Annotated in this window: 659 protein-coding genes, 5 tRNA genes and 5 pseudogenes (1 of these 669 running past the window's edge); 324 read left to right on the plus strand and 345 right to left on the minus strand. The window is 63.0% G+C overall.

Annotated elements, in window-relative coordinates:
- The 3 genes from rpoN to ptsN all read left to right on the plus strand — a co-directional run.
- On the plus strand, positions 1-811 hold the 3' portion of the coding sequence (rpoN, locus tag ABVQ20_RS25200) for an RNA polymerase factor sigma-54 (protein WP_354462374.1). Its footprint begins 716 nt before the window's first position; 811 of the gene's 1,527 nt are visible here — the last part of the coding sequence; its start codon lies off the left edge, out of view; its stop codon occupies positions 809-811.
- Between the two features lie 357 nt (positions 812-1,168).
- Positions 1,169-1,753, plus strand: a complete 585-nt coding sequence (gene hpf, locus ABVQ20_RS25205; RefSeq protein ID WP_354462375.1) for a ribosome hibernation-promoting factor, HPF/YfiA family — start codon at positions 1,169-1,171, stop codon at positions 1,751-1,753.
- 58 nt (positions 1,754-1,811) lie between these two features.
- Positions 1,812-2,276, plus strand: coding sequence for a PTS IIA-like nitrogen regulatory protein PtsN (ptsN, locus tag ABVQ20_RS25210; protein ID WP_135898701.1), 465 nt, complete (start codon positions 1,812-1,814; stop codon positions 2,274-2,276).
- Positions 2,277-2,378: 102 nt separating this feature from the next.
- On the opposite strand, the gene ABVQ20_RS25215 is transcribed toward ptsN, so the two are convergent.
- Positions 2,379-2,636, minus strand: coding sequence for a BQ00720 family protein (locus tag ABVQ20_RS25215; protein WP_354462376.1), 258 nt, complete (start codon positions 2,634-2,636; stop codon positions 2,379-2,381).
- Between the two features lie 119 nt (positions 2,637-2,755).
- A complete protein-coding gene (locus ABVQ20_RS25220) occupies positions 2,756-3,181 on the minus strand; it encodes an Hsp20 family protein (protein ID WP_227345279.1) in 426 nt (141 codons plus the stop codon).
- A 264-nt stretch (positions 3,182-3,445) separates the two neighbouring features.
- Here ABVQ20_RS25220 and ABVQ20_RS25225 point away from each other — a divergent pair, with 264 nt between their 5' ends.
- A complete protein-coding gene (locus tag ABVQ20_RS25225) occupies positions 3,446-4,387 on the plus strand; it encodes a nucleoside hydrolase (RefSeq protein ID WP_354462377.1) in 942 nt (313 codons plus the stop codon).
- Between the two features lie 156 nt (positions 4,388-4,543).
- Here the strand turns inward: ABVQ20_RS25225 and ABVQ20_RS25230 are convergent, their stop codons facing one another.
- The 6 genes from ABVQ20_RS25230 to ABVQ20_RS25255 form a co-directional block, all read right to left on the minus strand.
- Entirely contained in the window at positions 4,544-4,924 is a 381-nt protein-coding gene (locus ABVQ20_RS25230; protein WP_354462378.1) for a hypothetical protein, read from the minus strand.
- A gap of 78 nt (positions 4,925-5,002) precedes the next feature.
- Positions 5,003-5,617, minus strand: a complete 615-nt coding sequence (locus ABVQ20_RS25235; RefSeq protein WP_354462379.1) for a LysE family translocator — start codon at positions 5,615-5,617, stop codon at positions 5,003-5,005.
- Positions 5,618-5,730: 113 nt separating this feature from the next.
- Positions 5,731-7,179 carry an amidase gene (locus ABVQ20_RS25240; protein ID WP_354462380.1) on the minus strand — a complete coding sequence of 483 codons (1,449 nt, stop codon included), beginning with the start codon at positions 7,177-7,179 and terminating at the stop codon, positions 5,731-5,733.
- Between the two features lie 9 nt (positions 7,180-7,188).
- On the minus strand, positions 7,189-8,097 hold the full coding sequence (locus ABVQ20_RS25245) for a ribokinase (protein ID WP_354462381.1): 909 nt from the start codon (positions 8,095-8,097) through the stop codon (positions 7,189-7,191).
- Between the two features lie 172 nt (positions 8,098-8,269).
- A complete protein-coding gene (locus ABVQ20_RS25250) occupies positions 8,270-9,151 on the minus strand; it encodes a methylated-DNA--[protein]-cysteine S-methyltransferase (protein WP_354462382.1) in 882 nt (293 codons plus the stop codon).
- A gap of 193 nt (positions 9,152-9,344) precedes the next feature.
- Positions 9,345-9,839, minus strand: a complete 495-nt coding sequence (locus ABVQ20_RS25255; RefSeq protein WP_354462383.1) for a DUF2244 domain-containing protein — start codon at positions 9,837-9,839, stop codon at positions 9,345-9,347.
- A 22-nt stretch (positions 9,840-9,861) separates the two neighbouring features.
- On the opposite strand from ABVQ20_RS25255, the gene nth reads away from it, so the two are divergent.
- On the plus strand, positions 9,862-10,671 hold the full coding sequence (nth, locus tag ABVQ20_RS25260) for an endonuclease III (RefSeq protein WP_354462384.1): 810 nt from the start codon (positions 9,862-9,864) through the stop codon (positions 10,669-10,671).
- On the opposite strand, the gene ABVQ20_RS25265 is transcribed toward nth, so the two are convergent.
- Positions 10,665-10,871, minus strand: a complete 207-nt coding sequence (locus tag ABVQ20_RS25265; RefSeq protein ID WP_354462385.1) for a DUF2214 family protein — start codon at positions 10,869-10,871, stop codon at positions 10,665-10,667. The genes nth and ABVQ20_RS25265 overlap by 7 nt on opposite strands.
- A 44-nt stretch (positions 10,872-10,915) precedes the next feature.
- Positions 10,916-11,101 carry a DUF2214 family protein gene (locus ABVQ20_RS25270; RefSeq protein ID WP_354462386.1) on the minus strand — a complete coding sequence of 62 codons (186 nt, stop codon included), beginning with the start codon at positions 11,099-11,101 and terminating at the stop codon, positions 10,916-10,918.
- 176 nt (positions 11,102-11,277) lie between these two features.
- Between ABVQ20_RS25270 and ABVQ20_RS25275 the strand changes: the two genes are divergently transcribed.
- On the plus strand, positions 11,278-11,817 hold the full coding sequence (locus ABVQ20_RS25275; protein ID WP_354462387.1) for a GNAT family N-acetyltransferase: 540 nt from the start codon (positions 11,278-11,280) through the stop codon (positions 11,815-11,817).
- Between the two features lie 84 nt (positions 11,818-11,901).
- Positions 11,902-12,987 (plus strand): DUF4892 domain-containing protein, encoded by a 1,086-nt coding sequence (locus ABVQ20_RS25280; protein ID WP_354462388.1) that lies wholly within the window; start codon positions 11,902-11,904, stop codon positions 12,985-12,987.
- 13 nt (positions 12,988-13,000) lie between these two features.
- On the opposite strand, the gene ABVQ20_RS25285 is transcribed toward ABVQ20_RS25280, so the two are convergent.
- From ABVQ20_RS25285 to ABVQ20_RS25295, 3 genes are all read right to left on the minus strand, one after another.
- Positions 13,001-15,472, minus strand: coding sequence for an EAL domain-containing protein (locus tag ABVQ20_RS25285; protein ID WP_435528429.1), 2,472 nt, complete (start codon positions 15,470-15,472; stop codon positions 13,001-13,003).
- A gap of 344 nt (positions 15,473-15,816) precedes the next feature.
- Positions 15,817-16,308, minus strand: coding sequence for an NUDIX hydrolase (locus ABVQ20_RS25290; protein ID WP_354462390.1), 492 nt, complete (start codon positions 16,306-16,308; stop codon positions 15,817-15,819).
- Positions 16,309-16,434: 126 nt separating this feature from the next.
- Entirely contained in the window at positions 16,435-16,737 is a 303-nt protein-coding gene (locus ABVQ20_RS25295; RefSeq protein WP_354462391.1) for a hypothetical protein, read from the minus strand.
- Positions 16,738-17,128: 391 nt separating this feature from the next.
- Between ABVQ20_RS25295 and ABVQ20_RS25300 the strand changes: the two genes are divergently transcribed.
- The 3 genes from ABVQ20_RS25300 to ABVQ20_RS25310 are packed head-to-tail and all read left to right on the plus strand — an operon-like array spanning position 17,129 to position 19,302.
- Complete coding sequence (locus ABVQ20_RS25300) at positions 17,129-18,391, plus strand: hypothetical protein (protein WP_354462392.1); 1,263 nt, start codon at positions 17,129-17,131, stop codon at positions 18,389-18,391.
- Positions 18,392-18,440: 49 nt separating this feature from the next.
- Positions 18,441-18,677 (plus strand): hypothetical protein, encoded by a 237-nt coding sequence (locus ABVQ20_RS25305; protein WP_354462393.1) that lies wholly within the window; start codon positions 18,441-18,443, stop codon positions 18,675-18,677.
- Positions 18,678-18,714: 37 nt separating this feature from the next.
- Positions 18,715-19,302, plus strand: coding sequence for an invasion associated locus B family protein (locus ABVQ20_RS25310; protein WP_354462394.1), 588 nt, complete (start codon positions 18,715-18,717; stop codon positions 19,300-19,302).
- 114 nt (positions 19,303-19,416) lie between these two features.
- Here ABVQ20_RS25310 and ABVQ20_RS25315 read toward each other — a convergent pair whose 3' ends face one another.
- Genes ABVQ20_RS25315 through kdpF form a run of 7 tightly spaced genes read right to left on the minus strand, consistent with a single transcriptional unit; the run spans position 19,417 to position 27,607 of the window.
- The gene (locus tag ABVQ20_RS25315; protein WP_354462395.1) at positions 19,417-20,121 is read right to left on the minus strand and encodes a response regulator transcription factor; all 705 of its coding nucleotides are present in this window, start codon (positions 20,119-20,121) and stop codon (positions 19,417-19,419) included.
- Positions 20,118-22,838: a DUF4118 domain-containing protein gene (locus ABVQ20_RS25320; RefSeq protein WP_354462396.1), complete on the minus strand. Its 2,721-nt coding sequence runs from the start codon at positions 22,836-22,838 to the stop codon at positions 20,118-20,120. The genes ABVQ20_RS25315 and ABVQ20_RS25320 overlap by 4 nt, the downstream gene beginning before the upstream one ends.
- A gap of 57 nt (positions 22,839-22,895) precedes the next feature.
- Complete coding sequence (gene kdpC / locus ABVQ20_RS25325) at positions 22,896-23,462, minus strand: potassium-transporting ATPase subunit KdpC (RefSeq protein WP_354462397.1); 567 nt, start codon at positions 23,460-23,462, stop codon at positions 22,896-22,898.
- An 11-nt stretch (positions 23,463-23,473) separates the two neighbouring features.
- Entirely contained in the window at positions 23,474-25,567 is a 2,094-nt protein-coding gene (kdpB, locus tag ABVQ20_RS25330) for a potassium-transporting ATPase subunit KdpB (protein ID WP_354462398.1), read from the minus strand.
- Complete coding sequence (locus tag ABVQ20_RS25335) at positions 25,564-25,803, minus strand: hypothetical protein (protein ID WP_354462399.1); 240 nt, start codon at positions 25,801-25,803, stop codon at positions 25,564-25,566. Before ABVQ20_RS25335 ends, kdpB begins: the two co-directional genes overlap by 4 nt.
- On the minus strand, positions 25,787-27,490 hold the full coding sequence (kdpA, locus tag ABVQ20_RS25340) for a potassium-transporting ATPase subunit KdpA (RefSeq protein WP_354462400.1): 1,704 nt from the start codon (positions 27,488-27,490) through the stop codon (positions 25,787-25,789). The genes ABVQ20_RS25335 and kdpA overlap by 17 nt, the downstream gene beginning before the upstream one ends.
- Before the next feature lie 27 nt (positions 27,491-27,517).
- The gene (kdpF, locus tag ABVQ20_RS25345; protein ID WP_081609884.1) at positions 27,518-27,607 is read right to left on the minus strand and encodes a K(+)-transporting ATPase subunit F; all 90 of its coding nucleotides are present in this window, start codon (positions 27,605-27,607) and stop codon (positions 27,518-27,520) included.
- Between the two features lie 393 nt (positions 27,608-28,000).
- Here kdpF and ABVQ20_RS25350 point away from each other — a divergent pair, with 393 nt between their 5' ends.
- Complete coding sequence (locus ABVQ20_RS25350; RefSeq protein WP_354462401.1) at positions 28,001-28,438, plus strand: hypothetical protein; 438 nt, start codon at positions 28,001-28,003, stop codon at positions 28,436-28,438.
- Between the two features lie 6 nt (positions 28,439-28,444).
- On the opposite strand, the gene ABVQ20_RS25355 is transcribed toward ABVQ20_RS25350, so the two are convergent.
- Positions 28,445-28,945, minus strand: coding sequence for a DUF1036 domain-containing protein (locus tag ABVQ20_RS25355; protein WP_354462402.1), 501 nt, complete (start codon positions 28,943-28,945; stop codon positions 28,445-28,447).
- A 233-nt stretch (positions 28,946-29,178) separates the two neighbouring features.
- The gene (locus ABVQ20_RS25360) at positions 29,179-29,631 is read right to left on the minus strand and encodes a cupin domain-containing protein (protein ID WP_354462403.1); all 453 of its coding nucleotides are present in this window, start codon (positions 29,629-29,631) and stop codon (positions 29,179-29,181) included.
- A 939-nt stretch (positions 29,632-30,570) separates the two neighbouring features.
- On the opposite strand from ABVQ20_RS25360, the gene ABVQ20_RS25365 reads away from it, so the two are divergent.
- On the plus strand, positions 30,571-30,741 hold the full coding sequence (locus tag ABVQ20_RS25365) for a Flp family type IVb pilin (protein ID WP_354462404.1): 171 nt from the start codon (positions 30,571-30,573) through the stop codon (positions 30,739-30,741).
- Positions 30,742-31,720: 979 nt separating this feature from the next.
- Positions 31,721-32,101 (plus strand): hypothetical protein, encoded by a 381-nt coding sequence (locus tag ABVQ20_RS25370; protein ID WP_354462405.1) that lies wholly within the window; start codon positions 31,721-31,723, stop codon positions 32,099-32,101.
- Between the two features lie 157 nt (positions 32,102-32,258).
- On the opposite strand, the gene ABVQ20_RS25375 is transcribed toward ABVQ20_RS25370, so the two are convergent.
- Positions 32,259-32,348, minus strand: a tRNA-Ser gene (locus ABVQ20_RS25375).
- Between the two features lie 363 nt (positions 32,349-32,711).
- Between ABVQ20_RS25375 and ABVQ20_RS25380 the strand changes: the two genes are divergently transcribed.
- The 5 genes from ABVQ20_RS25380 to ABVQ20_RS25400 all read left to right on the plus strand — a co-directional run bounded on the left by ABVQ20_RS25380 (position 32,712) and on the right by ABVQ20_RS25400 (position 36,385).
- Positions 32,712-33,431, plus strand: a complete 720-nt coding sequence (locus tag ABVQ20_RS25380; RefSeq protein ID WP_354462406.1) for a hypothetical protein — start codon at positions 32,712-32,714, stop codon at positions 33,429-33,431.
- Between the two features lie 110 nt (positions 33,432-33,541).
- Positions 33,542-33,868, plus strand: a complete 327-nt coding sequence (locus ABVQ20_RS25385; RefSeq protein WP_354462407.1) for a hypothetical protein — start codon at positions 33,542-33,544, stop codon at positions 33,866-33,868.
- Between the two features lie 71 nt (positions 33,869-33,939).
- Entirely contained in the window at positions 33,940-34,605 is a 666-nt protein-coding gene (gene msrA / locus ABVQ20_RS25390) for a peptide-methionine (S)-S-oxide reductase MsrA (protein ID WP_354462408.1), read from the plus strand.
- A 211-nt stretch (positions 34,606-34,816) separates the two neighbouring features.
- Positions 34,817-35,806, plus strand: a complete 990-nt coding sequence (locus ABVQ20_RS25395; RefSeq protein ID WP_354462409.1) for a BMP family lipoprotein — start codon at positions 34,817-34,819, stop codon at positions 35,804-35,806.
- A 138-nt stretch (positions 35,807-35,944) separates the two neighbouring features.
- Positions 35,945-36,385 carry a GNAT family N-acetyltransferase gene (locus tag ABVQ20_RS25400; RefSeq protein ID WP_354462410.1) on the plus strand — a complete coding sequence of 147 codons (441 nt, stop codon included), beginning with the start codon at positions 35,945-35,947 and terminating at the stop codon, positions 36,383-36,385.
- Here the strand turns inward: ABVQ20_RS25400 and ABVQ20_RS25405 are convergent.
- Together ABVQ20_RS25405 and ABVQ20_RS25410 are read right to left on the minus strand one after the other, a co-directional pair.
- Entirely contained in the window at positions 36,380-36,769 is a 390-nt protein-coding gene (locus ABVQ20_RS25405; RefSeq protein ID WP_354462411.1) for a hypothetical protein, read from the minus strand. The two genes, ABVQ20_RS25400 and ABVQ20_RS25405, sit on opposite strands and share 6 nt — an antisense overlap.
- Positions 36,770-36,792: 23 nt before the next feature.
- Positions 36,793-37,002: a SlyX family protein gene (locus tag ABVQ20_RS25410; protein ID WP_354462412.1), complete on the minus strand. Its 210-nt coding sequence runs from the start codon at positions 37,000-37,002 to the stop codon at positions 36,793-36,795.
- Positions 37,003-37,245: 243 nt separating this feature from the next.
- Between ABVQ20_RS25410 and ABVQ20_RS25415 the strand changes: the two genes are divergently transcribed.
- The 6 genes from ABVQ20_RS25415 (at position 37,246) to deoA (ending at position 43,467) form a co-directional block, all read left to right on the plus strand.
- Complete coding sequence (locus ABVQ20_RS25415) at positions 37,246-38,778, plus strand: ABC transporter ATP-binding protein (protein ID WP_354462413.1); 1,533 nt, start codon at positions 37,246-37,248, stop codon at positions 38,776-38,778.
- On the plus strand, positions 38,775-39,914 hold the full coding sequence (locus tag ABVQ20_RS25420) for an ABC transporter permease (RefSeq protein WP_354462414.1): 1,140 nt from the start codon (positions 38,775-38,777) through the stop codon (positions 39,912-39,914). Before ABVQ20_RS25415 ends, ABVQ20_RS25420 begins: the two co-directional genes overlap by 4 nt.
- Position 39,915: 1 nt before the next feature.
- Positions 39,916-40,887, plus strand: coding sequence for an ABC transporter permease (locus tag ABVQ20_RS25425; protein WP_354462415.1), 972 nt, complete (start codon positions 39,916-39,918; stop codon positions 40,885-40,887).
- A 68-nt stretch (positions 40,888-40,955) separates the two neighbouring features.
- The gene (cdd, locus tag ABVQ20_RS25430; protein WP_354462416.1) at positions 40,956-41,348 is read left to right on the plus strand and encodes a cytidine deaminase; all 393 of its coding nucleotides are present in this window, start codon (positions 40,956-40,958) and stop codon (positions 41,346-41,348) included.
- On the plus strand, positions 41,345-42,151 hold the full coding sequence (locus tag ABVQ20_RS25435; protein WP_354462417.1) for a purine-nucleoside phosphorylase: 807 nt from the start codon (positions 41,345-41,347) through the stop codon (positions 42,149-42,151). The genes cdd and ABVQ20_RS25435 overlap by 4 nt, the downstream gene beginning before the upstream one ends.
- On the plus strand, positions 42,151-43,467 hold the full coding sequence (gene deoA, locus ABVQ20_RS25440; protein ID WP_354462418.1) for a thymidine phosphorylase: 1,317 nt from the start codon (positions 42,151-42,153) through the stop codon (positions 43,465-43,467). The genes ABVQ20_RS25435 and deoA overlap by 1 nt, the downstream gene beginning before the upstream one ends.
- 133 nt (positions 43,468-43,600) lie before the next feature.
- Here deoA and ABVQ20_RS25445 read toward each other — a convergent pair whose 3' ends face one another.
- From ABVQ20_RS25445 to ABVQ20_RS25455, 3 genes are all read right to left on the minus strand, one after another.
- Complete coding sequence (locus ABVQ20_RS25445) at positions 43,601-44,164, minus strand: TIGR02281 family clan AA aspartic protease (protein ID WP_354462419.1); 564 nt, start codon at positions 44,162-44,164, stop codon at positions 43,601-43,603.
- Positions 44,165-44,291: 127 nt separating this feature from the next.
- On the minus strand, positions 44,292-44,921 hold the full coding sequence (gene upp / locus ABVQ20_RS25450; protein WP_015315749.1) for a uracil phosphoribosyltransferase: 630 nt from the start codon (positions 44,919-44,921) through the stop codon (positions 44,292-44,294).
- An 85-nt stretch (positions 44,922-45,006) separates the two neighbouring features.
- A complete protein-coding gene (locus ABVQ20_RS25455) occupies positions 45,007-45,981 on the minus strand; it encodes an adenosine deaminase (RefSeq protein WP_354462420.1) in 975 nt (324 codons plus the stop codon).
- 134 nt (positions 45,982-46,115) lie between these two features.
- Between ABVQ20_RS25455 and ubiE the strand changes: the two genes are divergently transcribed.
- From ubiE to coaBC, 3 genes are all read left to right on the plus strand, one after another.
- Entirely contained in the window at positions 46,116-46,892 is a 777-nt protein-coding gene (gene ubiE / locus ABVQ20_RS25460) for a bifunctional demethylmenaquinone methyltransferase/2-methoxy-6-polyprenyl-1,4-benzoquinol methylase UbiE (RefSeq protein WP_354462421.1), read from the plus strand.
- A gap of 67 nt (positions 46,893-46,959) precedes the next feature.
- A complete protein-coding gene (ubiB, locus tag ABVQ20_RS25465; protein WP_354462422.1) occupies positions 46,960-48,534 on the plus strand; it encodes a 2-polyprenylphenol 6-hydroxylase in 1,575 nt (524 codons plus the stop codon).
- A 61-nt stretch (positions 48,535-48,595) separates the two neighbouring features.
- Positions 48,596-50,068, plus strand: coding sequence for a bifunctional phosphopantothenoylcysteine decarboxylase/phosphopantothenate--cysteine ligase CoaBC (gene coaBC / locus ABVQ20_RS25470; RefSeq protein ID WP_354462423.1), 1,473 nt, complete (start codon positions 48,596-48,598; stop codon positions 50,066-50,068).
- A 6-nt stretch (positions 50,069-50,074) separates the two neighbouring features.
- On the opposite strand, the gene ABVQ20_RS25475 is transcribed toward coaBC, so the two are convergent.
- The 7 genes from ABVQ20_RS25475 to ABVQ20_RS25505 form a co-directional block, all read right to left on the minus strand.
- Entirely contained in the window at positions 50,075-51,514 is a 1,440-nt protein-coding gene (locus tag ABVQ20_RS25475; protein WP_354462424.1) for an MFS transporter, read from the minus strand.
- A 213-nt stretch (positions 51,515-51,727) separates the two neighbouring features.
- Positions 51,728-52,210, minus strand: a complete 483-nt coding sequence (locus tag ABVQ20_RS25480) for a DUF992 domain-containing protein (protein WP_354462425.1) — start codon at positions 52,208-52,210, stop codon at positions 51,728-51,730.
- Between the two features lie 85 nt (positions 52,211-52,295).
- A complete protein-coding gene (locus ABVQ20_RS25485) occupies positions 52,296-52,772 on the minus strand; it encodes a DUF992 domain-containing protein (protein ID WP_354462426.1) in 477 nt (158 codons plus the stop codon).
- Between the two features lie 162 nt (positions 52,773-52,934).
- Complete coding sequence (locus ABVQ20_RS25490; protein ID WP_354462427.1) at positions 52,935-53,777, minus strand: tetratricopeptide repeat protein; 843 nt, start codon at positions 53,775-53,777, stop codon at positions 52,935-52,937.
- A 192-nt stretch (positions 53,778-53,969) separates the two neighbouring features.
- Positions 53,970-54,242 (minus strand): 30S ribosomal protein S21, encoded by a 273-nt coding sequence (gene rpsU, locus ABVQ20_RS25495; protein WP_023675331.1) that lies wholly within the window; start codon positions 54,240-54,242, stop codon positions 53,970-53,972.
- 179 nt (positions 54,243-54,421) lie between these two features.
- Entirely contained in the window at positions 54,422-54,808 is a 387-nt protein-coding gene (locus ABVQ20_RS25500; RefSeq protein WP_354462428.1) for an SET domain-containing protein, read from the minus strand.
- 120 nt (positions 54,809-54,928) lie between these two features.
- Entirely contained in the window at positions 54,929-55,687 is a 759-nt protein-coding gene (locus tag ABVQ20_RS25505) for an SDR family oxidoreductase (protein WP_354462429.1), read from the minus strand.
- A 197-nt stretch (positions 55,688-55,884) separates the two neighbouring features.
- On the opposite strand from ABVQ20_RS25505, the gene ABVQ20_RS25510 reads away from it, so the two are divergent.
- A complete protein-coding gene (locus ABVQ20_RS25510) occupies positions 55,885-56,157 on the plus strand; it encodes an Imm27 family immunity protein (protein ID WP_354462430.1) in 273 nt (90 codons plus the stop codon).
- Between the two features lie 110 nt (positions 56,158-56,267).
- Here the strand turns inward: ABVQ20_RS25510 and ABVQ20_RS25515 are convergent, their stop codons facing one another.
- A complete protein-coding gene (locus ABVQ20_RS25515) occupies positions 56,268-56,636 on the minus strand; it encodes a YrdB family protein (RefSeq protein ID WP_354462431.1) in 369 nt (122 codons plus the stop codon).
- Positions 56,637-56,837: 201 nt separating this feature from the next.
- Between ABVQ20_RS25515 and ABVQ20_RS25520 the strand changes: the two genes are divergently transcribed.
- From ABVQ20_RS25520 to ABVQ20_RS25555, 8 genes are all read left to right on the plus strand, one after another.
- The gene (locus ABVQ20_RS25520; RefSeq protein ID WP_111548724.1) at positions 56,838-58,091 is read left to right on the plus strand and encodes a sarcosine oxidase subunit beta; all 1,254 of its coding nucleotides are present in this window, start codon (positions 56,838-56,840) and stop codon (positions 58,089-58,091) included.
- Between the two features lie 2 nt (positions 58,092-58,093).
- Positions 58,094-58,516 carry a hypothetical protein gene (locus ABVQ20_RS25525; RefSeq protein WP_354463137.1) on the plus strand — a complete coding sequence of 141 codons (423 nt, stop codon included), beginning with the start codon at positions 58,094-58,096 and terminating at the stop codon, positions 58,514-58,516.
- Between the two features lie 12 nt (positions 58,517-58,528).
- On the plus strand, positions 58,529-58,825 hold the full coding sequence (locus ABVQ20_RS25530; RefSeq protein WP_354462432.1) for a sarcosine oxidase subunit delta: 297 nt from the start codon (positions 58,529-58,531) through the stop codon (positions 58,823-58,825).
- A complete protein-coding gene (locus tag ABVQ20_RS25535; protein WP_354462433.1) occupies positions 58,822-61,815 on the plus strand; it encodes a sarcosine oxidase subunit alpha in 2,994 nt (997 codons plus the stop codon). The genes ABVQ20_RS25530 and ABVQ20_RS25535 overlap by 4 nt, the downstream gene beginning before the upstream one ends.
- Positions 61,808-62,392, plus strand: a complete 585-nt coding sequence (locus tag ABVQ20_RS25540) for a sarcosine oxidase subunit gamma (RefSeq protein ID WP_354462434.1) — start codon at positions 61,808-61,810, stop codon at positions 62,390-62,392. The genes ABVQ20_RS25535 and ABVQ20_RS25540 overlap by 8 nt, the downstream gene beginning before the upstream one ends.
- An 86-nt stretch (positions 62,393-62,478) precedes the next feature.
- Positions 62,479-62,709, plus strand: coding sequence for a hypothetical protein (locus tag ABVQ20_RS25545; RefSeq protein WP_354462435.1), 231 nt, complete (start codon positions 62,479-62,481; stop codon positions 62,707-62,709).
- A 78-nt stretch (positions 62,710-62,787) separates the two neighbouring features.
- The gene (locus ABVQ20_RS25550; protein WP_354462436.1) at positions 62,788-63,573 is read left to right on the plus strand and encodes a ThuA domain-containing protein; all 786 of its coding nucleotides are present in this window, start codon (positions 62,788-62,790) and stop codon (positions 63,571-63,573) included.
- Positions 63,574-63,589: 16 nt separating this feature from the next.
- Positions 63,590-64,639 carry a Gfo/Idh/MocA family protein gene (locus ABVQ20_RS25555; RefSeq protein WP_354462437.1) on the plus strand — a complete coding sequence of 350 codons (1,050 nt, stop codon included), beginning with the start codon at positions 63,590-63,592 and terminating at the stop codon, positions 64,637-64,639.
- A gap of 69 nt (positions 64,640-64,708) precedes the next feature.
- Here ABVQ20_RS25555 and ABVQ20_RS25560 read toward each other — a convergent pair whose 3' ends face one another.
- From ABVQ20_RS25560 to ABVQ20_RS25585, 6 genes are all read right to left on the minus strand, one after another.
- Positions 64,709-64,948: a DUF680 domain-containing protein gene (locus ABVQ20_RS25560; protein WP_354462438.1), complete on the minus strand. Its 240-nt coding sequence runs from the start codon at positions 64,946-64,948 to the stop codon at positions 64,709-64,711.
- Positions 64,949-65,138: 190 nt separating this feature from the next.
- Positions 65,139-65,783 carry a TetR/AcrR family transcriptional regulator gene (locus ABVQ20_RS25565; RefSeq protein ID WP_354462439.1) on the minus strand — a complete coding sequence of 215 codons (645 nt, stop codon included), beginning with the start codon at positions 65,781-65,783 and terminating at the stop codon, positions 65,139-65,141.
- Positions 65,784-65,877: 94 nt separating this feature from the next.
- A complete protein-coding gene (locus tag ABVQ20_RS25570; RefSeq protein ID WP_354462440.1) occupies positions 65,878-66,654 on the minus strand; it encodes an SDR family NAD(P)-dependent oxidoreductase in 777 nt (258 codons plus the stop codon).
- Positions 66,655-66,666: 12 nt separating this feature from the next.
- The gene (locus tag ABVQ20_RS25575; RefSeq protein ID WP_354462441.1) at positions 66,667-67,701 is read right to left on the minus strand and encodes a phosphotransferase family protein; all 1,035 of its coding nucleotides are present in this window, start codon (positions 67,699-67,701) and stop codon (positions 66,667-66,669) included.
- A complete protein-coding gene (locus tag ABVQ20_RS25580) occupies positions 67,698-68,183 on the minus strand; it encodes a MaoC family dehydratase (protein WP_354463138.1) in 486 nt (161 codons plus the stop codon). Before ABVQ20_RS25580 ends, ABVQ20_RS25575 begins: the two co-directional genes overlap by 4 nt.
- A 38-nt stretch (positions 68,184-68,221) precedes the next feature.
- Positions 68,222-69,037 (minus strand): SDR family oxidoreductase, encoded by an 816-nt coding sequence (locus ABVQ20_RS25585; protein ID WP_354462442.1) that lies wholly within the window; start codon positions 69,035-69,037, stop codon positions 68,222-68,224.
- 126 nt (positions 69,038-69,163) lie between these two features.
- Between ABVQ20_RS25585 and ABVQ20_RS25590 the strand changes: the two genes are divergently transcribed.
- The 6 genes from ABVQ20_RS25590 (at position 69,164) to ABVQ20_RS25615 (ending at position 75,096) form a co-directional block, all read left to right on the plus strand.
- Entirely contained in the window at positions 69,164-70,405 is a 1,242-nt protein-coding gene (locus ABVQ20_RS25590) for an acyl-CoA dehydrogenase family protein (RefSeq protein WP_354462443.1), read from the plus strand.
- A 58-nt stretch (positions 70,406-70,463) separates the two neighbouring features.
- On the plus strand, positions 70,464-71,501 hold the full coding sequence (locus tag ABVQ20_RS25595) for a zinc-binding dehydrogenase (RefSeq protein ID WP_354462444.1): 1,038 nt from the start codon (positions 70,464-70,466) through the stop codon (positions 71,499-71,501).
- A 227-nt stretch (positions 71,502-71,728) separates the two neighbouring features.
- Entirely contained in the window at positions 71,729-72,895 is a 1,167-nt protein-coding gene (locus ABVQ20_RS25600; protein WP_354462445.1) for a glycosyltransferase 87 family protein, read from the plus strand.
- A complete protein-coding gene (locus ABVQ20_RS25605; protein WP_354462446.1) occupies positions 72,888-73,871 on the plus strand; it encodes a glycosyltransferase family 2 protein in 984 nt (327 codons plus the stop codon). Before ABVQ20_RS25600 ends, ABVQ20_RS25605 begins: the two co-directional genes overlap by 8 nt.
- Positions 73,868-74,689 (plus strand): ChbG/HpnK family deacetylase, encoded by an 822-nt coding sequence (locus tag ABVQ20_RS25610; protein ID WP_354462447.1) that lies wholly within the window; start codon positions 73,868-73,870, stop codon positions 74,687-74,689. The genes ABVQ20_RS25605 and ABVQ20_RS25610 overlap by 4 nt, the downstream gene beginning before the upstream one ends.
- A complete protein-coding gene (locus tag ABVQ20_RS25615) occupies positions 74,686-75,096 on the plus strand; it encodes a GtrA family protein (protein ID WP_354462448.1) in 411 nt (136 codons plus the stop codon). Before ABVQ20_RS25610 ends, ABVQ20_RS25615 begins: the two co-directional genes overlap by 4 nt.
- Before the next feature lie 34 nt (positions 75,097-75,130).
- On the opposite strand, the gene ABVQ20_RS25620 is transcribed toward ABVQ20_RS25615, so the two are convergent.
- From ABVQ20_RS25620 to ABVQ20_RS25630, 3 genes are all read right to left on the minus strand, one after another.
- On the minus strand, positions 75,131-78,262 hold the full coding sequence (locus ABVQ20_RS25620) for an efflux RND transporter permease subunit (protein ID WP_354462449.1): 3,132 nt from the start codon (positions 78,260-78,262) through the stop codon (positions 75,131-75,133).
- Positions 78,259-79,416 (minus strand): efflux RND transporter periplasmic adaptor subunit, encoded by a 1,158-nt coding sequence (locus ABVQ20_RS25625; RefSeq protein ID WP_354462450.1) that lies wholly within the window; start codon positions 79,414-79,416, stop codon positions 78,259-78,261. Before ABVQ20_RS25625 ends, ABVQ20_RS25620 begins: the two co-directional genes overlap by 4 nt.
- A 179-nt stretch (positions 79,417-79,595) precedes the next feature.
- Entirely contained in the window at positions 79,596-80,423 is an 828-nt protein-coding gene (locus tag ABVQ20_RS25630) for a MurR/RpiR family transcriptional regulator (RefSeq protein WP_354462451.1), read from the minus strand.
- Between the two features lie 145 nt (positions 80,424-80,568).
- Here ABVQ20_RS25630 and ABVQ20_RS25635 point away from each other — a divergent pair, with 145 nt between their 5' ends.
- From ABVQ20_RS25635 to ABVQ20_RS25680, 10 genes are all read left to right on the plus strand, one after another.
- Positions 80,569-81,387 carry an N-formylglutamate amidohydrolase gene (locus ABVQ20_RS25635; protein WP_354462452.1) on the plus strand — a complete coding sequence of 273 codons (819 nt, stop codon included), beginning with the start codon at positions 80,569-80,571 and terminating at the stop codon, positions 81,385-81,387.
- An 18-nt stretch (positions 81,388-81,405) separates the two neighbouring features.
- Positions 81,406-82,992 carry an amino acid permease gene (locus ABVQ20_RS25640; protein ID WP_354462453.1) on the plus strand — a complete coding sequence of 529 codons (1,587 nt, stop codon included), beginning with the start codon at positions 81,406-81,408 and terminating at the stop codon, positions 82,990-82,992.
- Between the two features lie 150 nt (positions 82,993-83,142).
- Entirely contained in the window at positions 83,143-84,513 is a 1,371-nt protein-coding gene (locus ABVQ20_RS25645; protein WP_354462454.1) for a glutamine synthetase family protein, read from the plus strand.
- 193 nt (positions 84,514-84,706) lie between these two features.
- Positions 84,707-86,095: an aldehyde dehydrogenase family protein gene (locus tag ABVQ20_RS25650; protein ID WP_354462455.1), complete on the plus strand. Its 1,389-nt coding sequence runs from the start codon at positions 84,707-84,709 to the stop codon at positions 86,093-86,095.
- A 17-nt stretch (positions 86,096-86,112) separates the two neighbouring features.
- Positions 86,113-87,285: an iron-containing alcohol dehydrogenase gene (locus tag ABVQ20_RS25655; RefSeq protein ID WP_354462456.1), complete on the plus strand. Its 1,173-nt coding sequence runs from the start codon at positions 86,113-86,115 to the stop codon at positions 87,283-87,285.
- Positions 87,286-87,530: 245 nt separating this feature from the next.
- Positions 87,531-88,637, plus strand: a complete 1,107-nt coding sequence (locus ABVQ20_RS25660) for an ABC transporter substrate-binding protein (RefSeq protein ID WP_354462457.1) — start codon at positions 87,531-87,533, stop codon at positions 88,635-88,637.
- A gap of 69 nt (positions 88,638-88,706) precedes the next feature.
- Positions 88,707-89,696: an ABC transporter permease gene (locus ABVQ20_RS25665; protein ID WP_354462458.1), complete on the plus strand. Its 990-nt coding sequence runs from the start codon at positions 88,707-88,709 to the stop codon at positions 89,694-89,696.
- The gene (locus tag ABVQ20_RS25670; RefSeq protein ID WP_354462459.1) at positions 89,693-90,484 is read left to right on the plus strand and encodes an ABC transporter permease; all 792 of its coding nucleotides are present in this window, start codon (positions 89,693-89,695) and stop codon (positions 90,482-90,484) included. The genes ABVQ20_RS25665 and ABVQ20_RS25670 overlap by 4 nt, the downstream gene beginning before the upstream one ends.
- Positions 90,485-90,513: 29 nt before the next feature.
- Complete coding sequence (locus ABVQ20_RS25675) at positions 90,514-91,578, plus strand: ABC transporter ATP-binding protein (RefSeq protein ID WP_354462460.1); 1,065 nt, start codon at positions 90,514-90,516, stop codon at positions 91,576-91,578.
- Between the two features lie 159 nt (positions 91,579-91,737).
- On the plus strand, positions 91,738-93,288 hold the full coding sequence (locus ABVQ20_RS25680) for a cation:proton antiporter (RefSeq protein WP_354462461.1): 1,551 nt from the start codon (positions 91,738-91,740) through the stop codon (positions 93,286-93,288).
- 16 nt (positions 93,289-93,304) lie between these two features.
- Here ABVQ20_RS25680 and ABVQ20_RS25685 read toward each other — a convergent pair whose 3' ends face one another.
- A complete protein-coding gene (locus tag ABVQ20_RS25685; RefSeq protein ID WP_354462462.1) occupies positions 93,305-94,450 on the minus strand; it encodes a DSD1 family PLP-dependent enzyme in 1,146 nt (381 codons plus the stop codon).
- Between the two features lie 151 nt (positions 94,451-94,601).
- Here ABVQ20_RS25685 and ABVQ20_RS25690 point away from each other — a divergent pair, with 151 nt between their 5' ends.
- The 9 genes from ABVQ20_RS25690 to ABVQ20_RS25730 all read left to right on the plus strand — a co-directional run bounded on the left by ABVQ20_RS25690 (position 94,602) and on the right by ABVQ20_RS25730 (position 104,309).
- Positions 94,602-95,774: an ROK family transcriptional regulator gene (locus ABVQ20_RS25690; protein ID WP_354462463.1), complete on the plus strand. Its 1,173-nt coding sequence runs from the start codon at positions 94,602-94,604 to the stop codon at positions 95,772-95,774.
- 185 nt (positions 95,775-95,959) lie between these two features.
- Positions 95,960-97,234: an ABC transporter substrate-binding protein gene (locus tag ABVQ20_RS25695; protein ID WP_354462464.1), complete on the plus strand. Its 1,275-nt coding sequence runs from the start codon at positions 95,960-95,962 to the stop codon at positions 97,232-97,234.
- Between the two features lie 64 nt (positions 97,235-97,298).
- The gene (locus ABVQ20_RS25700; RefSeq protein WP_354462465.1) at positions 97,299-98,186 is read left to right on the plus strand and encodes a carbohydrate ABC transporter permease; all 888 of its coding nucleotides are present in this window, start codon (positions 97,299-97,301) and stop codon (positions 98,184-98,186) included.
- On the plus strand, positions 98,183-99,058 hold the full coding sequence (locus ABVQ20_RS25705) for a carbohydrate ABC transporter permease (RefSeq protein ID WP_354462466.1): 876 nt from the start codon (positions 98,183-98,185) through the stop codon (positions 99,056-99,058). Before ABVQ20_RS25700 ends, ABVQ20_RS25705 begins: the two co-directional genes overlap by 4 nt.
- Positions 99,059-99,115: 57 nt before the next feature.
- Positions 99,116-100,207 carry an ABC transporter ATP-binding protein gene (locus tag ABVQ20_RS25710; RefSeq protein WP_354462467.1) on the plus strand — a complete coding sequence of 364 codons (1,092 nt, stop codon included), beginning with the start codon at positions 99,116-99,118 and terminating at the stop codon, positions 100,205-100,207.
- A gap of 97 nt (positions 100,208-100,304) precedes the next feature.
- Positions 100,305-101,213 carry an N-acetylglucosamine kinase gene (locus ABVQ20_RS25715; RefSeq protein WP_354462468.1) on the plus strand — a complete coding sequence of 303 codons (909 nt, stop codon included), beginning with the start codon at positions 100,305-100,307 and terminating at the stop codon, positions 101,211-101,213.
- 37 nt (positions 101,214-101,250) lie between these two features.
- Positions 101,251-102,240, plus strand: coding sequence for an SIS domain-containing protein (locus ABVQ20_RS25720; protein ID WP_354462469.1), 990 nt, complete (start codon positions 101,251-101,253; stop codon positions 102,238-102,240).
- Positions 102,241-102,541: 301 nt separating this feature from the next.
- Complete coding sequence (locus tag ABVQ20_RS25725; RefSeq protein WP_354462470.1) at positions 102,542-103,453, plus strand: endonuclease/exonuclease/phosphatase family protein; 912 nt, start codon at positions 102,542-102,544, stop codon at positions 103,451-103,453.
- 10 nt (positions 103,454-103,463) lie between these two features.
- A complete protein-coding gene (locus tag ABVQ20_RS25730) occupies positions 103,464-104,309 on the plus strand; it encodes an EamA family transporter (protein ID WP_354462471.1) in 846 nt (281 codons plus the stop codon).
- A 31-nt stretch (positions 104,310-104,340) separates the two neighbouring features.
- Here the strand turns inward: ABVQ20_RS25730 and ABVQ20_RS25735 are convergent, their stop codons facing one another.
- From ABVQ20_RS25735 to ABVQ20_RS25800, 14 genes are all read right to left on the minus strand, one after another.
- Positions 104,341-105,579 carry an MFS transporter gene (locus ABVQ20_RS25735; protein ID WP_354462472.1) on the minus strand — a complete coding sequence of 413 codons (1,239 nt, stop codon included), beginning with the start codon at positions 105,577-105,579 and terminating at the stop codon, positions 104,341-104,343.
- A gap of 90 nt (positions 105,580-105,669) precedes the next feature.
- Complete coding sequence (locus ABVQ20_RS25740; RefSeq protein ID WP_354462473.1) at positions 105,670-105,987, minus strand: Dabb family protein; 318 nt, start codon at positions 105,985-105,987, stop codon at positions 105,670-105,672.
- A gap of 20 nt (positions 105,988-106,007) precedes the next feature.
- Complete coding sequence (locus tag ABVQ20_RS25745) at positions 106,008-107,636, minus strand: GMC family oxidoreductase (protein WP_354462474.1); 1,629 nt, start codon at positions 107,634-107,636, stop codon at positions 106,008-106,010.
- Positions 107,637-107,648: 12 nt separating this feature from the next.
- Complete coding sequence (locus ABVQ20_RS25750; protein ID WP_354462475.1) at positions 107,649-108,410, minus strand: 3-ketoacyl-ACP reductase; 762 nt, start codon at positions 108,408-108,410, stop codon at positions 107,649-107,651.
- Positions 108,407-109,909 carry a GMC oxidoreductase gene (locus ABVQ20_RS25755; RefSeq protein WP_354462476.1) on the minus strand — a complete coding sequence of 501 codons (1,503 nt, stop codon included), beginning with the start codon at positions 109,907-109,909 and terminating at the stop codon, positions 108,407-108,409. Before ABVQ20_RS25755 ends, ABVQ20_RS25750 begins: the two co-directional genes overlap by 4 nt.
- A gap of 5 nt (positions 109,910-109,914) precedes the next feature.
- Positions 109,915-111,030, minus strand: a complete 1,116-nt coding sequence (locus ABVQ20_RS25760) for an ABC transporter ATP-binding protein (protein WP_354462477.1) — start codon at positions 111,028-111,030, stop codon at positions 109,915-109,917.
- 4 nt (positions 111,031-111,034) lie between these two features.
- A complete protein-coding gene (locus ABVQ20_RS25765) occupies positions 111,035-111,979 on the minus strand; it encodes a carbohydrate ABC transporter permease (RefSeq protein WP_354462478.1) in 945 nt (314 codons plus the stop codon).
- Complete coding sequence (locus ABVQ20_RS25770) at positions 111,976-112,932, minus strand: carbohydrate ABC transporter permease (RefSeq protein ID WP_354462479.1); 957 nt, start codon at positions 112,930-112,932, stop codon at positions 111,976-111,978. Before ABVQ20_RS25770 ends, ABVQ20_RS25765 begins: the two co-directional genes overlap by 4 nt.
- Positions 112,933-113,022: 90 nt before the next feature.
- Positions 113,023-114,276 (minus strand): ABC transporter substrate-binding protein, encoded by a 1,254-nt coding sequence (locus ABVQ20_RS25775; RefSeq protein ID WP_354462480.1) that lies wholly within the window; start codon positions 114,274-114,276, stop codon positions 113,023-113,025.
- A gap of 59 nt (positions 114,277-114,335) precedes the next feature.
- Complete coding sequence (locus tag ABVQ20_RS25780; RefSeq protein WP_354462481.1) at positions 114,336-115,847, minus strand: aldehyde dehydrogenase family protein; 1,512 nt, start codon at positions 115,845-115,847, stop codon at positions 114,336-114,338.
- A gap of 74 nt (positions 115,848-115,921) precedes the next feature.
- Positions 115,922-116,698, minus strand: coding sequence for an enoyl-CoA hydratase/isomerase family protein (locus ABVQ20_RS25785; protein WP_354462482.1), 777 nt, complete (start codon positions 116,696-116,698; stop codon positions 115,922-115,924).
- Positions 116,691-118,292, minus strand: coding sequence for an acyl CoA:acetate/3-ketoacid CoA transferase (locus ABVQ20_RS25790; protein WP_354462483.1), 1,602 nt, complete (start codon positions 118,290-118,292; stop codon positions 116,691-116,693). The genes ABVQ20_RS25785 and ABVQ20_RS25790 overlap by 8 nt, the downstream gene beginning before the upstream one ends.
- Positions 118,289-119,305 carry a Gfo/Idh/MocA family protein gene (locus tag ABVQ20_RS25795; RefSeq protein ID WP_354462484.1) on the minus strand — a complete coding sequence of 339 codons (1,017 nt, stop codon included), beginning with the start codon at positions 119,303-119,305 and terminating at the stop codon, positions 118,289-118,291. The genes ABVQ20_RS25790 and ABVQ20_RS25795 overlap by 4 nt, the downstream gene beginning before the upstream one ends.
- The gene (locus ABVQ20_RS25800) at positions 119,302-120,345 is read right to left on the minus strand and encodes a LacI family DNA-binding transcriptional regulator (RefSeq protein WP_354462485.1); all 1,044 of its coding nucleotides are present in this window, start codon (positions 120,343-120,345) and stop codon (positions 119,302-119,304) included. Before ABVQ20_RS25800 ends, ABVQ20_RS25795 begins: the two co-directional genes overlap by 4 nt.
- A gap of 240 nt (positions 120,346-120,585) precedes the next feature.
- Here ABVQ20_RS25800 and ABVQ20_RS25805 point away from each other — a divergent pair, with 240 nt between their 5' ends.
- The 6 genes from ABVQ20_RS25805 (at position 120,586) to ABVQ20_RS25830 (ending at position 127,677) form a co-directional block, all read left to right on the plus strand.
- Positions 120,586-121,740 carry a dihydrodipicolinate synthase family protein gene (locus ABVQ20_RS25805; protein ID WP_354462486.1) on the plus strand — a complete coding sequence of 385 codons (1,155 nt, stop codon included), beginning with the start codon at positions 120,586-120,588 and terminating at the stop codon, positions 121,738-121,740.
- Positions 121,741-121,826: 86 nt separating this feature from the next.
- Positions 121,827-122,897, plus strand: coding sequence for a GDP-mannose 4,6-dehydratase (gene gmd / locus ABVQ20_RS25810; protein WP_354462487.1), 1,071 nt, complete (start codon positions 121,827-121,829; stop codon positions 122,895-122,897).
- 9 nt (positions 122,898-122,906) lie between these two features.
- Entirely contained in the window at positions 122,907-123,875 is a 969-nt protein-coding gene (fcl, locus tag ABVQ20_RS25815; protein WP_354462488.1) for a GDP-L-fucose synthase, read from the plus strand.
- Positions 123,876-123,881: 6 nt separating this feature from the next.
- On the plus strand, positions 123,882-125,300 hold the full coding sequence (locus ABVQ20_RS25820) for a hypothetical protein (RefSeq protein ID WP_354462489.1): 1,419 nt from the start codon (positions 123,882-123,884) through the stop codon (positions 125,298-125,300).
- 70 nt (positions 125,301-125,370) lie between these two features.
- Positions 125,371-126,135, plus strand: a complete 765-nt coding sequence (locus ABVQ20_RS25825; protein WP_354462490.1) for a hypothetical protein — start codon at positions 125,371-125,373, stop codon at positions 126,133-126,135.
- A gap of 129 nt (positions 126,136-126,264) precedes the next feature.
- Positions 126,265-127,677 (plus strand): hypothetical protein, encoded by a 1,413-nt coding sequence (locus ABVQ20_RS25830; RefSeq protein ID WP_354462491.1) that lies wholly within the window; start codon positions 126,265-126,267, stop codon positions 127,675-127,677.
- A 30-nt stretch (positions 127,678-127,707) separates the two neighbouring features.
- Here ABVQ20_RS25830 and ABVQ20_RS25835 read toward each other — a convergent pair.
- Positions 127,708-127,782, minus strand: a tRNA-Val gene (locus ABVQ20_RS25835).
- A 115-nt stretch (positions 127,783-127,897) separates the two neighbouring features.
- Positions 127,898-128,260, minus strand: coding sequence for a cell cycle two-component system response regulator CpdR (gene cpdR / locus ABVQ20_RS25840; RefSeq protein WP_010911372.1), 363 nt, complete (start codon positions 128,258-128,260; stop codon positions 127,898-127,900).
- A gap of 265 nt (positions 128,261-128,525) precedes the next feature.
- On the opposite strand from cpdR, the gene ABVQ20_RS25845 reads away from it, so the two are divergent.
- The 3 genes from ABVQ20_RS25845 (at position 128,526) to ABVQ20_RS25855 (ending at position 131,854) form a co-directional block, all read left to right on the plus strand.
- Complete coding sequence (locus ABVQ20_RS25845) at positions 128,526-129,467, plus strand: N-formylglutamate amidohydrolase (protein WP_354462492.1); 942 nt, start codon at positions 128,526-128,528, stop codon at positions 129,465-129,467.
- 316 nt (positions 129,468-129,783) lie between these two features.
- Positions 129,784-130,557 (plus strand): histidinol-phosphatase, encoded by a 774-nt coding sequence (gene hisN, locus ABVQ20_RS25850; RefSeq protein WP_227345393.1) that lies wholly within the window; start codon positions 129,784-129,786, stop codon positions 130,555-130,557.
- 160 nt (positions 130,558-130,717) lie between these two features.
- The gene (locus ABVQ20_RS25855) at positions 130,718-131,854 is read left to right on the plus strand and encodes a hypothetical protein (RefSeq protein WP_354462493.1); all 1,137 of its coding nucleotides are present in this window, start codon (positions 130,718-130,720) and stop codon (positions 131,852-131,854) included.
- A gap of 3 nt (positions 131,855-131,857) precedes the next feature.
- On the opposite strand, the gene ABVQ20_RS25860 is transcribed toward ABVQ20_RS25855, so the two are convergent.
- Complete coding sequence (locus ABVQ20_RS25860; RefSeq protein WP_354462494.1) at positions 131,858-132,814, minus strand: alpha/beta fold hydrolase; 957 nt, start codon at positions 132,812-132,814, stop codon at positions 131,858-131,860.
- Between the two features lie 482 nt (positions 132,815-133,296).
- Here ABVQ20_RS25860 and ABVQ20_RS25865 point away from each other — a divergent pair, with 482 nt between their 5' ends.
- Positions 133,297-133,767 (plus strand): Hsp20 family protein, encoded by a 471-nt coding sequence (locus ABVQ20_RS25865; protein WP_354462495.1) that lies wholly within the window; start codon positions 133,297-133,299, stop codon positions 133,765-133,767.
- 172 nt (positions 133,768-133,939) lie between these two features.
- The gene (locus ABVQ20_RS25870) at positions 133,940-134,692 is read left to right on the plus strand and encodes a sulfite exporter TauE/SafE family protein (protein ID WP_354462496.1); all 753 of its coding nucleotides are present in this window, start codon (positions 133,940-133,942) and stop codon (positions 134,690-134,692) included.
- 25 nt (positions 134,693-134,717) lie between these two features.
- On the opposite strand, the gene ABVQ20_RS25875 is transcribed toward ABVQ20_RS25870, so the two are convergent.
- Positions 134,718-135,782 carry a threonine aldolase family protein gene (locus ABVQ20_RS25875; RefSeq protein ID WP_354462497.1) on the minus strand — a complete coding sequence of 355 codons (1,065 nt, stop codon included), beginning with the start codon at positions 135,780-135,782 and terminating at the stop codon, positions 134,718-134,720.
- A gap of 469 nt (positions 135,783-136,251) precedes the next feature.
- Here ABVQ20_RS25875 and gltB point away from each other — a divergent pair, with 469 nt between their 5' ends.
- The gene (gene gltB, locus ABVQ20_RS25880; protein WP_354462498.1) at positions 136,252-140,988 is read left to right on the plus strand and encodes a glutamate synthase large subunit; all 4,737 of its coding nucleotides are present in this window, start codon (positions 136,252-136,254) and stop codon (positions 140,986-140,988) included.
- 142 nt (positions 140,989-141,130) lie between these two features.
- Positions 141,131-142,585 carry a glutamate synthase subunit beta gene (locus tag ABVQ20_RS25885; protein ID WP_354462499.1) on the plus strand — a complete coding sequence of 485 codons (1,455 nt, stop codon included), beginning with the start codon at positions 141,131-141,133 and terminating at the stop codon, positions 142,583-142,585.
- Between the two features lie 158 nt (positions 142,586-142,743).
- Here the strand turns inward: ABVQ20_RS25885 and ABVQ20_RS25890 are convergent, their stop codons facing one another.
- The 3 genes from ABVQ20_RS25890 to ABVQ20_RS25900 all read right to left on the minus strand — a co-directional run bounded on the left by ABVQ20_RS25890 (position 142,744) and on the right by ABVQ20_RS25900 (position 146,264).
- The gene (locus ABVQ20_RS25890; RefSeq protein ID WP_354462500.1) at positions 142,744-144,387 is read right to left on the minus strand and encodes an ABC transporter substrate-binding protein; all 1,644 of its coding nucleotides are present in this window, start codon (positions 144,385-144,387) and stop codon (positions 142,744-142,746) included.
- An 84-nt stretch (positions 144,388-144,471) separates the two neighbouring features.
- A complete protein-coding gene (locus ABVQ20_RS25895) occupies positions 144,472-145,272 on the minus strand; it encodes a 2-keto-4-pentenoate hydratase (RefSeq protein WP_354462501.1) in 801 nt (266 codons plus the stop codon).
- 8 nt (positions 145,273-145,280) lie between these two features.
- Positions 145,281-146,264, minus strand: a complete 984-nt coding sequence (locus ABVQ20_RS25900; RefSeq protein ID WP_354462502.1) for a zinc-dependent alcohol dehydrogenase family protein — start codon at positions 146,262-146,264, stop codon at positions 145,281-145,283.
- Between the two features lie 136 nt (positions 146,265-146,400).
- Here ABVQ20_RS25900 and ABVQ20_RS25905 point away from each other — a divergent pair, with 136 nt between their 5' ends.
- Complete coding sequence (locus ABVQ20_RS25905; RefSeq protein ID WP_354462503.1) at positions 146,401-147,285, plus strand: LysR substrate-binding domain-containing protein; 885 nt, start codon at positions 146,401-146,403, stop codon at positions 147,283-147,285.
- 58 nt (positions 147,286-147,343) lie between these two features.
- On the opposite strand, the gene ABVQ20_RS25910 is transcribed toward ABVQ20_RS25905, so the two are convergent.
- Positions 147,344-148,570, minus strand: coding sequence for an SGNH/GDSL hydrolase family protein (locus ABVQ20_RS25910; RefSeq protein WP_354462504.1), 1,227 nt, complete (start codon positions 148,568-148,570; stop codon positions 147,344-147,346).
- A gap of 120 nt (positions 148,571-148,690) precedes the next feature.
- The gene (locus tag ABVQ20_RS25915) at positions 148,691-149,914 is read right to left on the minus strand and encodes a lytic murein transglycosylase (protein WP_354462505.1); all 1,224 of its coding nucleotides are present in this window, start codon (positions 149,912-149,914) and stop codon (positions 148,691-148,693) included.
- 387 nt (positions 149,915-150,301) lie between these two features.
- Here ABVQ20_RS25915 and galU point away from each other — a divergent pair, with 387 nt between their 5' ends.
- The 3 genes from galU (at position 150,302) to ABVQ20_RS25930 (ending at position 157,375) form a co-directional block, all read left to right on the plus strand.
- Entirely contained in the window at positions 150,302-151,207 is a 906-nt protein-coding gene (galU, locus tag ABVQ20_RS25920) for a UTP--glucose-1-phosphate uridylyltransferase GalU (protein ID WP_354462506.1), read from the plus strand.
- A 670-nt stretch (positions 151,208-151,877) separates the two neighbouring features.
- Positions 151,878-156,173 carry a beta strand repeat-containing protein gene (locus ABVQ20_RS25925; RefSeq protein ID WP_354462507.1) on the plus strand — a complete coding sequence of 1,432 codons (4,296 nt, stop codon included), beginning with the start codon at positions 151,878-151,880 and terminating at the stop codon, positions 156,171-156,173.
- Between the two features lie 104 nt (positions 156,174-156,277).
- A complete protein-coding gene (locus ABVQ20_RS25930; RefSeq protein ID WP_354462508.1) occupies positions 156,278-157,375 on the plus strand; it encodes a TIGR03032 family protein in 1,098 nt (365 codons plus the stop codon).
- A gap of 49 nt (positions 157,376-157,424) precedes the next feature.
- Here the strand turns inward: ABVQ20_RS25930 and ABVQ20_RS25935 are convergent, their stop codons facing one another.
- On the minus strand, positions 157,425-159,176 hold the full coding sequence (locus ABVQ20_RS25935; protein ID WP_354462509.1) for an outer membrane beta-barrel protein: 1,752 nt from the start codon (positions 159,174-159,176) through the stop codon (positions 157,425-157,427).
- 274 nt (positions 159,177-159,450) lie between these two features.
- On the opposite strand from ABVQ20_RS25935, the gene ABVQ20_RS25940 reads away from it, so the two are divergent.
- Entirely contained in the window at positions 159,451-160,452 is a 1,002-nt protein-coding gene (locus tag ABVQ20_RS25940; RefSeq protein WP_354462510.1) for a KpsF/GutQ family sugar-phosphate isomerase, read from the plus strand.
- 4 nt (positions 160,453-160,456) lie between these two features.
- On the opposite strand, the gene ABVQ20_RS25945 is transcribed toward ABVQ20_RS25940, so the two are convergent.
- From ABVQ20_RS25945 to ABVQ20_RS26000, 12 genes are all read right to left on the minus strand, one after another.
- A complete protein-coding gene (locus ABVQ20_RS25945) occupies positions 160,457-160,921 on the minus strand; it encodes an NfeD family protein (RefSeq protein ID WP_354462511.1) in 465 nt (154 codons plus the stop codon).
- 98 nt (positions 160,922-161,019) lie between these two features.
- Entirely contained in the window at positions 161,020-161,970 is a 951-nt protein-coding gene (locus ABVQ20_RS25950) for an SPFH domain-containing protein (RefSeq protein ID WP_354462512.1), read from the minus strand.
- A gap of 121 nt (positions 161,971-162,091) precedes the next feature.
- A complete protein-coding gene (locus ABVQ20_RS25955; RefSeq protein WP_354462513.1) occupies positions 162,092-163,303 on the minus strand; it encodes an NAD(P)/FAD-dependent oxidoreductase in 1,212 nt (403 codons plus the stop codon).
- A gap of 54 nt (positions 163,304-163,357) precedes the next feature.
- Entirely contained in the window at positions 163,358-164,416 is a 1,059-nt protein-coding gene (hemH, locus tag ABVQ20_RS25960; protein ID WP_354462514.1) for a ferrochelatase, read from the minus strand.
- 141 nt (positions 164,417-164,557) lie between these two features.
- Entirely contained in the window at positions 164,558-166,765 is a 2,208-nt protein-coding gene (locus tag ABVQ20_RS25965) for a 5'-nucleotidase C-terminal domain-containing protein (RefSeq protein ID WP_354462515.1), read from the minus strand.
- A 188-nt stretch (positions 166,766-166,953) separates the two neighbouring features.
- Positions 166,954-167,331, minus strand: a complete 378-nt coding sequence (gene omp10 / locus ABVQ20_RS25970) for an outer membrane lipoprotein Omp10 (protein WP_354462516.1) — start codon at positions 167,329-167,331, stop codon at positions 166,954-166,956.
- A gap of 86 nt (positions 167,332-167,417) precedes the next feature.
- A complete protein-coding gene (locus ABVQ20_RS25975) occupies positions 167,418-168,863 on the minus strand; it encodes a homospermidine synthase (protein ID WP_354462517.1) in 1,446 nt (481 codons plus the stop codon).
- Between the two features lie 127 nt (positions 168,864-168,990).
- Complete coding sequence (locus tag ABVQ20_RS25980) at positions 168,991-169,932, minus strand: heme-dependent oxidative N-demethylase family protein (protein ID WP_354462518.1); 942 nt, start codon at positions 169,930-169,932, stop codon at positions 168,991-168,993.
- 66 nt (positions 169,933-169,998) lie between these two features.
- Positions 169,999-170,661: an aminotransferase class IV family protein gene (locus ABVQ20_RS25985; protein WP_354462519.1), complete on the minus strand. Its 663-nt coding sequence runs from the start codon at positions 170,659-170,661 to the stop codon at positions 169,999-170,001.
- Positions 170,610-171,755 (minus strand): aminodeoxychorismate synthase component I, encoded by a 1,146-nt coding sequence (locus ABVQ20_RS25990; RefSeq protein WP_354462520.1) that lies wholly within the window; start codon positions 171,753-171,755, stop codon positions 170,610-170,612. Before ABVQ20_RS25990 ends, ABVQ20_RS25985 begins: the two co-directional genes overlap by 52 nt.
- Before the next feature lie 184 nt (positions 171,756-171,939).
- Positions 171,940-172,734 (minus strand): helix-hairpin-helix domain-containing protein, encoded by a 795-nt coding sequence (locus tag ABVQ20_RS25995; protein WP_354462521.1) that lies wholly within the window; start codon positions 172,732-172,734, stop codon positions 171,940-171,942.
- Positions 172,735-173,158: 424 nt separating this feature from the next.
- Positions 173,159-174,997 carry a M3 family oligoendopeptidase gene (locus ABVQ20_RS26000; protein WP_354462522.1) on the minus strand — a complete coding sequence of 613 codons (1,839 nt, stop codon included), beginning with the start codon at positions 174,995-174,997 and terminating at the stop codon, positions 173,159-173,161.
- A 157-nt stretch (positions 174,998-175,154) separates the two neighbouring features.
- On the opposite strand from ABVQ20_RS26000, the gene ABVQ20_RS26005 reads away from it, so the two are divergent.
- From ABVQ20_RS26005 to ABVQ20_RS26015, 3 genes are all read left to right on the plus strand, one after another.
- Positions 175,155-176,696: a sigma-54-dependent transcriptional regulator gene (locus ABVQ20_RS26005; protein ID WP_354462523.1), complete on the plus strand. Its 1,542-nt coding sequence runs from the start codon at positions 175,155-175,157 to the stop codon at positions 176,694-176,696.
- A gap of 504 nt (positions 176,697-177,200) precedes the next feature.
- Positions 177,201-179,075, plus strand: a complete 1,875-nt coding sequence (locus ABVQ20_RS26010) for a peptidoglycan L,D-endopeptidase MepK (protein ID WP_354462524.1) — start codon at positions 177,201-177,203, stop codon at positions 179,073-179,075.
- A 182-nt stretch (positions 179,076-179,257) separates the two neighbouring features.
- Positions 179,258-179,449 carry a hypothetical protein gene (locus tag ABVQ20_RS26015; protein WP_354462525.1) on the plus strand — a complete coding sequence of 64 codons (192 nt, stop codon included), beginning with the start codon at positions 179,258-179,260 and terminating at the stop codon, positions 179,447-179,449.
- Positions 179,450-179,551: 102 nt separating this feature from the next.
- On the opposite strand, the gene ABVQ20_RS26020 is transcribed toward ABVQ20_RS26015, so the two are convergent.
- Complete coding sequence (locus ABVQ20_RS26020; protein WP_354462526.1) at positions 179,552-180,190, minus strand: 2-dehydro-3-deoxy-phosphogluconate aldolase; 639 nt, start codon at positions 180,188-180,190, stop codon at positions 179,552-179,554.
- A gap of 192 nt (positions 180,191-180,382) precedes the next feature.
- Between ABVQ20_RS26020 and trhO the strand changes: the two genes are divergently transcribed.
- A complete protein-coding gene (gene trhO, locus ABVQ20_RS26025) occupies positions 180,383-181,312 on the plus strand; it encodes an oxygen-dependent tRNA uridine(34) hydroxylase TrhO (protein WP_354463139.1) in 930 nt (309 codons plus the stop codon).
- Between the two features lies 1 nt (position 181,313).
- On the opposite strand, the gene ABVQ20_RS26030 is transcribed toward trhO, so the two are convergent.
- Positions 181,314-181,676, minus strand: coding sequence for a YybH family protein (locus ABVQ20_RS26030; protein ID WP_354462527.1), 363 nt, complete (start codon positions 181,674-181,676; stop codon positions 181,314-181,316).
- Positions 181,677-181,873: 197 nt separating this feature from the next.
- On the opposite strand from ABVQ20_RS26030, the gene ABVQ20_RS26035 reads away from it, so the two are divergent.
- Positions 181,874-182,611, plus strand: coding sequence for a tellurite resistance TerB family protein (locus tag ABVQ20_RS26035; protein WP_354462528.1), 738 nt, complete (start codon positions 181,874-181,876; stop codon positions 182,609-182,611).
- Between the two features lie 213 nt (positions 182,612-182,824).
- Entirely contained in the window at positions 182,825-183,580 is a 756-nt protein-coding gene (locus tag ABVQ20_RS26040) for an SDR family oxidoreductase (protein WP_354462529.1), read from the plus strand.
- Between the two features lie 33 nt (positions 183,581-183,613).
- Here the strand turns inward: ABVQ20_RS26040 and ABVQ20_RS26045 are convergent, their stop codons facing one another.
- Together ABVQ20_RS26045 and ABVQ20_RS26050 are read right to left on the minus strand one after the other, a co-directional pair.
- Positions 183,614-183,988: a YciI family protein gene (locus ABVQ20_RS26045; protein ID WP_354462530.1), complete on the minus strand. Its 375-nt coding sequence runs from the start codon at positions 183,986-183,988 to the stop codon at positions 183,614-183,616.
- 68 nt (positions 183,989-184,056) lie between these two features.
- A complete protein-coding gene (locus ABVQ20_RS26050) occupies positions 184,057-185,241 on the minus strand; it encodes a pyridoxal phosphate-dependent aminotransferase (protein WP_354462531.1) in 1,185 nt (394 codons plus the stop codon).
- 83 nt (positions 185,242-185,324) lie between these two features.
- Between ABVQ20_RS26050 and ABVQ20_RS26055 the strand changes: the two genes are divergently transcribed.
- The 4 genes from ABVQ20_RS26055 to denD all read left to right on the plus strand — a co-directional run bounded on the left by ABVQ20_RS26055 (position 185,325) and on the right by denD (position 188,259).
- A complete protein-coding gene (locus ABVQ20_RS26055) occupies positions 185,325-186,011 on the plus strand; it encodes a GNAT family N-acetyltransferase (protein ID WP_354462532.1) in 687 nt (228 codons plus the stop codon).
- 25 nt (positions 186,012-186,036) lie between these two features.
- Positions 186,037-187,002, plus strand: coding sequence for a cation diffusion facilitator family transporter (locus tag ABVQ20_RS26060; RefSeq protein WP_354462533.1), 966 nt, complete (start codon positions 186,037-186,039; stop codon positions 187,000-187,002).
- 63 nt (positions 187,003-187,065) lie between these two features.
- The gene (locus ABVQ20_RS26065; protein ID WP_354462534.1) at positions 187,066-187,275 is read left to right on the plus strand and encodes a hypothetical protein; all 210 of its coding nucleotides are present in this window, start codon (positions 187,066-187,068) and stop codon (positions 187,273-187,275) included.
- Between the two features lie 9 nt (positions 187,276-187,284).
- Entirely contained in the window at positions 187,285-188,259 is a 975-nt protein-coding gene (gene denD / locus ABVQ20_RS26070; protein ID WP_354462535.1) for a D-erythronate dehydrogenase, read from the plus strand.
- A gap of 176 nt (positions 188,260-188,435) precedes the next feature.
- Here the strand turns inward: denD and ABVQ20_RS26075 are convergent, their stop codons facing one another.
- From ABVQ20_RS26075 to ABVQ20_RS26090, 4 genes are all read right to left on the minus strand, one after another.
- On the minus strand, positions 188,436-189,602 hold the full coding sequence (locus ABVQ20_RS26075; protein WP_354462536.1) for a nickel/cobalt transporter: 1,167 nt from the start codon (positions 189,600-189,602) through the stop codon (positions 188,436-188,438).
- Positions 189,599-190,267 (minus strand): DUF1007 family protein, encoded by a 669-nt coding sequence (locus ABVQ20_RS26080; RefSeq protein WP_354462537.1) that lies wholly within the window; start codon positions 190,265-190,267, stop codon positions 189,599-189,601. Before ABVQ20_RS26080 ends, ABVQ20_RS26075 begins: the two co-directional genes overlap by 4 nt.
- A 97-nt stretch (positions 190,268-190,364) precedes the next feature.
- Positions 190,365-191,255, minus strand: a complete 891-nt coding sequence (locus tag ABVQ20_RS26085) for a LysR family transcriptional regulator (RefSeq protein WP_354462538.1) — start codon at positions 191,253-191,255, stop codon at positions 190,365-190,367.
- Between the two features lie 4 nt (positions 191,256-191,259).
- On the minus strand, positions 191,260-192,456 hold the full coding sequence (locus ABVQ20_RS26090; protein WP_354462539.1) for an amidase: 1,197 nt from the start codon (positions 192,454-192,456) through the stop codon (positions 191,260-191,262).
- A gap of 542 nt (positions 192,457-192,998) precedes the next feature.
- On the opposite strand from ABVQ20_RS26090, the gene odc2 reads away from it, so the two are divergent.
- Complete coding sequence (gene odc2 / locus ABVQ20_RS26095; protein WP_354462540.1) at positions 192,999-194,132, plus strand: ornithine/lysine decarboxylase; 1,134 nt, start codon at positions 192,999-193,001, stop codon at positions 194,130-194,132.
- Positions 194,133-194,408: 276 nt separating this feature from the next.
- Positions 194,409-194,966, plus strand: a complete 558-nt coding sequence (locus ABVQ20_RS26100; protein ID WP_435528439.1) for a GNAT family N-acetyltransferase — start codon at positions 194,409-194,411, stop codon at positions 194,964-194,966.
- Positions 194,967-195,078: 112 nt separating this feature from the next.
- Here ABVQ20_RS26100 and ABVQ20_RS26105 read toward each other — a convergent pair whose 3' ends face one another.
- The 6 genes from ABVQ20_RS26105 to ABVQ20_RS26130 form a co-directional block, all read right to left on the minus strand.
- Positions 195,079-195,795 (minus strand): outer membrane protein, encoded by a 717-nt coding sequence (locus ABVQ20_RS26105; protein WP_354462541.1) that lies wholly within the window; start codon positions 195,793-195,795, stop codon positions 195,079-195,081.
- 258 nt (positions 195,796-196,053) lie between these two features.
- Entirely contained in the window at positions 196,054-196,338 is a 285-nt protein-coding gene (locus tag ABVQ20_RS26110) for an SCP2 sterol-binding domain-containing protein (protein WP_354462542.1), read from the minus strand.
- A 185-nt stretch (positions 196,339-196,523) separates the two neighbouring features.
- A complete protein-coding gene (locus ABVQ20_RS26115) occupies positions 196,524-197,045 on the minus strand; it encodes a hypothetical protein (protein ID WP_354462543.1) in 522 nt (173 codons plus the stop codon).
- A 70-nt stretch (positions 197,046-197,115) separates the two neighbouring features.
- Positions 197,116-197,541: a hypothetical protein gene (locus tag ABVQ20_RS26120; RefSeq protein ID WP_354462544.1), complete on the minus strand. Its 426-nt coding sequence runs from the start codon at positions 197,539-197,541 to the stop codon at positions 197,116-197,118.
- A 12-nt stretch (positions 197,542-197,553) separates the two neighbouring features.
- The gene (locus ABVQ20_RS26125) at positions 197,554-198,123 is read right to left on the minus strand and encodes a rod-binding protein (protein WP_435528430.1); all 570 of its coding nucleotides are present in this window, start codon (positions 198,121-198,123) and stop codon (positions 197,554-197,556) included.
- Between the two features lie 117 nt (positions 198,124-198,240).
- Entirely contained in the window at positions 198,241-199,164 is a 924-nt protein-coding gene (locus ABVQ20_RS26130; RefSeq protein ID WP_354462546.1) for a LysR family transcriptional regulator, read from the minus strand.
- 147 nt (positions 199,165-199,311) lie between these two features.
- On the opposite strand from ABVQ20_RS26130, the gene ABVQ20_RS26135 reads away from it, so the two are divergent.
- Positions 199,312-199,830, plus strand: coding sequence for a cupin domain-containing protein (locus tag ABVQ20_RS26135; protein WP_354462547.1), 519 nt, complete (start codon positions 199,312-199,314; stop codon positions 199,828-199,830).
- A gap of 29 nt (positions 199,831-199,859) precedes the next feature.
- Positions 199,860-200,786 (plus strand): alpha/beta hydrolase fold domain-containing protein, encoded by a 927-nt coding sequence (locus tag ABVQ20_RS26140; protein ID WP_354462548.1) that lies wholly within the window; start codon positions 199,860-199,862, stop codon positions 200,784-200,786.
- A 15-nt stretch (positions 200,787-200,801) separates the two neighbouring features.
- Here the strand turns inward: ABVQ20_RS26140 and ABVQ20_RS26145 are convergent, their stop codons facing one another.
- The 3 genes from ABVQ20_RS26145 to flhA are packed head-to-tail and all read right to left on the minus strand — an operon-like array spanning position 200,802 to position 204,042.
- The gene (locus ABVQ20_RS26145; RefSeq protein ID WP_354462549.1) at positions 200,802-201,185 is read right to left on the minus strand and encodes a hypothetical protein; all 384 of its coding nucleotides are present in this window, start codon (positions 201,183-201,185) and stop codon (positions 200,802-200,804) included.
- Between the two features lie 20 nt (positions 201,186-201,205).
- The gene (gene fliR, locus ABVQ20_RS26150; protein WP_354462550.1) at positions 201,206-201,958 is read right to left on the minus strand and encodes a flagellar biosynthetic protein FliR; all 753 of its coding nucleotides are present in this window, start codon (positions 201,956-201,958) and stop codon (positions 201,206-201,208) included.
- Positions 201,955-204,042, minus strand: coding sequence for a flagellar biosynthesis protein FlhA (flhA, locus tag ABVQ20_RS26155; protein ID WP_354462551.1), 2,088 nt, complete (start codon positions 204,040-204,042; stop codon positions 201,955-201,957). Before flhA ends, fliR begins: the two co-directional genes overlap by 4 nt.
- 136 nt (positions 204,043-204,178) lie before the next feature.
- On the opposite strand from flhA, the gene ABVQ20_RS26160 reads away from it, so the two are divergent.
- Positions 204,179-204,478 carry a putative quinol monooxygenase gene (locus ABVQ20_RS26160; protein ID WP_354462552.1) on the plus strand — a complete coding sequence of 100 codons (300 nt, stop codon included), beginning with the start codon at positions 204,179-204,181 and terminating at the stop codon, positions 204,476-204,478.
- Between the two features lie 20 nt (positions 204,479-204,498).
- On the opposite strand, the gene ABVQ20_RS26165 is transcribed toward ABVQ20_RS26160, so the two are convergent.
- A complete protein-coding gene (locus tag ABVQ20_RS26165) occupies positions 204,499-204,972 on the minus strand; it encodes a MarR family winged helix-turn-helix transcriptional regulator (RefSeq protein ID WP_354462553.1) in 474 nt (157 codons plus the stop codon).
- A gap of 62 nt (positions 204,973-205,034) precedes the next feature.
- Between ABVQ20_RS26165 and ABVQ20_RS26170 the strand changes: the two genes are divergently transcribed.
- Entirely contained in the window at positions 205,035-205,766 is a 732-nt protein-coding gene (locus ABVQ20_RS26170) for an NAD-dependent epimerase/dehydratase family protein (protein WP_354462554.1), read from the plus strand.
- A gap of 143 nt (positions 205,767-205,909) precedes the next feature.
- Positions 205,910-207,691, plus strand: a complete 1,782-nt coding sequence (locus tag ABVQ20_RS26175; protein WP_354462555.1) for a chloride channel protein — start codon at positions 205,910-205,912, stop codon at positions 207,689-207,691.
- Positions 207,692-207,745: 54 nt separating this feature from the next.
- On the opposite strand, the gene ABVQ20_RS26180 is transcribed toward ABVQ20_RS26175, so the two are convergent.
- The 31 genes from ABVQ20_RS26180 to ABVQ20_RS26330 form a co-directional block, all read right to left on the minus strand.
- A complete protein-coding gene (locus ABVQ20_RS26180) occupies positions 207,746-209,389 on the minus strand; it encodes an MFS transporter (protein ID WP_354462556.1) in 1,644 nt (547 codons plus the stop codon).
- A gap of 362 nt (positions 209,390-209,751) precedes the next feature.
- Positions 209,752-210,018: a flagellar biosynthesis protein FliQ gene (gene fliQ / locus ABVQ20_RS26185; protein ID WP_227345459.1), complete on the minus strand. Its 267-nt coding sequence runs from the start codon at positions 210,016-210,018 to the stop codon at positions 209,752-209,754.
- Positions 210,019-210,040: 22 nt separating this feature from the next.
- Complete coding sequence (flgD, locus tag ABVQ20_RS26190; RefSeq protein ID WP_227345460.1) at positions 210,041-210,448, minus strand: flagellar hook assembly protein FlgD; 408 nt, start codon at positions 210,446-210,448, stop codon at positions 210,041-210,043.
- Positions 210,448-210,891, minus strand: a complete 444-nt coding sequence (gene flbT / locus ABVQ20_RS26195) for a flagellar biosynthesis repressor FlbT (RefSeq protein ID WP_354462557.1) — start codon at positions 210,889-210,891, stop codon at positions 210,448-210,450. The genes flgD and flbT overlap by 1 nt, the downstream gene beginning before the upstream one ends.
- Positions 210,888-211,235, minus strand: coding sequence for a flagellar biosynthesis regulator FlaF (gene flaF, locus ABVQ20_RS26200; RefSeq protein WP_354462558.1), 348 nt, complete (start codon positions 211,233-211,235; stop codon positions 210,888-210,890). The genes flbT and flaF overlap by 4 nt, the downstream gene beginning before the upstream one ends.
- A gap of 30 nt (positions 211,236-211,265) precedes the next feature.
- A complete protein-coding gene (locus ABVQ20_RS26205; RefSeq protein ID WP_354462559.1) occupies positions 211,266-212,309 on the minus strand; it encodes a flagellar hook-associated family protein in 1,044 nt (347 codons plus the stop codon).
- Between the two features lie 3 nt (positions 212,310-212,312).
- The gene (flgK, locus tag ABVQ20_RS26210) at positions 212,313-213,764 is read right to left on the minus strand and encodes a flagellar hook-associated protein FlgK (protein WP_354462560.1); all 1,452 of its coding nucleotides are present in this window, start codon (positions 213,762-213,764) and stop codon (positions 212,313-212,315) included.
- A 27-nt stretch (positions 213,765-213,791) separates the two neighbouring features.
- Entirely contained in the window at positions 213,792-215,048 is a 1,257-nt protein-coding gene (locus ABVQ20_RS26215; protein ID WP_354462561.1) for a flagellar hook protein FlgE, read from the minus strand.
- A gap of 88 nt (positions 215,049-215,136) precedes the next feature.
- Entirely contained in the window at positions 215,137-215,805 is a 669-nt protein-coding gene (locus ABVQ20_RS26220) for a response regulator transcription factor (RefSeq protein ID WP_354462562.1), read from the minus strand.
- Positions 215,806-216,028: 223 nt separating this feature from the next.
- On the minus strand, positions 216,029-216,619 hold the full coding sequence (locus ABVQ20_RS26225) for a transglycosylase SLT domain-containing protein (RefSeq protein ID WP_354462563.1): 591 nt from the start codon (positions 216,617-216,619) through the stop codon (positions 216,029-216,031).
- On the minus strand, positions 216,549-217,928 hold the full coding sequence (gene fliK, locus ABVQ20_RS26230; protein ID WP_354462564.1) for a flagellar hook-length control protein FliK: 1,380 nt from the start codon (positions 217,926-217,928) through the stop codon (positions 216,549-216,551). Before fliK ends, ABVQ20_RS26225 begins: the two co-directional genes overlap by 71 nt.
- Complete coding sequence (locus ABVQ20_RS26235; RefSeq protein WP_354462565.1) at positions 217,925-219,316, minus strand: MotC family chemotaxis protein; 1,392 nt, start codon at positions 219,314-219,316, stop codon at positions 217,925-217,927. Before ABVQ20_RS26235 ends, fliK begins: the two co-directional genes overlap by 4 nt.
- Positions 219,313-220,713 (minus strand): MotB family protein, encoded by a 1,401-nt coding sequence (locus ABVQ20_RS26240; protein WP_354462566.1) that lies wholly within the window; start codon positions 220,711-220,713, stop codon positions 219,313-219,315. Before ABVQ20_RS26240 ends, ABVQ20_RS26235 begins: the two co-directional genes overlap by 4 nt.
- Complete coding sequence (locus ABVQ20_RS26245; RefSeq protein ID WP_354462567.1) at positions 220,710-221,336, minus strand: hypothetical protein; 627 nt, start codon at positions 221,334-221,336, stop codon at positions 220,710-220,712. The genes ABVQ20_RS26240 and ABVQ20_RS26245 overlap by 4 nt, the downstream gene beginning before the upstream one ends.
- A 3-nt stretch (positions 221,337-221,339) precedes the next feature.
- Complete coding sequence (gene fliF, locus ABVQ20_RS26250; protein WP_354462568.1) at positions 221,340-222,992, minus strand: flagellar basal-body MS-ring/collar protein FliF; 1,653 nt, start codon at positions 222,990-222,992, stop codon at positions 221,340-221,342.
- A 144-nt stretch (positions 222,993-223,136) separates the two neighbouring features.
- Positions 223,137-224,207, minus strand: coding sequence for a flagellin N-terminal helical domain-containing protein (locus ABVQ20_RS26255; RefSeq protein ID WP_354462569.1), 1,071 nt, complete (start codon positions 224,205-224,207; stop codon positions 223,137-223,139).
- Positions 224,208-224,592: 385 nt separating this feature from the next.
- A complete protein-coding gene (locus tag ABVQ20_RS26260; RefSeq protein ID WP_354462570.1) occupies positions 224,593-225,585 on the minus strand; it encodes a flagellin N-terminal helical domain-containing protein in 993 nt (330 codons plus the stop codon).
- 252 nt (positions 225,586-225,837) lie between these two features.
- A complete protein-coding gene (gene fliP, locus ABVQ20_RS26265) occupies positions 225,838-226,569 on the minus strand; it encodes a flagellar type III secretion system pore protein FliP (protein ID WP_354462571.1) in 732 nt (243 codons plus the stop codon).
- Positions 226,566-227,075 carry a flagellar basal body-associated FliL family protein gene (locus ABVQ20_RS26270; protein WP_354462572.1) on the minus strand — a complete coding sequence of 170 codons (510 nt, stop codon included), beginning with the start codon at positions 227,073-227,075 and terminating at the stop codon, positions 226,566-226,568. The genes fliP and ABVQ20_RS26270 overlap by 4 nt, the downstream gene beginning before the upstream one ends.
- Positions 227,076-227,091: 16 nt before the next feature.
- Positions 227,092-227,799, minus strand: coding sequence for a flagellar basal body L-ring protein FlgH (gene flgH, locus ABVQ20_RS26275; protein ID WP_354462573.1), 708 nt, complete (start codon positions 227,797-227,799; stop codon positions 227,092-227,094).
- Positions 227,796-228,377 carry a MotE family protein gene (locus ABVQ20_RS26280; protein WP_354462574.1) on the minus strand — a complete coding sequence of 194 codons (582 nt, stop codon included), beginning with the start codon at positions 228,375-228,377 and terminating at the stop codon, positions 227,796-227,798. The genes flgH and ABVQ20_RS26280 overlap by 4 nt, the downstream gene beginning before the upstream one ends.
- 9 nt (positions 228,378-228,386) lie before the next feature.
- Positions 228,387-229,628 carry a flagellar basal body P-ring protein FlgI gene (locus ABVQ20_RS26285; RefSeq protein WP_435528431.1) on the minus strand — a complete coding sequence of 414 codons (1,242 nt, stop codon included), beginning with the start codon at positions 229,626-229,628 and terminating at the stop codon, positions 228,387-228,389.
- Complete coding sequence (flgA, locus tag ABVQ20_RS26290) at positions 229,625-230,149, minus strand: flagellar basal body P-ring formation chaperone FlgA (RefSeq protein ID WP_354462575.1); 525 nt, start codon at positions 230,147-230,149, stop codon at positions 229,625-229,627. Before flgA ends, ABVQ20_RS26285 begins: the two co-directional genes overlap by 4 nt.
- A 6-nt stretch (positions 230,150-230,155) precedes the next feature.
- Positions 230,156-230,944, minus strand: coding sequence for a flagellar basal-body rod protein FlgG (gene flgG / locus ABVQ20_RS26295; protein WP_354462576.1), 789 nt, complete (start codon positions 230,942-230,944; stop codon positions 230,156-230,158).
- Positions 230,945-230,951: 7 nt separating this feature from the next.
- Positions 230,952-231,278, minus strand: a complete 327-nt coding sequence (gene fliE, locus ABVQ20_RS26300; protein ID WP_354462577.1) for a flagellar hook-basal body complex protein FliE — start codon at positions 231,276-231,278, stop codon at positions 230,952-230,954.
- Entirely contained in the window at positions 231,275-231,691 is a 417-nt protein-coding gene (gene flgC / locus ABVQ20_RS26305) for a flagellar basal body rod protein FlgC (RefSeq protein ID WP_354462578.1), read from the minus strand. The genes fliE and flgC overlap by 4 nt, the downstream gene beginning before the upstream one ends.
- A 2-nt stretch (positions 231,692-231,693) precedes the next feature.
- Positions 231,694-232,074 (minus strand): flagellar basal body rod protein FlgB, encoded by a 381-nt coding sequence (gene flgB, locus ABVQ20_RS26310; protein ID WP_354462579.1) that lies wholly within the window; start codon positions 232,072-232,074, stop codon positions 231,694-231,696.
- A gap of 90 nt (positions 232,075-232,164) precedes the next feature.
- On the minus strand, positions 232,165-232,824 hold the full coding sequence (locus ABVQ20_RS26315) for a hypothetical protein (protein WP_354462580.1): 660 nt from the start codon (positions 232,822-232,824) through the stop codon (positions 232,165-232,167).
- Positions 232,811-234,208 (minus strand): flagellar protein export ATPase FliI, encoded by a 1,398-nt coding sequence (gene fliI, locus ABVQ20_RS26320; protein WP_354462581.1) that lies wholly within the window; start codon positions 234,206-234,208, stop codon positions 232,811-232,813. Before fliI ends, ABVQ20_RS26315 begins: the two co-directional genes overlap by 14 nt.
- 4 nt (positions 234,209-234,212) lie before the next feature.
- Positions 234,213-234,935 carry a flagellar basal-body rod protein FlgF gene (gene flgF / locus ABVQ20_RS26325; protein WP_354462582.1) on the minus strand — a complete coding sequence of 241 codons (723 nt, stop codon included), beginning with the start codon at positions 234,933-234,935 and terminating at the stop codon, positions 234,213-234,215.
- 6 nt (positions 234,936-234,941) lie between these two features.
- Positions 234,942-236,753, minus strand: coding sequence for a DUF1217 domain-containing protein (locus tag ABVQ20_RS26330; protein WP_354462583.1), 1,812 nt, complete (start codon positions 236,751-236,753; stop codon positions 234,942-234,944).
- 176 nt (positions 236,754-236,929) lie between these two features.
- Between ABVQ20_RS26330 and motA the strand changes: the two genes are divergently transcribed.
- The 6 genes from motA to ABVQ20_RS26360 are packed head-to-tail and all read left to right on the plus strand — an operon-like array spanning position 236,930 to position 241,769.
- On the plus strand, positions 236,930-237,805 hold the full coding sequence (motA, locus tag ABVQ20_RS26335; RefSeq protein ID WP_354462584.1) for a flagellar motor stator protein MotA: 876 nt from the start codon (positions 236,930-236,932) through the stop codon (positions 237,803-237,805).
- 35 nt (positions 237,806-237,840) lie between these two features.
- A complete protein-coding gene (locus ABVQ20_RS26340) occupies positions 237,841-238,764 on the plus strand; it encodes a FliM/FliN family flagellar motor switch protein (RefSeq protein ID WP_354462585.1) in 924 nt (307 codons plus the stop codon).
- Positions 238,765-238,797: 33 nt separating this feature from the next.
- The gene (gene fliN, locus ABVQ20_RS26345; protein ID WP_354462586.1) at positions 238,798-239,175 is read left to right on the plus strand and encodes a flagellar motor switch protein FliN; all 378 of its coding nucleotides are present in this window, start codon (positions 238,798-238,800) and stop codon (positions 239,173-239,175) included.
- Between the two features lie 43 nt (positions 239,176-239,218).
- Positions 239,219-240,232 carry a flagellar motor switch protein FliG gene (locus ABVQ20_RS26350; RefSeq protein ID WP_354462587.1) on the plus strand — a complete coding sequence of 338 codons (1,014 nt, stop codon included), beginning with the start codon at positions 239,219-239,221 and terminating at the stop codon, positions 240,230-240,232.
- 20 nt (positions 240,233-240,252) lie between these two features.
- A complete protein-coding gene (gene flhB / locus ABVQ20_RS26355; protein ID WP_354462588.1) occupies positions 240,253-241,335 on the plus strand; it encodes a flagellar biosynthesis protein FlhB in 1,083 nt (360 codons plus the stop codon).
- The gene (locus ABVQ20_RS26360; protein ID WP_354462589.1) at positions 241,332-241,769 is read left to right on the plus strand and encodes a BspJ family T4SS effector nucleomodulin; all 438 of its coding nucleotides are present in this window, start codon (positions 241,332-241,334) and stop codon (positions 241,767-241,769) included. Before flhB ends, ABVQ20_RS26360 begins: the two co-directional genes overlap by 4 nt.
- Before the next feature lie 80 nt (positions 241,770-241,849).
- Here ABVQ20_RS26360 and ABVQ20_RS26365 read toward each other — a convergent pair whose 3' ends face one another.
- Together ABVQ20_RS26365 and ABVQ20_RS26370 are read right to left on the minus strand one after the other, a co-directional pair.
- The gene (locus tag ABVQ20_RS26365) at positions 241,850-242,617 is read right to left on the minus strand and encodes a helix-turn-helix transcriptional regulator (RefSeq protein WP_354462590.1); all 768 of its coding nucleotides are present in this window, start codon (positions 242,615-242,617) and stop codon (positions 241,850-241,852) included.
- Positions 242,614-243,324, minus strand: a complete 711-nt coding sequence (locus tag ABVQ20_RS26370; protein ID WP_354462591.1) for a helix-turn-helix transcriptional regulator — start codon at positions 243,322-243,324, stop codon at positions 242,614-242,616. Before ABVQ20_RS26370 ends, ABVQ20_RS26365 begins: the two co-directional genes overlap by 4 nt.
- 599 nt (positions 243,325-243,923) lie before the next feature.
- Between ABVQ20_RS26370 and ABVQ20_RS26375 the strand changes: the two genes are divergently transcribed.
- A complete protein-coding gene (locus ABVQ20_RS26375; protein WP_354462592.1) occupies positions 243,924-245,117 on the plus strand; it encodes a TMEM43 family protein in 1,194 nt (397 codons plus the stop codon).
- A gap of 74 nt (positions 245,118-245,191) precedes the next feature.
- On the opposite strand, the gene ABVQ20_RS26380 is transcribed toward ABVQ20_RS26375, so the two are convergent.
- Together ABVQ20_RS26380 and ABVQ20_RS26385 are read right to left on the minus strand one after the other, a co-directional pair.
- Positions 245,192-246,223: a histone deacetylase family protein gene (locus tag ABVQ20_RS26380; protein WP_354462593.1), complete on the minus strand. Its 1,032-nt coding sequence runs from the start codon at positions 246,221-246,223 to the stop codon at positions 245,192-245,194.
- 23 nt (positions 246,224-246,246) lie between these two features.
- Entirely contained in the window at positions 246,247-246,900 is a 654-nt protein-coding gene (locus ABVQ20_RS26385) for a TetR/AcrR family transcriptional regulator (protein ID WP_354462594.1), read from the minus strand.
- 260 nt (positions 246,901-247,160) lie between these two features.
- Between ABVQ20_RS26385 and ABVQ20_RS26390 the strand changes: the two genes are divergently transcribed.
- From ABVQ20_RS26390 to ABVQ20_RS26430, 9 genes are all read left to right on the plus strand, one after another.
- Positions 247,161-248,840: an amidohydrolase gene (locus tag ABVQ20_RS26390; RefSeq protein WP_354462595.1), complete on the plus strand. Its 1,680-nt coding sequence runs from the start codon at positions 247,161-247,163 to the stop codon at positions 248,838-248,840.
- A 122-nt stretch (positions 248,841-248,962) separates the two neighbouring features.
- Positions 248,963-250,063, plus strand: a complete 1,101-nt coding sequence (locus tag ABVQ20_RS26395; protein WP_354462596.1) for an ABC transporter ATP-binding protein — start codon at positions 248,963-248,965, stop codon at positions 250,061-250,063.
- 2 nt (positions 250,064-250,065) lie between these two features.
- Positions 250,066-250,986, plus strand: coding sequence for an ABC transporter permease (locus ABVQ20_RS26400; RefSeq protein ID WP_354463142.1), 921 nt, complete (start codon positions 250,066-250,068; stop codon positions 250,984-250,986).
- Positions 250,979-251,779: an ABC transporter permease gene (locus ABVQ20_RS26405; protein ID WP_354462597.1), complete on the plus strand. Its 801-nt coding sequence runs from the start codon at positions 250,979-250,981 to the stop codon at positions 251,777-251,779. The genes ABVQ20_RS26400 and ABVQ20_RS26405 overlap by 8 nt, the downstream gene beginning before the upstream one ends.
- 22 nt (positions 251,780-251,801) lie before the next feature.
- Positions 251,802-252,836 carry an ABC transporter substrate-binding protein gene (locus tag ABVQ20_RS26410; RefSeq protein WP_354462598.1) on the plus strand — a complete coding sequence of 345 codons (1,035 nt, stop codon included), beginning with the start codon at positions 251,802-251,804 and terminating at the stop codon, positions 252,834-252,836.
- A 123-nt stretch (positions 252,837-252,959) separates the two neighbouring features.
- On the plus strand, positions 252,960-253,994 hold the full coding sequence (locus tag ABVQ20_RS26415; protein WP_354462599.1) for an extracellular solute-binding protein: 1,035 nt from the start codon (positions 252,960-252,962) through the stop codon (positions 253,992-253,994).
- Between the two features lie 62 nt (positions 253,995-254,056).
- Positions 254,057-255,253, plus strand: coding sequence for a serine hydrolase domain-containing protein (locus ABVQ20_RS26420; RefSeq protein ID WP_354462600.1), 1,197 nt, complete (start codon positions 254,057-254,059; stop codon positions 255,251-255,253).
- A 46-nt stretch (positions 255,254-255,299) separates the two neighbouring features.
- Positions 255,300-256,481: a serine hydrolase domain-containing protein gene (locus ABVQ20_RS26425; RefSeq protein ID WP_354462601.1), complete on the plus strand. Its 1,182-nt coding sequence runs from the start codon at positions 255,300-255,302 to the stop codon at positions 256,479-256,481.
- A 129-nt stretch (positions 256,482-256,610) separates the two neighbouring features.
- Positions 256,611-258,932, plus strand: a complete 2,322-nt coding sequence (locus ABVQ20_RS26430; protein WP_354462602.1) for a Tex family protein — start codon at positions 256,611-256,613, stop codon at positions 258,930-258,932.
- Here ABVQ20_RS26430 and ABVQ20_RS26435 read toward each other — a convergent pair whose 3' ends face one another.
- Positions 258,933-259,844 (minus strand): LysR family transcriptional regulator, encoded by a 912-nt coding sequence (locus tag ABVQ20_RS26435; protein ID WP_354462603.1) that lies wholly within the window; start codon positions 259,842-259,844, stop codon positions 258,933-258,935.
- A gap of 156 nt (positions 259,845-260,000) precedes the next feature.
- Here ABVQ20_RS26435 and ABVQ20_RS26440 point away from each other — a divergent pair, with 156 nt between their 5' ends.
- From ABVQ20_RS26440 to amaB, 9 genes are all read left to right on the plus strand, one after another.
- Positions 260,001-261,197: an acyl-CoA dehydrogenase gene (locus ABVQ20_RS26440; protein ID WP_354462604.1), complete on the plus strand. Its 1,197-nt coding sequence runs from the start codon at positions 260,001-260,003 to the stop codon at positions 261,195-261,197.
- A 328-nt stretch (positions 261,198-261,525) separates the two neighbouring features.
- Positions 261,526-264,885, plus strand: coding sequence for a transglutaminase family protein (locus ABVQ20_RS26445; RefSeq protein ID WP_354462605.1), 3,360 nt, complete (start codon positions 261,526-261,528; stop codon positions 264,883-264,885).
- Between the two features lie 6 nt (positions 264,886-264,891).
- The gene (locus ABVQ20_RS26450; protein ID WP_354462606.1) at positions 264,892-267,297 is read left to right on the plus strand and encodes a circularly permuted type 2 ATP-grasp protein; all 2,406 of its coding nucleotides are present in this window, start codon (positions 264,892-264,894) and stop codon (positions 267,295-267,297) included.
- A gap of 13 nt (positions 267,298-267,310) precedes the next feature.
- Entirely contained in the window at positions 267,311-268,195 is an 885-nt protein-coding gene (locus ABVQ20_RS26455; RefSeq protein ID WP_354462607.1) for a transglutaminase family protein, read from the plus strand.
- A 144-nt stretch (positions 268,196-268,339) separates the two neighbouring features.
- Positions 268,340-269,278 carry a glycosyltransferase family 2 protein gene (locus ABVQ20_RS26460; RefSeq protein ID WP_354462608.1) on the plus strand — a complete coding sequence of 313 codons (939 nt, stop codon included), beginning with the start codon at positions 268,340-268,342 and terminating at the stop codon, positions 269,276-269,278.
- A 101-nt stretch (positions 269,279-269,379) separates the two neighbouring features.
- The gene (locus ABVQ20_RS26465) at positions 269,380-270,459 is read left to right on the plus strand and encodes a DNA topoisomerase IB (protein WP_354462609.1); all 1,080 of its coding nucleotides are present in this window, start codon (positions 269,380-269,382) and stop codon (positions 270,457-270,459) included.
- 109 nt (positions 270,460-270,568) lie between these two features.
- Positions 270,569-270,943: a YciI family protein gene (locus ABVQ20_RS26470; protein ID WP_354462610.1), complete on the plus strand. Its 375-nt coding sequence runs from the start codon at positions 270,569-270,571 to the stop codon at positions 270,941-270,943.
- Positions 270,940-272,214, plus strand: a complete 1,275-nt coding sequence (locus ABVQ20_RS26475) for an RNA polymerase sigma factor (protein ID WP_354462611.1) — start codon at positions 270,940-270,942, stop codon at positions 272,212-272,214. Before ABVQ20_RS26470 ends, ABVQ20_RS26475 begins: the two co-directional genes overlap by 4 nt.
- A 234-nt stretch (positions 272,215-272,448) precedes the next feature.
- Entirely contained in the window at positions 272,449-273,963 is a 1,515-nt protein-coding gene (amaB, locus tag ABVQ20_RS26480; RefSeq protein WP_354463143.1) for an L-piperidine-6-carboxylate dehydrogenase, read from the plus strand.
- A 51-nt stretch (positions 273,964-274,014) separates the two neighbouring features.
- Here the strand turns inward: amaB and ABVQ20_RS26485 are convergent, their stop codons facing one another.
- The 10 genes from ABVQ20_RS26485 to ABVQ20_RS26530 all read right to left on the minus strand — a co-directional run bounded on the left by ABVQ20_RS26485 (position 274,015) and on the right by ABVQ20_RS26530 (position 289,070).
- Entirely contained in the window at positions 274,015-274,875 is an 861-nt protein-coding gene (locus ABVQ20_RS26485; protein WP_354462612.1) for a hypothetical protein, read from the minus strand.
- Positions 274,876-275,115: 240 nt separating this feature from the next.
- Positions 275,116-275,976 carry a hypothetical protein gene (locus ABVQ20_RS26490; protein WP_354462613.1) on the minus strand — a complete coding sequence of 287 codons (861 nt, stop codon included), beginning with the start codon at positions 275,974-275,976 and terminating at the stop codon, positions 275,116-275,118.
- Between the two features lie 370 nt (positions 275,977-276,346).
- Positions 276,347-277,777 (minus strand): efflux transporter outer membrane subunit, encoded by a 1,431-nt coding sequence (locus tag ABVQ20_RS26495; RefSeq protein ID WP_354462614.1) that lies wholly within the window; start codon positions 277,775-277,777, stop codon positions 276,347-276,349.
- A 1-nt stretch (position 277,778) separates the two neighbouring features.
- Complete coding sequence (locus ABVQ20_RS26500; protein WP_354462615.1) at positions 277,779-281,063, minus strand: efflux RND transporter permease subunit; 3,285 nt, start codon at positions 281,061-281,063, stop codon at positions 277,779-277,781.
- A complete protein-coding gene (locus ABVQ20_RS26505) occupies positions 281,060-284,167 on the minus strand; it encodes an MdtB/MuxB family multidrug efflux RND transporter permease subunit (RefSeq protein WP_354462616.1) in 3,108 nt (1,035 codons plus the stop codon). The genes ABVQ20_RS26500 and ABVQ20_RS26505 overlap by 4 nt, the downstream gene beginning before the upstream one ends.
- Positions 284,164-285,549, minus strand: coding sequence for an efflux RND transporter periplasmic adaptor subunit (locus tag ABVQ20_RS26510; protein WP_354462617.1), 1,386 nt, complete (start codon positions 285,547-285,549; stop codon positions 284,164-284,166). The genes ABVQ20_RS26505 and ABVQ20_RS26510 overlap by 4 nt, the downstream gene beginning before the upstream one ends.
- Before the next feature lie 216 nt (positions 285,550-285,765).
- A complete protein-coding gene (locus ABVQ20_RS26515; protein ID WP_354462618.1) occupies positions 285,766-286,032 on the minus strand; it encodes a hypothetical protein in 267 nt (88 codons plus the stop codon).
- 217 nt (positions 286,033-286,249) lie between these two features.
- On the minus strand, positions 286,250-286,537 hold the full coding sequence (locus ABVQ20_RS26520; RefSeq protein ID WP_354463172.1) for a hypothetical protein: 288 nt from the start codon (positions 286,535-286,537) through the stop codon (positions 286,250-286,252).
- A 163-nt stretch (positions 286,538-286,700) separates the two neighbouring features.
- On the minus strand, positions 286,701-287,501 hold the full coding sequence (locus ABVQ20_RS26525; protein WP_354462619.1) for an endonuclease/exonuclease/phosphatase family protein: 801 nt from the start codon (positions 287,499-287,501) through the stop codon (positions 286,701-286,703).
- A gap of 108 nt (positions 287,502-287,609) precedes the next feature.
- Positions 287,610-289,070, minus strand: coding sequence for a phospholipase D-like domain-containing protein (locus ABVQ20_RS26530; protein ID WP_354462620.1), 1,461 nt, complete (start codon positions 289,068-289,070; stop codon positions 287,610-287,612).
- Between the two features lie 35 nt (positions 289,071-289,105).
- Here ABVQ20_RS26530 and ABVQ20_RS26535 point away from each other — a divergent pair, with 35 nt between their 5' ends.
- On the plus strand, positions 289,106-289,351 hold the full coding sequence (locus ABVQ20_RS26535; RefSeq protein WP_354462621.1) for a hypothetical protein: 246 nt from the start codon (positions 289,106-289,108) through the stop codon (positions 289,349-289,351).
- Between the two features lie 97 nt (positions 289,352-289,448).
- Here the strand turns inward: ABVQ20_RS26535 and ABVQ20_RS26540 are convergent, their stop codons facing one another.
- The 8 genes from ABVQ20_RS26540 to ABVQ20_RS26575 form a co-directional block, all read right to left on the minus strand.
- Positions 289,449-291,059, minus strand: coding sequence for a 5-guanidino-2-oxopentanoate decarboxylase (locus tag ABVQ20_RS26540; protein WP_354462622.1), 1,611 nt, complete (start codon positions 291,057-291,059; stop codon positions 289,449-289,451).
- 20 nt (positions 291,060-291,079) lie between these two features.
- Positions 291,080-291,799 carry an HpcH/HpaI aldolase family protein gene (locus ABVQ20_RS26545; RefSeq protein ID WP_354462623.1) on the minus strand — a complete coding sequence of 240 codons (720 nt, stop codon included), beginning with the start codon at positions 291,797-291,799 and terminating at the stop codon, positions 291,080-291,082.
- The gene (locus tag ABVQ20_RS26550) at positions 291,792-292,487 is read right to left on the minus strand and encodes an RraA family protein (protein WP_354462624.1); all 696 of its coding nucleotides are present in this window, start codon (positions 292,485-292,487) and stop codon (positions 291,792-291,794) included. Before ABVQ20_RS26550 ends, ABVQ20_RS26545 begins: the two co-directional genes overlap by 8 nt.
- An 8-nt stretch (positions 292,488-292,495) precedes the next feature.
- Entirely contained in the window at positions 292,496-293,614 is a 1,119-nt protein-coding gene (locus ABVQ20_RS26555; protein WP_354462625.1) for an ABC transporter ATP-binding protein, read from the minus strand.
- Positions 293,615-293,691: 77 nt separating this feature from the next.
- Entirely contained in the window at positions 293,692-294,720 is a 1,029-nt protein-coding gene (locus ABVQ20_RS26560; RefSeq protein ID WP_354462626.1) for a polyamine ABC transporter substrate-binding protein, read from the minus strand.
- A gap of 35 nt (positions 294,721-294,755) precedes the next feature.
- Complete coding sequence (locus ABVQ20_RS26565; protein WP_354462627.1) at positions 294,756-295,541, minus strand: ABC transporter permease; 786 nt, start codon at positions 295,539-295,541, stop codon at positions 294,756-294,758.
- Positions 295,538-296,395, minus strand: a complete 858-nt coding sequence (locus tag ABVQ20_RS26570) for an ABC transporter permease (RefSeq protein WP_354462628.1) — start codon at positions 296,393-296,395, stop codon at positions 295,538-295,540. The genes ABVQ20_RS26565 and ABVQ20_RS26570 overlap by 4 nt, the downstream gene beginning before the upstream one ends.
- A 1-nt stretch (position 296,396) precedes the next feature.
- The gene (locus ABVQ20_RS26575; RefSeq protein WP_354462629.1) at positions 296,397-297,083 is read right to left on the minus strand and encodes a GntR family transcriptional regulator; all 687 of its coding nucleotides are present in this window, start codon (positions 297,081-297,083) and stop codon (positions 296,397-296,399) included.
- A gap of 195 nt (positions 297,084-297,278) precedes the next feature.
- On the opposite strand from ABVQ20_RS26575, the gene ABVQ20_RS26580 reads away from it, so the two are divergent.
- Positions 297,279-297,920, plus strand: coding sequence for a hypothetical protein (locus tag ABVQ20_RS26580; protein WP_354462630.1), 642 nt, complete (start codon positions 297,279-297,281; stop codon positions 297,918-297,920).
- Positions 297,921-298,483: 563 nt separating this feature from the next.
- On the opposite strand, the gene ABVQ20_RS26585 is transcribed toward ABVQ20_RS26580, so the two are convergent.
- A tRNA-Met gene (locus ABVQ20_RS26585) sits at positions 298,484-298,560 on the minus strand.
- A 238-nt stretch (positions 298,561-298,798) separates the two neighbouring features.
- Between ABVQ20_RS26585 and ABVQ20_RS26590 the strand changes: the two genes are divergently transcribed.
- Positions 298,799-299,764 (plus strand): Gfo/Idh/MocA family protein, encoded by a 966-nt coding sequence (locus ABVQ20_RS26590; RefSeq protein ID WP_354462631.1) that lies wholly within the window; start codon positions 298,799-298,801, stop codon positions 299,762-299,764.
- A gap of 281 nt (positions 299,765-300,045) precedes the next feature.
- Here the strand turns inward: ABVQ20_RS26590 and mnmA are convergent, their stop codons facing one another.
- Positions 300,046-301,236, minus strand: coding sequence for a tRNA 2-thiouridine(34) synthase MnmA (mnmA, locus tag ABVQ20_RS26595; protein ID WP_354462632.1), 1,191 nt, complete (start codon positions 301,234-301,236; stop codon positions 300,046-300,048).
- 257 nt (positions 301,237-301,493) lie between these two features.
- On the opposite strand from mnmA, the gene sciP reads away from it, so the two are divergent.
- Positions 301,494-301,769: a CtrA inhibitor SciP gene (gene sciP, locus ABVQ20_RS26600; protein WP_006203587.1), complete on the plus strand. Its 276-nt coding sequence runs from the start codon at positions 301,494-301,496 to the stop codon at positions 301,767-301,769.
- A 66-nt stretch (positions 301,770-301,835) separates the two neighbouring features.
- On the opposite strand, the gene ABVQ20_RS26605 is transcribed toward sciP, so the two are convergent.
- Complete coding sequence (locus ABVQ20_RS26605) at positions 301,836-302,762, minus strand: NADP-dependent oxidoreductase (protein ID WP_354462633.1); 927 nt, start codon at positions 302,760-302,762, stop codon at positions 301,836-301,838.
- An 89-nt stretch (positions 302,763-302,851) separates the two neighbouring features.
- Between ABVQ20_RS26605 and ABVQ20_RS26610 the strand changes: the two genes are divergently transcribed.
- Entirely contained in the window at positions 302,852-303,241 is a 390-nt protein-coding gene (locus tag ABVQ20_RS26610; RefSeq protein WP_354462634.1) for a winged helix-turn-helix transcriptional regulator, read from the plus strand.
- Positions 303,242-303,415: 174 nt separating this feature from the next.
- Here ABVQ20_RS26610 and ABVQ20_RS26615 read toward each other — a convergent pair whose 3' ends face one another.
- The gene (locus ABVQ20_RS26615; protein ID WP_227349689.1) at positions 303,416-303,793 is read right to left on the minus strand and encodes a flagellar export protein FliJ; all 378 of its coding nucleotides are present in this window, start codon (positions 303,791-303,793) and stop codon (positions 303,416-303,418) included.
- Between the two features lie 450 nt (positions 303,794-304,243).
- Here ABVQ20_RS26615 and ctrA point away from each other — a divergent pair, with 450 nt between their 5' ends.
- Positions 304,244-304,939, plus strand: coding sequence for a response regulator transcription factor CtrA (gene ctrA, locus ABVQ20_RS26620; protein WP_006203583.1), 696 nt, complete (start codon positions 304,244-304,246; stop codon positions 304,937-304,939).
- 83 nt (positions 304,940-305,022) lie between these two features.
- Here ctrA and ABVQ20_RS26625 read toward each other — a convergent pair whose 3' ends face one another.
- Entirely contained in the window at positions 305,023-305,391 is a 369-nt protein-coding gene (locus ABVQ20_RS26625) for a response regulator (RefSeq protein ID WP_354462635.1), read from the minus strand.
- 19 nt (positions 305,392-305,410) lie between these two features.
- Here ABVQ20_RS26625 and ABVQ20_RS26630 point away from each other — a divergent pair, with 19 nt between their 5' ends.
- Positions 305,411-305,563: a hypothetical protein gene (locus ABVQ20_RS26630; RefSeq protein ID WP_354462636.1), complete on the plus strand. Its 153-nt coding sequence runs from the start codon at positions 305,411-305,413 to the stop codon at positions 305,561-305,563.
- A 141-nt stretch (positions 305,564-305,704) separates the two neighbouring features.
- Here the strand turns inward: ABVQ20_RS26630 and chpT are convergent, their stop codons facing one another.
- On the minus strand, positions 305,705-306,334 hold the full coding sequence (gene chpT, locus ABVQ20_RS26635; RefSeq protein ID WP_354462637.1) for a histidine phosphotransferase ChpT: 630 nt from the start codon (positions 306,332-306,334) through the stop codon (positions 305,705-305,707).
- A 343-nt stretch (positions 306,335-306,677) separates the two neighbouring features.
- Between chpT and ABVQ20_RS26640 the strand changes: the two genes are divergently transcribed.
- Positions 306,678-307,259 carry a DUF1134 domain-containing protein gene (locus tag ABVQ20_RS26640; RefSeq protein ID WP_435528432.1) on the plus strand — a complete coding sequence of 194 codons (582 nt, stop codon included), beginning with the start codon at positions 306,678-306,680 and terminating at the stop codon, positions 307,257-307,259.
- Positions 307,260-307,412: 153 nt separating this feature from the next.
- A complete protein-coding gene (locus ABVQ20_RS26645) occupies positions 307,413-308,585 on the plus strand; it encodes a coiled-coil domain-containing protein (RefSeq protein ID WP_354462639.1) in 1,173 nt (390 codons plus the stop codon).
- A gap of 3 nt (positions 308,586-308,588) precedes the next feature.
- Here the strand turns inward: ABVQ20_RS26645 and ABVQ20_RS26650 are convergent, their stop codons facing one another.
- From ABVQ20_RS26650 to ABVQ20_RS26670, 5 genes are all read right to left on the minus strand, one after another.
- Positions 308,589-309,392, minus strand: coding sequence for a TrmH family RNA methyltransferase (locus ABVQ20_RS26650; protein ID WP_354462640.1), 804 nt, complete (start codon positions 309,390-309,392; stop codon positions 308,589-308,591).
- 146 nt (positions 309,393-309,538) lie between these two features.
- Positions 309,539-309,877: an ArsR/SmtB family transcription factor gene (locus ABVQ20_RS26655; RefSeq protein ID WP_354462641.1), complete on the minus strand. Its 339-nt coding sequence runs from the start codon at positions 309,875-309,877 to the stop codon at positions 309,539-309,541.
- Positions 309,878-310,031: 154 nt separating this feature from the next.
- Positions 310,032-310,811, minus strand: coding sequence for a HugZ family pyridoxamine 5'-phosphate oxidase (locus ABVQ20_RS26660; protein ID WP_354462642.1), 780 nt, complete (start codon positions 310,809-310,811; stop codon positions 310,032-310,034).
- Between the two features lie 75 nt (positions 310,812-310,886).
- Positions 310,887-311,648: a 3-hydroxyacyl-CoA dehydrogenase gene (locus tag ABVQ20_RS26665; protein ID WP_354462643.1), complete on the minus strand. Its 762-nt coding sequence runs from the start codon at positions 311,646-311,648 to the stop codon at positions 310,887-310,889.
- A 66-nt stretch (positions 311,649-311,714) separates the two neighbouring features.
- Complete coding sequence (locus ABVQ20_RS26670) at positions 311,715-312,251, minus strand: GNAT family N-acetyltransferase (protein WP_354462644.1); 537 nt, start codon at positions 312,249-312,251, stop codon at positions 311,715-311,717.
- A gap of 268 nt (positions 312,252-312,519) precedes the next feature.
- On the opposite strand from ABVQ20_RS26670, the gene ABVQ20_RS26675 reads away from it, so the two are divergent.
- Positions 312,520-313,509 carry a glutathione S-transferase family protein gene (locus ABVQ20_RS26675; RefSeq protein WP_354462645.1) on the plus strand — a complete coding sequence of 330 codons (990 nt, stop codon included), beginning with the start codon at positions 312,520-312,522 and terminating at the stop codon, positions 313,507-313,509.
- 1 nt (position 313,510) lies between these two features.
- Here the strand turns inward: ABVQ20_RS26675 and ABVQ20_RS26680 are convergent, their stop codons facing one another.
- On the minus strand, positions 313,511-314,008 hold the full coding sequence (locus tag ABVQ20_RS26680) for an NUDIX domain-containing protein (protein ID WP_354462646.1): 498 nt from the start codon (positions 314,006-314,008) through the stop codon (positions 313,511-313,513).
- A gap of 53 nt (positions 314,009-314,061) precedes the next feature.
- Between ABVQ20_RS26680 and ABVQ20_RS26685 the strand changes: the two genes are divergently transcribed.
- Positions 314,062-314,991 carry a metallophosphoesterase family protein gene (locus ABVQ20_RS26685; protein ID WP_354462647.1) on the plus strand — a complete coding sequence of 310 codons (930 nt, stop codon included), beginning with the start codon at positions 314,062-314,064 and terminating at the stop codon, positions 314,989-314,991.
- Here the strand turns inward: ABVQ20_RS26685 and ABVQ20_RS26690 are convergent.
- From ABVQ20_RS26690 to leuA, 4 genes are all read right to left on the minus strand, one after another.
- Positions 314,981-315,598, minus strand: a complete 618-nt coding sequence (locus ABVQ20_RS26690) for a hypothetical protein (RefSeq protein WP_354462648.1) — start codon at positions 315,596-315,598, stop codon at positions 314,981-314,983. The two genes, ABVQ20_RS26685 and ABVQ20_RS26690, sit on opposite strands and share 11 nt — an antisense overlap.
- Positions 315,599-315,686: 88 nt before the next feature.
- Positions 315,687-316,490: an alpha/beta fold hydrolase gene (locus tag ABVQ20_RS26695; RefSeq protein ID WP_354462649.1), complete on the minus strand. Its 804-nt coding sequence runs from the start codon at positions 316,488-316,490 to the stop codon at positions 315,687-315,689.
- A gap of 124 nt (positions 316,491-316,614) precedes the next feature.
- Positions 316,615-318,390, minus strand: a complete 1,776-nt coding sequence (locus ABVQ20_RS26700; RefSeq protein ID WP_354462650.1) for a tetratricopeptide repeat protein — start codon at positions 318,388-318,390, stop codon at positions 316,615-316,617.
- 214 nt (positions 318,391-318,604) lie between these two features.
- Positions 318,605-320,281: a 2-isopropylmalate synthase gene (gene leuA, locus ABVQ20_RS26705; protein WP_354463144.1), complete on the minus strand. Its 1,677-nt coding sequence runs from the start codon at positions 320,279-320,281 to the stop codon at positions 318,605-318,607.
- A 479-nt stretch (positions 320,282-320,760) separates the two neighbouring features.
- On the opposite strand from leuA, the gene ABVQ20_RS26710 reads away from it, so the two are divergent.
- The 3 genes from ABVQ20_RS26710 to ABVQ20_RS26720 are packed head-to-tail and all read left to right on the plus strand — an operon-like array spanning position 320,761 to position 323,023.
- Positions 320,761-321,927 (plus strand): ATP-grasp domain-containing protein, encoded by a 1,167-nt coding sequence (locus ABVQ20_RS26710; protein ID WP_354462651.1) that lies wholly within the window; start codon positions 320,761-320,763, stop codon positions 321,925-321,927.
- A gap of 5 nt (positions 321,928-321,932) precedes the next feature.
- Positions 321,933-322,709, plus strand: coding sequence for an esterase family protein (locus ABVQ20_RS26715; RefSeq protein ID WP_354462652.1), 777 nt, complete (start codon positions 321,933-321,935; stop codon positions 322,707-322,709).
- Entirely contained in the window at positions 322,709-323,023 is a 315-nt protein-coding gene (locus tag ABVQ20_RS26720; protein WP_354462653.1) for a nuclear transport factor 2 family protein, read from the plus strand. The genes ABVQ20_RS26715 and ABVQ20_RS26720 overlap by 1 nt, the downstream gene beginning before the upstream one ends.
- A 9-nt stretch (positions 323,024-323,032) precedes the next feature.
- Here the strand turns inward: ABVQ20_RS26720 and ABVQ20_RS26725 are convergent, their stop codons facing one another.
- The gene (locus tag ABVQ20_RS26725; RefSeq protein ID WP_354462654.1) at positions 323,033-324,568 is read right to left on the minus strand and encodes an MFS transporter; all 1,536 of its coding nucleotides are present in this window, start codon (positions 324,566-324,568) and stop codon (positions 323,033-323,035) included.
- Positions 324,569-324,722: 154 nt separating this feature from the next.
- Here ABVQ20_RS26725 and ABVQ20_RS26730 point away from each other — a divergent pair, with 154 nt between their 5' ends.
- From ABVQ20_RS26730 to ABVQ20_RS26750, 5 genes are all read left to right on the plus strand, one after another.
- Complete coding sequence (locus tag ABVQ20_RS26730; protein WP_354462655.1) at positions 324,723-325,607, plus strand: LysR family transcriptional regulator; 885 nt, start codon at positions 324,723-324,725, stop codon at positions 325,605-325,607.
- A gap of 121 nt (positions 325,608-325,728) precedes the next feature.
- Positions 325,729-326,190, plus strand: coding sequence for a MarR family winged helix-turn-helix transcriptional regulator (locus ABVQ20_RS26735; protein WP_354463145.1), 462 nt, complete (start codon positions 325,729-325,731; stop codon positions 326,188-326,190).
- 46 nt (positions 326,191-326,236) lie between these two features.
- Positions 326,237-326,800 (plus strand): isochorismatase family protein, encoded by a 564-nt coding sequence (locus ABVQ20_RS26740; protein ID WP_354462656.1) that lies wholly within the window; start codon positions 326,237-326,239, stop codon positions 326,798-326,800.
- Positions 326,801-326,802: 2 nt separating this feature from the next.
- Positions 326,803-327,132, plus strand: coding sequence for a hypothetical protein (locus ABVQ20_RS26745; protein ID WP_354462657.1), 330 nt, complete (start codon positions 326,803-326,805; stop codon positions 327,130-327,132).
- On the plus strand, positions 327,129-328,412 hold the full coding sequence (locus ABVQ20_RS26750; protein WP_354462658.1) for an MFS transporter: 1,284 nt from the start codon (positions 327,129-327,131) through the stop codon (positions 328,410-328,412). Before ABVQ20_RS26745 ends, ABVQ20_RS26750 begins: the two co-directional genes overlap by 4 nt.
- Before the next feature lie 38 nt (positions 328,413-328,450).
- Here the strand turns inward: ABVQ20_RS26750 and ABVQ20_RS26755 are convergent, their stop codons facing one another.
- The 3 genes from ABVQ20_RS26755 to ABVQ20_RS26765 all read right to left on the minus strand — a co-directional run bounded on the left by ABVQ20_RS26755 (position 328,451) and on the right by ABVQ20_RS26765 (position 330,096).
- On the minus strand, positions 328,451-328,759 hold the full coding sequence (locus ABVQ20_RS26755) for a putative quinol monooxygenase (protein WP_354462659.1): 309 nt from the start codon (positions 328,757-328,759) through the stop codon (positions 328,451-328,453).
- 61 nt (positions 328,760-328,820) lie between these two features.
- Entirely contained in the window at positions 328,821-329,600 is a 780-nt protein-coding gene (locus tag ABVQ20_RS26760) for an SDR family NAD(P)-dependent oxidoreductase (protein ID WP_354462660.1), read from the minus strand.
- Between the two features lie 61 nt (positions 329,601-329,661).
- On the minus strand, positions 329,662-330,096 hold the full coding sequence (locus ABVQ20_RS26765; protein WP_354462661.1) for a DsrE family protein: 435 nt from the start codon (positions 330,094-330,096) through the stop codon (positions 329,662-329,664).
- Positions 330,097-330,196: 100 nt separating this feature from the next.
- On the opposite strand from ABVQ20_RS26765, the gene ABVQ20_RS26770 reads away from it, so the two are divergent.
- Complete coding sequence (locus ABVQ20_RS26770) at positions 330,197-331,285, plus strand: hypothetical protein (RefSeq protein ID WP_354462662.1); 1,089 nt, start codon at positions 330,197-330,199, stop codon at positions 331,283-331,285.
- Positions 331,286-331,451: 166 nt separating this feature from the next.
- On the opposite strand, the gene ABVQ20_RS26775 is transcribed toward ABVQ20_RS26770, so the two are convergent.
- The 5 genes from ABVQ20_RS26775 to ABVQ20_RS26795 form a co-directional block, all read right to left on the minus strand.
- Positions 331,452-332,399: a cation diffusion facilitator family transporter gene (locus tag ABVQ20_RS26775; protein WP_354462663.1), complete on the minus strand. Its 948-nt coding sequence runs from the start codon at positions 332,397-332,399 to the stop codon at positions 331,452-331,454.
- 4 nt (positions 332,400-332,403) lie between these two features.
- The gene (locus tag ABVQ20_RS26780) at positions 332,404-334,608 is read right to left on the minus strand and encodes an anthranilate synthase (protein ID WP_435528433.1); all 2,205 of its coding nucleotides are present in this window, start codon (positions 334,606-334,608) and stop codon (positions 332,404-332,406) included.
- A 340-nt stretch (positions 334,609-334,948) separates the two neighbouring features.
- The gene (locus tag ABVQ20_RS26785; protein ID WP_354462665.1) at positions 334,949-336,004 is read right to left on the minus strand and encodes a M14 family metallopeptidase; all 1,056 of its coding nucleotides are present in this window, start codon (positions 336,002-336,004) and stop codon (positions 334,949-334,951) included.
- 82 nt (positions 336,005-336,086) lie between these two features.
- The gene (locus ABVQ20_RS26790) at positions 336,087-337,256 is read right to left on the minus strand and encodes an MFS transporter (RefSeq protein ID WP_354462666.1); all 1,170 of its coding nucleotides are present in this window, start codon (positions 337,254-337,256) and stop codon (positions 336,087-336,089) included.
- A 166-nt stretch (positions 337,257-337,422) separates the two neighbouring features.
- Positions 337,423-339,819: a membrane-bound PQQ-dependent dehydrogenase, glucose/quinate/shikimate family gene (locus ABVQ20_RS26795; protein WP_354462667.1), complete on the minus strand. Its 2,397-nt coding sequence runs from the start codon at positions 339,817-339,819 to the stop codon at positions 337,423-337,425.
- Positions 339,820-339,991: 172 nt separating this feature from the next.
- Between ABVQ20_RS26795 and ABVQ20_RS26800 the strand changes: the two genes are divergently transcribed.
- A complete protein-coding gene (locus tag ABVQ20_RS26800; protein WP_354462668.1) occupies positions 339,992-340,444 on the plus strand; it encodes a MarR family winged helix-turn-helix transcriptional regulator in 453 nt (150 codons plus the stop codon).
- Between the two features lie 5 nt (positions 340,445-340,449).
- On the opposite strand, the gene ABVQ20_RS26805 is transcribed toward ABVQ20_RS26800, so the two are convergent.
- Together ABVQ20_RS26805 and ABVQ20_RS26810 are read right to left on the minus strand one after the other, a co-directional pair.
- Positions 340,450-341,826: an FAD-containing oxidoreductase gene (locus ABVQ20_RS26805; protein WP_354462669.1), complete on the minus strand. Its 1,377-nt coding sequence runs from the start codon at positions 341,824-341,826 to the stop codon at positions 340,450-340,452.
- Entirely contained in the window at positions 341,823-342,284 is a 462-nt protein-coding gene (locus ABVQ20_RS26810; RefSeq protein WP_354462670.1) for a DUF4126 domain-containing protein, read from the minus strand. The genes ABVQ20_RS26805 and ABVQ20_RS26810 overlap by 4 nt, the downstream gene beginning before the upstream one ends.
- 144 nt (positions 342,285-342,428) lie before the next feature.
- On the opposite strand from ABVQ20_RS26810, the gene ABVQ20_RS26815 reads away from it, so the two are divergent.
- Complete coding sequence (locus ABVQ20_RS26815; RefSeq protein ID WP_354462671.1) at positions 342,429-342,986, plus strand: sugar O-acetyltransferase; 558 nt, start codon at positions 342,429-342,431, stop codon at positions 342,984-342,986.
- Positions 342,987-342,991: 5 nt separating this feature from the next.
- Here ABVQ20_RS26815 and ABVQ20_RS26820 read toward each other — a convergent pair whose 3' ends face one another.
- The gene (locus ABVQ20_RS26820; protein ID WP_354462672.1) at positions 342,992-343,987 is read right to left on the minus strand and encodes a GlxA family transcriptional regulator; all 996 of its coding nucleotides are present in this window, start codon (positions 343,985-343,987) and stop codon (positions 342,992-342,994) included.
- A 132-nt stretch (positions 343,988-344,119) separates the two neighbouring features.
- On the opposite strand from ABVQ20_RS26820, the gene ABVQ20_RS26825 reads away from it, so the two are divergent.
- Positions 344,120-344,761, plus strand: coding sequence for a cysteine hydrolase family protein (locus ABVQ20_RS26825; protein WP_354462673.1), 642 nt, complete (start codon positions 344,120-344,122; stop codon positions 344,759-344,761).
- A gap of 537 nt (positions 344,762-345,298) precedes the next feature.
- Positions 345,299-346,681 carry a hypothetical protein gene (locus ABVQ20_RS26830; protein ID WP_354462674.1) on the plus strand — a complete coding sequence of 461 codons (1,383 nt, stop codon included), beginning with the start codon at positions 345,299-345,301 and terminating at the stop codon, positions 346,679-346,681.
- Between the two features lie 42 nt (positions 346,682-346,723).
- On the opposite strand, the gene ABVQ20_RS26835 is transcribed toward ABVQ20_RS26830, so the two are convergent.
- The 9 genes from ABVQ20_RS26835 to ABVQ20_RS26875 all read right to left on the minus strand — a co-directional run bounded on the left by ABVQ20_RS26835 (position 346,724) and on the right by ABVQ20_RS26875 (position 357,615).
- Positions 346,724-348,403, minus strand: coding sequence for a formate--tetrahydrofolate ligase (locus ABVQ20_RS26835; RefSeq protein ID WP_354462675.1), 1,680 nt, complete (start codon positions 348,401-348,403; stop codon positions 346,724-346,726).
- A gap of 321 nt (positions 348,404-348,724) precedes the next feature.
- Positions 348,725-349,849 (minus strand): DUF2333 family protein, encoded by a 1,125-nt coding sequence (locus ABVQ20_RS26840; protein WP_354462676.1) that lies wholly within the window; start codon positions 349,847-349,849, stop codon positions 348,725-348,727.
- Between the two features lie 14 nt (positions 349,850-349,863).
- Positions 349,864-351,168, minus strand: coding sequence for a DUF6638 family protein (locus ABVQ20_RS26845; protein ID WP_354462677.1), 1,305 nt, complete (start codon positions 351,166-351,168; stop codon positions 349,864-349,866).
- A 109-nt stretch (positions 351,169-351,277) separates the two neighbouring features.
- Positions 351,278-351,670 carry an endonuclease domain-containing protein gene (locus ABVQ20_RS26850; protein WP_354462678.1) on the minus strand — a complete coding sequence of 131 codons (393 nt, stop codon included), beginning with the start codon at positions 351,668-351,670 and terminating at the stop codon, positions 351,278-351,280.
- A gap of 101 nt (positions 351,671-351,771) precedes the next feature.
- Positions 351,772-353,682: an AAA family ATPase gene (locus ABVQ20_RS26855; protein ID WP_354462679.1), complete on the minus strand. Its 1,911-nt coding sequence runs from the start codon at positions 353,680-353,682 to the stop codon at positions 351,772-351,774.
- A gap of 48 nt (positions 353,683-353,730) precedes the next feature.
- On the minus strand, positions 353,731-354,876 hold the full coding sequence (locus ABVQ20_RS26860; RefSeq protein ID WP_354462680.1) for a hypothetical protein: 1,146 nt from the start codon (positions 354,874-354,876) through the stop codon (positions 353,731-353,733).
- A gap of 26 nt (positions 354,877-354,902) precedes the next feature.
- On the minus strand, positions 354,903-355,991 hold the full coding sequence (locus tag ABVQ20_RS26865) for a hypothetical protein (protein WP_354462681.1): 1,089 nt from the start codon (positions 355,989-355,991) through the stop codon (positions 354,903-354,905).
- Between the two features lie 300 nt (positions 355,992-356,291).
- Complete coding sequence (locus ABVQ20_RS26870) at positions 356,292-356,681, minus strand: c-type cytochrome (protein WP_354462682.1); 390 nt, start codon at positions 356,679-356,681, stop codon at positions 356,292-356,294.
- Between the two features lie 76 nt (positions 356,682-356,757).
- Positions 356,758-357,615 (minus strand): LysR substrate-binding domain-containing protein, encoded by an 858-nt coding sequence (locus ABVQ20_RS26875; RefSeq protein WP_354462683.1) that lies wholly within the window; start codon positions 357,613-357,615, stop codon positions 356,758-356,760.
- 100 nt (positions 357,616-357,715) lie between these two features.
- Here ABVQ20_RS26875 and ABVQ20_RS26880 point away from each other — a divergent pair, with 100 nt between their 5' ends.
- Positions 357,716-358,612, plus strand: a complete 897-nt coding sequence (locus ABVQ20_RS26880) for a DMT family transporter (protein ID WP_354462684.1) — start codon at positions 357,716-357,718, stop codon at positions 358,610-358,612.
- A gap of 24 nt (positions 358,613-358,636) precedes the next feature.
- Here the strand turns inward: ABVQ20_RS26880 and ABVQ20_RS26885 are convergent, their stop codons facing one another.
- Positions 358,637-359,248 (minus strand): thymidine kinase, encoded by a 612-nt coding sequence (locus ABVQ20_RS26885; protein WP_354462685.1) that lies wholly within the window; start codon positions 359,246-359,248, stop codon positions 358,637-358,639.
- 238 nt (positions 359,249-359,486) lie between these two features.
- Here ABVQ20_RS26885 and choX point away from each other — a divergent pair, with 238 nt between their 5' ends.
- The 4 genes from choX to ABVQ20_RS26905 all read left to right on the plus strand — a co-directional run bounded on the left by choX (position 359,487) and on the right by ABVQ20_RS26905 (position 364,962).
- Positions 359,487-360,422 (plus strand): choline ABC transporter substrate-binding protein, encoded by a 936-nt coding sequence (choX, locus tag ABVQ20_RS26890; RefSeq protein ID WP_227345593.1) that lies wholly within the window; start codon positions 359,487-359,489, stop codon positions 360,420-360,422.
- 132 nt (positions 360,423-360,554) lie between these two features.
- A complete protein-coding gene (choW, locus tag ABVQ20_RS26895; RefSeq protein ID WP_354462686.1) occupies positions 360,555-361,409 on the plus strand; it encodes a choline ABC transporter permease subunit in 855 nt (284 codons plus the stop codon).
- The gene (gene choV / locus ABVQ20_RS26900; protein ID WP_354462687.1) at positions 361,406-362,587 is read left to right on the plus strand and encodes a choline ABC transporter ATP-binding protein; all 1,182 of its coding nucleotides are present in this window, start codon (positions 361,406-361,408) and stop codon (positions 362,585-362,587) included. The genes choW and choV overlap by 4 nt, the downstream gene beginning before the upstream one ends.
- Positions 362,588-362,802: 215 nt before the next feature.
- Complete coding sequence (locus ABVQ20_RS26905) at positions 362,803-364,962, plus strand: autotransporter outer membrane beta-barrel domain-containing protein (RefSeq protein WP_354462688.1); 2,160 nt, start codon at positions 362,803-362,805, stop codon at positions 364,960-364,962.
- Positions 364,963-365,093: 131 nt separating this feature from the next.
- Here the strand turns inward: ABVQ20_RS26905 and ABVQ20_RS26910 are convergent, their stop codons facing one another.
- Complete coding sequence (locus tag ABVQ20_RS26910) at positions 365,094-366,503, minus strand: ATP-binding protein (RefSeq protein WP_354462689.1); 1,410 nt, start codon at positions 366,501-366,503, stop codon at positions 365,094-365,096.
- Positions 366,500-367,216, minus strand: coding sequence for a response regulator (locus ABVQ20_RS26915; protein ID WP_354462690.1), 717 nt, complete (start codon positions 367,214-367,216; stop codon positions 366,500-366,502). The genes ABVQ20_RS26910 and ABVQ20_RS26915 overlap by 4 nt, the downstream gene beginning before the upstream one ends.
- A gap of 234 nt (positions 367,217-367,450) precedes the next feature.
- Here ABVQ20_RS26915 and ABVQ20_RS26920 point away from each other — a divergent pair, with 234 nt between their 5' ends.
- The 4 genes from ABVQ20_RS26920 to clpS all read left to right on the plus strand — a co-directional run bounded on the left by ABVQ20_RS26920 (position 367,451) and on the right by clpS (position 369,070).
- Entirely contained in the window at positions 367,451-367,747 is a 297-nt protein-coding gene (locus ABVQ20_RS26920) for a hypothetical protein (RefSeq protein ID WP_354462691.1), read from the plus strand.
- A 37-nt stretch (positions 367,748-367,784) separates the two neighbouring features.
- On the plus strand, positions 367,785-368,054 hold the full coding sequence (locus ABVQ20_RS26925) for a hypothetical protein (protein ID WP_354462692.1): 270 nt from the start codon (positions 367,785-367,787) through the stop codon (positions 368,052-368,054).
- A 250-nt stretch (positions 368,055-368,304) separates the two neighbouring features.
- Complete coding sequence (locus ABVQ20_RS26930) at positions 368,305-368,625, plus strand: hypothetical protein (protein WP_354462693.1); 321 nt, start codon at positions 368,305-368,307, stop codon at positions 368,623-368,625.
- A 139-nt stretch (positions 368,626-368,764) separates the two neighbouring features.
- Positions 368,765-369,070, plus strand: a complete 306-nt coding sequence (clpS, locus tag ABVQ20_RS26935; protein WP_354463146.1) for an ATP-dependent Clp protease adapter ClpS — start codon at positions 368,765-368,767, stop codon at positions 369,068-369,070.
- A 299-nt stretch (positions 369,071-369,369) separates the two neighbouring features.
- Here the strand turns inward: clpS and ABVQ20_RS26940 are convergent, their stop codons facing one another.
- From ABVQ20_RS26940 to ABVQ20_RS26955, 4 genes are read right to left on the minus strand one after another with little or no spacing between them, the layout of a single operon-like run.
- Positions 369,370-371,442, minus strand: coding sequence for a hypothetical protein (locus tag ABVQ20_RS26940; protein ID WP_354462694.1), 2,073 nt, complete (start codon positions 371,440-371,442; stop codon positions 369,370-369,372).
- A 3-nt stretch (positions 371,443-371,445) separates the two neighbouring features.
- Entirely contained in the window at positions 371,446-374,268 is a 2,823-nt protein-coding gene (locus ABVQ20_RS26945) for a DUF4159 domain-containing protein (RefSeq protein ID WP_354462695.1), read from the minus strand.
- Positions 374,265-375,179, minus strand: coding sequence for a DUF58 domain-containing protein (locus ABVQ20_RS26950; RefSeq protein WP_354462696.1), 915 nt, complete (start codon positions 375,177-375,179; stop codon positions 374,265-374,267). Before ABVQ20_RS26950 ends, ABVQ20_RS26945 begins: the two co-directional genes overlap by 4 nt.
- Positions 375,179-376,183: an AAA family ATPase gene (locus tag ABVQ20_RS26955; protein ID WP_354462697.1), complete on the minus strand. Its 1,005-nt coding sequence runs from the start codon at positions 376,181-376,183 to the stop codon at positions 375,179-375,181. The genes ABVQ20_RS26950 and ABVQ20_RS26955 overlap by 1 nt, the downstream gene beginning before the upstream one ends.
- A 141-nt stretch (positions 376,184-376,324) precedes the next feature.
- Here ABVQ20_RS26955 and ABVQ20_RS26960 point away from each other — a divergent pair, with 141 nt between their 5' ends.
- From ABVQ20_RS26960 to ABVQ20_RS26970, 3 genes are read left to right on the plus strand one after another with little or no spacing between them, the layout of a single operon-like run.
- Entirely contained in the window at positions 376,325-376,954 is a 630-nt protein-coding gene (locus ABVQ20_RS26960; RefSeq protein ID WP_354463147.1) for a DUF1285 domain-containing protein, read from the plus strand.
- Complete coding sequence (locus tag ABVQ20_RS26965; RefSeq protein WP_354462698.1) at positions 376,954-377,586, plus strand: CoA pyrophosphatase; 633 nt, start codon at positions 376,954-376,956, stop codon at positions 377,584-377,586. The genes ABVQ20_RS26960 and ABVQ20_RS26965 overlap by 1 nt, the downstream gene beginning before the upstream one ends.
- Positions 377,583-378,845: a CCA tRNA nucleotidyltransferase gene (locus tag ABVQ20_RS26970; RefSeq protein ID WP_354462699.1), complete on the plus strand. Its 1,263-nt coding sequence runs from the start codon at positions 377,583-377,585 to the stop codon at positions 378,843-378,845. The genes ABVQ20_RS26965 and ABVQ20_RS26970 overlap by 4 nt, the downstream gene beginning before the upstream one ends.
- A 147-nt stretch (positions 378,846-378,992) precedes the next feature.
- Here the strand turns inward: ABVQ20_RS26970 and ABVQ20_RS26975 are convergent, their stop codons facing one another.
- Positions 378,993-379,178: a DUF1059 domain-containing protein gene (locus ABVQ20_RS26975; protein WP_354462700.1), complete on the minus strand. Its 186-nt coding sequence runs from the start codon at positions 379,176-379,178 to the stop codon at positions 378,993-378,995.
- A gap of 246 nt (positions 379,179-379,424) precedes the next feature.
- Positions 379,425-380,339 carry an oxygen-dependent coproporphyrinogen oxidase gene (gene hemF / locus ABVQ20_RS26980; protein WP_354462701.1) on the minus strand — a complete coding sequence of 305 codons (915 nt, stop codon included), beginning with the start codon at positions 380,337-380,339 and terminating at the stop codon, positions 379,425-379,427.
- A gap of 218 nt (positions 380,340-380,557) precedes the next feature.
- Here hemF and ABVQ20_RS26985 point away from each other — a divergent pair, with 218 nt between their 5' ends.
- On the plus strand, positions 380,558-380,815 hold the full coding sequence (locus ABVQ20_RS26985) for a hypothetical protein (protein WP_227345610.1): 258 nt from the start codon (positions 380,558-380,560) through the stop codon (positions 380,813-380,815).
- On the opposite strand, the gene soxR is transcribed toward ABVQ20_RS26985, so the two are convergent.
- A complete protein-coding gene (gene soxR / locus ABVQ20_RS26990) occupies positions 380,812-381,258 on the minus strand; it encodes a redox-sensitive transcriptional activator SoxR (protein WP_354462702.1) in 447 nt (148 codons plus the stop codon). The two genes, ABVQ20_RS26985 and soxR, sit on opposite strands and share 4 nt — an antisense overlap.
- 142 nt (positions 381,259-381,400) lie before the next feature.
- A complete protein-coding gene (locus ABVQ20_RS26995; protein ID WP_354462703.1) occupies positions 381,401-381,859 on the minus strand; it encodes a tRNA (cytidine(34)-2'-O)-methyltransferase in 459 nt (152 codons plus the stop codon).
- 443 nt (positions 381,860-382,302) lie between these two features.
- On the opposite strand from ABVQ20_RS26995, the gene ABVQ20_RS27000 reads away from it, so the two are divergent.
- Genes ABVQ20_RS27000 through ABVQ20_RS27020 form a run of 5 tightly spaced genes read left to right on the plus strand, consistent with a single transcriptional unit; the run spans position 382,303 to position 387,295 of the window.
- Positions 382,303-382,674: a hypothetical protein gene (locus ABVQ20_RS27000; protein ID WP_354462704.1), complete on the plus strand. Its 372-nt coding sequence runs from the start codon at positions 382,303-382,305 to the stop codon at positions 382,672-382,674.
- 52 nt (positions 382,675-382,726) lie between these two features.
- On the plus strand, positions 382,727-384,607 hold the full coding sequence (locus tag ABVQ20_RS27005) for an ABC transporter ATP-binding protein (protein ID WP_354462705.1): 1,881 nt from the start codon (positions 382,727-382,729) through the stop codon (positions 384,605-384,607).
- Between the two features lie 10 nt (positions 384,608-384,617).
- Positions 384,618-386,501: an ABC transporter ATP-binding protein gene (locus ABVQ20_RS27010; protein WP_354462706.1), complete on the plus strand. Its 1,884-nt coding sequence runs from the start codon at positions 384,618-384,620 to the stop codon at positions 386,499-386,501.
- Positions 386,502-386,505: 4 nt separating this feature from the next.
- Entirely contained in the window at positions 386,506-386,982 is a 477-nt protein-coding gene (locus tag ABVQ20_RS27015; RefSeq protein WP_354462707.1) for a GNAT family N-acetyltransferase, read from the plus strand.
- 1 nt (position 386,983) lies between these two features.
- The gene (locus ABVQ20_RS27020; RefSeq protein WP_354462708.1) at positions 386,984-387,295 is read left to right on the plus strand and encodes a DUF6665 family protein; all 312 of its coding nucleotides are present in this window, start codon (positions 386,984-386,986) and stop codon (positions 387,293-387,295) included.
- A 3-nt stretch (positions 387,296-387,298) separates the two neighbouring features.
- Here the strand turns inward: ABVQ20_RS27020 and ABVQ20_RS27025 are convergent, their stop codons facing one another.
- Entirely contained in the window at positions 387,299-387,643 is a 345-nt protein-coding gene (locus ABVQ20_RS27025; protein WP_354462709.1) for a cupin domain-containing protein, read from the minus strand.
- Between the two features lie 314 nt (positions 387,644-387,957).
- On the opposite strand from ABVQ20_RS27025, the gene petA reads away from it, so the two are divergent.
- The 7 genes from petA (at position 387,958) to ABVQ20_RS27060 (ending at position 393,979) form a co-directional block, all read left to right on the plus strand.
- Positions 387,958-388,518 (plus strand): ubiquinol-cytochrome c reductase iron-sulfur subunit, encoded by a 561-nt coding sequence (gene petA / locus ABVQ20_RS27030; RefSeq protein WP_354462710.1) that lies wholly within the window; start codon positions 387,958-387,960, stop codon positions 388,516-388,518.
- A gap of 17 nt (positions 388,519-388,535) precedes the next feature.
- Positions 388,536-389,837, plus strand: coding sequence for a cytochrome b (locus tag ABVQ20_RS27035; RefSeq protein WP_354462711.1), 1,302 nt, complete (start codon positions 388,536-388,538; stop codon positions 389,835-389,837).
- Between the two features lie 28 nt (positions 389,838-389,865).
- Positions 389,866-390,738, plus strand: a complete 873-nt coding sequence (locus ABVQ20_RS27040; protein WP_354462712.1) for a cytochrome c1 — start codon at positions 389,866-389,868, stop codon at positions 390,736-390,738.
- A gap of 126 nt (positions 390,739-390,864) precedes the next feature.
- Positions 390,865-391,560 carry an acid phosphatase gene (locus ABVQ20_RS27045; protein ID WP_354462713.1) on the plus strand — a complete coding sequence of 232 codons (696 nt, stop codon included), beginning with the start codon at positions 390,865-390,867 and terminating at the stop codon, positions 391,558-391,560.
- 175 nt (positions 391,561-391,735) lie between these two features.
- Positions 391,736-392,881, plus strand: a complete 1,146-nt coding sequence (locus ABVQ20_RS27050; protein ID WP_354462714.1) for an alpha-hydroxy acid oxidase — start codon at positions 391,736-391,738, stop codon at positions 392,879-392,881.
- 16 nt (positions 392,882-392,897) lie between these two features.
- On the plus strand, positions 392,898-393,353 hold the full coding sequence (locus tag ABVQ20_RS27055; protein ID WP_354462715.1) for a hypothetical protein: 456 nt from the start codon (positions 392,898-392,900) through the stop codon (positions 393,351-393,353).
- A gap of 80 nt (positions 393,354-393,433) precedes the next feature.
- Positions 393,434-393,979 (plus strand): adenine phosphoribosyltransferase, encoded by a 546-nt coding sequence (locus tag ABVQ20_RS27060; RefSeq protein ID WP_354462716.1) that lies wholly within the window; start codon positions 393,434-393,436, stop codon positions 393,977-393,979.
- 165 nt (positions 393,980-394,144) lie between these two features.
- Here the strand turns inward: ABVQ20_RS27060 and ABVQ20_RS27065 are convergent, their stop codons facing one another.
- The 5 genes from ABVQ20_RS27065 to ABVQ20_RS27085 form a co-directional block, all read right to left on the minus strand.
- Positions 394,145-394,609 (minus strand): MaoC family dehydratase, encoded by a 465-nt coding sequence (locus tag ABVQ20_RS27065; protein WP_354462717.1) that lies wholly within the window; start codon positions 394,607-394,609, stop codon positions 394,145-394,147.
- The gene (locus ABVQ20_RS27070; protein ID WP_354462718.1) at positions 394,606-395,094 is read right to left on the minus strand and encodes a MaoC family dehydratase; all 489 of its coding nucleotides are present in this window, start codon (positions 395,092-395,094) and stop codon (positions 394,606-394,608) included. The genes ABVQ20_RS27065 and ABVQ20_RS27070 overlap by 4 nt, the downstream gene beginning before the upstream one ends.
- 124 nt (positions 395,095-395,218) lie before the next feature.
- Entirely contained in the window at positions 395,219-396,193 is a 975-nt protein-coding gene (gene corA, locus ABVQ20_RS27075) for a magnesium/cobalt transporter CorA (RefSeq protein ID WP_354462719.1), read from the minus strand.
- A gap of 159 nt (positions 396,194-396,352) precedes the next feature.
- Positions 396,353-397,147, minus strand: coding sequence for an APH(3')-II family aminoglycoside O-phosphotransferase (locus ABVQ20_RS27080; RefSeq protein ID WP_354462720.1), 795 nt, complete (start codon positions 397,145-397,147; stop codon positions 396,353-396,355).
- 44 nt (positions 397,148-397,191) lie between these two features.
- Positions 397,192-398,526 (minus strand): uracil-xanthine permease family protein, encoded by a 1,335-nt coding sequence (locus ABVQ20_RS27085; protein WP_354462721.1) that lies wholly within the window; start codon positions 398,524-398,526, stop codon positions 397,192-397,194.
- A 123-nt stretch (positions 398,527-398,649) separates the two neighbouring features.
- Here ABVQ20_RS27085 and guaD point away from each other — a divergent pair, with 123 nt between their 5' ends.
- Positions 398,650-400,011: a guanine deaminase gene (gene guaD, locus ABVQ20_RS27090; protein ID WP_354462722.1), complete on the plus strand. Its 1,362-nt coding sequence runs from the start codon at positions 398,650-398,652 to the stop codon at positions 400,009-400,011.
- Between the two features lie 302 nt (positions 400,012-400,313).
- On the opposite strand, the gene ychF is transcribed toward guaD, so the two are convergent.
- The 5 genes from ychF to ABVQ20_RS27115 form a co-directional block, all read right to left on the minus strand.
- Complete coding sequence (ychF, locus tag ABVQ20_RS27095) at positions 400,314-401,417, minus strand: redox-regulated ATPase YchF (protein WP_354462723.1); 1,104 nt, start codon at positions 401,415-401,417, stop codon at positions 400,314-400,316.
- 121 nt (positions 401,418-401,538) lie between these two features.
- A complete protein-coding gene (locus tag ABVQ20_RS27100; protein WP_354462724.1) occupies positions 401,539-402,291 on the minus strand; it encodes a tetratricopeptide repeat protein in 753 nt (250 codons plus the stop codon).
- Positions 402,292-402,320: 29 nt separating this feature from the next.
- Positions 402,321-403,040 (minus strand): aminoacyl-tRNA hydrolase, encoded by a 720-nt coding sequence (pth, locus tag ABVQ20_RS27105; protein WP_354462725.1) that lies wholly within the window; start codon positions 403,038-403,040, stop codon positions 402,321-402,323.
- Positions 403,041-403,063: 23 nt separating this feature from the next.
- A complete protein-coding gene (locus ABVQ20_RS27110; protein WP_354462726.1) occupies positions 403,064-403,705 on the minus strand; it encodes a 50S ribosomal protein L25/general stress protein Ctc in 642 nt (213 codons plus the stop codon).
- A 237-nt stretch (positions 403,706-403,942) separates the two neighbouring features.
- Positions 403,943-404,980, minus strand: a complete 1,038-nt coding sequence (locus tag ABVQ20_RS27115) for a LacI family DNA-binding transcriptional regulator (protein ID WP_354462727.1) — start codon at positions 404,978-404,980, stop codon at positions 403,943-403,945.
- A 271-nt stretch (positions 404,981-405,251) separates the two neighbouring features.
- Here ABVQ20_RS27115 and ABVQ20_RS27120 point away from each other — a divergent pair, with 271 nt between their 5' ends.
- From ABVQ20_RS27120 to ABVQ20_RS27150, 7 genes are all read left to right on the plus strand, one after another.
- Positions 405,252-406,271 (plus strand): sterol desaturase family protein, encoded by a 1,020-nt coding sequence (locus ABVQ20_RS27120; RefSeq protein WP_354462728.1) that lies wholly within the window; start codon positions 405,252-405,254, stop codon positions 406,269-406,271.
- A 97-nt stretch (positions 406,272-406,368) separates the two neighbouring features.
- Positions 406,369-407,355 (plus strand): sugar ABC transporter substrate-binding protein, encoded by a 987-nt coding sequence (locus tag ABVQ20_RS27125; protein WP_354462729.1) that lies wholly within the window; start codon positions 406,369-406,371, stop codon positions 407,353-407,355.
- A 281-nt stretch (positions 407,356-407,636) separates the two neighbouring features.
- Positions 407,637-408,638, plus strand: coding sequence for an ABC transporter permease (locus ABVQ20_RS27130; RefSeq protein WP_354463148.1), 1,002 nt, complete (start codon positions 407,637-407,639; stop codon positions 408,636-408,638).
- The gene (locus ABVQ20_RS27135) at positions 408,638-409,441 is read left to right on the plus strand and encodes an ATP-binding cassette domain-containing protein (protein ID WP_354462730.1); all 804 of its coding nucleotides are present in this window, start codon (positions 408,638-408,640) and stop codon (positions 409,439-409,441) included. The genes ABVQ20_RS27130 and ABVQ20_RS27135 overlap by 1 nt, the downstream gene beginning before the upstream one ends.
- 104 nt (positions 409,442-409,545) lie before the next feature.
- Positions 409,546-409,857, plus strand: a complete 312-nt coding sequence (locus tag ABVQ20_RS27140; RefSeq protein WP_354462731.1) for a MocE family 2Fe-2S type ferredoxin — start codon at positions 409,546-409,548, stop codon at positions 409,855-409,857.
- A gap of 1 nt (position 409,858) precedes the next feature.
- Positions 409,859-410,638, plus strand: coding sequence for a TIM barrel protein (locus tag ABVQ20_RS27145; protein ID WP_354462732.1), 780 nt, complete (start codon positions 409,859-409,861; stop codon positions 410,636-410,638).
- Positions 410,639-410,647: 9 nt separating this feature from the next.
- Positions 410,648-411,460: a 3-methyl-2-oxobutanoate hydroxymethyltransferase gene (locus ABVQ20_RS27150; RefSeq protein WP_354462733.1), complete on the plus strand. Its 813-nt coding sequence runs from the start codon at positions 410,648-410,650 to the stop codon at positions 411,458-411,460.
- A 112-nt stretch (positions 411,461-411,572) separates the two neighbouring features.
- Here the strand turns inward: ABVQ20_RS27150 and ABVQ20_RS27155 are convergent, their stop codons facing one another.
- The gene (locus tag ABVQ20_RS27155) at positions 411,573-412,607 is read right to left on the minus strand and encodes a class I SAM-dependent methyltransferase (RefSeq protein ID WP_354462734.1); all 1,035 of its coding nucleotides are present in this window, start codon (positions 412,605-412,607) and stop codon (positions 411,573-411,575) included.
- Between the two features lie 321 nt (positions 412,608-412,928).
- Between ABVQ20_RS27155 and ABVQ20_RS27160 the strand changes: the two genes are divergently transcribed.
- On the plus strand, positions 412,929-414,902 hold the full coding sequence (locus tag ABVQ20_RS27160) for a putative bifunctional diguanylate cyclase/phosphodiesterase (RefSeq protein WP_354463149.1): 1,974 nt from the start codon (positions 412,929-412,931) through the stop codon (positions 414,900-414,902).
- A gap of 133 nt (positions 414,903-415,035) precedes the next feature.
- Here ABVQ20_RS27160 and ABVQ20_RS27165 read toward each other — a convergent pair whose 3' ends face one another.
- Complete coding sequence (locus ABVQ20_RS27165) at positions 415,036-415,467, minus strand: MarR family winged helix-turn-helix transcriptional regulator (protein WP_354462735.1); 432 nt, start codon at positions 415,465-415,467, stop codon at positions 415,036-415,038.
- Positions 415,468-415,614: 147 nt separating this feature from the next.
- On the opposite strand from ABVQ20_RS27165, the gene ABVQ20_RS27170 reads away from it, so the two are divergent.
- Positions 415,615-416,478, plus strand: a complete 864-nt coding sequence (locus ABVQ20_RS27170; protein ID WP_354462736.1) for an alpha/beta fold hydrolase — start codon at positions 415,615-415,617, stop codon at positions 416,476-416,478.
- 76 nt (positions 416,479-416,554) lie between these two features.
- Here the strand turns inward: ABVQ20_RS27170 and ABVQ20_RS27175 are convergent, their stop codons facing one another.
- Positions 416,555-417,796 carry an MFS transporter gene (locus ABVQ20_RS27175; protein WP_354462737.1) on the minus strand — a complete coding sequence of 414 codons (1,242 nt, stop codon included), beginning with the start codon at positions 417,794-417,796 and terminating at the stop codon, positions 416,555-416,557.
- A 136-nt stretch (positions 417,797-417,932) separates the two neighbouring features.
- Between ABVQ20_RS27175 and ABVQ20_RS27180 the strand changes: the two genes are divergently transcribed.
- Positions 417,933-418,820 (plus strand): AraC family transcriptional regulator, encoded by an 888-nt coding sequence (locus tag ABVQ20_RS27180; RefSeq protein ID WP_354462738.1) that lies wholly within the window; start codon positions 417,933-417,935, stop codon positions 418,818-418,820.
- 18 nt (positions 418,821-418,838) lie between these two features.
- On the opposite strand, the gene ABVQ20_RS27185 is transcribed toward ABVQ20_RS27180, so the two are convergent.
- Positions 418,839-419,720: an aldo/keto reductase family oxidoreductase gene (locus ABVQ20_RS27185; protein WP_354462739.1), complete on the minus strand. Its 882-nt coding sequence runs from the start codon at positions 419,718-419,720 to the stop codon at positions 418,839-418,841.
- A 99-nt stretch (positions 419,721-419,819) separates the two neighbouring features.
- Here ABVQ20_RS27185 and ABVQ20_RS27190 point away from each other — a divergent pair, with 99 nt between their 5' ends.
- The gene (locus tag ABVQ20_RS27190; RefSeq protein ID WP_354462740.1) at positions 419,820-420,722 is read left to right on the plus strand and encodes a LysR family transcriptional regulator; all 903 of its coding nucleotides are present in this window, start codon (positions 419,820-419,822) and stop codon (positions 420,720-420,722) included.
- Positions 420,723-420,838: 116 nt separating this feature from the next.
- Positions 420,839-421,093: a type II toxin-antitoxin system VapB family antitoxin gene (locus ABVQ20_RS27195; RefSeq protein WP_354462741.1), complete on the plus strand. Its 255-nt coding sequence runs from the start codon at positions 420,839-420,841 to the stop codon at positions 421,091-421,093.
- Positions 421,094-421,182: 89 nt separating this feature from the next.
- On the opposite strand, the gene ABVQ20_RS27200 is transcribed toward ABVQ20_RS27195, so the two are convergent.
- From ABVQ20_RS27200 to lgt, 6 genes are all read right to left on the minus strand, one after another.
- Positions 421,183-422,118, minus strand: a complete 936-nt coding sequence (locus tag ABVQ20_RS27200) for a ribose-phosphate pyrophosphokinase (RefSeq protein WP_354462742.1) — start codon at positions 422,116-422,118, stop codon at positions 421,183-421,185.
- 127 nt (positions 422,119-422,245) lie between these two features.
- Positions 422,246-422,860 (minus strand): hypothetical protein, encoded by a 615-nt coding sequence (locus tag ABVQ20_RS27205; RefSeq protein WP_354462743.1) that lies wholly within the window; start codon positions 422,858-422,860, stop codon positions 422,246-422,248.
- Positions 422,861-422,902: 42 nt separating this feature from the next.
- Positions 422,903-424,054, minus strand: a complete 1,152-nt coding sequence (locus ABVQ20_RS27210) for a M24 family metallopeptidase (protein ID WP_354462744.1) — start codon at positions 424,052-424,054, stop codon at positions 422,903-422,905.
- Entirely contained in the window at positions 424,054-424,848 is a 795-nt protein-coding gene (gene pgeF, locus ABVQ20_RS27215; protein ID WP_354462745.1) for a peptidoglycan editing factor PgeF, read from the minus strand. Before pgeF ends, ABVQ20_RS27210 begins: the two co-directional genes overlap by 1 nt.
- Positions 424,849-424,968: 120 nt before the next feature.
- Positions 424,969-426,057 carry a class I SAM-dependent methyltransferase gene (locus ABVQ20_RS27220; protein WP_354462746.1) on the minus strand — a complete coding sequence of 363 codons (1,089 nt, stop codon included), beginning with the start codon at positions 426,055-426,057 and terminating at the stop codon, positions 424,969-424,971.
- Entirely contained in the window at positions 426,054-426,914 is an 861-nt protein-coding gene (gene lgt / locus ABVQ20_RS27225) for a prolipoprotein diacylglyceryl transferase (protein ID WP_354462747.1), read from the minus strand. Before lgt ends, ABVQ20_RS27220 begins: the two co-directional genes overlap by 4 nt.
- Before the next feature lie 165 nt (positions 426,915-427,079).
- Between lgt and ABVQ20_RS27230 the strand changes: the two genes are divergently transcribed.
- From ABVQ20_RS27230 to ABVQ20_RS27240, 3 genes are all read left to right on the plus strand, one after another.
- The gene (locus tag ABVQ20_RS27230; protein WP_354462748.1) at positions 427,080-427,382 is read left to right on the plus strand and encodes an accessory factor UbiK family protein; all 303 of its coding nucleotides are present in this window, start codon (positions 427,080-427,082) and stop codon (positions 427,380-427,382) included.
- A 319-nt stretch (positions 427,383-427,701) separates the two neighbouring features.
- Positions 427,702-428,202: a type III secretion system chaperone family protein gene (locus ABVQ20_RS27235; protein WP_227345645.1), complete on the plus strand. Its 501-nt coding sequence runs from the start codon at positions 427,702-427,704 to the stop codon at positions 428,200-428,202.
- A gap of 17 nt (positions 428,203-428,219) precedes the next feature.
- Positions 428,220-428,579 (plus strand): tRNA-binding protein, encoded by a 360-nt coding sequence (locus tag ABVQ20_RS27240; RefSeq protein WP_354462749.1) that lies wholly within the window; start codon positions 428,220-428,222, stop codon positions 428,577-428,579.
- A 157-nt stretch (positions 428,580-428,736) separates the two neighbouring features.
- On the opposite strand, the gene ABVQ20_RS27245 is transcribed toward ABVQ20_RS27240, so the two are convergent.
- The 4 genes from ABVQ20_RS27245 to ABVQ20_RS27260 form a co-directional block, all read right to left on the minus strand.
- Positions 428,737-429,759, minus strand: coding sequence for a glycosyltransferase family 4 protein (locus tag ABVQ20_RS27245; protein WP_354462750.1), 1,023 nt, complete (start codon positions 429,757-429,759; stop codon positions 428,737-428,739).
- 229 nt (positions 429,760-429,988) lie between these two features.
- Positions 429,989-431,401, minus strand: coding sequence for an ATP-binding protein (locus ABVQ20_RS27250; protein ID WP_354462751.1), 1,413 nt, complete (start codon positions 431,399-431,401; stop codon positions 429,989-429,991).
- Between the two features lie 52 nt (positions 431,402-431,453).
- Positions 431,454-432,173 (minus strand): response regulator, encoded by a 720-nt coding sequence (locus tag ABVQ20_RS27255; protein ID WP_354462752.1) that lies wholly within the window; start codon positions 432,171-432,173, stop codon positions 431,454-431,456.
- Positions 432,160-432,693, minus strand: a complete 534-nt coding sequence (locus ABVQ20_RS27260) for a MarR family winged helix-turn-helix transcriptional regulator (protein WP_227349693.1) — start codon at positions 432,691-432,693, stop codon at positions 432,160-432,162. Before ABVQ20_RS27260 ends, ABVQ20_RS27255 begins: the two co-directional genes overlap by 14 nt.
- Before the next feature lie 270 nt (positions 432,694-432,963).
- Here ABVQ20_RS27260 and ABVQ20_RS27265 point away from each other — a divergent pair, with 270 nt between their 5' ends.
- The 3 genes from ABVQ20_RS27265 (at position 432,964) to ABVQ20_RS27275 (ending at position 435,095) form a co-directional block, all read left to right on the plus strand.
- On the plus strand, positions 432,964-433,857 hold the full coding sequence (locus ABVQ20_RS27265; RefSeq protein ID WP_354462753.1) for a branched-chain amino acid aminotransferase: 894 nt from the start codon (positions 432,964-432,966) through the stop codon (positions 433,855-433,857).
- 146 nt (positions 433,858-434,003) lie between these two features.
- Positions 434,004-434,321, plus strand: coding sequence for a hypothetical protein (locus ABVQ20_RS27270; RefSeq protein ID WP_354462754.1), 318 nt, complete (start codon positions 434,004-434,006; stop codon positions 434,319-434,321).
- A 135-nt stretch (positions 434,322-434,456) separates the two neighbouring features.
- On the plus strand, positions 434,457-435,095 hold the full coding sequence (locus ABVQ20_RS27275; RefSeq protein WP_354462755.1) for an MBL fold metallo-hydrolase: 639 nt from the start codon (positions 434,457-434,459) through the stop codon (positions 435,093-435,095).
- Between the two features lie 210 nt (positions 435,096-435,305).
- On the opposite strand, the gene ABVQ20_RS27280 is transcribed toward ABVQ20_RS27275, so the two are convergent.
- The 3 genes from ABVQ20_RS27280 to ABVQ20_RS27290 form a co-directional block, all read right to left on the minus strand.
- Positions 435,306-435,713 carry a BA14K family protein gene (locus ABVQ20_RS27280; RefSeq protein ID WP_354462756.1) on the minus strand — a complete coding sequence of 136 codons (408 nt, stop codon included), beginning with the start codon at positions 435,711-435,713 and terminating at the stop codon, positions 435,306-435,308.
- Positions 435,714-435,922: 209 nt separating this feature from the next.
- Positions 435,923-436,135, minus strand: coding sequence for a cold-shock protein (locus ABVQ20_RS27285; RefSeq protein ID WP_013530020.1), 213 nt, complete (start codon positions 436,133-436,135; stop codon positions 435,923-435,925).
- A 246-nt stretch (positions 436,136-436,381) separates the two neighbouring features.
- Positions 436,382-436,594, minus strand: coding sequence for a cold-shock protein (locus tag ABVQ20_RS27290; protein WP_006202520.1), 213 nt, complete (start codon positions 436,592-436,594; stop codon positions 436,382-436,384).
- Between the two features lie 524 nt (positions 436,595-437,118).
- Here ABVQ20_RS27290 and ABVQ20_RS27295 point away from each other — a divergent pair.
- Positions 437,119-437,523: a Kazal-type serine protease inhibitor domain-containing protein gene (locus tag ABVQ20_RS27295; protein ID WP_354462757.1), complete on the plus strand. Its 405-nt coding sequence runs from the start codon at positions 437,119-437,121 to the stop codon at positions 437,521-437,523.
- 108 nt (positions 437,524-437,631) lie between these two features.
- Here the strand turns inward: ABVQ20_RS27295 and ABVQ20_RS27300 are convergent.
- From ABVQ20_RS27300 to ABVQ20_RS27325, 6 genes and pseudogenes are all read right to left on the minus strand, one after another.
- Positions 437,632-438,109, minus strand: a pseudogene (locus ABVQ20_RS27300) (flavodoxin family protein); the annotation flags it as partial.
- Between the two features lie 110 nt (positions 438,110-438,219).
- Positions 438,220-438,444, minus strand: a complete 225-nt coding sequence (locus ABVQ20_RS27305; protein ID WP_354462758.1) for a hypothetical protein — start codon at positions 438,442-438,444, stop codon at positions 438,220-438,222.
- 92 nt (positions 438,445-438,536) lie between these two features.
- Positions 438,537-438,674: a hypothetical protein gene (locus tag ABVQ20_RS27310; RefSeq protein ID WP_354462759.1), complete on the minus strand. Its 138-nt coding sequence runs from the start codon at positions 438,672-438,674 to the stop codon at positions 438,537-438,539.
- A 34-nt stretch (positions 438,675-438,708) separates the two neighbouring features.
- Entirely contained in the window at positions 438,709-438,957 is a 249-nt protein-coding gene (locus ABVQ20_RS27315) for a hypothetical protein (RefSeq protein ID WP_354462760.1), read from the minus strand.
- Positions 438,954-439,220, minus strand: coding sequence for a hypothetical protein (locus tag ABVQ20_RS27320; RefSeq protein ID WP_354462761.1), 267 nt, complete (start codon positions 439,218-439,220; stop codon positions 438,954-438,956). Before ABVQ20_RS27320 ends, ABVQ20_RS27315 begins: the two co-directional genes overlap by 4 nt.
- 195 nt (positions 439,221-439,415) lie before the next feature.
- Positions 439,416-439,622 (minus strand): cold-shock protein, encoded by a 207-nt coding sequence (locus ABVQ20_RS27325; protein WP_354462762.1) that lies wholly within the window; start codon positions 439,620-439,622, stop codon positions 439,416-439,418.
- Between the two features lie 323 nt (positions 439,623-439,945).
- Between ABVQ20_RS27325 and ABVQ20_RS27330 the strand changes: the two genes are divergently transcribed.
- Positions 439,946-440,140 (plus strand): hypothetical protein, encoded by a 195-nt coding sequence (locus ABVQ20_RS27330; RefSeq protein ID WP_354462763.1) that lies wholly within the window; start codon positions 439,946-439,948, stop codon positions 440,138-440,140.
- A gap of 223 nt (positions 440,141-440,363) precedes the next feature.
- Entirely contained in the window at positions 440,364-441,947 is a 1,584-nt protein-coding gene (locus ABVQ20_RS27335) for a tetratricopeptide repeat-containing sulfotransferase family protein (protein WP_354462764.1), read from the plus strand.
- A 71-nt stretch (positions 441,948-442,018) separates the two neighbouring features.
- Here ABVQ20_RS27335 and ABVQ20_RS27340 read toward each other — a convergent pair whose 3' ends face one another.
- From ABVQ20_RS27340 to ABVQ20_RS27390, 11 genes are all read right to left on the minus strand, one after another.
- A complete protein-coding gene (locus tag ABVQ20_RS27340; protein ID WP_354462765.1) occupies positions 442,019-442,588 on the minus strand; it encodes a dihydrofolate reductase family protein in 570 nt (189 codons plus the stop codon).
- Between the two features lie 93 nt (positions 442,589-442,681).
- A complete protein-coding gene (locus ABVQ20_RS27345) occupies positions 442,682-443,035 on the minus strand; it encodes a DUF1428 domain-containing protein (RefSeq protein ID WP_354462766.1) in 354 nt (117 codons plus the stop codon).
- A 116-nt stretch (positions 443,036-443,151) separates the two neighbouring features.
- Entirely contained in the window at positions 443,152-443,574 is a 423-nt protein-coding gene (locus ABVQ20_RS27350) for a VOC family protein (RefSeq protein ID WP_354462767.1), read from the minus strand.
- Positions 443,575-443,719: 145 nt separating this feature from the next.
- The gene (locus ABVQ20_RS27355) at positions 443,720-443,896 is read right to left on the minus strand and encodes a hypothetical protein (RefSeq protein WP_354462768.1); all 177 of its coding nucleotides are present in this window, start codon (positions 443,894-443,896) and stop codon (positions 443,720-443,722) included.
- A gap of 133 nt (positions 443,897-444,029) precedes the next feature.
- Entirely contained in the window at positions 444,030-444,338 is a 309-nt protein-coding gene (locus ABVQ20_RS27360; protein ID WP_224700729.1) for a HigA family addiction module antitoxin, read from the minus strand.
- Positions 444,339-444,365: 27 nt separating this feature from the next.
- On the minus strand, positions 444,366-444,644 hold the full coding sequence (locus ABVQ20_RS27365) for a type II toxin-antitoxin system RelE/ParE family toxin (protein WP_023809788.1): 279 nt from the start codon (positions 444,642-444,644) through the stop codon (positions 444,366-444,368).
- A gap of 72 nt (positions 444,645-444,716) precedes the next feature.
- Entirely contained in the window at positions 444,717-446,243 is a 1,527-nt protein-coding gene (locus ABVQ20_RS27370; protein ID WP_354462769.1) for an ABC-F family ATP-binding cassette domain-containing protein, read from the minus strand.
- A 298-nt stretch (positions 446,244-446,541) separates the two neighbouring features.
- A complete protein-coding gene (locus tag ABVQ20_RS27375) occupies positions 446,542-447,081 on the minus strand; it encodes a hypothetical protein (RefSeq protein WP_354462770.1) in 540 nt (179 codons plus the stop codon).
- Positions 447,082-447,091: 10 nt separating this feature from the next.
- A complete protein-coding gene (locus ABVQ20_RS27380; protein ID WP_354462771.1) occupies positions 447,092-447,991 on the minus strand; it encodes a DMT family transporter in 900 nt (299 codons plus the stop codon).
- Between the two features lie 305 nt (positions 447,992-448,296).
- Positions 448,297-451,578 carry an excinuclease ABC subunit UvrB gene (gene uvrB, locus ABVQ20_RS27385; RefSeq protein WP_435528440.1) on the minus strand — a complete coding sequence of 1,094 codons (3,282 nt, stop codon included), beginning with the start codon at positions 451,576-451,578 and terminating at the stop codon, positions 448,297-448,299.
- A 156-nt stretch (positions 451,579-451,734) separates the two neighbouring features.
- Entirely contained in the window at positions 451,735-453,468 is a 1,734-nt protein-coding gene (locus ABVQ20_RS27390) for a tlde1 domain-containing protein (RefSeq protein ID WP_354462772.1), read from the minus strand.
- 596 nt (positions 453,469-454,064) lie between these two features.
- Here ABVQ20_RS27390 and ABVQ20_RS27395 point away from each other — a divergent pair.
- The 3 genes from ABVQ20_RS27395 to ABVQ20_RS27405 are packed head-to-tail and all read left to right on the plus strand — an operon-like array spanning position 454,065 to position 458,637.
- Positions 454,065-454,934 carry a protein-L-isoaspartate O-methyltransferase family protein gene (locus tag ABVQ20_RS27395; RefSeq protein ID WP_354462773.1) on the plus strand — a complete coding sequence of 290 codons (870 nt, stop codon included), beginning with the start codon at positions 454,065-454,067 and terminating at the stop codon, positions 454,932-454,934.
- 59 nt (positions 454,935-454,993) lie between these two features.
- Positions 454,994-457,702 (plus strand): hypothetical protein, encoded by a 2,709-nt coding sequence (locus tag ABVQ20_RS27400; protein WP_354462774.1) that lies wholly within the window; start codon positions 454,994-454,996, stop codon positions 457,700-457,702.
- Positions 457,702-458,637 carry a hypothetical protein gene (locus ABVQ20_RS27405; protein WP_354462775.1) on the plus strand — a complete coding sequence of 312 codons (936 nt, stop codon included), beginning with the start codon at positions 457,702-457,704 and terminating at the stop codon, positions 458,635-458,637. Before ABVQ20_RS27400 ends, ABVQ20_RS27405 begins: the two co-directional genes overlap by 1 nt.
- Positions 458,638-458,644: 7 nt before the next feature.
- Here the strand turns inward: ABVQ20_RS27405 and ABVQ20_RS27410 are convergent, their stop codons facing one another.
- Positions 458,645-459,574: a LysR substrate-binding domain-containing protein gene (locus tag ABVQ20_RS27410; RefSeq protein WP_354462776.1), complete on the minus strand. Its 930-nt coding sequence runs from the start codon at positions 459,572-459,574 to the stop codon at positions 458,645-458,647.
- A gap of 104 nt (positions 459,575-459,678) precedes the next feature.
- On the opposite strand from ABVQ20_RS27410, the gene ABVQ20_RS27415 reads away from it, so the two are divergent.
- The 3 genes from ABVQ20_RS27415 to ABVQ20_RS27425 all read left to right on the plus strand — a co-directional run bounded on the left by ABVQ20_RS27415 (position 459,679) and on the right by ABVQ20_RS27425 (position 463,258).
- Positions 459,679-460,875: a clavaminate synthase family protein gene (locus tag ABVQ20_RS27415; protein ID WP_354462777.1), complete on the plus strand. Its 1,197-nt coding sequence runs from the start codon at positions 459,679-459,681 to the stop codon at positions 460,873-460,875.
- Positions 460,876-460,941: 66 nt separating this feature from the next.
- On the plus strand, positions 460,942-461,979 hold the full coding sequence (locus tag ABVQ20_RS27420; protein ID WP_354462778.1) for a CapA family protein: 1,038 nt from the start codon (positions 460,942-460,944) through the stop codon (positions 461,977-461,979).
- Positions 461,980-462,307: 328 nt separating this feature from the next.
- Entirely contained in the window at positions 462,308-463,258 is a 951-nt protein-coding gene (locus ABVQ20_RS27425) for a hypothetical protein (protein ID WP_354462779.1), read from the plus strand.
- A 17-nt stretch (positions 463,259-463,275) separates the two neighbouring features.
- Here the strand turns inward: ABVQ20_RS27425 and ABVQ20_RS27430 are convergent, their stop codons facing one another.
- The gene (locus tag ABVQ20_RS27430) at positions 463,276-463,737 is read right to left on the minus strand and encodes a YegJ family protein (protein ID WP_354462780.1); all 462 of its coding nucleotides are present in this window, start codon (positions 463,735-463,737) and stop codon (positions 463,276-463,278) included.
- A gap of 481 nt (positions 463,738-464,218) precedes the next feature.
- On the opposite strand from ABVQ20_RS27430, the gene ABVQ20_RS27435 reads away from it, so the two are divergent.
- Both ABVQ20_RS27435 and ABVQ20_RS27440 read left to right on the plus strand, forming a co-directional pair.
- On the plus strand, positions 464,219-464,461 hold the full coding sequence (locus ABVQ20_RS27435; RefSeq protein WP_354462781.1) for a DUF1344 domain-containing protein: 243 nt from the start codon (positions 464,219-464,221) through the stop codon (positions 464,459-464,461).
- A 206-nt stretch (positions 464,462-464,667) separates the two neighbouring features.
- Positions 464,668-465,291 carry a hypothetical protein gene (locus ABVQ20_RS27440; protein ID WP_354462782.1) on the plus strand — a complete coding sequence of 208 codons (624 nt, stop codon included), beginning with the start codon at positions 464,668-464,670 and terminating at the stop codon, positions 465,289-465,291.
- A 57-nt stretch (positions 465,292-465,348) separates the two neighbouring features.
- On the opposite strand, the gene ABVQ20_RS27445 is transcribed toward ABVQ20_RS27440, so the two are convergent.
- A complete protein-coding gene (locus tag ABVQ20_RS27445; protein WP_354462783.1) occupies positions 465,349-465,870 on the minus strand; it encodes a hypothetical protein in 522 nt (173 codons plus the stop codon).
- A gap of 820 nt (positions 465,871-466,690) precedes the next feature.
- Here ABVQ20_RS27445 and ABVQ20_RS27450 point away from each other — a divergent pair.
- Positions 466,691-467,629 (plus strand): diacylglycerol/lipid kinase family protein, encoded by a 939-nt coding sequence (locus ABVQ20_RS27450; protein ID WP_354462784.1) that lies wholly within the window; start codon positions 466,691-466,693, stop codon positions 467,627-467,629.
- An 80-nt stretch (positions 467,630-467,709) separates the two neighbouring features.
- Here the strand turns inward: ABVQ20_RS27450 and ABVQ20_RS27455 are convergent, their stop codons facing one another.
- From ABVQ20_RS27455 to ABVQ20_RS27465, 3 genes are read right to left on the minus strand one after another with little or no spacing between them, the layout of a single operon-like run.
- Positions 467,710-468,627, minus strand: a complete 918-nt coding sequence (locus ABVQ20_RS27455) for an NAD(P)-dependent oxidoreductase (protein WP_354462785.1) — start codon at positions 468,625-468,627, stop codon at positions 467,710-467,712.
- Complete coding sequence (locus tag ABVQ20_RS27460) at positions 468,624-469,835, minus strand: mandelate racemase/muconate lactonizing enzyme family protein (RefSeq protein WP_354462786.1); 1,212 nt, start codon at positions 469,833-469,835, stop codon at positions 468,624-468,626. The genes ABVQ20_RS27455 and ABVQ20_RS27460 overlap by 4 nt, the downstream gene beginning before the upstream one ends.
- A complete protein-coding gene (locus tag ABVQ20_RS27465) occupies positions 469,832-471,448 on the minus strand; it encodes a GMC family oxidoreductase (protein ID WP_354462787.1) in 1,617 nt (538 codons plus the stop codon). Before ABVQ20_RS27465 ends, ABVQ20_RS27460 begins: the two co-directional genes overlap by 4 nt.
- A gap of 254 nt (positions 471,449-471,702) precedes the next feature.
- Here ABVQ20_RS27465 and ABVQ20_RS27470 point away from each other — a divergent pair, with 254 nt between their 5' ends.
- Together ABVQ20_RS27470 and ABVQ20_RS27475 are read left to right on the plus strand one after the other, a co-directional pair.
- On the plus strand, positions 471,703-472,098 hold the full coding sequence (locus tag ABVQ20_RS27470; RefSeq protein ID WP_354462788.1) for an acyl-CoA thioesterase: 396 nt from the start codon (positions 471,703-471,705) through the stop codon (positions 472,096-472,098).
- A 143-nt stretch (positions 472,099-472,241) separates the two neighbouring features.
- Positions 472,242-472,556: a hypothetical protein gene (locus ABVQ20_RS27475; protein WP_354462789.1), complete on the plus strand. Its 315-nt coding sequence runs from the start codon at positions 472,242-472,244 to the stop codon at positions 472,554-472,556.
- Positions 472,557-472,605: 49 nt separating this feature from the next.
- Here ABVQ20_RS27475 and ABVQ20_RS27480 read toward each other — a convergent pair whose 3' ends face one another.
- Positions 472,606-472,974 carry a winged helix-turn-helix transcriptional regulator gene (locus tag ABVQ20_RS27480; RefSeq protein ID WP_354462790.1) on the minus strand — a complete coding sequence of 123 codons (369 nt, stop codon included), beginning with the start codon at positions 472,972-472,974 and terminating at the stop codon, positions 472,606-472,608.
- 90 nt (positions 472,975-473,064) lie between these two features.
- Between ABVQ20_RS27480 and ABVQ20_RS27485 the strand changes: the two genes are divergently transcribed.
- Entirely contained in the window at positions 473,065-473,670 is a 606-nt protein-coding gene (locus tag ABVQ20_RS27485; RefSeq protein ID WP_354462791.1) for an NADPH-dependent FMN reductase, read from the plus strand.
- Between the two features lie 91 nt (positions 473,671-473,761).
- Here ABVQ20_RS27485 and ABVQ20_RS27490 read toward each other — a convergent pair whose 3' ends face one another.
- Entirely contained in the window at positions 473,762-474,151 is a 390-nt protein-coding gene (locus ABVQ20_RS27490; RefSeq protein WP_354462792.1) for a winged helix-turn-helix transcriptional regulator, read from the minus strand.
- A gap of 97 nt (positions 474,152-474,248) precedes the next feature.
- Here ABVQ20_RS27490 and ABVQ20_RS27495 point away from each other — a divergent pair, with 97 nt between their 5' ends.
- The 5 genes from ABVQ20_RS27495 (at position 474,249) to ABVQ20_RS27515 (ending at position 479,724) form a co-directional block, all read left to right on the plus strand.
- Positions 474,249-475,229 (plus strand): quinone oxidoreductase family protein, encoded by a 981-nt coding sequence (locus ABVQ20_RS27495; RefSeq protein ID WP_354462793.1) that lies wholly within the window; start codon positions 474,249-474,251, stop codon positions 475,227-475,229.
- Positions 475,230-475,409: 180 nt separating this feature from the next.
- On the plus strand, positions 475,410-475,964 hold the full coding sequence (locus ABVQ20_RS27500; RefSeq protein ID WP_354462794.1) for a winged helix-turn-helix transcriptional regulator: 555 nt from the start codon (positions 475,410-475,412) through the stop codon (positions 475,962-475,964).
- Positions 475,961-477,064, plus strand: coding sequence for an HlyD family secretion protein (locus tag ABVQ20_RS27505; protein WP_354462795.1), 1,104 nt, complete (start codon positions 475,961-475,963; stop codon positions 477,062-477,064). Before ABVQ20_RS27500 ends, ABVQ20_RS27505 begins: the two co-directional genes overlap by 4 nt.
- A 7-nt stretch (positions 477,065-477,071) precedes the next feature.
- Positions 477,072-478,634 (plus strand): DHA2 family efflux MFS transporter permease subunit, encoded by a 1,563-nt coding sequence (locus ABVQ20_RS27510; protein WP_354462796.1) that lies wholly within the window; start codon positions 477,072-477,074, stop codon positions 478,632-478,634.
- A gap of 163 nt (positions 478,635-478,797) precedes the next feature.
- Positions 478,798-479,724 carry a DMT family transporter gene (locus ABVQ20_RS27515; RefSeq protein WP_354462797.1) on the plus strand — a complete coding sequence of 309 codons (927 nt, stop codon included), beginning with the start codon at positions 478,798-478,800 and terminating at the stop codon, positions 479,722-479,724.
- A gap of 149 nt (positions 479,725-479,873) precedes the next feature.
- Here the strand turns inward: ABVQ20_RS27515 and ABVQ20_RS27520 are convergent, their stop codons facing one another.
- The gene (locus tag ABVQ20_RS27520) at positions 479,874-480,149 is read right to left on the minus strand and encodes a hypothetical protein (RefSeq protein ID WP_354462798.1); all 276 of its coding nucleotides are present in this window, start codon (positions 480,147-480,149) and stop codon (positions 479,874-479,876) included.
- Positions 480,150-480,241: 92 nt separating this feature from the next.
- Positions 480,242-480,970 (minus strand): alpha/beta fold hydrolase, encoded by a 729-nt coding sequence (locus ABVQ20_RS27525; protein WP_354463151.1) that lies wholly within the window; start codon positions 480,968-480,970, stop codon positions 480,242-480,244.
- Between the two features lie 179 nt (positions 480,971-481,149).
- Between ABVQ20_RS27525 and ABVQ20_RS27530 the strand changes: the two genes are divergently transcribed.
- Positions 481,150-482,718 carry a winged helix-turn-helix domain-containing protein gene (locus tag ABVQ20_RS27530; protein ID WP_354462799.1) on the plus strand — a complete coding sequence of 523 codons (1,569 nt, stop codon included), beginning with the start codon at positions 481,150-481,152 and terminating at the stop codon, positions 482,716-482,718.
- Here ABVQ20_RS27530 and ABVQ20_RS27535 read toward each other — a convergent pair.
- The 3 genes from ABVQ20_RS27535 to ABVQ20_RS27545 all read right to left on the minus strand — a co-directional run bounded on the left by ABVQ20_RS27535 (position 482,654) and on the right by ABVQ20_RS27545 (position 484,607).
- Complete coding sequence (locus tag ABVQ20_RS27535) at positions 482,654-483,940, minus strand: RNA polymerase sigma factor (protein WP_354462800.1); 1,287 nt, start codon at positions 483,938-483,940, stop codon at positions 482,654-482,656. The two genes, ABVQ20_RS27530 and ABVQ20_RS27535, sit on opposite strands and share 65 nt — an antisense overlap.
- Positions 483,937-484,341 (minus strand): YciI family protein, encoded by a 405-nt coding sequence (locus ABVQ20_RS27540; protein WP_354462801.1) that lies wholly within the window; start codon positions 484,339-484,341, stop codon positions 483,937-483,939. Before ABVQ20_RS27540 ends, ABVQ20_RS27535 begins: the two co-directional genes overlap by 4 nt.
- A gap of 83 nt (positions 484,342-484,424) precedes the next feature.
- A complete protein-coding gene (locus ABVQ20_RS27545) occupies positions 484,425-484,607 on the minus strand; it encodes a helix-turn-helix domain-containing protein (RefSeq protein ID WP_354462802.1) in 183 nt (60 codons plus the stop codon).
- A gap of 212 nt (positions 484,608-484,819) precedes the next feature.
- Here ABVQ20_RS27545 and ABVQ20_RS27550 point away from each other — a divergent pair, with 212 nt between their 5' ends.
- Positions 484,820-485,233: a hypothetical protein gene (locus tag ABVQ20_RS27550; protein ID WP_354462803.1), complete on the plus strand. Its 414-nt coding sequence runs from the start codon at positions 484,820-484,822 to the stop codon at positions 485,231-485,233.
- A gap of 308 nt (positions 485,234-485,541) precedes the next feature.
- On the opposite strand, the gene ABVQ20_RS27555 is transcribed toward ABVQ20_RS27550, so the two are convergent.
- Complete coding sequence (locus tag ABVQ20_RS27555; protein WP_354462804.1) at positions 485,542-486,852, minus strand: hemolysin family protein; 1,311 nt, start codon at positions 486,850-486,852, stop codon at positions 485,542-485,544.
- Positions 486,853-486,929: 77 nt separating this feature from the next.
- Positions 486,930-487,844 (minus strand): LysR family transcriptional regulator, encoded by a 915-nt coding sequence (locus tag ABVQ20_RS27560; protein WP_354462805.1) that lies wholly within the window; start codon positions 487,842-487,844, stop codon positions 486,930-486,932.
- Positions 487,845-487,970: 126 nt separating this feature from the next.
- Between ABVQ20_RS27560 and ABVQ20_RS27565 the strand changes: the two genes are divergently transcribed.
- Entirely contained in the window at positions 487,971-488,993 is a 1,023-nt protein-coding gene (locus ABVQ20_RS27565) for a zinc-dependent alcohol dehydrogenase family protein (protein ID WP_354462806.1), read from the plus strand.
- Between the two features lie 65 nt (positions 488,994-489,058).
- Here the strand turns inward: ABVQ20_RS27565 and ABVQ20_RS27570 are convergent, their stop codons facing one another.
- From ABVQ20_RS27570 to ABVQ20_RS27585, 4 genes are all read right to left on the minus strand, one after another.
- A complete protein-coding gene (locus ABVQ20_RS27570) occupies positions 489,059-489,763 on the minus strand; it encodes an LssY C-terminal domain-containing protein (RefSeq protein ID WP_354462807.1) in 705 nt (234 codons plus the stop codon).
- Between the two features lie 225 nt (positions 489,764-489,988).
- The gene (locus ABVQ20_RS27575; protein ID WP_354462808.1) at positions 489,989-490,795 is read right to left on the minus strand and encodes an extensin-like domain-containing protein; all 807 of its coding nucleotides are present in this window, start codon (positions 490,793-490,795) and stop codon (positions 489,989-489,991) included.
- A gap of 117 nt (positions 490,796-490,912) precedes the next feature.
- Entirely contained in the window at positions 490,913-491,968 is a 1,056-nt protein-coding gene (locus ABVQ20_RS27580) for an extensin-like domain-containing protein (RefSeq protein ID WP_354463152.1), read from the minus strand.
- 186 nt (positions 491,969-492,154) lie between these two features.
- On the minus strand, positions 492,155-492,580 hold the full coding sequence (locus tag ABVQ20_RS27585; RefSeq protein ID WP_227345721.1) for a DUF3775 domain-containing protein: 426 nt from the start codon (positions 492,578-492,580) through the stop codon (positions 492,155-492,157).
- Between the two features lie 163 nt (positions 492,581-492,743).
- On the opposite strand from ABVQ20_RS27585, the gene ABVQ20_RS27590 reads away from it, so the two are divergent.
- Positions 492,744-493,295, plus strand: a complete 552-nt coding sequence (locus tag ABVQ20_RS27590; protein ID WP_354462809.1) for a tetratricopeptide repeat protein — start codon at positions 492,744-492,746, stop codon at positions 493,293-493,295.
- A gap of 18 nt (positions 493,296-493,313) precedes the next feature.
- Here the strand turns inward: ABVQ20_RS27590 and ABVQ20_RS27595 are convergent, their stop codons facing one another.
- On the minus strand, positions 493,314-493,580 hold the full coding sequence (locus ABVQ20_RS27595; protein WP_354462810.1) for a hypothetical protein: 267 nt from the start codon (positions 493,578-493,580) through the stop codon (positions 493,314-493,316).
- On the opposite strand from ABVQ20_RS27595, the gene greA reads away from it, so the two are divergent.
- A complete protein-coding gene (gene greA, locus ABVQ20_RS27600; RefSeq protein WP_354462811.1) occupies positions 493,579-494,052 on the plus strand; it encodes a transcription elongation factor GreA in 474 nt (157 codons plus the stop codon). The genes ABVQ20_RS27595 and greA overlap by 2 nt on opposite strands.
- 239 nt (positions 494,053-494,291) lie before the next feature.
- Here greA and waaC read toward each other — a convergent pair whose 3' ends face one another.
- From waaC to rfaD, 3 genes are read right to left on the minus strand one after another with little or no spacing between them, the layout of a single operon-like run.
- The gene (gene waaC / locus ABVQ20_RS27605) at positions 494,292-495,281 is read right to left on the minus strand and encodes a lipopolysaccharide heptosyltransferase I (RefSeq protein WP_354462812.1); all 990 of its coding nucleotides are present in this window, start codon (positions 495,279-495,281) and stop codon (positions 494,292-494,294) included.
- Complete coding sequence (gene waaF, locus ABVQ20_RS27610) at positions 495,278-496,285, minus strand: lipopolysaccharide heptosyltransferase II (RefSeq protein WP_354462813.1); 1,008 nt, start codon at positions 496,283-496,285, stop codon at positions 495,278-495,280. The genes waaC and waaF overlap by 4 nt, the downstream gene beginning before the upstream one ends.
- Positions 496,258-497,208 carry an ADP-glyceromanno-heptose 6-epimerase gene (gene rfaD, locus ABVQ20_RS27615; protein ID WP_354462814.1) on the minus strand — a complete coding sequence of 317 codons (951 nt, stop codon included), beginning with the start codon at positions 497,206-497,208 and terminating at the stop codon, positions 496,258-496,260. Before rfaD ends, waaF begins: the two co-directional genes overlap by 28 nt.
- A gap of 173 nt (positions 497,209-497,381) precedes the next feature.
- Here rfaD and ABVQ20_RS27620 point away from each other — a divergent pair, with 173 nt between their 5' ends.
- The 4 genes from ABVQ20_RS27620 to ABVQ20_RS27635 all read left to right on the plus strand — a co-directional run bounded on the left by ABVQ20_RS27620 (position 497,382) and on the right by ABVQ20_RS27635 (position 500,872).
- Positions 497,382-498,014 carry a LysE family translocator gene (locus ABVQ20_RS27620; protein WP_354462815.1) on the plus strand — a complete coding sequence of 211 codons (633 nt, stop codon included), beginning with the start codon at positions 497,382-497,384 and terminating at the stop codon, positions 498,012-498,014.
- A gap of 153 nt (positions 498,015-498,167) precedes the next feature.
- The gene (rfaE1, locus tag ABVQ20_RS27625; protein WP_354462817.1) at positions 498,168-499,658 is read left to right on the plus strand and encodes a D-glycero-beta-D-manno-heptose-7-phosphate kinase; all 1,491 of its coding nucleotides are present in this window, start codon (positions 498,168-498,170) and stop codon (positions 499,656-499,658) included.
- 7 nt (positions 499,659-499,665) lie between these two features.
- Complete coding sequence (locus ABVQ20_RS27630) at positions 499,666-500,238, plus strand: D-sedoheptulose-7-phosphate isomerase (protein ID WP_354462818.1); 573 nt, start codon at positions 499,666-499,668, stop codon at positions 500,236-500,238.
- A complete protein-coding gene (locus ABVQ20_RS27635; RefSeq protein ID WP_354462819.1) occupies positions 500,231-500,872 on the plus strand; it encodes a D-glycero-alpha-D-manno-heptose-1,7-bisphosphate 7-phosphatase in 642 nt (213 codons plus the stop codon). Before ABVQ20_RS27630 ends, ABVQ20_RS27635 begins: the two co-directional genes overlap by 8 nt.
- An 86-nt stretch (positions 500,873-500,958) precedes the next feature.
- Here ABVQ20_RS27635 and ABVQ20_RS27640 read toward each other — a convergent pair whose 3' ends face one another.
- The gene (locus tag ABVQ20_RS27640) at positions 500,959-501,435 is read right to left on the minus strand and encodes an Lrp/AsnC family transcriptional regulator (protein ID WP_227345730.1); all 477 of its coding nucleotides are present in this window, start codon (positions 501,433-501,435) and stop codon (positions 500,959-500,961) included.
- A gap of 260 nt (positions 501,436-501,695) precedes the next feature.
- On the opposite strand from ABVQ20_RS27640, the gene trxB reads away from it, so the two are divergent.
- A complete protein-coding gene (trxB, locus tag ABVQ20_RS27645) occupies positions 501,696-502,670 on the plus strand; it encodes a thioredoxin-disulfide reductase (protein ID WP_354462820.1) in 975 nt (324 codons plus the stop codon).
- Between the two features lie 81 nt (positions 502,671-502,751).
- A complete protein-coding gene (locus ABVQ20_RS27650; RefSeq protein WP_354462821.1) occupies positions 502,752-503,648 on the plus strand; it encodes a LysR family transcriptional regulator in 897 nt (298 codons plus the stop codon).
- A 29-nt stretch (positions 503,649-503,677) separates the two neighbouring features.
- Here the strand turns inward: ABVQ20_RS27650 and ABVQ20_RS27655 are convergent.
- The 3 genes and pseudogenes from ABVQ20_RS27655 to ABVQ20_RS27665 all read right to left on the minus strand — a co-directional run bounded on the left by ABVQ20_RS27655 (position 503,678) and on the right by ABVQ20_RS27665 (position 508,799).
- Positions 503,678-504,174, minus strand: a pseudogene (locus tag ABVQ20_RS27655) (methyltransferase family protein).
- Between the two features lie 846 nt (positions 504,175-505,020).
- On the minus strand, positions 505,021-507,072 hold the full coding sequence (locus ABVQ20_RS27660) for an elongation factor G (protein WP_354462822.1): 2,052 nt from the start codon (positions 507,070-507,072) through the stop codon (positions 505,021-505,023).
- 200 nt (positions 507,073-507,272) lie between these two features.
- Entirely contained in the window at positions 507,273-508,799 is a 1,527-nt protein-coding gene (locus tag ABVQ20_RS27665; protein ID WP_354462823.1) for a putative bifunctional diguanylate cyclase/phosphodiesterase, read from the minus strand.
- Positions 508,800-509,058: 259 nt separating this feature from the next.
- Between ABVQ20_RS27665 and ABVQ20_RS27670 the strand changes: the two genes are divergently transcribed.
- Together ABVQ20_RS27670 and ABVQ20_RS27675 are read left to right on the plus strand one after the other, a co-directional pair.
- Positions 509,059-509,454 carry a (R)-mandelonitrile lyase gene (locus ABVQ20_RS27670; protein ID WP_354462825.1) on the plus strand — a complete coding sequence of 132 codons (396 nt, stop codon included), beginning with the start codon at positions 509,059-509,061 and terminating at the stop codon, positions 509,452-509,454.
- 66 nt (positions 509,455-509,520) lie between these two features.
- A complete protein-coding gene (locus ABVQ20_RS27675) occupies positions 509,521-511,038 on the plus strand; it encodes a DHA2 family efflux MFS transporter permease subunit (protein WP_354462827.1) in 1,518 nt (505 codons plus the stop codon).
- Positions 511,039-511,108: 70 nt separating this feature from the next.
- On the opposite strand, the gene ABVQ20_RS27680 is transcribed toward ABVQ20_RS27675, so the two are convergent.
- On the minus strand, positions 511,109-512,311 hold the full coding sequence (locus tag ABVQ20_RS27680; protein WP_354462828.1) for a pyridoxal phosphate-dependent aminotransferase: 1,203 nt from the start codon (positions 512,309-512,311) through the stop codon (positions 511,109-511,111).
- Between the two features lie 246 nt (positions 512,312-512,557).
- Here ABVQ20_RS27680 and ABVQ20_RS27685 point away from each other — a divergent pair, with 246 nt between their 5' ends.
- The 3 genes from ABVQ20_RS27685 (at position 512,558) to ABVQ20_RS27695 (ending at position 514,994) form a co-directional block, all read left to right on the plus strand.
- Positions 512,558-513,448: an EAL domain-containing protein gene (locus tag ABVQ20_RS27685; RefSeq protein WP_354462829.1), complete on the plus strand. Its 891-nt coding sequence runs from the start codon at positions 512,558-512,560 to the stop codon at positions 513,446-513,448.
- Positions 513,445-514,305, plus strand: coding sequence for an EAL domain-containing protein (locus ABVQ20_RS27690; protein WP_354462830.1), 861 nt, complete (start codon positions 513,445-513,447; stop codon positions 514,303-514,305). The genes ABVQ20_RS27685 and ABVQ20_RS27690 overlap by 4 nt, the downstream gene beginning before the upstream one ends.
- Positions 514,306-514,385: 80 nt before the next feature.
- Positions 514,386-514,994 (plus strand): glutathione S-transferase family protein, encoded by a 609-nt coding sequence (locus tag ABVQ20_RS27695; RefSeq protein ID WP_354462832.1) that lies wholly within the window; start codon positions 514,386-514,388, stop codon positions 514,992-514,994.
- Between the two features lie 301 nt (positions 514,995-515,295).
- On the opposite strand, the gene ABVQ20_RS27700 is transcribed toward ABVQ20_RS27695, so the two are convergent.
- Positions 515,296-515,439 carry a hypothetical protein gene (locus ABVQ20_RS27700; RefSeq protein WP_354462833.1) on the minus strand — a complete coding sequence of 48 codons (144 nt, stop codon included), beginning with the start codon at positions 515,437-515,439 and terminating at the stop codon, positions 515,296-515,298.
- A gap of 247 nt (positions 515,440-515,686) precedes the next feature.
- Complete coding sequence (locus ABVQ20_RS27705) at positions 515,687-515,899, minus strand: cold-shock protein (protein ID WP_112396569.1); 213 nt, start codon at positions 515,897-515,899, stop codon at positions 515,687-515,689.
- A gap of 278 nt (positions 515,900-516,177) precedes the next feature.
- Here ABVQ20_RS27705 and ABVQ20_RS27710 point away from each other — a divergent pair, with 278 nt between their 5' ends.
- Positions 516,178-516,504, plus strand: coding sequence for a hypothetical protein (locus ABVQ20_RS27710; protein ID WP_354462834.1), 327 nt, complete (start codon positions 516,178-516,180; stop codon positions 516,502-516,504).
- A gap of 64 nt (positions 516,505-516,568) precedes the next feature.
- On the opposite strand, the gene ABVQ20_RS27715 is transcribed toward ABVQ20_RS27710, so the two are convergent.
- A complete protein-coding gene (locus tag ABVQ20_RS27715) occupies positions 516,569-517,138 on the minus strand; it encodes a methylated-DNA--[protein]-cysteine S-methyltransferase (RefSeq protein WP_354462835.1) in 570 nt (189 codons plus the stop codon).
- A gap of 181 nt (positions 517,139-517,319) precedes the next feature.
- Between ABVQ20_RS27715 and ABVQ20_RS27720 the strand changes: the two genes are divergently transcribed.
- Both ABVQ20_RS27720 and ABVQ20_RS27725 read left to right on the plus strand, forming a co-directional pair.
- The gene (locus ABVQ20_RS27720) at positions 517,320-518,261 is read left to right on the plus strand and encodes a transglycosylase SLT domain-containing protein (RefSeq protein WP_354462836.1); all 942 of its coding nucleotides are present in this window, start codon (positions 517,320-517,322) and stop codon (positions 518,259-518,261) included.
- 5 nt (positions 518,262-518,266) lie between these two features.
- Entirely contained in the window at positions 518,267-518,755 is a 489-nt protein-coding gene (locus tag ABVQ20_RS27725) for a GNAT family N-acetyltransferase (protein WP_354462837.1), read from the plus strand.
- Positions 518,756-518,996: 241 nt separating this feature from the next.
- Here ABVQ20_RS27725 and ABVQ20_RS27730 read toward each other — a convergent pair whose 3' ends face one another.
- Positions 518,997-519,335, minus strand: a complete 339-nt coding sequence (locus tag ABVQ20_RS27730; RefSeq protein WP_354462838.1) for a hypothetical protein — start codon at positions 519,333-519,335, stop codon at positions 518,997-518,999.
- Positions 519,336-519,478: 143 nt separating this feature from the next.
- On the opposite strand from ABVQ20_RS27730, the gene ABVQ20_RS27735 reads away from it, so the two are divergent.
- The 8 genes from ABVQ20_RS27735 to ABVQ20_RS27770 all read left to right on the plus strand — a co-directional run bounded on the left by ABVQ20_RS27735 (position 519,479) and on the right by ABVQ20_RS27770 (position 525,005).
- Positions 519,479-520,003: a phage tail protein gene (locus ABVQ20_RS27735; RefSeq protein WP_354462839.1), complete on the plus strand. Its 525-nt coding sequence runs from the start codon at positions 519,479-519,481 to the stop codon at positions 520,001-520,003.
- Between the two features lie 114 nt (positions 520,004-520,117).
- A complete protein-coding gene (locus tag ABVQ20_RS27740) occupies positions 520,118-520,525 on the plus strand; it encodes a lysozyme inhibitor LprI family protein (RefSeq protein WP_354463153.1) in 408 nt (135 codons plus the stop codon).
- A 133-nt stretch (positions 520,526-520,658) separates the two neighbouring features.
- The gene (locus ABVQ20_RS27745) at positions 520,659-521,402 is read left to right on the plus strand and encodes a DUF899 family protein (RefSeq protein ID WP_354462841.1); all 744 of its coding nucleotides are present in this window, start codon (positions 520,659-520,661) and stop codon (positions 521,400-521,402) included.
- A gap of 279 nt (positions 521,403-521,681) precedes the next feature.
- A complete protein-coding gene (locus ABVQ20_RS27750) occupies positions 521,682-522,146 on the plus strand; it encodes a cupin domain-containing protein (RefSeq protein WP_354462843.1) in 465 nt (154 codons plus the stop codon).
- A 227-nt stretch (positions 522,147-522,373) separates the two neighbouring features.
- Positions 522,374-522,766: a RidA family protein gene (locus ABVQ20_RS27755; RefSeq protein ID WP_354462844.1), complete on the plus strand. Its 393-nt coding sequence runs from the start codon at positions 522,374-522,376 to the stop codon at positions 522,764-522,766.
- Positions 522,767-523,084: 318 nt separating this feature from the next.
- Positions 523,085-523,477: a Rid family hydrolase gene (locus ABVQ20_RS27760; protein ID WP_354462846.1), complete on the plus strand. Its 393-nt coding sequence runs from the start codon at positions 523,085-523,087 to the stop codon at positions 523,475-523,477.
- A 242-nt stretch (positions 523,478-523,719) separates the two neighbouring features.
- On the plus strand, positions 523,720-524,418 hold the full coding sequence (locus ABVQ20_RS27765) for a DUF5343 domain-containing protein (protein ID WP_354462847.1): 699 nt from the start codon (positions 523,720-523,722) through the stop codon (positions 524,416-524,418).
- Positions 524,415-525,005 (plus strand): Swt1 family HEPN domain-containing protein, encoded by a 591-nt coding sequence (locus tag ABVQ20_RS27770; protein WP_354462848.1) that lies wholly within the window; start codon positions 524,415-524,417, stop codon positions 525,003-525,005. The genes ABVQ20_RS27765 and ABVQ20_RS27770 overlap by 4 nt, the downstream gene beginning before the upstream one ends.
- Positions 525,006-525,010: 5 nt before the next feature.
- Here the strand turns inward: ABVQ20_RS27770 and carB are convergent, their stop codons facing one another.
- From carB to ABVQ20_RS27785, 3 genes are all read right to left on the minus strand, one after another.
- On the minus strand, positions 525,011-528,514 hold the full coding sequence (gene carB / locus ABVQ20_RS27775; RefSeq protein WP_354462849.1) for a carbamoyl-phosphate synthase large subunit: 3,504 nt from the start codon (positions 528,512-528,514) through the stop codon (positions 525,011-525,013).
- Positions 528,515-528,769: 255 nt separating this feature from the next.
- Positions 528,770-529,999 carry an SH3 domain-containing protein gene (locus tag ABVQ20_RS27780; RefSeq protein WP_354462850.1) on the minus strand — a complete coding sequence of 410 codons (1,230 nt, stop codon included), beginning with the start codon at positions 529,997-529,999 and terminating at the stop codon, positions 528,770-528,772.
- Positions 530,000-530,144: 145 nt separating this feature from the next.
- Positions 530,145-530,903 carry a metallophosphoesterase family protein gene (locus tag ABVQ20_RS27785; protein WP_354462851.1) on the minus strand — a complete coding sequence of 253 codons (759 nt, stop codon included), beginning with the start codon at positions 530,901-530,903 and terminating at the stop codon, positions 530,145-530,147.
- 148 nt (positions 530,904-531,051) lie between these two features.
- Between ABVQ20_RS27785 and ABVQ20_RS27790 the strand changes: the two genes are divergently transcribed.
- Genes ABVQ20_RS27790 through ABVQ20_RS27800 form a run of 3 tightly spaced genes read left to right on the plus strand, consistent with a single transcriptional unit; the run spans position 531,052 to position 534,397 of the window.
- Positions 531,052-531,525: a MarR family winged helix-turn-helix transcriptional regulator gene (locus ABVQ20_RS27790; RefSeq protein WP_354462852.1), complete on the plus strand. Its 474-nt coding sequence runs from the start codon at positions 531,052-531,054 to the stop codon at positions 531,523-531,525.
- Positions 531,526-531,527: 2 nt separating this feature from the next.
- Positions 531,528-533,321, plus strand: coding sequence for an MFS transporter (locus tag ABVQ20_RS27795; protein WP_354462854.1), 1,794 nt, complete (start codon positions 531,528-531,530; stop codon positions 533,319-533,321).
- A gap of 23 nt (positions 533,322-533,344) precedes the next feature.
- Positions 533,345-534,397 carry an HlyD family secretion protein gene (locus tag ABVQ20_RS27800; protein WP_354462855.1) on the plus strand — a complete coding sequence of 351 codons (1,053 nt, stop codon included), beginning with the start codon at positions 533,345-533,347 and terminating at the stop codon, positions 534,395-534,397.
- Between the two features lie 42 nt (positions 534,398-534,439).
- Here the strand turns inward: ABVQ20_RS27800 and ABVQ20_RS27805 are convergent, their stop codons facing one another.
- On the minus strand, positions 534,440-534,796 hold the full coding sequence (locus ABVQ20_RS27805) for an ArsR/SmtB family transcription factor (protein ID WP_354462856.1): 357 nt from the start codon (positions 534,794-534,796) through the stop codon (positions 534,440-534,442).
- A 219-nt stretch (positions 534,797-535,015) separates the two neighbouring features.
- Here ABVQ20_RS27805 and ABVQ20_RS27810 point away from each other — a divergent pair, with 219 nt between their 5' ends.
- On the plus strand, positions 535,016-536,194 hold the full coding sequence (locus ABVQ20_RS27810) for an MFS transporter (protein WP_354462858.1): 1,179 nt from the start codon (positions 535,016-535,018) through the stop codon (positions 536,192-536,194).
- Positions 536,195-536,222: 28 nt separating this feature from the next.
- On the opposite strand, the gene ABVQ20_RS27815 is transcribed toward ABVQ20_RS27810, so the two are convergent.
- Positions 536,223-536,678 (minus strand): MarR family winged helix-turn-helix transcriptional regulator, encoded by a 456-nt coding sequence (locus ABVQ20_RS27815; protein WP_354462859.1) that lies wholly within the window; start codon positions 536,676-536,678, stop codon positions 536,223-536,225.
- Between the two features lie 219 nt (positions 536,679-536,897).
- Between ABVQ20_RS27815 and ABVQ20_RS27820 the strand changes: the two genes are divergently transcribed.
- Positions 536,898-537,692: an SDR family NAD(P)-dependent oxidoreductase gene (locus ABVQ20_RS27820; RefSeq protein ID WP_354462860.1), complete on the plus strand. Its 795-nt coding sequence runs from the start codon at positions 536,898-536,900 to the stop codon at positions 537,690-537,692.
- 390 nt (positions 537,693-538,082) lie between these two features.
- Here ABVQ20_RS27820 and ABVQ20_RS27825 read toward each other — a convergent pair whose 3' ends face one another.
- Complete coding sequence (locus ABVQ20_RS27825) at positions 538,083-538,682, minus strand: LysE family translocator (RefSeq protein ID WP_354462862.1); 600 nt, start codon at positions 538,680-538,682, stop codon at positions 538,083-538,085.
- Between the two features lie 95 nt (positions 538,683-538,777).
- On the opposite strand from ABVQ20_RS27825, the gene ABVQ20_RS27830 reads away from it, so the two are divergent.
- Entirely contained in the window at positions 538,778-539,644 is an 867-nt protein-coding gene (locus ABVQ20_RS27830) for a LysR family transcriptional regulator (RefSeq protein WP_354462863.1), read from the plus strand.
- Positions 539,645-539,674: 30 nt separating this feature from the next.
- On the opposite strand, the gene ABVQ20_RS27835 is transcribed toward ABVQ20_RS27830, so the two are convergent.
- The 4 genes from ABVQ20_RS27835 to ABVQ20_RS27850 form a co-directional block, all read right to left on the minus strand.
- Positions 539,675-540,328: a dihydrofolate reductase family protein gene (locus ABVQ20_RS27835; protein ID WP_354462864.1), complete on the minus strand. Its 654-nt coding sequence runs from the start codon at positions 540,326-540,328 to the stop codon at positions 539,675-539,677.
- A gap of 128 nt (positions 540,329-540,456) precedes the next feature.
- Positions 540,457-541,296 carry a protein-L-isoaspartate O-methyltransferase family protein gene (locus ABVQ20_RS27840; RefSeq protein ID WP_354462865.1) on the minus strand — a complete coding sequence of 280 codons (840 nt, stop codon included), beginning with the start codon at positions 541,294-541,296 and terminating at the stop codon, positions 540,457-540,459.
- Between the two features lie 212 nt (positions 541,297-541,508).
- On the minus strand, positions 541,509-542,600 hold the full coding sequence (locus tag ABVQ20_RS27845) for a helix-turn-helix transcriptional regulator (RefSeq protein ID WP_354462866.1): 1,092 nt from the start codon (positions 542,598-542,600) through the stop codon (positions 541,509-541,511).
- 143 nt (positions 542,601-542,743) lie between these two features.
- A complete protein-coding gene (locus ABVQ20_RS27850) occupies positions 542,744-544,111 on the minus strand; it encodes an Nramp family divalent metal transporter (protein WP_354462867.1) in 1,368 nt (455 codons plus the stop codon).
- Between the two features lie 259 nt (positions 544,112-544,370).
- Here ABVQ20_RS27850 and mntR point away from each other — a divergent pair, with 259 nt between their 5' ends.
- Both mntR and ABVQ20_RS27860 read left to right on the plus strand, forming a co-directional pair.
- Positions 544,371-544,820 carry a manganese-binding transcriptional regulator MntR gene (gene mntR, locus ABVQ20_RS27855; protein WP_354462868.1) on the plus strand — a complete coding sequence of 150 codons (450 nt, stop codon included), beginning with the start codon at positions 544,371-544,373 and terminating at the stop codon, positions 544,818-544,820.
- 102 nt (positions 544,821-544,922) lie between these two features.
- Positions 544,923-545,111 (plus strand): hypothetical protein, encoded by a 189-nt coding sequence (locus ABVQ20_RS27860; protein ID WP_354462869.1) that lies wholly within the window; start codon positions 544,923-544,925, stop codon positions 545,109-545,111.
- 6 nt (positions 545,112-545,117) lie between these two features.
- Here ABVQ20_RS27860 and ABVQ20_RS27865 read toward each other — a convergent pair whose 3' ends face one another.
- Entirely contained in the window at positions 545,118-546,008 is an 891-nt protein-coding gene (locus ABVQ20_RS27865; RefSeq protein WP_354462870.1) for a polysaccharide deacetylase family protein, read from the minus strand.
- A 262-nt stretch (positions 546,009-546,270) separates the two neighbouring features.
- Here ABVQ20_RS27865 and ypfJ point away from each other — a divergent pair, with 262 nt between their 5' ends.
- The 3 genes from ypfJ to ABVQ20_RS27880 all read left to right on the plus strand — a co-directional run bounded on the left by ypfJ (position 546,271) and on the right by ABVQ20_RS27880 (position 549,528).
- Positions 546,271-547,191 carry a KPN_02809 family neutral zinc metallopeptidase gene (gene ypfJ / locus ABVQ20_RS27870; RefSeq protein WP_354462871.1) on the plus strand — a complete coding sequence of 307 codons (921 nt, stop codon included), beginning with the start codon at positions 546,271-546,273 and terminating at the stop codon, positions 547,189-547,191.
- A 154-nt stretch (positions 547,192-547,345) separates the two neighbouring features.
- Entirely contained in the window at positions 547,346-548,611 is a 1,266-nt protein-coding gene (locus ABVQ20_RS27875) for a TCR/Tet family MFS transporter (protein ID WP_354462872.1), read from the plus strand.
- A complete protein-coding gene (locus tag ABVQ20_RS27880) occupies positions 548,608-549,528 on the plus strand; it encodes an aldo/keto reductase (RefSeq protein WP_354462873.1) in 921 nt (306 codons plus the stop codon). The genes ABVQ20_RS27875 and ABVQ20_RS27880 overlap by 4 nt, the downstream gene beginning before the upstream one ends.
- A 144-nt stretch (positions 549,529-549,672) precedes the next feature.
- Here the strand turns inward: ABVQ20_RS27880 and carA are convergent, their stop codons facing one another.
- Positions 549,673-550,878 (minus strand): glutamine-hydrolyzing carbamoyl-phosphate synthase small subunit, encoded by a 1,206-nt coding sequence (gene carA / locus ABVQ20_RS27885; protein ID WP_354462874.1) that lies wholly within the window; start codon positions 550,876-550,878, stop codon positions 549,673-549,675.
- 274 nt (positions 550,879-551,152) lie between these two features.
- Between carA and ABVQ20_RS27890 the strand changes: the two genes are divergently transcribed.
- The 10 genes from ABVQ20_RS27890 to ABVQ20_RS27935 all read left to right on the plus strand — a co-directional run bounded on the left by ABVQ20_RS27890 (position 551,153) and on the right by ABVQ20_RS27935 (position 558,591).
- Complete coding sequence (locus tag ABVQ20_RS27890) at positions 551,153-551,602, plus strand: GatB/YqeY domain-containing protein (RefSeq protein WP_354462875.1); 450 nt, start codon at positions 551,153-551,155, stop codon at positions 551,600-551,602.
- A 44-nt stretch (positions 551,603-551,646) separates the two neighbouring features.
- Positions 551,647-552,435 (plus strand): DUF6597 domain-containing transcriptional factor, encoded by a 789-nt coding sequence (locus ABVQ20_RS27895; RefSeq protein WP_354462876.1) that lies wholly within the window; start codon positions 551,647-551,649, stop codon positions 552,433-552,435.
- 78 nt (positions 552,436-552,513) lie between these two features.
- A complete protein-coding gene (locus ABVQ20_RS27900) occupies positions 552,514-552,867 on the plus strand; it encodes a VOC family protein (protein ID WP_354462877.1) in 354 nt (117 codons plus the stop codon).
- A gap of 11 nt (positions 552,868-552,878) precedes the next feature.
- Entirely contained in the window at positions 552,879-553,247 is a 369-nt protein-coding gene (locus ABVQ20_RS27905; RefSeq protein WP_354462878.1) for a DoxX family protein, read from the plus strand.
- Between the two features lie 147 nt (positions 553,248-553,394).
- Positions 553,395-553,721: a PadR family transcriptional regulator gene (locus ABVQ20_RS27910; RefSeq protein ID WP_354462879.1), complete on the plus strand. Its 327-nt coding sequence runs from the start codon at positions 553,395-553,397 to the stop codon at positions 553,719-553,721.
- Positions 553,718-554,284: a DUF1700 domain-containing protein gene (locus tag ABVQ20_RS27915; RefSeq protein WP_354462880.1), complete on the plus strand. Its 567-nt coding sequence runs from the start codon at positions 553,718-553,720 to the stop codon at positions 554,282-554,284. The genes ABVQ20_RS27910 and ABVQ20_RS27915 overlap by 4 nt, the downstream gene beginning before the upstream one ends.
- A 47-nt stretch (positions 554,285-554,331) precedes the next feature.
- Entirely contained in the window at positions 554,332-555,039 is a 708-nt protein-coding gene (locus tag ABVQ20_RS27920; RefSeq protein WP_354462881.1) for a GIN domain-containing protein, read from the plus strand.
- A gap of 490 nt (positions 555,040-555,529) precedes the next feature.
- Positions 555,530-556,369, plus strand: coding sequence for a class I SAM-dependent methyltransferase (locus tag ABVQ20_RS27925; RefSeq protein ID WP_354462882.1), 840 nt, complete (start codon positions 555,530-555,532; stop codon positions 556,367-556,369).
- Positions 556,370-556,654: 285 nt separating this feature from the next.
- The gene (locus ABVQ20_RS27930) at positions 556,655-557,647 is read left to right on the plus strand and encodes an NADP-dependent oxidoreductase (protein WP_354462883.1); all 993 of its coding nucleotides are present in this window, start codon (positions 556,655-556,657) and stop codon (positions 557,645-557,647) included.
- 230 nt (positions 557,648-557,877) lie between these two features.
- Positions 557,878-558,591 (plus strand): DNA helicase, encoded by a 714-nt coding sequence (locus ABVQ20_RS27935; RefSeq protein WP_354462884.1) that lies wholly within the window; start codon positions 557,878-557,880, stop codon positions 558,589-558,591.
- Between the two features lie 49 nt (positions 558,592-558,640).
- Here ABVQ20_RS27935 and ABVQ20_RS27940 read toward each other — a convergent pair whose 3' ends face one another.
- A complete protein-coding gene (locus ABVQ20_RS27940; protein WP_354462885.1) occupies positions 558,641-559,564 on the minus strand; it encodes a hydrogen peroxide-inducible genes activator in 924 nt (307 codons plus the stop codon).
- 340 nt (positions 559,565-559,904) lie between these two features.
- Here ABVQ20_RS27940 and katG point away from each other — a divergent pair, with 340 nt between their 5' ends.
- Positions 559,905-562,100, plus strand: coding sequence for a catalase/peroxidase HPI (katG, locus tag ABVQ20_RS27945; RefSeq protein ID WP_354462886.1), 2,196 nt, complete (start codon positions 559,905-559,907; stop codon positions 562,098-562,100).
- Positions 562,101-562,253: 153 nt separating this feature from the next.
- On the opposite strand, the gene ABVQ20_RS27950 is transcribed toward katG, so the two are convergent.
- On the minus strand, positions 562,254-563,489 hold the full coding sequence (locus ABVQ20_RS27950) for a trypsin-like peptidase domain-containing protein (protein ID WP_354462887.1): 1,236 nt from the start codon (positions 563,487-563,489) through the stop codon (positions 562,254-562,256).
- Positions 563,490-563,848: 359 nt separating this feature from the next.
- Between ABVQ20_RS27950 and ABVQ20_RS27955 the strand changes: the two genes are divergently transcribed.
- Entirely contained in the window at positions 563,849-564,406 is a 558-nt protein-coding gene (locus ABVQ20_RS27955) for a GNAT family N-acetyltransferase (RefSeq protein ID WP_354462889.1), read from the plus strand.
- Between the two features lie 13 nt (positions 564,407-564,419).
- On the opposite strand, the gene ABVQ20_RS27960 is transcribed toward ABVQ20_RS27955, so the two are convergent.
- The 5 genes from ABVQ20_RS27960 to ABVQ20_RS27980 form a co-directional block, all read right to left on the minus strand.
- Positions 564,420-565,460: a DmpA family aminopeptidase gene (locus ABVQ20_RS27960; protein ID WP_354462890.1), complete on the minus strand. Its 1,041-nt coding sequence runs from the start codon at positions 565,458-565,460 to the stop codon at positions 564,420-564,422.
- A 64-nt stretch (positions 565,461-565,524) separates the two neighbouring features.
- The gene (locus ABVQ20_RS27965) at positions 565,525-566,268 is read right to left on the minus strand and encodes an amino acid ABC transporter ATP-binding protein (RefSeq protein ID WP_354462892.1); all 744 of its coding nucleotides are present in this window, start codon (positions 566,266-566,268) and stop codon (positions 565,525-565,527) included.
- Positions 566,269-566,287: 19 nt separating this feature from the next.
- On the minus strand, positions 566,288-567,397 hold the full coding sequence (locus tag ABVQ20_RS27970; RefSeq protein WP_354462893.1) for an amino acid ABC transporter permease: 1,110 nt from the start codon (positions 567,395-567,397) through the stop codon (positions 566,288-566,290).
- Positions 567,397-568,242 carry an ABC transporter substrate-binding protein gene (locus ABVQ20_RS27975; RefSeq protein ID WP_354462895.1) on the minus strand — a complete coding sequence of 282 codons (846 nt, stop codon included), beginning with the start codon at positions 568,240-568,242 and terminating at the stop codon, positions 567,397-567,399. Before ABVQ20_RS27975 ends, ABVQ20_RS27970 begins: the two co-directional genes overlap by 1 nt.
- Positions 568,243-568,283: 41 nt before the next feature.
- The gene (locus ABVQ20_RS27980; protein ID WP_354463154.1) at positions 568,284-569,147 is read right to left on the minus strand and encodes a D-amino-acid transaminase; all 864 of its coding nucleotides are present in this window, start codon (positions 569,145-569,147) and stop codon (positions 568,284-568,286) included.
- A gap of 160 nt (positions 569,148-569,307) precedes the next feature.
- On the opposite strand from ABVQ20_RS27980, the gene ABVQ20_RS27985 reads away from it, so the two are divergent.
- Complete coding sequence (locus ABVQ20_RS27985) at positions 569,308-570,228, plus strand: LysR substrate-binding domain-containing protein (RefSeq protein ID WP_354462896.1); 921 nt, start codon at positions 569,308-569,310, stop codon at positions 570,226-570,228.
- Here ABVQ20_RS27985 and ABVQ20_RS27990 read toward each other — a convergent pair.
- Together ABVQ20_RS27990 and ABVQ20_RS27995 are read right to left on the minus strand one after the other, a co-directional pair.
- Positions 570,218-571,018, minus strand: a complete 801-nt coding sequence (locus ABVQ20_RS27990; RefSeq protein ID WP_354462897.1) for a M55 family metallopeptidase — start codon at positions 571,016-571,018, stop codon at positions 570,218-570,220. The genes ABVQ20_RS27985 and ABVQ20_RS27990 overlap by 11 nt on opposite strands.
- An 89-nt stretch (positions 571,019-571,107) precedes the next feature.
- On the minus strand, positions 571,108-571,524 hold the full coding sequence (locus ABVQ20_RS27995; RefSeq protein ID WP_227345804.1) for a MerR family transcriptional regulator: 417 nt from the start codon (positions 571,522-571,524) through the stop codon (positions 571,108-571,110).
- Positions 571,525-571,633: 109 nt separating this feature from the next.
- Between ABVQ20_RS27995 and ABVQ20_RS28000 the strand changes: the two genes are divergently transcribed.
- Both ABVQ20_RS28000 and ABVQ20_RS28005 read left to right on the plus strand, forming a co-directional pair.
- The gene (locus ABVQ20_RS28000; protein WP_354462898.1) at positions 571,634-573,898 is read left to right on the plus strand and encodes a heavy metal translocating P-type ATPase; all 2,265 of its coding nucleotides are present in this window, start codon (positions 571,634-571,636) and stop codon (positions 573,896-573,898) included.
- 44 nt (positions 573,899-573,942) lie between these two features.
- A complete protein-coding gene (locus tag ABVQ20_RS28005) occupies positions 573,943-574,266 on the plus strand; it encodes a hypothetical protein (protein ID WP_354462899.1) in 324 nt (107 codons plus the stop codon).
- An 87-nt stretch (positions 574,267-574,353) separates the two neighbouring features.
- On the opposite strand, the gene ABVQ20_RS28010 is transcribed toward ABVQ20_RS28005, so the two are convergent.
- From ABVQ20_RS28010 to ABVQ20_RS28025, 4 genes are all read right to left on the minus strand, one after another.
- The gene (locus tag ABVQ20_RS28010; protein WP_354462900.1) at positions 574,354-575,538 is read right to left on the minus strand and encodes an MFS transporter; all 1,185 of its coding nucleotides are present in this window, start codon (positions 575,536-575,538) and stop codon (positions 574,354-574,356) included.
- Positions 575,539-575,757: 219 nt separating this feature from the next.
- Positions 575,758-576,915, minus strand: a complete 1,158-nt coding sequence (locus ABVQ20_RS28015; protein WP_354462902.1) for an amidohydrolase — start codon at positions 576,913-576,915, stop codon at positions 575,758-575,760.
- 36 nt (positions 576,916-576,951) lie between these two features.
- Entirely contained in the window at positions 576,952-577,179 is a 228-nt protein-coding gene (locus ABVQ20_RS28020; RefSeq protein ID WP_354462903.1) for a DUF2061 domain-containing protein, read from the minus strand.
- A gap of 132 nt (positions 577,180-577,311) precedes the next feature.
- Positions 577,312-578,976, minus strand: a complete 1,665-nt coding sequence (locus tag ABVQ20_RS28025) for a Na/Pi cotransporter family protein (protein ID WP_354462904.1) — start codon at positions 578,974-578,976, stop codon at positions 577,312-577,314.
- Positions 578,977-579,374: 398 nt separating this feature from the next.
- Here ABVQ20_RS28025 and ABVQ20_RS28030 point away from each other — a divergent pair, with 398 nt between their 5' ends.
- The 3 genes from ABVQ20_RS28030 (at position 579,375) to rpoD (ending at position 584,272) form a co-directional block, all read left to right on the plus strand.
- Positions 579,375-579,740 (plus strand): RcnB family protein, encoded by a 366-nt coding sequence (locus ABVQ20_RS28030; protein ID WP_354462905.1) that lies wholly within the window; start codon positions 579,375-579,377, stop codon positions 579,738-579,740.
- A gap of 144 nt (positions 579,741-579,884) precedes the next feature.
- A complete protein-coding gene (dnaG, locus tag ABVQ20_RS28035; RefSeq protein ID WP_354462907.1) occupies positions 579,885-581,828 on the plus strand; it encodes a DNA primase in 1,944 nt (647 codons plus the stop codon).
- 419 nt (positions 581,829-582,247) lie between these two features.
- Positions 582,248-584,272 carry an RNA polymerase sigma factor RpoD gene (gene rpoD, locus ABVQ20_RS28040; protein ID WP_354462908.1) on the plus strand — a complete coding sequence of 675 codons (2,025 nt, stop codon included), beginning with the start codon at positions 582,248-582,250 and terminating at the stop codon, positions 584,270-584,272.
- Between the two features lie 95 nt (positions 584,273-584,367).
- Here rpoD and ABVQ20_RS28045 read toward each other — a convergent pair whose 3' ends face one another.
- A complete protein-coding gene (locus ABVQ20_RS28045) occupies positions 584,368-585,420 on the minus strand; it encodes a TauD/TfdA family dioxygenase (RefSeq protein WP_354462909.1) in 1,053 nt (350 codons plus the stop codon).
- Between the two features lie 357 nt (positions 585,421-585,777).
- Between ABVQ20_RS28045 and ABVQ20_RS28050 the strand changes: the two genes are divergently transcribed.
- The 5 genes from ABVQ20_RS28050 (at position 585,778) to ABVQ20_RS28070 (ending at position 588,594) form a co-directional block, all read left to right on the plus strand.
- On the plus strand, positions 585,778-586,071 hold the full coding sequence (locus ABVQ20_RS28050) for a GYD domain-containing protein (RefSeq protein ID WP_354462910.1): 294 nt from the start codon (positions 585,778-585,780) through the stop codon (positions 586,069-586,071).
- A 79-nt stretch (positions 586,072-586,150) separates the two neighbouring features.
- On the plus strand, positions 586,151-586,786 hold the full coding sequence (locus ABVQ20_RS28055) for a sulfotransferase family 2 domain-containing protein (RefSeq protein ID WP_354462911.1): 636 nt from the start codon (positions 586,151-586,153) through the stop codon (positions 586,784-586,786).
- A 66-nt stretch (positions 586,787-586,852) separates the two neighbouring features.
- Complete coding sequence (locus tag ABVQ20_RS28060; protein ID WP_354462912.1) at positions 586,853-587,119, plus strand: putative hemolysin; 267 nt, start codon at positions 586,853-586,855, stop codon at positions 587,117-587,119.
- A gap of 26 nt (positions 587,120-587,145) precedes the next feature.
- Positions 587,146-588,210, plus strand: coding sequence for a DMT family transporter (locus ABVQ20_RS28065; RefSeq protein WP_354462914.1), 1,065 nt, complete (start codon positions 587,146-587,148; stop codon positions 588,208-588,210).
- A gap of 3 nt (positions 588,211-588,213) precedes the next feature.
- Positions 588,214-588,594, plus strand: coding sequence for a thiol-disulfide oxidoreductase DCC family protein (locus tag ABVQ20_RS28070; protein WP_354462915.1), 381 nt, complete (start codon positions 588,214-588,216; stop codon positions 588,592-588,594).
- A gap of 90 nt (positions 588,595-588,684) precedes the next feature.
- Here the strand turns inward: ABVQ20_RS28070 and ABVQ20_RS28075 are convergent, their stop codons facing one another.
- A complete protein-coding gene (locus ABVQ20_RS28075; RefSeq protein WP_354462916.1) occupies positions 588,685-589,557 on the minus strand; it encodes a patatin-like phospholipase family protein in 873 nt (290 codons plus the stop codon).
- Positions 589,558-589,775: 218 nt separating this feature from the next.
- On the opposite strand from ABVQ20_RS28075, the gene ABVQ20_RS28080 reads away from it, so the two are divergent.
- Positions 589,776-590,459, plus strand: coding sequence for a PadR family transcriptional regulator (locus ABVQ20_RS28080; RefSeq protein ID WP_354462917.1), 684 nt, complete (start codon positions 589,776-589,778; stop codon positions 590,457-590,459).
- A 75-nt stretch (positions 590,460-590,534) separates the two neighbouring features.
- Here the strand turns inward: ABVQ20_RS28080 and ABVQ20_RS28085 are convergent, their stop codons facing one another.
- Together ABVQ20_RS28085 and ABVQ20_RS28090 are read right to left on the minus strand one after the other, a co-directional pair.
- Positions 590,535-590,795, minus strand: a complete 261-nt coding sequence (locus ABVQ20_RS28085) for a YiaA/YiaB family inner membrane protein (protein ID WP_023779112.1) — start codon at positions 590,793-590,795, stop codon at positions 590,535-590,537.
- A gap of 72 nt (positions 590,796-590,867) precedes the next feature.
- Positions 590,868-591,524: a PspA/IM30 family protein gene (locus ABVQ20_RS28090; RefSeq protein WP_354462919.1), complete on the minus strand. Its 657-nt coding sequence runs from the start codon at positions 591,522-591,524 to the stop codon at positions 590,868-590,870.
- A gap of 202 nt (positions 591,525-591,726) precedes the next feature.
- On the opposite strand from ABVQ20_RS28090, the gene ABVQ20_RS28095 reads away from it, so the two are divergent.
- Positions 591,727-592,347 carry a TetR/AcrR family transcriptional regulator gene (locus ABVQ20_RS28095; RefSeq protein WP_354462920.1) on the plus strand — a complete coding sequence of 207 codons (621 nt, stop codon included), beginning with the start codon at positions 591,727-591,729 and terminating at the stop codon, positions 592,345-592,347.
- Between the two features lie 71 nt (positions 592,348-592,418).
- Entirely contained in the window at positions 592,419-592,718 is a 300-nt protein-coding gene (locus tag ABVQ20_RS28100; protein ID WP_354462922.1) for an HlyU family transcriptional regulator, read from the plus strand.
- A 47-nt stretch (positions 592,719-592,765) separates the two neighbouring features.
- Here the strand turns inward: ABVQ20_RS28100 and ABVQ20_RS28105 are convergent, their stop codons facing one another.
- Both ABVQ20_RS28105 and ABVQ20_RS28110 read right to left on the minus strand, forming a co-directional pair.
- The gene (locus ABVQ20_RS28105) at positions 592,766-593,557 is read right to left on the minus strand and encodes an SDR family NAD(P)-dependent oxidoreductase (RefSeq protein WP_354462923.1); all 792 of its coding nucleotides are present in this window, start codon (positions 593,555-593,557) and stop codon (positions 592,766-592,768) included.
- 97 nt (positions 593,558-593,654) lie between these two features.
- Positions 593,655-594,839, minus strand: coding sequence for a serine hydrolase domain-containing protein (locus ABVQ20_RS28110; RefSeq protein WP_354462924.1), 1,185 nt, complete (start codon positions 594,837-594,839; stop codon positions 593,655-593,657).
- A gap of 82 nt (positions 594,840-594,921) precedes the next feature.
- On the opposite strand from ABVQ20_RS28110, the gene ABVQ20_RS28115 reads away from it, so the two are divergent.
- Both ABVQ20_RS28115 and ABVQ20_RS28120 read left to right on the plus strand, forming a co-directional pair.
- Positions 594,922-595,884, plus strand: a complete 963-nt coding sequence (locus ABVQ20_RS28115; RefSeq protein WP_354462925.1) for a LysR family transcriptional regulator — start codon at positions 594,922-594,924, stop codon at positions 595,882-595,884.
- A 220-nt stretch (positions 595,885-596,104) separates the two neighbouring features.
- Positions 596,105-598,543 (plus strand): GcvT family protein, encoded by a 2,439-nt coding sequence (locus ABVQ20_RS28120; RefSeq protein ID WP_354462927.1) that lies wholly within the window; start codon positions 596,105-596,107, stop codon positions 598,541-598,543.
- Positions 598,544-598,631: 88 nt separating this feature from the next.
- On the opposite strand, the gene ABVQ20_RS28125 is transcribed toward ABVQ20_RS28120, so the two are convergent.
- Positions 598,632-600,338 (minus strand): AfsR/SARP family transcriptional regulator, encoded by a 1,707-nt coding sequence (locus ABVQ20_RS28125; RefSeq protein WP_354462928.1) that lies wholly within the window; start codon positions 600,336-600,338, stop codon positions 598,632-598,634.
- A 146-nt stretch (positions 600,339-600,484) separates the two neighbouring features.
- Here ABVQ20_RS28125 and ABVQ20_RS28130 point away from each other — a divergent pair, with 146 nt between their 5' ends.
- A complete protein-coding gene (locus ABVQ20_RS28130) occupies positions 600,485-601,153 on the plus strand; it encodes a peroxiredoxin (protein WP_354462929.1) in 669 nt (222 codons plus the stop codon).
- A gap of 34 nt (positions 601,154-601,187) precedes the next feature.
- The gene (locus tag ABVQ20_RS28135) at positions 601,188-602,321 is read left to right on the plus strand and encodes an NAD(P)/FAD-dependent oxidoreductase (protein WP_354462930.1); all 1,134 of its coding nucleotides are present in this window, start codon (positions 601,188-601,190) and stop codon (positions 602,319-602,321) included.
- Between the two features lie 117 nt (positions 602,322-602,438).
- On the opposite strand, the gene ABVQ20_RS28140 is transcribed toward ABVQ20_RS28135, so the two are convergent.
- Positions 602,439-602,897, minus strand: coding sequence for an Lrp/AsnC family transcriptional regulator (locus tag ABVQ20_RS28140; RefSeq protein WP_227345824.1), 459 nt, complete (start codon positions 602,895-602,897; stop codon positions 602,439-602,441).
- The gene (locus ABVQ20_RS28145; RefSeq protein WP_354463173.1) at positions 602,884-603,150 is read right to left on the minus strand and encodes a hypothetical protein; all 267 of its coding nucleotides are present in this window, start codon (positions 603,148-603,150) and stop codon (positions 602,884-602,886) included. The genes ABVQ20_RS28140 and ABVQ20_RS28145 overlap by 14 nt, the downstream gene beginning before the upstream one ends.
- On the opposite strand from ABVQ20_RS28145, the gene ABVQ20_RS28150 reads away from it, so the two are divergent.
- Positions 603,068-603,808 carry an AzlC family ABC transporter permease gene (locus tag ABVQ20_RS28150; RefSeq protein WP_354462931.1) on the plus strand — a complete coding sequence of 247 codons (741 nt, stop codon included), beginning with the start codon at positions 603,068-603,070 and terminating at the stop codon, positions 603,806-603,808. The genes ABVQ20_RS28145 and ABVQ20_RS28150 overlap by 83 nt on opposite strands.
- A complete protein-coding gene (locus tag ABVQ20_RS28155) occupies positions 603,805-604,104 on the plus strand; it encodes an AzlD family protein (RefSeq protein ID WP_354462933.1) in 300 nt (99 codons plus the stop codon). The genes ABVQ20_RS28150 and ABVQ20_RS28155 overlap by 4 nt, the downstream gene beginning before the upstream one ends.
- A gap of 56 nt (positions 604,105-604,160) precedes the next feature.
- Here the strand turns inward: ABVQ20_RS28155 and ABVQ20_RS28160 are convergent, their stop codons facing one another.
- Positions 604,161-604,796 carry an FMN-dependent NADH-azoreductase gene (locus ABVQ20_RS28160; RefSeq protein WP_354462934.1) on the minus strand — a complete coding sequence of 212 codons (636 nt, stop codon included), beginning with the start codon at positions 604,794-604,796 and terminating at the stop codon, positions 604,161-604,163.
- A 110-nt stretch (positions 604,797-604,906) separates the two neighbouring features.
- Between ABVQ20_RS28160 and ABVQ20_RS28165 the strand changes: the two genes are divergently transcribed.
- Positions 604,907-605,863 carry a LysR family transcriptional regulator gene (locus tag ABVQ20_RS28165; protein ID WP_354462935.1) on the plus strand — a complete coding sequence of 319 codons (957 nt, stop codon included), beginning with the start codon at positions 604,907-604,909 and terminating at the stop codon, positions 605,861-605,863.
- Here ABVQ20_RS28165 and ABVQ20_RS28170 read toward each other — a convergent pair.
- Entirely contained in the window at positions 605,796-606,422 is a 627-nt protein-coding gene (locus ABVQ20_RS28170; RefSeq protein ID WP_354462937.1) for a TetR/AcrR family transcriptional regulator, read from the minus strand. The two genes, ABVQ20_RS28165 and ABVQ20_RS28170, sit on opposite strands and share 68 nt — an antisense overlap.
- Before the next feature lie 66 nt (positions 606,423-606,488).
- Between ABVQ20_RS28170 and ABVQ20_RS28175 the strand changes: the two genes are divergently transcribed.
- Both ABVQ20_RS28175 and ABVQ20_RS28180 read left to right on the plus strand, forming a co-directional pair.
- Complete coding sequence (locus ABVQ20_RS28175; protein ID WP_354462938.1) at positions 606,489-606,914, plus strand: VOC family protein; 426 nt, start codon at positions 606,489-606,491, stop codon at positions 606,912-606,914.
- 98 nt (positions 606,915-607,012) lie between these two features.
- Positions 607,013-607,234 (plus strand): hypothetical protein, encoded by a 222-nt coding sequence (locus ABVQ20_RS28180; RefSeq protein ID WP_354462939.1) that lies wholly within the window; start codon positions 607,013-607,015, stop codon positions 607,232-607,234.
- 454 nt (positions 607,235-607,688) lie between these two features.
- On the opposite strand, the gene ABVQ20_RS28185 is transcribed toward ABVQ20_RS28180, so the two are convergent.
- Positions 607,689-608,651 (minus strand): S1C family serine protease, encoded by a 963-nt coding sequence (locus ABVQ20_RS28185; protein ID WP_354462940.1) that lies wholly within the window; start codon positions 608,649-608,651, stop codon positions 607,689-607,691.
- A gap of 168 nt (positions 608,652-608,819) precedes the next feature.
- On the opposite strand from ABVQ20_RS28185, the gene ABVQ20_RS28190 reads away from it, so the two are divergent.
- Together ABVQ20_RS28190 and ABVQ20_RS28195 are read left to right on the plus strand one after the other, a co-directional pair.
- On the plus strand, positions 608,820-609,692 hold the full coding sequence (locus ABVQ20_RS28190) for a S1C family serine protease (protein ID WP_354462941.1): 873 nt from the start codon (positions 608,820-608,822) through the stop codon (positions 609,690-609,692).
- A gap of 146 nt (positions 609,693-609,838) precedes the next feature.
- Positions 609,839-610,474, plus strand: a complete 636-nt coding sequence (locus tag ABVQ20_RS28195; protein WP_354462942.1) for a helix-turn-helix transcriptional regulator — start codon at positions 609,839-609,841, stop codon at positions 610,472-610,474.
- A 246-nt stretch (positions 610,475-610,720) separates the two neighbouring features.
- On the opposite strand, the gene ABVQ20_RS28200 is transcribed toward ABVQ20_RS28195, so the two are convergent.
- Positions 610,721-610,987: a type II toxin-antitoxin system VapB family antitoxin gene (locus ABVQ20_RS28200; protein ID WP_354462943.1), complete on the minus strand. Its 267-nt coding sequence runs from the start codon at positions 610,985-610,987 to the stop codon at positions 610,721-610,723.
- Between the two features lie 180 nt (positions 610,988-611,167).
- Here ABVQ20_RS28200 and ABVQ20_RS28205 point away from each other — a divergent pair, with 180 nt between their 5' ends.
- The gene (locus ABVQ20_RS28205; protein WP_354462944.1) at positions 611,168-612,034 is read left to right on the plus strand and encodes an SDR family oxidoreductase; all 867 of its coding nucleotides are present in this window, start codon (positions 611,168-611,170) and stop codon (positions 612,032-612,034) included.
- Between the two features lie 195 nt (positions 612,035-612,229).
- Here the strand turns inward: ABVQ20_RS28205 and ABVQ20_RS28210 are convergent, their stop codons facing one another.
- A complete protein-coding gene (locus ABVQ20_RS28210; RefSeq protein ID WP_354462945.1) occupies positions 612,230-612,520 on the minus strand; it encodes a DUF1330 domain-containing protein in 291 nt (96 codons plus the stop codon).
- A 67-nt stretch (positions 612,521-612,587) separates the two neighbouring features.
- Here ABVQ20_RS28210 and ABVQ20_RS28215 point away from each other — a divergent pair, with 67 nt between their 5' ends.
- Positions 612,588-613,073, plus strand: a complete 486-nt coding sequence (locus tag ABVQ20_RS28215) for a MarR family winged helix-turn-helix transcriptional regulator (protein WP_354462946.1) — start codon at positions 612,588-612,590, stop codon at positions 613,071-613,073.
- On the opposite strand, the gene ABVQ20_RS28220 is transcribed toward ABVQ20_RS28215, so the two are convergent.
- From ABVQ20_RS28220 to ABVQ20_RS28230, 3 genes and pseudogenes are all read right to left on the minus strand, one after another.
- Positions 613,062-613,235, minus strand: a complete 174-nt coding sequence (locus ABVQ20_RS28220; RefSeq protein ID WP_354462947.1) for a hypothetical protein — start codon at positions 613,233-613,235, stop codon at positions 613,062-613,064. The genes ABVQ20_RS28215 and ABVQ20_RS28220 overlap by 12 nt on opposite strands.
- 6 nt (positions 613,236-613,241) lie before the next feature.
- Positions 613,242-613,755 (minus strand): annotated as a pseudogene (locus tag ABVQ20_RS28225) (TIGR00645 family protein).
- Between the two features lie 313 nt (positions 613,756-614,068).
- The gene (locus ABVQ20_RS28230) at positions 614,069-616,429 is read right to left on the minus strand and encodes an OmpA family protein (protein WP_354462948.1); all 2,361 of its coding nucleotides are present in this window, start codon (positions 616,427-616,429) and stop codon (positions 614,069-614,071) included.
- 199 nt (positions 616,430-616,628) lie between these two features.
- Between ABVQ20_RS28230 and ABVQ20_RS28235 the strand changes: the two genes are divergently transcribed.
- A complete protein-coding gene (locus ABVQ20_RS28235) occupies positions 616,629-617,075 on the plus strand; it encodes a YcgN family cysteine cluster protein (protein ID WP_354463155.1) in 447 nt (148 codons plus the stop codon).
- Between the two features lie 276 nt (positions 617,076-617,351).
- Positions 617,352-617,801: a hypothetical protein gene (locus ABVQ20_RS28240; protein ID WP_354462950.1), complete on the plus strand. Its 450-nt coding sequence runs from the start codon at positions 617,352-617,354 to the stop codon at positions 617,799-617,801.
- Between the two features lie 273 nt (positions 617,802-618,074).
- Here the strand turns inward: ABVQ20_RS28240 and ABVQ20_RS28245 are convergent, their stop codons facing one another.
- Complete coding sequence (locus tag ABVQ20_RS28245) at positions 618,075-618,788, minus strand: SIMPL domain-containing protein (RefSeq protein ID WP_354462951.1); 714 nt, start codon at positions 618,786-618,788, stop codon at positions 618,075-618,077.
- 134 nt (positions 618,789-618,922) lie between these two features.
- Here ABVQ20_RS28245 and ABVQ20_RS28250 point away from each other — a divergent pair.
- Positions 618,923-618,998: transfer RNA gene (locus ABVQ20_RS28250), tRNA-Ile, on the plus strand.
- A gap of 143 nt (positions 618,999-619,141) precedes the next feature.
- Here ABVQ20_RS28250 and ABVQ20_RS28255 read toward each other — a convergent pair.
- The 3 genes and pseudogenes from ABVQ20_RS28255 to ABVQ20_RS28265 form a co-directional block, all read right to left on the minus strand.
- A pseudogene (locus ABVQ20_RS28255) lies at positions 619,142-620,182 on the minus strand (tyrosine-type recombinase/integrase); the annotation flags it as partial.
- Positions 620,183-620,193: 11 nt separating this feature from the next.
- A complete protein-coding gene (locus ABVQ20_RS28260; RefSeq protein WP_354463156.1) occupies positions 620,194-620,496 on the minus strand; it encodes a hypothetical protein in 303 nt (100 codons plus the stop codon).
- 337 nt (positions 620,497-620,833) lie between these two features.
- Positions 620,834-621,607: an HAD-IIA family hydrolase gene (locus tag ABVQ20_RS28265; RefSeq protein WP_354462952.1), complete on the minus strand. Its 774-nt coding sequence runs from the start codon at positions 621,605-621,607 to the stop codon at positions 620,834-620,836.
- A gap of 632 nt (positions 621,608-622,239) precedes the next feature.
- Here ABVQ20_RS28265 and ABVQ20_RS28270 point away from each other — a divergent pair.
- Entirely contained in the window at positions 622,240-627,600 is a 5,361-nt protein-coding gene (locus ABVQ20_RS28270) for an ATP-binding protein (RefSeq protein WP_354462954.1), read from the plus strand.
- A 113-nt stretch (positions 627,601-627,713) separates the two neighbouring features.
- Here the strand turns inward: ABVQ20_RS28270 and ABVQ20_RS28275 are convergent, their stop codons facing one another.
- The 4 genes from ABVQ20_RS28275 to ABVQ20_RS28290 all read right to left on the minus strand — a co-directional run bounded on the left by ABVQ20_RS28275 (position 627,714) and on the right by ABVQ20_RS28290 (position 636,094).
- Positions 627,714-631,049, minus strand: coding sequence for a UvrD-helicase domain-containing protein (locus tag ABVQ20_RS28275; protein ID WP_354462955.1), 3,336 nt, complete (start codon positions 631,047-631,049; stop codon positions 627,714-627,716).
- On the minus strand, positions 631,049-633,682 hold the full coding sequence (locus ABVQ20_RS28280; protein ID WP_354462957.1) for a PD-(D/E)XK nuclease family protein: 2,634 nt from the start codon (positions 633,680-633,682) through the stop codon (positions 631,049-631,051). The genes ABVQ20_RS28275 and ABVQ20_RS28280 overlap by 1 nt, the downstream gene beginning before the upstream one ends.
- Before the next feature lie 307 nt (positions 633,683-633,989).
- Complete coding sequence (locus tag ABVQ20_RS28285; RefSeq protein WP_354463157.1) at positions 633,990-634,796, minus strand: sulfite exporter TauE/SafE family protein; 807 nt, start codon at positions 634,794-634,796, stop codon at positions 633,990-633,992.
- 260 nt (positions 634,797-635,056) lie between these two features.
- A complete protein-coding gene (locus ABVQ20_RS28290) occupies positions 635,057-636,094 on the minus strand; it encodes an IS110 family RNA-guided transposase (RefSeq protein ID WP_354462958.1) in 1,038 nt (345 codons plus the stop codon).
- A gap of 109 nt (positions 636,095-636,203) precedes the next feature.
- Here ABVQ20_RS28290 and ABVQ20_RS28295 point away from each other — a divergent pair, with 109 nt between their 5' ends.
- The gene (locus tag ABVQ20_RS28295) at positions 636,204-636,749 is read left to right on the plus strand and encodes an SOS response-associated peptidase family protein (RefSeq protein WP_354462960.1); all 546 of its coding nucleotides are present in this window, start codon (positions 636,204-636,206) and stop codon (positions 636,747-636,749) included.
- Position 636,750: 1 nt separating this feature from the next.
- Here ABVQ20_RS28295 and ABVQ20_RS28300 read toward each other — a convergent pair whose 3' ends face one another.
- Together ABVQ20_RS28300 and ABVQ20_RS28305 are read right to left on the minus strand one after the other, a co-directional pair.
- Positions 636,751-636,873: a hypothetical protein gene (locus tag ABVQ20_RS28300; RefSeq protein WP_354462961.1), complete on the minus strand. Its 123-nt coding sequence runs from the start codon at positions 636,871-636,873 to the stop codon at positions 636,751-636,753.
- A gap of 258 nt (positions 636,874-637,131) precedes the next feature.
- The gene (locus ABVQ20_RS28305) at positions 637,132-637,926 is read right to left on the minus strand and encodes a hypothetical protein (RefSeq protein WP_354462962.1); all 795 of its coding nucleotides are present in this window, start codon (positions 637,924-637,926) and stop codon (positions 637,132-637,134) included.
- A gap of 118 nt (positions 637,927-638,044) precedes the next feature.
- Here ABVQ20_RS28305 and ABVQ20_RS28310 point away from each other — a divergent pair, with 118 nt between their 5' ends.
- The 3 genes from ABVQ20_RS28310 (at position 638,045) to ABVQ20_RS28320 (ending at position 641,365) form a co-directional block, all read left to right on the plus strand.
- Entirely contained in the window at positions 638,045-638,506 is a 462-nt protein-coding gene (locus tag ABVQ20_RS28310; protein WP_354462963.1) for a hypothetical protein, read from the plus strand.
- A 90-nt stretch (positions 638,507-638,596) separates the two neighbouring features.
- Complete coding sequence (locus ABVQ20_RS28315; protein WP_354462964.1) at positions 638,597-640,168, plus strand: chromosome partitioning protein ParB; 1,572 nt, start codon at positions 638,597-638,599, stop codon at positions 640,166-640,168.
- A gap of 885 nt (positions 640,169-641,053) precedes the next feature.
- Complete coding sequence (locus ABVQ20_RS28320; protein WP_023728967.1) at positions 641,054-641,365, plus strand: DUF736 domain-containing protein; 312 nt, start codon at positions 641,054-641,056, stop codon at positions 641,363-641,365.
- 174 nt (positions 641,366-641,539) lie between these two features.
- Here the strand turns inward: ABVQ20_RS28320 and ABVQ20_RS28325 are convergent.
- Positions 641,540-641,986: pseudogene (locus ABVQ20_RS28325) on the minus strand (Ros/MucR family transcriptional regulator); the annotation flags it as partial.
- A gap of 422 nt (positions 641,987-642,408) precedes the next feature.
- Between ABVQ20_RS28325 and ABVQ20_RS28330 the strand changes: the two are divergent.
- Positions 642,409-643,614: a DUF932 domain-containing protein gene (locus ABVQ20_RS28330; protein WP_354463158.1), complete on the plus strand. Its 1,206-nt coding sequence runs from the start codon at positions 642,409-642,411 to the stop codon at positions 643,612-643,614.
- Between the two features lie 228 nt (positions 643,615-643,842).
- Here ABVQ20_RS28330 and ABVQ20_RS28335 read toward each other — a convergent pair whose 3' ends face one another.
- The gene (locus tag ABVQ20_RS28335; RefSeq protein WP_354462966.1) at positions 643,843-644,058 is read right to left on the minus strand and encodes a helix-turn-helix domain-containing protein; all 216 of its coding nucleotides are present in this window, start codon (positions 644,056-644,058) and stop codon (positions 643,843-643,845) included.
- A 125-nt stretch (positions 644,059-644,183) separates the two neighbouring features.
- Between ABVQ20_RS28335 and ABVQ20_RS28340 the strand changes: the two genes are divergently transcribed.
- The 9 genes from ABVQ20_RS28340 (at position 644,184) to ABVQ20_RS28380 (ending at position 649,498) form a co-directional block, all read left to right on the plus strand.
- The gene (locus ABVQ20_RS28340) at positions 644,184-644,462 is read left to right on the plus strand and encodes a DNA -binding domain-containing protein (RefSeq protein WP_354462967.1); all 279 of its coding nucleotides are present in this window, start codon (positions 644,184-644,186) and stop codon (positions 644,460-644,462) included.
- 164 nt (positions 644,463-644,626) lie between these two features.
- Complete coding sequence (locus ABVQ20_RS40525; RefSeq protein WP_435528441.1) at positions 644,627-644,812, plus strand: transcriptional regulator domain-containing protein; 186 nt, start codon at positions 644,627-644,629, stop codon at positions 644,810-644,812.
- Between the two features lie 7 nt (positions 644,813-644,819).
- Entirely contained in the window at positions 644,820-645,383 is a 564-nt protein-coding gene (locus tag ABVQ20_RS28350; protein WP_354462969.1) for a DUF2285 domain-containing protein, read from the plus strand.
- Positions 645,384-645,520: 137 nt separating this feature from the next.
- The gene (locus ABVQ20_RS28355; protein WP_354462970.1) at positions 645,521-645,811 is read left to right on the plus strand and encodes a helix-turn-helix transcriptional regulator; all 291 of its coding nucleotides are present in this window, start codon (positions 645,521-645,523) and stop codon (positions 645,809-645,811) included.
- 5 nt (positions 645,812-645,816) lie between these two features.
- On the plus strand, positions 645,817-646,692 hold the full coding sequence (locus ABVQ20_RS28360; RefSeq protein WP_435528434.1) for a replication initiator protein A: 876 nt from the start codon (positions 645,817-645,819) through the stop codon (positions 646,690-646,692).
- A 319-nt stretch (positions 646,693-647,011) separates the two neighbouring features.
- Positions 647,012-647,476 carry a DUF2840 domain-containing protein gene (locus ABVQ20_RS28365; RefSeq protein WP_354462971.1) on the plus strand — a complete coding sequence of 155 codons (465 nt, stop codon included), beginning with the start codon at positions 647,012-647,014 and terminating at the stop codon, positions 647,474-647,476.
- Positions 647,473-648,033: a S26 family signal peptidase gene (locus tag ABVQ20_RS28370; protein WP_354462973.1), complete on the plus strand. Its 561-nt coding sequence runs from the start codon at positions 647,473-647,475 to the stop codon at positions 648,031-648,033. Before ABVQ20_RS28365 ends, ABVQ20_RS28370 begins: the two co-directional genes overlap by 4 nt.
- Positions 648,034-648,078: 45 nt before the next feature.
- On the plus strand, positions 648,079-648,405 hold the full coding sequence (locus ABVQ20_RS28375; RefSeq protein WP_354462974.1) for a DUF736 domain-containing protein: 327 nt from the start codon (positions 648,079-648,081) through the stop codon (positions 648,403-648,405).
- A 304-nt stretch (positions 648,406-648,709) separates the two neighbouring features.
- Positions 648,710-649,498, plus strand: a complete 789-nt coding sequence (locus ABVQ20_RS28380) for a lytic transglycosylase domain-containing protein (protein ID WP_354462975.1) — start codon at positions 648,710-648,712, stop codon at positions 649,496-649,498.
- A gap of 494 nt (positions 649,499-649,992) precedes the next feature.
- On the opposite strand, the gene tnpC is transcribed toward ABVQ20_RS28380, so the two are convergent.
- From tnpC to tnpA, 3 genes are all read right to left on the minus strand, one after another.
- Positions 649,993-651,522, minus strand: coding sequence for an IS66 family transposase (gene tnpC, locus ABVQ20_RS28385; protein WP_354462976.1), 1,530 nt, complete (start codon positions 651,520-651,522; stop codon positions 649,993-649,995).
- A 72-nt stretch (positions 651,523-651,594) separates the two neighbouring features.
- The gene (gene tnpB / locus ABVQ20_RS28390) at positions 651,595-651,948 is read right to left on the minus strand and encodes an IS66 family insertion sequence element accessory protein TnpB (protein WP_023767057.1); all 354 of its coding nucleotides are present in this window, start codon (positions 651,946-651,948) and stop codon (positions 651,595-651,597) included.
- Positions 651,945-652,850, minus strand: coding sequence for an IS66 family insertion sequence element accessory protein TnpA (tnpA, locus tag ABVQ20_RS28395; RefSeq protein WP_354462978.1), 906 nt, complete (start codon positions 652,848-652,850; stop codon positions 651,945-651,947). Before tnpA ends, tnpB begins: the two co-directional genes overlap by 4 nt.
- Positions 652,851-653,106: 256 nt before the next feature.
- Here tnpA and ABVQ20_RS28400 point away from each other — a divergent pair, with 256 nt between their 5' ends.
- Positions 653,107-654,846 carry a relaxase/mobilization nuclease domain-containing protein gene (locus ABVQ20_RS28400; protein WP_354462979.1) on the plus strand — a complete coding sequence of 580 codons (1,740 nt, stop codon included), beginning with the start codon at positions 653,107-653,109 and terminating at the stop codon, positions 654,844-654,846.
- Positions 654,847-655,069: 223 nt separating this feature from the next.
- Here the strand turns inward: ABVQ20_RS28400 and ABVQ20_RS28405 are convergent, their stop codons facing one another.
- Entirely contained in the window at positions 655,070-655,960 is an 891-nt protein-coding gene (locus tag ABVQ20_RS28405; protein WP_354462980.1) for a LysR family transcriptional regulator, read from the minus strand.
- A 116-nt stretch (positions 655,961-656,076) separates the two neighbouring features.
- Here ABVQ20_RS28405 and ABVQ20_RS28410 point away from each other — a divergent pair, with 116 nt between their 5' ends.
- The 4 genes from ABVQ20_RS28410 to ABVQ20_RS28425 all read left to right on the plus strand — a co-directional run bounded on the left by ABVQ20_RS28410 (position 656,077) and on the right by ABVQ20_RS28425 (position 659,343).
- The gene (locus ABVQ20_RS28410; RefSeq protein WP_354462981.1) at positions 656,077-656,823 is read left to right on the plus strand and encodes an SDR family NAD(P)-dependent oxidoreductase; all 747 of its coding nucleotides are present in this window, start codon (positions 656,077-656,079) and stop codon (positions 656,821-656,823) included.
- Positions 656,824-656,938: 115 nt separating this feature from the next.
- The gene (locus ABVQ20_RS28415; RefSeq protein ID WP_354462983.1) at positions 656,939-658,339 is read left to right on the plus strand and encodes a mercuric reductase; all 1,401 of its coding nucleotides are present in this window, start codon (positions 656,939-656,941) and stop codon (positions 658,337-658,339) included.
- Positions 658,340-658,421: 82 nt separating this feature from the next.
- Positions 658,422-659,195, plus strand: coding sequence for an enoyl-CoA hydratase/isomerase family protein (locus ABVQ20_RS28420; protein WP_354462984.1), 774 nt, complete (start codon positions 658,422-658,424; stop codon positions 659,193-659,195).
- A 71-nt stretch (positions 659,196-659,266) separates the two neighbouring features.
- A tRNA-Arg gene (locus ABVQ20_RS28425) sits at positions 659,267-659,343 on the plus strand.
- Positions 659,344-659,360: 17 nt separating this feature from the next.
- Here ABVQ20_RS28425 and ABVQ20_RS28430 read toward each other — a convergent pair.
- Positions 659,361-660,254 carry a LysR family transcriptional regulator gene (locus tag ABVQ20_RS28430; RefSeq protein ID WP_354462985.1) on the minus strand — a complete coding sequence of 298 codons (894 nt, stop codon included), beginning with the start codon at positions 660,252-660,254 and terminating at the stop codon, positions 659,361-659,363.
- Positions 660,255-660,398: 144 nt separating this feature from the next.
- Between ABVQ20_RS28430 and ABVQ20_RS28435 the strand changes: the two genes are divergently transcribed.
- Positions 660,399-660,812, plus strand: coding sequence for a YybH family protein (locus ABVQ20_RS28435; RefSeq protein ID WP_354462987.1), 414 nt, complete (start codon positions 660,399-660,401; stop codon positions 660,810-660,812).
- Between the two features lie 61 nt (positions 660,813-660,873).
- On the opposite strand, the gene ABVQ20_RS28440 is transcribed toward ABVQ20_RS28435, so the two are convergent.
- The gene (locus tag ABVQ20_RS28440; RefSeq protein ID WP_354462989.1) at positions 660,874-661,626 is read right to left on the minus strand and encodes an adenylate/guanylate cyclase domain-containing protein; all 753 of its coding nucleotides are present in this window, start codon (positions 661,624-661,626) and stop codon (positions 660,874-660,876) included.
- A 361-nt stretch (positions 661,627-661,987) separates the two neighbouring features.
- Here ABVQ20_RS28440 and ABVQ20_RS28445 point away from each other — a divergent pair, with 361 nt between their 5' ends.
- Genes ABVQ20_RS28445 through ABVQ20_RS28460 form a run of 4 tightly spaced genes read left to right on the plus strand, consistent with a single transcriptional unit; the run spans position 661,988 to position 667,848 of the window.
- Complete coding sequence (locus ABVQ20_RS28445) at positions 661,988-663,022, plus strand: C1 family peptidase (protein ID WP_354462990.1); 1,035 nt, start codon at positions 661,988-661,990, stop codon at positions 663,020-663,022.
- On the plus strand, positions 662,995-663,549 hold the full coding sequence (locus tag ABVQ20_RS28450) for a DUF4384 domain-containing protein (protein WP_354462992.1): 555 nt from the start codon (positions 662,995-662,997) through the stop codon (positions 663,547-663,549). The genes ABVQ20_RS28445 and ABVQ20_RS28450 overlap by 28 nt, the downstream gene beginning before the upstream one ends.
- Positions 663,546-664,091, plus strand: a complete 546-nt coding sequence (locus ABVQ20_RS28455) for an OmpA family protein (protein ID WP_354462993.1) — start codon at positions 663,546-663,548, stop codon at positions 664,089-664,091. Before ABVQ20_RS28450 ends, ABVQ20_RS28455 begins: the two co-directional genes overlap by 4 nt.
- Before the next feature lie 16 nt (positions 664,092-664,107).
- The gene (locus tag ABVQ20_RS28460) at positions 664,108-667,848 is read left to right on the plus strand and encodes a caspase family protein (RefSeq protein WP_354462994.1); all 3,741 of its coding nucleotides are present in this window, start codon (positions 664,108-664,110) and stop codon (positions 667,846-667,848) included.
- Between the two features lie 277 nt (positions 667,849-668,125).
- Here ABVQ20_RS28460 and ABVQ20_RS28465 read toward each other — a convergent pair whose 3' ends face one another.
- The 6 genes from ABVQ20_RS28465 to ABVQ20_RS28490 form a co-directional block, all read right to left on the minus strand.
- Positions 668,126-668,290 carry a hypothetical protein gene (locus ABVQ20_RS28465; RefSeq protein WP_354462995.1) on the minus strand — a complete coding sequence of 55 codons (165 nt, stop codon included), beginning with the start codon at positions 668,288-668,290 and terminating at the stop codon, positions 668,126-668,128.
- A 23-nt stretch (positions 668,291-668,313) separates the two neighbouring features.
- Entirely contained in the window at positions 668,314-669,330 is a 1,017-nt protein-coding gene (locus ABVQ20_RS28470; protein WP_354462996.1) for an ABC transporter ATP-binding protein, read from the minus strand.
- Entirely contained in the window at positions 669,330-670,346 is a 1,017-nt protein-coding gene (locus ABVQ20_RS28475) for an ABC transporter ATP-binding protein (RefSeq protein ID WP_354462998.1), read from the minus strand. Before ABVQ20_RS28475 ends, ABVQ20_RS28470 begins: the two co-directional genes overlap by 1 nt.
- Positions 670,343-671,191 (minus strand): ABC transporter permease, encoded by an 849-nt coding sequence (locus ABVQ20_RS28480; protein WP_354463000.1) that lies wholly within the window; start codon positions 671,189-671,191, stop codon positions 670,343-670,345. The genes ABVQ20_RS28475 and ABVQ20_RS28480 overlap by 4 nt, the downstream gene beginning before the upstream one ends.
- Entirely contained in the window at positions 671,188-672,126 is a 939-nt protein-coding gene (locus ABVQ20_RS28485; RefSeq protein ID WP_027051459.1) for an ABC transporter permease, read from the minus strand. Before ABVQ20_RS28485 ends, ABVQ20_RS28480 begins: the two co-directional genes overlap by 4 nt.
- 76 nt (positions 672,127-672,202) lie before the next feature.
- Complete coding sequence (locus tag ABVQ20_RS28490) at positions 672,203-673,780, minus strand: ABC transporter substrate-binding protein (RefSeq protein WP_354463001.1); 1,578 nt, start codon at positions 673,778-673,780, stop codon at positions 672,203-672,205.
- Positions 673,781-673,969: 189 nt separating this feature from the next.
- Between ABVQ20_RS28490 and ABVQ20_RS28495 the strand changes: the two genes are divergently transcribed.
- The 10 genes from ABVQ20_RS28495 to ABVQ20_RS28540 all read left to right on the plus strand — a co-directional run.
- Positions 673,970-674,944, plus strand: coding sequence for a GntR family transcriptional regulator (locus ABVQ20_RS28495; protein ID WP_354463002.1), 975 nt, complete (start codon positions 673,970-673,972; stop codon positions 674,942-674,944).
- Positions 674,941-675,642, plus strand: coding sequence for a creatininase family protein (locus ABVQ20_RS28500; RefSeq protein WP_354463003.1), 702 nt, complete (start codon positions 674,941-674,943; stop codon positions 675,640-675,642). The genes ABVQ20_RS28495 and ABVQ20_RS28500 overlap by 4 nt, the downstream gene beginning before the upstream one ends.
- The gene (locus ABVQ20_RS28505) at positions 675,639-676,685 is read left to right on the plus strand and encodes a ketopantoate reductase family protein (RefSeq protein ID WP_354463005.1); all 1,047 of its coding nucleotides are present in this window, start codon (positions 675,639-675,641) and stop codon (positions 676,683-676,685) included. The genes ABVQ20_RS28500 and ABVQ20_RS28505 overlap by 4 nt, the downstream gene beginning before the upstream one ends.
- The gene (locus tag ABVQ20_RS28510; protein WP_354463006.1) at positions 676,682-677,440 is read left to right on the plus strand and encodes an SDR family NAD(P)-dependent oxidoreductase; all 759 of its coding nucleotides are present in this window, start codon (positions 676,682-676,684) and stop codon (positions 677,438-677,440) included. The genes ABVQ20_RS28505 and ABVQ20_RS28510 overlap by 4 nt, the downstream gene beginning before the upstream one ends.
- On the plus strand, positions 677,437-678,822 hold the full coding sequence (locus tag ABVQ20_RS28515) for a dipeptidase (RefSeq protein WP_354463008.1): 1,386 nt from the start codon (positions 677,437-677,439) through the stop codon (positions 678,820-678,822). The genes ABVQ20_RS28510 and ABVQ20_RS28515 overlap by 4 nt, the downstream gene beginning before the upstream one ends.
- 223 nt (positions 678,823-679,045) lie before the next feature.
- On the plus strand, positions 679,046-679,324 hold the full coding sequence (locus ABVQ20_RS28520; RefSeq protein WP_354463009.1) for a PhzF family phenazine biosynthesis protein: 279 nt from the start codon (positions 679,046-679,048) through the stop codon (positions 679,322-679,324).
- A gap of 826 nt (positions 679,325-680,150) precedes the next feature.
- The gene (locus ABVQ20_RS28525) at positions 680,151-680,348 is read left to right on the plus strand and encodes a hypothetical protein (protein WP_354463011.1); all 198 of its coding nucleotides are present in this window, start codon (positions 680,151-680,153) and stop codon (positions 680,346-680,348) included.
- A gap of 550 nt (positions 680,349-680,898) precedes the next feature.
- A complete protein-coding gene (locus tag ABVQ20_RS28530; protein WP_435528435.1) occupies positions 680,899-681,630 on the plus strand; it encodes a helix-turn-helix domain-containing protein in 732 nt (243 codons plus the stop codon).
- Positions 681,631-681,804: 174 nt separating this feature from the next.
- The gene (locus tag ABVQ20_RS28535; RefSeq protein ID WP_354463014.1) at positions 681,805-682,242 is read left to right on the plus strand and encodes an AraC family transcriptional regulator; all 438 of its coding nucleotides are present in this window, start codon (positions 681,805-681,807) and stop codon (positions 682,240-682,242) included.
- 200 nt (positions 682,243-682,442) lie between these two features.
- The coding region (locus ABVQ20_RS28540; protein ID WP_435528436.1) for a YadA family autotransporter adhesin at positions 682,443-684,650 on the plus strand (2,208 nt) is incomplete at its 3' end.

Consider the following 684,650-nt stretch of genomic DNA (forward strand, 5'->3'; position numbering starts at 1 on the left):
ACTGATCGCCAATCTCGAACTGTTGGCGCGCCGCGATTTCCAGACGTTGAAGCGGATTTGCGGCGTCGACGAAGAGGATCTGCTCGATATGCTGGCCGAGATCCGGGCGCTTGATCCGCGGCCTGGAACGGCGTTCTCGGTCGGCGCCAGCGACGCGATCGTCGCCGATGTCGAGGTGCGGGCGGCCAATGACGGCAGTTGGACGATAGAACTCAACGCCGAAACGCTACCGCGCGTGCTTGTCGACCATATCTATTTCGCCCAGGTGTCGCCGCATGCGAAAAACCAGGTGGAAAAGGATTTCCTGGCCGAATGCCTGCAGAACGCCAACTGGCTGACGCGCAGCCTCGACCAGCGCGCCAAGACCATTCTCAAGGTCGCCTCTGAAATCGTTCGCCAGCAGGATGCCTTCCTGGTGCACGGCGTGCGCCACCTCAAGCCGCTCAACCTGCGCACCGTGGCCGATGCCATCGGCATGCACGAATCGACGGTCAGCCGGGTCACGGCCAACAAATACATGCTGACGCCGCGTGGCGTGTTCGAGCTGCGTTACTTCTTCACCGCCTCGATCGCCGCGTCGGGCGGCGGTGATGCGCATTCGTCGGAGGCGGTGCGCGACCGCATCAAGCAGCTGATCGACGAGGAGAAGCCCGCCGATGTGCTCTCCGATGATGCGATCGTGGATATGCTGCGCGAGAGTGGCGTCGATATCGCTAGGCGCACCGTGGCCAAGTATCGCGAGGGCATGAACATTCCCTCGTCGGTGCAGCGGCGGCGCGAGAAGCGCGCCTTGGCCAGCGCCGGCCGCTAGAATGCAGCCCATTTTCGTGTAGGAGGCTCTTGAAAGAGGGGGCGGCTGCGACGGCGGACTCAGGAAGCGCATGTTGTCCACAGGGCCTTTGTCCAGGCGCGATTGCCGCCGGGGCTCGGCTTCATTGACAAGCCGCGGTGAAGTGGCTAGAAGCCCGCCCGCATGAGACGGGCTGGTTGCCCGCATGCGGATGGTCCGTCAAGACGGTGGCCTAGGGACGGCCAAAGGGCGGCTTGTGATCAACTGGAAAGTCCGGATTTAAAATCGGCGCGAGTGACGCCGCAAAGCTTGTGCGCACGGACCACGAGTATAAACTCTGGCCAGTTTGAAGCCTGGGCAAGGAAGGTCAGTTTTCAGATGAAACTGCGCATATCGGGAAAACACATGGATATCGGCGATGCGTTTCGTACGCGCATCAACGATCGTGTCGGTGAAGCGATCGGCAAATATTTCGACCGCGGCTTTGCGGGACACGTCACGGTCATCAAATCGGGGTCGCGCTATTCGGCGGATTGCATGATCCGGCTGGATTCCGGCGCCTCGCTGCAGGCTACCGGCGATGCCCAGGATCCGACGCTGGCCTTCGAGGCCGCCGCGGATCGGCTGGAAACCCGTCTGAGGCGCTACAAGCGCCGTCTGAAGTCGCACAATTCAGGCAATGGCAATGGTGAGCCCACCGACATCGCCTATGCCGTGATGGCGCCGCTTGCCGATGACGACGAGGACATTCCGGAGAATTACGCGCCGGCCATCGTCGCCGAATCAACCATGACGCTGCAGACCATGTCGGTGGCGTCGGCGGTCATCGAGCTCGACACCAAGGAGAGCCCGGTCTTCGTGTTCCGCAACGCCGGAAACGAACATCTCAACATCGTCTATCGCCGGCCCGATGGAAACATCGGCTGGATCGACCCGTCCACGACCAAGGTCGCACAGGGATAAAAACCGGCCGCACGAGGGGTGGGGACTGGTGACGGCAGGCGAACAAGGATTTTCAAGCATGGATCTGAGCGATCTTATCAACGTTCCGGCGATCTTGCCGGCGTTGAAGGCGAACTCCAAGAAGCAGCTGCTGCAATTGCTGTCCGAAAGGGCGGCCGCGATTTCCGGCATTCCGGAGCGCGAGGTGTTCGACACCATCCTGCAGCGCGAGCGGCTGGGCTCGACCGGAGTGGGGAACGGCATTGCCATTCCCCACGGCAAGCTGGCCGGGGTGAAGCGCATCGCCGGCGTGTTCGCCCGGCTGGAAACGCCGGTCGACTTCGAGGCGCTGGACGACCAGCCGGTCGACCTGGTGTTTCTGCTGCTGGCGCCTGAAGGTGCCGGCGCTGACCATCTCAAGGCGCTGTCGCGCATCGCCCGCGTGCTGCGCGACGCCGACACCGTGGCCAAGATCAGGGGCACGCGCGACGCCGTGGCGATCCACGCGCTGTTGTCGGATACCCAGGCTTCGCACGCAGCCTGATCTTCTTCTTTTGAAATCCATACGGGGCCGCCTTGGGCGGCCCTTGCCGTTTCACCGCATGATCCTTTCCGAAAACCGGTTCCCGCTTTTCGGAATCATGCCTCAGTGAATGGCGACCGTGGTGAGGTCGTTTTCCATGGCGCCGGCCAGAGCCCGGTCGCGGGCGTCGGCAAGCAGGATCGGCTGGCCGTTGGCGGCAAACAGCGCCCACAGTTGCATGCCGGGAGCGATTTCGCCCAGGCCCGGGAAGCGGCCGAGCAATTCGTCACTCGAGACTTTTCTGAGATAGGCGACCGAGCCTTCGCCGAGATGGGCGAATTCGCCGCTGGTCATGGTGATGTTTTCGTCAGTTCTGGTCATTTTAGCCTCCTTGGCGCGAGGATGCCGCTCAAGGCCATCCCGCTAAGAGCCACTCAATTTTGCCACACCGTGCTTTCGGAAGATCGGCACCGATTTTCCGGCCGATGCAGTGGTAAAGATCAGTCTTTCACCGATATGTTTATTTTCCGTACCAGCCGTTCGGACTCCGGCCGATCGAGATCGATCGACAAAAGGCCGTTCTTCAGCTCCGCCGCGATCACCCGCATGCCATCGGCCAGCACGAAACAGCGCTGGAACTGGCGCGCGGCAATGCCGCGGTGAAGGAATTCGCGCTCGGTATCGTCACTTTGACGGCCGCGCACGACCAACTGGTTTTCCTCCGTGGTCACATCGAGATCGCTTTCGGCGAAACCGGCAACGGCAAGCGTGATGCGCAACCGTTCGGTCTTGCCGTCGACGCCGCTGAGCCGCTCGATGTTGTAGGGAGGGTAGCTGTCACCCGATTTCGCCAGACGTTCCAGGGTCTTTTCCATGGCGTCGAAACCGAGGAGAAGCGGGCTGGAAAAAGGCGTCATTCGGCTCATGTTACACTGTCCTCTCAAGAGCGACATAAATTGGAAAAACCCGGATGGCATTTTTCCCGATGGTCTTGATATGGTCCGCCTCGCGGTCAAGTTCAAGCCATCAAGAAGCCCGCCCAAAAAGACCACGTCGTGGACTCACAATTATGATCGACATGGCGCTTGAAGATCCACGGAGAAGCGCGCAGGTCGGGGTTATTCCCCCGTCCGAGCGGTTCGATCTGGCAGTCAGCCTGCGTCCGCGACCCCGCCAAACAAGGAATTGAAATGCCCCAGACTCGCAAGATCATCATCGACACGGATCCCGGCCAGGACGATGCCGTCGCCATATTGCTGGCGCTCGGCAGCGCTGAACTGGAGATCGTCGGCATCACCGCCGTTGCCGGCAACGTGCCGCTGAAGCTTACCGAAAAGAATGCCCGCAAGATCTGCGAACTGGCCGGACGGCCGGACATCAAGGTCTATGCCGGCGCCATCCGCCCGCTGATGCGCCAGCTCGTCACCGCCGAAGAAGTGCATGGCCAGACCGGCCTCAACGGACCGCAATTGCCCGAACCGGTGATGAAGCTGCAGGACCAGTACGCCGTCGACTTCATCGTCGAGACGCTGATGAAGGAAGAAAGCGGCACCGTCACGCTGTGCCCGCTCGGGCCGCTGACCAACATCGCGCTGGCGCTGATCCGCGAGCCGAGGATCGCGCCGCGCATCAAGGAAATCGTGCTGATGGGCGGCGGCTACTTCGAAGGCGGCAATGTCACGCCGGCGGCCGAGTTCAACATCTATGTCGATCCGCACGCCGCCGATGTCGTCTTCCGGTCCGGCGTTCCGATCGTCATGATGCCGCTCGACGTCACCCACAAGGCGCTGACCACGACCAAGCGCACGCAGGCCTTCCGCGCGCTCGGCACCAAGGTCGGCATCGCTACCGCCGACATGCTGGAGTTCTTCGAGCGCTACGACGAGGGCAAGTACGGCACCGATGGCGGACCGCTGCACGACCCCTGCGTCATCGCCTATCTGCTGAAGCCGGAACTGTTCAAGGGCCGTAACTGCAATGTCAGCATCGAGACCGCCTCGGAACTCACCATGGGCATGACCGTGGTCGACTGGTGGGGCGTCACCAAGCGGGAAAAGAACGCGATGGTGATGCGCGACATCGATCATGATGGTTTCTTCGCGTTGCTGGTGGAGAGGCTGGGGCGGCTTTAGCGACCGTTTGGAAATTCTACTCTGGCGGCCATCTGATGGCGTTTTCTGCGCTTCCGGTGCTCACGGACCCAAATGTCCGCTGCGCTCCGGTTCTCGAAACCACCACCATATGACTCGCCAGAGCGAATTTCGAAACGGTCTCCGAAGGCGGCGTTGCTACCCGTTGAGCAATCGATAGGTGTCGACGCCGTACTTGTGATGTTGCCGCTCAATGGGAATGAGCGAGCCGACAAGATGTGGTCGCTCAACATCATCGTCGATCGATATCCGTGTGTTGTCGTCGTCAAGGCGCACATCGTAGGTGTAGTATAGATTGTGACCTACCATGGCGTACGGGTTGATAGGCTTCACTCTGATATATTCGACGACGCCCATCACGCGTTGGGTGGCAACGACCGGATTTGTTTGAAGCTCCACGATGGTGATGGATTTCATCAGTGCCAAGGCACAAAATACAGAAACGCCGATCACTGCGTCGCGGTACTCGTATTGCCAAATAAGCAAGCGATTCCGGAAGGAAACGTTTGATTTTCGCATGATGAAGAGTTGTGCAGCAACGGACTATTCTTCAATAGGTCTCTGCAAAAAAAAATGAGAAAGATGGCGTCTCTGCCATTACTTCGACCGCGAAAACGCCAGCCACAGGCCGCCGCCGACCAGGAAGCTACCGCTGATCCTGGACATGAGCTTGATGCGGCTGGCCGACAGCAGGCGTCCGGCGCGGCCGGCGGCGAGCGCATAGGTCGAATCCGACATGGCGGCGAAGATCATGGCGGTGAGACCCATGACGACGATCTGCAGCGTATAATTGCCCTGCGGGGCGATGAACTGCGGGAAGAAGGCGCCGAAGAACACCAGCGTCTTGGGATTGCTCAGCGCCACCAGCAGGCCCTGCAGGAAAAAGCCGCCGCGCGGTTTCCTGGCTGTTCCATCGGCATTCAGCGTGCCCTTGGCACGGAACATCTGCACGCCCATCCAGATCAGATAGGCCGCGCCGATTAGCCTGACCCATTCGAACCAGTGGCCCATGCCGGCGATCAGCGTGTTGAGGCCGATACCGACGATGGCGATCATGATGGCGAGCCCGGCCTGCGTGCCCGCGACATTGGCGAGACCGGCGCGCGAGCCGTGGCGGATGCTGTTGGCGATGATCAAGGTAACGGTCGGACCGGGCACCAGGATGATGACGATGCAAGCGAGGACATAGGCGGCATAGAGTTCCAGCGACATGGTTTTCCTCCCACAATGCCGCCAGAGCGATGCGGCCAACCTCAATCAATGCATGGCTGCTATTCCGGTGCAAGCAGGCACTCCAGGCACTATGGGACGCCAAGTCACACCATTCAGGCACCGGCCTGCCAGGACAGTGTCGCCTCATAGGCCGCAGCCGCCTTCAGCACGGCAAGGTCGCCACGCGGCCGCCCGATCAACTGCATGCCCATTGGTCGGCCCTTGTCGTCGAAGCCGACGGGAACGTTGACCGCCGGGCAGCCGCCCAGCGTGGCATATGCCGAAACCTGCATCCAGCGGTGATAGCTGTCCATTGCTCGTCCGGCGACCTCGCGCGGCCAGTGTGTGCCGACTTCAAAGGGGAAGACCTGGGCGGTCGGTAGCGCGATGAGGTCGAAGCGGTCGAAGATCGACAGCAGCGTGCGATGCCAGGAGGTGCGGACGACCGAGGCCGCGCGGATCTGTGGCGCGGTGAGCCGCATCGCGTTCTCCACTTCCCAGACGGCTTCCGGCTTCAGCAGGCCGCGCCTGGCGGGATCGTCGTAGTGTATTTTGAGCGCGCAGCCGCTGCTGGCCTGGCGCAGCATCACGAAGGCCTGCCACAGCGCCTCGAAGTCGAAATCCGGCAGCAACGGCTCCGTCGCGAACGATGCCTCCGCGAACCGCCCGAGAGCAGCCTCGCAGAGATCGAGAATACCGGGCTCGATCGGCAGATGGCCGCCGAGATCGCCAAACCAGGCGATGCGGCCGCCGGTCACTGGCGTTGCCAGCCCTTCGAGGAACGAGCCCTGCTTCTCATAGGACAAGGGTGCGTGCGGATGATAACCGGCCTGCACGTCGAGCAGCAGCGCCATGTCGGCGACGTTACGGCCCATCGGCCCCTCGACGCCCATCTGCGCATGAAACACCTCGAAGTCCGGCCCGCCAGGAACTAGCCCCTGCGACGGGCGAAAGCCGTAGACATTGTTCCAGGCCGCCGGATTGCGCAGCGAGCCGCCGAAGTCGCTGCCATCGGCCAGGGGCACCATGTCCAGCGCCAGCGCCACCGCGGCACCGCCGCTCGATCCGCCGGCGGTCAGGGCAGGGTCAAAGGCGTTGAGCGTCGGCCCGAACACGTTGTTGTAGGTGTTGGAGCCCAGCCCGAATTCGGGGACGTTGGTCTTGCCAATGATGATGGCGCCGGCCTCACGAATACGCTCGACGAAGAAATCGTCTTCTTGCGGCACGAAATCGGCGAAGATCGGCGAGCCAAAGGATGTCCTGAGGCCCGTGGTCGAGGCAAGGTCCTTGATGGCGATCGGCAGGCCGAACAGGGAGCCTGCATGGCCTCCCCGCGCCAGATGGGCGTCGGCCCTGTCGGCCTCGTCCAGGATCTCGGCGCGGTCGCGCAGCGAGACGATGGCGTTGACGAGCGGGTTCACCGCTTCGATCCGGTCGAGGAATGCCGTCACCACTTCGCGAACGGACAGGTCTTTTCGCTTGATCCTCTCGGCCAACTCAACGGCGGACAGGCGGCAGATGGCGCCGGCGGGCGGCAGGTCATGTTTTGTCTGAGGACGCATGGCCTTGTCTCAGCCTTTGGATTTCTGCAATGCCGCGTCGACGTCCTTGGCCAGCGGGATCGCCGGCTGGGCGCCCGGTTTCAGGCAGGCAAGCGAACCGGCGGCTCCGGCGCGGGCAAGCGCCTGTTCCAGCGGCAGGCCGGAGGACAGGCCGGCGGCGAAATAACCGCAGAACGTATCGCCCGCTCCAACGGTGTCGACCGGGGTGATCTTCATGGCCGGCACCGCCAGGATATCGGCTGGCGTCGCGGCCATCACGCCGTCGCCGCCGAGCGTGACGACGATGGTGCGACCGGTTTTATCCGCAAAGTCGCGCATTCGCGCCGTACGGTCGCGGCCGCTCAACGACAGTGCTTCGACGTAGAGATCGAACTCGGTTTCGTTGGCGACCACATAGTCGGCCTTGCCGAGGAAGGCGGCTGCCTCGCCGCGAAAAGGCGCTGTGTTGAGCACCGTGATCGCGCCTGCCGCTCGTGCCGCGTCCAGGGCGGCGTCGACGGTCTGCAAGGGGATTTCGTGCTGCAGCAGCACCACGTCGCCCTTTTTCAGGAACGCCTTGGAAAGGTCGCCAGGCAAAACTGAATCATTGGCGCCCGGCACCACGGCGATCATGTTCTCGCCGTCGCCGCCAACCATGATCAGCGCCGTGCCGGTCGAGGCAAAGGTTTCACCGACGCCGGACAGGTCGATCTTGCCGTCCCGTAGCAACGCCAATGCATCATTGGCGAAGCTGTCCTTGCCGACCGCGCCCACCATCCGCACCGTGGCACCCGCGCGTGCGGCGGCCAGCGCCTGGTTGGCGCCCTTGCCGCCGGGTGCGGTGGCAAAGCCGGAGCCGCCAACCGTTTCCCCGGGGCCGGGGAGCCGGTCGACATTGGCGATAAGGTCGAGGTTGATCGAGCCGACAACGATAATCAAGTAAAGCCTCCTGCTGAATGCGCGGGAAGCTACTCTGGAAGGCGGCGGCTTGCCAGATCAGGACTGATGCCGCGCGCGATTTTGTCTGGGCCAGATCATCCGCAAGGCGGCAGCCAGCAATGTGGTTGGCCAGGGCTTTTCGTTACCGTTTGAACGTCCTTGGCCCATTCATTCAGGACGAGATCTGCCCTGCCTCCCAGCCAAGGATGGCGCGTTTGCGGGTCAGGCCCCAATGGTAGCCGGTAAGGTCGCCGGACTTGCCGATGGCTCGATGGCATGGAACCACGAAGGAGATCGGGTTGGCGCCATTGGCCGCGCCAACGGCCCGGCTGGCTGACGGCGTGCCGATGCTGGCGGCGATCGACGAATAGGTGCGCGCCTTGCCCATCGGAATCTTGAGCAATGCCTCCCAGACGCGAACCTGGAAATCGGTGCCGATCATGACGACATGCAGCGGCTGGTCGGGGCGCCAGAGCGTGGAGTCGAAGATGCGAGCGGCATAAGGCCCGGTCGCGGCCATGTCCTCGACATAGACGGCGTTCGGCCAGCGGCTGGACATGTCGGCGAATGTCGCGCGTTCCTCGCCAGGGTCGCTGAAGGCAAGGCCGGCAAGTCCGCGGTCGGTAGCCATGATCAAGGCGGTGCCGAACGGCGATGGGTGGTAGCCATAGCGAATGGTGAGCCCGGCGCCGCGTGTCTTGTAATCGCCGGGCGACATCGCTTCATGGGTGACGAAAAGATCGTGCAGCCGGCCGGGACCGGACATGCCCAGTTCGAAGGATGTTTCGAGCAGCGGCATGCCGGAATCAAGCAGCTTGCGCGCGTGGTCGAGCGTCACGGCCTGAAGGAAGGCTTTGGGCGAAAGGCCGGCCCAGCGGGTGAAAAGCTTCTGCAGGCCGGTCGGTGTCTCGCCGACCTCCTCGGCCAGTTCCTCAAGCGACGGCTGGTCGCGATAGTCGAGGCTGATCTTCTCGATGGCGCGGCGCACGATTTCGTAGTCACTGCCTTCGGGCGTGATGTCTTTTTTGAGGACTGCTGTCGTTTGGACGCTCATCGAACGGTCTCCTTGACCGTGAATATCGCGCTTCGCCACCGCCATCGCCACCCGAAACTTGCCTTCTTGCCGGACATATCCAGATGGAATTGGTCAACGCCGGCGAAAAGGTGAGCATGCGCAGGAAAGGGATATCCGCCGACAACGCTTTACGGCAGGGCGCCGGACAGCGGGCAAGCTGTATCGGTTCCAGTCAGCGCGTCTTGGCGGTCGCCAGTGCCCGTGAAAAGGCCTTGGCGAAACTCTCGCGATCGTCCGGATTGAGGAAGCCGCCGATCGGCACGTTCTGGCCCTGCGCTTCAACGGTCATCCGGGTGATGCCGATCTCGGCGTGGCGGGCGACTGAAAAGCGTGCCCAGAACGGGTTGAAGCGATGCGCTTCCGATTTGCCGGAAGGAGCCGTCTTGCGGATGTCGAGGCTGGTGCGCGACACCGACACTTCCTCGCGGGCGCGGGCGGCGCGGTAGTTGGCGCGAAAGGCGATGTAGACGGCGATCACGTCAAGGCCGAAGAAGCCGAACACCGGCCAGGCGCCGCGCGACAGGAAGAAAACGCCGGTGACCACCCAGCCCAACACAAGCGCGCCCATCATCACGGCAAAACCGGTCCGGCCGAGCGACCGGTGTGGTGTCAGCAAGGCGTGGAAGATTGGCTCGTCGGCCTGAAATGAAGCGTTTGTGTCGCCCATGGCTGGATATTATAGGAGGGAAATGGCCAGCCCCAAGTTCAAAAAATCCTCAACACCCAAAAATGAAGTGTTGCCCGACCGCCGCAACGGCTCGAAGGCGAAGCCGAGCGCCCGTTCGGCCAAGCGCCGGTCGCTCTACAGCCCGGCCGAAGTGCATGAGATCTTCCGGCGGTTTTCCGTCCAGCGGCCGGAGCCGAAGGGCGAACTCGAGCACGTCAACGCCTTCACGCTGCTGGTGGCTGTCGTGCTTTCGGCGCAGGCGACGGACGCCGGCGTCAACAAGGCAACGCGGGCGCTGTTCAAGGCCGCCGACACGCCGCACAAGATGCTGGCGCTGGGCGAGGCCAAGGTTGGCGACCATATCCGCACCATCGGGCTCTGGCGCAACAAGGCCAAGAACGTCATCGCGCTGTCGGAAGCGCTGATCCGCGACCATGGCGGCGAGGTTCCCGACGACCGCGACGAACTGGTCAAGCTGCCGGGGGTTGGGCGCAAGACCGCCAATGTCGTGCTCAACATGGCCTTCGGCCAGCATACGATGGCCGTCGACACACACATCCTGCGCATCGGCAACCGGCTTGGACTGGCGCCCGGCAAGACCCCCGAACAGGTCGAGCAGGAGCTGTTGCGGATCATCCCGGACGAATATATGCGCCACGCGCATCATTGGCTGATCCTGCACGGCCGCTATGTCTGCAAGGCGCGCAAGCCGGATTGCCCTGCCTGCGTTATCGCCGACATCTGCAAGGCGGAGGTGAAGACGACCAGCATTCCGGCGCCCCTGGTGCCGATCGATCCTGTTGAAACAGCGCTCGAAGGCGCGGCTCAATAACCATAGCCGCGCGCCATCGCGGCCGCGAACACCGGAATCAGCAGGAAGACGAAAGCCTCGGCGCGGATATAGGTCTTTACCGATGCGAGTTCGGCCGGCGGCACCAGGAACGAGGGATTGGCGACGGCCTGCCTGTTCCAGGAAATGAACCGGATGGTCGGCAGGATCGACAGCAGGCCAACGACGGCGAAGGCCGCCATCTTGGCCCAGAACACCCAGTTGTGGACGTAGAACTCCCAGCCCTTCAGCCCATAGATGACGTGATCAGCCCGGCAAGAATGCCGTAATGGCGATCGATGCCGATAAGGCGCCGGATGGTTGCGGCCGGCAATTCTCCACGGATCAGGACAAACTCGGCGCCGATAATGCCTGCCAGGGAAAACACCAGCAGGTGATGCAGGATGGCAAGCACGAGGTCGGTGGTTTCCATATTCTTTCCCCTGCATTTGGTGGCGCGGGCGATTCAGCCTGTCGCGAAAATTAGCATCATTGAGAAAAATTCCCATACGGGCAGTGGCGAGGCCTGGCAGGCGACATCCGCCTTGTTGGACCTTGCGTCGCTCTGTCGGTTTGCTATCCGCCCTGTATCGCAAGCGAGGCTTTTTCATGAGCGCTGTTCAAGCAAGGTCGGCTCCTGCCATCGAGACGGAGCGAACCATCCTTCGGGCGCACCGGCTGGAGGATTTCGATGCCTATGTCGCCATGTGGGCCGATCCCGTTGTCACCCGTTTCATTGGCGGCAAGCCGCGCACGCGCGAAGAGAGCTGGATGCGCTTCCTGCGCCATTCCGGCCTGTGGTCCTTGCTGGGCTACGGCTTCTGGGCGATCGAGGAGAAAGCGACGGGCCGGTTCATCGGCGAGGCCGGCTTCCATGACCTGAAGCGCGACATCGTGCCGTCGATCGAAGGCATTCCGGAAGCAGGCTGGGCACTCGCTCCCGCCATGCATGGCCGAGGGTTGGCCAGTGAAGTCGTGACACGGGTTCTTGCCTGGGGCGATCAAGAATTCGGGCGGGCAAGAACTGTCTGCATCATCGATCCGCAAAACACCGGTTCACTGAACGTCGCGGCAAAGTGCGGCTACCGGGAAGTGTTGCGAACCACCTATCACGACAATGCTACGGTCCTCCTCGAGAGATACCCATGACAGGGTACATTGTCGACTGAACCCAATTGTTCTGCTAAGTGTCGATCGTCACGTCAGGGGGGATCGACGATGCATGCAATCAACATGACAATCATCAAATTATTCTGGGCGACGCTTGCGCTTATGCTGGCGGTGCGACTTGCCGCTGCCGATGCGACGGTGCCGACCGCCGATATCAAAGGCGCCGCCGACAATCATCTCGCCAAGCGTTACGAAGGCTCTTTCATCGTCTCCTACGAGAAACTCGCCTACACCGATTTCAACGTGCCGCTATCGCCGCTGAAGCCGAGCGCCGACGCTGATCAGCGCGATGCGATGAACAATCGCGTTTTTGCACCAGAGAAAAAGGTCGAGGTCGAGGGTGCCTTGACCCGCATCGCCTATGTTCTGCCGGGCGAGCGCTCGCCACTCGAAGTGCTGCGCAACTATCAGGACGTGATCGAGGCGGCTGGCGGCGAAATCCTGTTCGAATGCAAGAAAGAGGAATGCGGTGGTGCGGCCGACCGTTCATCGAGCGGCGGCGGCAACCAGATGAGCCTGATGATGTACTTCTTCCATGAGGCGGATCTCAAGGATGCTGCCTTTTCCAATGGCGCCTGCGCCTTGACTTCCGGCATCAACGATCAACGCTTCTTCTCTGCCAAGGTGCCGCAGGATGGCGGCGACGCCTACGTCACCGTGCAGACCTATTCGATGATCGACGATCTCTACTGCAAGGCGCTGAGCGGCCGCACCGTCGCGGTCGTCCATGTGCTGGAGCCGAAGGCGCGCGACAAGAAGATGGTGGTCGTCGAGGCTGCGAAGATGGCGGATTCGCTGACCGCGACGGGCAGTATCTCGCTCTACGGCATCTTGTTCGACTCCGACAAGGCCGACATCAAGCCCGAATCGGAGCCAACGCTAAAGGAGATTTCGACGCTCCTGGCAAATGAGCCGAAGATGGCCGTCATCGTTGTCGGCCACACGGACAACCAGGGCGCCTTCGACTACAATCTCGACCTCTCCTCACGGCGGGCGCAGGCGGTGAGGGCGGCGCTGGTCTCGAAATACGGTATTGATGGGGCGCGGCTGACAGCGGCGGGCGCCGGCATGATGGCCCCCATCGCCAGCAACGAGGATGAAACTGGGCGCGCCAAGAATCGCCGGGTGGTGCTGGTCAAGCTGAACTGAGGCTCAAGACCGATCAGCCGGCCTTGCGGCGCAGCTTGCGCGCCAGGTCGACCCATGGGTCGGCGTCCGCTTTTGGCGCCGTGCCAGCGCCGAGGAACGAGGTCGAAGCGTCGAAGGGTTGCGGCCTGGCAATCCCGTAGCCTTGTGCGTAGTCGACCCCTATCGACTTCAGGGCCGCGATGATGCCGTCGTTTTCGACGAATTCGGCGATGGTGCGCTTGCCCATCACCTTGCCGATATGATGGATCATCTCAACCATGGCGCGGTCGATACGGTCTTCCAGCATGTCCTTGACGAAACTGCCGTCGATCTTGAGGTACTCGACAGGCAGGTGCTTGAGATAGGCGAAGGACGACATGCCGGAGCCGAAATCGTCAAGCGCGAAGCGGCAGCCCAGCCCACGCAGGTCGGCAATGAAGCGAATGGCGTTGCCAAGGTTGGCGATGGCGCTGGTCTCGGTGATCTCCAGGCAGATCATGCGCGGCGGAATGCCATGGGCGACGAACTGCTCGCGCAGGAAAGCGAGGAACGTCTCGTCGCCGAAGGTCGCGCCTGAAAGATTGATGGCGCAGGTGGCGATGGGGGGCTGGCTCGGATCGGCAAGCCGCGCGGCAAGAACCCGGAACGTGTTGCTGACCACCCAGCGGTCGATCGACGGCATGAGGCCATAGCGCTCTGCCGCTGGAATGAAACTGCCGGGGCTGACGACAACGCCGTCCTCGTCGGTCAGCCGCAACAGCACCTCGACATGCGCGCCAGCCTCCGCCGCCTCGTCGTCGAGCGGACGGATTTCCTGGGCGTGGAGCTGGAAGCGGTTTTCCTCAAGTGCTGCGTGCAGGCGTTGAACCCAGGCCATTTCGCCGAAGCGTTCGCGCAAGGCCATGTCGCCGTCGCTGTGGAGCTGGACGCGATTGCGCCCCTTTTCCTTGGCCATGTAGCAGGCGACGTCGGCGGCCCGCAGGACCTCCTCCAGCGTGGTTTCGAAGTTGGTGATCTGAACCATGCCGATGCTGGCGCTGGTGTTGAAGGGCCTGCCTTCCCAGGTGAAATGCAGGTCCTGGACGATCACGCGCAGCCGTTCGGCGGTGCTGGCGGCGCGATCGGCGTCGCAATCGAGGAGGAGCACGCCGAACTCATCGCCACCCAGCCGGGCGAAAATGTCGCCTGGCCGCAATTCGCTGGCCAGCATCAGGGAAATCTGGCGCAGCAACTGGTCGCCCGCTGCATGGCCGCATGTGTCATTGACCAGCTTGAACTGATCGAGGTCGAGATACATCAGCGCGTGCTGAAGCGGCTTGTCATGCAAGTCCGCGATCGTTCTTTCCAGCCGGCTTTCGAAGTCGCGACGATTGGCAAGTCCGGTCAACGCATCATGCGATGCCTGCCATGAAAGCCGTTCGATATAGTCCTGCTCGCGCGTCATGTCGTGGAACGCCAGCACTGCGCCGACGATCCGGCCGGAAATCAGAAGCGGCGCACCGGTCAGTGCGACGGACACGAAGGACCCGTCCGGCCGCCGCAGCAATTGCGGGCGGACGTTGGAGCGGCGCGGCTCGCCGACCAGCAGGCGTTCCATCAGTCGGGGCTCCTCGGCGCCTGTCTCCTTGTCGACAACCTTGAAAAGCGACGCAACCGGCTTGCCCCTGGCCGCGCTGAGTGGGCATGCCAGCAGCCTTTCGGCGACGGCGTTCATGTAGTCCAGCCGTCCGTCCGGCCCGGTGCTGATGACGGCCTGGCCGATGGAGGCCAGCGTGATCTGAGCCCGCTCACGCTCGGCGTTGAGAGCGTTCTGGAAGGCCTGGCGCTGCTCCAGAAGTTTCCTCGTCCGCCATACGGCAAGCAGGATAAGCAGCGCGGCGGTGAGGAGGTTGGCGAGCGTGAGCGCCATCTTGATGAAGCGCGATCCCTCGCCGAGGCTGTCGGAGAATGCCTTGGAGAGCGGGCCGATCTGGCGGTCGAGACGATGGATTTCCGCCTTCCAGCTGGCAATCTGTTCGGTCGATGCGGGTCCTTCCACGTATCTGCGATGCATCGTCTCGCCCAGCCGGTCGATGACCAGGATCATGCCGTCGGCGGCAGTCCAGTGCCGGATGGCGGTGTCGAGATAGCTGACGCCTCGGAAATTCTGGAACAGCCAGATCATGCCCGTCACGTCATCTGGATGGTTTCCGCCCTGAAGGAAGCCGGCGTGCGCGGCGTCTGTGTCGGGTTCGGGCTGTTCCAGCGCAAGCCGCGCCGCACGATCCGCCAGCGGAACGGCGATGGCTTCGCGAAATTCGTCGAAGAAATTCTGGTTGCCGGTATCGGCATAGAGGCTGAGAAAATAGATGGCGTGCTTCTGTCCCTTCGACCAGTGGCTCTCGCCGCCGACATAGGCGCGCACCGCGGACAAGGTATAGAGGCTGAGACTGGCAACGAGGGCCTGGACGAGAACAACGACAATGAACGGCCAGACGAGCCCGAGAAGACGAGGGCTGGCGTTCATCGATGACAGTTTCATCGAACGGCCATGGAAATTGCGACGACCCCGTAAATCTACCCTGCCCGGCTGATCCGGCGCCGGCCAGGGAATTGCCCCGTTTTATAGTGTCGCCTGTTCCCCAACGACAGCAACCCGATTAGCAAATCGGCCTTAACAGCCAATAAATTCCCCGATTATCCGTTGAGGGAAACTTGCCGACATCAACAGCTCAAGTTTACGTAGGGGAATGCCAACGGCTATAAAAAAGAAACGATGGCATCGGGATGATCAAGCGCTCGATTCTTGGTGCTTCGGGCGCACTACGCCCTCGTTGAGGCGCCGTGGCCAGGTCGCGCAGGCCGTTTCGCTCAGGCCGGCTGATCACGGCTCTCGTCGGCTGGCGCAGCTTCGGGAACACACAATGTCCGCACCAGCGTCGACAGATCCGGCTCGTCGATAAGAAGCGCGGCGTCGGCAGGTGCCAGCCAGGCCCGCTGCCGCCTCTTGGCTTCCTGCCAATTTGCCAGTTCCTCCGTCACGGCCAGCATATAGACGACGACATCAACCCGGGCAAAGCGGGTCGAAAGCCGCTTCCAATAGGTGTAGGTGCCGGCCGGGTCCTTCAGCGTCTTGCCGAGCACGCCGGCTTCTTCCTGCGCCTCGATCATGGCTGCCTTGCGCCCGCTCTTGCCCTTCATGGGCCAGCCCTTGGGCACGATGAAGCGCCTGGTGGTGCGCGACGTCACCAGCATTACCTCGATATCGCCCTTTGCGTTCAGCCGGAAGGGAATCGCCGCGACCTGACGAATCCTCTCGCCCTTCAATGCCTTGCGTACGGCCTTCTTCTTTGTGGCTGCCATGTCAAAAAATCCAGTCCAGCGGTGCCCATAGCGCGAAGCGGCACCGTTGCAAAACCAAAACTACCGTCCACGCGCACGGCATTGCATGCACGTAAGTCGGCTAAATAAATGGAAAACGCCGGCTTGTCAGCGGCAATTGTTGACGGCGGTCGTACCAATGATCGACGTCTGGCAATTCGGCCTGGCTTGAGGCACCACCGGCGTAGGCTGCTGAACGATCACGCGGTCCTGCGCACGGTACTGCTGCTGCTGCTGCTGGAATTGCTCCCTCTGCAGACTGTTCTGCAGCGTCTGCAACTGGTTTTGCTGGATCAGCGCGTTGGTATTGGCCGAGTTCAGCTGGGCAAAGGCGTGCGAACCCGCGACTGGCAACATGGTTGCCGCCAGCATTACCGACATCAAAACGGTGGATGGGCGAAGCGGTGACATTGGTTCACTCCCGCACGAAAACAGGCCTCTCCCCTGATATAGGGCGTTTGTCCGGGCGGTGCCATGGGTGAAAGCAACAGAATCAAGGATTTCGCGCTACTGGAGTCTAATCATCGCTTCTTCGAAATATGCGCCAGAGATTGGAAGACTGTCGTCATATGACGACTACCAAACCCCCGATGTTTTGGTCAGTGTCCAGCCCGTAGCATTCCGATTCCATCGATCGGAGGCAATGTAATCTGACTTGGCCGATGCTTCAGGGCTGACCCGAGGCAGCGTTGGCTGTGATGCATTGCGCTGATCGCGAGTGTCGCGAGTTTTTACTACAGATGGGGCTGTGACGCCGGAACCCGAGGAGGGGTTGAGAGCGTCGCAGATCAGGGGTGGGTGCATGGCTTTGTTTTCAGGGCGGTTTCAGGCTGTCGCATCGACCGGTCTGCTGCTCGCGGGTTCCAAGCGTCGTGTTCCAGGTGGAAACGCATGCTCTCATATCGGCGAGTTGTTCGATCCGAGGCGTCCGAGCGAATTGCCGCAACGTCTTGAGGTTTGTTCGGCGCACGCCACCGAGACACGGATTGCGGGCAATGTCGGGCTTAGGGTCGCGCTTTCGCTAGCCCGGCCGCGCCAATGGACCCGTTTCCTGGCCTTCACCGCTTTGGCCGGTTTCGTCTCGCTTGCGCCGGTCCCGCTTCATGCGCAGGTCACGGTCATCACTGGCACCGCGGGAGACAGCGGCGACAATATCGTCGTCTTGGGCACGGACGGAGATTCGGGCCACGCGCCGTCGCCGGATCCGCTTGTTGTCAACAACAATTCGGTAATCTCCAGTGGCGGCCCCGTCTTCGGCGGCATTTCCACCGGCGGCGCCGGCGGCAAGGGCGGCAATGCGATCGGGTTCGGCGTCTGCCCGCTGTGCACGCCGGTCGCGCTCGGTGGCGATGGCAACAACGGGGCGGCAGGCGGCGGTGTCATTGCCGGCAATACCGGAAATCTGGCAGGCAGCGCCGATGGCGGACACGGGCTGGTCGCGGCTTCGATCGGCGGGCGCGGTGGTGATGGCGGGTCTGTTACCGGCATCGGCAACGCCCTGGTCTCCAAAGGTGGCGATGCTGGCAACGGCGCCAGCGGCGGTTCGGCCGAGGCCAACGCGGGTGCCGGCAGCGTCATCAACACCACCGGGGTCGGTGCCTTTGGCATTCTGGCCCGATCGGAGGGTGGCGTTGGCGGAACCGGCGGCGGCGTCGGTGGCGCCAGTCCGTTGGCAATCGAAAACGCTGGAAAGGGCGGCGGCGGCGGTTCAGGTGGCAGCGCCAGCGCGACCAATGATGGCGAGGTGAGGACCACCTCAGCGTTCTCCGTCGGCATGCTCGTGCGGTCGGCGGGAGCGACGGGAGGTGATGGGGGCAGCGCGGGCGGCCTCGTTCCCGGTATCATCGCAAGCGGCGGCAATGGCGGCGCGGCTACCTTAGGCGGCTCCGCCACCGGTACCAACAATGGCGACATTCGTACCGGTGGCGACTATGCCGACCTTGCAGTTCGACGCGCGCTGGCTTCGGGCGTCCGGCAACGAGACGGGCTCGGTCGCTGCTTTCAATTTCGATGGCAGTGCCAACATATACTATTCCGCGACGCCCGGCCTCGAGATCGGCACTGATATTGCACTTAGCGACATCGCCAGTATCCGCATCTACGGAAAAGCCGGCGTGGAATTCTCCAACAAGGAGTGGGAGACCGAGGGACGCTTCGCGGCGGCGCAGAATCTGCCAGGCAATCCGGCTCTGCACTTGACGGAAGCCGTCGATTCGCCGCTCTATCGGGTCGGCGCCGGGCTTGAACTCAATGGCGTGAATGGCGTCGGCATGTCCGTCCGGTATAATGGCGCTTTCGGGGAAACTGTAAAACTGAATGCGGTCAGCGCGTCCTTCAAGGTCAGCTTCTAGTTGACTTGAGGCGGAAGCTGGCAAAAAAGGGGTGCTCATGGGTCGCAAGCAAGTCTATTTCGCAGCCGCACTGGGAGCTTTCTGCGTCCTCGGCTTGTCCATGTCGATGGCGGCACAAACCAAGACGGACAAGGCGGCGGCGCCGGCCACCGACGCCGCCAAGCCGCCGCAACTGCCCGGCGGTGCTTCTGCACTGTCCGAAACCCACGGCGACTGGACGGTCAATTGCCAGATCGCCGGCACGAACAAGGTGTGCAGCCTCTCGCACCAGCAGTTCAACAAGCAGACCAACCAACGCCTGCTGGCGATCGAGCTGACGACGAAGACCGGCGAGGATGCGGCCGGAACGCTGGCGCTGCCATTCGGGCTGGCGCTGGCCAAGGGCATCGCTCTCGAAATCGACGACAAGAAGCTTGACGGCACGCTTCCCTTCAACACCTGCCAGGCCGTTGGGTGCCTGGTGCCGGTGGCGTTCGATGCGGATATCACGCCGATGCTGACGAGCGGCACGACGCTGAAGGTCGATGCCACGGCGGCGGACACCGGACAGCCGATCAGCTTCTCGATCTCGCTCGCCGGTTTTGGCGGCGCGCTTGCCCGGACCGCGGAACTCTCGGCCAACTGAGCGTCAGGACATAACGGCCGATGGGTGAGCGGTGAATGCCGCTCACCCTGTTGGCGTGATCGTGCCCGAATACCGGTTGCGCCCTCGGACCAGGACGAGGGCGTGCCTATCGAGCTATGCTCCGCTCCCGTCGACCTCGCGCAATCGGTAGCCAACCCCGGTCTCGGTGGTGATGTAGCGCGGCTGGTCCGGCGTCTTCTCGATCTTTTGCCTGAGCTGGCGCACATAGACCCGCAGATACTGGACGTCAGTCGTATCGCCCCAGACCTGCTTCAACAGGAAATGGTGGGTGAGAACCTTGCCCGCATGCTGCACGAGGATGCGCAGGATGTCGTATTCTTTCGGCGACAGCTTGATCTCCTTGCCCTCGACCCTGACGATGCGCTTGACGAGGTCGACGGACAGATCGCCGGTGTGGAACACCGGCTTCTCGCCCTGCTGCTGGAACCGGTGGCGCAGCGCCACGCGGATGCGTGCGACCAGCTCGTTCATGCCGAACGGCTTGGTGACATAGTCGTCGGCGCCGAGTTCCAGCGCCTTGACGATGCCGGCCTCATCGGTGCGGCTGGACAGGATGACCACGGGAACGTCGAGACCGTCGTCACGCCATTTGCGCAACAGGTCGTGGCCGCCCATGCCGGGCAGGCCAAGGTCGAGCAGGATCAGGTCCGGCTTCTCCGCATCGACGAGTTCGATCGCGACCTTGGCGTTGGGCGCCTCGCTGATAGCATAGCCCTGGCTGCCGAGGCCAACGCGAAGCAGCTTGCGGATCGGCGGTTCGTCATCGACGACCAATATCTTGACGTTCGAATTTGTCATGCCAGATCGTCCGCATTGGGTTCATCGATATCGGGCAGTTCTGTCGGCTTCGGCATGCGGATGGTGAAGACCGCGCCCGGGCGGTCAGTGCGGTTCGCCGCCGAAATCGTTCCGCCCATCGCCTCGATGAAGCCGCGGCAGATCGACAGGCCGAGCCCGGTGCCGGCGCGGACCTGGTCGCGTTTGCGCACCCGGTAGAACGAGTCGAAGATCCGTTCCAGATCGCCGGGGGGGATGCCTGGCCCCTCATCCATGACCTGAAGCACGACGGAACCATTGTCGCTCCAGCCCTGCAGCCGGATCGTCGACGCCGGCGGCGCATATTTGGCTGCATTGTCGAGGAGATTGAACAGGACCTGCTCGAACAGCACCGGGTCGAGCCGCAACATCGGCAGGTCCTGCGGAATGTCCATTTCGATCTTGTGCTCGCCGATGATCTTCCTTGCCCGTCGCAGGGCCGAGCCAACAATGTCGCCGACATAGTGGAGCGCATAGTTGGGCTCCATGGCGCCGGACTCGATCTTGGTCATGTCGAGCAGATTGGCGATGAAGCGGTTCAGCCGTTCGGATTCGTCGAGCACGGTCGACAAGAGCTCCGCCCGGTCCTGTTCGGGGAGCGCGGGTGCGAATTCCCTCAACGTGCCGGCCGCGCCCATGATGGCGGCAAGCGGCGTCTTCAGATCATGGGAGATGGAGGTGAGCAGCGCCGAGCGCAGCCGGTCGGCCTCGGCCGCAAGCTTGGCGCGGTCGACATCGGCGACCAGCTGGATGCGCTCGATGGCAACCGCCGCCTGGTCGGCGAGCGCGTCGAGCAGGCGCTGCTGCTCGGGCGTCAGCAGCGGGCCCTGCTTGTCGTTGTCGAGGCCGACGACACCGATTGCCGTTCGCCCCGTCCGCAAGGGAAGATAGAGGCGCTTGGCGCCGGGCAGCGTGTCGGCGCCGCGCCCCGCGGCACGGTTATGCTCCCAGGCCCAGCGGGCGGCGGCGATGTCGGCCTCGGCCAGCGTGTCGTCCGGCGGATAGCCGGCCTTGACGGTGATCGTTCCGTCTTCAGGCAAAAGCAGCACCACCCGCAGCTTCAGCATCGAAGCGATCTGGAAGGCGGTCGCCCAGAGAACGTCGTCGAGCGTACCGGCGCCGGCGAGCTTCTTTGAAAAGAGGTAGATATCCTCGGTGGCCCGCGCCCGGGCGCGGGCGGCGACCGCCTGACGCTGCACGCGTGCCGTCAAATTGCTGGCGATGACGGCAACAACCAGGAACACGCCGAGCGCAACGATGCTCTCCGGATCCCTGATCGTCAGCGTGTAGCGCGGCTCGAGGAAAAAATAGTTGAAGGCAAGGGCGCTGAGGAGACAGGCATAGAGAGCCGGCCAGAGTCCGCCGGTGACCGCCGATGCCAGAACGGCGATGAGAAAGATGATCGCGAGGTTGCGTACGTCGAGAAACTGGTCGAGCACCGAGCTGAATGCGAGCGAGCCCGCGACATAGGCCGTGGCCTTGAGATAGGGCCAGATCTGGAACTGCCTCTGCTCGTCCGCCGTCCTGACGCTCCGCGACGCCGCCTCGCTGTTCGGTTCGTTTCCCGAAATGACATGCACGCTGATGTCGCCGGCATTGCGGATGAGATCATAGGTGAGCGAGCCCTCGATCAATTCCCGCCAGCGCGACCGGGTTGGCCGGCCGATCACGATATGGGTGAAATTGTTCGCGGTGGCATGGCGAACGATGTCTTGCGCGATGTTCTGACCGGGAATGGTCGTTACCTCGGCGCCGAGCTGTTCGGCAAGGCGCAGGTTGGTCGCCAGCCGGTCCTTGTCAGCCTCCGGCATGCTGGCCGAGCGAGGGCTATCGACGTGAAGCGCCGTCCAGGGAGCGCGGAGCCGGTCGGCCAGCCTGCGCGCGTAACGAACGCGGGCGGCTCCGCCCGGGCTTGCGTCGATGCAGACGAGAACCCTCTCACCCGCCGCCCAAGGGCCGGGGATGGCATGGGCCTGCATGTGGATCAGCAGCTGCTCGTCGACGCGCTGGGCGGTGCGGCGCAGCGCCAGCTCCCGCAGCGCGGTCAGATTGCCCGGCGAAAAATAGTTTTCGATGGCACGCTGGGCGGTGTTGGGAAAGTAGACTTTTCCCTCTTCCAGCCGCTTGATCAGGTCGTCGGGAGTGAGGTCGATGATCTCGACATCATCGGCCTGGTCGATGATGGAATCGGGAACCGTCTCGCGAACCCTGACGCGCGTGATCTGGGCGACGACGTCATTCAGGCTTTCGACATGCTGGATGTTCAGGGTCGTGTAAACGTCGATGCCTTGCGTCAGGATTTCCTGGACGTCGAGGTAGCGCTTGGGGTGGCGGCTGCCGGGTGCGTTGGTGTGGGCGAGTTCGTCGACGAGAACCAGCGCCGGGCGGCGGGCGATGATGGCATCGATATCCATCTCGTCGAGGGCGCGCCCCTTGTAGTCGATGTGTCGCCGCGGAATGACCTCATAGCCCTCGACCAGGGCCAGTGTTTCCTTGCGGCCGTGTGTCTCGACAATGCCGATCACCACGTCAACGCCGTCCGCCAGCCTGGCGCGGCCCGACATCAGCATCTCGTAGGTCTTGCCGACACCGGGCGCCGCGCCCAGGAATATTCTCAGGCGGCCGCGCCCCTCGCGCTCCGCATGATCAAGCAGCGCGTCTGGGGAGGGCCTGGTTTCGTTGCTTCTGTCGTCCGGCATCAGAATCGATCATGAATGGCGCCGGGGATAGTGTCGATCCCCGGCAGGCACCATTCATTACTTCGCGGCGTCCAGCGCAAGGTTGAGCGCCAGCACATTGACCACGGGCTCGCCCATGAAGCCGAGTTCGCGACCCTCGACATGGCTGTCGACCAGCGCCTTGACCTTGACTTCATCGATGCCCCTGGCCTTGGCGACCCGGGGGACCTGGAAGTACGCGGCCTCCGGACTGATATCCGGGTCAAGGCCGCTGCCGGACGTGGTGACGAGATCCATCGGCACCGGCTGGTTCGGGTTTTCCGCCTTCAGCTTTTCGGCATCGCCCTTGATGCGGTCGATCAGCTTCGGGTTGGTCGGGCCGAGATTCGTGCCGCCGGAGGAGGAGGCGTCGTAGCCGTTGTTGCCGGCAGCCGAAGGCCGGCCGTGGAAATACTTGTCGCTGGCGAAGGCCTGGCCGATCAGTTCGGAACCGATGACCTTGCCGTCTTTCTCGATCAGGCTGCCATTGGCCTGGCGCGGGAACAGCGCTTGAGCGATGCCGGTCATGCCCAAGGGGTAGACCAGGCCGGTGAGGGCGGTGAAGAAGACGATCATGATGATCGCGGGTCTGATTTGCTTGAACATCGAGATGATCCTTATGCGAGACCGATGGCGGTGATGGCCATGTCGATCAGCTTGATGCCGACGAACGGCACGATGATGCCGCCGAGGCCGTAGACCAGAAGGTTGCGGCTGAGCAGCGCGCCGGCGCCGATCGCACGATACTTGACGCCTTTCAGCGACAACGGGATCAGCGCGATGATGATCAGCGCGTTGAAGATGATGGCCGACAGGATGGCGCTCTGCGGCGTTGCCAGGTTCATGACGTTCAGCGCCTGCAGCGGGCCGGTGGTCTGTCCGGGCGCGATGTAGAAGACGGCGAACATGGCCGGGATGATGGCGAAATACTTGGCCACGTCATTGGCGATGGAGAAGGTGGTCAGCGAGCCGCGCGTCATCAGCAGGGCCTTGCCGATTTCGACGATCTCGATGAGCTTGGTCGGATCGCTGTCGAGATCGATCATGTTGCCGGCTTCGCGCGCGGCGACGGTGCCGGTGTTCATCGCGACCCCGACATCGGCCTGGGCGAGGGCAGGCGCGTCGTTGGTGCCGTCGCCGCACATGGCGACCAGCTTGCCCTTGGCCTGTTCGTCGCGGATCAGCTTCAGCTTGTCCTCGGGCGTCGCCTGGGCAAGGAAGTCGTCGACGCCGGCTTCCGCGGCGATCGCCGCCGCCGTCATCGGATTGTCGCCGGTGATCATCACCGTGCGGATGCCCATGCGGCGCAGCTCGGTGAAGCGTTCCTTGATGCCGCCCTTGACGATGTCCTTGAGGTGCACGACGCCGAGCAGGCGCCCGTCGCGCTCGACCGCCAGCGGCGTGCCGCCGGATTTGGCGATCTCGTCGGCGATGGCCTGGAGGTCTCGGACGGCGTCGCTGCTTGGGCGCGTGCCATGAGAGGCTGACGTCGACTGGTTGACATGGGCAAGGACGGAATCGACCGCGCCCTTGCGCACCGACGAGCCATCGATGTCGACGCCGCTCATGCGGGTCTGCGCGGTGAAGGGCACGAAGGTGGCATGCAGCGTTGCCATGTCGCGGGCACGGATGGCGTATTTCTCCTTCGCCAGCACGACGATCGAGCGGCCTTCCGGCGTTTCGTCGGCAAGCGAAGCGAGCTGGGCGGCGTCGGCCAGTTCCTGTTCGGTGACGCCCTTGACCGGGCGGAACTCGGTCGCCTGGCGGTTGCCGAGCGTGATCGTGCCGGTCTTGTCGAGCAGCAGCGTGTCGACGTCGCCCGCGGCCTCCACGGCGCGGCCTGACATGGCCAGCACGTTGAAGCGGACCAGGCGGTCCATGCCGGCGATGCCGATGGCCGACAGCAGGGCGCCGATCGTGGTCGGGATCAGGGTGACGAACAGGGCAACGAGAACGGTCACCGAAATATAGCCGCCCGAATAGGAGGCGAAGCTCGGGATCGTCGCGGTGGCCAGCACGAAGATCAGCGTCATGCCGACGAGCAGGATGTTGAGCGCGATTTCGTTCGGCGTCTTCTGGCGCTCGGCGCCCTCGACCAGCGAGATCATGCGGTCGAGGAAAGTGTGGCCGGACGCCGCGGTGATGCGCACGCGGATCCAGTCGGACAAGACCTGCGTGCCGCCGGTGACCGCGGAACGGTCGCCGCCGGATTCGCGGATGACCGGGGCGGATTCGCCGGTGATCGCCGCTTCATTGACCGAGGCGACGCCTTCGACCACTTCGCCGTCCGACGGGATGATGTCGCCGGCCTCGACGAGGACGATGTCGCCGACCTTCAGGCTGGTGCCCGGCACCATCTTGAATTTGGTGCGGTCTTCGCCGGCCAGCAGCTTGGCCTGGGTCTCGGTGCGCGCCTTGCGAAGCGAGTCGGCCTGCGCCTTGCCGCGGCCTTCTGCGACCGCTTCGGCGAAGTTGGCGAAAAGCACGGTGAACCACAGCCAGATGATGATCTGCAGCGTGAATTTGAAATCGCCGCCGCCGGTGATGAGATCCCTGATGAACAGGACGGTGGTCAGCGCCGACACGACGGCGACGACGAACATCACCGGGTTCCTGATCAGGGTGCGCGGATCGAGTTTCCTGAAGGCCCCGCCGATGGCGGGCCACAGGATGCGGGCATCCATGATGCTCGCGGATTTAGACTGGCTCATTTGTTGGCTCCAGTGCCGATGGTGTTGGACGGCGCCGATCGATCGGATGCCGAAAAGAAGTGCGGCGGCCCGTAGGCCAGCAGCCAGACCACGATCATGACTGCCGCGATGCCGAGGAATGTGGACACGGTCGGGAAGGGAGGGGGAGTCGCCTCCCCCTCATTGCCGGCCGGGGGCCGTCCCTTGCGACGCGTGAGGTTCAACCAGCCCATGGCTATCTCAGAACGTTTGTCCATGGATCATCGCCAGATGTTCGACGATCGGTCCGACCGCGAGTGCCGGGAAGAAGGTCAGGCCGCCGACGATCACGATCACGCCGACCAGCAGTCCGACGAAAAGCGGGCCATCGGTCGGGAAGGTGCCGGCCGACGCCGGGACGGTCTTCTTCGCCGCCAGCGAGCCTGCGATGGCAAGCGCGGGGATGATCACCAGGAACCGCCCCATCAGCATGCCGATACCGAGCGTGATGTTGTACCAGGGCGTGTTGCCGCTGAGGCCGCCAAAGGCCGAGCCGTTGTTCGCGGCAGCCGAGGTGTAGGCATAGAGGACCTCGGAGAAGCCGTGCGGGCCTGCATTGCCCATGGCGGCGACGCCGCTTGGCAACACCACGGCGATGGCCGTGAAGATCAGCATCGCCAGCGGCAGGCACAGGATGGCGAGCATCGCCATCTTGACCTCCTTGGCCTCGATCTTCTTGCCGAGATATTCGGGCGTGCGACCGACCATCAGCCCGGCAACGAAGACGGCGACGACGATGAACATCAGGATGCCGTAGAGACCGGCGCCGACACCGCCGACGATGACCTCGCCGAGTTGCATGTTGACGAGCGGGATCATGCCGCCAAGCGCGGTGAAGGAGCCGTGCATGGCGTTGACGGCGCCGCAGGATGCGGCCGTGGTGATGACCGCGAACAGAGCGGAGAGCGCGATGCCGAAGCGGCTTTCCTTGCCTTCCATATTGCCGCCGTCGAGGCCGAGCGCATGGACCAGCGGGTTGCCGGCGGCTTCCGCCCAATAGCAGACGATGACGCCGGCGATGAACAGGACGCCCATCGCCGACAGGATCGCCCAGCCCTGGCGCTGGTTGCCGATCATGCGGCCGAAGACGTTGGTGAGGGCAGCACCTATGGCGAAGATCGTCACCATCTGGATCAGGTTGGAGATCGCGTCGGGATTTTCGAACGGGTGTGCCGCATTGGCGTTGAAGAAGCCGCCGCCATTGGTGCCCAGCATCTTGATGGCGATCTGCGTGGCGACGGGACCAACCGCGATCGTCTGCTGCGCGCCTTCAAGCGTCGTGGCGCTGACATAGGGGCCGAACGTCTGCGGCATGCCGAGCCAGACATAGACCAGCGTCAGCACGATGCAGAGCGGCAGGAGCAGGTAGAGCGTTGCGCGGGTCATATCGACCCAGAAATTGCCGATCGACTTGCCCGACGCCCGGGCGAAGCCGCGGATCAGCGCCATCGCGATGGCGATGCCGGTGGCGGCCGACACGAAGTTCTGCACGGTGAGGCCCACCATCTGCACGAAGTAGGACATCGTGCTTTCGCCGCCGTAGTTCTGCCAGTTGGTGTTGGTGACGAAGCTGACGGCGGTGTTGAAGGCGAGGTCAGGCGTGATGGCGGTCATGCCCGCCGGATTGTAGGGCAGCAGCCCCTGGACCCGTGGCAGGACATAGAGCAGCAGGAACCCGGCCAGGTTGAACAGCAGCATCGCCACCGCATAGGTGGTCCAGTGCTGTTCCTCGCGGTCGCTGGTTCCGCAAATGCGGTAAAGCCCGCGCTCGAACGGGCCGAAAATCGGCGACAGAAGCGTGCGCTCGCCGTTGAAGACACGATACATGTAGCCGCCGAGCGGCTTCACGAGCAAAATGACGATCCCGCAATAGACGAGGATCTGTATCCATCCGAAGAGTGTCATGGGTTTGGCTTTCCGTGCCTGCGGCGATCAGAAACGTTCTGGGCGAACGAGGGCGTATGTCAGGTAGGCAAGCAGGAACAGCGTCACACCGCCACCGAGGATATAGTCGACAAGCATGGTTCGATCCTTTGCTTAAATTCTGTCACAGGCTTTGACGTAGACGAGGGCCAGGGCAAAAAACAAAAGCCCTAACCCGACAAGAATGATGTCCATCACGCTGTTCCTTATTTCTGCTTGTATTTTGAGCCCTTGGTCGAAGGGCTCAAAATACCGTGAAAACGGGCCGCTCCATTTTCAAATGGCACGGCACCCGAAATCTTTCTCAGGCGGAATATGGACCCGATCGCCATAAAGGTTCGAGACGGGGCGGTGCGGAAAGAAATAGGAATTTTATATAGATTTTGACCCGACCCTATGGTCGAACCGGGGCAAGCGGCTCATGTTGCCGCCACGGTGCCGCAACACGATTGTCCAACCGCAGGCTGCTCGCCCTGCAATGAGAGCTCAACAATGAAGGAAGTCGAACACATTCCCAATTCGCGACTTAAGGAACGCGAGAAGATCGGGCCGCATCTTACCAAGCATGAACAGGTGGGCCTGAACGGGCGAATAGCCCTCATCATCACCAACTCTGTCGGCACCATGTGGTGCGCCTATATCTTCGCGGCGATCGCCCTTATCAGCTTGCCCGCTGCCATCCAGGGCGGAGTGGCAACGCTGATCGCCTGGATCGCCCAGACATTTCTGCAACTGGTACTGCTGTCCGTGATCATGGTGGGCCAAAAGGTTTCGGCCGCCGCCTCGGACAAGCAGGCGCTGCAGACCTACAAGGACGCCGAGGCGCTGTTGAAGATCCAGGACGAGGTGCACCGGCTCATCAAGATCAACAATGACCTGACCGAAGAGATTCACCGGGCGGTCACGGCAAAGGGAACGACAGCGGCGTGAAAAGTGTCACTGTTCAACTGCGCCAGTCGCGTCTGATGTGACTTGGCCACCTTCCAAAATCGTAATCGTTTCTGTGATCGGACCGTCTTTCGCCCGAAACGACTTTTCGTACGTGCTGAACGTTGGCTTCTGAGCTTCGGGCTTAGTATGGTCAGCCTGATAGAATTGAAAGTCCCCTTCAACATTCCAAAATTTCTTACCGTCCTTGCTGGGCCACGAGTCCCTCGCACGTCCCCTGCCTTGCTTGTAGAAATTGGTTTCGCCTCGCCAGTAAAATTCCGAGACGGCTATCGCACTGTCGAACTCTTCGCACTTACCGGTTTCTACTCCAAGCCAACCACGCGATAGCCAGTCCAAGGCATCGCCGTTAGCTTGAAATTGCTGATAGGCAATTGAAAAATACACTTCATATGGATAGTTATTGCAAAAGATTATTCGAGCGCTAACCGGCGTAGCTATCGCCATAATTGTGCTTGCGCCCATGAGCGTTACTGAAACTCGCTTCATTCCAGATCACCCTGCCGCGTCATATCAGGGGAAACGACCTTAAGAAGGCTCGTCGTGTCCTAGTGCGAGCCTGGGGCGATACATTAGCCCCGGGAAATATTATTCGGCAATCCTGTCTTGCGCCACTGGCCGGGATATTTGAGGGTCACGGCTAGTTTCATCGTGCTCGTCGGATGCGCTGTCCGATCGTGGGACAGCGCATCTTGACCCTGCCGCCCATTTTGGGCAGCGGATCATTTCTTGCTCGGGTCATCCGCCGGATTGACGTATGTGATCGCGAACGGACCTTCGCCGTGGACCTGAACAATCGTGGCGCTGGTCGTCCAGGCAAAGTGGTTCATCTGAGCCGGTGCAACGCCAAATCCGCCTGCCGTCAGGTGCATGCCCTTTGCCTCATCAAGCTTGTCGCCCATACCAATGTTAAAATCGCCGGACAGCACCGTGACATATTCCGAAGTCGGATGGTTGTGAGCGGGAATCTTGTAGTTGGCGGGCATCTGCAGCCTAAGAACAAAGATGCCGTCTTTCGACGGGTCTCCGGCGACCACCGCCATTTTGGCGCCTGCGGGGAGGAATGGCGGAACCGGACCCCATTTGATGGCGTCGGCATTGACCGGCATATCGTCGGCGAGCAACGGCGCCGTGCTGACCAGGAGGAGCAGTACGGCCGAAGTGAATTTGAACATGCGAAATCTCCATTGGGAATGCCGGGCAAACTTGGCCAGGCACGTAATTGATCCAACTCTGTGCATTGGCTTGGTGTCGCGGATACCTCCGAATTGAAGCTCGCGTCGACACAGCTTCTAAAAGCACACCCTCCGATCGCGCGGCGTTGGAGCTAGCGTGGAACCAACCGTGGAAACGCGCATGCTCCCCGAGGCGCTGTTAATAATTCAAGACGAGGTGCACCGGCTCATCACGATCAACAATGACCTGACCGAAGAGATCCGCCCGCGGTTGCGGCCAAGGGAACGCCGGCAGCGTAGCGATGGTGCGCCGTCGGCCTCGCCCGTAGCGCGAACTGGCATCGAACGGTATCCACGAGCGACCTCCCGACGTGACAGGGTGGCTACGGCGATCTCCATTGTAGGGTCGCCGCAAAAAAGGCCCCGCGCAGCTAGACCACGCGGGGCTTAAATCCTTCTTCGCAACAGCAAGTTAGCCACCTCTGACTGGTTTGGCGACTTACGGATTTGTAAACTCCCAGAGCCTCGCCAAAGCTTTGCACCGCAGACTGGCCACCCCCGCAGGGCAAGAGGCACCAACCTTCCGTCACGTAAGAGCAACAGGAAGCCAACCTTAAATTGGCGCAGATGCATGATGATCTGGTGTGGCGAGCAAAATGCGGGCGCCACAGGCCCGGTGCCGCGTTCGGACCTCTGAAACGGGAAAGCACGTTGCCGCGGGCGGGGAGCTTGAGGCAACGGGCTTTAGCTCTAGGGCCGAGGCGAAACGCAACGCGCCTCGCACGGTTGAGCATGGACATGGCCTGTGAGCGAGACCTTAACCGCATCCAGACAATTTTACCGATCGCGGCGTCGACTGGTTAAAAACGAACCATGTTTGTTTACCTGCATGAAATTAGCTGTCGCTAATCTGACGCCAACAGAGTCGGGGCTTGAAAAATGCAACTGGTAGCAAAATTTCTGCGCGACGAATCCGGCGCAACAGCCATCGAATATGGTTTGATCGCGGCACTCATTGCCTTGGCAATTATGGTTGGAGCAGGCGCGCTAGGAAACGCGCTTAATGCCCAGTTCACGTCAGTTGCCACCACCCTAAACAGCGCTCCGTAAGCAGTCCAGCGACCAGCCCGCCGGCGTTGGTTGCGTCTGATATTCGGCGATGGCGGTGGTGCACTGTTCGCGCTTGTCGAAGGTGCTGGGTAGCACGACCAATCCAGCCCGCCACCGTGAGGCAGCGGGCGCTTGCGCTGAAAGGCTCCCGAAAAGCAAAAGCCCGCCCCGGCTTGAGCCGAGACGGGCGTTTCTAACCAATCCAGATCGATTATCCGAGCGGCGGTGGCGGCGGCGTCGACCCAGATGATGACGGCATCGCAGTGACCTGAGACAGGCATTCACGCTTAACCAATGTAGGCTTTTCGTACTTCTTCATGGATCACCCCGATTGTAGATGCACCTCAATGAGGAAAAAGGTGCGCTGTGTAAAGCAAGCCTGCGAACTCACCCAGAAAAGGTCCGCCACAGGCAGCGGGCAAGAGAGGTGGAGCTGGGATCAACCAGCGTATGGTCAACGAGCGGCGGCGGGTTGGTTGCGAGAGGCGGCGGACGAAATATTGTTGGTATACATCCGATATTTTGTGTCTAATATTTCGATCAAAGTAGATTCGAAGTAAAAAATAGCGGCCGACCCTTGCGGGACGCCGCCTCCATCGTCATGGTGTAGATTACGTTCTTGGCTCGTGCACCCCGGCAGTGCTCGTTCGGATGAAAGTCAATCGAAATGAAAATCGAAGTTTTGCACGTAATTGGGGTAAGTAAAAATGCAGAAGACAAGGAAGTTAAGGCAAGTGTCGATAATATTAAGAAAAGATATGAAAAAAGAATCCGAAGCCGACAATTATTTACTCTCATCTAAACATAATCTCATTCACTAAGAGTTCTGGTACTAATAGCAAGTCAACGAAATCATTTACAGCGCTGACGCAATCAATTACTCCTTCGGCTACGCATCCCGCGAAAGTTGGAGTATACGTAGTCTTTAGCTGGGTGCGCTTCGGCCAATACAATCCAGACTTCGAAGAACACGGCAGTTGTGCAGTCGTCGGCTGCGCCGGCATGTGGTGAGATCGGCGCTGCAAGGGTTGCCCAAAAACAAGCCGCTGTTGCAACTCTCAAGGCCGGGTACGACAGCTACATCATTGTCGACGCGGCCTCTCAAAGCAATGTCCAAGTCGTACAGACGCCGGGCACCTACAACGCGACCGCCGTTGCGAACGGCAACTACGTAACGGCCACGACCACCTACCAGCCTGGCGTGCCAATGGTGATGGGGCACCACAGCCAGTCATTTGCCATTCGAATGTTCAAGAACGGCGAACCGGGTTCCGAGAATGCGCTTTCCGCCCGGGATGCGCTCGGACCGGATTGGCAGAACAAAATGAAAGAGGTCGTGCTGACGTGCTCAAATAGCTAGGAACCCCAACGAGAACCCCGCAATCACAATCTACCGGCAGATCCCGGCTATTGCCACCTGGTCGCCTATCGAACGGCCTATGCCGCTGGGAGAAGTGGGGAAGAATATCGTCTTCCAGAAATCATAAAGCGATTTCAACAAGTTGTTGGAAGAGTTCTGGCGGAGAGAGCGGGATTCGAACCCGCGTTACGGTCTCCCGTAAACACACTTTCCAGGCGTGCGCCTTCAACCACTCGGCCACCTCTCCGTCCTTGCATTTTCGCTGCGGCCGGTTTCGCCGCGCGGGTTGGGGAGATGCATCTCCCTTGGGAAGCCGTTGCGGGAATTCCGCAGCGAAGGTGCCGTCAACCAACGGACATCTCTTTCCCCAGCATCTGAGCCGTCAAAGCAACAGGTGCGGGGCTCATCTAGTCGATCCCGAGCCGAATGCCAAGCCATAATGGCACTCGTCCTGCTTTGTTCGTCGCAGATGGTTTTGCGATGCCGATTTTGCCGCGCTTCCGGTGCGGTTGACGGCGAATGATGTGCACAGGCGGGGCCGCCGGGCCTGTCGTTCTTGACTTCGCGCCGGGTCGCCTGTCGACTGGACCGAGGGGGGAATTGTCCCGAGATGACGTCGACCAACCAACAGCCGGCAAGGCCGCCAGACAACGGGCTTCCCCCAGACAGCGGACTTTCCTATGTGCCGCCCGGATGGGTCGTCTTCGTCATGGCGTGGTCGGTCTATGGCCTGGTCTCGTTCTGGCCGATGATCGGCGCCTACGATGTGCCGGACAACGTCTTCTATCTCATCTACAGCGGCCTCATCGCCAACATCGTCACCATCCTGTGGGGGCTTTATCTGCTCGGCCTCGCCTTCGGCCGTTCGGCGCGTTTCCCCCGCCACTTCACCATCTGGCAGGTTGTCACCATCCTGTGGCTGCTGGCGCGCCAAGCCTATGTGCTGGTGACGCCGAATTTCGCCTTCTATGCCAAGGGGCTGGTCATCACCGCCATCGAAATCGCTGTCGGGCTGCTGTGCATCTATCTCCTTCGCCGCGGCTCGGGCGCCGAGCTGGTCTATTCCAGCCCGGAAACCGAAAGGCCGTCGGTGCTGCTGTCGGTGGTCGCCGCCATCCTGGGGATCATCCTTGGCGCGGCGATCGGCGCCGTTGCCGGGTTTGCCGCCGGCTCGCTGATCGCCGATGCCACCAGCATGAGCTGCTTCGAGGGTGGCTGTGGCTATTTTGCCCTGTTCATCGGGCTTGGCGGGCTGGTGATCGGCGCGATTGCTGGCGGCGTTTTCGCGGTCTGGCGCGTCAACCGGCGAAAGAAGAGGCCGGCAGCCTAGCCTTGTCTCAAATTCGTGTGTCGTGATTGCGCACTATCCATGCGCGCACTATGTCTGGCTTCGAAACAGGCATTGAAAAGCCTGGTGATATCCCAGGGGAAAAGGTCTGGATGATCCGCTTCGTTTTCCGTCTTGCAGCCATGGTTGCGCTGGCCATTTCCGTGATCATGGCGGTGCTCGACACGACCCGCTCTGTTGCTGCGTCGGCATTGGTCATGACCCCGCTCAACGCCAGCTGGCTCGCTGTCTCGCCGGATACGCGCAGCGCGTTCGAGACTTTCGTTCGCGCCAAGACCAATCCACTGGTGTGGGATGGCGCCATCGCCTGGGTGCTCAACCAGCCCGGCTTCGCGGTGTTCGCGGTGCTTGCCTTCCTGCTCTATACCGTCGGCTACAGGCGCGAGCGGCCCAAGGGGCAGTTCGCCCCGACCTCTTGATTTCCCGCCCGACCTCTTGATTTCCCGTTTGTGATCTCCGGCATCCCAACACAGACAGAAAGGCAGACCGCATGTTCTTTCTCAGCGACATGCTGAACAAGAAGCTCAATTTGCCGAAGCCCTCGGAGGCGCTGCCGGGACGCGCCAAGGCGATGCCGACCGCCTCCAGGCATCACGTGTCGAAGAGGCCGCTCAAGGGGCCTTATCCCGAAGGGCTGGAAACGGCGATGTTCGGGCTCGGCTGCTTCTGGGGCGCGGAGCGGCTGTTCTGGCAGATCGAGGGTGTGTGGGTGACGGCGGTCGGCTTCGCCGGCGGCGTCACGCCCAACCCGACCTATCAGGAAACCTGCACCGGCCTTACCGGTCACACCGAGGTCGTGCTCGTCGTCCATGATCCCGAGGTCGTGTCCTACGCGGAGCTGTTGAAGCTGTTCTGGGAAAGCCACGATCCGACGCAAGGCATGCGCCAGGGCAATGATGTCGGCACCACCTATCGCTCGGCAATCTATACATTCGGGGATCGGCAATACGAGGCGGCGATCGCATCGCGCGACGTCTACGAAGCATCCCTGCGGAGCGCCGGACGCGGCAAGATCACCACCGAGATCGCGGCAGCACCGGTGTTCTACTTTGCCGAACAAGACCACCAGCAGTATCTGGCGAAGAACCCCCATGGCTATTGCAACATGAAGGGCACGGGCGTCGTCTGCGCGATCCCCTCCGCCATTTCGGCCTGAAGCCCTCGACAGCAGGAATTAACCGTGGCGTCGTCCCATGGCGCCATGCTTTTCCAAAAGGTCAAAATTCCGCGTGAATTTTGTTTCGGGCCGTGCCAGATTGACCGAGAGCGGGGGGAAATACACTCCTGCCTGACGTCGCGTGCCTGCCGGTGAACCGGGCAGTCAGGCGATGCGTAACGGAAAAAATAACCGACAGGGTGTGGATCACATGAAACGTATCGTTCTCGGCCTCTTGGCCGCAACCGCAATGGTTCTTCCGGCTTTCGCCGCGGATGTCCAGCCGGCCATCCTCTACGATCTCGGCGGCAAGTTCGACAAATCCTTCAACGAGGCGGCCTATCACGGCGCCGAGAAGTTCAAGACGGAAACAGGCACGCCCTATGTCGAGTTCGAGGTCTCCAATGCCTCGCAGCGCGAGCAGGCGCTGCGCCGCTTCGCCGAGGACGGCCACAACCCGATCGTCATGGCCGGCTTTGCCTGGGAGGATGCGCTGAAGAAGGTCGCGGCCGAATATCCCGATCTCAAATTCGCCATCATCGACGATGCCGTCGACCTGCCCAATGTCCGCTCGCTGGTATTCAAGGAGAATGAAGGTTCCTACCTCGTCGGCATCATGGCCGCGATGGCTTCCAAGTCGAAGAAGGTCTCCTTTGTCGGCGGCATGGATATCCCGCTGATCCGCAAGTTCGAATGCGGCTATGTCGGCGGCGCAAAGTCGGCAGGTGCGACCGAAGTCATCCAGAACATGACGGGCGACACGCCGGCGGCGTGGAACGACCCGTCCAAGGGCGGCGAAATCGCCAAGACGCAGATCGATCAGGGCTCCGACGTGGTCTATGCCGCCGCCGGCGGCACCGGCGTCGGCGTGCTGCAGGCGGCGGCTGATGCCGGCAAGCTTGGCATCGGCGTCGATTCCAACCAGAACGGCCTGCAGCCCGGCAAGGTGCTGACCTCGATGATGAAGCGCGTCGACGTCGCCGTCTACACCGCCTTCATGGATGGCAAGAACGGCACCTTCAAGGGCGGCCTCGAGAACCTCGGCCTCAAGGAAGGCGGCGTCGACTACGCCATGGACGATAACAACAAGGCGCTGGTGACCGACGCCATGAAGGCCGCCGTCGAAAAGGCCAAGGCCGACATCATCGCCGGCACGATCAAGGTGCACGACTACACGGCTGACAACGCCTGCCCGTATTGATCGGCGCGGACATATAGCCATGACTTGCAAACCGCCGGGCGAAAGCCCGGCGGTTTTCCTTTGCCGGTTCGGGCGAGGCCTTCACCTGCCCCGAGACAACAACATTCCGGGACCACGATGCAGCCGACAGTCGAACCCATGACCGAGCGTGATGTCACCGCAGTCGCGCAACTGCGCCTGGCCGCCTTTTTCGAAGGAACCGGAAGAACCCTCGAAGAGGATGAGGCCGCGCTTCGCCAGTTGCTCGGCGGGGGCGCGTTCGAGGCCGCCTATGTGGCGCGGATCGGCGATGTGTTGGTCGGAACCTGCCTCATGGTCCGCCACGAGTTGGAGCCCGCGCATGATCTGACGCCGTGGCTTGCCGGGCTTGTTGTCGAGGCGGGGCATCGAGGTCGAGGAGTTGGCATCGCGCTGGTCAGGGCGATTGAAGCCCATGCGCTAACGATGGGCGTGGAGACACTCCACCTCTACACATGGGAAGCGCGTGATTTCTACGCATCGCTCGGCTGGGACACGGTCGAGGTTTTCAGCCAGGACGGCGAAACGATGGTCCTGATGTCGCGCAAGCTCGGATCATGATCCCCTGGCGAGATAACCGAGCACGAAAGCCGTGACGAAGGCTAGCGCCGTCAGCAGTCCACGCCGGCCGCCGAAGACGTGCAAGCCCCTTGCGTAGGGCGGGCGGGCCAGGCCACGGATCACCGGTCGTTTCAGTCCATCGGTATCCGGACCGTCCAGGTGCATCTGCGGCATCTCGGCGATGCGCCGGGTGATCAGCTTCCAACGCTCCTCGCCGTCGGACGGGCGATCGAAGACATGCATGCGTTCTGCAAGTTGCACGACCGCGTCGCGGAAAGCGGGATCGAGTTCCAGGTCCCGCTCGGCGCGTTGCCGTTCCCTGTCGTCCATCAGGCCGAGCACATAGTCGCCGGCACGTGCCATGCGGTCGCTGTCACTGGCCATGGCGTTGCTCCCCCTCGTAGCGCTCACCAGTGCGGCGGCTTGGTTATCGGCACGTCGGGCGCCGCCTGCTCCTCCAGCGCCAGGAAACGGTCGGTCAGCGCGTCGAGCTTGCGCTGCATGCGCTCGATCACCTTCCATTGCTCGGCGATCTGTCCAGACAATTCCTCGATGATCTTCTCCTGCTCGGCGGCGCGGATTTCCAGAGCCGTAAGCCGGTCGTCGGGCATGGTCATTTCAATCCTCGGTCCTTCGCCATTCCCGTCGCGGGCGGCCATCCGTATTCCATCCGCTGCGCGGCTTCGCGAGCGAATTCGAATTCGCCACATTAGCGAATGTGAAGGCTTCGGCCACGTTCGAAATTGACAACCGCACGGGGATTTGTCGAGAGTGCAGCGGCTCCGGCCAATTGGCACGGGCGGAGCGTCATGCTAGGCGTTTTGACCAAGCGATAAAAAAATAAGAGTGGGACAGGCTGCATGGCGCAAGCCGCAATCGAGCTGATCGGCATCAACAAGAGTTTTGGCGCCGTGCGCGCCAACCGCGACATCAACCTGGAGATCGCACGCGGCACCATCCACGGCATTGTCGGCGAGAACGGCGCCGGCAAGTCGACACTGATGTCGATCCTCTATGGCTTCTACCAGGCCGACAGCGGCGAGATCCGCGTCGGCGGCAAGCCGGCGTCGATCAAGACACCCAATGACGCGATCGCGCAAGGCATCGGCATGGTGCACCAGCATTTCATGCTGGTCGATAATTTCTCGGTGCTGGAAAACATCATTCTCGGCGCCGAAAGCGATGCGCTGCTCAACAAGAGCATCGCCAAGGCGCGTTCCGAACTGGAGCGCCTGGAGCGCGAATACGGGCTGGAAGTCGATCCCGATGCGATCATCGAGGAATTGCCGGTCGGCCTGCAGCAGCGCGTGGAAATCCTCAAGGCGCTCTATCGCGGCGCCGAAATCCTGATCCTCGACGAGCCGACAGGCGTTCTCACCCCGGCCGAGGCCGATCACCTGTTCCGCATCCTCAAGCAGCTGAAGGACCAGGGCAAGACGGTGGTGCTGATCACCCACAAGCTGCGCGAGATCATGGCCATCACCGACACTGTTTCGGTGATGCGCCAGGGCACGATGGTGGCGACGCGCGAAACGAAGAAGACCACGGTCGAGGAACTGGCCGAGCTGATGGTCGGGCGGCGCGTGCTGCTGCGGGTCGAAAAGGGCGAGGCGGCGACCGGCGGCGTCAAGCTTGCGGTCAACAACCTGACGGTGAAGGACTCTCGTGGCGTCACCATGGTCGACGACGTCTCCTTCGATATTCGCGCCGGCGAGATCGTCGGCATCGCCGGCGTCGCCGGCAACGGACAATCCGAACTGCTCGAGGCGATCTCGGGAATACGGCGCGCGGTCTCTGGCTCGGTCATGCTCGACGGCAAGCCCATCGACCTCACCGGTGCCGCCGACCCCGGCGAGCTGCGCGACCGTGGCCTCGCCCATGTGCCGGAGGACCGGCATCATGTCGGGCTGGTGCTGGCCTTCGAGGAAAACGAGAATTCGATCCTCGGCTATCACGACGACCCACGCTATTTGAAGGGGCCGTTCCTCAACATCGATGCCATCGTGGCCGATGCCAAGGACAAGATCGAGAAATACGACATCCGCCCCGGCAATCCGCGCCTGAAGACCGCCAATTTCTCCGGTGGCAACCAGCAGAAGATCGTGCTGGCACGGGAAATCGAGCAGGATCCGGGCGTGCTGATCGTCGGCCAGCCGACACGTGGTGTCGACGTCGGCGCCATCGAATTCATCCACAAGCGCCTCATCGCCATGCGCGACCAGGGCAAGGCCGTGCTGGTGGTGTCGGTCGAACTGGATGAGATCCGCTCGCTCTCCGACCGCATCCTGGTGATGTTTGCCGGCCGTATCGTCGGCGAACGCGGCGGCGACGCGACCGAAGGCGAACTCGGGCTGCTGATGGCCGGTGTCGAGCATCAGGAGGCGGCGCAATGAGCACCCCATACGCCAAGCTGCCGGCCTGGGCCGACTACGGGCTCATCCCGCTGATCAACCTGTTCGTCGCCTTCGTCGTCGCCGGCTTCGTGGTGCTTCTGGTCGGAGAAAATCCGTTCCGCGCCGCCGTCATCCTGGTCGAAGGCGCCTTCGGCAAGGGCACGGGCATCGCCTTCACGCTGTTCTACGCGACAACCTTCATCTTCACCGGGCTTTCGGTGGCGGTTGCCGCGCATTGCAGCCTGTTCAACATCGGCACCGAGGGGCAGGCCTATTTAGCCGGCCTCGGCATCGCGGTCGTCTGCCTCAGCTTCGACAGCGTGCTGCCGTGGTGGCTGCTTTTTCCGCTGGCCATCCTGGCCTCGGCTGCGGTCGGCGCGCTGTGGGCGCTCATCCCCGCTTATCTGCAGGCAAAACGCGGCTCGCACATCGTCATCACGACGATCATGTTCAACTTCATCGCCGCCTCGATCATGGTCTACCTCCTGGTCGGGGTGTTGAAACCGGCGGGATCGCAGGCGCCGCAGACGCGCAACTTCCTTGGCGGGGCCGAACTTCCGAAGCTCAACTGGATTATCGAACTGTTCGGCGCCAAGATACGCTCGGCGCCGCTCAACATCTGCTTCCTGCTGGCGCTGATCATGGCCTTTCTGGTCTGGGTGCTGATCTGGCGCACCAAGCTCGGCTATGAGATGCGCACCTATGGCCACAGCCCGAAGGCGGCGCGCTATGCCGGCATTTCGGAAACCCGCATCATCATCACAGCCATGATGATCTCCGGCGCGCTGGCCGGCATGATGGCGCTCAACCCGACGATGGGTGATCAGCACAATGTCGCGATCGACTTTGTCTCGGGCGCCGGTTTCGTCGGCATCGCGGTGGCGCTGATGGGCCGCCTGCACCCCATCGGCATCGTGCTGGCTGCCATCCTGTTCGGCATGCTCTACCAGGGCGGCGCCGAGCTTGCCTTCGAAATGCCGGCCATCAGCCGCGACATGATCGTCATCATCCAGGGCCTTGTCATCCTGTTTGCCGGGGCGCTCGAACACATGTTCCGGCCTTACATCCAGTCGTTGTTCGCGTCATTCAGCCCGGGGGCGGTCGGCATGGAAGCCGTCAAGGGGAAGGGGGCCTGAGATGGACATCTTCAACGCCATCATCCAGACGCTGGACTCGACCATCCGCCTGTCGGTGCCCTTGCTGCTGGCCTGTCTCGCCGGGCTCTATTCGGAACGGGCCGGCATCTTCGACATCGGGCTTGAAGGCAAGATGCTGGTCGGCGCCTTTGCCGGCGCGGCTGCCGCTGCGGTCTTTCACTCGGCCTTTATCGGCCTCGGCATGGCCATCCTCATCTCGGTCGCTTTTGCCATGGTGCATGGCTTCGCCTCGATCACCCATCGCGGCAACCAGATCGTGTCCGGCGTCGCCATCAACTTCATTGCAGCGGGATCGACCATCATCCTCGGCCAAGCCTGGTTCCAGCAGGGCGGGCGCACGCCGGCGCTGGGTGCGGGCGAGCGGTTCTCGCCGATCACCTTGCCGGGTGCCGAAGCGGTCAAGGACGTGCCGATCCTCGGGCAGATCTATTCCGAGCTTCTGTCGGGCCATTCGGCGCTGGTCTACCTCGCTTTCCTGATGGTGCCGTTCACCTGGTGGGTGCTGTTTCGCACCCGCTTCGGCCTGCGCCTGCGCGCCGTCGGAGAGAACCCGGCGGCTGTCGATACGGCCGGCATATCTGTCGCATGGCTGCGCTACCGGGCGCTGATCTGCACGGGCATCCTGACCGGCGTCGCCGGCGCCTACCTGTCGATGGCGCAGAATGGCGGCTTCGTGAAGGACATGACCGCCGGCAAGGGCTACATCGCGCTGGCGGCACTCATCTTCGCCAAATGGAAGCCGGTCAACGCCATGTTCGCCTGCCTGCTGTTCGGCTTCCTCGACGCGCTGTCGATCCGACTGCAAGGCACGCCGCTGCCCATCATCGGCAAGGTGCCGGTGCAGTTCATGCAGGCGCTGCCCTATATCCTCACCGTCATCCTGCTCGCCGGCTTCATCGGCAAGGCCATTCCGCCGCGCGCCGGCGGCGTACCCTACGTCAAGGAGCGCTGAGCATGACTGGAAACCACGGCCTCGGCCACAACCGGGTTTCGGACACGATCATGGCGGAGAACGACTGAATGTCCCACGATCTGTTCGAAGCGGCCAGGACCGCCATGGCCAAGGCCTATGCGCCCTATTCGAAATTCCCCGTTGGCGCTGCTCTTCGTACTGAGGACGGGCGTGTCTTTGCCGGCGCCAACATCGAGGTTGCTTCCTATCCGGAAGGCTGGTGCGCCGAAACCACGGCGCTCGGCCACTACATCATGGGCGGCGGCGGCAAGATCACCGAGATCGCCGTTGTCGCCGAGCGCATGGCCAAATGCTCGCCCTGTGGCGGCTGCCGGCAGAGGCTGGCCGAATTCTGCCGGCCGGAAACAAAGCTCTATCTCTGCGACAATGGCGGTGTGGTCGAAACCGTGACCATGGGCCAGATGCTGCCTTACGGTTTCCAGGGCGACATCCTGAAATGAAAGAGGCGCTCGATCATCTCGTCGAAAGACTGGACGGATTGGCGCCCGCCACCGCGCTGGTGCTGGGCTCCGGCCTGGGCGGGCTGGTCGACCAGATCGAGAACCCGATCCGTATCTCCTACGCCGACCTGCCGGGTTTCCCCCGAAGCGGCGTCACAGGCCATGCCGGCGAAGTGGTGGCGGGGCTGTTTGCCGGTGTGCCGGTGCTGATGCTTTCCGGCCGCGCCCATTACTACGAACACGGCGTTGCTGCCGCAATGCGGCCGGTGCTGGAAGTGCTCGCCGGCATCGGCATCACAAAACTGATCCTCACCAATGCCGCCGGTTCGGTCGATTCCGACATGGGGCCGGGCTCGGTGATGCTGATCACCGACCATATCAATTTCTCCGGCACCAACCCGCTGATCGGCGAGCCCAGCGACCGCCGTTTCGTCGGCCTGACGGAAGCCTATGATGCCGGCATCCGCAAGGCGATCGAGCGCGCGGCGAAGGCGACCGGCACTCCCCTTCACAGGGGTGTCTACATGTGGTTCTCCGGGCCGTGCTTCGAGACACCTGCGGAAATCCGCATGGCGCGCGTCATGGGCGCCAATGCGGTGGGCATGTCGACCGTGCCGGAGGTCATCCTTGCCCGCTTTCTTGGCCTGCGCGTGGCCGCCTGTTCGGTCATCACCAACCTTGCCGCCGGCATGACCGGGGCCGAGCTTTCGCATCAGGAAACCAAGGACATGGCACCGGTCGGCGGCGCGCGGCTGGCAACCATCCTCCAGCGCCTGTTCCGCGACGGGTTGCCGGAGAGCTGATGCTTCCGCAGGAAATCATCCGCCGCAAGCGCGATGGCCAGAAGCTGTCGGTGCAGGAGATCACGTCCCTCGTCAGCGGGGTGACGGATGGTACCGTCTCGGACGGCCAGGTCGGCGCCTTCGCCATGGCGGTGTTCTTCAACGGCATGAGCCGCGACGAGGCGGTGGCGTTGACGCTGGCCATGCGCGATTCCGGCGATGTGCTCGACTGGTCCGACCTGCCCGGCCCGGTCACCGATAAGCATTCGACAGGTGGTGTCGGTGACAACGTCTCGCTGATGCTGGCGCCGATCGTCGCCGCCTGTGGCGCCTATGTGCCGATGATTTCCGGCAGGGGCCTTGGCCATACCGGCGGCACGCTGGACAAGATGGATTCCATTCCCGGCTATACCAGCCAGCCGGACATCCAGCTGTTTCGCAAGGCGGTGCTTGAAACCGGCTGCGCCATCATCGGCCAGACCGCCGACCTCGCACCCGCCGACCGCCGGCTCTATGCGATCCGCGATGTGACGGGCACGGTCGAATCCGTGCCGCTGATCACCGCCTCGATCCTGTCGAAGAAGCTGGCGGCCGGCCTGCAATCGCTGGTGCTCGACGTTAAGGTCGGCAATGGCGCCTTCATGGAGAAGTCGCGCGACGCAACGGCACTCGCCAACAGCCTGGTGGAGATCGCCAATGGCGCCGGCCTCAGCGCCTCGGCGCTGGTCACCGGCATGAACGAGCCCTTGGCGTCCGCGGCCGGCAACGCCGTCGAGGTGCGCAACGCCGTGGATTTCCTGACAGGCCGTTTCCGTGATCGCAGGCTGGAGGATGTAACGCTGGCGCTGGCGGCCGAGATGCTGCAGTCGGCCGGGATCGTGTCGTCTAACCAGGACGGCATGCGGCGTGCCAGCGAGACGCTCGCCAGCGGCAGTGCCGCGGCGGTCTTCGGCCGCATGGTGGCAGTCCTTGGCGGTCCCGCCGATTTCGTCGAGAAGCCCGAGAAATACCTGCCGAAGGCAGATACGGAATTCACCGTCGAGGCGCCGGGAAACGGCTTCGTCACGGGCATCGCCACCCGTGACATCGGGCTTGCCGTGGTCGGGCTTGGGGGCGGGCGCACGCGGCCGGACGACAAGATAGACCATGCCGTCGGCATCACCCGGTTGTTGCCGATTGGTGCGGAGGTGCGGACTGGTGAGGCGCTGGCGTTGATCCATGCACGCACGGTCCCGGATGCGGAGGCGGCGGCTTCGGCAGTGCTTTCAGCCTACAGTATCGGAGCCTCGAAGCCAGGCGCGGACAAGGCGGTCATCCGGCGGATCCTGCCGCGCTGATTTTTGCTAGAGCCCATTCCGCCCGACAGGATCGGGTCGGGGCTCTATCTGTTCGTTTGAGCATGATCTCTGGACAAACGGGGACCGTTTGTCCGAGAAAGCCGGATTCCACCTTTCGGGATCATGCTCTAGATCACTGAACGAGCAGCAGCGCGCCGTTTTCGACCTGGTATTTCTGCAGCCGCGTGAGGAAGCTCATGCCGATGAGATTGGTTTGAAGCGCCTTGTCGTCGAGCACGACCGCCTGGACGTCATCCAACTGGATGTTGCCGATCTGCAGCCGGTCGACCGTCACAACCGCGGCCTTGATCGTGCCATTGGCAGTGTTGACCTGGCGCGTGAAGTCGGAGGGGTTCAGCGACAGGCCGATCCTGCGTGCCGTCGAGGTGTTGATGGCTACCAGCGTCGCGCCGGTGTCGATCATGCCGTCGACCTGACGGCCGTTGAGCTTGAACTGCGAGGTGAAGTGCCCGCGCGCATCCGCCTCGACCACAAACTTGCGGCCGAGCGGCTGCGTTATCGCCGGCTTGTCCTGTAGCGCCGCGAGTTTCACATCCGGTTGCGTATCCGTGGCCGGCCTGGCGGCGACCGCCGATCTCAGCAATCCCTCGATAAGCCGAGGGTTTGACTGATAGACCATCGGGATCGATGCCGCTATTGCGGCAGACGCGCCAAAAATGAGAATTGTACGCAGCATGGCTCAACCTTTTGAGGGTTGATCCTTAGTCCGGACATGGTGTTTGCCGCTTTAACGCGCGTCGAAACCACACCTTTGCGTAAACAACCGGTAAACGCGGTCGCAGCTGGGCAGCTTCGAGAAACGGCTATTTGGTTCCGTACATGCGGTCGCCGGCGTCGCCGAGGCCGGGCATGATGTAGCCCTTCTCGTTGAGCTGGCGGTCAATGGAAGCGGTGAAGACGGGAACGTCCGGATGCGCCTTGGTGAAGCGCTCGATGCCCTCGGGCGCCGCCAGCAGGCAGAGGAAGCGGATGTTGGTGGCGCCGCGTTCCTTCAGCTTGTCGATCGCCGCGATCGCCGAATTGGCGGTCGCCAGCATCGGATCGACGACGATGACCAGGCGGTCTGCGAGGTCGCTCGGCGCCTTGAAGAAATACTCGACCGCTTCCAGCGTTTCGTGATCGCGGTAGAGGCCGACATGGGCGACGCGGGCCGCCGGCACCAGGTCGAGCAGGCCTTCCAGCAAGCCGTTGCCGGCGCGCAGCACCGAGGCGAAGACCAGCTTCTTGCCTTCCAGGGTAGGCGCTTCCATCGTCTCCATCGGCGTCTCGATGGTTGTCGTGGTCAGTTCGAGATTGCGGGTGACCTCATAGCCGAGCAGCAGCGAAATCTCGCGGAGCAATCTGCGAAAGCCGGCCGTCGAGGTCTCCTTCTTGCGCATGATGGTGAGCTTGTGCTGGACAAGCGGGTGGTCGACGACGGTGACGCCCTTCATGGTGCTCTCCTGATCTTTCATTTGAAGAGACCCTAGCTTCTATGCGCCGGCCAAGGAACCGCCTGTGGCCGCCGGACCACAGATTTCAGCGTGCGGCGCCGTTGAGGCGGGCAAGCAGGGCCGTTTTCGTCTTGCGGTCGACGAAGGCGGCTTCGATCGCGGTCCTGGTGACCGCCGTGAGCGCCTTCTCGTTCATCGAGAAGTGCTCGGAGGCGATGTCGTATTCGCGCTTCAGCGAGGTCCAGAAATAGGGCGGATCGTCGGAATTGAGCGTCACCTTGCAACCGGCCGCTTGCAGGGCGGGAAAGGGGTGGTCGGCAAAACTGTCGAAGACCTTCAGCGCGATGTTGGAGCCGGGGCAGCATTCCAGCACGATGCCTTCGTCGGCGATGCGCCGGACAAGGTCGGGGTTCTCGATGGCGCGCACGCCATGGCCGATGCGCGAGGGGCGGATATGGTCGAGCGCTGCCTGGACGCTCTCCCAGCCCATCAGTTCGCCGGCGTGGATGGTGATGCCAAGGCCGGCCTCGCGCGCGATCTCGAAGGCGCGCACGTAGTCCTCGAAGTCCCCCATCCGCTCGTCGCCGGCGACGCCGAAGCCGGTCACCAGCGGATGTCCGCAGCGTGCCGCGAAGCGCGCCGCCTGCTCGATCGATTCCACGCCGACGTGGCGCACGCCGGTGACGATCATACGGCCTTCGATGCCCGTCTTGGCCTTGGCGCGGGCCATGCCTTCGCCAAGCGCGTCCGTATAGGCCTTGGGCGACAGTCCGGCCTTCTTCGCATGGTCCGGCGAGGTGAAGACTTCGGAATAGATGGCGCCGTCGCGGGCGAGGCTCGTCAGATAGTGGTCGGCCAGCCGCGCATAGTCCTCCTCCGTCCGGAACAGGTCGGCGGAAAAGTCATAGGCGGCGAGAAAGGAGGTGAAATCGTGCCAGACAAATGAACCGTCCTGGATATAGGGCGAGGTGTCCTTGCCGTATTTCCGTGCCTGGCTGATGACGAGCTCTGGCGCCGCCGCCCCTTCTATGTGGCAGTGCAGTTCCGCTTTCAAAGGCATTCAATCTTCCCGTCTGATCGGTCCAGGTTGCATAGGCCCACCGCCTGGAAGCGCGGCCGAACACCGCGCCTTAAACAATAGCGCCCGCACTGGTGATCGGCTATGGTCCCGCCGATTTTATGACGGATCGAAAAATGTCAGTTGAGAGAACCACGGCCGCCGGCGGCATGGAAACTTCCTATGGTTTCAAGCGTGTAGGGGCTGATGACAAGCAGTCCCTGGTCAATGACGTTTTCCACAAGGTTGCGAACCGCTACGACCTGATGAACGACCTGATGTCGGCGGGCCTGCACCGGCTGTGGAAGGATGCCATGGTTGCGTGGCTGAATCCTCCAAAGAGACAGGGCTGGCGCGTGCTCGATGTGGCCGGCGGCACCGGCGACATCGCCTTCCGCATCGTCGAGGCAAGCCATGGCCACGCCCATGCCACCATTCTCGACATCAATGGCTCGATGCTGGCTGTCGGCCGCGACCGGGCCGAAAAGAAAGGCATGTCGGGCAATACCGATTTCGTCGAGGCCAATGCCGAGGAACTGCCGTTCCCCGACGCCACATTCGATGCCTATACGATCGCCTTCGGCATTCGCAATGTGCCGCGCATCGACGTGGCGCTTGGTGAAGCCTTCCGTGTGCTGAAGCCTGGTGGACGCCTGCTGTGCCTGGAATTTTCCGAGGTCGAGATGCCGCTGCTCGACAAGGCTTATGAGGCCTGGTCGTTTAACGCCATTCCCAAGATCGGCAAGATGGTTACCGGCGACGGCGAGCCCTACTCCTATCTGGTCGAGTCGATTGCCAAGTTTCCCAACCAGAAGAATTTCGCGGCGATGATTTCCCGCGCCGGCTTCGACCGCGTGTCCTTCCGCAACTATTCCGGCGGCATCGCGGCACTTCATTCGGGCTGGAAGCTTTGAGGCCGTCGCGCATTTCACATGATCGATCTGCCTTACGCTGGTTCCGGGAACCGGCGGGAGTGCGGTCATGAGCACGTTAAGCGCCGGGTTCAGGCTCGCACGCGCCGGCTGGGTACTGGTCCGTGAAGGCGTTGTCGCGGCGCTGCCGGGAGAAGAACTGTCCGGCCTGCCGAAATTCGGCTGGCGCGTGGCCCGGCTGCTCACCCGTCGCCGCGCACTTTCCTACGAGCGCAGCGACCGGCTGGGCAAAGCCGTCGTCCGGCTCGGGCCTTCCTATGTCAAGCTCGGCCAGTTCCTTGCAACACGGCCGGACGTCGTCGGCAACGACATGGCGCTCGATCTCGCCATGCTGCAGGACAAGATGCACACGTTTCCGAAGGCGGAGGCCGTGGCTGCCATCGAAGCTTCACTTGGGCGCAAGATCGACGATCTCTACGTCGATTTCGGCGATCCGGTAGCGGCGGCTTCCATTGCCCAGGTTCACGCCGCCGACACCGTCCGCGATGGTGCCGTCACCCGGGTGGCGGTGAAAGTCATCCGGCCGGGCGTGCGCCGCCGCTTCTTCCATGATCTCGAAAGCTATTTCCTCGCTGCCCGCCTGCAGGAAAAATACATTCCGTCTTCGCGCCGCCTGCGGCCTGTCGAAGTAACGGAGACGCTGGCCCAGACCACCAAGATCGAGATGGATCTGCGGCTCGAGGCTGCGGCACTTTCGGAACTCGGCGAGAACACCAGGGATGATCCGGGTTTCCGGGTGCCGTCCGTCGATTGGGAGCGCACCGGCCGCGACGTGCTGACCATGGAGTGGGTCGACGGCGTCAAGATGAACAACATCGCCGGCCTAGAGGCCGCCGGTCATGATCTGAAGGCCATCGCCTCCAACCTCATCCAGTCGTTCCTCCGCCATACGCTGCGCGACGGCTTCTTCCATGCCGACATGCATCCGGGAAATCTGTTCGTCGAGGCCAACGGCACCATCGTCGCCGTCGACCTCGGCATTGCCGGACGGCTCGGCAAGAAGGAGCGCCGCTTCCTCGCCGAAATCCTCTACGGCTTCATCACCCGCGATTATCTGCGTGTCGCCGAGGTGCATTTCGAGGCCGGCTACGTGCCGCGCCAGCACAATGTCGCTGCTTTCGCGCAGGCGATCAGGGCGATCGGCGAACCGATCCACGGCCAGCCGGCCGAGACCATTTCGATGGCCAAGCTTTTGACGCTGCTGTTCGAAGTGACCGAGCTGTTCGACATGGCGACGCGGCCTGAACTGATCCTGCTGCAGAAGACCATGGTGGTGGTCGAGGGCGTGGCGCGCACGCTCGATCCGGCCTTCAACATGTGGAAGACGGCCGAACCGGTGGTCGGCGACTGGATCGCCGGCAATCTCGGCCCGCGTAGCCTGCTGGTCGATGCGCGCGACGGCGCCAAGGCGATGCTGGCGCTGGTCCGCCAGGCGCCCGAGCTTGCCGCCCGCACCGAGCGGCTGTCGCGCGAAATCGATTTGATGGCCGAGCATGGCCTGCGCTTCGACGAAACCACCGCGCACGCCATCGGCAAGGCCGAGGCGCGTTACAGCCGCTCTGGGCGCTGGGCACTGTGGGTGATCGCGCTGACGCTGGTCTATATCGCCTGGAAAATCTTGTGATTGCTGACTTTTGATTGCATTGCTATCATCGCACTCGAAAAGATGAAGCGAGTGCAATCACGTGGCGAGCATCACAATCCGCAACCTGGACGACGACGTAAAGGATCTGCTCAGGCAACTGGCGGCCCAGAATGGCTGCTCGATGGAGGAGCAGACACGGTTGATGATCCGGGCGGCGGTCGAGGGCCGGGCTGGACATGCCGATCGCATCGATCGGATCGAGCAGACCCTAAGCGCGCTTGCGGGTTCGAAGGACCAAGCGGCAACGGTTTTCCCTGCTTCGGGTGGCAAAGTCTCGCGAGGCGCGCTCTCCGGAAAACGCATCCTGCTCATCATCGGCGGCGGCATCGCCGCCTACAAGGCGCTGGACCTGATCCGGCGGCTGCGCGAGCGGGGCGCTGCGGTGCGGGTGGTGATGACATCAGCAGCGCAGGAATTCGTCACCACGCTGTCGGTAGGCGCGCTCTCCGCCGACCACGTCTTCACCGAACTGTTCGACCGCAATGACGAGCATGATGTCGGCCATATCCGCCTGTCGCGCGAGGCTGACCTTCTGGTGGTTGCACCGTCGACCGCCGACCTGATGGCGAAACTCGCCAACGGCCATGCCAACGATCTTGCTTCCACCGTGCTCATCGCCACCGACAAGCCGGTTTTGATGGCGCCGGCCATGAACCCCAGGATGTGGGCGCACCCGGCGACACGGCGCAACCGGGCGACGCTGCAGAAGGACGGCATTGCCTTCGTAGGGCCAGCAAAGGGCGAGATGGCCGAAAGCAACGAGGCGGGCGAGGGGCGCATGGCTGAGCCGCTGGAGATCGTCGCTGCGGTCGAGGCGCTGCTCGACGCCGGGCCGAAGCCGTTGTCAGGCAGGAAGATCATCGTCACGTCCGGCCCGACGCATGAGCCCATCGACCCGGTGCGCTACATCGCCAACCGCTCGTCCGGCAAACAGGGCCACGCCATCGCGGCAGCACTTGCACGTCTCGGCGCGGACGTGCGCCTCGTCTCTGGGCCTGTCAGCATTGCCGATCCGGCCGGTGTCACCACGGTGCATGTCCAGACCGCGGCCGAGATGAAGGATGCGGTCGAACGGCTTCTTCCAGCGGATGCCGGTGTATTCGTTGCCGCGGTCGCCGACTGGCGCACGGAGAATTCGGCCGGTGAGAAGATCAAGAAGGTGGCCGGCGAGGGACCACCGGCGCTGCGGATGGTCGAGAACCCCGACATTCTCGCCGGCGTTGGCCATCACAAGCAGCGGCCGACACTTGTCGTCGGTTTCGCGGCCGAGACGCAGGATCTTGTCGGCAATGCCGAGGCCAAGCTCAGGAAGAAGGGTGCCGACCTTATCGTCGCCAACGACGTGTCGCGTGACAGCGGCGTTGGGTCCTCTGGCGTGATGGGTGGCGACCGCAACAAGGTTCGGATCGTGTCAGAGGCCGGCGTCGAGGAATGGCCGGAGATGAACAAGGACGAGGTGGCGGCAAGGCTGGCCAAGCTGATCGCGGAGCGGCTGACGACGATCGTGGTTTAGCGGCGTTCAACCTGCCGCCGCCATTCGCGGCCGAAGTGCCGCCGAAGAAATCCTCAAGGCGGCGAGGCATCCGACAATGCCGAGCGGCAGGAAGGCCAGGAACAGCCAGGAGGCAACGCTGGCGGCGGCCTCGCGATTGAGGCCTTCGGAAAAACCGCTGGCGTTGGCGACGATGCCCGTCAGCGCCGCGCCCACCGCATAGCCGATGCGCTGCATGGTCGGCACGGCGGCGGAAGCGATTGTCTGTTCGCTGTCCTTCGCGGATGCGACGATGACGCGCGTGAGGAAGGGCCAGGCGATGCCGAAGCCACCACCCTGCAGCAAGGCGCAGAGCAGGATCAGGGGAATGGAGCCCGCCGGCACGGTGTAGGCGAAGCCGGCGATGCCCGCGGCGATCATGACTGCGCCACAGACGATGATCGCACGTTCGCGTTGCGGCGGCGCGTTGGCGACGAGGATCGACAGGATCGACCAGGCGATGGATTCCGCGGCGATGATGTAGCCGGTCGTCAGGATCGGAATGCCGTGCAGGCTGGTCAGCAGCAACGGGCCGTAGACGCCGAACGAGCAGGTCGCCACCGAAAAGGCCGCGACCATGGTCATGCCGGCACCGACCGGCGAGCGCCATGAGAACAGCTGCGACGGGAACAGCCGCGATAGCGGCTTCAGCGCGTCGATGCGGAAGAACAGTATAAGGCCGATGAGGCCGACGGCCATGAGCAGCGATGAGCGCAGCAGCGCGATGTCGACGCCGGCCGAGGCGATCAGCACGACGCTGATGGCAAGACAGCCGAGTGCCGCAAAGGGGAAGGGCGGAGCCTTGCCGTCCGTGGCTTGAGGCTTCTTTGCCTCCGGCGTGTTGAGCACGACGAAGCTTGCCAGCGCCATGGCGGCGCCGCCGAAGGTGAATATGCCGAAGGCCCAGCGCCATGACAGCAACTCGGTCATGATCGCGCCGAGCATCGGCCCGCTGAAGGCGGCAACGCCCCAGATGGCCGACATGATGCCGAAGAGTTGTGGCCAGATGGTGCGCGGAAACAGCCTTTGGACAGAAACAAAGGCCAGCGACACCAGCGCCCCGCCGCCCAGACCCTCGATCAGGCGTCCGGCAAGGAACAGCTGCATCGAAGGCGCCGTGGCACAGATCATGGCGCCGGCCGCGTAAAGCTGTGCGGCGACCACCATGTTGGTGCGCAGCGCCACATAGCTCACCAGCCGTCCGGCGGCCGCACCGGCAACGATGGCGCCAAGTTCGTAGATAGCCAGCGACCAGCCGACCAGTTGCACGCCGGCCAGTTCGCCGACCATGGCCGGCATCACGGTCGCCACCATCGTCTCGTTGGTGGCGTGCAGCAATATGCCAAGGCTGATGAAGCAGAAGCGCGCCAAGTCGCCGCTCGCCCACAGTGCGCGCCAGTCAGCCCTGTTGGTGCCGATGTCAGTCATCTCAAATTTCCCCCGACTTTCCATATCGCGGCGTCGGCGCCCGCCACCAGAAGCCAGCTTCGGTTTCCAGCAGGACCATGCACACCTCAAAAACGCCGGAGCTATCCGCGCGCTTCCGGCGCGGCGCTCCAGTCGGGGCAGGCTTGTAGGACCTCAACCGCGGTTGAGCTCAAGCACTATTTTTAGGGCACTATTTTCAGGGGGAATGCGTGATCAGTTCTCGGTGCTGCGCAACTGGAACTGGCTGACGCCGATGGCGAGGTTGATGCCGGTCTGCGTCTGCAGGCTGAGCGGCTGCAGCGTGAAGGATTGCGATGAGCCGCCGACCAGGAGATTGGCGCCGGCGCCGACCGCCGCCGTCACTTCGGCACTGGCCCCGACATAGTCGCCAGCCAGCGCGCCCGGCGCGTAGATGTTTTTCATCGGCGTCAGCACCAGCCACTGCATCACCGTCTGGTTGGTGGTGCCGATGTCCAGCCCGTATTTGTTGACGACGCCGAAATAGGCTTCCGGTGCGAAGCTCTTGTCCGTGGGGTTGAAGGTGCAGCTCAAATCCTTGGTCGAGCCGAAGATGAAGCCGGTGCCGCCACCGATGGCGCAATCGAGCACACCGAGTTCAACGCCCTGATCCTTGGCATTTGCATGCACAGAAAGCGCCGTCGCGATGATGACGGCGGCTATGCTCGTCTTTTTCATGTCGGTACCCCAAATCGTTCGGCGCGGAACAGGATGGGTTATCCTATCCGGTTCCGCGCCCAACGACAGAGGTTGATTTAGAAGCTTACTTGAACGAGTGGATCAGCTCGAGCGAGGTGACGGCGACAGCAAGATTGACGCCGGTCTGGGCCTGGACGCTGAGCGGCTCCAGCATGAAGGCGCTGTTGAAGCCACCAACCAGCAGATTGGCTCCACCACCGGTGATGACGGCGGCTTCGGCGTTCACGCCGTAGTAGTTGCCGGCGAGATCACCGCCGTTGCGGTCCCTGGTTGCCGCCAGCACGGCCCAAACCAACTGGCCCTGATGCGTCTGGCCGACGTCGACGCCGAGCTTCGAAATAACGCCGGTGTAGACTTCCGAGGGGCCGCCGTGATGCGGACGGAAGACGCAGGACACGCCCTTGTTGGAGGTGATGACATAGCCGGTGCCGCCGTCGATCGTGCAGTCGAGCGTGCCGAGTTGCAGCTTACCGGCGCTAGCCGGGGCAGCGGCGAACACTGCCGTGGCGAGAGCCGCGGCACAGGCGAGTTTCTTGATCATGGGAGGGTCCTTTCGCAAATTGCTTCGAATAACGGTCGAGAGCCCCCGAGCGTTCCGTCGAAAACTTGGCGCGATCAAGGCAACAGTTAATGCACCGTTAGCGGAGGGGCCAAAGCTGCATTGGACCAGCGGTGGAAACCGCCATCTGGCAACAGTTTTTGATCAGCTGACGCGAGCCAGGCCGTCCTTGGCCGGCTGGTAGGTGGGATCGAGGCGGATGGATTCGCGATAGGATTTCGCTGCCTTGGCCTTGTCGCCGCGCTTCTCGTAGACGAGGGCCTGGTTGGCCCATGCCTCGGCGTTGCTGCCATCGAGCTTGATCGCCATGTTGAAGTCGGCGAAAGCGTTGTCCACGTCGTTCGTGGCCAGGTAGGACAGGCCGCGGCCGTTGTACGGCTCGGCCGCGTCCGGCGCCAGCGAGATGGCGGTCGAGAAATCCTCGATGGCGAAGGCATGCTGGCCCTGGCTCTGATAGATCAGGCCGCGATTGTGGTAGGCGCGCGCGTCGGTCGTATCGAGCTGGATCGCCTTCTGGAAATCGTTGAAGGCGTCCTGGGTGCGGCCGGCCTTGCGATAGAGATTGCCGCGGCCGATATAGGCGGCGTCATAGTTGCCGTTGATCTGGATCGACTTGTTGTAGTCATCGAGCGCGGCGGCCTGATTGCCGAGGAAGCGCTGGATGAGGGCGCGGTTCGAATAGGCCTGGTAGAAATTCGGGTTGAGCTGGATAGCGGTGTTGAAGTCCTTCAGCGCCGCCTGGTACTGGCCGCCACGGCCATAGGCGGAGCCGCGCACATTGTAGCCTTCCGGATCCTGGGGACTACGCTGGATCACCGCCGACAGCGACGAGATGTTCCCGCTCGAGCCTTGCGCCTTGTCGATGTTGTTGAACTCGCCGTTCGGGTTGTTCGTCTGGCAGCCGGCAAGGGCCAGCCCTGAGAGCAGGACTGCCGTCAGGGCGAAGCCGCGAAATGCGGCCCTGCGCTCTACGGGGATTGCGTTCATGTCTGCCCTGTCCTCGCTTACGCCGTCTCGCTCAGCTCCGGTTCCCCCCTCCGGGCCGGTTCGATGTCATCGCAAAATGTCAGAGCGTATGCTGTGCGTCCAAATGGAGCCACTTCGCTCTAAACAAAAAGGTGGCGGCGATTCCGCATCGCGCCACCCTTGGTATCCTTCGAAAAGGACGAAAAATTGGCGTTAGAACCGCGGCGGACGCGGTGCACCCGCACCGGCAGCACCTGCGGCGACCGGACGCGGCGTCATCGGCAGCAGGCCTTCGCGCTGTGCGCGCTTGCGGGCCAGCTTGCGGGCGCGGCGAACGGCTTCCGCCTTTTCACGGGCACGCTTCTCGGAAGGCTTCTCGTAGTGACCACGCATCTTCATTTCGCGGAAAATGCCTTCGCGCTGCATCTTCTTCTTGAGAGCGCGAAGCGCCTGGTCAACATTGTTATCGCGGACGAGTACCTGCACGGGCAATCCTGTCTTTCGGGTTTGATATCATCAGGCAGGCGACCATAGCCACCTAGCCTCCGCAGCGGTTTACACCACGAATTGTGGCGGCTGATAGCAGAATCGGGACGCGCTGTCCACAGTGGAATCGAATGCAAAGGCCAATCAGGAGTCGTTCGCCGCCAAGTCCCTCGCCGCGGCTAGGCCGTTGCCAGGTGAAGCCGCTCGAAATCCTCGAAGAACTCGCCGTAGTCGCAGGTGATTTCCTCGCCGGCGGCGATGTCGCGCGTCGCGGTCGCCCCGCCATATTGCGAAAAGTCCGTATTCGGATTTCCGGCGTGGTTCATGAAACGCCCATTGTCGACTTCATAGACCATGAAGCCCGGACGATCAGGGCTTGGATAGGCATATCTGTCGAGCAATTCGCGAAGATGCGGCGGCGCGGCCTCATATTTGTCCATCGGGATCAGCCGGTCGAAGTCAGGATCGAGCCGCCAGATCGACGCGCCTTTGCGGATCGGCTCGGCGGCGAACACGCCGACACCCTCGATTGCGCTCTGTGCGACATAGGTTCTGATCAGCAGCATGGTTCCCATCTTCAAACAGAGGCCTTCGCCAGGAAGACGCAATCGCCAAATCGCGCCGAAAAAGCAAGGCCGGTTTTGCGACATTGTCGATTGCCGGCGCTGCCTCGACCGTAAAACGCTTCACGTCCGGTTGATCGAGACGCCGCCATCGGCGAACAGCGCCGTTCCGGTGGTGAAGCTCGACGCGTCGGAAGCGAGATAAAGCGCCGAGCGGGCAATCTCTTCCGGCTGCGCCATGCGCTTCAGGGCATGGATGCCTTCGACGAACGCCCGCGCCTCCGGCGTGGTCGTTGTGGCGCCGGGCGTGTCGGTGCCGCCGGGCAGCAGCGCGTTGACGCGCAAGCCCTGCGGGCCGTATTCGGCGGCCAGAACCTGCGTCAAACCGATCAGCCCGGCCTTGGCGGCCGCGTAGGCGGCCATGCCGGGTATGCCTGCGGTCCGGCCGACAAAGCTTGAAGTGAAAATCAGTGAGCCGCCGCTACGGTCCAGCATGGCCGGTATCTGATGCTTGGCGCAGAGAAAGGCACTGGTCAGGTTGGTGTCCATCGTTTCGTGCCATGTCGTAGGCGCCATCTCCGGGACCGAACCCATCAGGCCGACGGAACCGGCATTGTTGAAGGCGATGTCGAGTCCGCCGAAACTGTCGAGCGCAAGCTCGACGAGCGCTTTCGCATAGGCTTCCTCCGTGACATTGCCAGCGAGCGCGACCGCCGAGCCGCCGGCCTCCCGGATTTCCTCGACGAGCGTGTCGAGTTCTGCCTGACGCCGCGCGGCGACAACAAGTCTGGCGCCTTCCTCCGCAAAGAGTTTTGCGGTGGCGCGGCCGATGCCGGAGCTGGCGCCGGTGACGATGGCGATCTTGTTGGCGAGTGCGAGCATTGCTGTGATCCTTCCGTCTGTCTGGCCGACTGGTGCCGGCAACAAGATGGGCTGATCTCAGGCCACGCCTTCTGACGACACCCGATACCCGCGCAGTTGGATCTTGGTGGCTATACGGCTGGAGGCGCGCCAGAGTATGTTATTGCGAACGGACCTGTCCCATCTGGCGCAACCACCAGCACCGTGGCTCCAAAACAATGACGAAACTCGAACCCAATGAGCAGCTGCTAACAGGTAGTTGGATTGTTCAAGATGGCAAAGTTCGTGGTGACCCAATTTGCGTGCGGATTGAATGGCTGTTGGCTCATCATTTGCAGAAAGTCACCGATAGCCCGCAGTCGGGTGCTTGGGAAACGCTCTATCTAGACCCGCACGACGGCCGGTACTGGGAACGGACCTACCCGCACGGTGAACTTCACGGCGGTGGCCCTCCTCAATTGAAAAGGCTGACGCCCGACGAGGCAAAATAAATACGGCTCTGCCGTACTCGAAAAATGAGGTGGATTGAATTGCGGGGGGTGCACTGGCGGTCGTCGCAGCGGAGCCCGTTCGCTGCAGGCGAAAAGGCGATATTGGGCGACTACTGCCGCAACAGCCATCCCAGGCGATCGATCGAGAATACGTAGCTGACGAGGATGAGCAGAGCCATGATGATGCCCGTGGTGGTGTGACCGGCCAGATAGAATCCGGCCGCGCCACCGAACAGGATCACGAGTTCAAGCACCAGCCGCACCGCACCCGGTACTGGCACCGGCGCCCGACCTGACCGGCTCGGATCGTCCAATACCGCGAAGGTTCCCCAAGCCGCCGCTGCGACAAGCGGCAACACCAGAGCAGCGATCCAGCGCCATGTTTCGCCGGAGATGCTCCAGCTCGCCATGCCGAGGCCGAGCAAGGCGGCAAGCTCCAGCAGGAAGCGCAATGTCAGATTCCACCAGGCGTTGCCCATTCGTCACCTCCGTCCTCAAGTGCTGAGGATACTGGCCCACGGCAGCCGGATGAGCCAGATCGCATGCGTCTTTTTCGCCACGGCGCAAAACGGCAAGCGCCGTCGCAAACAGCGCAAGGATGACAGCGCGGTTTCGCTAGTGATACACCTCGCGCGCCGGGGCTGAGTGAACGCCCTGCCGCCATTTGCGAGGCCAGGACGTTGAAAAAATATTCGGTATTCGCCATCGCCCGTGAGGCCATGCGCGGCCATAAGGGCTGGGAGGAACAGTGGTCCTCGCCTGAGCCCAAGAAGGAATACGACGTCATCATCGTCGGCGCCGGCGGCCATGGCCTGGCCACCGCCTATTATCTCGCAACCGTGCACGGCATCACCAATGTCGCGGTGCTGGAAAAAGGCTGGCTTGGCGGCGGCAACACCGGCCGCAACACCACCATCATCCGCTCCAACTATCTCTATGACGAGAGCGCCGGCATCTACGACCATGCGCTGAAACTGTGGGACGGGCTGAGCCAGGAGCTCAACTACAACGTCATGTATTCGGCGCGCGGCGTCATGATGCTCGCCCACAATGTGCACGACATCCAGGTGCTCAAGCGCCATGTCCACGCCAACCGGCTGAACGGCATCGACAATGAATGGCTGACACCGGAGCAGGCGAAGGAATTCTGCCCGCCGCTCAACATCTCCAAGGATGCGCGCTATCCGGTCGTTGGGGCGGCGCTGCAGCGCCGTGGCGGCACGGCGCGCCACGACGCGGTTGCCTGGGGTTATGCGCGCGGCGCTTCGGCACGCGGCGTGCACATCATCCAGAATTGCGAGGTCACCGGGGTCAAGCGTGCGGCCAATGGCGCGGTCATGGGCGTCGACACGACGCGCGGTTTCATCGGCGCCAAGAAGGTCGGCGTCGTCGCCGCCGGTCATTCCTCGGTCATCATGAACATGGCTGGCGTGCGCATGCCGCTGGAAAGCTATCCGCTGCAGGCGCTGGTCTCCGAGCCGGTCAAGCCGGTGGTGCCCTGCGTGGTGATGTCGAACACGGTGCACGCCTATATCTCGCAGTCCGACAAGGGCGAGCTGGTGATCGGCGCCGGCACGGACCAATATGTCTCCTATTCGCAGACCGGCGGCCTGCATATCCTGCAGCACACGCTGGACGCCATCTGCGAGATGTTCCCGATCTTCACGCGCATGAAGATGCTGCGTTCGTGGGGCGGCATCGTCGACGTGACGCCCGATCGTTCGCCGATCCTGGCCAAGACGCCGGTGCCAGGCCTCTACGTCAATTGCGGCTGGGGCACGGGCGGCTTCAAGGCAACGCCGGGCTCGGGCCATGTCTTTGCCCACACCATCGCCAAGGATGATCCGCACCCGATCAACGCACCGTTCACCATCGAGCGCTTCCGTACCGGCCGGCTGATCGACGAGGCCGCGGCGGCGGCGGTGGCACACTGATGATGATGGCCGAGATGGCTGTCGCCATGCCGTTGGTGCTGGCGGGGGAACAGGGCATGTTCCACATCCCGTCGGCGGCCGAGGTGCGCACGCAGCCGATCAGCCGCACTGAGAACGAGACCAGCTGGCCGTTCTCCGTCGACAATGGCGTGCTGGCCTGCGTCTGGAGCGGGGGGCAGAAGGTGGTCATGTTCATCGAGAACAGACCTGCCAATCTGGGCGAGGACGAACCATTCGAGCCGCGTCGCGTCATCGTCACCACCGATCCGATCCAGCTCACCATCGGCAACATGGCGTATCGCGACCTGTTTCGGCCTGCCGCAAGCGTGGAGGAGCGCATCCGGCTCGTCGCGCCGTTCGCGGCCCTGGGCCAGAGGCTTTGCGATCAACCGGCCGGCGCCCATGTCGGCCACGGCGAATTGTAGGAACGAACACAAATGCTTCTCATCCGCTGCCCCTATTGCGAGGAAGAGCGTCCGGAGCTCGAATTCCGCAACGCCGGCGAGGCGCATATAGCGCGCTCCGCCAACATGGCCGGCGAGAGCGACGACGATTTCGAAAAATTCTTCTTCATCCGCTCGAATCCCAAGGGCATCATCTATGAGCGCTGGCGGCATATCCATGGCTGCGCCCGCTTCTTCAACGCGGTGCGCGACACCGTCACCGACAAGTTCCTCATGACCTACAAGGCCGGCGAGCCGAAGCCGTCGAAGCTCCCGGGAGTTGCCAAATGAGCGGTACTTTCCGCATTTCCGGTGCCGGCCGCCTCAAGCAGGCCAAGACCGCCCGTTTCAGCTTCGATGGCCAGTCCTACACCGGCGTCGAGGGCGACACGCTGGCTTCGGCACTGCTTGCCAATGGCGTCCATCTGGTCGGCCGCTCGTTCAAGTACCACCGTCCGCGCGGCATCCTGTCGGCCGGCGCGGAGGAGCCGAACGCGCTGGTCGAGATCAAGCGCGACGCGGCGCGCAAGACGCCGAACGTGCGGGCGACGGTGCAGGAGCTTTATGACGGGCTTGCCGCGCAGTCGCAGAACCGCTGGCCTTCTCTGTCCTTCGACGTCGGCGCGGTCAACGACCTGGCGTCGCCGATGTTTTCGGCCGGCTTCTACTACAAGACCTTCATGTGGCCGAAGGCGGCCTGGAAGAGCCTCTACGAGCCGAAGATCCGCGCCGCGGCCGGCCTCGGCGTATCTCCGGACAAGCCTGATCCTGACCATTATTCGTCGCGCTATGCGCATTGCGAAGTGCTGGTGCTGGGCGGCGGTGCGGCCGGCATCGCGGCGGCACTTGCCGCGGCCGAGACCGGCGTGCGCGTCATCCTGGCAGACGAGCAGGCAGAGTTCGGCGGCAGCCTGCGCTTCGAGAACGGCGCCAGGATCGATGGCCAGGACGGTTTTGCCTGGGCGCAGGCGGCGATCGCCAAGCTGAGCACCATGGACAATGTCCGCGTGCTCTCGCGTACGACGGCGTTCGGCTATTACGCGCAGAATTTCGTCGGGCTGGTCGAGCGCGTCAGCGATCATTTGAAGGCCCCTGGCCACGATCTGCCGCGCGAGCGGCTGTGGCAGGTGCGTGCGAAACGCGTCGTGCTGGCGTCCGGTGCCATCGAGCGCCACATGGTGTTCGCCGACAACGACCGTCCCGGCGTCATGCTGGCAGGTGCTGCCCGCACCTATCTCAATCACTATGGCGTCGCGGTCGGCAAAAATGTCGGCGTCTACACCGCCAATGATTCCGCCTATGCGGCGGCGATCGACCTGAAGAAGGCCGGCGTCAACGTCGCGGCGATCGTCGATTTGCGCGACCATCCGACCGGACCGGTGATCGACGAGGCGAGGGCGCTGGGCATCGAGGTCAATTTCGGCCGCGCGGTGATCCGCGCCGGCGGTAAGCTGCGGGTGTCGTCAATGACCGTGCAGCCGAAGAACGGCGGCGGCGAACGCACCATCCCCGTCGATGCGATCCTGATGTCGGCCGGCTGGACGCCGTCGGTGCACCTGTTCTCGCAATCGCGCGGCAAGGTCGCCTTCAACGACGAGACCAAGCGCTTCGTGCCGGGCGTCTACGCACAGGACTGTGTCTCCGTCGGCGCCTGCAACGGCACGGACGGCCTGTCGGCGAGCGTGGACGAGGCCTATGCGGCGGGCGCCAAGGCGGCCAGGGATGCCGGCGCGAAGACGGCCAAGGGGACGAAACCGAAGGTCGACGCGTCGGAGAGCTGGTCGCGCGGCATGCTGGGTGCCGCGCCCGGCGCCGGGCCGGACACGACGGTGAAAGCGTTCGTCGATTTCCAGAACGACGTCACCGCCAAGGACATCCGCCAGGCGGTGCATGAGGGCATGCGCTCCATCGAGCACGTCAAGCGCTTCACCACCAACGGCATGGCGACCGACCAGGGCAAAACCTCCAACATGCATGGCCTGGCGATTGCAGCGGAGACGCTGGGAAAGCCGATCCCGGAGGTCGGCCTGACGACGTTCCGGGCGCCCTATACGCCGGTGACCTTCGGTTCCATCGTCAGCCATGCGCGCGGGCCGCTGTTCGACCCGACACGCAGGACGGCAATCCATCCCTGGGCCGAAGCACAAGGTGCGGTGTTCGAGGATGTCGGCCAGTGGAAGCGCGCCTGGTATTTTCCCAAGGCGGGCGAGGACATGCACGCGGCTGTCGATCGCGAATGCGTCGCTGTTCGCAACAAAGCAGGCCTGTTCGATGCCTCTACGCTGGGCAAGATCGAAGTGGTTGGCCCGGACGCGGCCAAGTTCATGGAACTGCTCTACACCAATCCTTGGGAGAAGCTGGAACCTGGCCGCTGCCGCTATGGCATCATGCTGCGCGAAGACGGCTTCATCTATGATGACGGCGTTGTCGGCCGGCTGGCGCCGGACCGTTTCCATGTGACGACGACGACGGGCGGCGCGCCGCGCGTCATGAACCACATGGAGGACTATCTCCAGACCGAATTCCCGCATCTCAATGTCTGGCTGACCTCGACCACCGAGCAGTGGGCGGTCATTGCCGTGCAAGGGCCGAAGTCGCGGGACATCATCGCGCCGCTGGTCGAAGGCATCGACATGTCGGATGAGGCGTTGCCGCATATGTCGGTGCGCGAAGGCAAGATCTGTGGCGTGCCGACCCGCCTGTTCCGCATGTCGTTCACCGGCGAGCGCGGCTTCGAGGTCAACGTGCCCGCCGATTACGGGCAGGCCGTCTGGGAAGCGCTGTGGGCCGAGGGCCAGAAGCACGGTGCGGCCGCCTACGGCACCGAGGCCATGCATGTGCTGCGCGCCGAAAAGGGCTACATCATCGTCGGCCAGGATACGGACGGCACGGTGACGCCGAACGACGCCGGTCTCGACTGGGCGGTCGGCAAGAAGAAGACGGACTTCGTCGGCATCCGCGGCCTGACGCGGCCGGATCTTGTCGCCAAGGGCCGCAAGCAGCTTGTCGGCCTCAAGACCAAGGATCCGAAGGTAGTGCTGGAAGAGGGCGCGCAGATCGTCGAGGATCCCAAACAGGCGATCCCGATGAAGATGATCGGCCACGTCACGTCGAGCTACTGGTCGCAGAATTGCGGGCGCTCGATCGCGCTGGCGCTGGTCGCCGGTGGCCGCGACCGCATGGGCGACACACTCTATGTGCCGATGCCGAATGGGGTGATCGAAGTGGCGGTTACCGGCATGGTGTTCTTCGACGAGACGGGAGGGCGCCTCAATGGCTAAGGCTGCTGCAAAGACAACGGCCCCGGCGACATCGCCTTCGGTCGAACGCCGTCCGGCGCTGGCCGGACGCACGACCACCTCGACCAACGTCAAGGTCGAGGTGCTGCCGCCGGCCGAGCGTATTTCATTGCGCGCGCCGGAGACATCGATTGCTGCGCTGTCGAAAGCACTCGGCGTGACCTTGCCGCAGAAGCAAAAGACTTCGGCCTCGAAGGCCGGGCGCACCGCGCTGTGGCTTGGCCCTGACGAGTGGCTGGTCATCGACGAGGCCGGCAACGATCCGCTCGCCGATTGCGCAGGGGTTACCGCACTGCATTCAGCTGTCGGCATCTCACATCGCAACATCGCAATTGCCGTTACTGGCGCAGGTGCGGCCGCGACGATCAATGCGGGCTGTCCGCAGGATCTTTCGCTCGATGCCTTCCCTGTGGGAGCGTGTTCGCGCACCATCCTGGGCAAGACCGAGATCGTGCTGTTGCGCAAGGCACCAGATGACTTCCGGGTCGAGTGCTGGCGTTCCTTCTCGGACTATGTCTTTACTTTCCTGTCAGAGGCGGCGCGCGACGGGGCGGCTTGATCCGAACCGCCGGGGTTCCGGCTGAAGCGGTCAGGAACGTTCAGGGCAGCGGGCCGTTCTCCTGGGCAAGCCGAGGGAGAATGCCGATGCCGTCGAAATCCGCGCCGAAATCACAGGTCAAGAAGTCGCCGGCCGTGCGCTCCCTGGAGCAAGAGCAACGCGAAGAGCCCAGCGTCGAGCAGGAGCTCGAAGAAGGGCTTGAGGACACGTTCCCGGCCAGCGACCCGATATCGATCACCGGAACGGCCATTCCCGGGGCTCCCGCAAGACCGGGAAAGGCCAAGACCGTTCCCGGGCGCAAGAGCCGCAAGCCCTGATTTCCCCAGTTTCGCTGAAGCGCCATCTTCTCAACGTACTGCCATATCAGCTATTTAAAGCGCTTTGGGAGATGAAAAATGCCGATAAAAGCCGTCGTCTGGGGTGAGAACGTCCATGAGCAGACCAACGCAGCCGTGCGCGACCTCTATCCCAAGGGCATGCATGGCACCATCGCCGCGGCGCTGAACCAGGACAAGGGCATCGAGGCGACCACCGCCACCTTGCAGGAGCCCGAGCACGGCTTGAGTGAAAAGCGTCTTGCTGCCACCGAAGTCCTGTTGTGGTGGGGCCATGCCGCGCATGGCGAGGTCAGGGACGAGATCGTCGAGCGGGTGCAGAGGCGGGTATGGGAAGGCATGGGTCTGATCGTGCTCCATTCCGGCCACTACTCGAAGATATTCAAGCGGCTGATGGGCACGCCCTGCTCGCTGAAATGGCGCGAGGCTGGCGAGCGCGAGCGGGTGTGGGCGATCAATCGCGGCCATCCGATAGCCCAGGGCATCGGCGAATGCCTGGAGATCGGCGAGACGGAAATGTATGGCGAGCCGTTCGCGGTGCCGGAGCCGATGGAGACGGTATTCGTCTCCTGGTACGAGGGTGGCGAGGTGTTCCGGTCGGGACTGACCTACCAGCGTGGTGCCGGACGGATCTTCTACTTCTCCCCGGGTCACGAAACCTATCCGATCTATCACAATGAGGGCGTACAGCAGGTACTGCGCAACGCCGTCCATTGGGCGCGCAATCCCGCGCCGGCATGGTCGGGGATCACCAATGCGCCAAACGTGCCGACGCACGCGGCCAAGGAGACGATCGTCCAGAAGGGCCTGCGCCTGCATGCCGATGGCGACAAGGGTCTCAGTTGATCAGGGGTTTGGGCTGATGCACCGTCTGCTTTTGTTGGGAACCGGCGGCATCGCCGGGCACCATGTCGAAGAGTTTGCCAAGATCCCGGGTTGCAGTATCGTCGCCTGCGTCGACCAGGTGCCGGGCCGCGCGGCCGCGTTCGCCGCCACCAACACAATCGGTGACTTCTTCGAGAGCCTGGAAGCGGCGATCGCCTGGGGCCAGTTCGACGCCGCCATCAACGCGACGCCGGATGGCGCGCACAAGGCAACGACGCTGGCGCTGCTTGCCGCCGGCAAGCATGTCTTCTGCGAAAAGCCGCTGGCGCCGAACCATGCCGATGCGCTGGTGATGACGGAGGCCGCCGAGGCGGCCGGGGTCGTCAACATGGTCAACCTGACCTATCGCAACTCACCGGCGATCCAGGAAGCGCGACGCATGGTGCAGGCCGGCGAGATCGGGGAACTGCGCCATGTCGAGGCGAGCTACCGGCAGAGCTGGCTGGTCAGCAAGTCGTGGGGTGACTGGCGGGTGGAGGACAAATGGCTGTGGCGCCTGTCGAGCCGGCACGGTTCGACAGGCGTCCTGGGCGATGTCGGCATCCACATCCTGGACTTCGCCACCTATGGCGCGGCTGACGATATCGTCAGCCTGCATGCCGATCTGGTGACGTTTCCGAAGGCCGAGGGAGACCGGATCGGCGACTATGTGCTGGATGCCAATGACAGCGCCGCCATAACCGCGCGGATGAAATCCGGCGCGCTCGCCACCATCGTTGCCAGCCGCTACATGACCGGCAACACCAACGAGCTGTCGCTGGCCATGCACGGCACCAAGGGTGCGATCAAGGTGGAAACCGATGGCAAGGTTTCGCACCTGTCGGTTTGCGTGGGCAAGGATATCGACCATCAGCGCTGGCGAACGCTGTCCTTAACCATCGTGAAGCGCAATGCCCGGCGTTTCGCAGAGGCGCTCGACGCCGGCCGAAATGGCGATCCGTCCTTCCGGCGTGCCGCCGACATGCAGAAACTGATCGACGCGGCCTTCGAGAGTTCGGCTGCGAGGCGACCACTGACGGTCGCCTGAGAAGGTCTTTTCGGAACCAGTTTCCGCCCTAGGAGATCGGCCCGAGGGTCTGCTTTCCGCTGCTTCAGATTAGAAGCTCGGGACGATCCACGGGTTGATGTCGATGCCGATCTTCGGGCCCTTGCCCTGGGTGGAACTGGTCGCCTTTTCGATCGATCCCGTCGCGCTGCAATCAAGCTTCACATGGGTCTTGGCATCGACGCAGGTCGCCGCGGCTGGCGCCTGCTTGACGGGCTGGGTAGCGCTGGCGGCGAATGCCGAGCCCGAAAGTGCCAGCACGGCGGCGAGGGTGAGGATTGTCTTTTTCATTGTCAGTCTCCGTTTTCGACGGTGAATTTTTATTCGTACGTGTACGATATGCCGTACAGATACGCCTGCCGATCTCGAAGTTCAAGCCAAATCGTACACGTACATTAGATTTTTGTTAACCATAAAATTCCACGCCCCGGTTTCGGCGGGGGATGGGTGGTGAGGAAATGTGGGACGAAGGAGGTGATGGTCAGCAGTTGACCGGGGTCTCGGTCAGCGGCGGCACGTCCTGCATGCTCAGCGAAGCCAGCGTGGAGTCGCACATCCGCTTCACGAAGGCCCGTGGATCGCCGAACGGATAGAAGGGGAATGTGATCAGCAAGGAGATCGTGCCGTGGCCCACCGCCCACAGCATGGTGGCGATGGCGCGCGGGTCGCCCTTGAGCTTGCCTGCGGCAACGCAAGCTTCGACCCGTCTGATGAGCACCTTCATCGCCGGGTTGCCTTCTTCCATCTCGGCGAAGGTCTTGCCTTCCGGCGGCCTGGTCTTTTCGGTCATGAACACGGTGCGGTATTCATTGGGATTGCCGAGCCCAAAGGCGGCATACTCCGTCATGACCGCCTGCAATGCCTCGATCGGATCGTCGGACGGATGCTCCTCGATGCGCCGGGCCAGCGTCTCGAACGCGTCCTCGGCGAGCGCGAAGAGGATGTCCTGCTTGTCGGCGAAGTAGGAGTAGACCGACATCGGCGCGTAGCCGACGCGCTTGGCCAGCTTGCGGATGGTCAGGCCTTCATAGCCTTCTTCCTGGACGAGCTTGTGCGCGGCCTCGACAAGCTCGCTGCGCAGTTCCGCCTTGTGTTTTTCCCGGCGCTTCTGGACGCTCAGCGGCACTGCCTGCCTGCCTTTTGTTGGTTGATGCCTGGCTAAATTATATACGCTGTACGGAAACGGACAAGGGCGGGGTTGGTTCCCCCAACGGTATGTTTCAGACCGCGCCGACGCCGCCGTCCACGGCCAGCGCATGGCCGGTCATGAAGGAGTTCGCGGGATCGGCGGCGAACAGGATGGCGGTGACAATCTCGTCGACTTCGCCGACGCGCTTCATGGGTACGCCGCGCGTCAGTTCGGCAAGCGCATCGGTTTCCGGCGTGCCGGACATGCGCACGAACCCGTCCACCATCGCCGTTCGCGTGTGGGCCGGACAGATGGCGTTCACGCGAACGCCCTTGGTGGCGTATTCGGCAGCCGCCGATTTCGTCAGCCCGACGACGCCATGCTTGGCGGCGGCGTAGACCGAGAGTTTCGGTGCGCCGACCAGCCCGGCGACCGAAGCGATGTTGACGATGGTGCCGCCTTTCCCTGTCGCCTTGAACTGCTGTTCCATTTGCGGGATCTGGTGCTTCATCGCGTAGAAGACACCGAGCAGGTCGATCTCCAGCACGCGGCGGGCCTCGTCCGACGCCACTTGCGGCAGCCGCACGAAGCTCTGGACGATGCCGGCATTGTTGATGGCGACATCCAGCCGGCCGAATTTTCTCACTGCCAGCTCGACCAGGTCCTCGGATAGTTTTTCGTCCGAAATATCGCCGGCCAGGATCGCTGTTTGGGTGCCAAGCGTCGCGGCAAGGCTTTCGAGCAAAGCCTCGTTCATGTCGGAGAGAACCAGCCGCGCGCCTTCCGAGGCAAAGCCTTTGGCCGCACCGCTGCCCAGCCCGCCGGCGGCACCCGTGATCAGCACAGTCGCTCCGTCAAAGCGGCCCATCACCTCTCCCCATCACATGTGCTTGTCGATCAGTTTCACGGCAAGATGCGAAAGCAGTTTTACCGCCTTGCCATAGGTCCTGGCTTTTTCCGGATTGGAGGCGTTGCCGTCCAGCGCGCGTTTGTACACACCCTGGCATATCGCGGCCAGCCGGAAGAAGGAGAAGGCGAGGAAGAACGTCCAGTTGCCGATGCCATCAAGCCCCTGCCGCCGGCAATAGGCGGCAACATAGTCCTCTTCCAAGGGCAGGCCGAGCGCGGCGCGGTCGATGCCGCCCAAGCCGCGAAAGCCGGATGCATGCGGCAGGCGCCATTGCATGCACTGATAGGCGATGTCGGCGAAGGGGTGGCCAAGCGTCGACAGTTCCCAGTCGAGCACCGCCACCACCTTTGGCCGATCGGACGCGAACATCAGATTGTCCAGCCGGTAGTCGCCATGCACCAGCGAGACTCGGCCGTCATCGGCGGGCATATGTGCCTCCAGCCAGGCAATCAGACGGTCCATGTCGGCGACAGCGTCGGTTTCAGAGGCGCGGTACTGGCTAGTCCAGCGCGCCAGCTGCCGCTCGAAATAACTGCCTGGCCTGCCGAAATCGCCAAGCCCGACCGCCTTGACATCGACATCGTGCAGGGCAGCAAGCGTTGCATTCATGGCGTCGTAGACCGCCGCGCGCTCCCCATTGCCCGACGCTTCCGGCAGCGCCGGGTCCCAGAAGATGCGGCCATCGACAAAACCCATGACGTAGAACATGCGGTCGATCGGCGAGTCCTCGCCTGAGAGGTGCAGCATGTCGGGCACCGGCACGGCGCTGCCGGAAAGCGCCTTCATCACGGTGAATTCACGGTCGACCTGATGTGCCGATTTCAGCAACTGTCCGGGCGGCTTGGCGCGCAGCACATAGCGGCCGCTTTGCGCGGTCAGGAGATAGGTCGGGTTCGATTGTCCGGATTTGAATTTCTCGATGGATAGAAGCCCGGAAAAGCCGGGGATTTCCGCCTCGAGGTAAGGCGCAAGTGCTGCCTTGTCGAGAGCGTTTGGATCGCTCATGCCGTCTCGGGCTGGCGCTCGAGAAGGGTCAGTGTCAGCCAGCGCGCGGTCAGCGCCGGCTTCTTCGAGCCCTCGATCTCGATCGTCACGTCATGCGCCGTCTGCACCCAGCCCGACGGTCTCACCTTGACGTCGGCCAGCACGAAATGGGTGCGGATGCGCGCACCGGTCTTCACCGGCGCCAGGAAGCGCAGCGTGTCAAAACCATGATTGACCCCCATCTTGCCGTTTTCCAGCGGCGGCATGGTCTCGAAGGTCATCGCCGACAAAAGCGACAGCGACAGGAAGCCATGCGCGATGGTGCCGCCGAACGGCGTCTCGCGCTTGGCGCGCTCCGGGTCGCAGTGGATGAACTGGTGGTCGTCGGTGGCGTCGGCGAACTGGTCGATCATGCGTTGCGTGACCACGCGCCACGGCGAGACGCCGACTTCCTTGCCGACACTGGCCAGAAGCACATCGAGACTGATCGGTTCCACGGCGATGCCCTCCACTTCACACACCGGCTCTCCGGCCGGACATGTCATTCCTTGAACAGCGTCAGCCCATGCTGCACCGACTGTCCGCCGTCGATCGGCAGTATGGCACCGGTAACATAACTGCCGGCACGGCTGCACAAATAGAGGGTTGCGCCGGCAATGTCATCCGGTACGCCGATGCGGCCGATCGGAACATGGCTCCCGACATGTCTTGCCTGTTCCTCTGTGCCAGTGGCGAACGCCGTCATGCGGCTCTGGAAAGGACCGGGAGCGAAGGCGTTGACGGTGATGCGGCGGGTGGCGAACTCGAGCGCCAGCGTGCGCGTCAGATGATGGACCGCCGCCTTCGAGGCCGTGTAGGAGTAGGCATCGTCAGCCAGCGGCTGCGTGCCCATCACCGAACCCAGATTGATCACCCGCGCCGGATCGATGTCGCTGGCGGCGGCATCGAGCAGCGGCAGCAATTCGCGGGTCAGATGGAAGACGGCGGTGACATTGACGCCGAACACTTTCGCCCATGCCGAATAAGGGAAGCTTTCCAAGGGCGCGCCCCAGGAGACGCCGGCATTGTTGACGAGAATATGCAGCTTGTCGGTTCGCGCCTTGACCTCGGCGACGAGCGCGGCGATGCCAGCTTCGCTGGAGACATCGCCGGCAAAGCCCTCGGCGCGGCCGGAAGCGCCAAGATCGTTCAATTCGTCGGCGACCTTGATGCAATCGTCGCCCTTGCGCGAGGCGATCATGACGGTGGCGCCAGCCTTGACCAATGCGGTGGCGGCCATGCGGCCGATCCCGGTCGCTGCTCCCGTCACCAATGCGGTCTTGCCGGCCACGGAAAACAGCTCGTCCAGGTAGCTCATGGCCATTCCTCCGCGCGTTTCTCCCACTGTAGGGCGGGAAGGGCTCGCGTTGACAAGGCTACCCGAAGTACCATCATCCTTGCCACGGATAAAATGCCGGGTTTGGCGTGAAAGGGTTAGCGACCGATGACGGAGATGAACCTCGGCATGACCGAGCGGCTGAAGCCGATCCATCAGCGCGTCGCGGCCATGGTGCGCGACGAGATCACGCCGCTCGACAAGGAATTCCTGGCCGAGGTGGGCAAGGCCGGCGACCGCTGGGCCTATACGGCGCGCCAGAGCGAAATTCTCGAAGGGCTGAAGAAGGCAGCCAGGGAACGCGGCCTGTGGAATTTCTGGCTCACCGGCTCGGACCGCGGTTATGGGCTGTCGACCGTCGAGTACGCCTATCTGGCCGAGGAGATGGGCAAGGCGCATCTCGGCGCCGAGACCTTCAACTGCTCGGCTCCCGACACCGGCAATATGGAGGTGCTGGAGCGGTACGGTTCGGCCGAGCACAAGAAGGCGTGGCTGGAGCCTTTGCTCGAGGGGCGGATTCGCTCGGCCTATCTGATGACCGAACCGGACGTCGCCTCGTCCGACGCCACCAACATTGCGATGCGCTGCGAACGCCAGGGCGAAAACTATGTGCTCAACGGCGAGAAATGGTGGGCGTCGGGCGCCGGCGACCCACGCTGCGCCATCTATATCGTCATGGTCCGCACCGGTGGCGATGAGGAGCCGCAGCACCGCCGCCATTCGATGATCCTGGTGCCTGCTGATACAAAAGGCGTGACCAAGCTCCGGGCCATGCAGGTCTATGGCGACGATGATGCGCCGCATGGCCATATGCACCTGCGCTTCGACAATGTTGTCGTGCCGGCATCGAACCTGATCCTTGGCGAGGGCAGGGGTTTCGAGATCGCGCAAGGGCGGCTCGGCCCGGGCCGCATCCATCACTGCATGCGCGCCATCGGCCAGGCGGAGATGGCGCTGGAGATGCTGTGCCAGCGCTCCGTGCGCCGCGAAGCCTTCGGCCAGCCCCTGGCCAGGCTTGGCGCCAATTTCGACATCATCGCCGAATGCCGCATGGAGATCGAGATGGCCAGGCTGCTCTGCCTCAAGGCGGCTTGGATGATCGACCAGGGCGATGCCCGTGCCGCCGCGCCCTGGATCAGCCAGATCAAGGTCATCGCGCCGCGCGTCGCGCTCAAGGTCACCGACGAAGCGGTGCAGATGTTCGGCGCGCAGGGCATCAGCCAGGACACGCCGCTCGCCCGCTCATGGACGCATCTGCGTACGCTGCGCCTCGCCGACGGACCGGATGCCGTGCACCGCCGTCAGGTGGCGCGTACGGAGCTGAAGAAATACACGCAGGAAAAGGTCTGAACGTCCGGCAATCCAGCTCTGTTATGATCTCCCCTGCCGGCAAAGAAGGAGTTCTCCGATGACCATACCCTCCGAAATGAAGGCGCTGCTGCTTGTCGGCGACGGCTACACCAAGACGCCGAGCGGCAGCGTGCTGGAGGCCATGGAGCCCTATCTCGAGCCGGGCAGCATCGCCGTGCCGACGCCCGGGCCGACACAGGTTCTGCTCAAGGTCAGTCTCGCCTCGATCAATCCGTCCGATGTCGCCTTCATCAAGGGCCAGTACGGCCAGCCGCGCGCCAAGGGCCAGCCGGCCGGCTTCGAGGGCGTCGGCACCGTCGTGGCCAGCGGCGATGATCCCTATGCCAAAGGCCTGGCAGGCAAGCGCGTGGCGTTCGCCACCGGCCTCTCCAACTGGGGCTCGTGGGCGCAGTACGCAGTCGCCGAGGCCGCCGCTTGCATCCCGCTACTGGACACGGTCCGTGACGAGGACGGTGCCGCGATGATCGTCAACCCGCTGACCGCGCTCGCCATGTTCGACATCGTCAAGCAGGAGGGTGAAAAGGCTTTCGTCATGACCGCCGGGGCCAGCCAGCTGTGCAAGCTGATCATCGGCCTGGCCAAGGAAGCGGGGTTCCGGCCGATCGTCACCGTGCGCCGCGACGACCAGATCCGACTGCTGAAAGAGCTTGGCGCCGCGCATGTCCTCAACGAGAAGGCTGATGACTTGAAGGCGGCGTTGCGCGAGGTGATGAAGGCCGAGCAGCCGCGCATCTTCCTCGACGCGGTGACCGGCCCGCTGGCCTCGGCCATCTTCGATGCCATGCCGAAGCGTTCGCGCTGGATCATCTACGGCCGGCTCGACACCAACGCCACGATTATCCGCGAGCCCGGCCAATTGATCTTCCAGCACAAGCACATCGAGGGCTTCTGGCTGAGCGAATGGATGCGTCAGTCTGGGGATCGGCGTGGCCCGGCGATCATGGAGGCGCAAAAGCGCTTTTCCGACGGGCGCTGGGCGACCGATGTGACGGCCGTCGTGCCGCTCGCCGAGGCTATGGCGCGCTTGCCCCTGGAACTCGCCAAGCCCAACGGCAAGGTGTTCATCCGGCCTTAGGAATGGATCGACGCAAGCGATCGATCAGACGGGAATGATTGAACACAATGGTGTGATCAGGCGCTCGAAGCGAATGAAATACCCGCATTCGTGCATCACGGAACCCTAAAATACGGTTTCCGCACCCACCAAGGCCTCTATGCCTCGCTGCTTCGTCCATGATATGCCCCGCACTGAATGCCAGGGCGGTTGTTGGGACGGCCCTGAGCAGGTTCTGGGGTGTTGTCATGACAATTTCCAAGCCGGTCTTCGACCGTTTGGGACTAATGTTGTGGATCGTGGCGTTTCTGGTCACGGCCGCACTGGCGCAAATGTCGCTCGATGATCGTTCGGTCGTGTTCGTCTACAGGAATGGCTCCGAAGCCTTCATGGCCCAGCAGCCGCTCTATCATGTCCATCTCGCGATGGGCTACCTTTATGCGCCTGCCTTCGCCGCGCTCTATTCGCCGCTTCTGATGCTTGGGCACCATTTCGGCGACCTGGTTTGGCGCATGATCTGCTTTGGCGTAATAACGTTTGCCGTCGTTCGGCAGGTCCGAAAACTTGGCGGCCATGACCTCACCTGGCTGCTTTCCTTCGGCCTTGTCATTTCAATGCCCATGGCGCTCGGTGCGCTCCGCAATGGCCAGGCCACGATACTGCTGACCGGCGCCTGCTGGCTGCTCACCTTGTCGGCGCTCGAGGGCCGGCGCGCGGAGACTTTTCTATGGACGTCGCTTGCAATCATTGCCAAGCCGACGGCCATCGTCATGGTGTTGCTGGTGGCGGCACTGCGTCCCCGGCTGATACCGGTGATCGTGCTGGCGCTGCTGGTGGTGCTCATCATACCCTATGCCTTTGCGCCCGTTGGCTATGTCAACGACCAGTATCATGACTTCTTCCAGATGCTGACGGCGATGGCTGTCGACAGGACTGGCCCGTTTGAACCCGCCGACTTCACATCTGTCTTCGCGTCGTTCGGGTATCCCCTCCCGGAACGTGAGGCCACGATCGTGCGCGTCATCGCCGCGCTGATGGCACTCTCCGCCGTTCTCTGGTACGACCGAAGGGTAGAGCGGGGAACGGCCGAGCTCGCCATATTCGTGGTGGGCGCCTTTTACATGTGTGTGTTCAATCCCCGCGTCGAGCCCAACACCTACGCCATGATCGCCATTCCCACCGGCGTTGCCATCGCCTTGCTGTGGCGGGAAGAGCAAGGGGGGGCCTTGCGTGTGGCGCTGGCGGTACTGCTCGTCCTCAGCGGGATGACCGGCATATTCCGTCCCGTCCATGAGTTCTTATCCCCGTGGTTGCGGCCGATCGTCGTGTCGCTCATCTCCTGCGCGTTGATCTGGTGGTTCTGGGCCAGCGCGCGCGACAAGGCCCAGGATGCCGGACCTGTCGCGCATGGCTGAGTTGAGGCCTACTCTCGATGTCATCGCGCCGTTCCTCAACGAGGCACAGTCGGCGGCCGCCTTCGTGGCCCTGCTCGACCAGCTGGAGGCCGCGGTGTCACAGCGGTTCGGCATGGCCATGCACAAGATCCTGGTCGATGACGGCAGCCAGGATGACGGTGTCGAACGGTTCTCGCGGGCGCTTTCCGGATCCTGGGAGATCGTGCGCCTCAGCCGCAATTTCGGCAAGGAGGTCGCCGTGCTTGCCGGCCTCGACCGTTCGCGTGGCGACATGGTGCTGATCATGGATGCTGATCTCCAGCATTCGATGGAAATCAGCCTCACGATGATTTCCGAACTGGTCAAGGATCCGGAACTCGATGTGGTCTATGCGCAGAACGACAGGCGCGAGGCCAGCTGGCGGCGTAGCCAGTTGGCACGGCTCTTCTACAGCCTGATCAACAGCAGCCAACGCTTCGACATTCCTGAGAACGCCGGGGACTTTCGCGTCATGCGCGGCGCCGTCGCGCGCGCGGTCGCCAGCCTGCGCGACAAGAGGCGCTTCAACAAGGGCCTCTTTGCCTGGGCCGGCTTTCGCCAGAAAGCGGTACCCTATTCACCGGAAGATCGTGCCAGCGGCACGTCGAAATGGAGCCGGCTCAACCTGCTCGCCTTTTCGCTGGAGGGCTTCACGTCCTTTTCCGTCATTCCGCTGCGCCTCATCAGCCTCTGCGGGCTTATCGCCGCGTTTGCCGGCGCGCTGTATGGCGCCAAGGTGTTCTTCGAGGTCATTTTCTACGGCATCGCCGTGCCCGGCTATCCCAGCCTTCTGGTGGCGGTGGTCTTTCTCGGCGGCTTCAACCTCGCCCTTCTCGGGCTGATCGGCGAATATGTCTGGGTGACGTTGAGCGAGAGCAAGGACCGGCCCATCTACATCGTGCGCGATGTCGTCAGTGGCGAGTTCGGTAGAGGGAAGCCAGGTACCGCCGAAAGATGACGCGACGCCTTCGCCTGATCGCCGACGACTACGGCCTGGCGCCCGGTGTCTCCGCCGCGATCCTCGAACTGCTCGACCGCGGGCGCCTGACCGGCACAAGCTGCATGACCGGTTTTCCGGAATGGCACGGCGAGGCGGTGCGCATCAGGCCGCTCACTGGCCGTGCAGCGATCGGGCTGCATCTGACCTTGACCGATCAGCTTGCCGTCACTGGGCAGTCGAGCCTGGCGCCGGAAGGCCGGCTTCCACCGCTCGGCTCGCTGGCCCTGCCGCTTCGCCGCGGCCGTATCGACGATCGTGATGTGCATGCCGAACTCGATGCCCAGCACGGACGTTTCGTCGAGGCGCTGGGACGCGAACCGAATTTCATCGACGGCCACCAGCACGTGCATTTCCTGCCCGTCGTCAGACGATGGCTGCGCAGGCGTTTTGCCAAGGGAGCAGGCATGCCGGCGCTGCGCGGCTCGCCGGCATGGCCCGGCACCATCGCCACCGCCCTGAAAGTCGCCGCTGTCGGAGCCCTCGCCGCCGGCTTCGACCGGTCGATGGAAGGCGCGGGCTTCACGGTCATGCGGCCGCTGACCGGGCTCTATGACTGGCGGCAGCCCGACGGCTTCGCTTCCGTGCTCCGGTCGGCTATCGAGACGTTGCCGGAGAACGGGCTGTTCATGTGTCATCCCGGCCATGTCGACGAAACGCTGCGCGGGCGCGATCCGATGCAAGGTGCGCGCGAGGTCGAGTTCGCCTACCTTGCCTCCGGCGATTTCGGCGCAAGCCTGGAGCGCGCTGGCGCCGCCGTCATGGATGGCCGGGGATGAGCGGGGCGGACCAGCCGGGTCGCACGACCGGCGACAAGATCATCCGCTTCGCCATGGTCGGCGTCGTCAATACGGTTATCGACCTAGCCAGCTTCTCGCTGCTGCTCTGGCTGAAAGCCCCGCCGCTCGGTGCCAATCTGGGCGCCTGGATGGTCGCGGTTGCCTTCTCCTTCGTGGCGAATGGCTTCTGGTCGTTCGAACGCGATCCGGCCATCTCGCTGCACAGCGCCTTCTTCCGCTTCGTCTCGCTGGGTGCGCTGATTTCGCTCGGCGTTTCCAGCCTGTCCATCGCGGTGCTAGCCGGCATGGTCGGCGTGTGGCCGGCCAAGATCGCCGGCGTCGTCCTGGGAGCGGTGCTGAATTTCCTTGCCGCGCGCTGGTCGATCGAAGGCCGACTTCTGAAATAGCGGAATTCCGGACGGAACACGCTTTTGCCACGCCTTACTGCGCCGGCTCCACATCGACGTAAGCGGCTTCCTCCATCTCGCGCTTCAGACGCGCGTCCTCTTCGGCCTTCGGCGTCACGAAGCGGCCAAGCAGCAGGTAGGCGACCGGCGTCAGGAACAGCGTCGAGACGGTGGCCAATCCCAGGCCGCCGACGATCACCCAGCCGAGTGCGATGCGCGCTTCGGCGCCGGCGCCGGCGGCCAGCACCAGCGGCACGCCGCCGAGCACGGTGCAGATCATCGTCATCATCACCGGCCGCAGGCGGATGATCGAGGCCTGTTCGATGGCCTCGCGCACGCCAAGGCCCCGGTCGCGCAGCTGGTTGGCGAACTCGACGATGAGGATGCCGTTCTTGGCCATGACACCGACCAGAAGCACCAGGCCGATCTGGCTGTAGGCGTTGAGGCTGGTGCCTGACAGCAGCAGGGCGAAGATGGCGCAGGCAAGTCCGAGCGGCACCGTCGCCATGATGATTACGGCGCTGACGAAGCTCTCGAACTGCGCGGCAAGCACAAGCAGGATGATGACCAGCGCGAACCCGAAGATGGTCACCATGGCGCTGTTGCTTTCGCCCAGCGTCGCCGCCTCGGCCAGCGGCAGCAATCGGCTGCCTGGCGGCAGCAGCGGCGCGGCGATCTCCTGGGCGCGCGTCAGCGCCGCACCCAGGCCGAATTCACTGCTGAGGTTCGAGGTGACGGCCACCGACGGCTGCTGCTGCTCGCGGGTCAGCGACGGCGGCACGGCGCGCTCGGTCAGCGTGGCGATGGTCGACATCGGCACGAAGCGGCCGTCCGACGTCTTCAGGAAGATGTTCTCCAGATCGGTCGGATCGTTGATCGGGTTGGTCGTCGAGACCAGCTTCACACCGTAGCTGCGGTCGGCGATGTAGACGTCGACGACATCGTTGCCGTCGAGCATGGCCTGCATGGTGTTGGCAAGCCCGGTGATGTCGATGCCGAGATCCGAGGCGCGCTCGCGGTCGATGGCGACGGCAAGCTGCGGCTGCGTCGGGTCGACGCTCAGACGCGGCGACTGGAAGCGGGCGTCCTTCTGCAACTCGGCGATGATCTTGACCGCGGCGTCGCCGAGCGCCTTGCGGTCGTTGCCGACCAGCGCGAATTGCAGGCCGTTGCCGGCGCCACGGATGCCAAGGCTGTTGGGTTGCACCGGGAAGACGCGCAAGCTCGGCACCTGGGCGGTCAACTGGCTGATCTCGGCCATGATCTCCTGCTGGCCGCGGCTGCGTTCATCCCAGGGCGCCAGCGTCATCACCATGAAGCCGGTATTGTAGGAGCCATTCTGGCCGGCGCTCTCGAAGGTCGATACGATCTCGCCGGAATCGCGCAGCGGCTGGATCAGCCTCTCGATCTTCTGCATCTGCTGCGTCGTGTAGTCGAGGCTCACGCCTTGCGGTGCGTTGATGCGCAGGAGCACGGCCGCGCGATCCTCGGTCGGCGTCAGTTCCTGGCGGATGGTGCCGAACAGGGTGAAGGCGGTGCCAGCAAACAGCACGGCGACCAGGACCACGATCCATGGCGCACCCAGACAGAGACGCAGGCTGCGCCTATAGAAGGCATTCAGCGCGCCGCCGATGCGCGAACCGATGCCCTTGCCGCCTTCATGATGGAGCGATGCATTGGTCAGCATGCGCGAGGCGAGCATCGGGCAAAGCGTGAGCGCGACCACGCCTGACAGAAGCACCGACATGGCGAGCACGAAACCGAATTCGCGGAACAGGCCGCCGGTCTGACCGGGCAGGAACGAGATCGGCACGAAGACGGCAACCAGCGTCAGCGTCGTTGCGATGACGGCAAAGAACACTTCCTGGGTGCCGAGCACGGCGGCTGCGCGCGGTCCCATGCCCTGGTTGCGTCGCCGCACGATGTTTTCCAGCACGACGATGGCATCATCGACGACAAGCCCGGTGGCCAGCACAAGGGCGAGCAGCGTCAGGATGTTGATCGAGAAGCCGGCAAGATAGATCGCGGCGATGGTGCCGATCATGGCGACCGGCATCGACAATCCCGGGATGAGCGTCGCGCGCCAGTCGAGAAGGAAAAGGTAGATGACGATCAGCACGATGGAGACCGAGAGCGCCAGTGCGATCTCGACTTCATGCACCGCGCCGTTGACGAAGACCGCATCGTCGCTGGTGACCTTGATCGACATGCCCTGCGGCAGGTTGGCCTGCAGCTTGGCGACGGCGGCCTGGACACCGGTCGAGATGTCCAGCGTGTTCGATTCCGCCTGGCGGATAATGCCGATGCCGATGCCTGTCTTGCCGTCCGAACGCAGCGTGGTCTGGCCGATGTCGGGGCCAAGCGTGACGGTGGCGACATCGCGGATGCGCGTCGTGCCGCCGATGATGATGTTCTCGAATTCCGCCGGCGTGGTGACGTCGGCCGTCGTGCGCACGATGAGGTCCTGGTTGGTCGTGGTGATCGAACCGGCCGGGGAATCGAAGGCAACCGAGGCAAGGGCCGCTCGCAAGTCGGCGACTGTGAAGCCAAGGCTCGCCAGCTTGTTCTGGTCGACGTCGATGCGGAAGATCTTGTCGCGGTCGCCATAGACCTGGACGTCGGCGACGCCGGGCACGGCGGCCAGCTCATCCTCGATCTGGTCCTGGACGATGACGGTCATGTCCTGGATCGACATTTTGTCCGACGTCACCGCCAGCCGCATCACCGGATCGGAGTTGGCGTCGGCCTTGACGATGCGCGGCGGATCGGCGGTTTCGGGAATCTGGTTGGCAATGCGGCCGACCGCGTCGCGCACGTCGGACGCGGCGACGTTGAGATCGACGCCGTCGTTGAACTCGATGGTGACGCGGCTCGAGCCAAAGGACGACGATGACGAGATCGATTTGACACCCGAGACGCGCGCGACCGCGCCTTCGATCGTCTTGGTGAGTTCGCGGTCGACGGTCTCGGCAGCGGCTCCGGTGAAGGTGGTTGAAACGGTGACGACGGAGCGGTCGACATCCGGCAGTTCGCGGACCTCGACGCCATAGAAGGCGGCGAGCCCGGCGACGGCGATCAGTACATTCAGCACCAGGGCCATCACCGGCCTGCGGATGAACAGGGCGGTGAAGCTGGTGTCGCCGGCGGTGTTGACGCTCCCGCTCATGAGCCTTCGGCGCCGTTGGCGGGCTGCTCTTGCCCGGCGATGCGCACATTGCCACCTTCGCTGACGCTCTGGGTGCCCTCGGTTACCACCAGGTCGCCACTCGTGATCGCGGCATCGACGAGCACCGTTTCGGTGTTGCGCTGGATGATGCGCACGGCAACCCGCTTGGCCTTGCCATTCTCGATCGCCCAGACATAGGCGCCGTCGGAACCCCAGAGTATGGCGAGTGGGCTGACGGCCGGGTAATCTTGCCCGGGTAATTTCATGGCGATGCTGAACGACATGCCGGCGCGCAGGGAATCGGCGGGGTTGGCGATGGTAGCCTTGACCAGAAGCGTGCGGCTGTTCTCGTCGATGTGGTTGTCGATGGCCGACACCGTGCCGGTATAGGCGTCGCTGGGATTGGCGATCGGCGTCGCCGCCAGTTGCGCGCCGACCTTCACGGCAGCGGCAAAACGCTCCGGCACCAGGAAATCGACCAATATGCTGGAACGGTCATCGAGCGTGGCGATCGCCGACTGGCTGGTGACATAGTTGCCGGCGGAGATCGGCAGGATGCCGACCGTGCCCGCGATCGGCGCCAGGATCGAGCGGCGCTCAAGGGCGAGTTCGGCGTCGCGAAGTGCCAGCTTTGCATTCGACAGGGCTACCTCCGCGTCGGCCACCGCGACCGGTGTCGCGGCGTTGGATGCGCGCAGTGACTTGACCCGGGTCAGTCTGTCCTGCGCGTCCTGCAAGGCAAGCTTGGCACGGTCCTGGGCGATAATCTCCGTCTCCGAGTCGAGGGTGGCGATCAACTGGCCCTTGTCGACATGCGCGCCGGATTCGACCAGCACCTCGGTCAGGCGGCCTGAACTGTAGGGATTGACGATCACGGAAGCATTGGCGCGACCGGTGCCGATCGCCTGCAGGCGGTCGTTGATGGTGGCCATGGCGGCCGGCAGGACGACGACATTCACCTGGCGGCCGGCACCGTTGCGGCCGCCGTTCTGGCTTGCGAGAGAGCCGGTGCTGGAAGGCGGCGTCGCCGCATATGTCCAGTCTAACTCCCAGCGCGCCAGAATATCATGTGCGCCGGGAAAGAACCGAATCCAGGCGGTGGCTGCCACCACGATCACCACAAGTGCTAAAAGTAACTGTTTCCAGGTCGCCATTGGCACTCCGGTTGACAAAATCCCTTCGTCCACCGCTTTTTGGAAATCTAGCAGACGCGCCCACGCAACGCGATATGCGCGGAGCAACATCGATGCCGAACCTATATGACAACTCTACTGCGCGCGTGCACATTAAATCTGTGTAACGTTGGGCCTTCGCCCGCGGCCGGTTACATCCGTCAGCGCAGGCTTTCCATCTCGCGGATGCGTTTGGTGCCGTCAGGCTCAAGCTGTCGGGTGACGGCGCCGATCAGCGCTTCGGCGACCACGAAGAGCGCCGCCGAAGAATCCCAAGCGGACGGAACGGCCGTGCGCCCGGCGATGACATGGCGGGCGAACCGCGCGATAGGCGACAGCCACTGGTCGGTGAACAGCACGATCTGTACGCCACGTTGATGCGCTTTCTCGGCGAAACGGATCAGGCTGTCCTGGTAACGCCTGATGTCGAAGATCACCAGCACGTCACGCTTGTCCATGTCGATCAGCCGGTCGCGCCAGATGCTTTCCTGGCCGGCCAGATGAAAGACGTTGGGCTGGATGATGGCGAGGTGGGCCGCCATGTAGCGCGCCAGCGGATCGGTGAAGCGGCCGCCGACCAGGAATGTCTTGCCGCGCCGGTCGGCAAGCCTGGCGACGATGTCGGCAAGCTGCTTGTCGGAGAGGTGCCGGAACGTCTCGCGCATGTTTTCAAGCGTCGCCTCCAGCATCGGCGACACCGCGCTGCTGCCGGGCGAGGGCGGGTTGAGCGTCCTTGATGCCGGCGATTGCAATTGCGCCGCCAGTTCGTCCTGCAAGGTCGACTGGAATTCCGGATAATTCTGGAAGCCGAGCCGGGAGACAAACCGCAGGATCGTTGGCGAGGATACGCCGGCGGCAGCCGAGAATTCGGCGACTGTCTTCAGGCCGATCAGCGGGTAGTTGGCGATCAGCGTCTGTGCGGCGCGCCGCTCGCCGGCAGGCATGGTCACCATGCGGTCGGCAATCAGTTCGGCAATGCTGGAAATCATTTTTCCCCACCCTTGGCCCGGCTGTTGCCGGTTTCCCGAAATCGCATTTGACAAAGCCCGGCAAAGTGTATGAAATCATCCATAGGGACGCAATGAGGCAAAATACGTAACATACGATACAGCGCTCCCAGGGGACGGCAGGACTATGGAGACAGCGCGGCCCGCCAGCCTTGCATCGTCAAATTCCGTAAGGGTGACGAACCCGGGCGGATCAAGCCCATTCGTGCTGACCTGCGATCACGCATCCAACTTCATGCCTGCCGAATTCGGAACACTCGGCCTTGCCGCCGAGGACCTGTGCCGTCACATCGCCTGGGATCCCGGCGCGCTGCCGGTTGCCCGCCGCATGGCGGAGGCGCTCGACGCCACGCTGGTCGAGACCTGCATTTCGCGCCTGGTCATCGACTGCAATCGTCCGCTCGACGCGCCGGACCTGGTGCCGCCGGTCAGCGAGACGACGACCATTCCCGGCAATGCCGGGTTGTCGGCCAAGCAGCGCGCCGCCCGCGTCGCGCTGTCGTGGCAACCCTTCCATGACGCCATCGAGCACATTGTCGATGCGCGGCTGGCGCGCGGGCAGGAGACACGCCTGGTCTCCGTCCATTCCTTCACACCTGTCTACAAGGGCAGGAACCGGCCCTGGCACATCGGCATCATCCACGACGAGGATCGCCGGCTGGCTTTGCCGCTCGTTGCCGCGCTGAAGCGGCTCGCCGGCGTCACCGTCGGCGTCAACGAACCCTATTCGCCGGCCGACCGCGTCTATTTCACGCTGGAACGGCATGCGCGCTCGCGCGGCTTGCCCTGCGCGATGATCGAAATCCGCAACGACGAAATCTCCGGCGAGACCGGGCAGCGGAGATGGGCGGATCTGCTCACGGGCATTTTTTCTGATCTCGAGCCAGAGGAGGTCAAGGGCTCAAGACCAAGCGCAGTCGGAAAGTCAGCTCAATCGGCCAGTTAGAACAATAGGGGAATTACAATGGCAGGACCGACCTATACAGACGTTGACAAGGCGGAGGACGTAAAGGCCCTCCATAGTATGGGCTATGCCCAGGAACTGGAGCGGCGGCTCAGCCGCTTTTCGAATTTCGCGGTTTCGTTCTCGATCATCTGCATCCTGTCCGGCGGCATCAATTCGCTGGCGCAGGGCACGTCCGGCGCCGGTGGCATCGGCATCGGCATCGGCTGGCTGGTCGGCTGTTTCGTCTCGCTGACCTTCGCGGTCGCCATGTCGCAGATCAGCTCGGCCTATCCGACCGCGGGCGGCCTCTATCACTGGGGGTCCATCCTCGGCAACCGCGGTACCGGCTGGGTGACGGCCTGGCTCAATTTGCTCGGCCTCATCACCGTGCTCGGCGCCATCAATGTCGGCACCTGGACGTTCTTCGTCGGCGCCTTCGGACCGGCGCTCCACATTGACGGCTCGCTGACCAACCAGATGATCTTCCTGGTCGTCATCACCGGCGCGCAGGCACTGATCAACCATCTCGGCATCAAGCTGACGGCGAAGCTGACAGACTTCTCAGGATATCTGATCTTCTTCGGGGCGATCCTGATCGCGGTGGTCTGCCTGATCTTTGCCGAGCACTGGGATTTCAGCCGGCTGTTCACGTTCCACAATTATTCCGGGCAGCCCACGGTGGCCGGGGATGGCTCGCTGACGGGCGATCCCGTGTGGCCGGCGGTTTCCAACTGGTGGGTGTTCGCGCTCGGCCTGTTGCTGCCGATCTATACGATCACCGGCTACGACGCCTCCGCGCACACGTCCGAGGAAACCATCAAGGCGGCATCGTCGGTGCCGAGGGCGATGGTGATGTCGGTCGTCTGGTCGGCACTGTTCGGCTATCTGTTCCTGGCCGCTTTCGTGCTGATGATTCCCAACATGGACGACGCCGCCAAGCAGGGCTGGAACGTGTTTTTCTGGGCCTTCGACCAGCGCGTGCCGTCCGGCCTCAAGGAGTTCGTTTATCTCGTCGTGTTCGTGTCGCAGCTGCTGTGCGGCCTCGCCACGGTCACCTCGGCTTCGCGCATGATCTTCGCGTTCTCGCGTGACGGCGGCTTGCCTGGTTCGACCATGCTGGCCAAGGTCAGCCCGACCTACCGCACCCCGGTGGCGGCGATCTGGACGGCGGCGATCCTGTCGGTGCTGTTCGTCTGGGGTTCGACGCTGGTTTCAGTCGCCGGCACCTCGGCCTATACCATCGTTGTCTCCTGCACCGTCATCTTCCTGTTCCTCTCCTTCACCGTGCCGATCGTATTGGGCATGCTGGCCTGGGGAACGCCGAAGTGGGACAAGATGGGCCCGTGGAACATGGGGCGCGGCGTGTTCATGCTGTTTGCCTTCCTGTCGATCGTGTCGATGATCCTGATCTTCGTTATCGGTGTTCAACCGCCGAACGACTGGGCGCTCTACATCACCGTCGGCTTCTTCATCCTGACGGCGGTCGTCTGGTTCGGCTTCGAAAAGCGCCGCTTCCAGGGGCCGCCGCTGGGCGACATCATCGCGGCGCGCCAGGCGGCGATCAAGGCGGCGGAACAGGCCGTCGGCGAAACCGCCGGCCATTGAGGCCACTATCCTCTGGGCCATGGCCAGCGTTCTGCTGGCCATGGTTTTCTGCACCTTTCAAAGCGATAAGTCCCTTCAAGTCATAGGTCCCTTCAAGGTGATGGGCCCTTCAAGCGACAAGCCGAAACGGCAAGCCGGAGTGTGAAAAGAATGGCAGGAAATTTCTCGTTCGATCAGTTGAAGAAAGCCGTTCAGGCAGGCGAGATCGACACGGTGCTGGCATGCATCGTCGACATGCAGGGCCGGCTGGCGGGAAAACGGTTCCTGGCGCAGTATTTCGTCGATTCCGCGCATGACGAGACGCATGGCTGCAATTATCTGCTGGCCGCCGACATCGATATGGAACCGGTGCCGGGCTACAAGGCGGCGAGCTGGTCGAAGGGCTATGGCGACTTCGTCATGAAGCCAGACCTGTCGACGCTTCGGCGCATTCCGTGGCTGGAAAAGACGGCGCTGGTGATCTGCGACGTGCTCGACCACCACACCCATGACGACCTGCCGCATTCGCCGCGCGCCATCCTCAAGAAGCAGGTCAAGCGGCTGACGGAACGCGGCTATATCGGCTATTTCGCCTCCGAGCTCGAATTCTACCTGTTCAGCGAAACCTACGATTCCGCCCGCAAGAAGCACTGGCAAGGTCTCGACACGGCATCGCCTTATATCGGCGACTACCAGATCGGCATCACCACCAAGGAAGAAGGCGTCATGCGCCGGCTTCGCAACGAGATGGAAGCCGCGGGCATTCCGATCGAGAACTCCAAGGGTGAATGGGGTCCGGGCCAGGAAGAGATCAATGTGCGCTACGCCGAGGCGCTCGACATGGCCGATCGCCACGTCATCCTGAAGAACGGCGCCAAGGAAATCGCGGAGTCGGAAGGCAAGGCCATCTCCTTCATGGCCAAGTACAATTACGGACTCGCCGGCAATTCCAGCCACATCCACAATTCGCTGTGGAGCGCCGACGGCAAGACGCCCTTGTTCTTCGACAAGCAAGCTGACTGGACGCTGTCGACGCTCGGCCAGCAATGGGCGGCCGGGCAGCTCAAATATGCCAAGGAGTTCACGTGGTTCCTGGCGCCCTACATCAACTCCTACAAGCGCTTCCAGGCCGGCACCTTCGCGCCGACCAAGATCATGTGGAGCGAGGACAACCGCACCGCCGGCTTTAGGCTGTGCGGGGAAGGCACCAAGGGCATCCGGATGGAATGCCGCATCGGCGGCGCCGACCTCAACCCCTATCTGGCCTTCGCCGCGCTGATCGCCGCGGGTCTTGCCGGCATCGACGAGAAGCTCGAACTGCAGAAACCTTTCGTCGGCGACGCCTACCAGGCATCTCGTTTGCCGGAGATTCCAAAGACGCTGCGTGATGCGACCGAGACATTGACGAAGTCGAAGATGCTGAAGCAAGCGCTCGGCGAAGATGTGCTGGAACATTACGTCCACACCGCGAAATGGGAACAGTTCGAATACGACCGCCGGATCACGGATTGGGAACTGCACAGAGGGTTCGAGCGGTACTAGAATTAGACTGGCTGGCGACGTCGGCGCCGCCCCTCATCCGCCTGCCGGCACCTTCTCCCCGTATAGTGACGGGGAGAAGGAAAGCGCTCCAACGCCGGCGACCCCCTCTCCCCGTTCTTCACTGTGAGAGGGTGAGGGGCGGCACCAGGCCATATGATTTTTCGATTGTTAGAGAAGTGCGAGGACTTAAACGATGACCGAGACGGTCAAACTCATATCCCCCATCGATGGCTCGATCTATGCGGAGCGGCCTGTCGCCACGGACCAGGCAATCAATGCCGCGGTCGAGCGCGCCAAAGCGGCGCAGGAGAAATGGGCGCAGACGCCGATCGTCGAGCGCGGCAAATACATGCTTGCCATGCTGGAAGCACTGGTCGCGATGACCGACGAGATCGTGCCGGAAATCGCCTGGCAGATGGGTCGTCCGGTGCGTTATGGCGGCGAGTTCGGCGGTGTCAAGGAACGCACCAACTACATGGTCGAGATCGCGGAAGCTGCGTTGCGGCCGTTGCCGGCCTCCAATCCCAAGGACGGTTTCCGGCGCTATGTGAAGAAGGCTCCGCTTGGCGTGGTCATGGTCATCGCGCCGTGGAACTATCCCTATCTGACCGCCGTCAACACCATCGTGCCGGCGTTGATGGCGGGCAATGCCGTGATCCTCAAACATGCGGCGCAGACGCTGCTGGTCGGTGAGCGTTTTCAGCAGGCTTTCGACAAGGTCGATCTGCCCAAGGGCGTGTTCCAGAACATCGTTCTCAACCATGCGCAGACCGAGAAGCTGCTCGGCTCCGGCAAGATCGACCATGTCAACTTCACCGGCTCGGTCGCCGGCGGCCGCGCCATCGAGAAGGCGGCGGCGGGCACCTTCATGTCGCTCGGCCTCGAGCTCGGCGGCAAGGACCCAGCCTATGTGCTGCCCGACGCCAAGCTGGACCATGCGGTGGCCAACCTCGTTGACGGCGCCTTCTACAATTCCGGCCAGTGCTGCTGTGGCATCGAGCGCGTCTACGTGCACGAGAAGGTCTACGACCAGTTCGTCGAAGGCTTCATCGCCGAGACGAAGAACTATGTCGTCGGCAATCCGCTGGAACAGGCCACCACGATGGGACCGATGGCGCAGGCGCGTTTCGCCGACCTGATCCGTGAGCAGAAGGCCGAGGCGCTGCGCAAGGGGGCGGTGGCGCACATCAATATGAAGGTGGCTAATGACAAGGCGGGCTCGCCCTACCTCGCGCCCGAAGTGCTGACCGAGGTCAACCATCAGATGAGCGTCATGCGCGAGGAAAGTTTTGGCCCGATCGTCGGCATCATGAAGGTGCGCAACGACGAGGAGGCGATCGCGCTGATGAACGACAGCCCGTACGGGCTGACCGCCTCGATCTGGACACGCGATACGGAGCATGCGGTGGCGATCGGCGACCGCGTCGAGACCGGCACCGTGTTCATGAACCGCTGCGACTATCTCGATCCGGCGCTGGTCTGGACCGGCGTCAAGGACACCGGCAAGGGCGCGGGTTTGTCAGCCATCGGCTACGACAACCTGACCAGGCCGAAGTCGTTCCACCTGCGCGAAATCATCTGATTTTTGAAAGACAAAAAATGTCCAAGCTCATCTCCAAATGGAATTACCCCACCACCGTCCGCTTCGGCGCCGGGCGCATCAAGGAACTGCCGGAAGTACTGGAGGCCATCGGCATCAAGCGGCCGCTGTTCGTCACCGATCCCGGCCTGGCCAAACTTCCGGTCGTGGCCTCGACGCTGAAGATCCTCGACGACGCCAAGGTCCCCTATGGCGTCTTCTCCGAGGTGAGGCCGAACCCGGTCGAGTCCAACCTGACCGCCGGCATCGAGGTGTTCAAGAAGGGCAAGCATGACGGCGTGATCGCCTTCGGCGGTGGCTCGGCGCTCGATCTCGGCAAGCTGATCGCCTTCCAGGCCGGCCAGACGAGGCCGGTTTGGGATTTCGAGGATGTCGGCGACTGGTGGACCAGAGCCAATTCGGATGCGATCGCTCCGATCATCGCGGTGCCGACCACGGCCGGCACCGGATCGGAAGTCGGCCGCGCCGGCGTCATCACCAATGAGGAGACCCATACCAAGAAGGTCATCTTCCATCCCAAGCTGCTGCCGGCCATCGTCATTGCCGATCCGGAACTGTCGGTCGGCATGCCCGGCTTCATCACCGCCGGCACCGGCATGGACGCGCTTGCCCACTGCCTCGAGGCTTATTGTGCGCCGGGTTATCATCCGATGGCCGACGGCATTGCCGTCGAAGGTGTCCGTCTCGTGTTCGAGAACCTGCCGAAGGCCTTTGCCAACGGCAAGGACCTTGTCGCGCGCGCCCATATGATGAGCGCCGCCGCCATGGGCGCCACCGCCTTCCAAAAGGGACTTGGCGCCATCCATTCGCTGTCGCATCCGATCGGCGCGCTCTATGACACCCATCATGGCATGACCAATGCCGTGTTCATGCCCTATGTGCTGGCCTTCAACCGCGACTCCATCGAGGAGCGCATTGCCAGGCTCGCCGCCTATTGCGGCATCAAGGGCGGCTTCGACGGTTTCGCCAAGGCGATCATCAAGCTGCGCAAGGAATTGAAGGTGCCGCATGCGCTGCCAGGCCTGATCAAAGGGCTGGACATGGACAAGAAGCGCAAGGGCCTGATCGCCGACATGGCTGTCGTCGACCCGACGGCGGGCGGCAATCCGGTCAAGCTGACCAAGAAGGCGGCCTTGACGTTGCTCGAAAACGCCATCGCCGGCACCGTCTGACATGTTTTCGGGCAGAGGAAATTGATCTCGAAAGGGATTCGAAAACCAAGGGGGGAGGATGAAGGGCAAGGCAGGAACTAATTAGCCGGAAAAAGAGTCGCAAGGCGATTGCTACAACCGGTTAAAAAGAGTTTACTTTTTCGTACTGCGAGCACACGGTTTCACAAAGCTTTCATCTGGCTGTCACATGAAAGCGATACCGGGATCGCAGGCGTCCAACGGCGTCAGTTCAACGGAGAGAACACATGTTCAAATTCACGGGGAAAGTGCTTTCCCTTTCGGCCGCGACCCTGATGGTGTCGTCGGTGATTTCGTCCGCGGCTTCGCTGGACGATCTCGTCAAGGCTGCAAAGGCTGAAGGTCAGCTCACCACCATCGCCTTGCCGCATGACTGGTGCGGCTACGGCGACGTCATCGCCGGCTTCAAGGCCAAGTATCCGGAAATCACCGTCAACGAGCTCAACCCCGATGCCGGCTCCGGCGACGAGATCGAGGCGATCAAGGCCAACAAGGACAACAAGGGTCCGCAGGCGCCCGACGTCATCGACGTCGGCCTGTCCTTCGGTCCGTCCGCCAAGAAGGATGGCCTGATCCAGCCTTACAAGGTGTCGACCTGGGACTCGATCCCCGACAGCGCCAAGGATGCGGAAGGCTACTGGACCGGTGACTATTACGGCGTGCTTTCGTTCCAGGTGAACAAGGATCTCGTCAAGACAGCTCCGGCTGACTGGGCCGACCTGTTGAAGCCGGAATTTGCGAACACCGTCGCGCTGGCCGGCGATCCGCGCGCCTCGAACCAGGCTATCCAGGGCGTCTATGCCGCTGGTCTGTCGACGGGTGCCGCCGCTGGTGAAGCCGCCGGTACCGCTGGTCTCGACTTCTTCAAGAAGCTCAACGCCGCGGGCAATTTCGTGCCGGTCATCGGCAAGGCCGCCACGCTGGCCCAGGGCCAGACGCCGATCCTGATCACCTGGGACTACAACGCGCTCGCCGGCCGCGACACGCTGAAGGGCAATCCGCCCGTCGACGTCGTCGTGCCGAAGACCGGTGTCGTCGCCGGCGTCTACGTGCAGGCGATCAGCGCCTACGCGCCGCACCCGAACGCTGCCAAGCTGTGGCTGGAATACCTGTACTCCGACGAAGGCCAGATTGGCTGGCTGAAGGGCTATTGCCACCCGATCCGCTTCAACGATCTCGCCAAGAACGGCAAGATCCCGGCGGACGTGCTGGCCAAGCTGCCGCCGGCAGAATCCTATGCCTCGGCAGTGTTCCCGACGCTCGACGAACAGGCCAAGTCCAAGGAAGCCATCACCAAGAACTGGGACGCCGTCGTCGGCGCCAACGTCAAGTAAGTTCTAGACACGACATGCCGGGCGGCTAAGAGGCCGCCCGGTTTCCCTCTCCAAGACGGTAGCTGGCGCATGACCGATCTCCCATTTTCCGATCAGGCTGTTGCCGGCAAAACCGCGCCCCCCGCCGAGGCGCGCAGCCTCAGGCTGCCAACGCAGTGGCTCGGCGTTGCGCCGTTCTTCATCTTCGCCATCATGTTCCTGATCCTGCCCACGCTCTATCTCATGCTGGGCGCATTCCAGAACGACGCTGGCGAATTCACTTTCAACAACATAGTGGGCATCTTCGACCCGCCGAATTTGGCGAACTATATGCAGTGCCAGTACGACTCGTGGATGTCCTGGGTCGATGGCAACTGCAAGCTGCCAAGCATTCTCGCCGCCTACTGGATCTCGATCAAGATCAGCCTCGCTTCGTCGTTGATCGGCGCCTTTGCGGGCCTTGCCATCGCCATCGCCATCGTGCGCGGGGGACTGCCGGACTGGATACGTTCCGCGACGCTGACGTTTTCCGGCGTTGCCTCGAATTTTGCCGGCGTGCCACTGGCCTTCGCCTTCCTTGCGACACTCGGCCGGCTCGGCTTGGCCACGGTGATCCTGAACACCGTGTTCGGCCTCAACATCTATGCGCACGGCTTCAACATCCTGTCGTTCTGGGGTCTGACGCTGACCTATGTCTATTTCCAGATTCCCCTGATGGTGGTCATCATCGTTCCGGCCATCGATGGGTTGAAGAAGGAATGGGGCGAGGCCGCCGCAACGCTGGGTGCGACCATGTCGCAGTACTGGCGCATGGTGGTCATTCCGGTGATCTGGCCGAGCTTCCTCGGCACTGTGATCCTCTTGTTCGCCAATGCCTTCGGCGCCATCGCCACCGCCTATGCGCTGACCGGTTCGTCGCTCAACATCATTCCCATCGTGCTCTATGCACAGATCCGGGGCGACGTGCTGCACAATGCGCACCTTGGCTACGCCATTGCCTTCGGCATGATCGTCATCACCGGCCTCGCCAATGTCTTCTATATCTGGTTCCGCACCCGTTCCGAGAGGTGGCTGAAATGAAGGCTGGCAGGTTCTGGGCCTGGGTCGTCTTCGCGCTGGGCGCGGCCTATTTCTTCATTCCGCTGATCGCGACAGTGGAGTTCTCCATGCGCATGCGGCGCGGTGTCTATTCCCTGGACGCCTACAAGGTCGTCCTTGGTGACGCACGCTTCCAGGCGACGTTCGGCTATTCGGTGCTTGCCGCCATCTTCACCATCATTCTCGGCGTGCTCATCGTGGTGCCGGCGGCCTACTGGATACGGCTACGCCTGCCGCAATTGCGGCCGATCGTCGAGTTCATCACACTGCTGCCGCTGGTCATCCCGGCAATTGTCATCGTCTTCGGTTACATCAGGATGTATGGCTCGAATTCGCCGCTGCCGTTCCTGGCGACCGACACGGGCACCAATGCCTTGCTGGTCATCGGCTATGCCACATTGGCGCTGCCCTACATGTACCGCGCCGTGGACACAGGGCTTCGTACCATTGATGTGCGGACGCTGACGGAAGCAGCACAGATACTCGGCGCCGGCTGGGGGACGATTGTCACCCGCGTCATCCTGCCAAACGTACTGATCGCGGTGCTTTCAGGCGCCTTCCTGACCTTCGCCATCGTCATTGGTGAGTTCACCATGGCAAGCCTGCTCAACCGACCGGCCTTCGGGCCATATCTGCAGAACATCGGCGCCAACCGCGCCTATGAACCAGCAGCGCTTGCCATCATTGCCTTCGCCATCACCTGGGGCTGCATGTCGCTGATCCAGGTTCTGTCCCGCTTCGCGCCGAAGTCGGCGAACCGCCCAAACTGATCGAAAAGTACTGACCGAAAGAAAAAGCCATGGCCGACCCGTTCCTCTCCATCCAGCATGTGCGAAAGTCCTTCGGCGCCACCACGGTCGTGGAGGATTTCAATCTCGACGTCGAGCGCGGCGAGTTCGTTTCCTTCCTCGGGCCATCGGGGTGCGGCAAGACGACCGTGCTGCGCATGGTCGCCGGCTTCGAGGAGCCATCCGCGGGCAAGATTGTCGTGGCTGGCAAGGACATCACCCGACTGAAACCCAACCAGCGCAATGTCGGCATGGTGTTCCAGGCGTATGCACTGTTTCCCAACCTGACGGTGGCGCAGAATATCGGCTTCGGCCTGAAGGTGGCGGGCATGGCCAAGGCGGACATCGATGCCCGTGTCGCCGAAATGCTCGGCATCATCAAACTGCCGCAGATGGCGGACCGCTATCCCTACCAGCTGTCCGGTGGCCAGCAGCAGCGTATCGCGCTGGCCCGCGCTATCGCGCCGAAGCCGAAGCTGCTTTTGCTCGACGAACCGCTGTCTGCGCTCGACGCCAAGGTGCGCGTGTCGCTGCGCGAGGAAATCCGCTCGATCCAGAAGAAGCTGGGCATCACCACCATCTTCGTCACCCATGATCAGGAAGAGGCGCTGTCGATCTCCGACCGTATCGCCGTCATGTATGGCGGCAAGGCCGAACAGGTCGGCACCCCATTCGAGATCTACAACCGGCCGGCGACCAAGTTCGTCGCCAATTTCGTTGGCACGCTCAACGTGCTCGAAGGCACCGTCACCGATGCCGCGGCAGGCACCGTGCGGGTCAACAACGAACACGTCTCGCTGAAGGGCAAGCTCAACGGCTCAAAGTCCGGCGACACGCTGTCGCTGGCGCTGCGGCCGGAAGCCATTTCGCTCGGACGCCAGCCTGGCCGCGACTCCAGCCTGTCGGGCGAAATCGCCGAAGTGCACTTCCTCGGCTCGGTCATCCGGGTTCGTGTCGGCATCGGTGGCAACACGGTGTCGCTGGATACGTTCAACAGTCCGGCGGCTCCGCCACCCGCAGTCGGCGAGAAGGCCGAGATTTCCTTCTCCTCGAGCGACATGCTGGTGCTGCACTAGGCGCTTGCAGCCAGTTGGAGTGCTTGATCGGGTACTCCCAACGGTGCGGGATTTTGCAACGTCGGGTGCGGCATCAATGGCCGCAGTGTGTGTCGCGAGAGCATTCCCTTTGGTGACTTTGCTACTGCCAAACGCTTCGTTCGACGGCTACGATACAGCATGGCCCTTTTCGAACTGACGCTCGTCCTTTTGCTGATTGCCGTTGCGCTGACGGCGGTGTCACGGCGCGTTCAGGTGCCGTATCCTTCCTTGCTGGCCCTGGCGGGCGCGGGCATCGCCTTCCTGCCCGGTGTGCCGAAGATCGAGATCGACCCCGAGCTTGCGCTTGCCCTGTTCATCGCGCCGGTGCTGCTCGATGCCGCCTACGATACATCGCTGCGCGATCTCAATCGCTACCGCGTGCCACTGGTGCTGCTGGCGCTTGGTGCCGTGCTCTTCACGACGGTTACCGTGGCGCTGGTCGGATGGAAAATGGCGGGCCTGCCGATCGCGGCGGCCATTGCCCTTGGCGCCATCGTCGCGCCGCCCGACGCCGTCGCGGCTTCGGCCGTGCTTGGCCAGTTCAAGGTGCCGCACCGCATCACCGCCATCCTGCAGGGGGAAAGCCTGCTCAACGACGCCACCGCTCTGCTGATCTACCGCATAGCTGTCGCCGCCGCGCTCGGCCCGATCCTGTTGAGCAGTGCCGCGCCGGTGATTGTGTTGTCGACGGTTGGCAGCCTTGTTGCCGGCTACGCGCTCGGCCGCCTGGCCCTGGCTACGCTTGGGCGCATCGAAGACGCCGCGAGCAGCACCGTGCTTCAGTTCGCAGGCACGTTCGGCGTCTGGATCCTGGCCGACAGGCTGGGCCTTTCCGCCATCATCACCATCGTCGTCTACGCCATGACCATCGCGCGTACCGCGCCGCGCCACATGTCGGCCAGAAGGCGCGTCAGTTCCTATTCGGTCTGGGAAACCGCTGTTTTCGTGCTCAATGTTCTGGCCTTCGTGCTGATGGGCCTGCAGGCGCGATCGATCGTCGAGCGGCTCGCCGGCGCCGGACAGGTCGATGCCTTCCTGTTTGCAGCGACGGTTCTGGCGGTGGTCATCGTTTCGCGTCTCGTGTGGGTGCTCGGCTGTGGGGTGGTCCTCAGGGCAATGGCGCGTTTCGGCAGTGCCGAGCAGCGACGGGAGGCGCCATCGCTTCGCGGTGGCGTGCTGATCGGCTGGTGCGGCATGCGTGGCCTCGTCACCCTTGTGGCGGCGTTTGCCTTGCCTCACGATTTTCCCGGCCGCGACCCAATCGTGCTCGCCGCCTTCGCGGTCGTGCTCGGCACGCTGGTGCTGCAAGGCATGAGCCTGAAGCCGTTGCTGCGCGTCCTTGACCTCGAGCCGGATGAGACGGTCGAGCGGGAGGTGACGCAGGCGCGCATCGCCATCATGCAGGCGGCATTGAACGTGTTGAGCGGCAAGACCTCGAACGCGGCGGCCGCGGTGCGCGAGCAGTACTCGGCGCAGCGCACGCTTGCTGAAAATCCCGACGACGCCAAGGCGGTGACCGAGTACGACAAATTGCGTCTCTATGCCGTCAAGAGCCAGCGCGATGCGCTGGAGGAACTGCGCCGCAACGGCACGATCGGCGACGAGGCCTATCACCGCCTGGAAGAAGAGATCGACTGGACGGAACTGGCGGCTTCCCCGCCGGGCCGGTTTCAGCCGCTGACCACATGAGGCAAGCGGAGCGCCGTCAGTAGAGCTTGCCGCGTGCCGTAACCGGCCACAGCGTCTCGACCTTGCCGTTGCGAATGCCGACAAACCAGTCATGAAGGTTGGAAGTCGGGTCGCAATGCCCGGGCACCAGCCAGAGCAGGTCGTTGATGGCGAGCAGATTGCCGGGATCATCGATCTTGCCGTGCTCGTCATTGGCGACCAGGTAGGTGATGCCGGGCCGGCCGAATACCACAGGCGGGCCGCTGTCGACCGCCACCGCCTTGTGGCCGGCGTCGCACACAGCCCGTGTCGCCTCGGTCTTGCTCATGATGGATGTCAGCACGAACAACGCATGTTCGAACCCGCCGACCACGCCGTTGTCGCCGCGAACCCGGCCGTAGTGCGCATCCATGAAGACGTAGGAGCCGCATTGCAGCTCGTTGTAGACGCCTGAACTGCCTTCCATGTCGAAGCTGCCGGTGCCGGCGCCGCCGACAATCGCGCAGTCGAGACCATGCTGCTTCAACAGCTGCACTGTGTCACGGGTCATGTCCACGGCCAAGGCGATTTCGGCGCTTCGCTCCGCCGGGTCGACGATGTGCTGCGCGGTGCCGTGATAGGCCTGCAGTCCGGAAAAGACGAGGTTGGGGGCGGCGGCGGCGACGCGTGCAAGCCCCAGCACCGGCCCGCCGGGCTGGACACCGCAGCGGCGGGCGCCGCAGTCGATCTCGACGAGCACCTCGATCGTTGAACCCGCGTCTTGTGCCGCCGCCGACAGCGCCGCGATGTTGGCGGCGTCATCGACGCAGACGATGATGCGGGCGTCCTTGGCCAGCCGCGCAAGGCGCTTGATCTTGAGCGGGCCGGTCACCTCGTTGGAGACGAGGACGTCGCTGATGCCACCGCGTACCAGCGCTTCGGCTTCCGACACCTTCTGGCAACAGACGCCGCACGCGCCGCCTTTTGCCATCTGGTAGCGTGCTATGTCGGCCGACTTGTGCGTCTTGGCGTGAGCGCGTAGCCGGACGTTCATGCTTTCGACGTAGCCGCGCATGCGCTCGACATTCCGTTCGAAAGCGGCGAGATCGACGATCAGCGCCGGTGTCTGGATGTCCTCGACCCGGTCGCCTATTGCTGCGGGGACATTATAGCCAATTTCCAGATCGTTCCTGCCGTCGGTCATTCGGGATCTTTCCACCGTTGGTTTTGCGCCGGCGAATGCCGAGGATTTTCAGTTGGCGAAGTTTCAGGCACTTTACGCGGGACAATCGATTTGAAGTTCTGGATCGCGCCATCTATAGATTTTGTCAAGTTGATTAACTTTAGGAGACCATGTGAAGCAGAACCGGTTGAGCGAGGCTGACATAAGGGCCAATTTCACGTCCAGCGCACGCTCCGTGTTCCGCACGCTTTTCCAGGAGGGCCCGGCGACGCGCCCCCAACTCGGCTCGGCGCTCGGACTGTCGCGGCCGACGCTATCCTCGTCGATTTCCGAGCTTGACGATGCCGGCTATGTCGAGAAGATCGGCGAGGTCCAGGGCGCGCTCGGTCGCAAGGCGGCGATGTATCGGCTTGGTCCTGGCGCCGGTCATGTGATCGCCATCGACGCCGGTTCGACCCATGTGCGCACGCGCGTCGCCACGCTCGACAGGCGCCTGCTGCATCACCGCATCTATCGCCTGTCTTCCAACCAGCGCCATCTCAACGCCGAGATCAGCCGGGCGGTGGCTGAAGAGGTCGAGGCGACGCTTGCCTTGACGGAGCCAGGTTGGGGCAAGCTGCGTGCCCTTGGCATCGCGCTGCCCTCGCGCGTTGTCGCCGACAACGCGGACAATGCAGTTGAGGCGGCGACAGGCCAGGAGAACCTGTTCTCGCATTTCGCTTCTCCGCCAGGTGTGCCGCTGTTGCTGGAGAACAACGTCAATTGCGCTGCATTGGCGGAGCAAAGCCACGGCACGGCGCGCGGCCTGCAGGATTTCGCCTATGTTCAGATCGGCGTGAAGATCGGCATGGGCGTGGTGCTTGGCGGCAAGCTGATCCGTGGCCGCAATGGCGGTGCCGGCGAGATCGGCCATCTGCCGTTTCCGTGGGGGCCGGGTTTGCGGCCGCAGGCTGTCGGCCTGGAGGATTATGTTGGCGCCGAGGTGTTGATGCAGCGGGTCCGCACCGCCTGGCCACAGCGTGCCGGTGCGGCGCCCGCCGATACGGCGGCGCTGTTCGCCCTGGCCAGCCAGGGTGATGAGGCGGCCCTTGCGCAGGTCAAGCTTCATGCCGAAGACATCGGCGCCATCGTCTCCGCTTGCGTCGGTGTCATCGATCCGGGGATCGTGGTGCTTGGCGGCGGCATTGGCGACAATGCCATCATGCTGCCCTATGTGCGGGAAACCGTCGGCAGGTTGAGCTATCCGACCGAAATCCACGCAAGCAGCCTCGGCGCCGACGCGACCGTGCTCGGCATCGAGAAGATCGCCGCCGACCATGCCTGCGAGTTGCTGGTCGGCGCCTGACCCGCCGACCAAACCGCGCATCCCGAACCCTTCCAGAGCCGTCCGAACAAATTTATCTGCTGCCCACTTGCGGCTGTCCGATTTTGTTTGTTAAGGTGCGTAACATAATAAGAGCAACAAACGCTATGGGTCGATCCTGGCGATGCCTCGACCGGGAACCTTTCAACAATTCAATGGAGGTCTGAATGAACTTGACACGCTACATGCATGCGGCCGGCTTTGCCGCGCTCGCTGCGGCCGCCTCGATCGGTGGGGCTCGCGCCGACGAACCGGTTACGCTCGAATACTGGGTCTATTCGGATTTCGCGCAGGGCGATGCGCTCAAGCTCCAGCAGTCCTTCATCGACGAATTCCGCAAGACCCATCCGAACGTAACCATCAACATTTCCGGCAAGGGCGATGATGATCTCACGACCGGCCAGGTCACCGGGGCCGCGTCCGGGAATATTCCCGACGTGTACATGAACGGCACCAATGTCGGCGCCACGCTCGTCGAAGCCGGCGCGCTCAAGAACATCTATGCCGACTTCATGGCGACGCCGAAGGAATATCGCGACTCGTTCGATCCGGCGCTGATCGCCATGTGCACGCCGAAGCCCGAGACCATGTATTGCCTGCCCTATACCGGCTACGGCTCGTTCATGTTCCGCAACCTGACCGTCCTGCGGAACGCCGGCGTCGACACCGCCGCGCCGATCAAGGACTGGGCCGACTGGCTCTCGCAGATGGAGAAGGTCAAGGCGTCCGGAAAATATGCTGTGCCCGACCAGACGCAGAGCTGGCAGTCGATCGTCGACACCTATGCGGGCGTCGCGAAACCGGACGAGTGGGGTGTGGATTTCGCGGCCAATAAAACCAGGATCAATGAAGCGAAATATGCGGATGCGCTGCAGATGTTCGTCGACATGAAGCCTTACACCAGCGGCACCAGCCGCAACGACCAGGCGACCAAGGACCTGTTCATCTCGAACCAGCTCGCCTTCCATCTGGTCGGCCCATGGGTCAATCCGACCTATGCCGATGCGGCCAAGACCTCGGGCCTCAAATATGATTACGTGCTGGTGCCCGGCAAGAATGCCGGCGACTACGGCGGCATCAAGGGCTACGAGTTCATCGGTGTCGCCCCCAACAAGAACGCCAAGGTGGCCTTCGAGTTCGCGGCCTATGTCACCGCCAAGGAGCAGATGCTGCGCTGGGCCAAGCTGCTCTCGCGCTACAATGCAAGTGCGGCGGCGATGGCCGATCCCTCGGTCGCAAGCGATCCGCTCATCGCCATCACCAACAAGGCCGCCTCACACGCGATCGATGGCATGCCGCCTTACTTCGTCGGCTCCTATCCGAACTGCTACCGCTCGATCCTGACCGACAACGCGCAGCAGGTCGCCGATGGCGGCATCTCGCCCAAGGACGGCGCCAAACAGCTTGTCGAGCAGCTCAACGAGTGCCTGGCCGGCGGCTGAAGCACGACGTTCATCCATCCGGCCGGGACCTCCCACCTGGCCGGAGACCGCATCGAGGATCACCATGTTCGACAAGAAACACATCCCCCACCTGTTGATGGTGTTTCCGTTCCTGGCCCTCTTTGCGGTGTTCTTTCTCTATCCGATCGCCAGCGGCTTCGTTTATTCCTTCTACGACTGGAACGCGACGACGACGTCGCGGTTCGTCGGGCTGGCCAACTACCAGCGCATCATCCATTCGCGTGACTTCTCCAAGGCGATGTGGAACCTCGGTACCTATATCGTCATCACAGTGCCGGTCGGTATCGCCGCCGCCTTCTGCCTGGCTCTGCTCGTCGACAGCTTCAAGGGTTTTTGGCAGAACTTCTTTCGGGGCATCTTCTTCATGCCGGTCGTGCTGCCGATGTTCCTGGCGGCCACCATCTGGCGCTGGATCTACACACCCAATATCGGCCTGCTCAACACCATCCGTGGCCTGTTCGGGCTGCCCTCGGTGCAGTTCCTCAATGACACCTCGACGATGCTCTACTCACTCATCGCCGTCGATGTCTGGGTCTCGGCCGGATTCAACATGGTCATCATCCTTGCCGGCATGAAGAACATCCCCAAGGATTATTACGAGGCGGCTCGCCTCGACGGCGCCAGCAAGCTCCAGGAAATCGTCTACATCACCATCCCCATGCTCTATCCGGTGCTGTTCTTCGTCACGACCTATGGCGTGATCTCGGCGCTGCAGGTCTTCGACAAGCCATGGCTGCTCACCGGCTCGTCCTTCTCGCAATATGGCGGGCGCCAGAACGCATTGCTGTTCCCGGTGATGGACATGATGGGCCGCGGGTTCGGTGAACTGAAGTTCGGCCAGGCCGCCGCCTACGGTTTCATCCTGACCATCGTGATCGTGGCGGTGACGGCGGTGATGTTCGCATTGCGCAAGAAGGGCAGCCAGCCATGACCACCGATGCCCTCGTCAGTTCCGCCACTCCGCGCTACGCGATGGACCTGTCCATCTGGACAGTCCTGAAATGGATCGTCGCCATCTGCGTGGCGATCGTGGCGGTGTTTCCCATCGTCTGGATGGTCAATGTGGTGTTCGCCGAGCCGGGCATTCCCGTCTCGATCAATCCGCGCCTGCTGCCGACGTCGTTCGGTGCGGGCATTGCCAAGATCAACACCATCCTCAGCGAAACCGGCTATCTGCACGCCTATTACATTTCGATCACCTACAGCCTGCTGACGATCGCGGGCGTGCTCATCATCGGCTCGATGGCGGCGTTCGAATTCGCGCTTTTCGAATTCCCGGGCAAGCGGCCGACGTTCGCGGTCGTCATGCTGTCGCTGATGGTGCCGACAGCGGTCACGCTCATTCCAACCTATCTGCTGACGGCGAGCTTTGGCTGGCTCAACACAATGCAGGGGTTGGTGGTGCCGGGATTGGCTTCGGCGTTCGGCCTGTTCATGCTGATCCAGTTCATGCGTACAATCCCGCGCGAGATGATCGAGGCGGCCAGGCTCGACGGCGCCAGCCATTTCCAGATCTATCGGCACATCGCACTGCCGATGTCGCGCAATGCGCTGGTGACGCTGGCCATCATCACCTTCATGCAGACCTGGGGCAATTTCATCTGGCCGCTGATCGTCGCGCCCAGCCCGCAAATGTACACTGTCGGCCAGGTCGTCGGCCTTTTCAACGCGCCGTTCTCGCATGTCACCGTCGACATTGTCATGGCCGCGAACCTGCTGGCGGCACTTCCCCCGCTCATCTTCTTCCTGCTGTTCCAGCGCAAGATCGTCGAGGGCATCGCGATGTCCGGCTCCAAGGGCTGAACGTCTCAACGCGCCCAACCCGCGACGCTCGCCCCGAACATCAACAAAGGCATTGGCATGGCTGATCTGCAAATCATCAACGTCTCCAAATCCTACGGCACGGTGGAAGTGTTGCGCGGCGTCAACCTGTCGATTGCGTCCGGCGAGTTCGTGGTTTTCGTCGGCCCGTCCGGCTGCGGCAAGTCGACCTTGCTGCGCATGATCTCCGGCCTCGAGGATGCGCCGCTCGGCGAAATCCGGCTCGACGGCAAGGTGGTCAACAAGGTCGATCCGGCCAAGCGCGGCGTCGCCATGGTGTTCCAGTCCTACGCACTCTATCCGCATATGACGGCATTCCAGAACATGGCCTTCAGCCTGACAATGGCGCGCGAGCCGAAAGCGGTGATCAAGGAGAAGGTCGACCGCGCCGCCGCCATCCTGCGGCTGGAAAAGCTGCTCGATCGCCGGCCCGGCGAACTGTCCGGCGGCCAGAAGCAACGCGTCGCCATTGGCCGCGCCATCGTGCGAGAACCGAAGGTGTTCCTCTTCGACGAGCCGCTGTCGAATCTCGACGCCGAGCTGCGCGTCCAGATGCGCGCCGAGCTGATCCAGCTGCATGCCAAGTTGGGCACCACGATGATCTATGTCACCCACGATCAGGTCGAGGCGATGACGCTCGCCGACAAGATGGTGGTGATGAATGGCGGCATCATCCAGCAATGTGGCACGCCGCTCGATCTCTATGATGACCCAGACAACAGGTTCGTGGCTGGCTTCATCGGCTCGCCGAAGATGAGCTTCATCAAAGCCAAGGTCGAGAATGTGCGAGGAGAGGCGATCACCCTGTCGGGCCTTGGCGGGCGCGCCACGGTGGAATTGCCATTTTGTGGTTTCGCCCCTGGCGTCCGCGAGGTCGAAGTCGGCGTCCGCACCGAGCATCTGGAGATCGCTGGGGATGACAGTGCGACTGGCACCGTCGCTGCCAAGGTGGCCTTCGTCGAAGAACTCGGCGACGCCACATTCATCCACACCGATCTGCCGACGGGCGAGCGTGTGGTCGTTCGCAGCAACATGGCGCGCCACAAGGGCAGCACGGAGTGTTTCGTCAGGCTCGACCCGGCTGGTGTGCTGCTGTTCGGCATGGATGGCGAGCGGATCAGAAGCGCTTGATCCGGCGGCAGCGCAGCGTGCCCCGCGCGATGGGACGAGATGAGATTGTCGCTTGCCGCGCACTGGCCCGCGCGCGGCAATGGCCTGGAGAAATTCGTTGATCACAGTTGGAATCGATATTGGCGGCACCAAGACGCACCTGCGCGCCTGCGATGCTGCCGGTACCGTCCGCGATCTCGTCATGCCGTCGGCCGATTGGCGCGTGCGTGACTGGGACACGGATGCAAAAGTGCTGCTTGGCAAAGTCGCGCACCTCGTCGAGGGGGGGCAGGTCGCGGCTCTCGCCGTTGGCGCGCATGGCTGCGACGACGCCTCGGAATGCGTGGCCTTCGAAGAAGCCTTCAACCGTCATGCAGCCTATGCGGTCACGGTCGTCAACGATGCGGAGCTTTTGCCGGCGGCGCTCGGCCATGAACGGCAGATCGGGCTGGTTGCCGGAACGGGCTCGATCGCGGTCTGTCGTGACGCAGCCCTTGGCATGATGGTTGCCGGTGGCTGGGGATGGGTCATTGGCGACGAAGGCAGCGCCTCCGGGCTGGTGCGCGAAGCGGGCCGCGCTATCAGCCTGCATCTGGATTGCGGGGGGACATTCGACGATCCGCTGGTGGGCCTGATGTTCGAGGCGCTCGAGATCAGGAACGCGGCGCGCATCGGCAGCGCCATCGCGCGCCAGGGTGGCGCCGCGGCTCTCGGACGCCATGCGCCGATCGTCTTTGCCGCGCATGAACAGGGCTCTGCACTGGCGGCCGGGGTGATTGCCGATGGCGCCCGCCATCTCGCCGAGCTGGTGATGCGCCTCAAGCACAATGGCGCGGCGGCCGACGTCGTGGTGGCTGGCGGCGGCGTGATGGTCTCGCAGCAAGCGCTGGCCTGCGCATTCCTCGCTGAAGTCGAGGCCCAATCCGAAGGAACCATCGCCGCGAGAATTTTCCATGGGGCGCCGGTCGAAGGCGCCTTCCGGATGGCCAAGGCCATGGCGAGCAGCCTGGCCGCCGCCGCGCGGTAGTTGGCGATCACACCACAAAGCAAAGGAAGGTATAATCATGAGCTATCGGTCCGAAGTCGCACGCCAGCCGCAATCCATCGCCGCCTGTATCAAATCGGCGCGGCTTGGGTTGGAAAGCGTCGATCTCTCGCCGTTCACATCCGGGCTTGTCGCGGTCACCGGCATTGGCGCGAGCTTTGCCGCATCGGTGGTGGTGGCCGGCGAACTTTCGCGGCGCGGGCGTCGCGCGGTTGCTATGCGTGCCGTCGACTTGATCGACGGCACGAATGTCGCCGATGCCATCATCGCCATGTCGCATCGCGGCCGCAGCATCGAGAATGTCGACGCGCTGAAGGCACAGGCGGGTGTGCCGGCACTGGCGATCACCAAGGACGAGACGAGCCCGCTGGCGCTGGCTGCCGGCCATCACATCAAGCTCGACAATGGCAATGACGCGACGCCGTCCAGTACCGGTTACACGGGCACACTGGTGGCCGCCGGGCTGCTGACCGAGAAGCTCTGCGGCGCCACCGCGACCGACTGGGACGCGCTGCCCGGCAAGGTGGCCGATATGCTGGGCTATGCCGCGACGAAGATGAAGCGCCTCGGCGAGCTGTTCGCGGCCCGCCGCGCCATCGACTGCGTCGGTGCTGTGTCGTCGCTGGGAACCGCCGATGGTGCGTCCCTGCTGATACGCGAGGCGTCACGCATTCCGGCCGGAGCGACGGATACGCGCCACTATCTGCATGGTCCGATGGAATCGATGGATGCCACCACCGGCGTTGTCGTGTTCGGCGACGGCCGCGAGATGCGCCTTGCCGAACAGCTCAACGAACTCGGCTGTCCAGTGGTCCTGATCACAGCGAATGACGGCATTGACGACAAGGGCAAGCTGACGGTGCTGCGCGTGCCCCCGGAGGAAAACCGCATTGCCCGCGGCATCCTCGACATCATCGCGGCGCAATTGCTGGCGGCCGAACTTTCGGATGCGGCAGGTCTCACCGACACGAAGTTCCGCTACCCGCAGACCGATACCAAGATCAGCTGATCGGGTATCCGTCAGGGCATGGCGTAACGAGACGGCCGGCGCCAGCGTGCCGGCCTTCTGCTTTTGGCTCGCAGGATGATCGGCCAGCGCCGGGCATGGACCTGACCACAAATCCAGGTTGCTAGACGCCACGCGCCGTTTTTCGACGCACGGAGAATACTCCAGTGTCTTGGAATCGGTGCATGATCGCGCAAGGCAGGAAGCGGGGAGGGCTCTTGGCCCAAGCCCCTTCCGTCATGCCGCACATTGCAAGCTTGAAGCCGAACCGCTACTCCCCCTACGAAACTAAGCCGGATAATCAATGAAGCTGGTCAGCTACAACATTCAGTACGGGTTTGGCGGCGACGGTCATTACGATCTGTCGCGTGCCGCGCGCATCGTTGCCGGCGCCGACATCATCGCCTTGCAGGAGGTGGAGCGGCACTGGCAGCGCACCAATTTCGACGACCAGCCTGAAATCCTGTCCAGCCTGCTGCCCGACTATCACTGGGTCTATGGTCCGGCCTTCGACATGGACGCCAGCGAGCGGCTGGATGGCCGCATCGTCAACCGCCGCCGGCAGTTCGGTACCATGGTGCTGTCGAAGCTGCCGATCGTCTGGTCGCGGCCGCACGCGCTGCCGATGCGCCGTACCGTGCGTCCGCTCAACACGCGCAACGCGGCGCTCGAATGCATGATCCGCACGCCGGCCGGTCCGGTGCGGGTGCTCTCACTGCATCTCGCCCATATCGCGGCGGAGGAGCGACTGGAACAGATCGACTATCTCCTGGGGGAGCATCGTCGGGCGCCGTCCGACGGCGGCCCGTGGAGCGGCGTGGATGACGAGCCCGCGCGCAACTGGACGAGCGGGGAGCCGGAGCCGGAGAACCCGCTGGCCGCGATCTGGATGGGCGATTTCAACATGGAGCCGGGCAGCGCCGAATACCGGCGCATCGTCGGCAGCACGCCCTATCATCGGGGCGCCGCCTATCGCGATGGCTTCGTCGATGCCGCTGCTGTCGCCAGTGAGCCAGGGGAAGATTTCCATACCCATGTGAAGACCATCGACGGCAGACTGACAAAGCGGCGCCTCGACCATTGCTTCGTCGGCGGCATGTTCGCGGGGCGGGTGCGTTCGGCCAGCGCCGACATCGGTGAGGTTGCTTCGGACCATTTTCCGGTGCGCGTCGACATCGATCTCGAGACACCTCTAACCGCACATTCCGGGGGCTGATGAGCCGCGCATGACGCTTTTCGTCTTCTTCGCGGTGCTTGCCGCCGCCGCCATGCATGCGATCTGGAACGCGCTGGTCAAGGTCAATCTCGACCGCTTCATGTCGATCACATTGATGACGCTCGGCATGGGCGCGGCGGCACTCGTGGCGCTGCCTTTCGTCGAGGTGCCGAAGGCCGAAGTGTGGCCATATATCATTGCATCAGTGATCTTCCACATTGGCTACCGGACCTTCCTGATCGGCGCCTACAAGGCCGGGGATTTCGCCCAGACCTATCCGCTGGCGCGTGGCACCGCGCCGCTGCTTGCCGCACTTGGCGGGGTGTTCGTTGTTGCCGAGGTGCCCGGGCCGTTCGCCATAGCCGGCATCGTGCTGTTGTCGGCGGGCACGCTGGTGATGTCGTTTCGCGGCGGCGCGCATCTGGAGAAGTTGAACCTGCGCGCCGTCGGCTATGCGCTGGGCACCTCGATCTTCATCGCCAGCTACACGCTGTCCGACGGCAGCGGCGCGAGATTGGCCGCCACCGCGCAGAGCTACGCGGCATGGCTGTTCGTCTGCGACGCGTTGGGTGCACTCGTACTGTGCCTCATCTTCCGGGGACCAAAGGCGCTGCCGGTGCTGGCCAGCAGCTGGAAGACCGGCATATTCACCGGCGTGCTCAGCGGTGCAGCGTACTGGATCGTGATGTGGGCGATGACCAAGGCGCCGATCGCCTCGGTGGCGTCGCTGCGCGAAACGTCGATCCTGTTCGCCATGATGATTTCGGTCTTCGCGCTCGGCGAGAAGATAACGGGCTGGCGCGGCGCCGCCGCGCTCAGCATCGTTGCTGGTGTCGTCGCGCTGAGGATGGGCTGACTGAGCCTGATCCCGAACGGGCACTTCAGGATCATGCCCTGGCCGGGACCTCCCTATCGTGCACGGTCATCACCTGTCCGCGCCGTTCCGGACTGAAGCGGATGACGACGATGATGCAGACGGCGACAATGCCCGCGAACAGCGCCAGCGCGTAGCCGTAGCTGCCCCCAGCGCTTTCAGCGATGCCTGCCTGGTACGGACCGCCATAGGACGCCGCGAGATTGCCGGCCTGATAGATGAAGCCGGGCAGGGTCGCGCGCACCGCGCCCGGTGAAAGCTCGTTGAGATGTGCAGGGATGACGCCCCATGCGCCTTGCACGGCGATCTGCATGACAAAGGCGCCGATGGCCAGCATGACGGGCGTGGTGCTGTAGGCCCACAGCGGAATCGACGGCAAGGCGATGACGCAGGCGATGGTGATTGCATTGACGCGACCGATCTTCTCGGAAAGCGCGCCGAACGCCAGGCCACCGACGATGGCACCAAGATTGGCAACGATGGTGATCCAGCTCACCGTGTGCGGATCAAAGCCATGCTGCTTCTTCAGGAAGGTCGGATAAAGGTCCTGCGTGCCGTGGCTGAAGAAGTTGAAGAACATCATGAGCACGACGGAATAGAGGGCGATGCCCCAGTGCTTTTGAAGCGTTTCGAGGAGTCCCGGCTTGACCGTGTTCTGCGCCTCGACGAAAGCGGGCGATTCCGGCACATGGGACCGGATGAAGAGAACGATCAGCGCCGGGACGAAGCTGAGCAGGAACATGGCGCGCCAGCCGATCGTGTAGCCGCCGATCGTCTGCTGATAGAGCAGTCCATAAACCACGGCCGCCAAAAGGTAGCCGGCTGGATATCCGCATTGCAGGATGCCCGAAACCATGCCGCGAGCGTTCGGCGGGATGGATTCCATGGCAAGCGAACTGCCTAGCCCCCATTCGCCGCCCATGGCGATGCCGAATAGGGCACGCAGCGCCAGGAAGATGCCGAGATTGGGCGAGAACGCAGCCAGCGCCCCGATCACCGAATAGCTGACGATGTTGAGCATAAGGATGGGCTTGCGCCCATATTTGTCGGCGAGCATGCCGAAGATGAACGCACCGATGAAGCGCGTGGCCAAGGTCAGGAACAGTGCCTTTGAGACTGCCGGGACATCTGTCTGGAATTCACTGGCAATATCGGTGAGCAGGAATGTCAGAAGGAAGAAATCAAAAGCATCGAGAGTCCAGCCCAGGAATGAGGCCAAGACGGTTTTCTTCTGCTCGGCATTGAGACTCAAGGCGTCCTCCTTTGCATCCCCCAAAGGAACGATATGTCGCCCTGCTCGCAAAAGAGAACAGTTATCAGTCGGCTTTCAAAGAGCCGGCGGTCACTTTTTCGTAAGGTCGAGGTCGAAGACCATCAACCCGTCGCTGCCTCCCTCCAATGCCGCGACCAGCCGGGCGCCGGCACGTTGATGCGCCTCATGCACCAGATAGGCGTCGCGGGCGGCGGCATCGCGGAAGTCGATGGTGAAGCCGTGCGTGAAGCCGCGCGCGAAGGGTTCGGGGCTGACATTGGCGCTGAATTTCACGGCGCCCATGCCGTCGATCATCTGCCGCAGCGCTTCAAGGTCGGCGTGAACAGCCTTGCGCTCGCCGGTGCCGACATCGCTACGGAATTTGACGAAGACGCAGTGCCTGATCATCGAATTGTCCTTCTCGAATGCTATGCGGCGCGATTGCCCGAAAACACCGCCGGCGGCAATGGCTCGCGGCCGAGGATCAGGTCGGCACCCTTTTCACCGACCATGATGGTCGGCGCATTGGTGTTGGAGGAGGGCACGCGCGGCATCACCGAGGCGTCGCAGACGCGCAAGCCCTCGAGACCGCGCAGCCGCAGGTCAGGCGTCACCACGGCCATCTCGTCATGGCCCATGCGGCAGGTGCCGACCGGGTGATGGTCGGTCTTGGAACTGCGGCAGGCATAGTCGACCAGCTCATCGTCGCTGGCGAGTGATGGGCCAGGCAGCACTTCGCGCAGCACGTAGGAGGAAAGTGCCTTCTGCTGCATGATTTCGCGTGCCAGCCTCAAGCCCTTGAGCGACATGGCGCGATCATAGGGATCGGACCAGTAATTCGGGTCGATCAGCGGATGGTCGGCCGGGTCGGCGCTCTTCAGCCGCACCGTGCCGCGCGAGCGGGGACGCAGGAAGGCCGAGTTCAGAGTGACGCCAGGGTTGTTCAGCTTCTCGACGCCGGCCTCGATGCCGGACCCCAGGCCGAGATGGAACTGGATGTCGGGCGAAGCTGCGGTCGGGTCGGCGTACCAGAAGCCGCCGGTCTCGAACAGGCTGGAGGCAACCGGTCCTTTCTTCAGCAGCAGGTACTGCAGGCCGGCCCATGCGGTGCGGTGCAGCTTGGCGTAATTGTCGTAGGTGTGGTCGCCGGTGCATTCGGCGATGACGAACAAATCGAGATGGTCCTGCATGTTGGAGCCGACGCCGGGCAGGTCGTGCACTGGTGTGACGCCGACCGACTTCAGGTGATCGGCCGGACCGATGCCCGACTGCATCAAGAGTTTTGGAGAGCCGATGGCGCCGGACGAGACGATCACCTCGCGGTCGGCGCGCAGTATTGTCTTCTGGCCGCCTGGCTTGTCTACGATTTCGACGCCGATGGCGCGGCCCTTCTCGACGACGATGCGGGTCACCAGCACATCGGTTCTTATGGTGAGGTTCTTGCGGGCACGGATCGGCTTCAGATAGGCGACCGAGGCGGAGGAGCGCCGGGCATCCTTCTGGGTCAGCTGGTAATAGCCGACGCCCTCCTGGCTGGCGCCGTTGAAATCCGGGTTGAAGGGAATTCCCATCTCCTGGCCGGCGCGGAAATAGGCTTCGCAGATCGGCAGTGGCGAAATCGGATTCGACACGCCGAGCGGCCCCTGGTCGCCATGAAAGTCGTTGGCGTAGCGCTGGTTGTTTTCGGCGCGCTTGAAATAGGGCAGCACGTCGCGGTAGCCCCAACCGGTCAGGCCTTCTTCCTTCTCCCAGGCATCGTAGTCGCGTGCGTTGCCGCGCGTGTAGATCTGGGCGTTGATGGAGGAGCCGCCGCCGACCACCTTGGCCTGCGTGTACCAGAAGACGCGGTCGTTCATGTGCTTCTGTGGCACGGTCGACCAGCCCCAGGAGGCGATGCCCTTGGTCATCTTGGCGAAACCGGCGGGCATGTGGATATAGGGGTGCCAGTCCTTGCCGCCGGCTTCCAGCAGCAGCACGGAATTCGCCGGATCCTCGCTCAGCCGGTTGGCCAGCACGCAACCGGCCGGGCCGGCACCCACGATGATGTAGTCGGTCATGGCGTCACCTGTTCACAGTCTGGGCACCGACAGCGCGCCGTCGACATTGATGATCGAGCCGGTCGAAAAACCAAGCTTGCCGCCGGCGAGGGTCGCCACCACGGCGCCGATGTCGGCGGTCTCACCCCAGCGCTTTGCTGGCACCAGCCCGCCGTCGATCAAGGCATCGTATTTGGCTGATACACCCGACGTCATGTCGGTGCGGATGATGCCCGGCCGGACCTCGAACACGCCGATGTTTTCAGGGGCGAGCCGCAGCGCCAGGTTCTTCACCCACATCGAAAGGCCGGCCTTCGAGATGCAGTAGTCGGGACGTTCCGGAGACGCCATCTCGGCACTGACCGAGGTGATGGTGATGATCGACCTTGCGATGCCGCTGGGCGCCGCCAGCATGGCTTTTGCGACGGCCTGGCTGAGAAAGACTGTGCCGCGCAGATTGATGCCGAGCGTGCGGTCGAAATTTTCGGGCTTGAGTTCCAGCAGGTCGCCGCGCACGACAGCTCCGACGCCGGCATTGTTGACGAGGCAGTCGATGCGGCCGAAGGCGCTTATGGCGGCGTCGACAAGTGCCGCATGGTCGCCGAGATCGGCGATGTCGCAACGGTGGTAGGCGAATTTGGCGCCACGCGCGGTGATGTCAGCGGCAAGGTCGTCGGCCGCTGTCTCGGCAAGGTCCGCGACAAGGATGTCGTAGCCGGACTCCGCCAGCGTCTGGGCACAGGCAAGGCCGATACCGCGCGCGCCGCCGGTGATGATGGCTGCGGGGCGGGTCATGCTGCCAGCTCCGTCTTGCGGATATGCTCGGCAACCCGCAGCGCCTGTGCTGCTATCGACAGCGCCGGGTTCACGGCGGCCGAATTGGGCAGGAAGCTGCCGTCGACGACGAAGAGGTTCCGTTGGTCGAAAGAGCGGCAGAAGGGATCGAGCGGCGCGGTGGCCGGATCGTCGCCCATCCTGACAGTGCCGCACTGGTGCGAGGGCGTGCGCTTGTCGAAGGGGCGCGACAGCACGATCGGATAGCCGCAGGCGCGGAAGTTTTCGCGCATCACCTTGGTCAGGCCGTCGAGCGACTGCATGTTGGAGCGCCGCCACTGCATGACGATGTCCTTGCCGTCGACCATGATGCGGCTTTCCGGGTCGGGCAGGTCCTCGCACATCAGGTACCAGTCGACGGCGTGCCCGGCCATGAAATCGAGCGCGAATTTGGGCGCCAGCTTCACATTGGCCTTCAGCATGTTGCCGTCGATCTTGCCCAGAAGCTGGACGTTGCCGAGCGGCTTGCCGCCCTTGCCGTCGGACAGATAGTAGTCGTTCAGCATCAGCGTCTTCTGGTAGACGGCATCGTTCCTGCGGCGTGGATCGATCGCCAGCATGGCGCTGGAATTGTGGTTCATGAAATTGCGCCCGACCTGGTCGGAGCGGTTGGCGAGGCCCTTGCCGTCGGAAGAGGGCGAGCGCAGCAGGATGACGGCGGAATTGACCGCTCCCGCTGAGAGAATGACCAGCTTTGGCGCCACTTTCTTCAACGCGCCGTTCTGTCGGTAGTGGATGGCTGATATGGTTTTGCCGTCTGTCGACGCTTCGAGATATTCGACGTAAGCGCCGGTCTCGAGCCGGATGTTGGTGTCCTTGAGTGCCGCTGTCAGCGGTCCTGTTTGCGCGTCGATCTTGCCCTGGCCGGTGTTGGGGAAGGCGTCCCAGCCGGTCTTGCCCTCCTTCAGCCAGGTGTCGATGTCGACGCCGAGCGGCAGCGAGGCCGGATGCAGGCCGAGGCCCTTGAGCTCGGCGCGGGCGCGCGCGATCGGCGCCTCGTCGGGCACAGGCTTGAAGGCATAGGGGATCGAGTGGAACGGCTCGGTCGGGTCCTCGCCCAGCGTGCCACGCACGCGAAACAGCTGCTCGGCCTTCGAATACCAGGGCTCGAACTCGTCATAGGAAAACGGCCAGGCCGGCGAGACGCCCCCAAAGTGGTCCATGGCGGAAAAGTCTTGGCTGCGGTAGCGGATCAGCACCGCGCCGTAGAATTTCGAATTGCCGCCGACATAGTAGTAATTGCCGGGGTTGAAGGCGGGGCCGCCGGCCTCACGCCACATCTCCTTCGGCCGGTAATGGCCGTCGACGAAAATGGAGCGCGTGTCACGCGCATGCGGCGTTGCCGGCAGGGGTTCGCCGCGCTCCAGCATCAGGATCGAGGCGCCACTCCCGGCAAGGCCGGAGGCGATCGTGGCGCCGCCGATGCCGGAGCCGATGATGACGATATCCGGATTTGTCATAGCCGTCAGCGAATGCGGCTCTCGGTCGCCGGATCGAAGAACACCGCCTTGGTCAGGTTGAAGGCGAGCGGCGTATTGGTGCCCGGCTGGATGTTGGCGTCAGCACGCAGCCGCGCCACCACGCCCTTGCCGCCAAGATTGGTGACCGCGAAGGTGTCGGATCCCGCCGGCTCGACAACCTCGATATGGCAGTCGGCGGTGGCGATGTTCGAGGCATTGCGCTCGGCACCTTCCGGATCGGTCAGGGCTTCCGGGCGAACACCGAAGATGATCGGCTTGCCGTGGAATGCCGACAGGCCCGCAGGCGCATTGGCCATCGGCAGCGATATCGGCTCGCGCGCCTCGCGCTGCAGCACAACGGACAATGCGTTGCCGTTGGTGCCGATCGTCGCCGGGATCAGGTTCATCGCCGGCGAACCCATGAAATCGGCGACGAAGAGATTGGTCGGGTTGTTGTAGATTTCCGCCGGCGTGCCGAATTGCTGGACTTCGCCGTCGCGCATGACCGCGATCTTTGTCGCCAGCGTCATCGCCTCGATCTGGTCATGGGTGACGTAGACGATGGTGGTGCCGGTGGTGGCATGCAGGCGCTTGATCTCGATGCGCATGTCGACGCGCAGCTTGGCGTCGAGGTTGGACAGCGGTTCATCGAACAGGAACAGTTTGGGGTCGCGCACCAGCGCCCGGCCCATGGCGACGCGCTGGCGCTGGCCGCCGGAAAGCTGGCTCGGCTTGCGCTGCAGGAGATGGCCGATCTGCAGGACCTTCGCCACCTTGTCGATCGCCTTCTGGCGTTCCGCGGCCGGCACGCCGCGCATCTCCATGCCGAAGGAGATGTTTCCGGCCACCGTCATATTCGGGTAAAGCGCGTAGCTCTGGAACACCATGGCGATGTCGCGCTTGGACGGGTGCAGATCATTGATCGCTCGTCCGTCGACGCGAATTTCGCCCGAGGTGATCGTCTCCAGCCCAGCGATGGTGTTGAGCAAGGTCGACTTGCCGCAACCGGACGGACCGACCAGCACCAGGAAGCCGCCCTTTTCCAGTTCGACGTCGATCCCCTTGAGGATCTCGACCTGGCCGAAACGCTTCCTCAGACCATCAATTTCCAGAAAAGCCATCGGGTTATCCTTTGACGGCGCCTGCCATGAGACCGCGCACGAAGTAGCGGCCGGCAAGCACGTAGACGAGAAGGGTGGGGAGTGCGGCGATCATCGCCGCAGCCATGTTGACGTTGTATTCGACGACACCGGTCGAGGTGTTGACGACGTTGTTGAGAGCCACCGTCATCGGCATCGCGTCGCCGGTGCCGGCGTAGGCGGATGCGAACAGGAAGTCGTTCCAGATGTTGGTGAACTGGTAGATCACGGTGACGACGAAGATCGGCATCGAGTTCGGCAGCATGATGCGCCGGAAGATCTGGAAGAAGCTCGCGCCGTCGACCTGCGCCGCCTTCACCAGCTCGGTCGGAAACGCCTCGTAGTAGTTTCGGAAGAACAGCGTGGTGAAGCCGATGCCGTAGACGACGTGCACGAAGACGAGATTGACCGTCGGGTTGCCGAGGCCGAAGCTGGTTCCGACCGAATTCTGCAGCGAGACACCGAAGCGGCCAAGGCTGCCCAGGATCGTTGCCATCGGCAACAGCACCGACTGGAACGGGATGAAGCAGGCGAACAGCATCAGTCCGAAGACCAGCGTGTGGCCGCGAAAACGCCACTTGGTCAGCACGTAGCCGTTGAGCGCGCCGAGCATCGTCGAGATCAGCACGGCCGGAACCACCATCTTGATGGAGTTCCAGAAGTAACCCTTGATGCCGGCGCAGGTGAGGCCGACACAGGTTTCGCCCCAGGCCTTCAGCCATGGATCGAAGGTCGGCGCCTTGGGCAGTGCCAGCATGTTGCCATTCTGGATCTCGTCCATGGTCTTGAACGAGGTGACCAGCATGACGAACAGCGGCATCAGGTAGAACACCGCGAAGACAGCCAGCAGCCCATAGATGACGATGCGGTTGACGATCTTGACGTTGACGCCGCCAGAGGCTTGGCGGGCAGGGGTGGCGACAGCGCTCATCGCGGCTTCTCCCGCAGTTCGGAATAGAGATAGGGCACGATGATGGCGACGATGGTCATCAGCATGATCACGGCGCTGGCCGAACCTACGGCCATCTCGTTGCGCTTGAAGGTGTATTCATACATGAAGTTCGAAGGCAGCCAGGCCGAGCCGCCCGGCCCGCCGCTGGTCAGTGCGACCACCAGATCGTACGACTTGATGGCGAGGTGCGCGAGCACGATGAAGGCTGACAGGAAGATCGGCCGCAGCAGCGGGATGACGATGCGGCGATAGAGCTGGAAGGTGGTGGCGCCGTCGATCTGCGCCGCCTTCATGATCTCGCCGTCGATGCCGCGCAGGCCGGCCAGGAACATCGCCATGATGAAGCCGGAGGCCTGCCAGACACCGGCGATCACCACTGTGTAGATGACGAAATCCTTGTTCTTGATCCAGTCGAAATGGAAGCTCGTCCAGCCCCACTGATGCAGGGTCTGTTCGAGGCCTAGACCGGGATCGAGGAACCATTTCCAGGCGACGCCGGTGACGATGAAGGACAGCGCCATGGGATAGAGGTAGATCGGCCGCAACACGCCTTCGCCGCGGATCTTCTGGTCGAGCAGGATGGCCAGGAACAGGCCGAGCGCCAGGCAGATCAGAATGTAGAGGAAGCCGAAGATGCCCATGTTGACGATCGACGTGTACCAGCTCGATGGCGGGTCGCTGTCGAAGGTCCAGCCCCACAGCCGCTGATAGGCGCGCGGTCCGGTGATGACATAGGACGGGAAGGTCTTGGAATTGGTGAAGGACAGATAGATGGTCCACAGGATGAAGCCGTAGACGAAGACGATGGTGATGGCGAAGCTCGGCGCCAGCACGATCTTCGGCAGGGCGTCCTGCAGGCGCGAGCGCACCGAGGCGCGCGGGCGGGCGTGCTCCGGCGTCAGCTTGATCTGGCTTGTCGCTACCGTACTCATGAGGCTCCTCCCGTCGACGCACGGCCAACCAGGCTCGCGGATCGGAGCCTTCCCCGCCGGAGCGGGGAAGGCGTTTTTGGCACGTGGCGCTTACTTGGCGTCGTCGATTGCCTTGACCAGCTCGGTCACAGCCTCGTCCGAGGTCTTGATCTGACCATGGACGAACTTCGAGACGACGTCCTTATAGGCGTTGGCGACCGCCGGAGGCGCGCCATAGCCCTGGGCGAGCGAGCCGAACAGCGTGCCGCCTTCATTGGCCTTCTTCAGGTCGGCGATGCCCTTCTTGCCGCAAGCGTCGAAGTCGGTATCCGGCACGTCGGTGCGGGCCGGGACCGAGCCCTTGACGACGTTGAAGGCCGACTGGAAGCTCTTCGACAGCGTAGCGGTGGCAAGCGCCACCTGGGCGGCCTTGCGGTCGTCCGGAACGTTGAACATGCCGAACATGTCGGAGTTGTAGATCACGGAGCCGTCGGTGCCCGGGAAGCGATAGCACAGGAAGTCCGTGCCCGGGGTCTTCTTGGCGGCGTGGAACTCGCCCTTGGCCCAGTCGCCCATGACCTGCACCAGGGCGTCGCCCTTGATGACCATGGCGGTGGCCAGGTTCCAGTCACGGCCCGAGAAGTTCGGGTCGACATAGGTGACCAGCTTGGCCAGGTTGTCGAACGACTTCTTCATCGTGTCGGACTTGAGCGAAGCGTCGTCGAGGTCGTTGAACGCCTTCTTGTAGAAGTCCGGTCCGCCTGTCGACAGCACGACCGAGTCGAACATGGTGGCTTCTTGCCAGTTCTGGCCGCCGAGTGCCAGCGGGATGACGCCAGCCGCCTTGGCCTTGTCGAGCAGCGCGACGAACTCGTCGAAGGTCTTCGGCTCGGTGCCGCCGATCTTGTCCATCACCGCCTTGTTGATCCACAGCCAGTTGACGGAGTGAACGTTGACCGGAGCCGCGACCCACTTGCCCTGATAGACCGAGAACTTCTGCAGGGCCGCCGGAACCGACTTGTCCCAGCCTTCCTTCTTCGCCGTCTCGGTCAGGTCGCCCATCACGCCGGCCTGAGCATAGTCGAGCACGGTGTAGCCGAGCATCTGCGAGGCGGTCGGGTAGTTGCCGGCCGCGACCATCGCCTTCAGCGCGGTCATGGCGGCGTCGCCGCCGCCGCCGGCCACCGGCACGTCCTTCCAGGCATAGCCTTCCTTTGCCAGGTCGCCCTTCAGCACGTTGAGAGCAGCCGCTTCGCCGCCCGACGTCCACCAATGCAGCATCTGCACTTCCTTGACGTCCGCGGCGTGGGCCGCGAAAGCAAAGCTTGACGCCAGAGCCGTTCCGATAAGCAGTTTGCGCAACATGAACTTCCTCCCTTGTTGCAGTTACACGACCGGTGGCTGCCCACCGGGTTCTTCCCAACTCAGCCGACCCACCATCCGGTGCGCTGGCCGCGATGAAACTGGATTGTCTTTTCCTCGGTATAATCCTCGACGGCGCGTTTGCCGAGTTCGCGTCCGAGACCGGACTGCTTGTAGCCTCCGAAAGGCAGCTCGGGATAACCTTCCATGAACGTATTCACCCAAACGGTTCCCGAACGCACACTTCGCGCCACCGACATGCAAGTGTCGATGCTGGCGCTCCACACGCCCGCCGACAAACCATAGGGCGTGTTGTTGGCGATGTGCAACGCCTTTTCAATCGATTCAAAGGTGAGCACGGAAAGCACCGGCCCGAACACTTCCTCGCGGGCGATGGCCATGTCCTCGGTGACGCCGCGAATGATGGTGGGATCGAGATATTGGCCGGCATTCGAGGTCAGCTGCTTGCCGCCGCTGCAGACACTGCTGCCCTCGCTCGCGGCCGCCGTGACGTAATCGGTCACCTTGGCCAGATGGTCGGACGAAATCATCGCGCCGACCTTGGTGCGGTCGTCGAGCGGATCGCCCACGGTCACCTTGGCGGTGAGCGCCTTTACAGCGGCGAGGAAGTCGTCGGCGATCGCCTCATGCACGATCAGCCGGCTGCCGGCATTGCAGCATTCGCCGGCATTGAAGAAGCCGCCGAACACGGCGGCGTCGGCGGCGGCCTCGAGGTCGGCGTCGGGGAAGACGATCTGGCCGTTCTTGCCGCCGAGCTCCATCGAGACCTTCTTCAACGACTGCGCGGCCGAGGCCATGGTCATCTTGCCGACGCGGGTCGAGCCGGTGAACGAGACCATCTCGACCTGCGGATGGCTGACCATTGGCGCACCGACATCGGCGCCCAGGCCGGCGAGGATGTTGACGACGCCGGCGGGCAGGCCAGCCTGGATCAGGATGTCGCCGAGAACGAAGGTCGAGGCGGAGGTCATTTCGCTCGGCTTGACCACCGCCGTGCAGCCGGCGGCGAGCGCGAAGGGCAGTTTCTGGCTGACGATGAGGAACGGGAAATTCCACGGCGTGATGATCGAGACCACGCCGATCGGCTCGCGCACCACCACGCCCAGCATGGCGTCGCCGAGATTGGCGTAGGATTCGCCGTGCAGCGTGCGGGCCAGCGAGGCCGCGTAGCGCCAGATGTCGACGGCGCCGCCGATCTCACCGCGCGCCTGGGCGATCGGCTTGCCGGATTCGAGCGCATCGAGCCGGGCGATCTCTTCCAGCCGGGCCTCGATCAGGTCGGCGGCCTTGAGCAGGATCGCGGCGCGCTCGGATGCTTTCATACGCGGCCAAGGACCGGTCTCGAACGCCTTGTGCGCGGCCTTAACCGCCGCTTCCACTTCGGCCTCGCCGGCCTGCGCATAATGCGAGACGGTGAAGCCGTGGCCGGGGCTCTTGCGTTCCAGCGTGCGGCCATCGCGGGCATCGACATGCTTGCCGTCGATCAGCAGCCGGTAGGTTTTTGGCGCCGCGGATGCCTCGGCGGGCATGGCGATCTTGAGGGGCATGTTCATCAGGTTTGTTCTTTTCGTTATTTTTTATGCGTGTCGTTATCCCAAAACCGATTCTCACTTTTGGGCGTCATGCATCAGGATCGTGAAAATGCTGGTTTCTGTTTGGTCTTGAAAGCACCGACGCCGGCCTTGAGGTCGCCGGTCAGGGCGATGAAGCCGCTGGCCAGCGCTTCCGTCGCGGCGGCACTTTCCTCGCCTTCCGCGACCGCGATCATCAGCTTGGCGGCTTCCGTCGCCAGCGGGCCGCGCTCGGCGATTTTTTCGGCCCAGCCTTTGGCTTCGGTCAGCGCCTTGCCGGTTTCGACCACCCGGTCGACGACGCCCAGGGCCAGCGCTTCGGGGGCGACAAAAATCTCGCCACCCAGCGCTATGCGCCGCACCGTCTGTGCGCCGAAGCGGCGCACCGCGCGCTGGGTGCCGGACCAGCCGGGCACGACACCGATCGAGGTTTCCGGGAAGCCCAATTTGATGTGTGCCTCGGCGACGCGGAAATCACAGGCGACCGCCAGTTCCAGTCCGCCGCCCAGCGCATGGCCGGACAGCACGGCGATGGTCGGTTGCCGCAGCCGCGCCAGCCGGTCGAAGACACGGTGGCCGTAGCGCACCCATTGCACCTGGAAATCGGCGGCACTCATCTGCGCCCAGGCCTCGACATCGCCGCCCGCGCAAAAGCCCTTGCCTTCGCCGCGGAGCAGCACGACGCGCACGCCTTCCGTCATCTCAGCCTCGTCGAGCGCTGTTTCCAGCGCGCGCAGCATCGGGATGTCCAGTGCGTTGAACTTTTCCGGCCGGCGCAAAGTGACGATGCCGATGGCGCCGTCAATCTCGAAGGTGACGGGACGCTCAGCCATGCGCGCCTCCAAGCGAGGCGCCGCTGTTGAGCGACAGGCCGATCAGCTCATCGCGATAGAGCGCTTCCGGTGTGGTCTTGAGGTCCTTGGCGACGCCGAGCGGAATCTCCGACTGTGCCAGCACATCGCGCTGTAGATCGATACCGGGTGCGAGTTCGGTGACCAGCAGACCTTCTGCCGTCAGCTTCATGACGCAGCGCTCGGTGATGTAGGTGATGTCCTGGCCCTGAGCGACCGCGCGCTTGCCCGAGAAAGAGATGTGCTCGACCTCGGCGACCACCTTCTTGACCTTGCCCTCCTGGTCGATGCGGATGCCGCCATTGGCCAGTGAAAGCTTGGCGCCGGCATTGAAGAAGCCGGAGAACACGATTTTTTTGGCGCGCGCGGTGATGTCGACGAAGCCGCCAGCGCCGGCGGTGACATGCGGCCGCGCCGAAAGCTTTGACACATTGACCGAGCCGTGGCGGTCGATCTGCAGGAAGGACAGGAGCGAGGCGTCGAAGCCACCGGCCTGGAAGTAGATGAACTGGTGCGGTGAGGGCATGATCGCCTCGGCATTCGAGGCGCAGCCGAATTTGAAGTCGAGCAGTGGCACGCCGCCGACGGCGCCCTGTTCGATCACCCAGGTCACCTTGCCGTGCTGGCCTTCCTCCAGGAGGATGCGCGGCACATTGGCGGAGATGCCGAAGCCGATATTGACCGCCATGCCCTGGCGAAGCTCCATGGCGACGCGGCGCGCGATGACCTTCTGGACGTTCATCTCGGCGTTGCGGAAGCTCGACAGCGGCCGGAAGATCTCGCCCGAGATCGCCGGATCATAAGGCGTCAGCGTCGTCTGCAACTGGTCGGGCGCGACGACGATATGGTCGACCAGAACGCCGGGCACGCGCACGTCGTGCGGCTTCAGCGTGCCGTTCTCGACGACACGCTTCACCTGCGCGATGACGACGCCGCCATTGTTGCGGGCGGCCAGCGCCTGTTCGAGACCGCCGAGATAGGCGCCCTCATGCTCATAGGTCAGGTTGCCGCGCTCGTCGGCCGTGGTCGCCCGGATGATCGAGACATCAGGCACGATCGAGCGGAAATAGAGCCATTCCTCGCCGTCGAACTGCTGCACGGAAACGATGGGATCGCTGGCGGCGGCGTTCATGGCGCAGCCCTGGTGGCGCGGGTCGGCGAAGGTGTCGAGGCCGACCTTGGTCAGCACGCCCGGCCGCTTGGCGGCGGCCTCGCGGTGCATGTCGAACAGGATGCCCGACGGCACATTGTAGGCGGCCACGGAATTGTCGCCGATCATTTTCCAGATCTGTGGCGGCTCGGCGGAGGAGGGGCCTGACGGATAGGAGCCGCACAGCGTGCGCTTCAACAGGCCGGGCTTGGCGAGATGATCGATGCCCTTGATGCCGTACATGTCGCCTGCGGCGATCGGATGCAGCGTGGTGATGTTCTTCGGATGACCTTCCGCGTCGAAGCGCTCGCCGATGGCGGCGAGAACCGCGTCCGGGCAGCCGAGGCCGCTGGACGAGGACACGGAAACGACCATGCCGTCCTTGATCAGGCCTGCTGCGTCAGTGGCGGAGACGACCTTGCTCAAGCTGCGCTCTCCAGTTTCGGATTGATCTCGACGGTCTTGCCGGTCCTCGCCGATTGCAATGCCGCCTCGGCTGCTGTGAGGGACCAGACGCCATCCTCGCCCGTGGCGGAAGGCTGACCCTCGCCGCGGATGGCGGCATGGAACTGTCGCAGCGAGCGTGCATAGAGGTCCTCGCGATCGAAGCTCAGTTCCTCTTCGCCTTTCGCGGTGCGCAAGGTCACGGAACCGACCGGCTTCTGCGTCATCACATTTTTGGCGATCAGCGATCCTTCCGAGCCATGCACCTCGAAGCCGGTATCGGCGAATTTGGTGGTGAAGCCCTCATGCGACTGGGCGATGACGCCCGATTTGAAGCGCCAGATGCACATGGCGCCGTCCTCCAGTCCGCCGCCGGCCATGCCGGCCGTTTGCGCAAACGCCGAAATCTCGACGGGATCGTCGCCGAGCACGAAGCGCAGCGTGTCGGCATCATGCACGGTGATGTCGAGCACCACGCCGCCGCCGGCTTCGGGCCTGGTGATGCGCCAGCCCTGCAGGTTTTCTGGCAGATAGACGGAATGGAACACGCGCGCTGCGATCGGCTTGCCGATCCGGCCTACGGCGATCGCCTCGCGCATGGCGCGGTGCGCGCCGGCATTGCGCAGATGGTGGTTGGTGCCGAGCACGACGCCGGCTGCCTTGGCGGCAGCGACCATCTTGCGCGCATCGGCGCCGGTCAGTGCCAGCGGCTTTTCGCACAGCACATGCTTTCCCGCCTTGATCGCGGCGAGCGCCTGTTCGAGATGCAATTCGTTGGTGGTCGAAATGTAGACGGCGTCGATATCCGTGCCGATCAGCCCGTCCAGTGTCGAGACGGCGAGCGGAATGCCGTTCTCCCTGGCGTAGGCCGTGGCGCGTTCCGGGCTGGAGCTCATCACGGCCGAAATCTCGCCGTCGGCTTGCGCGCGGATGGCGTCGATCATGAACTGTCTTGCGATCGTGCTCGCGCCGATCAGGCCCCATCTCACGGTCATGCCGCATTCCCCATTCCCGCAGGCCGATTGGGGCCGCAGCTTTCCCTGACCACTAGGTTGACCGCGCCGATATGGTCCTCGGCGCGCGTGGTGCGGGATTGAATCATCTTCAGCATGACATGGGCGGCGCGTTCGCCGAGGCCCGCCGTATCCACCGAGACGCTGGTCAGCGCCGGCATGTAATGTTCGGCCTCGACCACGTCGTCGAAGCCGACGACCGCGAAATCCGCGCCGGGCTCAAGTCCGCGCTTGCGCAACGCCAGCATGACGCCGAAGGCGACAGCGTCGTTGAAGCACAGGGCCGCGGTTGGCGGCTCGGTCACCGACAACGCCGTTTCCAGGCAGGCGATGCCGCCCCGTCGGCTGGTCTCACCTTCGACGACAAGCGTGTCACCTGCCGCGATACCCAAGGTCTCGCAGGCTTCGCGAAAGCCGCCCAGCCTTTCGTGATAGACGACCAGATCGGATGAGCCGCCGAAGAAGGCCAGCCGGCGATGGCCCTTGCCGATCAGATGGGCGGCGGCAAGGTAGGCGCCGCGATGATTGTCCGGCGCGATCACCGGGATACGGCTTTCCGGCAGGCGGCGCATGGCGAAGACGACGGGGACACCCGCCATCTCCAGCTTCCGGAAGGCGCCCGGCGTCGTGCCGCGCGCCGGCGAGACGATGAGGCCGGCGACACCCTGTTCCATCAGCGATTTCAGCACTTCTTCCTGCCGAACCGGATTCTCCGCCGTGTTGGCGATGAAGGGGACGATGCCGGCCGACTGGAAGACACGCTCCATGCCGACAGCCAGTTCGGCGAAAAAAGGATTGGTGAGATCGTTGATGACCATGCCGATGACATTGGAATGAGCCTTGCGCAGATTGGCGGCGCCGCGGTTGTAGACATAACCGACATCCTCGATCGCCTTGCGGACCTTGCTCGCGGTTTCAGGCCGGATCAGCCCGCTGCCCTGCAGCACCAGCGACACCGTCGACTTGGACACGCCGGCTTCGCGGGCAATGTCGAGTATCGTCGCCTTGGCCCGGCTGGCCATCCAGATGCATCCTCCCGTATTTTCTTGTTGAATAATTGGAACGTTCTAAACGCCGTCCGGTATTCGAGTCAATCGAGATTTTTTCTGAATCCGAATAATCGATCGATATTGGCTGGACATGGCCCACGTCAAGGGGTTGCGTATTGCATTGCAGCATTACGCGTGAGTGGGGCTTGCAATCATAAAGGTTCTTGATTTATTGGAACGTTCCATTTATAGGCGCCGGGAAGGGAGAGATCGATGGATATTACCTTGCCAGAAGAGGGTGGCCGCAGCGCCCGGTATCAACTCGTCGGCCAGCCGGTGCAGCCTGTCATCGGCGGGCGGTTTTCGCGCCTCGCCTATGCCGCGGCCCATGTCGTCGCCGATCCGCTGGCGATGACCGATCCGTGGTCGCGACCGGTTGTCGACTGGGGCAAGACGATGGAATTTCGCCACCATCTGTGGCGGCTCGGCTTCCGCATCGCCGAGGCGATGGACACCTCGCAGCGCGGCATGGGTTTCGACTGGGCAAGCGCCAAGGAGTTGATCCGGCGCTCGATCGCCGAGGCGCGAACCGTCGAGGGTGCCGATCTTGCCTCAGGCGCCGGAACGGATCATCTGGCGGTGAGCGCCGCCAGGTCGATCGACGACGTGATCGCCGCCTATGAGGAGCAGTTCGCTTTCATCGAAGGGCAGGGCGGCAAGGCGATCATGATGGCCAGCCGCGCGCTGGCGGCCGTGGCCAAAGGCCCCGATGATTACGCCCGTGTCTATGACCGCATCCTGTCCCAGGCTTCCGGCAAGGTGATCCTGCACTGGCTGGGCGACATGTTCGATCCGGCATTGAAGGGATACTGGGGCTCGCATGATTTCGACGCCGCGCTCGACACCGTCGTCGCGATCATCGAGCGCCATGCCGTCAAGGTCGAAGGCATAAAAATCTCGCTGCTCGATGCCGGCAAGGAGATCGCGCTGCGAAACAGGCTGCCCGAAGGCGTCGTCATGTTCACCGGCGACGATTTCAACTATCCCGAACTGATCGCCGGCGATGGGCGCAAACACTCGCACGCCCTGCTTGGCATTTTCGACGCCATCGCGCCGGTCGCCAATGCGGCCTTGGTGAAACTGGCCGCGGGTGACCGCGCCGGCTATGACGCGCTGATGGCGCCGACGGTGCCGCTGTCGCGCAAGATCTTCGAGGCGCCGACGGAATATTACAAGGCCGGCATCGTTTTCATGGCGTGGCTGAACGGCCACCAGCACCATTTTTCGATGATCGGCGGCATGCAATCAGCGCGCGGCATCCGCCACTATGCCGATATCTTCCGGCTTGCGGACAGGGCTGGCCTGCTGGCCGATCCGGATTTGGCGGTGGCCAGGATGAAAAACCTCTATGCGGTGGCGGGCGTCTGACCGCCAGTGCGGCGACGCTGCAACGCGTTGCCTTGCCGGGTCAAATCTGTATTGGGTACGCACCCAATGTGGAGTGAAGCTCGGCAATGACCGATAAAGTGGCGCTTATAACCGGTGTGACCGGCCAGGACGGGGCCTATCTGGCACAATTGTTGCTGCAGAATGGCTATGTCGTCCATGGCATCAAGCGTCGCTCTTCGTCCTTCAACACCGAGCGTGTCGACGACATCTATGTCGATCCGCATGAACGCGACACTCGCTTCTTCCTGCATTATGGCGACCTGACGGATGCCACCAATCTGATCCGCCTGGTGCAGGAGACGCGCCCCAGCGAAATCTACAATCTGGGCGCCCAGAGCCACGTTCAGGTAAGCTTCGAAACGCCAGAATATACGGGCAATTCCGATGCTCTGGGGACGCTCAGGCTGCTGGAGGCCATCCGGATTCTTCGCCTGGAAAAATCAGTGCGCTTCTATCAGGCGTCGACATCGGAACTTTACGGCAAGGCCCAGCAGGTGCCGCAGAGCGAGACCACGCCCTTCCATCCGCGCTCGCCCTATGCTGCGGCAAAACTCTACGCCTATTGGATCACGGTGAATTATCGCGAGGCCTACGGCATGTTTGCCGCCAATGGCATCCTGTTCAACCATGAGAGCCCGACGCGCGGCGAAACCTTCGTCACCCGCAAGATCACCAGGGCGGTCGCCGCGATCGATCGCGGGCTGCAGGAGACGCTCTATCTCGGCAACATCGACGCCAGGCGCGACTGGGGCCATGCGCGCGACTATGTCGAGGGCATGTGGCGCATCCTCCAGCACGACGTGCCCGACGATTTCGTGCTGGCGACAGGCGAGACACATTCCGTGCGCGAATTTGTCGAACTGGCTTTTGCCCAGACCGGGCGGACCATTCGCTGGCAAGGACAAGGCGTGGACGAGGTTGGCGTCGACGCCGATTCGGGCGCCGCGCTGGTGCGCATCGACCCGCGCTATTTCCGGCCGACCGAGGTTGACCTGCTTCTGGGCGATGCATCCAAGGCCAAGGCCAGGCTGGGCTGGACGCATACGGTCGGCTTCAGGGAACTGGTCGCGGAAATGGTGCAGGCCGATCTGGCGCGCGCCGCCGGCGGCAAATGGCATAGCGGCCGTTTCGTATAAGAGGTGCTCATGGACGATACATTCGAGCTTCGCGGCAAGCGTGTTTTCGTGGCAGGTCATCGCGGCATGGTCGGCTCGGCCGTTGTGCGCAGGCTCGCGGACGAGGATTGCGAGGTCCTGACCGCATCGCGTGCGGAGCTTGATCTCATGGATCAGGCCGGCGTGCGCCGTTTCATGGCGGCGCGCCGCCCGGACGCGGTGGTGATGGCGGCGGCCAAGGTCGGCGGCATCCTGGCAAACGACAGGTTTCCGGTCGACTTTCTCCAGGACAATCTGGTCATGCAGACCAATGTCATCGAAAGCGCTTTCCGCAGCGATGTACGGAAGCTGCTGTTTCTCGGCTCGTCCTGCATCTATCCGAAATTCGCGCCCCAGCCGATTCCCGAGGACGCGCTGCTGACTGGCCCGCTCGAACCCACCAACGAATGGTACGCGGTCGCCAAGATTGCCGGTCTGAAACTGTGCCAGGCCTACCGCCGCCAGTACGGCGTCGACTATATTTCGGCGATGCCGACCAATCTCTACGGCCCCGGCGACAATTTCGATCTCGATTCCAGCCATGTCGTGCCCGCCCTGATGCGCAAGGCGCATGAGGCCAAACGCCGGGGCGACAAGTCGCTGGCTGTCTGGGGATCGGGCAAACCGATGCGCGAGTTCCTGCATGTCGACGATGCCGCCGATGCCCTGGTCTGGCTGTTGAAGAACTATGCGGGTGACAGCCACGTCAATGTCGGCTCGGGTGAGGATATCACCATTGCCGAACTCGCCCGCACGGTTGCATCCGTGGTCGGCGCCGACGTCGAGGTCACGTTCGACCCGACGAAGCCCGATGGCACGCCGCGCAAGCTGATGGACGTGTCCAGGCTGTTTGCGACCGGTTGGCGCCCGCGCTACACGCTTCGCGGTGGTTTGGAGGAGACCTATGCCTGGTTTCTCCAGCACATCGAAGAAGGGGATGTCCGGCTCGGGGCCGCGTGACGAAAGATGTTGATCGTCACTAACAGGAAGGACGGGCTCGGCGGCCGCCTGCTGGCGATGGCGAACGCAAAGGCGCTGGCCGACAGACTCGGCTATCGTTTCGGCTTCACCTGGAACAGCAGGACAATACTCGACGAGGGGTCCCATACCGTCGACGTGGTCGGGAAGATATTCAGCGCCGACTTCATCGAGAAGCATTGGCTGGGCGAGAAGATCAGCAGGTCCGGTTTCGGCGTTCTTGGCGGCAAGCAATTCACGCCGTCGGACCTTGGCGCCGTGGCAAGGCAGGGACGGTTGCGCGGCTGGATCTGCGACGACTTCGATGCCCTCGATTTTTTCCACGACGACAATGCTGAACCGGTCGCACGATCCGAAACGCTGCGGGCTTTCGGTTTCTCGCCAGCCATAGAAAGGGCGCTGGATGCGGCTGGCAAATGCCGCTTTCCCGGTCCGATGGCGGCATTGCATCTTCGCAGTGGCGACATCGTCTACGGCCAAAATCGCAGAAGACTGGTTTTCGCCGAAAAGGTGATCCCCTCGGTCCTGGCCAAGGCGATCATAACGGAGCTTTCATCAAGGGGGCTGACAACGCTGCTGGTCGGCCAGGATCATGCCACGCTCGACTATCTCAAGGCCGAGACCGGGGCGTTGCGTACCAACGATTTCGGGGCCGGCGAATTCAGGGAGGAGACCCTGAATGCATTCTTTGAGATGGCGCTGATGGCAAGGTGTCAACAGATCCATGCCGGCGGCAGCATCTATGCAACGATAGCATCGCTGATGGGCGACAAACCTTGCCTCGGCACCAGCGCCTTGTTCAGCAGGTCCCGCGCGGCGGAAATCATCACGGACGAATTGCAGGCGCACCAGTCCGATTACCATCGGCTTGAGGCGGCTTTTGGCTATCGCTGGGCCTTTCAGTCGCTGGAGGACGAGATCAGTCCGGCGCGGGCCCGGGAGCTTCTGGGAAAGGCTCAGGCGCTCGATCCGGAAAACGACGGCTATGAGTTGAAAATGGCCGCGGCTTGTTTTCGCGATGGGGATTATGTCGCTGGCGAGGCGATCCTGAAATCGCTGATGATAGGTCAGTCACGACGACGCTCCCGTATTCCATTGCCAATGATGGACATGCTGACCACCCGGCTCGGCGGCTACCGGGCGATGGCAAACGACTTCGACGTTTTCCTCGCCGCCGCGAGAGCCGGCCACCCCTACGCGATGGCCTGCTCGGCCTATATCCTCGTCGAAGTGTTCGATGACAGGACATCGGCGGTGGAGATGGCAGCAAGGCTGGTGAAGATGGACCCTGGAAATCCGATCTTCAGGAAAATCAGACGGCGGGTGGCAATGGGCAAGAGGCCGGAATCCGGTCGGCTGGCGAAGGCAAGATGGCGCCTTGGCGGACTGCGCGGGCCGTGGTCATGAGTCTCGCCGGTAACTCATGCGCATTCGTTCGTCCCACCACTGAGAAAACGCGCTTTAGAAAATGTGTCAGATGGCCCTCACTGTAGACTTCACGACGAACTGCTATGAAAATGACTGGCGGATGGTGCTGGGGGAAAAGTACCTGCGCACTATCGTTGAGCGCTGCTCTTACCCTTTTTCAAACCGCCGCCTCATCATCAACAACGTCAAGGAGCGCGGCGTTGTCGAAACAGCCGCAAAGGCAGCGATCGATCGCGGCGACATCGACGAATATCTCTTTGCGGAAGACCATGCGGCAGCCGTGTTGGAGTTCTTCCAGATCGACAAAGCGTCCTTCGGTCGCGGCTATCTCTACTCGATCAGTGAGCTCGTCGCGATTTACGCCAGCAGCGCCGCCTATCTGCTCTACTACATGGGCGACTCGTTTCCCAAGCGCCGCCACCACTGGATCGTTCCCGCCCTGGCGTTGATGGAAAGCAGCGCCGATCTTGTTGTCGCAAATCCCTGTTGGAACGATCGATTCAGGGAGGCGAAGAAGGAAAGCCAGGGGCAGATTGACGATTTCTTCGTCGGCTACGGTTTCTCCGACCAATGCTTCTTGGGAAAGATGTCTGTATTTCGCGCCCCGGTCTACGGAGAGACGAACCAGGCGTCGGAGCGGTATCCAGCCTACGCTGACGAGCCATTCGAAAAGCGCTTCGATGCCTATATGCGCAATCACGGCCTGAAGCGGCTTACGCATAGATCCGAGAGCTACATTCATCAGAATATGCCGAAAGCTGGCGTTAAACGAACTTGGCGGGAAATCAGGCCGTTCGTCAGCCCGTGGCTTTAGGCGCGCCTTGCGGTCGGAAGGGACCAGATCTAGTGGTGAAAGCCTGACGTTTGGTACCAAACCCATGCCTGGTTTCTCCAGCGCATTGAAAAAGGGGATGTCCGCCTCGGGGCGGCTTGAGACCAGCCAATGCTGATTGCCGCGACCAGAACCGACGGATTGGGTGGCCGCCTGCTGGCGATGGCTAATGCAAAATCGCTGGCCGACGGGCTCGGATGCCGTTTCGGCTTCACATGGAGCGAAGGGGCCATCCAGGACAACACGTTTCACATCGTCGATGTGGTCAGGAAGATATTTTCCGACGCCTTCATCGAGCAGTATTGGCTGGGCGAAAGGGTTGACGCCTCGCGTTTCGGCGTTCTCGGCCAGACGATTTTCACGCCGCGCAGTCTGGAGACGACCGCGCGACAGAGGAATCTCGAAGGCTGGATCTGCGACGATTTCGACGTCCTGAAATCATTTCGCGCGGATGGGGCGAAAACGGTTCGCCGCTCCGAGGCGCTGCGCGGTTTTGGTTTCTCAAGCAACGTGACTGACGCGATCAACGCCGCTGGCGGGGTGCGATTCCCCGGCCCGATGGCAGCGCTGCATCTTCGCAGCGGCGATATCGTTCATGGCAGCTATCGGACGGGATTGATTTTTGCTGGCAAGGTGATCCCATCCACTCTTGCCAAGGCAATCGTCTCGGAGCTTTCGGCCAGGGGTTTGAACACCCTGCTCATTGGCCAGGACCGCGAAACCCTGGAGTATCTGAGGTCGCGAACCGGCGCCTTGCTGATCAGCGATTTGGGGGTCGGCGAATTCGAGGATCGGACGCTTAGGGATTTCTTTGAAATGGCGGTGATGGCGCGTTGCCAGCAGATCCATGCGGGAAGCAGCATCTTTGCGACCGTGGCATCCATCATGGGCGATATTCCTTGCCTGAATTCCGACGCGCTGTTCAGCAAGGCCAGGGCGGCGGAGATTGTCCTTGAGGAATTGAAAGCCCACGAGCGCGACTATCATCCGCTCGAGGCCGCCTTCGGCTATCAATCCGCTTTCCTGAACCTGGAGGACAAAATCAGCCTTGCGCAAACAAGGGAAATCCTGGAGCGCGCGCTCGCACTCGATCCGGAGAACGATATCTATGTGCTGAAAATCGTGGCCGCCTATTTTCGCGAGGGCGATTTTCCCTCAGGTGAAGCCGTGCTGAAATCGCTGATGAGCAGGCAGTTTCAGGCGCGCGCCAAGATCCCCTTGCCGGCGATGCGGGTTCTCGCCGAGGTGGTTTGGGACGGAAAGAACGCCATGTCGAGGAACCTCGGACTTTTCTTCGCCGCGGCGCAAGCCGGCCACTGCCACGCCATGGCATGTTCAGCCTATCTTCTTCGCGAATCGGGAGAGCCCAGGCAGGCGCACGAGATGGCGGCGCGGTTGGTGGAAGCTCAGCCAGCAAACCCGATGTTCAGGAAAATCAAACGCTGGATAAGGTTGGGCAGAAAACCCGAGACCGGCTTTCTGGCCAGGACCATATGGAAGCTTCGACAACTGAGGCCGTTTTAAGTTGATGCTTACCGGTAAGGAGGGTCTGGATGGTGGGCGTGACAGGGATTGAACCTGTGACCCCTGCAATGTCAATGCAGTGCTCTCCCGCTGAGCTACACGCCCATCCGACGTCGCGCATACACCATTTTTGAACCAGCGCGTCAATAGCCGGAAAAGCGAAAGAAAGACGCATGCCACAGCATTGTGGATGACCACCCGGAAGGTGGCCGGAAGTGCATCAGGCGGCGTGCAGCATCTTCTCGACCTCGTTGACGAGATCGCGCAGGTGGAACGGCTTCGACAGCACCTTGGCGTCTTTCGGCGCCTTGGAATCCGGGTTCAGCGCAACGGCGGCGAAACCGGTGATGAACATGACCTTGAGGTCGGGATCGATTTCCGTGGCCCGGCGCGCCAGTTCGATGCCGTCCATTTCCGGCATGACGATATCGGTCAGCAGCAGCGAGAAAGGCTCCTCGCGCAACCGCTCATAGGCGCTGGCGCCATTGTCGAAATCGCTGACCTGGTAACCAGCGCGCTCCAGCGCCTTGACGAGGAACCGACGCATATCGTCGTCGTCTTCCGCCAGAAGAATGCGTGCCATCATATCCCGTCCGAATCACCCGCCCGAGACTGCCGTTGGGCCAGCCCGTTAACCATCCTGTATATGAGGCGGTGACGGTAAACATCAAGTGAACGCCGAGGCGGGCTATCCACATTTGGCTGGGATATCAGCCTGAAATTCCCAGCGTATTGCCGGAATGCACGGTGCATGGATTGAAAGCGCCGGAGCACAATTCGCCGGCCGGATGGACAGGCCGGTCTCCAGGCAATCCACGTGCCGAAAAGCTGGACATGCGGCCGTCAAGGTGGCACTTTCAAGGGATGATGCACTGGTGTTTTGGGGTTCGTTCAAAGTGAACATGGCAGCCGAGGATTTTTCGGTCGTTGCCCCCTTCGAAGTCCGATCGGGCGCCGAACAGCGCGTTCCATTCCTCTTCAATTCACCGCATAGCGGCCGCTACTATCCGGAGCGGTTCCTGGCCATGGCAAGGCTGGACCGCAACGCCATCCGCCGCTCCGAGGACTGCTATGTCGACGAATTGTTCGGCGGCGCCGTCGCGCTCGGCGCGCCGATGCTGGCGGCGCATTTTCCGCGCGCCTATCTCGACGTCAATCGCGAGCCCTGGGAACTCGATCCGCGCATGTTCGCCGAACCGGTGCCGTCCTTCTGCAATATCCGCTCGGCACGCGTGGCCGGTGGCCTCGGCACCGTGCCCAAGCTGGTGGGCGAGGGGCTGGACATCTATGCAGGCCGCTTGCCGCTGGCGGAGGCCGTCGCTCGCATCGAAGCCGTCTACAAGCCCTATCACGAGACGCTGAAGCGGCTTCTGACGAGAACGCATGCCCGGTTCGGCTATGCCGTGCTGATCGACTGCCACTCGATGCCGGCGAGCATCCGGGTCGGCGACAGCGGCTTGCGGCCGGACTTCATCATCGGCGACCGCTTCGGCATCTCGGCCACGGCGGCATTGACCGAAATGGCAATCGGTCTGCTCACCGCCATGGGCTACACCGTTGCCCACAACAAACCCTATGCAGGGGGCTTCATCACCGAGCATTACGGCCGCCCCGCGCGCCATCTCCATGCGTTGCAGATCGAGGTCAATCGGGGGCTCTACATGAATGAGCGGACATTCCAGAAATCGGCTGGTTTTGATGCGCTCGCCGATGATCTGACACGTTTCTGTGCCGATCTGATGGCGATGCCCGATCACTGTTTTGTCGACCTGCCGCTGGCCGCAGAGTGATATCGATATTCTCGATGCAACGCCGTAAAAAAAGACCGCATCGTTTTCACGATACGGTCGAAGTCTAGGGAGGAAACGCCCAAGGAGGGCATGGACAGGAAAACCTGTCCGAGGATGAGGGTATTGTGCGCTGCACAAATGTCAAGCGAGCTCCAGGCCTTTTTAATTCACTCTTATGTGGAAATTGCGCGTTAATGACGCTGGCGTGACATTTGTGCAACGCCCGCAGGTCCATAAAAGTCTCCGGATCCCCTTGTCTTGGCTGAAAACTAGCGGCAAACGAGGGTTCGGGCATGCCGCAACGCGGGAGAATCAGTTGGATATCAGCATCGATTTCATGCGGCGCATCGCGCAAGCAGCGGCGGCCGAGACCTTGCCGCGCTTCCGCAGCCAAGGCGCGGTGGCCAACAAGGAAAAGGGCAGTTTCGACCCGGTGACCGAAGCCGATCGCGAGGCCGAGCGGGTCATCCGCGCGCTGATATCGGCTGAGTATCCCGACCATGGCATTCTCGGTGAGGAACATGGCAGCGAGAACATCAACAGCCGGCATGTCTGGGTGATCGATCCGATCGATGGCACGCGTGCCTTCATCTCCGGCCTGCCGGTGTGGGGAACGCTGGTCGGGCTGACGGTCGACGGCGATGCGGTTGCCGGCATGATGTCGCAGCCGTTCACCGGCGAGCTCTTCTACGCCAACGCCTCCGGCTCCCACTATGAGGGGCCGGGCGGACCGCGAAAGCTATCGACCCGCAAGACCACGAAGCTCGCCGAGGCGACACTGTTCACCACCACGCCGGCGCTGTTCAAGGGCGAGGCGCGCAAGCGCTACGATGCGTTCGAAAAGCAGGTGCAACTCGCCCGCTACGGCACGGATTGCTATGCCTTCGCCATGGTCGCCGCCGGAAGCGTCGACATCGTCGCCGATCCCGGGCTGAAGCCCTACGACATCGTCGCGCTGATCCCGATCATCGAAAAGGCCGGCGGCGTCGTCACCACCTTCGATGGCGGACCAGCGGAGAACGGCGGCGACGTCGTGGCCGCGGCGACACCTGAGCTTCACGCCGCGGCGATGGCGGCTCTGCGCGGCTGAAGCGGAATCCTGCTGGGTTTCCACCTGAGCCCAGGCCTGCGATGGACGTCACCTGTCATAGCGTCATCCGACGGCAATGCCATGGTCGGACTTCAGAATTGGTCGCGGGTGGCGGGCAAGTTGGTCAACGATAGGGAATTCCGCCCGTACGAGTGATGTCATGCGCTTGAGCCGGCTCGTTCTTCTGCTCTCCTTCGGACTCGTGCTTTTCGCGAGACCCGGTTTTGCCGACACCGAGGTCCGCGAGGAGAAGCTTTTGTTGTCGGTTCGCGTCGGGTCTCATGACGAGAAGCTCGAAACGCTGGTTGTGCGCCCCGTGGTCGGGAACAAGTTTCCGATTGCGCTGATCGTCAATGGTTCGGCGGCGGCATCTCCGTCGGCAATGCATCCCGAATGGCTGGCGCATATGGCGCATGACTTCGCGCATCGCGGCTGGCTTGCCGCGTCGGTCGTGTGGCCGGGTTACGGTAACTCCAGCGGAAAATTCATGAACCGGGCCGGGACCTGCTCGGCCCCCAAAGTCGCCATGTTTCTCGATGCGCACGGGAACGAGTTGGCGGCAGCGTTGAGAGCGCTTCAAAAACGACCCGACGTTGATCCATCCGTCGTGCTGGGCGTGGGCGTGTCGATTGGCGGCGCGTCCATCCTGGATCTGTCGGCGCGCCCGGATCGGCCATTGACGGCGGCCATCAACATTTCCGGCGGGGTCTATCACTATGACAGAGTGGGCGTCCCCACCCCCGGCTGCGCCTTGTTCGAGGCGGACCTCATGCGAAACATGGCGCGTTTCGGCAAAGACAACCCCACGCCCACCCTCTGGTTCTACGCCGCGAACGATCCGTATTTCGGGCCAGGCCTCGCCAGGCGGATGGTGGCAGCTTACCGCTCCCGGGGCGGGCAGGCTGATTTCATCGCGCTACCGCCGTTCGGCACGGATGGGCACACGCTTTTCAAGCAGAAGGCCAGTCCGCTGATGACGCCAGGAATCGACGCGTTCCTGCGACGGAACCGTCTTCCGGCGATGGATGACGCGGCGCTGATGCCCATCCTCTCCAGGCTTGGGCCGGCAGATCGGGCCAGTGCCGAACTCTACCTGAAAAATGATGCCGAAAAAGCCATGGCGATGCCGGAGAAAGCCAGGGGCATCTATTGGCACTATGGTGCGCGTTCCCTCGACGAGGCGCGCAAACAGGCTCTTGCCGCGTGCCAAAAGGCGACCAGACAGAAGTGCCATCTGGTCGCGGAGAACACGCATCCGATAGACGGATGGCAACGGGTGGTCGCGGGCCAGGAATGATGTTCAGGCCGCGTCGTCGGTTCCGGGAATGAAGGCATCGAAGGCGGCCAGGAAGGGCTCGCGATAGATGTCGGCTTCCTGCAGGATTTCGTGGCGTGCGCCGTCGATCATCAGCAGCGAGCCGAGACGCAAATGCCTTGCATAGGCCTCCACGGCCTTGGTCGAAACGACCTGGTCGGTCCCGGCGGCGATCATCAGCAGGGGAATCTTGATCCTAGCCATGTAATCGGGATCGCTGACGGCTTCGGCTGCTTGGGCGGCCGCCCTCAGCCACCGGATCGTTGGGCCGCCAAGCGCCAGCTGCGGGTAGGTTTTATATATCTGCGTATTGCGTGCGAACCGCACCGGGTCGGTGGTCACCTTGTTGGTGGCGAAGGGTGGCGGCAGCCTCTTTCGCGGCCCCCATGCGGCGTAGAGCCGCCCTAGCCCGAGGTAGCAGAAGAATGAGCAGACACGGCGCACGGTGGTTATGGAGACAGGAAGATCCGGCAAGGTGAGGAATGGCGCGATCAGCACCATGCGCCGGACCCGGTTCACCATCGATGGCGCGGCAAGCAGCGCAATGACCGCCCCCGCGGAGTGGGCCAGTATGTAGTATGGCCCACGGCAATCGGGCAGCACGATCTCCTCGAAGAACTGCTCGAGATCGCTGGTGTAGTCGCGGAAACTGCGGACATAGCCGCGCTGTCGGTCACGGATCATGCGGTCGGAGCCGCCCTGGCCGCGCCAGTCGAGAGTGGCGACGCCGAGGCCCCGTTCGGCGAGGTCGCGGATGGTCTCGAAATATTTCTCGATACATTCGTTGCGGCCGGTCAGGACCACTACGGTGCCCCTCATCGGGCGGCCCGTAGCGGGGAAGAGGCCATAGCGGATCTTCTTGCCGTCGCGCGTGGTGAAGAAGCCGCCGGCGGCATTTTCCGGCGTCGGGTTGCCTGGAATTTCGTGGAAGAGGTCCGTCATTCGGGCTTCGTTGTTTTGTGTCGAGCCTGACCCTGCGAGGCGTTGGCATGGTGATAGACGCCAACGCGCCAAAAGCAAAGGATTTCCAGGTGGGCAGGGCCGCGCGCAGGCCGAGGCAACGAACAAGGCCGGAAGCCGCCATCGGCGTGCTTCCGGCCTCTGTCGATCCGGGAGGAAGGGACGTTACACCCGGTTCGGCCTCGTCGCGGCGCCTTGTAGGGCGCGCCGCCTGTTCCTTGAACTTGGGTGTACTCTAGCGCCGCCAGTCTGAACGGGCGCCGAAGCCCCGGTTCATCTGGCGTTCATCGAGACAGAGGCCGACCTGTCATTTCGCCGGAACACAAAATCTTGAAATGCTTTCGGCCGCTCCCCAAATGTTGGATGCGGTCGCCAATGTCGGGTCCGCTGGTCCATCCGAAACGCCGCTCAAGGGTTTCGCACCGGCCATACGCAAACCATGTTGCTCAACAGGAGAACACCCTATGCGTCACGTTGATTTTTCCCCGCTTTATCGTTCGACCGTCGGCTTCGACCGCCTTTTCACCATGCTCGACTCGCTTGCGCAGCCGGATGGCGGCGCCCAGACCTATCCGCCCTACAACATCGAGCGTACCGGTGAGGATTCCTACCGGATTTCGATGGCTGTCGCCGGCTTCTCGGACGACGAGATCTCGATCGAGGCCCATCGTAACGTGCTGACCGTCAAGGGTGAGCGCAAGGATGAAGGCACCGGCGAAGGCTCCGAACTGCTCTATCGCGGCATTGCCTCCAGGGCCTTCGAGCGCCGCTTCCAGCTTGCCGATCACGTTGACGTCGTCGGCGCTTCGCTGAAGAACGGCCTGCTGTTCGTCGACCTCAAGCGCAACATCCCCGAGGAGCTGAAGCCCCGCAAGATCGCCATCACGGCGTCTTCGGAGAAAGCCAAGCAGATCGAGGCCAAGACCGCCGCGTAATCGCGAGGTCCGCATCACAATAACCGTCTCCTCCCGAGACGAGGCGGCGCCGAAAGGCGCCGCCTTTTTGTTGTGCCGATACCCTGGCCACCCGGGACCAGCCGCACTGGCCCTTTGGGGGTAGGCAGCGCCGCTTCATGCTGGTCATCTGCGAAACGGGTGAAGGGCGGCGATGTCTGATTTTTCCTGGACGCTGACGGGCACCGTGGCCATCACTTTTTTGCTCGCCGGCATCGTCAAGGGTGTCACCGGCATGGGCTTGCCGACGCTGGCAATGGGCCTCTTGGGCACCATCATGCCGCCGGTCGCCGCCGCCTCGCTGCTGGTCGTGCCATCCTTCGTCACCAACATCTGGCAGTTGTTCGCCGGACCGAGTTTCGCGCCGATCCTGCGTCGGTTGTGGCTGATGATGATCGCCATCCTGATCGGTACGCTAGCCGGGTCACGGCTGCTGGCCAGCGACAACGTCAAATGGACGACCGCCGGCCTTGGCGCCGCCCTGATCGTCTATGCCGTCTACACCTTGCTGGCCCGGCAATTGAGCATTCCGGCAGCCGCCGAGCGCTGGGCTTCGCCCGTCGTCGGGCTGCTCACGGGGCTTGTCACGGGCGGCACCGGGGTCTTCGTCGTCCCGGCCGTTCCCTATATCCAGGCGCTGGGCCTGGGCAGGGATGACCTGATCCAGGCGTTGGGCCTCTCCTTCACCGTGTCCACCATCGCGCTCGCCGCCGGTCTTGCGTCGAATGGCGCCTTCCAGATCGAGCGTATCGCCCTGTCGTCGCTGGCAGTGGCACCGGCTTTGCTCGGCATGTGGCTGGGCCAGCTTCTGCGGCAGCGGATCAGCCCGGAAACCTTCCGCCGCTGGTTCCTGGTGTTCCTGATCCTGCTTGGGCTTGAGCTCCTGGTGCGGCCGTTTGTCGGCTAGCGCGTGATGCTCGATATGAGAACACTCACTCTTCCGATCCCGCCCGCAGCAATGCCTCGAACTGGGCGATGCTTTCATCCGTCGTCGCAAAACTGGTGACGAAACGGTAGAGCGCCTCGTCCTCGCCGATATGGCCATCGAAACCATGCGGCCTGTGCCAGTCATAGAAGGCGGCGCCGGCGGCCATCAGCCGCTCAGCCTCGGCCTTTTTCATCACCGCGAAGACTTCGTTGGCCTGCGGCAGCCAGGCCAGTTGCGCCGAGGCGGAATCCTCGATCGCCGCTGCCAAGCGCGCTGCCATCGCGTTGGCGTGACGGGCCGTGTCCAGCCACAGGTCGTCCTTGAAATAGGCCTCGAACTGCGCGGCAATGAAGCGCGACTTGGAGAATAGCTGCGCGGCACGTTTACGCAGGAAAGCCAGTTCCTTGGCGCGGTCGAGATCGAACAGCACGATGGCTTCGGCGCACCAGCAGCCGTTCTTGGTGCCGCCGAAGGAGACAATGTCGACACCGCGCTTCCATGTCATTTCCGCCGGCGTTGTTTCGAGTGCGACCAGAGCGTTGGCGAAACGCGCGCCGTCCATGTGCAGCGGTAGCTTGTGATGCCTGGCGATCGATGCGATGGCATCAATGTCATCCAGCCCATACACGGTGCCGACTTCGGTCGACTGGGTGATCGAGACAGCCATCGGCCGTCCCCAATGGACGATCTCGGGCGCGAAACGGCCGATGACCCTTTCCAGATTGTGCGGGTCGATCTTGCCCAGCGCGCCGTCGATCGCATGGAGGCGCGAGCCGCCGCTGAAATATTCCGGCGCGCCGCATTCGTCCTCGATCACGTGCGATTCGCGATGGGCGAAGGAGATGCCGCCCGGCTTGTTGTAGGTCGCCAGCGACAGCGAATTGGCGGCGGTGCCGGTCGCCACGAAGAACACCGCGACCTCGCGTTCGAAGATCTCGCTGAAACGCTGGTAAACGGCCTGGTCGAGGGTGCCGTCGCCATAGGCGGTTGAAAAGCCGCCGGCATTGGCCGACAGGCCAGCGGCAATATTGGGATGGGCGCCTGCCCAATTGTCGGAAGCGAAAAACATGCATCTGCCTATGTTGGGGAAATCGGCGTGAGCTTGACCGGTTTTGCGGGCCGATCGCAAGAGCCAGAGGCCGGAAAACAGGTAAAGCCAGTGAACACGTCAGAGCGACGGTTGGCGACTTAAGCTTACGTTTATTCTCCACTTCACGTAATTTTCTGTCGCCGAAAGCCCAAGTTTTTTGTGAATCGGTCTTGTGTGCTCCCGGGATTTCTGTCATAAAAATTTAGGACAGTAGTGCTGTCTTATTTTGTCGCACAAAACAGGCTGGATTGGCGTATCATTTGGGCCTCTCCGGCTGTTGCCGCGAGCGACTGGTGGACGGCCGAGACTGGCCTGTATGAACGCGAACCATGCGGAAAACCGTCTGGTTCGGCAAGGATTTCGCAAGACGTGCCGCAAGGATCAGGGTGAGCCAAGTGCTTGCCGGGGCAGACCAGCGCCCGAAGGGCTGGAAATGGAGGACAGGACAATGACGGACATGACGCTCTCTGCGACGAACGGCCAGGCCGCGCAGACGAAAGCGGCTACCGTCAAAAATACGGCCCTGACCAATACTGGCCGAACCACCAACGGCTTTGCCGCGCAAGGACTTTACGATCCGCGCAACGAGCATGACGCATGTGGCGTCGGCTTCATCGTCAACATGAAGGGCGTGAAGTCGCACCAGATCGTCGAGGACGGCCTTGCCGTGCTCGAGAACCTGACGCATCGCGGCGCCGTCGGTGCCGATCCGCTGGTCGGCGACGGCGCCGGCGTGCTGGTGCAGATTCCCGATCTTTTCTTCCGCGAGGAGATGGCGGCCCAGGGCATCGAACTGCCGCCGGCGGGCCAGTATGGCGTCGGGCACTGGTTCATGCCGCAGGACGCCGGCCTTCGCGCCCATATCGAGGAGATCATCGCCGAGTCCGCGCAGTCCGAAGGGCTTCCGCTCATCGGCTTTCGCGACGTGCCGGTCGACAATTCGTCGCTGTCGAGGGCGCCTGACATCGTGGCGTCCGAGCCGTTCCATCGCCAGGTCTTCATCGGCCGCACGGCCGATATCCCCGACGACGAGGAATACGAGGCCAGGCTCTATCTGCTGCGCAAGGTCGTCTCGGGCCGCATCTATGCGGAGAACGACAACAAGGACATCGGCGCCTATTGCGTGTCGCTGTCGGCGCGCACCATCGTCTACAAGGGCATGTTCCTGGCCTATCAGGTCGGCGCCTATTACAAGGACCTGACTGATCCGCGCTTCGACACCGCGCTGATCCTCGTCCACCAGCGCTTCTCGACCAACACCTTCCCGTCGTGGAAGCTGGCGCATCCCTACCGCATGGTCGCGCATAATGGCGAGATCAACACCGTGCGCGGCAACAACAACTGGATGGCGGCGCGCCAGGCGTCCGTCGATTCCGAACTGTTCGGCAACAACATCTCGAAGCTCTGGCCGATCTCCTACGAAGGCCAGTCCGACACGGCGTGCTTCGACAATGCGCTCGAGTTCCTGTTCCAGGGCGGCTACAGCCTCAGCCACGCCATGATGATGCTGATCCCGGAAGCCTGGGCCGGCAACAAGCTCATGGATGCCGACCGCAAGGCCTTCTACGAATACCATGCCGCGTTGATGGAGCCGTGGGACGGACCGGCGGCGGTCGTCTTCACTGATGGCCGCCAGATCGGCGCCACGCTCGACCGCAACGGACTGCGCCCGGCGCGTTACATCGTCACCGACGATGACCGCGTCATCATGGCCTCGGAGGCCGGCGTGCTGCCGGTGCCGGAGGAGAGGATCGTCAAGAAGTGGCGGCTGCAACCCGGTCGCATGCTACTGATCGACCTAGCCAAGGGCCGCATCGTCCCCGACGAGGAGATCAAGTCGGAAATCGCGACCAGGCATCCCTACAAGACATGGCTCGCCAACACGCAGCTTATACTGGAGGATCTGAAGCCGGTCGAACCGCGCGCATTGCGCAGGGACGTCAGCTTGCTCGACCGCCAGCAGGCGTTCGGCTACACCCAGGAAGACACCAAGCTGTTGATGTCGCCGATGGCGACCACCGGCCAGGAAGCCGTGGGATCGATGGGCACGGATACCCCGATCTCGGCGATGTCGGACAGGTCGAAGCTGCTCTACACCTATTTCAAGCAGAACTTCGCCCAGGTCACCAATCCGCCGATCGACCCGATCCGCGAGGAGCTGGTGATGAGCCTGGTGTCCTTCATCGGACCGCGGCCCAACATCTTCGACCTTGTCGGCAATTCGCGCCGCAAGCGGCTCGAGGTGCGCCAGCCGATCCTGACCAATGGCGATCTCGAAAAGATCCGCTCCATCGGCCACACCGAAGATCGCTTCGACACCAAGACGATCGACATCACCTACGCCTCGAGCGAGGGCGCAGCCGGCATGCAGGGGGCCATCGACCGCCTGTGCGAGCGGGCGGAAGCAGCGGTCGCCGGTGGCTACAACATCATCATCCTGTCCGATCGCCAGCTTGGACCGGACCGCATCGCCATTCCAGCACTTCTGGCGACGGCGGCCGTGCATCATCACCTGATCCGCAAGGGCCTGCGCACGTCGGTCGGCCTCGTCGTCGAATCCGGCGAGCCGCGCGAAGTGCATCATTTCTGCTGCCTCGCCGGCTACGGCGCGGAGGCGATCAATCCCTATCTCGCCTTCGACACGCTCACCGACATGCACAAGCGCGGCGAACTGCCGGAAGAGGTCGATGCCTACGAAGTCGTCTCGCGCTACATCAAGTCGATCGGCAAGGGCATCCTCAAGGTGATGTCCAAGATGGGCATCTCGACCTACCAGTCCTATTGCGGCGCGCAGATATTCGACGCCATCGGGCTGAAGACCGAGTTCGTGGAGAAGTATTTCACAGGTACAGCGACGCTGATCGAAGGCGTCGGGCTGGACGAGGTCGCAGGCGAAACCGTCAGCCGTCACACCGACGGTTTCGGCAACGACCCGGTGCTGCGCAGCAGCCTGGATGTCGGTGGTGAATATCTGTTCCGTATGCGCGGCGAGGCGCATATGTGGTCGCCCGACGCGGTCGCCACCTTGCAGCATGCCGTGCGCCAGGGCTCGTGGGATACGTTCAAGGATTACTCCGCGCAGATCGACAGCGAGACGGCGCGTGCCCAGGCCATTCGTGGCCTGTTCAAGATCAAGATGGCCGAAGAGGTCGGCCGCAAGAAGGTCGCGCTCGACGACGTCATGCCGGCCGCCGAGATCGTCAAGCGCTTCTCGACCGGCGCCATGTCGTTCGGCTCGATCTCGCGGGAAGCGCACACCACGCTGGCGCGTGCCATGAACGCCATCGGCGGCAAGTCGAACACCGGCGAGGGCGGCGAAGAGGCCGACCGTTACCTGCCGCTGCCCGGCGGCGGCAAGAACCCGGAACGTTCGGCGATCAAGCAGGTCGCCTCGGGTCGTTTCGGCGTGACCGCCGAATATCTCGTCAATTCCGATGTCATGCAGATCAAGGTCGCACAGGGCGCCAAGCCCGGCGAGGGCGGGCAACTGCCCGGCCACAAGGTCGATGCCACCATCGCCAAGGTCCGGCACTCGACGCCAGGCGTCGGCCTGATCTCGCCGCCGCCGCATCACGACATCTACTCGATCGAGGATCTGGCGCAGCTGATCTACGATTTGAAGAACGTCAATCCGGCGGCCGACGTGTCGGTCAAGCTGGTGTCGGAAGTCGGCGTCGGCACGGTTGCGGCCGGCGTCGCCAAGGCGCGCGCCGACCACATCACCATCTCCGGCTATGATGGCGGCACCGGCGCTTCGCCGCTGACCTCGCTGAAGCACGCCGGCAGCCCGTGGGAAATGGGCCTGGCCGAGACGCACCAGACCCTGGTGCTGAACGGCCTGCGTTCACGCGTGGCGCTGCAGGTCGACGGCGGCTTGCGCACGGGCCGCGACGTCATCATCGGCGCGCTGCTCGGCGCTGACGAGTTCGGCTTCTCCACCGCGCCGCTGATCGCGGCCGGCTGCATCATGATGCGCAAGTGCCATCTCAATACCTGCCCGGTCGGCGTCGCGACGCAGGACCCGGTGCTGCGCAAGCGCTTCAAGGGCACGCCCGAGCACGTCATCAACTTCTTCTTCTACGTGGCGGAAGAGGTGAGGGGGCTGCTCGCCGAAATGGGCTTCACCCATATCGACCAGATCATCGGCGACACCGACCTTCTGGAAAAGCGCGAGCTGATCCATCACTGGAAGGCGCAGGGCCTCGATTTCTCGAAGATGTTCTACAAGCCCGATGCGCCGCACGAATCGGTGCACTGGACGGAACGGCAGAAGCATCCGATCGACGATGTGCTCGACCGCAAGCTGATCGAACTGGCGAAGCCCGCGCTCGAGAGCAAGCAACCGGTCAAGATCGAGGTGGACATCCGCAATGTCGACCGTTCGACGGGCGCGATGCTGTCGGGCGAAGTGGCCAAGCGCTTCAAGCACAAGGGCCTGCGCGAAGACACGATCCAGGTGAAGCTGACTGGCACCGCCGGCCAGTCGTTCGGCGCCTTCCTGGCGCGCGGCATCTCGTTCGAGCTTGTCGGCGCCGCCAACGACTATGTCGGCAAGGGCCTGTCGGGCGGGCGCATCATCATCCGGCCGCCTGAAGAGGCCAAGATCGTCGCGGCCGACTCCATCATCGTCGGCAACACGGTGCTCTATGGCGCGACCGAGGGCGAGGCCTATTTCGCCGGCGTCGCCGGCGAGCGCTTCGCGGTGCGCAATTCAGGCGTGGCGGCGGTCGTCGAAGGCGTCGGCGACCATGGCTGCGAATACATGACCGGCGGCATCGTCGTCGTCATCGGCCAGACCGGCCGCAATTTCGCCGCCGGCATGTCGGGCGGCGTCGCCTATGTGCTCGACGAAGCCGGCGATTTCGCCGAGCGCTGCAACATGGCTATGGTCGAGCTGGAGCCGGTTCCGGAAGAAGACGATCTGATGGAAAGGCTGCTGCACCATGGCGGCGACCTTGACCACAAGGGTCGGGTCGACGTGTCGGGCGACATGACCAGCCATGACGAGGAGCGGCTCTACCAGCTGATCTCGAACCATGTGCACTATACGGGTTCGGTGCGCGGCCGCGAGATCCTCGACGACTGGACGACATTCCGGCCGAAATTCCGCAAGATCATGCCGGTCGAATACCGACGCGCGCTGATCGAGATGGAACGCATGCGCATGGGCGTGGCCGCGGAATAGGCTTTGCAATTGCCGGGGAGCCCTGGCTTCCCGGCCCCACTTTCATCGACAGTTTGACCTCAATTGGAAGGTTGCCACGGCTGCCTCAAGAGGTTAACGGGTGCGGCGAAAACCGCACCATCTGGACAGCAGGAACTGGACTATGGGCAAGGTAACAGGCTTTCTCGAAATCGACCGGCAGGTGCACAAGTACCAGCCGGCCTCCGACCGCATCCGGCACTTTCGCGAGTTCACGCTGCCGATGTCGGACAAGGAGGTCGAGAAACAGGCGGCGCGCTGCATGGATTGCGGCATTCCGTTCTGCCATGGGCCGACCGGCTGCCCGATCCACAACCAGATCCCCGACTGGAACGACCTCGTCTATAATGGCGATTGGGACAATGCGATCCGCAACCTGCATTCGACCAACAACTTCCCGGAGTTCACCGGCCGCATCTGTCCCGCGCCTTGCGAGGAAGCCTGCACGCTGAACCTCGAGGACATTCCGGTCGCCATCAAGACGGTCGAGCAGGCAATCGCCGACAAGGCCTACGAGACCGGCCATATCCGGCCTTATCCGCCGGAGAAGAAGACGGGAAAGCGCGTCGCCGTCATCGGTTCCGGTCCGGCGGGCATGGCGGCTGCCCAGCAGCTGGGCCGCGCCGGCCACGACGTCCATGTCTATGAGCGCGAGAGCCGGCCTGGCGGTCTGATGCGCTACGGCATTCCCGACTTCAAGATCGAGAAGCACTATATCGACCGGCGCATCGAACAGATGCAGGGCGAGGGCGTGACCTTCCACTGCGGCGTCAATGTCGGCGTCGACAAGCCGGTGGCCGAATTGCTCGCCGAATACGACGCCGTGCTCTATTGCGGCGGTTCGGAAACGCCGCGCGCGGCCGGCATTCCGGGCGACGATCTCGGCGGCGTGCATGACGCGATGCCGTACCTGGTGCAGCAGAACAAGCGCGTCGGCGGCGAGCCGATCCAGTCGGTGGCGTGGCCATCGCATCCGATCATCGCCAGCGGACAGCATGTCGTGGTCGTCGGCGGTGGCGACACCGCTTCCGACTGTGTCGGCACCGCCTTCCGCCAGGGCGCGGTACGCGTCACGCAGCTCGACATCCGCCCGCAGCCGCCGGAAAAGGAAGACAAGCTCGCCGTCTGGCCCTACTGGGCAACGAAGATGCGCACCTCGTCGTCGCAGGCGGAGGGCGCCGAGCGCGAATTCCAGGTGGCGACGCTTGAGTTCATCGGGGAAGAGGGCCAGCTGACCGGCGTGAAATGCTGCGAGGTCGACGAGAAGCGCAAGCCGATCCCCGGCAGCGAATTCGTCATCCGCGCCGACCTCGCCTTCATCGCCATCGGTTTTGCCGGCCCGGCCACGGCCGGATTGCTGACGGAACTGGACGGCCAGATGAAGATCGCCACCGACAGCCGCCGCTCGAAGAATGTCGAGGCCAATGACCGCGACTACAAGACCAGCGTCGACAAGCTCTATGCGGCGGGCGACGTGCGCCGTGGCCAGTCGCTGGTCGTGTGGGCGATCCGCGAGGGCCGCCAGGCCGCGCGCTCGATCGACGAGGCGTTGATGGGGTCGAGCGTCCTGCCGCGCTGATATCGTCGTCGGATCAGAACAGGTCGCCTTGGATGGCGACGTGTTCCAATCGTGCGTATCCCTGTATCCCGAAACCGCTTCGGGGCCTGGGGGGCCCCCTTTGAGGACCTTTCGAAAACCGTCGCCGGTTCTCGAAAGGTGGCGCCGTGGCGCGGAGTTCAGCTTTCCAGCCAGACCTTGTCCAGCTGGATCTGGTCGAGGGGATGGGCGTGACGGTTCTTCACCGCGGCGACGAAGTGAACGAAAAGCTTGCGCCAGTAGGGCTGGATGATCACCGCTGAATCCTGGAGGATCCTCTCCACGTCCTGCATGGCGGCGCGGCGTTTTTCGACGTCGGCGATGGACAAGGCCTCATTGAGCTTGGCATCGAATTCGGCGTTGGAGAAGCTGGTCTCGTTCCAGGATTCTCCGGTCCGGTAGGCAAGCGCAAGCACCTGTACGCCCAGCGGTCGCATCGTCCAGCCGGTCAGCGAGAACGGATATTTCGTCCAGTCCGTCCAGAAGGTCGAGCTGGGCAGCACGGTGCGCTTGACCTTGAAGCCGGCTTCCCGGATCTGCGCGGCGATGGCGTCGGCCGTGTCCCTGTGCCAGTCGTCGTCGTCGCTGATCAGCTCGTGCTCGAAATCCAGCTGGCCCGCCTCCTTCATCAACGCCTTCGCCTTGTCGAGATCCCGCTCCACTTTCGGCAGCGGGAAATATTCGGGATGGATCGGGCAGACATGGTGGTTTTCCGCGGGGGTGCCGCGGTTGCTGTAGCCGAGGGCCAGAACGGCGGCATTGTCGACGGCCAGTTGCATGGCCCTGCGCACCCGCTGGTCGTCATAGGGCTTCCTGGTCACGTTGAAGCGGGCGACGGCGGTTGCCGCGGTCTGCGCTTCGCCGCGCTGAAGGCCCATGGAATCCAGGACATCGATCTGGTTGCCGGTGGTTTCGAAATTGCAGTGGACTTCACCAGCCTCGAAGGCGCTCGCCACCGCGTTGGGGTCGGTGCCGTAGTCGATGAATTCGACCCCATCCAGATGAACTTCGCCGCCCCACCAGGGGCTTTCGCGCCGCTTGTACACCGCGCGGGTCGAGGTCTCGAAGGAGACGAGTTCGAAGGGGCCGGTGCCGATCGGATGCTTCACCAGGTTGGAGCCTGTCTGCTCAAAACTACGGTGCACCAGCAAGGCAGGGAAATCCGCGAAATTGGCGATGAGCGAGATGTCGGACTTGGACAGAACCAGCTTGATCGTATGATCATCAACCCTGACGATGGCGCCGTCGCGTGCCTTGCCGGTCTTGGCGTCGACGAGCGCGGCCATGCGGCCGGCCATCGAGTTGCCCGGCGCCTTCTCGCACCAGCGGTTGAGATTGAACAAGGCGTCCTCGGCGGTGAAGTCGTCGCCATTGTTCCATTTCACGCCCTTGCGCAGATGCAGGACATATTCGGTGGCGTCGTCGTTGATCTCCCAGCTCTCAAGCAGCTTGGGCTGGAAGGTGAAGTCGGAGGTGTATTCGACGAACGGCTCCAGGAACTGGCGTCCCAGATTGCCCATCTCGCCCCAGTCAAAGGTACGCGGGTCCTTGAGTTCCTTGACCAGCATGGCAATCTTGAGGACGCCGCCCTTCTTCGGTTCCTCCGCCCGCGCCGGCACCGACGCCGCCAGGCCGATGAGGCCGTAGGCGCCTGCAGCGCTCACGCCCATGATGCTGGCGATGGCGAGGAATTCGCGCCGGTCCATCCTGTTGTCCCGAACCATGGCCGCCATCTGCGTGACGGGCGCCGGAACCGGTTTTTCGAGGCTATTGCGGGTGTTCATCTGTAGTTCTCCCATGACCGACCAATTCGTCGGATTCTTAAAGTCACATCGCGTGGAAACCGATGACGACCGGAGGGTGATCGCTCACGTGAACGAAACATCCAGTGTGCCGTACCGGTTGAAATCGGCGGTGAAGGCGTCTCCGCTTGCGACGGGCAAGGCTCTTGCAAAGGCGCCCGACATGACGATGTCGCCCTCGGCCAGATGTTCACCCCGCTTGAGCAGCGTGTTGGCAAGCCAGGCCACGCACGTGGCGGGATGACCCATGCCGATGACCGACAGGCCGGTTTCTTCCACGACGCCGTTGCGCGACAGGGTGGCGCCGACCCAGCGGCTGTCGATGTCATCTGGCCGGAAGCGCTGTTCGGCCAGGATGACGCCAGCAAAGGCCGAGTTGTCGGCGACCGTATCCGCCACGATGCGCGGCGGCGCCATGCGGTGGTCGACGAGTTCCAGCGCGGGCACGATGCGATCCGTCGCGGCAAGGATCTCGTCGAGATTCTCGATCGGACGGTCGATGTCCCGGCCCATGATGAAGGCAAGTTCGACCTCGACATGCGGTTTCACCAGACGCTGTGCCGACAGGCTTGCGCCGCTCTGGTGGACGGCGTGGCGCAGGATCCGGCCGTGGATCGGCGCGTCGAGATCGCAGGCGATCTGCGTCGTCAGCCACGTCAGGCCGATCTTGTAGCCGGCGAGAGCGATGCCTTGCTGTTGGCGCATCCGCGTCAGCAGGTTCTGGATGCGGTAGGCGTCATCGAGGCTGAGCCCGGAATGCTGGCCGCTGAGCGGCGGCATGGCCTTACCCTCGCGCTCGGCGCGCAGGATCGCCTCCGCCGCGTTGTGGATGTCCAGTTCCGTCAGCCCGCTCGGTGCCTCGACCATCGTCAACCTCACATCAGATCCACGACGACTTTGCCGAGCGCTCGTCCGCTTTCAAGATGGCGAAAGGCGTCGGCGAGTTGCTCCAGCCCAAATCGGCGGGGATCGACCAATGGACGCACCTTGCCATTGTCGGCCAGAACAGCGATTTCCCGCATGATGCGCCCGTGATCCTCCCGGCCGACCTTTTCAAGGAGGGGAATGAGCATGAACACGACATGCAGCGACAGCGCCTTGGCATGCAGGGGAGATAGATCGTGCGTGCTGCGCGCCGCGGTCGCGGCAATGCGACCGCCAATTGCCGCCGCCTGGAAGGAACGATCGAGGTTTCCCCCACCCACCGTGTCGATCACGACGTCGAAACCTCGGCCCGCGGTCAAGCGTCCAACACAATCCGCGACGCTCTCCTGGCCGTAGAGGACGGTGTGGTCGGCGCCAAGCTCGTGCGCGATCGCAGCCTTTTCAGGCGAGGAAACGGTGGCGGTGACGCGTGCGCCCCGCGCCTTTGCCAATTGCAGGGCGATGTGGCCGACGCCGCCGCAGCCGGCATGCACCAGCACATGGTCGGAGGCGCGGACATCCGCTCTCGCCATGCAGTTCCAGGCGGTGATCGACACCAGCGGCATGGCGGCGGCTTCGCGCATCGAAAGACGGCTGGGCTTTGGGGCCAGCAAGCGGGCATCGGCCGCGATGTAGTCGGCAAAGCTGCCGCCCAAGCCGCGCACGCCTCCGGCGCAGCCATAGACCTCGTCTCCCGGAGACAGGCCGGAAACGTCATCTCCAACGGCTTCGATTGTTCCGGACAGGTCAGCGCCGAGAACAGCCGGCAGAGCGGGGCCGATCGGCAGTCCGTTGCGAATGCGGGCATCAACCGGGTTGAGGGCGCTGGCGTGCACACGCACCAGCACCTCTCCGGGGCCTGGTCGCGGCGTGCCGATATCGGCCAGTTCGAAATTCTCCGGCCCGCCGACAGCCTTCAGCACCATTGCACGCATTCGATATTCCCAACCCGTGTAGACCACGGGTGAACTCTGCCGTTTCGGCTGGCTCAACGGAAACGCATAAATCTTATGGTATCGATCGGGAACGTTTCTAGCTAAGAGTTGGGCACTCGGCATCAAAGGAAGCCCGATGCGGTATCCCGACCTGGAAATCGACCTCCTGCGCGCATTCACCACGGTGGCGGAGACAGGCAGCTTTACGGCTGCCGCCGACGTGGTCGGCAGGTCGCAATCGGCCGTCAGCCAGAAGATCATCCGCCTGGAGGAACTGCTCGGCCACCCGCTGTTCAACCGCACGAGCCGCTCGCTGGTCCTCACCGGGGAGGGCGAACGATTGCTGTCGGCGGCGCGCCGCATGCTTGAATTCAACGACATGGCGGTGCGCACCCTGGTCGAACCTGCCGACGTCAAGCGCTTGCGCATCGGCATCTCGGAAGATTTCGTTCCGCATCATCTGCCGGCCCTTCTGGCAAAATTCGCCGCGCTCTGCCCGGCCGTGCGGCTCGAACTGATGACCGGCCTGAGTTGCCACCTGCTGGCCGCCTACGAGGACGAAGGGCTCGATGTGGTGATCGCGAAGAAGGATGGCCGTGCCCAGCGTGGCCGTGTCATCTGGCGTGAGCCCTTGGTGTGGATCGCTTCGGCGGGCTATGATCACCAATCGTCCGAAACTGTCCCGCTGGTGCTTCTGCCGACACCTTGCACCTATCGCGGTGTCGCGATCCGGGCGCTCGATTCAGTAAGACGCGACTGGGGCGTGACATGCACGGTGAACAGCTTGAATGGCGCGCGCGCGGCCGTGGCGGGAGGTTTCGGCGTCACTGTGCTCGGACGCTCCTTCGTCCAGGAGGGGCTCCGCATCATCCCGCCGTCCGAATTGTGGCCGGTGCTGCCGATGACGGAGATCGTGGTGATCGGCGAGGAGACGGTCGAGGCGCGGATCGTGCAGCCTCTGCTCTCGTTCCTGACCGAAACCCTGTCTCGCGGCAATGGAGCCGGCGCCTTGCCTGCCTGACCAGCTTGCCGATCCCGAGATAGTCCGGGGAAGGCATTCCATCGAACAACCGGGTGCTTCAGGGGATCGTCGGCGTCGCCGTGCTGGCGGTAGCTGCCGGTGTCGCGGGTGATGTCTTTGGCGGCCAGGAGAAGTCGTCGGCGCGGCCGGGGGAGGCGTCGGACGCCTTGCCGTTGATGATGAGCTTTTCGCCGGGCAGGTTCGCATCAACCTTCGCCGGCGGCGCCGCGCCAAGCAGTTCCGAGCCGCCATCAAGCGCTGGATCGTTGAGCAGCATCGGCACTGTGCGGTCGACGATGACAGGCACCGGCGCGGGCGTCGGCGCCTCGACCGGGGCGCCAGCTGGTGCGGAGACCGTGACGGCGCCCGGCGTGGTCAGCCCAAGGATCTTCATCAGCGGCTTTTCGGTATAGAAGGCAAGCTTGCGCTTTCCGGCCTTCGATACGTTGATGCCGTCATCGGCGCGCAGCCGCACCGCCTGGCCGTTGATGTCGGGCCCGCTGGTGACGAAGGCGCCATTCTCGTCGACAAACCCTTCCCAGACATCGACGAACTCACCGCCATGGCTTTCGGCGGACGAGTGATAGATGTCGTTGAAGGCCAGCATGTCCGAGGTCATCTTGGATACACGGAATGCCGGCATGCCGACCCACAGGAAGGGTATCTTGGTCGAGGCGATGGCTTCGCCGAATGCGTTGATCCGGCGTTCATATTCCTTGTTCCAGTTCTCGGATCGGGGTTGCTCGCGCACATCGCCGACGCGCATCTGCTGACGATCGTTGGATCCCAGCATGACGACAACGGCAGCGGGCTTTTCGGTCTCGATCAGCGACTTGATCTGTTTGGGCCAGTCGTAGAAGTCGTCGCGCACGAAGCCGGACGAGCCATTGCTGCGGGAGACGATCCTGACCCCGGCATTGTCGGCAAAAGTCGTATCGAGACCCTCGGCGAGGCCCGAGGCCATGAAATCGCCAACCACCAGCACGACGCGGGCATCGGGCGCCTTTTCGACAATCGGCGTTTCCGGTGCCGCCGGCTCTTGCGGAGGCCGGGCTTTTTTTACCTTGGGCCTCGACCTCGGCTGGTGCAACTCGGCTGGCGGCTCGACCCGTTCGCTTCTGCGTGGGAACAGAAGATCGCGCAGCGACCAGCCGCGGCTTGGCTGATCTTGTGCCATAGCCGGTGCATGAAAGGCGCCGAGCGATCCGACGGCGAGCAGGATGACGGCCGCAATCAGAATCGGCGCGCGGCGAACGAGCATCCTGATACGCGCAGCCGAAACCAATCGCTCCTCCCTTGGCGCATGAGCCGAAAACCGGGATCGATCCCGATGACCGGTCATGCACGGATCAAAGTGCTACAGCGCCCCTCCGGGCGTCCCGCCCATCGCCGTCGGCATGCGGCCCTATTTCTGGCGGAGCCATTTGAGCACTTCCATGCTCGGATAGCCGTCCTGGGTCAAGCCGGCCTTGGCCTGGAAGGCCAGGATCGCATTTTTCGATCCGTCGCCGATCTTGCCGTCGAACTTGCCGTCATAGAGACCATGCTGCGAAAGCCGCTTCTGAAGCTCCTGCCGTTCCTCGAAGGTGAGCTTGGTGAACGGGCGCTTCCAGTCCTGCACAAGACCGCTGGAGCCGCCGATTTCATCGGCAAGAAGACCGACCGCAAGCGCGTATTTGTCGGCATTGTTGTAGGCCTTGATGACCGAGAAATTCTTGACCATCAGGAAGGCTGGCCCACCACGGCCATCCAGTACCTTCAGCGTCGCCTTGTCGGCGCCGTTCTTGAACGGCTTGCCGTTGGCCCTGACAACGCCGAGCGCCTGCCATTGCGACAAGGTCTTGGAACCGCTGGGAAGTTTGCCGGCCGGAAGCTTGACCTCGTAGCCCCAGGTCTTGCCTGCTTGCCAGCCGTTCTTCTTGAGCAGATTCGCGGCGGTCGCCAGCGCATCGGGTATGGAATTCCAGATGTCGCGCTTGCCGTTGCCGTCCATGTCGACGGCGTAGTGCTGGTAGCTGGTCGGGATGAACTGGGTCTGGCCCATCGCACCGGCCCAGGAGCCCATGAGATGGCTTTCGTCGATGTCGCCGGTCTGCAGGATCTTCAGCGCGGCGATAAGCTGGGTGCGGGCGTATTTCGACCGCTTCGGATCGGCGTAGGCCAGGGTCGCCAGGGAACTCACGACATTGCGCATGATGTCGTCGCGCTTCAGGATCTCGCCGTAGTTCGATTCCATCGACCAGATGGCCAGCAAGATGTTGCGGTCGACGCCAAATCTCGCTTCGATCCTGTCCAGCCACGGTCCCCATTTCTTGGCCATCTGCTGGCCAACCGCGACCGACTGGTCGTGGACGCGGTTGTCGAAATAGTCCCAGGCGGGAGCGGTGAATTCGGGCTGCGTGCGGGCCTTTTCCAGCACCACCGGATCGATGTCCTTGATGCTCCGGAAGGCCTTGTCGTAGACGGTGCCGGAAACGCCTTCCTCCACGGCGGTGGCGCGGAAGCCGGCAACCCATTGCCGGAAACCGGCATCGGCGAAGGCAGGCCCGCTGGACATGAGCAGGGCGAGCGAAAGGCTGGCGGCCGTCATGACGCTTGTAAAACGCTTCGCGGCATTTCGAACGGGCATCTTTTCCTCCTTCTTTGTCACAGGAAGATCATTCATCGCCGAACCAGGTTATGAATTAGTTTACCATAGGTGCCGTCGGGAACGAAAAGCCAGTTTGATGATTGTTGAGGCGGACGACCCACGCAGGACGTCCTGCCTCACTTTCAGCTGCGATGCGGGCATGAAAATGTCAAAGCGTGCATTTCGGGTTACAATAGTTGACTTGCGGACGGTTCCGGAATGCGGCTTCAACCGCAAAGAGATGCCAGGACAGTTGCCGGAGCCGGAGTCTTAACTCTTGTCGAGTTATGAGATAATGCAAAAATGGCAGCTGTTTGCCGGCCTTTTGGGCGCCGTTCATTTCGAACGGATCTATGAGTTCTGACCTTCAGATGGATAGTTGACAGCATGAAGAGAGTTCGCAAGGCAGTTTTCCCGGTCGCCGGTCTCGGCACGCGGTTTCTCCCGGCCACCAAGGCTGTTCCCAAGGAAATGCTGACCGTCGTCGACAGGCCGGTCATCCAGTATGTGGTGGACGAAGCGCGCGAGGCGGGCATCGAGCATTTCATCTTCGTGACCGGCCGCAACAAGGCGGTGATCGAGGACCATTTCGATATCCAGTTCGAGCTCTATGACACGCTGGCACAACGCGGCAAGGACGAGCAGCTTGCCCGCCTGCAGCGGCTGCAGCCCTCGCCGGGCCAGACCAGCTTCACGCGCCAGCAGGTGCCGCTTGGCCTTGGCCATGCCGTCTGGTGCGCACGGGAACTGGTCGGCGACGAGCCCTTCGCTCTGCTCTTGCCGGACATGATCATGCAGTCGGAAAAGAGCTGCATGAAGGACATGGTCGAACTCTACGAGGAGACCGGCAACAATATTATCGCGGTGCAGGAATGCGACCCGCTTGAAACGCACAAGTATGGCATTGTCGGCCGTGGCGAGGATACGCATCACGGCTTCCGCATCACTGAGATGGTGGAGAAGCCGAAGACGGGCACGGCCCCTTCCAATCTCTACATCAACGGGCGCTACATCCTGCAGCCGGAGATCTTCAAGATCCTCGAAGGCCAGGAACGGGGCGCCGGCAACGAGATCCAGCTCACCGACGCGATGCTGAAGCTGGAAAAGCAGCAGCCCTTCTACGGCTACCACTACCAGGGACGCACATTCGATTGCGGCTCGCCGGAGGGGTTCGTCGAGGCCAATGTGGCCTTTGCCTTGTGGCGCAGCGACATGAACCAGAACATGGCTGGCGTCATCCGCACGCTTCTCGATGAGCTCAAGCCATCCGAACGGCGCGGCGCGGCGTTCTAGGGCGGTTCTGCGTTTCACGGAAACGCAGAACCCAGAATCACTCTGATTCTTCGTTTGGCGCAGTTCCGGACGGAAAACCGTTTCCTGGGATTGCTCCAGAGCCTGTTCCATCCCGACGGCATCGGGATGGGGTTCGATATGTTTGTTTGAGCCTGATCCCTTCCGAAAACCGGATTCATTTTTGGATCATGCTCCCGATCAATTGCTGAATGGCGATTGCTTTGTCACGTAGAAATTCAGTCGTCTTGAGGCTTGGCGCTTTTGTGCTGCAGGCGACACTGTCTATTTGAGTGCCTGCATGACATGTTCAATCCCGATCAATCCTAATCTGTATGACGGTGCGCCAAGGTCAGTTCATGTCAATTCTTCTGCGTTGTTGGGCAACGCAACGACTATGCGTTTGTTTGATGATCGCGATGTTTTAGCGCCTCTGTAGTAAAGCTGAAATTGTAAGGAATTTTTAGATGATTTTCTGAGTCTTTTTGAATCTGTCAATTTCCAATCGATAGTTCAAACCGATACGATTAAAGTCGTCAATCCGAGTTTGTTGCTGATGTTGCCGAATTAGCACAGCAAATCATTATCATTAGCGGCCTCTCAAGAATCCTTCGACTCGAATTGCAATTTTCGCGTGCAGGTTTATCCCTTGCCGCGCGGAGGGCATTTGAAAATGCATGAGCTTGGGTCGACGGTCGCGCTGGTTCGCGGCAGGGTGGAACTGTGTCCAAAGCGTCGCAGGTTGCTGTTGCTGGGCACGGCGCTCGGCTCGACGCTGATGGCGCTCTCGTCTCAGTCGTTCGCGGCCAGTTGTACGCAGCCGGCATCGCCTGCTCCGATCACCGTCAGTGGCGCTGTGACGCCCATATCATGCACCAATACCGATCCGCGTACGGCGACGGTGGCCGGTGACAATGCGATCGGCATCGCGACGACCGGCAACGCAAATACCGTCGACATCACTAACAGTGGGTCGCTGACGACGGACTCGACATCGCTGATCCCCAACCCGGTCTTCTCGCAATCGACTGGCGCGCGCGGCATTTATGCCGGTACGAACGGGGTCGGCGCCGACATCACAATCAAGAACACCGGCGACATCAACTCTTACAGCGACAGCATCAAGGCGACTGGCGACGCATCGAGCAGCCAAACGCACATCACCATCACCAATTCAGGCAACCTGACAGCCGGCCCCAATGCCGAAGGCATCTTCGGCCGCACCACCTATGGCTCCGACAATGTCGTGACCATCAACAACAGCGGCAGCATTACGACCGGCGACAGCGCATCGACGTCCGGCACCTCGACGGGCATCGTCGGCAATGTCGGCGGCGACAACGGGCTGGTCGACATCACCAACAGCGGCGCCATCACCACTTCTGGTCAGAGCGCTGCCGGTATTTCAGCCATTGCCAGCTACTATACCGGCTCCAACAGCAGCATTGTCATCAACAACAAGGCTGGCGGTACAATCACCACCACCAAGGGTGCCTATGGCATTTTTGCCCAGGCAGGCAGCATAGGTCCTGCCAATCCCGACAATGGCGGCACGATCAAGCTCACCAACGATGCCACGATCAGCGCCGGCTACATCGGTATCGGCGCCTTCACCTATGGCAGTGGCGGTGACATCACCATCACCAACAAGGCCTCCATCACGTCCGGAACGGGCGGCGACGACGGGTCGGACGGCATCAAGGCGGTGTCCAATGGTGGCGACACGACCCTCAGCGTCACCAACAGCGGGGCCATCGACACCACGGCCGGTGGGGCGAATTCGATAGGTATCGAGGCCATCAACGGCAAATTGTTCACCGGCTCGAACCTGCACATTTCCGTCACCAACACGGCAGACATCACGACCGGTGCGGATTCCGAAGGCATCTTCGCCCGCTCGGCCGGCGCAGGCGGCATGGTGACCGTTGACAACAGCGGCAACATCGTAACCGGGGCCAGTACGTCGACAAGCGGCGGATCGACCGGCATCTTCGCCGATGTCAGCGGCGACAACAGCCAGATCAGCGTCACCAACAACGGAACGATTCACACCATCGGATACAGTGCCGCCGGCATTTCGGCGATCGCCAACTATTACAGCGGCCAGGGCGACCACGGCAGCATCGTCATCAACAACAAGGCGGGCGGCACGATCACCACCGAGGGCGCCGGCGCCTATGGCATCTTCGCCCAGGCCGGTAGCGTCGGCAAGGCGAACCCGGACAATGGTGGCACGGTCCAGATCACCAACGCCGCGACGATCCATTCCGGCTACATGGGTATCGCCGGGTTCACCTATGGTAGCGGTGGCAACGTCACCATCGACAACAAGGGCGCCATCACCTCGGGCACCGGCGGGCTTGCCGGCTCGGACGGCATCAAGGCCTTGGCCAACATGGGTGACTCCACCATCACCATCACCAACAGCGGTGACATCGACACCACCGGTGGCGGCAACAAATCCGTCGGTATCGAAGCCATCAATGGTCCATCATTCACCGGCACCGACCTAGTTATTTCGGTGACGAACAGCGGCAATATCACCACCGCAGCCGAATCCGTGGGCATCAAGGCTGCCTCCTATGGCGCCAACGCCAAGGTGACGGTCGACAACAGCGGCAGCATCCAGACCGGCACGAGCACGTCGGGCAGCGGTGGCTCGACCGGTATCTTCGCCGACGTCACCGGCGATAACGCCCAAGTCAACGTCACCAACAGCGGTGCGATCACCACCAGCGGCAAGAGCGCCGCCGGCATTTCGGCGATCGCCAACTACTATGGCGTCAGCAACGGCACCATCATCGTTCCAACGAATAACGGCAGCGTCGTCGTCAACAACAAGGCTGGCGGCACGATCACCACGACAGGCAGTGACGCCCTCGGCATTTTCGCCCAGGCGGGCAGCAAGGAACCCGCCGGCCAGGATCCCAATCCAGACAATGGCGGCACGGTTGACGTCACCAATGCTGCAGCAATCAACTCCGGTAGCCACGGCATCGGCGCCTACACATACGGTACCGACGGCACCGTCACCGTCACCAACAGCGGCAAGATATTCTCGACGAATGGCAACGGTATCTATGCCAAGTCGAACAGCGATGACAGCAGCGTCATCATCACCAACAGTGCCTCGGTCGGTTCGGGGAACGGCACCGCCGCCATCGCGGCCTATTCGCTCGGCGCAAACAGCGGCATCACGATCGGGATCACGGGAACCAGCAGCGTCATCAGGGGCAATAGCGGCTTTGGCGTGATTGCCGAGGCGACTGGTGACGCGAGCAGTGTCGTTATCACCAGTGGCGCGGACATCTACGGCAAACTCGGTGGCATCAAGGTCAACTCGACAGATGGATCGACTGTCAACATCAGCGCCGGCGGTTATGTCGGCGCGGAAAATGACCTCGCCATCGAATCGACCGCCGGAACGGTCGAAATCAACAATTCCGGCAAGATCTTCGGCCGCGTTGTATTGAGCGGTGACGGAAACGTCATGAATATCAACGACGGCGGCCTGTTCAGGGCAATCACCGACAGCAATTTCGGCGCCGCTGGCAACACGCTCAACAATTCCGGCACCATCAATGCGTCAGGCGGTTCTGTCAGCTTCCTTGGCCTCGCAAGCTTCGTCAATGGCAGCACCGGCTCGGGAGCCGGCCTGACGACGATGATCGACGGCGTGGCCGGCGACAAGCTGACCACGAGCGGGAACTTCACCGGACAGGGCAATTCAAAGCTCGGCGTCGACGTCAACTTCGCAACCAGCACCGCCGATACGCTGACGATCGGCGGCAATGCCTCCGGCCACACGGAGCTGGTCGTGAACGTTGTCGGCGGTGGCGCGCCCAATGTCTTTGTCCCCGTGGTCACGGTGACCGGGACGACGCTCGCCAGCGATTTCGAGCTGGCAGGTCCCGTAAGCGGTGGCTTCTTCACCTACGGTCTGTTCCTGCGGGGTAACACGCACGGCCTGGAATCCACTGGCCTTAGCAATGCGGCGTTCGAACTGCCCGGTGGCATGACAGGCGCGCAGAATGTGTGGCAGGACACCACCGATTTCTGGCAGGACCGCATGGCGGACCTGCGGACCGAGGCAAGCGGCGTGCACAATGCCGACATCGTCGTATCGACACCCACCCCGCGCATGGGCGGGCTGTGGGCGCGCGCGGCAGGCGACTGGTCCGATCAGGACGGCAGCGTGAGCTATGTCGATCCGATTTCCCACACGCCCGAGACGGTCAATCTTGATCGCAGGCAGAACACCGGTGCGTTCCTGGGCGGCGTCGACATGGGGATCGAAGGCGTTGCCGGTGGCGACGTCATGTTCGGCCTGATGGCCGGCTATGTCACGTCGACACTGGACTTCACCGCGACGGGCGACAGCTGGCAATACAAGGGCGGCACGGTTGGCGCCTATGCGACCTACCTGAACGGCGGCTTCTATCTCGATGGCCTGCTCAAGGCGGACTTCCTGAATGTCGACATCAACGACAATCACGGCAATGCCAGCACCAATGCCACCAATATCGGCGTGCGCCTGGATACCGGCTATCGTTTCGCGACCGGCTGGGGCTTCATCGAGCCTCAGGCGAGCCTGCAATGGGTTCACACGCAGATGGATTCCCTGTCCCTCTTCGGCGGTGATGTCTCCTTCGACAACGGCAGCAGCGGCCGTGCCCGGATCGGCGTGCGTGTCGGAACCGACATGCAGATGAACGGCATGACCGTCACGCCGGACCTGACGCTGAGCGTCTGGAACCATTTCGGCAGCAGCAACAGCGTCGGCATCGACTTCCCCGGCAGCGCCTTCTCGACCTCCGACAGTACGGGCAATGGCACGTTTGGGGAGGTTGGCGCCGGTGTGAGCGTGGCGAGCGCCAACAACTGGTCGGGCGTTGTCCGCGGCAGCTACCGGTTCGGCGACGGATTAAGTGCAGGGTCTCTCGGCGCGACGCTGCGCTACAGCTGGTAGTTCGATAGTTTGCCTAACCCTTGCGCCGGCCCTCGTGGCCGGCGTAGTCGTTGGAGGATTTCCTTCGGGACGGCGGAGCATTCCAACACATGGGAAGCGATAGCGTGAGCAATTCCACGACCGGCGAGACCGCAGCAAAACCGACGGAGACGTCGGCCGGCGCACAGGAACAGCAGACCAACGTTTCGCTGTCACGCGGCTTCGTCAACTGGATGGAGACGGCGCAGTGTTCGCTGGCCTTCACCTCCTACCAGAGCGGGCAGCTGTTCCTGGTTGGCCTGACCGGCGACAGGAAGACATCGATCCACCAGACCAACTTCACCCGCGCCATGGGTATCACCATCGCCGGACAGCGCATCCTGCTTGCCTCGGACACCGCGATATGGCGGCTGGAAAACATCCTCGGCCCCGGACAGGTCGCCAACAATGTCCATGATCGCATGTATATGCCGCGCGCGGCGTCCTACACCGGCGATCTCGACATCCATGAGCTGGCCGTTCGCGACGATGGGCAGATCGTGTTCATCAACACCAAGTTCTCCTGCCTGGCGACGCTCAGCCCGACGCATTCCTTCCGGCCGCTGTGGAAGCCCTCCTTCATCAGCAAGCTGGTGCCGGAGGACCGCTGCCATCTCAACGGCCTGGCCATGCAGAACGGCCGGGCGCGCTACGTCACCGCCATCAGCCGTTCGGATTCGGTCGGCGGCTGGCGCGACCGCCGCTGGGAGGGCGGCATGATCATCGACATCACGGAGGACAAGGTCGTCGTCGAGGACCTGTCGATGCCGCATTCGCCGCGCTTCCACGATGGTGCGCTCTGGGTGCTCGATTCCGGCCGTGGCTTCCTTGTCCGCATCGACCCCAAGACCAACGAAAAGCAGAACATCGCCTTCTGCCCCGGCTTCCTGCGCGGCCTGAGCTTTTTCGGCCGCTTTGCGCTGGTGACGGCATCGCTGCCGCGCGACGGGCTTTTCAAGGACCTGCCGCTTCAGGTCAATCTGGAGACGCGCGACGCCGAGCCACGCTGCGCGATCTACATCATCGACCTGCACACGGGCGGCATCGCCGAATGGATCGAGCTCAGGGGGCATATCACCGAGCTGTTCGATGTCGCGGTCATGCCAGGATGTCGCTGCCCCTCGTCGGTGCCGTTGAACAGCCCGAACATGGCGTCACTGATCACGATTGATACCGATGGCTGAAGCCTGATCCATGCCGACCGAGACGGGTCGGCGTTCTCCTGGCGATTGTTCAGCGCTGCAGCTTCAGCCCGAGGAAGACGCTGTTGGCCGTGTAGTTGCGTCCCGGCAGGTTGCTGGTCAGTTTCTCGGTCCGGGCGCGGCTGGTCAGGCCGACGTACCGGTTCAGCCACCATGTCAGGCCGGCCTCGGCGCTCAGCGTCAGGTCGTGGCCGTCGATACCGGTATAGTCGCGCCAGTCCAGGCCCAATGCCGCATTCCCGGTAAGATTGGCGCGGATTTGCCGCTCGCCCGTTAGCCGTCCTGAATAGAGGATGTCGCCGCTCTGGCCGGCGGTGGTCGAGTCCTCGATCATCGTCTGCCCGGTCAGGCCGATGATGGTGCCGCGCTCTGGCGACCATTTCACGTCGGCATTGACCGACGGCCCCGAAATGGCCGGCAGGCGGTCGTCGCTGATCGCCTCGCGCAGCCATCCGGCCGAAAATTCGCCGGCCAGTTTCTCGCCGAGGTCGAGCTTCGTTCCCACCCTGGCGCCGAGCGTGGTAGAGGACCGGTCGAAGCCGCTGCTGTCCACACCCAGGTCATAGACCCTGCGGCCAAGCTCCACCTCGGTGAAGGGCGTGAGCGCCGGGGATATCTCGTAGCCGGTGCGCAGCTTCATCGAGTAGAGAGTGGAATCGCGATCCTTCTGCGACAGCGAGGTGCCGTCGTTAAGCTTGGCGTCGCCAAAAGTGTCGTGCGCGATGCCGCCGGTCACCGTGAACTGCATCTTGCCGACATCTTTTTCGAGGCCGAGGCTGCCGTTCACGGTCTGACGTACCGGCTGCGAACTCGAATCGGGAACGGCGCCCGGCGCGGATGCCGATTCCGGCACGGCTTCATAACCGAGTTTGGCGATGGCGCGCAGTTCATTGTCGAGATCGACATTGAGCTGGCCTTCGATACGGCCCTGCGCGTCATGCACCTGTTCGCCGGAAATGGTCTCGCGGAAGATGCCATAGCCGTCGATGGTCGCCGAATTCTCACGCCAATCTGAGATGGCGTTGAAACGCAATGCGGTTTCCGAAAGCAGGGCAGAACTGCCGGTACTGCTCGAATCGGCGTTCGATGAAGCAGTCAAACCTTGTTCAAGCGTCGGCCGGATGATGAAAGAGCCCCATTTGACGCCGGTAGCGGCAAAGGGATCGTCCTCGGCCTTCTTCTTCTGGCCTTCGATCGCTGCCGTGCGCTCGGCGCCGGGATCAAGCTTCAGCCTGTCGGCGGAATCGACCGTGAGGGCGCGAGAGTTGGCTGGCTGCTGATCCGTCGCCGCTGCGTCGATATCGCCGGTCGCGGCGTTGTCCGCCGCCGTTGTGGTGGTGGTCTTCTTCGCCTTCTTGTTGGCTGCGGTCTGCTTGGCGGCCTTGGCCTGGTCAGCCGTACGTTGTCTCGCTGCCGCCGATTGGCGCGGCTTGGGCGGCGTCGGGGTGTCAGCCGATGTGTCGTCAGGGGTCGTTGGCGGGTCGAAGACGCTGGCGGTTGTGGGCGCGTCGGTATCGGGCACCGCGCCCGCGCTGGCCGGCAGGTAGGTGCGTGGGCTTTCCTGCGTCGGAGCATTGGCCGATGCTGCCTGTCCCTGACCGGCCTGGGCCCTTTTCTGCTGGTCGGCCAGGATCGCCGATTCCGACACCTCGCCGCGCAGGTCCGTTTCCTGGGCGTAGAGCAAAGCAGGCCGCAGCAGGCCGAAGACGCTCGTCGCCAGCAGCAAGGCGCAGACCGCTTTGCCCTTTCGTCCTCTTCGTTTTTCTGGCTGGACCCCGGACATCGCCACCACTGCTCGCGCGGCGCACGCGCGCCATACTTACCGAACCGTAAATGGGGATGGTTAACGGAGGGTTGAGGCGGCGGTTGATCAGCGTGCTAAAGCGCTGATGTCCGAAAGGATTTCGAGGTTTGCTCCAAGTCCCTTTTTCCCATGCATGGCGCCATGCATGAGCCGCCGAACCTCATGCCGTGTGGCCAGGCGAGACCCTGGAACACATGCATCACGTGGTATTTCCGTTGGACACGAACGCGGCAAAGCGTTAAGCGCATCTCCCATGCATGCGGGATCCCTAGAAAAGAAGCAGCTGGACGGGCAAGCTTCGATTGCCTCGGCACTGCGAACGTTGGCGACCGAACAAGCCGGAGTCGCGGCTTTGGCCGCCGCACTCGAGAACGGATTGGCCGAGCCGTTCGCGCAAGCCGTCGACATGGTGTCGAAGATCAATGGCCGCGTCATCGTTACAGGCGTCGGCAAGAGCGGCCATATCGGCTCGAAGATCGCGGCCACATTCGCCTCGACCGGCACGCCGGCTTTCTTTGTCCATCCCGCGGAGGCCAATCACGGCGATCTCGGCATGATCGCCAGGGATGACGCCATCATCGCCCTGTCGTGGTCGGGCGAAAGCAAGGAACTCCAGGGCATCGTCGCCTATTCGCGGCGCTTTTCCATTCCGCTGATCGCGGTCACAGCAGGCGAGACCTCGGCGCTGGCGCGCGCGGCCGACGTGGTGCTGTTGCTGCCGCGCGTGCCGGAGGCTTGCCCTCATGGCCTCGCCCCGACCACATCGACGCTGCTGCAACTGGTCATGGGCGATGCTCTGGCCATTGCGCTGCTCGAAGCGCGTGGTTTTACGCCGGATCATTTCCGCACGTTTCATCCCGGCGGCCAGCTTGGCGCCAACCTGACGCAGATCCGCGAGATCATGCATGTCGGCGACAGGTTGCCACTGGTGGCCTCAGGCACGGGCATGCAGGACGCGATCCTGGAACTCTCGCGCAAGGGCTTTGGCTGCGTGGCGGTGACGTCTGCGGATGGGGCGTTGGTCGGCATCATCACCGATGGCGACATAAGGCGCCATATCGGCAGCGATCTTCTGGCGATGACGGTCGATCAGGTCATGACCAGGGGGCCGAAAACGGCTGGACCTGACACACTGGTGGCGACAGCATTGCAGACGATCAACACATCGGCCATCACCAGCCTGATGGTGGTGGAGGGCACGCGGCCAATAGGGCTTGTCCACCTCCACGACCTGCTGCGTATCGGCGCGGCCTGAACGCTCAGACCGGCTCGACCGTCAGTTCCAGATCCGTATCGGCTGCACCGACGACACGCACCTGCGTGCCGGCCGGCAGATCCGGGCCGGAGACGCGCCAGAGCGTGTCGCCAAGCTTTATGCGGCCGCGGCCATTGCGGATCGGTTCAGCAAGTGTCGCCATCCGGCCGATCAATTGCTGGCCGCGTCGGTTGAGCAGCGGCTGGTCGGTCTTGCCGTCCTTGCGGCCAACCAGTTTCTTGCCGGCATAGGCCGAGACCAGCGACAGCACCAGGAAGGCCAGGACCTGGACCTGCCAGGTCCAGATGGCGGCGTCCCAGATAAGCAGCGATACCACCCCGATCAGCAGTGCCGCGATGCCGATCCACAGCATGAACGCGCCGGGTGTGACGATTTCCATCACCAGCAGGACGAAGCCCAGGACCATCCAGTTCCATGGGCCGAGTTCGGAAACTATGCGGTCGAGCATGGGCGTGCGCTCCTACTTCTTGTTGAGCATGATCGTTTTGTTGAGCATGATCGTTTCCGAAAATCGGTTCCCAGTTTTCGCGATCAGCTCCAACGATCTCAGCTATCGCTCGGGCGAACCACCGGCGGGCGGGCAGCCTGCCGCGCAGCGCCGGCGGTGCCTTCGCTCCTGAAGACCTCCTTGGCAATCTCGCCGATGCCGCCAAGTGTGCCGATCAGCGCCGAGGCTTCCATCGGCATCAGCACAACCTTGCTGTTCGTGGCTGTGCCGATCCTGCCCAGTGCTTCGGTGTATTTCAGCGCGACGAAGTAATTCAGCGCTTGCACGTCGCCCTTGGAGATGGCTTCCGACACCACCTGCGTGGCGCGGGCTTCGGCCTCGGCGGAGCGTTCGCGCGCCTCGGCGTCGCGGAAGGCAGCTTCCTTGCGGCCCTCGGCTTCGAGGATCTGCGACTGCTTGAGGCCTTCGGCGGCGAGGATCTGGGCGCGCTTGTTACGCTCGGCGGTCATCTGGCGGCCCATCGATTCGATGAGGTTGGCCGGCGGGTTGATGTCCTTGATCTCGACGCGGGTGATCTTGATGCCCCACGGATGCGCGGCTTCGTCGACAACGCGCAGCAGGCGTTCGTTGATGGCGTCGCGGTTCGACAGCAATTCGTCGAGGTCCATCGAGCCCATGACGGTACGGATGTTGGTCATCGTCAGGTTGAGGATAGCGTTCTGCAGGCCGGAGACCTGATAGGCCGCCTGCGGCGCGTTGAGGATCTGGAAGAAGGCGATGCCGTCGACGCCGACGATGGCGTTGTCGCGGGTGATGATTTCCTGGCTCGGAACATCCAGCACCTGCTCCATCATGTTCATCTTGGCGCCGATGCGATCGACGAAGGGCACGATGAGATTGAGACCGGGAGTCAGTGTCCTGGTGTAACGCCCGAAGCGCTCCACCGTATAGTTAAAGCCTTGCGGGATTGTCCTGATGCCCTTGAAAAGCACCAGCACGATAAGGAAAGCGAGAACAATAATCGCGATATCGAAACCACTGAAATTCATTTGGCTCTCCCTCAGACGCCAACCGCGCGAGCCACTCTCGCGCAACCAGCCTCACCAAAGACTTAAGTGTGTTTCAGCAGCGTTACAATCTAGTGATGAGGGATTGTTTTGTTGAATGCACTCAGCGGTTGAAGGCAAACAGCGGTGCATCCGTGTCGCTGAGCCCGTTGATCGAGGCCGATACGATCTCACAAGCGATCTGCGAGAAGGTAATGCCATTGCCGCCATACCCCATCACGGCATGGATGCGTGGATGGCGGGGAAGGGCGCCGATATAGGGCAGGCCGGTGGTGGTGGTGCCGAAGGAGCCGGTCCAGGCGAATTGCGGTGTCGTATCGAGCCGCGGGAACAGCCGGCCAAGCTTTTCGGCGATGCGCTGGCTCTTGGCGGCAAGCAGGGCATCGCGCCGTGTCTCGTCGACGAAATCCTCGTCCTCGCCGCCGCAGATGACCCTGCCGTCTGCGGTCGCGCGCATATAGAGGTAGGGGTCCGAAGCCTCCCAGATGAATGCTCTGCCCGGCCAGAGTTTTCGCGGCTGCGGTCGCGTCGCGATCGCCCATGTAGAGATGATCTGGTGGCCTGTCGCGGGCACGATGTCGGTCAACTCGTAACCTGTCGCCAGAACCAGATGCTTTGCCGTGATGGTCGGGCCGTCGCTTGTGGCAACGACCACCTCGTCCGCGCTGTCCTCGATCCCTGTTGCTTCGACGGGTGCATGGAAGCGCGCCTTGCGCTCCTGCGCCTTGAGAAGCAGCCCGGCGGTGAGCTTGCGTGGATCGACCGCGATGTTGCCATGGTTGAGGATGGCGCCATCGCGGTCGACGTCGAACTGCTCAGCCAGCGGGCCAGGGGTCAGGTAGGTTGCGGCGATGCCCGCCTGGCGTCGCGCATCCGCCTCGTCACGCAGATCGGACGGGCCGAGCACGGCACCGGCCAGATAGAGCGACTGAGTGCGGGTCGGGCCGCAATTGATGGAAAGCCGGTCGATGCGAGCGGCAAGATTGGAGACAGCGAGGCGTGAGCGCCGCCAGGCCTGTTGCGCCGAGGTCCTGCCGATCATCTTCGAGAGTTTCGTCAACGGCTGGTCGATCTCGAACTGCACCAGCGCGGTCGTTGCCGATGTCGAACCCTTCAGCGGCCCACGCCGGTCGATGCAGACAACCGAATGGCCGTCTGCGGTCAGCGTTTCGGCCATCATGGCGCCGCTGATGCCCATGCCGACGATCAGAACGTCGGCCTTGATGTCGCGCGTTAGCGGTGCGGTCGGGACGGCGGGCGCACGATAGGCAGACCAGACGGGTCGGCCGCTTCTGAGGTCGAGTTTGCGGGGCATCTAATTCTCCGGAAGGCGCCCCTCAACGCCCCGGCGTGCCGGTGGTTCCGGGCGTCAGACCCAGCCGGACAATTCCCGGCGCACCATCGCCTCGATCACCGCCATGCCCTCCGGGCTGTCGTTCAGGCAAGGGATGTGCGCGAATTTTTCGCCGCCCGCATGGTGGAAGGTCTCCGCCACCTCGCGGCCGATCTCATCCAGCGTCTCGATGCAGTCGACCGAAAAGCCCGGATTGAGGATGGCGATCGACTTCACGCCCTCCTTGCCAAGCTTCTCGACGGTCTTGTCGGTGTAGGGCTGCAGCCATTCCTGCGCGCCGAAACGCGACTGGAAGGTGGTGATCAGCTTCTTCTCGCTCCAGCCGAGCTTCTCGCGCAGCAGGCGCGTCGTCTCAAGGCAATGGGCTTGGTAGGGATCACCCTTGTCGGAATATGGTTTCGGGATGCCGTGATAGGAGGTGATGACCACCTCCGGTTCGAAATCCAGCCTCGCCAGATGCTGCTTGAGCGAACGGGCGAGCGCCTCGATATAGACCGGCTCGTTGTAATAGGGCGGCACGCTGCGGACAGCGGGTGCGGCGCGCATCTTCATCAGGGCGCGAAACAGCTGGTCGTTGGCGGTTGCGGTCGTCGTCGCCGAATATTGCGGATAGAGTGGAAAAGCGAGGATGCGGTCGCAGCCTTGGCCAACCAGCTTTTCGGCGATGCTCGCGGTCGAAGGGTTGCCGTAGCGCATCGCCCAGTCGACGACGACATTGGGCTGATCGCCAAGCATCTGGGCGAGCTTCTCGCCTTGCGCGCGGGTGAAGGTGCGCAGCGGCGACTCGTTCTTTTGCCGGTTCCAGATCCTGGCGTAGTTGGCGCCGGACTTCTTCGGCCGCGTGGTGAGCACAAGGCCGTAGAGGATCGGGTACCAGATCGCCCGGTTGAGTTCGATTACGCGCGGGTCGGACAGGAATTCCCTGAGATAGCGCCACATCGGCTTGAAATCGGTGCCGTCCGGCGTCCCCAGATTGACCAGCATGACCCCGACCTTGCCGGTGCCGGCCGACACTGCGGGCTTCGGGCGTTTCAGCTTGGCGGAATTGGTGTCGATGGCGGTGGACAGGGTCATCAGGGTTTCTCCGAGACCGCGAACCTAGCGATCTTGCCGGTGCTTTCAATGCAGCGCGTGGCCGCACCTTATCGCGCTTCGTCCGGAAACGGAAAACCCGCCCGGTTTCCCGGGCGGGTGCGATGAATTTCCTGGACGGGCCTATTTGGCAGCGGGTGGGATCGTCAAGGTCGCTCCGAGCGGGAGCCGATGCGGCTGGTATCCCTTGTTGGCGCCCGAGATCACCTTCCACTTGGTGGCGTCGCCATAGGCCTTCTCAGCCAGGTCCCAGTAGGTGTCGCCAGAGACGATCACGTGGCTGGTTTCGGCCGGTGCGGCTTCAGCGGGCTTGGCGGGTTCCGTGGCAGGGGCGGGTGTGGATGCCGCAGGAGCCGCTTCGGCCGGCTTTGCCGGCTCGGCAGGCGTGGCCTCGGCTGGCTTGGCAGGTTCGGCGGCCGGAGCAGGTGCGGTTGCCGCGTCGGCTGGCGCTGGAGCAGCAGGCGCCGGTGCCTGCTGTGCGGGCGGGACTGGAGGCGCTGGCGCCGTTTCTGTCGATATGGCCGGCGGAGTGTTGGCGATATCGCCGGAATTGGTCGGCAATTCGGGCATTGCGGGCGCCGCGTCGGCCGGCTTGGCAGGCTGAGTTGCCGGGGCAGGCCCCGCGGTCGGTGCAGGTGCCGCATCCGCCGCCTTCGCCGGCTGGGCGGGGGCTGCCTCGACCGGCTTGGTCGCTTCAGCTGCGGGTGCCGCGGCAACGGTGGCGGCGATCTCGGTGATGCGGCCATCGAGCTTGGGCGTATAGGGCCGGTGCGCGGCGAGATAGTCGGCCACTACCTGTTCGAGGCCCGGGCCATAATCGTAGGCGTTCTTGGCCTTGTCGGCGAAGATCTTGTAGCCGTCGCCGCCCTGGCGGACATAGTTGTTGGTGGCGACCAGATAGTCCTTGTCCGGATTGATCGGCGTCCACGCGCCATTTTCCATGACCTCGACAGACTTGAGGCGGCCGGCATTGGGCGCGACCGACCTGTCGAACGCGTATTTCAGGCCGGCAACCTGGGGAAAGCGTCCGGCGCCGTCCTCGATCTGACTGAGGCCGTTCTCGAGGCCGGCAACAAGGTCCTTGCCGGAAATCTGGAACGTCGCCAGCGTGTTCTGGAACGGCAGCACCGTCAGCACTTCGCCCATGGTGACGGTGCCCTTGTCGATAGAGGCGCGCAGGCCGCCGCCGTTGGAGATGGCGATCTCGACGCCCTGTCCCTTGACGCGGTCGAGGATCGCGTCGGAAACGAGGTTGCCCATCGAACACTCGTGGGCGCGGCAGCTCTGGCGGCTGCCGTCGATCACATCGGTGGTCTCGGCCACCTCCTTGTTCTTCAGCGCCTCGATCGGCGCGCCAAGTTCCTTGATGCGGGCAAGCACCGCAGGATCGGGTGTGATCGACTTGTCGAGAGGGATCGGGTTGCCGCTGGCTTCCTTGACCTTGCCGTTGTCGTCAAACACGACCTTGAATTCGCCGAGATACTTCGAATAGGCCTCCGCCTGCACGACCGGCACCTTGTAGCCGCCGGAGTTGTCGACCATCGTCGGGTAGGGGCCTTCGGCCTTCGGATCAGTGTTGGACAGCAGCGAATGGCTGTGGCCGCCAACCACGACATCGATGCCCGGTATCTTGGCGATGACGTCGCGCTCGCGCGGATAGCCGATATGGGTCACGGCGATGATCTTGTTGACGCCTTGCGCCTGCAGCTTCTCGACCTCGGCAGTGATCGACTTGACGTCATTCTCGATGGTGATGTTCGGGCCTGGTGACGAGAGTTCCGGGGTGTCGTTGGTGACGGCGCCGATGATGCCGATCTTCTGGCCGCCGACCTCAAGCACGATCGACGGCTTGACCCGGTCGCCAAGCTTGGACTGGGCGTTGGCCTTCACATTGGCGCCGAGCACCGGAAACTTGATCATGTCCAGAAAGGGCGCAAGGGCTGCCTCGCCATCGTCGAACTCGTGGTTGCCGAGCGCCATGGCGTCGAACTTCATGTCGTTGAGGAACTCGCCTTCGATCTTGCCCTTGTAGGTCGTGTAGAAAAGCGATCCCTGGAAATTGTCGCCGGCGCTGAGCAGCAGCACATTCTGGCCCTCCAGCTTCTTGCGCTCCTGGGCGATCGCCGTGACGAGACGGGCCGCGCCGCCGATGCACTCGCCCTTGGTCTCCTCGTCGGCCGAGCAGGTCGTTTCGTATTTGTTGTTGCCCTCGATGCGGCTGTGCCAGTCGTTGATGTGCAGGATGTTCAGTGTGTAGTCGGCAAAGGATGCGCCGGCCGACAAGCCGAGCGTGGATACCGAAAGGGCGGCAATGGCGGCGATCTTCTTCATCTTTGTCTCCTGGATGAACCAACCAGAGGCGTTTAACGCCCTTGCTTGACTGCGGTGCGACAGCAGCTTTTTCAGCATGTTCCCATCGCGTTCCCGGTGATGCAAGCAGAAATCCGGGTTCCTTTTGCCGGCATAAAAAAGAACGGCGGCCAATGGCCGCCGTCCTCAAATCAAGGCTGCCTGTATGTTCAGGTGCGCCTGGTCAGCACGAAGTTCTGGCCGCTGGAGCTGGTGCAGTTAAGCTGGCTGGTGGAGATCATCAGGCAGTTGAAGCTGATCGGCGTCTGGCGGATCAGCGAGGTACCATTGATCTGGACCGACGTGGCGCCGGTCATGGTGTAGCTGCCGTTGGACAGTTTCTGGCCAGTGTCGGTCGCCACGGTGGTGAAATTGCCGCCGGCGAAGGTCGACAGACCCGTGCCCTTGGCGTCGATCCACGAACCTTCGACCCCCTTGGGCGCCGCCGCCATTGGCGGTTCGCTTGGGCCGGTCGTGTTGCAGGCGGCAAGGGCCACGGCCATGGCCGTGACAATGCCGGCCGAAAGCAGTTTGCGCGCAATCGTCATTCTTAAAATCCTCTCGTATGTCCGCCACCCTTCAATCACCCGATTTCCGGGTGATTGCAAGGCGGTGAGGCATACTGGCAAGGGTGCTATCGAACCAGGATGTTGCGGAATTGCCACGGATCGTTTTCGTCCAGGTCTTCCGGGAACAGACCGGGACGATTGTCCAGCGGCGTCCAGTCCGTGTAGTAGCCCTTGACCGGGCCGAGATAGGGCGACTGCACTTCCAGGCAGCGTTTGTAGTCCATCTCGTCGGCCTCGACGATGCCCGCCTCGGGATTTTCCAGCGCCCAGACCATGCCGGACAGCACCGCCGAGGTGACCTGCATGCCGGTGGCGTTCTGGTAGGGCGCCAGCTTGCGGGCCTCGCCAAGCGACAGCTGCGAGCCGTACCAGTAGGCGTTCTTGTCGTGGCCGTAGAGCAGCACACCGAGTTCGTCGACGCCGTCGACCAGCTCGTTCTCGTCGAGCACATGGTAAGCCGCCTGCGGCTTGCCGGCGGCGCCGAAGATCTCGTGCATCGACAGCACGGCGTCGTTGCAGGGATGGTAGGCATAGTGGCAGGTGGGGCGGTAATGCACCTTGCCCTTCTTGCCGCGCACGGTGAAGAAATCGGCGATCGAGATCGCTTCATTGTGCGTTACCAGGAAGCCGTACTGCGGGCCAGGCGTCGGGCACCAGCTGCGCACGCGCGTGTTGGCGCCGGGCTGCTCCAGATAGATCGCGGCCTTTGAACCATGCTTGTGCTTCTTGGCGTTCTTCGGCATCCACTTCTCATGTGTGCCCCAGCCGAGTTCGGCCGGCTGCATGCCTTCCGAAACGAAGCCTTCGACCGACCACGTGTTCCAGAACACGTTCATCGGCTTCGGCTTCTTGGTGCGCTGCGTGTCGCGCTCTGCGATGTGGATGCCCTTGACGCCGGCCTTCTTCATCAGCTTGGCCCAGCCTTCGCGGTCGTCCTGCGCGGGTTCCCAGAACTCAAGGTCAAGATCGGTGGCTAGGTTCACCAGCGCCTGCTTCACGAGCCAGGAGACCATGCCGGGATTGGCGCCGCAGGTGGAGATCGCGGTTGAGCCGCCGGGGTTGTCGTGCCTTTCCTTGAGCAATGACTCGCGCAGCGCATAGTTGGTGCGGCTGGCATTGTCGGCCTCGGTGTCGAAATAGAAGCCGAGCCACGGCTCGATGACAGTGTCGATATAGAGCACGCCGAGCTTGCGGCAGAGATGCATCAGGTCCACCGAGCCGGTGTCGACCGACAGGTTGACGCAAAAGCCCTGGCCGCCGCCATTGGTCAGCAGTGGCGTCAGCAGCTTCTTGTAATTCTTCTCGGTCACCGCTTCCTGGACGAAGGCGATGCCGCGTTCGTCCAGCAGCTTGCGGTCGGTGTCGCGCGGGTCGATGACGGTCATCCGCGACTTGTCGAACTTGAAATGGCGTTCGATGAGCGGCAGCGTTCCCCGGCCGATCGAGCCGAAGCCGATCATCACCACGGGGCCGCTGATTTCACCGTAAACAGGCCAGTTTTCATTCGCCATTTTATAGAGCACTCCTTCAAAGCCCGCAGGACCGGGCAAACACGCGCAAAAACCGGGCATTTGCCCGGCGACCCTGCGCTACATCACAGATCATTGTCACAAACCAGCGAAAAGCGCCAACCAGCGGCTAGGCGTCGCTGGCCATGTGGTTAAGGAGTGCGACCAGCCGGTCGCGATCGGACGTCATGCCCTTGTAGTCGAGCTGGGCGAGATCGAGGGCTTCCAGCTGTGCCGCAAAGGATGTTGCAAGCGCTTTCCTGTCGGGGTGACCAGCCAGCACCCGCAAAGGGTCGATATGGATGCGGATGGTGAACAGGATATCGCGGGAGGCGGGGAGTTTGCGCAGCGTCTGCCGCTCGACGCGGATGAAGGCGTGGGCGTTGATGTCGCCGTCCGGGAATCTCGAGGGTCGGTTGGTGGCGCGGTCGATGCGCTGGATGTCGGAGAGCGGGTGGTAGAGCGCGTCATCCGACTGGATCGACCAGTTGTAACGCTCCACGGCCTGGCCCTGGAGGCCGTCGAACATGCGGTTGATCAGCTCCGCCGGACGCGTGCCCGGACCGAAGCCCGGCACCGGCGCGTGGATCTCCTGCAGCGGTCGGCCGAACTTCTCGATCAGCGACCATGAAGAGGGAAAGCACAGCGAGCCGGCGACGAGCCGCCAGCCGCTCTCGCCACGGCGCATCAGGATCAGATCTTCCTGGACGAGAAGGGATGCCGCGACGAGAGGAGCATCATTGAACCCGCCAGCGCCAATGCCGCTGCCCGAATCCGCGCCAACCAACTCGATGCCTTCGCCGGTGCGGCGATGGGTTTGCGGGAAGTGCGTCGGCAGATACTCCGCAAGCAGGCCGAGCACCTCACGCTGGGCATCGCGTGTGCCATCCTCCTCGACAAAGATCCGCTCGGGGATCTCCGCGTAAAGCCGGCGTTTCTCTGCAAGGTAGGGCAGCAGATGGTCGTCGACCTCGATCCATCTGTCGGGGTCGAGCGGCTTCAGCCCGATGGTGAACAGTTTCGAGGAACCGTCATAGGGCGTGTGGGTGGGCACGGCCTGGCGCTGGTTCATGTTTGTGCGCCGGCATTTGCCGCGATGTATCGTCCCTTGGTCAGAACGGTCTCCTTCCGACCTGCGTCAGGCCAGCCTTGCGGGCATCAGGCCACGCAGCGAATTGCCGACGAAGATTGCCTTGGCGGATCTCAGTTTGTCCCATGTGTAAACGGCTTCATGGGCACGGCCTTCATCCAGCAGTTCACCGCGCAATACGCCAGGCAGCAGGCCGCAATCGATCCGGGGCGTCGCCAGCGTGCCGTCGCCGAAATCGGCGAAGATGTTGGTGATCGTGCCCTCGCAGACCTCGCCGCGCTCGTTGGCCAGCACAACCTCGTCGGCCTGGCTGATGAGGAATTCGGCGCGCGCCCGCTGGTAGGCATCGCGCCGGCTGGTCTTGTGACGCAGCAGCGCGTCGGCTGAATCGAGCCGCGTGCGTGCAAGCTGCAGCCGCCAGACCTTGTCGGCTACGGATTGTTCATAAGGCTGTGCCGAGGCCGCGACATGGCCGCCATCGGACAGGACAAGGCGCAGGCGCATCGCCGCCCTGGCGCCGTCGACAGCCTGTTTCAAGGCGTCCGCGATCTTGACCGGGTCAAACGCGAAGTCCAGCTCCGTTGCCGAAGCATGGAGACGTGCGAGATGGCGGTGGAGGCGCAGGAAGCCGGAACCCGGCTGCCAACGCATGGTTTCGATCAGCTCGAAGCCGGCTTTGTTCCCGTCGCGAAGCGCGCCTTGAGCAGACACTCCTGATACTCCTCCTCAGCCGTCGAATCAAAGACGACGCCGCCGCCGACATTGTAGACGGCCTCGCCGCTGGAGAAGAGCGAGATGGTGCGGATCGCCACGGAAAAGCGCATCGTGCCCCCTGGCGCGATCCAGCCTGTGGCGCCGCAATAAACGTCTCGCGGCGTCCCTTCAAGACCGTGCAGGATTTCCATGGCGCGAATTTTTGGCGCGCCGGTGATCGAGCCGCAGGGAAACAGCGCCGCGAAGATACGGCGAATGGTGAGATCAGGCAGCAATTTCGCTCGCACGTCGCTGACCATCTGGTGGACGGTCGGATAGCTCTCGATGCGAAACAGCGCAGGCACTTCCAGAGTGCCGACCTCGCTGATCAGCGAGATATCGTTGCGCAGGAGATCGACGATCATCCGGTTCTCGGCCTGGTTCTTCTCGTCGTTGCGCAGGAACTCCTTCATCCGCTGGTCTTCCGCCGGGGTCACGCCGCGCGGTGCGGTGCCCTTCATCGGATGCGTCTCGATCATGCCCGTGGCGTCGATCTCGAAGAAGAGTTCGGGTGAGCGCGACAGCACTATGGGATCACCGAGCGTGATCAAGGCGCCGTATTTGACGGGCTGACGCTCGGTCAGCGCGTCGAAGGCGGCGAGCGGATCGCCCGACCATTGCGCATGGATCGGAAAGGTGAGGTTGGCCTGATAGCAGTCGCCCTCGCGGATGTGCCGATGGAGCCGGGAGAAGCGCTTTTCATAGTCCGCCGGCGACCATGTCGCCCTGGCGTCGAAGATCGGCCCGTTGGTGGGGGCTGCCGCGGATGGAACGACGAGCTCTTCGACCGGAGCATCGAAGACGCCGAGGCAGACAAGCGGGGCGCGACGTTCGCCTGGCAGCAGCGGAACGAGCTTTGGTTCGAGCAGGTAGCCGGCTTCGTAGGAGACATAGCCGGCCAGCCATTTGCCGGCGTCGTGGGCGGCCTGTGCGGCCTGGAATGCGGGTTCGAAATCCTCCGGTCCATGCGCCACGATGATGTCGGCCGGGCGGTCGAAGACCAGCTGGCGCGCGCTCTCATCATTGCGGAATATCGCGGAGGGCAGGGACATGGGACTCGGGTGCTGCAGTCGATGACGACGTCGACCGCTCTATATGGGGACCCGTTCCGGTGCAATCGAGGGAGCGGCGTCGGAAGACGCAAAGGCGGCCTCGCGGCAGATGCCAACCGGCGACACCCTGGCGGCGACACCCAAGGGGGCGCCGCCAGGCTGTCGGTTGATGCCGGAAGGCCGGTCAGGTGTTGCTGGAGGTTCCCGCCGAAGGGAAGCGGCGGGCGAATTCCTTTTCGTCGCCGGCTGCGAGCAGTTTCGCCTGCTCGACCCAGTGCTCGCGCTCGACGCGACCACCGAACTGCAGCGCATGTTCGATCCGCTCGATGTCGGCGGGCGTCCATGCGGCGATCTGGGCGAAGGTCGTGACACCTTGCCCCTTGAGCAGTTTTTCGTTGACCGGGCCGATGCCGATCAGACGGCGCAGATTGTCGGGCTTGCTCGTCGTGGCGGCCTTGGCAGGCGCGGGTGCCGCCTTCTTGGCTGCGGGTGCAGGCTTTGCCGCTGCCGGCTTCGGTGCGGCCGCTTTCGGCGCGCTTGCCTTCGACGCGGCGGCTGCTGGCGCGGCCTTTGCGGCTGCGGGCTTGGCTGCCGGTTTCGCCGGGGCGGGCTTTGCAGGAGCAGGCTTGGCAGGCGCGGTTTTGGCAGGCGCGGTTTTGGCTGGTGCCGGGCTCGACATCACAGCCGCTGGCGCCTGGCTTGCCGCCTTTGCAGGCCCCGTGCTTGCCGTGGCGGACGTGCTGGCCGCGGGGGCGGCCTGCGCCTCACGCAGGCGACGCTCAAGGTCGGCGCGGGTCTTGCCGCATGCATCCAGTTCGCCGGTCAGCCGGTCACTGTCGGCGCGCAGCCTGTCGCGTTCGCTGCGCGTTCGATCGAGATCTCCACGCAAGCTGTCGAGTTCGCCGCGCAAACGCCCCCAGATGAACCAGCCCACCAACACACCTACCAGGAACGCCACGAGCCAATAGAAAATTCCCATTTTCTCTCTCCAGTCGGATCCGTCCGCCGTGGCATGGAGTCATGACGTTTCGGCGAAGGACCATTCGATGGTGGTTCCACGGTTCGTGGAACTGCCGGCTTCGATCGAGCTGTCGGGGATCGGCTTAGCTTGCCATAGCCGACGGCCATTGTCGCGTCTGCCGGAACGCCACGGTCGGCGAAGATATCCTCGGCCCGATCCGCTTGTGCTCCGGCTGAGCTTGAGGGCGGAGGCTATCATACAGCTTGCGGAAAGCTATCGGAAAACGTTCGGGCAGAGTTATTCAAGAACAAATATTTAGGACAAGAATAGACGGATTCCCAACATGCATTCCGGCTAAGCTGTTCTGCCGATCCTGCCTGCAAGCAAGGTGTACGGGATGTATTCGAGCATCGCCCACTGATGCCGGTTGTCGGCGCCTGCGCTAACGGTCCAGCGCTTCGAGTTCGTCGATCAGGCCACTGATGACACCAAGGCCAATCTGCCAGAAGGCCGGGTCGGTGGCATCAAGGCCGAAGGGCGCCAGCAGCTGCGAATGATGCTTGGTGCCGCCGGCGCGCAGCATCTCGAAATACTTGTCCTGGAAGCCGCGCTCGGCGTTCTGGTAGACCGCGTAGAGCGAGTTCACCAGGCAGTCACCGAAGGCATAGGCATAGACGTAAAAAGGCGAATGGATGAAGTGCGGGATATAGGTCCAGAAGACCTCGTAGCCCTCGCGCAACCTGATCGCCGGTCCGAGGCTTTCCGCCTGCACCTCCAGCCAGAACTGGCCGAGCTTGTCGGAGGTCAGTTCGCCGTTCTTGCGTTCGGCGTGCACCTTGCGCTCGAATTCGTAGAAGGCGATCTGGCGCACGACCGTATTGATCATGTCCTCGACCTTCTGGGCGAGCATCGCCTTGCGCTCGCGCTTGTCGGTGGTCTGGTCGAGCAGCGAGCGGAAGGTCAGCATCTCGCCGAAAACCGATGCCGTCTCGGCCAGTGTCAGCGGGGTCGAGGCCATCAGCGCGCCCTGGCCGGCGGCCAGCACCTGGTGCACGCCGTGGCCGAGCTCGTGGGCCAGCGTCATCACATCGCGCGGCTTGCCCATGTAGTTCAGCAGCACGTAGGGATGCGCCGACGGCACGGTCGGATGGGCGAAGGCGCCGGGCGACTTGCCCGGACGTACCGGTGCGTCGATCCAGTTGCGGTCAAAGAAGGTCCGCGCAATCTCCGCCATGTCGGGTGAGAAGCGCTGATAGGCCGACAACACCGTGTCCCTGGCTTGGTCCCAACCGATCACGGCCTGCGGGGTCTCGGGCAGCGGGGCGTTGCGGTCCCAGTGGTTCATCACCTCCATGCCGAGCCAGCGCGCCTTCATCGCATAGTAGCGGTGCGACAGGCGCGGATAGGCCTCGCGCACCGCGAGCGCCAATGCGTCCACGACGCTGCGCTCGACGCGGTTGGCGAGATGGCGTGAATCGGCGATATCCTTGAAACCACGCCAGCGGTCGGAAATCTCCTTGTCCTTGGCCAGCGTGTTGGTGATCAGCGTGAAGGTGCGCAGGTTCTTGCGGAAGGTCGCGGCCAGCGCCTCGGAGGCCCTGCGACGCACCTCGCCATCGGCGTCCTGCAGGCGGTTCAGCGCCGGCTCGAGCGTCGTCTCCTCGCCGTCGATCTCGAAACGCAGGTCGGTCATCGTCTCGTCGAACAGGCGATTCCAGGCGCCGCGCCCGGTGATCGACTTCTCGTGGAAGAGCTGCTCGACGCGGTCCTCAAGCTGATAGGGCTTGTCCATGCGCAGGTCGAGCACCCATGGCCGGTAGTGGCCGAAAACAGGGTCGGCGGCGAGCGCGCTCTCGATCACGGCATCGTCGATCATGTTCAGTTCGAGCGCGAAGAACAGAAGATGCGCGCTGGCGTCGGTCATCTTCTCCTGGATGTCGCCATAGAGCTTGGCGCGCTGCGGATCGGCCGTGTTCCCGGCATAGACCAGTCCGGCATAGGAGACGATGCGACCGATCAGTTCCTCCAGCGCCTCATAGGCCTTGAGCGCCTCACCCAGCCTGCCTTCGCCGCCGCGTGCGGCCTCGGCCGCGAGCGTGCCTTTCCAGCGGCTCTCGAAGCTGGTCGCGTCCGTGGCGGCTCTCGCGATGTCGCGCTTCAGCTCCGGCGCATCCATGCCGGGGTAGAGATCGTTGAGGTTCCACTCCGGCAGATTGCCAAGCTCCGCCGCACCCTGACCGGATGCCGATGGCGCAAGTTGCCGAGCCGAAACCATATGCATCGCCGATACCTTCCAGAATCAAGATTTAAAAGGAGGAACAGGAAGCCGGTCAAATCCTAAGGAATTCGTTCACCGGGTTTTTTGAAACCTTATTTAGAACCCTGTGCCAAGATGATCCACAGGGCGAATTTCCTCGGGCGGGCGTTGTTCATCAGTCATGACAGGTTCCATACTCATAGTCGATGACGATCCCGTGCAGCGCCGGCTGCTCGAGGCCGCGGTGACGAAATTCGGCCACACGGCGATCGTCGCGGACGGCGGCGAGGCCGGTCTCGATATGCTCGACGGTCCCGGCGCGCGCGACGTGTCAGTGGTCATCCTCGATCTCGTCATGCCCGGCCTCGACGGCATCGGCGTGCTGAAGGCCATGCGCGAGCGCGGCATCCATATCCCTGTCATCGTGCAGACATCCCAAGGTGGCATCGACACCGTCGTTTCGGCCATGCGCCACGGCGCCTTTGACTTCGTCGTCAAGCCGGCCTCTCCCGACAAGCTGCAGGCATCGATCGGCAATGCGCTCAAGGTCGAGGCGATCGAGGGCGAGGTGCGGCGCACATCGCGCCGCAAGGGCGGTCATCTGAGCTTCAAGGACATGATCACGCAGAGCCCGGCGATGGACCGCGTGATCCGTCTTGGCCAGAAGGCGGCCGCGTCCAACATCCCGATCCTGATCGAGGGTGAATCGGGCGTCGGCAAGGAACTGGTCGCGCGGGCCATCCAGGGCACTGGCGATCGGCGCTCGAAACCCTTCGTCACCGTCAACTGCGGCGCCATTCCCGACAATCTGGTCGAGTCCATCCTGTTCGGTCACGAGAAGGGTTCGTTCACCGGCGCCACCGAAAAACACACCGGAAAATTCGTCGAGGCGCATTCGGGAACGCTGTTCCTCGACGAGATCGGCGACCTGCCGCTCGACGTACAGGTCAAGCTGTTGCGCGCCGTGCAGGATGGCGAGGTCGATCCGGTCGGCGGACGCTCGACCGTCCGCGTCGACATCAGGCTGATCTCGGCGACGCACCGCAACCTGTTGCAGCAGGTCAAGGACGGCAAGTTCCGCGAGGACCTGTTCTACCGTCTCAACGTCTATCCGATCTTCGTGCCGCCGCTGCGCGACCGGCGCGACGACATCCCCTACCTTGTCGAGCATTTCATGGAGAAGGTGGCGCCAGCGGACACGCGCCACCGGCTTACCGGCATTTCGGCTGGCGCGCTTGCCATGCTGCGAGCCTATGACTGGCCAGGAAACATAAGGCAGTTGGAAAACGCCGTCTTCCGCGCTTCGGTGCTCTGCGACGGCGACGTGCTGACCGAGGAGGAGTTCCCGCAGATCCGGGCGCAGGTCAGCGGCACGGTCAACCTCGACGCACTGGGTGCGCAGCCGCAGCCCCCATTGCCGCCGGACACGCATGCGGGTGAAGACAACGCAAGGCAAGGCGAGGGGATCGCCATGCCCGGTCCGGATACGCAGGTCAGGCTCCAGCCCCGCTTCGGCACGCTGCGCGCGCTGGACGAGCGCGGCAATGTGCGCGCGCTTGCCGATGTCGAACTCGAAATGATCAAGCTCGCCATCGATCACTACAACGGCCAGATGAGCGAAGTCGCCCGCCGTCTCGGCATCGGCCGCTCCACGCTGTACCGGAAGCTCAAGGAATACGGCATCGACCCGGAAACGGGTCGCGTCGAGCGGCTGGCATCCTAGAGCAGTTCACCGTTTCACGGAAACGCAGAACCGCTCTATCTCTTCGTTTTAACGCAATTCCCAAGGGAAAACGCGATGCGTTTTTCCCGGGAGAACCGTTTCACACTTTTCCTGGAATTTCTCTAGACGCAAGGTCTGGTCCAGCTTCCCGTCATAGTGTCGGTGCCATGGACCAGTCCTTCGGGATGGTCCCCAGCGCCCTGACATGCGTGCACGGCGCTGTTCACGCATTTAAGGCAAACCGTAATAGATCGTGTATCGATTAACGACCGAATCGTGATCTAAACCAGTGGTTTACCAAGAAGCGCTGTACACAATTTTTGACGGGATATCGCCACGGTGTTACCGCATTTCGGCTTCAATAAGTGATGATTAACCATTAGGGTTGATATTCGGATGCGATCCTGACGCATCTGTTTGGGGAAATCCGGGGACAGAAGACAGCCTGCAAGGCCTTTTGATTTGAACAGAATCGAACGACACACAAACGGGCGATCCTACCGTATGCGCGTCTGGCCGAGATGGCTGGCAGCTATGGTTGTTGCCTTCGGGTTCCTTGCCGCAGCCGCGACCGGTGCCAGCGCTGAAACACGCTCGCTCAAGCTTTACCACCTGCACACACACGAAAAGGCGGAGATCGTCTACAAGCGCAATGGCCGCTACGATCCCGAAGGTCTCAGGAAGATCAACATCATCCTGCGCGACTGGCGCCGCAACGAGCCGACCAAGATGGATCCGCGCCTGCTGGATCTGGTCTGGGAAGCCTACCGTGAAAGCGGCGCGACCGACTACATCCAGGTCGTCTGCGGCTACCGCTCGCCGTCCACGAACTCGATGCTGCGCAGCCGCAGCAGGGGCGTTGCCGAGAAGAGCCAGCATATGCTGGGCAAGGCGATGGACTTCTACATTCCCGGCGTGCCGCTGAAGAAGCTGCGCAACATCGGCCTCAAGATGCAGGGCGGTGGCGTCGGCTACTACCCGACCTCCGGCTCCCCCTTCGTCCACATGGATGTCGGCAATGTGCGCCACTGGCCCGGCATCAGCCGCCAGGAGCTGGTGAGCGTGTTCCCCAATGGCAAGACGCTGCATGTGCCAAGCGACGGCAGGCCGCTGCCTGGCTATGAACAGGCGCTCGCCGCCTACAAGTCGCGCGTCGGTTCCGGCGCTCCCGCCATCGAGATGGCCAGTGCAGGCGGCGGCACCAAGAAATCCCGCGGTTTGCTGGCCACCCTCTTCGGTGGCGGTTCCGATGAGGCCGACGACAGCGCCGATGTCGCGTCCGACGAGCCCGCTCCCGCGCCCAGGACGGCGAAGCCGGCGCCAGCCGCCAAGAGCACCTTGCCGGGCATAGCCATCGTGGCGCCGCAGGATGCCAAGCGCGCCGAGGTTCCGCAGATTGCCGACGCTTCGGCTTCGGAGCCGGAGCAGGACACGCCGGAGACGATCATCGCGGCGCTGCCGGCCCGCGATATTCCCGTTCCTGACTTTGCGCCGCGTCCGAAGGCCGATGTCGGTGCCCAGCAGCCCGAGAAGGTGCCGTTCGCTGTGGCCGATGCGTCCGCCACGACGGAGCGCAGTATCGCGACAGCGCAAGCGCCGGCAAATGTTCCTTTTGGCACGGCGGATCAGTCGGATGCGCCTGATCCGACGCAGGTCGCGGTCAACAACGTACCGCTGCCAACCTGGCGCCCCGAGCGCGCGCCTGCTGCCACCGCGGCTGATGTGACGCCGCCGAGCAAGGATGTGCTGCTGGCGCTCGCCGATACGGCCGAGCAGGGCAGGACTGCCACCGACGCGTTCTCCGTGCTGCCGACCGCGCGGCCGGACACAGGCCGGAAGGACGAGGTCAAGGCCGTTCTCGAACAGGTCGATGCGCAGCCGGCAACAATGACGGCTTCCTCGGTGTCCAAGGCACCCGGCGTCGCGACGCCTGCCGTGAAGGATGCATACTATCAGGTCGCTTCGCTGTCCGAGCCCCGCTCGGCCTTCAACGACCCGGACGGTGTCGATGCCGCATCGCCCCGACAGGCGATCGTTGCACGCCCCGCCGGTACGGATCCGGTCGCGGCGATCGGCGCCGGCGTGAAGACGACGCGCAAGGAGTCACGGGCCACCGCGCGCGACCAGAAGCCTGGACCGAAGGCCCTCGTGGTTGCCGCCGCGCCGCAGGCCGCCCGCTGGGCGCTGGGCAGCGGCGAGACCATCACCACCGTTTCCAGTTCGACGACGGCGCCGGGCTATGCCTACAATATCGTGCATACGGCACCGAGCGAGGTCTACACGGCCGGTTTCCAGGCGGACAACCAGATGGCTGACGCCAACCGGTTCTCCGGCAACGCCGTAAAATTCCTTTCGGTCGCCCGCTTCCAGACCAAGTAAGGGCCGGACCGACAGATCAGCAGCCGCGCCCGGAAACCGGCGCGGCTCATTTCTTCAAGTTCATCGTACATCTTCCGGCAGTGATTGCTGACAACATCACGCATCGCTGACATTGCCGTGATGATGGAACGCCCTGTCGTGTCGCGGGTTCTGTCCTCGTTCGTTCAAACCCGGGGAAATCCATGAAGAAGATACTATTGGCGTCGCTTATTTCGGTTGCGGCAGCTGCGGCGGCCATCGGTCCCACTCAGGCCGATACGATGGTCGTCAATCGCCATGACCATATGCATATGAGAAAGCATTGCCACACCAAGATGATCACGCATTGGCGTCACCATCACAAGGTTGTCGAACAGGTCAGAGTTTGTAACTGATCGCTTCGAAGTCGGTTCAACAAGACCCGGTCGACGCAAGTCGGCCGGGTTTTTCGCTACATCGACGCGCTGAAAGATGATGCGCGCGAGATGGGTAAAAAGCTACTTTGCGAGCTTGCTCGCGGCGCGCGCCAGCGCTTCGATCTCGTCCCATTTTCCCGCTTTCACCATGTCGTCAGGCGCGACCCAGGAGCCGCCGACGCAGATGACGTTGGGCAAGCTGAGATAGTCGGCCGCGTTCTTGCCGGTGATGCCGCCGGTCGGGCAGAATTTCACATCGGCCAGCGGCGAGGCAAATGCCTTGAGCGAGGCGATACCGCCCGACTGTTCGGCGGGGAAGAATTTCAGGAAACGCAAGCCGGCTTCCCGTGCGGCCATGATCTCGCCGGGCGTGATGGCGCCGGGCAGCAGCGGAACGTCGCTATCCCCAGCCGCCGCCAGAAGCTCGCGGGTGATGCCGGGGCTGACGATGAACCTTGAGCCGGCGCTTGCGGCCTCGTCGAACTGACGGGCGTCCAGAATAGTGCCCGCGCCGACGATGGCCTCCTCGACCTCGCCCGCCACCCGACGGATCGCTTCCAACGCATCAGCGGTGCGAAGCGTGATCTCGATCGCCGGCAGGCCGCCGCGGGCCAGCGCGCGGGCCAGCGGCACCGCGTCGGCGACATCAGCGATCTTCAGCACCGGGATCACCGGTTGGCCGTTGAGGAGCGACAGGAGTTTTTCGGTCTTGGCTTGCACTTGGTTTCTCCACGTCTACTGTTAATTCAACCGATTAGCAGACGGGTGTTTTCCTGTCCACGAAACCAGGCGTGTCGCGATGTCACGCGCCGTGGAACGGTCTTGCCGGCCATTACCATCAAGGGCGATGACGGGGTGATGAAATCCGCTTTGCCTTGAATCGGCTGCCGGGAGCGTCTAGTTGCCTTGGCGATGACATCGTCCACGCCAACAAACCCCATCCGTGTCGCGGCACTCTACCGGTTTGCGCGGCTCGACGCCTTCGAGGAATTGCGCGCGCCGCTTGCCGCCTTCTGCTGCGGACGCGGCATCAAGGGCACGCTGCTCCTTGCGCATGAGGGCATCAACGGCACGGTCGCGGGCAGCGAAGCGGATATCGCCGCGCTGATCGAACATCTCGAATCCATCGAAGGCCTCGCTGGCCTCGAGGTCAAATACAGCGCCGCCGCCGAAATGCCGTTCCACCGCATGAAGGTGCGGTTGAAGCGCGAGATCGTCACCATGGGTGTCGAGGATATCGATCCGGCCAAAAGCGCGGGAACCTATGTCGCGCCGGCCGACTGGAACGCGCTGGTCAGCGATCCCGCGACGATCGTCATCGACACCCGCAATGCCTATGAGGTGTCGATCGGCACCTTCAAGGGCGCGGTCGATCCCGCCACCAGCAGCTTTCGCGAGTTCCCGGCTTGGGTGGAGGCGCATCGCGCGGAACTGGACGGCCGCAAGATCGCGATGTTCTGCACCGGTGGCATACGTTGCGAAAAGGCGACAGCCTATGTGAAGTCGCTCGGCTTCGAGGACGTGTTCCATCTCAAGGGCGGTATCCTGAAATACCTCGAAGAGGTGCCCGCCGAGCAGAGCCTGTGGCAGGGCGAATGTTTCGTGTTCGACGAACGCGTTTCGGTGTCCCACGGCCTGGTCGAGGGTGAAGCCGAACTCTGCCATGCCTGCCGGCATCCGCTGACGGGCGACGACCGGCAGTCACCGAAATATACCCCCGGCGTCTCGTGCCCGCATTGCTTTGATGCTCGCACCGACGAGGACCGCCAGCGTTACGCCGAGCGTCAGCGCCAGGTTGAACTGGCGCAGGCGCAGGGCAGGGGCCCGCATATCGGGCGCTAGCTCAGGGCCACGTAACCGAGAATCGATCGATGACCCAAAGCCATGTCCCGTCGCGCTGCCGGCGGGCGACCTCGGTTGTTATCGTGCCATCGGGAAGCCTGGTCGACGTGAGCGCCAGGTCGCCATTGATGACGGCCGGGCGTTGAGCTCCGGAAGCAAATCTTCGGCCCATCGCGGTGATCTCCGAAAACAGAGCCCGGATGGATTCCCGGCCACGTGTCAATTGTTCATCGCTGTCGATGATGGCATCGGGCTCGAAAAGCGCCACCATTCCGTCGAGATCTCCCGCCCATTGCCGGGAAATCAGCAGCCGTTCCAGATCCTGAGGATCACGCGCCGGCTCGCGGGTTGTTCCATCGGTCATGAGACGATCCTCCGGAGACCATTCAGTCAGGCCGACAGTACTCGAAGTCGAAGCCGGTTTCGACACGTCGATTCAATACGAGACATCAGCGGTTTTCCGGCAGAGCGATGGTTCGTCATTGTATTGTCAACGTGCGGGACCTACCTCTTCGGCGTTCGAAACCTGCCCGTTCGGCCGGGCAAATCTGGAGGCACTGAATGTTCGATCCCAAGAAGCTTCTCGACGATCTGCTCGGCTCGCAAATTCCCGGAACGGACTCCACCGTTCGCGACAAGGCGGGCCAGGCCGTCCAGATGGCCAAGGACAATCCGCTGGCCGCCGGCGCCATTGCCGCCGTGCTGCTTGGAACCGGGGCTGGTCGCGAGGTGACGGGTGCCGCCGTGAGGCTCGGCGGCCTGGCCGCCATCGGCGGTCTCGCCTACAAGGCCTACCAGAACTACAAGAGCGGCAACGCACCCGCCGAGGCGCCCGCCGCCGGCGAGCCGGAATTGCTGCCGCCGCCGAAGGACACCGCCTTCCACCCCTCACAGGCGCCGCAGGGCGAGGATGAATTCACGCTGACGCTGATACGCGCCATGATCTCGGCGGCAAAGGCCGACGGCCATGTCGACGACGATGAACGGCAGAAGATCGCCGGCAAGCTCAGCCTTGCCGGCATCGGCCCCGACGCCGAGAAATTCCTGATGGCGGAACTGGAGCGGCCGCTCGATCTGGATGCGCTGGTGGCCAGTGCGCATACCGACGCCCAAAAGCTCGAGCTCTATACGGCGTCGCGCCTGACCATCGACCCGGACACGCGCGCCGAACGCGGCTATCTCGATTTGCTCGCTGGCCGCCTCGGCCTGCCGGATGCGCTGGTCGACCATGTCGAGGCAACTGTCTCGGCGGCAAAGGCGCCGGCGAAGACTGGAACCTCGCCCAACCCCCGCTGGTAACCAAATCGGCACAGGTGCCCTTGTCGGTGTTAACCTTTCGTTAACCTAGCAAGCGCATCATTCTACACAGTCGGATCGGCTTTTCCTCCTCCCAAGCTGGTTCAGATCAGGGCGGTCGCCAATGACCGCCCTTTTTGTCGGTAGCTCCCGAACCAGATCAGCTTGTCATGGCCGCCATCATTTGCGATGGCTGGACGGTCGCGGAGGACAGTCATGACAGATCACAAAACCGCCATCGTCACCGGCGCCGGCACGGGCATCGGCAAGAGCGTCGCAACCGCGCTGCTGAAGGCCGGCTGGAACACGGTGTTCTGTGGGCGTCGCAAGCCGATGCTGGACGCCGCGGTCACCGAAGCTGGGCCGACACAGGCCAGGGCATTGGCCGTCGCGTGCGACATCAGCAAGGCCGATGAGGTCGACGCCTTGTTCAGGCAGACGATCGAGGCGTTCGGCCGGGTCGACCTGCTCTTCAACAATGCCGGCATGGGCTACAAATCGACGCCGATCGACGAGATCCCCGTCGAGGTGTGGAATGACGTCGTCGGCGTCAATCTCACCGGCTCGTTCCTGTGTGCCCGCGCCGCCTTCGGCGCCATGCGCAGGCAGAAGCCGATGGGTGGCCGCATCATCAACAACGGCTCGGTGTCGGCCTATGCGCCGCGGCCGGGCTCGGCTCCCTATACCGCGACCAAGCACGCGATCACCGGGCTGACCAAGACGCTGGCACTGGACGGCAGGCCCTATGACATTGCCTGCGGCCAGATCGACATCGGCAATGCTCTGACCGAGATGGCGCAGCCGATGACGGTCGGCGTGCCGCAGGCCAATGGCACGATCGCCGCCGAAGCTGTGATGGACGTTCAGCGCGTCGCCGATGCCGTGCTCCACATGGCCAGCCTGCCGCTCGACGCCAATGTTCTGTTCATGACGGTGATGGCGACCAAGATGCCATTTGTGGGACGCGGGTAAGGCACGCATATCGGCAGGGCATTTGCCGCCGGCTCATCTGCCCGCCAGTGGCACGCCGGGCTTGAAGAGAAGAACGGGCCGGATCTCATAGACGGCGCTGGCATTGACGCGGCGCAGGTCCCGGGCGATCGCGATAGCGTCGTCTCGGGTAGTGCAGTCCACGATGTAGAAGCCGAGCAGTTGTTCCTTGGTTTCGGCGAAGGGGCCGTCGATGATCACGCCGTCGCCCGGGCCGCGCAGTGTGCAGGCATCCTCTGTCGCCCCCAGGCGCGCGGATGGCCCAAGTGTGCCGTCCTCGTGAAGCCGGGTGTTGATCTCCAGCAGGCCGGCCATCAGCGCCGCATCCTCCTGCGGCGTCATCGCCACGATGACGCCCTCCACGTGATAGGCGAGGATTGCATAGAACATCGATCGTCCCCCTTTCTCAATCATGAGCATCCGGGACGGTCGATCACAGTCCTGGATCTTCTATCACGTCACTTCGCCAGGAACGCTCCGATCCGCTCCAGCGCGCGCAAAATGTTCTCTTCGGAATTGGCGTAGGAGAGCCGGATATAGCCTTCGCCAAGAATGCCGAAATCAGGGCCGCCGATCAGCGCCACGCCGGCATCGTCAAGCAACGCGGAGGCCAGCTTCTTGGCCTTCCAGCCGGTCTTCGATACGTTGGGGAAGGCATAGAACGCACCCTTGGGCGTGATGCAGGAAATGTCGGGCAAGGCGTTCAGCCCCTCGACGACGATCTTCCTGCGGCGGTCGAAGGCGCGCATCATCGTGTCGACATCATCCTGCGGGCCGTCGATGGCCGCGATGCCGGCAAACTGGCTGGGCGCGTTGACGCAGGACCAGCAATTGACGGCCAGCTTGCGCACCTTGTCGTAGAGGTGGGCGCCCTCGTCGCCGTTCGGCCAGATCGACCAGCCCATGCGCCAGCCGGTCATCGCCCAGGTCTTCGACCAGCCGTTGAGCACGATCAGCCGGTCGCGGATCTCGGGGAAGCCGAGCAGCGAGCAATGCGTCTCGCCGTCATAGGTCATCACGTCATAGATCTCGTCGGAGAGGATGGCGACATCAGGGTGCTTCTCCAGCCCCTTGACCAGCTTCTCGATCTCGGCGCGGGGCGTGACGCCGCCGGTCGGGTTGGCTGGCGAGTTGAGGATCAGGAGCCGGGTCTTCGGCGTGATCAATGCCAGCGTCTCTTCCGCCGAGAAGGCGAAGCCGTTCTCTTCGCGCATCGGCACGGGGATGGGTGCGGCACCGGTGAACTCGATCATCGAGCGGTAGATGGGAAAGCCGGGATCCGGATAGAGGATTTCCGCGCCGGGTTCACCGAACATCAGGATGGCCGCGAACATGGTCGGCTTGCCGCCGGGCAGGATCATCACCGTCTCGGGCGAGACCTCGACCCCGGTGGTGGTCAGCGTGCGCCGCACCACCGCCTCCCGCGTCGCCAGAAGTCCGTTAGCCGGCGTATAGCCGTGGTGGCCGTCACGCAGTGCCTTGATCGCGGCCTCGACGATGTGCTGCGGCGTCTTGAAGTCGGGCTGGCCGATGCCGAGGTTGACGATATCGCGGCCTTGGCTCGCGAGAGCGGTGGCGCGTGCAAGCACCGCGAAGGCATTTTCCTCGCCGAGACGGTCGAAGGCCGAAATCGTGTGGAGCATTTTTCCCGTCCGTGTGGTTCTTACTGTTGGGTCGCGTTTTTGTGAGCCTTGGCCAGCAAATGTCAAACGGATTGGAGTTTTTGGTGTCTGAAAATCTCAAGGATTGGCAGCCGCGTCCTCGGCCCGAACGCAAGATCATCGACGGCCACTACGTCCGGCTTGAGCCGCTGAGCGCGGCAACGCACGGCGACGGCCTGTATGAAGCGTCCTCGGTGTCCGATGTCGGCGGGCGTTTTGCCTGGTTGCCCGACTATCCGCCGGAGACGCGCGGGGCCTTCCAGCCCTGGCTGGACAAGGTGGAGGCCAGCGAGGACCCACTGTTCTTCACCGTCATCGACAAGGCCAGCGGCGAGGTCGCCGGGCGGCAGACACTGATGCGCATCGACCCGGCCTATGGCGTTATCGAGATCGGCAATATCTATTGGGGGCCGCTGATCTCGCGCAAGCCGGCGGCGACGGAAGCGCAGTTCCTGTTCATGAAGTACATCTTCGACGAGCTCGGCTATCGCCGCTACGAATGGAAGTGCAACAACCGCAACGAGCCGTCCAAGCGCGCGGCGGAACGGTTCGGCTTCAAGTTCGAAGGCATTTTCCGCCAGCACCTGATCGTGAAGGGCGAAAATCGCGATACTGCGTGGTACTCCATCATCGACAAGGAATGGCCGGCGTTGCGCAAGGCCTATGAGGCATGGCTCGACCCCGCCAATTTCGACGGCGACGGCCAGCAGAAGCGGCGGCTTGAGGACTTTCGCGCGGCGTTCGGCGCGTAAGATATCGGCTGATGGGAGTTGGCGGATGGCACATGCCCACGGCTCGCAGGGACATGATCACGGCGCCGGGCATGTCCATGGCACGACCGACAAGAAAAGGGTGTTGATCGCCGGCTGCCTGACCGCCGGTTTCATGGTCGCGGAAGCGCTCGGCGGCATCTTCACGGGATCGCTGGCGCTGCTGGCCGATGCCGGCCACATGCTGGCCGACGCGGTGGCGCTCGGCCTTGCCTGGTATGCTTTCCACCTTGCGGACAGGCCGGCCACCGGCCGCCTCACCTATGGCTTCGGCCGGGTCAAGACCTTGGTAGCCTATACCAACGGCATCGCCATCTTCGTCATCGCACTGTGGATCGTCTACGAAGCCTGGGGCCGCCTGGAGGCGCCGGCGCCGGTGCTCGCCGGGCCGATGCTGGCGGTGGCAACCCTTGGCCTGCTGGTCAATATCGGCTCCTTCCTGGTGCTGCATGGCGGCGACCGCGCGAGCCTGAACATGCGCGGCGCCATCCTGCATGTGCTGGGCGACCTCCTGGGCTCGGCGGCGGCGATCGTGGCGGCGCTGGTCATCCTGGCGACGGGCTGGACGCCGATCGATCCGATCCTGTCGGTCCTCGTCTCGCTCTTGATCCTGTCCACCGCATGGTCGCTGATGCGCGCCGCCGCGCATGTCCTGCTCGAAGGCGTGCCGCCAAATCTCGACCGCGACGTGATCGCTGGGGATATAGAGGCATCAGTGCAAGGCGTGCGCGAAATACACCATATGCATGTCTGGTCGCTCGACGGCTCCACGAACATGGCGACGCTGCACGCCTGCCTCGACGAGGGCGTCGATGCCCATCAGGCGGTCAGCGCCATCAAGAAACGGCTTGCCGCCGAGCATGACATCAGCCATGCCACGGTGGAGCCTGAATTCGGCCAATGCGCCGACCGCCACGAAGACCACGATGATGGTGATCATGATGCGGCTGCGCATCACGGTCACCACCACTAGCGCCGGGAGTTCCATGGCCTTGAATACGCTGATAATGATTTGCCGCCGCTCCGAGGCGGCGTGATGGACCGCGACACCAGGAACGCGGCGATCGCGGCATTTTGGATCATGCTGCTGTTTGGCATCGCCGCCTACAATCTGCCCAAGGTGATGTTGGCGGCAGGCAGCATCTCCACCATCCTTGCCGGCATCGTCGCCGTGGTCTTCCTGCTGGGCTTCTTCGCCGTGTTCTGGCTGCGGAGCCGCAGCCAGCGCAAAAAGCAGGACAAATAGGGGGTCGACATGCGCATCCTGATCACTGGCGCGGCAGGCATGGTCGGCCGCAAGCTCATCGCCCGGCTGGCAAAGGACGGCATGCTGCGTGGCCGCAAGATCGCCGCGCTCGACCTGCATGACATCGTGCCGCCGCAGGCGCCGGCGATGGACGGCGTCAGCGTCACCATCCACACCGGCGACCTTGCATCCGCAGGGTCTTCGGAAAGCCTTGTCGCCTCGCGGCCCGATGTCGTCTTCCACCTCGCAGGCGTGGTGTCGGGCGAGGCGGAAGCTAATTTCGATCTCGGCTATCGCGTCAACCTCGATGGCACGCGCGCGCTGTTCGACGCGATCCGGCTGGCGGCGATTTCGCCGCGCGTCGTCTTCACCTCGTCGATCGCCGTGTTCGGCGCGCCGTTCCCGGAGGTCATTCCCGATGAATTCCACCCGACGCCGCTGACGTCCTATGGCGCGCAGAAGCTGATGAGCGAGGTGCTGCTGGCCGATTATACGCGGCGTGGTTTCTTCGACGGCATCGGCATCCGGCTGCCGACCATCTGCGTGCGACCGGGCAAGCCCAACAAGGCTGCCTCGGGGTTCTTCTCCGGCATCATCCGCGAGCCCCTGGCTGGGCAGGAAGCGATCCTGCCGGTGCCGCGCTCGGTCGTGCATACCCACGCCAGCCCGCGCTCGGCGGTCAATTTCCTGATCCATGCCGCCGGGATCGACGGCGCCGCCGTCGGGCCGCGCCGCAACTTGACCATGCCCGGCGTCGGCGTCTCCGTCGGCGAGCAGATCGAGGCGCTGGAGCGCATCGCCGGCACCAAGGTGGCAGGGCTCATCCGCGAAATTCCCGACGAGACGATCTGGGCGATCGTCAAGGGCTGGCCGACCCGGTTCGAAGCACACCGCTCAAGAGAGCTTGGCTTCGCCGCCGAGACGAGTTTTGACGAGATCATCCGCGCGCATATCGAGGATGAGCTGGGCGGAAAGCTGTATTGATATTCCGGTGATGCCGGCCTGCGAACGGCTTATACCTGCGCTTCCGGTGCTCACGTACTTTAAGTACGCTCCGCTCCGGTTCTCGGTATCAACCTTGTCTGGTCGCTTCGCGCCCGTCTTCGACTCCGGCACGGCCTGACCTGAATCTCAACACACCTTCGGGCGCTACTTATGGGTCAAACGCTGCCTGTCAGGCTGGCCGACAGCAGCAGCAGGCCGAACAGGAAGACGAAGGCCGCGCCACCGATCTCGACGATCGAGTGGATGCGGTTGCCCATGCGTCCGTCGCCGGCGAAATACACCGCCCAGTTCTTGGCGGTCACGGCGAGCGTTGCCAGCGCCGAGACGGTGATGGCGGTGCCCAGCGACATGGCCAGCACCGACAGCAGGCCGCCGAGCCAGAGCCCGTTGAGCAGGGCGAAGCTGAGCACGATCAGCGCGCCCGAGCAGGGGCGGATGCCGACCGCGGCCACCGCCGTCCAGGCCGTGCGCCAGTCAAAGCGGTCGCCGGAAAGCAGCGCCGGATCGGGTGCATGCGAATGCCCGCAGGTGTCGCAGACCTCGCCCGCCGCATGATCGTGGTGAGCATGTTCGTGCCCGTGGTCGTGCTCGTCATGAGTATGAAGGGCATGGGAATGAGCAGGCGCCGCTTGGGCATGGGCCGCATGAGAATGACCGGCATGCGAATGATCAGCGTGAGAATGTCCGGCATGTGAGTGCCCGCCATGCGAATGGCCGGCATGGGCGGCGGACAGGCTGTAGGCGGGGGCTCTTCCAAACAGGCGAAGGATGGACGGGCCGAGCTTGCGCCACAAAAGCCAGGCACCGAACAGGGTGACGAAGACGAAGCTCATGATCTCCATGAACCATGCCGCATCGGTCATCGAGATAGCGGTGCCGCGCAGGACGAAATAAGCGAGCAGCATGATCACGACCGCCGTCAGTCCCTGCAGAAGCGCCGAGACGAAGGACAGCAGGATGCCGCGCCGCAGCGCCACTTCATTGGCCACCATGTAGGACGAGATCACCGCCTTGCCGTGACCGGGGCCGGCGGCATGGAAGATGCCGTAGGCGAAGGACAGGCCGACGAGCAGCCAGATCTTGCTGTTGTCCTGGCGCATCGCCTTCATTGCAGACGCCAGCGCGCGATAGAATTCCTGCTGCCACCGGTTGATCCACATCAGGATATGAGCAAACGGACCCGTGGTCGGGGCCATGCCGTCATTGACGCCGATGCCGAGCGAACTCTGGGCGTGGGCCATGCCGATGAAATTCACCATCACAAAGGTGACGGCCAACAGGCCGAATGCCAGGCGCAGGGACGGTTTCGTCACTGGGGTCATCCTTCTGGTTGACAGTTCAGTTCAAGCTTGGTGGCAAAGATCTTGCTCATGTCGGTGCCTGTCGGATCGTTGAAGAAAGCGTCCGTCAGGGTCTTCTGGTTCTCGGCGATCGCTTCGTCGGCGTCAGGACGAATGACCTTGCTGGTGCAGTTGGCGGGCAAGCCGTCGACATGCATGTTGGCGTCCTCGGTGAAGTCGATCGCGGTGTAGAAGGTCGGGTCGTAGACCCCGATATCGATCTTGCCGGCCAGCTTGATCGGCTTCTTGGGTTCGGATTCGAACAGGATGATCAACTGGTCGTTCTCGAAATTGGCCATCAGGTGCGGCGGCGGTGTCATCGGCACGTCCTTGCCGTCGACGGTGACGAGCTGGAAGTAATTGTAGTCGGCCAGCGACGCATGGACGGTGTCGGCGACATCCTTCAACTCATTGGCATCGAGTTTCAGGTCGGAGTTCTTGTCGAACTCCATCAGCACCGTACTGGAAAACAGCTCGTCGAAGCGCCAGACATGGCGCAGCGACTTCACACTTTGGTGATCCGGGGTGAGGATCACCTCGAGGCGGGCCTCGGCGAAGACATGCGGATGCACTTCGGCGGGTTCAACGGCGGCAAATGTCGCCGCCAAGGCCGAAGCCAGCACAATAGCTCGCCTTTTCAGGTGCATTCTTGATCGCGAATCCATAGGCCCTCGGGAAATGCCGACACTTACCAGAAAGGGGGCGAAATTGGGACTGCCAGGGGTTGCGGACAGGCCTGGCCGTTCACTTGTCCTTGAACCACTGCACCAGGTAATCGACGAAAACGCGAACCTTTGCCGGCAGATAACGCCGGTGCGGATAAACGGCGAAGATGCCGCCGCCCGACAGGATGCGGTCATCCATCACAGTAACCAGCCGGCCGCTTTGGATGTCAGGCGCGGCGATGAAGTCCGGCAGGATGGAAAATCCCAATCCCGCCACGGCGGCCGCCCGCGCTGCCATCGGGCTGTTGACCTCGATCGGGCCCGACACCGCGACGCTCAGTTGATCGTTGTTGTCGCCCTTGAATGGCCAGTTGTTCAGCCCGCGGCCATTGGTGTCGATGATGCAGGGCATGCGGCCCAGATCCTGCGGCCGGATCGGCATGCCATGCTTGACGATCAGTTCGGGGGAGGCGCAAAGCTTTATCGAGAAGGGTGCCAGGCGCCTTGCGATCAGCGACGAGTTTTCCAGTCGCGAGATGCGCACCGCAAGGTCGAAGCCTTCCTCGACCAGATCGACGAAGCGGTCGTCGAGCTGAATGTCGAGCACGATGTCGGGATACTGCTTGGCGAAGTCGATCAGCGACTGGCCGATCGGCGCGTCGGCGAAGGTGCGCGGCGCCGAAAGCTTGATCCTGCCGCGCACGTCGCCGGAAGATTCGCGCACCGCGTCGGCGAGGCTGTCGACCTCGCGCACGATCTCCGACGCGCGTCGGTAATAGGTATGGCCGGCTTCGGTCATCGAGAACTGTCGCGTGGTGCGGTTGAGCAACAACGCGCCGAGCTCGTCCTCCAGTTCGCGCACATACTTTGACAGCAGCGCCTTGGAGCGCCCGATCTTGCGTGCCGCCGCCGAAAAACCTTCGGCCTCGACCACGTCGATGAAGGCGCGCATGCGGGTCAGTGTATCCATGTCATCAGCCTTTCCACCGGGCCGCGAGGATGCGTGCGGCCAGTGCCATCAACTGTCTGTCGCTGTTCCTCGGTCCCAGCAGCGAAAGGCCGAAGGGCGCGCCGTCGACCGAACCGAGCGGCAGCGTGATCTGTGGAAAGCCGGACAGGCCGGAGAGGCACAGCAGCCTTAAGGCACGTTCGCGCCAATTCTGCAAATCCGCGATCGGGGTCGCCTTGAGCGGGGCGGCGCCCGGAACCGTGGGAAGCACCAGCACGCCGTCCTCGCCAAGCAGGGCGGTGAGTTCGCCGCGGAAGGCGTCACGCCGCTGCGTTTCGCGTTGAACCGCACCTGCAGCGATGGTCGCGCCGTGCTCGAAGCGCTCCTTGACGAACGGGCCGAGCGCGCTGCCGCTCGCCGATATCCAGGCGCCATGGCTCTGCCAGGCCTCGTATCCCTGCAGCGTGCGGAAACACCAGTAGAGATCGTCGATGGAATGCGACAACGGTTCGGCGGTTTTTGGCGCACCCGACCCCGCCGCGACCGGCTGGAGCATGTCGCGATAGGCCTCGGCCTCCTTCCGGCCGAGCATGAGCTCGTCCAGCACATCCAGGGCGATTGGACGTTTCAGCTCGTGGCGGTGCGTATCCTCGCCGAGCAACACAGCGCCGACCTTCTCATAGATGGCCATATCCCTGGCAAACCAGCCGAATGTGTCGAAGGAGGGAGCGAGCGGCATGGTGCCGTCAAGCGAGATGCGGCCATGCGTGGCACGCAGCCCGATCAGGCCGCAGAAACTTGCCGGAGCGCGGATCGAGCCACCGGTGTCCGAACCGGTGGCGATGTCGGCGAGGCCGCCGGCGACCGCCGAGGCCGAACCCGAGGACGAGCCGCCGGTGATGCGGTCGGGTGCCGCCGGATTGACCGGCCAGGGGAAGTGCGCGTTCAGCCCCATCAGCGAGAAGGCCAGTTCATCGGTCTGCGTCTTGCCGACGAAACGTGCGCCGGCATCAAGCAGCGCCTGTACGGAAGGCGCCGTGGCGAATGCTGGCGAAGCCTCTGCGTATTTTTGCGGGTTGCCGCAGCCGGTGCGGTAGCCGGCCACGTCGAATATATCCTTCACAGCCAGCTTCAGCCCGGCCAAGGGGCCGGTTTGAGCGCTGGGGACGGGGATTTCGTAGAGATCGAGAAAAGCGTTCAGCGGGCCGCGCGTCGATGGCATCGTTCAACATCCGAATACGTTGGACCCAACATTGTTCGATGCCAGAAATTTTACAACCTGAGATACGATTTTTATTGATTGTGACGGTCACCAGCCATATATCGCGCTTGCCCAAAGTCGCACGTGCCTGTGGGTGTCCGCCGATCCTCGAATGGTGAGGGAAATCGGTAAGGTAACTGGAGCCAACCCCTCCAGTCGGTTTAGCGGCCAACCGCCAGACCGAGGACACCTTGAAGCAACGACGGTGCGGGCCTTTCTGGTTCTCTGCCGGTTGTCCAAAGACCGGGGTTACTGAAGAGGCACACCTTCATTGCCGGCAGTGCGGAACGGGGTTCTCCCAATCCAAGCCAAGGCAGACAAAGCGAATCGAAGCCGGGCAAGGCTAGGTTCATCGCCGCGAGACGGCGTTTCATGGTTCCGGGGTCTCCACCGGCTGGTTCTATGGAATTTTCGTCCCGCCTTTGTTTGACCGCGTGTTCGCGAGGCCGACAGCCCGCGTCCGCACCCTTGTGCGCGCCGAAAGGCGTGTTGGAGAAACCACGATGGCTACCCAGCGCATCCTCGACTTCCTCGCCACCCGACGTCCGTCCGGCCCCTGCCTCGTCGTCGACCTCGATGTCGTGCGTGACAATTTCCGCGCCTTCGAGAAGGCGTTGCCCGATTCCAAGATCTACTATGCGGTGAAAGCAAACCCGGCGCCGGAAATCCTGCGCCTGCTTGCTGCGATGGGCTCGTCCTTCGACACCGCTTCCGTTGCCGAAGTCGAGATGGCGATGGACGCCGGTGCGCCGGCGGACCGCATCTCTTTCGGCAACACCATCAAGAAGGAGCGCGACATCCTGCGCGCCTACCAGCTCGGCATTCGCCTGTTCGCGGTCGATTGCGTCGAGGAGGTCGAGAAGATCGCCCGCGTTGCTCCAGGCGCGCGCGTGTTCTGCCGCGTGCTGACCGATGGCGAGGGTGCCGAATGGCCGCTGTCGCGCAAGTTCGGCTGCGTACCGGCGATGGCGGTCGACGTGCTGCGCAAGGCCAAGGTGCTGGGTCTCGATGCCTATGGCGTGTCGTTCCATGTCGGTTCGCAGCAGACCGACCTGACCGCCTGGGACCGTGCGCTCGCCGACGCCAAGAAGGTGTTTTCGACGCTGGCCGAGGAAGGCATCGTGCTGAAGATGGTCAATATGGGCGGCGGCTTCCCGACCCGTTACCTGAAGGACGTGCCGGCGGCGCAGGCCTATGGCCAGGCGATCTTCTCGGCGCTGCGCAAGCATTTCGGCAACGCGCTGCCCGAGACCATCATCGAGCCGGGCCGCGGCATGGTTGGGAATGCAGGCGTCATCAAGTCGGAAGTCGTGCTGATCTCGAAGAAGGCTGACAACGACAATGTGCGCTGGGTGTTCCTCGATATCGGCAAGTTCGGCGGTCTCGCCGAGACGATGGACGAGGCGATCCGCTACCCGATCGTCACCTCGCATGACGGCGACGAGACCGCGCCTTGCGTGCTCGCCGGCCCGACCTGCGATTCGGCCGACGTGATGTACGAGAAGACGCCGTACCCGCTGCCGCTGTCGCTGACCATCGGCGACGAGGTGCTGATCGAAGGCACCGGCGCCTACACGACCACCTATTCGGCGGTCGCCTTCAACGGCTTCGAGCCTCTCCGATCCTACGTGATCTGACGGTTCGAAAGAACCGATCAGATCATCCGGTGCGGGCGAAGAGATCGCCCGCCTCGGCTTGCCTGTGGAACATATCTCCGCTCGTGAAGGATCGCGGAAATGGACGTTGTGAATTTCATCGAGGACGCTGCCGGCCGCGATTGGCTGATCTCCCCCCTTGAGGGGGAGATGGCCGCGCAGCGGCCAGAGGGGGTCGGTTCGACCGGATGCGACCTCCTGCGGCGGCTGGAGGTTGGTGCTTCACGCGCGGTGACCCCCTCTGTCGCCTTTGGCGACATCTCCCCCTCGAGGGGGGAGAGTGCCCGCGCCATTGCTATCGTCGCCGAAACCGCGGCCGATGTCGCGGCGCGTGAAGCGCTGCTGGACGAGGCCATGGGGCCGAAGCGCAAGACAAAGTCGTCCGAAAAGCTGCGGCGTGGCCGTAGGCCTTCGGAAGGCCTGGCCTTCGTCGCGCGCGACGCATCGGGCACTGTCATGGGCACGGTGCGGCTGTGGGATGTGACGCTGGGCGAGGGCGGTCCGGCCGCCCTTCTGCTTGGCCCGCTCGCTGTCGATCCGTCGCTCAAGAACGCAGGCATAGGCTCGGCCTTGATGCGTCATGCGGTGGCCGAGGCGGCGCGGCTCGGCCATGGCGCCATCCTGCTGGTCGGCGATGCGCCCTACTATCAGCGCTTCGGCTTCTCCTCGCAAAAGACCGGTTCGCTCGCCATGCCCGGCCCCTATGAGCGGCATCGCCTGCTGGCGCTGGAACTTGTCGATGGCGCGCTGGAAGGCGCTCGCGGCACGCTGAAGGCGGCGGGGCGCAAGCTGAAGGCGCAGGTCGTCGCCGCCTGAGACGTGATGTCCTGTACAGTGTCGCCTGAAACAAAAACGCCGCCCGAAAGGCGGCCGCGCGAGGCCGGTTTCTGTGTACCAACGAGGGCGACCGTCGCCACTCCGCGACTGCCTAGAACTTATAAGTCAGCCCAATCCGAACGTCGTTCGTCTTCAAGTTGACGCGCGTTTCTTCCGATGAGAAGCCCGGTATGGCATATGTTGCGCTACCAAAATCGGTGTAGCGATATTCGATACGGGTCGTGAGGTGGTCTGTAAGGGCGTATTCCAAGCCGGCGCCGATCGTCCATCCAGTTTGTGTTTTGGAACCGGAAAGAGGGCCGGTGCCGCCGTAGCTGGGATCAAATCCATATCGGCCAAAAGCCACGCCGCCCGTCACGTAGGGAAGAAACCGATCGATCGCATATCCAGCTCTCAGGCGCACCGAGCCGTTCCAAGTCATCTCGGCAGACGCCGAATTTCCCAGAGCATTCCCACCACTCGCAAAATGCAGAGGGTTTACGCTGCCTCTTATGCTGGCGAAATTGATGTCGCCTTCGACGCCGAGCACCGCATTGTTGTTGAATTGGTAGTTGTAGCCGGTGTGAAGCCCGCCCAAAAACCCACGTGGGTCAACATTTCCGTTCGCATCTACAGCACCCGTCGCCTTGAAGTAAGCGCCTCCCACCGAGTCACCCCACGCATACCCCGCCTGGGCGCCGACATAGCCGCCAGTCCAGTTGTACGTTGAAGCGATGGGAAGCTCAGTCACCAAGTCGGCAGCGTAGGCGGTGCCTGCCATGAGCGATACGAGCAATACAGCAGAACCTGCTATAGACGAAACGCGCATGCCCCAAACCCTTCCCGCATAAAGCCCTCAAGCCTTCTAGCGGAACAGTCGTCTTTCATCTGTAATATTCTTGCCACATTTAAGCGAAAACGAATGTGCTCCTCAGCGAGGCGGCACGCTCCTGAAGCCGAGCGGGCCGTTTAAGCCATAGCGGCAACGGTACTCGTTATGCAGGCTTGTTTTGGTATCAACTAAAACAACACCTTGATGACAAAAAACGCCGCCCGAAAGGCGGCGCTTTTTCCGGTCTGATTGGCGTCAGCCGATCAACTGGCTGAGCGCCATGGCGACGCTCATGTCGCCCTCGACCTTTATCTTGCCCGTCATGAACGCCATGGTCGGGTTGAGATCGCCGGCGATGAGCGATTCGAGATCGTCGAGCGATAGCTTGATCGTGCAGTCGGCCGGTGCATCGGTGGTCGATACCGTCCCGCCGCCGATGACGATGACGCCATCGCTGCCGGTGTCGAACTTCACGGAACGATCGAATCCGGCGCTCGCCACGCGCGAGCTGATCTTGTCGGCAATATCCTGAACGCTCATGGCGGATCTCCTTATCTCGTTGGATCTGTCGAGCATTGGCGCTTCGGACTGTCCAAAATCACCGTGCTGCGCATTTTCGCGATCAATTTCGCTGGGGCATTTAGCTGCGCGTTGACGTTTACGTCAACGCGAAACCCGGTTCCATGGATGGGTTTTATCGACGCAGCCGAACAGGCTGGGCGCGGTCAATGCGCTGCGGCAGGCTTGGCCGTTTCGGGTGCTATCCCCGCAGCGTCCTGCCGGCGGCGCAGCCAGTTGTTGCGGATTTCGTCCTTGGACAGGAAGTTGAGCTGATCGATCAGCACCTCGTGCACAAGATTGGTGCCGACGCGGGCGTTGATGGTGTCGCGGATGGCGGCACGGAAGGCGTCGAGGTCGATCGTTGCCTTCTTGGTGAAGTCGATCTGCGGGTTGGAATAGAGGAAGCTGTAGACCTGATCGGTGATCAGCGCGTCGGCGGGGATGGACAGCTTCTTCATCTCGCCGGGCTCGACGGTATAGACGAGCTTGGTCAGGAAATAGCCGTCGATCTTGGCATTATGGATGAGCGGTACCGAGATGATGTCGGTCTTGACGTAGTCCAGCCCGCCCAGCATCGGCTTGGGCGTCTCGCCCTCGCCACGCGCGCCGGCTGCCTGGAATGAATAGAACACCGCGCCGAGCGTGGCGGCGCAGATCCAGATGGCGGCGGCTATGAATTTGATCATTCCCAGGCCCTAGGTCTGGCGGAACCCGAAATGGCTCCGTTTCCATGTCCAGGCATGATCCTTGTGGCGATCATGCCCTGGCCCAGCCGAACTCGAGAGCCGAATAAGTGCCATCGGCTTCCGAACGCTGAATGGCATTCTTCAGCAGGGTTGCGACCTCGTTGACCGCGTTGAGGTGAGCGAGGATAGCCGCCTCGTTCCTGGCCAGCTTCTGGCGCAGTCGCGTCAGGCCCTCGCGGTGCTGTTCCAGGAACTCGGCTTCGCTGCCGCCCTTCATGGCGCGGGTCAGTTCGTATAGATAGCGGCTCTTGCGGGCATTGGACGCCTTGAGGTCATAGCTGGTGTCATTGCGCAGCCCCGCCGTTTCCTCGTCGATCGCCTGCTCGATGCGGCCGATGATGGCGGCGAGGTTTCCGGGCCGCGCGAACGGAATGGGCGCTTCCGAAGCGATCGTTCGTGCTGGCAGGTTGGAGGCGAGTTCCGATTTTTCGGCCATGATAATCCTGGTCTAAATCTTGATGTCGGTTCTGATGGTCGTTTCGTCGCCGGTGATCGACTTCGCGGCCTTGCGCTGCAATTCGTGCACCAGCGAGGTCGACAGGCTGGTCTGCTGGTCGATCTCGGTCTTTTCCGGTCCGCCCGAAACCGGGCCGATCGGCACCTTGCGCTTGCCGTCGAGATAGTGGTCGGCCAATAGCGACTTGGCGATGCCGATGCCGCCGCGGTCGGCCATGACGTCGGCGACGCGTTCGGCAAGCTGCGATTTCCACATGTCGCCGGCCAGGCCCTTGCCGTAGACGCCTTCGGTGTCCTTGGGTAGCATGTTCTGGATGAAGGTCTGCAGCACCATGGCCTCGAAATGCTTGAACTTCTTGGCAGGGTCTGTGCCGGTGGCCTTGTCAGCCGTGGCGCGCGAAAGGATGGAACCGGCATTGACCGAGCTGGCGGTGTCGACCGAAAAGGTGCCGACAGGACCGCCGGCCCGCTTGGCCAACGCCGTGCGGGCAGCCTCGATGTCCGCCGGCTCGACAGCGCGGGCAACATCCAGAACGATGTCGCTGGGTGGAGAGATCGCCAAGAAGGTTCGCCCTTTTGTCGTTTCCTTGACCTGAACCATGCCTCAGCAAGCTTGTGGCAGGCTTGCCAGCACGAAACCGTGTTCGGACCCGTTTCCAGGAGACCGCCCACGGACGTTTCAGCCGATTGCGGGAAATCCGCTTTGCCAGTGTCCGTTGGGGACGGTGACTTCGCGCATGAAATCGACGAAGGCGCGTACGGTGGCGGAGAGCTCGCGTTTGCTCGGGAAGAGGAGATTGACCTCGATGGGCGCGATTGCCCAGTCGGCGAGCAGACGGACGAGGCGCCCTTGCGCGAAATCATCGAGGCAGAGATAGGTCGACAAGACACCCACGCCGGCGCCGTTTCGCACGAGCTGGTGGATGGTCAGCGCATCATTGACGCTGACCCGATTGCGCACATCGACAGTGGCTCGCTCGTCGCCGCGTTGAAAGTGCCAGGTCCGGGTTCGGCCGTCGCCGCGCGGCATTTCCATGCATTCATGCCCGGCCAGATCGATGGGGGTCAGCGGTGTGCCGCGCCGGCGCAGATAGTCGGGCGAGGCTGCGAGGCAGCGGGGCACGTTGCCCAGACGCGTCGCCACCAGTGCGGAATCGGGCAGCGGACCCATGCGAATGGCGACATCGACCCGATCCGCGATGAGGTCGAGGTCGCGGCTCGTCAGGTCGAGCGACACGTCGATGTTCGGGAAGCGGGCGAGGAATTCCGGCAGGTGACGCGACAGGACATTGATGCCGAAGCCGATGCCCGCGCTGATGCGCAACAGGCCGCGCGGTTCGCCGGCCAGGCTCTCGACATAGGCAACAGTTTCATCGACCCGCGACATCAGGTCGATGCAGCGCGCCTGCAACGCCTCGCCGGCGGCGGTCAGAATGACCGTGCGGGTGGTGCGCTGAAACAACCGCGCGCCCAGCACCTGCTCCAGCCGGGCGACGTTGCGGCTGACCGTCGACTTCGGCAGGCCCAGCGCGCGCGCCGCGACCGAGAAGCTGCTGGTCGCCGCCACCTTTTCGAACACGCGAAGGTCGTTGAGATCGATCACGACGGGACTGTTCCACCAGCGGGACAGTGAGTCCAGCCAGTCGAACGAGCTTTTTGCTGCTTCGCCATTAGCTAGGTGTCAGCTGCTTGCTAGTGTCGCGGTGAGCCAATCGCCCCCCGCATCAGTTACCTCACCAAGGAGATTACAATGCCTGAATTCAAGATCCCCGCGGACGATCCCGGTCGCCAGCTGTCGGTGGTCGATCCCGATGATCCGTCCCTGTCGCACTTAGCGGTGGTGGGTGACACCTACACGGTCCTGCTTTCCGGCGAGCAGACCGGCGGACGCTTCTGCCTGATCGACATGAAGGTTCCCGATGACGGCGGCCCCGGCCCGCACCGGCATGATTTCGAGGAGATGTTCCATCTGCTTGAAGGCGAGATCGAGTTCACCTTCCGTGGCAAGAAGCTGGTGGCGAAGGCCGGCATGACGGTGAACATCCCCGCGAACGCGCCGCATTCCTTCAAGAATGTCTCGGGTGCCGATGTGCGCATGCTGTGCATGTGCGCTCCGGCCGGCCAGGAGGTGTTCTTCGCCAAGGTCGGCACGCCCGTCGAAAGCCGCAGCGCCGCAGCGCCGGAGCTGACGAAGGACGAGTTCGGCGCGTTCATCGCGAAAGCGGCTGCGCTCGCACCGGAGTTCCGCACCGAGCTGCTCAAGCCCTAGGGCTGTAACCCGAACCGAGTGAGGCTGTCATGAGCGTCGAAACACATCCGGAAAGCCCCGGCGACCACGCGGCAATGCAGGCGATGCGCGAGATGCTGGCTGGGCTGCCCACGCTGGAATTCGCGCCGCAATCGCGACAGGCCTTCAACGAACTGATGGAGCAGACGCCGGCCGCTGACGGCGTCAGCTTCGAGGCGGCAACCGTGGGGACGGTGGCGGGCTGGTGGTGCCGGCCCGCGGCCAGCGAAAAAGGTGCCGCGATCCTCTATTTTCACGGCGGGGCCTATGTGCTGGGCTCGGCCATTGCGCATCGCCATTTCGTCAGCCAGATAGTGAAGCGTGCCAGCGTGCCGGCATTCCTGCCCGACTATCGGCTGGCGCCCGAACATGTATTTCCTGCAGCGGTCGAGGACGCGCAAAGCGCTTTTGCCGGCCTTGTCGAGACTGGATACGAAACGATCGCGCTTGCTGGCGACTCGGCCGGCGGCGGGCTTGCGCTGTCGCTGCTGGCCCTGGTGACGGCGAAGGCCACGCAGGGCAAGGGTGTCATGCCGCGTTGCGCCGCCCTGATGTCGCCGTGGACCGATCTTGCGCTGACCGGCGGTTCGATGGTCACGCGCGCCGACGCCGACCCGCTGGTGAAACGCGCGGAATTGAGGAAGGCCGCGGACCTCTATCTCAAGGGCGGCGAACCGACCGATGCGTGCGCCTCACCGCTCTATCAGAATCTCGGCGGCCTGCCGCCGCTTCTCGTGCATGTCGGCGAGGACGAAATCCTGCTCGACGATTCGCGCCGTGTGGTCGAGGCGGCGACCAACGCCGGTGGCAAGGCCGCCCTGCATATATGGGTGGGCATGACACATGTCTTTCCCTCGAACCTGTCGCAGCTTCAGGCGGCGAACGAGGCGCTCGACATGGTGGGGGCCTTCATCCGCCGGAATCTTCAGGTGGAATAGGCACGATCCACGCCGCTACTCTTCGCTGCGCTTTTGGGCGATCAGGTCGAGGCGCTCGCGGTCGGAGCTCTCGCGCTCGTCGCGGCGGCGCACCTCCTTGTAGGCACGCTCGACCATGTTGGTACGCGCGGTCGCCGTGGCGATCAGGGCCACCTCCTGCCGGGCGCTTTCCAGATTGGTGTCCTTGCGCACCACGGCATTGGCGATGCGACGATGATAGAGATCGGGAAACAGGCCGGAGAGGGCGCCGTCGGAATCGAAATGCGCGACCAGTTCGCGTGCCTCGGCATCGGCCGTGGCGGCCGCTGCAAGGTAGGTTGCGTGGCGGGTCTCGTGCAGCGCCTTCAGCTGTTCCTGTACCTTGACCAGTTTCTTCAGGCGGTCCTTGCGTGTGCTCATATCCGTGAATCCATGACTGCCTACCTCGCCAACGAGAGGTCGACGAAGCCATTTGCGAACAGCGACAGCAGGGTGCCGACAGCGAAATAGAAGATGATCATGCCGCCGGCGATGACGAAGGGCAGCGAGATGAAATAGATCGGTATCTGCGGCGTCAGCTTGTTGACGAAGCCGATCGTCAGGTTGACGAGAATGGCATAGGCGACAAACGGGCTGCCAAGGCGGATGACCAGGAAGAATGCATCCGAAATGGTGTCGGTGACGTCGACCAGGGCCGCCTGCGGGTTGAAGAAGATGTTGACCGGCGCGACGGTGTAGGAAGCGATAAGCGCCTTGATGATCTCGTGGTCGAAATCGAAGACGAAGAGCAGCATCAGGGCCGAGAACGAGATGATGGCGGCAAGCGCCGCCTGCGGCTCGGGCTCCTCGATGGCCGGCCCGCCGGAGCCGCCATAGCCGATCAGCATGGCGATGGCCGAGCCCATGAAGCGCAGCGCTTCCATGTAGAGCCTGGTCATGGCGCCGATCAGGCCGCCGACCAGAAGTTCGGAGATGATCATCGGCACAAGGATCTGGGGGCGGGGATCGACGAACGGAAAGATCCGGTCCCACAGGAAGGTGAGCAGGCCGCCGGTGGCGGCGACCGCGACGAACAGCCTGACCTGGACCGGAACGCGGGCGCTGGACAGGCCGGGCATCAGCATGAAGCAGGCGCCGATGCGGCAGAAGGCGAGGAACGCCGCGATGACGACGCCTTGCGAGAGTGCGGTCACGATATGGTCCCGAGCACCCTGATCTCGACGCCCTTGGCGATTTCGACATGGCTGAGCACCGGCAGCGTGGTGAACAGGCGCTCGATGATCATGCGCACATAGGGGCGGGCGTCGGGCGCGGTGACCAGCACGAAACGCTCGCCGGCCTCCAGATGCTTCTTGATCGCCTTGGTGGCGTCCTGGCCGAACTCCTCGAGCTGGCGCGGGTCGATATCGAACTCGCGAACCTCGCCCTTGGCGTCGCGCTTGAGGCTCTGGTGGAAGGCGAGATCCCAGCGGTTGCCAAGGCGCAGCACCTTGAGCACGCCTCCTTCGGAGAGGTCGCCGCAGATCTGCTGGGCCATGCGGATGCGCACATGCTCGACGATCTGTTCGGTGCGGCGCACATGCGGCGCGATCTCGGCGATCGCCTCGATGATCAGGTGGAGATTGCGGATCGAGACGCGCTCGGCGAGCAGCAGCTTCAGCACCGCCTGCAGGCCGGGGTAGGAGATGTGGCTGGTGCAGATCTCGTCGGCGAGCTTGCGGTATTCCGGGTCCTGGCGTTCGAGCAGCGCCTTCATGTCCTTGTAGGACAGGAGCTGCGGCAGGTTGTTGCGGATGACTTCGGACAGATGGGTGAGCAGCACCGACATGTTGTCGGCGAAGGTGAAGTTCTCGCGCTTCAGATCCTCGGCGAAGGTTTCGAGCACCGAATAGGCGCGCATGCCGAAGGCCGGCTCGCGGATTTCCTCGCCCGGAATTTCGGGAATGTCGCGGGTGCCGAGCAGAACCATGATCTCGCCGACGCGCATCTGGTATTCGGCGACAACGGTGCCGTGGACCTTGATCTGGTAGCTCTTTGGCGGGATGCCGAAGTCGTCGGTGACGCGCACCTCCGGCACGACGAAGCCGTATTGGGTGGCGAACTTCTTGCGCATCTTTCCCATGCGGAAGACCAGCTCCTGATGCGACACCAGAAGCCGCGTGGACAGCTGCTTGCCGATCAGGAGTTCGATCTCGGCGGTGGCGAGCGAGGCCTTGACCGAGTTCTTTTCTTCCTCGACCTTGGTCGCCTTCTCCTGGTCCTTGATGGCGGCGGCTGCGGCGAGCTCTCGGTTGTGGCGCAGCGGGATGACATAGCCCAGGGCAGCCATGCCGCCGGCGAGCGCGAAGAACGGGAACAGCGGCAGGCCAGGCATCAGGCCGAGCAAGACGAGGAGCGATGCCGCCACGTAGAGCGCGCGCGGGTGGGCGCCGAGCTGGCCGAACACCGCCTGGTTGGTCGAGCCACGGGTGCCGCCCTTGGAGACGAGCAGGCCGGCGGCGAGCGAGACGATGAGCGCCGGGATCTGGGTGACGAGGCCGTCGCCGACCGACAGCTTGATGAAGACATCGGCGGCTTCGCCCATGCTCATGCTGTGGCGGATATAGCCGATGGCGATGCCGCCGACGATGTTGATGGCGGTGATGATGAGGCCGGCGATGGCGTCGCCACGCACGAATTTCGAGGCGCCGTCCATCGAGCCGAAGAAGGAGGATTCCTCTTCCAGTTCGCGACGGCGCAGCTGCGCCGTCTTCTCGTCGATCATGCCGGCGGAAAGGTCGGCGTCGATCGACATCTGCTTGCCGGGGATGGCGTCGAGGGTGAAGCGCGCGCCGACCTCGGCGATACGGGTGGCGCCCTTGGTGATGACGATGAAGTTCACCACGATCAGGATCATGAAGACGATGAGGCCGATGACGAAATCGCTGGCCATCACCAGCTTGGAGAAGCCGGCGATGACATAGCCGGCGGCATGCGTGCCCTCATTGCCGTGCGACAGGATCATGCGCGTCGTCGCGATGTTGAGCGACAGGCGCAGCATGGTGGCGATGAGCAGCACGGTCGGGAACGACGAGAAATCGAGCGGGCGCTGGATCCATAGCGCCACCATCAGGATCAGCACGGACAGGGCGATCGAGAAGGCCAGGCCGATATCGATGAGGAAGGCCGGGATGGGCAGGAACAGCACGGCCAGGATGATGATGATGCCGAGCGCGAAGAAGACGTCGCGGCCGTTCTTTGCCACCGCGCCGGGCTGAATGCTTTCGCTGATCGCCATGTCGTCCCCAAATCACAAAAGCCGCCGAGCGCGCGACAGCCTGACGACCCTAACCAGCCAAGCTTGCGCGAGGGTGGGAGATCGCGGCAATGTCGGGGCGGCGCGGTCTGGCTGCGCCTGACAGAGGGAAATGTTCATGCTGGTGATCGTCGGTACGGTGCGCTTGCCGCCGGAAAAGCTCGGGGAGGCGAGGCCGGCCATGGCCTTGATGATTGCGGCCAGTCGAGCCGAGCCCGGCTGCATCGAATATTCCTACGCGCAGGATGTGCTCGACGCCGGCCTCATCCACGTTACCGAGGTCTGGCGCGACAGGACCGCGCTGGACGAGCATTTCTGCTCGGCGCACATCGCGCTCTGGCGCGAAAGCTGGGCAGCGCTCGGGATCGGCGGGCGCAATCTCGTTGTTTACGAGGCCGGCGAAGCCCAGCCGATCTGAGTTCGGACTGCTGTCAACGATCAGCTCGTCGTGCTTGCTGTGGCCACGGCGACCAGCCAACGCCTGACGGTACGCTCCTCTTCGCCGGAGAGATCGCGCGCAAGCTCCTTTTCAAGGGCATGAACGCGCTCGCGGCAGGTTTTCAGCAGCGTCGTTCCGCTGTCGCTGAGATCGAGATGCTGGATGCGGCCGTGGATGGCATGCGGTTTGCGGACCAGCGAACCGGCGCGCTCGAGATTGGCGACAATGACGCTCACCGTCTGTGGGGTAAGCAGCGCAAGCCGGGCGACATCGGCATTGGAGAGGCCGGGATACGCCGCCAGCATGGTCAGCACGGCGAATTGCGGCTGGGTCACGCCGAGATCGGCCAGTGCCCGTTCCAGCCTGAGCCGATGCGCGCCCGCCGCCTGGCGAAGCAGGTATCCCATATAGCCGTCTTTACCTCGCTTGCCCTCTCCCGGGGCCGGAATCGACGGCGGATTTGTCTTGCGCATGATATCAGGGCTCTTATATGTTGTTCGAACACTGATATTATAACCAAACCGGATCGATGACGATGGGCTACAGAATCTTTCTTGCCGGCGCCTCGGGCGCCGTGGGACAGCGGCTGATCCCGCAATTGCTGAAGGCGGGCCATCAGGTGACGGGAACCACGCGGCTTGCGGCCAAGGCCCAACAGATCAGCGCGCTTGGCGCCGAACCGCTGGTTGTCGACGTCTTCGATGCGGATGCCTTGTCTCGGGCGGCTGCATCGGCAAGGCCTGATATCGTGATCCATCAGCTGACCGACCTGCCGGCGGGCCTCGATCCCAGCCGGATGGGCGAGGCGATCGTGCGCAATGCCCGTATTCGCGATGAAGGAACGCGCAATCTGGTCAGGGCGGCGATCGCGGCCGGCGCCCGCCGGATGGTCGCGCAGAGCATAGCCTGGGCCTATGCGCCCGGTCCCGAACCGCACACTGAGGCCGATCCGCTGGATGGCGGGGCGCAGGGCGATCGCGGCATCAGCATGACCGGCGTGATCGCGCTCGAGAAATGGGTTCTCCAGTCGCCGCCGCTCGCAGGAGTGATTCTGCGCTACGGTCAGCTTTACGGGCAGGGAACGGGCAGGGATGCGCCCGCCGGCTCGGCGCCGCTGCACGTGGATGCGGCGGCTTATGCGGCTTTGCTTGCCGTCGACAGCGCGCTATCCGGCGCCGTCAACGTCGCGGAAGCCAACACCTATGTCTCGACGCAAAAAGCCGTCGGAGAACTCGGCTGGCACGCGGACTATCGCCTGCCGAGCTGAACGAAGCGCTTGCGGCAGGGGTGGCCAAATCCCGCGCCAAAATGGCGCTCCATTGGTGGTGGGCATTTCGGTTGCCATGTGATGGCGTCGGGCGTATCAGGCACGACAGGGCCTTTTACCGGCTTTTCATGGGCGAGCCACCGGTGCTTTCCAGAAACGAACCACAAGTCTATGCCCGCCGGCTTCGCGCGGTGCTTGTCAGGTCGCTCCCGCTGCTGGAGGCGCGCGGCATTGCCGTGGTCATGCTGGCCGGCGTGGTCGGGGTGATGGCGGGCATACTGGTCACCGCGATGAGCCAGATGGTGCAGGACCTGCACGGGCTGCTCTATGGCGTCCAGCCGGGCGGCAGGCTTTCGGCGATGTTTTCCCTTGCCGATCCGATCCAGGCGGCCGTACCGGCCATCGGAGGCATCCTGCTCGGCCTGTCGCTTGTCTGGCTCAGAAAACGCAAGTTCCGCACGCCCGTCGACCCGATCGAGGCCAACGCGCTCTATGGCGGGCGCATGTCGCTCACCGACACTTTCATAATCGCGGCGCAGACGATGATTTCGAGCGGCTTCGGTGCTTCGGTCGGGCTGGAAGCCGGCTACACGCAGGTCGGCTCCGGCCTCGCGTCGCGGCTGGCGCGCATCTTCAAGCTGCGCCGCAATGATGTGCGCACGCTGGTCGGCTGTGGTGCCGCCGGCGCCATCGCCGCAGCCTTCGACGCGCCGCTGACCGGCGCCTTCTACGGGTTCGAACTGGTGATCGGCATCTACTCGGTCGCCATTGTCGCGCCGGTGATGACCGCCGCGATCTGCGCCTCGTTGACCGCCGAGGTCTTTGGCGGTGTGCCGTTTCCGCTGGAGCTGTCCGGCCTGCCACAGTTGACTGTCAGCCAGTACCTGCCGTTCCTGCTGCTCGGGCTGCTGGGCGGTGCTGCCTCCATCGCCATCATGCATCTGGTGACCACGATCGAACGCGGCTTCGTGCGGCTGTCGATCGATGCATCGCTACGCCCCTTCATCGGCGGCATATTCGTTGGCCTGCTGGGGTTGGTCACGCCGCAGGTCCTGTCCAGCGGCCACGGTGCGCTGCATCGCGAATTCTCGATGAATTACCCGCTCGCCGTGGTCGCCAGCGTCTTCGTGCTGAAACTGGCGGCTTCGGCGATATCGCTGGGCTCTGGCTTTCGCGGCGGATTGTTCTTCGCCTCGCTGTTCCTCGGCGCCTTGCTTGGCAAGGCGTTTGCCGGCGTGATGGCCCTGGTCTCGCCCGCGACGGGCATCGACCCGGCGGTTGCCGCCGTCGTCGGCATGACCTCGCTGGCGGTCGGTGTCGTCGGCGGCCCGCTGACGATGACGTTCCTGGCGCTGGAATCGACACGCGACCTGACACTCACCGGCGTGGTGCTGGCGGCTTCGATCATCTCGGCGATCCTGGTGCGTGAAACCTTCGGCTATTCGTTCTCGACATGGCGCTTCCACCTGCGCGGCGAGACGATCCGCAGCGCGCATGATGTCGGCTGGATGCGCAGCCTGACGGTCGGCTCGATGATGCGCGAGGACATCAAGACCATCGATGCCTCGACGACGCTGGCGGCCTTCCGCAAGGAGGTGCCGCTCGGCTCGGCCAAGCGCGTCATCGCCGTAGATCCGGGGGATCAGTATGTCGGCGTGCTGATCGTCGCCGAGTTGCACAGCGACCCGGCCGCCGACGACACGCCGGTGCGCTCGCTCGCCCAGTTCCACGACGCCGTGCTGGTGCCGAGCATGAACGTCCAGACCGCGGCAGAGACCTTCCAGCGCGCCGGCGCCGAGGAACTTGCCGTCGTCGAGGATTTCTCCGAGCGCATCGTGCTTGGGCTTTTGACCGAAGGCTATCTGATGCGGCGCTACGCCGAGGAACTCGAAAAGGCGCGCCGGGATCTGGCGGGCGAAGGGTAGGCAGCCCTCGTCAACACCAAGGCTTCGCGCACTGGCGGGTCGCCAGCGCCCGGATCAATGTTCGATCGGCCCCTTCGCCATCACCAGCGCCGTGCCCGCTGTCGTCGGGCGTTCGATCATGCGGCGCACATGCGGGGGCTCGCTGCCGCTGTGCAACGCGCGTATGCGCTCGCCGATGACGGCGTCGGCATGGGTGGCCCGGCCGTTGTGGCGGATATATTCGAGCCATGTCGGCGTGTGGTAGTGCTCGATCCATATGGACGGGTTTTCAAGGTCGCGCGCCAGCGTCCAGTTGCGGGCGCCGTCACGGCGGCGAATGCGTCCGCGCTCGGCCATGGTGGCGAGGAATTCGGGCACGTCCTCCTCGCGGATCACATATTCGATCATGATAGCGATCGGGCCGCTGCGCGGCTTGAGGTCGAGCGCGAGATGCGGTTCCTTGAAACGGTTGAGCGGGTCGAGGTTGAGCACCGGCTGCTGCGGCAGCGGCAAGAGCAGGCCAATCGCGCCGCCCGCCAGCATCGTTACGCTCGCCGCGATCAGCGCGGTTTCGGCGCCGTGCGTATCGGCGACAACGCCCCAGACCCAGCTGCCCAGCGCGATGCCGCCAAAGGTCGCGGTCTGGTAGACCGAGAGCACCCGGCCGACCACCCAGCGCGGCGTTGCCATCTGCACGGTGACGTTGAAATGGGACAGCGCGATCACCCAGCAGGCACCGCCGACCAGCAGACCGAGCGAGGTCTGCCAGGCGTGATGGCTGACGGCGGCATTGAAGGCACAAACAGCGAAGCCGGCGAAGGCACAGCGCACCATCGTCTCGCTGGACAACAGCTGCCGCAGCCGCACGCTGATCAGCGCGCCGCCAACGGCGCCGATGCCGAAGGCGCCAAGCATGATGCCGTAGGTCAAGGCGTCGCCCTTGACCACGTCGCGCGCCACCAGCGGCAAGAGCGCCAGCACGGCGCCGGCGCTGAAGCCGAAGGCCGCTCCCCTGACCAGCACCTTGCCGATATTGGGCGACATGGCGACGTAGCGCAGGCCGGCGCCCATGGCCGCACCGAGCGATTCGCGCGGCAAGGTCGATACCGGCACATCAGGCTTCCAGCGCGCCATCACGACGATGAGGCCGATATAGCTCACTGCGTTCGCCGCGAAGGCGGCTGCGGCACCGGCGGCCGCGACGATGATACCACCGATCGCCGGGCCAACGCTGCGTGTCAGGTTGAAGCCCATGGAGTTCAGCGCCACGGCCGCGGGCACCTTGTTGCGGGGAACCATGTCGCCGACGGAAGCCTGCCATGACGGGCTGTTGAGCGCCGTGCCGCTGTCGATCAGGAAAGTGAAGGCAAGCAGCGTCCACGGTGTGATCAGGCCATAATAGGTGAACACCGTCAGAAGCACCGAAACGACCAGCATGAAGGTCTGGGCGACCAGCATCACCTTGCGCCGGTCGAAGCTGTCGGCGATGGCGCCTGCGACAAGCGCGAACAGCATGATCGGCAAGGTCGTCGAGGCCTGGACCAGGGCGACCTGATAGGGCGAGGTGGCGATGGTGGTCATCATCCAGGCGGCGCCGACGCCCTGGATCAGGCCCCCGAAATTCGAGACAAGGCTGGCGGACCACACGGCGCGGAAAATGCCGTGCCGGAACGGCGCAAGCGCTGAGGCGCTTTCGCTTTCCGGCTTTTCATCGATCATGGATATTTCCCCGCTTTCGCGTGCCGTGCCGTGGCGGCGACTCGTTTCCCCACGCCAGGTGTTGAAATTAGGGCATCGCGCAAAAAAGGACGAACGCCTCCTGGAAAAAGGTCATGGTCCAACGTGGATTGAGGCAACGGGCGTCAGTCCGTATCCCCGCTTGCCGCATAAACGGTTTGGTGAGCCGGCTTTGCGGCTCGCCACGGGGGACGCGCAGGGAGAATTCCATGCCGACCAGGCACCCTCGGTTTGCGGGGGCGCTGGAGCTGCTCATTGTTTCAAGGAAACGCCAAACCGCTCTATCTCTTTGTCTTGACGCAATTCCGTACGGAAAACCGTTTCGTACTTTTCCTGGAATTGCTTTAGAAGCCGTGCTGGATGCGCTCGAAGATGACGTTGGTGAATGCCGAAATCTGGCCGCCGATGAATGGGCCGGTCAGCGCCACCACCAGCATGATGGCGACGATCTTGGGCACGAATGTCAGCGTAATTTCCTGGATCTGGGTCAAGGCCTGGATCAGGGCGATGCCGATGCCGACCGCCATGGCAACCAGCACGACAGGGGCGGAAGCGGTCAGCACCGTCCACACCGCATACTGGACGATGTCGAGTGCGTCGGCCTCGTTCATGGGATCGTCTTTGCCGGAAGGGTCAGCTTGCCGCCTTGACTGAAACACCAGGGCCGACCGGAACTTCGGTGCCGTTCTGCAGCACGGCAATCAGGCCGCTGCTGGCGAGGCGCACCGAGGCCACCGTGCCGGTGGTCTTGCCGTCGGCCGAGGTGATGTTGCGGCCAATGAGGGCGTCGGCCTGCGACAGCGCCGACGATTGCATGATCTGGTCGAGCTTGGTGTTGGTCTGCACCGATTGCTCGACCTGCGAGAAGGTCGCGAGCTGGGCGACATACTGGGTCGAATCCATCGGCTTCGTCGGATCCTGGTTCTTCATCTCGGCGATCAGAAGCTTCAGGAAGGACTGGTAGTCGACAGCGGTCTTTGAAGTCTGCTGGCTGGTCTGGTTGGCGCCAACCGGTATCGTCGTCGTCATGTCCACGGTCATCAGTAGCGTGCTCCCACGGCCAGCGGACGCGGGGCGCCCGGAACATCATCATTGCCGCCCAGCGCGATCCGTTCTAGCGGATAGAGCGAACGGATCGCCTTCAGCGCCTCGTAGATATGGCCTTCGCTGACCATGCGGTCGATCTGCTTCAGCTCGCTGCGGATGCGCTCGTCCTCGAAGCTCGCCAGAAGCAGCGGCAGCGAGTGGCGGAACATGTCGCGTGCCTCGATGGCGTCCGGCGGGCTCATCAGCATGACCTGCAGGATGAAATAGAGCTGCTTGAGCGGTGTCGAGGCCTCGTCGGCCTGGATCACATGGTTCTCGAGCAGGAACTGCACGTCGTTCATCAGTTCGACGGTGACCTTGCGGTCGACACGGATGACGGCGCCGTTGATGTAGATCTTCTCGCTCGGCTTCAGCGAAATCTTGAACGTGTTGCTCATTGAATGCCATCCCTGATGATCTGGGACACTTCGATCAGGCCTTCGAAATTGTTGGTCCGGCCCTGGCGGATATCCTCGGTCTCACGCAGCAGCCACAGGCCAATGGAGATAAGGTTGGCACGGATCTCCTTGGGCAGGGCGTTGTCGCTCGATCCCAGATCCTCGAGGAAAGTCGACCAGACGCGATTGGTGAAATGCAGCGCCTCGACTGCCTCCTGCGAGCCGTGGCCGATGGCCGCGGCCGCCGACAGCATGTCGATCGAGCGCGTCAGAAGCTGCCGCTCCCGGTCCCTTGCGTCGGCGACGGAGTCGGCCTGGATGTCGTCATACGAGAATTGGTACATCGGTGAGCTCTACCGGTCCGCTGGAAGTTGTCAGGTCAGGTACTTCAGCAGGCTGAGCTGCTGGAGGCGTGCCGTCAGTGCGAAAGAGTTTTCGATATGCTGCGTCAGATTCGCGACCTTGGTGGCGGCGGCGGCGGGATCGACGCCCACAAGATCGACGATGTGCCGCTCGAACAGGTCGACCTGCGTCTTCATCCGATCGCTGGCGTCGGAGACTCGCTTCTGGACGATGCCGGTTTCCGACTGAACCTGGGCGATACCGCTCAGTGCTTCGCCAACCAGCGTCTGCGAACGGGTCACGATCGTGTCCTTCGCTGCCTGGCTCATCTTGCCGGACATCATGCTGGTGACCATGGCTGCCGCCATGGCCAGCTTCCTGATGCCGTCGCTGTTGGCACTGGTCGAGGTCGCGGTGGTTTCGTTGAGCGCAATGCGGCTGACGATCTGCTGGTCGGTCGCATTCGACATGTTGGTCTGCCAGCCGGAACCGAGGAACTGCGGCTCGACGCTGTTGGTGATGAAGTCATCCATCTGCGCGGCGGTGATGTTGGCCGCGGCCGGATCATCGGGCGTGAAGCCGAACTTGGCCACGAAGGAAGCGTCGAAGGCGGCCTTGGCGGGTGAGCCGGCCGCCGTGAAATCGTTGATCGGCTTGACGTCGGTGTTGGTGCCGGCGAACAGATATTCGCCGTTGACGCTGGTGTTGAGGATCGAGGCAAGCTGCTGGATGGTCGTCTTGCCGGCGGATTGGGTGAGGCTCTGCGAGGAGTCACCCGATGTCGCTGATGTCAAGCTGGACAGGAAGGTCTGCGCCACGCTGGAGAGCTGGCCGAGCGAGGTCTGCGTCGACGAAAGCCGGGCGGCGACCAGTCCGTTGGAATCGATGATGACGTTGAGCCGGTCGAGATCGCGCTGGAAGGTGACGGACTGAGCAGTGCGTCCGCCCAGCGCCAGACCGACATCGGCGACCTGGCCGGTCGAGGATTCCTTGGTGGCTTTGACCAGGTCGGACTGCATGCGCATCTGCTGATAGCGCATGGCGTTCGAAAGGGCCGCTGAGGAGACTGAAGTCATGGCTTATCCCACCGCATTCATCAGAGCCGTCATCATGTCGTCGACGGTTTTCATCATCCGGGCCGATGCCTGGTAGCTGTGTTCGAGATCGAGCATCAGCGACATCTCCTGGTCGATATTGACGCCGGTTGCGTTGGACAGCGCGTCGGCGCTGCGTGACGCCAGTGCCTCCTTGGCGTCGGCGGCGGTCGAAGCCTGCTGGCGTACGCCCTGGAACCAGCCGATCGAATTGGCGGCGTAGTCGGAAACGCTGGACGTTGCCGAGATCCCGGCGGCGCTGTCGAAGGTCATCGGCTTGTCAAGCCGGTCGCCATAGGCAACCAGAAGGTTGGAATAGGAGGCGCCGCCGGTGTTGGCGACATAGGCGGCGCCGTTGGCGCCACCGTCGCGCAGCAATGTAGGATTGCCGCCGGTGCTCGGATCCATCGCGGTGTTGATGCTGATCGAAGCGGCAAGGCCGTTGACCAGCGTGCCGGCGGCCGGCACGGCCGGCGCGCCCGACCAGGTGAACAGGCCGGCGGCATTGGGCATAGAAGGCGCGGTCTCGGCAAAGGCCGTGATCAGGCCGCGCGCGGTCTCGTCGAGCTGGCTCTGCATTTTCGAGGCAACGTCGTCGCGCAATTGCAGCAGGCCGGCAAGCTTGCCGCTGGCGCTGGTGTTGCCGCCGGTTCCCGCCGAGAGCGGCACATTGTCGATATAGACGGCATTGCCGGCGACGCCAGCTGTAGAGCTCGATGACGGCGCGAAGCTGACGGTGCGCGGTATGGTTTCGAACAGCGTTGTGCCGTCGCCCGTAGTGATGACCATGTCATTGTCGCCGCGCGTGAAGGTCGAGACGGGGACATAGTCCGCGATCTTCTTCAGCAGCGCGTCGCGCTGGTCGAGCGCATCGGAAACATCGGTGCCGGAGCGGGTCCCTGACATGACCGCCGTGTTGGCATCCTGGAACTGGTTGAGCAGCGAGTTGAGGTCATTCACGGCCGTGCCGATCTGGCCGTCGGTCTGGGTGCGGAAATCCTGGATGGCCTTTGAGCCCTGGTTCAGGGAGCGCACGACCTGCTTGGCCGCGTCGATGACGCTGGAGCCAAGGTTCTGGTTGGATGGCGATGTGGCGTAAAGCTGCAGCGCCTGCTGCAGATTGCCGATCGCGGTCGAGGGCGAGGACGCATTGTCGACGCCGTTGACCGCGACGTCGAGCTGATCCATGCCGTTGTAGAGTGCGCTCTGGCCGCTATAGGCGGACAGGGCGCTGAGGTTCTGACGGAAGAGCAGGTCATTGGTCTGGCGCTGGATATCAACCGTACGCGCTCCTGGCGCCGTGCTGACGACGACGGAGATACGGCGCGTATAGTTCGGGTTGTCGGCGTCGGAGACGTTGCGCGAGACAACGCTCGTCTGCCGTGCGGTGTTCATAAGCGCCGATTGGGCGATGCTCAATGCGGTGGATAGCGACATGCAAGTCCTTCACGGGCGGCGCCCGGTTTATCTCTTCAGGTTGACAAGGACGTCCATCAGGTCGGAACCGGTCTGGAAGACTTTCGAATTGGCGGTGTAGCTGCGCTGCGCCGCGATCATGTTGGTGAGTTCCTCGGCAATATCGACATTGGAATTCTCGAGCGCGCCGGAAACGATGGCTCCGAGCTTGCCCTGATTGGCGAAGCCGATGCGAACGGTGCCGGAATCGGTGCTCTGCGAATACACGTTGCCCGGCAGCGCGGTGAGCTGGTCGGGGCTCTGAACATCGGCCAGCGGAATCTTGTAGAGCGCCTTCGACGAGCCGTCCTTGTACTGCGCGTAGATGGTGCCGTCCGAGCCGATCTGCACCTTGTCGATGGCGCTCGGCGCGTTGCCGTTGACCTGTGCGTCGGTGACGCTGAAGCTGCCGCCGAGCTGGGTCAGCTTGGACAGGTCGATATTGAGACTGGCGCCGTTCGGCACGGTAAGCGAAACGCCGGTGGTCGTGCCGGTGAGCTTGCCGGTCGTGGTGTCGAATGTCAGGTCGGCCGTGCCAAGAGCGCCACCCGCATAGGGGAAGCCGGTGCCCGGTGTGGCCTTGGACTGATCGAAGACCGCGGCCTCCCAGGTGCCGTTGCCGGTCTTGGTGAAATAGACGTCGAGCAGCACCTTGTTGCCCAGATTGTCGTAGGCGACCATCGAGGTTTTCGATGTGTATTGCGAGGTCGCGCTGTTGCCCGACGGCAGGCTGCCGGCTGCGACCGGGGTTGCGCCGGCCGGGAGATTTCCGTTGAAATAGCCGGCGGTGCTGGGCGTCGCCGTCATTCCCTGATCGGATATCTGCACAGGCACCAGGCCCTCGAAACCGTTGGCCGTGGCAGCCGGAACGCCGTTGGCATAGCTGTAGGCCATCAGCTGGTAGCCAGCCGCGTTGACCAGCCGGCCCTGGGCATCGGGAACAAAGGAGCCGGCGCGCGTCAGGAACGGCGTTCCGTTGGCATTCTGGACGACGAAGAAGCCGTCTCCATTCACAGCCAGGTCGGAAACCGAAGTTGTATACTGGAGCACGCCCTGCGCACTGACCGAGGTGCGGATCGTCGTGTTGACGCCGCCCGAATTGTAGGCGCCGCTGGTGTTTGGCATGACCAGCGTCGAAAACTCGGCGGAGGACCGCTTGTACCCCGTGGTATCGGAGTTGGCGATGTTATCCGCAACGGCGGACAGGCGGTTTGCCTGGGCGTTCATACCGGAAACGCCGGTCCGCATCATTCCGTACAGGCTCATCGACAGGTCTCCTCAGTGCTTTGGCCACTGGCCACGAGGCTACGTTTTGTGTCTTGCGCGAAGCTGGCGCAAAGGCGGTTCCAGCGCATCAGAAAACGAGCCGGTAACCGAGGAACCGCTTGGAATCGATGGGGTCGGCGCCGAGCTTCTCACGCAGCTTCTTGCGCAGCTTGCTGATATGGCTCTCGACCACGTTCTCCTCGACCTCTTCGTCGAAGATTCCGTAGATGGCATTGAACACCTGGGTCTTGGTGACGCGGCGTCCGCGATTGCTCGCGAGGTATTCGAGGATACGGCGTTCGCGGCGCGGCAAGGGCAGCGGCTGGCCGTCGATTTCCGGGTCGCGGCCGTCCATGAAGATGCGCATGGCACCGATCTCGGTATAGGAGACGTCTTCCTGCGCGCGGCGGCGGATGGCGGTGATGCGGGCCAGGATCTCGCGGATGTGGACAGGCTTGCGGATGACGTCGTCGACGCCGCTCTCGAACAGCCGCAGCGTGTTTTCCAGCGAGTGCTGCTCGCTCAAGGCGATGACCGGGGCGCCGGTGCGGTCACGGATCTGGCGGGGTGAGATGGAGCCTTCCCGGCAATCGCCAATGAGGAAGGCCCGCACCGACTTCAAGTCGGTATCCGCCGCCGAGCTTACCCATTCGCCGAATTCGCCGGGCGCGAAGCCCGCGCAGGCGACGCCCTCCCGGTCGAAAAGTGAATTATAGCCTTCGGTTACGAGCTCTCGCTCGTCAACAATAACAATCATCGGCCCCGCCTCCGAATCAGATCATCTGCTCCGTGCCGAAAGGGGTAGCCGCTGGCGGGAATCCTGAACAACCATCATTTCTTGTAGCTAGTTTCTTGGGAGTCGGGAATCGTGTTGGTTGCATTGGCGTGCGCTCGTGCCTGCTGGCCAAGGATCGAGTGACTCATCCAGGAATGTCGCTGGAGGCGCGGAACGGGACGCATATTCGCGAGGACGAAAGCAGCTATGGGTTGCAGAAGGCGCGGGCGTTGGAAGTCCATTTTCCAAAGCCGGTGGCGACCATGTTGGCGATGACGCGGCAGACATAGATCTTTTGCGCCGGGTCGTTGTCCGGACCGGCATGGTAGCGGGCGACCGCCATCGACCAGGTTTCGTGGCGGGCATGGAGACTGGCCAGGAAACGGGCCGCGTAGTCGACATTCTGACGCGGATCGAGCATGTCCTCGACGCTGCGAAAATGTGATGCGTGGTAGTGGTGGTTGATCTGCATGCAGCCGAGATCGATCAGCGTCTTGCCGTCACGACGGGCCGCCTCGAAGGCGGCAAGCGCCTCGCCCCGGCTCTTCGGGAAGACAGCTTTTCCTTCTATATTCATGGCGTTAGGTTGAAGGCTGCCCTTCCTTCCCGTTTCGGCAAGACCGACGGCGTAGAGAATGCCCGCGGGTACGCCATAGCGATCGGCTGCGCGCAGGATCTCCGGCTCGCAAGGGTTGGCGGCGGCCTTTGCCGCGCTGGCCTCGAGGCTAGATAAACATATCGCCGCCAGCGCGCTCGCGAGCAGGCGAAGCGGGGCGGCCGAATTCTTGCAGATCATTGTTACGGTTCCTTCCCGACTGCTGGCCGGCGGCGCCGTCATTGTTGCCACCCGAATTACCGGACTGAAAGGATGAGCCGTCGCGGCCCATCATTGCTTGTGGGGTGACACTGGAATCGCTGCGGGTGGCGGCAGGGACTGCTATCGAGGGTTGCAGGATCGTAACCTTGTCGACCTCGAAACCCAGACCGCGCAGCGACTTGACGATGGCCTCGCTGTCGGAGGCGAGCCGGCGATAGGCCTCCTGGGTTTGAGGCTTCAGTTCAATCGAAAGTTGCTCTCCGGAAAGGCGCAAACTGGCGGTGACCATGCCGAGTTCCGCCGGGTGAAGTTCGATCTTCAATATGTGTGCCGAAGGGGCAACAGAGGGGGTTAAGACCGGCGTCGCCGGGGTGCTTGAAAATGCCTGCCGAACGCCGCTGTCGGCCTTGATCGCGTCGATCACGGTCGCCGCCGCCTGGCTCATCGGGTTCTGCGCCGGCGCCGGGAAACTCCGCTCGGAAATCACCTCGACACGGTTTGCCGAAGAGGCCTGTTTTCCTGCCTCCGGCCGTACCGAGGACAGGGCCTCATCGAGGCTCTTGACCGGCAGCGAGGAGGGCTTCGATTGGGGAGCCGCATCGTCCGCCGCGCTCTTCAGCGGCGAACCGAATGTCAGGCTGTCGTCATGCTTCATCGGACCGGCGGGCAACTTGACGCCGTCGGGTTGCTGTGGCGCCTGTTCGGCGGCTGTCGAGCCTCGCTCGGAGCGGGCCTCCAGCCCGAGGGCCTTCCCCGCATCGGTCGTTGACCGGTATCGCTTCGACAACGGGGCCTGGGCGTCAAGCACTGCCGGGTTCCCGGTGCCGTCGCCAGTCACTGTTTTGTCGGATTTGGCCGAGGCGGAGAATTGACGCAGATCGTGAAGCGCCATCAGCAGCGGCAGATGATCCTGAAGCGATGATGCGCCGGTCGCCGCGTCCCCAGTTCCGGCATCGTCGGCTTCCTTGCCGGACGCGGGACCCGCCGCACTTTCCTTGGCGGCCTTCAGAAGGAGCAATTTCGCCGACGAGATCTTTCGCGGATCTGCGGGTGCCGGTTCGTCCTTGCTGTCGGCTTCAGCATGGCCCGAGGAAGCAGGCTTGCCCCAGCGCGGGTCACGCGACGTGGTTTCGCTTGCGGTCTGCTTTTCCGGCCGGGCCTGTTTTCCGGTGCTATGCAGCATGTCGCTGAAGCCCGTATCCGCGGTTTTTCCGCCAGCGGCAGGCTGCTCCGAGGCGGCGCGCGTGGAAACAAATCCCGGCAAGGAGGGGCCGACGCTGGTGGTCATCTGGGGGCGGCTCCAAGCATCTGGTCAATCAAATCGAGCTGCCGACGCGCCTTGATCATGGCGGCATCGGTCGGGTCGGAGGGGTTCAGGCCGGTCGCTGGCGCCGGTGCTGAAGCAGGCAAGGCAGCCGCCCCATCCGAGGCGGCCGCGGCGACGGCCGTTGCGTTGGACATGCTGGCGGCGGGTTCGCCGGATGCCGGGGCGGTCGACTGTTCGGGCATCGCGCCTTCGACCAGGGGCAGCCCAGCCTCGTCGGATGTCTGTTGGCCGGAGGGTTGGGCACTGGGGTTTTCGACCGCGGGGGGCTGTTCGACGGCGGCGAAGGCCGGCTTCCTGGCGGGCAGGGCGGCAGGCGGCGCGACCAGTTCGCCAGCAATGGCGCGGGCAGCATCCAGCAGAGCACGGTCACCATCCGACAGTTTGCCGCGGTCGATCCGGTCGAGCTTGGCGTGGACGTCGTCGACAGTGCCCGATGTCACGGTGGAAAGGCTGGCGTAGAGCAGGGCGCGTGGATCATCCTGGTTGCCGATGCCGTCGCGACCCCTCTCGGCCCGCGCCGCGGCGAAGGCCGAGAGGTCGTTCAGGCCGTCGATCGCGGCGCGCCGGGCGATGCGGAGATAGATCACCTTCTCGCGCTCTGGATCCATCATCGAGGTGATGTCGCCGAGCTTGTCCTGGCTGATCGACATATGCAGCGCGACGACGCCGGAGACGAAGGAATCGGCGAACTGGCTGGCATAGGGCGAATAGAGGTAGCGCTCGACATACTGGGTCGAGGCAAGCGCGAAGCGCGCGGCATCGCCCTGCATCGCGGCGATGCCGACCGAGCGGCGCAACGCCGCCTCCTCGACCAGCGTGCCCGGGCTGAGCAGCCTTGCTTCGTCGAGCAGGACCAGTGCGGCGGCCGGCTCTTCTCCGCTGAGCAAGGAGCCCTTGACCAAGGCCAGGAAGGCGCCAAGGTCGCTCGGCAGCGTCATCGGGTCTATCGGCCGCAGCGTTTCGATGGCATCGGCGGGACGTCCGTTCAGATAGCTGATGACACCCTTGGCGATGGCCAGTTCCTCGGGCGCCACGGTGGCGCGCGACACGGCCGTCTCGACGGTGAGCGGGTTGCCACCGCTCATGCCGTAGACCAGAAGCGCGCGGAAGTTCCTGGGATCCTTGAAATCATCCGCACCCGTGTCGCGCAGGCGCGCGTCCACCATCTCCAGCAGCTTGGCCTGCATCGGCATGGCGGCGTGGTCGCCAGCCGCGATGCGGTCCTGAACGAGCTGCAGCGAGCGCACCAGCTGATAGGGCTGCAATGCGTCCTGCGCGAAGCCGACCGACGGATTCCCTGCCGCCAGCAGGAGCAGGCCAATCATGCGATGGAGGACGGCGCGCCTCATCCGCCGGTCGCCATCAGGATCTCGATGCGGCGATTGGCGGCGGCCATCGGATTGGCTGGATCCTTCGGCTGGCGGTCGGCAAAGCCGGCGACCTCGGTGATGCGGCGCTCGTCGACGCCGCCGCGCACCAGCATGTAGTAGGCCGAATGCGCACGGGCCGTCGACAGCCGCCAATTGTCGTAGGTGTCGCCGCGGAATGGCCGGGCGTCGGTGTGGCCATTGATGCTGATGGTGCCCTTCTGGCTGTTGACGATGCGGCCGATCTTTTCCATCGCCAGCACCAGTTCGCGGCTGGGCACGGCCGAGCCGATCTCGAACATGCCGAAATCGAGCCGGTCGGTGATCGAGATGACGACGCCCTTGTCGGTGGCCTCGACCGAGACACCATCATGCAGCTTGTCGCCCGGCTTGAAGGCATCGTTGAGCTGTTGGCGCACTTCGGCGGCCGCCTTCATCGCCGCGGCGGCAGGAGCCTTGTCCTTGACATCGCGATCGGGGGCATCGCCATCGCGCGCATCGGGCTTGGCCGACGCCTCCGCCCCGGCGGTATCGCCGGCCTTGGCATCGGCAGCCTTGGTATCGGCGGTCTTGGCCTCGGCGGTCTTGCCATCGCCGGCCTTCGTCATCGCCGTTTTCGCTGCGGTTGCGTCCGGTTCGGTTTTGGCCAGGGGCTCGAGCGGCGCGGCCATGAGCCGCGACATGGGCGGCACGGCCTTGACTTTGGGAACCTGGCTGTCGGCGGCCTTGTCGCCCGGCTTGACCGGATCGCCGTCGATCTTCACGCGTTCCGCACTTGCTTCGGCACCAGGCGATGCCACCTGCTGCGACCAGAAATCCGGTTCGAAGGGATCGCGATAGGAGGCGCCGCCGGATGCGCCGGTCGCCGGACCGGCATTCTGCGCGCCGCCATCGCCGCGCTGACTGATGTTCTGCATGACGCCGGTATCGGTGGCGATCTCCGACAGGACCGCATAGGGATCGGCGAACAGACGCTCGTCGGTGCGTTCGGTTTTTTGCGGCGCCTGCTTGTCCTGCGTCTTTTCCGAGGAGCCCGCGCCACCCACGCCTTCCTGGCCGGCCTTGCTGGCGGCTTCTTGCGGGGCGTCGGCCGTCAGTCCGACCGAGCGCGGACCATCGCCAAGATCCTGAAGGCCCCTACGGCTCGAATTGCGATCGACCAGCTTGACCGGATTGAAATAGCTGGCGACGGCTGACTTGGTTTGCTCGTTGGCGGCGTTGATCAGCCACATCACCAGGAAGAAGCACATCATCGCGGTCATGAAATCGGCGAAGGCGATCTTCCAGACACCGCCATGGTGAGCGTCGTCGTGATCGTCGTGACTACGCTTGACGATGATGATCTCGTGCCTGTGTTCCCCGGCCGCGGCTATGCTCATGACAGTGCCTCGGAGAGGGTTGCCGACCATTCGGCCATGCGTGTTTCGAACACGGCCTCGTCGATGGTGACGGTGAGATCGAAACCGGATGCTTCGACAAAGTCGAGATTGGCGGCGCGGGGACCCAGTGCTGCCTGCAGTGTTTCGAACAGCGAAAGCGGTCCGCGCACGCCGACGCGCACCGCCTCGGAATCACCCACGGCCTCGTGGATCGAACGGGCGAGCGCTTCAAGCGAGCGTTTCTGAAGGTCGTCGCTGACGATGCCGCCGATCACACGGGCGACCGTGGCGGCGACAAGCTCGGTCACGCGCGCTTCCATCATCTCGATGCGCAGGGCGACCGTCTTGCCGACATCGTCGCCAATGCCTTCGAGAAACGTCCTCGCCTCGTCGGCATTGGCCTGGCGCTCGGCATCAAGCTCTGCTTTGTGCGCCGCCGTAAGGCGCTCTTCGAGCTCGGCCTCGGCGACGGCGACCGCTTCCGCGATGAGCGCGCCGATATCGGCCTGTGGCGTCGGCGTATCCTGCCTGATGTCGGGTTCGGCCGTCGCCTTGGGCTGGACGCTGTGCTGGGCACGCGCGCCGAAGTCTGGCAGCAGGTCGAAGAGGGCGGCTGAGGGCATGGCTTAGGCCGCGACTTCCTGGGCCGCCCATTTGCGCAGGATCTGCGCGGTGCGCTCCTCATTGAGGTCAACCATGCGGGCGAGCCGCTCCTGCGGCGCCGGCCTGATCTTCTGGCGAAGATCGTCGAGCGGCGTGGGACCACCGGGGCGCGAACCCGGCAAGGTGCCGACGGTGGCGGGCCCGTCGACCGAGGCCGTGGCATCCGGCGTGGGCAAGGAACGCTGGACTTCGTCGAAGTTGGGGCCGGCTATGGCCGGCGTCGCCTTCGCCGTCAGCGCGGCGGCCATCGGCCTGAGGCCGAAGAACGCGACCATGAACACCACAACGATGAAGGCGCCGGCGTTGATGAGCGTGCCGGCATGTTGACCGACCGAATCGAGCATGCCCACTTGCGGAAGTGCCTCGCCATCCAGTCCGTCGATGAACTCGACCGCCGAGACGTCGATGATGTCACCGCGCTTCTCGTCGAAGCCGGTGGCCGACGTCACCATCTTCTGGATTTCGGCCACGCGCTTGGCGATCTGTTCGGGGGTGGCATCCTTGCCGAGGATCGACGCCAGGCGCTGCTGGTTGACGACCACTGCGATCGACATCTTGGTGACGGTGTAGCCGTTGGAAACGGTGGCGATCTTCTTTGAATTGATCTCGTAATTGGTGATCTCTTCCTTGCGATCGTTCTGCGAGGAAGACTGCGGCCCCTCGGTGCTGGTCGCCTGGGTTTCAGGCATGTTCTGCTCGACGCTGGTCGGAATGGATGCCTGCTTCTGATTGCTATTTTCATTGTTGCGCACCGACTGCACCGAGCGTTCGACACGGGAATTCGGATCAAAGATCGTTTCCTCGGTCTGGCGGGTGTCGGTGTTGACGTCGGCCTTGACGCTGGCGCGGAAATTGTCAGGGCCGAGATAGGGTGCAAGGGCGCGGCGGATGTTGTCGCCGATCTGCGCCTCGACGGTCTGCTCGACGCCAAGCGTGCGGGCGGCACTGGTGTTGGACGGGTCGTCACCGGCGGCCAGAAGATTGCCGTTGGAATCGAGCACGGTGACCTTGTCGGCGGACAGGCCGGGCACGGCGGCGGAGACAAGATGGCGGATCGACATCGCGCTCTTCTCGGCGTCGATGCCGGCGTAACGGATAACCACGGAGGCGGAGGGCTGTTGCTCGTCGCGGCGGAAATTGGCGCGCTCGGACATGACGATGTGGACGCGCGCGGCCTTGATGCCCGAGATCGACTGGATGGTGCGGGCGATCTCGCCCTCCAGCGCGCGCACCCGGGTGATCTGCTGCATGAAGGAGGTGAGGCCGAGCGAGCCGACATTGTCGAACAGTTCATACCCGGCATTGGCGCTGGTCGGCAGGCCCTTTTCGGCAAGCAGCATGCGCGCCTGCGCGGTGGTGCCGGCTGGCACCAGAACCGAGGTTCCGTCAGCGCCGACGTCGAAGCCGAGACCTGCCTCGCCCAGCACCAGGCCGATCTGGTTCACGTCGGCGCGATCGAGCCCGACATAGAGCGTGTCGTAGGCTGGGCGATTGAGATAGACCGAAGCCAAGCCGATGACGCCCATCACCAGAACGGCGATGCCGACCAGCATGGCGAGGCGCTTTGTGCCGAACCCCTGGAGATTCGAGATGATGCTCTGGATTTGTACCGGCACGATTCGACCACTCCCAGCGTTAACGTCCGCCAGAACACTAGGCCCCGAAGCTTGTGCGAAAATGATAGGCTGAAACGAAAAGGCCGCGCTTGGAGCGCGGCCTTGCGGATGTCAGAGAGACGGCGGCTGGTCAGCCTGGACGCCTTAGCCGCCCTTGAACAACGACAGGATCGACTGCGAGGAGCTGTTGGCGATCGACAGGGACTGGATCCCGAGTTGTTGCTGAACCTGGAGAGCCTGGAGCCGGGTCGATTCCTTGTTCATGTCGGCATCGACGAGCTGGCCGACGCCGCGATCGATGGAGTCCATCAGGCTCGAGGTGAAGGTCTTCTGCAGGTCGATGCTGCTCTTGGCCGAACCAAGGATGGTGGCGGAGTTCGTCAGCTGCCCCATGACGTTGTCGATCTTGGTGACCATCTGCGTGATGATGTCGTCGGTAACGCCGGGTGCGGTGATGTCCACGTTGAAGGCGGAGACGTTGTCGATCTTGGCGACGGTGCCGGTCACCGCGCCCAGGCCGGCGGTGTGGGCGGCGAGGTCCGTGGCACCGCCGGCGATCGCGGTCGCATAGGCGGTGTCATACTGGGTCTGGGCGGCCCCGGTGGCATAGATGGAGGTCTTGCGGTCGAGAATGCCGGCGTTCTTCACGGCGGTTGAAAGTCCGGAATCGAACAACTTTGTGCTCTCGACATCGATATCGATCGTCCCGAGCTGGACGGCGCCGGATGAGGAGCGGTTGAACGACGAGACGATCTTGGCGTCGGCCTGCACGCCATCATTGGGTGCGGCGACCTGCGTGGACGTCACCGAAAGGAAATTCGAACCGGAAAAGGTAGCGGCATCGGCAAAGGACTTCATCTGTGCCTGGAGCGCCGTGATTTCGGTCTGCGTCTTTGCCTTGGCAGCATCCGTCTGGCCGACGGTCGAAAGCAGCTTGGTCTTGATCTGGCTGATGGTCGACAGCACATTGGTCATGCCGGTGTAGGCGGTATCGACTTTCGAGGCGCCGAGGCCGAGTGCGTCTTGTACTGTCGACAGGGCCTGGTTGTCCGAGCGCATCGTGGTGGCGATCGACCAATAGGCGGCGTTGTCCGAGGCCTGGGAGACGCGGTAGCCTGTCGAGATGCGGGCTTGCGTCTGCTCAAGCGACTTGCTGGTCGCGTTGAGGCTTTGAAGTGCGGTCAACGCCGCGGCGTTGGTCATGATGCTCGACAAGAAAGTCGCTCCTTCTCAAAAATCCCGGATAGGCCTGTTCGACAGTGGCATCGTGCCTTGGGGAGGCTGATTCGCCCAGCTGTTGTAAGCTATTCGTTAACCATGACTAGCGCCACATGGTTAACAGCCTATTAAAATCGGTATTTTGAAGATTAAGGCGACGAGCGTTCGCATCCGTTACTTCGGCCGCGGGAGCCCTGGGGCGTCGCGCCGGGGACCGGTTCGTGCAACGCGATCGGACGGGACCTGCATCCGCAGACTGTTGCGCACGCCCGGGTCAAGCCCGGCAAGCTTTCCCCGGCGATCTGCTGCAGGCAAACGCAAATCGGGCCGCGCTTGTGGCGCGGCCCGATTTTCTGGCGCTGTTCGTGATAGGTAAGAGCGATTAGCGGAAGAGCGACATGATCGACTGCGTGGAACTGTTGGCGATCGACAGTGCCTGGACGCCGAGCTGCTGCTGGACCTGCAGGGCCTGCAGACGGGTCGATTCCTTGTTCATGTCGGCATCGACGAGCTGGCCGACGCCGCGATCGATGGAGTCCATCAGGTTCGAGGTGAAGGTCTTCTGCAGGTCGACGGAGCTCTTGGCGGCGCCGAGCGTGGTGGCAGCGTTCGTCATGTCCTTCAGCGCGGCGTCGACGACCTTCATCTGGTCCGCGATCTGCGAGTCGCTGAAGCCTTTGCCCGTGGCCGAGTCGTAGACCTTCAGCGTGGCGACCGAGTAGGTGTCGCCAGCCGCGGAAGCAGCGCCGGCGGTCGGATTCACCGCAGCGGTGGTAACGGCGGCGCCGGTGCTGCCGAGACGGTTCGCGTCAAGAATGCCCTTCGCCGTTGGTGCGGCACCGCTGTCATACAGCTTGATGCTTTCCACATTGACGTCGATCGTGGAGATCGACGACGCGCCGGAAGCATCGCGGTTGAAGGCGGAAACGATCTTGACGTCGGCTGCCGTGCCCGAAGCGGTCGACACGGAGAGCATGTTGGTGCCGGAGAAGGTGGCGCCATCGGCGTAGGACTTCAACTGCTTCTGAAGCGCGGCGATTTCGGTCTGGGTCTTTTCCTTGTCGGCGTCGGTCTGGCCGTAGGACGCGACCAGCTTCGTCTTGATCTGGTTGAGGGTGTCGATCGAGCTGTTCATGCCGGTGTAGGCGGTGTCGACCTTGGAAGCGCCGAGGCCGAGCGCGTCCGAAACGGTGGACATCGCCTGGTTGTCGGAGCGCATCGTGGTGGCGATCGACCAGTAGGCGGCGTTGTCCGAGGCCTGCGAGACGCGGTAGCCGGTCGAGATGCGGGCCTGGGTCTCCTGGAGGGATTTGCTGGTGGCGTTAAGGCTCTGCAGCGCCGTCAACGCGGCGGTGTTCGTCATGATGCTGGACATGGTACTCGTACCTTGATTTTACACGTCTTTTTTTCATACCGGCTTTTCCGGTATGACGGTGCGGCATCATGCCAATGATCATTGAATTTGATCACCCGCCATCTGTCAGCGACTATGCAGGCAAGTTCCTACCAAAGGACTAAATCCGAGGGTTAACCGGAAATATCTTGCGTAAAACTTTGAACCACAGACGCCATGCGCCACCTGGGCGCTTGGCGCGCCCTGGCCAGATGCCGCATCAGGGTAGGGCAGTCAGGTGAAGGAGCGCACCAGGCTTCCGACGAGCAGGTTCCAGCCGTCGATCAGGACGAAGAACAGGATCTTGAAGGGCAGCGACACGACGGTAGGCGGCAGCATCATCATGCCCATGGCCATGGTGATGGTGGCGACGATGAGATCGATGACCAGAAACGGCAAGACGATCAGGAAACCGATCTCGAAACCGCGCCGGATCTCGGAGATCATGAAGGCGGGCACGAGGATGCGAAGATCGACGGTTTCCTTGGCGACGACCTGGCCGCGTTCACGCGCGAGGTCGGCAAAAAGGTCGAAATCCTTGTCACGCACATTGTGCAGCATGAAGGTGCGGAAGGGGTCCGATATCTTCTCGAACGCTTCTGTCTGGCTGATCTGGTTGTCCATCAGCGGCTTGACGCCGGTGTTCCACGCCTGATCGAAGGTCGGCGCCATGACATAGAAGGTCATGAACAGCGACAGTGAGATGAGGATCAGGTTGGCCGGCGTCGATTGCAGGCCGATGCCGGCGCGCAGGATCGAGAAGGCAATGACGAAGCGGGTGAAGCTCGTCACCATGATGAGCAGGCCCGGCGCCACCGAGAGAACGGTGAGCAGGCCGAACATCTGGATGATATAGCCGACCGTGGTGCCATCGGCCTTGCCGATGCCGCCGAAGTCCAGCTGCTGGGCGCCGGCGACCGAGGTGGCGGCGACGATGAGTGCGGTGGCGACGAGGAGCTTTCTCATTCGAGCAGCAATGTCCTGATGAGAACCTGTTTGACGTGGCCGCCGCCGCGGATCGCGGCGCGTTCCTCGAGGTCGGCCTTCAGATGCTGATAGCCGCTGGCGCCTTCGATCTGATGCATCTTCAAGGTGCGCACGAAGGCCATGAGATCCTGCTGAATCTGCTCGGCAAGCGCGGGCGGCTGTGGTGCGTCGTAAACCACGGAGACCTCGAGCCGTATCCACATGTCGGTCGGCGAGGCCAGGTTCGTGGTGATCGGGGCAAGCGCGACAAGCGTCAGTCCGCCAGCCGCGCCATGTGCGTTGCCACCTTCGGCTTTCCCGCCTTCGGTGTGCTTGGCTTCGGTTGCGGAGGCCGCCGGCACAACGTCCGGTCCCTGGGCCGCCTTGAGATAACCTCCGGACATCCAGCCCATGCCGATGGCGGCGGCCGTCACCGCCATGAGCATGGCGATCTGGATGACAAGGGAAGGACCCTTGCTGGGCTGAACCTGTTCGACATTGGCCATGGTGGGTTCTCCGGGCCTAGAACGGCAGGACCTGGTCGAGAATCTGCTGGCCGTAGGCAGGTTGCTGGACCTCGGTGATGCGGCCCCGCCCGCCATAGGAGATGCGCGCTTCGGCGATGCGTTCGTAAGGGATGGTGTTCTCGGCGCCAATGTCGGCAGGGCGTACGAGGCCGGCGATGGTCAGCACCCGCAGCTCGGCGTTGACGCGCACCTCTTGCGAGCCCCTGATCATCAGATTGCCGTTCGGCAAAACATCGGTGACGATGGCAGCGACATTGAGCTCAAGCGTTTCCGACCGCTTGATCTCGCCGTTGGCGGTCGTGTCTGTGGCGGAGTTGAGAGCGCCCGAGCCCTTGCCGGCGGTGCTTGCCTTATCCCATTGGGCGCTGATGTCGAAGCCGAGCTTGCGGTCGGCGGTGCGGCTCCTGTCGTTCTGGTTTTTGAAATTGGCCCTGTCGTTGATCTTGATCTTGACGGTCAGGATGTCGCCCTGAGACAGCGCGCGCGGATCGGTGAACAGCCGGCTCTGGCGGTCGTCCCAAAGCGAGAATTTCTTGACCGGCGGCGTCGGCGGCTGCGGATAGCGATAGAGCGAACCGGTTGTGCCGTCGCCTATTCCGGACCCGACCGGCGACAGCGACGGTTCCCGTCCGACCTCCTTGAGGTCGGTGCCGCAGCCGGACAGCATGGTCACAGCGAGCAGGATGAACGTTTTGCGGATCATGACGGATCTTCCCTTCGGGCTGCGCTGGCCATGATGCCGGTGAGCGTGGCCGCCGCCTTCTGGTCCATTTCGTTGAGGATGACCCCCGCCTTGCGCGAATCGAGCTTCATCAGGATGGCTGCCGCGAGGTCGGCATTGACGATCGCGAGGCGTTCGGCCGCGGCATCGGGCTTCATGTCGGCATAGATCTTGACGATGCCGTCCTGGGCGCGGGCCAGGAAGACCTCGCGCCGCTTCAGCCATGTCTCGTATTCGGCCCGCTTTTCCTCGAGCGCCTTCATGCGCTGGTCTATACCTGTCTGCAGCTGTTTCAGTTCCTCGGCCTGCAGGGCATAGCGGCGGTCGCGCGCGGCATCGGCGATGTTGGAACAGAAGCGCTGGATCTCGCTTTCGTCCGGCTTGGTCTCGCGAGCCAATTGCTGCGGCGCCTCGGCGGGCTGTGCTCCTGGCAGCACCTGGCGGACCGTGTCCTCGCCGCGTGCGGGAGCGCCCACGGACAGTGTCGCGGCAAGCACCGGTGCGGCGAGGGCCAGCCAGGGAATGCGGCGACGGTGCTTGTGAGGGAGGGAGGGGGTCATCGGCGTCGCCTATTGGAGAACCAGGTCGGCCTGCAGCGCGCCGGCCGATTTGATGCCTTGCAGGATGGCGATGATGCCGTCCGGCTTGACGCCGAGACGATTGAGGCCGGACACCAGCGTCTGGAGGTCCGGGCCGTCAAGCACCGCGACACGTCCGTTCGGCCGGGAGGCATCGATGGCGGTGAACGGCTCGACGGCGGTCTGGCCTTTCGAGAACGGCTCGGGCTGGACGACGCGCGGCGCTTCGGTGATGCGCACGGTGAGCGTGCCATGGCTGATGGCGACCCGCGAGATCTTGACGTCATTGCCGATAACGATGGTTCCGGTACGCTCGTCGATAACGACACGGGCCGGCCCGTCAGCTTCGACCACCAGGTTCTCGATCTCGGCGTAGAAGCGCGCAGCCGAAATGTTCTTCGGCCGCCTGATCTGCACTGTGCGGGCGTCGCGCTCCGCGGCCACGCGCATGCCGAAGCGCTGGCTGGTGTAGTCGTTGACGGCGTCGGCGATGCGCACTGCGGTCGAGAAATCGGGATTGCGAAGTTGCAGGGTCAGCGTCGCCTGGTCGTCGAACTCAGCCTTGACCGCGCGCTCGACGATGGCGCCGTTCGGCACGCGACCGGCCGTCGGCACGCCTTGCGTCAGTTGCTGGGCCTGGCCCTGGGCGACGAAGCCGGAAACGATGACCGAACCCTGGCCTACGGCGTAGATTTCGCCATCCGCGGCCTTTAAGGGTGTCATGATCAGCGTGCCTCCGGAAAGCGACGTGGCGTCGCCCATCGAGGACACGTCGATGTCTATGCGGGCGCCCGACTGGACGTATGGCGGCATGTTGGCGGTGACGATGACGGCCGCGACGTTCTTGGCGCGGGCGCTGCCGCCCTCGGTGGCGATGCCGAGATTTTCGAGCATGGCGCGGATCGACTGTTCGGTGAACGGCGAGTTGCGCAGGCTGTCACCGGATCCCGCCAGACCGATGACCAGGCCGTAGCCGACAAGCTGGTTGTCACGCGAGCTCTGCAGCTGCGCGATGTCCTTGATGCGCGACGCGACCTGACCGGGTGGAAGCGAACTTGGCCCGGACGAGACGCGGAACATGCGGTTGGTGGTCGCCGGATCGTATTCCGGATCGTTGAACGCGCCGCCATCCCTCGCGGCAAGCTCGCGCTTCGCCTTGGGGGTTAGGCCGTCGGCCAGCGCCGGCTGCAGTCCAAGCAGCGCCGCGAACGCAAGGACAAATCCACGTTTCATGAAGCGCTGACCCGGATGGTTCCGTCGGCCATGACCGTGCCGGACAGGATCTTGCCGCTGTCACTGTTGCGGACCTTGATGAGATCGCCGGCGGCACCCGGCTGCAGCGTGACCGCGGTGGCTGAGATGGTCAGCGTGCCGGCGGTGAAAAACACCTGCACTGCCGCGCCCTGCTCGACCAGCCAAGCATCGCGGATGGCGCTGGTCGGTATGTATCGGCCCGGCAGCAGAGTGCGCTTGGCTACCTTGCCATTGAGCTCCTCGGCGCGGGTTGCGACGGCATCCGGCTTGTGCTTGCCAGGGATGAGGGTCACCGGTTTCAGCGCGGCGAGTTCGATCAACTCACCGGGGTAGATGACCCGATTGGGGATCAGTACGACCTCGCCTGCGGCTTGGTTGGTGGCGATCTGAGTAGCCGCCTGTCCGGCCGATTCCTGGGCGACAGCCGGCATGCCGCCAGCCACCAGCGCGAGGACGAGCGCGGTGCGGGGGAAAGCGGAGCAGGAGATCGGCAGGATCATCATCCGTTACCTGATGTTCTTGGAGACGACGGACGCCATGTCATCGGCCGCCTGGATGACCTTGGAGTTCATCTCATAGGCGCGCTGCGCCGAGATCAGCTCGGTGATTTCCTTGACCGGATCGACGTTGGAGGCTTCGAGATACCCTTGCTGGATGGTGGCGAAACCTGGATCGCCGGGCACGCCGACATTGGCCGGGCCGGAGGCCGCCGTTTCCTGGAAAAGGTTGTCGCCGAGTGGTGCCAGACCCGCTTCATTGGCGAAGTTGGCGATCTGCAGCTGGCCGAGCGTCTGCAGATTGGTCTGGCCGTCGATGCGTGCGAAGACCTGTCCGGTCTTGTTGACGATCACTTCCACGGCATCGGCGGGAACGGTGATCGCCGGGATGACGTTGGCGCCATTGGCGGTCACCAGCTGGCCGGTGGCGTTGGTGTTGAGGGCGCCGGCGCGGCTGTAGAGCGTGCCGCCATCCGAGCCTTCGATCTGGAACCAGCCGCGGCCGGTGAGCGCGAGGTCGAAACTGTTGCCCGTGCTGGTCAGTTCGCCCTGGGTGTGCACGTTGCGCACCGCCGTCGTCTTGACACCGAGGCCGATCGAAACGCCCTCGGGAACGAGAGACGCATTGGCGCGGTTGGGAACGCCCTGCGTGCGGTCGACCTGGTAGAGCAGGTCGGAGAATTCGGCGCGGGCACGCTTGTAGCCGGTGGTGTTGATGTTGGCGATGTTGTTGGCGATGACTTCCAGGTTGGTCTGCTGGGCATTCATGCCGGTGGCGGCGATGGCGAGTGCTTTCATGATGTCCTCAGATGCCCATGCGGCTGACTTCGAGATAGGCGGAGACGACCTTGTCGCGGATTGCGACGGCCGTTTGCAGGGCTTGCTGGGCGCTCATGACGGCGTCGACCACCTGGCGCGTGTCGGTATCGCCCTTCAGCGCCTGCATCGACACCTGCTCGGCATTCTGCAGCGTATTGACTGTCTTCGAAGCCGCCTGGCTGACCGCCTCGGCGAAGGTGGTACCAAGGTTGCCGCCGGCCTGTGATGTGGCCGCGCCTGGAAACAGGCTTGCCCCGTCGGCGCCGTCGGTCGCGGGGTTCAGTTTCAGCGCGCCGATGCCGGTTACGATCATTGGTTCCTCATCAGGTCGATGGTCATGGAAATAAGGTCGCGCGCCTGCTTGATGACCTGGAGGTTGGCCTCGTAGGAGCGGTTGGCCTCTGTCATGTCAGCCATTTCGATCAGCGGATTGACGTTGGGCATCTTGACGTAGCCCTTGGCGTCGGCGGCTTCGTTGCCAGGCTGGAATTCGACAGGGAAATCCGAGGGATCGCGATCGATCGAACCGACCTGGACGAGCGACCCGCCCGTTGCCTGGTCGAGTTGCGAGACGAAGCTGATGGTCTTGCGGCGATAGGGGTCCGAACCCGCCGCGGTGCCCGTGGACTGCGCATTGGCGAGGTTTTCCGAAACCACGCGCAAGCGTTCCGATTGGACGCCGAGGCCCGATGCTGCGACTTTGAGTGCTGCGGTCAGTGCGTCCATGGTCAGGTTTTTACCGCCATCATCATCATCGAATGGAATGCCTTGACGATCGCGGTGTTGAGCTCGAAGGCGCGGCGGACCTCGCCGGCCTTCATCAGTTCGTTTTCAACGACGACCGTGTTCTTGGACGGCAGGACCACGCCGTCGGGTTCGTCCGGCTTGACCCTGAAGCCGGCATTGGTCGCTTCGTTGCCGAGGTGTCCGGCCTCGGTTGCCTGCAGCGACACAGCCGCGCGGTCGAGCACCTTCTCGAAGGGCTCGACGTCGTTTGCGGTGTAGCCTGGCGTGTTGGCATTGGCGATGTTGCCGGCAATAGCCGACTGGCGCACGGCCAGCCATTGCGATTGCTTGGTGGCGAGATCGAAAAGGGTAACGGGCTCCATGGGAATCTCCGGGTAGGTGTCCGAAGACTAGGCCGCCAGTCTTGCGCGGACCTTGCGGGGAGCCTGACGCCGCCGGCAGCGCCGACCGGGTTATTTGGATAGCTCGATCACGTCATTGGTGCTGGTGACCATGACCCATTTGCCATGGCGCTGCTCGATCGATGCGACGCTGCTGGCGTCCGGCAGTCTCGATCCGCGCTGGACAATCCACAGACCCGTATCATCCTCGATCATGGCGCGGCCGTTGGCGACATGGACGAGACGGAATTTTGGATCGGCGGGAAAGGGCTGCTGGTCGATTCCCGGTGCCTGGGTGGGATCCTCGGCCTTGTCGGGCAAGGTTGCGGTGGCGAGGAGATCGATGTCCATGGCCGGGACATCCTTCGCAGTGAGCGGGGCGCTCCGTTGCGCCACGACGCCGCCGCCGGTCCGTCCGGAATTGGTGCCGGTGCCGCCGAACTTGATGGCCTGGACGCCGAACTGCTCCTGATTGAAGAAAATGTACCAGGGAAACAGCGCGCAGATCAGGCCGAGCGTTATGCCGAGCGCCGCGATGACGACGTCACTGCGCCTGTCCGACTTCTTCTTCAGTCTTGGAAACTGCGCCTTCGGCGGCTGGGGCCATTCGACAGGAGAAAACAGGCCGTCGATGACCGATGCGCGGCTTGCCTCGGTCTCCTCGGCTGCCTTCGCCTCCGCGATCATCTCGCGCAGGATGCGTTCGGTATGCTGGGCTTCAGTCTCCGGCATCTGCGCTCTGCTTTCCCTTGAGATGACGGGCGAGGTCCGAGAACGGATCGGCCGACGGGCGGTCTTTCGGCGACTGGGTCAGTGCTTCGTAGATCAGCGGCACCTGACGCACCGCCATGTCCAGTTCCGCGTCGGCACCGCCCTGGTAGGCGCCCAGCAGGCGAATATCGCGCGTGTCCTCGAAGCGGGAGATCATCGACTTCAGCATGGTCACCAGAGCCCGCTGCTCGGGGCTCCAGGCCTTGCCCGCGAGACGCGAAATGGACGACAGGGGATTGACGGGCGGGTAGCGGCCCTGCTCGGCGATCGTCCGGTCAAGCACGACATGGCCATCGAGGATGCCGCGCACCGAATCAGCGACCGGGTCGTTGTGGTCGTCGCCATCGACCAGCACCGAGATGATGGCGGTGATCGATCCCTTGCCTTCGGCGCCAGGTCCGGCACGCTCGAGCAGCTTGGGCAGTTCCGTGAAAACCGATGCGGGGTAGCCGCGGGCAACGGGCGGCTCGCCGGTCCCCGTCGCCACCTCGCGCAGCGCATGGGCGAAGCGGGTGATCGAATCCAGCACCAGCAGCACGCGATGGCCCTGGTCGCGAAAATGCTCGGCGACGCGCATCGCGGTGTCGGGAGCGCGCCGGCGCATCATGGCGCTCTCGTCGCTGGTGGCCACGACGGCGACGGTCTTGGCCATGCTCTCGCCGATCGTGTCCTCGAGGAATTCGCGCACCTCTCTGCCGCGCTCGCCGATCAGGGCGACGACAACGGTGTCGAAGGCGTCGGCCCCGGCCAGCATGGCGAGCAGCGTCGATTTGCCGACGCCAGAACCGGCAAAGATGCCGAGGCGCTGGCCGAAACACAGCGGCGTGAAGATATCGATGACCCTCACGCCGGTCATGAATGACGTCCCCACGCGCTGCCGCGACATGGCGCCGGGCGTCGCGCCATTGCCGTCGCTGGCGTCGTCGCCCCTGACCAGGGCCGGCCCACCGTCGATCGGGCGGGTGAGGGCGTCGATGGCGCGCCCGCGCCACGAGACGTGCGGCGTCACGGTGAGCGGACCCCGGCGGAACACGGCGTCGCCGATGCCGGCGTCCGAGCTGCGCTCGAAGGGGGCCACGACGACCTCGTCGCGAGCGATCTTGACGACTTCGCCACGGCGCGTGCCGGCATGGCCGCGATGCTCGACAAGGTCGCCGAGCCTGGCGACTTCGGAGAGGCCGCGCACCTTGTAATGCGTGGAGGTGACCTCGGTGATGAGGCCGCCGCGCTTCAGCAGCGCTTGCCCCCCGCCGAAACGGCTCAACATCCGTTCCAGCACGGCAAGCCGGTTCTCCGGCTCGGGATGCCTTTCAGGCGCGCGCATCATGGGCTGGGTGGGCGACATGTCGCTACTTGGACCCAAGCGTCTTGATCGCCTCATCGGCGGACGAATCGTTCTGGCGCAGCAGGGCCGCCGTGTTTTCGAAGGCGCGCTGGACCGAGATCAGTCGGGTCATTTCCATGATCGGGTTGACGTTGGACTCCTCCACGAAACCCTGGGCAACACCGATGTCGGACCGGTCGGTGACCGGCTCGGGCGTCCTTGCGGGGACGATGCCGGAATTGCCGTAGCGGACGAAATTCTGGCCCGGGTCGAATTCGTAAAGGCCGATGGAGCCGACGAGCTGGTCGTTCTGGCGCAGCGAACCGTCGGCTCCGGCCGTGGGCGGACCGTTGCGGGGGTCGAGCTGTATCGGCGCTCCGCCGGCGTCGAGCACTGGATGACCCTCGATCGACATCAGCTCGCCATTCTCGTTCATCGAGAAACGTCCGTCGCGGGTCATGACGGTGCCGACCGGTGTTTCGATCGCGAACCAGGCGTCGCCCTGGATGGCGAAGTCGAACGGATTGCCGGTTTCGGTTATCGAACCATGCGCGCCGGAAAGGTAGGTCTTGCCCGAAGACGCGAAAGACACGGATTTGGGTCCGGTGCCGGAGACGACGTCCTCGAACTTCACGCCGGTGGCGCGAAAGCCGATGGTCGAGGCATTGGCGACATTGTCGGCGATCGTGTCGAGGCGGCGTTCAAGCGCGATCTGCGCCGAAAGGGCCACATAAAGGCTGTCCCGCATGATCGCTCAGGACCTCAGCTTCAGCATGGCCATCATTAGGTCGGTCGAGATGCCGACAGAGGTCGGTTGCGCGAAGAGGACGCTGACCGATGTCACCGCCGGTGAAGTCGGGTTGTTGATCTCCCACATGCTGGTGAAGCGCGTCAGGAACTTGCCGAGCTTCGTGGGGTCGGTGAAATCCGAGAGGTTGAGCTTCTGTTCGAACAACTGCGCCTGCTTGTCGATGTTGGCGGTGGCAAAGGAATCGGGCAGGCCGAGCGCGGTGCGCACGACGCTGGCAAGAGCGGTGTCCGCTAACACGCTGTACCAACTGGTGATGGTGGGCGCCTTGCGTTCGAAATAGAGGGCCAGCCGCACGCCCTGATTGGTGTCTCCGGCATTCTCTTCCAACGTCTGGCGCAGGTATTTGTCGACGGTCGCCTGCTGTGCCGGATTGTTGGTGGTGGCGGTCTCACCGTACTGCTCGAAGTTGAAAGCGGCTGCTAATCCGGCATAGGCCTTGTTGGTCAGCTTGTTGGCGACGCTGTTGGGATCGCGGATGCCGCCGGCCAGGACGCTCTGGATGAGATCGCGTTTCTCCGTCGCCGGGTTGAGCCCATAGGCTGACAGTGCATAGTTGTACAGCCGACTGTCGGCCATCAGGTCGTCGACGGATTTCACCTTGGTGATGTTGGAAAGGTAATAGGCGGTCTCGGCCTGGATATAGGCCGCGTTCGGCTTGATGAAGCCAAGCGCCGACTCGGTGGTGTAGATCTTCGGCGTGTCTTTCTGCACCTCGTCGCGCGCAGTCGTCTGTTGGCCATATTGGGCAAAGTTGAAGGCCGACACAAAAGCGGCATATCTTTTGTCGGTCAGCGTGTTTGCAGGGCTGTTGGGATCGCTGACGCCGCCTGTGAGCATGGCGCGGACTTGCTGCGGTGTTTCGGTTGCGGCATCCAATCCGTACGAAGCCATGGCGAAGGTAAGCAAACGCTTGTCCGCCATGAGATCGTCGATCGACTTCACCTTGGAGATGTTGGCCGCATAGTAGTCGGCTTCCCCCTTGATGTACTGAGCGCTCGGCTTGACCAGCACCAGTCCGGTTCCGGTCGCGTATCCCGCCGGAACCGCCTTCTGGACCGCGTCGCGCGAGGTTGCCTGGTCGCCATACTGGCCAAAGTCGAAGGCCGAGACGAAGGCTGCGTATTTCTTGTCGGCCAGTTGGTTGGCGGGACTGTTGGGGTCGCTCACTCCACCCTCGAGCATCGCCCTGACGCGTTCAGGCGGTTCGGTTTTCGCATCAAGCCCGAATGCAGCCATCGCGTAGGTCAGCAGACGGTTGTCACCCATCAGGTCGTCGATCGATTTCACCTTGGAGACGTTGGTCAGATAATATGACGTCTCGGCCTGATAGTAACTGAACCCGGGCTGCGAGGCGCCGATATTGACCTGGAGTGCGTAGTTCGCGGCAACGCCCTGCTGGGCTGGATTGTAGCTTGTGGCGGCGCTTCCCCGGGCGGCAAAATTGAAGGCCGACACAAAGTCGGCATAACGCTTGTCGGTCAGCTTGTTGGCAAAGCTGTTGGGATCAGTGACGCCTTCCTTCAGTGCCTTGACCATGAAGGCCTTGGCGTAGTCCATATTCTCCAGCCCGTAGGCCTTCATCGCATATTTGAACAACCGATCGTTGTTGACGAAGTCGTCGATCGATTTGACCTTGGTGATGTTGTCCAAATAATATTTGGTGTCGCGATCGACCACAGGCTGCTTGCTGATCTGGGTGATCGACTTGTTAATGTCTTTTGCTATGAGCTGATAGCTGGTAAAAGTATTGAGCAAGGACGTGCCTCCGGCAGAAGCTAATCCATGAAGGATAGCCTCACTTCCTTGCGCGAAGCTGAATCGCCGGGCGTCTCGTCACGGCAGATCCAGCATCCGGCAGTGCGTGGGATTCAAGCCCCGCACAAGGCACGCGGACTATCCATGAGCGCAAGATTAATGCGGAAGGACCGTTCGTGGGCATTCTGATCGGACTTGTGGTGACGCTCGGCTGCGTCCTTGGTGGCTTCATGGCCATGGGCGGACATCTGCAGGTGCTGGTCCAGCCCTGGGAAGCCGTGGTGATCTGCGGTGCGGCGCTGGGCACCTTCCTGGTCGCCAACCCGATGAAGACGGTCAAGGATACTGGCAAGGCTATCCTCGAGGCGTTCAAGCAGGCGGTGCCGAAGGAGCAGGACTATCTCGAAACGCTCGGCGTTCTGCACAGCCTGATGCGCGAGCTGCGCTCAAAATCGCGCAGCGAGGTCGAGGCGCATATCGACAATCCCGAGGAATCGGCGATCTTCCAGGCGTTCCCGACCGTGCTCAAGAACCACGACCTCACGCATTTCATCTGCGACTACTGCCGCATCATCATCATCGGCAATGCGCGCTCGCATGAGATCGAGGCGCTGATGGATGAGGAAATCCACACCATCAAGACCGACAAGATGAAGGCCTATCACGCCCTGGTGGCGGTGGGCGACGGCTTGCCGGCGCTCGGCATCGTGGCCGCCGTGCTCGGCGTGGTCAAGGCGATGGGCGCGCTCGACCAGTCGCCGGAGATCCTCGGCGGACTGATCGGCGCCGCCCTTGTCGGAACCTTCCTCGGCATCTTCCTGTCCTACGCCGTGGTCGGACCGGTCGCCACCAAGGTCAAGACGGTGCGCGAGAAGAAGAACCGCCTCTATATCATCGTCAAGCAGACATTGCTGGCCTACATGAACGGCGCACTGCCGCAGGTTGCGATCGAATTCGGCCGCAAGACCATCTCATCCTATGAGCGGCCGACGATCGACGCCGTCGAGCAGAGCACGATGAATACCGGCGCCGCCGACAAGAAGGCCGCCTGATCCATGCGCGACGACACGAAAGGCCGCGCGGTATCATGACAAACCCGGATAGTGCGTCGCAAATCCGCTCCCTCGCCATCGAGCGCCTGGTTGGCGACAGTGGCGAGGCCGCACAGGTCATCGGCGCTGGCCGCACGATGGCCGAAAATGCGGTGCCGCTGCTGCAAAAGCGCCTGGCCGGTGAGCTTGGGGCTCCAGTCACCGTCGATCTGCGGGCGGTAGAGGTCAGCCGCGTCACTGACGCCCGCTCGCATGTCGGCGATACCTTCGCCATGACCGTGGTCGCGTCGCCGGCGTCCTCCGACACGATGACCCTGGTGATCGACGCTCCGGCAATCGCCGTCATGGTCTGCGCGCTGTTCGGCGGTGACCCGGACCTGCCGGTCTCGCCCATCGAGCGGCCATTGTCGCAGATCGAGACCGATGTCTCGACCCTGGTGTTCCAGGAGGTGGCGCAGGCCTTGAACAATGCCGGCCGGCGTCCGCTCGAACCGCGCCTGCCGTTGCCGCGCGCGATGTCGGGCATGGAAGCGAAGCGGTATGTGCTGCGCGACGGCGCGGCGGTCCGCATCGTCTTCGGCATCTCCACGCCAACCGACACGGGCACGGTCGCGGTGATGATCCCGCAACGCATCCTGCTGGGCACCGATGCCAGCGCCGACAGCCCGGCAACGAATTCCGACTGGCGCGCGCGTTTCTCCGAAGAGGTGATGCGTTCGACCGTGGCGCTCGAGGCAACCATGCCGCTGGCGCGGCTCACGCTTGGCGAACTCTCCAATTTCGAAGCCGGCCAGATCATCGAATTCGAGGAAACGGCGCAGTCGCGGGCGCAGCTCAGCGCGCGCAACAAGACGCTGTTCGTTTGCGAGTTCGGCAAGCTGGGACAGAACTACACCGTCCGCATCAAGCATCCCTACGATGCCGGACAGGACTTTATCGACGGGCTGGTGCGGGGCTGACGCCCGGCAAGCCCGTGCTTTTGGAGACGATCGATGGCCAAGACCAAGGTAGAAGCCGAACCCGACCAGCCGGACGAGCAGCTCAACCGCGCCATAGAAGAATTGCGCGGTGTTCTCCAGGAAGAGGAGAAGCGCCCGGATGCAAAGGCGTCCGGCGCCAATTCGAACATCATCATGAACATCCCCGTCGATGTGCAGATCATCCTCGGCAGCACCGAGATGCCGGTGTCCGATCTGATGGCGCTGCAGAAGGGCTCGACAGTGGCGCTCAACCGCCGAATCGGCGAACCTGTCGACGTGGTGGTCAATGGCCGCAAGATCGCGCGCGGCGAGATCACGGTGCTGGAGAGCGATCCGTCGCGCTTCGGGATTAGGCTGACCGAGATCATCGCCGGGGCGAAGGGCGTATAGGCATGGACGACGGGCGTTGTCAGGGGAAGCTGAGGCATAGGGCATGACGACGCTGGCAACGTTGACGCGCGCGCAGAAGGCCGCCGCCATCCTGGTGGCGATGGGCAAGCCGTCGGCCAGCCGCTTGTTGAAATTCTTCAAGCAGGAGGAACTGAAGGCGCTGATCGAGGGCGCTCGGCTGTTGCGCACGATTCCGCAGAGCGATCTTGAGCGCATCGTCGCCGAGTTCGAAGCCGAATTCACCGAGGGCGCCGGCCTGCTCGATTCCGCCGACCGGATGGACACCATCCTCAATGAATCGCTGTCGCCGGAAGAGATGAGCGCCATCATGGGCGACAAGCGGTTCGAGGTCGCTCCGGAAGGACCGCCGCCGATCTGGCCCGATCTTGAAAAGCTGGAGCCGGCGCGGCTTGGCGCATTCCTGGCCGGCGAGCATCAGCAGACCTCGGCCATGGTGCTGTCGAAGCTGTCGCCGCAGGCCGCGGCAAACGTGCTGCTGACAATGACAAAGCCGATGCGCGGCGAGATCATCAAGCGCATGGTGACGATGGCGACTATTCCCGAGGCCGCCGCCAAGATCGTCGAGAACCGGCTGCGTACGAGCGTACTGACGGAAACCTCGACCAAGGACACATCGGCCGGCCAGGCGCGTGTCGCCAGCATGCTCAACGAGATGGACAAGTCCCAGCTCGAGGACGTGATGCAGGATCTGGAGGCAGCCGGCACGCCTGACCTCGACGGGGTCAGGGCGCGGCTGTTCGCCTTCGAGGATGTTCCGCAACTCACCCAGAAGGCTCGGGTGCTGGTGTTCGATGGACTGTCGACCGAACTGGTGACGCTCGCCTTGCGCGGCGCGCAGGCGGGGCTTGCCGAATCGGTGCTGTCGGCGATCGGCGCGCGGTCGCGGCGCATGATCGAATCCGAACTCGGCATGGGTTCGGAAGGAATCGCCGCCGCCGACATCGCGGCGGCACGCAAGACAATCGTGGCGACGACGATCCGGCTTTCGCGCGAAGGGGCTTTCGAGCTTCCCTCGGCCCAGAACGCCGCGGCCTGACGCCGCGCGGCTAGCACACGATGTCTGACGCGACCGACAAGGACTCGAAAACCGAAGAGGCGACGGAAAAGAAGATCCGCGACACGGTCGAGCAGGGCAAGCTGCCGCATTCGCGCGAAATCCCCATTCTCGCCTCCTTTGTCGCCATCCTCGTCTTCACGGTCTTCTACGCCAAGGATGCCATCGTCGACCTCGGCATGTTCCTGTCGATGTTCCTGGAGAAGCCGGAAGCCTGGCCGATGGACACCGAGACCGATGTCATCGCGCTCTACAAGGTCGTGCTCATGGAGATCGGCCGCGCCGTCGTCAGCCTGCTCGCGCTACTCGTGGTTGCCGGCATCGGTGCCTCGGTGTTCCAGAACATGCCGCAATTCGTCGGCGAGCGGATCAGGCCGCAGATGTCGCGCATCTCGATAGCCAAGGGCTGGAGCCGGATGTTCGGCGCCCAGGGCTGGGTCGAATTCCTGAAGTCGCTGGGCAAGGTTGGCCTCGCCATCACCGTGCTCGTCTTCACGCTGTCGGAAGATCATCGCAAGCTGCTCGCCGGCATGATCACCAACCCCATTGCCTTCGGCCTCGTCATCCGCGGCATCGCGGTCGATATCCTGGTGGCGATCGTCTTCGTCATCGGCCTGATCGCCGCGATCGACCTTGTCTGGTCGCGCTTCCACTGGAAGCAGGACCTGCGCATGAGCAAGCAGGAGGTCAAGGACGAGTTCAAGCAGTCCGAAGGTGACCCGATCGTCAAGTCGCGGCTGCGGTCGCTGGCGCGCGACCGCGCGCGCAACCGGATGATGACGGCGGTGCCGCGCGCGACGCTGATCATAGCCAATCCGACGCACTTCTCGATCGCCTTGAAATATGTGCGCGACGAGGATTCGGCGCCGCTGGTGCTGGCCAAGGGGCAGGACCTGGTGGCGCTCAAGATCCGCGAGATCGCCAAGGAGAACAACATCCCGATCTTCGAGGACGTGGCGCTCGCCCGCTCCATGTACAAGCAAGTTTCGGTGGATAGTGTGATCCCGTCACAATTCTATCAAGCCGTCGCCGAACTGGTGCGGATCGTCTACTCGAAAAAAGTTGAGCGCAGACCGACCTCATGAACCGGCAACCGCATGCAAACTCCCGCGAGATCATCGTCGCCAACGCCATCGAACAGGTGGTGGGTGAACTGCGGCTGATCGATGTCGCCGACTATATCGCCTTCATCCGGCTGGAGCATTTCGCCTGCCTGTCGGACCTGGTGGATTCGGCGGCGGAACTCTACTTCCACGCGGGGACACTCAGGCTTGGCCATGGCGGCGAGGCCCATGTCGACTGGAGCGGCAGCCCGCGCATCGTGCTCGACCTGGAACTCAGGCCACCCGGCGTCACTGTCTATTTCCAGCTGACGCTGAGCGAACACGGCGCCTCGGTCGTGGTCAACTACGTGTCGTTCGAGAAGCCGAGCGAGGATCCAGAGGACAATACGGCCTTGCTGGCGGCGGTCATCGAGCAGGCGCGCATTCGAAAGGCCGAGCCGCTGGCCTATCGCTGAAAACGCAGGCCTCGCGTATCCACGGGGCCGGCCTTTTGGCGACAAGCGTCGTTCAACCGATCCCGCTATTCCCGATACCGCTATTCAATGAGGCCCAGCCGCAGCGCCTTGGCCACGGCCTGGTTGCGGTTGACCGCGTTGAGTTTCTGGGTGGACTGGGTCAGATACTGGTTGGCGGTATGGACCGAGAGCTTCAGCAGCCGCGCGATCTCCTCGCTGGTGTTGCCGTTGGCGGTCAGCTTCAGGCATTCGAGTTCGCGCTTGGAAATCGACCGCACCCTGCCGGCGTCGCCTGGACGGATGCGCGCGACCGCGGCAAACAGCGAAAAGCAGCGCGCGTGGATTTCGTAGAGCGTGTCCTGCCGCAAGGCGATTTCCGAACCCAGGAAGACGACCAGGCCGCACTGGCCGCGATCCGCATGGACGGGAAAGGCGATGCCGCTGGTGCCTGGCGCGAGCGGTGACATCTGCTCGGTCCAGGAAAGGTTGCGGAACACATCGGCCGAGCCGGTCAGGCCGTCATCCGTCCACCAGCGCGGTTCGGTCGACATGCCGGTGTGGCGGACGATCTCCTCGCCATTGGCGCCCGAGATGAATTTCGTCGTGACCGCAATGCCGGGATAGTCGGAATCGAGGCATGGCACGAGGCGCGCGCGCTCGGGCGAAGGGCTGACGAAGAACAGCCCGAACGCCGAAGCGTTGATGTCGACGGCGATCCAGCGGCACCGGCGCACGGCATCGGAGATGGTGACAGCGTGGTGCGGTTCGGAACCCGGCGGAAGCGCGCCAAAGAGGTTCTGTTCGGTGGAAGGGGCTTCGGCAGCGTGCCTGACGTCAGCATGTTTCAAATGATGCCGCTCCTGATTGCCGTCGCAATGGCCATGGCGCGGTTACTGGCCGCGAATTTCTGGATGGCGTGGGTGATGTAGCTGTTGACGGTGTTGGACGAGACGCCAAGGATGACCGCGACTTCATCTGTGGTCTTGCCTTCCGAGACCCAGAACAGGCATTCTCGTTCGCGGTCGGACAGCGGGTCCTGCATGGCGGCGGCCGCGATCAGCTGTGGAATGTGCGAGAGCGCGTAGCAGCATTTCAGCTGCGCCTTCATCAGCGCCGGCCGATCGATCCTGCCAGCCTCGGAGGCCGAAAACAGCGCGAACAGGCGCTGGCGGCCGACATTCAGCCGCAGCGAATAGATTTCCGCGTGGCCGAGCACGTCGAGAAGGCGGGCTTCCTCGCCGCTGACCAGGCCATTCGTGTCCGGCGCCCGGGCGGCCACGAACGGTGTCGGCTGGATGCCGGGTGCCGCGGTGAGCATGCCTTGGGCAAGCCCTGCGATCAGCCTCTTGCCGATCAGCTCGATGGCGTCGAAGATCCAGTTGGAAGAAACGATGCGCGCGTCGTTGCGGTCCTGGTCATGGACGATGGCGACGAGCATGTAGCTGTCGGCGCCGATGTCGGCGGCAAGCTGCATGAAAAAGCTGGTGAGGTCGCCGCGCGACGCCAGGCGCGAGCCTGATGGGTCGGACTGAAGAAGGGCGGCGGGGCTGCTCATTTCAATGCTTTTGGCCGGAATCGATTCTGATGACCGGATGCTGGCGTCACCAGCGGCCGAACCTGAACACGCGTTACTTTCACGAAGACACAACTCAAGGCGCGGAGCCGCACCCAATCGGACCGAATCCTTTCAGGGAACGCGAAGCCGTCCGCGTCTGGTGCCGGAAACCCGGAACATGAGACTTTGGGTGGTTGCCGCGCCCCCCGTGGAACGGCTGATTCGGGTCTAATCTAACCCCAGTTGAATCCGACATCAAACCCGAATTGACAGAATCGAATCTCCTGGACTCGCACCGACTCGGGAAGGCTGATTCAGGTGCCCGACGCGTTGCCGTCACGAGACAATCAATCCTGCCGCGGACGTGCCGCCCCGTCAGCTTATCGGTTGCGATAGAGCATCACGCCGCCATTCCAAGGTGCAGGGGTGCGCTTCAAGACTTTTGAAATTGCCTGTTGTGCTGCCCGAAATCGATTCCGGTTTGCGGGCCGATGCTATAGTTTCCGGCCGCCGTAGCGGCGGGGAATCGTTGCGGTTTGCATGGTTTGGAGCGAGATCGGCTGCGTTGAGGCGCGGCCATCGGCATGGGGTTTTTGACGATGAGTGATTCATTTCGCGAGGTGACATCCGTCTCGTGGTTCGGGCGGATCAAGCGTGCGGTCGGCGGCGTGTTCGTGGGGTTGCTGCTGATCGCGCTGATGGTGGTCGGGCTGTTCTGGAACGAGGGGCGCGCGGTACAGACGGCGCGCTCGCTGGCGGAGGGCGCCGGCGCCGTTGTCTCGGTCGATGCCGGCAGCGTCGATGCCGCCAATGACGGCAGGCTGGTCCACGCCACTGGCACCGTGATGGCAAGCAGCGGCCTTTCCGATCCGGATTTCGGCATCTCGGCGCAAGGGCTGAGGCTGTCGCGCGGCGTCGAGATGTACCAGTGGAAGGAAGAGCAGAAATCCGAGACCACCAACAAGCTTGGGGGCGGCGAGGAAACGGTGACCACCTACAGCTATTCGAAGGGGTGGGACGACCAGCCGATCGCGTCCTCGGGATTCAAAAAGCCGGACGGCCATGAAAATCCGCCGATGCAGATCAGGGGCAGGCAGTTCCAGATTCCGTCGGGCAAGCTTGGCGCCTTCACGCTCGATCAGCCCGTGCTGGACCAGATCGAAGGCGACGAGGCGTTTGCGCTTTCGCCGGACCAGGCGGCTGCCATCGGCGGCGCCTATTCGGGAAACAAGCAGGTCAACGTCGTCGACGGCAAGATCTATCTCGGCGCCGACACCACGTCGCCGGCGATCGGTGACTATCGCATCGGCTACGAACTGGCACCGCTCGGCGTGGTCAGCGTCATCGGGCGCCAGAGCGGCAGCCAGTTCGCGCCCTACCAGACGGCGGCCGGCGACCCGTTGCTGATGGTGGATAGGGGTGCCGTGCCGGCACAGAAGATGTTCGCCGACGCGGTCAGCGAAAACACGCTGATCACCTGGCTGCTGCGCGCCGCCGGCCTGTTGTTGCTGACGATCGGCTTTGCCCTGTTCCTCAGCCCGATCGGCGTGATCCTCGACGTCATCCCGTTCCTTGGCAGCGTCGCGCGGATGGGAACCGGCATCATCGCCTTCTTCCTGGCGATCCTGGTCGGCACCACGACGATCGCCATCGCCTGGTTCTGGTACCGGCCGGTTCTGGCGGCGGGCATCCTGGCGGCGGGTGTCATCGCGGCGGCCGCCGTCTACTATCTTGGGCGGTCCCGCAAGGCGGCGGCGCCGATGTCCATGCCGAGCACCGGCGCCGCGACCTGATCTGCGAAAAAGGGTGGCCATGCCGCCGCCCTTTGCTCGGTACGTTGCCCCGAAATACCGATGGGTGGCGAGCCTTACCGATCCTCGAAACCGGTCAACACGCCGACGGCGTTGATGCCGATCTCCTCGACGGCATAGCCGCCTTCCTGGACGAACAGCGTCGGCAGGCCGAGCTTGGCGATGCGCTGGCCGATCTTGGGATAATCCGGGCTCTTCAGCTTGAACTGGCTGATCGGGTCCTTCTCGAACGTATCGACGCCGAGCGAAACGACGACGACGTCGGGCGCGTAGGCGGCGAGCTTGGCGCAGGCGTCCTCCAGCGAGGCATTCCAGGCGTCCCATGTGGTGCCGAACGGCATGGGATAGTTGATGTTGAAGCCTTCGCCTTCGCCAGCGCCGCGCTCGTCGGCATGGCCGAGGAAGAACGGGTATTCGACCATCGGATCGCCATGCAGGTTGAGGACCTGCACATCGGCGCGCCCATAGAAGATCTCCTGCGTGCCGTTGCCGTGGTGGTAGTCGACGTCGAGGATCGAGACCCGTTTGGCGCCCTGGTCGCGGAACCATTGCGCGGCGACGGCGGCGTTGTTGATGTAGCAATAGCCGCCCATGAAGCCGGCCCCGGCGTGGTGGCCGGGCGGACGACAGAGCGCGAAGGCCGATCTCTCACCGTCCTTGACCAGGGCGGCGGCGGTCAGCGCCACGTCATACGAGGATTTGATCGCGGCCCAGGTGCCCTCGACGAAGGTGGCGCCGCCGTCGAAGGAATAGTAACCGAGCAGGGCGTCGATGCGCTTTGGCGCCACATCGCCGCGCAGGCCGCGCGTCGGCCAGGTGAAGGGCATGGCCGAGCCCTGGAAGCCTGATTCCACCCATTGGGGCCAGACCGTCGGCAGGAAATCGATGTAGTCGGCCCTGTGGACGCGCTTGGCGGCGGCGAGATCATGCTCGACCGGTGCGATGATCGGGCCCAGCTTCTCGCTTTCGACGCGTGCCTTGATGAACTCGGCGCGCGAGGGCTTTTCAAAGCCCGGTACGATGGCCGCGGTAACAAGTTCCATTTGGCCGGCATGGCCAGCATGAAGCGGCGAATAGACAGTCTTCATAAAATTCCTCTCGAAGTGCGAAATCAGTCAAGATTGAGATAGGGGTTCACAAGAGCAAGCCACATGGTTTCCACATCGTCCTCGATGAGGTCGAATGTCCTGCGATCTTTTTTCAGCCCAACGAGCCGACAGGCGTGCCCGACTTCCATCATCACCACGCCGAGACGGCTGGCGACCTTGTCATCGAGAGCCGGGTTCACATGCTGCAGCCATGCGGCGTAGAGCGCGATGATCTGTTCGTCATATTCGTTCTGGATCGGCCGGAGGTCGGCGTTGCCGGATATGGCCTCGATGACCGGCATCAGCGTGGCGTTGTCAAGATAAAGCCTGGACGTGTCGATGAAGAGCTTGCGTACTTCGTGGCGGAACTCTTCGCGGTTGGTTGGCGGGGCCACCTTGATGCGCTTCTCGATCACCTCTGGGAAGGATGACAGCCAGCGCCTGGCGAGGTCCAGAAGAATGGCTTCCTTGTTGGGAAAGTACTGGTAGACCGAACCGACCGACAAGCCCGCGCGCTGGGCAATGGCAAGTGTCGTCGGCGTCCTGGTTCCTTGCTCCCGCGTCAGGATCAGCGCCGCGTCAAGAATCCTGTCGACCACCTTGCTTGACCGTTGTTGCCGCGGCTGCTTGCGCGGTTCGAGCGCTATCCTGGTTTTGCGGTCGAGACTGCGCTTCACTGCTTGATATCCTCGTTCCCCGCCTGGTCTCAACACAAGGGCAGGGTGCTGTCCACAATACATTCCAAATACCGCATGTTGACAAACGCGAATGATTAGTCGCATTCTTTATCCACGCTGTCTTCAGGGATAACAAGGGGAATTTCGAAGACAGCGCACTGGTTCAATTTTTTGTCTCATGGCGCCATTCCCGGTGGAACGGCAGGTCGTTGGACACAGGGTTGTCAGTCCCAGTCAGTCGTCAAAAGCGCGGAGTCGCGATGTCTGTCACAGGTGCGGGTCACTATGCGGATCTGATCGTCATCAACGGTCACGTGCTGACCATGGACGATGACAATCCCGCTACCGAGGCCGTTGCCGTCAAGGACGGCGCCATCATGGCCGTTGGCAGCCGCGCCTCCATCGAAGAGCTCAAGGGACCGGCCACCAAGGCCATCGACGCCAAGGGCGGTTCGGTGGTCCCGGGCTTCATCGAAGCCCACATGCATCTGTTTTCGGGCGCGGCCGAACTTGCCCATCTTCAGCTTGCCGGGGTTCATGGCTTCGAAGCGCTGCAAAAGGCCATACGCGATTACGCGCCAAAGCGGCCGGATGCGAAGATGCTGGTAGGCCAGGGTGTCGACTATACCGTGCTTGGCGACGAGCGGGTGACGCGTCACCATCTCGACAGGATACTGCCGGACCGGCCTTTCGTCATGGCCGCTCCCGACCATCACACAATGTGGGCCAACACCAAGGCGCTGGAAATGGCCGGCATTCTACATGGCCGCACGCTTGGTCCGGGCAACGAGATCGTCATGGGTGACGATGGCCTGGCCGCCGGCGAACTGCGCGAGGGCGAGGCCTTCGGCCCGGTGCTCGACCTTGCCGGCGAAAGCCGGGTGCGGCTGGGGCTGTCGACCGGCGGCGAGCCGGACCCAATGCCGACGCCGGCAGAGCGTGCCGCCGACCGCGACATCATGCGGCGTGGCCTTGCCTGGTGCGCGCGCCACGGCATCACCTCGATCCAGAACATGGACGGCAATCTCTATCAGCTTGAACTGCTGGCCGAGATCGAAGCCGAGGAGGGCTTGCCCTGCCGCGTCCAGATACCGTTCCACTACAAGAATTTCATGACGCTCGACATGCTGGAGAAGGCGTCCGACATGGCCAAGCGCTACGACAGCGAATGGCTGTCGTCGGGCATGGTCAAGGTGTTTTATGACGGCGTGCTGGATTCCTGGACGGCCGTCATGGTCGAACCTTATGCGGACCGTCCGGACTGGGTGGGCGAGCCGCTGTTCACGCCGCAGCAGTTCATCGACCTAGCCGTTGCCATCGACAAGCGCGGGCTTCAGATCGCCGTTCACTCGATCGGCGATGGCGCGGTACGCGCTGTCCTCGATGGTTATGAGGCGGCGCAAAAGGCCAATGGCAAGCGCGACAGCCGGCATCGGGTCGAGCATATCGAAGTCACCACGACCGCCGACGTGCCGCGTTTCGCCGAACTCGGCGTCATCGCGTCGATGCAGCCGCCGCACCCGCCAGGCGCCATGGACTTTCCGCTGGAGCCGACCGTGTCGCGCATCGGGCCGGCGCGTTGGCCGCTGAGCTATGCCTGGCGGACGCTGAAGGATGCCGGCGCGCATGTCGTCTTCGCTTCGGACTGGCCGGTGTCGCCGATCGATCCGATCCTGGGCATCCGGGCGGCAGTGCTGCGCAAGCCGTGGGCGCAGAGCGATCCGGACCAGAGTTTCTCGGTTCGTGAGTCGTTGGCGGCCTATACCGTCGAGGGCGCCTATGCCGAATTCATGGAGCATCGCAAGGGCGTGCTGAAGCCCGGATACATGGCCGATCTGGTGGTGCTGTCGGCCGACATCGAGGCAATCGACCCCGAGATGATTCATCATGTGCGATCGCAGATCACGATCTGTGGCGGCAAAGTCACCTATCAGGCTTGATGGCGGCGGGGGCTTGCTTTCTCGATTGGGATCGGCTGAGGTGGTCGGGCTGACCAGCTTTCGGGAACAATCAAACAACAATCAGACCTGCCCCCAACGGCAGGCTAAACAATGGGGTAATCGTGCCGGATCAACCGGGTAAGAATGCAATTGAAGTTCGTGGCGTCCGCAAGGTGTTCGGCACCGGCGAGGCGCAAGTGGCGGCTCTCGACACGGTTTCGGTGTCGATCCGCGAGAACGAGTTCTTCACGCTGCTCGGACCTTCCGGGTGTGGAAAGACGACTCTGCTCAGGCTGATTGCCGGCTTCGACTTTCCAAGTGCGGGCGAAATCCTGCTCCATGGTCAGGACATCGCCGTGCTGCCGCCATTCAAGCGGCCGGTCAACACCGTTTTCCAGTCCTACGCGCTGTTCCCGCACATGACGGTGGCCGAGAATATCGGCTTCGGTCTGGAGATGCTGGGCAAGCCGAAGGCCGAGATCAAGGCGCGTGTCGCCGAGATGCTGAAGCTGGTCAAGATGGAAGCACTGGCAGCTCGCCGCACCAGCCAGATCTCCGGCGGTCAGCAGCAGCGCGTGGCGCTTGCCCGGGCGCTGGCGCCGCAGCCGAAGGTGCTGCTGCTCGACGAACCGCTGTCGGCGCTCGACTACAAGCTGCGCAAGGACATGCAGATCGAGCTGAAGCGCCTGCAGCACGAGACCGGCATCACCTTCATCTTCGTCACCCACGACCAGGAAGAAGCGCTGACGATGTCGGACCGCATCGCGGTGATGTCGTCGGGCAAGATCCTGCAGGTCGGCTCGCCGCGCGACATCTACGACCGGCCGGCCGAGCGGTTCGTCGCCGACTTCATCGGTGAATCGAACTTCCTCAAGGCCGATGTGGTCGGCGTGTCGGTTGGCAAAGCGACGGTGAAACTGTCATCGGGCGTGGAAATCCCAGCCTCGCTGCCGGATGGCTTTACCCCGAACGGCAAGGTCACCATCGTCGTGCGCCCCGAACATGCGCAGTTGAGCGCGACCAGTTCCAGAGCCTCGCTTTCCGGCACGGTCGAGAATGTCGTCTATCTGGGGACCGACACCCATTTCCATCTTCGCCTTGATGATGGCGAACCGTTCATCGTGCGGCGGCAAAACAGCCGCGGCGTCGGCGACGGGATCGTGCAGGGTGGCAAGGTCGGCATCCTCATCGGTGGTGACGCCGCCCAGGTCCTGAAGGATTGATGATGGCGACCGCAGAGGAAGTCGCCAAAGCGGCGGAGCGGCGGGACATTCGTGACCGCTGGTTCCTGTCGGCGCCGGCGCTGTTGATCATTTTCCTGGCGGCGACCGGCCCGCTGCTGATCGTGCTGGTCTATTCGTTCCTGACGCCGGGCGCCTATGGCGACGTGAAGTGGCAATTCTCGACCGACGCCTGGACATCGGTGTTGCTGGAACGCGACATTTTCGACGATACGCTTTCGCTCGCGGCGGCGCACGTCACCATCTTCCTGCGCTCGATCAAGCTTGCCGTCGTGACCACGATCGCCACTTTGGCGCTTGGGTTCCCGACCGCCTATTTCATGGCGACACGCAGCGAAAAGACACGCGATCTCTGGCTGTTCCTGATCACCATTCCGTTCTGGACCAACCTTCTGATCCGTACCTTCGCGGTGCTGCAGATCATCCGCAATGAAGGCATCATCAACACGATCCTGCTCAAGCTCGGCATCATCTCGGCGCCGATCCAGATCCTCTACACCGACACGGCGATCCTCATCGGAATGGCCTATGTCTATCTGCCGCTGATGGTGCTGCCGATCTACGCCAGCATGGAGAAGCTCGATTTCCGGCTGGTGGAAGCCGGCTATGATCTCTACGCGACGCGCTTCAAGGTGCTGCGGAAGATCATCTTCCCGCTGGTCAAACCCGGCGTCATCGCGGGCTCGATCCTTGTCTTCATTCCCGCGCTTGGCGCCTATGTGACGCCGAGCGTGCTGGGCGGCGGCAAGAACATGATGCTGTCCAACCTGATCGAGTTGCAGTTCGGCCAGGGTCGAAACTGGCCACTGGGTTCAGCGCTGTCGATCACCGTCATGCTCATCGTCATGGTGGCGCTGCTTGCCTATGTGCGCAATGCCGGAAAGTCGGGGGTGCGTCATGGCTAGCAACTTCTCCATCAAGCATCAGCCGGGGTTTACGGCGATCGCGGCGACCTGTTTCGTGGTGCTCTATCTGCCGATCCTCGTGCTGGTCGTCTACGCCTTCAACGCGGCAAGCTCGACGTCGGAATGGGGCGGGTTTTCGCTGAGATGGTTCCAGTCGGCATGGCAGAACACGCAGGTCATCGACGCGACGCTGCGCTCCTTCCAGATCGGCGCCATCGCCGCGACGCTTGCCACGATCTGCGCCACCATGGCCGCACTCGCCACCACGCGCACCGCCTCCTATCCGGGCCTCACCTTCAAATACGCGGCGATCAACCAGCCACTGATGGTGCCCGAGATCGTCACCGGCGTGGCGCTGCTGATCTTCTTCTCGCGCATCAAGATCTTCACCGGCTATTCCGGCCTGGGCTACCTGATCGCCGCGCACACGGCGTTCTGCATTCCGTTCGCCTATCTGCCGATCCGGGCGCGGCTGGAGAATATGGACCTGACGCTGGAGCGCGCCGCCGCCGATCTCTACGCGACGCCGTGGAAGACCTTCCGCCGCATCACGCTGCCGCTGCTGTGGCCGGGCATCCTTGCCGGGCTGATGCTGGCCTTCGTCATCTCGCTCGATGATGTCGTCATCACCGAGTTCGTCAAGTCCGGCGGCCAGGACACGCTGCCCACCTACATGCTCGGCCAGATACGCCGCGGCATAACACCCGAGATCAACGCGATATCGACCGCCTTCCTGCTGCTCTCGGTCGCAATCGTCACGTTGTTTTTCTTCATCAGCAGGAAACGAGACTGAACCGACAATGGGAGCCAAAAACATGAACTGGAAGACAACAGCAACCGCCATGGGGTTGGCGTTGCTCGCGACGACGGGCCTCGCCCGCGCCGATGGCGTGCTGAACATCTACAATTGGGGCAACTACACCAGCCCCGATGTGATCAAGAAGTTCGAGGCCAAGTACAACATCAAGGTCACGATCACCGACTACGACTCGAACGACACCGCGCTCGCCAAGGTCCGCCAGGGCGGCACCGGCTTCGACATCGCGGTGCCCTCGCAGACCTACATCCCGATCTGGATCAAGGAAGGCCTCGTCCAGGAGACCGATCCGGGCAAGATGGAGAACGCCAAGAACATTGCGCCCGAGTGGGCCAATCCCGATTTCGACCCAGGCCGCAAATACAGCGTTCCGTGGGCCTGGGGCACGATCGGCGTCGTCGTCAACACCGACGCCTACAAGGGCCCGGCCAACACCTGGGGTATCGTCTTCAACACGCCGGACGAGCTGAAGGGCAAGGTCAACGTCGTTCCCGAGATGGGCGATGTGATGTTCGCCGCGATCAAGTATGTCGGCGGCCAGCAGTGCACCGACGACAAGGCGGTGCTGAAGAAGGTGCGTGACCTCCTGGTCGCGGCCAAGCCGAACTGGATCGCCATGGAATACAACACCATCGAGAAGATGGGCGCCGGCGACTTCAAGGCGACCAGCGACTGGAACGGCTCGGCGCTGCGCCAGCGCCTGGCCAATCCGGCCATCCACTTCAACTACCCGAAGGAAGGCTATGGCCTGTGGAGCGACAACGTGGTCGTTCTGAAGGAAGCCAAGAACGTCGAGAATGCCAAGCTGTTCCAGAACTTCATCATGGATCCGGAAAACGCGGCGGGTCTCTCGGCCTTCCATCGTTACGCCAACGCCATCAGCGGTTCGGACAAGTTCATGCCGGCCGACATGAAGGATGCGCCGGAAGTTGTCATTCCGGCCGAAGACAAGCCGCTTGGCGAGTTGCAAAAGATGTGCCCGCCGGAAACCCAGGAACTCTACACCAAGATCTGGACTGAGCTGCAGAAGTAAGCTTCACGCTGCTTTAGCAGACGTCATCGCGGCCGGGGTCGATTGAAATCGATCCCGGCTGTCACTAACGTTTTATCTTCACATTGCAGAAGAAGACGTCACAGGTAGAAAGGGAATATTGCCGTGAATTTTAAATTGTCCGCCGCCACCGCGGCCCTGGCCTTGTTGGCCGCAACCAGCTTCGCCCAGGCCGAAGGTGAACTCAACATCTACAATTGGGGCAACTACACCAGCCCCGACGTCATCAAGAAGTTCGAGGAGAAGTACAAGGTCAAGGTGACGATCACCGACTACGACTCCAACGACACGGCACTTGCCAAGGTGCGCCAGGGCGGCAGCGGCTTCGACATCGCAGTTCCCTCGCAGACCCACCTGCCGATCTGGATCAAGGAAGGGCTTCTGCTCGAGACCAATCCGGGCGGCATGGAGAACGCCAAGAACATCGCGACCGAATGGGCCAATCCAGAATTCGATCCCGGCCGCAAATATTCCGTGCCGTGGGCCTGGGGAACGGTCGGCACCGTCGTCAACACCAGCACCTACAAGGGCGATATCAACACCTGGGGCATCATCTTCAATACGCCCGATGAGTTGAAAGGCAAGGTCAATGTCGTTCCTGAAATGAAGGACGTCATGACCGCCGCGATCCGCTATGTCGGCGGCGAGCAGTGCACGGCTGACAGGGATGTGCTGAAGAAGGTGCGCGACCTGTTGGTTGCGGCCAAGCCAAACTGGGTCGCCATGGAATACAGCGCCATCGACAAGATGAAGGCCGGCGATTTCCAGGCCTCCACCACCTGGAACGGGGCGGGACTGCGCATCCGGCTGGCGCGCCCCGAAGTCCATTTCGGCTATCCGAAGGAAGGCTTCACCTACTGGAGCGACAACGTCGTCGTGCTGAAGGACGCCAAGAACGTCGAGAACGCCAAGCTGTTCCAGAACTTCATCATGGACCCCGAGATCGCGGCCGGGCTTTCCGCCTATCACCGCTATGCGAACGGCATCGCCGGGTCGGAGACGTTCATGCCGGCGGAGATGAAGGACGCACCCGAGATCATTATCCCGGAGGCCAGCAAACCGCATGGCACGATGGCCATGATGTGCGCGGCGGAGACTGACGCGATCTACACCAAGATCTGGACTGAACTTCAGAAGTAAGCAGACCATCGGAGCCTGGCACCAACTGGTGCCGGGCTCTCACATTGCAGGCAGGTGATGCCATGAGTTCCTACCGCAACAGCGATCCGTTGCCGCCGATCATGCAGGGCTCGCCGCCCACGCTGGTGCCGCCGAAGCTCGACTGGGACCGGGCGCCATGGAACCGTTGGGCCTTCCAGCACATCCGCGAAATCCTGCCGACCGTCGAAGTCTGGCGCGGCAATGGCCATCGCCATCGCTTCGAGCGCGCCGAGATCGATCTCGACACGCTGCCGGTCGAGGACAGCGAAGGCAGGCCTTCGACGCTGGCCGGGCTGCTCGACGAGACCTATACGGACGGCTTCCTCGTGCTCAAGGACGGCAAGGTCGCCTATGAGCGCTATTTCAACGGCATGACCGACCGCACGCTGCACCTGTCGCAGTCGATGGCGAAGTCGATCACCGGCTCGGTGTTCGGCATATTGGTCGGGCGCGGCCTGATCGATCCGGCGCTGCCGGTGACAAAATACCTGCCGGAACTCGGCGCTACCGGATGGGTCGGCGCCAGCGTGCAGCATGTGCTGGACATGACGACCGGGGTGCGCTTTTCAGAAGAGTATACCGACCGCTATTCCGAAATCGGCCAGGTCGACGTCGCCACCGGCTGGAAGCCGGTGCCGCCAGGCAGCGATCCGGCCTTCCGCTGGCCTTCCCATATGTTCGAGCTGATCCTTGGTCTCAAGGACACGATCCGGCCGCATGGCGAGAAATTCGAATATCGCTCGATCGAGACCGACGTGCTTGCCTTCATCATGGAGCGGGTGACCGGCAAGCGGCTGGCGCAACTGGTCTCGGAAGAGCTCTGGCAAAAGCTCGGCGCCGAGGAAAGCGCCTGCTTCACCGTCGACAGCGCCGGTTATGCCCTTGCCGATGGCGGATTCAACGCCACGCTGCGCGACTATGGCCGGTTCGGCCAGATGATCCTCGACAATGGGCGCGGCATCGTGCCGGCCGACTGGATCGAGGCAACGCGCAACGGCAGGCATGGGCCGGATTTCAGTTCGAGCCTGCCCGAAGGCAGTTACCGCAACCAGTTCTGGATCGAGGATCCACGCTCGCGCGCGCTGATGTGCCGGGGCGTGTTCGGGCAGATGATCCATATCGACTGGAACACAGGAATGGTCGTGGTGAAGCTTTCGACCTGGCCGGATTTCAGCAATGTCGCCTATTCGGTGGCAACGGTGAAGGCCGTGCACGCCATCGCCGCCGCCCTGGCCTGAGCCCAGAAAAGACCAATCCTAAGAACAAGACCCGGAAGGAACCGCCATGACCGGCAAGACCGCGTTCGAAACCCGATATGGCTTTGCCCGCAGCAAGGTGCAGCTCGCCAACTGGCGTGAAAACCCGTTCAACCGGTGGTCGTTCCAGAACCTTGGCGAACTGGTGCCGACCGCGCGCATCGCGGCTGCGCCGGGCGCCAGCGAAGCACCGGCTCAGGACCTGGGCGAGCTGATCAACGAGAAGGTCGCCATTTCCGGCGGCACTGAGACCGTGGCCGCCTTCCTCGCGCGCTCGAGCACCGATGCGCTGACGATCATGAAGGGCGGCAAGCTTGTCGGCGACTGGTTCGCGCCGCATATGGAATTCAGCGCCCGCCATATCGTCTTTTCGGTCAGCAAGTCGCTGACCGCGATCGTGGCCGGCATATTGGAAGGCGAGGGGGCTTTCGACCCGAAAGCCCCGGTGGCCAGCTACATTCCGGAAGCCGCCGGCTCGGCCTATGGCGACGCAACGGCGCGACATGTGCTGGACATGACGGTCAGCCTCGATTTCGAGGAAGCCTATCTAGACCCGGAAAGCGCCTTTGCCCGCTACCGCCGCGCCACGCTGTGGAACCCAGGCGGCGGCAGCGAAAGCCTGCGCGAATTTCTGCTGACCCTGCAGCGCCTCGCCGAGCCGCACGGCCAGACCTTCCGCTACCGCTCGCCCAACTCCGACCTGCTCGGCCTGCTGCTCGAACGCGCGTCGGGCCAGCGCTTCACCGACCTGATGCGCGACAAGCTATGGCAGCCGCTGGGTGCGGTGGGCGAAGCCTCGGTGGGTGTCGACATGGAAGGCACGGCGCGCACCGCCGGCGGCATTTCGGTGACGCCGCGCGATCTCGCCCGTGTCGGCGAGATGATGCGGCAAGGCGGCATGGCCAATGGCCGGCGCATCGTGCCGCAGGCGTGGGTCGAGGATACGACCAGCACCGGCGGCAGTTCGGATGCCTGGCAGCGCGGCACGATGGTGCCGCTGTTTCCGCAAGGCCGCTACCGCAACAAATGGTACCAGTCGGGCAAGCCGAGCGGCGCCTATTGCGGCATCGGCATCCACGGCCAGTGGCTCTATGTCGACCCGGAGGCGGAAGTGGTCATCGCGAAGATGTCGTCGCAGCCGGAGCCGGTCGACGATCCGCTGGATATCGAGATCGTCGCCTTCTTCGAGGGGCTGACCCGGCTGGTCTGAACCTCCCAGCGCGGTTCCATTCCCGCATGCTTTCCTGTGGACCGCCCGCGACGGTTGAAAACGTCGCGGTTGGCGGGGCCGGTATCTACGCCTATGGTCGCCGCTCCTTTCGACTAGAGCGGGAACGACATGGCATCCGACATCAAGCGCATCGCAGCGATCATCGCCACCGAGATCACCGCACGGCCTGAACAGGCCGCCGCGGCGATCGAACTGCTGGACGAGGGTGCCACGGTGCCGTTCGTGGCGCGCTACCGCAAGGAAGTCACCGGTGGACTGGACGACACGCAACTGCGCCTGCTTGCCGAGCGGCTTGCCTATCTGCGTGAACTCGACGCGCGCCGCGACACGATCCTCGGTTCGATCCGCGAGCAGGGCAAGCTGACGGCAGAGCTAGAGACGAAGATCATTGCCGCCGTCACCAAGGCGGAGCTGGAAGACATCTACCTGCCTTACAAGCCCAAGCGCCGCACCAAGGCCGAGATCGCCAGGGAGCGCGGGCTGGGGCCGCTGGCGGAGGCCATCCTCGCTAATCGTTCGCAGGTGCCCGCCGAACTGGCCTTGGCCTATGTCACCGAGGAGGTTGCCGATATCAAGGCGGCGATCGACGGCGCGCGCGACATCCTGTCGGAACAATTCGCCGAGAATGCCGATCTGGTCGGCAAGCTGAGGACCTACATGAAGGAACGCGCCTTCATGCGCGCCAGGGTCGTCGACGGCAAGCAGGAGGCCGGCGCGAAATTCTCGGATTACTTTGATCACTTCGAGCGCTGGGCCACGGTGCCCAGCCATCGCGCGCTGGCCATGCTGCGCGGCCGCAACGAGGAAGTGCTGTCGCTCGACATCGACGTCGATGCCGACGACACGTCGCCGGTGAAGCCGGTCGAGCGGATGATCGCCAATGCCTATGCCATCGGTGGCAGCCTGCCGGGCGACCGCTGGCTGGCGGAGGTCGCCGGCTGGACCTGGCGCATAAAACTGTCGCTGCACTTGACGCTTGACCTGATGCGGGACCTGCGCGAGCGGGCCGAGGAGGAGGCGATCCATGTCTTTGCCCGCAACCTCAAGGACCTGCTGCTGGCGGCCCCGGCCGGTTCGCGCGCCACGATGGGGCTCGACCCCGGCATCCGCACCGGCGTCAAGGTGGCGGTGGTCGACGGCACCGGCAAGGTGCTGACGACGACGACGGTCTACCCGTTCCCGCCCAGGAACGATGTGCGCGGCACCCAGGCGGAACTGGCGAAGCTCATCCGCCTGCACAAGGTCGAGCTGATTTCGATAGGCAATGGCACCGGCAGCCGCGAGACGGAAAAGCTGGTGGCCGACATGCTGTCCGACATGCCGGCGGATGGCGGTCCCAAGCCGCTGAAGGTGATCGTCAGCGAAGCCGGCGCATCGGTCTATTCGGCGTCGGCAACGGCCGCGGCCGAGTTTCCCGACCTCGATGTCTCGCTGCGCGGCGCGGTGTCGATCGCACGGCGCCTGCAGGATCCGCTGGCCGAACTGGTCAAGATCGAACCCAAGTCGATCGGCGTCGGCCAGTACCAGCACGATGTCGACCAGTACCGGCTCGGCCGCTCGCTGGAAGCGGTGGTCGAGGACGCGGTCAATGCCGTCGGTGTCGATCTCAACACCGCCTCGGCGCCGCTGCTGGCGCGCGTGTCAGGTCTTGGCGCCTCGCTCGCCGACGCCATCGTCGCGCATCGCGATGCCACTGGCCCCTTCGCCAGCCGCCGCGATCTGTTGAAGGTGCCGCGCCTTGGACCTCGCGCGTTCGAACAATCCGCGGGCTTCCTGCGCATCGCCAATGGCAGCGAGCCGCTCGATGCCTCGTCGGTGCATCCGGAAGCATATGGCGTGGCCAAGAAGATCGTCGCGGCCTGCGGGCGCGATGTCCGTTCGCTGATGGGCGACAGTGCTGCACTCAAGGCGCTCGATCCACGCGTCTTCGTCGACGAGCGCTTCGGCTTGCCGACGGTGCGCGACATCCTGGCGGAGCTGGAGAAGCCTGGCCGAGACCCGCGCCCTGGCTTCAAGACGGCGACCTTCGCGGATGGTATCGATGACATCAAGGACCTGAAACCCGGCATGCTGCTGGAGGGCACGGTGACCAATGTCGCCGCCTTCGGCGCTTTCGTCGATATCGGCGTGCATCAGGACGGACTTGTGCATGTCTCGCAGCTGGCCGACCGTTTCATCAAGGATGCGCATGAGGTGGTGAAGGCCGGCGACGTGGTGAAGGTGCGCGTCGTCGAGGTCGACATCAAGCGCAAGCGCATCGCGCTTTCCATGCGCAAGGATGGCGGCGAGGGCGGCGCATCGCGCGGCGGACCGCGCGACAATGGTGGCGGCCGGCGCGCGCCGCGCGGACCGGCGCCGCAGCGCCAGCCTGAAAAGCCGTCGCAGGGAGCGTTTGGTGCGGCATTGGCGGATGCGCTGAAGCGGAAGTAGCTACCAAGCCAGAACAGCCGGCTCCTTCTCAACCTGGCCCGACAGCCAGTCGCGAAAACTGGCAACCGGTGGGTGGCCGCGCATGTCGTGTGGCACGACGAGATAATAGGCACTGCGGCTTTGCATCGGCCGGCCCGGCGCCGGTACGAGCTGGCCGCGCTGCAATTCGCCGGCGATCAGGATCTGCGGCAACAAAGCGACGCCCAGCCCGGCCATGCAGGCCTGTGCTGCCGTGCCGAACTGCTCGAACTGCATGCCCGGTCCGGTAGGCGCGCTCAGGCCCTCATATTCGAACCATTCCGTCCATGCGCCCGGCCGCGTCGCCATGTGCAGAAGCGGCAGGCGGCCAATGTCGGCCGGGGTGGCGATGGCACGGCCGGCGAGGAATTCCGGCGAAGCCACAGGCGCCACGGTCTCATGCACCAGCAAGGTGGAATCGGCATCCGGCCAGTCCGGCATGCCATAATGGATGGCCGCGTCCAGCCGCTCCCTGGCGAAGTCGAAGCGGCCGACACGGGTGACGAAATTGATGGTGATGTCGGGATTGTTCTCGACGAAGCCGGGGATCATGGGCATCAGCCAGCGCGTGCCGAAGGTCGGCAATATGGCAAGGTTCAATATGCCACTATGCCGATTGCTCATCAATCCAAGCGCAGCGTCGCGCAACTGCCCGAGTGCCGAACGCACCGCTTCGGCATAGATTTCGCCAGCCACGGACAGCCGCACATTGCGGCTGTCGCGCTCGAACAATCGGCGACCGAACTGATCTTCCAATAATTTGATTTGCCGACTGACGGCGCCCTGGGTCAAGTCGAGCTCCTGGGCAGCGGCGGTGAAACTGCCCAGACGCGCCACAGCCTCGAAGGCGGCAAGGGCACAGATATTCGGCAAAAGACGGCGCTGGACGTTCATAATTCATTACTAACACTCATGGATTGGTGAAGCAATTTCGTTTGATTTTTTCGGGCCGGAGGCGGATAAGCCGGGGCAATTCAGGATTTTTGTCTGTGCCTGTTCCCCAGGATCGCTGATAGTTTTGGGCGACACGCATGAGTTTGGGAGAGAGCCATGGCCGCCGACAAGAATACATTCGTCTGGGAAGATCCGTTCCTGTTCGAGGACCAGCTGTCGGAAGACGAGCGCATGATGCGCGATGCGGCGGCCAGTTTTGCCGCCGACAAGCTCGCGCCGCGCATCGAGCAGGCCTATCTCAACGAGACTTCCGACCCGTCGATCTTCCGTGAAATGGGCGAGGCCGGTCTGCTCGGCATCACCATCCCAGAGGAATATGGCGGGCTCGGCTCGAATTACGTGACCTACGGGCTGGTCGCGCGCGAGATCGACCGCATCGATTCCGGCTACCGCTCGATGATGTCGGTGCAGTCGTCGCTGGTGATGTATCCGATCCATGCCTATGGCTCGGAAGAGCAGCGCAAGAAGTATCTGCCCAAGCTCGCCAGCGGCGAATGGATCGGCTGCTTCGGCCTGACCGAGCCGGATGCCGGCTCCGATCCGGGCGGTATGAAGACGCGGGCCGAAAAGACCGCGAACGGCTACAAGCTCACCGGCTCGAAGATGTGGATTTCCAACGCGCCGATCGCCGACGTCTTTGTCGTCTGGGCGAAGTTGAAGGGCGAGAACGGCAAGGACGATATCCGCGGCTTCGTGCTGGAAAAGGGCATGAAGGGGCTTTCGGCGCCGAAGATCGGCGGCAAGCTCAGCCTGCGCGCGTCGATCACCGGCGAAGTGGTGATGGAAGGCGTCGAGGTCGGTGAAGATGCGCTGCTGCCCAACGTCGCCGGCCTGAAGGGGCCGTTCGGCTGTCTCAACCGCGCCCGCTACGGCATTTCCTGGGGCGTCATGGGCGTCGCCGAGGATTGCTGGTTCCGCGCCCGCCAGTATGGCCTCGACCGCAAGCAGTTCGGCAAGCCGCTGGCCGGCACGCAGCTGTACCAGAAGAAGCTCGCCGACATGCAGACCGAGATCGCGCTGGGGCTGCAGGCCTCCTTGCGTGTCGGACGGCTGATGGATCAGGGCAAGATGGCGCCGGAGATGATCTCCATCGTCAAGCGCAACAATTGCGGCAAGGCGCTCGACATCGCCCGCCAGGCCCGCGACATGCATGGCGGCAACGGCATCCAGATCGGCTACCACGTCATGCGCCATGCGCAGAACCTGGAGACCGTCAACACCTATGAGGGTACGCATGACGTGCACGCGTTGATCCTCGGTCGGGCGCAGACGGGAATCCAAGCGTTTTTCTGAGCCCTACGGTTCGTCATCCTCGGGCTTGACCCTAGGATCCTGTGTGTTGGTTCGGGTGTAAGGTTGAAGTGGGAAGGAGGCCGAGAGGATCCTGGTCGTCCCCTTCGGCCGAAGTCGCGGCATGGATCCCGGGGTCTGCGCCGCGTCGCTTCGCTCCTTGCTTCGCCCCAGGATGACGAAGATACGAAGGCTTTCGCCGGTCGCGTAGCTCCCGTGGCGCATTCCATAGCCGTTTAAATTAGGTGCAGCGCAACATCCGCTTGGAGATTGGCGGCCAGATGTGTCAGGGTTCAGCGAATTCGTTTGAAACGCTGAATTCCGGGGCCCCATGGCAATTCTGGCAGCCGTCTATCACCTGACCCACTACAAATACGACCGGCCGGTGGTTCTCGGCCCCCAGGTCATCAGGCTGCAGCCGGCGCCGCATTCCCGCACCAAGGTGCTCAGCCATTCGCTGAAGGTCGAGCCGGCCAACCACTTCGTCAATTTGCAGCAGGACCCCTACGGCAATTTCCTCGCCCGTTTCGTCTTTCCCGAGCCGGTGACGGAGCTGAAGATCGAGGTCGATCTCGTCGCCGACATGACGGTCTACAATCCGTTCGATTTCTTCGTCGAGCCGTCGGCCGAGATTTTTCCGTTCGAATATCCCGAGGACATCCGGGACGATTTGACGATCTACCGGACACCGGAGCCAGCGGGTCCGCTGCTGTCGGCCTTTCTAAAGACGATCGATCGCCAACCGGCCAACACCGTCAATTTCCTCGTCGATCTCAATGCCCGGCTGCAGCGCGAGATCGCCTATATCGTGCGCATGGAAACCGGCGTGTTCTCGCCGGAGGAAACGCTGGCTGCCGCCAAGGGGTCCTGCCGGGATACGAGCTGGCTGCTGGTGCAAATCCTGCGCAATCTCGGCATCGCCGCGCGCTTCGTTTCCGGCTACCTGATCCAGCTCAAGCCCGACCTCGTGGCACTTGACGGGCCGCCCGGAACCGCAGTCGATTTCACCGATCTGCATGCCTGGTGCGAGGTCTATCTGCCGGGCGCCGGCTGGATCGGCTTCGATCCGACCTCCGGCCTGCTCACCGGTGAAAGCCATGTACCGCTGGCGGCGACGCCGCATTTCCGCAACGCTGCCCCGATTTCCGGCATGGCGAGCTTCGCCAATGTCGAGTTCGGCTTCGAGATGCGGGTCGACCGCATCGCCGAGCATCCGCGCATCACCAAGCCATTCTCGGATGAGAGCTGGCAGGCGCTCGACGCGCTCGGCAACAAGGTCGATGCCGTGCTCAAGACTGAAGATGTGCGCCTCACCATGGGTGGCGAGCCGACCTTCGTGTCGATCGACGATTTCGAGTCCGCCGAATGGAACACCGCCGCCGTCGGCCCGACCAAGCGCGAAAAGGCCGATGCGCTGATCCGCCGGCTGCGCGAGCGCTTCGCGCCGGGCGGCTTTCTCCACTACGGCCAGGGCAAATGGTATCCGGGCGAAAGCCTGCCGCGCTGGACCTTTTCGCTCTACTGGCGCGCCGATGGAGAACCGGTGTGGAGCGACCCGTCGCTGATCGCGCGGGAGAAAAGCTCGGCCGAAATCGGCCCGGAGCAGGCCGAAAGCCTGTTGGCGGCGATCGCCGGCGAACTCGGCATCGAAAAGACCATGGTCAGCGAGGCCTATGAGGATCCGGCCGAGTGGCTGCTCAAGGAAGGCAAGCTGCCCGACAATGTCGATCCGTCCAATTCCAAGCTGGAAGACCCGGAAGAGCGCAGCCGCATGGCAAAGGTGTTCGAACGCGGGCTGACCAAGCCGTCAGGCTATGTGCTGCCGGTGCAGCGCTGGAACAGCCAGGCCTCTGGACCGCGCTGGCGCTCGGAAAAATGGAAGACGCGGCGCGGCCGGCTGTTCCTGGTGCCCGGCGATTCGCCGGTCGGCTACCGCTTGCCGCTGGGCACGCTGCCCTATGTGCCGCCGGCGCAATTCCCCTATATCGTTCCGGTTGATCCCTCGCTGCCGCGTGGGCCGCTGCCGGCGCGCGAAGCAATCTTGCCCACCGCTGCTCCAGCCGAACTGGAAGGCGCCGATGAAATGGCGCGCCGCCAGCAGGCGGTGTCGTTCACGGCGACGACCGGCCAGCAGGACCGGGTCGAACAGGAGATCACCGAGATCGGCGGCGCGGTGCGTACCGCGCTTTCGGTCGAGCCGCGCGACGGCCGGCTCTGCGTGTTCATGCCGCCGGTCGAGGCGCTGGAGGATTATCTTGAACTCGTCGCCGCCGCCGAGAACGCGGCGAAGGCGATAGGCCTTCCCGTGCATATCGAGGGCTACGGACCGCCACACGATCCGCGCCTCAACGTCATCCGCGTGGCGCCCGATCCCGGTGTCATCGAGGTCAACATCCATCCCGCCGCCAACTGGCAGGACTGCGTGGCGACGACGACGGCGGTTTACGAGGAGGCGCGGCTGACGCGGCTTGGCGCGGACAAGTTCATGATCGACGGGCGTCACACCGGCACCGGCGGCGGCAACCATGTCGTTGTCGGCGGCGCGACGCCCAATGACAGCCCGTTCCTGCGCCGGCCCGATCTGTTGAAGAGCCTGGTGCTGCAATGGCAGCGGCGTCCGTCGTTGTCCTACCTGTTCTCCGGCCTGTTCATCGGCCCGACCAGTCAGGCGCCGCGCTTCGACGAGGCCCGCCACGATTCGCTTTACGAACTCGAAATCGCCATGGCGCAGGTGCCGCATCCCGACCAGGGCAATGCGCCGCTGCCGTGGCTCGTCGACCGGCTGTTCCGCAACCTGTTGACCGATGTCACCGGCAACACGCATCGCTCGGAAATATGCATCGACAAGCTGTTCTCGCCGGATGGGCCGACCGGGCGCCTCGGACTGGTCGAGTTCCGCGGCTTCGAGATGCCGCCCAATGCGCGTATGAGCCTTGCGCAGCAATTGCTTGTCAGGGCGATCATTGCCCGCGCGTGGACAAACCCGCTCGACGGACGCTTCGTGCGCTGGGGCACATCGCTGCATGATCGTTTCATGCTGCCGCACTATGTCTGGGCGGACTTTCTCGACGTGCTCGACGACCTCAAGCTCAACGGCTTCGAATTCCGGCCCGAATGGTTCGACGCCCAGCTCGAATTCCGCTTCCCATTCTGCGGCGAGGTTAGCCAAGCCGGCATCAAGCTGGAACTGCGCCAGGCGCTGGAGCCGTGGCACGTCATGGGCGAACAGGGCGCGATCGGCGGCACCGTGCGCTTTGTCGATTCCTCGGTCGAACGGCTGCAGGTGAAGACCGAGGGGCTGAACCCCGAGCGTCATGCCATCGTCTGCAATGGCCGCATCGTGCCGATGAAGGCGACGGATAATCGTGAGGTCGCGGTGGCTGGCGTGCGCTTCAAGGCCTGGCAGCCGGCATCGGGGCTGCATCCGGCGCTTCCGGTCAACACGCCGCTGGTCTTTGACATCTATGACCGCTGGTCGGGCAGGGCGGTCGGTGGCTGCGTCTATCATGTCGCGCATCCCGGCGGCCGCAGCTACGACACATTTCCGGTCAATGGCAACGAAGCCGAGGCGCGTCGACTCGCCCGCTTCGAGCCGCGTGGCCATACGCCGTCCAGTTATGTGCTGCGCAACGAAGAACCCGCTGAAGATTTCCCGATGACCCTTGACCTCAGGCGGCCTCCAAGACTCTGATCGACGATGGCAAAGGGGAATCACAAGAGGGCACGCGGCAAGCCGCACAATCTGCTGGAGCACTACCGGCCGATCGACGGCGTCGTCGACGAGATGGTCGATGCCCTGGGCAATCCCCGGCCGGTCTGGAAACATTTCATCGAAGCGCTGGAGGGACTGGGACCGGAGAAGCTTGGCCAGCGCTTTGCCCGTGCCGACCAGTATCTGCGCGATGCCGGCGTCTACTACCGTGTCTACGACAAGGCCGGCGCCAATGAGCGGGAATGGCCGCTGGCGCATGTTCCCGTGCTCATCGGGGAAGAGGAATGGGCTGAGATCAGCGCCGGGCTCGTCCAGCGCGCCGAGCTGTTCGAAGAGACCATCGCCGACATATACGGGCCGAACCGGCTGATCGAAAAGGGTATCCTGCCGGCCGGGCTGATCGCGGCCAGCCCAGAATATCTGCGGCCGGTCGTCGGCACCATGCCGGCCAGCGGCCACTTCCTGCATTTCTGCGCCTTCGAGCTTGGCCGTGGCCCGAACGGCCAGTGGTGGGTGCTGGGCGATCGCACGCAGGCGCCGTCGGGCGCCGGCTTCGCGCTGGAAAACCGCGTCGCCACCACACGCGCGCTCTCCGACATCTATGGCGAGATGCATGTGCACCGGCTTGCCGGCTTCTTCCGCCGCTTTCGCGATGCACTGATCGGCATGGCGAAGGAGTCGGACGGCCGCGTCGCCATCCTGACGCCGGGGCCGCTCAACGAAACCTATTACGAACATGCCTATATCGCCCGCTATCTCGGCATCATGCTGCTCGAAGGCGAGGACCTGACCGTTTCAGGCGGCAAGCTGATGGTGCGCACCGTCTCGGGGCTGATGCCGGTCGGCGTGTTGTGGCGGCGGCTCGATGCCGCCTTCGCCGATCCGCTTGAACTGCGGCCTGATTCGCAGATCGGCACGCCGGGGCTGGTCGAGGCGATCCGCCAGGGCGCGGTGTCCTGCGTCAACGCGCTGGGCTCTGGCCTGATGGAGACGCGGGCGCTGCTCGCCTTCCTGCCGAAGATTTCGCGCGCCTTGCGGGGCGAGGAACTTCTGCTGCCGAGCGTCGCGACCTGGTGGTGCGGGCAGGAAACGGAACGCGAGCACGTGCTGGCCAATCTCGACCGCATGGTGATCGGCCCGGCGCTGTCGACGCGGCTGGCCTTCGAGGATGACGACCAGACCAAGCTTGGTTCTGTGTTGTCGTCCGAGGAACGGGCCGAACTCGTCGCCAGGATCGAACGCAGCGGCGGCGACTTTGTCGGCCAGGAAGCGGTGACGCTTTCGACCACGCCCGTCTATGCCGGCGGCAGGCTGGAGCCACGGCCGGCCAGTTTGCGCGTCTGTCTGGCGCGGACGCCGAACGGCTGGACGGTGATGCCGGGCGGTTTCGCCCGCGTCGGCCTGTCGCTCGACCCGACGGCCATCGCCATGCAGCGTGGTGGCCAGGCGGCGGATGTCTGGGTGGTCAGCGACGGACCAGTGGAGCGCGAAACGTTGCTGCCGCAAGAGGGTGACAGTTTCACGCGCACCAGACCGGGCAGCCTGCCCAGCCGGGCGGCGGAGAACCTGACCTGGCTCGGCCGCTACATCGAACGCTCGGAAGACACGGTGCGTATCCTGCGCGCCTATCATGTGCGGCTGGCCGAGACCTCCGATCCCAACATGCCGCTGCTGGTCGATGTAAGAGACTATCTCGAGCCGTTCGGCATCGACGTTGAATCTGCTATCCCATCCGGGCTGATCGGCACGCTTGACAGCGCCGTCTACAGCGCGGGCCAGATCCGCGACCGTTTTTCACCTGACGGCTGGCTGGCGCTCAAGGACCTGTCGAAGACGATTCACCAGTTCGCGACAACGGTGGCGCCAGGCGACGACGCAACCAGGGCGATGACGATCATATTGCGCAAGCTTGCCGGGTTTTCCGGCCTGCTGCACGAGAACATGTACCGCTTCGCGGGCTGGCGCTTCCTCGAGGTCGGCCGTCGGTTGGAGCGCGGTATCCAGATCGCCCGCACGCTGGCCCGGCTGACCAGCGCCAAGGCGCCGGACGGCGCGCTCGACATGATGCTGGAGATCGGGGATAGCGTCATGACCCATCGGCGTCAGTATCCCGTGCAAGCCGGCCGGCGCACGGTGATCGATCTCCTGGCGCTCGATCCACTCAATCCGCGCTCCATCCTGTTCCAGCTGGAAAGGCTCAAGGCCGAAATCGCTCTGCTGCCGCCGGTTGGCGGCGAAGGGCACATGTCGACGGCGGCGAAGGAAATCCTGCAGCTCAACACCCAGATCGCCATCAAGGAGCCGGCGGACATGACGACAAAGGCGCTGGATGATCTCGCCTATGAGATTGGCGGCCTCTACAACAGCCTCGCCAAAGCCTATTTCGGGTAAGGCGGCGTTCAGCATGCTCTATGACATCAGGCTCCATCTTCATTACGACTACGCCGCGGCGGCTGGCGGCGGCCGCCACCAGGTGCGCGTGCTGCCATCGACGATTGCTGGCATACAGCGCGTCATCGCCGCGTCGCTGTCTTTCGTGCCGGCGCCCAACGAACGTTCGGATTTTTCCGACTTCTTCGGCAACAATGTCACCTCGATCGCCTTTCGCGATGCGCATGATGAACTCGACATCAGGATGAGCGCGCGCGTGTCCGTGTCGCGGCCGGAACCGGGGCTCGACGTGTCACCCGACATTGCCCGGCTCCGGCAGGAACTCGGCGCGGTGCGGTCGCTGTCACCGGCTTCGCCGCACCATTTTCTGTCCGCGAGCCCGCATTCGAGCATCGACGCCGCGATCACCGCCTATGCGCAGGACAGCGCCATGGGGTCCGCCGTGGGCACGGCGATCGATCTGTGCAACCGCATCCACCACGATTTCACCTATGATGGCGATGCAACCACGGTTCGAACCAAAGCCAGCGATGCCTTCAGGCTGAAACGCGGCGTATGCCAGGATTTCTCGCACATCATGATCGCCGGTTTGCGCGGGCTAGGCATTCCGGCCGGCTATGTCAGCGGCTTCCTGCGCACCATCCCCCCCAAGGGAAAACCTCGTCTGGAAGGCGCCGACGCGATGCACGCCTGGGTGAAGGTCTGGTGCGGCCGCGATGCAGGGTGGCAGGAATTCGATCCGACCAACGGCATGCGGGCCAGCAACGACCATATCACCGTCGGCTACGGCCGCGACTATTCCGATGTGGCGCCGATCGTCGGCGTTCTGAAAACCACGGGCGGACAGGTTGGCGAGCAGGCGGTGGACGTGATCCCGGTCGTACTCGAAAAGGCTTGACGCGCTAGCGCCCTTGGCGGCACAGAGATCGTAAGCGGCATAGAGATCGCTTCCCAAAATCGAGCGGGGCGGCTATCCTGTATTGGCATGGGGGTCACAACTGCTAGCGCATGTATATGACACGAACATGTGGAGTTCGTCATATTGAAAGCAGTCAGCATCGTTATCCCTGCCCATGATGCAGCGGCAACCATAGCGGGAACGCTGGCGTCTCTTCGCGCAGAAATGAAAATCATCGGCGAGATATTGCTGGTCGATGATGCCTCGTCGGACGGGACGGCGGCGGTTGCGGAGGATGCGGCCTCGCAATTGGGACTTCCGTTGCGCGTGCTTCCGGCCAGTTGTCGTGATGCGGGCGCAGCCCGCAATCTCGGCTTGGCGGAAGCGCGGTGTCCATGGATATACATGATCGACGCGGATGACCTGCATATCGAGGGCGGCCTTCGATCCCTGCTGCTTCGGTCGGAAGCCCAGCCAAAGGCGCAGATGATCGTCGGCGGCTTCCGGCGGCGGGTGAATGGCCAGGATCGGCAGATCAAGGTGCCCGGCGGTTACACGACCGCCTGTCTCGCAAACGCTTCGGCCTATGTGAGAGGCGATATCCGGTCGGTCGCCGTGGGCAGCGTGCTGGCGTCCCGAATAGCCATTGGCGAGACGAGATTCCCGGTCGGACTGGCCTATGATGAAGACACGCTTTTCTGGGCGCGGTTGATGAGCAAGGCGTCCCTTGCCATGATCTCGCAACCCGTGATGATCTATGAGGTTTCGCCGGAGCGGTCCGACAATCGTTTCACCATCAAGGCGGTACGACGCTTCCTGGACTGGCGCCGGGAGCTGCGCACGCTGACCGATTGCGGGATTCCGAAATCGGCGCTCAAGACAAGGGAAGGGCTGGTTGCCCTGAAGATTGCCCGCGTCCATTACGCGCGCGGCGATCTGGAGACCGCGGCCCGCTTCCTGGCTGTTGCCGCGGCCGCGCCGAAAGCGAGATCGGAAGCTTGGCGCTGCCTGCGTTATCAATTCAAGCTCGCGGCACGCCGCCGGTTCTCCATGCCGAAAGTGCACCTGCAGAGCGCTCTGTAGTCTACCGCACATCACAAGATGGTTCTTGACGCGGTTTCGCGAGGCGAGGGAACCAGCGGGCGGCAAGCAGCTTATCCATGGGAAATTCTCGTGGAGGACAGATGCTCGACACGTCCGGGCCACAGCTTGCCGGAGATGCCGCACCGAAGAACAGGGCGCAAGCCTCCGCCCACCGGGCCTCGCTGGCCTATGTCAGCGATACCGAACCCGGCATTCGCCGCTTGCGTGCCGGAAAAGGCTTCACGTACAAGTCTCCCGACGGTCGGACCGTTGGCAAAAGCACTGTCGATCGCATCAGGGCGATCGTCATCCCGCCGGCCTGGACGGATGTCTGGATCTCGCCCGATGCCGACGGTCATATTCAGGCCACCGGCAGGGATCAGCGCGGGCGCAAGCAATATCGCTATCATCCGCAATGGGCTGATGTGCGCGATGGCGCCAAATATTCGAGCCTGGTCGCCTTTGCCGAAAGCCTGCCCGAATTGCGGCGCCGGATCGATGCCGATCTGCGCCGCCATGGCTTGCCGTTCGAAAGGGTCGTCGCGGCAATCGTCTGGCTGCTCGACAACACGATGATCCGGGTCGGCAACGCAGCCTACGCCCGCGACAATAAGAGTTTCGGGCTGACCACGCTGCGCGACCGCCATGTCAATATCGTGGGCTCAAGCCTGCGCTTCGCCTTCAAGGGCAAGTCCGGCAAGGAATGGAAACTGAAACTGGCCGATCGCCGCATCGCCCGGATCGTGCGCGACGCCCAGGATCTGCCGGGCCAGACGCTGTTCCAATATCTGGACGAAGACGGACACCGGCATCCGGTGCGGTCGGATGATGTCAACCGCTACATCCGGGACGCCGCCGGCCCGGACTTCAGTTCCAAGCATTTCCGCACCTGGGGCGGCACCATCCATGCCGCGTCCCTGTTTGCGCGGACGGACCTGCCCGACAGTCGGGGGCAACAGAAAAGAGTGATGAACAGCACCATCGACAAGGTTGCCGAACGGCTTGGCAACACACGCGCCGTCTGCCGCAAATGCTATATCCATCCGCAGGTCTTCGAGGCTTGGACGGAGGGGCGATTGCTTGACGAGATGACGGATGCAAACAAGCACAAGCGGTCGATAGATGGTCTCGACGATGAGGAAGCGCTGGCTCTGAGATGGCTCAGGGCCCGGGAGGGCTGACCGAAGTTCAGATCGCGCCCGGATGCCTCGCAACTGGAGGATTTTTTTATCGACGCCATGTCGGGATCGGTCCTACTGTTTCGTCCTTTGATCGAGAAAAGGACTGACCATGCTCTACGCCATCCTCTGCTACGCCTCCGAAGACGTCGTCTGCTCCTGGAGCAAGGAACAGGACGACGAGGTGATGGCCAATCTCCTCAACGTCCAGGAAAAATACGCTCAAGCGGGACGGCTTGGTCCGGTGGCGCGACTGCTGCCGACGACGGCGGCGACAACGCTGCGGAAGGTCAAGGGCGAATCGGTGGTCATCGACGGGCCGTTTGCCGAGACCAAGGAACAGTTTCTCGGCTTCTACACGCTCGAATGCGCCGATCTCGACGAGGCCGTCGAATTCGCGCGCGAACTGTCCGAGGTCAATCCGAGCGGCGGCTCCTATGAGATCCGGCCGGTTTCCATCTTCAATCCCGCCAGGGTTCCTACATGACCGAACTCGCCTGGATCAGCACGGCGATCAGCACGGCGCGCCCGCAGGCGATGGGCGCGCTGCTGCGTTATTTTCGTGATCTCGATGCGGCCGAGGAAGCGTTCCAGGATGCCTGTCTCAGGGCGCTGAAGAACTGGCCGCAGAACGGACCGCCGCGCGATCCGGCCGCCTGGCTGATCTTTGTCGGCCGCAACAGCGGCATCGATGCGGTGCGCAAACGTGCCAAGCAGGCGCCGCTGCCGGAAGAGGATCAGATCTCCGACCTCGAAGATGCCGAAAGCGATATCGCCGAACGGCTGGATGGTGCGCATTACCGCGACGACATATTGCGGCTGCTGTTCATCTGCTGCCATCCGGACCTGCCGGCGACGCAGCAGATCGCGGTTGCGCTGCGCATCGTCTCCGGCCTCACGGTCAAGCAGATCGCGCGCGCCTTCCTGGTCGGTGAAAGCGCCATGGAGCAACGCATCACCCGTGCCAAGGCGCGCATCGCGGACGCCGGCATGCCGTTCGAGACGCCAGGCGCGGTCGAGCGCTCGGAACGCCTCGCTGCCGTGGCCGCCATGGTCTACCTGATCTTCAACGAGGGCTATTCGACCAACAGCGGCGAAGCGCCGGCCCGTGCGCCGCTGTGCGAGGAAGCGATAAGGCTGGCCCGTTTGCTGCTGCGGCTGTTCCAGACCGAGGCCGAGATCATGGGGCTGACGGCGCTGCTGCTTCTCCAGCACGCGCGCGCCCCGGCCCGCTTTGACGAGAACGGCGAGATCGTGCTGCTCGAAGACCAGGATCGCAGGCTGTGGAGCCGCAAGATGATCGACGAGGGCCTGGCGCTGGTCGACAAGGCATTGCGTCACCGCAAGCCCGGCCCCTATCAGGTGCAGGCGGCGATCGCGGCGCTGCATGCGCGGGCCGAAAAGGCCGAGGATACCGACTGGGTGGAGATAGACCTGCTCTACAGTCTGCTCGAGCAGATGCAGCCGTCGCCGGTGATCACCCTCAACCGCGCGGTCGCGGTCTCCAAGGTGCGCGGGGCGGAGGCGGCGCTCGCCATGATCGAGCCGCTGGAGCAGCGGCTGTCCGGCTATTTCCACTTCTTCGGTCTCAAGGGCGGCTTGCTGATGCAGCTTGGCCGGGGCGAGGAGGCGCGCATCGCCTTCGACCGCGCCATCGCGCTTGCCAACACCGCCGCCGAGGCCGCCCATATCCGCATGCATATCGACCGGCTGATGAAGGAAGGTGTCGCGATCGGCACAATCCAGAAGGCGCACTGAACCCCACCTGGCTCAATCCTGCCGTCCAACCTTGGACCATGCCGGGGTGGCGATTTTTCCACCAAACGAGTAATGCCAATCCATCAACGCGCCTCGCATGCCCATGGGCATTGTGAAGGCATGGCGGAAGGCTTTGGCCGAGGTGCTTTTGTTTATGCATGTCGTTGTCCCAAAACCGCTGGGCACTTTTGGGCGACATACAATTATAAACGGCGGGATATGAAAGGGATGAACATGACGATAGCGAAGGAAACGGCAGAGCTTCTGGGCAAGCTTGGTGTTGCCGGTGGCGTGCTTACGGGTGGCGACCTGATCGTGCGGAGCCCGGTGACGGGCGAAAAGATCGCGGCGCTGAAGACGATCTCGCCGGCCGATGCGGCCAAGGCGATCGATGGCGCCCACAAGGCGTTCCAGACATGGCGGCTGGTGCCTGGTCCCAAGCGCGGCGAACTGGTGCGGCTGCTGGGCGAGGAACTGCGCGCCCACAAGGCCGAGCTCGGCCGCCTGGTGTCGATCGAGGTCGGCAAGATACCGTCCGAAGGTCTGGGCGAAGTGCAGGAAATGATCGACATCTGCGATTTCGCGGTTGGTCTGTCGCGCCAGCTCTACGGCCTCACCATCGCCACCGAACGTCCGGGCCATCGCATGATGGAAACCTGGCATCCGCTTGGCGTTGTCGGCGTCATCTCCGCCTTCAATTTCCCGGTCGCTGTGTGGTCGTGGAATACGGCACTCGCCCTGGTCTGTGGCGATGCCGTGGTGTGGAAGCCGTCGGAGAAGACGCCGCTCACCGCACTCGCCTGCGAGGCCATCTTTGCGCGCGCGGTCAAGCGTTTTGGCACTGACGCGCCAGAAGGCCTGCTTTCAGTGCTGATCGGCGACCGTGCCGTCGGCGAGATCCTGGTCGATCATCCAAAGGTGCCGCTGGTGTCGGCCACCGGCTCGACGCGCATGGGCAGGGATGTCGGCCCGCGCCTGGCCAAGCGCTTTGCCCGTGCGGTGCTGGAGCTTGGCGGCAACAATGCCGGCATCGTGGCGCCCTCCGCCGATCTCGACATGGCGCTGCGCGCCATTGCCTTCGGCGCCATGGGCACCGCGGGACAGCGCTGCACGACGCTGCGGCGCCTGTTCGTCCATGACAGCGTCTACGACCAGCTCGTGCCGCGCCTGAAGAAGGCGTATCAGAGCGTCTCGGTCGGCAATCCGCTGGAGACCACGTCGCTGGTCGGCCCGCTGATCGACAAGGCGGCGTTCGATGCCATGCAGAAGGCGCTCACCGAAGCCACCGCCCATGGCGGCAAGGTGACCGGCGGCACGCGGGTCGAGAACGGCCATCCCGATGCCTATTATGTGCATCCGGCCCTGGTCGAGATGCCCAAACAGGTATCGCCGGTGACGGAAGAGACCTTTGCGCCGATCCTCTATGTGATGAAGTATTCCGACTTCGACGCGGTGCTCGACGAGCACAATGCGGTGGGGGCCGGTCTTTCCTCCTCGATCTTCACGCGCGACCTGCAGGAATCCGAGCGGTTCCTTGGTGTCGACGGATCGGATTGCGGCATCGCCAATGTCAATATCGGCACGTCGGGCGCCGAGATCGGCGGTGCGTTCGGTGGCGAGAAGGAGACGGGTGGTGGCCGTGAATCAGGTTCCGACGCCTGGAAGGCCTATATGCGCCGCGCCACCAACACGGTGAACTACTCCAAGGCGCTGCCGCTCGCCCAGGGTGTTTCGTTCGACATCGAGTGAGGAGACGACAATGCCGGGGCGGCTGCATGGCCGCCCTGGTCTGTTCTCCGCTCAATCGCCTTTTGGAAAACTGGCCGAGAAGGCCGCATCGATGATGGCCAGCTTCACGGCCTGGGCGGCCATGTATTCCTGGTAGAAATCGCTGGACACCCACATCACCGAATTGCAGCGTTGACCGAGCCAGCCGATGCTGCCGAGCTCTTCAGCGGCGCGCAATTTGCGCGTCAGGTGGGTTCGCGAGAGTTTGAGCCAGTTTGCGAAGTCTCCGATCGAGAGCACGCCGGTTGGAATCTGGCTGAGGCCGGCATTGTCGGGATCGACGCCCGATATCAGCCAATCCATGACGACGCCGCCATTGTTCAGCCAGGTGAACAGCGAGAAAGTCCGTTTGGGCTCGCGCACCGGATTTGAAGACAGCAGGCCGTCGGCCACCAGCGGCTGCAATCGGGCAAGTCCGTCGGGGCGGGCGAGGAAGGTGGCCATCCGGTTCGCGCCATCAAGACTGTCCAGCGTTCGCAGATGCGCAAGGACCCAGCCGGCCACCACTTCCAGCGAGGCCGCCACCGGCTGCAGGGGACGGATACGGCCGTCCTGGGTCGAGGGCAGCAGCTCAATGAAGTTGTAGTGCAGCATCTCCTTGACGAAGGCGTCGGCTGTGTTGCGGCTGGCCACGGAATTCTGCCGGATCACGTCGATGAAACGCGCCATCGTGAGCTCTTTGCGATAGTCGTCGGGCTCCCGCCTGAAATGCAGGGCAAGACCAATATGGGCCATCAGCCATCGTTGCTGGGTCGCGAATACCGAGGAAAGCCGCGGATTTGTCCGATAGAGCTGGTTCATCGCCTGCGCCTGCGCCCGCACACCGCGATGCAATGCCGGGTGGGCGGCAATATCTTCCAAGGTCAGCGTCATTCTTCCCCGCTGCTGTCAGCTTCAATGCTGCGAAGACGCAGAATCACATTTTCAGCCTTCTGCGCCTGTGTCCAGACGTCGGTCGCCAATAGTGGGTGAGTGTATGCAGTCGGGAGGAATTTACAAAAGCGACTCATCGTCTCGGTGAATTCAGAACCGCTTGGCTCTTTGTTCCGAAGTCACTCATAGCCTAGACTGTTCTGTGCCTCTTTCTGGATTGGTCCCTTTGCGCGGCGTTTCTCAATTGCGCTGTGACGGCGGAAAACAGGCCGCGAACGCACTATCGACAATTGCCAGTTTGGCGGCCTGCACGGTCATGTATTCTTCATAGAACTGGCGCGACAGCCACATCACCGAATGGCCGCGTTCGCCAAGCCAGCCAACGCTGCCGAGATCCTCGGCGGTGCGCAGCTTGCGGCCAAGGTGGGTTCGCGAGAGCTTGAGCCATCTGGCGAACTCTCCGATCGAAACCACGCTGGTCGGAATCCGCTCCAGGCTGGCATGGCCTGGATCAATGCCCGACATCAGCCAATCCATGACGATGCCGCCATTGTTGAGCCAGATGAACAGGGAAAAGGTCTGGTTGGGTTCGCGTACCGGCTTTGAAGCAAGCAGGCCGTCAGCCACCAGCGGCTGCAGTCTGGCCAGCATGTCGGGCTGTTCCAGGAACCTGGCCAGCCGGTTGCCACCATCGATATGATCCAGCGTCCGCAGATGGGCCAGAACCCAGCCCGTGAATGTCTGGATAGTAGCAGCCGTCGGCTGCAATGGGTGCGTCCGGCCATCCCCGCCTGCCGCGTACTCGGCAATGTTGTAGCGCAGCATCTCCTTGATGAAGGCGTCAGCCGTATTGCGGCTGGCCACCGCGTGGCGATGCACGACCTCGATGAAACGCGATACCGTAAGCTCCTTGCGACGGTCGCTCGGATCGCGTCTGAAATGCATGGCAAGGCCGATATGACCCATCAACCAACGCTGTTGCGTGGCAAAAATAGAGGCCAGCCGGGGGCTGTCTTCATAGATTCGGATCAGCGCCAGCGACTGCTCCTGAACGTAGCGATGCAACGCCGGATGGCCGGCAATGTCTTCCAAATTCAGCATTATCCTGTGGCGTTCCGATTCAATCCCAACAGCGGAGTCTTGGTCCCAATTTTCCAGCCTTCAGCACGTGTGTCCAGACGTGCCAAAATGCTGAGAATAGGCCCAGCCCGGGGGCGACAGGTTGATAGCGCGGCTTGCTAACTGGTTGCCATAGCTTGGAAAACCCCTCCCAATAATAGTCAGTCGACCGGGTCTGCCAGCCGCATGGTGGCCATCGGCCAGGCAGCCGGATCGGAGCTGCTGTCTTCCTGACCGGTCGTGATAGCCGGGAGCGCCGGCCAATGGCCTGGCGCATTGCCGCGATCATCGCCATGCCCCCACGGCTTTGATCGAGGCTCTCTCCAGGCCGACAGCCAAGAGCCGCGCCGCTTTACTGCGTCGCGGCGGCAAGCACGGGTTCAGGCTTGTTCCAGCCGCCGCCCAGAGCCTGGAAGAGACTGGTCGCCGCAAGCGCGCGGTTCAGGCGAACTTGCACCAATGAGGATTCGGCGGAGAAAAGCGTCTGTTCCGTCTGCAGGACGGTGACCAGGTTGACCGTGCCGCCGTTCAATTGCGCCTCGGCCACCTGGAAAGCCTTGCGGGCGTTGGTCACGACGTCGTTTTGCAGCCGCATCTGGATCGTGGTCTGTTCGAGCGCAACCAGCGCCATCTCCACATCCGCGAAGGCCGAGAGCACCGCCTTGCGATAGGCCTGCAGGTCTTGCAACTGCACGCCGCTCGCCTGCTTGAGCTCGCTCTTCAGCAGGTTGCCGTCAAGGATCGGCTGCGCCAGGCTGGCGGCAAGCGTGTAGTACCAGGCGCCGGGACCGAACAGTGAGGAGAGCGCGGCACTCTGGAAACCCGTCGTGCCGGTCAGCTGGATCTGCGGCAGGAAGGCCGCGCGTGCGGACTCGACACTGAAGTTGGACGCGGCAAGCTGCGCCTCGGCCTGGCGGATATCGGGCCGCTGGACCAGAAGTTCCGAGGGCAGGCCGGGGGTCACGCGCGGTATGGATATGCGCGACAGGCTCTGGCCACGCACGTTGAAGTTGGCTGGCGCGCGCGCCACCAGCACGGCGATCGCCGCGATGTTCTGCCGGCGCGTGACCTCCAGCGGCGGGATCGAGGCCCGCACGGTCGCGACCAGTGCCGCCTGCTGCGAAACATCGAGCTGTGTGGCCGTGCCGCCGGTGAGCTGCTTCTGGATAAGATTGAGGATGCGTGTCGAGGCGGCAAGATTGTCGCGCTCCACCTTGATCTGGTCCTGGGCGGCCAGGATCTGGAAATAGGTGTTGGCGACCGCGACGGTTGTGCTGAGGGCGACGACCTCGCGGTTGTAACGGCTGGCCAGCGCGTTCTTCTCGGCCGCGTAGAGCGTTGCGCGGTTCTTGCCCCAGAAATCGAGCATGTAGCTCGCCGTGAGGCCGAGATTGAACTGGTTGCTGTTGTTTCCCTGCTGGCGCAACCGTTCGGCCGACGCGCCGGCCGACAGGCTCGGCAGCAACGGCGCGCCGGCGACGCCGGCCTGGGCGTCGGCCTGGATGATCTGCGCCACGGCCACGGCGATGTCCAGATTGGAGGCCTGAGCCTGCTCGACCAGGCCGGTCAGTTCCTCGGAGCGGAAGCCGCGCCACCAGTCCAGTGACGGAACGGCGGCATCGGGATGGCGCGGGCCATTGCCGTAAGCCGCCGGAACCTCCAATGCGGCGTCGGGATGTTCAGTGTTGAGAACGCAACCCGACAGGCCAAGCCCGATCAGACCGACAAGCGTCAACCGACTGAGCCGGGAGCCAATGCGGACTTGCCAGCGTCTCAGGCTCATCTCACTCTCCCGGTTGCGCAGTTGGCTGCCGCGGACGCCATGACCGTGAACGCAGCCGCCGGCCCCAGTTCCCGAATCGGTCGACATAGATGTAGATGACCGGAGTCGTATAGAGGGTCAGAACCTGGCTCAGGATCAAGCCGCCGACGATGGCTATCCCTAGGGGTTGGCGCAGTTCGCTGCCTTCGCCAAGGCCGATGGCGAGCGGCACGGCGCCGAACAGTGCCGCCATGGTCGTCATCATGATCGGGCGGAAGCGCAGCAGGCACGCCTGGTAGATGGCGTCATGCGCTGACATTTTCTCGTTGCGCTCCGCGGCCAGCGCGAAGTCGATCATCATGATCGCGTTCTTCTTGACGATGCCGATGAGCAGGATGACGCCGATCAGCGCCATGATGGAGAACTCGATGTTGAACACCGACAGGGCCAGCAGCGCGCCGACCCCGGCCGAAGGCAAGGTGGAGAGAATGGTCAGGGGATGCGCGTAGCTTTCATAGAGGATGCCGAGCACGACATAGACGGCGATGAGCGCGGCGAGAATGAGCAAGGGCTGGTCGGACAGCGAGTCCTGGAACACCTTGGCCGTGCCCTGGAAAGTGCCATGGATGGTGGTGGGCATGCCGATACGGTCGGCGGCCGCATTGATTGCCGCCACCCCATCGCTGAGCGCAACGCCGGGCGCCAGGTTGAACGAGAGCGTCGTGGCCACGAACAGGCCCTGGTGGTTGACCGCAAGCGGAGTGCTGCCGGGGCCATAGCTCGCGACGGTCGCCAGCGGCACCATCGTCTCGGTGCTGGTGCTCACGGCCGAGCCCGTCGAGGCGGCGGACTTGCCGGTGCTGGTTATGGAGTTGGTGGCCTGGTTGCGCGCGGCGTCGCCCGCGATCGAGGCGGCGCTGTTGGATTGTCCCCGCGAGACGAAGGTACCGGCCACCGCGTTGCTCGACTGCGATCCGCCGACCGATCCGCCCGATGTGCTGACATAGACCTGCTTCAGCACCTCGGGGTTCTGCCAGTATTGCGGCGCCACCTCCATGATGACGTGGTACTGGTTGCGCGCCACATAGATGGTCGAGACCTGGCGCTGGCCGAAGGCGTCGTAGAGCGTGTTGTCGATCTGGCTCACCGTAATGCCGAGGCGCGCGGCCGTATCGCGGTCGATCACGACATCCGCTTCAAGCCCCTTGTTCTGCTGGTCGCTGTTGACGTCGGTGAGCTTCGGTTCCGTTTGCAGCGCCGCCGCGAGCTTTGGCGCCCATTGCGCGAGTTCCTCGAAACTGTCGCCCTGCATGGTGTACTGGTACTGGGCATTCGACTGCCGTCCGCCGACGCGGATGTCCTGTACCGCCTGCAGGAAAAGGGTGGCGCCAGGCACCACCGCCAGCTGGCGCCGCAGCCGGCCGATCACCTGGTCTGCCGAGATCTTGCGCTCTGACAGCGGCTTGAGCGACACGAACATGAAACCGGAATTGGTCTGGCCGCCGCCGGTGAAACCGACCGCGGCGTCGACGGCCGGGTCCTTGCTGACGATCGCGGAGAACTGGCTGAGCTTCTGCGACATGAGCTGGAAGGAGGTCGCCTGGTCGGCCTGGATCGAGCCGGTCAACCGTCCGGTATCCTGCTGCGGGAAGAAGCCCTTGGGAATGGTGACGTAGAGATATCCGTTGAGGCAGAGCGTCGCCGCAAGCACCGCCATGATCAGCAAGGGATGGTCCAGCGCCCAGGAGAGCGTGCGGCGATAGAAGTTCAGCATGCCGTCGAAGACGCGCTCGCTGAAGCGATAGAGCCGGCCATGCTTGCGGCCCTGCTCGCCGCGCAGCAGCAGCGAACACATCATTGGCGTCGTGGTCAGCGAGATGGCCAGCGAAACCAGGATCGCGGCCGACAGAGTGACGGCGAATTCGCGAAACAGCCGGCCGATGATGCCGCCCATGAGCAGGATCGGAATGAAGACGGCGATGAGCGACAGGCTCATCGACAGGACGGTGAAGCCGACCTCCTGCGCCCCCTTGATCGCCGCCTGCATGCGGCTCATGCCGGCGGAGGTGTAGCGCGAGATGTTCTCCAGCACGACGATGGCGTCGTCGACGACGAAGCCGGTGGCGACGGTCAGCGCCATCAACGACAAATTGTCGATGCTGAAGCCGAGCAGGTACATGACGGCCAGCGTGCCGACCAGAGATACCGGCACCGCCACGATCGGCACCAGTGCCGAGCGCACATCGCGCAGGAAGGCGAAGACGACCAGGATCACCAGGCCGATGGCGATCATGAGGGTCTGCCCGACCTCCAGCAGCGAGGCTCGGATGGTCGTCGAGCGGTCGACGGCCAGTGACAGGTCGATGGCCGGCGAGATCGAGGCCCGCAGCGACGGCAGAAGCGCCTTCACGCGGTCCACCGTCGCGATGATGTTGGCGTTGGGCGACCGGTTGAGGATGATGAGAACCCCCGGCTTGCCGTTGGCGAGGCCGGCATTGCGGATATTCTCGACGGAATCGTTGACCTGTCCGACGTCGGAGAGCCGCACCGGCGCGCCATTGCGATAGGCAACGATCAGGGAGCGGTAGTCCGCGGCCTGGGTCGCCTGGTCGTTGGCATAGATCTGGTAGCGCTGAGGGCCGACATCGATGGCGCCCTTGGGGCTGTGGGCGTTGGCGGAGGCAAGTGCCGCGCGCACGTCTTCCAGGCCGATGCCATAATTGTAGAGCGCCTGCGGGGTCAGTTCGACGCGCACCGCGGGCAGCGAACTGCCGCCGACGGACACTTCGCCGATGCCGTCGACCTGGGCGAGCTTCTGCGCCAGCACCGTGCTGGCGGCGTCGTAGAGCTGGCCTTTCGACAGCGTGTCGGAGGTCAGCGTCAGGATGAGGATCGGGGCGTCGGCGGGGTTGACCTTGCGATAGGTGGGATTGGAACGCAGGCTGGTCGGCAGGTCGGCGCGCGCGGCGTTGATCGCCGCCTGCACGTCCCGCGCCGCGCCGTCGATGTCGCGGTCGAGGCCGAACTGCAAGGTGATGCGCGCGCTGCCGACGCTCGAGGACGAGGTCATCTCGTTGACATCGGCGATTTCGCCCAGATGCCGTTCGAGCGGGCTCGCCACCGTGTTGGCCACGACCTGCGGACTGGCGCCCGGCAGCGACGCCTGCACCGAGATCACCGGGTAGTCGACCTCGGGGAGCGGCGCTACCGGCAGTTGCGGGTATGCCACCATCCCGGCCGCGAACAGGCCGAAGGTCAGCAGGATTGTCGCTACGGGCCGCCGGATGAAGGGAGCCGACAGGTTCATGGCGTGGCGTCCGCCTCGGAAAGATCGGGCTCGATGCCCTGGAAGCGGGCGGCAAGACGATCGAACCAGAGATAGATCACCGGCGTCGTGAACAGGGTCAGCAACTGGCTGAGCAGCAGGCCGCCGACGATGGTGACGCCGAGCGGATGGCGGAGTTCCGAGCCGACGCCGGTGCCGAGCATCAGCGGCAGCGCGCCGAGCATCGCCGCCAGTGTCGTCATCAGGATCGGGCGGAAACGCAGCAGGCAGGCCTGGTAGATGGCGTCGCGCGGCGCCTTGCCTTCGTTGCGCTGTGCGTCGAGCGCGAAGTCGATCATCATGATCGCGTTCTTCTTGACCACGCCGATCAAGAGGATGATGCCGATGATCGAGATAATGGTCAGGTCCTCGCCGGCGATCATCAGCGCCAGCAAGGCGCCGATGCCGGCCGAAGGCAGCGTCGACAGGATCGTGATGGGGTGGATGAAGCTCTCATAGAGCACGCCCAGCACGATGTAGACGGTCACCACCGCCGCCAGGATCAGGAACAACGTGTTGCTGAGCGAAGCCTGGAAGGCGCGCGCGGCGCCCTGGAAGGTGGTGATCACGCTGATCGGCATGCCGATGTCGTTCTGCGCCTGCTGGATCGCGGTGACCGCGCCGCCGAGCGACGCACCGGGCGCGAGGTTGAACGAAAAGGTGGTGGCGGGGAACTGCCCCATATGCGTGATCTGGAGCGGCGCCGTGTCGACACGCGTTTTCGCGACCACGGCAAGCGGCACGGGGGCGCCGCCCGTCGAGGAGGGCAAGTAGACCGAGGACAGGGCGCGCAGCGAATCCTGCAACGATGGGTCCGCCTCGAGAATGACCCGGTATTGGGTGGACGTGGTGAAGATGGTCGAGACGATGCGCTGGCCGAAGGCGTCGTAGAGGGCGTTGTCGATCGTCGCCGGCGTGATGCCGAAGCGCGCGGCCTGGTCACGGTCGATGTCGACGAAGACCGCAAGGCCGGCGTCCGACAAGTCGCTGGCGACGTCGGCGAGTTGCGGCAGCGTGTTCAGCTTGGCCAGCAGCTTCGGCGTCCATTGCGACAGTTCGTCGGAATTGGCGTCCTGGAGGACGAATTGATACTGCGTGCGGCTGACCGTGCCGTCGATGGTCAGGTCCTGCACCGGTTGCAGATAGAGGCTGACGCCGACAGTCGAGGCCGTGGCCTCCTTCAGCCGCTCGATCACCTGCGTGATGTCGGCGCTACGCTCTTCATGCGGCTTGAGGTTGATCAGGATGCGGCCGACATTGAGCGTGTTGTTGGTTCCGTCGACGCCGATGAAGGATGACAGGCTGTCGACATCGGGGTCCTTGAGAATAATGGCGGCCAGCTTTTGCTGCCGCTCGGCCATGGAGGCGTAGGAGACCGACTGCGGCGCCTCGGTGATGGCCTGGATGACGCCGGTGTCCTGCACCGGGAAGAACCCCTTGGGGATCACCACGTAGAGCACCACCGTCAGGACCAGGGTGGCGGCCGCCACCACCAGCATCAACGTCTGCCGGTCGAGCACCCAGGTCAGCGCATGGCCGTAGCCGCGGATCACCCAGTCGAAAAATTGGCGGCTGCCGCGCTGGAGGGCGTTCTCGTGCACCGCGGCCAGGGGCTTGAGCAATTTGGCGCAGGCCATCGGCACCAGCGTCAGCGACACCACGGCCGAGATCAGGATGGTGGCGGCGAGCGTTATGGAGAACTCGCGGAACAGCCGGCCGACGACATCGCCCATGAACAGCAGCGGGATCAGCACCGCGATCAGCGACACGGTCAGCGATATGATGGTGAAGCCGATCTGTTCGGACCCCTTCAGCGCCGCCTCCAGCGGCGTATCGCCTTCCTCGATGTAACGGGCGATGTTTTCGATCACGACGATGGCGTCGTCGACGACGAAGCCTGTCGCGATGGTCAGCGCCATCAGCGAGAGATTGTCGAGACTGAAGCCGAACAGGTACATGACGCCCAGCGTGCCGACCAGCGACAGCGGCACCGACAGGCTCGGGATCAGCGTGGCGCGCGCGCTGCGCAGGAAGACGAAGATGACCAGCACGACCAGCATGATCGCCAGCGTCAGCTCGTATTCGACGTCGCGCACCGACGCGCGGATGGTGGTGGTGCGGTCGGTCAGCACCGCCACGTCGACGGAGCTTGGCAGCGATGCCTGCAGTTGCGGCAGCAGGGATTTGATGCGGTCGACGACCTCGATGACGTTGGCGCCGGGCTCGCGCTGGATGTTGACGATGATGGCTGGCGTGGTGTTCATCCAGGCCGCCAGCTTGTTGTTCTGGGTGCCGTCGATGATCGAGGCGACGTCGCTCAGCCGCACCGGTGCGCCGTTCTTGTAGGCGATGATCAACGACCGGTATTCGTCCGCGCTCTTCAGCTGGTCGTTGGCGTTGATCGTGTAGGCTCGCGACGGGCCGTCGAAATTGCCCTTGGGCGTGTTGACGTTGGCGCTGCCCAGCGTCGTGCGCAAATCGTCGAGGTTGAGGCCGTAGGCGGCGAGCTTGCGCGGATCGGCCTGGACGCGCACGGCCGGACGCTGGCCTCCGCTGAGGCTGACCAGGCCGACGCCGGCCAGTTGGGAGATCTTCTGCGCCAGCCGCGTGTCGGCAAGCTGCTGGACATCGCGCAGCGGCATGGTGGCCGAGGTCAGGCCAAGCGCCAGCACCGGCGCATCGGCGGGATTGACCTTGGCGTAGATCGGCGGCGCCGGCAGATCGGCCGGCAGCAGGTTGCCGGCGGCGTTGATGGCGGCCTGGACTTCCTGCTCGGCGACATCGAGCGAGATCGCCAGGCTGAATTGCAGCGTGATGACGGAGGAGCCGGCGGAGCTCACCGAGTTCATCTGGTTGAGGTTGGCGATCTGTCCGAGCTGGACCTCCAGAGGTGCCGTAACCGAGGAGGTCATCACGTCCGGGCTCGCGCCCGGATAGAAGGTCTGCACCTGGATGGTCGGATAATCGACTTCCGGAAGGGCCGACACCGGCAGATAGCGGTAGGCCAGCATGCCGGACAGCATGATTGCTACCATGAAAAGCGATGTCGCCACGGGCCTGAGAATGAAGGCTCTCGACGGGCTCATTGCTGCTGCCCGGTCTCCGAATGGCGATGCTTGCGGCCCTGGCCTTTGTGCTTGGTCGCATCGCCCGGGTTCGGATCGTCCGTCGGCTGCTGTCCCGCTGGTGGTGCCTGCGCCTGCGGTGTCTGTGCTGGCGTCTGCGTCTGTCCTGGCGTTTGCGCCGGTGTTTGCGCTTGCGCGGCTGGCTGCGCCGATGTCGCCGGCTGGCCGTCCTGCTGCAGGTTGATCTTGGCGCCGTCGCGGAGCTTGTCGGCGCCGTCAACCACGACGCGGTCGCCAGGAATCAGGCCCGACAGCACCTCGATACGCTCGCCATTGGTCACGCCAAGGGTGATCTTGCGCACCGAGACGGTGTTGTCGGCGTCCACAAGATACACGAAGGTGCCGGGCACGCCGCGCTGCACGGCGGCGGTCGGCGCGATCGCCACGTCCTTGTGCTGGTCGACCAGAAGCTCGATGTTGACGAACTGGTTGGGGAAAAGATTGCGCGTTTCGTTGGTGAAGGCCGCCCGCAGCTTGATGGTGCCGGTGCTGGAGTCGATCTGGCTGTCGAATGTCTCCAACTGGCCATCGGCGAGCTTGTTCTTGCCGGTCTTGTCCATCGCTGTGGTGGGCAGCGTGGCGCCCTGTTGCATGCGCTGCGCGATCGCCTGAAGTTGATCTTCCGGCACGGTGAAGATCACGCTGATCGGCTGGATCTGGGTGATGACGACGATGCCATTGGCGTCGCCCGGCGTTACATAATTGCCCTCATCGATTTGCCGCAGGCCGGCCCGCCCATCGATCGGCGCCAGGATGCGGCAATAGCCGAGATTGACGGTGGCGGCCTGGATCAGTGCCTTGTCGATCGAGACCGTGGCTTCGTCCTGGGCGACGAGGGCGACCTGCGTGTCCAGCGTCTGGCGCGGCACGGCGTTCTGGGTCGCCAGCCCCTGGTAGCGCGCGAGATCGACCTGCGCGCCCTTGAGAAGCGCCTGGTCGCGATCCAGCTGGGCCTGTGCCTGGGCAAGTGCGGCCTGATAGGGGCGAGGATCGATCAGCGCGAGCAGTTCGCCTTTCTTGACGTCCAGGCCTTCCTTGAAGTTCACCTGGATGAGTGGTCCGCTGATCTGCGACTTGACCGTGACGGTGGCAAGCGAGGTGACCGTGCCGAGCGCATCGACGGTGACGTTGATGGTGCCCTTCTCGACCGTTGCCGTGCCGACCGACATCGGCTGTGCATTTCTTCTGTTGCCTGTCTGGGGAGGGGTGACCACGGGGCGCTGATACAGATAGGCACCGGTGGCCGCGATGATCAGAAGGAATATGACCCAGCCAATCCAGCCGCCGCGCGAGCGCTGCCGCACTGCGCCTTTCTCCTTGGGCAACTCCACAGTCTGGTCCATGGCAACGATCTTCGGTCCCTTCGCCAACCCATATGGCCGAAATCGAACCAAGTCGAATTAACAGTTGGACAGGTTCAACCGCTGCCCAGGCGCGCCGTTCCACACCCTATGATTGTATCAGGCAACCATAGGGAGTGCCATGGTTTGTCGTGCAGGCGTCGGAAACCGGCCGTGGCTTCCTCAACAGGGAGGCCATGGCCAGGCAGGATACCGAACTTATTGCGCCGTCGTGGCGGGTTGTTGCGGCGTTGCGGCTGGCTTTTGCATCTGCTGCTGCTTCTTCAGCTTGGCCGCCGCCACCTGCTTCTTGTGAAGATGATGGCCGGCGACGCATCCGCCGACCGCACCCAGCACCGCGTGATGGCCGGCGTAGTGACCGGCCACGGCACCGGCGGCGCCGCCTGTCAGGCAGCCGATTGCCTGCGCCTGATTGCTCGCGCCAACCAAAGCGAGAATTGCAGATGCGAGAAAGATCTTTTTCATGGGGGCCTCACCAAATCCGTTTTTGCTCCGGCCCTGCACACGGGAATCGTGCATTTTGCAGCGATAAGAACCGGTGCCTTCATGGAGTCCGACCGATTCTTGGCTTAAATGCGGCGCAGGCGTTGGCACACTTGACGGAGCGTTGGGCGAGGTGCTGGGCGATCCAGGCCGGTATCGGAGGATTTTCCGGCATGGAACTTTGTCGGGGCGACAGCGTTCATCTACCAGATCGCTTCCCTTCGCGATCTTCTCTTATCCCACCTAAAGTGCCCCGCGGGCTCAAACCGGCGGGGCTTTTTTGTGGTATCTGAGGCGGTGAGGGGTTTTTCGCCCTGATTGGCAAGTCGATCACCGTCGCCGAAGGGCGGCTGTATTCAGCGGCCGCCACGGCTTCGATCAGCAGATCGAGCGCCTCCCGCGTCTTGCTGCTGGTCTCGTCATCACCGCGAAGTGCGTCGTAGGCGCGCTCAAGATGGACGCGAGCGGCCGAGAATTCGCTTTTCATCGTTTCCTCCGTGATCCCGCGCTAATACACAGTGCCGCGCCGATGGAAACGAAGCGCCAATATCCACAGTTGGATTTGAATAAAATCCGCCAGGTCCTGCGATCGCTGGGTGCCCGCCGAGACCATTCGGCGCCGGCGGCGGAGAACGCCCGCCCTTGTTGCTCTAAAGGCGAACGAAGGCGGTCAGCGGCAAGTGGTCGGAGGCAACCCGTGAAAGCGGCGTGTCATGTGCTTCCACGGCCGAGATCATTCCGTGCCGATTGGCCATGATGCGATCGAGCGCCAGCAGCGGCAGGTTCGACGGGAAGGTGGGGACGGCCGGCGGCAGCGGACCAAATGTCGTGTGCAGCGTGTTCAGTGAGGAGCGGTTTCCGAGCCGCCACTCGTTGAGATCGCCGAGCAGCAATGTCGGCGTCTCGTCGGGGCTGTTCATGATGTCCAGCACCACGCCGGCCTGCCGGGAGCGGGAGCGGCGCAGCAATCCGAGATGAGCAGCGATGACGCGCAGGGTCCGGTTTCCGTCCAGGTCGATTTCCGCCACCACCGCGCCGCGCGGCTCCAGTCCCGGAAGCTTGATCTGATGAACGTCGCGAACGACGCCCTTCTTGAACAGCAGGACATTGCCGTGCCAGCCGTGCCCCTTGCCATTGGCCGAGATCGGCACCGGCACCAGGCCAGTGTCGGATTCCAGCCGAGACAGGTCGAGAAGCCCGTCGCGATCGCCGAAGCGGTTGTCCGCTTCCTGCAACGCTATGACATCCGGGTCGATTTCGCGGATGACGCGGCTGGTCCGCTCTGGATCGAACCTCCTGTCGAGGCCAATGCATTTGTGGACATTGTAGGAGGCAACCAGCGTTCCGGTCGTGCCCGTCCGCTTGGGCGAGCTGGCGTTTGCCTTTTGCATCCTCCTGTCGCGAATGGAGAGAAGCATGCTTGCCGGGAGGCTACGTCCAGTTCTCTGCATGTCCCTGCTGTTCGTCCTCGCTGCGTTCAGGATTTGACCTGGCTATTACTGAAATAGGCGCTGTCGGTGAATGTTCCATGTCTTGACCGGGCGAGGCTCGTAAAAGAGCTAGAGATAGGGCGAGCCAAGCCATAGCAGCTTGTCGAGCAGGCGGATGACGAACGGCCGAGCCCTCAAGGTCTCGAGGGTTACCGGTGTGGCGGACGCCATGGCCGATCCGATCCGGCTTTCAATCTCCGCGGCAAAGCCGGCATCGAGAACCTCCAGGTCGATCTCAAAGTTCAGCCGCAGCGATCGGGCGTCGAGGTTGGAAGAACCGACATAGGTCCATACGCCATCGATCGACAGCAGCTTCGAATGATCGAAGGCGCCATTCGCGCGCCAGATGCGGCAATAATTCTTCAGGATCTGGTCGAATTGCGCGGTCATCGCACGATCGACGAGGAAGAGATTGTTCACCGCCGGAACCACGACATCGATCTCGACGCCGCGCCTGGCCGCTGTCGTCAAGGCGCTGATCAGCTCTCGGTCGGGCAGGAAATAGGGCGACATGATGCGGATCGATTTGCGGGCGACCGAGAAGGCGCCGATCAGCAATTTGTGGTTTGTTTCGATGCTGCCATCAGGACCGGAGGCAATTGCCCGCGACATCATCGGCAGTCCGGGGGCTGGCGAAAGTGGAGCCACCAGCCACTCGTCGCCCTTGAGAGCTTCTTTGGTGGCGAAGCGCCAGTCCTCGGCTGCGATCGAAAACAGGTCGGCCACGATCGGCCCGGTGACGTGAAAATGCGTATCGTGGGCAACGGCGGTGCCGACAAGCTCGGCGGAGAACGCCTTGCGGATGTTCATCCCGCCGGTAAAGGCGACCGCGCCGTCGACCACCAGGATTTTCCGGTGCGTTCTCAGGTTGGCATAAGGCAGGCGCAGTCCCATCACGATGTTGCCGTTGAAGAGGGCGGCAGTGACATTGGCGTCGCGCAGATGGCCGATAATGCTGGGGACGGAGTACCGGGCCCCGACAGCATCGATCAGCACGCGCACGCTGACGCCGCGCCGCACGGCTTCGGCGAGCGCCTCGACGAAAAGCAGACCGATGGCGTCATTGTCGAAGATGTAGGTTTCAAGCAGGATGCTGCGCCGCGCGCCGCCAATCGCCGCGCACATCGCCGAATAGGCCTCGTCTCCCGTCTTCAACACCGCAATTGCGTTTCCCGGAGTCAGGGCACGCCGCGCCACCCTGTCGCCCAGTATCTTCAGGCCGGTGAAGCGCGGGCCATATTGCTCGACGACCAGGTTTTCGGCGGCCTCGGTGCGAAGCGCGTCCGCCGCCGTCGCGCTGCCTGGAAGCAGCCGCTGCGCGCTGATCGACGCGCGACGAATGCGATTGATGCCCGCCACCGCATAGACCAGCACGCCGATGATGGGCGACAAGAGCATGACGCCGACCCATCCGGTGGCTGAGCGCACGTCCTCCTTGGTCATGGCGGCATGCGCGATGCCGACCGTCGCCATCACCACCGAGATGATCGCGAGAATCTGAGGCCAGTGAGTCGCCAGGGTCTGCCACATGGCCAAGACTATCCAGCGAGCGATTGCAGAACGCAATGCAGCCCATCACGCTTCGGTGGCCTTCAGGGCTGGAGAACCGAGCTTTCCGCTTGGTTCCACTCCGGGGCGGCTTCCGCAACACGCCGGCTCAATTCGGCAAGGAACCTGTCGAGGTCGGCTGCAAGCTCATCTTCGGATTCGAGGCCGATGCTCAGGCGCAGCAAAAGGTTCAAGCTGTCGAGGGGCTAGAACGCGTGCAGAAGCGACGCCCGGTGCATGGCGCGCAGAAGCGCGCCGCGTGAATCCGTTCAACGCGACGCGCAGTAACCTGGCCGAGACCACCTGGTATCTTAGGGCGGCCAGGCCGCCCCCAATGACCTGTAACGTCCCATCTGGCGCTCAGTCCTGGCGCAGGAAGGCGGCGTCCTCGCGCAGCACGACAACGGTCGGCCTCTGTGCGGAGAAGCCGTCGCGCAGCGCGGCTTCCAGTTCGCCGGTGCTTTGCGGGCTGGCGGTGAGACAGCCATAGGCCTCGGCGAGTTTGATGAAATCCGGATTGTGCTGGTTGACGCCGATGGTGGGGATGTCGCGGGCGATCATGCCGTCGCGGATCTGAGCGAGGCTGTCATTGTTCCAGAGCAGTACGACCAGCGGCAGCTTCTGCTCGACCGCGGTGCCGAGCTCCTGCAGCGTGAACTGGAAGCCGCCGTCACCGACGATCGCCATCACCGGCCGGTCCGGCGCAGCGATCTGTCCACCGATCGCCGCCGGCAAGGCATAGCCCAGTGTGCCGTAGCCTGCCGGGAAGAACCATTGCTTTGGCCTTTCGGTGGGGAAGAAGGCATAGCCGGTGTAGGCGAGCTGCGTCATGTCGGTGTAGACGACGCCATCGGCGGGCAGAGCGCGGCGAAGCGCGTCCAATACCTTGACGTGCTTGCGTTCCAGCGGGGTCAGTGCGGCCCGCTCGGTTGCCCGGACACTGGCGATTTCGTTCGAACCGCTGAAGCCACCCGCGGTGACCTGGGGCAGGGCGGACAGGATCATGTCGATCGCTTCGCTCGAATCGGCGTGCAGCGCCACCGTCGCGTCATAGTCGCGAGCGAGAGCCGCCGCGTCGATGTCGATGCGGATGATCTTGCCGGTCATCGGCAGGGGACCGTCCAGCCAGATGTCGGGCTCCGCCAGTTCGGTGCCGATGCAAAGCACGACATCGGCGGAGGCGATCAGAGCCTGGGTGGCCGGCCGGTCGAGCGTGGCTTCCAGGGCAAGCGGATGCGAATCCGGGATCGCGCCCTTGCCGGCGATGGTCGGCACGACAGCGGCGCCGACCATCTCCGCCAGCTTGCGCAACCGATCGCTGGCGCCGAGGCTGCCACCGCCGGCGATGATCACCGGCCGTTTCGCCGACGCGAGCAGCTTCGCGGCCTCTGCCGCATCCTCGGCGACAGGCGCGGGCCGGCCGCGTGCGCTACGCCGCGTCACCGGCTTGTCGTCCATTGCCTTGAACACGTCGAGCGGAATGGAAATGTGCACGGGTCGCGGGCGTCCGGTCTCGAATACGGCGAAGGCGCGCGCCACCAGTTCGCGCACCTGCTCGGGATCAGAGGCGATCGCGGAGAACGCCGTCAGCGGCGCGGTCACCTGAGACTGATCGGTGATTTCATGCAGGCGTCCGCGCCCCATGCCGAGGTCCTTGTTGGCGGCGACGCTCGAAATCAGCAGCACCGGCACGCTGTCCGAATAGGCCTGGCCGAGCGGGGTGGCGGCATTGGTGACGCCCGGTCCCGAGATCAGCAGGCAGACGCCGGGGCGGCCGGACATGCGGGCATAGCCATCGGCCATGAAGCCGGCGCCCTGCTCATGGCGTACGCCGATGTGGCGGATGCCGGCGGCATTCATGCCGCGATAGGCCTCCAGCGTGTGCACGCCGGGCATGCCGAAGACAGTATCCACGCCATAGGCTCGCAAGAGCTGCATCAACCGGCTGCCACAGGAAATCGCGTCGGACATTTTCATCTCTCTCTTCGGGTTCATTTCGCGGCGTCGGCGAGGCCGGACAGGATCGCACCATATTCGTCGGCGACGACGAGCAGACCGGCGCCGAGCTCCAGCGCGGCCGTCCGCTCGGTGCGCGTCCAGGCCGGCATGATCCACGGCTTGCCCGCCGCGCTCGCGGCGGCGGCGATCCGCCGGATGGCGGCCTTGTCCTCGCCGGTGTTGCGATAGGCGCCGCGCCCACTGTCCAGCGACAGATCGCTCGGCCCGACGAACACGCCGTCAACGGTCGGCAAGGCCAGAATGGCCTCGACGTCGTTCAGCGCGGCCGCCGATTCGATCATCGGATAGCAGCGTGTGTTGATGTTTTCCCGCTCGTAATAGTCGGGCGAAACGACATTGTAGCGTGCGGGACGCGTGCCGGAGAAACTGCGATTGCCGAGCGGCGGGTATTTTGCCGAAAGCGTGACACGGCGCGCATGTTCGAGGTCGCCGATATGCGGAATGATGACGCTGTCGCAGCCCATGTCGAGCGCCTGCTGGATAGGGATCGCTTCAGGCCCGAGCACCTTGGCGTGCATTTTCATGCCCAGCGCCTTGCCGAGCGCGACGATGCGGTCGGTGGCCTCGAGATCGAAGAGGCCGTGCTCGATGTCGAGCACGATATGCCGGTAGCCGATGTCATGGGCGATCTCCATCATCGCCTGATGCGGGGTCGACAGCCATACGGCGAAATGTTCGATCTGCTCAGCCATGCGACGCCTGATCCTTCTTGTTGCGTTCGGCGATCATGCCGTCGATGTCGACGAGATCCTGCAGGCGTGCTCCGGCCTCGATTTTTCGCACCCAGCTGCCTTCATCCTCCTGGTCGAACAGCGCCACGGACGTGACCCCGTCGACCTGTTCGGGTGGCAGCACGAGGATGCCGCAATCGTCTGCGAGCACCGCGTCGCCAGGGTTGACGACGACGCCGCCGCAACCGATCGGAATATTGAAGCCGCCACCCAGGTTGAGCAGCTTGGTGGTGATCGGCGACACGCCACGCGCCCATGTCGGCACGCCGGCGACGCGGATCGCTGCGGGATCGGTGACGACGCCATCGATGATGACGCCCGCGAGGCCGCGCACCTTGGCCACCGCCGCCATGAAGCCGCCCCACGGCGCATGCCGCTCATCGCCGGCACGGTCGATCACCAGTATGTCGCCTGGCCGCACACGGTCCATCGCGTAGTACAGCAGTGTGGAGTCGGCACCGGGGATCGACACCGTCACGGCAGTTCCGGCAACGCGGACGCCGTCGATCAGCGGCCGGATGTCGGTGCGCATGAAACGGTCGTGCAGATAATGACCGACGGTCGCTGCCTCGACCCTTGCGAGACGCTCGATCAGCGAGCGATCGAGCGGGGGAGGGATCTGTTTGATCCTGTAGGAACGTATGCTCATCGAATGTCCTAGTCTTTCAGGAGGTGAATGGCTGCGGAGGGGCAGGAGACCGTGACCGGTTGCCCGATGGCGACCGTGTCCGCGCCGTCGGTGTTGCGCGCACGCACGGTAATGGTCTCTCCACTGGCGAGGCGTACGGCATAAAGCCGATCGGTGCCGATGTAGACGGTCCCGGCGACCGACCCGGCGAAGCACGTCGCCGCGGACCCGTCGGCCGAGGCAAAGCTCAATGCTTCGGGGCGGACGGCGAGCGTGCAGGATTGATCGACGTCGAATGCCCTGTTCGCGCGCAGCGAAAAGGCGGCACCGCCGGCCTCGACTTCGAAAAGGCCGTCGCGCTTGCCACTTACCGTGGCCGCCAGCATGTTCATGTCGCCGATGAAGCCGGCGGTGAAGCGATCCGCGGGACGCTCGTAGATGCCGATGGGATCGTCGACCTGCCGCACCAGGCCTGCGCTCATGACCGCGATGCGGTCCGACATGGTCAGGGCTTCTTCCTGGTCGTGGGTCACGAAGACGAAGGTGATGCCCAGCCTGCGCTGCATCTCCTTTACCTCGAGCTGCATCTCGCGCCGCAGTTTCAGGTCCAGCGCGCCAAAAGGTTCGTCGAGCAGGAGTACGGACGGCTCATTGACGAGGGCACGCGCCAGCGCCACGCGCTGCTGCTGGCCGCCCGAGAGTTCCGACGGCTTGCGCCTGGCAGCGTGGCGCATGCGCACCAGGTCGAGCGCGGCGCAGACCCGATCGCCGCGATCCGCGCGCGGCACGCGTTTGACCGCCAGGCCGAAGGCGACATTGTCCTCGACGTTCAGATGCGGAAACAGCGCGTAACTCTGGAAGACGGTGTTCACGTTGCGCAGATGCGCCGGAAGGTCGGAGACATCCTGGCCCTGCAGCAGGATCCTGCCCTTGGTCGGCGTCTCGAAGCCGGCGATCATGCGCAATGTCGTGGTCTTGCCGCAGCCCGACGGGCCGAGGAACGTGAAGAACTCACCCGCCGCGATGGTCAGGTTCATGTCGTCGACAGCCAATTGCTGCGACGCCCCGTCGAACGCCTTGCTGACGCCGATCAACTCGATCGCCGGGCGACCCGTGCCGCCCGCGAGGTTTTTCTGCTCGATGGTCATCTACAAATCCGGCTTGTTGCGGTGCTGCTCCAGGCCAGGCGGCAGGAAGCCGCCCAGCCTTTCGCGGTTAGGCCCCCTCATTGCGCCGTTTTCACCTTCGTCCAGCCGTCCTGGTAGAGTTTCGTGGCATCGCCGGTGTCGAGGATGAAGTCGACTTTCTTGAGCGAATCCGCCGGCGGATAAATCGCCACGTTGCCGGAAACCTCCTTCGGCAGCAGCGCCTTGGCGGCGTCGATCACCGTTGCCGATTTGCTGAGATTGGCTGCCTTGGCAGCGACCTCCGGTCGCATGATGTAGTCGATGAACTTGTGGGCGGCATCGACATTCTTGGCGCTCTTGGGGATCGCAAATCCGTCGATCCACATCGAGCCACCCTCTTGCGGAATCACGTAGCGCACATTCGGGCTCTCGCTGAGGATCTGCGTGATGTTGCCATTCCAGGCCTCGACGATGCAAGCTTCGCCGGACGCCACCAGCTCGGCGAAGTTGGTGCTGTTGTAGCCGCCGAGCACCTTCTTCTGCTCGATCAGCGATTGCGTCGCCTTTTCGATCTCGGCCGCATTCGTGGTGCCGGCACGGAAGCCGTTGACCTGGAGGCCGACGATGTAAGCGGCCAGCATGTTGTCCAGCATGTAGACGCGGCCTTGATACTGGGGGTCCCACATCGCCTTCCAACTGGTGATCGGCTGCTTTACGCAATCGGTGTTGTAGGCGAGCCCGGTGGTGCCCCAGATGTAAGGCACGGAGTGTTTTTGGCCGGCATCGTAGGAGACGTTCTTGAAGTCCTCCGAAAGGTTGGAAAGATTAGGTATCTTGGAATGGTCGAGTTCCAGCAGCAGCCCCTGCTTCGACAAGACCTGCACGGTGTACTGGCTTGGCTCGATCAGGTCGAAGCCCGAGGCGCCGGCGGAGAGCTTGGCCATCATGGTCTCGTTGGAATCATAGGTGTCCATCGTCGTGGCGATGCCGGTTTCCTTGGCGAAATCGTCGACGATTTCCTGCGGCAACTCGCTTGCCCAGGCATAGATGTGAAGTTCCTCGGCAGAGGCGGCCAGGCTTGCAGCCAGCAGCGCCGTGGTGGCGAGAAGCAGTTTGTATTTCATCATGGCAGTTCCCCTTTGTTTTGGGTGCGTCTAGCGGCCTAGCGCACCGTCTTTAGATAGCGTCCCAGCACCAGCAGGATCGCCAGCACGTTGACGCCGATGAGAATGGTTCCGAGCGCGTTGATCTTGGGAGTGAGCCCCGTCTTGAGCATCGCGTAGATCTGGATCGGCAGCGGCGTTGTTCCGACGCCCGACACGAAGGTCGACATGACGAAGTTGTCGAAGGAAATGACCAGCGAAAGCAGGACCGCGGACAGTATGGCAGGCGCCAGCAGCGGCAGCGTGACGCGCATGAAGATCTGCCGGCTGTTGGCGCCGAGATCCGCAGCCGCCTCGTCGAGGCGCGGGTCCAGTCCGGCCGCGGCGGCGCGCACGATCAGGAAGGTGAACGGCGCCGAAACAAGCGTGTGTCCGGCGACCAGCGTCGAATAGCCCAGCGTGACGCCCGACCAGACCGTGGCGACAAGCAGCCCGACCGCCAGCACGATCTCGGGCAGAACCAGTGGCGCGATCAGGACGGTGGAGAACAGGTTCTTGGCGGGGAATTTCCGCTTCACGACCGCGAGCGCAGCGCTGGTGCCGATCACCGTGCTCAACAGCGCCGAGATGGACGCCACGATGGCGCTGACCTTGATGCTTGCCTGCAAGCCGCGGTCGCTGAAGACCTGCGCGTACCAGTCGAGCGAGAACCCGGTCCAGACCACCGTGGAGCGGCCGCTGTTGAACGAATAGGCGACCAGGATCACCAGCGGTGCGAACAGGAATACATAGCCGGCAAATGTCAATACCGGGACGAACAGCGATGACGGACGGAATCTTGTCATGCCCGCGCCGCCTCGACCCGGCTGAGCAGCCGCATGTAGAAGATGATCACCACCGACGACAGCACCAGCATCACCACCGACACGGCCGCGCCGAGCGGGATGTTGCGAAATTCGAGGAACAGCTGGACGATCAGGTTGCCGAGAATGATGCTCTTGCCGCCGCCGAGCAGAACAGGAATGGCATAGACGCCCATCGCTGGCACGAAGACGAACAGGATTGCCGCCATGACGCCGGGCAGCGAAAGCGGAAAGGTTACCCGCCAGAACGCCTCCAAAGGGCTGGCGCCGAGGTCGTTGGCGGCCTCGATCAGGCGGCGGTCGATGCTGTTCAGCGAGGCATAGATCGGCAGGACGGTGGTCGGCAGGAAGGCATAGAGCATGCCGACCAGCACCGCCGGATAGGTGCCGATCATGCGGATGGGCTCATCGACAATGCCAACTCCGGTCAGAAGTCCATTGAGCGTGCCGTTGCGGCCGAGCAACACCATCCAGCTCGACATGCGGATCATGAAATCGACCCAGAACGGAATGAGCAGCAGTGCCAGCAGCAGAGTGGCATAGCGACCGGCGCGGAAGACGATGAAGTAGGCGATCGGGTAGCCAAGCAGGACGGAGATTGCGGTGGAGGCGAGGGCTAGGCGCAGCGAATTGAGGAAGATCGGCAGGTAGGTCGCCTGGAACAGTTCGCGGTAGCTGTCGAGTGAGAAGCCGGTGACGACGGCGCCATAGGCGTCGCGTCCGGCAAAGCTGTAGGCGACGACGATGAACAGCGGAATGGCCAGCAGCAGCACGGCCATGATCAGCGAGGGAGCGAGCATCGCCAGCGTGGTCAGGCTGTATGCTCGCTGGCTCATCTCACGCCTCCGTCGTCTGCCGAGCGGGCGGCACCTTGGCGGGGCGCACCACATCCACCCCGCTGATCGTCAGGTGATCGCGCATGGCCCGCTCGGCTCGGTCGGGATCGTGCGCTTCCAGCGCCGAGCGGATGGCGTCGAAATTGTCGAGCTCGTCCTGCATCAGCGTGACCGGCATATGCGAGACGTAGAGGCTGCGCACGGACAGAGCGTAGAGGCGGGTCAAAGCCTGGGCGAGATAATGGTTGCCGCTCGCCTGTGCCACCAGCCGATGCATGCGTTCGTCGATGCCGAGATGCCAGTTTATGTCCGGCTGGCGCTCGTCCACTCCGGCCCGCGCCTCCGACATCAGCGCCGCGAACTCGGCAAGCTGCGCCGGCGTGATGCGCACGGCGGCCATCCGCACGGAAAGGATTTCCGAGTGCAGGCGGAATTCATGCAGATGGAAGAAGTCGGCAGCCGATGTCGCCGACACGAAATAGCCGCGCTGCGGCACCGACAGGACGAGATCCTCCTGCGCGAGACGCTGCAGCGCCTCCCGCAGCGGCGTGCGCCCGACCGAGAGCATTTCCATGCATTCACGTTCGTTGATCGGCGAGCCGGGTTTCAAATCGGCGCGAATGATGGCGGTCCGCAGCCCCTCATAGGCGGTGTCGCTTTGGCGTTTCTTGGGTGCGCTTGCGAGCATTGGTTGCCATATATCGAAAATATATTTTCAATATACAATCGCAGGAGCGGTGGCCTGTCAACCCTCTGCCTGCTCGACAAGGGCCGCGGCCGATGGCGGCCGGAGGCAGCCCAGATTGTGAGAAGCTGCTGGGCATGGGGGGCATCAGCCTGTGCTCGCCCTCAAAGAGGGCTGAGCTCACAGGTTGTTCCGGAATTGAAGGATGTTCCGGATCGTTATGCAAACCAGTTTCTGCTCCGCGGGCTGATCCCGTCGGACCTGTTTGGCGCGCCGCAGCTGCTTCGCTTCACCCTGCCGATCGCCACGGCACCGGAGTTTCCGGACGGCTATGTGACGGGCCTGGGCGATCTGACGCTCATGGATATCTTCGTCTTCCCGGGGAAAACCGTTTCATTCGGCGCCGGTCCCCTCGTCGTCCTGCCAACCGCAACCGATGAGGCGCTCGGCGCCGGGAAATGGCAGGCCGGGGCGGTTGGCCTGGTCATCGCCCCGCAAAGCTGGGGCCTGCTCGGGGGGCTTGCGACATATCAAGCTTCATTCGCCGGCCAAAGTGACCGCGAGAACGTATCGACAGCTACCTTTCAGCCAATCGTGAACTACAACCTCAAGGACGGTTTCTACCTGCGATCCTCCGCAACCTGGAACTTCGGCCTCGAAAATGGCGACTACGCGATCCCCGTCGGGTTCGGCATCGGCAAAGTCTTCCAGGTCAGCGACAAGGTCACCATGAACGCGTTCGTCGAGCCGCAATACACGGTTTTCAGCAGAGGCAGGGGAAACCCTGTCTGGCAGATTTTCGCTGGCGTGAATTTCCAGTTCTCCCTGGCGAAGAAGTAGGTCTCTTGCCGAGCGGCTTTGCCGCCGCTATCCGCCAGAGCCTCCAGCAAGAATTGTCAAATGCAGACTCGGCTGCGGTTTTCCTCATGCTTTGGCTCGGGTCGGACCAATGTCTACTGCCTTCCTGAACGGGTGGCCTTTATTCTTCGGTCAGTGCGATGCAGGCTTCGTCAACGGTGCTGCCAGCCGCGTCGCGGTGGTGCTTCGAATGGGATTGCAGGGTGGCTGCGATGGCCTTCCCCTGGCAGAAGCGGGACATAGTGTACTCCAGTTTTCCCGTAAGAACCCCGCAGCATACTCAATTCAGCCTCGCCGCCTGGATATTTTCTCCTACAGAGGCGAAATAACAGGTCTCAATTCCTTGATTGGGAGGGGATTGCGCTGAGATTCGTCACCTTCGGTTTGATCGCCGCCGAACGATGGCCATTTTGTGGACCGTCGTAGCCATAGCTAAGCGGATCGGGAAATGGTGCAGGAATGCTGTGTGCTATGAGAGAATTCGAAACATAAGGCAGGCCAGCTGCCTCATGTTTCGATAAATGTCTGATTTTCTTCAAGAACTTTGGTAGCGGGAGAGGGACTTGAACCCCCGACCCCAGGATTATGATTCCCGTGCTCTAACCAACTGAGCTACCCCGCCAGGGCGGTGAAAGGCCCGAAATCCGCCTTAAATCGAAAGGCATGTCGAGGCGTTCACCAAGGTCGGGCGGATATAAGGTTGGGAGGGTAAGCCTGTCAAGCATCGAAGCAACCAGTACGCCGGCATATTGTCATTCGCGAAAAGCTTCCCTGCCCAGGCATTTCAGCACAGGTGCCGGGGTTGAGTTCGACGGGGCACGCCGCTATGTCTCGGCCACGAATATTTCGAGTTCAACACGATGAAGCCGCGCATAGCAGTCCTCGGTTGCGGATACTGGGGCAGCAACCATATCCGCACCCTCAAGGCGCTTGGCGCCCTGCATGCCGTTTCCGACGCCAACCGCGCCCGCGCGGAAGGTTTCGCCAGCGAGCAGGATTGCCTGGCCATCGAGCCTGATCAGCTTTTCCTTCGCGACGATGTCGACGCAATCGTCATGGCGCTGCCGCCGCAATTCCACGCCGACCTCGCCGTGCGCGCCGTCGAACACGGCAAGGACGTGCTGGTGGAAAAGCCGATCGCGCTGACGGTCGCGGACGCCGAGCGTTCGGTGCAGGCGGCCAAGGACAATGGCCGCGTCTTCATGGTCGGCCATGTGTTGCGCTTCCACCCCGCCTTCGAGATGCTGAAGACGCTGATCGACAAGGGGGAACTGGGCGAGGTCAAATACATCCACTCGCACCGGCTCGGGCTCGGCAAGTTTCACACCGAGAACGACGCGCTGTGGGACCTGGCGCCGCATGATCTGTCGATGATCCTGGCGATCACCGGCACCGAGCCGATCGAAGTGCGCGGCGAGGGCGCGGCCCTTCTCGACAATCTCAGCGATTTCGCGCATCTGCACATGCGCTTTCCCAACGGCCTGCGCGGCCATCTCTTCGCGTCGCGGCTCAACCCTTATCGCGAGCGGCGGCTGACTGTTGTCGGAACCAAGGCGATGGCTGTCTTCGACGATGTCGAGCCCTGGGAGCGCAAGCTTGCCGTCTACCGCCACGCGGTGTGGCAGGACAGCGGCCAGTGGGCGTTCACCGCCAATGAGCCGTCCTATGTCGCGGTGGGCGAGGGCATGCCGCTGACGCGTGAACTCGAACATTTCATCCAGTGCATCGAGACCCGCGCCGAACCGCGCACCAGCGGCGAGGAAGCGATCAGGGTGCTGCGGATCCTGACCGCGGGCACCGTCACCCACAGCAGGTCCAATCCCTGAAAGAAAACGCCGCTGCTCTAGACTAAAGCGCGCCACGTCTGAACGGATTCATGCCGACGCGTTCTAGGGCTTTGTTTTTATGCATGTCGTTGTCCCAAAACCGCTGCGCACTTTTGGGCGACATGCACTAGAGTGGTTCATCGTTTCACGGAAACGCAGAACCGCTCTATCTCCCTATTTTAACGGAATTCCGGACGGAAAACCGCTACGCACTTTTCCTGTAATTGCACCAGGCGCCTGATCCGATTCGAACGGATCAGGTCGTAACGCTTGCCGCCTGCCTATTCGGCGGGAATCTGCGCCGGCCTGGCGGCGAGCCGGCTCAGCATCGCCTCGGCCTCGGCGCCGCGCTCGGAACGCTCGATGAAGCCGCCGCCAAACACGCGGGCCTCGTTGCCGTCGTCGGAATAGAGCACGCAGGCCTGTCCCGGCGCGATGCCGGACTCGCCGTCGGCCAATTCGACCGAGGTGACGCCGGCCTTGTGGCGCAGCATCGCCGGACGTGGCGGCCTGGTCGAGCGGACCTTGGCGAACAGTTCCAGCCCTGCCGGCGGGATGTCGGCCAGCGAACCGTCGCCCAGCCAGTTCATGTTGCGCAGATAGATCTTGTGCGTCTCCAGCGCCTCGCGCGGGCCAACGACGACGCGGGCCCGTTCTGCGTCGAGATGGACGACGTAGAGCGGCTCGCCCGAGGCGATGCCAATGCCGCGGCGCTGGCCGATCGTATAGCGCAATATGCCTTCATGGCGGCCGAGCACGCGGCCGTCGATGTGGACGATGTCGCCCGGATTGGCGGCGGTCGGCTTCAGCTTGGCGATGATGTCGGAATATTTGCCCTGCGGCACGAAGCAGATGTCCTGGCTGTCCTGCTTGGCGGCCACCGTCAGCCCCATCTCCTCGGCAATGGCGCGAACCTGCGGCTTCGGCAGGCCGCCGAGCGGAAAGCGCAGATAGTCGATCTGAGCCTGCGTGGTGGCGAACAGGAAGTAGCTCTGGTCGCGGTCGGCATCGACCGGCCGGAACAGCGCGCGGTGGGCGCCGTTGGCGCCGGAGCGGATGTAATGGCCCGTCGCCAGCGCGTCGGCGCCAAGTTCCTTGGCTGTGGCCAGAAGGTCGGCGAACTTGACCGTCTGGTTGCACGAGACGCATGGGATCGGCGTTTCGCCGGCAACATAGCTTTCGGCGAACGGATCGATGACCGCCTTGCGGAAACGCTCTTCATAGTCGAGCACATAGTGGGGAATGCCGAGGGTCTCGGAGACGCGGCGGGCATCATCAATATCCTGCCCGGCGCAGCAGGAGCCAGCCCGGTGTGTCGCCGCGCCATGGTCATAAAGCTGCAGGGTGACGCCAACGACGTCATAGCCCTCGCGCTTGAGAAGGCCGGCGACGACCGATGAATCGACGCCGCCCGACATGGCAACGACGATGCGGGTATCTTCAGGGCGTCCGGGAAGATCGAGACTGTTCATGGTTCTTTCATTCTGCACGGCGCTGAATGCCGATGGCCGGAATATAGGTCAAGCTTTCCGGGCGCGCCAGCTTTGAGGTCGCGCCGATTTTCACGGGCGAATTCCTCACATGTCGGCAGATGGTTCAAATGCCGGCGAAAAGACTAACGCAGCGTTCATGATCCTTACCTAGTCATTAGGGTCTGCTTAGGCAATTTTTAAAGCTGTGGCGGTAACGTGGTGGGGATTGGGTCTTTGAGTTTTTTGTAGAGAGTACGATGACCGATCTGGTTAGACCGCGAGTCAAATATGTTATCGGGCCTGACGGCAGCCCTCTTACGATTGCCGATCTGCCGCCGACGAATACGCGTCGCTGGGTCATCCGGCGCAAGGCGGAAGTGGTTGCAGCGGTGCGCGGCGGGCTTTTGAGCCTTGAAGAAGCGTGCCAGCGGTACAAGCTGACCACCGAGGAATTCCTGTCCTGGCAGGCGTCGATCGATGAATACGGCCTTGCCGGGCTGCGCACGACGCGCATCCAGCAATATCGACACTAGGCTGGTCTGACAAAGAAAAAGGGCGCGGTATCCGCGCCCTTTTGTTTCGCCGCGACGATTCTTGTTTCAGACCGTCAGCACCACCTTGCCGATCGGCCTGGTGCCGAGAAAGCTATGGGCCGCACCCGCCTGATCGAGCGGAAACGTCTTGGCCACGTGGACCACGAGTTTCTTTTCGTCGATCAGTTTGCCAAGTTCGATAAGACTGGCGCGGTCGGGCACCACGGACATGCGCTCGACACGAATGCCCTTTTCCTTGGCCTGCGCCTTGGCCGCGTCGCTGACATTGAGCAGCGAAACCAGCACGCCGCCCGCCTTGATCACCTTCAACGAGTGTTCGGCATGATCGCCGCCCACGGTCTCCAGCACCAGGTCGACATTGCCAACGCTGCCGGTGAAATCACCTTTGGTGTAGTCGATGACCTCGTCGGCGCCGAGCGAACGGACGAAATCCAGCTTTTCGGGGCTCGCCGTGGCGATGACATAGGCGCCCAGTGCCTTGGCGACCTGCACGGCCAGATGCCCGACGCCGCCGGCCGCGGCATGGATCAGCACGCGTTGGCCCGATTTCAATGCGCCATGGCGGACCAAGCCTTGCCAGGCCGTCAGCCCCGCCAGCGGCAGCGCCCCGGCGTGGACATGATCGATGCCTGCGGGCTTGGGGGCCATTTCATCCGCGGGCACTGCGGCCAGTTCGGCATAGGCCGCCGCCTGCTTGGGAAAGCGCGGCATGCCGAACACGGCATCACCGACCTTGAGGCCTGTCACGTCCGGGCCTAGCGCCTCGACGGTTCCCGATACATCCCAGCCGAGAATGAAGGGCGGTTCGCCGAGCAGCGGGAAATAGCCGGCGCGCACGGCGCCGTCGACCGGGTTGATGCCGGCCGCCTTGACGCGGACAAGCACTTCGCCGGCCTTGGGCTGTGGGTCGGGACGATCGGCGATGACAAGGACGTCGGGTCCGCCGACGGAATTCTGGATGATGGCACGCATGGAAGTCTCCTGCTTGTTCATGTGCCACTATCATTCGGATAGTAATAATCTCTTGTCTAGTATGTACCTTTTCTATATATAGGCACCCTATGGATAGTGAAGAGAGTTCCCCATTCGGCTATGATGCGTACCGGCGCACGTGTCCGTCGCACACGGTGCTGGAGATGCTGGCCAGCAAATGGGTTTACCTGGTGGTGTGCGCGCTGCGGCGGGGCCGGATGCGCAATGGCGAGCTTGCCCGCAAGCTCGAGGGTATCACACCAAAGATGCTGACGCAGACGCTGCGTGTCCTCGAACGCGACGGCCTTGTGCGGCGAGAAATCTTCCCGGTTATCCCGCCGCGCGTCGAGTACGAGCTCACCGAACTCGGCCAGAACCTGGCGGGGTTGCTCAGTCAGATAAGGGCCTGGTCGGAACAGCATGCGCCCGACATCAAGGAGGCGCGAGCCCGCGCGATCATGGAAGGGGAAGCTGCCTAAAACGTGTCGCGTCTGAAGAGATTCATGCGACCCACATCAGGTTCTTGATTCTTATGCATGTCGTTCGCCCAAAACCGGGGCTGCTTTCGGGCGACATGCAGTAGGGCGACGCATGCGCCCCTGATTCAGCCATTCGGATCGCCAGTCGCCGGCGCTTGCGCGGCGACTCTTGCCTCAGCCAATCATGGCGCTGCGGCCACCAATTTCCGTGTCGCGGATCTTGGTGTCGCGCGACTCCAGCATTTCCGCCTTGGACAGCTCCGCTTCAGCTTCGCCGAGTAGTGATTCGGCGGCACTTCGTTGCTGTGCGAGGTCGCTTTGCGAATTTCTGAGGTTGTCGCGGCGCAAGCGCGCCGCCTTGGCGAAGGTCGGATAGGCGAAATGGTTGATGTCGGTGATGCCAGCCTTCTTCTCTTCAGCGGTGATCTGAAGCTCCAGTTCGACGGCCATGCGTTCGAACTCGGCAATCATCATGTCGAGCTGCAGCAGCTGCCGGCGCTTCTCGTTCACCTGAAACTGTTTCAGACGAACGAGGTTTTCACGTGACTTCATGATTCGGTACTCCCGGAAACGCACACCCGCACATATCGTCCAATCCGCTCAGAAAGGCCCAAGCGTCACCCGTGTCCACCGGCTTTCCCCGAACTATGGGAAACAAAATCCTAAAGTTTTTTGCCGGCGGTAACCATTCGTTTACGGGCATTGTTAATCATACGGCTCAGGACTTAAGGCCGGGTAAAAATTCCGGCTAGCGATGCGGAGCGCGGCCGATGAGTCCCTTGAGTCACTTAGGCTGGATTATTAATGTGTTGCATTAGCGATTTGGGTCTGTGATTCATTATTAGATTCAAGAGGGTGTAGAAAGGGGTTAAAAAATCTGGTACCGTTATGGATGCGGAATTAGGTTTTGTTAACCATTCGATGGCAGCCTCTGCACTAGGCAATCACTGCTACCGGCCCGATGGGTCGCGAAATGGTCCGGCAGCAGAAAAGGGGAATGAAATGCGTGTTCTGCTGATTGAAGATGACAGTGCAACCGCACAGAGCATCGAGCTGATGCTCAAATCGGAAAGTTTCAACGTCTATACGACGGACCTCGGCGAAGAGGGGGTCGATCTAGGCAAGCTCTACGACTACGACATCATCCTTCTCGACCTCAACCTCCCGGACATGTCGGGTTATGAAGTGTTGAGAACACTGCGCCTGTCCAAGGTGAAGACGCCGATCCTGATCCTGTCCGGCATGGCCGGCATCGAGGACAAGGTGCGCGGCCTTGGCTTCGGCGCCGACGACTACATGACCAAGCCGTTCCACAAGGACGAGCTGGTGGCGCGAATCCACGCCATTGTGCGCCGTTCCAAGGGACATGCTCAGTCGGTCATCACCACTGGCGACCTGGTCGTCAATCTCGATGCCAAGACCGTCGAGGTCGGCGGACAGCGCGTGCACCTGACCGGCAAGGAATACCAGATGCTGGAGCTGCTCTCGCTGCGCAAGGGCACCACACTCACCAAGGAAATGTTCCTCAACCACCTTTATGGCGGCATGGACGAGCCGGAACTGAAGATCATCGACGTCTTCATCTGCAAGCTGCGCAAGAAGCTCGACGCGGCTTCCGGTGGCCAGAACTATATCGAGACGGTCTGGGGTCGTGGCTATGTGCTGCGCGAACCGGAAGATATTCGCGTCAGCGCCTGAGCGAAAACCGCTCGTTCGATTCGTTCCCCATGAAAACCCGGCCTTGGCCGGGTTTTGCTTTTATGCGTTGATGGTTGCGTGAATCAGGCGGCGACTTTCAAGGTGCGGAAACGCTCGAGCAGCTGCGGCCGGTTGAACGGCTTCAGCAGGTAGCCCTGAGCGCCGGCGCGCTTGGCCCGCATGATCGAACCCACGTCCAGTTCGACCAGGGAAATCAGGATCTGGGGTGTCACCGGGGCTTCCATGGCGCGCACGCGGCGGATGAAATCCACGGCCTGCATGTCGGGCAGGGCGCCATCGACGACAATGACATCGGGCATGTCGGCTGCGCACATCTCGACCGCGTCAAGCCCGCTGGCCGCTTCGATGACAATCATGTCGGAGCCGCCAAGGATGCGCTTTGCAACCTTGCGGATGACGCTTGAATCGTCGACGAACATGCAGCGTTTCATTCGGGGTCCTCTTTGCCATGTGGACGATCTGGGCCATGTGGACGATCTGGCAGCGGGGCATCTGGGCGCCACGCTAGAACAATCTGGTAAAGAAGCTGAAAAGCCATTAGGTAAAATTTTTGCAAAGATGCTCTTTGATGCGATTTATTCACCGATGCTTTCGACAGTCTGACGAAAGAATCTGGTTCAAATGGATTGCAATGCCCTGGAAGGTATTGCCCGAAGAGAATACTTCTATTTCTCTTTCGGACGATAAAATGCGATCCTGAAAGCCGTTTTGCGACCTTCAGGACAGCGCCTTTGATTGAAAATCTCAGGCTGCGGTAAAGGCGATTTCTTCCGCCGTGGCGTGGATCGATATCGTCATGTTGGCTTCGCGCGCCAGAAGCAGCGTGTAGTAGGGCTGCACGGAATGGGCGTCGATCGGTTCCTCGGGCTTATTGCCGGAATGCAGTTCCAGGAACTTTGGCGGCACGCGCAGCATCGGGCCGCTGGCGGCAAGCGCGAAGCGTGGTTCGGTTTCGAGATTCTCGAGCGTGACCGTCAGTTTGCCGCCACGCGGAATGGCGGCATTGGCGACGAGGAGGAGGTTGAGCAGCAGCTTGACCTTGTTCTTGGGCAGCAGCGCTCGGGTGCCGTTCCAGATCAGTTCGGGCTTCTCGTTCTTGAGGAAGGCGATTGCCACGGCCTCGGCGTCGCCGGTGTCGATCAGCATGCCGGCGGAGCCTGCGGCGCCGAAGGCGATACGGGCGAACTGCAGGCGGGCCGAAGCGTTTCTGGCGCTCTGGCGAATGAGCTTCATGGCGTCTTCGTCGGCGCCGCCTTCGTCGAGCAACTCAAGCCCGTTGTTTATGGCGCCAACCGGCGAAATGATGTCGTGGCAGACCCGGCTGCACAAAAGCGCTGCGAGGTCGGGTGCGGAAAGGGTGAACAGATCGGACATCGGCGAAAATCCCTGCAAAACTTCACAATTCATGGCCGAGCGATCGATTGTCTCGCCTGCCGACACGAATCACGCTTTTCTCCCCGGGACCCTGAATACACAGTGCCCGTGCGAGCAGCAACAAAACCAAAATTGTCGTTATCGAAAAATGGTGCGTTCACGCAGGGTACGACTGCCTGAGCGGTGCGAAACCAGCCTTCGAACCGCCACGTTCATGTGAGAGCTTAATGGTTGAAAAAGAATTACGGCATAGTTTGCCCGTAACAGTCATCCTTAACGGCCGCCAAAGAGCCGTGCGGGTGCGAGGCGTCGGCGAAAGTGCTCCATGACGGAGATTGGAAGCATGTTTTCCCGATATAACGGCCGGACTTTTTTCCGTGTCATCTCAATGACGATTGCGCTCATGGGTGTTCTCGTCTTTTCGACCTCGGCCCTGCGGGCCCAGGAATACACTGCTCAGGAGATCGTAGATTCCGGTCACAAATTCTTCGGCGCGACATCAGGCGGTCTGGCGACCGTCGTCGAGAAGATTTTCGCTTCCTACGGCTTGCCCAACGGCTATCTGCTGGGCGAGGAAGGTTCGGGTGCGCTGATCGGCGGCCTGACCTATGGCGAAGGCACGCTCTACACCAAGAATGCCGGCGATCACAAAGTATTCTGGCAGGGACCGTCGCTCGGCTGGGATTTCGGTGGCGAGGGCTCCCGGGTCATGATGCTGGTCTACAATCTCGACGATGTCGGCAACCTCTACAACCGCTATGGCGGCGTGGCCGGTTCCGCCTATGTCGTGGCCGGTGTCGGCTTCAATGTGCTGAAGAACAACAATGTGCTGCTGATTCCGATCCGTACCGGCGTCGGCGCCAGGCTGGGCATCAATCTCGGCTATCTCAAGCTGACCGAGCGGGCGACCTGGAATCCGTTCTGAGCCGCGTGTGGTTTGGCATCGGGATCCCATCCTTGAGGCCGTGAATCCGACCAATTGCCGCGGCAGACTCTTGCCGCGGCGCTGGATTTCCGTCATGCGAACGTGGCACAGTTCTGCTCTGGCTGTTGGTTGCCGTCCATACGGGTTGTCGCTTTGGTTCAGTCGATCCTGTTCTTCGCCCTTGGCTTTCTCGTTGCCGGCTTCCTGGCGCTGCTGGTGGCGCCGGCAATCTGGCGCCGCGCGGTTGCGCTGACGCGCAGGCGCGTCGAGGGTTCCATGCCGCTGACGCTTCCCGAAATCCAGGCCGACAAGGACCGCATCCGCGCCGAGTACGCCATGATAACGCGCCGGCTTGAAATCGATGTGAAGTCCTTGCGCGCGAAGTCCGCCGAACAACTCGTCGAGATCGGCCGCGCACGGGAAGCGCTGAAAGGCCTCGCGGTCGAGCGCAAGGACAAGAACGAGGCGCTTTCCGAACTGGAGGCCAAGAACGAGGCGCTGCGGCACCGCGAGGAGCAATTGCAGCGCTTGTCGGACAGGATGACGGAGACAGAGCGCAAGCTGGAGAAGCGGGCTTTGGAACTCGAGAAGCTGGAGAGCATGTATGACGACGCCAGTTTCTCCTCCAGCAGCCGCCAGATCGAACTGGTGGCGCGCGAATCCGAATTGCAGAAGCTGGCCGACGACATCGCGGCGTTGCGCGCCCAGCGCAAGGAGGCGGACCGGCGCAGCCAGGAGATCGCTGCCGAGAGCAAGGCGGCGCGAGATGCCTTGAAGGCGGAAAAGAAGAGAACCGGCGAGTTGGACAAGAAGATCGAGCGGCTGCTCGCCACGCTTGCCGATCGCGAGGACAAGCTCGAGCGCCGCGAAAAGGAGCTGATGCGGCTGCGTGAGAAGGCGAAGGGCGAGGGCGCGGACAATGCACCAGCCTTGCGGCTGGTCGAGGCGCAAGGCAATCCTGTCGATAAAGGCGCCAAGGGCGACGAAATCGAAAAGGCGATCGCCAGGCTCGACAGCGAGCGTGAGCGGCTGGAAGCCAGGTTGACGACGCTGGCTCGCGAGAACAAGCGGCTGAAGACGGATCTTTCCGCCTTCGAGGCGACGAAAGCCGCGAATGGCAACGACGCCAGCCATGCCAGCGCGGCATTGCGCGAACAGATGAGCGAACTGGCGGCGGAAGTCGTCAATCTGACGGCGAAGCTCGAGGGGCCGGATTCGCCGATCGCCAAGGCGCTGGCAACCCCGCAGGACGTGCGCCCTTCCAGCGGCGAACGCAGTCTTGCCGACCGTGTACGGGCACTGCAGAAGGCAGAATCGTCGAGCTGAGGGTCAGCGTCCCCGCTGCGAAAAATGATGCAGCGCGATGGCCGACGCCGCGGCGACGTTCAGGCTGTCGAAGCCTGCCGACATGGTAATCCGCACTGTATGCAGTCGGGCTAGCAGGTTCTCCGGCAGACCCTCACCCTCGGTGCCGAGATAAAGGGCCAGGCGTTCCGCTCCCTTTGCTTGCCGAATGTCGGTCTGTCCGCGCGGTGAGAGCGCGAATTGTTCGAAGCCGTGGCGAACAAGCGTTGCCGTGAAACCGGCGGTGCCGGTGAAGGACGCAAAGGGGACTTTCAGCGCAGCACCGACGGAAACGCGGATCGCCTTGCGGTAGAGGGGATCGCAGCAGGTGTCATCCATAAGCACGGCATCGGCGCCAAACGCCGCGGCGTTGCGGAAGATCGAGCCCATATTGTCATGATTGGCGATGCCGATGGCCACGACGACCAGAGCGCGGGCCGGCAAGGTATCCAAGAGGGCCTCTGCTGGCAGGTCGGTGCCCTTGAGGCCGATAGCCAGTATCCCGCGATGCATGTGGAACCCGGCAATCCTGTCCATGACCTCAGCGGCCACGACAAAGACCGGCAGGCCGGCGGGCGCCTTGCGCAGCGTGTCGGCAAGGCCGGCCAGGCGGTTTTCCAGGACCAGCACCGATTCGGCCGAGAACCTCAGGCCCGAAAGCAGCATGTCCAAAACCACCTTGCCTTCGGCAATGAAGCGGCCCTGCCGCCCGACGAGGTCGCGCTCGCGGATGTCGAGATAGGCGGCGACGCGCGGGTCATCCGGGTCGTCGATACCAATGGGGACCATGCGTTCCTCGGCGGCGCATCGGTCCGAAGATCGGAATCGACCTCTCGGCAAGCACGATGCATGGCTTCAAAGCTTCAGAGCGAGGCCTCCGGCAGGAGGCCTCGCTCTGAAAATCACAGCAGGTAAGCGGTGAAGATGCTTCCTGGTCAAGCCCTGGCGCGGCGAAGACTATACGCCGCCTCGGGCTCCTTACCTTCGCCGAAAATGCCGTCCAGCATGGCGAGAAGCTCATGCACGGCCTCGGACTTGCAGGAATAGTAGATCATCTGCCGGTCGCGGCGAGTGTCGACGAGATCAAGCGCCCGCAACTTGGCGAGATGCTGCGACAAAGCGGATTGGCTGAGCATCACTTTCTCGGCGATCGCGCCGACCGACATTTCGCCGTCGGCGAGATAGCTCATGATCAACAGTCGCTTCTCATTGCCCATCAGCATGAGAAAGGCGGCCGCTGATTCGGCGTTGGCGATTAGCTTTGTCGAGACCATCGATCCCCCATGTCTTTCTGCTGACCGGACGCTATGGGGGCGATAGCGTCTGGTTCCATAGATTCACTCGTCAAATCGCGCTGGCGATTCAGTGTCGATATAAAAGGTAGATCATTTCGCTCAAATCTCAAGGCTTGCTTTCGATCCGACGCGATTAACTGCCAGACTGTGAATAATCTGCCTCACGGCCGATCCTGGCCATGTCGACCAGAACATGCCGTAATTTGTTCGCCGCCTCCAGTGGACTGGGGAAGAAAACCCGGCAGGTCTCGTCGCCGGATACCAGGTCCATGCCGTCGGCATCAAAACCGGTGAGGGTCCATCCGTTGCCCGCCGCCTTGGCAAAATGCTGTGCATAAACAGCGATCGCGTCGAGATGGTCGGCGTTCATGTGGTCGAGCGCCGATTGTTCGCTCGCGGCAAGCTCCTCGACGATCGGTCCGGTGGTGACCAGATCGGCGCGCTCGAGCAGATAGGCCTTGCCGAACCCGCCGTTCAGACTGGCCCGCTCCGGCTCGAGGCGAAAGATCGAGAAGTCGCCAAGCCCGGCATAGAGTTTTGCCTTGGGATTGCGGTTGAGATAGCGCCGCTCGGCGTTGGCGTGCTCGCTCGATCCGCGCTCAAGCCTAACCGCCCGGCAGACCAGTGTCAGGCGCGGATGCGCCAGAGCGTCACCTTTGCCGGGTTCGCCGACAAGCAGAGAGCAGCGCGGGTCGGCAAGGATCGCGCCGGTATGGGCCGACAGCATCGACACCAGGATCAGTGGCACGCCGTCAATGTCAGTGGCCACGCCCACCCGGCTGGCCAGCGGTGCGCCGGTGCCCGGCTCGATCACGGCCAGCGCGCCGAAACGGGCGCTGCGCAGCAACGTCTTCGCCAGCCGGATCGCCTCGGCATCGGTTTCGCGAATTACGTCCTTCTTGCGATCTTCCAAGGTCCTCGTCTCGCTAAGTTGATTTTCTTCATCCACTTATCAGGCGATAGCACCGGGTTTGGCAAGGGCAAGCTTTTATTTCGGCGCCATCCGGATGGCGCCGTCGAGGCGGATGGTCTCGCCGTTCAGCATCTGGTTCTCGATGATATGCAGCGCCAGCGCCGCATATTCGGAAGGCTCGCCCAGGCGGGACGGGAAGGGCACGGCGGCGCCGAGCGAATCCTGCACGTCCTGCGGCATGCCGGCCATCATCGGCGTCTTGAAGATGCCGGGCGCGATGGTGCAGACGCGGATACCGGAGCGGGCGAGGTCGCGCGCCACCGGCAGCGTCATGCCGACGACGCCGCCCTTGGATGCTGAATAGGCGGCCTGGCCGATCTGGCCGTCGTAGGCGGCGACCGACGCGGTGTTGACGATGACGCCGCGCTCACCGCCTTGCAGCGGCTCCAGTTTTGCGGCTCGGTCGGCGACGAGGCGGATCATGTTGAAGGTGCCGATGAGATTGACCTCGATCACCTTGCGGTACTGGTCGAGGGGATGCGGGCCGTCCTTGCCAACCGTCTTCACGCCGATGGCGATGCCGGCGCAATTGACGAGGATGCGCGGTTCGCCAAGCTTGCCCGCTACCTCCACGACCGCTGCCGCGCCACTGTCGGCGCTGCTGACGTCGCATTGGACGGCAATGCCGCCGATATCGGCGGCCACCTTTGCCGCCCGCTCGATGCCGACGTCGAAGATGGCGACCTTGGCGCCCTTGGCGGCAAGAGCACGCGCCGTCGCTTCGCCAAGCCCCGACCCGCCGCCGGTGACGATCGCAATGTGGCCGCTCGGGTTCATGTCAATCTCCTCCACCGGATGGCAAACAGGCTGTGTTGCCAGGGCGGCATAACAGCACCCGGATGGTCAGGCAATCGCGGCCATGTGCGCGCCAACCCGCGCCTGATCGGCATGGCAGACTTCGCCGGTGAGCCTGGCAACCGCGCCGGGCAAGATCTCATGCGACAGCAGCCGGTCGAGATCGACCGGGCGTGGCATGGAAATCTGTCCGCGCGGGATCCGCTTGAAGCCGAGCGGGCCGTAGTAAGGCTCATCACCGACGAGCATCACCGCGGGCACGCCGGCCTTGGCAGCGGCTTCCAGCGCGATCGCCACCAGACGGCGACCGATGCCGAGGTTCTTGTAGGCTGGCCGAACGGCAAGCGGCCCAAGCATCAAGGCGCGACCGGCGCCGGCCGCGATGCGGGTCATCCGCACCGAGGCGACGACGATATCACCGTCGACCGCGACAAAGGACATCGACCGCTCATGGCCACCGGCTTCGCGGATCTTGTAGGCGGCCAGCACGAAGCGGCCGGGCCCGAAGGCTTCGTCATTGATGGCTTCGATCTGGAGGTCATGCGCCGGGGTTTCCGGCAGGTATTTCACGTCGGCAAGGCTCATGGTCTTTGCGTTCCGGTATGCGAGGAAGGTTCGCTGCAAACGGCAGCATTCGCCAGTCAGCGCTTCATCAAGCGCGGGCGCCCTTTCGTCGTCGGTCAAACCGGATCAAAGCAAAGTCGAACATGCGGATTTTCCGCTAGCATCAATTCTCGGCCACCGCAATCGACCCTTTCGCTGGCCCTATGGATTGACGATCTGTTCAGCGCTGTGGGTTTCCGCATCGCCGCTGCACATCCTACATGGGGTGCGAACGCGAAAGGGATGTTTCATGGGATTGCTGGTCGAAGGCAAATGGCAGGACCGCTGGTACGATACCGGAGAGAGCGGCGGCAAGTTCGTGCGCTCGCAGTCGCAATGGCGTGACTGGATCACCCGCGACGGCACGCCCGCCGAAGGCCGCGGCCGCGGCTTCAAGGCCGAACCCGGCCGCTATCACCTCTATGTCTCGCTTGCATGCCCCTGGGCGCACCGGACGCTGATCTTTCGCGCGCTGAAGGGGCTCGAGGACATCATATCCGTTTCGGTGGTTCATCATTTCATGGGTGCTGACGGCTGGACATTCCTGGCCGAGGACGGCGCGACCGGCGACACGCTTTACGGGCTCGATTTCCTGCATCAGATCTACACCAGGGCCGACCCCGCCTATTCGGGCCGGGTGACCGTTCCGGTTCTATGGGACAAAAAAGAGCAGACCATCGTCTCCAACGAATCCTCCGAAATCATCCGGATGCTGAACTCAGCTTTCGACGAATGGGGCGATGCCGGCCTGGATTTCTATCCCGAGAACCTGCGTGGCGAGATCGACGCGATCAACACGCTGGTCTATCCGGCGGTCAACAATGGCGTCTACCGCGCCGGTTTCGCCACCACGCAATCCGCCTATGAGGAAGCCTTCGGCGACCTGTTCTCAGTGCTCGACATGCTGGAGGACCGCCTTTCGAAGCAGCGCTACCTCGTTGGCGACCGCATCACCGAGGCCGACTGGCGGCTGTTCACCACGCTGGTGCGCTTCGACCCGGTCTATGTCGGCCATTTCAAGTGCAACCTGCGCCGCATCGCCGATTATCCGAACCTGTCGAATTATCTGCGCGACCTCTATCAGGTCCCCGGTGTCGCCGGAACGGTGAACCTGCATCACATCAAGGCGCATTATTACGGCAGCCACGAGACTATCAATCCGACGCGGATCGTGCCGGTCGGCCCGGAACTCGACTATGGCGGGCCGCATGACCGGGCGCGGTTCGGGAAGGCGGCGTGACCTACCAGTAGGGCGAGGGCGCTTCCCCTCCGAAAACCTCTGCGATCCGCCGCAATGTCGCAGGCGTCGTGCCCTCGGGCAGGCCGTCGAGCGGGAAGAAGCCGGCCTCGGCGATCTCATGGTCGGGCAGCTTTGGCGTCGTCTGGGTGAAGCTCTCGATCAGGTAGAAGCCGACATGATCGCGGCGGCTGGCGCGGCGGTTGAAGTGCATGGATTTCAGCATCGGCGGGGCGGTCAGCGCGACGTTGCCTTCTTCAGCGAGTTCACGCGCCAGCGCCTCGGCCATCGTCTCGCCGACTTCGACACCGCCGCCCGGAAGCTGCCAGCCGGGCACATAGGTGTGGCGGATGAGGAAGACGGAATTGGCTGAAGCGTCATGGATCAGGCCGCGCACGCCAAGCGTCATGGGGCGCCTCAGCACGAAATAGAGGTGGAACAATCGTCCCCTGAATCCCGGCCAGCCGGTTTGGCGAAAAGCGGTCTCGGGATCGGTCGCCATCAGTATCGAAACCGTGGGTGGAAAGGTGCACGCGCGTCGCCTATGAAGGAAGAATGTTCAGGCTCGCGCATATTTCCGATGTCCATCTTGGGCCGCTTCCCGATGTATCCTATCGCGATCTCGCCTCCAAGCGCGTGCTCGGCTATGTCAACTGGCAGCGCAACCGCCGCCGCCACATGCATGACGCCGTCATCGACGCGATCGTCGCTGACATGAAGGCGAGCGGGCCTGATCATCTCGCTGTTACCGGCGACCTGGTCAATCTGGCGCTCGACGGCGAGATCGAAATGGCAAGGCATTGGCTGGAGGCGCTGGGTTCGCCGCATGACGTGTCGGTGGTGCCCGGCAATCACGATGCCTATGTGCCTGGCGCCTTCGACAAGATCTGCCGGTCCTGGGCGGCGTGGATGACCGGCGATGGCGTCGATGGGCCGATCGACCGCAATGCCTTTCCCTATCTGCGGGTGCGCGGCGATGTCGCGCTGATCGGTGTCTCGACGGCGCGCGCCACGGCACCGTTCATGGCCAACGGTTTCTTCATGGAAGGCCAGGCGGAACGGCTGGGCGCGATGCTCGACCAAGCCAAGGAGCAAGGCCTGTTCCGGGTGATCATGATCCACCATCCGCCGGTGCGCGGCGCGGTTTCGCAGCACAAGCGGCTGTTCGGCATTTCCCGCTTTCACAAAGTGGTTCGCCGGCATGGGGTGGAGCTTGTCCTGCACGGCCACTCGCATTTGCCGTCGCTGTCGTTCATCGGCGGGCGCGGCTTGAAAATTCCGGTGGTGGGTGTTGCCGCCGGGGGGCAGGCGCCGGGCGGCAAGCATCCGGCGGCGCAGTACAATCTGCTGGATATCGAAGGCGAAAAGGGCAGGTGGCGAATACGGCTGACGCGGCGCGGCCTCACCGGGCCGTCCATACCGCCCAGCGACCTGCAGACGCTGGAACTTGGCGTCGAGACGGCGCCTCAGCTGGTCAGAAGCTGATCTTCATCGCCAGGATACGGTCCCAGAAGAACACGACCGACGCGGCCAGTCCGACCAGGGCGCCGGCGGCGATCAGGCCAAGGCCGGACAGGAAGGCGGACCAGACCTTGCCGCGCGTGGTCGACCGTAGCGGCGGTTCGGCTTCCGGAACCGCGGTGCGTCTTATACCTACGATAGCCGGCTCGGCGCCGCCTTCCATCATCTTCTGGCGCTCGACGACGCGCTCGGCGACGTAACGCGTCACCTGGTCGGCGACCGGCTTCATCTCGGTCGATTCGGCAAGCACCACGCGGCCGATCCTCGTGTCCTTGAGGAAGCGATAGGTGCGGCGGTCGCGGCCCATGGCGACATGGCTGACGGCGTCGATCCACAGGCGCGGCTGCAGGCCGGACGACAGGGCGAAGTCGAAATTGTCCATGTCGGCGGGCACATCGGCAAAGACGGGCGCCAATTCAGCGGCAAGCAGTTCGAGGCGCATGCGATGCGCCTCGCGCATATCGACGACGACGTCGTCGCGGTCGGCAAAAGCGTTCTTCACGTCACGAATGGCATCGGACAGTTTTCGCGACGGATCGATGGGGGTGATTTTTTCGCCTGCGTCCTTCATCGGCGTGTGCCTCGCGGTTTGGTTAACACCCGGTTAACACAGCCGCCGGCAAATTGCACTGACGAGAGTGGGTGGGAACTGGGGGCGATCAGCCCGCCGCGGCGGCGAGGTTTGGACGACGAGACCGGCCGCGGCGGTTCATGTTGCGGCGAATGATTTCGGCGACGAGGTCGGGCGCTTCCTCGACCAGCATGTGGCCGGCCTCCAGCACATGGTGGAGGTGAAATTGCGACGGCAGGTCATCGGCCTGGGTGACGGGCAACACGGTGTCATCGGTGCCCCAGGCCACCATCACCGGCATGTTCAAGGCCTCGAGCCATTGGCGCGGGATGACGCCTTGCCGGTCGTCACGGGTCATGGCGGCGGCGATCTCGACGAGTCTTGCCGCCTGGCCGGGACGCCCGCGCATTTCAAACAGGACATCCACTGTGTGTTCCGCGGGCACCTGGTGCGGACCCGACATGGCGGCTAGGCAGGCCCGGATCTCGTCCTTGTCCACGGCGGCGGCGAAGCGGCGCAACAATGCCGCGTTGATCTCGTGACCAAAGCCGCCCGGAGCCAGAAGCGTCAGCGACGCCACGCGTGCCGGCTCCGCGGCCGCCATCAGCGCGGCAACGGCTCCGCCCATCGAGTGACCGACGATATGGGCCCGCTTTATACCGCGCGCCGCCAGGTCGGCAAGAATGGCATTGGCCGCCACCTTGGCCGGGCCGGCGCCCGGAAAATCCAGCGAGAGTCCATGGCCGGGCAGGTCATAGGCCAGCGTCCGCGCGCCGTTCAGCAAAGGCGCGGTCACGTCGCGCCAGACATCATGGCCGCCGCCGAATCCGTGCAGCAACACGATGACCCTCGGGCCAACGCCCTGTTCCGCAGCATAAAGTGATGAGATCATGAAATCAGATGGGTTTTAACACAGCAGGACGCCAATTGTGGCTGGATTGCTCCATGTCCAACAAGATGGCCAGTAAAATTTTCGCGACTGGTCGGCCAACCAAAAAGGATAGTGTTGGCGTATATCAGCTCGCGCCGCCGAGCCCGGCGGCACGCAAGGCCTCGACCAGTCGGTCGGTCAGATCGGCGGGATATCGCCTCTCGACGAATGTCGCGCGCGGATCGGCCGCGAATTTCGGAAATTTGGCTGTCAATTCGTCCAGAAGCCTTGCCGCCAGTGCGTCGCGCCCAAGGCTTCTGGCGCTGATCAGCCGAGCGGCAAGATAATGTGATTTCGCTGCCGTGGTTCTGAGCGCGGTGCTGGCGGCGGCGGCCTTCTTCATGTCGCCAAGCATGAATTCACCGACGAAGAGCCCGAAATCCCACCATGTCGGGTGCCCGCTGGACGTGTCCACCGCGTGGGCCATGATCGGCGTTCCCTCGGCATATTTGCCAGCAAATATCAGCCCGTAGCCATAGGCGGCGGCCATTGCGAGGTCATATGGGTTGAGTTCATAGGCCTTGCGCATCCAACTGATGGCTTGTTCCGCGTTGCCGACACGCGAATTGATGTAGCCGTAGGCGCGATGCGCATAGGGGCTGGTCGGCCCCATCTGCACACCACGATGAGCAAACGTGAGCGCCTTGTCGATCGACGCATCGGGCGGATAGGCGTAATGGTCGCTAACCGCCTCGAGATGTAGCGAGGCAAGCTCCGAATAGACGAGCGACGACTTCGCACCACGGCTGGCGAGACTTTCGAGACAGCGATAGGCAGCCTCGTGGGTCTTGTCGTTCTGGTCGAGGTAATATTTGTCGTTCAGGATCAGGCATTGCGTCAGGTCGGTCTGCAGGTCGCTCTGTTCGATATAATTATAGATGGTGCCGGAGGCGGGGGCGGCTGAGCTCAGGATGGCGGCGACGCTGTCTTGGACAGCGGAAGGGGCGCTGTCGGCGGCAGTCAGGCTGCGTGACATCAGGACACGACCGGTGGCAACGCTCTGAAGCTCGAGGGTGAGGTCGCCCGTGTCCGGGCCCGGCATGATGTCGAAGACGAAGCTGGCGGCGTCCGCGACAGGATCGGGCACCCTGTCGGCGTCACGGCTGATGAAGTTGACGGTGTCGAAGCCGGTCAGCCCGGCGCGCAGCGAGGCAGCGACACGGCCGGCCTCGGCGCTGCTGGTCCTCATGGCGATGTAGACAAGAGGAAGAGTTTCCACCGGCGCCGTCGAGATGCTGCTGGTCGCTCCCGCGGTCTCGATCGTTGATGGCGCGTCACCACCCGCCAGCAGGTTGCCGCTGCCTTGCCGCAGGATAAGCACCGCCAGCATGACGATGACGAGGGCGATCGCCGCCCAGAAGAATTGGAGCTGCCTGAGCACCGAGACCGCCGGCGCGGCTGCCGGCGGAACCGGCAAAGCGGCTGCATCGGCACTGACGTGTGCGTCGGCGGGCTGTCCAGGCAGGGTGGCAATAGCCGCCGGGGAGGCGACCGCTTCTACCGGCTCGGGCAAGCGGATGGCGTTGAGCTCATAGGCTGGAACATAGCCGCCGCGCGGGATGGCGATGCGGACCGGCTCGTCGATCCCCTCACTGGCGAAATACTGCTGCAGAAGCTCGCGCAACCGGCCCGCCTGCACGCGCACCACCGCATCGGTCGACGAATCGAAGTCGCCGTCCTTGCCGAAGACATCCATCGCGATCGAGAAGCCCTTGAGCCTGTCAGCTTCGCCGGCCTGTTCGCGCTCGACAAGGTAACGGAGCAACTCGCGCGCGCGCTCGGACCTTCCAAACGTTTCGCTGGCAAGCAGTCGCTCAAGTGTTTCGCGCACTGCGGGGGCGGCAGGCGGGGTATGCTGCAAGTGTCGATCCTCTCGAAGTCGGCACAGGTTAAGGTCTGATCATATAGGTCCGGCACCAGCGTACAAGCGCGGTCATATTATGTGATCACGTACCTCACCGGATAATTTTCCGGTGGTCAACACCCTGACCCGGCAAACCGATCTGGTCTGCCGGGTCATGTGAAAATCAGGCTGTTGGCAAGTGATGCCTACATCTCGTCCGGACCGTGGAAGATCAGCCGGCCTTGCGGCCGACAATCCGGTTGGCGGCGGACACCACGGCTTCCAGCGAGGCGGCCACGATGTTGGTGTTGATGCCGGCACCGAACAGCTTGCCGCCGGGATATTCCATCTCGACATAGGAGATGGCCGAGGCGTTCGAGCCGCGCTGCATCGAATGCTCGGAATAGTCGAGCACCGACATCTCCACGCCGACATGGCGTGACAGCGCGTCGACGAAGCCGTCGATCGGGCCGGTTCCGGTGCCGGATATCGTCACCTCCTTGCCGTTGTCGAGGATGACCGCCTCGACAACGCGCCGGCCCTTGACCTCGGTGTCCGGGTAGGTGTGATGGTCGAGGAATTTCAGGCGCGCGCCCGGCTGGTCGACGTAAGTTTCGAGGAAACGTTCGTAGATCCGCTTGGCCGGCACTTCCTTGCCTTCCGCATCGGTGATCGCCTGGATCTCCTGGCTGAATTCGATCTGCAGGTTGCGCGGCAGGTTGAGGCCGTGGTCGGCCTGCAGCACATAGGCGATACCGCCCTTGCCTGACTGCGAGTTGATGCGGATGATCGCCTCGTAGCTGCGGCCGACGTCGGCCGGGTCGATCGGCAGATACGGCACTTCCCACAGGCTTGTGTTGGCCTTCTTCAGCGCCTTCATGCCCTTGTTGATGGCGTCCTGGTGCGAGCCGGAAAAAGCCGTGTAGACGAGTTCGCCGACATAGGGATGGCGCTCAGGGATCCGCAACTGGTTCGAATATTCGTAGACGTCCTTCATCCGGTTGATGTCGGAGCAGTCCAGTTCCGGATCGACGCCTTGCGTGTACATGTTGAGCGCAAGGTTGACGATGTCGACATTGCCGGTGCGTTCGCCATTGCCGAACAAGGTGCCCTCGACGCGGTCGGCGCCGGCCATCAAGGCGAGTTCGGTGGCGGCGACGCCGGTGCCGCGATCATTGTGGGGATGCAGCGAAATGATCAGGTTGTCGCGATTATCGAGGTGCCGGATCATCCATTCGATGCGATCGGCATAGACATTCGGCGTCGAGGATTCGACCGTCGACGGCAGGTTGACGATCAGCTTGTTGTCGGGCGTCGGCCTGACGATTTCGGTGACGGCGTTGCAGATCTCCAGCGCCACTTCGAGCTCGGTGCCTGGAAAACTTTCCGGCGAGTACTGGAAGCGGTAGCCGCCGCCGGCCTTTGCCGCCATGTCGGTGATCAGCTTGGCGGCGTCGGTGGCAATCCGCTTGATGCCGGCGACGTCCTTCTCGAAGACGACGCGGCGCTGCAACTCGCTGGTCGAATTGTAGAAGTGCACGATCGGGGTCTTCGCCCCCTTGAGCGCCTCGAAGGTTCGGGTGATGAGTTCGGGACGGCACTGCACCAGCACCTGCAGGTCGACATCGTCGGGAACATTGCCTTCTTCGATGCACCAGCGGGCGAAGTCGAAATCCGTCTGCGAGGCCGACGGGAAGCCGATCTCGATTTCCTTGAAGCCCATGTCGAGCAGCAGGGCCAGCATGCGGGCCTTGCGTTCGTGGCCCATCGGGTCGATCAGCGCCTGGTTGCCGTCGCGCAGGTCGACCGAGCACCAGATCGGCGCCTTGCCGATGACCTTCGAGGGCCAAGTGCGGTCGGCGAGGCCGACAGTCGGATAGGGTTGGTATTTTCGGACGGCGTCGGGCATGCCGCTTGGCCTACCCTTGGCCGCGTCATTGCCGGCTGCCGCGGCATTCGAGCGGATGTCTTCGCGTGCGTTCATTGTCTTGTCTCCCGGCGGCTCGCGGGTCCGCCTTCAGGCGGATTTGGTGCCGAGCGGCGCCTTTACCAGATTTCATTCGCTGATTGTGAATTGCCAAGGAGCATGCGCGTGAGCGGCGGTTCGACCGCCGGGCGCTCCTTCAGCGAGCCCGGCGATCGCCGATAAGGCCGAGAAGAAGCAGGGTGGAAGCAAGCGCGCGCGCGGTCTGGCCGGCAAAGCCGGTCTGACGGGAAGCGACGGAGGGCGCGCGCGTGTTCATGGCGGTTCTCATACAGGAGCCGCCAAGGGGAGGCAAGTGGGCTGCGGGGCGGTCCGTGCTGGACACTCTTTCCCATGCGCGGCAAATGCGCCACACTTGGCGGCCGGCGAGGCCTCGCGGCCTCGCCGGCCAGGAGGGGTCGTCCATGAACTTCGTGTTCTTCTCGCCGCATTTTCCCACCAATGGCGCCGATTTCTGCGATCGGCTGAAGAAGGCCGGCGCCGCCGTGCTCGGCATTGGTGATGCGCCCTTCGATGCGCTGGACGGCAAGCTGAGGGCGGCTCTGTCGGAATACTACCGCATCCCCGACATGGAGGACTATGACGCCGTGTTCCGGGCGATCGGTCATTTCATCCACAAATGGGGCCGCATCGACCGCTTCGAGTCGCTCAACGAGCACTGGCTGGAGCTGGAAGCCAACATCCGCACCGATTTCAACATCTATGGCACCAAGCTCGATTTCGTGAAGAACCTGAAGCGCAAGAGCCGCATGCGCGCTTTCTTCCGCAAGAGCGGCGTCGAGACCATCCCACAGCGCAAATGCTCCGATCGCGCCGGGGCCATGACCTTCATCCGCCGCGTCGGCTATCCCGTCGTGGTCAAGCCGGATTCCGGCTCCGGCGCCTCGAACACCTACAAGATTTCAAGCGCCAGGGAACTTGACCAGTTCTTCAAGGAAAAGCCGGCGAATGTGAACTTCGTCATGGAGCAGTTTATCGAGGGGTTGGTAGTGACCTTCGACGGGCTGGTTAACAGGGACGGCGAGGTGGTGCTCGCGGCCAGCCATCGCTACGACCAGAGCGTGATGGATGTGGTCAACAGGGACCGGCATATGAGCTATATCTGCTTTCCCCGGATCAACCCGGCAGTCGAGGAGGCTGGCCGCAAGATTCTGAAAGCATTCGACGTTCGCGAGCGCTTCTTCCATATCGAGCTGTTCCAGACCACGGACGACCGTGTCATCGCGCTCGAGGTCAACATGCGTCCGCCCGGCGCCTGGATGACGGACGCCATCAATTACACGTTCGACATCGACGTCTATGCCGCGTGGGCCGACATGGTGGTGAAGGATGCCGCCGGCGGACCCTACGAGGGCAAGTATTTCACCGCCTATGCCAGCCGCAAGCGGCACCTGGCGTATCTGCATGGTCACGAGGACGTGCTGGCCGCGCATGGCGACAAGATCGTCCACCACCAGGCCATCGAAGAGGTTTTCAGCCGCGCCATGGGAAATTACGCCTACCAGATGCGGTCGAAAGACCCAGAGGCGCTGCGCGCCGCCGTCGATTACATCCATGCGGAAGAGGCATAGGCCCGATGGACATTTCCTACCACAAGGGTTTCAGCCGTAACCTCGGCCGCGACATGGAATACAAGCGTTACGGCCATGCCGGCCGCCCGGTGGTGGTGTTCCCGACCTCGCAAGGGCGCTTCTACCAGTTCGAGGATTCCGGCGCGGTCGCAGCACTTGCCGATTTCATCGACACCGGCCGCATCCAGTTGTTCACGCTGGACGGCATCGATTCGGAATCCTTCTTCAACAAGCATGCCGATGCCGCCCACCGCATCGGCCGCCACGAAGCCTATTTCCGCTATGTGCGCGAGGAGGCGTTACCGGAGCTGGTGTCGACAGCCGCCAAAGCCAATGGCGGGCGGAACTTGAAGCCGCTGTTCTGCGGCTGCTCGATGGGCGGCTATCATTCGTCGAACTTCGTCTTCCGTTTTCCCGAACTGGCCAGCGGCGTCATCGCCCTGTCGGGCGTCTATTCGAGCCGCGATTTCTTCGGCAAGGCGCTCGACGGCGAGATCTTCTTCAACTCGCCGCTCGACTACCTGCCTGGCATTGTCGACCAGAAGCTGCTTGGCCGGCTGAAGGCGCTCAGGCTGATCTTCTGCTGCGGGCAGGGCGCCTGGGAAGAGCGCATGCTGGTCGAGACACGGGCGCTGGAGCAGATCCTGCGCGACAAGCACATTCCCGCTTGGGTCGACTATTGGGGCGGCGATGTCAGCCATGACTGGCCATGGTGGCACAAGCAGCTGGTCTATTTCTTCGCCCGCTGGCTGGACGACGACCTCATGCACCGGCTCGACTGATGGATACGAACTGTCCCATCCACCGCTTTGTCGAGGCGACCAATGAAGGTGACACGGAAGCCTTTCTGAGCATTTTCACCAACGATGCCGTGCTGATCGACTGGGGTCGCAAGTTCCGCGGCCGCCAGCAGATCGCCCAGTGGAACGAAACCGACAATATCGGGGTTCAGTCCAGGCTGCGCATCGTCAGCATCGCCGCGTCCAAGGGCGCCTGCCGCGTGCGCATTGCCGTCACCGGCAATGGCTTCAACGGCGAAGGTGACATGACCTTCAAGCTGGACGGCGATCTCATTTCGAGCCTGGTGATCGCCTGACATCGCCGGCTACGCTTCCTGGCACGCCTCCAGAGCAGGCGGCTCTTGTTCAGACGCCGGTCCGCGCCGAAGACCGAGGAAGACGACGATAGCGGTCACGACGGTGACGGTTGCCAACACCATCAGCAGGATGTCGAAGGCGGTCTCGTAAGCGTGGACCAGCATGGCTTGGTCGGCTTGCGGCAGGCTCTTCGTCGCGGCGGAACCAAGATTGCCGGTGACGAGCAACTGGGCCGCTTCGGTTGCGTTCGAGGCAACGCCTCGCGCGGCGAGCTGCGCGGCTGTGAAACCGGAAAGAGCCGCGCTGACGATTGCCAGGGCTACACCCTCGGAAGCGATGCGGGTGGTGTTGAAGATGCCTACAGCCATTCCTGCGCGCTCCTTGGGCACGACGCTGACGGCCAACCCGTCCATCAACCCCCATGGCAGGCTGATGCCGATACCGATTGCCAGGAGCGGAGCCACCACCGCGAGACTGCCAGCCGGAACCTGGCTGAGCCAGACGAGCCCGACCGCAGCAATGAGCAGGCCGATGCCACAGAGCGTGGCCGGTGCGACCGAGCGCGCCAAAAGGCCGGCAAGCATCGGCAGGACCAGCAAGGGCCCCGACAGGCTGATCATCATTTGCCCGGCCTGGACCTCGGTCATGCCCTCAATGCCGATGAAGCGGATCGGCAACAGCACCAGCAGCACCACGAAGGCGTAGGCGGGGGCGGCGGCCAGAAGCTGAACGCCGACGAAACGCGGATAGCGAAACAGCGTGAGATCCAACATCGGCCGGCGCACGCGCCGTTCAACGACGACGAAGGCTGCCAGGAAAAGCACGGCAACGGTGAGCAGTGCCAGCACGAAGGGGCTCGTCCAGCCGCTTTGCGGGGCGCCGAGCACGCCATAGGTGAGCGATGCGAGTGCCAGCGTGAAGGTGGCGGCGCCTGGCCAGTCAACGCCTGCCGCATCCGGGTCTCGGGATTCGCGGAGATGGCGCGCGCCGAGGATGAAAGCCACGACCGCCAACCCGACGACGAGAAGGAAGATCGAACGCCAGCCGAAGGCATCGATGAGCATGCCGCAAGCGATCGGCCCAAAGGCGAGCCCGATGCCGAAGCTGGTGCCAAGCAGGCTGAACGCACGCAACTGGGTTGGTCCTTCGAATTCCTGGGCGAGGGCCGATGCGCCGCCGGCAAATGCCGCCGCGCTGCCGATGCCCTGAGCCGCCCTGAAGACATCGAACCAGACGATGTCAGGTGCCAGCATCGCAGCCAGCGAGGCGAGGACATAGGTGAACAGGCCGGACAGGAATATCCGCTTGCGGCCATGATTGTCGGCGAGAGCGCCAAGCGCCATCAGGCTGGCGCCGAAGGTCAGCATGAAGGCGTTCGTCACCCAGTTGAGTTCGATCGGGCCGCCGCCCAATTCGCCGGCGATGCGCGACAGGGCAACAGCCGGCCCGATGAAGGTCAGCGGCATCGTCATCGCGGCCAGGCATACCGAGAGAAGGACGAGCCAGCGCTGCGCCGCGCCGGCGGATCGGTTTTTTAACGTCATGGATTTTCCTGTCCTGAAGGAGAATTTTTCGCGGCCGCCGGCATCGCAAGGCCTGCGGCTGACCTCTGCCAACAAGGTAGGCCGGCGACATTCCCAGCAGAATGGTGGTAAATCTCCATTCATCCCGGAATGAAACGCTCGAATGGATGGATTTATGGATCGTCTCAGCGGCCTTTTGGCCTTTGCCCGTACCGCCGAGCTCGGCAGCTTCGTCGCCGCGGGCCGGGTGCTCGGCCTCTCCGCCTCGGCGGTCGGCAAGAGTGTTGCCAGGCTGGAGCAGGAACTCGGCGTGCGCCTGCTTCAGCGCAGCACCCGACGGATCGGACTGACCGAGGAGGGGAGCCTGTTCAATGAACGGGTCCGCCGCATCCTCGATGACATAGACGATGCCGAGGCGATGCTGTCGCGAACGCGCGAGACGCCGCATGGCCGGCTTCGTGTCTCAACGCCGATCGTCACCTACCATATACTGTTGCCGGTGCTGCCCGCGTTCATGGCGCGCTATCCGGACATCGAACTCGACATCGACTTCAACGACCACATTGTCGATATCATCGAGGAGGGCATCGATGTTGCCATCCGAAGCGGCGACCTGCCGGATTCGCGGCTGCTGGCGCGGCCTCTCGGTCCTTTCCGCCTGCATCTGTGCGCGGCTCCATCCTACCTCGAGCGCCATGGCGTCCCAGCGACGCCGGACGATCTGCGGTATCATCTGGGCATCCGCTTTCGTTTTCCCAACAGCGGCAAGGTGCAGGAATGGCCGCTGACCATGGGCGCGGAGGTGGAGACCCGTACCGTGCTGACCTGCAACAATATGGAGGCCTTGAAGGGCGCGACGATCAGCGGCCTCGGCATCGGCTGCATGCCGGATTTCCTGGTGCGCGATGCGCTGGCCGCCGGCACTTTGCGCAGCCTTCTCGACGAGCATGTCGATGGAAGCGGCCAGTTCAGGATGTTGTGGCCGTCCAATCGCTACCTTTCGCCGAAGGTGCGCGTCTTCATCGACTTCCTGTCCGAGAAGTTTTCCGGGGAGCGGTAAGATTCAGCACCACATCGACCACGAGATGGGCTGCCATGCAGGAGGCGGGCATCACGGCCTTGTGACTGCATATATGAAGGTAAACTTTGCAGTTTACATTCATATATGCGAGAACGTCGCTATGAATGATGATCGCAACCACCAGAATGATCCCGATGCCGCGCGCGCCCTGGCTGTCGCGGAAGAGCTTCGGGTCGTGGTCAGCAGGCTGAAACGGCGTCTGCGTGAGCAGGCCGATGTCGGTGACCTGACCTCCTCGCAGAAGTCGATGCTGCTGCATCTGGAACGTGAAGGTCCAGCGACAGTCACGGTACTGGCGCGGGCCCAGAACATGCGCCCGCAATCGATGGGCGCCATCGTCTCAAAGTTGGAAGTGGCCGGTCTGGTGGATGGTGCACCGGATCCGAGCGATGGCCGGCAGACCATCCTCTCGCTGACGCCCGCCTGCCGCGAGATGATTACGGCCGGGCGCGCAGCCCGCCAGGACTGGCTGTTCCGCGCCATCCAGACGAATCTTGATCGCGAGGAGCAGGAGCAATTGGCTGATGCCATCGAATTGCTCAAGCGGCTCGCCGCCTCCTGATCACCATCCATATGTGCGCGCCGTTCCGGTCGCCGAAAGGAACACCATGGCAGTGACCACGCTTGACCAGAAGACGGCGCTTGTCGTTATCGACCTGCAAAAAGGCATCGTCGCGTTTCCCACCGCCCATCCGACCAGCGAGGTCGTGAGGCAAGCAAGCATACTGGCGGATGCGTTCCGCAGTCGCGGCTTGCCAGTCGTGCTCGTCAACGTTGCCGGCGCGCCTCCTGGTCGAACCGAACATCCACCTCGCGTAGGCGCCTTTCCCCAGGGCTGGGCTGATCTTGTCCCCGAACTGAAGCAGCAACCGACAGATCACACGGTGACCAAGCGCACGGCGGGCGCTTTCGTCAACACGGATCTCGAAGCCTGGCTAAAGGGCGAGGGTGTCACCCAGGTGGTGATCGTCGGCATCGCCACCAGCATGGGCGTCGAGGCGACTGCGCGCCATGCCCGCGATCTCGGCTTCAACGTCACGCTCGCCGTCGATGCCATGACCGACACCAATCTCGATACCCATGCCAGCAGCATCGCGCATGTCTTTCCGAGGCTGGGTGAAACCGGCACGACGCGGGACATCCTCGATCTCTTGGCGAAAAGGAGTGCCTGACGATGCAATGGATCGATTATGTATCCTACCTGTTTGGCGGCGCTTTCCTGACGAATGCCGTGCCGCATTTTGTCAGCGGGGTGATGGGGCGGCCCTTTCAAAGCCCTTTCGCCACGCCGCGCGGCGAGGGGCATTCCTCCTCGACCGTCAATGTGCTGTGGGGATTCCTGAACCTGGTGATCTGCTATCTGCTGGTGATCCGCGTCGGCGACTTCGATCTGCGCTCCACGGCTGATGTCGTCGCGCTGGGACTGGGGGCTCTCCTGATCGGATTGTTTACGGCACGCCACTTCGGCCGCTTCAACGGCGGTAACTCTCCCGTCGACGGATGAGCGATCCCGCCAAGGGCACGTTTCGTTCGTTAGCCGGCTTCAACTACCGGCTCTGGGCCGGCGGCGCGATCGTGTCCAATGTCGGGACGTGGATGCAGCGCACCGCCCAGGACTGGGTGGTGCTGACCCAACTGACCCACAACAATGCGACCGCCATGGGCGTGGTAATGGCGCTGCAGTTCGCGCCGCAGATCTTGCTTTTGCCATGGACCGGCTTTGCCGCCGATCATCTCGACCGTCGCAAGCTGCTGCTGGTCACGCAAGGCGCCATGGGCCTGCTCGCGCTCGGCCTTGGCCTGCTCACCATCACCGGGCTTGTCCAGTTGTGGCATGTCTATCTGTTCGCGTTCCTGCTTGGCTGCGCGACCGCGTTCGACTCGCCGGCGCGCCAGACATTCGTCTCCGACCTGGTCGGCGAGGCCGACCTGTCGAATGCAGTGGCGCTGAACTCCACCTCGTTCAACGCGGCGCGGATGATTGGCCCGGCCGTCGCCGGTACCCTCATCGCTTCCGTCGGCTCGGGCTGGGTGTTTCTCATCAATGCGGCGTCGTTTGCAGCCGTGCTTGCCTCGCTTGGCTTGTTGCGTGTCGGCGAGCTTCACCTGAAGGACAAAGCACAGCGAACGAAGGGCAGTCTTGTCGAGGGCTTTGCCTATGTATGGGGCCGTCCCGACCTCAAGGCCATCCTTTTCATGCTGTTCCTGATCGGCACGTTCGGGCTGAATTTTCCGATCTTCATCTCGACCATGTCCGTCTCGGTCTTTCATGCGGGGGCAAGCCAGTACGGGCTGCTGACGTCGACGATGGCGATCGGCTCGGTCGCCGGCGCATTGCTCGCCGCCCGGCGCGAGCAGCCCCGCATGGTGTTCCTTCTGGCTGGCGCGGCGGTCTTCGGTTTTGGCTTTGCGTTGGCCGCGCTCATGCCCAACTACTGGCTGTTCGGCCTCTCGCTCATCGTCATCGGCGTTTCCGCGCAGACCGTCACCACCTCGACGATCAGCCTGGTGCAGCTGTCGACCGAACCGGCCATGCGCGGCCGCGTCATGGCCATATTGCTGGCCATCACGCTCGGCGGTACGCCCATCGGCGCGCCGATCGTCGGCTGGGTGGCCGACAGTTTCGGCCCGCGTTGGGCGCTTGGCGTGGGGGCGCTCGCGGGGCTGGCGGCGGCTGCCATCGTGGCGCGCTATCTGATGCGCTATCACCATATGCGGCTGCTCGTGAATGCCGGACGCGCGCGCATCGTCATGGACGCCGACGCGGCCCTGGAGCATGCATGACGAAGGGATAGCGGCGCCGAAGTGGACGCGCCTTGGCGTCAATCGGTCTTGGCGGGAGACAGGCCGAAGCCGCCCACGGGGTGAGTTTCTATGCGGAATTCCATGCCGGCAATCATCTGGCGTGCCTCGGCGATGGCTGCCTGCACTTCCGGCAGCTGCAGCGATGCCTTGTGGCTGGCGGCGTCCGTCCACACCTCCGTCACCCAGATCGCGTCGGCGTCGGCCGGGTCCCTGGCGATCACATAGCTCAGGCATCCCGGCAGCGCGCCGGTGCTGGCACGCAGGATGTCCATCACAGCATCGCGCTGGCCGCGCGTCGCCCGCATCTTGCCGATCAGTCCGTACATTCCATTTGTCTCCCTTCAAAGCCTCCGACAGCATGCGAGCCGCCAGTATGCAGTTCGCGGTTCAAGGCATCAACTGGCCGCCATTCACCTCGATCACCTGACCGGTGATGTAGCCGCTCAGGAGATCGGAGGAGAGGAACAGATAGGCGCCGACGCAATCCTGCGCCGTGCCGGCGCGACCCTGCGGGATGGTGGCGACCATGCCCTTCATCTGTTCGTCGGTCGAATAGCGCTCATGGAAAGGGGTGGCGATGGTTCCGGGCGCCACCGCGTTGACGCGTATGCCAAAGCCGATCAGTTCCTTGGCCATGCCGCGCGTCACATTGGAGACGAAGGCCTTGGCCGAACCGTAGAGCCCGGCGCCGCCGCCGGCGCCGTTGCGCGCGGCGATCGAGGATGTGTTGACGATGAAGCCGCCCTGTTTCTTCAGCCACGGTATCGCCTTGCGCGAGGCGGTCAGCACGGAGCGGGCGTTGAGGTCCATCACCGCATCGTAATGCGCCTCGGTCTGCTCCGCATAAGGCACGCGGCCGAGCATGCCGCCGGCATTGTTGACCAGGCCATCGAGCCGGCCGAAATGCCCAGCGCTGTCCTCGACGACACGCTCGACATCGGCAGGCACCGAAAAATCGCCCTGGACGAGAAACACCTCGCCGCCGCCGTCACGGATGGTGCCGGCAAGTGTCTCGGCTGCTTGCCGGCTCGAATTGTAGTGCAGCGCAACCCGGCTTTTTTGCGCGGCATAGGCCAGTGCCAATGCTGCCCCTATCCCAGTCGAGGCGCCGGTGACGAGCACCGCCTTGCCGGCGAGATCGGGGATCGAGAGCGTGTTTTGCGGCACCGCAATTCCTCCAGGGATTTCCAATGAGCCTGGCTGTTCCCGGCCTTCTCAAGACTGTGCACTATGGCCGCAGATACGCATAGCCCTGGCGTTGCAGTTCGGCGAGCTTGACGACACCGCCCCTGTCGGCGGCATGAAAACCGTCGAGCAGGTCGGTCAGCGCTATGTCCATGCCCCGCATGGTGTTGGCGCAGGCATAGGGGCTGAGGCCTTGCTGGGTCAGGCCGGAGAGACGGCTGGAGATGGCCCCGGAAGCGCTCTTCGACTTGAAGGCGGCAAGTGCGGGGCCATGCACGACCAGCACGATCTCGACATTGCCGCCTGTGCCCTCATAATGGTTTTTGATGTTGCCGAGCACGAAGCCGACCTTGTCGACGTCGCTCAGATGGTAGGCGACCTTGGGCTTCTCTTCCGCCGTGGCCGCTGCCGCCGTTCGCAGGCCGAGAAGCGTTCCTGCTCCGGCAAGAACCACGCGAAAAATGTCGCGACGTCGCATCGCATCCTCCTCCTGTGCCCGTCTCCCACGAATTGCGTGGCCCCAACCACGATCCTAGCATAAAATGGAACAGCGTCCTGTCGATGCGAGGAGGGGTCACATGGCGTTGAAGGCAATTCTGGGCGCCGGGTTTGGCACGGCGCTGCTTGCCATATTGCCCTGCGCGGCCTTCGCCGATGACGCGCCCAAGCTCAGCGAACTCAGCCCGGACGGCAAGGATGCCTGTTTCGGGCGCGTCTATGATGCCGCCCATCTCAAGGCGCACCCGCAGCAGAAGGTGGCCCGGATTTTCTTCTACTACGGCCATGATCCGGTCAGCCGTCCGAACGAGGAGCCGGCGCCCGGTTCCGACACATCCTACAACGCCTTTATGACGACGACCGTGCGCGGCGCCAGTAAGCCCGACTGGGCCGGTGGCTGGTGCAATAGGCAAGATCCCAATGACAAATCCAGCGGCATCCACTGCGGCATGGATTGCGACCGCACCTTGGCGTCGCTGAAAGTCGATGACAAGGGCCGCCTTGTCGTCTCGGATGTGCAGCCCGATCTCTATCTCGATGCGGGGTCGGAGGAAGAACTGGGCACCGCCGAATACAACAAGCAGGCGCTGGGCAAGGAGGATGACGGCTTCCTTCTGGACCCGATGCCGTCAGCGACCTGCAAGGCCGAGTTCGCGCGCATCGATCCGATCGATCCGGCGCTCGGCGCACCGCTGCGCGAGCGGCTGAAGCCGGACCAGGCGTTTTGCTATGGCCACGACTATGATGATGCGCATATGGCTGGTCATGCCGGCCAGATCACGCAGTCGATCCGGGTTTTCCGAGGACCACTTGAACTGGCCTCGTTCGCCAAGGATGGCGATGCTTCCAACTGGCCGGATGGCGCCGATATTGCCGTGTCGGTGACCACGCGGCAGAAGTCGGGCAAGGTCACGCAGATCTATTCCTGCCAGGGCGAGGCGGACCAATGGCGTTGCGCGGCGAGCGCCAAGATGAGCGACTTCTCCTGCGACGTCACACAGAAGGAAATCTTCCTGCGCCGCGGCGCCGATGGAACCATGATGCTGGCCAACCCCAACAGCGGGCTCCCGGTCGTCGACCTCTGTTCGAAGGCGGCCGACGGCAAGACGAAATCCGACGACAAGGTCTACCGCCTGCAGCCAATGCCGCAGTCGGCCTGCGCGCCGTAAGGCATGCCGATATTCAGGTGATGCCGGCCTGCGAATCGCGGCTTCCTGCGCTTCCGGTGCTCACGTACTTAAAGTACGCTCCGCTCCGGTTCTCGGAAGCCACCATTCTCGGCTCGGCCTGACCTGAATCTCGACAGACCTTGGCAAATCGCAAGCCAACGTGAGGTTACGCGAACGGAACGGCCGTCGTGCCCTTGGGCAGCTTGGCTTCTTCCTCGGGCTCGACATGGATGATAACGCGAACCGAGGGGATTTCGGCCCTCAGCGCGTCCTCGATGCGGTCGCAGATGACGTGGCTGGCGCCGACCGACATGTCGGCATCGACAACCAGATGGAACTCGATGAAGGTGGCGCGGCCGGCGATGCGGGTCTTCAGGTCGTGGACTTCCAGCGCGCCCTTGCAGTTGGCCGAGATGATGTCGCGGATGTGGATGTGTTCCTGCATGTCGACGGCGCGGTCCATCAGACCGTTCATCGACGAACCGATGACATGCCAGCCCTGCCACAGGATGTTCAGCGCCACGATGACGGCAAGTGCCGGATCGAGGATATGCCAACCGGTGAGAATGGCACCGACCAGGCCGCCGAAGACGCCGATCGAGGTGACCACATCGGTCATGATGTGATTGCCGTCGGCGATCAGCGCCGGTGACTTTTCCGCCCGGCCGGCGCGGATCAGCAGCCAGGCCCAGAAGGCGTTGATCGCCGTGGCTACGCCGTTGATGGCCAGGCCCTTCCAAGGCTGTTCGAGAGGGGCGGAGGCTTGCCAGGAACGCCAGACTTCGTTGAGGATCAGGAGTGCCGCAAGGATGATCAGCACGCCTTCGAGCACGGCCGAAAAATATTCGGCCTTGTGATGGCCGAACGGGTGATCCTGGTCGGCCGGCTTGTGGCTGACCTGGATCGCCCAGAAGGCGGCGATCGAGGCGATGACGTTGACGATCGATTCCAGCGCGTCGGAATAGAGCGCCACGGAGCCGGTGACATACCAGGCGGCGAGCTTCAGGCCGAGCACGACGGCAGCAATGATGATCGACCAGAAGGCGAGCGCTGCCACCTTCTTCTTGGCCGCCGCCTTTGCCTCGATCGCCATCATGTTACCGGCTTCGACCATATCGTCAGGCTGCCTTTTCCTTGGCCTTGCGCGGCAGGTGCGCGACGATGTTCTCGATGATGCGCATGCCGGCATTGTGGCCGAGCGTCATGATCGATTCCGGATGGAACTGCACCGCGGCGATCGGCTCCTTGCGGTGCTCGAAGGCCATGATGACGCCGTCCTCGGTCTCCGCCGTGACGATGAAATCGTCGGGCAGCCGCACCGGGTCGGCGAAGATCGAGTGGTAGCGGCCGACGGTGACTTCCTTGGGAAGGCCGGAGAAGATGATGCCCGGCTTCGACACGCGGATGCGCGACGGCTTGCCGTGCATCGGTATGTGCAGCTGCCGTAACTCGCCGCCATAGGCCTCGGCCAGCGCCTGCAGGCCAAGGCAGACGCCGAAGATCGGCAGGTCGCGGGCGCGCGCCTTCTTGATGGTGGCGGCGCAATCGAAATCCTTGGGCGTGCCAGGGCCGGGCGAAAGCACGACGAGGTCGGGCTTCAGCCGGTCGAAGACTTCCTCGGGCACCGGCGTGCGCACGGTCGAGACATTGGCGCCGGTCTGGCGGAAATAGTTGGCCAGCGTGTGGACGAAACTATCCTCGTGGTCGACCAGCAGGATGTTGACACCGTCGCCGACGCGCGCGGTGGTGCGCTCGGTGCTGGCGGCGTTGCCGGCCTTGGCGTCGCGGATGGCGGAGAGCATGGCGGATGCCTTCAGTTCGGTTTCGGCTTCTTCTTCCTCGGGAACGCTGTCGAAGAGCAGCGTGGCGCCGGCACGCACTTCCGCGATGCCGTCCTTGATGCGGATGGTGCGCAAGGTCAAGCCGGTGTTCATGTCACCGTTGAAGTTGACCATGCCGATCGCCCCGCCATACCACGCGCGCGGGCTCTTCTCGTTCTGCTCGATGAAGCGCATAGCCCATAATTTTGGCGCGCCGGTGACGGTGACCGCCCAGGCATGCGACAAAAACGCGTCGAAGGCGTCCATGCCTTCGCGCAGCCGGCCCTCGATATGGTCGACGGTGTGGATCAGGCGCGAATACATCTCGATCTGGCGGCGGCCGATGACGCGCACCGAGCCCGGCTCGCAGACCCGCGACTTGTCGTTGCGGTCGACGTCCGAGCACATGGTGAGCTCGGACTCGTCCTTCTTCGAGTTGAGCAGCTTGAGGATCTGCTCCGAGTCGGAAATGGCGTCGTCGCCGCGCTTGATCGTGCCGGAGATCGGGCAGGTTTCGATGCGGCGGCCGTTGACGCGCACGAACATTTCGGGCGAGGCGCCGATCAAATATTCGCCTTCGCCCAGATTGATGAAGAAGGAGTAGGGCGAAGGGTTGATGGCCTTGAGCTTGCGGGAGATATCGGACGGAGCCGTCTCGCAGCGCTCGTAGAACATCTGGCCGGGCACGACCTCGAACAGGTCGCCGCGCTTGAACGAATCCATCGCCTTGCGCACGATGTTGGCATATTCACCAGGTTCATGATCGCCGCGCGGCGGAATGCGGTCGGGGCTTTTGAATGGCTCGACGACTTCGTCGCGCGGCAGTCCTTCCGTCGAAAACCCGTCACCGGAATAGTCGTAGCGGTCGGTCCAGGCCTTGGCCGAATAATGGTCGACGACCAGGATCTCGTCGGGCAGGAACAGCACGAGGTCGCGCTGGCTCTCCTTGCGCTCAAGCTTGTGGTCGACCGGGTCGAACTGGAAGGCGAGATCGTAGCCGAAGGCGCCGTAGAGACCGAGATTGGCATCTTCCGCGGTCTTGAACAGCGCCGTGATGGCGCGCAGCACGGTGAAGACCGAGGGAACGCGGCTGCGCTCCTCCTCGGTGAAGACACGGCCGGGCTTGGCGACGTCGAGGCGGATGAGCTTTTTCGACGTCTCGGTGATCGTCACCTCGGCGAGGCCGCCGAGTGTCCTACCGAGGATCGGCAGCAACGCCTCGCCACGGCCGTTCAGCGCCTCGATGCGCATGGCGCGGCCGCGTGCGGAGATCACCAGCGGCGGGTCGATGATGGCGGTGTCCCATCGCGTGTAGCGACCGGGATATTCGTAGTTCGAGGAAAACACCGCGCCCCGGCGCGAATTCAGCCCGTCGACATAGGCATCGATCGCGCCTTCGTAGGGCCGGTCATGACGCTCGCGGGTGATGGTCACGCCACCCGCGGTCACGAACTGTTCGGCGCCGTTTTCCAGAACTTTCATCGTCGTCATTGCCGTCTCCATCAGCGTCTTGGATATTTTCAGCTTCTTGGGGCAACGGACCCGGGATTTGGCTTGGAAAAAACAAATGGCCGCCCGGATATTCCGTTGCGGCCACCTTCTATTTTCACGCGCACGCGTTCGAACAGGCCGCTGTCAGCAGGCCCACCACCAGATGGTCTTGATCGAACGCATGTTCATGGCGATTCCCATAGCGGCGATTGAGCGGTCACGCAACTGGATTCAATGCGGAGCCGCGCGCCTGTCAGCGCCTGTTCCATCCCGATTGAATCGGGGTGGGGCTCGATCTCTTGTTAGAGCATGATCTTTCCGAAAACCGGACTTCCACTTTTCGGGATCATGCTCAGTCCTCCAGCGTTCCCGACCGTGCGTCGGCGCTCTTCCTGTCACCGACGAGCTTCAAAAGGTCTTCGCCGGCGCGGATGATGCGGCGGGAGCGCCGCGTCAGGATGAGGCCATCCTGTGGCGCAAAGATCTCGGTACGCCCGCCGGCTTCGCCCGGCGTGTGGACGATGGTGGCAAGGCGCGCGCCCTTGGCGACGCGATCGCCGGGCTTCACATCATAGAGGACGGCGCCGGCCCGGGGCGCCGGCATCATGTCGATGTTTTCAAGTGGCGCGGCAAGGCCGGTGAACGGACCGGGCGCGGGCAGGGTGGTGTCGGTGATCGCGCCACGCACCACGAGGAGGCGATAAAGTCCTTCGGCGTCGGAGGCGGCCAGGGCGCCGTCGACATCGAGGATGCCGCGATATTCGACGGTGGTGGCGACACGGCGGTCGAGCTTCGCCACATCGGCCGGCGCGTTCTGGTAGGGCATGATCGCGGCGCCCTCGAACGTGCCGTCGGCGTCCTCACTCCATAGCAGCACCCCGTCGACGCCCATGGCGGCGGCGCAGTCGGCCATTGCCGGCCACAGGCTGGTGTGGATGTAGAGATAGGCGAGGCCCTCGTCGTCGCAATGCAGGTCGAGCACGATGTCGTGGCCGAGCGATAGCTGCACCAGCCGGCTCTTCAGCCGCTGGTCGGCAGTGCCAAGCGTGGTGTCAGGCAAAAGTGCGGTGTCGGGCGCGGGCAACAGCGGGAAGCCACGGTTGAAATTGGTGCGGGTGCCCAGGTGGAAGCGACCCTGGTGCTCGCCGAAATGGTATTGGGCGCGGCCGATCGGGTTGGCCCAAGGCACGATCGTCAACGAGCCCTTGATGCGGCCTTCGGCTTCAGCCTTGTCGAGCATCGGCATCAGTGCGTCGATGGCGACGACGCCCGGAAGTTCGCCCGCATGGAGGGCGGCCTGCAGGTAGGCCGACGGTGCTGATTTGTCGGTGCCGGTGAAGCGGAACACCGGGAACTCGTAGGAAACGCCCTCGGCGTCGCCGGCAACGCGTTCGATCGATTTCTGCATGACTTCCTCCTTCAACAGGCGAGAAGACATGCCCGTCGGCGAGGCCGTTGTCGATAGGCCCAGTTTGTCGCTTATGGGCGCACTATTCGGCAGGTTGCGCCACCGGCATCCGACGATCCAGTGCCTGCGACAGTACAGCGACGGTGACTGCCAGCAGGGCGAGTGCCGCGCCGACCAGCGGCAGATTGGCGTAGGATACGCCCCAGGACAGCGCCACGCCGCCAATCCAGGCGCCGCTGGCATTGCCGACATTGAAGGCGCCCTGGTTCAGCGTGGCGGCAAGGTTCGGCCCTTCGGACGCCGCTTCGACGACACGGATCTGCAAGGGCGGCACGACGACGAAGATGAGCAGGCCCCACAGGAAGACGATGCCGATGGCCACGCTTGCTATCGCGCCGAACTCCATGAAGCCGACAAACAGCACCGCCAGCAACAGCAGGGTGCCGATCACCGTCGGCATAAGTTTCCAGTCGGCCAGCCGGCCGCCGATGATGTTGCCGATCGTCATGCCGGCGCCGAACAGCAGGAGCACCCAGGTGACCGCTGATGTGGACAGGCCGGACACCTCGATGAGGTAGGGCTTGATGTAGGTGAAGACGGCAAACAGGCTGGCGGAGGCCAGGGCCGCGATCAGCATCGCCAGCCACACCTGCAGTTTGCCGAGAACGCGCAGCTCGCCACGCAGGCCGCCGCCGCTCGGCTCGGCGACATCAGACGGTACCAGCCAGGCGATTGCGGCGACCGAGATCAGGCCGATGCCGACCACGGCAACGAAGGTGGCGCGCCAGCCGAAGGCTTCGCCAAGTGCCGTGCCGGCGGGCACGCCAAGGATGTTGGCCAGGGTCAGTCCGGCAAACATCAGCGCGATGGCGCTCGCCCGCTTGTTACGCGGCACCAGGCTCGCGGCGACGACCGAGCCGATGCCGAAGAAGGCGCCGTGGCCGAAGGCGGTGAAGACGCGGGCGGCCATCAGCATCCAGTAATTGGGGGCGATGGCGCAGAACAGATTGCCGACCACGAAGAGTGCTGCGAGCCCGACGAGCACCGGCTTGCGCGGCAGATGCGCGGTGGCCATCGCAACGATCGGGGCGCCGAAAACGACGCCCAGCGCATAGCCGGTGACCAGCAGGCCGGCCGAGGGAATGGACACGCCGAGGTCGGCGGCGACCTCCGGCAGCAGGCCCATGATGACGAATTCGGTGGTGCCGATGCAGAAGGACGCAATGGCAAGCGCAAGGATCGGCAGGGGCATGGTGCGTCCGGAATGAATCGGTTCAATTTTTAGACTGCGCGAGAATCCATGCCCCGCGCAATGTATATTGCTGCAATGCAGCAATGCAGAAAGCGTGGGGCAGATCGCAAACAGCGCGCCTTAGGCGCCCCGTCGGTTGATCATCCGAGGAACAAGCCTTTCCGGATCATGGCGCCTTCGGCAGGGCATAGGCGATGATGTAGTCGCCGCGATCGGGCGACTGGCGCGAGCCGCCCGCCGAGACGACGACGAACTGGCGGCCGCTTTCCGGCGACGTGTAGGTCATCGGTGTCGCCTGCGCGCCGACCGGCAGCCGGCCTTTCCAGAGTTCCTCGCCGGTGGCGACGTCGATGGCGCGCAGATAGTAGTCCTGCGTGCCGGCATAGAAGACGAGGCCGCCCGCCGTCGTGATCGGGCCGCCGAGCGAAGGCATGCCGATAGGGATCGGCACGCCGGTCTTCAGGCCGAGCGGGCCGGTGTCCTGCAGCGTGCCGGCCGGAACCTGCCAGACGAGTTTTCGCGTGTTCAGGTCGATGGCTGTTATCGTGCCGTAGGGCGGCTGGTGGCAGGGCACGCCGAGCGGCGACATGAAGCCGTTCTTGAGCGCGCCATAGGGCGTGCCGAGCTGTGTCCCCAGCCCGTCATGCGCCGCCGAGGGACCATAGGCGTCGGCTTCGGCGCGCGGCAGCAACTGCACGAATTGCGGCATGCGGATATCGTTGACGATCAAGGTGCCATTGGCCTCGTCGACCGAGGCGCTGCCCCAGTTCATGCCGCCATAGTAGCCGGGATATTGCAGCGAGCGGGTCAGGCCGGGAGGCGTGAACTCGCCGTCATAGCGCAGCTTCTTGAAGCCGATGCGGCAATAGAGCTGGTCGAAGGGGGTAGCGCCCCACATGTGGGCTTCGGTGAACGGCTCGTCACCGATCGAGGGCATGCCGACCGAGTAGGGCTGCGTCGGCGACAGGAAGTCCTCCTTGGCGCCGCCATTCTGCGGCACCGGCTTTTCCTGGACCTCGGCGATCGGCTTGCCGTCGCGGCGGTCGAGCATGAAGATCTGGCCGCGCTTGGTCACCTGGATCAGCGCCGGCACCTTGCCGCCCTTGCCGTCCGGAACGTCATAGAGCGCCGGCTGCGAGGGAAGGTCATAGTCCCATAGATCGTGATGCACGGTCTGGAACTTCCAGCGTTCGCGGCCGGTGGCGATGTCGAGCGCCACGACCGAGGCGGTGTAGTCTTCCGCCGCCTTGCTGCGTTCGGCGCCGAAGAAGTCGGGCGTAGCGTTTCCGGTCGGCAGATAGACAAGGCCGAGCGCGTCATCATAGCTCGGCGTCGACCAGACGTTGGGCGTGCCGCGCGTGTAGCTCTGGCCATCGGGCGGCAGCTTGGTGATGGCGGGATTGCCGAGGTCCCATGCCCAGACCAGTTCGCCAGTCCTGGCGCTGAAGGCCCGGATGGCGCCGGACGGTTCGCCGGTCTCGACATTGTCCCAGACCCAGCCGCCGATCATGATGAGATCGCGCATGACGGTGGGAGCAGACGTCTGGAAGTAGAAGCCGGGCTTGACCTCGCCCATGCCGTGCTTGAGATCGACAGTACCGCCCTGGCCAAAATCCTGGCAGGGCTGGCCGGTCCTGGCGTCGATCTCGATCAGCCGGGCGTCGATGGTGGTCATGACGATGCGGCCGGCGCACGCTGCCGATACAGGGGCGGGCGGCGTTGTCGTTGTGGTGCCGTCGGCGGCAGGTGCCGCCGTTGCTGCTGCGGGCTCATAGTAGCTCACGCCACGGCAGCGCTGCCATAGCGGCGCCGACGCCTTGGGGTCGAATGTCCAGCGCGGTTCGCCGGTCTCGGCGTTGAGTGCGTTGACGATATTGTGCGAGGAGCAGGTGTAGACCGTGTCGGCCACCTGCAGCGGCGTGTTCTGGTCTTCTGCGCCCTTGGTCGGGATATCGCCGGTGCGGAAGGTCCAGGCGACCTTGAGGTCCTTTACGTTGTCCTTGGTGATCTGGTCGATCGGTGCGTAGCGGGTGCCGGCGGGTGTGCGGCCATAATGGCGCCAGTCGGTATTCGCAGCGGCGGGGGCGGGGGCGATGGTGGCGACGGCCACCGTGTTGCGGATCACCCCATGTGGCTGAAAGGCGTAGGCGCCGGTTGCGATCAGCGCCAGCACGAGAAGGCCGGCGAGAGCGAACGGGCCTCGCTTGCCGCCTGTTGATGACGGGAACAGTGGGGCCAGCAGAAGGGCGATCACCGCGAGCACGGCGGGCGCGACCAGCCTTGGCACCAGCGGCCAGAAACTCAGGCCGGCTTCCCATAGCGCCCAGGCGATGGTGGCGAGGAAGATCAGGATGTAGAGCCAGAAGCCTGCCTGGCGGCGCAAGACGAACAGGAAGCCGGAAATGATGATGCCGACGCCGGCCAGCGCGTAGTACCAGGAGCCGCCAAGGCCAACCAGTTGAACGCCGCCATAGAGCAGCGGCAGGCCGATGATCATCAGGATCAGGCCGAAAAGCACAAGCAGCCAGATGCCGCCGGATCTGTTGGAATCTTGCTCTGACATGTAGGTCCTCACGCTTGTCCGGGATGCGGGCGCCTCGCGGTCGCGGCGGCCGAAGGGGCCGTCAGGGCGATCTTTGGACGTGAGGTCGTCGGCTTCCGGTTTCGGCGACGGGGGCTTCGCCAGGGAAAGAATTTTATCGCAACCTAATAGATAGCATGTTATCCTTTTAGCCATGTCCAAGCAAGACCCGGATCGTGCCAGATTTGGCCTATTGGTTATCTCAGTCGCCAGGCTGTGGCGTCGCGCCGCCGACAACGCGCTCGACGATTGCGGCCTGTCGCATGCCACCGCCATGCCGCTGGTGATGCTGTCGCGCCTCGGCGACAATATTCGCCAGGGCGTGCTTGCCGATCAACTGGGCTTCGAGGGGCCATCGCTGGTGCGCATCGTCGATCTCTTGATGGAAGACGGGCTGGTGACACGCGCCGAGGATCCCGCCGACCGGCGGGCAAAAATCCTGTCGCTGACCGATACCGGGCGCAAGCGGGTGACCGAGATCGAACGCCTCCTGGCGGTGCTGCGGGGCGACCTGCTCAAGGATGTCGGCGACGCCGAATTGCGAAATTCGGTTGGCCTGCTGGAACGGCTTGAAACGATGCTGGTTGCGCAAGAGGACGCGAAGTAGGAAGCCTATGCCAATGGCTTCAGCTCCTGCGCAATTGTGGGCAACAGCTCCGAGACGGTGGGGTGGATATGCACGGCACGCGCGAGCGTGTCGACGGGTGCCCTGGCGTACATCAGGTCGAGCACGCAATGCACGGCCTCGTCGCCGCCGGGGCCGAGCACCGAGCAGCCGAGGATCTCCCTGGTGTCGGCGTCGACCAGGATCTTCATGAAACCTTGCGTCTCGCCCTTTTCCACGGCGCGGCCGACGCGGGTCATCGGCCGCTGCCCGACCAGGGCGCGACGGCCGGATTTGCGTATCGCCGTTTCGGTCATGCCGCAGCGGCCGAGCGGCGGGTCGATGTAGAGCGCATAGGCCTCGATGCGGTCGCTGACCTTGCGCGGGTCATTGTCGAGCAGGTTGGCGGCGACGATCTCAAAATCGTTGTAAGAGGTGTGGGTGAAGGCACCCTTGCCGTTGCAGTCGCCCATCGCCCAGATGCCGCGGACGCTGGTGCGCAGCTGATCGTCGACGATGACGAAGCCGTGCTTGTCGAGTTCGACGCCGGCCTTGTCGAGGCCGAGGTCGTCGGTGTTGGGCACCCGGCCCAGCGCCAGCAGCACGTGCGAACCAACCGCGGGCGGTTTGCCGGCGGAGAAGGTCACGGCAATATCCCCGCCCTGCTTGGCGAAGCTGATGTCGTCGATGCCGACATGGACCGTGATGCCCTCATTCTCGAGAATGGACAGGATGGCGGCCGAGACGTCCTGGTCCTCGCGGCCGGTCAGCCGGGGCGCCTTCTCGATGACCGTGACCTCGGAGCCGAAGCGGCGGAACATCTGCGCGAACTCCAGCGAGATGTAGCTGCCGCCGACAACGACGAGATGGCGCGGCAGCACGTCGAGATCCATCATCGACGAATTGGTCAGATAGTCGATGTCGTCTATGCCAGGCAGGTCCGGCACCGAGGCGCGGCCGCCGGTGTTGAGGAATATCTTGTCAGCGGTCAAAAGGTCATCGCCGACGCGCACCGTGTTGGCGGATTCAAACCGCGCATGGCCGCGATAGAGCGTGCATTTGTCCATGCCGGCAATCCAGGTCTCGAGCCTGGTGCGGGCGTCGTTCGACACCTTGTCCTTGCGCGCCTTGATCTTTTGATAGTCGACGCCGACGGTGCCGCTCAGCGTGACACCGTAGTCCGCGGCGCGGCGTGCCAGATGCGCGGCATAGGCGCTGGCGACCATGGTCTTGGTCGGCATGCAACCGGTGTTGACGCAGGTGCCGCCGACCAGCTTGCGCTCGATCAGCGCCACGCTCATGCCGGCGGCCGACAGGCGGCCAGCCAAAGGCGGTCCCGCCTGTCCGCAGCCAATGATGATGGCGTCGAAGGCCTTTGCCGTCATCTCAGGGCCGCCACGATCAGCAGGCCGCAGATGATCGCCACCGCGTCCTCGATGAAGGCGGCGGGCTGGTCCTTGCCGAAGGCTGCCGCCAGCTGGGAGCGCGCTGCGGCGCCGCCCAGCGTGCCGATGACAGCGCCGATGACGCCGGCGACCAGGCCGCCGATAGTGGCCCCACCGGTGGCGCCGATCACCGCGCCGGTGAAGGCGCCCAGGATGATGCGCGCCCCGAATTGCGGCGGGGTTTTCCGGCTCGGTGTCGACGGCAACTGATCGGCAACCAGTTCGGCGATGGCCAGGATGGTGAAGATGCCGACGGCAGCCCAATGGCTCATGAAGCTCGCCCAGGTGCCGGCAACCGGCAGCCAGCCGAGATAGGCGCCCCAGGCGATAGCGGCCGGCGCCGTCATGGTGCGCAGGCCGGCGATGACGCCGATCAGAAGTGCAAGAATGTACAGCATGGTTGGTCCCCTCCAATGCCGGACGGACAATCCAGCAGGGCAAGCTAACATAGGTCCTGCATTTGACCAGCGGCGATGTCGAGCCTGGCGCTTTCCCGCCGGCTCGGACTGTGCTCTGCCTGCAATTCAAACTGGAGGCGGCTCATGGCTGGGAGTGAACGCGCAAAGATGGCTGAAGGCGAATGGTACACGTGCCTCGATGCCGAACTGGAGGTGTTGCGCGCCGCAGCCGCGGATGCAGTGTTCGAGCACAATACGCTACCGCTCCGTCAGCGCGGAAACCTCGGGCCGGCGCTGAAGGCACTGCTTGGCGGCGTGGGCGAGGGGGCCCGGATCGAGGCGCCGTTCCACTGCGCCTATGGCTTCAACATCCATCTAGGCGACGGCGTCTTCCTCAATGCCGGCTGCACCATCCTGGATACGGCGACGGTTCGCATCGGCGAGCGAACGCTGCTCGGACCCAATGTGCAGATCTATTGCGCCGAGCATCACAAAGAGGCTTCCGGTCGGCAAGTGGGGCTGGAGATCGCCAGGCCGGTCGAGATCGGCGCCAATGCCTGGATCGGCGGCAGCGCCATCATCCTCGGTGGCGTGACCATTGGTGATGGCGCCATCGTCGGCGCCGGCGCGGTGGTGACGCGCGACGTGTCTGCGAACACAACCGTCGTTGGCAATCCGGCGCGGCCGGTCAAACGCGATTGAACAGATCAGGATGACAGCGCGTGCGCCATGCGCTCGTCCCGATCGACCCGCCTGGAGAATTCGCGCCGGTATTGCGCCGGCGATGTCCTGAGCCGGGCGGCGAAATGCTGGCGCAGCGACGTGGCGCTGCCGAAGCCGGCCTCGAATGCCACCATGTCCATCGACTTCTCGGTCGCCTCCAGCAGACGCTGCGCCAGTTCGATCCGCTGGCTGGTCAGCCATTCGCCGAAACTGGTGCCGATCGATTTCTGAAAGCGGCGGGTGAAGGTGCGCCGGGTCAGGCCGGCGGCCTCGGCGACGTTGTCCAGGCTGTGCGTCTCGCCCAGTGTCGCGCGAACCGCGTCGAGGGCCTGAGTGAAACGGTCGGCATGAGCGCCTTTTGCCACCGGATGCTCGATGAATTGCGCCTGCCCGCCCTGCCGATGCGGAGAAAGGACAATCTGGCGGGCAAGCCGAAGTGCTGCTTCCGCGCCGTAGCGGGCTCGCACGATGTGGAGACAGCAGTCGAGGCCGGCGGCAACGCCGGCCGAGGTCACGACATCGCCATTGTCGACGTAGAGCACGGCGGCATCGACGGCAATGTCGGGATGGAGCCTCTGCAGTTGCTCGGAATAGGCCCAGTGCGTCGCGGCACGGCGCCCCGAAAGCAGGCCGGCAGCGGCAATGGCAAAGGTGCCGAGACACAGGCCGACAATCAATGCGCCCTGCCGGTGCGCCTGGCGCAGCGCCTCCACCAGCGGCGGCGACGGCGGCTCGTCCAGATGATGCCAGCTTGGGACAATGACGATGTCTGCGCCCTCAAGCCCGTCGAGCCCATGCGGCGCGGCAACCGTCAGTCCGGCTTCGGTATGGATGGGGCCGGCCTTGACCGCACAGATGCGGAAATCGAAGCGCGGCAGGCCAAGTGCTGAGCGGTCCTCACCGAAGACAAGGCACGGCACGGAGAGATGGAACGGGCTGATGCCTTCGAAGGCAAGGACGGCGACGATCGGATTGGTCATCAGGGCACCCAGGGAACTCGTGCCGGGATTGTCCCAATTCTTTCGTATGATGTCAATCAGGCCACTTTCTGGTCTGCTCCACCGCCTCTATCCTCACTCCCATCCAATCAAGCCAGCAGGAAAGGAATTCCCATGTCTGAACCGGTCAAGGCTCCGCGCCGCGCGCTTATCGTCATCGATGTCCAGAACGACTATGACGGCGGCAACCTCGCCATCCAGCATCCGCCGTTCCGCGACAGCGTCGTCAATGTGGCTCGCGCAATGGATGCGGCCACCGAGGCCGGCATCAAGGTGGTCGTCATCAAGCAGTTGGCGCCCGAGACGGCGCCGATCTTCGCCAAGGGCAGCCACGGTGCTGAACTCCACCCGGAAATCGCCAGGCGGCACCGCGACCACTACGTCGAAAAGAACCTGCCTTCCGCCTTCACGGGCACGGACCTGGAAGAGTGGCTGCGCGCCAATGCCATCGATACGATCGCTGTCGTCGGCTACATGACACATAATTGCGACCTGTCGACCATCATCCACGCCGTGCATATGGGCTTCGCGGTCGAGTTCCTGTCCGATGCGACCGGCGCGCTGCCCTATGCCAACAGCGCCGGCTATGCGTCAGCCGAAGAGATCCACCGTGTCGTGACCGTTATCCTGCAGTCGCGCTTCGCGGCGGTGCTCAAGACCGCCGAATGGGTCGAGTGCCTGAAGACCGGCGCCTTGCCGGAGCGCGACACAATCTATGCGTCCAACCAGCGCGCGCTGGCGCGGAACGCCGCCTAAGCACTTTCTCCGCGTGGGATAAAAAAGGCGCTGCAGCGATGCGGCGCCTTTTTTTGAGATCAGCAAAGCCACCCGCGCGGGGGGATAGGCTTGGGCATTACCTTCGCGTCCGATTTTAAAATTTCACAAGCAGACCTGTCATGAAGTGAATATTCTTCCCGTCTGATTATTATGAAGGACAAAAGAAGGCGAAGGTAATTTTTTGAGAAGAAATGTGATCCATTTCACATACATAACTCTCGACTTGCAAAAGATGCATAGTTGGCATTTAATGGAAGTGCGATTGGTAGACGCTGAGGCTAGCAATTGAAATCGCGGGTTGTACAAACTGTGTTTGCTGCCGCTATCGCGTGTATAGCGGCAATTTCACCTTGGCCAGCTTTTGCTCAAGTTCCGCCGCATGCTCCAGGTACGGTTTGTTATACACCATACTTCTGGTGCTGGGCGCAGCCGCCTGGGCCGCCTGGATATCCGTGTGGGTGCCCGGGGCAATATGGTTATGTGCCAGGCACGCTTGGATAACCTCGGAGGTGGGTCGTGCCGGAGCGTGTTGAAACAGACGACGCAATCATCCAGGGGTGGTTAAACGATGCTCGGCTCATTTCGATATATGCGGCGCAGGCTGGAGTCATCAAAGACAATGAGCTTAATGTTTCTATTGGAGCCGTCGATCAACTGGCTGAGAAAAAATTAGGTGCACCGGAGGTTGAAGGCCTTCGACTTCAATTAAACAAGGCGCTGGAGTCTGTGCCATTTTCTACCTTGGTAGCATTGCGAAATGGCTGGAGGCCTGGCGACACTAAGCAGAGCCAGAAGAAACTGATATTTCTTCTCATCTTTTCAGTCACAATCATGGTTCTTGCAGGCCATCTTTCTCAGATATACAACACTGGTGTAAGCCTTTTATCTGAAATACGTGTATTATCCGTCTCCCATCCTGACAGGCGATTCGGTCAGCTTTCGCGGCAACTATTGGCTGCCCGCAAGGAGATTGCAAATTCGGCTTCGAAAAGCGGGTCTTTGGAGAGCCAATCGCTTGGTCTGCAGGCATATTTTCAGGTTTTCGATGACCTTCGAGAACTTGACTTGGAGTTGTCGCAAATATCTGATCGTGTCGAAAAGTATAGTGATCAAGCCAGCTTTCCAATAATAGGATCAAAGCTCCTGTTATATTACTATTATTCTTTTCAAAGGTATTTAAATATTGCTGATTCTGAAACTTTAATTTGGCTGCAAAAGCAGCATCCGACACCTTTGTCCAGTCAAACTTCGGCAAAAAATAGTACGACCTCAATTGGTGCGGTCCCGGTTTCGGCCCTAGCTCAGCCCGTTGTTGCCGTGCTTTCCGAGTTGGGCCTCTACGACCAAAGTCCTTTTTGTGCGCAGAAAATCGATGCAGAAAAGCTCATAAAAGACCAAGTAAGATTCATTGACAATGTTATGCACTATGATTATTTCGCAAATGTTGCCAAAGAGTACTTTTATGCAAATATATATAATAACTGTTTTGAATCAATAAAATATGGTCCATCCTATATCCCAAGCATGGATGATTTTTCTTCGAGTGTAAGTAGCTTGATTGCGCCTTATGCGATGTGGATTCTTCCTGGTTTGTATGGGGCAATTGGCGCAACCATTTTCTATTTGCGTATGATTCTTGACCCTCTCGTCCCGGATCCAAGCAAATCGCGTATTTTCCATCGTATTGTTCTCGGAGCTCTGTCCGGCATGGTTTTAGCCTGGTTTTGGGTTCCGGACACGCGGTTTGGAACGGACCTCGCTAATATTGGATTTAGCTTGTTTGCACTCTGCTTTATATTCGGGTTCAGCCTTGATGTATTCTTTGCCATGCTGGACAGATTTGTGAAGGTTTCCGTCGGAGCCATTGGCCAAATGGGAGCAGATCAGGCGAAGGCCTGATCTGCTGGAGACTATATCGATTTTGTGACTGGTGCCCTGAACTCAGAACAGCCCTTCGATCTGGCCGGCCTCGTTGAGGAAGATCTTTTCCGACGACGGCTTGCTCGGCAGACCGGGCATGGTCATGACCTCGCCGCAGATGATGACGACGAAGCCCGCGCCCGCCGAAAGCCTGACCTCGCGCACCGGCACGGTGTGGCCGGTCGGCGCGCCACGCAGGTTCGGGTCGGTCGAGAAGGAATATTGCGTCTTGGCCATGCACACCGGCAGGTGCCCGTAGCCGGCCTGTTCCCAGGCGTGCAACTGGTCGCGCACCGACTTGTCGGCGATTGCCTCCGAGCCGCGATAGATGCGCTGGACGATGGTGTTGATCTTCTCGAACAGTGGCATGGCATCGGGATAGAGCGGCGCGAACTGCGAGGCGCCGGATTCGGCCAGTGCCACCACCTTGTTGGCGAGTTCCTCGATACCGGCCGAGCCCTTGGCCCAATGCTTGCACAGGATGGCTTCCTCGCCCATCGAGGCGACATAGTCCTTCATCGTCTGGATCTCGGCGTCGGTGTCGGAATAGAAGTGGTTGATGGCGACCACCGCCGGCACGCCGAACTGACGGATGTTCTCGATGTGGCGGCCGAGGTTGGCGCAGCCCTTCTTGACCGCCTCGACGTTTTCCTTGCCGAGGTCTTCCTTCTTGACGCCGCCATTCATCTTCATGGCGCGCACGGTGGCGACGATGACGGTGGCGGCGGGCTTCAACCCGGCCTTGCGGCACTTGATGTCGAAGAACTTCTCCGCACCGAGATCAGCGCCGAAGCCGGCTTCGGTGACGACGTAGTCGGCGAGTTTCAGCGCCGTGGTGGTGGCAACCACCGAGTTGCAGCCATGCGCGATGTTGGCGAAGGGACCGCCATGGACGAAGGCCGGGTTGTTCTCCAGCGTCTGCACCAGGTTGGGCTGCATGGCGTCCTTGAGCAGCACGGCCATGGCGCCGTCGGCCTTGAGGTCGCGAGCATAGACCGCCGACTTGTCGCGGCGATAGGCGACGATGATGTCGCCGAGACGCTTTTCCAGGTCCTTCAGGTCGGTCGAAAGGCACAGGATGGCCATGACCTCCGAGGCGACGGTGATGTCGAAGCCAGCTTCGCGCGGAAAACCGTTGGCGACACCGCCGAGCGAGCAGGTGATCTCGCGCAGCGCCCGGTCGTTCATGTCCATGACGCGACGCCAGACGACGCGGCGGATGTCGATGCCGAGCTCATTGCCCCAGTAGATGTGGTTGTCGATCAGCGCAGAGAGCAGATTGTGCGCCGTGGTGATGGCGTGGAAGTCACCGGTGAAATGGAGGTTCATGTCCTCCATCGGCACCACCTGTGCGTAGCCGCCGCCGGCGGCACCGCCCTTGACGCCGAAATTCGGGCCGAGCGAGGCCTCGCGGATGCAGACGATGGCCTTCTTGCCGATGCGGTTGAGGCCATCGCCGAGACCGACCGTGGTGGTCGTCTTGCCTTCGCCGGCCGGCGTCGGGTTGATGGCGGTGACGAGGATCAGCTTGCCGTCCTTGTTGCCCTTCACCGACTTGATGAACTCGGCCGAGATCTTGGCCTTGTCGTGGCCGTAGGGCAGGAGATGTTCGGTCGGGATGCCGATCTTCTGGCCGATCTCCTGGATCTGCTTTTTCTTGGCGCCGCGCGCGATCTCGATGTCGGACTTCACTTCGGCCATGACGGCTTTCCTTCAGATTGGTCGGTGGAGGGGACGGGGTTGATGTCTATCGCAAGCATGTTGGAAACGGCCCGCGGGCGCGAGGGCATGTTCTAACCCTGTCGCTGCCGCGGCGTCAACTTGCATGCAACTATGTTTCCTATGAAGAAAAATTTCTCTGCAGCCGACGGACCTGTCATCGGTTCTTCTCGTGCCGGTTGCCGCGCCGTATAGAAGCCAGAGCACGCGACGTTCCGCCGTCTCAAAACAGCCGCACAATGCACGGAATGCGACAGAGGCGAGGGCGCAAATTCGCCATCGCCATGTCGGCCGTGGACACCGCTACTGCGTCAGCACGTTGCTGATCTCGACCAGGTTGGAGCGGACCCTGAGCACATAGAAGCCCATCGTCGTCAGATGCGTCGGGAAAATCCAGCCATCCTCGCGGCCGTTGGCGATGATGAAGGGCTGGATGCGCAGCGCCGAGGTGAATTGCTGGTCCATCGTGTCCCACAGGTTCTGAAGGTGCTTTTCCTTGATCACGTCCTCGAAGTCGGCCTGTGCGCCCTTCATCAGCCCGTAATAGGCGTAGAGCTGGCCATAGGCGAACCAGTAGCGGTCGTCGGCGCGGAAGTCGAACCAACCATTGTTGTAGTGCTCGGCCCGGTCCTTGAGGATGGCCGAGGTCGAGCCGATATCGCTGGCGATGCGGTCGAGATACTGCTTGAGGTTGTCGGCGCGGGCATCGAACACCGTCTGGCAGGTCTCCAGCCGGGCGTTGAATGCACGCAGCTTGCGGATGGCATCGCGATAGTAGCTCGGTGTCGGCGTCTTCGGGCCGAACGGGCTGAGGCCGAAATACCAAGTGTATTCGTCGAACTGCAGATTGCCGCGCGCGTCCTGCAGGTCGCTGTCGATCTGCGAGGTGGTGCGCACCCGACCGAGATTGTCGGCAAGTTCCGTCGTCGTGCGCCGAACCGCCTGGTTGATGCCGCGCTGGAACGATGCCTTGTTGTCGAAGAACGGCGTGCTGTCCCAGTCGATGCCGAAGAAGCCGAGCTTATAGAGGATCATCGACGACACCCAGGCATTCTGGTTGACGTTGAAGTCGGTCAGGTCCGCGGCCACCTGGGCGATCGCCGAATTTCCGCAGGTCTTGGCGGTGTCGGTTCCGGCACCGGCCGTCACCTGCTCGCCGGCGGAGACATTGCGCTTCTCGAAACTGTAGGTGTCGGGGTAGTTCGGGTTGAAATTGTTCCACCACTGCGTGGCGTAGAAGAAATTGGCGTAGAGGCCGATCAGCACCAGAAGTGCCACGCCGACGCCAGCCTTGAGGATCCAGCCGCGCTGCAGGTACCAGCGTCCGGCCCACATGAACGGCCACAGGATGACGCCGATCGCGAAGCCGATGCCGCGGCCGATCCAATGGAAGATACGGGTGACGAAGTTCACGATAGGATCAAGCATGGCGAGTCACCCCCTCAGTCAGTCAGGCCATAGAGGCGCGTGCGCAACGCCACCTTGTCTTTCAGATATGTGGTTTTCAAAACGTCCACAATATGCGATCGCCAGGCATCGCTGAAGCCTCCATAGTCCTTGTAGAAGCCGTCCTTGTTGAAGATGTAGCGCGAGACGAAATCCGTTGGAACAAAGTCGGAGATCAGGCGGTTGGTCAGCCAGGCGTCCGGATGATCTGGCTTTGCCCGGATGACGAGGAAGCGTTGCTGCGGCGATACATCATCGATCCTCAATTGGCCGAGCTGGGCGATTTCGCGCTTGGCGGCGTTGAGGAAGGGGAAATTGCCGTCCTTGGTAATCAGGTCGGCATGGTTCTGGATCCAGGCCTGCAGCCAGACCTTGTCGACATCGGTCAGGTTGCGGTCGGGCTCGGCGTCGCGGATCAGCGCGCGAACGATCATCTCGGCGCGATGTTCGAGATAGCCGGATGCCTCGATCCATGAGGCGCGGGGCAGCTCGATGCGGCCGGTGGTGGCGAGGAACTTGAACACCTTGTCGGCATCCTTGATCGACAGATAGCTCACCTGCCATGGCCGCGAGCGGCGGAAGCCCGGCGCCGCCGGATCGCCGATCACCGTCGTCATGTCCGGATCGACGAACACGTAAAGGCCGCCGAAATGGCTGGTCCAATAGGCATTGTGGCGGAAGATCACCTGGTCGGGCACCAGCGCGTTCTCGCGGATGTCTCCACAGACTTTTGCCAGCTCCACCATGCGCGTGAGCATGGCGTCGTCGCGCCAGGCATCGGGCTCCTGCTTCAGCCGGTCGACGAGCTTGCCGAGCTCGGCGGCCTTGCCCAGCACATCCTCGGCCGACAGCACCTTGAACTCGACCTGGTTGATCGACAGCAGGTCCTCGATGTCGTTGACCTTGGGGACGGAATCCTCAATCTCGCCGTAGATCACATCCTTGATGGTCAGCGCGTCGATGGCGCGCTGGTTGCTGGTCATGAACTCGAACATCAGCTGCGAGGTGTTGGAGAAGGCGGTGTGGACCACCGGCAGGTCGATCTGCGACGGCGTCAGGATGATGAAGCGGCGGTTGACCTCGTTGGGATCGAGATAATCGTAATCGCCGCATTCCTCGGCGACCTGCGGCGAGAAGCCGGTACGGTCGATCTCGAAGCTCTCAAGTTTGGTCGGCTTCTTGCCGAAAGCGGCCAGCGCCTTGTTGTAGCGCTGGATGAGATGCGGCTCGTCGATGGTGAGAAGGCGGCCGTAGATCAGCTCGTTGTCACGCAGAAGATCGGATTTGCGGGCGGGGCTCATGCGTGCAGTTCCAACAGATTCTGCGCTGTAAGATTTGTCGCCAACGCCGACGCCCCCCTCTCCCCGTTCTTCACGGGGAGAGGGTTAGGGTGAGGGGCAGCGCGACGGGTCAAGGACATGTCTCTCCATAGCCTTTGGCAGCAAAAAATCGAAGATCATGTGTTTCGATATGACGTTCGAGGCGGCCTTCTATCGCAGCCAAGATCGTCTCAAGAACTGCTTCTCTGTCTTTCAACACGTCGACGTTCCAAAAGCGTAGGACAGACCAATGATTCGAGACCATGAAGTGATCCCTGATCTGGTCATAGCTGTTGTTGGCATGCTGACTGCCATCGATTTCCACGACAAGCTGACACTCCCTTCCTATCGGAAATTGCCGCACGAATTTGTGGCCGTTTAGTCTGCGATCGCGCAGTTCGAGCCAAAGGGCGCCTTCGGCATCGTTATCCGACTGACGCAGCCGTCTTGCTCGTTTCGTTGTCGCGATTTCTGGTCCACGCATGCGCTGCCCCTCACCCTTACCCTCTCCCCGTGAAGGACGGGGAGAGGGGGGCGTCAGCGTTGGCGCCAAACCTTTCAACACCTGCGGGCTGCGAAGGAGGATTAGGCATTCCAAAGCCCCTTCTTCTTCATCTCCTCCATCTCGTGGCCGGCCCTCTCGCGCAAGCGGGCGTCGCGCAGCAGCTTTTCCACCGCAGCGTCGTCGGACTTGTCGGAATAGCGGAACTCGCTGTCGGCGTAGCGGTTGATCTCCTGCATCACCATGTCCATCGAGAACGGCCCGCGCAGGTCCTCGATCATGGCTTTCTTCTCGTCATAGCCCTTGTGCATGAAGGCTTCCGGTTTCTCGAACCATTCGTCGGGAAGCTCGATGTCCATGGCGCGCATCTTGATGGCGTCTGTGACGTTCTTGATGGCGCGGCCGGTGAAGCGCGGCTCGGCAGCCTTGATCAGGTGCAGGTAGGTGCCGATGTCGGCCATCGACTTCGGTTCGCCATTCTCCTTCATGTAGCGCTCATAGACCCGCATCAGGCTGTCCTCCTGCGGCTTCTCGTGCTCCTCATAGGCCTCGGTCACGGCGCGCTGGATTTCCTGCGCGGCATAGAGCTTGTGCGGCCCAAGCGGTATCTTGTGGTTCTTGCCGGCGAGCAGAACGAAGATGTCGATATAGTCGTCGCGGGTCTGCGGCCCGTCGACCAGCCAGCGGGCGCCGGCGCGCTGGCGTAGCGCATCATCGACGTTTTCGGGATAGTTGGAGAACATGCCGAACGAGCAGTTGCCGCGCACCACGGTGGAGGCGCCAGCGAAGGCATCCATCAAAACGCCGGTGATCTCCTGCTGGCCGGCCGAGGCGCGGTCGTCGGAGCGGCGCGCCGCCACCTGGTCGATATCGTCGATGGTGCCGAAGCCGATGACGCGCGGGTTCAAGACATTGTTGATGAACTGGCGGCAGTTCTGGCCGGACTTGCCCTGATAGGACGAGATCTGGTCGACGCCGAAATTCTCATAGGCGAAGGGATAGGCGGCGACCTGGCAGTAATCGTTGACGAGACCGGCGATCATCTGGATCAGCGTCGTCTTGCCGGTGCCGGGCGCGCCGTCGCCGATGAAGGTGAACAGGAAGCCGCCGAGTTCGACGAAGGGGTTCAGTTCGCGCTCGAAATCATAGGCCATCAGCATCTTGGCGAGCTTGACCGACTGGTACTTGGCGATGTGGTTGCCGACGACCTCTTCCGGCTTCTTGAAGGTCATGACCAGCGGCTTGGAGCGCTTGCCGGGCGCCACGTCGAAACCGTCCAGGGTGAAATCGTCGGCGTCGATGCGGATATGGGCGTTCTCGAACGGGCCGATGCCGTCGAAGCGGCCTTTTCGCGCCAGCAGTCCATCAATGGCGACGCGGGCGAAAGCGCGGGCGCGGGTCATCAGGTCGGCGTCATCCGAAGCGCCAGCAATCGCCTTGTCGAGGCCGGCAAGGATCGACTTCACCGCATCCTGCGGCGTGTTGAACAGGAAGTCGGGCTCGGGCGTATCGTTGGGCGCCTCGCCATCGCTGTCGATCAGCTGGAACAGATAGGAGGACAGGCTGAAGGCGGAAATGTAAGCGGAGGCTGACAGAAGCTTCTTGAAGGCGGCGGCGTCGTCGCCTTCGAGCGGGGCGCGGGCGTTGCGCGCCTGCAGGCTTTCAAGATCGGAGCCCTCGGCGAAGACATCGGCGATGGCCAGCGCGATGGCCGCGCCGCGCCGGGCGCGAAACAAAAGCGTGTGCTGCGGGATGGTCAGCAACTGGTCGTCGGGATGGACGGCTGCGACGCTCTTCGACAGCTCGACCTCGCGCGTGCGGCGCACCGAGCTGACCGAGACGGTCGAGACGAAGCGGCGGTTGGTGCCGGCAAGTGCGGTGCCGGACTCACGCGACGGATCTTCCAGCACGACGATGCGGGTGATGAAGCTCTGCGCGGTGGCGCGATGCTTTTCGATCGCCGCTTCCGGGATGGTGGTCAGGCCGGTGTCCATCAGATTTTCCTCTCCGGGAAGGGCAGTGCAGCCGAAACCAAGCTTGCCTCAAACATCCGAGATCACCTGTCCGTTCGACAGGATATGAACCTTGTAGCCGGCAAATATCTTCTGCGCTTCGCCGGCTGCGTAGAGCGCCTGATAGGCCTCATGCGGGATCAGCGCGTGGTTCTCGTAGCTCGATACGCCCTGGCGCGCGGCTTCGAGGTCATCGGTGTTGATGAAGAATTCCTGCGTCGTCTTCTCGCTCGAAAACAGCCCCTTGCGGCCGGGTTTCTCACCCTTGGAATAGACCTCCTGGATGGTCCAGGTCAGCAGCCAGGCATTTTCGGGCTTGCGCACCTTGGCCAGAACCTCGGTCACCGTCGAATTGTTGTCGGTAATCCCCGCCGAATAGAAGGGGCCGAGCACGACACGGCGCAGCTGCTTTGGGTGCAGCGGCTCGAAATCCTTGTCGAGGTTGACGGCGATGGTCGCCGGCGACAGCGTGTAGGCCGAATTCTTTTCGGTGAAATCGTCGAAACGGTGGGCAAGCTCGGGATTGAGCAAGCCGTCGACCGGCAAGGGGATGTCGACCTTGTCATTCAGCTTGCCGTTCTTGTCGACGAGTTGCCGGATCATCGCTTCGGAGGAATCCTCCACCGTCACCATGTAGACCAGCGGCAGGTTGGCGCTGCCGTCGAAACTGGCCCAGTGGACGAGATAGTAAGGGCGCCCGGTCTTGGGATTGACCGAAACCTTGGCCGTTTGCGCCAGCGTGAACGGGCCGAAAGTGGTCTCGCTCTTGACGTCCTCCAGGTACAGCCGCTCGGCCATCGACTTCTGCAGCGCGGCGGGGAATTCCTTGCGGCGCAGGATGAAGTCGGCCATCTCCTCGCGCAGTTCGCCGGGCTGCGGAATGTTGGCAAGCCGGCTATCCGCCTGGCGGCGGTCGTTCTCCAGTTCAAGCAGGTTCTGGAACACCGGAAAACCGCTCTCGGCGCGCGAGATGCGGAACGTGTCCATGAAGCCCAGCCGGTTGCGCCAGCAGGAAAAGGACTTGTCGAGCCGGGCGATGTATTCGGCAACGATGCCGGCGACGATGCCATGCCGGTAGAGCGGCGAGCGGTCGTCGCGCATGAACACTTCGAGGCCGGCAAGTGCCGCAGTGATGGCCGAGAAATATCGCGCCGCCGCTTCGTTTTCGGGGGTCATGATGCTGGCCCTGAGGAGTGCGGCAATTACGACTGCACGTAGTTGGCCGCGTTGTGCTTCTTCAGCACGTCATCGAAGCGGCGGGCGAAGGCGTCGTCGGCCAGCTTCTTGCGGCGCTGGATGTCGGCGCTGGCGACCATGTTCTTCTCGTGCATTTCAAGGAGGTCGCCAATGTGCTTTTGCGAGGCGGCGCCGATGCCGGCCATGGTTTCCTCGGCCGTGTTGTCGACCCGGCTGCCCAGCGTGTTGATCTTGTGGGCGACGTCCTGCTGGGCTGCGGTCTTCAGCGAGTCCTCAAGTGCCTTATAGAGCACGATGCGCTGCTCGGTATCGATGGTCAGCTTGTTGATCAGCGTCGACTGCGCGGCGATCTGGTTGTTGAGCGAGTCCACGAAGGTCTGGAACATCGAGGTGTAGCGCTCCAGCGTCTGGCTTTCGGCCAACAGTTCCTGCTCCTTGGCCTGCTTCTCGTTGTACTCGGTGGCGAGCTTCGAACGGTCGCCCTCAAGCTGCGTGCGGTCCTTCTGGCTGGTCGACGCGGCAATCTTGTTTTCGATGTCGAGCAGCATCGGGTTCAACTCCTCGATGCGCTTCTGCACCGCCTCGAGGTTGGACATAGTGGTCTTGCGGCGCTCGATCACCTGCGACAGGCTGGCCTCGGAGGTCTTGTAGCGCTGGTCGAGGATTTGCTTCTGCGCCTTCAGGATGCCGACGATGGTGTCGGACTTCGCCAGCAGCTCCTGCAAATTGCCGGCAAGCGACATGTTGCGGACGCGGTCGGTGCGCATGCGCTGCTTGCGCTGGGCCGAGAAGATGCCGACGAAATTTTCCCAGCCGGAATAGTTCTTCATGCTCTCGAATTCGGCGCCGAAGACATTGGTGGCGTCCTCGAGTCCGATGATGAGGTCGGCGATGTTGCCCTCCATCACCTTCTGCTGCTTCAGCACGTCCTCGATGCGGGCATTCTCGATGTCGAAATTGGCGTCGCCGATCTTCTTGTCGGCGGTGGCGAGCGTGTCGAGCACGGTGCCGGATTGCTCGATCTTGGAGCGCATGTCCTGCACGACCTGTTTGGTCTTGGCTATTTCGGCATCGAAATTCTGCAATGTCGCCATAGGGGCCTCCCGGTTCGGCATCAGGTCGCTGGTTGCGAACAGCGGCGAATATATGTGGGGCACCCGGGGATTGAAAGGCGCAAGACAGGGCCTGCCGCGAAAACAAAAAAATCCGTCACGGCCTTGAATGGCAATGGAGGCGTGGTCATGGTGTGATTAGCTGCACGGCTAAGTGTAGTTCAATTGCCATTGAACTTCCATGCCGGCAAAGCAGTCGATCCCGGCCGGTGCGGACGCTGCGAAATTCGACCGAGAACTAAGCCGTTGCATTCCTGCGGTATCAGGCGAAGTCCGCGCCGCTCAGGGTTTGGGATCGGCCTTCAGATAGGCGATGACATTGGCGATGTCGTCGTTGCTGCTCAGGCCACCAAAATACATCTTGTTGCCGGGCACCTTCAGCTTGGGAGCCTTGAGATATTCGGCAAGGTTGGCCTCGTCCCAGACAAGGCCGGCGGCACCCGCAGCCTTCATGGCTTCCGAATAGTGGCCAAGAAAGCTCTCGGCCGTGCCGGCGGTGCGGCCGACGACGCCCATCAGGTGCGGGCCGACCTTGTCGCGGTCGGTCGCTGCTTCATGGCAGGCGATGCATCTGTTGAAGACCTGTTTGCCAAGCGCCGCATCGCCGGCGGCATGGGCGGCGAGGGCGCCGGCAAGGAGAAGGACACCGGCGGACGAGACGGTTCGAAGCATGGCTGACCCCGACGAGTTCTGGCTGGGAGCGCAAGATAGGAGGCGCGCCTTAACAAAGGCTGCATCCTCGCGGATTTCAGGCGTCCTGCGCCAGGTCGCGGCGAAGGAAATCGTTCAGCCGGTCGACGGCCGGCGTGGTCGAGAGCGGATTGCGCAGGATGCCGATCTCCAGGTCCGGCAGGACCGGAAGCCGCTCATTCGCGCCGATTATGCGCAGCGAAGCCGGCACGCTGCGCTGGGCTAGGCCGGCCACCGCCAATCCGGCCTGCACCACCGCGATCAGGCCAAGCAGGCTGGCGCTGGAATAGGTGCAGCGGTAGGAGCGATCCACATCGCCAAGCGCCTGCAGCACATTCATGCGGGCGGCGCATCCCGGCTCGAACAAAGCGACGGGCAGGGGATCGCTCTCCCAGGCGACATGGTTGGGCGAGGCGACCCAGACGAAGCGCTCCAGCCGGATCACCTCGAGCGGCTGGTCCGGCAGGCGGGTGATGATCGCCAGGTCGAGCCTTCCCTCGGCCAGGGTCTTCACCAGCGCGGTCGACTGCTCGCAGATCAGTTCCACCGTCACCAGCGGATGATCCGCCGCGAAGCGCGACAGCACCGGAGGCAGAAGGAACGCCGCATAGTCGTCGGGAACGCCGAGTCGCACGCTGCCGGTTTCCTTCGGCCGCGTCACGCTTGCCCATGCCTCGTCCGACAGCTTCAGCAGACGGCGGGCATAGATCAGGAAATCCTCGCCGATCGCGTTGGGCGTGACGGTTCGAGGACCGCGCACCAGAAGCTGGTTGCCGACCATCTCCTCCAGCCGCTGCATCTGCATGCTGACGGCCGACTGGCTGCGGCCGACCCGGGGCGCGGCATTGGACAGGCTGCCGCTTTCGACGACGGCGACAAAGGTTTTCAGCAGGTTGAGATCGAGCGGAGCGGCCATGATGGTATCAGCATATCGAATAGATTCTTCCAAATCTATTCGCTTGTTTGAGAGCGATCCTACTGGCCAGATGGTTTCCGATCCATTCGAGGACCCTTTGATGAAGGACCTGCCAACCGCCCGCTTTCCGGCTGCGAGCCTCGCCCTGGCGATGGTGATTGCCGGCACGGTCGGCGCCTTCGTGACGGAAGCGGGGCTGCACCCCGTGACGATCGTCTTCTGGCGCTGCGTATTCGCTGCCATCTTCCTCGGCGCATGGTGCCTGCTGCGCGGCTATCTGCCCGACCGCACCCTGTCCTTGTCCCGGCTCGGCCTTGCCGCCCTTGCCGGCGCCTGCATGGTGCTGAGCTGGACGGCGTTCTTCGCCGGCTTCGCCATGACGTCGATCGCGACCACGACGATCGTCTATCACGTCCAGCCCTTCTTCGTGGTGCTGATTGGCGTGGTCTTCCTCAAGGAGCGCATCTCGCTCGACCAGGTCCTGTGGATGCTTGGAGCGTTCCTCGGCGTCGTGCTGGCCAGTGGCCTCGTCGTTTCGCATGCGCAAGCCGGCACGTCCTGGGCGCTGGGCATCGCGCTGACGCTGGGTGCGGCGCTGCTCTATGCGGTGGCGACGATCATCGCCAAGGGCCTGGGCCAGCAACGCGCGGAGATCACCGTGCTTTGCCAGACGATCGTCGGCATCGTCATGCTGGCTCCGTTCGCCGATATCGGCCAGCATGTTCCCGCGCATGCATGGGGCTGGCTGGTCAGCATCGGCGTTGTTCACACCGGCATCGCCTATGTGCTGATGAATTCGGCCTTTCCACGCCTGACGACGCCGGTGATCGGCATCATCACCTTCATCTATCCGGTTGTCGCCATCATCATCGACTGGGCCGTCTACTGCCATCCGCTCGGGCCGGGACAGGCCGCCGGCATGGTGCTGATCGCGCTTGCAACGCTTGGCGTGCGCCTTGGGTGGCGATTCCCGATACGACGTGTCTCGGCAGCCTGACGCGCGGCGCGCGGCAAGAGATGTTCAGGATTTCATGAAGCCGATGAAATCGTCGGGCGCGGCGCGGCCCATTTCTTCTTCCCAGTGGCGGCGGCAAAGCGAGACATAGACGTCCTTGCCGATCGCCACCTGTTCGCCCTGCCGGGCCACCTTGCCGTCGGCGCCGAGGCGCACCACCATCGTGGCCTTGCGGCCGCAGCGGCAGATTGTGCGCACCTCGCGCAAATCGTCGGCGATCGCCAGCAGGGCGCGCGAGCCGGAAAACAGCTTGCCCTGGAAATCCGTGCGCAGGCCGTAGCACATCACCGGAATGTTGAGCCGGTCGGCGATGCGGGCAAGCTGCCAGACCTGCTCCTCCTCGAGAAACTGCGCCTCGTCGACGAACACGCAATGCACCGTCGTATGTTCGTGATGCTCGGCGACCCTGGCGAACAGGTCGTCGCCGTCGCGGAACATCTCGGCCTCGGTCTCCAGGCCGATGCGCGACGAGATCAGCCCGGTATCGCCCTTGCGATAATGGCCGGCGACGAACAGCATCGTCGTCATGCCGCGCTCGCGGTAATTGTACGACGCCTGCAGCAGCATCGTCGTCTTGCCGGCATTCATCGTCGCATAGTTGAAATAGAGCTTGGCCATGCCGCCTTTTAAGCCGACTTGTCGGCGCGCGGGGAGGGGGCGCCTCGACAGTCCACCAGAAAACGACGCGCTTGGACGAGAAAAGCAGGAAGCGTGTCGCTGATCGACCATTCCGCGCCGTTGATCGTGATTGCCTTGCCGCTTGAATCCGCTCCAAAATGATGTTTGGCTGACGAAACAAGGCGGGCAGAGAAACCGTAACTTCGCTTCGCCAAAGAATCACAATGGGAGAATGACTATGTCGCGTATGAATTCCTTCGTCGCAGGCCTCGGTCTTGCGGCTCTGCTGTCCACGAGTGCCGCCTATGCCGGTGATGCGGCAAGCTGCAAGACGGTGCGTCTCTCCGACGTCGGCTGGACCGACATCCAGGCAACCACCGGCCTCACCTCGGTGCTGCTCACCGCGCTCGGCTACGATCCGAAGGTGATCCAGCTTTCGGTGCCGGTCACCATGGCGTCGCTCAAGAACAAGGACCTTGATGTCTTCCTCGGCAACTGGATGCCGTCGATGACCAACGATATCAAGGATTACACCGCCGACGGCTCGGTCGAAACCATCAGCACCAACCTGACCGGTGCCGGCTACGGCATCGTCGTGCCGACCTATGTCGCGGACGCCGGCGTCAAGTCGCTGACTGATCTCGGCAAATTCAAGGACAAGTTCAACGGCAAGATCTACGGCATCGAGGCCGGCAATGACGGCAACCGCATCATCCTCGACATGATCAAGAATCCCGCCGACAAGCTGGATGGCTTCGAACTGGTTGAATCCTCCGAAGCCGGCATGCTGACGCAGGCCGAGCAGTCGATGAAGAACAATGAGTGGATCGCCTTCCTCGGCTGGACGCCGCATCCGGTGATGGGTGCCATGAAGATCACCTATCTCGACGGCATGGGCGACAGCGGCTTCGGCGCCGCCACCGTCTTTACCAATGTGCGCAAGGGCTACACCACGGAATGCCCAAATGCCGGCAAGCTGATCGCCAATATGAAGTTCAACCTGGCCATGGAAGGCGAGATGATGGACGCGATCCTCAAGGGCGGCGACGCCACCACGGTGGCGACCGCCTGGCTGAAGAAGCATCCGGACGCGGTGGCACCCTGGATCGCCGGCGTGACCACCTTCGACGGCGGTGACGCGGCTGCCGCCGTCAAGACCGCGCTCGGAAGCTGAGCCGACTGAATTCGGCGAGGCCGAACCAGGAAGGGCAGCCATCTTAGAAAAGGCTGCCCTTTTTCATATCCTGTGACAAGATGACGTTGCGCGAGCCGAGAGCAGGGTGGCTCCTGGACGAAGAGGGGTGAAATGGATCCGATTTCCCAATTCATGATCGATCACAAGATCCCGATAGGCGCCTGGGGCAAGGCGTTCTTCGGCTTCCTTACCGACAATTTCGACACCATATTCAGGGCCTTCTCCAATGGCCTGAATTTCCTCCTCGACGGGCTGGTCAACGTTCTGCTGCTGGTGCCGCCGGTACTGCTGGCGCTCGTCATCGCCGTCATTGCCTGGCTGCTGCAGCGCTCGCGGCCGCTTGCCATCGGCGTCTTCCTCGGGCTGATCTTCATCATCAACCAGAATCTCTGGAAGCAGACGGTGCAGACCCTGGTGTTGGTCGTCGCGGCAGCCGCCATGGCGATGGCCATCGGCGTGCCGATGGGCATCTGGGCCGCGCACAAGCCGAAGGTCTACCGGGTCATGCTGCCGGTGCTCGACCTGATGCAGACGCTGCCGACCTTCGTTTACCTGATCCCGGTGCTGACGCTGTTCGGCCTCGGTAACGCGCCCGGCCTCATCGTCACCATCATCTTCGTCATCCCGACCGCCGTCAGGCTCACCCATCTCGGCGTCGTCTCGGTGCCCAAGGCGATCGTCGAGGCCGGCGAGGCGTTCGGCGCCACCAAGAGCCAGCTGCTCTGGAAGGTGGAACTGCCCTCGGCACTGCCCACCATCATGGCCGGCCTTACCCAGTCGATCATGCTGTCGCTGTCGATGGTGGTGTTCGCGGCCCTCATCGGCGCCGGCGGCCTCGGCACTGAAATCAACCGCGCGCTCGGCTCGCGCAGGATCGACCTTGGACTTGAAGCTGGCCTTGCCATCGTGGTGCTCGCCATCGTGCTCGACCGGATGACCCGCATTGGCGTTGGAGGCAAGAAATGACCGTTGCTGTCGATTTCAGGAACGTCGATATCGTCTTCGGCGCCGACCAGGCGGGTTCCCTGGCGCTGATCGACGCCGGCGCCACCCGCGCCGAGATCCTCGAAAAAACCGGCAATGTGCTGGGCTGCGCCGGCGCCAGCCTCACCGTGCACGAGGGCGAGATCTCCGTGCTGATGGGCCTGTCCGGTTCGGGCAAGTCGACGCTGCTGCGCGCCGTCAACAGGCTGAACGTCGTTTCGCGCGGCCAGGTGCTGGTCAAGGATGGCGACAAGACTGTCGATGTCGTCACCTGCGACCAGGCGACGCTTCGCCGGCTGCGGCAGAAGCAGGTGGCCATGGTGTTCCAGCAGTTCGGCCTGCTGCCGTGGCGCACGGTGGAAGAAAATGTCGGCCTGGGCCTCGAACTCGCCGGCGTGCCGGAAGCCGAGCGCAAGGAACGCGTGCACAAGCAGCTCAAGCTGGTCAATCTCGAACAATGGTCGAAGAAGTACGCCCATGAGCTTTCGGGCGGCATGCAGCAGCGCGTCGGCCTGGCCCGCGCCTTCGCCACAGAAGCGCCGATCCTGTTGATGGACGAACCGTTCTCGGCGCTCGATCCGCTGATCCGCACCAAGCTGCAGGATGAGTTGCTGCAGCTGCAGGACGAGCTGAAGAAGACCATCATCTTCGTCAGCCACGACCTCGAGGAGGCGCTGAAGATCGGCAGCCACATCACCATCATGGAAGGCGGGCGCATCGTGCAGACCGGCGCGCCGGAAGACATCGTGCTGCGCCCCGCCAACGACTATGTCCGCGACTTCATCGCCAATGTGAACCCGCTGTCGGTGCTAACGGCGTGGAACGTGATGCGCGACCGCCGCGACCTTGAACATGGCGCGGATGGCTGGGTGTGGCTCGACCGACGCAAGACGACGCGCTTCAAGATCGACGACCACGGGCTGGTGGCGGCGGCCGAGCGCGACGGCAAGCCGGCGGTGTGGGTGTCCTGCGCCGATGTCGAGGGACAGCCGGAGGAGGGCGCCCAGGTGTTCTGGGCCAATCCCGGCACGTCGCTCAAGACGGTGATGCTCGCCATGCATCGCTCGCAGACGGCCCCGGTGGCACTGTTCGACGACCAGTCGCGGTTCGTCGGAGCCATCGGCATCCGGGATGTGCTGTCGGCGGTGTTGCGGCGGTAGGCATTCTCCGCCGCTCCTTGGCAGTTCGGACGGACAATGCGGACCGATGCAGGAGCCATCCGGCATCAAATTGGCTCCGCGACCGGCAAAGAGTGGTGTTGCCGATAGTCCACACAAGGCGGCCGGTATACAGGAATGCCCGGGGACCTGACCTTGTCTTTCGCGTCCGGTCAGTGCAGGGTTTCGGCAATGCGTACTCTTACGCAAGGGGCGGGATGATACTCAAGCTGCGCACAAGGGCTCAGGCAGCCGTGGCGATATCGCTTTTCGCAGCGGTGGCGCTTGGCGACGATCCCGCTTTTTCCCAGAGCTTCACCGTCGGCAACGGCCAGGATGTTGGCCAGCAGACGATGAACAATGCCGGCGACACCGGAACTGTCGCCGCAGGCGGAACAGTCGAGACATCAACCGCCAATGAAAACGCGGTGCAGATGTTCAATTCGGGGCAGAGTCTCACCAACTCCGGCAGGATTGGCACGTTCGGTGGCGATGCCTACACCGTGTATTCGACGGGCGCCGATGCGTCGATCATCAACAACGGCTTGATGGTTGCCACCGGTGGCGGCACCTACGCCTACAACGTGTATTCGACGGGCGCCAATGCAACGATCATCAACAACGGGACTATTTTTGCCGGTGGCGCGGGGTCCGCAGGCATCGTGTCCGAGGGCAGCAATGCGGATATCATCAACAAAGGCACGGTCATAGCCGAAGGCGCCAACGCGATGTTCGGCATCATCGCCAATGGGCCCGGCGGGCATGTGGACAACCAGGGTTTCATCGGGGTTGCCGGCGACTCGTCCGCCGCCATACTTGGAGGCAGATCCGACCTGACCATTTCGAACGGCGGCTCTATCGAGGTCCATGGGGACAACTCTTCGGGCATTGCCTGGGGACCCGATCCCCTCGGTCCCCCGGGGCTCCCGACCGGCCTGCGGGTGACCAATTCCGGGTCGATCGCGATCTTCGGAGATAACTCCACCGCCATTGGCGCCGGCGGCGATGATATCGTCATCGTCAATACCGGCGCTGTTTATGCGTCCGGGGACGCATCGACCGGCATCGGCACCCATTTCGGCAGCGCCGTGATCACCAACTCCGGCTCGGTCATTGTCAGCGGTGCGAATACCGTCAGCATCGCGGCAAACGGCCCCAACTCGGTTATCACCAATTCCGGCACAGTCTTCAACGACTTCAGCCAGGGCACAAGCACGGCCATCCTCTTCGGCGCGTCCAACGCAACGCTGAACCTCCTGGCCGGCACGGCCATCCAGGGGCCTATCACCTTCTCCGGCTCCGGCAACACGGTGAGCTTCGGGCCGGCGCTGAACGCCGTCATGACCTTTTCGGGAAGCGGAGTTCCGCAGACCATCCTGACCGGCGGGCGGCCCTTCGTCGTCAATGGCAACCAGGTGGCGGTGGTCGACATCACCGGTTTTGCCAGCGCAGGATCGCTGGTCGTAGACCTCGCCGACGCGGTGACCGGCGTTGTCGAGACGCGTCTGACGACCCCGCATGATGATGTGCTTGGACCGCGCTCCGGTCCGGACGCCTGGCTGTCGACATTCGGCGGGGTTCGTACCCAGGACGGTTCGGGCGCCGCGGCCGGGTTCAACCAGGTGCTTGGCGGCATCGTCGTTGGTGCCGAAAGGCGTTCGGGCGACGGCTTCCTGGGCGGCGTGTTCGTAGGTGCCGCGACAGGAACGACCGACGTTGACGACAACGCGCAGGAGATCACCCACCGCAGCGTGTTCGCGGGCGGCTATCTCGGCTATGACCTTGGTCAGCGCTTTGCCAATCTGTCTTTCGTCGCCGGCACGCTCGACGAGCGCAGCAGCCGCAGTGTTGCCAACAATCTCGTGCTCGGCGGCCTCGAGACGGCACGGGCGGATTTCAACGGCACTTTCGTCAGCCCGGCGCTGACACTGGGCACGCGGCTTCCGGTTTCCATGGGCACGCTGATGCCAAGCGTGAGGCTGCGCTACGCAGGTCTCTTCGTCGGCGACTATACGGAAACGGGTTCCGATGCCGATCTCAGTGTCGCGCGTCGCGACGTTCATCTGTTCGAAGTGCGCGGGCAACTGGCGCTCGCGATGCCGCAAGTGACGACGCCGACCCAAGCCTGGCAGACCACCTTGCGGGCCGGCATAGAAGGCATAGCCCAGAGCAGCGGCGACGTTTCGGCCACGCTGCTTGGCCAGGACATCTCCTTCGCCTCCGGCGCGGACAAGACGGCGGTGCGCGGCTTTGCCGGCGCCGACGTCGCGGCGGCGGTCGGCCATGGCATGATGTTGGATAGCGGTTTTGAGGTCGGTTATGGCAGCGACAACGCTCTCACCGCCCGAGGACAGATTCGCCTCAGCAAGTCTTTTTGAAGGGGCACGGGGCAGCCGCCCCTGGCAAGCGCGTCGCATCAAAACGGATTGATGCAACACGCATTAAGCTAAGCCAAGCCCTTGTTCTTATGTCCATTCTATCACCCGAACGTTGCGCACTTTTGGGTGCATCACGCCGCCAGCGGCAGGCGCAGCTCCGTCAGCAGACCGCCGCCGGGATAGTTGGACAGGCGGATCTCGCCACCGACGCCACGGGCGATGTTGCGGGCAATGGTCAGGCCAAGGCCAAGGCCGCCGGTCTGGCGGTTGCGGGACTGTTCAAGGCGAACGAACGAGCCGAACACCGAGTCGAGCTGAGCTTGCGGTATGCCCGGCCCCTCGTCGCGGATGGCCAGCGTGACGGTGTTTTCCGATCGCTGCAGGGTCAGGTGCGCCCGCTTGCCATAGGTCACGGCATTCTGGACGAGATTGGTGACGCAGCGCCGAAGCGCCACCGGCCGCGCGATGCAGATCAGGCCGCGCGGATGCGTCTCGTCATCCTCGAACGAAACGGCCTCGAAACCGTCGGCGACAGCCTCCACGAGTGACAGGAAATCGATCCTTTCATCCTTCTCCTCGGTCACCTCGAAGGTGGCGAAGTCGATGACGGAGCTCGCAATGCCCTCGATGTCGGCAAGGTCATGGGCGAGTGCGGCGCGCGCCGGCGACTTGCGCAGCAACTCCAGGCGCAGCCGCATCCTGGTCAGCGGCGTGCGCAGATCATGCGCGAGCGCGGCAGCCAGATGTTCGCGGTCCTCGACATATTCGCGCAACCTTGCCTGCATGGCGTTGATCGCCTTGGCCGCGGCGCGGACCTCGCGGCTGCCCGCCTCGGAGATCGGCGGGCTCTTCAGATCCTTGCCGATCCTGTTCACCGCTGTTTCCATCATCCGGTAGGGCGCGGTCAGCCGGCGCAGCGACCAGATCGACATGATCACCACCAGGCCTGCGATCAGCGAATAGAGCGGTAGGCTGTCGAGGCTCAGTATCGGGCCGACGGGGGTGTTGGGCTCGGTGAAGTTCAGCCACTGGCCATCGCCGAAGCGCAGCGACGCCGTCAGCTTGTCGCTCTGGGCGAAATTGGCCGACAGTGCCAGAAGGTCGCGCTCCACCTGGCCGATGTCGGCGCCGTCGACCGCGCCGTCGGTGTCATCGGTGTCGGTCGTGGCCGGGTCGCGGCGAACGCGCGCATCGGTGATGCCGAATTTCGACAGCCGGCTGACCATGATGTCCTCGAGCTCGGCCAGTTCGTCGTCGCCGGCGATCGACGAGGTGACGGCGGGCGTGTCCGAAACGGTCAGCGCATAGGCGGAATTGAACAGGCCGGCCGCGGTCACCTTGCGCTGTTCAGGCGTGGCGCCGCTCATCAGCTGCACCAGCGAGAAGGCGCGGTCGTTGAGCCGGTAGAGGTCGACCACGTCATTGGCCGCCACCCGGTCGCGCGACACGATGTAGAGTGTTGCGACCTGGCTGATCAGCAGGCCGGCAATGACGATGAGCAGCACCCAGACGGGCAGCGTCTGCGGCAGGAAGCGTCTCATTCGGACGTCGTCTCGGGCAGGAACTGGTAGCCGCCGCTGCGCACCGTGAGGATCAGCTTCGGTGTCTTGGGATCGTCTTCCATCTTGCGCCGCAGCCGGCTGACAAGAATGTCGATGCTGCGGTCGAAACTGTAGTCGGTGTCGCCGCCCGACAGTTCGATGAGCTGGTCGCGGGTCAGCACCCGCTGCGCGCTCTTGACGAAGGTGTGCAGCAGGTTGAACTCCGCCATCGTCAACTCGACACGGACGTCACCCGGCGCGATCAGCCTCCGGCGCGAACAATCCATCGTCCAGCCGGCGAAGTGGTAGATCTGCTTGGTGGTGGCGCGCTTCGGCTCAGCGGTGCCGTGGCGCCTCAGCACGGCACGTATGCGGGCCAGCAATTCGCGCGGATCGAAGGGTTTGGGGACATAGTCGTCGGCGCCCATCTCCAGGCCAACCACGCGGTCGGTGGTCTCGGTGACCGCGGTCAGCATGATGATCGGCGTCGAATAGCTGGCGCGGATGTCACGGCACAGTTCCAGTCCGCTCTTTCCGGGCAGCATGACGTCCAGGATGATGAGGTCGACCGCCGTGCGGCGCAGGATGGCCTCCATCTCCGTGCCGTCGGACGCCACCGTGGTGCGCAGCCCCCGTTTCTGGAAGAATTCCTGAAGCAGGTCGCGAATGCCCTTGTCGTCGTCGACGATCAATATGTGTGCGTCTGATTTCACAGGTGGCCTGTCATCATGAATTGCATAGTCTTCATTCCATCATCCACACGATAGAATTCAGGCCATATCTTGGCCAGTGGCGAGGGTGGAATTTCAGTCCCGATTTCCCAGAAACAATTCAGAAACAAATTTCTATATTCGGGAAAAACTCGCGAAAACATACGGAGGCATAAGTGGTCACGTGGCGGTCAGGTGAACGGCTGCGACGTTAGTGCCCGGAGTTACGGAAAGCCAATGCAAAGGATCTCGATCAGTCTGATGGGTGCGGTGCTCGGCATATCGCTCGTCACGGCTGTGGTCGAGCAATCGGATGCAAAGGTGCTCACCCGGACCGAACGCTGCACCAATCTCAGCCACCAATTTGACGAAGCCCTCGAAACCCACGCCACGGCAACGCAGGTCACCGCGGCAAAAGCACTTCAGAGAAAGGGCAACCGGTTCTGCGCCAACAAGAAACAGGCACAGGGAATCCGGATGCTCGCCAATGCTCTGAAACTGCTTGGAGTGACACCGATCGACCCGGCTCAGTGACACTCACTACCGACCCGCATAAAAAAGGAAACCAGCCATGAACAAGTCCCTCCTCTCCGCCCTTGGTCTCGCCGTCGCTCTCTCCTTCTCGATGCCGGTTCTCGGCAACGCCCAGACGACGACGACCGCTCCTGCGGCAACCACCACCACTGCTCCGGCCGCTACCGCGCCTGCCGCCGCCAAGCCGGCCGCTGCGAAGCCGGCCGCCGCCAAGAAGACCGTCAAGAAGGCCTGCAAGGCCACCAAGACGCACAAGTGCCCGGTGAAGAAGGCCGCCAAGGCCAAGCCGGCTCCGAAGAAGCCCTGATCCCAGGCCTATCCTAGCCTGAACAAGGCCGCTTCAGTTGAATTCGGCTGGAGCGGCCTTCTTCTATCCGCGCAACCGCAACACCTAGAGCCTGTTCCATCCCGATGGAATCGGGATGGGGCTCTATCTGTTTGTTTGAGCAGGATCTTTTCCGAAAACCGGCTCCCACTTTTCGGGATCATGCTCTATATTCGGCGGGCTGCGGCGATTCTTAACCTGATCGCAATTGCCGCCCGCTAGGGTTATCCGCATGAACACGCGGCCCTCGTCCATTTTGCGCTCGATGGTGCTCGGCGGCCTGGGGGTCTCCGCGCTGGCCAGAGTATTAATCCTGTTGACCGCGAGTCCGGTACCTGATCCGGCCAGCGGACGGACCGAGCCTTCGCTGTTCGCGCCGCAGATTTCCAGGGACTGGGACTACATCACGCCGTTGCAGAACTGGCTGATGATCGTCCTGGCCAGCGCCACGCTGATCTGCTTCGTCGCCTGGGTGCTGGTCGCATGGCGCGAGCACCGTCAGGACGCGACCGGAACACAATCGCGCCGCATGGTCGGCCGCCAGGGCCGTTGAACAGCGGTCGATAATTCCCACATAAGGTATGAATGGCGGATGGCCGCCGGGGAACCGGTCCGTGGCTGCCCCGAATGGACGACAGCGCTCGCCCATGTCAGAACGACAGCCTTGAATTATCGTGCGATTGCCGGTTCCGATGCCCGAGATCACCACAAAACCCCGTGTCCAGGTCAAGCCGCAGGTCGAGCGGCCGAAGCTCTACAAGGTCATCCTCATCAATGACGACTTCACGCCCCGCGAGTTCGTGGTGACGGTGCTGAAGGGCGAGTTCAAGCTGAGCGAGGACCAGGCGCACAGGATAATGATCACCGCCCATCGCCGCGGCGTCTGCGTCGTTGCCGTCTTCACCAAGGATGTCGCCGAGACCAAGGCAACGCGCGCGACCGACGCCGGCAAGGCCAAGGGCTATCCCCTGATGTTCACGACCGAACCGGAGGAGTAAGGAGTGGTCGCCCGCAGGGCGATCAATCGACAACGATTTGTCGATTGAAGCGACGAACGCCCGGAGCCATAGCGGAGGGCTGCGGCCGGTTCGCAGGTTCTGCCTTCTCCCCCTTGTGGGAGAAGGTGGCCTCGCGAAGCGAGGTCGGATGAGGGGTGTTCCAGGGAACACCAGCATCTCACTCCGCCGGAATACCCCTCAACCGTCTCGGCGCTGCGCGCCGATCCACCGCCCTGGGCGAGTCACGGGCCTCGCCCGCCCTTCGGGCCCCACAAGGGGAGAAGGAAAAAGAGGCGCCGCTACCGTCCCTCGCGATACCACATCGAACCCATGGCCAGGAGCAGCAGGCCGAGGCCGAGGAAGCCGCCGAACAGGGGCACGCGTGACACGGCCTTCAGCACGCTGTCGTCGGTGGTGCGCAGGCCGATCCAGTCGCTGCCTGAAGCTTCGCCCGAGGACCGCACCGGCACGACGGCCGGCAGGGTTACGTCGCTGGCGGATGACGTCGCCAGCCGGCGCACGCCGCCGCCGGTTGCTTCCGCCGGCGCCCTGAGGCGATTCAGCGTGGAAACGACATCGGCGAATTCCGGCGAGTTGATCGGGCCGACATGGGCAAGTGCGGTCAGGTCGCCATTGGCGATCTGGTAGAGGCCGATCTCGCTGGTCTGGACGCTGCCGAGGAAGACGCCGGGCTCCGACTTGTCGAGCTTGACGCTCATCGTCTTGCCGGAAGGGGTGATGACCTGCGCCGTGCCTGGATCATCGGCCATGGTCTGGCGGCGGATCTCCAGCACCATGCCGCGCCCGTCGGCGGTCAGCCTTTCCTCTTCAAGCTCCGGCTCCTTCATCAGCCAGTGGGCGATGCGCCGGTAAAGCTGGACATGCGGGCCGCCGCCCTCGAAGCCGCGCGCCCACAGCCAGCCCTGGTCGGACAGGAGCATGCCGACGCGGCCTTCGCCCTTGCGGTCGAGCAGCAGCAGCGGTCGGTCGTCGGCGCCCTTCATCACCACCTGGCCCTCGGGATTCTGCACGCCGATGGTGCGGAACCAGCGGCTCCAGTGCGGCGGCTCGGTGGCGGAACCGTCGAGCCCGCGTGTCACCGGGTGGCGCTGGCCAAGGTCGGTGAGGCGAGGATAGAAGGCCTTGTCGATGACTTCGCCGGTCGGCATCGCCGGCAGCGCCGACATCAGCGGCGTGCGGGCAATCGAAGCGTCTCCGGCATATTCGGGGCCGGCGGCGATCAGCAGCGCGCCGCCCTTTTCTACATATTCGGCGATGTAGTCGTAATAGAGGATCGGCAGCACGTCGCGGTGCTGGTAGCGGTCGAAGATGATCAGGTCAAAATCCTTGATCTTCTCGACGAAGAGTTCGCGCGTCGGGAAGGCGATCAGCGACAATTCGTTGATCGGCGTGCCGTCCTGCTTTTCCGGCGGCCGCAGGATGGTGAAGTGGACGAGGTCGACCGAGGCGTCGGATTTCAGCAGATTGCGCCAGGTACGCTCGCCCGCATGCGGCTCGCCCGAGACGAGCAGGACGCGCAGGTTCTCTCGAATGCCATCGACCAGCGCGATGGCGCGGTTGTTGGTTTCGGTGAGCTCGCCCGGCTCCTTGTCGATGGCGAGTTCGATGATGTTGCGGCCGGCGCCGGGAATGGTGACTTGCAGCGCCATCGTCTGGCCGACGATGGCGTGCTCCACAGAGACCTGCTGGCCATTGACGGAAACGCGGACATCGACCGGAACGGGCTCGTTCTCGGTCGAGATGACGCGGTAGCTCATGTCGAGCGGCTTGCCGACAAGGCCGAAGCGCGGCGCATTGTCGAAGCGGATGCGGCGGTCCTTTTCGTGGTCGTTGCCGGTGATCAGCGCGTGCAGCGGCGCGTGGAAGTCGGGGCTACCTGCCGGTGCGTCATGCACCTGACCATCTGTAATCATGATGGCGCCGCCGATGCGCGACGGCGGCACGTCGCGGAACGCGCCCTCGAGCGCACTGAAAAGCCGGGTTTCGGCGTGCTCGTCGGTTGCCTCGGTCTTGCCGGCCTCGACGACGCGGACATCGAACTGCTTGAAGCGGCCAAGACGCTGTTGCAGGCCGGCCAGCGCCTCGTCGGTCTGCTTGGTGCGGTCGCCGATATCCTGGCTCGGGCTGCGGTCGACGACCAGGGCAATGACGCTTTTCAGCGCCTCGCGCTCCTCGTCGAGGAAAACCGGATTGAGGACGGCGGCGCCCAGGGCCAGGAGGGCGACGAAGCGCAGGACCGAACCGCGCTGGCGAAACCACAGCCCTACCAGCGACAGGAGCAGCAGCGGCACCAGCACGATGGCGAGCAGCGGCCAGGAAATGAGCGGTTCGAAGGAGATCGACCAGTTCATGAGCTACTGCCCCAGCCGTTCGAGCAGCACGGGGACATGCACCTGGTCGGATTTGTAGTTGCCGGTCAGCATGTACATCATGATGTTGACGCCGGCGCGCAGCGCATAGATGCGCTGCATCGGGTCCGACGGCACGGTCGGTAGTAGCGGGTCGCCGTTTTCGTCGACCGCCCAGGCGCCGGCGAAATCATTGGCGGTGATCATGATCGGCGACACGCCGTCGCCGGTGCGCACCGGCCGGTTCTCGGTGTTGCTGGCGTCGAGCGACGCTTCCACCCAAAGCGGGCTGCCGGCGAAACGGCCGGGAAACTCGGGCATGATGAAGAAGGACTTGGTCAGCACATGGTCGGACGGCACGGGTTCCAGCGGCGGCACGTTGAGATTGGCCAGGATGTCGCGCAGCCGCTCGGTGGCCAGGCTGGTCGAATCGGCGCCGATGCCGTTGGCGAACTGGTCGCGCGTGTCGAACAGCACGGTGCCGCCTTGCTGCATATAGGCGTCGATACGCGCGATCGACGCCTGGCTCGGCATCGGTGCCGCCGGATCGATCGGCCAGTAGATCAGCGGGTAGAAGGACAGCTCGTCCTTGGAGATATCGACGCCCGCCGGTGCGCCCGGTTCGAGCGCGGTCTTCTCGATCAGGAACCGGGTCAGGCCCTCCAGCCCGGCGCGGCTGATCGAATCGTCGCCGGGTACGCCGGTCAGCACATAGGCGATGCGGGTCTTCGAAATCGCTTCGATCGCCGCCTGATCGCCGGGCTTGGCATCATCGGCACGAGCGAGGTCGGCGTGGCCGAACAGCGCGCCAAACAAAATCAGCAGCACGGCCGTGGTCGTCACCGCACCGGTGCGGCGTGGCCGACGCGAAAACAGGCCACCCATCCAGAACACGGCCAGCGTGTCGAGCGCCATCAGCAACAGCGCTATGGTCACCAGCGGCCCCTTCAGGTTCCGCGATTCATCGAAAGCGTACTGGATATCGGTGACCGGCACCGAAACGTTCGGACGCACCAGTGGCGCGAACACACTGCCGGCCTCCAGGAGGTTGTGGGCAAAGACACCGGATTCTGAGCCGTAAAGGCCGGGCGGGTTCTCGAAGGTCACCGGCAAGCGGCCAGCACCGGGAACCAGCGGCCTTGCATCCGGCGTCGGCGGCACCAGCGTGCCATCGGCTGATATCATGCGGTAGGGCGCCAGCGAGGTGGCCGCGGCTTCGGCATTGGCGACCGCCGCACCCTGGTTGCGCGATATCTGCACGATGCGCCTGAGCATCTCGACGAAACTGCCGGAGATCGGCAGGTTGGACCAGGTCGCCTCGGGCGTGACGTGGAACAGCACCAGCGTGCCCTTGCCCTTCTTCAGCCCGGTCACCAGCGGCGTGCCGTCGGCAAGGGCCGCCCAGGTGCGATCGACGATGTCAGGGGTCGGCTCGGCCAGCACCTGCCTTGTGACGGTGACCTCCGTCGGCGGCGCGAGATCGGCGAAGGGGCCGGCCTTGGGAAATTCGGTGACGGGTTGCGGCGACGTCCACGACAAGGCGCCGCCGAGCGAGCGCTCGCCGGTGCGCAGCCTGACCGGCAGCAGATCATCGTCATTGCCGGCGGCGGCCAGCCGCGAGCCGGCAAAACGCACCAGCGTACCGCCATTGTCGACCCAGTCGACCAGTCTCTGCCGTACCTGCTCCGGGATCGTGCCGATATCGGCCATGATGATCATCGCCGGCTTCTGGTCGAGGATCTGCGGAATGGCGTCGGCAAGGTCGGCGCTTGAGGGCTCGACGAGGTCTGCGAAAGGCTGGAGCGCGCGGCGGATGTAATAGAGCGGCGACAAAAGCGGCTGGGCCTGGTCGGCCTCGGCCTGCGACAGCAGCCCGACGCGGCGGCGCTTGGAGCTTTCGTCGAGGACACGCACGGCGCCGGCATGGCGTTCGCCGTCAAGCGCGATCGAGGCGAAGTCGTTACGCAGTTCGAACGGCACGGTCATGGTGCCGGTGGCGGTTGCCTCGCCGGGGGCAAAGGTCAGCGTCGCATCGGCGATGCGGCGGCCCTTGTCGTCGAAGGCGCCGGCCGTTACCTGCCGAGGGGCCAGGTCGCCCGGAGCGCGAATGGCGGTGAGGGCAAAACCGTCCACCTGGTTCTCGGCATTGGTCAGGCCGGCGAGCGACATCCGGTCGGTGACCGCCCAGACGACGCGCGCGGCGTTTTTCGACAGGAGCGTGTTGAAGGCGGCTTCGTCGCCTTGAGCGGCCAGGCCGTCGGCAAGCACGGCGACGCTGGCGCCCGGCAGGGAGGCCAGGGCACTGGCGACGCGAGCGTAGACGCCGGGACGGTCGGTCGGGATCGGGCGGGGCTTTGTGGCACGTAAACGGTCCAGGGCCTTGGCGGCATCGAAGGGCCCGATCTCGGAATTGGGTTTTTCGGCGGTGAAGGCGATGATCACCGGCACGCCGTTCGAGCCGGCATCGGCGATCAGCCGTTCGGCGGTGGCGACGCGCTTGCCCCAGTCGGCGGCACTTGCCCAGTCATTGTCGATGACCAGCGCAAGGGCGGCACCCTCGGCCGGCAGCTTTTCGCGCGGATTGAAGATCGGTTCGGCAAGTGCCGCGACGATGAGCGCGGCCATCAGCAGCCGGAGCAGCGTCAGCCACCATGGGCTCTGTTGCGGCGTCTCCTCGCGCTTCAACACACGGGCCAGGATCTTCAGCGGCGGAAAAATCTCGGCCTGTGGCTTGGGCGGGGTGAGCCGCAGCAGCCACCAGATCACCGGCAGCGCCAGCAGGCCCCACAGCACCATCGGTGCTCCAAAGGAGAGCGGCAGCCAGCTCATGCGCTGACCTTTCCGGCATAGCCGCCATCGGCGGTCATCGCCAGGTGCAGGCGCACCAGCGCATCGGAGGCGAGGCGGTCGGTGTGGTTGACGGTAAAGCTCCAGCCGAGCCGCTTGCACCAGGCGGCCAGCTCGTGGCGGCGGGCAGTGTAGAGCAGGCGGTATTCATCGCCGAGCATTTCGGCGCGGCCGGCGGTCAGCTTGTCGCCGGTCTCGGGATCGGTGAATTCGGTGCGGCCGGCATAGGGAAAAGTCTCCTCGGCCGGATCGGCGACTTCGATCAGATGCGCGCGCACGCCGTGGCGGGCGAGCACGTCGAGCCAGGCCATGGTGTCTTCGACCGGATCGAGGAAATCGCTGACGATGACGATGTCGGCGAAGCGGCGGATTGCCGACAGATCGGGCTTTGCCGGCAGTTCGCCGGCATGCGTCAGCCGCGCCGCGATGCGCTCGGCGCCGTTGCGGGCGGTGAATGGATCGGTGAGGCCCGGCCAGGCGATGCGCTCGCCGCTGCGCGACAGAAGCTCGGCCATGGCCAGCGCGATGACCAGCGCGCGGGATTGTTTCGAAACGCTGGCGCCGGTCGATTTGTAGAGCATGGAGGGCGAGGGGTCGGCCCACAGCCAGACCGTATGGGCGGCTTCCCATTCGCGGTCGCGCACATAGGTGTGGTCGTCGCGGGCCGAGCGGCGCCAGTCGATGCGCGAGGAATCGCCTTCGACATAGGGGCGGAACTGCCAGAAATTCTCGCCGATGCCGCGCTTGCGGCGGCCATGCCAGCCAGCAATCACGGTGTTGACGATGCGCCGCGCCTCGACCAGCAGGTCCGGAACCAGCGAAGCCCGCAACCGGCCACGGGCGAGCGCGTCTCTCGTCGCAGTCGGTGCCTGGAGCTCGCCAACACGCGCCATCAGATACCTTTGGCCAGTTTCGCCACGACGTCGCGCACGGTGGTGCCTTCGGCGCGGGCGGCGAAGGTCAGCGCCATGCGGTGTTGCAGCACCGGCTCGGCGAGCGCCCTGATATCGTCGACCGATGGCGCCAGCCGCCCGTCGTAGAGCGCGCGGGCGCGGGCACACAGCGTCAGCGCCTGGCTGGCGCGTGGTCCCGGGCCCCAGGCAACATGCTTGTCGGTTTCCGCGTTGCCCTGGCCGGGGCGCGCCGAGCGCACCAGCTTGAGGATCGCCTCGACGACGCTTTCCGGCACGGGCATGCGGCGGATCAGCGTCTGGATTTCCCTCAGCCGGGCCGGCTGCAGGACGTTTTCGGCTTTGGCATCCTCGATGCCGGTGGTCTCCAGCAGGATGCGGCGCTCCGCCTCGATGTCGGGGTAGAGGATGTCGACCTGCATCAGGAAGCGGTCGAGCTGTGCCTCGGGCAGCGGATAGGTGCCTTCCTGCTCCAGCGGGTTCTGCGTCGCCAGCACGTGGAAGGGCGCCGGCAGGTCGTGGCGGGCGCCGGCGATGGTAACGTGATATTCCTGCATCGCCTGCAGCAGCGCCGACTGGGTGCGTGGCGAGGCGCGGTTGATCTCGTCGGCCATCAGCAACTGGGCGAAGATCGGCCCCGGGATGAAGCGGAAGGAACGTTTTCCGGTCTCGTCCTGCTCCATCACCTCGGAACCGAGGATGTCGGACGGCATCAGGTCGGGCGTGAACTGGATGCGGCGCGAATCAAGACCGAGCACGATACCCAGCGTTTCGACCAGCTTGGTCTTGGCAAGGCCGGGCACGCCGACCAGCAGCGCGTGGCCGCCGGCCAGCACCGCCACCAGCGTGCGCTCGACCACGCTTTCCTGGCCGAAGATGACCCGGCCGACACCGTCGCGAACCCTGGAGATGTCGGACAGTGCCTTTTCGGCCTGGGCGATCATCTCGGCTTCGCTGATCGGATTTTCCTTGATCATCACGCTCATTCAGCATCGATCCTTGTTGTTGGAAATACCGGCCCGCAGAATAACATGACTGCCGCGATTCGGCCTCGCGTAGCGCCTATGATCGAACTTAAATCGTACACTTAGGCTGACAAGCGAAACAACAGTGACTATTTCGTGACCATGACGGAACACTCCGAACATCGTGAAGAAAGCCTGACGGCGGCAACCGAGGCGCGAGGGCTTGAGGCGCTCGTGTCGCGCGCCACGCGCGCCGGTAAGGGGCCGGCGCCGGTCGAGCGCTGGAATCCCGATTTCTGCGGCGATCTCGACATGGAGATCAAGGCCGACGGCACATGGTTCTATCTGGGCACGCCGATCGGCCGCATGCCCCTGGTCCAGCTCTTTTCCTCGGTGCTGCGCAAGGACGCGGACGGCAAGACCTATCTGGTGACACCGGTGGAACGGGTCGGCATCCGCGTCGCCGATGCGCCTTTCATTGCCGTCGAGATTAATGTTTCCGGCAGCGGCGACGAGCAAATCATCACCTTCCGCACCAATGTCGGGGATGTGGTCGAGGTTGGACCGGATCGTCCCCTGCGCTTCGTCGACGAGAGCGAGACCGGCGGATTGAAACCCTATGTGCTGGTGCGCGGCCGGCTGGAGGCGCTGGTGGCGCGGCCGGTGATGTACGAACTGGTCGGGCATGGCGAGGAGATCGAGATCGGCGGTAAGACCATGTTCGCCGTGCGCTCCAAGGGCGCCGTGTTTCCGATCATGGCGGCGGACCAGTTGAAGCGGCTGACTGCGTGATGGACCAGGTGACGCCGGCCCGGTTTTCCACCGCGGATTTTCGCGCGCGCTTTGCGGCGCAGCCGGCCGCGCATGCCGGCGACGATTTTGGCGATCATCGCTTCAATCCCGGTCATCCGCGTCTCAGCCAGGCCAGGGCGCTGCGCGATGCCGCGGTGCTGATCCCGGTGGTCGACCGCGACGGCGATGCGACGGTCCTCCTGACCAAGCGGGCGGAAAAGCTGCGCAGCCATTCGGGGCAGGTGGCCTTTCCCGGCGGCACCATCGATGCGACCGACGCAAGCCCGGAAGCGGCGGCGCTGCGCGAGACCTTCGAGGAGATAGGCCTTGGCGGCGATCGCATCGAGATCATCGGCCGCATGCCCGACTATGTCGCCGGCAGCGGCTACCGCATCGCGCCGGTGCTGGGCATAGTTCGGCCTCCTTTCCAGTTGACACTTAACGCCGACGAGGTCGATGCCGCCTTCGAAGTGCCGCTGCGCTTCCTGATGGACCCGGCCAACCACAAGCGTGACAGCCGCATGTGGAACGATCTCGAATGGTTCTTCTACGACATGCCGTATGGCGACCGCCGCATCTGGGGCGTCACCGCCGGCATCATCCGTACGCTCTATGAAAGGCTCTATGCGTGAGTTCATCGATTGCGGGCAGGGCCGACTGGCTCGGCGACAAGCATCTGCAGCGCCTGCTTGGCATTCTGACCGAAGGCGGTGAAGAGGCGCGTGTCGCCGGCGGCGCGGTGCGCAACACGCTGATGGGCCAACCGGTCGCCGACATCGACATCGCCACCACCTGCCTGCCTGATGAAACCATCCGCCGCGCAGAGGCGGCAGGCTTCAAGGCGGTGCCGACCGGTATCGAGCACGGCACGATCACTGTCGTCGCCGGCGGCAAGCCCTATGAAGTCACCACTTTGCGCGCCGACATCGAGACCGACGGACGCCGCGCCAGGGTTTCGTTCGGCCGCGACTGGCAGGCCGACGCCGAGCGGCGCGACTTCACCATCAATGCGCTCTATGCCGAAGCCGACGGCACCGTCATCGACCTGGTCGGCGGTATCGCCGACATCGAGGCGCGTCAGCTGCGCTTCATCGGCGATGCGGAAGCGCGCATCCGCGAGGATTATCTGCGCATCCTCAGGTTCTTCCGCTTCTTCGCCTGGTATGGCGACGGCCGTCCGGATGCCGAAGGGCTGAAGGCCTGCGCTCGATTGAAGGAGGGGCTCGGTCAGCTTTCCGCCGAGCGGGTCTGGTCCGAACTGAAGAAGTTGCTGTCGGCGCCCGACCCGTCACGGGCGCTGCTGTGGATGCGGCAGGCCGGCGTGCTGACCAGCGTGCTGCCGGAGAGCGAGAAATGGGGCATCGATTCGATCCACCCGCTGACCAGGGCCGAGAAGGATCTGGGCTGGACGCCTGATCCGCTGCTCAGGCTGGAGGCGATCGTGCCGCCCGATGCAGCGCGCATGAAGACGCTGGCCGAGAGGCTGAAATTCTCGACGACGGAGGCCGACCGCCTGCGCAACTGGGCGCTGAGCGTCGCCGTCGAGCCGAAGACCACCGAAAGCGAACTTGCCAAGAAGCTCTATCGCGGCGACCGGCAAGGATTTGTCGATCGTCTCAGGCTGTCGCTCGCCTCGGCGCGGGCGCGCGCGGTGGAGGATACGGACGCGCTATTGGAAGCCGGGGGCTTTTCGCGCCTGCTTGCCTTCGCTGTTAGATGGGAAAAGCCGGTGTTTCCGCTCAAGGGCGCCGATCTCACCGCCATCGGTGCCAAGCCCGGGCCGAAGCTTGGCGAAGTCCTGAAGAATCTGGAAGTGGAATGGGTCGAGGCGGGTTTTGCACCCGATCGCGACGCGCTGATCAAGCGCGCCGCTGAGGCTTTGGAACCATAGTCCCGAAACCGGGCATGGCTCAGAGCCTGTTTCATCCCGATGGAATCGGGATAGGCCCTGTCTGTTTGTTCGAACATGATCTCTGGACAAACGGGAACCGTTTGTCCGAGAAAACCGGTTCCCACCTTTCGGGATCATGCTCCAGGTTCAGGCCGCGTCGCGGACCTTCTCGATCCTGGACCGGATGGCCTCGATCATCGTTTCACGGATGACCGTTTCGCCATGCGTTTCGCGCATATGCTCGACGGCACGGCGCATGACCTCGGCTTCCTCGTCGGCACGCGTGTGCCAGTCGCAGCCGGGAACCAGCGATCCGCAGTTGAATTGCTTCATGGCATGTCTCCTTTCATCCATGGGGCCGAATCCTTCGAGTCGGGGGAGGGTCCGGCGCATCTTTTTGGGCAGCGATCCGGTTGGTGCGCGGATCGCTGGCGGACGAAAACTATAACACCAATGGGCCGGTCTTGGTTGCATGAAAGCGCCGCGCATCCGGCGATTGGCGCTAACACTTTGAATCTTTTTTGATTCTGCCCGTCATGGTGAGTGGTAAGCGCGAACCACGCTCCGCTCACCAACAGTCTACGGCCAGCGCACCTCCGGCGGCAGGCTGGAGAGAATGGCGGCGACGTTGCCGCCAGTCTTCAGTCCGAAGATGGTGCCGCGATCGTGCAGCAGGTTGAACTCGACGTAACGGCCACGGCGGATGAGCTGCTCGTCGCGGTCGCCATCGGTCCAGTTCTCGTTGAAATTGGCGCGCACGAGATGGCCATAGACGACGAGGAAGGAGCGCCCGACATCCTGGACGAAGTTGAAGTCGGCATTCCAGCCGCCCTTATCCTCGCCCGAATGCAGCCAGTCGAAGAAGATGCCGCCGGTGCCGCGCGGTTCGTTGCGATGCGAGAGATAGAAATACTCGTCGCACCAGGCTTTGAATTTCTGGTAGTCGGCGACATCAGCGTTCTTCTCGCAGGCAAATTGCATGGCGCGATGGAAGGCGATGGTGTCGGGATCATCCTGTGTGCGGCGGCGGTCGAGTACCGGCGTCAGGTCGGCGCCGCCGCCGAACCAGTGGCGGGAGGTGACGACCATGCGCGTGTTCATGTGGACGGCCGGCACGTTGGGGTTCCATGGATGCGCGATCAGCGAAATGCCTGATGCCCAGAAACGCGGATCTTCCTCGGCGCCCGGCATCTGCTTCCTGAATTCAGGCGAGAACTCGCCGTAGACGGTCGAGGTGTGGACGCCGACCTTCTCGAAGACGCGGCCATACATCATCGACATGGTGCCGCCGCCGCCCTTGCCCTCGTCGCGTTCCCAGGGCGTCTTTTCGAAGCGGCCGGGCGACCAGGAGGCCAGCGGACCGCCGAGATCCTGCTCGATCTGCTCGAAGCCGGCGCAGATGCGTTCGCGCAGCGCCTCGAACCACAGCCGCGCCTTCATCTTCTTCTCTTCGATGTCGGCTGGCAGGCCAGCGGGTATCTCGGGTCGTTCCAAGGGCCGTCTCCGGTTGGGCGGGCGGCGAGTCCACAAATGACTCGTCTTTTCCGGGCGCGATCCCTAATCTCTTAGGGGACAGGGTCAAGTCCCGTTGCAGCACCACGCGTCCTTTGGACGCGCAACAGGGCGCTGCGACACCTTGGTTTTGCGCATGATCCTTTCCGAACCTCGATTCCGATTTCGGGGTCATGCGCCAGGTGGCAAGGAGTTCTTTCGTGGGCACGCCGGCAAGACCGCCGCTGCATGGACTGAAGAAAAGGCTCGACCAAAGCCGGGCTGAACGCGCGAACAAGCCACGAGACGGGTTTCTGCGAGAAACCTTCGTCCTGCCGCGCTCCGATGCGCGTCTCAAGGCCCAGGAATGGTTCGAGCGCTTCCCCAAGCAGGCCTACTGGACCGAGATCGAAAGCTGGTTCGAGCGACCGGGGGATTTGATCGAGTTCACGATAAGACGGCTGCCGGCGGCGGATTAGCTTTCGACCAGCAATCGCCTGGCGCCCGTTCCTTCCCTTGCCAGCCGGTCTCCCCTGTTCCTCAGCGGGCATTTGTCGATCGACATGCAGCCGCAGCCGATGCAGTCGGTCAGCCCGTCGCGCAGTTTCTTCAACTGGGCGATCTTCTGGTCGAGCCCGTCGCGCCAGGCGGTCGACAGCAGATTCCAGTCGTCGCGTGTCGGCGTGCGGCCTTCAGGGAGTGATTCAAGCGCGGAGCCGATCTCGGCCAGCGAGATGCCGACTTCCTGTGCGACCTTGATGATCGCCACGCGCCTCAGCACGTCGCGGCCGTAGCGGCGCTGGTTGCCCGAGGTGCGGTGGCTGCGGATCAGCCCGCGCGCCTCATAGAAATGCAGCGCCGACACCGCCACTCCGCTGCGCGCGGCCACCTGGCCGACTGTCAATTCCGTTACTGGCGCCATTCCCGACTTTTCCGCCCCGATTTTTCTGCTTGACCTCAAGTTAAGTTGAGCTTGTAGCGAAGAAACCCTGGATGTGCAAATGAAGGAGAAGGCGATGTGCGCCTGGGTCAAGATGACGGGTGAGGGCCTTGCCGGCGAACCTTTATCCAAGCTGCCGGATGGCTTCGCCCGCCACCATGGCGACGGACAGCGCGACATTGATGCTGCGCGCGCCTGGCTGCATCGGGATGATCAACCGCGCTTGCGCCGCCTCATGGACCGCATCCGGCACGCCTGCCGATTCACGGCCGAACAGCAGGATGTCGCCACCGGCAAAAGCGAAGTCGGTGTAGGAAATAGCGGCTTTGGTCGACAGCAGCACCAGCCGCCGCGCCGCAGCCTTGCGCCAGCCCTGGAAGGCGTTCCAGTCGGCGTGCCGGGTCAGGTCAGCCATTTCGATGTAATCCATCCCGGCCCGTTTCAACGCCCGGTCGGAGAGCGGGAATCCCGCGGGTTCGATGATGTCGACGCCAAGGCCGAGGCACGCGGCGAAGCGCAGGATTGTCCCGGTGTTGCCGGCGATGTCCGGCTGGTAGAGCGCGATGCGGAGACGGTTGTTCATTTCCACATCCTTCTAATAAGTGGCAGATCGGCCACAGGAATCCGGCGGTTTTGGAAATTCCTGGACCTGCGGGTGGCCATTTTCTGCGAAGTCTTGTATACGCCGATCATTGTCAACCCGAACCGATGGAGGGGTAATTCATGATGACCATGCACATCCAGCGCCCCTCTCGTGGACTTGTACGCTCCACGGCGGTTTCGGTACGACGATTCTCCTGACTCTCTAAGACTTGATCGCACCGATTCCCGCCGAAACGCTTTTTCGGCTCTCGAGGGAATCCTGCGATGTTTTTCAAAAAGTCAAAAGGGCTGAACGCCCCACCTGAACGTATCCAGACCGACACTTGTCGTGTCCGGATCGATGCAATCCGTACCTCCGGCCGAATGCCGGCGGACGACTTTGCTTCGCCTTTTTATCTCTATTTTCACACGGAGGACGGACCGATGTTCGATCCCTACAGAATACCCGGCTCAAGAAGCCTGCACGAGCAGAAGGTGGCGACCTGGGCGCTGCTGATCGGCGAAACCTACTCGTCGGCGGTTCATGCCCAGACACGCCGCCGTCCGCATCGCGGCATGCTGCCGGACGTCGATTTCTCGCGCGCGGTTCCCGACCCGAGCCGTCCGTCGCTGGTGCGGCGGATCATCCGGCTGATCCGACCGAAGAACCGCGCTGTTGCCAGTGTGGCGTCAGCATCGTCGAACCAGCCTGTCGGCGAAACGTCGTCGTCACCCTATATTGGGCGAAGCAAGACCGGCGACTCGGGTGAATCCGAGTCGCCGGTCTTGGATGACGTACGCTCGCTTGCCGCATAGCCGGGACCGGTACTGCCGATCCCTTGCATATTCATATTGAAGAGTACCGATAATGTTTGCCTGGTTTGAAAAGAGGCTCGATCCGTTCCCGGCAGCGGAACCGGTCGAGCCGCCGAAGACGCTGGTTGCCTTTTGCGTGCACTACACGCGCGGCGCGTGGCCCTATATCCTGACCGACGCGGTGCTGGTGACAGCCATCGCTATTGCCGAAGTGTGGATGTTCGGCTTCCTCGGCCGCATCGTCGACTGGCTATCCGGGCAGAACCGCGAGACCTTCCTGCAGACCGAAGCCTGGAAGCTCGCCGGCATGGCCTTCGTCGTGCTGTTCGCGCTGCCGGGTACGGTATGGTTCCATTCGCTGCTCAACCAGCAGACGCTGATGGGCAACTATCCCATGCGCATCCGCTGGCAGGTGCACCGCTATCTGCTCAAGCAGTCGATGAGCTTCTACCAGGACGAGTTTGCCGGCCGCATCGCCACCAAGCTGATGCAGACGGCGCTCGCCGTGCGCGAATGCGTCATCAAGCTGATCGACGTGCTCAACTACGTCATCGTCTATTTCCTCGGCATGCTGTTCATCGTTGGCTCGGCCGATCTGCGGCTGGCGGCGCCGCTTGGCGTCTGGCTGATCAGCTACATCCTTTTGCTGCGCTATTTCATCCCGCGGCTGGGCAAGGTCGGCGAGGAGCAGGCCAATGCGCGCTCGATCATGACCGGTCGCGTCGTCGACAGCTACTCCAACATCCAGACGGTCAAGCTGTTCAGCCACGCGCGCCGCGAAGCGTCCTTCGCCAAGGAGGGCATGGGCGGCTTCCTCGACACGGTCTACCGGTCGATGCGGCTGGTGACGGTGCTTTACGGCCTGCTCTACATCATGAATTCGCTGCTGCTGTTCTCGGTCACAGCGATCTCGCTGTGGCTATGGCTGAACCAGGCCGTGACGATCGGCGCTGTCGCCGTGGTCATCGGCCTAGTGCTGAGGCTGTGGGGCATGTCGCAGTGGATCATGTGGGAAATGTCGGGCCTGTTCGAGAACATCGGCACGGTGCAGGACGGCATCGCCTCGATCTCATTGCCGCGCCTTGTCGAGGACAGGCCGGATGCCGGGGATATCGCCGTTTCCAAGGGCGAGATCCGCTTCGACAACATCGGCTTCCACTATGGCAAGCAGAAGGGTGTCATCGAGGGCTTGTCGCTGGCGGTGAAGCCGGGCGAAAAGGTCGGCATCGTCGGCCGCTCGGGTGCGGGCAAGTCGACGCTGGTCAACCTCCTCTTGCGTTTCTACGATCTGGAGAGCGGCAAGATCCTGATCGACGGCCAGGAGATCGCTGGTGTGAAGCAGGATTCGCTGCGCGCGCAAATCGGCATGGTCACGCAGGATACCTCGCTGCTGCATCGTTCGGTGCGCGAGAACATCCTCTATGGCCGGCCCGATGCGTCGGACGAGATGCTCGTCGAGGCGGCGCGGCGCGCCGAGGCGCTGGATTTCATCGGCGGGCTTTCCGATGCCAGTGACCGCAAGGGATTCGATGCCCATGTCGGTGACCGCGGCGTCAAATTGTCCGGCGGCCAGCGGCAACGCATCGCCATTGCCCGCGTTATGCTGAAGGACGCGCCGATCCTCATTCTCGACGAGGCGACGTCTGCGCTCGATTCCGAGGCGGAGGCCGCCATCCAGGAGAACCTCTACAAGCTGATGCAAGGCAAGACCGTCATCGCCATCGCCCACCGGCTGTCGACCATCGCCGCCATGGACAGGCTGGTGGTGATGGACAAGGGCCGGATCATCGAGGAAGGTTCGCATGACGAGCTCGTCGCCAGGGGCGGGCTCTATGCGCAGCTGTGGCAACGGCAGTCGGGCGGCTTCCTGCTCGAGGACGGTCCGGTTGACGCCGCCAACGACGCACTTGCCAAGGGACAAGCCGCAGAATGATGGCTGCCGCATGATGACTGCCATTTATCGCTGGTTCGAGAACTGGGTTTATCCGTTTCGGGAGCCGGCGAACCTTCGGCCTCCGGCCAGCGTCGGCGGCTTCATCTGGCATTACGTCGGACAGGCGAAGTTCGCCTTTTTCGCCATGCTGGTCATCGGCGGCATCGCGCCGCTGGTCGAAGCCGGGCTGTTCTACTTCGTCGGGCGGCTGGTCGACATTCTCGACCAGTTGCCGGCGCCGCGAAGCTGGCAAGCCTTGTGGCATGCCGCCGGCCCTGAACTTGTGTTCATGGTCGTGGTGGTTCTCGTCATCCGCACCATCGTCGTCGGGCTTTCAGCGCTGGTCGACGAACAGACGATCACGCCGGGCTTCTACAATCTGGTGCGCTGGCAGGCGCACCGGCATGTGTCGCGCCAGTCCTACGCCTTCTTCCAGAACGATTTCGCTGGGCGCATCGCCACCAAGGTCTGGCAGGCGGGGCAGGCAACCGGCGACCTGATGGAAAGCTTCATCGAGGTCGTCTGGTTCATGGTCGTCTACACAGTGACGACGCTGGCGGTGGTCGCCGGACTTGACCTGCGCTTGGCGGCGCTGGTGGTGGTCTGGATCTCGGCCTTCGGCTTGCTGGCAAAATTCTATCTGCCGGCGATCCGCAAGCATGCCGAGGCAACCGCCGAAGCCGGCTCGATGATCAATGGCCGCATCGTCGATTCCTATTCGAACGTGCAGACGCTGAAACTGTTTTCCGCCGATGGTGACGACCGCTATATCCGCAGCGGCTTCGACATCTATCTCGACGCGCTGCGCCCGTTCACGCGCCGGCTGACCGGCGTGCGGATGGCGCTGACGACGCTGTCGGGCTTCATGATCACGGTCATCGCCTGCTTTGCCGTCTATCTCTGGGTCGAAGGCTCGATCACCGTCGGCGCCGTCGCCTTCACGCTGTCGCTGGTGTTGCGGCTCAACATGCTGCTCGGCCGGCTGATGATGCAGCTCAACGGCATTCTCAGAAATCTTGGCGTGCTGGAGAACTCCAAGGCGCTGATCTCGCAGCCGCTCGGGCTGGTCGATGGGCCCGACGCCAAGGAACTGGTCGTGACAGGCGGACGCATCGATGTCCGGAATCTCGAATTCCACTACGGCAAGGGTTCCGGCGTGCTCAACGGAATCGACCTTGTCGTGCGGCCGGGCGAAAAGGTCGGGCTGGTCGGACCGTCCGGCGCGGGCAAGACGACGCTGGTCAATCTGATCCTGCGGCTCTACGACCTCGAGAGCGGCAAGATCACCATCGACGGACAGGACGTCTCCAAGGTCACGCAGAATTCGCTGCGCGCCAATATCGGCGTCGTCAGCCAGGACACCGCGCTGTTCCACCGTTCGCTGCGCGACAACATCAAGCTCGGCATGCCCGACGCAACCGACGCCGAGGTGATTGCGGCGGCCAGGAAGGCAGAGGCGCACGAGTTCATCCTGAACCTGCGCGACAATCGTGACCGCGTTGGCTATGAGGCGTTTGTCGGCGAGCGCGGCGTGAAATTGTCGGGCGGCCAGCGCCAGCGCGTGGCGATCGCGCGCGTCTTCCTCAAGGACGCGCCGATCCTTGTGCTGGACGAGGCGACTTCAGCGCTCGATTCCGACATCGAGGCGGCCATCCAGGAAAACCTGACGCGGCTGATGGAAGGAAAGACGGTCATCGCCATCGCCCACCGGCTGTCGACCATCGCCGCGCTCGACCGGCTGGTGGTGCTCGACGGTGGTCGCATCGTCGAACAGGGCACGCATGACGAACTGGTGGCGCTGGACGGGCTCTATGCGCGGCTGTGGAAGCGCCAGTCCGGCGGCTTCCTGTATCATGAGGACAGCGTGCTGGAAGAGACGAGGCCGGCGGAGTAGCAACGTGAGCGGACTGGCGCAGAGCTTCTATGTGCTCAGGCGGCTTCGGCCGACCGTGCCGGCCTTCGACGCGCTGAAGGAAGAGAGCCGGCTGGAAGGGTACTGGATGCTGGTGCGCCTTGCGGATGGCTGGGCAAGCGGCCGCAACAAGTTCCTGAAACGCGGCGAGGCGCTGTTCGGCGCCTGGCACGGCCGGGATCTTGCCGGTGTGTGCGGGTTGAACATCGATCCCTATTTCGAGGACAGAAGCCAGGGGCGAGTCCGGCACCTGTTTGTCAGTGCGGGTCATCGCCGCAACGGTGTTGGCCGCATGCTGGTCGAAACCGTCATCGACAGGGCACGCCAATATTTCGCCGTCCTCAACACCCGTGCGCCGAAGGAAGCCTTTCCTTTCTATGAGGGGCTTGGCTTCCAGCGCGTGGCGGGCGAAGAATTCGTCACGCACCGCATGATGCTCTCCGGATATGGGAAAGGAAGCTGAGATGTCACTGCGCCCCCCGTCTCATCTTGCCGGCACTTCGGCGGCGGAAGCCGCCTTCGACGCACTCGGCCATGAAATCCTCGCCGAAAAGGCGGCCGCGCTCGGTCGCGCCGGTCAGCGCGTCGAAGAGACATTGGCGAGGCTTCGCGACAATGGTGACGCCGAGCGGCGGCCCCGGCTGCTCAAAGAGGCGGCAGAAGCCGTGCACGGCTATTTCATCCAGCGCGAACTGTGCGGCCTGCGCAAGCATGACGGCGTGATCCGCGAATACGATATCCCAAAGGCCGTTCTGGTCAGGCTCGGCGCGAAGTGATGTTCACTCCAGCCATTCGGTGATGAACGTACCGTTCTCGTGGATGTCGGTCGTCTCCAGCGGGCCCGGACCGAGATTGGTGAATTTGTGCGGCGTGTCGGGCGGCACGATGACGATCTGGCCGGCGGAGGCCTCGATTTCCTTGTCGCCGATCGTGAACAGGCCGGTTCCCTGACGGATGATGAAAATCTCCGCATAGGGATGCTTGTGCAGCCTCGGGCCGCCGCCAGAATCGGGCAGGTAGTTGAAGATCAGGCAGGAGTTCGAGCCGTAGCCACCGCATTGCAGTTCGCCCTTCCAGCGGTCGGGACGAACGGCCCATTCCTCGCGATCGATGACATGCGCCATGGGAGGCAGGATAGACCCGGCCGGCGTCTTGTGTCGAGGCGAACAAGGGCGCTGGATTTGCGGTTGTTTCCCTGTTGTTTAGCGGTGTTTTCCGGCCATTCGCCGTCTTGTCGCGCGATAGGGTATTTTGTCCCCGCGACAATCTGCCCATGTGCCTTCACCCGTCTGGACAAAAACGGGCTTCACGCATAAACCGAAGTCCAAATGCCGGAGGAATTCGCTAGCCTGTTCGCCATGCGCTGTCGGGTTGGCGTGAATGAGCGGGGAACAAGGCTCAGCCACCGGCGCGGAAGAGGCGAAAGGATCAGGCACCCGTGAGCGCAACCGAAATCCACGATCCCAATCGTCGAGACTTTCTCTACGTCGCCACCGGCATGGCCGCAGTGGTCGGCGCTGGTGCCTTCGCATGGCCGTTCATCGACCAGATGCGCCCGGACGCGTCGACGCTGGCGCTTGCTTCGGTCGAAGTCGACGTTGGCTCGCTGACGCCGGGCATGTCGCTGATCGTCAAATGGCGCGGCAAGCCGGTCGTGGTGCGCAATCGCACCGAGAAAGAGATGAAGGACGGCGAAGCGGTCAATCTGGCCGATCTCAAGGATCCGATCGCGCGCAACGCCAATCTGCCGTCCGATGCGCCGGCGACCGACGCCAACCGCACCACGCCCGGCAAGGAAGCCTGGATGGTGATGGTTCAGGTCTGCACCCATCTGGGCTGCATTCCACTCGGTCAGGAAGGCGATTTCGGCGGCTGGTTCTGCCCGTGCCACGGTTCGCAATACGACACCGCCGGCCGCATCCGCAAAGGACCGGCGCCCGAGAACATGGCTGTGCCGGTATTCAAGTTCATTTCCGATACCAAGATCCTTATCGGTTGAGGCAGGGGGATATTTCCATGAGCGAGGGACACTCGACCTATACGCCCAAGACCGGTATCGAACGCTGGTTCGACGCCCGCATGCCGCTGCCGCGGCTGATCCATGATTCCTTTGTCTCCTATCCGGTGCCGCGCAACCTGAACTATGCGTGGACCTTCGGCGGCATCCTGTCGATCATGCTGGTGGCGCAGATCCTCACCGGCGTCGTGCTGGCCATGCACTATACGGCAGACACCAATCTCGCCTTCGGCTCGGTCGAAAAGATCATGCGCGACGTGAATTCGGGCTGGCTGCTGCGCTACATGCATTCGAACGGCGCGTCGTTCTTCTTCGTCGCCGTCTATATCCACATCTTCCGTGGTCTCTATTACGGCTCCTACAAGGCGCCGCGCGAACTGCTGTGGATCCTCGGCTGCATCATCTATCTCTTGATGATGGCGACCGGCTTCATGGGTTATGTGCTGCCGTGGGGCCAGATGAGCTTCTGGGGCGCCACCGTCATCACCGGCTTCTTCTCGGCCATCCCGCTGGTCGGCAACTGGATCCAGGAACTGCTGCTCGGCGGTTTCGCCGTCGACAATCCGACGCTGAACCGCTTCTTCGCGCTGCATTACCTGCTGCCGTTCATGATCGCCGGCGTCGTCGTGCTGCACATCTGGGCGCTGCATGTGGTCGGCCAGTCGAACCCGACCGGCATCGAGGTCAAGTCGAAGACCGACACCGTCGCCTTCACACCTTACGCGACCATCAAGGACGCGTTCGGCATGATCGTGTTCCTGTTCTTCTTCGCCTATTTCGTCTTCTACCTGCCGAACTATCTCGGCCATCCGGACAACTACACGGTTGCCAACCCGCTGAAGACGCCGGCCCATATCGTGCCTGAATGGTACTTCCTGCCGTTCTACGCGATCCTGCGCGCCATCACCTTCAATGTCGGGCCGATCAACTCCAAGCTCGGCGGCGTGCTGTTGATGTTCGGCGCCATCGTCATGCTGTTCCTGGTGCCGTGGCTCGACACGTCCAAGGTGCGCTCGGCCGTCTACCGGCCCTGGTACAAGCTGTTCTTCTGGCTGTTCGTGGCCGACGCCATCCTGCTCGGCTGGCTGGGCTCGCAGCCCGCGGAAGGCAGCTATGTGTTCATGGCGCAGATGGCGACGCTGTTCTACTTCGCGTTCTTCCTGATCGCACTTCCGGTGCTCGGCCTCATCGAGACGCCGCGGCGGCTGCCGAACTCGATCACCGAGGCGGTGCTTGAAAAGAACAAGGGCGGCAGTGGACATCCGGCGGGCGCCACGGCGGCTCCGGAAACCAAGGGCTGAGCGGGTAGAGAATCTAAGGGGATTTGGCATGAAGAAGATTCTCACCTCGCTGGCGCTGATCGGCCTTGTGGCCGTCGGCACTGGGGCTGCTGGCACCTGGGCGATCGCCGCCGAAGAGGCGCACAACGCCGCAGCACCGACGCACTTCCCGATCAACGAGCCCAAGGAGATGAGCTGGAGCTTCTCGGGACCGTTCGGCACCTATGACAAGGGCCAGCTGCAGCGCGGCCTGAAGGTCTACAAGGAAGTCTGCTCGGCCTGCCACTCGATGAACCTGGTGGCGTTCCGCACCCTGTCGGACCTTGGCTACTCGGATGCCCAGGTCAAGTCGCTGGCGGCGACCTACACCGTCCATGACGGCCCCAACGATGCCGGCGACATGTTCGACCGTCCCGGCAAGCCGTCCGACCATTTCCCGGCGCCGTTCGCCAATGAGCAGGCCGCCGCTGCTTCCAACGGCGGCGCTGCCCCGCCCGACATGTCGCTGCTGGCCAAGGCGCGCGGCGTCGAGCGCGGCTTTCCGCAGTTCGTCTTTGATATCTTCACCCAGTATGACGCGGGCGGCCCGGACTATATCCACTCGCTGCTGACCGGCTACGACCAGACGCCGCCTGCCGGCATGGTCATCCCAGAGGGCACGCACTACAACCCATACTTCATGTCCGGCGTCTCGCTGAAGATGCCCAAGCCGCTCTCCGACGGCCAGGTGACCTATGACGATGGCGCGCCGCAGACGGTCGAACAGTATTCCCGCGACGTATCGGCCTTCCTGACATGGGCGGCCGAGCCGCATATGGAAGACCGCAAGAAGACCGGCTTCCGCGTGTTGTTCTTCCTCTTTGTGTTCGGCATCCTGGTCTATCTCACCAAGCGCAAGGTGTGGGACGGCGTGGCGCACTAAGCCGCGCGGCCAAGGATCAAGAAAGGGCGCCGAGAGGCGCCCTTTTTCATTTCCGGAGGCGGTCACGTCACATGGCCGTCACCGCATCTGGCGATCCTGCGTCATTCCCAACAAAGGATTGCACCCATGAAGAAATATGCATCGCTGGCGGCTGGTCTCCTGCTGCTGGTCATCGGCTCCGCCGCCCAGGCAGACGACGCTCAACCCTTCGTCACCAACAAGGACATCGACCTGACGATGGTCCTGCCGCCACCACCGGCCAACGATTCCGCCCAGACCAAGGCCGAGATCGGCGAAGTGCTGACGCTGCAGGTCACGCGCACGCCGGAAATGGTAGCCAGTGCCGTCGCCGATGCCGAGGAGAATGTCTGGCGCTTCGCCGATGTCATGGGGCCGAAGTTCAACAAGGAATCGCTGCCGAAATTTTCGGCCTTCTTCGATCGCGTGGTGGCCACCGAGGGTGCTGTCGTCGATCCGGCCAAGGATGTGTGGAAGCGTCCGCGCCCGCATCAGCTCAGCGATCTTGTGAAGCCTGCAGTCAAGCTGTCCAGCTCCGGCTCCTGGCCGTCGGGTCACGCCACCGTCGGCACCATGATGGGCATCATCCTTGCCGACATGGTTCCCGAAAAGCGCGCCGAGATCATGGCGCGCGCGGCGCAGTATGCCCACAACCGCGTCGTCGGCGGCATCCACTATCCGTCCGATGTCGAGATGGGCAAGATTTCGGGCAGCGTCATTGCCGCTGTCCTGCTCAACCGGGACGACTTCAAGGCAGAGTACGACGTGGCCAAGGCTGAACTTCGCTCCGACCTCGGCATGTGAGGCTTCCGGCGGCAATTGTCGGCGAGAGGGGCGCCTCGGGCGCCCTTTTTCCATGATCGCTGCCATGTGCGACGGACAGCCGGCAACTAGCCCGTTGGCACCGGGACACCAGATTGATATTCGAGGCATGAAGGGTGGCGAATGACTTGTCGCCCCATGCGTTCGGAATTCGATGATGCGGCTCAGCGACTGTCACAATTTTTCCGACTTCCGCCGCATGGCGGAAAGGCGATTGCCGGGGCCGATCTTCAACTATATCGACGGCGCGGCGGACGACGAAGTTACCTATCGCCGCAACACCGAGAGCTTCGAGAACTGCGACCTGGTTCCCAACGTACTGCGTGGCGTCGGCGAGGTCGACATGTCGGTGACGGTCATGGGCCAGAAGCTGGCGATGCCGGTCTACTGTTCGCCGACCGCCCTGCAGCGCCTGTTCCATCACCAGGGCGAGCGCGCGGTCGCCAGGGCTTCGGACAAGTACGGAACGATGTTCGGCGTTTCCTCGCTGGGTACCGTCAGCCTCGAGGAGGCCCGCAAGATCAGCAGCGCCCCGCAGGTCTACCAGTTCTATTTCCATCGTGATCGCGGGCTCAACAAGGCGATGATGCAGCGGGCGAGGGAGGTTGGCGTCGAGGTGATGATGCTGACCGTCGACAGCATCACCGGGGGCAATCGCGAGCGTGACAAGCGCACCGGCTTTGCCATTCCCTTCAGGCTCAGCCTCGCCGGCATGCTGCAGTTCGCACTGAAGCCGGCCTGGGCGATCAATTACTTCACCCATGAAGGGTTCAAGCTGCCGCAACTGGACGAACATGTCGACATGGGCGGCGGCACGATGTCGATCAGCCGCTACTTCACCGAGATGCTCGATCCGTCGATGACCTGGGACGACGTTGCCGAGATGGTCAGACTGTGGCCGGGTCCGTTCTGCCTCAAGGGCATCATGTCGGTGGAGGATGCCAAGCGCGCCGTCGAGATTGGCTGCAGCGGCATCGTGCTGTCCAACCATGGTGGCCGGCAACTGGACGGCTCACGGGCGGCGTTCGACCAACTCGCCGAGATCGTCGATGCCGTCGGCGACAGGATCGATGTCATCATGGATGGCGGCGTACAGCGCGGCACACATGTGCTCAAGGCGCTGTCGCTCGGCGCCAAGGCCGTCGGCGTCGGCCGCTACTATCTGTTCCCGCTGGCGGCAGCGGGCCAGCCGGGCGTCGAACGAGCGCTGGAACAGATGCGAGTCGAGATCGAGCGCGGCATGAAGCTGATGGGCTGCACCACGATCGGACAATTGTCGCGCGAAAATCTCCGTTTCAGGTAGTCTGCGAGGGGTGCCCATGTCGGACAGCGAAAGCAAGAGAGACGAGGACGCGATCAGGGCCATCATCGCCCGCCAGTTCGCAAGCCTGAGCTGGGGTGAGGGGCGCGCTCCCGGCTGGGACGATTTCACCGGTGATTTCCTGACCGGCGCCTGCCTATTTCCTGCTGCCCGTCCGGCAAAGCCGATATCGGTTGCCGACTTTGTCGAGCGGATGCGCAAGCTGTCAGAAACGTCGCTCAGGACATTCGATGAGACCGTTGTTGGAGTCGATATCCATGTCTTCGGCAACATCGCGATCGCGGCCGCCGGCGCCGAGATGACCGAGAATGGAGCCGAGACCAGCTGTTCGGTCGAAATGATGCTCCTGGTGAAGAGCGAGGGGAGCTGGAAGATCGCCGCCCAGGCGTGGGACAAGGCAAGCGCGATCAATCCTTTGCCGGATACGCTTGTCTCGGCCGCCACATCGCGCTAGCCGTTGTCGGTCGCGCAGGGTCACGATTGGTCCTTGCGCCATGTCAAACCTGTCAGCTGGATCATCCGGAGAGCCGCCTCATGAAACCCTCGCTCGAAGACACGCTGCTTGCCGCGATCCGCACCATTCCAGACTATCCTAGGCCCGGCATATTGTTTCGCGACATCACCACGCTGCTTGGCAATGCGCGCGCCTTCCGCCGCGCCATCGACGAGCTGGTGCATCCCTATGCCGGCCAGAAGATCGACAAGATCGCCGGCATCGAAGCGCGCGGCTTCATTCTCGGCGGCGCCGTAGCCCACCAGCTCTCGGCCGGCTTCGTGCCGATCCGCAAGAAAGGCAAGCTGCCCTTCGAGACTGTGCGCGTCGCCTACAGCCTGGAATACGGGCTGGACGAGATGGAGATGCACAAGGATGGCGTGGCGCCCGGCGAAAAGGTGATCCTGGTCGACGATCTCATTGCCACCGGCGGCACGGCGGAAGCGGCGGTCAAGCTGCTGCGCCAGATCGGTGCCGACATCCTCGCCGCCTGCTTTGTCATCGACCTGCCGGATCTCGGCGGGCGTGCCAAGCTTGAAGCGCTTGGTGTTCCGGTAAGGACACTGATCGGGTTCGAAGGGCATTGAGCGTTTTTACCTTCTCCCCTGAAGGTGGATCGGCGCGCAGCGCCGAGACGGTTGAAGGGTGCTGGACGGAGTGTCGGCGGTGCCAAGCTGGAGCACCCCTCATCCGACCTCGCTTCGCGAGGCCACCTTCTCCCACAACAAGGGGAGAAGGAAGAGGCATTGCCTCTACTCCACCTTCACCAGCACGGCGCTCTCAAACTCCAGCACCTTGTCGCCGGTCGAATCGAAGGCGTCCGAATGCAGCGCCAGCAGTCGCCAGCCGGGGCGTGAGGCGATGGGGCGGTGGGACAGGGCGGTGCGGGTGAAGGTCACCGTCTCGCCGGCATAGACCGGCTTCAGCCATTTCAGGTTCTTGAAGCCGGGCGAGGGGCCGAATTCCGGCACGGGGCCAGGGCCGGTCCAGCCCTCGGCGTCCATGCCTGCCTGAAGATTGTATTTCATCCAGGTGGCGGCGGTGTGCCAGCCGGAGGCGCAGAGGCCGCCGAGCACGCTGGCCTTGGCCGCCTCTTCATCGACATGGAAGACCTGCGGGTCGTATTTGCGGGCGAAGGCCTTGATCTCCTCCGGCTCGAATCTGTGCGAGCCGAGCGTGACGGTGGTGCCGATGCGGAAGAACGCGTCCAATGTCATGACAGGTTCTCCGCAGCATCACGCGTGAGGAACATGCCGGTGTTTTCGAGTTCGAAGACGCTTTCGCCACGCTGGTTGAAAAGCTCCGCCCGCATGGTGATCAGGCCAAGCTGCGGCCTCGATTTGGACAGGCGCTTGGCGACGATGGTGCTGTGGCCGGTCAGCGTGTCGCCAGCCAGCACCGGCTTCTTCCATTTGACATACTCGATGCCGGGCGAGCCCTGCGAGGTCGAATCCAGCAGGAACGCGTCGCACCACATGCGCATGAACATGGCGCAGGTGTGCCAGCCCGAAGCAGCCAGGCCGCCGAGGATGCTGGCCTTGCCGGCTTCCTCGTCGAGATGCATCGGCTGCGGGTCGAACTCCCCGGCGAATTCGATGATCTCTTGCGCGCTTACCAGCTTCGTGCCGAGGTCGAGCTTCGTGCCCTCGATGAAATCATCATAGGTCCAGGTCTTTGCGGGAACAGAAGTCTTTCCGGTCATCTCTCAAATCCGGTGAGGAACATGCGGGTGCGACGGATCGGCGTTCCCGGATGAAGGCCGGACGCGGTCAGGTCAAGTATTTTCTAGTGCGCCAGGCAGCCGAGGTGGACGCCGAGGCAACGCATCAGAGCCAGCCGCGACGGCGGAAATACCAGTAGGGCAGGATCGCCGACAGCACCATCATGCCGATGGCGAAGGGGTAGCCGAAGTTCCATTTGAGTTCGGGGATGATGTCGAAATTCATGCCGTAGATCGAGGCGACCAGCGTCGGCGGCAGGAAGATGACGGCGGCGACCGAGAAGATCTTGATGATGGCGTTCTGCTCGATGGAGATCATGCCGAGCGTCGCGTCGAGCAGGAAGGAGATCTTCTGCGACAGGAAGGTGGCGTGGTCGGCGAGTGACAGCACGTCGCGTGACAGCGTCTTGATGCGCGCCTTGGTGTCCTTGCTCATCTTCATGCGGGTCGAGGCATGGGCAAAGAAGCCGGCCAGGCGCTGCAGCGAGATCAGGCTGTCGCGCACGGAGGAAGCGATGTCCTCCTTGCGGCCGATGCCCTTGAGCAGTTCCTGGAAATCGCGATTGCGCTTGGAAACCTTGGTCGAGGTTGCCTGGAAGATGTCGCGCGAGATGGTCTCGATATCGCGGCCGGCGCGTTCCAGTATGTCGGCGAGACGGTCGACGATCGCCTCCAGCAGTCCGATCAGGATGGTGTCGCCGCTGGTGCAGCCCATCACCACCTTCTCGGCGCGCTGCGGAAAGGTCTTGAACGCCTTGGGCTCGTGGTAGCGCACGGTGATGAGCCTGGTGCCGGCGAGCACGAAGGTGACCGGCGACATCAGCGGATCGTCGACCTCGGTCTGGGCCGGCAGCGTGGCGGTCATGAAATAGGCGCCGTCCTCGACATAGAGGCGGCTGGAGATTTCGATCTCCTCCATCTCCTCGCGGGTCGGGATGGCTACGCCGAGCCAGTTCTCGATGGTTGCTTCTTCTTCCTTCGTCGGGTTGAGCAGGTCCGCCCAGACGACGCTGTCGCCATTCTGCACGAGGTCATCGACGACGCGCAGGCGATCATTGTCCACGACGAAAGCCTTGATCATCGCCAGATCTCCCCTGCCGGATTAAAGGGTGCGTTCGGATGGACGCGTCGTGTCGGATTGCTGGGGGGCGCGAATGCACCCCCCAGTGCACCCGCCGCTTAGACCCGTGACATGACAAAATCAAGACAGGCCGGATCGTGGCGGGACGGCACTTGCGGCTCAGAAAAACTCGTCGAGCAGCCTGTACCAGGCAAGCTTGAGCGGATCGGCCTCGACAAAACCATAGCTGTCGAGGAAAGGCTGTATCCACGCCTCGCCGAGATTGTGCCGGATGCTCCAGCAGGCAAGCGCAAGGTCCTGGTGGCGATCGGCGACGCCCAGCCGGCCGCAGTCGATGAATCCGCTGAATGTACCTTCGGCGGCCATGACATTGGGCAGGCAGGCGTCACCATGCGTTACCACAAGGTCCTGCGTCGCCGGTCTCAATAACAGAAGCTCGGCGAAGGCGTCCGCCGCCGTCCGCCCCTGCCGCTCCTCGTCGAAATCGCTTTCGTCGACCTCGCCGGCCTCCATGCGGGCTCGCGCCATGGCGATCCGCTTGTCGAGACCGTGGTCGAAGGGGCACGAACGAACATCGAGCGCATGCAATGCGCGCAGCGCGCCGGCCATGATGTCGATCGTGTTGCCGGCATCGGCTGGCGGCGCCGACACCAGGTCATGCCCCGCCACGGCGCTCATGAGAAGCCAGTCGCGGCCGGCATGCGTCTCGAAGGCCATCGCGCGCGGGCAGGCGATGCCTTGGCCGGCAAGCCAGCGCAGTCGTGCCGCCTCTTCGGCGAGTTCGGCAAAGGGCTTCGCCTGTTCCGTCTTGAGGAACAGCGCTGGCTTGCCTTCGGCCTCCAGGCGAAAAACGCCGGCGACGGAACGGCCGATCGTCTGCAGGTCCCACGTATAGCCATGGAGAAGTTCGCGTAGGCCATGCGGCAGGTCGATTTCAGGGGGATGGCTGTTCATCGCTTGCGGGCGGCCTCATGGCCGCCCGTCCTCCTTATGATCGTCTACCGGGAGTTCGGCAGGATCTGGTGCAGCACGATGGCCCAGACGGCGCCGAATGCGATCGATGAGCCGAGGATATACTGCACCAGGTCGGGAAGCGTTTTCACGAAATCCGGCGGCGCCAGCGTGGCGAACAGCGCCATGAGGATGGGAAGGCCGATGACCAGCATGTTCCTCTCGTTCAGCGGTGTGCCGCGCACAACGCGAAAACCGTTCATGGCGATGACGACGCAGAGCACGCCGAAGACGCCACCGATGACCGGTCCCGGTATCGACGCGATGACCGCCGAGAGCTTGCCGATCAGCCCGAACAGCACCAGGAAGATGCCGGCCGCGGCAAAGGCGGCCCGGCTGGCGATGCCGGTGATGGCGATGATGCCTGCATTGGACGAGTAGCCGGTGACCGGCGTGCTGCAAAGCAGCGCGCTGATCAGGCAGCCGAGGCCTTCACCGGTGGCGCCCTTGTCGAGTTGGTCATCCGTCAGCGGCTTGTCGATGACGGCGCCAACCGCAAACCAGGTGCCGGTGGTCTCGGCCAGAACGACGATGTAGACGATCAGCATCGTCAGCGTCGCCGACAGCGAGAACGTCACGTCGAGGTTGAAGAACGCGATGCGCGGCATGGAAAACCAGGTCGCGGCGGACACGCCCGACATGTTCAGCTGGCCCATGAAGGCGGCGGCCGCGCTGCCGGCCGCGAGCGCGATGATCACAGAGAGCAGGCGCAGCCAGTTGCCCTTGGCGCCAAGCGCCATGCCGGCCAGCATGCAGCCGACCAGCACCGCCGCCGCGATGAAGGCGAGGATGATATTGCCGCCGACGGTTGCCGTGCCGTGGACGGCGAACACGCTTTCCTTGAGCGCCACCGGCATCAGGGCGACGCCGACGACGATGATGATCGCGCCACCGACGATGGGCGGCACGAATCGGTTGACGAGGCGATGGAAGACCTTGGTCGGCGACCCCAGCAGCATGACCAGTATGGCGCCCGGGATAAGCGCGCCCACCACGGCGGAAAGGCTGCCAATGCCGCCGCCGGCTCCGAACGCGATGGCCAGCACCGCGCCGATCGGAACGAAGGACGGCCCTTGCACCACGGGCAACCGCATCAGGAACTGCGACTGGATCAATGTCGCGATACCGGCCGCGACGAAGGCCGACTGGATGAAGGCGCCGGCATCGCCGACGCTGAAGGCGAGCACCGATGCGATGATGAACGGCACGATATAGACGTCCATCGCCAGCACATGCTGGAGGCCGAGCAGTGCGGCCTTCCCCCATGGCAGCGGATCGTCCGGCTGGGCAATCAGTGTGATTTCTGGTGCAACGCGTTCCATGGTGTCCCCCTCTGGAATTTATCGTTCGATCATGTGATCAGTCAGGCCCGAAAGACAGCGGCAGCAGTGGTTGCCAACTGTTTTTTAGTAGGCCACGCAGCACCTTAGCCGGAGCGACCATGCATGACGAAAGAGCCCTTCACGCTGATTGGGACCGCCTTCCACACACCGGAACGCTGCCGGCTGGAAGTGCTGCAGGATCATCTGTTCAGCGTCGATGCGCAGGGGCGTATCGCTGAGATCCTGGCGCCTGGCCGTCCGGAGTACGAAGCGAGAGCGAACGCGGCCAGGCAGGCGGGCACGTTGGTGCTGCTTGCCGATGGCCAGTTCCTGCTGCCCGGTCTCGTCGACCTGCACATCCATGCGCCGCAGTGGCCGCAGATGGGCAAGGCGCTGGATGTGCCGCTCGAAGTCTGGCTGCAGAAATACACCTTTCCGCTCGAGGCCCGTTACGCGGATGTCGACTATGCCCGCGAAGTCTACGCCGACCTGGTCGACAACCTTCTGGCCAACGGAACCACGACGGCGCTCTATTTCGCCACGGTCCATGTCGACGCCAGCCTGGCGCTTGCCGAGACATGTCTTGCAAAAGGCCAGCGCGCCCTGGTCGGCAAGGTGGCGATGGACGACCCTGAGCAATGTCCGCCCTTCTACCGCGATGCCGATGCGACAAGTGCGGTGGCGGACACCAGGCGTTTCATCGAGGCGGTAAAGGTGCTGGATCCGCAGGAGAGGCCGCTCGTCCAGCCGGCGATCACACCACGCTTCATCCCGAGCTGCACCGATGCGGCACTGCAGGGGCTGGGCGAGCTCGCGACCGAATTCGGCTGCCATGTGCAGACGCATTGCTCAGAAAGCGACTGGGCAAAGCAGTTCGTCGAGGCGCGCTTCGGCCAAACCGATGCGGCGAGCCTGGGCGGCTTCGGCTTGCTCACCCGCCATACGATCCTGGCGCATTCGAACTTCATCAATGAGCCGGACATGGACCTGATCAAGGAGAAGGGCGCGGGCGTGGCCCATTGCCCGCTGTCCAATGTCTATTTCGCCAATGCAGCGTTTCCGCTGCGCGCAGCACTGGACCGGCAGATGCATGTCGGGCTCGGAACGGACATTTCCGGAGGCTACAGCCCATCGCTGTTCGACGGCTGCCGGCATGCGCTGTCGACATCGAGGACGCTGCAAAGTGGTGTCCATGCCGGCCTGCCGCCCGAGCAGCGCGGCGCGCCCGGCGAGCCCATCACCCATCAGGAGGCGTTCTGGCTGGCGACCGCCGGGGGCGCCGAAGCGCTCGACCTGCCGACGGGCAGTTTTCGTGTCGGGCATGAATTCGACGCGCTGCTGATCGATACGAAGGCCAAGGCCTCGAATATCCACATCAACGCGGCTGATGATACGCTTGAAGATGTGTTCCAGAAGATTGTGCTCAACGCGGCACGCGCCAACATCGCCATGGTCTGGGTGAGGGGGCGGATGGTGGTTGGATGAAAGCCACTGGTGGCAGGCCATCGGGTGAATTGCACCATCACGGGCTTTGGCGCTGCCCCTCATTGTCCTGCCGGACATTTCTCCCCGTATAGTGACGGGGAGAAAAGTTGCTGTCATCGATGGTTTTGCCAATTTTCAGCGTAGTAGTAAGGGAGCCAAGGTTGCGGCCAGCTACTTTCTCCCCGTCCCTATACGGGGAGAAATGTCCGGCAGGACAATGAGGGGCGGCGCCAGAATAGGCAATTCACCAGAACCGATTGCCCCGCCAATGCACCACACCTCCATGGCGCGACCATTACCCATCACGTGTTGAACTTGAACAGCAGGACGTCACCGTCCTGGACGACATATTCCTTGCCTTCATCGCGCGCCTTGCCGGCTTCCTTGGCCGCTACTTCGCCGCCCAGCGTGATGAAGTCGTTGTAGGAGATCGTCTGGGCGCGGATGAAGCCGCGTTCGAAGTCGGTGTGGATGACGCCAGCGGCCTGCGGTGCCTTGTCGCCCTTGTGGATGGTCCAGGCGCGCGTTTCCTTCGGCCCGGCGGTGAAATAGGTGATCAGGTGGAGAAGCTCGTAGCCGGCGCGGATGACCTTGTTGAGGCCGGGTTCGTCGAGGCCGAGCGAGGACAGGAATTCCATCTCCTCCTCGTCTGAAAGCTGAGCGACTTCGGCCTCGATCGCGGCCGAGATCACCACGACGCTGGCGCCTTGCGCGGCGGCCATCTTTTCCACGGCCTTGGTGTGCTCATTGCCAGCCGCGGCATCGGCCTCGGCGACGTTGCAGACATACAGTACGGGATGCGAGGTCAACAGGTTCAGGCCCTGCAGGATGCGGAGGTCCTCGGCCGAAATACCCTTGAGCAGGACGCGGGTCGGCTTGCCGGCCTGCAGCAACTCGAGTGCGGCCTCCATCATCGGCAGCACGGTGGTCGCTTCCTTGTCCTTGCTACCGGCGCGCTTGCGGATCTGCACGATGCGGCGCTCAATGCTGTCGAGATCGGCGAGCATCAGTTCGGTCTCAACCGTCTCGGCGTCAGCGACGGGGTCGATGCGGCCCTCGACATGGGTGATGTCGTCATCCTCGAAGCAGCGCAGCACATGCACGATGGCATCGACCTCGCGGATGTTGGCGAGGAACTGGTTGCCAAGGCCTTCGCCTTTCGAGGCGCCGCGCACCAGGCCGGCGATGTCGACGAAGGAGATGCGGGTCGGGATGATCTCCTTCGACTTGGCGGTCGCGGCGATCTTCTGCAGGCGCGGGTCGGGTACCGCCACCTCGCCGGTGTTCGGTTCGATGGTGCAGAACGGATAGTTGGCGGCCTGCGCCGCCGCCGTCCTGGTCAACGCGTTGAAAAGCGTCGACTTGCCGACGTTGGGCAAGCCAACGATGCCGCATTTGAAACCCATTTTTGTCCGGTCCTATCGGGAAATCGAAATTTGATCAGGGCTATGGGGGATCGGGCCAATGATCGTCAAGCCCCTACCGGGTCAGGCGGCTTCGTGCCGAGGCTAAGCCGATGGCCGATGCTCAGCCTGCCAGTTCTCGCAATCTGGCGAGCCGGCGAGGCTCCCGGGCGACAAAGACGGTGTCCTTCTCCAGAATGGCGAGTGCGCGCCGGGCGCTCAAGCGTGCGCGATCCATGTCGCCAAGCCGGGCATGGCATTCGGCCAGTTCCTCGCGCATATAGGGCGCCTGATCGCCTTCGGCTTCCGCGGCATCGGCAATCTCCTCGGCCAGGAGCCGGGCTTCTTCAAAGTGGCCGAGCGCGCGCAATGTCCTGACCACAGCATAGAATGCGATGCGCAACTCCAGTTTCTGGCTTTGCTGGCGCCGCACGTCGGCTGCCTGCCTGAAAAGCCGCAGGGCGTCCTCAAATCGGCCGGCGTCGAAACAGATCCAGCCAAGATTATGCAGCAGAGGTGCCCGCCAGGCTTCGGCCTCCGGATGCTCGCCGACATAGGCGAGGGCGGTGGCGGTCCATTCGATGGCATCATCGAGCGTTCCGGAGATGGCGATCATGTGGGCTGCATCGACAGCAAGGGCGTTCGCGCGTGCCTCTCGTGCCAACCGCCATGCCTCATGAAACAGCGGCCGCGCCATGTCCCGCTGTCCAGCGGAATTATACAGTCGACCGCGCTCGATGACGCATGCCGCACGCCCGGCGGGATCTTCGCCGGCAAGGTGCGAGGCCTGGTCGATCAGCGCTTGGGCAGCATCGAAATCGCCAGCCAGGCCAAGTCGCCCCGCTTGCCTGGCCAGATCCGAAACGTCATCCGTCATGCCGGCCTCGCTTGCCGCCGCCGGCCACCTCAGTCCTTGCCGAACAGCTTCTTCAGCATGGCGGCCATCGGGCCGGATTCCGGCAATTTGGCCACCGGCTGCTGCGGGCGCGCCTGGCGGACGTGGCTCTGTTGCTTGGGTGTCTGTTTCTGCGCCGGCTTTTCCGGCTCGGGCTCGGCGTTGCCACGAACAGCGAGGCTGAGTTTGTTCATGAAGCCGGATTCGTCGCCCTTGGCGATCATGCCGGCATTGTCGCCGATGGCGTCGAGCAGCGGCTCGAGCCATTCGCGGTCATATTTGGAGAAGTCGCCGAGCACATGATGCTGGACCATTTCCTTGACGCCGGGGTGGCCGACGCCGATGCGCACGCGGCGATAGGTGTTGCCGATATGGCCGTCGATCGAGCGGATGCCGTTGTGGCCGCCGGCGCCGCCGCCGGTCTTGATGCGGACCTTGCCCTCGGCGAGGTCGATCTCGTCGTAGAAGACGGTGAGCGCGGAGGATTCGAGCTTGTAGAAGCGCAGTGCTTCGCCGACCGATTGTCCCGAAAGGTTCATGAAGGTCTGCGGCTTGATCAGGACGATCTTTTCGCCGCCAAGCGCGCCTTCTGAAATCAGGCCCTGGAACTTCTTCGACCAGGGCGAAAAGGAATGGCGGCGGGCGATTGCGTCCGCCGCCATGAAGCCGACATTGTGCCGGTTGTTGGCATACTTCGCGCCCGGATTGCCGAGTCCTGCAAACAGCAGCATCGTCAGCTCCGGGCGGAAGGGGATTACTTCTCTTCGGCGGCCGGAGCCGCTTCGGGAGCAGCGGCCTCAACCGTCTCTTCCGTCTCCGGCTTCATCGCCGACGAGCCGGCAATGGTCGCGATGGTGAAGTCGCGGTCGGAGATCACCGGCTTGACGCCGGCCGGCAGCTTGACCGCCGAGATGTGGATCGAATCGCCGATGTTGGCGCCGGTGAGATCGACGGTGATGAATTCCGGGATCGCATTGGCCGGGCAGTGGAACTCGACTTCGTGACGCACGATGTTGAGCACGCCGCCGCGCTTGATGCCGGGCGACTTGTCTTCGTTGATGAAGTGCACGGGCACGTCAACGTTGACTTCGGTGTCCTTGCCGATGCGCAGGAAATCCACGTGGAGCGGGAAGTCCTTGACCGGGTCGAGCTGGAAGTCCTTCGGCAGGACCTGGATCTTCTTGCCCTCGACATCGATCGTGGCGACCGTGGTCAGGAACCCACCGCCATGGATCTTGTAGTAGACGTCCTTGTAGTTGAGCGAGATAGCCAGGGGAGGCTGCTTGTCGCCATAGATTACTGCAGGCACTTTACCGTTGCGGCGAACTGCACGGGCGGACCCCTTACCGACCTGTTCGCGTGCTTCGGCCTTGAGCTCGTAAGTGTCGTGGCTCATGGCATTTCCTTTCGGTTTGTTCTGGAGCGCCTACGGCGGCGATGTGCTTGACCGTAAACGTCGAAAGCCGCCAGGCCTGGATGTCCGAAATCAGGCCACCCGCTTGAAGCGGACCTTTGTTCGGGGATCACAAGGGAAGGCAGCCTTCCGCCGCGTTGCCTCCAAGGGTGTCTACGCGGGTGGCGGCTCTATAGCGGAAGGTGGGAAAGGGTGCAAGTCAGCCAAGGCAGGGCAGTATTAGATGTTCTCGCGGGTGTAAATCTCGAACGGCAGGATGGTGGTGAAGTTGCTCGCTTCATTCGGCGCGGAAACGGCGCGGACCATGCCGGCCAGCGCGTCCTGCGCGATGCGGGCGAGGGGGTGCGAGATGACGAAGGTCAGCGTGCCGTCGAGCAGCGCCGAGCGGGTCGTGTCCATCAACTCATAGCCGACGACGACGAGGCTGCCGGCCCGGCCTGTGGATCGCAGGGCCGCAATGGCGCCGGTGATGCCGCCGCCGGCGACAAAAAGGCCGCTGAGGTCCGGATTTTCGTTCAGGAGCCTCTCGGTCATCTCCTGTGCGATGGCACTGGACTCGAAGGTCGGCAGCGGCTCAAGCAGCGTGAAGCCCGGAGCGTGCTCGCGGAAATAGGAGCGAAACCCGCTCTCGTTCATCTCCTGGCAGCGGTAGCGGTGATTGCCGACGAGGATGCCCAGCTTGCCGGGTGCCTTGCAGACGTGCTCGAACACCCAGGCCGCGGTGCGCCCGACCTTCCAGCCGTCGAGCCCGATGTAGCGAACCTGCTCCGTCGCCGATATCGGCGAGATCAGCGCAAAGACCGGCACGTTGCGGGCCTGCAGCGTATCGATCGCCTGGGCGACAAGAGGGTGAACCGCGGCAACGACGCCCACGGCGTCGCATTCGGAACCCAATGCCAGTATGCGTGACGCGACGTTCTGCGGCGACAGATCGTCAAGGAATTCCGTTCTCAGCTCTATTTCGCAGTCGGGAATTGTCTCGACGGCCAAACGCAACGCTTCGGCGATGTTGCGGTAAAAGGCGCGGCCGGGCTGGTGCAGCAGGAAGCCGAACCTGTAACGCGGCCGGGCGGCGGCCACGCGGCTGCGCAGCGCGCCCATGCCGTAAAAGCCGATCTGCTCCGCCGCCAGCCTGACGCGCTCGCGCGTGCCTTGGCGGACGGCACCCGCGCCGCTCAGCACGCGGTTGACGGTGGCCACCGAAACATTCGCCTCGGCAGCGACATCCCTGATCGTTGGCCGCTTGTTCTGATCCATTTCGTCTCACCAACCTATCGCAATTGATACAAAGATATCATTTTCTCTGCCAGATTGATATGAATGACACAATCGTTTTGGAACAATTATTCTATTCTTGATTCATTTTGGATCAAGATGTTTATCTCAGGGAAAGCAAGCAAGGCGGAAGCACGCCGGCCCAGGGATAGCAGCAGCACAGCGCAGCCAAGGTTCTCGCCCACCGCCCTCAGGCGGTGCGAGGCAGCGTGCGCGTGCGGGCCATCCCAGGCATGGCGGGTGGAGGATCTGCATGGACGATCTCAAATACGGCGTGCGCGACAAGCGCGGCGACTGGAAGCCGAACGGGCGCATCGAGGGGGCGCCGTTGTGGAACTGGCCACCCAGGCTGCCGAAGATCCTGGCATGGCTGCCCGGCTATATCTGGCCATGGAATGCCTTCCACATGGCCACCGCGCTCCTCTATTGGTTCTATATCGTCCCCAGCGTCGAGACGATGAAGACGATCAGCTGGGGCTGGGCGCTATGGCTCTATGCCGTCAACGCAGCCGCGATCCTGGTCTTCTACGGCATCTTCGAGCTGCGCTATTACATCAGGCGCGCCCAGGCGACGCGGTTCAAGTACAACCACAAATTCCCCGGCGACGCGCCCTCCGATGTGTTCTGGTTCCAGAGCCAGAACCTCGACAACTTCCTGCGCTCGTTCTTCATCACAATCCCGCTGTGGACGGTGGTCGAAGTCATCTTCCTGTGGTGTTTTGCCAATGGCTACGTGCCGTGGCTCAGCGGGTCGGATCACCCGGTCTACCTCGCAGCACTGGTGCTGATCGCGCCGGCTATCCACGAGGTGCACTTCTTCTTCATCCACCGGCTGATCCACTGGGGGCCGCTCTATCGCTGGATCCATTCGGTCCACCACAATTCGATCAACCCGTCGCCTTGGTCATCGCTGTCGATGCATCCGGTGGAAGGGTTCCTCTATCACGCGGTCGCCTTCTGGCACCTTGTCATCCCGTCCAATCCCATCATCGCGCTGTTCCAGCTGCATATCGCCGGCTTTGGTGCGGTCAACGGCCATCTCGGCTTTGAAAAGCTGGAGGTGACCGAGGACACAGCGGTCGAGAGCCACGCCTACGCACACTACCTGCACCACAAATATTTCGAGGTGAACTATGGCGGCGATGGGCTGATCCCGCTCGATCGGTGGTTCGGCACCTGGCACGACGGCACCAGGGAGGGCGACGCCATGATGGACGCCCGGTTCCAGAAAAAGAGGGAGCGCATGAACGCCAAGGTCGCGGCGAACCATTGATCACGTGACACGACGCGTAACGGGAGAGGTGCGCGCCTTCGGATGAATTCACTGTTTTTATAAATCCGTCTGACGACGGCAATCGGGAGGAGATGACATGAAGCGTACAGCGAAACTGTTGACGGCAATGATGACGGCGGCCTTGGTGGCGACATCAGCCACAGCGGTCATGGCCCAGTCCAAGGGCGCGAAGATCTTCGTTATCGGCGGCAAGGCGGACGACCCGTTCTGGTCGAAGGTCAAGAAGGGCGCCGATGACGCAGGCCTGGTTGCGAAGGCAACGGGCGGCTCGGTGACCTGGCTCGGTCCGCAGAACTACGACAACCTCGGCCCGGACGCGGCCAAGCTTATCCGGACCGCATTGAGCCAGCATCCCGACGCCATCGTCGGACCGGACTGGGTACCCGAGGCCATGGACGATGCCTTCAAGGACGTCGTTGCCGCAGGCGTGCCGCTCATCATCTACAATTCCGGCGGCATGGACGCAGCCAAGCGGCTCGGCGCCATGAATTATGTCGGCAACGAAGAATACAAGGCTGGTCTCGGCGGCGGCGAGTATTATGGCAGCCATGGCTCCAAGAACGTGCTTTGCGTCAATACCTTGCCGGGCGCCACCAACACGGAAGACCGCTGCAAGGGCATCGCCGACGCCATCGCCAAGAGCGGTGGCAAGTCAAGCCAGTTGCCGCTGCCGTCCTCCAGTTTCGGCAATCCGACCGCCGTCGCCGAGGCGATCAAGGCGGCCGTGCTGAAGGACAACACCATCGACGGCGTCATCACCATCAGCGCCGGCGACGCCAACAGTGCCGCCAACGCCATCAGCCAAGCCAGCGTCGGCGACAAGGTAAAGCTTGCGTCGTTCGACATGGATGAAACCGGCCTGCAGCGCATCAAGGCTGGCACCCAGCTGTTCGCGGTCGACCAGCAGCCCTACCTGCAAGGCTATCTCGCGGTGTCGCTGCTGAACGGCCTCGTCAATTACGGGCTCGACCTGCCGACCAAACCGGTGCTGACCGGACCAGGGATCGTCGACGCCGCCAATGTGGATGCGACGATGGCCGGCGCCGTGGCCGGCGCCCGATAGGCTCCGCCTTACCTTCTCCCTTGTGGGAGAAGGTGGATCGGCGCGTAGCGCCGAGACGGTAGAGGGGTGCTGGACAGAACATCGTCGATGCCAAGCTGGAGCACCCCGCGTCCGTCGCCTTCGGCGACATCTTCTCCCGCAAGGGGAGAAGGAGGAGCCAACGTGCCGACGCCCCAAAGGGCGGCAACCAAACCACTAACGCCAGGGACACTTCGATGATATCCCAAGCCCATCACCAACCTGCCGTGGCGGCGGCTGCGCCATTCGTTCCGCGCTCTTCGATGCCCTCGATCGGTAGCCTCGTGCGTCGCCCAGAAGTCGGCTCGCTGATCGGCATGATCGCCGTCCTGATCTTCTTCTCGATCTTTGGCGGCGCCAATTTCCTGTCGGCCGGCGGCGCCGCCAGCTGGCTCAATGTCGCCTCGGAGCTCGGCATCATCGCGCTCCCGGTCGGGCTTTTGATGATCGCCGGGCATCTCGATCTCTCCGTCGGGTCGATGATCCCCGCCAGCTCGATGACCATTGCCATCATCTCGGGCCATTACGACCTGCCGATCATCGTCGGCATCCTTGCATCGCTTGGGCTTGGCTTGGCCGTCGGCTTCATCAACGGCGTCCTGGTGATCCGCACCAAGGTGCCATCCTTCGTCGTCACCCTGGCGACGCTGTTCGCGCTGGCCGGTCTGACGCTCGGCCTGTCGGTCATCCTGTCCGGTAGCACCAGTGTCGCGCTGAAGGGCGGGCCGACCGCCAAGCTGTTGTTTGGCGACTACCTTGGCGGCAAGTTCCAGGTGACGCTGTTCTGGTGGATCGCCGCTATCCTGATCGTCGGCTTCATCCTGAATTTCTCGCGCTTCGGCAACTGGATCCTGGCCATGGGCGGCGACGCGGTCAGCGCCCGCAATGCCGGCATCCCGACGGACCGGGTCACCATCGCGCTGTTCATGAGCAGCGGGCTGTGCGCGGCCTTCGTCGGCATGTCGCAGGCAATCCTCTACAACAGCGCCCAGGTGGCCGCCGGGCAGTCGTTCATCTTCAACTCGATCATCGCGGTGGTCATTGGCGGTGTGCTGCTCACCGGCGGCTACGGCTCGGTGGTCGGCATCGTCTTGGGCACGCTGACCTTCTCAATCGTCAACCAGGGCATCTTCTACACCGGCTTCGACGCCAACTGGGCAAGCCTGATCATCGGCGTCCTGCTGCTGGCGGCCGTGCTGATGAACAACACCTTCCGCAGCATGGCGTTGACTTACGCGCCACGCACCAAATCGAGGGCACGCTGATGACAACGCCGCTGCTCAGGCTGACCGGAATCAACAAGTCGTTCGGTCCGATCGACGTGCTCCACGACATTTCGCTCGAAGTGAACAGGGGCGAGGTGCTGTGCCTGCTCGGCGACAACGGCGCGGGAAAATCGACGCTGATCAGGATCCTTTCCGGCGTCCACAAGCCGACATCGGGCACAATGGAAATGGACGGCAAGGCCGTCGCATTCGACAGCCCCCGCGATGCCAGCGACCACGGCATCGCGACCGTCCACCAGTTCGGCGGGACGTTCCCGCTGATGAGCATCGGCCGGTCCTTCTTCGTCGGCGCGGAGCCGACACGGCGCTGGGGGCCGCTGACCATCTACGATCGCAAACGGGCCAATGAGATCGCCGTGACCGAGATGCGTCAGCTCGGCATCACCCGCATCGATGATGGCGATCGCCTCGTCGGTGGGCTGTCCGGAGGCGAGCGCCAGGCGCTGGCCATTGCGCGGGCCGTCCATTTCGGCGCCAGCGTGCTGATCCTCGACGAGCCGACCGCGGCACTCGGCGTCAAGGAGGCGGCGCACGTATTGCGCATCGTCTTGCAGGCGCGCCGCAAGGGCATCGCGGTCATCTTCATCACCCACAATGTCGTCCATGCGCTCACCGTCGGCGACCACTTCGCCGTCCTCATCAGGGGCGCCAAGGCGGCGGATTTCCGCAAGGGCGAGAAAAGCCGCGAGGCGATCACCGACCTGATGGCTGGCGGTGAGCAGATGGCTGAACTCGAAGCCGAGATCGAGAGCTTCACGGCAACGCATGACCAGCATGCGTAGACCTTGCGAAGGCGCCCACCCTCCACAGAGCATCTTCCCGAGCGGCCGGCGCGGCGCTTGTCCCGCCGGCCGCCTTTTCGACCAACCGATAACCAGGGGTGACAATGGCAAAGTGGATTAATGCGTGCGCGACGGATGACATCGAGGAAGAGGACCTCATCCGCTTTGATCACGAGGGCCGGACATTTGCCATCTACCGGAGTCCCGACGACCAGTTCTTCTGTACCGACGGTTTGTGCACGCATGAAAAAGTGCATCTGAGCGACGGGCTGGTCATGGAATACAAGATCGAATGCCCGAAGCATAACGGTGTGTTCGATTACCGGACGGGCGAAGCGCTGCGCGCACCGGTCTGCGTGAACCTGAAAACCTACAAAACCAAGGTCGAGAACGGCCGCGTTTACATCGAGGTCTGACATGGACACTTTCACCCTGGCCGCCTGCGCCGAAATGCTGTGGCTGGAACGGCCGATGGAATGGCGTGTCAAGCGCCTCACCGAATTGGGCTTCCAGGTCGGCCTCTGGAACTGGCCCGAGCATGATCTCGCAATGCTCGAGAAATCCGGCGCGACCTTCTCGATCATGAACGGCTATCTGCGCGGCCGGCTTTCAGATGACGAGGGTGCGGCCGAACTGCTGAAGACGGCGAAGGAGACGGCAGCGGTCGGCAAGCGTCTCGGTGTCGCACGGCTTAATCTGCACGGCACCGGGCTGGGCGATGGCGGCCTGCCCGTCACGCCCTGCGAGACAGTCACCGGCGCGATGTGGCTCAAGGCGCGAGACACGCTGAACCGCATCGCGGACCTTGCCGAGGCCGAGGGCGTGACATTCACACTGGAAAATTTGAACCTGCCGGTCGACCATCCCGGCGTGCCGTTCGGGCGCGCTGAGGATACGCTTGCGCTGGTATCAAGCGTGAACCGGCCGGGCCTGCGCCTCAATCTCGACCTCTACCATGCGCAGATCGGGGAAGGGAACCTGATCGAACTGTGCCGCGCCTGCCTGCCATGGATCGGCGAGGTGCAGGTGGCGGATGTGCCGGGACGAATGGAGCCTGGGACCGGCGAGATCAATTATCGCGGCATCGCCCGCGCACTGAAGGACATGGGCTACCGGGGGCCGGTGGGCATGGAAGCGTTTGCCTCCGGCGATCCCGAGGCGGCACTGCAAGCCTTCCGCGACGCTTTCACCCTCTGAGGAACGAAAATGGTCACCAAGAGCATCCGCCCCACCGTCGCCGACATCCGGGCCATGAAGGGCCGCGGACAGAAGATCTCCATGCTTTACGTCACCTCTCTCGAAGAGGCAGCGGCGGCGGACGCGGCTGGCGTCGACATGCTCTCGATCGAGGGCCGCTTTTTCTCGCCCGAGATGCGCGAGGCAGCCGGCCGTTGCTTCGTGCAGGTCGGGCTGCCCTACGGCCCCGCCGGTGATCTGGTTACCGCCGAGGACTATCTGAGAACCGCCTACCACTACATGCGGATCGGCGGCGACTGCTTCTACTGTGCCGCCTCGCTCGATATCCAGAAGACGCTTTGCGACAACGCCGTGCCGATAGTCGCCCATGTCGGCCTGATCCCCTCGCAATGCACCTGGACCGGCGGGTTCAAAGCCGTCGGCAGGACAGCCGAGAGCGCGCGTGCGGTCTGGGATCACGTGAAGCGCCTGGAGACCATTGGCTGTTTTGGCGCGGAGCTGGAGGTTGTGCCCGATCGTATCGCCGAGCTGATCACCCGGGGCACGCCCATGATCATGCTCGGCATGGGCGCCGGCCCCCATGCCGACGCGCAGTATCTTTTCAGCGAGGACGTGCTCGGCCACACCACGGGCCATAGGCCGCGCCATGCCAAGACCTACCGCAACTTTGCCGCCGAGTATGAGCGGCTGCAGCGCGAGCGTGTCGCCGCCTATCGCGAGTTCATATCCGACGTGCAAACGGGCGCCTATCCCGAACCGCGGCACGTCGTCCCCATCACCGACGCGGAACTTGCCAATTTCAAGGCCGCTCTAGGCCTGTAGCGACGTCCTCAAGGCCAAGGTGCACGCAGCTCGCTATTGGTTGCAGCTCAACGCATCAAGCTGTGCCGGCGTCAGCCTGAACTCAGGTTCTGATCGCCGGCCCTGCTTCCAGCTATCCGCGCTTTTCGATGACGGCGTAGAGCACGTTGCGGTTCTCGCCGAAGAACACCTGCGCTTCGACGGTGTTACGGTCGACGCTGGCATTGATGATGTTCCACATGTCGACCTCCGTGCGCAGCAGCAACACCCAGTGCATGAACGTCTCACGGTAGCCGGCGTCAGGATTGCCCTCCGCGTAGTTCGCGAAAAGGAATGTCCCGTTCGGCTTCAGCATCTGCAGGCAGGTCTTGGTGAGTTTTACGGCGACGTTGTGCTGGAGGTAGTCGTAAAGGCCGGAGGCGTAGATGAAGTCAAACTTGCCCATCTTGTGGCCTCTTGCCAGCACGGTTCTGACCGAGCCGTCGATGGCCTCGACCGCGGTGCCCTGGAAGTCGCGCGCGATCAATCCAACGCTCTGAGGATCCTGGTCGAGCGCGACCCAGCGCTTGAGACGGCCCTCCGCCAGCGCGGCCGAGCGATTGGCCTCCCGCAAATGACCGGCCGCGATCGCCAGGACCTCGGTCTCCGGTCCGTTCTTGGCCGCGATCTCATCGACATAGCGGGTCAATAGATCGCGCCGTTCCCGTGCCGCGACGCACGATGGTACGTTCTGGGTATGGCTATAGAGCGCCTTGCCGACCTCCGAGGCGCTTGCCACGCTCTCGGCCACGTGCGGATCACAGTAGATGTAGTCCAGCAACTGCGCGTCGCCGGAATAACCCCTGGGCTTGGTGAAGGACCAATGCGTGAGCGGATCCTGGAGAAAGTATTCCAGGAGCGGGTGGTTCTGCGCCACCGGTATCAAGGCTTGCCAAACGTCGGGGTGGACCTTGGAACGCAGCGCGTTGAGGGACGACAGCAGGCGACGAACGGTCTCGGCGGGGTCCTTTTGTTGTTCGACCTGCTGGTGTGATGTGTGGAGTATGAGCGCAAGCTCCGCGCGAGCGGTTTCGAACGCTTCGCCGTGATGCTCGGGCTTTCCTCGATGGAGGCTGCTGGCGATCATCTCGGCGGTAATCAGGCTCTTGCCATCAAAGACGGTTTGCACAGCATCACTCCATGGTTAATACTCACTTAACTTATTGCGTAGAATGCTCGATTTGCCAACGGCGGCTCGGAAGCATTTTAGCGGTATGATTAATTTCCCGCTAACCATCTCAGTTCTTTGAATATCTTGCAGTTCGGAATCCCGGTTCCAGTTAACGCAAACTTGTCTTGCGCCATTGCATTTTGCTGGCGTGGAGAATCGTTGTCGCGTCCCAAGGAGTCGGCCCGCGTGGGCGCAGAAGCTGGAAAAGAGCTCGGAACGCAAAATCCCCTTCGCTCGGGGTTTGTCGTGAACGACCGCCTGTCATCCAGCTTGGTCGACATGGCGCATGTGGAATCGTACGAACCGCGCCACGAGCCGGGGTCGGACGAGCTGCGTATTCTTTACCGGAGAGAAGCGCAGGCGAAGCGAAGAGCGGACGCAAGGCCAGGGCTTTGGATCGCCGTTGTGATCTATCTGTTGTTTTCGGCAACCGATCTGCTGCTGATTCCAGATGTGGCGGCCTATACGATCACGGCGCGTTTCGCGGTCGGACTGACCGCGCTGTTGACCCTGGAAGTACAGCTTCGCCGGGGAGCCGCCACGGAATGGCTTGATATGACTTGCGCCGCCGCCATCATCTTCGGCTACATTGGTTGGTTGTACCCAACGTCCATGGGGGCCGACAGGGAAACCGTCGCCTACTATATGGTCTTCGGCACCATTTTCATGATGAGCGCCAATCTTTTCTTCACGTTCAGCTTCAAGGTATCTATCATAACGTCTACGGTTATATTGTGTATACTTTATGTAGTGAATTACCTTGTGCCTGCTACTCTGACGTATAAAATGGTATTTGGATCCTTTTATATTTCATGTTTCACGTTCACATCATACGTAAACTGGAAGCTGAACAAGGAACGCTACAACGTCTTTTTGAACGCCCTGGAGGCCAAAATCCAGCACAGGGAGGCGACCGAACGCGGCAAGGCTTTGCTAAGACTGTCGCGGACCGATCCGCTTACAGGCCTGGAGAACCGGCGGGCGATCGACGAGAAGCTGCGGGATTATTGGAGTGACTGGCAAAAGCATGGCAGCAGCTTTGCCGCGATCCTCATCGACGTGGACTTCTTCAAGAAGTTCAACGACTGTTACGGCCATCAGGAGGGCGACCGTTGCCTGATCCATGTCGCCAATGCCCTTAGCGATCTGATCAAGCAACATGATGGCTCGATCGGGCGCTATGGCGGTGAAGAGTTCATTGTCCTGGCGCGCATGGACAAGAAAGACCAGGTCGCGGATCTGGCGGAAGCCATTTGCCGCACGGTGGAGAACCTGGCGCTTACCCACGAGTTGCGGCGGGACGGTATCTCGATTGTGACGGCGAGCGTTGGCGCCGCGTTCACCAGGGCGCAGGCTGGTGCCAAGCTGGAGAAGATCATCCACGAGGCTGATCGAGCGCTCTATCTGGCAAAAGCCAGCGGCCGAAATTGTGCCCGGCTGTTCGATCCGACCGATCCCCAGAGCAGCGACGAGAGTGAAAACCTTGCGGCTCTGCTGAAGATCGCGATCGGCCAGGATCTCGTTTCGCTCGTCTATCAGCCCATCCAGAATGTCGCGTCGGGCCGGTTTGAGGCCGTGGAGGCCCTGATGCGCCTCAAAATGCTGGACGGCACATTGGTTCCACCGAGCCTGTTCATTCCTGTCGCGGAACGAACCGGCGCGATCCTGGAACTCGGGCGCTGGGCAATAAGGACAGTGTGTACCGAACTCCTGGCTGGGGACCACGTCCGTCTCGTCAGTGTCAACGTCTCTCCGATCCAGCTCAAGACGCCTGGCTTCGCGGCGTCCGTCGCGACCATCCTGGGCGAGACAGGCGTAACCGGCAACAGGCTGGCCTTCGAAATCACCGAAGGGCTGGAGATGGAGATGCACTCGGACATTCTTCGCTGCATCAGCGACCTGAAGTTGCTGGGGATCAAGATATGGCTTGATGACTTTGGCACCGGCTTCGCCGGCCTTTCGTGGCTTCGTCTCATCGATTTCGATACGGTGAAGATCGATCGCTCGTTTCTTCACGACTGCGCCACCCCGAACGGCAAGGCGATGCTCCAGGACATTATTGCCCTGGTCCGAAATCGTGGCCATAAAATCCTGGTCGAAGGGGTGGAGACCGACGAGCAGATGGCCCTTATGCGCGAGTTCGGCATAGACAACGTCCAGGGTTTTCGTGTCGGCCGTCCCGCTCCCGCCGAGAGTTTCCAGGCGCACCGGGCCATCCACAAACGGCCATTTACCGTCCGCAAGTCCGCATGACGCCGGCGGCGCGGCCGGTCGCGATATCGCTTTTGGGTTAGAGCTATCTGGCCGTCATCGGATGCTTCTCCCCGCCTCCATGTTGGCGGGAACGCCGACGACGCCGAGTGCCAGCAGAAGCGCGGGACGCCAGCTATTCCTGACCGCCGCTCAACGCATCGCGCAGTGCCTGAACCTGCCTGTTCAAGGCATCAAGCTGGGCCAGCGTCATGCCTGAACGCTCGATCAGGGTCTCGTTCAGGCAATTGCACTGGACGAGCAGCTTGCGGCCCGCGGCGGTCAGATCGACCTGCACCTGGCGCTCGTCGGTCTGGCTGCGCTGGCGGGTCGCCAGTCCAGCCTGTTCAAGCCGCTTGACCAGCGGCGTGACCGTGCTCGATTCCAGGGCGAGCCGCCGTGCGATCATGCCGACCGACATGCCATCCGCTTCTCCCAGCGCGTTGAGTACCAAATATTGCGGATAGGTGATCCCCATCTCGTCCAGCATGGGCTTGTAGGTGCGATTGATCGCCATGCTCGTGGCGTAGAGCGTGAAGCAGATTTGGTTGTCCAGCGGCAGAGGCACCAGGGCATTCCTTCTCAAGATGAAGCGTCTTCATACTACGATAAATGATATCGCGATATATATTTCTGTGGACAGGTGCGGCCAGATGGCTTACCGATGTTGGTATCGCGATATCAATTATCGCGATACCAACAAAGGGACACCGACATGAACCAAGCTTCGCAATCCAAAGCCGGCTCGGGCAGCGGCACGATCACCACCAAGGATGGAACGCAAATCTATTACAAGGATTGGGGGACCGGTCAGCCGATCGTCTTCCATCACGGCTGGCCGCTGAGCAGCGACGACTGGGACGCCCAGATGCTGTTCTTCCTTTCCAAGGGTTACCGGGTCATCGCCCATGATCGCCGCGGCCATGGCCGTTCGACCCAGACCGACATCGGCAATGAGATGGACACCTACGCGGCGGACGTCGCCGCGCTTGCCGAACATCTCGACCTCAAGAACGCCATCCATGTCGGCCATTCGACCGGCGGTGGCGAAGTCGCGCGCTATGTCGCCCGGTATGGCGCCGGTGGCCGTGTTTCCAAGGCGGTGCTGATTGGCGCGGTGCCGCCGATCATGCTCAAGACATCAGCCAACCCAGGCGGCCTGCCGATCGAGGTGTTCGACGGCTTCCGCACCGCCCAGGCGGCCAACCGCGCCCAGTTCTTCCGCGACGTTCCGGCCGGTCCGTTCTACGGGTTCAATCGTCCGGGCGCCGAGGTCTCGCAGGGCGTCATCGACAATTGGTGGCGTCAGGGCATGATGGGCGGCACCAAGGCGCACTATGACTGCATCAAGGCTTTTTCGGAAACCGACTTCACCGAGGACCTGAAGACAATCGACGTGCCAGTGCTGGTCATGCATGGCGATGACGACCAGATCGTCCCGATCGCGGATTCGGCGCTCCTGACGATCAAGCTGCTCAAGAAGGGCGAGCTCAAGGTCTACAAGGGCTACCCGCATGGCATGGCCACGACCCATGCCGAGGTTATAAACGCCGATCTGTTGGCTTTCTTCAAGGCGTAAAGTCTTTTAGGAACGGTCAGAAAAAAGCATCCGCCGGTCAACCCGACGGGTGCTTTTTCATGGCAACGAATGCGGCCTAGCGGGTCGCGGCTTCGAGCTTTCTTGCTTCCCGCATGTTCGGCAGGAACACTGTCAGCAGGCCGAGCAGCGGCAGATACGAGCAGACCTGAAAGACGAAATCGATGCCCTTCATGTCGGCGACGACGCCGAGCACGGCGGCGGCGATACCGCCCATGCCGAAAGCGAAGCCGAAGAAGATGCCTGCGATCATGCCAACACGTCCCGGCACCAGTTCCTGCGCGAAGACGACGATGTTGGAGAAGGCCGATGAGAGAATCAGGCCGATCAGCACCGTCAGCACCATCGTCCATTCGAGGTTGGCGTAGGGTAGGGCCAGCGTGAAGGGCAGCACGCCGACGATCGAGAACCAGATCATCGCCTTCTGCCCATAGCGGTCGCCGAACGGCCCGCCGAGCAGGATGCCGAGCGCCGAGGCGCCGAGGAACAGGAACAGCATGACCTGCGACATCTGCACAGAAACGCTGAACTTATGGATGGAATAGAAGGTGTAGTAGCTGGCGAGGCTGGCGATGTAGGCATTCTTGGTCAGCACCAGCAGGGTCAGCACCGCCAGGGCCCACATCACCTTGCGGCGCGGGAAGGGCGAGACGAAGCTCGCCATCTTGCGGTTGGCTTGTGCGGCGCGCATCCGGCTGTACCAGCCGCCGACCTGCCACAGCACGATGATGCCGATCAGCGAGCCGACGGCGAACCACGAGATGCTGGCCTGGCCAAAGGGCACGACGATGAAGGCCGCCAGCAGCGGCCCCATGGACTGGCCGAAATTGCCGCCGACCTGGAACAGCGACTGGGCGAGGCCGTAGCGGCCGCCGGATGCGAAACGGGCAATGCGCGAGGATTCCGGATGGAAGATCGCCGAACCGATGCCGATCAGCGAGGCGCCGATCAAGAGCAGCCAGTAGTGGCCGGCATAGGCGAGCACGACCAAGCCGACCAGCGAGGCCGCCATGCCGTAGGGCAGGGAATAAGGCATGGGCCGCTTGTCGGTGACCATGCCGATCACCGGCTGCAGCAGCGACGCCGTTACCTGGAAGGTGAAGGTCAGAAGGCCGATCTGCCAGAAATCGAGACCGTAGTTTTCCTTGAGCAGCGGATAGATGGCCGATAGTAGCGACTGCATGATGTCGTTGATGCCGTGGCAAAAGCTCACCGCCAGGATGACGGTGAAGGCCGTCGCCTGGGCTGACACGTGGCTGGCGGTGGCGGGTGCGACGCCGGTGGCTGTTGTATCGGACAAGACGGACTCCGTGGTCTTTTTGGCGGGCACGCCCGCGGGCAAACTGCGGGCTCTCCCGCACGCCGCCTTATAGGATGGTTGCCAAGCTACTTCTTTCGTGGTTTGGTCCAATAGTTTCGCAAGTGGGCCATATCCGATGCCGCACGGACGGGAAATATCCCACGCAGGCAATGTCGAGCGCCGGCGGTTGCACGAGAGCCGCTGGGAGTGGTTGGAGCAGGTCGCCGGGCCAGCGGTGGCGCTGCCGACGGAGTATCCGGATGGCTATCACGTGCCGCAACACCGCCACAGCCGCAGCCAGCTGCTGCACGCGCTGGTCGGCGTCGTGCTGGTGACGACGCGGCACGGGCGCTGGATGGTGCCGCCCGACCATGCCATGTGGATCCCGGCCGGTACCGAACATGCGGTCGAAATGCTGGGCGATGTCTCGATGCGCTCGGTCTATGTGATGCCGCAGGCGATTGACGGGTTGCCGGACAGCTTGCGCGTCGTCGGCGTCACTGACCTCATGCACAGCCTGATCGTGGAGTCGGAAAAGCTGCCGCAGGGCGGCGAACTGGAAGGGCGCGGCGGGCTGATCATGAGCCTGTTGCTGCATGAGATTCCCAATTTGCCGGAACGACCGCTCGGCCTGCCATTCCCGTCAGATCCGAAACTCGCGGCGCTGTGCCGGCGTTTCGTCGCCGCACCGTCCCCGCATGCGACGATCGATGAGTGGGCGGATGCCGCCGGCATGAGCCGGCGTTCCTTCACCCGCGCCTTCCACCGCCAGACCGGCCTGTCGCTGTCGACATGGCGACAGCAGGCCTGCCTGTTCGCGGCCCTGCCGAGGCTCGCCGATGGCGAGCCGATCACAAGGGTGGCGCTCGATCTCGGCTATGACAGCGTGCCGGCCTTCATCACCATGTTCAAGCGCATGCTGGGCACGTCGCCGCGCGGATACATGCGGCGCGCGGGCGGGTCGGCCAGGGCTGACGTGCCGATGCTGCAGGGGCCAAGCCCGATCGGCCTCAAGAGCCGCTGATCCCTGCGAGACGCCATATCAGGCAGGCACGGCTTCGGCCGCGATCTGGTCGAGCGTGGCGACCGTTTCATCCGACAGCTTCAGGTCGGCCGCCCCGAGGTTTTCACGCAGGTGCCCGACCGACGATGTGCCGGGGATCAGCAGGATGTTGGGCGCACGCTGCAGCAGCCAGGCGAGTGCCACCTGCATCGGTGTCGCGCCGAGCTTGCCGGCCACGTCGGACAATGTCGTCGACTGCAACGGCGTGAAACCGCCGAGCGGGAAGAACGGCACATAGGCGATCCCTGCCGCGGCGAGTTCGTCGACCAGCGCATCGTCGTCACGGTGAGCGAGATTGTACATGTTCTGCACGCAGACGATCTCGCAGATGCGGCGGCCCTCGGCGATCTGGGTGGATGTGACGTTGCTCAGCCCGATATGGCGGACAAGACCCTGGCGTTGAAGGTCGGCCAGCACGGCGAGCTGCGGTTCGAGCGACCCTTCGACCGGCCCGTGGATGCCGAGCATGCTACGAAGATTGACCACTTCGAGCCTTTCCAGGCCAAGATTGCGCAGATTGTCGTGAACGGCTTGCGTCAGCTCCTGGGGCGACATGGCCGGGATCCAGGATCCATCCGCGCCGCGCCGGGCGCTGATCTTGGTGACGATGACGAGATCGTCAGAATAGGGATGCAAAGCCTCGCGGATGATCTGGTTGGTGACATGCGGGCCATAGAAGTCGCTGGTGTCGATGTGGTCGACGCCGCTGGCCACGGCTTCGCGCAGCACGGCGATGGCGGCGTCGCGGTCCTTCGGCGGCCCGAACACGCCGGGGCCGGCGAGCTGCATGGCGCCATAGCCGAGCCGTTTCACGGTGCGGTCGCCGAGTTTGAATGTTTCGGCTGTGCTGATGTTGGTCATGGGTCGGTCGTCTCCTCTTGGGTCGAGCTTGCATGTAGGCCGCTCCGCCCCGTACGATAATATGGCTTAATCGAAACAAGCTGTTCGGGAGTGCGAACAATGGCGGACCTTGGTGATCTCACCGCTTTCGTGGCGGTCGCGAACGCCGGCGGCTTTCGCGATGCGGCGCGGGCCGGCGGCGGCAGCGCCTCCAGCCTCAGCGAAGCGGTGAGCCGGCTGGAGGCAAGGCTTGGGGTGCGGCTGCTCAACCGCACCACGCGCAGCGTCGCACCAACCGAAGCCGGCGCGCGCCTGCTCGATCGGCTGGGACCTGCACTGGGCGAGGTCGAGGCGGCGCTTGATGTGGTCAACGGCTTTCGCGACCGGCCGGCTGGAACACTGCGGCTCAACGTGCCGGTGAGTGCCGCGCGCCTTGTGCTGCCTCGCCTCGTGCCGCCTTTCCTGGCCGCCTATCCCGACATCCGCCTCGAGATCATCGCCGATGACAGTTTCGTCGATGTACTGGAAGCCGGCTGCGATGCGGGCATCCGCTATGACGAGCGGCTGGAGCAGGACATGATCGCCATTCCGATCGGCCCCCGCCATCAACGCTTCGCCACCGCCGCGTCGCCGGCCTATCTCGACCGGCGCGGCCGCCCCGATCATCCGCGTGACCTGCTCGCCCATTCCTGCCTGCTTGGCCGTTTCAAAAGCCGTGCCATGACGGCCTGGGAATTCGTACGCGACGGGGAGGTGCTGAAGGTGGAGCCGACCGGCCCGCTCATCGTCAGCACCGGCACCGCGACCGACCTTGCCGTCGAAGCGGCGATCGCCGGCAGCGGCATCATCAGCCTGTTCGAGGACTGGCTGCGGCCCTATTTCGACAGTGGCGCATTGGAGCCGGTGCTGGAGCCCTGGTGGGAGCGCTTCTCAGGCCCGTTCCTCTATTATCCGGGCCGTCGCTACCTGCCGGCGCCGCTGCGCGCCTTCATCGATTTCACCAGCGCGATGCGATGGGATTGAGCGGGGGCTGAACCTCTTCCAGCAATCCGCGCGGCAAAAACCTCATGGCACCTAGGCGCGATCTGCCATCTCGATGGCAGATCGCGAAGAGACTTTGTTCGTGGAAGGAGATCGAAATGGCCGAACGACAACTTTCCGTCCGAAGTTCCAAGGCGCACGATCTGGCCCATAGGCTTGCCCGGCGCGGAAATTGCACGATCGCCGACGTGGTCGAACGTGCGCTTGAGTCATATGAGGTCAGGGAGGCGGGCGCGAGCCCGCATCGACGTTCTATACGCGCCTGGCGGCGCAATCTGGCGCGGATATCGATCTCGAAGCCGTCATTGGCGAAAGTCGCAGTCCTCGATACCAATGTCGTTTCCGAACACTGAAAAGGGCTCCAAACCAAGCGGTTGTCCGGCAGTTCGACACGATACCGAACTGGCTTTATGCGAGGAGCGCCTACTCCACAGGAAAGGTATCAGTCGAACAGGCTCGACACCGATTCCTCGGTCGCGGTGCGCGAGATCGCCTCGCCCATCAGGTCGGCGATGGAGATGACGCGGATGTTGTGGCAGTCGAGCACGGCCTGGGTCGGCTGGATGGAATCGGTGATCACCAGTTCCTGAAGCTTCGAGCCGTTGATGCGGGCAACGGCGCCGCCCGACAGCACGCCGTGGGTGATATAGGCGGTGACGCTGGTGGCGCCATTGGCCAGCAGCGCATCGGCGGCGTTGCACAGCGTGCCGCCCGAATCGACGATGTCGTCGATCAGCAGGCAGTCCTTGCCGGCGACGGCGCCGATGATGTTCATGACTTCCGATTCGCCGGGACGTTCGCGGCGTTTGTCGACGATGGCTAGCTGCGCGTCGAAGCGCTTGGCCAGCGCGCGGGCGCGGACCACGCCGCCGATGTCGGGCGATACGACGACGACATTGGCGAGCTGCTTGTATTTCGCCTTCACGTCGCGGGCCATGACCGGCACGGAGAACAGATTGTCTGTCGGGATATCGAAGAAGCCCTGGATCTGGCCGGCATGGAGATCGAGCGTCAGCACGCGGTCGACACCGGCGCGCGTGATCATGTTGGCGACCAGCTTGGCCGAGATCGGCGTGCGGCCCGAGGCGCGGCGGTCCTGCCTGGCGTAGCCGAAATAGGGAATGACCGCCGTGATGCGCTTGGCCGAGGAGCGCATGAAGGCATCGATCATGATGAGCAGTTCCATCAGGTGATCGTTTGTCGGGAAAGAGGTCGACTGCAGGATGAACACATCCTCGCCGCGCACGTTTTCCTGAATCTCGACGAAGATCTCCTGATCGGCGAAGCGCCTGACACTGGCCTTCCCCAGCGGGATGTTGAGATAGCGAGCGACCGCTTCGGCCAGCACCCTGTTGGAATTGCCCGCGAAGAGTTTCATGCACCGTTCCTGGTGGAGGATTTGATCGGGCTTTTAGCGGCCCGTGCCGGTATTGCAAGCGCCCTTATCCGGAATCCGCCGGCTAATCTTGGGAAAACGTCACGTCGTGGCGCGTCGGTGCCACACCTCACCCGGCTCCGCCACCGAGCCAGGCGGCGAATTGGTCGATGGTCTGGTCGGCAATCGCCTGCATGGTCGCTGGCGCAACCGCCTTCCAGCTGTCGGCGCCATTGACCGAGGGCGCCTTCTGCTGGCCGTTGATGCGGTGCAGCCGGTTGCCCGCCGGGTCATAGACGTCCCAGACGTAGATTACCGTGGTGTCCTTGCCTTCGGACATCACCGAGAAATAGCCCTTCAGCACGTGGGTGGCGGTCTGGTCCTGGCTGCCGGCCAGAGTGATGCCGCGCTGCCTGGCTCGCGTCTGCAGTTCGGCCGTCAGCGGCGTCGCCGCCTCCACCGAGGCGCCGACGATCGGCGCGATCTGCAGGCGGGTCTTCGACAGGATGGCGGCGCTCTGGGCCGGCGTGGCGGTGCCAGGCGCGGGGGTGGACGTGGCGGGCGTTGAGATTGCCGGCGCGGGAACCGCCGCCGTGGTGCTGCCCTGCGTCGGGGTTAGCGCCTGCGTCGACGATGACGCGGGCGGGGTGATGGCCGAGGGTTCGAGGACATCCTTGGCATTGGTGCAAGCGGAGAGCGCCAGTGCAACGAGCAATGACACGGTCGTCACATGCGATCGCCTCATGTGCCTGAAAACTCCCTGGCGACGGACACCCCCATTATGGATTCACTGTACGATCAAGTCGAGATCATGGCGGGAGAGGGGCTTGGGCTGCGATTCCGTGGTCAGATAGGTGCGACCCAGCGTCATCGCCGTCTCGGTGTCGGAGTCCATGATGATCATATGGGCGAACAGCGTCATGTTCGGGGCGATCGGCTCGGGATTACCCTGATAGAACATCGGCATGTCCATCCATGACGGGGTGAAGCGGGCGCCAACCGAATAGCCGCAGGCGTTCAGCCGGTGCTTGGTCAACCCATGCGCCTCTATGGTGCGGGCGTGCGCGTCGAAGACGTCGCCAAACGTATTGCCCGGCGTCATCGCTTTTTCGACGGCCAGAAGCGCGGCGCGGGCGGCGTCGAAAAGCTCCTGGTGGCGCTTCGAGACCTTGCCGGTCAGCACCGTGCGCATCATCGGCGCATGATAATGGTTGAACACACCGGCCCATTCGAGCGTCAGCTGGTCGTTCTTGCCGAGCTTGCGGCGGCCCGCCTTGTAGCGGCAGAGCAGCGCATCGATGCCGGAGCCGATGATGAACTCGTTGGCCGGATAGTCGCCGCCGCCGGCAAAGATCGCGCCTTGCATGGCGGCCAGGATCAGGCCTTCGTCACCGCCCTGCTTGATGAGCGGCAGGGCCGCGTCCAGCGCATCGTCGGAGAGGTTGGCGGCCTTCTCGGCCTTGGCGATTTCGGCGGGGCTCTTGAACAGGCGCAGCCGGCTGACGATGCCGGAGGCGTCGGCGATCTGGCCGAAGGTCTGCAACTGCTCGTCCAGCCGGCGGCCATTGTAGGCGGTCAGGCCGTGCGTGTCGTACTCGACGCCGATGCGGGCGCCGAGCAGGTCGAGTTCATTGAGCAGGTTGCGCAGGTCCACCGCCGGATTGGCGCCGTTGCGGTCGGTCCACAACACGATGTTGTCGATGATCGAGGTGTGGCGAGCCTGGCGCAGATCGGCCGAGCGGGTGAGCAGCACCATCGAACCGTCGGCCTTCACCACCAGGCACTGGAAGAAGCAGAAGCCGAACGTGTCGTAGCCGGTCAGCCAGTACATGCTTTCCTGCGCGAACAGCAGCACGGCGTCGAGCTTCTTCTCGGCCATCTCGATCATCAGCCGATCGCGCCGCGCGTCAAATTCCGAGCGTTCGAAATGCAGCGCCATTATTCCGTCTCCAAAACGATTGCTGAAATCTGCCGCCCGTAATCGGGTTCGTTGCGGTGCGTGGTGCGCCGGTAGGAATAGAACAGGTCTTCCTCGGCATAGGTGCAGCGTCCCAGCCCTTGCGCGGTCACGCCGGCCTTGCTCAGGCGGTCGAGCGTATAGAGGTTGAGGTCGAACATGGCATGGCCGGGTTTTGCCGAAGGCGTGAAATAGCGGATGTTGGCGGCGTCGGCCTCGACGAAGCGGGCGACGAATTCCGGTCCGACCTCGTAGTTCTCCGGGCCGATCGAGGGGCCGAGCACGGCGACGATGCGTTCGCGTCGCGCGCCAAGGCCTTCCATGGCATGAATCGTGTTTTCGAGCACGCCGGTAAAGGCGCCTTTCCAGCCGGCATGCGCCGCACCGATGATGTGCGCCTGCGCGTCCGCGAACAGCACCGGCCCGCAATCGGCGGTGGAAGCGCCGACGGCGATGCCCGGGCGGTCGGTGACGATGGCGTCGGCCTTCGGCCGCTCGCCGGCAAAGGGCTCGCGGACGATGACGACGTCAGGCGAATGGACCTGATGGGCGGTCAAGAGATAGTCGGCGGGCACACCCATCCAGGCGGCAACGCGGCGGCGATTCTCGGCGACCAGCGCCCGGTCGTCGTTCGAACCGGCACCGATATTGAGGCCCTGGTAGATGCCGCTGGAGACGCCGCCAACGCGGGTGAAATAGCCGTGGCGGATGCCTTGCGCCTGCGCCTTGTCCAGCAAGGTCGACCGAACGGGATCCGGTTTGGTCTGATTGAGCATGAGGGCGTTGTTGTCCGTGTGGGTGATTTCGTCAAGACGAAGTTCAGGCGGGCGAAGTTCTGGACCGGTGGGCGCCGGCCTGGCGAAAGTCGGCAGAGTGAAAGAGGTGACGGCGAAAAGTCAATGCGCTGGCGTAAAGGGCGCGACGGCGATGCCTGCGGGCAGGACGGCAAGCACCTTGAACAACTCGCCCATGGCCTGGGGTCCTGCGAGCCGTTCAACCGCTTCAGCGATTTTTTCGCGTGCCGCTGCATCGGCGCCGGCGCCGAGCCGGCCGGCGCGTTCGAGGAGACCCATGCGCAGCAGGAAGTCGCCCTGTGTCGAGAGGTGGGCGTCGAGGCCATGCGCGCGCACCGTTACTGCCAACGCATCGAAATCGACATGGGAGGTGAGGTCGGCTTCACCGGGATTGGCCAGCACATCTTCGTGATTGTGCTGGCGCAGGGCCTGCAAGGTGTCGCCGACGCCGGGCCGGAGATGGCCATAGTCGAGAAACAGGCCAGCGCCGCCATGCCTGGAAATCCGCTCGGCGATAACAGCCATCAGTGCCGTGCGGGCCGGTGCGACCTCGACGATCGCGCCTTGCGGCGCATCAATGGCATCATCAGACAGCAGCGACGGGTCGACCGAGCCGGCGCCGGCGAAGAAGCGCAATTCGTCGGCGTGGTCGAGACCGACCATGCGCTCGCGCCAGGCGGCACCAGCGCGGATGAACTGGCGCACCGGCACCGCGTCGAACAGTTCGTTTCCGACGATGAACAGCGGCTGTCGCGGCAGCGTGTCGATGGCTTCATGCCAGCCTATGCTGGCCGCTGCTTCGGCAAGCGTCTGTTTCTGCACCTCCGCCAGCCGTGGACTGGTCTCGATCATGGCGAAGGACGCACTGCCGATCAGTGCCGGATCGAGCCGCGCCAAAGTGCGTAGCATGTCCTTCATCAGCGTGCCGCGCCCTGGGCCTATCTCGGCGATGGTGACCGGCATCGGCCAGCCGGTCGCCGCCCAGGCCTGGTAAAGCCAGACGGCGATGAGTTCACCGAACATCTGGCTGATCTCGGGCGCGGTGATGAAGTCGCCGGCTGCGCCGAACGGTTCCCGCGTCGTGTAATAGCCGTCGCTGACATCGAACAGGCAGAGCGCCATGTATTCGCTGACGGGGATCGGCCCTGTCGCCTCAATCAGCTCGATGATGCGGGTCTTCAGCGGCGTCATGTCGCCTGTGGCTGCGATTGCGTCACCGGCTTGGCTGTTACCATGGCCCAGATACCAACCAGCACCATCGGCGTGGACAGGATCATGCCCATGGTCAACCAGTTGGTGCCAAGGAGATAGCCGAGCTGCTGGTCGGGTTCGCGGAAGAATTCGACGAAGATACGCGACAGGCCGTAGCCGCAGATGAAGGCGCCGCCGACGAAGCGCGGCGTCTTCAGCTTGAAGCGCGAATGGGTGAGGATGCGCAGCACCAGGAACAGCACGATGCCTTCGAGGAAAGCCTCGTAGAGCTGGCTCGGATGGCGCGCGAACGGCCCGCCATTGGGGAATTCGATCGCCCAGGGCACATCCGTTGGCCGGCCCCAAAGCTCGGAATTGATGAAGTTTGCGACGCGCACTAGGCCCAAGCCAATCGGCACGCCGGCCGCCACGACATCGAACAGCGACCAGGTGCGGATGCCGCGCTTGATGGAAAACAGCGTCATGGCGAGGATGACGCCAAGCAGGCCGCCATGGAAGGACATGCCGCCTTGCCAGACCGCGAAGATATCGAGCGGGTGCTGGATGTAGCGCGGCAGGTCATAGAACAGCACATAGCCGGTGCGCCCGCCAAGCACGACGCCGACCGCGGCCCAGACGATGAAGTCATCGAGGTCCTCGGGCTTCATGGGCAGATTGCCGTCGGGCCACAGCTTCGGATTGGTGATAAGCCGCTTGGCGTACCACCAGGCAAAGAGGATGCCGACGATGTAGCCGACGCCATACCAGTGCACCGCCAGCGGCCCGATCTGGATCAGGATCGGGTTGATGTTGGGGAAGGGCAGGGAGGCCAGCGGCAGCAGGAAAAATTCGTTCAACGGGGAACTCTCGATTGCGGTGGCGTTTGGGCGCGGACCATGCGGCAGGGTTTTGGCGGGGTCAAGGCAAGGCTGAATCCTCGACTTGATGCCGCAGCATACAGCAACGTTCTTGCATTCCGCGCCGCGCGCCACTACGTCATTTCGAGCAACCGAGGATTTGCCATGTCGACCGGACCGAACCGCATTCTCGATGAATTCGCCAAGCTGATGACCGACGCCGCCGGCGCCGCGCAAGGGGTGCGCCGCGAGGTCGAGACCGCCTTCAAGGGGCAGGCCGAGCGCATTCTCAACACCATGGACGTGGTGCAGCGCGAGGAATTCGAGGCCGCGCGCGACATGGCGGCCAAGGCGCGCGAGGAAAATGCCCGGCTGTCGAGCCGCATCGACGAACTCGAGGCGAAGCTCGCGGAATTGACGGGACAGGCCGCACCTGCGGCTTCGGCCAAGCCCAAAACAAAAAAATAATCGTTAAACTTTTCCACAAAGCATAATCCTAAAAAGCGCTTTGCCGTGAATCGCTTACCGGCATTGCATGAATCTTTGTGACAGCAGCTTTCCACATGCGAATGACGCAGTGCGAAAAATTGGGCTGTTCACGCGACTCCCGATCAATAGACTGAATTTGTTGCATGATTCGGAACCGGGTCATGCGCCGGGCGGTGGGGTTCCGGTCTGGGTCTTTGCGTTGAGAAGTCCCTGACCGTCCGAGTTCTAGACATGATTGTTCGTTGTGTGTGCCCCCCGGAGCGTGTGGTGGCGCTCCTCAGAACACAGGAAGCATTCCATGGAACTTCTCGAACTCGAATTGTCCCGCGAAATCCATCCGGTGGATGTGATCGAACAGGTGGCCCACAACAACGACTGGTCCTTCGAACGGGCCGGCGATGACGAGATCTCGATTTCGGTCGTGGGAAGCTGGACCGATTATCACGTCTCCTTCTCCTGGATGGAGGACTTCGAGGCTCTGCATCTGGCCTGCGCCTTCGACATCAAGGTGCCGGAAACCCGCGCGCTGGAAGTGATGCGGCTGCTGTCGCTGATCAACGAGCAGATGCTGTTTGGCCATTTCGACCTCTGGGAGCAGGAAGGCGCGATCATGTTCCGCCAGTCGCTGCTTCTGGCCGGCGGAGTCGAGCCGTCGAGCCAGCAGGTCGAGGTGCTCCTGTCGTCGGCGCTCGAGGCCTGCGAGTGCTATTTCCAGGCCTTCCAGTTCGTTGTCTGGTCGGGAACCTCGGCCAAGGATGCGCTGGCTGGCGTGCTGTTCGAGACGCACGGCAACGCCTGAACCACGGTAAGATAGAGATGAGTTCGAGCAGCGAGCGCAAGCCCGAGATCAGCTTTGCCGATTTCGACCGTGTCGACATCCGAGCCGGCACTATCGTCGAGGCCGAGCCGTTTCCGGAAGCGCGCAAGCCGGCGTTCAAGCTGAAGATTGATTTCGGCGCGGCCATCGGCATCAAGAAGTCGTCGGCGCAGATCACGAAGTACTATACGCCGGAAACGCTGGTTGGCCGGCAGGTGTTCGCCGTGGTCAATTTCCCGCCGCGCCAGATCGGCCCGTTCATGTCGGAGGTGCTGACGCTCGGCTTTCCCGACGAGGAGGGTGCCGTTGTGCTTGGCGCCATCGAGCGCAAGGTGCCGGATGGCGGGCGGCTGTTCTAGGATGCATTGATATTCAGGTGAGGCCGGCTTGCGAACGGCAGTCTCCTGCGCTTCCGGTGCTCATGTACCCAAAAGTACGCTCCGCTCCGGTTCTCGGAGCCCACTATTCTCAGCTCGGCCTGACCTGAATCTCAATACATCCTGGGCGCTTGATCCGTCAGGCCGCCAGCTTTCGCGGCGCTCCAAGCGCTTCCTCGACCGTGTCCATGAACATCTCAGCGCAGGCTTTCCAACTGTAGCGCATGGCGCGTTCGCGCGCCTGATCGCGGCTGACGTTGAGCGCGGCGAGCGCTGCTTGCCTGAGATCATCAGACACCGCGCCGCCAATGCCGTCGCCGACGATGTCGATCGGCCCGGTCACCGGGTAGGCGGCGACCGGCGTGCCGCTGGCCAGCGCCTCGATGATGACATTGCCGAATGTGTCGGTGCGGCTGGGGAAGACGAAGACATCGGCCGAGGCGTAGATCTCGGCCAGTTCGTCATTGGGGCGATGGCCGAGGAAATGGGCGTCGGGGTATTTCGCCTTGAGCTTGGCGAATTCCGGGCCTTCGCCGACGATCACCTTGCTGCCGGGCAAATCGAGGTCGAGGAAGGCGGTCAGGTTCTTTTCAATGGCGACACGGCCGACGCACAGGAACACCGGGCCGGGGAAACCGAGATCCTTCTTCTTGTCGGGACGGAAATGGTCGGTGTCGACGCCGCGTGTCCATGGCCTTAGCTTGGTGAAGCCGCGCGCCGCGAGGTCGTCAGCCAGGGACTGGGTGGCGACCAGCGTGCCCTGGCCGGAATTGTGGAAATCGCGCAGCCACCGGTAGGCCCAGCTTTCCGGAACCGGCAGGCGGGCGCTCAGATATTCGGGAAAGCGCGTGTGGTAGCTGGTGGTGAACGGCCGGCCCGCATTGCGGCAGTAACGCCGCGCCATGTAGCCGAGCGGACCCTCGGTGACGATGTGGATGTGGTCGGCTTTGCGCGTCTCGATCAGGCGCGCGACGTGGCCGGGCGTGGTCAGTGCCAACCTGATGTCGGGATAGGTCGGCAGGGGCAGAGTGCGAAAGATGTTGGGCGTCAGGAAATCCACCTCGACGTTGAAGGATTTCAGCGTTTCGGTGAGCCGTTCCAGCGTATGGACGACGCCGTTGACTTGCGGGCGCCAGGCGTCGGTGACCATCAGGATGCGCATGGCGGCCCTCTGCTCGAAAGGTCGTTGTCTGCCTTGGAACGATGCCGAAACGGCGACCAGCTAGCTGCCCGCGCTTCGCTCCAGCGCACCCGGGCGGGCACGGGGTCGTAGCGAGGCGGCAGGACCGAATCGACTGTTGTCGCGCGCTTCATGCGCGCTCTTCACCATGGTTTCATGACGCGCGGATGAAGGCCCGACCTGCACCTGCACGACCGGGCCTGATCGGTTGTCAGGCCGGAACCTTGATCACGGCGCGCAGCCCGCCGAGCGGGCTGTCGTCGAGCGTGATGTCACCGCCATGGCTGCGGGCGATGTCGCGGGCGATGGAGAGGCCCAGCCCGGTGCCGCTGGCGTCGAGGTTGCGGGCCTCGTCGAGCCGCACGAACGGCTTGAACACGTCCTCGCGCCGGTCGGCCGGGATGCCGGGGCCATCATCGTCGATGGTCACGAGCAGCGTACCGCGACCATGCGTGGCGTTTACCTCCACCGTCCTGGCGTAGCGGAAGGCATTGCCGATGACGTTGGACATCAGGCGGGCAAAGGCATTGGGCCGCACATGCACATCGCGGTCGCCGGCAAGCGTGGTCGACAGCTTGCGCTTGCGCAGCCTGGCCTCCTCGCCGAGCTTCTGGAAATAGGCTTCGAGATCGAAGCGGCCGGCATCTTCCGAGGCCTCGCCGCGCGCGAAGGCGAGATAGCCCTCCAGCATCGACTGCATGTCGTCGATGTCCTGGTTGAGCGCCTTGGTGTCGGCCCTGCTGCCAGCCAGCGCCAGCTGCAGCTTGAAGCGGGTGAGGATGGTTCTGAGATCATGGCTGACGCCGGTCAGCATGGCGGTGCGCTGCTCGATCTGGCGTTCGATGCGTTCACGCATCTGGATGAAGGCGAAGCCGGCGCGGCGAACCTCCTCGGCGCCGCGCGGGCGGAAATCGCGCGGCATCGGCCGGCCCTTGCCGAAACTCTCGGCCGCTTCGGCCAGCGTCAGGATCGGGCGGATCTGGTTGCGCAGGAAGGGAATGGCGATCATCAGCAGCACCAGCGAGGTGCCGACCATCCAGATCAGGAAGATATGGGTGTTCGACGCATAGGCCTGGCTGCGGCGCACGAAGACGCGCAGCACCTTGCCTTCGAGCTGGACGCGGACCTCGACGATGTTAGAGTTGCCGACCGTGTCGATCCAGAACGGGCGGTTGATCTGGCGGGTGATCTCGGACGAGAGAACATCGTCCAGAATGGAGAAAAATGGCTTTGGACCGGGCGCGGGCAGCGGGTCGGGCGGCAGCAGGTCGACCTTCAGCTGCATGCGGTCCTGTGCGATGCGGATGATGTTGGCGTAGTCAACGTCGTGCGGATAGGTCTCCATCATGTCGATGATGGCGGCGATGTCACGGACCGTCGCCTGAGACAGGCGCTGCGTCACGGTTGCCCAATGGCGTTCCATGAAGACGAAGGCGACGACCGACTGCAGCAGGATCATCGGCGCGATGACGATGATCAGCGAGCGGGCATAGAGCCGCTTCGGCATATACAGCGAAACGAGGCGCCAGAACCTGTTCCAGGCGCGCGGCACCGCCTTCAGCGTCCGCATCGCGCGTGCGCTCAAGCCGCCCTGTCCCGGCTGTTCCAGTTCCGTGGTTGCCATTCGATCTTTTCGCTCGTTGACGGCCACTCAGCAACAAGCCGCCGGCAACAGTCTATTCCACGCTGAGCCGATACCCAATACCGCGAACGGTCTGCAGCCAGACCGGATTGGATGGGTCGCGCTCGATCTTGCGGCGCAGCCGGTTGATCTGGACGTCGATGGTGCGCTCGCCGACTTCCGAATCGTCGCCGACAAGTTCGTGGCGCGGAATGGTTTCGCCGGCCCGCGCGGCGAAGATCGCCAGGATCTCCTGCTCGCGGTCGGTCAGTTTCAGCGCCTCGCCGCCACGTTTCAATTCGCGCCTGGCGATCTGGAACGTGTAGGGGCCGAAGACCAGCTGCTCGACCTTGGGCGTCGTTGTTGGCCCACCACGGCGCAGGATGTTGTTGATGCGCAGGATCAGTTCGCGCGGGTCGAAGGGTTTTGGCAGATAGTCGTCGGCGCCGGCCTCGAGACCACTGATGCGGCTGTCGGTTTCGGAAAGCGCCGTCAGCATCAGGATCGGTACGTTCTTCTCGGCGCGCAGCGACTTGGTGAGGTCGACGCCACTTTCGCCGGGCATCATGACGTCGAGGACCAGCAGGTCGAAATCGAGGCCGGCAAGTTTGCGCCTGGCTTCGCCGGAATTGCCGGCAACGGTGACGCGAAAGCCGTTCTCGGTCAGATATTGCTTGAGCAGGTTGCGGATGCGCGTGTCATCGTCGACCACAAGCAGATGCGGCGCATCGTCGTCCGGTGCGGCCGCCTGGTCGACCCTCTCATTGCTCTCCATGGCTTTTCCCTGACATTTTTGCGGGTCCAACGTCGATCTGCGCTCTTAGTTCTGGATTGACCATTGCTTCCAGGAACCGTTCCACCAAGGCCCGTTCGGTGGTTCCGGAATCTTCCAATGCAGCATGGATGCGGCGCGACTGTGGCCGCGCCAGCGCCAGGGCCAGGGCGCGGCCCCTGGCGGTTGGGTAAAGTTCGCGCTGGCGGCGGTCGCGCGGCCCCTGCAGCTGGACGATATGGTCGGTGTCGATCAATTGCTTGAGCACGCGGGCCAGGCTCTGCTTGGTGATCTTCAGCACGTCGAGCAGTTCGGCGACGGTGAGGCCCGGCCGGCGGTTGACGAAATGCAGCACGCGGTGATGGGCGCGGCCAAAACCATAGTCGGCCAGGATCTGATCGGGGTCAGAGGTAAAATCGCGATAGGCGAAGAAGAACAGTTCGATGATGGCGAAGTCGATGCCGTCCTCGTCGGTGATGGCCGTCCTGATCGGTTTTCCGGCAGCTTGGCTTCGATCCGTCATCATTTCTCCGTCCAAAAAGGGAAATTATGTCAGTACTATTGACGCAATTTCCCGGCAATGGTAATTTTTGACAAGCTTTTCGGCGGATTGCGAACAAAAAGGCAAGAGAAGACCGTTTTTCCGGAACTTCCTGAGTTTGCCAGACTTCAAATATCCGCCTACGCTTCACCACCTTGGCCACGCCCGCGCTTCGCGATTTCAGCGCTTTGCGAGGCCGGCACGAACACGCAACGACAATGATATGCGGGCCACCGCCCGTGGGAGGTTACCATGGCATCCGTTCCCTTCGACCAACTGGACGGCTTCATCTGGATGAATGGCGAGTTCGTCCAGTGGGGCGACGCCAAGATCCACGTGCTCACGCACGGCCTGCATTATGCCAGCGCCGTGTTCGAGGGCGAGCGTGCCTATGGCGGCGAGATCTTCAAGCTCAACGAACACACCGAGCGTCTGCATGAATCGGCCCGTCTGCTCGGGTTCAAGATTCCCTATTCGGTGGCCGAGCTCAACGACGCCTCCACCACGCTGTTGAAGAAGCAGGGTTTCCAGGACGCCTATGTGCGGCCGATCGCCTGGCGCGGCAGCGAGCAGATGGGCGTTTCGGCGCAGAACAACCGCATCAACTGCGCCATCGCCATCTGGCAGTGGCCGAGCTATTTCGACCCGGCGCAGAAGCTCAAGGGCATCCGCCTCGACATGGCGGAATGGCGCCGGCCCGATCCGCGCACCGCGCCCTCCAAGTCCAAGGCCGCCGGCCTCTACATGATCTGCACCATGTCCAAGCACGCCGCCGAAGCCAAGGGCTATGCCGACGCCATGATGCTCGACTGGCGTGGCCAGGTCGCCGAGGCGACGGGCGCCAACATCTTCTTCGTCAAGGACGGCAAGATCCATACGCCCAAGCCCGACTGCTTCCTCGACGGCATCACCCGCCGCACGGTCATTGGGCTCGCTGGGGATCGCGGCCTCGAGGTCATCGAGCGCGCCATCATGCCGGAAGAACTGGAAGGCTTCGAGCAGTGTTTCCTCACCGGAACGGCAGCGGAAGTGACGCCGGTTTCGGAGATCGGGCCTTACCGATTCGAGGTCGGTGAAATTGCCAAGACTCTGATGAACGACTACTCCGCGGCTGTTCAACCGAAGCATGCAATCGCCGCAGAATAACGAAAGTCACAGCTTTTCGAGCAAGAAGGGGCGGTTTTCGAGCCGCCCCTTTTATTTCAGCATCTGTGCATTTGACTTTCGTCCAATTCGGCGTCTCATGATGGTGTCGGCCACGGGAGGCTGGCAGCTATGGAGGGAATAGTAACATGGACATGAATACGCTTCTTCCGATCATTATACAGGTGATTACAGGCGTCATCGGTGGTCAGGCGGTCGGTGCGGCGCTCAAGACGGCGGCGATGGGGCAGCTTCCCAAAATCCTGGGCGGAGCCATTGGCGGCGTCGGCGGCGCGGCCATCCTCGGCAGCCTGCTCGGCGGCGGCGCGGTCGATCCGGCAGCAGCTGCCACGGCGGCAGGCGGGCTCGGCAGCGCGCTCGACATCAAGAACATCGTTGGCGGTGCTGGCGGCGGCGCCATCCTGACCGGCATCATCGGCGCAGTCATGGGCGCGATGAACAAGTAAAACCTCGCGGTTTCAGGAATTCCATGGGCGGCTCTGGCCGCCCATTTTCGTTTTGGGCACCCACTGTTCGCCGCTCGGCGGTAGACGTCGCGCGCCCCACTGCCTACATCGGGGCAAGACAGAGAAAGGACGATCATGGGTCAGCTCAATGCCGGCATCGTGCCGGTCACACCCTTCCAGCAGAACTGCACCATCCTGTTCGACATGGACGACAAGACCGGTGTCGTCGTCGATCCGGGCGGCGACATCGACAAGGTGCTCGCGGCGCTGAAGGACAATGCGATCACGCCAGGCGCCATCTGGATCACGCATGGCCATATCGACCATGCCGGCGGGGCGATGGAGCTGAAGGAGGCGCTTGGTATCGAGATCATCGGCCCGCATATGGCCGACAAGTCATTGCTCGACAATCTGGAAAACCAGGGCCGGCGTTATGGTATCGCCGGCGCGCGCGACTGCGTGCCCGACCGGTTCCTTACCGAGGGCGAGACCGTGTCGTTCGGCGGCCATGTGTTCGAGGTGCTGCATTGCCCCGGCCATGCGCCAGGCCATGTTGTCTATTACAACCGCGCGGCCAAGTTCGCCCATGTCGGCGACGTGCTGTTTCGCGGCTCGGTCGGTCGCACCGACCTGCCGGGCGGCGATCATGCGACCTTGATCGCCTCGATCAAGGACAAGCTCCTGCCGCTCGGCGACGATATCGGCTTCATCTGCGGCCACGGTCCCGGCGGCCGCTTTGGCGAGGAGCGGCGGACCAATCCATTCCTGACCTGATGGACTTCAGTTGATACAGGCCTGCTGAAACGTGCTTGCCTCGAACGACGACCTTGGCTGTTTTTCATAAACTCCGGGCTGTCCGTTCAAAATCGGCAACAAAAAAAGCGCCGTCCGTGAGGGCCGCGCTTTCTGTTCGGGAGGGGCAGGGAAGCCTCGACCGATCCGCGTCCCCGGGAGGAGAAGGACGCAGTATGCTGGATAGCTCGCTCAGTTGGCGGTGCAGAAATGCTGCGCGCCGTCATTGCCGGTGAACGTGCCGGTCCGGGCATTGAAGGTCCGGTAGCGGTCCGAGCAGTACTCGTACCAGCCACGGGTCCAGGGCTCGGCATAGCTGTTGTAGGCCACCCTCGGCTCCACATAGTAACGGCGTACCGGGCGCTGATAACGATAGTCGTAATCGTCATAGCCCGGATCGTAGTAGGTCGGCTGCGGGTTGCTGAGCGCGCCGGCAATCAGGGCGCCAGCTGCAAGGCCGACCACGCCGGCAGCGAGGGCATCGCCGCCGCCGCGATGATGATGCCAGCGCCAGTCATCGGCGCTTGCGGCGGGCAAGGTCGCGGCCATCGTCGCCAGGACGGCGGCGGACAGGATGACAGTCTTGAAAACTCGGTTCATGTCGATCTCCTTCGTGCCGGTCCGTGCGGTCTCGGGGGATACGATCCGGCTTTACGGATGACTAATATAGGACCGTGGCTGAACGGAGGCTGAACGAAATCGACCGGCAATTGGGTGGGATCACGTCAACGTGAAAACTCTGCCGTCCACCCACCGAGAGGTGAGCAGGGCACTTTCGCCTGAGCGGTGATTGCCGGTCTGAAGCCGGCTTAGCCGACCGACAGGTTGACGGCCTTGGGTCCCTTGCCGCGCTTGTCCGGCTCGGTGTCGAATGACACTTTCTGCCCATCCTCAAGACCGGGAAGACCCGATGCCTGCACGGCCGAAATATGGACGAAGACATCCTTGGCGCCATCGTCCGGCGTGATGAAGCCGAAGCCCTTGGCATGATTGAAGAATTTGACGGTGCCGGTCTGCGGCATGGGAAGCTCCCTTAATCCCATAAAGTCCAGTCTCGGGCCGGCAAATGCCCGAAGGGAAATTTGTCCTTTATTTTGGCGCTATCGGCAAGAGAAAGTTTTGACCGGCCCGATGGATCGTCGCTGGCATGAAAAAGGCGCGACGAAAACCGCCGCGCCTTTCAAGAATTCAAACCCGGCTTCGCACGCCTGTTCAGGGCGTGGAACCCTCCTTGCGCGCCCACCGGGGACGCGCAGCGTGCCTATGGTTCAGGCCGCGCGGAGATTGACCGCCTTGGGACCCTTGCCCATGCGGTCCGGCTCGACGTCGAAGGTGACCTTCTGGCCATCGACGAGCGTGCGCAGGCCCGAAGCCTCGATCGCGGAGATGTGGACAAACACGTCCTTGGCGCCACCGTCGGGCGTGATGAAACCGAAGCCTTTGGTCGCGTTGAAGAATTTAACGGTGCCGGTCTGGGCCATTGGGGAAACTCCTTCACCCGTTCAGTCTTTGATGGTCCTGCCCGCCACCTGGCGTCGAGGGCAAGTCCCGGTGGTTGCTTCGGCAGTCATGCATTGGCGCATGGTCAAACCCCCCGCCGAAAACGGGGCCGTCAGAGATTCACAGTATCGGGGAAAGGTCGTCCAAAACGTTCCGCTCTCCGGGTCGCAAATGCCCGAACACGGAATTTATCGCACGGAAACGTGAAGGTTGCAAGATAGTGCCGCGGGTCGCCCTGAGGGGCGCGTCCCGACGCATAATGTGCATTGATTTCGATGGGCAGGGGATAGACTTGGAGCGCGGCCGGGTCATCGGCCAGAGACGGGCCAAGCATGGGCCAGCGCGCGAAAGCGGTGGATATAGGGGCACACCCTGGAGCTTGTGCCGCACCGTTGCCGAGACCATCGTCGCTTGCAAACGGGGGTTGCATTCGGCGGCGGAATGAAGAGGAATGGCGGGGCATCGCCGGTTAGCGCCTGGCAGGGCATCGGGGAGGGACGTCACCATGAAATTTCTTGCGGCAGTCTTCTCGCGCCAGGGTTTTGCCGTCCTGTTCCTGTCGGCAATCCTTGCCGCCTGCACGGTCGTGGTGGATGACGGCCCCGGCCCGCGTCCGCGCCCGCCAAGGCCCGAGCCGCAATTCTGCTCCATGCAGTATCAACCAGTCTGCGCCCGGCGCGGCGGCGATCGCCAGACCTTCGCCAATGCCTGCCTTGCCGACCGGGCCGGATACCGCATCATCCGCGACGGCCAGTGCCGTGACGGCGGCGGTGGCGGCGGGGAACAGACATTCTGCACGCGCGAATACCGCCCGGTCTGCGCCCGTCGCGGCGGCGAGATGCGCAGCTTCCCCAATGCCTGCGAGGCGCGCGCCGCGGACTATCGCGTGGTCGGCGACGGGCCGTGCTGAAGTTTTTCCTTCTCCCCTTGTGGGAGAAGGTGGATCGGCGCGCAGCGCCGAGACGGTTGAGGGGTGTTGGACGGAATGAGGCGTCGGTGTTTTCTGGAACACCCCTCATCCGACCCAGTAGACACCGCCATTGGCCGGGATGGTGAAGCCGACATCGTTGAGCGACTGGAAGCATTCGGCGTGGCAGTGATGCGCGCCGTCCTCATTGCCGACGATCGCCACCAGTGCCACTTTCCCGGCTGCGGGCATGCGCCCCTTGTCGTCGGTTTCCTCGAGAAACGCGTCCATGCGTTCCATGACACGCTTGGCCACGCTCGACGGCTGGCCCATCCAGATCGGCTGGCCGAGGATGAGGATATCGGTGGCGATGATCTTCTCGCGCAGTTTCGGCCAGTTGTCGCCTTTTCCCCTGTCCGACAAGACGCCCGGCTTGATGTCATGGTCGAGGGCCCGCACGACCTCGCCCTTCACGCCATGCGGCTTCAGGGCCGAGAGCAGATCGGCGACGATCCTGTCGGTGGATGATTTCTCCTTGTCGCTGGAGGCCTTTCAGCGAGCAATTGATGGCAAAGGCGGTGAGGGACATTCCGAGGCTCCTGCATGTTGATGTGCAGGCTCAACGTCGCCACGGGCTGGCGGTTGCGCGCGGACTTTAGTGGTTGGCCAGGGCGCACTGGAAGGCAGGCGACGTGACGCTCACATCCCCGCCGGATATGCGCCATCGGCCGGGCCGGCATAGAGCTCGCCACCATCCTCGTCGGAGATGCGCAAGCGGTCGGGGATTTGCGGCATGGCCAGCGTGTGGAACAGCGCGGTAGCGCCCTGCAGTGCCGCGCGCAGGTTCGGCGCTTCCAGCGATACCCTGTCGAGCGTCGCCTCGTCGGCATCGCGGGACCGGTAGAACTCGATGACGAAGTTCAAGCACGCCTCCGTGGTGCGGGCAGGGCGTTGCGCGATCCCGCTATCGCGCTGGAGACAATCTTCGGCGCCGAATGGCGCCGAAGAGGAGCATGTCAGGCCTTCGATTTCGGCTTCATGCCGGATTCCGCCTGCTTGACGGCCGAGCCGAACGGGGACGCGGGCTTGGCCGCGACCTTGTCCTTCTTGGGCTTGCGTGTCTCGCGGTTGCTGCGCTGTTGGCCCTTGGCCATGTTCTCTGCTCCTCGTGCTGGTGTTGTCGGCGTCTCAGACCGCTGGATTGTCGGCCGGTTCGAGATTGTCTTCGGTGGTGACCCGCTCGTGGGTCTCCTGATCGCTGCGGATGCGGTATTGCGGCGAGCCGTCCTTGACCGGCAGCTTGCTCTGGATCTGGAACAGTTCCGCTGTTTTCTGCACAAGGCCCATGCGGCTCTTCATGCGGACCGTCTGGCCGACCGCGAAAAGATGCACGGGCGTGTCGTTGCGCGGGCGCGTGTTCTGCTGAAAGCGGATCATGCTGCGTTCTCCCTGTCGCGCGTCAGCGCTGCTTCGAGTTCGGTCTGGTCGATGGCGACGAGCTGGCTGGTCGGATTTCTCACCGTCCTTGCCGGCAAATGGATGAAGGTGGCGACACGGCGCCAGACAAGCCATGACAGGCCGTCGACAAGCTCTTCGTCATGGTCGATGTCGTAGTCGCCGGCCGGCAACTGCCCTTCCACCCCTCCCAGCACGAAGGGTGCCGTGAAATGCGCGATGGAATGGGTGGTGCGGGCCGACATCTCGTTGTGCCTCGAATTTGTGTCCCGGCATCAGCCGGGAGAATTTTGCGCCTTGTGACGCCATGCGAACAGCGTGTCGGAAAACAAAAAAGCGGGGACGAGCCCCGCTTTCCTATTTCCGGCAATCGCTGGAAATAAGCCGCTTTCGAGAGCTGCCAGTACATCCGTGGTCAGCGTTCATCGAATTCGGCCGGATCAGATCAGTTGCAGATTGGCTGCCGATTCGCGGCCCTTGGTGTCGCGCTCGAGCTCGAATTGCAGTTTCTGGCCCTCGGCTAGGCCGGGAAAGCCGGCGCGTTCAAGCGCGCTGACATGGACGAAAATGTCCTTGCCGCCATCGGCCGGCTGAATAAAGCCGAAGCCTTTCTGGCCATTGTAGAACTTTACAGTTCCGGTGTTCATATGTGTGTCTTTCGGAATCGAGACATGGTCGCGGTTTGCCGCGCGCCGGGTATCGGAGATCTGGATGAGATTGGCGGGTCGAGAACCTCTGACGCCGCGATATGCCAAGCTGGGCCAAAAACGATTTCATACAGATAGTCGCGATCCGGGAATTAATCAAGAAGTTCTGCGAGAAAATCGAACGCCACCTGAAAATTAATCGCCTATAATCGTCTATGAAATTTTGATATGAAGCCTTCACTTTCTAAAAAATTGTTTGAAGTGAGGCGGGAACATTTATCCCGGCATCTTGATTTTATTTACGCATGAAAGGAATAAATCTCATGATTTCGGTAAAAACGCCGGCAGGCACCACTGTGACAATCACGCCGATCGCAATGCCCATCGCAAAACCGGCCGTCGTCAAGTCGGCGCGGCTGACCATAAGAAGCGACGAGGCTGCCAGGCGAACCATCGCCGACACCGATGGCACGTTGCGGCGGGCAAGGCATCTTGCCGAGACCAATCGCCTGATTTGATGGTCCGGCTTTGCCGGAAGAAGGGCGCCATATCCTCGTAACACTTGAACCCGCCGTGCCAATGGCCTAGATCGCGTCAGGCAGACAAACACGGCAGGTTCCCATCAACCGAGATCCAAGAAGACCAGCAGGCGCGGGCGGTGCACAGCCGCCGCTGGGGCTCGACCAGCGCGTACAGCAAGCATTGCAGCTGCACCAGGCCGGCAGGCGGCAGGAAGCGGAGATGCTTTATCGTCAGGTGCTGGCGCAAAAGGCCAACCATCCGGCGGCCGCGCATTTCCTTGGGCTGCTGCTGCATCAGACCGGGCGTAGCGCCGAGGGGCTGGAGCTGCTGGAGCAGTCCGTGCGGATGCTTCCGGACAATCCGGATTTCCTGAACAATGTCGGCACGGTGATGCGCGACCTCGGCAGGGTCGCTGCCGGTGTCGATTTCTTCCGCAAGGCCGTGGAACTTCGCCCCGACCAGCTTGCGGCGCGTGACAATCTCGGCTCGTCGCTGAAGCAGCTCGGGCAATTCGACGGCGCTGAAGAAATCTATCGCGGCACTGTCGGGCGCAATCCTTTCCATGTCCGCGCGCGCATCGGGCTTGCCGAGACGCTGCAGGAGGCCGGGCGGCTGGACGAAGCACTCTCCGTGTTCCGCGAGGCGCTGAACATTCGGCCCAAGGATGCCGACCTGCTGCACGGGCTGGGCGTCGGCCTGATGGAAAAGGGCAGGCTTGACGAAGCCGCCGACACGTTCCGGCAGGCGCTCGCGGTCGATCCCGGCATGTCCAGGGCATGGCTGATGCTGACGCAGGTCAAGCGCCAGAAGGAGCGCGACACGGAGCTGACGGGCATGGAGGCCCAGCATGCCAAGGCGCCGGAAGGCAGCCTGGCGCGCATGCAGCTGTCCTTCGGCCTCGGCAAGGCTAATGACGACCTGAAGGACTATGGCCGCGCCTTCGACTATTACACCGAGGGCAATGCGATCCGCCGCAAGGGCATCGACTACGACGAGGCCAAGACGCGGGCCGAATTCGAGGCGATGAAGGGCACCTTCGATGCTGCCTTCTTCGAAAAACACAAGCCGAGCACGATCGTCGACGACACGCCGATCTTCGTCGTCGGCATGCCACGCTCGGGCACGACGCTGATCGAACAGATCATCGCCAGCCACCCACAGGTCTATGGCGCGGGCGAGCTCAGCATCCTCAAGACGGCGGTTGGCAAGCAATTCCCGATGAGCATGCCCGGTGGTTTTCCGGCCGGCATCGCCGACATGCCCGACAAGGCCTTTGCCGAGGCGGGGCAGGCCTATCTCGACATGTTGCATACTCGCTATCCGGAGTTCCGGCATGTCACCGACAAGATGCCCGGCAACTTCCTGCTGATCGGCTTCATCCACCTGATGCTGCCGAAGGCCAAGATCGTGCACTGCGCGCGTGACGCGGCGGCCACGTGCCTGTCGATCTACAAGGTGCATTTCCGTGGCGACACCCATCGTTACGGCTACGACCTTGGCGAACTCGCCGACTTCCACAATCTCTACACCGACATCATGGCGCATTGGCGCAAGGTGCTGCCGGGCGTCGTGCACGATGTGCGCTACGAGGATTTCGTCGCCGACCAGGAAGGGCAGACGCGGGCGCTCATCGCCCATCTCGGCCTGCCGTGGGACGACGCGGCGCTGTCGTTCCACCAGACCGACCGGCCGGTGCGCACCGCCTCGGCGGCGCAAGTGCGCCAGCCGATGTATCAGGGCTCGGTCGATCTCTGGAAGCTCTATGGCGACCGGCTGAAGCCGCTGCTGGACAGGCTGAACTGAACAGTCAGGCCAATGCCTCGCGCTGGATCAGGATGACGTTTGGTTGAATCGTCCTGATCCTGTTGGATGCATCAGCCGGCCAGCGTCTTCTGCTCATAGCGCAGGAAGACGTTGCCGTTGCCGAAGGCCTGCGACCGGGTCAGCTTCACGTTGAGCCGGTTGGCGATGCCTTCGAACATCGTTCTGCCGGCGCCAAGCATGACCGGGACGATGACGAACTGGTACTCGTCGATCAGATTCTCCTCCGCCAATTGAGCGACGAGATTGCCGCTTCCCAGGATTGTCATGTGATTGCCCGGCTGCTGCTTCAGTTCGCGAAGCTTCGCGGCCGGTCCGCTTTTGACCAACTCGGTGTTGTTCCAGCTTGCCGTCTCGAGCGTGCGGGAAAACACGACCTTCGGCATGGCGTTCATGCGTTCAGCCACCACCGGTGCGATCTGTGCGGCCATCGGCGTCGGCCAGAACTGGATCATCAGGTCGTAGGTGACGCGGCCCAGCACCAGCATGCCACCGCCCTTGGCGTTGTCGGCGACGAAAGCGTTCCATTCCGGATCCTGGCTGTGCGCCCAGTCCATGGCGCCGTGCCCATCGGTAAAATAGCCGTCGAGCGATATGCTGTTGAATACGATCAGCTTGCGCATAAGTCGGTCCTATTTTGAGAAATGAAGACGAGTTTCTGCTCTTGCTGCTGGCGTTGGCACGCGGCAGCGGGCGATCGGTCAGGGATGTTCGGCCTATAGCTCCATGAACGGCTTGAAGCCGCCGAAGATCATGCGCTTGCCGTCGAAGGGCATGGTCGCCCAGTCTGGCGTCAGGCGTGGATCGGCCATCACCTTGGGCATTATCGCATCGCGGCTCTGCCTGGATTCATAGACGATCCATGAAAAGACGACGACCTCGTCGTCCTTGGCCTGTACGGCGCGCGGGAACGAAGTGACCTCGCCATAGGGCACGTCATCGCCGACGCATTCGACATAGGCGAGCGCGCCATGCTCCATCCAGACCGCGCCGGCGGTGTTGGCCAGTTTCTTGTAGTCATCGAGTCTCGCCTTGGGCACGGCAAGCATGAAGCCATCCACATAGGACATGGGATTTTCCTTTTGCTGAGACGAAGCGCCGGGCCGGCAGGGATGCGACCCGGCGCGGATGAGCGCGCCAACCCCGTCACCGGTCGTGAGGAGGTATGCGGCTCGCAAACGCGGCCTTACTTAATCGGCGCGTTCATTGCCCAGGCAATGCCGAACGGGTCGCGCAGCTGGCCCCAGCGGTCGCCCCAGAACATCACCTGCAACGGCGTGACGATTTCACAGCCGGCGTCCACGGCGCGCTGCCACCAGGCGTCGATGTCGCTGTTATCGAGATGAAGCTGCAGCGTGTAGCCCTGCGCCTCCTTATGCGGATGACCATGTTCGGGAAAGGCATCGCCCAGCATCAGCGTCGAGCCGTTGATGTGGAGGTGTATGTGCATGGTGCGGCCCTTTTCGTCCGGCGGATAGGCAAACACCTGCTCGGCGCCAAAAGCCTTGCTGTAGAATTCGGCTGCCTTGAAGGCGCCGTCCACCTGCAGATAGGGGGTCAATCCACCCAGCACTTCTGCCCTGGGCTGAACGGGGGTCTGGTCGGTCATGTCTTGCTCCTCTTTGCGTTTGGCTTGGCCTTGCGAGCCATAGGACGCATGAGGTCGCGGCGATCCTACATGGCTGCGAAAATTTTCTGGCGCACGGCGGGCCAGCGCGTCTATCGCCCCTGCCGCAAAGGGCCGATGGCCGGTTTCATTTCAGCTCGGTGCGAGCGGGCCGGCGGCCATCGTGCTGATCGAGGATTTCGGGCCAGCCGATATCCTTGCGCAGGTCCTGTGGCAGGGAAAGCAGGGTCCGCTCGCTGCGATAGCGGGCGCGAGCCGTTGAGTACCGGGCCGCGATGCGACCGATGGATGACAGGATCAACATGGTGCATTTTCCTTGCGTGACGCCGGCATCATCATGTCGGCATCCCAAGGACGTGGCAGGCTGAGGCCATCCGACAGACTACCGAAATTTTTGCGGCAGCACCGGACTTTAGATCTCGGCGCCGAGAGTGGACCTACGCAACCTTGAGCGTCGGGATAGCTGAAACATCAACCTCACGCTCGGCGTGCCAGGCATCGAAAGCCGCTTGCATCCGAAGCCAGATCGCGGCGCCGTCGCCGAACAGCTTCCCAAGGCGGGCGGCGACTGCCGGCGAAACCGGTTTCTTCTCGCGGATGATGTCATAGAGCTGCTGCCGAGAAATCCCGAGCAGATTTGCAATTTCCACCTTGGTCTTCCCAGTTGCCGGGATAATATCCTCAAGCAGCGCTCCCGGGTGGGACGGACAGCGCTCAATCGGACGCGTCGGCTCGTGCAAGGTCATAAGTCGAACTTCTCCAATCTGGCCGCCTCAGTGGTATTGCTCGAAATCGACGCGGGCGGCATCCTTGCCGTCGAATTCAAATGTGATGCACCACGGGCCGTTGACGTGAACCGTGTAGCGGATGGGGTCGAAGCCTTTCAATGGGTGGAAGTCGAAGCCAGGGAGGTTCATCTCCTCCGGCTTTTCTGAAGCTTCCAAGCGGTCGAGCCGAACAAGAATGCGCTTGTGCATCTTGGCGTCGATCTTGCCGGTTTTTCCGGTTTGAAAGAGATCCGACAGCGCCTTGTTCTTGAAGGACTTGATCATTGAGGAATGTAAACATATTGCTTACACAGATCAAGGGCTTGTAAGCAAATAATTTACAGATCAATTGATCTTTCACCCACCCGCTTCGGTCACCGAGCGGAAGAAATCCTCGGGATCCTCGACTTCGGTCAGCCGCTGCTTCTCGATCAGCCAGAAGCGGTTGCCGATGGCACGGATGAAGGAGCGGTCATGCGAGGCCAGCACGCAGCTTGCCTGATGCGCCAGCAGTTCCGCTTCCAACGCTTCCTGGCCGTCGATGTCGAGATGGTTGGTCGGTTCGTCGAGCAGATAGAAGTTGGGGTCGGCGAGCCTGAGCGCCAGCATCATCAGCCGCGCCTTCTGGCCGCCGGAAAGCACGCCGATCTTGCGCTCCTGCATCTCGATGCTGACGCCAGCGCCGGCAAGCAGTGAACGGGCGCGCTGTTCGCCGACATCATGGCGGCGCGAGACCATCGCCAGCGGCGTGTCGTCGCCGCTGATGCCGGACAGCGCCTGGTCGCTGTAGCCCAGCACCGTCGATGGCGTCACCTTCACGTTCCCAACCGTTTCCGGCTCGAGGATGGCGTTGCGGATCAGGGTGACGAAGCGCGACTTGCCGACGCCATTGCGGCCGAGCAGCACGATGCGGTCGCCCTGGCAGATGTGGCGCTTGCCGGTCCTGAACAGCAGCGTTCCGTCGGGCGTTTGCACCGCCGCATCCTCTAGCGTGACCAGCACCTTGGCGTGCGTGCCGCGATTGGCCAGCCGGATCGCTCCGGCCGATCTTTCGCGATGCGCCGGGGCGGCGGCGTCTTCCAGCTTCTCCGCGCGTTCCTTGAGCTGCTTGGTCTTGATCGTCAGCAGGTCGCTGCCTGAATTGATGCCGATGTTGTTGAGCTTGGCGGCTTGCTTTCGCAGCTGTTGGGCGACCTTCATGTCGCGCTCGAACTTGCGCGCCATCGCGGCATCGACCTCGTCGAGGGCCTGCCTCGCCCGCGAATAGGGCAAGGCAAACACCGGCGACTGTTCCGGGCGCAGGAACAGCGTCCGGTTGGTGGTGGCGTCGAGGAAGGCGCGGTCGTGGCTGGCGATGACGACGGGCACTTCGCGTGGCAGCGCATTGAGGAACGTTTCCAACTGGCTGATGCGGGCAAGGTCGAGATGGTTGGTCGGCTCGTCGAGCAGCAGCACGTCGGGATCGGTGACCCAGACGCGGGCGATCAGCGCCAACCTCTGCCAGCCGCCGCTCAGTGCCTGCATTTTGCGCTCGCGCATCGCCTCCGGCACATCAAGCGAGTCGAGAACGACGTCGACGCGCCACATCTCGCTTTCAGCCTGCTCGGACGGCAATGCGTCAGCCACCACCTGATAAAAAGTGCGGCCAAGAAGGGCAGGGGCAACGGACTGCTCGACATGGCCGACGCGCAGGCCGCGCGTGCGGGTGATGTCGCCGGAGGTCGGTTCCATCTCGCCGGTCAGGCATTTCAGCAAGGTCGACTTGCCACGGCCATTGGCGGCAACGATACCGAGCCGGTCGCCGGTGCCGATCGTGAGGTCGAGGTTGGCGAACAGCGGCGCACTCATGGTGACGCCGAGGGATTTGAGGCTGATCAGGGCCATTTTGATTTTCTCTGGTCTTGCCGGAGACAACTCCGGGTGCACTTTGACGGTGCGCGTGCTGGCCATCAGGCTCGGCGTTGCGCACCACGAAGGGCAGACCAAAAAATCGAGGCGGGAAAAACCCGGACCGTCCCTGGTCAGCCCTGCAAGCTAGCTCGCAGGGCAGAAATCGGGCCACGCTGACGATGGTGACGAAAAACCGTAAACACGTGAGCCCTCCTTTCAAGATGTTCGAGTGTTGGGAAGGGATTACACCAAAGGCGTGGCGGGTCGCAAGTGCCTCCTCCGCGGGCAGGCCTTAGTCTGGCGGGGGGTATATCCAGTCCCCCTTGGTTCGCTGGATTTCCTGTGGCGTCTTGAAGTGAATCTCCATCAGGATCGGTTCTTCCGGTCCCTTGAAGAAATGAAGTTCGGCGTGAGGAAGTACCAGCCGACGGACAGTTTCAAACGCGCTTTCCATCTTGTATTCCTCGCCCTGCAATCCGAGACTTGCAACGCGTGTCCTGGCGGCCGAAAGCGTCATTGCCGGGCCAAAACCGTCGAGATCGATTTGGCTGTTGCCACTCCATTTCAAAGGCAAAGACTTGGGGATATCGGGCATGTGCCAAAGTTTGATGCTGATGCGATTGACGCGCGCCCGATTGCGGCTGGTCAGAATGTCGATTTCCAGATCACCATAGCCCAGCAGAAAGCCGCATGGCTGATCCTGATAGACATATAGCCATTTGGGAAAGCCAAGGTGTTTCTGGACCGGACCAAGATCGGCGCCTACCCGGAGGGGCGTGTCTTTCCTGCCCAGAACCAGCGGCAGAATATGGAGTTTGCCTCGCTGTCGCATCGAACAAACCTTAGCCGGCCGGAGATGGCAAGGGCGCCGCTTTCACCCGACGAGGGAACGGGTCCAGCACCAGTATGCAGCCGCCGATGATCGCCATGGCGCCGAACACCTGGATCATGGTCAGCGACTCGCCGAGCATGACAGTGCCAACCAGTACCGCGATCGTGGTCACCGCGAATTCGACGCTGATCGTCCTGGTGGCGCCGATGCTGGCCACCAGACGGAAATAGACGACATAGGTCAGCGCGCTCATCACGCAGGCGAGAAGGACGAGATAGAGGAAGTCGGTGGGGGTGGGCATGGCCGGCACCGGCACGGCCAGCAGCAGCGGCAGCGTCATCAAACCGCCGAACAGGAAGGCGGCACCGGTGAGTTCCCATGAGCCGGCGGAGCGCAAATGGCGGTTGGCGTAGTTGCTGCCGAAGGCGGCGGAGAACGAACTGAACAGGGAAGCAGCGCAGCCGAAGGCGAAGGATGCCGTGATCGGCGCGGCAGGAAAGCCGACCAGAACCGTGATCCCGGCGGCGCCGAGCAGCAGCCCGGCGAGCCCGCGAAGAGTGACGCGTTCAAGTCCCCATAGCTGGCCGATGATCATCGAGAACAGCGGGATCGCGGCAACGAGGATGGCCGCCATCGCCGTGCCGATGCGCGGGGTGGCATAGGACAGGCCGATCAGCTGTGCGGCGACCGTCGTCGCGCCAACCATGGCGAAGTGCCGCCACCCGGCGCTGAAATCGAGCCGGCGCCGTGTCGCGGCAGCGAGCAGAAAGAGCGTGATGCCGGCAATCAGCGAGCGCAGGGTCACGGCACCTATCCAGCCGAAGGCATGCACCACCTTGAGCAGGACAAGGAATGACAGGCCCCAGGTGACGGCCAGGAAGACGTAGGCGGCGATGTCCTTGGGCTTCATGAGCTTGGCTGCGGAAAGGTCTGCGTGCAGAGACGGAATTGCAGCGTGCGTATCGTTTCCACCAGCTGGCGGCAAGCGCGAGCGCATAGTCCAGAGGTTGTTAAGGCTCGGCGAAAAGAACTTAGGATGCGGCGATGGAGCGCTTTCCCTTCTCCCCCTGTGGGAGAAGGTGGCCTCGCGAAGCGAGGTCGGATGAGGGGTGTTCCAGAAAACACCAACGCCCCATTCGCTCCAGCACCCCTCATCCGTCTCGGCGCTGGCGCGCCGATCCACCTTCTCCCACAGGGGGAGAAGGAAGAGGCAGCCTACTTACCCGGTCGACCCGTCTTGCCCGGCCGGCGTTTTTCGCGACGAGCGTCGCCTGGATCCTCATAGGAGCCGATGCCAGAGCGCTGGCGGACGATGGGCTTGTTGGGATCGCCGCGTTCCTTCGCATCCCCCTCTGTCCTGCCGGCCCCCACAACGGGGGAGATCGGCTGGGGCTTGGCAGGCACCTTTCCCTCGACTGGCTTTTCCGTGCGCCGCACGGTCATCTCGTCCAGCGAGTTCTTCTTGAACAGCGGCGTGGTGGCCTCGCCGGGGATGCCGAAATCGGAGCCGTGCGCCTCCGACGCCGATTGTTTCTTGAACAGTGAACGCGAGACGGCGCCTGCTGGCGTCGGCATGTCCGTGCCCGGGCCCATGTCGTCAATCGAGGGTTTGGCGAACAGCGGCTTCTTCACCGGTAGGGCGCCATCCGCGCCCATTTCGTCGAGCGCCGGCTTGCGGAAGAGGTTGGGCCTGGCAGCCTTGGTCGCCTCTTCGGCGGCACGTGCTTCGTCGAGTTTGCGGAAACGCTCCTGTTCCTCGGCCGTGCGATGTTTGGCCACGCCCTTGTTGTGCTTGCCCTTTTCGCGACCCGAGGCCGGGCTTTCCATGTCGGCGTATTTGGCCAGGGGGTCTTCGGAGATGGACAGTTCCATCTCGCGCAGCCGCTTGATCTCGTCGCGGATGCGGGCGGCCTTCTCGAAATCGAGATTGGCGGCGGCGTCGCGCATCTGTTTCTCCATGGCGTCGAGATGGGCCTTGAGATTGTTGCCCATCATGGCGCCGGCGCTGTCGGTGAACTGCGAGATGTCGGCGCGGACATGGTCCTTCTCGTAGACCGAGTCCAGGATGTCGGAGATGCGCGACTTCACGGATTCCGGCGTGATGCCGTTGGCGGTGTTCCACTCCATCTGCTTTTCGCGGCGGCGGCTGGTTTCGGCCATCGCCCGCTCCATCGAGCCAGTGATCTGGTCTGCGTAGAGGATGACCTTGCCGTCGACGTTTCTGGCGGCGCGGCCGATGGTCTGGATCAGCGAGGTTTCCGAGCGCAAAAAACCTTCCTTGTCGGCATCGAGAATGGCGACGAAGCCGCATTCGGGAATGTCGAGGCCTTCGCGCAGCAGGTTGATGCCGACCAGCACGTCGAAGGCGCCGAGGCGCAGGTCGCGCAGGATCTCGATGCGCTCCAGCGTGTCGATGTCGGAGTGCATGTAACGGACGCGCACGCCCTGTTCGTGCAGATATTCGGTCAGGTCCTCGGCCATGCGCTTGGTCAGCACGGTGACCAGCGTGCGGTAGCCGGCCTTGGTCGTCTCGCGGATTTCACCAACGACATCGTCGACCTGGCTCTTGGCCGGGCGCACCTCGACCGGCGGATCGATCAGGCCGGTCGGACGGATGACCTGCTCGGCGAAGACGCCGCCGGCCTGTTCCATCTCCCAGTTGCCCGGCGTGGCCGAGACGGCGACGGAGAGCGGGCGCATGGCGTCCCATTCCTCGAAGCGCAAGGGACGGTTGTCCATGCAGGACGGCAGGCGGAATCCGTATTCGGCCAGCGTCGCCTTGCGCCGAAAGTCGCCGCGATACATGCCGCCGATCTGCGGCACGGTGACGTGGCTCTCGTCGATGAAGACCAGTGCATTGTCGGGGATATATTCGAACAGCGTCGGCGGCGGATCGCCGGGCTGGCGGCCGGTGAGATAGCGCGAATAGTTCTCGATGCCGGCGCAGGAGCCGGTGGCTTCCAGCATCTCCAGATCGAAGCGGCAGCGCTGTTCCAGCCGCTGCGCTTCCAGCAGGCGGCCGGCGCGTTCCAGTTCCACCAGCCGGTGCTTGAGCTCTTCCTTGATCGACTTGATGGCCTGGTTCAGGGTCGGGCGCGGCGTCACATAGTGCGAATTGGCGTAGATCTTGACGCTTTTCAGCTCGCCGGTCTTCTGGCCGGTCAGCGGGTCGAACTCGGTGATCTGCTCGATCTCGTCGCCGAACATCGAGATGCGCCAGGCGCGGTCTTCCAAGTGGGCGGGAAATATCTCGATCGTGTCGCCGCGCACGCGAAACGAGCCGCGCACGAAATTGATGTCCTGCCGCTTGTACTGCTGGGCGACGAGGTCGGCGAGCAGGGAGCGCTGGTCGAGCCGGTCGCCGATCTGCATCTGGAAGGTCATCGCCGTATAGGTCTCGACCGAACCGATACCGTAGATGCAGGACACGGAGGCGACGATGATGACGTCGTCGCGCTCGAGCAGCGAGCGCGTCGCCGAATGGCGCATGCGGTCGATCTGCTCGTTGATCGAGGATTCCTTCTCGATGAAGGTGTCGGTGCGCGGAACGTAGGCTTCCGGCTGGTAATAGTCGTAATAGGAGACGAAATACTCCACCGCATTGTCGGGGAAGAACTTCTTGAACTCGGAATAGAGCTGTGCGGCCAGCGTCTTGTTGGGCGCCAGGATCAGGGCGGGGCGCTGCGTCTCCTCGATCACCTTGGCCATGGTGAAGGTTTTTCCGGAGCCGGTGACGCCGAGCAGCACCTGGGTACGGTCGCTGTTGTCGACGCCTTCGACCAGATCCTTGATGGCGGTCGGCTGGTCGCCGGCCGGCTCGAAGTCGGACACCATCTTGATGGCGATGCCGCCTTCGGACTTTTCCGGACGGGCAGGGCGGTGCGGCGTCCACAGCACGCCATCCTTGTGCAAGGGATTGCCGGATTCGATCAGCGCCGACAGCGCGGCCACCGTGGCGGTGACGCTGCTCGAGGCCATTGTCTCGGCGTCTTCCAGCGAGATGTCGAGGCCGGCGACCGGGTTGAGGCCGGCGGCCGTGCGCTCCCTGGCTGATGCCGCGCCACCCATCGAGGTGCCGCGCGAACTGCGGCCCGGCGAGGCCGAGCGCTCGGGGATCTTCTTCGACTTGGCGCTTTCCCTCCCCCTTGAGGGGAGGGTGGCGGCGAAGCCGTCGGGTGGGGTCGGTTCGACCTGGTTCCACGCCATGGCGGTGCCTTCTGCGGCGACCCCCTCTGTCGCCTTCGGCGACATCTCCCCCTCGAGGGGGGAGATTAGGCGCCCTTCGCGCTCCGCTTCCTGCTCGATCTGCTCGGCCCAGTCGGCGATCGAGCCGGTCAGCGGCGTGCCCGACAGTTCGGGTTGCGGCGCCTCTTCGAAGCCGCCTCTGTGCAGCGGCTCCGAAGCATCCATGAAATCGGTTAGCGGGCTGCGCCGCTTCGGCGCGGCGCGGTTGTCACTCGCCGTCGCGGGCGTCTTCTTGTCGGGGGATCTGGCCATGTCCGGAATATGGGAGGAGTCCGGCGAAATGGAAAGAGCGGGATAACAAGAGGCTGGCGGCATCGCGTTGCTCCTGACAGCAGGCTGTCAGGAGATGGCTGCACATGTGGCCCACCGGGAACCTTTAGGCACAGCGTGCGTTACCGCTTGGAACCGTCAGACGCCGCGTGCGTTGGATGCTACCTGGGTAGGCGATCCATTCAGGCGCGGGACGACGACTAGGCGCGTGACCTTGCCCTTTTTGAAGGCAGCCAGGAAGCGATTATAGTCCTTGAAGACAACGCAGCCGTTGGATTCTGCCCGGCCGCCGCGAAGCATGTAGGTGTGCGCGAGCAGACCGACGCGGTTGTATTTGGCCCTGCCGCCAACTGGGGTCAGGCGGATGGCCTCGACCCCATGGAAGCGCGTTTCGCGTAGCGTCAGGTCATAGGTGTTGGGTGGCGTTGGCCCCCGATCCTTCTGGTCGACATAGCGCGGCTGGTCGACCATGGCGCCGAGGCCCGAATGGGCCTCGAGACGCTGGCCGTCCGGGAGATAGACGGTCTTGGCCGAAATGTCGTAGACGGCGACGCCATTGCCTGCGCCGCTGCCGCCGCGCGGGCCGCTGAACAGATTCTTGAATGCCTGGCCGAGGCCGCCAGAGGGCGTGTCGGGACGGGCATAGGCCAGCACGTCGCCGCCATTGCCCGGCTTGCCCTGCCGCGTCTGGGGAGCCGGCTTTGCGGCCAGTTGTACCGGCTTGGTTTGCTGAACGGCTTTCGGCGGCTGGACGGCCTTGGGCTGTTCCACCGCCTTGGGCTGTTGCTGTGCGGATTTGGGCGCCGGGGCGTTGTCCAGTTGCGGGCGCTGCGTCGGCAGCGGCACGTCGTTAGACAGCGCGTCGTTAGACAGCGCGTCGTTAGACAGCGCGTCGGGCAGCGAGGCCACGTCACCGGGCTTCTCGGGCAGCGTCTTGCTTGGCGCAACAGCCACATCGGCCGAGGATTCCTCGATCGGCAGCGGCGAGGCGAATGCCTCGTCGTCGACCGGCATCGACTTGACCAGCGCCAGCGCCAGTTGCGAGGGGTCCGGCGTCTCGGTGGCGGCCGGGGCACCGAAGCGCATAGGCTGCGGGGCGGTCTGGACAACGACGGAGCCCGGATCGAGTCGCGCAAAGCGTTCCGCGGCAGGGGCTTCCGCGGCGGAAGGCAGGCTTGCTGTTTCGTAGGATTGGTCGGAGAGGCCGGTCATGTCGTTCGACAGGCTGGCCACGACCTTGTTGGAGGGCGTCAGCGAAGCCTCGACGACCGGCGCGATGCTGGAAATGACGGGATGGGCGGCTGCGTTCCCGGTCTCCTGCGGCTTTGCCTTACCGGCAAAGGCGGCGGCGATGCGGGACGGCGACAAGGCCGCTTCCATCCGTTCGAAGCGATCTTTCGTCTGGCTGACAATCGTATTACCGGCGGTGACGACCGGCTGGGTGGGAGCGGCCGCGGCGACAAGGCGCGACGATTTTTCCGCATGGGTTTCCACAGAGGCGAGCTTGAAGCAGCTGTCGCCACATTCCGGGCTGTGGTCGTGCAGGGCCTGCTCGGCGCCATGGACGTTGGCGAGCACGAATGGCGCTGTCGATGTCTTGAAATGCTGCTTGAGCGGATTGGCCTGGGTCAGCGAACCGGGCATCAGCAAGGTCTGCTGCAGGCTGCCTGTGGCTGTTGGAAGGGAAGCGCCGACGGAACTGAGGCCGGCCATGGTGCCAACCAGCCAGAGGCCGATCGCGGTGCCGACGCTGGGCACGGCGACCCAGCGTATGATCGATCCGGGATTTATGCGCCTTGAGCGGCGGGCACCGGCGTCTTCGCCATGCCAGTTTCGGTCCGCTTCAACTTTGTTCTTACGCAAAACAGTCACCAATCTTGTTACAAATCAGCTCCCTCGTCCGTGGCCCTTAGAGCCGCGACGACCATTCTGTGGTATGATCCCAGGTGGTCCCCGACGCGTTGTCCGCGCCTGTCGTTGGTTGCCGATTGCCTCAAAATATGGACAAAGTTGGTTAACCAATCCCTCTCATCTAATATGTCGCACCCCGATTGGACGCGAAAAGGATGCCGCATCACGTTTTCGATCCACGCATGGGCCGTCGAAAGTCGTTTTCGGCGTCAATGCGCCGGGCGTCTCCTTCTCGCAGAGAAGGTACGTCCAGAATCGTCAAAATGGTGTTTCACCCGTTTCGAACTTGGTTTGCTGCCTGCTTTTCCGGCCCAAGTCAAGCAATTGGGGCTTCTGGAGGGCCAGATTGGGGTGGCCGCCCTCAATTCTGCCGTCTGCTGTTGTGGGAAAGCATCAGTCATTGCTCATATATTACTGTGGCATACTTGCCACAATTTCTTTGGCCACGCGGCCTTGAGGCAGCGGCTATTGAGCGGCCATTGACTCGTTTTGGGTGCCGGTGCATCGGATCAATCAAGGGATTTTTAGCGACTTAGGCCACTCTTCGGAGAGTTTTGATGAAGCGTCGTGACTTTTTGACGCTGTCGGCAGGCGCGGCGGCGTTTTCCGTACTTCCCCGCGTCGCCAAGGCGAATGTGCCGGTGCCGTTCGACCGCAATGCCGATGTGCCGATGGGCGACAAGAAGGCGTTCATCGACTGGATGGTGGCCAATCGCGGTGAGGATCCGAAATATCTGGCCGCGCGCTTCGATCGTTTCCAGATCATGGTCTACAACAAGGACGTGCTGGACGACCGCAACAAGCGCGCCTTCCTGTTCACGCCGCGCGAGGAATTCGTGCTGCCACAGAATCTGGGCCGCGCCTATGACCACGCCTTCCTCGATATCGGCTATGGCGTGACCATTTCAGGCCCGCATCTGGTTGGCCGCATGACGACGGCCATCGACGTGCAGTTCGGCGAATCCGTGCTCGAGATCGGCACCGGCTCCGGTTACCAGTCGGCCTATCTGTCGAACCTGACCGACAAGGTGCATACGGTCGAGATCATCAACCCGCTGGCAGCCCGCACCCGCGGCATCTATGACGGGCTGGTCGGGCGCGGTTATAGCGAGTTCAGCGCCATCGCCAGCAAGAGCGCCGACGGCTATTATGGCTGGGACGGTGTCGGCGATTTCGACAAGATCATCGTCACCTGCGGCATCGACCACATTCCGCCCTCGCTGCTGCAACAGCTCAAGCCCGACGGCGTGATGGTCATCCCGGTCGGGCCGCCCGGTGCGCAGCACGTGCTCAAGGTGGTCAAGCAGAAGCTTCCCGACGGCACGTTCAACATCGCCCGCTCCGACATCTACAACGGCAAGGTGGTGCCCTTCGTACCCTTCACCAAGCTGGAAGGCGAACAGATCGTCGGCACGCACAATGGCTGACAGGCTTGCGGGGCACACCAACGCTCCGCTTCGCATCGCCAGCGCATAACGGGACTTGCATGGCAGCCGTCGCGTCAAACTCCCGCATCAGCATCCCGTCGCTGGAGGCGCCACGGCTGGCGCATTTCCTGGCGATCGGGCTGATCGCCGGCGCCATCATCGCGCTGCAGATCGCCGTCATGCGCGTCTTCGCTGTCGGCAGCTGGTCGCATTTCGGCTCGCTGGTGGTCAGCCTCGCCATGCTCGGCTTCTCGCTGTCCAGCGTCGTCATCTTTGCCGGCAAGGATTGGTTCGACCGGCACTGGCAAGGTGCTGCCACCGCCGCCCTGCTGCTGATCGGACCGCTCGCCGTCACTTCCAACCTCGTCGCCCAGACAGTGCCGTTCAACGCCATCTTCCTGGTCTCGGACCCCGCGCAGAAATGGCGCCTGCTGGTCAATTTCCTGCTCTATCTCCTGCCGTTCCTGGCCGGCGCGTTCTTCCTCGGCATCGTCTTCCTGAAGAGCCGCACGGCCTTCGGCCGCGTCTATTTCGCCGATCTCACCGGCTCAGGGCTCGCCGGCCTCGTCGTGCTGGTATCGATGTATCTGTTCGCGCCGGAAACCATCATCGTCGTGCCGCTGCTGCTGTGGGCCATCGGCACGATCCTCTGGTTCACAGCCTTTGGCGCCTGGAAGAGCGTCGTGGCCGCCCTCGTCGTGGCGGCGCTGTCGATCGCCGGCTACCTCGCGCTGCCCAGCCTGCTCGGCATACCCGACATTGCCGTGTCACAGTACAAGGGCGTCGCCTATGCCCGCAATTTCCCTGACGGCAAGCGCATCTTCCGCAGCGTCTCGCCTTTCGGCGACCTGCAGGTCTATGCCAGTTCCTACATGCATTTCGCGCCTGGGCTGAGCGACAATGCCGCCTTCGGTATGCCGGAGGTGCCGGCCAACACCTATGTCGGCATGTACCGCGACGGCGACGGGCCGGAAGGCATCATGCGCAACCTGGCGCCGGCCGAGCAGGTCTATTTCAGCTATCTGCCGATGCACTATCCCTATGTCATCAAGGGCAACCCCAAAACCTTCGTGGTGCAGTTCGGTGGCGGCATCTCCACGCAAACGGCGCTGAATGCCGGCTCGACCTCGGTGACCGTCGCGGAGAGCAACCCGATGGTCCTCAAGGCTTTCCATGACGCGGCGCTGAAAGACGTCACCGGCGACGTCCTTGCCGACCCGCGCATCAAGATCATCGGCTATGATGGCCGCCTGTTCCTGGCCAACACCGCCGAGCGCTATGACGTCATCGATCTCAGCCTCGCCGACAGCGTCGGCCTGTCCAATCCGGGCGGATTCGCCATCTCGGAGAAATATGCCTACACGCGAGAGGCGATGCTGAGCTACTTCAGCGCGCTGGCCGATGGCGGCGTGCTGTCGGTGACCTTGTGGAACAAGGAAGAGCCGCCGAAATCGGTGCTGAAGCTCTATTCGACCATCGCCGAGGCAGCGAAGGAATTCGACCCTGCCGGCGCCCAGAAAGATATCTTCGCCGTGTCGAGCTATCTCTCGACAACCACGGTGTTGTTCAAGCGCGGCGGCTTCAGCGCGGACGAGATTGGCAAGCTGCGCGACTACACCAGATCGATGTCCTGGGACGAGCTTTATTATCCGGGCATGGCTTTCGACGGCTCGAAAAGCCGGCAGCTGCTCGACGATTACCGCGCCTCGATCTTCGGCAGCGGCCAGGATGCCGCGATGGCTGGGCCTGGCGCCGATGCGACAGCGCCAGCCGACCCGACCGCGCCTGCTGTCTCGGCGGACTGCGATCCGGCGGCGCCGGCCGATCCGACGCTGGATGCCTGCGCCAATGCCGCCGCCGCGCCCGGACCCGACGTGCTGCCGGCCACGGCGCTGGCGCGGCTGGCCTGGCATTCCCTGCTGACCGGCGGCTGGGAGAAGGTGGCGGCCGATTATGTCTTCGACACGCGTTCGCTCAGCAACGACCAGCCCTATTTCGCCGCCTATGTGAAGACCACCGACCTGCCGAAGACCCTCGACCGGCTCGACCTGTTCCAGGACGATTGGGGCTATCTCTTGCTGTGGGCGACCCTCGGCATCGCCTGCATCACCGCCGCATCGCTGGTGCTGCTGCCGATGATCTTCGGTTGGCGGATCGTGTTTTCGCGCTCGCGCGGCAAGCTTGGCACCATTCTGTATTTCGCCTGCCTGGGGGTCGGCTACATCATGGTCGAGGTCGGGCTGATCAGCCGGTTCACCGTGGCGCTCGCCAATCCGACGGTGTCGGCCTCGGTGCTGATCTCCTCGATGCTGGTGTTCTCCGGCCTCGGCAGCCTGTTTGCCGAGCGCATCTTCGACCGCGCCAATGTGCTGTTGCCGCTGGTTCTGGCATCGATCGGCGTGCTGCTGCTGGTCTACGGCCTCTATTTGTCACCGGCGCTCGACTGGATCGGCTCCTATCCATACTCCGTGCGCCTGCTGCTCTGCTTCCTGCTGGTGTCGCCGCCGGCCTTCCTGATGGGCATGCCGATGGCCACCGCCATGACCTGGCTGGCGCGGCTTGAAAAGCAGCATCTGTTCGTCTGGGCCTGGGGCATCAATGGCTGCTTCTCGGTCATCGGCGCGGCCGCCGTGCCGATCGTCGCCACCAGCTTCGGCCTCAGCGCCGTGCTGCAATGGGCGGCTATCGCTTATGTCATCGCCATACCCGCCTTCTTTGCCGTGCTGATGCCGCCCAGGGCACAGTCGGCGAGACTCCTGGCCGCCTGATGCCAAGCCGGCGCGCCATCGTCGCCGGATTGCTGGCCACGGCGGCGTTTCCGGCGGCAAGCGAGGGGGCGCGGTTGCGCAAGGCCATCTCAACCATCGTGCCGTTCAAGACGTCGCCCTTTCCGTATCGGGGCAAGTTGCCGGATGGCTCTGGCCCGTTTCTCGACGTGACGGGCAACGGCCGGCGCGGCCACACCTCGCCGCGCGGCGGCATCTACTGGGAAGACGAGACCTATTCCGACCGCAGCACGCTGCTGGCGGTGCCCAGGGGGTTCGACCCCGCCAGGCCGGCGGTGATCGTCGTTTTCTTCCATGGCAATGGCGCGACCCTGCAGCGCGACGTGGTTGAGCGCCAGCGTGTGTTCGCGCAGGTCGAGGCATCCGGCCTCAACGCCGTGTTGGTGGCGCCGCAATTCGCCGTCGACGCGCAGGATTCCAGCGCCGGCAATTTCTGGACGCCCGGTGCCTTTGCCCGCTTCATGGGCGAGGCAGGGCAGGGGCTAGCGAAGCTCACCGGCGCCAAGGCGGCGCGGTTCGACGCCATGCCGATCGTGCTGGCCGCCTATAGCGGCGGCTACAACCCCGCCGCCGCCGTGCTGAAGAATGGCGACGCCCGCGGCCGCCTGCTCGGCGTCATCCTGCTCGACGCCGTCTTCGACGACAGCGATATCTTCGCCGGCTGGATCGCGGGTCACGCCACCACCCGCTTCTTCGTCAGCGCCTATGGCGAGTCCTCGGCCTCCGGCAATGCCGAGATTGTCAGGCTGCTCGGCAGCCGCAGTGTCCGCGTGAGTTCAGATCCGCCGCCTCGGCTCGCGGCCGGCACCGTCGCCTTTATTGCGTCGCACACCGCACATGACACGTTCGTCACCCGCGCCTTCGTCGACAACCCGCTGCAGTGGTTGCTGGGGCGTGTACGCGGCTTTCCCCGTTAAGGCGGGTTCACCGCGGCAGGGCGCTATCAACCCCGACATCGGCAACTGCAGCCAGTTCGGCGGCAACGGCAGCGGCGCGGCGCGCCTTCGGACCGCGCATGGGCCAGACCAGCCGGCGCCGGATTGTCAGCGCCGGAACGTCGCGGCCGATCTCGACGAGATGGCCGGGGTCAAGGTGGCGCTTGAGAACCAGTTCGCTGGCCAGCAATGCGCCCATGCCGGCAATCGCCGCTTGCGCCGCAACGATTGTCAGGCCGAAACGCGGACCGTGGTCGACGTCCTTCTTCTGCCGCCCTGCTGCAGCGAACCAGTCGCGCCAGGCCGGATAGACATCGTCGCCCATGGTCGGGTCGATGTGCAGCAGCGGCATCCTGTCGAGCACCTCAGCCGCATCCGGCCGGGTGCGGCCCTGGATCAGCGATGGTGCGCAGGCCGGGATCACCCGTTCAGTGAACAGGTCGATCGACGCGATGTCCTGCGCCGTGCTGTTGCGGTAGCTGATGGCGAGGTCGACGCCTTCGTCCAGCATGGCGTCGAGGGCAACCGAGGCGACGATGCGGACATCGAGCTTCGCCAATGCCGTGCGCACCCGGTCAAGGCGCGGCGCAAGCCACAGCGAGGCGAAGGATGGGTCGGCCGATATGGTGAAGGTCTCGGCCCGCCGTTCGAAACGCAACCGGCGCAGGCCGGACGAGAGCGCGTCGAAGCCACGGTCGATGTCGGGCAGGGCGGCCTCGGCGGCGCGGGTCAGCACGATGCCATTGCCGGCGCGGCGGACCAGTTTTATGCCCAGCCTGTCCTCCAACTGCCTGATCTGATGGCCGACGGCTCCCGGCGTCACGCCGAGCTCCTCGGCCGCCCGCGTCAGGCTGCCGCTTCGCGCCGCGGCCGCGAGCGCCCGCAGGGCCGATAGAGGAAGGTCTCTCAGTGTCGTCATGGATTGAGTTTATCTCAAATCATGACGAAGGAAAATCGTTTGATCGCATGGTGATCCAGCCATAGCCTCCTTGAAGGAAAATCAATCGCAAAGGAGAAGAAACCGTGCTGGATACACCGAGACACTCAACCGCGAATGGGGAGCTGGTCCGCGCCATCCGCAACGAAGGCGACCGTATCGCTGTTGATCTCGACAACGGCAGGACCGGCGGGCTTTCCACGCGTTGGCTGCGCCTGGCCTGCGAATGCGATGTGTGCGGCGATACCGCCTCCGGCAAGAGATGGCTGACGCCGGCCGATGTGCCGGTCGAGGTTCGGACCGCCACGCTCGACGTTTCGGCTGCCGAGGTGAGCGTCGTCTGGGATGACGGCCATGTCTCGCGCTATGGCTCGGAGTTTCTGGCGGGCCATGCCGGCGGCGGTTCAGGCCCGTCACGTTTCCAGCCGCAACTGTGGAGCAGCGATCTCAGTGGAAAACTCGGCCGGTTCGCCTTCGACGCGGTGGTCGAGGACGACGAGGCGCTGTTCGGCTCGCTGCGGGCGCTGCGCGACCATGGCATCGCCATGCTGACCGGCGTCCCCGCTGAGACTGAAGCGACGGCCCGGGTGGCTGGCCGCTACGGGCCGATCCGCGAGACCAGCTACGGCAAGGTGTTCGACCTGATCTCGCGGCCGGACGCGCGGGTGGCCGGAGAGACCGCACGGGCGCAGATCCCGCATACGGATGAGCCGTTTCGCTATTCGCCGCCGGGCTTCATCTTCTTCCATGCCATCCGGACCGGCGCGGGCACGGGCGGCACATCGCTGATGGTCGACGGGTTTCATGTCGCTGAACTGATGCGGAAGAACTCGGCCGAACTGTTCGGCCTCCTGACGCGGCACGGCGTTACCTTCCATCGCGAGCATGCGGGCGAAGTGTTCTTCAGTGCCGAGGCGCATGTCATCAGCCTCGACGCCGCCGGCGCTGTCACCGGCATCCGCTACAACGACCGCTGCCTGGCGCCACAGGCGGCGCCGCTGGATCGCATCGATGGGCTGATCGAGGCGCTGGCCGAGCTGACGCGGCTGATCTGCGATCCGCAAAACCAGTTCCAGCACCAGCTGCAACCGGGCGAGGTGCTGGTGTTCGACAACCAGCGCGTCATGCATGGCCGCAGCGCCTTCGATCCGACGCTGGCGGTGCGGCATCTCAGAAGCTGCAACATCGACCGCGATGGCGTCCACAGCGCGTTCCGCACGCTGGCGCGGCGTTTCGCGCCGGACGAGGCGGAGGCGGTGCTTTATCAGGGCGCAATTTTCTAGGAGACGAACCCACGCTTCTCGCCATTGCAAAGACAGACTAAGGAGAGAAAACGAACCGGGCATCGCGTGTCGAACTATCCGCTCTCCTACAAGCTGTCGTGGCTGCCACGCTTCCTGAAGCCGTCGCTTGGCGGCGACACCGGCGGTTTTGCAGACATGGCCGAAACCCTGATCGATCCACCACCAGCGCGGACGGTGCGGCTGGCTTTCGTCGGCGACATCTCGGCCGTCGCCAATTCCAGCGCGCCGGCATGCGATCCGGCGATCGCGGCATTGCTTGGCTCCGCCGATCTGGTTGTCGGCAATTGCGAAAGCCCGATCGTGGAGCGACCGAGCGCCGTGCTCGGCACGATGCTCGGCACACATCATGCGATGACCGAGCGGTTTCTCGCCGAGGCGCTGGCGGCGGTTGGCATAGCTCGCGAAAAACTCGTTCTGTCGCTGGCCAACAACCATGTGCTCGACCAGGGCATCGCCGGCTTCGACGAGACCGTGGCGGCGCTCAAGCGGCTGGGCATCCGCACCATCGGCACGGTTGAGGACGGTCCAGTCACACGGTTTGATGTTGGTCCGCTCAGCGTCGGCCTTGCCGCCTTCACGCTATGGCGCAACGCCGATGCGGAAGCCTTTGCGGGCCGTGTGTTGATGGACAGCGATCCGGATTGGGCGCGCGAGGCCGGCGATGTCGATCTCCTTTGCGTGGTGCCGCATTGGGACTGGGAGTTCCGGCATTTTCCGCGCGACGAGACGCGCGCGCTGGCGCGGCGGCTGGCGGCGCAGGGTGTCGGGTTGATAGCAGGCCACCATGCCCATGTCGTCCAGCCGGTGGAGCGGATCGGCGGCACGGTCGTCGCCTACGGGCTAGGCGATTTCCTCGGCACCGCCTTCGCCAGGCAGCCCTGGCCCGGCCGCATCGGCGGCATCCTCGTTGTCGACATCAGCGCCGATGCGGGCACGCCGGGCGCGATTGTCCGCTACGGTTTGCACCCGTTCGTCCGGCTGCGCGCCGGCGATCATGAGCGGCTGGTGGTGGTGGAGGGACTAGGAGGTGTATTGAGGCGGAAGGTTATGGGCCGCCTTGATGCGGTGCTTGGTCGTCGTTGATTGCTGGCAGTCGTTAGCGCTGCCCCTCATCGCCCTGCCGGGCACTTCTCCCCGTATAGTGACGGGGAGAAGGACGCTGTCGCCTATGATTTCGCCAATCTCCAGCGTTGTAGAAAAGGCGCTAAGGGTCGCGGAAGCTCTCTTCTCCCCGTCACTATACGGGGAGAAGTGCCCGGCAGGGCGATGAGGGGCAGCGCTAACTGACCGCATTCTTGGCAAGCGCAATCTGCCACAGTGGTTGCACTGCCTCTCCCGCAAAACCCGCTATCATACGATGGCCGAGATCAAGCACTCTGCTTGGGGGATGGTGATGGAAACAGCCGGGTTTATGCCGAGCGAAGCTGACATCGCCGGCATCAAGAGAGGCCTCGACGCCTATGAGGCGACGAGGGCGTCCACCTACTGGCGGGTGCGCTGGCGGGCGCCGTTGTTCGTCGTCCTGGTGCTGATCTTCGTGGTTGTCGTGGGCTGGGTGTTCAACAAGGTCGCCGACCCCCGCGAGCAATGGCTGTCGACGCCGCATGTGCTTCTCTATGTCGTCGGCCTCGCGGCAGCGGTGTTTCTTTATTTCCGGGAGACAAGGCCGGCGCGTGTGCTGCAGCGATCATACCGCGACACGCTGCTGCCGATCATTTTCGACTTCATCCAGGATATCAGCTACCGGCATGGCGTGGCGCCGAATTCCTTCGACCGGCTGCCGCGCGAGACGGTCGGCTCGTTCAACCGGCAGGCTTTCGACGACATTGTGTCCGGCCGCTACGAGGACTTTCCGTTCGAGCTTTACGAGGCAAATCTCCGGGAAGGGTCGGGCAAGGGCGCAACAACGATTTTCCGTGGTGTCATCGTGGCTTTCGAGGCTATCGCGCCGTTTCCGGGAATACTGGTGGCATCGCGGCGCGCCAACCGTGACGTCGGCTTTTTTCGCGGCATCTTCACAGCCAGGATGCAGTTGCTTTCGTCCGGCGTGCCCGAACTCGATGCCGCCTATGAATTCCGCACCGACAATGCCGAGGCGGCGCGGCCGCTGGTGGCCGGCAGGCTGGCGCAGGCGCTGACATGGCTCGGCGAAACCTGGCCTGATGACCCAGCGCGTATCGCGCTCAGTGGCGGCGATGGTTTCCTGCTGCTTCCACAGACGAAAAACTTCTTCGAACTGCCGGATATATCGGTGCCGCTCGACTACCAGACCCATGTCGCACCGATGATCACCGACATGGGCGCGATGCTGGCGACGGCGGCACTGGTGCGCAAGATCGGCGCGAGGGATGAGGCAAGCTAGTCGGGCCGGGCATACGATCAACAATCGTAACCGGAATTGTCGCGCACATAGTCGGCTTTTTCCTTCGACATTCTCTTGAACATCACACAGACCGTGAAGCTGCCGACTTGCCGCCCGTTGAGTCTGTATCCCCAGTCGGAAATATCGTCCCTCGTGAATTCTATGTTCTGGCCGAGGAAGACATTGCTCACGGCTTCCGGTTGGTTTGCCAATATGCCGACGAAGCCGGTTTCGGTGCGCCGAAACGGGATGACCCAGAAGTGCTCGCTGATCTCCCCATCGCGCACCTCGATCTTCAATTTGAACCTGTCCGTCCCCGAGGGCGGCGCTTCGGCTAGGGCCAGGAACTGATCCAAGCTGGCAAGCGCCTTCGCAGTCGCTACCGCCATCTCGGGATCGTCCTTGGCAAACATAACCGCCTTGTTGTCGCTCGGATCCGTGGCTTGCGCGGACGCCAATCCCGGAGCAAACGCCAGCATCAAGCATAGCACGGAGCGTATTGCTGATTTCATGGAGTGGTGGCCCCCGACCCTCTTCTATAATGGCTGGCATTATGGTGCATCGATTTCAAGATTGCAACCATGGCGCGAGTCTCGCCTCTGGTGAAATCTCTGATTTCGCCTGATCCATGAAACAAAATGTGTCTCGATGATTATTCCTCAGCCCGTTTCGTGATGTCGTCGGGCGTGCAATGCGGCGAGCATGTGATCGTCACATACCGGCAGCCGCAGGGATAACAGACTCTTTTCATAGGGAAAGCGCTGCCGCAAACGGCCTTCCGATTGGAGGGAAGGGCTGCCTTGTCGATAATGCGGCAGAATTAAGCCTATGATTCTGTTTGCGAAAAGTCACTCAACGTGATTTGCGGAGGCAAGGGCATCCGTACCAGTTTCAGGCCGTCCGGCGCCGTCGTTTCCCAAGGCGGCGGCCCGGAAAACCGAAACAGCACGGAGTGCACCGATGAAGAAGACCCTCGCAACCACCGCCGCTCTGCTCGCCTTCCTTGGCACGGCCTATGCCGCGAACGTTCAGGGCACAATCCAGGCGGTCGACCCGACCACCAAGTCGATCACTCTCGATGACGGCAAGATCTATCAGCTGTCGCCGGAAGCCGCGATCGGGAAGCTCAAGGTCGGCGCCAAGGTCGCGGTCACCGTCGATGACAAGACAGGCATCGTGACGTCGATCAAGAAAGGTTCGTAAGTCGGCATCTGTCGGTCATATTTTCCATACCCTGTTCCAAGCTTGGCCGGTCCCCCGTGGGCCGGCCATTTTTCTGGCACTGTCCGAGGGCGGCGCGTGTTGCCCACCGCCAAACGGCAATGTGACCCGACGGAACGGTTTTCCTCGACGTTCTATCATGCCATCAAGGCTTCGAGCGGTATGGCTGGAACGTGACAGGAGACTTCATGCGGATGAGAACAGCGGTGGCAACACTGGCTTTCATCGCGCTTTGCGCATCGGCCCGGGCGGAGGACCTGAAGGCCTTCAAGCTGACCATAGACGGCGTGGCCGTCGACATCGATGCCGGCGAAAGCGTTGATATCACCCTGCCGGATGGCAAGCAGGCCAAGGCGACGCTGGAGCGCAACGACTTCGCCACCTTTTCAGGCAGCAGCTTCTCCTTCGTGCATCCGAGCAATATTTCGGTCACCAAGACCGACCTCGGCGACAACATCAACCAGTATCTGATGGCGTCGGCGCTTGGAACGATCGTGCTGGTGCAGGAATATTCGGCGATGAACCCGGTGTCGCTTAACCAGCTGATGCTGCAGGAGATGACCAAGGAATCGGTGCAGGCCGGCGCGACGCTGACGCAGGAGCCGACGACGCGAAAGCTGGCCGACGGCAGGGAACTGACCGGCATCCACGCCGCGGTGAAGACGCGCACCGAGAGCGCTGACTATGAGGTGCTGAGCTACGGCGCCGCCGACCAGGGGATCATTATGGTCACGCGCATAGACCATAAGAACGACAGCACTGAAGCGCCGCTGCTCGGCAAATTCTGGGAAAGCCTGAAGGTCAAGCTGTAGGCCAACCAATCGCTTGTGCTGGCGATCTGGCCGCAAGCGAGCGAGACTGATCGGCTACTACAGCCCCCTCGGCATCAGGCCTGCCAGCCAGTTCACGGAGCGCTTCGCCGCATCGGCGGTCGCCGAGGCGGCGCGGCCGAGATCGGTCTTGACCACGGCATAGCCGTTCTTCGTGCGGTAGAGCACGCCGGTGCCGCCATCCACCACCTGCTCATAGGCGACGGGCCGGGCGGCGGCCGCTTCCATGGCCGTCGTCGGCGCGCCGACAGGCACGTTCGGCCGGTGGCTCAGTTCCGGCGGCAAAGGGGGTTCGGGTTCGACAGCCCGGCTGGCAGGTTTCAATTCCGGACGGGACGCGGTCGCGGCCAATTGCGAAGAAGACGACGAGCCCTGCGTGCGGCAGATGCCGGACACCAGCGGGTAGTTGAAATTGTGCTGGCGCAGGATCTGGCTTTTCATCGCGGCTTCGCAATCGGCAACAGTCGCCCATTTGGCGGGCGTCTCGCCGATATATTCGCAAAGCTTCGCGTCGCAGTCGCAGCCGACGATGGTCATGGCGACAAGGGCGGTCTTGATCACGGTCTTGTCCCTTCGAATTCCCCCAACTCACCCATCGCCGCGGAACAAGGCGGGATTTGGATGCGATTGTGAAATGAGCGTGGCGAGGGAGCCAAAGGCTGCTTTGATGCAAGGCGTGGCCGAAAGGCATCAGTAATCGTGGATGTGCTCCAGTTTGGCACTTGCCTTCATCTGGGAAGTCAGCACGACTGTTCGCGAACGGCCATGCCGGTGCACGCATCGCCTTGGTCCACAAGCGAAAGACAGTCGGCGCCGGGATTTCTCCCAGCGCCTCCCTGTCAGATCAGGACACGGTCGAGGCAGCAACTTCCGTAAAGTCGTCGCGCCATGCCGGCCTTGATTTTGACGGTCCTGCCAGCCGTTGCCCGAGGCAGCGTCCGTTCCAGACCACGCCGGTCTCCGCCCTTGCGGGCTTTGCCCTGCGCGCCATCGAAGGTTTTCGCCGTCCTTCATGGCAGCATCGGTCCGCCGTTGGCGTTCGCACGCTTTCCGCGGCCCCGTAGGTCTCGGCTTCCGTCCCTCAAACAGGCGAGCCTGCTTTCGCTTTGGGCCGTACGGGCCTCAGGAAATCCGCCTTTCCGCTTTGCCTTTCGGCTGGGCGATTGGTAGCCGCCTGAGATGGGTTTAACGTATGCCGGGTAAGGGCTTTGCGATACGGCCCGCAGCCTGTGGATAGCGGGATTATCGGGGATCGCGCCGCGTTGGCCGATCATGGCGAAAGCAGGGACAGCGCGTTTCGCCCCTTGCTCCGCTTGCAGGCGCGGGCTTCAATGCCGGCAAAGGATCGGGCACTGCATGCCCGGCGCCGGGAGGGTGCATATTGAAGGTCGGGGTGGTTCTCAATCCAGTTGCCGGCGGCGGCAGGCTGAAAAGGCATTGGCCGGAGGTCGCCGTGTCGCTGAAAAGGCATTTTGGCGATTTCGAGTTGCGCGAGACGCAAGCCGAGGGCGACGCGGAGCGGCTGGCAATCGATCTCGCCGTCAGCGGCTTCGATCTGGTGATCGCGGCGGGCGGCGACGGCACGGCCAGCGAAGTGGCCGATGGCCTGCTGCAGGCCTCGCAGGAGACCGGCCGCATCACCGAACTTGGCCTGCTGCCTTGCGGCACCGGCATCGATTTCGCGCGCGGGCTTGGTCTGCCGAAGGAGGTCGACGCGACGCTGAAGTGGCTGGCCGAGGCCAAGGGACGCAAGGTCGACGCCGGGCGCATCTGCTATATCGACGACCATGGCGCGCTGGCCAGCCGCCACTTCATCAACATCGCCAGCCTTGGGCTTTCGGGCGCCACCGACCGTGCCGTCAATGCCGACAAGCGCAAGGGCAGGATGTCGGCCAAGGCGCTGTTCCTTTGGCGCACGGTGGTGGAGTTTATCCGCTACCGGTTCCAGGATGTGCGGATCACCGTGGACGACGGCGCCCCGGTCGAGGCGCGCATGGCGCTGGTGGCGGTGGCCAACGGAAAATTCTTCGGCGGCGGCATGATGATCGCGCCCGACGCCGAACTGACGGACGGGCAGTTCGACATCGTCATCCTGCGCGCGGCGGGCAAGCTGAAGCTGATCTGGGACATCCGCCTGCTCTACGGCGGACGGCACCGCGACCATCCGGCGATCACCATCCTGCGCGGCAGGAAAGTGGTGGTCGAACCGCTCGGCGACGTGGAGAAGAATGGCGCGCTCGTCGACATAGACGGTGAGTCACCCGGGCGTATTCCCGCGACCTTCGAGATCCTGCCCGGCGCGCTGACGCTCAGATATTGAATCAAGCTGTTAACGGATTGATTCAGGTGAATCCGGTGATCTATCCAAGTCTCTGAAAGCGCTTGATATTTTATTGGGTGTCAGGTTTCCAGTTTCGCCGGAAAACCAGGCGCGCGCAGGTCGGTTCCGACGGCATCCTCGAGCAGCTTGATGATCTGGGTCGACCAGGCGGCGCCGCCATATTCCTGCTTGCCCTGTTCGAAAATCGCGTTGACGCGCGATGCCAGATCGAGCGGTACGCCGAAATCCCTGCCCATGCCCAGAGCGAAGCCAAGGTCCTTCAGCGCGAGGTCCATGGTGAAGCCGATGTCGTAGGAGCCGTTGAGCACCAGTTGGCTTTCGGTCTCATGCACAAAGCTGTTGCCAGAGGATGCGACGATCGCATGGTAGGACTGGGCGAGGTCGAGGCCACCTTGCCTGGCCAGCATCAGCGCCTCGCCGGCGGCGACGAGGTGGATGAAGGCCAGCATGTTAGTGATGACCTTGATCACCGCTGCCGAGCCGATCGGTCCCATCAGGAACGACTTCGCGCACATCGCTTCTATAGCCGTGCGATGACGCGCGTAAAGCGCTGCGTCCCCGCCGACCAGCGCGGTGATTTTCCCGACCGCCGCCAGATGGACGCCACCGGTAACCGGGCATTCGAGCGTCTCGACGCCCTTGGCCGAGGCAAGGGCCGCGAGGCGCACGATCTCGTCGCGGCCATTGGTCGACATCTCGATCCAGGTGCCGCCCGTGGGCAGTCCTTCGAGCAGGCCGCCGGGGCCGGCCAGCACCGCTTCGCTGACCTTGGGCGAGGGCAGGCAGGTGATGGCGTTGCCGGCGCGGGCGGCGGCCTCGGCGGGGCTGCTCGCGGCGGTGGCGCCGAGTGCCACGAGACGCTCGACAGCAGCGGGGTCGCGGTCGAAGACCGTGACGGCAAAACCGTTGCGGATCAGGCTCGCGGCAAGGTTGCCGCCAAGATGGCCAAGGCCAATGAAGGCGTAGCGTTCGCTCACGGCATCAACGGCGTTTGCATCATCTGCAGGTGCAGGTCTTTGCCGGTGTAGGGATGCGCGTCGCAGACCGCCTCGTTGAGCTCGACGCCAAGGCCGGGCTCCTTCGACGGAATGACATTGCCGTCCTGCCACTCGATCTTCTTCTTCAGCAGCGTGGCGTGGAAGCCGTCCCACTGCTTCAGCGATTCCAGAATGAGGAAGTTGGGCAGCGTCGCCGCCAGCTGGATGTTGGCTGCACCCACGATCGGGCCGCAATAGCAGTGCGGGGCGATCTGGATGTGATAAGCCTCCGCCATGGCGGCGATCTTCTTGGTTTCGAGTATGCCGCCGGAGCGGCCGAGGTCCGGCTGCAGGATGGTCGCCGCACGGTTCTCGATGACGCGGGCGAATTCGAACTTCGTCGTCAGCCGCTCGCCGGTGGCGATCGGGATCGAAGTGCCCCGCGCCACCTGCGCCATCACTTCTGGCATGTCCGGCGGCACCGGCTCCTCGAACCACAACGGATCATAGGGTTCGATGGCGCGGGCCATGCGCAGCGCGCCCGACGCGGTGAACTGCCCGTGCGTGCCAAACAGGATGTCGGCACGGTTGCCGACGGCTTCGCGGATCGCCTTGATCATGCGGGTGGCGACATCGATGTCGACAAGGCGCGGCTGATGGCCGTCGAAGGCGGTGTAGGGACCGGCCGGGTCGAGCTTGACGGCATTGAAACCCTGCTCGACATATTCGAGCGCACAGGCGGCGGCGAGGTCGGGATCGTTGTAGACGTTCTTGCCTTGTGCGTCCTCGGAGTGGACGCTGCCGGTGTGCGGATAGAGATAAGTGTAGGAACGCAGCGTCTCATGCACCTGGCCGCCGAGCAGCTTGTAGACCGGCTTGTTGGCCTCCTTGCCGATGATGTCCCAGCAGGCCATTTCGAGCGCCGAGAAGCAACCCATGCCGGTCACGTCAGGACGCTGGGTGAAGCCGGAGGAATAGGCGCGGCGGAAGAAGGTTTCGATGTCGTGCGGATCGTGGCCGATCAGGTAGCGCTCGGCCATGTCCTCGACCAGCTTTGCCGTGACATGGGCCGAGAAGGTGGCGTTGTAGGCCTCGCCATAACCGACGACACCGCCATCGGTGGTCAGCTTGACGAAGATGAAATACTTGCCGCCGATGCCGGGCGGCGGGTTGCCCACAACCCAGGTCTTGACGTCGGTGATCTTCATTTTTGGTCCTCCAGAACCAGTTCGGCACCCTTCCATCCAGTCATGACGGAGGCGGCGTTGGTGTTGCCGGTGATGTTGTCAGGAAAGATCGAGGCGTCGATGACGCGCAGGCCTTCAAGGCCGTGCACTTTCAGGTGCGGATCGACGACGGCCTGCGCGGGATCAGGCCCCATGCGACAGGTCGAAACGGGGTGGTAGACGGTGCCCGAGCGTTTCCTGAAATCCGTGATCAGGTCGGCGTCGGATTTGATCGACGGCCCGGGCAAAACCTCTTCCTCGATGATCTCGGCCATGGCCGGCATCGAGGCGATCTTGCGCACGAACTTCACCGCAGCCAGCATCTCGTCGACATCGGCATTGGTGGAATAGGCGTTGGCGACGATCCTGGGATAATCCAGCGGGTTCTTGGAGCGGATCATGATCTCGCCGCGGCTCGACGGGCGGCAGTTGGACAGGCCGATGGAGAAGCCTGGCCACGGATCGGGCGTCAGGATCGGGCGCTCGCCATTCTTCGGGATGAGCGTCGAGAACGCCTGGAAATAGAGCTGCATGTTGGGGCGCGAGAACGCCGGGTCGGTGCGGAAGAAGCCACCGGCATGGTTCATCGACAGCGACAGCGGGCCGGAACGTGTCAGGATGTATTGCATGCCGACCAGAAGCTTGCCCCACCAGGGGCGCAGGATCTGGTTGAGCGTCGGTACCCGACCCTTGAAGGTGTAGTTGATGCCGACATGGTCCTGCAGGTGCGCGCCAACATTCTCGTTGGCATGAACGACCGGAATGCCCAGCCCCTTGAGCAGCGCCGCGGGGCCGACGCCGGATAGTTGCAGGAGTTGCGGCGAGTTGATCGAACCGGCGGAAAGGATGATTTCGCGGCTGGCGCGGGCCGTCTTCGTTTCGCCATTCTGCAGATACTCGATGCCGACGGCGCGCTTGCCCTCGAACAGGATGCGGCTTGCCAGCGCATTCGTTTCGACGCGGACGTTGCCCCGCTTCATGGCCGGGCGCAGGAAGGCGCGGGCCGCCGACATGCGGCGGCCATTCCGGGTCGAGATCTGGTAGATGCCGACCCCTTCCTGGGCGGCGCCGTTGAAATCGGGATTGAGTGGCAAGCCGGCCTGCTGGCCGGCGGCGAGATAGCGTTTGGTCAGCGGATGGACCGCGCTCGAGGTGTCGGTGATGTGGAGGGGGCCACCGGTGCCGCGCCATGTGTCGGCGCCGGCCTGGTTGTCCTCCAGCGCCTTGAAGGCCGGCAGGAGATCATCGTAGCCCCAGCCGGGATTGCCGGCATTTCGCCAGTCGTCGAAATCCTCGCGCGCGCCCCGGATCCAGACCATGGCGTTGATCGAGCTCGAACCTCCGAGCAGCTTGCCGCGCGGCCAGTGGTCGACATTGCCGCCGAGGCCGGGGTCAGCTTCAGTCTTGTAGTTCCAGTTGACCGCCGGGTCGAAAAAGGTCTTGCCGTAGCCGAGCGGCATTTGCACGTAGAAGCGCCGATCGGTGCCACCGGCTTCCAGCACCAGCACGGAAAAGCGGCCCGATGCCGACAGTTTGTCGGCCAGCACCGAGCCGGCCGAGCCGGAGCCCACGATGATGAAATCATAAGTCTGCATGATGGGTATGGCGGCTCCGGAATTCGGGCTGCAGCCTAGACGCGACAGGCGCGCAAAGTCGCCGGACGTTCCGGCATGCGTTGTGAAAAAAGCGACTGGCGCAGCCCCGTTCGGAGGCGCAATCGCGGTAGCCATGTCGCTTTGTGGAAAGGCGCTTCGCAACGGAGCGGACAGAGCAGCGCACTGATCGCGTTGACGCATCATCCTCATGACGGTACGGGATCGGGGACAGTCGATCTCGAAGGATTTCTCGCATGGTGCAATACGCGGATGGACGGCCGATCGGCGATCTGACGCTGCGGACGCTGGCCATGCCTTCGGACGCCAATGCGGCGGGCGACATCTTTGGCGGCTGGGTGATGGCGCAGATGGATCTGGCCTGCGGCATCCGCGCCGCCGAGCGCGCGAGGGGCCGCGTGGTGACGGCGGCGGTCAAGGAAATGTCCTTCGCCAAGCCGATGAAGATCGGCGACACGCTGTGCATCTACACCCATGTCGAGCGCGTCGGCCGCACCTCGATGACGCTCAAGGTCGAGGCCTGGGCGCAGCGCTATCTCTCCGACCTGATGGAAAAGGTCACCCATGCCGATTTCGTCATGGTGGCGCTGGACGGCGAGGGCAAGCCGAAGGCGGTTCCTCCGGAAAGCTGACCAGCCCGACGTCGTCAGGCTCAAACGGCAAGGCCGCTGCCCGTCTCCCGCGGGGGATCCGAACAGCGCTGCTGTGTGATGCTTTTCATAGTCGCGTTCGCACGTTTGAGTGACCGTATCCCAGCGGGCCTGGGAGAGAGACAATGCGTCAACGATCGCTGAACAGCGCCTTGGCATGGGCGCTTGCGGCCTTGTTCTGCCTGCTGGCCGCAACTGCCTATACCGAGGTCAGGCAAGATGATGCCGAGGCAAGTTGCGTCTCCGAAAGCCACGCCCTCAAGCCGCAAGCGGCCAAACGCGAAATCCGCGTTGCGACGCCGTGCGGCACCCGCTCAATGGCTGTGAAAAATTGCGATAGAGGTGCTGCTTGCACCATCGGCGGCAAGCTGGTCGACCGGGACCCGAAATCGTCCCGGAACGAAAGCCGGCTGTGGGCCGGAATGCAGATACAGCCGTAGAATTCGGCTACACTGGATGCCGCATGAAAACCCTTGCGGCACAAGGGCTTCAGGCATGAACTTCATCGAATCTGGCGCGCGCGGCCCTGACGCGCTGCGTGTTGAGGCGCGCCCATTCGCCGAGCGCGCTGACGGGGACGAGCAGTTCGTGGCCGAGTTCGGTCAATTCATAGTCGACGCGCGGCGGAATGGTCGGGAACACTGTGCGGGTAACGAAGCCGTCACGCTCCAGCCCACGCAAGGTGGTGGTCAGCATCTTCTGCGAGATGCCGCCGACAGCCGTGCGCAATTCATTGAAGCGCAATGGTCCGTCGCCAAGCTTGCCAACGACCAGAACGGTCCATTTGTCGCCGACACGTTGCAGGATTTCCGAAACGGCGCGGCAGTCTTCGGTGCGGTGTGGGTGCCTCGGTATCAAAAAAGTGCCTCCTTGCGCAGCGCTTTGTCAGTATCTCATATAGCGCCGGTATCCAAATGATACCAGCTTTAGTTATATGGAGAGCCCCCCGTGTCAAAACCCAAAATCGCCATCGTCATCGGTTCGACTCGCGCCGCGCGTTTCGCTGATGTGCCGACCCAATGGATCGCCAAGATCGCCAAGTCGCATGCCGACATCAATGTCGAGATCGTCGACCTGCGCGACTTCCCGCTGCCGTTCTTCGACGAGGTTGCATCCTCCGCCTGGGTGCCGTCAACGAATGAAGTGGCGCTGCGCTGGCAGAAGAAGGTCGCTGAATTCGACGGCTTCATCTTCACCGCCGCAGAATACAATCACGGCCCGACGGCCGTGCTGAAGAACGCCATCGACTACGCCGCCAACGAATGGAACAAGAAGCCGGCCGGCTTTGTCGGATATGGCGGTGTCGGCGGTGCGCGCGCCGTGGAGCAGCTCCGGATGCATGCCGTCGAACTGCAGATGGCGCCGGTCAAGTCGGCCGTCCACATCGTCTGGGCCGATTTCCTCGCCGTCCGCCAGGGCGAGAAGAAGCTCGAGGATATGGAGCATCTGAACCAGGCCGCCACGGCGCTGGTCAACGACGTCGCCTGGTGGGCCAAGGCGCTGAAGACCGCACGTCAGGCCGACGTGATCGACGAGGAAATCAAGGCGGCCTGAGCCGCCGGAACGAGTTATCCTCCCAGGGATACGGGGCGGCGCTTGCGTCGCCCTTTTTCATCTGCGGGCTTTCGCTTGCACGATGTGTTGGTTACGCCACCGGGTGCTGGGCCGGCCTCGGCCTGATGACGCAATCGGCGAGGCGATCCATCTCGTTCAGTTCGTCTGCATGGTGCTGGCCCCATTCGCAGAGCGCCAGCAGGATCGGCTCCAGGCTGAGACCGAGCGGCGTCGCCGAATATTCGACGCGCGACGGGATCTCGGCGAAGATCTCGCGGCTGACGAGGCCGTGTTCCTCCATTTCCCGCAACTGCTGGATCAGCACCTTCTGGGTAATGTCGGGCACTTTCGCCTTCAGCGCCGTCAGCCGCCGGGGCCTGTCGAACAGATGGTAGAGGATGACGGCTTTCCAGCGGCCCGAGATCACTTTCAGCGCGCGTTCGGCTGGCAATATCGGCAGCCTCTTGGTCGGATTGGCCATGGTCACCTTCCGGTCAGCAGGGGACAAATGAGTGTGTAGTCGTCATCGCGCAGATAGTGGCAAAGCACGGCCGATGCCATAGCGGTCGGAGTTTGCCATGAGAGCCATTCAAGTGAACCGCTTCGGCGGCCCGGACGTGCTTGAGGTCGTCGAATTGCCGACGCCCGACCCACAGCCCGGCGAAGTCCTGATCCGCGTCCGTGCGGCGGGGATAAATTTCTTCGAGGCGCTGATGCGCGCGGATCGTTATGCGGTCACGCCGCAACTGCCGATGATGCCCGGCGTGGAGGCAGCGGGTATCGTGGAAGCGATCGGGCAGGGCGTGGATGCCGTGCTTTTGGGGACACGCGTCGCGGCGCCCTTGTTCGTTTCCAAGCGACCCTTCGGCGGATACGCCGATCATGTCACGATCGACGCCGATCTCGCCGTGCCACTGCCGGATGCCCTTCCGTTCGAGGATGCCACGGCCTTGATGGTACAGGGCCTGACGGCTCTTCACCTGCTGCGGCAGGGTCCGCCAGGCGGCAAAGCTGTGCTGGTGCCAGCCGCGGCGGGCGGGGTCGGTTCGCTCCTTGTCCAGCTTGCAAGGCTGAAGGGCGCCAGCAAGGTGATTGCGGCCGCCGGCGGCAAGGCCAAGCTCGATCTCGCTTTGTCGCTCGGCGCCGATGTGGCCATCGACTACAGCCTGACGGATTGGCCGGCTCGTGTCCGAGATATCACGGGCGGGAAGGGCGCCGATATTGTCTACGACACCGTTGGTGGTGCGCTGACGGCCGCGTCGCTGCAGGCGTTGGCGCCCGGCGGGGAACTGGTGTTCGCGGCGCTCGGCAGGTTCGCGCTCGCGGCCTCCGATCTGGAAGCGATGATCGGTCACAACCAGTCGCTGAGAGGGTTTGCGTTGCTGCCGCTCTTGTCCGGGGCCGCATTGAGGGCCGGCCTGTCGGAACTGTTCGCGCTGGCGGCAAACGGTCGGCTGCGGGTTGCGATCGGCGGCCGCTTCCCGCTTGACCGGGCCGGCGAGGCGCATCGCCTGCTGGACGAGCGCCGTTCGACGGGGAAGGTCGTGCTGATGCCTTAGCGGCCTGATCCACCCGGTCGTGACCTTGTTTCCATCCCGATGGGGCGGGGTGCTGCTCCATCCCATGTCAGTGCGATCTCAGCGAAAGACGGGCTCTGCCTTTCTGATCACGCCTGAGTGACTTGCATAATGCAACTTACTTCGCTATAGGTCACTTTCATTTTGAAAGAGACTCCTATCATGGTAGCGAAAACAAGCTTCGAGACACGGCCGTGCCCCATCGCGCGCAGCCTCGACGATGTCGGCGAATGGTGGAGCATCCTGCTGCTTAGGGATGCGTTCCAGGGGCTGACGCGCTTCGATCAGTTTCAAAAGAGCCTGGACATTGCCCCCAACATTCTCGCGCGCCGGCTGAACAGCCTGGTCGAGCGCGGCCTGTTCGAGAAGCGTGCCTACTGCGAGCGGCCGCTTCGCCACGAATATATTCTGACCGCCAAGGCGCGTGATTTCCGCCCAGTCCTCCTTTCCCTGCTCGCCTGGGGCAACAAGCATCTGGCACCCGAAGGCCCGAGCCTGGTGGTGGTGAACAAAGCGGATGGGCGCTGGGCCGAGCCCGTGCTGGTTGATCGTCACAGCGGCAGGGAACTCGACAGCGAGGACTTCACCATGGCGACGGCACCTGCTGCCACCGATCGCATGCGGAAGCGATATGATTTCAGCAGCGAGGGCTCTGGTCTTCCGCTCGTCGACAACACGCTGGTTCATCAAAGCCATGAAGAGGCACGAAGCAGATGAACAAGGTTCTCTCTCCGGCTGAGTTGCAGCCAGCCCAGCCATCGGTCGTCCAGATTCCCATGCCTGCCAGAAAGCGCCGCAAGCCGTGGCTGATGGCGGGGGCGGCGATCGTCATCGGGGTCGCCGGATGGTACGGCTTCCAGTGGTGGCAGGCCGGCCGCTTCCTGGTATCGACCGACGATGCCTATGTCGGCGGCAACGTCACACCGTTGGCGCCACGGGTTGCCGGGCATATCGATCAGATACTCGTCGAGGACAACCAGCATGTCGCGGCCGGTCAGCTCATCATCCGCATCGACGATCGGCCCTTCAAGGCGGCGCTGGAGCATGCGCAAGCATCGGTGGAGCAGAAGCAGTCGTCTCTCGACAATCTTCGTGCCCAGACTTCACTGCAGAATTCGCTGATCGAGCAGGCGCAGGCCGATCTCGACGCCAAGAGCGCGGCTGCCATCTTCACCACGCAGGATGCGAAACGCTATGAGGTGCTCGCCAGCACCAAGGCCGGTTCGCAGCAGGACGCCCAGAGAAGTTTTGCAGCCGACGGTCAGGCCAAGGCATCGGTGGCGGCCTCCCGCGCGGGGCTTGCGGCCGCCAGGCAGCAGCTCGACGTCCTCAACACCCAGATCTCGGAAGCGACGGCGGAGGTCGCGGCAGCCAAGGCCGATCTCGATACCGCGCAGCTCGATCTCGGCTTCACGGAAATCCGCTCACCCATCGACGGCATTATCGGCAACAGGCTGGCGCAGGTCGGCACCTATGTCTCGCCGGGCAGCTACCTGCTGACCATCGTTCCGGACAGGGGGCTATGGGTTGACGCCAATTTCAAGGAAGACCAGTTGCGGCACATGGCCGACGGCCAGGCGGCGATGGTCTATTCGGACATTGCGCCCGATGAGCCGCTCAAGGGGCACGTCACCAGCCTGGGGCCCGCCACGGGGGCGATCTTCAGCGTGATCCCGGCGCAGAACGCGACCGGCAACTTCACCAAGATCGTCCAGCGCGTCCCCATCCGGATCACGATCGACCAGGACCAGGCGCAGAAAGTTGCGCTGCGGCCAGGCCTGTCGACCACCGTGACGGTCGATACCGCGTCACGCTGAGGACACCATGTCAGAGCGCGTCGCCCCGCAATCCTTCCTCGTCAGCATCCTGCCGTTCATGGTGATGTGCGTGGGGATGTTCATCGCGCTTCTCGACATCCAGATCGTCGCGTCTTCGCTGCAGGACATCGGCGGCGGCCTGTCGGCGGCACAGGACCAGATCGGCTGGGTGCAGACATCCTACCTGGTGGCTGAGATCATCGTCATCCCGCTGTCGGGCTGGCTCACCCGGGTGTTCTCGACACGCTGGCTTTTCACCATCTCGGCGGCCGGCTTCACCCTGGCGAGCATGCTGTGCGGATTGGCCTGGAACATCGAAAGCATGATCGTGTTCCGTGCCCTGCAGGGGCTGCTCGGGGCATCGATGATTCCCACCGTCTTCACCTCGTCGTTCCATTATTTCCAAGGTCCCAGGCGCGTCTATGCGGCCGCGGTGGTTGGCAGCATCGCCTCGATCGCGCCGACGCTCGGGCCGGTCATCGGCGGCTGGATCACCGATACGCTGAACTGGCATTGGCTGTTCTATGTCAACGTCATTCCCGGCACCATCATCACGGTCCTCGTCGCCACGCTCGTCAAGATCGACGAACCCGATCCGTCCCTTCTGAAGGGCGCCGACTATATCGGCATCGCCCTGATGGCGGTCAGCCTCGGCACGCTGGAATATGTGCTTGAGGAGGGGTCGCGCTGGAACTGGTTCGATGATGCGACGATCCGCAATGGCGCCGTCGTCGCTGGTATTACCGGGGTTCTGTTCGTCATCCGCAGCCTGACCTATTCGCAGCCGGTGGTGGATTTCCGCGCCTTCGGCAACCGCAATTTCGCGATTGGCTGCTTTCTCTCGTTCATAACCGGCGTCGGCATCTTCGCCACGATCTTCCTGACGCCGCTGTTCCTCGGCTACGTGCGCGGCTACGACGCCCTGCAGACCGGGCTGGCGGTCTTCTCGACCGGCGTCGCTTCGATGGTCGGCGTTCCCGTCTACATCTTCCTCGCCAAGCGCTTCGACACACGCTGGCTGATGATGTTCGGGCTGGCATCCTTCGGCGCGTCGATGTGGAGTTTCAGCGCCATCACCAGCGAATGGGGCGCTGCGCAGCTGCTTCTGCCCCAGATATTTCGTGGCTTCCCGCAGGTCTTTGCCGTGGCGCCAAGCGTCAATCTCGGCCTCGGCAGCCTGCCGCCCGAGCGGCTGAAATATGCCAGTGGCCTGTTCAACACGATGCGCAATCTTGGCGGTGCGGTCGGCATCGCCGTTTGCGGCGCTATCCTGAACGACCGCACCAATTTCCATTTCCTGACGATCGCCTCGCATCTGACGCCACAGAACGAGGCAGCGATGCGACTGGTCGACACCGTCGCGCTGCGCTACGGACAGCTGCCCGGCGCTGTCGCCGACGGCCATACGGCGTCGCTGAAGCAGCTGTGGGCGCTTGCCTATCGCGAGGCGTCCACCATGGCTTACGCCGATGCGTTTCTGGTGATCATGGTCGCGTTCGTCATCGCGACGGCGCTCGTCCCGTTCCTGCGCAACGTCACGCCAAAGCCCCTGCCTGCGGACGCACACTGAGGCGGAGCCAAGTAACGACAGGCTGCGGCAGCCGCGAAGCTGCTGGTCGCCAGACCCATTCGCCGCCGGTCAGCACAGTCGCGAATCCGGTGGACCGGCATATGCGCAGGGCTGCCATCTGGCCCTGCCGCTAGGTCCGATATATCCGGCTGCGATGCGCAGCATGAGTAAGCCCGTGAAGTCACCCAGCCTGGCAGGCGTCGTTTCCCCCATGATCCCGGTGCTCGTATGCGCGCTCGCGATCTTCCTTCTATCCGCCATGGATGCGGCGATGAAGGTTCTGGTCATCGCCGTCGGCGTCTACAATACGGTTCTATGGCGCAGCATGCTCGCGACCGTGGTCGCGGGCATTGGCTGGTCGACAGGGCCGCGCTCGCTTCCTGCTCCTTCAGTGCTGCGGCTGCATGTGTTGCGTGCCGTGGTTGTCGGCATCGTCTTGCTGTCCTTCTTCTGGGGGCTTGCCAGGCTGCCGCTCGCGGAGGCGATCGGGCTCAGTTTCGTCGCGCCCCTGTTTGCCCTCTTGCTCGCCGCGCTGCTGCTGGGCGAACGCATACAGCGCCAGGCGATCTGGGCCTCACTGGCCGGCATTGCCGGCGTCGCGATCATAGTGGCCGGACAGTTTGGGCAGGCAAGCTATGCCGGGGATGCCCTGCTTGGCACGGTGGCGGTGCTCGCATCGACGGTGTTCTACGCCTACAATCTGATCCTTGCGCGGCAACAGGCGCTGGTGGCCAAGCCAATCGAGATCATGCTGTTCCAAAACCTTAGCGTCGCGGTCATCCTTGGGCTTGCAGCACCCTGGCTCGCCATCGCGCTGCCGCCCAATCTCTGGCTTCCGCTTGCCGGGGTGACGGCGCTGTCGCTCGCCGGCCAATTCCTGATGAGCTGGGCCTACGCCCGCGCCGAGGCGCAGTATCTGATCCCGACGGAATACTCGGCCTTCATCTGGGCGGTCGCGATTGGCTGGCTCTTCTTCGACGAGGCGGCGACCTGGACCACGCTGGCCGGGGCGGGCCTCATCGTGGGCAGTTGCCTGATCGCGGCGCGCTCGAATCCGAAACTGGCCGAACCGATCGAAGCTGCTGTCTGAGGGTGAAAAATCCCTGGGATGGACGGCCACGTCGGCGAAAGCCGGGCGCCGGCTGATCGCAGGCGCCCAGTTCTTCGGCAGGTCGCTTTGGATGTCAGCGGCACTCGACACCATGGAGGTCGAGTGGCGTCATTCCTCCAGAGCCTGGTTCAGGATTTGCCGGCCAGTGCGTTCACGTCCGCGCAGAACTCGGCGTGCGGCTTGCTCATCGCGGCGTCCTGGCACAGCCTGTGCACGTCGTCCTGCTTGTCCTTCGGCATCGCCATGAAAACCTTCGTGAATTCAGGCATAGGCTTCAGCTGCTTCATCGCCGAATCCGCGTAGAACGGCGCCATGTTGGAAGGCTCGTCGAGCGCGCCCGCGACTGCCGTGCCGCCGATCGCGAAAACGGCAATCGCCGCAAGGCAAGTGGCTTTGAAATTCATGGTCTGGTCCTCTCCTTGGGTTGAGCGGTCGACGACCGCGTTGGTAAATCGGTTGACAGGTGGGTTCGCCGGATCGGCCTCCTCGAGGCCGATCAGTTTGCAGCCTTTGCCGTCTGGGCGGCTTCCTCGATGAGTTCAGCGACCGCGCCGGGCTTCGACACATAGATTGCGTGGCTGCCCGGGACTTCCACGACGGTGGAACCGGCGCGCTTCGACATGGCGCGCTGGGCATCGGGCGGGATCATCTTGTCTTCCGTCGCGACGAGGTACCAGCTCTGCTTGACCTTCCAGGCCGGCTTGCTGATCGCGCCGTTCAGCGCGTCGAGCCCCCACGGCACCTGCGACTCCGCCATGAAGGCGGCCTTGCCGGGCTCGACATCGGCCGCGAACGAAGCCGCGAACCTGGTCTTGTCGAGCATGAGAAAACCATCCTGCGGCGGCAGGATCGGCGGCACCGGCGCGCCAGGCGCCGGATTGGCGATCAGCGTGGCCACGGACTCGCCGGCATCGGGGGCGAAGGCGGCGATATAGACCAGGCCGACAACCTTCGGGTCGTTACCGGCTTCGGTCACGACGGCGCCGCCATAGGAATGGCCGACCAGGATGACGGACTTGTCCTGCGCGTTGATGACCGCACGTGTCGCGGCAACGTCACCGGCAAGCGACTGGGTGGGGTTCTGGACAATGGCCACGTCATAGCCATCGGCCTTCAGCTTCTCGTAGACACCCTCCCAGCCGGACCCGTCGACGAAGCCGCCATGGACGAGCACGATTGCCCTTTGCGAACCGCCGGCCGCGAATGCGGGCACCGCAGTGACCATGCTCGCCAGCGATAGAGCGAGCAGCGAAAGTACTGTGTTCATTTGCTTTTCCTCCTTCAGCGCGCTAACGGAAAGTGTTCCGCCACGCCGCAGGAAGGTGCTTGAAACGGCCTCTCGCGTATTGAAGGGACGCCGAATAATCTGCGAACAATTTCCTAAGCCGCAACCAGGCTGCCGCAATGCCGACGCAACCTCTCGTTTTTGGCCCGTTTGCACTGGACCCCGACAGGGGAACGCTTCTGCGCGACGGTGAGCCAGTGGCGCTGGGGCGCCGAGGTATCCTCTTGCTCGATGCGCTGCTCAAGCGCCCCGGTGAGATTTTCACCAAGACCGAGCTGATGGACGCCGGCTGGCAAGGCAGCGCCGTCGAGGAGAGCAATCTTTCGGTCCAGATAGCGTTGTTGCGCAAGGCGCTCGGGCCAATGCCGGACGGGGGAGACTGGATCGCCACCGTCCCGCGCATCGGCTACCGGTTCCTTGGAGCAGGCCTGGGGCAGGAGGGCAGGACGGCTCCGCATCAGCCGAAGCCCTCGCTGGCGGTTCTTCCGCTCACCAGCCTCAGCAGCGATCCCGAACAGGAATACTTCGCCGACGGGCTGGCGGAAGACATCATAACGATGCTGTCGAAGCTTTCGGGGCTGGTCGTCATCGCCCGCAGTTCGAGCTTTGCCTACAGGGGATTGTCGGTCGACATACGCACCGTCGCCAGGGAGCTGGGCGTTCGTTTCGTCCTGGCGGGAAGCGTCCGCAAAAGCGGCAACCGCCTGCGCATCGCCGCGCAGTTGAGCGATGGCGAGACAGGGGCGCATCTGTGGGCCGAGAGCTATGACCGGGAACTGGCCGATATGTTCACGCTCCAGGAGGAGGTGGCCAGCAGGATCGTCGGCGCGCTCAAGATCGCGCTAGGCCCGAAAGAGACGGCGCAATGGCCGGGGATCGCATCGACCGGAACGACTGATATCGATGCCTATGATTGCTTCTTGCGTGGCCGCGCGATGCAACGGGGCGCGACGCAGAATGCCGATGTCTTCAGGCGCACAAGCGAACTGTTTCGCCAGGCGATCGATCATGATCCCACCTACGCAGCGCCCTATGCCGCGCTCGCAATGGCCATGGGGCATGCCTATTACAACCGCTGGACGGACGATCCTGAGCAGGCGCTCGCCGAGGCCCGCAGGCTCGTCGAGGAAGCGGTCCGCCTCGATCCAAACGATGCCTTTCCGCATGGCGTCGCCGCCCTGGTTTCGTCGTACCGCGCGGATTTCGAGCGCTGGGCATCCGAAGTCGAGATTGCGCTGACGCTCAATCCGAATTTCGCGCCCGCGCTGGCGCTGCGCGCGATGCTCAACACATACTCGGGAGAGACGTCAGCAGCGATCGAGGACCTGGAGCGCGCCATTCGCCTCGACCCCCTGTTCTCGCAAAACTATCTTCACCATCTGGGCGTGGCGCATCTGGTCGCCGGCAAATACGAAACCGCGGCCGCGCTGTTGCGGGAGCGGATACTGCTCGTGCCGAACACCGACATGAGCCGGGCCTATCTCGCGGCGGTGCTCGGCCTGTTGGGTGACGACGAGGGGGCGCGGCAAGTATGGGGCGAACTGATGGCGATAAAGCCTGGCTATTCGTTTGAAGAAGGCATTGGCCGGACGCCGTTCAGGAATCCACAGGATCTGAACCGGATCAGGAGCGGCCTTCTGAGGGCGGGGCTGCCCATCGACTGCCCGGCAAATCACCCGCGCGGCTGAGCAGCAGCGCGCGCTCCCTGTCGTTGCCGGTCAAACTGGCGGCGTGGCGGAACTCGGCACGGGCCTCCGCTGGACGTCCCAGCCTTTCCAGAAGATCGCCGCGCACCGTGGGCAGGAGATGCGACCCCTTCAGGCGCGGCTCGTCCCGCAGGGCATCGGCGATGGCGAGTCCCTGTGCCGGTCCGAACGCCATGCCCACCGCCACCGCCCGGTTGATTTCGACGATCGGCGAGGGGGCCACCAGCGCGAGCGCCTGGTAATAGGCTGATATGGCGATCCAGTCGGTGTCGGCGGCGGTCACCGCGCGGGCATGGCAGGCGGCGATCATCGCCTGCAGCAGATAGGGACCGGGTGTCGATGTCAGGGTCATCGCACGGCCTATGCCGTCGAGACCGTGCCGAATGAGCGACCAGTTCCACCGGCTGCGGTCCTGGTCGAGCAAAAGGATCGGATCGCCAGCCTTGCCGGTGCGGGCGGCGAAGCGCGAGGCGTGCAGTTCCATTAATGCCACCAACCCCAGGGTCTCGGGCTCGTCCGGCATCAGTGCCACCAGCGAGCGGCCCAGGCGTAGCGCTTCGCCGCAGAGATCGGCGCGCAGCCAGTCAGGCCCCACCGTGGCCACATAGCCCTCGTTGAAGATCAGATAGACCACCTCCAGGACGGCGGCGAGCCGTTCGCGCCGCTCGTCTCCGCGCGGCGTCTCGAACGGTATCCCGGCATCGCGAAGCGCCCGCTTGGCGCGCACGATGCGCTGAGCGACGGTGGTTTCAGACACCAGGAAAGCGCGGGCGATCTCTGGCGTCGACAGCCCGCCCAGCAGCCGCAAGGCAAGTGCGGCGCGTTGCTCGGCCGCCAGCACCGGATGGCAGGCGGTGAAGATCAGCCGCAGCAGGTCATCATCCACATCCTCGTCGAGCGCTGCCTCGATGTCGGGTATCTCGCGCTCCAGTTCGGCGAGGTCGACGGCGATTTCGCGATGTTTGCCGTCGATCATGGTGGTGCGGCGCAGGCGGTCGAGCGCCCGGTTCCTGGCGACCTCAGTCAGCCACGCCGCGGGGTTGCTGGGTATGCCGTCCCGGGGCCAGCGCTCCAGCGCCATCAGGAAGGCATCGCCGGCGATCTCCTCGGCCAGGCCGACATCCCTGAGATAGCGAGCCAGCCTGGCGGTGAGCTTCGGCTGCTCGATCCGCCAGACCGCTTCGATGGTGGCAGTGGCCGTCAACCCTTCATCTCGCCAAAGCCCTCCGCGACCTTCTGGACGTCCTCGGGGAACTCGCTGATCTCAAAGACGCGGCGAACCTCGATCACGTCATTCTCGCCGGCGGGGCAACGGCGGGCCCATTCGATGGCCTCCTCGCGCGAGCGCACGTCGATCACCCAATAACCGCCCAGCACTTCCTTGACCTCCGCGAAGGGGCCGTCAGTGACGGCAGGCTTGCCGCCCTTGAAGCTGACCCGCGCGCCCGATGACGGCGGATGCAGCCCGTCGAGCGCCAGCAGCACGCCGGCCTTCTTCAGTTCCTCATTGTATTTCATCATGCCCTCTACCGCCTTGGCATCGGGCATGACATCGGGCGCCGCCGTTGCGTAGCCGCCGGGGATCATCAGCATCATGAACCGCATGGTCTTCTCCTTGGTTGGGTTGGTTCGATCATACGACGAACGAGGAGCCGGAGAATCGACCGGAGGGCGAAAAAAGATTCGGCTCAGTGAAGGCAGGCCCGCCATTTACCGGGCGTGCGACCGACCTGGCGCGAGAAGATTCGGGTCAGGTGACTCTGGTCGGCAAAGCTGCTCGCAAGCGCGATGTCGGCCAGGGAAGCACTCCCTGCCAGCATTTCCTTCGCGCGGGCAACACGACGTTGCACAAGCCACTTATAGGGTGGCATGCCAACCGACCTTCGAAAGGCGTGCGCGAACTGGCTGGTTCCAGGCCGCACAAAGTGGCGAGTTCAGCGAGGCCGATACCGCCTATCAGGCTCGTCTCGATCACTTCCTTGGCAAGACGCTCCTGCCACGTGCTCGAGCCGCCAGTCACGCGACGTCGTATGGCGAGATCCCCGTAGTGCGCGCACACATAGATGCCGAGGCTCCACATGAAATGGTCGGCCAGCAGCGGATCGAGCGTTTCGGGTGCTTCGAAGAAAGGATGAATCCGCAAGGCCAGATGCATAAGCACCGGATCACTTGTCACGTGGAAAGCGCTCCGCCCGAGATGCGTCACATGCGGGACCTCCAGATCATCGGCGATCTCGCGCATGAAACTTCGCGGCAGCAAGGTCTCCAGTGTGTGGCGCGAGGTGCTGAAATCGATGTGCCGAACGCCCGACAAATACAGTATGTGGGTCTCGCCTCTTCGCTGGGGATGCGAATAGTTGCGACCGCCGACATGGATGTCGCTTGTTTCATCCGTCAAGCGCACGCCGATGGTGAAGGCATCGTCCCAACTGGGGAATTCCGCGTTCTGGCCGACCTGAGTCAGGCCGTATCGGATGTCGGCCGAGATCAATCGTGAGCGGGCGATGCCCCGCACCGCCAGCTTGCGGCCGTTGGCGGGCAGGCCGATCGGCACCGGCGCGATGTCGACCCGCGGAACATTGAGGACCATCGAAGCCTCCCGGTGCTTGCCGGTGCAGCGGCAAGACGATCAAAAACCACTCTTCGGCCACCTGACGCGACGCCCGACTTTTGCAATCGTTAGCCGTTTGGGCGTGCCCCTCCGGCTCATTCCCGAGATGACCGCGCGGAGCGATCCTACCGTGGCGGTCCGAACTGGAGACCACCAAAAGCCGGTGTTCAGTTCGACAAATTCATATGCCCTGGTCAGCGCACCGCTTCGCGGTGGGCGCCGGGCAGGCGGGTGGCGATGAGCTTGTCGATGCGGCGGCCGTCGAGGTCGACCACCTCGAAGCGCCAGCCTTGCGCGTCGACGCATTCGCCGGTCGCCGGCAGATGGTGCATGTGCGACAGCACATAACCGGCGACGGTCTCGTAGTCGCGGTTTTCGGGCAGGTCGATGGCCAGAAGCTCGGCCATCTCGTCGGCCTGCATGTAGCCGGCGAGCAGCCATGAGCCGTCGTCGCGCTTGACCGCGTTTTCCTCATCGCCCGCGTCAAGATCCGAGCGAAACACGCCGGTGATGGCTTCAAGGATGTCGGCTGGGGTGACGATGCCTTCGAAATGGCCGTATTCGTCGTGGACCAGCGCCATCGGCACATCGGATTCCTTGAGCTTCTGCAGCACATCCAGCGCGTCGGCCTGGTCATAGACGATGGGCGCGGCGCGCACATGCTTGCGCGGGTCGAGCGGGCGGCCGGCAAGGATGGCGGCCAGCACGTCGCGGGTCTGCACGACGCCAACCATGACGTCGACGCCGCCGTCGCCGGCCGGCAGGCGCGAATGCTGGGTTTCCACCAAGAGCTTCCTGATCTGCGCCTCGTCGGACTGCAGGTTGATCCAGTCAACCTCGGTGCGCGGGGTCATGACGGCGCGCACGGCGCGGTCGCCAAGCCGCATGACGCCGGCGATCATGCGGCGCTCGTCGGATTCGATGGTGCCGTGATGCTCGGCCTCGGCGACCAGCATCTTGATCTCCTCGTCGGTGACCTTCTCCTCGCTCTCGCCGCGCTGGCCGAGCAGCCACAGTATGGCGCGGCCGGAAATATCGAGCAGGAAGACCAGGGGCGCCGAGATGGTGGCGAGGATGGTCATGGCAGGTGCAGCGCGGGCGGCGACGCGCTCGGGATCGCGCAAAGCGATCTGCTTGGGCACCAACTCGCCGACGATCAGCGAGAAATAGGTGATGATGGCGACGACGATGCCGACGCCGAGCGGATCGGCGATGCTCTCGCGGACACCTGTCGAGGCCAGGAACACCGACAACCGGTCGCCGAGCGTGGCGCCGGAGAAGGCGCCCGAGAGGACGCCGACCAAGGTGATGCCGATCTGCACCGAGGACAGGAATTTGCCGGGATTCGAGCCAAGCTCCAGGGCGCGGCCGGCGCCATTGACGCCGCGGTCGATCATCGTCTTGAGCCGTGCCGGCCGTGACGAGACGATTGCAAGTTCGGACATCGACAAAAGGCCGTTCACGCAGATGAGGACGACCACGATGGCAATTTCGACGTACAGCATGCGGGGTCAATAGCATTGCCGCATAGTCTTCGAAAATAGTCCGCCGCCATTTTTGCAAGATGAACCGCGCGCCTGTTTCAGGCCGCATCCCACGATGGCGACGAGAAGTGTTCGACAAGGGCGTCGACGACAACGCGGACCTTCGGTGCAAGCGTGCGTGTCACGGGCCAGATTGCATGCACGACGATGTCTTCGACAAGGCAGTTCGACAGCACCGTCTCGAGTTCGCCGCGCTTGAGGCTGTCAGCCGCCAACCATGTCGGCAGAAAGACAATGCCGCAGCCGGCAAGGGCCGCATCCAGCATCGGTTCGCCGTGACCGAGGACCAGCCTCGCCTTGGGCAGGAATCGTTCGAGGTGGCCGTTGGCATGCCGCATCATCCAGGGCCGGACAACGCCGTCACGGCCGTAGCCGATGACGCTGTGACGGGCGAGATCCTCGATCGATTGCGGCCTGCCGTGTTCCTCGAGGTAGGCGGGCGCGGCGCAGATGGCCGAACGCTGGGCATAGATGCGTCTGGCCGCGAGCGACAGGCTGTCGTCGAGATCGCCCATGCGAATGGCAAGGTCGATGCCTTCCTCGATCAGGTCGACGCGCCGGTCGTTGAAGGAGATTTCGACCGTCAGGTCAGGATACTGCCTGGAAATGTCGAACAGCACGGGCGCGACGCAGCGGCGGCCAAAGGCCAGGGGCACGTCGACGCGAAGCCTGCCGGATGGAACCAGCCGCCGCGAGGCGAGCAGCGACTGGGCGGTGTCGATTTCGGCCAGCGCCCTGACGCATGCCTCGTAGTAACTCAAGCCCTCGCTGGTCGGCGTCAGGCTGCGGGTCGTACGGTTGAGCAAACGGACGCCCAGGCGTTGTTCGAGCTGTGCGATCGACTTGCCGACCGCCGATTTCGTCACATGCAGCCGCTTGCCGGCGCCGGTGAAACTGCCGGCCTCGACCGCTTGGACGAATGCGAGGATGCCTTGCAGGCTGGCTGTTTCCATCGACGTTTTCCTATTATAGAGTTTTACTCCTCAATCAGTCGCTGAATATACCGCACTGAAGCGCTTTTCTCCATAGTGAAATGGCATAGATGTCTCGCGTAGCCATCATCACGGAGCGCGAATGGCATGAGCACTGACATCAACAGGTCCTGGCAACTGAGCGGCTTCGGCCTTTCCCGGCTGAAGCCGGCGGAAGGCAAGGTTCCCGAGCCCGGGCCGCACGACCTTCTGGTGCGAAACAGGGCGGTATCGCTGAACTACAAGGACAAGCTGATCGTGGACGGCACGCTGATACCCGATCTTGCCTTCCCCTACGTGCCGACATCAGACGCGGTGGGAGAGGTGGTGGCGGTCGGCAGTGCGGTCAGCCGGTTCAAGGTCGGGCAGCGCGTGCTTGGCCAGGTGATTGCCGACTGGCCGGATGGCGATGCGCCGCCGGTGTTGCACAAGCACACGCTCGGCTCGTCGCTGCCGGGCATGCTGTCGGACTATGTGCTGTTTGGCGAAGACGCTGCCGTGTCGGCGCCGCCATCGTTGAGCGATGTCGAAGCCGCCACGCTGCCGATCGCGGCGCTGACGGCCTGGTTCGCGCTGGCGGAGGCGACCAAGCCGATTGCGGGCCAGACCGTACTCATCCAGGGAACCGGCGGCGTCTCCCTGTTCGCGCTGCAGTTCGCGGCGGCGTTCGGCCTGCGCGCCATCGTGACATCAAGCAGCGACGAGAAGCTCGGGCGGGCAAAGCAACTCGGCGCCTGGCAGGTTATCAATTATCGCACCCAGCCGGCATGGGATGAAGCGGCGCTCGACCTGACCGACGGGCTGGGCGTCAACCATGTGCTGGAAATGGTCGGCGGTGACAATGCGCGGCGTTCGATCAACGCCCTGGGTGCCGACGGCCGGCTGTCGATCATCGGCCTGCTGGGCTCGATGGAGCTCAGCTTCCCGATCCTGCCGTTCATGCGCAACCGGATTGTCGTGCAGGGCCTGTCGATCGGTCATCGCCGCGCCTTCGAGCGGATGAACCAGGCGATCGAGGCCCTTGCGCTCAAGCCGGTGATCGACAAGGTCTATGGTTTCGACCAGGTGCCGCGGGCGTTCGAACATCTGGAGAAGGGGCCGTTCGGCAAGATCGTGATTGCCGGTTCCTGACGCGAGACTCCATGTTCGACGCGATTCCGGACGGAAAACCGCTTCGCACTTTTCCTGGGATCGCCCTAGGGCTGCAGCAGCACGCCGATAACGGCCTTGCCGTCGGTGAAATACGGATCGCCGCCGCCATTATGCCCGGTGCGTGTCGCGCCGATGCCGGCGATCTCGCTGGTCGAGGTCAGAACGCCGGCGGCGGACAGGTCGCGGATCAGGAATTCGCGTTCGGCGTCGAGGTCGGGGCCAATGTGATGGGTGATGGCAGCTGTGTTGTGGCTGAGGCCGACGCCGCGATCGAAGCTGGCCGAGCCCAGCCATAGCGTGCGGCCATCATCGCCGATCGCATCGGTGCGCCAGAGGCGGACATGATGACGACGGTCGGCGCTGACGCCAACCGGCTTTTCAAAGGCAAGGTCCTGGGCGCGGCCATCGAACAGCAGCCGGCTGACCGGCGCGTCGGGGTAGGGGTGGCTGAACAGGACGCTTTCGCCGATCCGGATCGCGGTCTTCAGTGTCGTGGCGTCGGCGGTATCCCAGCCGGCGACGGCGAAGGCATGGACCAGTTCCTTCTCGCTGCCGACAATGCCGACATTGATCGGATCGCCGGAAATGCCTTGCGGCGTATGCGTCACCATCTGGAAGCTCTGGGTGCGAAAGCCGCGATCACGAAACGACCAGAATTCCGGCGCGGCAATGTAGGCCAGCGCAAGATAGCCCGCGCAGAACGTCAACAGCCAGATTGTCGCGCGCCGCCGAAGGCTTGGTTGAATCATGACCCCGCTCGAGCCTTGCAGCATATGTCACCCGCCCCATCCGGGAAATCAATGGAGGCATGCAGCCGATTTGTGGTCAAATTCGGTTGAGCCAGCGGGACGGGAGGCGATGGATGTCGCCGCGGATCACGACGGGATCCTCGACGGCCCAATATGTCATCTCGGTTTCGGCATTGGCGGGCACTTCGAAGCCGACCTGGCTCCCGCTTGAAGCATGGCGCGTTATCAGCGGCAGGCGCGATAGCCGTTCTTGCGGTTCTTGATGTCGAAATGGAAGTGGTTGCGGTGGTCGTAATTGTAGCCGGGGCCGAGCACCGTGGTGAAGTACTGGCAGCCGTCGGCACGCACATTGTTGAGGAAGCCGCGCGTGCGAAAGGCGAACAGGCCGGGCTTGCGCACGTCGATGTCGTCGCCATTGTTGAGCTCGATGCTCATCACGTCGAGTGCATTGCCCTTGCCGTGCTCCGAAAGCACGCCTTCGCCGGCAATGTTGCGGCAGGAATAGCTGGAGCCCTGGTGGATGGTCTTGACGCCGGAGAAATAGCGCCAGCGGGCCGATGGAACCAGTTCGTTCTTCGTCCAGGCGGCAAAGGTGGCGGCCATGTCGCAGGTCAGCGTCGCCGCCGGCTTCATCTCGACGCCGCCGATGGCCGAGACCTTGACCGGGTAGTCGATGCCGCACTGGCCTTCGTGGATCGGCGCAAGATCGGTATAGACCACACCCAGCCGCTTCAGCTGCTGGCGGCAATCGGTCTCGCTGGCCGGTATCTGCTCGACCGGCGACATCGGACTATCCATGCGCGGATAGGCGGCCTGCGTCATGTAGGGGTTGGAAGGGACAAGCCTCTGCATGCCGGTGTATTGCGGAACCGACGATGTCTGGGCGCCAACGTCGACGGCCGGCTGCAGGGACAGCACGCTGCCGGTATTGCAGGCCGAAACCGCCGCGAGCGTCAGCCCGGCGGCCAGCAGCGCCGCACGCTTCGATTGGCGCGCGATGGTTAGAAACACGGCGCGAGATTTGCCGGCCATTGGCGGAGTCCCAGTTCAGGATATCCGGCATTTTAACGATCAAGGGTAAAGGAAAGCTCAGCGCCCCTGTTCATGCCTGCGGCCGAAATGCGGCACGCGGGCCTAGGGGTAACCTGCTCACTGGCAGAATGTCCCGCCATGGCGGCGGGGTTCGAGGTCGAGGTGGAAATGCAGCGAGTGGTCTGCATCGCTGCCGGGGCCAAGCACTGTCTTGAAAGGCCCGCAGGCTGCCTTGCGTACCACATTGAGGAATTTCGCATCCTTCTCCGGTGGCGATGGGCTGATCTCGATCTTCTTGCCGTCGGACAGGGTGAAATTGGCGATGTCGAGTGCGTTGCCGAAGGCATGCTCCGACAGTTTCCTGGTGCCATGGCGCGGCCGGCAGACAAAGGCCGATGCCTGGCTGATCGACTTCAGGTCCGCTCCGAATTCGGCTTTCGCCGCCGGCTGGATGACGTCGGCGGCAAAGCGTGCCGCCGCCTCGGCCATGGGGCAGTTGAGCTCGGTGCCGGGCGCGATGGCGATCGCCTTGCCGAGCGATTTCAGCACGATCGGGTAGGGGATGGAGCAGCCGATTTCTGGATTGCTTTCCGCCTTGTGTTCCTCGAAGTCGACGCCGAGCGTCTTCAGCCGCTCGCGGCAGGCGACTTCGTCCGCGGGCATTTTCGCGTCGGGCAGATCGGCCGAACGCGGGTCGGGAAGCATGGTCTTGTCGCCGGCATCCGCTGGCTTTGGCGCCGGTTGCGGGGCGACAGGCGGGGGCTGGACTTCAGGCTCGGCGGCATCGGGCTTCGGCGTCGGGATCGGCACCTCGGTCGGGGCCTCCGGCTCGCTTTCCGTATCGGCCGGCGATTCCGGTGCTGACGGCTCTGGACGTGCCTGCGTTCCCTGACGAGACGTCTCTTCATCGAGCCGGTCTTGACTGGGCTGGTTGGGCGCACCGGTGGTCTTTGGACCGTCTGGCTTTTGCTTTTCCGCCGCCGCGGCGTCGGGCTTCTGCGCGTTTGCGGGACGCGGTTCAGGCACAGGCACATCGGCGGGCGATGTCTGCGGACCCTGCGTTTCCTGTTGTGTCTGGGTCGGCGTGACGTGCCGGGGACCCCGCGTTTTCACGCGCTGCTTGCCTTTCGACCTCAGCGGCTGGTCGACCCGCGGTGTCAGCGGCTGCTCCACCCGGAGCGTCAGAGGCTTGTGATGCCTGTGGCGGTGCCTGGCCTCGGCTGGCACCACCAGCAGAGCCGTTACAGCTATGACCAGTGCAATCCTATATGATCGGGAGAGGACAAACGATGCCATCGCCGTCAACGGCGCGGCCGCGCTGAGGTTGCCTGCGCTCCATCACGAACGGTGACCGCGCTGTTACGCGCCGATGGCTTCCAGCCCTTCTTCCAGCCAGTCGGCCAGCAGTGGCATGCCGAGCAGATATTTCGCGGTGCGCTTGTTGGTGCGTTCTCGCGCCGCCGTCAGGGCCTCCGCCCATTCCGAGGCATCGTAGTCGCCACGGCCAACCCAGGCGAGCGCCACGAGTTCGGCTGCTTCGTCGACATTGAGGTCACTGATCAGTTCGCGCAGTTCTTCCGCGGTGAGGTTTTCCGAACTTTCCTCGGCGAGACCATCATGGTGGTGATTGACGTGCGACTGGCCGTCGAGCTCGACCTCATGCTCGGCGCCGTCCTCGTAATCCTCGTTGACGGCGGCACTGAGCGCCTTGGCCTTGAGGATGAAAAGGCGCACGGTTTCGGGGCCGATCGAAAGTTCCCATTCCTTCTCCAGTCGCTGCTGCACTGGCCGTCTCCTTTCCGATCTTGCGATGATAGCGGATTTGCGGCGTCCGTCACGTCACGATCGCCACCACCGCATCGGGCGCGACTTGCCCCAGGAATTTTTCCGGGATGAAATGCCCGTCGACCCGCGTTAGTGTCGTATTGTCATCCTCAAGGAGGCTTCGATGCATAAAAGAATGCTGATCCAGGCGGCGACTGCCCTTGTCGCGCTGCAGTTCTTCGCAGTCCCGGTGTTCGCCGCGGGCGGAGACAGTTCGGGCGGTGGTGGCGGCGGCGGCCAGACCGTTAGTCAATGCAAGAAGGGCGAGGTCTGGGACAAGAAGAAAAAGAAATGCGTTGCGCCGCAGGAAGGCATGCTGGACGACGACAGCATCTATGAGGCCGGTCACGACCTGGCGATGGCCGGGCGCTATGACGAAGCGATTTCGGTGCTCACCCTTGCCGCCAACAAGCAGGATCCGCGCATCCTCAATTATCTCGGTTATTCGCACCGCCATTCCGGCCGCGTAACCGTCGGCCTCGGCTATTACGAGGAGGCGCTGCGCATCGATCCGAACTACACGCTGGTGCGCGAATATCTTGGCGAGGCGCATCTGCAGATCGGCGATCTTGCCGGCGCCCAGCAGCAGCTGATGGAAATCGAGAAGCGCACCGGCAAGGGTTCGCGCGAATACGGCATGCTGTCGGAGCAGATCGAGCATTTCATGCGGAGCTGATTCGGCTCCAGCAGTTCCTCAACAACGGCCGCGAGCGATCGCGGCCGTTTTTTTGTCGCCGGCCATCCCGCCGCTGTCATTGCCGCCACGGCAATTGCGAAAGTAGCGGATGATTTTGCCAAAGCACATTTTGAGCGTGAAAAACCCGCGAAGATTGCTATATTCACGGAAATTGTGGTGAGACGGTTCCGTTAGCCCGAGGCTGCCGGACCCGTTTTCTTTTTGTACCATCGACAAGGCTTTCCCCGAAACGCGGGGGTGGCGGCAGGAAAGGTCAGGCATCATGAACAAGGTCCCGATGACAGGCGGCGGGTTCGCGTCATTGAAGGAAGAACTGCGTTGGCGCCAGCAGGAAGAGCGGCCGCGCATCATCGAGGCGATCTCCGAGGCGCGCTCGCATGGCGACCTGTCCGAAAATGCAGAGTACCATGCCGCCAAGGAGGCACAGAGCCTCAATGAGGGCCGCGTCAACGAGCTTGAGGATTACATCGCCCGGGCCGAGGTCATCGACGTCAGCAAGCTGAGCGGCGACAAGGTCAAGTTCGGCGCCACCGTGGTTCTGGTCGATGAGGACACCGAGGAAAAGAAGACCTACCAGATCGTCGGCGACCAGGAAGCGGACGTGAAGTCCGGCCGCATCTCGATCTCGTCGCCGATCGCGCGCGCGCTCATCGGCAAGGCAGTCGGCGACGCCATCGAGGTCAATGCGCCAGGCGGCGCCCGGGGCTACGAGATCGTCAAGTTGCAGTTCATCTAGGGAGTTTGAGGGCGCTGTCCGCGCATTTCACACTGACGTTTGCGCAGCCCCTCATCGCCCTGCCGGGCACTTCTCCCCGTGAACGGGGAGAAGGACGCCATCATCGATGATTTCGCCAATTGCAAGTAAGGCGCCAGCGTTGCGGCCAGCGTCTTTCTCCCCGTCACTATACGGGGAGAAATGCCCGGCAGGGCAATGAGGGGCAGAACGAGCCTATCCAATTGAATTGATTGAATAAATCAATTCTTGTGGGCGCTGGTATAACCAAACGTCCGACGCTCCATCAGCCTCTCCGCTTCCGCCATCACCTCCGCCGGCGTCACCTGCGCCCCGGGCGCGGCCAGCAGCGTCGATGCGTAGGGCCCGCGCGGGCCGGTGAGACCGGGCTCGGTCGCCAGGAACACCGCAACCGTCGGCAGACCGAAGGCGCTGGCGAGATGGGTCAGGCCGGTGTCGGCGCCGATCACCAGCGTCGAGCGGCCGATGATCGCGGCGACCGCGGAAAGCGATGATTTCGGCACCAAGACCGTTTGCGGAACGGCTCCGGCGATCGCTTCGGCAACCATCTTTTCGCGTTCGTTCGACCAGGTGGTGACCGGAATCATTCCCCGCTCAACCAAAAGACGGGCTGTTGCGATCCAGTCTTCGGCCGGCCATTTCTTGTCCTCGCGGCTGGTGCCGTGCAGCAGGAAGGCGGTCTTGCCATCGATCTCAGCGCCATGGCCTGATGGCGGGGTGATGCCGGAATCCAGCTTCGAAAGATCAGGCTCGTAGCCGAGCGCCAGCCCGAACAAGCGCCGCGTGCGTTCGATGGCGTGCAGGTCGCGCGGCACGCCGTAGCGGTGGTCGTAGAACAGCGCGGCCTTGGGTTCGCGCGCGCTCGACCGGTCGAAGCCGGCGATAGGTGCCGCCGCCTGCTTCGCCACCACGGCGGACTTCAGCAGGCCCTGCGCATCGATGACCAGATCGTAATGGCAGTCGCGCAGGGAATGGCGCAAGTGAGCCGCCTGGCGCCATGTGCTGCGATCGAACAGGTTCTTGCGCCAGCGCCTGATGGCGACGGTGTGGATGGTGCCGATCGCCGGATGCAAGGCCACGATGCCGGCGAACGCCTCTTCAACGCACCAGTCGAAGAACACGTCCGGCCGCTTGTGGCTGGCATCCTCCACCGCTGGAAACGTGTGGATGACATCGCCCATCGAGGATGTCTTGACGATGAGGACCTTCATGCCGTTGCCGGGACTTCCAGCAATCGATCGGCAGCGGCCGCGACCTGCGCCACCTCGAGCGTTTTCAGGCAGTTGAGGTGGCCGAGCGGGCAGACCTTCTTGTGGCAGGGCGAACAGGACAGACCAAGCCAGACCAACTCGCGCCGTTCAGCCAGAGGCGGCGTGTTCTGTGGCGAGGTCGAGCCGTAGACGGCGACGATCGGCGTGCCGACGGCGGCGGCGACATGCATCAGGCCGCTGTCGTTGGATACTGCCAGCCTGGCTGCCCCGATCAGGTCGATGGCGTCTTCCAGGCGCGTCTGGCCGGCAAGGTCGACGACACCCGGTGCAAGGGCAGCAATTTCCGTCGTCACGTCGCGGTCGTTCTTCGACCCGAACAGCGCGATCTTGAACCCCTTGGCCATGAAATCGCGGGCAAGGCCGGCATAGCTTTCGCTTGGCCAGCGCTTGGCCGGGCCGAACTCTGCACCCGGCATGAGCGCTACGAATTTTCCCGCCTGCAGTCCGAAGCGGTCGAGCAGCGCTGCCTGTTTTTCGGCATCGATGGAAAGCCTGGGCGCGCGAAACGTGCCACCCTGGGCGAGGCCGAAATAGGCCTGCGCGGTGCGCCGCTTCACGGCGTCGGGCAGCGGCACGATGTCGGTCAAAAGGCCGTAACGCATTTCCCGGAGGTTGCCGACACGGCGGGGAATGCGGGCAAAGAACGGAATCAGCGCCGACTTCCAGCTTCCCGGCAGGATATAGGCCATGTCGTAGCGGCCGCGCAGCAGGCGGCCGAAGCGGCGGCGATGGGTAAATTCGAGCGCGCCGGGTTTCAGCGGAAAGTCGATCTGCTGGCGTATCTCGGGCATGCGCTTGACCAGCGGCGCGGCCCAGGCCGGCGCCAGCACATCGATCGCGGCATTGGGATGCAGTTGCTTCAGCGCCGAAAACAGGCACTGCGCCATCACCATGTCGCCCACCCAGCGTGGACCGATCACGAGGATCGTGGGGCTCTCAGCCATTCGACATAGTCTCTGACACCGGTTTCGACCGTCCGGAATTGGCCATTATAGCCGGCTGCGCGCAATCGCGACATATCAGCTTGCGTGAAACTCTGGTAGCTGCCCTTGAGATGATCGGGGAATTCGATGAACTCGATCTCGCCCTTGCCCAGCGTATCGATGACGGTTTCGGCGATAGCGCGAAAAGGCTGGGCGCGGCCGGTGCCACAGTTGAAGATGCCGCTCAGCTCTCGTTTCCACAGCCACAGATTGACGTCGGCGACATCGCCGACATGGATGAAGTCACGGCTCTGCTCGCCGGGTCCAAAGCCGTCATAGGCACCGAACAGTTTCGGGTTCTCGCCCCGCTCGACCTGGTTGAACAGATGGAAGGCGACGGAGGCCATGGCGCCCTTGTGCGCCTCGCGCGGTCCATAGACGTTGAAGTAGCGCAGGCCTGCCACCGGCGAATGGTCGGTGTCGAAGACGGTGCGGCGGACATAGTCGTCGAACAGTTTCTTGGAATAGGCATAGACGTTGAGTGGCCGCTCAAGCGCGGGTTCCTCGCGGAATTCCGAGCCGCCACCGTAGACGGAGGCAGAGGAGGCGTAGTGGAAGGGCACGCGCAGCTTGAGGCACTCATGCAACAGCCGCTTCGAATAGGCGTAGTTCACCTCCATCATGAACTTGCCGTTCCACTCCGTCGTGGTCGAGCAGGCGCCCTGGTGGAAGACAGCCTCGATGCGGCCAAGCCCGCCAGCTTCCAGAGTGGCCAGGAAATCATCCTTGTCGAGATAATCGGCGATCCTGAGATCGGCGAGGTTGGCGATCTTATGGCCGTCGGTCAGATCGTCGACGACGAGGATGTCGTCATGGCCTTCGGCATTGAGCGCGGCGACGATGTTGGAGCCGATCATGCCGGCGCCGCCCGTGACGATGATCATGTTGTTGGCCTTGATGCTCGTTTCGCTTGCCGATTCCGGCCCTTATAAGGGAGCTATACAGGGCTGTCGACAAAACAGCTTGTCGAGAGCGGTGCGGGCCAGCCACAGTGGCGCCGCAAAGCTCTCGTTTCAGTCGGTTCGCGCCGCTTGGCGCATCGTGGGGGGATAAAACAATGCCGTCGACCGAACTGCTGATCGCGTTTTTCGCCACCACGGCGATCTTCGCCTATATTCCGGGTCCTGCCATGCTCTATGCGGCCGCGCAGACGATGGCGCGCGGCCGCTGGTCCGGACTGACGGCCGCCCTTGGTATTCATCTGGGCGGCTATGTGCATGTCTTTGCCGCCGCAGCCGGCCTGTCGGTGCTGTTTCATGCCGTGCCGACGCTCTACATGGCGGTCAAGCTTGTCGGCGCGCTCTATCTGATCTGGCTGGGCGTTTCCCTGTTCCGCAAGCGCGTGGAGGGTGACACGACGCTGCCCACGATCGAGCGCAAGTCGGCGCGCCGCGCCTTTTTCGAGAGCATCACCGTCGAGGTGCTCAACCCCAAGACGGCAATCTTCTTCATGGCGTTCCTGCCGCAGTTCATCGACGCTTCGGCGGCGTTGCCGGTCTGGCTGCAATTCGTCGTGCTGGGAACGATCGTCAACCTGATGTTCTCCTCGGCCGACATCGTCTGCGTGTTCCTGGCTGGTGCCGTGATCGGCCGGCTGCGGCGTTCAAGCCGCGCGCAACGCCTGATGCAGCGGGCGGGCGGTGCCGTGCTGGTCGGACTGGGCGTCCACGTGGCCTTGCAGAAGAGCTGACCATTCGGGGCGGGGGTATGTGCCGGCGTTGCGCTGCGTGGATTTGCGGTATATCGGCTTCGCCATGAACGATCAGGGCCATGAACGATCCGGCCCGTCGACAATAATGACCCATATGATTGAGATCGGCCTTATCAGCGCGTTGCCAGTGACATGATCAAGCACAATCCGCCTTCTCCCGAACCCTTGCACCGCGCCATCGCGCGGTTCGGCCAGGCCACCGTGCTGGTGGTCGGCGATTTCATCCTCGACCGCTTCGTCAACGGCGTCATCGAGCGGATCTCGCCGGAAGCGCCGATTCCCGTCCTGCACGGGCGCGGCGAAATGTCTGCCATGGGCGGCGCCGGCAATGTGGTCTGCAACATCGTCTCGCTGGGGGCCAGGGCCATTCCGGTGTCGGCGATCGGCGCCGACCATGCCGGAGACAATCTGATGCGCATGCTGAGCGAGCTTGGCGTCGACACGGCCGGCCTGTCGCAGGATCGCGGTCGCATGACTTCGTCGAAGAGCCGCTTCAGCGCGCTCAACCAGCAGGTGCTGCGTTTCGACGAAGAAGAGATCAAGCCGCTGGGTGCCACCGAGCGGGCGGGGCTGATCCGGCATTTCCGCGACGCGCTGGAACACGCCGACATCGTCATCCTGTCCGACTACGGCAAGGGCATATTGCTCGACGGCGTCGCCGCCGAACTGATCGCGATCTGCCGTGATGCGGGCAAGCCGGTGCTGGTCGACCCGAAGGGCCGCGACTACGGCCGCTATGCCGGTGCCACCGCCATCACTCCCAACCGCAAGGAACTCGGCGAGGCTGTCGGCCGCGCGGTGTTTTCCGATGACGAGATCGTGGCGGCCGCGCGCGAGTTGATCGCAGGGCACGGTTTCGAGTTCGTGGTCGCGACGCGCAGCGAAAAGGGCATGAGCGTCGTCGGCGCGGATGATGCCCGCCATATCGCCACGCAGGCGCGCGAAGTGTTCGATGTTTCGGGCGCCGGCGACACGGTGATCGCGAGCTTCGCGCTGGCGCTCGCCGCCGGCGCCGACCGCGTCGCGGCGGCTTCCATAGCCAATGCCGCCGGTGGCGTCGTCGTGGGCAAGCGCGGCACCGCGCGGCTGACGGTCGAGGAACTGACTGGCGCGCTGTTCCGCTCGCACGGACCGACCGTCCACAAGGACGCCATCCTCGACGCGTCGGCTGCCGCACGGATGGTTGCGGCATGGAAGGAAGAGGGCCTCAGCGTCGGCTTCACCAATGGCTGTTTCGACATCCTGCATGCCGGCCATGTCAGCCTGCTGCACGCGGCGCGCAGCCAGTGCGACCGGCTGGTGCTCGGCCTCAACAGCGATGCTTCGGTGCGCCGGCTGAAAGGGCCGAGCCGCCCGGTCAACGACCAGCATGACCGCGCCTGCGTGCTCGCCGCCCTTGCATCGGTCGATGCGGTGGTGGTTTTCGAGGAAGACACGCCGCTGGCGTTGATCGAGGCCCTGCTGCCCGACATACTGGTGAAGGGCGCGGACTATACGATCGACACGGTTGTCGGCGCCGATGTGGTGCAGAAGGCCGGCGGGCGCGTCGTGCTGGTCGATCTCGTCGCCGGCAAAAGCACGACTGGCACCATCGGCAAATTGCGCGCCACCGGAAGCAATTGAGGATTTCATGTCTGAACTGAATGACTATCTGGTCCGCTCGGCGGCCGCCATCACAGCCATGGTCGAGCGCGACCTGACCAGCGAGATGGAGCGGGCGGCGGACGCCGTGGTGACGGCTCTTTCGCAAGGCAAGGCTTTCCTGATCGCCGGCAATGGCGGCTCGGCCAGCGACGCCATCCACATCGCCGGCGAACTGGTCGGCCGCTTCCTCAAGGAGCGCAAGGCCTACAATGTCATCGCGCTGCCGGCCAATGCCGCGGTGCTGACCGCCTGGGGCAATGATTACGGCTTCGACACGGTGTTTTCGCGCCAGGTCGAGGCGCATGGCTCGGCTGGCGCGGTGCTCCTGGCGATCTCGACCAGCGGCAATTCGCCGAGCATCCTGGCCGCCGCCGAGCAGGCGCGGATGATGGACATGACGGTGATCGGCCTGACCGGAGACACCGGCGGCAAGCTGAAGCCGCTGTGCGACATCCTGCTCAACGTGCCCTCGACCTCGACGCCGATCATCCAGCAGGGGCATCTGTGCCTCTATCACTATCTGTGCGAAGTGGTCGAAGCGCGCCTGAGCAATGCCTGACAAGGACACCCCGCCGAGACCGTATCCGCTAGCGGAACCAGGGCTGTGGATCGAGCGGGTCGGCGAGCGGAGCTTTGCCGCCGGAACGCCGGCGCTGTTCCTCGATCGCGACGGCACCATCAACGTCGATACGGGCTATCCGGATGATCCGGAAAAGATGGTGCTGCTGGACAACATCGTGCCGGCGATCGTGGCTGCCAACCGGCAGGGCATTCCCGTCATCATCGTCACCAACCAGTCGGGCATCGCGCGCGGCTATTTCGGCTGGGGTGATTTCGCTGATGTCAACGGCCGCGTGCTCGACCTGCTGCGTGCCCGGGATGCATTCGTGGATATGGTCTTGGCCTGCGCCTACCACGAAGCGGGCGAGGGGCCGCTGGCGATCGCTGATCATCCGATGCGCAAGCCCAATCCTGGCATGCTGATCGAGGCGGCTAAGCGTCTCGGGCTTGATTTACAGCGTTCGCTGATCGTCGGCGACAAGCCGGCGGACATGGAAGCTGGCCGGCGGGCCGGGCTGTCGTGTGGCTGGCTGATGGACGGCGAGGCGAGAAGCGAATCCGGGTTCGAGGTGCTGCCACTGCGCGACCGCAAGGATCTGGAAGGACTGCTGGCCGCGGTCGAGGCGCTTTAGGCGGGCTTATTGCTGTTGGTCGACCAACAGATTCAAGGGACGGCCCCATCCCCCTGGTTTCTATAGGGTTTCAGCAGTCCTGCCCATCAAGCCTTGAACGCCACCAGTCCCTCGTCCTTGACGCGGCGAATGGTCAGCGCGGTACGCACCGTGTCGACGTTGGGCGTCGAGGTCAGTTCCTCGATGACGAAGGTCTGGAAGGCGCCGAGGTCGCTTGCCACGCAATGCAGCAGGAAATCGGATTCGCCCGACACCATCCAGGCGTCGCGCACGATCGGCCAGCCGCGCGTGCGCTCGGCGAAGGTGCGCAGCTCGGCGTCGGCCTGGTGATGCAGGCCGACCAGGCAGAAGGCGACGACATCGAGACCCAGCGCCGGTGCGTCGAGCAAAGCGCGGTAGCCGCGGATGATGCCGCTTTCCTCCAGCCGCTTGACCCGGCGCAGGCATGGTGGTGCTGAAATACCGACGCGGCTCGACAGTTCGACATTGGTCATGCGTCCGTCGCCCTGAAGCTCGCGCAGGATCTTCCAGTCGATGGCGTCGAGGTCGGCTTTGAGCGGCATAGGCGGCTTTCAGGCTGCGCGAAAGAATCTTTCGTGATTTTGTAATTAAACGACTTTTGTGGCGATGCCAGCCCTCAGTGATGCGATTTTGAGGCTGTAACGAAAGCGATTGTTCCGCGAATAGGCTGAGGAGGCGAAGCTTTCCGGGGACGACGGCCCGATCGTCTTGCTGGCGTTGCCGGCAACACTTACATTGTCGGCGATATCAGACGAGATTTTTCGCGCCACACTTCGCTGGCTGCTCTCCGCAGAGGCTCTAGATGACCACCAAGCACGCTCCCGTTCTCATCATCGGTTCCGGCCCCGCCGGCTATACCGCGGCCGTGTACGCTGCACGCGCCATGCTGAAGCCGATGCTGGTCGCTGGCCTGCAGCAGGGCGGTCAGCTGATGATCACCACCGATGTCGAGAACTATCCGGGCTTCGCGGATCCGATCCAGGGTCCGTGGCTGATGGAGCAGATGCTGAAGCAGGCCGAGCATGTCGGCACCGACATCATCAACGACATCATCACCGAGGTCGACCTCAATGTGCGGCCGTTCCGCGCCAAGGGCGATTCCGGCACCACCTACACAGCCGACGCGCTCATCATCGCCACCGGTGCGCAGGCGAAATGGCTGGGCATCCCGACCGAACAGCACTTCATGGGTTTTGGCGTGTCGGCCTGCGCCACCTGCGACGGCTTCTTCTATCGCGGCAAGGATGTCGCGGTGATCGGCGGCGGCAATTCGGCGGTGGAGGAGGCGCTCTATCTGTCCAATCTCGCCAAGAGCGTGACGGTCATCCATCGGCGCGGCGACTTCCGCGCCGAGCGTATCCTGCGCGAGCGGCTGCTCAAGAAGGACAATGTCCGCGTCATCTGGGACACGGTCATCGACGAGATCACCGGCCGGCCCGGCAAGACGCCGCTGCCGCCTTCGGTCGAAGGGCTGAAGCTCAAGCATGTGGTGACCGGCGCCGAGTCGCACCTCAAGGTCGACGGCGTGTTCGTGGCGATCGGCCACGCGCCGGCGGTCGACCTGTTCGTCGGCAAGCTCAAGCAGAAGCCGAACGGCTACCTGTGGACGGCGCCGGATTCGACCCGCACCGACGTGCCCGGCGTGTTCGCAGCCGGTGATGTGACCGACGATATCTACCGCCAGGCGGTGACGGCGGCGGGGCTTGGCTGCATGGCCGCGCTGGAGGCGGAAAAGTATCTCGCTGGCATCGAGGTTCACCGCGAGGCGGCGGAGTGAATTTGTTCAAAAAACGGCTGAACAACGCCGTGTAAAAGCCTGATTTTTCATTCAGACGCCAAAAACAGAACGAGGGGTATCATGGCGTTGGACTGGGACAAGCTACGCGTGTTTCACGCTGCGGCGGAGGCGGGGTCGTTTACCCATGCCGCGGAGACATTGCATCTATCGCAATCGGCAATTTCGCGGCAGGTCAGCGCGCTTGAACATGATGTCGGCGTGCCGCTGTTCAATCGCCATGCGCGTGGCCTGGTGCTGACCGAACAGGGCGAGATGCTGTTTCGCACGGCGCATGACGTGCTGATGAAGCTCGAGACGATCAAGTCGCGGCTGACCGAAACCAAGGACCGTCCGTCGGGCGTGCTGCGCGTGACGACGACCGTGGGGCTCGGCGCCGGCTGGCTGACCGAGCGCGTGCAGGAATTCATCGAGCTCTATCCCGAAATCAGCCTGCAGCTGATCCTCGCCAATGAGGAACTCGACCTCACCATGCGCCAGGCCGATTGCGCCATCCGCCTGCGGCAGCCGCAACAGCCCGACCTGATCCAGCGCCGCTTGTTCACGGTGCACTTCCACCTCTACGCGGCTCCGTCCTATGTCGCCAAGCACGGCAAGCCGGCGTCGGTGGCCGAGTTGAAGAGCCATCGCATCGTCACCTTCGGCGTACCCGTGCCGACGCATCTGTCGGAACTGAACTGGCTGGAGACGGTCGGCGATTTCGACGGCGGACAGCGCGTGCCGACGCTGCAGATCAATGACATATTGTCGATCAAGCGCGCGGTGCAGGGCGGGGCGGGCATCGCCATGTTGCCCGACTATGTGATCAGCAAGGATTCAGGCCTGGTGCAGTTGCTGCCGGAGACCGAAGTGCCGTCCTTCGACACCTATTTCGCCTATCCGGATGCAATGAAGAACCAGGCGAAGCTGCATGTCTTCCGGGATTTCATTATTGCGAAGGCCAGAAGCTGGTCGTTCTAACCCTGAAGTGCCGTAGCCGCCTTGTCAGATCATCCCCGCCAGGGCGTCAGCCGAGGCAACCAGCCAGGCACGTTGCGGCGGTAAACATCGTATTCGGCGCCATAGCGACGGGCCAGCGTCGGCTCTTCGTAGAGCCTGACGAAGGACACGATGGCAGCGGCCGCGATCACGCCATAGGCGGCCAGCGTCCAGCTTGAAAAAAGCATGACCTGGCCGAGGATGATCGACAGCACGGCCACATACATCGGGTTGCGGACGTGGCGGTAGATGCCGCCGACGACCAGCCTTTCGGTCGGCGCCACGGGTGCCGGCGTGCCCAGGCCTTCAAGGGCAAAGCGGGCGAAGGCATGCAGTAGCATGGCCACGGATACGACGATCAGCACCGCACCGACAGGCACAAGGCCGGGCAGTGTCGACAAGGCAGGCGATAGCCATCCATCAGCAGCCAGGGCACCAGGCCGGCAACCACACCGGGCGCCGCAATGAAGAAGGCCGCACTGCCAGTAATCGCCGAAAATGGTCGCATCGAGTGTTTTCCTGGTGATTGCCGTAGAAATGAACGCCTTCTGCTTGTTTACACGTCATTCCCGATTTTCGGCATTTTGGAGCGCGATGCGGGCTTCGACCGGCGATTTCGCGGAAAAATCAGCTCCCCGTGTACTCATTTCGCCGTTTTTGCTGGTCCTATTGGGCCGATAGGCGGGTTGGACCACAGCCTATGTCTTTTTGCATGCGTGTGTTGCAAAATAGATGCTTGTTTCTTGGGCATGTTGAGCAGATATATAGATCATCTCTTGGGCGCGTTCTCCTCCCATTAGCGCCCTCGAGTGTTCCCCTCTGGAGGTTAGCCTTAATCGGCACTTCCAATCAAACTCAGCCGGATCTTCATTGATCCGGCTTTTTTGTTGTCTGGACCTGCAACATCCACAAAAACCCATCCGCTTTTGCCGCGTAACAGTGACATGTAACATCGGGTAACATGCCGCGGAGGTTCACGGTCTGCTAAGCAGATCATAGGACGCGGTTTTGGTTCGTTCGGGGGATGGGGGCATCACTCGAGCGGTCCGGGCTCAGGCAGCTACCGCGTCCGAACCAATTCTGCCGAGCCATCAGGCATCGGCGGCAAACATGCGGCGGACCTACCGTTTCGCCTCCCAGGAAAACGGTCCGCAAACAGGACGGCGTCCGGAACATCCGGGCGCCGTTTTTCATGTCTGCAAATGTTGCAACAGCCAGGGCGGCGACAGGCCAAAGCGCGTCGCGTCCGCGCGGATTCATGCAGCGCGCTTTAGCTCTTTGTTTTTATGCATGTCGCCCAAAACCGCTGCGCACTTTTGGGCGACATGCATTGTTCCGCCACCGTCGGCAGGCCTCAGGCGGCCTTGCCGTTGGCGTTCATCGCCTCGTCGGCCAGGCGGCCGCTAAGTTCGGCCATATGGTCGAAGGCTGCGCGGTAGCTGGCGACGCCGGCGGTCGCCGAGCGCAGCTCGATGATCAGGTCGCCGATCTCGGCTTGCGGCATGGTCGCCTCGACGACATCCCATCCCGGCCAGTCGGGCCTCGCGTCATAGCCGAGGATCTGGCCGCGCCGCTGCGGGATCAGCGCGATGATCTTCGACGTCGCATCCGAAGGCGTGACGATCTCGACCTTCATCACCGGCTCCAGAAGCACCGGCGAGCAGGCAGCCATGCCTTCCTTCATCGCCATCTTCGCCGCCATCTGGAAGGCCATGTCGGAGGAATCGACCGCGTGATACGAGCCGTCCGACAGGTTGACGGCGACATCGACGACTGGGAAGCCGAGCGGACCCGACTTAAGATAGTCCCGCACCCCGGTCTCGACCGACTGGATGTAGGTCTTCGGCACGACGCCGCCGGTGATGGTGTCGGTGAACTGGAAGCCGGAACCGCGCGGCAGCGGCTTGATCTCGATCACCACATCGCCGAACTGGCCATGGCCGCCGGACTGCTTCTTGTGGCGGCCGCGCTGCTGCGCCGGTTTGCGGATCGTCTCGCGATAGGGCACGGCGGGCGCGTGGCCTTCGACCGGGATCTGGTTCTTGCCCTCCAGCCGCTCGCGCACGACGCGCAGATGCATCTCGCCATGGCCCGACAGCACGGTCTCCGCCGAGTCCTGGTTATGGCGCAGGCTAAGCGAGGGATCCTCCTCGGCCAGGCGCTGGATGGCGGCGGACATCTTGACCTCGTCCTTGCGTTCCTTTGGCCTGAGCGCGAAGGCGAAGACCGACTGCGGCGGTTCCAGCGTGACCAGCGGCTTGATGCCGCCCTTGGCCGAACTCAGCGTTTGGCCGGTCGTGACGCCGTCCAGCTTGCCGAGCGCCACCGTATCGCCGGCCTTGGCGGAGCCGACCTTCACCTGGTCCTTGCCGAGCATCCTGTAGATGCCGGAGACTTTCGCCGTCTCGCCGTTGGACAGATAGAGCTCGGAAGCGTCGCCGACCTGGCCGCAGAGTATGCGCGAGACCGACAGCTTGCCGCCATGAGGCGTGTGGATGGTCTTCATCACCTGGACCACGGTCGCATTGCCATCGGCGAGGCCAAGCCGCTTGCGGGTCGCCTCGATGTCGGGCGCGTCGTGGCGGATCGCCTTGAGCAGGCGCAGCACACCATTGCCTTTCTCGGCGGTGCCGATCAGCACCGGCGTCACGGCGCCGCCGCGCAGGTCCGCGGCAAGGTCGTCGAAGACCGCGTCCTTCGGCGGCTCGATCTCCTCGAGCAGCTGTTCCATGAGCTGGTCGTCATGGTCGGCCAAGGTCTCAAGCATGGAGAAGCGTGCCTCAAGCTCGCGCGCCTTGTCGTCGCCGGGTATCTGGGCGACCTCGCTCTCGGCATATTCGCGATAGATGTAGGCGCGCTCCAGCGCCAGATCGATCGAGCCGATGACGACGCCATCCTTGCGCAGCGGGATCTGGCGCAGCAAGAGCGGCACGGAACTCGCCGGCTGCAGCATCTTCAGCGTGTCGCGCACGCCGGCGATCGACTTGTCGACCTTGTTGAGGAACAGGATGCGCGGCACGCCGAGATCATCGAGCTTGCGCATGATCAGCTGCAAGGCAGGGATCTTCTTCTCGTCGGCTTCCGCCACGACCACCGCGAGGTCGCAGGCGGCCAGCACCGGCTCGGCCTCGAAGGAGAATTCGATGGAGCCGGGACAATCGACGAAGGTGAGTTGCTCGCCCATGAAATCTGTGGTGGCGACGGTCGCCTCGACGCTCATGGCGTGAGCGCGCGCCTCGGGCGAATGATCGGAAACGGTGTTTCCCGATGAAACGGGATTTTGTCGGGGGATGGCGCCCGTGCGGGCCAATATGGCTTCGAGAAGTGTCGTCTTACCGCTTGCGAAGGGACCGACTATGGCAATGCATTTCGGTCCCGTGCGTCGTCCTCCGGCGCGAGTACCCATGACTGACCTCCACTCAGGCGTTTCCCGTAGGACCGGCTGGCATTCATGGTCAGGCGAGATCAGTCGGTCCTGAGCGGCGGCCGGCCTGTTCGACCGTCGCGGGCGGGGTTCTTCTTCAATGGCCACCTGCCCAAAACCATCGTCCCACTTGTTTGCCGGCAGGGCAAGAAAAATAGGAAGCGGACGCCTTCCCGGCTGTCTCAGGCGATCAGGGCAAGTGGCGAGGCATTGGCGGGGAGGGGGTCGATCTTGTCGCGCGGCACCGGCCGGCCGAAGAAATAGCCCTGGAAGCGGTTGCAGCCGGCGGCCTTGGCCAGAGCGAATTCCTCCTGCGTCTCGACGCCTTCGGCAACGATGGTGACGTCCTGGATGCGCGCGATCTGCGCCAGGGCCGAGACGAAGATCTGCGCGACCTGGTCATAGGCAAGGCTTCGGATATAGGAGCGGTCGATCTTGATGCTGTCGATGGGCAGGGTCTTCAGATAGTTGAAGCCGCAATGGCCGGTGCCGAAATCGTCGAGCGCGATGTGAAAGCCGAGGCCGCGCAGCGCTTCGAGGCGCCGCAGGATCTCGGGCGTGGCGGCGGTCGCTACCGTTTCGGTGATCTCGATGACGAATTGCGCGGCGGAGCGGCCGGTTTCCTTCAGCACGCGGTCGCACATCGTCACGATCTCGTCGCGCTTCAGCTGTTCGCCGGAAACGTTGATCGATATGCGGCGGCCCTGGAAATGGCCGATATCGGCGCAGGCTCGCCTGAACACCCACTCGCCCAGCATGTCGATCAGGGTCGAGCGCTCGGCGATCGGAATGAATTCGGCCGGCGATATCAGGCCGCGCACCGGGTGGCGCCAGCGGATCAGCCCTTCCAGCGCGTAAGGCGAGCTGTCCGGGTTGACGATCGGCTGGTAGTGCAGCTCGAGCTCGCCGAGATAGATGGCCGCACGCAATTCGCGCTCGACCAGGCGGCGATAGCGCTTGTCGGACAGCATCTCCTCGTCGAACACGGTGACGCGTCCGCGACCCGCCGCCTTGCTCTCGTAGAGCGCCAGATCGGCGAGCAGCATGAGTTCGGTCGAATTGGAGGCATGGGACGGCGCAAGCGCCACGCCGATGGAGATGGAGAGCGGGATGATCTTGCCCTCATGCGGCTTTCCGGCGCGCATAGCGTCCAGCAGGCGTCGCACGTCCTTGTTGATGGCGGTGAGGTCGCTATGCGCGACGATGACGCCGAACTCGTCGCCGCCGAGTCGCCCGACCATGCTGCCGGCAAAAATGCGCTCGGCGGTCCGGACGAGGTGCGCCAGGGTAAGGTCGCCGAACTGGTGCCCGAACGTGTCGTTGAGCTGCTTGAAATGATCGAGGTCGATCAGGAGCAGGGTCGCTTCGCGCCTGTCGCGCATGGTGCCAAGGCTGTCGCGCAGGGCCTCCAGGAAATAGCGGCGGGTCATCGCCCCGGTCATGGCATCCTTGGTCAGGAAGTCATGCTTTTCCGCCTCTGCTGCCGCCGCCGATTGCAGGCGATGGACGACGCTGCTGCGCATGTACATCAGCGCCAGCAGGGCGAGCGCGGTGGCGACGATGGATACGCCAAAGGCGGTGCCGGAAGGCAGGTTCTGCGAGACGTCGAAGGCGCCAAGCGCGGCCGCGCTGATGCTCAGCACCAGAAGGAACTGGATGCCGCGATAGACCCTGCCGCTTTGGTCCCTGATCGTAGCCAGTATGCTCATCTCATCGCCCCCTGAAATGTAGGGCTACGGCTAGGCCCCAGCTGTTAAAAAGCCATTGAGGCTGCCGCGTTCGGCCGGCAATTCGGCCACTGCCGCCGGCGATCAAGCGTTCATGGTTAAGAAGCTTGGTGCAGATGCCTGCCGGGCGGTGGCTGTTGCGCGGCGTGTGATATGGGAGGAAAGTGCCGCCCACAATGAATGGCTCGGGCGCGCGGCGGCGTGATGCCCCTGTTCGCCAGCAAATCGAGGATCACCGACGATGAAGATCATTGCCTGCGGCAGCGTGCCGACCATCATCGCGCCGGAAAAATACTTCACTGGCCGGGTGCTGCAGACGCCAGTCATCGAAAAGGAAGCGCCGGCGCGGCTCAGGGCCACGATGGTCAGTTTCGAGCCCGGCGCGCGCACCCACTGGCACACGCATCCATTTGGCCAGACGCTGTATGTCACCGCCGGCGCCGGCCGCGCGCAGACATGGGGCGGTCCTATCCAGGAGATCAAGGCCGGTGATGTCATTTCGTTCGCGCCAGGCGAGAAGCACTGGCACGGCGCCGGGCCGACATCGGCGATGACGCATATGGCCATGCAGGAAGCGCTCGATGGCGTCCATGTCGACTGGCTGGAGAAGGTCACCGACGAGCAGTATTCCGGTTGAGCCTGGCCGCGACGAGCGACACGACCTGCTCCAGCATTTTTAGATGAACGATATTTCGGAGCCGCCATGTCGGGTCGTCGTATCTATCTGATCGCCGCCGTCTATCTCGGCACATTCGTGGCGCTGCTCGACGTCAGCATCGTCAATGTCGCGCTGCCGACGATCCAACGGGCGCTGAACACCGATTTCGGCGGCCTGCAATGGGTCGTCGATTCCTACACGCTGTGCCTGTCGGCCTTCATGCTGTCGGCGGGGCTGATCGGCGACCGCTACGGGCGCAAGCGCTCCTGGCTGGCGGGCGTCGGCATCTTCGTGGTCGGTTCCGCCATCTGCGCGTTCGCGCCCACCCTGACGGTGCTGCTGACGGGGCGGGTGGTGCAGGGCGTCGCGGGGGCACTGCTCATTCCCGGCGCGCTATCGATCCTGACACAGGCATTTCCCGACGCCCGCGAGCGCGCCGGCGTCATTGGCGGCTGGTCGTCCTTCGCCGCCGTCTCACTGCTGGTCGGCCCGATCCTCGGTGGCGTCCTGGTCGAAACCGCCGGCTGGCAGAGCATTTTCCTCATCAACCTGCCGGTCGGCCTGTTCACGATCGTGCTGGGTGCCCTCTCGATCAAGGAGACGGCGCATCCCGAGCATGCCCATCTCGATCTCGCCGGCCTGGCGCTCAGCATCGTGTGGCTGGGCGCGCTGACCTTCGGCCTGATATCGGCCGGCGAGAACGGCTGGGGCGACCGGCAGACGGTCATTGCGCTTGCTGTCGCCGTTGTCGGGCTGGCGCTCTTCCTCGCCTTCGAGGCGCGCACGCCGCGCCCCATGCTGCCGCTCGGCCTGTTCCGCGACATTCGTTTCGCTGTCGCCAATGTAGCGTCCTTCGCGCTCGGCCTGACCTCCTACACCAGCGTCTTCCTCTACTCGATGTTCCTGCAGCAGGTGCAGGGCTGGTCGCCGACGCAGACTGGCCTGCGCATGGCGCCTGTCTTCCTTGTCCAGATGCTCGTCTCGCCGGCGATCGGCAGGCTCAGTCATCGCTACGGGCATTCCGCGCTGATGACATCGGGCTATTTCCTGATCGGCGTTTCCATGCTCGGCATGTGCTGGGCAGGACCCGCGACGCCCTATGCGATGATCGGCCTGCTCTTCGCCGTCGGTGGCCTTGGCAACGCGCTGGCGATTCCGACCAGCAATGCGGCCGCCATGTCCTATGCGCCGCGTGAACGCTCGGGGATGGTGTCGGCGGTCATCAACGCCACCCGCCAGACCGGCCTTGCCATCGGTATCGCGCTGCTTGGCGCCCTGATGAGCATGCGGGCGACAAGCCTGCTGACGACAAACCTCGAAACCGCTGGTGTCGCCAACGCCGAAGTGGTGGCCCGCGCCGCCGTTTCGCGGCACGACTTCGTAACCGATGCGGCAATGGGCGAGAGCGGTCTGCGCGACCTGTTTGAGGCCGCCTATGCCGGAGGCTTCCATGCGGCAATGCTGACGGCGGCGATTGTTTCGCTACTCACTGCCGCGCTCTTGTTTGCCGTGCTGGCGCCGGCAGAGGCCCGTTCGGCCAGGGCGGTCAAGCAGGAAGGGTGAGGCGCGGCCCTGTTGCCCATAAAAAACCCGGCGGTGAGCCGGGTTTTCAGTTCGACGATGGCGTCTTTGATCAGGTCAGCGACGCGGTAAAGCGCTGGATGCGCGTGCAGGCTTCCTCCAGCAGCGTCTCCGAGGTGGCGTAGGAGATGCGGAAGTTCGGGCCAAGACCGAAGGCCGAGCCGAACACCACCGCGACGCCTTCGGCTTCGAGCAGTTCCGAGCAGAAGGTCTCGTCGGTGTCGATCGCCTTGCCGGCCTTGGTCTTCTTGCCGATCAGCTGCGCGCAGGACGGATAGACGTAGAAGGCGCCTTCCGGCGACGGGCAAGAAATGCCGCGCGCCTGGTTGAGCATCGAAACGACGAGGTCGCGTCTCCCTTGAAAGATCGCCTTGTTCTTGGCGATGAAGTCCTGCGGGCCGTTCAGCGCCTCGACCGAGGCCCATTGGGCGATGGTGCAGGCACCCGAGGTCTGCTGGCCCTGGATCATGTCCATCGCCTTGATCAACTGCACGGGACCTGCGGCATAGCCGATGCGCCAGCCGGTCATGGCATAGGCTTTCGACACGCCGTTCATGGTCAGCGTGCGCTCGTATAGTTTCGGCTCGACCTCGGCGATGGTCTTGAAGACGAAATCGCCATAGGTCAGGTGCTCGTACATGTCGTCGGTCAGCGTCCAGACATGCGGGTGCTTGAGCAGCACGTCGGCCAGCGCGCGCAATTCTGCCTCGGTATAGGCGGCGCCCGAAGGGTTCGACGGCGAGTTCATCAGCAGCCATTTGGTCTTCGGTGTGATCGCTTTTTCCAGCACGGCGGCCGTCAGCTTGAAGCCATTGTCGATGGAGGTGTCGGCAAACACCGACGTGCCGCCGCAGATCGCCACCATCTCGGGATAGCTGACCCAGTAGGGGCGGGGGATGATCACCTCGTCGCCGGGGTTCAGCGTCGCCATGAAGGCGTTGAACAGGATCTGCTTGCCGCCGGTGCCGACGATAGTCTGCTCCGGTCTGTAGTCAAGATTGTTCTCGCGCTTGAATTTCTTGGCGATCGCCTCGCGCAGCGGCACGATGCCTGAGACCGGCGGATACTTCGTCTCGCCACGGCGGATGGCTTCGATCGCCGCATTCTTGATGTTGTCGGGCGTGTCGAAATCCGGCTCGCCGGCGCCGAGGCCAATGATATCACGGCCGGCGTTTTTCAGCTCGCGCGCTTTCTGCGTCACCGCGATGGTCGCGGAAGGCTTTACGCGGGAAAGGGCATCGGCAAGAAAGGCCATGACGAATTATCTCCAAAGAGGTCCTCGCGGCCAAGGACGGCCGCGGCGCCTCTCATGTCGCATGATCTTGCCGAGTGCAAGCATTGTCGGCTGAGCCAGCGCTCAATGAGCCGTGATTGTGGACCCGTGATTGGGGATCTGTGGCCGGGACTTGTGATCGGCAACAATAAATTCATTAACGGCCGGTAGACCCTTGCATGGCAGGATCACAATCCAATTCCGCCAGTCTTGCGGAGCGAGGAACCCTTGTCGCGCAGCATCGGGCTTGCCCACATCATTCGCCAGAAGGACGGCACCTCGACCGGTGTCTGGGGCATCTACACGCTGCAAAGCGCCTTCCAGCCGATCTTCGCCTTCAAGGAAGGCAAGCTTTCCGTTGTGGCGTTCGAAGGGCTGATCCGGCCGTTCCGGGACGGCGAGCCGCAGTCGCCGATGAGTTTTTTCAGCACTTGTCCGGCCGCCGATCGCTTGCATATCGAGGCACTGACCCGGACCTTGCACCTTTTGAATGCTGGTGCCTGCCTGCCGCAGGAAGCATCGATCTTCATCAATTTCGATCCGTCGGTGTTCACCGAACGCACGATCGCCGATAACGCGCTGCGAGAGATGCGGCTGGTGCTGCACGAGGCCGGTATCGATCCGCGCCGGGTCGTCTGCGAGGTGACCGAGCAGAGATCAGCGTCGCAGGAAACGCTGTTCAGTTTCGTCGCGGCGCTCCGGGGCAACGGCTTTCGCATCGCGGTCGACGATTACGGCGCCGATGATTCCGACATCAACCGCATCAAGGAACTGAAGCCCGACATCGTCAAGTTTGACGCCTTGTGGATCACGCAGCTGATGGAATCCGGCGCTGGTTTCGCGCTGCTGACGGCCATGGTGAAAAGCTTCGAGGACCAGGGCATCCGCACCGTCTTCGAAGGCATCGAGGAAAGCTGGCAACTCGAACTGGCCGAGAAATCGGGCGCCTCGATGGTGCAGGGCTTCGTGCTGGCGCGACCCGAACTGGCTCCGACCAGTTTCCACGCCTTCGACAAGGACAAGCAGCCGCCTCCGGTAACGCCCGACGCCGGCAAAACGCCTGTGACCGCGCCTTCGCCGCGACCGGCGAAGGCCTTCGGGCGCAGGGTGACGCCATGAATACGCGGCCAGACAGGCGACGGGATGTCGGCGATGCGATCTTTGCCGACGAGGTCGGCATCGAATACGGCATCTACGGCGAATTCCGGTTGCGCAGTGCCTACCAGCCGATCTTCGCCCCGCGCGGCAGGTTTTTGGAACCTGTCGCGGTCGAGGGCCTGATCGAGCCCTATCTCGACGGCCAGCCAGGTGCGCCACAGGCTTTCTTCGACGGCATTCCGGCCGCCGACCGGCTATATGTCGAAGCCATGTGCCGGGTGCTGCATCTCAGGAATTTCCGCAACATCGGCGTCGATGGGCTCGACCTGTTCTTCAACTACAACCCGCTGATCAACGACCATCCCGGGCGGGCGCTGGCCGAGATTCGACTGATGACCCGGCATCTCGCTGATTTCGACCTGCATCCAGGCATGCTGGTGTGCGAGATCACCGAACAGGCCGCCGATGACGCGTTGCTGTTGAGGCTGGTGCGCGAGATGCGGCGCGACGGCATCCGCATCGCCATCGACGATTTCGGCACCGGCCATTCGACGGAGGAGCGGGTAGGGCTTCTCAAGCCCGACATCGTCAAGATCGATGGTGCGTGGTTTTCGCAACTCTGCCGTCACGCCGCCGCCGAAAAATTCTTCCGGCCGCTGGTTTCGACGCTGCATGAGCGTGGCGCCAAGGTTCTGGTCGAGGGGATCGAGCAGGCCGTGCATCTGCGCGTCGCGCTGGAAGGCGGCGTTGACCTGCTGCAAGGGTTCCATCTTGCCCGGCCGAAGCTGGCCGGCACGATCTTCAACGAGAATCCCCTGGCCATCGATGCGCTGCTCGAACCCGAGAGCAAGGTGGTTCAGTTGCATCAGCGCCGCTGATCGACCCGCCAAAACAAATCACTGGATGAGGCCGCAGGCCCTGCGATAATCGCGCCGTGCGTGATGCCCGGGGAGCGGAAATGATACTCTACAGCATGATCGACAGCGGCAATTGCTACAAGCCGCGCCTGCTGATGGCCAAGCTTGGGCTGAGCTTCATCACTGTCGAGGTCAGCTCGCACACCGGCGAGACGCGCAAAGCCGACTTTGTTGCCAAGAACCCGAACGCCATGGTGCCGCTGCTCGAACTCGACGACGGCCGGCGGCTGGCCGAATCCAACGCCATCCTGCTCTATCTCGCCGAAGGCACGCGCTTCCTGCCGGCGGACAGATACGAGCGCGGGCTGGCCTATCAATGGCTGTTCTTCGAGCAATACAGCCACGAGCCCTACATTGCCGTGCGCAAGGCCCTGCTGACCTTTCCCGAGCGGGCAGGGGATGCGACGCCGGAGCGGCTGGCAGTGACGCTGGAGCGCGGCAACAAGGCGCTCGGCGTGATGAACAAATACCTGGAAAACAACGGCTTTTTTGTCGGCGATTCCTTCAGCGTCGCCGACGTCGCGCTCTATGCCTATACGCACACGGCAGAGCAGGGCGGCTTCCAACTCGACGCCTACCCGGCGGTGGTGGCGTGGCTGAAGCGGGTGGAGGCGGATCAGGGGCATATGCCAATGGAGTGGGTGGGGTAGGCAAGGTCGACAATTGGCGAAACCGGCGACGAGAGCGTCCTTCTCCCCGTTCTACGGGGAGAAGATGGCGGCAGCCAGATGAGGGGCGGCGCCAGCCTTCATTGTGCTTGGCTCTGCGATCGTTCCTCTTGAAGCGTCGGCGCTGCCCCTCATCGCCCTGTCGGGCACTTCTCCCCGTATAGTGACGGGGAGAAGGACGCAGCTTCGCCGCCTTCGCCAATTGTCGATGATTGGGGACGCGATTCACAGAGGCCGGGTTCGGCCCGCGCGAACTTCAGCCAGAGCCTGCTTGGCAAACTTATCAAGTCTGCCGGCCTTGGCCGTCGGCCTCGATCTGCATATCCCACAAATCTGCCTGAAACGCCTCGAACCATTTGGCAAAGGCCTTTAGTTCTTTGGGGCACAGGGCTGCGATCGATCTTTCGATCTGTTCGAGCTTGGTCATGAATTGAAAATATCATGAGAGGGGTCGTAAAGCGAAACGCCTCAACCCCGGACAAACAAAAAGGCGGGATAAATCCCGCCTTCCCATTCTTGGTAGCCTGATTGGAGCGTCCGGTCCGGGCTGGCAGCTATCTGCTGATCCAGCTTGTCGGGTCTTTCCGCTCCGGCGCGCTTCTCGCGCGACTGTCAGTACATCCGTGACTTGCCGTGCGCCCCGGACCTTCGCCCGGCGCGCGCCATTCGCAAAATCAGGCTGCCTTGCTCAGAGAACCAGCGGACGACTTGCCAGTGCGGCGGTCCTGCTCGATCTCGAAGTTGATCTTCTGGCCTTCGACCAGGGTCGACAGACCAGCGCGCTCAACAGCGGAGATGTGGACGAAAACGTCCGCGCCGCCATTGTCAGGCTGGATGAAGCCGAAGCCCTTGGTGGAGTTAAACCACTTGACCGTTCCAGTTGCCATAAAAATAGTCCTTGCATTTGCTTTGGTTTGACCAGACCGAAGTCCAGCCGGTGTGCATCGAGATTTTGGAGATAGACGTCAGCAAACGCGAAGATCGCGAGGCCCGGATCGATCGGCCGAAATATCAATGGGGCTGATATAGTCTGCTTTTGCACGGAAAACAAGATGGCGCGAAAAAAGGCACGGTGGCGGCGCTGCCCAATGGCCGCCCCAATCGCATGAAACCGTTGCGGCAGGCCCCCCGCTTTCGCGGGCAGGGACTGGTTGTGGAGAGGGTTATGAAGGCTGTTCCGTTTGCCATCTGCCTGACACTGGTGGCCGCCCAGGCGCAGGCGATCTCGCGCTACGATCCCACCCATATGAGTTGCAACAAGATACAGTCGACGATCGCCCGCGAAGGCGCGGTCATCCTGCGCTACCAGTCGTCGCGCGTGCCGGGCCTGCCGCTCTACGACCGTTATGTGCAGAGCGAGCGGTTCTGCAACATGGGCGAGGTCCGCACGCGCGCTTCGGTGCCCAGCGCCGATACGAGCTTCTGCCCCGTCTACATCTGCAAGCGGCCCGATGTGGACCGGCGTTTCCACCGGCGCTTCTTCCACAATTAAGGTGTGCTGATATTCAGGTGATGCTGGCCTGACCTGAATCTCAACACACCTTTGAGGCGATGCCCTAAAACCCGAACGACACCTGCGCCGGCGGCGGTGGGCCGACGCGCACGCCTTCCATGGCCAGCATCTTTTCCTTGGTGACCGAGCCGCCGGGCGCCGAAAAACCGCCGATCTTGCCGCCCGCGGCGAGGATGCGGTGGCAGGGGATGACCAGCGGCACAGGATTGGCGCCAAGGGCAGCGCCGGTTTCGCGGGCCAGACCGGTATGGCCGGCGCGCTTGGCCAGTTCGCCATATGTGGTGGTCTCGCCGAAGCTGAGCTTTCGTGCCTCATCGTAGATGGCGAGGCGGAAATCATCGATGCCGGCCAGATCGACCGGCACGCCGGTGAAGTCGACATCCTTTCCGGCGGCATAGGCCTTGATCGAGGCGATCAGCTCGACGACCCATTTCGGCTGCTCGGTCGAGGTCGAAACACCACCGTGGCGAAGCAGCCGGCGTTCCACCGCCTCACGGCTGCGCTCGGGCAGGCAGAGCCGGATCAGGCCCGTTTCGCTCCATGCGATGCCCATGAAACCGATCACTGTTTCTAACACTGCGTGGCCGGCTGTGATCGCGGACGTGTTTTCCATGACGTGCTCCTTTCCGCAAAACGGCGAAAAACGGCTGTTGGTACGAGTACAGATAGGGAACAATATCGCACTTTGCCCTGAGCCCCGCCACCCGAAAACCATCAAGTGGCCCCGATTGCCCGGCGAGAATCGCTGGTGTAAGGGGTTTCTTAACATCCGACGAACCGGACCCGAACGCGGCTTGCCAGCAAAACTCAACCTTATCGCGATCGGTGTGATCCTTGCCGCCGCAAGCGTCAGTGGCTGCACCTCGACGTCGCAGATGAAGCCGGCGCCTGCCCTCAGCGAGACGGCGACCGCCGCGGGCGCCGATGCCGGCTTTACGATACCGCTGCCGGAAACGGTTGCGGTGCTGCCGGAATCATCGGGCATCGCGCCGGTCCAGACGGCCGAACTGACACCGGGCCAGGCCGCGCTGCCGGCCGAACCCGCGGCCGCCTTTGCCGGGCCGACCCCGCTGGCGGCACCTGCCGCTGCGGCCATGATGTCGGCCAATGCCGCGCCGGCCCCTGTCAGGGTCATCGCCACAGCCGAATCCGCCTATTCGATCGCAGGCTTGGCGACGCCCGCCACGCTGAAGTCGGCCAAGCCGATCCTTGCGCCGATTGCCGGCGGCACGGTCGTGCAGGGAACGATGATGCCCGGTGTCCAGCAGGTCGCCTATGTGGTGCCGCAGAACCCGGCAGCACTCATCCAGACCCCCATGGCGCCGGCGCAGGACCATTCGACCGGCACGCGTAGCGATGTCGAGCGCCTCATCGCGAAATATGCCGCCCTCTACGAGGTGCCGATCGACCTGGTGCGTCATGTCGTCAACCGCGAGAGCACCTTCAATCCCAAGGCCTACAACAACGGCCATTGGGGGCTGATGCAGATCAAGCACGCGACGGCGCGCGGCATGGGCTACGAAGGCCCGCCCAAGGGTCTGTTCGATGCCGAGACCAATCTGAAATACGCGGTCAAATATCTGCGCGGCGCCTGGCTGGTGGCCGGCGGCAACGCCAAGCGCGCCGACCTGCTCTACCAGACCGGCTATTATTTCGAAGCCAAGCGCAAGGGCCTGCTCGAGGCGACCGGCCTTGGCCGCGACAGCTTGCGCCGCCGGCTCCAGCCCGATGCCTGAACGTGATGTTTGAGCCAGGTCCGCCTGCGCCAAACGACGTCCGGCTGCGCAAGATCCTCGACGACACGCTCCCTTCGCCGCGCTGGCCCGACGGCTTCCTCATGCGGACTTTCGAACACGCCGACGCGCAAGCCTTGCACGCGCTGCTGACCGAGGTGTTCGACGACGGCAAGGATGGGCCGTTCGACGAATGGTGGCCGCGCATTGCCGATGACGCGGAATTCGATCCCGCGTTGTGTTTTCTCGTTATCGACGGCAAGGGCCTACTGGCGGCGGCGGCCCTGTGCTGGACCTCGGCCTTCGTGAAAGACCTTGTCGTGCACCCCGAGGCGCGGGGGCGGGGCATTGGCGAGGCGCTGATGCGGCACGCCTTTTTGACATTTTCCGCTCGCGGCGCCGGTCATGTCGATCTCAAGACCAACACGCTGGAGAGCGCAGCCGCCGTCCGTCTCTATGAGCGGCTGGGGATGAAGCCCGTCGCCTGGGAAGGTTAGGGCCGATCGGCTCCGGGGGATTTCCTCCCGCCCAATGGAAGGTGCGCCGCTTTGTGAACAGCTTCACATAGGCCGCCTCAGGCACATGCTAACCCTGCGTCACCACGTCATTCAGCCGATCCGGGATCGTCGATCGGCTGGGCACAGGAGGAGGCTGCACCGGCATGTGCCAGCCCCTCCAACGGCGGGTCCCGGGGCGCGGGTTTCCGGGACCCTCCTGCTCGCGTGCATGCTTGCATCTTCAGATATCCGGCGCGTTGCCGATCTTCTGCTTGAGATCGACCGCCCAGGCGCGGCCTTCGTCGCCGCCCCACAGCAGCCAGGCGATATAGCCGGCCGAGGGGTTTGCCTCATTGCCGTAATTCCTGCCGCGCTTGTCGACCTCGTGGCGGGCGAAATAGCTGACCATGCGCCGGATGGTGGAGGGCGCAAGCTTCTCGCGGTTCTTCAATTCAGTGGCACGCGCCACGCCGATCTCGGTGCCGCCACGGCCGAATTCCGCGCGCAGGCGCAAGCCCCTGGCGGCATTGTCGGCGACCACTTGCGGGCAGCGCAGGTCGATCTCGTCGGCTTCGTCCATTTTTTCCCCAATCCGCCAAGCTCTAGCCGACAGGAAGAATGCGGGGAAGGGGAACCGGTTCCGGGCAGGGTTGCATGGTGTTGCCGCCTCGCCGAGAATGCCAGGGGGATGGACAAGCGGGGATGGGCAATCAGGAGTTCGCCATGGCGCAATTCACCGTCAATCCGCAGCGTTTCGACCCCTACAAGAACTACCGCTTCCGGCTGAAATGGGATGGCCGCTATGTCGCCGGCATCTCGAAGATCAGCGCGCTGAAGCGCACCACGGCGGTGGTGGAGCACCGCGACGGCGGCGAGGCCGGCACCACGCGCAAATCGCCGGGCATCACCCGCTTCGAGCCGGTGACCATCGAGCGCGGCGTGACCCACGACCTCGAATTCGAGCAATGGGCAAACAAGGTGTGGGACCTCAACGCCGGTCCGGGCGCGGAAGTGTCGCTCAAGGATTTCCGCAAGGACATTATCCTCGAATTCTACAACGAGGCCGGCCAGCTGGCGCTTGCCTACAGGATCTATCGCTGCTGGCCCTCGGAAGTGGAGATGCTGCCCGAGCTCGACGCCAACGCCAATGTCGTGGCGATCCAGAGCATGAGGCTGGAGAATGAAGGCTGGGAGCGCGACACCAGCGTCGGCGAGCCGGCGGAGCCGAGTTTCACCGATCCGCCGTAAGAGCGCTCCGGGCGCGGCGGGAAAGAAACTGTCCACCAAGGCGGCAGGCCGCATCTTGCCTGAGGCTGACCGACGGTTAAGCTTCGATCCAGACCGAAACCCGGAGAGACCATGATGCGGTTCTTACTGACCGGCCTTGCGGCCCTGATCCTCGCCGCTCCGCTGCTGGCGGGCGTGGCGCGCGCCGACGATTGCGACAAGAACCAGATGACCCTGAATGAGTGCGCTGGCAAGGCGTTCGACGTGGCGGACAAGGCGCTGAACGACACCTACAGGCAGATCAATGCCCGTCTCAAGGATGATGCCGCGACCAAGAAGCTGCTGGTCGACGCGCAGAAATCCTGGGTCGCCTTTCGCGATTCGGAATGCACGTTCCAGTCGTCGGCCAGCGTCGAGGGCAGCATCTATCCGTTGCTCGTCGCCAATTGCCGGACAGGCCTGACCAACGACCGCGTCAAGCAGCTCAAAGCCTATCTGGACTGCCAGGAAGGCGATATGAGCTGCCCGGTCCCGGCGCGGTAGTTTTCCTCCGCCCTTTCCGGGCATGGGCAGTCCTTCATTGTCTCGCCGCCATGAGCAAGAAATGTCGGAACCGATCGTGACGCAACGTCCTTCGTCTGTAGAGCGCGCTTCAAGCGCGCAGATGGAGATGACCATGATCACGTTCCCCAACGAATCCGCCAGATACCGTACCGCCCGCGAAAAACTGCTGCAGAAGGAAATCCAGCTGCGCCGCGCCATGGAAGACGTGGCGGTGGCGCGGCGCGCGCTGCCGCCGGGCGGGCTGGTGCCGCAGGACTATGTGTTCGACGGGCTGGGGCCGGACGGCAAGCCGGCGCGGATAAAACTGTCGGCGCTGTTCGCGCCGGGCAAGGGCTCGCTGATCCTCTACAACATGATGTTTCCGCGCCATCCGCGGGACACGCGCGCGGTGGCCACGAGTGGCGGCACGGCGAAGCTGGCAAGGCTGGACCAGCCTTGTCCGTCCTGCGTGGCGCTGCTCGACCAGTTCGATGGCGCGATCGGCCATCTCGAAGCCGCCGATTTCAATTTCGTGGTGGTGGCCAAAACGCCGCTCGAAAACCTCATCACGCTTGGCCGTGATCGCAGCTGGCGCAACATGCAGCTCTTGTCGTCGGCCGGCAACAGCTTCAAGCGTGACTACAATGCGGAGGACGCCGATGGCGCGCAGTTGCCGGTGCTCTCCGTGTTCAACCGCGATGGTGACGGCATCCGTCACTTCTGGTCGTCTGAACTGGGCTTCGTGCCGCCTGAGCCCGGCCAGGACCCACGCGCCCTCGGCACCTGCGAGATCCTGTGGAACCTGATGGATTTCACGCCGGAGGGAAGGCCAAGCTGGGACGAGCAATTGCAGTATGGCGAGGGGTGTTGTGATTGAGGGGGGCGGGGTTGGCTTCCCTTCTCCCCTTGTGGGAGAAGGTGGATCGGCGCATCAGCGCCGAGCCGGATGAGGGGTGCTGGAAGAAATTATGCCTTGCTGGATTCTAGTCGCAGTCACCCGAAATGACGTCATTGCTGACCGTATCGCCAAGCTGGAACACCCCTCATCCGACCCGGCGCTAACGCGCCGGCCCACCTTCTCCCACAAGGAGAAGGGAGGCGCGCTTCGATGAGCAATTGCCGTCTAGAATACCGACATCAACCTTCGGAGGGTTCCATGCCCAAGCTCGACCTATCCGCCGTACCCGTCCGCAAGGGCTCCGGCTATCCCGCTCCCTTCGACGCCCCTTGCGCCGATCGCACACGCCGCCGCCTGGGCGATGCGGGCGGCCTCAGGGATTTCGGTGTCAACCTGATGACCTTGCCGCCCGGCGGCTGGTCCAGCCAGCGCCACTGGCACAGCCATGAGGATGAGCTCGTCTATGTGCTGGAAGGCGAACTGACGCTGGTCGAGGATAACAGCGAAACTCTGCTCAAGGCCGGCGATTGCGCGACCTTCGCCAAGAGCAGCGGCAATGGCCATCACATGATCAACCGGTCGTCCACGACGGCCCTCTACCTGGAGGTCGGCTCGCGCAATCCCGACGATGTCATCTCTTGCTCCGACATCGACATGATGAGCCCGAGCTCGGATGGGCGGTTTTTGCACAAGGATGGCACGCCGTATCCGGGGCAGGGGTGAAGGTCGCGCTGGCATTCGGCGGGCGGCGCGATAAGCTTCTAAAACCACAGGTGTCGCGCAGCCCCCTCATCCGACCGCTTCGCGGCCACCTTCTCCCCGAGGGGAGAAGAGGTTGGCGCTGGCGCTGATTGGCTCCTCTCCCCTCGGGGAGAGGTCAGCCGAGCGTAGCGGAGGCTGGGTGAGGGGGCCTTTGCGCCAGCCTACGTTCAAACCCAGGGAGGACCACCATGAAGAAGGAAGTCATCGAAGTGCCGGTGCTGTCGGCGGCCGTGCGCGCGCTGGGCGTGCCGTTGTCGCTGGTGACGAAGGCCGCCGGGCTGGTCTTCGTGTCCGGCACGCCGCCGCTCGATATCGTGACCGGCAGGCTGGTCAAGGGCGACATCGAAACCCAGACCGAGGCGTCGCTGAAGGCGATGAAGCACTGCCTGGAAGCGGCGGGCACTTCGCTGGACAATGTCGTGATGGTACGCGTCTACGCTGTCAATTCCGGCTTCTACAACGCCATCAACCGCGTCTATGCCCGGCATTTTCCCGAAAATCCGCCGTCCCGGACCTTCGTGCCGGTGGCGTCGTGGCCGATGGAGTTCGATATCGAGATCGAGTGCGTGGCGGTGGGTTGAGCGGCTGGGCTCCCCCTTCTCCCCTTGTGGGAGAAGGTGTCGCCGAAGGCGACGGATGAGGGGTGTTCCAGAAGACGACAACGCCTCATTCCGTCCAACACCCCTCATCCGTCTCGGCGCTATCGCGCCGATCCACCTTCTCCCACAAGGGGAGAAGGGGAAGGGCGCTCTCCATGACCTGCTCCGACATTGATATGATGAGCTGCAACGCCGACGGCCGCTTCCTTCACAAGGGTGAGCGGCTGGCTGGACCATGCGTCAGCGCTGGCGTTCGGCCGGTGGCGCTATAAGCTCCCTGAAACCCAAGGGAGTCTTGCCATGAAAAAAGAAGTCATCGAGGTGCCGGTGATGTCGGCCAAGGTGCGGGCGCTCGGCCTGCCGTGTTCGACAGCGGTGAAGGCCAACGGCTTCGTGTTCATCTCGGCGACGCCGCCGGTGGACATGGTGACCGGCGAGATGGTGCGCGGCGACATCGAGGTTCAGACCGAGGCGTCGCTGAAGGCGCTGAAGCACTGCCTGGAAGCGGCGGGCACCTCGCTGGAAAACGTGGTGATGGTGCGCATCTACGCCGTCAATTCCGGCTTCTACAACGCCATCAACAGGGTTTATGCGCGGTACTTCAGCGTGAATCCGCCAGCGCGGAGCTTTGTACCGGTGGCGTCTTGGCCGATGGAGTTTGATATCGAGATCGAGTGCGTGGCGGTGGCGTGATCTGGGCTGTACCTTTCCCCTAAAAGGACAAGGTGCCACCGAAGGCTGCGGGTGATAGGTGTCGCAAGAAATAAGGCCTGCCATCAAGGGCTCAGATGTGCTGTCACGAGCGTAGTGCCAGATCGGAATGCCGATTATGCGGCTCGCAATGCTTCCGGGGATAGGAGAAGATAAATATCTTAGTGAAGGATTGCATGTGATGGTCGGCAAATTATAGTCTGCGCAGGCAGAGGGAGGGCTCAATGGCAGAAAAAGAAGCGAGGTCTGGTGCAGACGCACTGGCTGGAAAAGAAGAAAAGAAATCTCAACCTAATCGAGAGATAGCAGGAAATATGCCTTACACTACGAGTGTGGGCGTTTTGAAAAGAGCCCTTCAGAAAATACCAGTCAGTGAACGACCACCAAAATTCAACAAGGATTTTCTAAATACTGTTTTTGAAATCACCGGGGGGAGTTCAATACCGGTGATACCTATCCTAAAGAGAGTCGGATTTCTGACGAGCGATGGAACGCCCACGAATTATTACTCTGAGTTTCAAACGAGTGGTGGCAAAGCGTCAGCCGCGCTTCACGCGTTGAAGACAGGTTTCGCCGAGATTTTTAAACGAAATCAATATGCTCATAAGGCCGATCGAGATAAGATCGTGGATACAATTGTCAGTATCACCGGCCTGACACGCACCGATAGAATTGTTGGATATATATACGGTACGTTCAGCGCGTTCCAAGAGTATGCGCAAGGCGCAGAAGAAGTGAAGCCTGTTCCGACGACGGGAGCGAATGGGTCCGATACAGCGACGCCTACGCAGGATCGCAGCGGAAGTCCTTTATTGAGTCTTAATGGTATTTCATATCATATTAATTTGGTGCTTCCGGCAACTACAAATATAGAAATATATAATACGATATTTAGGAGTATTAGAGAAAATTTAATCAAATGATCGACCTTCAGAGATTAGAGCTTTTCGTCTTAAAATGTGCCGTTATTCAGGCGGACGTGGAAAAATTTGGCCGAATCGACAATCCCATTGCGGGGTGGGACTCTTCTGTTTCTGATAGCGGATATGACGAGTATGTGTCTCAATTTTCCGAGGATAGCCGCTCAGGTGCTCGAAAAATGGCATCGTACTATGAATTATTCTATCTAATAGAAAATGACATTCGAAGAATAATCCACGAAACTTTGGAAGAGAGCCATGGGCGATCGTGGTGGGATGTTTGTGTTGATCAAGCAGTAAAGGATGAAGTTGAGAAGAATCGTAAGAGGGAGCTCGAACTGGCTCTTTCTATCCGATCTGAGCGAGAGATAGACTATACGACTTTTGGCCAGCTTGGCGACATAATCAGAAAAAATTGGACAAATTTCGCAGGCATTATGAGCAATCAACCGGCTCTATCAAGAGTTCTGCATCAGCTTAATGTTCTACGCGGCACGATCGCCCATTGCGGTTTTCTGGCCGAAGACGAAGTTGATCGTCTCCACCTGACAATCAAGGATTGGTTCCGCGTGATGGCGGGTCCGCGATAGCCCCCTCAAGCAAAATACTCCTGCAACGGCCTGACTTCCAGGCTCCCCGCCTTCAGCGCAGCAATCGCTTCCGCCACCGCCGCCGCGCCCGACAGCGTCGTGTAATACGGCACCTTCTGCATCAGCGTGGCGCGGCGGAGCGACTTGGAGTCCGATACCGCTTTCTGGCCATCAGTCGTGTTGAACACGATCTGCACCTGGCGGTTGCGGATGGCGTCTTCGATGTGAGGACGGCCTTCCAGCACCTTGTTGATCTTCTGGGCGTCGACGCCGTTTTCGGCGAGGAAGCGTTGCGTGCCGGAGGTGGCCAGCACCTTGAAGCCGAGGCCGGCGAGGCGCTTCACCGCCGGCAGGATGCCGGCCTTGTCCTCGTCGCGCACCGAGACGAACAGCGTGCCGGAACGCGGCAGGTCGACGCCGGCGCCCAGCTGGCTCTTGGCGAAGGCCAGCGCGAAGTCGCGGTCGAGGCCCATGACCTCGCCGGTCGAGCGCATTTCCGGCCCGAGCAATATGTCGACGCCGGGGAAGCGGGCGAAGGGGAACACCGCTTCCTTGACCGCGATGTGGCCGGGGTTGCGGGCATCGGGCAGCGGGCCGTAATGGGCGAAGGCGTCTTCCAGCTTCTCGCCGGCCATGATGCGGGCGGCGATCTTGGCGATGGGACGCCCGATGGTCTTGGCGACGAAGGGCACGGTGCGCGACGCGCGCGGGTTGACCTCCAGCACATAGACCGTGCCGTCCTTGATCGCGTACTGCACGTTCATCAACCCGCCGACATTGAGCGCGCGGGCAAGGGCCGCCGTCTGGCGCTCCAACTCGTCGACCAGTTCCGAAGGCAGCGAGTGAACGGGGAGCGAGCAGGCACTGTCACCCGAATGGATGCCGGCCTCTTCGATATGCTCCAGGATGCCGGAGACGAAGGTGTCCTTGCCGTCGCAGAGGCAGTCGACATCGACCTCGATGGCGCCCGACAGATAGGTGTCGAACAGCAGCGGGTTCTTGCCCAGCAGCGTGTTGATCTGGCCGGTCTTGTCGTTGGGATACTTTTGCTTGATGTCCTCCGGCACCAGGCCAGGAACGGTGTCGAGCAGATAGGATTGCAGCATGCCTTCACTGTGGATGATCTGCATGGCGCGGCCGCCCAGCACGTAGGAGGGGCGCACCACCAGCGGGAAGCCGAGCTCGCCGGCGACGAGGCGGGCCTGCTCGACCGAATAGGCGATGCCGTTCTTCGGCTGGCTGAGGCCGAGCTTGTGCAAGAGCTTCTGGAAGCGGTCGCGGTCTTCGGCGAGATCGATCATGTCGGGCGAGGTGCCGAGGATCGGAATGCCGGCCTTCTCCAGCGCGTCGGCGAGCTTCAGCGGCGTCTGGCCGCCGAACTGGACGATGACGCCGACCAGTTCGCCCGATGTCTGTTCGACGCGCAGGATCTCCAGCACGTCTTCCGCCGTCAGCGACTCGAAATAGAGCCGGTCGGAGGTGTCGTAGTCGGTCGAGACCGTCTCCGGATTGCAGTTGATCATGATCGCTTCATAGCCGGCGTCGCGTAGCGCGAAGGCGGCGTGGCAGCAGCAATAGTCGAACTCGATGCCCTGGCCGATGCGGTTGGGGCCGCCGCCGAGGATGACGACCTTTTTCCGCGATGACACCTGCGCCTCGTCGGCCAGCGCGCCGGCGAACGGCACTTCATAGGTCGAGTACATATAGGCGGTGGGCGAGGCGAATTCGGCGGCGCAAGTGTCGATGCGCTTGAAGACCGGATGAACGTCGAGCTTGTCGCGGATTTTCGCAATCACGTCGGCGTCGGTCTTCGTCAGCGACGCGAGGCGGGCGTCCGAAAAACCCATCGCCTTCAGCATGCGCAGGTTGACGGCATCTGCGGGGATGCCGTGCTCGCGGATGCGGGCTTCCATGGCGACGATGCCGGCGATCTGTTCGAGGAACCACGGGTCGATCTTGCACATGGCGTGCACGTCTTCCAGCGAGGTGCCCATGCGGATCGCCTGCGCCACCATGCGCAGCCGGTCCGGCGTCGGCGTGCCGAGTGCTGCGCGGATGGCATTGCGGTCATCGGCGTGGTTGGCGGTGGCGGCGCCGTAGCCGAGGCCGGGGATCTCGATCTCGTCCAATCCCGTCAGGCCGGTCTCCAGTCCACGCAGCGCCTTCTGCAGCGATTCCTGGAACGTGCGGCCGATGGCCATGACTTCGCCGACCGACTTCATCGCGGTGGTCAGAACCGGCTCGGCGCCGGGGAACTTTTCGAAGGCGAAACGCGGGATCTTCGTCACCACGTAATCGATCGACGGCTCGAAGGAGGCGGGCGTGGCGCCGCCGGTGATGTCGTTCTCCAGCTCGTCCAGCGTGTAGCCGACGGCGAGCTTCGCGGCGATCTTGGCGATCGGGAAACCGGTTGCCTTCGAAGCCAAGGCCGACGAGCGCGAGACGCGCGGGTTCATCTCGATGACGACGAGACGGCCATCGGCCGGGTTGACGGCGAACTGCACGTTGGAGCCGCCGGTCTCGACGCCGATCTCCCTGAGCACCGCGATCGAGGCGTTGCGCATCATCTGGTATTCCTTGTCGGTCAGCGTCAGCGCCGGCGCGACAGTGATGGAATCGCCGGTGTGCACGCCCATCGGGTCGATGTTCTCGATCGAGCAGACGATGATGCAATTGTCCGCCTTGTCGCGGACGACCTCCATCTCATACTCCTTCCAGCCGAGTACGCTCTCCTCGATCAGCACTTCGGTGGTCGGCGAGGCGTCGAGGCCGGACTGGACGATCTCGTAGAATTCGGCGCGGTTGTAGGCGATGCCGCCGCCGGTGCCGCCCATGGTGAAGGACGGGCGGATGATGGCGGGCAGGCCGACATGGTCGAGCGCCTGGGCGGCGATCGCCATGCCGTGGCTGATGTAGCGCTGCTTGCGGTCGCCTTCGCCGAGGTTCCAGCGGGTTTCCAGCGCGTCGAGCGCCGCGTCGAGATCAGCGGGAGCTTCGGCCTTGACGGCGGCGCGCTCGGCCTCGTGCATCTTGCGGTCGGTGTTCTTGACGTCGGTGGCGTTGGCCAGCGTCGACTTCGGCGTTTCGAGCCCGATCTTGTGCATCGCCTCGCGAAACAGCGCGCGGTCCTCGGCCTTGTCGATGGCCGTGGCGTCGGCGCCGATCATCTCGACATTGTAGCGGTCGAGCACGCCCATGCGGCGCAGCGACAAAGCGGTGTTGAGCGCGGTCTGGCCGCCCATCGTCGGCAGCAGCGCGTCGGGCCGTTCCTTGGCGATGATCTTGGCGACGACCTCAGGCGTGATCGGCTCGATATAGGTGGCGTCTGCCAGTTCCGGGTCGGTCATGATGGTGGCCGGGTTGGAATTGACCAGGATGACGCGGAAACCCTCTTCCTTCAGCGCCTTGCAGGCCTGAGTGCCGGAATAGTCGAACTCGCAGGCCTGGCCGATGACGATGGGGCCGGCCCCGATGATCAGGATCGACTTGATGTCAGTGCGTCTTGGCATGGCGAAGTTCCGTTTGGCGGGCGGCTTGCACAAAAAACCGGGACGGGAAGACCCGGCCGGTTGTGCTCGCGATTCTGGTATCAGGCTAGGTGGGCCTTATAGGGAAGAGTTTTGGCGGATGTAACCCCGAAAATGAGGGATTAGGCAGTAGGGCAGTAGGGCAGTAGGGCAGTAGGGCAGTAGGGCAGTAGGGATGGTCACTCCCGGCCCTTCACATACTGCCTTACTGCCCTACTGCCTTATTCCCCTTAACCCTCAATCCCCGAACGCCAGCGTGTCCGTGATCTCGAAGCGCTCGGAGACGCCGACGCGGATCATGCTCAGGCTGCCTTCGCGGGTGAAGCGGAAATCGCTGCGCGCGTTCGAGCCGGCGGGCATGCCGGCGTAGAAGGAGATGACGCGCGTGCCGCCATCCGGCCAGGTCACGGTGACGTCGGCCTTGTCGCCGCCATTGCGCACGACGCTGACCTCGCAGCGCGTCATCGGCTGGCCGACATAGCGGGCACAAGGAATCTCGCCGGTGGCATCGGGAGCGCGCGCCAGCGCCGTCGGCGGTTCGACACGCGCGACGGTTTGCGGGTCGATGGACTGCGGGTCCACGGTTTTCGGGTTTGTCGCCGGCGCCGCGCCTGCCAGTTCAGGACGTGGTGTCGGAACCGGAATTGCTGACGTGACAGGGGCTGCGGCATCGTCGGTGGGGTCGTTCGCTGCCGTCACGGCGGGCGTCGCATCGGCTGCTGGTGCGTTGGCTGCCGGGGCGTCGGATGCCTGGCCGTCGGCTGCCTGGGCCGGGCTCGGCGCCTGCCCGGTCTGGTCCGGCGGGACCTCGGCGGCCGCGTGATTGTCCTTCGCCGCGAAGGCCAGGCCGTAGGCATCCTGCATGGCGGCGCGGCCGATCGCGGCGGCGGAATTCACAGCGGTTTCCGCCGCGTGGTCGGCGCTGCCCAGCCGCGCCGCCAGATCGGGCGGCGGGGCAGGCGGGGGCTGTTGCGAAGCAGGCGGCGGCGTGGCTTCGGCCAAGGGGCTCGCGGGCCCGGTCGACGGAGCCGCGCTGGCCGTTGCAACGGTTTGCGACGCGCTGGTGGCGGGCTCGGCGGGCTTGTCGGTGGCGACCGCCGGCGCCACGACAGGATCCGTCAGAGGCGTGGCATCGGCGACAGGTGCGGGATTGGTCGGGATCAGGTAGCGGGCAGGGGCCCAGCCGCCCACCTTGGGATTGTCGACGTCCTCGACCTTGCACCATTGATGGCCGTTGACATCGTTGCAGCCGAGGTTCTTCACGCTGGAACCATTGGGCAGCCGCGCCTGAAGCCTGCCGATCGGTGATGCCGTGGCGCGGACATTCAGCATATCGTCAGGCGCAAGACCGCTGACAATCGAGATGACGAGCGGCGATTCCTCGGCGATGGCCGGCAGCGCCGTGAACAACACCGGGGCGGCAAGCAGCGCGTGCAACGTCGTTCGGAGCGTAACTGTGCGCCTCATCACCTGGCCGTGGGCGATAGATTTTCATCGAAGGCGCGCTCAGGCACCAAGGCGCCACCGCATGCCACGGCGGGTTTATAAGGGACGAAGCGGCGACATGTCACCCCGAAAATGCTTTGCCGGAGACCGGGAGTCCTGTCGCGGTTCAACGGGGCATGAAGCCGGTGCGCAGCGCATAGGCCCATTCCGGCCGTCCCGCCTGCTCGGCCTGGCGCGCCGCCGCCTCATGGTCGTAGTCGACGGCAACCGTCTCGAAACGGTCGGGATTGCCCGCTTCGCCCAGTGTAACGATACCGTAGCGTGCATGGGGCGAACCCTGTTCGGACACATGCGCCGGTGGCGTTGAATCGTCATAGGCCGGGCAGCCGATGCTGCCCGGATTGAAGATGACGGGACCGCCGGGCAAGCGGATCAATTCGCTGCGATGGCTGTGGCCGCACAGCACGATGCGGTAAATAGGGTCGAGATTTCCAAGCCGCCGCTGGATGGTGGCGATGGGCGCGCGTACCAGATGGCCATCGACCACCGCGTCGGTCAGGTATTTCTCATCGTGCTCGGGACGGGCGTGGAAGGCGATGACGCCAGGCGCGATCTCCAGCGTCAGCGGCTGGGCGAACAGGGCTTCGCGCTGCGCCTCTGTCAGCCGCTCCTGCGCGTAGCGGTCGGAAGGCCACATCTCGTCGTCGGCCGGGTCGGCGGCGACACGGCGGTCGTGGTTGCCACGCACCGTCGGCAGGGCGAGCGCTTCCAGACGCGCAAACGTCTCGCGTGGCCAGAGCGGGCCGGAGACGCTGTCGCCGAGATTGACGGTGAGGTCGGTGCCGCCGCGCTGCTTCAGGTCGCGCAGCACGGCTTCCAGCGCCAGTACATTGCCGTGGATATCAGCGAGAACGGCAATGCGCATGGAAGGCTCCTTGTCTTGAGTGGCTGAGCCTCGAACCGCGAAATGGCCGACGTTGCCCCCTTCTTTCGTAGCAAGGCCTTGAGATTTGTCGAGGGTGGGTATAGATAGGATACAATTAGTTAGTATGCTATCTATTATGTTGCTACCGATGACCACTGCCACACAGAGATTTGAGATCCTCGAGGAGACCGCGCGTGTCAGCCGCAAGATCCGCACCCTGTTCGACGCCAGGGTGCGCGAGCGCGGGCTGACGCTGGCGCGGGCCCGCACGCTGTTGCGCATCGCGCGTTGCGAGGCGGCCAATCAAAAGGAACTCGCCGACGAACTCGAGATCGAGACGGCAACGCTGGTGCGCATCATCGACGGGCTGGAGACACAAGGCCTGATCGAGCGGCACGAGGTCGAGGGCGACCGCCGCGCCAAGCAGGTCGTGCTGACCAGGGAAGGCGAGGCGCTGGCTGATGTCGTCGAACTCGTGGCTGCGCAGGTCGGCAGGGAAGTGCTGGCGGGCATCCCCAAGCACGAGCTTCGGTCGGCGCACGGCAGCCTGCGCAAGATGGCTGTCAACATCGAGAGCGCGGCCGGCCGTTTCGCCGAACTCGAGCCGGTGATTGGAAAATAGCGGTGTCAACCTTCGACACATCCGATCCCGAGGCGGTGCGGCGTCGTCGCGCCGCCAAACGCGCAACGGGCGACAACGACAATCGCGATGCGCCGGTTATTGTTGAAGAGCCGAAGGCCGATGTGGCGGAAGCGGGCGAGCCCCTCCAACCAACCCGCCAGCGCAGGCGCCGCCCCTGGCAGACACCGGTTGAACCGCCGGCCTCGCTGCCGGCACCGGCGCCCTATGTGCCCCGGCATCCGTTCGTGGCGCTCTGTTATGCCGCGACCTCGGTGATGATCGCCATCACCTATGGTCTGGGGCTGAATTTCGTCAATGCCAACCTTCTCCAGGTGTCCGGTGAATTCTCCGCCACCACCAACGAGGCGGTGTGGCTGACGGCAGCCTATATGGCGCCCAATGTCAGCCTGTCGCTGCTGCTGGTGAAGATCCGGGCGCAGTATGGCCTGAGGCAATTCGCCGAGCTCGCCATCGTCATCTTCATCGTCGTCAACGGGCTGCACCTGTTCACCCACGACCTCGGCACGGCGATCGTCGCCCGCTTCTTCGCTGGCGTTGCGGCGGCACCGATGTCGACGCTGAGCCTCCTCTATATCCTCGAATGTTTCCCGCCGGAACGGAAGATGACCATCGGCATGCCGATGGCCATGATCAATATCGGGCTGGGCTCGCCGATCGCCCGGCTGATCTCGCCGGCCCTGCTCGATCTCGGCGGCTGGCAGCCGATCTATCTGCTGGAAGTCGGCCTGGCGCTGATCAGCCTGGCGTTGATCTACACGCTGCCGCTGACCTCACCGCCCAAGGTCAAGGTGCTCGGCTTCATGGATGTCGTCAGCTACCTCTTCCTCGCCGTCGGCTTCGGCACGCTGGCCATCGTGCTGTCGGTCGGCCGCTACTATTGGTGGCTGGAGGCCCCGTGGCTGGGCTGGCTGCTGGTTGCCTCCATCGTCTGCCTCGTCACTGTGGCGGTGATCGAGCTCAACCGAAAATATCCGCTGCTCGACATCAAGTGGCTGTCGTCGCCGGAGATCCTGCATTTCGCCGGCGTGCTGCTGATGTTCCGCGTGTTGATGACCGAGCAGTCGAGTGGCATCAGCGGCTTCTTCCAGCAGGCCGGCCTGCTCAACGACCAGCAGACGACGCTCTATGCGATCATCCTCTGCGCCACCATCGCCGGCGGCGTTGCCTGCGCGGCGGTGCTGAAGCCGGGGCGGGAGCCGGCGATCCATGTCGTCGCGCTCTGCCTGATGGCGATCGGCGCCTTCATGGATTCGCGGCTGACCAGCCAGACGCGGCCCGAGCAGATGTATGTCAGCCAGGCGCTGATCGCGGTGGCGAGCTCCCTGTTCCTGGCGCCGGCCCTGGCGATGGGTTTCGTCAACGCGCTGAAGAAGGGCATGAACTACATGCTGAGCTTCGTCGTCGTCTTCCTGTTCACGCAGAGCATTGGCGGCCTGATCGGCTCGGCGATCTTCGGCACGCTCGTCATCCTGCGCGAAAAATTCCATTCGGCTGGTATCGTCGAGCATCTGGCGATGACCAATCCGGCGGTCGCCCAGCGAATTTCGCAGCTCGGTGGCGCCTATTCGCATGTGCTGACCGATCCGGTGCTGCGCCAGGCGGAAGGCGTCGCGCTGCTCGCCCAGCAGGCGACGCAGGAAGCCTATGCGCGCGCCTATGGCGACGTGTTCCTCTTGATCGCCATCGCCTCGGCCTTCGCCGTCGCGGTGCTCGTGCTGCGGATGGCATGGCGCCAGCTCGGCACTCTCCTGCGTTCCGCAGCAGTGGCGGCGTGACCAGAAATTCGGTGTAAAGTCAGATGTCCAAGATCCTCAAATCCTTCTCCACCTATCTTGCCCTTGCCGCCGGCATCGTCGGCGTGCTGGTCGTCCTCTATGCGTGGCAGCTGCCGCCCTTCGAGAGCAGCATCGAGCAGACCGACAATGCCTATGTGCGCGGCAACGTCACCATGCTCAGTCCGCAGGTGGCCGGCTATGTGGCTGAGGTGCCGGTGACCGATTATGCCGATGTGAAGAAGGGCGATCTGATCGTGCGCATCGACGACAAGCCCTATGCCCAGAAACTGGAGCAGGCGCGCGCCACGTTGGCCAGCAAGAGTGCGGCGCTGTCGGCCTCCGACCAGGCCGAGGCGGCCAGCCGCGCGCAGATCACGCTGGCCGAGGCCGGCATCGCCAGCGCCAAGGCGGCCGATGATCTGGCGCGCGCCAATCTCAGGCGCGGCGAGCAACTGATCGCCAAGGGATTTTCGACGCAAAGCGATGTCGACGTGGTGCGCAATGCCGTCAGCCAGTCGGATGCCGCCATGCGCGAGGCCGATGCCAGGCTCGAAGTCGCCAGGCAAGCGCTTGCCCAGACGCTGGTCAGCCGCCAATCCCTGCATGCCGATGTCGACCAGGCACAGGCTGCGGTGCGGTTGGCCGAGATCGACTTGGCGAACACGCGTATCGTGGCGCCGGAAGACGGCACGCTGGGCACCGTCGGCGCCTCGTTCGGCGCCTACGTCACGGCCGGTTCGCAACTCACCAGCCTGGTGCCGGAGCGCAAATGGGTGATCGCCAATTTCAAGGAGACGCAGGTCGCGCTGCTCAAGGTCGGCCAGCCTGCCAGCTTCCGCGTCGATGCGCTGAACCGCGCCGAGATACGCGGCCACATCACACGGTTCTCGCCGGCGGCCGGATCGGAATTCGCCGTCATCAAGGCCGACAATTCGAGCGGCAATTTCACCAAGGTGGCGCAGCGCATCCCCGTGCGCATCGAGATCGACGAAGGCCAGGACCTCGCTGCGATGCTGGCTCCCGGCATGTCGGTGATCGTCAGCGTCGACACGGATGCCGCGCCGAGCAGGCTGTAGCCATATTAGTCAGGGCATCAGCGGTTTCGGAGGGGCGGGAATTCAGGCAGGGATTTCGATGTCGTGTCCGCCGACCGCCGGCAGCGCCGGATCATCGCCGGCTGCCGCGATAACGCTGTCGAGCAGGCCCGGGAAGCGGGCGTCGAGATCGGCGCGGCGCAGCGTGATCATCCGGTTTGTACCGACCACTTCGGCGCGGGTGACGCCGGCCTCGCGCAATTTGGCCAGGTGATAGCTCAGATTGGTCTTTGAGCCGAGATCGAGGAACTGGCTGCAGTTCAGCGGCACGCCTTCCTTGCTGGCGAGATAGCGCACGATGGCGAGCCGCGTCGGGTCGCCGAGCACGCCAAGCACGATCGGCAGGCTGATCTGGTCCGTATTGGGGTGGGGCAAGGTCATGCCTGGAAACTAAGCACAGTTCGAGCCGATTTCAACGCATCTGTCCTGCTGTGGGCGTGCACACTGTTTCTCCCGTTTGGTGATTGCCGACCGACCGTGGCGACCGCCCGTGCTGACACAGGGCTGTCAGGAGGGTTCAGCTATTTTCCCCTGGCTTCATTGACATCATGCCCTGCTATGTCCAATTGTTCAATAACTTTTGAACTAAGGACACCCGCAATGGACAAGCGCCTCTTCTGGCTTGCGCTCGGATCGTTCACGATCTCGACCGAAGGCTTCGTCATCTCCAGCCTGCTGCCCGACATCGCCAGGGATGCCGGCATCTCCATTCCTCTGGCCGGCACGCTGATCACCGCCTTTGCGCTCGCCTATGCCGTGGGTACGCCCATCCTGGCGACGCTGACCGGCGAATGGGACCGGCGCCGCGTCATCCTGTGGACGCTGGTGTTCTTCGTCGTCGGCAACGTTGTCGCCGCCATGAGTTCTTCCTTCGAAGTGCTGTTGATCGCACGCATCATCATGGCGCTGTCATCCGGCCTGTTCGCCGCGACCGCGCAGGGCACAGCCGTGGCACTCGTCGATGATCATCACCGCGCCCGCGCCATTGCCGTCGTGGTCGGCGGCACCACGGTGGCCGTGGCCGTCGGCGCGCCGATCGGGGCGCTGGTCGCGGCCTTTGCCGGCTGGCGCGGCACCTTCTATGCCATCGCTGGCCTTGGCGCGCTGGCTGGCGCTATCCTCTGGTACCGGCTGCCGCGTGGCATCGTCGGCACCAAGCTGCCGCTGAAGCGCAGGCTGGCGGCCGCCATGCGTCCGGGCGTTATGCCGATCCTTTTCACGACATTGCTGGCGCTGACCGGCGCCTTCACCGTCTTTGCCTATGTCGCGCCGCTGGCCATCGAGGGCGGCGGGCTGAGCGAGATCGCACTGCCCGGCATGCTCTTGGCCTTCGGCGTCGGCGCGGTCATCGGCAATATTGCCGGCGGCCAGGCAGCCGACCGTTTCGGCGCCACCCGCACGGTCGGCTGGTCGCTGGCGCTGAGCGCCACCATGCTGGTCATGCTGTCGGTCATCCCGACATTCCTGCCGCAGCATATCGCCGGCCCGGCGCTGATGGCGATGATGGTGCCGTGGGGCATCGTCGGCTGGGCGTTCCCGCCGGCGCAAGCCAGCCGCATCATCAAGCTGGCACCTGATGCGGCCCCCATCGTGCTGTCGCTCAACGGCTCGGCGCTTTATCTCGGCGTGGCGCTGGGCGCGGTGGTCGGCGGTGGCGTGCTGCGCTACGGCCTACCGGCCGACCTTGGCCTGATCGCCGCCGCTTTCCCGTTGATCGGGCTCGGCATCGTGCTGGCCGGGCGGATGCTGGCCAGGCCCGTCGCCATGCCTGCCGAATAGGCTCTGTATGTAACGCCGGCCTGACGCTTCAGGGCGTGGTCGGCAGGTCGAAATCCAGCGCGGCGATATCATCGAGCACCGCGCGCAACCTTGCCGCCTTTTCCTTGCCCACCACGTCCTCGAAACGCTGTTGAGCGACGTGCCACAGCTTCATCGCTTCCTCGAGCTTGGCTAGGCCTTGCGGCGTCAGCCGCACCCGCTTGATGCGGCGGTCGGTCGGGTCGGCGAAGGTCTCGACATAGCCGTCGCGGATCAAAGGCTTCAGCGTGTGGCCAAGCGCCGACAGGTCCATGACCAGGGCCGCGGCAATGGCTGACATGGCCGGCTCGTCGCCGATATGGATCTGGTAGAGCAGGCCCTGCTGCGTGGCCTTGAGGCCCGACGGCGCCTGCACGTCATCATAGAACTGGCCGAGCTTGCGCGTCGCGCGCCGCAGCATGGCATAGTTGCAGGCCGTCAGGCCCGGCAGTGTGTCCTTCGACATGGTGGTTTCCTCGGACGTGGGCGACGCAACGTCCCCGCGGCCTCACAAATAATCTCTGATGCGATCATTGAAAAGATAGTGGCATATGCCCACTTCATCAACAGTGGCATATGCCACCAAATGAAATCAGTAGGCTTGGCTGCAAGGCGAGGGCGGTAGCTCAGGATGCCGGCAGCCAACGCCGAAGCGAAACGCATCAGTCGAAAAAGGAACAGGACAATGAGTGAACAGGGCAACAAGGGCACGGCGGTCGTCACCGGTGCTTCATCGGGCATCGGTGCTGTTTATGCGGACCGATTGGCAGGGCAGGGCTATGACCTCGTGCTGGTGGCGCGGCGCGCCGGCCGGCTGCAGGAACTCGCCGAAAAGCTGCGCTATGCGTACAACCGCAAGGTCAGCGTGATCAGCGCCGATCTGTCTGACGATAGCGACGTGCGCCGCGTCGAGAAGGCGATCGCCTCGGACGACAGCGTGACGCTCTTGGTCAACAATGCCGGCCTTGGCGGCCAGCAGGTGGTGGCAACGGCTGATGCCGACGCGGCCGAGCGCATGATCAAGGTCAATGTCATCGCCTTGACCCGGCTGACCCGCGCCGTGCTGCCCGGACTTTTGGCGCGCAACCGTGGCGCCATCGTCAACATCGCGTCGGTGCTTGCCTATGAGACCTCATTCGGCGGCATTTACAGCGGCACCAAGGCCTATGTCGTCAACTTCACGGAGGCGCTGCAACGTGAAGTCGCGAATACCCGGGTGAAGGTGCAGGTGGTGCTGCCGGGCGCGACGCGGACCGATTTCTGGGAGCTTGCCGGCAGCGACATCGACAACCTGCCGAAGGAGATCATCATGACCGCCGACGACATGGTCGATGCCGCGCTTGTCGGCCTGGCGAGGGGTGAAGCCGTCACCGTGCCAGCGCTCGCCGACGCGGCCAAACTGGATGCTTTCCTGGGCGCCCGGCAGGCTTTTTACGGCAGCCTGCATGCAGACAAGCCGGCGGCACGCTTTGGGATTTGAAGCCACCTCTGTCCCCGCTCTGGCGCTACGCTATGCACACATCTTCCGTGACTGGCGTGACTGATCGGCCCGAGGCTTGATTGCCACGTGATTCCCCCAATCCGTCGCTGCTTCGCAGCGCCACCTTTCCCCCTCCGGAGGGAAAGGAAGGGAGCGCTGCTGGACGAGCGTTGACGGTAAAAAGCTTGGCGCCTTTCCTCTACCCCGTCGATCGGGGGAGAGGTGGCTCGGCGAAGCCGAGACGGAGTGGGGGTCGACCAGCGCAGCATAAGACAATGCATGCGCCAAGCTGCCACGCACGCTATCGCCAAAGACCAACCGCTTGAAAATGTGTGCATGCCGTAGCGCTTTGGCGGGGGCGAGGAACCCAGGTTCTGCAAGGCTGCGCCCCTACACCGTCCGCCACATCGGAATGATCGACGCAGCCAGAACCAACGCCAGCACGATGTTGAGCGCGCGCCATTGCCATTCGGTCTTGAGCAGCCGCGCCAGCACCATGCCGGCGACGCACCAGAGGGACAGCGAGACGGCGGCGGTGAGGCCGAAGGTCGAGCCGAGTAGCAGGGCCAGCTGCCCCGGCCCGTCGGCGAGTGCCGCGAAGGAGGCGGCAGCACCCAGTCCCATCGCCCAGCCCTTGGGGTTCATCCACTGGATGCCGGCGCCGCCGAAGAAACTGTTGGGCTTGGCCATCGTCACATCGAGATTGGGTGGCCCGGCGCGGCCGATCTTGAGCGCTAGCCACAGGAGATAGAGCGAGCCGGCGATCTTCATGGCGAGCTGTAGTGACGGCATGGCCAGAAGCAGCCCGGCAAGCCCGGCGGCCGCCGCGCCGGTCACAGTGGCGAGGCCTGCGGCGCTGCCAATCATCAGCGGGACCGATCGTCGAAAGCCGAACTGCGCGCCCGAAGCGGTGGACAAGGTCGTGGCGATGCCGGGTGTGGCGGTAGCCACAAAGGCAAACAAGATGAGCGGGAGGATGGGATGGAGCATGGGAGGCCCTTTGTCGAAGGCCCCATGGTAAACCCGGGCTGACATCCGTAAATGCAATGTTTGCGATGGTTAGCATTAGTGTTTATAATGCAACCATGATCCGAAATCTCGACATGGCGCTGATCCGAACCTTCGTGGCGGTCGCCGACAAGGCCAGCATGACGGCGGCTGCCAATGCGCTGCATCTGACGCAGGGCGCGGTCAGCCAGCAGGTCAAGCGGCTGGAGGAGACGCTCGGCTCCAGCCTGTTCGAGCGCGACCGGCGCGGCCTGAGGCTGACGCGCGCCGGCGAGCAGCTGTTCGGCAGGGCCAAGCGCCTGCTTGGCCTCAATGACGAGATCTGGGCCGAGATGGCGGGCGCCGTGGTGGCCGGACGGGTGAGACTCGGCGTGCCCTACGACCTTGTCGGCACCGTGCTGGCGCCGGTGCTGAAGGCCTATGCCAATGCCTATCCTCAGGTCGAGATTTCTCTGGTCTGCGCCTCGTCGCCGGAACTGACCGCGGCATTGGCGGCGGGCACCATAGACCTTGCCGTGATCGAGGAGCGGGTCGGCTCAACGGAGGGCGAATGCCTGGCCATCGACCGGCTGGTCTGGGTCGGCGCCAAGGGTGGCGTTGCGCGCGCCAAGCGGCCGCTGCCGGTGTCGATGGTGGCGGATACTTGCGCGTTTCGCCCGGCGGTGCTGATGGCGCTGAACGAGCACGGGCTGGAATGGCGCACGGTGTTCGAGAACGGCAATATCGACGCGACGACGGCGACGGTGCGTTCGGACCTCGCCGTCACCACCTGGCTGGCCTCGGCCGTGCCTGGCGATCTCGACATTCTCTCGGATCCGGCGCTGCCGGCCCTGCCGAATTTTGCGATCAACCTGCATCTGCCGGGGCATGACGTCGGGTCGGCGGCGCGGGAGTTCGCGCGGTATATTCGAGATGGCTTGGCGCGGTCGCGCCAGGCGGCTTGAGCGGCCTTGCGGAACCCAGGTCCTGAAAAGCTACTTCAAGTTCTTCCGCCGTTCGACCTCCGCATCCGACAGCGTCTCCGGCGCAAACGACCCAACCTTGATCTCGCCCGAGCGCTCATACGTCGTCATGATGACGCCGGTGCTGGACGCCTGCGAGCGGGTGAGCTTGAAGGCGGCGGGCATTGTTCCCTGACCGAACAGCCGCTTGCCCTTGCCCAGCACCAGCGGGAAGATCAGCAGGCTGATCTCGTCGATCAGATCGTGGGTGAGCAAGGTCTGGATCAGTTCGCTCGACCCCTGGAGCAGCAGGTCCGGGCCGTCCTCTGTTTTCAGCTTGCGCAGTGTCGCCACGACATCGAACCCGAGCGACTGGCTGTTCTGCCAGGACAGTGAATCGGGCCGGTGCGTCGCCACATATTTGGTGACGGCGTTGAAGCTCTCGGCGATCGGGTCGTCCTTCTGGTGCGGCCAATGCGCCGCGAAGATGTCGTAGGTGTTGCGGCCGAGCAGCAGCGCATAGGGTTTCGAGAACGTCTCGCCCATGAACGCGCCCATCGCGTCGTCCCAGTAGTGAAACGTCCAGCCGCCGAACTTGAAACCGCCGGCCGGATCCTCTTCCGGACCGCCCGGCGCCTGCATGACGCCGTCGAGGCTGACGAATGTCGCGGCAATGATCTTTCTCATGGGATGCTCCCTGTTTTCCTATCCGCACCGTCTGGGCCGGACTTCGGTCCAAGGACGGACGGGCAGCTACCTGCCCGACATGGGCCGCGAAATTCCTGGCGCCCTTTTCGTGACCAAGGCTTTCAGCGTCAATCTCTGGACCGGGCATCGAGCCCACGCGATGAGAACCAGATGTCGTCGAAAATGGCGGTGGCTGTACGGTCCGGGGGCTTGTCGGCGATCAACTGGAGCGAGCGGCTGCGCGCGGCCTGCTGGCGGCTGGGAATCTTCGCCGTGGGGCCTGCCACGGACGCGCCGCTGCACGGAATGAACCACGAACCCATGAACGGATCGCAAGCAAAACCATTGGCGGTGCGGGTCACCAGCACGGCGAAGGCGACGCGCTCGGCCGGACGCCACGGGAAGACCAGGCGTCCGCCGGGATTGAGCGCCTTCAGCCATTGCACGGGCGGCACTGCCACGCCGGCATTGACGTAGATGATGTCCGACGGCGGCAGGTTCGTCTTGACCGCATCTCCCTGGACAACCGTCACATTGCCGTAGGATTCCAGGTTCTTGCGCGCCCGGGCGGCAAGGTCGGCCTCCAGTTCGAAGGCGGTGACAGCGCCGGGCGAAGCCAGCCGCGCCAGCAGCGCTGTGTAATAGCCCGTGCCGGCGCCGATGTGGGTGACAGTCTCGCCGGGCCTGGGAGCCAGCCTGCCGATCCACATGGCGTGCAGGAACGGCTCGCCATTGTTGATGCCCTTGTCGGCATCGAGTGCCACCAGCACGTTCTGGTAGACATGGACGGGATCGGCACTTGGCGTTGTGATCTTGCCCTTGCCGGCGATGACCGTCCATGGTCCGGGACCAAGGAAGGCCTCGCGCGGCACCTCGGCGAAGACCGCCTCCAGGCGCGGATCGGCCGAGCCGGCATTGGCGGCCATCAACCGCGCATAGAATTTCCGGGCATCCTCGATCTTGCTCATGGCGGAAGAAGATAGCGCGCGGATTGCCGGTTTGTCCTCCTGTTTGGGAGGGATCGATGAACATGCGCGCTGGAAAATTGGCGACAGGCGCGCAACGATGAATACGGGCGCTGACCAGGTCAATTGAAGACCGAAACATCACCCAAACGGGGTGAGGGGAATTGAAAATCACAGTGTTGGATCGTCCGTCCGGACGACCGCTTTCGCGGAGGTCATCCGGGCGCACCCGGGATCGGCCGCGCACTGCTTAGCAGCAATGCCAGATCCGCCTGACGGTCAGTGCCGGTCTTTGCCATGACGGCCTTGAGCTGCGTCCTGATCGTTTCCCGCGACAGGCTGGTCTGGGCAGCCATTGCCTCGACCGACATACCGCTGGCGATACCTCGTGCGATGCGCGCTTCAGCTGTTGTCAGGTCGAAGAGCCCGGTCAGCAACTCGGCCAATGGTGCTTCCGGCGGGACGATGGGTGTGACCGCGAGAAGGGCCGCCGAGCGCGTGAAGATATCGTGGGCGGCCCGCCTGATGGGGACGACATGGGCTACCAGGGCAGGCAAGCCGTGGTCTCCCGGGATCGGTATCGATCGCACGGCAGTCGCGTCCAGTCCGGCAAGCGCGGAGGAAAGCAGGCGGTCAGCCTTGCGATCCGCGAGCGAGACCCGGTCGAAGGCCCCGAAGAGGATGCGAGGTGACAGGGCCTCGAACATGCCGTTGATCGAAACCACGCGACCCTCGGCGGTCACGCTTGCGGCCGGAAGCCCGATCACCTGCATCGCTTCCGTGGCCGCGCTCGCGGCCTTGAGGCCAAGCCGCTGCGAGATCAGCGAGGCTCTGGCAAAGTCGGACCAGTATCTGTCCAGCCGGCTCGTTTCCCTCCGGCTGAGAGGACCTTCAGCCATGAGCTTTGCCGAATCGAAGACGATCGTATCGCCGGTCGGAGACAACACGGCCGTTCCCGCCGTGGAGCCGAATCCGTGCGGGCGCAGGAATTGCGTGTAGATCGGATCCTGATCCATCTCTTCTTGCGTGGCGACATCCACGTCGGGAACAAATCTGTGCGGATGAAGCTGCAGACCCCGGCGCGGCCGGACATTGGGATAGCGCTGGCCGCTGTCGATATAGTCCTGGTACGCGGGCTGATAGGCGTCGGTGACGATACTTCTGATGCCGCCGCTGGTATCGATGGTCAGCAGCGCTCCGGCTCGCACGCCGATGACACCGCACAGGCGCTCCAGGACCTCTTTCCAGAGTTCCGGCACCACCGCTGCCTCGTAGAGATGATCCACGATACCCAGCTCAGAAGTCACAGGCAGTCCCACCCAGAATCCGGTTACCTCGCCTCGGATACATCCCAGTCATGTTAGCTTATCCTTGTGGGAGGTTATGGCAACCTCCAAGGCATCGCCGCGAGTGTTGTTCCAAGCGCTGGCCGGCTTGCCGGTGTGAACCCTCAGCCGATCCCGAACAGCGTGTCGTAGAGCAGCTTGAAATTGAGCACCAGGATGACGGCGGCGACAACCCAGGCCAGGACAGCCACGCCGCGCGGAATGGCGAAGGTGCCCATCTTCTTCTTGTCCGACACGAAATGCACCAGCGGGATCACCGCGAAGGGCAGTTGCATGGACAGGACCACCTGGCTGAAGATCAGAAGCTGGCTGGTTCCCTTCTCGCCATAGAGGGCGGTGACGACCACCACCGGGACGATGGCGATGCCGCGCGTCAGAAGGCGGCGCGCCCAGTTGGGGATGCGCAGGCGTAGGAAGCCTTCCATGATGATCTGCCCGGCCAGCGTCGCCGTCACCGTCGAGTTCAGGCCGGACGCGAGCAGTGCCACGGCGAACAGGACCGAGGCGATGCCGAGGCCCAGAAGCGGCGACAGGAGCTTGAAGGCGTCTTCAATCTCGGCGACGTCCTGATGGCCGGTGTTATGGAACGCCACCGCCGACACGATCAGGATGGCGGCATTGACGAACAGGGCCAGCATCAGGGCGATGGTCGAGTCGGCCGTCGCCCATTTGATGGCGTCGCGCTTGCCGGCATCGGTGCGTTCATAGGCGCGGGTCTGCACGATGGAGGAGTGCAGGTAGAGATTGTGCGGCATCACCGTCGCGCCGATGATGCCGATGGCTATGTAGAGCATCGCCGGGTTGGTGACGATCTCCGACGACGGCACGAACATGGCGTGCAGGATTGTGCCGGCCGGTGGTGCGGCGACGAAGATCTGGATGGCGAAGCAACCGAAGATGATGATCAGGAGCGCGACGACGAAGGCTTCGAGATAGCGAAAACCCTTGTTCATCAACAGGAGCACCAGGAAGGCGTCGAGCGCCGTCAGCACCGCGCCGCCGACCAGCGGAATGCCGAACAGGAGCTGCAGGGCGATGGCCGTGCCGATGACCTCGGCAAGGTCGCAGGCGATGATGGCCAGTTCGCAGGCGATCCACAGCACGAAATTGACGGGGCGGGGATAGTAGGCGCGGCAAGCCTGGGCGAGATCACGGCCGGTGGCGATGCCAAGACGGGCCGACAATGCCTGCAGCAGGATCGCCATCAGGTTCGACAGCATGATGATGAACAGCAGCGTGTAGCCGAACTGGGCGCCGCCGGCGAGGTCGGTCGCCCAGTTGCCTGGGTCCATGTAGCCGACCGAGACCAGGTAGCCCGGCCCCATGAAGGCGAACAGGCGGCGGAACCAGGCGCCCGACGTCGGCACCGCGATCGAAGCATTGACCTCGCGCAGGCTGGGCTGGTCGTCCTCCTCAGGCCGGGCAAACTGCCATGCGGGCCGAGGAGCGGTGGTGGCTTCTGTCTCTGACATGAAAAAATGCTTTCCGCGCGATTGGTCGATGCTCCCTCCAACCTATGTCGCGGCTCAACATTATGCAATATGCTATATTTCATTGTCTATGCTTTTTTGCTGACTGCATGGGCACTGTCGCGTGGGCAATCGAAGCGCTGGTTGCGCCTGTCGCCGAATGCAAATAAACGGCCTGAACAAGTTAGAGTGCGTGCCTGCCGCCCGTGCTATGAATGCACCATCGATTTGAATCCGAGAAAGCCCTGGGGAGGAGCGCGTATTGGCGCTGAAGAACAGACCAGTCCCGCGCGAGCCGCTGCCTGACGCCGACGTTCATTCGGAGGGATTCCGGCAGACGCGCGAAGCGCGCCGCAGTGCGCTTGTCGAGGATTATGTCGAGCTGATCGCTGATCTGATCGAGGACGGCAACGAGGCGCGCCAGGTCGATATCGCCGCAAGGCTGGGCGTCGCCCAGCCCACGGTCGCCAAGATGCTGACGCGGCTATGCGCCGACGGGCTGGTGTCCAGGAAACCCTATCGCGGCGTGTTCCTGACTGAGGCCGGCCGCAAGGTTGCGGAGGAGAGCCGCATCCGCCACCAGACCGTGGAAGCCTTCCTGCGTTCGCTCGGCGTCAGCGCCGAGACGGCTCGCATCGACGCCGAGGGCATCGAGCACCACGTCAGTGCCGAGACGCTGGAAGCGTTCCGCAAGGCGATGACGGCGCGCTGACCGCCGCTGCGCCTCCGTTCCCAATCAGCCGAAACGGAACCGCCGTACCGGCTATGCGTTGGGCCTCATGCCGCGCGATGGAGCGAGGCCAAGGAGGATATCATGGGCGTTGAACAGGCACCGACCGCGAAGGGCAAGCAAGCCGCCAAGGGGCTGAAGCAGGCAGCGGCAAGGGACGAACGCAAGACCGAGGCCGAGACCGGTCGCCCGTTGAGGAAGGGCGCCGATCGTTTCGAGGAACGCTCCAAGAGCTCGGACGGCAAGAGTGCCGGCGCCAAGCAGAAAGACTAAGGCTCGTCAGCGGTTCTCGGCGTAAGCCACCTGCCGGGTCGACATCACGGTACGCTCGCTCAGCGACGACACCAGCACATCGCGGCGGCCATGGCCGGGCACCAACTGCACCACCTTGTAATCCCTGGCCTTCAGGTCGGCGAGCAGTTGCGGTAGCATCTGCGCGGTGCGCGGGTGGATGTCGTGCATCAGGATGATGCCGGAGCCGCGCTGCTCGATGCGCTTCAAGGTGCGCTGGCGGACCTGCTCGGGTGTCGACTGGAAGTAATCCTTGGAATCGATGTCGGCGTCGATGACGACGATGCCGCGCGCCGCGAGTTGATGGCGCAGCGTGGCGGTGGACGCCAGATAGGGGAAGCGGAAGAACGGCGCCAGGCGCGACATCGACGGCACCAGGGCCGCCTCGACGCTCTTGATGCCGCCATCGATCTGGGCGTCGGCGGCAGCAACGTTCAGCTGCGCCAGATTGGCGTGGCTCTGCGTGTGCGTGCCGATGGTGTGGCCGTGGGCGGCGACTTCGCGCACGATGGCCGGATGGGCGCGGGCCATGCTTCCGACCATCATGAAGGTGGCCTTGACGCCGGCATTGTCGAGCGCGCGCAGGATGTTTTCGGTGCGGCCCGGCATTGGGCCGTCATCGAAGGTCAGCACCACTTCGTGGCTGCGCAGCTTGAGGTCGGCGATGCTGTTGACCGTGACGGTGCGGCCGGCAAGGCCGCCAAAGCTATGAGGAGGAAAGAGCCCGCCCGTGCCTGGCACCTCCGGTTCCGCCGCATAGGCGAGCTTGGTTGTGTCGGAGGCGGTCGCCGATTTCGTCGTCGCGCAGCCGGAGGCCAGTGCGCCCAGAGCAACAACACCCAACACCTGCGCCAGCAGGCGCCCGGACACAAAAGCCATGGCGGAAATATCTCCTTGAATCGCCTACGCTTTTATTCCGGCTATGGTTAATGAAAGTTTACCCGGCGCCTTGACAGCGAGACCCGGCACGGATCGCTCCATCTTCCGCAAGCGTCTGCATATAGGCGAGTCCAACCGCGCTACCTGGGCGACTGAAACAGCGAAAAATACTGTGACTCGGCGCAACCATTGGGATAATTATCAGTTGGGTCGGACGGGCCGTGCCGGACCGTCCGGGAAATTCGCATCGCGAGGAGTTGCCATGCTCTGGAGAGGCCGTCGTCAAAGTGACAATGTCGAGGACGACCGCAGCGACAGCGGTGGTGGCGGCGGGGCAGGCCCCGGCTTCCAACTTCCGATCGGCGGCAGCGCCGGCGGCGGCATGTCTCTTTCGAGCATCATCATCCTTGCCGTTATCGCCCTGATCGCGTGGGGTGTCTTCGGCATCAATCCACTGACGCTGCTGAACGGTGGCGACATCAGCGGCGGCGGCGGGCAGGTGACCAGCAACAGCCCGCAGGGCAACGGCGTGGGTGCGCCGGCCTCCGACGAGATGAAGCAGTTCGTCTCCACGGTGCTGGCCGATACCGAGGATACCTGGACCGGCATCTTCAAGTCCCAAGGGTTGACCTATGAAAATCCGAAGCTGGTGCTGTTCAGCGGCCAGATCCGCTCGGCCTGCGGTTCCGCCAGTTCGGCGGCAGGACCATTCTATTGCCCCAACGATCGCAAGGTCTATCTCGACATGACCTTCTTCCAGCAACTGGACCAGCAGTTCGGTGCGTCCGGCGAATTTGCCCGGGCCTATGTCATCGCGCATGAGGTCGGTCATCACGTGCAGAACCTCACCGGCATCCTGCCCAAATTCAACAAGATGCGGCAGGGGATGAGCGAAGCCGATTCCAACCAGATGTCTGTGCGGATAGAGCTTCAGGCCGACTGCTTTGCCGGCATCTGGGCGCATTTCACCGGGCAGAAGGGCATTCTCGAGGCGGGCGACATGGAAAGCGCGCTGAACGCGGCCAAGCAGATCGGCGACGACACGCTGCAGAAGCGGGCGCAGGGCTACGTCGTGCCGGAAAGCTTCAACCATGGCACGTCGGCACAGCGGCAGACCTGGCTGGCGCGCGGCTACAAGAGCGGCAAGCTCACGGATTGCGATACGTTCAACAATCCGATCTGAGCATCAGGCAGCGTCATCGAACGGCAGGCATTGCCTGCCGTCAGTGGCTGTCAGGATCAGGATATCCTGACCGTTCCCTTATTGTTCTGGAAAGCAAGCTCGCCTATAAGTTGCCTCCCACTGTCCGGGGCGACTTTGAGGAGCCGACGCCGTCATGATCGATCCCAAGACCGCCAGGCGTGGGCTTGCGCTCGTCTTCACCACGCTGCTGCTCGACGTCATCGGCTTCGGCATGATCATGCCGGTGCTGCCGGCCTACCTGCAGGAGCTGACTGGCGTCGGCGTCAGCGGCGCGGCGATCGAAGGCGGCTGGTTGCTCTTCGTCTATGCGGCGATGCAGTTCTTCTTCGCACCGATCATGGGCGGCTTGAGCGACCGGTTCGGACGGCGGCCGATCCTGCTCGCCTCGGTGCTGACCTTCTCCATCGACAACTTGATCTGCGCGATCGCCTGGTCCTATCCGATGCTGTTCATCGGGCGTGTGCTCGCTGGCATTTCCGGCGCCAGCTATTCCACGACGTCCGCCTTCATCGCCGACATTTCGAACGATGAGAACCGGGCGAAGAATTTCGGCCTGCTTGGCATCGCCTTTGGCGTCGGCTTCGTCATCGGCCCGGTGCTGGGCGGGCTGCTCGGCACGTTCGGACCGCGCGTGCCGTTCTATTTTGCCGCCGGGCTTGCCTTCGTCAATTTCCTGATCGCACTGTTCCTGCTGCCGGAAACGCTTGATGAGAAGCACCGTCGCCGCTTCGAGTGGAAGCGTGCGAACCCGGTCGGAACGCTCCTCCAGATGCGCCAGTATCAGGGCATCGGCTGGATCGGGCTTGTCTTCTTCCTGATGACGCTCGGCCACATGATGTATCCAGCGGTGTGGTCGTTCGTCGCCAATTACCGCTATGGCTGGAACCAGCAGCAGATCGGCTTTTCGCTCGGCGCCTTCGGCCTGTGCGGGGCGATCGTCATGGGCACGGTGCTGCCGCGTGCGATCCCCAGGTTTGGCGAGTGGAAGACGGCGGCAATCGGGCTGGCCTTCACGGCGGCCAGCGCCTTCGGCTACGCCTTCGCGTCGCAAGGCTGGATGGTTTACGCCGTGATCGTCGTCGGCTGCCTGGAAGCGCTCGCCGATCCGCCACTCAGGAGCCTCGCCGCGGCCAAGGTACCACCTTCGGCACAAGGCGAACTGCAGGGGGCGATGACCTCGATCTTCTCGATCACCTCGATCATCACGCCGCTGCTTTATACGGCGATCTTTTCCTGGTTCACCGGGCCGAAGGCGCCGGTGACCTTTGGCGGCGCGCCCTATCTGGTCGGCGCGTTTTTCCTGGTTCTGGCGCTCATCGTCTTCGTCACGAAAGTGGTAAGGCCGGCGGTGCGCGAAAACGTCACGACGGGCGTAGCGGAAGACGGAGCACGGATATGACCTATGACAGCCGCATTGCCCTGACCGAGGACGGGTTGTCGCTGTCGCGGCTGGTCTTTGGCGCCTGGCGCCTGCTCGACGGCCCTGTTCGCCCGGATGCCGATGCGGTCGCGCGGCTGATCGGCATCGCCGTCGATCTCGGCCTGACCAGCTTCGATCATGCCGACATCTACGGAAACTACGAGGTGGAGGCTGCCTTCGGCGCCGGGCTGGCGCGTTGGGCAGGCAAGCGCGAGGACATCGAACTGATCTCGAAATGCGACATCATGCTGGAATCGCCGAACAGGACGGGCAACCGGCTGAAGCATTACGACACCAGTGCGGCCCATATCATCGCCTCGGTGGAGCGCTCGCTGGCCAATCTGCGCACCGACTATCTCGACCTGCTCCTGTTGCACCGGCCGGACCCGCTGATGGATGCCGACGAGACGGCGGCAGCGCTTGCCGGGCTGGTCAAGGCCGGCAAGGTGAGGGCGCTCGGCGTCTCCAATTTCACGCCGTCGCAGTTCGATCTCCTGGCCTCGCGGCTGCCGTTTTCATTGGCCACCAACCAGATCGAGATGTCGGTGCTGAAGACCACGGCCCTGACCGACGGCAGCCTCGACCACGCGCAGCGCCTGTCCTACGCGCCGATGATCTGGTCGCCGCTGGGCGGCGGTTCGCTGTTCACTGGCCAGGAGGGAAGGGAGGCGCGAGTGCGTGCGGCACTTGCGGCGGTGGCTGCCGAAATCGGCGCTGGCGAGCTCGCCACCGTCGCCATCGCCTGGCTGCTGCGCCATCCGGCACAGCTGGTGCCGGTGCTGGGTTCGATGAAGCCGGAACGGCTGGCAGCCATGGTCAAGGCATTGGACGTCCGCCTCGACCGCCAGCAATGGTTCGCCATCCTGGAGGCGAGCGAGGGGCGCTCGGTGGCGTAAGACCGGGATTGCGATGCGAGATTGTGAGCGTTTGCGCCAACGTGCAAGAAGGGCGCGCCGAGGTGCGGCCAGTTCTCCTTCTCCCCGTCACTATACGGGGAGAAGATGCCGGCAGGCAGATGAGGGCAGCGCTAACGGATCGCGTTAAGCCCGCTCGGCCAGCAATTCCTCGCCGCGCTTTTCGCGGATGAGGTTGACGAAGCGGCGAAACAGATAGTGCGAATCCTGCGGGCCGGGCGAGGCTTCGGGGTGGTGCTGGACCGAGAACACCGGACGGCCGGTGAGCGTGATGCCGCAGTTCGAGCCGTCGAACAGCGAGACGTGGGTTTCCTCGACGCCGGCAGGCAGTGAATCGGCATCAACGGCAAAGCCGTGGTTCATCGAGACGATCTCGACCTTGCCGGTGGTGTGGTCCTTGACCGGATGGTTGGCGCCGTGATGGCCCTGGTGCATCTTGGCGGTCCTGCCGCCCAGCGCCAGCGCCAGCATCTGGTGGCCAAGGCATATGCCGAACACCGGGATATCGGTCTTCAACAGGTCCTGGATGACCGGCACGGCATATTCACCGGTGGCTTCCGGGTCGCCGGGGCCGTTGGAGAGGAAGATGCCGTCCGGCTGCATGGCCAGGATCTCCTCGGCGCCGGTCTTGGCCGGAACCACGGTGACCTTGGCGCCGAGGCCGGCAAGCAGGCGCAATATATTGCGCTTGACGCCATAGTCGATGGCGACGACGTGCAGGGTCGGATCGTCCTGCTCGCCAAAGCCTTCGTTCCAGACCCAGGGCGTCTCGCGCCAGACCGAGGACTGGCCCGAGGTGACTTCCTTGGCGAGGTCGAGCCCGATGAGGCCCGACCACGCGGCGGCGCGCTTCTTCAGGTCATCGAGGTCGAACACGCCGTCGGGCGCGTGCGCGATGACAGCGTTGGGCATGCCCTTCTCGCGGATCAGCGCAGTCAGCGCGCGGGTGTCGATGCCCGACAGGGCGACAATGCCGCGCTTCTTCAGCCACTCGTCGAGACCGGTACCGGCGCGGTAGTTGGAAGGGTTGGTGACATCGGCCTTGAACACGGCGCCGACGGCGCCGGCGCGGGCAGCCGGGTTGAGATCCTCGATGTCCTCGCCATTGGTGCCGATATTGCCGATGTGCGGGAAGGTGAAGGTGACGATCTGCCCGGCATAGGACGGGTCGGTGAGAATTTCCTGGTAGCCGGTGAGCGCGGTATTGAAGCAGACTTCGGCGACGGCGGACCCGGTGGCGCCAAGGCCGCGCCCTTCGATGACGGTGCCGTCGGCCAGCACCAGAAGGGCGGTCGGCTTTTCGGTTGCCCAGGCGGGCGTCATCTCGGCCATGGCGGCACTCCTATAAGCCGCGCTGCAATCGGCCCGGCGGGCCATTTGCGCGGCAAACGGCGCGAAGCGGCGATTTCGCGGCTTCCACGCAGTCAAGCTTCAGTTCATGCAAGGCCCAGTACATAGGGGAAGGGGGCGGGGCGGTCAATGATGATGCGAAATGCGGCCGCGATTTATTTCATCAAGCAATATCATAGGCTTGCCCTGTCATATCAGGATTTGCGTTGACCTCCTCCCGGCGCTATTGTCCGCGCCGATCCAAGGAGAAAGCATCATGCGCGCGAAAATCGCCGAATCCCTGAAGGCCGCGATGAAGGCGCAGGACAAGCACCGGCTGCCGACCTTGCGGCTGATCCAGGCCGCCATCCACGACCGCGACATCGCCAATCGTGGTTCGGCCAAGGAGCCGGCCAGCAATGACGAGATCCTGCAGATCATGGCCAAGATGGTGAAGCAGCGCGAGGAGTCGGCCAAGGCATTCGACGACGGCAAGCGGCCGGAACTGGCGGCCAAGGAGCGCGAGGAGATGGCTATCATCCGTGACTTCCTGCCGACGCAGCTGGACGATGCCGCGGTGACGGCAGCGGCGCGCGAAGCCATCGCCGAGACCGGTGCGGCCAGCCAGAAGGACATGGGCAAGGTGATCGCCGTGCTGAAGGCGAAATATGCCGGCCAGATGGACTTCGCCAAGGCAAGCGGCATCGTCAAGGGCCTGCTGCAGTAAGGCATTTGTCCCGCCATCTGACCAGCGATGCTTGGGAGGTGAGGGTGGAAACCAAGCCAAAGGCGAACCCGGTTCTTGCCAGTTGCGTCGGGCGATACGCCGAAGCGGCGCCGGTGCCGGCTCTTCGCGAGCACTTTCTGTGCGTGTGGAGGCACGTCATTCCCAGCGATCATGCCGGAAGCATCGCTGTTGTTCCCGACGGCTGTGTCGATCTTCTCTGGAGCGACAACCGCCTCGTCGTGGTCGGCCCGGATGTCACGGCCGCCAATCCCGACTTGGTGCCGGGCGCGACGGTGCTTGGCATGCGCTTTCGGCCGGGTGCGGCCGCGCACTGGCTGGGCTTGCCGATGACGGAGATCGTCGGCAGCCAGATCGATATGCTGGATATCTGGGGCGAGAGGGCTGGGGACATCACCGGGATACTGCAGGACACCAGGGGCATGTTCGAGCAGGCCGGATTGCTGCAGGAATTGCTCAGCCGGATGGCGCCGTCGGTCGAGGCTCCCTGCCGAGACGGGGGGGTGATGTTCGAGCTGCTGCAGAATGATACCGGCGCTGAGGGTGAGGTTGTATCGCGCCTGACACGCCGGCTCGATGTCAGCGAACGCACGTTGCGGCGCAGGAGCCATCACCTGTTCGGCTATGGTCCTAAGACGCTTGACCGCATCCTGCGCTTTCAGAGGTTCCAGGTCCTGGCGCGGCAGGCAGGACAGGCGGGATTGGCCGACATGGCCTATGCGACGGGATATGCCGACCAGGCGCATCTCGGCCGCGAAATCCAGTCGCTCAGCGGCATGACCGCACGGCAGTTCGTCCGCCAGCTGGCGGCGTGACTGGCCGTTTTCTTCAAGACCGCCGACGCTTCTCGCGCCATCTTCCGGCAATCAATCCAACCAGGGAAAGGACGCGGCATGGGCGCGAGAGGCAATGATCGCCAGATCGACAATATCGAATTCAACGTCAGCGGCATCGCGCGTTCGCGCGACTTCTATGGCAAGGCATTCGGCTGGAGCTTTACCGAATACGGGCCGACCTATTGCGAGTTCACGGACGGACGGCTGACAGGCGGGCTGACCACAGGAGGTCCGATCAAGCCGGGCGGCCCGCTGGTCATTCTCTATGCCGACGATCTCGCTGCAACGCAGAGGCGGATCGAGCAGGCCGGAGCGAAGATCGTCAAGCCGGTGTTCGAATTCCCCGGCGGCCGCCGCTTTCATTTCGAGGATCCGGACGGATACGAACTCGCGGTGTGGTCGGCAAACTGAGGCTCACGCCCGTGATCGCCCTGGTCCACACGCTCGGCTTCGTACTGCTCGGTGGCGTTTTCGTGTGGGCCGGGACCGAGCATTTCCTGAAGTTCAGGACAATTGCGGCGCAACTCGCCGAGCGGCGATTTCCCGCGCCAAGCCTTCTGCTTGCAGCGGGGTCCATCGTGGAGATTGTTGCCGGCTTCTGCATGGCCACCGGCATTGTCCGGCCCTATGCGGCGCTGGCGCTCATAGCGTTCACTGTTGCCACCTGCCTGACGGTTCTCAACTTCTGGCGCTATTCCGGGCCGGAAAGGCAGGGACTGCGTTCCGCCTTCACCATCAATATTGCCGTTGTCGGCGGGCTGATCCTGGCGGCAACAGCCGATCTGCATTGAGCTAGCGAACACCCGCTTCAATCGGAAGTCTGCGTCGATAGCTCCGGCGTCAACGTTGCGTCAGCACCGTGGCGGATGTCGGTGTAATCCGCTACCTTGCATAAACAGGTAGCGTGTTATATACAGGTCTCGAATTCGAGACCTTCCATGACCGAGTCGATCCTAGTTCAGTTGCGAAAAGGCGCGCTTGATCTGTGCGTGCTGGCCGTGCTGTCGCGGGGTGAGAGCTACGGCTATGAAATCGCCAGCACGCTGGTTGCCGCGGTGAATATGGGGGAGGGAACGATCTATCCCCTGATGCGCCGGATGCAGAATGACGGCCTGGTCGCCACGCAGATCGTCGAGTCGAGCAGCGGGCCGCCGCGCAAATATTACCGGCTCACGCCGTTGGGCCAGCAGGCCTTCGAAGCCCATCGCCGCGACTGGCGCTCCTTCGCGGGCGCCGTCGACAAACTTCTCGAGGATCTGCCATGACCAGGGACGCCTTCCTGCGGACGCTGAGAGCGGGACTTGCCGGCCTGTCGCCCCAGGAGATCGAGGATATTGTCGGCGACTATGCCTCCCATTTCGCCGATGCCTCGGGCCGCGGCGAAGCGGAAGTCGCGGCGGCCCTGGGTGATCCGACCAGGATCGCCCGCGAGTTGCGCGCCGAGGCTGGGTTGCGCCGTTTTGAAGCCCATTGGAGCGTGTCGAATATGTTGGCGGCGACGTTCGCCCTGGCTGGCCTTGCCTTCGTCGACATCGTCTTCCTGCTGCCGCTGCTCATCACCGCGGTCGTGCTGGCGCTCGGCCTTGGCATCACGCTTGTCGCCATCGGCGCGCTTGGCATCAAGATCATCCTCACCACATTGCTGTTCGAGCCTGGCGCCACCTTTTCCCTCAAGCTGGGCCGCCTGTTCATAGGTGCCGGACTCGTGAGCGGCTTCATTGGCGGCGGCGCCTTGCTGCTGCTGGGCCTGAGCGCGGGCATACGCGTTGTCGGGCGCTATGCCCGGCTGCATTCCCGTATCACTGAGCGGGACCGCAACCCCGCTTGAGCGTTGCCAAGCTCGTGCAATTGTCATCACGTTGAAGGAGACGGACAATGACTGGAAAACTGGCACTCGCCGCCATGGCGGGACTAACCGGCGCTGCCCTCTTTCTGGCTGTGGGCATAGGGCTTGCCGGACCGGATTGGATCAATGCCGGCGGTTCGTGGATCGGCGGGCAATCCACCTGCGGAGCGGCCACATCCACCAGAAAAGAAGTCACACTGCCGTTCAGCGCCGGCGACAGTTTCACCATCGCCTTGCCGGCTTCAGTCCGCTACCAGCCGGGAGACAAGGCTGAGGCCATCATCAGCGGCGATTCAACCCTGATCGACCATGTGCGGATTGAAGGCGGAAGGCTTGGCCTGGATTGCGAGCCCGGCTGGTTTTCGTCCCGGTTCGATGTCAGCCTGTCGGGGCCGGCGATTTCAGACTGGGAATTGCTGGGTAGCGGCGACCTTACCCTGTCGGGGATCAACCAGCCCGAACTGCGGCTGAGCATCCGCGGCAGCGGCAGCGTCGCCGCCACCGGAACCGCTGGGACGGTCGGCCTGGAAATCTCGGGTTCGGGCTCGGCGCGGCTCAAGAACCTGATCGCCCAGTCCGCGCAGGTCGACATTCGTGGCAGCGGCGACGCCGAGATTACCGCACAGACGGACGCGGATGTCTCGATATCCGGCAGCGGCGACGTCGACGTCTACGGACACCCGACCATGCGGCGTTCGCAGGTCAGAGGCAGCGGCAGCATCACGCAACAGCCGTGAGGCACCATCGCGACAAGTCCTCACGGTGGCCCTTCCATGAAACGGATGCCGAAATTTCTGGTGATTGCCCGAAGGGCCCGCGGGTCAAGAACCCGTCACTGAAGGGACAGGTTTTCATGCGTGCATTTCGCTGGTTGGACCTCTCCGCCCATTGATATCTGTTAGTTACGCCTAATATATGGCGAGCTGTTCAGGCTAACATTGTGGCTAATTACGGCGCGCCATGATCGCCGTCCAGAAAGTCCGCCAAGCGGTCATCACTGGTGGATCGCCCATCCTGGCATTGTAGCTAATCAAACGGCGCCCTCAGATTGGTTGAGCATTGTCGACGCTTTTGTGTGCCTGCGTTCTCTACGCACTCATCAGAGGCTGGCAGTTGAGCCCTTTGGGTAGCATCACCGACATTGGATCAATCAGCGACAACCGCCGATTGATGGCTCGCTCCAGTTAGAGAGCATATCCTTCATTTTTGACAGAGGGGGCCACAGCCATGCCAGAGGAAGAGACCCAGCAGAAACGGCGTTACGAGTACGAACTAGGCCATTCGGATAGAGAGCTACGACGCTTGGCGACGCAGGCGGCGTTGGTTGACCCGATGACTCGACAGTATTTCAGCAGGGCGGGCATTCAAACTGGAATGCAGGTGCTCGATATCGGCAGCGGCGCTGGCGACGTGGCTTTTCTTGCTGCCGAAATTGTCGGACCTACCGGCACGGTAGTCGGTTCAGACAGAGCATCGACAGCAGTCGAGGCTGCCCGGGAAAGAGCCAGGGAGCGCGCCCTGGATAACGTTACCTTTCAGGAGTGCGATCCGGCGGCTTTTGCGTTCGACCGCCTCTTCGATGCAGTTGTCGGCCGTTATGTTCTGATGTTCTCACCAGATCCCGTCGCCATGCTCAGGGGAATAGCGAGGCACCTGCGACCTGGAGGCATCATCGTTTTCCACGAAGTCGACTGGACCGGGACAGTGTCGTTGCCTTCCTCGCCGATTTACGACAACTGCTTTCGATGCATCGTCGAGACCTTTCACAGAGTAGGCACAAACCCCAATATGGGGCTGGGACTACATTCCGCATTCATCAAGGCCGGGCTACCGGCCCCGACTATGGCGGTGAGTGCCTTGGCAGGTGGCGGATCTGACAACTCAAGTGGCATTGACCTCTTGTCCGATCTCGCTGTGACCATGGCTCCTGTCATGGAGCAGTCGGGCGTTATCAGTGTTTCGGATCTCGGCCCCGACAGCCTGCAAGAGCGTATGCGGGCCGAGGTGATCGCAAATCGAAGCGTTGTCGTCGGCAGGTATGAGGTTGGCGCTTGGTCGCGGGTTTAGGGCGCGGCTGCATGGGCAGCCCGAGCCAAGCGCCACGGCCAGGCGCGCATCGACCCACAGCGTCGTCGCCGTCGACATCTGCTTTTAGGGCGCGGCGAAACTAATCTCTACGTCCGACATGCGGCGCAAAGCTGCCGTTCGGTCATGAGCTGTCTGAGACTGTAGCGGTTCGCAACTTGACCTTCAGCCGGCGGGCGAGCCATGCTGAAGTTTGCGACCGCCCGACGCGCGCTTCGTTTGCGTTTGGTCGGCGTCATGGCATGCTCCTCCTGAGGGTGGAGATTCATGCGCGCCTATGTTCTCAAACGCTATGGCGGTCCTGAAGGTTCGCTGCTGGCGCCTGCGCCGGGGCCGCGCGACATACTTGTTGACGTACGGGCCGCAGGCCTCAACCCGGTGGATTTCAAGTTCCGCAAGGGAAAGCTGCGCGCAATCCTGCGGCCAACGCTCCCGCTGGTGCTCGGCAACGAACTTGCCGGAGAGGTTGCTGCCGTTGGCAGCCATGTCGAACGGTTCCGCATGGGGGATCGTGTGTTTGCGCGGGTGGCGAAGGATCGTGCCGGGGCTTTCGCCGAGCAGGCATGCGTCGACGAGGATTACGCCGCACTCATGCCGAAGAATCTGGATTTCACGGCTGCAGCGGCCGTCCCGCTGGCGGGTCTGACCGCCCTGCAGGCGCTGAGGGATGAGCTCGGCGTCAGGCCGGGGCAGAGCGTGTTCATCTCGGGCGGCGCCGGGGGTGTGGGCACCTTTGCCATTCAGGTCGCCAAATGGCTCGGCGCGCATGTGACGACGACAGCCTCGAAGAGAGGCGAAGCACTGGTGCGCTCGCTCGGGTGCGACGAGGTCATCGATTATACGGTCCAGGACATAGCCAGTGTGCAAGGCAGGTTCGACGCCGGCTTTGACCTGATTGGCGGCAAGACCCTGGACCAGATGTTCAAGATCATGAAGCCGGGAGCCACGATCGTTTCCGTGGCCGGCACGCCGGAGCCACAGACCGCGATCGGGGATCTGGGCCGCGGCCGTGGTCTCGCCGCCCTGTTCTGGCTGATCAGCCTCGGTGTCCGGTCCCGGGCTCGGCGCGCGGGTGTCGGCTATCGCTATCTCTTCATGCATCCAAGCGGCAGCGACCTTGCCTTGCTTGCCGAACTGATCGAGCAGGGAAAGCTGAGGGTCATCGTCGACAGGACATATCCGTTCGCGGAAATCGCCGAAGCTCTCGGCTATGTCGAAGGCGGACGCGCCAAGGGAAAAGTGGTTGTCACGATGCCATGAGTTGCTGGTTCGACCGTCGTCCACGATGTCGACCGGATGTGCTCCGTACCAGACGTCTGCGTTTTCGATCCGTAACGATTGGGCTATCATCTGATTCTGGCGCGGCCCGCGCCTCCTCCCTCCGCTGGGAAGCATTGATCATGCGGGGCCATCAGATCACCGAACCGACTGTTTGAGCATCACGCATAAGGAGGGGTTGCGAAAACGGCTCGCACCAGGAGGTTTTTTCGATGAGGCTGTCCGCGCCTGTCTATCATCTGAAGCGTCAAGCGAGGCTCTTGTCCCGTGAGGGCAAGATACCGCTCCACGAGGCGCTCGACCGTGTTGCCGCACGGGAAGGTTTCTCCAGCTGGAGCCTGCTTGCGAGCAAGGCATCCGAAACCGCGCCTGCCGGCAGGCTGTTCGCGCAGCTTGCGCCCGGCGATCTGGTCCTGGTCGGCGCGCGGCCGGGCCATGGCAAGACGCTGATGAGCCTCGAGCTCGCGGTGGAGGCGATGAAATCGGGCCATCGCGGCGTGTTCTTCACGCTGGAATATACGCAGAGGGACGTGCTCGACCGCTTTCGCGCCATCGGGGCGGACCCGGCTCGGTTCAATGAGTTGTTCGAGTTCGACAATTCCGATGCGATAAGCGCCGACTATATTGTGCGGACGCTGGGCTCCGCGCCATCAGGCACGCTGGTGGTGATCGACTATCTGCAGTTGCTCGATCAGAGGCGGGAAAATCCCGACCTGATGGCGCAGGTCCGCACGCTGAAGGTCTTTGCTGGTGACAGGGGACTGATCCTCGTCTTCATCTCGCAGATCGATCGCTCCTACGATCCGGCGAAGAAGCCGTGCCCGGATATCGACGACGTCCGCTTGCCGAACCCGCTGGACCTGTCGCTGTTCAACAAGACATGTTTCCTGAACGAGGGCGAAATCCGGTTCCAGGCGGCGGGTTGACGAGCTGGCGTCAAGGCGAGCTGCCATGGCCACCGGCATGGCGCGGCGTTCAGGCCAAGAACGCCGTACCGTGCTGCCTGCGCATCGCGTCGGCCGACTGGCGCACGACCTCGGCAATGCCGAGCAGTTGCTTGGCGATCGGGCTCGTCTTGCGCCAGACCATGCCGATGGTGCGCGAGGGTTGGGGACTGTTGAAGCGGGCGATGGAGACCGACGCCGAGCGTGTCTCCACCGCCACAGCCATTTCCGGGATCAAGGTGACGCCGATGCCGGCGCTGACCATCTGCACCAGCGTGGACAGCGAGCTGCCATCCAGCAGTTCGCGCGGCCGCACCGAATGCATATTGCAGAAGGACAGGGCCTGGTCGCGGAAGCAATGGCCTTCCTCCAGGAGAAGCAGCCGCATTTCACGCAGCATCTCGCGGTTGGGAACCGGCTTGCCCTCGTCCTCGCCTGGCCGCACCAGCACGAAAGTCTCGGCAAAAAGCGTAACCTCCGTCAGCGAAGGCTCGGACACGGGGAGGGCGACGATCGCTGCGTCCAGCCGGCCATCGGCCAGTTCCTGGATCAGTTTCTGCGTCTGCGTCTCGCGCACATGGATATCGATGCCATCATGCATGCGCGACAGATTGCCGATGATGGAAGGCAAGAGGTAGGGCGCGACCGTCGGGATGACGCCGATGCGCAGCCGTCCCACCAGACGGTCGCGCGACGAGCGCGCGAGGTCGCTGAGCTCATCCACCGAGCGCAGGATGTCGCGGACGCGCAGCGCGAACTCTTCGCCGAAATTGGTCAGCCGGATCTGCCGCGCGCCTCTTTCGAAGAGCTCGGTGCCGAGCGCTTCCTCCAACTCCTTGATCTGCACGGAAATGGCAGGCTGGGAGATTGCGCAGGCGTCGGCCGCGCGTCCGAAATGCTTGTGCCGCGCCAGCGCCTCGAAATAGCGAAGCTGTTTCAATGTCATGTTGGCCATAACCGCATCTTATCGCTGCAATCAGGAAATCCAACTTAATTTAATCGAGCGGCTTTGCTACAAGGTCTGAAAGGGAGTTGAGAGTCAGCCGATGCACAGTCGTCCAGCGCCGCGTTTTTTGGCGGGGCGGATGCACGATTTGTCCGATTTGTCTGGCACCCATCTTTTTGCATCAGGAGCCTTGTCCAAGGTGAGCCCGCGGCAGTAGGACATCGACATACTCAGCACTTGGGCATCACGCGTGACATGAAGGCGTCTTCAAGGGCGTTCATGGTCCTCGCCCACAGTGCAGTTCAACCAACGCAGCCACGATTAACGTAAGCCACGATCGGAGAGAAAGATGGACGCAAACACAGACGACAACAGCAAGGGCAAATGCCCGGTCGTGCACACCGCTGTCGGCAGGGTCAACCGCGACTGGTGGCCGAACCAGCTGAACGTGCAGATCCTGCACCAGCAGTCGCCGCTGTCCGACCCGATGGGCGAGGCCTTCGACTATGCCGAGGAGTTCAAGAGCCTCGACCTCGATGCGGTGATCAAGGACCTGCATGCGCTGATGACGGATTCGCAGGAGTGGTGGCCGGCCGATTTTGGTCATTATGGCCCGCTGTTCATCCGCATGGCCTGGCACAGCGCCGGCACCTACCGCATCGCCGACGGCCGTGGTGGTGCGGGAGCCGGCCAGCAGCGTTTCGCGCCGCTCAACAGCTGGCCGGATAACGTCAACCTCGACAAGGCCCGCCGCCTGCTGTGGCCGATCAAGCAGAAATACGGCCGCAGGATCTCCTGGGCCGACCTCCTGATCCTCACCGGCAACGTCGCGCTGGAATCGATGGGCTTCAAGACCTTCGGCTTCGCCGGCGGCCGCGCCGATGTGTGGGAGCCCGAGCAGGACGTGTACTGGGGTCCGGAAGGCAAGTGGCTGGCCGACGAGCGCTACAGCGGCGACCGCGACCTGCAGAACCCGCTTGGCGCCGTGCAGATGGGCCTGATCTACGTCAACCCGGAAGGCCCGAACGGCAATCCCGATCCGCTGGCCTCGGCGCGCGATATCAGGGACACCTTCGCGCGCATGGCCATGAACGACGAAGAGACTGTGGCGCTGATCGCCGGCGGCCACACTTTCGGCAAGACCCATGGCGCGGGCGACGCGGCACTGGTCGGTCCGGAGCCTGAAGCCGCTGACATCGAACAGCAGGGCCTCGGCTGGGCCAGCAAGTTCGGCACCGGCAAGGGCGGCGACGCCATCGGCAGCGGCCTGGAAGTGACCTGGACAACGACGCCGACCAAATGGAGCAACAATTTCTTCGACAATCTGTTCGGCTTCGAATGGGAACTGACGAAGAGCCCGGCCGGCGCCAACCAATGGACGCCGAAGGGCGGTGCGGGCGCCGGCACCGTGCCGGATGCGCACAACGCTGGAAAGAGCCACGCGCCCTCCATGCTGACCACCGACCTCGCTCTGCGGTTCGATCCGTCCTACGAGACGATCTCCAAGCGCTTCCACGAGAATCCGGACCAGTTCGCCGATGCGTTCGCGCGCGCCTGGTACAAGCTGACCCACCGCGACATGGGTCCGCTCGTGCGCTATCTCGGCCCGCTCGTTCCCAAGGAAGAGCTGCCCTGGCAGGACGTCATCCCGGCGGTCGATCATGTGCTGATCGACGAGCAGGACGCTGAAGCGCTCAAGGCGAAGATCCTGGCTTCGGGCCTGTCGGTGCCGCAGCTGGTCTCGGCGGCGTGGGCATCGGCCTCGACGTTCCGTGGTTCCGACAAGCGCGGCGGCGCCAATGGTGCGCGCATCCGTCTCGCTCCCCAGAAGGACTGGGAAGTCAACCAGCCGGCCCAGCTTGCCAAGGTGCTGGAAAAGCTCGAAGCGATCGGCAAGGCGTTCAACGCTTCGCAGACCGGCGGCAAGAAGGTCTCGCTGGCTGACCTGATCGTTCTCGGCGGCAACGCGGCCATCGAGAAGGCAGCGAAGGACGCTGGCCAGAGCGTGGACCTTCCTTTCTGGCCGGGCCGCATGGACGCTTCGCAGGAGCAGACCGACATCCACTCCTTCGCGCCGCTGGAACCGACCGTTGACGGTTTCCGCAACTATGTTTGCGGCAAGCAGCGCCTGACCGTCGAGGAAGCGCTGGTCGACCGTGCGCAGTTGCTGACGCTGACGGCGCCGGAACTGACCGTCCTTGTCGGCGGCCTGCGCGTTCTCGGTGCCAATGCCGACCAGTCGAAGCATGGCGTCTTCACCAAGCAGCCGGAAACGCTGACCAACGACTTCTTCGTCAACCTGCTCGACATGGGCACGGAGTGGAAGGCGACGTCGGATGCCAAGGATGTGTTCGAAGGCCGTGACCGCAAGACCGGCGAAGTCAAGTGGACGGGCACCCGCGCCGACCTGATCTTCGGTTCGCACTCGCAGCTGCGGGCACTCGCCGAAGTCTATGCAACGGCGGACGCCAAGGCGAAGTTCGCCAGGGATTTCGTGGTGGCATGGACCAAGGTGATGAACGCCGACCGGTTCGACATCGCCTGAGATTGGCAAGGCAGCCCGGCGCGGCTTCGCAAGGAGCCGCGCCGGACTATTTCCATCTCGACGTGAAAGTCGAGACAGGTTTTACTGCCGATAAGACTCGCAACGCTGCATATGTAGCTGCTGCTATGAAGCACGATTGTAAGCAGCGCGATTCTATCGAACGCCAAGGTCGACGCCAGCCTTAACTGACAGACGTCCGGTCTGATCTTTCAGCCAGCAATCGTTCTTTTTCCGGGTGTAGGCGAATGCTTTGCACTTCCAATCCTTTTCGCATTCAAGGTAGCAGCCGATAAACGAGCTACTGCGAAGTCGCAGATAGTCCCCACCGGCCATGTCGCGGCCGGAAGCGATGGTAAACGTGGAGACCACAGTGCTTCCCAGCAAATCGGAAGCCACATTTGCGTCAGCGTCGTAGTTGCGCACCAAAAGCTTCGCGTCATTCTTCAAGAAGCAAAAGTGCTCCTTCTTGTTGTAGGTCGTTGCGCGGCAAGAAGAGTCCGCCTGACAGGCCGCGCTGCATTGCTCGCTGGAGACAGAACGAAGAGTCGAATAATCAAAGCCGATTACATCGACATTCGTCAGCGACTGAAAACCCCGAGACATTGGCGGAGAAACGGTCGTTGTCGGCGCAACGGGCGCGGTCGTTGGCGCTTGATTGGCAACCTGAGCCATGGGTTTGCCGTGACAAAGAACCGGAACGGTCGATGGGACGACCTTGTCGGACAGATCAGCAGTGGAAAGAGGAGGCGCCCCAGTCTGTGGCACGCTACTTTCGAACTTGATATCGCGGCTCTGCAAAAACAGTTCAATGACGTTTGACCGTATTGCAAAATTCACGTTTTGAGGGGTTATTCCCGTCGCGTCAGCGAATTTCGACCCTAAGACCGATGTTGCCATGCCAACGACGGATCCCCAGTGATCAACGATTGGACCGCCTGAGTTGCCTGGTTGTAGCGGCGTCGAAACCTGCATAAAGCGGGTATCGTTCTCCATGCCAACTAGTGAATTGATGTTGCCAGTGGTGACCTTGATTGTGTCGGAGAGAATGCCGTTAAGCGGGAAACCATAAGCCGCGATATCTTCGCCCAGTCTCGGCTGGGTACTACGAAGAGAAATCGGTTTTTTGTCCGTCGCATTGACCTGGAAAACAGCTAGGTCATTTTGTTTGTCTATTTTGATTTCCGCGGCATCACCAAGAGATGGCACGCTGACGCTTTCGCACCCTTCGACAACATGCTGGTTGGTGACAATCCAACCTTGGTCGTTAACGAAGAAGCCTGTCCCCGAACTTATGATATCGGATGACCCTGCGGCCGCACAAAATAGGCTTGATGCAATGACTGTGGACGCCGTCAAAAAGAGGCGGAAAGACTTCTTACCCGCAATCATTACGCCACCTACCCAAGCACACCGTGGTCAATAAGCCTCAAAATCGACTAGCCAGCAAGAGATTTGGGCGCGGTGTCGCGTCTCCAATTGCTTCGGAGCAAATCGAATCCGAGGGATTGATGGCTCGCCGACGGCTCTTGGTGGTCTGCGCGAAGAATGTGACATTGCTTGAGACCAGCAATCTGGCGCGGCTTGACACTGGCCGCGCCGGGTGCCTTCTCCAAAAGCTTACTAATGAGGCCGCGTTTTCAGCGATGGAACGCGGCCTTGTCGTAAGAAACTGTGCCCTCGTGGCACGTTCCTTCGCTGGTAACGCTGCTAGTGTGCCGGTGTTGCTCTCCGCGACGCCTGCTGTCCAAATGGTCGAAATCGTCAAACCCGCGCTTGAACACCTGCCTTCCTACAAGGCCGCGCTCGAGCGTGGCTGGTCGCCGGACAATGTGCGGCTGGAGGAAGCGACGCGCGAACAGCTGGCCGCCATCGAGGCGGACCCCGCGGCGTTTCTCGCCAGCCTCGATGATCCCGAGGCCAAGGGGCCGCCGCTGACGTTGCCGGACGGCACGAAGGTGCCGCGCCTGCCGGGCTTCCGGCGCTGGATCTGGGACGGCGAGGCAGCCGGTTCGATCGGCTTTCGCTGGCAGCCCGGCACGGCGGAACTGCCGCCGCATGTGCTCGGCCATATCGGCTATGCAGTGGTGCCATGGAAGCAGCGGCGCGGCTATGCGACCGAGGCGCTGCGGCTGATGCTGGACGAGGCGAGGGCGGTCGGCCTGCCCCATGTCGAGATCACCGCGAAGCCAGGCAATCCGGCCTCGCACAAGGTGATCCTAGCCAATGGCGGCAAGCTCGTCGGGAGGTTTTTCGAGGACGCCGCCTATGGCGGTGTCGAGAGTTTAAGGTTCCGGATCGAGTTGTAGGCGCCGGCTCGGCCTATCCGGCCCGTGACTGACCATCCAGCCAGTCGGCCAGCGACGTGCGATGCGTGCCGCCTCTGCCTGTGAACGCGATAGCGGAAAGCATGGAGCTCAGCACGGCCTCCTGCGTGGCCTCCGCCGCCGCGCGGAAAAGCAGGTCGATGCGCGCTTCGTTCAAGGTCATCTGCGGCACGAGATCGCGGGTTTCGTCGTGGTCGACGGTGTTGCCGGTGCTGAAGGCGATGGCGATGTCGCCGCTGCCATGGCCCCAGAAAGAGCCGAGCCTTGCGATGCCGGCCCCGGTGCGGCGCGCCACGCGCTCGAGCTGGCGGTGTTCGAGCGGCACGTCGGTTGCCAGCACGATCATGATCGAGCCGCGTTCAGCCTCTGTCGTTTGCCTTGGATCGGGGCGGCGTCCGTCGGGCAGGACGAGGTCTCCGCGCCTGCCGAAATTCGACAGGACGAGAACGCCAAGGTGATGGTCGCCAGCGTCCAGCTTGAACTTCCTGGAGGCCGAGCCGATGCCGCCCTTGAAGCCGAAGCAGCTCATCCCGGTGCCGGCGCCGACATTGCCCTGTTCGACCGCGCCGTCATGGGCGTCTGCAAGTGCGGCAAGGGCGTGTTCCTCGGCGATCGCCAGCGCCTGGATGTCGTTCAGCGGGCCGTCATTGCATTCGCCGACCACCGGATTGACGGTGCCGGTCGCGCGGCCGATATCCGGGTTCTGGCGGATGGCGTCGCGGATCAGCGCGGTGGCGCAGGTGCCGACCGAGAGCGTGTTGGTGAGCAGGATCGGCGTCTCGATGGTGCCGAGTTCCTGCACCTGCGTCAGGCCGACGGTCTTGCCGAAGCCGTTGATGACATGAGCGGCCGCCGTCACTTTCCGGCGAAACAGGTTTCCATCATGTGGCAGGATCGCGGTGACGCCGGTGTTGATGTCGCCATCGCGCAGGGTGCAATGGCCGACCCGCACGCCGGGCACGTCGGTGATGGAATTCTTCGCGCCGGCCGGCAGGATGCCGCAGGCCAGGCCGAAATCACCGACGGTTCTTGTCATGCCTGCTCCCAAAACAATTCCAGAAAAAGAGTGAAACGGTTTTCCGTCCGGAATTGCGTCACTATCACAAACGCCCAGCGTCGATGATCCGCTTCAGGAAGGCGCGGGTCCGCTCACCCTGCGGGTTGCCGAAAATCTGCGAGGGCGGGCCTTCCTCATAGACGAGCCCTTCCTGCAGAAAACAGACCTTGTCAGCAACCTCGCGCGCAAATCCCATTTCATGCGTCGCCAGCACCATGGTCATGCCCTTGGTGGCGAGGTCGCGCACGATGTCCAGCACTTCCGAGACGAGTTCGGGATCGAGCGCCGAAGTGATCTCGTCGAGCAATAGAAGGGCAGGGTCCATCATCAGCGCGCGCACGATGGCCACGCGCTGCTGCTGGCCACCGGACAGGCGGTCGGGATATTCCCGCGCCTTGGCGGCGAGGCCGACTCGTTCGAGCAGCGCCATGCCCTTGTCCGTAGCCGCGTTGCGCTGCATGCCAAGCACCTTGACCGGCCCAAGCGTGACGTTCTCGATGACGCTCATATGCGGGAACAGATTGTAGCTCTGGAAGACGATGCCGATCTCGCGCCGAAGCAGGTCGAGGTCGACGCCCGGGCCGGTGACGCGATCGCCATGCAGCCTGATCTCGCCGCCCTGGATGGGCTCCAGGCAGTTGATGCAGCGCAGCAGCGTGGACTTGCCGCAGCCCGAAGGGCCGATCAGGCAGACCACCTGGTGTTCCTCGATGTCCAGCGAAATGCCCTTCAGCACTTCGACCGTGCCATAGCGCTTGTAGGCCTTGTCGATCTCGACCAATGCCATGTGTTTCACTCCCCGCCCGTCATGAGCCCGAGCGCATTTTGCGACGATCCCGCTCGATCAGCCGGTCGACGAAGCGAGCCTGCGGGATGGTGATGAGGATGAAGATCAGCGCCACCGTCGTCACCGCCGACAGGTTGAAGTTGTTGCTGGCGACGATCTTCGACTGGTTGAAGGCATCGATGGTGCCGATGATGGCGACCAGTGCGGTGTCCTTCTGCAGGCTGATGCAGTTGTTCATCAGCGGAGGGATGATGCCGCGCACTGCCTGCGGAATGACCACGTAGCGCATCGTCCTGAAATAGGAGAGGCCCAGCGAGCGCGCCGCCGCGATCTGGCTCGGATGCACGCTCTCGATACCGGCGCGATAGACCTCGGACGTGTAGGCGCCATAGGTCAGCGTCAGCGCGATGATCGCATAGGCGTTGGAGGACAGATCCTTCAGGATGGGAAGGCCGGTCAGCGGCAGGCCGAAGCCGATGAGATAGATGGTGATGATGGCTGGCAGGCCGCGAAACAGGTCACCATAGATGATGGCCAGCGTGCGGATCGGGCGGCCGGCCTTGCCGGGCAAGGTGCGGGCGATGGCGACGACAAGCGCCCAGACCAGGATCAGGATCGCGGAAAAGAAGAAGATCGAGATGTTGGTGCCGAACGCCTTGACGATCGTCCAGGCCGACTTCCAGATCAGGTCGAGATCGAAGAACGTCCGGCTGACGGCGGCATCGTTGACCACCAGGAACCAGGCGAAGGCGCAGATGATGAGGAGCGCCACTGAATAGGACAGGGCGTTCCAGGACACGTCTGAGGACATCGACCCGAGTTCGCGGCCGGCATGTACGTCATTCGATGATGCCGCGCGCGCGGACAGCCTGACAGCGCGCCAGGCAACCCCGATGACCCATAGCGGCGGCACGCAGGCGAGTGCCGACACGATCTGGACGGGCACATTCGGCCAGCCCTGTTCCATCACATAGGCGGCGATGTGCAGGGAGGTATAGGCAATGGCGAGGAACGTCGCGACAGCCACGCCGAGCGCCACCCAGGCCCGCCTGCCATGCGTGCGGACCTTGCTGCGGGCGCGCCATTGGCTGGCGCGCTCGCTTCCCGATTCAGCTGCCGGTATCGACATTAGTATTTCCAGGTCGGCACGCTGTCGGGTGAGAGGCCACCCCAGGATGGCAGCAGATAGGCGGCTTCCAGCTTCTTCAGCGTGTCGTCTTTCTGCAGGTCGGTCATGACCTTGTCGATGACCGCTCCGTTCGGCGAACCCTTCGGGTAGATGCCGGCGGTTGGCCGGTCGGTGGTGTATTTGCCGACGACCGCCAGCTTGCCGTTGGAATTCGCCACCTGGCCGAGCACGATGCCGAGATCGGTCATCACCGCGTCCACCTTGCCGGCGGCTGCCGCCGTGAACATCGAGGCGGTGTCGTCGAACACATCGACGCTTTTGGCCTTGAGGGTCTCCTGCGCGAACTGCACCAGTGTCGTGCCCGCCTGGACGCCGACACGGCTGGTCTTGATGGTTTCTTCGGTGATGGTGTTACCGGCCTTCACGGCCACGCCATTGTCCGACTGTATGTAGGGCACCGAGAAATCGACGACCTTCTTGCGCGGTTCCGTCACCGAGATCAGCGCCAGGGCGATGTCATAGTCCTTGTTCTGGCCGGCAACGATGGAATCGAAGGAGGCGTTGACCAGTTTCACCGTGTCGAGCCCGAGCCGGTGCGCGATGTTGACCGCCATGCAGAACTCGTAACCGTCCTTGATCGTGTCGGGCGTGTCGCCGTTGAACTGGCCGACCGCCGGCAGGTTGATGATGACGGTGAACTGGCCGGCGACCGCCGGCGTGATCTTGTCGGTGCCGCGCTCGCCGGTCACCTGGCAGTCGCCATAGCCGTGGGTCTCGGCCATGGCCGGGGCAGCACTCGCCAGCGCCAGGGCGGAGGCGCACAATGCGTATTTCCAGGACTTCATTCTCTCTTCTCCCATTGTTGATTGTCGTTGCTGGACGTTTCCTACTGAACCGGGGCAGGGCTCCCCAATGCCAGGTCCAGATAGGTCTTCTGCAGGAGCCGCGTGACCGGTCCGGGCTTGCCGTCGCCGACCGTGTGGCCTGCAATTTCGATCACCGGGGTCACCAGGCTCGAGGCGCTGGTCAGGAAAGCCTCGCGCGCGTTCTGCGCCTCTTCGACGGTGAAGCGTGACTGGTCGACCGCCAGCTTCAGCTCATCGGCGACCGTGATGACGGCGCGGCGCGTGCAGCCCGGCAGGATGGCGCGCGAATTGGCGCGGGTGACGATGCGGTTGTCGGCGGTGACGATATAGGCGGTGGAGGAGGCGCCCTCGGTGACGAAGCCGTCCTCGACGAGCCAGGCCTCCTTGCAGCCGCGTTGCGCGGCGACATGCTTGGCTTGGACCTGCGCCAGCAGCATCGTCGTCTTGATGTCGCGCCGCGCCCAGCGCTGGTCGTCGACGATGGCGACGCGGATGCCGTCGCGCAGTGCCGCCGTGTCGCTGATATCCCTGGCCTGGGTGAAGGCGAAAAAAGTTGGCTTGATGTCTTCGGCATAGCCGAAATTGCGGTCGGCGATGCCACGGCTGATCTGCAGGTAGATGACACCTTCCCGCAGGTGGTTGCGGGCGATCAGCTGGGTCTGGACCTCGACGATCGCCTCTTGCGAGAGCGGCATCGGGATTTCGAGTTCGCCAAGCGAGCGTTCAAGCCGCGCCAGATGGAGATCGTTGTCGATTAGGCGCCCGTCGATGACCGCGGTCACCTCATAGATGCTGTCGCCAAACAGCAGTCCCCTGTCGAAGACCGAGACTGTCGCCTCGTCCTCGCTGACGAACCTGCCTTCCACATAGACTTCGCGCGCCACGATCATTCCCGGTTTGATGATGTGGCCGGACGCTAGTGGCATGGAAGAACCATGGCCAATGCCATGTTTCTTCAAGCTTATGCATTTTTTGCATGGGATTTGCACCGGCTCTGGAAACGCCGCTATACGGGTGTGCGGAAGACGCGGGAGATTGGATTTCATGGAACTCAAATGGCTGGAGGATTTCTGCTGCCTGGCGGGCTGCCTGAGCTTTTCCAGGGCTGCCTATCTGCGCGGCGTGACGCAGCCGGCCTTCAGCCGGCGCATCAAGCAACTCGAAGGCTGGATGGGAGCTACGCTGGTCAACCGGGCGACCTTTCCCATCACGCTGACGGCGGAAGGGGTGCGCTTCCTGCCGATGGCCGAGGACGCCATACGCACGATGCATCGCAACCGGGATTCGCTGCGCCCGCGCCACGAGGCGGAAAAGCACAGGGTGACATTCTCGGCGCTGCACACGCTGACCGTCACCTTCCTGCCCGCATGGCTGGACGACATGCGCGCGCACCTGCCACTGTTCAGCTCGCATGTCAGCCCGGACAAGGGCGGCATCGAGGAGAACATCGACACGCTGCTCGACGGCAATTGCGATTTCCTGCTCACCTATTTTCATCCCTCGGTACCGTTCCTGCTCGACAGCTCGCGCTTTTCGTTCCTTGTGCTGGGCACGGAGAAGGTGAAACCGGTGGCGGCGCCGCATCCGCACGGGCCGCTGCTCGACCACGCGCTGAAGACGCACACGCCGCTGCCCTATATCGACTATGGCGACTTCTCGTTTTTCGGCATGGCGCTGAACAAGCTGTTCGCCAAGCGCCAGCCCTTCGCGCGCAACACTACGCATGAGAACACCATCTGCATCGGCCACAAGGCGATGGCGCTCGCCGGGTGGGGCGTGTCGTGGCTGCCGGAACGGCTGGTCGCCGCAGAACTGGCTGATGGAGCGCTGGTGCCGGCCTCCGTCGATCCCGACTGGGAACTGACAACCGAGATACGCCTCTACCGCCACGCCGATGGCGCGCGCCCGATCGCCAACCGTTTCTGGGAAGCGGCGGCCAACTCAGCCGGAGGCGTCACACCGTAAGGAAGCGGAGCGCGCGCAGCACTTCGAAATAGTCGTCAGAAACGAAGCGCAAGGTGCGCTCGCGCGGATGCTCCGTCCCCGGATACCAGCTCGCGCGGTAGGCGTCGGTTGGATTGTTGAACTCGATCTCCACGTCGAAATGCTTGGGGAGGTCAAGGCGGCACGCCGTCAGGTCGCGCGACAGCGCCTTTTCCACGCCCTCGCGAATCTCGGCGATCGCACGCGCGGGCGAGATGGACAGCGCGGCGCGTCCGAAGCCCTCGCTGACCGCCACCGTGCCGATTGCCGGCACCAGCGCACGCGCATCGTCACATATGCCGCGATCGCCCGACAGGAACACCGGCGGGACGCCGAGCAGTGCTGATGTATAGGCGTTGACGGTGAATTCCGAAACGACCTCGTCATTGATGATCAGCCGCGAAATCCGGTCGTTCATCGTGTGGGCGAGCGGGTTGGCCTCGGTGCCGGCCTTGGCGTGATAGCCGGTGAAAAGTGCGGCATCGAAACTTCTGTCGAGGCCGAACATCATGACATGGGGATGGCCGCTCCAGCCGCGCACGATGCTGGCATAGTCGGGCAGCTTCGAGACGATCAGGTTGCGCGCGGTCTGGTGCGCATCCTTGATCAGGATCTCCTTGGCGCCGGCGGCTCGGGCGCCCTTGCAGGCGGCAACCACCTCGGCCGTCATCAACTCGCGGAATTCCGAATAATCGCGTCTTTCCTTCAGCGCCTCGTCCCAATCCGCTATGCCGGCGGTGCCCTCTATGTCCGCGCTGATGAAAACTTTCATCTGTCTTCCCTGCCTTGCCGAAGTTCGATTCTTTTCAGGCGATTACCTCCTTTCCCGGTGAAAATGAATCGCCCTGTCGAATTAAAGTGTCAGGCGTGCTCGTCGGCGCAGAGCGCGTGGTCGGAGAGCGCTCGGATGACGTAACAGTCGCCGACCGTCTTGCCGTTGCAGCAAGTGGCGATGCGCTCAAGCTCCGCTTCCAACCGCTTCAGCTGGGCGATCTTTTCGCGCACCGAGATCAACTGTTCCTCGGCGATCTTGTCGGCGTGGCCACAGGGCTGCTCGGGATGGAAGCTGAGCTCGATCAGCGCGCGGATGTCCTCGACGGCGAAGCCGAGATCGCGGGCGTGACGAATGAAGGCCAGCCGCTCCAGTTCCTGCCGGCCATAGCGGCGCTGGTTGCCTTCAGAGCGTTCGGGCGCGGCGACCAGGCCCATCTGCTCGTAGTAGCGGATGGTGGGCACCTTGACCCCGGTGCGGCGAGAGAGATCTCCGATCGAAAACATAATTTTTCCTCTTGAAGCTCTAGTGACTAGAGGAATTACATTGCCTGTCATCGGGATTCAAGACCCATGCGGCGGCACGTCGCGCGGTGAAAAACAGACAGGTGATGTGATGACTGCTCCTCTCAAGCAGACACGGTTCAAGATCGGCGGCATGGATTGTGCTTCTTGCGCGGCAAAGATCGATACGGCGGTGCGCCGTCTGGATGGTGTCGCCGACGTCTCGGTTTCGGTGACCGGCGCCTCGATGACGGTCAGTCACGGCGGGCCGCTGCCCGAGGACAAGGTGCTGCAGCAGGTGGCGCGGCTGGGCTACGGCATCGTCAAGGCCGAAGCCAGGACCGGCGGGCACGCGTCGACAGCCAAGGCACATGACCACGCTCATCGTGATCATGACCATGAGGGCCACGATCACGATCATGAGGGTCACGATCACAAGGGCCACGATCACGGCGTCAAGCCGGCCGGCCAGCAGGCCGCCGGCTCCACACATCTCCACAACGATGCCGAACCGGGGCAGGCATGGTGGCGCTCCCGCCGGGCGATGCTGACGCTGGGCTGCGCGGCCGCACTTCTCGCTGCCTATGCAATCGGCCATCTGTTCCCCGTGGCCGAGCGCTGGGCTTTCCTCGCGGCGCTGCTGGTTGGCCTGGTGCCGATCGCCCGGCGCGCGCTGATGGCGGCCTTGGCCGGCACGCCGTTCTCGATCGAGATGCTGATGACCATTGCCGCGGTCGGCGCGGTGATGATCGGCGCGACGGAAGAAGCCGCCGCCGTGGTGGTGCTGTTCCTCATCGGCGAGATGCTGGAAGGCGTCGCTGCCGGCCGGGCGCGGGCCAGCATCCAGGGCCTTGCAGACCTCGTGCCGAAGGTGGCGCTTGTCGAGCGGGCGGGCGGCACCGTCGAGATTCCCGCCGAACAGCTTGGCGTTGGCGACATCATCGTGGTGCGGCCGGGCGACCGCATTCCGGCCGATGGCGAGATCATCGAGGGCTCGAGCGACATCGACGAAGCGCCGGTGACCGGCGAGAGCACGCCCAAGCGCAAGAGCGTTGCGGAAACGGTCTTTGCCGGCACGATCAGCACCGATGGCGTGCTGAAGGTGCGGGTGACGGCTGCCGCCTCCGACAACACCATCGCCCGCGTCGTGCGCCTGGTGGAGGAAGCGCAGGAGGCCAAGGCGCCGACCGAGCGCTTCATCGACCGCTTCTCGCGCTATTACACGCCGGCGGTGCTGGTGGTCGGCGGGCTGGTGGCACTGCTGCCGCCGCTGCTCATGGGCGGCGACTGGAACGAATGGATCTACAAGGGCCTGGCGATCCTGCTGATCGGCTGCCCCTGTGCTCTCGTCATCTCGACGCCGGCGGCAATCGCCGCAGGGCTGGCGACGGGCGCACGGCGCGGGCTGCTGATGAAGGGCGGCTCGGTGCTGGAAGGTTTTTCGAAGATAACGGCGGTCGCCTTCGACAAGACGGGAACGCTGACGCAGGGCAAGCCCGTGGTCACCGATGTGGTGGCCTATGGCCGCGACGAGCGTGACGCGCTGGCGCTGGCGGCCTCCCTTGAGCAGGGCTCCAGTCATCCGCTGGCCGTGGCGATCCTGGGCAAGGCGGAAGCCGAGAAGATCAAGGTGACGCCGGCATTGGCGGCCAAGGCGATCTCGGGCAAGGGCGTCGAAGGCAGCGTTGGCGGCGTCGCGGTCTTCCTCGGCTCCGGCCAGGCCGCGGCGGAACGCGCTGACATGACCGAGGCGCAGCGCTTTGCCATCGAGAGCCTCAACGGCCAGGGCAAGACTGTCTCCGTGCTGGTGGCCGATGGCGCGGTGGCCGGGCTGATTGCCATGCGCGACGAGCCGAGGCCGGATGCCGCGGCCGGCATCACGGCGCTGAAGGGCGGGGGCATCCGCGCGGTGATGCTGACCGGCGACAACCGCCGCACCGCAGAGGCGATCGCCGCTTCGCTCGGCATCGAGGCCCGCGCCGAACTGTTGCCGCAGGACAAGCAGCGCATCGTCGGCGAACTGCAGCGCGAGGGGCTGAAGGTCGCCAAGGTCGGCGACGGCATCAATGACGCGCCGGCGCTTGCCGCCGCCGACATCGGCATCGCCATGGGCGGCGGCACGGACGTGGCGCTGGAGACGGCGGACGCGGCGATCCTGCATGGCCGGGTCACCGATGTCTGGCGCATGGTCCGGCTGTCGCGGTCGGTGATGGCCAACATCCGCCAGAACATCACCGTGGCGCTCGGGCTGAAGGCGGTGTTTTTAGTCACCACGATCGCCGGGATTACCGGCCTATGGCCGGCGATCCTGGCCGATACCGGCGCCACCGTCCTGGTCACCGCCAACGCCATGCGCCTGTTGCGCTGGCGCGGCTGAGGGCTACCCGTTGCAGACGGTGAGCGAACTGCATACTCTTGGGCATGACCACGTATGCCGATGTGGATCGCATCATCGACCTCTGGGTGAAGGCTACAGGCTCAACTCTGTTCACCGAGTGGGCAGGCAAGCCAGCGAGATTTTTTCATATTGGCGGCACTCGACCATTTGAGTGCTTTCAGATTTCCATCGATCTCCCTGGCCCTTACGAGATCGCCGTGTTCGCAAGAGCAATCGACACTTGCGATGATACGGAAATGGAGATGCAGCGGACGTGGACCGGGCCGGTTTCGCAATTGGACGAGATGTTGGCCACAGCAGTGGCTATAGTGGAACAATGGAAGGCGCGCTGGGACGTTGCCAACTGAGGGTCTCTCATTTGGATCGTCCGCTCTCTCAGCGAAGCAAAACCGGTTCCCACCTCTTGCTTCGGCCCCTTGGTTCCGGGTCGTGCGCTATTCGGCCGCGGCGGGCACCGGCGGGCTGGCGCTGCTGCGGCCTTCCCAGACATGGGAGATGACTGCGACGATGACGGCGACCAGCATGGCAAAGGCGCCGAGCAATGGCAGGCTGCGATAGCCGTAGCCGCCATTGAGCATGGCGGCACCCAGCGATGCGGCGAGCGCGATGCCGACATTGAAGCCCGAAGGGATGAGCGAGGAGGCGAGGTTGGAGGCATCCGCCGTCCAGGACAGGATGCGGGTCTGGATCGGCGTGCCGATCGAGAAATTGAGGCCACCCCAGATGACGATCGCCACGATCATCGGCACCGGATAGGGGCTGACGGCGTAGATCACTGCCAGCGTCACCGTCTGCAGGACCAGCATGGTGATGAGCGAGGGCATCAGCTTCCAGTCGGAGAGTTTTCCGCCCAGGAAGACGCCAATGGTGGCGCCGACGCCGTTGAGCAGCAGCACCCACGGCACCAGGTTCTCGTCGAGGCCGGTGACTTCCAGCAGCGTCGGGGTGATGTAGGTGAAGAGGCCGAACTGGCCGATCATCAGCATCAGCATCAGGATCAGCGAGGTCCAGACCTGCTGGCGCGCCAGCACGCGGACCTCGCGGGCGAGGCCGACATGTTTCGTGGACGATCCCGTGGTGCGCGGCAGAAGTGCTGCCATGGCGAGCGTTGCCGCGACGCCCAGCGCGCACATCACCCAGAAGGTCGCGCGCCAGCCCCAGATGTTGCCGATCGCCGTGCCGGCGGGCACGCCGATGACATTGGAGACGGTGAGGCCCGACAGGATGACGGCGACAGCCATGCCGCGCTGGTCTTCACGGACCAAGCCAACGGCCACCACCATGGCGACGCCGAAATAGGCGCCATGCGCCACGGCGACCGCGATGCGCAGCAGCAACATGGAGGTGAAGTCGGGCGCCAGTGCGCAGGCGGCCTGGCCGATGGTGAAGGCGACGGCGAGGCCGAGCAGCAAGGTCTTGCGCGGCAGCCTCTTGGTGGCGAGCGCCAGCAGCGGGCCGCCGATGGCGATGCCGCACGCGTAGCCGGAGACGAGGTAGCCGGCGGAGGGCACCGAAACGCCCAGCCCTTCAGCGACTTGCGGCAGGACGCCGGCAATGACGAATTCGGTGGTGCCGAAGGCGAAAGCTGCGATGAAGAGGGCGATGAGGGGAAGCGACATGATGCGGGCATTCCTCAGAGCCGTTCATCGTTTCACGGAAACGCCGAACCACTCTATGTCTTTGTTTTGAGGCAATTCCGGACGGAAAACCGTTTCACACTTTTCCTGGAATTGCTCTGAGCGAAGCGCCTCAGATCACGAATGCGTGTTGTGGGCAATCCAGAAATTGTCGACGCCGCTTTAGCTTTTCTTGATCGGGATCCGGCGGTGTGAGGCCAGTCAACTGACGGGCAGGCGCCGGCGCGCGATCGCGGCGTGGAAGCGCATACCGCCCATGAGCGCGGCATCGTTGAAGTCGAAGGTCGGATTGTGCAGCGGCGCGGACGCCTCGCCATTGCCGATGAAGGCGAAGCAGCCCGGCACGTGGTCGAGGAAGCGGGCAAAATCCTCGGACGCGGTGTTCAGCTCGGACGTGCCGCTGGTCGCATCGGCGCCGAAGACGGTGGCCGCCGCCGCAATTGCCGCATCTGCGGCTTCGGTATCGTTGATCAGCGGCACAAATTCGCGGGTGTAGATGGTTTCGACGGCGCAGTTGTAGGCGAGCGCGGTACCCTCAGCGATAATGCGCATCTGCCTTTCGATCTCGGCGCTCACTTCGGGGCGAAAGCTGCGCGCGTCGCCGAGGATGCGGGCGAGGCCGGGCAGGGCGTTGCGGGTGCCGTCGGTGACGAGTTCGGTCACCGATACGACGGCGATGTCGGTTGGGCTCAGCCGTCTCGACACGATGGTCTGCAGATTGGTGACAAGCGCACAGGCGGCAACGAGAACCTCGTTGCCCTGCTGCGGCCGCGACGCATGGCCGCCGACGCCGCGCAGCGTGATCTCGAAATTGTCCTCCGCCGACATCAGCGGACCGGTGCGGGTCTGGAAGTGGCCGACCGGAATGCCCGGCATATTGTGCAGGCCGTAGATCTCGTCGAAGGGGAAGCGCCGCATCAGCCCGTCATCGAGCATGGCCAGCGCGCCCTTGCCCCACTCCTCGGCCGGCTGGAAGATGAAACGGATCGTGCCGTCGAAGCCGCCTTCATCGACGAGCAGCCGCGCGGCACCCAAGAGCATGCTGGTATGGCCATCGTGCCCACAGGCATGCATCAGGCCCGGCGTGCGCGAGCGGTAGGCATGAGCGCCCTGTTCGGCGATCTTCAGCGCGTCCATGTCGGCGCGCAACGCGATGGCGCGGTTGCTGGTGCCGCGCCGCAACGTTCCAACGACGCCGGTGCCACCGACGCCTTCCACCACCTCATCGAGGCCGAACTCCCGGAGCTTTTGCGCCACGAAGGCACCGGTGCGCTTTTCCTCGAAGCCGAATTCGGGATGGGCGTGCAGATCGTGCCGCCATGCCTTCATGTCACTTTCGAGCGAGTCCAGGCCTGGCATCGGTGCCCCCCAATCTTTGGCCAAGGATATCCCGTTTCAGGGGAGCTTGTCGCCGCTGGGCTGCAGCCTGCGCCCGTAGGGGATTCTCAGCCACGCCCGTTCGTGGAAATAGTAAAGCATCGACTTGGTGAAGACCTCGGTCACGCCGATGGCGGCGGCGAGCTTGATGCTTCCCGTGACAACGAGGGAAATGATCAGCGTGTCGATGGTGCCGGTGACGCGCCAGGACAGCGCCTTGGCGAAACTGCGCGAATGGGTATCCAACGATTTCCTCCGAAAGCCCGCGCCCCCATGCTTAGTCTTTTCAGTGGAAACGGCGCAAATCTATTTTGCCGGCGGGGGCAGAGAGTCCTCCTGTTCCTACGGGCCTACAAGGGGAGAAGGCAAGAGTGAGCCTCAGCTTGCCTTCAGCCGCGATCCCGTCAGCAGCCCGCGCTCTTCCAGAACTGGGTAGGCCATCGAGGCCAGCAGCGAGTTGATCTGCTTGAGGTCGCGGATGGTGTCGAGGTGGATGGATGAGGTCTCGACGCTCTTGGCGGTGCCGTCGCGCAGCCGCACGAAATGGCTGGCGCTGGTTTCCTTCTCACGGTCGCGCAACTGGTCCTTTTCCAACACCAGCTGGCGGGCGGTCTCGGGGTCGCGCGATACCAGAACGTTGAAGGCAAGCCGTGCATTGGCCAGCACTGAGGCATGGAAGGCGCAAAGCTCGCTCCAGCCCTCGGGTGTGAATTCCAGGCCGCGCTCGAGCTTCTTCTTCACATGCACCAGCATGTTGCGCACGATGATGTCGCCGACCTGCTCGAGCTTGACGCAGGCGCCGATCAATTCCTGGCAGCGCAGCGCCTCGTCCTCGGTGAGCGGGTTCCTGGTGACCTTGGCCAGATAGAGCTTGATCGCCGCATGCTTCCTGTCGACGCGGTCGTCGAGCGCGGCCAGCGCCTTGATCTTGTCGGAGTCGGCGCTCTCGTAGAGTTCGATGATGCGCTTGAGCATGATCTCGACCGTCTCGCAGACACGCACCACCTCGCGCGTGGCATTGGCCAGTGCCTGGCTCGGCACGTCGAGCGCGCTTTCGTTGAGCGCCGACAGTTCGACGACGTCGATCGAGGCGGCCGGCGCCGGCTTGGTGCCGAGCGCCACGATCTTTTCGGAAGTGCGGTAGACGACACCGGCCAGCGGCAGGCCTGCCAGCAGGATGATGACGTTGAACAGGATGTGCGCGTTGACGATCTGGTCCGACGCCGTCGCGCCGAGGAAGCCCACATGCGGCTTGAAGATCATGAACAGGATCAGCATGATCAGTGAACCGAGCCCGCGCATCAGGAGGTTGCCGATCGGCACGACACGCACCTCCGGCCCTGCCGAACGGGTGAGCATCGGCGCGATGAGCGACGAACCGAGATTGACGCCAAGGATGAGGACGAGGCCGAGTTCGGGGGTGATGAGGCCACGGCCGGCCAGCGTGGCCATCAAGAGCACCGCCGCGATACTCGACTGGAACAGCCAGGTGATCAATGCCGCCAGCAGATAGGCGGTGATCGAGTCGCTGGAGAAGTAATTGAGGATGACCGGCAGCAGCTGGCTGTTGCGCAGCGGCTCGGAGGCCTGGCCGATCATTTCCAGCGACAGGATCAGCAGGCCGATGCCGACCAGGATGCGGCCGGTCTGGCGCCAGTCACGACGCTCGGTCGCCATGAACATCACCGTGCCGGTGATCAGGCAGAGCGGCACCAGCAGCGTGAGATCGAAGGTCAGCAGCTTGACCACCAGGGCGGAGCCGATCTCGGCGCCGCGCACCGCCAGCTGGCCCGACATGCCGGAGACGATGCCTGCGCCGGCGAAGGAGCCGACCAGCAGCGTCACGGCGGTGGAGCTTTGCAGGGCGATCGACAGGCCGCATCCGGCCAGCACCGCCATGATCGGGTTGCGCATGGTGGCGCGCAATTTGTGGCGCAGCACGTCGCCATAGGCGCGCTCGACGCCGGTCTTCACCATCCGCGTGGCAAACAGCATCAGCGCCACCGCACCGGCAAGGTGCAGCAGGACGACTGAGCCGCTCATGCCGGCCTCCGGGGGCCGACTGGCGGCAAGGGCGCCAAGGCAAGCGGGACAGGATGGGAGAGGGGACGAATCATGACCATGGCGAAGACCAGCAAGAGGCGAATTTTACATTAGCCGGATAATAAGTTTTGTCCATGCGACAGATTGTTTGGCGCGCGACGAGACGTGTCGGAAGCGGATTTTTACGCGGATGGTCGCGCGCCTCGGACGCGCCGCGTCCCTAGGCCGGTGGACGGTATCGGAGACGGTTTGCCGCATAAGCGGCCCGAGCTTCCAATTGTGTTGAATTAGAGATCATAAATATATGAAAACATTACACAATCGTAATGCTGGCGTTCAGTTTTGGTTCATCGGCCGTCCGTTATTCCATGGGCATCGACAACCAAGGAGTATCCCTTATGAAACGCATTATTCTCTCCGTGATGGCCGTCTCGATGCTGGCCGCCAGCGCCCTGCAGGGCCAGGCCGCTCCGATGAATGCGCCGGTCGCGCCGCAGTCGAATTTCACCCAGGTCGACTGGCAAAGGCCTGGCGACCACCGCGACGTGAAGAAGCGCGTCATCAAGAAGGAGACCGTCAAGCGCAGCCATTGGCGCAATGGCCAGAAATACTCCAGCTGGAAGCGCCACCAGCCGGTCCGCGACTATCATCGTTATGGCCTGCACCGTCCCGGCCGTGGCCAGGAGTGGATCCGCGTCGGCAACGACTATCTGTTGGTCGGCGTTGTCTCCGGTCTCATCTTTGGCGCGATCGCCGCACGGTAAGTCCCCGGCTTAGCGCTGGATTGAAAAAGGAGGCGGCCGGAGACGGTCGCCTTTCTTTTTACCCTGTGGAAACCGGGCAAGGTCCGCATTAGGGGTCGTCGGACACCTCCGGCGTGATTATATGGAGGGGAACCGAGTTTCCCCATGCGCTTTCCACCCGCCTTCCTCGACGAGATACGCGACCGTGTGCCGATTTCCCAGGTTATCGGCCAGCGCGTGGCGTGGGACAGGAAGAAGACCAACACGTCGCGCGGCGACTATTGGGGGTGTTGTCCGTTCCACGGCGAGAAGAGCCCGTCCTTCCATTGCGAGGACAAGAAGGGCCGCTACCACTGTTTCGGCTGCTCGGTGTCGGGCGATCATTTCAAGTTCCTGACCGAACTCGACGGGATGAGCTTTCCCGAGGCGGTGGAGAAGATCGCCGATATGGCGGGCGTGCCGATGCCGGTTCGCGATGCCCAGGAGGAGCGGCGCGAAAAGGAACGCGCCAGCCTGACGGATGTCATGGAGATGGCGACTGTCTTCTTCCAGGAGCGGCTGCAGGGCGCGGAAGGGGCGAAAGCCCGCGCCTATCTGCGCGACCGCGGGCTGACCCCGGCGACGCAGCAGTCGTTCCGGCTGGGCTTCGCGCCCGACAGCCGCAACGCGCTGAAGGAGCACCTCGCAGCCAAGGGCGTGCCGAAGGCCGACATCGAGGCCTGCGGACTTGTGCGCCATGGCGACGACATTCCGGTCTCCTATGACTGGTTCCGCGACCGCATCATGTTCCCGATCCCGGATTCGCGCGGCAAGATCATCGCCTTTGGCGGTCGCGCGCTGGCGCCCGATGCGCTGGCCAAATACATGAACTCGCCCGACACCGAGCTCTTCCACAAGGGCAATGTGCTCTACAATTTCGCCCGTGCCCGCAAGGCGCTGGCCAAGGGCGGCACGGTCATCGCCGTCGAAGGCTACATGGACGTGATCGCGCTGGCACAGGCCGGGTTCGAGAATGCCGTGGCGCCGCTCGGCACTGCGCTGACCGAAAACCAGCTGGAATTGTTGTGGCGCATGTCGGGCGAGCCGATGCTGTGCTTCGACGGCGACCAGGCAGGCCTCAAGGCGGCATGGCGCGCCGCCGACATGGCGCTGCCGGTGGTCCAGGCCGGACGCTCGGTGCGTTTTGCCCTGTTGCCGGAAGGCAAGGATCCCGACGATCTGGTCAAGGCCGAAGGGCCGGATGCGTTTCGCACCGTGCTTGCCGACGCGCGGCCGCTGGCCGATCTGTTGTGGATGCGCGAGACGGCCGGCGGCGTGTTCGACACGCCGGAGCGGCGGGCGGAGCTGGAAAAGACGCTGCGCGAACTGACCAGCCGCATCCGCGACGAAAGCCTGCGCTACCATTACCAGCAAGAGATGCGCGAACGGGTGCTGAATTTCTTCGGCTCCCAGCGCAATAGCAGGCAGGGGCAAGGCGCAAGGACGGGCGAACGCGGCCAGGGCAAGACGCCGGCCGCCGGTGGACAGTTCGCGCGCGGTGCGGCGGGTGGACGCACGGCGATCACCGAAAGCCTCGGCCGCTCGGCGCTGGTCAAGCGCGGCAGCGAGGGGATGTCGGTGCGCGAGGCGACGATCATAGTGGCGCTCGTCAATCATCCGGCGCTGATCGACGAGAATTTCGCCCATATCGAATTTCTCGACCTCGCCAATACGGACCTCATGCGACTGCATGCGGCCATCCTTGATGCGATGGCGCATGACATGGCCGATGACCGCCACGCTGTGATTGCGACAATCGAGCGCGCCGGCTGGGGTGAGATATGGGAACGGGCGGTGGGCCTGATCCGGCGGGCGCGGCAATGGCCGGCGCTGGAAACCGCGGCCCTCGAGGATGCCCGCGACGCCTTCAGCCAGGCGTTGCACTTGCAGCGCAGCGCGCGCACCTTACATAAGGAGCTGAAGCAGGCAGAAGCGGCTATGGATGCAGATCCCACGGATGAAAATTTCCGGCATCTGATCGAAATCCAAACGCAATTTCAGGATGTCCAGGCGACGGAAGCGCTGATCGAAGGATTTGGTGTGTCCTCGGGCAGGGGCGGCCGCGCCTAGAACACGAGAGTAAAGGTGTGAGAGCGTTCCAGTGCAACCAATCGGGTGTGCGGCGCGCTAAGTCGGGTAATTGATTCGCTTTTTTAAGGCGAATCATGCGAGAGGCGCTTGACCTTCTGGCAGAATGGCGGAATCAGGACGATTCGAAACGTTAACCCACCCGCACCGACGGGAATGCAGTGATATGAGGTGCTGGTCACTGGACAGGCAGGACGCCTGCCACAGATATCAGGGTTAATCTGGACTTAATGCATGTCGCTCAAAAGTGGAAACCGGTTTTCGGGCAATGACATGCACCAAACAAATGAGTTGATGCAGTTACCGGCCCGGTGAAGTGCGTTTCCGAGCAAGCGCATAGAGTTAGACTGGTCTGGCAGCGTACGCGGCTTCAATGCTGAGCCGCTTGGAGAACAAGAAGAATGGCGACAAAGGAAAAGGAAGAGGTCGAGACCGAACGCGAAGGCGCCACAGATGGCCCTCTGCTCGACCTCTCCGATGATGCTGTCAAGAAGATGATTAAGGCCGCCAAGAAGCGCGGCTATGTCACCATGGACGAGCTGAACTCGGTGCTGCCCTCGGAAGAAGTGACCTCGGAGCAGATCGAGGACACGATGGCCATGTTGTCCGACATGGGCATCAATGTCGTCGAGGATGACGAGCAGGGCGAAGAGGCCGAGGCCACCGATACGGCCGCCGACGCTGAGGAAGACGCCAACGAGCTGGCCGAGCAGACCGGCACCGCGGTTGCCGCTACCACCACCAAGAAAGAGCCGACCGATCGTACCGACGATCCGGTCCGCATGTATCTGCGCGAAATGGGCTCGGTCGAGCTTCTGTCGCGCGAGGGCGAAATCGCCATCGCCAAGCGCATCGAGGCCGGCCGCGAGACGATGATCGCGGGCCTGTGCGAAAGCCCGCTGACCTTCCAGGCCATCATCATCTGGCGCGACGAGCTCAACGAATCGAAGATCCTGCTGCGCGAGATCATCGATCTCGAAGCGACCTATGCCGGCCCCGAGGCCAAGCAGGCGCCGGTGGTCGAGCGCATCGAGGAAGCGCCCAAGGCCGAGGAAAAGCCGCGCCGCGGACGCGACGATGAAGACGACATCACCAATGTCGGCGCCGATACGCGCGGCATGGGCGACGACGACGAGGAAGACGAGGACGAGGCCAGCCTGTCGCTGGCTGCGATGGAAGCGGAACTGCGTCCCCAGGTGATGGAGACGCTCGACGTCATCGCCGACACCTACAAGAAGCTGCGCAAGCTGCAGGACCAGCAGGTCGAGAACCGTCTGGCCGCCGCCGGCACGCTGTCGCCCAGCCAGGACCGCCGGTTGAAGGAGCTGAAGGACCAGCTGATCAAGGCGGTGAAGTCGCTGTCGCTGAACACGGCGCGCATCGAGGCGCTGGTCGAGCAGCTCTACGACATCAACAAGCGCCTGGTGCAGAACGAGGGCAAGCTGTTGCGCCTCGCCGAAAGCTATGGCGTGCGCCGCGAGGAGTTCCTGAAGGAGTATCAGGGCTCGGAACTCGATCCCAACTGGACGCGCGCGATCGGCAATCTGACCTCGCGCGGCTGGAAGGAATTCACCAAGAACGAGAAGGACACGATCCGCGACCTGCGCGCCGAGATCCAGCACCTTGCCACCGAAACGGCGATCTCAATCCTGGAATTCCGCAAGATCGTCAACCAGGTGCAGAAGGGCGAGCGCGAAGCCGCGATCGCCAAGAAGGAAATGGTCGAGGCAAACCTGCGCCTCGTCATCTCCATCGCCAAGAAGTACACCAATCGCGGCCTGCAGTTCCTCGACCTGATCCAGGAAGGCAATATCGGCCTGATGAAGGCGGTCGACAAATTCGAATACCGCCGTGGTTACAAGTTCTCGACCTACGCGACATGGTGGATCCGGCAGGCGATCACGCGTTCGATCGCCGACCAGGCTCGCACCATCCGCATCCCCGTGCACATGATCGAAACGATCAACAAGATCGTGCGCACGTCGCGCCAGATGCTGCACGAGATCGGCCGCGAGCCGACGCCGGAAGAGCTGGCCGAAAAGCTCGCCATGCCGCTGGAAAAAGTGCGCAAGGTGTTGAAGATCGCCAAGGAGCCGATCTCGCTCGAAACGCCTGTGGGCGACGAGGAGGATTCGCATCTAGGCGATTTCATCGAGGACAAGATGGCGATCCTGCCGATCGACGCGGCGATCCAGGCCAACCTGCGCGAAACCACCACGCGCGTGCTGGCCTCGCTGACGCCGCGCGAGGAGCGCGTGCTCAGAATGCGCTTCGGCATCGGCATGAACACCGACCACACGCTGGAAGAAGTCGGCCAGCAGTTCTCGGTCACCCGCGAGCGTATCCGCCAGATCGAAGCCAAGGCGCTGCGCAAGCTCAAGCACCCGAGCAGGTCGCGCAAGCTGCGCAGCTTCCTCGACAGCTGAGTTGGGTTTTACCCATCGCAAAGAGTCTAAGGGCGCCACTGGCGCCCTTTTTCGTTTAGGCATCAACCGGAAAGCCGTTTTGTCCGGGAGTTGTTCTACAGCGGCACGTTCAGCTGCGCGCCCTTGACGATGATGCCGCCCCGGTCGCCGATCTCTATCGAGCCATAACGCTGCCTGAAGCATTCGGGAAGCGGACGGTCGCCGGGAACCGACAGCCACAGGCGCAGCATATGGCGCCGCTTGTCCGGGTCTGGCCAATCCCGAAAGCCCATGCGGTCGTGCAGCAGCGCATGATTGTAGACGAACTGCAAGTCGCCGGGCCGAAGCCGCATCGACAGGTTCAGCTGGGGATCATTGGCAAGGCTGTCGAAGAGATCCAGTGCCTCGACATGTGCCGCGCTCAGCCGCATGGCATCCGGGAAGCGCTGCGCGCTGTCGATGTACTGGCGCTGATAGATGCCCGTCAGCAATCCCGCATGCCAGTTGAGGACCGGGATTTCGAAATAGGGCTTTTGCCCTTCCGGTATCTCGCCGCGCCGGTCGGTGGCGATCGGATCAAACAGCAGGCGGACCAGATCGGGCCGTCTTTTGCGCATCTCGTTGTAGATCGTCACTGTGCTGACCAGCAGGGACTCGCCACCCTGCATCGCATCGCGCAGGCAGAGCAAACCGACGACATCGGCGGAGTCGGTGTGAAACGTCTGGCGCTCCGACGTCTGGTAGATGCGTGTCGTGGCGTCCCTGGCGTCGGCGCCTATATCGCGAACATGGCCGAGTATATGACCCTGGGCATTCTGGGACCGCGCGGTTCCCAGATGCGCGCCAACCCCGCAGAAGATCGTTGCCGCCATCTGTGCGGAGTATCTCTCGACCGGGAGACCGCGGAGCACCTCGAACCCAATGCCTGCGATCAGTTTTTCGCGAAGAGCGGCAAGATGACCGGCAAGCCGGGGTAGGGGGAAATCGGCCTTGGTCAGGTTGCCGATATCCTTGGTGCGGGCGAGAATGCCGGTTGCCGCCAATTCCAGCTCAGTGACGTCCCGCGGGTCCAGTTCGACCAGCCAATGTTCGGGATGTTCCGCCATGTCCTCGCCGATCCATGCGGCGGGACTTTCGATCGATTCCGGCAGGTCGATGGTCTCGCGCATGAAGCTCTCCGGCGGCTGGATCGGTCTTTGACATCGGCCGGGGATATCAGCCAGATCGACGACCATGACGGAGATTGCCTCAACCGAGCGGGTTTATAAACCGGCTTTCCCCGGTTGACGCCGGCTGGTTCATCGGCGCGCCTTTTGTCGCCGCCTTCGTGCCGCTTGGCCAAGCTCGCTTTGATCCAGCAACAGGCGCCGGCGCGGTAGTCCTTGCAGGATGTTCGCCGTGGGAGGATAATTTCGCGTCGGATGCATTTTCTGGGCGACAACCCCTGGAAGCCCGCCCCGGTCGAGGCCGTGTCGATAATTCATGGCCTGCGTGCCGTGCTCCGTGGCCCTGGAGAGAGGTGTGCCATGACGACTTACATCGTGCTGATGAACTGGACGGAGCAGGGCGCGAAGAATGTGCGCGACTCGCCGAAGCGGCTCGATGCCGCCAAGAAGCAGCTGGGCGAGATGGGCGGTTCGTTCAAGTCGTTCTACCTGACCATGGGCGAATTCGACATGGTGTCGGTGGTCGAAGCGCCCGATGACGCGGTGCTGGCGCGTTTCGCGCTGATGCTGGGTTCGGGCGGCAGCGTCAGGACGCGCACGCTCAAGGCCTTCCCGGAATTTGCATATCGCGAGATCATCTCTTCGCTCGGATAATGCAAATCCGCGGGTTTTCTGGATAGTCGATGATCAGGTGCCGGCTTGACGGCATCTGATCTGGCGATATTGAGGAGAAATGCTCCTCTCGCTCGAGAAGAATTTCATCTTCATCCATGTCCCGAAGACCGCGGGGAGTTCCATCACGCATGCGCTGTGGCGGTGGAGCCTGAAGCCGGAGAAGACGCAGTGGCGTCGGCTGCTGTCGCATCTGCCGGTTCCCGAAGCGCCGGAGAAGGCCAATTTCAACCAGCATGACAAGGCGGCCTGGCTGAGGCGCAAGCTGCCCGGCCCGCTCTACGACACCGCTTACAAATTCGCCGTGGTGCGCAATCCCTTCGACCTCGTCGTGTCCAATTATCACCATCTGCGCCGCAAGACGACGCGGCGCCGGCATCGCCAGGCGCTGGGTTGGGATTTCAGGACCTTCCTGCGCTATCTCGAACGCAAGAACCGGTTGAGCCGGGTCGACCAGACAAGCTGGATCCTCGGTCGCGACGGCAGCGTCATCGTCGACCAGATCCTGCGCTTCGAGGCGCTGGCCGAGGAATTCAACGCCTTGACCGAAAAGCTCGGCCTGCCCGCGGACATCAAGCTTCCCCGGGTCAACGTCAATGAGCCCTTCGACTATCGTGCGCATTACGATGACGAGGCCAAGGCCGTCGTCGAGCGGCTCTACGCCCGCGATTTCGAGCGCTTCGGCTACGCGTTCTGACATGTCTGGCGCTTGCCGCTCGACACGTGTTCAGCCATGCTGGGCCTGCAGCCAGGAGAGATCGCGATGAAGACCATTTCGATATTGGCCGCCAGCCTTGCCGCATGGTCGGTGATGCCGGTCGACGCCAGCGCTGCCCCGCCAAAACAGGTCGGTATGGCCAATCCCGCATCGGTCCATTGCGGCGCAATCGGCGGGCGCTTCGTGATCCGGAAGGACAAGGCTGGCAACGCCTTTGGGTTTTGCCGCTTGCCCAACGGGCGCCTGTGCGAAGAATGGGCACTGTTTCGCGACGACAAATGCGTCGGACCAAAGGCAGCCATGCGCAAGTGACGTGCGCGCCACGATAGGGTGAGATCATGTCCCAAGCGCATTCCCATTCGCATCTTTGGCCCGGCGTGCCGCTGGCTCTCGGTTCGGCCGCTTTGTTTGGTGCCGCGCCGCCGTTGTCCAAGCTGCTGCTCGATAGCGTCAATCCCTTCATGCTGGCCGGCCTGCTCTATCTCGGCGCAGGCATTGGCCTCGGTTTGTATCGGCTGCTGCGTGGCAGCGGAGCCAATGCCGGCGAAGCGCAACTGGCCGCCAGGGATATTCCCTGGCTGGCGCTGGCCATCGGCATGGGCGGCATCGTCGCGCCCGTGCTGTTGATGTTCGGCCTCACCCTCAACACGGCGTCCAGTTCCGCGCTGCTGCTCAACCTCGAAGGGCTGGCGACGATGGCGATCGCATGGCTGGTCTACCGAGAGAATGTCGACCGACGCCTGCTTGTCGGCGCTTTCGCCATCCTGGCCGGTGCGGTCCTTCTGTCGTGGGAAGGCAAGGGTGTTGCCTTCAATCTCGGCGCGATGCTCGTTGCCGGGGCCTGCCTGGCCTGGGGGCTGGACAATAATTTCACCCGCAAGATCTCTGCCACCGACCCGGTGGTGACCGCCATGCTGAAGGGGCTGGTGGCGGGCGTCGTCAATGTCGGACTTGGGCTTGCGGCCGGCGCCTCGTTTCCCTCGGTGTCGATTGTCGCGGCCACGACCGGCGTCGGCTTCCTGGGCATCGGCGTTAGCCTGGTGATGTTCATTCTGGCGCTACGCCATCTCGGCACGGCACGCACGGGCGCCTATTATTCACTCGCACCTTTCATCGGCGCGCTGCTGGCAATCTTCATTCTCGGCGAGCCCATCACGATAAAGTTGGCGATCGCAGGGCTGCTGATGGGGGTCGGCCTGTGGCTGCATCTGTCGGAGAGGCATGAGCACGAGCACGACCATGAGGCGCTGGAGCACGAGCACAGCCATGTGCATGACGAGCACCACCAGCATGCTCATGACGGACTGGTGAGTGAGCCGCATTCGCACTGGCACCAGCATGCACCGATGCGCCATCGGCATCCGCATTATCCGGATTTGCATCACCGGCACACGCACGGCTGACAGATGCCCAAGCCTGAGCTGACCGTCTGGTACAACACGCGCTGTCCGGTCTGCGATGCCGGCATCGGCAGGCAGAAGCGACGGCTCATCGAAGCGGTCAAGGCCGGGCGGATCGCGTTTCGTGACATCAATCCGGAGCCGCAGGCGCTTGCCGGATACGGCGCTTCACTGGAGGATGTCCGCCGCCGGTTGCACGCCACTGATGCGGACGGCCGGTTGCTGGTCGGCGCCGATGTTGCGATCGCGGTCTGGGCGACAACGCCGGGCGAAGGCTGGCTGGCGGCGCTGTTCGGCAACCCGGCCATCCGGCCACTGACGCGCCTGGCCTATGACCGCTTCGCCGACCTCCTCTATGCCTGGAACCGGCGCAAGGGCCGCTGGTAGGGCTTACGATTTGAATCGAGATACGCTTCTATCGAGTTGATTGAGCACGATTTTTCCGAAAAACTGGTTTTCACTTTTGGGGATCATGCTCTACGCTTGGTGATGCGAATGGGCGCGCAGCTGGTCGGGAACGACGCGTGCTGACAGTCCGCCAGCTCCAACCCAGTTTCGCGTCGATTTTTCCGCATCGTCGATCAGGGCGGCGGTGCGGGTGAAATCGTAAGCCGAGCCCGCCAGCGGGCACAGCGACGGGACGATCGCATAGTCGATGTCGCCGGGCAAGGTGTCGAGTTCGCGCACCAGTTGCCGCGCGATCAGCAGAGTCAGGGCATGCAGGCCATTGGCCACGGCCCCTTGCGGCGGTGCGTGCAGATTGCAGGAAAATCCGGTCGGCAGCACGATGAGGCGGCGCGCGCCAAGGCTGACGGCGACGCGGACCGGCGTGTTGGAGGTGACGGCGCCGTCGATCAGGAACCGCCCGCCGATGCGCACCGGTGCGAACGCCACCGGGATTGCGCTCGAGGCGGCGATCGCGTCGGCCGCATTGCCCCTGGACAGGACCACGGCCTCACCGGAGAGCAGATCGGTGGCGATGACATGGATGGGGATGGGGGCGTCCTCGAGATTGCGGTAGGGCAGATGCCGCTCGACCAGATTGCGGATGCCGTGCGAGCCGGACAGGAAATCGCGTCGCCGCGCGAAACCCAGCAACGAACGCCAGCTGATCGGGAAGACATCGTTGCGGGTGATACCGCGCCATAGGGTTTCCAAGCGTGTCATGTTCTCGACCGTCGCTGCCGCCGCGTAGTAGGCGCCGTTGATGGCGCCGACGCTGGAGCCGACGACGAAGTCGGCGGTGACGCCGGCGTCGACAAGTGCCTTCAGCATGCCGACCTGCACCGCTCCGAGGCTGCCGCCGCCCGCCAGCACCAATGCGGTCTTGCTGTCCGTTCCTGATGGCATGACGCTACCTCGCTCGCATCCCAGGCCTGTTTCAGCCCGCGCCTTGCCAAGAATTCGACGCGGCAGCGGTGTTTGTTTCGTAAGGCGCAGCACGTGTTCGTGAACTGGTGGTCGATCGGCTGGCGCCGCTATCCGATACATCGTAAGATATATCTTGACTTTATTGGCGAGCGCGCCTAATTAAGATATATCGTAAGATACAACTTAAGGAGCAATCAATGCACAGACATCATCATTTTCGCGAACGCGCAGAGCACGCTTTCATGCACATGGCCGGCAAGTTCGGCGGCCGGGGCGGCGGCGGTTTCGGTTCGTTCGGGGGCAGGGGCGGCGGACGCGGCGGCCCGGGCGACATGTTTCGCGCCGGGCGCATGCTGGCCGACGGCGACCTCAAGCTGATCACGCTATCGCTGCTGGCCGAGGCGCCGCGCCACGGCTACGACATCATCAAGGCGCTGGAGGAACGCACCAGCGGCATCTACAGCCCGAGCCCGGGCGTGGTTTATCCGACGCTGACCTTCCTGGAAGAAGCCGGCTATGCCGCCTCGGTTGCCGAGGGCAACAAGAAGGTATTTTCCATCACCGAGGCAGGGCAGGCGCATCTCGCCGACAATCGCGAGATGATCGACGGCGTGCTCGAACATCTCGAGCGCTTCGGCCGCAAGATGGCCAAGGCCCGTGACTGGTTCGGCGGAAACGACGACGGCGAGGAGGATGGACGGCGCGGCGGTCGTGGTGGACGTGGCGACCGTTCGGAAGCGCGCGATGAATTCCGCGCCATCCGCCACCGGCTGCGCGCCGCACTCGGCGACATCGTCGATGCGCCGGCCGAGAAGCAGGCCGAGGCGATCAGCATCCTCGAGGGGGCGGCCGAGGCGCTGGAAGCGTTGTCGCGTAGCTGAGCGCAAGAACTCAACTTCTGCAAAGCACAAAAAAGCCCGGATGAACCGGGCTTTTTTCGTGAGCGGTGAGGCGGATCATTCCTTGCCTACATACTCGCTGATCAGCTTTTCATTGCGCGCCTTTTCGATCTTGGCGGTCATCTCGGCCGAAAGGCGTTCGTCGGTGCGGTACTTGACCAGGTTCACCAGGCTGCCGGTGAGCAGCAGGATGCCCATGGCCCAATAGCCCTTGGTCGCGAGGTCGACCGGCGCCAGCCACAGCGACAGGCCCAGCATGAAATAGGCGGCGCCGACCGATGCGGTGTTGAACATGATGTAGGTCTGATTGGCGTTCATTGGAATTCTCCCTTGATTTGATGGTGATTGACGGATCTGGGTTGATGGAAATCAGGTTGGAAATGCAGGTCTTCAGTTGATGGTTTTCAGGCGCTCGAGCACGTCCTTGGCGCGCACCTTCACCGCCGGGCCGTGCCCGGCGTCCGCAAGGCGGTCGCGGATCGCTTCGTGACGCAGTTCGTCGTCGATCTCGTCGAGGATGCCGGCTTCCTCGAAGGGATCGCTGCCTGCCTTGATGCGGGCCAAGAGCTCCTCGGCGTCGTTGAGGCTCGCCGAGTGGCCGATGGAGCGGTTGAGGCGTGACTGCGCCTTGCGCTCGGCATCGATGGCCCGGGCCGAGATCATGCCCTGGTTGAGGTCGATGATGCGGCGGTGCGCCCGCTCCACCGAAACGCGCATCCGCAATGTCTTCTCGCCGAGGCTTTGCACGGTGGCGCGGCGGACTTCGCGTTCGTTCTCCAGTTCGGCGACGGCCACCGCGCCGCTTTCGGCGAGCGCGTTGTTGCCTGCGGCCAGTGCGCTGATCGTGCGTGTTTCCAGATCGGCGTGGCGGCGGTCGAGCTGGTCGAGGCTGGCCTGCTCGGCACGCTGGCGCACAATCAGCGTGGCAAGCGTCTGCTTGGCGGCGGCGAGGCCTGTCTCGGCATCGCGGATCCGCTGCGCCAGAAGGTCTATGGCGAAGCGATCCTTCAGGCCGTCCTCGGCGCGGGCACCGGCGCCGTCGAGCAATGTTCTGATCAGGCTAAGCATGTTCTTCTCCCTTCGAACTGTTTTCATGAACGATGTTCACGAGATCAACATAACAGGAAATGAACATCGTTCAAGATGTTTTTGAACACTGTTCACGAATTCCGGCCTATGGTAAACGAAAGGAAATCGGGGCTCGAAACAGCATGCGTCGCTTGGGGCATGCGCATTCGGAAGGACTGGCATGGCGCTGGACAAGGAAGAGATGAGCGAGCGGGTGCTCGCGATCGCCGAAACGCTCATCGACAGCGGCGGTGCTGAGAACCTGAAGGCGAGGACCATCGCCGAGCAGGCGGGGATCGCCGTAGGCTCCGTCTACAATCTGTTTGCCGATCTCGATGAGGTTCACCGTGCCGTCAACATGCGGCTTCTCGACCGCCTGGGCGCGGCGGGCGCTTCGGCAATGGCCGGACTCCATGGCGTCAAGGACACGCGGCAGCGCCTGCTGGCACTAGCGGGCGCCTATGTGCGGTTCGTCGAGGCGCATCCCGGCAGTTGGCCGGCGCTGCTTGCCTTCAACCGCCGGCGCGCCCTGGCGACGGAGCCGGATGCCTATGAGGCGCGGCTGGACCAATTGTTCGAGATCATCGCTGGGGTGCTCGGCGATGGCGGCTTCGATCTCGATGGGGATCGGCTCCGGATAGCTGCCCGGGCCCTGTGGTCAAGCGTGCATGGCATCGTCACCAGCGGCTATGCGGCGAAATCGGTACGCGGGCAGGCGCACGAGATCTGGCAGCAGATCGAGCTGCTGGTGGCCGTTTTCGTCAGGGGGCTGGAACGAGGCGTGACATTCGACCATGTTTAGGCAACACCGTCATGAATCGTGACGACGACAATGGCGCTGGCCATTGCAGGGCAAAAGTGGAGGTTTGAGCGATGTCTTTTCTGAAGAAGCTTTTTGGCGGCGGTGGCGGTGGCAATGAGGCCGCCGAGCCGAAGAGTGCGGCGCCGGCAAAGCAGATCGAGCACAAGGGTTTCCTGATCAGCGCCACGCCCTACAAGGCCGACGGCCAGTACCAGACCTGCGGCGTCGTCTCCAAGGAGGTCGACGGCGTCATGAAGGAACACAAGTTCATCCGCGCCGACCGTTTTGCCGGCCTGGACGATGCCATCGACATCTCGATCAAGAAAGGCATGCAGCTGATCGACGAGCAGGGCGAGAGGATATTCGGGTAGGCAGTATGCCAGTTGGCCTCAGTGCCGCGAGATTGATGGGCGTGGCGTCACGTGTCGCGCCTGAAGTTCGATTTGATGACACGGCCGGAAAGCTGTCCGCCATCGACGGGGATGACCGCTCCGGTCATGAACCCGGACAAGGGCGATGAAAGCCAGAGTACGGCGTTGGCGACATCCGTGACGGTCCCCAGCCTGCCCATTGGGACGGCCCTCGCGGCCATGTGTTGCGCCTCCTGGCCGGCTGCTTCCAGATGGTGGGTCAGGATCGGACCTGGCGCCACCACATTCACGCGGATGTTCTTGTCGGCATAGTCGAGAGCCGCAACGCGGCTCAATCCAATAATGCCGGCTTTACCCGCCGCATAGGCGGAGAGCCCCGAGACGCCTTCGACCCCGGCCGTTGAAGCCATGTTGACAATGGTCCCGCCGCCACATTCCAGCATGGCCGCGATCTGGAACTTCATGCCATGGAACGTGCCGTGAATGTTGGTGCGGATGCCTCTGTCGAACGCTTCCACATCGATCTCCGCGAGCGGCGCGGGCCTTGGCCCGTCGGTCGCGTTGTTGAATGCGGCATCGAGGCGACCGAACGCGTCTACCGCCCTTGAGACGAGCGCTTTCATGCTGTCGGGATCGGTAACGTCGGCCCGGATGGCAAGCGCCTGGCCGCCTGCGGCCTGGATTTGCCGCGCCACGTCGTCGATAGCCGACTGGTCCCGCGCCGCGAGCACAACCGCAGCCTTGGCTCGGCCGAACGCTCTGGCCGTCTCCGCGCCAATTCCCTTGCTGGCGCCGACCACGAGCGCAACACGGTCGGAAAAATCAAGCATTGCCGTCATGTCCGTCTCCTGAATTTGCCCTTGCGGGCAAGTGTATCGTGCCGGCCAAAATCAATCGTGCGGCTGCTTGCTCCTGGTTCCGGCGGGACGAGCCGCATCAGCTGCCGAGCGCCCTGGCGATCCCCTGAGGCAAGAGCCCAAGCATGCCTTCGTAGGCTGTGTTGGTGAGCAACACGGCGATGCGTCCGCGCTGATGGTCGATGCACCACCAATGCCCGTAGACGCCGCCCCACGATACGGTCCCGGAGGAAAGAGTTGAATTGGCCGCGGCAGGATCGACAAGTACCGCTCCCATCCAGGAAAAGCCCCATCCCGGCCCTTGCGCCATGGCTTCCGCACCGACCCAGGCGCGACGCGCGTCCTCCCGCTGTGCCGCGGGCAGGAAATCTCCGCTGCGAAATGCCTCGAGCAGCCGCATCATGTCGTGCGCGGTTCCCGCCATGCCCGCCCCGCCGGATGGGAAAGCACCGTCGCGCCCGATCCGCGACGGATCGAACCGTATCGACGAGCCCAGATAATCGGGCAACGGCACCTCCGTAACGCCCGCCATGGCTATCGGCGCCGCTTCGCCGTCATGATAGGGCGTGGCGAGTTCGCCGGGATCGGCGCGGAACGATGCGGTCAGGCCGAGCGGAACAGTGACCAGATCTGCGATTGCCTGTGGTAGCGGTTTTCCGGTGACGGCTTCGACGACGCCTCCCAGCACATCGGTGGCGACCGAGTAGCGCCACACAGAACCGGGCGCCGCACCGAGCGGGATCGAGGCGATGCGGACCAGATTCTCGGCCAGCGAAATATCCGCGTCATCAAGCCCATCGGAGACGCCGGCTCTTGCGTAGGCGCCATTCCTGTCCTGCTGGAAGCGGTAGTCCAGCCCTGCGGTGTGCGACATCAGCTGAGCCACGGTTATCTGTTCGGTCGTGCCGTCCATTCTCCTGGGCGCAAAGTCCGGCAGCCATTTTTCAACCGGATCTTCAGCAGAGAGCGCTTCCGCCTCGATCAGCTTCAGCGCTGCCATGGCTGTGAACGGCTTGGTCAGGGAAGCATAGCGGAATGGCGTGTCCATTTTCATCGGCCGCCCCGTCTCTCGATCGGCCAAGCCGGCGGCACGCTCGAACACGATACGGCCCCCCTCGGAAACCAGCAAAACACATCCCACGATGCGCGCATCCGAAAGCGCGCTGTCGATAGCGTCATCGAGGGCACCAATCATCTCACCGAAGGGCCGGCGGGGCGCAGCGATCCCTCGCGCTTCGGACGGAACAACTGCTTCTCGTGACATGGTTGAATCTCCGTTTTCAGCACCGAATGGAGAAATAACCTCGACAACCTTCCATTAAAACAGGCACATTTCCGGAAGCATCATGAAGGTCGACTTAACGATGGATAGTGGCATTTTGGCGGGGTTGCCTGTCTTCCGCATGGTGGCACGGGTTGGTGGGTTCACCGCAGCCTCCGGCCGGCTCGGCATCTCCGTATCCGCTGTTTCCCAATCGATCCGGCAGCTTGAGCTTCGCATGGGGATACGTCTCTTCGACCGGACAAGCCGCAGCGTCAGGCTTACCGAGCGCGGGCGCCAGTTGCTGGAAGCCATCGAAGGGCCGATTGGTCTGCTTTCAGGGGCTATCGAAACGGTCAGGGAGGTGGATGGCGAGCCGTCCGGGCACCTCAGGATTACGCTGTCGAGGCTTGCCGCGGAAATCTGCATCCTGCCGACGCTGGTCGATTTTGTCAGGCGCTACCCGGCGATCCGGCTGGAATTGTCGACGGACGACCGTCTGACCGACATCGTCAGCAACGGCTTCGATGCGGGCATACGCTTCAGAGGCACGCTGGAACTGGACATGATCTCTGTCCCGCTCGGGCCGCCGCTGCGTCGGTCCATGCTCGCCAGCAAGGACTATCTGGCTCGGGCCGGCGAGCCCCAGGCGCCCGAAGACCTGTCGCGGCATGCGGTCATTCGCTACCGCTTTCCCGGGAGTGGCCGGCTGGAGCCTCTCGTGCTGCGTCGTGGCGAAGAAATCATCCAGTTGGATCCCCCGGCAGCCCTCATCCTGGACGACAACGGACATTTCGCACTGGCTTCGCGGGCCGGACTGGGATTGGCCCAGCGATTCCGAGTTACCGAGGAGGAGGCCATAGATACCGGCGAACTGGTCAGCGTGCTGGACGCATACGAGCCGGAACCGCAGCAGTTTCACATCTATTTCCCGTCGCGTGACCTCCAGCCGGCGAAACTGCGGGCATTCATCGACTGGTTCAAAACGGGTCGTGCCGGGGCCGGCAAGACCGTTGAGCAAGATGCTCCCTGGCATCGGAAGGCCTGAGGGCAAAAGGGGGACTTGACGCGATATCGGCTTCTGCCAGTTTCAATCGCGCCTATGCCGCCGTCAGCGGAGCCAGGTGGCGCGATCGGAGCGCGCGACCCGGTACCGGTTGCATAAATCCAGCTTATCATCACCCCTAGTTTTTGAAGACGTTACACGAGCTTTCGCCGTCTGTAGCTTCGGCGCGCTCGTTCAAGAATGGTCTGGATCTGGTGATTTGATGCAAGCACATGCGAGAGTGGTCATCGTTGGCGGCGGGTGTGTGGGCGCCGGCATCCTGTATGGACTGGCCAAGCGCGGCTGGACCGACGTGGCGTTGCTCGAACGCACCCAACTGACGGCCGGCTCGACCTGGCACGCGGCGGGCCTCATCCCGTCCTATACCCGCAACATCAATGTCGGCCGGATGATCAACAAGACGATCGAGATCTATGAGGGGCTCGAGGCCGAGACCGGGCAGCCGGTCGGATGGCACAAAAGCGGCCAGTTGCGCATCGCCAACAGCCGAGACCGGCTGGATGAGTTCAAGAGCTATATGAGCGTGGCCGACGTCCAGGGCATGCGGGCGCATCTGCTGTCGCCGGCGGAGGCGAGGGAACTATGCCCGCTTCTCGACAACAAGCACATGTTGGGCGCGCTCTACCATCCCGATGATGGGCATATCGCGCCGGCCGACGTGACCCACGCGATGGCCAAGGGCGCGCGCGACCTGGGCAGCAAGGTCTATCTCAACACCGAGGTCACCGGGTTCAAGCGGACTGCCGGTGGCGAGTGGCTGGTTCAGACCAACAAGGGCGACATCACCTGCGAGCATGTGGTCTGCGCGACCGGCAATTACGCCCGCCAGACCGGCGCGTTGCTCGGCCTGGACATCCCGGCCATCCCGATCCTGCATCAGTACTGGATCACCGAGCCCGTGCCGGAGGTGATGGAGCGCAAGCGTGCCGGGCGGCCCGAAATGCCGATCCTGCGCGATGAAGGTTTTGAAGGCTATCTGCGCGAGGAAGGCGACGGGCTGATGTTCGGGCCGTACGAGCGCACCGAACACCTCAAGCTGTTCGCCGAAGATGGCGTGCCCGCCTGGTTCGGCGCCGACCTCGTCGAGGAGGATTTCGAGGCGGTGTCGTGGAATTGGGAGCAGGCAACGCAACTCGTGCCAGCGCTGGGACGCGCCGGGATCAAGGCCAATGTGCGCGGCCCCTTCCAGATGACCGCGGACGAGCTTCCCCTGATGGGACCGGCCTGGGGCCTGCCCAATGTGTGGCTGGCCGAGGGCGTGCCGGGCGGCATCCTGTGGGGCGGCACGATCGGCTACTATCTGTCGGAGCGGATCGTCGAGGGCAGCAACAGCCTAGACACGTCCGACCTCGACCCGCGCCGCTTCGGCGACTACGCCAACAAGGCCTGGACGCGCGAGAAGGTCCGCGAGGCCTGGGGCGCGCATGCCGAGCAGAAATATCCGGGACAGGACATGCCCGCCGCCCGGCCGCAGAAGACCGCGCCATCCTATGATCGGCTCACCGAGCTGGGCGCGGTCTGGGGCGTGCTCAATGGCTGGGAAATGCCCAACTGGTTCGCGCCTGAGGGCGTCGAGGCCAAGGACCAGTATAGCTGGCGCTGGACCGCGAAGGGCGTGTTCGTCGGCGAGGAGGTGCAGGCGGTGCGCAACGCCGTCGGCCTGGTCGAGATGACGCCGATGACCAAGTTCGAGGTGTCCGGTCCAGGCGCGGCCGCCTGGCTGGACAGGATCCTCGCCAACCGGCTGCCGGCGGTCGGCCGCGCTGTGCTGGCGCATCACCTCACGGCGAGAGGCGGCGTGCAGGCGGAATACATGGTGGCGCGCCTTGGCGAAGACAGTTTCTACCTCATCTCGACGCCGCGTGCGGAGCGATGGAATTTCGACGATCTGTCACGACTGCTTCCCGCCGACGGCGGCGTATCCTTGAAGAACGTCACCAATGAGCGCGGCTGCTTCACGGTCGTCGGCCCCAAGGCGCGCGAGGTGCTGCAGCCGCTGACGGAAATCGACCTTTCGAACGGGGGCTTTCCCTGGTTCGGCGTGAAGACGGGCAGTGTGGGGCTTGCCAGCGACGTACGGCTGCTGCGTGTGAACTACGAAGGTGAGCTCGGATGGGAACTCTACCATCCCATGACCTACCAGCGGCAATTGCTCGACGCGATCCTGAGCGAAGGCGAGAAGCACGGCATGCGCCTCGTCGGACTGCATGCGCTGGAGTCGTTGCGGCTGGAGAAATCCTATCGCGCCATGTATCGCGACATGAATCCCGAGCTCAACGCGCTGGAGAGCGGGCTGGAGCGCTTCATTCGCCTCGACAAGGGCGATTTCGTTGGGCGCGACGCGGTCCTGAAGTACAAGGACCGCAACGACCAGCGCCGTTCGGTGACGCTCAAGATCGAAACCGACGGCGCCAGCACTTTTGCTTCCGAGGGTCTCTACATCGATGGAGAGCTGGTCGGGCGCATCACATCGGGCGGCTATGGCTATACGCTCGGGCATGATGTGGCGCTGGCGCTGCTGCCCGAGCGCCTCGCCAAGCCCGGCACCAAGCTCGATATCGCCATCCTGGGGGAATGGAAGACAGCCGAAGTCATCGCGGATTCGCCTTACGACCCCAGCTCGGCCAGGGCGCGGATGTGACCGGCGAACAGGAAGTCCCCTCGACATCGCCGAAGGCTGGGTAACTGGGGCGAGCGGCGGCGCGGGGATCGGCGAAAGCTGAGTGGCTTCAGGCGGGATTGGCCATCCGTTCGCGACAGCGAACCTCATCGATCGGCCTGCCAAGTGCTGCAAAGCGCGTGGCTGCTTCCTCGAACGCTGCCACGGCGCGGGTCTCGTTGCGCTCGGCCCGCCGCTGCACGCCGCGCGCTTCCCAGACCGCCGCCACCCAGGGGCCGCCGTTCCACATGCCGGCGACCCGTTCGGCCTCGTCGAGCCGCCGGTTGACCTGTTCGATCTCGCCCGCCTCGGCCAGGGCAACGGCAGCCGCTGTACGGAAGGTCATCGAGCAAGGCTGGCAATTGCAACCCGATGACAGCATGCGGTCGCCCTCGCGAATGGTCTCGGCGATCCTCTCCGGGGTGGCGGCGGCACGCACCTCCAGCCCTTTCAGGCTGATCAGCAAATGCGGCGCCAGCCAGGAAGACTGGGCAAGGGTGGTGGCGCGGTGGATCAACCGACCCGCCTGCCATTTCTGGCGGCGGGCAAGCGCGAGTTCGGTCAGGCGCTGCAGCGCCAGCACGCGGCCGGCAACGGCTCCCACCTGCGCGTAGAGTTTTTCGGCTTCCGTCAGCATGCGTTCGGCCTCGGCCAACTGGCCCGAGAAGAGCGCTGCTTCGCCCAGCACGAGTGAGGCAAGGCCGCGCCCGGCGACCGAGCCGGCGCCCTCGGCCACCGACAGAAGCTCTCGTGCCGAAGCGGCGATGTCGTGGTGGCCCTTGGCGCTGCAGAGGCAGAATTCGGCCAGGCACAGATGTCCGTCAAAGACGTTGGAGACGAAGGCAGGATTGGAGCGCACCCATTCGATGAATTCGGCCCTGAACAGCTCGCGCCACTGGCCCTGCATGTGGGCCACCAGGCCGATCAGGGCGCTGGCTTCGCCAACCTCGCGGGCCAATCCCGCGCCCATGGCCAGTTCGCGGGTTTCCTTGCCGACCTGGCCGGCCTTGGCGAAGTCGCCGCTTTGCAGGTGCAGGAGGCCCCAGGCCAGGGAGGCGCGGATGCGGTCGCTGAGGCCGACGGGATCTATCGACGGTACGGCCAGCGCCTTTTCATAAAGCTTCACGGTTTCCGCGCCGGGGCCGACCCCGAGGTCAATCCGCAGGCACTCGCTCAGCTGATTGAACAGCCTGATCGCTTCGGCCCGGTTGCCGGCGTCGAGCGCCGATTGCATCAGGGCGCACTGCGCCTGCTCATCGGCCGGATCCATCGCGATCAGGCGCTGCCACAGCTTGCCGGCCCGCAGCACGGCGGCATAGCGCTGGCGCAGGGCCTGGCGCGGCGTTTCGAACCAGTCGACATACGGATCGTCCGGCAACAGATCTCCCGTGTAGAGATCGGCGGCGGCTTCGCAAGCCGCGATGTCCTCGCCGCGCAAGGCAAGCCTGGCGGCGGTCTCGAAAGCCTCGACGTCGATCTCGAGGTCGGCGGCGGGGGCGAGGGCGATGATTTCGGCTGTCTGTTCGATCAGCTCGTGCGTGCCCAGCGCGCGGCGGGCGAAGTGGATGGCCTTGCGCAGGTTCGCGCCGGCGGCCTCCGGATCGAGGTCGGGCCAGAAGGCCTCCATCACCTGTTCGCGGTGGATGCGGTGGGAGCGGGTGACGGCCAGCAGCTTCACCAGAGCCGCGCCACGATCCCGGCGCCAAGCCGCGGTCGGGATGGGCTGGTCGTCCAGACTGACGCTGAAGCCGCCAAGCAATTGAACACGAACGCGCAATCGAATGACCCTTTCAGGACGCGAGGCCCGCGTGTGCCCGAAATCCAGCCGTCACAAGCACCTGTGCGGCGGGGAACGCTGGCGGAACATAGGTTGCCTAGTCTGCACCCGTAGTCAATTCCAACCGTCTCTCACAGGAGGATCAAATGTCTCTTCGTATCGCCGACACCGCGCCCGATTTCACCGCCGAGACCACCCATGGCCCGATCAGCTTCCATGACTGGCTGGGCAGTTCCTGGGGCATCCTGTTTTCCCATCCCAAGGACTTCACGCCGGTCTGCACCACCGAGCTCGGCTACATGGCCGGGTTGAAGCCGGAGTTCGACAAGCGTGGCGTCAAGATCATCGGGCTCTCCGTCGATCCTGTCGAACGCCATGCCGGATGGGCCGACGACATCGCCGAAACGCAGGGCCATGCGCCGAATTTCCCGATGATCGGCGACCCGATGCTGGCCATTGCCAAGCTCTACGACATGCTGCCGGCGACGGCCGGCGACAGCGCCGAAGGGCGCACCGCGGCGGACAACCAGACGGTACGCCATGTCTATGTCATCGGGCCCGACAAGAAGATCAAGCTGATGATCGCCTATCCGATGACGACCGGGCGCAACTTCGACGAAATCCTGCGCGTGGTGGACTCCATGCAGCTGACGGCCAAGCACCGCGTTGCCACGCCGGTGAACTGGCGCCAGGGCGACGACGTGATCATCGCGGGTTCGGTTTCGAATGACGAAGCCAAGGTGCTCTATCCCGCTGGCTGGAAGCAGCCCAAGCCATACATCCGGATTGTCCCGCAGCCCCGTGACAACGCTTGATCCCTCGTCGGGCACAGCCAACAGGAGGTTACCGATGAAAACCCGTATCCTTATCCTTGGCGCCGGTTTTGGCGGGCTCGAACTCAGCACATCCTTGTCCGAAGCCCTGGGTGACAGCATCGCTGTCACCCTCATCGACAGATCGGATGCCTTCGTGTTCGGCTATGCCAAGCTCGACCTGATGTTCGGCCGCGAGACGGAAAATGCCGTGCGGCTGCCCTACGCCAGCTTCGCCAAGCCCGGCGTAACGATGAAGCGCGAGACCGTCACCGCCATCGATCCGGAGCGCCGGCGCGTGACGACGGACAAGGGGGTTCACGAGGCCGATATACTGGTGCTGGCGCTTGGCGCCGACTACGACGTCTCGGCCACGCCCGGCATCACGCTCGGGCGCAACGAGTTCTACTCCGTTCCGGGCGCTGCCTATATGGCGAAGATGCTGCCCGGTTTCACCCGTGGCCATGCCGTGATCGGCGTCTGCGCCGCGCCCTACAAATGCCCGCCCGCGCCCAGCGAATGCGCCTTGATGCTCCATGACTACCTGACCGAGAGGGGCGTCCGGGGCGACTGCCGGATCACCTATGTGAACCCGATGTCCAGCCCGGTGCCGCCTTCTCCCGAAACGTCGAAGGCGCTTCTGGCGGCTTTCGCCGAGCGCGACATCACCTTCATCCCCAGCACCCGCGTGGTTTCCGTGGACGAAGGACGCAGGGTGGTGACGCTCGACAATGGCAGCGACCTGCCTTGCGATCTGTTCCTGGGCGTGCCCCGGAACCGGGCGCCCGATGTCGTCGTCGAGGCAGGCATGACCGAAGGCGGCTGGGTGACCATCGATCCGCGCACGTTGGAAACCCGTTTCCCCGGCGTCTACGCACTCGGAGACCTTGCCAATACGGGGGCGCCGAAGGCGGGTGTCTTTGCCGAGGGCGCGGCGCGTACGGTCGCGGCCAACCTGATCGCCAAGCTCCGCCATGAGGAGCCTACGGCGAGGAACCCAGGCGCGGGATCGTGCTACATCGAGTTCGGCGCCAACCGGATCGCCAGGGTGGATGTGGATTTCTTCTCTGGCCCCAAGCCCACCGGTGCGTTCTACGAGCCGTCGGAAGCCTTGCGGGTCGACAAGGCGAATTTCGGCTCCAGCCGCAAGGCGCGCTGGTTCGGACGTTGACCGCTGGTGGGGACGGGCGCGGATGGATTCGACGTCCGGTGCTCGTCCTACCGATATCAACATGGGCGTCGGACGAGCCAATGGACCGCGGACCGGCGGCATTTGAATTTTCTCGGTTCAGAGCGGCAATTCGGACGTGTACTTGATCGTCTGGCTGGGAACATCCGTCTTGACGTTCTGCACGCCCTTGATGCGGCTGAGATGTTCGGACTGGAAGCGTCTGTAGTCGTCGATGCCGGCGGCGACGACCCGCACCATGGCGTCGCAGTCGCCCAGCATCAGGTAACATTCCATCACCTGCGGCAGCTTGGCGACCTCGGTGGCGAAGTGCTCGATCGTGTCTTCGTCCTGCGCCTTCAGCCAGATGCGGGTGAAGAAGGTCAGCCCCTTGCCGATACTGGCCGGGTTGAGCACCGCGACATAGCGGTCGATGACGCCGGCTTCCTCCAGCAGTTTTACGCGTCGCAGGCACGGTGACGGCGACAGGCCGACCTCGTCAGCCAGATCATTGTTGGCCATGCGCCCGTTGCGCTGCAGCGCGCGCAGGATGCGCTTGTCGATCTCATCCAGCTTCATGGTTCTTGATTCCAGTTTCTTGGAAATTTGTGAAATCAGATGCCAATTTATGACCAAATGAAACAATCTTCGCAACCAAATTGCTCGCGGGCAGCGATATGGTTGCCGCCGACATCACAGGATCCACGCAAACAGGAAGCAGCGGCCGCAAGGCCGGCCGATGGATGATCATGAGCATTTCACAGGCGACATTGTCCCAGGAAGCGGGAGATCGATCCGGTTCGGAGTTCCGGCGCGGGATCATGTCCTGCACGCCGGTTCTGCTGGGAACCATTCCCTATGCGCTCGTGCTCGGCGCGCAGGCCACACAGAAAGGTCTGCGTGTCGTCGAGTTGTCGGCGATGACCGGGCTGAATTTCGCTGGCGGATCTGAATTCGCCGCGATCCAGCTGTGGACCTCGCCGCCGCATATCCTACTCATCGTCGCCATCACTTTCCTGGTCAACAGCCGGCATTTGCTGATGGGCGCGGCACTGGCGCCGTTCCTGCGCCATCTGCCCCGGCGAAAAGTGTTTCCGGCGCTGTTCTTCATGTGCGACGAGAGCTGGGCGCTCGGCCTTGCCGATGCCAGACAGCGCGCCAGCGATGGCATCGGTCCCGCTTTCAGCCTGCGCTACTATATGGGCGCGGCACTTGCGATGTATCTCGCCTGGGTGGCCTTCACGACGCTCGGCGCCATGCTTGGCCCGGTGCTGGGCAATGTCGAGCCCTATGGTTTCGACATGGCGTTTCCGGCCGTCTTCCTGGTGCTGATGCGCGGCATGTGGAAGGGCTTTGCCGCCGCGCGGCCCTGGCTGGTCAGCCTCGTCGTCGCCGCACTCGTCTATCTGTTCGTTCCCGGCGCTTGGTATGTCGCCGCGGGTGCTCTGTCCGGGCTTATCGCCGCCTATGTGCTCGCAGGTGACGCATGATCGATCCCGCCACCCTTTTCACCATCGTGCTGATGGCCGGCGTCACCTACCTGACGCGGATCGGCGGCTATGTCGTGCTGCGCAACCGCACGCTCAGCGCCCGCGCCACGGCGGTAATGGAAGCGGCACCCGGCTGCGTGCTCATCTCGGTCATTGCGCCGGACTTCGTGTCGAAGAATCCGGCCGACCTTGCCGCACTGGCCATCACCGTGCTCGCGGCGACGCGGCTTCCCATGCTGCCGACGGTGCTGATTGGCGTGGGGGCGGCTGGCCTGCTCCGGCATTTCATGGCGTGAAAAGGAAAAGGCAGGCGCCGAAACGCCTGCCTTTTTCAGTTCGAGTGGCTGGTGGCTTACGCGGCAGCAGCGACCTGCCGGCTTGCGGCCACTACGGCATCGACCTTGGCGGTCGCCTTGGCCAGTGCGGCCGTCACCGCGTCAGCGCCCATGCCGACGCCTTCGATGCGGATGACATCGACATCGGTCATGCCGACGAAGCCGAGCACCGAGCGCAGGTAGGGGATGGCATGGTCCATCTGAACCGCCGCGCCTTCCGAATAGATGCCGCCGGAGGCGAGCACGATGTAGACCTTCTTGCCGGTGACGAGGCCCTTGGGGCCGTTCTCGCCGTAAGCAAAGGTCTTGCCGGAGCGGGCGACGTGATCGACCCAGGACTTCAGCGTCGAGGAGATGTTGAAGTTGATGAAGCCTGTGGCAAGGATGATGGTGTCAGCCGCGAAGACCTCGTCGACGACGGCATCGGAAACGCCGACGACTTCGGCCTGGCGCGGGGTGCGGGCTTCAACCGGCGTGTAGATGCCGCTCGCATAGTCGGCATCGATATGCGGCAGCGGGTTGGCGACGAGGTCGCGCACGACCAGCGTGTTCGACGGGTCGGCCGCAAGCAGCTTGTCGGCGAATTCGGTGGCGATGCGGGTCGAGTGCGAGGCAGCGCCGCGCGGGCTGGATGTGATGAGAAGGATGGACATTTGTGGGCTCTCCAGTGAGGATTGAATTGTCCCGCCAGATATGGGGCTATCGACCCATTTGATAAACTGGTATATTTCCTATACGATCCATCTACAAAATAGATACAACGATGCAGCCCAATCCGACACTCGACCAACTTCAGATCCTGGTGACGGTCGCCGACACCGGCAGTTTCTCGGCCGCCGGCCGCAAGCTCAACCGGGCGCAATCCGTCATCAGCTACGGCATCGCCAATCTCGAGGCGCAGCTTGGCCTGAAACTCTTCGAGCGAGAGGGTACGCGCGAACCACAATTGACCGAGATCGGCCGGGCGATGCTGGAGGATGCTCGGCGCATGGTCGGCGTGCTGCAGCGCATACGTTCTCGCGCCGACGGCCATCATCAGGGACTGGAGGCTGAAGTCGCGCTATCAGTCGACGTGGCGCTGCCGGCTCCGGTGCTGGTGCGGGTGCTGAAGGCGTTCGAGGCGCAGTTTCCGACGGTGATGCTGCGCCTACATATGGGCACGCTCGGCCTGATCCCCGACTATGTTATCAGTGGCCAATCCGATCTCGGCATTGGCGGCTTGCTGGGCGACGTCGACGTGCATCTTGTGCGCATCGGCTTCATGTCGATGGTGCCGGCCGCCGCGCCCAGCCACCCTTTGGCCCGGTTGCCGAAACCAGTGGCGATCGAGGATGTGCGCGAACACACCCAGCTTGTCGTCACCGACCAGTCGGAGCGCACCAAGGGGCGCGACTACGGCGTCTTTGCCTACCGAAGCTGGCGGCTGACGGACATGCGCACCAAGCATATGCTGATGCGCGAAGGGCTGGGCTGGGGCGGACTGCCGCGCTGGCTGATCGCCGACGATCTGGCGACCGGCCGGCTGGTGGAACTCGACCTCGAACCCTTCAAGGAAGTGAAGTCGCCATTGTTTGCCATGCACCGCAACGATCGCAGCCCGAAGCCGGCGGCCGCCTGGCTGATCGACCAGTTCAAGCGCCAGCTCGGCTGCTTCAACGAGTTCGAGCCGGGACAGGTGCCTGAGGACGAACCGGAGCCAGCCCATCGATCAGCGCCATGAGAACAGCGCGGTAGTCTTCGCTCGAACCGCCGGCCTCGATGGCGAGCGCCGCCCGGTCGAAGGCGGCGGCGAGCAGGGCGGTCAACGCTTCCGCTGGCAGTCTCGTCATGGTTTGCGCGCGCATCGCGGCGACAAGGCCCTCGCGCAGCGAACGGTTGCCATGGCGGTTGTCGATGGCATCCATGACGGCACGGCCGAGCACGGCTGGTCCGTCCAGCAACAGCAGCCGCGTGCGGCCGGGCGCGCGCATGGCGGCGAGATAGGCATCGGAGCCGGCGATCAACGCGTCGCGGGCATCGAGCGCGGGCGGTGAAGCCCGGTCGATCTCGTCGGCCACCGCCTGCGCCTCCTGTTCGACCACGGCGGCGAACAGCGCCTGCTTGTCGGCAAAATGGTGATAGAGCGCGCCGCGCGTCACGCCGGCCGCAGTGACGATCTCCGGTGTGCCGGTCTCCGCATAGGATTTTTCGGTGAACAGTTTTCGCGCCGCCGCGATGAGGTCGGCGCGCGTCGCTTGGGTGCGGTCGCGGTTGGAACGGCGCGCGGATTCCTGTTGCATGCATGCAGCCTGTATGTTAATTCAATTTACATGCAGACTGTATGTTAATTGACGGGAGAATGAAAGATGAAGACGACCAGCTATTACCCGGTGCTGATGACCGGCGACGTTGCCGGCACGGCGGCCTTCTATGTCGAGCATTTCGATTTCAAGCCGCTGTTCGAAAGCGACTGGTACGTGCATCTGCAATCGGTCGACAGCAAACGCGTCAACCTCGGCATCGTCCAGGGCGACCACGAGACGATCCCGCAGGAGGGGCGGGGGCGGACTTCGGGCCTGTTGATCAATTTCGAGGTTGCGGATCCCGACGCCGTCTATGCGCGGGCCACCGCCGCCGGCCTGCCGATCCTGCGAACGCTGCGCGACGAGCCCTTCGGCCAGCGCCATTTCATCACCAGGGATCCCAACGGCGTGCTGATCGACGTCATCAAGCCGATCCCGCCCAGCGCGGAGTTTCTAGCGCAGTATGCCGAAGGCGCGGCGGGGGTCTGAACGGGGGCCATCCGATTGGCGGATCCCTTCACCTTCTGTATCGCTTGATTAGTTCTTGCTAAAGTGATTGCTTGAATTCCTCAATGGAGAGGGTAGTCATGTTCAGAGCCGTTTCTGTCGCAATTATTGCTGGTGTCATCGGGCTGGGCGCTATCGGCATGGCCGACGCCAAAGGTGGCCACAGCACAAAAGCCGCCTCGCCGTGCACCCCCGACTACAAGCGGCTTTGCTCAAAGACGCCTGTAGGCCAGGCGGCGTCGTGCCTGAAGAAACATATCGGCGAGCTGAGCCCTGCCTGCAAGGCAAAGTACAGCAAATAGACCGTTCCGGTGGATCAAGCTGATCCCACCCGGCGAGGAGCCATGCTCCTCGCCGGGTGGGGGCGGAAGTTGAATGGCGGCTACTCTGTTGGCGGGTTCGCCATGCGATCCCCCCTTTTTAGCTAAGTAGCTTGGCTGGAGCTAACGTGATTGCCTCTGCTCCTCAATGGAGAGGGAAATCATGTCGAGAATAATTCCTGTTGCAGCCCTTGTAGCAGTCATGGGTTTGTTTGCCGCCGGTGCCTATGCCCATACGATGGGGGTCTCGCGGTGCGGAACCGACATCAAGCGGCTTTGCCACAAAACGCCGGCCAATCAGGTTGCGTCATGCCTGAAGCAGCACATGAGCGAGTTGAGCCCTGCCTGCAAGGCAAAATACAGCAAATAGCCGTTGCGGCGAGATGCGGTCGGCTTGCCGGCCGCATCTCGCGGAGCCATGCCGTGGTGAAGCGGATCAGCTTCGCGCCACCGGCGTCACCGTCACCTGGCTGACGCCGGTGCGGCGCACCACGGTGCACAGTGTCTCGCGGCCGATGCGTTCGGCGTCGAGCATGCGCACGAGATCGTCGACGCCGGTCACCGGGCGTCCGTCTATTGCGGCAATGATGTCGCCTTCCTTCAGGCCAGCCTTGGCCGCCGGGCCGTCCTTCTCGACGCTGCGCAGCCGCACCGCCGTGCTGGTCGACACTTGCGAAAGCAGGGCGGCGCGACGCGGCAGATTGGTGGTGTCGGCCGACACGCCGATGAAGGCGCGGCGCACGCGGCCGAAGCGGATGATCTCCGAAATGACGAAATTGGCGGTGTTGGAGGCGACCGCGAAAGCGATGCCTTGCGCGCCGTGGATCATGGCGGTGTTGACGCCGATGACCTCGCCGGCCGAGGACACCAGCGGCCCGCCGGAATTGCCGGGGTTGAGCGCCGCGTCGGTCTGGATGACGTCGTCGATCAGCCGGCCGGTCGAGGCGCGCATCGAGCGGCCGAGAGCCGACACGACGCCCGAAGTGACCGTCCATTCGAAGCCAAGCGGATTGCCGATGGCGATGGCTATCTGGCCGCGCCTGAGCCGTTTGGAATCGCCGAGCGGCGCCACATCGGCAAAGCTGCCGTCGGCGCGCACCAGTGCGATGTCGGTGTCGGGATCACGGCCGAGCACGCGGCCCTCGCTGGAGGCGCCATCCGGCATCGAGACGCGCACCGTCTTGGCGTCACCCACGACATGGAAATTGGTGACGACCAGCCCGTCCGGCGCGATGACGAAGCCGGAGCCATGGCCGCCCTGGCCGCCGATGCGCTCGATGCGGCAGACGGCAGGGCCAATGCGATCGACGGCGTCGGCCACCGTCGTCGAATAGGCGTCAAGCAATGTGCCGTCGGCCAGTGTGTCATCGGTTTGAAATTTCTGTGCGGCGAGGGCCATGGGAGGGCTCCGTGGTATCAGGCTTGGGGATGACTATATGTGCGAAGCGGCCCGTTCGGTCGCGACCTGACCAGATGGCCAGTCAGACCAGCAACTAGCCGTCAGGCGAGTACCTCCGGGCGCGCTGTCGAGCGATATCTGGGGCATGAGAAAACCCAGGAGACCAACATGAGCGACTTCAACCTGAATGCGTTTTCGCAGGCCATCGCCGACCTCGCCGCCAAGGCTGCGCCGGCAACGGCGAGCTTGGCCACGCATCATCATCGCACAGCCAGCGCCTTCCATTGGAGCGACGGCTATTTCGTCACCGCCGAAGAGGCTGTCGAGGCCGGCGAGGAGATCGAGCTGACGCTGGCTTCGGGCGAGACGGTGAAGGCCGAGCTGGTCGGCCGCGATCCTTCGACGGGCGTTGCCCTGCTGAAGCCGGCAACTGGCTCAAGCGCTCCGTCGCTTGCCAAGGCCGACGCGGTACGGCCCGGCAATATCGCCATCGCCATCGGCAGCAGCCAGGGTTTGGCGCTGGCCGTGTCGGGTTCGGTCGGCGAAGTCGGTCCGGCCTGGCGCTCGATGCGCGGCGGCACGATCGACCGGCGCATCAATCTGGCTGTTGGCGCCGGTGGCCGTTTCGAGGGTGGTCCGGTGCTCGACGCCAAGGGTGCGCTGATCGGCATGCTCTTGTTTGGGCCGCGTGGCCGTGCGCTGGTCATGCCCTACGAGACGATCGAGCGCGCGGTGGCGACATTGCGCGAAAAGGGTCATGTCGCGCGCGGCTATCTCGGCGCCGGCCTGCATCCGGTGCGCGACCGCGACGCGCATGGCGCGATGGTGATGAGCCTCGACGAGAACGGCCCGGCCAAGGCCGCCGGTCTCTCGCTTGGCGACATCATCGTCTCGTGGAATGGCGAGGCCGTGCACGGCCCGCGCGACCTGATCCGCAGGCTCGGGCCAGACAGCGCCGGGGTTTCGGTAACCCTTGGCGTGGTGCGTGGCGGCGAACAGCGCGATGTGACATTGACCATCGGCGAAAAGCCGCTGAGCTGAGAGACCGTTTGGAAACTCTGCGGTCATCTGAAGGCGTTTTCAGCGCTTCCGGCTCACGTACTCAAATGTACGCTCTGCTCCGGTTCTCGAAAACACCACCATATGACTCGCAGGAGCGAGTTTCGAAACGGTCTCCAAGGGCATAGATGACAGACGGTACAACAGACGGAAACGGTGAACTGGCGGGGCGGCGGCTGGTGGTGCTGATTGCGCTGGGCGACGCTGCGCGCGCCGAGCGGCTGGCCGCCACGCTTGCCGCCAGTGATGACCTGCTGCCGGTCGTGGCTGGCGGCGGGAGAGCCGACGTCGCTATCGTCGACGACAGGGGCGATGATGCCATGCCGGCCTCCACGCCAAGGGTGCTGCTGTCGGGACGCGCCGGCAGCGAGCGGCCAGCCGGCGAAGTGTTCGCGGTGATGCCGGCGGGCGCGGACGATCTTTTGATCGCCGCGGCGGCGCGGCTGGCGGCGGCGGGCTATCGCGTATCGGGCGATGGCCGCCGCATCGTTGCGCGCCACGACGACTTCCATGCTGGCGATGGCGAGCCGTTCGAGGATGAGGCGTCCGATGAACATGCCGTTCGCCCGACGCTGTCGCCGCGGGAGGCGGAAGTGCTGGCGCTGCTGGCCGAGGGCGCGCCCAACAAGGTGATCGCACGGCGGCTCAACATTTCCGTGCACACGGCGAAGTTCCATGTCGCCGCGATCCTGATCAAGCTGGGTGCCGCCAACCGCACCGACGCCATCGCCATCGCGATGCGGCAGGGCCTGGTGCTGGTTTAAGGGACGACGTCTCAGGCAGACCCAACGATCATCGTCAACGTAAGCGACGCCCCTCATTGCCCTGCCGGGCATTTCTCCCCGTATAGTGACGGGGAGAAAGTCGCTGTCATCGCCGCTTGGCCCGTCGTCAGCTCTGCAAGAAGAGCGCCGAGCGCGCGGCCAACTGTCTTCTGCCCGCCACTATATGGGGAGAAGACAGCTGGCAAGCGGATGAGGGGCGGCGCGACGCTGCGGACGAGGTGTCCATCATCTGATTGGAATTCCGAGTTCGTCGTAACCGAGTATCTCGTCTTCAGTCATGGGATGGTCTCGCTTCGGTATCCGAGCTGCTTGGCCAGCAATTTCGCTTAGCTTCGCGATAAGGTCAGGCTCTTGCATCTGGGGAGCCGCGCTTTCGCGTGCAATTTCGTTTTCGTGGCTTTGCCGGATCGCCTCTGTCACGGATACGCCACGGGGGCTGGCTAGCTCGCGCGCCAGCCGCTTCACTTCGCTATTCTTGATCGACAAAGCCATTGAAAATCTACCATTCGCTGCAGAATTATATATGCCAAATCCGTTGCAGCGCCACGTCGTTTGCAGCGGGCAAGGCGTGAAACCCTCCGCAGCGTCACCACAGCTTCCAGCCACAACCTCTTGTATCCCGCAGCAGCACAGGCAAGGATCACGCAAAGAGCCAAAGCCAGCGGAGGAAAGATGTCGCTCAAGGGAAAGACGCTGTTCATCTCCGGCGGGTCGCGCGGCATCGGCCTGGCGATCGCGCTGCGCGCCGCGCGTGACGGCGCCAACGTAACGATCGCCGCCAAGACCGCCGAGCCGCATCCGAAGCTGCCGGGCACGATCTACAGCGCGGCGCAGGAGATCGAGCAGGCCGGCGGCAAGGCGCTGCCGATGCTGTGCGACATCCGCGAGGAGGCGCAGGTGGCCGAGGCGGTCGCCAAGACCGTCGAGACATTCGGCGGCATCGATATCTGTGTCAACAATGCCAGTGCCATCCAGCTTACCGGCACGCTGGAGACCGACATGAAGCGCTATGATCTGATGCACCAGATCAACACGCGCGGCACATTCCTGGTGTCCAAAATGTGCATTCCGCACCTGAAGTTGGCTGCGAATCCTCACATCCTGAATCTGGCGCCGCCGCTCGACATGAAAGCCAAGTGGTTCAAGAACCACGTCGCCTACACCATGGCCAAGTTCGGCATGTCGATGTGCACGCTGGGCATGAGCGCGGAATTCGCCAAGGACGGCATTGCCGTCAACTCGCTGTGGCCGATCTCGACCATCGACACGGCGGCGGTGCGCAACCTGCTGGGCGGTGCGACGGTTGCGGCGATGAGCCGCTTGCCCGACATCATGGCCGACGCCGCGCATGCCATCTTCATGCGGCCGTCGCGCGCGACATCAGGCAATTTCTACATCGACGAGGAGGTGCTGCGCGCCGAGGGCGTCACCGATTTCTCGGTCTATTCGCCAGGCGCGACCGGGCCGCTCGCCGGTGATTTCTTTGTGCCGGACGAGGTGTTTGCCCGCACGGACACGAAGATCAAGGGAATCTACTAGTCGATTGATGCCGACGTCCTGGAGCTTGGGCTAGACGCAACGGCCAGCTTAAGTCCGACGCCGCGGCTAGCCTGAGCCCGCGCCCCGGATTTTGACAATGGCAAGGCAGCGGCTTCATAGGCAGCCCTTTGCCGCGAAGATCGCAAATGGAGCAGGCTCACGCCCGTGGCCGGACGATCGCGGTCGTGGAATCCCTCAGCTCGCGTCGACGACAAACATGCGTGCTTCCTGCGCCGCGTCGCGCTCGACCTTGATCGGTGCGTACTCCGGTGACTGATAAAACGCCAGCGCGTCGGCCAGGGTCGCGAATTCGAAGACGCCGGCCATGGGCAATGGCGCCACGTCTCCTTCCAGCATCTGGGACACCTGCCCAAAGTGGAGGATGCGGCCTCCTGCTGCCTTTAGCGCCGCCTGAAAGCGCGGCGCCAGTGCGGCTTGCCTGGCCGGATCTTTTATACGCAGATTGAGGTGGACATAGGCCGCCATGGTGCGACTCCCTAACAATGATGTATATGCAGTATTATATGAGTCGGAGTTTGTCGAGACCTGCAAAATGACAGAGGCTTCTGATCTCTATCGCCGCGTCGAAACCGAGTGCCCGGCCTTCCAGGCCCGGGTCACCGCGCGGGCGCTCACGCGCTACTACAATGCCTGCTTTCGGCCGTTGGGGATCACCGCAGAGCAGTTCAGCCTTCTGGTGGGGATTGGCGGCAGCCACGAGCCAACGCTCGCTGAACTTGCGGCGCGCGCCGGGGTCGACGCCACCACTCTCAGTCGCAGCGTAAAGAGCCTGGAGCGGAGGGATCTCGTGCGCAACCATGGGGGACGGGGCCGGGCCGGCAAACGCCTGGTGCTTACCGATGGCGGCCGCCGGCTGATGGATGAGTCCATGGCCGCCTGGGAGCGCGCCCGGCTCCGGTTGGCGGAGGCTCTTGGCGAAGAGACATCGCGCGTTGCGGGGAGTGTCATGTCCCGGCTTGCTGTCGCCGCGCAGGCTGCCGCCTCGGCTGTCTCACCAACCGATACCTCAGATACCTAGCTCGGGAGACCCGCCACCCGACTGCATCGCATTGGCCGCCGCTGGTGTGGTCAGCAGTGCCCCCTGATCGAGATGGCATCGCTCCGGCTCGTCCGATTTATCGCCCTCGTCGATTGCCTTGCAAAGCCGCTCGAGCTGGAAAAGATCGTTCGTCTTCTCCATAACCCTTCAAACGTCGTCCTTCTTGGCCTTTCCGAGGCCCATCAGCCTGTCGATATAAGCGAGCATAAGCGCCGAGACGACGAAGGCGAGGTGGATGATGGTCAGCCACATCAGCTGGTCGGTCGAGTAGGTGGACGAGTTCAGGAACACCTGCAGCAGGTGGATGGACGAGATGGCGACGATGGTCGAGGCGACCTTGACCTTCAGCGACCGACATCGATCGTGCCCAGCCAGTGGACTCGCCGTCCTGGTTGTCGAAGCGGCTGACGAAATTCTCGTAGCCGGAGATGATCACTGTCACCACCAGCGAGGCGACGAGGGCCACGTCGATCAGGCCGAGCATCTTCAGGATGGTGTCGGTGTCGCCCAGCGTGAACGCCATGGTGATGAACTCGTAGAGCTTCTTGCCGAAGGACAGCGCGTAGATGGCAAGCGCCACGCCCAGCCCGAGATAGAAGACGACCAGCAGCCAGCGCGAGGCCAGGATGATCGATTCAATGGCGAGTTCGAGGCGTTTCATGCGGTGTCCGGCGAAGTCCTTCCAGGGTCCGGTCGTATTTCGGGCAGGTCGCTGCTGTTGCAAGACCTTTCGCCTCAAAACAAAACCCCGCCGGAGAGGGGCCGGCGGGGCTCATGTGTCCCGCTGGAGTCGGGACGGGGCAGGGAAGCCCTGCGATAGATTTGGGGTGGACAGTGTGGCGAATCAATGATGCCGCACGATTCCCGGTACAAATCTTCTTGAGTGCACGAGACTTGTTCCACCCCGGCCTGGCCGGGGTGGGTCGCTTCTCATCCTGATTCCGCAAACCAGGTCATGGTTTTGAAATCATGACCTAATTGTTGCTGGCCACCGGCGCCACCAGCGAGGTGATGCGGCGGATGGCGACGCGCCGGTTCTCGCGGTTGGGCGCCGACGTGTTGACCTTCAGATACTCCTCGCCATAGCCCTGTGTGGTCAGGTTCTCGGGCGGGATGCCGAAGGCATTGGTCAGCGCCTCGGCGACCGCTTGGGCGCGGCGATCGGACAAAGCAAGGTTCGCCTCAGGTGTGCCGACCGCGTCGGTATGGCCTTCGATCAGGAAGGTCTCCGCCGGGTTCCTCTTCAACAGCTTCTCCATGGCGTTGGCGACGCCTTCGAGTTTCTGCACCTCGGTGTCGGAGATCGAGGACGACCCGAATTCGAAGTTCAACGTGTCGAGGTCGACACGCCGCGCAATGTCGCGCACGCGGGCCGAACGCTTGACCTCGTCGATCGAATAGAGGCGCTGGACCCGCTCCACCGGTGGCTGTTCCAGGAAGGTGTAGTAGTCGTCCGGGCTCTGGACATCCTCGGAATCCAGGATGTAGTCCCGACGCGGGATGTTCAGCCGCATCGGTGGCAGGTCATCGCCGGGATCGCGCCAGTCCTGGTCATCCTGGTAGTGCCGTTCGTCGACATAGCTCAGCACATATTCGCGGCCATCGGGCATGATGCGCGAACGCTGGACGACATCGCCGTAGCGGTTGCGGATGGTGACGATCTGGACGCCATTGTCGCGCTCCATAGTCTCGCGGGTGCGGCCCTGCGGCAGATCCTCGTAATAGACATCCTTGGCGCCACGGTTCATGCGCGGGCCGTCATTGCTCTGGACGATCGTCTGGCCGCCGAGCTGGATGATGACGCGGTCGCCGATTTCCTTCAGCACGTCGACGCCTTTGGGCCGCCGGCGATCGCGGATGTTCTCGTCAGGCGCGCGGTCAAGCCGCTTGCCCCGCTCCTGCGTCACCGGCACCATCTTTTCAGGCTTGATCTCCTGCTGGGCGGCCTTGTCGTCGGTTGGCGGCGGTCCCTGGTCGACAGGAGCAACCACGGGCTTCTGCCCCTGGTCGCCATTCTGCTGGCCGTTCTGGTTGCGGTCCTTCTTGCCGCCCTGACCCTGGCCGCCCTGGCCTTGGCCACCTTGACCCTGGCCGGCCTGACCTTCCCCATTTTGGTCCTGGCCACCGGCATTCTGGCCGCCCTGACCCCTGCGCTGGGCATCCTTCTGGCTGTCCAGGAGTGGTGCCTCGCCCTGCACGGGGTTTTCGCCCTGCGCTGGCTTGTTGTTGTTGGCCGGCTGTTCGCCATTCGCGGGCTTCTGGCCGGTTGCAGGCTGCTGTTCGCCCGTCGCGGGTTGCGCGCCATTGGCGGGCTGTTCCCCGTTCGCAGGCTGTTCGGGCTTCTTGCCGTGCTTCTTGGTCTTGTCCTGCGTCTGCTCGCCCTGTGCTGGCGCATTTTCGCCTGGGACAGGCAGCGGCTCCAGTTTCTGCGCCGGCTGTTCGGCGGGCGCCTGCTTCTTGGTCGGCTCGGGCGCTGCTTCCGGCGTCGCGGCTGGTTGGGTGGCGTCAGTCGGCTTCTTGTGCTTGTCCGGCTTCTGCGCGGGTTCCGCAGCCGGCGTCTGGTCGGCTGGCGCGGCCTCGGCCGGCTGTTGCTGGTCCTGCTTCTTCTTGCGCGGTTTGGCCTCAGGCTGGTTGTCGTTTGCCGGCGCTGCCTGCTCGGCTTGGGCTGGAGCCTGCTCTGTCTGTTGCTGCTGGTCGCGCTTCTTCTTGCGCGGCTGCTGTTCGCCTTGCGCGGGCTGCTCGGCCTGGGCTGGCGCCTGCTCGGTCTGCTGCTGCTGGTCGCGCTTCTTCTTGCGCGGCTGCTGTTCACCTTGCGCGGGCTGCTCGGCCTGGGCTGGCGCCTGCTCGGTCTGCTGCTGCTGGTCGCGCTTCTTCTTGCGCGGCTGCTGTTCGCCTTGCGCGGGCTGCTCGGCCTGGGCTGGCGCCTGCTCGGTCTGCTGCTGCTGGTCGCGCTTCTTTTTGCGCGGCTGCTGTTCGTCCTGCGCGGGCTGCTCGGCTTGGGCTGGAGCCTGTTCAGTCTGCTGTTGCTGGTCACGCTTCTTGCGTGGCTGCTGCTGCTCCTGGCCCTGCGCGGCGGGCGCCTGCTCGCTTTGCTGTTCGTGCTTCTTCTGAGGCTTCTGCTCTTCCTGCTTCTGCTCGGGCTGCGCCGGTTTTTTCGCGCAGGCCTCCGCCGATTCGCCCTCGGCGCAATTCGACTGCGCCAGGAGCAGTGGCATGGTGGTGCCTTGCGAGGGGCTGAACGCGGCGCTGCCCTGCAGTGGGTACGCGCCCAACGGCGCGGATGCCATCAACAGGCCAAGTGCCGTCCCCGCCAGAATCCATGGTTGGCGTTTCATCAGAAATTCTCCTTGTAGGGTCCCATCTGTGCCCAAACCGATGGTAGCCGGATTGGTTCCGGTTTGGCAGGGCATTGAAGCAGCCATAGAGGTTTGACCGGCGTTTTGAAGGCGGCTTCATGACATTCATATGGTTCACGTCGCATTTCGGGCGTCCATGATGCTTGACCTTGGCGGCCGCGAGGGCCACATCCGCACGATGGAAGCGCCGTTCTGGAAAACCAAGACGCTGGAAGCGATGAGCCCGACCGAGTGGGAATCACTCTGCGATGGCTGCGGCAAATGCTGCCTGTCGAAACTGGAGGACGAGGACACCGGCGAAATCTACTGGACCAGCGTCGGCTGCCGGCTGTTCGACGCTGAGAGCTGCCGCTGTTCGGACTATGCCAACCGCCTGAGGCGCGTTCCCGACTGCATCGGGCTGACGCCGCAGAATGTGCGCACCATCAGCTGGCTGCCCAGCACTTGCGCCTACCGTCTCGTCGCCGAGGGCGAGGATCTCTACTGGTGGCACAGGCTGGTTTCGGGAAGTGCGGAGACCGTGCACGAGGCCGGTATCTCGATGCGCGGTCGGGTCAGTGCCAACGAAACCGAGATGGCCGATCCGGAAGACTATTTCGACCACATGCTCGACGACGAGCCCTGAGCCGAACTTCAAAATCACGGTAAACGCAAGGTAAAGCGCGCAGCGGGGCCTTGGCAGGCTTGCATCGGCGTGGTTTGCCTCGCGAAACCGGCAGCGTGGCCAGGCCTATGTCTCCTCCTGTTTGCAGTGGGGTGCGCGCGAAAAAACAGGCGCGTCCTTCTTCCTGCCACATGAACCGAAAATGAACGGCCGGTTCGCGCGGAGTTCAGACAGGCGGATGCATTCTCTGCGCATAGGTTCGAGGACGGGGCGAAAGCCTCAACAAGGAGAGAGATAATGTTCAATACCATCAAGACGGCGACGCTTTCGGCCATGATTGGCCTTGGCACGCTGGCCGCCATGCCGGCGGCTCATGCCGACAGCCTCTATCTCGGCTTCGGCACCAACAGGGATGCCCGCGTCGGCGTCTACCCGGTCGACGACGATGGCTTCCACCGTCGCAACGGGCGCCCTGATTGGCGTCCTGACGATCGCGGCCGTCCCGACGATCGCGGCCGTCCCGACGATCGCGGCCGTCCCGACGATCGTGGCCGTCCCGACGATCGTGGCTGGCGCCGTGGCTGCTCGCCCGAGCGTGCTCTCGACAAGGCGGAGCGCATGGGCCTCTACCGCGCCCGCATCGTCGATGTGAACCGCTCGACGGTGAAGGTTGTCGGCCGCCAGCGCGGGGACCGCGTGGTCATCGTGTTCGCCAACGAGCGCGGCTGCCCGGTCATCTATCGCTAAAGCACGTCTTTTTTTGATGCATGTCAGGCGACACGCATCAGGCGTCCGGGGCACTTGCAGCCCTGAGTAGCGAGCCCCCTTCCGCCAGCAACAAAGGGTGCGGCTCGAAAAGAACCCCGGAGGACATGGTCCTCCGGGGTTTTTCTTTGCCGGGTGTCGGGCATTTTCCGCCGGCGATCCGATCTTTGTTTTGATGCATGTCGTTGTCCCAAAACCGCTGCGCACTTTTGGGCGACATGCATTAACCGCCGGCGGACATCTCCTTCGACGGGACTACTTTAATTCGAAGGTGACGGTGACCTGGACATTGTAGGCGTTTTCGCCGGCCTGTGTCGGGACGGCGCCGCCGGCTGCCGAATCGAACGCCTTGGCGTTGATCGCCATCGGCATCGGTCGGATGTTCTGGTCGTTGATCTCCAGCACCCGTCCAAGGCTGACGCCGGCGGCCTCGGCCAGTGTCTTGGCCTTGGCCACGGCATCGGCCACGGCCTTCTTGCGGGCTTCGGTGACGGTTGCCGCCGGATTGTCGTTGGTGAAGGAAATGCCGCCCCCCTGGTTGACGCCGAGCGACACCGCCTTGTCGAGGATCTCGCCGGTCTTGTCGATGTCGCGCACCCGCACCGCCAGCGTGTTGGTCACCTGGTAGGCGACAAGCTCGGCCTCCTGGCCGCCGTCGGGCTTGTTGGTGTAGTTGTAGCGGGGGTTGATCTGGATACCCGCCGTCTGCAGGTCGCGGTCCTTGATGCCGGCCGCCTTCATCGCCGCGATCACCGCGGCCATGGCGTCATTGTTGGCATCGAGCGCGGCGCGCGCCGTCTTGGCCTCGCGCATGACGCTGAGCGACAAGAGCGCCAAGTCCGGCGGCGTGGTGGCCTCGCCTTCACCGGTCACGACGATGCGGGGCGGGGGCAGCGAATCGGCGGCTCCAGCCATCGCCGGAAAAGCGATTGAAGCGGCGAGCGCGAGTGGCAAAAGGTGTCTGGTCATGAAAAGCTCCTTGGTCTGCGATAAAGTCGCGACGCTCAACTAGGGCGTGAATATGTGCTGATTTGGGCGATCTCCGAAAGCCCATCGGGAAGGCCTTGTGCCGCGATGCGAAAAACATTAATCCAGCCCGCGTGGGGCCTGTAGCTCAATGGTTAGAGCCGGCGGCTCATAACCGCTTGGTTGGGGGTTCGAGTCCCTCCGGGCCCACCATTATCGTTATTTATCAATGGTTTATTGACCGGTTCGCCACGTGGTTCGCCAATAGGTTCGCCAAGCAGTGGTTTGCGCGTTACCAGCCGTACGACTCGGTCCATGCCTTGCACAGCCAAACGCACCTGCGACGCTTCCCGGGAATAGAGCTCGGCATGGTCGATGTCGTCGTGGCCGAGAACGTCCATCATCTGCCTGGTGGATGCCTCCGCTTCGGCGAGATAGACCCCGAGTGACTTCCTCAGACCGTGAAGCGTAAGGCCCTTCGGCAATCCGGCGAGAGCGCACCAGTGTGCCATGGCACCGGTCAGAGATTTCGCCGAGAAAGGCTGGCCATATCCCGTGACTAGGACTGTTTCGCCGCGCCGGTCCGCGGCGTCTAGGATCTCAGCGAGCATGGGAGTTACTGGAACGAAAAGCCGCTTGCCGCCGGTCCTTCCCTTGTTCTTGGCCTGAACAATATCAAATCCGTCGAATTGGCGCTCCACACCATCGATCAGGACGCGGTGGGTTACGCGCTGGTCCCATCGCAAGCCCGCGACATCGCCTCGACGATTGCCAAGCCAAAGAGCAAGCCCGTAGCACGTGCGCGCGGAAGTGCCGACTGGCCAGCGCCGTTCAAATTGTTCCATTGCATCGCGAGGCCACGCCTTCCAACCGGTATAGGCAGGCCGCCATTCAACCGAGGCGGTAGGGTCTGTCTCGATCCAATCCTGGCGCAGCCCGACATAGACCAATTTGCGAATTGCGACCAACAGGTGCTTCGCCTTGTGAGGCGTGGCAATGAAACGGCCCAGAAGTTCTTCCACATGGGCACGCCTGAGATTCTTGACTGGCACGTCGCGCCAGGTAAGCGAATGATCAGGCACTACCCGCAGGTCCAGGAACTCATCGATTAGACGAGTGTTTTTTCGTCTTGTCGCTTCGTCGTGGGCTAGCCATTTGAGCGATACTTTTAGCCTCTGGGTGGCCGCGCCGAACGTGCCAGGCAGGGCAGCGCCCGGCATCCTGACGACGGGCGCCTTAGGGGCTTTTCGGCCTTCGACGGCAGCTTGATAAGCCTCCTTGAATCCAGGCTGACCAGGTGCAGGCAAACCGACCACGCGCTCCTTGGTTCGATAGCGCCAGCGAACCTTGCCATGGCGATCAGTATAGGAGGAGAGGCCAGGATATTTATCAGTCATCGCAAACGAATCTATTCCTTTCTATGATTCCCCTGCAACAGGAAGTCGACGATATTCTCTTCATCGTCGCCAGGCAGGTCGGCAAACGCCGCCTCAAGTTTGATACGATCCCAAATCACTCGACCGTCCACCTTCTTTGCCTTCGGCATGCGACGGTCCGAAACCATTTGGTCGAACTTGGTGATCCCGACGCCGACGTATCTCGCAGCTTCTTCGCGTGACAGGCCTCGTGGGGGATAAGAGAGCGGGTCGCTTCTCACGGCTTCACCTCTGGTCCCAATTGAGAAATCAGAATTTCCGTAGACCGGCGTCATCTCAGGGGGAAGAGGTGTGATTACGCTGTGCGGCAAACTGCGGTCGCGGCCTGTAGATGGGATGCATCGGCTCGTCAGATTGGTAAGGTTGATGATGGTAGCGCTAGACCGCTACATCGCAACAACCACTATCGAAGGGGCGTTCTTCTGCTATCGGAGGCACGCGGCTTAGTCCAAAACTTTCCAATTTGGGGATAGAGGTTAGCCGATGCCGTCCGAAGGCGGAGGTCACAGGTTCGAATCCTGTCGGGAGCGCTCGACGGGTTCGGGACAACGGAAGCCCACAAAGAGATTGCGACCGACCGAGTAGGCACTAATGCGCGTCGTTTCCACATGTTCATTCCTTCATGAGGATCTCGCCAAGGTCGGCGAGGCGCTCGATCACGTGGTCCGGTCTGAATGGAAACCGCTCCATATCAGCCCGCGTGCTCACCCCCGTAAGAACAAGAGCTGTCTTCAGACCCGATTCCAATCCGGCGGCAACGTCCGTATCCATTCTGTCTCCGACTATGATCGTGTCGGCTGCACTAACTCCTAGACGGTCGAGCGCGCTTCGCATCATGAATGCGTTCGGTTTGCCGATGAAATAGGGCTGACGGCCGGTAGCCTTTTCGATCAGGGCTGCGACCGCGCCGCAGGCCGGATGGAAGCCGCGCTCGGTCGGGCCGGTGGCATCCGGATTGGTGGCGAGAAACCACGCGCCCTTTGCCACAAGCTCGGCGCCGGCGGCGATCTGCTCGTAGTGGTACGAAGTGGTGTCGCCGAGGATCACGAAATCCGGGGCAAACTGCGTGATCCGACAGCCTGCGTGCCGGAGGGCCCCGACCAGGCCATTGTCGCCGATGACATACGCGGATGATCCGGGCTTTTGCAGCTCCACGAATCGCGCAGTGGCGAGCGCCGATGTGTAGATGTGCTCTGGCTGAACGAGGAAGCCAACCGCCCTCAAACGTTCCGCATGATCCTCCGGCGTGAAGCGTGAGTTATTGGTGAAGATCTGAAACGGCTTGCCGTTGCAGACCAGCCCGGCGACATAGTCGATCGAGCCTGCAATCGGCTGGCCGCCGCGGACCAAAACCCCGTCCATGTCAAGCAGGTGCGCCACTATCATCAGACTTCGCCCCGTGATGTCTCTGGATTGGCGCATGGCAAAGGTGCGTTATAGTTCACGTACGTTGTTCCCTTTCAGGTGATGGAGTGGGCCAATGTACGCACCAAGAGCAATGTGGGAACGGCACGCGATCGACCGTGCGGCAATTAGGACATTTGCAGCGTGCAAAAGGGTCCGTTGAAGTTCGCTCGAAGATGACGCGGTGACCGATGGCCGCCCATTTTGGGGGCGGATAGGGTGCATTGGGTCGAGAAATTGTTGTTGTTGCTGATGGTAGCGCTAGCGCTGCCGCCTTTCCCCACATTCGGAAACCTTGCGATATTTTCGACGGTGTTGGGCATGATGGGCCTGTCTCCGTGCTGCAAAGACCGGTGGGGAACGGGAAAGTCTGATCCGAAGCCGACGACTTTTCCGCAACGCGAACGGTAGCTTTGCGCCCTTATTCCGGGCATTGAGCAACGGATTTCCGAATCTTAAAAGCTGACCTTTGATCGCGCAGCCGAAAACTACCCAGATTTCTTCACTGCGCACTAGCAAGTTCTACTGCTCAAAAGGATAGTGGGACGCTGAGGTGGCACGAAGTACACGCGCACAAAATTGAGCGGTCGAGCCTCGCCGGGGAGAAGATCGACATGAACTTGCTGGATATTCAACTGCCTCTTGGCGAGTCGGCTGCCAGCTACATCCAATCCATCTTCGATCGGGAGATGGGCGTCACCCTGAGCAATGCGATCGCTGGTTCTTCCCGCGATGACGCGATGCGGGAGCTGACCCGGACCACCGCAGGACTATACGCAAAGCGCGTTCTCCGCGAACTCATCCAGAATGCCTTCGACGGGGCCAGCAAGGTCGGCGACGCTCGTATCGTGGTCCGCCTGGATATGAACCATGGCGACCACGGCACCCTCTACGTCGCCAATACCGGGGAGGGTTTCACCGAGAGCAATGTCGACGCGATCGCCAATCCGGCACTGAGCAACAAGCGCCCCGGCAATTTTATCGGTCACAAGGGCCTGGGATTCCGCAGCGTGGAACTGCTGTCTGACGAAGTCCAAATATTCTCGGTTGCCGGCGAAGGACGCAACGGAGGTACCTTCGACGGATTCTGCTTCCAATTCGCGACGGCGGTAGACGAGCGGAACTGGCTCGATGGTCACGGCGCGTCCGAGCACGCCGGGAAAGTCGTCGGCAGGGCGCATCGGCTCCAACTGCCCGTTCCCATCATCGATATTCCCCCGCATGTCCGCGATTTCGCAGCCGCTGGCTTCGCAACCCTGGTTAGGCTGCCCCTCCGCGACGAGTCCGCGGCGACACGAGCGGCGGAGGAACTAACTCTGCTCCTTGAAGAAGACACGTCTCTAACCCTATTCCTCGACCGCCTTTCATCCCTGACCCTCGAGCGAATTCCGGTCGAGGGCAAAACTGTTTCGAAGGTGCTTACCCGTACTGCTCGCAATCAGCGTTCGGTATCGCGTGGACGCGGGTTGACCATGCAGACCGTTTCGGTGGACCGGCGGCGCTATCTCATGGCGTCGATGCCAGTCGACGACGATGCGTTCCGGGAGAGCGTTGCCAAAGCTGTTGCCCAGCGTCACCCCGTCGAGAAGTGGTTGGAGTGGAAGGGCGCTCCGGCAGTATCCATAGCGATCCCACTGTCCGCCGACGCAAAGGCGGGCAACTACTTCGCGTTCCTGCCGATGGACACGGTCTCCCCATTCAACGGCTACCTCGATGCACCGTTCTATCCGGACCCGGACCGACGAGATCTCGACCTTGGCAACCCGCTCAATGGCTTCTTGCTGGATTCGGTAGCCGAGCTTTGCCTGGCCGTGGCGGAGGAGCTTGCCGATGCCAATGAGGCCGATGTCGAGATGGCCGCCGCTGCAGTCGACGCGTTGTGCTGGTATGGAGATCCGGACCGGCTGATCGAAGCGGCTGGTCGACTTGGCAGCGAGATCGGCGCGCTCCGCTTCCCCTCCATGCGAAGGAAGGAAGATGCGAGCCGCTGGGCCCGCCTCGATGTAATCTTTGACTGGGATGACGTCGACAAACGATACCTGACCGCAGGGCGTCTGGTCCGGGTGTGCAACATCCCGATGCTAAGGCGCAATCTCGGATCATCGCGCCTAAAGGCGCTACACGATTTTGTCGACGCTACCGAGTTCGGGCTGTTTCCAGCCGCTTCGAATTGGACCGAATGGGCTCCGGCCCTGGCCGAAGACCTGAGATCCAAAGCCAAGAAAGTGCTGCTGGATTGGGACGATTTCTACGCCGATCTGGCCGATCTCAGCGGTGTCCTTCCGCATCTTCGTGGAACGACTATCTTTGTGAACGAGGCCGGCAAGCTGGTCGCGGCCAACAGCCCGGAAACGCTGGCGCAACGCGAGTTCTATATTCGTCCAGCACTCAGTAGCGTTGCCGGCCGACGAATCCGAAAGGTGGCAGGGACCGCATCATTCCCACCGAACAGCGTCGCCAAGAACATGGAGTTCGCCGACCCGGCGCTGCTATGGCCGGTCATTGTCACTAAGGCATTCTTCGACGCTGGCCTGGCAACCGAGTTCAGCCTTCCCAAAGTCATTGAGGGCATCGGCAGATTTTCTGGGCAACGCCCGACCAAGCAAGTGCTGCTCGCCGTACTGAGATGGACGTTCTCCGCATGGTCAGCCAATAGAACGCCCGAGGTGGAAGCCGCGCTTCGGAAGGGCAAGTTCAAGGTACCACCCGCCGAAGGCAACTATCAGTTTGCGACGCAGCTACGGTTCGGTCGAGGGTGGCGTGATACCCAGGGCGATCTGCTTGCCGATTTCGTGGACAACGCCCATAGCGTTTCGCGTGCCGTGGCTAATATGCAAGGGTTACTTCTGCCCTCTTGGGACAAATGGCCCCTAAAGGAGCACGGGACGGCGGCAGATTGGACGGTCTTCCTCAGAGCCATCGGCGTTCGGGATGGCATTGTTACAAACTGGTACAAAGCAATCGAGTACCATGTAGACGTCTGGCGGGGATGGGTCGCTGGCTCGAATTCGCAGTTGCCAATCGAGAGCTCGTTGGGTGGTATCTGGCGGGAGGCAGTTCGCAATGCACCTGATCGACAAGGTTTCTCCTATCAGAGTGGTCACTACTCCACCGACGCCACTCTGACTGCTTTCCCAGGGCAGGCAGATCACACCAAATTCTCTGACGTGGCCAAGCTGGCCTATGCGCGGCTGATCGCGAACTGCATTTCCTCAATCCCGACTGACTCACTAAGCACTGTTCTCCGACGCACAAGTGGGAATTATGACACCGCCCGTTGGCCCAGCCCGTTGCTCGGCTTCCTCAGAGAAGCAGAATGGGTCCCTGTCCTCATCCACGACGCCATCGTGTGGAGGCGACCGCGCGACTGCTGGTACAGTCCCAGGACGGATCCGCTGCCACGTTTCGTTCCCAAGATTGATCGCTCCATTCGGGATCTTCTCGATGCTTCCGCGCAGACTAGGGATTTCTTCTCCAAGAGACTCGGCATGCGCGTGTGGCTCGAAACGTCGACCGCAATCGCGCGTCTGGAACATCTCGGCGAAATGCTTCAAGCCGGGACTGTTCCAGAAAGCGAGCAGGACAGCTTCCGCAAAGCCCATCGCGATGCTTGGATTGATTGGAGTAAGGGGGAACCCAAACTTGTCCTGCCGACCAGTCTTGTGCTTGCCGTGCAATCGGGCGGGCAGTTTGTGCCCTTCGTCACCGGGGGCGGTCCGGAGGAGACCGGCGTCTTCATTGGGGATGGTGAGGACCAGGCCGTCGAAGGCCTGTTGGTCTCCCTCGGACACCCTCTGTTGCCGGCCCCGACCGGATCCGCACAAGCGATGCAGGAAGCGCTGTCCAAGACCCTGGCGAGCAGCCGCTTCGAACTGGTCTCGACCACCAAGCCCACCATTCTCATCGACGGCGCGGAATTCGACCCATCGACTGCCTCCCGGCTGGTCGGCGATGGACGAGAGTGGCTCGCCGAGCTTGGCGTGCTGGTCCTCGAATTCAATCAAGGCTTTACCAACCGAAACACTGCGCGCACGCGCCAGTCACTCTTCGAGGCCTTCGGCCGACTGCACGTGAAGTTCGCGAATGAAGTGGCGGTTCGAATCGAGGGCAAGACCGGCGATCTTCCGCATGAACTCGATGGTGTCCTTGCAGTGCCCCACGGCGACCGGCCAACTCTGATTGTTCAGAGCCAGTCGACGAGCCTCGACTGGCCGACTCTTGCCAGATTGTCCCGCGGCATTGCCCCGGCCGTGGATAGGGCTTGGTTGCATACGGACATGCGCATGGTATTCCAGGCGATCGCCGCAATGCACCCCCAGATCGGCGGTGGGCTTGAGCAACCCAATGACGAAGTCATTGCTCGAGCCATCGGGCAGCCAATCCACCGGGTTCGCGAAGTGCTTCGTTCTCTCAGATCAACCAGTAGAAGACTGTTCGACTTCTTGGTGCCAGCGGCGGTTGTCAGATGGGGCAGCGAGGTCGCTTACCTGTTGCTGGACGGCGAAAGCAAGTTCCTCGAGGATCAGGACATTGTCACCGCATTGTCGGCGACCGGGGTAGACCCGGCAGAGGCACGACAGGTCTTGTTACTGTGCCGCGAAGCCGACAGCATCGATGATCTGCGTCGCGCAATGAACGTGGACCTTCCCACCTTCAACATCGCATTGGTCGAACTGGGCTTGCCTTGGAAGCCGCTCAATTTCGAGGGACGGATTCGCGATGGCTTCGCCTCCCGGATCGCTGAGCGTCGCAACGCATTGGAACAACGCGTTCGTGACGCGTTCTTGAAGGATTTCGACGACCAGAAGGATCTTTCGCGATATGCCGAAGAACGGCGACTGTCGTGGCTCGACATCGACATGGGCTGGATCACCGCTCGAGACACGTTGGAAAATCAGCTGATCGACGACTATTGCAACGACCAGTTCGACAAGCGCTACGGTCAGCAAATCGACCGCGATGATCTCGTTTCGATCGAGACCACTCGCCAGTACAATCGTACGAAGCTGGTCGAGTCCGGCGAGATGTTGCGTAAGCTTGTTTCTGCGTGGCACGCCAAGAATCCGCAACGTGGTACCATGCCCGACGCTTGGCGCGGAAACGTGGAACAGATTGCCCGAGATGCTATGGCCACTGGCGCGATGGACTTCAGACGCACCGACCGCGAGCAACTGCCGGTTCTCCTGGGCGTCGCGGGGATTTGGCCTCAGAGCATGCCTCGGTCGGTCGACCTTGCAGCCCTGGATTTGAAGGAGGACGATCTGCAGGTGCAGGCCCGACGTGAGCAGGAGAACCGCGAAGCTGCCGCAAAGTTGCGGAGAACGGTGACGATTGGGACTACGTCGATCGACGGCGGCCTTGAGGGTGCTTTCCAGGCAGCTGCAACTGCACTCGAAGCGAGTCTCTCGGGTGATGCATTTCTGTCGCGTTCCGGACCAGCAAATCTGCGACGATTCCCAGCCCAAGATGGCTCGGGCCGCTCTCGATCAGGTTCCCGTTCCGGTGGGAAGGACCCGGAATACATGTCGGACGAGCGACGTGGGCTGATCGGTTTCGCTGGTGAATACGCCGCGTACCGCTACCTCAAGAAGAACGTTCGCAATTTTTCGGACGAACACTGGATCTCATCCATGGGCCGCCGTTACCTTGCCCTCGCGGTGAGGCAGGACGAAGACGGCTACGACTTCGAGGTACCGAGGACCCGCGGCAACCTCTACTACGAGGTGAAGGCCCACGAAGGCGACCCGGGCCATGTCGATCTGGAACGCAGCCAAGTGGCGGCTGCTGTTTCATACGCCGACGAGAAGAAGGGGCGATGGCATATCCTCTACGTGGCGTACGCCACCAACCCGGATCGGGTCACGGTCTACGAACTGCCGAACCCTTTCAGCAAGAATGGGCTAGATCTCTTCCGCCCAAGCACAAGGCAGGGCGTCAGACTGCTGATCGAGCATGAAGATGAGTTTCTCAAATAGCGTCTTCCGGTAAGGCAATATCCTGCTTCCGCTGCCACGCAGTCGTCCGACTTTGGCCCGAGAACGGCTGCGTCGGTCTGGGTTCGACCGAAAAGCGGTCAGGCAGCTCACGGCTAACGAAGATAGTGGTGCGTAGCTGCTGAGCTTCGATTCACGGGCAGGACAGACACGATTTCGCCGGTAGTCATATATACGATCGCGCCGCGTGGCGCCGAGGTTGCTTGAAGGTAGCGCTGCAGTTGCTGAACATACGCAGCGCGGTTCAGGCTTGTGTCACGATCGCTCTTCCAGTCCAGAACTTCCACGACTTTGCCGCCCTCGATTGCGATCGCATCGACGCGGCCGGCGAGCAGAGTGCCGGCCTCTATCGCGCCCCAGATGGACAGTTCAGGCACAAGGATAGGCAAGAGACGTTGCACATACGGCAGCCGATAGGTCTGTAGCGTGGTCGTCGCGAGTGCGCCTGGAGCCGGGAGCGGTCCCTCCGCGGGGTCGATGGCAAGAAGCTCGTTGAGAAGACGTTCAGCGCGCGCGACAACGTCATCCTGCGGTGAGAGTTCGCCCGTCAGAAGTTCCTCCATAAGCTTATGAAGAACCAGCCCGCGAGTCCTGCCGGCGCCAATGGGCTCGATATATTCGAACGCGCCGCTCGGTTCGATCGCCATGGTCGGTGCGAGGATTTCGGCACGATCCGCATCGTGGGCACTGGGATTGATCCAGCGAAGTGATGGCGAGGCTGCCTGAACGATGGCGGCTTGCCGTGCGAAAGTATCTGCGTCCTGAGGCAACGCGGCCGCGTCGAAATTGGTGGTCATTAGTGGCTCGAGCTGGTTGAACTTCAATTCCTCAAGCAGGTCGAATCTCAGGTTGAGCAGTTTCGACCAAGCGCCCGGCTTGGCCGACGAAAGATTGGGAACGACCAACAGGTCGCGGGCGCGTGTAGAGGCGACATACCACATGCGTTGATGTTCCAGCGCCTGACGCTGCGCTTGCTCTTCGCGAGCACGCTTGAGCGCCAAGGAACAGACGCCGCCGATGATCCAGTGCAGCGTGTTGTCGGATTGACGATGAACGAAACGTTCGGAGGGTCTTGCACGCGTGCCCATGTTGATGGGGATCACCACCGGCCACTCAAGGCCTTTGGCGCTGTGAATGGTCACGATCTCGACCGCGTCCTTCGACGCGTCGATCCGGCCCTCCTGCCGCGAGGCGCGACGGTCCCAATCGAGCTGGAGATGACGGGCGAAAGACCGGAGCCCCCGGACATCAAATGGCCGCGCCAGTTCAACGATGCGATCAAGATTGGCAAGTGAGCGCGCAGCCCGGTTGTTGCCGCTGCGCGCCGACAGAGCGACGCGCAGCTGAAGCTGCTCTATGGCCTCGGCCAACAAAATGCGCGGCGTCGTGACGTTCACCCGCGCGCGGAGTTTTTGCAGGTTCTCGAGAACGGAGCTGGCGATGCGATGGGACACCAGAGGCGGCGGTGTCGTGATGTCAAAGAGGCCAGTCGGTGAAGCGTCTGGTCCGGCCTGATGGACCTCTTCGGCGATGTCGAGCAGCTCTTCATCGGTTAGACCCACCATGGGTCCACGCATGAAGGCACCGAAGGCAAGCCGGTCGCGCGAATCCGCCAGCGTCCGCAGCAGCGCCAGAACGTCCTGGGTCTCCTGCTGGAGCAACAGTGTCTTGCCAGCCTGCGACGCGACGGCAAGCCCAAGCGCCTCCAGTGCCCGTTCGTAGCGCCAAAGGTCAGTTCCGGTTGGAGCAAGCAGGGCAATGTCGCCCGCTTCAAGGAGGCGGCGCCTGCCATCGTGCTCGTCTTCGATCTCGATTGCTCCGACGAGTTTGGAACATATCCGCGCAACGATGGCTGCCTCGTCGTCGCGCTGCTCGGGCATACTCGCCGTTCGACCGTCGCCAATGGTCACATGGGACGCGGAAGGCAGTCCATGGAAGGCGCCTTCGCGTGTGGCGGTGAGTGCGCCATAACTTGGCTGACCGTCAGCATCAAGAACGGGTTGGAATGCGGCGTTCACGTAGTCAATGATGCCTGGCTGGCAGCGAAAGTTGGCCCCGATATGGACAACGCGTTCGTCCCCCAGGCGTCCAATCGTCCGCTTCGCCTGATTGTAGCTGTCGATGTCGGCACCACGAAAGGCATAGATGGATTGCTTGGGATCGCCGACCATAAACAGCGCCCCGTCGCGAAGGTCGGCATCCTGCCAGCGATCGGGCATGGCGCGCGCCGCGATCGAAAACAGGATGCTGGCCTGGATGGGATCGGTGTCCTGAAATTCATCGACCAGGATATGCGCAAAGCGTCGACCGACAGCCTCGCGCACGACATCGTTCTTGGTCACAAGGGCATGGGCGCGCAGCAGGAGGTCGTCGAAATCGAGGACAGCCGCGTCGCCCTTGCGTTCAACATAGAGGTCGGTGACGGGGTCGAGGGCACGTGACATCTGATCGACCATGGCATCGCCGATCTGGCCGAGGAGTTCTGCGAATTGCGTCTCACAGTCATGGGAATGCGTCTCGGCCTGGTGATCGAGTTCTGGTCCTTTGTCCTTGCCATAGGCCGATCTCCAATAGCCGAGATTGCGCTGCTTTTTAAAAGCGAACTCGTTCCATTTCATCGAGGCAGTGCGCGGCGGGTCGGCAAGTTCCCATAGCCGAGCAAATGTCGGCTGCGTCTCGAAGCAGTTCTCGTAGAATGCGGCGAGGGTTTCGAACTCTCCAACCAGGGTCCCGGTGCGGCCTTCCTTGGGATAGTCCGCTTGCCAGCGTCGGAACGCACGGACGCTCTCGACAAAATCGATATCCTTGCGCAGCGAGAAGTCGACCGAAGCCGTGCCGACCCCTGGGTGTTCAAGCTTGAGCTTGGCAAGGTCGAAGCTATCCTTGACGACCTTCAAGGGTTCGAACCTGGAGAGGACCGCGACCGGATCCTCGCCCCCCCTGGTTTGTAGGGAGAGACGCTCGAACAGCCATTTGGAGATGACGCTCTCGAACATCGTATCGGCCGCAGGCCCATCCATCATTCGCGATCCGGGATCGAGTCCCGTTTCGACGGCATAGGCCATGATAATCTGTTGGCAGAACGCGTGAATCGTGCACGCGGTTATCTCGTCGAAGGCATCGATTGCCGACTTGAGGACAGCCTTCCGTTCGTTGAGCAGCTCAAGGGTTACAGCGCCGCGCAGGACCTTCGGGATTTCTCCTGCCAGCAACTCGGTTGCGTATTCGCGAATACGCAGCGAAAGCTCGCTGGCGGCCAGTTCGGTAAACGTAATCGCGGCGATGCTGCGGGGCGGCGCACCGTATAGCATCAGCATGACGACGCGGCCGGCAATCAGCGACGTCTTGCCCGTGCCAGCGGCCGCTTCGACCAGCAATGTGCTGTCGAGTTCCGTGAGAACGCGACTGCGCTCGAACGCATCGCTCAGCATCACCGCTCCCTCCAAAGGGGCGCGAGCTTGTGCTGCGCGGCGTTGAAACCTTCATCCTTGCGCCCCTGGTAGCGGTCGAGCGCCGCAGGCAGCGCGATCCTGAGTTGGTTGTAGCCAGCAAACGCATCTGGTCCCGGAAAGGCGATCCCACCTGTGAGCCCTTCGACCGCGATATCGATGAAGCGCAGCAGCGTCTCTTCCGCTTGCTCGAGCACATCGCCTTCAAGACGCGCGGGAGGTTCCATGGTGTCGAGGTAGACCAGGCGGGAGATGATCGTGCTTGCCTCGGGGATGAGCTGTTTGATCGTGACGGCGTAGAGCGCGCGCTGAACTTCCGCTCCGCCGGCGAGGATGACGTCGCGCAGATCGCGCGGGGTCTTGCCTGTCTTGTAATCGGACATCCGGACGCCACGGCGGTCGGGCTTCACGTCGACGCGGTCGATGCGACCCTTCAAGAGGATGCGGAAACGGCCGATCAGGACCTCTTGTTCTTCGCGCCAGGGATCGGAACGCTTTGCCTGCGATTCAGGCGTGCCGAACGGCACCTCGCTGAAACTGTGGGTGCCAGGACCGAAGCGGTCATCGACTGTCAGTCCGCGGCGGGCCCGTCGCCGTGCCTCTTCGATCGTGTCCAGCCAGAGCAACCTCGGCGGCACTGCCCGGGTCAGCGGCCAGTGCTCCGCGATGGTGTTGGCTGCTGCCTCAAGCGCGGTATCGATTTCATCTGGCGTTGCGCTGACAAGGCTGGGCATGCGCTCGACCGCAAGGCGCAGCAATTCATGCACCAACTCGCCGAAGGTCATCGCATCGAGTTGCAGCGGCTGAATAGCGAGCTCAGGCGCGGTCATCCCCAACACTCTTAGCCACACATAGCCCAAGGGATCACGCAACAGCCGCCGCAGCGAGGTAGCGGATTGCGGCAAGCTCAGAGCGCGCAGAACAGTCGGATGGTCCTTCCGGAACCCGCCGTCATGTGGCGTTGTTTCAAGCCTGCGCGTCCAGTCGGTCCAGCAGGAAATGACGCTCTGTATGCGCGGCAAGGCGAGCGCATCCTCGGCGCGAGCCAGCAGACGATCCCCCTCGCTGAACGCATGCTCCGGCGCTCTCGTCCGGGAAAGGGGACGCTCGGCAACCTGACGCTGCAGCAATCCGCTCTTGGCGATGAACGCGCCTTCGGCCGATCGCCTGCTGCGCGACAGGGTGACCTTCGAATCTGGGTGGCCGGTCAGGATCTCAAAGGCCAGCCGATCGCGCTCGAGCCGGGGCAGGTCCACCAACTCGCGCTCGTTGAGCACATGCTCGGGCAGGAGCGGGTCAGCGTTGCCGCCACGCGGCCAGCTTCTGCTCGAAAGCCCAAGCAGACGCATATGCTTGCGTGGCGCACCAACCAGGTCCGCCGCCCGTGCCCAGACCACATTGTTGGCAGGGTCGCGCTCATCCGCGATGCGCAACGACGTCAGAGTCATCTCCATTGCTGCCGCCGGCGCCAGACGAAGGGCCTCCTGCCAGAGCCCAAAGCTGCTGCCGCGCAGGAGCAACTTTCCGAGTTTGACCGCAGCTTTTGCGCCGTCCACAAGGTCATAAAGCACCGGCATCACGATCGTTGCGATCGGGGGACCATCTGCAGGGGAGAGTGTCTCCAGACTTTTTGCCCAATGCTCCGGCTCAAACAGACCCGCCTCGGTGGAGATACCTTTCATCCAGTCAGTCGGAAGTGCCTCCGACAGATAGGGGGAGAGCTGGGACAGACGACGAATGCGATCCTGCGACAGACCGTTGATCATCGCATCGGCGAGCGCCGCGCAGGTCTGGCCGGCGCGCGTGCTCAGGGCTGAAACGCCGCCAGCGAAATGGATCGGGAGATCAGCGTCCGCCGCCAGGACCAGCATGTGATCATCCCACACGCTCAAGTCAGCACTGGCGATCGCGATGTCGCTGGCTTGGGTCACGCCATCGCTCAACAACGCGCGCGCCCAGCGAAGCGCTTCAACCACCTCCGCGCGTGGATCGGCGCAAACCTCACAGATCAGCTGTTCGGGGCGCTGGAGGGGTCTTGCCAGGATCTTACCAGGAAACCAGCTCCGGTCGCGCGTGCCTGGCGCGTCCCACGTGATTTCGATGACCGAGGCGAGGGCTCCGACGAGGGGCCGCCAGAGCGGGTCGACGGAAACAAGACGGTGGAGATGGAGAGGGCCGACGACAGTGCGCGCATGATCGATGCGCGCAATCGCCCGATCGCGCAGATCCACGGGCAATAGCGCGCCGGTTGGAAGATGCTCGCGTAAGAAGGCTTCGATGTGACCAAGGTCGCTCAGCCTGGCGCTTGGATTGAGTGGATCGAAAAGGCGAATGTCAGCGGCCCACACGCGCTCCAGACTGGAGAGGACAGCCCGCGCCATGCCAGGCCTTGCCTTGACCTTTTCGAGTTCTTCAAAAGTAATCTCTGCAAGTGCTCGGGCAACGATTGGCACAAGCGTTGCGTGGTCGGCTGGTCGGCTGAAACCGCCCGCGAGGCGCGCCGCGAGCAGCGGGACTGTGGCGACGTCGAGACCGTGGTCACCCGCTTGCGCGGCTGCGACACGTTGCATGCGAAAGGCTAAGGTGCCCTCGACGACGACGGTGTGACGTTCCATGGTGACAAGGACATTTGTTGCGGCGCTGCAAGCCGGTCATCCGAATGTAGATTCTGACGTATCGTAGATCAGGGACCTTGGACTGCAAGCCTACCGTTTACAAAAGCAGGGACAACCTTTTTCAGATTGCCTGCTAACATGGTCGCGGGACGGTCTCTTGAGTGCCGATCCGCTTTTCATCGTGCCCTCGATAGCCTTACTGTAAACAGGTCGCCCAGGTGCGGAGCCTCCCATGTGTAACGATTTGTCTGATTGCGATACGTCATTCAACCCTTCATTTTGAGCTTCTCCGCGTTACGCCGGCGGGCTAAGCGTGGCGCCAGACCTTTACCGCAGAGATCAGCAAGATCACTGCGAGGGCCGGCAACAGAAGGGCGTTTGGCACTATGCCAAGCAACAATCCGCCGATGAAGGTTCCGACGATCGATCCCGCCGCCATAACGAGCAGAAACGACTTGTTGCGGCCGAGAACGGAGAAGCTTTGATCGCGGCTGTATCGCGTGAAGCCAACGAGCATTGTTGGCAGGCTGACCGCGAGGGACAGGCTTCCGGCGAGTTTGATATCTGCTCCGAACAATAGCACCAGAGTTGGGATGAGCAGTTCACCACCCGCCACCCCGAGAAGCGACGCCACAACGCCGATGATGAAGCCCGCAATCACGCCCGCGATGAGCTGCGCCGGCCCTGTCAAAAGAGGCTGGCCTGCAGTGGCGTCATGCCCAAGGACCAGCACAATGGCGATAGCGACCAGCAGGGCGGCAATGACTTTGTAAAGCGTCTCGGACTTCAGCCTTGTTGCCCATCCCGCTCCGAACCAGGCTCCTATCAGGCTCCCGGCGAGCAGGTTGACGATAATAGGCCAGTTTTCAGCGATAGCGCTGAAAGGCACTGTTCTCGCGCGGAACGGTAAAGCCGTCGCGACTACAACGAGGCTCATGGCCTTGTTGAGGATCACAGCTTCCAAAGCGGCAAAATTGAAAAGGCCAATAAGAAGCGGCAGACGGAATTCCGCACCGCCAAGGCCAATTAGTCCCCCGAGCGCGCCTATGACGGCACCCCCGCCGAAAGCAGCCGGGGCGTTGCGTGCGATGATTGTGTTTGACGAGCTATCCATGCTCGATATGTATGCACGAACAGAACGCTTTGGATAGAAGCAGACCATCGTCGACCATTCGGCAACATGGCGCCCCGCGAGGCTCTCTCTTGTCTACGAGGTCGATGCATTGATCGCCTCAAGATGGTGGTCCGATAGTCGAAGGCTGCTATCTACGAAAGCGTGCTGCAGCACAATCGTTGCAACGCAGTCACCTCGACCAGGTCCTTGCGGGACATCACTCTGCCTCAGGCAGATTCTGGAATTCTGTTCGCGCCAAGTCAGTTGGTCGCCGCGGCTTTGCCCTCCCAGCGATATTCGGTTCCCTCCGCCCAGATACGATGCATGACGATGGCGAGCTTCCGCGCGACGGCCACAACTGCCCGCCGAAGGCCGCGCCTCTTCGCAACCGCGAGGCCCCATGCCCTGATGGCCGAGTTCTTGGTCGAGCGCGTCAGCAACGCGAGACTGGCCTGGTAGAGGGTGGACCGCATTGCGACGTCACCGCATTTGGAGATGCCGCTGTTTCGGTCGACCTCTCCGGAGGCGTATTTCTTTGGCGTCAGGCCAAGATGTGCGCCGACGTCTCGAGAGCGTTCAAAGCGCGCTGGGTCATCAATGGTCGTGAGATAGGTCACGGCGGTGATCGCTCCGACGCCAGGAATGGTCATCAGCCGGCGGCAGGTTTCGTCTTTTCGAACCATGTCGAGCATCATCTTGTGCAACACCGCGCATTGCTGCCGAAGAGCCGCCCGGGCTATCAGCATCGGTTTCACCATGGCCGCCAAGCGGGGCGCGTTCTCAATCAGGTCCAGGACGCGGCCTTCGAAAGGGCCAGAGGTTATGCGACCGGCGAGCTTGATGCCGAAGACGCGGAGCGTCCCGCGGATTTCGTTCTCGATGTCGATCTGTTTCGTCTGCAGCGTACGACGGTTGCAGAGAAGCATTCGGATTTCTTGGCTCTCATCACTTTTGACATGGACAATGGAGAACCAGCCGACGCGCATGCATCCGGCGATCGCGCGCGCATCGTTACGGTCGTTCTTGATGGGCATCGTCTTGGTAAGGGCCCGCAGCCGCCTCGGATCGATGCAGATTGCGGCCAGACCGCGCTTCCTCAGGCCGTTGTATAACCAAGCTGCGGTTGCGCCAGCTTCAAGGCCAACTCTTGCCAGATTCAGGTCGAGCCGCTCGAGCCAGTCGGCGATATCGTTTGGATCCGATGCAGCCACTCCTTCGCGGAAAATGATACCGTCCTCGTCGACCACGCAGATTGCGGTTTCAGCCAACGACACATCCAGACCGACATAGTGCTTCATGCTCTGCTCCCTTTTCGAACATCACGTTGCGCGAAGCAGACCAAGACTTGGGAGCGACCGCAATCACCCCATCTACGAACAGCATGTACTCTGGGCTGAATATTGCCGGATGATGGCGTCGCTGGCGCTCAAAATCCCTAGCCACCAAACCGAACTTGATTTGCCTCAGGCGGATGACGTCCACATAAATGACCCGGCGCCAATAATGCGTGCCGCTGATGAAACAATCGAACTGGCATCGATGACGTTCGGATTTCCACCGACCGGACCAAAAGGCGGGCCTGTGTTCAATTTCCGCTCCGAAGGCCGGCAGCTCGGAAACAGCAACCGCTGCCTCGTTCTTGCGTCAGCGTTCTTCGAATTCACCGGCACGAAATATCCAAAGGCGAAACATCGCTTCACGCTTAATGGCTCTCCATTCATGACCATCGCAGGGCTTTGGCGTGAAGCCTTTGGCAACAAGCCGCCCACCTTCACCATGCTGACGACCGATCCCGGGCCGGATGTCGCGCCATATCATAACCGGCAGGTGGTCGTCCTCCAGCCGGAGAATTGGGCGGCCTGGATCAATTTGACAAAGCCTGAGGCTGAGCTGTTGCGGCCGCTTCCAGCCGGATCGCTCTCGGTGGAGACAGTTCGACCAGAAAGCGCGTGACTCAGCTGCGCAGGATCTTCGGCACGCTGAGCGGACCGAGATCGAGAACCGGCGCGTATTTGCCCGTGCGGCGCCAGATGCCCCGCACCTTTCCATTCTCCCGATCCCGCCTCGGATCGAACATCAGCCCCTCGAAGTGACCCACGGAACGCCGCTGCGGAGGCGGCATCGCGGAAGCAATGGAGCCGATAGGTTTCATATTTGCCGTTCGGCCATATCGCCTGCACATGCCGCGTCTGGTGCTTAAGCCCTCGTTCCTGGCAGAACGTCGCGATCATGGTGAAGTTTCGGTCGGTGCAGAGGTCATCCGGCAGCGCAACCTGGTGGGGCCAATCGCGGTCGATGACCGATGGCGTTGGGGAGCCCCGACTGCGTTTGACCACTATTCGAAATGCATGGACTGGCCGCGCATCATTGCCAGCGTCAGCGCGATTGCAGGATTTGCCGGCGGCTTCTGCATATACAGGGAGCCGTCGAAATCACGCCATGCCGCCATGCGCAATTCATCATCGTCATCGCTGGCCGTCGGGTCGAAAACATGGGCATCACAGGGATCTCGGTCAATCTCGATTGTCCAGTCCTTGAGCGCCTTGCGAGCCATCTCTTCGACCTGCGCAAGGTCGCTGGTGAAGAAGGGGATACGGTCTCCTTCTTCCGAAAGCGGCTCAACCCGATCCAGCGTCGGTCGCTCGGCAACCCAACCGAGAACGAAGGCAATGTCGAAATCGATCTGGCGGTCCGGGCCGGTCGTGATTTCCAGCCGCTTGACGACGTCAGAATAAAGCTGCTTCCGCTCCGGCCAGGTGTCTGGAACCGCCTCGGCCTGCAACTTCGTTCGGGGAACATTGATCAGTTCCATGACCTGATGGTGCGGAACGTTGTCCTCCGGCCAGCCCGCACAACATGCCGCCGCCGCAGCCTCATCGGCCTCCAGCCAAACTGTGGCGGCTCGGTCCTCGTCCTCGGTAGGCTTGTCGTCTTCAGGAAAGCCTTTGATATCCCAACCTTCCAACGCAAACAGTCCTTCCGCGCCTTGCAAAGCTGTAATGCCGGCGCGTGCAAACACGGCTTCGGCTGCCGCGATGCCGCGGGCGAGCTCTGCGGGTTTTGCGTCCTCGATTTTCAAGCGAAGTTCCATGGTTCGCCTCCTATGACCTAATCCTGCCAATGTGAACAAAATGAGAACAAAGAGTCAAGCATGCCCTTGACGGGAGAGGAATATGTTCCTTATTTCAGCGTGATCTGGAGCAGCAAAGGACCATGGCTCGGCGTCAAACGCGCTAGCCGGCGAAGCTATGGCAAAAACAACGGAAGACAATTTTCGGATCGAGGTCTGGGATCGCGAGGAGCAGGCGCTGTCAGAAACCATCTCGCGCTCTCCGGATTCAACCGTGAGTCAGGCAGCCTGGCAGGCCGCCATCCGGCGCCGGCCGGGCATGCTGCTGATCCACTACAACAGCCGGCATGTGATGGAGAAGATCCTGACACCAGGCGAGGTGAAGATTCCGCCACAGACCATCATCGACGGCAGCGTTCACGCCGGTCTTGATGTGGCGCTCGGAGATCTTCGCGAATGGCATGTGTTGCGGGCCTGGTGCAGATCCTGTTCGCACCATGCAACGGTAAAGCCTGCCGGGCTCATCGAGCGCTATGGAAAGGGTGCTCTGTTCAGTTCGGTCGAGCGCGCACTTTTCTGCACCAGCTGTGACAGGGGTGGGCCGGTCAGGCTGGAAATTCACAAGCTGCCACGCAATTGAGAGGAGCCGAAGGGCGCAGGACCTGATCGATTTCTTCCAGGCCAGCTCGTACGGCAGCGCCTGCGGCTTGGCGCGGTCAGCCCCAAGCTGATGCAGGTCTATCGCGAGGAGGGCCTGGCGCTCGACCAGTTGATGGCCTTTGCCATCACAGACGATCACGCGCGTCAGGAGCAGGTTTTCGAAAACCTCACCTACAATCGCGACCCTTACATCATCCGCCGCGAGCTAACGCGGACCCATATTGCGGCGAACGACCGGCGAGCCATCTTCATCGGCGCGGAAGCCTACATGGGAGCCGGTGGCGCCATCCTGCGCGACCTGTTCACCGAGGATCGTGGCGGCTTCTACGAAGATGCTGCGTTGCTTGACCGCTTGGTGATCGAGAAGCTGGAAGGTATCTCCGAAACCGTCAAGCAGGCCGAAGGCTGGAAATGGGCAGATGTCCATATCGACTACCCGCACGCAAACGGCTTACGACGCACCTACCCGCAACCGGTGGATTTGTCGGAGGAAGACAAAGCTGCCTACGCAATGGCATCCGACGAGTTCAACCGGCTCACGGAAGAATGGGATAGCGCTGAGGAACTGCCGGACGATGTCGATCAGCGTTTTGGCAGGCTTGAAGCGGAGATCGAGCGCATCGACGCCCTGCGTCACGCCTTCGATCCCGATGTTGTTGCGCGTGGTGGCGTATTCGTTGTCCTTGCCCATGACGGAACGGCCCGCATCGAACGTGGCTTCATTCGCGCCGAGGATGAGCAGGCGGGACCGGAAGCGGAAACGCGGTCAGACGGCGAGGACTACGCCGTCAACGATGATTGCGAGATCATCGAAGACGGCAGTGGTTCGGATTCTGATGGCGGCAGCGACGAAGAAGCGGAGGACGACGGCAAGCCGTTGTCGGACCTTCTCATTCGCGACTTGACCGCTCATCGGACGCTTGGGCTTCGCCTTGCGCTTGGCGAACAGTCGGACATCGCCCTTTTCGCGGTGACCCATACGCTTGCCGCGCAGACCTTCTATCAGGGTACTGAGGCCCATTGCCTCGAAATCCGCCCAACCAGCGTCTATCTCGCCGGTCACGCGGACGGCATCGAGGATACGGCGGCAGGCAAGGCACTGGCAGATCGACATGCGGAGTGGGCTGCGGACATGCCTCGCGATGTGGGTGACCTGTGGGGCTTCATCGCCTCACTCGACCATGCCAGCGTCATGGCGTTGTTCGCCCATTGCGCCTCGCTCACCATCAACGCTGTAAAGCAGCCTTGGGAGCGCAAGCCTCGCGCCCACGAGACTGCGAACAGGCTGGCGGCAGCGGTCAACCTCGACATGACGGCACATTGGACGCCGACCGTCCGGACGTATCTCGGGCGCATCACCAAGGCACATATCCTCGATGCCGTGCGCGAAGCTGCCAGCGAAGAGGCGGCGGAAAGACTGTCGGACCTGAAAAAGCAGCCGATGGCGGAAGCCGCCGAGCAGTTGCTCGCCGGAACCGGGTGGCTGCCAGTGGTCTTGCGCGCCGAGCAACTTGTGATGTCGGCTGAACGGCAGGACGAGGCAGCAGATGCAGGATCGGCGGACGTTGCCGAACTGGGGCCGAAACCCGCTCAGCCGGAAACGGCCGAGGAAGACGTGGCCTTCAACGTCGCCGCCGAATGACTCGCCACAGGCCGGAACCGCCACGCGGTTCCGGCCTGCTTTTCGGCAATTTTTCGGCCGCGCCATTGGCGCGGCCGAACACCTCGACAGCACGAAGTTTTAGAAGCGCTGGAACGCTGATGATGTCCACTGAGACGAATATCGTCCCGGCGCGACATCGCCCTGCCATGTGGTCCATGCCTCTGCATCAAGTGTCTTCTGCGAAGGCAACCCTTTCCCGGCAATGCCTCACCGTGCGCGAGTAGGTTAGCGTAGCGGGATTACTCGGCGATGCTGCGGAGGATCGGGTGTGATGAATCTTCCTTGCCTCCGATCTCAACCGGGCTCGCATCCACTCGACTTGAGACGTGAAATCGTCACGGCGTCGGCGGCTTGGAAGCCGGTGCCCTCAGCAATCAATCGGTCGCCTTCGGAGCAGCCCCGAACGCGATGGCGGTTCAGCCCAAAGATCAGGGAAATCGGGGGTCCCTTCGTCACATGTTGGAGTAGTGACCGACACTGTCCTGGCGCTTGAGGTGACGTTTTTGACCGAGGCGTAGAAGCGTTTCGGCGCGGACGACAATGGCCATGACCGATTGTAGCCATCGTGGCGTTCCCTCTCGTCGGTTCGTTCTAGGCCACGCCCACGGCGTCCTCGAATGGATTGGGTCTGACCGAAGACCGCCTTCGCTTCACTCAGTCTCGATCGTCTTCCCGCAACGACGTCGCTGCGTTTTCTTCCCCTGACCGCTGCGCGTCCATTCCTCGCGGTTCAAGAAAGCCTAGCGCCGCCGTCTTTCACTTCGTTTCAGCCCCTTCGGGGTGCGGACCGATCGTCTCCAGTCTCACGACCACCGTCGAGGCCGCGATGGGCGCGGCTCGAGAAAAACAGAAGGAACCACCACAATGGCTACGATCGGCACTTTCTCTCGCACCGCGAATGGCTTCTCCGGCTCGGTCAAGACCCTCAACCTCAACGTCAAGACGGTGACGTTCTCTCCGGCCGATGGCGAAAATGAAAAGGGACCCGATTTCCGCATCTTCGCCGGCGCCACCGAGTTTGGGGCGGCATGGAAGAAGACCTCGCGCGAGGGCCGCGACTACCACTCCGTCAAGCTCGACGATCCGAGCTTCCCCGCTCCGATCTATGCGAGCCTGGTCGAGACCGACACCGAGGGCGACTTCTCGCTCATCTGGTCCCGCCGCACCGCAGAATGATCCAGTCCAAAAGAGAAGCCCCGCGCAAGGCGGGGTTTCTCTATGTTCAGGTCCGCTTTTGCAGGGCACTGCCTGAATTGCACAGTCCTATTTTTTGACGGGCGCCTTTCGCGGCTTCTTTGCCGGCGATTTTACTGCCGATGCAGTCATCGCGGCAGTCGCTGCGCGTGCTGCTCGTTTTGGTTTTTCTACCGCAGCAGGTGCAGGCGTTGACGCCTTGCGCCCGAGCCCGGATGCCTTTGCCAACGCAGAACGGGCAGCGGCATAGTTCGGCGCTACCATCGGATAGTCGGACGGCAGGTTCCATTTCTGCCGATATTCGTCGGGGGTCAGATTGTAGTGGGTTCCGACATGCCGCTTCAGGGATTTGAACTTTTTGCCGTCTTCCAGGCAAATGATGTAATCCGGCGTCACCGACTTCTTGATCGACACCGCCGGCTCCAGTTTGGCAGTTGCCGGGGCAACGGACGTGCCAATCCCTTGCAGCGCGACATAGGTATCAGCGATCAACTTCGACAACTCTCCGACCGGCAATGGATTGTTCGAAACGTAAGCGGAGACGATGTCGGCGGCGATCGATACGAGATCAGCCTGGTTGTCCTGGTCGGGAGAAACAATCATGGAGTTTACCTCTTGTTTTATTGGGGGGCACGGTGAAACGCTTGATCTGTGTATTCGCCAATCGGGCAAATATTTCGTTGTCTCTCCAACAATCCTCATTCTCCGCGAATATCAAGTCGGCAAGCTTCGCTTTCGTTGCTTGATCGGCTGCGGACGAGCCTTGCCAATCGTTGAGGAAAGCGAGGGGACTTCCCCTCGCTTCCCCACCATTGCCGTCTGTGCAGAGCAGGGCCGCCGGCTCGCAAAGCGGCCGACCGCAGCAAATCTCTCGCAACAATCTCAATCCGCTTCGCTCGACCGCGCAGCCCGGCTCCGCGCGCCGGCATTGGCCCCCATCACTCCCGCGCGCTCACGCGCCCCCGGAAGGCATGCCGAGGGGACATGCCTTCGGCATTGACGGAAAAGGAGTGAGCACAATGAACATGACCACCACCATCAACGGCAAGAGCAACAGCCAGCAGCAGGCGCCTACCACCGGCTTCCGTGTCGACATCACACGCGGCGAGCGGATCGGGCGGGTTTCCTCGGAATGGTTTTCGCGTCCCGACGACGAGCGGTATCTGAGCCTCACCGAGCTCTATGATGCCGTGAAGCGGCGGGCGGACCGCGCCACTGCTCGCACCGTCGAGAGCCGCGCCGTGCGTGTAGAAGCGTCCCGCGACAATGCGGAGCGGCTTTCGCTTATCGTTTCCGGACAGGAGCGGCCAATCGCGCCGACGCATTGGAGTTTTGGGCAGCTTTGCAACCTCGTCAGCGCACCGGCCACCTATATGCGCCAACTGCCCGCACCGCTGGCAGGCATCAATTTGCAGCACGGCCTTTTGAGCCATCGGGCGGAATTGATGAAGACCCTTGAGACTGAGGACGGACGCGTTGAGCTTCGCGCCGTCACCGGCCCGGACTATGGCCGCATCTGGGATCATGAGCTTGTCGCCGCCGTCATGAAGATCGCGGGCAACGGCACCGGCGACACCATGTGGAAAGTGCCGGGCGTTCTGGATTGGGCAACCATGACGCACAATCCGTTCGTGGACATCACGAAGGACACCACGACGCTTTACGCCAGCGACCGCGACGTGTTCCTGTTTCTGGTTGATGACACACATCCGATCGAAGCCGGACGACTGCCGAATGGCGAACCGGATTTGTATTTTCGCGGCTTCTATTGCTGGAATTCCGAGGTCGGGTCGAAGACGCTGGGCATTGCGAGCTTCTATCTCCGCGCCGTTTGCATGAACCGCAATCTGTGGGGTGTGGAAGGTTTCGAGGAAATCACCATCCGGCATTCGAAATTTGCTGCACAGCGTTTTGCGCATGAGGCAGCGCCCGCTTTGACGAGCTTTGCCAACTCAAGTCCGGCGCCTTTCATCGCTGGGATCAAGGCCGCCCGTGAGAAGATCGTTGCGCGCAGTGACGAAGACCGCGAAAGCTTCCTGCGCAAGCGCGGGTTCTCGAAGAGCGAAACAGGGAAGGTCATCGAGGCTGTGTTGCAGGAGGAGGGACGTCCGCCAGAAAGCATCTTCGATTTCGTGCAAGGCATGACAGCGCATGCCCGCACCAAAGCCCATCAGGATAGCCGACTCGAGCTTGAGGGCAGGGCAAAGGCCTTGTTGGAAAGGGCTGCATGAGCAGACGAAAGGCCGCGCGGCGAAACTCTCGCCGCGCGGCCTTTCAGGTCCGCCACATCAACAGACGGCTGTCATAAGAACAACAGTAGGCAAGCAATGCGGATCGTCGCGTGCACCCGTACCGATTGCGGCGGCCGCTCGCCGGGTTCCGCCCGGCTCGCAACGCGACTACTGTCATAATTACAACTGGTACACACGTCCGGTCAGCGGGCCATCCCGCCAAGCAGTTCACCGCGTCGTTTTTCTGATCAACTCGCATGGGTCCACATTTAGCGCACTTGCAATCCTGCCAAGGACACTGACGCTGGCAGAAACCCGGGCGCGCTCGATCGATCCGACGTAGCGCATGCTCAATCCAGAGCGAGCGGCCAGTTCCTCCTGCGTCACATTCTGATCATGGCGAAGACGACGCATGTTTACCGCCATGATCTCCTTGAGATCCATGGCGGATTACGGACCAGAAAGGGAACTATCGTTCTAGGAATGATCGTTCCTATTCGTTATGATCAGAACTCGATCCAACGGATGGTTCCTTCTCGACCGCTGCCGAAACATGAGCGATCAATACTGTGCTTAAGCCTCTACTCGACCCCGACGTGGCTGACGTTGCGCCAGATGTCCCTATCCTGACCGGCTACGACGAAGAGCGGCTACTCACCTACATCCGGCTACTCGACGCGGCGGCGGAAGATGCCGACTGGCGTGAGGTGGCCAAGATCGTCCTACACATTGACGCCGAGCATGAGCCGGACCGGGCGTTCCGGGCCTGGGAGACCCATCTTGCCCGCGCCCGGTGGATGACGACGAACGGCTACCGATATCTTCTTGCGGGCGGTGCGCCACACTGAGTGACGCCGGCGCTCGCTACGTTGTGCTGAATCAACACAACGGTTTGCTGACTCTCAGACTACTCAACTTCCGGATTGGACTTGATGTTCTTTCCGGTTTTGGAATCCGGAGAGGAGTTGGCGCATTGCAAGGCGATTGGACCGATCCGACGGTTTACGCCCAGATGCGCGGCTACGACGCTTCGGAGTTTGCAGCCGAGTATCTGATCCGAAACGATGACTTCGTCGCGGAGTGCGGCCACTTGGCATTGCAGGGCGCCGGTGCTGGAGAACTTATCGGCACTCGCGACTTCGTCATCCGTTGGGGCGCGCGATTTCACGGCCACCGTAGACGGATCTCCTTCATCTGAGAACATCGTGTGGACGGAACAGGCTTCGCCGCGCGTATTGCGCGGCACGCGGTTGCCTGCCTCTATTAGCCCTTCGCCCCAGACCGTAGATCTCTTGGGGCTCAGTACCGTCAGTGTATGGGTTCGAGACGAAGAGTTGCAGGCTGTTTGGCCGGCTTCTGCATCGACGCATCGCCTGACTGCCGAAAGTCGCGAAAGCTCGTTTGGCATCAATGCTATCGTTCTGCCGCTCGACGGCTCCTTCGAGACACGGCTTGATGCGGCGCGTCGGTTTTGGCGCGAACTCAACTGCCGACCGCCCGGTTCTCCCTACGGCACGTTGCCGATCCAGACAAAGGCGAGGCACATTATCAACCTGCGCGCCCATGACGCCCGCCGTGCAGGCGCCACCTATCGTGAGATCGCGCAGGCGCTTTTGTCACGCGAGCCGATCGCGCCTCGAGACTGGCGTGACCATCATCTGCGGCACAAGGTTCGGGCGATCCTGCGGAGGGCCGATCGACTTGTCGCGGGTGGCTACCGAGATCTTCTCTTCTATCCGCATAGCCGCTGCCACAAATCCGATCGCTGACGCACTTCTTTGCAGGGGGGTAGCAAAACACATCCCCCCGATATTTGCCCTCCCTCGTCCTTTCTCATCTCGGCCATCGTCCGTTTCGCGCGTCCCGGCAGGCCAGGACGACAGCAAAACCGAACGGAGATCGAGCGATGTCGAAGGGTCCCGCGGACGCGCCCCAAAAATACCTGCGAACCAAGGAGGCTGCACCTATCGTCGGCCTTTGCGCCCGGACACTGGAAAAACACCGAACCTATGGTACTGGCCCAAAGTACCGGAAAGTCGGTGGGCGCGTGCTCTACGACATCGACGATCTTCATGCCTGGATCGAACTCGGCGCGCGCACCTCCACCAGTGACGCGGACGCGACCTTTGTTCCGCCGGCCAAGCCACATGCCGCCCGCGCACCTGCCTATGCCGGCAGACGCGGCCGCGCCTCCTAACGCAGGTGGCTTCAGTGCAGTACCGTTCCGAAGGCCAACTCGATCTGTTTCATGCTCGTGCCAGTGTCACTGCGCCACGCGACGCGCAGGACCTCATGTCGTGGCCGTTCTTCTCGCTCGCCAAATCCCGCCGCGTCACGCCGATCGACTTTCGCTTGGGCGACGTGTCGATCCGTGTCGAGGCGACGGTCGAACATGGTATGGCGACCATCTGGGACGCCGACATTCTAATCTGGGCTGCCAGCCAGATCGTCGACGCGCGAGACAACGGCCTTCGCACGTCTCGTTTCATGGCGACCACACCCTACGAGATACTTGCCTTCATCGGTCGCGGGGATTCCGCGCGTAGCTACGACAGGCTAAAGGCTGCTCTTGATCGGCTGCAGTCGACCACGGTCGCAACGTCGATCCGACAGCCGGCCGAACGGCGGCGGCATCGCTTCTCCTGGATCAACGAGTGGAAGGAACGGATGGACGCCAGCGGGCGCCCGCTCGGCATCGAGCTTATCCTGCCCGACTGGTTTTATGCCGGCGTCCTCGACGATGCCCTGATCCTCACCATTGACCGAGAGTACTTTAGGCTGACTGGGGGCTTGGAGCGATGGCTCTACCGTCTGGTGCGAAAACACGGTGGCCGCCAGACCTATGGCTGGAGCTTTGATCTCCACCATCTCCATCTGAAGTCAGGCGGCCTCTCTCCGTTCAAGCGCTTCACATTTGACTTGCGCGACATCGTCCGTCGCCAGCCGCTGCCTGGCTATTGCCTGGCGCTCACCATCGATCCTGACGGCCGATCGCGCCTGACCTTTCAACCCAATCCGCCCGAACTGTACGCGGCGCAATGCACGCCCCGCGCCCGAACGACCAGGGCTGTGAAATGACTGTGGACAGTCCCGTGCTATCAGGAACCGCAACTCCCGTGCCATCGGGAACCGGATTCCCGTGCTATCAGGAACCGGAATCGGGCTTAAGCGATTGCAGCGATTGCCGAACCCGCTCCTCTAACGTTTCTAACAGTGAATCCTTCGGATTCTTTCTAACGGAAAGCGCCAATCAGCGAGGCTGTGGACGACAGCGGAGCCATGATCTTTCGGCCAGGCCGAGAACGATCGACGCCCGTTTTTCTTCTCGAAGCACAGCTGTCTTCTTTGATCCTCGTGTCGCCATACTGACTGCTGGCCTCCTGTCACGGAAGCAGGCATGAGCAATCTCACCGACGTCGAATTGGTGTGGCTGAAGAAGCGGATCGAGAACTATATCCGGTTCGGCAAAGTTGCTTCCAACAGGAACATCGACCGTAGTCGTCGTGTCGTGACCTTCACGCCAGGCTGCGTCTTCGCCTTCGTCCGCTGGACCGCGAGCGATTTTGGCACTGTCGCCTCGCGCATCGACATCCTGCGTACCGTCGCCATCGGCAAGCGCTGCTCGACAATCGCTTATGTGCGTCCCGGCGCTGACATCCTGCTTACAGCTATCGGATGGCCGAACGTCGACAAGGTGCTTAAGATCATCGACACCATCGAGGCGATCGGCATCGATCCTGTTGATGTCTCGCCGGACTACTGGCGGCATGCCCACAGCCGACTCGCCGCGCGTGAGGCGCCCAGGCCCTACACTCGCCAGCGCCATGAGGCATGGCTCCTGCGCCGCAAGATTGAGCCATGAGCACGCGCGCAACAATCATCGTCGCGATGCTCGGCGGTGCGGTCCTCGTCGGCGCGCCGGCATGGATGGGCAATCGACCGCAGTTCATCTGGAATGCATCAGCGAGCGTCCCCACTGGGCTCTATCGCGTCGAGCCGGCCGACAGGATCGGTGTCGCCGATATCGCCGTCGTCATGCCGCCCGAACCGCTGGCCGACCTCCTCGCTGAGCGCGGATATCTGCCGAACGGCGTGCCGCTTCTGAAGCGCGTGCTGGCGCTTGGCGCGGGGACGGTCTGTCGACAAGGCACAGCCATCATCGCCTACGGCGTGACCTTTGGACTTGCGCGTAAGCGTGACAGTCGCGGCAGAACACTGCCCGACTGGCAGGGCTGCCGCGTCATCGCCGGCGACGAAGTCTTCCTCATGAACTGGGTTGCAACTGACAGCTTTGACAGCCGGTATTTCGGACCGCTCCCGCTCACTTCAATCATCGGCCGCGCAGACCCGGTCTGGACAACCGAGAGCACCTCTCCGGCGCCGGATGCTTCCGACAGACCTGTCCCTGGCGAGCCGTGACACCTCGCACCAACCCTCATCAACGCTCATGAAAGGAGCACCGCAATGGCCCAGATCGGCACCTTCACCCGCAACGATGACGGCTTCTTCGGCAACATCTCGACGCTGACGCTCGACGCGAAGCTTGCCATCGTGCCTGCCGAGAAATCGGATGCCGAAAACGCGCCAGACCATCGCGTCTTCTGCGAAGGCATGGAGATCGGCGCGGCATGGGATCGCACCGGCGAGAAGGCCGGCAACTATCTCTCCGTCTCCATCGACGACCCGTCCTTCACGCAACCGATCCGCGCCAATCTGTTTAAGTCCGATGCCGAGAGAAGTGTCTGGGCGTTGCACTGGAGCAGGCAATCGAAGCGCGACGAGAGAGGCTGATCGGATGCTCCGAGGGCGCTTCAGTGGCCTTTCTGCGTCAAACCCGTTGATCGATCGGGCGCCGTTCAAACCCTTCGACCCGATCGCCAATCAGGCGGCCGCCGCGCGCAGCGAACGTCAGGGGCGGCCCGACGCTTGCCCGTCGTTCAGGACGTTTACCACGCCGCGGTTCGCAGCAAGCAGGTTCGGCCGGCGAAGCCTTGCCCTTGACGGGAGCGAGCACGGTGGCAGGCTGCAGACGCGTCGGGAACGTGGTGCATGTGATTTTATCTGCCGAGGCATTGCAGCACTGTCTGCAAGCGTCATGCTCACCCTTCCAGCGCCTACTGTCTGTGCAGAGCTTTCCGCTCATCGTGAGCGGCCGGCGCACTCCGGCAGCACCATCTCGTCCTCTGATCCCTGGTCGGTGCATATCCGGGAGGCTGCCAAACGCTTTGCCATTCCCGAGCGGCTGCTTCGCGCTGTCATGCATGTCGAGAGCGTTGGTGATGTTCATGCGGTGTCGAGCAAGGGCGCGATGGGCTTGATGCAGCTCATGCCGGCGACATGGGAGGAACTGCGCATCAGGTATCATCTCGGAGACAATCCTTATCTGCCGCGCGACAACATTTTCGCAGGTGCAGCGTATCTCCGCGAGATGCTCGACCGCTTCGGTCGCAACGGCTTCCTCGCGGCTTACAATGCCGGTCCTGGGCGATACGAAGGGCACCTTGCAACCGGTCGGCCGCTGCCGCGTGAGACGATCGACTACGTCAGGAAACTCGCGCCTTTGATCGACGGAACAGCTCCCATTCCGTTGCGCGCACGGCAGGCGGCGGGCAGAGCGAGCGCATTTGAAGCGGCGGTTTTCGCGCGTGGCGGAAGCACACGGAATAGCTCAGGTTCGCAAGGCGATCACCAGACCAATATTCCTTTCGAAACTGTGTTCACGGCGATCCGCTCACCCAGCGTGAGATCACCAGCGGTTAAAGCGGTCACCGATCTTACCGCGCTCGTACCGCCACAGGACGGCTCGCGCAGTGAAGGTGGACTGTCTCCGCCCTCTGCTGTCCATAGCCCGTTTGCGCAGGGTTCGTCCGAGACGTCACAATGATCGGTGCATTGCTGGTCAATCGCATTCCGGCCTGTTCCGTCGCAGAAATTGCGGAGGGAGGGTGGGTTTCGGGGCAGCACGGTAAGCGTTCGGCCACTGCACGTCAGGTCAGGCTTGACATGAATCCTGGGTTTGCAGGTTCAAGGAGGCAGGCCGTCGACGCAGCCTGCTATTCTCCGGGAGCTTCCGATTTCGCGATTACTGCTTCAGCACGCTCTATCGCGGCACGAAGTTCATCGCTCTGCCATGAATCGGCGGAATGGCCATCGTCGAACGATCGGTCTTGCGTCTCTCGCGCGCAAGACGTCAGCTCACGAAGCGCGGCAATGGCCTCGGCAAGCAGTCTTGCCTCTGCTCCGTTTGCTGAAGACTGGGTCATCTGTTTATCCCCATCACACTGCAACTATGAATCATCAACCGGGGTCGCCACAACATACGACCACCGCCATTGTGTGTTGTCCAATACTCATCATTCGGCGAGACCCAAGGCTTGCTCAGTCAGCGGCCCGGCCATGCGCTACCCAGTTCCATGGCAGCAATTCGTCAAGGCGGTTGATGGGGTACCCGTCAACCATGCGCGCGAGCACGTCCTGAAGATAGGCGTAGGGTTCGACGTCGTTGAGCTTGCAGGTTTCGATGAGCGAACACAGCACCGCCCACCGATGGCCGCCGCCGTCGCTGCCCGCGAAGAGATGGTTCTTGCGGCCGAGCGCGACAGGTCTGATCGCGCGCTCGACCGGGTTGGTGTCGAGCTCGATGCGGCCGTCGTGCAGGAAGCGGGTCAGGCCGTCCCAGCGCGAGAGCGCATAGCGGGCGGCTTCGGCGAGCGTACTGCGACCCGACAACAGCGGCAGCTGTGCTTCGAGCCAGATCCGCATGGCGTCGACGATTGGTTTGGAGCGGCTGCGCCTGGATGCAAGCCGATGGCCCGGCGATTGACCCCGAACGTCGGCCTCGACAGCATAGAGTTCGCCTATCCTTTGCAAGGCTTCCACCGCGATCGGCGCGCTGGTCGCCTGCGCCACGTCGTAGAACTTGCGCCGTGTATGGCTCCAGCACGCGGCCAGAACGATATCTCCCTTGCCGGTAAGGCGCTCGAAGCCGACATAGCCATCGACATGCAGAACGCCCTTGAAGTGCTCGAGATGCGAGACGGGACGTTCGGCCTTGCGGTCCGGCGCGAACACATAGACCGCGGCCGGCGGCTCCGGTCCGCCCCATGGCCTCTGCTCGCGGGCGTAGACCCAAAGCCTTCCAGTCTTGGTGCGGCCGCGGCCTGGATCGAGCACCGGGACCGGTGTGTCATCGGCAAAAAGATGGTTCGAGGCGAAGATGCTTTTGGCGAGCCGCTCGTGCAGGGCTTCGAGCCACCAGCAGGCGCCGCCGACCCAGCCGGCAAGGGTGGAGCGCGGAAGTTCGACGCCATTGCGGGCGAAGATTTGCGACTGCCGATAGAGCGGCGTGTGATCGCAATATTTGCTGACCAGCACCTGCGCCAGCAACGCCGGCGTCGCCAGACCGCCAGCGATTGGCCGCTCCGGCGCCGGCGCCTGCATCACCGTCTCGCAGGTCCGGCAGGCATATTTTGGCCGCGTCGTCCTGATCACGCGAAGCTGCGCTGGCACCCAATCCAGCATCTCGCTCACGCTTTCGCCGATGGCATGCAGCGCGCCGCCGCAGCAGGCGCAGACCATGCTGTCGACATCGACCAGGACGTTTTCGCGCGGCAGATGATCGGGCAGCGGCTTGCGATGCGACGGCCGCTCAGTCGACGGCTTGCTGACGAACAGACGGCTCTCCTGGATGCGCGCGACGTCAGCGTCGAGTTCTTCCAACGCGAGTGCAAGCTGATCGGGATCGAGCCGCTCCGAGCTGCGGCCGAACTGCGCCCGCTGGAGCTTTTTGATGATCGAATGAAGCCGCTCGATCTCCCCGTCGCGGCTCTCGACCGCAGCCGCCATGTCGTGCACGAGGCGTTGAAGAAGTGCTGGATCGGACGGCAGGTTTTCGAGATCGACCAACATGATCGATTCTATCACAAACAGCACAAGAACCCAAGGATTCCGGGCTTCTTTACGACAGTAGAAGTGCCGGTTTCAGCCGGCCAGCATCGGTCGCCAGAAGCGTTCCGGCGCGCGCCAGTCGATGCCCTCGATGAGCATCGCGAGTTGTGCTGGCGACAGTGCCACCGAGCCGCCTGGCTCAGCCAGGCGCGGCCACATGAACTGTCCGTGATCCATGCGCTTGGTGAACAGACACAGTCCCGTTCCGTCCCAAAAAAGGATCTTCAGGAGCGAGGCATTCTTGCCGCGGAAGACGAACAGATGACCCGAGAAGGGATCCTTCTTCAGATGCTCCTGGATCAGCGTGGCGAGCCCATCGAGACCTTTGCGCATGTCAGTGTGACCCAACGCCAGATGCACTTTCACACCCGCCGGAACGACGATCATGATGCCTTCTCCTTGCCGGCCAGGTGCCGCTTGACCGCAGCCGCAGACGAGCCCGCCGGCGCAAACACGCGCCGCCCATCATCCAGTTCGATCGCCACCATGCCGTCCGGCGGCCGCACGAGATCGCGCAAGGCGGCAAGCGCCGGCGGCTCAGTTTCACCTCCATCGGCGAGCTCGACCAGCGCCAGTTCCGGCGCCTTGCGGGCGGTCAGGCCGAACTCCTCCCGCCAGCGGAAGGCCATGCTGGTGGCAATGCCATGGCGGCGGCAAACTTGCGCCACAGCGACGCCGGGCTTCTCCGTCTCCTGCACGATCGCCCGCTTCTGCTGCTCGGTGAAGCTGCGCCGGTGCGATCGACCGTCCACCGCGTCGGGTGTCAAGCGATATTGGCGCCGCGCGCAATTAGCAGCGCTGCTTAATTGGGCCCGGGCACTGGGATGAAGAAGCAATCGCCAGTCCATTTCGTCGCCGGATTCTTCCAGGCGATCGCGCCAGATCCGCAACGCGTGTCGCGAAAGTCCGAGCGCGGCGGCGTACTCGGCATGGCCCATGCCGCTCCAATTCAGCGCCTCGACATGCATGCTCCAGAACGCCCGCAGAGCAATCGGGCCGCTGTCCGTGCGCTTGCCGTAACGATAGCGGGGCCGCCTCTGGGGACGCTTCGGCTGTTGCGTCTTGCGCTTACGTCCGGACTTCTCGCGGCGCAAATTCTGCAGCTTTTCCGCACGCTTGCGCAGGTCGTCGCCGCTCACCAGATGGTGCATCCACAGATCGAACGTCCTGATCGAGAGATCGCGCCGGCGGCAGAATTCCTGCGCACTGAGATTGCTGGCGATCCAGCTCGCGACCTGCGACGACCAGTAGGGGCTGTTGGCCTTGGCCCAGGAGCGGCGAGGCGCCATCCGAATATCCTCCACAAACCGAAGGAACCCGACATGACGCGAGATTGCACTACTTCAAATATGTGCAGGGACCGGACGGTTACGCAGCACGGGAAGGGATGGCAGGATAAAGGGCCGCGATGTGCGGCTCGGTCGGTTGGTTGTTTTTCTTACGGTTTTCGCCTTGCTGCGCGATGTGCGTTGGAAATCTGCGATGTGAACCGACGCGTTTTTTCAATCGTTCCAATGGAAATCGCACCTCGCGGTGTCCGCAGCCATGAGTCGAGATGATGGCTTTCGCGTTCGCCCCGGCCGTATTCGCTCTCGTGTCGACCAGCGCGCGCGCCCTTTCATTTCCCAGGCGCTCGCGGCGGCACAGCAAGCGGGCGGCCACATCTCGCGCAAGGGCCGGATCATCTCCCCACGCGCCTCGACGTTCGGTCGCGGCAGGTCGGAGAGTATCCGCGCCGATCGCCTCGTCACCAGCCGCTCACGGGCCGCCGTCATTAAGGCGCGTGTCGTCCGTCAGTTCAGGGGATCGACGCCGCTCATTGCCCATCTAAAATACCTTCGTCGCGAGGGCGTGACACGTGACGACGAGAAAGCAAAGATGTTTGGGCCCGACACTGACGACGCCGAACATGATGCCTTCGCCGAACGATGCAAGGACGACCGGCATCATTTCCGTTTCATCGTCTCACCTGATGACGCCCACGAGTTGGGCGACCTCAAAGCCTTCGCCCGCGACCTGATGGTCGATATGCAGCGCGACCTCGGCACGAAACTCGACTGGGTAGGTATCGACCATTGGAACACCGAACATCCGCACATTCATATCCTTGTGCGCGGCGTCGCCGACGATGGCCAGAATCTCGTCATCTCACGCGACTACATCCGCCAGGGCATCCGCGATCGCGCAGGCGATATCCTTACCCAGACACTCGGGCCACGCACCGACCACGACATCCGTCGGACTATCGTGCAGCAGATCGGCACCGAACGTTGGACGCAACTCGACCGCCAGCTTGTTCGAGACAGTGATCGCGATGGCATCATCGATCTCGCGCCGCGTCCGGATCGCCAGCCTGACGAGTTCATAGCGCTGAAGGTCGGACGGCTCCGGAAGCTGGAAAACCTTGGTCTCACCAACGAGGTTGGTCCCGGCCAGTGGATCATGGCGGATGACGCAGAAGCCACATTGCGCGCGCTCGGCGAACGTGGCGACATCATCAAGCGAATGCATCGTAGCCTTGCTGGTCATCGCATCGATAGGCCTGCAGCCAGCTTTGTCTTAGGTGGCGAGAAGATCGATACGCCTGTCATTGGCAGGCTGCTCGACCGCGGCCTGGATGACGAATTGCATGGTTCGGCCTACGCCGTCGTCGATGGTCTTGACGGGCGTATCCATCACATTCGCTTCCGTGATCTGGAAGCCACCGGAGATTCCGTTCCCGGCTCCATGGTAGAGCTTCGCCACTATGCAGATTTGAAGGGGCACGAGCGTGTCGCTCTCGCCGTCCGCTCAGACCTCTCGATCGAAGAGCAGGTCCGTGCTGGCGGCGCGACATGGCTCGACCGGCAGCTCGTCGCACAGAATCCGGTCGAGTGCGGGGAGGGCGGTTTTGGCAGGGACGTCAAGCAGGCGCTGCAGGATCGCACTGACCATCTTGTTGAGCAGGGTTTTGCACGACGCGAGGGACAGCGCACCATCTTTGCGCGTAACCTGATCGATACCTTGAGAAGCAGCGAGGTAGATGCGCTCGCCGCGCGGCTTGCAGGCAAGACCGGGCTTCCGTTCACGAAGCCTGCACCTGGCAGCCAGGTGTCAGGCATCTACCGGCAACGTTTCTCCCTTGCTTCCGGTCGTTTCGCCATGATCGATGACGGGCTGGGTTTCCAGCTCGTACCTTGGTCGCCATCTGTCGAGCGGCACCTGGGCAAGCATATTTCCGGTATCGCCTACGCAGGGGGCCGAGTCGATTGGACCTTTGGAAAGGAGCGAGCACTGGGCTTGTGATTCCAGACGACGGTTGTGCGAATTCATACGCGGGAGCGGACATTCCAGATGCACGGCCAAACGGCCGCTTTGCGCCCAATCATCGCCATCCAGACTTACAATTGCTTCGCCCGATAGCAGACATTCGAAAACCTTGTTGATCTGCAACGCGACGTGCCCGTGAGCCGCACAAAAAGTCACATCGCGCAGTGTCGCGGACATCGCAATGTCGCCCTACAGTCGATCATTGGTCGCTCACCAGCACCTGCTCCAGGTAGTCGCTGAAGGCACGCGCTTTCAGTGACGGGCGTCGGCCGGCAGGGAAGACTGCATAGGCCGTTGCCGGCGCGAGCCGATAGTCGGGCAAGACCTCGACAAGCGCGCCGGAGGCGAGTTCATCCGCGCACATCCATGTCGATGCGATCGCTATGCCAAGGCCGGCGCTCGCACAGGCGACAGCGCCGATGGCCGAGTGGGTCCGCACACGCGGATCAAACGGCTGAATCTCAGTTACTCCGTCGCGAAGAGCGGTCCAGTTCTGCTCGCCGCCGTCGCTCGGGCCGCCGACAAGGTGGTGCTGGCCGAGCTCGGCAAAGTTCTTAGGCGTGCCGCGGCGGGCAAGATAAGCGGGCGCGGCGACGAACAGGCGCCGGGTCGCGGCAAGCTTCCGCGTCACGAAGCTGGAATCCGGCTGATTGCCGATGCGAAGAGCCATGTTGGCGCCCTCGGCGATCAGGTTCTCGTATCGGTCGGACATCATCAAGTCGGCTCTGAGCAGCGGATGCCGTTCCAAGAATGCGGGCAGCAGCGGCACGATTTGCTTGACGCCAAAGGTCGCTGGCATCGACACGCGCAGCGTGCCGGACAGCCGGTCCGCGCCGCGCGCCGCGTTCTCAGCCTCCTCGATGCCGGCAAGCGCTTCGCGCGCACGGGAAAGCAGTGTCTCGCCGGCATCAGTCAGGGAGAGTTGGCGCGTGGTCCTGGTGAGCAGCTTGACGCCCAGCCGCTCCTCAAGTGCCGCGACCGTGCGCGAGACGGAAGGCTGCGACAGACCGCACTCCCTGGCCACTTTCGAGAAGCTGCCGGTCTCGACCGTGCGGACGAAGATCGCGAGTTGTTGGAGTCGGTCATTCATACAGATTGCGTATATATCATATCAGGTTAGCCACGCTACTCACTTATCTGCGCATGATTTACCTCTTGGGCAACTCGCCGGCTGGCGGCGGTTCGTAGAGTTGAAGGAGAAAGATCATGGACGAGCTGAAAGGCAAAGTAGCGATCGTCACCGGTGCGTCGAAAGGCATAGGCGCGGCAATCGCCCGGCGATTTGCCGAGGCGGGCGCGGCCGTGGTGGTTAACTACGCATCGAGCAAGGAGGATGCGGACAAGGTGGTCGGCGATATCCTGCGCGACGGCGGCAAGGCGGTGGCGATCCAGGCAGATGCCAGCAAGCGCGCCGACGTGAAACGGCTCTTTGACGAGACGAAAGCGGCGTTCGGCACACCCAGCATCCTCGTCAACAATGCTGGCGTGTATCGCTTCGGACCGCTTGAAGACGTGACCGAAGCGGAGTTCCACCGGCAGTTCGACACGAACGTGCTGAGCACCATCCTGACCACACAGGAGGCGGTCAGGGCCTTTGACGGCCGTGGGGGTAGCGTGATCAACCTCAGCACGATTTCGAGTGCCAACCCTGTGCCGAACTCCGTCGTCTATTCGGCTTCCAAGAGTGCGGTGGACACTATCACCAGGGCCCTCGCCGACGAGCTCGTCGGCCGCAAGATCAGGGTCAATGCGATCGCGCCCGGGATGACCGAGACCGAAGGTCTCGCGGTGGCGGGCATCGATGGCGAGACCGCCAGCAACATAGCAGCGACCTTGCCGATGGGTCGGCTCGGAAAGCCTGACGACATCGCGCGCGTTGCCGTGTTCCTAGCTTCCGACCAGTCCGCCTGGCTGACCGGTGAACGCATCACCGCCTCTGGTGGGCAGCGCTAGCCGCCCGCCCTAAGTTCGGTGTTGATCTCGCAGAGGTGTTGCGGCAAGCGAACAGACGCCTCCGATTGCCGCGACATCTTCATTGTTGTCACCAGAATTGCAGCGGAGAACGCTTATGTCTCAATCAGAACATTATGACTTCCTCATCCTCGGCAGCGGGCAAGGCGGCAAGCTGCTCGCCTGGCATCTGGCCCGGTCCGGGCGACGGGTTGCCGTCGTCGAGCGCCGCTGGGTCGGCGGCTCCTGTCCCGCCGTCGCCTGCATGCCCAGCAAGAACGAGGTCTGGAGCGCGCGGGTCGCGCATCTCGCCCACAATGCCGCACAGTTCGGCACGATGACCGGCCCGGTCTCGACGGACATGGCGAAGGTCCGCCGGCGCAAGCAGGAGATGGTCGATCGCGAGATCGGACTTCACCTCAACGCCTACAAGACCAGCGGCGCTGAACTGATCATGGGCAGCGGTCGTTTCGTGGAGCCGAAGATGATCGAAGTGACGCTGAACGAAGGCGGCACACGCGTGCTCACTGGCGATAAGGTCGTCATCAATGTCGGAACGCATGCGGCCATCCCCAGCGTTCCCGGTCTCGAGGAATCCCAGCCGCTCACCCATATCGGCGCCCTGGAGCTCGACACCTTGCCGCCGCATCTTGTCGTGCTTGGCGGCGGCTACACCGGCCTGGAACTGGCACAGGCCTATCGCCGCTTCGGTAGCCGTGTGACGGTGATCGAGGCCGGACCTCAGCTTGTTGGCCGAGAGGACGGCGACGTCGCCGACCAGATGCAACGGCTCCTTGGAAGCGAGAGCATTGAGTTCCTCGTCGGTGCCGAGCCGCTTGCGGTGCGCGGCCGCTCCGGCGAAGAGGTCATTGTGACCGTGCGCACGGCTTCGGGCGAGCGCAAGATCGAGGGTAGCCATCTGCTCGTTGCCGTCGGGCGTGTCCCGAACACCGCTGGCATACAACTCGAAGAGGCCGGCGTCGAGCTGGATGGCCGCGGCTTTATCCGCGTCAACGAGCGGCTGGAGACGAGCGCTCCCGACATATGGGCGCTCGGCGAATGTGCCGGCAGCCCCCAGTTCACCCACGTCTCGGTCGACGACTTCCGCATCGTCAGGGACAATCTGGCCGGCGGGAACCGCAGCACACGCGACCGTCAGGTGCCTTACACCATGTTCACGGACCCACCGCTCGCCCGCGTCGGCCTCAGCGAAGGCGAGGCGCAACGCCAGGGCATCATCGTGCGCGTCGCCAAGCTGCCGATGAGTGCCGTGCTGCGCACCGAGGCGACGGACGAAACGCAAGGCTTCATGAAGGTCGTCGTGGGCGGCGATGACGACCGCATCCTTGGCTTCACGATGATCGGCTCCGAGGCCGGCGAGGTGCTGGCTGCGGTGCAGACGGCAATGCTGGCGAACCTGCCCTATCCGAAGCTGCGCGACGCCGTCATCACGCACTTGACCATCGCGGAGGGACTTGGCCCGCTGCTGTCGAACGTGCCGCCAAAAGCACACCAATAGATCGGGTGAAGAAACTCCGACCTTATCATCGCTAAGTGCTGGCTTTTCCGGACACTGAACAACCCGAACAAAGGAGCAACCCATGTCCCGTTTCGACGCCTATCGCTCGTCCTTCCCAAACGCCAAGCTCACCCGCTCGGAAAGCGGGGTGCTCGAGGTGGCACTGCACACCAATGGCGGAAAGCTCGTCTTCAACGGCCACACCCATGAGCAGTTCATGGACCTGTTCCACGCCATTGGCTCGGACCCCGACAACCGCGTCGTGATCCTTACCGGCTCGGGCGACGCATTCATGGACACGATCAGCTCGGAGGGCTTCGATTTCTTTTCGCCGCGCGGCTACGACAAGATCTACCGCGAGGGCAAAAAGGTCCTTATGAACATCCTCGACATCGAGGTCCCGGTGATCGCGGCGCTGAACGGGCCGGTGTTGTTGCACTCTGAATACGCTCTGCTGGCGGACATCGTCCTGGCGACCCCGGAGACTGTGTTTCAGGACAAACCGCACTTCGACTTCGGCATCGTGCCTGGCGACGGCGTCAACCTCCTGTGGCCGGAGGTGATTGGCAGCGTACGCGGCCGCTACTTCATCCTGACGCGCCAGCAACTTGACGCCGAGACGGCTAAGGCCTGGGGTGCGGTGAACGAGGTGGTGCCCGCGGACCGCCTGTTGGTCCGCGCCCATGAGATCGCCGAGGGCCTGGCCGCCTTGCCGCCGCTGACCAGCCGCTACACGCGGATCGCACTGACGCAGAAACTGCGTCGCATCGTCGACGAGGGCGCGGGCTACGGCCTCGCCCTGGAAGGCATCAGCGCCGCTGAGGTGGCGCGGACCATGGCCGCCGCCAACGCCTGATTTTGCCAGAATCGTCGCCCCTGTACCGTAGGGCAGTCTGTAGTCGACGTCGGCTTAAGCGACTGAGAGATGCACCCGTAGCTCAGCTGGATAGAGCGCCACCCTCCGAAGGAGGAGGCCACACGTTCGAATCGTGTCGGGTGCGCCATCTCTCTCGAAACGCCTTTAGGGGGCCAGACTGGGCTCTTCAGCGAAAATTTCAGCCAGAAAATCGATGAAGACCCTGACCTTGCTGGCGAGGAACCTTCCGTTGGGCCTGACCGCGCTGATCGCAAGCTTTGGGCGCGAGTAATCCTTCAACACCTCCCGCACAGTTCCGGAGGCGATCTCCGCGGCAAACAGCCAGCCCGGTGTGTGCGCTAGGCCCAGGCCAGCCAGGACGGCAGCGCGGATCTGCTCCGCATCGTTGGTGCGGAAGGCGCCCTTTGGGTGGTGGACGATGGGACCGAAGCGGCCCGAAAACTCCCAGACGCGCGGCGCGCCATCGGGCGCATAGATCACGCAAGCGTGGCGTTCCAGATCGTCGGGCGTCTGCGGCTCGCCATGTTCCGCCAAGTAGGCGGGGGTGGCGACGGTGACGATTGGCGTCTGGGCAATCTTCCTGGCGATCAGGCTGGAATCCGATAGTTCGCCATTGTGGATGCCGAGATCGACGCCCCCTTCGATCAGGTTGACCAGGTGATCGGTGACGACCAGTTCGACGGATACCCCGGAGTAGCTGGCAAAAAACGCGCTCAACCGAGGCACGATATAGAGCCGGCCGAACACGGGCGTCACATTGGCCCTTACCAGGCCGGATGGCGCGACGACGCCGCGTCCGACACGGGATTCCGCAGCTTCGAGGTCGCCTAACAGTCGCACGCCGGACTCGTAGAAGTCACGGCCGGCCTCGGTGAGGGTCAGGCTGCGGGACGTCCGCTGCAGCAGCTGCGCGCCGAGGTATGCTTCGAGAGCCGCGATCTGCTTGCTCACCGCCGGCTGCCCGACGCTTAAGGTGCGGGCCACAGCGGAAAAGCTTCCGGCGTCCACCACCCGGACGAACAGGCTGATGGCACCCATACGGTCCATCTGCGTCTCCCATCAATTCCTAAAATGGAATTGATTCTATTCCAATCAGCTTTCTACCCCCTCGTTCAAGGAAAGGATAGTTCTTTTCTCATCCGCCGGAGGAAAGCCCCCGGTGCATTCGAAAAGGAGATTGCCATGACCAAGAGCACTGACGAGAAGGCCCTCACCGACATCGTGAGGGAAATGGCTACGTCCATGACCGCTGAACAAAGCACGCGGCATTGGGCTGACGATGCGCTGTGGTTCGACATTCCGGCCTTCGCTTCAAGGGGCCTTGAGCCGGCGAAGAAGATGTTCGACCGCGTGTTCAGCGGGTTCAAATCCTGCGACATCGACATCCTCGAAGAGGATGTGAAGATCAGCGGCGACATCGGGATCGTCTGTACGGTCCAGAAGGCCAAGATCGTGCTCAAGAACGGCGAGACCAAGCACGCCTGGGTGCGCCAGACCGACTGCTTCGAGCGGCGGGGCGGCGAGTGGAAGCTGTTCCATGAACACGCCTCATCCCCCGCCGGCGGGGAATGGGACGGCAAGATCATCACAGCCTAGTTGGGGGCTACAGCAAGCCCAGGAAGGGAAGCCGCCATGGTCCTTGCGATGGATCGTCAGATCACAGCTGCACTCGACCGAATGGTCGCGGGGCTGGGCGAGGTCCAACCTCGCCCGCCCGTCGGCGACTGGCGCACGCGCCGTGAAGGCGGCACTGCCATGTTCGGCATGTGGGCCGCCCCTTCAATCGGTCCCCACGGACGTGGTCACGCGCGACATCTCGATCCTGTCGCACGGCGGCGAGCCGAACTGAGCCTGCGAAGAGGGGAACGACAGCTTTGCGCCCCATGTCGGACGTTAGAACCCGGTAGGCACGCACAGGGCCAGCAATGTTCTTCATCGCATGCTCGCCCAGGTCGACGAGCGTATAGGGAATCTTTCCCTTCACTTGATCATAGACGCTGCGTCCAATGACGACCCCTCCGGGCTCACTGACCTTTTCCAGCCAGGCGGCCACTTTTACGCAGTCACCGTAGATCGTCGTCTCATCCAGGATAACCTCGCCGGCGTTGACACCCATTCTGAAGGCCATGCGCCGGTCTTCAGGAAGATCTGTATTGCGCGCCGTTATGCGTTCTTGCGTCTCGACTGCGAACTGCAACGCGTCGACAGCGCTGGGAAACTCAATCAGCAGACTGTCGCCCGCTGTGCCGACCAGCCGACCCCTGAATTGCGCGACCTTCGGATCGATCACTTCGGCGCGCAGTGCCTTTAGTTGGAAGAGAGTCCCGGCCTCATCGGCCCCCATCAAACACGAGTAGCCAGCTACGTCCGCTGCCAAAACCGCCACAAGCTTTCGTTCCGGGCGCGCCACGATGCCTCCTGGACTACAAAGACGTCACGTGGGTTTGCTGGGAGCGTAGCACTCGCGTGTATGCGCAACTAGCCGCCATAGAACGTCCGCTTTGGCACAGCTTCAGACCTTGGTCCCACCGGGCTGAACGTCCGCCGTCGTTCTTCGCACGCCAGAAGCCGCCATTCTCGTGGCGCAGATGAGATAGACACCGGCGACCGGATTTCGCTGTTAGCAAAACGGTCGATTTGCGGACAGATAGCGCCGCTTCTCTGAGAGTCCGTGCAATCTGGTCAAATCAATGTGACCTTGAAGGTACGGAGGTTGCACGGCCGGGTTGTCTATGATGAAAGTCTAATATTGTCCTGGGATTTGAAATCTCATGCATTTGACGGCTGAAGATCGGTCGCGCGTATTAAACGCAATAGCGGTCGTTGTCGTTAACGTCATTTTTGCTGGAGGCGCATCGGCGCAATCGCCAACGGCAGAGGAGCCCCCGGAAACACCCGATCCGCTGGGGACCCATTATGCGACGGGTCTCAAATTGATGTCGACTGCAGAGACGAGAGGCCTCCCAGAACTGCCTACATTTAGGGCCTTCTTGCCGGAAACAGCCGATCTGTCTTCCAGATTTCCACTGCCGGGCGATCAGGGCGGCCTCGGCTCATGTGCTTCCTGGGCTGTCGGGTATGCTGCGCGCAGTTACTACACGTCAACCATCGAGGGGAAGAAGTTAATCCCCGCTACTATCGTCAGCCCGAGCTATCTCTTTAACCGCGCGCGTTCAGGCAGCTGCGAAAACGGATCAAGCCTGTCAGCGAATGTCTACGCACTTAAGGACGGTGCAGTATCGCTCGCACAACATCCATACGCTGACAAATGCGAGACGATACTGCCTGAAGAGATTGGTCGGGCGACCAACTTTAAGGTCCAGGGTCTGTCAAGGCTGGATGCCACTAAGATCGACGATGTTAAGGGACGGTTGGCCCAAGGGGAACCGGTTATTCTGAGTTTGCAGGTGTTGCCAAGCTTCGAAAATTACCGCGGCGGCGTCTATGAACTTAGTTCGACGAGCAGCGAGGCCGCCAATCATGGAGTGGTGGCTATAGGATACGATGATCGTCGCCAAGCCCTGCATATAATCAACTCTTGGGGTAGGAAATGGGGCGAACGCGGCTTTATGTGGCTATCCTACGACGCTTACGCCAAAATGGCGGAGGAAGCAGTAGTGTTGCACGTTGCTGGCTTTAAACCTAGTCCGCCGGTGCAGCCCATAGACACGTCCGAACTGTCTCAACTTATCGCTGAAATCAACACGCGGACCTGCGCGAACCTAACCTTCCACCAAGATGGCAAGCAATCGTCGTATCCGGATTTGTTGGCAGCGACGTGGACCTCAAACGCGTGGAGGACCTAGCGGCTAAGAAGCCCGAGATCAAGGTTGACTCCGTCTTGCTTGCGGCCTGGCCACAGTGCGAACTGAAGCAGATGCTAGCTCGGGCGGTGGACGAACCGGATAAGCCGATTATCTCTGTTGTGGACCAGGACCATCTCTACCCCGGCCGTCTGCTTGACGTGACGGTCCGTACGCCCGGGCATTTCAGCTATGTCTATATAAGCTACATTCAAGCGAACCAAACTGTCGTTCATCTGGTGCAGCCGAACGGGGCAGAAGGCCAGACGGAGCCTGGTCGCGAACTACGCTTTGGCGATGGTCAGCAAGGCCGCCCCAAGTTCACGATCTCATCACCCCTTGGACGAGAGATGATAGTAGTGGTGACATCCCGGAGTCCGCTTTTCGAAACCAAGCTTCCGACCATTCAGGACGCTAGGGATTATCTGAGCCTGCTGCGGAAAGCATTGATCTACCGGCCCCGGTCCGATCTTCCCGAACGCGTGATAGCGGCATCCCTCATCGACTTCGAAACGAAGGCAACACCATGAGAGAGCTAGTTGCGGCCACTCTGGTGGCGCTGCTTTCAACCGCGGTTCCTGGCGCAGCTCAAAACTTGAGTTCGGACGAGATACGTTGCCGGCTCGACCCAACTTGCCCCAAGCCAGGGTTTCGGTCTCTTCCTTTCGGCAAACGGGGCGTCACGGTTGATCCGACCGTGGTCGCGGACAAGCCCAACGCTGTGAACCTGTATGTCACGTTTGCGTACGATTCTGCGGATCTTCTAAACGATTCCATCATAACGCTGGACGCGCTGGGGAAAGCCCTCACAGATCCCAGCCTCGCATCGGCTCGTTTCCTCATATCTGGGCACACTGATGCTCGCGGAACTGATGAATACAACCAGAAACTCTCAGAGCGTCGCGCGAAAGCCGTCGCGGACTATCTTGTCTCCAAGTTTGGCGTCGATGCGTCTCGCCTGGAGGTGAAGGGATACGGCAAGACGGAACTTTATGATCCAAACAGGCCTGACGATCAGGTCAACAGACGTGTGCAGGTCGTGAATCTAAGTGCAAATGACCTTGGCAACTAGCGCAGAGGGGCTCTCGATGAGGTGGGTTTCGGCTTTCCGAAGCGTCGTTCCGCATTTGCTGGTTTGGCTCATCGCAGTCCTGATCGCCGCCAGTTTCGAGAGATCGGCGTTCGCATCCGATGAGACGCGCGAGCTCCAAAGAAAACTGTGGGTGCTTGGACTCTCTGACGAAGAGCTAGACGGCAAGGATAGTCGCGCACTGCGAGATAGCCTAGCTCGATTCATGTCAGAGCATGGTAAGAATTTTACCACGGAGAACGACGCCGCTGGCGTGCTCGACCAAGCTATAAAAGATAAAATCCACGAAGCCATTGGCCCCTATGAGAGTACTCAACCATTTGACCGGCCATCCTTTTCAAAGGATATTATATCGAACCTCGAAATTTCCCCAGAGGATAATATTGTTCTTGCTGGAGATTGTCAAAACATTGCCCGGTTTCGCCTAGACACAGGGATGCCGCTGAAAAGTTTTATGCAAACTACCGGCCAACACTTCACGTACAGTAGTGCCACCAAAAAAATAATCTGCTTCGCCTCATGGGCTGGCACAAATAACGGACTGCATGTTATAGATTCTGTCTCGGGAATTTCTGCCGACTACATTAGGATTCCTGGATTGGCGAGCTTTACGTTCGCTAAAATCACGGCAGCATCTGCCAGTTCCGTTATCTGGGTACTCGCAGACGATGGAGTATGGTCTGTCGACCTCGCGAGACGCGATGTCCGTGAACTCGACAGAATTACCCAGAAAATCATGCCGGGGAAATTGTTCGTATCTTCGGACGGTTCGATAATTGCGGTTCAATTTCTCGATCTAGGCAAGAAGCGCGAAGAGATAAGGGTCTATGATACATCTTCTGGGCGCCGACTTACGAGCGGTACGGAATATGATTGGTTCCAGTTGTCGGACAGCGGCAATTATTATTACATTCGGACGAGTAAATCTGCAGAGATACATGACTCCAGGTCTGGGAATGTCGTTTTCACAAATAGATTTGAAAATGGTGAAGGACCATTCGACGCTGTAGCGTTCACTTCAGATGATAAATCCCTTCTATTTGTCAATAATTCTGATGATGTGAGTTCAGTTTTTCAATGGGATTTTGCGACTGGAGACGTTCGAAATATTTCTCATTTTCCGTCCACCGGTACCGAGCTGCAGATTGATGAGAGACGGGGTGAGATTTACACCGTCGGCAGCGACGGCGTGTCTAGGTACCGACTGATGACTGGGGAGGCTCTAATACCTCGCACGGCGGTACGCCGATTGGCCCTGGATGCTGCGGCGGTCAGCCTAGACGGGAGCGTGGCAATAGGTATCGCTGGTACGGTCGCCTACGTTCTTGACACCCAAACCGGGCAAATGCGCACGTTGCATTTTGAAGCCTGCAACGTCAGCGGGTCTGAGGAAATCACTGATGCGGTCGAATTGGCAGATTTTATTGGAAACGAGCACATAGCTATAGCCTGTGATGATGGGTCTATAAAGGAACTTGATCTCACAAATGGAAAAGTTAGACCAATTACAAATTTTTCTAAGGAGCAGGCAAAGGATATAAGAGTGTCTCCGGATGGCCGATATGTAGCGGCGAGGTACTCCGAATACAGCCCAAAGTCAAAGCATACGTTACTGGTGGCGGAAGCGGCTACGGGAAAGATTGTGGTCCAAAAGACGTCATCAGACTGGCTAACTGCATTCAACTTTGTCGATGGAGGTAGCAGCCTTCTCTATGGTCTCGACCACTTTGCTATCGTTCAAAATCTTTCTACAGGGAGGATTGTATCTCGCCAGGAGCTCAGGTTGGAAACGACGAGATCCGGCAACAGAACGAGATGGTATTGGGGTGTGGTAAAGTGGGTAATTCCCGATACTCGCACAGACGCGGCACTCCTCGGTGTCGGTGGGTCCGGCGGCCTGATTTACAAATACGAAAGCGGGAAATTTACATTGCTTGCCGGACAACTGACTGCCGGCAAAAAATCAGCTGACACGATCGCCCGGGCTTCGAGAGCCAGCCGGTTGGGAGGCAACCGTCTTGTGAGCCTAGTTGGCCCTAACGAGCCTATAACCGAGGTTGTTGGCGCGGACGATTTTAGCTCTCAACATGATGTTACGGGTGGGAGAATCCTTGCACTGGCACCGCAGAAGGAAGGACGTTTTCTAGCGATAACAGACGTTGGTGACTTCTTGCTCTATGACGTTGATAAGCCGCAGCCGATCTTAAGGACTGTGCTGAGCGAAAATGGGAACTGGTTGAGCCGCATTGATGGCGGCTATTTTGGTGGGACGAGAGAGGCGGCTCAAAACCTGTTTCTTGCGCCAAGTCTAAATGAAACCGTCACCATCGATAGCTTCTTTAACACACTCTATAGACCTGATTTGGTCGCTGCCGTCGCCTCAGGAAGCCGCGGTGCGCAGAAGGAAGACGACGGTCCGACGATAAATACGCTTCTGAAGGATGGGCTGCCGCCGACCATAAAGATTCTATCGCCAGCAGGCGAAAGCATTGCGGACAAGGATACCATCGTTGCGAAAGCCACGGTAACGGCCTCAACTGGAGGCATCGGTCGTATAGAATGGCGAGTGAATGGGATCGCCCGTGTTGCTCGTACGTTGCCTCCCTCTGTAAAAGTAAATCAAGGCGAGCCGATCGCAATTGACGACAGCCTGCTTCTGGAGCCAGGCAACAACGTCATAGAGCTTATTGTTTTCAATGCGTCGAATGGAATTGCATCCACGCCCGCCACTACAAACGTTAGCTGGGCGGCAACCGGTACTTCAGTTTCGCCTCGGCTTTTTGTACTCGCCGTGGGCATCAACGAATATTGGGATAGCCGGCTCACCCTTAAATTCGCGGCGAATGACGCAGCCGATTTGACCCATTCCTTTGAGCTTGCAGGTGCCGATCTCTTCGATGGTGTGAAAACCTGGCTAGTGACAGACAAAAAGGCGACAAGAAACGGAATCGATGCGGCGTTTGACGGTATCGCCAAGCAAATTCGATCGACAGACGTGTTTGTTCTTTTCGTGGCTGGGCATGGGAAGACTGAGGATGGGCGGTACTATTTCATACCGTACGATTTCAAGTATTCAGGTCCCAGCTCAGTCTCGGAGCAGGGTATCAACCAGGACGACTGGCAACGTTGGCTGACTCGTGTCGCAACTCGGAAATCCTTGCTGATGTTTGACACTTGTGAGAGCGGCACGCTGACTCTCGAGCGCACTACCCGTGGTTTCGATCGCCTTGCTGCTCTTGATCGCCTCACGCGCGCGACCGGACGGTCGGTGCTTGCCGCCTCCAGTGATGACGGTCCAGCACTCGAGGGCTTTCAAGGTCACGGTGTATTTGCCTACTCTGTGATGGAGGGGCTTGGTGTAGCGGACCCCAACAGAACCGGCTTGATCCAGGTGACGGCCTTGGCATCATACGTGGGCGCGCGGGTGCCCGACCTATCTTTTGGCAAGTTCGGCATACGTCAGGTTCCGCAGATGAAACTTATCGGTGAGGATTTCGCGGTCGGACGGACAGTAAATGCCTTGGCAAATCCGTCGGAGGATTTCGTGCCGATACAGCCGACCCACGTAGTCATCGCGGTTGCTCCAATCACCGACGCAAAGGGAGTCACAATTGGAGAACCTCTTCATCCAGGCACTCTGGTCAGAGTTGTAGGCACCGCTGCGGCGAAGTCGGAGGTAGCTCGCGATGGAAAGCGCATTGGCTTTGTCTCTTCGACGACTTTAGCTCCGATGCAGTGACTTCGCGACAGTACAAAGGCGGACATGGTGTCCGGACACAGCAATGTCGCGTATTGATCATATTGTGAGAACCCCTCTTGAGAGTGCAAAGGTCGGCTTTGCGCCTCATGTCGGACATTTAGGTCAACTTGGCCATCTCCTGAAAGCCGCCATCCCAAGCGACCAGGGAGGCTGTGGTTGAGCGGGTTCGTTCCGAGGGCAAGGATACGATTAGCCACCGTTTTCGCTAGCCGACATCGATGGCTTTCATCAATGAGGCGGTCGTCATAGGATCGGTTCAGGCAAAGCAAATTGCCGCCGCGGGAATTACGTTGCTTGATCCAATGGCGCTGGTTTGCCAGCGGTTCGTTGCGAACTTTGCGTTGTCGTAGCTCGGATGAAGAAATAGATCGCGTTCATCTTTGACCTTGGCGACCTCGGTTTCGAATGCGGCGTAGCTCACCGGATCTCTTCAACCGGTCATAATTATGCAGTGATTTTTTCGAGCGCCGGCTTGCCGAACTCAGTCAGATGACAGGCAGAAAAATGAGCCGGTCCTTGGTTGGAGAGCTGCGGCCGTTCGGCAAAGCAACGCTCGAATGCGAACGGACATCGCGTGTTGAACAGACAGCCGGCGGGCAGGTTGAGCGGATTGGGAAGTTCGCCGCGGGCTGCCGCAACGCGCGTTCGCCGCGCCGGATCTAGTTCGGGCGCTGCATCGAGCAGCGCCTTCGAATAGGGGTGGCGGGGTGCTGCAAACAGCGCTTCAGTTGGCCCGATCTCGACGACCTTACCAAGGTACATGACCGCGATGCGGTGTGAAATGTGGCGCACCAGCCTGAGGTCATGCGCGACGAACACGATTGTAAGTTTCAGCCGATCCTGGAGGTCCAGCAGAAGGTTGATGACCTGCGCCTGCACCGAGACGTCCAGCGCGGAGACGAGCTCGTCGGCGACCAGCACCTCCGGCTCGACCGCAAGAGCGCGCGCGATGCCGATGCGCTGACGCTGGCCGCCGGAGAACTCATGCGGATAGCGGTCGGCTGCGTCCGCCGGGAGGCGGACCAGGCCCAGCAGTTCGGTGATGCGCGCCGGAATATCGGCCTTTGGCCGCATCGCATGCGCGCTCAGCGCTTCGGACAGAACCTGTCGCACCGACATGCGCGGGTTGAGCGAGGAGTAGGGATCCTGAAAGATCATCTGGACGCGGCGGTTGAAGGCGCGCCGTTCCACCGGGCGCAGTACACTGATGTCCTGGCCGTCGAAACGCACCAGTCCTTCGTCCGGCTCCATGAGCCGCACGAGACAACGCGCCAGCGTGGATTTTCCGCAGCCGGATTCGCCAACGATGCCCAGCGTCTCGCCGCGATGCACGTCCAGATCGACATTGTTCAACGCATGGACAGCGGCGGGTGGTCTGCCGGTGAGTATGTCGGACGCGGTGCGGGGAAAGCGAAACCGCTTGGAGACGCCTTCGACGGAGATCAGTGGCATTTCCCGCATCAGGCCGCCTCCGCCATCGCGGCCACTGTCCGATGGTGGAAGCAGGCGACCTCTCTGCCGGCGGCGAAGCTTTCGAGCGGCGGACGCTCGGCGCGGCAGCGGTCAGTGGCGAAGGAACAGCGTGGATGAAAGGCGCAGCCGTCCGGCAAGTCGGTCAGGCCCGGTGGCGTGCCCTCGATCGGTAAAAGCATGCTGCGCTCGGCGCCGATGCGCGGCACGGAACCGAGCAGCCCGCGCGTATAGGGATGGTGCGGCTCGGCGAACACCCGCGCCACCGTGCCGGTCTCGACGATGCGCCCGGCATACATCACCGCCATGCGGTCGCAGGTCGCCGCGACGACGCCGAGATCATGGGTGACGAACACCACGCTCATGCCGAAACGGTCGCGCAGGTCGAGGATAAGCTTCAGGATCTGGTCCTGTATGGTCACGTCGAGCGCCGTTGTCGGCTCGTCGGCAAGCAGCAGCTTCGGCGAACTGGCCAGCGCGATCGCGATCATCACCCGCTGGCGCATGCCGCCAGAGAACTGGTGCGGATATTCGTCGAGCCGCCGCTCGGCGGCTGGAATGCCGACGATGTTCATCAGTTCCAGCGCGCGTTGACGGCGGGCGCGGCGATCGAGCGTGCTGTGGGCACTGAGATTTTCCTCGATCTGCAGGCGGACCGGCAGCACGGGGTTGAGCGCCGTCATCGGCTCTTGAAAAATCATCGCGATCTCGGCGCCGCGCACCTTGCGAAGCTCCGCCTCGCTCATCGCCATCAGGTCGCGGCCCTGCCATTCGACCTGACCGCTCACCTTGCCCGGTTCGCGCACCAGCCGCACGATCGAGCGCAGTGTGATGCTCTTGCCCGATCCCGACTCGCCGACCAGACCGACGATCTCGCCCGGCGCGACATCGAGATTGATGCCGTCGACGACGGCGGCCGGGCCTCGTGGCGTCGCGAAGGTGGTGGTGAGGCCGCGCACCTTGAGTCCACCGCCGGCCGTCTTTCGATCTGGAGACGGCGCCGTCATCGGTTGACCCTCAGCAAATCGGCCAGCGCGTCTCCTGCGAGGCTGAAGCCCAGGCCGGTGATGACGATGGCGATGCCGGGAAAAACCGACACCCACCATGCGGTGGTCATGAAATTCTTGCCGTCGGCGATCAGCACGCCCCATTCCGCGGCCGGCGGCTGCGCGCCAAGGCCGAGATAGCCGAGGCTGGAGCCGAGCAGGATGGCGAGTGCCATGTCGGTCATCAAATAGACCACCGCCGGCGTTATCGCGTTGGGCAGCAGATGCCGGAAGATGATGCGCGTGTGGCCGTAACCCATGCCACGTGCCGCATCGGCGTAGTCGAGCCGGCGCTGGATTCTGACCTCGGCGGAGACCAGCCTTGCATAGAACACCCAGTCGACGACGCCGACGGCGATGTACATGTTGCGCAGGCCCGGGCCGAGCACCGAGACGATGGCGATGACCAGCACGAGGAACGGGAAGGTGATGACCGCGTCGACGACGCGGCCGAACACCGCCTCCACCCAGCCACCCACATAGCCGACCAGGGCGCCGACGATGGTGCCGAAGATGAAAGGACCCGTCGTCGCGAACACCGCGATCTGCATGTTGATGCGATAGGCGTGGATGACACGCGAAAGCATGTCGCGGCCGAAATTGTCGGTGCCGAAAGGGTGCGCCCAACTCGGGCCCTGCATGATGGCGTTGTAGTCGAAGGCGGTCGGATCGTGGGGGGCGAAGAGACTTGGAAAGAATGCCATGGCAAGACTGGCGCCAAGCACTATGACCGCGCCGGCCAGCATGGCTGGCAATACCCGGCGCCGTTTCGCCGGCAGGGCGATTGGGGCGGCGCCCGCGCTCATCGGGCCACCCGTGGGTCGAGCCAGGCCTGGACGATGTCGGTCAGGAGAAAGGTGAACGACACGAGCAGCGCCAGCGCGATCGTCAGTCCCTGGATGACGGGATAGTCGCGGCCGTAGATGGCCTCGATCATCAGCCGTCCGGCGCCGGGGATCGCGAACACCGTTTCGGTGATGACCGCGCCGCCGAGCAGCGTGCCGATCGACAGGCCGAACAGCGTCACTGTCGAAATCAGCGCATTGCGCAGGACATGGCGCGTCATGATCACCCTCGCGCGAAGGCCCTTGGCGCGGGCAAAGTCGACATAGTCGGCGCCAACCACTCCGATGATGGCGGCGCGCAGATTGCGCATGAGCACGGCGGAAAGGCTGAGCGCCAGCGTCGTGGCGGGAAGGAAGAGATGATAGAGATCGTCGAGGAAGTTCTGGCCATAGCCGCCGACCGGAAACCAGCGCAATTTTGCGGCAAACACGGTCAGCAGTACCAACCCGACATAGAAGACGGGCATCGACAGGCCGATCTGGAAGGTGCCGCGGATGATGGCATCCGGCGCGCCGCCACGGTTGAGCGCCGCGACGAAGGACAGCGGCACCGCCACCAGCAGCGCGATCAGGGCAGCCATTCCGGTAAGCATCAATGTGACGGGGAGACGGTGCGCGATCAGTTCGATGACCGGCAGCTTCAGGCCGATCGAGTTGCCGAGATCGCCGGTAAAGACCGCCTTGGTGAAGTAGAGGAACTGCACAGGGATCGGCTGGTCGAGCCCGAGCTTGGCATTGATGCGCTGGACGTCGGCGTCGATGGCGCGGTCCCCGAGCATGGCGCTGGCCGGGTCGCCCGGCAAAAGCCGGACGAGGATGAAGGTGACCACCAGGATGAAGGCGATGGTCGGGATCGTTTGCAGAACTCGTCGGAAAATGAAGCCCAACAGCGGCAAGAGGTGATCCAGACCTTGTTGAATTGGAGCGAAATGGCGGCGAACGGGGCACCGTTCGCCGCCTCAGGCGATTAGCCTACTTCTCCAGCCACGCGGCGCCAAAGATATTGTTGCCGAGCGGGATCTGCACGAAGCCTTGCACCTTCTTGCTCAACGCGACCGGATAGGGGGTCTGGTAGAGCGGGACGATCGGTCCGCTGGTGTTGTAGATGTCCTGCATCTTGGCATACTGATCCGCACGCTTGGCGGCGACGATCTCTTTCTGCGAGGCTTCGAAAAGCTTGTCGGCCTCGTCGCTCTTCCAGCCGCTATGCAGCGCCGCGATGGTCGGCGAATAGACGAAGTACGAAGCGATCTCGTTCGGGTCGGCGATGTCGTCGGTCCACGCCGCTTCGCGCATCGTGAACGTGCCGTCGCGGTATTGCTGGGTGCGGCTCGGATTGTCGACCTGTTGCAGGTCGAGCTTGATGCCTATCTGGCCCCACATCTGCTGCAGCGCCGTGGCGATGCCGATCTCGTCCTGGTTGCCGGCGAGCACGAGCAGGCTGGTTTGGAAGCCGTTCTCGAAGCCGGCGTCCTTCATCAGCTGCTTGGCCTTGTCGAGATCGTAGGGATAGAGCGGCTTGTCACCTTTGTGCAGCGGCGTCGCCGAGGACATGAACGAGGTCATCTGCGACCCGACCCCATGGGTCACCACCTGGATGATCGCCTCCTTGTTTGTCGCGTAGTTCATCGCCTGGCGGACTTTTTCGTTCGACAGCGGATTGTCCTTGTCGCCGATCTTCGGGCGCACGTTCATGGTGATGTACTCGACGCGGGTCGACGGGTAGAGTTTCATGTCGATGCCGTCGGCCTGCTTCAATTCGTCGACGCGGGCATAGGGGATGAATTCCGCGCCATCGATCTCGCCCGACTGCAATTTCAGGATGCGCGTGGCATCATCGGGGATCACCTCGAAATCGATGCCGTCGAGATAAGGCAACGGCTTGCCGTCTTCACCCTTCGCCCAATAGTTCTCGTTACGGGTCAGCTTCATCGACTGGCCGTGGTCCCAGGATTGCAGGACGAACGGACCGGAACTGATCGGATGCGCCGAGAAGCTCTTCGCCTTTTCCTCATCGGTCGTCCCTTGCGACGCTTCGAACGCCTTCATCGGCAGGATCGCGGTGTTGAACACGGTGAGCGCGGCGAGGATCGCCGGATCGGTGTTCTTGAGCTTGATGATGACGGTGTGATCGCCTTCGGTGGTGACGTCCTGGATCGAGCCGACCAGGAAATTCCAGATGCCTTTCTTCGGGTCGGCGGCGCGCTTCAGCGACCATTGCACGTCCGCTGGGGTGATCGGCGATCCGTCGGAGAATTTGATGCCGTCGCGTAGTGTCAGCGTGACGGAAAGCCCATCGTCGGAGACCTTCCATTCCGTCGCCAGGCCCGGCTTCAGGCCCTTGCCATCGTCAGTGGGCAGGATCAGCGTGTCGTAGAGATTGGACAGGACCCAGATGTCGACATTGGCGTCATTGAGCACTGGATCGAGAAAGAGGCTGTCCGCATAGCGGCCGTATTTCAGCGTGCCGCCGCGTTCGACGGCAAGCGCACTATAGCTGGTTCCAACGAGAAGTGCCGCGCTCAGCGCAGCCTTGACGAGCATGTTCATGACGGCTCCCGTATCTCCAGAGGAATTTTCAAGTGTTCTTGTTGGGCATAACGTTTTCATGCGTGGCCTATCCTGTCAACGGGATTGTCCCATCCAATCCGCCGCTCTGGCGCAAGAACGTGCTTGTCACCCAAGATTGACCGGACTAAGCGTTATAGGTGGATGATACACTTGATTGGACAGACCTGAATGGAGTTCTCGGTTGACCGCGATCTGCCAGTGCCGCTGCGCACGCAACTGCAGGGCCTGATCGAATACGGCATCGCCTGCGGCCAATTGCTGCCGGGAGAGTTGCTTCCGTCGGTCAGGGAACTGGCCGAGCGCATCGGCGTGGCCCCAATGACGGTCAGCCAGGTCTATGGTGACCTGAAGGCTTCAGGCATGATCGAAACACGTCCCGGTTCCGGCTCCTTCGTCACCAGCAGCGGGCATGCACGGCTCGCCGCCCGTCCGGAGGCGATGGAACTGCACAGGCGGATCGACGCGCTGATTGACGCCGGAACCGCTGCGGGGATCCGGCCGGCCGAACTCGTCTCGCTGGTCAGCGCGCGCGCCTTCTATCGCGACAGCATAGGTGCCCGGACCAGGATCGTCATGATCGGGCTGTTCACCGACGCTACCGCCAGCTATTCGCGCTTCATCGCCGCGCGCCTCGGAAATAGCGTGACCGTCGAACCGCTGACGATCTCGGCGATTGAACGTGACCCCGCCGCCCGCGCGCGCGCCAATTCGGCCGATCTCGCCGTCACCTTCGTCAATCGCCAGCGCGAAGTGATGTCGCTGGTCACCAACACCAAGGTGGTGTCGATCAGTTTCATCCCTTCGGAAGAAACGCGAAAGGCGCTGGCCGCGCTGGATTCTCTGGCGCGGGTCGCTGTTATATCCAGGTTCCCGGATTTCCTGCCGATCATGAAGGCCGGCGTCCAGCGCTTCGCCCCCCATGTCGAGCATCTGACAGGCGCCACGCTCGAGACGCCGGATCTGGAGGATCTGCTCGGCGCGTCCGATGTCGTCGTGTTCGCCAGCGGCGCCGAGGATGTCCTGACGAAATTGCAGGGGCGTGTCACCGCGTTCGAATACCGGCACGCCCCCGACACCGCCGAAATCGAGCGTGTGCTGGTGCCGCTGATCAATGCAACGGACGAGGAAAGGAAGGCGTCGTGAGAATTTCCGAATGCAACTGGCGGCAAGTTGAGCAGTATCTCGGCAAGGATGACCGCGCGATCCTTCCGCTCGGCAGCACGGAGCAACACGCGCAGCTCTCGTTGTCGGTCGATTCGATCCTGTCCGAGCGCGTCGCGATGGAAGCGGCTGAGCCACTCGGCATTCCGGTATTTCCGGTCGTCGCCTATGGGCTGACGCCCTATTTCATGGCCTATCCCGGTTCGATCAGCCTGCGCACCGAAACCTATATACGCCTCGTCAGGGACATCCTTGACGGCATGCGAGCGCAAGGGTTCCGGCGCATCCTGATCGTCAACGGCCATGGCGGCAATCAGCCGGCCGGCGCCCTGGCGGTCGAATGGATGGCCGATAATCCCGATACCGCGATAAAATTCCACAATTGGTGGGCCGCCCCGGCAACGATGGGCAAGGTGCTGGAGATCGATCCGGTCGCCTCGCACGCCTCCTGGATGGAGAATTTCCCCTGGACCCGACTTGCCGGCGTGAAACCGCCGACGCAGCAGAAGCCGATGATAGACCTTGCCCGCATGCGGCTGATGTCGCCCAAGGCGGTTCGCGACTATCTCGGCGACGGCAATTTCGGCGGTTATTACGAGCGGCCGGATGAGGACATGCAGGCGATCTGGGACATCGCGGTCAAGGAGACGCGCGATCTGCTCGAAGGTCCATGGTCATGAATGAGACCGGACCGATCCTGATCTGGGGTGCCGGAGCGATCGGCGGCACGCTTGGCGCCGCCTTCACCCGCGCCGGCCATGCCGTCGCCTTCGTCGATACTGACGTCAGCCATGTCAGTGCGATCAACGCCAATGGCTTGCGCATCGCCGGGCCGATCCTTCAGGATACGGTGAGAGCGCCGGCCTTTCTGCCGGCCGCCGCCACCGGCCGCTTCGAGCGGATTTTCCTGTGCGTCAAGGCGCATCACACGCGCATTGCCGCCACGGCGCTGATGCCTCACCTGGCCGATGGCGGCTGCGTGATCTCGGCGCAGAACGGGCTGAACGAACTCACCATCGCCGAAATCGTTGGCGAGCAGCGCACGATCGGCTGCTTCGTCAATTTCGGCGCGGACTACCTGGAGCCGGGCGTCGTCCATTACAGCGGCCATGGCGCGGTGGTCATCGGCGAACTCGACGGCAAGCGCACGTCGCGTATCGTAGGGCTTCACCGGCTGATGCAGGATTTCGAACCGAAGGCGGTGCTTACCGACAACATCTGGGGCTACCTCTGGGGCAAGATGATCTACGGCGCGCTGCTCTTCGCCACCGCGCTGACCGATGATGCCATCGCCGATGTGTTTGCCGACCGGCGCTATCGCCCCGTACTCGCGGCGATAGGGCTGGAAGTCGGCGCCGTTGCCAAGGCGAATGGCGTCAGGGCAGAGGCGTTCGACGGCTTCGACCCCTGCGCTTTCTCGCCCGGCTCACCTATCGCCGCCACCGACCGCTCCTTTGACGAGATGGTCGTGCATAATCGTCGGTCGTCGAAATCGCACACCGGCATCTGGCGCGACCTCGCCATCCGCAAGCGCAAGACGGAGGTTGATGCGCAGATTTTCCCGATCGTCGAGATCGGACAGAAGCTCGGCGTGCCGACGCCGCTGACGGCGCGTACCGTCGAGATCATCCACGAAATCGAGGACGGCAAACGGCGCCTGGTTCTCAGCAATCTGGATGAACTGGCCGAAGCCATGCCAAGCACTCCGGCAGGCGCCAGATGAACATCAGCTTCGACAAGCGCACCGTCATCGTCACCGGAGCCGCACACGGCTTTGGGCGTGCGATCGCCAAGGCTTTCGCCGAACGCGGCGCGGCGGTTCATATCCTGGATGTCAACGAAGCCGGCCTTGACGAAACGCGCCAACTCTGCGGCGAACGCTGCCGCTCGCATGTCGTCGATGTTGGCGACCGCGACGCTGTACAGGCGGTCGTCAGCGCGATTGAAGCCGATGCGGGCGCTGTGGATATTCTCGTCAACAACGCTGGTGGCGTGCGCGGCCAGGTCGGGCGACCGCTGGAGGAGATCTCGCAGGCCGACTGGCAGACGATTTTCGACGTCAATCTCTCCGGCACCTTCTTCATGACGCAGGCCGTGGCGCCCGGCATGAAAAAGCGCCGCTATGGGCGCGTCATCAACATCTCCAGCGGCGCCGGGCTCGGTATCAGCCTCACCGGCATCCAGGCCTATGCCAGCGCCAAGGCTGGCCAGATCGGGCTGACGCGTCAGCTCGCGCATGAACTCGGCCCGTGGAACATCACCGTCAACAACGTCGCGCCGGGTTTCGTGCGCTCCAATCCCACCACCGAGCGGCAATGGGTGGCGATGGGTGAGGACGGCCAGCAGAAGCTGCTCCAGAATATCGCGATGAAGCGGCTCGGCTCACCCGACGACATCGCGGCGATGGTAATGTTCTTCGCCTCCGATTTCGCCGGCTGGGTCAGCGGTCAGGTGATCAGCGTGGACGGCGGCAAGTGAGCGCCGTCGAAGCCTATCTCGTCGCCCACGCCGACGAGGCCCTGGAAGACTTGAAGGCGTTCTGCCGCATTCCGAGCGTCAGCACCGATCCGGCCTATCGCGACGGCATCCGTTCGGCGGCAAACTTTGTCGCGCAACGGCTGACGCGGGCTGGATTCCCAACCGTCGAGATCGTCGAGACAGATGGCCATCCGGCCGTGTTTGGTGAAATCATCGGCGACGACGCCGCGCCGACCATCCTCGTCTACGGCCACTACGATGTGCAGCCGCCGGATCCGGTCGAGAAATGGACGACGCTGCCCTTCGAGCCAACGGTCCGCGACAATCGGCTCTATGGGCGCGGCGTTTCGGACGACAAAGGCCCGGTGCTGATCCCGATTCTGGTTGTCGAGGCATTCCTGAAGACCACCGGGCGCTTGCCGCTCAACATCAAGATACTGATCGAGGGCGAGGAGGAATCCGGCAGCCCGCATCTCTCGCCGCTGGTCGAAAAAATGCGCCAGCGCCTGGCCTGCGACCTCGTCGTCTCCGCAGATGGCGCCATGTGGCGCGCCGACCGGCCGTCGATGACGGTGGCGAGCCGCGGCATGGCCGCGCTCGACGTGGTGGTGACGGGCGCGGCCAAAGATCTTCATTCCGGCCGCCACGGCGGCAGTGCGCCAAATCCCATCCGCGCGCTCACCGCCATGCTGGCCAGCCTGCACGACAGGGACGGCGCCGTCACCGTGCCGGGCTTCACGAACGGCGTCACACCGGCCGACCCGGCCATTCTCGACGCGATCGACGCTGCCGCGTTCGACACCGCAGCCTACTTCGCCGGGATCGGCGCACCAGCGCCCGATCCGCTGCCCAGCGGCCACGACCTTCTGGTCCGTCAGTGGCTGATGCCAACGCTTGAATTCAACGGCATATTCGGCGGCTATTCGGGGCCGGGCACCAAGACGGTCATCCCTTCGTCGGCAGGCACCAAGATCACGTGCCGCCTCGTCGCCGGGCAAGAGCCCGGCAAGGTTGCCGAGGCGATCCGACATCACCTCGAAGCACAATTGCCGACAGGCTATTCGATTGATGTCAAACGCCACGGCCCCGGCACCAAGGCGTTCTCGATCGATCCCGGCCTGCCAGCACTTGCCATCGCCGAAACGTTGCTCGGCGAGATGATGGGCGCGAAATCGCTGCGGGTTGCCATGGGCGCGACGATCCCGATCGGCAGCGTGTTCAAGGAGCATCTCGGCGTCGGCACGATCTTCTTCTCGTTCTCGACCTCCGACGAGGACTACCATGCGCCGAACGAATTCTTCCGGCTGGAGAATTTCCGCATCGGGCAAATCGCGTGGGCTCGACTGTTCCAGCGCTTGGGCATGTCGATGAGCGCAAATTAATTTCGCGGCAAACCGACTTCCAGCAGGGAATATTACGTCAATCGTTGCCTTCACAACAGGGTGAAACCCCGGGAGCACCGGGCGGGTGCCAATTGGCCGACGTGCTGCCGCAGTCAAAGTCAGCTTTCGGACTATCGGGCGCGCATCTTCGAGGAACGAACTCCCTTTCGCCGGCCACCCGACTATCGCTGCCTGACATGCGGTCCGAGCGCGTCGCCCCGAGTTGGCGGCAAAGACCTTTCTGCGTCAGGAATGCGCCATGGGCATCGTTCCCGTCGAGATTCTATCTGGCGATGCGGGCCCCCTGTTTCGCATGACGCAAGGCGTCCCGGTCTATCGTGAGGCGGGTCTGTCCCGAGAAACCATCGCCAGAATGTTGGGTTGTGCCGAAACCGACCTTGCGGAAACTCCGCCTCAGGTGGTGTCGACTGGAGTGCACCGGCTGATCGTCGAACTTGCCCGCTTCGAGACAATTTCTGCGCTTGAACCTGATCAGGCCTGATCGAGCATGAATGCAAGGTGCTTCGCGCTGCGGGAGTGACCGTCTTCGTCGAGCGCGATGCGGGACCGGCGCGCATCAGAGTGCGTACCTTTGCGCCCGGCGAGGGGGTCAGCGAGGATCCGGTCTGCGGCTGGCAACGGCTCGGTGCTGGCCTTCCTCGCGCAGCACAAACACGCCGGTGAGGCATCTGGAGGTTATCTCTCCGAACAGGGTATCGAGATCGGGCGAGACGGCGAGGTGCATGGGTGTGGTAAGGGAACGGCAGCTCCCGGAAGCTGCCGTACGCTCACCTTCGGTCGACGGCTAACATGGACATTTCCGCTCGAGAGCTTTTGGCAAGATCGGCGCTGAGAGCTGCCTATCGCGAGGCCGCGGATTTGGTTGCGCTCTGCCGGCAACATCATGCCGTCGATTGAGCGTAGAAGAAAATCCGTATGGACGGGGCGACCCTCACAAACGGCGACATCAACAAAGTACCGCGTACCCGATGGTGGCCTTGGCCTCAAATCCAAGCTTGGCTAGAGTTTATAGCATGCTGAACGCCATTCACCACGAGGCAATAGCACAGTGCTCACATTCCGCCTTTTCGCGACGACGACCTGGCAGATAGAAATATCAAGACGGCGCTTTGAGCGCGTAGCACGATGGAAAAGGATGCCGCACTTTGTCCATTCTGGCCATGGCGCAGCATAAAGACGGTTCGATCTCGCGTTGTCCAGCGCAACCGTAGGCCTCCAATGATTCCTGTGTTTGGTGGCGGATCTATTGTATGTAATAATAAAACTAACAATATACACGCTTTGGTTGATGGCGAGGGGCGCGCCGAATGATGGAATTCAACTTCGAGAGACCTCCTGTCGGTGATACTGTTGACATCTTGGCCGAATGCCGGCGCCAGTTGCTGCCTCTCGTGCGTGATATCGTCCAGGCGGCAGTCGCAGCCGGGTGGAGCCAGGAGGATGTTCTTCTGACCTTTGTGGAACTCACGTGGGATCTGTACGAGAAACGTCGCGGTGATCTTTAGCAGCCGGAGGCGACCCTGCTGGCTCCACGCCGTGTCTTACCTGGCCGTCGACCCGACGGCAATGAACCAAGCAATGAATCTGCCGAAGCCGGACATTCCGTTATATTAGCGCTTGATAAATAACGCAAAGGGCGCGCGACCGGTTGTACCAAAGCCGATGAACGAAACTCGGGATGGTGAAGAGTCGCCATCCCGGGGAAATAGAATGCTCGCTAACTTTCATTGCTGGTTATTTTTTCTTTCTTTTCTCGAATAAGAATTTTTCTTTGCGCGTGGAAGTTCTTCCCCATCCGAGGCGTGTGCGTTACGTTGCCTTCGGGTTGGGCTAAGGGGGATTTCAAGCGACGGCAAGGCGGCTGAGGCGACGCGAATGAAAAATGCGGACGGGGCTCGGGAAGGCGGCGTTTCCCGAGGCGTCGATCGGTTAGCCCGATACGTCTTGGACATCATTCCAGAAAGTGCTGGTCCCAGACGAGCCACGGCGCGCGGCAGCGTCATTTATTCCGTGCGCAGTCCCGGGTCGCAGACGTTCCTGGCCAGGGAACATTCCGTGGGAATTGTGCTGAGGCCATCACGCAAGTTGAGAGCCTCGCTCGGCAGTGACAGGATCACGGAGTATGATGCGCCGGTCGGGTGTCTCGTCGTCAATCCGGCGGGCGTCGACAGCAGCCTCGCCTGGTCGCAGACCAGGGAAAACGCAGTCATTTCCATATCTCCCGAAGCGCTGTCGGAGTTGGCGGCTCATGAGTCCGATCTCGCCGATACCGAGCTTCAGCCGCCTGCGTTCGGCACCGTCGACCTGAGGGCCCTCAATATAGCCCAGATGATCACCGCCGAACTGACCGGGAAGCTACCTCCGAACGAGCTCTATCTGGACTCGCTGCTCACGGTGTTTGGCGTTCATCTGCTGCGCACTTACACAAGCCGCAACAGGCAGGCCGTGTCGCCCAAGGGCGGGCTCTCTGCCGTTGGCGCCCGACGCGTACGCGAGTATCTCGACGAGAACTTCGTGCGAAAGGTGATGGTCGCCGAGCTCGCGTCGGTCGCGGGGGTTTCCCCCAATCATTTCATAGCAAGGTTCGCCAGCACGTTTGGGATGCCGCCGCACCGGTATCTGATCAATCTGCGCCTGGACCTCGCGGAAAAGCTGCTCGTCGATGGCGAACTCGCCATTGCCGAAGTCGCCTACCTCGCCGGGTTTTCGGATCAGAGCCATCTGGCCGCAACCATGAAGAAGTACCGGGGAAGAACGCCGACCGGCTATGCTTCGGTCAAGACCTGAAAGCGCTGATATGGCAAAGTGGCCACACCTGTCGACCGGATATCAAAGGACCGGAATTTCCTACAAAGGTTCCGGAGTTTTCCAAAATACGTCCGTTACGACTGTGCCCATCCTCGGCGCGAGACATCATCGGGTGCGCTTTGGTGCTTTGGGGCCAGCATTTGGAAGCGGGATGTGGGATCGTCCACGGAAAGTCAGTGCGCGGAAATCGATAGCTTCGCTCCAAAGGCAGAAGCCGCGATGCAACAGCCGGCGCTGAATGTAAAAGGTGGGCTGTCCGTTCGCAGTGCGCGCAGGGTGCAGGAGTTCCTGAACGAGAACTTTTCGCGCAAGCTGGCGCTCGCCGAAATGGCCGCAGTTTGCAACCTTTCATCCTATCACTTCGTGCGGGCATTCTCCAGGACGTTCGGGGCACCGCCGCATCAGTACGTTCTCGATCTGCGGCTGGACTTCGCCGAAGGAATGCTTGCCGACAGCCGCATTACGATCGCGGACATCGCCCACTTGAGCGGTTTCTCAAGTCAAAGTCATTTTACTACCGTGATGAAGAAATACCGGGGTGTAACGCCATTGCAGGCGCGATTGAGTAAGATAAATTCCAAGGTTAAATGATGGTCAGGCCTCAGTATGGTTTAATTGGTGCGCATCAAAGCATTAACTAAAGTAACCAACCGTTAACTCCTGCCAGGTTGTGCCACTCTTTTCTCACGAGACAGCAATTTCCTGAAATACGGCCGGACGGAATCATGTCTTCCTGCCGTGAGCTGGAATTGTCAGACATTTTCGTGCCGGCTGGCGGCCAGAGAGGGATCATGACCGACAATCGCATTTCGAGTGGCTCGCTTGTTCGGCGTCGGGCGGTGAATTTCGTTGGGCATTGGATCGCGAACGCCGATCTTGGCTCACGCTCGCTGCGCCGCCGCCTGATGGCGATGCTGCGCATGGCCCATCGCGTGCTTGGCCTCAAGCGAGGCCGGCTGGGGCATGGGATGCTTGGCATCGGCGTGTCTGTCAGGGCGACTCTGGCGCCGATGGTCGCGTTCGCCGCCCTTGTGGCAGCGACTTCAGCCGCGGGCGCAGCCACCGTGAACCTTGGCGGGGCGACCACTGGCGGTGCCGGGTCGCAAGTCGGCATAGGGACCGGCGCTCAGGCCGTCGCCAGCGGCACAGGCGGCTCTCCGATCGCCATAGGCAACAACGCCAATGCAAGCGGAACAGCCCCTGTCGGCTTTACTTTCGAAGCGACCGCGATTGGCAATGGGGCGACCGCCACCGGGGCGTGGTCCTCCGCCGTTGGCACGACCGCGTCAGCGACCGGGACCGGCGCCAGCGCTTTCGGTACGTCGGCCAATGCCTCGGCAAATCAGGCCACGGCGATCGGAAATGGGGCGGCAGCCTCAAACCTCGAAGCGATGGCGGTCGGCTATCTCGCCAAAGCGTCGGGACAATACTCGGTGGCTCTTGGCCGGAGTGCGGCGGCCTCTGGCGACGGCGGCATGGCGTTGGGCGCAGGTACGGTCGCAAGTAATGTCAATGCAGTCGCACTCGGTGTTAACGCCAACGCCACCGCAGCCGGCGCCAGCGCCCTGGGCACCTTCGCCGTCGCCTCGGGAGGGAATTCCACCGCGGTTGGTGTCAGCTCCACGGCCAGCGCCAACTATGCGTTCGCCGCGGGCTGGTCATCCAATGCCAGCGCGGTCAGAGCGAGCGCTATGGGTTATCAGGCCACTGCCAGCGCGGTGGACGCCATCGCCATGGGCACCAACGCCAAGGCTGATTCCGCCGAAGCGGTCGCCATGGGCACCAATGCGGTGGCGACCGGCGGCAAGGCGGTGTCGATCGGCTCCGGCAACACCGCCTACGGCAACGGCGCTGTCTCCATCGGCGATCCGAGCTATGCCAGCGGCACGGGTGCCTTCACCGGCGGCGCCAACAACATCGCAAATAGCGACGGAACGGCAACGGCCACCGCCGCCAACCAGGCCAACGGTGCCGTCGCCATCGGCAACAACAACAAGGCGATCGGGCAAGGTTCCGTGGCGCTGGGTAATGACTCCACCGCGGGGGCCGCCGGCCTTGCGGGCAATGTCGCGCTGGGCAATGGCGCCACCGCGGCGGCGAGCTCCGGCGATGTGGCGCTGGGCTCGGGCTCGGTGACCGCCGTAGCGGTCGGCACGCCCAGCGCTGTGATCAATGGCACCACCTACGCCTTCCAGGGCACCAACCCGACTTCGACGGTCAGCATCGGCGCGGTCGGCGCCGAGCGCACCATCACCAACTTAGCGGCGGGGCGGATCAGCGGATCCTCGACGGATGCGATCAACGGCTCGCAGCTCTTCGCCACCAACCAGGCGGTCGACGCCATCGGCACGACCTTGAACAACATCAACACCGGCGGCGGCATCAAGTATTTCCATGCCAACTCGACGCTGGCGGACTCGTCGGCGACGGGTACGGACTCGGTCGCGATCGGACCTGTCGCGACCGCGACGGGGACGAGCGCCATCGCGGCCGGTACCAATGCGAGCGCCTCCGGCATCAGCGCCTCGGCCTTCGGCAACGGCGCCGTTGCATCGGCCCTGAACGCAGCGGCGTTTGGATACATAGCCAAGGCCTCAGGCCAATACAGCACCGCCGTTGGGCCCAATGCCAATGCTTCGGCCACGTCCAGCACGGCGATCGGCCAGAACGCGGCTGCATCCGACGTTCAAGCGACCGCTCTCGGCACAGCAGCGAATGCCAGCGCCTCGGATGCGCTCGCTCTGGGCGCCAACGCCACCGCCGGCAACGCAGGCGCCGTCGCGCTTGGCTCGGGCAGTGTCACCGCCGCGGCGGTTGGGACGCCCAGCACTGTGATCAACGGCACGACCTATGCCTTCCAGGGCACCAACCCGACCTCGACGGTCAGCATCGGCGCGGTCGGCGCCGAGCGCACCATCACCAACTTAGCGGCGGGGCGGATCAGCGGATCCTCGACGGATGCGATCAACGGCTCGCAGCTCTTCGCCACCAACCAGGCG

The sequence above is a fragment of the Mesorhizobium shangrilense genome, from assembly GCF_040537815.1.
Lineage (GTDB): Bacteria > Pseudomonadota > Alphaproteobacteria > Rhizobiales > Rhizobiaceae > Mesorhizobium > Mesorhizobium shangrilense.

Excerpts from the sequence above, each read along its gene's own strand:
- ABVQ20_RS25870 (WP_354462496.1), top strand. The coding sequence starts at position 133,940 with ATGTCTGATTTTTCCTGGACGCTGACGGGCACCGTGGCCATCACTTTT.
- ABVQ20_RS27240 (WP_354462749.1), top strand. The coding sequence starts at position 428,220 with ATGAGTTCGAGCAGCGAGCGCAAGCCCGAGATCAGCTTTGCCGATTTC.
- ABVQ20_RS26835 (WP_354462675.1), bottom strand. The coding sequence starts at position 348,403 with ATGGCCGAAGTGAAGTCCGACATCGAGATCGCGCGCGGCGCCAAGAAA.
- greA (WP_354462811.1), top strand. The coding sequence starts at position 493,579 with ATGAACAAGGTCCCGATGACAGGCGGCGGGTTCGCGTCATTGAAGGAA.
- ABVQ20_RS27970 (WP_354462893.1), bottom strand. The coding sequence starts at position 567,397 with ATGTCGATACCGGCAGCTGAATCGGGAAGCGAGCGCGCCAGCCAATGG.
- ABVQ20_RS26675 (WP_354462645.1), top strand. The coding sequence starts at position 312,520 with ATGGGATTGCTGGTCGAAGGCAAATGGCAGGACCGCTGGTACGATACC.
- hpf (WP_354462375.1), top strand. The coding sequence starts at position 1,169 with ATGAAACTGCGCATATCGGGAAAACACATGGATATCGGCGATGCGTTT.
- ABVQ20_RS28375 (WP_354462974.1), top strand. The coding sequence starts at position 648,079 with ATGGCCCAGATCGGCACCTTCACCCGCAACGATGACGGCTTCTTCGGC.
- ABVQ20_RS25800 (WP_354462485.1), bottom strand. The coding sequence starts at position 120,345 with ATGGCCAGCCGGGCCAAGGCGACGATACTCGACATTGCCCGCGAAGCC.
- ABVQ20_RS27850 (WP_354462867.1), bottom strand. The coding sequence starts at position 544,111 with ATGTCAGAGACAGAAGCCACCACCGCTCCTCGGCCCGCATGGCAGTTT.
- ABVQ20_RS27505 (WP_354462795.1), top strand. The coding sequence starts at position 475,961 with ATGAACAAGGTTCTCTCTCCGGCTGAGTTGCAGCCAGCCCAGCCATCG.
- ABVQ20_RS26920 (WP_354462691.1), top strand. The coding sequence starts at position 367,451 with ATGCAAAGGATCTCGATCAGTCTGATGGGTGCGGTGCTCGGCATATCG.
- kdpC (WP_354462397.1), bottom strand. The coding sequence starts at position 23,462 with ATGTTCAAGCAAATCAGACCCGCGATCATCATGATCGTCTTCTTCACC.
- ABVQ20_RS25610 (WP_354462447.1), top strand. The coding sequence starts at position 73,868 with ATGACGCGACGCCTTCGCCTGATCGCCGACGACTACGGCCTGGCGCCC.
- ABVQ20_RS26710 (WP_354462651.1), top strand. The coding sequence starts at position 320,761 with ATGAACTTCGTGTTCTTCTCGCCGCATTTTCCCACCAATGGCGCCGAT.
- ABVQ20_RS27890 (WP_354462875.1), top strand. The coding sequence starts at position 551,153 with ATGCGCGCGAAAATCGCCGAATCCCTGAAGGCCGCGATGAAGGCGCAG.
- ABVQ20_RS26360 (WP_354462589.1), top strand. The coding sequence starts at position 241,332 with ATGAACCGGCAACCGCATGCAAACTCCCGCGAGATCATCGTCGCCAAC.
- ABVQ20_RS25925 (WP_354462507.1), top strand. The coding sequence starts at position 151,878 with ATGCATGAGCTTGGGTCGACGGTCGCGCTGGTTCGCGGCAGGGTGGAA.
- ABVQ20_RS27330 (WP_354462763.1), top strand. The coding sequence starts at position 439,946 with ATGATTTCGGTAAAAACGCCGGCAGGCACCACTGTGACAATCACGCCG.
- ABVQ20_RS26950 (WP_354462696.1), bottom strand. The coding sequence starts at position 375,179 with ATGGCGCGTGTTGGCGAGCTCCAGGCACCGACTGCGACGAGAGACGCG.
- ABVQ20_RS27180 (WP_354462738.1), top strand. The coding sequence starts at position 417,933 with ATGCCGCACGGACGGGAAATATCCCACGCAGGCAATGTCGAGCGCCGG.
- ABVQ20_RS25360 (WP_354462403.1), bottom strand. The coding sequence starts at position 29,631 with ATGTTCAAATTCACTTCGGCCGTACTGCTCCTCCTGGTCAGCACGGCG.
- ABVQ20_RS26140 (WP_354462548.1), top strand. The coding sequence starts at position 199,860 with ATGAGCGTCGAAACACATCCGGAAAGCCCCGGCGACCACGCGGCAATG.
- ABVQ20_RS28260 (WP_354463156.1), bottom strand. The coding sequence starts at position 620,496 with ATGACGCCGGTCTACGGAAATTCTGATTTCTCAATTGGGACCAGAGGT.
- ABVQ20_RS26665 (WP_354462643.1), bottom strand. The coding sequence starts at position 311,648 with ATGAACCCGAGCGGCCACATTGCGATCGTCACCGGCGGCGGGTCGGGG.
- ABVQ20_RS25740 (WP_354462473.1), bottom strand. The coding sequence starts at position 105,987 with ATGATCAGGCACTGCGTCTTCGTCAAATTCCGTAGCGATGTCGGCACC.
- ABVQ20_RS25215 (WP_354462376.1), bottom strand. The coding sequence starts at position 2,636 with ATGACCAGAACTGACGAAAACATCACCATGACCAGCGGCGAATTCGCC.
- ABVQ20_RS25300 (WP_354462392.1), top strand. The coding sequence starts at position 17,129 with ATGGCTTTGTTTTCAGGGCGGTTTCAGGCTGTCGCATCGACCGGTCTG.
- fcl (WP_354462488.1), top strand. The coding sequence starts at position 122,907 with ATGGACGATACATTCGAGCTTCGCGGCAAGCGTGTTTTCGTGGCAGGT.
- mnmA (WP_354462632.1), bottom strand. The coding sequence starts at position 301,236 with ATGAACAGTCTCGATCTTCCCGGACGCCCTGAAGATACCCGCATCGTC.
- rfaD (WP_354462814.1), bottom strand. The coding sequence starts at position 497,208 with ATGATCATCGTCACGGGCGGCGCCGGCATGATCGGCTCCAACATCGTC.
- ABVQ20_RS27815 (WP_354462859.1), bottom strand. The coding sequence starts at position 536,678 with ATGTCGAAGGACACACTGCCGGGCCTGACGGCCTGCAACTATGCCATG.
- ABVQ20_RS26035 (WP_354462528.1), top strand. The coding sequence starts at position 181,874 with ATGTTCGATCCCAAGAAGCTTCTCGACGATCTGCTCGGCTCGCAAATT.
- ABVQ20_RS26565 (WP_354462627.1), bottom strand. The coding sequence starts at position 295,541 with ATGACAAGATTCCGTCCGTCATCGCTGTTCGTCCCGGTATTGACATTT.
- ABVQ20_RS27065 (WP_354462717.1), bottom strand. The coding sequence starts at position 394,609 with ATGACATTGGACGCGTTCTTCCGCATCGGCACCACCGTCACGCTCGGC.
- ABVQ20_RS25380 (WP_354462406.1), top strand. The coding sequence starts at position 32,712 with ATGACGTCGACCAACCAACAGCCGGCAAGGCCGCCAGACAACGGGCTT.
- ABVQ20_RS26350 (WP_354462587.1), top strand. The coding sequence starts at position 239,219 with ATGACGACGCTGGCAACGTTGACGCGCGCGCAGAAGGCCGCCGCCATC.
- ABVQ20_RS28420 (WP_354462984.1), top strand. The coding sequence starts at position 658,422 with ATGTCCCGTTTCGACGCCTATCGCTCGTCCTTCCCAAACGCCAAGCTC.
- ABVQ20_RS25875 (WP_354462497.1), bottom strand. The coding sequence starts at position 135,782 with ATGTTTTTCGCTTCCGACAATTGGGCAGGCGCCCATCCCAATATTGCC.
- ABVQ20_RS27355 (WP_354462768.1), bottom strand. The coding sequence starts at position 443,896 with ATGTTGATCCTGTCATCCATCGGTCGCATCGCGGCCCGGTACTCAACG.
- ABVQ20_RS25645 (WP_354462454.1), top strand. The coding sequence starts at position 83,143 with ATGGCAGGAAATTTCTCGTTCGATCAGTTGAAGAAAGCCGTTCAGGCA.
- ABVQ20_RS28445 (WP_354462990.1), top strand. The coding sequence starts at position 661,988 with ATGCATTTGACGGCTGAAGATCGGTCGCGCGTATTAAACGCAATAGCG.
- ABVQ20_RS27965 (WP_354462892.1), bottom strand. The coding sequence starts at position 566,268 with ATGGCATTGGTCGAGATCGACAAGGCCTACAAGCGCTATGGCACGGTC.
- ABVQ20_RS25700 (WP_354462465.1), top strand. The coding sequence starts at position 97,299 with ATGTTCGACAAGAAACACATCCCCCACCTGTTGATGGTGTTTCCGTTC.
- ABVQ20_RS26090 (WP_354462539.1), bottom strand. The coding sequence starts at position 192,456 with ATGCCATCGACGCGCGGCCCGCTGAACGCTTTTCTCGATCTCTACGAA.
- ABVQ20_RS26775 (WP_354462663.1), bottom strand. The coding sequence starts at position 332,399 with ATGGTCGAAGCCGGTAACATGATGGCGATCGAGGCAAAGGCGGCGGCC.
- ABVQ20_RS27005 (WP_354462705.1), top strand. The coding sequence starts at position 382,727 with ATGTTTGCCTGGTTTGAAAAGAGGCTCGATCCGTTCCCGGCAGCGGAA.
- ABVQ20_RS28430 (WP_354462985.1), bottom strand. The coding sequence starts at position 660,254 with ATGGGTGCCATCAGCCTGTTCGTCCGGGTGGTGGACGCCGGAAGCTTT.
- ABVQ20_RS25540 (WP_354462434.1), top strand. The coding sequence starts at position 61,808 with ATGGCTAAGGCTGCTGCAAAGACAACGGCCCCGGCGACATCGCCTTCG.
- ABVQ20_RS25615 (WP_354462448.1), top strand. The coding sequence starts at position 74,686 with ATGAGCGGGGCGGACCAGCCGGGTCGCACGACCGGCGACAAGATCATC.
- ABVQ20_RS26670 (WP_354462644.1), bottom strand. The coding sequence starts at position 312,251 with ATGAGCCTTGCCGACGTGAAATACCTGCCGGAAACCCCGGCGCATGAC.
- rpoD (WP_354462908.1), top strand. The coding sequence starts at position 582,248 with ATGGCGACAAAGGAAAAGGAAGAGGTCGAGACCGAACGCGAAGGCGCC.
- ABVQ20_RS26965 (WP_354462698.1), top strand. The coding sequence starts at position 376,954 with ATGGACCAGGTGACGCCGGCCCGGTTTTCCACCGCGGATTTTCGCGCG.
- ABVQ20_RS28075 (WP_354462916.1), bottom strand. The coding sequence starts at position 589,557 with ATGCCATCAGGAACGGACAGCAAGACCGCATTGGTGCTGGCGGGCGGC.
- ABVQ20_RS27510 (WP_354462796.1), top strand. The coding sequence starts at position 477,072 with ATGTCAGAGCGCGTCGCCCCGCAATCCTTCCTCGTCAGCATCCTGCCG.
- ABVQ20_RS26930 (WP_354462693.1), top strand. The coding sequence starts at position 368,305 with ATGAACACGCGGCCCTCGTCCATTTTGCGCTCGATGGTGCTCGGCGGC.
- ychF (WP_354462723.1), bottom strand. The coding sequence starts at position 401,417 with ATGGGTTTCAAATGCGGCATCGTTGGCTTGCCCAACGTCGGCAAGTCG.
- ABVQ20_RS27565 (WP_354462806.1), top strand. The coding sequence starts at position 487,971 with ATGAGCACTGACATCAACAGGTCCTGGCAACTGAGCGGCTTCGGCCTT.
- ABVQ20_RS28030 (WP_354462905.1), top strand. The coding sequence starts at position 579,375 with ATGAAACGCATTATTCTCTCCGTGATGGCCGTCTCGATGCTGGCCGCC.
- ABVQ20_RS25445 (WP_354462419.1), bottom strand. The coding sequence starts at position 44,164 with ATGCTGCGTACAATTCTCATTTTTGGCGCGTCTGCCGCAATAGCGGCA.
- flbT (WP_354462557.1), bottom strand. The coding sequence starts at position 210,891 with ATGAGCAACACGTTCAAGATTTCGCTGAAGCCGAGCGAGAAGATCTAC.
- ABVQ20_RS26790 (WP_354462666.1), bottom strand. The coding sequence starts at position 337,256 with ATGCCCCTGCCGATCCTTGCGCTTGCCATTGCGTCCTTCTGCATCGGC.
- fliQ (WP_227345459.1), bottom strand. The coding sequence starts at position 210,018 with ATGAACGAGGCCGACGCACTCGACATCGTCCAGTATGCGGTGTGGACG.
- ABVQ20_RS26010 (WP_354462524.1), top strand. The coding sequence starts at position 177,201 with ATGCGCGTCTGGCCGAGATGGCTGGCAGCTATGGTTGTTGCCTTCGGG.
- ABVQ20_RS28365 (WP_354462971.1), top strand. The coding sequence starts at position 647,012 with ATGAGCAATCTCACCGACGTCGAATTGGTGTGGCTGAAGAAGCGGATC.
- ABVQ20_RS25365 (WP_354462404.1), top strand. The coding sequence starts at position 30,571 with ATGCAACTGGTAGCAAAATTTCTGCGCGACGAATCCGGCGCAACAGCC.
- soxR (WP_354462702.1), bottom strand. The coding sequence starts at position 381,258 with ATGGCGCCAGTAACGGAATTGACAGTCGGCCAGGTGGCCGCGCGCAGC.
- ABVQ20_RS26695 (WP_354462649.1), bottom strand. The coding sequence starts at position 316,490 with ATGATCTCATCACTTTATGCTGCGGAACAGGGCGTTGGCCCGAGGGTC.
- hemH (WP_354462514.1), bottom strand. The coding sequence starts at position 164,416 with ATGACCCTGTCCACCGCCATCGACACCAATTCCGCCAAGCTGAAACGC.
- ABVQ20_RS25395 (WP_354462409.1), top strand. The coding sequence starts at position 34,817 with ATGAAACGTATCGTTCTCGGCCTCTTGGCCGCAACCGCAATGGTTCTT.
- ABVQ20_RS27360 (WP_224700729.1), bottom strand. The coding sequence starts at position 444,338 with ATGACCTTGCACGAGCCGACGCGTCCGATTGAGCGCTGTCCGTCCCAC.
- ABVQ20_RS28220 (WP_354462947.1), bottom strand. The coding sequence starts at position 613,235 with ATGGAGAAGACGAACGATCTTTTCCAGCTCGAGCGGCTTTGCAAGGCA.
- ABVQ20_RS27195 (WP_354462741.1), top strand. The coding sequence starts at position 420,839 with ATGGCCGAACGACAACTTTCCGTCCGAAGTTCCAAGGCGCACGATCTG.
- denD (WP_354462535.1), top strand. The coding sequence starts at position 187,285 with ATGCGCATCCTGATCACTGGCGCGGCAGGCATGGTCGGCCGCAAGCTC.
- ABVQ20_RS26545 (WP_354462623.1), bottom strand. The coding sequence starts at position 291,799 with ATGGCTGAGCAGATCGAACATTTCGCCGTATGGCTGTCGACCCCGCAT.
- ABVQ20_RS26470 (WP_354462610.1), top strand. The coding sequence starts at position 270,569 with ATGCTCTACGCCATCCTCTGCTACGCCTCCGAAGACGTCGTCTGCTCC.
- ABVQ20_RS28195 (WP_354462942.1), top strand. The coding sequence starts at position 609,839 with ATGACAGACGGTACAACAGACGGAAACGGTGAACTGGCGGGGCGGCGG.
- flhB (WP_354462588.1), top strand. The coding sequence starts at position 240,253 with ATGTCTGACGCGACCGACAAGGACTCGAAAACCGAAGAGGCGACGGAA.
- ABVQ20_RS25500 (WP_354462428.1), bottom strand. The coding sequence starts at position 54,808 with ATGCTGCTGATCAGAACCTATGTCGCACAGAGCGCAATCGAGGGTGTC.
- galU (WP_354462506.1), top strand. The coding sequence starts at position 150,302 with ATGAAGAGAGTTCGCAAGGCAGTTTTCCCGGTCGCCGGTCTCGGCACG.
- ABVQ20_RS26740 (WP_354462656.1), top strand. The coding sequence starts at position 326,237 with ATGGCAGTGACCACGCTTGACCAGAAGACGGCGCTTGTCGTTATCGAC.
- ABVQ20_RS26080 (WP_354462537.1), bottom strand. The coding sequence starts at position 190,267 with ATGCACCTGAAAAGGCGAGCTATTGTGCTGGCTTCGGCCTTGGCGGCG.
- ABVQ20_RS28135 (WP_354462930.1), top strand. The coding sequence starts at position 601,188 with ATGAAAACCCGTATCCTTATCCTTGGCGCCGGTTTTGGCGGGCTCGAA.
- ABVQ20_RS26060 (WP_354462533.1), top strand. The coding sequence starts at position 186,037 with ATGGCACATGCCCACGGCTCGCAGGGACATGATCACGGCGCCGGGCAT.
- guaD (WP_354462722.1), top strand. The coding sequence starts at position 398,650 with ATGACGAAAGAGCCCTTCACGCTGATTGGGACCGCCTTCCACACACCG.
- flhA (WP_354462551.1), bottom strand. The coding sequence starts at position 204,042 with ATGGCGATCAGCGAAAGCATTCAGCCCGGCGCGGTGGCAAAGAACGGC.
- ABVQ20_RS26745 (WP_354462657.1), top strand. The coding sequence starts at position 326,803 with ATGCAATGGATCGATTATGTATCCTACCTGTTTGGCGGCGCTTTCCTG.
- ABVQ20_RS26560 (WP_354462626.1), bottom strand. The coding sequence starts at position 294,720 with ATGATGAAATACAAACTGCTTCTCGCCACCACGGCGCTGCTGGCTGCA.
- ABVQ20_RS25625 (WP_354462450.1), bottom strand. The coding sequence starts at position 79,416 with ATGGCGACCTGGAAACAGTTACTTTTAGCACTTGTGGTGATCGTGGTG.
- ABVQ20_RS28115 (WP_354462925.1), top strand. The coding sequence starts at position 594,922 with ATGAAGGTCGACTTAACGATGGATAGTGGCATTTTGGCGGGGTTGCCT.
- ABVQ20_RS27740 (WP_354463153.1), top strand. The coding sequence starts at position 520,118 with ATGCGGTTCTTACTGACCGGCCTTGCGGCCCTGATCCTCGCCGCTCCG.
- ABVQ20_RS26840 (WP_354462676.1), bottom strand. The coding sequence starts at position 349,849 with ATGCTTGATCCTATCGTGAACTTCGTCACCCGTATCTTCCATTGGATC.
- ABVQ20_RS27125 (WP_354462729.1), top strand. The coding sequence starts at position 406,369 with ATGAAGCGTACAGCGAAACTGTTGACGGCAATGATGACGGCGGCCTTG.
- ABVQ20_RS28170 (WP_354462937.1), bottom strand. The coding sequence starts at position 606,422 with ATGCAACAGGAATCCGCGCGCCGTTCCAACCGCGACCGCACCCAAGCG.
- ABVQ20_RS27340 (WP_354462765.1), bottom strand. The coding sequence starts at position 442,588 with ATGCGCAAGCTGATCGTATTCAACAGCATATCGCTCGACGGCTATTTT.
- ABVQ20_RS26505 (WP_354462616.1), bottom strand. The coding sequence starts at position 284,167 with ATGAGCCCGTCGAGAGCCTTCATTCTCAGGCCCGTGGCGACATCGCTT.
- ABVQ20_RS25320 (WP_354462396.1), bottom strand. The coding sequence starts at position 22,838 with ATGCCGGACGACAGAAGCAACGAAACCAGGCCCTCCCCAGACGCGCTG.
- ABVQ20_RS25830 (WP_354462491.1), top strand. The coding sequence starts at position 126,265 with ATGCTGATTGCCGCGACCAGAACCGACGGATTGGGTGGCCGCCTGCTG.
- ABVQ20_RS28175 (WP_354462938.1), top strand. The coding sequence starts at position 606,489 with ATGAAGACGACCAGCTATTACCCGGTGCTGATGACCGGCGACGTTGCC.
- ABVQ20_RS27140 (WP_354462731.1), top strand. The coding sequence starts at position 409,546 with ATGGCAAAGTGGATTAATGCGTGCGCGACGGATGACATCGAGGAAGAG.
- ABVQ20_RS27635 (WP_354462819.1), top strand. The coding sequence starts at position 500,231 with ATGCCTGACAAGGACACCCCGCCGAGACCGTATCCGCTAGCGGAACCA.
- ABVQ20_RS26380 (WP_354462593.1), bottom strand. The coding sequence starts at position 246,223 with ATGAAGACTGTCTATTCGCCGCTTCATGCTGGCCATGCCGGCCAAATG.
- ABVQ20_RS25780 (WP_354462481.1), bottom strand. The coding sequence starts at position 115,847 with ATGAACATGCCCCTCAAGATCGCCATGCCCGCCGAGGCATCCGCGGCG.
- tnpC (WP_354462976.1), bottom strand. The coding sequence starts at position 651,522 with ATGTTGGTCGATCTCGAAAACCTGCCGTCCGATCCAGCACTTCTTCAA.
- ABVQ20_RS27100 (WP_354462724.1), bottom strand. The coding sequence starts at position 402,291 with ATGACGGATGACGTTTCGGATCTGGCCAGGCAAGCGGGGCGACTTGGC.
- ABVQ20_RS25820 (WP_354462489.1), top strand. The coding sequence starts at position 123,882 with ATGTTGATCGTCACTAACAGGAAGGACGGGCTCGGCGGCCGCCTGCTG.
- fliE (WP_354462577.1), bottom strand. The coding sequence starts at position 231,278 with ATGATCGTAACCGGCATCGGCGCGCTGAAACTGAACCCCGCGACCGAC.
- ABVQ20_RS28165 (WP_354462935.1), top strand. The coding sequence starts at position 604,907 with ATGCAGCCCAATCCGACACTCGACCAACTTCAGATCCTGGTGACGGTC.
- ABVQ20_RS26860 (WP_354462680.1), bottom strand. The coding sequence starts at position 354,876 with ATGACCCCCGAAAACGAAGCGGCGGCGCGATATTTCTCGGCCATCACT.
- ABVQ20_RS27275 (WP_354462755.1), top strand. The coding sequence starts at position 434,457 with ATGGGTCAGCTCAATGCCGGCATCGTGCCGGTCACACCCTTCCAGCAG.
- ABVQ20_RS26370 (WP_354462591.1), bottom strand. The coding sequence starts at position 243,324 with ATGAGCAGCCCCGCCGCCCTTCTTCAGTCCGACCCATCAGGCTCGCGC.
- ABVQ20_RS28205 (WP_354462944.1), top strand. The coding sequence starts at position 611,168 with ATGTCGCTCAAGGGAAAGACGCTGTTCATCTCCGGCGGGTCGCGCGGC.
- ABVQ20_RS25250 (WP_354462382.1), bottom strand. The coding sequence starts at position 9,151 with ATGAGCGTCCAAACGACAGCAGTCCTCAAAAAAGACATCACGCCCGAA.
- ABVQ20_RS26245 (WP_354462567.1), bottom strand. The coding sequence starts at position 221,336 with ATGCCCTCAGCCGCCCTCTTCGACCTGCTGCCAGACTTCGGCGCGCGT.
- ABVQ20_RS26995 (WP_354462703.1), bottom strand. The coding sequence starts at position 381,859 with ATGAACAACCGTCTCCGCATCGCGCTCTACCAGCCGGACATCGCCGGC.
- ABVQ20_RS27260 (WP_227349693.1), bottom strand. The coding sequence starts at position 432,693 with ATGACGGATCGAAGCCAAGCTGCCGGAAAACCGATCAGGACGGCCATC.
- ABVQ20_RS27630 (WP_354462818.1), top strand. The coding sequence starts at position 499,666 with ATGTCTGAACTGAATGACTATCTGGTCCGCTCGGCGGCCGCCATCACA.
- ABVQ20_RS28065 (WP_354462914.1), top strand. The coding sequence starts at position 587,146 with ATGTCCCAAGCGCATTCCCATTCGCATCTTTGGCCCGGCGTGCCGCTG.
- ABVQ20_RS28140 (WP_227345824.1), bottom strand. The coding sequence starts at position 602,897 with ATGAAGCTGGATGAGATCGACAAGCGCATCCTGCGCGCGCTGCAGCGC.
- ABVQ20_RS28005 (WP_354462899.1), top strand. The coding sequence starts at position 573,943 with ATGACCACGTATGCCGATGTGGATCGCATCATCGACCTCTGGGTGAAG.
- kdpA (WP_354462400.1), bottom strand. The coding sequence starts at position 27,490 with ATGACACTCTTCGGATGGATACAGATCCTCGTCTATTGCGGGATCGTC.
- ABVQ20_RS26430 (WP_354462602.1), top strand. The coding sequence starts at position 256,611 with ATGGCATCCGACATCAAGCGCATCGCAGCGATCATCGCCACCGAGATC.
- pgeF (WP_354462745.1), bottom strand. The coding sequence starts at position 424,848 with ATGCTCAATCAGACCAAACCGGATCCCGTTCGGTCGACCTTGCTGGAC.
- ABVQ20_RS27245 (WP_354462750.1), bottom strand. The coding sequence starts at position 429,759 with ATGCGCATCCTGATGGTCACCGACGCCTGGCGCCCGCAAGTCAACGGC.
- ABVQ20_RS27040 (WP_354462712.1), top strand. The coding sequence starts at position 389,866 with ATGAAGAAGATTCTCACCTCGCTGGCGCTGATCGGCCTTGTGGCCGTC.
- ABVQ20_RS25770 (WP_354462479.1), bottom strand. The coding sequence starts at position 112,932 with ATGAGTACGGTAGCGACAAGCCAGATCAAGCTGACGCCGGAGCACGCC.
- ABVQ20_RS26400 (WP_354463142.1), top strand. The coding sequence starts at position 250,066 with ATGGCGACCGCAGAGGAAGTCGCCAAAGCGGCGGAGCGGCGGGACATT.
- ABVQ20_RS25485 (WP_354462426.1), bottom strand. The coding sequence starts at position 52,772 with ATGATCAAGAAACTCGCCTGTGCCGCGGCTCTCGCCACGGCAGTGTTC.
- ABVQ20_RS28110 (WP_354462924.1), bottom strand. The coding sequence starts at position 594,839 with ATGTCACGAGAAGCAGTTGTTCCGTCCGAAGCGCGAGGGATCGCTGCG.
- ABVQ20_RS25285 (WP_435528429.1), bottom strand. The coding sequence starts at position 15,472 with ATGAACGCCAGCCCTCGTCTTCTCGGGCTCGTCTGGCCGTTCATTGTC.
- ABVQ20_RS25270 (WP_354462386.1), bottom strand. The coding sequence starts at position 11,101 with ATGGAAACCACCGACCTCGTGCTTGCCATCCTGCATCACCTGCTGGTG.
- clpS (WP_354463146.1), top strand. The coding sequence starts at position 368,765 with ATGCCCGAGATCACCACAAAACCCCGTGTCCAGGTCAAGCCGCAGGTC.
- ABVQ20_RS28105 (WP_354462923.1), bottom strand. The coding sequence starts at position 593,557 with ATGACGGCAATGCTTGATTTTTCCGACCGTGTTGCGCTCGTGGTCGGC.
- ABVQ20_RS28370 (WP_354462973.1), top strand. The coding sequence starts at position 647,473 with ATGAGCACGCGCGCAACAATCATCGTCGCGATGCTCGGCGGTGCGGTC.
- ABVQ20_RS26105 (WP_354462541.1), bottom strand. The coding sequence starts at position 195,795 with ATGCGCGTTTCGTCTATAGCAGGTTCTGCTGTATTGCTCGTATCGCTC.
- fliI (WP_354462581.1), bottom strand. The coding sequence starts at position 234,208 with ATGTCGCCCACCCAGCCCATGATGCGCGCGCCTGAAAGGCATCCCGAG.
- ABVQ20_RS26590 (WP_354462631.1), top strand. The coding sequence starts at position 298,799 with ATGAAGCCGCGCATAGCAGTCCTCGGTTGCGGATACTGGGGCAGCAAC.
- ABVQ20_RS26955 (WP_354462697.1), bottom strand. The coding sequence starts at position 376,183 with ATGAGCGTGATGATCAAGGAAAATCCGATCAGCGAAGCCGAGATGATC.
- leuA (WP_354463144.1), bottom strand. The coding sequence starts at position 320,281 with ATGCCCGACGCCGTCCGAAAATACCAACCCTATCCGACTGTCGGCCTC.
- ABVQ20_RS27840 (WP_354462865.1), bottom strand. The coding sequence starts at position 541,296 with ATGAGCAAGATCGAGGATGCCCGGAAATTCTATGCGCGGTTGATGGCC.
- ABVQ20_RS28435 (WP_354462987.1), top strand. The coding sequence starts at position 660,399 with ATGACCAAGAGCACTGACGAGAAGGCCCTCACCGACATCGTGAGGGAA.
- ABVQ20_RS27470 (WP_354462788.1), top strand. The coding sequence starts at position 471,703 with ATGGTGCAATACGCGGATGGACGGCCGATCGGCGATCTGACGCTGCGG.
- ABVQ20_RS28070 (WP_354462915.1), top strand. The coding sequence starts at position 588,214 with ATGCCCAAGCCTGAGCTGACCGTCTGGTACAACACGCGCTGTCCGGTC.
- ABVQ20_RS25980 (WP_354462518.1), bottom strand. The coding sequence starts at position 169,932 with ATGAACCAGCGCCAGGCCGTGCCCACCCACACGCCCTATGACGGTTCC.
- ABVQ20_RS26495 (WP_354462614.1), bottom strand. The coding sequence starts at position 277,777 with ATGAGCCTGAGACGCTGGCAAGTCCGCATTGGCTCCCGGCTCAGTCGG.
- ABVQ20_RS26205 (WP_354462559.1), bottom strand. The coding sequence starts at position 212,309 with ATGACTTCAGTCTCCTCAGCGGCCCTTTCGAACGCCATGCGCTATCAG.
- ABVQ20_RS26735 (WP_354463145.1), top strand. The coding sequence starts at position 325,729 with ATGAATGATGATCGCAACCACCAGAATGATCCCGATGCCGCGCGCGCC.
- ABVQ20_RS27365 (WP_023809788.1), bottom strand. The coding sequence starts at position 444,644 with ATGATCAAGTCCTTCAAGAACAAGGCGCTGTCGGATCTCTTTCAAACC.
- ABVQ20_RS25765 (WP_354462478.1), bottom strand. The coding sequence starts at position 111,979 with ATGAGCGCTGTCGCCACCCCTGCCCGCCAAGCCTCTGGCGGCGTCAAC.
- ABVQ20_RS26530 (WP_354462620.1), bottom strand. The coding sequence starts at position 289,070 with ATGTGGCAGACCCTGGCGACTCACTGGCCTCAGATTCTCGCGATCATC.
- ABVQ20_RS27010 (WP_354462706.1), top strand. The coding sequence starts at position 384,618 with ATGATGACTGCCATTTATCGCTGGTTCGAGAACTGGGTTTATCCGTTT.
- ABVQ20_RS27290 (WP_006202520.1), bottom strand. The coding sequence starts at position 436,594 with ATGGCCCAGACCGGCACCGTTAAATTCTTCAACGCGACCAAAGGCTTC.
- ABVQ20_RS28025 (WP_354462904.1), bottom strand. The coding sequence starts at position 578,976 with ATGAGCGGCTCAGTCGTCCTGCTGCACCTTGCCGGTGCGGTGGCGCTG.
- ABVQ20_RS25525 (WP_354463137.1), top strand. The coding sequence starts at position 58,094 with ATGATGGCCGAGATGGCTGTCGCCATGCCGTTGGTGCTGGCGGGGGAA.
- ABVQ20_RS28290 (WP_354462958.1), bottom strand. The coding sequence starts at position 636,094 with ATGAAGCACTATGTCGGTCTGGATGTGTCGTTGGCTGAAACCGCAATC.
- tnpA (WP_354462978.1), bottom strand. The coding sequence starts at position 652,850 with ATGGCGCCTCGCCGCTCCTGGGCCAAGGCCAACAGCCCCTACTGGTCG.
- ABVQ20_RS28160 (WP_354462934.1), bottom strand. The coding sequence starts at position 604,796 with ATGTCCATCCTTCTCATCACATCCAGCCCGCGCGGCGCTGCCTCGCAC.
- ABVQ20_RS26615 (WP_227349689.1), bottom strand. The coding sequence starts at position 303,793 with ATGAAGTCACGTGAAAACCTCGTTCGTCTGAAACAGTTTCAGGTGAAC.
- ABVQ20_RS25400 (WP_354462410.1), top strand. The coding sequence starts at position 35,945 with ATGACCGAGCGTGATGTCACCGCAGTCGCGCAACTGCGCCTGGCCGCC.
- ABVQ20_RS27440 (WP_354462782.1), top strand. The coding sequence starts at position 464,668 with ATGCGGATGAGAACAGCGGTGGCAACACTGGCTTTCATCGCGCTTTGC.
- ABVQ20_RS25940 (WP_354462510.1), top strand. The coding sequence starts at position 159,451 with ATGCATGCGGGATCCCTAGAAAAGAAGCAGCTGGACGGGCAAGCTTCG.
- ABVQ20_RS28055 (WP_354462911.1), top strand. The coding sequence starts at position 586,151 with ATGCTCCTCTCGCTCGAGAAGAATTTCATCTTCATCCATGTCCCGAAG.
- ABVQ20_RS25975 (WP_354462517.1), bottom strand. The coding sequence starts at position 168,863 with ATGGCGAATGAAAACTGGCCTGTTTACGGTGAAATCAGCGGCCCCGTG.
- ABVQ20_RS26235 (WP_354462565.1), bottom strand. The coding sequence starts at position 219,316 with ATGAGGCGCGCCGTCCTCCATCGCATGATTGGCCTGCTCCTGCTGGCG.
- ABVQ20_RS28010 (WP_354462900.1), bottom strand. The coding sequence starts at position 575,538 with ATGTCGCTTCCCCTCATCGCCCTCTTCATCGCAGCTTTCGCCTTCGGC.
- ABVQ20_RS27620 (WP_354462815.1), top strand. The coding sequence starts at position 497,382 with ATGCCGTCGACCGAACTGCTGATCGCGTTTTTCGCCACCACGGCGATC.
- msrA (WP_354462408.1), top strand. The coding sequence starts at position 33,940 with ATGTTCTTTCTCAGCGACATGCTGAACAAGAAGCTCAATTTGCCGAAG.
- ABVQ20_RS25895 (WP_354462501.1), bottom strand. The coding sequence starts at position 145,272 with ATGGTCGAGGCACCGAGCGGGCTGACGGAACTGGACATCCACAACGCG.
- ABVQ20_RS26500 (WP_354462615.1), bottom strand. The coding sequence starts at position 281,063 with ATGAACCTGTCGGCTCCCTTCATCCGGCGGCCCGTAGCGACAATCCTG.
- ABVQ20_RS25950 (WP_354462512.1), bottom strand. The coding sequence starts at position 161,970 with ATGAATTTCAGTGGTTTCGATATCGCGATTATTGTTCTCGCTTTCCTT.
- ABVQ20_RS28510 (WP_354463006.1), top strand. The coding sequence starts at position 676,682 with ATGAACATCAGCTTCGACAAGCGCACCGTCATCGTCACCGGAGCCGCA.
- ABVQ20_RS25710 (WP_354462467.1), top strand. The coding sequence starts at position 99,116 with ATGGCTGATCTGCAAATCATCAACGTCTCCAAATCCTACGGCACGGTG.
- ABVQ20_RS26715 (WP_354462652.1), top strand. The coding sequence starts at position 321,933 with ATGGACATTTCCTACCACAAGGGTTTCAGCCGTAACCTCGGCCGCGAC.
- ABVQ20_RS25965 (WP_354462515.1), bottom strand. The coding sequence starts at position 166,765 with ATGAAGAAGATCGCCGCCATTGCCGCCCTTTCGGTATCCACGCTCGGC.
- ABVQ20_RS27380 (WP_354462771.1), bottom strand. The coding sequence starts at position 447,991 with ATGAAGCCCAAGGACATCGCCGCCTACGTCTTCCTGGCCGTCACCTGG.
- ABVQ20_RS25590 (WP_354462443.1), top strand. The coding sequence starts at position 69,164 with ATGACGGAGATGAACCTCGGCATGACCGAGCGGCTGAAGCCGATCCAT.
- ABVQ20_RS27160 (WP_354463149.1), top strand. The coding sequence starts at position 412,929 with ATGGCGCATGTGGAATCGTACGAACCGCGCCACGAGCCGGGGTCGGAC.
- ABVQ20_RS25355 (WP_354462402.1), bottom strand. The coding sequence starts at position 28,945 with ATGAAGCGAGTTTCAGTAACGCTCATGGGCGCAAGCACAATTATGGCG.
- flgH (WP_354462573.1), bottom strand. The coding sequence starts at position 227,799 with ATGATCCGCAAAACGTTCATCCTGCTCGCTGTGACCATGCTGTCCGGC.
- ABVQ20_RS28470 (WP_354462996.1), bottom strand. The coding sequence starts at position 669,330 with ATGCGGGAAATGCCACTGATCTCCGTCGAAGGCGTCTCCAAGCGGTTT.
- ABVQ20_RS26085 (WP_354462538.1), bottom strand. The coding sequence starts at position 191,255 with ATGGATACACTGACCCGCATGCGCGCCTTCATCGACGTGGTCGAGGCC.
- ABVQ20_RS28100 (WP_354462922.1), top strand. The coding sequence starts at position 592,419 with ATGTCTTTTCTGAAGAAGCTTTTTGGCGGCGGTGGCGGTGGCAATGAG.
- ABVQ20_RS27315 (WP_354462760.1), bottom strand. The coding sequence starts at position 438,957 with ATGATCCGCTTTCAGCAGAACACGCGCCCGCGCAACGACACGCCCGTG.
- ABVQ20_RS28200 (WP_354462943.1), bottom strand. The coding sequence starts at position 610,987 with ATGGCTTTGTCGATCAAGAATAGCGAAGTGAAGCGGCTGGCGCGCGAG.
- ABVQ20_RS25555 (WP_354462437.1), top strand. The coding sequence starts at position 63,590 with ATGCACCGTCTGCTTTTGTTGGGAACCGGCGGCATCGCCGGGCACCAT.
- ABVQ20_RS28015 (WP_354462902.1), bottom strand. The coding sequence starts at position 576,915 with ATGCCAGGCCTGGACTCGCTCGAAAGTGACATGAAGGCATGGCGGCAC.
- flgB (WP_354462579.1), bottom strand. The coding sequence starts at position 232,074 with ATGGAGCCCGTTACCCTTTTCGATCTCGCCACCAAGCAATCGCAATGG.
- ABVQ20_RS28150 (WP_354462931.1), top strand. The coding sequence starts at position 603,068 with ATGAGCATTTCACAGGCGACATTGTCCCAGGAAGCGGGAGATCGATCC.
- ABVQ20_RS25290 (WP_354462390.1), bottom strand. The coding sequence starts at position 16,308 with ATGGCAGCCACAAAGAAGAAGGCCGTACGCAAGGCATTGAAGGGCGAG.
- ABVQ20_RS27055 (WP_354462715.1), top strand. The coding sequence starts at position 392,898 with ATGTCGGACAGCGAAAGCAAGAGAGACGAGGACGCGATCAGGGCCATC.
- corA (WP_354462719.1), bottom strand. The coding sequence starts at position 396,193 with ATGATCAAGGCTTTCGTCGTGGACAATGATCGCCTGCGCGTCGTCGAT.
- cpdR (WP_010911372.1), bottom strand. The coding sequence starts at position 128,260 with ATGGCACGCATTCTTCTGGCGGAAGACGACGACGATATGCGTCGGTTC.
- ABVQ20_RS25685 (WP_354462462.1), bottom strand. The coding sequence starts at position 94,450 with ATGACCGACGGCAGGAACGATCTGGAAATTGGCTATAATGTCCCCGCA.
- upp (WP_015315749.1), bottom strand. The coding sequence starts at position 44,921 with ATGAAGGGCGTCACCGTCGTCGACCACCCGCTTGTCCAGCACAAGCTC.
- waaF (WP_354462813.1), bottom strand. The coding sequence starts at position 496,285 with ATGGCTGAGAGCCCCACGATCCTCGTGATCGGTCCACGCTGGGTGGGC.
- ABVQ20_RS27130 (WP_354463148.1), top strand. The coding sequence starts at position 407,637 with ATGCCCTCGATCGGTAGCCTCGTGCGTCGCCCAGAAGTCGGCTCGCTG.
- ABVQ20_RS27530 (WP_354462799.1), top strand. The coding sequence starts at position 481,150 with ATGCCGACGCAACCTCTCGTTTTTGGCCCGTTTGCACTGGACCCCGAC.
- ABVQ20_RS28050 (WP_354462910.1), top strand. The coding sequence starts at position 585,778 with ATGACGACTTACATCGTGCTGATGAACTGGACGGAGCAGGGCGCGAAG.
- ubiB (WP_354462422.1), top strand. The coding sequence starts at position 46,960 with ATGAGCACGTTAAGCGCCGGGTTCAGGCTCGCACGCGCCGGCTGGGTA.
- ABVQ20_RS26610 (WP_354462634.1), top strand. The coding sequence starts at position 302,852 with ATGGATAGTGAAGAGAGTTCCCCATTCGGCTATGATGCGTACCGGCGC.
- ABVQ20_RS28270 (WP_354462954.1), top strand. The coding sequence starts at position 622,240 with ATGAACTTGCTGGATATTCAACTGCCTCTTGGCGAGTCGGCTGCCAGC.
- ABVQ20_RS26625 (WP_354462635.1), bottom strand. The coding sequence starts at position 305,391 with ATGAAACGCTGCATGTTCGTCGACGATTCAAGCGTCATCCGCAAGGTT.
- ABVQ20_RS27320 (WP_354462761.1), bottom strand. The coding sequence starts at position 439,220 with ATGTCGGCCCGCACCACCCATTCCATCGCGCATTTCACGGCACCCTTC.
- ABVQ20_RS26340 (WP_354462585.1), top strand. The coding sequence starts at position 237,841 with ATGACAAACCCGGATAGTGCGTCGCAAATCCGCTCCCTCGCCATCGAG.
- ABVQ20_RS27190 (WP_354462740.1), top strand. The coding sequence starts at position 419,820 with ATGGCGGACCTTGGTGATCTCACCGCTTTCGTGGCGGTCGCGAACGCC.
- ABVQ20_RS25600 (WP_354462445.1), top strand. The coding sequence starts at position 71,729 with ATGACAATTTCCAAGCCGGTCTTCGACCGTTTGGGACTAATGTTGTGG.
- ABVQ20_RS26445 (WP_354462605.1), top strand. The coding sequence starts at position 261,526 with ATGGCAATTCTGGCAGCCGTCTATCACCTGACCCACTACAAATACGAC.
- ABVQ20_RS27950 (WP_354462887.1), bottom strand. The coding sequence starts at position 563,489 with ATGATTGCGGGTAAGAAGTCTTTCCGCCTCTTTTTGACGGCGTCCACA.
- ABVQ20_RS28265 (WP_354462952.1), bottom strand. The coding sequence starts at position 621,607 with ATGATAGTGGCGCACCTGCTTGACATGGACGGGGTTTTGGTCCGCGGC.
- ABVQ20_RS27670 (WP_354462825.1), top strand. The coding sequence starts at position 509,059 with ATGAAGATCATTGCCTGCGGCAGCGTGCCGACCATCATCGCGCCGGAA.
- ABVQ20_RS27590 (WP_354462809.1), top strand. The coding sequence starts at position 492,744 with ATGCATAAAAGAATGCTGATCCAGGCGGCGACTGCCCTTGTCGCGCTG.
- nth (WP_354462384.1), top strand. The coding sequence starts at position 9,862 with ATGGCCAGCCCCAAGTTCAAAAAATCCTCAACACCCAAAAATGAAGTG.
- ABVQ20_RS27035 (WP_354462711.1), top strand. The coding sequence starts at position 388,536 with ATGAGCGAGGGACACTCGACCTATACGCCCAAGACCGGTATCGAACGC.
- ABVQ20_RS26690 (WP_354462648.1), bottom strand. The coding sequence starts at position 315,598 with ATGAAGGACGCAGGCGAAAAAATCACCCCCATCGATCCGTCGCGAAAA.
- ABVQ20_RS27660 (WP_354462822.1), bottom strand. The coding sequence starts at position 507,072 with ATGGGTACTCGCGCCGGAGGACGACGCACGGGACCGAAATGCATTGCC.
- fliP (WP_354462571.1), bottom strand. The coding sequence starts at position 226,569 with ATGAGAAAGCTCCTCGTCGCCACCGCACTCATCGTCGCCGCCACCTCG.
- ABVQ20_RS28495 (WP_354463002.1), top strand. The coding sequence starts at position 673,970 with ATGGAGTTCTCGGTTGACCGCGATCTGCCAGTGCCGCTGCGCACGCAA.
- ABVQ20_RS26050 (WP_354462531.1), bottom strand. The coding sequence starts at position 185,241 with ATGCTCCACACGATTTCGGCCTTCGACCGTCTCGGCGAGGAAAATGCC.
- ABVQ20_RS25595 (WP_354462444.1), top strand. The coding sequence starts at position 70,464 with ATGACCATACCCTCCGAAATGAAGGCGCTGCTGCTTGTCGGCGACGGC.
- ABVQ20_RS27695 (WP_354462832.1), top strand. The coding sequence starts at position 514,386 with ATGATACTCTACAGCATGATCGACAGCGGCAATTGCTACAAGCCGCGC.
- ABVQ20_RS25890 (WP_354462500.1), bottom strand. The coding sequence starts at position 144,387 with ATGAACACCCGCAATAGCCTCGAAAAACCGGTTCCGGCGCCCGTCACG.
- ABVQ20_RS26685 (WP_354462647.1), top strand. The coding sequence starts at position 314,062 with ATGTTCAGGCTCGCGCATATTTCCGATGTCCATCTTGGGCCGCTTCCC.
- ABVQ20_RS27475 (WP_354462789.1), top strand. The coding sequence starts at position 472,242 with ATGCGTCAACGATCGCTGAACAGCGCCTTGGCATGGGCGCTTGCGGCC.
- ABVQ20_RS27935 (WP_354462884.1), top strand. The coding sequence starts at position 557,878 with ATGAGGCTGTCCGCGCCTGTCTATCATCTGAAGCGTCAAGCGAGGCTC.
- ABVQ20_RS26145 (WP_354462549.1), bottom strand. The coding sequence starts at position 201,185 with ATGAGCACACGCAAGGACCGCCTGAAGAAACTGGTCAAGGTACAGGAA.
- ABVQ20_RS27595 (WP_354462810.1), bottom strand. The coding sequence starts at position 493,580 with ATGATGCCTGACCTTTCCTGCCGCCACCCCCGCGTTTCGGGGAAAGCC.
- ABVQ20_RS25315 (WP_354462395.1), bottom strand. The coding sequence starts at position 20,121 with ATGACAAATTCGAACGTCAAGATATTGGTCGTCGATGACGAACCGCCG.
- ABVQ20_RS27265 (WP_354462753.1), top strand. The coding sequence starts at position 432,964 with ATGGCATCCGTTCCCTTCGACCAACTGGACGGCTTCATCTGGATGAAT.
- ABVQ20_RS25725 (WP_354462470.1), top strand. The coding sequence starts at position 102,542 with ATGAAGCTGGTCAGCTACAACATTCAGTACGGGTTTGGCGGCGACGGT.
- choW (WP_354462686.1), top strand. The coding sequence starts at position 360,555 with ATGGATCCGATTTCCCAATTCATGATCGATCACAAGATCCCGATAGGC.
- ABVQ20_RS26785 (WP_354462665.1), bottom strand. The coding sequence starts at position 336,004 with ATGCAGAAATCGATCGAACGCGTTGCCGGCGACGCCGAGGGCGTTTCC.
- ABVQ20_RS27955 (WP_354462889.1), top strand. The coding sequence starts at position 563,849 with ATGGTCGAAATCGTCAAACCCGCGCTTGAACACCTGCCTTCCTACAAG.
- ABVQ20_RS27515 (WP_354462797.1), top strand. The coding sequence starts at position 478,798 with ATGAGTAAGCCCGTGAAGTCACCCAGCCTGGCAGGCGTCGTTTCCCCC.
- katG (WP_354462886.1), top strand. The coding sequence starts at position 559,905 with ATGGACGCAAACACAGACGACAACAGCAAGGGCAAATGCCCGGTCGTG.
- ABVQ20_RS26375 (WP_354462592.1), top strand. The coding sequence starts at position 243,924 with ATGAGTGATTCATTTCGCGAGGTGACATCCGTCTCGTGGTTCGGGCGG.
- ABVQ20_RS26960 (WP_354463147.1), top strand. The coding sequence starts at position 376,325 with ATGACGGAACACTCCGAACATCGTGAAGAAAGCCTGACGGCGGCAACC.
- sciP (WP_006203587.1), top strand. The coding sequence starts at position 301,494 with ATGACCGATCTGGTTAGACCGCGAGTCAAATATGTTATCGGGCCTGAC.
- ABVQ20_RS27235 (WP_227345645.1), top strand. The coding sequence starts at position 427,702 with ATGGAACTTCTCGAACTCGAATTGTCCCGCGAAATCCATCCGGTGGAT.
- waaC (WP_354462812.1), bottom strand. The coding sequence starts at position 495,281 with ATGAAGGTCCTCATCGTCAAGACATCCTCGATGGGCGATGTCATCCAC.
- ABVQ20_RS27550 (WP_354462803.1), top strand. The coding sequence starts at position 484,820 with ATGGTCGGCCAGCAGCGGATCGAGCGTTTCGGGTGCTTCGAAGAAAGG.
- ABVQ20_RS27210 (WP_354462744.1), bottom strand. The coding sequence starts at position 424,054 with ATGGCGCTGCATTTCGAACGCTCGGAATTTGACGCGCGGCGCGATCGG.
- ABVQ20_RS25255 (WP_354462383.1), bottom strand. The coding sequence starts at position 9,839 with ATGGGCGACACAAACGCTTCATTTCAGGCCGACGAGCCAATCTTCCAC.
- ABVQ20_RS25900 (WP_354462502.1), bottom strand. The coding sequence starts at position 146,264 with ATGCGTGCAATGGTGCTGAAGGCTGTCGGCGGGCCGGAGAATTTCGAA.
- ABVQ20_RS26750 (WP_354462658.1), top strand. The coding sequence starts at position 327,129 with ATGAGCGATCCCGCCAAGGGCACGTTTCGTTCGTTAGCCGGCTTCAAC.
- ABVQ20_RS25575 (WP_354462441.1), bottom strand. The coding sequence starts at position 67,701 with ATGAGCGATCCAAACGCTCTCGACAAGGCAGCACTTGCGCCTTACCTC.
- ABVQ20_RS27325 (WP_354462762.1), bottom strand. The coding sequence starts at position 439,622 with ATGAACACCGGAACTGTAAAGTTCTACAATGGCCAGAAAGGCTTCGGC.
- ABVQ20_RS28300 (WP_354462961.1), bottom strand. The coding sequence starts at position 636,873 with ATGTTCGATCCGAGGCGGGATCGGGAGAATGGAAAGGTGCGGGGCATC.
- ABVQ20_RS25220 (WP_227345279.1), bottom strand. The coding sequence starts at position 3,181 with ATGAGCCGAATGACGCCTTTTTCCAGCCCGCTTCTCCTCGGTTTCGAC.
- ABVQ20_RS25720 (WP_354462469.1), top strand. The coding sequence starts at position 101,251 with ATGAGCTATCGGTCCGAAGTCGCACGCCAGCCGCAATCCATCGCCGCC.
- ABVQ20_RS26285 (WP_435528431.1), bottom strand. The coding sequence starts at position 229,628 with ATGAAACGTGGATTTGTCCTTGCGTTCGCGGCGCTGCTTGGACTGCAG.
- ABVQ20_RS28475 (WP_354462998.1), bottom strand. The coding sequence starts at position 670,346 with ATGACGGCGCCGTCTCCAGATCGAAAGACGGCCGGCGGTGGACTCAAG.
- ABVQ20_RS27570 (WP_354462807.1), bottom strand. The coding sequence starts at position 489,763 with ATGATTCAACCAAGCCTTCGGCGGCGCGCGACAATCTGGCTGTTGACG.
- ABVQ20_RS27745 (WP_354462841.1), top strand. The coding sequence starts at position 520,659 with ATGATCACGTTCCCCAACGAATCCGCCAGATACCGTACCGCCCGCGAA.
- ABVQ20_RS25705 (WP_354462466.1), top strand. The coding sequence starts at position 98,183 with ATGACCACCGATGCCCTCGTCAGTTCCGCCACTCCGCGCTACGCGATG.
- ABVQ20_RS27875 (WP_354462872.1), top strand. The coding sequence starts at position 547,346 with ATGATCGATCCCAAGACCGCCAGGCGTGGGCTTGCGCTCGTCTTCACC.
- ABVQ20_RS25675 (WP_354462460.1), top strand. The coding sequence starts at position 90,514 with ATGGCCGACCCGTTCCTCTCCATCCAGCATGTGCGAAAGTCCTTCGGC.
- ABVQ20_RS28130 (WP_354462929.1), top strand. The coding sequence starts at position 600,485 with ATGTCTCTTCGTATCGCCGACACCGCGCCCGATTTCACCGCCGAGACC.
- ABVQ20_RS25885 (WP_354462499.1), top strand. The coding sequence starts at position 141,131 with ATGGGCAAGGTAACAGGCTTTCTCGAAATCGACCGGCAGGTGCACAAG.
- ABVQ20_RS26405 (WP_354462597.1), top strand. The coding sequence starts at position 250,979 with ATGGCTAGCAACTTCTCCATCAAGCATCAGCCGGGGTTTACGGCGATC.
- ABVQ20_RS27820 (WP_354462860.1), top strand. The coding sequence starts at position 536,898 with ATGAGTGAACAGGGCAACAAGGGCACGGCGGTCGTCACCGGTGCTTCA.
- ABVQ20_RS27915 (WP_354462880.1), top strand. The coding sequence starts at position 553,718 with ATGACCAGGGACGCCTTCCTGCGGACGCTGAGAGCGGGACTTGCCGGC.
- ABVQ20_RS27575 (WP_354462808.1), bottom strand. The coding sequence starts at position 490,795 with ATGGCCGGCAAATCTCGCGCCGTGTTTCTAACCATCGCGCGCCAATCG.
- ABVQ20_RS25230 (WP_354462378.1), bottom strand. The coding sequence starts at position 4,924 with ATGCGAAAATCAAACGTTTCCTTCCGGAATCGCTTGCTTATTTGGCAA.
- ABVQ20_RS25530 (WP_354462432.1), top strand. The coding sequence starts at position 58,529 with ATGCTTCTCATCCGCTGCCCCTATTGCGAGGAAGAGCGTCCGGAGCTC.
- ABVQ20_RS27375 (WP_354462770.1), bottom strand. The coding sequence starts at position 447,081 with ATGCGACAGCGAGGCAAACTCCATATTCTGCCGCTGGTTCTGGGCAGG.
- ABVQ20_RS27835 (WP_354462864.1), bottom strand. The coding sequence starts at position 540,328 with ATGAGAAAGATCATTGCCGCGACATTCGTCAGCCTCGACGGCGTCATG.
- ABVQ20_RS27860 (WP_354462869.1), top strand. The coding sequence starts at position 544,923 with ATGGGCGTTGAACAGGCACCGACCGCGAAGGGCAAGCAAGCCGCCAAG.
- ABVQ20_RS26270 (WP_354462572.1), bottom strand. The coding sequence starts at position 227,075 with ATGGCCAATGTCGAACAGGTTCAGCCCAGCAAGGGTCCTTCCCTTGTC.
- ABVQ20_RS26260 (WP_354462570.1), bottom strand. The coding sequence starts at position 225,585 with ATGTCCAGCATCATGACGAACACCGCCGCGTTGACGGCGCTGCAGAGC.
- ABVQ20_RS27120 (WP_354462728.1), top strand. The coding sequence starts at position 405,252 with ATGGACGATCTCAAATACGGCGTGCGCGACAAGCGCGGCGACTGGAAG.
- ABVQ20_RS25860 (WP_354462494.1), bottom strand. The coding sequence starts at position 132,814 with ATGACGGACCTCTTCCACGAAATTCCAGGCAACCCGACGCCGGAAAAT.
- ABVQ20_RS26520 (WP_354463172.1), bottom strand. The coding sequence starts at position 286,537 with ATGAAAAGCGAATTCTCGGCCGCTCGCGTCCATCTTGAGCGCGCCTAC.
- ABVQ20_RS27350 (WP_354462767.1), bottom strand. The coding sequence starts at position 443,574 with ATGACCGACCAGACCCCCGTTCAGCCCAGGGCAGAAGTGCTGGGTGGA.
- ABVQ20_RS27765 (WP_354462847.1), top strand. The coding sequence starts at position 523,720 with ATGGCAGAAAAAGAAGCGAGGTCTGGTGCAGACGCACTGGCTGGAAAA.
- ABVQ20_RS28505 (WP_354463005.1), top strand. The coding sequence starts at position 675,639 with ATGAATGAGACCGGACCGATCCTGATCTGGGGTGCCGGAGCGATCGGC.
- ABVQ20_RS25425 (WP_354462415.1), top strand. The coding sequence starts at position 39,916 with ATGGACATCTTCAACGCCATCATCCAGACGCTGGACTCGACCATCCGC.
- ABVQ20_RS25665 (WP_354462458.1), top strand. The coding sequence starts at position 88,707 with ATGACCGATCTCCCATTTTCCGATCAGGCTGTTGCCGGCAAAACCGCG.
- ABVQ20_RS26170 (WP_354462554.1), top strand. The coding sequence starts at position 205,035 with ATGGGCTACAGAATCTTTCTTGCCGGCGCCTCGGGCGCCGTGGGACAG.
- ABVQ20_RS28280 (WP_354462957.1), bottom strand. The coding sequence starts at position 633,682 with ATGGAACGTCACACCGTCGTCGTCGAGGGCACCTTAGCCTTTCGCATG.
- ABVQ20_RS27780 (WP_354462850.1), bottom strand. The coding sequence starts at position 529,999 with ATGAGGCGCACAGTTACGCTCCGAACGACGTTGCACGCGCTGCTTGCC.
- ABVQ20_RS26280 (WP_354462574.1), bottom strand. The coding sequence starts at position 228,377 with ATGACCCCCTCCCTCCCTCACAAGCACCGTCGCCGCATTCCCTGGCTG.
- ABVQ20_RS26115 (WP_354462543.1), bottom strand. The coding sequence starts at position 197,045 with ATGATCAAATTCATAGCCGCCGCCATCTGGATCTGCGCCGCCACGCTC.
- ABVQ20_RS26730 (WP_354462655.1), top strand. The coding sequence starts at position 324,723 with ATGGATCGTCTCAGCGGCCTTTTGGCCTTTGCCCGTACCGCCGAGCTC.
- ABVQ20_RS26795 (WP_354462667.1), bottom strand. The coding sequence starts at position 339,819 with ATGTCAGAGCAAGATTCCAACAGATCCGGCGGCATCTGGCTGCTTGTG.
- ABVQ20_RS26165 (WP_354462553.1), bottom strand. The coding sequence starts at position 204,972 with ATGCGCAAGACAAATCCGCCGTCGATTCCGGCCCCGGGAGAGGGCAAG.
- ABVQ20_RS28285 (WP_354463157.1), bottom strand. The coding sequence starts at position 634,796 with ATGGATAGCTCGTCAAACACAATCATCGCACGCAACGCCCCGGCTGCT.
- ABVQ20_RS26315 (WP_354462580.1), bottom strand. The coding sequence starts at position 232,824 with ATGCCGGAGACTGAAGCCCAGCATACCGAACGCATCCTGCGCGAGATG.
- trxB (WP_354462820.1), top strand. The coding sequence starts at position 501,696 with ATGACCACCAAGCACGCTCCCGTTCTCATCATCGGTTCCGGCCCCGCC.
- ABVQ20_RS27555 (WP_354462804.1), bottom strand. The coding sequence starts at position 486,852 with ATGCTGTACGTCGAAATTGCCATCGTGGTCGTCCTCATCTGCGTGAAC.
- flgG (WP_354462576.1), bottom strand. The coding sequence starts at position 230,944 with ATGAAAGCACTCGCCATCGCCGCCACCGGCATGAATGCCCAGCAGACC.
- ABVQ20_RS28000 (WP_354462898.1), top strand. The coding sequence starts at position 571,634 with ATGACTGCTCCTCTCAAGCAGACACGGTTCAAGATCGGCGGCATGGAT.
- ABVQ20_RS27865 (WP_354462870.1), bottom strand. The coding sequence starts at position 546,008 with ATGGCTTTTGTGTCCGGGCGCCTGCTGGCGCAGGTGTTGGGTGTTGTT.
- ABVQ20_RS25760 (WP_354462477.1), bottom strand. The coding sequence starts at position 111,030 with ATGGCTTTTCTGGAAATTGATGGTCTGAGGAAGCGTTTCGGCCAGGTC.
- ABVQ20_RS25730 (WP_354462471.1), top strand. The coding sequence starts at position 103,464 with ATGACGCTTTTCGTCTTCTTCGCGGTGCTTGCCGCCGCCGCCATGCAT.
- ABVQ20_RS27205 (WP_354462743.1), bottom strand. The coding sequence starts at position 422,860 with ATGAGGCGATCGCATGTGACGACCGTGTCATTGCTCGTTGCACTGGCG.
- ABVQ20_RS28095 (WP_354462920.1), top strand. The coding sequence starts at position 591,727 with ATGGCGCTGGACAAGGAAGAGATGAGCGAGCGGGTGCTCGCGATCGCC.
- pth (WP_354462725.1), bottom strand. The coding sequence starts at position 403,040 with ATGCTGCTGTTTGCAGGACTCGGCAATCCGGGCGCGAAGTATGCCAAC.
- ABVQ20_RS26490 (WP_354462613.1), bottom strand. The coding sequence starts at position 275,976 with ATGCTGAATTTGGAAGACATTGCCGGCCATCCGGCGTTGCATCGCTAC.
- ABVQ20_RS26000 (WP_354462522.1), bottom strand. The coding sequence starts at position 174,997 with ATGCATATGGTTTCGGCTCGGCAACTTGCGCCATCGGCATCCGGTCAG.
- rfaE1 (WP_354462817.1), top strand. The coding sequence starts at position 498,168 with ATGATCAAGCACAATCCGCCTTCTCCCGAACCCTTGCACCGCGCCATC.
- ABVQ20_RS26510 (WP_354462617.1), bottom strand. The coding sequence starts at position 285,549 with ATGGACCAGACTGTGGAGTTGCCCAAGGAGAAAGGCGCAGTGCGGCAG.
- fliK (WP_354462564.1), bottom strand. The coding sequence starts at position 217,928 with ATGACCACCAGCGTCGGCCCCTCCTTGCCGGGATTTGTTTCCACGCGC.
- ABVQ20_RS27025 (WP_354462709.1), bottom strand. The coding sequence starts at position 387,643 with ATGGCGCATGTCATCGATCGCGAGGAATGGGCCGTTCGTCCCGACCGC.
- ABVQ20_RS26605 (WP_354462633.1), bottom strand. The coding sequence starts at position 302,762 with ATGCGTGCCATCATCCAGAATTCCGTCGGCGGACCCGACGTCCTTGTC.
- ABVQ20_RS26765 (WP_354462661.1), bottom strand. The coding sequence starts at position 330,096 with ATGCGACGTCGCGACATTTTTCGCGTGGTTCTTGCCGGAGCAGGAACG.
- ABVQ20_RS26945 (WP_354462695.1), bottom strand. The coding sequence starts at position 374,268 with ATGAGCTGGCTGCCGCTCTCCTTTGGAGCACCGATGGTGCTGTGGGGC.
- ABVQ20_RS26780 (WP_435528433.1), bottom strand. The coding sequence starts at position 334,608 with ATGGAGACGGCAATGACGACGATGAAAGTTCTGGAAAACGGCGCCGAA.
- ABVQ20_RS27900 (WP_354462877.1), top strand. The coding sequence starts at position 552,514 with ATGGGCGCGAGAGGCAATGATCGCCAGATCGACAATATCGAATTCAAC.
- ABVQ20_RS28240 (WP_354462950.1), top strand. The coding sequence starts at position 617,352 with ATGTTCAATACCATCAAGACGGCGACGCTTTCGGCCATGATTGGCCTT.
- ABVQ20_RS25535 (WP_354462433.1), top strand. The coding sequence starts at position 58,822 with ATGAGCGGTACTTTCCGCATTTCCGGTGCCGGCCGCCTCAAGCAGGCC.
- ABVQ20_RS28400 (WP_354462979.1), top strand. The coding sequence starts at position 653,107 with ATGAGTCGAGATGATGGCTTTCGCGTTCGCCCCGGCCGTATTCGCTCT.
- ABVQ20_RS25240 (WP_354462380.1), bottom strand. The coding sequence starts at position 7,179 with ATGCGTCCTCAGACAAAACATGACCTGCCGCCCGCCGGCGCCATCTGC.
- ABVQ20_RS27200 (WP_354462742.1), bottom strand. The coding sequence starts at position 422,118 with ATGAAACTCTTCGCGGGCAATTCCAACAGGGTGCTGGCCGAAGCGGTC.
- ABVQ20_RS26075 (WP_354462536.1), bottom strand. The coding sequence starts at position 189,602 with ATGACCCCAGTGACGAAACCGTCCCTGCGCCTGGCATTCGGCCTGTTG.
- ABVQ20_RS25550 (WP_354462436.1), top strand. The coding sequence starts at position 62,788 with ATGCCGATAAAAGCCGTCGTCTGGGGTGAGAACGTCCATGAGCAGACC.
- ABVQ20_RS25235 (WP_354462379.1), bottom strand. The coding sequence starts at position 5,617 with ATGTCGCTGGAACTCTATGCCGCCTATGTCCTCGCTTGCATCGTCATC.
- ABVQ20_RS26910 (WP_354462689.1), bottom strand. The coding sequence starts at position 366,503 with ATGAGACGCTTCCTGCCGCAGACGCTGCCCGTCTGGGTGCTGCTCATC.
- ABVQ20_RS26420 (WP_354462600.1), top strand. The coding sequence starts at position 254,057 with ATGAGTTCCTACCGCAACAGCGATCCGTTGCCGCCGATCATGCAGGGC.
- ABVQ20_RS27050 (WP_354462714.1), top strand. The coding sequence starts at position 391,736 with ATGCGGCTCAGCGACTGTCACAATTTTTCCGACTTCCGCCGCATGGCG.
- ABVQ20_RS26855 (WP_354462679.1), bottom strand. The coding sequence starts at position 353,682 with ATGGACACCGGCCTGACCACCATCCCGGAAGCGGCGATCGAAAAGCAT.
- gmd (WP_354462487.1), top strand. The coding sequence starts at position 121,827 with ATGACCGATAAAGTGGCGCTTATAACCGGTGTGACCGGCCAGGACGGG.
- uvrB (WP_435528440.1), bottom strand. The coding sequence starts at position 451,578 with ATGGCCAGATCCCCCGACAAGAAGACGCCCGCGACGGCGAGTGACAAC.
- ABVQ20_RS25955 (WP_354462513.1), bottom strand. The coding sequence starts at position 163,303 with ATGCCCCGCAAACTCGACCTCAGAAGCGGCCGACCCGTCTGGTCTGCC.
- ABVQ20_RS26475 (WP_354462611.1), top strand. The coding sequence starts at position 270,940 with ATGACCGAACTCGCCTGGATCAGCACGGCGATCAGCACGGCGCGCCCG.
- ABVQ20_RS26770 (WP_354462662.1), top strand. The coding sequence starts at position 330,197 with ATGGCGTTGAAGGCAATTCTGGGCGCCGGGTTTGGCACGGCGCTGCTT.
- ABVQ20_RS25605 (WP_354462446.1), top strand. The coding sequence starts at position 72,888 with ATGGCTGAGTTGAGGCCTACTCTCGATGTCATCGCGCCGTTCCTCAAC.
- kdpB (WP_354462398.1), bottom strand. The coding sequence starts at position 25,567 with ATGAGCCAGTCTAAATCCGCGAGCATCATGGATGCCCGCATCCTGTGG.
- ABVQ20_RS25455 (WP_354462420.1), bottom strand. The coding sequence starts at position 45,981 with ATGCCTTTGAAAGCGGAACTGCACTGCCACATAGAAGGGGCGGCGGCG.
- ABVQ20_RS25295 (WP_354462391.1), bottom strand. The coding sequence starts at position 16,737 with ATGTCACCGCTTCGCCCATCCACCGTTTTGATGTCGGTAATGCTGGCG.
- ABVQ20_RS25350 (WP_354462401.1), top strand. The coding sequence starts at position 28,001 with ATGAAGGAAGTCGAACACATTCCCAATTCGCGACTTAAGGAACGCGAG.
- ABVQ20_RS26180 (WP_354462556.1), bottom strand. The coding sequence starts at position 209,389 with ATGATCGATGAAAAGCCGGAAAGCGAAAGCGCCTCAGCGCTTGCGCCG.
- ABVQ20_RS26850 (WP_354462678.1), bottom strand. The coding sequence starts at position 351,670 with ATGCGTGGACCAGAAATCGCGACAACGAAACGAGCAAGACGGCTGCGT.
- ABVQ20_RS27085 (WP_354462721.1), bottom strand. The coding sequence starts at position 398,526 with ATGGAACGCGTTGCACCAGAAATCACACTGATTGCCCAGCCGGACGAT.
- ABVQ20_RS28455 (WP_354462993.1), top strand. The coding sequence starts at position 663,546 with ATGAGAGAGCTAGTTGCGGCCACTCTGGTGGCGCTGCTTTCAACCGCG.
- ABVQ20_RS28275 (WP_354462955.1), bottom strand. The coding sequence starts at position 631,049 with ATGCTGAGCGATGCGTTCGAGCGCAGTCGCGTTCTCACGGAACTCGAC.
- trhO (WP_354463139.1), top strand. The coding sequence starts at position 180,383 with ATGACATCGTCCACGCCAACAAACCCCATCCGTGTCGCGGCACTCTAC.
- ABVQ20_RS26640 (WP_435528432.1), top strand. The coding sequence starts at position 306,678 with ATGTTTTCCCGATATAACGGCCGGACTTTTTTCCGTGTCATCTCAATG.
- ABVQ20_RS26440 (WP_354462604.1), top strand. The coding sequence starts at position 260,001 with ATGGCCGCCGACAAGAATACATTCGTCTGGGAAGATCCGTTCCTGTTC.
- ABVQ20_RS25275 (WP_354462387.1), top strand. The coding sequence starts at position 11,278 with ATGAGCGCTGTTCAAGCAAGGTCGGCTCCTGCCATCGAGACGGAGCGA.
- ABVQ20_RS26975 (WP_354462700.1), bottom strand. The coding sequence starts at position 379,178 with ATGAAGCAATTCAACTGCGGATCGCTGGTTCCCGGCTGCGACTGGCAC.
- ctrA (WP_006203583.1), top strand. The coding sequence starts at position 304,244 with ATGCGTGTTCTGCTGATTGAAGATGACAGTGCAACCGCACAGAGCATC.
- ABVQ20_RS25650 (WP_354462455.1), top strand. The coding sequence starts at position 84,707 with ATGACCGAGACGGTCAAACTCATATCCCCCATCGATGGCTCGATCTAT.
- flgC (WP_354462578.1), bottom strand. The coding sequence starts at position 231,691 with ATGGACGCACTGACCGCAGCACTCAAAGTCGCAGCATCGGGCCTCGGC.
- ABVQ20_RS25635 (WP_354462452.1), top strand. The coding sequence starts at position 80,569 with ATGGAGACAGCGCGGCCCGCCAGCCTTGCATCGTCAAATTCCGTAAGG.
- ABVQ20_RS27540 (WP_354462801.1), bottom strand. The coding sequence starts at position 484,341 with ATGCGGTTCATGATGCTGATGATCCCCGGCGGCTACGCAACGGCGGCG.
- ABVQ20_RS27760 (WP_354462846.1), top strand. The coding sequence starts at position 523,085 with ATGAAAAAAGAAGTCATCGAGGTGCCGGTGATGTCGGCCAAGGTGCGG.
- ABVQ20_RS26120 (WP_354462544.1), bottom strand. The coding sequence starts at position 197,541 with ATGGCCGAAAAATCGGAACTCGCCTCCAACCTGCCAGCACGAACGATC.
- carB (WP_354462849.1), bottom strand. The coding sequence starts at position 528,514 with ATGCCAAGACGCACTGACATCAAGTCGATCCTGATCATCGGGGCCGGC.
- ABVQ20_RS27750 (WP_354462843.1), top strand. The coding sequence starts at position 521,682 with ATGCCCAAGCTCGACCTATCCGCCGTACCCGTCCGCAAGGGCTCCGGC.
- ABVQ20_RS27925 (WP_354462882.1), top strand. The coding sequence starts at position 555,530 with ATGCCAGAGGAAGAGACCCAGCAGAAACGGCGTTACGAGTACGAACTA.
- ABVQ20_RS25545 (WP_354462435.1), top strand. The coding sequence starts at position 62,479 with ATGCCGTCGAAATCCGCGCCGAAATCACAGGTCAAGAAGTCGCCGGCC.
- ABVQ20_RS26225 (WP_354462563.1), bottom strand. The coding sequence starts at position 216,619 with ATGATCTGCAAGAATTCGGCCGCCCCGCTTCGCCTGCTCGCGAGCGCG.
- ABVQ20_RS27810 (WP_354462858.1), top strand. The coding sequence starts at position 535,016 with ATGGACAAGCGCCTCTTCTGGCTTGCGCTCGGATCGTTCACGATCTCG.
- ABVQ20_RS28060 (WP_354462912.1), top strand. The coding sequence starts at position 586,853 with ATGAAGACCATTTCGATATTGGCCGCCAGCCTTGCCGCATGGTCGGTG.
- ABVQ20_RS26725 (WP_354462654.1), bottom strand. The coding sequence starts at position 324,568 with ATGACGTTAAAAAACCGATCCGCCGGCGCGGCGCAGCGCTGGCTCGTC.
- ABVQ20_RS26755 (WP_354462659.1), bottom strand. The coding sequence starts at position 328,759 with ATGTACGGACTGATCGGCAAGATGCGGGCGACGCGCGGCCAGCGCGAT.
- ABVQ20_RS26940 (WP_354462694.1), bottom strand. The coding sequence starts at position 371,442 with ATGAACTGGTCGATCTCCTTCGAACCGCTCATTTCCTGGCCGCTGCTC.
- ABVQ20_RS27770 (WP_354462848.1), top strand. The coding sequence starts at position 524,415 with ATGATCGACCTTCAGAGATTAGAGCTTTTCGTCTTAAAATGTGCCGTT.
- ABVQ20_RS28185 (WP_354462940.1), bottom strand. The coding sequence starts at position 608,651 with ATGGCCCTCGCCGCACAGAAATTTCAAACCGATGACACACTGGCCGAC.
- ABVQ20_RS25655 (WP_354462456.1), top strand. The coding sequence starts at position 86,113 with ATGTCCAAGCTCATCTCCAAATGGAATTACCCCACCACCGTCCGCTTC.
- ABVQ20_RS25775 (WP_354462480.1), bottom strand. The coding sequence starts at position 114,276 with ATGTTGCGCAAACTGCTTATCGGAACGGCTCTGGCGTCAAGCTTTGCT.
- ABVQ20_RS26030 (WP_354462527.1), bottom strand. The coding sequence starts at position 181,676 with ATGACCGATGGAACAACCCGCGAGCCGGCGCGTGATCCTCAGGATCTG.
- ABVQ20_RS28045 (WP_354462909.1), bottom strand. The coding sequence starts at position 585,420 with ATGCGCGAGACCATCGACCTGCCGGAATCGATCGAAAGTCCCGCCGCA.
- ABVQ20_RS27435 (WP_354462781.1), top strand. The coding sequence starts at position 464,219 with ATGAAGAAGACCCTCGCAACCACCGCCGCTCTGCTCGCCTTCCTTGGC.
- ABVQ20_RS27500 (WP_354462794.1), top strand. The coding sequence starts at position 475,410 with ATGGTAGCGAAAACAAGCTTCGAGACACGGCCGTGCCCCATCGCGCGC.
- ABVQ20_RS26515 (WP_354462618.1), bottom strand. The coding sequence starts at position 286,032 with ATGAAAAAGATCTTTCTCGCATCTGCAATTCTCGCTTTGGTTGGCGCG.
- flgK (WP_354462560.1), bottom strand. The coding sequence starts at position 213,764 with ATGTCGCTATCCACCGCATTGAGCATCGCCCAATCGGCGCTTATGAAC.
- ABVQ20_RS27000 (WP_354462704.1), top strand. The coding sequence starts at position 382,303 with ATGTTCGATCCCTACAGAATACCCGGCTCAAGAAGCCTGCACGAGCAG.
- ABVQ20_RS26015 (WP_354462525.1), top strand. The coding sequence starts at position 179,258 with ATGAAGAAGATACTATTGGCGTCGCTTATTTCGGTTGCGGCAGCTGCG.
- ABVQ20_RS25825 (WP_354462490.1), top strand. The coding sequence starts at position 125,371 with ATGGCCCTCACTGTAGACTTCACGACGAACTGCTATGAAAATGACTGG.
- amaB (WP_354463143.1), top strand. The coding sequence starts at position 272,449 with ATGACGATAGCGAAGGAAACGGCAGAGCTTCTGGGCAAGCTTGGTGTT.
- ABVQ20_RS26455 (WP_354462607.1), top strand. The coding sequence starts at position 267,311 with ATGCTCTATGACATCAGGCTCCATCTTCATTACGACTACGCCGCGGCG.
- ABVQ20_RS26575 (WP_354462629.1), bottom strand. The coding sequence starts at position 297,083 with ATGCTCGCAAGCGCACCCAAGAAACGCCAAAGCGACACCGCCTATGAG.
- ABVQ20_RS28480 (WP_354463000.1), bottom strand. The coding sequence starts at position 671,191 with ATGAGCGCGGGCGCCGCCCCAATCGCCCTGCCGGCGAAACGGCGCCGG.
- ABVQ20_RS26845 (WP_354462677.1), bottom strand. The coding sequence starts at position 351,168 with ATGAGCCCCGCCCGCAAATCCGATCTTCTGCGTGACAACGAGCTGATC.
- choX (WP_227345593.1), top strand. The coding sequence starts at position 359,487 with ATGTCGCGTATGAATTCCTTCGTCGCAGGCCTCGGTCTTGCGGCTCTG.
- ABVQ20_RS27930 (WP_354462883.1), top strand. The coding sequence starts at position 556,655 with ATGCGCGCCTATGTTCTCAAACGCTATGGCGGTCCTGAAGGTTCGCTG.
- ABVQ20_RS27730 (WP_354462838.1), bottom strand. The coding sequence starts at position 519,335 with ATGGACGAAGCCGACGAGATCGACCTGCGCTGCCCGCAAGTGGTCGCC.
- ABVQ20_RS26810 (WP_354462670.1), bottom strand. The coding sequence starts at position 342,284 with ATGCTGTACATTCTTGCACTTCTGATCGGCGTCATCGCCGGCCTGCGC.
- ABVQ20_RS26535 (WP_354462621.1), top strand. The coding sequence starts at position 289,106 with ATGCAGCCCATCACGCTTCGGTGGCCTTCAGGGCTGGAGAACCGAGCT.
- ABVQ20_RS25855 (WP_354462493.1), top strand. The coding sequence starts at position 130,718 with ATGCGCTTGAGCCGGCTCGTTCTTCTGCTCTCCTTCGGACTCGTGCTT.
- ABVQ20_RS28230 (WP_354462948.1), bottom strand. The coding sequence starts at position 616,429 with ATGAAACGCCAACCATGGATTCTGGCGGGGACGGCACTTGGCCTGTTG.
- ABVQ20_RS26905 (WP_354462688.1), top strand. The coding sequence starts at position 362,803 with ATGATACTCAAGCTGCGCACAAGGGCTCAGGCAGCCGTGGCGATATCG.
- ABVQ20_RS27675 (WP_354462827.1), top strand. The coding sequence starts at position 509,521 with ATGTCGGGTCGTCGTATCTATCTGATCGCCGCCGTCTATCTCGGCACA.
- odc2 (WP_354462540.1), top strand. The coding sequence starts at position 192,999 with ATGGCTACCCAGCGCATCCTCGACTTCCTCGCCACCCGACGTCCGTCC.
- ABVQ20_RS26465 (WP_354462609.1), top strand. The coding sequence starts at position 269,380 with ATGCTCGACACGTCCGGGCCACAGCTTGCCGGAGATGCCGCACCGAAG.
- ABVQ20_RS25335 (WP_354462399.1), bottom strand. The coding sequence starts at position 25,803 with ATGGACAAACGTTCTGAGATAGCCATGGGCTGGTTGAACCTCACGCGT.
- ABVQ20_RS27145 (WP_354462732.1), top strand. The coding sequence starts at position 409,859 with ATGGACACTTTCACCCTGGCCGCCTGCGCCGAAATGCTGTGGCTGGAA.
- ABVQ20_RS27700 (WP_354462833.1), bottom strand. The coding sequence starts at position 515,439 with ATGACCAAGCTCGAACAGATCGAAAGATCGATCGCAGCCCTGTGCCCC.
- ABVQ20_RS27690 (WP_354462830.1), top strand. The coding sequence starts at position 513,445 with ATGAATACGCGGCCAGACAGGCGACGGGATGTCGGCGATGCGATCTTT.
- ABVQ20_RS27250 (WP_354462751.1), bottom strand. The coding sequence starts at position 431,401 with ATGGCAACCACGGAACTGGAACAGCCGGGACAGGGCGGCTTGAGCGCA.
- ABVQ20_RS26555 (WP_354462625.1), bottom strand. The coding sequence starts at position 293,614 with ATGACCATCGAGCAGAAAAACCTCGCGGGCGGCACGGGTCGCCCGGCG.
- ABVQ20_RS25935 (WP_354462509.1), bottom strand. The coding sequence starts at position 159,176 with ATGTCCGGGGTCCAGCCAGAAAAACGAAGAGGACGAAAGGGCAAAGCG.
- ABVQ20_RS26880 (WP_354462684.1), top strand. The coding sequence starts at position 357,716 with ATGAAGGACCTGCCAACCGCCCGCTTTCCGGCTGCGAGCCTCGCCCTG.
- ABVQ20_RS27545 (WP_354462802.1), bottom strand. The coding sequence starts at position 484,607 with ATGCCACCCTATAAGTGGCTTGTGCAACGTCGTGTTGCCCGCGCGAAG.
- ptsN (WP_135898701.1), top strand. The coding sequence starts at position 1,812 with ATGGATCTGAGCGATCTTATCAACGTTCCGGCGATCTTGCCGGCGTTG.
- flgD (WP_227345460.1), bottom strand. The coding sequence starts at position 210,448 with ATGACCGTGGACATGACGACGACGATACCGGTTGGCGCCAACCAGACC.
- chpT (WP_354462637.1), bottom strand. The coding sequence starts at position 306,334 with ATGTCCGATCTGTTCACCCTTTCCGCACCCGACCTCGCAGCGCTTTTG.
- ABVQ20_RS27115 (WP_354462727.1), bottom strand. The coding sequence starts at position 404,980 with ATGGATCAGAACAAGCGGCCAACGATCAGGGATGTCGCTGCCGAGGCG.
- ABVQ20_RS27080 (WP_354462720.1), bottom strand. The coding sequence starts at position 397,147 with ATGAACAGCCATCCCCCTGAAATCGACCTGCCGCATGGCCTACGCGAA.
- ABVQ20_RS28245 (WP_354462951.1), bottom strand. The coding sequence starts at position 618,788 with ATGACCAGACACCTTTTGCCACTCGCGCTCGCCGCTTCAATCGCTTTT.
- ABVQ20_RS27170 (WP_354462736.1), top strand. The coding sequence starts at position 415,615 with ATGAACCAAGCTTCGCAATCCAAAGCCGGCTCGGGCAGCGGCACGATC.
- ABVQ20_RS27060 (WP_354462716.1), top strand. The coding sequence starts at position 393,434 with ATGAAACCCTCGCTCGAAGACACGCTGCTTGCCGCGATCCGCACCATT.
- ABVQ20_RS28120 (WP_354462927.1), top strand. The coding sequence starts at position 596,105 with ATGCAAGCACATGCGAGAGTGGTCATCGTTGGCGGCGGGTGTGTGGGC.
- ABVQ20_RS25225 (WP_354462377.1), top strand. The coding sequence starts at position 3,446 with ATGCCCCAGACTCGCAAGATCATCATCGACACGGATCCCGGCCAGGAC.
- ABVQ20_RS26135 (WP_354462547.1), top strand. The coding sequence starts at position 199,312 with ATGCCTGAATTCAAGATCCCCGCGGACGATCCCGGTCGCCAGCTGTCG.
- ABVQ20_RS27960 (WP_354462890.1), bottom strand. The coding sequence starts at position 565,460 with ATGACAAGAACCGTCGGTGATTTCGGCCTGGCCTGCGGCATCCTGCCG.
- flaF (WP_354462558.1), bottom strand. The coding sequence starts at position 211,235 with ATGTACCAATTCTCGTATGACGACATCCAGGCCGACTCCGTCGCCGAC.
- ABVQ20_RS27560 (WP_354462805.1), bottom strand. The coding sequence starts at position 487,844 with ATGGAAACAGCCAGCCTGCAAGGCATCCTCGCATTCGTCCAAGCGGTC.
- ABVQ20_RS25515 (WP_354462431.1), bottom strand. The coding sequence starts at position 56,636 with ATGGGCAACGCCTGGTGGAATCTGACATTGCGCTTCCTGCTGGAGCTT.
- ABVQ20_RS27755 (WP_354462844.1), top strand. The coding sequence starts at position 522,374 with ATGAAGAAGGAAGTCATCGAAGTGCCGGTGCTGTCGGCGGCCGTGCGC.
- ABVQ20_RS27525 (WP_354463151.1), bottom strand. The coding sequence starts at position 480,970 with ATGGTCACTGCGGTGCCCGCATTCGCGGCCGGCGGTTCGCAAAGGGCA.
- cdd (WP_354462416.1), top strand. The coding sequence starts at position 40,956 with ATGTCCCACGATCTGTTCGAAGCGGCCAGGACCGCCATGGCCAAGGCC.
- ABVQ20_RS25640 (WP_354462453.1), top strand. The coding sequence starts at position 81,406 with ATGGCAGGACCGACCTATACAGACGTTGACAAGGCGGAGGACGTAAAG.
- ABVQ20_RS27680 (WP_354462828.1), bottom strand. The coding sequence starts at position 512,311 with ATGGCCTTTCTTGCCGATGCCCTTTCCCGCGTAAAGCCTTCCGCGACC.
- ABVQ20_RS27465 (WP_354462787.1), bottom strand. The coding sequence starts at position 471,448 with ATGCAGACTTATGATTTCATCATCGTGGGCTCCGGCTCGGCCGGCTCG.
- ABVQ20_RS25945 (WP_354462511.1), bottom strand. The coding sequence starts at position 160,921 with ATGCTCGACCGCATAGTTTCCGAACTCGGCCCATGGAACTGGATGGTC.
- ABVQ20_RS25510 (WP_354462430.1), top strand. The coding sequence starts at position 55,885 with ATGACGAAACTCGAACCCAATGAGCAGCTGCTAACAGGTAGTTGGATT.
- ABVQ20_RS27270 (WP_354462754.1), top strand. The coding sequence starts at position 434,004 with ATGGACATGAATACGCTTCTTCCGATCATTATACAGGTGATTACAGGC.
- ABVQ20_RS27110 (WP_354462726.1), bottom strand. The coding sequence starts at position 403,705 with ATGAGCCACGACACTTACGAGCTCAAGGCCGAAGCACGCGAACAGGTC.
- ABVQ20_RS26450 (WP_354462606.1), top strand. The coding sequence starts at position 264,892 with ATGGCAAAGGGGAATCACAAGAGGGCACGCGGCAAGCCGCACAATCTG.
- ABVQ20_RS27920 (WP_354462881.1), top strand. The coding sequence starts at position 554,332 with ATGACTGGAAAACTGGCACTCGCCGCCATGGCGGGACTAACCGGCGCT.
- ABVQ20_RS26435 (WP_354462603.1), bottom strand. The coding sequence starts at position 259,844 with ATGAACGTCCAGCGCCGTCTTTTGCCGAATATCTGTGCCCTTGCCGCC.
- ABVQ20_RS25505 (WP_354462429.1), bottom strand. The coding sequence starts at position 55,687 with ATGCTCGCACTCGCCAACAAGATCGCCATCGTCACCGGCGCCAGCTCC.
- ABVQ20_RS28380 (WP_354462975.1), top strand. The coding sequence starts at position 648,710 with ATGCTCACCCTTCCAGCGCCTACTGTCTGTGCAGAGCTTTCCGCTCAT.
- ABVQ20_RS28080 (WP_354462917.1), top strand. The coding sequence starts at position 589,776 with ATGCACAGACATCATCATTTTCGCGAACGCGCAGAGCACGCTTTCATG.
- ABVQ20_RS25490 (WP_354462427.1), bottom strand. The coding sequence starts at position 53,777 with ATGAACGCAATCCCCGTAGAGCGCAGGGCCGCATTTCGCGGCTTCGCC.
- ABVQ20_RS28320 (WP_023728967.1), top strand. The coding sequence starts at position 641,054 with ATGGCTACGATCGGCACTTTCTCTCGCACCGCGAATGGCTTCTCCGGC.
- ABVQ20_RS25310 (WP_354462394.1), top strand. The coding sequence starts at position 18,715 with ATGGGTCGCAAGCAAGTCTATTTCGCAGCCGCACTGGGAGCTTTCTGC.
- ABVQ20_RS25785 (WP_354462482.1), bottom strand. The coding sequence starts at position 116,698 with ATGGCTGAGCGTCCCGTCACCTTCGAGATTGACGGCGCCATCGGCATC.
- carA (WP_354462874.1), bottom strand. The coding sequence starts at position 550,878 with ATGGCCGAGATGACGCCCGCCTGGGCAACCGAAAAGCCGACCGCCCTT.
- ABVQ20_RS27910 (WP_354462879.1), top strand. The coding sequence starts at position 553,395 with ATGACCGAGTCGATCCTAGTTCAGTTGCGAAAAGGCGCGCTTGATCTG.
- ABVQ20_RS26875 (WP_354462683.1), bottom strand. The coding sequence starts at position 357,615 with ATGGCCGCTCCGCTCGATCTCAACCTGCTGAAAACCTTTGTCGCCGTC.
- ABVQ20_RS25795 (WP_354462484.1), bottom strand. The coding sequence starts at position 119,305 with ATGACCGTGAGATGGGGCCTGATCGGCGCGAGCACGATCGCAAGACAG.
- ABVQ20_RS26240 (WP_354462566.1), bottom strand. The coding sequence starts at position 220,713 with ATGAGCATAGCCGCGGCCGGGGAACACAGGCACGAGATCATCATCGTC.
- ABVQ20_RS28490 (WP_354463001.1), bottom strand. The coding sequence starts at position 673,780 with ATGAACATGCTCGTCAAGGCTGCGCTGAGCGCGGCACTTCTCGTTGGA.
- ABVQ20_RS26040 (WP_354462529.1), top strand. The coding sequence starts at position 182,825 with ATGACAGATCACAAAACCGCCATCGTCACCGGCGCCGGCACGGGCATC.
- ABVQ20_RS26570 (WP_354462628.1), bottom strand. The coding sequence starts at position 296,395 with ATGAGCCAGCGAGCATACAGCCTGACCACGCTGGCGATGCTCGCTCCC.
- ABVQ20_RS28335 (WP_354462966.1), bottom strand. The coding sequence starts at position 644,058 with ATGGATCTCAAGGAGATCATGGCGGTAAACATGCGTCGTCTTCGCCAT.
- flgA (WP_354462575.1), bottom strand. The coding sequence starts at position 230,149 with ATGATCCTGCCGATCTCCTGCTCCGCTTTCCCCCGCACCGCGCTCGTC.
- ABVQ20_RS26485 (WP_354462612.1), bottom strand. The coding sequence starts at position 274,875 with ATGACGCTGACCTTGGAAGATATTGCCGCCCACCCGGCATTGCATCGC.
- ABVQ20_RS25915 (WP_354462505.1), bottom strand. The coding sequence starts at position 149,914 with ATGCCCGTTCGAAATGCCGCGAAGCGTTTTACAAGCGTCATGACGGCC.
- ABVQ20_RS27940 (WP_354462885.1), bottom strand. The coding sequence starts at position 559,564 with ATGGCCAACATGACATTGAAACAGCTTCGCTATTTCGAGGCGCTGGCG.
- ABVQ20_RS26870 (WP_354462682.1), bottom strand. The coding sequence starts at position 356,681 with ATGCTTCGAACCGTCTCGTCCGCCGGTGTCCTTCTCCTTGCCGGCGCC.
- ABVQ20_RS26525 (WP_354462619.1), bottom strand. The coding sequence starts at position 287,501 with ATGCAGAGAACTGGACGTAGCCTCCCGGCAAGCATGCTTCTCTCCATT.
- ABVQ20_RS27370 (WP_354462769.1), bottom strand. The coding sequence starts at position 446,243 with ATGGCCCTGATCAGCCTCAAATCCCTCGGCGTCACCATGAGTGCGCCG.
- ABVQ20_RS25405 (WP_354462411.1), bottom strand. The coding sequence starts at position 36,769 with ATGGCCAGTGACAGCGACCGCATGGCACGTGCCGGCGACTATGTGCTC.
- ABVQ20_RS27395 (WP_354462773.1), top strand. The coding sequence starts at position 454,065 with ATGAAGCGTCGTGACTTTTTGACGCTGTCGGCAGGCGCGGCGGCGTTT.
- ABVQ20_RS26815 (WP_354462671.1), top strand. The coding sequence starts at position 342,429 with ATGGCTGGGAGTGAACGCGCAAAGATGGCTGAAGGCGAATGGTACACG.
- ABVQ20_RS27785 (WP_354462851.1), bottom strand. The coding sequence starts at position 530,903 with ATGCGCATTGCCGTTCTCGCTGATATCCACGGCAATGTACTGGCGCTG.
- ABVQ20_RS25265 (WP_354462385.1), bottom strand. The coding sequence starts at position 10,871 with ATGGCGGCCTTCGCCGTCGTTGGCCTGCTGTCGATCCTGCCGACCATC.
- ABVQ20_RS26410 (WP_354462598.1), top strand. The coding sequence starts at position 251,802 with ATGAACTGGAAGACAACAGCAACCGCCATGGGGTTGGCGTTGCTCGCG.
- ABVQ20_RS27640 (WP_227345730.1), bottom strand. The coding sequence starts at position 501,435 with ATGCCGCTCAAAGCCGACCTCGACGCCATCGACTGGAAGATCCTGCGC.
- ABVQ20_RS27230 (WP_354462748.1), top strand. The coding sequence starts at position 427,080 with ATGTCGACCGGACCGAACCGCATTCTCGATGAATTCGCCAAGCTGATG.
- ABVQ20_RS25480 (WP_354462425.1), bottom strand. The coding sequence starts at position 52,210 with ATGAAAAAGACGAGCATAGCCGCCGTCATCATCGCGACGGCGCTTTCT.
- ABVQ20_RS27020 (WP_354462708.1), top strand. The coding sequence starts at position 386,984 with ATGTCACTGCGCCCCCCGTCTCATCTTGCCGGCACTTCGGCGGCGGAA.
- ABVQ20_RS27715 (WP_354462835.1), bottom strand. The coding sequence starts at position 517,138 with ATGGAAAACACGTCCGCGATCACAGCCGGCCACGCAGTGTTAGAAACA.
- ABVQ20_RS27725 (WP_354462837.1), top strand. The coding sequence starts at position 518,267 with ATGTTTGAGCCAGGTCCGCCTGCGCCAAACGACGTCCGGCTGCGCAAG.
- ABVQ20_RS26390 (WP_354462595.1), top strand. The coding sequence starts at position 247,161 with ATGTCTGTCACAGGTGCGGGTCACTATGCGGATCTGATCGTCATCAAC.
- ABVQ20_RS25695 (WP_354462464.1), top strand. The coding sequence starts at position 95,960 with ATGAACTTGACACGCTACATGCATGCGGCCGGCTTTGCCGCGCTCGCT.
- ABVQ20_RS27880 (WP_354462873.1), top strand. The coding sequence starts at position 548,608 with ATGACCTATGACAGCCGCATTGCCCTGACCGAGGACGGGTTGTCGCTG.
- ABVQ20_RS25805 (WP_354462486.1), top strand. The coding sequence starts at position 120,586 with ATGGATATTACCTTGCCAGAAGAGGGTGGCCGCAGCGCCCGGTATCAA.
- ABVQ20_RS25560 (WP_354462438.1), bottom strand. The coding sequence starts at position 64,948 with ATGAAAAAGACAATCCTCACCCTCGCCGCCGTGCTGGCACTTTCGGGC.
- ABVQ20_RS28330 (WP_354463158.1), top strand. The coding sequence starts at position 642,409 with ATGACCACCACCATCAACGGCAAGAGCAACAGCCAGCAGCAGGCGCCT.
- ABVQ20_RS27830 (WP_354462863.1), top strand. The coding sequence starts at position 538,778 with ATGATCCGAAATCTCGACATGGCGCTGATCCGAACCTTCGTGGCGGTC.
- ABVQ20_RS25680 (WP_354462461.1), top strand. The coding sequence starts at position 91,738 with ATGGCCCTTTTCGAACTGACGCTCGTCCTTTTGCTGATTGCCGTTGCG.
- ABVQ20_RS26805 (WP_354462669.1), bottom strand. The coding sequence starts at position 341,826 with ATGACGGCAAAGGCCTTCGACGCCATCATCATTGGCTGCGGACAGGCG.
- ABVQ20_RS28415 (WP_354462983.1), top strand. The coding sequence starts at position 656,939 with ATGTCTCAATCAGAACATTATGACTTCCTCATCCTCGGCAGCGGGCAA.
- ABVQ20_RS28355 (WP_354462970.1), top strand. The coding sequence starts at position 645,521 with ATGTCGAAGGGTCCCGCGGACGCGCCCCAAAAATACCTGCGAACCAAG.
- ABVQ20_RS27665 (WP_354462823.1), bottom strand. The coding sequence starts at position 508,799 with ATGAGCATACTGGCTACGATCAGGGACCAAAGCGGCAGGGTCTATCGC.
- ABVQ20_RS25475 (WP_354462424.1), bottom strand. The coding sequence starts at position 51,514 with ATGACTGACATCGGCACCAACAGGGCTGACTGGCGCGCACTGTGGGCG.
- ABVQ20_RS27735 (WP_354462839.1), top strand. The coding sequence starts at position 519,479 with ATGGCGCAATTCACCGTCAATCCGCAGCGTTTCGACCCCTACAAGAAC.
- ABVQ20_RS28235 (WP_354463155.1), top strand. The coding sequence starts at position 616,629 with ATGGAAGCGCCGTTCTGGAAAACCAAGACGCTGGAAGCGATGAGCCCG.
- kdpF (WP_081609884.1), bottom strand. The coding sequence starts at position 27,607 with ATGCTTGTCGACTATATCCTCGGTGGCGGTGTGACGCTGTTCCTGCTT.
- ABVQ20_RS26680 (WP_354462646.1), bottom strand. The coding sequence starts at position 314,008 with ATGGCGACCGATCCCGAGACCGCTTTTCGCCAAACCGGCTGGCCGGGA.
- ABVQ20_RS26160 (WP_354462552.1), top strand. The coding sequence starts at position 204,179 with ATGCTGGTGATCGTCGGTACGGTGCGCTTGCCGCCGGAAAAGCTCGGG.
- ABVQ20_RS27345 (WP_354462766.1), bottom strand. The coding sequence starts at position 443,035 with ATGTCCTATGTGGATGGCTTCATGCTTGCCGTGCCCAAGGCGAGACTC.
- ABVQ20_RS27400 (WP_354462774.1), top strand. The coding sequence starts at position 454,994 with ATGGCAGCCGTCGCGTCAAACTCCCGCATCAGCATCCCGTCGCTGGAG.
- ABVQ20_RS27430 (WP_354462780.1), bottom strand. The coding sequence starts at position 463,737 with ATGCTGGCGTTTGCTCCGGGATTGGCGTCCGCGCAAGCCACGGATCCG.
- ABVQ20_RS26720 (WP_354462653.1), top strand. The coding sequence starts at position 322,709 with ATGGATACGAACTGTCCCATCCACCGCTTTGTCGAGGCGACCAATGAA.
- ABVQ20_RS25745 (WP_354462474.1), bottom strand. The coding sequence starts at position 107,636 with ATGACCGACTACATCATCGTGGGTGCCGGCCCGGCCGGTTGCGTGCTG.
- ABVQ20_RS26005 (WP_354462523.1), top strand. The coding sequence starts at position 175,155 with ATGACAGGTTCCATACTCATAGTCGATGACGATCCCGTGCAGCGCCGG.
- ABVQ20_RS28295 (WP_354462960.1), top strand. The coding sequence starts at position 636,204 with ATGATGGCGTCGCTGGCGCTCAAAATCCCTAGCCACCAAACCGAACTT.
- ABVQ20_RS25755 (WP_354462476.1), bottom strand. The coding sequence starts at position 109,909 with ATGACAAATCCGGATATCGTCATCATCGGCTCCGGCATCGGCGGCGCC.
- ABVQ20_RS27790 (WP_354462852.1), top strand. The coding sequence starts at position 531,052 with ATGACCACTGCCACACAGAGATTTGAGATCCTCGAGGAGACCGCGCGT.
- flgF (WP_354462582.1), bottom strand. The coding sequence starts at position 234,935 with ATGCGGGACAGCCTTTATGTGGCCCTTTCGGCGCAGATCGCGCTTGAA.
- ABVQ20_RS27985 (WP_354462896.1), top strand. The coding sequence starts at position 569,308 with ATGGAACTCAAATGGCTGGAGGATTTCTGCTGCCTGGCGGGCTGCCTG.
- ABVQ20_RS26065 (WP_354462534.1), top strand. The coding sequence starts at position 187,066 with ATGGACCGCGACACCAGGAACGCGGCGATCGCGGCATTTTGGATCATG.
- ABVQ20_RS25630 (WP_354462451.1), bottom strand. The coding sequence starts at position 80,423 with ATGATTTCCAGCATTGCCGAACTGATTGCCGACCGCATGGTGACCATG.
- ABVQ20_RS28315 (WP_354462964.1), top strand. The coding sequence starts at position 638,597 with ATGCAGGTCTATCGCGAGGAGGGCCTGGCGCTCGACCAGTTGATGGCC.
- ABVQ20_RS25410 (WP_354462412.1), bottom strand. The coding sequence starts at position 37,002 with ATGACCATGCCCGACGACCGGCTTACGGCTCTGGAAATCCGCGCCGCC.
- ABVQ20_RS27045 (WP_354462713.1), top strand. The coding sequence starts at position 390,865 with ATGAAGAAATATGCATCGCTGGCGGCTGGTCTCCTGCTGCTGGTCATC.
- ABVQ20_RS27410 (WP_354462776.1), bottom strand. The coding sequence starts at position 459,574 with ATGACGACACTGAGAGACCTTCCTCTATCGGCCCTGCGGGCGCTCGCG.
- ABVQ20_RS25865 (WP_354462495.1), top strand. The coding sequence starts at position 133,297 with ATGCGTCACGTTGATTTTTCCCCGCTTTATCGTTCGACCGTCGGCTTC.
- ABVQ20_RS26550 (WP_354462624.1), bottom strand. The coding sequence starts at position 292,487 with ATGAGCATACGTTCCTACAGGATCAAACAGATCCCTCCCCCGCTCGAT.
- ABVQ20_RS28180 (WP_354462939.1), top strand. The coding sequence starts at position 607,013 with ATGTTCAGAGCCGTTTCTGTCGCAATTATTGCTGGTGTCATCGGGCTG.
- ABVQ20_RS25280 (WP_354462388.1), top strand. The coding sequence starts at position 11,902 with ATGACAATCATCAAATTATTCTGGGCGACGCTTGCGCTTATGCTGGCG.
- ABVQ20_RS27805 (WP_354462856.1), bottom strand. The coding sequence starts at position 534,796 with ATGACCTTGCCCCACCCCAATACGGACCAGATCAGCCTGCCGATCGTG.
- ABVQ20_RS27490 (WP_354462792.1), bottom strand. The coding sequence starts at position 474,151 with ATGGCCAATCCGACCAAGAGGCTGCCGATATTGCCAGCCGAACGCGCG.
- ABVQ20_RS25385 (WP_354462407.1), top strand. The coding sequence starts at position 33,542 with ATGATCCGCTTCGTTTTCCGTCTTGCAGCCATGGTTGCGCTGGCCATT.
- ABVQ20_RS28190 (WP_354462941.1), top strand. The coding sequence starts at position 608,820 with ATGAGCGACTTCAACCTGAATGCGTTTTCGCAGGCCATCGCCGACCTC.
- ABVQ20_RS27185 (WP_354462739.1), bottom strand. The coding sequence starts at position 419,720 with ATGACCAACATCAGCACAGCCGAAACATTCAAACTCGGCGACCGCACC.
- ABVQ20_RS25750 (WP_354462475.1), bottom strand. The coding sequence starts at position 108,410 with ATGACCCGCCCCGCAGCCATCATCACCGGCGGCGCGCGCGGTATCGGC.
- ABVQ20_RS25670 (WP_354462459.1), top strand. The coding sequence starts at position 89,693 with ATGAAGGCTGGCAGGTTCTGGGCCTGGGTCGTCTTCGCGCTGGGCGCG.
- ABVQ20_RS27310 (WP_354462759.1), bottom strand. The coding sequence starts at position 438,674 with ATGGCCAAGGGCCAACAGCGCAGCAACCGCGAGACACGCAAGCCCAAG.
- fliN (WP_354462586.1), top strand. The coding sequence starts at position 238,798 with ATGGCCAAGACCAAGGTAGAAGCCGAACCCGACCAGCCGGACGAGCAG.
- ABVQ20_RS27220 (WP_354462746.1), bottom strand. The coding sequence starts at position 426,057 with ATGACGCCGCTGAAGACCCGCATCATCGAGCTGATTGAGGCGACAGGG.
- ABVQ20_RS25905 (WP_354462503.1), top strand. The coding sequence starts at position 146,401 with ATGCGGTATCCCGACCTGGAAATCGACCTCCTGCGCGCATTCACCACG.
- ABVQ20_RS28155 (WP_354462933.1), top strand. The coding sequence starts at position 603,805 with ATGATCGATCCCGCCACCCTTTTCACCATCGTGCTGATGGCCGGCGTC.
- ABVQ20_RS25435 (WP_354462417.1), top strand. The coding sequence starts at position 41,345 with ATGAAAGAGGCGCTCGATCATCTCGTCGAAAGACTGGACGGATTGGCG.
- ABVQ20_RS40525 (WP_435528441.1), top strand. The coding sequence starts at position 644,627 with ATGCGCGGCTACGACGCTTCGGAGTTTGCAGCCGAGTATCTGATCCGA.
- ABVQ20_RS26865 (WP_354462681.1), bottom strand. The coding sequence starts at position 355,991 with ATGGCGACATTGCAGAATTTCGATGCCGAAATAGCCAAGACCAAACAG.
- ABVQ20_RS27070 (WP_354462718.1), bottom strand. The coding sequence starts at position 395,094 with ATGACCGGAAAGACTTCTGTTCCCGCAAAGACCTGGACCTATGATGAT.
- ABVQ20_RS27650 (WP_354462821.1), top strand. The coding sequence starts at position 502,752 with ATGGCGTTGGACTGGGACAAGCTACGCGTGTTTCACGCTGCGGCGGAG.
- ABVQ20_RS25995 (WP_354462521.1), bottom strand. The coding sequence starts at position 172,734 with ATGGGAATTTTCTATTGGCTCGTGGCGTTCCTGGTAGGTGTGTTGGTG.
- ABVQ20_RS27710 (WP_354462834.1), top strand. The coding sequence starts at position 516,178 with ATGAAGGCTGTTCCGTTTGCCATCTGCCTGACACTGGTGGCCGCCCAG.
- deoA (WP_354462418.1), top strand. The coding sequence starts at position 42,151 with ATGCTTCCGCAGGAAATCATCCGCCGCAAGCGCGATGGCCAGAAGCTG.
- ABVQ20_RS27825 (WP_354462862.1), bottom strand. The coding sequence starts at position 538,682 with ATGCTCCATCCCATCCTCCCGCTCATCTTGTTTGCCTTTGTGGCTACC.
- omp10 (WP_354462516.1), bottom strand. The coding sequence starts at position 167,331 with ATGACGATTGCGCGCAAACTGCTTTCGGCCGGCATTGTCACGGCCATG.
- ubiE (WP_354462421.1), top strand. The coding sequence starts at position 46,116 with ATGTCAGTTGAGAGAACCACGGCCGCCGGCGGCATGGAAACTTCCTAT.
- ABVQ20_RS26110 (WP_354462542.1), bottom strand. The coding sequence starts at position 196,338 with ATGAGCGTTCAGGATATTGCCGACAAGATCAGCTCGCGCGTGGCGAGC.
- ABVQ20_RS27495 (WP_354462793.1), top strand. The coding sequence starts at position 474,249 with ATGAGAGCCATTCAAGTGAACCGCTTCGGCGGCCCGGACGTGCTTGAG.
- ABVQ20_RS26215 (WP_354462561.1), bottom strand. The coding sequence starts at position 215,048 with ATGAGCCTGTACGGAATGATGCGGACCGGCGTTTCCGGTATGAACGCC.
- ABVQ20_RS27335 (WP_354462764.1), top strand. The coding sequence starts at position 440,364 with ATGCTTTATCGTCAGGTGCTGGCGCAAAAGGCCAACCATCCGGCGGCC.
- ABVQ20_RS27520 (WP_354462798.1), bottom strand. The coding sequence starts at position 480,149 with ATGAATTTCAAAGCCACTTGCCTTGCGGCGATTGCCGTTTTCGCGATC.
- ABVQ20_RS28405 (WP_354462980.1), bottom strand. The coding sequence starts at position 655,960 with ATGAATGACCGACTCCAACAACTCGCGATCTTCGTCCGCACGGTCGAG.
- gltB (WP_354462498.1), top strand. The coding sequence starts at position 136,252 with ATGACGGACATGACGCTCTCTGCGACGAACGGCCAGGCCGCGCAGACG.
- ABVQ20_RS28460 (WP_354462994.1), top strand. The coding sequence starts at position 664,108 with ATGAGGTGGGTTTCGGCTTTCCGAAGCGTCGTTCCGCATTTGCTGGTT.
- ABVQ20_RS26425 (WP_354462601.1), top strand. The coding sequence starts at position 255,300 with ATGACCGGCAAGACCGCGTTCGAAACCCGATATGGCTTTGCCCGCAGC.
- ABVQ20_RS26820 (WP_354462672.1), bottom strand. The coding sequence starts at position 343,987 with ATGACCAATCCGATCGTCGCCGTCCTTGCCTTCGAAGGCATCAGCCCG.
- ABVQ20_RS27280 (WP_354462756.1), bottom strand. The coding sequence starts at position 435,713 with ATGAACCGAGTTTTCAAGACTGTCATCCTGTCCGCCGCCGTCCTGGCG.
- ABVQ20_RS27135 (WP_354462730.1), top strand. The coding sequence starts at position 408,638 with ATGACAACGCCGCTGCTCAGGCTGACCGGAATCAACAAGTCGTTCGGT.
- ABVQ20_RS26045 (WP_354462530.1), bottom strand. The coding sequence starts at position 183,988 with ATGTTCTATGCAATCCTCGCCTATCACGTGGAGGGCGTCATCGTGGCG.
- ABVQ20_RS27460 (WP_354462786.1), bottom strand. The coding sequence starts at position 469,835 with ATGAAGATCACCGACGTCAAGACCTGGGTTGTGGGCAACCCGCCGCCC.
- ABVQ20_RS28210 (WP_354462945.1), bottom strand. The coding sequence starts at position 612,520 with ATGGCGGCCTATGTCCACCTCAATCTGCGTATAAAAGATCCGGCCAGG.
- ABVQ20_RS28410 (WP_354462981.1), top strand. The coding sequence starts at position 656,077 with ATGGACGAGCTGAAAGGCAAAGTAGCGATCGTCACCGGTGCGTCGAAA.
- ABVQ20_RS26885 (WP_354462685.1), bottom strand. The coding sequence starts at position 359,248 with ATGGCCAAGCTCTATTTCAACTATGCGACGATGAATGCCGGCAAGACG.
- ABVQ20_RS27150 (WP_354462733.1), top strand. The coding sequence starts at position 410,648 with ATGGTCACCAAGAGCATCCGCCCCACCGTCGCCGACATCCGGGCCATG.
- ABVQ20_RS25415 (WP_354462413.1), top strand. The coding sequence starts at position 37,246 with ATGGCGCAAGCCGCAATCGAGCTGATCGGCATCAACAAGAGTTTTGGC.
- ABVQ20_RS25420 (WP_354462414.1), top strand. The coding sequence starts at position 38,775 with ATGAGCACCCCATACGCCAAGCTGCCGGCCTGGGCCGACTACGGGCTC.
- ABVQ20_RS27995 (WP_227345804.1), bottom strand. The coding sequence starts at position 571,524 with ATGTTTTCGATCGGAGATCTCTCTCGCCGCACCGGGGTCAAGGTGCCC.
- ypfJ (WP_354462871.1), top strand. The coding sequence starts at position 546,271 with ATGCTCTGGAGAGGCCGTCGTCAAAGTGACAATGTCGAGGACGACCGC.
- ABVQ20_RS27405 (WP_354462775.1), top strand. The coding sequence starts at position 457,702 with ATGCCAAGCCGGCGCGCCATCGTCGCCGGATTGCTGGCCACGGCGGCG.
- ABVQ20_RS25585 (WP_354462442.1), bottom strand. The coding sequence starts at position 69,037 with ATGAGCTACCTGGACGAGCTGTTTTCCGTGGCCGGCAAGACCGCATTG.
- ABVQ20_RS27255 (WP_354462752.1), bottom strand. The coding sequence starts at position 432,173 with ATGGAGAGCAATGAGAGGGTCGACCAGGCGGCCGCACCGGACGACGAT.
- ABVQ20_RS25570 (WP_354462440.1), bottom strand. The coding sequence starts at position 66,654 with ATGGGCCGCTTTGACGGAGCGACTGTGCTGATCACGGGTGCCGCCGGC.
- ABVQ20_RS28525 (WP_354463011.1), top strand. The coding sequence starts at position 680,151 with ATGATGGAATTCAACTTCGAGAGACCTCCTGTCGGTGATACTGTTGAC.
- ABVQ20_RS27425 (WP_354462779.1), top strand. The coding sequence starts at position 462,308 with ATGCCGAGCGAAGCTGACATCGCCGGCATCAAGAGAGGCCTCGACGCC.
- ABVQ20_RS28085 (WP_023779112.1), bottom strand. The coding sequence starts at position 590,795 with ATGAACGCCAATCAGACCTACATCATGTTCAACACCGCATCGGTCGGC.
- ABVQ20_RS26655 (WP_354462641.1), bottom strand. The coding sequence starts at position 309,877 with ATGGTCTCGACAAAGCTAATCGCCAACGCCGAATCAGCGGCCGCCTTT.
- ABVQ20_RS26800 (WP_354462668.1), top strand. The coding sequence starts at position 339,992 with ATGTCCAAGCAAGACCCGGATCGTGCCAGATTTGGCCTATTGGTTATC.
- ABVQ20_RS28310 (WP_354462963.1), top strand. The coding sequence starts at position 638,045 with ATGGCAAAAACAACGGAAGACAATTTTCGGATCGAGGTCTGGGATCGC.
- ABVQ20_RS27705 (WP_112396569.1), bottom strand. The coding sequence starts at position 515,899 with ATGGCAACTGGAACGGTCAAGTGGTTTAACTCCACCAAGGGCTTCGGC.
- ABVQ20_RS26650 (WP_354462640.1), bottom strand. The coding sequence starts at position 309,392 with ATGGTCCCCATTGGTATCGACGACCCGGATGACCCGCGCGTCGCCGCC.
- choV (WP_354462687.1), top strand. The coding sequence starts at position 361,406 with ATGACCGTTGCTGTCGATTTCAGGAACGTCGATATCGTCTTCGGCGCC.
- ABVQ20_RS27975 (WP_354462895.1), bottom strand. The coding sequence starts at position 568,242 with ATGAAGTCCTGGAAATACGCATTGTGCGCCTCCGCCCTGGCGCTGGCG.
- ABVQ20_RS27990 (WP_354462897.1), bottom strand. The coding sequence starts at position 571,018 with ATGAAAGTTTTCATCAGCGCGGACATAGAGGGCACCGCCGGCATAGCG.
- ABVQ20_RS27800 (WP_354462855.1), top strand. The coding sequence starts at position 533,345 with ATGTCCAAGATCCTCAAATCCTTCTCCACCTATCTTGCCCTTGCCGCC.
- ABVQ20_RS26925 (WP_354462692.1), top strand. The coding sequence starts at position 367,785 with ATGAACAAGTCCCTCCTCTCCGCCCTTGGTCTCGCCGTCGCTCTCTCC.
- ABVQ20_RS27285 (WP_013530020.1), bottom strand. The coding sequence starts at position 436,135 with ATGCCGCAGACCGGCACCGTCAAATTCTTCAATCATGCCAAGGGCTTC.
- ABVQ20_RS25990 (WP_354462520.1), bottom strand. The coding sequence starts at position 171,755 with ATGTCCCTGCCCTCCGCGATATTCCGCAATGATGAGAGCGCGCGCCAG.
- ABVQ20_RS26825 (WP_354462673.1), top strand. The coding sequence starts at position 344,120 with ATGTCTGAACCGGTCAAGGCTCCGCGCCGCGCGCTTATCGTCATCGAT.
- ABVQ20_RS28215 (WP_354462946.1), top strand. The coding sequence starts at position 612,588 with ATGACAGAGGCTTCTGATCTCTATCGCCGCGTCGAAACCGAGTGCCCG.
- ABVQ20_RS25660 (WP_354462457.1), top strand. The coding sequence starts at position 87,531 with ATGTTCAAATTCACGGGGAAAGTGCTTTCCCTTTCGGCCGCGACCCTG.
- ABVQ20_RS26220 (WP_354462562.1), bottom strand. The coding sequence starts at position 215,805 with ATGATTGTTATTGTTGACGAGCGAGAGCTCGTAACCGAAGGCTATAAT.
- dnaG (WP_354462907.1), top strand. The coding sequence starts at position 579,885 with ATGCGCTTTCCACCCGCCTTCCTCGACGAGATACGCGACCGTGTGCCG.
- ABVQ20_RS25620 (WP_354462449.1), bottom strand. The coding sequence starts at position 78,262 with ATGAGCGGGAGCGTCAACACCGCCGGCGACACCAGCTTCACCGCCCTG.
- tnpB (WP_023767057.1), bottom strand. The coding sequence starts at position 651,948 with ATGATCGTCGTTCCGGCGGGTGTGAAAGTGCATCTGGCGTTGGGTCAC.
- ABVQ20_RS27295 (WP_354462757.1), top strand. The coding sequence starts at position 437,119 with ATGAAATTTCTTGCGGCAGTCTTCTCGCGCCAGGGTTTTGCCGTCCTG.
- ABVQ20_RS26540 (WP_354462622.1), bottom strand. The coding sequence starts at position 291,059 with ATGTCCGACGCGATTTCCTGTGGCAGCCGGTTGATGCAGCTCTTGCGA.